Raw genomic sequence first — 922746 nt, 5'->3', positions numbered from 1 at the left:
GCCATCCAGAGCCGCATTACGTTTCAAGGCCTTGCGACCCGGCCATTCGAGGGGCTGTCGTGGGACTACTTCCTCGCGGATGTCGAGCTGGAAGCGCGCGCTGCGCGCATCGGGATGCGCGACACGACCATCGGGTCGTACTGCGACACCATACAGTTGCTGCCTGCGGCCGCGATCGTCCGCCTGGATGCAGCGCTTTCCGTCTACTTCCTGCCTCCCGAGCCCGAGAGCGAGGCTCACGTCGATTACCTCTTGCGACCGCTGGACGCCGCGACGGCAAAGCGGATGCGGCAGCGTCGGCATGCCGTTCACGCCATGCAGGCCGTGGCGCAACAGCAGGAAGAGGCCAGAAAAAAAGCGGCTGCGCCGGACGAAGAACTCAAGTCGCAATATTGGCCGTGTCCGCATGCGGCGCTGAGTACCGAGCCCGACGACTTCCTGCTCTGGATCAAGGATCAGACGCCCGACACCTGGCACGTCATCGTCGACAGCTGGGATCACAACAGCGACGATCGGGATAGCGTGATCGAATGGATCTTCGAGCAGCCGAACTGCGACCTCGGCACGGCCGCGCAATACTTTTTCATCGCGGCATTGGGGCTCGCCAACGAGGAGCCGGCGCAACTCAGTTCCGGCTATCGGCGCAAATGGCATCTCATGAAGCGCGTGGCCGACAACTGGCAACGCGGGCATTATCTGCGCAATGAATTGCAGCCCTCAGTTCAGCCGTCCGACGTCCAATACTACGACGAGTTGGTGGCGCGCCGGGAGGCCAGTGGTCGTCCGCTGCCGTGGACAGTGCCGGGACCGAAACTGCGCCGGTTTGGCGGACGGCAGGCGAATTCAGCGTATTTCTACGAGGACTGCCAGTTGAGGCTGGGCTTTACGGCTTGGAAACAGCAGCGCGAGCAACTCGGGTGCGGCAGGGACTTTCCGCGCTGTTGCCAAGAATGATCACGCCTCCTCAATTCGACAGGCGCTGCGCCTCGAGGCCGCGGCTGTAGCGCGACATCGCAAAGCAGAACACGAAGTAGATCACGCCGACGAACAGCGTACCCCCCGGTCGTTTGGCATCGCCCCGAGGCAAAGCGCCTACGCGGTCAAAGGGCGACCGGACGCTGTACGATGGTGATGACGAGGAGCCCGCGGAACCGAGGCGGCGTCTCGCTTAAAGCGGACTATGGTTCACGGTGTGGCGCATCTGGCGACAAAAGCCCTCCACGAACTGCGCGAGCGCCTCGAAATTGACCAGCAGCCTTTCGGCCTGCTCCCGGTCAACCGAACCAGGGGCAAACGATTCCGCCAGACGCCGCTGGCGATCTGCGCGATCCCGGCAGGCCGCGGCCCTGCTTTCGGCAAACTCCAGTTGCTCGCGTCGGCGGCCGAGCTTGTCTTCTTCCTCAAGCAGCCGCTTGTTGAGCATCGATCTCGTGTTGGTTGGAACGTCCGGGCGCTTCAGCAGATCCAGATAGTGGTCGATGTTTGCGCGCGCGGTATACTCGTTCACGTATGTGCCTCCCGCCAGTCGCAGTCTCGGTCGGCGAGGCTTGGCTTCAACACTCAGGAATTGCTCGATCTCCGCCAGGAGTTGGCGAAGCTCATCAGTCGAAAAGCCCTGCAGGGCATCGTGGACCTGGCTTCGGGTGCTTTCCGGATAGGCGGCGTTGTCTTCGGCCATTGGCGTACGGCAAAAATCAAAAAGTAAAGCCTGTCAGGCCCGCACCAAATCAACAAATCAACGGCAGCATTTGCGTTCAGTCCAGATTGAACGATGCCCGCGCGAACAATGATTTCTGTCATCGCGCGCGCTCGCGAATCCAATCGCGCTCAAGATAAGTTACGGGCGGAACATCGCCTAGTGCACTCTGTGCCAGCCGCGCCTTTGCGCCAACCATCGGCCAAGTCTTGGTTGCCGCATCGTTAAAGCCAGAACAGGCCGCTCCAGAAATCAAAGCACACGGCTGCGGATGCGAACAGGCCGGCACCGAAGGATGCAGCATGTGAGGGAGGCAAGCGACGGAGAATCCGGATCGCTCAGCCGTGCGCGCGCTGCGCCTCGAGGCCGCGGCTGTAGCGCGACATCGCAAAGCAGAACACGAAGTAGATCACGCCGACGAACACATAGACCTCGACGCTGAAGGCCTGCCAGGCCGGATCGACGATCGCGGTCTTGGCGGTGGTCAAGAGATCGAAGATGCCGATGATCAGGACCAGGCTGGTGTCCTTGAAGAAGGCGATGAAGGTGTTGACCAGCGGCGGGATGACGTGGCGGATCGCCTGCGGCAGCACGATCAGCGCGTTCTTCTCCCAGTAGGACAGCCCGAGCGCGTCGGCGGCCTCATATTGTCCGCGCGGCACCGCCTGCAGACCGCCGCGCACCACTTCCGCAAGGTAGGCGCCGGCATAGAGGATGAAGGCGATCTGGGCGCGCAGCAATTTGTCGATGTTGACGCCGTCAGGCATGAACAGCGGAAACATGACGCTCGCCATGAACAACAGGCTGATCAGCGGCACGCCGCGGATCAGCTCGACATAGAGCACGCAGAGCGAGCGGATCGCCGGCAGTTTGGAGCGGCGCCCGAGCGCGACCAGGATTCCGAGCGGGAAGCCGAACGCCAATCCGAAAGTCGCCAGGATCAGCGTCACCGGCAGCCCGCCCCAGCGGTCCTGCGTGACAAAGGACATGCCGAGAAAGCCGCCCCACATCAGGCACCCGATCGCGATCAAGGCCGCAGCCCACAGCAGGAACAGCTCCTTGCGCCAGAAGCTGCGGCGGCTCGAGATCACGAACAGCGCAATGAAGATCACGACCGCGAGCGCCGGCCGCCACTGCTCGCTGAACGGATAGGTGCCGAACAGGATGAAGCGGTACTTCTCGGGAATCACCGCCCAGCAGGCGCCGACGCCGCGCAGCGCGCGGCAGGCGCTGGTGTCGTTGCCCGAGACGATCCAGACCGCGTTGGCGATGCCCCATTGCCAGAGGCCGATGCACGCCTTGCCGAGCACGAACAGCAGCAGCAGCGTCATGATGCTCGACGTTACGGACGCGAACAGGTTGGCGCGCAGCCAGGCCACGATCTGGCCGCCGAGCGTGCGCCGCGCGCGGCGCCGGCCGATCGGCAGCGGATCCTGCGGGAGATGTGCGACCGAGCTCATGTCAGCGCTCCACCAGCGCGATCCGCGCGTTGTACCAGTTCATGAACAGGCTGATGCCGAGGCTGATGGTGAGGAACACCATCATGATCAGCGCGATCGACTCGATGGCCTGCCCGGTCTGGTTCAGCGTGGTGTTGGCGATCGAGACGATGTCCTGGTAGCCGACCGCGACCGCGAGCGACGAATTCTTGGTCAGGTTCAGATACTGGCTGGTCATCGGCGGGATGATGACGCGCAGCGCCTGCGGCAGCACGATGTGCTGCAGGACGAAGCTGCGCTTCAGCCCGAGCGCCTTGGCCGCGTCCGACTGGCCGCGCGGCACCGCCTGGATGCCGCTGCGTACGATCTCGGCGATGAACGCCGAAGTATACGTGACCAGCGCGATCAGCAGCGCGAAATATTCCGGCGCCAGGGTCAGCCCGCCGACGAAGTTGAAGCCGCGCAGCTCGGGCAGCATGACGCTCCAGCTTGCGCCCAGAAGCCACGACACCAGCGCAGGCAGCGCGATGATGAGGCCGAGCGCGTAGGGCCAGACCGGCCGCGCCTTGCCATCGAGCATCTGCTGCGCGATCAGGCGGCGCCTGACGATGAGGAAGACGATCACGCCGGCGACCAGCGCAGCGAGCGTCCAGCCATTGGCCTCATGCAGCGGCACCGACGGCAGCACCAGGCCGCGGTTGGACAGATAGACCCCGTCGACCGGCTTCCACGCCTGGCGCGCCGCCGGCAGGCCCTGCATCAGCACGTACCAGAACAGGAGTTGCAACAGCAGCGGCAGGTCGCGCAGCACCTCGACATAGACGGCGGCGAGCCGCGCCAGCAGCCAGTTCGACGACAGCCGCGCGATACCGACCAGCGTGCCGATCACGGTCGCCAGCACGATGCCGATGACCGCAACGCGCAGCGTGTTGACGACCCCGACGATGAACGCGCGCAGGTAAGTGTTCTTCGGCGTGTAGTCGATCCAGCTGTCGGCGATCGGCATGCCGGCTTCACGGCCGAGGAAGGCAAAGCCGGTCGAAATGCGCCGCACCGAGAGGTTATGGACCGCGTTGGACCACAGCCAGGCGACGACGGCGACTGCGATGGCGACCACCAGGATCTGCCAGAACAGGCCCGCGACGCGGGGATCGCTGAGCGAAAGCCGCCAGGGCCGGGCGGGAGGGCGTTTCGGCGTCGATGTCGTCACAGCACAAGGACCCCAGTGAGAAGCGATCTTCTGCCATGCGCAAGAGCGTTTTCGAGCGAAGTGGATACCCGGTTCGCGTGAAGAAGACGCGTCAACCTCAAATCCTGCGCGCGTCATATGTTGCACCAAATTAATATTTGTGCAACATATGTTTCATGGCCCAGGCTCAGCCGAAACCATCGCCCCTGAACGAATTGTGCAGCGCACTGCCGTCGCTGCCGATGCGCTTGCAGGAGGTCGGCCGGTTCGTCGCCGCCAATGATTACGACGCCACCACCCGCTCGATGCGCGAGCTCGCCTCGGTCGCCGGCGCCGATCCAGCTTCATTCACCCGTCTTGCCAAGGCGCTCGGCTATTCCGGCTGGGACGAATTGCGCGCCGCGCTCACCGAGGCGCGCCGGCCGGCGCAGGGCTCGCCGTTCTCCGGCCGCGCCAGGAGCCGCCGCGCCGGGCCGAATGCCGATGTCAAACTGGTGCACGACAAATTGGAAGCCGAGGCCGCGGGCCTTGCGCGGATTTCAGCGAGCGCGATCGCGGAAGCCGCGCGTGCGCTGCACTCGGCTGATCGGATCTGGATATCAGGGTTTCGCAGCTGCCGCAGCGTCGCGGAACTGCTGACCTATCAGCTTCGCCTGTTCCGCCCCGATGCCGTGCAATTGGTCGGCGGCTCCGGCCCGTTCGATCTCGACCACGGCGCCTTCCGCTCGGGCGACGCCGTGGTCGTGATCGGCTTTGCGCCCTACACCCTGGTCAGCGTCGAGACGGCGCGTGCGGCGCATCAGGCGCGTGCTGCGCTGATCGCGATCGCCGACACCATCGCAGCTCCGATGGCCGAGGGCGCCGATCATCTGCTGCTGTTCGAGGCCGCCTCCTCGCCCGGCTTCTTCCCGAGTCTGACCGGCGCGATCGCAGTCGCGCAGTCGCTTGCGGCCGTCGCTTTCACGCTGGGCGGCGCCGGGGCAAAGCGCAAGCTGGAGGAGACCGAGGGCCGGCTTGCCGAGATGTCGCAATATTTCGTCGAGAAAGGATGACTGTCATGGCAGCCAACAAGAGCCGCGTGATGCATCGCAGCCTGCGCGAGACCCCGCCGAAAGCGGTCGGCGGCGACGGCGTCTGGCTGATCGCGGAGGATGGCCACCGCATTCTGGATTCCTCCGGCGGCGCCGCGGTGTCGTGCCTCGGCCATCAGCATCCGCGCATCCTGGCCGCGATCGCCAAGCAGGCCTCGAAGATTGCCTATGCCCATACCGGCTTCTTCTCCTCCGAACCTGCGGAAGAGCTCGCCGAGCGGCTGGTCGGCCACGAGCCCGGCGGCCTCGGCTATGTCTATTTCGTCAGCGGCGGGTCGGAGGCGATCGAGGCCTCGATCAAGCTGGCGCGGCAATATTTCATCGAGCGCGGCGAGCCGAAGCGCGCCCGCTTCATCGCGCGCCGCCAGAGCTATCACGGCAATACGCTCGGCGCACTGTCGGCCGGCGGCAATGCCTGGCGCCGCGAGCCCTACGCGCCGCTGCTGTCGCCCTCGTTCAGCCATGTCACGCCGGCCTTCGCCTATCACGAGAAGCGCGACGATGAATCGGAGGCGGCATTCGTGGCGCGCCTTGCCGCCGAGCTCGAAGCCGAATTCCAGCGGCTCGGCCCCGATACAGTCGCGGCGTTCATCGCCGAGCCCGTGGTCGGCGCCACCGCCGGCTGCGTGCCGGCGCCGGAGGGTTACTTCAAGGCGGTGCGCGAGATCTGCAACCGCCACGGCGCGCTGTTGATCCTCGACGAGGTGATGTGCGGCATGGGCCGCACCGGCACGCTGCACGCATGGGAGCAGGAAGGCATCTCGCCCGACATCCAGGCGGTCGCCAAGGGGCTCGGCGGCGGCTATCAGCCGATCGGCGCGATGCTTGCCAGCGGCACGATCGTCGACACGGTGCGCAACGGCTCCGGCGCATTCCAGCACGGGCACACCTATCTGGCGCATCCGCTCGCCTGCGCCGCCGCGCTCGAGGTGCAGAAGGTGATCGCTGAGGAGAAGCTGCTCGACCAGGTCAAGGAGCGCGGCCGCCAGCTCGAGCAGCGGCTCACCGAACGGTTCGGCAATCATCGCCATGTCGGCGACATCAGGGGCCGCGGCCTGTTCTGGGGGCTCGAGCTGGTCGCCGACCGTGCCACGCGGCAGCCGTTCGATCCCAAGCTGAAACTGCATCAGCGGATCAAGTCCGCCGCCTTCGCCGGCGGGCTCGGCTGCTATCCGTCGGGCGGCACCGCCGACGGCCAGCGCGGCGATCACGTGCTGCTCGCCCCGCCCTATATCGCGACTTCCGGCGACATCGACATGATCGTCGAGCGGCTAGGCGCTGCGGTAGACAGCGCGTTGAAAGACGTTGGTCATTAGGAGGAGGACAGAATGAGGAACGTATTGATCGCGGCGAGCCTGTTCGTCGCAGGACTCTCAACCGCGAGCGCGGCGACGCTCGACACCGTCAAGCAGCGCGGCACGCTGGTGTGCGGCGTCTCGACCGGCTTTGCCGGATTCTCGGCGCCGGACTCGCAAGGCAACTTCAAGGGCCTCGACGTCGACTATTGCCGTGCGCTTGCCGCCGGCGTGCTCGGCGATCCCGCCAAGGTGCGCTACGTCGCGCTGACCGCGCAGAACCGCTTCACCGCGCTGCAGTCGGGCGAGATCGACGTGCTCTACCGCAACTCGACGCAGACTTTTCTGCGCGGCACCACGCTTGGGTTGCGGCAGGGACCGGTCAATTTCTACGACGGTCAGGGCTTTGTCGTGAAGAAGGACCTCGGCGTGAAGGAGCTGAAGGACCTCAAGGGCGCCACGGTGTGCGTCGCCCAGGGCACCACGCATGAAGTGACGCTCGGCGACTACGGCCGCGCCAACGGCATCGACTGGAAGCCGCTGGTGTTCGACCGCGTCGACACCATGTACCAGACCTTCTTCGGCGGCCGCTGCGATGCCATGACCCAGGATGCTTCCGCGCTCGCAGGCGCGGTCGCGACCGCAGCCCCGAAGGCCGATGACTATGTCGTGCTGCCGCAGACCATCAGCAAGGAGCCGCTCGGCCCGTTCACCCGCAACGGCGATGAAGTCTGGAGCGACATCATCACCTGGCTGCATTACGGCCTGATCGAGGCCGAAGAGCTCGGCGTCACCCAGGCCAATGCCGACGAGATGGCGAAGTCGCAGGTCCCGGCGATCCAGCGCCTGCTGGGCGCGTCGGGCGATCTCGGCTCGCGCCTCGGCCTCGACAACAAATGGCTGCTCGCCGCGATCAAGGCCGGCGGCAATTACGGCGAAATCTTCGAGCGCAATGTCGGCAAGACCAGCCCCTTGAAGCTCGAGCGCGGCCTCAACGCCACCTGGAGCAAGGGCGGGTTGATGTACGCGATTCCGTTCAAGTAAGTGAAGTCACCTCGCCCCGCCTGCGGGGAGAGGTCGGATTGCGAAGCAATCCGGGTGAGGGGGAGCCTCCGCATACCGTCCTCTCACCTGTTACGACGATAGAGCCCCTCACCCCAACCCTCTCCCCGCGAAAGAGCGGGGAGAGGGAGAGCAAGAAACATCGATGCGCATCACCCTGATTCACGCCCTGAAACACTCGATCGTGCCGATCGAGGCAGCGTTCGCACGGCATTGGCCGGAGGCGCGGCTGATGAACCTGCTCGACGATAGCCTGTCGGCGGACCTCGCGCGCGACGGCAAGCTTGACGAGCGCATGACCGAGCGATTTCTGACCATGGGCCGCTATGCGGCAAGCACCGGCGCCAACGGCATCCTGTTCACCTGCTCGGCGTTCGGGCCGTGCATCGAGGCGGTGGCGCGCGCGCACGCGCCGATGCCGGTGCTGAAGCCGAACGAGGCGATGATCGAGCAGGCGGTGGCGAAGGGCAAGCGGATCGGCCTGCTCTCAACCTTCCCGCCGACGCTGGTCTCGATGCCGCCGGAATTTCCGTCACAGGTCACGCTGGTGCCGAAGCTTGCCGAGGGCGCGCTGGCCGCACTCGACCGCGGCGACCGCGCCGAGCACGACCGCATCGTGGTCGAGGCGTCGAGAGACCTCGCCGACTGCGATCTGATCGCGCTCGCGCAGTACAGCATGGCGCCGGCGGCTGAGCGCGTCGCCGAAGTCACCGGCCGCGAGGTGCTGACGACACCCGACAGCGCGGTCAAGAAGCTAAAGGCGATGCTGGGGGTTTGATCTCCGTCATTGCGAGCCACCCGGTCGGCGCGAAGCGCCGCCGGATGACAGGCTCCGCGAAGCAATCCATCGCTCCGCTATGCGGATAATGGATTGCTTCGTCGCTTCAGCGCAAAATTGCTTCGCAATTTTGTCGCGAGCTCCTCGCAATGACGGAGCCGCCAATCTTCGTCAGGCCGCTCACCCGCCCGCGTCGTGCACGTTCAGATCGACGCCTTGCGGATCCCTAATCGTCGACACCGTGATCAGCGAGATCAGCGACAGCACCGCGATGTAGACGCCGACGCGCCAGGACTGGCCGTAGGTGCCGATGATCCATTGCGCGATCATCGGCGCGAAGGCGCCGCCGAAGATGGCGCCGAGCGCATAGCCGATCGAGACGCCGGAATAGCGCACCTTGGCCGGAAACAGCTCGGCGTAGAGCGCCGCCTGCGGGCCGTAGGACAGGCCGAGCGCGATGGTGAGCCCGACCGCGCTGACGAAGAACAGCAGCAGGTTCTTGCTGTCGATCAGGAACCACATCGGCACCGCCCACAGCACCATCAGGGTGTAGCCGATCTGGAAGCAGCGCACGCGGCCGATTTTGTCGCCGAGGATACCGCCGAGTAGCGTGAAGATGAACCAGCTGACCGCCGCGAGCGTGCCGATCAGCAGCAGCTGCTCGGACGGCATCTTCAGTGTATTGGCGCCGTAGCTGATGATGAACGCGATCAGGATGTAGCCGGCCGCATTGTTGGCCATGAAGATCAACGCGGTGCGCAGGATCTCCTTGCTGTGATTGCGCATCAGGTCGCGCAGCGGTGCAGAGGATTCCCTGTGCCGACGCTGCATCGCCTGGAACACCGGAGACTCTTCCACGGTGCGGCGGATCACGATGCCGACGACGATCAGCATGATCGACAGCAGGAACGGAATCCGCCAACCCCACTCGATCATCGCCTGCTTGCCGAGCGTCGCGGTGAGCACCCACAGCACGCCGGTCGCCAGGATCATGCCGAGCGGCGTGCCGATCTGCGGGAACGAGCCGAAGAAGCTGCGCTTGTCGACGGGCGCCGATTCCACCGCCATGAGCGCCGCGCCGCCCCACTCGCCGCCGGCCGAGAAGCCTTGCAGGATGCGCAGGAGAATAAGGAGTGCCGGCGCCCAGGCACCGATCTGTGCGTAGGTCGGCAGCAGGCCGACCAGCGCGGTCGCCGCCCCCATCAACAGCAGCGTGACGACGAGCATGTTCTTGCGCCCGAAGCGGTCGCCGAGATGGCCGCAGACGATGGCCCCTAACGGGCGGAACAGGAATGAGAGGCCGAGCGTCGCGAACGAGACGATCTGCGCCAGCAGCGGATTGTTCGCGTTCATCGGCGCGAAGAACAGCGCGCCGAACACCAGGCCCGCCGCCTGGGCGTAAACGAAGAAGTCGTACCACTCGATGGTGGTGCCGACGAGCGTTGCGGTGAGGACCTTGCGCTCCTCATCCGACAGTTCAGCGCCGCGCGAGCGCGCGGACAGTTCGATGGACATGTCGCCTCCCCAAAACCCGTTCTTGAACCTGTTCTTGGCCGCGCGGGCGTGGTCGGCGGCGATGCGCCTGTCCCGCACGGATGCTGGGCCCGGGATTAGCAGAGGTTTCCGCACCACACGAGCAAAATAGTTGCAGCCGCAACGATATTCGGCGAATTGTGCTTTTGGCCCCGGTTCCCGACCCCGTTACCTCGACCGCGATCGGCGGGCAGCTATCCCGAAACGTCAATTGTGCATCGCAACAAGGTCGCTACGATGCGAGGATTCCCAAGAGGTTGCTAAGTGTCTGACATCAATGCCGATGCCTGGGTTTCCTCAGGCCACCGCCCGATGGGCTTCCCGGAATTCGTCGTCGTCATCGCCTCGATCATGGCGCTGAACCCGCTGGCGATGGACATGATGCTGCCGGCGCTGCCGAACATCCGCTCCGCGTTCCAGATCGCCGACGCCAACCGCCCGCAGATGGTGCTGTCGATCTTCCTGGTCGGCTTCGGCGTCGGCCAGTTCGTGATGGGCCCGCTGTCGGACCGCTTCGGCCGCCGCCCGGTGCTGCTCGGCGGCATGACCGTCTACACCATCGCCGGCCTGCTCGCGATCATGGCGCCCTCGTTTGAGACGCTGCTGTTGGCGCGCGCGCTGCAAGGGCTCGGCACCGCGGCGACCCGCGTGATCGCGACCTCGATCGTGCGGGACTGCTACGCTGGACGCCGGATGGCGAGCGTGATGTCGCTGGCGATGATGGTGTTCATCGCAGTCCCCGTAATCGCGCCGTCATTCGGCCAGGCGGTGATGCTGCTGACGCATTGGCGCGGCATCTTCGTGCTGCTGATGATCTACGGCGTGATCGCGCTGGCCTGGAGTGCGATGCGGATGCCGGAAACGCTGCCGCTGGAATTGCGCAAGTCGCTGGCGATCCCGGAGGTCTTGTCCGCGTTTCGCCAGACCGTCACCAATCGCCAGACGCTCGGCTACGCGCTCGCCGCCGGCGGCGTGCAGGGCTCGCTGTTTGCCTTCGTGTTCTCCTCGCAGCAGATCTTCACCGAGATCTTCAAGCTCGGGCATTACTTCCCGGTCGCCTTCGCGGCCTGCGCGGTCGGCGTCGCGATCGCCGGCTTCCTCAATTCGCGCATCGTCGGCCGCATCGGCATGCGCGTGATCTCGCACGCCGCGCTGACCGGCTTTGCCGTCGTCGCAGGCGCCCTGCTGCTGGCGGTGAAGACCGACACGCTGTCGCTGCCGCTGTTCATGGTGCTGTCGGGCCTGATGATGTTCGCGTTCGGGCTGATGATGGCGAATTTCACCGCGCTCGCGATGGAGCCGCAGGGCAAGATCGCCGGCACCGCCTCCTCGCTGTACGGCACGATCACGACGCTGCTCGGGATCGGCGTCGGCACCACGATCGGCCAGGATTACAACGGCACGCTGGCGCCGTTCGCGACCGGCTTCTTCCTCTGCACGCTGGCCGCGCTCGCCGTCGTCTTGGTAACGGAGAAGGGCCGGATGTTCCGGCCGCATCATCATCCGATTTGATTGATCCGTAGCCCGGATGCAGCGCAGCGCAATCCGGGATTCATCGTGCGGGCGACAGGATCCCGGATTACGCGGAGCTTGTCATCGGGCGCGCGTTCGCGCGACCCGTTGGCTCCATCCGGACTACGATCCTGACTTGACCCGCTGCTGTAGCCCGCATGAGCGCAGCGATATGCGGGGCAACTGTTCCCGCATATCGCTTCGCTCATCCGGGCTACAATTCTGACTGGTTACACCACTGTAGCCCGCATGAGCGGAGCGATATGCGGGGCTGCTGTTCCCGGATATCGCTTCGCTCATCCGGGCTACAATTCTGAGATCGCGTCAGGCTTCGCGAGTCCGTCCGACGCTGCTTTGCGCCCGGGCGGGCGCCACCGCACGCCGCGTCGCCGCGAATCCCTCCATCCCCAGCTGCCACTGCAGGCCCACGATCGCGCCCTTGGTCGGCTGCAGCAGCGCCAGCGCGCTGAACAGCGTGAATGGAAGCCAGATCGCCAGTTGGAGCCAGGCCGGCGGCGCGTAGTTCATCTCGAGCCACAGCAGCGCCGGCACCACGACGTGGCCGACCACGACGATCACGAGATAGGCCGGGAAATCGTCGGCGCGCTGCGGGGTGAAGTCCTCGCTGCAGACCTCACAGTGATCGGCGACCTTGAGGAAACGGCCGAACAGATGGCCGCGCCCGCAGTTCGGGCATTTCATGGTGAAGCCGCGCCACATCGCCTTTGGCAGGGAAACCGTCTCGGTCATCGTCGTTTTCCTTTGGCCGTTGTCCTTGACCCGATCTGATGATCCATACAATATGCATTCGAGCACCTACAATCAAAGACAAAGCGTCGGATTGCATGGATTGGATCCCTACAGTTTCGGAATGGCACGGCCCGATGTTCCTGCGCATCGTCGATGCGCTGGCCGCCGACATCGCGAGCGGCCGGCTGGTGCGCGGCCAGCGGCTGCCGACCCATCGCGCGCTGGCGTCAGCGCTCGATATCGATCTGACCACGGTGACTCGCGCCTATGGCGAGGCGCGGCGGCGCGGACTGCTCGACGCCCGTGTGGGCCAGGGTACGTTCGTCTCGGAGACCACCGCGCGCGCCACCTCCGACCTGCCCGCGCCCGTCAACATCGACCTGTCGATGAACCTGCCGCCGCAGCCGGTCGAGGCCAATCTCGACCTGCGCATTGCGCAGGGACTTGCGACCATCCGCTCCGAGGCCGGGTTCTCCGCCTATCTCGGCTATGCGCGTCCGGGCGGCACCACTGAGGAGCGCGAGGCCGGCGCCGCGTGGCTCGCGCCGCGGGTGCCGCAGGCGGCGGCCGACCGCATCGTGATCTATCCGGGTTCGCAGGCGATCATCTTCAACACGCTGCTGGCGCTGACATCGCCGGGCGATGTCGTGGTGACGGAGGCGTTGACCTTTCCCGGCATCAAGGCCGCGGCGGCGCGGCTTGATGTCCGCCTGGTCGGGGTTGCGATGGACGCCGAGGGCGCGCGGCCCGACGCGCTCGACGAGGCCTGCCGCAAGCACAAGCCGAAGGCGGTCTACCTGGTGCCGACGCAGCAAAACCCGACCACGGCGACGATGAGCGCGATCAGACGCAAGGCGGTGGCCGATGTCATCAGCAAGCGCGGCTGCGTCCTGATCGAAGACGACGTCTACGGGCCGCTCGAACCGCAGATGGCGCCGATCGCAACCCTGATTCCGGAGCGCACCTACTACGCCGCGAGCATCGCAAAATGCATCGCGCCGGCCCTGCGCGTCGCCTATCTCCTGGCGCCCGATGCCGCCGCCGAGCAGCGCATGCGCGCCGGCATGCAGGCCACCATGCAGATGCCGCCATCGCTGATGGTCGCGCTGGTCACGCAATGGCTGCGTTCCGGCGTCGCCGCCGACATCATCCGCGCCATCCGAAACGAGGCCGCGGCGCGCCAACAGCTCGCGGCCCGCTTCCTCAAAGGCGTCAGCTATGCGGCGCGGCCGGCGAGCCACCATCTCTGGATGCCGCTGCCGAAGCATTTCGACGGCACCGACCTGCTGTCGCATCTGATGCGCAACGGTCTCGCCGTGGTCGGCGAAGACGCCTTTGCGGCAGGCGATGCCGCGCCGCGCGGCCTGCGCGTGTCGCTGGGTGCGGCGCGCAACCGCGCCGAACTGAGCCAGGCGCTGCAGGTGCTGTCGAATGCGGTGCGCACGCCCGTCGGCGCTACCCAAATCGTATAATTCCGGCGATCGCCGGGAATAAACTCGCTCCAAAATGATTATGGTGCGCGGGAGCGCGCGCCGCTAAAACTCTGCGCTCAGGGCATCAGGCAGGGGCAGGCTTTTCAATGTCGTGCGGGTATGATCAGGCAGTCCACCGTGCTGTGCTGTCGCTTCGCGGAGCCGTGACCGCGATCGGTTGTCTTGCAGTTGTCATATCAGGCGCGGCGCGCGCCTCCGATGCCCCTGCCCCGGTGCCGGAAAAACTCGAACGCATCACCGCATTCTTTGACAACGAGGTTGCGACAGGAAAGATTCCGGGCGCGGTCATCCTGATCCAGCAGCGCGGCAAGCCGGTCTACCTGAAGACCTTCGGCTATCGCGACGTCACGACCAAATCGCCGATGCGGCCGGACACGATGTTCGCGCTGCATTCGATGACCAAGCCGATCACCAACACCGCCGCGATGATGCTGGTCGACGAGGGCAAGCTGTCGCCGCAGGACCCGCTGTCGAAATACATTCCGGCTTTCGCCGACGTGAAGGTCGCCATCGAACCGGACGGCGGAAACGATCCGGCCAAGGTTGAGCTGGTGCCGCCGATCCGGCCGGTGACCATTGAAGATATCATGCGGCACACTTCGGGCATCACCTACGAATATATCGGCGCCGACTGGATCCAGAAGATCTACCGCGCAGGACATCTGTTCGACGGCAAATTCGACAACAAGGAATTCGTGGCGCGGCTGGCCAAGCTGCCGCTGTCGCGACAGCCCGGCACGCTGTGGCGCTACGGTCATTCCACCGACGTGCTCGGCCGGGTGATCGAGATAGTCTCGGGCAAGACGCTCTATCAGTTCGAGAAGGAGCGCCTGTTCGATCCCCTGGGGATGAAGGACACCTCATACGTGCTCGATGCCGAGACCGAAGGGACGCGGCTGGCGGAGCCGCTGCCCTCGGACACCATCCTGATCGAGGGCGAGAACGACCGGCGCGCGCATCCGGAGTGGGAATCCGGCGGCGGCGGTCTGGTGTCGACCATCCTCGACTATGCGCGCTTCGCGCAGATGCTGCTCAACGGCGGCGAGCTGGACGGCAAGCGCTATCTCAGCCCCGCAGCCTTCAAGACCATGACGACGGACCATATCGGGCCGGGCTCCGGTGTCGGCCGCGACTATTGGTACTTTCCCGGCGACGGCTTCGGCTATGGCTACGGCATCGCCGTGCGCACCGATCCCGGCATTGCCAAGCCACCACCGCCCGGCTCGATCGGCGAGTTGAAATGGGACAGCGGCAGCGGCACCTATTTCGGCGTCGATCCGAAGCTCGACATGATCTACATCATGCTCGAGCAGACCCAGAACGAGCGCCAGCGCATTACGCCCGCGTTCCGCAAGCTGGTCTACGACGCGTTCAGCCCGGATTGAGTTCCCACCGTCATTGCGAGCGCAGCGAAGCAATCCATCTCTCCGCATGGGGATAGATGGATTGCTTCGTCGCTTGCGCTCCTCGCAATGACGCGGAAACCTTCCCGCCTTACGACTTCCGCCGAACCGGTTCCTGCCTGCGCCGCGCTGCGGCCGCGATCAGGCTCGCGGTGCATTCGTCGCAGACGAACGAACACCCGTCCGTAAACAGGCCGATCCGTGCATTGAGGCCGATCGCATCGTCGTCGACGATCCCATCGATAATGCCACCGCAGCACACGCATTGATGGCGCAACGCCAATTCCCGTTCCATGACGCGCTCTCCAGCCGTCGCAGCTTCCTCTCCGCTGCTTCCCTCACGCTATATACTATCGTATATATCGTGACGACAAGGCAGGCGGGTGAACAATCCGGTCGGGAACCCTGCAGACAACAACCATCGACCGGAGACGATCGCCAAGAAAATCCTGCCTGGTCCAACCAGGTTCATTGAGGAAACGCGATCATGATAAAGAACAATGGCGACGCGGGACGTCCGCGCGCAACGGGAGAACTGCTCAAGATCCGCCGCGCATCGCTAGCGGCCATCATCCTTGCGCTCGGTGCGGCCGGCGCAGTGCGCGCCGAAACAGCTGCGGTCGGCGTTCCCGACAAGAGTTTTCCGGAGAGCGTGACCTCGACTTCCGACGGGACGCTCTACGTCGGCAGCTTCAACCATGGCGGCGTGACCAAGATCTCGGGCGGCAAGGCCGAGCAGCTGGTCAAGCCGGGCGCCGCCGACAGCCGCTCGACGCTGGGCGTGCTCGCCGACGAGAAGAGCGGCACGCTCTATGTCTGCTCCAACGACATCAGCGCTATGGGCGTGGCGGGGCCGAGCGACACCAAGGGCGCCTGGCTGAAAACCTTCGATCTCAAGAGCGGCGCGCCGAAGGGCAGCTTTGCCTTGAGCGATCCGAAATCGTTCTGCAACGACATCGTGGTCGGTGCCGACGGCACCGCCTATGTGAGCGATTCCTTTGCGCCGTTCGTCTACAGCCTGAAGGCGGGCGGCACCGCGCTGGCGACGTTCGCGACCGATCCGCAGCTCGCGCCCGCCAAGGACGGCGTCGGGCTCGACGGCATCGCGATCGGCGCCGACGGCAATCTTCATGTCACCACCTTCATTCCCGCAAAACTGTTCAAGATCGAGATGAAGGACGGCAAGGCCGGCGCCGTGACCGAGCTGAAGCCGTCGCGGCCGCTCGACCACGCCGACGCGTTGCGGGCGCATGGCGGCGGCTTCCTGCTGATCGAGGGCAACGGCAAGCTCGACAAGGTCACGGTGAAGGGCAGCGAGGCTACCATCGACACCATCAAGGATGGCCTCGCCGAGCCGGTCTCGGTGACGCAGGTCGGCGATGTCGGCTGGGTCGCCGAGGGCAAGCTGTCCTACGTGATCGGCGACAACAAGGGCAAGGACCCCGGCCCGTTCAAGCTGACGCCGGTGGCGTTGCCGAAATAGCGGCGGGCTGGGTTACGCTTCGCAGCAAACTCGGTGTATCTCCCCGGCTTGCGGGGTCGAGACGAGCGAAGCTCGCTGTTAGGTCGGGTCGCATCGATAGATGCGATCCGACTCCTCACGGCGTTCGTGCTTAAGGCCGCGCCGTACTGGATGCCTGTGCGGGGCGTGGCACCGGAGAGATGAGAGCCCGCGGCTCCTCCAACACGTCGTCCCTGCCTAGTGCGCAATTGCGCACGGGAGCAGGGACCCATACTCCGCGGCGGACTTGTTGAAGGAATTCGTCGTTCCAGCATCGCCCAGCAATTGGCATTTGTGGTTATGGGTCCCTGCTCTCGCAGGAACGACCATGCCGGCACGATTTCTGAATAATGGAAAAGTACCACTGATTTGCCCGACGAGTCAAGTTGCCGTGTCCGCCGGCGGCCACCGGCTCCTTTGCATGGGGTTGTTTTCGATATTTTGGCAGTGCGCCCCTGCGTCTCGGCACCGATGCGGTCGCCCCGCCGTCACCACGTCATCTGCTAGATCACATAGAACCCGTGCGTGCCGTCGCGGCGCAGCTGCTCGACGAGGCCGTACTCCCAATCGAGATAGGCCTGCATCGCCTGCTCCGCGACGCCGGTGCCTTCATAGGGGCGCCGGTAGCGGTGCGCGGGATCGGGCCGCGGCACGATGCGCGGCGGGCCGACTTCGAGCCGGCCGTCATAGCCGCCGTCGAGCACATAGACCTCCCAGCCCATCTGCGCGAGCCAGGACGCCGTCATGTCGGCGCGGATGTTTTTGTCGTCGCTCAGCACGATGCGCGCGCCGCGCACGGGCGCGGCCATGTCGATTTCCTGCACCAGTTGGCCGCCGGCATAGTGGCGGAAGCCGGCAAGGTGACCGGCCGCGTAATCCTCGGCATCGCGCACGTCGAAGCGATACAGCGTACGGTGCGCGTCCTCGTCCAGCGCGGCGAGTTCATCGATCCCGATGTGACGGACGCCGGCGCGATAGGCGACGTCGCGCGCATTGTCGCCAGCGCCCTCGAACGGACCGATGCCGCCGCGCTTGCTGGCGCCGTGCTCGAGATCGTGCTTCGCCAGCGTCCAGCCGATCGTGCCGTTGCGCAGCGCCCGCACCTTGTTGGGCAGTCCGGCATTGATCAGCGACTGCGTGCCGATGATCGAGCGGGTGCGGCCGGCGCAGTTGACGATGATGGTGGTGTCGGGATCCGGCGCCGCGCTGCCGGCGCGCAGCACCAGCTCGGCGCTGGGCACGCTGACCGAGCCCGGGATGTTCATGGTGGCGTATTCGTCGAAGCGGCGGACATCGAGGATCGCGATGTTGGCCTTGTCCGAGATCAGCGCGGCGACCTCGTCGGCGCTCAGCGACGGCGTGTGCCTGCGCGACTCGACCAGTTCGCCGAACGCCTTGGCGTAGGAATTGACGTCCTCGAACACCTCGTAACCGGCCGCCTTCCAGCTCTGCAAGCCGCCGGCGAGCGCGGCGACATTGCCATAGCCCAGCACCATCAACTGCGCGGCGGCGGCCGCGACCAGCCCCTCGCCATTGTCATAGAGCACGATCGGCACGTCCTTGCGCGGCAATCGCAGCTCGGCTTCGAGCGCGATCCGGCCGGCCGCCATGTTGGCGGCAAACAGCGGATGGCCGGTGGCGAATTCCGCCTCATGCCTGACGTCGAGCAGCGCGATCTCCCGGCGCAGCAGCAGCGTTGCGCGGATGTCCTGGGGCGTGACGGAAGCAAGTGTCATGGAATGCTGGCCTGACAGAAGAAAACGGCAGGCTTGCTCTAGGCCGAAATCACGCCTCGTCAATAGCTTTAACCGGCCCGCAACCCCGATCTTCACGAGCGGGGGTCCGGGGAACGAAAGCCCGCCATCCCGCTTTGCTCAACCGGGATGCACTTGCTACGTTCCCAATCGGCCCCGTTGGCGCCCGATCAGGCCTTCCGGACAAGAGAAGGTAGCGAGGCCAGCCTGAAGTTCTGGGAGGATGACCATGAGATCAGTCGGAAATGAACCCTTGTCGCGTCACGCCCTCGCCTTCGTGCTGGCCGGCGGACGCGGCAGCAGGCTTCAGGAGCTCACCGACAAGCGCGCCAAGCCCGCGGTCTATTTCGGCGGCAAGTCGCGCATCATCGATTTCGCGCTATCCAATGCGGTGAATTCGGGCATCCGCCGCATCGCGGTGGCGACCCAGTACAAGGCGCACAGCCTGATCCGGCATCTGCAAGGCGGCTGGAACTTCTTCCGGCCGGAGCGAAACGAGAGTTTCGACATCCTGCCCGCAAGCCAGCGCGTCTCCGAAACGATGTGGTATGTCGGCACGGCCGACGCGGTCTACCAGAACATCGACATCCTCGAAGCGCACGGCACCAAGTACATCCTGGTGCTCGCCGGCGACCACGTCTACAAGATGGATTACGAAATCATGCTGAAGCAGCATGTCGAAAGCGGCGCCGATGTCACGGTCGGCTGCCTTGAAATGCCGCGGGCTGAATCCAGCGCCTTCGGCATCATGCATATCGACGAGACCGGCCTGATCCAGTCCTTCCTGGAGAAACCCGCCGATCCGCCGCCGATGCCCGGCAAGCCCGACAAGTCGCTGGCCAGCATGGGCATCTATGTCTTCAATTCGGAATTCCTGTTCGACGAGTTGCGCCGCGATGCCGTTGACCCGAACTCGGCCCACGATTTCGGCAAGGACATCATCCCCTATATCGTGAAGCACGGCCGGGCGATCGCGCATCAGTTCAATGATTCCTGCGTCCGCTCCGGCGACGATCCCCGCTCCTACTGGCGCGATGCCGGCACCGTCGATGCCTATTGGGGCGCCAATATCGATCTCACCGACGTGGTGCCCGAGCTCGACCTCTACGATCGATCATGGCCGATCTGGACCTATGCCGAGATCACCCCGCCCGCCAAGTTCGTGCATGACGAGGACGGACGACGCGGCCAGGCGGTGACCTCGCTGGTCTCGGGTGCCTGCATCATCTCGGGCGCGTCGCTGCGCCGCTCCCTGCTGTTCACCGGCGTGCACGTCAATTCCTACGCCAACATCGAGAATGCGGTGATCATGCCCTATGTCAATGTCGGACGCGGAGCACGGCTCCGAAACGTCGTGATCGATCGCGGGGTGAGGATTCCGGAAGGGCTCGTGGTCGGCGAGGATCCCGAATTCGACGGCAAGCGCTTCCGCACCACCGAGAACGGCATCACGCTGATCACGCAGTCGATGATCGACAGGCTGGGGACATGACGCCCATCCGCGTCCTCGCAGTCGCCTCTGAAGTCTACCCGATCGTCAAGACCGGCGGCCTTGCCGACGTGGTCGGCGCGCTGCCGGCGGCGCTGAAGCAACACGGCGTCACGACGCGGACGCTGGTGCCCGGCTATCCCGACGTGCTCAAGGCGCTGGCTTCGGCGGAGACGCTGCTGCACCGGCCGGAATTCTACGGCGGGCCGATCCGCGTGCTGGGTGGCACGCATGATGGCCTCGATCTGTTCGCGCTCGACGCGCCGCATCTCTATGCGCGCCCCGGCAATCCCTATGTCGGCCCGGACGGACGCGACTGGCCGGACAACGGCATCCGCTTTGCCGCGCTGTCGCGGATGGCGGCGGAGATCGGCCGGGGCGCGATCACCTCCTTCGTCCCCGACATCGTGCATGCGCATGACTGGCAGGCGGGCCTCGCACCCGCCCTCCTGCATTATGCCGGGCAACCACGGCCCGGCACGGTGATGACCGTGCACAACCTCGCCTATCAGGGCCAGTTCTCGCCGGACATGCTTGCCGCGTTCGGCCTGCCGAGCGAATCCTACGCGCTCCACGGCGTCGAATATTACGGCACCATCAGCCTGTTGAAGGCCGGCCTGCAATTCGCCGACCGCATCACCACGGTGTCGCCGACCTATGCGCGGGAGATTCAAAGCGACGAGGGCGGCATGGGGCTCGGCGGCCTCTTGCGCGAACGCGCCGACGTGCTGAGCGGCATCCTCAACGGCATCGACATATCGGTGTGGAATCCGGCCACCGATCCCGACATCGCGGCGCGCTTCAGCTCCGAGCAGCCGGCGGATCGCGCGGTGAACAAGGCGGCGCTGCAGCGGCGCTTCGGGCTCGATCCGGCGCCGGATGCGATGCTGCTCGGCGTCATCAGCCGGCTGTCATGGCAGAAGGGCCTCGACCTGCTGCTCGAGAACATTCCGACGCTGCTCGGCGAAGGCATTCAGCTTGCGCTGCTCGGCAGCGGCGATCGCGACCTGCAGGACCGCTACACCGCGCTGGCGCGCGACAATCCCGGACGGATCGCGGTCGTGATCGGCTACGACGAGGCGCTGGCGCATCTGATCCAGGCCGGCGCGGACGCGCTCGCAGTGCCGTCGCGCTTCGAGCCGTGCGGCCTCACCCAGCTGTGCGCGCTGCGCTACGGCGCGGTCCCTGTTGTCGCCAATGTCGGTGGCCTTGCCGACACTGTGCTCGACTTCGACGAAGTCGCGATCACCGGCGATGCGCCGACCGGCGTCAAGTTCGCACCCGTAACCTCGGATGCGCTTGCCCATGGCTTGCGCAAGGCAAACCTGCTGTTCAACGACAAGGTGACGTGGCGCCGGCTGCAGCAGGCCGGCATGGCCACCGATGTCTCCTGGCACAATCGCGCCGGCCGCTACGCCGCGCTCTATCGCGAGCTCGCGACGATGCGGCGCTAAGCCGCCGCGATCAGTTCAGCAGATCGCAGGACGCGATGCGGTTGATGTCGGCGAGGCGCCGGTCGGGATTTCCCTTGAGATCAAGGCTTGCGACGAGATCGAGCAGCCGGCCATAGGCGCGGTCGGCGACCGCGACGGGCAGCGGCTCCTCGTCGAAAGTTTCGACGTAATTGCCGACGAGACCGCTCAGCAGCCGGCAAACGCCGCGTTGCTCCGGGTCGTCCTTGCTCAGAATCTCGAGTTTTTGCTGGAAGGTCCTGAAGGTTCGCAGCCCATGGGGCTGTTGCGAAAGCCAATTGTGCAAATCAGGATACAGATCGGTCATATCAGCCTCTTCAAAATGGGGAAGAAGCTACCGGCTTATACAGCCGATCATGGTTCCGCGCCATCGCGATTTTTGCATGCATCCTCTGCCCTGCCGCGCAGGCCGTGTCATTGGACTGGCACGTCCTGCGATTAAAGTCGCGCGAGGGCCGGCAAGATCCTGTAGCGCGCGATCTCGTGCGGATAGTCGCCGCGATTGGCGAGCAGCACGATGCCGAGCCTGCGCGCCGGCACCAGGCCGACATAGGCCGAGGCGTTATTGAGACCGCCCGGCTTGTCGATCACGGTGATGCCGTCCAGCCGCACATGCTCCCATGCCATCGCCTGGCCGAACTTTTCGTCGACGCGAAAACTCTCCCGCTCGGTCATCTGCAACGCTGCGCGCAATTCGGGATCGATCACCGCGCCGTCGAGGCAGGCGCCTAGCAATATGCCGAGATCGCGCGCCGATGAGAACATCTGGCCGGTGCCTGGAAAATCGTAATAGCGCTGCTGATTGCCCGGCGGACCGATCGCCGTGCCGTCGTGGGAGTAGCCCTGAACCACACGCTGCATCAGCTCGGGCGCCATCCTCGCGCGGTTGTCCTCGCTGCGGTCCGGAACGAAGGTCGACGTCATTCCGAGCGGCTTGAGGATGCGGCTCCCGATCAACGTCGCGATCGGCATCTCATAGCGCCGCTCCAGCACCAGCTGCAGCAGGACATAGCCGGCATGGCTGTAGATGCGCTGCTTGCCCGGCTGCTCTCCTGCCGGCGGCGTCCATGCATTGAGCATCGCGATGAACTGATCACGGCTGAAGGTCCCGACCGGCCATGGCGGATGATCGGTCGGCAGCAGCAGCCCCGACGTATGATTGACGAGTTCGCCGATGGTGACGCGGCTGACGTAGTTGCCGTTGAGCTCGGGCAGATACTTGCTGACCGGATCGTCCAGCCGCAATTCGCCACGCTCCGTGCCGAGCGCGACCAGCGTCGCCTCGAACAGCTTGCGCAACGAGGCGAGGTTGAACAGCGTGTCCGGGGTGACCGGTCGCTTCGCTGAGTCATCAGCGAAACCGTAGTTGAAGAACGCGACCCGCCCGCCGGCATAGACCGCCGCGGCGAGGCCGCCCGGGTCGGCCGCAGTCGCGGTCGGCGCGAGTTCCGTCGTGACGATGTCCCTGATCTGCGCATCCATGTCGGAATCCGCGCGCGCCACCCCAAGCACGCTACCAGCGACCACGAACAGGACGGCCGCGATCCGAACGGTGAGCCATTGTCTCATGATGAACGAAATCGGGACGATGTTGCGATGCGACCTGCAGACTAGTCTGTTCACCATCGAGAGATGGCGACATCACGATCCTAGCGGTGGAACCCAAGCGTCCGAATTCACGATTGCGCGTCTTGCGCCGTTACCCGCCCGGCTGGGGACGGGGCGGCCCGATCGCTGTTCCGGTGGTCACTTCCGGATGCCGCGATCGCGACCGCCCTCCCACTCCAGCCACGGTGCGGGAACTGCAATCGAACTAAAAAATGCGGGACGTTTGAAAATGACGGGAGTGGGCTTCGACGAAAAGGCAAGATCGGCGCTTGCCGATCGGGCCAAGGATATTTCTGACTTCGTCACATTCCGCTCCCAACCGGGGACGTTTCTTCCTAGCAACAATTCGTCAATCGAAGGTTGCATAAGCCGATCGGATTCGATTTTCAAGACACGGTCGTCCGCGACGTTTTGTCCTGTTCCAGATGCCGGATGCGCGCGATGACTGTTTAACCATTGGTTAACCATCGATGCGCGGCGCGACACCTATTTGGCGCGCGAGCGGACGATCGACCGCGGCAACGACGCCAACAGCAGCACGAGGCAGACGCACAGAAGCACGATGTCCTTGAACAGGAACTCGCCGGCCAGGTTCCAGGCCATCGGATCGGTCGACAGGCTCCATTTGACCACCCCCGGCGTCGTGAAAAAGAACGACCACGTCACCGCGAAGGTGATGACGCCCATCAGCGCGCCGATCGCCGAGAGAAGCGGGCTGAACGCGCCGGCGACGAGCAGCGCCGCAATGCCGAACTCGGCCACCCCGAGCACATAGGCCTCGCCCCGGAGACCGAACACCGACAGCCACGAGATGAACGGGCTGTTGCTGATGAACTGCGCGATGCCTTGCGCCGACTGCAGCGTGAATTTCTGCATGCCGAACGACACGAAGATCACGACCATGACCCAGCGCAGGATCGCGAGCGCTCGATAAGACCCCTCGCCCTGTTCGGCGATGTTGAACGACAGATTCATGCGGTTGTTTCTTCCCTCGCTGCGATGTCATCATCAGCCGCTGATGCGGCGTTCGTGGCAGAACTACGCAGCGCGCCGCGCGTTCGTTACGCGGGACAGCGTCTCGGCCTTCACGATGATGTGCAGATGAGATGAGGAATAATCGCTGCGAGAGATGTCTTCGGCGCGAGGTCGCGAAGCGCGCCGCGATGGCCTCACGCGCGCTGGCGCAGCGCACGCGCGGCGTCCTTTGCCGGCACCGGCATGGTGAAGCCGTACAGGAACAGGTCCACCACCATGTCGGCGAACTCCCCTGGATCGATCCCGCCCTTCGGATCGTACCATGTGTGGCTGAAGTTCAGGATGCCGAACAGCATCATGCTGTAGATCTTCTTGGTCCGCTTGACGATCTTGCCTTCCTTGTCGAGCTTGACCAGCAGATCCGAGACCGTGTCGACCAGCTGGCGCTCCAGCGCCTTGATCGCATCCTGCTCGGTCTCGCCTAGGAACGAGAGGTCGTTGAGGATCACGCGCTGCTCATCGCTCGAACGCGCATTCAGCGCGACGATGGCCTGGATCGCGGCGCGGAACTGCTCCAGCGTCGTCGCCTTTGCGGCCATCGCGGCCTCGACGTCGGTGATCATCTCGCGGATGTGGGCGTCGAGGATCGCGAACAGGATCGCTTCCTTGGAATCGAAATAATGGTACAGCGCGCCGCGCGACAGCTTGCAGGCATCCGCAAGGTCGGCGATCGAGGCACGCATGTAGCCCTGCCGCGCGAACAGGCCGCAGGCAGTGGTGAGAATGTTCCGCTGAATCTCGTCGTAATTCTCTGAGCGCGTCCGCGCCATTGCCGTCTCTCTCGTGCACCATCGGCGCCGCCGGAATCGGGCGACTGCCTCTCTCTATACTACCGCAGCCCCAGGCTCTCCTCCCCTTCGGGCACCCTCCACCAGAACTCTTCGATCGCCCGTGCGACGAGCGACCTGCTCAAAAAATAATTTGAACGACCGGTCGGATTATATTAGACTACCTTCCATCAAGCAAGCGGATTGCGCACGCCGGGAGCAACCCGGCGGCATCGCGGGAGGTTGCGCGTGGATTCTCAGAGGATCGATGCTGTCGTGATCGGAGCCGGCGCCGGCGGGCTGTGCGCCGCGGCGCGCCTCGCCCATGGCGGGCTGCATACGCTCGTCGTCGACGACAAGGACCGGCTCGGCGGACGCGCCTCGACCAAGGAGATCGACGGCTTCAAGGTCAACATCGGCGCGATCGCGATCGAGTTCGGTGGCGTGTTCGAGGAAACCTTCCACACCGTCGGCGCCCCGCTCGACATCCGCGCGCCGGAGCCCGCGAGCTCGTTCTTCATCGACGGCAAGGTGATCGATGTCGGCCGCGGCGGCTGGTCGCTGCTGCTCGGGCAACTGACCAAGCAGGCCTCGCGCATCCTGGAGAAATTCGCCGACGCCCGCTCCGGCAACCTGCCCGACGGGCGGCAATCGACCGAGGACTGGCTGAAGGGCTACACCAGCAACGCCACCGTGCACGCGCTGTTCCGCAATCTCTGCGCGGCGATCTTCGCCTGCAACGCCGCGGAGCTGCCGGCCCGCGCCTTCCTCACCTATTTCACCAGCAAGGGCGCCTTCAAGAAATTCGGCTTCTGCCCGCAGGGCACGATCGGGGTCTGGAACAGCCTCGGCAACGCTGTCAGGCGCAATGGCGACATCTGGCTCGAAACACCGGCGACCACGATCCACACCGCGAACGGCAAGGTCGAAGGCGTCACCGTGCTCAGGAACGGCGAGCGGGTGCGGATCGACACCGATCTCGTGATCAGCAATGCGGGACCGAAGGCCACGGTCGCGCTTGCCGGCAGCGAGGCGTTCCCGGCGGATTATATCGCCAGGGTGAAGAACGACCTCCGCCCGGCCGCCAACATCGTCATCAATGTCGCGAGCCGCGAGCCGCTGATCAATCATCCCGGCATCGTCACCTTCGGCAAGACGCGCCGGCTCTGCAACATGGCCAACCTCTCGGCCACCTGTCCGGAATTGGCGCCGCCCGGCTGGCACCTCTATGTCGCCTATGCCGTGCCGGTGCCCGCGCTCGGCGATTTCGACTCCGATGCAGAAGTCCAGCTCGCGCTCGAGGATCTGCGCGAGCAGTTCGCGAATTTCGACCAGGCCAAAATCCTGTCGATCCGGGTGATGCGCGACGACTGGCCGGCACAACGGAGTTGCGCCGGCTACGATTTGCCGCGCGAGACCGGTATCGAGGGCCTGTGGTGCGTCGGCGACGCGGTGAAGCAATATGGCAATGGCGGCACGCAGGCCTGCGCCGAGACCGCCAAGCTCGTCACCGATGCGATCCTCGCCGCGCGCCCTCGCCGGTCAGCAGGCGGGGTCTGAACGCGATGCCGACCACCATCCCGCATCCGACGCCGCAACCAGCGCCGCAGGCCGCGCCGGCGCAGGATGGCTTGCTCGAATTCCGCAACATCCGGATCGTCTACGACAATGCGATCGAGGCGATCCGCGACATCTCGATCGCGGTGCCCGAGGGCAGCATCGTCGCCCTGCTCGGCTCCAACGGCGCCGGCAAATCGACGCTGCTGAAGGCGATGTCCGGCATCCTCTATACCGAGGAAGGCGTGATCGAGAACGGCAGCATCCGCTTCCGTAGTGACGAGGTGCATCGCCTTGCGCCGGACGCACTGGTCCGCCGCGGCATCGTGCAGGTGCCGGAGGGCCGCCGCGTGTTCGCGGCGCTCACCATCGACGAGAACCTGCAAATGGGCGGCTACACCAGGACCAGCGCCGAGGCGCGCGAGCGCCGCGACAAGGTGTTCGCGCTGTTTCCGCGGCTATATGAGCGGCGCGACCAGATCGCCGGCTACATGTCCGGCGGCGAGCAGCAGATGCTAGCGATCGGCCGCGCGTTGATGACCGATCCCGTGCTGCTGGCGCTCGACGAGCCGTCGCTCGGGCTCGCGCCGCTGATCATCGACCGCATCTATGAGGTGATCGTCCGGCTGCGCGACGAACTGAAGATGACGGTGCTGCTGGTCGAGCAGAACGCGCAGCGCGCACTCGACATCGCCGACTACGGCTACATCCTGGAGACCGGCCGCGTCGTGCTCGACGGCACGGCAGCGAGGCTCACCGCCAACGAGGACGTCCAGGAATTCTATCTCGGCGTCTCCTCCACCGGTCGCAAGAGCCTGCGCGACGTGAAGCACTACAAGCGCCGCAAGCGGTGGCTGTCGTGACCGCGCTGCTCACGGTCGAGAATCTGTCAAAGCGCTTCGGCGGCCTGCAGGCGGTCGCCGATGCCAGCCTGCGCGTCGCGCCCGGCGAGATCTGCAGCGTGATCGGTCCGAACGGCGCCGGCAAGACCACGCTGTTCAACATGATCTCGGGCGTGCTGCGGCCGAGCGGCGGCCGCATCACGTTCGACGGCATCGACCTCTCGACGATCTCGCCGTGGAAATTCGCCGCCGTCGGTATCGGCCGCACCTTCCAGAATCTCGCGCTGTTCAAGCACGGCACCGTGGTCGAGAACATCCTGACCGGCCGCCACACCCACCTCCGCTCGACCGTGCTCGATGCGATGTGGTTTTACGGACGTACCCGCAAGGAGGAAATCGCGGCACGGCAGCGCGTCGAGCACATCATCGAATTTCTCGAGATCGAGCATATCAGGGACGCCGTGGTCGGCACGCTGTCCTACGGCCAGCAAAAGCGCGTCGAGCTCGCCCGCGCGCTCGCCTGCGAGCCGAAGCTGTTGCTGCTGGACGAGATGGTCTCCGGCATGAACCAGGAGGAGACCGAGGACATTGCGCGCTTCGTGCTCGACATCCGCGACGAGCTCGGCATCACCGTCGTGATGATCGAGCACGAGATGCGCATCGTGATGGACATCTCCGACCGCGTCCATGTGCTGAATTTCGGCCGCAAGATCGCCGAAGGCGCGCCTGGCGAAATCAAGCGCGATCCGGCGGTCGCGGAGGCCTATCTCGGCGGCCAGCGCACTGGAGCGATGGCAAAGGTGGGCGCGTGATGTCGACGCTGGACAGCCTGCGCACCGCTCATCCGCCGCTGCAAGCGAGCACGCCGCGCAACCCACCGGCAGCCGGCGCCGACGCGTTGCAGGCTACGCTTGCGGATGCCGCCATCACTATCCCGCAATTGCTACGGCAGCGCGCAGCGATGCACGGCGAGGCGCTGGCGCTGCGCGAGAAGGACTACGGCATCTGGAATCCCTATTCCTGGCGGCACTATTACGACACCGCGCGCGCGGTGGCGCTCGGCCTGCTCTCGCTCGGCATCAAGCCGGGCGACCGCATCGCCATCGCCGGCGAGAACACGCCTGAATGGTTCTATGCCGATCTCGGCGCGCAGATGATCGGCGCGGTCGCGGTCGGCATCTATCCGACCAATCCCTGGGTCGAGCTGCAATATATCGTCAAGCATTCGGGCGCCCGCATCGTCGTCACCGGCGACCAGGAGCAGACCGACAAGGTGCTCGACGCGATGGCCAATAATGGCGGCCTGCCGGACCTCGAGGCTATCGTCTGCGTCGACATGAAGGGCCTGCGGCATTACCAGCAATCGGAGCTGATGTCGTTCGCCGCATTGTGCGAGCGCGGCAAGGCCTACGCCCAGCAGAATCCGGAGGCCGACGCGACGCTCGAACGCCTGATGAATCAAGGTGCACCCGACGACGTCTGCATCCTCGTCTACACCTCGGGCACGACAGGTCCGCCCAAGGGCGCGATGCTGACCCATCGCAATCTCGTCTACGCCGCCTATGCCTACGCCAGGACCGTGGGCATTGCCGACAAGCCGTTCGAGGCGGTGAGCTACCTGCCGCTGTGCCACGTCGCCGAGCGCTGCTACGGCACCGTGACCCATCTGGTGCTCGGCGGCACCGTCTCCTTTGCCGAATCGATCGACACCGTCGCGATCAACATCCGCGAGATCGCACCGACCTTCTTCGTCGGCGTGCCGCGCATCTATGAGAAGCTGCAGCAGGGCTTTCTGTTCCGCCTCGGCGAGAGCGGTCGCCTGCGCCAGAGCTTCACCAGGGCCTGTCTGGCCTCGGGCCGCACGCTGTCCGACCGTCGACAGGCCGGCAACGACAATTGGCTCGATCGCGCCGCCTACGGGCTGCTCTATCTCCTAATGTTCCGCAATTTGCAGCGTCATCTCGGCTTCGCCCACAGCCGGCACCGGCTCTGCGCCGGCGCCTCGATCTCACCGGAGACGCTGCGCTTCTTCGACATCATCGGCCGCCCGGTGTCGCAAGGCTATGGCCTCACCGAAAGCGGCGGCGTCGCCTTCATCCAGACCGAAAACCATCACCGGATCGGCGGCTGCGGCGTGCCGCTGCCGCAGACCGAATGGAAGTGCGACACCGACGGCGAGATCCTGCTGCGCAACCCCGGCGTCTTCAAGGGCTACTTCCTCGACGAAATGGCCTCGACCGCCTCGCTGGAGCCCGGCGGCTGGCTGCGCACCGGCGACATCATCGACGTGCTCGACAATGGCGAGATCGCCGTGGTCGACCGCAAGAAGGCGATCATCATCACCGCCGGCGGCAAGAACATCGCGCCGTCCGAGATCGAGAATGCGCTGAAGGATTCCGAATTCATCAAGGAAGCGATCGTGGTCGGCGAGGCCAGGAAGTATCTCGGCGCCATCATCCAGGTCGATTACGACAATGTCGGCCGCTGGGCGCGCGACCGGGCGCTCGCCTACACCAACTACAAATCGCTGTCGCAGCTTCCCGAAGTGAATGACCTGGTCGGGCGCGTCGTCAACGAGACCAATAAGCGGTTCGCCCGGGTCGAGAACATCAGGCGGTTCGCCATCCTGGAAAAGGAGCTCGACCATGACGACGGCGAGCTGACCGCCACCCAGAAGGTACGCCGCGCCATGATCGAGAAGAAGTTCGCCCGCGAGCTCGCCATCATCTACCGGGCGGAGGGCTGAATGCAGTATCTCATCCAGCTGCTGATCTCGGGGCTCGCGATCGGCGCGATCTACGGGCTGATCGCGATGGGCTTTGCAGTGATCTACAAGTCCACCGGGCTGGTCAATTTCGCACAGGGCGAGATGACCATGATCACCGCCTATATCGCCTGGACGATCTCGACGACGGTCAGCGGCAATGTGTTCGTCGCCGCGGTGGGTGCGATTCTCGCCGCTGTCCTGCTCGGCCTGATCATCGAGCGGCTCGTGATGCGGCCGATGCTGGGCGAGCCGGTATTTGCGACCGTGATGGTCACGATCGGGCTCGCCGTGATCCTGCGCTCCGCCATCAACTTCATCTGGGACGCCTATCCGCACGGCCTCGATATCGGCATGGGCCGCAGCATCGTGCATCTCGGCGGCATCGGCGTGCGTACCGGGCAGATTGCGGTCATCGCGACGCTGCTTCTGCTGCTCGCCGCGATCTGGGCGTTCTTCCGTTACAGCAAGGTCGGGGTTGCGATGCGCGCGGTCGCAGCCGACGATCGCACGGCGCTGTTGATGGGCATCAGCGCAACAAGAGTTCATGCGCTGGCCTGGGCCGCGTCTTCGGTGATCGCCGGCATCGGCGGCGTGTTCTTTGCGCTGTCCTACGACCTGTCGCCGGCGATGTTCCAGCTCGGGCTGAAGGCGTTTCCGGCCACCATCCTGGGCGGCCTCGACGCCGTGCTCGGCTCCGGCCTCGGCGGCCTCCTGATCGGCATCACCGAGAACCTTGCCGGCGGCTATATCGGCTCCGGCATGAAGGAGGTCGCGGGCTTTGCCATGATCATCATCGTGCTGATGATTCGGCCGTTCGGCATCTTCGGCGAACGTGACATCGAGAGGGTGTGATGCGCACCGGCGATTACAAGCAGAGCTATAGCGAGCTGGTTGCGCTGATCGATTCCCCGCCGGTCTGGCTATGGTCGGCGGTGTTGCTGCTGGCGCTGATCGCAGCGCCTTACGTTCTGAATTCCTACGCGCTGTCGTTCCTGATGATCATCCTGATCACGGTCACCGGCGCGCTTGGCCTCAATATACTAACCGGCTACACCGGTCTGATCTCGCTCGGCCATGTCGGCTTCCTCGTCACCGGCGCCTATGCCTATGCGGTACTGGTCTCGAAGTACCATATGCCGCCGCTGGTCGGTTTCCTCGGCGCCGGCGCGGTGCCGGCACTGGCGAGCCTGATCGTCGGCGCGCCGTCGCTCCGGCTCAAGGGCCTTTACCTCGCCATCACCACGCTCGCCTTCTCCTTCATTATCAACACCGTGATCCTGGAGATGCGCTGGCTCACCAATGGCGCGCGCGGCATCCAGGTGCAGCGGCCCGAGATCTTCGGCATCAGCTTCGACGGCGATGCCGCCTTCACCTATCTCTGCCTCGGCATCGCGGGGCTGACGCTGTTCGCCACCCTCAACATCCGCCGCAGCCGGGTCGGCCGCGCCTTCGTCGCGATCAGGGACAACGACACGGCGGCGCGCGTCATGGGCATCAACCTGCATGCCTACAAACTGTTCGCCTTCGTCACCTCGGCATTCATCACCGGCATCGCCGGCGCGCTGTACGGCATCTATCTCTCCTTCGTCAGCGTCGAGGGCTTTCCGTTCCTGCTCTCGATCGAGGCGTTGGCGATCCTGATCGTCGGCGGGCTCGGCTCCGCGCTCGGGGCGGTGCTCGGTACCATCCTGATCGTGCTGCTGCCGGAGGCGACGCGGCTCGTCTTCAGCCTGTTCAGCGCGCAGATGGATGCGACCTTCACGACCGGCGCACAGGAGCTGAAGAGCATGCTCTACGGCCTCGTCATCATCCTGTTCCTGCGCTTCCAGCCGCGGGGGCTGGTCGGCGCCTGGCACGACATCAAACGGACCTGGGTGCACTGGCCGCTGCGCTACTAATCAAAAAAGACGCAACACCATGAGGAGGAGACAATGATCAGACACCTGGCAGCAGTTGCGCTGCTGCTCACCACGGCCTGTCTCGCGACCGGCCCGGCTACTGCCGCCGATCCCGGCATCACCGACAGCGAGATCCTGATCGGCGACGTGGAGCCGCTGACCGGCCCGCCGGCGCTGCTGGGCGTCGCCGCCTCGATCGGCCACAAGATCGCGATCGCCGAAGCCAACGCCGCCGGCGGCATCAACGGCCGCAAGATCAAATATGTGCTGGAGGACGACGGCTACGTCACAGCGCGAACCATCCAGGGCGTCAAGAAGGTGATCGACGTCGACAAGGTCTTCGCGATGCTCGGCATCTCCGGCTCGGGCCAGTCGATCGCTGTGATGCCGGTGCTGGAGAAGTCCGGTATCCCGACCGTGATCGACGTCGCGCCGGTCAAATTCCTGTGGGAGCCGGCGCGCAAGAACGTGTTCGTGGTCGGCCAATCCTACGAGGAGGGAATCATCCATCTCGTCAACTTCCTCGCCGACAGGAACCCCGGCAAGAAATGGGGCCTGATCACCCAGGACGACGATTACGGCATCACCGTGCGCGACGGCTTCGATTCCGTGGTCAAGGGCAAGAAGCTGAACGTCGTCTACAGCGGCAACTACAAGAAGGGCCAGCAGGACTTCTCGTCCGACATGCTGCAGCTGAAGGATGCCGGCGCCGAGGTATTTTTGGCCGGCGGCATCATCGCCGAGAACATCGCGATGACAAAAGAGCTCGAGAAATTGAACATCAAGCCGGTGACCGGCATCTTCTGGCCCGGCCGCATCGAGCCGGTGCTGAAGCTGATGGGCCCGGCCGGCGACGGCATCTACGCGGTCGACTATGTCGAGCCGTTCGCCGGCGCGGCGGGCAAGGCGTTCCTCGAGAAGGCCAAGCCGCTGGTGTCGGAGGCCGAGTTCAAGGGCATCAACCGCTACACCATGACCGGCTATGCCGCCGCGAAGGTCTTGATCGCGGCAATCGAGCGCTGTGGCAAGCAGCCGACCTGGGCCTGCACCATCTCGGAACTGGAGAAGACCAAGAATGTCGAGACCGGCGTGATGGCGCCGATCAGCTTCGGTCCCGGCGTCCGCTTCTCGAACCAGAAGCTGCAGATCATGCAGGCCGATGCCGCGACGCTCAGCTTCAAGCCGGTGAACTAGAGAGATGAAGGTCCTGATCGTCTTTGCCCATCAGGAGGCGCAGTCGTTCAACGCTGCACTGCTGGCGCGGTCGGTGGCGGAACTGACCGCGCTCGGGCACACGGTCAGAATCTCCGATCTCTACGCCATGCGGTTCAACCCGGTGGCGACCGCCGAAGACTTTGGCGCGCGGCGGTTTCCCGACCGGCTGCAATATGACCGCGAGCAGAAATACAACCTGCAGCACGGGGCGCTCAGCGGCGATATCGCCGCCGAGATCGAGAAGCTGCTGTGGTGCGACCTCTTGATCCTGCAGTTTCCGCTGTGGTGGTTCTCCGTCCCCGCCATCATGAAAGGCTGGATCGATCGCGTGTTCGTCAATGGCGCAATTTACGGCAGCGGCCGCCGCTACGACACCGGCGGCCTTGCCGGCCGCCGCGCCATGGTCGTGACCTCGACCGCCGCCTATCCCGGCATGTGCGCGCCCGACGGGCTGGTCGGCGCGCTCGATGTGGTGCTGTGGCCGATCCAGAACGGCATGCTGGCCTATGCCGGCTGCAAGGTGCTGCCGCCGTTCGTGTCGTATTCAGTGAACTTCGTCGACGAGGCCATGCGGCGCCGCTATCTCAACGACTATGCCGAACGGCTGCGGCAGCTCGAGACCACCGAGCCGCTGTTCTTCCACCCGCTCGCGGATTTTGGCGAGGACTGGCGGCTGAAGCCGGGCATTGCGGCGCAGACGGTCGGCCAGGGCGCTCATGCCCAGAAATGACATGACCCGGACGTAGGTCTGCTCCCTCGCCCCGTTCTTACGGGGAGAGGGTTGGGGTGAGGGGCCGCATCCGCAGACGCGCTGCCAGAAACGCTCGTGGAGACTCCCCCTCACCCGGATCGCATCTCACGATGCGATCCGACCTCTCCCCGCAAGCGGGGCGAGGTAAGAAAGAGCGCCGGCGTCACATCCTTTTCGCCACTTCCTCCAGCATGACCTCCGTCGCGCCGCCGCCGATCGTCAGCACCCGCGCGTCGCGCACCATGCGCTCGATCGGGGTGCCGCGCATGAAGCCTGAGCCGCCGTGCAGTTGCAGGCAGCCATGCACGACCTCGTGCAGCACCTCGGGCGACAGCGCCTTCACCATCGAGACCTCACGCAGGCAATCCTGCCCGGCCGCTGCGAGCTCGGCGGCCTGATAGGCCAGCGCCCGCGCCGCCGCCGCCTTCGCGGCAAGCTGGGCGAGCTTCAGCCGCACGCCCTGCTGATTCCAGAGCGGGCCGCCGAATGCCTGCCGCGTCTTCACGTAATTCGTCGTCAGCTCGATCGCCTTGGCGGATTCGCCCGCGCAGATGCCGCCGATGCAGATGCGCTCGTTCTGGAAGGTCTCCATGATGCCATAGAAGCCCTTGTTCTCCTCGCCGAGCAGGTTTTCCGCCGGCACGCGCACGTCCTGGAACGCGATCTCGGCGGTGTCCGAGCAGAGCCAGCCATGCTTGTCGAGCTTGGTCGCCGTGATGCCCGGCGTGTTGCGCTCGACGATGAACAGCGAGATGCCGCGGCTGCCCTTGGCATGCGGGTCGGTCCGCGCGGCGACGATCAGGATGTCGCCATAGACCGCGTTGGTGATGAACATCTTTGCGCCGTTGATCACCCAGCTGTCGCCGTCGCGCCGCGCCCGCGTCTTGAGGCCTGCGACGTCGGAGCCCGCATCGGGCTCGGTCACCGCGATCGAGCAGACCGTCTCGCCGCGGATAATCGCCGGCAAATACTTCTGCTTCTGTTCCGGCGTACCGCGCAAGGAGATGTGCACCGCCGACATGTCGGTATGCACGAGGATCGACGAGGTGAAACCGCCGAAGCTGGAGCGCCCCAACTCCTCGGCGAATACCATCGAGGCCAGCGGCCCCATGTCGGTGCCGCCATGGTCGACCGCGTGGCGCATGCCGAGAAAGCCGAGCGCGCCCATGCGGCGATAGATCTCGCGCGGGATCTTGCCGTCGCGCTCCCACGCCTCGGCATGCGGCACCACTTCCTTCTCGACGAAGCGGCGCACCTGCTCGCGCAGCATGCGCATCTCCTCGGGCAGATTGGGCTGCTCCGAAAAGTGGAACTCGGCCTCAGTGAGCTGGCGCGGATCCGACGTCATGACGTTCATTGTGGCGCCCTCTCATGGCCGATGTGAAGATGGTTGCGCAAAAAAGCTGCCAGCGATGCGATCGCCTCGCGCGCCTGCGAAATCTCCGGGAACATCTGGAAGACGTGGATCATGCCGTCCCACACCTGGAGCTTGACGTCGACACCGGCAGCCTGCGCCCGGGCGGCCAGTTCCGTCGCATCGTCGCGCACGGTCTCGCGGTCGCCGACCTGCACCAGCAGCGGCGGCAGACGGGTGAGATCGGCATAAAGCGGCGAGGCCAGCGGATCGCGGACATTGCCGTCCTTGCCGAGATAATTCCTGGCAAGCGCCAGGATCATCGCACGCTGGTGGATCGGATCGGCCTCGGCCCTGCTCTGATAGCTGGCGCCGCTCGCTGCGAGATCGGTCCAGGGTGACATCAGCGCGGCGGCGGCGGGCAGCGGCAGGCCACGGTCGCGCGCCGCCAGCATCGCGCACAGCACGAGATTGCCGCCGGCCGAATCCCCGGCGAAGGCGATATCCGCCGGATGCAGCCGCCCTTGATCGCGCAGATACTGATAGGCAGTCAGCGCATCCTCCAGCGCCGCGGGGAAGCGATGCTCCGGGGCAAGCCGGTAATCGATCGAGAGCACGCGGCAGCCGGATGCATCGGCGATCCGTGCGGCCAGGTCGCGATGCGACGCGACCGAGCCGATGCGGAAACCGCCGCCGTGAAGATAGAGGACCGCTTTGTCGCGCGGAGCATCCGACGGCACGAGCCATTCGCCGTCGACCCCGCCGGCGGAAACCGGCTCGCGCGTCACCGGCACCGAGCAGCCGGCAAAAGCCAAGTCCCAATCGCTGCGCATCTGCGCCACGGTCGTATCACGGGTCCAGCCGCGATAGATCGCGCGCAAGCGCTCGATTGCGCGATCGACCGGCGTGATTGCGATATCGTCGTCCGCGCTGTCCATTTCAGCCGCCGATGCCCATGCCGCCGGAAACGCCGAGCGTCTCTCCGGTGATATAGGCGGCCTGGTCGGAAGCCAGGAACAGCGCGGCAGCCGCGACCTCCTCCGGCTCGCCGAGGCGGCCGAGCAGCGTTGCGCCGGTCATTGCCTGCAGGATCCTGTCGCCGCCCTTTGCCACCGCCTGCTCCAGCATCGGCGTGCGGATCGGTCCCGGCGCGATCGCGTTCGCGGTGATGCCATAGCGTGCATTCTCCCGCGCGATGCTCCGGGTAAACGAGATCACGCCGCCCTTGGCCGCGGAGTAGACCGCACCGCCCTTTGAGCCGAGCCGCGCCGCTTCCGAGGTGACGTTGATGATGCGGCCAAAGCGCGCCGCCTGCATCGCCGGCAACGCGGCGTGGGTGCAGGCCAAGACCGAGGTGAGATTGACCGCGATCAGCCGTGCCCAATCTTCCGCCGTGGTATCGGTGAAGAAGGCATGCTGATCGATGCCGGCATTGTTGACGACAATCTCGAACGGGCCGTCCTGCGCCATTACAGCCTGCACCGCCGTGGCATCGCTGACGTCTAATCCTGCAACGCCGGCGCCGGTCTCGCGCGCCAGCTCCGAGGCCGCGGCGACATCGAGATCGGCGATCACGACCCTGGCGCCCGCGCCGGCAAAGCTGCGCGCGATCGCAGCACCGATGCCCCGCGCGCCGCCGGAGACGAAGGCGCGGCGGCCATCGAGACGTCCGAATGGCAAGCTCGCCACCTCAGCGCCCCGTGAATACAGGCTGGCGCCGCTCGATCACCGCGGCGAGCCCTTCGCGTGCATCGGCCATCCCCGAAAGTTCGGCGACGGTGCGCGCCTCTTCCGACAGGCACTGCTCGATGCTGGTGCCGGTGCCGGCCCAGACCAGCCGCTTGGTCGCCGCCAGTGCCTTCGGCGCGCCGGCCGCAAGCTCGCGGGCCAGCGCGAGCGATGCATCGGCGAGCTCGGCATCGGGCACGACCCTGGTGACGATGCCGATCTGCAACGCTTCCGCCGCCGGGATCACCGGATTGGTCAGGAGGATCGACATCGCCCGCCGCAGGCCGACCAGCCGCGACAGCGTAACGGAGACGCCGGCATCCGGCGCCATCGCCACCCGCGTCGCGCCGGCGAGGAATTTTGCCGATTCCGCCGCGATCACGATATCGGAAGCGCAGACCAGGCCGAAGCCGCCGCCGCCCGCCGCAAAGCCCTGCACCGATGATATGACCGGCGCCTCCAGGCGCAGCAGCCCAGTCACCGCATTCTGCAGATAGGCGGTGGCCTGGCGGATATGGTCCGGCAGCTTCTCGCCCTTGGAGGCAAAGGCGCGGACGTCGCCACCGGCGCAGAAATTGGTGCCCTCGCCGCTCAGCAGCACGACGCGCAGATCGGAATGACCATGACAGACCATGATGGCATCGCACAGCGCGCGGAGCAGCTCGACACTCATGCCGTTGGCCGCATCGGGGCGGTTGAGCCGCAGCCGCGCGATGCCGTCGGTGATGTCGAGCAGAACGGGGCCCTTGTCGATCATGGCGCGTTTTCCTCTAGACCAGGAACGAGAGCGTGTAGATCGCCTTGTCGTTGTTGACGAGGATGACCTTCTTGGCGGCCATCCGCAATTCGCCATCGACATGGCGCAGCCGGTATTCATTGCGCGCCGCCCACAGCGTGTCGTCACGCAGGCTCGATTCGAAGATGAGGCTGTTGCTGGCGACCGCCATGTCGCCGTCGTCAGGCTGCTCGTCCATCAATTCGATGTTGGAGATCAGCCGGCGCAAATTCGACTGCGGCGTCTGGGTGAAGTGCTTGCCGGTCATCAGCTGCCGGACGCGCAGCGCGATCCGCGAGCGGTTGTCGTAGATGATCGACATCTGCCGTTCCGGGTCGATGTCGGCGCCGTTGGCCGGCACCCAATAGACGCCGTCGTCGGTCCAGAGCTTTTCCCAGGCCTCGTATTGATGCTCGTCCTGCAGCCGCGCCTCGCGATAAAGGAAGGCGGTGATGGCGCTCATCAACGTGGCGCTGCTCTCGCGCGACAGCATCAGTTAGGCTCCATCAGCTTGCGATAATGGGTCCAAATGCCGCGCGACGGCACCTCGTCGGTGACGTGGCCGACCGTGAAGCCGAGCTCGTCCCGCCGCTCACGCTTCTCGCCGCGGCCGAGGAAGATCCACTCGGGATTGCGCGCCAGCACGCCGCGATGGCAGCGCTCGTACATTTCGGAATCGTCCGCGAGCAGGAAACCGGCTGGGCCGACCGAGCCCATGGTCTGCTGGCGCAGCCTTCGGTTCAGATCGGGCGCGCCCTTGAACTGCAACGCGGTGACGTGCTGCACGCTGTCGTCGACGCCGAGCGGCTGGATCACGAACATCTGGATCTCGGCGATGAACAGGTTCGGGAAGATCATCACATGCGGCGTGCCGTCGATCATGATCTCCCGCGCGGCGGTGTCGCCATGGGCGGCCTTCATGCGCGCCGTGTAGTCCGGCAGCCGGTCCTCGCTGGTGCCGAACCAGCTCATCGGCGCGTCGCGCTTGCGGAACTCGGGCCGCAGGTCGATCTCGGTATGGCCGTTGCCGTAGTCGCGCGTCAGCGCGGTCGAGGCGCCGCCATAGAGCTTGCCGATCATGCTGTCGGCGACGCCGAAGATCGAGGTGTGCACGAAGGCCGGGTGATAGCCGTCGCACTCGTTCTCCAGGATGAACTTCCAGTTCGCCTTGACGCGATGCTTGAGGAAGCCCGCCGTGATCTCGACCTCGCTCTCCGGCGAGGTGCGCACCAGCCGGTCGATGGTCTCGGCGGCGCCGCCGAGATGCTCCTTCAACGTCGGGCCATCGGCCGCGAACGAGCCGAACACGAAGCCGCGGTAAGACTCGACGCGCGTCACCCGCCCGAGCGCAAGCTGCGACTTGTCCTGCCCCTCATAGCCGTCGGGGAAGGCATAACCGACCAGGCGGCCGTCATTGGCAAAAGTCCAGGAGTGGAACGGACAGGTGAACGAGCGGGCATTGCCGCGGTCATAGGAGCAGACCTGGTTGCCGCGATGCGAGCAGCGGTTGAGTAGCAAATTGACCTTGCCCTGCTCGTCGCGCGTCATGATCACGGATTGCGGGCCGATCGACTTGACGACGTAGTCGTTGGCGTTCGGGACCTCGCTCTCATGCCCGACATAGACCCAGGTGCGGTACCAGATGTTCTTGAGCTCGGCCTCGAAGATGTCAGGGTCGGTGTAGAGCGATCCGTGCACCCGGTCGGGCCGGATCAGCCGTTCCCATGGCGGGACGCCGGTCATCATGTTCATCGCTCCGTCTCCCTCGCCGGCCGCTTGCCGCGGATGTCTATCGGCCATTCAATAATAATCCGAACGACCGTTCGGTGAATTAATAGCATGAGCGCCATGGACCGGCAAGCTTCTTCGTGGAGCGTCGCCGCTGGTCGCGGAAGGCGTGCAACAATGCATCCCGGCGGCGGTCGGCGACGAAACCACGCTAGCCCTGCGCCGCACCACCGTCGCGCTCGCCACCCGCGATCTGCTGCAGCATCGACTTCGGCGTCGTCGCAAGCTCAATCTTGAGCTGGTCGCAAATCGCGCGCCGCAGCAGGCGCTCGATCTCGGTCGCGGCATTGGGATTAGCCGCCCGTGCGTGCTCCCCGCTCGCCCAGAGCAGAAGTTGCCCCAGCCGCCGGTCGCCATCGTCGCGCAATGCCTCGATCGCGGCAACGTCGGACGTGCCGCCCTGGATGCGCGGCGTCGAAGGAACCTCCGGATGCGCCATGCTGCCGGCCAGTCGCTCGACCGTCGCGAAAGTATCGTCCTGCAGACGCACTTGCTCGAGCAGCGGCCCGGCCTTCCAGTCGGCTGCGAGCTTCAGCCCGTTCAGCGCGTAGACTGCAGAGAACACCTGCCCGCGAACGAAATCGTCATTGCTGTTCGGCACGACATGGCTTTGCAGTGCATCGATGATGCCGTCGATCAGCCGTTCGAATGACGCGCTCATGCCGCGGCCTCCAATGCGCGCTCGAAGGCCCGCACGATCGAGGGCATCTGGCTTGCCATCACGGCGAGCCGCATGTCGTTGAAGCGATCGACCTCGAAGGCGCGCACCGCGCACATCTGGATCGCGGCCGCCTGATACAGCGCATAAGCCTCGTAGAAGGCGAGGCTCTTGTCCGAAACCGGAATGCCGGAGGCGCGCTGATAGAGATCGATCACCTCCGCGCGCTCGAGCACGCCATAGAGCTTGCGGCTCCTGGCGTTGAAGGTCGGCAGCATCGCCCAGGCCAGATCTTCATGCGGATCGCCCAGGTGCGTGAGCTCCCAATCGAGGATGGCGGTGATCCGCCCGTTGTGCTCGATGAAGTTCCCGATCCGGTAGTCGCCGTGCACGATGGTCCGGCGCGGCGGCCGCGGACAGTTGTCCTGCAGCCAGCGTCCACCCCAGTCGAGCAGCGGATAGTAACGCGCCGTCGGCCGCGCCAGCGAGGCGCGCCAGCCGGCGATGGCGCGGACTTCGGCACGTTCTCCGCTGTGATGCCGCGATGCGAATGGCGTCGCATCCGCGTCGACCCGGTGCAGCGACGCGAGGATCTCGACGAACTGCCGGGCGACCGCGCGCTTGTGGTCCGGATCGAGTTCGCTCGCCGCCCAGGGCGCCGGCACGTCGCCCTCGACATGCGCGCAGATGAAGAACGGAAAGCCGATCTCGGCGCCATCCTGTTCTGATGACACCAACGCCGGCACCGGTACGCCGCTGCCGGCCAGCGACTGCAGCGCATAAACCTGGGGCAGCACCGAGTAAGGCGCAAACAGCCCGCTCGGTGGACCGACGCGCAGGATCAGTTTGCGGTCGCCTTCAGCCGCAGTGCGGGCCACGAACGCATAGGTGATCCAGGAGAAACCCGATGATTTGCGGCCGAAGCCGACAATCTCCGTCCGGCTCCCGGATATCCGCGACAGATGCCGCGCGAGTGCTGGCCGCACCGCGTCGTCATTGACCACGACCGGGCGAACAGGAGCCGGCACATCACCCGGCACATCTTGATCGGATCGTTTCGCAGCCTCCGGCATCAATTGACCGACCTCGTATAGCCCTGCCACTTCTCCTCGCGTAGCGCCGACTTCATGATCTTGCCGGAGCCGGTCAGCGGCAACGGCTCGAGACGGACGTCGACCGAGCGCGGACATTTGTAGCCCGCGATCAGGGTGCGGCAATGCGCGATCACCATGTCGGAATCGAGCCGCGCGCCGTCCTTCGGCACCACGATGGCGTGCACCGCCTCACCCCATTGCGGATCGGGCACCGCGATGACGGCGCACTCCTTGACGTGCTCGTGCTGGAAGATCGCGTTCTCTACCTCGCCGGAATAGACGTTCTCGCCGCCGGAAACGATCATATCCTTGAGCCGATCGACGATGTAGACAAAGCCGTCCTCGTCCATCCAGGCGCCGTCGCCGGTGTGCAGCCAGCCGTTGCGCAGCACGCGCGCGCTTTCCTCGGGCTTGCGCCAATAGCCGAGCATCACGCCGGCGCCGCGGATCGCGATCTCGCCCACCGTCCCGCGCGGCACCTCATTGCCCGCGGGATCGATGATGCGGATTTCAACGCCTGGCGCTGCCCGCCCCGCCGATTTGCGCTTGCCCGCCAGCGGCCCTTCCAGCGCGTGATACTCCCACGGCAGGATGGTCGCCAGCGCTGCGCTTTCGGTCATGCCGTAGCCCTGGTGAAAGCGCCAGCTCGGCAGCACGCGCATCAGCTTGACCAGCAGCGCGTCGGGCATCGGCGAGGCGCCATATTCGCAATCCTTGACGCTGCTCAGATCATATGTGCCGAAGGATGGATGGTTGAGCATCATGTTGAGCATGGTCGGCACAAACAGGCAGTAATCCACCTTGTGCTCGGCGATGGTCTTCATCGCGAGCTCGGGCTCGAATTTCGCGATGGTCACGTGCGTGCCACCGACCAGGGTCAGCGCGATCATCGGCGAGGTGCCGGCCAGATGGAACATGCCGGCCGAGTGCAGATACCGGGTATCTTCACGGAACCGGAGCGCATAGATCCAGACCAGCGATTCATAGATGATGTTGGCATGTGAGAGCATCACGCCCTTGGGAAACCCGGTGGTACCGCCGGTGTAGAAGATGCCCGCGAGATCGTTGTAGGCGCCGGAGGCGTCCTCGATCGGCGCATGCGCTATGAGCTCGTCATAGCTTTGCATACCGTCGGGCACTTGCCCCTCATCGAGATAGACCATTGCGCTGAGTGATTTTGCGCCGCGCAGCGCGGACGCAATCTCGGCGAAGGCCTTGTCGACCAGCAACAGTTTTGGCGTGGAATCGTCAATCGCATAGGCGTTCTCGGCGACCGCCCAGCGCGTGTTGAGCGGCACCGCGACCGCGCCAGCCCAGGCGATGGCATAGAGCGCCTCGATATAGAGGTCGCTGTTGTGCGCGAGGATGGCGACGCGATCGCCGGCATCGACGCCGAGCCGTCGCAGCCCGCCCGCGGCACAGGCGACGCGATGGCCGATCTCCTTCCAGCTCCGCGACCGTCCGGCGTGGATGGTGCCGGGTGCGTCCTTGCGCAATTGCACCGCCGCGATCAGCGCCTGCGTCAGCTTCATGTTTCCTCCACACCGTCATGCGGCCGCGCACGCCTGCGGATGTTTCCGTCACGCATGAGGCCGATACGCCGTCCGGAGATTCCAGTTGATAATCCGGACAGACGGTCTATTATTGCATAGCCGATGCGAGGGGTAAAGCCTTTCAAGGCTTCCATCGCCGGATCAACCAGCCCCGCAAAAGAGGGCGTCATGGGAGGGGAAGATGCGGAAGCCAGTCGTCACGCTTGCGGTGTGGGCGTTCGCGCTCACCGGCGCGCTCGGAACGGCGAATGCCCAGAAGGCCTATGGCCCGGGGGTCAGTGACAGCGAGATCCTGCTCGGCGCCAACGCGCCCTACAGCGGACCGGCATCGATCTATGCGAGCTTCCCGAAAACCATGCTCGCCTATTTCACGATGCTGAACGAGAAAGGCGGCATCAATGGCCGCCACATCAACTTCCTGACCCGCGACGACGCCTATAGCCCGCCCAAGACCGTCGAAGTGACGCGCGCGCTGGTCGAGAACGACAAGGTGCTCGCGATCATGGCGCCGTTCGGCACGCCGACCAACGCCGCGATCCAGAAATATCTCAACAGCAATGGCGTTCCGCATCTGCTGGTGCAGAGTGGCGGCACCCGCTGGAACGATCCCAAGCAGTTCCCCTGGACGACGCCCTACTCGCCGACCTACGTCAACGAGTCCCGGATCATCGCGCGCTACGTGCTGCGCGAGAAGCCGGATGCCAGGATCGGCGTGCTGCTGCAGGCCGACGACATCGGCAAGGACTTTGTGCTTGGCCTGAAGGAAGGGCTCGGCGCCAAGGCCGACACCATGATCGTCAAGGAAGCGATGTATCAGTCGACCGAGCCCACGATCGATTCCCAGATCGTGAACCTGAAAGCATCGGGCGCCGACACCATCCTGATCGCCGCACAGAACAAATTCGCCTCGATGGCGATCCGCAAGATCCACGAGCTTGGCTGGAAACCGCTGATCTTCCTCGGCTCGACCGCGAATTCGATCGCCGGCGTGCTGGTGCCGGCGGGGATCGAGGCCTCGACCGGCATCCTGACCACGACATCCTACAAGACGCCGAACGATCCGGCCTGGGCCAATGACAAGGGCATGACCGACTATCTCGCCTTCGCCGCCAAATATATGCCGGGGATGGATCCGAACGACGTGATCGCGGTGACCGGCTACACCACGGCACAGCTCGGCGCGATCATCCTGCAGCGCTGCGGCGACAACCTCGCGCGGGAGAACGTGCTGAAGCAGGCCACCAACCTCAGCGGCATCGAGCTGCCGATGCTGCTCCCGGGCATCACGATCCAGACCACGCCGCAGGACTACGCGGCGATCACCGAGCGCCGTTTCGCCCGCTTCGACGGCAAGACCTGGGTGCTGTTCGGCGACATCGTGGGCGCCGGCCCGGCCAAGGACTGATCCCGCGCTACCCATCCGACCGAACCGGCTCAAACACAAGGACAAAAACAATGCTGACAGCCCAGGACGATCTCATCGGCCACCAGACGCCGCAGCCGTTTGCCAAGGCAGGCGGCGGCGATGCAAGGTTCACCGAACGCTACTGGTACACCGCGCATCCGATCGACGGCAGCGAACTGCTGATCGACATCGGGCTCGGCTATTACCCGAACCGCAACGTGATCGACGGCTTTGCCGGCATCACCATCGGCCGGCGTCAGCACAATTTCCGTGCCTCGCGCCGGCTCGGGACCCGTCCGCTGGAGACGGAAGTCGGCGGGCTCAGGATCGAGATCGTCGAGGGTAACAGCCTGCATAGGATCTCGCTCGCCGACAATCCGTCCGGCATCAGCTTCGCGCTCGAATTCAAGGCGAGCTTTCCGGCGGCGCAGGAGAAGCAGAATTTTCGCGAGCGCAACGGTGTCGTCGAGGAAGACCTCGCGCGCGTCTCGCAATTCGGCCGCTGGCGCGGCTGGATCGTCGCCGATGGCAAGCGTTACGAGATCGAGCCCGAGCTGTGGTGGGGGCAGCGCGACCGCTCCTGGGGCCTGCGATCCGAGATGCGCACCGACGAGACCAGGCCGCCGGTCGCGACCCATCGCAATTTCTTCTGGACCTGGTCGATGTTCCAGTTCCCGGAGTCGGCGCTGTCGATCTTCATCAAGGAGCGCACGCCGGGCAAGCCGCATTACCTCTCGGGCACCGAGTTCCGCCGCGAAGCCGATGGATCGGTGTCGCATCGCGAGGTGACCTCGCTGGAGCACAAGATCGAGTGGGCTGACGATCCGCTCGGTCAGACCATCGCGTCGGCCGACTTCACCTTCACATTCGATCGCGGCGAGCCGCGCCGCGTCAGGATGCATGGACTGCCGACGCGATTCTATCTGAAGGCCGGCATGTATGGCGGCCTGCAAGGCTGGACCCATGGCGACGACCGCGGCGAGAGCCATGCCGGGCACGACATCTGGAACCTCGACGATGCGGCGACGCGCGCCATCGCACGGACGCTGTCGGATCATGTCGTCCGGCTCGAGAGCGGCAACGAGACCGGATTTGGCATCAGCGAATACGGTGTCGCCGCCGGCTATCCGCTCTATCCCGGACCACAGAAATTCCCGGCGATGTGACCGGGATGGACGGGCAAGGCATGCGCGTCGCGGAGCGCAACGAAGCCGCGTGCGAACCATGGGACAACAAGGCCGCCGAGGCGTTGGTCTCGCTCGAGACGATCGCCCCGCTCCACTATCGCAGCCGCTTCGGCGACGGCAATCTCAACGGCCGTTCCTACGGCGGCCAGATTCTTGGCCAGGCCATGATGGCCGCAACGCTCAGCGCGCCCGAAGATCGCCCGGCGGCGATGCTGCAGCTCTTGTTCCTGCGCGGCGCCGATCCTGTCAGGCGCATTACGTTTGACGCGGAGGTTCTGCAGGACGGCAAGCGATTCTCCTCCCGCCATATCGTCGGCACGCAAGGCGACGGGCGTACCGTGCTCAGCGCGCAGGCCACATTCTGCACGCCGCAGCCGGGCCCGCGGCACGCGGTGCCGTTCGCACGATCGGAGGATCCCGAAAGCCTGCCAGATCTGAGCATGATCCCCGACGCGCTGATGGCGCAGTTGCGGCCGCTCGGCCCATATTCCCAGCACATCAAGCCCAGCATGGATTTCCGCATTCCGGAGATCGAACGCCAGCTCTCGGCCACGACGGCAGGGCCATGTCTGCGCTTCTGGATCAGATGCCGGCAGCCGCTCGCCGCCGGTTCCCGCGCCCAGGCCGCGGTGTTCGCCTATCTCTCAGACTGGTGGCTCAACTTCTCCAGCGTCGGCGGCCATCTCGGCGATCTGCAGTCGCGCGCGCCACTCTATCTGTCGAGCCTCAACCATTGCATCTGGTTTCATCGCGTATTTTCGCCTGACGCCTGGATGCATGTCGAAACCGAGAGCCCATGCGCGGATGGCGGCCGCGGGCAGTCGATCGCGCGCGTCCACGACCGTGACGGCGCGATGCTCGCCACCGCGATCCAAGAGACGCTGATGGTCCATCCAGAGGGCGATGCGTAGACGCCACGACGGTTGAGCTGATGCCGCGATCGCGGCTTAGTTGCAGTGCCGAGCTACGGCAAGTTCCACCCGGTGTTGAATCCTGGCAACACCGGCCAACAAAATGAACAAACGTTCAGCTTAGCTCGATCGCGACCACGACTGTGCCGCATCCCTGTCAAATCCTGCCTGCGGGTGGCGCAACAAAAACACTTTGGGGAAAACCTACATGCAGCAGGCACCGCTGGCCGCACGGAGTGCGGAATCGTCTGGATATGTTCTCTACTTCCAGCTCGCCAGCAACGGCACGAGGCGCGCGTGCAGTCTGACGATCCAGGCGGAAAGCGCCAACGAGGCGGCGCGGATCTTTCGCGAGAACTGGGGCACGATCGAATCCATGGCCCGCGACGGCGTGAGCACGGGAGTGGTCGGCAAGACGCCGGTCAGCCTAGCGTTGTCGTGAGGCGCATCGCGCGGCCTACGGCAAACCGTACACCTGAGATGTGACAGGACGACGGCTGCAGCCTTAGGCGACGATCGCACGGCCATTTGACGCGCAGACGCGACAAGCAGGTCACGAGGTTCAGGGCTCGCGCACACGCGCGAGCCCTGTCGTGTCTTAGAATGATTCAAATCTATTCCGGTTAGAGAGATTCAAGTCTGCTCCGGTTCTTTTCGCGCACGCCGACTGCTAGAGGCGCGCCGTGAACGAGTTCGCGTGAATCGGAAGTCCAAGAGTGCCTGTGAATGCTGAGTGCCGGGTTGTCGGCGACCGTCGAAATGCCGCCGACAAGGGCCGCACCCATCTGCTGATCGGCGCAGCATTTTTGCTAGCCGATGTCTCCTCAGCGGTGACGCCAGCAAACGCCCAATCGAGCGTCCCGCTGCCGCCGGTCACGGTCGACCAGCCGACGCAGAAGCGCAAGCCGGCAGCATCTGCGGCAAAGCCGGCACAGCGAACGCAGGCGGCCGCCGCGGCCCGGCAGCGCAGCCGGAATGCCCGACCGGCGCCACCGACACCGTCGGAGCGCGCGGCCACTGCCGCAGCAGAGTTGAACGAAGCCAAGCTCCACTATCGCGCGATGCCAAGCTCGACCACGCTGCGCAGCGGCGCCTCGCCGCTCGACACCTCGCAGACGGTCAACGTCGTGCCCGAGCAGGTGTTGAAGGATCAGCTGCCGCGCAACCTCGACGATGCGCTGGCCAATGTCAGCGGCGTCACCCAGGCCAACACGCTGGCCGGCACCCAGGATGCGGTGATGCGCCGCGGCTTCGGCGACAACCGCGACGGCTCGATCATGCGCAACGGCATGCCGCTGGTGCAGGGCCGCAGCCTCAACGCATCCGTCGAGAGCGTCGAGGTGCTGAAGGGCCCGGCCTCGCTGCTCTACGGCATCATGGATCCCGGCGGCATCGTCAACACGATCAGCAAGCGCCCCGAGCTCTATCAGCACGGCTCGGTGACCCTGCTCGGCTCGACCTACGCCAACGACAAGAGCGGCGCCGACGGCACCATCGACATCACCGGCCCGATCGGCGATCGCGGTCTCGCCTATCGCTTCATCGGCTATGGCGTGAGCGAGGACTATTGGCGCAATTTCGGCCGCCACCGCGAAATGCTGGTGGCGCCGTCGCTGGCCTGGTACGGCGAGAACACCACCGTCCAGCTCAATTACGAGCACCGCGAATTCATCACGCCGTTCGACCGCGGCACCGCGTTCGATTCCGTGACCAAGGCACCGCTGGCGATCCCCGCGACGCGCCGACTCGACGAGCCCTTCAACAACATGTGGGGAACCTCCGACCTGATGCAGGCCTCGGTCGAGCATCGCCTGAACCAGGACTGGAAGCTGTTCGCGGCCTACAGCTACAACACCGAGACCTTCAGCGCCAACCAGCTCCGCATCACCGGCATCAACGCCAAGACCGGCGTCGAGACCCGCAGCAACGACGGCACCTGGGGCTCGCTCAGCAATGCGAGCTACGGCACCTCCTATCTGCAGGGCAATGTCTGGCTCGGCGGTTTCCGCAACGAGGTGCTGTTCGGCGGCGACGGCCAGTACCGCACGATCTACCGCGACAATCTGATCCGGCAGGCGACGCCGAGCTTCAATTTCTATAATCCGGTGTATGGGCTGATCACGCCGGGCACCACGGTGTCGGCGGCCGACAGCGCCCAGACCGACAAGCTCGGCCAGTGGTCGCTGTTCTTCCAGGACACGTTGCACCTGACCGAGCGCTTCGCGCTGGTCGGCGGCGTGCGCTACCTGGATTACGACCAGCTCGCCGGCAAGGGCCGCCCGTTCATCACCAATACCAATGTCTCGGCCGACAAGGTGCTGCCGCTCGGCGGCGCCATCTTCAAGCTCACCGACCAGGTCTCGCTTTATGCGAGCTACACGCAATCGCTGAAACCCACCTCGACCATCGCGCCGCTTACCGGCGGCGGCGTGATCGGCTCCAACATCGCGCCCGAAGAGGGCACCCAATGGGAGACCGGCGTCAAGTTCGACTTCAACAAACAGATCTCCGGCACGCTTGCGCTCTACGACATCGACAAGAAGAACGTGTTGGTTTCGCAGCTCAACGCCACGACTGGTATCGTCGAGTACCGTACGGCGGGCAAGGTTCGCTCGCGTGGCGTCGAACTCGACGTCACCGGCAGGCTATCAGACAATTGGAGCATGATCGGCAGCTATGGCTATACCGACGCACGCGTAACCGAGGACCCGACGCTCGCCGGCAAGGCCCTGCAGAACGTCGCGCTGAACACCGCATCGCTCTACCTCGTCTATGATTTCGGCACCACCCTGCCCGGCCGGCTTCGCCTCGGCGGCGGCGCGCGCTATGTCGGCGACCGGCCGGGCGATGCGGCGAACAGCTTCGTGCTGCCAGCCTACACGGTCGCGGACGTGTTTGCGACCTACGAGACCAAGGTCCAGTCGTTCCCGCGGTCATCTACCAGTTCAACGTCAAGAACCTGTTCGACACGGTCTACTACCCTTCGGCCAACAGCATCCTGACGGTCGCGATGGGCGACGCGCGGCGCTTCTCGCTCTCGGCGACGGTGAAATTCTGATGAGTGACGTTCGGCGCCCGATCAAGGCTGCACTGCTGCAGGTCCATTCCCTGGGTGGCCTCGTGCTGGCGCTGCTGTGGGCCGTGGTCGGCCTCACCGGCGCGACAATGGCCTTTGAGGATGAGATCGAGGCCAGCCTGAACAGTCAGATGATGCGCGTCGAGGCCAGCGCGACCCCGCGGCTCACGCCGGACGAGTTGATCGCGCGGCTGGCGGCGGCGGGCGATTTCGGCAAGGTCTCGGCCGTGACGATGTCGAGCGATCCGTCGGCCGCGGCCCGCATCCGTTTCGCTCGCAGCGAGGGCGGCACGCGGCCGTCCTCGGTCTATGTCGACCCCTATGATGGGCACGTGCTCGGCTCGCCGCGCGGCGAGGACTTTTTCGCAACCGTCCGCAAGCTGCATCGCTGGCTGCTGTTGCCGGGCGACGGCAATGGCATCGGCCGCAAGATCACCGGCTCGGCCGCGATCTGCCTGATCGTGATGCTGATCACCGGCCTCGTGCTGCGCTGGCCGCGTCGTGCGCGCAGCGTAAAGATGTGGCTGAAGCCGAATCTGGGACTGCGCGGCCGCGGCCTGCATCGCTCGCTGCACGCCGTGATCGGGACCTGGGTGCTGCCGGTCTATCTGGTGATGACGCTGACCGGCCTGTGGTATTCGTTCGAGTGGTACAAGGCCGGCGCCAACTGGCTGTTCGCGCGGCCTCAGGCCGCGGCGAACGCGACGCAGCCCAAACCGCCGCGCGGCGGCGCGGCTGCCGAGAGCAAGGGTGAAGCCAAGACCGAAGCGAAGGCCGAGGCAAAGCCGCTTGCCTTCGATCACGTCTGGTCGACGTTCCTGCAGCAGGAGAACAACAGTTACGGAAGGGTCCTCCTGACCATGCCGGCCGGCGCGGGCACGGCCGTGCGCGTGCGGTCATGGCCGCGGGACTCGTCGCGCGAGGCCGTGCGTGACGAATTCCGTATCGATGCCCTCACCGGCCGCGTCATCTCATCGGATCGCTACGCCGACAAGACGTTTGGCGAACGCGTCCTCGCCAGCGTGCTCGACTTCCACCGCGGCGCCATCCTGGGATGGCCCGGCAAGCTCGCCTTCATGCTGGCCGCCGCCATGATGCCGCTATTCGCCGTGACCGGCCTGCTGCTTTATCTGTCCCGTCGCAGGCACCGGCGGCTCGCGCGGCAGCCGGTCGGCCACCTCGTTCCGGGCGAATGAAGCCGTTCTATCAATTTGTCGCTCAGCCGAAATCGCACGCCGCGAGCCGGGCACGTAACTCGGCGTCCGTTTCGGCCGCGAGCTCAAGCAATCCACGATAGGGATCGCCCGATATCCCGAGCACGGTAGCGAACGCAGGCTCGGTCTTGAGACCGCCCGCCCTCAATTCCCTGACGGCTCGCCGCAGCCCTCCATCATCAAGCGCAAGCAGCCGCCGTTCGACCTCGAAATGGATCCAGCCTCGTTGTTGCTCCACCGGACGCAGATCACCGAACAGTTCGAACGGCCAGCCGTCGCACACAAAGCGGGCAATCACCGGCCGCGTCCCCGAGGTCCATCGGAAGAGGACGAAATCATCGCACGCTTGATAGTGAGCCCAAATGATGTCCGCGAATGCGTTCGGATCGGACGCATGGCAGACGATATCGATGTCGCTGCCGGGCACGGTAAGGCCGAGCGGCAGCGTTCCGACGATACGAGGGTCGAACGGCTTCAGCAGCTCCATCACAGCGGAGCTGGTGACGGCGGATGCGTAGTGCCCGACACTCATCGCGTGGCATGCCCTCAAGATCGCAGCGACGCATTACCACACGCGCGTAGAACGTGCGAACCTCTGCAAGTGGGCGGGCTTGAGGGGATCGTGGCCAAAAACGTTACGGGGCGATCTCGACCGCGTCACCGTGGTCGAAAATCGCCCCGCCCGCCGGCGGACAGGCCAGGCTGCTCGCGCGCCAGACCGTCCAGCCGATAGTCGAATGATCTGTTCGATCGATTAGCCGAACTGGTTCATCGTGTTGTGGGCGCCGCCCGCCTTGAGGGCAGCCTCACCGGCGAAGTACTCCTTGTGATCGTCGCCGATGTCGGAGCCCGCCATGTTCTGATGCTTGGCGCAGGCGATGCCCTGGCGGATCTCCGCGCGCTGCACGTTCTTGACGTAGCCAAGCATGCCCTGCTCGCCGAAATACTCCTTCGCGAGATTGTCGGTCGACAGCGCCGCCGTGTGATAGGTCGGCAACGTGATCAAATGGTGGAAGATGCCGGCGCGCTTGGCCGAATCCGCCTGGAAGGTACGGATGCGCTCGTCGGCTTCGATCGCCAGCGGCGTCTCGTCGTATTCCGGCTTCATCAGCTCGGCACGGTTGTACTTGCTGACATCCTTGCCGGCTTCCTTCATCGCGTCATAGACCTGCCAACGGAAGTTGATCGTCCAGTTGAACGACGGCGAGTTGTTGTACGCCAGCTTCGCGTTCGGAATGACCTTGCGGATGCGATCGACCATCGAGGCGATCTGCTCGATATGCGGCTTCTCGGTCTCGATCCACAGCAGGTCGGCGCCGTTCTGCAGCGAGGTGATGCAGTCGAGCACGCAGCGATCCGCACCGGTGCCGGGACGGAACTGGTAGAGGTTGCTGGGCAGACGCTTCGGACGCATCATCTTGCCGTTCTGGTTGATGATGACGTCGCCGTTGCGCGCATTGGCCGCCGTCACTTCCTCGCAGTCGAGGAAGCTGTTGTACTGATCGCCGAGGTCGCCGGGCTTATGGCTCACGGCGATCTGCTGGGTCAGGCCGGCGCCGAGCGAGTCGGTACGGGTCACGATGATGCCGTCTTCGACGCCGAGCTCGAGGAACGCATGGCGGCAGGCGCGGATCTTCGCGATGAACACCTCGTGCGGCACGGTCACCTTGCCGTCCTGGTGGCCGCACTGCTTCTCGTCGGAGACCTGGTTCTCGATCTGCAGGGCGCAGGCGCCCGCCTCGATCATCTTCTTGGCGAGCAGATAGGTCGCCTCGGCATTGCCGAAGCCGGCGTCGATGTCGGCGATAACCGGCACGACGTGGGTCTGGAAGTTGTCGATCTTCTCGATCAGCGCCTTTTCCTTGGCCTTGTCGCCTTCCTTGCGGGCCGCATCGAGCGCGCGGAAGATATCGTTCAGCTCACGCGAATCCGCCTGACGCAGGAAGGTGTAGAGCTCCTCGATCAGGGCCGGCACCGAGGTCTTCTCGTGCATCGACTGGTCGGGCAGCGGGCCGAACTCGGAGCGCAGCGCCGCGATCATCCAGCCGGAAAGATACAGATAGCGGCGGTCGGTATTGCCGAAGTGCTTCTTGACCGAGATCAGCTTCTGCTGGGCGATGAAGCCGTGCCAGCAGCCGAGCGACTGGGTGTACTTGGTGCTGTCGGCATCATAGGCGGCCATGTCGGCGCGCATCAGCGCAGCCGTGTAACGGGCGACATCCAGACCGGTCTTGAAGCGGTTCTGCAGGCGCATCCGCGCCACGGCTTCGGCGGTGACGCCGTTCCAGGTGTCCTTGCCCTTGAGCAGCGCTTCGGCCGCCTCGATCTCGCTCTGATACGAAGCCGGTCCCTGGATGGCCCGGTCGCTGATCCCGCGCGGTTGGAAGTTCATGTCCGTGATCCCTTCGGTGACGAAATAACTGCACCGTTTGTGACGCGCGGCGTCATCGGGAGCTAGACCTGGCGCGGAAAACTTGTCATAACTTACAAGAAACCGATGTATTGTTGTAAGAATCTTACAAACCTTGGATAAGGCGATGGTAACCTCAAGCGCCCGTTCCGTTTTCATGGGCCCACGACTGCGCCGGCTGCGGCGCGACCTCGGGCTGACCCAGGCCGACATGGCCGCCGATCTCGAAATCTCGGCCCCCTATGTGGCGCTGCTGGAACGCAATCAGCGCCCGGTGACGGCCGACATGCTGCTGCGGCTTGCCCGCACCTACAAGATCGATCTGGCTGATCTCGCTGGCGATGGCGGTGCCGATCACACCGCCCGCATGCAGTCCGTCTTGAAGGAGCCGATGTTTGCCGACATCGACATCCCCGCGCTTGAGGTCAGCGACCTCGCGGTCAGCTATCCCGGAATGACCGAGGCCTTCCTGCGCCTCTACACCGCCTATCGCGAAGAGCAGCTGGCGCTTGCGGAGCGCAGGGCTCCGGACATGGCGATCGCTTCACCGGGCCAGGAGAACTTTGACGCCAACGATCCCGTTGCGGAGGTCCGACGTTTTCTCGCCGCGCGCCGCAACAATTTTGCCAGCCTCGACGATGCCGCCGAGCGGCTCGTCCACGAACCTGCCGGGCCCGCCGGATTTATCGAGCGGCTTCGGGAGCGACATAAACTCCAGGTCCGCTATCTGCCGCCGAACGTCATGCTGGGTTCGATCAGGCGACTGGACCTTCATCGCAGACAATTGCTGCTCGAGGACTCGCTCGATACCGCGGGCCTCAATTTTCAGCTGGCCAAGCAACTTGCCTATCTGGAACTGGAGGGCGAGATCGGCGCCGCCGTGGAAGCCGGCAAGTTCACGACCAAAAGCGCCGAGCTGCTGGCGCGCCGTGCGCTTGCGGCCTACGCCGCCGCCGCACTCATCATGCCGTATTCGGTGTTCGCGAAAGCGGTCGAGGCCCGCCGCTACGATCTGGAGGCGCTGGCGCGTCAATTCGGCACCAGCTTCGAGCAGGTCGCGCACCGCGTCACGACCCTGCAACGGCCGGGTCTCGAAAAGGTCCCGTTCTTCCTGATCCGGGTCGATCCGGCCGGCAACATTTCCAAGCTGCTTGACGGCGCCGGCTTCCCGTTTGCAAAGCACGGCGGTGCATGTCCGCTATGGTCAGTGCACGACATCTTCAAGACGCCGCGCCAGATCGTCACCCAATGGCTGGAACTGCCCGACGGACAGCGGTTCTTTTCGATCGCCCGCACCGTGACCGCCGGCGGCGGCGCGTTCGGCGCCATCCGCGTCGAGCGGGCGATCGCGATCGGCTGCGCCGCCGAACATGCGGGCCAGTTGATCTACACGCGCGACGGACAGGGACCGAATGCCGACGAGCCGACGCCGATCGGCGTCGCATGCCGGGTCTGCCATCGGCCGAGATGCGCGGCGCGGTCGGCGCCGCCGATCGGACGCGAGATTCTTCCGGACGATTTCAGGACCTCGAGCGTGCCGTTCGGCTTCTCGGCGGATTGACGAAGTCGATCACCCCTGCGGCCGGTTCGCGTCGTACAGCACCCGCACGCGGATCGTGCCGTCAATGGCTTTCAAATCGGCCAGCAGTCCCTCGCCCTCGCCGCCGACCACGTCGGTCTCGAGCACGACATAGCCGACTTCCGGATCGGTCTGCAGATATTGCGCCAGGATGTTGATCCCGTGCCGGGAGACCGCGTCGTTGACCTGGCGCATGACGCCGGGAACGTTGCGATGAACATGGATGAAACGGGTGCCGGTCGGTCGCGCCGGCAATTGCACCTGCGGAAAATTGACCGCGCCGAAGGTCGATCCGACATCGGAATAGTCGATCAGCTTGCGTGCAACTTCGCCGCCGATGCGATCCTGCGCTTCTTCCGTCGAACCGCCGACATGCGGCGTGAGGATGACGTTGGGGAGACCCTGCAGCGGGGAGACAAAGCGCGCCTCGTTCGACACCGGCTCGACCGGAAACACGTCGACCGCGGCACCCGCCAGCCGGCCCTCACGCAGGGCGCTCGCCAGCGCATCGAGATCGACCACGGTGCCGCGCGAGTTGTTGATCAGATAGGCCTCAGGCTTCATCAGCTGGAGCTGGGCGGCGCCAATCATGTTGGCGGTGGCCGGCGTCTCCGGGACATGCAGCGATACGACGTCGCTTGCTGCGAGCAACGCGTCGAGCGATTCGGCGGGCTCGGTATTGCCATGGCGGAGCTTGTCGGTCTGATCAAAATAGATCACCCGCATGCCCATGGCTTCGGCGAGGTTCGACAGCTGCGAGCCGATGTTGCCGTAGCCGACGATGCCGAGCGTCTTGCCGCGCACCTCGCGGCTGCCTTCGGCGGACTTGTCCCAGCCGCCGGCATGCGCGGAGACCGAACGCGGAAATATCCGGCGGAACAGCATCACGATCTCGGCGATGGTCAGCTCCGCCACGCTGCGGGTGTTGGAGTATGGCGCGTTGAAGACGGGAATCCCTAGCTTTCGCGCGGCGTCGAGATCCACTTGATTGGTGCCGACCGAAAAGCAGCCGACAACGAGCAATCGGTCGGCGACCTCCAGGATGTCCGCGGTCAACTGGGTCCGCGAGCGAATTCCCAACATATGGATGCCCGACAGCGCCTGCCTGAGTTCTTTGGGTCCTAGCGCCTTGGGCAGACGTTGCAGCTCGGTATAGCCGTTCGCCTCGAACATCCGGACCGCGGATTCGTTCACGCCCTCCAGCAGCAGCACGCGTATTTTGGTCTTGGGAAGCGACAACATCATCGAGATCCGGATTCGTAAGGTTCGGGCAGATCCTGCCACGAGCGCAGTTTCGACGGATCGCGTGATAGCATAGAAAACGGTCGCGTCAGAAGCCGCCGTGGGCTGCCCGCTCTGCGATTCCCGATGAAGCCTCTCGATCCGCGCATCCAGGCGCGGAGCGGGAACCCGTTCAGTCAAAGATCCTGGCCAATTCGCCGGCAGAAGCCGCGTTTGCGGCTCCTGGGGCGCTCGAACGCCTGCTCCGGCTCACGGGCCGGAGCTCCATTCGTGCTCAGCGCGGCGCCGAGGGCTATTGTCTGCAGCGGCGGGTTCGCTTCCTCCCCGTTCCGGCGCCGCAAGCCTGCGGCAGTCTCACTGGCAGGGATACCGCCGGCCGTCCTTTGCCTGGAACGTATTCGACGCCGGATCGTAGGAGCGATAGCGCTGGGCGCAGGACGCCGCGTGCTGCTGGGCGGCGGCAGCTTCCTGCTGCGCGGCGGCGTTGGCTGCGCCGGCCGCGATGACGCCGCCGATGAGGCCACCGACCAGTCCGCCGACGGCAGCGCCGCCGCCATTGTCATAGCACTGCCCGTAACGGCACCAGACCTTCTCGGTCAACGACGGCACTGCCGCCGCAACGCCGGTACCGTGCTGCAACGGAGCCGAAATGGCGGAGGCCGAAAACACCACGGCACCGGTGGTCGCCATCAAAACAACTTTCACAAAGCGAGCCCTACTCATCATATCTCCTGCTTCATTGCTGTGGGCGCAGGCCGGCACCTGCGTCCCGATTCCCTCGACTTGGATGAACTCGTCTGGTTCCGGACCGGACGACACCCGGACACGCGCGGCCGGTTACAATTCGCGCGTCAGCCTGCTTCACAGATGGGCGAAGTTCATTGGCCGGCCGCGTTCACGACGCGGCAGAGGTTATCGCCGACACCTGGCGCCAACTGTCCCGGCGGCAAGCTGAAGGTCGCATCGACGCGACTACCCTTGCCGTCCTTGCGGACGACGACTTGCAGCGTTTGTGGGCGGCCGGATCCGGTGGTCTCCTGCTGGGTGGTCAGCGTGCCGAGTTTCTTGTCGACGTTCACGCCGACAAAGCCCTCCGCCAGAACGGCGCGGGACACCTTGTCGAGGGCGGCACCGGGATTGACCGACGGAAAGATCATCCAGGTCTTGTGCGTCATGCCCGTTACCATCGGAACGCCGGTGCTCTGGACGTGATCTGCGCAACCATCGGCCAGCGCAGGCATGGACGAAAGAACTGTAAGCGCGAGTACGCAAGTAATCCTTGTAAGCATGCTTTCATAACCCGTTTGAGTTGGTCGTGACGATTTAGGCCAAATGGGCTACGAGTCCATGGACGACGTCGCATTCCGGATGGAGGCGTTCGGATTGTGGCTAGAACAGTCGATCGCGCATGCTGTGCATCCGCTGCTGCTCTCGAACGTTGGCGAGGCGGATTGAATCGGAACTGTCGCGCGATGCCGGCGGGCGGATGAGATCAAATGTCAGCTTTCGCGGCTCGATTGCGCGACCTGGATATTCTGTTCGCTATTCGGATATTGAAGAAATTGTGAGAAAGGGCACGCGACCCGAAATCACCAAAGCTGTGCTAGTGTGGTGATGCGGTCTATGCGTGTGGCGGACGCCCTGAACAGCGGAAAACCGGTCTGATGGATCGGGCAATCCGCGAAACAGCAATCATCCGATGGTTGGGATTTGATGGTCGAAGACGTACTCGCTGCACCTCCCACGCGATCGGGATCTTCGTTCGAAGAACTCCTTGAAATGCTCCACCCTCACGGGATCAATGCGCATTCCTCGCCGCGGCCTGACGAATCGTTTCGCTGGCATGCGGACATAGCCATCGGCGCGGAACTTGACGTCGTGCGGGCCGATCTGTCGGCCGGTTGGGATTGGCGCTATTCTTACGAGAATTCCGCCGGAGAACTCGCAATAAGCCTGCTGAATGCCGGCCAGGCCGAAATGCTCATCGCAGGAAAGAGCATCCAGCGGACCCCCTCCGAGATCGCCATCGTCCCCCTTCCGACGATGCAAGCGCAGCGGGTCGAAGCGGTCGATGGACGATACTCAAGCGTCACGCTCACCTTGCATACGGGCGTAGTTGCCAAGGTGCTGTCTGCGACGTTCGGGAGCACGGCGCTGGAAGATCTCAACCTGACGCCGATCGTCGACTTGTCGACCGGCGTTGGACAGACCCTTCTTCAGCTTGTCCGCACGAGCACCACCGGCTTGTATGACGGGATCCTGGTACGCTCTCCGAAAGCCAGTGCGCTGCTATCCGAAGCAGCGATACAGCTCATCCTTGAGAACGTTCCTCATCGGCTGACCGACCGGTTGAGCCGCCACCCGCTGGATGCGCCGCCGCGCTACATTCGCCGTGCGGTCGAGTATATGCGGGCCAATCCGCATCTGCCGCTGACGATATCGGATATTGCCGCAACGGTTGGGGTCAGCAGCCGGTTGCTGCAATTGGGCTTTCGTAAAATCCACGGCACGACGCCGGTCGCCTATCTGCGACAAATTCGGCTGGAGGCCATCCACGACGAACTGTCGCGACCGGAGAACATGCTCCCGATCAGCGAAGTCGCGCTGAAGTGGGGTTTTACGCATATGGGCCGTTTCGCTGCGGTGTACCGCTCGGCCTTCGGCCTGTATCCGTCCGATACGGTCCGGCGCGCGCGAGGTTTCTTAAGCTAGGCAGGCGGTTGTCGAGCCAGGCTGCGGCGGATCAGCAAATAGCCGTCCCAGACGCCTTGTCGAACAAGTGCGTTCGCTCAAGATCGAGCGCGACGTCGATGACATGATCCGGTTCCGCGGCGACGCCGACCGGCATTTGCGCCGTGAACGCGAATGGGCCGACGGTCCCGATCACCAGAGTGTGCGGCCCGAGCGGCTCCACGTCTTTCACAAGGATTCGGACGGAAGAGCCTGTCGATGCGTCTTGCCGCAACACATGGTCGGGCCGGACGCCGAGCACCACGGGCTTGCCGACGCTGCCGGCATAGGCCGCCTCGCGTGACTTCGGCACTCTCAACGCAGTGCCCGACGGCTCGGTGAAAATGAGCGCGCCGTCGCGGGCGACGAGCTCGCCATGGATGAAATTCATGCTGGGCGCGCCCATGAAGCCGGCGACGAAGAGATTGCTGGGCTTCTCGTAGATCGTGATCGGATCGGCCGCTTGCTCGATGCGGCCGCGGTTCATCACCACGACGCGGTCGGCCATGGTCATGGCTTCGACCTGGTCGTGGGTGACATAGACGATCGTCTTGGCGAGACGGCGGTGCAGCGCCTTGATCTCGGTCCGCATCTCGATGCGGAGCTTGGCGTCGAGATTGGACAATGGCTCGTCGAACAGAAACACATCCGGGCTGCGCACGATGGCGCGGCCGATCGCCACGCGCTGGCGCTGCCCGCCCGAGAGCTGTTTGGGCCGGCGCTGCAGATATTGTTCGAGGTCAAGCACGCGCGCCACGTCGCTGACGGCCTTCTCGATGCTGGCGCGCGATTCGCCCCGCACCTTCATGCCGTAGCCGATGTTCTCTCCGACCGTCATATGCGGATAGAGCGCGTAGTTCTGGAACACCATCGCGCAATTGCGCAAGCCAGGACGCAATTGCGTCACGTCGCGATTGCCGATGCGGATGGTTCCGCTCGTCACCGCCTCCAGTCCTGCGATCATGCGCAACGTCGTCGTCTTGCCGCAGCCGGACGGGCCGACAAGCACGACAAACTCCTCGTCGGCCACGTTGAGGTCGAGCCCTTCAATGATCTTGTAGGGCCCGTATGCCTTGCTGACATTCTCGATCTCGACGTGCGCCATGGATTCCTTTTCCGTCCCTTCATCGACGGCAAGTAAAGTCCCGGACGATGCTCGCGCATCATCCGGGGACGTCTCACTGGAAAGCTAGTTCTTCGGCGGAAGGCCCATCGCCGCGCGATAGGCCGCGAGCTGCTTGGCCCGGCCGAACTCGTCGGTCAGCCGATTCCACTCCTTGGCCATCGCGTCGAGCGCCGCCTGCGGCGTGGTCTGGCCGGCCAGCGCCTTGCCGAGCTCGATCTCGACCACCTCGGTGTAAGAGAAGTAGCCGGGCAGACGCATGTCGAGCGCGACATTCTTGGCATTGATGGAGTCGGATTGCGCGCCGAGATATTCCTTGGCCTCTTCCGGCGAGAAGATCTTGCTCCACAGTTGCAGATTGGCAGTGTGCGACTTGCGGTAGGGATTGACGCCGCTGCCGCCGGTGATCGCCGCCTGGCCCGACACTTCAGGACTTGTCAGTGTCTTGACGAAATCCCACGCCGCCTTCTGGTTCTTGCCGGCCTTCGGCACCGCGATCTGCCAGCCGCCGAATGCCATGAACGGGCCCGGAAGCACGCTCGGGAACTTGTCCCACTTCTTGGTCTTGGCGTTCCAGATCTCGTCCGAGCCGGGCAGCATCGCCGAACCGACCTTGCCCGAGATCTTCGACTGCTTCGGGTCGGCGGCGATGACGCCGGTGTCGCCCCAGCCGATCGATTCCGCTACCTGGCCGCCGGCCACGGCAGCGTTCACCTCGCCGAACGAGAAATTCAGCGCGTTGGGCGGCCCGAGCTTCGATGCCCTGATGTATTCCTCGAGCCCCTTCACCCAGCCCGGATTGTTGATCTGCGCGTCCATCGTCTCGGGATCGAAGAACATCGCGCCCGGATAGTTCGGATTGTTGGTGTAGGCCGCCGCATGGCTGAAGAAGAACCAGAACTGCTGACCGCCGCGGCGGAAGGCTTCCGCCGTTCCCCACAGCCCCTTGTCGGGCCGCTGGAAGAACTCCGCAATGTCGAGATACTGCTTCCAGGTCTTCGGCGGCGCGAGGTCGTAGCCGTATTTGGCCTTGAAGGCGTCCTTCTCCTTGGGATCGCTGAACAGGTCGGTGCGGTAGGTATAGGTGTGGACGTCGCCGTCCATCGACTGCGAGTAGATCTTGCCTTCCCACACCATCAGCCGTTCGCGATAGGCCGGCTCGATATCGTCCCAGTCCTTGCCGGACTGCATCTCCTTCGGCATCTCGCTGAGATAGGGCACAAAATCAGGCAGCCAGGCCGGCGCGAAGCTGACGAGGTCGAACGTCGCGTCCGACGCGGTCAGCGATGTCGCGATCTTCGGATAGAGCTCGGACCACGGGAATTCGATGACATTGACCTTGCCGCAGGTCTTCTTGGCCCATTCATCCGCGCCGAGCTTGAGCGCGGAGGCGATATACGGCCCGGTCTGCGACGCCACCGTCAGGGTGACGCCGGTATAGTCCGGGCTGCAGGCGGCATTCGCCTGGCTCGCGGCACAGGCCATCGCGAGCGAGGTGGTCAACATCAGGAACGTCCGTCGCAACATCGTCTAGTCCTCCCTACAAGGTTTTTTGCTATTTGATGGCCCCGAGCAGCAGGCCCGACCGCATCATCCGGCTGAGCAGGCCCGCCATGATCATCATGGGAACGATGGCGACGAGCGCCGCGGCCGATATCGCCCACCATTCGTCGCCGCGCTGGCTGTTCTGTCCCGCCACCAGGATCGGCAGCGTCTGCCATCTGGAATTGGTCAGGAACAGCGCGAACAGAAACTCGTTCCAGACGAACGCCAGCGTGATCATGAACGTCGCCAGCAGCCCGTTCATCGACATCGGCACCACGATGCCGAAGAAGATGCGCCAGCTCGGCACATTGTCGACCATCGCCGCCTCCTCGACCTCGATCGGCACAGCCTCGAAGAAGTCGCGCATCAGCCAGACCACGATCGGCAGCGAGAAGGCGACGTAACACAGCGTCAGGCCGACAAAGCTGTCGATCAGCTGGAAGCCGAGCCGGCCGATCTCGCTGTAGAGCAGATACAACGCGAAGGCGGTGACGATCGGCGGGAACATGCGCTGGCTGACGAACCAGAACAGGATGTCCTCATTGCCGAGGATCGGTCCCGGCAGCGGCAGGCGGTTGGCGGCGACGGCCACGATCAGCGCAATCGGGAAGGCGAGCAACAATGCCTGCGGGCGGCTGAACCCGAACGTCGTGTTGAACAGCAGGTAACCGCCGAGCGCGAGCAGGAAGAACACGAGGCCTGCGCCGAAGCGGACCTTGAATTCGAACCGCACCAGCGCATAGGCCGCCATCGCGCCGATCGCGGTGGCAATGGCCGCAGCGGACAAGCCAACGATGGTCGAGTTCAGGAAGGTCCGGAAGAACTCGCCGCGGATGCCCTGATAGAGATCGATGAAGGGCTGCAAGGTCGGCGTGAAGTCGATGAACGGCAGATAAGTCGGTCCGCCGACGACGCCGGGCGGCGTCTTGAATGCGGTCACCACCACCCAATAAAGCGGAAACACCGTGATCAGGCACCAGATGAGAACGCCGGCCGCGACCAGGCGGCGGCTCCATGGCGACAGCCCCGTCAAGCCCAGCCCGCTCATCGGCCCTTCTCCAGATGCGGCCGCAGCAGCGCCAGGTAGGTCACGCCGATGATCGTGATCGCGATCAGGAACAGGAAACTGAGCGCCGATGTGTAGCCGAGATTGAACTTCTTGAAGCCTTCCTGATAGGCGAACAGCGTCAGCGTCTCGGTGTCGACGCCCGGCCCGCCGCCGGTCATCACGAACACCGTGTCCATGATCTTATAGCTCTCGATCAGGCGGATGAAGACGACGGCGGCCGAGATCGGCAGCATCATCGGAAAGGTGATGCCCCAGAACTGCTGCCAGGCGCTGGCATTCTCGAGCTCGGCGGCCTCGTAGACATCTTCGGGAAGCGTTTGCAGCCCGGCTAGCATCATCAGGATGACGAACGGGGTCCACTGCCAGACCTCGACCGCGATGATGCAGGCGAGTGCCCAATGTCCATTGGTAAGGAACGGCAGGTTGACCAGGCCGAACTTCGACAGGAACTGATTGAGCGGTCCCATCGTCGGATTGAAGATCATGCGCGCCACCAGCGCGACCGCGACGGGCGCCAGCAGCATCGGCAGCAGCAGGGCGACGCGGAACAGCCGCTCACCCGGCACCCGCGCATTCAGCGCCAGCGCGACGCCGAACCCGATCGCGTATTGCAACCCGACCGCGATCAGCGCAATCAGCGTCGTGGTGAAGAGCGCATTCCAGAACCGCGGCTCCTGCAACAACGCCGCATAATTGCCAAGCCAGACGACGCGCGGCGGGATCGGCGGAATCAGCCGGTAGCTGAGGAAGCTCGTAGTCAGCGAATAGATCAGCGGAAATATCGAGATCGCCAGCACGACGAGCACCGCCGGCCAGATGAAGACATGCTTGATCGGATCATTCCGCATCATCGCAGCATCATCCCCTCAGCAGCGCTTCGATCTCCGCGCGCCGCGGCATCGCGGGCGCGGTGCCCGGCCGGGTCACCGAGATTCCCGCCGTGGCCGAACCGAAGCGCGCAGCCTCGAGCGGATCGACGCCGTCGGCGAGCGCCGCCGCGAAGCCGCCGACGAATGCATCGCCCGCGCCGGTGGTTTCGACGACCTTACCGGCCGCGAAAGGCGGCACGTGCAGCGAGCGATCCCGCGCATGGAACAGCGCGCCGCGCTCGCCGAGGGTGATCAACGCCGTCCCGGCGCCTTTGGCCAACAGGGCGTCGCCGGCGCGGCGGGCGCCGGCAAGGTCGCCCACCGCGATGCCTGTGAGCGCTTCGGCCTCGGTCTCGTTTGGAACGACATAATCGCACAGCGCAAACAGGCCATCGTCGAATTGGATCGCCGGTGCCGGATTGAACACCGTGATGCTGCCGGCGGCGCGCGCAATCTCGAGCCCGCGCCGCGCTGCATCGACCGGCTGCTCGAGCTGCGTCACGAACACGCGGCTGTCGCGGATCGCGTCCGCCACCGCGTCGACATCGGCCGGGCCGATACCGCCCGCTGCACCCCGGCACCACGATGATGGCGTTGTCGCCGCGCGTCTCATGGACATAAATAAACGCCGCGCCGGTCGGCGCATCCGCGGTCCTGGCCACGCGCGGCCGGATTCCCTCTGCCTCCCAGGTCTTGATCGCAAGCTCGCCGAATGCGTCGCTGCCGATCCGCGAGATGAAGCTCACGCCGGCGCCGGCCCGCGCGGCCGCGACAGCCTGGTTGGATCCCTTGCCGCCGGGCCCCATCGCGAATCCCGAACCGGCGATCGTCTCGCCGATCGCCGGCATGTTGCCGGCGCGGAACGCCAAGTCTACGACGAAGACGCCGAGGACGGCGACGCCATTCTTGCTCATCTCGTCACTCCCCGTCCGGCCCGATCACGCCCTTGCTGAACAGGAAGCAGCCGTAGAAGCGCCGCTCGCCCGTCGCGATGACGCAATAGGCCGTCTTGGCCTTCTCGTAGAAAGCGTGGCGCTCGACACCGACCAGCGGCCAGGACCGTCCCTCCGCGCGATCGATCGCGGCCTGCACCTCGCGCTGCACGGGGGGGACTTCCTGAGCCTGGCCAACGATCTCCATGCGGACCGCGGCATCGTCGACAAATGTATCGAGCGGCATCACCGAGAGGATCGCCTCAATCGCCCTCGCCGCGCTGACATTGTCGATGCGCAGCAACCGGCCGAGAACCGTCTGCCGTGCGATCGAGTCGGCCGGAAAATTGGTATCGCACACCACCAGGCGATCACCGTGCCCCATCGCCCGCAGGGCATAGAGCACGTCGGCATTGAGCAGTGGATCGATGCCCTTGAGCATGTTGCGTCCCTCCCTTGTGTTCAAACTCGCCGGACTCTGACGGTCCGAACCCCCATCGATATCACCGCAAGGTGACGTCGCTAGTCACCGTACGGAATCCAGATGTTCTTCACCTGCACCGCGTGGCGGAGCAGGATCGGGCCCTCGCTCGCGGCCTTGTCGTACCAATCGAGCGCGAGGCCATGATCGACCAGCGTGCGCTTGAGGTTGCCGGTCGACAGCCGCTCGGCGGCCGCTGAGGCGTCCTGCGATCCGAACGCCCAGAGCGCGTCGACGTCGTCGTGCTCGGCAAGCACCTTGACCAGTTCGCTGTGATCGCCGGTGACGATGTTGACCACGCCGCCCGACACGTCCGAGGTCTCCAGCACCTGGTAGAAGTCGGTCGCGGCGAGCGGATGCCGCTCGCTGGGCACGGCGACGACCCGGTTGCCCATCGCAACCAGCGGCGCCACCAGGCTGATGAAGGCAAGCAGCGGCGCCTCGTCGGGACAGGCGACGCCGACCACGCCGATCGGCTCATGCATCGCGAGCGCCACGCCGCGCAGCGGCGGCGCGTGGATGGATCCTTCGAATTTGTCCGCCCAGGCGCCATAGCTGAACAACCGCTCGATGCTCGCATCGACTTCCGCGCGCGCCTTCGCAGCCGACACGCCGGTCATGTCGGCGATACGCCGGGCGAATTCGTCGCCGCGCGCGGAAAGATTCTCGGCAAGGTAATAGAGGATCTGGGCGCGATTATGCGCCGTCGCCCGCGCCCAAGACTCGGCGGAGCGCGCCGCGGCCACCGCATTGCGGATATCCTTGCGATTGCCCTCGCCTGCCTCGCCGAGGCGCCGGCCCTTCGGCGACAGCACCGGACGCGAATAATTGCCGTCCGGACGCACCTGCTTGCCACCGACAAACAGTTTTGCCGTCCGATCGATTGGCGGCACATCGAATCCGGCACTTGCGCCGGAAGCCGTCGGCAGCGGCGATGCCTTGGCCCGCGCCTTGCGCCCACTCCAGGCCTTCGGCTTGAGATACTCGTACATGCCTTCACGGCCGCCCTCGCGGCCGAATCCGGACTCGCGATAGCCGCCGAAGCCGACGCTGGCGTCGAACAGATTGGTGGCGTTGACCCAGACCACGCCGGCCAGCAGCTTCGGCGCGATATCGAGCGCCAGCCCGATCGTCTCGCTCCACACGCTGGCGGCAAGACCATAGCGCGTGTTGTTGGCGAGTATCACGGCCTCGTCTGCGGTACGGAACGTCATCGCCACCAGGACAGGGCCGAAGATCTCTTCGGTCGCAACCGTCGAGGATGGATGCACATTCCAGAGCAAGGTCGGCGGATAGAAACATCCCTCCGCCGGGATCGCACCGGACGCCTGATATTTCTCGGCGCCTTCCCTCACCCCAGTCTCAACCAGCGACTTGATCCGTTCGAGTTGCACCGGCGCGACCACCGCGCCCATGTCGATCGCCTTGTCGAGCGGCATGCCGACGCGAAGCGTCTCCATGCGGCGGATCAGGCGCCGGCGGAAAGTCTCCGCGATCCCCTCCTGCAGCAGCAGTCGCGAGCCGGCGCAGCAGACCTGACCTTGGTTGAACCAGATGGCATCGACCACGCCTTCCACCGCGCCGTCGATATCGGCATCGTCGAACACGATGAACGGCGACTTGCCGCCAAGCTCGAGTGTCAGCGATTTGCCGGTCCCCGCGGTCGACTGGCGGATCAGCCGTCCGACCTCGGTCGAGCCGGTGAACGCGATCTTGTCGACGCCGGGACTTTCGACCAGCAGCGCGCCGGTGGCACCGTCGCCGGTCACGACGTTCAACACGCCCGGCGGCAGGCCGGCCTCGGCCGACAGTTCGGCGAACAGCAGCGCCGTGAGCGAGGTGAACTCCGCCGGCTTCAGCACCACCGTATTGCCCGCGGCCAGCGCCGGCGCGATCTTCCACGCCAGCATCAGCAGCGGAAAATTCCACGGAATGATCTGCCCGATCACGCCAACCGGCATTTGATCGGCGAATTCGCGCTCCTGCAACTGCGCCCAGCCGGCGTGATACAGGAAATGGCGCGCGGCGAGCGGCACGTCGAGATCGCGGGTTTCCCGGATCGGCTTGCCGTTGTCGATCGCCTCCAGCACGGCGAACAGCCTGGCGTGACGCTGTAGCATGCGCGCCAACGCATAGAGATGACGCGCACGGCCGTGACCGCCAAGCTTCGCCCAGGCTGTCTGCGCAGTGCGTGCGGCGCTAACCGCCGCCTCGACATCGGCGGCAGCGCCCTGCGCGATGCGCGCCAGCGTCTTGCCCGTGGCCGGCTCGGTCGTCGTGAGATGTTTACCGGCGTGCGGCGCCGTGAACTTGCCGGCGATGAAATGCCCGAACGTGGCGCCATGCCGCGCCAGCCAGGCGCGTGCCTCGCCGTCCGCCTCCGGCGCGGGGCCATACTCCATGGTCTCGAAATAGCTTGCGACGCTCATCGCTGGAGTCTCATCCCACGGGGTGGCGATTGAAGGCCGAATAGTGGCCGGTCACGTGATGCTCGAGCTGTCGCTCGATATCGGCGAGCAGGCTGGAGGCGCCGATGCGGAACAGATCCGGCTCGAGCCAGTCGCGTCCCAGCTCCTCCTTCATCAGGAACTGATAGTTGAGCACGTCCTTTGCCGTCGAGATTCCGCCGGCCGGCTTGAAGCCGATCTGGTAGCCGGTGCGCTCCTGATAGACGCGGATCATCCGCAGCATCGCGAGCGTCACCGGCAGCGTCGCGTTGACGCCTTCCTTGCCGGTGGAGGTCTTGATGAAGTCGGCGCCGGCCATCATGCAGACCATCGACGCCTTGGCGACATTGCGCAGCGTCTTGAGATCGCCGGTGGCCAGGATCGTCTTCAGATGCGCGTCGCCGCAGGCGGCGCGGAAATCCCTCACCTCGGCGTAAAGCGCCCGCCAATCGCCGGTCAGCACATGCTCGCGCGTGATGACGATGTCGATCTCCTCCGCGCCGTCGCGGACCGACGCCTCGATCTCCTTCAGCTTCAGACCGTGCGGCACCAGACCTGCGGGAAATCCGGTCGAGACCGCAGCGACCGGGATGCCGGATCCTTCGAGCGCTTCGACGGCCGTCGCCACGAACCGATGGTAGACACAGACCGCGCCGGTATGCAGCTCACGGCCGGCAAAGCCGAGCCGCTCGAGAAGGTCGCCGCGCACCGGCGCTTTGGCCTTGGCGCAGAGGCGCTTCACCCGTTCGGTCGTATCGTCGCCATTGAGCGTCGTCAGGTCCATGCAGGTGATCGCCTTGAGAAGCCACGCCGCCTGCGCGTCCTTCTTGACCGTGCGCCGGCCCGGCAGGCTCGCAACGCGGCGTTCGGCGGCCGACAGATTGATCCTGATCTCGTCGACCCAATCCATCTCGAGCGTGCGGCCGCCGTTGCGCGGCAGCGGATGCTCGCCGCCCGGGGAAGGCGGCTGCGCGGCCAATGGGGACGGATTCTGCATGAAGACGCTCTGCGTCATGGAGGCGCCGTGCGTCCTAGCGAATCGACGAGATCGCCAGATAGACTGAATGTGTCGATCGCAACATGTGATCCTCCCCTGACCTTGCCGCGGGGTTTGCCGACTGCCTGAGGACGACATCGTCCCCGACCCTCGATCAGCCCGCCGGACTGGATGTTATTATTGTAACAAATCGACGTTGATAAACTCACAACATTGTAAGATCATTGTCAATCGGATAAGCAAGCCCGGCGATCAAAATGGCTGAAACATCGAACGCACGACCAAGCGAGACGCGCGTGCAGCGCCTGCAGAGGCTGCGCCGCGCCGTCGAATCGAGCGGCACGCTGCATCTGAAGGACGCCGCCGAGCTCCTCAAGGTTTCCGAAATGACGGTCCGGCGCGATCTCGCCGGGCCGGACGCCGCGCTGGCGCTGCTCGGCGGGTACGTCGTCAATGCGGCGTCGCCGACCGGGGTCAAGTACACGTTCGAGCAGGAGATCGATCAGCACACCCAGGACAAGCGTCTCGCCTGCCGGTCTGCCGCGGCCTCTATCAAGGAAGGCGATACGATCTTCATCGATTGCGGCACGACGATGCAGTCGCTGGCGGACTGCCTGCCGGAGGACCTGCCGCTTTCGGTGATCTGCTATTCGATGAACGTGGCGTCGATCGTGACGCGCCGGCCGGCCACGCAGGTGATGCTGATGGGCGGCCTCTACCATCCGTCGTCGCAGTCCTTTGCGTCGGACGACGGCCTGTCCTATCTGCGGCGGCTCGGCATCAACAAGGCCTTCATCTCCGCGGGCGGCGTACACTGGACCCGCGGCGCGAGCTGCTCGAATTTTCACGAGGTCGCCGTCAAGCAGGCCGTCATCGAGACCGCGATGGAGAGCATCCTGGTGATCGACGCCAGCAAGCTCGGCAGCCTCAAGTCGGCATTCTTCTCCGATATCGGCGCGTTCTCTCGCATCATCGTCGGCGGCGCGGCGTCAGCGGACATGCGCAAGCACTTCCGGAGCCTCCCCGTAGAATACGTGACCAGCGCAACCTGATCCGAGCGGGGGCCGGCACGCCCGGATCAGGCTGCTCACGATGCGCGGGCTCGCGTGACCACGCATCGAACTCCTGCGGCTCAGTTGCAGGCAGGCTTCGCCTTGTTGCAGGCGTCGGTCAGCTCCGGCGGCGGCTCCTTCTTGAACACCGTCTTGTAGGATTCCAGCACGTTGGACTGCGTCACCGGCAGCGACTGCACACCGATCCAGCCCGGCGTTTCCTTGCCGAGCAGCGCGTTCATCATGGCCATCGCTTCGGCGACACCCTGGTCATAGGGGCGCTGCGATCCGGTCGCTTTCAGCGGTCCGCCCTTGGCGATCTCGATCGCCGATTGCAGGCCGAGGTCGACGGTGGTGACCGGAATGTCGATACCCTGCGCGCGCATCGAGCTCAGCGTATCCAGCGCCGGCTGGTCCCAAACCGCGAACAGGCCCTTGATATCCGGATTGCCGGTGAGGAAGTCGCCTGCGATCTGCGACACCTTCGGCGGGTCGGTGAAGTCGACCTGCTTCATCTTGATGTCCGGGCGGTTCTTCTGCATCCACTCGCGGACGCCCTTGGTGCGCTCGTTGGTGCTGAAATAATCGACGCCGAAATTGACGAGGCCGATGGTGCCGCCCTGCGCGACGCAGGACGCCAGGATCTGGGCCGCGATCAGGCCGTTGCCCTGGCTGTCCGCGGAGATCATGGACGCATATTCCTCGGGATGCTTTAGTCCGGTCGGAATGCTGTCCATCAGCACGAGCTTGATGCCGGCCTTGGCGATCTTCTTGTAGGTCGGCGCGGTCGCCGTGAAATCGACCGGGATCGAGATGATGCCATCCGGATGCTGCTGGATGGTGTTCTCGATGTCGGCGATCTGCTTGTCGACCTGATATTCGGCGGATGCGACGCCGGTGACGGTCACACCGTACTTCTTCAGCGTGTCGGTGATGCCCTGGATCTGCAGTTGCGCCCAGTCGAGATTGACGGTCTGCATGGAGATGCCGACCTTGAAGTGCTTTTCCTTGATCTTGGCCGCATCGGCGTCCGACAGCGCCAGCACCTCAGGCGAGGCGGCCTTCTCGCCATGCGGCCCCTGACCGACGATCGATTTCGGTCCAAGCGTCGCGAGATCGACGCCCTTGACGCAGGTTGCAGGCACTTCGGCGCGGGCCGAGGCGGCGATCGAAATGGCCGTCGCCGCGATCAACGCGGTCAGCGGCAGGGTTTGTCGCAAGATCGGCTTCATTGTTTCCTCCCGTTTTGGTCGCCGATTGACCGGAGGCCGGCAACCTTGCCCCTACACTTTTCCGGATCGTGCTCTAGCGTTTCGTGAAGGCGACCGCGGCGACGATGATCGCTCCCTTGATGACGAGCTGCAGCGGCGAGCTAACGCCGAGCAGCACGAGGCCGTTGTTGAGCGTGCCGATGATAAGGCTGCCGAACAGCGTCCCCAGGATGTAGCCGCGCCCGCCGAACAGGCTGCAACCACCGAGGATCACAGCGGCGATGACGTCGAGCTCCATGCCCTGCACGACGTCGGGCCGCGCGGCGTGCGAGCGCGCGGACAGCACCAGCGCCGCAAGCCCGGCGAGCGCGCCGGTCAGCACAAAGGCCGCGGTCGTCACCCACTTGGTGTTGATGCCGGAATACAGCGCCGCGGTCGGATTGCCGCCGACCGCATAGATGCGGCGGCCGAACACGTTGTAGTGCAGCAGCAGGATGCCGACGATCATCGCCACCAGTGTCCAGGCGATCGGAACGGGTATGCCCAGGAACGAGCCTTCGCCGAAGATCGCGAAGTATGTCTCGTTGGTGATGATGACAGGTTTGGTATTGGTCACCATCATCGCCAAACCGCGCGCCATGCTCAGTGAGCCCAGCGTCACCAGGAACGACGGGATCGAGAGCTGCGTGGTCAGGATGCCGTTGAGCAGCCCGACCAGCGCGCCGGTGCCGAGCCCGGCGGCAGCGCCGACGATCCAGCTGTTGTTGATCTGACTCATGGCGAGCGCCGCGGCCATTCCCGACAGCGCCAAGGTCGACGCGACCGACAGATCGATCTGGCGTGCGATGATCACAAAGGTCATGCCGACCGCGATGATCGAGACCAGCGTGGTCTGGCGTCCGATGTTCAGGAAATTGTCGACCGACAGGAACCAGGGCGAGGACAGGCTAAACACGACCAGCAGCACCACGAAGGCGATGTACAACATGTAGGGCCGCTCACCCCGCAGCAGATTCTGCAGCAGCTTGCGGCGTCGATCGGATCGGGTCGACGAGGCGACGAGGTTGGGCGCGGTCAGTTCGGTCATGCGGGTAGCTCTTGCAATACGCCTTGTTCGGAAGCCTGGTAGATCTGCAGCAGATGATGGAGCTCTTCGGCATCATCGATCTCCCCGCGCACCAGCGTTCGCGCCACGCGTCCATCGACGATCACGGAGATGCGGTCGCAGAGCTCGATCAGTTCGACGAGGTCCGACGAGACCACCAGGACGCCGGTGCCGTCGCGGGCAGCATTGCGGATCACGCCGTAGATCTCCTCGCGCGCGCCGACGTCGACGCCGACCGTCGGCTCGTCCAGCAGCAGCACGCGCGGCCGCGGATCATTCCATTTTCCGAACACGACCTTCTGCTGGTTGCCGCCGGACAATGTCCTGACGAGGCTCGAGGCGCCTTGCGCCTTCACCGATAACCTCGCCACCGCAGCGTCGGCACGCCGGGCGGCGGCGCGCTGCTGCATGAAGCCCCAGCGCGAGAAATGCGGAATCCGCGGCAAGGTGATGTTGCGCTCGATCGAATGATCCCGCACCAGGCCCTGCACGTGCCGGTCTTCCGGCACCAGCGCGACGCCATGTGCGATCGCATCGGCCGGGCTCCTCGGCAGCCATGGCCGGCCGTCGATCAGGCATGTGCCGCTGTCGACCGGCCGAAGACCGAAGATCGTCTCCAGGACCTCGGTACGTCCGCTGCCGATCAATCCGGCAAGGCCGTGGATCTCACCCTTCATCACGGACAATTCGACGGCCGACAGGCGGTCGTTGGACACGCCCGACAGCGACAGAACCGGCGACAGATCGAATGAACGCGCAACTGCAGATTCGGCGCGCGACGCCGCGGGCGCCAATCGATCGGTGCCGATGATGGCGTTCACCAGCCGCTTCATGTCGGTCTCGGCGGTGACGAACGTGCCGGCATTGGCGCCGTCGCGGAGCACCGTGACACGCTGCGAGATCTCGAACACCTCGTTGAGCCGATGCGTCACATAGATCACGCCGACGCCGCGGCGCGTCGCCTTGCCGATCGCGTCGAACAGGATACGAACTTCATCCGAAGTCAGGGACGATGTCGGTTCATCGAGGATCAACAGGCGCACCTCGCCCATCAGTGCCTTGGCGATCTCGGTCATCTGGCGGTAGGCGAACGGCAGCGAGCCGACTGCTGCCTTGGTATCGAGGGGAATGCCGAGCTCGCTCAGGAACGCCCCGGCCCTGGCCATCAGTTCGCGCTTGCGGACAAAGCCGAACCGCGTACGCGGCTCGCGGCCGAGCAACAGATTGTCGGCGACGCTCAGCGACTCGACGAGACTGAGGTCCTGATAGACGACGGCGATGCCTGCCTCGCGCGATCTAGCCGGACTGTCGAACGTAGCTGGTTTGCCGGCGATCTCGATCGTGCCGCTGTCGGCCGCGTGGACACCACTAAGGATCTTGATCAGCGTGGACTTGCCGGCCCCGTTCTCGCCCAGCAGCGCGTGCACCTCGCCGGCCCGGACCTCGAGGTTGACGTCGCGCAACGCCCGCACGCCGCCGAAGCGTTTGTTGATGCCACCGACCATCAACAGCGCCGTCGACGGCCGAGGCTCGGCTGCGATCGAACCGGACAATTCCAAATTTTCCTCCCGTCGCCCGCGCGAGGCGCTGGTACGATGGTGACATATTGTTATTTTTGCAACTTATCTTGTTATAATTCTATCACATCGACCGACCTGTCAATGGGAGATCGCGCCGGCGGGCGCTCGAATTGAAGGCGGCGATCGGATCCTGCACCGCCATACGTGCGGCCGGCCTCCGCCAGGCACGATGGCAGCCGAAAGGTTGTGCTAAGCTGCAATTGCTCTCTTCATCAAAGCCAACGCCGGTGAATCACGATGAAACTGAGTGCCGCGATTGCCGTCGCCCTGATCTCGTCTTGCCTGCCCGCCGCGGCGCAGCAAGCCGGTGCCGATCTCTACGCGCAACGCTGTGCGCAATGTCACGACAGCAGCAACGCGGCTGTTCGCGCGCCGAGCCGCACCGCGCTGCAATCCAGATCGTTCGACGAGGTGCTTGGTGCGATCACCACGGGCCCGATGGCATCCTTCGCGCAGGGACTGACCAGCGACGAGCGTGCGGCGATCGCCTCACTCGTCACGGGAAAGGCCGCGTCGCTCGCGGCAACCGAGAGCGCGGGCCAATGCCCGCAGAACGAGACCGGCTTTCCGACGCCGATCGACGGGCCGCGGTGGAACGGTTGGGGCGCGGATATCAACAACAGCCGGTTTCAGCCGGCGGCAATGGCCGGCCTCGCGCAAGACCAGGTCCCGCGGCTGCGTCTGAAATGGGCGTTCGGATTTCCTGACACGTCCAACGCCAACGCGCAGCCGGCTGTGGTCGGCGGCTTGCTGTTCGTCGGTGGCGGCGACCGCAAGGTCCACGCCCTCGACGCCAAAAGTGGCTGCACGCGCTGGGAGTTTCCGACCGAGGCGCCGGTGCGGACGGCCATCAGCTTTGCCCCGCTGGACAACGGCCAGCCTGCCATCTTCTTTGGTGATGTGCGCGCCAACGTCTACGCCCTGAATGCCGCGACCGGCAAGCTGATCTGGAAGAGCAAGGTCGACGATCATGTGGCGGCCCGGATAACCGGTGCGCCAGTGTTCTATTCCGGCGCCGTCTATGTCGGGGTTTCATCGATCGAGGAGGCCATCGGATCTCGCCCCACCTACCAGTGCTGTACGTTTCGCGGCAGCGTCGTTGCGCTGAAGGCCGAGACCGGCGCGCAGATCTGGAAGGCCTACACGATCCCCGAGGCACCGCATCCGACGCGGGCGAACGCCCTCGGGACCCAGCTGTTCGGTCCGGCCGGCGCGTCGGTCTGGTCCGCGCCGACGATCGATGTGCAGCGCCAGTCGCTCTATATCGCGACCTCGAACAGCTATGCCGACCCGGCAACCGACACCAGCGATGCCATCCTCGCGTTCGATCTCACGACCGGCCGAATGCTGTGGCATCAGCAGGCCACACCGAAGGACAGCTTCGTCGTTGCGTGCTTCGGCACCGATCAGAGCAATTGTCCGGAAGACCGCGGCCCCGACCATGACTTCGGCCAATCGCCGATCCTGGTGAGGCTGCGTAACGGACAGCGCGTGCTGGTGATCGGCCAGAAATCCGGCGTGGTCCACGCGCTCGATCCCGACCATGAGGGCAAGATCCTGTGGCAGACGCGGATCGGCAAGGGCGGCGCGTTGGGCGGAACCGAGTGGGGTTCCGCCGCCGACCAGGACCGAATCTATGTCGCCAATTCGGACGTACGATTTCTAAGGGACGGCACGCGACGTCTGAATTCAAGCGAAGGTGGCGGCCTGTTCGGGCTCGATCTTGCGACCGGGAAGATCGCGATGCAGGTCGCGCCGGTGGCCTGTGGCGACCGCCCGCAGTGCAGTCCCGCGCTCTCCGCGGCGGTCACCGCCATTCCCGGCGTCGTCTTCTCGGGCGGCGTGAGCGGCTTCCTGCGCGCCTACGCGACCGATGACGCACGGCTGCTGTGGGAGATCGACACCGCCCGCGACTACACCACTGTCAACGGAGTTGCGGCTCGCGGCGGCGCCATGGACGGACCCGGCCCGGTCGTCGTCGACGGCATGCTGTACGTCAATTCCGGCTACGCACAATGGAGCGGCCTGCCCGGCAACGTTCTGCTGGCCTTTGAGGTCGGCAACCCCTGACAGGTATCTGCGCCGGCAAGCTGAGCACTACTCGCGGCGGCCTATTCGTGCTTTGATGTCGGACAGGATCAGCCGAGAGATCCGAAGGGAGACCGTGTGGTGCTTGGTGACGTGCTACGCAATTTCACGTCAGGGGCCGCTTCCCTCGCGCGCTCCAATGGTCCCGAATCGCCGATATCAGAGACAGGCGTCCCGAAATCGACCGACATGGCAGCCGCGCTTCAAATCGATGCGCATGTCGTTGCGCACGAAAAACACAGAAACTATAAGTGCTTGAAAGAATGGTCGGAGTGGCAGGATTCGAACCTGCGACCCCTGCGTCCCGAACGTAAGCAGCAACCGAAAAAATCAACAAAAACAATGAAGGCCGATCCTGATTGACCACTGTTATCGCTGTTTGTTCACTGTGTTTCGGTGGTCAATCGGTGGTTGGCGAAGTCTAATCCCGGACACCAGACCCGCGCACGAGTCTGCCGGGATCACCAGCAGCACAAACGATCAAAAGCATTTGTGGGGAGATACCGGGCGAGAAGCCGGCGGCGATTTGCCTGACCGCCAATCTGAAGCCGCGCTGCGCCCTCCTAGGGCAGTGGCCGCACCAGCAGACGCCCCCGACACGGTCATCGGGCGCGTCGGGGCCGCATTCCAAGCTCGCGCCGTCGGGCGCGCTGACAACGGAAGCAAGAAAGATGACTTCCAGCGTTGCCCTCCGTTCCGCGCCTAAGCAGAACCATTAGGGATTACCCCCGCCCTCGGCTCGCCGAAAATGATAGAAAAAAACTCAGGCAATGCCCTTCGCTATCTCGCGCATTTTCATGCTGCGATGCCATACAATAACGGTAGCGGCCTTGGCGCGGGGAACGCCAAGGCCGCTCTAAACTCCCGGTCGGGGGGCAACCTATCGCGGGAGCTTATGATGACTCCCGGCATTGCCCCTTGTTCCTGGTGCGTCACCCCACCCGCAGATTTTCGGCGGATGTTTTTCCGCGATTGTCCTTCGCTTCGTAGCTGACTTTCGCGCCCTCGTTTAGGCTGCTCAGCCCAGCCCTTTCGACCGCAGAAATGTGCACAAAAACATCCTTGCCTCCGTCATCGGGCTGGATGAATCCGTAACCCTTCGTCGGGTTGAACCATTTCACAGTACCTGTAGCCACAGACAAAACTCCCTTTGGTCCTAATGCGGGAAACCTAAGCGCTGAGCGTCAGGTCCCGCAAGGATAAAGACCGAAACAGCCGTTAGCAAAGCAGCAACCAAACCGGCTCACGCTTCTCTGTGGGACGGGACCGATTGGGGAATTCGCACGGTCACGTTTCGGGAGGAACTGGCGCACGGGCCCTGGCGCCGGCTCTTCTTCCTTAACCGTGTGCTAACGAGACAACGGTCAATCGGTCCACGGGCCTGCTAGTCTACGGATACTGGGGATTTCAGGGCCCAGGGCTGGAAGAACAGGGCGCCGCCGGGATGCTGCATTTCAAGCCCGGCGGCTAGTTTCCTTGGGAGGTTAACGAGGCTGGTGTCATTCGAGCCGCAGAGAAAGCGCCGGCAGCGGCTTATTGCCCTGCTCGCAACCTGTTCGCCCCTTGAGCGGTAGAGCCGGCGTTGAGGCATCCGCGGCAGTCCGGTCCATGAAGTGGATCAGATTAACGCCTGATGACCACTCTACATAACCAACTGCTGCAAAGGCAACTGCTCCCACGATGAGAACACTGAGCACTGAAGCGGCGGCTGCTGACGGCAAGCTTTGGCTGCTGAAAAACGGCATCACGATTCTCCGCCACCGAGTCGCCACCGGTTTGTGCGTGTATTAGGCCGATTAGCGATGATCGAGTGTGAACGGCCTCACATATCACGCGCACTTGATGCCGGAGCGTTCGGCTTCACGTCATTGGCCCGTGGCACAGCCCTGCAGTTTGCTTGGTGCTGGGGATTTCAGCGTCCCAGTTCAGGAAGGAAACGCCGCCGGGCGTGTATTTTTGAGACCGGCGGCGTCATTTCCGAGACAGGTTTTAATTAGATCCAGTCGGCCACCCAATCAGGCAGACGATCCGGAAGCGGCCTGTCGAGAAGGCCGGCGACCAGCACGGCGAGCGCCACGCCTTCGATGGCACCCTCGGCGAACTCGCCTTCCCTTCCCATTCGAAAAGAAAGACCGACAAAAGCTTGTCACCTTTCGGTACGCGCTCACCGCCTGGGCCGGATTCTGATTAATGGAACAGCAACGTCGTTTGCATAAGATGCAGTTCATTCGCTGCAGGACGCTCGAAAATGACCGAGTACGTCATCAGGGTATTGGGCTTCGCCAGTAGCTCGTGTTTGCCGATCGGCGAAGCATCGCTTTTTGCGCCGACGAAGATGAGGCGGTGAAAGCCATGACTGAACATAGCGCGCGCCGCCGTCGACCACTCAAAACAATGGAAATTGCGCCAAGGGAAAACCCGCCGGCGTGAACTGGCGGGCTGAATGATTTATCTTCGTGATTCGATCACCAGGTGCCTTAATTGAGATTGCAGGCAGCCGTGTTGGTTGGAGCTAAGCTCGTCTCGCGGGAAAACGCCAATTCCGCCGCCGCTCGCACTTCGTTGGGCGATGAGGGGCGGCCAGATCCAATGGCTTTTCAGTTGCGTGGTGCGTGCTGATCGAGCGCTGATCATTGCGCGCCGTAAACAATGCGGACATTTGGCCCGTCGACTTCCGTCATGACTGTGCCCGCATAAAATTCCGGTCGCCCGACAGGAAGACGATTGGGCAATTCGTCTCTTCTGACACAGCCTACTCCTGTAGCGGGAGGATTACCCGTACCTTCCTGGTACAGCCGGTGCGCACGCTGGCCTAGGTGGCTCGCGGGCATCCCCTCTTCGGCTTGGACATATCGACCACCGCCTTGTTCGACTTGTATCGAGTGGCACGCGTTGTTTTGCAGAGCCTCCTAACGAGCGATCGAGATAATTCGTCAAAAGTATCGAAGCGCTCTATGTTTTGGGCCGCCCGAGATTCTTCGGAGACCCGAAACCAAGGGCCATTAAACAACAGCGATGCCGACGGCAGCAGAAGATAATCGAGGGGCGATTGGTTATTTTCGTCCAGTCTCAAAATAATCACCCACCCCTCTAGCCGGCGCACGCGATTACGCATCATCCAGCGTACCACTCGGCCCCCATATTTGCACCATCTGGCGACCCGAAAGCTGACGTTCTCAGCCCTATTCAACCTCAAACACTTGGCTGAGCGATCAAGTCTAGCAAACGAGCCTGCCCGCTTGAGGGCAACACGAAGACGAGCTGCATTTTGAAGATGAAATTCGACCCATTGCTTGTACGCGGCGAGTTTGTCCCAATAGTGTTGATTGCCCGTGTAGCCAATCAGTCGATAAACGTTTTTAAGCGTGCCGAAATGAACCGAAAACGAGGTGACTGAGGGCATGCCGGGGCACTCGTTGATAATCCTTGAACTTAGCTTACCCTTCTTCATCAGCAGCTTTCGAAGCCTCAGCAGCATTTCCTCCTCTGGGATTTTGATGAGCCGCCGTGCCGCCATAACCTTCTGCACGCGCAGGAACACGTTTCGCTCGACAGTAGGCTCGATGATGCCTTCCTTCCTGATCCAGAGGGACTGTGGGTTACGCGCTCTCTTTGTCTCTAGCTTTTCCGTCGTGCGATTGTAAATGAAAGTACCGATATATGCCTCGTTTCGAAGAAGATCACGTATCGCATTCTTGCACCACGGAGCGCCTCGGCTATTTACAATGCCTCGCCGATTGAGTTCGCGCGCGATACCTCTTGGCGATTTTCCACTCAAATACTGCTCGTAGATCCATCTCACGACCTTGGTCTGAGCCGGCGTTCCCCGGCAAAGTCGTACGCGATCTGACGCCAGAAATTTGCGCTCGCCCCGACCAAGAAATCCCTTTGGAGTTGAGTGTTCGTCTACGACCAGTCGCTGCAATCCATAGGGAACTGAGCCGCCCATCTTGAAGCCTAGCCCCGCCAACCGCAAAGCTCCCGCATGGACCTTACCTGAAAGCTCCCGGCTGTACTCCGCCGCCATCACCCGCTTGATATTTTTGACAATGCTCGACAGAAGGCTGCCATCATTGTCGAATTGCTCAGCGCAATAGGCTACCTTGATGCCTGCCTTCCGACAGAGGAATTCATAGTGCGCGCTCTCGTCGACGTCTTGAAACCGTCCCCAGCGACTAACATCCAGGATCAGCAGGTGACCGAAGTCAGCTTCGCCAGACTGGACGTCACGGATCAGCGCGGTCAAACCGGCTCGCTTCTCGATTTTAAGACCGCTTTCGCCATCGTCGCGGTAGGTGCGAACGAGTGTGAGCCCATGAATGGCGGCGTAAGCTGCGATAACAGCCGCTTGGTTTTCAGTCGAGTATTTCTGGAGGTCAGTGGACATTCGGACGTATTGTGCCGCCCGATGTATCTTCTGTGCTTGAGGTAGATGGTCCTTGCGCACAATGAGCGAGTTGGCCATTGCGCTCCTCCCGAAATGACGATTATCTGCATCATCTCATTCAAGCCATTGAGCGATCACAAAACTAGGACCGCAGCTCGCGCCACACAAGCGATATGGTTGCCTTTGTAGCACCAACCAGATGTGAATTTCCGCGGCTGCCGCGCGGGTTTCGAAGCATGTTCAGCAGGCGCGATCGCAGAGGATAGCGGCCCCAAAAAAGCTGCGCCGTGATTCTCGAAATATCGTGTCCTGGCCGGTCGGCCTAGCCGAACAGGAAGCCTAACAGCGGCTGCAGCGAAGGGTGCGCGCTAACGTGCCCCACGATCGAGGCCGCAAGGCCAAGGCGCCAATAGAGATAGCCCCAGAGCAAGCCGCCGCACCCATGAAGCGCCACTTCGCGAACCCAACTCAGGGGCGTCGGATCAAGAGTCATCAGATACGACAGATAATATAGGGGATAGGCCACCAAGGCAGCCCTGAGGATCGCGCCCCAGTAGCACCATAACCGCGGGCGACCGGCGGCGATCGCGAAGAGCCAGATTAACGCGGACATCACGATCAGGCGGAAGATCACCTCCTCGAATACAGCACGCGCCGAGAAAGGTATGATCAGGACCGTCGCTGAGTAACAAGCACCAGCGCGGCCTGCTCTGGCGGAATGACTGTACGGAAGGCCAGTCCATCCGCAATCGCCATGTAGGCGCCGAACACCATGCCGACTCAACGAGAGCCATCGTGATCGGCCGCCGGCAACCGTGCGGCAAATCTGTAGGCCGAGAGCGCTCCACTGCATTTCTATTTCAGCCCCCCAGCAATCGACGCTAGCAAACTCCTACAACCGCCAATTTCGTCCCAAGACGAAAAGCCGCTCGGGACCGCGTGAGCGAAGGCAGAAGCTCCGAAGTTTGCCGTTGAACTGACGCCCGGATAATTTCCGCCGTAGAACGCATGCCAGCCTCCGGTTCAGGGGATCGAAGAGAAATCGATGCCATTTGAGCCGGTTGCGGGATTGGCCGAGACATCATTATTCCAGTTGCCAGCATTGATTCTTAACCACGCATGCTGGACGTCGAGATCCCCGGCTACGCCGACAATGTCACCATTGCCCGCTTACTTTTACGCAAGCTCACGTCGGCAATAAGACCGCATAGAGCTCGAGGCGATCGACAAGTGGATACGAGAAGCAGGCCGATGAGCCTTCCCGCCCCGAGGCGATCCGCAGGCTGCTCTAGATCGCGTCGACGTCGTCAACCGCAGTGCGGCCCAAGACTGAAAGCCAACGCCAGCGCGCTCGCGACATGGCCGGCAAAGCAATCGACAAAGTTGCGGACAGCACTGCCAGTTCGGAGGAGCAAGCCGACCGCAAGCGCCGGCTCGTCAAGGGCCCCGAGGAATTCCAAAAGGTACGACGCGATCAAGACGGCGGGAGTCACGTTGGAGAACTGACGGACAAGCGGTATGTGCAGCTCAAGGAGATTCCTCCTGTCGGAGTTCCGGCGCGACATCGCGAGTACCGTGCAGCACCGCACGATCTCGACGCGACGAGTCCCTGGAGCGTATCGCACGGTCGCGAACACGCCCTCGATGGGTTAGTCTGCAAGATGCACCTTGACGCCCGCCGCGCAGCCCTGGCGATGACTCCCAATCTGGGTAATCTGCATATGCTTCGCTCGCATTCACCTATACCAATGTCTATTCGAGCCAGCCACGAAGATGATTGTCATAACGCACGCACGCAATCAATCTGGCTTTATGGATATGTACACTCAAGCTTACCCCTTATGCGAGGAGGCGCAGGAGCGCACATCTGACTTTGGTGCAGCTACCACCTTATATTCCCGTTTGATCGATGACCTCAGTCAGTTGAATTTTGCAGACGCGGATGACCGTCGGGCATTCCCTCCGACCCTACACAGCGTATTGGCAAGGCATGGGCTATTCGGGCTCACGACACCAACAGAGCACGGTGGGTTAGCCCTTCCTTTGCAAGAGGCCATCGACCTCATCTCCGCGACTGCATCCTTCGATGTCTCTGCTGCCTCTACCCTCGTGATCCATAACTTTCTGGCCCTGCCCTGCATCGAAGCGGCACCGCACATCCCTGAACAAAGGCAGGTCATGTGGGGCGCAACACGCGGCGATCTTTGCGCTTTCGCTTTAACAGAGCCTGGAGCTGGCTCTGCCCCGCGACATATAGAAGCGTCGGCCTTCATGCATGAAGATAGAGTTCGCATCTCTGGCCGCAAAATCTGGATCGGCCTCGCTGACTGGGCTCGTTGGATCGTTTGTTTTGCGCGAGCCGCTGGTCCCAATGCGAAAGGACGGGTCGTTGGCGTTCTAGTTGATAGGCAGGCTCCGGGCCTAAAGGTCACGCACGAGCATCGCACACTCGGTCTGCGCGGTATTATTCAAAACACCCTAGAGTTCCACGATGTCGAGCTGCCGAGCGCTTACGTGCTCTCTCGCGATCAAGACGGCTGGGGAGCAGCAGCATCTAGTATGAACCGCGGGCGCATCGGTGTGGCTGCTATGGGTCTTGGAGCCCTTGAGCGCGCTATTCAGGTCGCAGCCTCATATGCAAGCCGTCGTCGACTAGGCAAGCTGCGCATGATCGAGAACAGCTATATCGAGCAATCATTTGGACAGATGGTACTCCGACGGGAAGTCGTGAAGGCAATGCTGGGTGCATCCTGCCGACTTGTCTCAGCGCAGGGCGCACCGAACGTCCACCTTGCGTCAGCAACGAAGGTTTTGTCCTCGGAGTGGTGCGGCCTCGTTGCCGATCAATGCGTCCAACTGTTAGGTGGCCGCGGTTACGATGAGGGGACTCCTGTAGCTAAAATCTATCGAGACGCTCGCATTCTCCGCATCTTCGAGGGGCCGACTGAGACGCTCCTATCACATCTCGGCCGCTGCCTTCTCTCTCGAGCCACACGTGACGAAATAGCTGATCTTTTTCTGTCTCTTGATGCGGCACCATTCCACGCTGCTGCAATTGAGGAACTCTCTGGACTCAATGAGACAGATGGCGCCGTACTAATCTATGCGGGTTGGCTCACCACATTAGGACTGGCACAAGCCGTCATGTCTACTGGTTCGTTCTCGGCCTCAGACTGTCTCGCGGCTGACCTCGTCAGTTCCGAATTGAACACCCTCCGTACTCGCAAGCCGGCAAGGCTATCTTTCGAAGGCCGTACTCGCGCTAGCAGGACTCTGAATACTTTCCTTCACGACGCAGCTTCTTCCATCCGTTCACCAGTCCTTACAGACGATTACCTCAGATTGGTACAGTATGTTTGAGACCCCATGTGAACGGTTCGAGGATGCTGATCTGGAGACGATCCAACACTCGACAGCGACGAGCTTTCGGTAACACTGACCTAGCAAGATTTAGCGATTTAACTCAGCAAAGTTCATCTCATCGACAGCAAGCCGTTTTTGTCGCGGAGTCAGAACTACCACTCGAGGCTTGGGACAAACGCGCCGCATGATGCGTCGCTGAGGCGAGGCGAACTGGGATGTGTAGTCGCCTGGACAACAACAATTGAGATTGGGCACACTTAGCGACGCGCATACTTTGAGTATCGATTGAACCAAGGACGCACGGCATCCGGCTTATCGGTGCCCCTATTTGTCTAGAGAGGGCCGTGGCGTCGCATCGCTACGCGTGGGCAGTCTCGGATATTCGATCTTTGGCAGCTGCCCAGTTAACGAATTTAGAAACGCTACAATGTCGTTTTCCTCTTTATCGCTGAGCTTCGCGCCGAGCTGGGTCTCACTCATCACGCCAACCGCTTGCTTAAGGCTCCAGGCCTGGCCCGAATGGAAGTACGGTGCCCGCAACGCGACGTTGCGCAACGGCGCGGCGCGGAAAACGTATTCGTCGCTGGCTACCTTGGTAACCGCAAAACGGCCCTTGTCGGCGGATGGCAGCAGCGTTCCGTCCGGCCTTTCAACCACGCCGAACGGGAAGTAATCCTGTCCACCGACGTTGATTCCATTGTGGCAAGACGAGCATCCTTTTTCCATGAATAGCTTTAGTCCCGCCTTCTGCTGATCATCGAGAGCATGCTCATCGCCCTTCAGGTACTGATCAAACGGGGCAGCAGGTGTAATCAGAGTCGCTTCGAAAGCCTCGATCGCCTTGGCGGAATTGTCAAAGGTGACGGGCCTCGCCTCATTCGGGAACGCTTTCTGGAACATGACGACATAGTCGGTCATCGAATTCAACGTGTTGAGTACCCTGTCCGGCGTGGCATTCATTTCGACACTCGCCTGGATGGGGCCTGTGGCTTGCGCCTTGAGATCTGCCGCGCGCCCATCCCAGAACTGCGCCACATTGAACACTGCGTTATAGACGGTAGGTGCCCGACGTGGACCTCGCTGCCAGCCATGACCCACTGACGTTGGACCGGCATCTACGCCGCCCGCGCCAAGGTTATGGCACGTATTGCAGCTAATGATCCCGCTTGCCGATAGCCTCGGATCGAAGAACAGCGTCTTGCCAAGTTCGACCTTTTCGTGGGTGACTGTGTTGTCCTTTATCGCAGGGACGACCGAAGGAATCGGTTTGAAAGCCTCCCTGGCAGCGCTCATCAAATCGTCAGTTGCGCCCGCTGCTGAGGAGACCAAGATCCCAATGTCTCAGAACGCACACTTTGTAGACCAGGGAAGGCTCTCGTATCGCTGACTTCTTCATTGCTTGCATTACCAATTTCATAGATGCCGGAAACGGCCAAAAAGCTGCATGCGGCCACACTCGAGGAAAGACACAGCTCCACCAGAAGGACGCCGCAACGGCAGCTCTCGAAGCCGGCCGTCTGGGGTGCCACCGACGAACAATGAAGAGGCGGTCAACTACAGCGGTTTTGATCCAGGATCGTCAAACACCCAGCCTCATTCGCCCACCCCTGCACTTGCTGCTGGCGCAAAGACGTCTGCGTGAGATCTGGGTCGTCGAAGCTGTTGATATTGTCAAAGCAATCCATCCGATCCTCCTCTGCCAGATCTAGGCAAATCAAGCCGGACTTGTCAGTCTAGCTAGAGACCTTCCCATGCTATGGGCCTTAGCTGTCGATAAGCTGACGACCCCCGGAACAATTCACAATGTTGGCCTTGCACGGCAACTCTCGTGTAACGCCGTTCGGGTTTTTCAAGCGGGTAGACGGCAAAATTACGCGGCAACTGAGCGAGCGCAACACCGCCATTAAGAACCTCAATGCCATGATGTCCCTCAAGGGCCTTGAAGGCGAATAGCTGAGCCGCGGCTGTCACGGTGTTCGCGTAATCGGATAGTGGCAGCTTGATGGCTGAGCAGCAGCGGATGTTGAGGAACGTCGCATTGAGCCGCTTTACCGGCTGGCAGGTAAGCGGACTTCGCTCTCCTAGGTGGGCGTGCGCCGTTCGCGCTCAGCCCTATTTGCAGCCCTGAGTCGCTCTCCAATGTACTCAGAGATATCGTTCATCTCAGCCTGCAAGTCGGCTTCAGAAATATCCTGCTCTTTGGCTGCCTCGACAAGGCGCTGAGTGAGTTCGGCCACATCCTGCGACGCGCCGGGAGTCCGATACTGCTCGACGGCATGAACGCTATTCTCGATCCAGAAGTCGATAAATTCGCGAACTTCGCTCACTGTATACCCTTAAGCCAGACCAATGGCCCAGCGTTAACTCCAGTAACGGAACGGAGCAAGGCCGTCTTAGCGGCGTCGGCGTATACCAAGGTTTGGCGGACGCGAGGGAGTGACAATCGAACAGCGGATGGCCGATGATTGAACGTGATCAGAAAAACAAAAGGATTGCCGCAATCGCGATAAGCAAAGGCCGAACAGAACGCTTCCTGCGCTGAAATTAAACTCGCCCATGACACCCCTTCGCCTCGAACACATTGTGGCTTAAATAAAATAGACCATCGTCTATAACGGGTTGTCCCTCCCACACTTCAGCTCGATTAGATCAAGCTGATCGGAACCTCCGACATTCATAAAGTTCGCCCACCGCAAGTGCCATAAGAGATATCGAGGTGGCGTTGAGGGAGTTGTCAGCGCAGCCAGATGGAAAGTTATCAGCACCGCCGTCCGCTCTGCTCTCAGTAAGCCGGCTGTTGGCAGGTTCCAAGTTGAACGTGGCACGCACCCATCGGTAAGCAGCAGTCCGGCTCGCTTGTCCGAGGAAACTCAGATGTTCAGAGCGGCGAATGAAAGCGAGCGCCCCATGGAACCGGACTGTCGCGTCATAATTGCCTTGCTCGGTTACATCACGGCCCCAGGAGCACGTCAGCGGGCGATCACGAGGCGGCCAAGCCACGAGCAAGGCGGGCGGATCCAACGGCGAACCTCCAAGGGGCCGACTGAAACTGGCAGTTTTCTCGCACATTGACCTGGGTTATCTCGACGACCTCCAACCGAGAGCCTTCCATGTATATACCATGCCCGTTTCGAGATGACGACCTCGAGAACATTCGAGCGACAATCCGCTGCGCCCGATTGGCCAACCTGATCACGGCCACGTCGGGCGGGCCCCTTGCGACGCCGCTTCCCCTCTTCCTCGATGAGAGCGAAGGCGAGCACGGCACGCTGTACGGGCACCTTGCGAAGCGCAATCCGCAATGGCGCACCGCCACGATCGGAGATGCGATGGCGATCTTTACTGGCCCGGAAGCTTACGTGACGCCATCCTGGTATCCCAGTAAACGACAAGCTGAGCACGTGGTGCCGACATGGAATTACATCGCGGTCCATGCCCATGGGCCGATTGGGTTCTTCGAGGATCCCGATCGCCTGCTTGAGATCGTGACGCGCCTTACGAATATCCATGAAACGTCACGTGCGACACCTTGGGCCGTCAGCGATGCTCCCGTGGATTTCATTGCCGCCCAGTTGCGTGAAATCGTCGGCGTACGCATCCCGATCACCAGGGTCGAAAGCAAGCGCAAGATGAGCCAAAATCGCCCCATGCCTGATCGCATTGGTGTCGCCACCGGCCTAGCCGCGAGCAAACTGGCGCGGGACCAGGAAGTTGCGCCTCTTATCCTAGTTCAGGCCTGAGACGATAACATGCATGGCCGTTACCAACAGCAGCGGTCGACACATAGCGATCTTACATGTGCAGTTCTCACAGAGAACAGCGGCATCAGTCTAGCCGTTGCGCCGCTCAAGACATTTTTTTCCTCGTCGCATCAGTGGTTGCTGGCACTAGATAGGATGGGCGACAATTGAGCATTGCTCCAGTCCTCTCAGTGGAAAGTCGTTGAAGCCCCCCGACTTTCGACTTAGCGACTCAGGTAGAAGCCATTCGCCTCACTAGCCGGACAGATCACGGAGGGACTACCCCAGTATCAATTGCGCCCGAATTTCACGAGCGGATCAGTCGGCCCGCACCGGACCTTGTAGACTCGTGTCCGTATTCCGACAGAGGCACAATCTCGTGTCATGTCCAGTACAGCGCGCCTAGCACGCGTTCAGACCGTCGAAAGCCCATTCGGCCTTGATGGCCGGCTGGCATGACCATTGCTTCAAGCAAATCGATCCAGAAATAGAGCCGCCAAAGCAGCAATGCTCACGCCCTCCGCCTCCATCTCGCCTCGGAATCACAGTCCGCCCGTTGAGCGTACTGGCGCGCGTTGCTCCCCTGACAACTCTGTATGGGTCTAACCCACTAGGACCACCGGACCAACAAAACAGCCAGTCTCGAACACGAGAATATCGCACGATTACTTGTCTAGGTTCACGCATGAAATCCGCCGTTGTTTTCGACTGGAATGGTACGCTGCTCGATGATGCCAATGCCGTGCTGCAAACCATTAATGCAATTCTGAGCCGCTTCGGTCGCGCAGCCGTCGATATGCACAGGCTTCGAGAGGAGTTCGAACTCCCTCTTTCGGTTCTTTTCCGCAATCTAGACATGTCGGAAGATGAAATCGAAGTCGTGAATAGTAACGACAGCGCCATTTTCCACGATGCCTACGAATTTTTGGCGCGCAACGCGGCCTTACGCAAGGGCGCACGAAACGTTTTGCTCGCTCTTGATCAGAGATCAGTTCAAACCGTCATCGTTAGCAATCACATTGTTGAACCGATCCGCACACAAGTGCGAAGACTCGGAATCAAGACTCAAGTTAGGGATATCTTGGCATTTGAGAGCCGCGCCACCCAGTTTAGGAGCATGAGCAAGGAAGAACGGCTGCGTTTGTATATGCAGGCCAATGATCTATCCCCAGAAAGAACCGTCATCGTAGGTGACATGCCAGTTGAGACTGAGATTGCCCGCAATCTCGGTCTTATTAACGTATCAATCACGGGGGGATTTGTTTCCGAAGCGCGCCTGTGCGCCGCAGGGCCCGACTACATGATTCATGACCATCATGAATTATTACCGGTTTTGCAAAAGCATTGCATTATTCAGCGCAGTTAAGTGACCATAAGAACACAGCTGAAGATCCGCCGTTCGCCCGCTGCTGCTATCCGCTTCGTCTTCACGATCCGATGATATTCGAAGAGTGAGATCGAAAACCGAGTTCTTTTACTCGGTCGAACCGCGGATCAAGTCCGATAGCTCGTGTCAAATATCGCGATCCGCTTAGTGCCATCTGGCGCTACATGTTCGGTCTTTCGCCTGGCATGATGCTTGCTGCAGATCATTCGTTACCAAGGGGCGGGGAAGAAACTGAAAGGCCTTGGAAAAACGACATGAGCACAGCGGCTTTGATCGGTGACGTCATTCCGGGCAGCGATGTTGTGAAACGTGCAGCGCGCATCGGTGCCGAAGTCAAAAATATCGAGCTATCGGGCGATCTACCGGACCACACGATCGTCGCAATTAACAGCTTGTTGCTCGAGCACAAGGTAATCTTCTTTCGCAATCAAGGACACCTCAACGACGCCGAGCAGGAGCGCTTTGCCGCTCGTCTCGGAAAGCTAGTGCCGCATCCGATGCTCGGTGCTACCAAGGGAACGGCGTCGCTCCTCGAACTGGACTCCACTCGCGGCGGCGGTCGCGCCGATGTTTGGCATGCCGATGGGACCTTCGCCGAAGCCTATCCCAAGATTTTGGTCTTGCGAGCCGTTGTAATGCCAACGTTCGGAGGCGATACCGTGTGGTCGAACACAGCTGCCGCTTACCTTGACCTGCCGCCCCCGCTACAACGGCTTGCCGATGAGCTATGGGCTGTTCACAGCAACGTTTTCGATTACGCTGGGATCGCGCGCGTCCGTGACGTTGACAAGAAACACTTTGACGATGTGTTCACCAGCAGGATTTTTGAGACTGAGCATCCCGTCGTGCGTGTCCATCCCGAAACAGGCGAGCGGACGCTAGTGCTCGGCGTCTTGGTGAAGCACTTTATTGGGGTGCCCAAATACGACGGACAAAAGCTGTTCGAGCTGTTCCAGTCTCATATCACCGCGCCCGAAAACACTGTGCGGTGGAACTGGTTAGAGGGCGATATCGCGATATGGGATAACCGCGCGACACAGCATTACGCGGTCAACGATTACGGGGACCAGCATCGCGTCGTACGTCGGGCCACGATCGATGGAGACGTGCCCGTCAGCGTGGATGGCCGGAGAAGCGTACCGCGCATGAAGTGATCAACGACCAGCGCCCTCGCATCCGAAAGTGACAAAGCCTGGCTACCGGAGTTGTTTGGGGCCGGACGTGGGAACGCTAAACGATATCTCAACTGTCGAGAAACCTTGAGCATCACTTCCCTTCGCCAGTGGCCGGTACGTGGCCCTCACGTTTCAGTTTAGAAAACCCTCGATCCGTGGCCATAAAGCGCGCCAACATGGGGGCGATGAGCTTAGTCGGTTCGACCGCTTGACCACCTTGACGCCTAAGGGCTTCTGCATATGCAATGAGGTCACGATGCACGGCCGCCGGCAGCTCCGTACTCACTTTGACCGGCTTATCGTCTGGAAGCTCTGCTATTTTGAGCTTTGGCATGTTGTCACTTTCCATACGGCGCAAGTATGAGGTCACGATTGACCAGGACACGAACCGGAAAGCCAGGTCGCACGGTCAGGGTAGGCTGGATGCCGAGACTGCGGCGAACGACCTGCTGTCCCGTTTGATTCAGTGAGTCGGAGGCCCCGTGTCGCAATGCTTGGATAATTGCGCTGTCGTTGCTATTTGTGTCGGAGCCCGCGCCTAGTTCCGTCCCAACAGCTAGAAGCGTCGATAGTGCCGCAGCCTGGAATAGTTCTGCCCAGTGATTGTCGACTTGGTCTTCCAGACCCGCATAGCCTGCGTTATCAGTGCCAGGCTGCCGCTCAAGAACGATAGAACGTCCGTTCGGCATGATCAGCCGCGTCCAAACCAGCAGGACGCGCGACTGACCGAACGTGACCTGACTATCGTACATACCGATTAGACGCGCTCCCTGGGGCACAAGCAGAAAGCGGCCTGTCGGCGTGTCAAAAATATTCTCAGTTACCTGCGCTGTGACCGGACCTGGGAGGTCTGATCGAATCCCAGTGATTAGGGCTCCCGGAATGACCGTCCCAGCCTGCAAGATGTATGGCGAAGCCGGCCCGCTGATGCGGTCCGGGCTGACCGTGCGACGGTCCACAGAAGCGTTCGCGAAGGCAAGCTTCCGGTCCTGACCGTTCTGCGCCGATCCGTCATCGGCAGAGTTCGTCGCGCTTGGAGACGCGACGCGGTCGGTTCCAGCGGCCGCAGCGGCGGGCGCGCGCACTTCACCACCATTGTTCGCAGCGAACAAGCGGCTGATGCGGGCTGCTTCAGTCTCTTGGTCTCGGCGCTGCTGTTCTGGATCTGAGCCGATGGTTGGCGACCGCCCCTGAGCAGCAAGGATCGGCCGTCCAAGGTCCCCAGGGAGTGGCGGACCGAGCAGCGGAATCGATTGGCGTGGAGCGCCCGTGTAGTCCTTCGGCAGCGTCGCGATCCCGTCGGCCACATTATGATGGTCTGTGCTGTAAAGCTCCTCGGCCGTATGGTTTGGGGAGCGGTTACTCTGCAGCGACCACAAAACAGTTCCGCCAATCACGAGCATGATAACCGCGCTCCCGCCGGTCAGAACCTTCCGTGACAACCGTGTCACGCGCGTATGCTCTGCTCTCAAGCGGAAACTTCCGGATTGCCCGTCTCGCGCCTGCGGCTGAGTCGCCTGATCGCGATCGTTTCCGTCCTCGGTATTCATGACGACGGCCTCCCGTCTTTCCTGACAATCCTGACTTTCTGCTGGTGCTCACCGCCAAGCCGCAGTTCGGCAGCCGCGAACAGCCGATCGACGATCAGGAGGTTGCCGTAGGCGCGGTAATTGGCAAGTTCGGTCTTGCCGTCTGAACCGATGATAAAGAGCGGTGGCATCTCGCCTTGCACGATGCCCTGAGGGAATTCGACATAGACCTTGCGGCCGTCGTCATAGACGGCCAGCGGCCGCCACGGCGGGCTGTCGCCTTCAATTGCGTAGCGGGAAATGCGTTGCGCGGGCTCCGGAAGGATGGGTCTCAGAGCGACTGCACGCGATCGTTCGCGCATTGTTTCCGGATAGTACCAGGCAACCGATGGCATGTATGGCCGCTCGCGCGAGCGGAGCTCGATCAGGTAGGTGCGCCGGTCTGTATTGACCACAAGATTGGTCTCGATCGATGCGCGGGTCGGCTTGACGAGGATATGGACCCGGCGCGTATCGCCGCTTCCGCTTTCGGTATCGCCAACGACCCAGCGCACGGTATCTCCGGCGGCGATCGGCCCAGATCCGGTCAGCTGCTCTCCCTCCTCAAGCGCTATATCCGTAATCTGTCCCGGGGCGGCGTAAATCTGATAAAGCGCCCCGGGGCTGTAGGCATAGATCTGCGCTGCGTTGAAATACCCCCGCTTGCGCGGTTCGACCCGGGCTGCGCTGTTCGCCGTCTCAATCCGGCTCACGGGTTCAGGCTCTTCCTTCCCGGCCGCCTTGCCCCCGAGAGCCGGCCTCCAGAGGGGCGGAACGTGTAGCGGTTGCGACTTGTCGTCCGGAGGCGCTGGCGATGCTGGCATCGAAGGAACTTCCGCATCATAGCTGATCTGTGGCGGTATGTAGGTCGCGCACCCACCGAGCGCCGACGAACAAAACAGAAGAGCAGGTAGAAGTGCTCGCTTCGCGGCCAACAGGTCGTACCGACTCGAATTGAACCCACTGCGCACGATAAGATGCTTCGAATAAACGTCAGACGGCGTCTTGGTCACTGACTCAACTCCTTTGACCAGTTGATGGCGCGGACATAGACCCCAAGGGGATTCTTGCGCAGTCGTTCGGCATCGCGCGGCGTCTCGATCACGATCGAGAGAATTGCAGTCCAGCGCTCGGTCGAGCTCAACGAACCGTTGTCGTAGGTGCGTTGAGTCCAGGCGACCCGAAAGCTCTCCGACGACGCGCGAATGACGCTCGAGACATCCACCGAGATTTGGGCCTTCCCCAACTTGGCGAAGGGGTCATTGGTGCGCGCATAATCGTTCAGTGCAGCCGCGCCACGATCCGTCGTAAAATCATAGGCCCGGAGCCAATTCTGGCGCAGAACGATGCCGTCGGCTGGCAGGCCTCTGACGTCCTCAGTGAAGCGCGCCAGATGGTAAGCGATCTGAGCGTCAGTAGGTTGATAGCCGATGTTGGCCGGCGCAACCCTTTGGGCCTGGCCGAGATGATCCACTTCAACCACCCAGGGCGTGATCGAGCCTTGGCTCGATTGCCAAACAAGGCTACCTGCGAGACCAGCCGATAGCATTAAGCAACCGAAGGCCATCAAGCGCCAATTCTTGGCCTGCGCGCGGGCAGATCCAATGCGTTCGTCCCAAACCTGCGCTGCCTTTTGATACGGCGTAACCGGTTCGGGCATGCGCCCGTAATGAACGGAAGGTCGTTTGAACATCGAAAGTTGCCCTTGAGATCAAGTGATGGGTTTCGAGTCGTGCGGTATCCGCCTTTGAGTGGCCCGCGCAGCGGGTGGCGAGGTGCAATGGCTGCGTGTCAGCGCTCTCCTTCAGACAAATCGACGGAAGAGCCGCTGCCACCGTGATCGCCTGAGCGGACCGCGTGGCCGGCCGCCGACGCACCGTGCCGAATGGTCTCGGCAGGCTTCATGCGCCGCGCCCAATCGGGCTGCCCTTCGGCCGAAGTGCTGGTGGCCTGCGCGCCGGCTTGCCCACCTCCACCAGCCGCAGCCGTTGCACGACGCAACGGGCTCATGGCGGCCGAAGCACCGGCTTCCGCGACGCCGGCAATGCCGCCGCTGCGGTAGGCCGCTGATGCTCCGCTCATGGCAGCACCGCCACTACGCGCGGCGCCGGCAATCGCGCCGCCAGCGAGACCAGCGCCGCCCGCGGCAAGTCCCGCGCCCGCCGCAACAATGCCGCCGGCAGCAACGCCTGTTCCAATTGCGGCGCCGGCGCCGAGCTGTGGTCCGCCTGACACAAGGCCGTTTGCGATACCCGGACCGAAGATACCGAGGCCGAGCAAGGAGAGTGCCGCGAGCACCAGGGTCATCGCGTCTTCGATGGTCGGCTGGTCGCCGCCGAAGCCGGTGGTGAATTGAGAGAACAAGGTCGAGCCGATGCCGATGATGACGGCCAGGACCAGGACCTTTATCCCTGAAGAGATGACATTGCCGAGGACCCGCTCTGCTGCGAAGGCAGTCTTGCCAAACAAACCAAAGGGAATGAGCACGAAGCCGGCCAGCGTCGTGAGTTTAAATTCGATCAGCGTGACAAAGAGCTGGATCGCCAGAATGAAGAAGGCAAGCAACACCACGACCCAAGCGAACAGGAGAACGACAATCTGGACGAAATTCTCAAAGAAGCTGATGTAGCCCATGAGGTTGGAGATCGAATCGAGCAACGGTCGGCCGGCGTCGAGTCCGACTTGCGCGATCTTTCCAGGCCGCAGGAAATCGGATGCGGACAGGCTTGCACCCGATGCTTTCAGTCCAAGACCGGCAAAGCTCTCGAAGACGATACGCGCCAGGCCGTTCCAGTTGCCGATGAGGTAGGCGAAGACCCCCACGAAGAGCGTCTTCTTGACGAGGCGCGCGATGATGTCCTCGTCCGTTCCCCAACTCCAGAACAACGCTCCGAGGGTGATGTCGATCGCGGCAAGCGTCGTTGCGAGATATCCGACATCACTCCCCAGCAGCCCGAAGCCGTTGTCGATATAACGCGTGAACGTTTCCAGGAACTGGTCAATGATCCCCGTACCAGTCATGGTTTGCTCGCCTCAGGTGTAGCCAGGTTCGGAGATCCCTGCGGGATACGGCTCTGATCCTTTGGGGCAAGCGTCGAACTGGCCGAGTCATCGTGGGCGGGAGCTACAACGCTGTCTTTCTTGCCAAAGAAGCGGCGCCGGTTTTCGGCCCAAACTTGCTGGCAATGGCGATAACCCGCTGTTTCCTCCGGCGTGACGCCGCGGCAGCGTGCGAGATCGGAGGCGGTTGCATCGGTCGTCTGCCCCGCCTTCGGTGCCGGCGGAGACTCGTCTCCGCTACGCAGTTGAATCGTGCAGGCAGCGACGGCCACTAGGCCGATTGTCGTAAGCAGCGACAGCGCCTTGAATGCCTTTATGTTGGTCATCAGTGAAACATCTGCACGGTGGAGGATTGATAGCCCTGCCCCGGTGTAAGGAACCGCCTGAGTTGTTCTCGTCCTTGATCCTGAGCCGAGGCGCGTTGAGCGGCTTCAAGGCTCTGCGCCCTGCCCTGCGCCACCACGACAGCAGTAAGATCGGCGAGCTGCTGCGCGTTCAGCGCAAGGATCTGATTGCCAGCCTGCGTTGCCTGCAGCGCGCCGCTGGCACCCTGGCTTGACGTTACGAGTGCGGACGTCTGGATACGATTGGTGTCGAGGTTGCCAACGATGCCGGCCTGGACGCGCAGCGCGTCTTGCGTTGCGGCATAGGAATTCTGCCAGCGCGATTGAGCGTTGGAGATCAGCAACTGGTTCGACTGGCTGCCGGTCGCCGGCGCGTAGCTGGTCGAGAACGCACGATCGATCTGCTGGACGTCGTAGGCGATGCGCTGGGCCTGAGCAAGCAACTGCTGAGTCCGCTGGATCGAGGATTGCAGTTGCTGCAGCGACGAATACGGCAGGTTTGCCAGATTCCTTGCCTGATTGAGCAGCATCTGTGCCTCGTTCTGCAGCGAGGTGATCTGATTATTAATCTGCTGGAGCTCCCTCGCGGCCGTCAGGACATTCTGGACGTAGTTGGTGGGATCAAAGACGATCAGCGCCCGTGCGGGCAGCGTAACGCCAAGCAGCAGCGCGAAGGCGGCCGTGGTCGCCAGTAGGCCAAGAGGTCTCATAGCGATTTCTCCAGATTGACGAGATTGGGGATCAGATCTGTCGCCCATGCGACGCCACGGTGCTGGAGCCAGGCCGGCACGAAGCCGTCGGGTCCATGCTCGGCCAGGAGCTGCGCGATGGCAGCCTGGTCTGTCTTGGAAGAGGCTGCGGTGAACGCGAGCGCAACCTCCCCAAGACCGAGTTCGAACATCCGGTTGCCCCGACGCGACTGGCAGTAGTAGTCGCGCTTAGGCGTTGCCCGGCTCAGAAGCTCGATCTGGCGGTCATTGAGGCCGAAGCGGCGATAGATGGCGGTGATCTGCGGCTCGATCGCCCGTTCGTTCGGCAGCAACAGGCGCGTTGGGCAGCTTTCGATGATCGCCGGCGCGATCGCGGAACCATCGATGTCCGAGAGCGACTGGGTGGCGAAGACGACGGACGCGTTCTTCTTCCGGAGCGTCTTCAGCCATTCGCGAAGTTGGCCGGCAAAGTCCTCGTCGTCGAGGGCAAGCCAACCTTCATCGACAATCAGGAGTGTCGGCCGGCCATCGAGACGATCACCAATACGATGGAAAAGGTACGCCAGCACAGACGGCGCTGCAGTCGTTCCGATCAAACCTTCGGTCTCAAACGCCTGGACCGAGGCTTCGCCAAGGCGCTCGAATTCGGCATCAAGCAGGCGACCGGAGGGACCACCAAGACAATAAGGTTGCAGGGCACGTTTCAGAGAGTTCGATTGGAGCAGGACTGACAGGCCCGTCAGGGTGCGCTCCTCCCTCGGCGCCGAAGCGAGAGATGTCAGCGCCGACCACAGGTGATCCTTGACCTCCGGGGTGATCACGACCTTTTCCCGTGCCAGGATCGCGCCGATCCATTCCGTCGCCCATCCGCGCTCGGAAGGATCATCAATCCAGGCCAGCGGCTGCAGGGCGACGGGTTGTTCACTTCCGTCAGACAATGCGCCGCCGAGATCATGCCAATCACCGCCCATGGCGAGGGCGGCCGCGCGAATCGAACCACCGAAATCGAACGCAAAGATTTGAGAGTTCGGGTAACGCCTGAACTGTAGCGCCATCAGCGCGAGCAGCACTGACTTGCCAGCGCCTGTCGGCCCCACCACAAGGGTATGACCGACGTCGCCGACATGGAGTGAGAATCGGAACGGCGTTGATCCCTCGGTCTTGCCGAACAAAAGCGGCGGACCCTTGAAGTGCAGATCCCTCGCCTCGCCCGCCCACACAGCCGACATCGGAATCATGTGAGCGAGGTTGAGGGTCGATACAGGTGGCTGCCGCACGTTCGCATAGACATGCCCCGGCAGACTGCCGAGCCAGGCTTCGACGGCGTTCACCGTCTCGATCATGCAGGTGAAATCGCGGCCCTGAATGACCTTCTCGACCAGCCGCAGCTTTTCGTCGGCAGCATTGGGATCGCTGTCCCAGACCGTAATGGTTGCTGTGACAAAGGCTTGTCCGATCTGATTCGACCCCAGTTCCTGCAACGCCGCGTCGGCGTCGATCGCCTTGTTGTGAGCGTCGGTATCGAGCAGCGTCGACGGCTCGTTGGTCATGACCTCCTTAAGGATGGTGCCGATGGACTTTCGCTTGGCGAACCACTGGCGACGAATCCTGGTCAGAAGCTTGGTGGCGTCGCTCTTGTCGAGCATGATCGCGCGCGTCGACCAGCGATATGAGAATGCCAGACGATTCAGGTCGTCCAGGATTCCCGGGGTCGTCGCGCCCGGAAAGCCGACAATTGTCAGAACCCGAATATTGGCTGCCCCCAACATCGGCTCAAGCCCACCGGTCAGCGGCTGGTCCGCCAACAGCGCATCGATGTACATGGGAATTTCGGGCACGCGAACGCGATGACGCTTGGTCGAAATCGTCGAGTGCAGGTAGGTCAGCGTGTTCTGATCATCGAGCCAGGCGCATTCCGGCATGAACCCTTCAACGAGCTGAAGCACGCGGTTGGTTTGATCGACAAACCCGCGGAGCATCTCGCGAGCGTCGCCCCCAACCGTCCGATCGCGCCCCTCATAGAGCAGTCGCTCCGCCCTGGCCGCTCCCTCCTCTGGCGGCAGATAGAGGAAGGTCAGGAAATAGCTCGACTCGTAGTGCGCACCCGCCTCCTCGAATTGTGCCCTGCGCTCGGCGTCGACCAGCGCAGACGCGACGTCCGGAAAAGTGTTCGGTGGATATGCCCCCGCAAAATGGCGCTGCGCCTCCACGAATACGGCCCAGCCCGATCCCAGGCGACGCAAGGCATTGTTCAAACGGCCGACGACGGCGACAAGTTCGGCCGGCACCGCGCTGTCGAGATCCGGGCCGCGGAATTTCGCCGTCCGTTGGAACGAACCGTCCTTGTTCAGGATGATCCCCTCGTCGGCCAGCGCTGCCCAAGGCAGGAAGTCAGCAAGGCGAGCGTCGGAACGGCGATATTCGGCAAGATTGATCATAACCGGGCGCTCAAGTGTTGAGATGGCTGGGAATGCGCAGATGTCGGCGCACCACATCGACAAAAGCGGGATCACGCTTGGCGGCCCACACGGCAGCCATGTGCCCGATTAACCAGAGGACAAGACCCGCGATCCAGAGCCGCAGTCCGAGTCCAAGGGCTGCCGCAAGCGTGCCGTTGACGATCGCGACCGATCGCGGCGCGCCGCCCATCAGGATTGGCTCAGTGAGCGCGCGGTGAACAGGCACGACAAAACCTGCAACCTGATCGTCCATCAGATCACCACGCCGCCGCCGAAGGAGAAGAACGACAGGAAGAAGCTCGAGGCGGCAAACGCGATCGAAAGACCGAACACGATCTGGATCAGCCTACGGAAACCACCTGACGAATCCCCAAACGCGAGCGTGAGTCCGGTCACAACGATGATGATAACGGCGATGATCTTGGCGACCGGTCCTTCCACCGACTGCAGGATCTGATTGAGCGGCTGCTCCCACGGCATGTTCGAACCGGCAGCCGATGCCGGCGCCGACGCCAAGAGAACCATGCCGGAGGCGGCGAGTAGAGCGGCGTCTCGAAGAGCTCGAAATTGCTGACGCATGTCAGTCTCCTGCTGATGAGATGTTGTAGTCGCCGGCGGCACCAAGCCCGGTGACGACGGCGAGTTCGGCGAGCCGACGGTCAGCACCGCGCCCCGCAAGCACGGCAACGAGGTTGATCGTCTCTGCAATCAGCGCACGCGGAACCGTGATGACGGCTTCCTGGATGAGCTGCTCAAGCCGCCGCAGCGCACCGAGTGCGGTGCCCGCATGAATAGTGCCGATGCCACCGGGATGTCCGGTGCCCCAGGCCTTGAGCAGATCGAGTGCTTCGGCACCGCGGACCTCGCCAACCGGGATACGATCAGGACGCAGTCGCAGCGAGGAGCGCACAAGATCTGACAGCGTCGCCACGCCATCTTTGGTCCGCAGCGCCACCAGATTGGGCGCCTTGCATTGCAGTTCGCGCGTGTCTTCAATCAGAACGACTCGATCGGAGCTCTTAGCCACCTCGGCCAGTAGGGCATTCGTCAGGGTTGTCTTGCCGGTCGACGTCCCGCCCGCGACGAGAATGTTCTTCCGTGCGGCGACCGCGCTCCTCAGGAACTTAGCCTGCTCCGAGGTCATGATCTCCTTGGCGACGTAGTCGTCGAGCGTAAACACGGCGACGGCGGGCTTGCGGATAGCAAAGGCCGGAGCTGCCACGACCGGAGGCAAAAGCCCCTCGAAACGTTCTCCAGTCCCAGGCAGTTCGGCCGAAACTCGCGGCGAACCGGAATGCACCTCCGCACCTACGTGATGCGCCACCAGGCGCACGATGCGCTCCCCGTCTGCCGGCGACAGCGTCTCGCCAGTGTCAATCAGGCCACTCGACAGCCGGTCGATCCACAGCCGCCCATCCGGGTTGAGCATCACCTCGATGATCGCTTCATCTTCGAGGTAGCCGGCAACCGCTGCGCCAAGCGCGCTACGCAGCATTCGCGCGCCGCGCGAATTCGCTTCCGACTGAAAGGATTGGATCGCCAATGTCGCCCCCATCGAATGAGGACCTCCAAAGAGGGTCCTCAGATGGGGATGATTAGAAAAGGCACCGATGGACTTGGCGCAACAAGCGCTTTCGGTAATCGTAGACTGGCGTAGAAAAAGATAGACTGAGAACTGAACTTTTAGGTCTACTCAATCGTATCGCTTCGCCGCGAGTTGCTGCTCACCACTCCGCGTCGTCATCTGCGGGCAGGAGGATGACCGAATTCTCGTACAAGCCAGCTGAGTCGACAGCGTTGGAAACAATAGCTGGCATGAAGAAAGGAATTGATCTCATCCATGAAACAAAGGATCGGCGCCAGGGCAGCGCGAACCAAGCCAACGCTGCGATTTGCAGTGCTACGTTGAGACCGAACGCAACTTGATAAGCTTGGAGGGTCCTATGGCCATCATTTATGGACCATTGTTCCAGGACCAGACCCGTCGCGTATTGGGCCAGAAATGCCCAGCCAAAATGCAAGACGTTCAAGGCCCCGTTAGCGCGACCGGCAAGTTCCGGCGGATAGTAATCCGCTATCACCGCGAAGCTGACCACGGTTGCCGTTCCGACTATCGCGAGAACTGACCAGGGCAAGATGGATGGCAAAGGCACGCGCAGAACCAAGGTTAGCTCCGCTGTGATAAACAGTATTGCGACCACCGCTAATATTGTCTCGGCCCCGAGACCTCTTCGTTTAATGTAATGAACAATCGTACCGAATAGCCAGGCTCCGCCACTAAGTACAATCGACATTATGAACAGCTGTCCTACGAGGCTCGCACGATCGAGACCTTCTACGTCCATCAGCCATGGTGAGGCCCACAATCCCTGCAGAGACCAGGCCGAACCAACGCACGCCGCCGACAGCGGGGCAATACGCCAGAAACGTTTATCGCTGAAAACCGCACTAAGGTTGGCGGACATTGACGGGGTTGAAGGGACAACAGCTCGCTCGGGGACCACGACATAGATGAGCATGGCCGTCGCACCGGTAGCGGCCGCCAGGATCTCAAAGAGTTGCCGCCATCCCATCAAGGTGAGTAGATGCTCGGCGGGAGCCGTGGCGGTTACCGCCCCCAGTGATCCGAGCATCACCATGTAGCCATTAAGCAGGGCAGATCGTTCTCTGGGGAACCAAAGGACTATGGATTTCAGGCCCGCCGTCAAAGCCGCTGCCACGCCCAGCCCGATCATCGCGCGTGCGATCAAGAATGACAGGAAACCCGTGGATACCGCGAACAGTCCAGCGCCCATTGCTGCGAGCAAGAGCAGCGCACTCTGGACGCGACGCGGACCAAAGCGGTCCAGCAAAATGCCAACTGGGATCTGGACCGCCGCGAGAACAAGGAAATAGACCGACGTAAGCAACCCGAGGTCGGCCGTCCCAAGCCCGGTATCCGAACTGAGACGACTGGCAATTAAGGCGTTGATGGTTCGAAACAGATACGAAAGATAGTATCCAGCAGCAAACGGGAAAAATACGCGCCCAGTGAGACGCCATGCCTCTGAAATTTGCATGCTGGCCCTTCTTGCTCCTCAGCTCATTCGAGCCGATAGCGCGTCCAGCTTTTCATGGGCTTTTCTAAATTGCTGCGATCGTGGGCTGGCGTAGAAAAAGAAGGACCGGCGAAATAGTTTATCTACATGGTTCGATCAGGTTTCTTCGGCCGGTTCCTGACGACCGATATCTTCTGGAATCTCGCGCAGAAAGCTTTGCCCCTTTTGTAAGCGGCGCCCGAGTGCCTCGACAAATCCCTCAAACCGTTCCCGGCCCTTTGCCTGCGCTGCAGCCTGCGCATCGTTGGGTAGCGGCGGCGTGATGGTCAGCCAGAAACGGATGAACAGGGCCAAGGTCTCGGCGGTCAACCCGACGTCACGTTCCAGCCGCTGCATCTGGCGGGAAAGCCGATCCAGGCGGCGGGTAAACGCCGCCTCCCGCCTGTCCGCTCCGTCCGGCGACAGAAACGAAGCAACCGCCGCTTCCACAATCGCAGACCGGGAAAGCTTCTTGCGATCGGCGAGCTCCGAGATCTGTTTCCGCAGCTCTGGCGGGAAATAGACGTTCATCCGGTCGCGCATATTGCCTCAGAGCTCCATACCGTCATTCGGGTCCAGGGCGACTTGACGGGCGAAACCGCGCATCTGTTGGCGTATGAGCCGGGATTGACGGACCGCATCCTCGTCATCGTCTAGAACGACAGCAAATTCCTCTGCTGGTGTCGGTTCGGTCGTCTCCTTGGCGATCGCGACGTGATCGGGGAGTTCGGGCTCACGACGGAGTCCGCTGTTCGCCGTGTCTTCCTCGGCTTCCGCAGCTTTGTCAGTTGGACCTGCCGTCGCCTTCAGCGATCCGAGCGCTGACCATCCGTCTGTTCGCAATGATCGGCCGGCCGTCGCCGGATCAGGCGGCGGCAAAACCCGCTCGGTGAACCGCCGATCCTCGTAGTAGCGGACCTTCTTCGCCCGGATCGGCGGCGTACCCGCCACCATGACGATCTCGTCCATCGGCGAAAGTTGCATGACTTCCCCCGGGGTCAAGAGCGGCCTTGCTGTCTCCTGGCGCGAGACCATCAGGTGCCCCAGCCATGGGTTCAACCTATGACCGGCATAGTTCTTCATCGCTCTCATTTCGGTCGCCGTACCGAGCGCGTCGGACACACGCTTCGCTGTCCGCTCGTCATTGGTCGCGAAGCTGACTCGGACGTGGCAGTTGTCGAGGATGGCGTTGTTTGGCCCGTAGGCCTTCTCGATCTGATTGAGCGATTGCGCGATCAAGAAACTCTTGATGCCGTACCCCGCCATGAAGGCAAGCGCGGACTCGAAAAAATCGAGACGCCCGAGTGCGGGGAACTCGTCGAGCATCATCAGAACGCGATGCCGCCGGTCGCGGGCGTGCATATCCTCGGTCAGGCGCCGGCCAATCTGGTTCAGCACCAGGCGGATCAACGGCTTGGTCCGAGAGATGTCGGACGGCGGCACCACGAGGTAGAGCGTCGTCGGGTTCTGATCGGCGATCAGGTCGGCGATCCGCCAATCGCACCGGCACGTCACCCGGGCCACTACTGGATCGCGGTAGAGCCCGAGGAATGACATCGCGGTAGACAGGACGCCGGATCGCTCATTCTCGGATTTGTTGAGGAGCTCGCGGGCGGTCGATGCGACCACAGGATGGGCCCCCTGCTCGCCAAGATGCGCAGTGGTCATCATCGTTTTCAGCGTCGCCTCGATCGGCCGCTTCGGGTCGGACAGAAAGACGGCGACGCCAGCTAAAGTCTTGTCCGCCTCGGCGTAAAGGACGTGGAGGATGGCACCGACCAGGAGCGAATGACTGGTCTTCTCCCAATGGTTGCGCTTATCGAGCGAGCCTTCGGGGTCGACCAGAACATCGGCCACGTTCTGGACGTCGCGAACCTCCCATTCACCGCGCCTCACTTCGAGAAGCGGATTGTAAGCTGAGGACTTCGGGTTGGTCGGATCGAAAAGCAGGACGCGACCATGCCGCGAGCGGAACCCGGCGGTTAGTTGCCAGTTCTCCCCCTTGATGTCGTGAACGATGGCCGAGCCGGGCCAAGCCAACAGCGACGGGACGACGAGACCGACACCCTTGCCGGATCGGGTGGGTGCAAAACACAATACGTGCTCCGGTCCATCATGGCGGAGGTAGTCGCGGTCGACCTTGCCCAGCACCACACCATCCGGACCAAGAAGCCCGGCCGCTCGGACCTCCTCCAGACCAGCCCAGCGCGCCGAACCATAGGTCTCGACGTTCTTGGCTTCACGCGCGCGCCAGACTGACATACCGATCGCTGCCGCGATCGAAACGAAGGTCCCCGACACCGCGATGAAGGCTCCCTCGACAAAAACCTGTGGCGCGTAGGCGTCGTAGACGAACCACCACCAGAAGAAGACGGGCGGGTAATAGATCTTGAAGCCCAACAGCTCGAACCAGGGCCGCCCAAGCTCCGGTTGATAGGCGAGCCGCCAAGCCGTCCACTCGGTTGCTCCCCAGATGGCCAGCCAAACGATCAGGCCGACGACGACCACCTGACCCCAGAGGATTTTGGTTCCGGACATCCCGAACGCCCTTCCAAAACTGAATTGGAGAGATTGCTAGAGGCCGAGGTCGCGCTTCCGACCAAAGCCCCATTCGATGCCGCCGCCATTCTTCACGACGCCGGTGACGTGTTGGCCGAGCCTCCTTTCGAGTTCGCGCGACCAGGGCACAAGCTGGAAGCCAAGCCCATTGTCGATCATGGCGAAGCGTCCCGAGGTGAGCGTCAGCCGCTGGCGATACGTACCCGCCACATGCTCCCCGGAGTCAGGCTTAACGTACGGGAGCCGGGTCTCGGCCGAGACTTTTGCGGCCACCTCGTCCAGTTCACGCCGGCGCAGCGTGTTCAGGAGGTCGCGCTGCAAGATGATGCGTGGGCCCTGCCGCCGCGCCAGGCCCTCCCGGATCAAATGCTCGGTACGGGCTTCCAGCGCTTCGCGGGTCTCGCGGCCGAATCCGCCCATGGCGAGCGGCATGGGGTCCCGTTCAACCAGCCGATGGTCGAGCCAGGTTGCCCCTCGTGCCGTGATCTGGCTACCGAGATCGAGATCGGAGCGTGTCGCGAGAACCAAAGTCGGCCGCGGATCGCCGGCCTGACCGAAGCGTCGGACTTCGACGACGCCGCCGAGCGCCGGTGCCTCGTCGAAAGCATCGAGCCCGCGGAAGCGCACGTAATGCGCGCGCCCGTCCGTTCCGTCGATCAAGGCGTAGGCCTCGCCAGTCAGTTCGTCATGCAATCCACGGTCGACCAGACGTCCGATGATCTGGGGCGTCTCCAGTCCACCCTCGATAACGAAGTCGGCAACGCCGCGCGCTTCCCCACGCTCGGTGAAGGCGCGGTGCATGGTCTTGATGACGTCGCCGCGCATGCCGAGGTCGCGCAAGCTGCGCTCGGCTTCGAGCCCGACCATCCATTCCCCGGGTAGCTCGGATGTGGCAAGGCCCATCTTCTCCAGATGCTGAAGGCGACCGACCATCAGGCGCCGGATCTCGGGATCGGACTTGCCGGGATTCTCTGGGCGAAGATCGATGGAGCCCGTCTCATCTGCCGCCAGCCGGATCTCCCGATCGAGCCGCGTCCATCGTTCCGCGGTGACCTCCCTCTCCAGCGAATTGCGGATCTCGTGCTCCGGCTTTGGACCCAGTTCGATGGCGACCAGTTCCTCGGCGCGTGAGCGCAGGCCCTGGCTGATGTAGTCGCGGGAGATCACGAGATCCGCCCCTTCCTTATCTACGCCACGAACGAGAAGATGGACGTGAGGGTTGTCGGTATTCCAATGATCGACAGCCACCCAGTCGAGTCGCGTTCCAAAGTCGGCTTCCATCTGCTTGGCGAGGTCGCGGGTGAAGGCCTTCAGGTCGGTCATGTCGCCAGCGTCCTCAGGCGAGACGATGAACCTGAAATGATGGCGGTCGTCCTTGCACCGTTCTGCGAAAGCCGCGCCGTCAGCACGGTCGCTGCCGGCATCAAACATCTCGGCCCGCTCACCGCTCCGGGTCACTCCGTCGCGTTTCAGATAAGAGAGATGGGCGGTCAGTGGCGCCGAACGGAAGGCACGCCCTTTGTGACGAACCACGCGCGCCTTCACCACGACGCGCCGGGTCGGGCTGAACAATCTAGCGCGACTAAAGGCGAGCCGGCCGCGGCCAAACGTCGAGCGCCCATAGACCACGGAGCGTCTGCCAGCCGCAGCCTGCCCCGAAGTGTGACCGGCTTTCTTCGCGGCACGTAGCACCTGGTTGATGAAGCTCTTTTGCTTCGGCGCACGGGTACTGCGGATGCGCCCAGGCCGAATGCGCAGGTTACTGTCGCGCACGCTCACGGAAGGGCCTCCCAACGATCAAAAGCGCCTACAGTGCCGAAAACGCCTTTGATTGCATTCGTCAAAATGCAAGGCGCGGCACGCGCCCCGACCGACCGGCACGCCGGCACCCAAGCCATGTCAATGGCTTGCGGTTCGGCCGGCGAGCCCCTTTTATCTCGCCGTCCAGCTGTCGTGCTTGTGCGCTCTCCTCGCTCTTTCGCCAATTGCTCGCTGTAGCACGCCATGGCTTGCGAACCTGCCGATATGGTCATTGCGATCCTCCCGCCTTCGACCCAGGGACGAACACACCAATAGGCCGGGGGACCATGGGCGAGACATCGTGCACCGAGATTGCAGCCTTGGCGCCACTCGAAGGCATGAGCTCTGCCGATCGATCGCGCATTCTCGTCAGATCAACCCATGCGACGAACAACGTTTCAGCCGTCGATGGATGCCTGTCGGCGGTCCTCGTCGCAGGCAATTCGATGCCAAGCAGAGCTGCAAGCTTTGCCACATACGCTTGCGTCTCGGCTGGCAAAGCGTCGCCCGCAAGAAGAGCTTCATAGCGAGATGGTCCCGCGTTGTACGCCGCAAACATACCGGGCGAGCCATAGCGATCGAGCAATTCACGCAGATACGCAGCCCCAGCCAGAATGTTGTCGTGTGGATCGTAAGGATTGCTGCCTAGACTATAGCGCTTGCGAAGTTCCCCCCAGGTCGCCGGCATGATTTGCATCAGGCCAATTGCGCCCTTGGGCGATCTGGCATGCACGTCTCCCGCGCTTTCGACGCTCAGCACCGAACGTATCCATGCTGACGGGATCGCAAAGCGTTGTGCGGCTTCGTCGATGAAGCCCGCGAACGGGTGTGTGCCCTGACGGATCGCTGGAAATGCGATCGGCCCGTCCTCAGCTGAAGCAGCATTGCCCGATGCGGTCAGAAGGAGCACCAGGGGCACCACACGCGCGACGGATCGAGCCAAGCAGGCCACCGTGCTCGCGCCCGTCCAGGGTAAAGCTGCTTCGTGCCGGCCGCTCGGCCGGCCTTGACCACCCCTGCGCGCGTCGACCTTGATATCGATCGGAACGGGGGAATGGTCCCGCAATGGACCGAACAAAGGAATGGCGGCGATGTGAACACGTGGAACACGCACGCTCATTCCTCCCGTGTCCAGACTGGGAACGCACGTCCGATTACGGCGGAAGCCGGGATAAATCCAAAATATCGACCGTCCAGGGAGTCGCTGGACTGCCAGTTCATCAGAAAGAGTTCGTCTTTGCCGACGACGCGACAGCCCTGCCATTTCGGCAGCGGCCGACCACGTCCGTCGCGATCGCGGGCCTCGCCGACTGTAATGTCATCAACCGAAATCGTGAGGCCGGATCTGCAGACAGTCTGTCCGGGCAGCGCGAGCACCCGTTTAAGCATTGGGACGCCGATGGGCAGATAGCCGTTAAGGTCGAGGAAGGTCGCAAGCGGCTCTGGCGGCTGAACGGCGACCAGTTCGGTAACCTGGAAGCCCGTTGCCGGTCGTAAACGATAAAGACCGGTTGGCACGCTCGTCGATGCATTCCAGATGTAGAGAGGAAGCGGCTCCAGGGCGGTAGCCCCGACCAGCGCAGCGGCGACCCCAAACGTCGTTGTCAACGTCATCATGCGGCGTCTCATCGCGTCACTCTCCGGCGATGGAGCCATGCCTGGTGGCGGGTTTTCGTGTAGGGACGCGGGTTTTCATTGACGGATAGGCGGTTGTGGACGTGATGCCAGTGATCTGGAGCGACGTCGGCGGGATCGATGCTGAGCGCCTCGACTGCGTCGATCATCTGCAGCACGCGTTCGACCTTTGGCCAGCCGGAGAGCCGCAGCAAAATTTCTCCGCCGGGCTTCACATAGGGCACAGTCGAGCAGCGTTGTCCCGGCGCGACCGAGCGCAAGATGTCGATCCGCGAAATGATCGTACCGAAGTCGTTGGAGGTCCAACGGACAAATGCAAAGATGCTGTCAGGCGCGAATGATAGGACGCGCCGATGACGATCAATCTTCCGTTCCTCGACGATACGACCGAACCGAATGCGGTTTTCGATTCGCTTTTCGAGCCACAGCAGTTCCACTTCGGTGAGATCGCTCATGCTGCCGCTCCCCAACGATCGAGCTGGGAGCCGTATGCTTTGAGCGTCGTTAAGCACGCGTGACACTCCTGAAGGTTAGCAGGACTGGCGCCGCGGCGTTGCCAGTCACGTCTCATGCAAGTCGTGGTCTGATCCGCTAGACGAAATCCGGAGCATTTCCGGGTAATCGGGGTGCTGACTTGTGCCCCCTCGCCGGCCGCATTGCGGCGGCGGCGCCTCGCAATGATTCGCGAATGGAGCGCGCGGCGCGCGGCGTCGATCGACGGTGAAAGCGAACGGCGGACTTCTATCCAGGTCCTGACGCCTCGCTGGAGGCGACGAACATTTGCGCGGTGGATGGTGACGGCAAGCTCGTCCGGGGGACGACACTTGAGACGGCCCCTGACGCAATCGAGCTGGTCCTGGCAGAGTGAGGAATCCACCTCAAGCGCGTCGACCTGGAAACGTTCTCGTACAGCGCATGGCTGTTCACGGCGCTCGTCCAAAGGCGCCTCCCCGCGCTTTGCATCGAGACGCGCCATGCCGAGGCGGCGCTGAACGCGACCTACCGGAACGACACCAAAGATATTGCGCAGATGATGCGGACCGGCTGGTTCCGCGCAGTCCACGTCAGGCCGGAGAGCGTGCAAACGTTGCGGGCGCTGCGGGTCGGGCGGACGGCGCTGCTCGGCAAGCTGCTGGATATGGTGAACGCGATCCGCGACTCGTTGCGCACGTTCGGGCTCAAGGTCGGCGACGTATCGGCAGGCCGTCTTGAAGCCATCAAGCATTGCGCTTGTTAGCCTGACCGCCCATTCTCCAGATTCCGGCATGTGGTGGCTTTGGTGCCAACCACGCATGTCGCCGAGTTCTCCTCGACGAGCGAGCTGCCGCAAGGGAACACAAGGAGTGTAATACGGTGACCCCGACCTAGGCGTTCGCGCGGTACTACGCGCGACCGCATCTGTAGGTTCGAGAAACGAGTTGCATTGCAAGAAAGCGTGGCGCGTGGGAGAGCAAGTGCAAGAGGCATCGCTGCAGGCGTGGCCTGCTTGTTGATAAAACGTTGGGGTCAGTAGGTTAGTGAAGTGAGCGCGCTCGTAAAGCGCGGAGAAGCAAACAATTAAGCTCAATTTCGGACCTCGACAGCAGGAGGATTGGGTTCCCGATGGCACGAGGGTCGCGGTCCTCGATAGCACGAGCTGATTCACAGATTGTTCTCCGAATTTGGAATAAGACCGCGCATGCGCAGGCACGCCGTGAAGGGACCACCAAGCTTCGGTACGAAGTTCAGCCGCTCGGTACCGTTCGGATCGCGCGTGAACACAAGCTGATAGCCGGGCAATGTCTGGCGTTGGACGATCTGACAGACGGCGTCGGCCAAGTGCTTGAGCGGCGAGAGAATGCCGGACTTGGCATGGAGATCCACAAAGGTCGGGAAGCTCGAGCCGCCGTGGTGGCGCCCACCGTGCTTGCGCATGAGCGAGTAAAGGCGATGGTCGATTCCGCCTGTCAGGTTGAAATAGGGTGCGACGGATCGTCAGCACGAGCCTGTGATCAACCACACCCGTATAGAACCAATCAGGCAGGATCAGCTCGAGACCAAATGAACGCCCGTTGACATCGACCGTCTCCTTCCATTCGTTGATCCAGGAGCAACGATGCGGTCGCCATTCTGTCGGCTGGCGGATCGGAGTTTGCACTGTCATTGATTGCGGTCTGTCGAGCCCGGTCTTTAGCCGGCCATATTCCCGCGCGCTGGTGTCGCGAGCGACAAAGGTCGAAATCTCGTAACGCGTTGCAGCCATCAGGCGCGACGTTTTCAAACCGGTGTCACGGGCTTCGACGATTTGGCGCACGGCCCAGATCGGCACATCTGCATCCGAAATGGCCGCCATGCCGTGTTTCCGCATGGCTTCGACGCGAATTACGATCGTGCCGGCACAGAAATCGATTGGCACGATGCGATTTGTCTTTGCGCGTGAGAAGAAAGGATAAGCCACGAGATCCTGCGCATCGCGCGGCGCGAGATTGGCAGGATGGGCGCGAAACGGGGCAAGCTGCTCGCGCTCTGAACGGCGGCGGTGCGCCGAGGATTTGCTAATGGACATTGCTTAGCGCCGCTCTTTACCTGCATAAGGAATTGGCGCATGCCGTTTTGCGGGCAGTACGGTGCCGGTACCGGGATCGGAAGTCGATTTCTTCTTGCCCAGTTCGGCCCAGGCTGTCAGGTCAGCTACCGAGTAGACCACACGCCCACCGATCTTGTGATATTCCGGGCCGGTTCCGTACGTTCGATGTTTCTCCAAAGTGCGGCCAGACAAACTCAAAAAGCGCGCGGCTTCGGACGTTCGTAGGTAACGCGGCGTCTTACCCGCGTTCGGATCGGACATTTGAAAAGCTCCGTGATCGTCTGGAGCGCGAACGAGGTTCGCCGCGCGTCGACGGCCACCATCGCGGAGTAGCAGCGCTTAGGGGGATGCCGAAGATGACGGAGTGATTTTCGATACCCCTACGGAAGGCCTATTCGTCCTCGCGCCCGGGCCACAGAAGCTTGCGATAGAAGCCGCCCACCAGCGATTGCGCGGGCGAGCGCGCGGATAGCAGAGCTCGGGCGCTTGCCCCTGCTATTTGGACGATTGATCCCAAGCTTGAGCTTTGCGCGCGGCCGTTCATCGTGCGCCAGAGTAACTGGGCTACATATGCCCGTTAGTCGCCATCAAACGTCAACTCGGCTGCGTATGACGAACCGACTACCTGCGGCTCCCTGGACCAGATGCGGTGCTCCACCGAATCGACGCGCAGAACCGCAGTCCACTCATTGGGCGCGACGCACCTGCCCGGCCGCAAGATCGAACCGTAGCCGAGACGCTGAACTTGCGAGAAATGCGGCTGCTGCGATCAAGATCGGCCGCACTCATAGCGTCGCCGTAGCCGGTAGAATCGTTCGACAACAATAGGAACGATCGCTCGCTCAGCTCCCGTATAGCGCTGGATTCAAGGAAATCATGGCTGAAAATCCGCGTCGGAAACCCGACGATCTACTTATTACGCAGGAGGAGCGAGCGGGTTTAAGCCGCCAAAGCACTGCGATCTCTCAGCAAGCACTACCGTGCTCGGACAGATTGCTGAAGCGTCGGGATCGAACCGGGGGCCTGCTCAAGAGCGCCGCGCGGCCTGGCAATCGTAAGCCGCCTCAGTCCAGTTGCGAAGCGCCCCGCCAGGTGGCGGGGCGCAGCACTCGGCTCAACTCACTCGCCGTTCTTGCGCGGCCGCGACCACAGCAGCGTGTAGCCCTCGCCACCTTCGTCGTCGAACAGGTTGGCGTAGATCGGTGCGTTGAAGGAGGGATCGTCGAGCTTGAGCGAGAGGTAATCGCGGCCCTCCTCGGAGCGCTTCGACCAGGCGGCCCCGATCTCGGCCCGGCCCACATAGATGCGGTGGCTCGGAGCGTTGTCGTTGGAGCGGTTGGTCTCGGCGACGATACGGACGCCCCTGGCTTGCAGACTCAGGGTGACGATCTCGCCCTGGAAATCGTTGCCGACCTTCTTGAAAGAACCGATGTTAGCCATGTCACTTCTCCTGTTGTGTTTCGAGCCCGCGACCACCGCGGCCTCGATGGCGATCTAGAGGCCGGGGACGATCGGCGACGCACCCCTCGCGGGCCGGAGCGCAGCGGAGGACGCCGTTGTGGCGACTTTCTTGTCTCGCGAGGAATGGGCTTTAGCCCAGGGGAAGAAAGTCGCATCAACGGCGTTGCGGCTCAGACGATCGAGGCGAAGCCGGTCTTCGGCCAGATCAAGCCATCAAGGAGGCCACGTGCGTCCGCGTGCTGAACCGCAATCTCAAGGAGGAGACTGGCGAATCTCGGTTGAGCTGCACAAGATGTCGGAACGATTCAGCGAAGAGAAAGAAACAATCTGCCGCGAAGGGCGGTATCGTCCATGAAAGAACATCGAGAACACGCCGCGCGCCACCGCGACCACGTGGGCCGGGCCGAGATCGCCAGCCTGGTCGAAGCGCTCCGAAGAGGGCCGCGATTACCTCTCGCTCCAGGTCCCTTGACCCACATTCAATATGCCGATCCAGGCGAACCCGTTCGACGAGGACGCTGACGAAGGATCATCCCTCGCGCGCGGCGGCCGCAAGAACGGTTGAGACGGTTGCTCCACCAGCCTAGCCGGCTCGAACAGGCGGGCCTCTGCGAGCAAGAACCGTCAAGCGCGTCCACGTCGTGCCGCCAATGCAAAACGCGCCCAAACAGGCGAAGGCCTCACGCCAGGCCAGCGACGGCACCGCGATCTGGGACAGGGCGAACACCACATTGTAGCCGGCGATGGCAGCTGGAACGGCGAATATGGTCGCGATCACGAGGCGCAGAGCCAGCGATCGGGTAACAGCGAAGGCGACGTCACCGGCGGCAAGTGTCAGCGCGCCGGCCACACTTCCGACGAGCAGCGCGCCGATGACGCCGGCGCCACCGTGGAACGCTATCATCCCGCAAATGAGTGCGACGAAAAACGACAAGGCATGCACTGCCAGCACGAACATCGCCCAGCAGAACAAGCCGATGCCGAGCGCATTGAGAACAAGCCCAAGGGCGGGCATGGTGGCGGCTCCATTTGCATGGATTTGCAAGTCGCGCCTTCCACCACCACCATGGCGCAACTTCGGATATAAAGTCTGAACGAGGCGGAGTTGCGGCGCGCACAACTCCGCTTTGATGGTAGGAGACAAGAAGACTGCGCTCACGCGCCGCCGAACCTCCAAACGGGGATGCCGAAACGCTTCGCCTTGTCGGCGAGGTTGTCCTGGATCCCTGAACCCGGAAAGTGCATGACGCCGATCGGTAACAGTTCGAGCATGGCGTCATTGCGCTTGAAGGGTGCCGCCTTGGCGTGCTTCGTCCAGTCGGGCTTGAAAGCGATCTGGGGCACCTTGCGACTGGTCGCCCATTTGGAGGCGATCAGTTCGGCCCCTTTGGGCGAGCCGCCATGGAGCAGGACCATGTCGGGATGCTTGGCATGAACCTTGTCGAGGCGATCCCAGATGAGGCGATGGTCGTTGAAGTCGAGCCCGCCGGTGAGTGCGATCTTCACTCCATGCGGCAACATGACCTCGGTCTCGGAACGATGCTTGGCGGCGATGAAGTCGCGGGAGTCGATCATCGCTGCGGTGAGCGTGCGGTGGTTGACCAACGAGCCCGATCGAGGACGCCAGGACGAACCGGTGTGGACCTCAAATCGTTCGATCGCGTGGTCGCGGAAGAGTTCCAGGCAATTTCTGCGCTCGATCAGCGTGATGCCCTCCGCGGTCAGGCGCTCGAGCTCAACCGATCGCACCTCGGACCCGTTCTGCTCTCGCTGGCTCTTGTGCTGCGCTTGTTCATTGTCGTCGAGCTGGCGTTCCATGCGCTCGACGGCACGATGAAACAGGTTGACAGTCGACCAAAGGAGCTCGTCGAGGTCCGGCTCAAGCCGCGTACCGCTCAGAGTGGCAACCAAGGCGTCAAACAGATCGACGACGGCGCCGGCGATCATCTTGCCCTCGGGAAGAGGTCTTGGATCTGGCCGGTCGTCGAAGGGACGATAGCCGAAGAGCTGCAATTCGCTCAGGACGTGGTCGGTCGGAGACTGTGCCGGTTCGATGTCGTCATGGTCGGTCATGGGAAGAGGTCCTTTGCCGGGTTGGCCGCGCCCATCGCGGCCTTCGTAGCGATCACTCAGACGGCGGGCGGAACGGGCCGGCACCCGTAAGCGGCTCGTCCGCCGAAGCCCGGCAGGGCGTAGGCGGAAGCGTCAGGGCCGAAGCGGCAGCGGAGGATGGCGGAGGCCGGCTATTTTGCTTCGCGATGCAAAGCGCGCCGATCGGATCACTGGCGTACCTTCCCCATCGCCTGCGCGCGGCGGAAAATAGCCGGACGCAGCCATTGCCGGACCGGACCGCTTGCCGTCCGATCGCGCTCTAGAAGGCCGTGGTCGCGTGCTCTTCCGGCATTGGCCTAATCTACGACTGACCCATCGCGATCGATCGATGGATAGCGGCTTATTCAGCGGCCAGCGTGGGCGAATGGAGGAAGCGGTCGACGTCTTCTGGTACGAGTTGAAGCCGCAACACTGCTCGGAGGGCCTCACGGCCGAAGATGTGCAGATCTTCATTGAAGTCGCCCAGCCGAGGCGACAATGCGATCGCTTCAACGCCGGCATCTGCCGCGCGCTGGGTGAGGATAGCCTGTACGGCATCTCCGGCGGCATCGGCGTCGCGGGCGATGTAGAGGCGACGTAGCCCGGACGGCAGCAACATGGCCGAAAGGTGATTGGCCGACAACGCGGCGGTCATCGGCAAGGTCGGCAGTACGTAACGCAGCGACAGCATGGTCTCGATGCCCTCGCCGGCAGCGAGCACGTCGTCCACCCGGCCGAAACGCACGGCATTGCCGAGCAGGTCGCCCATCGCCCGTCGTGGCGTGTCGATCGGAGCTTTGCCGAGCCGGACGCGATCAAAGCCGTCTGGATCGAGCCATGTGCGATGCACGCCGGAGATCCGTCCATCGAGATCCGTGACGCGGGCTATCATCGCTGGCCATGTTTCGGTCGGCAAATGCTCGTCCGGTCGATAATAACAGCGTGGGTGGAAGCGCAAACTGTCGCCATGGTGGATGCGGGCTATTCCGCGACGCTGCAAATAAGCTTCGACCATCGTGCCGTCGATTGGGCTGGACATGGCAAAGAGGCGACGGGCGGCTTCCTGCGATCCGGCCGGCACTGCTGGACCAACGAATTCCGGGGTGGGTTGCTGTTCAGAACGAGGCAGCTTCAGAAAGCGTCTCGCCTCCCCGGTCACTTCGCGAAAGTCTCGCAAGGCCAGACTTTCGCGGATGACATCGAGGAGGTCACCATGTTCTCCGGTCGCGGCATCGCTCCACTTACCGGCGGGACCTTTCGGCGACTGCTGCAGCCGTACGAACAACGAACCGCCCGGCGCGTTGTGGACGTCGCCGACCACCCAATACCGTCCCACCCGCTTGCCATTGGAGAGATAGTGCCTGCATACCGCCTCGGCCTCTCGCGCGAGGCGGCGTGCCAATTCAGAGGCATCGCGCGGCATCACGCGGCCTCCCGCCCACCAATGCGCGCAACCGGATAGCTGTCGAGCACCTTCGACAGGATCTCGACGCCGCTTGCGTCCGCGGGCACAAACATCCGCAGCTTCCAGGAGATGATCTCGCCAAAGAGCCCATAAGCCCGCAGACGATCGCGCATGGTGTCGTTGAATCCGACAGCTCGATGCGGGCTGCGCCCATCACCCGCACACGGCGAAGCTTCAGCCCCTCCGCAAGATCGAGGACGATCTGTCCCTCCATCAGCGCGGCAAAGGCGGCGTCCGGCGCCATCGAAGGCGCATCAGCGGCAAGGACGTTCGCGACCCAGGCGGCGGAGACCTTGCGGCCGATGATGCGTTCGCCCGCATCGGTCTGGAGACGATAGACGCGGGTCGATTCGTTCGGCAGCCGCTTCCAGATGGGTAGTAGCAAGCCCGCCACGATGTGGATCGTACTTTCCGTGAACTCCGGTACCTCGGCGAGTTCCATAAGCCAGGCGGCGGCAAAGCGTTCCCGATCCGCTTCGGCCCAATGGCTTTCCGCCATCATGTCGAGGGCGACGCTGTGCTGCTCCATCGGCCGTACCAGGCGGATGCGCCGCTCGATCTCGCCATCGTCGAGCATGAAACTCGGGGCCGGAAGCTGCACGGCAGCACGGCCCGAGCGCTCATTGAGCAACAGGATCGCGTGATGGTCGGAACGGCGAGCCAGGGCGTCATCGAGACCGATGGGATGATTGCGCTGGCGCTGGACGATGGTGAGCAGCCGGGTCTCCGCACCAGTCCCGGGGTGGGTGTAGATCGTCCGCCGGTCGGTGACGACAAAACTCTCGGCGCGGAGCGTTTCCAGTCCAATGTCGTAGGTGCCGGAGCTAACCGCGCCCTCGATCCGAGCAGTCAAAAGCTGATCGAAGGCGGTGAACAGAATGTTCTGTAGGTCGATGGTGAGCGCCAGCAAGCGATTGAGGAACGTCGTGATCGGCGGCAGGTCGTCCCTCAGCCCATTGGCATCAGTCAGCTTCAGGCCGGTCGCATCCTCAAATCTCGCGAGCGAGCAGCCGTCGACCTTGCCTCGCAAGAGCAGGACATAGAGTTGACGCAAGGCATCACGCCCGTACTGGCTTTCGAGATTATCCTCTGGCCGGAACAGGCCCTGCCCTCCGGTCTGGCGCTGACCGCGCGTGATGGCACCCAGTGTGTCGAGCCGGCGGGCAATGGTGCTGAGAAAGCGCTTTTCGGCCTTCACGTCGGTCGCGATGGGACGGAACAGCGGCGGCTGCGCCTGATTGGTACGGTTGGTCCGGCCAAGCCCCTGGATCGCGGCATCGGCCTTCCAGCCGGGCTCGAGCAGGTAATGGACCCGCAACCGTCGATTCCGGGCTGACAGTTCGGCGTGGTAGCTCCTTCCCGTGCCGCCTGCATCGGAGAACACGAGGATGCGCTTGACGTCATCCATGAAGGCCGAGGTCTCGGCTAGGTTGGCCGAGCCGGCTCGGTTTTCCACCACTAGCCTGCCCCTCTTGCGAACGATGCGGCGCGAGCGACCGGTCACTTCCGCGACCATGTCCGTGCCAAAGCGCTGGATGACCTGATCCAATGCGCCGGGTACCGGCGGTAGCGATGCGAGCTTCTCGATGAGGCGGCCGCGGCGCGCAACAGCCTCCCGGCTCTCGACCGGTTGGCCGTCACGATAGACAGGCCGGGAGCAGGGGTTGCCCTCCGAGTCGGTAAAAGGCTCGTAGAGCTGAACCGGGAAGGAATGGGCGAGATAGTCGAGCACATATTCGCGAGGCGTGATGTCGACCTGGACGTCGCCCCACTCCTCGGTCGGAATCTCCGCGAGCCGACGCTCCATCAGCGCTTCGCCCGTTGACACGATCTGGATCACGGCGGCATGGCCGGCGTCGAGATCGCGCTCGATCGACCGGATCAGCGAAGGGGTCTTCATCGAGGTCAACAGATGCCCGAAGAAGCGCTGCTTGGCGCTTTCGAAGGCGGATCGCGCCGCAGATTTTGCCTGCGTGTTCAGCGTCCTGGTTTCGCCGGTTATGTTGGCGGCCCGCATCGCCGCGTCGAGATTGTTATGAATGACGCTGAACGCGCCAGCATAGGCATCGTAGATGCGAACCTGCTCCGGCGTCAGCTTGTGCTCGACCAGCTCGTACTCGACGCCCTCATAGGAAAGCGAGCGGGCGGAGTAGAGACCGAGCGCTTTAAGATCACGCGCCAGCACCTCCATGGCCGCCACCCCGCCCTCCTCGATCGCCTCGACGAACTCGGCGCGCGTGCCGAACGGAAAGTCGGCGCCGCCCCAAAGGCCGAGGCGTTGGGCATAAGCAAGGTTGTGCACCGTGGTGGCGCCCGTCGCCGACACATAGACCACGCGAGCATTCGGCAAGGCGTGCTGGAGCCTCAGCCCGGCGCGCCCCTGCTGAGAGGCCGCCTGGTCGCCGCGCTCGCCTTTGCCCCCGACCGCATTCTGCATGGCGTGGCTCTCGTCGAAGACGATCACTCCGTCGAAGTCGGAGCCCAACCATTCGACGATCTGCCTGACGCGCGAAAGCTTCTCGCCACGCTCGTCGGTGCGTAGCGTGGCATAGGTGGTAAATAGGATGCCCTCCGAAAGCCGGATCGCCGTGCCCTGGCGAAACCGCGACAGGGGCGTAACCAGCAGGCGCTCCATGCCGAGCGCCGACCAGTCGCGCTGCGCATCCTCGATCAGCTTGTCGGATTTGCTGATCCAGACCGCCCGGCGGCGGCCCTTGAGCCAATTGTCGAGCAGGATCCCGGCGACCTGCCGTCCCTTGCCCGCACCGGTGCCATCGCCCAAGAACCAGCCGCGACGGAAGCGGACCGCGTTCTGAGCGCCCTCGCAGGCGGCGGCCACGACATCAAATGTCGCGTCGACCGTCCAGAAGCCTACCAGCAACTCGCTGTGTGCTTCGCCAGCATAAATGACGCTCTCGAGCTGGGCGTCCGACAGAAGTCCATCTGTTACCACACGCGACGGCAGGTGCGGACGATAGGTCGGCTTCGGCGGCGCGACGGACGCCATCGCCGCGGACTGCACGAGTTCGGTCGGATGCGGGCACGATCCAGGAATAAGGATCGACTGCAACCCGTATGTCTCATAAAGGGCATCGGTCAGTCGGGCTTTTTCCGGCGGCGACCACTCGGCTGTCGCGTAGTCGAGCTCCAAGCCTTCTGGCGCCGCGCTTCCCGAGGTGGACGGTGAACACAGTGCAGCGGCGGCGCTCGATTTCGACTTGGCGGAATGACGGATAAGGTCGGCCGCTACCGACGTCGCGATGGGCAGCCTGGGAGGCACATGCTGGGTCACCCAGTCAAGCAAGGTCCCGACATGGCTCGCCCTGCCCAATGAAGCTGGAAAGGCCTTCGGATCAACCGCCGCCAGCTTGTCGACCACAAGCAGCCTTGTGTCCGTTTGTGTTCCATGCCTAGCGTACACGGCGCCGTCAATGGCGGCAGAAAACGCCACCCGACCGCGTTCCTGGAGACGAACAAAGGCTTCCGTCCATGCCGGATTCTCCGGCGCGAGGCTGGCGCCAACGATCGCGACAAGACGCCCGCCGTCGCAAAGCCGTGCCAAGGCCGAGGTGATGTGCCGGAGGGCCGCGTCCGGCATCGGTCGTTCGACATTCGCCAGCGCCGAGAACGGCGGGTTCATCAAGACGACGCTCGGGGCGACGCTCGCATCGAGATGGTCATCGATTTGGGCGGCGTCGAAGCGGGTGACTTTAAGATTGGCGAACAGATGATCGAGCAATGTCGCGCGCGCCTCGGCCAACTCGTTCAACACCAAGGCGCCGCCCGAAAGCTCGGCAAAGATAGCGAGCAAGTCCGTCCCCGCAGAGGGCTCGAGAACGCGATCGGCGGGCGTCACGTCCGCCGCCGTAGATGCGACAAAGCCGAGCGAAATCGGCGTCGAGAATTGTTGGAGTGCCTGGCTATGCTCGGAACGCCGCGTATGGGTCGGCAGACCGCTCGCGATCCTCGCGAGCATCGGCAGCATGGCGGCCGTCGAGCCAGCCCGGGCGCGCATGGCCGGTCCGAACTTGCGAAGGAATAGAACGGTCGCCGCCTCGCAGACGTCATAGGCGGTCTTCCAGTTCCAGGCGCCGGCCGCGTCCGAGCCGGCGAACGCCGCCGCCATGGCACTGCGCAGGACGGCGGCATCGATGCGACGGCCGCGTTCGAGCTCGGACAGGAGATTCTGTGCGGCACGGAGGGCGGCGGAGGTGAGACTTGCAGCGGCACGCATCGAGAGCGGCGCGGCGGCGGCGCCGCCGGCGAGAGATTCGGTCATGTCAGTGTCTTTCGGAGAGCGGGGATGGGGCGAGCCGGCTGGCGCTCTCTCTGGACCGTGCCGGCTCAAACCCGTCCCGGCCGCTCTTTGCCTCTCATGACCCGGCCGACCCTCACGGCGAGCCCAAAACCCTCGGCCCGCCGAACAAGGCGAAATGCACTGCCGGCACGGCGTGGGCTGACCCGCCGGCCTCACGGCGTGACCTGAGCGATGAACTCCTCGAGGAGATCGTTGGTGGACTTGCCGAGGATTTGATTGGCCGAGATCACAACGACCGCGCCGCCAAAACCATCGGCACGCATCCACTAACAAGCAAAGGAGGAAACGGCCGATACATGCTCCGGCGTCAGCGAGCGCCGCACGATGTCCTGAACGATGAATTCCCGCTCATTGGAAAGCCGAAAGCCCGGCACGAAGCCGGGCGCGGGATGAGGATTGCGATGGAAGGCGTGCGGGACGGCCTCAGGCCGTCCCGCGATAGCTTCATTCGGCGGCATCGAGCTGTGGTTCGGCGTCGTCGTCGCCCCCGTCCTCCTGCCCTTGGTTGGCGAGGAATTCGGGGAGCGGGCCAGCCTCCGCCTCCTGTTCCGTTGACGCGGCGGTGGCGTCGACAAGACGCAGGAGCTCCGGCAACCAGCCCGAACCATCGAGAAGACGCTCGGCCTCCTTGGCCATGTCGGTCTTCTTCAGGTGATCGATCAATTGCGCGGACGATTCACCTCGTGCCTCCCGCACCGCCTCCAGAATACGAGGCTTGGTGACGCGGCCGAGATAATTATCGACTGTCGGTCTCCAGCCGGATTGAACCATGTCGAGGCCGACGGCGCGTGCCAGCACATCGGCCTGGCGGAGCCGAGAGCTGAGGCCGTCGGCGGAGACACGGCCCTGATTGTAACGGTTGGCCGGCTCATGGACGGCGTTGACCGCAAATGACGCACAGTGAGCGAACAGGGATGCCTGTGCGGCACCGTCAAGGACCGTGAGCGCATCCCACAGGTCGTTCTCGCTCTTGGGCAGCTGCGCCCTCCAGGACTCGTGCCGGGCCTCAACGGCCTTGGCAGACGCGCTTTCCCTGAGCCCGGGGGCTTGAGCGGGAAAGGTCGGCGTGCGCAGTCCGATCTCCAGACACGTGCCGGACGATCCGTCACGGTAAAAGGCCGTCAGCACGAAATTGTGCAGCACCGCCTGGAACGCGATTGCCGGATTTTCTGCCAGCGCATTGCGCAATGCCAACGTACGATGCGCCGTCAGTTCGGTGATGAGCCGATCCGGCAATGGCCGTGCCACATCCTCATCGCCCTCCTCCGGCTCGCTCGATTCACCGGCGAGCGAAATCGTCGTGCGCTGAACGGACGCGCCGGGCTCCTGCCCTTGGGTCAAGGATGCATCGATACCTCGTTCGCCTTCGTCGACCACAGACGCCTCGTCCTCCGGTCGGAGATAACCCCGATTGACCGAAAGCCGCCCTTCGCCATCGATGCTGACGAAGACGCCCGCCCTGGCCATCTGGTCCGGCTCGAAGACGCCCGGCCGGTCGTTGAACGCTTCGAGCGTCTGCTCGAGTTCGCCGAGCCGCGCGTCCACCTCCTCGGGCAGTTCGTCCGCGCCTTCAAATCTCGTCTGAAGCACGTCGTATTCGGCCTGGAGAGCATCGAAGCGCGCCTGCTCCTCGGCGTTGAGAGCCTCCGGATCTGAGTCGAGCCGACGGAGGCCGTGGTCATGGCCGTAGGGAAAGCTGGCGGCGGTGACCTCGATCCACTTCCAGCCTTCGGCGGCGATCGTCTCGGCATCTGTCCGCAACTTCTCAGCCACCAGACGCTCCAGCAAAGCGACGTCCTCGAGCCAGCCGCCGCCATCTTCTTCGAACAGATCACGCAGCACCTTGCCGCCGGCCGCTTCATAGGCCGCGAGGCCGACAAATCGGACGCGCTTGTCGGATCCCCGCACCGCCCGCTCGGTCAGAAGACGCCTGATCTGATATGGTTCGTCGTAGCCCGACTTGCTGACGTTCTCCCAGACCTGTTCCTGTCGGGCGTGATCGTCGGTAACGGAGAACGCCATCAGCTGTTCGAGCGACATACCCTCGTCGGCGTAAATGTCGAGCAGCTTCGGGCAAACGGCCGCAAGCCGCAGCCGCTGCTTCACCACGTTGACCGAAACGAAGAAGATGGCGGCGATATCCTCCTCGGACCGCCCTTGCTCGTGCAGGGTGTGGAATGCCCGAAACTGGTCGAGGGGATGAAGCGCGACGCGGTGCACGTTCTCGGCGAGCGAGTCCTCTTCCGCGGTGACCTCGCTACCCATGTCACTGACGATGCAAGGGACTGGCGCCGTCTTTGCCAGACGCTTCTGCGCTATCAAAAGCTCAAGCACGCGATAACGGCGGCCGCCGGCCGGCACCTCGAACATGCCGGTTTCCTGGCCTTCACCGTCGAGTACGGGCCGGACGTTGAGACTTTGCAGCAGGGAGCGCCGAGCGATGTCCTCGGCGAGATCCTCGATCGAGATGCCGGCTTTGAGCCGCCGTACATTGTTCTGACTCAAGACGAGCTTGCTGAAGGGAATGTCGCGCGACGGCGACAGCTTGATCTTCTGAACGGCCTTTGCCATGTTAGTTTCTCCGAAAACGGGCGGCCGGGAGCCTCTCTCTCGGCCTCCAACCCGTTCGCAAACAGGCCCCCCTCCTCTCGCTCTCGCTGTTCCAACGAACGATGGCGATGATTGGCGGCTGCCGCGCTGTCGGAAAACTGGGTCGCGCCCTCGGATCTTCTTGGGTCTCGATCTCGGATGCGATCCGGATCGCCCCCTCGCTTTCGAAGCCGAGGTCGTGGAAGTGCTTCTCCATCGACGACCGGGGGACCATCACCCAGTTTGGGCTGAGACGTGGGCGACCGCTCTACCGCCCAAGCTCCGCCGCGGATCGTCGCCCGCGACGGACATGACCGTTTCCGCGAGAGGGCAGCGCGCGAACTCGCGAACCGACAAAGCGCAGACGGGCCGAGCCGGAGAGCGCAATCTCCGGCTCGGCCGAAACTACGCCACGCGGTCGAGCAACTTCTTGGCCTTGGCCTCCATGTCCAGGCGGACATCCTGGTGCGGCTTGTCGCGCGCGAGCGCGGTGATGCCTTGCACGAAATCGAAGATGCTTTCAGGCGGGCGGCCTTCCTCCACCAGCACCGCGCCGATCACCTTGCCTGCCTCGGCCCTGGAGAAGCCGCGGCGGCGCAGAAACTCGGTGCGATCCTCGTCGCTGCGTGCCACGATCCGCTCGCGGGCGGCTTTGATGCCGTTGACGAAGGGCATCGGTGAGGAGTTGGCGAAGCTTAGCAGTGCCGGGGCCGCCTCGTGAGCAAAGCGGGAGGCTGCGTATTTGGAATGACGGATGGTCATCTCCTCGAAATCTTCCACGCCCCACAGATTGCGATTTTGACAAACCGCACGAAGATAGAAGCTCGCCATGCCGAGCGTCTTCGCACCGACTTCCGAGTTCCAGCAATAGAAGCCCCGGAAATAGAGGTCGGGCGAGCCGTCCCGGAGACGACCGGCTTCGATCGGGTTCAGGTCATCGACCAGAAACAGGAAAACGTCCCTGTCCGATGCATAGAGGGTCGTCGTGTCCTTGGAAATATCGACGCGGGGATTGTAGATGCCACTTGACCAGTCGAGCACACCGGGGACCTTCCACCGTGTATCGCCTGTGCCATTGCCAGCGATGCGCTGTACGGCCTCAACCAGCTCGTGGTCGTAGATCCGGCCATAGTCGGGACCGGTGACGGCACGAAGCTCCACCCGGTTATCCTCGGTCTCGAGCGTCTTGATCTGCTCGGCCCGATTGGCGGTCAGGCCATATTGCAGGTTGATGGCTGCGAGGGCCGCGGGGAGCTGCCGCAGGTAGGCGGCCGGAGCGCCAACCTGGCTTGCAAGCTGGCCGAAGCTCCAGTGGGTCGGCGCGACTGGCCTGTCCGAGCCGGGCAGCATCAGGGCCAAGCGCTCGGGATCGGCACTTCTTGCCTCGACATGGATGAGCGCGCTTTCGACCACGCGCGTGCGGCTGCGGTCCGTGCGATCGCGCACCGTGCGGGCCAGGTCGTTGAGCGACAGATAACGTTCATCCGCCGGACGGCAGAACCACTCCGAGGACACCCGACCAACGCACTCGCCGCGGCTGACATCCACTTTGTAACCGCAGCTGGCGTTGCGGCCGGCATCAACAATCTGCGTATTCATGGGAGCAATCTCCATGACGGGCGCCGGAAGACTCTCCTCCGACCTTCAACCCATCATGGCCAGGGCCGCTCCCCTCTGCCTCTCCTATATCGTCAGTCCAACGCCCGCGGCCAAGACCCCAACCAGGACCCACGACATCCAGCCCCGCCGCAGCTTCCGTCAGGGATGGAAGCCCGCAGGGTGAAAACCCGGCGCAAGGCGGGGTTTCAGCGCCAGCCGACAGCCCGGTCCCGCAGGGAGACGGCAATAAACTCAGCCAACGCCTGCAAAGACATCTAACCGGAATCGAAGGCGGCTTGATAAAGCTGCTCGATCTTCGTGACTTCGTCTGGTGTCAACCGGGAGAATTCGTTGTCACGGGCGCCCTTTAGCAGCTGCCCTTCATCGAAGCTCCGCAAGGCGGGCTTCGCTGGGAAGATCCTGTTCGATGGTCCTCTGCACGCATGCGTACAGAAATTCCGCGTGCGGCGTTGCCTCGAAGAAGCGATAGAAGTCAGTTATCGTTCAAGATCTTAACGTTGCCGTGTGGGGTCGGCTCGCCTCAGGCGCGTGACGCGGCATGTAGATGCGCCATTTCCCTTGCATCAAGGATGCGGTGCTTTGTTCCGATAGCCGAAAGCACGCGTGGGACCGGGACAGCTGGCAGGCGTCAATCAGCGCTGCGCAGCTGGCGGCGATCGCGACCACTGGCAGCCTCAGATCATGAAAAACGCCCACCGGACCTGAAAACTTTGGTCGCATGGGCTCGATCCGTGAAAAACCTTCCCGATCGTGATTTCCGACCGCAATCTCACGAAAAAGCTTTCCCAAGGAAAAATATGCGGAAGATCCCACAAGCCACGATGCGCGACCCCGCCGGCGCCGGAAGCAGGGATGGCGCCATTTGTTGCAGGGGCGGGGCACCTCAAGCCAAAATGTAATCGTGCTACATAATCGTCGAATATGTAGCACGAAGATAACAAATGCCGACTCCTCATAATCCGCCGCCGTTCGACGAGCCATGCGCAAGCTTGGCGCTGACATCCACGACGCCCGCCGAGGCCGGCGGCTGCCGATGGCCGTCGTGGCCGAGCGCGCCTTCACGTCCCGTTCGACCCTGCAAAGAGTCGAAGCCGGCGATACCAATGTCAGCATTGGCATCTATGCCGGCGTCCTTCAGGCGCCTGGTCTGCTCGACGGTCTGAGCCAGATCGCCAACATCAGCAACGATCGCGTCGGACAGGCACTGGCCAGCGCCGAACTGCCCAAGCATGTCCATATCAAACGCAAGCCATCTTCAGGGAGCCTTTCGGACAAACACGAGAGGTCAAGTCGCCCTTCTAGGCTGCATGACATCCATTGATTGGGTCCGGCCCGCCGCGTTCGAAAGGCCCTGTTCCTTTATCGCCAGCCTCTGCCCCGACGAGCCTTGTCGGATGCACGGCACTCATACGCGCCGAAACCTGCGCTCGACCGGACGCGAATGCATCGCGCCAGATCGATCCGTGCATGCGAGTGGCCCATCCAGCGCCGAAGGGATTCTCGCTGGCGCGTGCATAAAAAAGAACCCCGCCCAAGACTGGGCGGGGCTTTGAAGGATCCGCGTCTCACTCGCCGTTCTTGCGCGGCCGCGACCACAGCAGCGTGTAGCCCTCGCCACCTTCGTCGTCGAACAGGTTCGCGTAGATCGGTGCGTTGAAGGAGGGATCGTCGAGCTTGAGCGAGAGGTAGTCGCGGCCCTCCTCGGAGCGCTTCGACCAGGCTGCGCCGATCTCGGCCCGGCCGACATAGACCCGGTGGCTCGGTGCATTCTCGCCGGAGCGGTTGGTTTCGGGGACGATCCGGACGCTCCTGGCCTGGAGCGAGAGGGTGACGATCTCGCCGGTGAGCTCGTTGTTGCCGGTCTTCTTGAAGGTGCCGATGGTCGCCATAGTGGTTCTCCTTGATCTGAAGTTTTCCGAGCCCGCACCTTGCGGCCTCGATGGTGATCGACAGGCCGGAGGCGATCGACGGCGCACCCCGAAGGGGCCTGACAGCAAAGGAGCAACTTTCTTGGCTCGCGCGAGGAATGACGGCGCAGCCGGCAGGGGAAGAAAGTTGTGACGCCGCTGTTGCGCCTTAGGCGGTCGAGGCGTCAGCCGTCCTTCGGGCAGATCACTCCATCAAGAGGCCGTTGGTGCGCTCGGCCTACAGAACTGACGTCAAGGAGAATGTGGCGAGTTCGACCGCACCGAGAGGCCGGCAAGTGAGTTCGATGGTGACACGCGCCCTCTCCCTTCAACAACGGTCGGATCTGGCGTCGTGATTACGCGTCGGCCGCGCGGCCCGTTCACATTTATTGTCGGCCGTATCTGTGATCCGCCGCTATTTGTCGATCGCTCACAACGATCGCCACGTATCTGCCCCCTGCGACATCGGTCGAGCCGCGACGCTCGCGCTGCTCTGAGTGACGCTTCAAAGACGAGGACGGCGAGCGCTCCAGCTGCGCGATCCAGTCAACCTCACTCGACGTGACGTTATCAGCCCATCGCCGAGCCTTGCCCCGCGGGTCCGGGCGCGGTCATTCGCAGGGCTCTGCATCGACAAATCCAACGAGAGCGTGGCCGCTCAAACAATGGCAGCGGCCGGGCGAGCGATCATCTTGCCGAAAACAGGCAATTCCCTATGGCCTGTGCCACGTGCGCATTCTGTCAGAATACAAGCGCGCGTCATGTCTGGAACCCGCCTCCGACTGTCTTCGAAAGCTACATTGCGTAAAAAAGACGCGAGAGTGCCCGTTCTATAGTGCTGGCCCAAATCCTGCACCGGCTCTCTGCGCCAGGAAGTTTGGCGATGGCAACAAGATGGGAGTCGAGTTTGGGCCTCGATCCGTCAATCGACAATGCGGTTGCCGCACCCGAGGTCGCTTGTGTGCACCACGCTGGGAGAACGGAAGACGTTCCTGCTTGCCACGACCTCGCGCGGCATCGGTCATGCCACCGGAAAACTGCTTTCAGAAGAGGGCCAGCGTATCTTCACTTGCACGCCGCATCCCTTCGGTGGCGGGCGATGTCGGTGGGATTCGGAGACAGACAACCATGTCCACGTAAATCTAGGCATTCGTCGGACGGCGCCGCGCGCCACCGCCAAGGTCGCGGAACGGCTTGCTGGCGCACCGCTACACCTATTGAGCCACAATGCCGGCATTTCGCCATAGACACCGGACCATACGTTGATGGTGTCATTCGAAAGCTGGATGAGGCTGCTTCATCTCAATCTGCCTAGGCCTGACCTTCCTCCCGCAAGACCTCTTTCCCGAGTTAAAGGCGGCCTCGCTAGAGCATTTTCCACATGATGTGGATCATCTGGTGTATCCAGCATGCCTAAAGTAGTTGGCACACATCTGCGGCGCAAACGACTTGACGAGTTTGCCGATGAGTTTGAGCAGGGCTTGGACCGTGCGGGTGGCGCCTTTGCGCAGCGCAGCTTTCAACCGGGAGAAGGCCTGTTCGATTGGATTGAGGTCGGGCGAGTAGGCCGGCAGATAACGCACGCGGGCGCCGACAGCCTCGATCGCCTCGCGGACACCGGCGATCTTGTGAGTGCGCAAGTTGTCCATGAAGACGATGTCGCCCTTGCGCAAGGTCGGCGCCAGGACTTGCTCGACATAAGCCAGGAACGAGGGCCCATCCATTGCACCGTCGATGACATAGGGCGCCGTGAGGCCATCGATGCGCAGCGCGGCGACAAGCGTCAGCGTCTTCCAGTGACCATGGGGCACGCCAGAGACGAGGCGCTCACCGCGAGGAGAGCGCCCATAGTGCCGGACCATCTTCGTCGTGACCGCAGTCTCGTCGATAAAGATGAGGCGCGGTGCACGCAGCTTGGGCTGCTCGGCTTTCAGCGCGGCACGCTCGGCAGCGACGTCAGGTCGATCCTGCTCGGCGGCGTGCAGTGTTTTTTTTGAAGGTGATGCTGTGACGGTCGAAGAAACGCCAGATCGAACCGATGCCGGCCTTTTGCTTTCTCTGAGAGCGCAGACGCGCGCGGATCTCCTCGAGCGTCAGGTCCGGCTCCGCGGCGATCAGCTCGATCAGCCACTGCTTGTGCTGCTCCAACGGCGAGCGGCTGTGCCCGGTGCCGGGCTTGGCCTCAACGTTTCCGGTCTTCCTCCAACGATCCATCCATCGGATCGTAGTCGAAGCGCCGAGATTGAGAATGCGCGCAGCCTCACGTGCGCTTTCGCCGGACTCAACAAGCTCAACCGCACGCACCCTGAGGTCCTTGGAGTATCCCTTCGCCATCGCATGCCCCGCATGTTGTCGCGGGCAACACCGAATCTGATTTGCGTGCCCGTGGGAATCCCCTTTGACTATTCCGATTCACCTCAACTGGAAACCGCTCTAGTGATCGTCGAATGACTCGATCAGCAACCTAGCCGCGCGCAACCGTTTCCCAGCACCGCCATTGCCTCCCGCGTCAAGGCTGACAGTTGCCTGCTCACCCTGAAGCGAGGCGTCAATACATGATCGATGAACTGGACCTACGAACCTTCACGCCACATCCGCAACGCGACGCTGTGCTCGGCGAAGTGCACGCGCGCCCTTTCACGCGCCTTGTTTCGCCCTTCAGCGTGATCCACTTCGCTTTTCTTGCACAGGGCGAGGCGGCCACAAGCGATCGCTGCCGCTTTATCGATTTTTGCGTCGAGCGCAATCTTACGCCGCCTGAGCAATCGGCGAAACTTCATCAAATTGTCATCGGGCCCGCTACGCTGGGAGCAGCATTCAGAATTTACAACATTCACCTGGATCTGGACTAACGCAAATTGTTCTGCCGCAGACCAATTTGACAAAGTTGATGGTACCGTCCGATCGCTGATCCGCGCGTTGCGTCAGACCGGGCAGTTGCTGGTCGCGATCAGGCTAGAAGTGGAGCAGGACGCCTCGCCGACCAGGCGGGCCGAACAGATTTTTGACAAGAACAGCCTGGCCATGGTTGCCACAAAGAGCGGCGCAGGCGTTGCGGCCTCAGACTTCCGCGTAGACGAAAAAGGCTTCACGAAAATCCTCGTCTGCGACCTCGGGTTGACGTCGCACGATCTCGGAGCGCTGGTGCAACGGCTCCTGGAAATCGAGACCTACCGTCCATTGGCGCTGCTTGGGCTGTCGGCGGCCCTTTTGCACCATCTGTTGATCGCATCGACCGCCGTCTTGTTGAGGCGCTCGAGAAAATGCAAAGCGGTGAGGGGCTGCAGTTCAACAACCATCTGCTTGCCGAGCTGACGGCGCTGGCCGCATCCTTCGAAAGAGGCGCGACCGGCAGCCTGTTTCGCTTCGGCGCCAGCAGGGCCTAAAACGAGCTGGTCCAATCGCGACTATCCATCATTGAAGGCAATGATGTCTCGGGCTATCCAACCTGTCGTCGTTTCTGGCGCGCCGCATGGCGCCGGCGATGCGAACCTGCGCGACTGTGGAGGATCGTCAGGCGACTCTGTCGGTCAAGCTCTCTCGTGCCGCCGATCTGTTGCGAACCCGGGTCGACGTCGAAATCGAACGACAGAACCGTGACCTGTTGCAGGCTATCAACGAGCGCGCGAGACAGCAACTTCGGCTGCAGTGCACGGTCGAAGGATTGTCGGTCGGGGCGATAGGATATTATGTGGTCAGCCTGTTTAGCTATCTAGCCAAGGGCGCGCATGATGTCGGACTGCGAGTAGAGCCCTCGTTCCTGACCGCAGCCTTCGTGCCGATCGCGCTCGGCGTGATCTGGCTGGTGAGTTACAATGTCCGAAAGCGACACCTCAAGCACGACGACGCGCCCTCGGTTACTTGCGACTAAAGCTCCTTGAGGGAATCGGTGCGTCCGTCCTGCGAAGCTCGCATGGTCGCGGTGCGACGCTGCCGCGCGGCCGGCTCCTGCGCAAGGTAATGCCCCGCCCGGACGAGCCGGGCGAGGCAGTGTAGGCCGGGTCAGTCGCCGTTGCGACGGCTGGGGCGGGACCAGATCAAGCTGAAACCCTCACCTTCCTCGTCGGCGAAGAGGTTGACGAAGATCGGGGCGGTGAAGCTCGGATCGTCGAGCTTGAGGCTCAGATAGTCGCGGCCCTCGTTGGAGCGCTTGGACCAGCCGGCCCCGATCTCAACTCGCCGACATAGACCCCGTGGCTCGGTGCGTTGTCGCCGGCGCGGTTGGTTTCGGGGACGATCCGGACGTTCCTGGCCTGGAGTGAGAGGGTGACGATTTCGCCGGTGAGCTCGTTGCTGCCGGTCTTCTTGAAGGTGCCGATGGTCGCCATGGTAGTTCTCCTTGATCTGAAGTTTTCCGAGCCCGCACCTTGCGGCCTCGATGGTGATCGACAGGCCGGAGGCGATCGACGGCGCACCCCGAAGGGGCCTGACAGCAAAGCAGCAACTTTCTTGGCTCGCGCGAGGAATGACGGCGCAGGCGGCAGGGGAAGAAAGTTGTGACGCCGCTGTTGCGCCTTAGGCGGTCGAGGCGCAGCCGCCCTTCGGGCAGATCAATCCATCGAAGAGGCCGTTTCGTGCGCTCGGCCTACAGAACTGACGTCAAGGAGAACGTGGCGATCTTCGAGTCCACCGAGAGTCCGGCAGTGAGTTCACTGGCGATCAGGCATCCTCTCCCTTCAACAACGGTCGGATCTGGCTTTTGTGATCAAGCTCGGCTGCATGCCTCACTCACGCCTGTCGTCGGCCGTATCCTTGAGACGCCACCGTTTGGTCCATGCCTTCAAAACGACTGCCACGAAGCCGGTCTCTCTGCGATGATCGGCCGAGCCTGGATGCCCGCACGACTCTCCGTTCAATTTCGACGATGAGGAGCGCGAGTACGCTGGAGGCCTTGTCCAGTCCCGCCGCAATCGATGTCACGCTATCAGTCACAGCAATAATAGCCCAGCAGGTCCGGACGCGGCCATTCCTGTGAAGCGAACAAACGCCGTGATGCTGACGGCAACGGCGCCGACGACGGCAAATATCGCCTGCCAGATCGGTGAAGGCATCGCCATCATGGCGATTCCGTGCGTGGCGCTATAACCGGCGAGGGTCGCGGGCAGGTGCATTCGGCGACTCGGAGACCTAAGCGCGCGATTTCAACTGCCCGCAGCAGATCAGTTCGTGAGGAAAAACAAATCGTTTCGCTCCGGCGAAGTCCGGCGAAGGCCGCCTTGCGCGGAGTGACGGAGATTGAAGACATAGGCGTATAACTGGGCACATGGACACGGACATTGCAATCCGCACCGTGACGATCGACGACGGACTGGCTATGTTTCATGCGGGGGCAATAACGGCGATGTAGAATCCAGAAGCCGAAAGTGGGAGACGCTTGCCAAGGCACAGCGACTGTTCGATGACTTGGTGCCGATCTATCTGGTGCAGTTTGATCTTCCATCGCAAGCCTCCCCATCGGCATCCGATCCACTCCTTCCAAAAGCCGAAAGAAGGGGCCGCTTCATCCCGGGCGATTTCATCCCGGAACGGTGGGCGATTTCATTTCGGGATCGTGAGCGATTTCGAGCGGAATCAGCATTCCGGCAGACTGTTGTCCTCGTGAACCGCCTCCGCCCCGGCAGGGTCTTCCCGGAGAAATCCCGGCACTGGCTGACGTCGGTTGAAGAACGTGCCGGATCCGGCAAAGTCTAGCCGGCCTGCAGTCAAGGCCACTTGACTACCGCGGTCCGGCCAATCGACTTGTTTCTCAGCCAGCTTGCCAACAGGATTTGAAGAGCGCGCATCTCGAACTGCGGACCGGCCGATTTGCAAAGCGGAGGCGATGTCGTCTTCGTCCTGATACCGCAGCTCACCACAGACGGTCCGCCAGGTCGCCAAGAGCCGGTCCAGCCAGCTCTACCAGCCGAAGGCCCCGCATGGGACGCGCCGAGTCGCCGGGCGCGTCCCTCAGCCAGCCGCGTTCAGCCGCTCAGACGGATTTGCAGTGCCTGCCGATCGACGACGAGGTTCTTGAGGTTCAGGTCTGGCTGCGGACTTGCGGCCAATCGACTGACCAGCGCCCGGGTGCCATCAACCACGAAGACGCCGCAGTCGTAGTCATTCCTCTGCTGGCTTATGGGAGCGTCTTGCAGATTGGCCCCGACTCGTTCAGCGAGCATTGCTGCGGGTCTGTCATTGTACCTTAGAGCGGAGTCATAGTGATAGGCAACCGACCGGCCTCGATCGCGGCGATCCACCAGCAACAACGACCAATGGGAGCCGCGGCGATTGAGGTCCGTAGCACTGGCATCATTCACCGGCAAGAACAGGAAGTCGGCTGTATCGTTACCATTCCGATCATTGACAATGCGATGGAATGCGCGGAGGGCGTCGACGTTGGTCCCCTGACCCACCTGAAAGGCTATGAGAGGATCCACGAACCGAGTCCGGGCGGCGAGATCTGGATCGTTCCCTCGCAACTGCTGCGCCAGGAGCTCGTAGTCCCGCTGGATATGCTCGTCGCCCAGCCATTGCCTGGCTCCGAGAACCCGTCCGCTGCGGTCCCCGGAAGAAGCACTCGTAGCCAAAGCGCCGATCCGAGCATCCAAAGCCGAGAATGGGCGAGGATGATGGATAAATTGAGCCTCGCGGCGCCCTGCCGCGCCCAACCTGATCGAGTACATTTCACCGTGGATAGCGATCGGCTGTGCGACAACGTACGGACTCGGCAACAGCATTCTGTTGTCCAGCACGTCGAGCAGGAAATCCGCCACCGGCTGGGAGCCATGCTGCCAGTCCTGGCCGACCAGATATCCGATATCCTCTAGCTCGCGAGGCTCGCCCGATGGCCCAATGACGAATGGCGGTCTACCGGCCGGGCTAAGCACTGGTGCCGATTGAGCATCATCACGCGTCTCCTGCGGTGTGGACGGCAGATCAACGAAAGACTCGAGACCTCGGTAGATGTCTGACGACCGAGCTGGCGCACCTGATTGCGCGCTGAAGAGCGGCGGTCTGGCGGCGGCCCTACCCGCCGGCGCAGACTGGGCATCGTCACGCACCTCCTGCGGTGTGGACGGCAGATCAACGAAAGACTCAAGACCTCGGTAGATGTCTGACGACCGAGCTAGCGCACCTGATTGCGTGCTGAAGAGCGGCGGTCTGGCGGCGGCCCTACCCGCCGGCGCAGACTGGGCATCGTCACGCACCTCCCGCGGTGTGGACGGCAGATCAACGAAAGACTCAAGACCTCGGTAGATGTCTGACGATCGAGCTGGCGCGCCTGATTGCCCAATGGAAAGCCGCGGTCTGGCCGCGGCGCTCCCCGCCGGCGCAGACAGGGCGTCATCACGTACCGCCTGCGGCGTCAATGGCAGATCAACGAAAGAGTCAAGACCGCGGTGGATGTCTGACGACCGAGCTGGCGAGCCTGATTGGCCGGCGAAGAGCGGGGGTCTGGCGGCGGCCCTAAATACCGGCGCAGACTGAGCATCATCACGTGCCTCATGCGGCATCGACGACAGATCAACCAGAGAGCCAAGACCGCGGTAGATGTCTGACGACCGAGCTGGCGCGCGTTCCGGCGCCGACCTCTCACTCGGGTCGAAGTCGGACGGCGCCCCCGGCGACCACGATGAGTTCGCCTCGGCAAGCTGCGGCTCGCGAGTTGATTGCCTTGGGAAGGCGACACCTAGCGCCCTGTTTGCCTCGACGACTTGCACGTACTGCGCAAGCCTCTGGAAGCCAATGCCAATATTCCCATTGGCTTTCGTGAACTCCTGGTAATCTTCGTCCAACGACCGTTGCTGATACAAATCGCCGTTGATTCGGCTCGCGAAGCTCTCCCTGCCGGTTGTTCGCAGCCAATCACTGAACCTTCGTTGCGCCGAAGCAGTATTGCGGATGGTCTTGGGAGCGGGCCCGGATCCGAGCTTGCTCTGCTCTTCCTCGACCAAGCCATCGATGATGTCGGCGTCGTCGTCATAAGGATGCAGCCGGGGTCGGGGCTCGCCCCCCGGGTGCTGTCGAAGCTTGTTGATACCCAAGCCAATATACGGTTGGCCAATGGCTCGCTTGAACTCCGAAATATCTTTCTCCAGTTGCTTTTTCTGCTGCTCATTGCCGTTGAGTCGGCTCGCTATGCTGTCCTTGCCCTCTCTTTTCAGCCACTCACTAAGCTTGCGCCGATTACTCGCCATCGCAATGATAGGCTTCCTCTCTTTGGGAGTTGCTGCCGGTCCAAGCCTACGCAAGGCCTCGTTAGTAGCCTCGTCAATGAGGTCGGCATCACTCTCATAAGCGCTCAAGGTACGGCGCCCCATGACGCGGGGCCCAGGTCCGAGCGTTTCGAACCCTGCCCCGTCGGGCTGAAGCCTTCGGAGATGATTGAGGGCCGTAAAGAGGCGGCCCTTGGGGTCATTCTCCTCGCAGTATGCCATCATGTCTTCGGCTATTTCATCGCTTCGAAACCGAGAAGTCAGGGACGCCTTCTGATTGGCCGTAAGCCACTCAGCAAAGGCCTTAAGAACCTGCGTATGAGGCCTGATGGTTTCGTTGGGCACCTCGTGCGCTCGGGCTGCTGCAGCGAACTGGTGAATGAGCAGCGCGTCTCCGGTACAAGAAGGCGGCGGAGGTGGCGCTGGAGGCCGAGGCAACAACTCGCCGGCGCGGAACTTCCGAAGCGCTTCCAACGCAGCACGCACTCGCTTGATGCCCCCTGCCTTCACAAATTCATCCACGTGGACGTTCAACTGATCAGGGTCTTCAACCAGACCGGCCAGCGTCAGGTTTCTGGGGTTGAGGAACTCGCTGAGCCGGCTCAGCTGCACAACCATCCTCTGAACGGTGCTGGAAGCATAACTTCCTACGGCTGCGCGCGCGAACTCGGAAATGAGGGCCGCGTCCTCTTCGGACGCACGGGCACGCTTATAGGCGTAGATTCGAAGCTCTGAAGTGACTGCATCCGACGCGATGTCGCCCAACGGCTTTTCACCGCGATTTCCTCCGAACACTTTGCCAAGCCTCGATTTAACCCGAGAAAGCAGTCCACGCCCTTTGCTATCCTTCGCGCGCGCTGCAGGATTCGATTCCGATGACGCTGCGTCGCGCACCTTACCAAACGCCCCGGCACCCAAGTCGGATGGAGATCCTGGCACAGCCGCACCAAAGTGAGCGCGAGGAATGTCAACACTGCGCCGCGTACTGCTGAACCGATTGTCCTGTGGGTCGGATTGCGGCACCATCCGCATCGAACCGCCGAGGCCGATGCGCTGGATGCTTCCATGCACCTCTGCCGGTCGAGTGTCGGGCGAACTCGGCTCGGCGGAGCTCTCCTCCGATGAGCTGAGCTGCAGATGGCTCAGCTGCTGCTCAAACCCGGCTTGGTCCGCCGGCGCGTCGTCCGACTCCTGCCTCGCACGCAGCAGCTCATGCTGCTCAGCGTACCAATTGCTCCAATAGTTCGGATCGCTATAGTTCGCTTCCAACGCTACTCTCCTTGGATCAGATGAATCTTCATGGCTGCCAGAACTATCTTCGAGCGCACTCTCGACCGAGGCGCAGAAAGCCGATGCCAGGCTTGACAACCAGAACGGTCGCCGCACGCACGTCCTGGTTCACGCATTAGCATTACTCCCACCAGCCCAGCTGGTACCTGCCGCAGAACAACTCGTTCACCCCACCCGGCAAGTCACGCCTGGAGCCAATGCGCAGCCGTGCGACGATCCCGCTCAGTGAAAGCCCGAGACACTTGTGGGCCTGCCCTCACGACGAGCCGAAAGACAGCGCAAGACAGATAGTTGCGGCACCCGAACGCAACAGCATGCGGGACATCAGGATAGAACCTGCCCGCCGCATCGTGCGAAGATGATGCCCCGATTGGTGTCCAAATGCACGTCCCGTTCCAGTTTAAATTCTTCAATTGACGTCCTTCGCATTCGGCACGAGCCGCTTCGGAGAGCATCCGCAGCAGCAAAATTTCGTGCATATCTCAGAACTCGCGACATTGACACCGTTCCTTGCGATCAAGTCCCTTCCGGGGGTCGCCCCGCTTGTACGATCAATACTGTACAACCTGACGCTACGTTGGCTTCAAGCCCTTTTGGCGATGGTCGTAATGAGGCTCGTGCGGGTTGGCGCATGAGGTCTACGTTGCGCTGTGCAAAGCGATCCATCGCTCTTGTCCGCATTTCCAAGCGAGTGCGAAGGCGCTCCATCGCATCGTCGATGATCGCGGAGATCATGAGGCGGCTTCAATTGTCGGCGCGTTTTGCAGGGCACTGATCGATCCAGCATTCATGCGTCCTCCAAACTAGTCAGCCGATTTCTTATTTGTGCCGACCATCGTCTCAAGCGCTGCAGCTTGCGATTGAACAAGATGTGCAGGGCACCGATAGATCATCTTCAACGTGGTCAAGAGGCTTCTATCGTTCGGACGCAGCTCTTTAGCGCGCTTGATGCGTGACTCGTGATCTAGCCGGGCGATTGCGTGACCCTCGCGGTCAAGCCCTTCAAAAAATATGCGAAGGCTGCCGCTATAGATCGCAACGGCCGTTGCGGGTCGCTTGCTGCTACGAGCTGCGTCCTCGATGGGGCTTGGTCTTCGGCGGGAATACTCCCTTGCTCTCCTGGGCGCCGCGCACGCTGAGAACGGCCTAACGTACCACCGGGTTCAAGATACTTCCGAAGATAACGCAAGACAGCAATGGCACCCTGGTCGTCGAATTTATTGGCGTGGGCTACCAGCGAAGCGTTATCGAGCCCAGAAATCGATTGCCCATTACGTGCGAGATTCTCCCCAAGACTCCGAAGAAACCTTGCATAACCACCGACCGTTGCCGCGCTCAGTTCCCGGCGTTCACCTGCTGACCGAATGGCGTTGTCGATGATGGAGGCGTTGCATCTGTTACGTCCTCTCTGCTTGCAGTGGCACCCCAACGAGGTGCCCTCGATTGTTTGAGCGTGGCGCCCCGCCCGGACGAGCCGGGCGAGGCAGTGTAGGCCGGGTCAGTCGCCGTTGCGACGGCTGGGGCGGGACCAGATCAAGCTGAAACCCTCACCTTCCTCGTCGGCGAAGAGGTTGGCGAAGATCGGGGCGGTGAAGCTCGGATCGTCGAGCTTGAGGCTCAGATAGTCGCGGCCCTCGTTGGAGCGCTTGGACCAGCCGGCCCCGATCTCGGCCCGGCCCACATAGATGCGGTGGCTCGGAGCGTTGTCGTTGGAGCGGTTAGTCTCGGCGACGATACGGACGCCCTTGGCTTGCAGACTCAGGGTGACGATCTCGCCCTGGAAATCGTTGCCGACCTTCTTGAAAGAACCGATGTTAGCCATGTCACTTCTCCTGTTGTGTTTCGAGCCCGCGACCACCGCGGCCTCGATGGCGATCTAAAGGCCGAGGACGATCGGCGACGCACCCCTCGCGGGCCGGAGCGCAGCGGAGGACGCCGTTGTGGCGACTTTCTTGTCTCGCGAGGAATGGGCTCTAGCCCAGGGGAAGAAAGTCGCATCAACGACGTTGCGGCTCAGACGATCGAGGCGAAGCCGGTCCTCGGCCAGATCAAGCCATCAAGGAGGCCACGTGCGTCCGCGTGCTGAACCGCAATCGTAAGGAGAAGACTGGAGAATCTCGGTCGTGCTGCACAAGATGTCGGGACGATTCAGCGAAGCGAAAGAAACAATCTGCCGAAAAGGGCGGTATCGTCCATGAAAGAACATCGAGAACACGCCGCGCGCCACCGCGACACGTGGGCCGGGCCAAGATCGCCGCAGCCTGATCGAAGCGCATTGATGAGGGCCGCGATTACTTCTCGCTCCCATCACCTTACCCCGCATTCAATATGTCGATCCAGGCGGACCCGTTCGACCAGAAAGGCACGAAGGATCATCCCTCGTGCGTGGCAGACGTGAGAATTGGTTGAGACGGTTTACTCCCGACGGGCGCGGATAGTGGCGACCTACGATGCCGCCGAGATGCGGCTTGGCCCGCGCTGCGCTGTCTTGTGCTCGTAGTCAACCGCCGCCGGTACCACGGCGTCTATTACGGCCGGGTACCACGGCGTCTCGGCAGCAATCGGTGGCGGCAACCAGCGTGCTGGCGGCGGCGGATAAATACCTGAGCCAGTAATCCTCAATTCTCGAGCGTCAGCGCCAGAACAGCGCAAGCAACAGGATGACTGGAAGCGGGATGCCCAGGAGCCACAATAGGGCGCCTCTGCCGAATGTCATGGTCAACTCCTTTCTAGGCATCAAACCTCAAACAGGTCCGCGGTTCCAACGGATTGGAACTTACGCAGGAAATTGATCTTGAATGCAAAGTTCGTATTTGAGGAGGTAAACATGGCCACACGCGCGGTACCGCACGCTTTCTTCTCTTGGTCCTGGTCACCTGTCCTGGCGGGCGTGTTTGCTTCATTGGTCATCCAAATTCTGCTGACGATGCTCGGCTTCGGCATTGGCCTGCTCGCCATCGATACTCCGACGGCCGCCTCCGCGCCTGCCAGCGCTGGCTGGCCTGCCTTCGTCTGGTGGGCCGTTTCGGGCATCATTGCAGCCTTCGTCGGCGGCGCCATCGCAGCCGCCAATTCGCCCGATCAGAGCGGTTTGGGCCGTGTCGGACATGCCTTGGGAGCGTGGGCGGTTGCGACCGTTATCGTAGTAGCGGCAGCCGCGATGATACCTGCTTCGGCTGCCAGCATCGCGGGCAACCTCGCCGGCCCAAGCTATGCGGCGAACGCCCGCATCGCATATTATTCGAACAATCCGGCGCGTGAAACCGTCGGCTCGACGAGCAGGCCGGGAACGCAAGCTCAAATGGAGGAGGCGCGCAAGCACCTCGCCTATACCATGCTTGCCAGTTTCTGCGCGCTTCTGTTGGGCGCCGGCGCTGCCTATGCCGCCGGAATGGCAACCACCGCCCGAGCTGTCGAAGATGCCACAAGACCGGTTACTTGAGAACGCTTAGCTATCTGGCTCCTGTCCGCCAGGCAAGCCGCCAGATCGCCAAGCGCAGCCACGACGTCTGATTCCTCACCGCTGAACTCGACGAGGAAAAGTCGGCGATACCAAGCCCAACACCGTGGCGCATCGCAACGGCGTCAACTGCAAGAGCGCAAGCTGAAGGAGGTACTACACATGAGACGCACGATACTAGCAATCGCGTGCATTTTGCTGGCGACACCAGGACTGGCGCAATCCGTCAGCGAGAAGACCGGCGTCAACTCCGTGCTCGGGGTCAGCCCCTCGACGTCCGATTTCGTCAAGCAGGTCGCGATATCGGACATGTTTGAGATCGAGTCCAGCAAGCTGGCGCAGCAGAAGGGCAACGCGGCGGAGAAAACGTTCGCTTCCCAGATGGTCACAGACCACACCAAGACAAGCATTGAGCTGAAGGGACTAGTGGCTCTGCACAGTGATTTTGACGGGTTGCGTCTGGCGGTCAGAGTAGCTCCGGCAGGTGTTTTGGATCAACGAGGACCTCGATACTGCGAGGGGTCCTTGGCTGCCGTCTGATGAGGCCCTCCCGTTCCAGCGTCAGCACCATCTGGTGAACCGAGGGCGGGCTAACGCGGAAGTATTCCCGCATGTCGGTTTCGGCCGGGGGTCTGCGGTGCAGGCGCGTGTAGCGGTGGATGAAGGCCAGGTACTGCCCCTGTGTGGGCGTGAAGGGTTTTGCCGAAGGACTCACGCCGGCCATCCGATTCAGTTGTTGGTGCGTGCCTCGAACACGGAGGCATGCCATGAATGTACGCTATCGGGTCGACCTCAGCCAAATCGAGCGCACGGAACTCAAGGCGCTGCTCAGCGGCGGCAAGCATGCGTCCCGTAAGCTCAAGCGCGCGCAGATTTTGCTGGCTGCCGACACCGGCGGCAGCGATGAGGAGATCGCGCGGAGCGTCGGCGTGGGCGGCTCGACCGTGTACCGGACCAAGCGCCGCTTCGTGGAAGGCAATCTGGAGCGGGCGCTGAGCGATGAGCCGCGGCCCGGAGCGGAGCGCAAACTCACGGTCAAGGAAGAAGCCTTGTTGGTGGCGACGGCCTGCGCCAGTCCGCCAGAAGGCCGGGCCCGCTGGACGCTTGAGCTGCTGGCAGGTGCGATGGTCAAGCTCACCGAACACAAGAGCCTGTCCGCATGAGACGGTTCGGCGGCGCCTGGCCGAAAATGGCCTCAAGCCCTGGCGCAGGGACATGTGGTGCATTCCGCAGATCGACGGCGAATACGTCGCCCGTATGGAGGACGTGCTCGACCTCTACGCCGAGGCGCCAGATCCCAAGCGGCCGGTGGTGTGCTTCGACGAAAGCCCGGTGCAGCTCATCGGCGAGGCGCGTCAACCGATTCCGGCCGAGCCCGGCCAGCTCGAACGTTACGATTACGAGTACCGTCGCAACGGCACGGTCAATCTCTTCGTATTCCTCGACGTGCATCGTCCCTGGCGCAAGGTCAAAGTCACTGAGCGGCGCGCGGCTGAAGACTATGCCTCCTGCATGCGCGACCTCGTCGACATCCATTATCCCGACGCCGAGATCATCCGGGTCGTCCAGGATAATTTATCGACCCACTCCGCCGGCGCCCTGTATCAGGCCTTCCCGCCCGCCGAAGCCAGGCGGATTTTGCGACGGCTCGAGTTCCACTACACGCCCAAGCACGCAAGCTGGCTCAACATGGTCGAGATCGAGATCGGCGTCCTGCGGGGCCAGTGCCTCAATCGCAGAATCGACGCCCCCAAGCGGTTGCGCCGCGAAATCGCCGCTTGGGAACGGAAGCGAAATGCCGCCCGCTCTCGCATCAAATGGATGTTCACAACAGACAAGGCCCGCACCAAAATGGGCCGCGCCTATCCCGCGCCTTCCAAAGAGTCATAATCACTGTGCAGAGCCACTAGTCTCCAGCGGCAAGTTGAAGGCCGAATTGCCCAGCGCCCTCGATTCATCGCATCAAAGCAAGCTCGACAAGCTCAAGGGTGCCAGCGGCAACGACTTCAGCTCCGAGTTCAATTCGATGCAGGTCAGCGCCCATAAGGATGCCATCGACCTGTTCGAGAGTTATGCCAAGGGCGGCGACAATGCGGATCTGAAGAATTGGGCCGGCAAGACCCTGCCGGCGCTTAAGCATCACCTTGAGATGGCGCAGGATCTCGACAAGCCCGCACCTACGGTCGGCGAGGGCAAAAAATAGCGAAAAAGGGAACCGCTGGCAGGCGGTTCCCGCTGCGCTGATGCCAAGGTGGCTCCATTGTAAAGGCTGCAGACATTTGGGGCAGCAGCTACGTCGATGCCGCCATTGGCACTGGGACATACTGTCCCGCTGGGAAGCGCGCTCATGTCACAGCGGTTTGTTGCCCACCCGCGCCGAGAGCGGCAAGCGGGGCCGAAGATCTTCCGCCACTTCCAGGCACGACGCCAAGCGGATGCAATCCGGGCGGCGCGCGCCGCCCAGACAGAGGAAGATGACACAGCCATTCAATGCGCGCGCCAAATGGGCTGGCCAACGAGCGGCCCGGCTGATTTCTAAGCTGCCTTGCGATTGATCGCGGCTTCCGCCAGCTTGTTTAGCGCGGCGTCGGTTTTCTTTTCCTCCTCAAGGGTCTGCTCAAGGAGCTGGACCGCCGGCTTCATGCCCAGTTGTCCAGCCCAGGCAATCAACGTGCCGTAGCGCGATATTTCGTAATGCTCGACGGCCTGAGCACCCGAGAGAAGGCCGGCATCCAGCGCCGGAGAATCTTCGAAATCCTCCATCACTTCCTCGCCCTCCTCGACCAGTCCGAGGATAGCGGGGCAGGTTTTGCCCTTGGGGGCCTGTTTCATCATTTTGAAAACTTGTTGCAGACGCTGGACTTGTCCCTCCGTCTCGCCGGCATGCTTTTCAAATGCTGCGCGCAGTTGGTCAGACTTCGCGGCCTTTGCCATTTTTGGCAACGCAACGAGTATCTTCCTTTCGGCGTAGTACATGTCCTTGAGGGTCTCCAGGAAGAGGTCTTCAAGTGTTTTATTCCGGCCCGACATGGCTTCCTCCTCAGTTGTGATGCGAGCCAACAGCGCCTTTCCTCAAAGGTTCCACGAGTGACGTGCTGAAGGTCAGCACCCCTTTCGGGTGCAGGCCATGGATGATCTGCAGCAGCCCCACGCCCTCGCACCCGGCGCCCCTTCTCGAAACAGCGTAGCTGAATGGCGTGTGGGATTTTGTCTGCGCCCCAATTGCAATAGAGCCTTGTAAATCAACCTATCGTTCCGAATGCATCCGCTGCCAGCAGGAGGGACCGATGCCGTTTTGGGAGTGACAAGCGTCGAAAGGAACTCGGCCATGAGATCACGCTTCCTCATTATGGACTGAATGAAGAAACAGTTCCAACCATCCAACGATCCTATCGGGTTCGCGAATTCGCGGAGCCGCTTGCCTGTTGCACTGTCCGCATCGATCGCATTTTCCGGCGCACGTACCAAGCCAGCACCGCGATAGTGAGCCAGGCGAGGGAGGCGCCGACGAAGACGGCGGGGATGTTGCCGCGTGGGATCAGCATCGAGAAACCAACCGCGAAGGCCAGCATGCCCAGCGCGCCGAGCGCTGCGCCAGCGGCATCGACGGCGGCCGCCATTTGCCCGCGGCGCTCGCCGGCGAGACCCGCTTTGCGCTTGCGGCGGATTTCGTGCTTCTCAATCAGCGTCGCGCTCGCGCAGAATATGGCTGGAAGGGCAAGAAAAACGCCACCGATGACTGCTCCATAGCGACTGCTGATGAGGCCGGTAAAAACGTCGCAGCGCCGCCGAGCGCGAAGCGGACAAGATATTCGTACCAACGGCCTTGCTTGAGAGATGACGGCGAAAAGCGAATCGGGCTCACGTCTGACCCCCGGTGAAGCTGAGCAACCCGAAGGCCGCGACCAGCCAAATGACCAGTGACAGCAACGTGGCCGTCAACGCTCGCAGCTTTGTGCGGACAAGCAGATGGCAGACGACGACACTGTAAATGGCAAGCGCAATCGCTCCCGCACTCATGGCCTGGGCTTGCAAGGCGGCGTAATTGACCCCGTGCTGATACACCGCGATCCCAAGCGTCGCGAGCGCGACCGAGGGTGCTGCTCCGAACAGGCCGGCGAAGCTCTTTGGACGCAGGAGATCTCCCAGCATCGCGAAGGCCGATACGACGGCGCCCCCGAGGACGAAGCGGATGACGTACTCGGTCATTTCGCTTTCTTCCAGAGCTTCGAGAGCGGCCCGCCGGCCCCATAGACCGGATCCTTACGCGGCACCGAAACCTTCGGAATGGCTTTCAGCGCCCGCTGACGGTCTTCGACGCTCGTGCACTCGTCGTATGTACCGGTCGGCGGGTATGCCCCGATGACGAGGAACTCATCGCCCGCGGAAAGGCACTGATGGCCTGTGCCGGCGGGAAGAACCGCGATGTCCCCAGCCTTCAGGGTGAAGATCTTCCCTTTGTTGCCGCCGAACCGAACGCGGCCCTTGCCGCGCGCGATGCCGAGCACCTCATGGATCCTGGAGTGATAATGCACGTAATCGTAGATGCCATCCCGCCAGCTATCTCCCCATTCGTTCGCTTCAAATAGGTCCTCGATCACGGCTGCGGCGTCCAGGTCCTCGTCGAAAGCGACCGCGTTTCGATACAGTACGAGCGGCCATCGCGGGTGATTTGGAATGAGACCGTCGTCTTTAAAGCGAACCGTAACAGGCTTTCGCGCTCGCGCGAGATCCACAGCCTTCCGCTTGCCGGGGCGCTTCAGACCGGTTGCGCGCTCCATGTATCCCTTCAGGTCTTCAAGAGTCGGCATGATCATCCTCCTTTGAAATTCCGTTCGAGTAGCCGGTCCAAAGCCGGAGGACCCGTTCGAGAATCGCCCCGAGTGCGAAGCCGGCAACGACATCGCTCGCCCAATGCGCCAGGATCGCAATGCGAGTGAGCGACAGCCCGACCGCAATCGCGCGGATCGCCCGCCGGGGACCAGCCGGCAACCCGCTGGCCGCCGGTGCCAGTCCATGTGCAGCGCGTGGCCTGAGGGAAACGCATCTTTTCGTTTGCCGGAAAGCGGGACGCCATGCACATGCCCAATCACCGTCCGGATCCGGCCGAGTTTGGTCGAATACGAGTTTTAAATCACGGGGCAGCAGCGACGCAGTGACCGTCACTGGCAGAGCATGGTTTCCTGCGCGCCGCAGCGGCACCCCACAACCGCGCGAGGCAAGCCAGCCGACGGCTGTCAGGACCAGAAGAAGCTTCTCATCTGCGCCCCAGGTCAGGGCGCGCGCCACCTGCTCCGGAGCAGGCGCCGTGTTGCCCGCTATGGAACGCGCGATGACGACATCCGGTTTAGTCGGTCGGACAGTAACTGAAACGCTTGGCCTGTGGCCCAGGCGCCTTGGCGAAAATCTAGCTATCTGGAACATGTCGCAAAGATCGGAAAGGTCAGTACCTTTCCCAACGCTCCACGCGCCGCCAAGGTCCTCTGTCAAATCCAGACTTCCAAACGGCGAAGCCTAACGGCGAATTTTGCGAGCGGGAATTCTACGCCAATAGGAACAAACGACCTACAGCGCGCCTTCGCCGCTTTTCTCCGGCTTCGGCGGAAGCCTGAGAAGGCCGCATCCGCAAGCTTTTCCGGGCTGCTGCACAAAGTGCGGCAAGTGACGCATACCAAAAGCGGAGTGAACTTCTCCCGCGGGCCCGATGGTCCCCCTGCGCGGCGAAGAGCCGACTTGAGGTCTTCCCTGCTTTCTCCCAGCGCTTGTCTTCGGCCTCGAGTGCACCCGCCTTCTCCTCGTGATCCCGTCGGGTCCTGTCCATTTCCGCCTGCGCCTTCGCGGCCCTCTCCCACCTCTCACGCACCTCGGCGCACACCTCGTTTGCCCGGTGCCGCTCGGTCTCTCACCGTCGCTACTCCTTCGAGCTCCTGCGCAGCCTTGCGGGTTTCCTTGCCGCTGATCCCAGGAGCGTTCGCTTCTTCGGGTTCGCCTAAGATCCGCTCGCCGGCGCCTCCGCCGAGATCTGCCGGCGAGGCGAGAGGCGAAGCGAAGCGGCCATTCGATCAGCAGGAACGCGAGCACGGTGCCGGGCTTCGGTCGCGGCGACCAGTCTGCGACTTCCATCTCTTTCGCGACACTCTAGTGCAGCGCCCCCCGTCCCAGGACTCGAACGCCGCTCATCAATGGCGCGGCAATCGCCGCGTCGTAGACTCCGCGCGACGCCTGATGAATCCCTCGGCATAAGACCGGTCGAACCCTCCAGTGACGAATGGCCGGTGCCGCTCCCGCGTCAGGAACGACGCCGCAATTAGACCGTTCAACATGCGTTGCGACGTTATCCCAAGTGAGGCGCCAAGGAGCGTACCTCTCGTCGAGGACGATCCGCTGATCCGCGAAGTTATCCGCAATCTCTGCAATCAGTGAACCCGATTTCCTCAAAAGTGATCGTGACACTCGCCTGTCCCACGTGGTGCGCGAAGATGATTGCGGAACGATGCTGAAAAAGCGGCCGCAGACACGGAATTAGGTCTGGCAATCAAAACTGCAGAAATCGCTTGAACCTCACGTTGCGTCAGGGCGTAGACTTGAAACTGTCGGTCACCTTTCAGCAAATTTTGGAGACGGATGTAGCACGAAATGGAGTCATCGAATACTTGTGCGATCGTGAATGCTCCTCAACGGATGCACGGTTAAGACAGGCCCTTCTTGGATCTGCATTAAGTCACGGCGACGATCTGCAAATTAGCCAAAGACTTTCCTCGCATGAGGCAACATAATTCGAGCGCGGTAAAACAACTGCGAGGTCGCGAATCTTGCTGCTGTCTCCAGCTAAACACCTAGCCTCGAGATGGCAGAGTTGACGTCTGCTGACGGGTCGGGCAGGTCACATCCATCAGCCGCGCAAGACTTCCCCTCATCGTGAGCAGAGTACCGCAAGGTCACGCGTCGATACGGATGTATTGTACCGCCACACATGAGATGGTCACTTCGCGAATTTACCCGAAATCTCCTAAACGATGACCACATACGAGAGATACTGAAGCAGCACCGTTCGTACTCTCAGAGTCGCGAACGGCGCAAGCGGGCGGCGCGGCGCCAATCATCGTTCTGTCACAAGCAAATCAATACAGGAGACATGTATGAACCTAGTGAAGACAACCGTAATCGCATGCGGCCTTTCGGCTCTCCTTGCATACCCCGTCATTGCGCAGAGTCTTGCCGCTGATGCCAAGGCTCGCAAAGGCGTGCAAACTACGAGCATTCAGAGCGGCATGAGCGACGATGAGGACTCGTCGCCAAAGCTCAGGACACCGGGCGCAAAACTGGGTAGGAAGTCGATCAAGGGCGCAAAGAAACCCCGGCGGCAACCGCAGGACAAGGAGACACTTGATGAATTCCCGACCAGCAATACGCCAATAAGTGACAAGCGGCACTGACGCGAAGCCCGGTCCGGACAAACCTTCGGTCGCGCGCCGCGGCCGGAGGTTCAGCTCACATCTAGGCCGGCTATCGACGTTGCAAATGACGGGGCACGCACGTCGATTGGGACTGCCAGATCTTGATCACTGGCTTCTTGCATGGGGACCGATACCTTGCGATCTCGTACGACCGCGTCGGGTTACTGACATGCATGTCCGGAAGCGCCCAGGCAGGTAGCTGACGTGGCCTGAAAAGGGAGCACGTCTTTTCCATCGTTCTATTTTGTTTGGCACGCTGATTGCTGAGCCGCGCATGGCTTGGTTGCTCAATGACGGCCCTCAAGCCGCTTCGTAGCGCAAGTGCGGGCGGCTTCTGCCGAGCCGCTGCACGCTTTTCCGTGGTGTCGTCCCGGGCGCCGCGCTTCTTGAGCTCATGGTCTACCTGTGAAGAGGCTCCGCAGCTGACTGTCTGGCACGCGAGTTGCTGGGAGACGTCTGGGCTTGGCTCCTCATACATTCGCGCCCCCAAGAGAGGGCTAAGCCTCCACCCAGACTAGCGCGGGTGGTCCCCCCAAGCCGCCCGCGCGTATTTGCCTCAGCCGAAGGTCTTGCGAGATCGGCCGTGCGCACCGCGGAGATCATTGTCATGATCGTGGACAGACCTTGAAGCCCCCCATCGCGGTTCTTATAAGCCAACCAGTCGCGCTCGCTTAGGTCGCCCCGCGCGAACAGGCCAAGTTGGTTTGCGGATTCGGCGCTCACCTACGACAAAGACGGGTTTGACGGCGACGCTTCTGAAATGTGATGGGCTTAGATGAGCCCGCAAAGGCGCATAATACGTCTTCAACAAACGGCGGCGGCGACCGGCTCAGTCTTACCCGCATGGGGTACGACCAAATGCCCGGCGGCGGTATTCCGCGCAGGTGGACATCATGCAACAAGTTGAGAGAGCCTTGGTTTGCTGAATCGCGATAGACTGCACAGATCAGTGAAATTACCCCTCGTCTGCTTCCCAAGGTGCGCATCTGGTCTCCGAAAGCGACATCGAACTTGCTCTTGACTTCGTCCGGGCTCGGGCCGCGGGACCAGTCGAGGGCATTTTTGGGCCCGGCTCGATGACGTGGCGGATCGACCGGGAAGCCATCACCTTTTTGGGCGCCGGTCGCGCCTTGCTGCTTCAGCTGGCGCATCCCTGGGTCGCCGCGGCCGTCCTCGAGCACTCGCGGAGCTTTGCGGATCCGATCGGTCGCTTCCATCGAACTTTTAATGTGGTGTTTACGATGGTGTTCGGCTCGCTCGACGCGGCCCTTACCGCTGCCCGGCACCTGCACCATCGCCATACCATGATCGTCGGCCGTCTGCCCGAAGCAATCGGTCGGTTCGAGAGCGGCTCGCCCTACCGCGCCAACGAGGTCGCAGCGTTGCGCTGGGTTCACGCGACGCTCGTCGACACCGCTCTGACCGTCCACGACCTGATCCTGCCGCCATTCTCCGTCGAAGAGCGCGAGCGCTATTGGGCCGAAAGCCGACTGTTTGGGGCGTTGTTCGGGCTGACGTCGAGCGACTTACCGGCGGATTGGGATGCATTTGCGGCCTACACAGCGGGGATGATGCAATCGGACACATTGTCGGTCAGCACCGCCGCGCGCGAGGCGGCCCGACAGATATTCACCGGTTCACGACCATGGTTGCGTCCGCCGCGCTGGTACCAAACCCTCAGTGCGGAGCTGCTGCCGGACCGATTGCGCACCGGCTTCGGATTTGACTTGGACGAACGCGACAGGAGGGCCGCAGAGCGTGCCGTCGCGCGGATACGACGCATCTATCCCAAAATACCGATCCTGCTTCGCTACGTCGGCCCTTACCAGGAAGCTCAAGCGCGACTGCACGGAAGGCGGCAGCTGGGCTGGACAACGCGGTGCCTTAACAGGGCCTGGATAGGGCGCCCCCAGTTGGACGACCGCTGGAACAGGTGAAGCTCTCCGACAGCCGCGGACCTTCGGATGCGGCCGACCGCCGCCTGCCGCGATCCCAACCTTACCGGATCGAAATCGGACTTCTCATCGGCGAGTCCCAACAACGGTGGGTTCGGGCGAATGCTCGCAGCTTTGAAGTTATATCCAGTCCTGAGTTCGCCCCTGACTTTGGATTTGCCCGGTTGGGCGATGGATGGCAACGGGAGCTGGCGCGGAGCGCTCCGCATAGCGCACGCCAGATCCCGTAGCGGTTGGCAGTTGAAGGCGAATTCGAGGCGTCTACCATCCGGACTGCGAGTGTGGTCGTGCATCCGGCGAGCCCTCGAGGAAGAGCCCTGCGCCGCAGATAACGGCCAGGAAGCGGAGGCTAAAGCGGATCTCGGAGCGCCACTCCCGCAACGCCGGTCACGCTGGAAACGGTGCCCGCATCGTTGCCCGCCGCGGCGCACGCAAGCGATTTTGCGGCGATCGCCAGCGGGTTTGACGGCTCTTGGACGCCAGCCTCCGCTGGGCCGCCGGCGTCGCCAATCGCAATGCTCAAGCTGGTGCTGATCGTGCTGCTGGTGATGATGATACCGGCATCCAATCGTCGGCATGTCGACGAGCTGATTATCATCATGGTGCTCTGATGATCGGCGCCGGATATGCCGAAGCCGTTGTTGCCGGACCTGGCTGCTAGACTCTCGCGGCGCTGTCTTTCCTGGCGAAAAGAGGCGCCGCGTGTCCACCACCTCCCTCGGAAGCATCCTCGATGTTCTGCGTCGAACGAGAGGTGAGTAAAATAGTTGGCCACCAAACCGACCAGTGGCGCGAATTATCAATCAGATGGTTGCCGCAGCGCCTGCTATGAGGCTCAAGCTAAATGATCTCAAAGTACCGCCGACGTTCAAAGTCGGTGACCCGATGTTGAACGGCTTCCCATTCCCAACGGCGGGAGCAAGAAAAGGCTTCAACAAACCTTTCTCCGAAGACATCAATGGCTGCCGGAGATTGTGCAAATCGGTATGTTGCCTCTGACAGACTTTGAGGAAGTCTCCCGGATGGAAGGCAGATCTCCGCGCCTGCATCGCCGACGGTCGAAGCCGGGAGCGCCGCATTTGTCTCGATACCCAACATGCCCGAGCCGATGGCGGATGCGAGAGCGAGGTATGGGTTCACGTCTGCCCCAGGCAGCCTGTATTCGAGGCGATGTGCAGACGGCCCTCCCGGGATGACCCGTACCGCGCAGGAGCGATTGTCAACTCCCCAGCTCGGGCAAATTGGTGCCCAGCAGCCAGGTACCAATCTCTTATAGCTATTGACGTTCGGCACAGCGAGCACACAGAAATCATTCATGTATTTCAGTTGTCCCGCGATGAATTGCGTCATGAGCTTCGAGACGTTGCGAGACGCGTCACCATCGTAAAAAGCGTTCTGTCCATCGGAGGACACCGAGATGTGAATATGGCCGGACTGTCCGGGCCATTTCTCGGAGACCTTGGCCATGAATGTAGCCATCATGCCTCGGGTTTGCGCCCAGGCCTTTATCATCGACTTGAATATGATTGCTCGATCGGCAGCTTCCAGGGCATCACAATGATGAAGTGACGCTTCGACCACGCCAGGTCCTGTCTCAAAGTGCAGCCCGCTGAGAGGTATTCTGGACTTCTCACAAAGCGACAGGATCTCGCCGAACAGATCCTGGTGCGCGAGAGAACGCGCAATCGAGTAGCCGAACGGGCCCCGCGTGAACGGAGCCCATTTGTCAAACGGCTTGTCCTCGATCGCATCAGCGTTCTCCTTGAACAGCATAAACTCAAACTCGAACCCGGCAGTGCAGTCGTACCCGTGGTGAGCAGACCTACGCAGGACCCTACGCAGAATGCCGCGCGGACAGACGGTCTCATGCGCGCCCATAAACTCGGCGAGGTAGAGATAGTGATCGCCGACATAGGATACTGAACGGCCGGTACTTGAGAGAATACGCAGATCGGCGTCTCCGAATGTCGACAGCGGCTTTTGCGTGAAATTCACCGGAATGACCCGGTCGGAACAATCCCAAGCAAGCACCGCTTCGGAGAACTTGATGACCTTGTCCCCACCCGAGAGATTTTCTCGGAGAACGTGTTTGCCTCGAAGAATGCCATCGAAGTCACTCACGCCGATCATCGCCGCGCCGGCTGAGTTCGCGCAACTTACCCGGCTGTCGGTCATTGGTTTACTTCCTGCGCCACCAAATCGAACACCTGGTTCATCCGCATCGCGCGCAATTGGCGATAGTCATCTTCGAGCTGGATCAAGTCGTTGTTCACAAGGTACACAATGCCTGGCGTCGACGCCAAGTCGATTGTCGGAACCAGTTCTTGACCTATCGGAACGAATGCAATGGCATCCGCGAAGCTCGGGAGCTTTCGGATTTCATCGAGTCCGGAATAACCGGTCACAACGCCGCCCATGTCGGAAATCAGCGAGACACACAGTGCATGAGCCTGCCGCTTGTAGACCCCGCGTCGCCTCATATACTCAGCAAATCCTTTGGGATCTGCGTAGCGCCAAGCCGTGAGCGTCAAATGGTTATGGCCCAAAGCCATCGTCCGAGCTTTCGCCGACATGGTTCCTTGCAGCCTCGCTCCGAAGTCGACCAAAACCGGTCCCCGAACATCGACTATGATCTCGGCATGAGCGGGCCCGTCGGCAATCCGAAGCGCCCGCAACGCACGAACAAGATAGTCCGACAGCTCCTGAACGATTGGCTCCTTACCACCCAGCAACCGCTCGAGCGAACAGACCGACGATGCTCCCTCGATAGGGACGGTGTCATAGGTCCAGGCCTCCGTGACGAAGGCATCTCCGTCGATCGAGACGGCATTTACGGTATATTGCTGGCCGTTTATCTTTTCCTGCGCAAGCGCCAGTTTATTGAACGCTCCGACCCGGTTCGTCTTGCCGACGATGGCAGTTACAGCGCGCTGAACATCAGTATCCGTCGAGCAGAAGAACACGTCCTCGGTGCCTGTGCTGTTCAGTGGCTTGATCACAATCTCATTGAAATTCTCCGCACGCTTCCAGCTTGCGATCTCTCCAGCATTGTCGGACACCACTTGCCTGATCGATCGCACACCTGCCGAGGCCAACGCTTCGCAAAGGCGCGATTTGTCGCGCCGCGCGGCTGACAAGGCGGTCCCATTTGAGGGTAGGCCCAGCCGCTCCGAGATGGAATCGGCCAACTCAACTCCGGTCTCGCACCCCGCTATGACGAACTCCAGCTCCCTGCCATGGAGAGCCTTAAGGTGATATTCGACGATCTCCTCGTACCCCATGTGCTGGGGCGGACAAATGACTTCATCATACAGATCCACATTGAAATGGGATTGGAAGATGCCTGGAATCTGTGCAGCCGACATCACATGCACTGTTCCAATTCCATACTGCTTGAATTCTTCCGGCAGAAATCGGCCAGTCGAATATGCGTCGACGATTACACACTTCCGTTCGTTCATGCGGACCTCCGGTACTGCAGGCAGACGTTGCCAACGGCGACAGCCGTAATGAGAACATTTCCAACGAACGTATGTAGCGACGGCACGATGCGGGAATCGAAGTACTGAAACAGGAACGTGACAACAGGAGCGGTGGACAGGACCATGTTGACCGTGAAGGGCTCCACGCGGCGAATGCCCTCCTGGATCAGGAGCAAAGGAATAATGATCGTGGATAGCCCAATCGTTGCGATCGCAAGCCAATGCTGCGAGATCTCGAGCGCGATGGAGGAATGGTCGACCAGTCCCAGCAGCAAAAGGATCGTGCCGTAAAACCGATGCGCCAACACTTGTCGACCGGAAAATCCGCGGTCGAACAAAAGCTTGACGAGTATGTTCGTCAGGGCGAGCGACAGGCCGGCCACGATCGCCAAGATGATACCGAAGGACGATCGAGCTCCCCATGCCACCCCAGCGTTGCCGGTTGCTGAGATCCAAATCATATAACCACCGATCGCCGCGATCGTGACGCTCACGACGATATCGGATGCCGGAGGGGCGCCCTGCCGCCTGATCAGCGCGTTCAACCACACCGTTGCGGCGGGTCCTAACGCCACCATGAAGGCGACGACGATCGCAGGCTCGGCGTATTTCAGGGCGATAAACAACCCGATCCAGCTGATCGCGGTCACGATATTGAGCGAGACAAAAACCAGGAGTGCCGACCTGGCGACCGGTGCCGTTGTTCCCTCGTGACCTGCCAGGAGATTGAATGTCAGGCACACCGCGGCAAAGGACACAAGGAGAGCGACGAACACATCTGCCTGCTGAAAATACGATGCCGCATAAACCTCGCCTGCCGCGCTCAGGACGACATAAAGCGCCACAAAGAGAACTCCCAGAGCGAAGCGTCCTGTCAATCGCCCGCCCTTCCCCTGCCGGTGGCGCGGCGCAGCGCGCCCCCCGAACCATGCTTGTGCATCGGCTCCCAGAGACTCGTCCTTCGACCTGGGCGGACCGCGCTTGGATTGAAACGTCACAATCAGCCTCTAGTGTTTCTTGGCGTGGCAATACGCAACGCACGCTTCTCCAAATGCCGTGAACAGCCGCCCGCTCAGGGGATCGGTTGAGACGTGCCATTCGGGGTGCCATTGCACGCCGATTTGCAGCGTCGGCGCGCCAACGACGGAAGCGGCTTCGACCAGACCGTCAGGCGCCCATGCCTCCGGCTTCAGCGCGCTGGCAAGCGCCTCTATGCCTTGATTATGCAGGGAGTTCACTTGCGCTTCCGCTGCGCCCGCGATCGGAAAAAGCGCACCATCGGAGCATATCCTCACGCTGTGCGCGGCATCGTACTGGCGGTCTCTTGGACGATCCGGTTTCTCGGCATGCATCAGGGCACTTCCCAGCCTCCACTCCGCAAGCGATGGATGGAGTGTGCCGCCGAAATAGACGTTGAGCTCCTGAAGCCCCCGGCAGATGCCCAGGATCGGCATTCCGAGCGCGATGGCCCTATCGATGGCTACCGCAGACAGCCTGTCCCGTGGGCGGTCGCGGATACCATGCTCAACATCCTGCTGATCGGCTCCTGGATGGGATGCAGGCGCTTTCAAGACGGCTGGGTCTAGATTCGATTCATCTCCTGTCAAGACGAGGCCGTCGAGCGCGTCCATGATCGCCCGGGCGGCCTCGCCCCCCGCATCTTCAGCGTCGATCGTCGGCAATATGACGCAGGCCACGCCCGCATGATGAAGGAGAGCCTTGACGTATTTGCGTCGTAGCCAGTCGCGATGCACGCCATCGACCAAAAGTCGGTTCGAGGTGACGCCGACCACGGCGCGGGCTTCGTCTGACCGTTGCAATGTCACGCCACCTGCCCCTTTGCATGGCCATCGGCCACCGACTGCTCATACAAGCGTCGATTTCGCTCCTTCAACTGAGTCATAACACTGGGTTGACCTTGCGGCCCCTTGACGAAGAGCCCTCCCCAGCTCGCGGCAACCTTTGCGTAACCCGGATCCTGCATCCGGATCTTCTGGGCTTTGTGCAAAAGCCAGAACGGGATGCCCGGCGACAGGTGATGCTCGAGGTGGTACTCATCCAGATTCTGTCCAAGGATGGCGCGCTCGAGGAAATTCCCTTTCCGGTTCCTGGTCAGATAGACGTTCTTCGTTTCGGTCTCGCACATCGGCGAGTGCTCGGCGAGTTCGACAAACCACCCGAGAACCTGAAACGTGGTGAGATAGGGCACGATCCAAAACAGGATCACGATGTGGATCAGCCCAAGCGCATATGACCCGCCCAGGATGCTGATCCAGAAGAGATAGAAGCCATACTTGTCGACAAGGATGCCTGAGCGGCTCTGGTCCTCGGCATCCGTGATCGAAAACCGATTGGTCCAGAGATACTTCAGATAGGCCAGTGTCGCCCCACCGAATATCGGCTTCCAGATGATATTGAAGGCGTACCGCTCGGGAGGCTGGACGTCGTAGACACCATTGGCCATGAAGAATTTCAGGTCGGGATCCTTCTCCGGGTCGCCGAGATACGGATGATGCAGATAGACATGCGAGATCCGGTAGGCCCAGTGGCGCTGGAACAGGGGATAGGCGGCGAACAGAATGCCGAGGACGTAGTTCCACGTCGTGTTCTTCGCGAGCGTACGGTGAGCCGCATCATGAGCGATCGTCGTCAGACCTCGTTGGTAGGCGCCGATCAGAAGAACGGCCACCGGGTAGAGCCACCAAGAGACGCAGACCGTCGCGAGCGTGCAAGCGGCAATTACAGCGTAATCTTTGGCGATATAGGCCACTCCCGTTACATTGTCGGGCCTCAGTTCTGAGAGTTGCTTGTTGATCTCGCGGCTGAACTGAACCGCTTCATAACGGGACGACCTCAGTTTCCAAGCGTCTGTCTGATTCATGAGAACCTCTTCCTGATCGCCTTACAAGTTGTCAGATTGCGGAAAGCGCCCTGTCCAGATCGCGCACGATGTCGTTGACGTCTTCGATGCCGACGCAAAGCCGGATCGAACCGCCAAATATGCCGGCGGCTTCGCGCTTCTCCCGCGGAACGGTGGTATGGGTTGTCGAAACAGGATGCGTCACGAGCGTCCGGGCATCTCCCACATTCGAAACGTGATACATCAGGTCGACGTTCTGGATGAACTTGCGCCCGGCCTGTTCGTCCTCCACCTCGAACATGACCATCGCGCCGTGTCCGTATGCGGGATTGAGCGTCTGGTCGACGGTTTCCCGGTCGGCTCCTTCGAACAGCCCCGGGTAGAAGACACGACGTACTTTCGGATGCGCCTTAAGAACGTCGGCCACTATCCTGGCGTTTGCGCAGTGCTGCTTCATGCGAAGGGGCAGCGTTTCAAGGCCTTGGATCAGCTGAAAGCTCGCAAAGGGGGCAATGGCCGCGCCAGTGTCGCGCAACCAGGTCATGCGTGCCTTCAGAAGAACCTCGCTTTTTCCGAGATCGTCGACGTCTTGCAACGCGTTGCGCCAGATGATCCCGCCATGCGCTTCGTCAGGACTGTTGAATAATGGAAAGCGAGAGGCTCCCCGGTAGCTGAACTTGCCGTTGTCAACGATCAGACCGCCCAGCGTCGTGCCGTGGCCGCAGATATATTTCGTGGCGGAGTAGGTCGTAATCGCCGCACCGAGATCTGACGGCCGACATACCAGCGGGGTCGTCGTATTATCCACAACCAAGGGGACGCCGTGCTTTCGGCCGATCTCAGCCAGCTGTTTGACCGGAAGCGGAATCAGACACGGGTTTGAGATCACCTCTCCGAAGAGGCATATCGTGCGGTCATCGATGGCACGTTCGAAAGTCTCCGGCCTGCGAGGATCCGCCGTCCTGACGGCGATACCAAGACGCTTTAACGTGTTGTGGAGCAGGTTCCAGGTATTGCCATAGAGGTACGGTGAGGCGACGACGTTGTCCCCCACTTCTCCGCTTGACAGGTTGACGATGGCAAGGAACGTCGCCGCTTGACCCGATGCGACCGCGAGCGAGTCGCGACCCATGTCGACCGCGGCATACCTTCTTTCCAGCGCGCGGGTCGTCGGATTGATGATCCTCGTATAGGTGAACCCATCCGCCTTGACGTTGTAGACATCCGCAATGTGATTCAGATCGCCATCGAGTTCATAGGCCGTGTTCTGATAGATCGGCACTGCGACAGCTTTGGTCACCGGATCACGTCGGTAGCCCGCGTGCAGAACAGCAGTTTCGACAGAGAACGGGAGCTGCGAGGTCCTTGCGAGCGGCGATGACGTCTCGATGCGACGCTCGCAAGCCTCCCGGGCCGACGCCGCCCCCGCGCAAGGAACCGGACCGGACCGAAAGTATGTACGAAAGGCGCACCCCAATTGCTCGATCCAACTGGGTCGGATCTCGCCAATGCAACCGACCCGAAAACTCCGCGTCGCGAGGTGCAACTTCGAGTAGATATAAAGGTTGTGGGCCGCCAAATGGCGATATAGCCCGTCAAATCCTTCCTGATCGGCGATGCCGGATGGCGCACTGAAGGCGACGCAGACCGGCGACTGCAAGTCGGCAGACAGCAGGGGAGACACTACCCCTTCGAGTTCTTGGACGAGATCGTCTCTAACCTTCTCATACCTGCGGCGCCGGGCATCGATGCCCTCCCCCTCCAGAATCTCCAAGGCCCTCGTCGTTGCCTGAACGATGTGGGTGGGCGGGGTCGATCGCCACTCACCGGAGCGCTCGAGCGAGAGCCATTGGTCTCTCACGTCGAGCACAAACGACCTCGGTTCTTGGACTGCGTTTTTTAGCAGCTCGCGAGACGCGATGACAAAAGCGACCCCTGGCGGCCCTTCAATGCACTTGTTGCTCGACGTCACCAGGACGTCTATCCCACCACAGCTCAGGTCAATATCAATCGCGCCAAAGGAGCTCATGCCATCGACGATCGTCTTGATACCACGCCGCTTCGCCTCTTCGACGATCGCGTCCAGCGGATTGACGATTCCGGTCGTCGTCTCGCAATGCACGAGACATAGGTGGGTAATGCCGGGATTTCGCCTCAGATGCTCAGCAACTTCTTGGGGGTCCAAAGGCTCGGTAGCTCGTTTGACAAGCTTCAGCGCGTCGACGCCCCACAGCCGCAGGATCTTGAAGATGCGCTCGCCATAGATGCCGTTTATGCAAACGAGCGGCTTGTCCCCCTTGGACACGAACGAGGACAGAGCAGCCTCCATTGCAAAGGAGCCGCCTCCCTGAATAGGGACTACGGAATAATCCCCGGCCTTTCCCAGCAGATTGAGCATCAGCCGCCTCATGCGGGCGGTCACTTCCTTGAACTCGCAATCGCGCGATGCGAGATCGAGCTGCATCTGGCTCCTGACCGCCAGCGAAAGCGACAACGGACCAGGCGTCAACAGAGAGCGCTGTCTTGTCACACTATTCCCCTTAAGTTGTTTTCGTCGCGAATCTGGAGGGGGGCCGCGACTTGAGTCACCTTGCGTGCAGCCCCTCGCGTCATCTGCTATTGGGCGAAGCGCCATCGGCGCAGACGCGCTTCGCTTGACAACTCATCGAAAATTCGGCCGATCACGACATGCACATCAATCCGCAGATGCACAGCGATGCCCGCACGGCGCCAAGGCCCCATCGATATCATTCAGTTTTCCTAGGAATTCGCTCTGCCGCCGCATTTGCGCACCGAGGCGGCGCGAAGCGCAACTCTTGTCCAGCCGTCCTGCATGCAACGATCCAGCGTCTTCAACATCTTGCCTAGCAAGCTAGACGTGTCGGCTGATCGGCTTACGGCCGACCTGTGCCATCCAGGCGAACGTTGAAGTTCAGATAAAAGTGCACGTCGGACCGATCGCACGCGGATGTCAATTCGCGCGTGGCGCCCGTTATGCGTGCCGCTGCTGACGCGCCGGATCCTGCGTGAGGCTTGAGACATTCGCATACTGTCACTCGCTGGAGAGTTCGGGACGTTGACGACCTTTGCCGTCTATTTTCAGATCGTACAACTTGACGTTAGGTGCGTTTCAACCCTCTTCCGAACTCTTCTCATGTGATTTTTTCTAACGTGCACATCCGCGCGGAGCGATAAGCGAAGGCTGGCAGAAGATTGCAGGGAGCGGCGGCAAGCTATGCTCAGAGTGTCCACAGTGCGACGTCAGGGGTGAGGACGTTCTGCCGCGAGGATTTGGCTCGATTCACGTCGCGCCCTCGCCGAACTCCAGATCGGGATACAAGTTATCCGCCTTTGCTACTTTCCTTGAAGGTCGATGCCTTGGAAGTGCCTGCCACCGCTCTACATGTCCGCCATCATGTCATCATTGCGTCTGAACGGGGGGTCCCCTGTCTCGTCCAGTCAGGCTCGGGCTTGCGATTGGCGGGACCTTTTGCAGCGATCAGCTCGACAACTTTTGCTGAGCCCCGGCGGAGCAAACCGCCGAGTGCGGGGCGAGCCATGCGAACAGATCGACGTCGTTGCTGTCTGCAGCAATGCTGCGATGGTTTCCCAGTGTTGTCCGCTGTCGTGGACCGGAGAGAGGCTATTCTTTCTCGTAACTATTTGGGGCCTGATCCCGCGCTCGTCGCCGAGCTCGATGCGGCCGTTGGTGGAGGAAACGCTCGAAGAAGGCGCGGCGCGCCCAATGCCCCCAAAATATGAGGCACATGCTTACGTGGGGAGAATAGTCGAATGCGATCTGACGCATTATGCGAACGGAAGGTGGTGGTGACCAAAATACTGCGTTGGGATGTCGCCGGAGACCCGGGGACGATGGAGCTCACCACCAAAGAGCTGTACGTGAGGGACTTCGAAGCCTGTACGTAACGTGCCCTAAAATGCTGGCCTAGGTACTGGGGCGGCACGCTGAGACAATCGCCAACGCTGCCTGCACCGCTTGGTCTTTCTCCTCGTAAGGAATTCTGGCCAGTCAGAACACTCCAGCCGAATTCACGCAGTAGAGCCTCTAACTGATCAGATCCGGCACTAGACCGGGTGAGTTGCACGATCTTCTGATCAGACCAGCACGACAACCTTGTGAAAACCGACACTTTTCCGATCTAGATCTCCTCAAACAATTCGTCCAGATAGCGCACCAAGCGCTCGTGCCTGGGTCTTGCCAGGGATCTTCCAGCCGCGGTTTGGAATCCCGACGCCAGCTTGAGCAATTTGGTGTCGAAATGATCGACTGCAAATTTCCTGTCGTCATGCGGACGATTTCGAGCGCGAGGATCGCCGACGTCATAAAGCGACCGCCTTAGCCGACCTGCAAGGTGAAAGCATCGGGCCACCCCAATCATTCCGATTGCGTCTAACCGATCGGCGTCTTGAACGATCTTTGCCTCTAACGTTCGAGGAGGCACGTTTGCGGAGAAGCTATGGGCCTCGATTGCATGCGCAACGGACTCGATAGCGCTTGCCGAGAAGCCTTGTTCCCTCAGCAACTTCGACGCTTTATCGGCCGCGTGCCGAGATGCTTGAAAACGAAAGGGAGAATTCTTCTCAACCGCTGCGCAGTCGTGAAGAAGGATGCTAGGAACCAGGATCGTGAGATCGCCGCCCTCGATCGCCTGTATTGTTCGCGCGTTCTTCCAAACTCGTAGAGTATGGCTAATGTCGTGCGAGGCATCGTCCTCCCGCGGAATATGGGGAATCAACTGGCTGGCAAGTTGCTCAAGCGGTGCGAAAGCACTTGCGATCGTGTTGGGGGCCATGATCGAACTTTCACTGACCGATGGGTTGCTGTCCTTCGCATCCGTAGCAACCTCGACAGGCTTGCTGCACGCTCCGCACGGCCAGGCGTGTCAACACAATTGGATCCGAATTGCCTTGTGCAGCTAGAGTTAGTACTTTTTCGGCGATGCATGCCTTCAACGATGACGTCCGCCTTGCTTCGGGCACCATCGCGACGGCATCATCCAGAACACCTCTCAACAAAGCACACAGTTTAGCTTGCGGGGTCATGATGCTAATCCACCAAGGAAGCTCTCTCCGACGTCAGCTTCGGCTCGCCCAACCAATGGTCCCTAGAAAGCCCCGTGGAATTGGAGTTCGATGCGCCGGCTTCAATGAGCGGGAGGAAGTCTTAGGCACGACCACCGAGTACAAGAAATATGATTCTGCAATGTGACAGGGTTCTAAGCTACGGATATTCGGGGTGTATCTCGCCGAGTGGAACCGTGCGTCGCGAACGTGCGTGTCCCCGCTGCGCTACTCGCAAGCGCTGCAGACGTGTACGCCGGGTTGACGACACGCCCGTTCGAAAGCCGACACCGCATGAGGTGCACAAGCGCCTCGTTTTGCTCCTCGTCGTCGTTACATGACTAACATGGCCTGTTTTTGCCAAGCTTAGGCACGGCTTGGAAAAACCTCTTTCGTGACGCAACTCGCACGAGCGGCGCACCGCCGTCGGTGCGCTTTCCTTGAGCACGACAGCCCGCACCTCTTTGAGGTCGGACCGTCTGGCACGCGAGTTGCCAGGAGTGTCGCGTGGACTTGGCTTCTCATACATTCACGCAGCCCCCGAGATGGCCAAGTTCAACAAACGCGGGCGGCCTCTCCCGGCCGCCCGCACGCCTTTCCGTCTGCGCATCGACGGTTCGCTAAATGGCTTTGGAGAAGTCCGAAGAGGCGCGCAGGAAATGGTCTCAGGGAAAGACCGCAACCAGCATTGTGCTTTCCGCTGGCAAAGCTTGAACTCCCTGCCAAAATCGTCGCCTGATCCGGTTCGTTGCAGGCCGCACTCCGCGTTCCTTCATGGACAACCAGTTAGGTGCCAGTTGCGAGAGAATATTTTGCGCGGCCGCGTCGTCATAATGTCTGCGTGACCAGCTCGAGCTGAAGCGCGGCCAGAACGCTGATGCCATCGCGGTGTTCGATGGGCTCGCCCGCAGCCTGCGCGGCTTGTACCAGGGCGGCCTCTTTGCGTTCGGTCATCAATTTGTCAACTTCGATCTGAGTTAGCAGCTTTTCACGCTCATCCGCCGGGAGCGCGGCAGCATCGTCGCTGTTGGTATCGATCAATTCGTTCACCTTTTCGGTCAAGGTGTCACGAAGGACCCAACAGAGCAGCCCAATTACATCGGGAACCTGGCCAGATGCCCTGCCCACAACCCGCGTGTCCGCACCGAGGACCATAGCCGTCAGATCGTGCTCCTGGAGGATGAGCGGCCATTTGATCTCACGCGCGTTGTCATCAATCATGGCCGAGATAGACGGCGCTCCACGTTCCGCCAGTCGTGCGATCAGAACCGCCGCGTCTTGCTTCTTTGCCTCACTGGGAAATGGCGCACTGCGAATCCGGTGCGCATCGGCTTCGAGCTCGCCAAGACGCAGGCGCAAGCGCTTGAGAGCCTCACTGATCGGCTCGTCGCGCCCTAAAATCTCCGACAGCGCGATTTGTGGGATCGAGGTAAGACGCACGCCCGACCGCAGGCCACTGCGAGCCAGAAAGGCTCGGCAGCGTGACGCCAGGCTCTCGCAGTTCCGCATACGGGCGGCAGCAGTCGCCTCACGACCGATGAGGCAACGCAACTTTTCAGCGAATCCGGCAGCTTGCAAGTTCAAGTCACGGATTTGCGCCTCCTCCTTGTCCGCGACGGGGCCGCCGGCGGTGCGGGCCAATATCAGCTGTTTGCGGCGGGTCTCGACGCGGTGAAGCTCGGCACGAGTCGAGCGCATTTCCTCATCAAGCGGCGACCACGTTGAGCGCGCGTCCCCTGCACGATCCACAATCGCCTCGAACCGCTGCCGGGCGCCCTCATCGGGCAGTAGGTCGATAGGGTCGATTTGAAAGCAACTTTTGCAACCTATGTCGTCATTCACGCGTCGTCTCGCAGCGGTTATGTGTCAGATACCCCGGTTTCGCTGGCAATGATTCGTATTAAGTAATTTTTAATGCTTCCACCGCCGATTGCCGTCAGCGCAATTCCAGCGCGATGGCCCTAGCTTGGAGCGCTGACGGTACGGCGTCCCTGGTTTCAGCGGCCCCAACCGTTCGCCCGCAGCGCTTTCGTATACGGAGCATTTGAATCTCTCACGCGTGGGCGCAGGTCGATTTACGAATCTAACCGGACCAGAAATCGGATCTAGAACGAAGCGAAATCAAGAGTGCGGTGGTTTTGTCTCCGCGCAGAGCGTCAAGCGCCAACGATCGCTGAATCCCATCGGCTTTCTATATCCGAGACCCCTGCCTCGCCCTCGGGCGGCCATACCACATCCGTTTGCGTTACGCGTACTGCGCACGGATCTCCTGTGCGGCCGCGGCGATCGAGAGGTGAGATATGGCAAATCTGCCCAACATCGCGCCCGCCGCAATGACCCACAATGTCCGAGCCGGGCGCCGGCCGGGCGATCGCGCCGGCCGTACGACAACCAGTCCTGGGCCATCGCCAACTCTGGCGACTGCATTTTGGCATCGCTGAGCTGAAATCCGAATGCAGGTACCGCGGAAACTGAGAGTTGGGCCATGAGTGAACATAGTCGGAGCCGCGATGGCCGCCGCTGAACTGCTCGTTTCCGCCCCCGATCAACGTGAGATTGGACTCGGAAACTCGGGTCGTCGAAACTGTAATATGCTAAGCGAGGTAGCTGACGAAAAGCTGACGCGCAGCACGCTAAGCGTCTGTGGCGCCGCGTTTTGGAGCCAAGCTGCCGTGATCGCCAGTACAGCGTTCTTGCGAGACAGCAGACAGGTATGGCATCGAGCTTCCGGTCGACGTCGAGAGAATACCGCGTGACAGCTGATCCTGGTGCCAGCCCCGTCTTTCGATCAAGCTCACGAGCGATCGACACTTCGTGGCCGAGTTGCGCGGTCTCGTAGTTTATGTCAGGGCGCTGGAGTATCTCGTACAGGTTTCACACTCCAAGCACTGGACTGCAGCCAGCCGATGCTGGCGATGCTTCCGCACCTGTGTTCAATTCCCCCGCGGCTTCAGCCGGGCACAGGTTTGATCGGGAGAGCGCGACGCACGCCATACGCGCAAGAAACAGCGTGAAGCGAAAAACTCAAGTTACTGGAAGCCCGACTTCTTCTCTGGCCTTTGTCCTAGCGTCGTAGATCCTGACCTGGAGCATCGGACGGCGCTTCTTGAGCTCCTGCGCTCCTGCAAAGGCCCCATCTCTGGTCGCAAATTCGGTTTTCAATTGACCGTCGATTTCGAGGACATAACCAGAAGCGGGCAATCGACGTGTGGACGCGACCATTTTGTTCCTTAGAGCATGAGTCCATTGATGTCGGTGCTTAACCCGAGTCGCCTTGGCCGGGCCAGCGGCTTGGTGAGGCCCACATCTTGCTAAACGGTGGGATACGAGGTGATAGGTTCGATAATCAGTAACCGTCAAGAATTTCGCGCGCCATCAAGACATCGATCACAGCTTGGGCCATTTGCTCAGGCGCCTGTTCCTTGGTCCTGAGATGAATTTCAGGTCTTGTCGGCGCTTCATAGGACGCATCGACGCCGGTGAATTTCTTGATCTTACCGGACTTCGCTTTTGAATAAAGACCTTTGGGATCGCGCCGCGCGCATTCTTCGCTCGGCGTATCGACAAAGACTTCGACAAACTCCTCCTTACCGACCAGACTGCGCACCATATCTCGTTCGGCCCTGTGAGGCGAGATGAACGAACAAAGCACGATCAAGCCACTGTCCGCCATCAACTTGGCAACTTCCCCGGTACGCCGAATGTTTTCCATGCGGTCGGTCTCGGAGAAGCCGAGGTCCGCGTTTAATCCGTGCCGCAGGTTGTCTCCATCCAACAGCATGGCATGCCGAGACATTGCAAACAGCTTTTGATCGACGATGTTGGCAATTGTCGACTTTCCCGCGCCGGACAGGCCGGTAAACCAAATGATGCAAGGCTTCTGGTTCTTGAGAGTGGCCCGCTCCTTGCGTCCCACTGCAAGGGGTTGCCAAGCGATGTTGGCAGCTCGCCGCAGTGGATATGCGATCATCCCGGCTGCGACCGTGCGGTTGGTATATCGGTCGATGACGATAAATGATCCGGTCTTGCGATTGACCTCGTAAGGATCGAACGCCGCGGGCAATGCGGTTGAGACATTGCAAAATCCGATCTCGTTTAAGCCAAGCGTCCTGGCTGCCAGATGCTCGCGCGTATTGACGTCGATCCGACGATTGATCGCAGTAATGCTGCCGGCTGTGGTCTGCGATCCAATGCGCAGAATGTAGTTGCGTCCGACAGCGAGTTGGTCCTCATCCATCCAGATCAGATGAGCGGCGAATTGATCGGCAAGTTCCGGTCGCTCGGTTGGGCATGCCAGGAGATCGCCGCGGCTGATGTCGATTTCGCTTTCAAGGGTAAGCGTGATTGCATCGCCCGCCTCGGCGCAAGGTAGGTCGCCGTCTTGAGTTACAATCCGGCTGACGCGCGCGGTTCGTCCGGATGCTGCGACGACGATGTCGTCTCCCACCGAGATGCTTCCTGAAGCCACGGATCCGGCGTAACCTCGGAAATCCAGGTCCGGCCGGTTCACCCACTGGACCGGAAAGCGGAAGGCCTGCCGGGAGCTATCGGAGCCGATCCCAATGCTCTCGAGCTGGCCGAGCAGGCAGGGACCATCGTGCCAGCGAGTGTTGCAAGAGCGGTTGACGACGTTGTCGCCGTACCTGGCAGAGATCGGAATCGGGACGATCGTATCGAAGCCGAGATCTGCGGCAAAGGCCACGTAGTCGGCGACGATCCGATCAAAGGTCTCTTTGCTGTAGTTGACGAGGTCGATCTTGTTCACTGCCAAGACGAGGTGGCGGATACCAAGGAGCGAACAGATGAACGAGTGCCGCTTGGTTTGGACCAGCACGCCCTTACGGGCATCGATGAGGATGATGGCGAGCTGAGCATTTGAGGCGCCAGTTGCCATGTTGCGGGTATACTGCTCATGGCCGGGTGTATCAGCCACCATGAACGAGCGCCGCTCCGTCGCAAAGAAACGATAGGCTACATCGATCGTGATGCCTTGCTCTCGTTCGGCTTCAAGCCCGTCGACGAGCAGCGCGAAATCGATCTCACGGCCGGTAGTGCCGTGCTTGGCGCTATCTCGTTCCAACGCCGTCATCTGATCCTGGTAAATCATTTTGCTGTCGTGCAGCAGCCGGCCTATCAGCGTGGATTTCCCGTCATCCACCGAACCGCATGTGATGAATCGCAGCTGATCCTTTGGCATGGCTTGGATAGATTGCGTTATTGGCTTGGCAAGCATCAAAAGTAGCCTTCCCGCTTCTTCTTCTCCATCGAAGCGGCTTCATCGGCATCGATCAGGCGGCCCTGGCGCTCCGATACTGTCGCGGTCTGCATCTCTGCGACAATGTCTTCGATCGTTGTCGCATCGGATTCAATAGCTCCGCTCAACGGATAGCATCCCAGCGTACGGAAACGGGTCATCCGCATTTGCGGCGCCTCGCCGGTCAGAAGCGGCAATCGCTTGTCGTCGATCATGATCATCGCGCCATTTCGACGCACGATCGGTCTTTGCTTTGCGAAGTAGAGCGGGACGACCGGAATCTTCTCGCGCATGACATATTCCCAGACGTCGAGCTCAGTTCAGTTCGACAGTGCAAAGACGCGCATGGTTTCGCCCCGGCGAATCCGAGTGTTGAATAGATTCCAGAGTTCCGGCCGCTGGTTACGAGGGTCCCATACGTGCCCTGCCGAGCGGAAGGACAGAATCCGCTCTTTTGCGCGGCTCTTTTCCTCATCGCGCCGGGCACCGCCAAAAGCAGCATCGAATTCGTGGAGGTCGAGCGCCTGCTTCAGGGCGTCTGTCTTCATCACCTGGGTATGAAGCGCGGAGCCGGAGTCGATCGGATTGATCCCGCGCTCAATGCCCTCCTTATTTACATGGACGATTAGGTCGAGGCCGAGCCGCTTGGCTGTGGCGTCCCGGAAGTTGATCATCTCGCGGAACTTCCAGGTCGTGTCGACGTGGAGCAGGGGAAAAGGCAACTTTGCGGGATAGAAGGCCTTGATCGCAACGTGCAGCATCACGCTCGAGTCTTTTCCGATCGAATAAAGCATGACCGGCCTTTTGAACTCGGCGACCACGTCACGCATGATTTCGATCGATTCAGCTTCGAGACGGCGCAGATGTCTGGGCAGCATATGTTCTTTTCGATGCAGAATCGCTGTTCTTTGCCGGTCTACGGCTGCAGCCCCGAGATACCGGTGGCGAAAAAACTGCTCGCCATGACGCACGGTTAAGGTCAAGTGCGAGCGCAACCAGGAGCCGCATAACCGAGGGCGTTTCACCGCTGATGCGGTCATAACCTGCGCCAGCCATCCGGCGCGGAGATCAACCCGTCGCGGGCTCAGTACTAGCTAAATAAGCCAGCGTGTTTTGATCGCAAGCATCCAGATCACCCTAAGGCATATTGAGGACCTGCTCAAGACGTTCGATCTCGCTGCGTAGAACTTTGATTGCCGCGTCGCGATTTTGAATGGCATCCAATCCCGCGGCGCGCTCAGCTTCTGAGGTCAACAGCGCGTGTTGCAACCGAGCCGCCGTTGAGTCCGCCAGCCGCAGATCCTCCTCGACGTTGGTGTCCGACAGATTTTGCGTCTGCCGCACTATGGAGCTATTGGATGCGGAACGACTGCGCAAATCCCGCCAGGTTTGGAATATCCGGCGATGGAGTTCGGTAACCTCTCCTCCCCTATCCACCACGCCGGCTTGCTGCGCATGCAGCAGCTCCTGCTCATATCCGAGCTCTATCAAAAGCTCGACCCCGATCAGGTCGGTCACCGTTTGCATCTCTTCAGCGCTCAATTGGGATTGCCATGCTTTGACAGAGCTTTCGTCGACCGCGTTTCGCTCCAGGATTTTTCGGTCTCCGAAGCTGCTGGATCGAAGATAATCTGCTTGTTCCATTCCCGCGGACGCGGCGACCGCTGGATCACAGCCAAGCGCCACCAATAGACGCCGGACTTCCTGATCGGGACGCGCCACGAGCGGTTCGTATTTTATTAGCTGCGTCCGCGGCCGAGCGCGGTGCGCGGCGAGCCTGGGAAGGCCAAGAACCAGATCGGCTAGTGACGATATAACGACAGCGGGCAGGCGGAGCATGAGATCAGCGAGAGCAGATACGCTGACCGGATAGGAGTTTTCTGCCCGCAGCGGGATACCCCACGTTGATTTCAGTGAAGCGGCGATGGCATAGGGATTGCGCATCAGAAGGATGTGTGGCGCCTCTGGATAGACAGCTTCAAGAAATTCCAGCGCCGTCCAGTAGCGTGGTGTCTTGTCTATGATGATGCGCTTGCCCGCTGCCGCCAGATACTGGCTGTACGCAGTGTCGGCAAAGGCCCGGCAGACCAACGTGCGATCTATCCGTCCCAAAAATTCGGATGTGGCAGCCTCGATCAGCGGGGATCCTGCCGGATGTCGCTGATCGACCCTGCCAAATGCCTCAAGTGCCAGCATAAACCAGGGCTCAGGCGGAGCCACAATGTCAGGATGGTGCTGGAGCAAGTGCGCCAGGAGTGTCGTCCCGGATCGCGGGAGGCCGAGAAGAAAGCAAACCGCAGGAGAACGGTCGAAACCATCGCTCATAGTTCAGACCCTCATTAAGCGTCCCCCCCGCCGCAGCACTCGTTCGATTGAGCGAGTAGCGCCGGCCGTGAGATCACGTGAGGCGGTCGCTTGCGCTGAACGCATCACCTGAGAAGATTTGCGCTTGCAATTGATCTTGAGAGCTGTTGACTTCGGCGACTTGGCGGGATCACAGAAGCATTTCGCTGTCCCCATTGCTCACACAATTAAATCGAAGTCAAAGGTCAGCTCAACTCTATGAAGATTGGCTACCGACATGGGAAGGTTGGGAAGAACTATACGGGACGTTTACTGGAAAAATGCCTGCGCCTTAGGGACGTGTTACGTCGGCCACGTAAAATGCGACGTGCGTCTCCGCGATGCTCGGCATGCCCCAGAGAAATTCGGCAGGGAACGGACAGGTCGCCAGTGAAGCAAGAAGCAGACCATAATCGCGGCTATCTCACTGGCAGGCGCAGCGATCCGACCGGCGTGCAGCATCGATCCGACGCAAGTTGCCCGTGAATGCCGCTGCTGGACTCCGAGCAGCTACGGCTTTCTTACGCACGCTACCCATCCGTCCGGACCGTACCAAGTGTTTGATTTGCTTGCTCTTACGGCGTTGTACCTACTGCCAATTCGCGCTAAGGGAAGCCGGTGAACGATGGAACCTGACCTACGATGCCGCCGGATTTGCCCGGTCTAGCCAGCGCGCTTGAAAGTGTCTCTACTGAGGGACTGGAGCCGGCCCGGCCGTTCATGTGGGAGATCAGGTCGATCAGTGCGTGTCTCGAAGAGCTTGCCAGATTCCGAGCTCATGTGCTTGGCATCACTGGGCCACAGTGGATGATCCTGATGGCAGTGGCCTACTTAGGCAAGGAAAATGGTGTCTCCGTCAACCTGGTGTCAAAGTTGATGCACGTCGACCCTTCTTTCGTCACGACGCACTCAAAGGTACTAGAGAAAAGTGGATTCCTGCGGCGTAAGCACTGCGCGAGCGATGCTCGGGTCGTGCAGATGACGCTGACGGCCAAAACTCGCAAGCGCCTATTGACTTTGGCGCCGCAACAGCAAGGACTGGACGAGCTCGCTTCTGATGAATTCGGGGTAAGCGGATCAAACGAGTTCATTACCAAGCTGGCCGCGGTCAGGCATCGTCTGGAGAAGGTTCGCCGTGAGAGCGTCTCCGGCCTTCCGAAGACCAAACGCACGACCGTCAGAAATGACGCTCCGTAGCCATGTCAACGCTTCCAGTTTTCGAGTCATTCCTGAAGCAGCGCGGACGAAGGTGGTTGTGGTCCGTTTATACGGCCGAAGGTGCCCGCGTAATGACGGGTTCAGGACGGAGCCGCTCCGCCGCCAGCTATCAAGCCAATCGCGCGCTGTTTCTGTTACTGCTGGGTGCACCGTATCGTTCCGAAGTTCGAGCGACCCGGCGGGCCCAGCCGGGTACGCTTACGCCCAAGCCGTAGCCCCCATGATCTTCGAGTAACACCCACTCGCAAGAATGCTCATCGGCCACAGCCAATGGCCCAGCGGAGACGCGTCTTGATTTAAAGAATCGACCTCAGGCCATTACGCAACTTTCTCCTTGGTCAGCCGAGAGGAGCCGATCACAGTAACAACAGCTGAATTTTGCACTTAGGCAAACCGGCCAGGAAGTGCGTATAGGCTTAGTTTCGTGATGTAGCCAGTTTATGCCGAGATGGCAGCAACTACCAGGCTCCTTTCAAGGCTTCGTCAAAGATGCCGCGCGCTGGAGGCCGACCGCAATCGTGAAGCTGTAGCGAGCACTGAGTGAAAGTAAGCGGCAAGGAGACCCCGTCTGGCGGAGGGGTGAACGATCGGCTATCGGCTGCTAAGTTTGTGAGCCGATGTGAGCTTCTATGTCTGCGCCTAGTTCTGGAACTAGAACCTTCCATATGATCGAAGCGGTCGCCGACCGTCTTGAGGGATCGCCGCGGCAGCTTCGCCGACGCTGGTCGGACGAGTTTAAGGCCCAAGTCGTGATGGAGGCGCTGGAGCCTGGCGCGAGCGTCTCGGCGATCGCCCGCCGGATCGGCATTCACCCGTCGCAGCTGTTCGCCTGGCGCCGTGACGCTCGGGCCGAGCGGCGGCGTTATCGCTCACGGCACTCGAGTTGCGAGGGTGTGGTGGCGCCTGTGGCAGGCGCGGTGATCGAGATTGCCATTGGCGAGGTGATCGTGCGCGCCGGCGTGGACGTCGACGAGGCGCAGTTGCAGCGGGTGATCCGGGCGGTCCGTTCGGCATGATCCCCTCCGGCGTGAAGGTGTTCCTGGCGAGCCATCCAGTCGACTTCCGCAAGGGTATCGATGGCCTTGTTGCGCTGGTGCGCGATGCCGGCTCAGATCCGTTCGACGGTGCGCTTTATGTGTTCCGCGCCAAAAGAGCCGACCGAATAAAGATCGTATGGTGGGATGGCTCCGGCGTGTGCCTCTATTTAAAACGGCTTGAGAAGGCGAGGTTCTGCTGGCCGCGGATCGGGCATCATCGGGTGCAGCTGAATGCTGCGCAGTTGATGGCACTGGTGGATGGGATGGACTGGAAGCGGATCCGGACCGCGGCGGTCAAGCCGCCGGAGATTGTTGGGTAAAAGCACTGCGGCGAAGTGAATCAGCGGCCTGAAAGGGCAAGAGAACCGGGGCAAAATGTGCTCTGGTCGGGTCAATGACGCCGCCCGATCTCAGCCTCCCGAATGACGTAGAGACGCTGAAGGCCATGGTGCTTGCCATGGCCGAGAAAGCGGCCCGCGCCGCTGCTCTGGAGAGCGAAGTCGCCGATCTCAAGGCCCGCAACGCCGATGCCGATGCGCGCATCGAGCGGCTGACGCAAATCCTGCAGGCCTTCGACCGCGCCCGGTTCGGCCGACGATCGGAGAAGCTCGGCTCGGCGAACGGCGACGATGAACAGCAGGCCTTCGTCTTCGAGGAGATCGAGACCGGCATCGCCGCGATCAAGGCCCAGGTCAGCAAGGGCCGTGCGCAGGCGGATGGCAAGCGTGCACCGCGTCGGCGCAAGGGCTTTGCGCCCCATCTGGAACGGATCGAAACCGTCATTGAGCCGCAAGAGCTGGCGGAGTATGCCGGCAAGCAGAAGGTGCTGATCGGCGAGGACGTGTCGGAGCGCCTGGATGTGGTGCCGGCGAAGTTCCGGGTGATCGTCACGCGCCGTCCCAAGTATGCCTTCAAGAACGCGGACGGCGTCATCCAGGCGCTGGCCCCGGCCCACATCATCGAAGGCGGCATTCCGACGGAAGCGCTTCTGGCCCACATCGCCGTCGCCAAATATGCCGATGGCCTGCCGCTCTACCGGCAGGAGGCCATCTACGCCCGCGATCAGGTCGAACTCGACCGCCAGCTGATGGCCCAATGGATGGGTAAGCTCGGCTTCGAGCTCGAGATCATTGCCGACTACATCTTCAGCGAGGTCAAGAAGGCCGAACGGGTCTTTGCCGACGAAACCACTTTGCCGACGCTCGCTCCGGGCTCCGGATCGACCAAGACGGCCTACTTATGGGCCTATGCCCGAGATGACCGAACCTTTGGCCGCAACGGTCCGCCGATGGTGGCTTATCGCTTCGAAGACAGCCGCGCCGGCGAATGCGCGGTCCGCCACCTCAATGGTTATCGCGGCATCCTGCAAGTGGATGGTTATGCCGCCTATAACAAGCTCGCGCGATCCGATCGCGGCAATGATGGCATCACATTGGCTGGCTGCCGAGTAGGCGGGGATGTTGCCATCCCCGCCCCTCACAGACCCGGACGAGCGGATTACCCGCATCCGGTTCTTCACGCGTAAGCTTCGCTCACGAGACGGCATATTGGTGGACGATCTTGGCTGTCGGCAGAGGGTGTCGCGCGAGCATGGCTCGGAAGCGCGACCACGGCAGATTGCTGTGGCGACCACGCCGCGCGAGCCATTTCTTCCATATCCGCGTGAGCTGGTGGTGATACCATCTGATCCGTCGGCCGTTGCCGGAGATGCCGTAGTAGGCGCAGTGCCCCCGGATAACCCGCGACAAGTGCGCGTGCTGTTCCCGGAACGGGCGATGCAGGTTGAGCCGACACCATTCCGTGACGGAAGCCAGCGCGCGGGCATAACGGTCTTTTGCCGTTATCTGTCGGACGACATTCTTACCCTTCCTCGATTGACCCCATACATGGGTGAAGCCAAGGAAGTTGAATGTGGTCCCCGCCGTCGCGGGATGACGCCCACCGGGGCGTTTGAACCGGAAGTCTACGAAGCGGGTCTTGGTCGGATGGAGTTGAAGCCCATACCGACCGAGCCGCTTACCCAGCACATTCAGCAATCGCTTGCCGGACAGATGATCCTCGAAGGCGATCACCGCGTCATCAGCGTATCGGACCAGTTGGCATCGCCCCTTGAGCCGCGGTCGCGCCCCCTGCTCGAACCATTCATCCAGCACATAATGCAGGTAGATGTTTGCAAGCAGTGGCGAGATCACGCCGCCTTGGGGCGTTCCACCAGTCGTGCGGCGCAGGACGCCCTTTTCGAGCACCCCCGCCTTCAGCCATTTATCAATCATCCTCCGGACGATGCCGTCCGCGACTCGCTGATCGAGGAATCGGCGCAGGTGCGTGTGGTCGATGGTGTCGAAGTATTTCGAGATATCGACGTCCACCACCCAACGCAGCCCTTGCTCCATGAACCCATTGCGCAGAGCGTGTAGGGCATCATGGGCCGATCGTCCCGGTCGGAAGCCATACGAGCACGACAAGAAGTCGGTCTCGTAGATCGGCTCCAGCAGCAGGAGAATCGCCCGCTGTGCCACCTTGTCTTCCAATGTCGGGATGCCGAGTGGCCGTTCGGTCCCATCCGCCTTCGGGATGTAGTGCCGTCGCACCGGCGGCGCGATGTAACGTCCGGATTTGATGCGCGCCAGGAGATCACAAAGATTCGCCTCCAGGTTCGCTTCATAGTCCGTCGCCATCATGCCGTCGATACCGGGCGCGCCATCCTTGCGCGTCAGGCGATAGGCCTCGAGCATCCATTCACGGTCGATCAGGTGATGCAGCGAGGTCAGCACCCGCTTGGGATTCTTCCTCGCCAGATCGGCTATCCATTGTCGTTTCGTGGACAGGTTCGTGGGACTCAGCGTTCCCTCCCGTGTTTCTCGTCAATGGGTCTTAACGCGTGGCGGCTCCCTTCCCTCGAGCGGGTCCCGGTGAGCCCAGTTCCCCGCCTTCCTCGGTACTACGAAGCCGCTACGACTTCCCGCCGCGCGCGTCCGTCGGCTTATGTCTTCACCTCGGGATTCCACATGCCTTGGTGTTTTCGTGTTCGCGTGCGCGCTCCCGATGCTCGCCAAGTCGGTCATCAGGCCTGGAGCGTTGCTATGGCCGGTGCTCCGTGCCGGCTTTCCCATGTGGGCACAACCGGGACCTCTCAGGTTTCCTGGTGTCCCATCCCGTACCTTTGCCCTGCTCAGAGACCCCGGCCGAACCGGTCAGCCTGGCCATAGCGGCTTTCCCAGTGCTGCCCCCGGATCCAACACGACGAAGGCTTCAGCACGACCGTGATTTCGAGGCTGGTCACAGGGCTTCAGTACCCGCTGTCTACGCTTCACGAGTGACGTTGCCGTCACCCATGCAAGACTCGCTTCCGGCTGGCGGGCTCCGCCTTTGCCGGGAGGGCGTCGAACCCTCTGGGTCACGTTGAAAGGTTTCAGATTACATTCTTCCTCCTTTCCAGGACTTGTCCTGACGCAAGCTGGTCACACTGCAGACGCAAGTTCTACGAGCTGCATGTTGCAGGGAGCTCAGAAGTGGCAACGGCGACGGTCGAGCGGATGGCAAGGCTCTGGCAGGTCGAGAAAACCGTGCGCGGTCAAAGCCCCGACGCTCGCGTTGCCGCGCGCCAGCAAACCTCCGCGGCGATCGTCGCAGATCTCTTCGATCTCTGGCAGCAGACCTTGCGGCGGATCTCCGGCAAATCAAAATTGGCCGAGGCGATCCGCTATGCCGTCTCGCGCCGTGCCATCTTCGAACGCTTCCTGACCGATGGACGTATCGAGCTCGACTCCAACGTCGTCGAACGCGCCATCCGGCCACAAACAATCACGAGAAAGAATAGCCTCTTCGCTGGCAGCGACGGCGGCGGACGAACCTGGGCGACCATCGCAACGCTGCTGCAGACGGCGAAAATGAACAACGTCGATCCGTTCGCCTGGCTCGCCTTAACACTTCAGCGTATCGCCAACGGCTGGCCGAGCAGCCAAATCGACGCGCTTATGCCATGGAACCACGCAGCCTGACGGCCTCAGCTTGCCGCTTACGAGTGAAATGCTCATCTCTCTGCAAATCTCAATCCTGCGCCCCCACAAAACCGCGAGCGGACCACCGATCACGGACACACGTTCTGCGCTGTGCCGGCGAAACTCCTTCGAGCGACAGGCCGTTGGTGACGCAAACGACAAGTTCTTGTCGGATCAGCTGCTGGAACTCTGCCACCTCATCAGTCCAAGGCGCTCAGGGCCTCTGGCAGGAACACACCGGGAAGCACACCAGACGTTCACGAAGAATGCAGGCTGTACTCACCGAGCACGCAGGCTTCGACACTTCACATTATAGCGCTTCACAACCTACATTCTCGGTATCAGCAGCAACGATCGCGCAATGAAATCAAGGGAAATCAGCTCTGGGCTCGAAGTTTGTTCCTTCAGAAGTTGGGCTATATTCATGGCCGGAATTACTGCGCTTTAAACAGCGACCGGTGCCGGGCCAGGCAGGATTCGAGCCGCATACCGTTCTGCGGAAATCCGCGAAGCGCAGTTGCGACACAAATGCAACAGCCAATAAGGGCGGCCCGGGAGCCGCCCTACTGACCAATCACCAGCACATTCCATAAGCTAACGCTGATGTCCCAATCCGATGCCAAGATGCAGGGCCTTCTGGCGTAGCGCACCGACAGAGCGTTTGGTCATTTTTGATATCTTTGTGACCGGCGTTCGAGCCTTTGAATGGACCTTGAGCTCTTTGATATCTGCCTTGGTCCACTCGCGCCGCTTAACGCGTTTCTTGGTTGCTTTTTTCACAATGAATGCTCCTTTTGAGAGGAGCGGCTTGTAACATAGTTTTTTCAAAGCGACGACCGTAAAAAAGAGGCAACATAGCACTCGCGCAAAGATGCAAGCTCGCTCATATGTTCAGAAGACAATATCTCAGGTATTAACGACGGCTGGCCGGTTGTAACATTTCGTGGAGGTTTGGTATCAAGAGACTTCGCCACAAGTTGACGAATGCAGCTCTCCTCATCGACGCACAGCGTTCGAAACCAAGCAGGTTATAGCAAGTCGTTGAAAACCTTTGACAAGCGAATTGCGATTAGTCCGAGAACTGCTCAGGTTCGAGGTTTGAATCGATCTTAGAGGGATCAACCATGCAAGTCCCTGTGAGACACCGTCGCGATCTCTTATAATGGTCGCTCCCGCCACAGTCGGAAAGCTGATCGTCTAGCTGCAGAGTTTCGTTTGCGCTGATCGAGGCAACCGGATCGGATCTCGTCTTCCATTGCGGATCTCGACAACCTATCGAAGTGGTACAATCCTGTCGCATGAACAGCTTTCATTTTTCTTGACGTAGCGCGAGAGCGGCAAAACCATCATTTGCACTCGCAATGATCTCTTAGAAAGAGAGATTTCGGACGACGTCGATATCGACGGCCAGCGCTTTTGGCTCCAGTCGCCACACTCGTCCAAATTCGAGCGTTCCTCGTTGTCCGACGGTCGACCTTGCTGGAGAATGCGACATCGCCGGCCCGATTGATTACGCGATCGAGATAGCGGTGATCGATGAGACTGCAGCTAATGGGACGTCGTGGGCGAGGCAGCGGCTGAAGCCGCGACTGCAGCTATCGTGGTCTCGGACACACAGCTCGCCATCGATAGCCGGACAGACCATCGAGCAGCCTTTGTTGATCATTGAGCGCATTGCTTTTCTCAACAAGCTGCTTGCTGTCCGACTTCGCGACTCGCATGTTCTCGCCAGTTGCGGCAGTGGCCGACTGGATGCGCGAGCTAGCACTCGCGCGGACAGCGCTGACGACCGCTACAACGAATGCCCTGGTCCATTTTCACTATCTGGATCGGCACAGACGGTTCGTTGGGCTCTTCATCGGTGATTGCGCGCCAAGCCGCCCCGTCGAGATCGTCATACTGACCACTCTTCAGCGACCACAGAAAGCCCAACAGGCCGAAGAAGCCGAGCGAAAGAGCTAGCGGAACCAGATAGACCAGGACTTCCATCAGGCCGCCTCGCTTCTTCGTGCCCGTAGCGCATTCAGCATGACCAGTACCGACGAACCTGACATAGCCGCAGCGGCAATCAGCGGCGTCACCAAGCCGGCGATCGCAATGGGCACAGCCAGGAGGTTATAGACGACCGCAAGCCAAAGATTCTGCCGCATCAGTCGCAGCGCCCTGCGCGAGCCTCTGACCGCCGTCATCACGGGCTCGAGACGCTCACCGAGGAAGACGACATCAGCGACTGCCTGGCTCATATGGGTGGCAGTGACAGGCGACATCGATGCATGCGCTGCAGCGAGCGCGGGCGCATCGTTCAAGCCGTCGCCGACCATCAACACCTTGTGCCCCTGGCTGGTCAGGTCTTCGATCCGAGCGACCTTGTCCGGCGGCGAGACGTTGGCGCGCCACCTTTGAATGCCGAGCGTCTCGGCGGCCCGCCGGACAGCTGGCTCACGATCCCCCGAAACGATCTCGACCATGATACCAAGGCACGCGAGGCTCGCGACGACCTCGGCTGCGTCTGGCCGTATCCGTTGCCGGACGGCAAAGACGTGCCTGACGTCGCCATGGCTGAACGCGACGACGGAGGCCTCAGGATCACGGCACAGGATCTCGTTCGCGAGGCTGTCGACACCGCAGAAGGCGGGGTGGCCAAGTCGGATTGGCGCTCCCTCATAGTAACCGTGGACCCCTCGTCCCGGCTCCTCTTCGATATCGGCGAGCGGCTCGCTTGCACCGGCAGTTCGTGCGACGGCGGCGGCGATCGGATGGCGGCTCGCCAGCGCGAGCCGGCCTGCCAATTCGATGACATGGTGGGGAATAGTAGCGAGGTTGGCGACATCGAGCTCAGGCAGCGTCAGCGTACCGGTTTTATCGAAGATCACTCGGTCCACCTGCGCAATACGCTCGATCGCATCCCCCGCATTGAGCAGCACGCCGGAACGGAATAGTGCGCCGGAGGCCACGGTCTGCACCGCGGGGATAGCCAGGCCCAGCGCGCAGGGGCAGGTGATGATCAAGACTGCGATCGCGGTGACGACCGAGTCATGGAAGGCGACGCCGGAGGCCAGCCAACCAAGCATCGTCAGCAAGGCCGTAGTGTGAACGATGGGCGCATAGAGCCGCGACGCGCGCTCGGCGAGGCGCAGATAGCGCGAGCGCGCTTGGAGGGCATGATCAAGTAGCCTGGAGATCTCGGCAAGCAGTGTGCCGTCCGAGGCCGTCGCCGCGCGGACGCGCAGGGTGCCGGATCGGACCAATGTGCCGGCGAACACCGCGCTGCCTGGAGCCGCAATCGCCGGCAAGGTCTCGCCGGTAACGAGGCTTTGATCGACCTCGGAGTGTCCCCCGATCACGCTGCCGTCGACGGTACAGCACTCGCCGGGTCGGACCAGCACGATATCTCCCGGTTTGATCGCCGCCACAGGAACGGTTCTGATTTCGGTAGGACTTATGAACTTCGCTGCAGTTTCCGCCTTTAGTGCAGCAAGGTTGCTGGCGAAGGCGCGGGTGCGCCGCCTCATGTTCTGGTCGAGATAGCGGCCTGCGAGCAGGAAGGCGATCAACATGATTGCCGCATCGAAATAGGCGTGCTCGGCATGAGCGATGGTCTCGATCACCGAAGTTGCCAAGGCGAGCAGGATCCCGATGCTGATCGGCACGTCCATATTGGCTCCGCGTGCCCGAAGCGCCGCAAAAGCGGAAGAGAAGAACGGTTGTGCACAATAGGCCGCCGCGGGCAGGACGATCAGCGCGGAGAGCCAATGAAAGAAGTCGCGCTGCTCCGGCAGCATGTCCGAGACATTTCCGGACCACACCGGGATCGACAGCATCATCACGTTCATTGCGGCAAAGGCGGCGACGCCGAGCCGTCGCAACAAGCTCTGCGCCCTTTCCGCCTCCAACGTCTCCGCACTGTCCCGCTGGAAGGGATACGCCCTATAGCCTAGTTCGGCGAGCCGCTTGACAAATAGCGCTGGATCGAGCGCTCCAGCCTTCCATTCGATCACCAGCCGGTTTTCGGTAAGGTTCACGCGTGCCGAGGTCACATCCGGAATGCTCGACAAATTGCGCTCGATCTTGCCCATGCAGCCCGCGCAACTGATGCCCTCTACCGCGAGGTCGAGTTGGACGAGGTCCGCGCCCGCCCTTTTCAGAAAGTGAGAAAAATCGATGTCTTTCTGCATGGGGCATGTACTCTCAGTTCAAGACGACGCGGTTTTTCGATACAAACATGCGGCGGCCACCGGCGTCGCCTTCGATCACGAGATCCCACTGCCCGACGGCGACGCCCGAGGCGCTGCCCCGGAAAGTTCCAACATCGGCCTGCGAGACATCAATCGCCCGATCGGCCCGGCGGTCGACCGGGCGCTCGAGCCGGGCCATGAAATTCACTCCAGCGACAGGCGCGCCTGCGCGGTCGCGCGCTTCAATCGCAAGCACAGCTTCACCGTCTGGCCGCCGGTGGATATGTACCTGAACCTGCCAACGTCGCTCGTTCTGCTGTCGTGCCGCGATGATCTCACGCTCATAGGTGAGGCTAGCGCTATAGGCGCTGTCGACCTCTGTCCCCGGCAAGGTCGTGATGGCAAAGCGCATCATTAGCATATTGGCGCCAATCACGGCCGAAAAGAAGGTGAGAAGGGCAATCAGGACGAAGCGTCCGGTGATGGGCCGCGCGACGCGAATTGATGCGGTCATGGTCAGATCCGGTCAGTGCTGGCTAGGGGAGAACGAAATGATCCATTGCGGAAGCGACCTCGCCAAGGCCAATATCGGTGACCCGAAACCTCACCGGCATCGAGTGTCCTGACTTGTCGTCAACCGGCGCTGTCAACAGTACACGCAGTTCTGTCGTAGTATCGCGAGCCAAGACGATCATCGGTCGATCCACGGTCACGGAATCGGCGCCGACGACGTGGACGGACGTTTCGGTTGGGCCATCGACGTCGATCGCGATCACGCGATCGACGCCGCGCTTGTTGAGCAAGCGCACCGTATAGCCGTTGCGAACCGAACCGTCGCTGAGCTTGACCGCCACGGGATTACGGTCGTGTAGGATGCTGAGATCGAGCAGAGTTCTCGACGATAGCCCATAAAGCATCACGGCGCAGACGACCACGATCAAGGAAGCATAGACGAGCGTGCGCGGGCGTACCGGCTTGAATAGCTCCGGCTTGCCGTCCATCCGACGCTGAATATTGATGTCGTTGTCATAACCGATCAAGCCCGTGCTGCGCCCGATCTTCCTCATGACGGCATCGCAGGCGTCGACGCACAGCCCGCACTGGATGCAGCCCAGCTGGGCGCCATTGCGGATGTCGATTCCGGTCGGGCAGACCGCCGCGCATTGATTGCAATCGATGCAGTCGCCGGCCCTTTCGCCGCGCGCGCGCAGATCGAATGATTTCTTCAATGAGCAGCGCTGCTCGCCGCGATCGTATTTGTAGGTGACATTGAGCGCCCATTCATCGGTGAGCGCGGCCTGGATGCGCGGCCAAGGACACATATAAACGCAAACCTGCTCGCGCATGTAGCCAGCCAGCAGATAGGTCGAAGCGGTCAGGATCCCGATCCAGATATAGGCAATTGCTGGCGCTTGGAACGTTGCCAGATCGCGCACCAAGGTCGGCGCGTCGGCGAAGTAGAGCACCCAGGCGCCGCCGGTCCACCAAGCGATCATCAACCAGATCGCGTGCTTCAGCACGCGCTTCGCCGCGCGCCCCATCGTCATAGGGCGTGCGGCGGCCTTCAGCCGCTCGCGACGGTCGCCCTCGAGCCAGCGCTCGACCGCATGGAACAGGTCGGTCCAGACCGTTTGCGGACAGAGATAACCACACCAAATCCGACCGCCCAGCGCGTTCATCAGGAACAGTGCAATGGCGGCAAGCACGAGCAAGCCGGTGAAGTAGTAAAGCTCCTGCGGCCAGAGCTCGATGAAGAAGAAGTAGAACCGCCGGTTCGAGAAATCGAGCAACACCGCCTGGTCGGGAGCGCCAAGGCCACGATGCCAACGCACGAATGGCAGCAGATAGTAGATGCCCAGACACACCACCATCAGCCGCCATTTGATGGTGCGGAAAGTACCGCGGACGCTCTGCGGATAGACCCTCCTACGGGCTACATAGAGTGGCCCATCCTCGTCGATCACCGGGTCATCGCGCGAAACGGTCTTGTTCACGGCAGGTTTCATGACGACCTTACATCGGACGCGGGTGACTCACGTTGATCCGGGCCAACGGCGCCGCAGGTATTGCGGCGCACCTCGCCTATTGTCCGCCGCCGAGTGAATGCACATAGACGGCAAGTGCCTTGACGGTGACGGGATCGAGCCGCCGGCTCCAAGCCGGCATGATGCCGGCGCGGCCATAGCTGATGGTCTCGACCAGCGTCTCCTCATCCGAGCCGTACAGCCAAATCCGGTCAGTCAGATTCGGCGCGCCGAGTGCCTGATTGCCCTTGGCGTTCTCGCCATGACAGACCGCGCAATTCTCGGCAAAGATCCTTGTGCCGGCCGCAGCATCGAAATCGGCTGCCGTGGTCAGGCCTGACAGCGATCGCACGTAATTCGCTACGGTGACAATCTCGGTTTTCGTGAGGATGCCGTCGCGGCCGAAGGCTAGCATTTGTCCCTCATGCGCCTTCGCATGTCCGGAACGTGCGCCGAACTGGATGGTCTGCAGGATCTGGTCGAGCGATCCGCCCCACAACCAGTCATCGTCATTGAGGTTCGGATACCCCTTGGCACCCGCGCCGCCGCTGCCATGGCAGGGCGCGCAATTGTCCGCGAACACCGTCTTGCCGCGCCCCCGGGCCAATCCCAGCAGGACCGGATCCTTCTCGATCTCGGTCAGAGACGCCTTGCCGAGCATGGCCATCTTCTCGCCGCGCAGCTTCTCAAGACTGGCAAGGTCATTGATGACGCTGGCGCGGGTCGAATAGTCAAACACGCCGGTCGTGTAGCTTGAGAGGAGTGGCCAGGCCGGATAAACGACCCAGTAGCCCATGGCCCAAAGGATCGTGGCGTAGAAGCTCAAAATCCACCAGCGCGGCAGCGGTGTGTTGAGTTCCCTTATACCATCCCATTCGTGCCCCGTCGTGGAGCGGCCAGAGATGTGATCGATATCGATGTCGTTATGCTCGGTCATGATCTGTCAGTCCCGGCGCAGCGGCATGCGCGCTGCAGAATCAAAACGCCTCTTGTTGCGGGGCCACAGCGCGTAAACGACGATGGCTACGAAGATGCCGACGAACAACGGCGTCCAGAGCGTCACGACGAAGCTTGAAGCCAGGCTCTCGATGGAAATAATGGCTTTCATCCAAGGATCCTTCAGCGCAGATTGGCTTTTTCGTCGTAGAGCTTGAAATCGATCAATGTGCCGAGCATTTGCAGGTAGGCGACAAGCGCATCGAGTTCGCTCGGATTGCCGGTCCCGCCGTCGAAATTGCGCACAGCCGCCCTCGGATAGCGCTTTTGGAACGATGCGACGTTCGGGCTGTCAGGATCGAGCTGCGTCTTCAGGTCAGCGACAGCGTTCTTGATCTGGTCCTCGGTATAGGGGACACCGACCGCCCGATTGGTGCGCAGATGTGCGACGATGTCGGCCAGGTCGATCTCCGTGTTCGCCAGCGACGGATAGCCTGGCATCACCGATTGCGGCACGATGGCGCGCGGATTGTTCAAATGCGTGACGTGCCATTCATCGGAATATTTCCCGCCAACACGCGCGAGGTCCGGGCCGGTCCGCTTCGAGCCCCATTGAAACGGGTGGTCATACATGCTCTCAGCGGCCAGCGAGTAATGTCCGTAGCGCTCGACCTCATCGCGTAGCGGCCGGATCATCTGCGAGTGACAGAGATAGCACCCCTCACGTACGTAGATGTTGCGGCCGGCAAGTTCGAGCGGCGTATAAGGCCGCACACCGTCCACCGCCTCGATCGTGCTCTTGAGGTAGAACAACGGCGTGATCTCGACCAGGCCACCGACCGCTATCACGGCAAGGATACCTGCGATCAGGATGATCGAGTTCTTCTCAAAGATCTTGTGTCGGTTCCAGAGCGACATGCGATGACCTATTCTGCGGCCTGGAGCGCTTGAGCGTCCTGGATTTGACCGGCTTCCTGTGCATTCACCGTCATCCAGAGATTGGCGGCCATGATCAGCGCGCCGATCAGGAACAGTGCGCCCCCCGCGGCACGGATGATGTAAAAAGGATGCATGGCCTCGACCGACTCGATGAACGAGTACTCGAGGAAACCAAGCGAGGTGTAAGCGCGCCACATCAGCCCCTGCAGGATTCCGGACACCCACATCGCGGAGATGTAGAGCACGATCCCGATCGAGGCGATCCAGAAGTGCCAGTTGACGAGCTTGAGGCTATATAGCTCGCGATTCCAAAGCCAGGGAATCAGACAATACAGCGCGCCGAATGATACGAAGCCGACCCAGCCCAGCGCGCCTGAATGCACGTGGCCGACCGTCCAATCCGTGTAATGACTGAGCGAATTGACGACCTTGATCGCCATGGTGGGACCTTCAAACGTCGCCATGCCGTAAAAGGCAACGGAGACCACGAGCATACGCAGCACCGGGTCGGTGCGCAGCTTGTCCCAGGCGCCCGAAAGCGTCATCAGGCCGTTGATCATGCCGCCCCAGGAGGGCATCCACAGCATGATCGAGAACGTCATGCCAAGGGTCTGCGTCCAGTCCGGCAGCGCCGTGTAGTGTAGATGGTGCGGACCAGCCCAGATGTAGAGGAAGATCAGCGCCCAGAAGTGGATGATCGACAGACGATAAGAATAGACCGGGCGCTCGGCTCTTTTTGGAATGAAGTAGTACATGATCGCGAGGAAGCCGGCGGTCAGGAAGAAGCCAACCGCGTTATGGCCGTACCACCACTGAAACATGGCATCCTGCACGCCGCCCCAGGCGATGTAGGATTTCGAACCGAACACCGACACCGGCAATGCGGGATTGTTGCCGAGGTGGAGCACTGCAATGGTGACAATAAAGGCGAGATAGAACCAGTTGGCGACGAAGATATGCGGCTCTTTCCGTTTCAACAGTGTCGCCAGGAACACAATGAGATAGGTTATCCAGACGATGGTGAGCCAGAGATCGGCGTACCACTCCGGCTCGGCATATTCCTTCGATTGGGTGATACCGAACAGATAGCCAGTGCCCGCGATCAGAATGAAGAAATTATAGCCAACGACCACAACCCATGGCGCAAGATCGCCAGCCAGGCGGGTACGGCAGGTCTTCTGCACGACGTAGAACGATGTCGCGATGAGCACGTTTCCGCCGAACGCAAATATCACAGCCGATGTGTGCAGCGGGCGCAGCCGGCCGAAGCTCGTCCAGGGCAGATCAAAATTCAGTGCAGGCCAGGCAAGCTGCGAGGCGATCAGCAAACCAATGGAAAAGCCTGCAATGCCCCAGAACATCGCAAGTACCGAGGCGAATTTGATCGGACCAAGATTGTAGTTCGGTCGGCCATTGATCTGGGCCGGCGGGAGTTGCGCCGGCCGTTCATAGTATCGGTTGAGGATGATGGCTGCAGCGATCAGACTGGCGGCAGAAGCCAGCAATGCGTGGAACGTAAAGGCAGAATCGTGCCCCATCGCCCCGGCGATATAGAAAACGAATGCAGAAACTGCGAATGCCGACATCAGGCCTGCTTCACCCATCGTGGTGGATTTCGAGGCGGAGGATGGGCTTGTCATGGCTAGGCCTTCCTTGAACGCGGGATGCTTGGGGAGATCATTTCCGGCGAGCTAAGCGATCGGGCTCATCAATCGCGAAAGCGCTGCGGGCGGCCGTCATCGACCTCACGACCGAGCGCGCGCAGGGTGTGTTCGTTGGGGCAGTCTTTCAGCGGATTTCGATGCATACCAGCTTGGAGGTCGGCGGCGCAACGTCCTTTGGCCGGACATAGGCCGCACACCCGCTGCAGATCGCGCAACACGTCACCATGGCAGGCGGCAAGCGCATGTTCGGAAAAACCAGCAAGCGCGAGGCGCTTGCGCAAGAGTTCGGAAGCGCTCGGACTCTGCGCCAGGGTTCGAAACGCGGACGTTGACAGATTAAGCTCGCGCGCGATCGCATCGATGTCCTGCGGGCTCAAGTAAGCAAGCTCGGACTTTCGAGACAGACTCGCTCGTAACCGGCCAAGCAAGCTCCTAAACCGCCAAGGACCACCGATATGTGCAGGTTGGCTGACCATGTGTCATATCCCTCGAAGCAGCCATAGCTGCAGGAGGCAGATTTGTTTTTGACCTGCATCAAATTTGACCAACGTCGGAGCAAATCATTCGATCCGGATCGCCCTGCCCGGGACGATGCTCTGCGGAGCAGCGCACCCAGCTGGCTGAGCGACGGGCCGGCAAGAGTTGCGGCAAGGTCATTTCGTATTCCTGCCCCGGGCAACAGGACGCCTGCTACATTGGCAACAACATCGCGAGCTTGTCGACGCTCGGAGCGACGTTTTACAAGATCGCGCTTGAACTCGGGGATGGAACATCGGCGCTAGCCGAGTTCAGGCTAGCCGGCCCATGAAGGAGGCAATGCAGACGGGGCTCGAAGCTCCATCGCATCGGCGAAAATGGTCCAATCGCGGACCCCCTTTTGCTTGCAGAAGTCGGTCTCCGCCTGGAGCGCAGCAGCACTCAGCGATGCAGCATCGACCTTGAACGCCGCCTGACACGCACGATGCTCGTAGCCCGTATCGTCGCAAACGGTCTTAATGAAGCGAACGTTAAATGAAGGCATGACTACCCTCTTTTTAGGTGGGTTTACTCATCCTTGCCTATTCTGCCATTCGTGCCAGGAGAGCATTTGATTTGCCTCAAGCAGCATCCCAAATTATTGGCCACAGCCAGACCTGCGCCCCCGTGATCGCAAGCAAGAAAGCGAAACGGCCCCTGTCTCGCTCCTGACGGCCCACCCTGCCGCCGCAACGGCAAAGCCAATGATCAGACTCACCGCAGCCAAGGTTTCGAAAAGGCTAAGGTTCAGGGCTTCCGCACCAAAGCCGACGGCTGCGATCAGCGCCGGCAAGGCCACCGACAATGCGAGGCGAGCAATCAATTTAACATCTCCTTCCCGCCTCTCACATCTCTACTGACAAACGTTGTCACGGTGCGGTGAGCGTGGGGTGTACTTCAACATTCGCATGATTGCGCGTCCTGCATTTTGATTTCCATCAACTCGGCTGGCGGCCTAGCGAGCCACCCGCGATGGAACATGCTTGCCCATCCTGACCACTCGCGGCGGCCGCGCCGCCGTCCGTCGTTCCAGACGCGCATCGCGCTTTTTTTGACTTGGATCAATACTTCCACGGCTAGCTGCCGATAAAAACATTATCCCAGTCATAGGTCAGACACATGGCTCACAGAACGACTTGGCGCCCCATGATCGTTTCGTGCCCAAATAGAGGCGACCGGGTTCAAGGACTGCTGCCGGACGACGCAGCCGAGCCCGCCAACGACCTGCACCAGATCACCTGCATCGCTTGCGATGGTGTCCACTTTATCGACCCGCGGACCCTCGGAGCCGAGCGCAGCTAGCCATCCGCGCGCCCCTCCAATTAATGCCATGGCCAGGAGACGACTCGCCAACAATGGATGTTCGACATGACAGGCCTCGGCAAACTTTCTCCTGCGGCGGGCACAATTGCAGGATGGTCCGGATCAGTTTGATCAAAAGCGGAAAACCGCCTCGCAGCCGCCAATCCCGATATTTGCGAGAACGTCAAGCAATGCCTTTGCCAAGAGCACCGAGGCGACGATCTCCGCAATCGAGACCGCACGCGGCGTGTGCGATATTGGGCTGCAGCTGTTCCCGCGGCTGGACAAGCGATGGCGCCCGGACTGTCTGGAAGGTGATTGAATTTGTCAGTCGGCAGCGATGAACACCGTCCAGGGCGTAATAGCAACGTGACCTGGGAGCGGATCGAGACGGCGCCCTTTGATCGGGACCTGGAGATTGGCGTGATCGAGGGTAATACCATTCATCGGCTGGTCTTCCCCTGCCGCCGGATCTTCGGCGGCTGGATCAGAGCGACGAGCGGGGAGCACGTCGCTGTGCAGCCCACGCATTGGCGCATTTGGCTCAAATAACGATCGCGCCTTCCTGCACAATATATCGACCGTAAATCGGCACGCGTCTGCCTTCGGTGGTCTCCTGCGACCAAACGATGTAAGTTCGATTGAATGAGAGGGTCTACCGGCAGATATGTCCGACCACATCTGGTATCGTTATGGCACTGCGGCGGCAGCCGCCGCGCTCGCCCTCGTGCTCCGCGCAGCGTTAAATCCGTATCTCGAGGATCGCTCATTTACGATCATCTACCTTCCGGCGATCGTTTTTGCCGCTTTCGCCGGCGGGCGCGGACCGGCGAGCTTCGCTACCCTGCTCTGCCTTGTCGTCAGCGTCGCAGTACTTGGGAAAGGCCTCATCACCGTTTCCGCGAACACGATCGATATTGCAGCCTTCGCGGTACTTGGTCCCATGCTCGGCTTCATGGGCGACCGGCTGCGGCAGGAATCGGAGCAGGCGCGGTATCGGCAGGCCCATCTGCAATCGATCCTGGACACCGTACCGGAAGCCATGATCGTGATTGACGAGAAGGGCATCATTCGCTCGTTCAGCGCCGCGGCTGTGCGTTTATTCGGCTGGATGCCGGATGACGTGGTTGGAACGAATGTATCCAAGTTGATGCCGCAGCCCTACCGATCCGAGCACGACCGCTACATTGAACGTTATCTGACCACCGGCGAGCAGCGCATCATTGGCGTCGGGCGCATTGTGGTCGGCGAGCGGAGCGACGGCTCGACCTTTCCGATGGAGCTTGCCGTCGGCGAGGCCAAAGTGCGCGGCGAACGCTTCTTCACCGGCTTCATCCGAGACCTGACCGAACGGCGGGCGCAGGAACGCAGGCTCCAGGAGTTGCAGTCTGAACTCGTCCACGTGTCTCGGTTGACCGCCATGGGTGAGATGGCATCGTCCATCGCCCATGAAATCAACCAGCCGCTCTCCGCCATCACGAATTACATGCGCGGCGCAAAAGTTCTGCTGGCGGCAGACAAGCCAAACGCCAGTCGCATCGGTGATGCACTCGAAAACGCTGTCCAACAGGCTCTGCGCGCCGGCGATATCATCAAGCGCCTGCGGGAATTTGTTGCCAAAGGCGAGACGCAGCATTCTGTGGAAAATCCGCTCACGCTTCTTGAAGAGGCTGTGGCGCTGGCCCTGCTCGGCGCCAAGGAGCAAGGCGTGCGGGTAACGATGCGCAGCGATCGCGAACTGCCGTCAATGATCGTAGACAAGATCCAGATCCAGCAAGTCGCGCTGAACCTGATACGCAATGCAATCGAGGCGATGGCTTCCTGTCCGCGCCGCGAATTGACCGTCGGAGTTAGCAAGGTCGACGGTCTCGCCAGGTTCACCGTCGCCGATACGGGTTCCGGCATCAGCCCTGATGTTGCCGACCGCATGTTCCAGCCCTTTGTCACAACAAAGGAGCACGGCATGGGTGTTGGACTATCAATCTGCCGGACAATCGTCGAATCCCATGGCGGTCACATCGTCGCGGAAGCCAATCCGGGCGGAGGCACGATCTTTCAGTTCACGCTGCCATTTGCGGAGGTCGGTGAAGAAGCATGACTGCGCGGCGCATTCTTGTGATCGACGACGACGACGCGATGCGGGATTCTTTGGCCTTTCTGCTTGATATTAGTGGTTTCTGGGTAGCAACCCACGAGACGGCGACCGAGTTTCTCAATGACATCGCGAGCGGTCCAGTCGACTGCGTCGTATCGGATATCCGCATGCCAGGCATGAGCGGCCTTGAACTGGTGCGCAAGCTGAAGGCCGATCGCATCGACTGTCCGGTCGTCCTGATAACCGGTCATGGTGACGTATCGCTGGCGGTTGAAGCGATGAAGGCGGGTGCGGTCGATTTCATCGAGAAGCCGTTCGAGGACGAGGTACTGTTGCGCGCCATCAACGCCGCTTTGGAAGCGCGGCCTATGAAGCCAGCCGATGACGCAGCGAAACTGCAGGCGGAAGCCCGCCTTGCGGACCTCTCTTTGCGCGAGCGTGACGTCCTGCGGGGACTATTGGCCGGCAAGATCAACAAGGTAATCGCGCACGATCTTGGCATCAGCCCGCGAACGGTCGAGGTTTACCGTGCCAACCTCATGGCCAAGACCAGTGTACGCAGCATGTCCGAGTTGATGCGGATCGCCATTGCCGCCGGACTCTAGCAGGGTCGCGAGCACGCGCTATAAGCGACGAGCGTTGGTGCGGCAGATCTTAGACGAATTTGTCGATAAATGATCCTCAATCGCGTGGGCGCGGAGCGCATTGCCCGGCAAAGACTTGCGCACAGGCCAGGACCACAGACCGGCAATGACGAAAATCAAGGCGGGCCCGGCGAAAGGTGCACGCGCACGTCGCGCTGGCGTCCGCCCACCCCTGTCCTCGCATGTCGCTGATTGACTTTCAGCAGCAGTTGGAGCATTGGCGCAACCGGCTCGACCGCAGCCAACCAGCGGCGCATCAGATTCCGTTGCAAGCTGGGCGCTCCTCTCGCTGCATCTGTTTTCGAACATGAATTTCGAGCAATGGACGCATCCACGATCTCCGGCCACCTCAATCCCCCTCATCTGTGCAGCAAAACTCGCTCTGCACGAATCGTGCAGGATTCATGGTTGACATGACCGATGCAACACATGCCATGCTGGCTCTACTTGGCATCGGACCTGCACGAACTGTCCGTCGCCGATTTGATCTTGCCTCGACAAATCAACGACCGTGCATGAAGCAGATCAAATGCGCGGTCAGATTTATGCTCCGATGGGCAGCAATCCTTTCACGTCCGGAGAACCGCAATGTTCGGGAATATATTGGTCCATCTTCCCACGGAGCTCCCGGTACGGGCTACGGTGAACGGTTCGATTTCCTTCGCACAGATCACGGGCGCGCACCTTGACGCTATGGCAATCGGTTACGAGAGGACCATTATTCCGCTCGCTGCACTCGGCGGGGCGGCCGTTACTTCGGTCTTTGAAATCGAGCAGGCGCATGCGCTGGAGCGAGCCGAAGCGGCGCTTCGTATCTTTGATCTGCGGGCGAGGAGCGCCGGCATTTCCTATGCAAGCCGCGCCCTCAGTGCACTTCCAGCGGAGGCACGTCGAAGCATCTGCGCCAGCGCGCGCGTGCACGACATGACGATCGTCACACAGCCCCAGAGCGGCTACGACAGCTATGACAACGTTATTCCCAAGGAGATCCTGTCCCAGGCCGGCAAGCCAGTTCTGTATCTGCCAAGCGTCTTCCACGGCGCTCTTTCGGCCAGAAGGGTCGGGATATGCTGGGACGGCAGCCGCCCTGCGGCCCGCGCGTTGCACGACGCGATGCCGCTGCTGCGCGAAGCCGGCGCGCTGACCATCATCGCGATCACTTCTGCCCACAAGATCCCGGCAGAAAGTTCCACCGAGCACTTGGAACAGTATCTTGCACGGTCAGGGCTTCCTGCAAAGGTCGTGTCGCTTCCAGCATCCAAGTCGGTGCACCGCGCACTCTTGTCGCTTGTCGCGGACGAAAGCCTCGACCTGCTGGTGATGGGCGGATACGGCCGCTGTCGGCTGCGCGAAAGGCTGCGCGGGGACCTCTCAGCAGACCTGCTTCGTGCAAACTCCGTCCCGGTCTTGATGTCACACTGAAGGCAAGAATTTTCGACGCGACATGCCGCTGGTTGCGGTCTGAACGCGGCCAGTCACCGGCGGAGGGAGGCACCGGCCGACCGCCGATCTGAAGAACAGGAGCGCCGGCTGTTTGGCTTTCGTGCACCCGCCCTCGCTCGCGAGGCGTAACCGCTGAGCATGCGCCGCCGTTTTCGAATATTGCACCTACGCTACCGATCTCGATGAGCGTGGACAATCTTGTCACCGCTCTACCCGACGATGTCCGAGCTCAAGCTGAACGACCGGTAACCCGGCATGCAGCTTTCCAATCCAGACGCAGCCCGGTCGACTTTGAGCCGTGTTCGATCAACCAAAGGGCTGCGCCGCGCGTATTCTTACGTATAAATACTTAGTGGGTTCTACTTAGGGGAAACATCCAAATTTTCCACTTCGTTGGAAACGGCCAATCTGCGTCCTATCGACGTTTCGAAGATCGAGTCCGCCATGTACGTACAGGCCGCGAGTATTCACGAGATCAGCCATCATCCGAGCAGCGTCTTGCGTGGCCAGCCTCGTACCTATGGACCGTTTGGTATGGTTGCGACCCCGATGCGGTTCGCCCGCAACAGCGAGATCTATGGCGAGGACGAAGCAGCGGAACACCTATATCAGGTGGTATCGGGTGCTGTGAGAAGCTACAGGATTATGGTGGATGGACGTCGTCAGATTGGCGCGTTTTATTTGCCCGGTGACATCTTCGGCTTTGAGGCAGGAGACAGCCATATCTCTTCGGCGGAGGCGGTCTGTGAAACGCACCTTTTGACGGTGAAGCGCAGTGCCCTCATCGATCGCGCCAGCCACGAGAGCGAGCTCACACGGCAGCTCTGGGATGCGATGGCGCTTGAACTCCGCCGCTTTCAGGAACATCTGATGCTCCTGATCAGCAGCGCTGAAGAGCGCGTCGTGACATTCCTGCTCGATATGTCACGCCGCGCGACGAAGAACGCTGCGATCGAACTGCCCATGTCGCGGCAGGATGTTGCCGATTACCTTGGTTTGACCATCGAAACAGTTTCACGCACGCTCACTCAACTTGAGCAGAATGGCGTGATCGCGCTGCCGACTTTGCGCCGAATCGAGCTACGGAGCGACAAACTGTCCAGCCGCTTTGCGCAGGATCTGGGGTAAGCTCGAGAGGCGCTGGGAAATACGCAAACCCTAAGCATCGAACGTCCGACAAATCGCACTGCACGACGGACGCCCGAACCTCTGCTTGGGCGATCCAGATGGATGCAGGATCGGCATTTACATTGTTCCTCCGTGGAGCACCGCAATGATCATCGATCTTTTGCTTCGAGAGCATCGCAACATTGACCTGCTTCTGGTCGCCCTCCAACGCGAATTGGAGATTTTTGAGCATGGGATCCGTCCAGACTATGAGGTAATTCGCGCGATTATCAGCTACTTCGAGGTTTACCCGGAGGTGTACCATCATCCTCAGGAAGACCTGATTTTCTCCAAGCTTAGAACTCGCGACCCGGACGCGGCTGCAATCGTCGGCGATCTCGCGCACGAACACCGGGAAGTCATCGACCGTCTGCATCACTTCGCTCAAGCTATCGATGGTATCCTCGCGGATCGTGAACTCGTTCGGCAAGACGTCAGCAACATCGTACGCGACTTTATAATGCGGGAGCGGCACCACATGATGTGGGAAGAACGAGACTTCTTCCCCGCCGCCGTTAAGGCTCTATCGGCTGAGGATTGGACCGAAGTCGCATCCGCCCGCACCAATGACGGGGATCCGTTATTCAGCAAGACAGCGGAAGCGACATCCGATGCGCTAAGAGCGCATATTCTAGAATTGGAGCAAGAAGCTGAAGCCGAACGGAGCTCGGTCGCGTTTTCGTCCGCAATGGCCGGCAAGCCGCCAGATGGCGCCAAAGCCGATGGACCGTAGTTGATCGCCGACGTGTCACGATGGGAAGTGGACGTCATGATCGTCCTGTTGAAATGAAGATGATAATCTTCCCGGCGCGCATACGCTGCGCACGGCCGCCGAAATCCATACACTCCGGGTCCGGCAGGTTCCATGACCTGTGCGTCGCTAGGGTAATGGCAATATGGCTTGGCCTACGCCACGCTGATCACGCGCCAAACGAACCCCACGCCGACCGATCGGAATGGATGGTTGCGGCCGCTCGTCGAGCGCTCCGGCCAGCACAGGGAATGACCTTAACCGATTGCGGCTCGGTTCGCTGACCGGATTTGATCACCAACGAACTACAGAGGCCCGCGCGGATAGATGCTGCTCATTGCGGCCGGGCGAGCGCCTCATTGCGTCCCAAAGTGCGATGCATACGCCACGGGCATGCCCTACCAATTTCGGCATGATGGCCACGATCGTCCGACGCGATATTTGAGCCAGCGCAAAGCTTATCTGCTGCGTGTCCGGTAATCTGGCCCAAGGAGGAAGAAAGGCATCCGAATGCGACCGGACTTGGCAGACTCCTACGGGCAGCACCGGCTGCCACGCTACACCAGCTATCCGACGGCCCCCCATTTCTCAGCATCGGTTTGCGAATCCGACTACCAAACGTGGCTCAAGTCGTTGGACGCCCAGCAATCCGCATCGATCTACGTTCACGTGCCGTTTTGTCGAAAGATGTGCTGGTATTGTGGCTGCCACACGTCTGTCACGAAACGCCAGGAGCCGATCGCGATCTATGCAGCGGGACTGCGGACTGAAGCTTACCTCGTTGCAGAAACGTTTGGTCGACGGCAACCGATCTCTCATATCCACTTCGGGGGCGGTACCCCGACGATCATGACACCTGAAGCATTTGCTGATCTCGTCGGTTCGTTGCGCCATTCCTTCGCTGTCCTGCCCGATGCGGAGATCGCCGTAGAGATCGATCCACGCACGTTGAGCGAGCCGATGGCCGAGGCGCTGGGCTTTTGCGGGGTCACCCGGGCGAGCCTTGGTATCCAGAGCTTCGATCCAGTTGTTCAGCACGGCATCAATCGTCTGCAGAGCTTCGGACAGACCGCGACCTCGGTCGATCGGTTACGCCGCGCCGGCGTCGGCCGGATCAATTTCGACTTGCTCTATGGCCTGCCCCGGCAGACGGTCGCTTCGTGCCTCGACACCGTCGCCAAGTGCCTCGAGCTTCATCCGGACCGGTTTTCGGCCTTTGGCTACGCGCACATTCCTTCGTTCAAGAAACATCAACGCAGGATCGATGCGTCCAGCCTACCCGACAGCGTCACGCGCCACCTCCAGGCCGAAACCATCGCGGGAGCTTTGGTGGATGCTGGATACGTTCGCGTAGGCGTCGATCACTTCGCCTTGCCGAACGACAATCTCGCCTTAGCGAGGCAGGAAGGCGGGCTGAGGCGCAACTTCCAGGGCTATACTGACGATTGCGCTGACGTCCTCATTGGTCTGGGCGCCAGCGCCATCGGCCGTATGCAACAGGGGTTTGCCGCAAACGCGGTCTCGACCAAGGACTACCTTGCTCGCATCTCCCAGGATCGGCTCGCCATCGCAAGGGGCTATCTACTGACCGATGACGATCGCTTCCACGCCGAAATCATCGAGCGAATCATGTGCGACTTTGCGGTTGATCTTTCCGAGACATCCCGTCGTTACGGCCGAGATCCGAGATTAGCCGTTGTCGATCATTCTCGTCTCGGCAGCCTTATCGCCGATGGCGTCGTGGCGATTGATGATGGCCGGCTCACTGTAGCCCAGGGCGCAGAGTTCCTGGCCCGGTGCGTCGCATCAGTCTTCGACGCTCACCTCCTTAGGTCCGGCGCTACACATAGTCATGCGGTCTAGCGACTAAGCGAAACCCAGCGTTTCAGAATCCGAGCTCAGTATCCCCGCAACTGGGCTATGCTTTAGGATGACGACCAATCACACCGCTGAAGAGCACGCCGATCGGCATCCCGTTCGCCGCTCGTCTGCCAAGCTGTACAAGATCCCAACCAAAGCTTGGAACCCGCGGACCCAAGACTGGCGTAAGCAGGGCCTGCATCAATAGCAAGCCCGCTCATTCTTTTTCCGTCGGCAGTTTCGTATAGTCGCGTTGATCTAGCCCACCGTTTCCGGCAGGAACGCCTACCAAGGTGCGCTTTGGTGCCGGCCCATGACGGCCCGACTACCGCCCACGTCGCTCAACTCGGCAACACGTTGCGAAAATACTCATCAGCGACAAACCTTAGTGTAGATTTTTAATCCCAGGCAATATCGGCGGCATACCACGGCATAATTGAGCTCCGCTGAGCTTTTGTTTTAACTGTGGTCAGATTTTCGGCGGATGCCCTCGCCGTGATCGAACCATCGGCTGTCCTCCCTCCGCCGATGGACGTCGGTGCGATGCATAGAGCGTCGCTCCTCCCGGACACACTTCGCCCGGCCGCTAAAGGCGGCCGGGCTTTTTCGTTCCCCAAGTCCCCTCACGATCACCGACTGCGCAAAGTCCCACAAGCGATCGGCTTTCTCGACGAGAGACAACAGGCCAAGGCTCAACGGTCGACGGGAGCGGATCCAGCGCGCAGCTCGCGGGCGGCAGCGACCATGTTGACCAGTGCTGGGCGAACCTCCTCCCATTTCCGCGTCTTCAGGCCGCAGTCCGGATTGACCCAGAGCTGCGAGTCCTGCAGCCGCTTGCGAGCCAACGCCATGAGTCCCGTCATCTCGCTTGTCTCGGGCACGCGAGGAGAATGGATGTCATACACGCCCGGCCCGATTTGATTTGGATATTTGTAGTTCCGAAACGCGTCAAGCAATTCCATCTTCGAGCGCGAGGTCTCGATCGAGATGACATCGGCGTCCATTGCAGCAATCGCATCGATGATGTCGTTGAACTCCGAGTAGCACATATGGGTATGAATCTGGGTTTGATCGGCGACGCCCGATGAGCAGATGCGGAAGCAATCCCCGGCCCAGTCGAGATAGGCCGCCCACTCCGATCGACGCGGTGGCAACCCCTCGCGCAGCGCTGCTTCGTCGATCTGGATCATGGTCGCACCCGCATTCTCGAGATCCCTGACTTCGTCTCGGATCGCGAGCGCAAGTTGGCGGCAGGCCTCGCTTCTGGGAATATCATCGCGAACAAACGACCAGTTCAAAATCGTTACCGGTCCGGTCAACATCGCCTTCATCGGCTTGTTGGTTAGTGATTGCGCGTAGCGCCACCAGTCCACGGTGATCGGCTTCGGCCGCGAGACGTCGCCAAACAGGATCGGTGGCCGAACGCAGCGCGAGCCATAGGATTGTACCCAGCCGTTTTTGGTAAATGCGAAGCCGGCGAGTTGCTCGCCGAAGTACTGCACCATGTCATTGCGCTCAAACTCGCCGTGCACGAGCACGTCCAGGCCAATGTCCTCCTGCCAACGGACAACACGCGCAGTCTCCTCCTTGAGAAACTTGTCGTATTGCCCGTCGCTCATCGAGCCTCTCGCGTGCGCCGCGCGGGCATTACGCACCTCTGCGGTCTGCGGAAACGATCCGATCGTCGTGGTCGGAAACGCCGGCAGTTTGAAGCGCTTGCGTTGGATCTCGGCACGGCTGGCAAATGGGCTGACGCGCCGTCGCATGGTCTGATTGATCGCACTCATCCGGACGGCGACATTGGCGTCACGGATCTTCGGGGAAGTTCCGCGGCGGGTGGTAACGCGCTCCGATTCCGCAAGAGCGTCGGCAACATCCTGATCGCCTGCGAGTGCCCGTGCCAAGGTCGCAAGCTCGCGAATCTTCTGAACCGAGAACGCAAGCCAGCTCTTGACATCGGAGGCAAGTTCCGTTTCGAGTTCAACATCGACCGGCACGTGAAGCAGCGAACAGGATGGGGCGATCTGTACGCGATCCTTGCCGAGCTTCGCAATGGCGGGATCGAGCCGCTGGCGCAGCGCCGACAAATTCGTCCGCCACACATTGCGACCGTCTATCACGCCGAGTGACATGACGAGTTCACTTCGCCCGGCAGCAATGATCTGATCCAATAACTCCGGCGCCCGAACCAGATCGACATGCAGGCCGGCAACAGGTAGGCGCAAGGCGGTGTGAAGATTGTCGCCAAGGTGGCCAAAATAGCTGGCAACCATGATCTTGATGGCCGGCCCTTCCTTGGCGAGCCGGTCATAGGCATGCAGCAAAGATTTTTTTGCCCCCTGATCCAGATCAAGGACCATACAGGGCTCGTCAAATTGAACCCATTCTGCTCCGCGTTTGGCCAATTCCTGCAGAACCTTGATATAGATCGGTATCAGGTCATCCAGGAGTGACAGTGGCTGGATCGCGGGATCCGCACTCTTGCCTAGCTTCAAGAAAGTGGCCGGACCGATCAGGACAGGGCGCGTCTGAAAGCCAAGGGCCTTGGCTTCCTCATACTCCTCGATAGGCTTGCGAGAGGAGAGTCTGAAAGTCTGCCCCCGATGAAATTCCGGAACCATGTAGTGGTAGTTGGTATCGAACCACTTGGTCATCTCCTGCGCGGGTGCGCCATAGCCGCGAGGTCCGTGACCGCAACTCGCATCCTGACTGCCGCTTTGTGAACCGCGTGCCATGGCGAAATACGTCTTGAGAGAAGCAGGCTCGGCTTTCGAGGCATAGACTTCCGGGATAGCGCCGACCATGACACTGGTGTCGAGCACCTGATCGTATAGCGAGAAATCGTTCGACGGAATGATGGTGACACCGAGGGATTTCTGGCGCGCCCAGTTCGCCGCACGTAGGCCGGCTGCGTCCTCGAGCAATTGCTGTTCGCTGATTCTTCCGGCCCAATAGCTTTCGAGCGCGAGTTTAAGCTCGCGTCTTGGACCGATGCGCGGCGTCCCGAGCGTGGCAACCGGAAGTGAGAGAAGAGACATAGCGTTAACCCCATGTTGGGGGCAAAGGCCATGGCGGACGCAGGCAGGAGACGTCGCGCGAGCGACGGCTGCTTGGCGCACCACCGGGACACCCCGCCCGTGGACGAACATATTGTCGGGGCAGGTCTCCTGGCTCGCGGGTCATCGCCACTGTCCGGCCTTCCCGAAGCCGCGCAGGCTTCAGTGACTCTGTTGGACAGCGGCTCGCCGCTCACAGTTGCGGGGGCAGCGCCGGCATCACCGGCTTCCCTCTTAGCTCCGGATAAAACAGGAACCGGAGAACCTCGACGACTTGGATTATCGGCAAGACAACTCCGCCGTCAACCTCTCAAATTGATGCTGCGACGTCTCCTACGTGTTGACGATGCACGGCCACTCTTGATCGCGACGTTGAAGGCACTCTCCAATCACAGATATCGGGGTGACCGTCTGCGAGGCGCGTTGGCGTCGGACCGCGTGTCAGATCATGGAAGAGACGAATGCGGCCTGGGCGATGAAGGTCACGGTGCCGAGACAGGACGCTCTTCACGCGATCCAGCTTTCGAACATTCATCGAGCCTTCGCTACGTCCCCCTTTCTCCACCAACAACCAGTGTGAATAGGCGCGCTATACGCTAAATCCGGCAGCGTACTCAGCGAGCATGTTGATCTACGACCAATCCTGGTAGGCGCCATGCGGACGTTTTTGGCGATACTGCGAAAAGCAAGCATAGTGAATCACTAACGAAAAGAGTAGCTCGCAATGAAAATGGCTGTTTGGAGTGCCCTCAGCGTCTTTGCTGCTGCCGTCTTTGCGGTCGGCCTGTTCGGCTGGATAGCAAGGCCACTTATGAACCCGGCGGTCAGACAGATGTTCTCGAACGTTTTGAGCAGTTCAAGCCGAAGCTAGCTCAACCCGAGGCTTGGCCTTCTTGCCCGGTCGATACGACTGCATGGAAGCGCAGCTCCTCCAATGTTGACTACGGCGACGAACAGATAGACGCCGGTCACGATAGCGGGCCATCACGCGAGCGGCGAATGCCATCGTCCCATCGTCTGCCTGACTTTTGAACTTGCGAGCGCCAATTCCAAATCGCTCGCCGCTGATGGGCGGCTTCGCCTCGTTATTGGCCATAAAGCGCCAAGCACAACCGGCTGAGGCACTCTCGACCTTGGCAGCAGCGGCAACGACCCCGGACCACACCGGTTCGGTGGCGGCAAACCTGCACCCAATTGTCGTCTGGCTCCTGGCAGCAAGGCTTTCAAAACTGCGCTGCTCGAAGATCCAGTGCGTGACAGGAATGAGCCACGAAAGTCGCTGCGAATAGGCTTAATGGCAACATAAATAAGGTGCGCAGGTCGGAAAGTCGACAAAGGCGGCACAAATCTGGTGCGAACTGCCTGCTATTGCCTGGCACGAAGAATGCAAGTCCTCGCTTGCCCAGGCTTCTCCTCCTGGGCTGGTCCAGCATTGCAAGTTGAAGCTTTGGCTGACCACTGAAGTTAGCGGCGCGTGACATCGAGGGACAGCGCCTGCTTGCGCGGGACATCAGCAGGTGCTCGCGTCACGTTGCCGCTAACTTCTAGCGATCTCGTAGAGCACGTCGAAGATTGTCCGCTTTGGAATTGACGCGTGCATGAGAACCAGATGGGCCGGCCGCAATGAAGAGAATGTCTGGAACGCGCGTGCTTTGGTTCTGTCTCGGTCGATCGCTGATCTGCCTGGCCGGGCTGGCAGCGACAAACAGCAACGTTCGCGCCAATGACAGCGCGCTTGTCGAAAGGGTCAAGTCAACGTGGCGAGCGCAAGACGGCGAGACTATAGAACAAATCATCTCCAAGGTCTCGAAGGTGGCTCACTTCGTCCCTCGGTCGTGGGGAGTCGCTGAAGGAATTGACCGAACAGAGTATGTGTACTTTTCCTGGACCAGGCATCAAGACAACAAATCAGACGAACAGTACGCAATCACTTGGAAGATCGCGACCGACGGAACGATCAAACTTGCATCGCCATATGCCAAGCCGATTGAATTTGGCTGGCGCGCCTTTGCGCTCTCATTGATCGCCAGTGAGGTCACCGATGGCGAAAGGGACGCAAATCTTCGCTTTCTGCACGATCCTGTTAACTTCAACTTCGTAACGACCGCACAAGGCAAGCTCGGCAATCTACTGCGGCACGGCCGGTGCCATATCATTGAGCCCGTTGCGGTGGATTACGTGGCGAAACCGAAGGACAAACCGACGAAAAAGGGTGATCTTTGGCGCGTTCTGCTTTTGGTGAACTGCAAGATCCCAGGGCCCCATTATTTTACTCACAACGGCGTCATCGCTTTCGAGAAAAGCGAAGGACAAGATTGGGAGCCTCAATCTTTTTTTGCCAAACGTATCGCAGCCTTTCCTGCAGGCTCTTGGTTCGATCGCATAGAGCCAAATGAACGAGAAACAATAGAGAGGGCGCGAAAGGCCTCGGCCAATGATCGCACAGAGCAAGATCGCGGCGCAGCTCCTTGACGCTGAGCGCCTCTGAGTAGCGGCCAAAGCAAACACGCTCGGAAACGTTGACGTGTGCTGTTCTGTCTTTGCAACAGACCGGCAGCCTCTCTCGCAGCTTGTCACAGGAAAAGGCACACAGCACTGTTGCTCGCGGCCCATTGTGCGAGAAAATCGATGCTATGATCAGACGACCACGTGCCGGCTTACGAGAACCGATTTAGCCTTCCCCGCACATACGCAGTGCGCGGACGCCAATCTACGACGAGGCCAGCTCGAAATCCCATTCTGCAGCGGACTTCGCCCAGCAGGCGTGCGCGCAGCGCATCGCTTCAACGGAAAATGGCACCCGCAGGAGCGTGAGCATAGCGACGCCGAAGGCGGCACGCGGGACCGAGTGCAGCGACGAGACCGGTTAAATGGGTACCCGGGAACGGGGCAGTGATAGCGACGCCGGCATTCTTGATGGCGGCGGGCGCCTTTCCCGAGTACCCCCGGCGAGGAGCTCCGCAGCCGTGCGCAATGGATGGACCGTAGACTTGAGACGGAGGATCTAGATTTCCTCGGGCGCATTCGTCTGCGCGTCATGAATCCTGATCTGAAGCATGGGAAAGCGCTTCTTTAATTCTTCCCTACCCGCCCGGGCGCCGTCTCTCGTTGTAAACTCGGCTTCGAGTCGGCCGTCCACTTCAAGCCCGTAACAAGAGACCGGCAATTCACGGCTGGCTGCAACCATTTCGTTCCCATTGTGCAGTGAGGTGCTTGAGAACGATGCGTAATGAGTCGCCCAAACCGCACCAGGGTAAGCTGCTCGAGTGCGATGACGCATGTCGTGGATTGATGCCTCGCACTGGCTGGCGCCTGGGATGGGAATTCGTCCAACCAGGCGGCGCATGCACGATCAAGCCATCGGCTTGACATAGCTACCCTCCCAGCTACCCTGGGCCACGCGCACCTCGTGCTGAGCCTCATGGTATCTGCCCTCCGACTATTCGGGCCAGTTCAACGCAAGACCGTTGCGCACAAGCAATTCAGCAAGATCACGTCCGCGACCAAACAGGTCGTGACGGTGCCCACAATACCGGTGGAGGTTGAGCGGAACACAGTTGGTGGAGCGCTAGACGTCGCAAGCTGTTGAGAAATGATAGCGAACAAATCACGGACGAGCGCCGGCGAAATATTTCGCGGCACCAAGGCGACGGGGCCATCTTATTTCTTGTTCGACGGCCGCCACGCAGTCGGTGAGCGTGGCCGTGTGGTTATGCGCTCGAAGATCGCCAAGGTCGTCACCGACCACAGAGAGTATCCCACTTTCGAACACCTTGCAGGAGGAATTGACAGTGCTCGATTCCATGATATCGACCGCTCTTGGTTTTTACCGACGCTCACGGCGGAGCGGTAGGATCCGGTAAGACGGGATTGAGCTCCTCTTGCTCAAGCGTCTTTGCTCCGTCCCCTGCTAAATAGGCCGCGAGCACCGCAATACCGGAGTCTGGTGGACACCGCGCCGGAGCGGCCTTCCTCAGCGGCACCTGCCCCGATCTTTCGGCGATTTCGACACTCATGAGGTGGGGTCGAATCGGACGTCCGACTGCGCGCTCGATCGTGTGGAATATCCACGTCCCATCCGGATCAATGTCTGACCAGTGGAAGATCGGCGTGTTTCCAGACACCATTTGCGTAATCGCGCGCAGCGCCTGCTGGGTGGCGAGAGAGGGGTATCCGCCCACGTACATCGTCACTCCCTCTCGATCTGGATCGGCTTCGGCGACATGTCTGTTGAAGCTCGCGAAATTTTCGATGGTGAGAAGGTAGGCTGGTGGCCGCCGGAATCGGATGCGATCCGCCTCCTTGGGCGGGATGCCTAGATAGCGTGGAGAAATCTGGGACAAATCGGCGCCATCGAGATCGATCCTTCCGGCGATGAGAAGCGGTGGCGCGAAGCGCTCCAATCCGAGCGTGCGCAGCGCCTCGCGGGGCCGCGCTCCGGGCGGGAGCTCGAGGATTCCGCCAAGAAGTCGGACGACCGCGCCTTCGATGCGTTCGAGGGCTTTGCTATCGCCGACCGTTCTTCGCGAGAAGGTCCGATAATCGACATCCAAATGCCTATTCTCCAGAATTGCTTGGGCGAGGGCGAAGGCGTCGCGGAGCTTGTCCACATCGGATGAGGCGAACCCGTGCCAGCTCTTGGCTCGCCCCCAAGTTTCCGCTATCGCGGCAGCCGCTTCCACCAAGCGCCAATCCAGCGCGATGTCCGCACAGAGGCGCCTACCAGCCTCTTGGGCGATCTGAGCGGCCGGAACGCGTCCGAGATAGTGGTAGAGCGCGTCCGCGGTTTGAAGTCTGACGTGCACAATCTGATCCCGCCTGGTTCCGCGTCCCCTTGCGAGACTAACGGCGCCGACCGCCTCGGCCCGCGCGATCTGCCTCAGGAAGACGTCCGCAGCCACCACGTTGGGAAATGCGTCATAGTCGGGATGTGCGATGGGGTTGGCGGTCCCACCTTCGTAGCGATCCAGCAGATCGTTCAGTAGTCCGTTCGCCTCACTGAAACGACGCACCATGGCTACTCGGCGGCCAGACGTGCGGCAAGGTCGTCGGCGGTCATCAGGTCCGGATCGATCGCACGCAGTTCGCGCTTGGCCTTTTCCTTCAACGAGACGACCGTTGCCCTCGACTGCTCGCCGATGCGATCGACCTCCACGATGGTGTCCATATGCTCTAGCACCGCGACCCGCTTCTCGAAAGGCGCGGCAATCACAAACTGCAGGCCGAGATTCTTATAGAAGCTCATCATCTGGCGCTGGTTCTTGCCGTCCATTTTCGAGAAGACCTCGTCGAACATCGCAAGCGCGAAGCCGGCCGGCTTGCCGGCGCGACGCTCGGCACTGCCGTAGACGGCCGCAAGCGAGGCGCCGATGGCGACGTAAATTGGAACCTGTTGTTCAGCACCTGATCCGGTGCCACGGCGCTGCTCCCAACGGGTCGAGCGGCCGGTACCGACGTCTTCCATGTGGATCTCGAAGGTGTAGAAATTTCTGTAATCCTCGAACTGGGTGAAATCCTTGTCGGGATCTTCGAGCAGCGCTTCGAGTGCCAGGATCGTGTCCTTGTGGGGGAAGTCATCCGATACGTCTCCGCGGAAGAGCATGTCGAGCGCCTCGGGAGAGGTCTTGCCGATCTCGATGATCTTCAGGATCGGCTGAAATTCCACCACCTGGGTACGGTGAAAGGAGTATCGTTCATTGTGGAAGGGGTGCGCGTAGAGGCTGCGGTTCAGCGACTGGAGCTCCCGCTCCATCTTTCCGATCCGAGCCGAGAGCGCATTAATGAACTCACCTCGCAGTAACATGGACGCTTTCTCGGCCGCGTCACGCGCCTGACGTTCGTACTGCCGCAATTCGTTGGACTCTATCTCCTCGATTAACTGCGCCATCCATGGCTTGACCTCCTGAAGAGGCTCGCTCTCGATGCCGATCTGGGAGCTGACGCCGAAATCGTCGAAATAGCCGTCCAAGAACTCGCGCACCTGCCGTTCGATCCGACCGCGCTCGTCGTTCGCCGCGTCGGCGTCCTTGACGGCCTTCTCAGCCATGCTGCGATGCCGGTCGGCCTCGTTCTTGTGAGCGCGGGCATCAAGGCGCGCCCGATATATCGGCCGGCCTTTTGACGCAGAGTAGAGGGGCAGATTCTTGACGAAAAGCGACCAAGCGATCTTCAGATTGAGCTCGGAGCCGGGTACGTTTTCGCCGTCACCGAGCCTACTCTTCGCCGCCCGGACGTCGCCGTCGTGTTTGTTGAAGGCAGTCTGCTGAGTCTCGCGCTCGGCGATCCTTCGGTCCTTCAGTTGCTGCTGGGCACGTTTTTTCTGGCGAAGACCGCCGTCGCCGGCGTCGTCCAGAGCCGCGAGCTTCGCTTGAGCATCTGCCATCTTAGCCTGCACTGCGGCGAAGGCCGCAGCGCAGGTCTTCAGATCGCCCGCGGGCGCGTCGCACAGGGCTTTCAGCGCCATGAACGCGCCGTCAGCGATCTCGGCTTCCTTCGCGGCCTGGCGTAGCGATACTTCCAGCTCGTCCGCCTGCTCGTGCAGCGCGCGCAACGCGTTCGCCTGGGCAGCCTTGCCGATCTTGTGCTCCGAAGGCTCGATTGATCGATGGGTGCGGACCAGGCCATCGTCGTAGAGGCCGTCCTTCATGATGGCGCGGCCCGGCCTGTTGAACTGGTCCAGGGTGTCCGCAAGGCGCACGGAGCCATACCGGCGCATGATAAACGACAGCGCGTCCGGATCCTCCGTGCGGAAGATCGAAGGAAACGTTCCTGGCTCCGGCTTGGCCCTGAATTGCTCCAGCTTGTTAAGGCTCACCAGGGACGTGCGCCGGAACTCGCGCCGCCCTTCCTTGAAGATCGCGGTCGCATCGCCGATATGCGGCCTGTCGACGAACACCGCATCCCGATCGCGGCCAAGAAGCGCTTCAGCGGCACCCGTCCAACCCGGCTCGGCGACCTCGATCAGTTCGCACAAGACGCGTGGCGCCATGCCTTTTTGACGAAGCCGGAGACATAAGCGCTCGGTGTCCGGCTCAAGGTGCGCGCGCGCCCCTCCCGAGGCGTGCTGCCGGACCCGCTCCAGCAAGTCATCGCGCTGGGTATGTAACTGCGAGGCTTTTGCGATGACCTCCTGACGCGCTTCGTCGATCTTCGCGAGTCGTTGCCCTCCCAAGATTGTCAGGGCGTTTTCGGCCGCAACCAGTTCGTCGGAAACGGCCCCAACCGAGGCGGCACCTACAGCGGCAAGCAGCCGGTCCACGGCCGGAATGAAATCGTCGAAGCCGCGCCCGCCCATGGCACACAACGGTTGCAGGCGCCGGATGGTGTCGATGCGCGCCTTGAAATCAGCTGCAGCGCGTTGCGCGGACTGCTCCGCCACCGCGGCGGTCTGCTGCAGCGACTTCCTGCCAGTCTTGGCGTCGTGTTCGGCGATGGCCTCGGTAAGCCGTTGCAGCTCATCGTCGATCGCTCTGATGTCTTCATTCAAGAATTTCAGTTCGCCGCCCGCGGCATCGCGCTGCGCGCTCGCGAGCCGGAGCCTCACCCTGAAGTCACGGTTGATCGCGCGGGCGGCAAGCCACTCCGCGCGCTTGCCAATCCACTGCTCGCGGAACTTGGTCTCCAGTGCCTCTTCCAGCGCCGTCAGAATCACCTTCAGTTCCTTCAGTGCCTCCAGCTTGAGGCGCATCTTCCGGATCGTGTCGCTAATGTTGCGGTAGGTCTGAATCGACTCGCGCAGTTCCTTGATACCGATCGGGCTGTCCTCAAGGATGTAGTTCCGCACGAACTGCGTGGCTGTCTGGTTGTGGTCGAGCGTCATGGCGTTGACGATCGATTTCTGCAGCGCGTTGGCGTTCTGTTCGCCATACGGCGAGTGCGGCAGGAGATGGCGCATATACTCGCGGACATAATCGCTCGCCCGATCGCGGTGATTGACGAAATTACCTTCGCCGACGGCGGAGATGATTCGGGCGCGCGCGTCCTCCCATTGCGCTGGAAATAGTGCCTTTCCACGCTGTTCGATGAAGTCATTGGACGTGAGCACCGCGCCGACCGCGATGAACAGCGCGAGCACGGTCTCTCTACTGTCGGACTTCCGGGCTTCGAGCGCCATGCCGATGGTGACGGAAGGCCGCGCTCCGTCCGTGTCTTCAAAACCGAGCGCGATGTAGGTGCGCGCCTCGTCGCGCCGGCGCTGATCCTCGCCGAGCGTGCCGAGGCAGTAGTCGACGACGCTGCGCTTCGAGCTGCCGCGCGATCTTCCGCCGTCGCCGGCAACCGCGTTCAGGCGCAGGAAGCGTCGGTTGCCACCGGTGAGGACGACCTGCGCCATATCGAGGATCGTCGATTTGCCGGAGCGGTTCTCACCTAGCACGCCCACGTGAGCGGTCACTTCGATGTCGGCAACATCGAATAGGTGCCAGTTCACCATAGTCAGGTGGCGCAGTTGCATCATGCGTCATCTCCCGCGACCTGCGGAAAGCGGGCTTCCTCGCTTTTGACGTAGCGCTCGAGCCTTTGGAGCGCATCACCGCCGCTGATCAGCTTGATCATCGGCCGGATCCTGACCTCCCAGTCCTGCTGTTCGTCGTCGAAGTCACCGATCTCGACGAGACTACGCTGGGCGGCCTCACGCAGAATGTCGCGGAAGCGGGCTGCGGAGATGGCGCCGCCCCCACTATGCTGCGCCATCTCCCGGTACCGATCGAAAAGGTCGTTCAGCGTCGCGACGACCACGGCTCGGTCCTCGACAGCCCCGACGTTCACTTCCTGCTGCCAGTACGCGGCCAGCACGAGCATAACGATGGTTTCGTCGAGCTTTATCCGGGGCAGCGGCACGTCCTCGTCCATCGCGACGATCCCTGCCCACTGCGCCTCCGGATCGCGATGGACGCGATAACCGCAACTGTCGAAGAAGCCGTCGACCACGTCGCGGAAGCGGCCATCCATCATCGTGCTGTAGACCGTCCCGGTACGAGGGTCCCCGGCGAACACGAATTGTCGTCGCAGCAAGAAATGCAACGCCTTCCGAAGATCGGCCGCCTTCTCCGCGCCGGCGGAGCGCTCGATGTTGTCAAATTCGCTAAGCATGGACTGCTCTGCCTTTCGCCGTCGTACCCGATCGTCTGACCACGAAGTTCGCGCACCTGAGCCACTCGCTATCGTGCGGAGGCGTGTCGGGGCTTGGCTCCAGATCGAAGCCAGCCGCGATCTGCGCCGGCACGTCGCCGGTTAGCGCATAACGTCGGGCGCAGTCGAAGGCGAGGAAATCGTCAACGGTGCCGATCTGCATGAAGCGCGCCTCCTTGGTCGCGAACGGAGGAACCTGCCCCTCGAGGAATCTTTTGACGTCCTCGGGACGCGGCGCGATGCGAGCGATGTACTCTAGGCGAAGCTGCTTCCGCAGTTCGTAGAGCGGATCCGACGGCGGCCCGGCGAGTTCTCTTGCCTCGACAGGACGGCGCGGCTGTCTAGTCGGCGCCTGATGGTGTTCAGACCAGGGCGACCGCAGTGGCTCAACGTTCCATTCGACGGTTGCCTCGGCGTGCCTGCCCTTGCGGAGCAGAGCGTCGAGCCGCCGCACCAGGTCGCCGGCGCGCCCGACGAGTCCCTGTGTTCCACGCTCCGCGTACTTGATAGTATTTCGAACACGTGCCTCGAGCTGTCTGCGGAAGGTCTCGATCCGATCGAACATCTCGCCGATCTGCTCGAAGATGCTTTCGATGGCCAACAAATCGTCAGCCGCAGCCATCCGGCCCTCTTCGAGATCGGACGCCATGCTTGCTGCGACGTATTCCTCGGCCAGCACCTGCATCGTCTCGGACGTGTAGGAAATTCTGCGAGCAAGATCCACGATCGCGTCGCGAAAGCGGTACGGATGGTTGACGGTGAGGATGGACTCGAAATCCTTCAGCAGCAGCTGGTCGACGAACTCCTCAAAAAAGGCTTCCAGGCGGGTGCCCACGGTCTTCGATTCCATGACCGTCCGTCGGATACGCTTGAGGTCGGCCAAAATGGCCCGCAGGCTCTTGGTGAATTGATCGGCCTGATTGCGCGCCTCGCGGACGGCGAGTGCGGCCTCGCGTTGCTTGCGGTCGGTAATCTCGGGTGTGAGCTTTTCAATGGCTTCCAGATTAAGGCGGATTTGCACGATCAAGCCGCCGAACCGCTGGGAGAGGTCCTTATTGAGGCTCGCCAGACGCTGGATCACCAGCAGGGGTCCCATGGCCATGTCCACGGTCACCCGAAGTCCGTACTCCTCCTCCTCGAGCCATCCCCATGCGACGAGCCGCGTGTAAAGTTGGCGCGCCAGGCCGAGCGCCTTGTCTCCCTTCTCGGATGTGAGTGCGACGTCGACCTTGCGGATGCGGCGGCGCCGCGCTGAGATCATTTCAGGCAGCGCGCCGAAATCGTCGCCGTCGTCCCACAAGGCGGGGTTGGCCCGCATGACGTCGTAGATCGCGTGAACGACCTGCTGCGGCGCAGGGAAAGCGGGCGCGCCCGAGAAGAAGCGCTCATGAAGATCCAGCAGACATGCCGCGTAGAGATGTTTGTGGTCCCGCGAAAAGGCCAGGAACGCGTCGTCGTGCAAATGGCGAAACAATGCCAATCAGAAGCTCCATCAATCGAACATGCCCGAGCCAGATCGGAACAAGCTAATATATTGAAATTCCTATTGAATTATGACGCGAGGGACCGGAGGGTACAATTGGCGGTGGGCGGTCGTTCTGTTTATGTTCGAATATAACGTCCTGAGAACGTACTGTCGAGAGCTTCACCGCAGTCTACGTATCCGCCTCGTTCCAATGGCGGGACTTTCGAAGACCCGGCTGAGCTCGAGGACCTGCTACTTGGCGTCCCTGCCGCCATCACTTTATGAGATAACGTCGTAATATCAAATACTTGAGCCCAGCCTGGAAATACGCCTGCTCAGGTACCTAAGGCATGGATACCAATATACCCGAACAGAGCTACCCATGGCCTACAACGTTAAGGACCGCGAGACCGACCGAATCATTCGCGAACTCGCCGCACTCAAAGGCAAGCCGATCCTCGATTGCATTCGCGACGCTCGCGAACATGAAATTCAGCGTGAGCGCCTAAAGACGCCGCTCTGGGACCGGCTGCAACCGCTGCTCGATCGCATCGCCAGCGCTCCCAAAACCGGTCTGACCGCCGACAAGGCGTTTTTCGACGATCTGTCCGGTGATGTCTGATGATGATCGATGCCTCAGCCCTGGTCGCGATCTTGCTGCGCGAACCGGACGCGGCTGAGCTCGTCATGGCAATTGCCGACGCCAAGGCGCCGTTCGCCTCAGCCATCGCAGTATATGAAACGGTCTGTGCTCTCACGCGCGTCAACGCATGGGGTGCGCCGGAAGCGGAGGCCGCAGTGCGGGAATTTCTCGACGCCGCATCCATCCGCGTGTGCGCGATTGCCGACGGCATGATATTGACCGCCGCTATGGCGTTCGGTCGGTTCGGAAAGGGGCGACATCTTGGCGATTGTTTCGCCTATGCCTGCGCCAAGACCTATCGCGCGCCACTGCTGCACAAGGGTGACAACTTTCCGCGAACCGATCTCGAGCTGGTCCGCAAGCGATAAGCTATTGGCAACTTCTGTAAGATTGCATCGATGATATGGCGACCATCCGCGGTGTGGAGATGAGCACCATCGCCAAGCGCGATCTTCATCTTGAAGCGCATGTTGCGTGAACAGATGCCAGCGCGGATCCAAGTCGATAGATCGTGGGCCGCAAAGAGAGTGACCGCGAACGCGCTGTAAGCCAGGTTCATTTGCTTTGATGGCATTCGCTTTCCGGGAGCAACTCGGTTGGCTTTTCGACTACACCGACGCCGGGCGAGTTCAACGCTCCGCCGATGACTTTCCTGCTGGGGTCAAGCCCTTTGCGGTGCGCGCCTACTGAGAGAGACGGTCGAGGCCGGCATACCGCAACACTTATCCTGGAAGAAATCGCTTGAACCTCACGTCACGTCAGGGCGTAGGTTGGAAATCACAACCAAGATTTCACCAACCAACGCCGAACGATGCAACACAGGCCAAATAGCAGACATGGTGCGATCAAGCAGGCGAATGTAGCGACGCCGGATTGCACGTGGTGTTGAACGGATGGACCAAGAGAGAAAGGCCGTCGGGATGAAACACCGCGCAATGATGGCTGCATTGCTCGCTGTCATCACATCTCCGGCTTGCGCAGCGAAACTCAGCGGCCCTCCGCGCATCGTCGACGGCAATACGATTGAGATCGAGCAAACTAAAATTCGGCTCTCGGGCATCGACGCGCCAGAGACGGATCAGATTTGCCTCGACGCCCACGGTCAGAAATGGGCTTGCGGCATCGCTGCTCGCGATGAGCTTATCAAGCATTCGAACGGACGAACGTGGGATTGTCATACCACCGGGCGAGATGAGTACGGCAGGTCACTCGGGAGCTGCTTCATCGCAGGCGAGGACGTGAACGCGTGGATGGTACGCTCGGGTTGGGCACTATCATGGGGTCGAAATATCCATATCTACGCCGTCTATGAGGTTGTGGCGAGCCATGCCTATGCCGGCCTATGGTCGGGGGCGTTCATCACGCCTTGGGACTGGCGTCACCGCAACAATGGAACGATCATCATTGGCGCGAGCTCGGTACCGACCGATGCCCAGGAGCTCCTGCTCGGACCCGCTTTGGCATCGGACCCGCCCTCACCCGAGTGTCTGATAAAAGGCACTGTGGGCGGCAACGGCGAGCGCATCTATCACTTGCCCGGGCAATTCGGTTACGGACAAATCGACATGACGAAGAAGCAGGGTGAACGCTGGCTCTGCAGCGAAGCGGAGGCTGAAGCCACGGGATGGCGTAAAGCCGCGCGATAAGGCGACACACATGCATGCCGACCATTCCCCGAATATATCTTGCGCGCTCACGATAAAGCCTTCGCGCCGGTCACTTTTGCTGTCGCTGTTGGCGTTTTCGGCGGTTGGCATGCGGCTTGGCGACAACATAGTTGACGCGAAGGAAGCAAAAAGGCCACCCAAGCCGGATAATATGCTCACGCCGGATGCTGCGCTGAGGCGGCTAGTCGAAGGTAATGACCGGTTTGTCCAGGGCACATCACTAGGCGGCGATTTCAAGCGCGAGCGTCAGGCTTTAGTCGATGGACAAAATCCATATGCGGCGGTTCTGAGCTGCGCCGATTCTCGCATAGCGCCTGAACTTGCCTTCGACAGCGGGCTTGGTGACCTGTTTGTCTGCCGCCTCGCCGGCAATTTTGCCAACGATGACACCCTCGCCAGTATGGAATACGCGGTCGCTGTGCTGAACACGCCATTGATCTTGGTACTCGGGCACGATCGTTGCGGCGCGATAGACGCCACGATCAAGTCGCTCAACGACGAAAAGCCGGCGCCGGGACATATTCCATCGCTCGTCGCTGCGCTTGCGCCTGCGGTACGGGAATCCCACCAGCAAACCGGTGATGCGTTCGCCAATGCCATCCGGCAGAACGTAGTCGATAACGTCGATAAACTTAAATCGGCAGGCCCGGTTCTGAACGCGGCAGTTGAGCAGAACAGACTAAAGGTAATCGGTGGTCTGTACCGGCTCGACACCGGCAAGGTCGATCTGCTGAACTGACCCTGGCACCTTCGCAGCCGTTTGAATGCCTAACGCTGCTTCGGTTGAGTCCGCGAAATTCGCTCGTCCATCGATAAATGCACCGGATGTGATCCGCTCCACAATTGACATACAATTTCGGAATATCTTTTTGTATGCGCGAGCTCTTTATCCTCCTCGTACTCTACCTACTTATGTTGGCAACGCGCAGCCAGCACCAACATAATTTCCTGTCGTGACCGACAGTTCCATGCCTTCGGTTAACGCCATAGCCAACAGTTGACTGAAGCCGCAGATGCGCGGCAACGGATGTTGGGATCTAAGCGCTACTCTCGGCGAGGGGACAACCCTCAAAATAGCCTCGCCGGATCATCCGTCATGGCATCGAAACAGATCGGCCCGTTCAGGGTCCCCGGCTCAGCTGGGGCTGAAAATCACATATAGCAGAATTACGACCGCGACGGCTGCCCATCCGGCTGATGTAAGGAACACTGTTGCTCGCGACGGCATCGGACTGTCTCTCCTGCATCAACCAACGAAGCGAGTGCCAGTCTTGGAAACGAAGCATCGCTGGATCCGCTTTAAGACCATACCTTGCATCCGCAATAAACCGGAACTTTTCGCACGCGACAATTGCGATTACCGACTGGAACGCAGAACAGTCCTCTGCACCTTCGATGACACGCCTCGAGCCTGGCACTCAAGAATCGATGAACGTCTTGAGAATGCCATCCAAAGAGCGCTGGTAGCGCCGCGTAGCTGAGCCTTGTCAATTTGATTTCCGAAGAGCTCCGTTCAAAAAGGAGCATCTGCGTGCGTCGGCGCGGACTTTTGAAGACCGTTTTGCCGATCCCGTAATCATCTTGCGCGGCCGCATTGCACGCCCCAGGTCTCTTCGACCAACGCATCGATCATGTCGGATACATCATCCTGCCCGACGTTAAGTGTCAGCGAAATCCGCAACCGTGCCGTTCCCACAGGCACCGTTGGCGGCCGTATCCCACGGATATCAAAGCCACGCGCCTGGAGTGCAGAGGCGAGCCGCATCGTGCGAGCGTTGTCGCCCACAACATAAGGAATAATCTGTGAGTTCGAAGAACTCGCGCGACCGCACACAACGAGCTGCCGATGTGTAAAGTTGACCAGATCGATTAGACGTCGTTGCCGCTCAGGCTCCTCCTGCAGGATTAAGATCGCCTCTCGTACCGCGACGGCCATTAGGGGGGATGGCGCGGTGGCGAAAATGAATGGACGGCACCGATTGATCATGAAGTCGCGCAATACGCCGGAAGCCGTGACAAGCGCGCCCGCCGCGCCCAGCGCCTTGCCGCAGGTGTGGATTACCAAAAGATTTTCGCGCCCCTCATAGGGCGCGGTGAGCCCCCGTCCCTGCTCGCCGTAAACACCTGTGGCATGAGCCTCGTCCACAACCAGGAACGCCTCGTAGCGCTCGGCGATTGCGACCAGATCTTTAAGCGGCGCGAAGTCTCCGTCCATACTATAGAGGCTCTCCACCACGATCCAGACGCGCCCCTTGCCGCCCCTGGCTCGCCAGTCGCCAATCCTGTCTTCGATCGACTGGAGGTCATTATGTGTGCTTATCCGGAACTCGGCTCGGCCCGCTCGTGCGCCTTCATGAATGCTGGCATGTACGAGCGAATCGAGAACAAGCAAATCGCCCTGCTGCGGCAACGTCGTTAGAACAGCAAAATTTGCGATGTAACCGCCGCCGAAGAACAGCGCCGTCTGCGTTCGGAAGAACCGCGCCGCCTCCGCTTCAAGAGCTTCGTGCTCCTCACAATTACCGCGCAGGAGCCGTGACCCGCCAGCTCCGATCGGCGTGCCGGCATCGAGCGCGGTGCACAGGGCTTTCTTCATACGAGGCGCGCTTGCCAGCGCCAGATAATCGTTTGAAGCAAAATCGGTCCCTGTGCGGGGCTTGAGGCCGCGCAGCCGATCATCTTCTTTCAAGGCTTCTAGGGCTGCGACATAACCATTAAGCGGCGTATTCATTGACCAATTATCCTAACGCCTGCAGCAGGGCGCGATCAATCGAGCCTTCGTGGCACAGATCTCGGATTGTCTCACCGGGGAGCGACGGATCTGCAAGCCAATCTAAGCGCACCGGCCGAAGAGGCAGGGCGCCTTCCAGTCCATCGGTAATAGGACCCCCGTTCGGCGAACAAGCCTCATGCTCGGCTGCCTCTCGCTTCTAACCGTCGCGATCAAGGCACCAGGATCGCTCAGCGGCGCCATCAATCGCACGCCCTTGACTCGTCCCATAACGTGAATGAGCAAGCAGGACGAGCATGCCGACGCAATCCTCGACACGCTCGCCCATGCCGGTGACGCCGACGCTACTCACCTTGATACCTCACGCGGAGACATCTGCGCCCCAATTGCCCGCACCTAAAAGCCCCCTTCCAAACGTTCCGCCGAGAGAGTGAACCAGGTACGATGCGAACCATCCCGCCCTCGCGTCGCTATGTTGGCAGATCGCGCGTCCTCATGCGTGCGCAAACTTCGTACAGAGCGGACGAGCGTACGTTCGCTCGGCGAGTGTGATCGAATCGTATCATAAGCGCACGCTGCGGACCCCGGGGCTCGCGAGACGATACCCAACTTCGGCGCGCCAAATCACTGATCTCCTCGGCGCGCGTCGCGGCAGCCGCGCACAAAGTGATATGCGAATAGCCAAATTCATCGTGGACCAAACCACACCCGAACTTGGCCGGATGTGCGTCGTCCGGAAAACGGGTGCGAGCCTTGTACGAAACGGACGAATGCACATTGCTATCACCGTCGACGTGCTCAAAGTGGACCACAAGAGTACGTCCTGAACCGTCCGCGTCATGGTTATCGGACGCGAATAGTCGAGCCGTTCCGCAATGGCGGGCTCAAGTAGTAACAATTGATAGTGCTCCATGCCACTAGGCGGTACAATAATCCCTCACGTGAGGTCCGTCCCGGACATAGGAGACCGGCGACATGTACAGGTACGTCGCGCGTGCCAACATCGATCGCTATCTCAGCGTGCTCTACAGCACTGATCCTCACCCACCATGAGCGACAGACGGTCACGAAGTTGTTGCTCGGCGAGTTGGACAAGCTCCGTCATGACCCCGCGCAGCTAGAGTTTGCCGGAAAGCGAGCCGCGAACGGCCGCGAAAACGTGAACCACGCCAGGCGCCTACGCGAATCCTATGCACTCGGCGCAACAGAACGCGAAGAATCGGATAGGTTGTTGGTAGCGGTCGAAAGTCTTCAAAGCCTGCTGGATGCTTTTATCGTGGCTTGCACGAGTTCTCGGGGCAACTGAGACGGCGACTTGATCGTATAAATGACACCAAGTGCGGCACGAGATCGACTTGATCTTCGTCACATGCCTGCTTGTCCATCGCTTCTAACTCTAGCTCAAGTATGGATCTCCATGGCGGAGATCGAATTTGCTGACTGCGGCTTTGTGTCGTGAACCGCTATCCGTGGGATGAAATCCACCAAAATCGACGCTGCAAGGCCGCTTTCAAGCGTCACCTGAGACCAAATTGCATTCAAACACCGCGCTCAGTGAACATAAATGATGCGATCAAAAGCGCCTCGTTGGCGAAATGGACCAGGAGCAGCACATGGCCTGTCATTTCTACCGACTGCTTTACCGATTCCGCATGCGCGCATATGCCGAAACACTGTTTCGGCGTAGCAGGCACGAGAAGCAGGAAAGACTCTGGCTGCAGTGCAGCTTGATGAGGCTTGGGAGTGAACTACGGCAATCCGACCACTGGTCCAGCGCAGCGGGGCAGCCGGTGCAGGACGCGGCCGACGCCATCTTCAGTCCCATCTGAGGATGCGGGAAGGCGTGCTGCCGAGAACAGCGCGTTAGGCCGCAACAAGCGCCGCCGATGCCGGCGTTGCGAGAGGATGGCATCGGCATCCACAAACAACATGAAGAGGCGTGAGGAGCGCCGTCAGGAGAAAGTCATCGTGAGATGGTCGCGCCGTCGGATGGAGCCGACGCGCCGCTCGGCATCACGGCCGCTTGCCGTCAGCCTGGACTCATCACCGCATGCGCTATTCCGCGCTGGCTGCCTCTCGCTTGCCGGCACCTGTCGTGCCCGAGCCGTTCGGTTGAGCGCCCCAGCTTCGGCCTCAGCTGCGCTAGTTCAATAAAGTCGTCCGCCTGCCGGCGAAGCTCGTCTGCGATCATCGGCGGCTGGATCGCAATGGTGGAGATGACTGACGCCGCGGCGCTGCACCGCTTCAACCAACGAACTGAAGTCGCCGTCAGCAGAGAATAAGACCATCCGGTCGATATGCTCGGCGAGTTCCGTGGCATCGACCGCCAGCGCGATGTTCGTGTTACCCTTCACCTTACGCCGACCGCTGGCGTCGAGGAACTCCTTGGTTGCCTTGGTGATGACGGTGTAGCCGTTATAGTCCAGCCAGTCGATGAGCGGCCGGATCGACGAATACTCCTGATCCTCAGCAATCGCCGTGTAATGGAAGGCCCGCAGCAACGGGCCCTGCCTCCGATACTCCTCGAGCAGGCGCTTGTAGTCGATCTCGAGCCAAGCGCCTTGGAGGTAGCGGGGAGGTTGGGAGGGGCCCCGCGCACAAAGGGACAGCCGGCGGCTCCGCAAACAGCGTTGCGCCGGCAAGCGGCAATAACGCGCCCCCTCATCGGCAAAACCTCCGGTCGCGCGCTGCGGCCGGAGGTTTTGTGCGGCGCCGACGCGATCATCGTTCGCGCCTCCTGTGAGGGCGGTGACAATATTCTTCCAGCGAACCGACGGTTGAATGGCATACGTGCTCGTCGGCGGCCCGATGAAATCGAGGCCGTGATACTGCGCGCCGGCCAGGTCCCAGAAGGATCATTAGTCGGCTCAAAGCGACGGCCGGCAAGTAAGAGAAGCTCTGCAGAAGACGACAATCGTCGGATCGCGGGATGCGGCACGAACGTATGTTGCTGCCCGAATGCCCTGCATCGCGCAGGTGCACGATGATCCATCATGCACATAATTTACGCACCAATAACGAATGCGCGCTTTATGCATTGCAGGACAAATGGCCCCGCTCCGGCGGGCTTTCGGTGCCTATCCTCTGCCCTTGCATAGATCAACAATCGCTTTCGCCAGGGCGTCGGGCGATGTCGCGCCACGCGAAAGTTTAGCGAAGTCGGCGGCCTATCCTGACACTCTTCACACAAACAGGCTGAAGAGGAGAATCAGAATGCCCGCGCGTTCAAGTAGACATTGAACCGAATGTGCTTGAGCTGGCTACACAAACAATACACACGTCCGCTTTGCAGCGCGTAACCGCTCCCAAACCAGGGCCACAGCGGCGCTGCGGTTGGAAATCTTGTCCCACGTACTGCGCGAAATACGCGCACAGAGGCTCGATCCAGAACCTGATACTCCTACCGATGGCCTCCAATGCTCCACACTGACGCGAAACCAGCTGGCAAGCGATAATAATCTCGGTCAATCACTGCGCAGCGGTGTGGAGACATTGAGAAGGTCGGCGAGATCGAGTTTCGACCGTTCAGCTTCTCGCGACGCAAATCGTTTCGCGCTTAGAGATCTCGCGCTTTTGTCCGATTCGTACAAAGTTTGCAGCTGCCGGCGAGCCCACCCAATCTAACACCATGCAAGCAGTGCGCTGGGGCGAATAGGTATGGGGCAGCCTTTAGACCATCCGATCGTTAGCGTCCACTGCGGCACGATTGGAACGGCGATTCTACTGCGATTGGAGATTGCAGATATCACGCCGGTGATGGAGACCATTCCGGCTTTGCGCTGCCTTTGCTATGAGGCGCAAGGCGACGGAAGCAGTCGATCACTTTCAATCAAGCGCGATCGAAGCATCTCACAGCCACGTCAGGATCTGAAAGCGATATCGCGACAGGAACATCCTTGTGATCCCTACCAAGATCAAATCATGGTAGATCATCATGAGTTGATATGACCGATTCATCCAAAGCCCAGACGCATAGTGCCGACGGCATCACGGCCCCGCTGCGGCACGCGACCTTCAGGCGCATCTGGCTTGCGAGCCTCTTGTCTAATATCGGTATCCTGATTCAAGGCGTTGGTGCCGCCTGGGCCATGACGCAAATGACGTCGTCGGCTGACAAGGTCGCGTTGGTGCAGACTGCACTCTTACTGCCAGTGATGCTGATATCGATGCCAGCCGGGGCGATCGCGGATATGTATGACCGCCGTATCGTGGCGCTGGCCTCCCTTGGATTGGCGCTTGCCGGGGCGACCGGGTTGACGTTAGTCGCCTGGCTTGGCTTGGCCACGCCAAACCTCTTGCTGATGCTATGCCTCGTTGTCGGCAGTGGTATGGCGCTGATGGGGCCGGCCTGGCAATCGTCGGTCAGTGAACAAGTTCCGCTGGAAGCACAGCTGCCTGCGGCCATCGCGCTGAACGGCATCAGCTACAACATTGCGCGGAGCGTAGGTCCGGCAATCGGCGGGGTCGTGGTGGCAACTGCGGGTGCAGTGGCGGCATTCGCGCTCAATACGTTGCTCTATCTGCCGCTGATTATCGCGTTGTTGCTCTGGAAACGTATCAGCGCGCCCGCGCGCCTACCGCCTGAAAGATTGAGCCGGGCGATGGTGTCTGGCATACGCTATATAAGCAATTCACCGTCGATCAAGATTGTGCTGGCCCGCAGTCTGGTGACCGGCATCGTTGGCGGTGCAATCACCGCTCTAATGCCGTTGGTAGCACGCGATCTCTTGCATGGCGACGCCCAGACCTACGGCATCATGCTTGGCGCTTTTGGTCTGGGTGCGGTGGTCGGCGCATTGAATATCACCGAACTACGCCGGCGGTTGAGCGGCGAGGCGGCGATCCGCGCCTGTGCGTTGTCCATGGGCGCGGCGATGGCTGCGGTTGGGCTCAGCCGCGAACCGGTGTTGACCGCAGCAGCACTCGTCCTGGCGGGAGCCGTGTGGATGATGGTGTGGGCGGTATTCAACATTGGAGTGCAGTTGTCGGCGCCGCGCTGGGTGGCCGGACGCTCGCTTGCAGCTTATCAGGCGGCGAGCTCAGGCGGGATTGCCGTCGGCAGCTGGGGTTGGGGCCGTCTGACCGACGCGGCCGGGGTCGAAACCGCGCTGCTGGTGTCGGCCGCCCTGATGCTCGCCTCACCACTCATCGGCCATTGGCTGCCTATGCCCCGTATCGGCGCGCGGGGTGAGGAGCCTGAGCCGCTCGCCGATCCCGAGGTACGACTCGCCTTGACCGGACGCAGCGGCCCGCTCGTCGTCGAGATCGAATACCGAGTCGCACAGGAGAATGCGAGAGCTTTTCATAATGTGATGCAAGACGTGCAATTGTCGCGCCAGCGCAACGGCGCCTACGGCTGGTCGATCGCGCGGGATATTGCCGATCCGGAATTGTGGACCGAGCGCTATCACTTCCCGACCTGGCTCGACTACTTGCGCTCGCGGAACCGCTCGACGCGGTCGGAACGCACATTAGAGCAGCGGGCCATTCAGTTCCACGTCGGCCCTGCGCCGGTACGGGTCCGTCGCATGCTGGAAAGGCCGTTCGGCTCGGTACGCTCGAACGACGACACGACCGAGTGCGCGGCCGGCGAAATGGGAGCGGAGATCGCAAACCCGCCAAAGGCACTCCGTAGCCGGCCACTTCGCCCCATCAAGTGAGCCAGCTTGCGGGTTGGTTGGGCCGGACGACAGCAATCGACACGCATCACACGAAAAAACGGTACCCAACATCGACGCTCTGTACATTGCTCTCGCGAAAATCGGCGAGAGCGTCGGACCGAGAAAGCGACAATCGTGGGGAGATTTCCGGCGAAAGCGACGAAAGGTTCGGGCTTTTGTACACTCTTTTTCAAAACTCACGCTTACTGCAACTTCGGTGGCTTCGTAGTCGGCCGGCCGTACATCTCAAGCACTTTGGCCGCGTCATCGAGCTGGTCCGGCAGACAGACACTTTCTTGGGTTAGGAGCGTCAGCTTTGCCCAAGGCGCATTTCTCCGCTTTTCTTGTGCCGAACTTCAACAAAGTAAGGCTGAATGACGCCGCAAAAATGCAGCGTCACCCGGACAACGCAGAAATGGCGCAACCAAAAGTCGCATAATTTGCTTGCGAAGCTCAAAGTGACGAGCTGCCGCTCCGATCTCTTCTTAGATGGCATTCGAGGGTGATTCATGGGCAATCATGACCTTGTCTCCGGTAGCCTCCTCGCGCTGACCGCAACCAGCTTCGCGCTACTCTGCTCGAGCCTGCTCGTCTTTGCTTTCATTTGAGACCGTGCTGGTTGCCTTGCGCGCGCTATCGAGGCGATCACGCCGTCGGAGCATGAAGTGTTTGTACGCCCCCAAGGGACAATGTTCGCGCACGACCTGAACGATCGTCTCTGCTTTCGGCTCGACCGACCGCTTGGTCTAAGAGGCGGCGCTTCAGACGCGACAAGCTCTGTACGTTCCGGATTGATCTATTCCTTTCATAAACGCTCGGTTCAGTTAGTGTTCAGCAAGACAACGCCGTCATTGAGATAGTGGGCGGTATGGGATCGGACGCGCGGCGAAGATGAGACGGGACGGAGAAGTTTGCGTTATCGTTGCCTATTCGCATGCGAGCCGGCTCGTTGTCCTGCTGGAACGACATCGTCATGTACTGTTTCTGAGCGATGGACTGTCTGCCGATAGCTCCCGAACCTGGTTTCATCAAGTCAAGATGGGTCCTGCTCCCTCGTGGCGGTGCAATCGAACTGTTTGATGCGCGATCATGACTTTATCTCTGGTTGCTTCCTGGCACCAAGCGCCGCTGGGGATCGCCTTGCTCTGCTCGAGCTTACTCGCCGTTGCGTTCACCCTGTGAGGACCACCCCATGAAATCACTCAAGCTGATCGGCTTTGCACTTGGAGCATCGATTGCAATGTTCACCGCGGCGTTGGCTGAGGACATCACCATCGCCGTCGCCGGACCAATAACCGGGGGCGAGTCTGCCTTCGGGCGGCAAATGAAGAACGGCGCCGAGATGGCGGTAGAGCAAATCAATGCTTCAGGCGGCGTGCTCGGCAAGAAGCTCACCCTCGACATCGAGGACGATGCCTGCGATCCCAAGCAGGCGCGATCGGTAGCGGAAAAGGTCGCTGCCGCTAAGATCCCGTTCGTTGCTGGGCACTTTTGCTCCTCGTCATCGATCCCGGCCTCGGAAGCCTATGCGGATGGCGGTGTGCTGCAGATCACGCCGGCTTCGACCAACCCGCTATTCACCGAGCGCAAGCTATGGAACGTGGCGCGCGTCTGCGGCCGCGACGACCAGCAGGGGCAGGTTGCCGCCCGGTACATCACGAAGCACTTCAGCGGCAAGAACATCGCGATTCTGAATGACAAGACCACTTATGGTAAGGGACTCGCCGACGAGACGAAGAAGGCACTCAACAAGGCGGGCATCGCTGAGAAGATGTACGAGTCCTATAACAAGGGCGACAAGGATTTCAATGCGATTGTCTCGCGACTGAAGCATGACAGTATCGACCTCGTCTATGTCGGCGGCTACCACCAGGAAGCGGGCCTTATCCTGCGCCAGATGCGCGATCAGGGCCTGAAGACCGTACTCATGTCGGGTGACGCGTTGGCTGACAAGGAATTTGCCTCTATCACCGGCGCAGCTGGAGCAGGTACGCTCTTCACCTTCGGACCAGACCCACGCAAGAAGTCGACAGCAGCTGCGATCGTCAATAAATTCAAGGCCAAGAATATCGACCCCGAAGGCTACACGCTCTATACTTACGCTGCGGTGCAGGTCTGGATGCAGGCCGCAACCAAAGTCGGCACCATCGACCCAAAGAAGGTGATGGACACGATCAAAGCGGGCTCTTGGGACACTGTGATCGGCACACTGGAATACGACGCCAAGGGTGATATCAAGCAGCTCGACTATGTCGTTTATAGGTGGGACGACAAAGGCGGCTATAGCGAGACTAACCCGACCGCGTTCTGACGCATCTTAGTGCGAGACATCAAAGTTAGCGTCCTTAGGAGGCAGGACGGTGATTAATGTCGATCGAGTCGACTGCTCCAAGGCAGCAAGCTACGGCCGGAAGAAATTGAATGTCTGAGCTCAGCCTAATGCACGGGCCTGCGCTCGCTCTGCTTGGTTGATCGAGACGACCCTATCGCCGAAATCATTGCCAAGAGGGCCATCGAGCTTGGCGCAAGCGGGGTTGGCGATCCAGCAGAGATATCAAAGCGCGTCATCGAGCAGCTTGGTGTCCATAGACCGCCATCGGTTTAAAGCGGGCACGCACATGCGCAGTTTCGATCCTATTCCCGGTCGACTAGCCTGCCACGGGTTCAACGCTCACGGGCCTGGACTCAATGGGAACCGATAACTTGGCCCAACGCAGACGTTTTAGCGGCGGGCACGATGAGGGATCCCTTCGCCGGACTGCAGTCATCGGTTTCGGCTTATGGAGAGTTTCGACTATCGGACCGCGCGACGCGCGTTAGCTCAGGCACCCATCGTTCCACGAAGATGTTCGACTGGCAATTGCGGCCCCGCCCCATGGAAATCAAGGGCGGGGCCGCTCCCCCCTCCCCCCGGGGGACGCCGCGCTGCCGATGACAACGGAAAGTCTAACTGCGATCCCCTGTCATTTATCTCATACGCCCAAGCGGCTCACCTGCACTGTGGCTTTCGGTCCTCGGTATTTTCCGCGACGTGCCGCAAGACCAGTTGAGAAAGCTGCACAACTAGATCTTTGAGACGGGCTATTTCCTGCCTGCACCGCGCCAACTCACATTCTTCTTCCGTCACTTTCAATGCTTCATGGCGGTCCCCAGCCGCATGACTCATGTTGGACCTCAATCCGAGCAGGTAGTCACGAACGACGGCTCAAGCACATCCCACGCCCGAACTCTACTAGAAAGCCCGTATTTTTACGCGAGTAAACACTGTACGCAGCGATCCAAAGATCTCGCTACCTCGGCCTAGTGTGCCATCGCGGCTACAGATCTGAGCGTATCGTACAAAATCTCGCCTGGCATGACGGCACGCAATAAAGCTTTGTTCCTCTTCGAGTCCGGGCTTGCGCGAGGAGATCTTCAATTGCGCGGCTGATCCGCGGCCCACCAACCTAGAAACCACGCTCTATCTTGGGCCGCTTCGATCGCCGCTCCGTCGGAACCTTTCGCAGTCATATTCCATAGTTTTCGAAGGCTCCTCAGTGCGGCGGCGGTCCGCATCACGCACGCAGTTTTATCTCGCAAGATGTCCGCGCCCTCCTGGGTTGAGCGGGGACCATTCACTCGCACTCACAATTGAGAAGAATGGCGCACCGACTACGCCGCGCGATTGCGCCAACCCCATAGTGGGAATTGAGTTTGTTTGCGATACGGAAGATGTCAGCCGAGCCGACGTCAGCAAAGCGCTCCTGAACATTGACATCTTTCGCTTTGGCGACTGCGGCTGTGCGCTGACGGGATTGCGCCGTCATCAAAGGGAACCGCGCAGAATGGTCACGGCCACGCAGCTGGTGAGATAGGTGTCAATAGGTCGCGCACCCCGGCGATAGAACGGGTATTGCTTGCCGCACCAAAAGCTCATTGCCTGCGCGGCGTCGCCGTCACAGAACTTCGTCGCTGTAGTGATCTCTGCGGAGGGTACGACAAATCGTGCGGCGAAATCGCTCAAATGTTCACGTGTACAAGCCCATTCACCTAAGCAGATACGACCCCGCACCCTTGCGGATCGCGGATTACTTAGCTGCCTGTAAAAGATCGGGAGAGCGTGGATTTTCATGGTGCACGCCGCAGCTCAAGCGACTTGATTCGTACCTAGCGTCACGTTGTAGCATTTCAAAGCAGGACGCGAAGGGTACCTGGCAATCTGGCGGGGCCGCTCCGGCAGAGGCGAGACAATGACACGGTCGACGCTACTTTAGGAGGATCTTCGAAATCATGCCGATTGAATGAGCGACGATGACAGATGATCGCGGGCTGTCAGTGTTCGGCGAATATCGCCTTGGTAAAAAGGAAATCTACGCCAGACTTTTCGACATCGATCCTTTCGTGTTTGGAATTTGCGGTGAATGCTTTGCCGCAAATAACCGTCGGCAGCCCTCCCTCTGTCGACGGGAGCTGGCGCGACGAGTCTCGTTCGCCCAGACTAACTTCGGCCCGGCTCTCAAAATGAGGCCGGGCTTTTTTTGCCGCATGATGTGCGGCTTTGGTGTTCCTGCTAGCCGGCGCCTGATGAGTTGCGAAGAATTCGGGAGATCAATAGTCCCGGCGGTCTGCAAAACGCGAGCCGCACGGCCTTTTGACGACGCTTAATCAAAAAAGCTCGCGAGCACCCGCTCATCGTGCAAACACGTTTTCTCACCCACATCCGGAAGGTTAGCTGGATTGGACAACTGCCTGATCCCATAGTTCTATTCGATGGTGTCGCGGCTTCTGAAGAGCCATTAGTCATATTCATGCGGTTGCGACTTGGATAGCCTTGAATCGTACGTAGCGTCACATTGTACGATCTTGCGGTAGTTCGCAATGATACGCAGCAGTTGATCAGCTGAACGAAACCACACCGGATAGTCTTGGGTAATCGTGCAAATGCCGCGCGTTCATCGTTGGCTATGCCAGCTGTCTCAGGCAGCCAGTCACTGATGAATGGGGCTTTGATTGCGCATCGTCGATATTTGTTGCCAAAGGTGGGATTATGAGGGCCGATATCGTTGATGTATGCGTGATCGGGAGTGGTGCCAGCGGCTCGACCGTTGCATACGAGATCGCGCAGCACGGTTTGCGAGTGCTCCTCCTCGAGGAAGGTCGGGCGCTTCCTCCCGACGCCTCGCTGGCGAGCGTCCAAGATGGTATGGATACCGCGCTGGTGAAGTCTGCGGCAGGTACGTTGACGCCGTTTGGACGTCCCTGGACCGTGTGCGCGCTCGGCGGCGGAATGACTTTGTACGCCGGAATAGCCTTCCGCTATCGGACCATCGATTTTGACGCGCGAGCGCACGTGGCCGGAGACGCGCTTGACCCTACCTGGCCGATCAACTACGCCGAACTACGCCCGTTTTACGAGGAGCTAGAACGGCGCATAGGAGTGGCCCGCCTAGCCGGGGCAGACCCGTTCGAACCACCGAGCGATCCTCCCGTTCTGCCCCCGCATGATTACAGCGCGAAGGGGCGGCTGATCGCCGATGCCGGCGGACGCCTAGGCCAGCTACCTTTTCCCACCCCATTGGCTATCAACTCCGTACCCTATCGCGGCCGGCCAGCCTGCCATTGCAACGGAACTTGCAACGAGCATCTGTGTCCTACCGGCGCGCGGGCCGACGCACGCTCGCCGTTCACAGATGTCGCCCTGCCGCCCGGCGCGCTGACAGTTGCACTCGGCAGCAAGGCTGTGCGCATCGACCTGGCTAACGTCAGCCGCGCGGATTCCGTGGAATGGCTGGATACTCTCAGGCGACAACGCGCTCGGATCCGCGCACGCTGCGTGGTACTCGCCGGCAACGCAGTGCAGTCTGCCGCCCTACTGCTAAGGTCGGCTCAGCGGGCGGCGCCCAACGGCATCGGCAACGCCTCCGGCATGGTCGGCAGTGGCATCTCGTTTAAAATCAGCGGCTACGTGTCCGGTAGCACCGCAATAGATGCAATGCCCGCGCGCCCCGCCGGTGGCCCATTCTCCACCGTTGCGATCTCCGATCACTACCTGGACGAGGATGCTCCTTCGGGACTCGGCGGAATGATCTACGAAGCGAGTCGGGTTGAGCGCACGGACCGCGACGGAAAGATAACACTACGGCTGCATTTCCTGGCGGCCGACCAACCCATGCGCAACAATGCGGTCCGACTTGCCACCAGCCTGGATCGGCTGGGTTTGCCGAAGATCATTCTCGATTACTGGACCCATCCGCTGGACAAACGCCGATTAGGCTATTTGTGCCGACGTGCGTCGAACTTGCTGACGGAGGCCGGTGTGAAACAAGTCGATTATCAGGATTCCAATTATCAGTTCGGCAGCGGACATCTGCATGGCGGCTGCCGTGCCGGTGTCGATCCGACCCAATCCGTGGTCGACCGCTGGGGCCGGGTGCATGACATCGACAATGTCTATGTCGCGGATGGCGGCTTCTTTCCCTATTCCGGAGGCGTCAATCCGACATTCACCATTCAGGCGAACGCGTTACGGATCGCTCGAAGAATAGTCACGCAGCTCGCCTAAGGGCATGATTATCAAACGGAGAGGGCTCATGTCCATCGCCAGCCCGACTACCACTGTGGCCGTGATCGACGCGCACGGATCAGCACTACGCCGCGCGTTGCGCGTCACCGCGTCGGAGAAGTGGGATCTCAATAGGCGTTTTCCGGTCGTATTGACGCGCGCCTCGGGTGCGCATGCATGGGACATCAATGGAAGGCAATATGTCGATTTCACCTCCTGTAGTGGTGCTGCGCCGCTCGGAGCCGGATACGAGCCGGTCGTGGAGCACGCAGCCGCCGAGATGCGCCGTACCGGCGGCATATTGCCCGGCCCCCTGTCCGTGCACCGGGTCGAATTGGCCGAGCGGTTGGCGGAGATCTTCCCCGTCGCGGAACGTTCAATGTTCTTCCGCACGGGATCCTGTGCGACCACCGCCGCCGTCCGCCTTGCCCGCTCATTCACAGGCCTGAACCATGTGCTTACCAGCGGATATCATGGCTGGCACGACTGGCAGTTGCAGGACCGGCCCGAAATGGGGCTACCCAATCGGGATCGAGACAGCGTGGATTTCCGCTACAATCTAGACTTGCTCGACGAGCTGGCAAGTGTCCAGCGCGTCGCCGCGGTGATCATCACTCCGGAAGTCAACTTCTTCCCGCCCGAATACCATCAGGAATTACAAAGGCTGGTGCATCGGCACGGCGCCTTGCTCATACTTGACGAGGTGATGACCGGATTCCGCTACGGCATTGGCGGCTACCATATGGCGGTCGGCATCACACCCGATCTGATCACGCTAAGCAAGGGATTGGCCAATGGAATGGCGCTGTCCGCAGTCGCGGGGCGCGCGGACGTACTCGCCGCCGCGGAGAAGACATACATGGGCAACACTTACCAGCGCGAGGTTACCCCATTCGCGGCCGCACTAAGCACCCTGCACGCGCTGCGCGACGGGACCTTGCTGGCTCGGATGCGCGAGGTTGGCGATCAACTGATCAAGGGGCTTAACGAGGTCTTCGCCAGACAACAGGTCGCAGCATGGGCATTCGCCTGGCCGACTATGTTCGATGTCGTATTTGCCAACGCTGAACTTGGCCACGCCTTTTTCCAGGAGATGTGGGCGCGGGGCTTTCTTATGCAGTACGGCGGCCGCTTCATGCCGTCGGCGGCGCTATCCGGCGCCGATGTGCAGGCGGCCATCGAAGCTGCTGGAGAGGCTCTGCCGGCGGCGCTGTCCCGCATGGAAAACATCGGCAGCGACCCGGATCCAGTCGCAGCCGCTGTACGGTTCGCCAGGGACCATTTCGTGGCCACTCCGGGGGCGGTTCGGCGCTGGTTCACCGCACCCGGCTGCGGATGAGCACGCATTTTCCAACGGAGAACACGGCCATGCCGCTGCCCAATCCATTTTCCACATCCCCGGTGCTGCTCGGCGGCGAGAACCGCTCGGGCACCACATTGCTGAGCATCGTGCTGGATTCGCATCTGGATTTGGTAGTCGGGCCGGAGATAGACTTCCTCGAACCACTCAATCTCGGTCCGCACATCTTGCGCGCGATCGACCTGCTCGCGCCCGGCGATTTCCGGGTCGCGGGCATGACCAAAAACACTGTCGACCCGTTCTGGTATGACGGGATGCATTTTGTGGTCCAGTGCCGCCGATTCGGCCTCGACTTCGATGATATCCGTGAATTGGTCAGCAAGGTGATGGCCGAGACGGGCGACGATATTGTTTCGTTCGCCGCCCGATGCCGCCTTATCAACGAGATCGGCGAGTTGCGCCGAGCACGTAGTGGGGCCCAGCGCTGGGGCTTGAAACTACAGCGTAAGATCGCCCAAACCGACGACTTCGCCCGGCTGTGGCCGCGCGCACATTTCGTTCATATCGTGCGGGACGGCCGCGACGTTGCCGCCTCTCATCTGAATACCGTTCCTGATTGGGGATATCGAACGGTTGCCGACGCCGCGCGCGGTTGGCTCGAGGTGGTATCCCAGCCGCATCGAATTGCGCCGCCTGGTCGTTATCTCGAGGTGCGTTACGAGGATCTTGTAAGCAGTCCCCGTCCCACTCTGGCCCGAATTCTGGATCACCTCGGCCTGCCTTGGGATGAGGCCGTGCTACGTCACGCTGAATATGAGCACGTATTGTTCGAGCAACCGCACGGCCATCCGGCGGCCGAGGCGACGGGCAAGCCGCTGCACCAAGGCAGGATCGGTCGTTACGTCCAAGATCTGACGCGAGGCCAGATCGAGGAGTTCGAGCAGATCGCCGAAAGTGAGCTGAGCCGACTGGGATATTTGTCGGTTCGCAGCCTGTCTGGCGACGCGTGAGCCGCCCGCGCCGGTTCGTCCCGCTGCGCGGACTGCAACGAAGCTATCTTGCGTTGCTCGTCGGCCAAACTATTTCGCTGCTGGGCTCCAATGTAACCATGCTAGCGCTGCCGCTAACCGCAATCACCTGGCTGGACGCTGGCCCGACGCAAACGGGATTGCTCTTGGCCTGCGGTCGGGCGCCATACCTGGTGGTGAGTCTGTTGGCCGGGGTCATTGTGGACCGCCTCCCGCATCGGCGGATCCTTTTGACCGCCAATCTGGTGATGGCGGCGACGCTGGCCACGATTCCCTTGTTCGCCAGCCTTGGACATCTTGGACTGGTTCAATTGTACATGACAAGCATGCTGGTTGGGATCGCCGCAGTGATCGCTGACGTAGCTTATTTGGCGTGCATACCCACCGTCCTCGACCGCTCACAGCTGGTTCGGGCGCAGAGTTCATTGGAGCTCAGCCAAGCGGGCGCGATGGCGGCAGGTCCGTTCCTGGCCGGTTGGCTCGTCAACGAATTCTCCGCCCCGACCGCAATACTGGCGGACTCGGTTTCGTTTCTGCTTGCCGCCGCGTTGCTGTCGCTGGTGCCGATGCGTCGCGCTCGGTGCTCAGAGGCCGCATCGAGCGCGGTGCTCGGACAAGTAGCAGAGGGGCTGGCGAGCGTGTTCGGCAATCCGATTTTGAGGGCAGTCACGTTGGCCAGCGGCACATTCATCTTTTGGCACAACGCGTATTCTGCGGTCTTTCTGCTGCATCTGACCAAGGATCTCGGGCTCGACAGCCGGGTCGTCGGCATGGTGCTCGGCATCGGCGCGCTTGGTGGAGTGATCGGCGCGGCTATCTCACCGCGGGCGGGCCGGGCAATTGGCCTCGGCCCAATTTTAATGATCGGTTTGGCGGTGAGCGCCGGAGGAATGAGCTTGACGACCCTGCTCACCCAACCCTTGTGGGCCGCGGTTGCATGCGTGGCACTTTCCCAATTCATTCTGTGGATCGGCCAAGGGATTTACAACGTGCAGCAGGTTCCCATTCGATATGTGTTGGTGCCGCAGCACTTACAGGGCCGGGTCAATGCGAGTATCCGCAGCGTGGTGTGGGGACTGGCCTCATTGGGTGCGCTGGCTGGCGGCGCGGCCGCTGCTGCAACGAGCCTGCGTACCACATTGCTCGCGAGCAGCGTGCTTGGCACGGCCTCGATAGTGTGGATTTTGCGGTCGCCGCTGCGCCACACGCGCAGCTTGCGTCGGTGACTGCGAGGGACCCCTCATGGACATCAAAGAGTTCGGCGATCTTGATCGGCGGCCAGGCCGGCTCATGGTGTGGCGAGTCAACGTCCCCGACCCTATCAGCTGGCGGCCTGACCCGCGCCGCCCGTCCTATGTTCAAGAGGAACATCTTCGCTCTGCGGACGATGGCCGACCGGGTTGGCTTGGCGCAGCATTCGACTTGCCTGGCGAGTTCAACGCCGCCGCGCTAAGCAAAGCGATCCTCGGCTGGGTCAACCGGCACGAGGTATTACGCAGCCGCTTGACCAAGGATGGGTCAGCAATTCATCGCACAACGATTGATCCGGGCGCGGTGGCGCTTGAGAAAACCGTAGTGGGTGACCGCGTCGATGGCGACGATTTTGCTCAGCTCCTGGAAAAGCTGTTTGACGCGGAGACCACCGCCCTGCGCTGGCCGGCGTATGTCTTTGTGACGATCAGCCGGCCGACATCCACGAGCCTCCTGCTCGCCTGCGACCACTCTGTTAGCGATGCCTACTCGATGGCCTTGGTACCGTATGAGATCCGCGAATTGTACACTGCCGCGATCCATGGAATGGCCCCCCAGTTGGCAGCGGCGCACAGCTATCTGGATCACGCCGAGGCCGAACGAGAGCGGGTGACCGGCCTAACCGATGACCATCCCGCTATCGGCCACTGGCGCGAGCTGATCGCGGCGAATGGCGGTCAATTGCCCGACTTTCCGCTAACATTCGATGTGCCGGAGGGTTCCTTGCAGCGCAGCGGACAAATGTGGCTGCTCGATGCGGCTGGGGCATCCGAATTCGATCGCGGCTGCAGGGCTCAGGGCGGAAACACGGCGACGGGAATTTTCGCCTGTCTGGCGCTGGCAGGAAAGACACTAGCGAGCCAACGACAATTCCACGCCGTTGCGCCCTTTCACACCCGGTACGATCTGCGCTCGATGCGTTCGGTTGGATGGTATGTCGGGATGAGTCCGGTGAGCTTCCGGGTGGCTGATACGTTGCCTGAAATCCTGCACGCCGCCCGGCTCGAGCTCAAGCGCGCCAAGAAAACAGCTCAAGTGCCATTTTCGAAGGCGATGGAGCTGCTCGGCACCACACTGCGCGACCGCTTCATGGTATCCTACATGGACAATCGGACGGTGCCTGGGTCGGACTGCTGGCCCGACTGGCGGACGAGATTTCTGATCAGCCGCAGCTCTGATGCTTGCGAGACGTACCTATGGGTCAGTCGCTGGCAGGACGGGATTTCCGCGAATTTCCGCCACCCTGGTACAGCCACCGCGCGAAGCGCGATGGATCACTATCTTGCTGAAGTGGCTGCACAGGCCCATCTGATCGGCCGCGCTCATCCACCACGGCAACTCTCCATCGACTGACGAAGGTGGCTGAAAGTCGACCAAGAACGGCCCGAACGGCCCGGGCTACAATCAGTTTATCCGTGCTTGGGTGATCAGAAGCGAGGTCAAATCTAGGAAATTCGATCAAACCCTGCCTAGAGCGACACCTCCAGGGAGGCAGACGCAAGCATACGCCCTATCCGCTCTACGTTTTGGTTTGGACGACTTTCTCACGGGTGGCGCGAGCGATCAAGATGAGTCGCCAGCCCAAGCCAGAAATTCTCATTCCTGACAGCAACAGGCACAGTGCCGACCTGCATGTCGGGTTTACAACGCCGATCAACTGCGAGCTAGCATCCCCATATCGTGCTTTTCTGAATTGAGTTAGCGATGGCACGGTCGTTGCAAGTCTTCGTTCAATGGATGGATTCGCTTTCCGCACGGATCGGACGTTTTTTGGTCTCATGTGCTAATGCAGTTGTATTCGCAAAGTGATGACGCAGAGGTTCTCATCGACGATGCTTTCTACCAGCAACGCAGAATACGAGCTGCAGCTGACGAAGACGACCAGCTCGCTATACTCACCTCGCTGGGCGATTGACTTGGGCTGAACGGGAATGCTTCAGCATGCTTTCTCATCGGCACAACAACAGCACTAAGCGCGCAATCGAAGTGGCGAGTCTTAAGGATCTACGAGAACTGATGCAATTGCTCTGGCATTTATTCAAAGCAGTGGATCGGCTTCCTAGAGGGCCAGAGCACGCAGCAGCAGTTCAGACGATTAAGCGCTTAGAGCGTCGGCTGGCAGTGCTGGTTCATGCATCTGAGAAGGCTCGAGCTGCTGGCCGCGGGGTCGCTGACCGTGGCGAGCTCGCCGAATAAATGATTGTCAGACCATCACAAAGACCGTCGAGCGATCCTACCTATACGATCGCCAAGACTGCATGGCGACCGGAGATGTGAAAGAAATGTTCAGAGCGCACCTATCCGGACCACCGCATCGTTTTGCTCGGTAATCGGCCGTCATGCAGCGGCACGCTGGAGAGAATACGCAGCAAGCCTTCCAGAGGTGAATGAGGAGCGGATAGGTGGCAGGCGCTAAAAGCGCGTATTCCTGAGCAGTATATCACCTTCCACAGCCCGGGGATAATGGGCCGCCACTTCGAATGATGGTAATAGATCAAGAATGGCTTGCATCGACAGCTGCCCTTCGTAGAGCTCTCTGTCGCTATATTCCGTGTAGATGAATCGCGTGTTGCTCAAGGTCTGCATGCCGCCAGCGATGACGTCCGCCTCCGCGCCTTGGACATCCATCCAGATGAAATCGACCGCATTCACCTTGGCGTCGCTGCACCAATCGTCCAGCCGTCGGGTTTCAACCGAGAACGGGCGATCGAACCGAACCCAATCATACTCGGTAAGATGGTTTTTCGGCCGGCGTATTGAGCCGGAGAGATCCCATTCTTTTGCATCTCCATCCGCATTGCTTGGATGGAAATCGATCGTCCCGTTTCGATCACTGATCGCGATTTCAAGCAGCTTCACCTTCGCGAGGGAAGGACCCAACTTCTTTTTGAAGCGCGCGATCGCCCGAGGGTCCGGCTCAAAGCAGTAAAGCTGAGCTTGTGGGCACAGGGTAAGAAAATGCTGCGTATCGGTTCCGTCATTGCAACCGATATCCAGGATGACCGGATTCGGCTTCTGAAGAAGTGAGATGATATGCTGATGTACTTCTACAGACGACGACACAGGTTGTTTTTCCATTGGCGCGGAGATCGGTTGAATTCGTCTTCAAATCCGCAATCACACGCCAGACGCTTCGGCACAACGTATATCAACGTATATATTCCATATGCCGGTCTAATTCCCTTGATCAGTCAGCGCCATTGAAATGCCGTCGACACAAACCAGGGCGGCCGCATAGTTGCTCCCAGCCGAATTCGTATGAGCAGATTTGGTCTGCGGGCTGACAACGAAGATCCGTGGAAAAGCTACGAAAGAGACTGTCCGCGCTCGATTGCCGTCCATCCGTCGATCGTCCTCCGGGTTCTCGTGAATGGCCAGACCTTGCTGCGCCAGCGTGCACGATTTGGCCAATGCGCTGGCAATAAACTCGAGCTTTGACGAAACGCAATGTCAGATTCGTAACAGCTTGGCGAGCTGTGTACATGAGAGCGTTTGCTTCCGGACGAATGAACGCGCCGGCCAAGTGCGAGATTCAGCAGAACTGCAGGCGGATTGCTCCGCTCATCTCTGGCCTGGCTCTTGCAGTAATTGGGCTGTTCACAATGTGCCCATCTCTACTCGTTCAAATGCTCAGGAGGCTTGCATGAATTTCCGTCCGCTTCACGACCGCGTCGTGGTCAAGCGCATCGACGCTGAAGAGAAGACAGCTGGCGGCATCATCATTCCCGACACAGCCAAGGAAAAGCCCTCGCAGGGCGAAATCGTAGCGGTTGGCCCAGGCGGCCGTGACGAGGCCGGTAAGCTGATTCCGATCGACGTGGAGGTCGGCGATCGCGTGCTGTTCGGAAAGTGGTCAGGCACCGAGGTCAAGGTCGACGGTCAGGAGCTGTTAATCATGAAGGAGAGCGATATCATGGGCGTTCTCACCGATGTGTTTTCCAAGAAGAAAGCCGCCTAGTCCAGCGCTCCCACCGCTCAGCCCTGACGAGCGCCTTGCCGGGCGTACCGCAGGATGAGGAATTACACTGAGGAATTCGATTATGTCAGCCAAGGAAGTCAAGTTCGGCGTAGAAGCGCGAGACCGCATGTTGCGCGGTGTCGACATCCTCGCCAATGCCGTGCAGGTCACCCTCGGTCCGAAGGGCCGCAACGTGGTGCTTGAGAAGTCGTTCGGCGCTCCCCGCATCACCAAAGACGGCGTCGCCGTCGCCAAGGAAGTGGAGCTCGAAGAAAAGTTCGAGAATATGGGCGCTCAGATGGTGCGCGAGGTTGCGGCCAAGGCGGCGGACGCGGCCGGCGACGGCACCACCACGGCGACCGTGCTTGCGGCTGCGATCGTGCGCGAAGGCGCCAAGTCGGTTGCCGCCGGCATGAACCCGATGGATCTGAAGCGCGGTATCGACCTCGCGGTCGAAGCCGTCGTTGCGGACCTCCAGAAGAACTCGAAGAAGGTCACCTCGAACGAGGAGATCGCCCAGGTCGGCACCATTTCGGCCAACGGCGATGCCGAGATCGGCAAGTTCCTCGCCGACGCCATGAAGAAGGTCGGCAACGAGGGCGTGATCACGGTCGAGGAAGCCAAGTCGCTCGAGACCGAGCTCGACGTCGTCGAGGGCATGCAGTTCGACCGCGGCTACATCTCGCCCTACTTCGTCACCAACGCCGACAAGATGCGCGTTGAGATGGACGACGCCTACATCCTGATCAACGAGAAGAAGCTCTCCTCGCTGAACGAGCTGCTGCCGCTGCTCGAGGCCGTGGTGCAGACCGGCAAGCCGCTGGTCATCGTCGCCGAGGACGTCGAAGGCGAAGCTCTCGCCACTCTCGTCGTCAACCGCCTGCGTGGCGGCCTGAAGGTCGCGGCCGTCAAGGCTCCGGGCTTCGGCGATCGCCGCAAGGCCATGCTGCAGGACGTCGCGATCCTGACCGGCGGCCAGGCCATCTCGGAAGACCTCGGCATCAAGCTCGAGAACGTCACGCTGCAGATGCTCGGTCGCGCCAAGAAGGTGATGATCGACAAGGAGAACACCACGATCGTCAACGGCGCCGGCAAGAAGGCCGACATCGACGCCCGCGTTGCCCAGATCAAGGCGCAGATCGAGGAAACCACCTCGGACTACGACCGTGAGAAGCTGCAGGAGCGTCTCGCCAAGCTCGCAGGCGGCGTCGCGGTGATCCGCGTCGGCGGCGCGACCGAAGTCGAGGTGAAGGAGCGCAAGGATCGCGTTGATGACGCGATGCACGCGACCCGCGCGGCTGTCGAGGAAGGCATTCTCCCGGGCGGCGGCGTCGCCTTGCTCCGTGCCTCCGAGCAGCTCAAGGGCCTGCGCACCAAGAACGACGACCAGAAGACCGGCGTCGAGATCGTGCGCAAGGCGCTATCTTGGCCGGCTCGGCAGATCGCGATCAACGCCGGTGAAGATGGCTCGGTCGTGGTCGGTAAAGTCCTAGAGCAGGATCAGTACTCTTACGGCTTCGACGCGCAGACTGGCGAGTACAGCAACCTTGTCTCCAAGGGCATTATCGACCCGACCAAGGTCGTGCGCATCGCGGTCCAGAACGCCTCCTCCGTGGCGGCTCTCTTGATCACCACGGAAGCGATGGTTGCTGAGCTGCCGAAGAAGATCGCGCCCGGGCCCGCCATGCCTCCGGGCGGGGGCATGGGCGGCATGGACTTCTGATCGGCCTCTCAGAGGATCGACCGACGGAACCCTGGCAGCAATGCCAGGGTTTTTCGACTTCGGGCAAGCTTGCACCAGCGGCCTATTGCAGCCTGGAACTGGATTGGCGATTGGCCGCGAAAAACCCCAACGGCCGAAACCATCGCGCCATTTATATCGGCGCCTAAGTTAGTAGCCTGACTTCTTCGGGTGCCGCTCGGCGTTGAGCATAATTGAATGGGCCTCAGCATAGCGGCGGATGAACCGTCAGGTATGCTACGGAAAGTACGCTAATTGCCCCCACCTTGTGCCGGAATGCGCTTTGCCCATCAACCACTGCATATTGATGACGTCCCATGGGCACATGTTCTCTGATGGCGGATTTCGGGCCTCTCAATTCGAAGCCAACGTTCCAGATCGATCCAAGGATCTGTTGTGTCAGCATGTTATCTGGTTGAGTTGGGGACGCACAGGGCGAGGCACATGATGGGGAATGAGTTTTGACAAAGGAGCAACTTGCTCGAGACGCCGCAGAGATATTTCGATTGCTGCGTGCATTTCGATCGATCAAAAATCAAGCCGCGCGCCGCCGCGTTGTCGGGGCTGTAGAGGCAATGGCCGAAGGCCGAAGAGCCGACAAAGCTCTGAACGAAGCCGCAAGCGATGTACATTTACTGTAGCGTTCTGCCAGCCAAGCTGCGGACCTCAACACTCGGGCGAGCAACAACGAACATGGTGCTTGGCATTGTCACAGCTGTCCGACCAGCACAGTTGTGGCGGCGTGCCGAGATCCTTCTTGGGAACGCAGGGCTATCTGGCGGCGGCCAAAAGAATAAATTCGGCTCAGGCGAAGGAAGTCGCTGCGGAATACACGCTGGCTAAGAAACGGATGCGTCACGAGAGCGGTCGTTAGTCGAATCTCCTTCAGGCATGGACGATCCATCCTGCTGATCCAGCTTTAGAGAAATAGCGCCGACAAGGTTCTCTAGTCGATCCCTGATTAGTCACAACGCACCAATAAGATCACGTAAGAAGCGGCCCCAGCGAGGAGTTCAAGCTGGGGCCAAGCTAAGTCCGCCGAGCCGCTGGTCGCCACAATCAGCGGCCGTACAAGGGCTGAAAAAATACGAAATGAAAATTACCCTGGCTTGCGCTCGCATCGAGAATGAATTTGGGTTCCGGGAATAACGCGCGTGACTCTCAGCGAAGAAGCGTCACGCCCCCACTCGGAGGGTATCATGATCCCGCCCTTTCGTTTGCTCACCGGTTCCGTTTTCAAAATCCGGGCAGGATTTTCGCGTAACCATCGGTCTGGACGAACATGCTGTTAATTAATCGCATCTTCTTTGCGAAGGCGGGAAGGAGCCAAATAGGCCCACAATTGGACCGATGATGGCATCATGAAACCTGGACCTGATTTGTTGTGAGCACTGACATCCCGTGCGGATCATTGGAAGGCGATCGCTCGCGAAAGGAGGTTTGGTGCTCTCGGCCCGGAAATGAAACGCCACGAATTTACGACCGTTTGCAATTCATTTACAATCACTCGTTGTATGTAGATCAAGCTTGCGTGTCAGCTAGGGTTTTCATCGCGCGACTTAGCGGCAGCTTTCGCCGATGGTAGCCATGGATCCGGACATCTTCGCGTATTTGCTCGCTGACCGAGCGTACGACACGTTTCTTCCGCCAGTTCCTGTTGAGATCGATCGGAATGCAACGGCCTCGAGGAACGACGAGAAGGTCGTTCCGTTCGTTCAGGTAGACATCGTACATGGAAATCCTCACTCCGGCTGAACATAGGCCGAAGCTCGGACTCTTTGGTGACTTGGACGACACAGTCTCGAGAAAGCGCACAGGGCATTTGCTCTCGGTAGGCCAAAGGCTGCGCGGCACGATTTCAGCTTCATCGTAAGTAGTGGAGCTAAGCTGAAAGAAAACTCCGCGCTGGGACACCGTCTCGATCGGCGCGAGCCTCAGCTCTCGGTTTGGCACGGCTGGCCGGCAAATGACGGTAGCATTCCTTGTTGCTTGCGTGCCGCCTGACGTCGACGATCTAACATCTGTGTTCGGTATCTTGACCAGCTATTTCCTGATGACTCTTTTTGAAATGGAGGAAGTTACAGACGTCAAAATGTTGTATGTCGTTCAAGCGGAAGCCATACGCCGATATGCGATTCACGAGAAAGACCGGATCGAAAGCGAATGCCTGGAACCCGTTCGAGCAATCTAACCGAACATAGTCATCCGTGCGCACCACCTCCCGAACGGCAATGCCGCAAAGATCATAGTATTCGCGGCGAGCCAACGTTGCCGTCTCGCTCGTCGAAAAGAGCGACAAAGCTAGATCAAATGGCGTTTTACAGACCAGCGTCAGAAAGTCGATCGGCGCATCCATCGTACCAAGAAAATTAAATGGCAGTATGCAAAGCACCCTTTCCTCATATCGGCGCATTATCTCATCGACCAGCCGTGTTCTTTTGAAGAACTTTCCGGCCTCACAACGGATCACTGCTCCTCTCCTGCTCTTTAATCGGCGCACACGAGGTGGACTTATATCGATGCCAAGATAATCATTATCGTCGCTTTTGATGCCGATAAGGCGATAGCCGCTACAACCTACTTCTATGATCAACTCGTATCGGGTCGCATCCAGGAGATCGAGATAGAACAGTCTCTCGCGGCGGTGGAATCGACGCACCTCAGCGGTGAAATAGGTCGGACGCATGAGACGTATGCCTTCATCGCCTAGATAAATCGCCCGATTGATTTGCTGGGATCGGCGAGTGGAGGAGTTCACCGGTGCCTCATATCATTTCGTTCGGATGAGACGTAAAGTCTGCGGCATCGCCGTCCGATGCCTGTGGTCAATTCATCGCTCAGCATTTTCGCGGATGACGCCATATCTCCCACGGTTTGCTCGGGGCAAATGAGGTCCACCACCGTACCTGGCCGTGTCCAATTCTCGTCCAGGTCAGTTACATCAATGGTAATAATATCCATCGAAACGAACCCGACGATAGGGACGCGACTCCCACATATGAAGACATGCCCTCGATTGCCGAGCGTACGCGGAAATCCATCGGCATAACCAATAGCGGCCGCCGCGATCCGCATCCGCGTCTTCACGGTGTAGGACCTGAAATAGCCAATGGCTTCTCCGCGCTCGACTACACGGGATTGGATGATTTTCGTTCGTAGACGGACAACTTGCTTTGGTTTGAAATCGGGATCATCGGACGTCGAGAAGCCGAATATTCCCCCGCCCGCTCTTATGAGATCAAAGTGAAATTCATATCCGGCAAGCAGTCCCGCCGAATTCGATAAAGAAAGAATCGCATTCGGGAACAAATGGGCAAGTCTACGAAACCGATTTAGTTGTTCGAGGCAGACCTCGTTTCGCCACTCTGCACAAGCGAGCTGGCTCATGAACAGCACGACAGGCATTTCCGATAACCCGCTTCCATTCCCGGCGATCGTGTCCAGCTCATCAATGGAAAAGCCCAACCGAGACAGGCCCGTGTCGACATGAATTCCTGCTGGCAGCGCGCGATTCCGAAGCCGGCAATGCCGAAGCCAAGCCTCCAATTGCTCCCTGCTGTTGAGAATTGGCAGCAAATTGTGCTGCTCGGCCGCCAGTTCCATGCCTGGCATAGCGCCATGGAGCATATAGATCTTTGCGAACGATGGCACCTCATCGCGCAGGGCAATGCCTTCCTCCACATCGGCTACGAAAAAGTGCGCGCAGCCGAGCGAAGCCAGGAAGGGCGCGATCCGTGCCGCGCCAAGACCGTAGGCATCGGCCTTGACAACGGCGCCGCAAGCGCTGCGAGGCGCAAGCGCCTGGCACTTGCGATAATTGGCTTCAATGGCGCTGAGATCGACGATCATGGTCGATCTCGACGTCTCGCGGCCAGCAGCTGCAAGATCATGCTGGGGATCGGCTTCCATACCATTCGTATCTGGCATTTGTCTTCTCATCACGGCACGCCGGGAAACTATCGATGGTGAGAATACAGGGATCCTATTGCGTCTTCCGCACACGCCGGTCCGAAGCGAAACCCGTTACCTGATCCGCCGCCAATGACATACAGTCCGGCGACATCTTGAGCCGGACGAGAGAACGGGACACCATCGTCTGAATAGCAATCGCAAAACACACGCGCTGATGTCACCGCAGGCATGTCAGGGGAAAACCATTTTGCCAGGATTGCGGTGGCTCGCGCCAGATCGTCCGAACTGACCTGCAGCCCGCCGGCGTCAGGCCTCACATCCCATTCTTGCGATGTGAAGCTGAACAGCCAATACCCCTCCTCGATCATGGGAATGAGGAACGCGTAATCATCGAACAGGCCGATCATTGGACAGTTCGCGGTAGGACGCGCCGCCAAGTGAAGCGCAACGACCTTTTTTACTCGTAATCGCGGCTCGTCCGCGAGATGCGCGCGCAACGGTGATCCTTGAAGCCATGGACCGATTGCCAGAATGGCTCGCCTTGCCGAGCATTCGGTATCATCGGAGGCCTGAAGAAGGATACGGTTTGGTCCCTGCCGTATCCGTTCGATAGATGTGCCCTCGCATATCGAAATTCCCCCGGCTTTGAGCCTTTGGGCCAGATCCTGAAGAATGGAACGGACCGGGCAGTAAGACCCCCGATCCAGCATCACGGCCATATCGTCGGGAACCAAAAACCGCGGCAGCGAGGAAAGCCTCTCTGTGAGCGCGAAGGATGCTGATGGGATGGTATCGCCCACGCAATTCATCTGAGCGAGTTCTCCTGGATGACGCGTCAACCAGAACACGTCACAGTTGCGACCATCGGGCCACCGCCCATCGGGATAGAGCTCTCGCCAAATCTTCGAACCGCGATTGAACAGGCTTCTTTCCTTTTCATTACGGCCGATGTTAATCTGGATTCCTGGAGCAAACCCGCTGGCACCTGCCCCTACGGTCTCTCGTTCGAAGATGACGATTCTGTCCCGAGGATTACTACGCGCTGCAATGAAGGCGGCACTCAGGCCCATGACCCCGGCTCCAATGACCGCCAGGTCATGAATGCTGTCGGTCATCGGGCCCGCTCCCAGGCGATGGACAAAGCGCTCAGAACTTCGCCACCACGATTTTCAAGATAGTGGGTTCGATCTGGCTGCAAAAATACCATATCGCCGGCCTTGATAGCCAACTCTCCGTCATCCGTTATCACCCGCCCATGGCCGCTCGTGATGCGCCAGATCTCGCAGGACGGATGGGAATGAGGCGCCGACACCGCGAACGGATCCAGTCGGAATTCGATGAGTTCGACGGGACAAGCGGTCTCGGAATCTCGGACGGGCTGCAAGACTACGCCGGGACTATAGACCGTCATTTCACCCAGGATCATCAACTGTGCATTCTTCATCGTATACTCCGAACGACTATCGGCCGGTCCTGACGTGGCGCAGACCTGTTCGCCGGTCAGCAGGAGGCCTCGGGATCAACGCCATCCCACCTGACGGCACCGGTTGCAGGGCCGCAGTCGTAAGCTACGCGGCCGATGATCGAATTGAGGATCAGCGAAGCACGCCAAGGAACCAGGCTCAGATTTGTATCGGCGATGCCATGCTGAAAGCGTGCGCCGTTCTGGACGTACAAACGACACTTTCCGGGACCGTCAAAGCGCGCCGAGAACTGCTTGTCGACCATGATCTCTTGGGAGCCACCTGGGGCATCTAAGACCGTGAGCCGACCTGCGATCGGCTTTAGAAACGAAGGGATTTCGGTGCGATAGCCTGTCGCTAGGACGACAATGTCTGCGACAAGCTGTGAACAAGCGCCCGTCTCCTGGTGGCGCAAGCGCAAGCGAAAAGGAGAGACGCCGAGCAAGTCCTCAGCCGTCGTGGCCACGCGTATTTCTACATGCTCTGGATAGGACCGCTTATGAACTTCGCGATCGTACAGTGCATTGTAGATAGCGCGCAGCGTCGAGCCATTGACGCCGTCGCTGGCCAATATCTGTCGCTCAAGACTTTCCTTTCGGGCCGCCGCACTCTTGTCAAAGAACCAATCACCATGTTGCGGAAAGAACCATTCATTGACGAAAGGACTGTCTTCGAGGGCGAATATGTTTGCGCGGCATGTCACCCAGGTCAGAGTTCCCAACGGACCGCACGCACCACCAAGCAGGTGAAGAAATATTTCGGCCCCGCTTTGGCCGCCGCCTACGACCACAACGCGCTTGCCGGAAAGCTCACGCCGCTGCAGGAGAAGGGCACTACCGTGAAACACCTCATTTGGCGGTGCATTACGGCCCCACTCGGGGACAGACGGTACCCTGCCAACACCAACCACAATCGTACTGGTTTGGTAATTGCGGCAACCCGTTGTGATATTGAAGAGCTCGCCGCGCAATTCGACTGCGGTAACGTGCACGCCAAATCGAATGTTCGGCAGCTTCGCCGCCGCCCAGCGCAAATAGTCTTCAAATTCACTGCGGCTGACAGACGCCAGTCCCCGCACGATAGCTTGATAAAGACGCCTTTTATCATGCAAATAGGCGAGGAAGCTGTATGCGCTCGTTGGATCCGCCGGCGTGACCAGGTCTTTCAGCGGGCTGGTTTGCATGACCGAGCCTCCTATGAGCAGGCCGGGATGCCACCTGAGCGTCTCCGAACTCTCGAGGATGTTCAAGGAAACTTCCGGAATTGGAGTTGCGAGCGCTGCCAAGCTCAGATTAGCCGGACCCGCGCCGATCGCGACTACGTCATGGTTATGGCTTTGCTTGGACATCCCGTGATTCTCCGCAAGAAGCTGGTCAGTGCGCCCGGCCGGCCGAGAACACCTGTGTCGTAAGAATTACGGCATTGGCGACGACAAGCATCATCATGCTCATCAGAAGATGATCGAAGCTGCTGGCCTTCACGATTTGTGCCGCGATGCTCGGAAATCCGAATAAGCCGACGAAGTAGGAGAGCGTGAATACCTGAGACGCAATGGCCAGGGGGGTCCCATCCCGGTCGGCAAGATCGACGGCCATGCTGTTCAGCGTCGAATAGCTTAGACCGTATCCCAGCGCGAACACCATTGTTCCGATGATGTAGATCGCTGTACTGTCTACATTGACGAAAAGGATCAACAGTCCCGCCAATGGTGCACATGAAGAGCACCGCGACCGCGCGTTCAATGCGGACTTTTCCAATAATCGGTGCCACCGCAAATCGCATGAAGACGGCTGTCAGCGTGAAGACAAGAAAGAACGTGTCGGCAGATTGCGCCCGCGACGCGGCGTAAAGCGTTTGGAACGTGAAAAGACCGGCGAAAACGCACCCCCCCACGCCGATCATGATGATCGGATAGCGCGTGCTCGATCTGAAGATCTCCATCACGCCTTGCAGGGTGAGACCTACATTCGGCATCCTCGGTTGAGAAGCGTGGGCGCCCCTCCTGCCTGCAAGCTCGAAAACGGTCGCGGCGACAAGACATGCGGCGGCGAACAGGGCATAAACTGCAATATAGGATCCTGCAGTCTCCGCGACGGCGCGCGCGAGAGGAGCAGCAAGTCCGATACCCAGCATTTGAGACCCTGAAAGCAGGGTAAGATACTTGATCCGAGCCTCAGACCGCACGTGCCTCAGGACTTCAAGCGGCGCCAGCATATAAAAGCCAGACCACCCAACGCCGAGAAAAAATCCGCCTGCGTAAGCGAAACGCGTCGAAGTTGACGCGGACGCGAAACATGCCATCGCGATCGTCATCATCACCGCGGCCGCGCTGATAGTTCGCGTCAAGCCCACTGAATCCGCGATCCGGCCGACGAGGAGCGAACACAGTATTGTCGCGATCGTACCGGTCGATATGACGGCGCCAGCGGTCGTGGCGCTCTGCCCAATGGACCTCAGGGCATCCACGAGGAAGAAGCTTGAGCCATAGGATGTGGCCAGGCTGATACTGCCAAGCATGAATGGGATGGAAACTTGCAACGGGACTGCACTGGGCAGTTTGTCCGCAGGAGCAATGTTTGCGGCGCGTGTCATGCTGCAATCTTCCCCGGAAGGCATCGTTCAATATCCGCAACCTCCAGCCTGCGCCCACCGATCTGCGGTGCGGTCCCGCATCGTTGGAATGAAGGCGTCGATGCGCGTGCAGCGACGGGATGTGCGCCATGACCGAGCCAGCGCCACAAGGCTCCTGCTATCTTGGGCATCAGCGGCCAAGCCAGTATGCTGAATCCCATAAGCCAAGTGTAGGCGCACTGATGGTCCGGCGCGCCATCAAGATGATCGACCCAATCGATAACCGGCCTCGACGCTTGTGATACGCGTAGATGATCGAGCGAAAGCGCGGCGCACTGTTTTTCGTAGAGCCCATCCAGCGTGGCCATCATCGCGCCATCGACGTGACATCCAGCGAGAGCCGGCATCGCGTTTATGGATTCCGTGCAGCGGTCGATGGCCGCTGATATCCTATCGAGAACTGCATTGTAACGATGGACCAGCTGTTCTGGCACCAAATCGGTTTCAGCTTCTTCCGGGCAGATTTCGGACAAGTACACTCTAAGTACATCGACGGATATATTCGGAATTCTAGCGATGTCACCTGCCCAGATCACGTGCCCGCGACTGGTCGAGAACTTCGATCCGTTCAGCCGAAGGAAGTGATTAAAGAAAATTCGATCGAACGAGCGAAACGAGTTCTGGCCTAACGCGCATCCAGTAACTCCGACAAGCATCGGAATGGTGTTATCGATACCGGTACCGCCGATGAGGAACGCATCGGACTCGCGCGCAAAAGGACTTGGCTTGCCCGCGTCCTCCGTGTCCTTTTGCCCGCAATAGAGAGAGTGAGCGTAGAGTAACGAGGAGTAGCTAAACAATATCTGCTGGGTGTCGAAATGCCGCGACTTCCAGGCCAACCCGTGGAGTCCCGGCACGGTCAGCCGCATTTGCTGTCCTTTGCGCGCGACATATCGATGTCCTATCTCCAGAAAGCCGGCTTCGATGGCAGTATCGTCCCAAGCTCGTAGAAGCAGGTCCTTTTCCGGAATTGAAAGGAACGCGGAAATATTCTCCGGCCACTCGACAATCCGCCCGCGCCTCGATAACGGATTCAACGCTTCCTCGGGCTCGAAATGATGTCCACACCGTTCGCAGAAGAAGCTACCTGCTGCGGCCAGGCAAACCGGACAGGTGGCACCGAACCAGCCTCCGATGCAGAACCGCTCTTCTCGTGGTGTGGCGGCAGAACCCGCATCGTCCATTGGTAAGTGGACCGCGGAGAAATGTAGCGAGCCCGCTGCAGATAAGGCGCCCATGAGCGCGTTGCCGACTTTCGAAAAGCGCCGCAGATTCCTGCCATACGCCGGATCATCGAAATGATCGAAAACGATACCTACCGAGGCGAGATCCTCGACGATTTTCGTATGGAAAGCGTGGGCTAAGTCGGACGGATCGACGTTCTCACGGGCCGCTCGAACAAGGACATGATTCTCGAAACCGTCGGTCGTCAGTCCCGAACGGACATGATGGCCCGCTCTCTTGAGGTGCTTCTGCACAATATCCATTCTGAGATACGGCCCCGCGGCATGGCCCAGATGTGCTCTGCCATTGGCTGTCAAGTTGACGGGAGATACGTACACATCGACGGGACGCGCATTCGCTACGTTTATCCGTGAGATCGTCGGGCTTCTTCTCATATCCGCACGAGTGACTTCTATGAACAGATATCTGGAGCGTCCAATCAAGTGCCCCGACATTGCCTCTGGAAACACCAAGGCGCACGCGGCTTGCGGGCTCGTGGACGCGATCGGGCTGCGTATTTCGAACTGCGCTTCAGACGGCGAAGACCTGCATCGTTCTGTTCGAGATTTCAGTGCAGACGACGCTCTTTCGCTGGATACTCGACGTATCGCTCCACCACAGCTAGCAACATAGGTAATCTCCTGCTGACGCTGTGAATGAAGCAAGCGGCGCGCCAACTGAAGTCGCTGTTCTGCGCGCTTTCTCAGGGCCTGAGTACGTCAGCTTTCCGACATTCGTCATGAATCGCAGACGCGGCTTCCATATTTCCGACAATGCGTTGACGGCGGCCTCGAGTGCCCTCCGGTCGACGACGTTGGGATCGAACTGCTCGGGGCCCATAGGCGCATTTGTTTGTGTTCCGGATGTGAGCGTAGCCCTGAGGCCCATTTGATTGGCGCTCGACGTCTATTTTGAGCACGTCGCGCGGTTGGGTCGCTGATGGCATCGAGGTATTCGCTTTAGCCCGGCGCACCGCCGACATCTTCCGGAGGACAGCGGCCGCCGGCCTCAAGCAAGAGGGAAAGTCCGTTGTCGTGTAGTTGAACCACTTATCGAGCTTGATCGCGAGCGTGTGGTGGCCACCCTCGGTAGGGCTCAGCGGGACAGCTTTGGCATTTTGAACAATTCCTCAGCCATTGATTAAGGCGCGGGGACATGGAGGTTCCCCGATTTTGAAGCGCGGCTCGTGTCGGATTTACCGTTCGTTCTGGTAGTGGAAGACGACGAACCGCTCCACGAAATCCTTCGCGAGGCCCCAAAAAGGCGGGCTGGGCCTTCTGACGGCCGCGTCGAAACCCAACACCGATGATGGGCTAGCGTTGCTGTCCTCCGCACGAAGAAAGTGGATGCCTTTGCCGTAATCCGATCCAGCAGCTCATTTCCGGGACATCCCAGAGCCGTTCGACCCAATCATTAATCGGTGCTGCGGTGCCGGCCGATTGGCGACGAGGTGGTCGAGATGCAGCGGCACGGGCCCGGGCCACTCTCATTGTGCGGATGTCCAACCAGGATCCGCGTAGCATCCACCACAAATACGCACAATCGGAGCCGTTCTGCTGCTGGGTCAAGCGAGCTGGCTGCAGCCGGCGCGCAGTCTCTGCGAGCTGTTCCGCAACGGTGCTGTTGCGTGATCCGGCGGAATCGTAGTCATGAGCAACCACCCGTTCATGCGCGTGGCGATCCAGCAGGAGTGGAGACCAATGGGCATTGTCACCTAGACCGTCGTCATTCAATGACAGAAACAAAAGCTGGCTGTGTCGTTGCCATTCTGGTCGGGGGATGTCCCGATCGGTGTTGAACTACGTCGGGCCGACGCTGCCGGAATGAATGTTACGCGGCCCTCGTGACGTGGGCAACGGGCTTGATCGTCATGCGATCGTAGTGAGCTTGAAGGGCCGCACGCAGAACCGACAATTGCTTATGCGCCTTCAATCGTCGAAAGCCCTTGTTGGCCTCGATCATGCCGGCCGCGACCCATCGCAAGGCCATACCGGCATCCCGCCAGCGTTTGACGTTGCGCGTGACGCGGCGAATGGTGCCCATCATGTTCTCGGCGATGTTGGTACAGGCGAGCGATCGACGAAGTTCCTTCGGCAGCTTCAACCGGACGACAGTCAGGATTTCGTCGAGGCCTTCGAGGATGCTGGCCGCGACGCCGGGCCATTGCTGGTCGAGTCGACGCGCGAGATTGCGGATCAATTTTTCAGCCTTGTCGGCGTCATCGAGCTCCCAGGCCTGGCGCAGCACCCGACGGGTGGCCGCATGATGCTGTTTCGGCAGGCGTTCCATGATGTTGCGCGCCTTGTGGATCTGGCAGCGCTGGATCGCAGCGGCCGAACCGAAGGTGCGGCGGATCGCCTTCGACAACGCTTTCGCGCCGTCGGCGATGAACAGTCTTGGCACCGTCGGGGCGAGCCCGCGCGAGACCAGGTTGTCCAGCAGGGCCTGAACCGTTGCGGCATTCTCGGTCGCCCCTTCCACCAGAGCCAGCGGATGCTTGTTGCCTTCGCCGTCAACCCCGATCGCGGCGACCAGCACGAGATCGTCGCCGAGATGCAGCCCGTCGATTTGGACCACCAGAAGGTCGAGCGCGGACAGATCGGTAGCCATGAAGTCGGCCAGCCGCGCCGCCGACAGCGCTACGAACCTCCGCGAGGCCGCCGACTTCGAAACCCCCGATCCGGGCGGTGCCGGCACGTCACCCTCGGGCAGCCGGACAGCGCGGCCGAACCGGCGCGTCGACACATTGATCAGCATCAGGTTCATCGCCCAGCGACCGAGCCAATCCTCCTGCGCCGCCGTTTCCCAGCTCGGGATCGTGACCTCGCGGCCGTCCACGCCCCGGACCCGCGGACGCTCGACCTCGATCTTGCCGCCGTGGAAACCGATTCGTCCCCGCGTTCGGCCCCAACGGTGCGCCCGCCGCGCCGCGTCGCGACCGTGGCGGCCCGCAGGCCGCCGTGACATCCGCCTCCATCATCGTGCCGAGCGCCTCGATCCCTGCCGCAAGGCAGAACCGATCGAAGCTCGCTCGCACTTCCGCAAACGCGTCGTCCACAGCCCCGATCGCCGGCCAACCAGCCGGTGTGATATCTCTCGTCATGGCGTTGCTCTCCTTTGTGGAATCAGCACCCCGAGCCTACCGGCTCAAGGTGGTCAACGCCGACCTCTTCAGAAATTCAACAGAACCCGGGACATCCCCTTCTGGTCGTGGACAATCCCCATTGAGGTTTCCTGAAGGTCATTTCGCTGCCAGCAGATGACTTTGCTTGGGCTCAACCAGCCGCGTCTGCGCAGCAAGAAACTGATCATGCCTCGCAACTGCTCGTGCAGCAGAGCGTAGTCGGCCGCGATATCGTCAGCTGGCAAATCCGTGGCGCCGTCAACGAAGCCGGCATCGGCCAGGGCTCCCGGGTACAAACCCCGATTTGAAACGTTTGACATCACAAGTCGTGCGGTGTCGACGGAAATCGAGATCCAGCACTGCGATGGATTGTCTGACGGGAGCCGTAGCAGTCTATAGTGACGTGGATCATGGCATCTCCTCCATAACCGAGCCAGATTGCCCGGCGTCTAGCCCGCCACCGGCGCAAAGATAGCCGTGCAGCTCGCTAAGACAAGCATCCGCGCTCTTGAGTTCGCGCCGGTCCTGTGGGGCAATCGTGAGATTGGCGAGCTTATACACAGGATTGCGCTGCTCCATCAGCTTTGTGATCATCTCGTCCCGGTCTGCGGTTTGTATTTTCGGACGGTTGGTGTCGTGTCGCAGGTTGCGCCTGATCACGTCCTCGTTGGTATTAAGCCAGATCGAGACCGCCTTCTCGCCGACACGACGGCGGACTTCTTCGGACATGAAGGCTCCGCCACCGGTTGCGAGCACCAGCGGCCCCCGATCGAGCAGACGGCAGATCTCATTCGCCTCGAGATCCCTGAAATGCGCCTCGCCGTCCTCCGCGAAAATCCTGGTTATGGACTTGCCAGTCTTCGCCTCGATCTCTTTATCGGAGTCGACGAACGTCAGCCCCAGCTGCTTTGCGAGTGCAGGTCCCACAGTGGATTTCCCGGCCCCCATCATGCCAACGAGCACGATCGGGCGGTTGTCGAGGGCGCCAACAATCTCTGTAGCGCGTGCCGACCTCGCTGCGCGTGTCGGCCGGGTCACGTTCGACACACGAGCAGGGCGAGCGCTAACGCGATTGCCGGCTTCGGCTTCCCAATGGGGGATCTCTGCGGCACCCTCGGGGATGACAACCCTGTTGCACGCCCCTCGCACGCGCTCCAGGAGCTGCTCGGCTATAGACTCATCCGGGGGCTCTTCGCTCCCTCGCTGCAGCCGTCTGAGCTTCTGCAGCTCCTTGTACGTCTCATGATTGTCGAGCTTGGCCTTGTAGCTGTCTGCCGTGTGAAACTCGAGCTCAAAACGGTAACCGCCAGGCGTGCCGAACACTGTCTTGATGCCAGCGAAGGTCCGCGATCGCGTCCTGAACCAGTTAGTCGTGCTGACCTCGCTATACCCGCTCTCCTCGAACGCTAGAATGGCTTTCTTGAAGGCACGTGTAAAATCCCTGTCAGAGAATTCGAAGACGTGGCGTACAGCGTTGTTGAAAAGCTGGACGCCGGCCTCAGAGCTGGCCTGGATTCCGGTGAGCTCGTCTGTCATTGAGCTTGGCGATCTAAGACGCTTAGCCAAATGGGGCATCTTCACCTCGATGCCGGCCCCCTTAAGGGCTTCGGCAACCGCCTTTGCCGTCCGCGTGATGTCCTTCTCTTCGGCTTGAGCGCGGGAAACCTCCATTTGGGCGCGCTGTGCCGCCTCCTCGCGAGTCAACGTGATTGTGGTTGCGACATCTTCGGTAGCAAGCGTTAGATCCGAGGATTCGCGCAGAATCCCCCGCTCGGCAGCGAGCTTGATCGAGGCTTGCATGATCGAAGCCGCCAGCGTCGGATTGTCCTTGAGATCCTCCAAGGCCGCATCGACATCGAAACGACCTTGGTTGAGGGTAGCCGCCAAGCTCTTGGTGTATGGAGCCGACTTCAACCCGGGTGTCTCTTGCAACAGGCGCTGAAGCTGCCTGCTCTTGATCATAAAGGCGTAAGCGCCAGTGTCGGATTTGTAGGCGTCAGTTCCGACTTTGATGCCGATGCTCAGCAGGTTTTTTGCACTTTGCACGAGGTCGTGCGGCATGTAACCATCCGGTCGGGGCTCGATGCGCGTAGGGTAACGATCGACCAGAAGCTGGACGCGGTCCCGTGGGTGAGCCGTTGCCGGATAGGTCTCGGCAAGCGGCGGAAACAGCTCGCAAAGCTCTTGGCTCATTGCGAGCTGTCTCTCACTCGCAGTAGCGGCTGTTTCGGGCAGGAGTTCGGGCGGGACTTGCTGGTCGAGACCAGCCGCCCACGCCTCGAGTTCGGTGAGAAGCAACTCGGCCGTCTCGCGCGCGACGGGATGGTGTGCCAGCTCAATGTCGTGCCGCGCCTTCTCGAGCTTGTCCCGGACGTCGTGAGCACTAACCTGTTCCTGCTCCAGCAGGCCGCGAATGTCTCGCTTGAGCTCTCGGTCAATGCCTTCGTACATGCCGAATATGGCACGTTCGGCAAACCACTGCCGGGCTTCATCTGATTGAGCCAGAAAGCCTCGCTGCAGGCCGGTATAGGTTTCCAGAACGTTCCGCGTGGCGGCGAGAATCTGGCTGGCGCGACCGAAATTATAGCGACCGTCCTCAATCGCCGGGGTATGGGATTTTGGCGGCTTGAGCGAGCGGAGGCCGCTAGCTTGCTCCTCTTGGTCGAATTGCCTGACATGCTCGTAAAGCTGCGGCCGGTCGGCAATGATAATGGCCGTATCGCCATCGAAGTCGCCGTCGAGTTTTTTCTGTTCATCAGGCGGGATGGCAACCAGGGACCCCGGAGCGAAGATCTCAGTGGCCTGCAGGATCCCGATACAATCGAGCGCGCTGTCCGCCGTTACGCGGTCCTTGCCCTTGATCCAGCTCGAATGGCACTTGACGTCCTCGGCGGACATCACCAAGCCACGGTCGGCGAAGTCGGCCGGCCACATTTCATCCGGCACCACGATCAGAAGCCCCTTGGCGAAGAAAGTCGGATCATCGACTGCCAGCTTCTCCCCCGACTTCTGGGCGACGTTGAAGCTGTATTGTATGGTCACGCACTGATCGAGAAACGCCGCAGTCGGGTCCCCGTCCGCAGCTGACCTGACGCGATCGGGGGCGAACGGGCGGAGGTTGGGCTTGTCGTAGGGCGATCGCCCGATCAGCACGCCACCACCGGTCAATGTTTCGCTCTTGAGCCTCGGCACATGCAGACAGCCATCAGCGGATGGGACGGCGACGGCGCCCGGACCATTGATATTCGCGGCTGTTACGACGCGAAACAGCTCCTCCGACGTCAGCTCTTGCTTTACCCGACTCTCAAGCCAGCTCATCGCCTTCCGCCGGGCCTCATCCGCTACTTGCTCGCTGCGCGGATAATGTTGCAAGGCCGATGCTGGCAGGGATGCTCTCCTTCCCTCGGCAAAGGCCTGCACGCGGTCAGGACCTTCCTGCTCGCTGGCGCGGCAAACAGCTGGCATAAGCTTGGCCAGCGAGGCCCGGATGAAGCCGCAGCCGTCGTGCGGTCGCAATGCAATGGGTCCGGCCGCCCCCCTCAGCTGGAAGGGATGCTCCTCGTTGGCAGGGCGGTCAGGCAGCAGCGCCAGTTTGAAGGCGCCTTCCAGCGCGGAGTCGTGGGGTGATAGACCTTTGATCGCCGGCGGCGCCGCAAAGCCTCTGCGCTGAGTATAATAATAGGCCTCTTTGAAAGGGGCCCACGCGCGCGACAGCTGCTCGAATGCTGTACCCGGCCCGGTTTCGGCATAGGGAATCGCCAGCAGCTTTCCCCCCGAAAGCTTTGCTTGCTCGTCTGGGGCGCGGGTCGCAATTTGAGACACAGTTAATCGTGGCGGCTTTAACTTGCTGCCGCCGAACAAGTCAATCCGGTATGGAATACCGTTTACATTTACCGTACGCGCCAGCATGAAGGCGCTCGGGGGTGCCGGCAATTGTACCGCGACGACGGGCAGGGCCCCCGAAGTCAGGCGATGGAAAATCGAGTACCGCGTCTCCGGCTCCGTGGCCAACGGCCGCCCATGCATGTCCACGACCGGCAACTGCATCAGTCCCGCCTCACCTTGCGGAGACCTCGGAGCGTGGTCCATGGCTCGCAATACCTGGTGCACGTCGAACACCGACGGAGGACGTTGCGCCTGGATCGCCGCCGCATCCTGCTCCATGAATAAGTCCAGCGCATCCACTGGACTATCCGCCTCGATCTGCGCAATCAGATTCCAGCTCATGCTGGACAGATCGTCTTGAATCAGGTCGCGAGCGCTTGCCAGGATCTCTCTCGTGCCGCGCTGCAGCTCTTTCTGCCTGGCCCGTAAATTTGCCCCGTTGCCCTCGACATAGGGTGACCTGAACAATCTCTCCAGCGCCGCACGGGCCTTGAGCGTCTGATAGATCGATAAAGCGGGGCTCCGGCTCGCAAGGGGCCCACGGCTCCGCTCCGCATCGCCCGCGTTCAGATGCGCCTTGATCTTTTGCTCGAGCACGGGCTGAAGGTCGTTGAGCACGTTGAGGGCCTGCCTGCGGTGCCAGCGCAGTGGCTTCTCTGGGCTGCGCGCGAGCGGCAGCAGAGCAGCACTCAGATTACCCATAGTTTCAAGGTTGTTCTCGGCGGAAAAACCAGGAGCTGAACGCAATTCAGAGAGCCGACTCAAGCCTGTCGGCGCGAGCAAACCGAGATCATCGAATAGGCCAACCTTACCCAGCGCCTTGAAAATGTTCGTGATGCTCAGAACCTCAGCCTTCAACAGGCGATCATTATCATAGTGCAGGTAGTGGGCGAGCTTGTGTAACCGATCCTTCGGCAGAGCAGCATCCGTAATCTCCCCACTCTCCTCCGCCCTCATGATCGTTCGGGACAGAGCGTTGGCGAGCATCGCCAGCTCAGGCGTGGTGAACACACTAAATCGCTGCGCTCCAGCTCCCAATTCGCGCGCGATGTCCATGGTGGACTGACAGCATATCGGCTCCCCAGGCCACTTGCTGAAGCCGTTCAGAAGGTTCGCCACTGCCTGCGGAGAGAAATTGGAGAGCTGATGCTGACGGGTTTCCTGGGCGATTGCCATTGTTGCTTTGAGACAATCCTCACTCTCCGGCCATTTGCTGAAGCCGTTCACCAGGTTCGCAAAGTTCTGACGATTGAAATCGGAGAGTGCAAACTCATCGCGCGCGCCGCGGCGGAGGACCTCACCCGCAATGGCAAACGCAGCCTTGCGACAGTCCGGCGCCTCCGGCCACTTGCTGAAGCCGTTCACCAGGTTCGTCAATCCCTGGGGGGTAAAATCAGAGAGTTCGGCGCGGCGAAGGACCTCATGCGCGATCGCGCAGGTCGCGCCGCGACAGTCCGGCGCGTCCGGCCACTTGCTGAACCCGTTCACTAGGTTTGCCAGTGCCTGCGGGGCAAAATCGAAGAGTTCGGCGCGAAGGACCTCACGCGCGATCGCAAACGTGGCCTCGGGACAGTCCGGCGCGTCCGGCCATTTGCTGAAGCCGTTCACAAGCATCGCCAAGTGCTGGTCGCTAAAATGCCGGGCACCGCGACGAAGGATCTCACCCGCGATCGCAAACGTGGCGCCGCGGCAGGCCGACGCATCCGGCCATTTGCTGAAGCCGTTCACCAGGTGCGCAAAGTCCCGATGATTGAAACCAGAGAGTGCGAACTCACCGCGCGCGCCGCGGTGAACGACCTCACCCCCGATCGCAACCGTAGCGTCGCCACAGTCCGGCGCGTCAGGCCACTTGCTGAAGCCGTTCACCAGGTTCGCAAGCTCCTGCGGAGTAAAATGAGAGAGCTGGGTGCCGCGGCGAAGGACCTCATGTGCGATCGCAGACGCGGCCTCGCGGCAGTCCCGCGCGTCCGGCCACTTGCTGAAACCGTTTACCAGATTAGCGAGGTGCTGGTGGGAAAAATGGGAGAGTTCGGCACGGCGAAGCAGCTCACCCGCGATCGCAAACGTCGCCGCGCGACATTCCGGCGCGTCCGGCCACTTGCCGAAGCCATTCACCAGGTTCCCCAGCTCCTGCGGAATAAACTGAGAGAGCCGGGCGCTGCGGCGAAGGACCTCACCCGCGATCGCAACCGTGGCGCCGCGACAGTCCGGCGCATCCGCCCACTTGCTGAGCCCGTTCACCAGGTTAGCCAGTTCCTGGTAGGTGAATTCAGAGAGCCGGACATGGCGGTCGCGGCGAAGGACCTCGCCCGCGATCGCAAACGTGGCGTCGCGCGTATCCGCCTCGTCCGGCCACTTGCTAAAGCCGTTCACCAGGTTGGCCACTTGCTGGTGAGTGAGTTTAGAGAGCGAGGCATAACGGTCGCGGCGAAGGACCTCACCCGCGATCGCAAGCGTAGCGTCACGACAGTCACGCGCGTCCGGCCATTTGCTGAAGCCGTTCACAAGCATCGCCAAGTGCTGGCTCTCAAAATGCCGGGCGCCGCGGCACAGGACCTCGCCCGCGATCGCAAGCGTAGCGTCACGACAGTCACGCGCGTCCGGCCATTTGCTGAAGCCGTTCACAAGCATCGCCAAGTGTTGGCTCTCAAAATGCCGGGCGCCGCGGCGCCGGACCTCGCCCGCGATTGCAAGCGTAGCGTCACGACAGTCCCGCGCGTCCGGCCATTTGCTGAAGCCGTTCACCAGGTTAGCCAGATTCTGGTGATTGAATTCCGAGAGCCGAGCACGGCGGTCGCGGCGGAGCACCTCACTCGCGATCGCCAATGTGGCCTCGCGCGGGTCCGCCTCGTCCGGCCACTTGCTAAAGCCGCTTACCAGAATCGCCAGTGTCTGCGGCTCAAAGCCGGACAAAGTGAACTCACGGCGGCGAAGAACCTCAGACGCGATCGCAAACGTGCCGTCGCGACAGTCTGGCGCGTCCGGCCATCTGCTGAACCCGTTCACAAGCATCGCCAAATGTTTCTGCTCAAAATCAGAGAGCTCGCTGTTGCGGCCGGCACGACGGACCACGCGAGCGATAGCTTCCGTGCCCTCACGAGTGCCCGCCTCCTGCGTCCACTTGCTGAAACCGTTCACCAACAGCGAGAGATTTTGGTCACTCGCCCCGGCAAGTACCTTGGGTTCATCGCGACAAAACTCAGCGATTCTGATGACTCCATTGCGGCATGTCTTCGACTGCTGTTGCCGACCGAATGATGTCGCGAACAGCGCAAGAGCAGCGGGCTTGAGTTCGCGCATTAATGTATTGGAAAGCTGCGACACCCGAGATGCCACCGCCTTGCAAGCTTCAAGGCCTTCCTGACCGCCAGCCTCGCGAGTCACAGCGTTGCATGCCGTGGCGTGGCCGAAGGATTCCCTGCGGCGGATATCGTCCTCGAAGTGGGTAACAAATTGGCTTCTGAACTGGGCGGCAGCCTTTTGCATAAAGGCCGCATGGATCTTCTTGTCCGCCCGCTGCAGCCGCTTGTCGTTTTCCACCACTGCACGTGAGAATTGGGCAATGTCGCGAGCGAAATAAATGGCGTCCAGAGCGGCGTTACATTGCTGTTCTGAAATCGCGGCTTGCCTGCCCTGCGGGGCGACATAATCCAGGCGCCGCCGCTTTGGCGCTGCCTCCAGGTCCGATATAGATTGCCCGTGCGAGGAAGAGGCACCTCGTGAACTCCCGGGCTGTTCGGCACGGCGGCTCTCGGCACCGGAACGCGACGCACTTTCTTCCCAATTTGGCGCGCCGCGATGCGCCAAATACCGCAAAGCTGGCTCGTCGACATGCGTATTCACGGAAGGATCGGTTGACGTGCGGCGTCGGGCATCGCTGGCCGAAGTCGGCGTTCGGGCCGAGCCCGCAGTCAGGTCCTGATTTTCAGAGCGCAAGCCCTGTAAGACAGAACTGAACTTCGAGCGATCGTTTCCGCCGCCAAGATCTGCTTCAGGGCTGGACCAGTCCATCTCTGATCCGCGGGCTTCCTTCGCTCTCCAGTCGGCTCTCGTCAAAATCAATCTCCCATGCGAGCTAGAATGCGCCGATTCCGACGGTGGCATAGAGGCCTGCGGCGTCGGCCCCAACGACTTTTGCTTCAGAGCGGAGCCCCTTGGCCGCGTTGACAGGACGTCACTCGCCACTAACCTGACGTGCGAGTCAGCTTTGTACGATTGTGCGCTCTAGCGCCGAAGATATGCCCTGGACCTGACGGAAATCTGATTAGCGTACAGCCGACTCGGGATTCATCGGAGTAGTTTCGTTGGATTGGTTAAGCCGGATGAGAGTGGTCATAGGCGGTTTGACTTGCGCATGCGCGACGCCATTAGGCTGGCCATCACCGGCTGGTGGTCTTCGACGAACGGGCATCAACCGTGTCCGCGCCATAAGTTGTTTCAGCAGACGAGCGTGTCAGGGCTTCGACGGCGTCAATCGGTGGATTCGGTCGGTCAGGATCGTCCGGCCTAGGTTCCGGGCGCCATTCACAGCGGACTCGCCGCTGATAGTCGGCTTGGTGACATCGGTTTTGGCGGCCACGATTTTGTGCCTCGCCCTCGAACTGTCACCCTGGCCGGCATCGTCGGTGTCAGGCAGGAGACCCAAGTGGCCCGGTCTCTCGACCATTCGGCCGGGAGCGGATTGAGAGCCGTGGCTGGAGACCCTGGGGATCCACCGCCGTCGATCTGGTTAAAATCCATACAGCTCTCCTTCTGTTTTGAGAACATAATCTCTTGCAGATCCGCCCGGCTTTTACTGCCACCAGTTCAGTCATAGGCCGCATCAATCGAGAGACGAGAGCCTATGCTAAGAGGCTTGGCTTTCGAAAAGCTGACGAGGGGGCAAGCCAAACGCACGCTGCAATTGTGGATCACGGCAAAGGTGACGCCGCAGATGCGCGCTTCCCGAAACGAAGTCCAGGCCGTTTGTGATTTCTCGAAGCCGAACACGCTTTCACACCAGAGGCCGTGGTGCCTGACAGTTCATCCCAAACGTGCCGGAGTGTCAGCATAGCAGCCAGGAACATTAGTAGTCCAAGGAATGCACGAGTTATCCGACGTCCGATATCTCGCGGCGAAGCAAACGGCTGGATGGGCTACCTATCGATGTCGGGCGGCCGCTATATCAACGTGCCTTCATCTTCGCGGCCGCCATGAGCTCCATTACAGCAAATTGTCGCATGCTAAAGGAGGACGCAGCTATCAGTGCGCCCCCCCACTTCAACGGGGCGCGGCCGCTCTCGATTCGGCTCGGTTCCGCGAAAACCGGGAAGGACACGGGCACGGTCGGAACGGCCGATTGAAAGCCCGATGCTCAGGTCATCCTTTGTGTGACGACCGTCGATATATCATGTCCATTCAGGTTGCTGTAGCGGTCGGCGAGGCTTTTGAACAGCTCACCCATTTGGTCCGACCGAACGGTAAACTCACCATAATTGGGATCAAAGAGCGTCGTCATTCCATTCGACGTGGACGTTGCCATAGTGTGTGCGCCACCTGCGGCGAACCGTAAGCCGAGTAAATAAATCGACGGGTCGGCGGTGACTTCGTTCACTATCTGGGCAATACGCGAAGATGAGCCAAACCTATATCGCGTCTGTTCGTCAGCTGGCTCCAAACCCGCTTCGCGCAGCATTGTGCTTTTTGCCTGAAGGTTGTGAGAACCTCCCGCCCTGTCGTTTCGCAACTCAGTCTTGATATCTTCATACCGCCGCTGCCGCACCGCCGCCGAGGCATGGTTTTCAGCGCCCGGGCGCAGCGCGCCCATTCGGGATGCAGGGCTGCTGTGCTGATTGCGGAGCCCACTCCGCTGCCAAACCGACGCAGATGCCGTTGACATTGGCCCCGGGCAATTCAGCCGTCCTGTATTGAAACAGGTGACGAATCGGCCTCCCCGGAGAGGACGGATTGGAATCTGAGGACAGAGAGGACGTGCTGGGGCTCGAGGAGCCCGGGCTGTAAACGTTTGCGTCTGAGGTATGAGGCCTGCTGCAGCAGAGTCCCATTCGGTCAGACAACTCCTCAGGCGGCAAGCTCTCTCGTTGCACGCACTCGGTAAGCGCTTGCGCAAAGCTACCAGTGTCAGCGGACTGATTTGATTCGTCGGCCTGATCAGAGCGTATCGATTGGCCACCAACTCGATTATACATGATGGTTCGCCTGTCTCTTCAGCGTACGTTTAGTCTAAAGCGAGTGCGGGGAGCTCACGCCCTGCCTACGAATGATATTGCTGCAAGCTGTCGACGAGCTGACGAACTGATAAGCTTTGGAAGAGCGTCGCACTCGAGCCCGATTATTCGGCGAGCCCACGCTTCAACCGCCGCTTCCGATTTCAGACGCAGGGCAGCGGCCGACAAGCACGCAGTTCTGGCCGGAGTGGTTGCCCCCGCTGAAAACAATCATCATCCCGCCCGCAATGGCACGGGCTGCTCCAGCACATGAAACATCTCTTGCGTCCACTTTATAGAGCACTCCCGCGTGGTGTGCGGATATCAGAGGCAAGACTTCCGCACTTGCGACTGGCGGAAAGCCCCGACATGTCCGCGGCCCCCTGCCTTCCGGCGATGCAGAACCAACCCAGCGGCACCGGCTCGGATCTTTTCTTCAGGAAATCGTTGTCCTCGTCATGCCGTTGCGCTCATTCGTGAGAACAATATTGCCGCTTCGGATGGCTCTAACCCGACGATGCCCACAAAGCTTGCTGGCGGCATCGGGATGTCCCGATGGATTGGTTTCCACAGATGCAGACAATAAGTTATTGACATATTGCGAATGCGGCGGATGCAATTGCATCACGCATTCTTCTTCGTTCCAAAATAGGTCCTTTACGAAGCACATCTCCTCCCAGTTTGGACAACGCCGCGGCGTCGAGACAGCGACGTGCTCCCAGCTAGGACGAACTAATCCACTGATTTTGAGCTCACACCCGCAAGGCCCCTGCACAAGAAACAGGCCATGAGGGCCCGATCCGGGCACACTGGCGAACCGGCCGTATTTTACCCGGCCGGCCTCCAGCTTCTCTATAATCTGCGCTCGCACGCCCCCTCCTTTGCTTCCCGGTTCGCCTTGAAGTCCACATAGATGACATTGTCCGGAAGCTGATGAACTGGCGCCAGCTCAGTCCGCAGCGCAGCATTCCAGAACCACTTTTCAGCGAACCATCTGCTGAGAAAGCCGCAGATGTTCATCATTACTTGCTCCCCTACTATCGGTTTTCGGATGAGAACCAGATGAATGCTCTCACGGACGCTGAATACGGGCCCTGCACGCTCCGCTCCATGCGACACAGCCTACAGATGGATTTCCAAGCTCATCGCAACCCGATGGGCGAGCCCGCCGAACAACTCCGTCACGAAGTCGAGCCGCCTCACGCGCGCCCACCGCCGAACAGAGCCTGCCTTAGCAACAGCACATCTGCCTTTGGGCCTCTGACTCCTCAAAAACAATCGTTCATTGGCTGCCCGTTCGGATCATCGGACGATCTGCTCGAACATATGAAGCGGTCCGATAGCGGCCCATCAACTCGTGGCCGATGAATCGATTGTCATCCTGGCAGCTCTTTATGATCGCCTCTGATGCTTGCTTGTTCATCTCATTACGGCTCGCAAACCACGTGGCCAACGCGTGACAATTCCAGGGCTGCGCCTCGGCGCCGTACTGCCATGTTGTACCCGATAGATCGCAGCACCCGCTTCTCGCCGCGTGTGAAACAGTGCCAATGCGTCATCTATGTGACGATGCTCGAGCCGTATGAGCGCTAAATCGGCCGAGCTCGCATTAGAGTAAGGACGACCGGCCACCGGAAATATTGGGGCTAATACCATCAAGTTCTTTCGAGCGCTTCTTCGTAAGGTAGCCGTCAGGGAAGATGACTAGTCCATCTCATCGACTCTCAACGTCGACCATCGCCGCTCCTTCAGACTATCAAGAGATGCAAATCCTAACGCACTGTCGCCAGTATAGCGCTGGTGGCGCATTCACTCTACCGGCTAATGTTTGATTTCAGGCATCGATGTCGCAAACTCTACTACAGGCAGATAATCCATTGCACCGGAGCCGACGGACATCATTTTTTCTGTGTCAAAAGAGGGCGCAACACCTCTCCGGTCATGGCATACTGATTGCTCTGGTGACGAGACACCAAATCAACAAGACGCGTTGTATCCAGGGCCAATTCACAACGCGACGTAGGTCTTGATTCGTAACGCCCCGCCTGAGCTGACGAAGCGCGATCCAAATAACCAAGCCGGATGCCTGTCACGCGGCAAACAGCTTCTCGATTCTCGATCCTTGAAAGAACACCGCGAACTCATGAATGACACGAGACTTCTAAAGAAACGCGATTCTTCGCGTGCCAGCGCGTCGTGTGGTGAATGATGCATTGGCGCACACCAAAGCAACCCATGACGAGGCAATACGTCGCTGATTTCGGCTCTTTGCAAGCGCAAAGGCGGTGGAACCTGTGGCCGCTGGTCGGGCTGCTCTTAAATGCGCTGCTCTGGGCCGGTATCTACTGGATCACTACAGCGCTCCTTTGAGCGAACGGACGCGATGCACTGGCGACAGTCACGATGAACGAGGTGGCGCACATGCGCTTCTCGAAGCCTTTTTGGGCCCGCACTGATCCAATCAGTGCGGGGGATGGAACAGACGCGCCCTCAGTTTGACAGTTGAACTCCGTTTTTAGGCAAGCTCCAGGGCGACACTTAGCGCAACTACCTCGCACCCCGTCGGGCCTTTCCGACGCAAACGTAATAGCGGACGCAAGAGGATGACATATCGGGATCGGCGAAACCGATGAGCCCATCAACATCCTGCCACGAGTCCATCAGTATCCTGCCTGGAGTGACGTCGGCTATTACCGACCAGATCCACAACTGCGGGCGGACAAGTGCTCTGCGAACCCACGCACACGAATGGCAACAAGAATCGGGCGATCGGTGTCCACTGTGTCGCGATTAGCAGATCCCACACAGCCACCTCGTCTCCCCCCGGGATCCCGACCCACGCTGTGCAGATCTGCGCATACTGCATACAAGCCAGCAACCGGCATTGCCCGGCGCTGAGCATCATCGCCCTCATAATGAATTGCGAGCCGATCGGCGGGACCGGTCGTCGAAGCGAAGTGAGTCCTCACAACTCTTAGTCGGGCCAACTATCGTCGGCGGTTCGGCGCGCTTGCCAGTCTTGGGCCCGCCGAGCGAGCTTGTCGTATTCCATCGCGATCTTAAGAAGCCTATCTCTGGGTCTTCCGTAAGCGAGTGCTTCCGCTTTCTTTCGCGTTGCTTCAGCTCGGCCCCGCCAGTGATCGGGTTCGTAGAGTTTGCTTTTCGGATTCATGGTGGTCAGCATGCAATCCGCAGATCAAGGAAATGCGACGCTAGAACTCCGTACAATTACGTAAGACCGAGGCGCACGGCCACGGCACAATCGACAGCAGCATCCCTGGTTATGCGCTGACACTCACGCCGTCCCGGCCTCACGCAAATCCCTCGTTCAGTGATACGACCTGCCATCTTCCAACCGAGACGCTCTCTCGTAGCGTCGGTGTAGATCATCCAGAACATCTTTAGCTGGCGCCCACTAAGAGGCTTGAACCGCACGCTGCGTCAGATTGTACGATCCTCGACAATTGGGACCGTCTTCGACAATCTAGCCGCTTCCTGACAGCGATGATTGCTCACCCGGCGCGTTCTCCCCGGTTAAAAGGTCTCCTTCGCCTGATGCAAGGACGACAATCGCAGCCTCACCGACTTGAAAGGATATCATGACTGAAAGCCAACGGATCGCTTTGGCCTCGCTCCTCAACGCTACCTACGGCGCGATCGCTCTTGCTGCCATATTGACAGCTGCAATTCCCGATCCCGTGCATGCGCGCGATCAAGCGCCGACTGAAAAGGAGAAGGAGGCTTGCATGGAGGACGCGTTCCGCCATTGCAGCAACCACATACCGGATCGCGTCGCCATCATTTCATGCCTCAGATCAAAGCAAGCGAGCCTCAGCCGGCAGTGTCGATATGTGGTGTCAGGTCGCGACAGCGGCACCAAAAGCAGCGATTCGAAGTGAGGATTGATAACTGAGCGGCATTTCCGTTAGCACACCGGTCGAACGGGATCTCCAGGCCACCCCAGCAATCTGAGAGCAAATGAGCGCGGCCGATCGTGAGTGGCACTTGCGCTCGCGGTTGACGGGGGCAGCGGCGTTTCGCCCGAGCAATCGCTCTCCGCGTTGCTATAGCTCAAACGATAGAACCCTATGCTAAGTCGAGGTACGCGTTTGATCCTCGGTTCGCGTTTAGACGGCCGCATTCTTGGACGCGTATTGAGTTCGTCGGCCGACGATTTCGCGTTGATACGACGCCGAATCGAGAACTTGACCCTCACGTAGCGTCAGGTTGTAGCGTCGCCGAGTGACCCACAGCTTCACTGCTCGTTTCATTCAATGAGGCGTCTGTTCCTCGCGAACGTGCCGCTGCCGCAAAGCCGCCGCCACCGATGACATGCCTCCTCAACGAAAGTCCCGGTCGAGCGCGAGCGCCTGAGGTCTGGACAGGAATCGTGTAAAGTTCGATGGAAGCGCTCAAATCGATTATTGGCAAAGTTGCTAGCGGCGCCACTCTGAGTCGGGAGGAGTCCGCGTTCGCATTCGACGGTGTGATGTCGGGTCGCGCAAGCCCCTCGCAGATCGGCGGCTTACTGATGGGCTTGAGGGTCCGCGGCGAAACAGTCGAAGAAATCACCGGCGCGGCCTCCGCAATGCGGAAGAGAATGCCGTCCGTCGAGGCAGGATGCGACCCCATTTATATCGCCAGCACGAACGACACCTCTTTGTGTGCGGTCAACGTGTGGACCTGCGCCTCCTTCATCGTCGCGGGAGCGGGCGTTGCTGTCGCAAAGCATACCAACTGCGCTGCGTCTCTAGGTTCGGGCAATACTGCAGACGTCCTCGCGCGCATCGGCGTGAAGATCGATCTTGAGCCTGACGCCGTTATGCGTTGCGTGCGCGATGCCGGCATCGGCTTCACGTTTGCATCGGCCCACTATCCGGCAATGCAGCGCGTAGCCCAGATCCGAACCGCGCTTGGCACCCACACTATCTTCAACCTCATTGGCCCTCTGTCGAATCCGGCCAGGCTTAAGCGTCAGGTTGTTGGGGTCTGCTCTCGTGAATGGGTACAGCCTCTGGCGTACGTGTTGAAAAATCTTGGCGCCGAGTCGGTGTGGGTGGTTCATGGTTCCGGTGGACTCGATGACATAACCCTCGCCGAGCCGACCTTTGTTTCCGCGCTTGAGGCGGGTACAGTCCGCACCTTCGAAGTGAGGCCGGAGGAGGCCGGATTCCCTCGCGGCCTTAGCAAGGCACTGGATAGCGGCGATCCCGACAACCTCGCGCTGCAAAGCATACTCGATGGCGCACCAGGTCGAATTCGCGACGCCTCACTTTTTACGGCTGCGACTGCATTGATCGTGGCCGGCCGGGCTTCGACGCTGCAGGAAGGCGTAGCGATTGGGCGAGAATCGCTTGATCGCGGCGCAGCAGCCGCTCGACTTAAGCACCTGATTGCGGTTTCCAACGCGTGACCGCTGAGTCTGTCGATGTTCCAATCCTCCGACCAAGGACGACATGCACAAACGTCAGAGATCGCAACCGCTAACGTGCGTCCCTTCCGCGCGGTTCGAACAGCATGCGGCGCCTGCCCGCCAAATTATCGCAATTCCCGTCAAGTATCATGGCGTGAGAGGTACCCTTCCGCTTTGGCGAAGGAGCCAGCTGCAACACGTCGTTGCGTTCGGGCCGCATCAAAGTGCGCGCTGCGCCTCAAAGGAGATAATCGATGACGGCCCCGCAGGACATGGAAGCGCTCGGCTCCATAGCACTGATCGAACACATCATTCGAAAATTTCGGGAACTGATTGACACAGATAGTTCAATTCCGTCGGAGCTGCGGGGCGCGCTACACGCTACGCTCGACGAGCATCTTCTTGATGCAAAGAAGCGTGTCCTCTTAAAGACACATTAGCATCAGGCTGCGACCAGAGGCGAAGAGCATCAGCACGGCGCCGACAACCGGATCATCCGCATGCGCTCGCGGGAACATCCGGCCGCAATCGCCTCGCCGATTCATGAGCGATGGGCAGGCTCTTTGCCGGACAGATCGGCGCGTTTTCTCGTTGGTCGCCCCTTCAAGACAGGTGGCGGCAGCTCTCATTTCGGCCTGCTATGGCTACGCCCCGCGCGATACCGTCCCGCGCGTCACCCTGGTGGCTGACGCTGTTGAGCAGTAGCGGATCTCCATGTGTGTTCGCTTCGGACGCACAGTTCCGACATCGTGCATCAATGTCGAACGCGCCCGCAAGCACGCGGATTGACGCTATGGAAATGTAATTTTCGCAAGTATCGAAAATAGCAACAGCCACTATTCGCCCCAAAAGCGCCAGCCCACGACAATCCCTCAAGACTATTGCTTCAACACCTACCAGCTCTGGTAGCTCCGTTATGGGGAGCCGCGTAGCATCATCCACTGCGGCAACATCAAGCCCAGAGGGACATCCGACTTCCTACGGCTGCGCCCTGACGGGCGTTCACGCTGGATCCTGGCGCAATTGAGTGGAACAAGTGATGTACGTCGCATTGGAAGGCATCAGATAATGTCCAGCAACCCGTTCGAAGCAGCGATGATACTCGACGGCATCCGCCGCTGGGTCGAGGTCGAATCTCCGACGGAGCGGCCGGATCAGGTCAACAAACTTGCTGATCTCGTGGCGGAGGGCTATCGCGACTTGTCGGCTTCCGTTGAGCGCGTTGCGGGACGTGACGATCGAGGCGATCATTTGATCGCGCGTTCGTCCTGGGGCCAGGGCGTGCCAGGCATCCTGGTGCTGAGTCATCTCGACACCGTTCACCCGATGGGATTCATAAAGCGCCTGCCGTTCAAGGTCGAGGGCGATAAGGCATTTGGGCCCGGTATTTACGACATGAAGGGCGGCGCATATCTCGCTTACCATGCATTTCGGCAGATTTGCGCCGATGATGTTCGCCCGCCGCTGGGCATCACCCACATCTACGTATCCGACGAAGAGATCGGCAGCCCGACTTCGCGGGCGTTAATCGAGGCAGAAGGCCGCAAGGCCAAATATGTGCTCGTGACCGAGCCCGCGCGCGACGGCGGCAAGATCGTCACGGGCCGCAAGGGCATCGCCCGCTTCGACGTCTTTATCAGAGGCACGCCGGCCCACGCCGGCGCGCGTCCTGAAGATGGCTGCAGCGCAATCCGCGAACTCGGCAATGTGATCCAGGCTCTTGAGACGATGAACGATCTTCAGCGCGGGATCACAGTCAACGTCGGTGTGGTCCGCGGCGGCACCAGGCCGAACGTAATCCCCGAGGACGCTTATGCGGAAGTCGACATGCGGGTGCCGACCTTGGCTGACGCCCACAAGTTGGTACCGACGATCCTCGGCATTAAGTCGCGCACCAAGGGCGTCACGGTGAAGATCACGGGCGAGTTGAACCGCCCGCCCTATGAGAAGAGCAGCGCCGGCGCGGCGCTTTATCAGCACGCCAAGGAAATCGCCACCGAGCTCGGCTTCAAGCTGCACGACGTCTTTAGCGGCGGCGGCTCGGACGGCAATTTCACCGCGGCCCATACGGCGACCCTGGACGGCCTGGGTGTCGACGGCAAGGGTGCCCACACGCATTACGAGCAGCTTTACATCTCGTCGATTGAGCCGCGTGCCCGGCTCCTCTATCGCCTCTATCAGACGCTTCAATGATCTCGACCGGCGGGAATTGCGACGCCTACGGACAAAGAGCTGCCCTACTATCAGGCGCACGTTATCATACACTTCCGCCGGAAATCGGCATCGTCTCGCCGGCGCGGGACGGATGCGACTGAATCATCCAATGATAGTGCAACGGTCAGACCGAAATCCGTTGCGGCGCTGACGGGAGCCTTGGATCGCGAAAGCATGGACCCTGCAAGGGCGCTTATCGGCTGCGAACATATGCGGCGACTTTCTGATGCAGATCGCGGTGCAGAATACGCTCGAGGCCGTAGCATTCCGCACTAACCTCAGAGTATTGGCGGACTAATGCTGGCAAGCAAAAGGGCTTGAATCAGACGTAACGTTAAGTTGTACGATCTCGAAACTGGCACGAGGTCTCTTCTGCCGCCGGGATTGTGAAGGATTGCGAATGTCTGGCTTGATGAGAACCAAGTCACAGTGGTTGATCATGATCCCCATCTCAAAGAGCCAAGCGGCTGAGACAGCTGTGCAGCGAGGCCTGATCGCGTCGCGACGTCTCGCAGGCAGTCGCAGATGGCCCGGTATTCCAGAAGTGGTACTAACGGGCTGTCTCAGGCTGCCCAATCTGAGGACTCGTGAAATCAGAGGCGATCAACCTAAACCTCGCTGCCGACTTCTTGCAGGGGACCGTTGCCTCCCAAATCTCAAGACTGACGGCCGGCCACAGTACCAAAGGCAGTCAAGAAGCAGCTTTTCGCTCCATCCACGCCAGCTTCCCGCGCTGGCACGGCGTCCGCACGCACGAGAGCCCATGCGGCGGCAAGGATTTTCAAGAGATTTGAGCTGCAAGCGTCGTTCGGTCTGACCGCTGCGACTTCGGAAGAGATTGCCTGGTATTCTGGAGCAGCAAGTTGAAAGAGCCTGACGGCGCCAAGCAGGTCCTGCTAGTTGACCATATTGAAGGCCAATGCCGGGCCATTGTCGGCTTCAAAGATGACGATCCAAGATCGGCATACATGTGCGGCGAGCCAGTTTATCAAAGACCAGGCAAGAAGCAGTCATCGTGGTGCGCCTATCATTACGGACAGATGCACGCGACTGCCGTCGATCGGCACGGGGTGACTGATCGAGTGGGCGACATACCTAAACCGGTATCGATTGCTCGTAACCCATGACAGCCATTAAGACCCCCGCTGTTCTGCAGAGGCCGCGCGCTAATAGCCAGGGTCAGTCAGCCCGGAATGACGCGATCGAGACCTGTTCGATGCAATGCCGAGCTTCGGTTCAATTGCATCGGGAGAAACATTTAAGCAGACAATCATTAGGATCGCGGCACATTGGTTCAACGGAATGCGGCGCAAAGCCGCCTTACGCTCACCGCCTCTGCGCAATCCGCCGTATCGAGTTCATCGTTCTTCATATCGCGGTGTCTACTGACCGTATCAAATGCTCGGGAGATCGGCGTTGCCTCGGATCCTAATCATGAATGCCGGTACGTCACAAATGTCGGGGGACGGTCTGACAGCAGCTCAAATCTCCTTTACCGCCAACTCGGCTTCACGCTCAGCATGGTTTGCACAGGAGGGCGACCTTATAATCTCACCGGTTGCCATCCGGCCGGACTTGTTGTCCTTCATTGGCGCGACGCTCGATTTCGATGCCTCGAGCCTTTCGCTTCTTGTGCCTGAATGCGGCGGTACAGCCAGCGTTCTTGATGATTGCACGCTGCTGTCAAATATTGTTGTTGAGAGAATCAACAGCCACCTTCGGAAGAAATCGTCCTGGAGAATATATCCCTGCTATCCTAGTGAAGGCGTCGCGCGCTTGGCGGCACTGCTGCGTATTCCACAGAGCGGGAGCGAATTCGCTCTGCAGCGGGGGCCTGATCTATTGAACCGCAAGAGCCACTTCCGTCAATTGGCTACAAGTGTCGGACTTCCGTTGCCAAGCGGGTGCGTAACCACGAACTCAGACGATCTATTGCGGGCGATTACCTCGCTGAGGTCTGAGACCGGCAACGTAATCGTCAAGTTGGACAATGGAGCCGGTGGGGTCGGAAATGTTATCCTGACCGGTCACGACAGCGGTCCATTACCTGGGGCACGAGATACCAGGCAGATTTCTTGGCCGTCGTTTAATCCAGAAGCACTTTGGTCTGAGATGACCACAGCATCGTGCAAGACACTGGTCGTGGAATCGTACCACTTGGCTCGGTCTCCCTTCTATCTCGAATACGAAATCGAGGAGGACGGTTCGATCGCCTTCATCAACAGTGGAAGCATTCGTCTGCGTCGAAGCAGCGACCAATCCGAAAGGTCTCTCATTTGGACGGGACTTGAGCTGCCAAGCGATCTGAGAAACGAACAATGGCTGGCTGCCCAGACGCACGCCTACCGATTTGCGGAGCTCGCGCGAGGCCTCGGATACCGCGGAATGATCAACATCGATGCCATTTTCACGAGCGATGGGCGGCTGCTATTTAATGAGGCGAACGGGCGGTGGGGTGGAGGCTCGGTGTTACACAACATTGCCGTTCGGCTGCTGGGTTTCGACTACTCTGGATTCTACGTTATTTCATCCGTCAGAAATGTTCGATCACGCTCTCTTCAAGCGGCACATGACCTTTTCGTCAAGGAACGCTTTCTGTTCGACCGCAAGCGCAAGGATGGCGTGATCCCGCTTGCTGCTGATGAGGATGCAGGCACGGTCGAATGCCTCGCAATTGCGCGCGATCGGGCCGCATCACGCGAGCTACAGCACCGACTATTGACAATGAATTGAACGAGATCTCAACGTACCCTCATGCGTCGATTGCGAACTCGCTCGTGTAGCCACTCGCTAAGACTGGTCGCAATCGATGCACAATTTCGTTCATGGCGCACGGAGTTTGCAGTCTAGAGAGATGCCATCGCGGATAATTTCCGCGAATACGGCATCGTCGCGTGCACGTCGAAAGCCGTCCCTCGAGCGCGATCGTCGAGCGGAATGTTGTGACCACTTCCGCATCGAAGCGACCAACATCAGATCCTGCAGCCGCATGGTCTTCGAGAACGCGGCGTCAGTATCGGCCGGAATCAGTTCCTCGGCCAGGAAGGCCTTGAGCGGCAGATCGGTGAGCGCCATTTGGCCGCAAGCCGCTCGACCGAAACGTCAGCGCCGATGCCGGCGAGCTGATCGTCCGACCGCTCGAGCCGTCACCTTGGCCATCAGATCCCTGAGGTCGGCAACGCCAACGACTGTCCCTCCGATGGTTGTCCTGTAGGGCATGATCGTTGGTTATCCCTGGATCAAGGCGAGCGCTTCGGCATGAAGCCGCGGCGTTGCGGTCGCCAGGACGCGCCCTTCCGAACGAATCGAGAGCGGGCATCCCTCCCAATCGGTGATGCAGCCGCCGGCGCCCTGCACGATCGGCACCAGCGCCATGTAGTCATATGGCTGAAGCCCTGTTTCGAGAACGATGTCACAGTGTCCCGACGCAAGCAGGCCATAGATGTAGCAATCGCCGCCGAAACGGCGCATCCGCGCAGCTCGCGACAGCCGCTCGAATGGCCCCATCTCGCCGTTGCGGAACATATCAGGCGATGTAGTGTAGAAGCGCGCGTCGGCGACGCTCTCGCATGCGCTGGTCCGCGCCAATCCATCGCCGAACCGCGCCACACCGGGCTTCGCCACCCACCGCTCACCGGTAAAGGGAACGTCGATCAGGCCGCAGAACGGCTGCTGCTGATGGGTCAACGCGATCAGCGTGCCGAACAAGGGAAAGCCGCTGATAAAGCTCCTGGTGCCGTCGATCGGGTCGACGATCCAGGTGAACGCGCCGCCAGGCTTGGCTCCGATCTCCTCGCCGATGATGCCATGCTCCGGAAAGCGCGCCTCGATCCTTTCCCTGAGACGCAACTCGACCGCTCGATCGGCGATCGTCACCGGGCTCGCATCGGACTTGGCGGCGACATCCAACGGCGTGCGGAAATAGGACAGCACGATGGGCCTGACCGAATCGGCGAGCTCGGCGGCGAATGACAGATAGAAATCGGCATCGTCTGCCGTGACGGCATATTGGGCCATTACAGCGCCTTCATGAACAACGGCCATCGCGGATCGCGGATGAGAGAGTGCGTCCGCCTGCGTTTCCAAATGCTTTTTCTGCAGAAATCGAAATCCAGCTTTGAGATCCGGTCTGCAACATCGTACCTGTGCTCCACTTGATGTCCGCGAGCGCCTCGTGGACGATGGGACTGCTCTTACGCCTGCAGGAATTGAAAACCTCAACCGCATCGATGCGGCGTGTGCCTTTGCAGATCGCCATGCTCGGCTATCTCACCCGCACACGTGATCATCCTCCAAAAAACATCACCTGACCGAGTATGATCGGTGATGGGACCCCGTGGGATTCCCCAGGCACTCTTCGCGCCTGACTAACCCAGGCCCCCTGACCAAAAGCTGACGGCCGCGATCAATTCCGCGGATTCCGGACCTTTCGCGGGCGTGATCCACCACAATCAACTTAAAACGAGATGCGCCGCAAGCGTCCAACTTGTGAGGGTTTTCCAGCCGCGCAGCCAGTCTCTGTCCAAGCCCCTCCACCAATCGTCGTGACTTAGTGAACCTTGCCGCCGTTAGGTTACGGCAGCGGCTGCGAGTTCAAAACTGAAGGGCTGGCCGTCAACAATAAGGGCGACTTCGCCAACCTCGGTTGGCTTTTTGCGATTTCAGCCTCCGCAACGAGGCTGCAATCACGTCCGGAGTTATCCGCATCGGATGCGTACGTCGAACACACGTCCTCAATAGCGGCTGTCGCGTGCCATGGAAAACTGCCCCCCATATTGCCTCAGATGACAATGTTACCGAAGCGCCCCCCTGTGTCTCCTGAAGCAGCCGCGAGCGGTTTCCGGTTCCGAACGCCACGCCGTCCCGCCGACGGCCATTCGGCCAATCCGGCTCATAGACCACCAGAAGTGCTTTCGATGGTCCTTCGGTTTACGCCATCGCGTTTTGAACAGAAGTAGACCAGGGATCGGCGCTCACCAGTATGCACAGGTTTCACCTCGTGGCGGAGCTTACACGTTGTGACCAGCACGGCTCCAAATGGCGGTCGGAATACCTGCTGTTCGTAGGCGCTTGGATATACCACGAACTCCCCCCCTTCGAAGTTCTTCGCGAGTTGCACAATCACGGAGTACTCGAAATCGGGGTCGCTCGCAGCATCCAAATGGATGCCAACAAAAGAACCAGGAGGCATCCGATGCATTTGGCATCGGCGAATGACAAAATCTGATGATGCTCCCAATATTTTTTTCAGTACGAAGCTGCGGTCTTTTCTTTCGAGGAGTTCGATAATCTGCCCTGGGGCTGCACCATTCGCGTTGCTGGGAGGGCGACCCGGCGGGTCTACGCGCACGCGTTTTACGAAGACATTGTGCGAGTCGCCGGCATCTCCTTCCCGCACTTCTTCCTCCGGAATCTCAGTCTGCAGCTGATCGATCCTTGCCAGGTCATCTTGGGTGAACAAAGTCTGCGGACCGATCACCACCGTGCCCTTCACCAACAGCTCTATGCGATATTTCGTCAGATGTTCCTCTGAAAGCAGGCGGGGCTTTTCATTTGCTGCGCGCGGCATTCGTGGTCACTCCAAGGTGTGATCTTCAAGACGGTATTCCAAGCTGCCTTCATGCATTGAGCTGAGCGCTTGCTCCCATTGCTCGCCATCGAAGTCGTCTATTCTTGTGATTTCGATGGATTTTCTATCTAAACATCGAACATTGACACTGAATCCAGAAGGGTTCGATCGCGGCCTATAGAATGGCTTTACGCCGCAAAACCGACAAAACGTGTGCCGGGCGATATTCTTATTGAACTGGTAGGTAGTGAGGGATTCTTCGCCGCGCTCTACGCTGAGCTTGTCACCAGCCACGAGCAAGTGCAGAAATCCAGACATTCTACAGATTGAACAATTGCATCGAACTACCGAGACCTCTCGCGGCGCCCGGACGCGGAACTTGACGGAACCACAATGACAACGGCCGTGATGCTCGATCTCCGCTCGGCCATCTCCCTCAGATGGGGGAATTCGAAGTAGGTCGCGGCACCACTGCACGTTGAGCCGATAGGCTTGATCGAACTCGCCCATGAAGCGAACACGACGGTCGACCGGGACGAGCTCGCGGACGAGCCGGCTTGTCATCTCTCCGTGATATTTCTCTGCGGGATCGTCACCGCCGACATGGCTCCGGAAGTATTCGAGATCGCCGGCCTGCACATCAAAGATCCTGGTCAAAGTGGACCACAGTGCCTGGATCATTTCCGCAGCATGTAGCTCAAAAGCGACCATGTAGGCGCAACGGATTAGAAGATCTTTCGATGACAACCCATCATAGAGGCAATGCAGGTAGCGCTTCGTCGTGGCGCTGTAGTTAGGCTGTATTGCTCGGCCGAGTAATCGCGACGCATCTTTTCTAAGCAGGTTCGAGTGGAAGCTTTCGGTAGCCAGAATTTCAGGTAACGCCGCCTTACCGCCCTGGAGAAGTCGGCCATAACCGCCGGTCTCATCCCAACAGATGAAGTTGGCGACCACGCTGGTCAGCTCAATATCCCTGGTAACGTCCCGATTGCGATGCATTACGTCGAATATGAGGTTCTTTTGCGAGCCCGCCTGCAGGTACGGGAACGCCTGTGACATCGCCAGGTATTCAGGCAGCAGGCTCACAACCTGTTCTTCGGACATCTCCGCAGTGAACGGATGCGGGCCAAACCGAAGTCGTGCTTGCTCAGTCAAGTGCTCACAAAATATCTGCGAGGGCTGATCTTGTTTGAATTGAGATGCTTGAGAAGACCTCATTTGGACCCTGTTATGAGGAGAGAACGATCATTCGAGCGAGGCGGCAAGGGCTAGCGGCAGCGAGATCAAATAGTTCGCTGGTTCGACGTTTTTGGCCGCATCAAATCGTGGCGCCCCCCGCAATCTTCGCAGTATCGGCTTTTGCCTGATGGGCTTGGCCCGTTCATGAGTGTATCGAAGAAAAGCGCCGCCCAGTCGAAGCGGCGCCGCGCTGACTTCCGATCCACAAGCAATCCGATGCTGGAGTAACCCGCGCGCCACTCATCGCTCGCAGAGTCGTGGTGAAATACGGCGGCTGCCTGGCGCGAGGTCCTCAAAACCAAAGAGATTGCCGCCGGCTTTGGCTCGTTCTGCGTGCATTCCTTCGCCATCCTGTGTTCTTGCACGCTTGCAGCAATTGCTGTGCCAATCCGACACTGCTCCATAAGTTCCGAGCACGTTGAGAGAACCCTCGCGAGACTCCTCGTTGCAAATGTCTTGAAGCTGACAGGACCCTGCACGCCGGTCAGAAAACGGACAACGAAAACGGATATGCTTCCAATCCACGGGGCATGGGCTAATAGACCGAGAAAGACTGCTTGAGGACCGTCTCCTACCCGCCAAATGAACGCCGGGCGTCACGGCTGTTTGAACTTCATCTCAAGTCAGGTTTGGCGACCGCCGAAAATATGCCCGAAAGACAAGGCGCCTTCCGGTCGGTCGCTAATGTCTTGAACGACAAAGTCACGGCCTGATAGCAATTGGGCCGGCGTAGGGTTTGCCGCGACCGGCCTTCGACTGGGAAGGAAACTCGCGGTGTCACAAATGTTCGTTCAGCACGCCTCTGTCAAATCGCGTCTTAACGCGATCCTCCGTGCGACCAGCGGCAATTTCCTCGAGCAGTTCGGCTTTTTCCTATTTGGCTTTTATGCCACCGCCATTGGGAACGCTTTTTTCCCGCAGAGAGCGAAACCGCCTCGTTGCTTAACACGTTTGGCGTGTTCTGGCTGGGCGCCTTAATGCGTCCGGTGGGCGCGATTATGCTGGGCGCCTATATTGACAGGATTGGCCGTCGCCAAGGCCTGATCATTACCTTGTCGATCATGGCAGTCGGCACCGTGATTATCGCCTTCTGTCCGAGCCATGCGACAATCGGGATTGCCGCTCCCATTATCGTTCTAACCGGACGGCTGCTCCAGGGCTTTTCCGCCGGCGTCGAGGTCGGCGGTGTTTCAGTCTATCTGGCAGAGATCGCAACCCCAGGCAATCGTGGTTTCTACACTTAGTTCCAGTCGTCCAGCCAGCAGGTCGCGATCTTTGTCGCGGCGATCGCGGGTTACCTGCTGAACGAATCGATGCCGGTGGAGGCCGTGGCCTCCTGGGGTTGGCGAATTCCTTTCTTTCTCGGCTGTCTTATCGTCCCGCTCATCTTCTTCCTTCGTCGAACGCTGGAGGAAACTCCTGAGTTTCTGGCGATGAAAAAGCATCCCGCAGCAGGCGAGGTCATTGCCTCTGCGCTTGCGAATTGGCGCACCGTCGTCCTCGGGATGATGATGGCCATGCTGAGCACGGCGCCTTCTATTTCGTTACCGTCTACACGCCCACGTTCGGCAAGACCGTCTTGAAGCTGTCCACCCAGGATGCGCTCTTGGTGACACTCCTGGTCGCCGTGACCAACTTCATCTGGAATCCAATTGGCGGCGCCCTCTCCGACCGTATTGGCCGTAAGCCAGTTCTGCTCGCCATTGCTAGCCTTGCCTTGATGACGGCCTATCCGGCTTTGAATTGGCTGGTGAGCGCTCCCACTTTCGGCAAAATGTTGTCAGTGGCGATGATGTTCTCTTTCTACTTTGGCACCTACAGCGGAACTATGCTGGGCGCTCTGGTTGAGATCGTACCTGCGCATGTGCGCACAACCTGCTTCTCCCTGGCCTTCGCACTCGCGGCCGCCCTGTTTGGTACTTTCACTCCACTTGCCTCGACTTGGCTCATTGAACGAACTCATGACAACGCTTCGCCCGGGTTCGATGTTTGCAGCCGCACTCAGCGTGATCGCTGCACTCACGATCTATCGAGGAACTTCCAAGCCATCGAGAGCCGTGCAGCCTTTGCGCCCCGAACCGCCCGACAGCGCTTTAGGCGTGCAGGCCGCATCGCGCTAGCGTGTTGCTCTCAGTCGCTGACTGCCGGTCTTCGTTTACGACAAACTCATGCCGGGCTCTGCCACGACGCCTAGCAGTCACCTTACGGCGCGTGTAGTGTTATTGCCGCGGAATGCTTGACCGCTGAAGAGGGATTCGCAGCCGTCAGTCGGCAGCGGCCGATCGTCCTATCAGCATTTCCCGGCCGAAGCGCGGAGGCGAATTCTCGCAAACCTCCTACGTGAGGACGGCACGGCTGAATGTCGCCGCGTTTCATGTCCGACATCTTTCTCTGACAGTTTTCAACGGGTCGTATCGCTGCCAAAAGCACAGCTTTTCGCTCGTTTCGTGCTGGCCCAGATCCTGCATCGCGTCCAATTGCGAGACGAGATGAGCGGCGCCAGGATGAGAGTCATGATTGCGCTATTGATCCATTCATCGACGGTGGGATCCGACGATGGCGATTGGCGAAGTCACGCGAACGGAACCGTGCGAACGTCGGTCGTGCCGCCGGCGCTATTCCTGGAGGCAAGTCTACGCTCCACGACGCGTGCGGCAACACATCGATACCAAGCGATACTTGTGCGGGGGTCTGCTGGCAACCAACGACATTTGGCGCCGCTTGCGCGAATCGGTGCGACTTCGAGCTGACCCACCACGCCACATCGCGGGCCTGCGCAAATGCAGTTTCTGAAATGAGGTACCTACACGTGCTCGATCGACTGGATACTCACACTTTCAAGCTGCATCCGCAGCGCGACGCCGTGCTCAGCGAAGTGCATGCGCGTCCGTTTATGCAGCTTATTCCACCATTCAAGGTGATCCACTACGCGTTTCTTGCGAAGGGCGATGCGGCGGCAAGCGATCGCCGCGGCTTCGTCGCATTTTGTCGGGATCGCGACCTTCCCTCACCGCAGGCCTCAGCGAAACATCACCAGATTGATATCGGACCTGTGACGCTTCGTTGGGAACAGCATGCCGAGTTCGCCACCTTCACGTGGATAGTCAATAGTCCGGCCGATCGCCAAGCGGAGGGCGCCCCGGGCGCGGTTCACTCCCTGATGCTAGCGTTGCGGCAGGAAGGGCAATTGCTGGTCGCAATCAAGTTGGACGTAGAGCAAGACGCCTGCCCATTGACACGGGCGGAACAACTTTTCGACAAGAGCAGCCTGGCTATGGCCCGCATAAAGGGCGGAGAAAGTGTCATGGCTTCTGATTTTCGCGTTGACCAAAATGGTTTCACCAGGATTCTTGTCTGCGACCTCGGCTTGACGCCGCACAATCTCGGCGCGTTGGTGCAGCGGCTGCTTGAAGTCGAGACATATCGTCCGCTGGCGCTGCTCGGTCTATCGACAGCTCTTGAGCTCGGTCCATTCGTCGATCGCATCGATAGACGTCTTGGCGAGGTACTCGAAGAAATGCAGGGCGCGGAGGGATTGAAACTCAACAACCATCTACTTGCCGAACTGACCTCGTTGGCCGCCTCGTTTGAGCGCGGTGCGACCGGAAGCCTGTTTCGGTTCGGCGCTAGCCGAGCTTATTACGAATTGGTCCAATCCCGTTTATCTATCATCGAAGGCAGCGAGATCGCGGACTATCCGACCTGGTCGTCGTTCCTCGCGCGCCGGGTGGCACCTGCGATGCGAACTTGCGAGACGACTGCGGATCGCGAGGCAACCCTGTCGGTCAAGCTGGCGCGTGCCGCTGATCTGTTGCGAACCCGCGTTGACGTCGAAATCGAACGCCAGAATCGGGACCTGCTGCATGCTATCAATGAACGCGCTGGGCAGCAGCTTCGGCTGCAGTGCACGGTAGAGGGTTTATCAGTCGCGGCGATAGGATATTATGTGGTCAGCCTGTTTGGCTACCTTGCCAAGGGAGCGCATGATGTCGGACTTCATGTAGAGCCCTCTTATCTAACCGCAGGGTGCGTGCCGATCGCCGTCGGTGTGATCTGGCTGGTCAGCTACAATACTCGCAAGAGACATCTCAAGCACCGCGACGAGCCGTCCGCCATGCGTGAGTAGGCACTCCTTTCAGCTATTAACGGGAGAACTTAGCGACGTTAATCCCCTGGCCGCCGGACGCGCTCCCTCGTACCGTCAACAGTGCGCAAATCCGACTTTGGCCAATTGCTGCGGTAGGATCGAAGATGCTGCTGCCGTCTTCCGCAAGCTATCAGTCCGCCCGCGATACGACCGGTAGCATGACAGATTATCCCCTCTCCCAGGGCAGTGATGGACCGACGGGGTGCCGCTAAATTGCATCGCTAAGACTGGCTGTAGGCGACATTTCCGGATCGGCAGGCGAGACCGCTCAGGTTCGGCGAAGAACAATCTCGTTCTCCAGGCCAGGTGGTCCCAGCATGCCCGTGTAGTTCACACCCGAAATTGTCAAATTCGTCTCCGGCTGTGAGCGCTCGGCAGCACGTCATGCAAACGCATTCCTTCTTTGAGGTCTGGCGGCGCCCATTGGTCGCCGTGCTGCCAGCCCGTTGGGAGATCCAGCTCTGCATCGGGGACCCCGGGCACCGAGCGCACCGCGTCATATGGTGCGCCGGAGCTCGAGCCGCCTACGCCCCACAGCGGCGAAGGATCTGGTTTATTAACGCTGTCGGTTGGCGAATGTCTGGGTGAAGCAAATATCTCCAAAAGCTTCGCCGTGTCGAAGCTTTCCACTGGCGAGAGGCCAGCTTGACCCATACTCGGCCAAATCCCCTCCGGATCGACAATTTGCACCGGCGACGGAACGGCTGGATCTGGCTGATTCACACTGTCCAATGGGGATCCGACAGGCGAAACGAGCATCTCCCGAAGCGTCGCCGTGTTCAAACTTTCAGCCCGCAACTGATCCGGATCATCCGAGGCATCCCGAAGCCCCGCTGAGTTTTGGAGTGGCAGCGAGGGGACCGGTTGATCTTCCAGTAACCGCCAAAGTTCCTCCGGTTCGAAACTTAACTCCGGTGACGCGACGGCCGGATCATCCTCCGCGTGCCAAGGGGTGGCCCTACCGGAAGCGCGCTCCGCGTTGCGGTAATCACGAACCATGCCCAGCCCGCTGACAATGCTGCCGTTTCCGGGAAACCGCTCTTTGGCAAGTTTGACCAGCTCCGGATATTCCAAATTGGTCATTCGTTGGCCATCTGCGTTGAGCGCCCCAGCAAATCTGAGAAGATTTTTGACGTAGACGTTGATGGCCTTCTTGGGACGCGCGCTGGTACGAGCCGCAGCCTCAATGAGGCATTTGTCTTCGGCGGCGGGAGCCTGATCTTCACGAGGTCGGCGTGCAGCTAAGATGCCAGGCTCACGATGCTCGCGAAGCACCAGCAATGCGGCGTCCATTTCATTGTCATTACCGAACATCCCCTTGGCGTGGACTAGCAGCGCGTTGTGATCGAGCGCGGCCATCGCTTGCCCCTGAGACTCGAGCGATTTCGCCAGCCTACGAAGAACACGATCATACTTCTCGGCTGTGAGCGGTGCCCATCCCCGGCGTGCCGCAGCTGCCTGAACCGCGCCGTCGATCAGAATCTTGTCTTCCGCAGGGGGGACATAATGTCGATCTCCATCGGCCACCCTAGGCTCGCGATATTTGTGAAGCGCCCCCAAGGCGTGGCGCATTTGCTCGTCGGCGGGAAAGTACAACCAAGCGTGGTCAAGCAGGGAAGTCTGATCGAGACCGGAAATGGTCTTGCCTCGGCAGACAAGATCATTCCCAAGTTTTCGTAGAGAAAAGGCATAGTTCCGAGCCGTTTGCTCCTGCAGATTCCTGCGCACAGCGTCTGTTTCAACCGCCTCTATGAGACTCTCATCTTCGCTGGATAGCTGAGGATAGGTCGGGCGCGGAGTATCCCGGGCGACGGCGGCTTCGGCCGCCTCACCCAGTCGCTGCTCAAAATCCGTTTGCCCAGCTTCGTTCGCTTGCGCCCCCTGAGCTGCCTGCTGTCCCCCCAACAGATGATTGGAACTTCGCGGGCCCGAAGAGAATGGGTCGCAGTTTCTCGGGTCCATGGCGGTCTCATCCGTTTTAGGGAACTCAAGAAGCAGATATCACCTGCTACCCGTGACTGCTGATGAAAAGCTGACGAGCCCGAAGCCTCTGATGAGAAGCTTAGAAAGGCATTCCTTTATGTGCGTCTGTTTTCTCGCACGGTCCGCTTGACAACCGGCATAAAGCCCATCTCGAGGCGACGAAGCTTGCCTTGACCGCTCGGCAAGAGCTGATTGATGGAAGCGGCCGCGATGGCGAATGCCAAGCGGGTGATCCCGATCGCCGCGACGAGCTCGCGACGGAACCGAACGCGAACTCAACGGCACCTTCTCTGAGCGGGCAGCACCGGGCAGGTTGCACATTCTCAGTCAAGGCAGCAGGTGGGCGAGCACGGCCCGCTTTCGCATTTGGATCGGTGGTGAATTGCAGCCGGGCTCGTCAGCTTCTCGACAGCCAGCGCGAGCAGCATAAGCCGTCGAGCGTGGCGGACCGGACTACGACTAGTGTCCTGAACCAAAAGTTCATGGCATTTTATGCCTTGGCGGGCAGATTGTAAGCGCAGAAGCGTTCGATTGAGCCGAGAATGTCGTCAGCTGATTTGGTCCATCGGAACGGCATTGGGTCAGCGTTGTGATGGTCGATGAAGGAGGCAATCTCGGCCCGTAGCGCCGCCACACTGCGATAGATGCCGCGCCTAATCTTACGCTCGGTGATGAGTGCAAAGAAGCGTTCGACCTGATTGAGCCAGGATGAACTGGTTGGCGTCAGGTGGACGTGCCAGCGCGGCCTCTTTGCCAGCCAGTTGCGGATCAACGGCGTCTTGTGGGTTGCGTAATTGTCCATGACGAGGTGGACGTCCAGATCGTCTGGAACCGCAGCTTCGATCTCATCGAGAAACTTGCGGAACTCTTTGGCACGATGGCGTCCATAGCATTTGCCAATGACCCGGCCGGTTGCGACGTCGAGGGCTGTCGCGCGGCGATCAGGATGGAAGAGCGCGTCAATCAAGGTGAGAGAGTTTCGCCGGGCTCGTGACGTAGGGAGGGCGTAGCCCGACCGGAGTTACGAGCCCGGCGTCGGCGCGATCCGCGAGGGACCGCGCCGACTGGTGATCGCGGCCGGCAGGTTATGCAAGTGGTTCTTCCGCCAAGAGGAATCACTCGCTTGCCCGGCCGACACATCACAGATCACCAAATGAGGCTCTACATGAAGTACCGTCAGACCGATAGCCCGCCAGTGGCGGCGGCCAAGGCGTCATTCAGTGCGTCGACCGCCTATCGGATCGAGAGAGATCCCCGACTTCCATCGCAAAAGAAGGCTCCCCGCGGCCGGCGACGACCCGACCCGCTGAGCGACGTGTTCGATACCGAGATCGTCCCGATCCTGAAGGCGGCACCTGGCTTACGCCCGGTGGCGGTCTTCGAGGAGATGCTCCGACGTCATCCTGATCTCGGCACCGGTATCCGTCGTACCCTGGAACGTCGTATCCGTGCCTGGCGGGCGATCCACGGCGAGGAGCAGGAGGTGATCTTCCGCCAAACCCACGAGCCCGGCCAGCTCGGCCTCTCCGACTTCACCGACATGGGCGAGTTGGGTGTTACGATCGCGGACACGCCGCTGGATCATCGTCTGTATCACTTCCGTTTGGCCTATTGCGGGTTCGAGCACGCCCACGTCGTGCTTGGCGGCGAGAGCTTCGTTGCCCTGGCCGAAGGCCTGCAGAACGCTCTCTGGTCGCTCGGTGGGGCGCCGCGGGAGCATCGGACCGACAGCCTGTCGGCCGCATTCTGCAATCTCGATCGCGATGCACGGGACGATCTGACGCAGCGATACGAGGCCCTTTGTGCCCACTACGGCATGCGTCCCTCCCGCAACAATCGAGGCGTCGCCCACGAGAATGGCTCGATCGAAGGGCCCCACGGTCATCTCAAGCGAGCAATCGCGGACGCCTTGCTGCTGCGCGGAACTGTCGACTTCGACGATCTTGCTACCTATCGCGGCTTCATCGACGAGATCGTCAGCCGCCGCAACGCCCGCAACGCCAAGCGAATCGATAGCGAGCGCGTGGTGTTGCAGGAGCTGCCCGATCGCCGGACCTCGGACTACGAAGAGGTGATCGTCCGCGTGACGTCATCGGGCGGCTTCACCCTACGCAAGGTGTTCTACACGGTGCCATCGCGCCTGATCGGTCACCGGCTGCGGGCGCGGCTCTATGACGATCACCTCGACGTGTTCGTCGGTGGCACGCACCTCCTGACCTTGCCGCGCGGGCGACCGCATCCCAATGGCAAGTACGATCAGGTCGTCGATTATCGGCACGTGATCCATTCCCTGCGGCGCAAGCCAATGGCGCTTCTCAATCTGGTTTATCGAGACAGGCTGTTCCCGCGCGAGGGCTATCGGAGAACCTTCGACCGATTGCGCGAGCGCTGGCCGGACAAGAAGGCCTGCCGGATCATGGTCGATCTTCTCGCGCTCGCTCATGAGCGCGGCTGCGAGGCCGAACTCGCCGATCAGCTCACGGCCGATCTTGACGCCGGCCGACTGCCCGAACTCAACCGGCTGCGCGCTCACTTCGCTCCCGACCCCGCCCACCTGCCGAACGTCGTGGTGCAGCTCGCGCCGCTTGCCACCTATGAATGCCTCATCGGTACCGCCGAGATCGGAGGTGACGCATGAGCGTGGCCAACACCGTTGATACCGCGCGCCTCAATCTGTTGCTCAACGAGCTCCGGCTGCCAGCCATCAAGGTGCTGTGGGCGCAATTTGCCGAGCAATCCGACAAGGAAGGTTGGCCGGCGGCCCGCTTCCTCGCCACCGTTGCCGAGCACGAGATCGCCGAACGCGGTCGCCGGCGCACCGAGCGCCATCTCGTCGAGGCGCGGCTGCCAGCTGGGAAGACCTTCGACAGCTTCGACTTCGAGGCCGTGCCGATGATCTCGAAGGCGCAGGTGATGGCGCTCGCCGCCGGTGACAGCTGGCTGGGCAAGGGCGCTAATTTGCTCCTGTTCGGGCCGCCCGGCGGCGGCAAGAGCCACTTGGCGGCAGCTATCGGCCTGGCCCTCATCGAGAACGGATGGCGTGTCCTCTTCACCCGCACCACCGATCTCGTCCAGAAGCTTCAGGTGGCGCGGCGTGAGCTCAACCTCGAGGCGGCCGTCAGCCGCCTTGATCGCTTCGATCTCCTGATCCTCGATGATCTTGCCTACGTCACCAAGGACCAGGCCGAGACCAGCGTGCTGTTCGAACTCATCAGCGCACGCTACGAGCGCCGCTCGATGCTGATCACCGCCAATCAGCCCTTCGGCGAATGGAACAAGGTCTTCCCGGACCCCGCCATGACGCTCGCCGCCATCGATCGTCTCGTTCACCACGCCACCATCGTTGAGATGAACGTCGAGAGCTATCGCAGGCGCACCGCGCTCGAACGAAAACGCGGTCCGGGACGCCCGCCCTCGCACGCGACACCCAAAACTGTCGCTGATTGACGCTCCGCGACAATCAGAGCTCAACAAAACTCTTGCGCGCGACAATCTGCGCGGCAATCATCACTCCGCCGCGACACTGACTCGCCATCCAGATTGCCGCGCCTTCCCATCCAGATCGACGCGCTACAGAGGGCGGCAAACAGCGAGGTGACGCCATGGCGTTTGTAGTCGTGACTACGGCGCGCCGGCTGGCCAGGTCGCATGGGCAGCATGGGCTGGCTGCGATCCAGCGCCTGGATTTGCGACTTCTCATCGACACACAGTACGATGGCGCGCTCGGGCGGAGCTACGTAAAGGCCGACGATGTCGCGAACCTTGGCGACGAAGTCGGGGTCGGTTGAGAGCTTGAAGGTCTCCAACCGATGCGGCTGCAAGCCGAAAGCGCGCCATATACGCTGTACTGTTGAGACTGACAGCCCGCTGGCCCGCGCCATGCTGCGCGAACTCCAGTGGGTGGCCCCGGGAGGCTGGGTCTCAAGGGTGCGAACGATCACCGCCTCGATCCGGGCATCCTCAATCGTGCGTGGCGTCCCCGATCGCGGACTCGTCCCAAAGACCTTCAAGCCAATGCTCGGAGAACCGCCGCCACCATTTGCCGACCGTGTCGGGATCGACAGCCAAACGGGCCGCCACGACCTTGCTCTGCTCGCCCTCAGCACAGGCCAGGACGATCCGAGCCCGCAGTGCCAACGCCTGAGCAGTGCTTCGACGCGACGCCAACGATGTCAACTCAGCACGTTCCACCTCATCAAGCTCCAGCGGAGCAAAGCGCCGACCCATCGCCAATCCTCCCCAAATCAGGAGAGTCCGCTATCATCGAGTCGATTTGGAGTCCGCCGAACTTTTGATTCAGGACACTAGAGCATTTTCCACATGATGTGGATCATCTGGTGTATCCAGCATGCCTAGAGTAGTTGGCACACATCTGCGGCGCAAACGACTTGACGAGTTTGCCGATGAGTTTGAGCAGGGCTTGGACCGTGCGGGTGGCGCCTTTGCGCAGCGCAGCTTTCAACCGGGAGAAGGCCTGTTCGATTGGATTGAGGTCGGGCGAGTAGGCCGGCAGATAACGCACGCGGGCGCCGACAGCCTCGATCGCCTCGCGGACACCGACGATCTTGTGAGTGCGCAAGTTGTCCATGAAGACGATGTCGCCCTTGCGCAAGGTCGGCGCCAGGACTTGCTCGACATAAGCCAGGAACGAGGGCCCATCCATTGCACCGTCGATGACATAGGGCGCCGTGAGGCCATCGATGCGCAGCGCGGCGACAAGCGTCAGCGTCTTCCAGTGACCATGGGGCACGCCAGAGACGAGGCGCTCACCGCGAGGAGAGCGCCCATAGTGCCGGACCATCTTCGTCGTGACCGCAGTCTCGTCGATAAAGATGAGGCGCGGTGCACGCAGCTTGGGCTGCTCGGCTTTCAGCGCGGCACGCTCGGCAGCGACGTCAGGTCGATCCTGCTCGGCGGCGTGCAGTGTTTTTTTTGAAGGTGATGCTGTGACGGTCGAAGAAACGCCAGATCGAACCGATGCCGGCCTTTTGCTTTCTCTGAGAGCGCAGACGCGCGCGGATCTCCTCGAGCGTCAGGTCCGGCTCCGCGGCGATCAGCTCGATCAGCCACTGCTTGTGCTGCTCCAACGGCGAGCGGCTGTGCCCGGTGCCGGGCTTGGCCTCAACGTTTCCGGTCTTCCTCCAACGATCCATCCATCGGATCGTAGTCGAAGCGCCGAGATTGAGAATGCGCGCAGCCTCACGTGCGCTTTCGCCGGACTCAACAAGCTCAACCGCACGCACCCTGAGGTCCTTGGAGTATCCCTTCGCCATCGCATGCCCCGCATGTTGTCGCGGGCAACACCGAATCTGATTTGCGTGCCCGTGGGAATCCCCTTTGACTGTTCCGATTCACCTCAACTGGAAACCGCTCTAGCGTGGGACCGGCCCAGTTTCGGCCAACTCGACGCATTAGGCCGCCGGAGGCATACCTCGCGCTGAGGGCGCCGGCGTGAGGACGGCGCCAATCTCGCCTGAATCATCAGCGCCAAGCTCTCCATGCCTCCGCGCTTGTCGGAGTGAGGAGGGACGCCAGGGCGTTGACGCGTTCGGGATTTTTCTCACCAAACTCTCAAGATCAAGCATCGCGGGCTAATGCGGCAAGATCGGTCTCGAGCTTCGGCTGTTGCTTGAAGATTGCGTCAATCAATGCCTGTGCGGGCTGCTCGGCGGTCTCAACCAGCGCTGCTTTCTCGGCGCGCGCAGAGGGTGCGAACACTCGCTTCACAACGGTCGGCGAACCCTTGAGACCGCATTTGGAGACGTCCTCGACGCCGGCATCATGCGCGCTCCATTTCACAATCGGCGCACGCGCAGCCCGCAGCGCATCCGCCATTGCGCCGCGCCGAATCTGGTTGGTAGCCTCCAGCATGGTGACAAGACAGGGCAGCCTGGTATGCAGCACCTGGACACCACCTTCGGAGCGCCGTTCCGCTTCAATCGTACGCGCTGCGAGATCCAAGGATCTGACCTTGGCGACGTAGGTTAGCTGCAGCACGCCAAGTCGCTTTGCAATGCCGGGACCGACCTGCGCGGTATCGCCGTCTATGGTCTGTTTGCCGGTAAAAATGAGGTTCGGCGGCCCGTATTCCTTACCAATCTTCCGAATCGCTGTTGCCAGTGCATACGTTGTGGCTAGGGTGTCGGAACCCGCAAAGCAACGATCGGTCAGCAGAACGGCACGATCCGCGCCAAAGGTCAGCGCTTTTCGCAAAGAGTCTTCGGCCGATGGTGGCCCCATTGTAAGCACGGTTATCTCGCCGCCGAAACGATCGCGCAGCTCCAGCGCGGCCTCGAGCGCGAACAGGTCATAGGGGTTGATGATGGTAGGCACGCCCTGGCGCATGATCGTATTGGTCACGGGGTGCACGCGGATCTGCGCAGAATCCGGGACTTGTTTGATGCAGACGACAGTGTGCATGGAATTGCTCCAAAAAGTTCGACAGCTGCGAACGGAACAGCAAATGTTATACCATCGCGCCTATTTTTGGATTTCTCTAGGAATTTCGAACATTTATATGGGAGAATGCGGCCCACTCTAGCTCGCTGCTCCGGGCGAAAGAGTACCGACGCGCGTCGGAGCTGCGACAGCGCCATCCAGCTACGAATGTCGGGTGAGTGACGCCAAGACCGCTTGCGAGATCACCTCCGTCCATCAGGCGCAGGCAGAATCGCGATGCGCACGGACAGGTGGCTCCGGCGAGGTGGTCCGCCGTGGCCAAACCTCGAGGGGGCGAACGCCTTGAGTTCCTGCCGCGATCGGAAGCTTCGCCGGTCTAGAACTGGCGCGCGCCGGCGTCGGAGAGATCACCTTTTTTGATTTCGACATGGTCCAACCGGCAATAGCCTGCGGGATCTTCCCCCCTTGAGAACGGAGGCATCCTTCTGGGCTGGCGTTCGGGAGAAGATTATATCGTCGTCGATCTCTGCGGTCCCGGTCCACTCGCACTTCAACGGACGGCATTGTTTGTTGCCGGATCACAAGTGGCAGATGGCCGAGATCAAAAGCGCATTCGAAGCGAGCGACGGCGATCTCGACTATCTCGGCGACTGGCAATCGCATTCCAGATGGCGCAGCTGAGATGAGCGATCTCGGTTCGGCGACGCTCTCGCGGTTAGCTCGAATCGTGACTGCGCCGCAGATGCTAACCGTCGCTGGTAGTCAAACAGACTGGACATTCCTCGATGCTGGAAAGGGGAAATCGTCCGTCCGTTGTTTCGGCGCAGATTGATGGCCACCCCGGCAGCTCGAATCCCCCATCTAAGGTCGTGAACCCACATGCGGCTCCGCGATGTAAGTGAGCCGAGCTCCATAAGAGGCCATCCCTTGATTTATCACGACATGTGACGCACATTAAGCGACACATGTCGCGAGACCACCATGACAGCGGCCGCTGAAAAACCTGTTGGGAACGTGCCGGGCAATGACCTGCAAAAAGTGGCCGATCTGCTCGGCGGACCCCGTATCCTGTCGCGCCGCATCACAAGCGCCCTCGACGCCCATGAACTTCTGCTGGACGGACTGCCTGGATCCGCGCTGAGCCACTTCGTCCGCCCACCTCCTCTTCATTCAAACAGCTTCGCTGGAAAAAGCCTTCGGAATGAGCCTTCGCACCTTTCAGCGGCGCAAGGACGCTCCGGACAAGCCGCTCAGCCAGGAGCAAAGCGGGCGAACCTGGAAGTTTGCCGAAATTCTGGCCAAGGCCACGGACGTGTTCGGTTCGCAGGAGGAGGCCGAGCAGTGGCTCGAGCGTCCGGCCATCGGTCTTGACCAGCGCCGCCCGATTGACCTGCTCGTCACGCCGGCCGGCGTCGAACTCGTTGAACAGTACCTTACGCGCCTCGCCTACGGTGTCTATGCGTGACGTCTTCCGTAGAGCCATTGGGAGGCGGCAAGCTCATCGCCTGGCGCCTCGATCCGGCACGTTACGCGTCGACCTGGGATAGTGGCGAAGGCGCTTTCCTGGCCGGCGGCCGGTGGAACAGCATAGGCGTCCGCGTCGTCTATTGTTCTCTCGATCCGGCGACAGCGATCCTGGAAGTCGCGGTTCACAAAGGCTTCAAGACGCTCGACACAGCGCCGCACGTACTGACCGCGCATCATGTCATCGACGTGTCCGACGTTCACATCGTTCGCCCCGCCGACGTTCCGAACGCCAACTGGCTGCTGCCCGGAATCCCGGGCGCAGGACAGCAGGCGTTCGGTGATGCGCTCCTGGCCAAACACCGCGCGGTGTCCAACCACAGCTGGAATCTTCGACCCGACCAAGGCGAAAGGCGCGTACCAGTAGCACATTCAGGAAGCGTTCGCACTCGATACGCGTCTTCATCCTCGACCATCTAGGTCCTGATGGCTTCATGGCAGCGACCGCCGCACACCAACGAACGACAGTCTGGTGTTATTGCCGATAATGGCGCGTTGTCGCTTTCGAACCCACTCTAACTTGGAGACCATCGGCGAATTTATAGGCTTGTCCAGGCTCGGACAGTGGGCCGCCTTTCCGACTTGCACCACCGAGTCGATCTCTGTATTGCCACCGCCGCTCGCCCCGCATGTCACTTGTCGCCCGGATGCGGACGCGAGGCACTGCGCGCGCGTCTGGTACATGCAATCGCCGGGATATCCGACGCCTCTCCCCTGCATGCACCATGGAAATCTCGAGTTCTCGCCGGAGTAACAGTTACGTATCCCGCGATCCCAAAGGCCAACGCAGCAAACAACAGAGACACGCGCATTGGTGGCTTCTCAGTTCGACGCCCGACCGTTCCAAAGGAGCGAACGACCCGTAGTTCCCCTTAGAAGCTCATTAAAGATGGCTTGATGCTGCTGGCAGCGGACGCTGGGGTCAGCAATGAGGAGATCGCCGCGAGCGTCGGGGTTCGCGGCTCGACGGTGATCTGCCTACGCGCCGTGCATGCTTCGCCCGAGTCCACGGCCTACGATATCCGACACCTCTCAGACTTGCTCTAGGTTCTACGTTAGGCGTCACGCGCCCGCAAATCCTTTTCTCCCCAGCCTCCCTCCGGCTCGCACAGCAATCTGCCAAAGCACGATTGATCGACCTCAGAGAGGTGGCGAATCTCGTCCCAATGCCGCATTAGGCAATCAATTTGGGCAACTTTGAATTTGGAGAAAGCTAGCTCCACCACACCTTTGTCATCGGTTCTGATGGCTACTCCAGCAGGCCAGGCGTCTGTTCCACTTAGGATGCGGGTGTTTACCACCATCGGAATGACGAAGGGCGCCCCGTCATTCAAGCGGCTGGTGTCGACCATCGCTTGTCTTGATCGAGCAGAGCAAAGATTTCGTCGGCCGCGACCGGCCGACCGATGAGGTATCCTTGCACTTCGTCACAATTGGCTTTTCGCAAATAGTCGAGCTGCTCGGCGGTTTCGACGCCTTCGGCGACCACGCCGATCTGCCGGTCCTGCGTCAGTGTGATGATTGATTTTACGATCGCCGCGCTCTCTGGTCGGCTCAACATGTCTCGTATGAAGGACTGATCGATCTTGATGCGAGTGTAAGGCAGTTTCAGTAAATAGGTCAGCGACGAATATCCCGTCCCGAAATCGTCAAGTGCCACCGTCACTCCCAATTGTAGGAGTGCGTTCAGGATCGATGATGCCGGCGCGTACTTCGAGATCAGCATCGATTCGGTTATTTCGATTTCGAGACGATGAGGAGCGACTCTGGCTTGGGAGAGGGCCTGCACGATTGTCTCAAGGATGCTGACGTTATGGAACTGAGCTGCCGAAAAATTCACGGCGATCCTGAGGTCAGACGGCCAGTTCGACAGCGTCGCGCAGGCGCGTCGCACCACCCACTCACCGATTCCGTGGATCAGTCCGGTCTCTTCGGCGATTGGGATGAACTCGGTCGGGGAAATTACCCCACGGACGGGATGCCGCCAGCGCAGCAAGGCCTCAAAGCCGGTGACGCGGTCCGTTCGAATATCAAAGAATGGTTGGTAAAGAAGGAATAGCTCGTCTCTGTCGATCGCGAGCTCCAGATCCTGCTGCAACGCTCTGTGCTCGTGCGCTGATTTGTCATCGGAGATCTCATAGAAACAGATCGTTCCCGGACCCGCTTGCTTGGCGCGATAGAGCGCAATGTCGGCATTCCTCAGGAGCTCATGAGGTACGTCGCCATCGCGCGGCGCCATTGCGATGCCGATGCTGGTCGCTCCCGCGATCTCACATTTTTCGATGGCGAATGGTTCGGCGAAGGCGCCGACAAACCGCTCGGCGACTTCGAAGGCATCCTCAACCTTGGTCAGATTGGTCATAACAATGGCAAATTCATCGCCGCCGATGCGCGCAACAGTATCAGTCTGCCGTACGCATCGCTGTAGTCTCGCCGCGGTCTGCACGAGAAAGTCATCGCCAGCGGGATGGCCGAATTTGTCATTCACTTCCTTGAAGCGATCGAGGTCGAGGAGAAGAACCGCGAACTCCTCGCCCGTGCGGGCGAGCCTGTTGAGGGCACCTTCGAGGCACTCATTGAAGGCAAAACGGTTCGGCAGTTGGGTCAGCGGATCCCGTCGCCCCCTCCTTTCGGCCTCCAGTTGAGCAATCGTGCGTCTGGTAAACGCGAAGGAATTGGCGAAAACGCCGGCAGGAGTACGAAGCCATAGGCCACGACCAGAATAGCGACGAGCAGATAGGCGAAATCGTCGTTTCTGCCGAGGCAAATTGCGGTACCCACAAAGATCGGAGCCGTGAACGCAACTGCCGCCACCGGAATCGTGGCGAAGGCGAATGCGCCACCTGCAAGCATTCCAGAGCAGAGACACGTTATGACGAGCTGCCCGCCATTGGAGGCATTCGCGAAGAAAGCCACCGGCACAATTGCCCAGGCAGTTCCGAGAACCAGCGCATTCCGTACCAACCGGTGCATGGCCTGGCGCGACACGAACTGGGGCTTCGTCATCAGTCGTGATGAACGCGCTTTCAGGCCTATCGATAGCGCGCCGCAGACGACAGTCGCCGCCCAGATCAGGGCAACGTTTCTGTCTGGCGAATGCCAAAGCGCAATGGCGAGTACGGTCGCATTGCAGGCGTTGGCCATCATGATGCCCAGCGAATAGCCAAGCACGAGGGAGACCTGCTCGGCACGAATGTATCCTGCAACCGTTTCATCGGTGGCCGGCCCGCCAAATGCCGCCAATTCTCCGGCTAGGAGCTTCGAGAGCCAGGAGCTCAGATATGCTCGCATTCAGGGACCCCGCAGGACTGGTTATAACGTTTGGCGCCAGCTCCGGAAGGTCGCGGCAAATCTTTGACAAAAGATAAACTCTTGATTGTACCAGCCGCCTAGCGCCGCCTGACGGCGCGCAGGAATCATTGCTGAGGGTTTGGCCGGTTACTGCGCAACTCCGTTCGTTTCGTACAGACCTATTGCTTTGATAGATCGCTAGTTCGAGTTAACTCGCGTGATGACAGCCTCAGCGCCATCTGGATGAAACAGCGAGGTGTGAGATCGATCGGGCTCGACCAAGGTTTGGCGACGCGCGCATTCCGCGGTTGAGCCGCTTGCCCCGACGACCTTCTCTTTGCGTGGCCCTCGCAGTTCGCTGTCTTACTGCACTGCACGCCAGCCAATAAGTTTCGGCAGAGGTGCCGTTGATCCCTTTTGTTCGATCGAGCCAGCCTCCTCGACCCGTCGGTCCACGCAATCAAAACTCGACAACCCGGTTGGATGCCCGCGCAGCAAAAAGAAACGCAGGACATCTGGAGCTGATCGCCGTCAGTTGACGCCGCGATGACGCTTTCTTTCAATTTCAATGACCGCGCGCAAAACTGCCCGACATGCCTCGTCGTCGCTGACGGAGCGTCCCTTTCGTACAAGCCTGAGGCTCACCACATCCGGGCTAGGCGCTCTCGCAGGCCATCCAAGCCGACTCTTTCTTGTCGCGACAGGACACTGGCCTGGGAGCGTCGCCATGCCGAGTATATCGACCAATTCCAGGAACCGTTTGTCCGAAAAGCGCTCGTTCGGCTTCGAGCGCTAGGAGAGACCGCGCCGTGCTCGCGGCGAGCCTTATTGGGGCCGCTTCGAACACCAGCACGAAGCCGCCACCACGCTCCGGGACATCTCGGCTGGTCCGGCGCGGGTCTTATATTTGGACTAGCATTTCAGTTGCGGTCTCGCGCTAAGGAGCACCGACCTCCTATGCACACAAAACGCGAACCCCCATGAGCTAGCTCGCCGTCAGCTTGATAAACACACGCCTCACTTCATCATCGCGTCAGTCTCTGCGCGAAGGCTTGGCGCGACGCGTGAATAGAACATGTGGCCGCCCCGATAGACCACGAATTTGACCCGCCGCTCCGAGGCGAAGGGTAGCAACTGATCGAGCGCCATCTTCGAACCGAAATAGGGCGTAATAAGATCGAACAGACCGTGCCCGATCAACACGTTCATCTTCGCGTCCCTCGCGAGGATCTGGCGCAGTACCGATAGCGACTGCGGGGGCACTGCCCTTGCGGAAGCTCCAGTGCCGCCAGACCGCGCCGTTGAGCAGTGGAACCGTCCGGTCGCCAGTTGAGCCTGCGCGTCAGGACATCAACGGCCGCGCACATAAGCTTGGCCGGCTTTCTTTCCTCAAGGATCGCAAGAAGTCAAATACCCTCAGCCAAGATGACATGCTACCTAGAAAGGCAGAATGGTTGCTGCCGGAACATCGGGCGAACTGTCTATTGTTGGGCAAGGAGTTCGTCGAGCGCGCGAGTGAGTTCATCTACATCAACGTCATCGTCGCACGACTCGGTCGAGATACTTACAACGCTCTCGTCATCGCCATCCTTGGCATCCCATGATTTAGAAAGGTACAGTTCAGGTTTATTTGCACGCTGCCATTCACCATCAGCATTCCTAGTCCACTTATCGGGACGCTGGGCAGGATCAAGCACCATGTTGGCTTCATCCACCTCAACAAAACCCATCGCCGCGAGGCGGGATCGCGCTTCCAGACTGACCGGAGTGGAATTGATCAATGGTCGCTCGCCATCGCGCCGAAGTTGACATTCCAGCAGAATATCCCCCGCGTTGTCGACAAGCGGATGACTAAGCCGAAGAGCTGTGGTGGATGTGATTTCAGTTCGCCCGGGAAACAGTTCCCGCCACTTTTCGCCTTCGAATACCTCATTCATCTGAAATCCAGCTTCTGTCCTTAGAAGCCCAACGCTTTCGTTGCCTAACTCATAGCTGAAATATCGAGCGTCGTCGGTATGTCTTCTGGCCGTACCGGTGCCCTCAGCCAGACTTGCCGTACGCGCAGCTTTTGAAGATACGAAAGGCGAGTACTCTTGTGAGTTCGCCGCGATATGCTTGATTTCAGCGCCATGAAAATCCTTCATTTTGTCTTTGAATTGAGACCTTGTGATCTCGATGACAGGAGGTCGCTGAGCGAGGAAGTACGACGGTGCTGCCGCCGCAGACGAACTAGCGTTCGGATTCGGCGTCGACTGAATGTCTGCAAGCACGTCCACAAACCTCGGGGTATCTGTATCAGGTTGCGCGGCACTGTTTACTGAGTACTCGATTTCACCAATTTCCCTTGCATGCGAGAGCGATTCGATACTCGACGAGCTGATAGTCCGGTTATGCATGGTAAGTCGTACTGGAGCCATTCCGAGTCCGGCCGCAAACAACGAGCTGAGACTGTACAATATGACGCGACGCACGATTCAAGCCCCTTCGATGGTTCATTGCGTGAAAACTTGCGGCTCAACCCTGAGCTCCGTCAGTCGTCGGTGGCGGTAACCGTCGATCCTCGAGCATCTTTGATTGCTTCTCCGGCGTTTAGGATGCGCCGTTGATAGGGATCCTCCTCCCACATTCGGTCGGAGATATCCCAGATCCACTCCTCGAACGGCGAGATCGCAAATGCAACGAAGCGACGGCTATGTCCGAAGTCAAAGTTAGTGCCTACCGCGCAGGCGCGGAAGAACTCCGCCAAGCGCAGTGCTTGAGTGACTTTTTGTCCCGTCGACGATTTCTCTCTGAAAATCGTTGCGGTTTTCGCGATTTCGTAATTGAGGGGCTGACCGCTTGATACGACTCGAACAAATGCAATTCGTGCCCCATCGTCGCCACGGCGTCCAACTTTCTGGACGAACCGATGATCGCATTCTGTCCTCACGTTCAGCGAGGGTAAAATCAGGGACTCGATGGTGCGACGGGATGATCTGTGAACTTGAGGCTGGACGGCAGAACAACATGCGTCGAGCCATCATAGAGATAATGGATCGTCTTGGCGCCGGTCTCTTGAACGATATCGCAGAGCCGCGCTTTGCTGGCGTCCAAGGGCTGGTGGCCGTAATCGTTGTAGGGACCAGGTATCCCCCAACGGACCTCACCAGCGAAGAACTCGAAGAGGTGGCTATTCGTCCAGCCAAATGCCGCCTGAAGCATCAGATGTAGCCTATCAAGGAGCAGGTGACGGGTACAACAAGGCGACGCATCAAAAGCCCAAAACCTGAAACGGTTAAACGTTATACTCGGGCGCTTCGTCAACCGTAACAGCGGAAGCCTCCGGCGATCCGAAGGGCGGTGATCGCGGTCGGGCACGGGATCGGGCGGCAATTGCGAGTTGGTTTCGTTTGTTGGCCCACGGGTCGCGCCGTCTCCGAATGGCTCGAAATAGAGTGAGATTAACGGCCTGCCGGCGATTCCCTGCTGAACGCATCCAGCAATGCTATTACGTTTGCCTCATGCGACAGCTTTCGGGCGCGCAGAGCAATGAGGCCGCACGCTGCGTCATGTCAGCGTGCCGCGCGTCCAATCCGCTGTGATCCCCCGCTCAAGCCGCGTTCAGCGCCTGCGCGAGGTCCGCGATCAGATCGGACGGGTTCTCGATCCCGATCGACAGCCGGATGGTGGAATCGAGCACGCCGATCTTTTGGCGAATGTCGGCGGGAACGCCGGAATGGGTCATGGTCGCGGGCAGGCTCGCGAGCGACTCGGTGCCGCCGAGGCTCACCGCCAGCTTGAGGATTTGCAGCGCATTGAGGAATTTCACCGCCGCCTCCTTGCCGCCGACGATGTCGAACGAGAAGGTCGATCCCGCGCCCAGGCATTGTCTCGCGAACACCAGCCCCGAGGGCGAGGCCTGCTCGTGATGACCGAGATAGTGAACCCTGGCGACCTTGGGGTGGTCTCGCAGATAGCCCGCCACCAGGCACGCATTCGCATCGGCCTTTTCCATGCGCAGGCTCAGCGTCTCCAATGAGCGGTTGATCATCCAGCACGAATGCGGATCGAGCTGGGTGCCGATGGCGCCGCGCAGCGCCTTGATGCCCTTGATGATCGCCCTCGATCCGAGCGCGGCGCCCGCGATCAGGTCGGAGTGGCCGCCGACATATTTCGTCAGCGAATACAGCGACAGGTCCGCACCGTGCTCGATCGGCCGCTGAAACACCGGGCCGAGCAGCGTGTTGTCGCAGGCGATGATCGGCGTGTGTCCCTGGGCCTTGCCGATAGAATCGGCGATGCGGCGGATCATCGCGATGTCGACCAGGCCGTTGGTCGGATTGGCCGGGGTCTCGATCAGGATCATCGAAACCCGCCCCCTCCCCGTCGCCTCCTCCGCGGCCTGCCTGACGGAGGCTTCATCGATGCCGTCGGCAAAGCCGACCGCGCCGATCGACAGGCGCGCCAGCGTGTTCGTCAGCAGGGTCTCCGTGCCGCCATAGAGCGGCTGGGAGTGCAGGATGACGTCGCCGGGCCGGACGAAGGCGAGGATCGTGGTCGCGATCGCCGCCATGCCCGAGGAGAACAGTGCACAGCTGTCGGTGTGCTCGTAGACCGCGAGCCTGTCCTCGACGATCTCGCTGTTGGGGTGGTTGAAGCGCGAATAGACGAGGCCCGCCCCCATGCCTTCCGGCGGCTCACGCCGGCCGGCGACGTAATCGAAGAAGTCCTGGCCGTCTTCGGCGGTCTTGAACACGAAGGTCGAGGTCAGGAACACCGGCGGCTTGATGGCGCCCTCCGACAATTGCGGATCATAGCCATAGGTCAGCATCAGGGTTTCCGGATGCAGCATATGGTTGCCGATATGGGTCTTCGACGGGAACGGTTTTACCATGGTTGCCTCGCTGTTCCGATGCTCGCCGCGCGTTGCGGGCCGAATCGGTGGTACACTGGTGCTCACAAAATCGAGCCTGTATGCAGGTTTGCCGGCACCTGCTCCGGCAGCGGATTTCCAGACAGATCTAACTCGGCACCAGCGCTCAACTGCGTCAGTGGGTTTCGGGTAGGCTGGTTAGCTGGTTGCGCCTAACGGCGAGAGTACGGAGCATAGCGGGTAAGCCCCTCCTGCGGACTCGTCAATTGATTGTCGCTGACCTCGAGATACTGGAGCGCATCAGAGAGGATCTCCGGCAGATTCGGCAACTCATTGTAGCTGACGTCGAGAAACTGAAGCGCAGGAGGAAGGGCCTCAGGCAGGCTCGCTAGTCGGTTATCACTCGCGTTGAGATAAGCGAGCACGGCCGGAAGGGCGAGCAAGTTGGTCCGCTGGTTGTGACTGACGTTCGGCGCCCGAGGGTGGCGGGCAGGCTAGCTATCGGGCAGTCTGGTTAGCCGGTTGAAGGAAACGTCGATTTGCCTGAGGTCGGTCGAAAATCTGGGCAGACTGGTCAGGGATAACGATCCGAGATCGAGATGTTGATCTCTCTCGGAGAGATTTAATCGCGTTAAGGCTTCTTCTCGATCCTCGAGTGGGCCCACGTCCCGTTCGGCAGCCCAATTTTCAACCGTCTGGTCTTGGTCGCCCTCCGCATGAGCTGAATCTGCCGCGTCATAGCTTGTCAGCACTCCGTCCCACTGCGCCCCGGCCTCGTTTTCCTGCCCCTCTCGTTCGTTCGAAGGGACCCCATCGCCGCACAGAATCTGCCCTGCCTCAAAGGGATCCATTCCATACTCCCTTGCCAGGACCGAGTAGACTCGGTCCACTACGATACGTTGTAACCTCTGAAGCACTTACCTGTCGGTAAGCTGACGAAGAAGCTTACGATTACTCACATTTTTGAGTCAGAGTTTCGCTGCCGTTGCGATATCGATGAATCGCGATAGTCCGCGCCACACGATCAGATTCCCTGGTTGCGCATCGTTGGCGCGGGCGAGATAGCCGCCGAGCCTGGCGATCTTGATGAGATAATGCGACAATGTCTTTCGTTGGGTGCTGACTGGATCTGTCTTTAACGAGCCGATCAAGCGATTGGATTTCAGCTTTGGTCAGCGCAAATTCCGGTGAGACATTTGGCGCTGAACGATTGAGCATCGTCATCCAAAAAATGCGCCAGCTCACAATGCAGAACAGTGAGATTAGATTCGTCAATCGCTGAGTAGTCCGCAGTTGCGAGTCCTCTGCCCTCCAGCCGGATTTGAGTATCTGTGGAAGACCTCAATCTTCCATCGCAGAGAATATCATTCGAGTTTCTCGATCGCACCCCTCGCGATTGCACCGGAACATCGGTCAGGAGTTTCCATTCAATCTTCTTTCTGTTCTTTGGCGCTCCTCTTTCATCAGCGTGGATCACTGTCAAAATCAAAGCGGGATACCGCGACGGCTTGTCAGCGCTTCCCGAACGACGATCAGGAAAGCCGCGCACCGCAATTGCGCAGAGAAATTGTTGCTCCTCGGTGGCTACTACACCTCGCAAATGAGGCCGCGATGAAATTGACTGGCCGCCGAGCCAGAGCCCACGGCGGGATAGCAAGCAAGTATTTGCAGCCAGAAGCGCTAGAATAGGTTGACAGATACTGCACTTTGCGCGAGTAATGTTACTACGCACAACTACCATGGCCCGTAAGTGTGGAGTGTGCTCATGGCCGAAGTTCTCTTCCGCGCGGGAATCGTCGCGTTAGGACTTAGCCCGATCGCAATAACAGCCGTTATCCTGCTTATTTGAAGGGTTGCAGCAACCTGCCCGCGCCCCACGCGGGCTGGTAGATGGCCCCAGCAACTGCCTCCACCGGCCCCCAAATAGTTGCTGGGGCCGCTCATAAAGAGGCGGCTCGGTTGGCGGAGTCTCGGCTTAAAGGCCTCGCAGGGCGGCTTGGCGTATCGCTGCCGACCTTACGCAAGGTCGAAACGGGTGACGCTGGAATGACCTCGGGACATTCCTTACCGCTCTATGGCTTCTCGATCTGTCGCCAGACTTAATAACTGCGCTTGATCCGGCAAGGACGAAATTGGCCTGACACGCGAAATGGCCGGGGTGCCGAAACGAGCCAGACCAGCTGCGAACATGAATCTTGACCAGCTCTGTATGCTACGTCTTCGCGCACTACGCCTTCATCATCAACCACTACGAACCCGGTGATCGAATCTTCCTTATTGGCTTTAGTCGCGGTGCTTACACCGTCCGCAGCCTGGCGAACTTGCTTATGCTTTGCGGGGTACCGACCAAGACACCAACAGGTCCCCTAATGCGCTTCCGGAAGCAAGTGGACGACATCGCTACGGAGGTCGCTCGTCACGGTGGTGCTTGAGCATGGCGCCGGATATCCACGTGATCAATATGCAGCTGAACGCTTCGAGCAGGCGATTCGCGAGAAATATGGAGTGCCGGCGCTGCCGGCGTTCGCCCGCTTGGAGGCGTTCACGAGCGCCAGCGAGAAGGCAAAACAATCAGGCGCCAGCGCCGTCATCCCGGCCAGCGCCCCAAACTTGCCTATTGCACGGATGATATTTTGCTGGGGCTCAAGCGCCTGGTGGAACGCGAGGGCGCCATTTTCGCGCGATTGATCAACGACGATCCCGAGTTGCCCTGTCGGTAACCGTGGCTCACCATTTTGGCAACCTCTCAAAGGCCTATCGGTTGCTCGGTCTCGTCCGCCTGAAAGATAAGCCTGCGCGATTTGGCTTGCGACGACGATAGCTGGCGATACTACTCATGTGCGCGACGAGCCGCTCAGACATTGACCGCTTAGTTGCTTGGACCGGCACAGCGCCGAGCATACATTCAAGCGCCTCCCGCGATCTTATTCCATATACGAGGCGCTCCAAACCCTGAGGGCCCGGGGTGCCAGACTGGTATCGGCTAATTTGCTCCAGGACTTGCCCACTTCGATCCAGCGGCATTTCCGCGCTGGCAAGGTCTCCAGCATTTTTTGGGCGATGGGTGCAAGACTCGCAGCTTCGGAGTTTGGGGCAAGGCCAGCATCTTCAAGGATTTTCACAGCGGCCTCTTGGGATCGCGTCCACGCTGCTTCGGTGAACCTCCTCTCCGAGAAGTACTCAAAACAGGTGCGAAACGTCAGAGCGCGGCCGATGATCTTATGGTTTGGTAGCCCCGTCTCACTCAGCCATCGGCGCAAATGGTCACACCACTCCTGGCTGCTGAAATCGAGAAGATTGCCACCTTCGAAGATCAAAAGCGCCGCCATGCCGGCGATTTCGCATCGCACGTCTTCATCTTGTTTTTCGAACCAGTCGCGGATTGCTTGCAAGGGCGTCCTCGGCCGATTTACGGCCCATATCTTTGTCGCGCCGGTCCGATTGAACGGGACGACGTTTTCCAGTGGGGGCATGCGCGGCCAGGGCTTCCCCTTTGCGTCCCATAAGACCCAACGCTCTGCGATCGCCTTTGCTTCTTCCGGCGACCTGGTTCGCCAAAGCTCCTTGAGCGCCTCGTCGACGTAGTATGAAACATCCGCCTTCAGGCCGCATATACGCGCGATTGCTGCGAGGCGTCCGGCGTCAAGGAGCCGGGCCGCGAAGTTGTTCTCTGCGTTCATTTTCCGAGGTCTTTCGCGCCCTCTCCAGCGCGTCCCGCTCATTCTGCTCTAAACACACCACGAAACGCTATTCACGCCGTTGGAAGTTAGCGGCAACGTGACAAGACGCCCGTCGGTATCGGCCGAGCAGACGCCCTCTTGATTTATGTCACGCGCCGCTAAACTCAGCGGCCAGCCACGGCCTCAACTTGCAATGGTAGCCAAGCCTGGAGAAGCCCCTAGGCATAGCTAGGGTTTGCATTCTTCGTGCCAAGCAATAGTCGACAGTTCGCACCATGCTGTGTTGGCTTTGTCTGCTTTCCAACATACTAAGGTCTCAATCCTTGCAGTCGAGCCTGTCCGTAGCAGACTGTTGTCGATGCCGCCGTCTCCATCGAGAGCTATGCGTCCAAATTCCAGTTTTCCGCCGCTCGCTGACTTCGCGAAGGAAGTTAATTATCTAGTGCACGAAGCGTCGTACGAACCCGGTCTGGACGCCGTTGTGAGAGCCATTACACCCGCGCGGATACTGTGGGCCGCATCGCAGCGATGGCGAACGTGAAAACACTTGTTCTCAATCATTTCGTGCCTGCGGGTGATAACAACGCGGCACCCGACGTATGGAGGGAAGCGGTTCGGACGACAATGGAGGCAACATCGTTGTCGGAAGAGACCTGCGTCAGCTTACGCTGTAAGTGAGAGGCTGGAGGCATCTACACTGGCCCTTTTTCAACTCCGCATGAAGTTCGGGCTCGGGCTACGCATGCCAGCATAACAAGGGACATGAACACGGCGAATCGGGATAGGGGGAGTCTCGCGACTCTCCCACCGGGTCACCGGCGGTCGCCCGCCCCCGGTTCCCACAGAACGTGGCGTGCGGATTTCCCGCACCGACGCTCTTCGACAGTTGGTTCACAGCACTGCAAGCGCTTGCAGCTCCCGATAAGGGAGGCGCAGCTTAGGCTTCAGCAACGGTGTCCGTTCTTTGATTTGGTTGAAGGCGTCCCAAGTGAGGCGTCGTCCTGCCCAGCTGCGGCTGCGCAGCATTCCGCGCCAGTAACGCTCCACGGCCCGATAGACTTTTACGAGGCTCCGGAGATTTCCGGCGACGCCGTAATAGCCATAGTGGCCGCGCAGGACGAGGTTGATTTCATCGGCCTGGTCACTGATCTTGTAATGCCGTATTTGCCGCATCAGCTCCTGCAGAGACATAAGGCTGCGCTTTAGCCGAGATTTCTCGGTGCGCATCCCAACCTTGAAGTTGCCTTTTTGGTTTCGCGTGCAATAGAGCGTCAGCCCCAGAAAGTAGATTGTTTCCGGGCGGTTTCTACCGCGTTTGCCCGCATGTCTTTGCGCGAACCGACCAAACTCGACCAACTTGGTCTTGGTCGGCTCTAGAGTGAGGCCGAACTTCCCCAACCGAAGACGCAAGGCCTCCTGTACGCGGGTGGCGTCCGATCGATATTGGAAGCAGATCACAAAGTCGTCGATATAGCGCACCAGTCGGGCTTCGCCCCGCAACCGACCCTTCACCACGCGTTCGAACCAGAGGTCGAGAACGTAATGAAGGTAGAGGTTGCTCAAAAGCACACTGATCGATCCGCCTTGTGGCGTTCCTTGTTCGCTCGGGTGCACCGCTCCGTCTTCCAGGATGCCCGCTTTCAACCAGCGCCGGATCAAGCTGATCAGGCGCGGATCACCGACTCGATGTTCGACAAACCGGAGGACCCGATCATGATCGAGACTCCCGAAGAAGTTCTTCAAATCCGCCTCCAACACCCAGCTGATCATGCCGCCGGCGATCACCTCATTGAGGGTCGCCAAGGCATGATGGGCGCTGAGCTTCGGCCTGCCGCCGAACGAGCAGGGTAAGAAGTCCTGCTCGTAAATAGCGGCCAGCACCTCAGCCGTGCTGCGCTGGAGCGCCCGGTCGGCGACAGTTGGAACCCCGAGGGGGCGCTTCTCCGTCTTACCGGGCTTGGGGATATAGACCCGCCGAATGTTCGGCGCCCGATATCCCTGGCGATGGATGGATTGGAGCATTGGCCCTATCCAGTCCTCGAAGCTCTCCTTCGCCGCCTCCACCGTCTGTCCGTCCACCCCGGCGGCGGAGCGCTTCGGAATCTGTAATAGATTCTTTTGCACTCGGTCGCGCGTGATGTGATGGGCCAACGAGGTGAAGCGAAGATTTGTCTCGCGCCGAGCTTTCACTGCTATTTGTTCAAGTTTCGTTTCCATGGTCAGCTGATCTTCTCTTTGCATAGAAGGCCGTAACTCCCGTTGAATGGAGCCCATGTCGCCCAAGAACAATTCAACTACCGCTGACCGCTTCCCCATGTGGCCGGCTCTCCCGTCCTCGGAGTACTATCGGTCAGTCTGACTTCCACCCGGTCGTCAGACCCTTCTCACCTCAGCGGCTTGGCAGGTCTTACAAGCTTGCGCTTGAACCGGATGGATCTCCCTTGTTCACGCTGCTTCCTTTGATTGCATGCTGGCGGTACGAACCCCGGGAGCACCTCTGACCGCTCGCGTTGTCGCGGCCTGCGGTTCCGCCTTCCCCTTTGAGAGACAGGGTCGGCTACTCCGATCACGTTCGATTTCGGGGCTATTTTCCCGTTCACTTCATTCCGGCCTACAACCTCCCTGTCTACGCTTCGCAACGGCCGTTACCGGACGCCACGCAAGACTCGGTTCGCGGCTGCTCGCTAGGCTTTGCCGCGGCCGTCATCTCAGACGGCAGACTTCAACGCGCTTGCAAGGCGCAACTCCCACACCACCGTACATACGGGTCCGTATACGGCGGTTCACCGGATTAAGCGCGAACGGTTTGTTTTGCGTCCGCGCCAGAGGCTCAGATAGTGGTCTCCGTCGTGTCGGCTTCGGCCCCTTTGAGCGGCGCCGTCCGGGCTTCACCCTTTCCCGCCGCTCCAAAGGCCAGTGACCTGGATTTCAGCCGCATGGCCGGCTCGAGGCTTCCACATCCAAACGTCTTTCCAGCGTTCGGGCCTTCAGCGAAACTCGTTCCGCCTACTATGCCGTCTGCTGACTTCTCCGTCGCGATCACGGACCTTGCGGCCCGCTCAGTCCGGTCGCCCGGACACGCCGAAGATCTCCCGAGGTAAGTTCGACCGCCTTCCCTGCACGCCCGCCGGATTTACCACCCCAACCCTTGATGACTGTGGACTTTGCGATCATTGGCTCGCTCGTCCGGTTGGGTAGGCCTCGTTATCCGGTTTTTGTCCATCGGGCCGCAGGTTTGCTCCACGCTTCCTTCAGACCCCACCTCGCGATGACGCCCTTGCGCTTCGCTAACCCTTCGCCGCCATCAGGCTGGGTAAAGGACTTCCACCTCCAAGCTGTCGAACATGCTCGGCACACCAAGAAAAAACCCCGGCATTGGTGCCGGGGCTCTGTAATTCTCGTATTGTTCGATGCGGCTGGATCAGAAGTCCATGCCTCCCATGCCGCCCATGCCGCCGCCCGGGGGCATGGCCGGGCCGGCTGCGGCTTTCTTCGGCAGCTCGGCGACCATGGCCTCGGTAGTGATCAGCAGCGCCGCCACGGAGGAGGCGTTCTGGATGGCGGTGCGCACGACCTTGGTCGGGTCGATGATGCCCTTGGACACCAGGTTGCCGTACTCGCCGGTCTGCGAGTCGAAGCCGTAGGCGTACTGTTCCTTCTCGAGGATCTTGCCGACGATCACCGAACCGTCTTCACCGGCGTTGATCGCGATCTGGCGAGCGGGAGCCGACAGCGCCTTGCGCACGATTTCGACGCCGGTCTTCTGGTCGTCGTTCTTGGTGCGCAGGCCCTTGAGCTGCTCGGCGGCACGGAGCAGAGCGACGCCGCCGCCTGGGACGATGCCTTCTTCGACAGCCGCACGGGTCGCGTGCATCGCGTCATCAACGCGATCCTTGCGCTCCTTCACCTCGACTTCGGTCGCGCCGCCGACTCGGATCACCGCGACGCCGCCCGCGAGCTTGGCGAGACGCTCCTGGAGCTTCTCACGGTCGTAGTCCGAGGTGGTCTCCTCGATCTGCGCCTTGATCTGGGCAACGCGCGCCTCGATGTCGGCCTTCTTGCCGGCGCCGTTGACGATCGTGGTGTTCTCCTTGTCGATCATCACCTTCTTGGCGCGACCGAGCATGTTGAGCGTGACGTTCTCGAGCTTGATGCCGAGGTCTTCCGAGATGGCCTGGCCGCCGGTCAGGATCGCGATGTCCTGCAGCATGGCCTTGCGGCGATCGCCGAAGCCCGGAGCCTTGACGGCCGCGACCTTCAGGCCGCCACGCAGGCGGTTGACGACGAGGGTGGCGAGGGCTTCGCCTTCGACGTCCTCGGCGACGATCACCAGCGGCTTGCCGGTCTGCACCACGGCCTCCAGCAGCGGCAGCAGCTCGTTCAGCGAGGAGAGCTTCTTCTCGTTGATGAGGATGTAGGCGTCGTCCATCTCAACGCGCATCTTGTCGGCGTTGGTGACGAAGTAGGGCGAGATGTAGCCGCGGTCGAACTGCATGCCCTCGACGACGTCGAGTTCGGTCGCGAGCGACTTGGCTTCCTCGACCGTGATCACGCCCTCATTGCCGACCTTCTTCATGGCGTCGGCGAGGAACTTGCCGATCTCGGCATCGCCGTTGGCCGAAATGGTACCGACCTGGGCGATCTCCTCGTTCGAGGTGACCTTCTTCGAGTTCTTCTGGAGGTCCGCAACGACGGCTTCGACCGCGAGGTCGATACCGCGCTTCAGGTCCATCGGGTTCATGCCGGCGGCGACCGACTTGGCGCCCTCGCGGACGATCGCAGCCGCCAGCACGGTGGCGGTGGTGGTGCCGTCGCCGGCCGCGTCAGCGGACTTGGAGGCGACTTCGCGCACCATCTGGGCGCCCATGTTCTCGAACTTGTCGTCGAGCTCGATCTCCTTGGCGACGGTGACGCCGTCCTTGGTGATGCGGGGGGCGCCGAACGACTTCTCGAGCACGACGTTGCGGCCCTTCGGACCGAGGGTGACCTTCACGGCGTTGGCGAGGATGTCGACGCCGCGCAGCATGCGGTCGCGGGCGTCGACGCCGAATTTGACTTCTTTGGCTGACATATTGGTTTCCCTGAGTGTTTAGATCGGTCTCCCCCTTGGCGAGGCGCCCGGCAGGCGCTCCTCAGGGGTGAGCGGTGCGAGCGGTTGGTTAGGCGGCCTTCTTCTTGGAAGCGGGGACGTCGAGCACGCCCATGATGTCGCTTTCCTTCATGATCAGCAGGTCTTCGCCGTCGATCTTGACCTCGGTGCCCGACCACTTGCCGAACAGGACGCGGTCGCCGACCTTGACGTCGATCGGGGTCAGTTTGCCGCTCTCGTCGCGGCCGCCGGGGCCGACGGCGATGACTTCGCCTTGCGAGGGCTTTTCCTTGGCACTGTCCGGAATGATGATGCCGCCAGCAGTCTTCTCTTCAGCGTCGATGCGCTTGACCACGACGCGGTCGTGAAGCGGACGGAATTTCATGCAGTCCTCCTAAGCGTTTGCACGAGCTAGAGATTTTCAGATGTTAGCAATCGATGCCCATGAGTGCTAGTTTCGGGCCGAGCTGAGATAGGATAGGATTTTTGCGGGAGCAAGGGACTCTGGCAGAAAAAATAGGCAGCTCACGTCGAATGCGACCCAGTACATGGCGCGCGTCGGCTTCGAATATTCGACGGATGTCGGCAGCCGGCTCCCGCGAGACGGAGCTCCAGCCTTCGCGCATCGATCTGCCGCCGCCCACCCCTTCTCCAGTCGTGCTCGCGGTGAAGGATGCGGCGCCTTACCTTCCGGAGCCTCGCGACGTGATCAGATTCCTGCTTGGCCACCGAGTGACGCAAACTCACATTTCCCGCGGCTGCCCTCGCATCCCTGTCCTGTCCGCATTATTACGATTAACTCTCTGTTTGCATTGGGGATCGGGCGATTTTAAGCTTTACTCGCGTATGGAGCCCCCTTGTCGCCTAAGAACAGCTCTGACGAGGTCGCACAGGCCTTTCGTCTCTTAACAGCCTTTCGTGCGCTCTGAACTTCTGCCGACGCGTCGACGCGTCATCGAGATAGTCGAGTCTATGTCAGCGGACATCGAACCCCGGACCATTGCTCACCCATCGGTCGACCAGAGCAAGTCCTGAGAAAGGCGCGGCGGGCAATTCCTAGAGAGCTGCCATTGTGTCGCACTCGACGAACGAAAACTCTTAGTCTTGCCAAGACCCGGCGGCGGCATGGACCGCTGAAGTGATTTGCCAGATTGTAGCTGCATCGAGTTTGGCCCCGCAGGAGCCATGCTTTCAAAGGTTCAACCTGGCAGGCTTACGGCCGCCCGAGGGGCGCGAGCGAGCAAAACCTGCATGGCCGATCTCAGCCGGACGCGCCCTCCGGCTCGTCGGCACTACTATGCGGAGAGGAACCATTCGTGGCGAGGATACGTGCAGATTACAAGCGAATGTGCTGAGCCGCCTCAACGACAGTCCTACGATTCAACGACCTACTGTCGATCAGAAGGTCACACAAATCTTGCCAAAATGGGTCCCTTCGCGGAGAAACGGCTCGGTAGGCCCGAGCAACTCTCGTGCGCGCAGAGTAGAATCGGCCATTTCACCGGAAGAAGCGGAAAGACGGTCTACCACGATCGGCTCTTCAATTGGCAGTATTCGCACTTGACCGGGCTGTGAGAGGGGAACGCTTCCTTTTTCCGACCGGTTGGAAGAGAGGGCGAGGGCCGCAAGCTACCCTCTTCGTGGTTTGGGCCAACTTGTGCCTGGGCTTACGCAAATGGTGCGTCGCGTTTTCCTCGGATGTCACCATTACCGCAATGCGTTCGCGATTCTCCGGGCCCGACTTGCCCGGAAGCCATTGTTTCCAGCTCGCTTTTTTCTAGCTCTGCAGTTGGCACGACAGTTGCTGTGTTAGATTCACGATCTCTCCCCTTCGGAGATGCGCATGCAAAGTATCCTCTGGATCAAGCAGCTCTCGCTACTGTGCGTATCTCCAGTTGCACCTTCAGCGCGGGGATCATCTGCGTCATGGGTTCTTCATGTGCGCTGGACGTCTCCAACGCACCTGCGCAGGCGTCCGCCATCATGAAACGGTCACCGTGCTGCTCGACGGCCGCATCCATGAGACCATCCAAGAAAGCAGCATCAGCGAATCGCTCACGGTCCCACTCGCAAGGGGAGTAAGAAGAATGACGCTGCTGTTGGGTTCGGCGGCAAGTAGAGGATTGATGTCAGCACCGTATGGGCCGAGCGGCGCACCGCCTGGTTCACCAGCGCTCTCTCTCAACTGAATCCCGAACCGCACGTTCAGCATCTCCACGAAGGACAGGAACAGAAGCTCCGCTCTTTGACGGCACGATTGTGCCGGCACAGCTTGGAGAAGGATAACAAACTCCGGGATCAGCGTGACGCAAAGCGACGTGGGCGTCCCTAAGCTCTCATGAAGACAAAAGGTAAGAGTGCAGGCCATGGAACGGAATTTAACTCGCCGTGAAACAAGCGTCACTCCACACATTGATAGTCCTGAATGGGCCTGCAAGGCTACGATCGTGGATCTTTTTAGTTTCACCGAATGCGCAAGCCAGACGCATTCGCTCAAAGCGCTGTTCGATCTCCTGGTAAACTTTGCCACGAAGGAGGGATTCAGTGAAGTTGCCTACGGGACGCTTAATTTCGACGCGCCGCTCCAGCTTAGCGAGTGTCCACCGCCCACAGTGGCTGTGAAGTGGCCACCCGAGTGGTGCGACCGATATTTCAAACGCAAATACCATATGATCGATCCGGTGGTCCGGCGAACACCGACGCTTTCGCGACCGTTCCTTTGGGATCGTCTCGCTGATCACTATCAACTTCAGCCCGACGAGAAACGCGTACTCGACGAGGCGAGGGACGCAGGCCTGAAGCATGGGATGAGCGTGCCACTATTTGGTCCATTGGGGCAAGTATCGGTTGCGTCCTTCGCATCACCCTTCGATGACGCTGATCCTCAGGATCGCATCGGCCATCTAAACACACTAGCCTGGCACTTTCACATCGCCTATCGCGAGATTGCTCGCCCCTCTAGCAGCGGCGGTGACAAACGGGTTGCACTTTCACAACGCGAGATCACCTGTCTGCGCTGGGTGAAAGAGGGCAAATCGTCATGGGCAATCGGGAAAATCCTAGAAATCAGCGAGAATACCGTCAATTTTCATATCAAAAACGCTATGCGAAAACTGGGGGCGAGCAGACGGACCCAAGCGGCCTTTACGGCTGATCAACTCAATCTTCTCTGAATTCGTCTAATGGAGTGACTCACCGACCGGCTAAGATGCTCCGCCATAATAAATAGCTGCCTTGGCCCCGCACGTAAGGACAGCCCCTTCGACCGGATTTCCTCTGCATGATAAGAAATTGATAACAATTTCTTGCGCAAACGCGAGCTCCGCTTGTGTTTACTTCATCATCGCTTCGACCTCTGTTTGAAAAGCTTGGCGCGCGAGGCACCTCGCGAATAGAACATGTGGCCTCACGGAAAACACGACAAGTTTAAGCGCAGTGCCGAGGGGCGGCTGAAAACCCTGAAGGGTCTAACACTCTGCAATGCGGGACTCTTCTCAGAACGGTTCAGACTCAAGCCGCTCCGGGAAACGCCGGGACTAAACACCTAGCTCGCTGCTCCGGACGAAAGAATACCGACGCGCGTCGGAGCTGCGACAGCGCCATCCAGCTACGAACGCCAAGTGACTTGCGAGATCACCTCCGTTCCCAACAGGCGCGGGCAGAATCGCACGATGCTCATAACTGAAACCTCTTGCCCTGGAGCGAAGCCGACCCAATTCCCACGTGGTCCTGATGCTCCCGCGCTCAAGATGGACCGCCGTCGCACGTCGCCTTACCAAACCGGCATCGCAGGCGAGTTGATCCTGTCACGCATGGTAATCTGCCGCCGAGGCCGGACGCGCCTCCGATTCGATCTCATTGGATGCGTCCCCGAAACCCCATTGTCCTCTCACGGGACCGCGCTTCAGAACCGTTTAATCTCGATTCCGTACTTCCTCAGCGCGTAGCCGATCTGGCGCGGCGTTAGTCCGAGCAAGCGCGCGGCTTTTGCCTGCACCCAACCAGATTTTTCCATGGCCGCAATGACCCGCTCGCGATCGGCCATCTTTGCGCCACTTACGAGAACTGTGCCGGGAGGCGCCGGCGAGGCCAGTTCGCTGCCGACGGGCGGGACCAGCGCAGCCGCTTCAGACAGCGAAGTGATCGGCTTGACCGGCACGGGCACGGTCGGTGCCGGCTGGACTGTCGCCTCCTCCGATGTACTTTTCCAGAGCATCGCGGAAAGGCACTGACCATGGCAACATGCAAAGTCATTTCTCACGATCGATGGTCCGGACGACAGGGTCGCGGTGCGCTCGATACAGTTCTCGAGCTCACGGACATTGCCTGGAAAGCCGCAGTTCATCAGCACATCGATCGCACTCGCCTCCAAGGTCAGCGCGCGGCCATTCTCGTTGTTGAAATTCCTGAGAAACTCGCCGGCCAGCAGCGGAATGTCACTGCGTCTTTCGCGCAGCGGTGGCAGCAGCAAGGGAACGACGCTGATGCGATAGTAAAGGTCCGCGCGAAACTCGCTTCTTGCTACAGCCTCTTCAAGGTTCTTGTTGGTCGCAGCGATAACTCGAACATCGACTTTGATAGTCTGGTTGCTGCCGACCCGTTCGAACTCCTGCTCCTGCAGGACGCGCAGCAACTTCGCCTGGAACGGCGCTGAGATCTCGCCTATCTCGTCAAGAAACAACGTCCCTTTGTCAGCAAGCTCGAAGCGCCCCTTGCGCAAGCTGAACGCGCCAGTAAAGGCACCCTTCTCATGACCGAACAATTCGGATTCCAGCACCGTCTCGGGGAGCGCCGCGCAATTCAGCTTAACGAACGGCCGCTTGGCGCGGGAAGATGATTCGTGAATGGCCTTGGCTACAAGTTCCTTTCCGGTACCGGATTCGCCGCGCAGCAGAACCGTGCTGTTCGATTTGGCAACGACTGCGATCTTCTCGAGCAACCCGCGCAGCGCCGGGCTGTCGCCAATGATCCCGTGGATCGGCAGCTTCTTACGCTCCCTTGGCGGCTGCCTAAGCTCGAACAATTGCTTTTGCAGACGGTCCTTCTCCGTCATCAGCCGCTCGCGGTCGCAGGCGACCAAGCGATGCAGCCTCACTGCCTGTCCCACTAGGTTGGCGATCATGGCGAGCAGCCGCGCATCATAATCGAGCCGGAGGTTCGACCTATCGTCACGGACTCGGTCGACCGTCAACGTACCCACGACTTTGGGGTCAATCCGGATCGGAACTCCGATGAACGACACCGGCATATTTTCCGAAGCCCCGAGCACTTCCAGGTCAGCTGCGCTGAACGCCGATTCCGCTGCCACGTTCTCGGCGACAAGAGGCCTGTCGGTCACAACGATCTGGTCGATTGCCTTCCGCGGCAGGCGCATCCGGTAGCGTTCGTCGCTGCCTTCGCTCCAACCGGCACCCACCGTGATGTCCGGCATCCCGTCATCGTCGAACAGTGAGACGATACCATGTCGCATCTGCACGAACGATTGCAGAAGCCCCACGACGTTGGCCAACGTGACTTCGAGCCGGCAGGGAGCGGTGAGTACCTTCGATATCTCGAAGATGCCGGTCAGCGCGCTTTCGCCCAGCGGCTCGCCCGAGAGCTCGCGCTCCGTCTCCGCGTGAGAGGCAGGTCTTTCGCGCGCGGAAGCAATATGCAGCATGAGGCGGTCTCCGTTTTCTTGATCATCCTCCCTCTCAACTTGTTCAAGTTTACGAACTTCGTTTTGCATGTCATGCTCAGTCTAGGGCTACGAGTTGACGAGATGACATAGAAGCGTAACACCTTCATGGCACGACGGTAACTCTAAGGTGCCGTGATTTCACTTTTTCGGAATGGGTGCGTGACGTAGCGTGGAACAAGAGCTTCAGAGCTGAAACTCAAGACAGCTGCGTTGCCAGCTTGCTCGATTCACAGATGTTGCCCACCATTGATCGGCACCTCGGCGCCCGTGACATAGCTTGCGGCATCCGAACATAAGAAGAAGATAACCTTGGCCACTTCGTCCGGCGTTCCCACTCTGCGCAGCGGAATGTTTGGCACGAGACGCGCTTCCGTATCGGGCGACAACATGTCCGTCCTGATCTCGCCAGGCGCGATTGCATTCACGCGAATACCATGCGGCGCGTAATCGTGGGCCATTTCGCGTGTGAGGCTCGCAAGTGCAGCTTTCGACGTCGCATAAGCGCTGCCGGCAAATGGGTGCACCCGCGAACCAGCGATCGATGTCACGTTGACAATCGACCCTGATGCGGCCCTTAACTTGTCAAATAGACCCCGCGCTAGCAGGATCGGGGCTACCAGATTCAAATGGAACACCCTCATCCAGGTTTCGGTTGACGTCGACAACGAGGTCAGCCGGTCTCCATCTGGCGTCTTCGGCGAGATGCCGGCATTGTTCACTAGCGCGTGCAAAGGTGCGCCCGCCAAACGTTCCCTCACCTCAGTGATCAAGCGCGGCAGCGCTTGATGATTGCTGAGGTCGACCTGGACATGATCCTCGCGCCCGGACCCCCACGGGCACCGCTCGCCGTCGAACGGCTGCCGCGCGCAAGAAATGATGCGCCAGCCTGCCTCCGAAAACAGCTTGGCGGTGGCATGACCGATTCCACGCGACGCCCCGGTCAGCAACATCGCCTTTTGTTCACCACGATGGACGCGGGCTTTATCGGCGTGAAAGGGACAGCTCAAATGTGTCTCAGGCAGCGGACCTGCGACTAGATCGTCATTTGGTAGATCGAAGCCCACGCCCGCGTCCCCTCCTGTAGCGCCGCTGGCAAACGCGTAGCAGGATTTGGGCCACTACGATGCACGCAAAGACGCTCCGGTTTTGCGTCCTAATGTCGCGCATGCCAAACGCTTGGCGGACTCGAGACACGGCGCGTGCGCTTTACGACAGCGATAGTGCATCGCCCACAGTCCTGAGTCTACTCTGTCTACTGTTCAGACCAACACTCAGTCGCGCTCTTGTGATCGCCGAGCCGAGGGATGTAGCGGACAAACAGCGCCCGTCACTCGTCGCTACAACGATCATTCAGGATGGCGGAGATGCCGGTCGTCTTTGTGATCCGAAACCTTACGCGACACCTCAATACGCCAGGTATCTCGCATCAAGAAGCTAGACTGAGACTAGGACGCTGAATGGGCCAGCCCGATACCGTAGTCCCGAAGTGCTGGTCAGCGCGAGCGAGTGGCCGGCGGCTGCAAAGGACCTCGCCGGCTCGACGTCGGACCATTCGATAACTTAATCCGCCAGCAGCCACGAAAGCCTTTCAGCTTCGGCCCGCGCGTGTCGAAGCCGAGGCCCGATGCCCACCTGTCTAACGCGGTGGCAGTGCGCTACGGCCACTCTTGTCGAGTTCGAGCTTCAGCGGATGTCTTCCGACCGCCGCATCTTTCTTTTCTCCAGTGCAAGGGGTCGCTGGAGTGTCGGTTTTAACAAGCAGTTGCCGCGCGGAAAAATACCGGCAGCACTGCTCGATGCAAAAAGCGGCCATCAGGTCGATGAAACGGGTTACAACTTTCATGAAGCCACGAGCTCTTGTGATGGCTCCTCAATCAAGATCAATCGGCTCGGATCGTTCAAATCAAACTCTATCACGCGCGGCGCACAGAGGCGCGCATAACGTGTGAAGGCGCTCGTCGGCGGAAAACGGATCACAGTGTCGCATCGCGCAAGGAGATACATCTCGATTAGGGCGGAAACGCCGCCCTCGGCTCCGAGTGCCGCACTATGCAAAGGCCCGGCTTGAGGCGCCTGGAAGCGCTTTGGGATCGTGAAGACATCGGGAAACAGTGCTGACACCTTCTCAAGTACGAGCGCGCTGTCCGTGCACAGGAATGCCCTGATCGGTTTTGCATGCGGCAACGCCTTCGCCTTATCAATGGCATCACAGACCTGTCGCAAGGCGCGCTCCGGATCAGCCCAGTAGGGCGCATGCCCCATAATATCTTCGCCGTTGCCGTGCCGGACGTGAATGCCGATCACGCTGTACGGGTCAAAGTGCTCACGGAAGATGGCATCGATCCGCGTCCGCACTTCGGATCGCGGCTTGATACTCTGAAAGATCTCTCGTTCGGCTTCCTCATCGCAGCGCCACATCAAGCAGGCGTCACATACGACCGTATTTGCATCGCAATCTTGCTCGCTTTGAAACAGTTGATCGAGTTCGTCGCGTTCCCGGAAAATCTGCTCATCCGGCCGATAGACGCAGTCAAAGGTCGGCCTATTCCACCATGCCGGGAAGAACGGCCCCGGAAATGAGCGCTCATTGATCTGGTCGTCGCAGATCACCCTTACACCGCCAATCTCTTGAACTGGTTCGAAGAAAACCGGAAACGCGTTGGTGAATGGTTGATCGAGATAACAGGACCCGCGCCAATCGATGACCAGGTTCCGTCCGGTCCGCTGCGCAAAACGCCAAGCTGCTGCCAACGACCACAGACAGTCGCCCAACCCGGTACGTCGTCGAGAAACAACGAAGCGATCATTTTGCGCACTATCAAGCATTTGCGTTACGTCCTGAGCAAGAGATATCATCGGAAACACCTCACATGTGATCTTGGCCGATGTTATGGTCGGCAGTTGCGCTGCTCGCGATTTGCGTCGGTAGAACTTCATGGCAGCGCTATCCTCGTAGCGGGTGCTCTCAGCGTTTTGTCTCTTGTCTCTGTTCAGAACGGTTGCGCCGATATATCCGCTTTCAGCCGAATGCCTATTGTCTCCTAATTATCTGAGAACTGGTGGAGTGCTTGACCCGCTTGAGGTGCTGCTGTTCGACGTAGTGATCACACAGCTACTCCGCGCGAGAAGCGTAGTGCCACCCTGCGAGAAATTATGGGGCAGCTCGGGCGAGGTTTCACAGATCCTGTCTCCCAGACACAACATTGCGCTCTCCGTTTTGATCATCTCAGGAAGGCCAACCGCCGCTCCACCTACGTCGCCTGTACTATCACGATCCGCCATCCAAGCGGCCCAGGCACACAGCCAAGGCAACGGCGAATTCCGCCCACGCGCCGGCCACTCTATTGGAGTACCGAGCGTCGCGCACTGATCGACCGCACCGACGCACAGCTGCTTGATATCATCATTGACCATTCCGGTGGCTCCTTCGCGCCGCCTGGACCGGTGCAGCGAGCCTGTCAATTCGTCAGCGCAGGAGGCGGCGTCGAAACAATGCTGTCGACACAAAGAAGGGCAACACCGCGTATATGCAAAGCGCACCGACATGGACGGCAACGCCGCCGCTGACCGCGCGCTCAAGCATCGCTGGGCGAATGAGATCGACCGAATGTGCGAGCGGCAGCAAGCCCGCGACGTGCTGAAAGGAACTCGGCAGCTGGCTGTTCGGAAAGACCGCACCACACAGAAACACCATGGGTGTAATGATGAGCGTCTGGTAAAATACGAAGTAGTCGTAACTTGGCGCAAGAGATATGACGACCATGGCCAGGCTGGCGAAGACGAGGCCGGTAAGGGCGACCGTCGGCATCACATACAAAACGGACGGCCAGGAAGCATAACCCAGCACGGCAGCGACTATCCCGATTGCAGTTCCGGCCAGAATGGACTTAGTGGCCGCCCAGACCAATTCGCCCAGAACAATATCGCCAAGCGTGAGCTGTGTTGATAGGATTGCTTCCCAGGTGCGATTGGCGCCCATCCGGGCAAAGGTCGCATACATGGTTTCAAAGGTCGCGGATGTCATGGCGCTGGTCGCGACCATGCCCGCCGACAAAAATGCGATGTACGAGGTTCCCTCAACGCGGCCCACGATTAGCCCGAGACCAAAGCCAAGGCCAAACAGGTTAGTTATGGGATCTGCGAGGTTGCCGAGAACCGATGCAAGCGCGACTTTCCTCCATGCCAGGAAGTTTCGACGCCATACCGCGATCCAATTGTACGCGTTAGCGGGCATCAGCGCGGCAAAACTTTCACCCATCTCTCATTTCTCCATCTCGCGTCCGGTTAGCCGCAAAAACACGTCTTCGAGATTCGGCGGCCGCTGCAGAATGCGAAGGCCCGCTCGCCCGCGCAGTTGCACACGTACCTGCTCCGGATATGGTGCATAACAGAACAGCGTCTCTCCACTCACTTCGATGTTCCGCGCGTAAGGTCTGATCAACTCAGTGAGCTCATGCGGATCACCGCCATAGATTTCGATCACATCGCATCCGATATGCTCGTCGATCAAGGCTTCCGGCTTTCCTTCGGCGATCATGCGTCCACTCTCGAGCACGCACAGCCGATTACACAGGCGTTGCGCCTCTTCCATGAAGTGAGTAGTCAAGAGGATCGTCTTGCCGCGCGAAAGCAGGACACGCAGGCGTTCCCAGATCAGGTGACGGGCGTGCGGATCAAGACCAGTCGTGGGCTCGTCCATCACGAGCAGATGCGGGTCATTGATAAGAGCACGCGCCAGCGTGAGCCGCCGCTTCATGCCACCTGACAGTGCAGCGACGCGCACGTCCGCTTTGCTTTCAAGACGCGCAAACTCCAGCAGCGAAGGTACAACCGCCTCGATCTCGCTGGCGCTCATGCCGAAGTAACGGCCGAACATCCGCAGGTTCTCTCGTACAGTGAACTCCAGTTCAAGGTTATCGAATTGCGGCACTACGCCGATGCGCATACGTGCGACGCGAGCCCGCGCAGGCACAGCCGCGTCAAGCACTGTAATCTTGCCGGCATCCGGCGAGATCATACCAAGGAGCATACGCGCGATCGTGCTCTTGCCGGCTCCATTCGGCCCGAGCAGGCCGAAGCATTCTCCGCGCGCAACCGAGAACGACAGTTCGTCGACAATGATCTTGCCGCCAAATGACTTTCGTACGCCGGAAAGGTCGATTGCCGCGGTGGACATGTTCATCTTAGGCCGACAGAAGCCGTTCAGCCGACGTTGTCTTTCCTACGAGCGTTTTGGTCCAAAGCAGACCGTCGCACCACACATGCTCGACGCGTCCCCATTGGCAGGCGGCGGCGGCATCCGGGAAGAATCCTCGTCCGTTCAGGTTGGCACTCGTATTGCAAAGCAGTGGAATGCCCGTGAGCTGCTCAAATTCGACGAGGAGCTCTGCGATTTTGTGCGGAGAGTTGCGGGCGACCGTCTGCAGCCGCGCGGAGCCATCCAGATGGACGACGGCGGGGACCTTATCGCGCCATTCCGCCCGGGTCTCGTGATCGAACAGCATATAAGGATCTGGCGTGCCGGGGCTGAAGATCTCTGGCGCCCGATCCTCCAGGCAAATCGGCGCTACCGGCCGGAAGTGCTCGCGACGCTTGATGTCGTTGAGATGATCTTTCATTGTCGCCGACGTCGCTGCCGCAAGAATGCTTCTGCCACCCAATGCGCGCGGCCCAAGCTCGGCGCGTCCCGAGAGAAATATCACGGGCTTGTTGTCGGCGAGTATGGCCGCGAGTTCTCGTAGACTGCACGGCGCAGCCTCCCATTCCGACTGAATCTCGCCGGTCTGTAGCGCCGGGCCGCTGTAGACTGACCATTCGAGTGGCCCGAACCCATTTTTCGCTGCCATCGCACCGCAGGCAGCGCCGATCGCCGAGCCGCTGTCATTTGGAAACGGCGGCACCCAGACCTCATCGAACAATCCCGTCGCGCGAAGCGCACTATTCCACTTGATATTGAGCCCACACCCCCCGGCGACACACAGGTTTCTCGCGCCCGGAAGCGACGAGTGCCGCAGCAGAACCATCGCGATTTCCCGGACAAGAAGACGCTCCAGGAACACATGAAACGACGCCAGAACGTCCTCCGCACGCTTGCCCGTCACGCGCGGCGCGCTCGCCTCAAAAAATTCGTGCACAGCCGCAAGCGACGCCTCCGCATTATTGATATCGGCGCGATAGCGACGCGCCTGCTCCGTGTCGGCCGCGAAGCGCTTTTCGTAAAGGTCCTGAAACACCGTCACGATGGATTCGTCGACAGAGCCAAGCGCGATATAGGCCATCAGCTTGCCGGCGATGCCCAAGTCCCAATTGGTGCGGTTCGGCTGCCTGTAAGGCCCGAAATGAAGGCCAGCGGCAGCATAAGCATGACCGATCATCGGAAACAGGCACGCGATGAGCCGCGCACCGCGCGGCTCGACATAGTAGAGACGTGGAAAAATACAGCCATCCCACACCAGACAAAACGCGGGTTTTCCGGCGCCGGCAAAGGGGCTGGTGCTATAAGCCGACGCGACGTGGCCCGTCACGTGGGGGTAACTCTTATAGGGAAATACCTTGCCACCGAGGATCAGGCCGTAGCCGTCGACGGAATCAAGAAGGCCCTCGGCACGCCGCTCGACATATGGCGCCCCTTTCAGCGCGATCGGAACCGCCCCACTCAGGACCTGGAATTGCGACTCAATCTCCCCATCCCAGCCATCGATGACGAACTGATCAATATCTCGAGGGTCAAGGCCGTGTTCGGCCAATGCGAGCACGACTGCATCGAGGTTATCGACGGATTGGTAGCGTGGGCTGTTGGCGCGCTTCTCTTGCTCGGTGCAAAAGACAAGCTGCCCGTCCTCGACGACGGCAATTGCGCCATCGTGTGTTAACTTAATGCCGCAGATGCGCATACGAACCCCTGACCTAATGACCCAAATTTGGTTGTTCTGACGAGTTAGTCGGCTTCCGGAACAGGACAAGCAAACAGTCTTCGTTGACCGACTCAGTGTAGCAATGCAGACGCTCGACCTCGATCAGACTCTCTTTGAAGAGAGCAATCACCGTTTCCGCGCCGGCAGCATGGCCCCAGCGTCGACACGTGGCATCACGTGCCGATCCGAACACCAGAGCGCCATTTGGTGCAAGCAGACCCGCCAGATTGCGGATGGCCGCGTGCATCTCGACGACGTCCTTGAGGTAGTAGAGAACCTCGGCTACGACGATCAGATCGAACCGCTCGGCAGTCGAGAACTGCTTAATGTCGCAGGTTCTCCACCTGATATGTGACCATCTCTTGGTCCGTTGCCGCGCCCGCTCAATCGCCTGTGGCATGACATCCACCACGGTGAGCTGTTGGCAGTGGGGCGCCAGCATTTCGGTGAATGCGCCGGCGGCACATCCGACCTCGAGTGCATGAGCAACATCCCCGTTGCAACGCGAGATCCGGAGCATTTGCACATAGCGCTCCTGCTCGAACGAATTGCTATCGAGACGCCATGGATCGTCGACAGCCAACTCGCGTTCCAGTAGCTGGTAGTTGTTGTTGTCCGGCGTCATGGGCCTTCAACCTACTTGTAGGCGCTCGATCGATCGTGACCGCAAATCTCGATCGCGGCCACACTCGATGGAAGGTGCGGACGCTCGGACTTGCGAATTGCACCGGAACTCGCCCCGCTTCTTGCAGCGCCTATTGCGGCGGTCGTGTGCGGGACCGCAGCCTTCTTCTCTGCTTCGCTTGTCACGATGACCTTGCGCGACAGCCAGTCGCTATTGCTCAATGTACAGAGCGCATAGGCCTTCAGCGGCAGCAAAAGAAAGATGTTGATGGGTGTGTGGAGCGAGAAGCCGAGAAACCGCATATCGCGAGCACGGAATGCCGCCACGCTGCAACGGACCATCGTCATTGCTGCAATCGTCAGTACTGTCCACCAGGCCACTGACCCCGCGATGACAAACTGTGTGAGTGCAGCCAGCGACGACACGGCGAGAAGCAAGGGGCCGAGATTTTGTCCGACGACATCTAGCGTCAGATAGCCATCGAGCTCGGGGAGCAGACGCAATGCCAGAAACGTGTCCCGAAAGGTACTGCGGGCCCAACGAAGTTGCTGTCGCAGATATGGCCCAAGGCTGTCGGGCACCACGGTAGCCGCGATCGCGTCGGGAACATACTCGGTTCGAAATCCAGCCTTGAGCATGAGGATCGTTAGATGACGATCCTCGCCGAAATCGCTTGGCTTTCCACGGAAGAATTGCGTTTCGTATTGATCAAGCAGCATCGCGAGCGCCGAGCGCCGATACATGGCACATGGGCCACAGCAGCACATCACCGCACCGAATCGAGCTTGGGCCGCCCGCTCCTCGTTGCAGGCCAGCCAGTATTCCATATCGATCAGCTCGGTCAGCCAGGTTTCGTTGCGATTGCTGGCCACCAATTGGCCCATGGCCGCGCCGACTTCGGGGTGCTGCATCTTCAATACAAGCTTCGTTACCACGTCAGGGGCAAGTATCGTATCCGAGTCGACGTTGAGCACCAGATCGCCGGAAGAGTTGCGTATCGCTGCAATCTGCGCCTTGCGCTTTCCGACGTTCTTGGCAAGCAAAATGACGCGAAACCTCGGATCGTTCGCATAGATTGCATGTACAGGCGCCACAAGGTCGCGATTTGCGGATCCGTCGTCGACCACGTGGACCTGCAGCATTCCAGCGTAGTCTTGGCTTGCAAGCGACGCGAGGCATTCAGAGAGTGTGTCTGGATCCTCGTTGAAACACGGCACGATGACATCTACGCTGGGCAGAGCCACCTCGGCTTGTCCTAGATCGTCGTGCAGCTGCGAGGTATTGGCCGGCTGAGCGTAAAGCGCTTGCGCGCTCTTGTAGACGGTCGAGAGCAGCGCATAAGACGAAACGGCGACAGCGCTGGTTGTAGCGAGCAGGTCCATTGGGTGCCAATTTTTTCAGTGAAGTTGAGGAAGCGGATGGATTTCGAATCCGCGCAGCTGGAGTGCCGGAATCAGATATGACAGCGCCCTCACCGTCTGATCGCGCGATGTGGCATCCGTGCACGATATCGCCTCATCCGGAGGATATCCGTCGTGCAGGAGCACAATTGCACCCGGGCGAACGGCCGCCATCACTGAGTTCACGATGCTATCGACCCCGGGGCGCGACCAATCTCTTGGATCGACCGACCAATGCACAGCTGCGAGCCCTGCCTTGGCTGACGTAGCAAGCACGTCTTCGGTCCATATGCCGTAGGGGGCCCGCATGTGCCTGGGCAACGCCTGCGGACATGCCAATCGAATGGCCCTGCTCGCCGTGAGCACCTCATTGTGTACCTCCGCCGGTTCGCATCTGGACAGATCCGGATGCGTCATCGTGTGGTTTGCAACTTCGTGCCCTTCGGCGATCATTCGCCGAATGAGTTCAGGCTGGTCGGCCGCGTACGTGCCGATAACGAAGAACGTCGCCGGCACCCGATGATGGGTCAGCAAATCGAGGACGTATGGCGTGCAGAATGGGTTGGGCCCATCGTCGAAGGTCAAGTAGACCGAGCGACTTCCGTTGACGCCACCGTAGTCGCACCGCGCAGCAGATTGGCGGATGAGTTCGTTCACAGCTCGGGCCCGTTCCGATCGATAACCGTTCCAGCCGGCCACTCGCCGATTGAGCGTCCAACCGGGAACACCACCACGAGCACGTCTTCGACGCGGATCGGCGACAAATTGGGGTAGACATCTGGCTGGGTGGAACGGACACGAACGCCAGACATGAGGGTTGCTAATCCCTGCCTTCCGACCAGCCTGGTAAAATGCTTCTCAAGCGCGGGCCGGACCGTGCCAAAACCGAATGGCACCCCTAACTCATGCAGCACAGGATACATCACGCGCATCGAGTGGCTGATTCCAAGCCCCTCAAGATCGGGACGCACGGCATATAGTCCAAGTTCGGCCACGAGAAGGTCGATGCCATCTATCTTGATGAAGCGGCGTAGTAGACCGACATGAGCCGCAACGCCGCGCGCGTCGTGACCGATGATCCGGACTTCAGGCCTTGCACCGGCCCAACTCCGATTGCCTTCGAACGGCTGCGCATTGAACGCACCGGTCGGCCCGTAACTCTTACGGAAGAAGTCGGCAAGCTCGGTATGATCGGCGAGCTGCAGCTCGTTTTCCCAGCGGCGGCTCCACTGCACTTGAGTGCGCGCGGAAGGCGCTTCCGCAGTCCTGGATGCGGCAATATTCATGGCGGACTTCCCTGCGCCAGTGGCGGTGAGAGCGGAGAGCTCATCGATGGCGCGCCCAGCTGGCGCCAGATCAAGTTCGGTCCTATGCATCTTCGACACGCCTTGTACTGCGATGGATAGGCGCGCCATTTGGTCAGCCGCCGCAACTATTTGGCATCCGCAATCTGCGCACGCCGATTGGTCGCGACACTAAGGTGAGGCTGAGCGGGCCCTCAAGTGTACGCGGGTAAACCGCCGATATGGAAAGGGTTGGAACACACATACGAAGGTTTAGCGGGACCTGCCTACGATCGCAGCGCGTGCTTGTCGCACAGGGAAACGGCGCAACTGGCGCAACTCGCATGTGGCAGCAACACCCACTGCTCACGCCGATTCGGCGGCCACTCGCACGTCCAGGAGTTCTTCTTCGAGCTCGCGTGCGACCAGCAGCCATCGTGGTATGCCTAATTCATTTTCCAAACTGATGTTTGCTATCCAACATTCCGCAATTTGGTAAAATCGATTGTTTCGATAGAACACATCCATACGATGGATAGACTCACAAATGCGGTTCAAGGGACTTGATCTAAATCTTCTCGTTGCGCTCGATGCTCTAATGACCGAGCGCAACCTCACAGCGGCGGCGCGCAACATTAATCTGAGCCAGCCCGCTATGAGCGCCGCGATCGCGCGGCTGCGCAGCTACTTTCGCGATGAATTGTTTACGATGAGAGGTCGCGAGCTCGTCCCGACGCCCGGCGCTGAGGGGCTTGCAGGCCCCGTTCGCGAGGCCCTGCTGCACATCCAACTCTCGATCATCTCTCGTGAAGCGTTCGACCCGGCTCAGTCGAGCCGACGCTTCAGAGTCATTCTCTCTGATTTCATGACAATCGTGTTTTTTCGGAGGATTGTCGATCGTATCGCGCAGGAGGCGCCTACAGTGCGCTTCGAATTGCTGCCAGTTTCCGATGAGCCTGGTGAGTTGCTCCGCCGCGGCGAGGTCGACTTTCTCATTCTGCCGGAACTGTTCATGTCGAGTGCGCATCCGAAGGCGACGCTATTCGATGAGACCCTCGTGTGCGTGGGATGCCGCACGAACAAGCAGCTATCGCGGCCACTTACTTTCGAGAAATACAATTCTATGGGGCACGTTGCTGCCAAGTTCGGACGGGCGCTGAGGCCCAACCTCGAAGAATGGTTTTTGCTCGAGCACGGCTTGAAAAGACGGATCGAGGTCGTTGTGCAGGGCTTCAGCCTTATTCCGCCCATATTGCTGGATACGGGCCGTATAGGGACAATGCCGTTACGTCTTGCCAGACATTTCGAAAAGCGAATGCCCTTACGGATCGTGGAGCCACCGCTTCCCCTGCCTTCATTCACCGAGGCAGTGCAGTGGCCTGCATTCCACAATACCGATCCGGCGAGCATTTGGATGCGGCGGATCTTGCTGGAGGAGGCATCCAACATGGCATCTGGGCATCGGGAACCCACAGCGCGCAGGCGCGGCTAGCTTCGCCACAAGCCGCCCCCCGGCAGTAGAACAACCCCTACCCGATCATCGGCGGGCTGGCCGGCTGTCTCATTTCAGCGTCGCGTACAGCCACGCTGCAAAATGCGCGCGTGCGCCGGCAATGGACTGCCGGCTCGCGCACGTAATGATCTCGCAAAATGTTGTTTACTACGCCTGTCCTGCGGGCACGATCCGGCACCGTCGCGGAAGGACTCACGTCCTCGGATACAATGATATTTGATGGGGCCAATTTAACTGCTTGAATCCGACACTGCGTCAGGTTGTAGTTTCGTCTCCTGACTAACGCTGCGCTGGTGGACGTCGATGGGTCGCATCGGGCGAACTCACGAATATACGCGATAGGCACGGCACTTCGGCTGGCAACTCGACCGGGCCGAGTTGCCAGTGTGGCCCAGGATCGACGGAGCTCGATCAGGTTGGCGCCCGACGGGTCCAGAGGTAGGTCGGAGCCCGGTCGCCCTGCCGGACATTCTGCGATGATCCGCGAGCTTTCTTTTCGCGATCGCGCCAGAGGAACGAAGTTGATTCGGGCGAGCCAGTGCTGCCGCTTCAGATGCAGCCATTGCCGCTCATTGTATGCACTGTAAAGACGATCGCGTCGGATAGTTGGATATGCGTTTCAAAGGCCTGGATCTGAATCTTCTCGTTGCCCTCGATGCTCTTATGACTGAGCGCAGTCTTACCGCAGCAGCACGCAAGATCAACCTCAGCCAGCCGGCCATGAGCGCAGCCGTTGCTCGGCTGCGCTCCTACTTTCGCGATGAGATGTTTGCGATGAGGGGCCGGGAACTTGTCCCTACCGCACGCGCAGAAGGACTGGCGGGTCCCCGTTCGCGAGGCTCTGATGCACATCCAACTGTCCATCATCGCTCGCGACGCGTTCAATCCGGCGCAATCGACGCGGCGATTCAGGATCGGTCTTTCTGACTTCATAACGGTCGTATTCTTCCGACATGTCGTAGAGCGCGTCGCACGAGAGGCACCCGCCGTCAGCTTCGAACTGGTGGCGCTCACGGATGAGCACGATGAGCTTCTTCGGCGTGGCGAGGTTGATTTTGTTATCCTGCCTGAACTATTCATGTCTAGCGCGCACCCACGGATAGCCCTGTTCGAGGATAGGCTGGTGTGTGTGGGCTGCAGCACGAACGGGCAGCTGCAGCGACGGCTTACATTTGATCGATATATGTCAATGAGCCACGTTGCGGTTAAGGTCGGAGTTGCGCGCAAACCTCCCATCGAGGAGTGCTTTTTGCTCGATCGCGGCCTCAACCGGCGCATCGACGTTCTCGTGCAGAACTACGGCACGATTCCGCCCATGCTGGAGGGCACGAGCCGCATAGGGACCATGCCATTCAGGCTCGTTAAGCATTTCGAAAGGATGGTGCCTCTTCGGATTGCCGAGCTTCCGCAGTCATTCCCCTCCTTCACCGAGGCGGTCCAATGGCCAGTCCTTCACAATAGCGATCCGGAGAGCATCTGGATGCGAGAGATATTGTTGCAGGAGGCGGCACGCATGACATCTGTACCTGACGAGTGCTCCATGATCTCCGCTTCGGGACAAGCGGATACTGACAGAAGCTTGGCGAGAGCTGCCTCGCGTCCATCGTAAGGACCCTTTGCAGGCTACGCGAATCTCCGCCTGCATGTTTCGACAGCTGAATTTTAGACTACTCTACCGACGCTCATTCTTTGCTCATGAACGTCCCGCGGCTTCGCTGCCTCAGCCGCCAACACGACGCTGTTGTGAGACTCTCACCTGAGGATCGCCATCGACATGCGGGCGACGGCTCAAGCCGCCTGTCGCGTGGTTTTAGAGGGCCGCGCATCAGAGACGAAGCAACACACGGCTGATGCTCACTTGAGCCAGGCCCTACACAACACTGCCTCGCCCAGCAGCCATATATAGATGAGTAAGATCAGCTCGGAGCTCGCCGTCCACTCTCAGAGCTAGTAGGGCTCCTCACGGCCGCAGCCGATTCGCTTTCGCCGAGCCGCACAGCCCTCACACCGATCCGTTACGGAGGTGGCGGGACTCGCTCGTGCGATTCTGCAGAACACCGCGCACCTGTGTTGCCTTGTCGCATCACCTTAAAGTGCATCGCACCTTCATCGCTTTGCGTCGCCAGTCTGACTTCTTTTGGCCCTACCGCGGCCAAACGTCTTGACGACGTGCGCTGCCTTGGCGCAATGACAACAAGGAGCTGATCGTTGGAACAGTACAGAGGCGTATTCGATCCGGAAGAACTTTCTGTCTTAGGAAGCCTCTTTGACGGCGCAATCACCGCGTTACCGCCATCGATGCGAACTTCTGAAAATCGCACAGCCGTTGCCAAACTCATCTTGGAGCGTGCAGAGATCGGCGAGTCTGGACTGGCACGCCTGATGAACTTGTTGATCACCATTTCCCCTCAGGGTTGATCGCCAGCCATTCTGAGGATAGTCACCATCTCTTACGCTGGAATAGAAGACGATCCAGCTAGAGCTTTGAAATAGCTTGAATCACACGTGACGTCAGGTTGTAGGCTTTGAAATTGAACAACATGAGCAAAGCTACACCACGTAGGCGTCGATGGCGCATTGGCGAACTTGCAGAGGCGACCGGAGTGACGGTACGCACGCTGCATCATTATGAGCATACGGGACTCTTAGCCGCATCAGAACGCACTGACGGCGGTCACCGGATGTACGATCGCGAAAGCGTTCAACGGGTTCATCAGATTCGAGCGCTACGTGAGCTTGGCTTCTCCCTCCACGAAATCCGGAAGGCTATGGAGGGCACGACTTCACTGATTGATCTCCTACGCAAACATTTGGAGCGGATCGAACTTCAAGTCGCTCGAGCAACCCTGTTGCGAGATCGTTTACGTGACATGACCACGGACAGTGAGATCCAGGTGAGTGTAGACGAGCTGCCTGCCACCTTGGTAGCCATGTCTCGGGTTGAGACGCGTAACCAAACCTCGCGATGCACCTGTAAGCTGGTCGCCGAGCGCGACGAGCGGTGGCGGCGGATTCGCGACGAGCTGCGCGATTGTATGGATAGAGGCGAACATCCCTGTGGTGAGCGAGCAAAGGCTGTCGCAGTTGCAGCGCGGTTGCTAATCGGCGAAATCGCCGGAGCTGATTCACGCGTTTCGACGATCCTCAAGGTCCTTGCGCGGTTGAGCGCCCCGCGCAGTCTGGCGGGTTGGGATCCCAGTCTCATGCAGTATCTCGATCTCGCCCTTGCCGGCTTGGAAGATCAGCCGTACTGACGGCATGGCCCAGGCACGCGCGGAATTGTCCCTTGGTCTTGGCCATCTAGATGAGAGCCGTTGACGCCTCGTACACCAGCTCGAGGCGCGACGGCCGAGTGCGTGGCTCAACCGAACAGATCTTCCCGCCTGGCCCCCCCGAGCCTCCCGCCGCCGCCATGGTCAGACGCATCCTCAAAAAGCGCTTGAACCGCACGTAACGTCACATTGTAAGCTCTGGTTGCGGTGTGGCCGAGCTGACGTGCACGAGTTCGCTCAGCAACCGCATCGACGTCCGGAGACAAGTCGGACCGCCAACGCAGGCGGCTCACTTCAGGTGAACATTGGAGCTCTACAATGTTGGGTAGGCGCCACGCTTTGGCTGCAAGTGCAGCGCTGCTTTTCAGCGCTCTTGCCTCGACCACGCGCGCCTCCGACGTCAATATTGCGGTGGCTGGTCCGATGAGCGGAAGCAGCGCTGCGTTTGGCGCACAAATGCGCGATGGCACGGCTGCCGCCGTCGAGGCATTGAACGCATCGGGCCAACTTCCAGATAGCAAGCTGATATTGACTGTCGTCGACGACGCATGTGACCCCAAGCAAGCCGTCGCAGTGGCGAACAAGCTTTCAGCAGAGCGCGTGCGGCTGGTCGTTGGTCATTTTTGTTCTTCTTCGTCGATTCCAGCCTCCGACGTCTACGACGAAGCGGGCATTCTTCAAATGTCACCTGGTTCGACAAATCCTAGGCTGACGGAGCGTGGTCTTAAGACGGTATTTCGAATCTGCGGCCGCGACGACCAACAGGGCCTCGTTGCAGCAGAGTACATTCGCAAAAACTACCATAACGAGACAATCGCAGTGCTCGATGACAAGAGCACGGCAGGCAAGGGCATTGCCGACGTGGTCGCGGCACAGCTTCAGAGGTCAGGTGAGACCGTCATTCGACAAAGCTATGTGGCGGGTGAAAAGGACTATGCTGCGCTGGTCTCGAGGATGAAGAACGGGGGGGTGCGGCTCGTCTATATCGGCGGATATCATACCGAAGTTGGACTGATCGTACGCCAAGCGTCAGAAGCGGGTGCGGGCCTCACCATCATGGCGAACGATCCGCTGATGACCTCTGAATTCTGGGCCATTACCAGCAGTGCCGGAAATGGCACGTTGTTCACCTTCATGGACGACCCCACCAAGAATGCCAACGCGGCCGGCATCACGGCCAGACTTAAAGCTGCCAACCTCTCCGCCGAGGGCTACACGCTTTACGCCTATGCAGCCGTCCAAGCATGGGCAGAGGGGGTGAAGCGGGCCGGCTCGTTCGATGCTCGACGGGTCGCCGACGCCCTTCGTTCGCGCCCGACCGATACCGTAGTCGGCCCAGTTCTGTTTGATTCCAAGGGAGACAACGCGGCTCCTGGGTTTCTCGTTTACCGGTGGCGCGACGGGCATGTCGAAGCTGTTGAGCAGAACTGATCGGGGCGATGCGTAGCCTCCCACAATTCACCCGAGGACACAGATGATGAGACACCCTGACGACCTTAGTGCAGCGATACTCGGGTGCTCTCTTATACTCGCGGCCTTCGGAGCATTTTTTGCGCTCGCTGCGGCTCTCGCACAGCTGCCTGACGTCGATCCGCAGGCAGATGAGTTACGACAGATGATAGACAAATAGTACCCGTGCCAACCTTCAGCGTTGCTACTCGACCTTGCCAAGCTAGTCTCGATCAGTTCGATGCTTGCCCCCTTTGGTTCGCCGGATCTTTCTCAAATAATCCTTCCATGCCTTCTGCAGCGGCTAGGCGAATGGCGGTTCAGTCACAGAACTTAGCCATGAAATTCGATTTGCAGCGACAATTTGCGCGATTGAGCGCACATGCTGACAAATGCACTTGCGCGCTCCAAACTATGGCCATTGCCGGGCCGTGCGAAACACCGCGAACTGCGCACAAGACGACCAATTGGCGTTCCAGCCAACCCACTCTCCACGCGACGCGCGCCAAACTTGTCTTCAATGAGAACTCATTGTCGCTATCCGCCGGCTTAGTCGAAGGCTTGTTGCTACCCTTGCACAGCAATGCTGTTCTGCAAGGAAAGGATCTACCTGGGGGCGAGCCGCCGCCAAGCCGCCCGGCGCCACGTACAAATCGGCGCTATTTACACGATACAGAATATTTTCAACGTCGGTGTGATCCGCCAAGCTATCGGTGTCTGCATCTTTGGGCTCCGCTTTGCCAAGGACAACCTTCGGCCTATCCGGCCTGAAAGACGGGAAGTTGCAGCAGACTTCATTGAGCTCGAACCTTCTGGAGTACCTTCCGACCCAGGTTTCGCCCTGGCGCGCGGCAGATGACCTCTTATTGGGCATTTGCTCCAGCTGGCGAGCAACTCTTGCCGCAACAAGGGCGGACAGATGAAGCGATCAAGATTCACCGAAGAGCAGATTATCGCGATATTGAAGGAGCATGAGGCTGGTGCGAAGGCGGCCGACGTAGCTCGCAGGCACAGGACCTCTGAAGCGGAGATCTACAATTGGAAAGCCAAGTTTGGCGGCATGGACATTTCTGCGGCCAAGCGATTGAACGCCCTGGAAGAGGAGAACGCGAAGCTAAAGATGCTACTGGTCGAGCACATGCTCGGTGTGGCGGCGCTCCGCGAGCTTCTGCCAAAGTAGTGATCAGGACTGCAGATCCTCATGGGACCCAATCACCTCGTGCTAGCCCAGCCACCATACCCCAATGAGCGGATCAAGAGCAGTCAAATACCGGGCAAGCCGTCTTTGAGCGCCGCGGCACCAGGCAACCCAGGACTCCTGGTCCAAAAACGGAGATGATCAAGTGAAAAGCAGCCCTCCTTCAAAACTAACGTGCGGAATCTTTGACCATTTGGACGACGACGGCCGCGATGTCGCGCGACAATACGAAGATCGCCTCAAATTGGCGGAGGTGTGCGATTCCCTGGGCTTCTACGCGTATCATCTGGCCGAGCACCATTGCACACCACATGCTAGAGGGCCGTCACCAAATCTTTTTTTATCTAGCGTCGCGCAGCGCACTCAGAGACTGCGCGTTGGGCCGCTGGTCCTGTTGCTCAATCTCTATCATCCCTTGCGCGCATTCGAAGAGATCTGCATGCTTGACCAATTGAGCGGCGGCAGACTTGAGCTCGGCATCGGACGCGGTTCGCTGCCGACTGAATGGGGCTATTTCGGCGTCAGCGCGGACGCGGCGCCAGAGCGTTATGAGGAGGCCAGCGAAATCCTGAATGCCGCGCTGAAGGGGCACACGCTATCCTATCACGGACGCTTCTTTGAGCTGAGCGAAATACCTTTGACCATGAGGCCTCATCAGCATCCACATCCGCCGACCTGGATCACGAGCAATCGGACGGAGTCGGCAGAGTGGGCTGCTGCAAATGGCGCCAATCTGGCGTGCCTGGGCCGCTCCTCAGCGGTCCGAAACATTACGGATGCGTTCCGCTCCCAGCGGGCGCGCATTGCGCCAACGGACGATCGGGAGCCGTTTCTTGGTTTGCTCCGCATGGTCGTGATCGCGCAGTCTGACCGAGATGCCCATGTAGCGGCGGAATTGGCTTACCAGCGATGGCTGGAGAGCTTCAAGTTCGTTTACGAGCTGAACGCCATTCCGACGCCACCCACCCTACCGCTGACCTTCGATGCAGCGCTCGATAGCGAATTATGCGTCGTCGGAACGCCAGCTTCCGTCCGACGACTCCTTCTTAGCCAGATGGAGGAGGCAGGTGCCAACTACCTACTTTGCCAGCTTGCCTTCGGGAACCTTCCGTTGGAAGCTTCTCTATACACCGCAACCACAATCAGATCTGAAATCATCGCTGGCTTTGGCTGACAATCACTATCCGATCTTGCCACCTCAAAGGAGCTGCGCGACAACGTTTATCTATGATCGGCCGTCCTGCAGAACGGGCGAATTCAGATCTCCTGCCTTACTCAGCAGGAGGTCCGCAGACCCATGAGGACACGGTCGCATCGATCACCCGCCATGGCGGCCGGTCTGCCGGTGTCGTCGAGGTGACGTGAACTGGCTCGGCATGACAAGCCGGCTCGATTCGCATGCGGTTGGCATTGTGCGTCATCGAAGAACAGATCCGCCACGATCGAGTATGCTATCCGCCGGTTGGATGCGTCCCATCAAAACTTTCGATTTTACCGGTTTTAACCAAATGTCCCATAGTCGATCGCAGATTTCCGGAAAACATCCTTCGCGAACCACGTGTGACAATGGAACCATTTTGCTTTGAGCATGGTTGCAGGGCAACTCCACCCGCCCGTGTCTGCCCCAACGATCCCTCCCTAGCCCGCAAACCCCGGCACGCGCCGCCCACGTTTGGTTGGATGGCAGATCGCAACGTCACGCGAGCAACCTACCGCTTAGTCGCTAACCTAATTGTCATCATGCTAAAGGCGCCCGAGAAGATCAGCTCTCACGAACTCTTATTGGCTAGGGTCCATGCGTGCGCCGGCTAGAATTCCAATAGGCGACCTGCTCTCGCAGCCAAGGCGAACCGGACCTATCGCCTCGACCCTCCTGCCCGCGCGATCAACCTGGCGCTGTGACGGCTCGCAGACGATACAGGGCCGTCAGCGATCTGACTGCCGGATTTGCAAGGCATATTTTCTCAGGCCACGACGAAGCACGGCAGTCGATGTGTGTGGCAGGACCGGCCACACAGTATCACTGCGCGCTCCCCTAAGTCGTCGTCGTGGGGGATCCTTACTGGGCTCGCCGGCTCAGTGCTGCTCGTCGCCGGCAACCCTCACTCGCGTCCTGCAAACTTGTACCGTGGTCATCTCATTTTATGCACCGCCCTCGACCGACTGCAGCAGGGTACAGCTTTCTGCAGCCGCAACTCGTTCTAGCCATGCGCCTGCAGCCCCGCTAACGGGACAAACGACGCATTCTCTTTACTCTGCCTAGCGCGCTTTTCATTACTCTGGAGCAACACCATGGAACTTGATCCTTCCAATTCACGCATAGAAGACCTGACGCACCGCATCGACCTGCAACTTGACATCGTGGCCGCCCTCGTCGGCGAGGACGGTAACGGGTTCGAGGCGGTCAGACTGCTCAATGCACACACAAACGAAATGATAAATGCGGAGCTAGCGCTCGGTCAGCTCGCCGATGCGAGGGCCAGCGGCTGCAATGGCGACGGGCAGGCGGCGCGGATACTCCGAGACCGCGGCGTCTATCATCCAGAAGACCTCCAAATTTTGGGACGCCTTTTCGATCAAGCGGTGGCGGCCTTACCTGAGGCTCTGCGCACCCCTGCCAACCAGTTGAAGATCGCCACCCTGATTCTCTCCCGTGCAGCGGAGTGAGATTCTATTTCGAGTTTTCCGTCGGTTGACGGCGCGATCAGGGTCTGATCAGAGTTGGGGCACGGCGTGCTGCGGTTTAACGTACCCAGCACCGCAGCAAGCCTCAGATTGAATTTACGTATCGTCGCGCGGAGCGCGTCGCCTCCACTGCTTTTTCCGTTTGCCACCGGATTCGAACCGATCCCGTCGCACTAAGCGATCTTGCGCGGGAGAGGACCCGTTTGCCCCTCGATCTCAACTGGGCTTTTCCTGTATCAAGTACTTCATGGCTATGTATTCTGTATGCCGCAGCCAACCCGACGGCGGATAGCGAATGAACGCAACGCATGTGGTGACGTGCGGGCAAGGCCTTCTCGTCCGATCGAGTGTTTGACGCTTGGCTCAATGGTTTGGCACTCACTTTGCGGCGGCATTGACCCTTACCCCACGATCTACACTCCACGACGTCTTGCAGGGCGACACGAACCAGATCATCACAATTGCCCTGCACCTCGTCACCACTTCTCTACTGCATTCCACAAGACGCACACTTCAAACCATCGGTTACGCGCAGGGATTGAACAGCAGAACGACGGCCACGCCGCCGACATATGTCACAAAGCGAACAAATCCTGTCCGGAATGCGTCCCGCACTTAGAAGATGACATCGTACAAAACGGGTAATGTACCAAACGGACAGCACTTGGCTTCGACCCTTCTTAGCTCGAGGTTGCGCATGCGGTGAACGGTCTTTCCTCAGCTTCGACTGTAGCGTCGTTTGGTCCGGACCGATTTTCTGATTTCTTCGAGCCACTACTGACAGCAGGCAATGCGGTAATCAGCAGAGAAGCGCGCGACAACGCATACTTGCCGTCAAATGATTCAGAATCATTCGAATTGAAGCGCGCACCACCACGTTCGGTCATCCGCGCTTCAACAAGCATCTATATAAATTCGCTCGCAGCGCCGAGATCAGCTCGACACGGGCGAGCGCGCCTACGGATCCGACCTCTTGACAGCTGGATAGATCACGGGCGCTCGGTGTTTTGAACAAATTACTTCTTTGTATTCAGGATATCGCAGGAGTTTGAGATGGCTCAGATATCATCCGAGCAAGTGCAGGCGCCAGAGGTTCTCGTAAGCACCGCATTTGATAAGGCGTGGCGCTTTGTCGAGAAAGATCCGCTCCTGGCGCACAATCACAAGGCAGTGCTTCATAGTCGCTTGCGAGCCTCCCTGGAGTGCTCGATAAGAAACGGTGAACGGAATGCCTTGCATCTGGCAAACGAGGCGATACGCAACTTGCGCGCAGAATTGGCATTTTCGACCAAACAGTAGGGTAGCTCCCACCACTATAGGAACGATGGGCTACGTGACAGCTCTCCTTCATCGAAGCGCCATGTGAGCAATCTCAATATATCGTGGTCGAAGTCCTCCTCCAGACCATTCTGCTTCGCTGAACCGCGCCCTCGACTAAAGCTGCCGGTACAAAGCTCCTGACGCTACGATACCAGTCAGCCGGGCCATGATCGTAGACCGCCGACAGCAAGATGAGTTCGTCGTCCCCGGGAATGCTTTATCAGCAGGACCTAAATTTCGACGAAATGCTTGAACAGCGATCCGCCTGTAAGTTGTGTGCAGCTTGCGCTTCGAAGCTGAGTGATGCGGATTAGGCACGTCAGACGGGCGGCATCGCATCGCAGGCCATCATCAGCAGAAGGGAGACGCTGGGCGATTCGTGGCTTTCAGTTCATTCAGCACTGCTTGGTCCGCAAATGCCTTCTCGCTGTTTGCGCCTCACCGATCGGAGCATCCTGGTCAGGTCTACGCACTACGACGGTTGCACGCTCAACAATCTGACGCGGCGTTCGATTTAACTCATTTCTTCCGAAACAATGTGGTGCTGCAGTTACAGCAATTCGCGATGATCTTGTTAAGACGCATCGCGCCGGGCGGCATCAAAAGGAACGACACTCGAATGAAGAATTTGCTGGTTCTGACTGCAAGCATCGGCGCACTCACTGCGGCCGCTCCCGCATTCAGCGCGGACTTCGCCGCGCAGCCCGTCAACATCAAGGCGGCACCGCAGCCGGTCGTAGCCACAATCAACGACTGGACCGGCTACTATATCGGTATCAATGGCGGCTGGGGATCGAGCCACAATTGCTGGGACTTCAACGGCATCACTCCCGAGGGTTGCCATAATTCGACTGGTGCTACCGTTGGCGGCCAGATCGGCTATCGCTGGCAGATCTTCAAAACGGTCTACGGCATTGAAGGTCAAGGCAACTGGGCTGACTTCAGCGGCTCCAATGTCAGCACCGCCTTCCCGGCAGACATCATTGGCACCAAGACAGATGCTTTCGGCTTGATGACCGGCCATGTCGGCTATGCGTTCGACCCCGTGCTGCTCTACGTCAAGGGCGGTGCTGCAGTGACCAGCAACACTTATCACGTCAACTCAGTGGCTACTGCGACCGAAATTGCCAGAAACAACGATGTGCGTTGGGGTGGCGCCCTCGGTGCCGGGATCGAAGTCAGCCTCACTCCGAGTTGGTCGGCTGGCGTCGAGTATGACCATTTGTTCATGCAAGGCAGCAACGTAACCTTTCCAACAGCGGTAGGCGGTGATCGCGTCCACCAGGACATCGATCTCGTCACAGCGCGGCTCAATTACAAATTCGGCCCGGCGTTTGGTCGATAGCAACCTCCACGCGCTTGCGGTAAATCGTGAGCCCCGACCGTCGGTCGGGGTTCTTTCTTCAAGCGCTCGTGTCACATCCGCCGATACCTCGCGATGTCCGACTCGAGCAGTCCGAGCCAGATCATCGGCCGGATGGCCCCTGGTTACTGGAACTCCGGGCCTGGCGGTCCAAGTCACGATCCGACACTTCGATGGTTATCGAGCTTCATAATCTGACGCTGGGTCTTAGCGTCGTGCGTGCAATTCCGATAAATATTGTCCAGCTTTAGACTTGCCGGAAGCTGCGACAACAATTCTGATAGCCGCCGGTGCTTGCTCAAACGAGTTGGGATTTCAAAGAACATTGAGGCGTATTGCCAGAACGATCGCTTGGATCCGGCTAGTGGCGCCAAGCTTTCGCATCGCATTCTTGATATGAAAATTGACTGTATTCTCGCTGATTTCCAGGATCATCCCGATTTCCCATGACGATTTTCCTTCCGCCACCCATCGCATGCAGCTGATCTCCCGCTGCGACAGTGCCACTTTTTTATCACCGCCATCGTTGCAGGGACGTGCGATCTCACCATACGCGGTGTGAAAGTGCCAGGCCAATGCATTGAGATGACCGATGCGATCCTGAGGATCAGCGTCGTCCGACGGAGATGCAAACGACACTACAGATACTCGGCCTAGCGGCCCAAACAACGGCACGCTCATGCCATGCTTCAGGCCCGCCTCTCTGGCTTCGTCCAGTACGCGTCTCTCGTCAGGTTGAAGTCGATAGTGGTCGGCCAGTTGATCCCATAAAAACGGCCTAGAAAGCATTGGCGTCCGCCGGACCACCGGATCGATGGTGTGGTACTTGCGTTTGAAGTACCGGTCGCACCAGTCTGACGGCCATTTCACGGCCACGGTCGGGGGTGGATACTCCGCCAGGCGAAGGGGCTCGACGAAGTTGAGGGCGCCGTAGGCAACTTCACTGAAGCCCTCCTCCGTGGCGCAGCTGACAAGTAGCTCGAATAGCGCTCTGAGCGAATGCGTCTGTTTTGCGCATTCAGTAAAGCTAAACAGGTCCATAGCGGGCGGCTCAGGACGACTATCCCGGTCGGTGTCGCGGCTTCCAATTGCGCTTGTTTCAGGTAGAGCCAAGTTCAATTCCATGCCCTGAATTCCTGGGTTTGCTCTTTGTAAAGTCTGGAGCGCATGCTGCCGAAGGAGTCATCCCGAATTCGATGCCCTACACCAACTGCGATGACGTGATCGTCCCCCGCCAAACAGCTAAGGTGCGGCCTATCCTTCGTTCGAGGCCGAACTGCACGACGCTCACCGTAGCGTTCACCTCATTCAATATGATCTACCCGGCTCGCAGGCGACGCGCTGCCGAGATTGAAGATCGCGGCGGGGACGGCCATGTTGATGGTCTGCGTTCGCGAGGCACAATTGACCTACTGATGCCGCCAGGGACGGAAAGTAAGAGCTCTGGTTTGGCGGGCGTGCGCGCGCTACGGCTTGAAGTCGGTCAGGCGGCTCTCCTAACGATTCAGTCGGCGGTACGAGCCACCCAGGCCGGCCCGCTGCGACATCAGCATAGATCCGATTCGATTGTGCAAGAGCGATGTCCAGCTCAAGTGAGGCTTCGCTGCCGCTTGAGCGCGAGCTCGGGCAGACCCTAGATGCTGAACTTCGCGAGCCAGGTGAGCTAGAGCACGCAACCCCGCTCGCGGGTGCTCGCTTCGACCTGCGTGGCGTCCCCGTCGATGCACTGCTCGCCGACGCAGAAGACAACGGCATCATTTTTCCTCCCCGTCTTGCGAGTCGGCATCGCTTTTCCTTGGCTGGTCCTTCGCCTGTCCACAACGTCGAGGGTTCGGGCGATGAGCAACACGCAGCAGCCGTCGCAAAAGGAAATTTGCTAGCATCAGCCGACGGCCTCTGAGAGGCTTGGTCGCGTAGGGTCGGCGCGAATAGATCGAAGGGACAAATAGCAACCGCGTCAGGGGCGCAACGGGAGATACGCGAAGCCACAAGAGCTGCTTGACGCAGCGGACACTTTGCATGCGCATCTCCAAAGGCGGGAGAGGACCTGGTGTGGGACCAGCAAGTGCCATACCAACATTTGGTTTTCAGAAACCGGCCGCGGAATCAATGACTTGAAAGAGTGGGCAGCTCTCCTTATCGCGCATTGAAGCAATCATGACATCGGGAGGACATCCGACAGACCATTTGCGCGAGCCCCGGCACCAGTTGACCTCATCAAGGAAAATATAGCTCGCACGGCAGCCGCTCCGAGACGCTCTTGGCTTCAACCCGTCAATACGCTCAGCCCAGCGTCAACATTCTGGTGGAAAACACGGCGAGTGGCCGATCAGAGATGACGAAAAAGCAGGTCAGATGACGACCTGGCAGGTGCAGCGGCTCGGAATGCAACGGTTGACGTCAAGAACGACCGAGAGCATAGCCCGTCCGACGAGGCCTTGTCCGTCGACCGGAAACTACCAAGGTCTCGCGCTACCCAGTCAACTACAAGGCTTAACGATTGATTGAGACGATCGCCACATGGCAATCGTGACTGGCTATAGGTCCGGTCGCGCGCACTCCAACTAAAACTCGGTTGCAAAGCAAACGTCCCGACAGGAAAAACAATTGCGCCTCGCCCTGGCGGGGCTGTCGCAACCAAGGCGAAGAGCTTCGCCGAGAATCGGTGAGATGTTTTCTCTGCTTCTGGCGATCATCTCACTGCTCTATACGACCGTTGGTCAGGCGGGGGGTACTGCATTCCTGGCGCTGATGGCTTTTGCTGGTCTGCCATCGACAGAGATGCGCCCAACGGCGCTTGGTCTCAACATTGTGGTCGCGACATATTCTACGTGGGTTTTCAACCGCAACAAAGTAGTTGACTGGATAATGCTGCGTCCGCTTCTGCTTTCATCGATGCCAACGGCGCTTGTCGGGGGTCTCGTGGTGCTCGGGGAACACATTTACAAGACGCTGACCGGGTTTGTCCTTCTTCTGGCAGGCGTCGTGATGATCGTTCGGCACGGACGCACCGCCGAACGCGGTTGCGAAACTCGGCTCTGGGGAACCTTGAGCATTGGAGCAGTCATCGGCCTCGTTTCCGGGCTGACAGGCGTAGGCGGCGGAGCGTTTCTCGCCCCGACGCTCATCGCACTGAATTGGGCATCACCTAAGCAGACCGCCGCGCTGTCGCCGCCTTTTATCCTGGCTAACTCCGCTCTCGGCTTCGCCGGAGTTCTTTTCACCGGCCAATTTCCGGCGCCGGATTTCGGGCTTTATGCAATCGCCGTACTGGCGGGTGCCGCGGCAGGAACAGTTATCGGCCTGAAATGGATGAGCCAGACAACCGTAAGGTTCATCCTCGTGGCGGTTCTGCTCATCGCCGGCATCCAATTGGTGCGCGCTTGAAACTCTCACGTCTTAGTTTTCACACCGGTCAGGTCGAGATTCAACTGATGCAATTGCGCGGCTCTCTCGAAGAATCGATAGCCGCTAAAGCGATCGCAAAAAACAAACGAAATGAAAGTGCAGAAGCACAGCGCAAATATGTAGGACGTTGTCCAGGTGTGAGGAAGCCAGCCGGGCTCTCCTTCGCGGTCGCCGGCGCGCGAAACCGGGTTGTGGAGAGCCGCTTGTACTCGGCGACGGGACGCCTCCGAACCAAGGCGCCCCGACGCACTTGCCGGGCTTGGAAGTGCGCCGGGCCCGCCCCAACATCATCAGTACATCCGTGACGATGCTCGCGGCAATGAGACAACCAGCGTGGCGGAATTGAGGCCCATCCATTCTTTTGACGTGGCGTCTAAAATGGTTTCATGCGCGGCTCCAAAGGACTTGAATCTCACGTAGCGTCAAGTTCTATGATCTCGCACTTGTCGGCGCCATCCAACAGCAACTTACTGTCCATGGCATCGCCAGCCGGACGCATCCTGCTCGCGGCATTTCATCCGAGAGGTGCCCCCTCGCGGGGAAGAGGAGCGACAAGCCGCTCGGCCCATCGACTGCACTGAATGGTCCCTGCGAAGTTCCTGCGCGCAGGTTGGTCGAACTAGCGGCTATCGGCCATGTGCTTGTGAGAAGTTCATCCTTCGCACGAGCATCCAAACGTGGATGTCTCTCACGCCAACCTCGGTCCCTGATAAGTTGGCAATGATATCGAGAACGTGATCGAGATGTCGCGACCAAGTTTGAGCAAGTTGACATAACGCAAAGACACAGCAGAGCGCATGGTTCAGCTTCAGGTCTGTATGAGCACGGGAACGAAGCCTTGCAGACCGCACTCCTGAACAAGTATTGCGATGCTCGCCTGCCTTGGTACACAGTCTACCCAACTGTACCGGATTTCTCCACGACCATCGGCGCCGAGACTTGTGAGACTTGGTTGAGACGGCTGCCGCCGGATGAACCCGTATCGCTCTATCTCCATGTCCCTTTCTGCCAATCGATCTGCTGGTACTGCGGCTTTCCCACGAGCCTTATTCGCAGCGAGCGGCCAATTCGCAATTATTTGGCGGCGCTACGGGAGGAGATTCGTTTGGTTGCAGACCAACTGCCGCGCGCCCTGCCCGTCCGCGACGTGCATTTCGGCGGCGGAACACCGACCAGCATTGCGCCAGTCGATTTTCTAGCTCTGATAGAACTCCTACGTCGCTATTTTGCCTTCAGTAAGTCGGCTGCCATCGCCATCGAAATCGACCCGCGCGCGTTCACGACAGAGATGGCGGAAGCCTTGGGGGCGGCCGGCGTGAACCGCGCGAGCATCGGCGTGCAAAGCTTTGACCCCGTGGTCCAAAAGGCGGTCAATCGGCTCCAAAGCGAGGCCCAGGCGGCTTCTGCAGTCGAAAGCCTTCGCCAGCATGGAATAAGCCGCATCAACTTCGACCTGCTCTTCGGACTGCCGCATCAGACGGTGCAGTCCTGCGTGGACTCGGCGAGGACGGCTGCGGCCATGCGGCCCGACCGGCTCGCGGTTTTCGGCTACGCCCACGTTCCCTCCTATATGAAACGTCAGCGCCAGATCAATGAGGCGGCGCTGCCTGACAATATTGCTCGAGCCGAGCAAGCCGCGGCCGTGGCAGATACGCTGGTCTCCGCCGGCTACCACCAAATCGGGCTCGACCATTTCGCCTTGCCAGACGACGAGCTAGTGCTGGCCCAGAAAGCTGGTCGGCTGCGCCGCAACTCGTTGGGCTATTCGGCCGATACCTGTAAAACTGTGATCGGCTTTGGTCCGTCAGCCATCGGGCGTCTCCGTGACGGCTACGTCCAGAACGAGGTCGTGACTGCTTCCTATAACCAGCACATCAGAGCAGGTCGTCTGGCTATGTCGAAAGGATACTGTCTCACTGAGGAAGATCGGCTGCGGGCTGCAATCATCGAGCGCTTGATGTGCGATTTGCAGGCCGACGTGCCGGCACTGTGTGCAGCCCACGGATTTGATCCGATCGCTTTTCTTGATTCAGCTGATCGCTTGGAAATGCTCACTGAGGACGGGATAGTGGAGATCCAGGACGGTTTCATCCGCGTCAAGCAGGAGCACCGTTTTGTCATCCGCGCTGTGGCTGCCGCATTCGATGCTCATCTCGACCGCACACCCTATTAGCAAAGCCAAGGGATGTGAGCAGATCCAAAGCGTGGCGCTCCTCGCGAACGAGTGACCGGAAGAAGCGCTGCAGGCAGACGCTTAAAGGGAAGATTTAAATTCGGTTCAAATACCGAGAGATGCGGATCGAAATAAAGGGAATCTGCTGACTAATCGAACTCTCGACAGGTACTTGGCGCCGCCACGGCAGCTGGTGGAAACTTTAAGATCCGCGTCTAAGGCATCTTTGCCCTGGCTCGGAGATATTGAGAAAACTTGGTCGCACGCCGACTAATGCGGCACCGTTTCTTTGTTGCTAGTCGTGCCCGCGGGAAGATCAGCCGCTCGCGCCTCCAAAGTCCGCAGGCGCGAACAATGCGATTAGTTTACGATACCAATCGTCGGATAAAATATTGACAAATCCGACATTTTGTATCACAATACTAGCATGCTATCCTTCCCTAAGACCCAGCAGGATCGCGCCATAACCCTACTGAAGAAGCAGGGGATGCTTCGCCTTTCTGAATTTAAGAAGGCGGGCATTACGGCGGCAACCGTATCCCGAATGAAGGAGAAGGGACTCGTCCTTCAGCTCAGCAGGGGACTGTACCAGCTTCCAGACGCCTCGTTCGACACCCATCATGTCCTGGCTGAGGCCGCCAAGCTCGTCCCAAGAGGCGTTATCTGCCTCACCTCTGCGCTGGCGTTTCACGGACTGACTGATACGATTCCATCGCTCGTTTGGATGGCCATCGGCTCAAAGGATCGGCTGCCGCGAACCGATACCCCGACCATCCAATTTGTGCGTTTCGGAGAGAAGGTTCTGACCTCTGGCATTACAGAGCACAAGATCGAAGGCGTACGGGTACGCGTCTACATTCCTGCCAAAACAGTAGTCGACCTATTTCGTTATCGCCGGAGCGCCGGAAAGCGGTATCGAAAGAGTCCCGGCCTCAATCTCGCGCTCGAGGGCCTCAGAGAAGCCCTGCGACAGCGCCAAGCGACCCCTGCCGAGATCGCCCGGTACGCAAATGAAGCTGGTACCTGGAAGGTCGTTCAGCCGTATCTTGAGGCTATGACGACCAATGCCTAAGAAGCCAACACCTCTGATCAAGAACATGGGCGCGTCGGTTCGGACGCGGTTGCTCAACCGCGCGTCGGTTCGGACGCGGTTGCTCAACCTCTCAAAGGAGCGTCGTCAGCCATTCGATCTGCTGCTCAACAATTACGTTCTCGAGCGACTCCTTTATCGCCTGAGTCAAACCAAGCACTGCGACCGTTTCATTCTGAAAGGAGAGATGCTGCTTACGAAGTGGTTCGAAGATCCGCTACGCCCGACAAGAGACCTGGACTTTCTGGCCATTGGCAAAGACGATCAAGAGGATATGGTCCGCATCTTCCAGGAGATCTGCATGGTCTCCCTTAATGATGGCGTTGTCTTTGAATCGAACAGCGTAAAGGTCCACCGTATCCGTGAAGAAACCGAATGCGGCGGGCTGCGCATTACAGCCAACGCTACGATCGAAACCGCCAAAATTCGGATCGTGATTGATATCGCCTTTGGCGACTCCGTTGAGCCGGGTCTTCAGGAAATGGATCTGCCCGTTCTCTTGGACTTCCGGGCGCCACATCTCCGGGCCTACGCCCGCGAAACGGTTATCGCCGAGAACTTTCAGGCGATGGTTATGTTGCGTCGCGCCAATAGCCGCATGAAAGACTTGTATGACGTCTTGGTTTTATCGCGCAACTTCGAATTCAAGAACGACAAACTCCCACGAGCCATCACCGCGACATTCGCTCGACGGAAGACTGAAATTCCTCCAAGTGCTCCGGATGCGCTGACAACTGCGTTTGCGGAAGACCCAACGAAAATTCAGCAGCGGAATTCATTCGTTGAAGACGTTGCTTTTCGACCCGGCACGCTCGCTGACGTGGTCAAGGACCTATCCGCATTCCTGATGCCTCACGCGTCGGCGGCACGCTCGCTCGGTAAGACAGGATTAGCGTGACTGGGCAGCCCACCGCCGCCAAACGTGGCTGGCTCCGCGCAGCAACTCGAGGCAATCGCGTCGGCTGGACTGGCGGGACCGAATTTCATGCCGCTTCTTCTTTTTCTTTGGGGGGCAAGCGCAGCTGCGCGGTGATCTCGGCCATGATTGCGACCGCGATCTCCGACGAGCGGCTGCGCGCGCAGGGCGCCAGGGACAGCGAGCGTCAAGGCTCGCCCGTCTTCTGTCCAGCGATCACTGGCGCACCTCCGACGGAAACAGGCCCCTGTGGTTTGGACCTCTCGACGTGCTTCTTGGCCGGACTCGAAGCAGCTTGTGCCGGCGACGAAGAAATAACGGAGGGATCGGAAGCGACAGGTGCTGGAATCTGCAAGGATTCAATCCGCGAAGTCAGCACCGTGATGCGATCTAAGATCCCTTTAAGATCCTTCCGCTGAGCATCGATGAGGCGACTGAGTTCCGCAATATCCTCGCTCGCCTTCTGCTGCGCCCAACGTATCTCGGTCAGGGATGTCCTGTCCTCCGGTGATAGGCCCGCCGCCGAATCGGCGAACCCGGCTGGCGGCGTCTCGACAACCCTTGCGAGGCTCCCTCCAAAATGGGCTGCTGCTGAACACAAGCCGACGAGGACAACCAGAAACATCAAACCCCAGCGAATGCGTTTTGACGTGCCGTATAATAGCGGCCGCAAATCGGAAGCGGCCGCCTGATCAATCATCTCCATTGTCCCCTACCCGACTATCCCCGTTTCGACAGGCTTGTTTCCTTGACGCGAGAGATGGCTGAAGTCACGACTCCCAGCAAAGCGCGGCCGCCGACAACGTCATTCTTCGCAAACTCGCTGCTCCGATGAAGCGGCTCATCTTGTCCCAGGCAAAGCGAACAGATGATGCGGGTTCCTGCATCATAGGGCCAGCGGTAAGAAATAGTCCTCCTCTTCACGGTTATGGTGCAGCATTTTCGCATCATTCAAGAGAACCTTGCAGGTTTTCTTACCCTGCCGGCCGTTGATGTGAACCGACGCTATTTCCCTTCAAAGTCTGCCTCTCGCCTTTCCGTGCTGCCGAGACCGGCAACTTCATGGCCGACCGCTGCTCAAGGCGCACCAACCGGCGCCCAAGCTACCTCGCCATTGGAGCGGGAAGCATTGGACATGGCCAACTACCAATTCTGGCAGGTTGATGGAGACGACGGACAGATGGCAAGCGTGGCCCACCAACGCCGTGCGTCACAGGTCTAGGAACTCGGAATGCATCCCAAATTTTCCGCGCCGACGGAGCGGGCGGACTCACCAACAGTTTGCCCACGGCCACGAAAGTAGCCCGAAACCGGATCCCTCCGATCTCCAGGGCTCAATCATGGACGTTGAGACAAGATTTTCGCGGGCACAGATTAGAGGTGACCTCGCCGGGATTACGAACCTCCTGCCCGTACGGCGTCGTGCCGCGCCTCAGAGGCCAGCGCTTCGACGCCGCTCTGGCCATTGAGGCCGGCTTTCAATCTGTTCATGGCTCGCAAGAGAGGACACGAAGTACACTGTGGGTGATTGCTTTATTGCGGTGACGACGCCTCAAACATCTTCGGCTACGGCCGCACTTGCCTGCAGCTTGCGATCAAGCGAGACGCAGCGGCGCCTTACCGCCGCACTTTCGCTCGCGGCTTGTCTGGTTGGCATGCCTGTCTTGGCACAAACTGCCGACGAGCGTGATGCCAAAAACAACGCTGCGGCACAAGTTGCCAGGAGGAAAGCGCCGACAGCCCACGACATGGCCACAAAACTCCGGGTCGGCACGGTCAATGAGCCAGTTCAACTTCGTGCCTCCGCGCTGGCATCAGCTCCCAACCTGCCTCTCATCAAGCGCGACAGCTCCGATCGAAGCGCCCAGACACGAACGCAAAAAAGGATCGATCCCTTCGCACGCTTCGATACTTTCCGAGAAAAAGGGATCTGGCTCAACATACCCGGCCCTGCCGACACGGTTGATCAGGACAAGAGCGGCGTTAGATCCGCGCTGGCAGACGTTGGCATCGGCTATATCGGCTGGACGCATAACATCTTTGCAAATAACCAGCTGCCGAATGCGGCGAGAACCAGCATCGCGAACCAGCTCTACATGGGGCAGAATCCGACGTTTGCTACGGCGAACTTCCTGATCGTCACCTATGATCTCAGCCGGCTTGGCATTCCCGATGGCCAGATTGTCGTGGGTGCCGAGCAGCAATACTGGACATGGAAGCGCCCGGGGCCGGATCGAGTGGGATTGAATACACTCGCATATTATCAAACCTTCCTCGACAGGAAGTTCGAACTCAAACTTGGCTATCTCCGAAATGCGAATGAGTTCACCGGCACGTTGTTCGCAGGCATTTCAGGATCAAATATGTTTGCCTTATTCCAAGCAGGAATGAGCACCAACGCCGCACCGACTCCCGCCGTCAACCTGAAGTACAATCTTGATGATCACCTGTACAACAAAGTCTCCATGCAGCGCTCCATCAGTCCAGACGGTTCTTATGCCGAGATAACAGAGAATCCGAGCGGCCTGAACTGGAGCACGGCCAACACAGGTATTCTTTTCGTTGATGAACTTGGCTACAAGAGCAAGGCCGCTCCCGGCGTACCTGACACGTGGCTGCGGGCGGGCGTTGGTTTCAACAGCGGCCATTACAAGAATTTAGCAGATCCGGATCAACAAAGGCAGAGCGGGAATAACTTTCATTACATCGCCGCTGACCGGCAGCTCTGGCAGAGTGACGTTGAGGGGACGCCATCTCGCGGCATCTATGGCGGATTCTCGATCATGGGAGCTCCGCCTGATCTCAATAGGATCAGCCGGTATTACGAGCTTCGTCTTTATGCGAAGGGGCCTTTTGATAGCCGACCTACTGATCTGATTAGTCTCGTCGCGAGCAACACCGCCTGGAGCAAGGTTGCAGTGGATGCGGCCTTGGCGAAAGGACAGCTTGCGCATCGCGATACAACTGCAATTACAGGAACATACATCGCGCATCTCGCTCCAGGGATATATGCAACCCTTGGACTGTCATACATCCATAATCCGACAAGCATCACACATACGGCCCAAACGGAGCACGCGTTAGATCTGTTGGTGTCTACGCTGATATTCTTCTAGTTCGTCGAGGAAGCCATTAATTCGGCGCACAACCTGATTCGTCAAAATTACGCGCCGTTTCTGTCACCGCACCGGCTGGAGGTCGCAAGGAGCGACCCGAAGGTCGGCTCTCCAACGACTAAAGAGCATCGTGACCAGATGTCGGCTAGCTTTGCTTGCGCGCGGCCTGACCCGCGAGGGCGCGGGATGAAGTTCCTAGAATGAACTGAGACAGACAGGGAATGTCGCGCGCTGACCGGCGCACCACTAGCGAGACGAGAATAATCGCTCCGCCAAGAAGTCCCGCCTCAGCCAACTTGGTTGTGAGATCTGACGGTTCTGCGTACTGCATCGAATCCATGAGACGAAATACCGTCCCCTGAATCAAGTACAGCACTAGGTGGTGTGGACTCTAAGGATTCCCTTTTAGGCGCAAATCAGATTCAAGGCTGCTTTTGGGGAGGCCGCCTTGGGTGTGATGGACCGCTTGGTATTGAGCGACGCGACATGGGAGCGGATGGCGCCGCTGATCATCGGCCGGCCTGACCAGAAGGGTTCGACCGGACGGGACAACCGGATGTTTGTGGAGGGCGTACTTTGGATCGTGCGCACTGGCTCTCCCTGGCGTGATCTTCCGGAGGTGTTTGGAGACTGGAACAGCGTGTTTCGGCGCTTCAGTCGATGGAGCATCAAGGGGGTCTGGTGGCGCATATTCGAAGCGATGTCCGGTGTGTAGCGCGTCGATCTGGATGGGAAGGCGCGGCAATCTGGATGGCGAGTCAGTGTCGCGGCGGAGTGATGATTGCCGCGCAGATTGTCGCGCGCAAGAGTTTTGTTGAGCTCTGATTGTCGCGGAGCGTCAATCAGCGACAGTTTTGGGTGTCGCGTGCGAGGGCGGGCGTCCCGGACCGCGTTTTCGTTCGAGCGCGGTGCGCCTGCGATAGCTCTCGACGTTCATCTCAACGATGGTGGCGTGGTGAACGAGACGATCGATGGCGGCGAGCGTCATGGCGGGGTCCGGGAAGACCTTGTTCCATTCGCCGAAGGGCTGATTGGCGGTGATCAGCATCGAGCGGCGCTCGTAGCGTGCGCTGATGAGTTCGAACAGCACGCTGGTCTCGGCCTGGTCCTTGGTGACGTAGGCAAGATCATCGAGGATCAGGAGATCGAAGCGATCAAGGCGGCTGACGGCCGCCTCGAGGTTGAGCTCACGCCGCGCCACCTGAAGCTTCTGGACGAGATCGGTGGTGCGGGTGAAGAGGACACGCCATCCGTTCTCGATGAGGGCCAGGCCGATAGCTGCCGCCAAGTGGCTCTTGCCGCCGCCGGGCGGCCCGAACAGGAGCAAATTAGCGCCCTTGCCCAGCCAGCTGTCACCGGCGGCGAGCGCCATCACCTGCGCCTTCGAGATCATCGGCACGGCCTCGAAGTCGAAGCTGTCGAAGGTCTTCCCAGCTGGCAGCCGCGCCTCGACGAGATGGCGCTCGGTGCGCCGGCGACCGCGTTCGGCGATCTCGTGCTCGGCAACGGTGGCGAGGAAGCGGGCCGCCGGCCAACCTTCCTTGTCGGATTGCTCGGCAAATTGCGCCCACAGCACCTTGATGGCTGGCAGCCGGAGCTCGTTGAGCAACAGATTGAGGCGCGCGGTATCAACGGTGTTGGCCACGCTCATGCGTCACCTCCGATCTCGGCGGTACCGATGAGGCATTCGTAGGTGGCAAGCGGCGCGAGCTGCACCACGACGTTCGGCAGGTGGGCGGGGTCGGGAGCGAAGTGAGCGCGCAGCCGGTTGAGTTCGGGCAGTCGGCCGGCGTCAAGATCGGCCGTGAGCTGATCGGCGAGTTCGGCCTCGCAGCCGCGCTCATGAGCGAGCGCGAGAAGATCGACCATGATCCGGCAGGCCTTCTTGTCCGGCCAGCGCTCGCGCAATCGGTCGAAGGTTCTCCGATAGCCCTCGCGCGGGAACAGCCTGTCTCGATAAACCAGATTGAGAAGCGCCATTGGCTTGCGCCGCAGGGAATGGATCACGTGCCGATAATCGACGACCTGATCGTACTTGCCATTGGGATGCGGTCGCCCGCGCGGCAAGGTCAGGAGGTGCGTGCCACCGACGAACACGTCGAGGTGATCGTCATAGAGCCGCGCCCGCAGCCGGTGACCGATCAGGCGCGATGGCACCGTGTAGAACACCTTGCGTAGGGTGAAGCCGCCCGATGACGTCACGCGGACGATCACCTCTTCGTAGTCCGAGGTCCGGCGATCGGGCAGCTCCTGCAACACCACGCGCTCGCTATCGATTCGCTTGGCGTTGCGGGCGTTGCGGCGGCTGACGATCTCGTCGATGAAGCCGCGATAGGTAGCAAGATCGTCGAAGTCGACAGTTCCGCGCAGCAGCAAGGCGTCCGCGATTGCTCGCTTGAGATGACCGTGGGGCCCTTCGATCGAGCCATTCTCGTGGGCGACGCCTCGATTGTTGCGGGAGGGACGCATGCCGTAGTGGGCACAAAGGGCCTCGTATCGCTGCGTCAGATCGTCCCGTGCATCGCGATCGAGATTGCAGAATGCGGCCGACAGGCTGTCGGTCCGATGCTCCCGCGGCGCCCCACCGAGCGACCAGAGAGCGTTCTGCAGGCCTTCGGCCAGGGCAACGAAGCTCTCGCCGCCAAGCACGACGTGGGCGTGCTCGAACCCGCAATAGGCCAAACGGAAGTGATACAGACGATGATCCAGCGGCGTGTCCGCGATCGTAACACCCAACTCGCCCATGTCGGTGAAGTCGGAGAGGCCGAGCTGGCCGGGCTCGTGGGTTTGGCGGAAGATCACCTCCTGCTCCTCGCCGTGGATCGCCCGCCAGGCACGGATACGACGTTCCAGGGTACGACGGATACCGGTGCCGAGATCAGGATGACGTCGGAGCATCTCCTCGAAGACCGCCACCGGGCGTAAGCCAGGTGCCGCCTTCAGGATCGGGACGATCTCGGTATCGAACACGTCGCTCAGCGGGTCGGGTCGTCGCCGGCCGCGGGGAGCCTTCTTTTGCGATGGAAGTCGGGGATCTCTCTCGATCCGATAGGCGGTCGACGCACTGAATGACGCCTTGGCCGCCGCCACTGGCGGGCTATCGGTCTGACGGTACTTCATGTAGAGCCTCATTTGGTGATCTGTGATGTGTCGGCCGGGCAAGCGAGTGATTCCTCTTGGCGGAAGAACCACTTGCATAACCTGCCGGCCGCGATCACCAGTCGGCGCGGTCCCTCGCGGATCGCGCCGACGCCGGGCTCGTAACTCCGGTCGGGCTACGCCCTCCCTACGTCACGAGCCCGGCGAAACTCTCTCACCTTGATTGACGCGCTCTTCCATCCTGATCGCCGCGCGACACCGGTGATCCGGACTTCGAGTATCTGATCGTCGACTCCACCATCGTCCGGGCGCACCAGCACGCCGCTGGGGCGAAAAAAGGGGGTCTGAAGATCAGGCGATCGGTCGCTCGCGCGGTGGCCTGAGCACCAAGATACATATGGCCGTTCGCGGCCTGGGATGTCCCGTACGGTTCAAGCTCACCGCAGGTCAGAAGAGCGACGTACCGCAAGCCGCCGAATTGATCGAGGGATTACCTGCCCAGGTCGTCATGGCGGATACGGCTTATGACGCCGATCACTTGCGCCAGGCGATCGCTGCCAAAGGCGCGCTCGCCGTCATCCCCAACAACCCGTCACGTGCGCTCAAATATCCGCTGGACAAGCATCTCTATGCCCAGCGTCATCTCGTCGAATGCTGCTTCTCAAAACTCAAGCAGTTCCGCCGCGTCGCAACCCGCTTCGAAAAGACCGCCCGAAATTACCTGGCCGTCGTTACTCTCGCAGCCATCGTCTTATGGATGCGATAAATGTCCACACCACCTAGTGTGCTCTGTCCTATTTCCACGGCGATAAAGCGGACCACTGGGTTTGAGCGGCCAAATCTCCCGCATTGGAGGAAAAACTCAATCATGAGCGCCGAAGCCTCTGCAGAGCCGAAAAACATCAGAAGCACATTCTTCGCCGACTGCATATCTTGGACCAGGGCGAGATTGTTGTAGACGTAAGTGTCTTTGCGCCAAGCTAGAAAACATACCAGCGCCACTATGGACAGAGTCACGGTCCAGAGCAGCCTGTAAGATCGCGTTGCTCGCCCACCAGTCTCTCGATTGCGCAGCTGAGAAGCCCAGGCAGAAGAACGGGTAAGTGTACTTTATGAGATGAAATATGGAGAATGTCAGAGGCGCAAGCACGACCAGTACGACTGATACGAATAGGGTCAAGGGCGAGCAACGATCGAAGATCGAAAGAATTTTTACGAGAAGAAAACAAACGAACGCTGCCCAGATAAACCAGTATGCGCCGGCGACATCATTTAGAAACAGCAGAATCTCGCCTGTTGCGTCAGGTGCGCCGGGAAGCACGGCAACCTTTGCTATCTCCGGAGAGCGTACCAAAACAGCATGGGCAGCAAGAGCTGCGTCGCCCGATCGCCGACGGATTGCGTCAACGACTTTCGCAACAGAGCGCGGCAAGAGAGGTATCCACTTATCGCCATAAAGAGAGGCATGTGGAACATGTAGATCCATTTGAAGCATAGCGAATCCCAGAAGCCTTCACCTCGGTAAAGGATGTATTGGATCAGGTGACCGACGATCACCAACACGATCAGCACTCCCTTGGCGAAATCCAAGGCAAGATCGCGATCGTTTTCCTCTGGCGTGCCAGGCACAGCCGATCGGGTTACATTTAGCGATGCATGAATCATTGGCCGCTGCGGCTTTGCTCCAGGGAGTTCGATCCAAGCGATGGTCGTGGAGGCAATTGCCAACTGGAGGCTGCGCTCGGATAGCTGGCTGATTGCAACGTACTGCAAGGACCCTTAATTGCGGCAAACGCCCGGCCCGAGCATGAAGGATGTCAACGTCTCTCAGAGAAGTTCGGCTTGGCCATCGCGGATAGGCTGTCGGCAAACTCGTATTGTTGGCGAGCTCCCCCACATTCTTTTTGCGATTGCGATCGTCTGCGCTCCGCGCTGTGGGCGTCGAGCACGAATAGGTTCGAACTGTTGCGCTTATTGAGCGACTGATTGATTGGCGGGCGATTTGTGAAAGCCTGAGAGATGGAGCACAAAATCCACCGAGCTTGATTGATTCTGAAAGGGGCGGCTGGACTGCTCCGGCCATGCCCCTTCCCTACTTCCAATGATAGGCCGTGCTGTTGAACGCGCGCGCAGAGCCCGCCCGGGCCTGAGATTTGCAGCCGACCTACGTCCCTCAGCCAAGCTCAGGATGAATGCGAACGCGCCGGCGCCCCTCGCTTTCGACCAACTCGCCCCGGTAAGGCACGCCGCGGATGTCGAAATAGGTCGGGCGTCCGGCCTCCGGCATGATGCGCTGGCCCTCGAGGACGCGCACAAGGTAGGGCGGAAGGAACCGTTCGCGATGCTCCCATCCGCCGCGGATCAGATACCCAAGGTCCACCGCACCTTCACGAGGCTGACTGGCTCCGACCATCTGCGGGGGCTGATGGAGCAGCTCGGATGGCCCGGGTTGGTTTAGCTGGCTTGCGCGCGGGTGATGGATCAGGCGGACATCCCGGCGCCCTCCTGGTCCGAACGTGGCCGAGTAGCGCTCATCGTTGATCATAAACTGACTTGGCCCGAACTGGTTTGGCAGCAGATTGATGTTGCCCAGGACGTCAACCAAGACGTCTTCAGCCGCCTGGGAGCCGTGGCGCCAGTCCGGCCCAACGATGGCCCCAATGTCCCGCAGTCCCTGCACGGCCCCCGAGGGTCCAGCGAACGAGGGCGTTCCGCCAAATTCGGGTGCCGGCACTGAACGTGCATCGTCACGCAAGTCATGCGGTGTAGGCGGATCCAGATCAATCAGGGGATTGAGACCGCTGTAGATGTTTGACGACCGAGGCCTGACGGACGACGGTGACCCACCTTCTTGCATATGTTGCCCGAGCCAATCCCAAGCGCCTTGGCTCAAGCTGGCTGGAGTTGCAGGAAGCCCGAGCGGTAGATCCGGCTGTGGAGCCCAGCGAGGCGCCGATGAGGCTGGTCCGTGGGCCTGCTCGCTCGTCCAATCCCACGCAGCACCGCTGGGGGAGGCTGGCATTAAGGGACGCTGCTGCGAGGGACCGGCCTGCGAAATGTGGTACGGCGCTGGCAGTGATGAGCTCGGTCCGTGGATCTGCTCGCCGAGCCAATCCCAAGCTCCCGCGCTCGGCGTGGCAGGCGTCGCCGGCAGTTCCTGCGGCAAGTGCGCGTGTGCAGCGCCTTCGCCAGCAGGCTGCCCACCGTCCTCAGGATCCAATCCGAGCGCCCTGTTCGCCTCAAGGATTTGCTGGTAGCGCCCAAGCCTGAGCAAATCGGGGTTGATTTTACTGTCCTGGGTTTCTTGCTTGTACGCCTCGACGTCCTGTGCGAGCTCTGGGGTGAAGAGCCGGTCAGCCATCGCGGGCCTGTGGTGCGATCGCAGCCAGTCACTCAGCCTCGAAAGGCGACGCGCCTGACGATCGGCTGTCTCCGGCTCGACCCTGCCTGTCGCCCTTTCCGCTGCGGCCCACATGCGGATGAGTGTTGCGTCCGCAGGATAAGGTTCCAGACGGCGGATGTCGGCGAACAAGGTGTTTCCGGCACCGACCTCCCGGAGCTTTTTCAAGGCCGCCTTGATGCGCCTGCCGCGGTCATTTGCATACGTCTCCACATCTGCATCAAGCTCAGCTTCCAGCTGATAGTTTTCCACCTCCGGATTTTCCAGTTGCGCGTTTTCCAATTCGCGGCGAATTCGATCGGCTATCGATGGCCTGCCGTTCGCACTCAGGCGCGCGCTCAAATGGCGCAGATCGGCTGCCGCATTCTTGATGGTGCCATCGCTCAGGTTGCCGGCCGCTCTGTTTCTGAAATCCGTTATGAGCGTCTCGTCCGCCGCAGGGACTGGCCCTCCGCGAGCCCGGCCCGGCTGCCTGGCATGATCCACTCGAAATTTCGTTGAGAAGACCTCAGGCTGCGTCTCCTTACGCGACGACTTTTCGCTGCTGCTCCCCCCGAGGGCTTTGCCCACTCCCGACTTGAAGCGCGACCATAGTCCGCGGCTTTTGCCACTCTTGGCCTGAACCGCGGACTCCGAATCCGGCATAGAGCAGCGCGCACTGCTGAACAGATCATCCTGCAGACTGAACTGCGGCAGTTGCGCCGAGGCTCCGAGTTGAATACGGGGAATGTCGACGATGCGGCGAGTCCCGCCGAGCGCGCTGTCCCTAAGAGCGGCATGCGGTGGTATCCGCATCGAGCCGCCGAAATCGTCCCGCCGGACCGCCCGACCGCCTCTCGCAGGAGCCCGATCTTGTGAAGCTGAGGGTACATAGCTCGCGTCAGATGAATCGAGCTGCAAATCCGCCATCTGCCGCTCAAAGTTGCCTTGCTGGCCTGCGTTGCCCCTTCGTTGCCCTGCCCGCTCCTGTTGGGCGGCGTACTGCTCCATCCAGGCTCCTGAATCGAAGAATGGGTCGACTGGATCCATCCTGCTTTCCTTCCAATGGTAGAGGTCCTGCACAAGCCGGCCGAAGTTCGAACTCCGGTCAGGCGGCAGCAGTTTCGGCGACAATCAGATCCGCGATCTGTGCGGCCGCAAGCTTTCGAAAAGCTGACGAGATCAACGTCTCGCCCCAAGCAGTCGCGATCGCGTAGGTTCTTCTGAAAGATGCAACATAAAGCCTGCCTGCTGTGGCATCGCAGCCTGCCTGCTGTTCAGCCGCCGCGGATAGTCCGCTCGAATCCAACAAAAGCTTACGTCGCCGTCGTCCATGCTGGGACGGCGTCATGGCGTCAAAACGCCTTCTTCGAGAACGTGTCTTTATGTCCTATCTTGGTGGTAGCCGGACAGCCAATCTGTGGCATCTCCGAAGAACGCGCCGAGCGACCATTTCGCGGCTTCGCTATCGGTCAGTTGATGAGAGTGAGGCTCACGGCCTGCGGGATTGGCCCCGATGCCGGAAGATTTGTATTCGGCATAGTTGGCGGCCCTCAGTTTATTGGTTTGGCCCGGAGTCCATTCGCGCCAGCCTTCCGCCATGACCGGTGCATCCATCTTCGTCGACAGGAAAATCACTGTAGCGTAAGGGCGCCAAGGCCGGCCAAGCGCAACATAGCCCGCGGCGGGATCGGCAGTCAGCCTGCAATGGTCGAAAACATAGGCGCTGTCCTCGTCCGGCGTGCCCTTGCTCTGTGCGGTATACACGACCGCTTGATTGGCCAAGCCGTGTAACTCACCTGCCGGAAATAGGCCTTGGCATTCCCAAATATGAAATCGACATGCCCCTCGATGTAGCAGCTCCGGAAGTATTGCCGCGACATTCGGCCGTTCGGCCCCTTGCTGGCAAACAGGGTGTCCTGGGCACCGAGCAGGCGGACGCGGGTGATAACGTCCCTGTCTACGGTAACCGACAGCGCCACCGCCTGCGAAGATGAATTGGCCGGATTCAGCGCGTAGTCGTTTTGGATCGTGAGATTATCGAGCCGGAAATCATCACCGGAGGCGTCCAGCGTCGCAGAATGAGCGGTTCCTCCGACATTGATCGCCCCGTCGCCATACACAATGACCGTATCGTCCGGCCTCTTGCCGGAGCCCCTAATATGAACGCCAGATTTAGAGACCTTGACCTTCTCGCGGTAAATGCCGGGCGCGATTTGGATATCCCCGCCTTGGGCCGGTAATGCGTCGATGGCTGCTTGAACGGAGTGATAGGCCGCCCTCTCGGCACGCGAGACCAAAAGTGGCTGAGCATGGGCCGTCGAGATGCAGACATATCCGGCCAGAACCGCAGCGAACAGCACAGAAACTCGCATTGGCGCGCTGCACGCTCCATGCAGTCGGTACAAAGTGCCGCGGCGATACGGCAGCTGAGTCTGGTCAATACGTTTCCTCACCGATCCGGAACTCGCGCGCGACTAACGGAAATGTCCGACCGCGCCAAACCCCGTCGGTCGTCCGCCATGAGGCGTCAGCGTCGTAGCCTTTTATTCCAGGAACTCAAAGCCGCATCAAAGGGAGATCTGACCGGCCTAAAGGTTCGGCATGCACTTACTCAATACGGTCGCGGAATGCTCTGGCACATCCCTCCCATCCGCGCGACAGCTGTCCTGTGGCTCGCCCGGGCAGAGGCGGCGACACGTCAGAATGATCGGCCGTCACATTGGCATGCTCGAGCTGCCAGGTAGCGGTGTCGGCAAACCGAACATCCTCGAGCACCACATCAAGGGCGTGCCTATCGTCGACTCCACGCATCAGCAGCGCACCATTTTCGCCATGCACATGGCGCAGAACAATCTGGCGATAGACCGGAATTCTCATGCCTTGGGCACGTGGATCGTATTTCGTGTCGAACGCGACCGGCCATCGGTTACCCCGCAGACATACGTTCTCATAAGTCACTCGCTCGACCAGGCCGCCGCGACTGACATCGCTCTTGATGCGCAGTCCAGATGTCGTTCCGTCCAGGGTCAGGTTGCGCACCAGGATGTCGCTGGCACCGGAATTCACTTCGCTGCCGATCGACATCCCGTGCCCCCAGCCGAAATAATTGTCAGTCACGGAGATGTGGCGGGCGGGGCCATTGTCGCCGGCCTTGATGGCCACGTTATCGTCACCGGTGCGGATGAAGCTGCGGGTGATGGTCACGTCCTGGCTGGCGCCGGGGTCGATGCCGTCGGTATTGCGGGCATCGGCCGGTGCATCGATCGTGAGGCCCCAGAACGTGGCACCTTCGACCCGGTTCATCGCGACATGAAAATTGGGCGCATTGCGCAAGGTGACGCCAGACACCGTGATGTCCTGCGCATGATCGATCTGGATCAAACGCGGGGCGTTTTGGTTGCCACCCTCGGCTTGCGCCCGGCGGGCCAGTTGCCACCAGGATTCAGCGTTGCCGACCATGGGTGCACCGCCCTGGCCATCGATGATGCCGTCGCCATAGATGCCGCCGCCGCGTGTCTTGGAGAAACTAATGAACGGCCGGCAACCGTCGCCCTTAGCCCCGATCCGCCCACACTGTCCGCGGCCCTTGTCGTAAGCAGCCGGTTCGGGGATCGCGAAAAGCGTTGCACCGCGTCCGATCCATAAGGTCACGCCCGATTTCATCTGGAGCGAGCCCGACCGGAACTCGCCACGCCCCAGATAAACCGCAGCACCGGCGGGGCAATTGTCGATGGCATCTTGCAGCCTGACCGTGTCGTTCTTGCCGGACGGCACCGGGCGGTCACAGACCGTGCGAGGTGCAACAGGCTCAGTGACGGTGCGGCGATCTTGCGCTTCTGCTTCGGAGCAGAGAACCATGAAGGCGACGGTGAACAATAGGACCCATTCACGAAAAGGCTTTGTCATCGACCTCGTCTCTTTGCCTCTTCGCGTGATTGTCTGACCTGGGTTGAGCGTCGGCCGATCGGCCAGCCGCTTGCTCTCACTGGCCCGCGCAAGATGACATTTATAAGACCGCAAAGGAGAGCGTGGGCCTCACTATTGTCAGCAAGACTGCACCTCTTGACGCACCGAGGCAGAGTCGAAGCACCATGTCAGGTGTCGCTTCGTGAGCGAGGGCCAATAATAAACCAAGGGAGGAGGCGCCGTGAGCTCTGGAAAACTCAGGTCCCTGAAAGGAACGCGAAGCAATCAGGCCGCTCAATGGCTATGCTCGTGATTGAATAACCGAGCCCCGGCACTGCATTTGTCCGAGATCGAACAGCGTTGTCGGCAACACTTCTAAAAGAGATAATTTCAGGCAATCCCCGTCGCTAGGACCCGGAACACGAGACTGTCTATTGCGCGCGGTGTGATCGACGTCAATGAAACTGGTTGCCAGGTCAAAAATTTATCGAATGCCTCCGAGCGAGCAGCTCAGAGAGAAGTTGCTTTCAGGTGCGACGAACCGAGCGGATGCCCACCGCTGAGCGCAACTGATACGACACGTTGCCGTGCGGCGGTGGCCCCCCTAAGGTCTGTACGCTTTGTACGGATGATCTTTTGCACCGTTAGCCGCACTGGCCGAATTTTGGATAGCGCTTTGGCTGCGGTGTGATATTGCGACTACAATGATAGAACCAATGCAAGTTCGTGATTCTTGTGCGGAATAATGCTACGAGCGCTAAACCTTCCAATTGAGTCAATTCGTACCGTTGTAGCCATTTCTGAGACGGGCAGCTTGACCAAAGCCGCGAGCAAGCTCGGGCTTAGTCAGCCTGCGGTGACCGCTCAAGTAAAACGCTTGCAAGGATTGATTGGCGGGCAACTGTTTGTCAAAACGCCCAACGGCACAACCGTCACCAGCCTTGGCGAACTCGTCCTCCGACAGGCCCGCATAATACTCGAGGCCAACGATCAGATGTTAAGGCTCGCTGGTCATGGCAACGCTACCGTACATCGGGTTGGCCTCAGCAATTTCTTTGCTCAAGGACTTTTAGAACGAGCCGGCAGCGATGACTTTTCGGATCTCTTCATTTGCGCGGATCACTCCAGCACGATCCGCAAGGGCTTGATCGAGGGCTACATAGACGTAGCCTGCATTTTCGCTACGGACGTAGATTCCGATCTTTCAAAAATTGTCCTTGAACAACGGGCATTTCCGGCCACCTGGGTTCGCTCGCACGAATTCGTTCTCCGTCCGGGTACTCCTATTCCGATCGTAACGCTTCCTGACCACGATTGGATGATCGGTCCACTGGATAGGATGGGATCCGCTTACAGGATTGTTCTTCACACCACTGACCACTTGGTGAGATTGTCAGCCGTGCGACTTGGCTTGGGCTTGACTGCATTGCCTACGTTCTGCGTGCCGGACGATTTAGTTCAATCGCCAGAATACTACTTACCAGCATTGCCTGATCTCAGGGCTGTCATTTGTGCAAGGCCGGGGCTACGAAAGGAAGTTGCGGCCAAGCTTGTGCAGAGGGTGAAGCGAATATTCGACGACCAACAGTATCAACCCAGTATACTCGTTCGGTAACAACTTCGTCGATCGCTAGAGATCTCGGCCACGGATCGACCTCAGGTCGGAATCGACCATCGTTCCCAATACACACGGACAACTTGTCGGATTCCATTGACATAGTTTGCTTGACACGTCGCCGTCCGCAGCATGCTCTCATCGTGCTCTAGCTATCGGTTGGCAACCGGCGCAGCACATCATCAGCCTCCAAATCGGCAGGTTCGTCACGGAGCAAGCGTTGGAATTCCAATGAGGGAAACGGCTCCGGATCGAAAGCGAAATCCCCTCGATCGATAGAGGCGACCACTTGGCTGTCCAGCGGATCCGCCTCCAATTGCGCGGGTTCATCATCCAGCAGTTGCCAAAGCTCCCCTGGAGGGAACTGTTCGGGATCGTAGATAACCTCCTCTAAGTTCAGCTGGACAGGGGGCAATTGGCGGCTGACCTGATCCGCCCCTGACGTGATCGGTTCGTCCTCCAGCAGTCGTCGAAGCTCGCCAGGAGGAAACTGCTTCGGATCGAAAGTGAACTCCCATGGATCGATGAAGATGGGCCGGCTGGTGATTTGATCGTCGCGCCGATCCTGAAGCTCCTGATGCAATCTTTGAAGCTCCTCTCGGCTTGCGGACACCGGCGAGTGCGTTGATTCATCATTCAGCAGTCGCCTCAGCTTCGCCGGGCGGCCAGTGAAGTCCTCAGGATCGAAATTCAGCTCGTCCGGATCGCCGGCAATCGGCTGCGGAGACCGTTGATCTCCAATCAGTTGGCGAAGTTCCTGTTGCCGCCGCAAAAGCTCTGGATTGTCCGCCATGATAAGCGGTTCGTCTGCTTCATCATCCAACCACTGCCGAAGCTCCTCTGGTACGACATCTAATGTCGGCGGCGCACTAGCCTCACCCCCAGCCTGTTGAAGCCCGCTTGCCGCCAAAGACCCTTGCTCCGAAGCTCCTGAGGCATTCGCCTCCCGATACTCACGAAGCGACCCCCAGCGAAGCAGTCATTCTTTTCCAATTTTTAGGGAAAACTTCCTGAACGTAATCGAACAGCGCACCATCACTGGTCCCAGCAAGCGTCATGTCTCGGGTCCCAAGGCTGTTCGACAATTTTCGGAGAATCGAATCATGGTGCTGGACAGTGGTCGAAGCCCAATGCTTGCTCTTGATGCCATCCGCTATGATGCTTTCAATGAGCGGCCTGTCAGCCTCGGTCGAAGCAGTAGGTATGCGCCCAGTAACAATGGCACCATCTGGGGCGTCCGGGGCACGTCTGCTAGCAGATGAACCGCCACGATGTTTTTGAAGGGCCCGCAACGCAATACCCACATGCTTGTTCGTCTTGAAGACCGAACTGGAGAGGTGGTTCAAGGCAACATCATCACTCCCTTTGAGCGACTGGCCGCGCTCCCCGAGATAATTCGCCGCCTTGTAGAGCATCTGGGTATATTTCTCGGCCGTCTCCGATGAGAGGTTCCGGCGTTTGGCAGTGCCCTTGACGACAGCGTAAATGTAGTCGCGATCCTCGATAGACACGTTGGGAGGAGGTTTACGGCCGGGCCGCCGGTCGAGCATCGCCGTAACGGCCGATCCCGCCGCTTGCAATTGCCGTTCAAAGACCTCTTGTTCCGGCCGCAGATCTCCCGAGACGTCTTGTTGTACCGGTGAAGACGCTGCCACACTGGATAGGTGACGATCGTGCGGGTCCACGCTTGCCTCACGTCCACAGTCACTTAAGCTTTCGAGAACCTGACGGAGCCGTGGTTTGTGCCAAGTGGCATTCGTCGCCCGCTCTATCGTTGGTCGCCGCAAGCCGAGCAATGGCCGCGATCAGGAGCGCGGGCAACATGGCGACCAAATTGACAAGCCTGATGCCGGAGAGATCGTTGCGAGAGGTATGCTCTTTCAGGCGTTCCAGCGCCGCTGACACGTGACGCCCACGGCGTCCAGAGCCGATTTTCCCAGCCTGCAACCTTATGAGTCCGGCAGGAAGATAGATTTCAGTTCCGGCTCGATCAACCATTTGACCACTATCGCGATGCGATCGTTGATAGCGGGCACGTTGAAGCGAGACGGAAGCCCGCGCCCAACGGAACCTCTCAACCATAAAATATTCCATCGTGCTGATTCCATGACGTGTCATTATTTCAGCAATTGTTGAAAGAGCTCGTTTTAGGATGAAAATGTTCATATTTTCGAATTCGGCCGAAAGGATATTCGTTGAGGTCCAAGATCACATAAGACGCTAGGTCTCGGGGCGGTACTGATAGTTGGCGTTCGGCGATTAGTGGCGCCGAACGAGCATCGCTTATCACGCATACAGCAGCGATATGAGCCGCAGCAATTTCTCGTCGCGACGTTTCGACATTTAATGATCGCGCATAACGCAGACCGCCGGCACACGAATTTTAGTCGCGCGGGTCGTCCACTTGGAAACGGATCCCTTGCTCCGGCAGGAGGGCGATGGCGTCCTCATCGGCAGCCCCTCAGAGGATGTCGGCATCCGCTTGCACGTCCTTGGACCAGATCGGTTCGGAACTGCCAACAGAGACCGAGTTGAATGTCCTCTATCGCATAGTGGACACGCTGCTGGCTTTACGTGACGTTCGCGTCTCGACTCGTTGGTCAGGTGGCGGGCTTCCGGCCCAAGTTCTGCGCGACATGTTGCGCTTTCCAACGGAGCGCAGGAAAGGCTTCGATGCGTTTTTTTACATCGTCGTTTACAGGAAGCGTATCGACTTCGATGCTTCCGCGGTCGTAGAGCGCGTCGAGGAAGGCCAGCTCCCTGTCATTGTGCTTGAAGAGCGGCGCCAGTCTTTCTTGACATTCCGCTAGGATCCGGTCGCACCACTTATTGGGGCTGCCCTCCGCCTCGAACATGCCGTTCTTGACCACGGACAGCAGCTTGTTGTTCAGGTCGTTGAGATCGTATTTGTAGTCCTTTAGCGACACCGTGCGCCAATCCAGATCTCGGGATGCGGCGCCGATCGCAAGCGCTCCGACCTTAACTTGGGCCCAATCGATGTTATCGCTCTGCAGTAGCCTCCAGGCGTCGTAGAGATCGCGCGAAGCCCGCCGGGCCACCAGGGCAACGATCTTGCCGGCGGCGATTTCGTGGAGGTCGACTACGCCGACATTCCTCGCTTCGTAGTCGCCAAGCTTTGCGGAATTCATCCTCTCCCAGCCGAAGAACGGCGTCCGGAAGAGATAGTTCACGTCCACTTCCAGCGTGCCTGGCCGCCGATAGGCCGAGATGTACCTGAAGCGCCACTTGCCGCCGGCGTGTTGACCGGAAGGATCGCGGCCGATTTCGTAACCCTTGCTCTGCAGGAGCGCGGGAAGGCGCGTGTTGATGATCTTGGAATCCCGCAGCATGGCTTCTCTATCCGCGGCACCGACGTAGTTCAGATCGTTGTCGACGGAAAGCCGGTCGAGTGCGAGATAGAACAAGTTGAGCGCGGTGCCGCCTTTGAGTGCGAGCAGCTTCCCGAGCTCGCGGTCATTCGCGATCTGGTGGAGCACGTCGATCAACCGGATGACGCGCTCGATCGAGGCCGGTTGGAACGAGACATCGGTGGCAATCTTTTCGAGGCGTTCGAGCGAGATCACGGCATCATCTCCGGTGACATCCCTTCGAAGGACGGGTTGAGGAAATCCGAAGGCAGGACGACGTTCCAGGCTTCAATCGCATGGCCTTTGGCGTCGCTTCCCAGCGCGGGCCGCGGTGCCGGCGGGGCGGCACGCTTCAGTTCGTCTAGTACCTGCTTGTCGACGAAGAGATCGTCTTTCCGGCTCTCAAGCCAGGCACCGCACACGCCGACGAGCGTCTGGTTGTCGCGACCGAGCGCGAACTTCGCGAATTTGCCAACGTCGAACGCCTTGACGCTGTGGAGCGCGTTTGCGAGTTCCTCGACGCCGCCGGTCAGGTCCGGGCGATCAATGCAGTCGACGAGTGTTCGCTCGACGCCGGTCGCGATAACGTCGAGACCGCGGCGATCCATCGTGATCGTGCCAGACATTTCCTCGGAGCGACGGCGCAGCGAGGCGGGTTGCGCGACGAACCTGACGGGACCAACGAGCGTTTTTATCTCGCCCGGGCGACCTCCGCTGAGGAGTTGGGTCTGAGACCTTTCCGAATAGGCGAGCCCGTGCAGTTCGAGTGCGGTGTGGTACGCGACGACACCATCGGCGCGTATGCGCGATGCGACCAAAATCCGGTCGGGATGGAAGTTCGCTGGATTCAGGTGCGGCGGGACGAAAGCATACACACCTGGCGCGACGTGGCGTATTCGTCCTGAGGCGGCGTGGTACTTAAGCAATGAGTCGGACGACGAGAGTGGCTGGCCGGGAGATACGGTTTCGCGGAACTCGGTCCGGGTGAAGACCGGATGTGAAGATAGAAACCTTTCAACCTTCCCTTTCGGTCCAACCATCGGTGCGCTCCTTAGGGTATATTATACCCCAGATATTACAACGCGCAAGGAAAAGTGCATTTCAATGCATGATTTAAGGTATATAATACCCTAAACTCTACAACAATAAGCGCGGCGGAGTTCGAACCGGAGGTGCTGTCCGTACTTAAGTCCCGGTGTCCTAGATTGAATTTGAGAGTGTCCTAGTTCGGATTAGGCGACGGAAACTGTAGCTTGGCCGTTGTTCTCGGTAGGACTACTAAGCCGCCCGATCGATGTTCTGCCCATGTCCGGCCTTTGATCCAGATTACAGGATTTAATCTTGGAGAACGAACCAGGGGAAACGGAACGTGATACGCTATCGCTATCACCGACCGAGGCTCTGCCCGTAGGCGTCGGTGGCTGAGAGACTGAGAGCGCTCCCCCCTGCATAGGTGATGGAGCGCGGCCATGCCCGACCACCTTCAATCAGCGCATCGCGAAATGCAGGTTCAACATTTGGAGCAAGCGGAACGGCACGTTGCGCAAGGCGAGAGACACATTGCCGAGCAAGAGGAACGTATAGAGCGGCTCGCCGGTCATGGTCACGACCTGAAGGAAGCTAAGAAACTGCTCGATAACTTTTACTCGTGCCAGGTACTGCACGTTTAGCACCGGGACCGCATCCTCAGAGAACTGGGAGAGTAAAGGCCGCCTCGGTTGGCGGCCAATTAGCGCGCGATAAATTTCCTAGCGTGGCACAAACTGCACTTTGGTTTGCCGAATATCCGGAGTTAGACTTCAACCCCACGCAGGGGTTGTGTCATGACCAAATGACCTACTTTGTAGGGCGACCATTGTGGTGCTGGGACTGTGCCCAATTGCTATCGCTGCGTTTGCAATATTCATGTGAGATCGAGACGCCTCAGTTGGCGGCCTCTTTCAATATGGGGGCGGTTTTTCTGTGAGGGTCACCAACGGCTTCTCAAAGAAACTAGATCACCATGCCGCAGCCGTGAGACTGTACGTGGCTCACTATAATCTCTGCCGTACATGAGGCGTTGCGCACTACGCCAGCAGTCGCGCTTGGTATTGCTGAGCGCGTGTGGACTATCGGGGATTTGCTGGATGCGGTGTTGCCGCTGGAGCCGAACCGGCCTGTCCTAGTAACGCGCAACTTCACTGTGATTGAGGGAGGTCGCGATTAAGCGACCTCACTCGTCATGAGTGGCGGCGTGATTGAACGCCCCTAGCGGCAACCACGCGAATGAACCGCGCCACATGGTACGGTGAGTAGTTGCCGCGACAACCTCCGGACCTTGCATAGGCCTATGCCACTTTTCCCGAATGGTTCCGCAAGGTCCCCGGTCCTAATTCAGCTCCGTGGACCGCCTTCTAATTATCGTCAGCCGAGCCACGACGGCCGCTTCGGTACGGCCGATCTTCTGCGCGATCTCGCGCTGCGTTAGCGCGGTCTCCCGGATCAACTGCAACAGCTTTTGCTCTTCCTCAGCGGACCATGATCCTGCCGGCATGGAACTCTCCAAAATTATTCCGTGATGAAATGTCAGTAGGAATTGCAGATTCCGTGAACCGCGTCTGCCCGGTGTTTTCCGGGTTGTCCTAATTTGTTCTTCCGAGTGTCCTAACTAGTGGCTCTGCACAGTGATTATGACTCTTTGGAAGTCGCGGGATAGGCGCGGCCCATTTTGGTGCGGGCCTTGTCTGTTATGAACATCCATTTGATGCGAGAGCGGGCGGCATTTCGCTTCCGTTCCCAAGCGGCGATTTCGCGGCGCAACCGCTTGGGGGCGTCGATTCTGCGATTGAGGCACTGGCCCCGCAGGACGCCGATCTCGATCTCGACCATGTTGAGCCAGCTTGCGTGCTTGGGCGTGTAGTGGAACTCGAGCCGCCGCAAAATCCGCCTGGCTTCGGCGGGCGGGAAGGCCTGATACAGGGCGCCGGCGGAGTGGGTCGATAAATTATCCTGGACGACCCGGATGATCTCGGCGTCGGGATAATGGATGTCGACGAGGTCGCGCATGCAGGAGGCATAGTCTTCAGCCGCGCGCCGCTCAGTGACTTTGACCTTGCGCCAGGGACGATGCACGTCGAGGAATACGAAGAGATTGACCGTGCCGTTGCGACGGTACTCGTAATCGTAACGTTCGAGCTGGCCGGGCTCGGCCGGAATCGGTTGACGCGCCTCGCCGATGAGCTGCACCGGGCTTTCGTCGAAGCACACCACCGGCCGCTTGGGATCTGGCGCCTCGGCGTAGAGGTCGAGCACGTCCTCCATACGGGCGACGTATTCGCCGTCGATCTGCGGAATGCACCACATGTCCCTGCGCCAGGGCTTGAGGCCATTTTCGGCCAGGCGCCGCCGAACCGTCTCATGCGACAGGCTCTTGTGTTCGGTGAGCTTGACCATCGCACCTGCCAGCAGCTCAAGCGTCCAGCGGGCCCGGCCTTCTGGCGGACTGGCGCAGGCCGTCGCCACCAACAAGGCTTCTTCCTTGACCGTGAGTTTGCGCTCCGCTCCGGGCCGCGGCTCATCGCTCAGCGCCCGCTCCAGATTGCCTTCCACGAAGCGGCGCTTGGTCCGGTACACGGTCGAGCCGCCCACGCCGACGCTCCGCGCGATCTCCTCATCGCTGCCGCCGGTGTCGGCAGCCAGCAAAATCTGCGCGCGCTTGAGCTTACGGGACGCATGCTTGCCGCCGCTGAGCAGCGCCTTGAGTTCCGTGCGCTCGATTTGGCTGAGGTCGACCCGATAGCGTACATTCATGGCATGCCTCCGTGTTCGAGGCACGCACCAACAACTGAATCGGATGGCCGGCGTGAGTCCTTCGGCAAAACCCTTCACGCCCACACAGGGGCAGTACCTGGCCTTCATCCACCTCTACACGCGCCTGCACCGCAGACCCCCGGCCGAAACCGACATGCGGGAATACTTCCGCGTTAGCCCGCCCTCGGTTCACCAGATGGTGCTGACGCTGGAACGGGAGGGCCTCATCAGACGGCAGCCAAGGACCCCTCGCAGTATCGAGGTCCTCGTTGATCCAAAACACCTGCCGGAGCTACTCTGACCGCCAGACGCAACCCGTCAAAATCACTGTGCAGAGCCGCTAGGATAGCACCGAACCAGATGTGCTATCAGCCGAAGGCGAACCTGGCCGGCGCTGTTCGCCGATCAGCATGAGGTCCGGATGGTCATCTTTGCGCCGGCTCCAGGGCGGTCTCGGCTCATGCTGCCTCCATCCGTCGCATCGGGACTGCGGCGTTGCGCCGGATCGGAGCGACAGCAGCGCGCAGCCACCTCCCGCGCGTTTCAGGCAGGTGCACGCTGGCCTCCCCCCGCAGCGTCGCTGCGGTAGCGTCTGGTCGAAGTCTGGTAGTACTGCGCACGGATGGCCGCCGTGGCCTCGATCAACGGTCCCCACGGCGCGGGAAAGCGTTCTTCCGCCATCACCCGGTGCAGCATGCGCGTATGGCCGGCCAGTTCGTCGTTGAGGAACTCCATCACAGGCATAGCCGGAAAACGCTGCAGCAGCAGGATCGCCGCGTTGTCGGCCTCGCCGGCCGACCTGTCCTTGTCGCGTCCGTGCAGATCGTTCTGCAAGCGCCCTATCACGGAGATGAGCCGCAGGACTTGGCGAAACGCCGGACGCGCGCGCAAGGTGGCCATGTCCAGCCCCCAAAGCAACGACAGGCAGCAGAACACGTTCGCGTAAGCGATCGAATCGATGCCGTTGTGCAGGTACTCGGCGTAGGACCAGCGTTCCGCCCCTGCCGCCTGCGCGTGTCCGGCGCGCAGCGCCGCGCAGTAGCGCCGGGTATCGACGAGAAGTTGAGCATAGTCGCGAGGATCGTAGGCGAGCGCGGCCAGCGAAGCGCGCAGCACGGCGCAGCCCTCGAATCCGGGGAGCGCGCACGGCACGCCCTGCCCCAGCGCCTGCTCTACCGCGGCGAGCTGCTCCGGCGCGATCAGGCCAAGGTCGTTGCAATCGTCGAGCCAGAACAGCAGCGCCAGTTCGCGATAGAACGCCACGATCAGCGTTTCGTCCTGCGGATCGCGGCCGGTGCGGGCGCTGGTGTCGCGCAGGTTCGCCTGGATGCGCTGCAAAATGTACTGGCCACCCCTGACCGCTTCCACGGCATGCTCGTCGGCGAAGGCGGTCAGGGAACGCCCCCACTCCAGCACCTGCTGCAGCGCGCGGGCTGTCTTCATCATTGCGCCGCTCCTGCTTCCTCGGTCAGGACGCGCTGCCCCCAACGAAGCGCCAGCAACAAGCCGGCGAGTTCGGCAACGCGCACGACGCGGGTGGGGCAATACAGTTCCTTGCCGATCCAAAGCGGCGTCTGCGGCAATGCACGCGCCGCATAGCGGGCGAGCATCCACTCCAGCGCACGCGCCACCGTCTGCGCGATGCGCCGGCGCCCTGTCGGCTCTTCGCTCCCGTCCATTACGGACAACGCGAACAACGCGTAGGCAGTTTCCTCGAATGTGGACGCGCGACCGGCGCCCCAGCCGCCATCGTCGCGCTGCGTCTGCAGCAGCGCCGCCAACGCGCGCTCGTCACGCCAAGGCTTGCCTTGCGCCAGCGCAGCGGCCGCATGCGCGGTGGGATACAGCCACGAAACGTGCCATTTTTCGTTGTCCCATAGACCGTGCCGGTTGCGATTGGCTTCGACGTAGGCGCTGGTGCCGAGGGCGGGCTTTCCCGACAGTCGCAACGCGTGCAGGGCATGGATGTTGGTCGACACCGAGGCATTGCGCTCGCCGGGGAAGGTGACGAACAGCTCGCCGGTTTCGAAATGGCGCAACGCATCGACGGCTGGGTCGCGGCCTGCAAGGCGCAGGACGCACAAGGCAACGGCGGTGTCGTCCGCATCGGCCGCGAAGTGCAGGGCCGGCCCCAGACCGCGCGCGTCCAGGCGGGCGTCGAGCTGCGCGACGATGACGCGCACAGCCTCGGCGAGCGCGGGATGCGCGAACAGCCCAGCCAGATGCAGCGTGTACAGCGACCAGCATGGCTCGAAAACATTGATCGGCCAGACGTTGGGAACGACACCTTCGATGCCGCTGCGCGTCGCCCGCGATGCCGCCTGCAGATACGCGTCGGCGCGCCCGACCTGCGGCGTGCTCCCCTGTATCACGGCGTGCGCACGCCACGCGGCGGTCGCTGTCGGACTGATGCCGATGCTGCCGTCCTGATCCGGGCATGCGGTGGTCGGCGACCTCCCCCAGGCTTCCCAGGAGTGCAGCAACGGATGGCCGCTCGGCAGCCTCGCCATTGCCCCAAGCTTGACCAGGCGCGCTTGCCGCAACGGCAACAGAGCGGGGTGGCGCGGAAACGCCACGCCGCCCGGCAAGGATGCGGCCTCGTCGCATAACTGCGGCAGGATCAGCTCCGCGCCGATCGGCGCATCTTCCGGCACCGCATGCGCGTAGGGATCGGGCTGGCGCTGGAGGAATCGGATCGCGGCCTGGACTGCGTCGGCAGCGCCGGGAAGATGATCGGCCCGCTGCAATGCCAGCAACGCCGCCCAGGTGGGCGCATGGCGGAACAGCGGGAAGTCCGCGCTTCCCCATCCGCCATCGCCCTGTTGCTGCGCGATGAGCCACGCGTATGCGTGCTGCCGACAGGCGACGTTGCCGTGGAACTGCAGAGCTCGCGCCGTGTCGTAGACGGACGGGCCGACGCTGCCGCCATCGGTCATCTCGCACAGCAGGTGGCGCAATTCGGAAAGGATCTGTTCGGACAGCGCGTTCACGCAGGATATTCCTTCTGCAGACGGTCGACGAAAGCCAGGATCCGGCAGATGCGGCCCGTAGCCAAAGGGCCGCCTAGGCTTGCACAGCGCCTCCGTGGACGCCCGTGCTTGGCGAAGAATAGCGATCTCGGACTCAGACACGGTGCAGCATGCACCGCTGCCGCCGGCCGATCGCAGCGGCAAAGGTGCCGCTCCATGCGAGCGGGCGCTTATGCGCATGGCGCGTGCTTGAACAGATACGCATCGGCCCGCTGCAGCATTTGCGCTAGCCGTTCCGAACGCGGCCCCAGCGCGGCGATGGCCTCCCCGGCATCGCGCAACAGGTCCGGTACGAACTGGCGCGCTGCCTTTAGCCCCATGATCGACGCACAGGTCGGCTTCTGCGCCGCTGCATCCTTGCCAGGAGTCTTGCCCAGCGTCGCGATATCCGCTGTCGCGTCGAGAATGTCATCGATCACCTGCAAGGCCAGCCCGAAACAGGCGCTGTAGCGATCGAGCGCATGGTACAGCGCAGCGTGGGCGGCATCCTCTGCTATGGCGCATAGCGCGCCCATGCGAACGGAGGCGCGCACCAGCGCTCCGCTCTTCATCCGGTGCATCGCCAGGACCCTGTCCAGCGCGACGTGCTTTCCAACGAGCGACAGGTCCATGGCCTGCCCGCCTGCGGCCCCCTCGGCGGACACGGCCTGCGCCAGTTCGCGCACGAGCGCGATGCGCTTGTCGGGCGGCGCATCCAGACTCGCCAGGGTCAGGAAGGCGTGCGCCTGCAGCGCATCACCGACCAGGATAGCAGTGGCTTCGCCGTACTTGATGTGCACGGTCGGAAGGCCGCGGCGAAGCACGTCATCGTCCATCGCGGGCAGGTCGTCGTGCACCAGGGTACAGGCGTGCATCATCTCGATGGCGGCACCGATGTCGTCCAGCGCGTGCGCCGGCGCGTCGGCCAGTTCGCCGGCAGCCAGACAGAGCAAGGCGCGGATGCGCTTGCCGCCTTGCAAGGTGGCGTAGCGCATCGCCGCCATCAGTTCGGTCTCACCGTCGTCTTCGGCGCAGAGAAGACCGGCCAGCGCCTGTTCGACCCGCTTTGCGCCGTCCTGCATCCAGATCTCCGGCAGCAGTCTGCCGGATGCACCGGGCGCCTGCGGGTCCAACGCGCCGAGGGCGGAAACGCCAGCTCGGCGATCCTGTAGCGTGGAATCGGTCTGCTTGTTGTTCATGTCCGCGTACCTGACAGGAGATAGCCACGCCGAGCCGCGGCGGTATTGCCGGCGTCGCACGGAAGCGCGCTGCTGCAGTAATGCGCGCGTCGCTGGCGCTGCTGCCGGGTCCTGCAACGCCAGCTCATGAGAATGCGATGCGGCTAGTCATGGACGGATGTGCGGTCGGGTAGTAGCGCCGGCCTTTTTCGACGGCGCTCAGCAACCGCGGCCGCACTCCGGCCTTGTGCATGGTCAGCGCCAAGGCAATGGAGAACTGCACCAGTTCCAGCCATGCCAAATGGTAGCCCATGCAGACGTGTGGGCCGGTACCGAACTGCAGCATGTCCGTCGGCCGGATCGGCTCGGAGCGTTGCAGCCACCTCGCCAAGCGGAACTGATCGGGCGCCTCGTGCAGCCGCGCCGAGGTCGAGAAATGCAGCAGCGGAATGCACAGATCGGTGCCCGCGGGAATGCGCCGTTGGCCGAGTCGCAATTCACGCAGTGCGCGGCGCACCAGGAGCGGCGCCGGCGGATGCAGGCGCAGCGTCTCGCGGAACAGCGCCTCGGCGACCGGACACTGCGCTAGGTCGGCGTGCCGGGTCGGTACCGCGCCCACACGTTGCGCCTCCTCGACCAGGGCGTCCCACACGAGAGGCTGCCGCGCCAGCTCGATCACCATCCATGCCATCGTCGAGGCGGTGGTGTCGTGACCACCAAGCAGCAGCAAGCGGATATTGGCAACCAGGACGTCATCGGAGAGCACATCGTCGCTGCGATCAAAGGCGCTCACCATGTCGTTGATCAACCCGGTGCGCGCGGCGTGTTCGCGCGCGGCGCGGACGAACTCGCGCAACCGCGCGTCGATCCAGTCGCGGGCGGCGCGGCCGCGCCGCAAGGGCAGCCCGGGCAGGTCGAGCGGGGGCGCTATGATCAACTGTAGCAGTTGCTGGTACTTGCGATGCCATCCTGGCAGCTCCTGCGTGGGGATACCCATAAGGCTGAAGATGAGCTTGAGCATCAGGTCGCCGGTTTCGCGTAGGATGGCTACCTCGCCGCGGTCGCGCCACGCCTGCACTCGCGCCTCGATGATGGGCGCTAACAGGTCGCCGATGCTGGCCTCGGTCAGTCCCGTTGGCAGGAACGCCGCCTGGATCGCATCGCGTGCCTGCCGGTGCGCGCCGCCGTCCTGTGCGACCAACGTTCCGCGGAACAGTTCGGGCGCGATTTCTTCAATCAGCGCCGAGGTCACGTCCTTGTGCCGGAGCAGTCCGAACGCATCCGGATCCAACCAGGTCATCATCTGTCCGACAGGGCCGAAATCCAACCAGAAGTGGCTGCCCAGAGTCCGTTCCGCGTGCCGCAGCAGGCGCGGCAGGTTGCAGACGATCGCGGGAAGATGCCCGATCATGGGGAAAGCGCCGGACACGACCGGGATGTCGTGCCGCAGCCGATGCCGACGGTTCAGCGGGTTGAGCAGCATGTCCATCAGCAGCGCCGGGACGCGTCCGCTTCGGCTGTCTTGCCGGAAGGCCGCGCGGCGCGGCTGTTGCCCCCATCGGCGTACGTCGGCACATGCGCCAGCATGCCGCCGTCGATGCACACGACCTGGCCAGTAATGAACGCAGCATCGTCGGAGAGCAGGAACGCCACCAGCGCGGCCACGTCGTCGGGGCGGCCGACGCGCGGCAGGAGCTGGTGCTGGCGCAGATGCCATTGCGTGCACTCGTCCAGTTTGGCGAGGAGACGATCGGTCATGATGAGACCCGGAGCAACCGCGTTGCAGCGGATCTGCGCATGACCGTACTGGGTAGCAAGCGAGGCCGACAGCATGTTCATCGCCGCTTTCGACGCGGCGTAGGCTGTCAGTGCGGTGTCACCGCTAAGCCCCTGGCACGACGACATGTTGATAATCGCGCCACCGCCACGGGCGATCATCCGCGGGACGGCCTGCCGGCAGCAGAGCAGCGTGCCGCGAAGATTGGTCGCCATGGTCTGATCCCAAACCGCCAGGTCCAAGTCGAGGATCGCGCGGTCGCGCGGCGTCAGATCCATGGCGCTCGCGTTGTTCACCAGCAGGTCGACCCCACCGAAGTGCCGCTCCGCCGTCGCGAACAGCGCTGCCACCGCCTGCGCATCGGCGATGTCCATGGCGAAGGCCAGCGCGTGGCCCGCTTCGGCCGCGATCTTTGCGGTGCAGGCGATGGCCGCCGAGCCATCAATGTCGGCTACCACCACGCTGCCGCCCTCGCGCGCGATAGCGATGGCGCACGCCTTGCCGATACCGGCGCCGGCGCCGGTCACTACGGCCACCTTGCCTTCAAACCGTCCCATCGTGTCTCCCTGGATTGCGTTGGTCTTTCGCGGCATGCCGCTCGGCCTCCGCCTGTGAAGGCGCAGGGTCGGCGTTGGCGCTCTCGTCGTCACCAGCGTCGCGTTCGATGAGCCGAATGGCGGCGACCGGGCACTGGCTGGCCGCGAGCCGCACGGCGGCGTGCAGCGCCTGCGGGACGGTCGTCACGCACACTTCGGCCACGCCGTCCGGTTCGCGCTGGCGAAAGGTCCCCGGCAGCGTCAGTGCGCACTGCCCGGTGGTTCCGCATAGATCCTGGTCGACCACGACGCGCATCTCAGTCCGCCTGCGCATGCAGCCGCACCGGCAGCGCGCGGAACGTCTTGAGGAACGCGGAGGGCTCCCTGGTCGGCTGCCCGGCCAATGCCAGCGTGGGGAAGCGCGCCTGGATCCGCGGCAGGCTCTCGGCCAACTGCACCCGGGCCAGTTGCGCACCGAGACAGAAGTGAATGCCGTGGCCGAAGCTCAGCATGATCTTCCCGTCGCTCGACATGCCTGGACTGGTACCGTAGAACCGCGCGGGATCGAAGCGATCGGGATCGGGGAAGGCGTCGGGGTCGCGATTGCCGGACGCGATCAGCACGCGCACATCCGCGTTCTTCGGGATCACCACGCCGCGCAATTCGATGTCATGCTGGGCGATACGCGGAATGGAGCTGAACATGGCGGGCGCATCGCAGCGCAGGACTTCCTCGACGAAGGCCTTCACCCCCACGGCGTCTTTCTGCAGCCAGTGCCGCTGTTCGGGATACGCCAGCATCGCCAGGATCGCATGGTCGATGGTCGCAGCAGTGGTGGCGAACCCGCCCAGCAGCATGCCCCACAGCATGCTGATGAGCTCCGCATCCGACAATGTGTCGGCATCGTCGTCGTGTGCGCCGACCAGCATCGACACGATGTCGCGGCGGGGATCGGTGCGCTTGCGTTGTATGAGATCACCGAAGTAGGCCTGCACCTTGGCGCTGGCCGCGTCCGCCGCGGTCAGCTGGGGATCGCTGGCGTGCGGGCTCAGGCCTTCCAGAATGGCGCCGACGCTGGCGGAGAGGGCGAACACGTCGTCCTGGGGCATGCCGAACAGTCCGGCGAAGACCAGCATGGGCAAGGCCAGCGCGAATTCCCGATGCAGGTCCACCGCCTCCCCGCGCTCCAGCGCGGGCGCCACGCCGTCCAGGCGCGCTGCGACGATGCGCGCGATGCTCGGCCGCAGCTTGTCGATCTGGCCGATGGTGAAGTCGCGCGAGATCAGCCTGCGCAGACGCGTATGGGTCGGCGGGTCCTTCATCGCCAGCGTGGACGCCAGCAGATTGAGCGACAGGCTGGTCGCGGCACGCGGGAAATAGCGCGCCAGTTCGCCCGGCGCCGGTCCCCGAAACGCATCGCCCGTGGCCTCGAGCGCCCAGCAGATGTCGGCATGGCAGCTCAACAGAAAGAGGCCTGACGCCGCGCGATGCACTGGATCGTGCTCGCGCAACCACCGCATGAACGGATACGGGTCGTGGATGCACGCTGGCGAAGCCAGTTCGGCAAAGGCGTCGCGGCATGCTGCCGTGGTTTCTTGCACGTCCATCTTGATTACCTGTTGGCCGGCTGATCTGACCGGCGCGTGCCAGGCGCGCCGGCAATTGCGAAACAAGATCGCGATCCCCGGCGGCCTCCCTGCATCACCAGAGCACCGGCAACTCCTCGAACCCGCCAGTGATGATCTCCTTGCGCAACCGCAGTTCTTCGGGCGCCACGGCCAGGCGTAGCGCGGGAAAGCGCTGGAAGATCGAACCGAACACCACCTTGAGTTCCAGCCTGGCCAGCGCCGCGCCGATGCAGGCGTGCGGCCCGCAGGAGAACGCCAGGTGCGGCTGCTCGTCGCGTCCGATGTCGAAGATTTCCGGGTCGTCGAAATGGCGCAGATCGAACGACGTCGACGGCAGGCCGACCAGTACCTTGCTCTCCGCGGGAATATGCACGCCCGCGATGGTCACATCGGTCCTCGGATAGCGCATGATGCCGTCCCAGCCGGCACCTGGCGGGTACATGCGCAGGATTTCCTCCACTGCCTTGTCCACCAGGGATGGATCGCCGACCAGGCGTTCGCGCTGTTGCGGATGGCGGAACATGGCCAGCAGGCCGAATTCGATCTGCGCAGCGGTGCTCTCGTGTCCCGCCACCAGCATGCCGGCCGCGAGGCCGAGAGCCTCTTCCTCGCTCGCCTTGCCTTGGTCGACCGCCGCGAGCAGATCCGTCAGCAGGTTGTCGCCCGGATACTGGCGCTTGTCCCGCATCTTGCCGCGAATGTAGGCGCGCAGTTCCTCCCAAGCCAGGCGCGACGCGCTGCGCGGGCCGCTTTCATGCTGGTGCGTCATCACCTCGTCGGACAGGTTGGCGAAAAAGGCGTGATCCTCGTAAAGGACGCCAATCAGGGCGCTGATGACCATGGCCGGAAGCGGAAAGGAGAGGTGGCGTCGCAGGTCGGCGGGCTGGGGCTGCGCCGCCAGCGTCTCGAACAATTGCGCGGCGATCGCCTCGACCTGCTGCGCCAGCAGCGTCAGCCTGCGGTTGCTGAAGGCCGGGGCCACGATCCGGCGTAACCGGGCATGCTCGTCGCCCTCGTGCGAGACCAGCCAACCCGGCGAACCGAGAATCACCGAATCCGGGGTGAATGCCACCGGCGGCATTCCCGCGGGCCGGAACGCCGCGTCGGACAGCACCGCCTTAGCCTCGTCATAGCCTGTCACCCACCAGCCTTCGTGTCCGGACGGGAAGCGCACGCGGTGGATCGGACCGTTGGCGCACAGCGCCAACATCTCGGGCGAGGGCGCGATGTGATCGACGCGCCACATCGGCAGCGTCGGCAGGGATGGTTCAGACATGGTGGACTTCACTCTCTAAGCGATGGAAGGGCGGAAGGTGACCGGCAGACGCCGCCGTAGACGAAGTCCTTCGCGGCGATCGTCAGCGACAGATCCTCCAGCAGCACGAGCGGCGCGAGGAAGACGCATCGCAATTCCAGGCGCGCCAGCGCACCGCTCAGGCAGAAATGCGCCCCTAGCCGAACGACAGGTGCATGTTGTGCCGCCGCATGATATCGAACCTGTCGGCATCGCCATAGATCGACTGACCGTAGGGATTGGTGAAGGAGGCTCGAGGTACCCGCCACCGACTTGTCCGCCAATATTGCCTCCGGACCAGTCGCACACTTCCGGTCGCAGTTTCACTGTGGCTCCCAAAGGAAGAACTCTAGACCGCATCCAACGCTTCCCTGCATTTTCTCGGTCCACAACCGAACGCCAAGTCATCGCCATAGCAAACCGTCGGAACAGACCAAACGCGAACAGCGACGCGCACCGTGTCCGTCCCGAAGACCATCACACTGTGATTGGTGATGATGCCAAGAACAGAGCAAATCGCGTGCCGAGCTGAATTCGCAGGCTCAGCTGGCACTTTCTAGTGGCGCGTAGTGTCAGGTTTCTGGCATTGAGTCTCAATGCCGACAACCGGCGCAGCAAGTGCCCGACAAAGGCCCGCTCTCGAGCTGAATGTGCGGGGCGGGCCTTGCGCGATATCAAGCATCCGGATTGGCTGCAGCAGGTGTGGTTCGCCGGAAACCACTCCGGTGTCGGCGGTAGTTATACGGGAAATGAAGCCCGCCTCTCCGGCATCTCGGCTGGGTTGGATGACGCATGCGGCCGAGAATTTTCCCGACCGCAAGGCGCCCAGCCGCTTCGGCATCATCGCCGCGTCGCGCCGGTCGGTTTTATCCCGATCCCGGCCTTCATCGGGATCGGGGGCCACCACGATGCAGTTGTGCCCCCAGTCCCGTCAGTTGTCGATGCAGGCCATATCCGCAGGGACCGGCTTCGTAGCAAAACTTACCTGCCGGTCATCCTTGCCAAGCTTCTTCGCCAGCTTGTCGATCTGATTGGCGCGATTGGGGATGCTCTCCAAGTTACGAACTTCCCCGCCGCGCATCCCTTCGGCCACCGCAACCGAAATCGTCGCCTTGTGCACATCCAGCCCACGAAAATGCTATCGTTCATCAGGCCCGCTGCCCATGCTTGCGGCTCGGCGCCGGACCATCCGGCGTAACCCTCGATAGGAGCTTGCCGCGGGGCGGGCCGCCCGTCACCTCAGGGGCGAACATCGGGTCTAGTACGATTTCGATGTTGTTGGTGGTGGGTGCGCAATGAGCAAACGTATACGCGTCTTCGATCGCAACCGGACCGGGAGCGAGCGACACTATGTGAAGGTAAAGGTTCACGCACCGCCGACGGCTTCGCCGGGCTTGAGCGGTCACGGGGGACGAACCGTCTCCCCCGTGGCGAACTCGGCTTGTCCCGGTGCAACTCCACAACGTTTAACGTGCCGGGAGATGCGGGTCAGCCAGCCCGAGGCTCCGAGCTGAAGTCCGTACGGCCTTGGGACGAGACTGTCGAATCCAAATGCCGGATCTGAGCATCGGACGGCGCGCTTGGAGGGATACCATTATCGCGCCCCCCGTGCGAACCAGACGACACGTGAGCCGGAACAGACAGGGACGGCGCGGCTTCCGAGGCCGGCCACATACTCCAATCAAAGTTGAACGGCATCTGCGACGATGAGGTTGACGTTGACCGGACTGTCTCCTGCCCTGTCCGTTCTGCCTCCTGGAGTTGCGCCGGCGGGACCACTCCGGACCAAGGTGGGCTTCCTTCGATCATCTCCAGCTGATTCAGACCGTGAGCATCGGGAAGGATCGGCGGCCGAGTGATCACGCGCCCCTGCTTACCGTGCTGCGCGCTCGCGTCGCCGCGGTACGTCGCGTAGTCGTGCCCGTGCGCCGCCCATGCGCGCTGCGTGATTTGATGAGCGAGGCTCGTCGTCGGCGCACCGCCCTCTGAATTGGCGCCTTCGTTCGACTGCTGCTCGACGGCGCGGCCTTGCGGATGGCCGAGCATCTTTTGGCTCTTGGCCGGCCTCAACTCTTCGATCTCATGCTGGTCGTTGAAGAGGAGCTCCTCGCCCGGCGGGAGGTCGCCGATGTGAAGCTCATCCATCAACTCATCCGCGGACCACTGGCCGTCGTGCCCTCCATTCAACGGACGAGACTGTCTAAAATCGAGTGCAGGCTCTTGGCGCGTGGATGGCTCAAGGGACGACGGACCGACTTCATCGGCCATCTCCAACAAAGACTCCGGAGTATCGCCTAGCGGGGGGAGGACTTTGGGCCAATTGAAGCCTCCCTGCGGCGCGCGTTGCTGCCAAGCGGCTTCCCATGCCCTCGGCAAGCCTGTGATCGGCGCCACTCCGCCCGTCTGCTGGCAGGCTCTGAGCCGATCGAGAGCCATGAGGAGGAGCCGTTTCCGACCCGTGTCGAACGAGGTGGCATCTTCGTCCAGCGACTTGTCACTGAGGCGGGCAGCAATTCCCGACTTGTTGTTTGCAAAAAGCCACCGGCTGAATCTGCGAAGAGGACGAGCATAATTCGTCTTCGCGGTGATCTCCTGGTACCCCGCCTTGACGAGAGCGTCTTCAAGCTCTGAAATTAGGGACATATCTTCGGGATGGAACGGAGGACGGACGAGGTCTCTCGCTCCATCACGGAGATGGTCGAGTGCGGCGCCGACCGCTCTGTGACCACCGGCATCCTTGTAGCGCTTGACGTCTTCATCCAGCGAGTCGTCTTCGTTCCACGCTTCTTCGTAAAGCCGAGCAGCAATGGCTGGCTTGTTGTGCTCACGCAGGTAGTGACTGAAATCGGTAAGAAGACTTGCATAGGTCGTTGCAGTGCTTGAATTCCCTGTGGTCGCAGCTTTGCTCTTGTACTCTTTGATGAGTGCCGTGTCCTCGGGATAAGCTGTCAGGTCCGGCCGGCCTTTTACCGGTGCGATTCCACCCATTGACTGGGAGGTTCGGAGATGAGCGAGTGCCGTGCGTACGTTGGTGGAACCACCCTTTCTTGTGAACTCCTCGGAATCATCGTCGAGCGATCCATCGTCAAGTCGAGCAGCAATGCCGGGCTTGTTGTTCTTGAACAACCAGCGGTCAAAGCTGAGAAGCCGATCTACATTGGCTTTGGCAGTGCTGTCGGCGGCGTTGCCCTTGAGAAGCGCCTCCTTGAGCCCCAGGATCAGGGGTAGATCTTCAGAATAAAGAACTTCGCCGCGACGACCTGGCAAACCCCAACCTGATTGATCCGCCTGCAGCGCCGGGTCGCGCCGGAACGCCTCATCGCCTCCAGGAGGCGGCATTACGCTGTATGCGTACCCCGCATCATGCTCATTGTTGATGAGAAATTCTTCGTCCGGCGGGAGGTTGTTTCCGTCAAGTTCAACCGGCAATTGGTCGGCCTGCTGGCTATCGCGAGGCCAGTTCAACCGAACGGATTCGTTGGAGCCTGGTGCCTGTTGGTGGCGCGCGGTTGGCTCAAAAGACGAGGATCCGGGTTCGTCTATCTCTTCCAATGGCAGATCACACTCGTGACCGGTTGCAGGAAGGACTTCTGGCCAGGTCATACCGCCCTCCGGCCCGCTGTGCTGCGCCTCTTCATTGCCAATGCGCCTCGACTCGATCAGGGCCGCGTCCTGGACGTCCGGATTAGGAGAACTATTGCGCGTGAGTTCCAGCATTCGGGTGCCCGCAGGCGACCTTAGGAGATTGTCCAATGCGGTTCCGATCGTCCTGTGACCGTCGGCATCCGCCATATAAGAGCTGGCGTCATTCACGAGCGACTCGTGACCTAGCCGGGCAGCAATTCCCGGCTTGTAGTTCTGGCGCAGGTAATGACTGAAATCGGCGAGAAAATTTGCATAGTTTGCGGCGCTAGGTCGAAGGTCAGTCGCTTTATACTCCTTGATGAGGGCCGCGTCCTCAGGATACGGATTGAGGACAACGCGGCCTGCGAACGGCGCGATTCCGCCTGCCGACTGAGATGCGCGCAGATGACCAAGCGCCGTAAGGACCATATGCTTCCGACTGTTGTCAAAGGCCGCGACATCGCGGTCCAGAGTCATGTCATTAAGCCGAGCAGCGATTCCCGGCTTGTTGTTTTTGACGAGCCAACGCCCCAATCTGAGAAGACTACCTACATTTCCCTTCGCGGTGCTTTCGCAGGCTCCGGCTTTGATCAAGGCGTTCTCAAGTCCCAGAACAAGCGACGCATCCTCGGAATAAACGGGGCTGTTGCTGCGACCTACCAAAATCCTGTTCGATTGACCCGACCACGGAGGCGAGTCGGCCGGCACGGCCGCAACGCTCCGAGCGGCCGAGACCTGCCTTAGCACGCGCCTCCCTGAACTGCCCGCTTCGCTCGGCTGTCGCTCAACGGCTATTAGTTGCCGATCTTCCAGAATCCTCTGCCTCTTCGCAGGCCTCGCATCGGGCGCGTCCTGCTCATGATTGAAGAACACCCGCTCGACTGGCACCAGAGCGCTCCCGTCGAGCGCATCCATCTCCCCGTCCCAAGTCCATTGCTGATCGTGGGGCAAGCTCAAGTCACCCGCTCCGGAATTCGCTATGTCGAAATGGTGTGCGGTTGTCTCAAGAGACGGCGAGAAGCTTCGTTCGTCTATTGTCGCCAAAGGTGGATTCTCGGGATCTTGCGCGGCAAGGATTTCCGGCCAGTTGGCAGTCTCCTCCGAGACGTCGTGCCCCGCAGAGACATCCCCGACGCGGCTCGGCTGCGCGAGAAATGACTCTTGGAGGTCAGAAATGGGTGGAATATGGCGTCGGACTTCCATCGCTCGGACGCCGGGCGGAGACGCCAGCAGATGGGCAAGTGCGGCACTCGCTTTTTGGCGACCACCGAGGCCCGCCTCCTTGTAACGTTTGGCATCTTCATCCAACGTTGCATGGCCGAGCCTCGCGGCAATGCCGGGCTTGTTGTTGTCACGCAGATAGTGGCTGAAGTCGATAAGAGCCGTTGCATATCTCCTGGCGGTCTCTGTTCGTGCTTCTTTCTTGTACGCTTTGATGAGCTCCGCGTCTTGAGGGTAAGGATTGAGGTCGACGCGGCTGGAAATGCGGACAATTCCGACAGCAGATTGGGAGGCACGCAGATGCCTGAGCGCCGTAAGCACGGCCCGCTCCCCGCATTGCCTGAACTCCTCGGCATCTTTGTCGAGCGACTTGTCATGAATCCGCGCAGCAATCCCGGGCTTATCGTGCTTAACAAGCCAACGGCCCCATCTGAGAAGACAGCGTACGTTATCCGTCACGGTGCGATCGGCGGCGCCAGCCCTGATCAGTGCCGGCCTCACCGTCTCGATGAGAGCCGCGTCTTCCGAATAAAGGGGGTCCCCGCTTCGTCCGACGAACGCCCAAGTTGATTGGCTTGGCGGCTGCGCCGAGGGATCGAGCATCGCTCCCCCGTCGTCGCCATGCGGAGGCGGGATGTATGGGGGTCCACTCGTCCGCGTCGGCCGTTGCGCCTCCGATGCCGATACATCGATTTGCGTAAGCGCCTCGGGAAGCGATGATGGGCCAGCTTCGTCCATCATGCGACCAGGCAGGTCCTGCTCGTGATTACCCGCTCGAATGACTTCTGACCAGCTGGCAGATCCCTCCAATGCGCTAGGCTGCGCAGCGATGTCCCCAGCGTGGCTCGGCTCGATGAGACCTGCCTCTTCGAGAGCAGGAACGGGATTAAGGTAATGCCTAAGTTCGATCACTCGGGCGCACGCCGACCCTTTGAGATGAGCCAGTGCGGCACGCTGCGCTTGCAAGGTCGCTACACCAATTTGCGGAGGTCGATCGATAGGCGAAGATGGGTCGGTCTCGTCCACCATGCCAGCAAGCAGATCCTGCTCATGACCTTCCACAGCGAGGATCTCTGGCCAGTTAACAGCAGCCTCCGACGCGCTGCGCTGCGCAGCTGCGACATCAACGAGCCCAGGCTCGATGAAGATTGCGCCTTCGGGATCAGGGACGGCAGCGATATGGCGTCCATGCCCCCTTGTTCGGACGCCTGTTGACGACCTTAGAAGATGAGCCAACGCGGCGCCGATCTTCGGGTTGCCACCAGTCGCCTTATAGTCCTCAGCGTCTCCATCGAGAGACTGGTCGCCAAGTCGGGCAGCAATGCCCTCCTTGCAGCTTTCACGCAGGTATTGACCGAAGCTGCGAAGAGCACCCGCATAGACCCTCGCGGTGTCCGTCGCCGCGTCATTTTTGTACTCTATAATAAGGGCCGCATCCTCCGGATAAAGAGTGAGGTCGGCGACACCCGCAATCGGCGCGGCCCCGCCCGCCGACTGCGACGTCCGCAGATGATCCAGCGCCTTAGGCGCGCGCTTGGAACCACCCTTGCTGATGAACTCGCTGACATCGTTGGTCAGCGTACTGTTATTAAGACGACCAGCAATCGGCCCCTTGTTGTTTTCGAAGAGCCAGCGAGCCAAGCTGAGAAGATGACCCGCATTGCTCTTGGCGGTCCGTTCGGCGGCCCCGCCCTTGATGAGAGCCTCCCGAACCTCCTGAATAAGGGGCACATCTTCGGAATGAACAGGCCGCTTGCCACACCCTATCAAAACCCCGCTTGAGCGCGCCGGCTGCAGCGGCAAGGCAGCCGGCACAGCCTCGCTGCTTACTCCCTGCGATGCCGTCGCGAATTGTTGCCCGCTGACGTCCATGATGGATTGCGCATCAGATGCTGATCCACCCGATTGATGGGTGAGGAGCTGCATGGGCCTGCGAGCGGGCGATCTGGTGACCTCGCTCAGCTGGCGCTCAAAGGCCGCCGAGTCGACCAGAGAGGCGTCTTGCGAGCCGACGTTGTCCGATTGTCGACGCATCGGGTTCGTTGAGGTGAAGTCCATCCGCTCTCGCTTTCGAAGATGAAGGTTGGGGCTCCGGCGTATGCTGGTCTTGAGCCGCACATCGAGGGCATTTATGGGTTCAGCCGGGTTGAACCGCGCACCAGGGTCATGGGGCCCAGCATGCCGTCGCCAAGCTCCCCAAGCAGGGGTTGCTCCGATGTTGTTCCATTGCGATCCACTTCAGCCGACTGGAAACCTACGCTGGTTTGCTAGGAGAAATAGCTGTCGGGAACCTGACGGACGCAATGCTCTTCCTAACCGCAGCGTGAGAGAGAAGCCGGCAGCGTCCCGCAAACATGCGGACCATACTCAACCCTACGGCATTGATATCGCCCAAGCTATGGCGGGCATTGTGCTGCAACGAAAAGTACTTCTTGAGCGCAACGTTCAACACTGAGCTGCTGAATATCATGACTTCATTCAGATGCAGGAACGAGACCTTGATCTCTTCATCCTCGAAGAACTTTATAGCGGTAACGGCTTCGATGACTGGTTTGTGGAAAAGTCGGGCTCAAGGGTTTCCGGTGCGAAAAAGCCGAATTTCGGTTTCTGCAAAATCCAGCGCGAAGTGGGCGAAACCGACGTGCTCGCGGTCTTCTCGGAAAATTTCGAATCCGTTGCTGTTCTTATTGACGATAAGATTGCCGCCGATTTCACAGAACGCCGGGCAAATCGTTACCATGAGTGCGTGTTGAACGAACCCGCTCCGCGGGAGGGCGAGGCCATTTATCTGAGAGGCATCTGTTTGAGAGGATTGGGCCGCAAGTCCGTTCCTCTTAATCCAGGAGTGCCTCATGGCCACGATGAGTTCGAGCCCGCTGCGCCGCCGCATGATCGAGGATATGACGCTGCGCAACTTATCACGGTCGACGCAGCAATCCTATGTGTACGCGGTTGCGAACTTTAGCCGACACTTCGGCCGATCACCTGACAAGCTCGGCCTTGAGCAGGTGCGCGCGTACCAACTGCACCTGATCGGGTTGAAGCGGTCGTGGACTCACATCAACCAAGTGACGTGCGCGTTGCGCTTTTTCTATGCGGTGACGCTCGGGCGCAAGGAGGCGATTGAGAACATTATTTCGGCCCGCGAGCCGATCAAGCAACCGCTGGTGCTGAGTGCGGAGGAAGTCGCCCGTTTCCTGGAGGCTGTACCGGCCCTGCGCGACCGCGTTGCGCTGGTGACGGCCTACGCTGCCGGGCTACGGGTCGGCGAGGTCAGCCGCCTGAAGCCCAGCGCGATCGACAGCAAGCGCATGCTGATCCTGATCACCGCCGGCAAGGGCGGCAAGGATCGTTACGTGATGCTGTCGCCGCGGCTGCTTAGCATCCTGCGATCCTACTGGTGTCTGGCCAAACCGCGCCATTGGCTGTTTCCGGGGCGCAATCCGGACGATCCGGTGAGCGTCGCCACGCTGCAAGAGGCTTGCCGCAAAGCTCGGCAACATGCCGGCCTCGATAAGCGGGTGACGGCACATGTTCTGCGGCACAGCTTTGCTACTCACCTTTACGAGCGCGGGACTGATATCCGGCTCATCCAAGTCCTTCTTGGCCATGCGCGATTGTCATCGACGGAGCGCTACACGCAAGTCGCAACCAATCTGATCGCACGGGCCAGAAGTCCGCTCGACGATCTCGACGCACGATTGAGATCTCGGCCCGAGTAGGTGCCCGGCGCACGTCCGGCGTTCGAGGTGGCGGACATCTTCCGCCAGCACGGCGACGCGTTCCGCGTCGCCCACGCCGGGCACCTCAGCCGATCCCAGCTGCGCGTGATGGGCGCCATCGAAGCGTGCCGGACTGCCGCGCTCGGTGGTCACGTCGAGTGCTGTGTCGACTGCCGGCACCAGCGGATCTCCTACAATAGCTGCCGCGACCGTCATTGCCCGAAGTGCCAGAGTACGGCAGCCCGCGAGTGGCTCAGCGCCCGCGCTGCCGACCTGTTGCCGGTCGAGTACTTCCATGTGGTGTTCACGCTGCCGGCGCCGGTGGCGGCGATCGCCTATCACAACAAGGCGACCGTCTACGCGATGCTGTTCGAGGCAGCGGCTGAGACTTTGAAGACGATTGCGGCCGACGAGCGGTACCTCGGCGCTGAGATCGGTGCGATCATGGTGCTGCACACCTGGGGCCAGACGCTGACCCATCACCCGCACGTCCACTGCATCGTGCCGGGCGGCGGGCTGTCGGCGCACGGCGATCGCTGGATCGCCTGCCGACCGGGCTTCTTTCTGCCGGTGCGCGTGCTGTCGCGTCTCTACCACCGGCTGTTCCTGGAGAAGCTGAGGGCTGCTTATCGTGCCGACAAGCTGCGTTTCTTCGGCAATCTGAAGCACCTCAGCGATCATTCAGCGTTCGATACAGTCCTTACGTCGCTGCGCCGCATCGAATGGCTGGTCTACGCCAAGCGACCTTTCGCCGGCCCCAAGCAGGTTCTAGCCTATTTGGCTCGCTACACGCACCGCGTTGCCATCTCCAATCACCGGCTTCTCGCAGTCGATAATGACGGCGCCACCTTCTCTTGGCGCGACTATCGCGACGGAGCACGGATGAAGTCGATGACGCTCGCGGCCGACGAGTTCATACGCCGGTTCTTGTTGCACGTCCTGCCCGATGGTTTCCAGCGCATCCGCCACTATGGATTTCTCGCTAACGGGCATCGCCGTGCCAAGCTCATGCTGATCCGTCGCTTGCTTGCGGCAACGCCACCTTCGATTGCTGATCAGGCGCCCGAGCAGCAGCCTGCGTGCGCAGTCGCAGACACATCCGAACGACCGCCATGCCCCTGTTGCGGAAGCCGCATGGTCGTTATCGAGATCCTTCCCGGACCTCGTCGGGGTAATCTGACGCCGGACACCTCATGAACCCAATCGCGCACGATAGTTTTCGCCGATATCACTGCTACCACGCTCTGGCCGACAGCGGGTCGGTGCTCGCCCAGCCATGCTGCAATTGCCGTTGCAAGCACGATTCCGCTCTTATTGCACACCGAGCCGGCCGAGCCGACTCGGCTGCGCACCAATCTGTGCATTTACCCATCCCCAACTGATCGCGGATCGCGCACGTCTGCGGCGCCCTCAATCCCCATAACCGCTTGAGCTCCCGGCCCGCGGCTTCGTTCAACCCGGCTTGAGCTGCGTCGCGCTCGTGCCTGGGTCGCGCATCCTCAAGCGCGACCCAGCTCAACCCTAAAAATTCCAGAGCATCGTGATCACCATTTCCAGCTGATCGTGATCGCTATTTCCAGCGATCGTGATCGGGGACAACGGGGAGGTGCGCACCGCTGACAGTCTGCAACCGGGGTAGCTCGGTCTTTTGCCTAAACCGCAGAGGATCGAGATGCCGACAGAGAGACTGTCCATGCGCCACATTCGCGAAGTTCTACGCCTGCACTTTAGCGTCGGCATGTCGCAACGCGCCGTTGCCCGCAGCCTCGGTCTGGCCAAGGGCACGGTCAGCAAGTACGTGAACCGAGCCCGCCGCGCCAGCCTGACCTGGCCTTTGCCGCCGGAGCTGGATGACGACGTCCGGCTCGAGAACCGCCTATTTCCACCGCCTTCCGATCGGCCCAACGACGAGCGTCCGCATCGGGATTGGGCGCTTGTGCATCGCGAGCTGCGGCGCCCGAACGTCACGCTGATGCTGTTGTGGGAGGAGTATTGCGACGCAAACTCCGACAGCTTCAGCTATGCGTGTTATGTTGCGGCCGGATTTATGTTGTCGCTGCTGAGCGAACCAAGGATTTCGCCAACTCTCCTCGGCTCGCTCCGCAACGTAAGAGTGTGACCTTTCGGCCTACAGGGCCTTCAAGAAGGCCATCAACGACGGGAGAGAGGGTTGTCGAGGCGGCGGCCTCAGGCTGCTGATATCGACCCTGTCTAACGCCTCTGCTTTCATCTCCAGGTCGACTTCAACATAGATGTGCGTGGTGTCTAATGACACGTGGCCCAGCCAAGCACGGATCGTGTTGATGTCGACGCCGGCGCGCAGCCTGCACGGCCGTTGTGTGCCGAACCGTATGTGGGCTCACGCGCTTCATCGCCAACGTCGGGACCGTTTCGCCCGCCATAGCGGCATATTGCGTCACGAGACGGTGTATTCCGAAGCGCGTCAAAGGTTGGTTCGTCCGCCCGAGAAAGACCCCTTCACTTTTGTTCCGGTCGGCTACAAGGCGAGTCAACGAGGTTGCCGTCGTTGACCACAGGGACAGATTCTGATCTTGTTTCCCTTGCCGAGAAGCCGCACTGACGGGGACGCCCCCAGTTGGAGATTGCCGACCGTCAATTTTGCTGCCTCATCGGCGCGAGCACCGCTGTTGTATAGGAAAAGCAGCAGAACATGGTCGCGCACCCCAAGACTCGTGCGTCGGTCAAGTTGGTTTAGCAGCGCGTCCATCTCGGCCTTTTCGAGGTATCCGATCGCTGTCTTGGCCGTCTTCTTGAACGGCACTGCCCGTATCTCGGAACACCAGGCCAAGTGGACCGGCGAACGCGTCCCGATAAAGCGCGCCAGTGAATGGATGGTCGCCAGCCGTTGGTTGCGGGTAACCTCGCTGCACTGGCGATCGCGCTCCAGGTGGTCCAGGAACTTGCGGACGACTTCCGGCGTCAACTCTTCCACGTCATGCGATCGATGGCGCAGCCTCCCTGCTTGCTGGCAAACGGCAGCAACAATGTCAGCGTGTCGCGGTAGCTGGCTTCGGTGTTGTGGGAAAGATTGCGCTCGGCGACCAGATGTTCCAGCAAGAACCGCCGGATCCACGGACCAAGCAGGCTCTTATCCTTCATGGTCGGCCTCCATCGCGTACAGAGCAAAGCGCTCGCTGGCCGCCTGGAGGAGATCCGGCGTCATCTGCAAATAGCGCTGGGTTGAACGGCTATCGATGTGGCCAAGGTAGGTTGCGAGTTGCGGAAGTAGTCGCTGCACCTCCTGGCCGGAGCGATACCATGCGATCACCCGGTGCACCGCGGCTGTGTGGCGAATATCGTGCAGCCGTGGAGGTCGAGGCTCGCCGACAGGGCAACTGAGTCCGGCGGCTCGGCGGACATGCTGAAACCAGGAGATGACCCGCACATAGTGCCAGGGTCGACTGCCGCGCGTAGTGAATAATGGAGATTCTTGTCCGCGCGGCAACCCTGATGCCTTGACAGCCGCGACCTTCAATCCGGCCCGCAGCCTGTTCACGACAAGCGTGGCAAGCGCCTCACCTTCCACGTCTTCGGCGATCATAAGCAAGGGCTTGCCGCTCTGCACGACCGCTTCCAGCAACGGCAGCATCGGTTGCAACACCGCAGCAAATTCGATGAGATTGCAGGCCGGCTGCGATCAGCGGCCGGTGCAGATGTCTGGGATCAGTTGTTCAACGGTGCGCGGCCCCTTCCTTTCGATGGGGGCGGCACGTTAAGGATCGATCAGCCGAAACGATGAAAGCCGCGAGATGGTCGCTGAATGTGTTCTTCCGGGTGGCCAAAGATTGGCTGCCATTGGAATCATCTGGAGAGAAGAGAAAGCTACGTTCACGATGAAGAGGGAGCGATGGCGATCCTCCAATGGAATGACGAGAGAAGAGCGACGTGATGGACAGCTGCACGTTCAGGAGAGCTCATTAACGGTCAGACTATTTAGTCAGAAAGCGCGGGTATACGAAGGCGCCTTGATCATTTCGGCGTCCTTTTCGCTAACGGCTTCAGCGCGAACAACTCGTACCACGAGGCGCGCTACTTGTTTGGTTATGCTTGCGACTATCACTTTTGCCTTTTCGCCATCGAGCAGAAAGCGGGCATGTTGCGACAACATGTCCTTTGCATTTGCAAATCGCCTCTGATCGGCAACGTTCAGCGCTAAATCGCGATGTTCCTGCGAGATAATTGTGGGGCGTCGGAACATGAGCTGGCGACCAATTCCGCTCTTTGGCTCGCCTAGATGTGGGAAGGCATCGACACGCGGTGTCCACAACTGAGCTGGTCACTGAGAAGCGCGGATTGAGTACGACATCGAGCAGATTGCTTTTTTTGGCGAAGGCCCAGCGCTTCAAATCTGTGATTCACCACCTCGCAATGTTGCCGCCCTGAAGAAGGCACTGGCAGCCGAGCACGTGATGCCTTTGGAGATCGCAGCTGAATGCTTGGCGCTAGGTGTCAGAAGTTGTTCTGTGTTTGAGAATGGAGTATGTGCCATGGTCCTTCTGAGCACCCGAATCCTGGAAATCACCAAGAAATTGCGGGAAGGCGTGCGATTGCTGAGGGGGTCTTTTGCATCTTGGAAAGCGGGCTGCCGTCGAGCTGTAGCGTCTTACCGAGCGAAGAAAACTCCTGCGCGCGACGTGAGAGTTAGAGCTGCGGTTGAGCAGGTTCGGAGCGGCGAAACCATCGTGTCCAGCGGAGTTGCGGCAGCCAACCGTCTCGGTTGGACGACGCAGGTCGTTGTTCGGGAGGTTTATCTAAGGTACGGTCTTTCGCGTGAGCCTTACATCGGCAAGCAGATGGTGGAACTCAAGCATGCGTCCGGTTTGCAGCTAGTGCTTGCAAACGGTGGAGCAGGTGCGGGGGTCCGCGGCGCTTGCCGGGGCCGCGCCAAGGCAAGACAAGCGCTGCGGTCCGTCAGCCAGAAACTCACTCCGGCTGAATCGCTCGGGCACAGCGTGCTGCAGGATGACGCAAGTCAAATGGCTCTTTCCGCGAACTTCGACAGTGATCTCGCCGCCTTTCGCGCTTCGGATGCTGGTCCAGTTGGTCGACTTCCATCGTCGCCTTAGGGAGCTCCCGCATGAGCCGAGCAGCGCCGGCTTCTAGATTGGTGATCCGTTGCACTTGCTGCGCACGCAAATTCTCTCGGCGCCGGCCGCACGCAGAGGCAAACTGCAGTACGCCTACTGCAGCAAAGGTGGCATCAGAGGGTGAGGCCGCGATCATTGAGCACCTTGTCTCTTAGAGCGCCCTTGATCTCACGGGCGATTTGTTTACGAACTGCGGCACCCAATTCCCGCTTGGCATCCTCGACGAGGCCAGCTTCAGCCTCTGTCAGGCCTCTGTCGGCCAGCTGTTGCTCAAGTCGGCTGTCGAACTCGTTCCCCATTGCAGCAATGAGCTGGTCCTGCGCCATGGCGTGGTCTTCGGGTGCGATGCGACGCACCACGTCGTCCCAAGGTTGCCAGTCCACCGCCAAATAATCGGCGAATTCCGCCGCCTCCCTGTTCCGGACGGATGTCTCTGCGAAATCAACGTCAGCGTCGGTGACGCCGGAGACTTCAAAGAAGCGCATGTCCGGCGCGACGTGCTGCAGTCCCAGCCGTTCGCGTAGCTTGTTTTGATAAGCAAGAAAGACCTCAATGGCGTCGATGCCTTCGACGTTGTTGCCCGAGCCTAGCGACTGAACCTTCTCGCGCGCAATTCTCTCCAGCGCGTCCAGGCGGAACATGACCCGGCCCAGATCGACGAGATCGGGAAGTCGAGCCTTGTCGTTATAGGCGCCGTTCTCGACGTCTGCGATGAGGCGTGCGGTCTGCATGCCGTTCCAGGTCAAAGTTCTGCGATCCTCGCAGCTCTGGTTGGCGTCCAGGGCCAGTTGGAAGTAGCGCGTAACCAATTGCGGGTTTTTCGCTGCCCCCCGCAGATCATTGGCCACCGACTGCCGGAATTCTTCATTCTCAGCGTTCACGGAGTCGAACAGTTTGCCAAGGAAGAGCGCGTATTCCCGGGCGCCCGGCTCTTCAGCAACGCTCTGCCAAACCGCCAGGACCTCTTGATCGCCGTCCTGTGGATTGCCCCGGAGCCAGTCTGCGACCGTTTCAATGAGAGCATCGGCCTCTTCATCGTCTGTCCCGGACCATTCACTAACGTCATTGCGTGGAAGGTAGACGGTCGGACCGACATAGCCTTCGGCGCTTAGGACTGTATCCAGGTTCGTCAGCACCTGTTCGGGCAGCGGATTTTGAGTCGCATATATCCTGCTACTGGCGCCTAGCCGCGTCAGCAGGTCCTCGGGCAGGCTCGTCAACTGGTTTTGGCTGGCGTCGAGAAGCTCCAGTGAAGCAGGGAGGGCCTCCGGCAAACGCGTTAGTTCGTTTTCGCCGACGTCGAGATACCGGAGCCTGGCAGGAAGAACCTCCGGCAGATTCGTCAACTGATTGTTGCGGGCGTAGAGAAGCCGGAGCGAAGCAGGGAGGACCTCGGGCAGGTCTACCAATTGATTGTAGTTGAGGTCGAGAAACTGCAGCGCAGCAGGTAGGACCTCAGGCAAGTTCCTCAGCCGGTTGGAGCTCGCGTCAAGACCTCTGAGCTCGGTCGGAAGCGCGGGCAGGCTGGTCAGCTCATTGCCCCTAAGGTCAAGACGCTGGAGCGAAGGAGGGAGGCTATCCGGCAGACTTGTAAGCCGATTGAAGCCTACATCCAGGACGACGATGGCGTTCGGAAGTGGAGGTAGGCTAGTAAGCCTCAACGCTCCGAGATTCAGTCTGGCGGCCTCACCCCGAGCGTTCAGTCGTCTTACAGCTTCTTCCCGATTCTCAAGCGGGCCCGTCTCCGATTCGGTAGCCCAATTCTCAAGCACCTCGTGGTCAACGTCCTCTGCATGGGCTGAGCCCCCGGAGTTTGCTGCGTAGCCTGTCAGGAATGCGTCCCACTGCGCCTCCGGTCCGCTTTGCTCGGCCTCTTGTCTGGAAGATGTAGAACGGAAGAAGCCTCCGCCGCCGGGCTGAATTTGTCTTCTCTCAAAAGGATCCATCTTACCCTCCTTACGAAACTGAGTAGACTCAGTCACGGTGGCATGCTCTAGCACCTAAGATACTTAGCTTTCGAAAAGCTGACAGACTGTCCAGCGCGGCGGCGATGGCCGCGTTCGCCTCGGCCAGCGAGAAGAAGGTCTGTCGGCGAAGCCGCCCCAGGATGTAGGTCTGGGCAAAACGCACCCCGGCTTCCACTTTTGCCTTATCCCGGGGTTTCGCCATCATCCCGTAGCTGCGATTGATTTCAGGATCGTAGAACGAAGCCCTGTGCACGCCGGACTTCAAATTGTCGGGAACGATTAGGCGTGGCACCCCGCCAAAGAACCGGAACATGCGGACATGGGCCTCGATCCAGTCCGGAAGTGTCTGCGTCCAGGTCGCCTCGGCGTAAGTATAATTTGAGGCGCCAAGCACGGCGACGAAGATTTCCGCGTCGCGCACAACCCCGGTTTCGCGATCGACGATCATGATTTCCTTGCCGGAGTAACAACAAAGACCTTGTCACCGGCCGGATGGTCCTGTCGCATCGTCGGAGACAGACGCCGCTCGAACTCCCGGAATAAATCGCAGAACCGCGAAATATGTTCACGATTACATATTAGAGAGCGTTTTTAGATTGGCGGCGCGCAGCACCCAACATGGGCACTCGCGAGGGGCACCGGTAATCTAAAAACGTGTTGGACGAAGCCGCGGGCACGCTGCTGCAGCTATGGGTGTTGAATCACTGCGCCGTTGTTTGTGAACGTCGTGATCTGGACTGGAGACAAGTCCAAAGCGGACATTATCACGAAAGTACTGGGTGGAAGCGAGATCTGGGAAGCGAAGTAGCCGAAAATGCGAAGCGCCGGAGGTTTGACGTCGGAAGAACGACAACAGGGTTCAGGCGGCGGTGGTGGTGCCTTAGGGATTGGGCGCGGCAGCAGCTCCAGCGGGCTGGTCGCCGCGCAGACTTTGTTCGTGGCTATCCGGAGCTATTGCGCGGTTGTGGACAGGCTGCGATGGCCAAGCAAGAGCTGGATGGTGCGAAGATCGGTGCCGGCCTCGAGTAGATGAACGGCGAAGGCATGCCGCAGCGAATGCGGTGTCACGGGCTTGGCAAGGCCCGCTAACCGATGCGCCTTGCTGCAGGCGTCCTGCACCGCGTTGGTCGATATCGGCTCGTTGGGGATACCGCCGGGAAACATCCACGTGCTCGGCCGGACGGCGCGCCAATAGTCGGTCAGTGTCTCCAGCAACCGTGCCGAGAGCATGACGTAACGGTCCTTCTTCCCCTTGCCTTGATCGACGCGTAGCACCATCCGCCGTCGGTCGATGGCCCCCGGCTTTAGGCGTACCGCTTCGGAAATGCGCAGACCGGCGGCGTAGCATGTTGTCAAGATCACTTGATGCTTGAGGCTCTCCACGCAGCCGAGGAAGTGCAGTACCTCTTCGGGGCTGAGGATGACGGCGAGCGTCTTGGGCGCCTTTGGACACGGAATGATAAGGTCGAAATCCCATTCGAAGCCGAGCGTGATACGGTACAAGAAACGGAGCGCTGAGACGGTCACGTGGATCGACTCGGCGCCAACTTCTTCTCGTTCGTCAGATAGACTTGGTAGGCGCGGACATCTTCCGGCCCAAGCAAAGCCGGCGACTTCGCAAAATGGCGGGCGAACTGCGAAAACTGCAGCAGATAGGAATCCTGCGTATACGGTGACAAGTTGCGGATCTGCATGTCGTTTATCATGCGTAACCGAAGCGGGGTCATTGAAGGCTCCTTGGCAAAAAAACGAAAACTGTCCGAGGGCAGCAACGCCATCTTGCTCGAAGCCAAGCCTATGAACGCTGCAAATTACGTCTCACCATGGCACGCCAAAGCAGTTACACTTGCTTCAGCCGCATTCCTTCATCCGACGATGGGCCACTCTTGCCGAGTGTTCTGCCGCGGAGCGGCTTCGTCCAATTCGCGTTATGTTGCGGCCAGATTTATGTTGTGCAAGGAGCGATAATTGCGGGGAGCGTGAACACTGTGGGCATTGTTCACGCAACATAATTCGACGTCTGGGTAGCGAACCATTTGTCCAGTGGAGGCTCGCTATGGAGTCGTCCGTGAAGATCGGCTAAGCAATTGAGCTAGAATCGCATTTGTCGTTGCGGACTGTTTTGCGATTGCAGGATTGCGCCCTTGCTGGTGAGCTTCACCTCGTCATCGGCAAGGATTTCGAAGCCATCCCCGTTACGCTTGCGGATGGCGCGATGCCTGAGCGAGCGAAGACGGATGCTCGTCTTCGCCCGGGTAACGAACAAAGCCTTGCTATCATTGATCTTCTGCCACCAGTCGAAACGGCAATAGCCCTTGTCAAACACATAGGTGGTGGCGGGCTGGATTGGGGTCTGTCGGCCGATCTCGATGTCATTGACGTTCGCGGCCGTCATCTCGACGCAGGTCGGGACATCGCTCCTTGGGTCGTAGACGACATGCAGCTTCATGCCGCGGATGCGGCCGTTCCACGTCGCCCAACTGCAGACCTTGCCGAGCGGGATCGGACTGGCGTCGATCAGACGCACCATCTCCATGCCTTCACTCCGCAGCTGGCGACGCGCCATCGCCGACAGCGCCGCAAAGGTTTGCGCGAAAATGCCGATCGGACGGCGGGCATTGGCATCGGACAACGTCGAGCGCGACAGCTTGCCGGTTCCCAAGTGATAGTGATGCTGCGAATTGGCGTTGAAGCCAGTCACCACCCCGCGCAGACTGCTGTTGCCGCTAAGCTGGGCATAGATCAGCGCCACCAGATGATCCCAGCTCCTGAACGACTTGTCGTAGGCATCCCCGTCCAGACGATCCACAACCGTCTGAAACTGCCGTCGATTGATCGGTTCAAGCAGCCTTCCAAAAATGCTACCGCGATATCGCATGCTCGGCCCTCTGTGTCTCGACAACCAGAAAAGACCGATTTGCCTCGGTCCTGCCGAGCATGCACCGCGACACAGTGAATCATTCCCCGGACACCCCTGCATGCTCCGGAGGTGGAGTGCATCGGCAAGGGTAAGGCCAGCGCTCCTTACGAGTTCGGGGTGAAGGCCTCCATCGTCACCAACAACCGCCGTGCTCCTGGGGGCCTGTTCGTGCTGCACGCCAAGGCGCTGCCCGATAACCCCTACGACGGTCACACCTTGCGGGACGCCATCGACCGCACCGAGACACTCACCGGCTGTGCGATCGAGCGCGCCTATGTCGACAAGGGATACCGCGGCCACGACGCGCAAGATCCCCGTCGCGTCTTCATCTCCGGCCAGAAGCGCGGCGTCTTCGGTGTCATCAAGCGCGAGCTGCGCCGCCGCTCCGCCATCGAGCCCATCATCGGACACCTGAAGGCCGAAGGTCACCTCGGCCGCTGCTACCTCAAGGGCCGCCCAGGAGACGCCGCCAACGTCGTCCTCTCAGCCATGGGCCACAACTTCCGCCGCATCCTCGCCTGGCTCAGGAAGCTCTTGCGCTTCATCCTGATCGCTCTTTGGCCCGCCTTCGCAACCCCAGTCGCCCTCGACCCCGCTTGACGGACGACTACCGAATTTATGCCACGTGCAATGGTGACGCGCCGAGCGCCTCCTGCCGATTGCCGATGCCGCATCTTCATGAAGGCGACGGCAGCAGAGCGCTGAATCGCCGAAGCCGCAGCGTTGGAGAGCAACTGCTGGCGGAAGACTCCATTGCTACCGATTGCGATGCTATTCGTCGCATTATTTGCGGAGAATGCGAATTCTCGAATTCTCCTAGCGGACATCTATCCGGCCATGAATAGGGCAAAGATAGAGCTGTAGTTGACATTAAATTGCTGGTATTGCTACAAAAATGAGCACTCACAAACCGGACAAAGAACCGGCCAAATCAGCGGTCCCAGACAGAGGTGAAAGCACCGGCCTGATGGAACCGATGCTTGTCTCCGAAAGCTCGGGACGCCGAACCCAGCTCGCCGACCTCTCGGTCGAACTGGCGGCAAAGTCGGCCGCTTTCAGGCACAGCCTGCCCAGGGGTGTTCTGATCTCCCTGGCTAGGCTCGTACGTTCGATGAATTGCTACTATAGCAACCTGATCGAGGGGCACGACACTCACCCGATCGATATAGAACGCGCACTCAAGCACGACTACAGCGCCGACCCCAAGAAACGCGACCTGCAAGAGGAAGCCATCGCCCATATCGCCGTCCAGGAGTGGATCGATGAGGGAGGCCTCAATGGTCGCGCGACGATGCAGGACGGCATCATCGAAGTCCATCGCCGCTTCTGCGAGTTGCTCCCGACAGACCTGCTTTGGGTCGAGAATCCGGACACCAAGGAACGTGTCGAGGTCGTCGCTGGCAAGCTGCGCGACCGCGACGTTGCGGTGGGCCGCCATGTGCCGGTCAGCCCGGGCGCCCTGCCGCGCTTCCTCACCCGCTTCGAGGAGTCGACGCAATCGTCGCCTCGGCCTGCGCCCACCACCGCCTGCTTTGGATTCACCCGTTCCTGGATGGAAATGGCCGCGTTGCGCGGCTCATGTCCTATGCCATGCAGCGGGAAACGCTCGACACCGAGGGCTTTTGGTCCATCGCGCGCGGCCTTGCCCGCAACGAGGCGACCTACAAGCAACATCTTACTGCCTGTGACATGCAGCGCCGCAACGATCTGGACGGTCGCGGCACGCTAAGTGAAGAAGCATTGGCGGAATTCGCGATCTTCTTTCTGCAGACCTGCATCGATCCGGTCACCTTCATGCAAGGGCTCGTGCAATCCGATCATCTCCGCAACCGCATCCTGATCTGGGCCGAAGAAGAAACACGGGCCGACCGCCTGCCCCAAAAATCAGGAGCCATTTTGGAAGCGATCCTCTTCCGTGGTGAACTTCCGCGCGGCGATGCCGCTGCTTTACTGCAAACAAGCGAGCGCAGCGCCCGCAGGGTTACATCGGCCCTCCTTGAAGCGGAAATTCTAACCTCCGAAAGTCCGCGGGCGCCGCTACATCTCGCCTTCCCGGCGCGGCTCGCGTCGCGTTGGATGCCGGGACTGTTTCCCAGGTAGGATTGCGCGGCAATGACAGCGAGAAATCAATTACCTCGCATGGGCCGGGCGAGCGACCCGCTAAGGCCGGTAAAACGGCTTCGCTGTCACGATCTTTACCAACTCGCTTTGCGCGAGGGAGTAATGTCGCCGTAGTGCTCACCTAGCGTCTCACTTCGCCAGTCCTCAAATCACGTCCGGGAGTGCCGCGGCGCATCATTATTAGGTGCGGCGATAAGCGATGCCAGATTTCAAGGTCATTGCTCGCCTGCATTTCGACGAACAGACCATGTTCGTCGGTGCGAATAACACGCCCAGCGGTATCAGATGTGGTCGCCAAGACAGTCTTGGGTCTCTCGGTGAGCTGGCGCCGCACAAGACCTCCATCGCCGTCCCGTAGAAGGAATGCGAGGAGAACACGTCGAGGCAGAACTTGTGCAGCGCCGATTGGAGGGCGATGGAAGGCGTGGTCGCCAGCTTGTCGCGCAGCGCCAGCGTGCGCTCCTCCGTAAGCTCGGTCAGGACGATCCGGCAGCGTCTTTATCGTATCATCATCCTTGCGATCGGCCGAGCCGTGCGGCCGATCAGCTCAATGCCAATAACTTGCTTCGACGGCGGCGTACTCATCTGCTGATGCCTTTATAAAGGAGAGAGATTTTTCTGCGGATATCGAGTCCGACTACGCGATCGTCTGGCATCGGCTTCGCGGCACACAGCGCCTCGCCGTAGGTCTGCGAACAGGATAAGCTAAGGCGCCCCGCCCCACAGGCTACCGGGCCGGAAGGCTGGCGACTGCTGACCATCCGATAGGACCTCGTGCGGCTCACCTCCAAATGTCGATGATCCAAAGTCACTTCGGCGCGCTCGGCTCGACAGCATCCCCGACGGGAGGCCGATGACGTAGGCGTGACGGAATAGATCGGAGCCAATGTCGTTCCGTCCGAGCGCCAGCAGCTACGCTGCGGCTTCGTCAGCTTTTCGAAAGCTTGCTCTGGTAGGATGTCTGCTTAGGTGATCTTGGATGTGAGGCAACGTGGACCCGCACAATTGTGACCCATCAAATGTAACATTTTGGTCGCAGGTGCAGCATGCCACCTCGGAACAGCAGCATGAGGGTTCGGCGAGACAAAAGGCGTTTGAGCCGTTCTTGGCGACGGCGCTCCCAGCCAGCACCGGTACCTGTCCTCATCAGTCTGAAGACCGGCGCCGAATTGATGACGCGACTAATAATGCTGCGGCTCGGAATGATTAAAAGCAGTATCTACCGAACGTCGCCGATCGCGGGCATGTTCTCCGCTTTCGACGTCAAGCGTTTGATCCGCGCAATCAGCAATCCTATCGCTCACGTCAACGAATTCTAATAACCGAACGATGAAGGCGCCGTTGAGCAATCTTCGCGTTTGCTGCGAGCCGGCTGCTCGCAGCGCGATTCCGCCCAAGGCCCCCTCAGAGGACGACGAAAGTTTCATTGAAATGGTGACTCGTGCCAATAGGCGCAGCGAGACCGCCCTTGACCAGCATCGCCCTGCCCTTCGCAGATTCTCCGAGGCGCTTATTCTAGAGGGCCAGACGATATCTGGACTGGACCACGACTCGCGGATCAGGTCCGCTCGGAGGCTGTTCCCGCGCGACAAAAATCTCATCTCCGCGTTAAATTTGTTTCGTGCTGCGGAGCTCTGCGCTAAATTTGGTTCGTGATGCGGAGCGCGCCTTCCGGTCCAGGCGCTTCTTCGAGCGGGCAGCTGAGCATTGCGGCCTTGACCGAGTAGTCTTCTGTAGTCATTTGCACGGCTACGGTCGGGTTGGGCGACACGGCACGTGACCACCTATTGCACTTAAGAGCATGTCGCTCTGATGGAAACTCGCTGTTGCGGTGGCGTTGGAACCTACCGTCCGACCTAGCTGGGACGATCGGCTCGCTCTGTCCGAAATCAGATGACGGGCGATATTCAGGTACGGCGCATCGGCGCCGACGAAGTGGATAAGCGTTTGGAGCGTCTCGCCGACATCCTCATTGACTGCGTCGCCACGGCCAGTCGCTCAGCTTTCTGCCACCGCTAACTCGACGACGTGCGCTGGCGTATTGGCGTAGCATCGCGGACGCGGTCGTTTGCAATGGATGCGTAGCTGCGGAAGATGGTGCAGGTCGGATTGTTGGCACAACCCACATGGTACCTGCCGCGTCAATTGCATCGCGCTCGAGTCGTCAAAATCCTGGTTGAAGGAAGTGCACGCCGTCGCAGCATCGGTCGCCGGCTGCTCGCGGCTGTCAGCGAGTTAGCACGAAAGGAGGGAAGACGTTGTTGACGCTCAGCACTACCACAGGTTCTGCTGCCGAGCGTCTTTACGCCAGCGAGGGATGGCGGCGGGAGGGTATCATACCCGGGTGTGTCCTCGCCCCTGATGTGCGAGCCAGGCGAACGATCGCCATAAACTTTCGTATCGTTTCGCACCCCCCTTGAGGTGCCCAATCTTTACCAACGTCCAATTGAGCCGCTGATCACGATCCTCTTAGCTGCATGTGCGACTGGCCACAGCGAGATCTCATTCGTCTTCGCGGGCGTCGTCAACTGATAGCTAATCAGGAGGTCGCGAATTCTATTTTTTATGGGAAATGGCGGCCTTCGCCGAGACGTGGATGGAGATACTGATGGAACCATTCGAGCTTGCGTGGTGCGAGTTCGAATACCAACGCGCTCTCAGATGCCTCGAAGAGAGGGAGAACAGGGCGGACGACGCCTGATCCCAGATCGTGGAGATTCAGTCGGTTCTAATCCGTCATGCGAGAGGACCTGTGGGCCAAACTCTATGACAGCGCACGGCAACGCACGCCAAGAGCGGCGATACAGCGGTCGAAAGCTCGCCCACGGTCCCACTCAGAAGACCTCACCAAGCAGCGTAAAGGCGGCTTCGTGCACGATGCACCGATGGGTTACAAGACCGTCCGTTCGATTGCGGAAGAGGCAATTGTCGTTGCCTTCCGCAAGTTGTGAACCGCAAATTTATCGAGAAGACAGTGCTTGCACGGGCAATTTGTTGCCGTGACTTAATCAGAGCTTGGGCTTGACTGATGAGGCTGCGCGAATCTATATGCGCGTCGCAACAGAGTTCTGACCAAATTCAAAGCGACGCTCCGGATTTGAGCTTCAAGGCGCTTCTCGCCAGGTCGCCGGCTCATCCGGCAGTGCACGAGCGAGCAAAACACGCCCGTTAAAGGAAAGAAAGCAGCGGTTCAAGTGCTGACGGGCGACTTTTGTTATGCGAACATCGTGGGCGCGATGCACTTTGCCCAACGGCCAGCAACACTTCCAAGATAAGCCGGAGCGAAGGGCTACACAGTGGAGCCAGGGCTAGTCGCCTGCGTTACCTTGCACAACATCAGCCGCACGGTTTTCCCTCTGACCGATCAACGAACGCGCGAACGAGCTAGGGTATCGATTGCTTTAGGGGGTGACTGCTGATCTTGGATCTTGGAGGGCTGTCCACTTCATTCGGCCGCGAATACGCCACCCCGATTAGATTCTTAGAAATAAATAACTCGAACGAAAACGTGCGATTTGTCTTGGACACGTGTCCTGATCGCGCAAAGATATCAATTTCCACGTCCTGGAACTCAAGAAACTGGCCATCCATTGGAAAACACACCTTATATACCGCCTCTTTCAAAACGAAGAGATCCCGCCGCTTGAGCGTGTGTAGATCGTACATTCGCTGCTCATGAGGAGTGGCAATCAATTCGATCAGGTTTTCCGGCAGAGGTTCATTAGGCTCAATGTCGACGCCGAGAGCTGCAATGCTTTTCGTCCCTACAATAGCGGCGGCTGCTACTGTATCGTGGTGCGCCAAAGATCCGACCACGCCGGTTGGCCAGATCGGAACACCCGAGCGCGTCTTCAAGATCGCCATTGGTGGGAATCCCAATCGCTCAAGAAGTGTTCGGGCAGCTACTCTTGCGGCAGCGCTTTCGCGGCGGACTTTGGGAACGGCGCGTCCCATAGACATGACTTCGGAAGCGTACATTCGTCGCAGCGTTCTATCGGACGGATGCCGACCATGATGTTCTGTTGATCAATCGTAAAAATCTCCACTGTTTGGTCCCGCTAGCTTTTCGAACATCTTAGTGTCGATCAGAGGGGCGGCGGCCGCCCACATATGGACCGTTTCTGACCTGCGCCTGAATATGATCCGGAGGGAGTTAGAGTCTCGGGAGCTTTTGCAGAGAGACCGAAGTCTGGCCCACCGAGCCGCTTGCCGACTTGTGGGTTATTTGGGGCTCGAGACCGATCTTTGAACTCAGAATTTTTTCGAGAGAAAGTTCTTGTCTATTTAACAGTCCCGCTGAGCGCCCTTGAAATGGCCCGAGCCAGAACTTGCCGGTTTTCTGGATTGCTCACCATTGTCGCGTGGTTGCAATGCCGATACCGCATGATAAGTCCCAACCCTTGTTTGGCGAGTGCCTTGCGATGCAGTTGTTCGTCAGGTGGTAACCCAGGGCTGACAAGAAGCTCACTGCCATAAACTGATGTATCTCAATCGGGAGCGACGGAACTCGGCACGATTGTAGCGCCCGGTGAAATCTCGCGGCCCTTTGATACACCGAAACATCGCTGTGGAGATCGTGATCTGGAGGTAACACTCCTTTTGCTGCGCCTTTTCGAGCAACTCAGAAATGGAACATTGCTCCTTGTATCCTTCGAAAACCTCGCCGTATTCATCGCGCAAGATTCCGCAACTCTCCAGAATAAATTCTCGAGCCAAACTGATCTGTGAAGCGTTTGAAGAATCTGCAGGCGAACTAACATCGATGAACGCCATAAATGATACAACTTCGTCGATGCTCAGCAATCGCTCGACAATTGCATAAGCCAGGATTGCACCTGATGAGTATCCAGCAAAGCGGTATGGGCCCCGTGGCTGGATCTCTTTAATCGCAAGGATCGCCTCTGCGGCCATCGCCTCAAGAGTTCGTGAATAAACGTCATTGAAGGGCGGCCACGGCAGAGCGTAGACGGGGCAATCTACATCCATTTCCGCCACCAAACCGAGGACATAGGAACAATCTCCAAAACCTTTGGGGACAAAGAACAGCGGTGGCTGCGATCCGGTTGATCGAACGGAAATTATGACCTGCCACTGAACTTTCATCCAGCGGCAGTTAGAGTCTCGGTGGTTTGTACGCCAAGTGGCGCGGGTGGAGCAACGGACGATCGGCGGAGCTGGTCGGGGTTGCGCAGCCGAGCGTCCGTTGCGGTGAGAGTGGCGGCGTAGGCCGCGGGCGTGAGGTATTGCAGCGAGGAATGAGGTCGCTCGCCATTGTAGTCGGCGACCCATGCCGCGAGTTCGGTCCTGGTGTCGTTGAGATCGAAGAACAGCGTCTCATTGAGGAGCTCGTCGCGCATCCGGCCGTTAAAGCTCTCGACGAAGCCGTTCTGCATCGGTTTGCCCGGTGCGATGAAGTGCCAGTCGATGCCGGTTTCCTTGCACCAGGCGAGCATGGCGTTGCAGGTGAGCTCGGTGCCGTTGTCGGAGACGATCAGGCTGGGTTTGCCGCGGCGAGCGACAATCGTCGTCAGTTCCCGCGCCACACGCCGGCCCGAGATCGATGTGTCAGGAATGGCGCCCAGACATTCCTTGGTGACATCGTCGACGATGTTGAGGATGCGGAAGCGTCGTCCATTGGCGAACTGGTCGTGGACGAAGTCCAGCGACCAGCGCGCATTCGGCTTTGCTTCCACCAGGATCGGTGCCCGGCACCCCATGGCCTTGCGGCGAGCCCGCCGCTTGCGGACCGTCAGCCCTTCTTCCCGATAGATCCGGTAAATGCGGTTGATCCCTGATGGCTCGCCCTCCCGCCGCAGCAGGACGAACAGTCGACGGTAGCCGAACCGTCGGCGCTCGTGAGCAAGGTCGCGCAGCCGGGCACGAAGATCCGTATCCGGAGGGCGGCAAGATCGGTAACGGACCATCCTCCGATCCGCGTCGACGATCGTGCAGGCCCGTCGCTCCGACAGGCCCATCACGGCCTTCAGGTGCGCCACAGCGGCGCGCTTGGTAGCCGGCCCTACCGTTTTTGACAAAAACTCGCGCAGTGCTGCCGCGTCGAGCATCTGCTCGACCAGTACCTTCTTTCAGCTTCGCGTTCTCTTCCTCGAGCGACTTGAGCCGCTTGGCTTCGGACACTTCCATGCCGCCGAACTTGGCCTTCCAATTGTAGATCGTCGCCTCGGAGATCCCCGTGTTTGTGAGCCAGGTCTGTTGTCGTCGCTCCAGCCTCACGCTCCTTCAACACTGAGATAATCTGCTCTTTCGTGAACCTTGCTCGCTTCATCTGTCCGTCCTTGCTCAGGCCGGACTCTAACTCCATCTGGAGGTAATATTCAGGGGCAGGTCAATTACTCCGGGCTACTGGGCCGTGGCTCCACATGAATCTTTGATGCAAATTCCTTGAGAACAGGGGTTTGGAAGAGGTCGGCGGCGCTAAAGCTCAGCCCAAATTCTAATGCTCGACTGAGCATCTGCACGGCCAGCAGCGAGTGGCCGCCAAGTTCGAAGAAGTGGTCGTGGCGCCCGATGCGCTCGACACCGAGAAGCTCGGCCCAGATCCGCGCCAGCGCCGTCTCGACCGCGCCCTGCGGCGGCTCATAGGCCGCCAGCGCATAGGCTTCATCGGCCGGCGCCGGCAGCGCGTTGCGGTCGAGCTTGCCGTTCGGCGTCAGCGGCAGCGCCGCGATCGGCACGAACGACAGCCGGCACCATGTAGTCCGGCAGCCGGCTACTCAAGTGCGCGCGCAAGGCGCCCGCAAGCCCGCCTCCATCGCCCTCACCGGCCTCCGGCGCGCCGACCACATAGGCGATCAGATGCTTGTCGCCGGCGCGGCTCTGGCGCGCCACCACCACCGCCTCGCGCACGAAGGCGTGCTCGCAAAGCTTTGCTACGATCTCGCCCGGCTCGATGCGGTAGCCGCGGATCTTCACCTGGTCGTCGTTGCGGCCCAAAAACTCAAGATTGCCGTCCGGCAGATAATGCCCGAGGTCGCCGGTCCGGTACAGCCGATCACCCTCGACAAAGGGACTGGCGATGAACCGCTCGGCTGTCAGTTCAGGGCGTTCAAATAGCCCCGCGCAACCCCCGCCCCGCCAATGTAAAGCTCGCCTACCGCACCAAACGGCACAAGCGCGCCATGGCCATCCAGCAAGTACACCCGCGTGTTGGCGATTGGGCGCCCAATGTGAGGCATCTCGGGCCAACATGACGGATCAGCTGCAAGGTGGTGCTCGGAAATGACGCTGATTTCCGTGGACCCAAATTGATTGATCAATCTCGCGTTCGGGTGTGCCTCGAAGAAAACCTTAAGCAGTGCAGTGGCCTAATCGTTCGCCGGCTGTATAAAGCTCTCTTAAAGAGGGTAGCTGCACGCGCTGCGTGCTTCAGACTTCTGCAAGATGATTCAATGCCACGAATGGGAGGAAAAGCCGCTCGATCGCCTCCCGCTCTACAAACTCCAGCAAGTCGGAAAAGCGCCTCCGGGTCTCTTCCCGCAGGAGTACAAGTACTCCGCCGTCCTTCCAACAAATGAATAGTTCCTGGCAGGACACATCGAAGTTCAACGTCGCGAACTGAAGTGTACGCAGTTTTGACGTGCCAAACCCCGCCAGCGAATTCACAAGCGATCCGTGGGACATTTCGACGCCCTTGGGGATTCCCGTGGATCCTGAGGTGTAGATCACATAGGCAAGATGGCGGGATGTGAGCCCAAGCGTGCGCGGGTCAGGGTCCGAGGGCGGCCGCTCGCACCAGGCCCGGGTGCCAGTTTCCAGATCGACCACGCTGACATCGGCGAGTGCCTCGCCGCCCAATGCGGTTCGACCGGCGGCATCGCAAAGCAGCAGTTGCGGTGCTGCATCGCCGACAATCTGCCGCAGTCGCGCCGGTGGATAAGCTGGATCCAGCGGCAGATAGGCACCGCCCGCCTTCAGGATCGCCAAGACACCAACCACCATCGCCACGCTGCGTTCCAGGCAGATCGCCACCGGCTGGTCTGGCTTGACCCCGAGCTCGATCAGATGATGCGCCAGCCGGTTGGCCCGCGCATTGAGTTCGTCATAGCTCAATCTCTCCTTCTCATGGACCACCGCCACCGCCTCCGGTGCCTTTTGCACCTGCGCCTCGAACAGCTCATGGATGCGCAGCTCCGACGGATACGGCGCCTCCGTCCGATTCAACTCCTCCAGTAGATACGTGCGTTGGTCGGTCGACAGATTGTCGATGCGGCCGACCGGCTGTCCCGCATCGGCCTTGCCGTCATGTAACAAAGTTTGCAGATGCTGCGTCATGCAGTCGATCTTCGCCTTGCTCAATATGTCGAGCCTGCCGGGTCGTTGAGCTTGTGGCGCTCGGCTCCGTTAAGGGGCGGGTTGAAGATGCTGACGAGGATCAGGTCCTTGTCCCGCCCCCCGCGCAGAAGATGCTTGTCATGCTTGTCAAGCACATACAGGTCGCCCGAACGAATGGAGAAGACATTGCCGTCCATGTCCTCGACCTCGCCCTCTCCGGCGATGCAGTAGCAGGCTTCGAGATGATTGCGGTATTGCAGAAGCGAAACGGTGTTAGCGCGGACCACAGTGTGGCAGACGCTAAAACCCATGCCGTCCTTCTCCGTCAGAAGGCGGTGGCTCGTACCATTGCCCCAATCGACGAAGTGATCGGTCGCTTCAACATCGTGCAGGCTACGCACAATCATAGCGTTCGATTGCCGGATACGGTAAATTCATTGTTGCGGCAGCTGGAGGTCGTTGTACTGACCGGCAAGCGCGGCTCCCGCGCACTGCCGAAGCATCGGCTGCACCCAAAAGGCCTCCCGAGCCCTCGCCGGCGTCTAGACAAAGATATCGGCGTAAGGGTATTCCGCAGCCGCGTCGACGGCGTGCATGTACCACCTTGATGTTCCCTCTTCTTCGCGGTGCCGCCGCCTGCCTTGGTATGGTCGAGAATGCTGCTGGTGATGTTGCCGGCCAGACAAAGCGTTTCCGATCGCAGATTTGGCAAGTTGTTTCCTTCCTTCACTGTGCCTCGCGGCACGAATACAGCACCGCAGCCTCTCAGCGAACTGGAGCGAACCTCATGCCATGGTCGCACACAGATAAGAGATAGTGGCTGTTTCAGCTGGCTAGCGAGCGGAAAGGATTTGGCAAGGCAATGAAGCCAATCTGACAAACTGACAAGATATGGCCGGATGCGAGCAAGTCTGCGAGGGAGAACCGGTCGGACAGTGTCGGCTGACCTTTATCGTTGAAGATCCAACCATTGCCGGTGGCTAAGACTTCACGCTTTCTACTTGGCGCGTTCGAGCGGTGCGCGCGACGTGGAACTGTACCATCGTCGCGTCGAGCGACAGCGCGATCATCAGCAGCGACTTGTCTTCGACGAAGAGCGCTTATCCTTTTTTGATGCGAGCTTCTTCATGATTGACGCAATCCAGAGCATTGCGGCTGGCGGAATTAAGGACACACACGTTTCGCTCCTCTTCGACGGGATCTCTTACTGAGTGATTGTGCTTTCGCTCAGCTATGTTCGCTGCGCACTTAAGGAGGCGGCATGAGCCGACCGCTGCCCTCGGCGAAATCAGCTGCCGCCCTGGCATGCAGCCTCGCTGAATCGAATACCGGCAATTGTGTATGTTCGGGGCCGATGAGAAGACCAATCTCCGTGCAGCCAAGGATGAGCGCGTCGGCGCCTCGGTCGCGACCTCGCGCAATGATGTCGATAACTTCCTGGCGCGAGTGATCAGAAACCGTGCCGCGGCACAGCTCATTGAAAATGACAGCGTGGATCCGGCTGCGCTCGTGCTCCGCCGGTATGACCGGCGAAAGGTCGAACCGCTGCCGCAGGCGATCACAATAGAACGGCTGCTCCATCGTATAGCGCGTCCCAAGCAAGAGTGGTCGCTTGACGAAAGCGGCGAGCAGGGCCGCAGCGGTCACATCGACGATGTGGATGAGCGGCACACTCAACTCGGCAGCAACGATGTCGGCAATCACATGCATCGTATTGGTGCAGATCAGGATGCAGCCGGCGCCTGCATCGACCAACTGTCGGGCGATCCTCGCCAGATAAGCAGCGGCTTGCCTCCATTCTCCCGCCTCCTGAAGAGCGACGATATCGCCAAAGTCAACAGAGCGAAGCAAGATGTCTGCCGAGGCGAGACCGCCGCGGCGCTGACGGACGATTTCGTTGATTTCCTTGTAATAGATGGCCGTGCTTTCCCAGCTCATCCCTCCGATCAGCCCAATGGTTTGCTGCACTTTACGATCTCCACTTGATGTGAAGGCGACACAGGCGTGCCGCGCCTTCGGCGGCAAATAGTCGGCGTTGTTTCTCGCAATCTCAATGGAAATGCAAAATCAAAGGCCTTATCTCTGACGATGGCAAAAACTCTTCTCACCCGAGCTGCGAAGCCGGCTGAAAGGGCATGGCGTTGTGCAAACAATTCGGACAAGTTGCAGCTCGGTGCAGCAACTCCCGTCAGTGCGTTTGCCGGATCGAGCGATCTTTCGGTGTCCGCCTGTTGGCGGCACATCAAGCACAGTGGAGGACAGCGGTCTGATCGACGCATCGCCCTGATTGACCGACGCAAAAACCAACGTACCGATGACTGTGTTCATGGGTGTGCGCCGTCGCATCACTCGACGGCCGGCTTGAGGTGCGGCTCCTAGCGGGTCGGGGGGAACATCCGCGGAGCGCCTGCCGGCAATTGGGCTGGAAAACGACAGATGGTTTAGCCCGCAGCGGATCCTGCTTCCATTCGGCCCAGTCATACGAGATCACTGGGCCGGTCTTGAAGCTGGTCTCGCCGGTCCGCATCCAGTCTTCGTCCAGTTTCACAAGCAGGCGGCCACTCGCGATGCCGACGATCGCCGCCTTGTTCGGCAGATCGAGCTCGACCGGCCCCGCCGCACCGAACAGCACATACTGGCGCTCGAAGCCGTTGATCCGACGGGCGACGCCGCCGGTCACATGGATCCGACCTTCACCAAGCACCATTGGCACGATTCCGAAATCGGTGCGCTGGCCACGAAAGACTTCGCGCGCCTGATCGAGCGGCTGAGCGCGCTTGAGCTCCTTCAACTCGAAAGCGTAGCCGGCCTCGGTCGTGATCCCCTCGCCCCGATCACTAGCAACAAGGACAGTGTCACGATCGAGCCAGCTGACATGCTGCTTGCCCTCTGGCAGCTCGAATCCACCTGTAACAAAGCTTTTGGCGTCACGATCGAATTTGCGTATGGACACGGCGCCCTTGCCGCCATCGGAAAGTTGGATGAGGCAGCGGCGCCCGAAGCAGCTGCGCCCCTCGTAGACCCAATTCTTTTTCTCGGCGGCAGCGAGGGCATCAATGTCCAGGATGGTCTCCCACCGGGGATCCTCCCCGCGATAACTCTCAAGGCTGGCGCGCCGCCAGATGCCGCGCACATGGCTCTCGTCCTGCCAGAAATTTTCGAGATCTTGTCGTCCAAGCGAAACGTACGGAATCCGGTGTTTTGCCTGGAGGATGGTTAGCGCGTCCCGGTAAAAGCGATCATAGCGAGGATCCGAGTGCGGCGAGCCGAGCGTCTTTTCGTTCTCGGCCTGCGCCCAGGCCAATGCGCGCGGCCCCTCGGACTCATCGAGCCAGAGAAACGGATCGTCCGCCGGCGTCGCAGCAGACTGCCCGTGGAGCTGCACGACTGTCAGACATATGATCGAGAGCAACCAGGCGCGCAGAACGGATTTTTTCATTGTCTTATCCTCGGACGGGCACACACAGGGCGAGCTTGCAGGTTCTTGCGACTGGGCGACAGTTGTGAAATTCGTGTTGCGAGCGTGCACGCACTATGTCGCGCCGCCCGCACCTCGACTGTGCAAGCAGCATGCCGTCTGGAAAACAGCAATTTCTGACGCGTCGTACCGCATCGCCAGGTCAGCTTCCCGACATTGGGTCTGAAGCTGACAATCTGGTGTGGAAATCGGCGGCGCTGGATCGCGGCGGGGCTGCTTCTCGCTTGCGCTCGGACAGAGCGCGCAAGCTGTCAGCCGCCGGAGTGTTGGCGCGTTCGGCGCCCAGCCTTCGCTGAGTTGAACGCGCCATAGTTCGGTCTGCCGCGAAGCGACGCGCTAGCGTAAGCGAACCCTTTGGCTCGTCTTATGGTCCAGACGCAACTGGTCCTTCTGCCATCCCCACGTTCGATATGACCCAGACGCTCGCGTGCCTGTCGACACAACTTCCTTTGGCGTCACAGAGATGATCCGACACAGACCCGGGATTTACCAATTTACGCGAATACCGAGCTTTCCGTCGTAGGCGTAGGTGTTGCCTTCGAAGCGCTGCTGGTAGGAGGCGTTGGCGAACAGCGTGGTGAAGCTGTTGATCTGGCCGTTGATACCGGCGTTGAGCTCGCCCCAGCTGCCGCCGAGGCTAGAGCGGAACGGGATGAAGCCGGTGTCGGAGGAGAACTGGGTCATCGGGTTGCCGCGGAACTCGTGCCAGACGTTCGGCCGCAGCGATGCGGTGATGGTGCGGGCAAAACCGCCGACCCATTCGTCGTCCAGCGACCATGTCCGGCCGAACCGCGCGCCCACCCGTGCCGCCAGCGAATCGACATCGGCAAAGCGGATCTGGGCGGCGGCATCCTGCGCGCCGGAGAGGTCAATGTTCTGGTACACGAGCTGCGCCTGCGGCTCGATGAAGTAGCCCTGCGGCAGGTTGAAATTGCGAGCCACTCAGCGCCCGAGCCCCGACGGCGCTCGAAGTGGAAGCTGGCGAGGCGGTCCTCCGCGCGCGCCAACGAGCGCTGCGAACGCAGGCATTGCGGCGGGGTCGTCGACCTCGCCTTTGGCGAATGCCTGCGCATACTGTTCCGTCACCGCCGCATCGAACGTGATTGGCGCGCGCGTTCGTAAGCCCGCAGCGGCACGCTGCGGCCCCTCAGCAAGAGACTCCGATAGGCCGTCCCTTGAATTCCGACACGGAGCGCGACCCGCTTTGCTCACGCAAATCCGTGCCTTGGCAGGACACCTTCCCGCTTCGTGGGTCTCGGCTAGGCGCACCGGGCCGAATGATGTCCGATCTCCATCCTTTCGCCGCCGACAGATTGCTGTGCAGTGTCAAGCCGAAGTCCCGCGGCCCCTCCCCTTCGCCGGTGCCGTGGCCAGCAATCGTCGCGCTGCTGCTGTCCGGAGACATCAAGGTCGAGCTCCTTCGGATCTCGGCGAGCATCTGGTGTTCAAGGGCGGCACATCTTTGTCGAAAGCCATCGCCCCGGCGAAAACGAGGCGCGGCCGGACAAAGCTACTGCGGCCAGGATCGGTTTCATGGCTCGTCCTCCACTTCCCACCGGTGATGCTCAGGCAAGGTCCAGACTGACCGGCGCGAGACGGCAGGCTCGGAACGGGGGAACCGCCCGGTCACCTCGCTGCCGCACTTGCAACATCTAAAATGATCTCGGGCCGTGCGAGCATGTCCTTATGGGGGCCGACGGTCGCACCGCACTTCGGACAGTTCACCAGCAGATCATTCGCTTCGGAGCATGGCGAGAACTCTTGGACCTATGCCCATGGCTCAACAGCGGCGATGCAGCCGTTCCCGCTCATATTCCGGAACCCTGCTTCCCAGCGAGCCGTTGAAATCGCGCTACGCTGTTCGGAGGCACGGTGCCCAAGGCCAGTACGAAAGAGATCGCAAGGCTGCTGCGCGAGTACGCGCAGCGGAGCGCGCTGCGCGGCGATAACCCCTACCGCGCGAAAGCCTATTCCCGGGCAGCCGACAGCCTGGCTGCGCTCGCCGTCCCTATCGATCGTCTCATCGAGGAGGACAGGCTGACCGAGATCCCTGGGGTCGGCCAAGCCATCGCCGACATCGTAACCAAGCTACACCGCACCGGCACGCACCCGAGCCTGGAGAAGCTCCGGCAGGACATCCCCGCCGGTGTCCTGGAACTTTTAAGCGTGCCCGGCCTTCGACCCGAAAAGGTGCTGCGGCTCTACAGGGACGTGGGCATCACCTCGCTTGCCGAGCTGGAGCAGGCCGCAAAGGAGGACCGGATCAAGCGAGCCAAAGGGCTCGGTGCGGCATTGCAGACCAAGATCTTGCAGAACCTGTCGATCGCCAAGAGCGGCCACGGTCGGCTGCACCTGCATCGCGCGGCCCTCCTACTCGAACATGCGCAGGATTCCCTCCGCAAAGCCCGCCCCGAACTTAAGAGGTTGACCATTGCGGGCGACTTTCGGCGCGGCTGCGAGCTAATCGGAGATCTGGCCATTGTTGCGGAGGCACCGAGCAGCGGCATGGAGCCGGAATTCGTCGACACCACGGGGCTGCAGGTTCGCCTCGCCGACCGCAGGCACTTTGGGGCTGTCCTGCTGCACGCCACAGGCTCGCCCGCCCATTTGGAGCAGCTTCGCCAGCTTGCGGAAGAGAAAGGAATGCGCCTTGAACGGAACGGGCTGCACAAGCAACGCAGCGTGGTCGCTGAGAGCGAGGAAGCAATCTATCGGGCGCTGGGGCTGCCCTTCATCGAGCCCGAACTGCGCGAGGGACGCGGCGAAATCGAGCGTGCTTTGAACGGAGAACTGCCGAAGCTGGTAACCGATCAGGACTTGCGAGGGATCCTGCATTGCCACACGGAGGCCTCCGACGGAACCGAGACCCTCGAGACGATGGCGAAAGCCACGCTGAAGCGAGGTTTCGAATATTTCGGCGTCGCTGACCACTCGAAGTCGGCGCACTACGCCGGCGGCCTCTCAGTGGAGCAGATCAAGAAGCAGCATCGGGAGGCTGACCGGCTTAACAGCAAGTTCGGCAAGGATTTGCGGATCCTGAAGGGCATCGAATCCGACATCCTGGCCGACGGGTCGCTGGACTATCCGGACGATGTGCTCGACAGCTTCGATTTCATCGTCGCCAGCATCCATGGCCGCTTCAAGCTGGACAGAAAGGCACAGACGGAACGCCTGCTGCGCGCCATCGGCAATCCCTACACCACCATCATCGGGCATATGACCGGCCGCCAGCTTCAGCGCCGGCCAGGTTACGAAATCGACGTCGAAAAGGTGCTGCGCGCCTGCGCCAAACACGATGTCGCCGTCGAGATCAACGCCCATCCGTGGCGTCTCGACCTGGACTGGCGATGGCACCAGGCGGCGCTGGAGTTCGGCTGCATGATGAGCATCAATCCGGACGCGCACTCGATCCGCGAGCTCGACCACATGCACTGGGGCGTCGAGATGGCTCGCAAAGGCGGCGTACCGGCGGACCGGGTCCTGAACGCCATGACGCTGGCCGAGATAACCCGTCATCTGAAGCGGAAACGGCGAACTTTGTCCCGGGCGGCGTAGCGGCAGAGGCTGCCTGCTCACCCGCCCTATCGACTTGACCGAACGGTAAGCCGGCCGCTTGAGCACAACAGGGAGAAGAAGAGGAAGGCACCGACAGCAGTGCTGCCTCCGTGAGCTTCATTGACGCCGTTGCGAGCTTCTCGCTCTCGTCCTCGAAAGTTGCCTTATCGTATTGAACCGTGCGAGTTGCGCCCGCGCTGGGGCATTGGCGAGGAATTCGTCGCGATTTCCACGTTGAACCGATCGGACGCGGCCCGGGAAAAAGGCGCGTGGTGGCCGGCATCGAAAGCCGTCAGTACCTGAAAGTGTTCCTGTCCGGGACCGACGATACGGAAGGGCTCTGATGAATGCGCAGGGGTTTCGAGTCCCCCTCGGTAAGGAAGCCCATCAAATCACCCCAGAACATGGCCTGGGATGACTACCGCTATCCGTCCAATAGCGTCGCGCGGCGGCAAGGACGTCGCGATCGGTGGGCTAGGAACATGGCCGCGTCTTCCGGAGTTGCCATTGGCGTGACTAAATAAGGGAGGGAAGCGAGATGGGACGAGGCGTTTTGCTTTGGCTTTTGGGCGTGCCAATTCCTGTGATCATCCTGCTGTGGTTGTTCTTTGGGCACTGACTACGGCGTAATTGCCGGGCGACGTGCACCAACCCAGTCTACCGGCTCATTGGGGCCCATTTCGGGTGGCACGTCAACCGATCGAATGATCGAGCCCTGCCTTTCAAGGCCGTGCAATTAAACCGCGGCTCGAGATCGGACGATGCATCCCGTCGTGCTATCGCTGCGTCTAGCCGGACATTGTGGGAGCCCCGATAATCTTTGCAGAGAACAATGATGCGAGTTGCGCCTGTTTCTCGCATTTGCCGAGCGTGATTTTGGCCGGATAGTCCTTCATGCGCGTGATTACACCGCTCGCTGCAGCGCCCCGCGATCCCGCGAGCGTTAGCGCATGGGTGGCAGCTTGGCGCACAAGACGTCGGTCAAACTCGTCAGTGCACGCGCGTTGGCGATGCGGACCAATAAGATTTCAGCCATCGGCGGCCCACAAAGGCGGCCTGCCGCGACTGCTGCGCTCAGAGTGGCGCATTTTCGGGTGACCAGGGCTGCCCTCGCGTCTCACGCTCGGACGTCTCTGAGCCCGGCACCAGAGTGGCCTCGTCGGCCTTAGCTTCCTGGGCCGCGCCTTCTGCCTGTTTAGAAGCCTCGTCGGCCGCCGCATCGAGCGCGCGCTCGCCGATCTCCTTGGCGCCTTCGACCTGCTCCGATGCCAGATCCTGGGCGCGGTCCTTTAGGCGGTCGCTGGTCTCGCCCATGAGACGATTTTCAGCTTCAGTCGCCGGCAGCAAGGCGCCCACCAGCGCTCCGACGGCGATCCCCAGGCCGGTCAGCAGCATCGGCTGTTCACGGCAGAAATCGAGGAAGGTGCTGCCGGTCTGCAGGGTTCGTTGCCCTGCGGCCTTGGTTGATTCCGTGATGGAAGATGCCGTCCGCCGGGCTGTGTCCGCGACTGCATCGTACCCGGCTGCAGCGCTACGTTGGACGGAATCCTTCGCCGACCCGGCCGTGTCCCGCACTGCTTCGGCTGTCTCGGAAGCGGTCTGTTGAGCGGCGTCCGTCATCGAGCCCGCCATATCGCGCAGCCGGTCTCCTGTCTGTGAAGCCGCCCGCCTGGCGTCCTCGGCAGTCGACCTCAGGCCCTCGGCAGTGTCGCTGCCGACCGCAGAGGCCTTATCGCTCCATTCGGTGCGCTTTTTCAGCCGCCGACTTGCCGGCCCTACCGGCCGCATCACGCACGCTGTCCGCAGTATCGCTGACGGCATCGCGAAGGCGCTCCTCCGTGCGGCGCATGAGCCCATCGGTCGACCTGCCGCCCAGCATCAGCCATGCCAGGCTTGCTCCCATGAGGACAAGCGGCATCGGATTGCGAACGGCCTGGTCTCTCAGGTTGCGGGCGAACGCCGCGCCGGCGCCGTCGATCACCCTGTCTGCGAGTTGATCTAGGACATGCCCAGGCGTCATGCAGGCGCGCAATTCATCCAGGGTGCTGGCAATCTGCGCACGTGTTTGTTCGGCCTCTTGTCAAGCTGCTCGGCGTGGCTCATGATCCTGACTCACCTGTTCCTTCGCCACCGAGGCGTCCCGTTGGAGCTGGTGGACGGTCTTGCGGGGCACGACGTTTTCGATTCTAAGGCGGCTGATGCCGACCAGAAGAAGTATGATTCCGAGTATCAGCGCGATCCCGCCCACCAGCAGGGCTGACCAGTAGGAGGCCATGCCATAGCGCTCGGAGAGCGCCGCAACGCCGGCCTGGAGCGGGATAACGAGAGCAGGTATCAGCAGCACAGCGCCGCCGACGATGAGGCCCAGGCCTCTGCCGATGCTGGCCATGTTCTCCGAGACCTCTGCGCGCGCGAGCTGCGCTTCCTTGCGCAAGAGGACCGTGAGCTGGGAGAATAGATCGCCGATGATTTCGGGGACGGAACGTGAGTGCGTGGGGGTCATGGCGTATTTCCTCCCCGTGAGGGGTCCGCCGAACTTTTCAGAAACCGCGAGATCGCAAATCCGGCGAGCGCCGCGCCACCAAACACTGCCAACGGTTCCTTCCGTCCGAAGTCGTTAAAGGTCCCGCTGAGGTCCCGTAGGCTGCTTTCGCGAAGCGCACCCGCCCCCTCTTCGATGCGGGAAGCGGCCGCGTGCGCAAATTCGGCGGCCTTGGGCATTTGCTGTTGAAGTTCGTCGGCGGCGCCGTGGACGGCTTGAGCCACCTGCTCGATCTGGCTTGCGCCTGCCTGCTTTTGCCGCCCGGCCGCGTGTTCTGCCTTTTGTTCTGCCTGCGTGGTTGCGTCTGGCATAGTCGAAATCCCTCGTGTGCAGCCGCCCTTGACCGCGCGGCCGCAGTCGCATTTGTCCCTTCCTCTTCCACAGAATCCAACATGATGACGCTTTCGATGTTCCTGGCCCGAAAGAGAAACGTGTAGGCAATCGTACTTTCTCTGTCCAATTGATCGACGGAGGGGCCTGCGACCGCCATGCTGTGAAATCCGACACTTTGTGCCGGAACTCCACCACGTCTGCGCCATGCGGGATCGAGCTGACTTGCAATCGAAGTTAAGCGGGACTTGGTGTAGCGGAAGCTCGGCGGCAGCTGGAAGAGGAACCCCCCATGCGATCGCCAAGAATATCGGCGGCCTTCCCGAAGTCCCGGATAAGCGTCTTCACGCCCTTGAACTCTTTAATGTGCGTGATGAGCTCGCAGCCCTTTACCGTATATACAAACTCTCTGCTCCCGGGCGGGCGGCGCCCTGCCTGCACGTTCGCGGGGGTAGGCCACGAGTAAAATGAGGCATCAACTCAATCGTGTCGAATGCAGGCCTGCGGCAGGAAGCGTAGAACGAGTCTCGCCATTTCCAGTAGCGCCAGCCCGAGCACCCGATATGGGCAACTTTGTCGCACTTAACGACGCCTTCGAACCGCTCGCCCGTATCTTCAGCCAGATCTTGCGCATCTTCTCGGCCCGCCCGATGTTGCTTTCGCGCGGCTTCTCCCTCCGCAGTCGCCTCCGCTCGTGCCGCTAAAGCCGGTGATTTTATTGTACGATTTGCGAGGGCAGTTACTTTCCGGAATACGTAACGCAGGAACGGTCGGTGACGGTTCCTTGTTGCCGGAAGTACCCGGACCAACTGGAATTGCACCAATGGACGTGGATGTACTTGTGGTCGGCGGCGGCCCCGCCGGATTAAGCGCCGCCTTAGTCTTGGGAAGATGCCGGCGGAACGTTTTGCTCTGCGACGATCAGCAGCAGCGCAACCGCGCCTCGCAAGAGATTCACGGGCTCCTCGGATCCAACGGCCGCTCGCCCGAGCAATTCCTGCAGAATGCGCGGGAGGAGCTTGCCGGCCATGGGACCGTCTTGATCCGCCAGAGCCGGGTCATGAAAGTCGATCCTTCCGACGGCGGATTCGGGTTTGTATGCGCCGACGGGACCAGTGGCATTGCCGCAAAAGTTCTCCTAGCGACGGGGCTTATCGACGAGCTCCCGCAGCTTGTGGGCGTCGACGCCTTTTATGGCATTTCTGTCCATCACTGCCTCTATTGCGACGGCTATGAATATGCCGGCAAACGGCTCGCCGCCTACGGCAAGGGGGACAAGGGCGCGGATCTTGCCGTAATGATGACGCACTGGGTCAAGGACGTGGTGTGCTGCAGCGATGGCACGGAAGTCAGCGGGGAAGCCGTCTACCGGCTCAGGCGACACGGAATACTATTGCGCAGGGATCGCATCCGATCGCTGGAGGGGGCGAAGGGTGCTCTTGCAAAGATCAATTTCGAGAGCGGATCGCAGCTTGCGTGCTCCGGCATGTTTTTCTCGACCGGCTGCCGCCAGGCCTCCCATCTTTCAGAGCACCTTGGCTGCAAGCGTGACGTAAAGGGCGGCGTCATCACCGACCCGGTCACGGAAGAAACCAGCGTGCCGGGGGTGTATGTCGCGGGTGACGTCTCGCGCGACGTCCTGCTCGTGGCGGCCGCCCTCGGCGAAGGCGCGAAAGCGGCGGTCGCCATCAACAAGGCCTTTCTCAGGCGCGAGGGGCTCAGCGAGTAGCGGGCTGCCTTGCCGACCACCTAGCCTGTCGTTCAGCTTTCGCCGGTACTCGTCCTCATCATTAGCGCGGCGTTCCACGAATACGATATCTTTTTCAATCGCCGAAGCTCTCTTCATGTCATGCTTCGCGCATCCTCGCTTCGCTCATGTCTGTAGAGCAAGGCCGCGACAAACAGGTCGCCACTGAGCCGCCCTCACTCTGGAGCGAGCCTGTAGATCGGGTGTGAGGTTGAGTTCCTCGAACGGCCTTTGCTACTTTTCATGGAGTGCGGCCGGTACAACTTCCGCTCTCGCGTCCGGAACAGCCGCGACTAATCTCATAACGTTGACGAGGCTTGGCTAAGGCTAGCCAAGTCTGCTTCGCCGCCGAGCGTCCTTTTTGGTCACTTCAGCGATGGTGAACGGACTTACGAATGTCTCTGCCATCAATGCCTAATCTGGCGAACTGATGCGACTGCAATAATTGGCAGGAACGAGGACGTCGAATTGGCTCTGTGTGTCGGCCGCTATAGCAGAAGCCAGGTAGTTGAAGATTCGCGAAAGCGAGCATTTGGCTTTCGCTTACCAAGGGTGTGTTGCCGGTGCAATCTGGTAAGGTAAGTAGTTGCATTTTGTTCAATGATTGCCTGCATCTATCGATATGAGAAGGGCTTGCGATGCCCACCATCGAGAAATTCCGCGAAGAGGCTGAGGCTTAAATCGCCAGGGCATCCAGACAGTGGCGGCCGGCTGCGACAAGGGTCGTATGTTCGCGCTTGCACTCTGTGATCCCCGCTTCATGAGCGATCCCTTATCGTACCCCGCGCGGCCTTGACCGCAGCCTCTTGACGATGCTGGTCGAAGGCCAATGGATCGACGACCACGCCAATCATTTGATCTGTGGCCCGTCCGGCGTCGGCAAGTGCTGGCTCGCTTCGGCGCTCGCCAACAAAGCCTGCCGCGACAATCGCTCCGTGCTCTATCAGCGCGTCCCGCGACTATTCAGTGATCTGGCCTTGGCGTGCGGCGACGGCCGCCACCCGCGTCTACTGCGCGCACTCGGCCGTGTCGATCTGCTCATCCTCGACGACTGGGGCCTGGAGCGGCTCGACGCCGCGGCTCGCCACGACCTCCTGGAGATTCTCGAGGACCGCTACGGCCGCCGCTCCACCATCGTCACCAGCCAGCTCCCCGTCGATCAATAGCACGCGGCTGATCGGCGACCCAACCTATGCTGATGCCGTCCTCGACCGGCTGGTCCACAATGCTCACAGGATCGATCTCAAGGGCGAAAGCCTGCAGCGAACCCGCAAGCCCGGCTGAATGGCCTGAGCCAGTGGCGCTGTGGACATGCCGCCGCGCTTGGACAACGCGAAGGGCATTGCCCACATGCCAACAGCAGGAGCAGCAAAAAACGAGTCCTTCGAGCCGCGATTCGAGATTGACCACGCGGCTTCGCCGATGCCAGAAACCAAACAGCCAGAACGCTTGGCGCCCGGGCGATATCAAATCGGTACACCCGGGCGAGACTCATCGGAATCCGCATCCAGGGCTGAAACAATACGAAATGAAAATTATCTGCCCTATTGTTCGGATGTCACTACTTTTCTGATTCCACTAGCTAAACGCATATGCGGTCAGGCTAGCGACGAGAACCAAGGCGCTCAGCGCGGTAACCGACGCAAATGTCCGCTCTACTCCATTCATGCGTTCCATGGTTTTAAGCTCCTCGTCAGGAAGCCGATCGTCGCATTGTGCAGCACCGGAGTCGTTAACCTTCGTGAATCGCGCGCCGTAATTTTATTGTGTCGCTTGGCTTTCTTGAGAGATCCCCTTCCAATTGCTTGACCATCGCTATTGGCCATCGACCTTCATGTCCCACAATTGCAATGCGCAGCCCATGGACGTCATCTAGAAAGACGTGATCAATCGTACCGGCTTTCCCATCGGACAAGACGACCCCCTTGCCCACCAACTCTTTTTCGGAAGCATGCAGTTCGGAGAGGATGTTTAGCGCGCGTTTGCTGCAGTCAAAATACTCGTTCATGAGTACGCAACTATCCTGATAAATGTAATCTGAAGCCGCGATCAATTTTCGCATGGATTCGAGCGACGGCCGACGATGAGCGCCAGGCTGGAAGATAAGTTTTCCTATCATGCGGGCGCCGCGTCATTAGCACATGTGAAACGCGCTTATGGAGGCCAGCCGATTTTTTCCTAGGCGCCAGACGGGCGAGGAACAATCAGCTTGGCAGCGCGTCGGTTGAGGGCCCCCAGCCGGTCCAGGCGCCCCCCGACTGCTGGAGGAAAACCCGTATCATTCGGGTTGGCGGCCCCCAGGTTGGGGCCGCTTTCAATTGGCCGGGGCGCCAGAGCCCTGAACGTGATCGCATCGATTGACAGTGAAATGGCAGCTGCCGCGGCCGGCGAGCAAATCAGCGGGCTAATTTCACAGGTAGTGATTGCAATGAATTTGGTCGGGCGCCTGATGCGAGGCCGGTAGTCTAGGACAGCAAGTTGAAAGGCCCCGCACAGAGAGGGAAAGATGGCCCTTCGCCGAGAAGCTGACCACAAGCGGAGATCTTAGCAGAGCGGCTGACAAACAAGCCGGCAGAGATTAGCAAAACCGGCTCCTGACACCTACCTTCCGGGCATGAAAATTCGAGTCCTGCTTGCCGACCCTTGGAAAGGTGGTCCCAGCCGGCCGGGGGCGCGTAAACCAAGTATCCATCTCTCGGCTATGCCCAGGCGGATCAGGCCAATGTCTGAGATCGAAGTCTACACGGGCCGCTACGAACGCGATCATGGCCCCCCGTCCGGACGTCAATGCTGGTAATTTACCCTTGTCTCGGAGACCGGAGTCTCCTCTACGAAGTCAAACTCAGCGGCCAGCTGATTTACCCCGCGACGCTGGAGCGAGCCCGAGCGACGGCGGCGCAAAGAAACGCGTAATCGTGGGGCCGTAGCCATGATCGGGGAGCAGTGACGCTGCTCGAGTCGCCATTGCGCTATTGGAACGTCAGAACCCTGCAGCTGTTTGTCTGGAACAGGTTGGGACCGCGAACGTGGCAGACGAGCTCAAATATTCGGCGCACCGACTAGTGATCATCGAGCAGCCTGGCGGCGGTTTCCTGGTCGAGATCACGCCTCTCGGGGGCGGACATACCGTCAGGACGATGACCTATCAGCGTACGCAGGAAGCGATCGCTGCCGCGAAGAGGACCATCGACAAGCATCCCCAAGACAGGCGATCTGTCAATCCGACCGGCTCTTGAAGCGGCTTCCGGCTCATTGAGAGGGACACAGCTACAACTCGGGAAAACGGTCGAGCAGCATTTGAGCCCGGTGAGAATCCATCCCCCGATGTCGATGCGGTTGCGCATTACACACCCTGCGCTAGGAAGGATCCGGCAACCGGCACTCTCATAATGCGTCCCCCCGCAACTGATCGGGACGCGGCCGGCGTTTTTGAATAAACGGCAGATGCCGCCTTTGGCTATGTTGCGCGAGCGCTGATTTTCACAACAGCGGGTCTTAATAGCACCTCCGGCATGCCCGGCTTGTTCACCGGCGAGCGGCAGTCTCATTGGCTGCTAAAATCCTGACGAGCCGTCTTCGTGAATGGAATGAGGAACCTAGTACGCCCAGAGCCGACGCATTGATCTTGCAAAGTGGCGGGTACCGCCGATAGGAAATAGCTCGCGCTCGGGGACCAATTGATGGGCGATGCAAGGACATCGCTATGAGCACCGATCATCTCGCTGCAATTGCGATAGCTATTTGTAACGCTGGTGCAGGATTGGCGGCTTCCATTCCATCAGCTCGCTAGCCTTCGATAAGCAATCCACTACGAGCGACTGGCGACGCGAATAGCCGAATACGTGGATGCTTTCGCGCCTCAATCCGGCGGCTAAACAGCCCCCCAATCGAGGTACCCACCGCCCTGCCGCGCCGACCAAACCCCAGCAGCACTTGGACGATCCAAATGGAAGAACGGCCTCAGCCCCGCGCGGAGGCCGTTTCTTTTAGGCCGACAAGCAAGTGAGGACGCCCCATCGCGATACTCCGCGTTTGGGAGGCCCTTAAACTATGCAAAAGCACGCCCAGCTTATTGCAGTCTAAAAATACCAGCGTAGTGCGGCATGGATCGCAATACCGGCAATCTGCGACCGCGAAGTTATCGAGGAACATCGCGGTCCCGCCAATTGTTATCTAAGCATCATCGGCAACTATCAATTGGGCGCCGGTGGCTGAGAGTGTCGTGCTCCCGATCATCCGCTGGCGAAGCAGGCATTTCACCGCCGCCGCTACGCACAATTCCTCCAATGCGCGGAGAACGGCCGATGGCTTCAAACATCGCGACCAGCCTGATCACAAAGCTAACTGTCTCCAACCGGCTCGACAGCGATGACATTCAGTCACTTCAGCAGCTTCCGATCCAGGAACGCCAAGTCCCGGCTCAGCACATTATTGTCGCCGATGGCAGCCGACCAAAGGAATGTTGCCTTCTCGCCGAAGGATTTGCGTACCGTGCAAAAATCACGCAGGACGGCAAGCGGCAAGTCCTCTCGTTGCACATTCCCGGCGAAATACCGGATCTGCAGAGCCTCTACCTCAACGTCATGGATCACGATTTCACGACGCTGACACCCTGCACGCTTGGCTTGATACCCTCATGAAGCGATCAAGGCCCTGTGCAAGCAGCGCCCGAATGTGACAGGTGCGCTTTGGCGCGAAACGCTCATTGACGCGGCGATTTTTAGGGAATGGATCGTCAATGTCGGCCGCAGGTCCGCGGACGAGCGTATGGCCCACCTTTTCGCCGAAATCCATCGTCGATTGAGGGCTGTCGGTCGAACGAGCGACGGTGATTTCAACTTCCCTATTACGCAATCCGATCTTGGAGATTGTCTCGGACTTTCGACGGTCCACGTCAACCGCACGCTGCAGGAACTGCGGCAACAGGGTATCATGCAAGTCGAGCGGCCACACTACCGGATTCTGGACCACGATAAATTGGAAGAACTGGCCGGATTCGATCCGACTTATCTTCACTTGCCGCCGGCCGCCTAGCTCGAACGGGAGGCGATGCGCTTGGCGGCGACGTCAATCTGATTGGGTCTTCCTCTCGCTTGATCACGATCGACCAACGGTTGGACTTGTCGAGGTCGAAATTGGGACTCGATACCGCGAGCTGTCATGACGGCCTTCTGCCAAGCACCATCGTCATTCAGCAACTCCTCCTCATCGGAATCATCAAACCGATGGTCATTCGAAATGGGGAATGCTACCTGCTGATGAATGCTCAACCGCGGGCGGAGACTCGAGTTTCGCGCGCTTCAGGTGCTGGTTCATATCTAAGCCCCGTTTCGTCAAATTGGTGCCAAGTGGATCCAAGTGCTATTGGGCACGGCAGCGGCTAGAGTTCTGGCCGTTCCTGTAAAACGACCCGTCCCCCCCGAGAGCAACGCCGGAGCAGTCCTGCATTCCATTGTGACGCCGAACAGCGGCTGGTCGATAATCCGGTGAATTCTCCGGGACTAAAAAATTCGAAATGAAACGATGCGAAGGATCGCTCCACGCCGCGGACAAATCGAGCTCGCTATTCAACTCGTGCGCTGTTGTCGTCCGGCGAAGAGACCATACACAAAGAGCACGATGATGGCACCGACCACGGCGCCGATGAGTCCGGCACCCTCTCCGGGATGGTACCATCCCAGCGCCTGGCCGAGGTAAGTGGCAACGAAGGCGCCGACGATGCCGAGAATGGTCGTAAGGATGAATCCAGAGGGTTCGTTGTCACCTGGCATGATGAATTTCGCGATCACCCCCGCAATAAAGCCGATGATGATAGTCCAAATGATGCTCATTCTCCGCCCCTCTTACATGAGGGTTATGAAGTGGGTACCCGTCCCTCAAGCGTATACTTGTCGACTGCTCGGGGTAGGTCGCGCGACAGCCTTGCGAGTATTTCTTTTTGAGAGAGCCCGGTTTCCTACTCTAGCTTGGTCAACACATCAGAACTAACTGCTTTCTGCAGTTGCGCGGGCGGAATTTACTTGTTCGGCCTCGAGCTGATCCAGGATTAGCCGCATCGCCGGGGCGGGTTTGGCTGCACTTCTCCAGCAGTTCGCCATTCCTCATTGAAGCAGCCTCCTGACTCCAGCGCCGCTTAGCATGCCCCTCAGACCAAGTAGCCCCCAAGGGGCTGTTGGGAACCGGGAGGCTCCGAAGAGCTCGGTCCGGGCGCCTTCATCGGTTCGGCCAACTTCTCGCGGTTCTGATATCCAGCGATGGCGAGCAGTCCGAGAAGTGCAGTCATGGATGGCATTCCGCGACCCATATTACGACTCCTAGTGGGGTTCGACAGCTCAAACTCAGACGACCAGGTTCTGTTCCTAAGAGACCGACATTTACTGCAGCTCTTGCACCATTCCGTCCGCTTAGGAGGCTGGATGCAGTTTTGTTAGATCGCCGAAGCGACATCTTTCGTCGCTCGGGCGCTCTGGATATTGACCATCAATTGATTCGCCATCTCCTGTAGGCGCTGTCGATCTCGGTCGGCGAACTCTCTCGGCTTGGTATCGATTACGCTGAGGCAGCCTACAACGTGGCCGGATGAAGTTCTGAGCGGAGCCCCCGCGAAGAAGCGGATGCCTCTCTCCAGCACACGAGGATCATCGGCGAAGCGGGGATCCTCGTTGACATCCTCAGAAACGAGCACATCGTCTGAAGCAACCACATGAGCGTCGAGGGAGCCCTCGTGATTGCCCTGCGGAGCTGCTTGAATGTCCTGGAGGCGGCTGTCAGCGATGGTTGGCTGAATATCATCGACAAATGACACCAGCGCGATCGGGACCTCGAAGGTCTGCGCAATCTTCCTGGACACCTCATCCACGGCTTGACGTGTTGAATTGTCCAAGCGGAGGCTGCGCAGCGCGGTAAGCTGTGCCTGCTCGGCGTCAGCCGTGACCTGAGGCGTATCGCCGCGGGCTGGCGCGCGACCTATCCATGCTTCGACCTGCTCAGTGCAGGCTTTGAGCGAGGCGAATACGGCGTGGGCCGCCATCTGGTTCTTGAGCTCTTCCGTCTGATCAGTCCCGGCGATCAAATTCCAGCAGCAGACGGCTAGCTTCACATGGGGGGCCCGCCGGCGCAGGCGACGAAAGATATAGCGGGCATAGACCTGTGGCTGCGGGTGAAAGTAGGACAGGCACACCACGTCGACCCCCTGGAGATCAAGCTGCCCCAATGCTTCCCGACTGACCACGATCGGCGGCAAGACCTTGGCGGCGATGTTGTGCTCGTGAAGTACCTGCGCGAGCATCTCCGCCGCTGCATGATCAAGCTCCGTGCGTCCTGCGAGACAGAGAACGCATGGTCGCTGCGTCCCGTGATCCGCGTCTACGTTTAAATGCGCTTTCTCGTGGATATGGTCGTCAACCTCCTGCACAACGGAGATAGCGGTATCCGCGACAAGACGCCGGTAGTTTGTGTCGATGCTGCTGCGCTGACGATCGTTCTCCGCCAAACGAAGGGCTGGAATGCCTACGTTATCGTACAACTCGCGTGAGGAGCACTCGTCGACATAGCTCTCGGCGAACTCAACCGCCTCCTCCAGGTTGCCAGCCAATAATCGCTGGTAGAGCTGCTCCTCTGGAGCGAGCACAGGGTCGCTGCCAAGAAGCACGCCCAAGAACTCCAACTGCGGAACATAGCGCCCAATGACGACAAGGCAGACAGTTAAAGGTGTCGCCAGGAACAGCCCGACAGGTCCCCACAGCATCGTCCAGAAGATGGCGGCGATAATGATTGCAAGTGACGACAACCCTGTGCTGGAGCCGTAAAGCCAAGGCTCGATAACATTGTTACTGATGAGTTCAGCCGTAACGAACAGGCCGACCACCCAAAACAGCATCGTCCAGCCGGGATCGACGGCGATCGCCAAGGCCACCGGGAATATAGCAGCCAGAAAAGGACCGAGATAGGGAATGAATCGAAGTACCGCTGCAAGTAGTCCCCAGAGAATCGCGTTCGGTACGCCGACAAAGTAGAGCGCAATGCCGATCGGCACGCCGTAACTCAGGTTAACTACGAGCTGCATCAACAGATAACGGCTGAGCCGGCCCGCGGCGTCGTTGATGGCCTGAGTGCTCTTCTGAAGGTCCCCGGCTCCTGCCAATTTAATAAAGCGATCGCGCAAGTCTTCGCGCTCGAGCAGCACGAAGATCACAAAAATGACGACGAGCCCGGACGTAGCGAGGGGCGCCAGCAACGGACCTATGACAGAGCGGATGAGCTCCAGCGGTCTTGGCTGCGGCGGCTCCATACGCACGGTGACGGGCTCCTGATGCTCCCTGCCGGTGCCAAGCCGGGACGGCGCGGCCCCCGATTTTTTCTTATTCCCCGAGATCTCTCTGCCAAGATCCTGCATCGTCGTGGTAACTGTGTCGACAATACCCCCACCTGGCGCAGAGCTTTGCAACGAGTGGATCTTCTCGGTGATGGTCGTTTGATAATCGGGGAGGTTGGTAGCCAGCTGGACCAGTTGACGTCCCACGACCAAGGCAACACCTGCAACCACGATAAAGGCAATGGAAACGGCGATGAGTACCGCTGCAACACGGGGTACTTTCCAGCGCCTTAGCCAATTAACCAAGGGCGTGAGAATGAAGCTGAGCAGAATGGCAAGAGCGAAAGGAACGAAGATTTCGCGGCCGAGATAGAGGGCTCCGATGGCCAGGACGATGCCGCCGGCCGTGAGCATTGGCGAGGACGCGCCTTGCGCGGCCGGCGTTCTTTGCGGCGGTGGGGCAGCCAGCTCGACCATAGGAGCGAGCCTTTCAATAAGGTTCAGGACAGGTCAACCGCGAGCCGACGCGTTTGGATCCAATCGCAGCACTCCGGCCGGTCGTACTGCCTGGGCCGGTAGCCTCCAGGCTCAAGCCGACTGAAGGGATAACCGTGATCCGCTCAATACCAACGATTTCTCGGGCCTCCGCCCGATCGACTCCCCTCGCCGGGGCACCTCATTCAGTCCTTGGGTCGAGCACCGCCGACAGGCGCTGCAGGAAGATTGCCTGTCCCCCAAGGATATTCACGCGCGCGGCAGGAGTGTTGAGCCACTCGGCTCGTTCGAGCTCCAGATAAATACGAAGCTTACCTGAAGGCGGGGGCCATTCCATCTCGAAGGTGTTGCTGCGAATATCCGCGGAATCTGGATCACCCGCCACAGCCCACACGTAAACGATCTTGCCCCGAGACAGATAAGCCGCCCGCTTGACGCGTGTCCGGCTTCTCGGCGAACTCGCGCCGGGCTGCAGAAAGCGGTGACTCGCCGGGCATGATGATGCCCTTCGGAATCGTCCAAGCTCCCTCGTGCTTGCGCCGCCAGAAAGGCCCGTTCGGATGCCCGAGCAGGACCTGAAAGACATTTGCGTGATGGCGGAAAGCAGAAGACCCCGCACTTTGTGGTCTAGATGAGGTTGCCGTAGACATGGATGAATCTAGAGCGGTGACTAGTCCGCTTCATACCGGCCGAAACCGCGGTCACAAACAAGATATGATGAGCCCCGCCAGAGCAGATACCGGGACAGCTTGCAAATGGAACGTAGTGTGCTCCGCACGACGTTCATCTTCTCTCGGACTCAGGCGTCCACCAGCAAAACACGTGTTCGGGACGCGACCGCTTTGGCGGTCGGCGTTGAAGATCGACCGAAGATTATCTTCGACTGATCTTGCGGGCGAGGGCGAGCACACTGCGACTGTCATTTGAGAAAGGTTAAGGTTCATGCTGTCAGTCGCCAGGACTTGCCACATCCGCAGGTGACGCTGCGCCGGAGTTCTGGCTAAGGTCTGCACGCCAAGCGACCGACGAGGCGTCGGCCGCTCCAGCAAAGTGAAAAGCCCGCTCCGGTCTCTTGTGATCACCAGGCTGCGTAGAACGGGCTGCCCCATCCGCCGTAAAAGCGCGGGCCATAATACCCCCTCCACGCGTAGGGCCGGTAATAAACCCGGGGCCGATAATACCGAGGGCCATAATAGCCATAGTAGCCCGGATAATAGCCTGGACCGTAATAGTAGGGCGAAGCTGCAGCGGCTCCAAAGGCCAGTGCACCAGCCGCAAGTCCGAGACCGATACCCGGGCCCCATCCGCCGTGCCAACCGCCACCCCGCCATCGCGCTTCCGCAGGTGCAACAGTTGCGGCAGAAATCGCGGCGACCGTCAGTGCGGCCAAAGCGATTTTTCGCATTGCATTCCTCCTTCAACAATATTGAGCGACAATGCAACTTCCACAAACCGGTTCCTAAAGCGGGCTGGACCTAAAACCAGGCACCGGAACTCCTCTGCAACGATACATTGCCGCGCGTTGCCGCCAACTGCAGCGACGGGTATTTCCTCTGCATCCGCAGGCGAAGTTCCCACGGAAGCATATCTCTGCGACAGTAAGGCGGCCTCGGGTCGGCGGGCAGACTCAACAGCTTCATGGATCAGGCCAGATATCGAATTCGCGAAAATTTCGCGCGGCTTTTTTAATCGGGCCGACATTGCGAGCGAGCAAGTGTCCCGCATGCTTCATGCTCGGCAGTCGTGTTCGTTCCACCACCGAGCTATCGCCCAGGTTTGCTCGTCCCATACTTTGGTGGGAAGGTCCGGGACGGCTATGCGGACGCTGAACGCCCCGGTCGTCATGTCGTGAAACCATTCCGTGGCAGCGAAGTCGAACCCGAAGCTTCCGGCATGACGGATCGGAAAGCCGGCCAGGCCAAGATCCCTGCTCATCTCCGACGCCGCTTGCCTTGCCTCTTCTTCGTCCAAGGGCCGCCTGCACTTGAGCAACACGTAAAGGCCATGCGCGAAATTCGTTTGCCTCACCAGATCGCCAAGCGCCTGACGGAAGAAGTGAGCAGTACGGCGGCTGTTGCGGATGATTGCAGCCACTCTCCTCGTGGTCAGCGACCGATATTCGGGGCTGCCGACATAAGGCGGGAAGTGGGCCGGTAGCGCTGCGCCGCCGAGCAGCCTGACTGCGTTGCGCATCTCATCGGGCAGGTTTCGGAGAGGCGATCGAGCCCAGAGATCGGCCTCCGCGGAGCGGACGAAGGTCGTAGAGCCCAATCGTCCATACTCGACGCCTAGCGAATCCAACTTTGTATGGCTTCGGATCATGGCCATGGGCACTCCGCACCTGCGGGCCTTCCGTAACGCGCGCGCGATCTTGCCGGAGCTACCGGCGAGACAACTGTTATCGAAGATGCAGAGGTCGAATTGCGCCCAGGGTGAGCGCAGACAGGCTTCAAAATCCTTTGCCGATGCGCAGGAATCCAGAAGAAGGATGCGGTGCGACGCGCCTGAAGCGGGCGCGCCCAGAACTTCTACGGCCGTGATGCTCTTCAGGTGCCTAGCGTACGCTTCAACGAACTCCAGGGTCTCTCCGTACGTCCCTGGCAGCGACACGATATCCGCTCGATCGAACAAGTGCGACGACGCCAAAAGCAGGGCAGATATGGAGGCCATGCCAGAAGACGTGTAGACGGTCTCCCATTCGATATCTTCGCCGAGATCATAAAAGGACGGGCCAGCCACGTCGAGATCGGCGCGCTGGTAGTCGTACCGGAAGTCGAACGGGCTATCGAAAGATTTCTTGCGATGCGACCAGGCGGTTTCGGTCGTGGTCCACTCTGTTAGATCGTGTTGAGCTCTGATGGCCGCCGTGAGCTTGAACTTGAGTGCGATCGCTTCATTGATCGACTTCGGAGTTGGCGGCGCAAAGGAGTGGTCAAGACAGGCGTCCAGCAACTGAAGCTCTTCATGCTTTCGACGCAGATAGGCTTCCATGGTCTCCATAAGCCCTTCAACGTCCGGCATTGACCTTAGCTCCTATTGCGTGAGCCGCTGCAGTGGTGGTCAATTTCGGCAGCTAATTGCGAGGTTACAGACGGCGCTATGTTTCACCTGCTCCATTGTGCGTTGCGCACGCTTCTTGTCTGGACACCATCTGGGGATGGACGCCCCATGACCGAGTGATCGTCGGCGAGCTGGATCCCAGGGCGTCGTCGATGAGCTTGCTAAGCTTAGGGTCGATGTACTCGAGATAGCAATGGTCGCGATCCGAGCTGATGGCGACGTGGTGCCGCTTCGAAGGCTCTCAAGGACCTCTCCCTCCGCCCGACGGTCATAGCCGGGACAGTGCGCCCGATCTGAAGGGAGCTGGGATGGCGTCTCGGAAGCCTGGCAGGTTCTACAGCATTGAGCTCTGGCACCATCGCCAGGACGCCCCAGCGGACCCAATCTTGATCCTCCGAAGAAGCATGATGCGGCTCGGCTATTGCAGCCCATGACAAGCCAATCACCATTCATTTTTTGTGTGTCCCAACTGCGACATGTTTATTCGGCGCTCGAGAATGCAGTTCAATCCCGGTAAACGCTTCCGGATCTTTCTAATGCCGGGGAAGTGGCAGTCAGGCTCATCGCTGGGCGCGCTGCCGGAACAGTCTGAAGCAATGATGTTTCCGCATCATGAGTATCCCCCAGGATGGTAGCCTCCCCGGCCGCGAGGAACCACTAATCGGTTGGGCGTCGGCGAGGCCTGCGCGCTCCTGTCTTGCCCTCGGCAGTGTCTTCGGCGACCACCTTAGCGCGTTCCTCGCAGCGCGTGCGCAGATCCTCAAGCTCGTCAGCGCTCAGATGCTCGATTCCGACGAAACTATTCTGCACCATGCCCGTCCGTATTAGCTCGTCCAGCTTCACCTGAATAGCAGCACTGTCGCGGTTCTGCGAGTTCTGGATCAGGAAGACCATCAGAAAGGTCACGATTGTCGTTCCGGTGTTGATGACTAGCTGCCACGTATCGGAGAACTTGAACAGAGGTCCAGTAACGGCCCAGACGACGACTACCGCGAAAGCCAGGACAAACGTCGATGCCCGGCCGGCCGCTTGGGAGGCCTGGTTTGCGATTGATGCGAACAGTCGACGGTGATGTCGTTCGCTTTGCTTCTGTGACATTCCTTTCCAACGCGCCGGCCCCGCTGAAGTTCAGCCCCATCACGCTCAGCCGTCCGTCGCGAAGGCGGCAGAGATTCGCTCTGCGCCGAACAAATAAGGTGACGCGGGTTGGCAGCCTGGCGCGTGGCCGCCATACCGAGCCAACGAGGCTACGGCTTGCACCGATATCGTCGAGCTCTTCGTTCGAACGATGAAGAAATCGGTTATCCAAGCGGCCGACTAAGCTCTAGCAGGCCGTTGAAGAACTCAGCCGCGTTCGCAAACGAAGGCTGAATCGTCGCCATTGTGGATGTAGAAGTGGCCAACGAGCCTGCCCGCAGTGCCGATCATGGCCCATCCGCGACCACAGGACGGATCATTCTCGTCGTGCCCCTCCCATGAGAACTCGGCGCAGGCCGATCCGTCGCGGGTGCCGTAGCGAGCATCCAGGAAGCCCTTGAGAGCCCCAAACGCTATTTCGCCATCGGACTTGCCACGGAAGGTGAGATGCGCCTCTCCGACAAGATCGAGGAAGTCGCTGTCCCAGTTGTCCATTTCGACGATGCGCCAGCGGCCGGCAAAGGCCTTGGCAAAGCCGGGCACCTTGGCCATCAACCGGTCTCCGCGATCAACTTGGGCAGCCGCACCAGATTGTAGGCGGCCGCAGCGAAGGTAAAGGCCCATCCGACCCGATCACGGCCACGGAATCTGGTCTTCTCTTGCCCGGCGACCGTCTTGATCCAGCCGAATGCCTCCTCAATCCGCTTGCGGATGCGCTGGCTGACAGCATAACCGCCGTGCCGGGTCGTACGCCCGTCGATCGCAGAGCTACGGCCGCCGGTATTCTGCGCAACATGCGGCGTCACGTTCATCGAGCGCAGCTCGTTGACGAAGTCTTCTGCATCGTAGGCTTTGTCGGCACCAAGCGTGATCGCTGTCGGTCGATCGGCACGAGGCTCGATCATGTGCAGCGCGGCCACCCGTTCGGCATGCCCACCGGCCTGCGTCAGGCAGGCGTCGACCAGCAAGCCGTGGCGGTTCTCCATCAGCCCGTGCCCGATGAAGCACAGCTTCGTCTCCTTGCCTTTCCCCTTGCGGTAGAGCCTGGCCTCCGGATCGGTGGTCGAAGCATGGGTGTCGTTGGAGCGCTTCTGGCCATGGAAGTTCGCTTCAGCATTGCGCCCGCCGCCTTGGGCCGGCGGCTCGCCGGAGCTATCCTTCGGTTTGACGCTCTTCATCGAGGCCCAGGCCTCGATCAGCGTGCCGTCGACCGAGAAGTGATCGCTCGACAGAAGCTTCTTCACCCTGGGCTGCGCCAGCACCGCCGCCAGGAACTTCGCCGCGATGTCGCCTTCCAGCAGCCGGTCGCGGTTCTTCGAGAATACCGAATGGTCCCAGGCTGCATCGTCGACTCCGATTCCGACGAACCAGCGGAACAGCAAATCATATTCCAACCGCTCCATCAGAAGCCGCTCCGAGCGGATCGAATAAAACGCCTGCAACAGCATCGCCCGCAGCAGCTTCTCCGGCGGGATCGACGGCCGTCCAATCGGCGAATAAAGGGCGGCGAACTCGTGCTCCAGCGCCGCCAGCGCCTCGTTCACGATCGTCCGGATCCCTCGCAGCGGATGATCACGCCGCACCCTTGCTTCCAGGTCGACGTAGCTGAACAGCTCGCCCGTTCGATTGTCGCCGCCGCGCACGCACCATCTCCGAATCTCGTCGGAGCCAATGAATCATGATCCTCGGTCGGCGGCGACCGCCTTTTTTCAACAGCCTGCTAGTTCCACGAACGGGTGCCCCTCCGGCCTAGACTTAGGTGGTAGTCAACCGACTAGACGATGCGCAGACCGCATCCCCGCGCCTAGGCTTCTCCCGGCCTTTGAGATCTATCTTCCTGCCGCCGTACTGCTCGTCATTAGGATCATGATATCACAACGTCGGTCACGGACGCGATGGCGCTTTGATTGCTTGACGCCCGCATCCGCGACGAGCCCCATGGCAGTCAGCTTGCGCTTCACTGCTTCCCCGTTCAGATAGTGATCGTGATCGCCGTATACTGTTGACTATTGCTTAGCATGTAGCCAGCCCGGGTCCTAAGTGGCCAGAGCCAGCTCACATAAGTGATTGGCTTGGACGACCAACGGTCAATCCCAAGATGAGTCGAACCGGCAAGGAGCTGTTTGCCTTCGCTTCCCAAGAAACCGACCGTAACCTGCGGCGGCCCCCAACTGCTGCGGGACAATCAGAACTGGTCTATTAACATGCGATAAGGCACGAGCGACGAAGCCAGCCTGCCTGCGGTTGAGTAACGCACTTAGCAACCAATCGAATTGACGTTCATTTGTCCTCGGCAATTAGCTAACCAAAGGACAAAAAGATGTTGCGAGTCTTTGCTATCATATCCACGGCAGCTCTGCTGAGCTCAGCACCTGTCTCGGCGCAAACGCCACCGGCGCAGAGCGAGCCAAACAATAGCGCCGTCAATCGGTCGGGTGAAAACAACTCGAACGAACCCGTGGCGGGTCGAAACAGCTTTACCGAGGGACAAGCGAAGTCACGGATCGAAGCTGCCGGTTATTCCGGCGTTTCCGACCTCAAGAAGGACGGTAATGGCGTCTGGAGAGGAAAGGCCACCAAGGGAGGCAAGCAGACCGAAGTCAGCCTGGACTTCCAGGGCAATGTGAACCCGGCGAACTAGAAAGGAAGACCAGCATGACCACTACAATTTCTCGCCTCTATGACAACTATGGCGACGCTGAGCGTGTCGTCCAGCAACTCGAGCAGAGCGGCGTCCCCTCCTCCGATATCAGCGTCATCGCAAACAATGGGGAGGGCTGGCACGGCCGGGATGGCAAAGTTGATCGGGACCGCGACGGGGTTGACGACCGAGCAGAAGGAGCAGGCGCAGGTGCGGGCATCGGCGCAGGACTGGGCGGAGCTGCAGGATTGCTCGCTGGCCTCGGCCTGCTCGCAATTCCTGGCCTCGGCCCGGTCGTCGCTGCCGGATGGCTCGTCTCCACCGCGGCCGGTGCTGCCGCGGGCGCCGCAACGGGCGGCGTCATCGGCGCCTTGACTCAAGCGGGCGTTCCGGAAGAGGAAGCCTCGCAATATGCCGAGGGCGCGTCGCGGCGGAACGCTCGTCTGTGCACGTGTCGACGAACAGGATCGTGGCCGAGCAGAAGCTGTGCTCGATCAGTCGTCAGTCGACATCAGCAAGCGCACGGCGGCATGGCAGCGGTCTGGATGGAAGGGCTTTGATCCTGCGGCGCAGCCACTCAGCAGCGAGCAGATTCAGCGCGAGCGCGAACTCTATGGCGAAGGAACCGGAATAGGTCGCTGACGCGCGAACCTCGTTTCCCAATTCGCCGACCGAAAGCCCCGACGTATGTCTCCTCAGCGTCGGGGCCTTTTCGCTGCAGTAGGAGGAACGATCTCAAACGCGTTCTGTTTTCCAGTCTGTTCTATTAAAAACAGGAAGGAAACGATCAAATGAAAATCGCAAAACTCGCCTTGGTCACTGCGTTCATGGCCGGCTCAATTGCTGCAGCCAGCGCACAGGGCGGTGGTGGTGGTGGTGGTGGTGGCAGCAGTGGCGGTGGTAGCGGCGGCGGAAACTCACCGGCGGCGACCACCGGTCAAGGCGCGTCCAGCAGCCCCAGCGCTGCGAATCCCGGCGCAACCCAGAATGACCCAAAACTGAAGGAAGGCACGACGGACAAGAGTGGCTCGATGTCGAAGGATCACATGAAGAAATAAACCGCGAGGCGGAAGTAAAGCAGCGGTCTCAGCATGCCTTACTGGGGCCGTTTCTTTTTGCTTCCCGACGACCAAGTCCGACGTGCCCGGTGGCGCCCGCGGCGTTTGCGCTCGCTGTGTCGATTGCCGGGGCGCGATCCGACGGAGCTATTGCCAAGCGTCTAATTGGCGCTTCTGGTCAGCCAAAGGTGCCCCCGACTGCCTGGAGGAAAACCCGTATCGCTCGGGTTGGCGGCCCCCTGGTTGGGGCCGTTTCAGTTCACTGCGGAAAGCGCGAGCGGTGCTTGTCCAAAGTTGATCGCAACGATTCACATAGTTCAATGCGGAGCACACCATCCTGCAAGCCAATCGGTGAACTCGCGTTTCACAGGTGGATGGTTGCAATGGAATTTATTGGACGCCCGATGCGAGGCCGGTTCCTCGTTCGGCAAAGAAGCATTGGCTGGATGGTCTACGACAGCGAACTCAAAGGACCGGCCCAGATAAAGAAAGATGGCCCCTTTGCCGAGAAGCTGACCAAGGAACAAGCCGAGATCATAGCGCAGGCGCTGACGAACCAGATTCGTGCGAGATCGGATGATCCTGCGCAATTGCGGTGCGTCAAGGCCGCTATAAACGCGCGGTGAAAATGATCGTCCGGAGGGGGACCATTGTTCATCATCGAACTCTTGAACCCTGACGCGTTCTCGGGAACAGGCAGCATCATCCTGCTCGAACTGACGGACGAGGATTCCGCGATGCGAGCCGCCCGAAAGATCGCTGCCGAGACAGGACGCCGCGTAACCGTGCGGAAAGAAGACATGCAAATCATTGGGACTATATCCGCGCCCACGCCCCATTAGATCCGAGCCGAGCGGCGAGGCCGGTCATCTAAGCCCTGTCCGTAGCGGGTGAAGATGTCGTGTTTTTGTAGCTCGTGATCTGTCGCCTTCGTTTCTGATTTGCAGGGGAGCCGGAAGGCGTGGACGGGTCCGCCGCGTTGTCATGCCATGGATAGGGCGGTCTGGTCAGCCCCGTGGGTCGGTTTCTTTGTTCGATTTGAAGCCCGTTTCTCCGTCCCGACCCGCGCCTTCTCGACGGCGGCGCGCGCAGGAGCGGTCAAGGACGCGCGCTTGCGCGCCCGCCAGGGCTTGTCCTTGACGGCTCCGAGCACGCTGCCAGGCTGAAGCGCGTCGGGGCTGATCTGCTGTCCGTTGGCGCTAAACATCGCCAACCGATGCGGTCCGAGGAACACGCTGACGGTGCCATCGGGATACTCATGGAGGCGCACCACAGCCTTGACGAAGTGAGGCCTGAGCCGGCTCTGCGGCAGCTGCAGCCGCCGACCGTTCCATGCAACGGTATTGTCGTTGGCGACGGTTCGCTCCTCGATCACGCACAGCGCCTCGCGCCAGGCCTCATGCCGATCGGCCACGAATGCCGTGCCTTCCTGTTCGGGCTTGATCGCAAACGCGGCGTTGTGCCCGGGGATGTAATGCGCCTTCAGCCACGCGTTGGCAGCCTCAACCGTCGTGATCCCGGCAAGCCGCAGCTCCTTCGGCAGCCGATCCTGCAAGGTGCCGAACACCCGCTCGGAGCGCCCGCGCGCCTGCGGCGAATAGGCTGCGATATGCTCGATCCCAAGATGCGACAAAGCCCGTCCCACCTGGGTTTGTTGCGTCTTCGAGACCTTCTCGCCAGCTTTTGGGGTCAGGAAATAATGGCTGCCGCGGTCGGTGTAGAGCGCGCAGAACAGGCCATGCTCGCCAATCACTTCGCGCAAGGCCTGGAAGGTCGAGGCCGTTCCTTCTTCCTCGACCAGCACCATCGAGTAGATCTCGCTGGTCGCATCGTCCATCGTGACGATCAGGTCCCTCGCGGGCAGGCCTTCGATCCAAACGTGGCGCGATCCGTCCTGGTGCAGCAGCATGCCCCGAAGCGGCCGCCGCGGCCGCTTCTTGCGGTGCGCCGAACGCTTCGGAGCCTTCCGCACCAGCCCCGCCGCGTGCAGCGCCAGCTTCGTCACCGTATAGCCCAGCACATAGTCGTGCCGCTTTTGCATCTGCTCGTGGAAGTGCTTCACCGTGAAGTCCGCGTACTTGTCCCGGTACAGCGCAAGCATCCGTTCCAGCGCCTCCTCCGGCGCCCGGTCAGCGGACGATCTCCTCGCCCGAGCCAACGCTGCGCTGGGGTTGCCCAAGCCCGACACGTTTCTGGGACGAAGTCACCATGAGCCGATTCCGCTTCCGAACGAGCGTGATTTCGGGATCGAATGAGCATCGGTTGATTGCTGGCGCGAGGCCTTAACTCCGAGTCTTCCTGGCGCCGAACTGAGCCGACACACGACCAGCTTGCGGCCCAGCGAGACGGTACTGAGGCCAAGGCGCCCCGGCACGAAGCGGGCCCGCGGATCGCGATCCTCGCTCCGATATCGATAGCCCGAGCCTGCCTGGCGGGCGGAACCGAGTTCCCTCGCCCGGCCTTCTCCAACGTCACATCTATCGAGGCCCATGATCTGGCGTTCGAGATCGCGGACGCCAATGCGAGGGTCTATGCGGCCATAGTGAAGGCGGCCGAACTGCTAAGCGATCCGGTACCCGACACCTTTTTGGGCCGAGCCAGGTTCAAGGTCCCCTCCCGTATGACAGCGAGCCGCCCAATTGGCGGACCCGAAGTCTAAGATCTAGCCAGCGAAATTTTTGCAACCGACAACGAACCGGATTATTAACCCGGCACCACCGGCCGAGGCTCTGCCCGTAGGCGTCGGTGGCTGAGAGACCGATCGTGCTCCCGCCTGCATAGGAAGGGAGCGCGACCATGCCGGACCACCTTCAAACAGCGCACCGCGAAATGCAGGCTCGCCACTTGGCGGAAGCCGAGCGGCACATTGCCGAAGGCGAGCGACACATTGCCGAGCAAGAGGAATTGATCGAGCACCTCGCCCATCACGGGCATGATCTAGCGGAAGCGAGGAAGCTTCTGGACAACTTCTATTCGTGTCAGGTTCTGCACGTTCAGCACCGGGATCGGATCCGAAGAGAGCTGGAAAACTAGTGGAAACTGACGGCCGGCAGTGACCTGTTGGAAAGGGCCCCAGCTGTGAAAGCTGGGGCCAAGTTTGTAGCTGGGCGTCTAGGTGCCGGTAGCGGTGCGGCACCGAACAGGGCGATCAATGCCAGTGGATGCGCTTCGTTCCTATGGAAAAAAGGCCCTGACGCATCCGGCGCTGCAGCGATGGACGCGCTGTCCTGAACGGCGCAAAGGCCGATTATCCGCAGTGCTTTTTTTGAATGGATGTTCTTGACACCGCCAAATCACGTTCTAATTCCATTTCCGCGTGGGTCATCCATTCAGCGTGCCGGTGCCCTGGACGCCAGTCGGGTCCAGGGACAAACGGGCACCGCCGTTCGTGCCCGGTGCTTCTCAGACCCATCACTAGTGTCCCGAGTCACAAGTTCGCATCATTAGATTCGGGTTAGAGTCGCATCGCTGTGGCATTGCTTTGCAGGGCAACAGCGATGGAGCATTGGATGGCGCGGCTGGCACCCCTGATCCTAACCGAGAAGGAGCGGACTGAGCTGAAGGCGTTGGCAGGCCGCCGCAAGACGGCCGAAGCCCCTGGCGTTGCGGGCCCGGATCATTCTGGCCTGTGCAGAGGGCAGCCAGAACAAGGAGGTGGCGGCGAAGCTCGGTGTGATCGAGACCACGGTCGGCAAGTGGCGCAGGCGCTTTGTGCAGGAACGCGTGGAAGGCCTGCGCGACGAGCCAAGGCCGGGAGCCCGCGGACGATCGATGATGCGCGCATCGAAGCTACCATCGTAAAGACCCTGGAAAGCCTTCCGAAGGATGCGACCCACTGGAGCTCGTGCAGCATGGCAAAGGAAAGTGGGCTGTCGGTCTCAAGCGTGCAGCGCATCTGGCAAGCCTTCGGTTTGCAGCCTCATCGGATCGAGACGTTCAAGCTCTCGACCGCCCCGGATTTCGTGGCCAAGGTGCGCGATGTGGTCGGCCTCTACGTCTCCCCGCCCCAGCATGCCGCGTCCTGTGTGTAGACGAGAAGTCCAAAATCCAGGGCTCGACCGCAGCCAGCCGATGCTGCCGATGCGCCCCGGTCAGGTGGCGCGGCGCAGCCATGACTACACGCGCCACGGCACGACCTCGCTCTTCGCGGCGCTCGACATTGCAACGGGCAAGGTTATCGGCAAATGCTTTGCCCGCCATCGCGCCTCCGAGTTTCGCAAGTTCCTCGATGAGATCGAGGCTGCCGTGCCGTGCGGTCTCGATGTCCATCTCGTCATGGACAACTACGCCACGCACAAGGCCCCACTGATCCGCAGCAGGCTCGCCAAACGGCCGCGCTGGCATGTCGATCTCACGCCGACCAGTTCGTCCTGGCTCAATCAGGTCGAGCGCTTTCTTCGCCCTCATCACCGACAAGAAGATCCGGCGCGCCGCCGATGATATCCTCGCCTCCATCGAGCGCTTCTGCCGTTACAATACTCAAGCACAACAATCGTAGTGTCGCGAATTTCTGGTTCAGGACACTAGCTAAGACGCTTGTCACAAAGGAGGAAACGAGACTTGTAATATAGACAGTCGCCGACTGGACTGGCCTTACTCTCCGAGTGCTTTGCGGATCTCGTCTCGGTGCTGAACAAACAGCGCCTGACTTGCGTTGAAGCTATCCAGTATCTTTCTAGCGTCCGTTACGTTCTGGCCCCGGTTGGCCATCCTTCCAATCCGTTGCTCTTGTTCAGCGATGCGTCGTTCGCCTTGAGCTACATGTCTTTCAGCCAGCTCCAGATGGCGAAGCTGCATATCGTGAAAGGGTGATCGAAGCGGACCAACCATGGCGGCGCCTCCGTCCTTGATGCAGGCGGGAGCGCGCTCGGTCTCTCGGCCACCGGCGCCCGCGGACTGTGCCTTGGCCGGTGATCGCGGATCATACCACGCTTTCATGCCGTCCCTCATTCATTCTACCAAGATAATATTCCTTGACCTTGGTCAAGGATCGGAACGACCGAGCGGGACATTTGATCTGTCAGAAATCGTTTAGAGAGGTGCGAAGCAAGTCAAAAACCCGGACCGCGGATTCCGCCAATTGAAGTCCGGCTGGCTCGGAAACTGAATGGTCGCAATATTGCCGACGCCTCACACCGCTCCCAAGCACTGCCGCCGAAACGGCCGAGCAATTGTTCGGCAGTCCGCCGTTGGCATCGGTTTCGCCTATCGTTGCCAATGGGCATTCGGGGGGGGCGCCAGGGGCGGCTTTCCCCAAACCAGGCATCTGATCGGATCGTGCTCCTGCTGTTGGCTGCGGCGGATATAGCAATCGTCGTTGCAGCGAAGGGTTGGCCAGTCTGACCACAAGCCGAGCGGTCCTCATATAGGAACCATTGTAGGAGCCGGAGGTTCGGCCCGAGCAACCAAGAACGCTTTCGCGCACTGGAAGCGCTGTCGGGTCGGCCCCGACTATCATATCGAGATCGACGGACACTGGTATTCCACGCCGTATCGGCTCATCCGTGAGCTCGTCGACGCGCGCATTGACGACAGGACGGTCGAGATCTTCCACAACGGCCGCAGGATCGCCAGCCACGCTCGCGCGCCCAACCGGCGGGGCCACACCACCATCACCGACCACATGCCCAGCGCCCATCGGCGCTACGGCCAATGGACGCCCGCCGGAGTGATCGCCGCCGGCGAGCGGATCGGTCCGTCGACCGCCGCCTTCTTCCAGGCCGTGATCGCGGCCCGGCCGCATCCCGAGCAAGGCTTTCGCACCTGCCTCGGCATTCTGTCGCTGGCCAAAAGCTACAGCGCCGAGCGCGTCGACGCGGCCTGCCGGCGCGGCATTCTGATCAAGGCTCGATCCCTCGCCTCGATCCGCTCCATCCTCCAGAACGGCCTGGATCGCACCTTTCTCGACGAGCCCTCCGAACCCCAACCCCTGCGCCACGGCAACATCCGCGGCCGGGATTATTTCCACTAAAGCCAAGGAGACCTGTATGCTCAACCATCCCACCCACGAACGCCTGATCGAGCTCGGCTTGAGCGGCATGGCCAAGGCCTTCGAGGAGCAGCGCCGATCACCTGATCTCGAAGCCTTGCCGTTCGAAGATCGCATCGGCCTGCTGGTCGACCGGGAAGCCGCGGAACGCGACACCAGGCGGCTCACCACGCGCCTCAAGCTGGCCGCGCTCCGCCAGAATGCCTGCGTGGAGGACGTCGATTTGCGCACGCCGCGGGGTATCGACCGGGCCGTCTTCGCCAAGCTCGTCAGCGGCGACTGGATCGATCGCCACGAGAATTTGCTCATAACCGGAGCGACCGGATTGGGCAAAAGTTGGTTAGCCTGTGCCCTCGGCCACAAGGCCTGCCGCGACAATCGCTCGGTTCTCTATCATCGCGTCCCAAGATTGTTCGAAGCGTTGGCGCTCGCGCGGGGCGATGGACGTTATGCCCGCCTGCTCAAAACCCTTGGCCGCGCCCAGCTTCTGATTTTGGACGATTGGGGATTGTCGGTGCTCACCGCCGCCGAGCGGCGCGATCTACTCGAAGTCCTCGAGGACCGCCATGGCCGCGCCTCCACCATCGTAACTAGCCAACTCCCTGTGGACACATGGCACGAAGTTATCGGAGACCCAACCTACGCCGACGCCGTCCTCGATCGCCTCGTCCATAACGCTCACCGCCTCCAGCTGGCCGGCGAAAGCATGCGAAAACGCAACGCCAAAACCATCACCCTTGACGCGCAGCCAGAACGCTGACTCTATCACCGCCTCGGCCGGAGCGGGCTGCTCACGATCGTCTGAATTCGGCGCTCATGATCGCGCGAAATCGCTGCTCACCATCAGTGAAATATGCACTTCAATCGGAGCAGATCCGTCACGTTCATCGTATTTCTTGCGGTGTCCGGGATCGTCTGGACCTGCGTCGTGGTCGTGCTCAGTGTTGGCCTGCTGCGCCGAATACGCACAGTAGACGCGCCGCTCGAACTTCGTATTCCTTTCGAGACACGAGCCGGGCAAATCATTCTCGGGCTTGGCGCTGCCACCACGTTGATCGTGCTCGTCCTATCCTTCGTGAGCTATGCCGGCCAGCGCACGCTGTTTGCTAGGGATCCGGACGCCCTGACGCTCAGGATGGTCGGCCATCAATGGTGGTGGGAAGTTCACTACGAGGCCGACAGCCCGCATAACAGCTTCGCCACGGCAAATGAAATCCGCATTCCGGTTGGCAAGCCGGTCAAGGTGAAGCTCGAATCCGCTGACGTCATCCACAGCTTCTGGGTTCCAAGCCTCACCGGCAAGATGGACCTGATCACCGGGCAAACCAACGAAATTCAGTTTACAGCCAAGAATCCTGGCATCTATCGCGGCCATTGCGCGGAATTCTGCGGCTTGCAACACGCCCATATGGCGTTTGCGGCAATCGCGCTCCGGCCCGAGGAATTCGAGCGTTGGCGCGAACACGAAAACCAGAGCGCAACCAGCCCGACTGACGCGCTAGCCAAACAGGGAGAAGAGCTGTTTCGCAGCCGCGGATGCGCGCTATGTCACACCGTTCGCGGCACCCTGGCAGGCGGCCAATTGGGTCCTGACCTCACCCATGTCGGAAGCCGAACGACGATTGCGGCCGGCACGTTGCCGCAAACAGCGGCGACGCTGGGAGCTTGGATTGCCGATCCGCAACACATCAAACCCGGCAATCTAATGCCGAGAATGCCGCTGCAATCGGGAGAGCTGATCGCGATCATTCAGTATCTGGAGCAGCTCAAGTGAGCATGGCCGCCGAGCAAAGAGAAATACGCGACGACAACCTCCACGGGCTGCAACTTGCAGCGCGGCTGCAGAGCATCTGGCGGACGCCATCGGGACTGATCGGCGCGCTGATGTCGGTGGATCACAAGATCATCGGACGCCGCTACATCGTGACGGCATTCGCCTTCCTGGTCCTCGGCGGAGTCCTCGCGATCCTGATGCGTATCCAGCTGGCCGGTGCCGAGCAGCGTCTGCTTTCGCCAGATCTGTACAATCAGGTCTTCACGATGCACGGCTCGACGATGATGTTCCTGTTCGCCGTTCCGGTGATGGAAGCCTTCGCGGTCTACCTGGTGCCGCTGATGATCGGCACCCGCAACATTGCTTTCCCGCGCCTCAACGCCTTCAGCTACTGGATGTTCTTGTTCGGTGGCTTATTCCTTTGGATCTCCTTCTTCTTCAACGTCGGGCCCGACGTCGGCTGGTTCGCCTACATACCCCTCTCCAGCCTGCAGTTCACCCCAACCAAGCATGCGGACGTCTGGGCCCAGATGATCACCTTCACGGAAGTCGCAGCGCTTGCCGTTGCCGTCGAGCTCATCGTCACGGTCTTCAAGCAGCGCGCTCCCGGAATGACGCTTGACCGTATCCCGCTGTTCGTTTGGGCGATGCTGATTACCGCTGTCCTGGTAATGTTTGCAATGCCATCGATCATGGTCGCATCCACCTCGCTCATACTTGATCGCCTGGTTAGTACCCACTTCTATGACCCCTCTTCAGGTGGCAATGTGCTGCTGTGGCAGCATTTGTTCTGGTTCTTCGGGCATCCGGAGGTCTACATCATCTTCATTCCGGCAACGGGCATGGTGTCGATGATTCTCGCCACCTTCCCGCGCAGACCCGTAATCGGCTATCCCGTGATCGTTCTCTCTCTGATCGCAACGGGATTTCTGTCGTTCGGGCTTTGGGTTCACCACATATTCGTGACCGGACTGCCCCAGCTCGGGGCCGGTCTCTTCACTGCGTCAAGCATGTTGATCGCCGTGCCAAGCGGCCTGCAGATATTCTGTTGGATCGCGACGTTGTGGGATGGCCGCCCGGTGTATCGGACGCCACTGCTGTTCGTGCTCGGATTCATCGTGATCTTCGTGATTGGCGGCCTGTCCGGCATCATGGTGGCGTCGGTCCCGATCGACACCCAGGTCCATGACACTTACTTCGTCGTCGCTCACTTCCATTATGTTCTGATCGGCGGCGCCGTTTTCCCACTTATCGGAGCGGTCTACTACTGGTTTCCCAAGATCTGGGGAAGGATGCTGAGCGAGCGGCTCGGCCGCTGGAACTTCTGGCTCGCCTTTTTTGGCTTCAATATCGCGTTTTTCCCAATGCACATTCTCGGTCTGATGAGATCGAGCGCGAGCAAGGGATGCCGCAGATGAGGCCGGCTCAGTGACCGCCTGGATGCTGGTAGGGAATCGGCATAGCCATCCCAGAGCAGCCCGTCCCAGGCGACGACACCCTCCTCCTGCTTGACGCCATAATCATGATATAGCGGCTCCCAATCAATTAACTGATCGTTGGGGCCATTGTGCACGCGACAAGGCACTTTGGAGGCGAACGTGTTCATCGGGTTCATGCGGCCTTAGGTTTGCTTTTTTGGTAAGCGTCAATCGCTCGGTTGGCGAGCATAAGCTGACGCCGTTCGCCGGCCAAGGCCATTTTGCCGACCGTCATGACGAGGAATTGGCTTGTCTCGTAGCCGTTGGTTATCTCGCCGCTGCGCTCAAGGAATTCCCAAGCGATCTGGACCGCGTTTTCAACGACAACATGTACGCTCTCACTCATGCTGTTAGAATGCTGAGCAAAAGGCGTTCGTTCCTAAAGCGGAAGGGCCCCCGCCGGATAGGGGGCCCTTCGAGAACTTGGAGGAGGAGACACTCCAAGCCCTATGGGGTCGGCGGTTGAAGTCCCGCCGAGGAGACCCAATCGTCAATGTCTGCGGCAATCTCCGCTGTGCGAGCTCGCTTGAGCAGGCTGTCCCGCTCAATACCTGCCGGCATGGTGGCCGCTCTGCGAGCCAGCTCACTGGCAAACGCAGCCAAGCGGTCTTGGAGTGATGTTGTTTGCTTCGCTCGATTTCGATTTTTCGTCATGACGCGCTCCTTGGTTTGAAAGCGGGAGCGTCGTTGCTCTCCAGATTTTTGAGCAACATAACTGGCGTCGAGATTTGCGGCGACAACCTAAGTTTATTTGCGAAATAATCCCTGAATCGCGCGCAGCAGGCCTTCGGAGGTGATGTCGCGATACCCGGTTTTCGCTTTAAAAAGAGGCCCAACCAATGTCGCCCTTGGCTTTCTGAGTGGCTTACTCAATTTGCTCTTTGGCAACGAGAATGTCCACCGCCTTGCGAATCTTATTTGATGTCGTGCGGCGGCCTTGCGGATGGCGATCTCGGCGCAGCGGCCAAGTGCCGGCCTGATCCACCATTCCGATCCGCAGCGTTCAATGTGCCTCGGCGCACTACCGCAAGCTGATGCAATCCGCCGGCCTCAGGGCGTCGATGAGCCGCAAGGGCGACTGCTATGACAATGCTCCGATGGAGAGCTACTTTCAAACGCTCAAGACGGAGCTCGTCCACCACAGGCACTATGCAACACGGGCAGAAGCCACACGGGATATCTTGCCTATATCGAGGCTTCTACAACTCGGACTCGTCGTCACTCCACCGTCGGCTTTATCAGCCCGATCGAGATGGAGCTAAAAGCAGCTTAACCCTGTACATTTTTTCGGGGGAAGATTAAGGATATTGACGTGCGGCAGGCGCCCTTCTTCAAGTAACTCCATCATTGGGGGAACCTCAAATGAAGGACATGAAGGCGCATTTGGAGAAGCTTCGTGTCGAGGCGGAAGAGTGCGAACTAATCAGCAAGCTCGCGACCAACGCGGCGAAGAAGGCCTTGTTCGCTAAGCTCGCGGCACATCACCGGACACTGGCCGAGGAGGTCGAGCGGACCATGAAGACGTCAAATTCTTAGAAACAACGTAAGCGGCAAAGAGCCCCCGTCTGGCGGAGTGGGTGAGCGATCGGCGATCGGCCGCTGAGTTTGTGAGCGGATGTGAGCTTCTAGTCTGCGTCCTTAGTTCTGGAACTAGAACCTTCCATATGATCGAAGCGGTCGCCGACCGTCTTGAGAAAGCGCCGCGGCAGCTTCGCCGACGCTGGTCGGACGTAGGGCCGCAAGTCGCGACAGAGGCGCTGGAGCTTCGCGCGAGCGTGTCGGCGATTGCCCGGCGGATCGGCATTCACCCGGCGCTGCTATTCGCGTGGCGCTGCAATGCTTGGGCGAGCAGCATTGTCGCTCCCGGCACTCGAGTTGCGCGAGTGTGGTGGCATCTGTGTCAGGCGCGGTGATCGAAATTGCTAGTAGCGAGGTGGATCGTGCGCGCCGGCGTGGACGTAGGCGAGGCGCAGTTGCAGCGGCTGATCCGGGCGGCACGTTCGGCATCCCCTCGAAGGTATACTTGGCCAGCCATCAGTTGACCTCCGCAAGGTTATCGATGGGGTTGCTGCGCTGGTACGCGAATTGTACAAAGCTCCACTTGCTACCGCCCGTATAAATTACCGGGATGGGCTCTAAATTTCCAAAGAAAATGCCCCAGCGAGGGGGTCCAGCTGGGGCCTAGTTTAGGCTTTTTGTCGGGCGCGCGTGAGCTGCCCCTAGCGGCAACCACGCGAATGGACCGCATAAGCATGGTACCGGACATAGTCGCTGGCACAACTGTATGCCCGCGCATGGGCCTATGCTTTAATTTAATTCCTGTGATGTATTCCAAGAATCGACCCCGGCACTCTTGGAGGATGCTAAGGCCCTCCTCGTTCCATTGCTTGCCGAGCCGCCGCTTCGGTAATCGGGCCAGCTCCTCTGGGCCTCAACAACTGTCCTTGATGAAGCCGACCTGCCCAACCGGTGGATGATCGAATCTAAGCGGGAGCCAGTCAATTAACTTGTGTGAATCAAAGGCAAAGGAAATCGTCCGGATGCTTAACGGTCTCGCGAATATGTTCCAGCAGATTGAGGACTGACAGCGGAGGCACGGTCTTTAGAACCACTCACGGTGCTAAATCGACGTCTAAATCGTGAGGAATGGCCTAAAGTCGCCGGCAGTCTCGGGAAGGTCGTAGGCTCGATCGTGGACAAAAAACGGAGTCGACAGCTCCAAATACGACAGAAGCATGGCGAGCTGTATCTGGCGTGGTGTCCGACATTCAGCTTCGAACAAGTGAGGCGAAGCGACAATAACGCAAAATACACTTGGCCTGAGAGGTCGCAACATTGAGCCGGTTCGCACTGTGTAGGAACTCCATGCCCGCCGCGCATCGGAATGGCTCGACGTCATGGAGTAGATGACGATCGGCGCCTCTTGCCATTGAAACTTGTCTACGTGCCGATGCGAACGCCAGGAACGCGCTCTTGCAGCTCGAAAACCTGCGCGTTGTAGCGTGCAATGATCAGCACATCGTCCAGCCGCACCGGCGCCTTGCCGATCGAGTGGCTGACCGATTCCAGCCTGCCGTCGCACTACGCCATGGTAGGAGATATCCGCCGGACGCTGATTTCCTGGAGCCCGGCGGTTTTCGTCGGCTTCAACTCCATCCGCTTCGACGAGGAGATGCTGCGCCACGCGCTCTTCCAGTGCCTGTATCCGGCGTATCTGACGAGTAATCATCGCAACTGCCGTGCCGATGCGCTCAGTCTGGTGAAGCCGCCGATGCCGTATCGCCTGCGCAGCTGGTTGTGCCGGTCAGCGAAGAAGGGCGGCGGACATTTCGCTTGCAACAGCTGGCGGCGGCGAATGGCGTCGCCCACGCTCGGGCACACGACGCGATGTCCGATGTGCTTGCGACGCTCGAACTGTGTCGATTGGTCTATCAAAGGTCTCCGGAGTTGTGGCAGCGCTTCGTGCGCTTCTCAAACAAGGCCGCCGTCGCGGATTTCGTTGAGGCCGAAGACGGCTTCGTGTTGACCGAGGTTTTCGGCGGCCAAGCCTATCATACTCGTCTGCATCGGCAGGGATCCGATCAAGCCAATGGCCGGCTTTGCTTGAGTCTCAACGAAGACATCGGCCGGCTTGCCGCGATGAGCGACCTCGAACTGCAAGTTCATCTGACGCACAAGCCGAGTCCGATCCGTCGCTTCAGGATCAATGCCGCGCCCACGCTGACGGCGTTCTACGACGCTCCCGAGCATATGCTGGATGGCGGTTCGATCGGCGCCATCGAAGACCAGGCCCGTCGCATGAAGACGGACACCGGTCTGCGCGCGCGGCTTGTGGCTGCTTACACGGCCGCACGCGAGCCCTACGCTTTGTCTCCGCACATCGAAGAGCGCATCTATAACGGCTTTCCCGGCCCTGCTGACGAGGCACGCATTGCCGCGTTCCACGATGCGCGATGGGAGGACCGCTTCGTGATCGTCCAGGGTATGGAGGACGAGCGACTGCGCTGGTTCGGGCTCCGGTTGATCTATTTCGAAGCGCGCTCGGTTCTCCCCGAGCCTGCTCGATTGGAGGTCGAGCGCTACTTGATAGATCAGATGACAGGCGACGGTTCGGGCTGCCTCACCTTCGATCAGGCGATGGTCGAGACGGAAAGGGTGCTTGGCGAGTTCGCCGGTCCAGACGATCTTCTGATCCACTATCGCACTCATCTGCAGGATCGATTTGCGCGGCTTGAGGCCTATCGGACACGGCTGGTCGCCTGAACCGACCGGTTCGGGGTGGTCTGACTTTCGCGCATCTGAAATGCGGGGAAGTCTGTGACGATCCTCCTGGTCGGTGAGAACATTGACAGGCGGCGCGCCCATGCCCAAGCGTCGGCAGGCGAGCTAATTCAGCTCGTCCGCGGGGTCTATGCCCAGGCCAATGCCGATGTCGACACGGCGGTCTTGGCCCACGCCGTGCGCATCGCACATTATCTCTACCCGGCCGCTTATCTCTCGTCCGCCTCAGCCGCACTCCTGCGGCCGACCTCTTACGGTCGGCTTTTCCTCAGCGGACGTCGCAATCAGCGCAACCGGATTCGTACTCTCGAAATCGTCCAGAACGAGGCGCCGGCACATCCATCGACGGCGCCTGCAATCGTAGGCGACGATCAGGGCGAGATCAGGATCGAGGGGTCGTCGCCGCGCCAGCGGTTCCTGGAAGCTTTCCGCCTCCGAAGCGAGCACGCCAGCGCCATCACCGACGAGCTTCGCGCGGACATGGCTGCGCGGCTGGTCGAGGAGTTTGGATCACCACAAGCGGCGGCGGACGCGCTCTGGGCTTTGGCTCGCGAGAACGGATGGTATCGCGAGGGCGAGGGCGCCGAGCGCTACCTGACGACACGCTCGGCGGTCGGCAAGCCCGCCGCGAACAAGGCGGCGCTTGAGCGGATCGTGGCCTGGCATGGCGAGCCCCTCGGCCGCCTGACGCATGACGGCTTCGAATGGCGCTGGAAGGCCGCGGCAAATGCGGCGCCGTCGCTCGTCCGCCAGACGGCGCCCGGCAAGCTGCCAGCCTGCGACCAAAGGCGGCGCCCTCGAGAAGGCTGTCGGCAAGGACGGAGGATCGGTCAAGATCCAGAAAGTCAACGGTCAATTTCAAGAAGAGTGGACTTATCCGCGTGCTGCCGATCCCAAGAAGTCGCCGGGCTAATTCGTATCCACCTCCCGGCACTTCAACGAAAGCAATCCGCATGCTTCGCACGATCGACGAAGTCATGGCCGATCTTCCACCGGCCCAGCAGGAAGAAATCGAGAGACGATGTTACGCGTTGCATCAAACTCTGCCAGTCCCGCGGCGCGACAAAGCGCCAGGCGACCCGCCTGCGGCCAAAAGCATAGGCCCTCGCTTGCCGCGCCATCGATAACCTATCGAGACTTCCTCGCTCTCGCCAACCTACCACCGCGAGGGCGTGAAGCCGTGATCGTCATCGTCACCAAATAGACGCTCCGCCTCGAAACGATCCTCGATCGCCCGCGGGGATAGGCGAGCCTCGCGCTGCGCCAAGTGCTCTGTGGTTCAAGCCAGAAACGCCAACAATCTGGGGCTCGGTTCGGCCGAAACCTCTTCGGTAAGCATGGTGATGAGACGACGTAGTCGGTCCAGTTCATCAAGTCCGGAGAGAGAAGCGCGCTCAGTCCGTTGGTGCGGCGATCCTCAATATGTTTGACGCGCGCAGCGAGTTCGCGACGACGACGCTCTTCCTCAATCCTCCGCTGCTCTACCTCCCGCCTGAGCCGTTCTTCAGTTTTCGCCGCAGCAAGTACTGCAAGGCCTACAGCTATGTCGCTGGCCATAACTCCAGCCGCTGAACCTTGGTGTCGCGGAAACTGCGGCGTGGTGCGGTGCCCCGGAAGACATACACCTGCTCGAACTCAACGAGAGCTGGCCGGTTGGATGGGTGGTCCCATTCAGGAAAACGAGGTCTGTCGGAGAATACATCGTCCCAAGATGTCGATTTCCACTGATAAGAGAAGTGACCCAGTCGGAGGGCATTTTTCCATCGAGAACTATCAATGGAAATCCCGGGTCACTTCTCGACGGAAATCAACAGTCCGTAACAGCGACGAAGAGGCGGACCATGATCAATCCTGCTGGTCCATTGTGGCAATAGGCAGAGATGCCCCCCCGGCTCCGATTAGTTGGTCGCACATCGATCTTTGGCATCACGCTTCCTCCAACCTTCGCAGACGAGCCTTGATCCCATTGCAGATGCTGTCAGCGACTTCGGCAGGAAATGCTTTCGGGAGCGACGCGGTGACCTGTTCGACTGCTACTGGCGCCTGCGTACGCAGCTCATCGAAGATCGTGGTCACGAGTCCCGCGCCAATCCCTGCCTTAGCGGCGGTCTGAACAAAATGGCGAGGCATGACGCCGTCGACGACGTAGTGGCGGCTGTCGCCGACCGCCATGGCCAGCTTCATCTTGTTACGGTTGATCTGGCCTGCGTCGAGGCTGGGCTGCGCTGAGATCACATCGTAGAGCGGGGTCATGCGGAAGCGACCGCCCGGAGAGAGAAAAACGCTGAAATTCTTGGCGTGACCATCCGTGGCACCGAGCAGCCAGAAGGCAATTGCGGCCTTCAGAAACGTCGTTTGATCTGCCTCCGGCTGATCGCTTCCCTTCAGCAGATTGAGAATAGCCGGAATGCCGGGCCCGCCATCGGATTCGTATTTCAAGGACGGCGGCACGGACCAGGCCTGGCAGCAATCCTCCTGGGGCAAACGCAGGAGACGATTGTCACCGGTCCAGCGGCGGTCGAACCGCTCGACCACGAGCACGCGGTTGCCTTCAAACTCCTCGATGGCGATGGCGGCGCTCGGAAGTCCAAGAGCGGCTGTCAGCTTGAGGCAGAAGAACTCATTCTCGACGCTGTAGGAAAGATCGATGCCGTTTGGCAGTCGGCCAATCTGCGGTTTGAGGATGTGCGTCGTGGCCGTAGTCGCCAGCGGCTTGTACCAACGCCCTTTCCAGAACAGGAGTGCGGTCTTTTCCTGGGCGCCGGCGATCGAGATCCGAAAGTCCTCGTCCTCACCAAGCCCAAGGGGGGCCGATGCAAGGTCGCCGAGAAGCCGGGCGATTTCCTTGTCGTCAACGGGTTTGCCGTCGACAGCGCCGGCGGCGCCAGGTTCGATGCCGTCCGGGCAAGAATTGCAATGCGCCGACGCAGTCCCGTCCGACAGCAGCGAGTAGGTCGTAAGCGTCTATGCCCTGAGCGTGGACTCGCTCCGCCATGCGGCGGCGGATGGGCGTGCTGTCGGGCAGGAGGTTGTCGAAGACGGCGACGACAGGGGCACCGATATAGCGGTCCTCACGCAGAGGCAGAGATAGCGACACGGGCAGCGCATGCTCCCAGGCAAGCCAGGACGGATCGTACTGAAAGTCGATTGCGCCGCTGGATTGCCTGTTGAGGCGCCCGACAAGACGGCCGTTCAAGAAGACGTTGAGCGGGATATGCCGCCGCGGGCGGGCCATCAAAAGATGTCCTCGATCTCAGCCGGCTTTGCCTTTGTCCTAGGACGGATAACGAACTCCAGGTCGAGCGCTGCGAGAATGTCGCAAAGCGTTCCGAGCTGAGTCCCGGGCGCGCCATTCTCGACGGCCGAGATCGTTGCCTGCCGTAGCTTTGTCTTGTCCTTGATGCTGGTCTGGTTCAGACCAAGCTTGCGGCGTTGTCGGCGGATGGCATCTCCGATTTGCTTAGGCGTTCGGGCGATCTGATCCACGGATTACCTCTCTGGCATGCTATATACGCCCTAGAGGATAAATGTCAATATACGCCTTAGAGGATAAAAATATGCATACCTTCTAGCGTATAAAACTTATAAATACGCTTTAGCGTATAGCAGCCCTCCCAAGAGCTCTCGCTCCTCATATCCCCTGATCTCGCGATAACGACGAACGGTGTCCTGCAAGTGCGCGCGTTTACCGATTCGGTTCGAGGAGAGCACCCACAAACATGGCGCTATCTCGAGCTGACAGCTCGACCACGGCAAGGCTGTCCTCCTGGAGCTCCAGGCAAGCACTGTCAGGAATTTCATCGTTTCCGTTCATCACGTCATCACCGCTTTCGCACTCCGACACCTATACATTGACCGCCCCATCCATCCATCCGCTCCATCGAACACCGAAGCAAGACCGAAGGCGTCGCGCCTTCGCAATACTCAATGAGTACAGTGGAGTCGGACCGACCGAGAGGATTGGATTGACTACCATTTCCCGTGAGGCACTTTACGATCTTGTTTGGACAGAGCCGGTGCGCACGATTGCTCAGCGCATGGGTGTCTCCGATGTGTGGCTGAAAAAGTGCTGTGCCAAGGCTGACATTCCCGTACCGGACCGAGGCTATTGGGCAAAGCTCCGCGCCGACAAGAAGGTCATCCGCCAGAAACTGCCGCCACGGTCACCAGGAATGGCGACAGTCGTGACGATCGGAACCGGCCCGCGCTCGTATCCGTGGCCTCCCAATCCTGAGGCCGAACTTGCCGCACCGCGGCCGACTGAACCCACGTTCGCCGAATCTATCGAAGCTGTTGCTGCCAGAGTCGACCAGTCACTCGGGAAGATCCGTTTCATGCGTGACCTTGGATCGGCCCATAGTTTGATCCGCCATCTGCTCGACGAAGATGCGTTGCATCGTCTGAAACCCAGCGATGCTCCGTACAAACTCCGTTACAGCGAACCCTTCTTCGATAACCCTTTCGAACGGAGACGGCTGCGGATTTTGAACAACCTGTTCCTTGTTCTGATCAAGGCCGGCCACCAGCCTTGGCTTGGCGAACAGGCCCGCAATATCGGTGTGACAGTCGGCAGCCAGAAGATCTCGTTCACGCTTGACCACCCCAGGGCCAGGACGCAGGCCAACGGACGAATGCAGACACCGCATGAAGCTTACGAAATCCTGCGGCTGGAAATCTCAGCCACCGGGGATTCCTGGACAGATGATCACAGCGGCCGCATCGAGGATCGGCTTAGAGAAATCGTCCTGAAGCTAACAGTAGCCGGTGAAGTCCAGTACCGGCCAACGCCCACACCGCCTATGAACACGCATGCCGACGCCGTGCCGAGATGGAGCACAGGCTGGCCGAACAATGCGCTGAGGTAGCCCGACTTGCGCGCGAGAAGGCCCTCAAGGCGGAAGCGGAGGAACGCAAAACATTGCTTCGAATGGCAGCCGACCACCGTGCCGCCCAGGATATTCGCACATTTGTCAAAGCCGCGATGGCGGCCTTCGGTAAGAACAAGGCGATGGAAAGAGCCGCCACAGACTGTGGCGGCTTGGGCCTTGGGAGTCGCAGACCAAATCGATGATCGGCAAAGTGACCCTCCATCTAGTTGAGGAGCTCAATCGCTGCGATCGATCGAACCTGGTTGTGCGTCGACGATCAGGGATCTTTCAGACAAACGAGCCAGCCCTCGCAAAGCAAGAAGCACCTAGCTTTTGAGCATTTCGAGCGAATGATGTAGAGCTATCGATGACTGAACGTGCTCTGAGAACTCTCAGCGTAACGCCGATCCATCTCAGCGTCGCCACCCACATACCGGGCAAGCATTCCCCTCGAAATTCCCCGAATGTCCTCCGGCCGCCTCAGCGAGGGTACGCTGCGCAACTGGCGGTCTTATAGAATTGGTCCATCATTCATCAAGGTTGGCAAGGCCATCTTGTATCCAGTTGAGGAGTTGAACCGTTGGGACCGGTCAAACCTCGTTTCATGCAAACGAACGAGATCTTATCCGCTTGAAGCCACCGAGATCGGGATCGCAAAAATTTAGTCGCTTCCCGACCTTCACGGTCGCTTCCTTTAGCGAAGCAGCGAAGTGACATGTCCCTCCTCTGAGCAGGATGGTAACCAACATAGATGGATTCGGATCCGTGCTACAACGTGATCGTAGCATCTCGAGCGGGCCGCTGCATGACATCTCGGGTTTATCACGATCCGTAACGAGGAACGGACCCCAATCACATACCCCTCTCGAACTTAGGAAATCACTAGAAGCTTGCTTCTAAAAGAGATTCTTCCTTTAGGTATGTTGATGCACAACCATCCGGCCTCAGATGCTCCGCCCGCTAAGGCGGCTTCGCTTTCACGTCACTTTGCGAGAACGTATTGTTTCCGTGGCGCTCGCCCAGCGTCTCACTTCGCCAGACTTCGGATCGCGTTCGAGCAAGCCGCCAGCGCATCGTTATCACTTGCGGCAACGCATGCGCACATCTGCTGGCTTGTTGCGCACCAGCGTGCGGTTCGGGCCGAACCCGCCCACCGACAATATGGTGCTGCTTCCAGTTCCGACTTCTCGCGCAATGAACCATACGAGTTCACCGATCTGCGCTCACTGGCCATACTGATTTCGTGCTCTGGCCATCTACATTCGCGCGCAGCGGGCGACATACCGTTCGTGCGACGCTGCTGCGGAGCGAGGGTCATTGCTCGTGAGCCGGATCTTTCCTCGCGGTGGCTACGAGATACCGAATGGCACCAGGAGAGCCGTCTTCGCGAAGCTGGTCTGCAGCCGGCGGACCGAACTAATGCTGACCTCGCCTTTGGATCGCTGAGCTTTGCCAAGTAGCAAATTAGCCCTGCTCTTTCATGACCGAGCGCCGCCGGAAATCCTCGTGCAATAAGCTCAGCGCCGCGCGTTCGTCTTCGTGCTCTCTGCTTCTCCTTGGATGGCGATTTCAACAAGCGCTGCTGCGACCCGTGTCTCATCCGGATGCTTCGATGTCAGCCTTGAAACCATTGTCAGGAAGCTGACGCGACATGGGAATTCAGTTTGGCGCGCGGTTTTGCTTTGTCGGGTCATCATCACCAATCGTCGTGCGGTGATCTTCGGGACGACCTCGCCATGCGTTACCGCCTGTCTGGTCTACTCCGACGATTTGTCGTGTGGCGATACTTAATGAGCGGGCTCGTGACCCGGGAAAGAGAAGGCAATCTTTGATGCGAGCTGGAGTTTTTCTTTTTGGGACCATGACAATTGCGCTCGTCGCAAGCGGCGTAGCCAAGGCGCACCAGTCAGAAGCGACACTGCCAAGGGCGGTGTGGAATTGGTCGGGCGGCTATATTGGCGGACACGTCGGCGGAGGGTACGGTCGAACCTCCTTTAGCAATCCGTATGGTCCATCAATTTATGGCGGCGTCGTCGATACCCCGGCGTTCCTTGCAGGTGGTCAGATCGGCTACAACTGGCAGAATAACAGCTGGGTGTTCGGCATCGAGCTCGATGTCAGCGGCGCTGTCTCCGAGGGCACAAATACATGCCTTGCCCCTTCGGGCTTCGTCGTGAGCGCAAACTGCAAGGCAGGTCCGAGTCTCTTTGCCACCGGGACCGGTCGCGTCGGTTACGCCTTTGGAGCACTCGGGCATACGCTTGCCTATCTCAAGGCGGGCGTAGCCTGGCAAAACAATCGAGGCGACGTCGTCAACAACCTTGAAGGCGGCGGCTTGCCGCAGGAAAAAACCCATTTCGACTATGGTCGCCTCGGTGGCGTCATCGGGCTCGGCGTCGAGCGAGCCCTGACGCCTGCATGGTCGGTGAACGTTGAGTATGACTATCTGCATTTTTGGCGGACCAGGTGTCGCGACCGCTGCGACAGTCCAGTTCCCGTCTGCAATTCTGCCGCCGAACACAACCAATCTGTCCAGCAACTATCACATCGGAAAGATTGGTCTGAACTACCATTTCGACGCCGACCGGCAGGCGACGCACTGGTCCGATACGTTGCCATACGCGAAGGCACCCGTCAGCATGCCGCCCGTTCCCTACGTGACCGGCTGGTCATTCGAAGGCGGCTCCCGGCTCTGGCTCAGTCGGGGATGATTCCAATGGGACGCAGTGCCCCATGGCGGATCTCAAGATCCCAGCATGCTCTTATCGAGGCTCACTTATCACGGACTGGACGGACTTTCGGGAGAGTTATTCGGCCGCCTTGAGAGCCCCTGGGGTGTGTTCCTGAAGAGCAATATTGGCCTCGGGCAGTTCAACAAAGGAAACATGAACGATGAAGATTGGGGCGGCTCGTATGTCAACACGGTATCAGGGCAAGCAAATGGAAGGTTCACATATTACACGGCCGACGTCGGTTACGATTTCTTGCGCGGTACCGACTACAAGTTCGGCGGATTTGTAGGCTGGACCTATTACGGCCAGAGCTCGGACTCGAGGGGATGCGTGCAGATGGCAAATCCCCTTACTTCATGTCTTAGCTCGGGTGACAACAGGGTCATCGGCGGCGAGGATACTCAATGGAATGCGCCCCGGATCGGCATGAGCGCCGAAATCATGTTGACCTAGCGTTGGCGCGTGAGCGCTGATGTCGCGTACCTGCCGTGGACCGATTTCAAGGGGCGCGACTATCACCTCTTGCGCGACTTGACCACTTTTGCTGAACAACGCGGCAACGGTGGCGGCGGAGTCCAGATTGAAGGCGTGTTGTCCTACTTCATCACCAACAACATCAGCATCGACGCCGGCGCCAGAATGGGCGCCGGCCCCTTAATATGTCGGGCTCGTGCTTTGACAGCGTCGAGCGAACGAGTGAGGACCCGGTTTATCAGCATGGAGTTATTGTTTGAAGGTGCTGCGGTCTTTGCGGCGCGTCATTGCAAGCCGCAATGCGCTGAGCGCGGGCCGATTATTCTGCGGCGGCGGGCCAGCGCTGGGTACCGACGTTGTGAGGCCAGAGCGTTCAGGGCGATGCGGTGGCATACCAGCGCTAACCGGGCCGGGCTCTCAACTCCTCGACGAGCCGCCGGAGCTGTCCCGCCGGCATCTTTAGATTGCCGGTCAGCTGCGAGAATCGGCACAAGTGCATCACGGAAAAAGATCGCGGCCCGGGGGTGACTCGTAAGCGCCATCTCTCAATTTAGGACGGGCGAATGGGTGACCTCCGTACCGGCCGGTCAGCGCAATCTCGAGCTGATTTCTCTGGCTGACCAACGCGCCGTTCGTAATTGGCGGCCAGCCGCAACAAGCGCACCTTGATGAATGGGTCAGCTTGCTCGGCAAGTTCCCGCACGGTCCGCGCCCTCTCTCTACAAAACTCGTCGTCCATGACATCCTACCAGATATTGCCTCGCCGATAATGCCAGTTGAGAAGCGGGACTGCATATGAACGAGGTTACACTGCAAGATATTTTCCTAAGTGGTTGGGAAGCAAGCGCTCGCCTCATTCAGCAACGAGCGGGACGGCGTCCTTGTCCTTTCCGCCAGACGACTTTGCACGAGCAGGTCCTGTTCGGCGGAACGACCACCGTGAAGCGCTCAGAAGCGGCGAGGACACCGCCCTTCAATGCTCCGCTCCTCTGATGCCTCCAGGCTCGGCCGTGACAGGGGCCAAATCTGTCATGACATTAGCAACGGCTCACGCGCAGGGCTTTCTCCGACCGGAAAAGACAATCGTTCCGGGCCCATCAAGAGGAAATGTAGATTTGATCGATGCTGCGCGAGGACGATGGCATTTTTGCCAACTTAAGTGCCGCGCCGCCTCGTCCCCGGTGCGGGTCCCATTTAAGGCAACCCTGCTTCATGCTGTCCGTCGACTAGATCGACCTTTCCTGCGGCGTCGCCGCGAGCTCGGATGGCGACTGCGGGGAGCAATAAGTGAATTTGTTGCATCCGTGACCGCTTGCGCAACGACTTCGCTGAATGAGGGATCGATGGTCGATCGAAGCAGCTCTCTTTGATCGGCGACGGCCTTTTCGAGCGCAGACAGGAATTGCCGGCCCTCCTGCGTGATTTCCCAGCCGAGAGCGTCACGAACGACAAACCTCGCCGAAAAGATATTCAGATCCGGCGCATGTTCGGCCAACCGCTTCATGCGATCGGTCCAGTCGCGGCCGCTGTTCATCAAGATCTCCACGGCGCGTCGGACTTCGGCAACAGAGGCCCGCCCGGTGGGCTGACCGGCCAGCACTTTCAGGACGGTCAGCTGGAACGACACTTGCCGTGTCTCCGATGGGCTGTGTGGTGCAGTTCCCCTACAATGGATCAAGGCTTGGGGCGCATCGTCAACAGCATGGCGCCGTTAACCTCAACTATATTGGCTAACCCAGCGCGCCGGCGTCCTGAAATCGCTCGCCGGCTCATGCGCGAGCGGTCCTCGCGCGGGCAAAGATGTCAGCGCCGCAGGCTCGTATCGTCCATAACGGACAAATTCCCCTCGGTGAGCTCCTTCAGAATCGACAGCACAAGCTTTGCGTCGGCGGGTGCAGTAAGTTGCTGTGAGACATGCGCGGCGTACACCTCCTGGCCCGCTGGGCAGGAGTGTACGGTTCGGACCATTCATGGCACCGAGGATATTGTGTCAGGTCCACTCTGCACCAAGGCGAGCAGAATCCGGAACTGCTTGGCACCGGCGAGCAGTGCCTTGATTGAACCTGCCACGGGCTTGCGGCAAAGCCTCAGTTGGAAGCGACGGTCGTAAAGGACCGCCCGGCGCACCAGACACCAGGCATCGCCGGACAGGGGCAAGATCACAGGTTGCAGAAGGCAGCCCGGAGGCGCACGTCAATCAGCCAACCCGAAGATCCTCAGCTGACGCCTTGCCCGAGCGCCCGGCCTTGAGCTCGTAACTGACCCGAGCCCCCTCTTCGAGGGTGGTGTAACCGGCCTTTTCCACGGCACTGATGTGCACGAAGACATCGGCACTTCCGTCCTCCGGCCGAATAAAGCCATACCCTTTGTTGGAATTGAACCACTTCACAATACCCATTGCCACGGCGGCATCTCCATCAGTGAACGTTCGTGATCTAGCGAAGAGTCTCGCGGCCATCAAGATGGGCGGCAAAAAGACGCTCGTCCGCTGCGGACGTCACGCCCTCAGCCTTTTGCCCGATGACCAAAGTGCCGACACGCACACACACCTCTTTTGTACGGCGGCCGACTGCAAGACCCTGACGTCGCAGAACCTCGCTTCAGGGAAGCGGGAACCGGATGGGCGTTCAGCCCGCGGCTTAATCATCGCGCGCCACCTTGTTACATGATAGTTGCAGAGCCGACGAAGTAGGATGCGCTTCCGGAGCCGAGCTGGAGCGAATGCTGCGATCTCCCTTGCAGAACCAGGCGACGGAAAATTCCCTTACGCAGCCCGGCGCAGGATCAGCAATCCGTGTCGCCTCTGTACGAAACGTACACTCGCTCTTGCCATTACAGGCTTCTGCAAGCGCATCCGTGGTGTTGCCGCGCGCTGACATCCAGCGGCAATTGCCGCCATACGTGCCGGAGACAACAGAAATACCAGATTGCGTGATGGCATTCCCGGTCGCATCCCGCAGTGCATACGCGGCGGCCCCACCGACAAGTGCGGCAAAGCCGACGGTTCCCAATCGCACCAGGAGCCTGCGCTGTTCCGCCGAGGCTGCCTGATAGGCACCGCGAATTCGCCTGCGGGCCGGTACCTCAAAGCCGAAATGCAGCAGGATCGCGGCGCACGTCGCCAGGGCGAAAGCAAGAGCGAGCGCACCGAGGTGGCCAAGCAGTTGGCTCGCGGTTTCCCAACGCACCACCGGAAAACGCCGGAAGATGATGATGTGTATAAGATAGAGGGCAAAGCTGGCCTCCCCCAGAAAGACAAGCCACCTTGCTGACAACAGAAGTCCTGCAGTGCTGCTGGGCTGAGCCGCCGCGACAAGGATGAGCGCAACCGGGGCCGCCAGGGCGATATTGTTGCGTGCAATATCGAACAGGCTCATGGAAGCGCCAAATGGCGGCTTGTGGGCGGTAAACCAGAACACCCAACCAATCGCACAGACGCCAACAACTGCCGCGATGTCGAGCAGAGCGCGAGACGGCCTGAAATCCTGCGCCGACCACACTTCATGGAGCCTTGCCAAGCAACAGCCAAGAATGAACTCCCACACCCTGCAAAACGGCGAAAAGTAGACGATCCAGAGGATGAGCGTGTTCTTCCAGTTCGGCAGAGCCGCCTCCGTTCCATAGGCATGAAGCGCAAACAGGTTGATGCGGCCCTGCAGCATGAGCACGGCAAGGTCGATGCCAAGCTCGATTGCGACGGCTCCAATGGCGCACAAAACCACGGCGGGCACAGTTCTGATCCGCGCAAGGAGAGGACAAACGAGCGGAAAAACGAGATAGAAGAACCATTCGGTGCTCACTGACCAGGAGACGATGCCGACCTCTTCGTACTGCCAAACGGGGGCGACACCGGCGACATTTGCGAAAAACCAGCTTTGAACCATCCCGAGTTGAAACGGTACAAGGTGCGTAGAGAATCCTTCGGCCGACGCCTTGGTTCCGAGAAGCCATGGCCAGACCATCGGTCCGGTCAGCAATTCGATCAGAAACAGAACAACGAACAGAGGATAGATTCGCGCTATGCGCGCCACGAGAAAGTCCGGGATCGCTTTCCGCGGGCTGCTCACAATCGAGCTGCCATAGTTATATTGAATGACAAAACCACTCAGCGTGAAGAAGATGGACATACCGAGCAGGCCGAGTGTCCCGACGCTGATGTCAAGTCCGAGACTGGGTCCCTGCAGGAACAGACTGCCGCCGTGAGACAATGCCACCGCTGCTGCCGCGACAAACCGGATACCGGTCAGCGCGGGTATCTGCTTAACCATCGATGTCGCTCGTCATTTGCGAGGTGGGTACAAATCCTGGCGATCGATGGCACCAACGGCAGGCAGCTGGAGAGAACGCTAAAGGCAAGAACGACTGATCGCATCGCGCGAGCGTGCCATGCGATCAGCCAAACTCCTTCGGAAGCTCAAATCGGTTATCAGAGCGCTCGTGCAGCTTAGTGAGACTCCGGCTAGCGCTGAAACTCTGCATTCTGGTAGGGCTGCTCGGATCAAAGGCCGCTATTCCGACCGGCTCCGGCCCAAGCTACGGCCCTGACCAATGACTGCCATGTCTGAACCGCGCCATTGTCTCACCGGAATGCTTCCTGAATGGGCGTGGCAAGCCAATCTGCTCCCTCTGCCAAGAAGGCGGGCGCAAGGTACCCGATGAAACTCGAGTTCAAAAGCAACGCGCTGTCATTCGTGACTGGCAGCCTCACAACGGGTCGATGCGCCAGGTCACGTCCTTTGGGAGAGAGCGCGAAGGCTATCATCAACAGCCGCTAGGAGGTCCTGTGCAGGAGCGCACAAGGTTTCCATCCTCGTTATTCCTTGCGGCGAGGATCATTTACATCGCGCCACCAGCTCGCCAAGGCTGCCGCGTGATATCGCGATACCTGGACGCATCTCGAAAACAAGGGCGCAACTTTGCGTCGGCAAGCCCAGCCGATCCGAGCCGGGCGTTCAATCTTTTTGACAGCGGCTGACAAGGAATCTCACTGCGGATTGGTGCAGCAATTCACTATTCTTTCCCTGCACGACTGGCCGCGCTTTCGCTTGGGTCTGGCGTGCCAAAGAAGGAAAGGAACACGTGATGAGAAAGAAGATCGCTGAGATCAAGACCACCATCCGTACCACCACTCCGTACACGGGTACGCTCTAGGCTGGTGCGATGATGCCTTGAATGCGTCTACCTGATCAGAGCATAGCGGCATTGGAGGGTGGTCCTTTCGACCACCCTCCTTTGTGACAGTTCGGGAGAGTACAATGGTCGATTTGATCCAGCAGCGCGTGCTTCCAGCCATATCATCATCTGTCGAGCTCAGTCCGATTACGATTTTGAAGGTAGAACCGGGCATGGCTCCGGTGCCGACGATCAAATCGGCACTCGCGAGCTCCAATTCTAACTTCTCTATTACTGACGGCGACTGGCGGACCGGCGGCTATCTTGCCGGGCTGCAAGCGCTCATCGACGCCGAACTGAGGTGGGCCAAAGAGAATAAGCCAAAACTGGTTGAGGCGGCACAACAATCCTTGAAGCGGCTATTCCCTCTTCTCAACAGCGACGCCTTTACCGTGCCGAAGGATCTCACCAATACTTCGAACAAGGAGGAGCGTACCCGGTTTTATCATCATGAATATCAAAACAAGCTCCTGGTCGGACTAGCCGAATTCCTGATCAAGTGCGCCCAACAGCTCCACGAACGTCACATCATCGTCATCGACCGGGCGGCGGCCCTGTCCGGCTCGGCTAAGAATCTGATCAAACTACTCGTCAGGCTGGACGACAATGCGCGGCTGTTTCGGTTTGTCCTGATCGACTACGAACAACGCCTCTATTTTCCGGAGGCCAGCGAAGTTCATTTCGGCAGATATAGCTCGCAGGAACTCGGGCCGCTCCTGGATCAGGATCTCGCTGCGGAGAAACAGCGGCAGATCTACGAGGCAAGTGGCGGCAATCCGCTGATTGCGGCGGCATTGAGCAAATGCGCAGCTGCCGGATTGCCGCTGGTCGGCTATCTCGACCCGATCGCGACGATGGACCTCTACCTGGCCAGCCTCAATACCGGGGAACGGCACAGTCTTCTCAAATCGTACATCGAGTCCAACTGCACGACGCCTGATCTGATCGCGCAACGAAACTATGAAACTTTCGAGCAAGCGACCGCAGATTATCTGCACGAGCAGCTGCACCACGCGTGCCTAGACCGCTATCTAGCGGGCGAGGCGCCGCTCGTCATGCTTCATGCGCTATCGATACGGGACAAGTACAAGCGTCTGGAACTGCTTGCAGAACCAAGTCAGATTGTCCAAAGCATCGGCCTGTATGATCTCTGGTTTGGCTACTTCGGGGCAATTTTCGCCGATCCCGCGCTTCGCACCTACGGCTCGGGAGATGCTCCGGTGAACGCCGCCTTCATCAATGCGGCTTTTGTGCTGTATTCGCTCGGCTGCGGGCGGGTGTCGGTTCCCTATTTGGACGAGTTCTATAAAACCTTCCCGAAGAGCCGATACACGCCAACGGTTCTCTATGCCCAATCAATGACCTATGGACGTTATCAGCAGCCGGTCAACCTCACGCTGGCCGAAGAGTACGCGTTACGGAATCTGGAAACCATCGAGCGGGATTTCCGGGGGCACGACAAGTACGACTACATCAAGGTGTTTGCAGAGAACGCCTACGCTTACATCAAGGCCAAACAGCAGAAGTACGACGAAGCCCTCGCTCTTTGCGCCGAAGGCCTTGGCAAGATACTTAAGGCGTATGGCGACAAGCGCTTCAAGCTTCACCAATCCATTCTTATCTACAACACCAGTCAGGTCTATGAACTCATCAACGACCTTCCTCGGGCTGAGAAGCAGTTGCGTGAAGCCATCGCCTACGATCCCTATTATGGGGAGTATCACAATGACCTGGGGAACCTGCTTTCGAAAGTAGCCGGAAGGGACGCTGAGGCTCTCGAGGCATATGCACGTGCCATCGAGCTTTGCCCACCCTATTACGAAGCTCATCTGAACAGGGCCGCACTTCGCAACAGAATGGGAGATGCCGCGGGCGCCCTGGCCGATCTCGACAGAACACTCGTCATCAAGCCGAATGAATGGCGAGCTCACTTCGAGAAGGGCAACATCCTACTGCGGCAAGATAGGCCGAACGCTGCTCTGGAGTCCTATCTTTCGGCAGCCGAGATCAATTCCAAAAACGCCGACTTACAAAGCAATATCGGCCTTGCCTATTCCGAGCTCGGTAGGGCGAGCGTTAGCATCGCGCATTATCTTCGAGCCCTCGAACTCAACCCTCGACATGCGCTCACGCACAACAATCTCGCCATCGAGTACTTCAACGAGGGCCGGCCAGATATATCGCTGAACCACGCCACCGTCGCTGTCGAGATTGGGGGAGACCCAGACTACCTCCTCACTCGTGAGCACATCCGCACAAATCTGCAGGCTGACCTGGCTTCGCGGCGGGACCAAGCTTCTGCGTCTTCCGCCCAGTCATGAGCTTGCGGCTCATGGCATTCCTTGCCGTCAAAGCCGAGCGGCGCGTGACAGGATCGCTAAGGACATGGGTGCTGCACCTCAAAGATTCGGCGGGGGTCTAGCGAATGTTGTTGCGGCAAGCGCTGAAGGTCAGGCTCACCGGCAAGGGGAACGCGTCGGCCGGCATCTTCTGGCGATGACCGAACTCCGCGAGGAGGTTGATAGGTGGGTGAGATGTCTTTTGCCAAGCCGCCCTATTGCGAGAGGGTTCGTCGTCCCCTTGTGGTCTCATCGCACCGATGTCGCCGAACTAGACCAATGCCATTCATCTTTGGCTTTGCGTCAAGGGATATCCACTCGACGACGCCCGATCAGCTGGGTCAACGATGAGTGGGGCGAGCACACGGCAGTTCGTCTATCTCTCGCATTTGATCATCCAGATTGGCGGCTGGGCGTTCCGAATCGGCATCCTGATCGGCCTTCTGCAATCCGGCATGAGCGCCGCGGGTATAGGCATTGCGGTCACTTTTGCGCCTATCATGCTCGGGAGCCTCTTCCTGTCGCCGCTGGTCGACAGAGGCGATCCGATCTCAGCCATGATGATCGTCAATGCGGTTCGCGTATGCGCGCTGCTCGCCATCTTCGGCACCGGCGAAGCCGATTCATTTCTGAGCTATGCCGCGATGGCCGTCCTGAGCCTGGTTCAGCCCGTCTACTTATCTGCAGAGGTTTCCTTCTTCCGTCGTATTACGTCGGAAGACGGCATGATCTCGGTGCTGCGCAATATCGCCAATATCGACTGGCTGACGTACCTCTTGGGGATGTTTGCAGGTGCCATGCTGTCCGATCAATTGCACTTGCCCGGCGTTTTGGCGTTCAACATATCGGCGATCATCCTGTCCTTGATCGTGCTCCTTGGCATCAAGCAGCAGCTCGGAAGGACACCGACAGTCCTTGAGGCGCGGCCTTCGGGCACCATTCTGGACTTGGCACCACTTTATCCCGCATTCCTTGCTGTCTTTCTGCTCAATCTCGGCGCCGGCATCATCAATGTCTATCCCGCGATACGTGCCACAGCTGACGGGGTCCTCGATAAAACCGTGCTACTGACGATCGTCATGACGAACGGCGTTTTTGCCTTGCTGGGCGCGCTAGCCGTCAAGCCGATCTTCGAGCTGTTGGGCGCCTTGCCAACCATCGCTGGGGCCGCAGTGCTGCTTGCGGCGTGCCTTGCAATGATGTCACTCGACGCAGGTCTGCCTATGACAATCGTGTCCAGCAGCGCGATGCTTGGGTTTGGCCAAATATTTGCGGCCGCCGCTCACGCGCACATGGTGTCTTCAGTGGCTCCCGACCGGGCCGGTCGCCTTTCAGGGCTATTTCAATGTTGTACCTATAGCGGCGTTGCGGGAAATGGCATTGCTTTGTCGCTTTTGGGTGATCGTCTTTCCTTCGCCATGGTCGTCCTCCTATGCGCGGGGAGCGCATTTCTAGCATTTGCGGTTGCGACCTTCGCCGTGGTCAGATCGAGGGACTCTCAAACTTCAAGTCCTGGCGATCGCTAGATCAGGGGTCTACATCATGCCATGGGATCAGCTGTTCCTTTTAGAGCGCCCGTTTTCAGATCCGACCCTGCCAGGACAGCAATTCTATTGCTGGCACTGCTTGCTGCTGGACGGGTTGCTGTCCGCATTTCCAGGCTGCGCTGCGAGGCTCGACGTTCGTCGGATTTGCTGGGCGAGGCCACGAGCCGCGCTCATCGAGAGGCTTGGGCAGGATCATCAGTCCGCGCCAGTTCTCATTTTGGAGCAGGGAAGCTCTTTACCAGAGAATGCGAAGGTCGCGAACGGCCGCGCCTATGTCGACGAACCATTTGCAATCCTTCATCTTCTGGCCGCGCGCCACGGATTTCCGGCGCCTTACCCTGGAACAGTCCGCACTTTGTAGGCCCCATGATGGCCGTCAACGACTTGATGCCAGTACGGGCCTATCGGGATGCTTCGAGTAAGCGGCTTGCTCAATCTGCCGAGTTGGGACTTCGAAGGGCGATGGCTGATCGTCCCGGCTCATTATTTCTGACAGCGCCCAGCGCTCAAACTGTTTGACAGCCGCGTTATTTCGCGCGTGCCCATTGACGAACATGTAGATTGAGCGATTGACCGGCACGAAGCCAAATGGAGCGACAAGCTCTCCTTTCTCAAGGTTGCTTCTGACCAGGATTTGCGAGGATATCGCGGCTCCCAGTCCACTTTTTGCCGCCTCCATCGCCAAGGAAAATGAATTGAACAAGACCTTGCGAGATCCCTGCAAGCATATTGCACCTGCGCTGGCCCATTCGCTCCAGGCGTCCAGCCTGTCGGCCTCGTGCAACAGCGAGATAGAGCGAATATCTTTCGGGTTCTTGATCGCCTCGAGCGTGGCAGGCGCGCAGACTGGGCCAATCATCTCATTTGAAGCGTGCACCTCGCGGATAGGAAGCGGCCACTTCAGCCGGCCGCTGAGAAACAATACGTCCAACGCGCCAACAGCGAGCGCGTCAAGATCAACTTCGGTTTCAAAGAGAAGGTCAACGTCCTGATAGAGTTGGAGGAACCGACCGATACGGGGCAACAAACCGTGCGACAAAAACGTGGTTGAGCCCCCGATCACCACGGAACGTCCTGCATGGCGCCGTAGCTCGTAGCATCCTTTCTCGAGCATTGTGAACGCACTCGCACAGCTGCGCTTGAGCTGTTCGCCGTCGGATGTCAGCCGCACGCCCGAACTGTGGCGAACGAATAGTCTCCTGCCGAACCAATCCTCAAGAAGGCGCATCTGATAGCTTACCGCGCCGGTCGTCATGTTGAGCCGCTCGGCCGCCCTTGAGAAGCTTGGAAACTCGCTGACCGCCTCAAACAGATGAAGGCTTTTCAGGATCGGTAACTTGCGCATCTTTCTTTCCCGCCTCTAGCTTCGATAGCCGTCGCGCAGCCTTGCTGTGTGCTCCGATTTCCTCCAGCACGACAACCGCGATCACTGACTGCCGGGGCCGCGCATGACTGAGACCTCTCTCGGTATCGGCCTATGCGGAGAACTCGACGGACCCCGCTCCCTGCCCGGTCGGATCTGCGTCCCGAGGTACAGCTCGCTTAGATATCCATTTCGGATACATCGTTGATTGCGGCACAATTTGTCCAGAAGCTGGAACGAAGCTTGAAGTTTGGAAATCGCGATTCATGAGCCAGTCTGCCTCAGCAACACTCGCCGGCGAGGCGCCTGGCCGGCCATATTGCACGACGAGCCAAAAGTTGAGGCAGATCGAAAGACCCATGGCGATGTGGGAACTGCTTCGGTTGCCCCTTAAGTCCGTAGCGTCTTGCCCGTCGATTGGCTGTTCAGTGTATTGCGTCCCATTCCAGCTTGATGAATTCAGTCGGTTTCTCAGAACAAAGCCGCCTCGACGCATAGGTGTATTCAAGGGCCAGTCGACGCGCAACTTCGATGAAATTGGCCGCGGCGCTGTGTCCCCCATCGATGTTCTCGTAGTAGAAGTAGAGTTGGCCCAGCGCGGCGAGCTTTGCTGCGGCCTTGCGGCCGTGCGCGGGATGCACGCGATCGTCCTTGGTGGAGGTGAGAATCAAAGGAGCGGGGTAGGTCTTGCCCGGTACCAGCTTCTGATAGGGTGAGTAGGCCTCGATCGACGCGCGCTGCTCGGGAAAAGCGGGATCGCCGTACTCGCCGATCCAGGAGGCGCCTGCGCCCAATTTGGTATATCGAAGCATGTCAAACAGCGGCACCTGGATGATCGCCGCGTTGAAGAGCTCGGGACGTTGGGTAATTGCGGCGCCGACGAGCAGCCCGCCCTGGCTGCCGCCTATCACTCCGAGCCGCCACGGGCTTGTGATCTTGCGGCGGATCAGGTCCTCGGCAACGGCGATGAAATCATCCCACGTCGTCTGCTTCGTTGCCCCTTGGGCTGCTTGATGCCATTGCGGGCCAAACTCGCCGCCCCCACGCAGATTAGCAACGACATAGGCATTGCCCTGCTCCAGCCAGAGCCGTCCCACAGGTCCGAGATAGGAGGGCAAAAGCGAAGCCTGGAACCCGCCATAGCCATAAAGAAGTGTCGGAGTGGCGCCGTCAAACCTTGCGTTCTTCGGTCGCACCAGAGAATAGGGAATTGACGTGCCGTCACGCGAAGTCGCCTCGAACTGCTCTACGACATGGTTGGACGCATCAAAAGCGGTGGGGGTCGTCTTTAATTCCTCAAGCCTTTGAGTTTTGGCATCAAAATACCAGACCGACGTTGGCCTGAGATAGCTTGAGACGGCGAACATGGCGTGGTCCGCCTCGTCGGAAGCGGCTGTCACGCTGACATTGGTATGTTCCGGCAGCTGAATCGGCGTCGCCGACCAGGCTCCTTGATCGTACTTGTAAACGAACGCTCTGCTTTGAACGTTATCCAGGATCGTCAGGATCAACAGGTTCTTTGTAAAGCTTAGCCCGCTCAGGGCCTGGCGCGGCCCAGGCTGGAAGACAAGCGAGGCTTTGGCGCGCAGCGGATCCTGTTTCCATTCGTTCAGGTCATACGAAATCAGCGAGCCGGCACTGAAGCTGACATCACCGGACGGCGTCCAGGCCTCTTCAAGTTTCACAAGCAGGCGATTGCTCACGAGGCCTGCGATCTCTGCTTTCTTCGGCAGATTGAGCTTGACGGACCCATCGGGGCGGAAGAGCACGTACTCATGCTCGAAAAACCCGATCGCGCGGATGGCTCCGGTCGCATGGACATGACCTTCGCTGTCACGGAGTACCAAGGGCCCCGCCGAAACATCGGTGGGCGCGCCCCGAAAGATCTCGCGCGCCTCGCTGAGCGGCTGTCCCCGCTTAACTTCCTTCACCACAAAGGGGTAGCCGGCCTGCGTCAAAGAGCCCTCGCCCCAGTCCCGTGCAACAAGCAGGGTGTCACGATCGACCCAGCTGACGTTCTGCTTGCCCTCTGGAAGATAAAAGCCGTCCGCAACGAAGCTCTTTGTCTCGCGGTCGAACTCGCGCATGGATGCGGCATCCTTGCCGCCGTCGGAAAGGCTGATCAGGCAGAGGCGCTCGTCAGGCGGAAGGCAGCTGGCGCCTTGAAAGATCCAGTTCTTGTTCTCGGCAACCGCCAAGGCGTCCACGTCAAGGATGGTTTCCCACTGTGGGTTTTGGCGACGATAGCTCTCAAGCGTAGTGCGCCGCCAGATGCCGCGCACATGGTCCTCATCTTTCCAGAAATTCTCCGCCCCGCGACGTCCCAGGGAAACGTATGGAATTCGATCCTTTTCCTGCAAGATGGTGAGCGCCTGCTCGTAGAAACGTTGATAACGGGGATCTGATTGGAGCACGCCGAGTGTCTTCTCGTTCTCGGCGTGGGCCCAAGCCAATGCGTCTGCCCCTTCGATCTCCTCGAGCCAGAGGAATGGATCATCAGACGCTGCCATAGGCGTTCGCTCCTGTGAAAGCGCGGCGGAGGTGAAGCAGGCAATCGAAAGCAGCGCTGCGGAGAGGACTAGCGTGTTCATGGACTTGCTCCAGCTGAGGTCGAGGGCCACACTGGCTCGGCGCGTCAAGCAGGAGATGTGGAAAGTACGCAACGCATGACATGGCTCGGCTCGCGCTACCGCCTCGTGGACCATCGATTGCAAGCTGCGTGCCGCCTCAAGAGCCGCAAGTTTCAGCCGCCAGGGCTGCACGACCATGTCCGCTTGCCGACATTGGTTAAAAGCAGACAGCGCATTGTCGGCATTGTCGGTCCTGAGCGGTCAGGCAGCAGCAGGATTATCGGATCTCACCAGCCTGCAACGGAACACTCCGCGACGTTCCCGCCCGCAGTCGTAACGCTTACCTCCAAATATGAGGTTTGTTCTTCCGGGCTGGTCGGCGGACAGATTTGTCGACGGGGGTCATTGCGACAAAGAACAGCACGTTGATCAGCAGCCAGATCGCGATCAAGCAAAGGGCGGTGTGCATGGCAATCTCCAATTTCTGACTGCGCATCGTCTGCCGAGACGTTCCGCTCATCTTGCGGGCGGCTACGCGGCTCGCAAGAACCGTCTCAGACGCCAGGTCTATATTGTGCCTCTGTCCTGCTACAGAGGCGGTCATCCGCCGTGCTGTCCGCTCGCCCGGTCAATATTCCCCGGCGCCAGGCTCTTGTTCGGGACGAACACTAATCGGAGCTGTGTTCGCCGGTAGATCCCAGAGTCTGTCCTGGGTATGTATCAGTGGGGCCTCCAACGCCTCATAGGCCTTCTTCTCGTCTTCAAAGGCCGCCTCCTTCAAGGCGGCCTCCGCGGGGTCGATCTCGTTATAGGCGGCCAGCGCCTCGGCATGCCTTCGGAACAGCGGCATTTGAGCCTCGTTGGTCCAGCCGAGACCGAGACGGTGGAACTGATCAGCCGGAATGGTGACCCGGCTTTTGTCGAGCTCTCGAACATTGTCCGCCGACCAGTCGTGAATGGTAAAAGATTTGATTTTGTCCATCATCGACCGCCAGCGCGTGACGCGCTCCTCAAGCGGCATGTTTGCGGCCTTCGAAATAGCGGCTGCGATCTCTTCAGGGTGGTTCGGATCCACCAACAGCGCCTCGTTCTCGTTAAAATCTTCCGCCGCACCGGCAAACTTGGATAGAACCAGCACGCCGGGATCCTGCGGATCTTGTGCGGCAACATATTCTTTCGCCACCAGGTTCATGCCGTCGCGCAACGGTGTCACCACACCAACCTTGGCAGCGCGGTAAAGACGCGCGAGTGCAGCTTGGCTGAACGAGTCATTCGTGTAGAGGATCGGCCTCCAGTCGTCTGTGCCATGCTCGTTATTGACGTGATTGATTGCCCTCTCCACATCCCCCTTATATTTCTGGTACTCTTCGACGTCGGCGCGTGAGGACGGCGCGATCTGCAACAGCGAGATGCTGTGCGGCTCGGTCCTTAGAAGCTGATTGAAACCTTCGACCCGTTTGTCGATACCCTTGGTGTAGTCGAGCCGGTCTACGCCGATCGCGAACTTGGCGCCCTCGAAGTTTTGCAAGAGTGACGAGACTTTTTCTTGCTCCGCCGGAGAAAGATCTGCCGCAAGATACTCCGCGAACTGCTTGGGATCGATGCCGATTGGAAACTTTTGCAGTCGCGTCTGGCCGCGCTCCGTGGTCACGACGCCATCCTTGCTCTCCAGGCCGAAATGGGTTCTAAGGCCGGCCGCAAAATTGTTCAGGTCCCGGTTCGTCTGAAAGCCGAGCAGATCGTATTTCAGCATCGACTTCATAAGTTCGCGATGATTGGGCACGCGCTCGATCATGTCGGGCGCCGGCCACGGCGTATGGAGGAAAAAGCCGGTCGGCCGCTCGATGCCAAGGTCATGCAGGGCGGCCCCAAGCGGAAGCAAATGATAATCATGCACCCAGAATGCGTCGCGATCTCGGACGTCGAAGGCCGCACGCGCAATAAAGTCGTTGATGTTTCGATAGCTTTCATAATCCTCGTCCGAGCCCGACATCCGGTCCGGCAGCGAGTGTAATGCCGGCCACAACGTCGAATTGGAAAAGCCGCGATAGTAGCCAGGATAATCCTTGGCCGGCAGATCGAGCCTGGCCACCTCGCCTGCACCGGTCTTCACAAGTGGCAGGGGGTGCTCGGTCCCGTCGCCGCGGTTTTCGGATGACCCAATCCAGACCGCGCCGGAGCGTTGGACGACCGGCTCGAGCGCCGCGGCAAGCCCGCCGGTCTGAGGTTTATTGGGGTCGAACGGTGCAACGCGGTTCGAAATGACCACAAGCTTCAAATCAGGTTGCTCATTGACGGCATCGAAGCGATCCTCCATCTCATCCGAGATACTAGGATCGGAGGGACTTCCTGCGGCCTGTTGCTCCAGCGGCATCTTGTCCAGGTGCAGGTCAAAGGTCGCCTGGTCTATGGGCTCTTCTTGCTGAATGGCCTGTGATGTAGTGCCGGGACCCGATGTTGCCGCGTCGAGGGTGTCATGGATTCGAACCATATTGTAACTCCTTTTGACGATATTTTCCTTGATGCAGTTCGCAGATCGCTCCGAGATATCTCTACTTCGCCAGGTTGGCAGGTCGAGCTTTCGGGAAGCTGACCAGTCGCCCAGCCAAATGGCCGCATTGGTTCACTGCGGCGCGATTTCCGCGGATGAGGCGTCGGCACGTCGGACATGAAGGAAGACGTTGGCTTGATCGCGTTGATGAGGCACACGGGGCGTTGCCGTCATAGGCCGCCGAGGACATGGCCTCGACGCAATGGAAGACTGGGGCGCTGCAGCGACGTCGCCCTCCAGATCGTGGGCATCATCGCTTGAGTGGCGCCAGCCGCGCATCGGCTCATATGTGGGGTAGATATATGCAAGAAACGCCATCATCGACCGGCGCTATAGCGTCTGGGCCACGCCTTTCGAGGGAACCCTTCGGGATCAACCTGATGGATAATGTGCGCACGTCGCACTTACGGCTGAAAACACGTATTGCTGGCAGCATTCCTCTGGAATGACGCTGCCGGTTGTCAGATTTCCGAGAATGCCGTTTTCAACCGGATGTGGCTCTGATCTCACGGATTCGGACGCACGCGGCTGATTTTGTCGGGGGCGAACGGATGACGTGCTTCAAAGATGACGTGATAATGACCACATTCCTATTCGGAGTGTCGCCCAGGAGGTGTGCGGAGTGCCGCGAGCAGCGAACGGTCGTCGGCGAAGGTCCCAAATCATGATCTCGGCGAGTCCGTGGGCGCTACATCGCCTTTCGTGCGATAGAGAGCGGATCGTCGTAACTGATCCATATGCGGGGTTTAGCGTCATAGAGCCACGGCACCTGGGCCTCATCGCTCGGATACGAGTGAAAGCCTGCTCTTCGGATCGCCGGGCAATGATATCCCGACAATCGATGCCGTCGCTCCCTCCCCACTTCTCACTCGCCATCTCCCCCTTTTGGAACAGCCCCGTATTCTCTTGCGGAGCTTTCCCAACAGCTCGGCCGTAGAGCTACGTCGAGCGTGATCTTCCGGCGATACGCCGGCCCTAATCAAAGCGTTCACGCTTGCATCGACATTGAGATCCGGACTTGGATCGCCGGCGCAGGCGAACAGCCGAGCATTGAAGCTGGCGAAAACCGAGCCCGCGTGATAGTCGTAGGCCATGAGATGAATGCGGTCGACGAGCCGGGCCAGAGCCGGCGCCTCCAGATTGACAATTCTGGGCGGGGGCGGTGAGCTCCAGCTCCCTGCGCTCCGATGCGGAAAATTCAGTGAGCTTTCGGCGGAGTTTCGCAGTCAGGAGCGTGAAATTCGTACGGTCCTCGGGGCGTGCGAGATTTCCTGCACGTCCTCCGAGACGGGAAACTCTCAATCAACGTCCACACCATGGAACAGAGAGGGTACGGCCGAAAGAACGCCTCGATGACAGATTGCGCGAACCGCGCGAGACCGCCGTGGCAGCGGCAGCCGAAAAATATTTCGATCCGCTCCAACCGCCCAATGAATCAGGATCCGAAGCTGCCGCTTCAATTCGGCGAGCTGGGCGAAATTGCCGCTAAACGGTCTCGAGCGCGAGGTTCCGTCGCAGGCTCCTGCGTCGAAGCAGCGACCTGCAAGCTCTGCCAATCCTTCCGCCGAAACGGTGTCGAAGCATACATCAAGTGGGTCAGCTCGCGAGCCCGGGATCGTCTTGATGCTTGGACCGCCTGCCCGTGCCTTCCACGGCGCGACTTAGCCGACGATGACGAGGCTCCTGGCCGATGAGGTCCGCGCCAGCCGTGGCGAAGGTTCGACGATCACGCGCCACGGCTTGCGACCTTCTCTCTGTCGAGTGCGCCCAGCTGATAGCGCGATCACTCCATGACATGAAACCTTCTTACTGGCTAGGACGGTAAAGCGCTGAGGTCGCCGACTAAACGCGCTCTGTCGGGAGACGCAAACAATTCGGACCGTCCCGAGTACACGCCAAACGAACGAAATTGCAGCTCGAATGATTGCTCGGTGCGAAGCATACTCTTGCGACGGAGTTGAAGCACGTCGGCCGAAGATGCGCGGCCTTTGTCCATTACGTACTGATTTGTGTGTTGATTGCAACATCCTCGCTCAGAAGTTGAGCTATCGGGGACATCTCTTCGCGGCTTTAGCAAAAATAGGGTACGAGCAGGCTTCAGCCTGCGCGCTCGCGGTCGTCGCGCTGGAGGGGCCGCGACACTAGGCGGTCAGCGGTCTGGATTGCACCGCAGCTGCAGCGGCTGGCTAGCCCAAGGCGATTTCAGTAATAGCCCGTGGTGTTTCAATTTTGTTTGCTTCGGTTCCGAAGTTGGCCGAAGCGAGCTGTCTGCACCGCGGCAACATCGCCGATGTATCGGTTCCAAAACAACATTCCGGGCTGCGAAGTCCGGATGCGGTTGCAGTGATCATTAGGGAACGGGGGAACTCATGCTATGTTTTAGAGTCGGGAGCGGTTCGGGCGAGAGCGACGACGAGCTACTCGCAGTTCGAGCGAGCGACCAAGTGCGGACAAGCTGCAAGTGCAAGGCTGCAGAGAACGGCATGCCCAAGGAGCGGTTCAATCTTCCAGTGAGAACACCAAAGAAGCGGAAGCTGACCAGCGGCAATCCCGCTGACGTATCGAAATTGCGTCAATGGTTGGTCGAGGCGTCGCTGGGGAAGGCTCTTTCAGCTGTGACCGAGCTGGACGACGACGTCGAGCTGAAGGTTCGCCTCCCGGAGGCAAAAAAGGCGCTTAGCGTCACGCTTGTCAGCTGGCCAACACCTAGCCGAACCCAATCAAGATGCCGTCATCGCAGGGAACGCAGCGTGCTTGGTTGTGCTTCGGCTTCGGCTTCGCCTTGGCTGACATTTCGTCGACAACGAAAGTGCGCCCCACATCCGAGCAGCCCACGTGGATGCTCGCCCCCTGGTTCGCCGCAGAATCCGAAAGCCGCCGTCCTCACGACTTGCTCGGATATTGCAATGCAACAAGACCAACCGTAAGGCGGGGGCTTTGTCGCGGACGATTTCCTCATATTTTTCTCCTGAGGATTTCCTGCGCTGAGCGGTCATGTCGCGGTGAAATTCGTCTCAGGTTGGAGGTGGTCATGCAATACGATCGGATAGATGCCCGCATTCTTGAGATCGTGCAAAAGAATAACCGTCTGACTTCAGATGTAATTGGCGAGATGGCCGGACTTTCTCCTACCGCGTGCCAACGACGGTTGAAGAGGCTCCGCTCGGAAGGTATCATCCAGGCGGACATATCGATTGTATCGCCGAAGGCGGTCGGAAGACCTATTCAAGTGCTTGCGCTCGTGACGTTGGAGCGGGAAAGTGCCGACATCATCGATAGGTTTAAGAAAGCTATCAAGTCATCAGTCGACGTTGTCAACGGCTTCTACGTCACGGGTGATGCCGACTTCGTTCTGTACATTACCGCGACGACCATGGAGGAGTACGAGCAGTTCACACGGCGCTTCTTCTATGAAAATCGCGACATCAAGGGCTTCAAGACAATGGTCATATTGGATCGTGTAAAGGTCGGCTTTGCCGTTCCAGTTGAGCTTCCCTCGGGCGATTGATCGCACGGATGCCGGCATCTCGCCCCGGCGATCGAGGCTGACTCTTCGTGTCCCTCTTGAGCATCTCAGTCAGCACTTATGAGAAGGGCGCACCATTTTGGGGCGATGCGACATTGAACCATATCGACGAAACGCGCCCAAGGAAGCGCCCCCACAGACCGATGAACTCCGAAGGCGCCCCTCTTTGTCGTCAAGCTGCAACGTGTCTTCGCTTAAGTCACGCTGCTCCTCCTGCATGGACAATTTTCAGCCGAGGCGGCTCGACGGGAATAGCATGTAGCGCCATTCGGGCTCCGCCCGTTCGCTACCGACATAGGCCCCGATCTTACCGGAAATGCTTGTGGGCGCCGTCATCGGTTACGGTAGCGACAAGCTATGAAAGTACGCGTATGGCCCTATAGTCCGAGCCGGCGGACTCGCCTTCGTATGGATTGGCTGAAATTCGTCGAAGGTAGGCTTCCCGACGCGGGATTTCAACGTCGATGCGGCGCTGGTTGCATCAAATCAAGATGAAGATGTTGCTACGGTCAAAATCATGTTCTCGTTGCGGTCAGCGCGCAGGCTAGCAAAAGCGTCCTGCCAAGAGAGGGACCATGACCGATCGCGTACCCGCCGTCCTCGAAGCACTTGGCAAATCCGCAGATGGAGCTCTCAAGCAGCCGCCCGGCACACGGCCGATGTCTCACCGTCCTCTTATGGTACGTCCTGCGAAGCGGCCCCTTGTGAAGAATGTAATATTGGCGCGTCTTTCTGTACAACACCTTGCGGCAATAGGGGAGTGTCTTGAGCCAATTGTCCTGAAAGAGCGTATGGCTCTACAAGAGCCAACAAGGCAGCAAGCGCTGACATTTCAGTGTGTCCAGACAGGATTATGCGGGGCTCGGCACCATCGTGAACAACGGCTTGCGAGCTGGCTATGTCTTGCGAACGAAGCTGTTGACGCCCGTGTGCTGCCAGTTTCACATGATTACCTTTCCCCAGCGCTGGGACTGCGCCGCGCCGACGTAACAGAGACGTTGACCCGATTCGAAGAGCAAGGGCTGATTCGCAAGATGCGCGGCGTCTTGCAGATCGATGAATGCAAATCGCTTCAAGAAAAGACATGCTGTTGCTCCAAGCTCGTTTCAGGTGCCTTCGCCTCGTCATCGGTCCGTACTCACAACGACGAACAGGCGCGCTAGCAACTCGCGAAACGGTGATCGGTCTCTTCCGTGAACGTTACGCGCTCAGTGAGCTGAAAACGGTTGGGGAATTCTTGTGAAGATGCAGAGCACTAATTGGGCTCACGCGAGAGACAATCTTGCGTCAATGCGGCGAGGGGTAGCGATGTTCTTGGACGATGTAGCTGCAAAGATTTGCGCCTTCGACTCGGCACGTCGGCAGAGCTGGGTTACAAGATGGACAGAGATTGGAGATGCTCAGTGCCTACGTGCTGACCTGAAGATCAAGCAGATGGCCTTCGATGAGGCGACCGAAGCTTGGCTTTGTGCTTTAACTGCCTTTGAAGTTGCTAGGCGCCTCGTTGGTGACGGCGATTCGAAAAGAGACGACATTTCTGCAAAAGTGGAGGTCAACATAGAGAAGTTCGGACTGTCTCTGCGGAAAAATGTGGAGCGGGTAGAAATTGCTTGCTGCGACCAAGCGGGCTTACAAGCCTATTATTTGCCTGCCGGCAATCACGATTCACGCGCGCCAGCAGTCATTTGCATCGGCTACGAACAAGAAAGGGGAGTAACGCTGCTCGGCAGGCTGTTACCCGTAGTGGTTGGCCGAGACATGTCAGCTCTGGTTGTCTGCCACGATGACGTCGCAAGGCGGCCGGATGTCAAACCGGGTATGTTGCTGTCCTGCTGTTTGGACTATCTTGTAACTCGATCCGACGTTGATGCCGCTCGAATTGGCGTCTATGGAGAAGGCTTGTCGGCTACTCTAGCGACTGATTTCACGGCCTTCGATAGCCGCGTAGCTGCGGCGGTTTGCGACGGCGGCCTTTGGAACTGGGCGCGAATGCTGGCATCTGTCGGCTGGATGGCAAATGTTGCCGATGAAAACGATGAGGGCGTAGCGTCGAGGCTTCGCTCACGCTTGGTACGACAGTTGAAATGCCCAGTACTCGTGGTAGCTGGTGGCCGCGGTTTTGTCAGCATGTCGGAAGCGGTCAAGCTTCAAGCTGACTGCTCGGCGGAGCATGTCGATATCGATCTGGCCGTACCCTCGATAGTCCGGGTCGCAGCGGAAGAAATCGAAAATTTCGTATCTTCGGATGAGTGCATCTTTGGATGGCTGGAGCAGAAGCTCTCACAATCTGATGCGCATGGGGCGGTCCAACGGAACGCTGGTTGGCCGGCGTGTCGAGATGATGGCGAACAATATCCGAGCACCATTTTTGACGATGAGTGAATGGCAAGGCGCCGCCTGCTCGATTCGGCGATCGCCGCGCGATTGGATGGGTGGCTTTGTGGACAGCCACTGTCCGCATGAGGATGGCGATCAGCCGCTGCCTACTCCAATGGATGCTGACGTGCTGCTGGCATGCCGAAGAATTTCCGAGCAGCGGGTGCACGTCTGAGATCAAGACTGATATCTAGACTAACACTACTTTGGCAGATTGTGTTTTCGCCGCTGTTTTTCACGGATTTGCTTTCGGCAATATGGGCACTGCTGAGACGGCGGCCGAAGGATGAGATCGACGATGGCGTGACGTACGGCTGGCATGGTTGGCTGAGGCGGAGGCCCGTTGATTCTTTTTTTTCCGCCCCGCGTATGCGAGGCGACGATGTTGCAGGAAGGCGTAGGCAATCATTGTCATCAAGGCGTGGCGATGAAGACCTTGCCATGATCGCCCTTCGAAGTGATCAAGTCCAAGTTCCTCCTTCAACGGCTGATGCGCCTGCTCACAAATCCACCGTGCCTTGAAGTGGCGGCCAGCGTGCGCAGATCCGTCGCCGCCGGAAGATTGGCCAGATAGTATTTCTTCTCCCCGGACGCACGTTGCTCGCCAATGAGCCAGGCTTCGTCGCCTGGGAAATGCTGCCGACCTTTATCCCATATCCGCTGCGGAGGGCCGTCGGCGGTCCGGACACGGAGAGCAGCAAATTGGGCTTTCAGCCGACCTTTCGTCCCACGACGCCAACTCACGGCTTTCCATTTGGCGCTGGCGAGCATTTGTTCTGCGGCAATCGATAAGATATCGGGCACGTGGTGCTTTCGTGGTTTTCCGCGGACGCTGGTAATCGGCCAAATGAGCTTCACATCGACCGGATACACTTTCTGGTGCCGAGGGATGCCGACAGCCTAGGCCAGCCCGCGCTCTGTTAGCCCTTGTCGAAACGGTGCGCTGAGGCCGTATCCTGCATCCGCCAGCACACATCCAAAGCGCACGTTGGCTGCCATCGCGCGGTCAATCTCGGCTAGAGCAATCTCGGGCTTGGACCGTGCCGTTCGATGTTCGACGGCACGCGAGCGCGCTTCAAACGAGATACGTCGCTTGTCCAACTGTCTGGCAGAAAGAGACGTAACGTGACCATCACTGGCACTTCGCCGCGCGCAAGCGTTAAAGACACCAGCGTTTGGCAATTTGCCGTTTTACCGAGAGCCGACTCGTATTGAGCCGCAACACCGACCGATCGCTCACCCTTCTTCGGCAGTGAGGTGTCATCGATAACCAGCATCGCATCCCTGCCGCCGACAAGTCGGTCCGCCTGGTTGAGCGGCTCCGTCTCCAGCGGCGTCGCGTCCCAGACACCGTCCGCAATGAAATGGTGGCAACTGGTCGTAGTTGCCCGAGGCAAGGCGCTCCGCCATCGGCTGAACGCTCTTGCGATCGCCCGGACCGATCAATCCCGCAACATACAGAGGACACATCCGCTGCCGGGTCTTATGACCCAGCCGGTCCAAGAACGGCATCAGCCAAGGTTCGAGTTCGTCTTCCCATCCCGCCATGGTCAGCCCTTCCAGAGCCGACCACCCATGAATCATTGAAAAATTGATTCGGGAATCCTATAAAACGCGGCAAAATCAACAATCTGTTCGCGGTAGGGACCCCCATCACTGGGCGCCCCCCGCGCAGATCCCGGCGAGCCCAATTAAGGCACCGGGCTCCTACCTCGGGTGTTTGACGGCGAAGCGCAGCTTCGGCCATGGATGAAGGATGCGAACCTTGGGGAGCCAGTCGTCGGTGATCTGCGTTATGCGATCCCAGGTCAGACAGTTCCGCTGACTGCGCCGCCGAAGCGTACGCCTCCAGAGGTCGGTCAGATAGAACCGAAACGCATTGAGCGCTCGGCCATTCGTCGGGACAGCAAAGTACGCAAAGTGGCCGGTCACGACCTGCCTGAGCCATCTCCCCTGTGCAGGGATCGGCCAGTGCATTCGGCGCCTCAGCTCCTCCTTGATCTCGCGGAGTTTGGTTCGCATGCGGTCGCTACGGGTCTTCCGTTGAAGCTGGAAGCGCCCTTGGCGTGATTTGCCGCAGATGAATGTGAACCCCTATGGTGAAATCGCCACCCTTGATCCGCTGCGACAGCCAGAGACCGAGTGGTCTCCCGAAACCGCCTGTAGGCTTATGCCCGCCCATTTGACCAGGCTCAACGCTGCCGGTCTCCTTGATCTGAGGCCGGCAAACTGGACCATTTTTGGCTAGAGCTTTGCGCGTCGATTCCCGGGCTGGGAGGAGCGAAGGACGATGAAGGCCTCGAGGTTTTCGGACGCCCAGAAGGCGTTCATCCTGAAGCAGGGCAGTGACGCGGTTGCGGTAGGCGGAGATCTGCCGCAAGGCCTGGATCAGCCAGGCGACCTACTTCAACTGGAAGAAGAAATACGACGGGCTGCTGCCGACGGAGATGCGACGGCTGAAGCAGCTCGAGGAGGAGAACGGCAAGCTGAAGAAGCTGGTGGCGGACCTGTCGCTCGACAAGGAGATGCTGCAGGATGTGATCCGCCGATAGCTATGAAGCCTGGCCGGAAGCGCAAGCTGGTCGACGAGGTCTGTGGCGGGTGGCAGGTGTCGATCCGCAGGGCCTGTAACGCTCTCGAGTTTGACCGCTCGACCTATCACTACAAGCCCGGTCGCTCCGGCCAGGCTGCCCTCGAACAGAAGATCAAGGAGATCTGTCATGTCCGCATTCGCTACGGCTACCGTCGTGTTCACGTCCTGCTCGGCCGCGAGGGCTGGCGCCATGGGCAAAACAAGACGCGCCGCATCTATCGCGAATTGGGCCTGCAATTGCGCAATAAGACGCCCAAGCGCCGGGTCAAGGCCAAGCTGCGCGATGACCGCAGGCCGGCCACACGATCGAACGAGACCTGGGCAATGGACTTCGTCCATGACCAGCTGGCGACGGGACACAAGCTTCGCGTGCTTACGATCATCGATACCTTCTCCCGCTTCTCGCCGACCCTGGCGCCACGGTTCACCTTTCGCGGCAGCGACGTCGCGGAGGTGCTGGAAAGGGCCTGCAAGGAAGTGGGCTTCCCGGCAAGATCCGGGTCGATCAAGGCAGCGAGTTCGTGTCGCGCGATCTTGATCTGTGGGCTTACCAGCGCGGCGTCACGCTGGACTTCTCGCGGCCCGGCAAGCCAACCGACAACGCATTCATCGAGGCCTTCAATGGTTGCTTCCGGGCCGAATGCCTCAACGCCCACTGGTTCCTGTCCCTTGCGGACGCCCAGCAAAAAGTGGAGGATTGGCGCAGATACTACAATGAAGAACGGCCCCACGGGGCGATCGGCAATCGACCGCTGATTTTGCTGCAAAACCACGTCGGCGCAACCAGCCCGCCAACGTGACCAAGGCGCAAAACTCTAGTTCTGGGTGGTCCAAAGTTCGGTCTCGCTGCACAAACCACCGAGACTCTAACTGCCGCTGGATGAAAGTTCAGTGGCAGGTCATCCTCAACCCGCGGCATCCAGCCGATCGCCGTGCTGATCGCCCCCCCCAACCGCTTGGCGCCTGATTGCGGGACATCCCGCCCTCGATCGCGGCCACGACACGCTTACGGAGATCCAGAGAATAAGGCTTGCCCATCCATGCTGGCCTCCAATCCAGCCGGCATGATGAATCAGAAACTCACTGATTTGAGAATCCCAATCGATTCAACCTAACCCCGCCCCGCTTTAGTTCTCTTCTGCCAATTGCTGCTTGATGGATTCACTGGCATGTTCTTAGGTTCGAAATGCCGTGCTCACATGGAGCAAGGACACCGACTGGCATTTCATCGTTTTGCGAAAGCCGATGCAGAATAGATTCATCGAGAGGCTCAATTGGCAGGATGCGCGATGAACTGCTGAACGAGACGCTGCTCTTCGATCTCGACGAGACCCGCGCCAAGATCGCCAACTGGAGTGCCGACTACAACATTCGGCGGCCTCACGCGTCGCTGAAATACCTAGCCTCTTCGGCTTATGTCGCCCACCCCATCGCAACGGACGATCGGCTGCGCAACTCCGACGAGCTCCGCCGATCGTCCGTTGCTCCACCCGCGCCTTCAGCTCAAATTGACCTGCCATGAGTTTTCAATCCAGCGGCAGTTAGAGCCTCGGCGGTTTGTACGCCAAGTAGCGAAGAGTTCAGCTCGAACGCGATCGGCCTTAGTATCCTCAAAACGGCTTTTGGCTTCGACGAGCGAATGACTACTAATGTTGGTAGGATCGTAGCGTCCGGTTCTCAGGCAAGTAAGAGGCGTTCTGGAAAATGCATAGGCGCATAGACGCGCACGGCAAAATGTCAAAGTGGCGGGCGGGAATAGGCGATGGCGAAGTTCAGTGTAGTGACCCCTAAAGACGCAAGTTTCACGGTCTCAAGCGGCGGCTACAATTACGAGATGGAAGCGCTCAAGCCGATCGGAGCCGAGGTCATCGAGGCCCCAGCCAACGAGGCGGAATTCATCACCGCAGCGAAGACAGCGGACGCCATCTATGCCAAGGGCATGCCGATCACCAAAAGCATCATTGATGCGCTGGAGAACTGCAAAGTCATCACAATCGGCAGCGTTGGCGTCGACGGAGTCGACGTGAAGGCCGCTACCGCCCGCGGCATTCCCGTAACCAACGTTCCTGACATCTTCATCGAGGAAGTTGCCGATCACTCGATGGCTTTGCTATTAGCGGGCTCACGCCGTCTTGTCGAGCAGGACAAGATGGTGCGCGAAGGCTATTGGAGCGAAGGCCAAACGGCGCTGCTTAAGCTCCCGCGCCTAATGGGACAGATGCTCGGCTTTATTTCCTTCGGCCGAGTTGCGCGCGCGGTGGCACTGCGCGCCGCTCCGTTTGGGCTGCGCATGACGGCCTATGATCCCTTCATCGACGAGACGTTGATGTCGAATCATGGCGTGATACCAGCAACGCTCACGGAGGTGCTGTCGCAATCGGATTTCGTCTCGATGCACGCCCCTGCTCGTCCCGAACTGCGTCATATGCTTACCGAGCAACATTTCAGGCAGATGAAAAAGAACGCCATCTTCATCAACACCGGCCGTGGCGCGACCGTAAACGAGGAGTCGCTGATCAAAGCGTTGCAGGAGGGTTGGATCGCGCATGCGGCGCTTGATGTGCTCGAGAAGGAGCCGCCCTCGCAGAACAATCCGCTGCTGCACATGGACAACGTCACCCTCACGGCGCACGTCGCCTTCGCTTCTGCGCGATCCGACGGGGCGCGTAAGCGTCGGGTCGGCTTCGAATTGGCACTGGTCTTGCAGGGCAAGTGGCCCGTGAGCTGCGTCAATCCGGCGGTACTGCAAAGCACAAATCTCACGCGTTGGCAGTCCATCGGCATGAACCGCGGACCGAACAGCTAATATTCTCTCTTGGAATTCGTCGATAAGGTCTCCTGAGTTATGGAAGATTGCAATCGGAGTAGCCGTCTACATGAAGACATGTGAGTTTGCTTGTGGGCGCGAGCGAAACCGGTTTTGACCGGCACGGCAAAATCGATGAGCCCTCGGAATGAAACATCAGGAGCGCGAACAACGTTCGATCTGTTTGATCAAGAAGACGTAGGCTGGTCTGAAGTGAAAGTGCCTCGACCGGCTTGCGAGCCAAGTCCTAGCGTTCGATGTTTGTGGGATGCGTCGGTGTGGACAACTGAGCTCGATCTCCAGTTGGACCGCACTGGCTTCGATGTTACGTAGAAAGCTCATCCGTCGACAGATGGGACTCGATTCGCTCTCACGCGCTCACTGTTCGTAGCTCAGCCAAAATAGAATCTTGCGCACTATTCCAGCCTTGCAAAAAACTCAGGATCGCATTGTAGGCGCAAGCGAATTTAATGAGTTCGAACCCTAACTAGTCTAGCTAGTCAGTTCATAAACGGCAAAGAGACCCCGTCTGGCGGAGTGGGTAAGCGATCGGCTATCGGCTGCTGAGTTTGTGAGCCGATGTGAGCTTCTATGTCTGCGCCTAGTTCTGGAACTAGAACCTTCCATATGATCGAAGCGGTAGCCGAGCGTCTTGAGGGACCGCCGCGGCAGCTTCGCCGATGCTGGTCGGACGAGTTTAAGGCGCAAGTCGTGACAGAGGCGCTGGAGCCTGCGAGTGTCTCGGCGATCGCCCGGCGGATTGGCATTCACCCGTCGCAGCTGTTTGCCTGGCGCCCTGATGCTCGGGCGGAACGACATTATCGCGAGCGGCACTCGAGTTGCGGGGGTGAGGTGGCGTCTGTGGCAGGCGCGGTGATCGAAATTGCCATTGGCGAGGTGATCGTGCGTGCCGGCGTGGACGTCGACGAGACGCAGTTGCAGCGGGTGATCCGGGCGGTGCGTTCGGCATGATCCCGTCCGGCGTGAAGGTGTTCCTGGCCAGCCATCCAGTCGACTCCCGCAAGGGGATCGATGGGCTTGTCGCGCTGGTGCGCGATGCCGACTCAGATCCGTTCGACGGTGCGCTTTATGTGTTCCGGGCCAAAAGGGCCGACCGAATTAAGATCGTGTGGTGGGATGGCTCCGGCGTGTGCCTCTATTTATTAAAACGGCTTGAGAAGGTGAGGTTCTGCTGGCCGCGGATCGGACATCATCGGGTGCAGCTGAATGCTGCGCAGTTGATGGCCCTGGTCGATGGAATGGACTGGAAGCGGGTCCGGACCGCGGCGGTCAAGCCGCCGCAGATCGTTGGGTAAAAGCACTGCGGCGAAGTGAATCAGTGAGCTGAAAGGGCAAGAGAACAGGGGCAAAATGTGCTCTGGTAGGCCCAATGACGCCGCCCGATCCCAACCTCCCCAATGACGCTTCCTGGCCGACGGCCTCGAACTCGACTCCAACATCGTCGAACGCGCCATCGGGCCACAAACAATTACGAGAAAGAATAGTCTCTTCGCTGGCAGCGACGGCGGCGGACCAATCTGGGCGACTATCGCAACATTGCTGCAGACAGCGAAAATGAACAACGCCGACCCGTTCGCCTGGTTTGCCCGAACAACTTCAGTGTATCGCCAACGGCTGGCCGAGCAGCAAAACTGACGCTCTTATGCCATGGAACCACGCTACCTGACGGCATCAGCTTGCCGCTTAGGTCATTTCAAAAAGATCTCGAGTGTTGCGATATATGGCTCGACGTTCGTAGCTTTTTTCGTCGGAATAACCACGACAGGTAACCCTGTTGCGCTAGGCGCGCTTGAACGAAAGGATTTGATCTGCGGAGCTACTTCGCGAGTGGAATTAGGATCGCATTGGCTCTAGCTTCCGTGAGCGCGTGAGATCGCTTCGTACATTTAGTGGCAGGCGACTAACGTGTTGACCCCGGCTACTAGAACGAGATCCTTCGCAACCGTGTCTTTCACGGCGCGCAAGCGGCCACAGAATTCATCGACATCGGAGGAGAATGACTATAGCAATGAGCGAATTTGTCTTCGGAAATCGCTGTCCTCAAGTGCAATTACAAGCAACGTCGCGCTCACGAAGTTTGCGAGCCAGCAGACGGGCATTGTCGAAATTCCCGAAACCGCGGTTTCCGTCAACCAAGGACCGGCACTTGGCGCGAATCCACGATCGTTGTCGATCAGCTTGCGGGCTAGCCTGGGATCCCAAATCCGTGACGTGCTCACGCATAACCCTGGCACTGTGCCGTGCCAAATGAAAGGGCTCGAAAGCCACTTGGTCGCACACACGGAATCGCCCGAAGTCGGGCAGCTGCGGAGCACGCTGAAATACGCACAGCGACTAGCATGTCCAGTGGAGAGACTAGACCGGTAGCCTGGGCTTCATCGGATGATAATGCAAGCCGCCTGAGCCACTCCGACGCGGTCGTGCCGAGGCTATCTCCTGCAAAAGGATAACGGCCGCTGGACTCGGACAATTCGCTTCGACTCCGCGCATCACCGTATGTGGCACAGAGTCGACTGTCGCATTTAGTACATGCTGTTGGGCCCGCGACCCTCGAGTGAGAAATTAGTCTTTGAAGATAGAGCTCGCCGAGCTGGCATGAGCCTTGAAACGGTCTGTCATTCAGGTTGGCTTGATATGAGGAGTTACATCGGTGGATGATCGATCTCTCTCACTTCTTAAGGGGTGGCTGCTGTGCGTGTGGGTCCGCGCTCGCGCAGGCTTGCCCTCTATGGTCGACCCGGCCGAGATCGGCCTAGCATGATTCTTATGGACAAGATCACGAAATCAACGCGGCTATCGCATACCGGGAACGGACTGACGAAATGGCCGGCTGCTCATGACCTGGTTATCGAACTCAGGGAAACCGCGAAGTTAGCGTTACCGATGGCTCTGACGCAGGTTGGTCAGATCGTCATAATGACGATCGACCTTGCCTTCATCGGACGGATTGGCCCCGAGGCGCTCGCCGCAGCAGCGCTTGCTAGCAGGGTCTATCTCGTTACTTTCGCCGTTGGCGTAGGCCTGCTGGCGGCGATTGCACCGTTAGTGGCGCAGGGGTTTGGCGCGGCTAATCTCACTGTGGTACGGCGCTCATTACGTATGGGACTCTGGTCGGCGGTGCTGCTCTCGCTGCCGATCATTGTGCTCGCACTACGCGGAGAGCAGATATTGCTCGCTCTCGAGCAGGAGCCGCACACGGCGCGACTTGCCCAGCAATATCTCTTCGGACTGGCCTGGGGCGCGGCGCCGGCCCTTTGGTTTTATGCCATCCGTACTTTCATGGGCGCGGTAAATCAGCCAGAGCCGGGCTTGTGGATCACGCTCGCGGCCACGCCGGTCAACGCCCTGCTGGTCTATTTGCTGATCTATGGGAAGCTCGGCCTGCCGCGACTGGAACTGTTCGGGGCGGGTCTTGCGACCTCCCTGGTGAACTGGGGAACCTGTCTCGCCGGCTTTTGGTTCGTCAAAATGGGCCGCCCTCTGCGAGATTATCACGTACTTGTATGTCTCTGGCGTTTCGACTGGCCCTCAATGCGGCAGCTGATCGTGATCGGAGCACCACTTTCAGTCGGCTCCCTGATCACGTACGGCCTATTCTCGGCGGTAGCACTCCTAGCTGGCCTCATCAGCACCAGCGCGCTCGCAGCTCATCAGATCGCAGCTCACGTCGCAATGATTCTGTTCATGATATCGTTCGCCATCGGCACCGCGGCGGCCGTGCGCGTTGGCCAGGCAGTGGGGCGCAACGACCGCATTCACATCAGGCGGGCCGGTCTCGCCGCGATGCTGCTCGGTATCATGATCGCCTTGTTACTGACGCTTGCCGTGATCGTTGCTCGTTTTGCGATCGCCCAGTTCTTTTTAGGCGACTCGGATGGTGATGCCCAGGCGACGATCAGATTAGCTACAAAGTTGATCTTGATCGGCGCGACGTTTTTTATTACTGATGCGGCACATAGCATCGCGGCAGGCGGACTGCGCGGGCTGAAGGACACGTGGGTGCCGCTTCTGTTCGCCTGTATCGCTTATTGGCCTATTGGATTCTCGCTGAGTTACGCGCTTAGTGCGAAAATGGGCCTTGGTGTCGTTGGTATCTGGATTGGCTTGTCAGTCGGGACGACCGTCCACGCGGGACTCCTCGTCCTGCGTTTCCAGCTGCTGGCAAACCGGCGCTCTTCCAATGAAATCGCCGCAAGGACGCTGCGGGCACCTGGCAGTTAGGCCTCAGTCCCGTTGGACGGCTTCTGTGCTGAGCAGCGGTTAATGGTCGGGACCACGGTACGCACACGACGAAGACCGCTCGATTGACGCATGCGCGCGTACACGGCGAGCTCTATGATAGCGTTGCGTGAAGGTCAGGCGACCTGCTGACCGGCGGGCTTGTCGGCTTGGCGCAGGAGCTTCCATTTCTAGGGCAGCAGTTCGTGCAGACTGTTATTCGGCTTGCAATATTGACCCCCGCATTGCCTCATCGAGAATGTTATCGGAGAACTGACCGTCAGGATTGGGGCGACGATACCGAATCGGATAGGTTTCGCCAATGGCAGGACGGATCAGCATGGGTGCACGGCACGAGCTCACGGTGGCGGTGGCAGCGCGCTATCGATCAGCAGGGCGCGCAGATAAGAGGCGCATTCTCGACGAGCTTTGCGCGGTGACTGGCTGGCATCGCAAGCACGCGGTTCGGGCGCTTGCCAGTCATGTCGCAATTTCGCCGGAGGACGGCGGCAGCGAAGGCCGACCTATGGTGCCACAATCAGGGATGCGCTGGTGGCGCTGTGGAAGGCCTCGGATCGGATCTGCGGCAAGCGGCTGAAGGTAATGGTTCCGACGTTGTTGCCTTCGCTGGAGCGGCATGGCCGGCTCAAGCTCGACGAGGCCGATCGAGCGCTGCTGCTCGGCGTCAGCGCAGCCACGATTGATCGCCTGCTGGTCGAGACCAAACTCGCCGCGGCGGTCGGTACCCGCCGGCGGGTCGGGTTTTATTCGGCGGTGCGCCGTGAAGGGCCGATCCGGACGTTCAATGACTGGCACGATCCGCCGCCGGGGTTTTGCGAGGTCGACGTGGTGGCCCATGGCGGCACATCTGTAGCTGGCTCGTTCATTCAGACCGTGACGATGGTCGACGTCGCGACTGGTTGGACCGAGTGCATGCCGTTGGTGTGACGCGCGAGGGCGGAGCGCGCACAGAGCCTGTTTCCCTGGCTCATTCGCGGCGCCGACAATGACAGCGCGTTCATGAACGACGTGGTAAGTGCCCTGGTGTCGCGCGCAAAGATCGAGGTGACACGCTCGCGCGCCTACAATGAAGATGATCAGGCTTTCGTCGAGCAGAAGAACGGCGCGGTCGTTCGACGACTCGTGGGTTACGGTCGCTTCGGTGGTGTCGAGACGACGCGCGTGCTTGAACGTTTGTATGCTGCATCTCGGCTGCACACCAACTTCTTCCAACCGTCCTTCAAGCTGAAGGACAAGCGACGCGAGGGCGCGAAGGTGATCAAGCGCTATCATGTTCCAGCCACGCCCTATAAACGAGCACTGGCGCATCCGAGGCTGAGCAAGGTCATCAAACGGCGTCTTCGAGAGCTTTATCGCACGCTCGATCCCGTGGCTCTGCTGGCCGAGATGAGAGACGCCTAGGCTGAGCTCGGCACGCGCGTCGACGCCCGATCGGGCAGGCTCGCGGCAGCAACAAGCCCACCGGCGCCGACAACGACCGCAGCAGCGTTCGCGAAGGGGTTCGGCAATGACGTGCATCTAGGGGAGCAGCGCATCATCCATCGGCGCATGCGCAAGCCATACAAAAGCGCATGAGAATGCCATCAATGCTCGATCCGCACCTCACCAATATCGAGCGCTGGCTGGCGGCCGAGCCTCGTCTGACCGCGCTGGCAATTCTCTGTCGCCTCGCTGAACAATGCCCCGAACAGTTCGGCCCGGCGCAGCACACCATCGTGCAGCGCTTGTTGCGATCCCTCAGACGCAAAGCAACCGAGACGATCGTCCCGCGCACGGCTGAGGGTGCGGCAACGGCCGGTGATTCCGGGACTGGAGCCGCCGCTGGTGTGATGGGCACTCCGCCACGTCCCCAGTCCCTCCGATCCTGCGAGCAATGATGCAACCTCGGACCGGCCGACAGTCGGGGCTACATCCGTCAAGCGAAAGTAACATTGTCTCTGTCCGTGCTTGCTCCGGATGGTGGCAGCAAAACGTCCAAAGAGCATCAGCCGATTCTTGTCCTCGGCCAGCTCCAGATAACTGCGCGAACCGCTCCCGCAACTAGCGCTGGGAGTTCTGCGCATCACCTTAGAACTGAAAGCACCCCACGAAGTCAGCAGATGTGCCTCGCATCGACATAGGGGCTTGCATTTCTTCGTAAACCAAGATCGAGCGTAAAGTGTAAGTACAGATTACTGAGCACAGGCGATATCGGCCCACCTTGCGGGTCCCTTCCCTGGCTGGAAGGAAGATCCCGTCTTACAGTGCCCCGGCCTTCAGCCATTTTGATATCAGCTGAAGGATGGTCGGGTCGGCAATCCGGTGAGCCACCATTCGGCGTAACCACTGATGATCAATACGGCTGAAGTAGTTGCGGATCGGCCTCGAGCACATTGCTAATTCTTCTTGGTCACGATATGCTGGCGCAAAGCCTACAAGGCAGATCAGGGTTTCGCCCTCGTCAAAGCGTAACTGCAATCGAGGAAATCGGCTTCGAACACAGCCTCGAGAATGCGCGCGACCGCCCGCTGCAGCAGCCTGTCGGCGACAGTGGGAATCCCAATGGTCGCGTTCCGACCTTGCCCGGCCCTTCTATCGACCCGCCGAACCGGCGGCGCGATTCGCAAAGTTCCTTGAGGAACGCCGGTGTGAGCAAGTGGGCCAACGAGTGAATCGCACCTCTCGGTCCAGTTTGGCTTTCTTCGCTATCTGACCCGGTTTCGTTGACATCAGAATCCTGCCTCTGTGCGTGCGGGTAATGTTTTCCTGGGCCAGTCTTCATCTGCTTCGCTGCTTCCCCTGTACGCGGCTTTCCCGCGATTCGAGTACTACCACCGAATCCGACTTCCACTGCAGCGTGTGCCTTTCTCAGGAATGATCCATATCGTCCGGCATACTCGGCGTGCTTCCGCTGCGACCGAGACAAGAGTGGATCTCTCAGGTGCCTTGATACTTCCTCCTCCGAATGTGCTGTGCGCTCTGATCCCGCCGCAGTCTACAGCCACCTCGCGTTTGACGGTGACCTACATTTGCGTTCCAGACACTACGACTCTGTCGGCCTGCGGATTCTTATCTTTACGAGGCTGCCCCGCTTCACTTGCGTTACGGCCCGCGCGTCGCTCTGCCTACGCTTAGCTCATGTCGTTACATCCATGAGCCCAAGGCTCGATTCCCGGTTGGGCGGCTCTTCCCCTTGCCGGGACAGGAATTTCACCCGCTGGAAGCATCAGGCTTGGCCTGACGCACCATAGTGCATGAAGAGGTTGGCGAGGATCGGGCTCATCAAGCCCGCTTGTGGGTTGCCGCGGCTTCGCTCGATCGTTCCATCCTCCTGCACCATCGGCGTTGTCGGCCATCGTTCGATGTAGAGCAGCGCCCATGCACACGTCACATGTTTCCAGATGGCCGGTAGCAAGAGCTCGTGGTCGATATTGTCGAACAATCCTTTGATGTCGTACTCTAGAACCCAATCATACTTCGAACAACGCTGTCGCGTGACGCCTACAGCATCGAGAGCCGCTTTTCCGGGCCTGTAACCGCAGGAATCCGCCAGAACGATTGCCTCGAGAGCCTGCTCAATCAGTTGTTTAACGACCGTCTGTGGCACGCGGTCCGCCAACGTGCGAACCCCGAGGATCCTTTAGCCTCCACTCTTCTTCGGAATGGGGACGGTGCGAACAGGCGGCGGGAAGTAAGCGCCTAGGCTCATTCGATTCCAAATCTTATAGAGACTTCCCTTCAGGTTGGACTCGAACTGCTCAAACGTCACTCCGTCGACACCGGCTGCGACACCATTGGATTGCACCTGCAGATATGCTTCGTACACCTCTCTCTTGTCGATGTTGAACGGTTTGCCCGGCTGGTTCACCGTCGTCCTCCTGTGGTCAGTTGCGACGATGCCCAGCCCACCTGATCCGATCCCTTCGCTCCAGCCCCACTACGGGCCTTCATCGCTAATACGGATCGGTCCGTCCCAGTGCTCCGCGCCGGTAATCTCGCCTCGCGGTCTTCTCCGCTTGTGCTTCTCCCTTTCCATCGGAGCGACTGGTTCCTGCAGCTCCACACAGCGCCTGCATCCTATTCACGTCCCTCAACGCCGGTCGCCGGCCGCCCAGTCTTCAGGCTTCCGGCGGACTGATCGCAGAAGGACGGCACCTCCGGTTTCGACGACAATTTCCACGTTACGACAGTCCATCGGCAGGTTCATTTTCATCCGTCTCTCGGACGCGTTCGGGTAACCGACGCGCCACCGCTCGTTAGCGAGCTCACGGCTTGACGTGATACCCCGGCGAAGTTCCAGCTGATCGTGACCGCCCAAAATAGGGCGGGCGACCTTCGGACTTTGGCAGGTGAGGCAGTGTCGAAGTGCATGATGTAAAGAAAGTCAATTGATCACCTTGTGTGTGGGGAAGGCCCGGAACGCGTTGTTTACCTATCTAGCGGTTAGAACATCGAGCAGGATGGTCAAGGCACGTCCGATGTCGGCTCGAGAGGCGACCGAGATCTAGTGTCCTGAACCAGAAGTTCGCAACATCGGGGCTTGTTTTGCCGGGGCATTGTAACGGCAGAAGCGCTCGATGGAAGCAAGGATATCATCGGCGGATTTGGTCCATCGGAACGGTTTTGGATCGGCGTTGTGTCGTTCGATGAACGAGGCGATGTCCGCCCTGAGGGCGGCTACGCTGCGATAGACGCCGCGCCTGATCTTCTTATCGGTGAGGAGCGCGAAGAAGCGCTCGACTTGGTTGAGCCATGACGAACTGGTCGGGGTCAGGTGCACGTGCCAACGCGGCCTTTTGGCGAGCCATCTCCGGATCATTGGGGTCTTGTGCGTGACGTAATTGTCCATGACGAGATGGACGTCGAGTTCGCGCGGTACGGCAGCCTCGATCTCGTCAAGGAACTTGCGGAACTCGGCGGTGCGGTGGCGACCCGTAGCATTTGCCGATGACCCGTCCCGTCGCAATATCGAGGGCGGCGAACAACGATGTGGTGCCATGCCTTTTGTAGTCATGGCTCCTTCGGGCCGCCTGGCCGGGACGCATCGGCAGCAACGGCTGGCTGCGGTCCAGCGCCTGGATTTGGGACTTCTCATCCACACACAGAACGATGGCGTGCTCGGGTGGTGAGACGTAGAGGCCCACGACATCGCGCACTTTGGCCATGAAGTTCGGATCGGTCGAGAGCTTGAACGTCTCCATCCGGTGCGGCTGGAGCCCGAAGGCCCGCCAGATGCGTTGGACCGTCGATACCGATAGGCCGCTGGTCTTGGCCATGTCGCGGGAGCTCCAATGAGTGGCGTTCTCAGGGCAACTCTCCAACGTCCTCACGATCACGGCTTCGATGCGGGCATCGTCAATCGTGCGCGGCGCGCCGGAACGCGGCTCGTCGTGCAGCCCGGCCACACGCTGTGCCATAAAGCGCCGCCGCCACTTGCCTACGGTCTGCCGGTCCAGCCCGAGCTTGACCGCCACTTCCGTGTTCTGACCACCTTCCGCACAGGTCAGCACGATCCGGGCTCTCAGAGCCAGCGCCTGAGCCGTCTTCCGCCGCATCGTCAGCGACGTCAGTTCAGCCCGCTCATCATCACTCAATATCAGGGGGGCAAGTTGCTGGACCGCCATTGGAGACTCCGCCGCTGTTTGCCTCCATCCTTGGCACAGCGACGCGAATCTACTGCGAATCTATGATTGCGAACTTGTGACTCGGGACACTAGCCCGTCCGTCTTTATCGTACCATCTATGTTGAGCTGACGACGCCAATGTCGCGGACCGACGAATGCGTCGCGCCCACTCCAGCCAACAGATGAACGCCTATGCGTGTTTCACCCCTGTTAGGCAACCGAGCACTAATTTCGCGAGTGGCATGTCGATTGCTTGGGAGGAGCAAGGAGCCGCCGCGGTTAAATCGGTTGCAGCGGTGCCGTTCAGTATTCCCGATGAGAGTTGGGCCAGTTGATCTGGTCGATACAATGCTGACGCCACCTACGTTCGCAACTGCAGAAGCCTGCGACCCTGATCTAGCGAGCCCTCGCACTTCAACGAGCCCGACCAAGTTGATTGCAGGGTGTTCAGGCAGACCAAACCGTGTTGAGCCGTTGGCGCAAGCTCACGGATCAGCCAAGTCGGGCCATAGTACTTTGCCGAGACATTGACAGCCGCAGTACGGAGACAGACTCATGAAACTCGCGTCCGGATACAAGGCCTTTTGGGAAGGCCGTCGCAAGAATCACCCCGATGAAACTAATCCCAGCGGACTTCTTGGTCAGGGAGGAATATTCGATGCGATCGACGGCATCGTGAATGGTGACCACTCCGACCGCTTTGCAAGGCCATCGCAACGAATATGGAGGTCGTCCATTTACCCATGGAGTTTTCCGAATTCCTCGACAACAGTTGGCGCCTTAGCTTTGACGTACAAAGGGCTAATAACTATCAAGCCACCTTTTGATCTGGCTCTATATACGAGGCTTATTTGGGAGCTTCAACCACGGACGATTATAGAACTGGGTTCCTTTCAGGGTGGTAGCGCACTTTGGTTCGCTGATCAGATGTCGGTACTTTGTGAGAACCCAGGTGAAGTGCACTCGTTCGATTTGCACATCAGCCGTATCCATCAAGACGCAAAGCATCCACTTCTTACCTTCCATCAGGTAGACCTTTTGGAAGTTGAGACTCTGGACAGAAGCCTGCTGATGGGATTGTCTCATCCTTGGCTTGTGATCGACGACGCGCACGTTCAGGTATTCTCAGTATTCTCTTATCTGAGGCACTTTCTAATGTCAGGAGACTATTATGTGATTGAGGATGTTCCGATAGACGCAAATAAAGAGATTATCGACGGCTTCCAGTTGGTGGAGCAATCAGGATTCTTAGTCGATACGTATTACACCGACGCGTTTGGCACCAACCTTACTTGTGCCCCAAACGCGTGGCTCCGAAAATCCTAAGCCCGGAATCGACCGGTAAGTGGTCGGCCGGGATCGACCTATCACGTATGCTGATGGGCAGTCCTCCACTTTCCTCCAGAGTTTGGTAGGGTAGATTTCTGCTTCTTTTGCCGTACCTTTGACGATCGAGACTTCCTGCTGCGCCGCACCTTGCAAGTGGCGACGCTTCAGAACCGATGGGTTAAGACGATAAGAGATCGTGGGAGTCTTTGGAGACTGACACGCAATGGAGATTCGCAATGGAGAAAGGAGATTAGAGTTATAGCTGTTCGCGAACAATCATCATGACTGAACATCACGAGCTGTCGCGATACAATTCGAAGGCTGATGTTTTTTAGTGCGTTCACGATCGGCAATGCCGCTATTGCGCTGACGCGACCATCCATCTTTGGGTGTACGATCATCATGGGAAACCGAACGCACAGACGTCGATTTCTCGCTGAAGGAGGCGGATTTGGTCGAGACGCCCGCGACATGTCCATCGCGCCAGCGCCGCCGTCGGTCAAAAGACAGGAAGGAGAAGAAAGTGACCATTCAAGAGCCGGCCTCCAAAATCCGTGCCCCCGAACATCCGGTGAACCGGATATTCATCGATCGCTGGTCACCGCGCGGGTTCGCTCAGGACCAAATTCCGGAAGCAGTTCTGAATACCTTCTTCGAGGCAGCTCGGTGGTCGCCATCCGCCTTTAATTCCCAGCCATGGCGCTTTCTCTACGCTTTTCGCGGCCAATCAGAATTCGAAGCCCTCCTTAGCCCCCTGATCGAGTTTAACCGGGGTTGGGCGAGACACGCGGCAGCGCTAATCTATCTGCTGTCAAGAAAGGACTTCACCCCACCTGGAAAAACTGATGCGCTTTTCTCGCGCACGCATTCCCTCGACAGTGGCGCTGCCTGGGTCAACTTTGCCAACCAGGCTACGGCGGCGGGTTGGGCGGCCCACGGCATGAGCGGATTTGACGTGGAGAAAGCGCGCACCATACTCAGGGTGCCTGACAGTTTTGCGGTCGAGATTGCGATCGCTGTTGGACGCAGGGGCGACGGCGCACGCCTGCCACCCGAGTTGCTGAAGCGTGAACAACCGAGCGGCCGTTCACCGGTCGGTGATTTCGCCGCGCACGGCTTCTTTCCCGAGCGATTTAGGAGCTGACTGATGGACCTTTCTCGGAATTGCAATCTCGCAGGCGGCACTCTCCAGGCGCCGATCGCTACAGCAGATTCCGATCAAGTGCCCAGTACCCGCGGCACGCAATGGTAGCGTATTTGTCGGGTATCGCTGCATAAAGGCGGCAGCGCGCGCAGGGGCGAAGCCATGTCCACACAGGTGCAACTCATATGAATCAAAATGAACGAAGCTGTTGGTGCTCTGGAAACTCGTCGATCGCGTGCAATTGTTAACTGTTGAGGACAGGCCCCTTCCCCCCGTTGGCGAACGTTCAACGGATATATGCTGCCAGTTTATCGGACCGAAGTCGCACGCCCGCGCACGCGCGGATGCCAGGGCTGCATGCAATCCTACTGCGAAACAAAGTTGTAGGGATCGTGGTCGAGTAACGTAGGGATGGTGGTCGAGTAGCTCGGCCATTTGGCTTTGCCCTCAGATCCGGGCAGACGGCTTTCCCGCATCCGGCTCTTCCCGAGAGTAACCGCGTCATACCCGCGCCTGCGCCCATGTGCGAGTGATGCGTGGAGTTGGCAGGCGGAGCCGTGCCGGCAGGGTCTCGAACTCCGGCCAGCCCATGCGCCGACTTTTCTGGCTGCGCCATCTCAGACAACGCAACCGGTCCGACGCATATCGCGGTAGAAGCCGTTGAGCGCTGGATAATTGTGCGGCCTGCCGTAGTGGCCACGCAGAACGGCGGCGAACCACCCGTGCTGCGTTGCCAGTGGCGCGTGCATGAGCCGCCAGGCTCCTGGCGCAACGCCGCCAGCTTGCGCGTCAGGCATTTCTCTTTCGTCTTGTGCTTAACGATGAACCGGCCATCTCTGGTCCGCCCGCAGTAGTGGGTGAAGCGTAAGCGCTCAGCCGATACCCTGGCTTCGGGGTTGGATTAGATGTGCGAAGAAGCCTCCGGCTTGAACGGAGGTTTGGGATGGGATTGGACGGCGAAAAAGACGCCCATTTGGACAGCCCATCAGTTGGGCCTGGAGCAGTCAGCCGGCTTGAGGTGCTTGAGGGGCCGTCCGGGCGTCGCGTGCGTTCAGGGGCCGAACGGGCTCGGATCGTCGCCGAAAGTCTGCTGCCCGGCGCAGGTGGCGGAGGTGGCGCGCAAGCACGGGGCGACGCGCTGGCAAATTTACGATTGGCGACGACGCTTCCGACAGCGCGGCGAATTACGTCCTGCGAGGCTCCGCAGCCGCCGTTCGCGCCGTAGTCGTGAAGGGGCCGTTTGAGGAGCGTCACGTTCCGACAGTCAAGCCCGAGATTGCGATTGGCGACGTCGTCGTGCGGACTGACGCGGCGATAGTGGGGAGCAGCTATCTCGAGTGATCCGCGCGGTGCGGGCGTCACGATGATTGTCCCCGGCGCCGAGCTGAAGATTTACATCGCGACGCGGGCCGTCGACTTCCGCTGTGGGCATGATGGGCTTGCTACGAAGGTGCAGGAGATGCTTGATCTCGATCCGTTCAGCGGTGCAGCCTTTGTGTTCCGATCGAAACGGGCGGACCGGATCAAGATTTTGGTGTGGGATCGAACGGGCCTGGTGCTGGTGCACAAACGCCTCGAGGGTTGCAAGTTCGTCTGGCCAATGATTGCGAACGGCGTGATGCGGATATCGCCGGCGATGTTCGCCGCGCTGTTCGAGGACCTGGATTGGCGGTGGGTCCACCCGGAGGAAGCGCGGCGTCCACAAGTCGCTGGATAAGTGCGGCAGAATGACTCTGAGCCGAGTTGCGCATGGCGCCGGGCGGCGGAGATGTGCTCGACATGGTGCATGAGCACCGCGACGCTTCGCGACGAGAATGAACGCCTGAAGGCGCTTTTAGCGCAAACGCAGGCAGCATTGAGAGAACATCGAGCGGCGCTGGCAACGTTGGAAGAAGCGCGGCGCCGGTTGGAGATCATTCTCGGGGAACTACGCCGAGAGAAGTTCGGAGCGAAGTCCAAGAAGCTGCGGCTAGATCAATATCATTTACCGCTCGAAGACGTGGAGATCGCGCAAGGCGTCCTGAACGAGGCGCAGGAGAAGGCTGCGGCGGTCATCAGGGGCCGATCGCGTGCTTGATCGGATCGGGACCGTCATCGCAATCGGGGCTGCTTGCCTGCCCATTTGCCGTGGGTGGAGCGGACCCTCGAGCCTGCAAGCACGTTCTGTCCGTGCGGCTGCGGCGCGATGACGAAGGTAGGTGAGGACGTCAGCAAGCGCCTTGACGTGATCCCGGCACAATGGCGCGTGCTGGTCACGCGCCGCCCGAAATACATCTGCCGCCGCGGCTCCGACCCTGTTGTGCAAGCGCACGCGCCGGAGCATGTCGTGCCTGGCGGACTACCGACCGAAGCGGCGATTGCGCGGGTGATCGTCTCCAAGTTTGGCGACCATACGCCGTTTTACCATCAGGCCGAGATCTATGCGCGCCAGGGGATCCGGCTTGATCGGGCGACACTGGGCAATTGGTCAGGCCGCGCTGCTTCCATTTGCAGCCCGTTGCCGACCACAGCCGCGAGACCTGCCTCTCGGGATCTCCTCCAGCGTCTCGGTTACATCCTCGTCCAGCTTCGCTAAACGCGATCCGCCGCAGCAGGCACAGTTCTTCGGGGGCTCGATAACGACGCGCTCACGTTCGATGTCGTCCGGCCAGGGCTTGCGTACCGGCCGCGTGCGCGTGAAGGCGCGCACGCTCTGGGTTTTCGCTGCGGCGGCCCGCGCGGCAAGTCATCCTCGCTCGCCGTGGTGGCGAGTTCTTCAAGCTCCAATTCCAATTGTTTTATCAGCCGCGCCGTGCGCTCGAAGCGCTGCCCGTACAGTTCGCGCTTGAGTTTCTCGATCCGCAGCTCAAGATGCGCGATCAGCGCCTCGTTGTCCGACAGCTCCGCCGCACACTGGCAGTCACCGCCTCGGCTCGCAGCCGCGCCTCACGCTCGGCCTGCAGCGCCGCCAGGGCACTCGCAAGGTCCAATGGAAGATCGTCCGGCTTCGATATCATGAAGCCATTGAATCAGAACAAGCGGCAGATTCAAACCAAAACGGCTATCCGACCCGCGTCGGACGCTGGGTTTCTTGCGGTAGGGTCGAGGACTGGCGCGCCGCACATCCAAGAGCCTTGGATGTGTACGTTTCCAGCCCCCGCCTCATCGCACGCAGCATGCGGATTTCCCGCACTACGCGCCCCCATTCGCTTCGCATCAAGGTTTATGGGACCTATCACGCTGGGCAGCTTTCGTCAGCCGTGTTTTACCCGGTAGTCGTTGAACAGCTTCAGGGTATCGTACAGCCATGATTTACTCCACTGCTCCCAGCCGAAGCCCTTTCGTTGCCGTGCCCGCGCCAGATGGCGCCTGACCTTTTTCTCCACCCAATCTCTGATGTAGCTGAAACACCTGCCAGAGTGTCCAGCCGAAAAGTAGTTCACCCAGCCCCGGAGCTTCGGATTGATCAGGTTGATGACCCTGCCAATCGGTTGCGATCGGTGCCGACGAAATACTTCCTTCAGATCCCGCAGTAACGCCGTTCGCTTCTTCAGCTTGGGCGTGTAGTGCGGCCGCACCGCTCCCCGCAAGCTGCGGATGTAGCGAAAGTCAAAACCCAGAAAGCCGAAGCTCTTGCCTCGCCCTAGATCGACTATGCGGCTCTTCTCATCATTGATTTCAACCTGCAGCTTGTCGAACTCCTCTCGAAGTCGCTTGGTCGCAGCACCAATCAGCCAGTCATGACGTTTGTGGGCGTCGATCAAGACCACCAGATCGTCCGCGAAACGCGCGTATTCGACATTGATGTACTTGCCGCTCCGTGTGACTTCTCGCGCTCGCTCCAGCATCTTGTCAACCTCGTTGAGGTAAAGATTACTGAGCAAGGGCGAAAGCACACCGCCTTGCGGAACTCCCTTCTTGCCAGCGGCTTTCAGCATAACTCTTAGGAGATGCATGACGTCCGCGTCGTTGATCCGCTGCGCCACCTTCGCCAATAGCCGGTCATGCCGGACGTTGTCGAAATAGGCTCGCAAATCAAAATCGAGAACGCGCGTCTTCCTTTGAGCTATTGCATCTGTCACTCGCTTGATCGCATCATGCGCTGTCCGCTTAGGCCGATACCCAAACGATCCCGGTTGGAAATCCGCCTCGAAGACAGGTTCGAGTATGAGCTTGAGCGCACCTTGAACCACCCGATCACGGACCGCCGGAATCGAGAGGATGCGAACTTTATTCCCATCCTTCGGCATTTCCTGTTTCCGTGCCGGAAGTGGCCGATAGGTATGCCCGGTCAGTTCGTCCCGCAACTGCTCAAGCAGAGCGTCTACGCCTAGCGCTTCAATGGCCTCGAAGGTCACCCCGTCTATTCCCGGAGCGCCGTCTATAGCGCGACAATCAGGATGAGAGCGGCCCGTCAATCAAGATGAGACGAGGCGGCCGAGTCAGGAGATAATTGACGCTGGCCGTCGACTTGGCAAGCGTTGATTGACGCTGCGCGACAATCAAGCGGCGCTGCCAGCGTCAATCAAAGTCTTGTCGAGTTCGTTTGGGGTAGTGTGAACAGGCGGCCGGCCTGGACCGCGCTTGCGATCGAGGGCAACTTTTCGACGGTAACTTTCGACGTTCATCTCGAGGATCGTGGCGTGGTGGACCAAACGATCGATGGCAGCCAACGTCATTGCTTGGTCCGGGAAGATACGCCCCCATTCGCCAAATGGCTGATTGGCCGTGATCAGCAGCGAGCGTCGTTCGTAGCGGGCGGCGATCAACTCGAACAACACACTGGTTTCCGCCTGATCCTTGCTCACATATGTGATGTCGTCGAGGATCAGGAGGTCATAGCGATCGAGTTTGGCGATCGCGGACTCCAGCGCCAGCTCGCGCCGCGCGACCTGCAACCGTTGCACCAGATCAGTGGTTCGCGCGAAGAGAACGCGCCAACCGTTCTCGACGAGAGCCAGGCCGATCGCCGCGCCGAGATGGGTCTTGCCGCCGCCCGGTGGACCGAACAAGATAAATTGGCGCCGGCCTTCAACCAGGCGTCGCCGGCGGCGAGCGCCATCGCCTGTGCCTTTGATAGCATCGGCACGCTTTCGAAGTCGAAGGTTGCGAGCGTCTTGCCGGCGGGCAAACGCGCTTCCACCATGTGTCGCTCGATCCGACGGCGGGTGCGATCGGCGGCCTCGTGCTCGGCAAGGGCGGCGAGGAAGCGGGCGGCAGGCCACCCTTCCTTGTCCGACTGTGCGGCGAGCTTCGGCCAGATCGCCTTGACGCCCGGCAGGCGGAGCTCATTGAGAAGCAGCTCGACACGGGCAGCATCGACGGAGGTAGCGATACCGGTCATGCTGCCTCTCCCAGGTTCGAGCGGCCCGACATGACGCTGACGGAGGCGAGTTCATCGTAGACGTCGAGCGGCGCCAGCTTGACGGCGACACGCGGGATCGAGGCCGCCTCGGGCCGGAAGCGGTCGCGCAGCGCGGCAAGATCGGGTAACTGTCCGGCGTCCAGATCCATCGCGATCGCCTCGGCGAGGTCTGCTTCGCAGGCGCGCTCGTGAGCCAGCGCCAGAAGCTCGACCGTCACCTTGCAGGCGCGCCGGTCATCACCATGCTCCCGCAAGGTCTCGAACAGACGTTTGTAAGCTGCACGCGGGAAGAGTTGGTCGCGATAAACGAGATTGAGGAGCGCCATCGGCTTGCGCCGCAGGGCATGGATGACATGCCGGTAATCCACGACATGACCGCCCTGGCTCTCGGACACAGGCCGACCGCGCCGCAGCGTCACGACCGGTGTGACGCCAAGGAAGCATTCGAGCCGGTCGTCGAAGATGCGCACACGCAGGCGATGGCCGATCAATCTTGAAGGCACGGTGTAGAACACGCGCCGCAGGATGAAGCCGCCTGACGACGTCACCGGGATCACTTTCTCCTCGAAGTCGGTCGTGCGGCCTTTTGGCAGCGGCGCCAATGCCTCCTTCTCGAGCGCGATCGGCTTGGCGAGGTTGGCGTTGCGCCGGCCGACAATCTCGTCGACAAAAGCCCGGTACGCATCGAGACTGGCGAAGTCGCGCGTCCCCCGCAGCAACAGCGCATCTTCCAGTGCCCGCTTGAGATGGCCGTGCGCGCTCTCGATCGAGCCGTTCTCATGTGCGATGCCCGCATTGTTGCGCGTTGGCGCCATGCCATAGTGGCCCATCAGCCCGGCGTAGCGCTGCGTCAGATCCTCCCGTGCGTCGGCGGCCAGATTGCGGAACGCTGCCGACAGGCTGTCGCTGCGATGCTCCCGCGGCACGCCGCCAAGCGCCCACAGCGCGTTCTGCAAGCCCTCCGCCAGGGCGACGAAGCTTTCGCCGCCGAGCACGACATGGGCATGCTCGAAGCCGGAGAACGCCAACCGGAAGTGATAGAGCCGGTGACCGAGCGGCTCACCCGCGATGGTAATACCGAGCGCGCTCACGTCGGTGAAGTCGGACAGACCCAGGCGGCCGGGCTCGTGCTGCTGGCGGAAGATCACGTCCTGTTCGGGGCCGTTGAGCGCGCGCCAGGCGTTGATGCGCCGCTCCAGCGTGCGGCGGATGTTCGGGTTCAGGTCATGATGCCGTCGGCGCAGCTCGTCCAGCACGCCGATCACGCGGATGCCGGGCGCAGCCTTCAGGATCGGAACGATCTCGGCCTCCCAATACTGCGCGAGCGGATCGGACCGGCGCCGGCCCCTCGGCGTCTTCTTCTGCGATGGCGGGCGACAATCGCCCTCGATTCGATACGCGCTTGCCTTCGAGAACCCCGCCTTGGCCGCGGCGGCCTCGGGGGACAGTGTCTGTCGGTAGGTCATGTACAGCCTCATCTGGTGGTCGGTGATGTGGAGGCCAGGCAAGGCATCGATTCCCTCTTGTCGAGACGAATCAACAGCTTGCACCAGCCGCACCCGGCCGCCAGACGGGTCCAAAAACGCGCGACGCCGATGGGGACGGTCCTCCGGTCGGGCTACGCCCTCCCTTCGGTCCGCCCCCATCGGCGCAGTCTCACCTTGATTGTCGCTGAAGTCTCACCCTGATCGCCGCCGCGCAGCCGTCGTTTTCTTTGGCCATCTCATACGCCGCGCGTAGCGTTTCCACTTTGCAGACGTGAACGTATAGACCCCAGAAACGCCAGGACGGTTCAGCCTTCGCCTTGACGTATAGTCTCCTCCTCAGGTCCTGCAAATCAATGGACGCCTTTGTCATCTCGTCCTTGCCTTCCTTACGTTAGAGACGTCACAAATGGCAGGGCCCCTTCGCTCCACGGGGGTTACTCCGCTTCACAGCTACTGCGGACCCGGCCGCCACCCTCTCGTCTTCGGCCGCTTTCCCGGTGTCGCCGGTTATACAGCCTACCTTGCTCCGACGCGTGCGGATTTCCCGCACCGACGCTCTTCGACAGTTGGTTCACAGCACCGCAAGCGCCTGCAGCTCCCGATAAGGAAGGCGCAGCTTAGGCTTCAGCAACGGTGTCCGTTCTTTGATTTGGTTGAAGGCGTCCCAAGTGAGGTGGCCGCCTGCCCAGCTGCGGCTGCGCAGCATTCCGCGCCAGTAACGCTCCACGGCCCGATAAACTTTTACGAGACTCCGGAGATTTCCGGCGACGCCGTAATAGGCATAGTGGCCGCGCAGGACGACGTTGATTTCACCGGCCTGGTCACTGATTTTGTAATGCCGTATTCGCCGCATCAGCTCCTGCAGAGACATAAGGCTGCGCTTTAGCCGAGATTTCTCGGTGCGCATCCCAACCTTGAAGTTGCCTTTTTGGTTTCGCGTGCAATAGAGCGTCAGACCCAGAAAGTAGATTGTTTCCGGGCGGTTTCTGCCGCGTTTGCCCGCGTGTCTTTGCGCGAACCGACCAAACTCGACCAACTTGGTCTTGGTCGGCTCTAGAGTGAGGCCGAACTTCCCCAACCGAAGACGGAAGGCCTCCTGTACGCGGATGGCGTCCGATCGATATTGGAAGCAGATCACAAAGTCGTCGATATAGCGCACCAGTCGGGCTTCGCCCTGCAACCGACCCTTCACCACGCGTTCGAACCAGAGGTCGAGAACGTAATGAAGGTAGAGGTTGCTCAAAAGTACACTGATCGATCCGCCTTGTGGCGTTCCTGGTTCGCTCGGGTGCACCGCTCCGTCTTCCAAGACGCCCGCTTTCAACCAGCGCCGGATCAAGCTGATCAGGCGCGGATCACCGACTCGATGTTCGACAAACCGGAGGACCCAATCATGATCGAGACTCCCGAAGAAGTTCTTCAAATCCGCCTCCAACACCCAGCTGATCATGCCGCCGGCGATGACCTCATTGAGGGTCGCCAAGGCATGATGGGCGCTGAGCTTCGGCCTGCCGCCGAACGAGCAGGGCAAGAAGTCCTGCTCGTAGATGGTGGACAATACCTCAGCCGTGCTGCGCTGGAGCGCCCGGTCGGAGACAGTTGGAACCCCGAGGGGGCGCTTCTCCGTCTTACCGGGCTTGGGGATATAGACCCGCCGAATGTTCGGCGCCCGATATCCCTGGCGATGGATGGATTGGAGCATTGGCCCCATCCAGTCCTCGAAGCTCTCCTTCGCCGCCTCCACCGTCTGTCCGTCCACCCCGGCGGCGGAGCGCTTCGGAATCTGTAATAGATTCTTTTGCACTCGGTCGCGCGTGATGTGATGGGCCAACGAGGTGAAGCGAAGATTTGGCTCGCGTCGAGCTTTCACTGCTATTTGTTCAAGTTTCGTTTCCATGGTCAGCTGATCTTCTCTTAGAATAGAAGGCCGTGACTCCCGTTGAATGGAGCCCATGTCGCCCAAGAACAATCCAACTACCGCTGACCGCTTCCCCATGTGGCCGGCTCTCCCGTCCTCGGAGTACTATCGGTCAGTCTGACTTCCACCCGGTCGTCAGACCCTTCTCACCTCAGCGGCTTGGCAGGTCTTACAAAGCTTGCGCTTGAACCGGATGGATCTCCCTTGTTCACGCTGCTTCCTTTGATTGCATGCTGGCGGTACGAACCCCGGGAGCACCTCTGACCGCTCGCGTTGTCGCGGCCCGCGGTTCCGCCTTCCCCTTTGAGAGACAGGGTCGGCTACTCCGATCACGTTCGATTTCGGGGCTATTTTCCCGTTCACTTCATTCCGGCCTACAACCTCCCTGTCTACGCTTCGCAACGGCCGTTACCGGACGCCACGCAAGACTCGGTTCGCGGCTGCTCGCTAGGCTTTGCCGCGGCCGTCATCGCAGACGGCAGACTTCAACGCGCTTGCAAGGCGCAACGCTCTCCGAACCGTACGTGACGCTCTCACGTCATACAGCTCTCAACAAGTAACGAAGCAGAACTCAACCTCGCCCAATGAGCAAACAGCTTCGGCCTGCGGCGGCGGATCAATCTGAGCCATGTGGAGGCTCTGACTTTTCCATTCTTCAGCCCTTTGTATTTGCGTCGCGCCCAGCGGTTTAGAGATTCGTCGACGTATCGATACAGGTTGTGCATTTCTCACCGCCCATATCTGCCGTAGTACTGCATCCATCCACGAAGGATGGGATTCAGTTCCAAGGCGATTGCGTCGACTTCCGTCTGCGAGCGAAGCCTGAGCCGGAGCTGCCGGATCGTCATACGCATAGACTTCATCGTCGCCCTGCTGGCCGCTGGCGAGAACGTACAGAATTTTTCTTTCTTCTGATGATTTCTTGCCCTGCGCGGTCGAAAGATAAATCCCAGAAAGTCAAATGACTGACTGGCATGGCTACCCGGGCGGTTGCTGTCTTTGCAGTAGACGATCTTGGTCTTGTCGGGATGCATTTCGAGTTCGCATTCCTCAAACCTTGCTTGCAGCGCCGCCTTGATGGCTTCCGCTTCAGCCTTGGTTCGGCAATGAACGAGCCCGTCGTCTGCGTATCGACACGATGGCGACCGCGGGAAGTCCCGCCGCCAGCCATGTATCGAACGCATAATGCAAGAACAAATTGGCAAGGACAGGACTGATCACGCCGCCTTGGGGTGTGCCCCGGTCTCGAGCGGTGATCGCTCCATCTTTGCCTTGCATCGGCGCTATAAGCCAGCGTTCGATGTAGAGCAGAGCCCATTCGTCTTGCACATGCTTCCTGACGGCCTTCATGGCAGCTCGTGGCTGATATTGTCGAACAGGCCTTTGATGTCGAACTTCCAGCACCCAGTCCATCTTCCAGCACCGTTGCCGGGTGACGCCAACGGCGTCCAGCGCGGATTTTCCAGGCCGGTAGCCGTAGGAATCGGGAAGGAAGATTTCCTCGAGTGCTTGTTCAATCTGCAGCTTGAAGACCGTCTGCGCCACGCGATCTGCTACTGTCGGCACGCCTAGAATGCGTTGTCCGCCGTTCTTCTTGGGAATGGAGACAGCCCGAATGGCAGGTGGAAAGTAGCTGCCAGAAGACATTCGATTCCAGACCTTGTAAAGGTTGCCCTTCAAGTCCTTCTCAAAAGCTTCCAAGGATACCTTATCCACGCCGGCTGAGCCCGCATTGGCTTTGACCAATCGGTAGGCCTTCATCACTGTTTGCTTGTCGATATTCTACTGCTTGCGTTCGGTTACACCCATCATGTCCTCCTGCTCATCACAGTTGCATGCGGGCGGAACCAGTTGCCTCGGCCCCTTCGCTCCAGTCCCATTACAGTACCTTCATCACTGTCGGGTCGGAGGAGGCGCGCTCGATTGCTCTCGCGCTGGCCTCCGTCCGCCGCACAAACTGGACGTGCAGTTTTCCCGCATCCAGCTTTCATGAACGGGCTCTCGCGGCCTGAAGCGAAGGGATCAGTGAGACCAGCCCTACCAGCTTGAACTCCGTGCGCAGCCGTCTTGTCGGATATTCCTTCCAGGCTGCGTTCCGCCACCGCTTGGTGCGGTGCGACCAGAGCCTTCGGACGATCCAACCATCCAGTTGATGGAAGCGCTTTCTGACATGGGAGCGACAGTAGTAGTTTCCCCATCCTCGGATGATCGGGTTGATCGTCTCGATCAATTCGCCCAGACGCAGAGGCATCCGCCTCATGGTCAAGGCCCTGATCTGATCCTTGAATCGGTCCACCGACTTCTGTGTGGGAATGGCATAGAGATTCTGCCGGTTCAGTTTGGATTTGATCCGGTCGCGGGTCAGCTTGTATCGAGCTTTCCCACGCTGGATTTTAAATCCCAGGAACTCGAAGCCATGTGCGATGTGAACGATCCGGGTTTTCTCCCGGTTGAGCGTCACACCAAGCGTTTCGAGAATCCTTCCTGCTCGCGCCAAGGCGTGTTCCGCCTCCGCTCGAGTCCGACAGGTCACAACCCAGTCGTCCGCCCAGCGTGTGAGCCGGTACCCTTTTTGCCTCATCTCCTTGTCAAAGGGAGTCAGCAGGATATTGCTCAACAAAGGCGGGATGACGCCCCCTTGCGGGGTCCCCCGTGGAGTCTCGAACCGCTGACCCTTTGCCTCGTAGCCCGCCTTCAGCATCTGTTGAATGAGCTTCAACACGCCGCTGTCGGCGATTTGCTTTCCGAGGAGAGCCATGAGTTTCTCGTGATCCACGGACCCGAAGTAGTCTTTCAGGTCCGCATCCACGATCCACTCGTTTCCAGCCTCCACTTCGCGCCAGATCTTGGCCAGGGCATCGGCGGTCTTGCGACCCTTGCGATACCCAAAGCTGCTCGGATCAAAGACCTTCTCAAAGATCGGCTCCAGGCGATTTACCAGCGCCTGCTGGCAGACCCGGTCGTAGACCGAAGGTATGCCGAGAGGTCTTGTCTTGCCGGGAGCCCCTCTTTTCTGGATCTCCAGTCGTCGCACGGCTTGCGGCCGATAGGTCCTCTCTCGGAGCTCGCGATGGAGCCGCTCCAGATTCGCATCCAGCTCGGCCTCAAATTCTCCGATCGTCACCCCATCTGTGCCGCCTGCACCCTGATTGGCGCGAACGCGCTCCCACGCAAGCTTCAAGTTCTTGCGTGAGTAGACTTTGTCCACCAGAGAGTGGACCTTCTGCTTCTGACCTTCGAGCACCAGATGATCGGACAGTCTCCTGGAAGCGTGACGTTCGGGTTTTTCACAAAGGGAACTTTCCATCTTCACGCTCCTTTCTCATCCATCTCGATGCATCCTCGCTCGATCCGTTCACGAACGTCCTTCCCCGAACCACTCTCGGTTCGCCGTTTCCGGTCACGCGAGTTGTTCGTCTCGCGCTTCAGGTACTACTCCGTTCTCCGACTCCTGCATGAGCCTCGCTTTCCCACTTCGCTTGCGCTTATAGGGTTGCTTACCCGGCTTGATGGGCCGGGACCTATGCAGGTCTCCTGGGGTCACGCATGAATCTTCCGTATCGTGCCGTCAGCAAACACCTTGGTTCGATGGGTGAATGAGTAACGCCTTCGCCCCCATAGTGCGGGCTCGACCTTGCCCCATCTTTGGCCGACCTGTTCATCGTCGGGGTAGCCCCCATTGATTGCAGCCCGATACTTCTCCTCAAACCCTTCGGATTCCGGATCGCTCCGGACACCCTGTCCTCCACCGGCTTCCACCGCTGGCCGGCGAGGCATTACCCCCACCTTTGGATACGGCGCCCCTCATTCGAGCGCCGGAGGGACTTGAACCCTCCTGACTCATGCGCTGCCCAGCGCACACTACGAGCCAATCCGCCCCAGTGTCGTGCTTCGGTACTCTCGTCTCGCGGTGTGCGCCGCTTGAACTTCTCCCTTGGCATCACAACGACTGGTTCCTGCAGTTCTCTACAAGAGCCTGTATCCAGATCGCGTCCCCTAAACGCCGGTCGCCATCCGCGCAGTAATCCAAGCGCCTCACGGATTGATCTCAGGGATGGCACGCGCCCCTGATTTTGGCGACGTCTAAATAATTTTCGACGCGTCATCGGAAGATTCGCTTTCGCTTGCCTTCTGGATACTCACCTGCCCCGTAAACCCGGGACTTTTGCAACACTTGCTGATGACCGCGCCTTTTAAGCGAAGCCACAGTGTCGTGGTTTTGCACCTGCGCCTGGAACGCCGATGCAGGAGGGCCAACCTCCATCTCTCATAAAGCTATTCACCTCCTTCATGCTCTGCAGCACACCGCACCAGATCACCTTCACAAGATCGCTTCGGCGACTGCGTATTTCGCAAAAACGGGACAGCGGTTTCGCTAACTGACGGACAGCAGTTTCGCTAAATCGCGGACAGCGCACGTGCAAGCTTATCGATGAGGCGCGGGAAGCGACCATCGAGACGGGCCATGGCGAGGTCTTCGAACAAGCGCGGCATACGCAAATAAAGGACGGAATGATCGAGCCTGGCCGCCTGGCGTCCGAAGGCACATGTCAACCAGGTTTTGCCAGTCCCGGACGAGCACGCGACATAGTACCCAAGAACATCCGTTCGAAGTTGTCATTCAATATCGACATCATCCACGCGCTGGTGAGCGCGTCATTGCTTTGAGGCGCGTTATTCACGGGGCTCGCCATCACTTCGTGATCGAACAGCCCGACGGCTCTCGCGCCTTGCTGCCGGCATGGATGACTGAGAATTCCGCCGCGGCACTGCCGACGGTTGAAGTCCCTCGGCTTCCCCCGGATTCGTTGCGCGCACTTCGCGGCCTCGTTGATGCACAGCGCGTATCGTCGTCACCATCATCTGGAACGAGTCGGACGGTTGGAGGTGATGCTGGAACAGCAATGGCGACAGCTCGATCTGGCGGCGGTCACGGCAGCCACAGTCCAGCACCAGCGGCTCGATCCGCTGATTCGTTTGGAAGTCACAAGTCTGCTCAAACTTCTTCTCGACGAATGCAGCACCGCCCGCGCAAAGGTGACGGAGGCGGACAATGAATAAGATAACGTCTGATCATTTATCACGCAGCGCCTATGTCTATGTGCGGCAATCGACCCCGGACCAACTCGTCAATAATCCTGAGAGCCGTCGGCGTCAGTACGCGCTCGCAACTCGCGCACAGCTGCTTGGCTGGGAAAACGTCATCGTCATCGATGATGACCTTGGTCGCTCGGGGGGCGGCACAGCGCGTCCCGGCTTTGAGCGCTTGCTGACCGCGATCTGCACCGGAAGCGCCGGCGCTGTGCTGGCCGTCGAGGCTTCCCGCCTGGCCCGTAATGGCCGCGACTGGCACACACTTCTGGAGTTCTGCACGCTGGTGAACAGCCTGATCATTGATGAGGACGGCGTTTACGATCCAAAGCTCACCAATGACCGACTGCTGCTAGGTATGAAGGGGACGTTCAGCGAACTGGAACTAACGATCTTGCGCCAGCGCTCACAAGAAGCACTGCGCCTCAAGGCAGTACGTGGCGATCTTCACACGAGTGTGGCCGTCGGCTACGTGCGCAGCAGCGACGACAGGCTTGAGCTGGATCCGGACAGGCGGGTGCGCGAGGCGCTCCATTTGGCGTTCCGTAAGTTTGCCGAGTTTGGCAGCGTGCGCCAGGTCGCGATTTGGTTATGCGATAACGGCATCAAGATGCCGATTGTCGTGTATGGTCCACGCGGCCGAATGGTGGAGTGGCGGCCGCCACGCTACAATACGATTCACCGGCTGCTGACCAATCCGCTTTATGTTGGTCGACCCCAATAATCGTCTCGTCGCTGACACGCTTGAAGGCCAATGGAACGAGAAGCTCCGCGTGTTGGCCAAAGCTCGCGAAGATCGAGAACACGCACGAGAGCAAGATCAATTCATCCTCGATGAAGCCGTTCGCGAGCGGCTGATCGCGATGACGATCGACTTCAGTAAGCTTTGGGCAGATCCGGATACGCCGGACCGTGAACGCAAACGGCTACTCGCCCACATCATTGAGGATGTCACCCTCGTCAAAATGCCGGCGGAAGGCACCACCAAAATTCATGCCCGCTTCAAGGGCGGTAAAATCCAAACGCTCACCACGATGAGCCCAAAATCTTCCGCGCAGCAGGTGAAGACGCCGTCCGGCATCGTCGAACTAATCGACAAGCTACTCGGACACATCTATTCGGAGATCGCCGAACTCCTCAACGAGCAAGGATATCGCCCGGGAGGATCAGCGCGGCGCGGCCGCCACGATGCCCGCTTCACAGCCTTGCTAGTCGCCTATCTCGTCCATCGGTACGGCCTGCGCTCGCGCTATGACCGACTGCGAGATCGCGGAATGCTGATAAAACGAGAAGCGGCTGCGCGCCTCAACATCCACGAAACGACCCTCGCCAGGTGGGCTGAACATGGATTCGTCACCCGGCATGCCTACAATGCGCACTATTGCCTCTACGAGATTCCCGCATCGAACCCGCCGCGCAAGCAATGCAGTCGATGGAATCGTCTTGTCGATCGAGCCGCCGCCTTCAAGACTGCGATGGTGCCAAGACCCTCAACTGAAGCTGAAGGAGCTGTAGTATGAATGCACGTAGTTGGCGAACAGGCACAAACCCGTACTATCGCAGAAGATCAGCTTGATCCGGTCCGCCCGCTTGGCACGGAACACATAAACAGCACCCGAGAACGGATCGGCCTTCATGTGCTCGCGTACCAACATAGCAAGCCCTCCATTCCCTTGCGGAAGTCGACCGGCTTGGTTGACACCATTACCCGACAGCTCCGGACGGGCCGATCACCGACTTGCCTTCAGCGCACGACGATGGCCGCAATCATCGCCACGTCCGCGGCTCGGCCGACCCGGATAGTGACGCTTCGGCTTCGATCTCGATGCCCCCGACATTCGACTTGGCCTTGCGTCGCGCTGTCTTGCGCTCATGCCAACAGCCACGGCCGGCACCACGGCGTCTACCACCGCCGGTACAAACGGCGGATCGCCAGCCATCGGCGTCGGCTGCCGGCGTGCTTGCCGGCGCCAGGTGAACACGGGTCGGCCCGTGTCGCCGGGCAATCTCGGAAACGACCGCGCCTGGTACCAGCGTCTCCTCGACGATCCGCGCTTTGTCGTCCTTGGAGAGGCAACGACGGCGTCCCATCTCCGGTGTTCCACTTCCAGCCGGCGCGCCGTCACGTCCGACTTAGGTGTATGGTCAAGCACAGACACAAGCCGATCCCCTCAAAGAGATCGTGAAACTCGCCTATCCCATGTGCCGCGAGAGCTCGGCCATCCGGCGCGGCTCCAGAAAGCCCGGGAAGTAGGAGCCCTTTCGCAGCTTGGAAATGCGCAGTTCGACCGTGCCGGCGCGGGTCTCCCAGGTCCGGTCGCGGTAGCCGTTGCGCTGGGCCAGACGCTCGGGGTTCTTCTCGCCGTAGGCGGCCCCGGTCTGGCCTTCCACTTCCAGCTCCATCAGGCGCTGGGCAGCAAAGCCAATCATCTCGCGCAACAGATCGGCATCAGGGGTCTTCTCCACGAGCGTGCGGAGGTTCATCATCTCATCGGTCATCGGTTGTTCCTCGAATCAGGTTGGTGCCAGTAACCCGACCCCACCGGCTAATCGTCGGCGACCACTGCAACGCCACCAATGCGGACACGACCGTTGTAACGCGATCTGCATGACACCGCTATCGTCGCATTTGCTCGGCATAACGGCTAAGCGACACGTCGCGATCGCCTCTCTCGACGGTGCCAAGTGGCCAGCTTAGGCTTCCCGAGAAGGCTTCGCAAGAAGCATTCAGTGCTGCCTGATATATCCGTCACCCCAAGGGGGCCAATGGCGCGCAACCAGCTAGGCGAAAGGATCTTTGATCGAAGTCGATAAGTGCGCTCGGGACTTGCCTAACGACCGGCGTCGAAGAACCGCAACGTACAAACGACCTAACTGAACGCGAACTGACCTGCCCCTGAGTGTTTCCTCCAGATGGAGTTAGAGTCCGGCCTGAGCAAGGACAGACAGATGAAGCGAGCAAGGTTCACGGAAGAGCACATTATCGCAGTGTTGAAGGAATATGGGGCTGGGGCGGCGACAGCTAACCTGGCTCGCAAACACGGAGTCTCCGAAGCGACGATCTACAATTGGAAGGCCAAATTCGGCGGCATGGAAGCTTCCGAAGCCAAGCGGCTGAAGTCGCTCGAGGATGAGAACGCGAAGCTGAAGAAGCTTTTGGCCGAGCAGATGCTCGACGCGGCCGCCCTTCGCGAGCTTCTGTAAGAACGGCCCCACGGGCGATCGGCAATCGACCGCCGATTTTGCTGCAAAACCACGTCGGCGCAACCAGCCCGCCAACGTGACCAAGGCGCAAAACTCTAGTTCTGGGTGGTCCAAAGTTCGGTCTCGCCGCAAAACCACCGAGACTCTAACTGTCGCTGGATGAAAGTTCAGTGGCAGGTCACCAATAGGATGCCTGTTGCCAGTAACAAATCCTCGGATGTGCGAACCTCCTAAGCGCCAAGATTAGACAATCGGGCCAAATATCGGCTGAACGTCGATAACGGTCCGTTATTAAGACACGATCCTAGTTGCCAACTATAAGGATACTGAGTGCCAGTACCAGATTATGTTTAGATTCAGATCAATGGCCTAGGCACTTTTTCACCCACGAACACCTACACTTGCCTGCGTGAACCTGTTTAATGGCCGCTTGAGGCCAAGGTTCTCTCTTAATGTTTGTCCGGAGTAGTTGGACCTGAACTTGCCTCGTCGGCGCAATTCGGGAATGACGAGATCGACAAAGTCCTGGATTTCACCGGGAACGGTTGCCGGCAATACATTGAATCCGTCTGCCGCCTTCTGATCAAATGTATCTACCATGGCGCCGGCAACTTCGTCCGGAGTTCCAACAATCATTAGATGGCCGCGGCTGTCTCCTACTAAGCGGATCAATTGCCTCCAGGTGAACTTATGACGAGCGGCCAGATCGAGCAGCACCTTTTGACGACTCTGGAACAAATTCGTGTGAGGCAAAGTTTCTGGGACCAACGAGTCAAGATTCATTGAACGCACGTCGGTAACAAGCCCCAGCCAACGATTGGCCATCCCAATTAGAACGTCCATGGACGTATAAGATTGTAGCTTTTCAAGCTTATCGGAAGCTTCTTGCTTCGTCCTCCCAACAATTGGGATGATGCCCGGCATGACTACTACCTGATTGTCCTCTCGCCCTAGTGCACGCACCTTCTCTTTGAGATTTGCATAGCGTCGTTTACCATTCTCTAAAGAGGGTTCGGCCGTGAACACGACCTCGCTGAATTCCGCAGCGAACTGTACACCGGCATCAGAGGCGCCAGCCTGGACCAACACGGGATACCCCTGCGGCGGTCTCGCTATATTCAGCGGACCTCGGACTGATAAGTAATTCCCTCGGTGGTTAATCAAATGCAGCTTCGCGGTATCGGCGTAAATTCCACTTTTCTTGTCCCGAACGAAGGCATCGTCTTCCCAGGTGTCCCAAAGACCCTTGACAACATGCACGAATTCTCGCGCTCGAGCATAGCGCGTGTCATGATCTGGAAGTTCCTTTTCGCCAAAATTTGGGGCTTCAAACTTAAATCCGGAGGTGACAATGTTCCAAGCTGCTCGCCCGCGCGAGAGGTGATCAAGTGAAGCGAGCATGCGTGCAAGGTGGTAGGGCTGATTGTACGTCGTCGTCGCTGTCGCGACGAGCCCGATTTTTTGTGTTCTCGATGAAAGCGCCGATAAGAGCGTTATTGGCTCAAACCCATCGTTTCGGCTCACACGAGCTATATTTGCAGGCTCTTGTTCCGCTACGCTTGGGCTATCCGCGAGAAATACGAAGTGAAATGCAGCACGTTCGGCCAGTGCTGCTAGTTGAGCATAGTGGCCGACGTCAACTCCGCCATTCACTGGTACGCTCGGATCGCGCCATGCACCTTCGTGATATCCCGCCTGAACGAGGAATAGTCCCAGTTTCATTTCATCATGGCGCTGCATGTTCTATTGTACCCCCTTGCTATTGGATCACCCTCGCGCACCGCGTGCCAAATGAGGCAAGTCCGACTTGAGGCATCGCTCTGACCTAAGCGTTGCAATTTCATCAAATCTCGCCGCACCGATTCTACCTCTTTTCCAACTAACTCTCTGCCACCACCACTCGCTGCCGGGCCTCGCTTTGGCCGCGATGGACGCTGGCTAGTGCGACAATCAGGAAGCCAGACGTGCATTGAGCCCTTCGATCGGAGCCTGTCGGAAATCATCGCGCCCCCTCTCTCTGAACCTGAATTCGATGTGGCCACCTCGGGCCGAGACCGGTGCCGATCCAACGAGCACGAACGACGTTCGCTAGCCAGACTGCGCGCATTTTTTGAAATCCAATAATCCGGCACCGTCGTGGAACAGACACTCGATTCACTATGCGACCATGCCACCTCGGTGAGTTGATGAAGTGAACGCTTCGTCGCGACTTGGCAAACGAGATCTGCGACGTCGGATGCCCAGAGTGTTTTAGCGCCGACGCGCTTGGCAGACGCGCCGGAGAGACTATTATGCGCGAAGAGGCGGCTACTGGAGCAGCTTTGGGTGGGCACGATTTCTGCATAGCACGAGCCAGCCCATTGACCAGGATTATCGGCGACGACACGGTGTGGCGTGGGCGCATATCCTAAACTCCTGCAGGCACGTTGATGAGTTCGTCCGTTTGACTCTCATGGTGGCATGCTTCGACAGTCAAAACAAATACTTGAATTGCTAGTTGACTCAGCGCGATTTTTTGAGGCGATAAAGGAACGTGTTCAGTCGAACACTGGAGCGTTTTCCGCTTGACGTGAATTGAAATAGTTCGGGAATCTCTCCGGGCGTGCAACTTAGATTCGGTCGAACCGAGAGAAACGCCGAGACAGGCGACGCCCACCCCTCCTGGCCCGTTTCCTCATAGTCGCATCATCGGTATGAAGGAGCTCGGTCGCCATCACGTTGTTCCTTCACCAGCGACGCTTAGACCGCCCCAACGGAATCTGCGTGGTCGACAACGCGATCAGTAGCATTCCGGAGCGTAGCACTGGGCTTGGCAGTTTATCGGCTATCGAGGCGTTGCGCGGGGATCTCACCCTGCCGCTCCCAGAACCGTATGTGAGCCTATCGGCTCATACGGCTCCGAGCATTCAACCTCGTATGCAGAAGCTGCCAATGGACAAATAGATCCGGCGCAAAATGGATCACCTGTGAACAGTCAGTCCCTAGTCGGGAGTTGCCGCAGGGCGCTTGAACTTGCGTCCTAACCCACCGGAGGAGGAAGCTTTGATCCGGCGTAACTCGAAATAAAGCGTCGATTTGTCGCGCGCCATATAAAAACTGGCCCCCTCGGCATCGCGAGGAATTGCCCCCTCCTTTAGCCGAGGAGAGAGCGAATGAAGCAGGAACGAATCACTAGAGGCTCGTCGTGGAGTGATCCACGGGGGCAGGTGATGAAGACGCCGGATGACGTGGCGGAGATGTTGCGCCTGAGGGCGTGCGGATGGGGGCTGAAGCGCATTGCGCGCCAGCTGGGCTGCAGCCATCACACGGTGAAGGATTATATTGCGGCGGGCGGGGTGAAGCCGTTCAAGTCGCCCGAGCGGCTGAAGCGGCTCGACGGCCTTGAGGGTTGGCTGCGCGAGAGGTTCATTCGCCATCGCGGCAATGCGGACGTGGTGCGCCAGGACCTGTTGGCCGAGAAAGGCGTGACAGTCAGCCGGCGAACGCTGCAACGCGCGGTACAGCCCTATCGCCAGGCGCTGAAGGCAGAAGCGCTCGCGACGACGCGGTTCGAGACACCCCCGGGGCGACAGCTGCACATCGACTTCGGCGAGCGCCTGGCCGAGATCGGCGGGGTGAAGATCAAAGCATTCGTGTTCGTGGCGACGCTCGGGCATTCGCGGCGGCTGCATGTGCGTGCGTTCCGGGCCGAGAAGCAGGAGCACTGGTTCGCCTGGCTCGAGAGTGCATTTACGACCTTCGGCGGCGTGCCGGAGGAAGTGCTGATGGACAATCCACGCGCGCTCGTGGTGCGCCACACGCGGTGAGCCGGTCGGTTCAGTTTAACGACAAGCTCATCGCGTTCGCGAAGCATTGGGGCTTCCGTGCTCGCACCTGCGCGCCGTATCGGGCGCGCACGAAGGGCAAGATGGAGAATGGCGTCAGCTACGTGAAGAAGAACGTAACCGGTATGAGCTCCCACGTCCGCGATGATTAGCGGTCGCGTGCGTAGCGGATGGGCATCCAGTGCTGGCGCAGCGCCTCGACGACGGTTGGGATATCGAGGTAGGCGTTACGGAGGAAATCCTCGGTTTTGCGACCGTTTCGTGGCGGTCCGAGCAGCGGACGGGCCTGATCGTCGCGACAATGCAGCAGGATGGGCAGCAGCAGGCCGTGATTGACGTTGTTGACGTCGAGCAACGGCGCCCACGCCGACAGTCTGAGCCGCATCGCGGCATAGAAACCCTGGCACCAGGGATGCGCATCGATGTTGCCGCTGGGGTCGCGCCGGTGCATCGGCTCGAACCGATCGGGGGCAGTCGAGAGGGTGTTGCTGATGTCGTTGTGGCGCAGCGCGACGGCGGAGATCGCGGCGAACTCCGGCGTGCCGCCATGGTTGAAAGCGTCGGCATCGATCGCGAGCAGCGGGCAGATCCAATCGAGCGGGCTCATCGACACCGGTCCGGCCACGATCGCGGCGGTATAGCCGTCGAGCATGGGAATGCTGGTGGCGGCAGGATGGCGATCGACGCGATCCTGGAGCCATCGCTCGAGCTCCGCAAGCGACATCGCGGCTGACGCCATCGACGATCCTGCCTTATGGCGACGTGGGCTCATGCCGCTGCCTGCGGTGTGTGCCGGCGCGCCGCCTTCCAGTTCCAGGCGAGCAGCTCGTGCAGCTGATGACTCTTGGTTCGCCCGGACACGATGCGCTCCAGCACATCGGTCAGGTAGGCCTGCGGGTCGAGCTCATGGAGTTTTGCCGTGTTCACGAGCGACGCCAGGATTGCCCAGCTCTCGGCGCCGCCTTCGCTGCCGCTGAACAATGAGTTGCGTCTTCCCGTCGCAATCGGGCGCATGGAACGCTCGACTGTGTTGCTGTCAACTTCGACACGGCCGTCGCGGAGAAACAGCGTCAACCCGTCCCAGTGATTGAGTGCGTAGTTGATGGCCTCCGCCAGCTTCGATTGGGAGAAGAGCTGGCCGACCATTGCGGTCAGGCGCGTCCTGAGCGCCTCCATCAATGGAGCGGACCTGGTGCCGCGGGTGGCCAGCCGCTGCTCGGCACTGCTGCCACGGATCTCTGCTTCGATGGCATAGACCGCCTGCAGGCGCTCGATCACTTCGCGCGCGAACGGCGACTGGGTCGTCTTATACACCTCGACGAATTTGCGGCGGGCGTGGGCGAGACAAAAGGCGAGTTGGATCGCGCCGCCATGATCGCGGGCGAGCGCTTTGTAGGCGGCATAACCGTCGACCTGCAGAATGCCGGAAAAGCCCATCAACTGTCTGGCGATCTCCGCCGTGCCGCGGCCGTCGGCGAACACGTAGGCCACCGCCGGCGGCGAGGGACCGCCCCATGGCCGGTCATCCATGGCATGCGCCCAGAACTGGCAGATGCGCGGGCGATGTCGTCCGGGATCGAGCACCGGCATCGGCGTCTCGTCGCAGAACAGGCGCGGCGCGGCCTGGATCGTGCGCAGCTGAAGCGCATAGAGGCTCCTGAGCCACCAGGCCGCACGCTTCACCCAGCCGGCAAGCGTCGCCCGGTCGAGATGGACACCCTGGCCGGCCAGAATTTGCACCTGTCGGTACAGCGGCAGATACCAGGCGAACTTCGAGACTACCACGTGGCTCACGAGTGCGGTCGAAGCCATGCCGCTCTCGATCAGGCGCGGCAGCACCTTCGCCTGGATCACACCATCGGTGCAGCGGCGGCAGCCGTACTTGGGACGGACCGTCCGCAGCACCCGCAGGATCGCCGGGATGATGTCCAGCACCTCGCTGACGTCCTCGCCGATCTTGTGAAGCTGGCCCTGGCAACACGGGCATGCGGTCGCCTCCGGCTCCAGCACATGCTCGCAGCGCGGCAGGTGCTTTGGAAGCGCGCCGATGTTGCGGCGCGCCTTCTTCCGCAGTGGCTTGCCGGGCGGCTTTGCCGCAGCTGCATCGTCGTTGGCAGCTGCAGGCGGCGTGACGTCGGTCTCAAGATCGCCAAGCTCAAGCGCGAGCTGCTCGGCCACGAGCGCGGCAAGCCGCTCCGAGCGCTTCCCGAAGATCATGTCCTTGAACGTTTGCATTGCTACGCGCAGCGTCTCGTTCTCAGCGTCAAGCGCGAGCACCATCTCGGTCAGAGCTGCCGGATCGGTCGGGAGAGTGTCGGGGCGAATCGCCATGACCAGACGATACATCCGTGCGACCCATGCTCCAGTGAAATCCTCACTTCTCAGCCGACAATGGCCGGCTGCTTCACAGGCTTGGGCGACACACGCGTCCACTTGAGCCCGTCGAGTAGCATCGCAAGCTGCGTCGCACTGAGATGCACAACGCCGTCGCGGATCGGCGGCCAGGTGAAACGCCCCTGGTGCAACCACTTCGTTACCAACACCATGCCGCTGCCGTCCCACGCCAGAAGCTTCACTCTGTCCATGCGCTTGCTGCGGAACACGAAGACGTCGCCGCAATATGGGTTCGCGCGCAGTGCTTCGCTCACCAGCGCCGACAGCGTATGCACCGACTTACGAAAGTCGACCGGCTGGGCCGCCAGCACCACCTTGAGGTCTGACCGTAGAGCAATCACCGGATCCCTCGAAGCGCCGATAGCACCACCGAAAGCGTCGCCAGTTCCACCCCCGGCTCGACCCGGATGCGCGCCCCGTTCACCTCGATCTCGACCACTCCACAGACCTTGGCCGGCGGCGTGGCAATCTCCACGGGCTTCGTCTGTACCGGCGAAATACACTCGGACTTGCCAACCCTCCCGCCATCGCTCTCGGCGCCAATTTGGATAGGCACGAAGTTCTGGGCTTTGCCGGCCAGCGCCGCCGCTACCTGGCGTCGCCACACCGTGAGCAGTCCGCGAGAAACGCCATTGCGCCGCGCCACCTCGGAGATGTTCGCCCCCTCCTCAAAGCTCTCTGCCGCGATCCGGGCCTTCTCCTCGCTCGTCCACCGTCGCCGCCGGCGCTCCCCAGTGATCACCTCAACGCGGCGATAAGAGTCACCTTCCTGCCTGGCATCAAGCATGGCATTTGCCATCGCGCCACCTCCACCGATCAGCTCTTGCCAGCCTATATCGCAGACAAGCTTCGTCACTGCGAGGTGAGGCCCTCATGCCGGTTACAGAAGAACGCGATCGCGGGGCATTCCCTCGCGAGCTGGGTGGCAGTCGAGGCGCATCTCGCCGAGTGGGAGCGCGAGGTGGCGAACGTGCGTATCGCAGCGGAAGCGGCGGGCGATTACCAGGAGTTGGACGATCCGCCCCGAGAGCGGCAGATCGGTCACGCGTCGCCGATACCGGCTATGGACACGTCGAGAAACCGTTCCGCACGATGGACACAGACAACACTTCCCGACGCCCGGACCGCAATCACGGCCTTATCACCTTCGAAGTACGCACTCTCTACAACAAACCCACTCGGCACCAGATTGGAGCGCTGGAGTGCTGCATGGCGCTGATTCTCCCCAATCAAAGCGTCAGACATCCCCCAAACTGTATCAAAAGTGAGTCAGAGCCAAATTTGAACGCCGATTGACAGGCATAACGCTCGAACGGGACGCTGCGGATGATTTCTTCGCATCCACGTGTCAAAACGCATAGTGGAGAAAGAGATTCGCCACGAGCACGAAGGGATGCCGCCAGCATCGCTGGCGAGCAACCCCAACGGCATCGAGCGCCGAATTTCCGGGTCGATATCCGAATGAGTCTGGATGAAAGTGTCTCTCCAAATCCGGGCTCCAGATATCCTTTGACGACCGCTGAGCAACGCGGTCCTACACCGTAGGAATTCCTAGCGGCCTCTTCCCGCCGTCGCGCTTGTCGATCTGCACACGCTTGACCGGCGGTGGAAAGTAGCTGTCCGAAGACATTCGATTCCAGAGCTTGTACAGATTGCTCTGCAAGACCGGCCGCGCCCCGATTTGCTTTAACCCATTTGTACGTCTCCCAATCCCAGGGCTTGGAGATGTCATACGGCTTTGCTTGACCCAAAAGAGTCCTCCGTTTCCGGTTGTTCTTCCAATCAAGCGGGACAGTGCCATGCCTTCGCTCCGCCACCATTACAGTTCTTCGTCACTACTACACACGGCTCCGTCCCTGCATCGCACATTGGTACTCAGACTCTTGTGGGGCTTCCACTTGAACCATTCCCTTGGCATCGCGATACAGGTTTCCACGTTCCGCACAGAAGCCTGAGTTCAGGTAACGCTACCTCGCCTGCCGGACGCCGCCTGAGCCGTAAACAGGCATCGCTCAAACTGATCCCAAGATAACGACTGCCCCCTAGGTTTTGACTCTTCCCTACGCTTTCGATAGTTCATCGGTGGTTCGCTTGCGCTCGTCTCTTCGATCCTTACCTGAAAGAGTCTTGCTCTGCCTTTTCCGGCCTCGACCACCTCGACCATGGGCCGAAGCCCCAGCCGGTAGTTTGAACCCTGATCCTGCAACCCGAGTTCGAGGGGCTGCCTCCATCTTCTGTGCAGCAAGGCTGCTCAAAGGTGCTCTACAGCACCTCCTTCGCCGTCGTGGCGCACTGTCATCGGCGTAACGCACGACAATCATGTCGCCGCTCGCCCGCCGCTTTTGCCATGCGTCGAGCCAAAGATCGTAGACATAGTGGAGGTAGATATTCGCAAGCCGCGGTGAGATCACCGCCCCCTGCGGCGTTCCCGCCTTCACCTCGATCTTTTGGCCGTCTTCCAACGCGCCCGCCTTCAACCATTTCTGGAAAAGGCAGCGATCCTCTTGTCGCCAACTCGGTGCTCAACGAAGCGGATAGACGACGCGAAACTGCCCGACACTTGCATTATCGCGACGGGTCATGTTGCTTTCTGCCGACTGGAAGGCATCAGCGCTCCGGATGGGAAGTCTTTCGTCGTTCAATGGCTGGCCTACGCGCACCCCTGTCAACGCTTCGCTCATGGCCTCACGGCCACGCACGCATGGCTCGGGGGCGATGTGGCTTGCTACTCCTTCATCGTAAGGGACCTTCACCTCTGTCTTCACCGGTCTCCCGGCGCACCCAGTCAATGCTCTAATCAAGTAGGCAAGCTAGGCCGGGGTGATTGTCACCACGCCAGTGGCCGACGACGGCCAGAGATAGCGGCCGCGCTCCAGCCGCTTGGATAGAGCGACATGCCCAGCCCATCATACCAAAGGATCTTGATGAGCTTGCCGTTCTTGCCATGGAACACGTAGAGGTCGCCGCCGTGCGGGTCGCGCCTAAAGGCTTCCTGCACCGGCAAGGCCAGCGAGCTCATGCCGCGGCGCATATCGGTGTGGCCGCACCCGTACGGCGGGCGGAATGTGGATCACCTCGGCCGTCCATCTGCCAGTGCCGCGACTGCGGCCTTCAGCGTCGCCGCGTCGACCGAACCCGTGATCCGCATCCGAGCCCCGGCCGCAAACTCGATCTCGATCGCGCCGCCGCCGGCCGGCTGGACCAGGCGTCGGCCCCGTTTCCGCGACCACCATCGCCGGTACGAAGCCCGTTTGCTGGGCGGCATCCTTCGGCTCGGGGCAAAACGACCGTCGCCATCGGAGCAGCAATGAGCGCGAAACGCCATATCGCCGCGCCGTCGCCGCAACCTGGCGCGGCGCCTGCAAGTTCTCCAGGACGATCTTGATCTTCTCATCCTCCGACCAGCGCCGCCGGCCTGCGTCCCCTACTTCGAGCCGTTCGACTTTGGCACTGCGCCTATCACTGTCCACAAGGACAGTTCTCAACAACACGCCTCCACTCGGCAAGGCGGCCTTCACCGCACGGATACTGACATTCCGGACTCGTTGAGGCCATGCGCCAGTACTGGATGCCGACCCGTTATGACCTGCCACTGAACTTTCATCCAGCGGCAGTTAGAGTCTCGGTGGTTTGTACGCCAAGTGGCGCGGGTGGAGCAACGGACGATCGGCGGAGCTGGTCGGGGTTGCGCAGCCGAGCGTCCGTTGCGGTGAGAGTGGCGGCGTAGGCCGCGGGCGTGAGGTATTGCAGCGAGGAATGAGGTCGCTCGCCATTGTAGTCGGCGACCCATGCCGCGAGTTTGGTCCTGGTGTCGTTGAGATCGAAGAACAGCGTCTCATTGAGGAGCTCGTCGCGCATCCGGCGGTTAAAGCTCTCGACGAAGCCGTTCTGCATCGGTTTGCCCGGTGCGATGAAGTGCCAGTCGATGCCGGTTTCCTTGCACCAGGCGAGCATGGCGTTGCAGGTGAGCTCGGTGCCGTTGTCGGAGACGATCAGGCCGGGTTTGCCGCGGCGGGCGACAATCGTCGTCAGTTCCCGCGCCACACGCCGGCCCGAGATCGATGTGTCAGGAATGGCGCCCAGACATTCCTTGGTGACATCGTCGACGATGTTGAGGATGCGGAAGCGTCGTCCATTGGCGAACTGGTCGTGGACGAAGTCCAGCGACCAGCGCGCATTCGGCTTTGCTTCCACCAGGATCGGTGCCCGGCACCCCATGGCCTTGCGGCGAGCCCGACGCTTGCGGACCGTCAGCCCTTCTTCCCGATAGATCCGGTGAATGCGGTTGATCCCTGATGGCTCGCCCTCTCGTCGCAGCAGGACGAACAGTCGACGGTAGCCGAACCGTCGGCGCTCGTGAGCAAGGTCGCGCAGCCGGGCACGAAGCTCCGTATCCGCAGCGCGGCGAGATCGGTAACGGACCATCCTCCGATCCGCGTCGACGATCGTGCAGGCCCGTCGCTCCGACAGGCCCATCATGGCCTTCAGGTGCGCCACAGCGGCGCGCTTGGCGGCGTGCCCTACCATTTTTTTGACAGAAGCTCGCGCAGTGCCGCCGCATCGAGCATTTGCTCGGCCAGCAGCTTCTTCAGCTTCGCGTTCTCCTCCTCCAGCGACTTCAGCCGCTTGGCTTCGGAAGCTTCCATGCCGCCGAATTTGGCCTTCCAATTGTAGATCGTCGCCTCCGAGACTCCGTGTTTGCGAGCCAGGTCAGCTGTCGTCGCTCCGCCTTCAACACTGCGATAATCTGCTCTTCCGTAAGCGTGGCGTTGAGGCCCTTGAGAATTTTTGTACTCAGTCCTGAGAGGACCGCTAGAAGAGTCATCTTCTGCAAGGGTGCTCACAATGGACGACCATTCGGACGACATAAGACGACCGTTGTCACCGCGTATCGAAGTGTACGCAGGCGCAGGTCGAAAGCGCTGGCCGGACGATTTGAAGGCACAGATTGCCGCGGAAAGCCTTGAGCCGGGGGCGATTGTCACAGATGTCGCGCGTCGCCATGGGTGCCGGCCCCAACAGGTGCACGACTGGCGGCGCCGGGCGCGTTTGGGCCAGTTGGTGCTGCCGGCTTCGGCGGACACGCTGTCGTTCGTGCCGGTGGTATCGGAATCGGCGCTACCGGCGGCCGCAGAGCCCACCGGGTCGCCGGAAGCAGCCGTTGTGACGGTTGAACTCCAGGGGGCACGCGTGGAGGTGCGAGGGACGCCTGGCCTTGCTGTGTTGAGTGATGTGTTCTTGGCGCTTCGACGGACACGTTCATGCTGACGCCGCCCGCGAGCCTCATGATTTACGTGGCGACGCAACCTGTGGACTTCAGAAAAGGTGCGGAGGGCTTGGCGCTGTTGGCGAAGGAGACGCTGGGCCATGACCCGATGAAGGGCGTGGCGGTGGTGTTCCGTGCGAAGCGCGCCGATCGGGTGAAGATTGTCGTCTGGGATGGCAGCGGCCTTGTGATGTATTGGAAGCGGCTCGATGGCAGCGGCTTCAAATGGCCTCCTATCGTGGCCGGCGTGATGCGGATGAATGCCGCCCAGCTGTCCGCGCTTCTGGCCGGCATGGATTGGACGCGGATGCACGCGCCTCGAATCCCGCAGCCGAAAGCACTTGCGTAGGACATAAAATCTTCGCTGCATCGGGGCGCGAAGCATGGCAGACTTGGGCCAATGAGTGATTTGCCTGATGAGCTGCCGAGCGATCCAGCCGAGCTGCGTGTCTTTGCCGCGGCTCTGCTGGATCGCTGCGCCAGGCTCGAGCGGTTGCTCAAGCTTGCGAAGGATGCGCAGTTCGGTCGATCGTCGGAAAAGCTGGACGCTGATCAGCTACAGCTTGTTCTGGAGGACATCGAAGAGGCCGTCGCGGCTCTCGCAGCAGCTGAGGATCGCGCCAATCCCAGAGCCCGCGAGAAGAGAACTGCCAAGCGCAGAGCCAACCGTGGTCAGCTTCCGGAGCATTTGCCACGCATTGTCGAAACGCTGATGCCGGCTGCAACCTGCTGCCCGTGCTGCAAAGGCGATCTCGTTGAGATTGGTCACGATGAGAGCCAGAGGCTCGACGTCGTTCCGGTGCAATACAGGGTGATCGTCACCCGCCGGCCCAAGCTTGCCTGCCGCGCCTGTCATGGCGTCGTCCTCCAGCACGCTGCGCCCGAGCGATTGATCAAGGGGGGACTGCCCACCGAGCGTCTCGTCGCGCATGTAATTGACGCCAAGTATCATTGGCATTTGCCGCTCTATCGTCAGGCGCAGATGCTGGCGACCCACGGTATCGCCATCGACCGTTCCACGCTCGCCTTTTGGGTCGGCTACGCCGCCCAGGAATTGAAGCCCTTGTGGCATCGTCTGCGCCAGCTTCTGCTCGCCTCTTCGAAGCTCTGTGTCGATGAGACCCCGGCGCCGGTGCTGGATCCAGGGCGCGGCAGGACCAAAACCGGCTACTTCTGGGCGCTGTCACGCGATGACAGGCCCTGGGCCGGACCTGATCCACCTGGCGTGGTTTACGCCTATGCACCGGGCCGTGGGGCCGTTCATGGCTTGAGGCTGCTCGAGGGCTATCGCGGCATCATCCACTGCGACGGCTATCAGGCTTACAAGACCATGACCCGAGAGACGCGTGCGGACGCCCTGTCCGGGACGCTTGCCTTCTGCTGGTCGCATCTGCGGCGCCAGTTTGTGAAGATCGAGCGGGAGGCTGCGCCGGCGCCAGCTCCGGTTGCCCGCGAGGCCCTTGAGCGCATCGCCCTGCTTTACGCGGTCGAGAAGGCACTCCGCGGCCGATCTGCGGACGAGCGCCGCGCGGGGCGACAAGCGCATGCCCGGCCTCTGGCTACAGCCTTGAAGCAGTGGTTTGAGGCCAAGCTTGCTCACCTTGCGCAGAAGAGCGACACGGCGAAGGCCCTGCGTTACGCGCTGCGTCATTGGGACGGCCTAACGTTCTACCTTGATGACGGGCGCATCGAGATGGACACCAATGCGGTCGAGCGAGCGATGCGGCCAATCAAGCTCAATGCCAAGAACTCCCTTTTTGCCGGTTGCGACGAAGGTGCCGAGAATTGGGCATTGCTGGCTTCGCTCATTGAGACCTGTAAGCTCAATGGCGTCAGTGCCGAGCACTGGCTCGCTGACGTTCTCGCCAAGCTCGTCAATGGTTGGCCTGCGGCGCGACTGGACGAACTGCTTCCCTGGGCGTCGACCTATACGATGCATACACACGATCCGAGGCTGGCGGCATGAGCCTGAACACGACCGCGGTCCGGATCAAGGTAACCCTCAAGGATGTGAAGCCGGAGGTGATGCGTCGCCTTGTCGTACCCGTCACCCTGCGCCTTGATCGGCTGCATCTGACGCTTCAGGCGGCGTTTGGCTGGACGAACAGCCATCTCTTCGAGTTCCTGGCCGGCGAAGGACGTTGGGGTATACCTGATCCCGATGGAGATTTTGGCCCTCAGCCCATCGATGCCCGCAAGACGCGGCTCTCTAATATCGTTCAGGAGACCGGCGCGAAGACGATCCATTATCTCTACGACTTCGGCGACAGCTGGGATCACGTGATCAAGCTTGAAAAGTGGTTCGACAACACGACAACGGAGGGACTTCCGTTCTTGCTCGAGGCCGCCGGCCGTTGTCCTCCGGAAGATGTCGGCGGTGCGCCAGGCTATGCTGAATACCTCGACGCCATCAGCGACCCCACCCATCCGGAGCACGAACATATGCGCCTCTGGGGCCCGGAGCAGTTCGATCCCAACGTCGTCGACCGGAAGGCGCTTGAGGCCGCTGTCAATGCGTTGTCCGACATATGGAAGCCGCGCCGGCGCACCACGCGCTCAAAATAGACGTCAAGCGCCAATCAAATGGGCCTCAGAGCTACGCTTACGCTCTTCCGTGAACCTTGCTCGCTTCATCTATCCGTCCTTGCTCAGGCCGGACTCTAACTCCATCTGGAGGAAATACTCAGGGGCAGGTCAGTTACGCTCGCGCGCGCTGATCACGGAGACGTGGGAGCTCATACCGGTTAACTTTGAGATTCACGCCGCGTTTTTAGGCTTTTTTTTTGAGGTTTGCGTGCCATCGGTCGGTGCAATATGTCCAACCGTCCTGACTGCACGCACGCGGCTATCTTTCCGACCGCTCAAGCTCTCGGACCCGCAAGGTTCATAGCTATGGCAACGCTGTGGCGCTGCCGTGCAGAACTTCTCGGCTGAACGGCCTCAGCTTTATCATGGATTCAGAGGCCTTCTCTAGGAGCGCCCGGAAACTCATGTCCATGGGTGCAAGCTCACGATTTTCGAAACCACGCATTCGGAGCACAAGTAACGTTGGTCCCGAACGCGTCCGTATAATAAGTATCGACTAAAAAGCCAGCTTGCTCGATCATTTGCAAGCCATCGAAAGCCTCCTTGTTTAACAGTGAAACGATATCTTCAATCACATAGTAATCCCCCGATACAAGAACGCCGCTTAGGTAAGAAAATATCGAAAATACTTGTACGTGCGCGTCGTCGATCACAAGCCAAGGATGAGGTAATCTCATCAGCAGGCTTTTATCAAAGGCCTCTGCATCCGAAAGGTCAATCTGATGAAAGGTGAGAAGTGGATGCTTTGCATTTGCATGGATGCGTGTCGTGTGCAAGTCAAAGGAGTGAACTTCACCAGGTTTCTCGCAAAGCATCGACATCTGATCAGCAAACCACAGTCCGCTGCCGCCCTGAAAGGAACCGAGTTCTAGAATTGTCCTCGGCTGAATTTCCCAAATTAGCCTCGTATACAGAGACAGATCAAAAGGGTTCTTAATATTTACTAACCCTTTGTACGTTTGTGCCAAGGCTCCCCTGACCGTCGCAGAGTGCTGAAAACTCCATGGATCAATGGAGCATCTCCATGCTCGTGCGGTTGGCTTTGCAAAGCGGTCAGAATAGTCAGCATTCACGACACTGCTCATGGCGTCAAACATCCCTCTTTGATCGAGAAGTCCGGCCACCCCGGTTTGACCGGGATAATTTTTCTGGGCAACCTCCCAAAGAGCTTTGTATCCGTAAGCGAGTTTCATAGAGTCTACCTCCGTTTTACGCCTCGCGTTGTGTCACAATAGTACGTAGCGATGATCAGTTCCACCGCGATGGTAGGGCTGGGTGATCTAGTTTGTAGAACTGTCCGCTCGCGCCAACGCACTGCCTCGCATCCAAACTTTCCGCTGAGCGCCGCTCCACGGCGAACTTCGCGGCAACCGACACGGCATAAGCAGAGGATTGACCAGAATCGATCGGGCAAGTCTCATCTGTGACTTCCTGAGATGTGACTGCTCCAGTTTAACCCAGGCGGTCTTTGCTCCTCATCCCAGCAATCGGCGTGCCACTTGGCGAGTGCAGTGTTCGCTTACCTAGCGAGGGCGAAATACGAAGATTTGCCAGCATCCCTGCTGGAACGGCCACAACGCTTGGTCGGTTCGCGACATCTGCGTCATCAATGTACGATAAAGAACACGGGCAAGATGATCCAATGCCAGTTATGAACCGAATAGGACTTTTCGCTCTATTGTCACTAAGCGCACCGAATCGTTCGCTACTTTCGCCTTGAGCGATGCCAGTTAATCAAAAGGTTGGCGTTCGGCGCTCGCTTTCTCCCGAACCGTGGGAGAGCAGGTTCAACGGCCTGAAAAGCAAGTTCATGAGTTCGGTAGCCTGTCCAGAGGAAGGCTGCTAGATGATACTTCTACCTCTTGGTCGGCTATGCCGCTCAGGCTTCCGGCTCAGTTGCCTTGCGCGCCATATCGCGCCGGGACTAAGAGCAAGATGCTGACGCGAATCTAATGATTCGAACTTATGACCCGGGACACTAGCTAGCACGTAGCCCGATCTCGACATACAGCGCGCGCGGCTTATGCCGAGATGGCGCGATACGGCTTATTGAGCTCCGTGACAAGCAGGGCGATGGCTGCGCGGCGCTCAAGTCATTACGGGCCGTTTGCTATGCCTTTGCCGAACGAAGGAATGCAGGGTGGGCTCGACTACAACGTCGAGATCGGAAGTCGTACTACTCGGGTCGATTACCGCACGCCGCGCCGGCTCGACACGGTGCTGTCGAACAATTAGCCACTAGCCGAGATAGCCTAACACCGCGGAGGCTTGCTGATCAGCGGCCGTGCGGAACCACCAAGTCGTGGTTAGTCCAGCGTGCTAGCGCATAGGCTTGGTGGGGGACACAATTTACCACGCGCGCGTGTGGCGCTTGTTCGCTGATTTGCTCACGGCGACAACTGGTACCATCGACTGTTCCGGGTAAATGTCAATCTGGTTCTATTGGACGATCGTGATACCTGGCCGCCTCTCTGCGGCCAGCAGCGCGATTTCATTGAGTTCGTCGAGGATCGCCATGACCGCGACTCCGTCCTCATCACCAGCACAACCCGCCGTAACAACTTGGCGCAAGGTTATTGGCGAGCGCACTGTCGGTGACTGGTCTTCGATCGCATCTCCGCAACGCTTATCGGATCCGAGCTCGGCAGCCCGCCTGTGCGCAAGCGTCAGCCGAGAGGCGCTCGCAGCGGGGACCATCCGGTCGAATATGGACGGCCTCCGCCGCGCTTGACATCTTGACATCGAGCTAAAACGTTTCGATCAGAAATGCACCTAACGGTATCATAGCACCTATCGCGATGATCCGAACGGACGGTTGCAATCCGTCGTAGCGGATGGTTACGAGTGTCGGAACGCGCACAGGTGCGGCCTCGGATGCCAACCTCCTAGCGATCGGCCGCAGGGGTCGTTATCGTGCGGGCTTGAACCGTTCTGTCGGAGACTCTGTGGTCATCGTGCCACGCTGGTGTAGGTCGGCAACCTCGTTCGTCCAAGCTCAGAGACCTCAGGCTTCCCAGTTAGGGAGAGCCAGCCTGCGACGGTCTTTCGAGGCACAGCGATGGAGCATTCGATGGCGGAACTGGCATCCCTGATCCTAAAGCAACGAGGAGCGAGCTGAGCTGAAGGCGTTGGCCGGCCGTCGCAAGACGGCCCAAGCCCTGGCGTTGAGCGCCCGGATCATTTTGGCCTGTGCAGAAGGCAGCCAGAACAAGGAGGTGGCGGCGAAGCTCGGTGTGATCGAGACCACGGTCGGCAAGTGGCGTCGGCGCTTTGTGCAGGATCGCGTGGAAGGCCTGCGCGACGAGCCAAGGCCCGGAGCACCGCGGACGATCGATGACGCGCGCATCGAAGCTACCATCGTACGGACCCTGGAAAGCCTCCCGAAGGATGCGACCCACTGGAGCTCGCGCGGCATGGCGAAGGAAGCGGCCTGTCGGTCTCAAGCGTGCAGCGCATCTGGCTTAGGCGGGGATGTTGCCATCCCCGCCCCTCACAGACCCGGACGAGCGGATTACCCGCATCCGGTTCTTCACGCGTAAGCTTCGCTCACGAGACGGCATATTGGTGGACGATCTTGGCTGTCGGCAGCGGATGTCGCGCGAGCATGGCCCGGAAGCGTGACCACGGCAGATTGCTGCCGCGCGAGCCATTTTCTTCCATATCCGCGTGAGCTGGTGGTGATACCATCTGATCCGTCGGCCGTTGCCGGAGATGCCGTAGTAGGCGCAGTGCCCCCGGATAACCCGCGACAAGTGCGCGTGCTGTTCCCGGAACGGGCGATGCAGGTTGAGCCGACACCATTCCGTTACGGAAGCCAGCGCGCGGGCATAACGGTCTTTTGCCGTTATTTGTCGGACGACATTCTTACCCTTCCTCGATTGACCCCATACATGGGTGAAGCCAAGGAAGTTGAATGTGGTCCGCGCCGTCGCGGGATGACGCCCACCGGGGCGTTTAAACCGGAAGTCTACGAAGCGGGTCTTGATCGGATGGAGTTGAAGCCCGTACCGACTGAGCCGCTTACCCAGCACATTCAGCAATCGCTTGCCGGACAGACGGTCCTCGAAGGCGATCACCGCGTCATCAGTGCGTGTTTCGGCAATTTCCGGACAGCAATTTCGCTAATTCGCGGACAGCGATTTCAGTAATTCCGGGACAGGGATTCCGCTAAATCGCGGACAGTTGCGGGAGGTTGGTTTTCGGGAGCGCCGTTCAGGCAATGTTCTCTCTCAAGCTGAGTTTGAGAGGGGCAATGCCGAGACGGAAGCAAGCGAAACGAACCACTGTGAAGGACCTACGATCGATCCTGAGGCTGACGTACGAGCAGGACCTGTCGGTTCGGGAGATCTCGGAACGGCTGCAGATCAGCAAGAGTTCGGTTGCCACCTACCTGCTGCGAGCGCGTGAAGCGGGTTTGAGCTGGCCGCTGCCGCCGATTTACGAGAGCGAGGCGGCCTTGCAGCGAGCCTTGTTCCGGCGGGTCGGGCGCCCCCCGCAGGACTTGAGCGAGCCAGAGTGGCCACGGGTGGCGCAGGAGCTCAAGCGCAAGGGCGTGACGCTGACGCTGCTGTGGCAGGAATACCGGACGGCGCATCCCGACGGCTATGGTTACACGTGGTTCTGCGAGAAGTTCGACGCCTATCGGCGCCGGGCGAACCCGACCTTCCGTCATCGCCACGCGGCGGGTGCAGTGATGCAGACCGACTATGCCGGTCCGACGGTGGAGGTGATCGATCCGCAAACCGGCGAGATCCGTCAGGCGCAGATATTTGTCGCGGTGCTCGGGGCCTCGTCGCTGACCTTCGCTATGGGGAGCTTCGGTCAGCGACTACCAGATTGGATCGAAGGCCAGACCCGAGCCTTGTCGTACTTCGGCGGAGTTCCCAAGGCGATCGTCTGCGACAATCTGAAGGCCGGGGTCGTCAAGGCGTTGTGGTTCGAGCCGACGCTCAACCAAACCTTTGCCGCCATGGCCGAGCACTACGACACGACGATTTTGCCGACCCGCAGCCGCAAGCCGCGCGACAAGGGCAAGGTTGAAGGCGCGGTGCTGATTGTTGAGCGCTGGATTCTGGCACGGCTGCGCCATCGGCGGTTCTTCAACCTGACCGATCTCAATACTGCGATCGGCGGTCTGCTGGAGGAGCTGAACCATCGGCCGATGCGCCATATCGGCAAATCCCGCCGGCAGCTGTTCGAGGAGATCGAGCGCGCTGCGTTGACGCCGCTGCCGGGCGAGCCGTTCGAATACGCCGAGTGGAAAACGGCGAAGGTCCACCCCGATTATCGCGTCGAAGTCGACAAGACCTTTTACTCGGTGCCGCACCGGCTGATCGGCCGTCGGGTGGACATCCGGCTCACCTATCGAGCCGTCGAGATCTTCCAGGATCACACGCGTGTTGCCAGCCATGTGCGCCGCTCTCAGCGCAGCGGCCATGTCACCGTGAACGAGCACATGCCCAAGGCCCATCAGCGTTATGCCAATATGACGCCGGCGAGCTTGATCAAGATGGCAGCGCGGATCGGCGTCAACACCGCCACTCTGGTCGAGCGGATGATGCGTGAGCGCCCGCATCCCGAGCAGGGTTATCGCTCCGCCATGGGGATCATCGCCCTGGCACGGCGCTACGAGCGCGATCGGCTCGAAGCGGCCTGCGAGCGGGCACTCGTCATCAACGCGATCAGCTACTCCTCGGTGAGCGCGATCCTCAAATCCGGGCTCGACCGCGCGAGCCCTGCTGCCGCACCCGTCAAAGCCACCCCCTCGCACGCCAACATCCGTGGTGGGGGCTATTATCAATGAAGGAAAGGAACATCGCGATGCTGACCCACCCGACCCTCGAGCAGATGCAGGCGCTCGGCCTTGCCGGAATGGCGGCCGCTTACCGGCAACTAGCCGAACAGGACAATGCCGCCGATCTCAGCCGGGATGAGTGGCTCGGCCTGATGCTCGATCGCGAAGCCGCCATGCGTGCCGACCGGCGCCTGACCAATCGGCTGGCCGCAGCCAAGCTGCGCTTCGTCGACGCCTGTATCGAAGACGTCGACTTCGCTTCCCGCCGCGGCCTTGACCGGCGCAACACCCTGCAGCTGGCGCAAGGCGCCTGGCTGAAAGCCCATGAGAACTTCATCATCACCGGCCTGACGGGGACTGGCAAAACCTGGTTGGCATGTGCCTTCGGACGCCAGGCGGCCAGGCTCGATCATTCCGTCCTTTATTTGCGTATGCCGCGCTTGTTCGAAGACCTCGCCATGGCCCGTCTCGATGGTCGCTTCCCGCGCCTCATCGATAAGCTTGCACGTGTCCAGTTGCTCATCCTCGACGATTGGGGCACCCACACCCTCAATGACCAGCAGCGCCTTGATCTCCTCGAAATCTTCGAAGAGCGCTACAGGCGCAAATCGACCTTGATTACCGCTCAGCTGCCCGTTGCCCAATGGCACGACATGATCGGCGAGCCAACCATCGCAGATGTTATCCTCGACCGGATCATCCACAACTCCCACCGTATCGCCCTCGAAGGCGACAGCATGCGAAGGAAAAAAGCCGCGCGCCCCTTGACCGACGTCGAAAACAGCGAAACGAATATCAACTGACTTCAACAACCAGGCAACCAAAAGCCAGCGCCGCCACGCTGTCCGCGATTTAGCGAAACTGCTGTCCGTCAGTTAGCGAAACCGCTGTCCCGTTTTTGCGAAATACGCAGTCATCAGCGTATCGGACCAGTTGGCATCTCCCTTGAGCCGCGGTCGCGCCACCTGCTCGAACCATTCATCCAGCACATAATGCAGGTAGATGTTTGCTAGCAGTGGCGAGATCACGCCGCCTTGGGGCGTTCCACTAGTCGTGCGGCGCAGGACGCCCTTTTCGAGCACCCCCGCCTTCAGCCATTTATCAATCATCCTCCGGACGATGCCGTCCGCGACTCGCTGATCGAGGAATCGGCGCAGGTGCGTGTGGTCGATGGTGTCGAAGTATTTCGAGATATCGACGTCCACCACCCAACGCAGCCCTTGCTCCATGAACCCATTGCGCAGAGCGTGTAGGGCATCATGGGCCGATCGTCCCGGTCGGAAGCCATACGAGCACGACAAGAAGTCGGTCTCGTAGATCGGCTCCAGCAGCAGGAGAATCGCCCGCTGTGCCACCTTGTCTTCCAATGTCGGGATGCCGAGTGGCCGTTCGGTCCCATCCGCCTTCGGGATGTAGTGCCGTCGCACCGGCGGCGCGATGTAACGTCCGGATTTGATGCGCGCCAGGAGATCACAAAGATTCGCCTCCAGGTTCGCTTCATAGTCCGTCGCCATCATGCCGTCGATACCGGGCGCGCCATCCTTGCGCGTCAGGCGATAGGCCTCGAGCATCCATTCACGGTCGATCAGGTGATGCAGCGAGGTCAGCACCCGCTTGGGATTCTTCCTCGCCAGATCGGCTATCCATTGTCGTTTCGTGGACAGGTTCGTGGGACTCAGCGTTCCCTCCCGTGTTTCTCGTCAATGGGTCTTAACGCGTGGCGGCTCCCTTCCCTCGAGCGGGTCCCGGTGAGCCCAGTTCCCCGCCTTCCTCGGTACTACGAAGCCGCTACGACTTCCCGCCGCGCGCGTCCGTCGGCTTATGTCTTCACCTCGGGATTCCACATGCCTTGGTGTTTTCGTGTTCGCGTGCGCGCTCCCGATGCTCGCCAAGTCGGTCATCAGGCCTGGAGCGTTGCTATGGCCGGTGCTCCGTGCCGGCTTTCCCATGTGGGCACAAACGGGACCTCTCAGGTTTCCTGGTGGCCCATCCCGTACCTTTGCCCTGCTCAGAGACCCCGGCCGAACCGGTCAGCCTGGCCATAGCGGCTTTCCCAGTGCTGCCCCCGGATCCAACACGACGAAGGCTTCAGCACGACCGTGATTTCGAGGCTGGTCACAGGGCTTCAGTACCCGCTGTCTACGCTTCACGAGTGACGTTGCCGTCACCCATGCAAGACTCGCTTCCGGCTGGCGGGCTCCGCCTTTGCCGGGAGGGCGTCGAACCCTCTGGGACACGTTGAAAGGTTTCAGATCACATTCTTCCTCGTTTCCAGGACTTGTCCTGACGCAAGCTGGGTGCACATGCGGCGCAACTTCTACGAACTCGCGACAGCCGGCCCCGCTCCGATCGCAAGCGAGGCGCTCAAACACATTGCCGCATTCTACGCGATCGAGAAGGAGATTCGCGGCCGCAGCGCGGAGGAACGTCGCCTCGTGCGGCAGCAGAAGAGCCGACCACTGGCCGATGCCTTCGAAGTTTGGCTGCGCGCCAAGCTGGCTCTCATCAGCCAGAAGATCAAGCTCGCCGAGGCCATCCGCTACGCCCTCTCGCGCTGGAAAGGCTTAACGCGCTTCATCGATGACGGCCGCATTGAGCTCGACAACAACACCGTCGAACGATCAATCCGCGGTATCAAGCTCAGCCGCAAGAACGCGCTGTTTGCCGGATCCGACGGTGGTGCCGAACACTGGGCTGTCGTCGCCTCTCTTGTCGAGACCTGCAAGCTCAACGACGTCGACCCGCTTGCCTATCTCACCGACGTCCTGGCCAGGATCGTCAACGGGCATCCCAACCGCGACATCGACCAGCTATTGCCCTGGGCCTACCGCGCTCAACCCCTTAAAGCCGTGGCCTGAGAACGACGCTTACGATTTCGTGGCCCAGGTGCGCGATGTGGTCAGCCTCTACGTCTCCCCGCCCCAGCATGCCGTCGTCCTGGGTGTGGACGAGAAGTCCCAAATTCAGGCGCTCGACCGCAGCCAGCCCATGTTGCCCATGCGCCCCGGTCAGCCCGCGCGGCGCAGCCATGACTACACGCGCCACGGCACGGCCTCGCTCTTCGCGGTGCTCGACTAGCGACGGGGCAAGGTCATCGGCAAATGCTTTGCCCGCCACCGCGCCGCCGAATTTCGCAAGTTCCTCGACGAGATCGAGGCTGCCGTCCCGCACGGTCTCGATGTCCATCTCGCCATGGACAACTACGCCACGCACCAGGCCCCGCTGATCCGCAACTGGCTCGCCAAACGGCCGCGCTGGCATGTCCATCTCACGCCGACCAGTTCGTCTTGGCTCAATCAGGCCGAGCGCTTCTTCGCGCTCATCACCGACAAAAAGATCCGGCGCGGCATCTATCGCAGCGTCCAGGCTCTGCGCGCCGACATTATGGACTTCATCAGTTATCACAATGCCGATCCCAAGCCATTCCAATGGACCAAATCCGCCGATGATATCCTCGCTTCCATCGAGCGCTTCTGCCGTTACAATACTCAAGCGCAAGCATCGTAATATCGCGAACTTCTGGTTCAGGACACTGGATCTCGATCCGACGCTCCGTCGAATGTGCGGTCGCGCTCTCCGATGACCCCACCACCGACTCCGAGGGCCCCCCTCGGCCACAACTGCCCTGACAAAGCCAGCGTCGGATTTGGTCCGCGTCGCCGCGAGGGCTCTTCGCCAAGTCACCAATAGAGGAACGCGACAAGTCGTATCACCGGGCTGTCGCCGCAACCAAGCGGCTCGGATAGGTCTCCAAAACAATACGGGCCTTCTCTTCCTCAGACCAACGCCGCCGCCGGCCTGTATCAACCACTTTCAGTCGATTCAACGTACTGATCGTATGGCTGTCCATACGTACAGTTCTCAACCATCAGCCCAGCCCGTCGCAGGGCGTCTGTACTCGGAGGCCTACCAACGATCGACAGGTCAAGAAAGATGTGTTCGCGGCAGACGTCGCATTGGCGCGGTCCTTGTGCCCGGAGGAGCGAGAGCTGAATGCGAAAGGTGTCAGTGGTCGTTAACGTCGCAAATGAGCAAGGTAGCGGCTTGGAAACGTCGTGCCCAAGCACCCATGCTGATCGAACTTATGGGTGGACGCCGAATTCATTGCCGCGTAGCCAGTACGCCGCGGGCTGTCCCGCTGACCTTAAGCTAGGAAAAATAACGCCACGCTGACTTCGGTTTGACCTTCCAAGAACAGTTCTCGGCTGTATTCCAAATCCACATTTGCGCGCAGGAAGCAATCTCTGTCGGTGCCGGCCAACTTGCAAGAGATGGGCGGCAGCCAGGCCTGCCATTATCACCGATCTAACACGTGCGGCCCGAGCCCAGTTATCCCTTAGGAAATGTCGTCCCAATTGGGCACTCCTTCGGAGAAGCCCTTTCTAGGGTTCATGCAGTTAAAGTGTAGGTGTAGTCGGAGTTGTACGTGCTTAGGCACTTGGCATCTATGCCTCCTTGTTTTGGCGAGCCATCCGTCCACGTTGCCTCGGGTTACGATGAATCAACGACCGGATAAAGTGCCACCCTACCGACGAACTGTGCTATCTCGCTGACCAACTTGTATGCGGCGACCGCCGCTTTCAATCAGAAACGTTAGAGTTCTCTCGACCCAGCACTCGTCCATTAACAGCGATTGAGCGTGCCTTGCTTCCAGCGCACCGATCCGAACGGTCGCTCCAGCATACGGCGGGCGCGCACCGGCTCAAGACCGATGTGGAAAGCCCCAGCTCGATGATCCAGCGCGAGCTCCGATTGCGTCCAGCGGCTGCGCTGGCGCAAATAATCGAGCCATGTCGGGCAGTGGTAGCGTTCGATCCACACCTCTGGGTCGGCGATGTCGCGCGCAATGGACCAGCCATAGGCTCCGTTGCGCTGGCGGGAGAGCTGTACGTCCAGCATCACATTATGGAAGGCGCGCGCATTCTCACGCGCGACGCGATATTCGATCTCCACCACCAGCGGCCCGCTGCGGTCGGCGATCGGGAGCCGCACCTCGGGATCAGCCAGCATCTCGGCGGACTCGCCGCGGGCGCCGATGGGCGGCACGGGTAGCCAGAGCCCAAGTAGCGATGAGATTAATATCAGCGCAGCGGAAACTAGCAGCGCCATCTCGACGCCAACAACATCGGTGAGACGGCCCCAGCCCCAGCTGCCGACAGCAATGCCGCCGGAGAGCGCGGCTTGATAAGCAGCAACCGACCGCCCCTCAACCCAACGCGGAGCCGAGAGTTGCACACCAATGTTGAGTATCGTCGACGCTATCGTCCACACGGCACCTGCCGCGACCAGCGCGGCGGCAGTCACGACCGGCTCGCGGCTCAGCGCTACCGCCGCAATCGCCACGCCCATTGAAACCCCGCAGGCGCGAACCGCTGCCTCGCTACTCACGCGCTTGCGCACCTCGGTGATGTTGAGCGCACCAAATACCGCGCCCAAGCCAAAGGCGCTGAGCATAATACCATAGGTTTGGGGGCCTCCCCGCAAGAGATCGCGTGCGACGAGCGGCATGAGAGCGATGAGTGCGCCGCCGATCACGCTGATTACTATGGTGCGGGTCAGCACGATCTTGATCGAGGGCGAATTGGTGATATATCGTACGCCTGAGACAACGGCGCGCCTCAGCTGTTCGCGAGGTAGTCGCGATGGCTCGGCCACACGCTTCCAGAAAAGCAGCGCCATCATCAGCGGCAGGTGGAGCAACGCGCTGAGTGCAAAGGCTCCGATTACGCCCGCAGTCGCAACCACAACACCGCCGATCGCGGGCCCGAAGCTGCGGGCTATATTGAAACTGATGCCATTAAGTGCAACTGCCGCCGGCAGTGCCTCGGCTGGCACCTGCTCGCCGATAGAAGCTTGCCAAGCCGGCCCCATCAATGCCAGACCACTACCCATCACGAAGCAAAGCGCGAGCAACAGGCTCGGCGTGGTAAGACCAAACCAATCGAGAGCAGTTAGAGCCGTCCCGCCGCAAAGCGCGACTGAGAGCGTAACAAGCATCACGGTGCGGCGGTCGTACATGTCAGCTATCGCCCCAGCGAGCATTGAGAGCAGCGCGACCGGTAATGACAAAGCCGTTTGCACCAGTGCGATCTTGTCAGCCGACGACGTCATCTCCGTCATGGCCCACGCAGCACCGACGCTGAGGATTAAGATGCCAAGATTAGACAATACGCTCGCCAGCCATATGACGCGGAAGGAGACAGAGCGGAGGGGCGCGGTGATTCCATCGACATTGGAGCTCTGGTCCTCGGACCGATCAGACACATGGAGTCTCGCCTCGCCTATTGCGGCTAGATTCCTTGCCGCGATCGCTTGATCGTCCGACAAAAGCTGGCTGCTATCAATTGGGAGCTTCGCCCGACCGGGGGGATGCTGCTGCCTTTCGCCCTTTGATAGCGAGTACCAAGCATCCCACGCATTGCGTACAAATTTAATCAACATAGTAGCGCTATTGCTTTGGACCGTGTTCATTGAGGTCACGGACGGTGCACCTCTGGCTCAGCCATGGTTTCGATCTCGAAATTACTGCTGTCGTGCAGATGAGCAGGGAATTGAATTGCGGCCGCTTGAGGCAAGGCTGCTAACTCTCAGCCGCTCGTCAGATGAGTGTCCAAGCTCAACTGGCAACAGCACCACAGAGTACAGCAGCGAGAGCGCTGATTTTTAGCGTTCTATGTGAGCGAGCGAGGAAAAAGCGCGCCGCGCCGACATCGACATCAGACTTTGGTCAGTCCTCAGGCGAATCCTGAATTGGCATGGCAAACCCCACCTTTACGCGGTCCACTACGACCATTGTCTTGAAGCCCCTGATATTTGGATTTTCATAGAAAAATCGTCGAGTGAACTGCTCATAATCGTCCATGGTTCGCGCGGTAAGATATAGGACAAAGTCGGCGTCGCCGGTGACGTAGAATCCACTGACGACCTCAGCAGACGATTTGATGGCCTTCTTGAATCGATCAATTATGTCGGCTCGCTCCCGCTCCAGGCTCACTAGTACAAGCATCTGAAGAGGTCTTCCCACCGCTCTGGGCGAAACGATCGAGACATCCGCCTCGATGATGCCTTCCGAACGTAGGCGTTTGAGGCGTCGTTGACATGCGGTAGCAGAAAGTCCCACCATTTCGCCGATTACCTCAGACGTTAGACGGTTGTTCTTTTGCACGATCTCAAGGATGCGGACGTCCGCTCGATCATACTGCTGCATAGTTAGCTCCAAGTGAATTGCCGCGCCAAGTGCCCGTGCGATGCAGGAAATCTTCCAAACGACAGGAGATGCGACGCAAATGTATTTGCGACATTAGTATCCTGAATGCGTGGGTCTTTCAACAAAGGGTTGCACGCAGTTTGAGAAGGTCTTTTAAGATGATCGACAGCTAATTCAGGTAACTTCGTTCGGAGGGAACTCAAATAGCTGCCCGCGTCAACATGACGGAGGACCGCTGATCGCCAAAGCCGAGCATTCAGCAAAGGTAGTCGCCAAGACGGCAATCTCGCTCCTGATTCGAAACTGAGTTTTGCTGCTTGGTGACTTTAACCAATGTCCGGGGCGATCCGTACAACGCATGAGCCGGGTTGCATACGGCATGGTTCAGCGCCCTGAAGTTTGCCGGCGCGTTGGGCAGATGAATTGCCAGAGCTTTTTCGTTAGGACTCGAAGCGAGTCTCTGTCTTGAGCCAAACATGTCTGTTTTACGAAATCTTGCAGCTTGCGAGACTGAAGCACAATGATCATCAATTTAGAAATAGTGAAAAAGGACAGAGGCGGCATCCTATACCCTTTCAAGCAGCTCAGGGATTTTGCGGCTCGCAAGGTTGGTGAGCGACGACTATCGAAACTGGTGAAGCCATACGAGGCCAGTTATGCGCAAGCCAAAGATCTGATCGATGGCCTCGCTGGCATGTACTGCCTCAACGTTGATCTATGGGCGTACTGAAGTCCCTGAAGCACTCTTGCGACAGGCTCCAAGAAACACAAAAGGAGACGTGATCAATGGCAAACAAGGTCAAGCAAGTCTGGGCATCGCGCAAGGCGGTAGTGAACGCGTGGCTCGCGATCCCCTCGGGATTCTCGGCCGAAGTGATCGCGCAATGCGGCTTCGACAGCGTCACCGTCGACATGCAGCACGGTGTGCAGGATTATCAATCGATGGTGCAGTGCTTCCAGTCGATGCACGCCCATCCGGTCACTCCGATGGTCCGCGTACCCTGGAATGAGCCCGGCATCATCGGCAAGGTGCTGGACGGCGGCGCCTATGGCGTGATCTGCCCGATGGTCAACACGCCGCAGGAAGCCAAGAACCTCGTCTCCTACGCCAAATATCCGCCGAAGGGCGTGCGCTCCAACGGCCCGATCCGCGCCGGCATGTACGGCTCGGCTGGTACCTATCAGCAGACCGCCAACGACGAGATTGTGCTGCTGCCGATGATGGAGACCAAGACCGCGGTCGAGAACATGGAAGCGATCCTCGATGTCGAAGGCATCGATGGCGTCTATATCGGCCCGTCCGATCTCGGCTTCTCCTACGGCCTGGTGCCGAAGCTCGATCGCGATGAGCCGGAGATCCTCAAGATCTACGAGAAGATCATCAAAGAGTGCGGCAAACGCGGCCTCAACCCGGGCATCCACTGCTCGGGCGCCGAAGGCGCGGTGCGCGCGATCCACATGGGCTTCAAGCTCGTGACGCTGTCGAACGAGGTCGGCCTGATGCAGGTCTACGCCAAGATGCAGGTCAACGCGACCCGCGAGAAGTCCGGCGGTGTAACATGATCCCAGCCCTCGCCAGACTATTCGCGGGTCGAGATCAGCGAAGCTGGCTCTTAGAGGCGCGGGACAAGGGCACTGTTGTGCGAGAATCGTACGATGGGAGGTGAACCACCACAATACGACGGAGTTGCATTTGGACAGTGGCGACTTCCTCGATCGCCTTCAGTCTGTCGGCCTTAATGAAGAGACCCGATCACGCTTGACGAGGTCATCGCCGATGGTACGAACATTGATGCTGATGTGGCCTGGTTCGGGAAGCCACTACCAACCACCTTTCGCACGCTCGACATCGATGCTGTCCAAATCCAGATCCCGCCGCGAGGGACCGCGCTCAAGGACATAATTTAGGGAACTTCCCGACGCGATTTATCTGTTCTGCTGCGCCAGGCAAGCTTTAAGGCTCTCTAACGGGAATTGGTGCTCGCAGGCAATAGCTCGTGCTGATGGCCTCCCACACGGGGCGACCCTGTAAGATCGAGCCGGGCAGGATAACCTAACCCGCAAAGGACGATCGCTTACGACCCCTGCTAGCCTACGTCCGCACGCACGGTTTGGTCTGCCTTGGTCGAGGCGCTTACCCGCTACATAGCCTGTGTACGGGCGCCGCTTATCGCTGCAGTCGAACAAGCTGGAGTATAGGGCATCGGCTTCTGAACTGAGGCCGTTCTGCGATCCCGTGCACATTCTCGCCTAGTATCCTGAACAAGAATCACGATGCTTGTGCTTGAGTATTGTAACGGCAGAAGCGCTCGAAGCGAGGATATCATCGGCGGATTTGGTCCATTGGAATGGCTTGGGATCGGCATTGTGATGACTGATGAAGTCCATAATGTCGGCGCGCAGAGCTCGGGACGCTGCGATAGATGCCGCGCCGGATCTTTTTGTCGGTGATGAGCGCGAAGAAGCGCTCGACCTGATTGAGCCAAGACGAACCGGTCGGCGTGAGATGGACATGCCAGCGCGGCCGTTTGGCGAGCCAGTTGTGGATCAGCGGGGCCTGGTGCGTGGCGTAGTTGTCCATGACGAGATGGACATCGAGACCGTGCGGGACGGCAGCCTCGATCTCGTCGAGGAACTTGCGAAATTCGGCGGCGCGGTGGCGGGCAAAGCATTTGCCGATGACCTTGCCCCGTCGCTAGTCGAGCACCGCGAAGAGCGAGGCCGTGCCGTGGTGCGTGTAGTCATGGCTGCGCCGCGCGGGGCTGACCGGGGCGCATGGGCAACATGGGCTGGCTGCGGTCGAGCGCCTGAATTTGGGACTTCTCGTCCACACCCAGGACGACGGCATGCTGGGGCGGGGAGACGTAGAGGCTGACCACATCGCGCACCTTGGCCACGAAATCCGGGTCGGTCGAGAGCTTGAACGTCTCCATCCGATGAGGCTGCAAACCGAAGGCTCGCCAGATGCGCTGCACGCTTGAGACCGACAGGCCGCTTCCTTCGCCATGCCGCGCGAGCTCCAGTGGGTAGATCCTTTGCCGGGATAGCGTTTTAGGCGTGGTCGCTCATTGCATCGAGGTCGCAGGATACCCTACATTTTGCAGAATTGCTTCAATCCGCAAGCTTTTTTCGCCGTCTTTATGCATTGAGACGCTTTACAGTCAGTAATCGTTCGCCGCTTGAGGCGGCGCACGAGCGAGCTCCAGTCATATTCGCCTGAGCTGGTGTGCGCTCCGAGGGGCGAGGCTCCCCCAGTACACACGTCGGTAAACGACCGCGGCAAAGTTAGGCAAGAGCATGCTTCGTTTGGCTGCCAACATTTCGCTCCTGTTCAAGGAGCTACCCTTCCTAGATCGCTTTTCCGCCGCTGCGGAGGCGGGGTTCAAACTGGTCGAGTGCCATTGCCCTTACGAGAACTCGATCGAAGTTCTGCAAGAGCGACTGAGCCAAGCCGGTCTTTCCATGGTCATGCTCAATGCGGCGTCCAGAAATCAATACTCGGGTGACTTCGGAGTTGGCGCCGTGCCGGGGCGCGAGCGGGACTTCGAGGTGGCCTTCGATCAGGCGCTGCTCTACACGTCCTCGCTTGGCGCGACGCTGATCCATTGCATGGCGGGAAAGGTGGCGGTGTCAGCGAATGCTCACCGCACTTTCGTCCACAACCTGCGGCGAAGCGCCGATAAGGCGGCGGAGAAAGGCGTAACGCTAGTCATTGAACCCCTCAGCACCCGCTTGGCGCCCAGCTACTTCCTGACGCGCTCGCAGCAGGCGGCAGACCTGATCAGCGAGGTTGAGCGCCCAAATGTGGGGCTGCTGTTCGACATTTTTCACTTGCAGATTATGGAGGGCGACATCATCACTCGGCTTAAGAAGCTCAAGCCGATCATCCGCCATGTGCAGATTGCTGCCGTACCCTCGCGCGCCGAGCCAGACGAAGGGGAGATCAACTACCGCGCCGTGTTCGATGCACTGGAGCATATCGGTTATGATGGCGTGGTCGGTTGCGAATACTTGCCGCGCGGCGGCACCCGAGAAGGGCTCATGTGGCGGAAGAAACTTGATATCGATCCCCGCTCGGTTGCCGGATATCCATAGCGACACGAAACGCGCGGGACCCACAGAAAGACAGCTCCTGCGCCACCTTCACGATGTTTTTTACGCCTACACTACTAAAAAGGTCGGATTAGCTGCACTAGCCCGACGTTATACCGCCTTCTCAGAAAGCTGCTTAGTTGGCTTAATTCGCGTCGTGCTGTACCGGCCATCAACGCTGACTGGCACGTCGCCATTGATTGCAGCTCGACGAACGACGCGATGCTGGTCGCCGTAATCGTTGGCGGCATAGTGTTGCGTCGCGCGATTGTCCCAGATCGCGACATCGCCCTCCTTCCAATTCCAGCGAACTGTATTTTCCGGCGCGATAATATGTGACTGGAACACATCGATCAGCTTTTGGGCGTCATACCTTGGGATATCAACAAAGCGCCGCACCAAATAGCCGAGCACCAGCGTCCGCTCGCCGGTCTCCGGGTGTACCCGTACGACGGGATGCTCAGTCTCATAAACCTTTGTGGTGTAGACCTCGTCGCGATATCTCTTGTCGGCCTCGCTTGGCCGGAGCATTTCGAAGTAGTCGTAGTCGTTGCTGTGAACGGCCCAGAGCTCGTCAGCAAGTCGTTGTAGCGGCACAGGCAGGTCAAGATAGGCGGTCGCGGTGTTTGACCAGACCGTATCGCCGCCCGATGATGGGATCACAACTCCGCGCAACACCATGATCTTGGGATATGCATCGACGTACGTTGTATCGGTGTGCCACATGTCGGCCCGGTGAGCGCCACGAGCTGAATCAAACTCTAGGACCGATGCCGTTCCTTCGATGACGGGCATCGTCGGATGCCGCACAAGGTTTCCCAAACGACGGGCAAAGCACTCCTGCTCGGCGTCGTCGAGGTGACTCTGGTTCCTGAAGAAAATGACCTTGCGCTCGAGTAGCAGGCTATTGATTGCAGCGATCGTTCTGTCGGGCAGATCGCCCGACAGCCTGATGTTCCTGACTTCGGCGCCGATGCGTGCTGCCCGTTTAACGATGTCGGCACGGGGAATGACATTATTGATCATGGCGAGAACTCCAAGTTTAAGTTTACCGGGCCATCCCCAGCAATCACCGTGCCAATCGTAAATAATGGACATCAAACGGTTCAACTACCGAATTAAGTAAGTTGTGCTGTTGCAACATAACGTCTATTCCAACGTATCGTATGCACCTCCGGTACGCCGTACTCAACGACCGGCCCATCGACTATTGGAACTACTAAGCCCGACCTCCTGCTTGAGTTCCTGATAATTGCGTTCGATGCGTGGCCTCGGCCGGTGTCTTTGACGGTGCATTCTTGTCAATCGAAGATGCGCTATTGGACAGGTTTTTTGCACGGCTACGCGACGAAGCAGCTCGCCAAAAAATGCTAAATGGTCAAGAGAGTCGAGAACACTAGAGCGGTTCACGAATTTACTGAATCTGGAGTGATTCCGGTTCAGCAGCGAATATGATTCAAGATGCTGGCTGGATTGGAGGCCAGCATCGATGGTCAGACCCCTTTCCAACGATCTGCGGAAGCGGGTTGTCGCGGCGGTATCGAAGGGTGAGAGTTGCCGCTCGGCGTTTTGGCGTTGCCGTCTCCTCGGTGGTGAAGTGATCGCAGTGTTATCGGGCGACCGGTTCTGTCAAGCCAGATAGATTCCATGGGGCGGTGAGCGTGGCCTTTCCGATAGGTTTGGGTTTGTACACTCGAACCATCGGAGAAGTCAGATGCAAGCATCGACCACAGGCACGCCCACCGCCAGCCATTGTGGTACAATTTTTGTTGCGATCGAACTCAGTCAGAAGACGTGGCTTGTGACGCTGCACAGCCCGGGCTGGGATCGGATGTCGCGCCACAAGCTGCAAGGAGGCGATCACGCCGAACTGCTGGCTTTGATCGAACGGAGCCGCGCCCGGGTGGCGGAGAAGCTCGGATCGGTGCCGCGTGTGGTGAGCTGCTATGAAGCCGGCTATGACGGCTTTTGGCTGCACCGGCTGCTGGAGGCGGCCGGGATTTTGAACTTCCTGTTCGACCCCGCGAGCATTGCGGTGGAGCAGCGGGCACGGCGAGCAAAGACGGACCGGATCGACGGCGAGCTATTGCTGCGCACCCTGATGACCTATTTGCGGGGTGAGCCGCGGGTGGTCCGGATCGTGCGGGTGCCGCGCGTGGAAGCGGAGGATGCCCGGCGCGCCAGCCGCGAACGCGACCGGCTGGTCACCGAGCAGACCGCCCACAGCAACCGGATCAAGGCGTTGCTGCGTCTTCGGGGGATGGCGGTCGGCAATCCGCGGCGGCGCGACTGGCTGGCCTGGCGAGCGGCAGCGCGACTGGAAGGGCGAGGCGCTGCCGCCACATCTTCTGGCCGAGATCAAGCGCGAGCACGCCCGGCTGATGCTGGTGTGTGAGCAACTCGCGGCGCTGGAGCAGACCCGGGCTGCGGACACTTCTCCGGCGGTTCCGACGCCGATGGTCGAGCGACGGGATCAATTGCAGCGGCTCAAGGCGCTCGGCCCGGCGTTCACGGCAACGCTGGTGAACGAGCTGTTCAACAAGGACTTCCGCAACCGCCGCGAGGTCGCCAGCTATTGCGGCTTGACGCCCAGTCCCTGGAAGAGCGGCGGCACCGATCGCGAGCAAGGCATCAGCAAGGCCGGCAATCAGCGCGCCCGCCACAAGGCGATCGAACCTGGCCTGGCTCTGGCTTCGCCACCAGGGCGACAGCGCGCTCAGTCGCTGGTTTCGCACCCGCACCGCCGACGCCGGCAAGCGCGCCAAACGCATCGCCATCGTCGCGCTGGCGCGCAAGCTGATCGTGGCATTGTGGCGCTACCTCACCACCGGCCTCGTTCCCGAGCAGGCAATGATCAAGGATAAAACCAACCACGTCCACCACGCGCCGCGGCTCCGCCGCGCTCCGTGCGGGATGGATGATGACCGTGCCATCCTAGGGCTTCAACCGCCGTTTCGTAGATGGGTCTCATCCTCGCTAAGCTTCCTCGCCGCAAGCATGCGGAAGGTGGGTACGGATCAAACAATCCGACCGGATATGAGGTGATGCAGTGAACTGCAGCAATCTTCGGAAGCCAATCCCTGTTCGTTGCCCGGTCGTCGCGCTGCGCTACGCATGGCTCCGCGCGCCACCCTCTTGCCGTCAACCCCCAACCCGGACTTCTCGAAGAGGCTTGACTCACAAATCCCCATATGAGGATGGGCAGGCAGCGCAAGTTTGTGTTGGATCCGCATGGCGACTTCATTAAGGAGCGGATCAGGCAGACCCCGCATTTGACGCTGCACGCGCTGAAGGACGAACTAGCGGCATGTGGCGTCGCCGTGTCGCACATTGCGGTGTGGCTGTTCATGCGCCGCGAGGGCTGCGGTTCAAAAAACGCTGTTCGCTCTTGAACGAGGCCGCGTTGATGTGGCCCGGCGGCGGCGGCGTTGGCGATCGTGGCAGGCCGGCCTTGATCCACAGCGTCTGGTCTTCATCGATGAGACCTGGATCAAGACCAACATGGCTCCGCTGCGCGGATGGGCACCGATAGGAGCTCGCCCTTCGCACCACATGGCCACTGGCGCACGATGACCTTCCTCGGCGCACTGCGTTACGATCGCCTCGCGGCCCCCCTGCCTGTTCGACGGACCGATCAAGGCGAATGCTTCCGCGCCTATATCCGAGCGCTCGTGCGGGAAAGCGAGCTGGGAAAAACTCTTCGCCTGTGAAGAACTGCAAGTACCGGTCGTGGACCCGGCGCTCACATACTTCCCCCCTCATCGAACAGCCCGTAACGTGCTTGAGCAACAATAGCCCGATCATGAAGCGGGTCTCGATCCCTAACCTGCCGCTCTGTAGAGAGGGGCGCTCTCCCCGTCGATCCAGTGCCAATCGATCTTGTCGGCAAGCAGAACCAGCTCGTGTTGATGATCTGGTCCAGCTGTGCCCGGAACAGATCGTTCGATCTCGTCGCCTTGTGCTTCTTTCGCATCGTCCTTCCGATGCTCCACAGAAGCATGGCTCAAAGCGAAAGGGAATCCACGGAACGAATTTGCAAGGTTTGCAGCGATCAAAGCCTCAAATCCCTATGATCTCAAACGCTCCCAATTCCCAAAACAGACTCCCGCTGAATTGCTTAGAGGTAGTTCACGGGCGACGATATAGGCTGCTTCAACGACGTTTGCCTCTGTACCATGCCCATTTGCGCGGTCACCCCTATTCGGTGTCTTCACCGCACGCGGTGTCAGCCGATTGTCCGATATCGAAGGCGACAAGCAATCGAAGAAAAGTTCAAGCGCTTATGCGATTGGCTGTTTTCATAAGTTCCACACCTCAGAAGGCAAGCTCTATCTCTACGTTGCAATCGATCGCACCGGCAATTTCGCTCTCGTGCAGCTGGTCAAGAAGACGGGAACGACAGCAGCCTCCGCCTTCCTCTAAGCTAGACCAATGGCCAAGTTGGTGCACGAACGGCACGATCAACGAAGCGACTGTCCAAGGCTACGAGGATCGACACGATCAGCCCAAACTTAGCTTGCTGACTTCGCCACAGCTTACCACCACGCTCGGCGGCAGACGACGCTAACGGGTCTCAACTCTACGAATATTCTGCAAATGCTGGACTTCCTAGTCAGAACGATTCAGACTTGACTCGCTCCAGCAAATGCCGCGACTAAACACGTAGTGTTTGTTAGATTTTGCTTGGCTGGTCAGTCTGACGAAGGCTTCTCCCTTTTGCGGGCTCCACCTACGAGATCATCGCCATTCCGATGATGTCCTCCCTCCCCAAATGCGCAATCTCGGCGTCAGAAAGCCCGAGAACCCCTGACAGGATCTGTCCGTTATGTTGTCCCAACGTCGGCGCCGGTGTGCGGAGCGCATAAGATTCGGCGCCCTCGCGGATTGGCATCGAGGGCTGCGGATGCAAGCCAACGAAAGCGCGTTCTACTTCCTGCAGAAACGCTCGCGACCTGAGATGGCGATCATTGAGCAGGTCAATTGGCAGGCGGGCTACGCCACCTGCAACCCCCGCGGCCTGCAACTCGGACATCGCCTCATCCGCATCGCGGGTAAGCGTCCAGGCTTCGATGCCACTTTCGATCTCGTCCTCTACGTCGCGGCGCCCGTTAGCAAATTTCAGCGATTCGTTCGCAGCCCAGTCCGGCCGCCCGATGAGGACGGCGAGCCTCTGCCACATGTCCTCGTCGGTCACGGCAACCAGGATCCAGTTGTCCTCACCCGCACAGCGGAAGCAGCCGTGCGGCACGAACTGCGGATGTCGATTACCGTATCTAACTGGCGGCGTACTGCAGATCGAATTGACAACGATCCACGGCGCAGCAAACGGCATCATGCATTCGATCTGCGCCAGGTCAATGAACTGCCCCTGCCCGGTAGCGCGGGCATGAATCAGCGCGACCAAAACTGCTGCGCAGCCGTTCAATCCGCCCACGGCGTCCCCAAATGCGATGTGGCTCATCACAGGTGTCTGGCCGGGGTTTCCGACCACGCTCGGCAACCCTGAGGCCTGTTCTAGGGTCGAGCCGTAGGCCCGGCAATTGCGATGCACGCTGTTCGTGCCAAAGGCTGACATTGACATCATGATGAGTCGAGGATTAATCGTCCTGAGCACATCGTAGCCGAGGCCAAGCTTCGGCAACACATCGACCGAATAGTTGTCGACAACAATATCGGCTTCCGCCAAAAGTCGTTTGGCAAGATCTAGACCTTGCGTGCGTTTCAAGTCGAGTGTGATGCCATACTTGTTGCGGTTCATCATGCAGAAGCGTATCGCTTTCTCGTACATCCGGCCGGCCACGAAACCAGCGGGCCGGTTAAGGCCGCGCCACCAATCTGGGTACTGGATCGCCTCGACCTTGATGACCTCGGCACCGAGATCAGCGAGCATGCGAGTGCACAGCGGACCCGCCCATCCCATCGAGAAATCGATGACGCGAATTCCTTGTAATGGCAACCCGCCGGCATCGACACTGCAAGACGACGCCGACGCAGCGCCAGTCTGGCGTCTTCGGCTGTTTGCGAAAGCCTGCTGCTCGCCAGGAGCCGGTACCCTTCCGCCCCGGTGCGGCGGCGTCAATGTCAACCGCTGCATGGATCCTGCCGTCAAGCCCACTTCTTCGCCAAGCAGGACGGGCACGATTGCGCCACGCTCCTTCTTTTCCGCATCCTGGAGCAGATCGGATATTTCGGGTACCGGGACGATTGGGATCTTGCGCTTTAGCCCTTCTGCAAACCACTGCTGCGCCGTCCGCGTCTTCAGCCTCGGGATAAACTGTCGCTCGATCCGCTCCATGTGTTGCAAACGATCTTCGTTGAGGATCAAAGCTGGATCATCACGCAATTCGAGCAGGTCGAGCATATCGCAGAAGGCGCGCCATTGTGCCGGCGCGACGGTAGTAACGCCGAGCCAACCTTTCTTGGTTGGATAAATGCCGATGGGGAAGTTCGGCCAGAAGCGGTTAATCCCAATCCGCCGCATCACGTCGCCGTGCTGAAACGCCTCGAACATGAGATACTCGCTGAGCGCGAGGCAGGCTTCAAATATGCTGAGTGACCACGACCGTCCTACCCGCGCTCGCGCAACCACCGAAGCGGCTGTGGCGATGAAGCCCCATAGTCCGGCAATAATGCCCGTCTGGAAATCCGGTGAGTACGATGGTGGGCCCTCGACCGGACCAGCTAGCTTGATGAGGCCAGCGAGCGCGCGGATCGTCGAATCGGTCGCAGCGAATCCCGCATAGGGCCCCGAGCGGCCAAACCAACTCGCTTCGAGGTAGACCAATCCGGAGTGCCGTTGCCGGATTGCACTAATATCAACGGACGGGCAATCGGCAGGATCAACGTCCCGTCCATCGACCAGAATGTCGCACGTCTCGATCAGTGCCGTCAGCCGTCGGACCGCATCGGCTCCGTCGCCGTCTATGACGATGCTTGATTTGTTGAAGTTTAGGAACGCGAACCAGGCACTCTGATCACCGGGCGTAAGTGGCGCGCTGCGCCGAAGTGGATCTCCAGTTGGTGGCTCGACTTTCTGAACGTCGGCGCCAAAATCGGCGAACAGGCGCGCGCAATAGCTGGTTGCGGCCGAGCTACCGATCTCGACGACCCGCAGATGCGAAAAAACTCCCATCGAAGACTCCATTCTTCTAATCAGTGGCTGTCCTTGCGCCGACACTCAACTAGTCCCGAACAGTTCTCGTCATGGGTATCGGCCGCTGTGCGATCACTTCCGCAAGTCTCAGACCGCAGTTAAGGTCGACACTGTTGCATTTGACTCTCAGTGTTGCATTTGACTCTCAGTGCTGATCTCCCCCGAGAATACGCCGCGAACGCACGGGTAAGTTAGCGCGCGGGCGCCGCTTGGCGACGTCGGACCGCACTGGACTAGAGAAATCTGGCGAGCAACTGTTTTCGGCGGCCTGTTCAGATAAACTAGATCATTGGTTACTTGGTCAACAGCTACCAAATCAGAGAGACCAGCGGGCGCAAGCATCGTCCGCAGCAGGAACGCCGGTGCATGCAGTCCATCCTATTCGGCTGCGCCGCACCATTAATTGACCCGTAGCGCGATGATCGATCGGAGGCAATGGTAATCCCTGTGGAGGATTGAGCGTCAGGTCGGGATGAGGTCGGGCGATCGGGCAGAACGGGACTTTGGACAATAGAAGCCAGTCATCTGGAACGTAAGCTTGTCACATTAGTGATGGGCTCGATTCTCTGTAGAGGAGAGCGCTTGTGGCGAATGCAGGTGGTAGAGGGCGGCTGATCGAGCCGTTGGTGCTGAGTCCGCGAGAGCGAGCATATTTTGAGGGGCAAGTTCGTCGTCATCGTGTAGCTCGGTCGCTATCTGAGCGGTGCCGTGCGATCTTGCGGTTTGCAGATGGCTTGCCAAGCAAGTCTGTGGCTGCCGAACTCCGCATCCATGACACACCCTTGGTAAGTGGCGCCGCCGATTCTTGAAGGATCATTGTGATGGTCTGCTTGACGAAGCTTGCCCTGGCCGCCCTCGAACCATCAACAACGATCAGGTTGCTGAGGTAATCGAGCGGACATTGCGTACGACGCCACCCGACGCGACGCACTGGTCGATCCGCTCGATGGCTGCGGAAACTGGCTTTTCTCACATCACGATCCGCCAGATGTGGACGGTGTTCGGCTTGCAGCCGCACCGTAGCGAAAGCCTCAAGCTGTCGAGCGATCCGCTGTTCGTCGATAAGGTGCGCGATATCGTAGGCCTTTACCTATCCCACCGAACCAGGCGCTTGTTCTCAGCATCGATGAGAAAAGCCGGATTCAGGCTCTCGATCGCGAGCAACCGGTCTTGCCAATGATGCCCGGTGTACCGGAACGTCGTACGCACAGCTACGTGGCATGGTACGACCAAGTCGTTTGCTGCACTCGATGTCGCTTTGGGGTTTATCATTGGCAAATGCTACAAGCGCCAAGGATTTTTTTCCGGCAAGCCTTCCGGCGGGTCAAGGAAGCACGCCGGCCGAGCAGCGGACCTGGCGTGACGGGTTCTACGCGGTCATCCAAGCGATGACGATCTCCCCTGCGGCAAGGCGAGCCGACGATCGAATGGATGTGCGTGCCGGCTAGCGTTAGCCGGTTAGCCGGGCCGGCTATTACCGGCATTGGGCAGCACCGCGCCGAAGCGACGAGCATGCGGGACGCGATCCAGCGGCTGGCGCTTGCTTATAGGCATTACGGCTATCGCCGGATCTCCGCGCAATTGCGCCGTGAGGGCTTTGCGGTGAACCACAAACGCGTGCTGCGGCCGGTGCGAGAAGATAATCTGCTGTCCTGCGGCAGCGGCCGTTTGTGCCCGTGACAACGGACTCGCGCCACCCGTGGCGGGTGATGTCGAACCTGGCCCGCGGCATGGTGCCTGATGGGGTGGACATCACCTACATCCGTCTGCAGGAGGAGTCCGCCTATCTCGCCATTGTGCTCGATGCCTTCAGTCGACGCGTGGTCGGCTGGGCCTTGGAGACGCACCCGGAGGCGCGTCTGGCGGTCGCCGCGCTCTCGATGGCGCTGGCGGCGCGCTAACCGAGGCCCGGTAGCCTGATCCACCACTCCGACCGCGGCATCCAATACGCCTGCAGCGACTACACCGAGCTCCTCCAGCAGCACTACATTACTCCCAGCATGAGCCGGGTCGGCAATCCCTACGACAATGCCAAAGCGGAGAGCTTCAAAGACCCTCAAGCAAGAGGAGGTCAACGGCCCAGCCTACCGAGATGCGCAGCATGCCAGAAATGCGATCGCCTTCATCGAGGAGGTGTACAATCGCCAGCGACTGCACTCGGCCCGGGCTTACAGCCGCCCGCCGAGTTCGAAGCAAATTTACCGCGATGCGGGGCTGCTGCGCTGCAGCCCCGCATCGCCGCCCTAACCCATCAACCCGCTCTGCCGCCTCTAGCGGCAGGCACCTGTCCCTGACAACCGATGCGAGTTTGCTAGGGACTGACGAATATTGACACCACAGCTCGGTTGAAATGTTTGCAGACGCGAGAGGCTCCCTCCCGCGACGGCACGGATTTACATCGTGGCTCGTCCTCACGCTTCGGCCACCGCGAGCGCAATTCAATGTGGACGCGATCGCGAGAGACGTTTGTGCTCACATGAAGGGTCAATGTCGCTCGCGCACAGAGCCCTCCTGGGCGACGGATGCCACCAGCGTGCCGTCGGATTTGAAGATCATTCCCCGCGTAAAACCACGGCCACGCTGTGCGCTCGGCGAATCGTGCGCGTAAAGCAGCCATTCGTCGGCGCGGAACGGGCGGTGAAACCACATTGCATGATCGAGGCTTGCGGTCATGATCTTCTTGTCGAACGGCGGGTGGCCATAGCGTGCCGTTACCGCATCCAGCAGAGAGCAATCGGAGGCATAGGCCAGCGCGCACATATGCAGCGCCGGATCATTGGGCAGCTTCGCAGCGATCTTGATCCAGATGTGAATGCGGCCGTCGTCGATTCTCTGACCAACATATCGGCCGACCTCGACCGGGCGCAACTCGATCGCATAGTAGCAACGGATGAATTCCGGCGTTTCGAAGGACGTCGGCGGCTTGGGCACCTCCATCGTGAGTTTTTCCGGCGGTGGCACATGGGTCATCTTGTCCTGGTGGTCGAGGGCGCCCTCTTCCTCGGCATGGAACGACACCATGACGGAGAAGATCGCATTGCCATGCTGGATCGCGCTGACTCGCCGTGTCGAATAGCTCTTGCCGTCGCGTAGCCGTTCGACTTGGTAGATGATCGGCACCTGTGGGTTGCCAGGCTGGATAAAACAGCCATGCAGCGAATGCGGCAGCCGGCCTTCCACTGTTCGAGATGCCGCGACCATCGCCTGCCCGATCACTTGGCCGCCGAATACACGTAGCGAACTGGTATTCGGGCTGTTGCCGCGAAACAGGTTCACTTCGATAGTTTCGAGGTCAAGGATGGCGAGTAGATCGATCAAGCTTTTGGACATTGACGTGCTTCTGGTTTTTCGGCCTCATTCCTGGGTATGGCACAGTCACGAACCCGAACGTTTCGATATTCCGGGATTAGCCTTAGCGGGCCCGGAATGGCGATATCGCCCCTTTGAGTCTTTGTTTCGTCGATCTTTCGCCGCTGCGGTCGCAGCCAAGCTCCAGTTGGTGGACGGCACTCAACAATGCTGCTGTGTCTTGCACGAAAACGAATCCTCAGCTGACTCCTTGCTCGGGACTCCAATCGTCATTTCGTGACGATCCTTTATCCTCAGCAACTAGCGTGCCATACGAATGCTATGCGAGCCTTGCTCGATGCGATACCAATCCTCCTGCTTCAGGTCGCGCCAAACCAGACGCTGCTGAGCCGCACATGAAAGGACAATGGTATCGCCCCCAACATTTGGCGACGGCGGGTTCTTCAGTGTCATCGCACTTGTGCTCACATGAAGGGTCAACGTCGCTCGCGCACAGAGCCCTCCTGGGCGACGGATGCCACCAGCGTGCCGTCGGATTTGAAGATCATTCCCCGCGTAAAACCACGGCCACGCTGTGCGCTCGGCGAATCGTGCGCGTAAAGCAGCCATTCGTCGGCGCGGAACGGGCGGTGAAACCACATTGCATGATCGAGGCTTGCCGATATCATGCGCCCGTCGAACAGCGTGCCGCCATAGCGTGCCATCACCACATCGAGCAACGAGAAATCCGACGCATAGGCCAGCGCGCACATATGCAGCGCCGGATCATTGGGCAACTTCGCAGCGGTCTTGATCCAGATGTGGATGCGGCCGTCATCGATTCTCTGACCAACATATCGGCCGACCTCGACCGGGCGCAACTCGATCGGCCGATCGGATTCGTAATAGCGGTGGATGATTTCCGGCATCTTGGGAAACTCTGGGTGCTTGGATAACGCCTCCATCGTGAGTTTTTCCGGCGGTGGCACATGGGTCATCTTGTCCTGGTGGTCGAGGGCGCCCTCTTCCTCGGCATGGAACGACACCATGACGGAGAAGATCGCATTGCCATGCTGGATCGCGCTGACTCGCCGTGTCGAATAGCTCTTGCCGTCGCGTAACCGTTCGACTTGGTAGATGATCGGCACCTGTGGGTTGCTGGGCTGGATAAAACAGCCATGCAGCGAATGCGGCAGCCGGCCTTCCACTGTTCGAGATGCCGCGACCATCGCCTGCCCGATCACTTGGCCGCCGAATACACGTAGCGAACTGGTATTCGGGCTGTTGCCGCGAAACAGGTTCACTTCGATAGTTTCGAGGTCAAGGATGGCGAGTAGATCGATCAAGCTTTTGGACATTGACGTGCTTCTGGTTTTTCGGCCTCATTCCTGGGTATGGCACAGTCACGAACCCGAACGTTTCGATATTCCGGGATTAGCCTTAGCGGGCCCGGAATGGCGATATCGCCCCTTTGAGTCTTTGTTTCGTCGATCTTTCGCCGCTGCGGTCGCAGCCAAGCTCCAGTTGGTGGACGGCACTCAACAATGCTGCTGTGTCTTGCACGAAAACGAATCCTCAGCTGACTCCTTGCTCGGGACTCCAATCGTCATTTCGTGACGATCCTTTATCCTCAGCAACTAGCGTGCCATACGAATGCTATGCGAGCCTTGCTCGATGCGATACCAATCCTCCTGCTTCAGGTCGCGCCAAACCAGACGCTGCTGAGCACGAGACCACACGCGTTCGTGATCCTTGTGCCGCGCAGTTTGCGCGCAACATGTCGCGTTGCAGGATCATTTGGTGAGTCCGGTGCTGCGAATTGACATCGCCCCGTCCTGCGCAACGTAGCGTTCGCAAGACGCTGGCCGACCGGACTGTCGTTTGGCAATGGCCATCGACTTTTGCTGTAGAGTTCGAGCCTCCGGTTCCGTGACATCCCCTTGCTGGTTTGACCGGGTCCGAGATCAAGTTGTTAGTGCAAACGCACCTATCGTCAGCATGTGATAGATAGAAAGCATTTATGTCCGGAGTCCGACACTGACAAGTCGTACTTCCAGCAACGCTTGCGCGTGACGCCTACGGCATCAAGAGCCGATTTGCCGGGTCTATAACCATAGGAATCCGCCAGAAAGATTGCGTCGAGAGCCGGTTCAATGAGTTGTTTGGCACTCAGGTATTCGGCGCGGCACAAACCACGTGGTTTGCGTCTTCGGGTCATTTCCATGCGGCCAAGGAGTTCAACTGTTCCTTGCGCACGATCCACAGAACCCACTCCGAGAATCGAACGATCTTCAGCGAATTGCTTCGCCCGTCCGTTGTCGCCTGTCGGTCGTCCCATGAATAAGGAACTCACCTGCAAGAGGCGGTTGATTTGCAGGATTATTCTACTTCTTCGGGCTCTTCGAAGCCCCCTTCTGTTTCGTACCAAGGGCCTATCACTGCAAGATCGACGATAAACCTAGCGTTTAATGGCAGATTTAGATTTGAGGCAGTATCCTCCATCAGCGAGATCGGGCACTCTTGAGGGTGCGGCGCTCGAGCAGCACGGCCAAATTCGACAAACCGACCTCCAAAAAGCAACGCATGGCCTTAAACGTCGAAAGCGCCTAATCGGTCGGATGAGCCATCGACACCACACCGGTATTGTCCCGGAAAATGTGCACTCAGTTGGTCACGGCATCGTTCCACGGAAGTTCTACATGATGATGCCATCTTGCCACTATAAGGTTGTTCGGGCGGAGCGGACATGGAGAAGCTTCAGCTTAGCACGCTCTGTCCGTTTTTGGCGACAGTAACTTTGCGCTGGTGAACCTTCGAACGAAATCGAACTGCCGTCCTTCCAGAGATCGACCGTAATGGTCTCACCAGGGAAGACCGGAGCAGAAAAGCGGGCGCGATGACGACGGTAGGCAGAGGATCGTAGTCAGCATACGTCTGCAACACGGCCCTGCAGGTCAGTCCATAGGTGCACATGCCGTGGAGTATGGGTTTGGAGAAACCGGCGCGACGAGCGAATTCCGGATCGCTATGCAACGGATTTCGATCACCGGGGATGTCCCGATCGGTGTTGAACTACGTCGGGCCGACGCTGCCGGAATGAATGTTACGCGGCCCTCGTGACGTGGGCAACGGGCTTGATCGTCATGCGATCGTAGTGAGCTTGAAGGGCCGCACGCAGAACCGACAATTGCTTATGCGCCTTCAATCGTCGAAAGCCCTTGTTGGCCTCGATCATGCCGGCCGCGACCCATCGCAAGGCCATACCGGCATCCCGCCAGCGTTTGACGTTGCGCGTGACGCGGCGAATGGTGCCCATCATGTTCTCGGCGATGTTGGTACAGGCGAGCGATCGACGAAGTTCCTTCGGCAGCTTCAACCGGACGACAGTCAGGATTTCGTCGAGGCCTTCGAGGATGCTGGCCGCGACGCCGGGCCATTGCTGGTCGAGTCGACGCGCGAGATTGCGGATCAATTTTTCAGCCTTGTCGGCGTCATCGAGCTCCCAGGCCTGGCGCAGCACTCGACGGGTGGCCGCATGATGCTGTTTCGGCAGGCGTTCCATGATGTTGCGCGCCTTGTGGATCTGGCAGCGCTGGATCGCAGCGGCCGAACCGAAGGTGCGGCGGATCGCCTTCGACAACGCTTTCGCGCCGTCGGCGATGAACAGCCTTGGCACCGTCGGGGCGAGCCCGCGCGAGACCAGGTTGTCCAGCAGGGCCTGAACCGTTGCGGCATTCTCGGTCGCCCCTTCCACCAGAGCCAGCGGATGCTTGTTGCCTTCGCCGTCAACCCCGATCGCGGCGACCAGCACGAGATCGTCGCCGAGATGCAGCCCGTCGATTTGGACCACCAGAAGGTCGAGCGCGGACAGATCGGTAGCCATGAAGTCGGCCAGCCGCGCCGCCGACAGCGCTACGAACCTCCGCGAGGCCGCCGACTTCGAAACCCCCGATCCGGGCGGTGCCGGCACGTCACCCTCGGGCAGCCGGACAGCGCGGCCGAACCGGCGCGTCGACACATTGATCAGCATCAGGTTCATCGCCCAGCGACCGAGCCAATCCTCCTGCGCCGCCGTTTCCCAGCTCGGGATCGTGACCTCGCGGCCGTCCACGCCCCGGACCCGCGGACGCTCGACCTCGATCTTGCCGCCGTGGAAACCGATTCGTCCCCGCGTTCGGCCCCAACGGTGCGCCCGCCGCGCCGCGTCGCGACCGTGGCGCGGCCCGCAGGCCGCCGTGACATCCGCCTCCATCATCGTGCCGAGCGCCTCGATCCCTGCCGCAAGGCAGAACCGATCGAAGCTCGCTCGCACTTCCGCAAACGCGTCGTCCACAGCCCCGATCGCCGGCCAACCAGCCGGTGTGATATCTCTCGTCATGGCGTTGCTCTCCTTTGTGGAATCAGCACCCCGAGCCTACCGGCTCAAGGTGGGCAACGCCGACCTCTTCAGAAATTCAACAGAACCCGGGACATCCCCCGATCACCCGACAAACGGTAGATTAGCGCTTGGTCGGACTGGACCGGAATATCGACTGAGCTGTCAGGCGTTCGGCGGGGCATCCGGTGCAGCTCGGGCATTCCTTTCGATGGTCCACCAAAACCACCATCGCCTCTTGCAAAGAGAGAAGAAAGTATCGTGGCGATCTTATCACCGTCGCAATCCTTGACGACGATTTCGTTCTGAATTATCGCGCCTTTCGCTTTGCCCTTGTCGTACACGCGTGTCCGCGGTAACGCTGGCAGCGACAGGCATCGGTTTGTGAAACGTGATGTCGCGCTCGCCATCAACGAGCATGACGCGGTTGAGATTGATGACTCCAGGTCGCGCCCCCCATACATAGACCGAAGCAAAGGTCCGAACCACCTTCAGCGGCTTGGGTTTTGCAAATGCCTCGTTGACAAATTGCAGCTCTCTTTCGTTCAGAGGATCGGCCCCCATCCCGATGCCAAGCGCATATAGCATTACCTCGCGATTACTCCACGAATAAGGAACGGCTTCGGTTTTGAGCTTGAGCACCGTTGGATAGTCAATTGACATCGCGTCTTTCATTGCCGCTATAGCCGGATTATTGGGACTAAGTCCGATGTCTATATGTTTGCTCCTATAGCTTTGCTCGATCATGGCACCATGTTAAGCTCCAAATGCCAAACGTGGCGCGACTTTACGCACGAGTTTGACGGTAAGAACCGGCACACTAGTTCAAGAGAAGGAGCACACCTGCTTACAGATCTACGCGGACTTGATCCACAATCGGAGTAGTTGCGCCTCAAGCAAAGGTCGCGCCAGCGCCATTGACGCACATTAAGCGCCCGAGTGCCCACTGAGGCCTGTGATATTAAGATTTAACTCGGGCGACGCCTCACATCGAGTCGGCGTCCACCACGAAGACATGACCTGACAGCCGCATGCCAACATCCGACACAAGGAAGAGGATCATGGCGGCGATGTCGTTCGGTCGCACCGACGTGCCCATAGACGATGCCGCGAGCAAACGGGCGCGGACCTCTTCCGACTTGACTGCCTTCTGCGCCGCTGTCTCGGCGATCACGCGCTCCATACGATCGCCCTCGACGAAGCCGGGGCAGATGACGTTGACGCGGATCTTGGAGGGGCCCAACTCCTTCGCGAGGCTTTTGGTGAGGCCGATGACACCCCATTTCGAGGCATTGTAGGGCGAACGCCGCGCGTTTCCTTCTAGCCCTGCGGTCGAGGAGATGTTGACGATCGCCCCGCCGCCCGCCTTCCGCATAAGAGGGGCGGCTAGACGGGCGAGCAGGAAGTGGCTCGTCAGGTTGACCGCCAGCGTGCGGTTCCATGCCTCTAGTGACATGGATTCGGCGAGTCCGATGGGACCTGCAATACCCGCATTGTTGATGAGAATGTCGAGCCCCCCGAGCCGCTCGACCGCACCGGCGAAGAACTGCTCCGTATCGGCCGCATGGGCAAGATCACAAGAGACCGCGCCAATCGCGGGATGACATCGTCTCATTTCTGCAATCTTCGCCTCATCCACGCCGCACACTTCCACCCGAGCCCCCGTTCCCGCCAACGTCTCGGCAATAACGCGCCCGATGCCGGACGTCGCTGCGGAGACGATGGCTCGGCGGCCAGCAAGGGAGAGGGAAACAAACATGATGCTACTCCAAGTTACATTAGGTTCGGCGGAATCAGCTACTTTAAGTTGCACACCCCCGTTGTGAAGTTCTGCTCCTCGGGAAGGATTAGAAGCTTCCACACCAAAGCCGCTGGATCTTTGGATGATGCGCATCGAAGGTAAAAGACAGAATCTGAGCTGACCGAACCAGCCTGCGTGGCGGCGGCTTGCAAGTGTCCGTTCTGAGATCTCCCGAGACTCGAGCCCCGTTTCCCGGGCACGTTTTGTGGCGTCCGTCGCTTGCCGCCCGAGAGATCGCGCTGCGCCAATCGTAGCCAGGATAGGCCCCAGGAAGCGCTGCCGAACTGGAGCCGGCGACGCCCCGGCGGCGATTTCCGAGACCTTGGCCTGCCGGTCCAGCATGCGTGTGACGGAGTCGACCGTTGAGCAAGCGCGCCATCATCACGGGGAGATCGATCGTCGGAACGGGTCTCTCAATCGCACGGTGGCGGACGGCGGGTGCCCACGTAGGACGATGCGGTGCACACATTTTCGGTCAGGCCAGCATGATCGAGACTTCGTGTTCGAGAGCTTGATGATTTCGTTTTCGGCGGCGCCGTTCATCATATAGTCGAAGAACGTAGGAGACGTGCAATGGATTAAGTGCCCTTTCTTTACCCTGTCTCCTGCCCTGATGCGCTGATTATAGCCTACGGCAAATTAATGATTGTAAGGATCGAGACAACTACCCACTCTGGGGAGGAATGTTGTATTGGCTATGCAGAAGCGCTTTTGCGATAGCTGGGTCGTGGGACTGCTCGGCGCGCAAGCACGAAGTGTTGCTCCTTGGCAAGATATTGCTCCTTGGCAAGATCAACGAGGTGATCCACGAGCGCTATTGCAGAACGGAACCGAATCCTGAGCTGCGATCTTATCCTCGATCGGCAGGTCCGAGCGAACGGTGATTTCACACGCGCCGCTATCCGCTGGCGTCCTCGTAGACGCACGACTCGACTGAACAAGGTCGCGGGTCCGGGTGAAAAGGACGCACTAGGTGGTGTGGACTCTAAGGATTCCCTTTTAGGCGCAAATCAGATTCAAGGCTGCTTTTGGGGAGGCCGCCTTGGGTGTGATGGACCGCTTGGTATTGAGCGACGCGACATGGGAGCGGATGGCGCCGCTGATCATCGGCCGGCCTGACCAGAAGGGTTCGACCGGACGGGACAACCGGATGTTTGTGGAGGGCGTACTTTGGATCGTGCGCACTGGCTCTCCCTGGCGTGATCTTCCGGAGGTGTTTGGAGACTGGAACAGCGTGTTTCGGCGCTTCAGTCGATGGAGCATCAAGGGGGTCTGGTGGCGCATATTCGAAGCGATGTCCGGTGATCCGGACTTCGAGTATCTGATCGTCGACTCCACCATCGTCCGGGCGCACCAGCACGCCGCTGGGGCGAAAAAAGGGGGTCTGAAGATCAGGCGATCGGTCGCTCGCGCGGTGGCCTGAGCACCAAGATACATATGGCCGTTCGCGGCCTGGGATGTCCCGTACGGTTCAAGCTCACCGCAGGTCAGAAGAGCGACGTACCGCAAGCCGCCGAATTGATCGAGGGATTACCTGCCCAGGTCGTCATGGCGGATACGGCTTATGACGCCGATCACTTGCGCCAGGCGATCGCTGCCAAAGGCGCGCTCGCCGTCATCCCCAACAACCCGTCACGTGCGCTCAAATATCCGCTGGACAAGCATCTCTATGCCCAGCGTCATCTCGTCGAATGCTGCTTCTCAAAACTCAAGCAGTTCCGCCGCGTCGCAACCCGCTTCGAAAAGACCGCCCGAAATTACCTGGCCGTCGTTACTCTCGCAGCCATCGTCTTATGGATGCGATAAATGTCCACACCACCTAGTCGTCCGTGAAGAATGCGGATTGACTTGAGAAATAAGCAGAATTGGTCTTGATGTAGTATTCGATTTTGCAGGAAAGCGGGGTATTGGACCTCGCTTTCTTGCGTTTTAGGTTTTGCTTTTGGGTGATTCGTGATTCCCTGACAGCGTCGTCGACATTGGGGAATGCGATGAGCAAGCCGCGGGATGATCGCCAGAAAGACCTGTTGCTTCCGGCGCTTGATCAGATCATCGACATGGGTCATCCGCTGGTGCGGTTGGCAGCGCTGATCGACTGGAACATCCTGAATGAGCGCTTCAGTTCGGTGTGCCAAGCAGGGTCGGGACAGCCGGGCTTGCCGACGCGGCTAGTCGCCGGCCTGTTCATTTTGAAGCACATGCACAACCTGTCAGATGAGGTGCTGTGCGCTCGCTGGATCGAGAAGCCCTATTACCAATACTTCTGCGGCGAGCTGAGCTTCCGCCACCGTCTGCCGTTCGATCGATCGTCGATGACGCGCTGGCGGCAGCGGCTCGGCGAGGAGCAGTTCGTTGCGCTAATCCAGGAAAGTCTGTCGGTGGCGCACAAGACAGGCGCCCTCGGCCCGAAGGACCTGAAGCGCGTGGTGGTCGATACCACGGTGCAGCCCAAGGCGGTTGCGCATCCGACCGACGCGCGGCTCCTGCATCGAGCAATCATCAAGCTGGTCGGGCTCGCCAAGCGCAACCGTGTGCCGCTACGCCAGAGCTATCTGCGCCTGGCCAAGCGCGCCGCCATCATGACCGGCCGCTATACCCACGCCCACCAGTTCAAACGCGCCCGGCGGCAGCTCAAGTTCCTGCGGACACGGCTTGGCCGGATCATCCGCGACATCCGCCGCAAGATTGATGGCGATACGGTGCTGGAAGCTCGCTTCGGCCTTGCTCGGTTTAGCGCAGCAGGTGCGCAGCCAGGATCAGCATCAGCGCGGTCCGAAGGTCTATGCGTTACATGCTCCGGAGATTGAGTGCATCGGCAAGGGTAAAGCCCGCGCGCCCTACGAGTTCGGCTGCAAGGTCAGCATCGCCACCCCTGTGACGTCTCCGAAGGGCGGCCAGTTCGTGCTCCATGCCAAGGCGCTGCATGGCAATCCCTTCGATGGGCACACGCTCGGTCCCGTAATCGCCGACATGGAGAAGCTCACCGGGGTGGAGGCTCGCGGTATCCACGTCGACAAAGGATATCGCGGTCACAACCACCCGCATCGGTTCAGGGTCTGGATCTCGGGTCAGGTCCGCCGCGTCACAGCTTCCATCCGTCGCGAGATGAAGCGTCGCGCGGCTGTCGAGCCCGTCATCGGCCACGTCAAGGCCGAGCACCGCATGGACAGAAATTATCTCAAGGGACGCCTCGGCGACCGCATCAACGCTGTTCTCGCCGCTGCCGGCTATAACTTCGGCCTGCTGCTGCGATGGCTCGCAGAGCTCTTGCGTGTCATCATCCGAGCCTTCTTCGAGACCGTCCCGGCTCGAAACACCGCTTAAGCCGGGCGCCGGCGCCAGTTCTTCACGAACGACGCACTATCCGTCCTCGACCAGGGCCAGCCCTGAGGGCTGCTGCCAAATGACTCATCCGGACGCCGGTCCGGCCAAACATCAGATTGTTCCCTTATCCGACAAGCCGTCGCCGCCGGCGAGCGCGGTCCCCCGCGCCTTGGACATCATCGGCACGGCCTCGAGCTTGAAGCCGTCGAGGTTTTCCGACTGGCGTCCCTGTTCAGCGAGTTCGTGCTAATAGCGAGGAAGCGCCCGCCAATCTTCCTTATCGGACTGTCGGCGAAATGCTGATTGCGGGCAGCCTCAGTTCGAGGCGGCCATGCTCATGCGCAATCTTTGAACTCGGCGGCACCGATAAGGCATTCATAGGTGGCGAGCGGCGCCAGATGCACCACAATACTCGGCACCTGGGCTGGATTAATTACGAGCGCTGGACTTTGAAGGTGTCCACGGTAGTAGGTAAGACCAAAGATGACGGTTGATCAACCTCTCATGCGCGGGTTGGCTACCGCATGACCGTGGTTTCCTCTTGGGGCTGGCCTCGGTCTAGGGAGCGAGCCTCGGCAATGCCGGCTGATAACACGAGGATTCCCCACCGCGCCCTGCCTGTCAACCGGCGTTCAAATTGGCCCCCAACTTTCGCTTGACGGATGTAGCCCCGACTGTCGGCCGGTCCGAGGTTGCATCATTGCTCGCAGGATCGGAGGGACTGGGGACGTGGCGGAGTGCCCATCACACCAGCGGCGGCTCCAGTCCCGGAATCACCGGCCGTTGCCGCACCCTCAGCCGTGCGCGGGACGATCGTCTCGGTTGCTTTGCGTCTGAGGGATCGCAACAAGCGCTGCACGATGGTGTGCTGCGCCGGGCCGAACTGTTCGGGGCATTGTTCAGCGAGGCGACAGAGAATTGCCAGCGCGGTCAGACGAGGCTCGGCCGCCAGCCAGCGCTCGATATTGGTGAGGTGCGGATCGAGCATTGATGGCATTCTCATGCGCTTTTGTATGGCTTGCGCATGCGCCGATGGATGATGCGCTGCTCCCCTAGATGCACGTCATTGCCGAACCCCTTCGCGAACGCTGCTGCGGTCGTTGTCGGCGCCGGTGGGCTTGTTGCTGCCGCGAGCCTGCCCGATCGGGCGTCGACGCGCGTGCCGAGCTCAGCCTAGGCGTCTCTCATCTCGGCCAGCAGAGCCACGGGATCGAGCGTGCGATAAAGCTCTCGAAGACGCCGTTTGATGACCTTGCTCAGCCTCGGATGCGCCAGTGCTCGTTTATAGGGCGTGGCTGGAACATGATAGCGCTTGATCACCTTCGCGCCCTCGCGTCGCTTGTCCTTCAGCTTGAAGGACGGTTGGAAGAAGTTGGTGTGCAGCCGAGATGCAGCATACAAACGTTCAAGCACGCGCGTCGTCTCGACACCACCGAAGCGACCGTAACCCACGAGTCGTCGAACGACCGCGCCGTTCTTCTGCTCGACGAAAGCCTGATCATCTTCATTGTAGGCGCGCGAGCGTGTCACCTCGATCTTTGCGCGCGACACCAGGGCACTTACCACGTCGTTCATGAACGCGCTGTCATTGTCGGCGCCGCGAATGAGCCAGGGAAACAGGCTCTGTGCGCGCTCCGCCCTCGCTGCGTCACACCAACGGCATGCACTCGGTCCAACCAGTCGCGACGTCGACCATCGTCACGGTCTGAATGAACGAGCCAGCTACAGATGTGCCGCCATGGGCCACCACGTCGACCTCGCAAAACCCCGGCGGCGGATCGTGCCAGTCATTGAACGTCCGGATCGGCCCTTCACGGCGCACCGCCGAATAAACCCGACCCGCCGGCGTTCCTAGTCGCGAGCACGGTAGAGATAGGGGCTGAAGCAGATCGCTGCGATTGCTTTTCGGCGGGATATTGGTCCACGCGTCCTTCTTCATGGCAAGCTCTCTGATCGCATCGCCTCATCAAGAATGTTATCGGAGAACTGACCGTCAGGATTGGGGCGACGATACCGAATCGGATAGGTTTCGCCAATGGCAGGACAGATCAGCATGGGTGCACGGCACGAGCTCACGGCGGCGGTGGCAGCGCGCTATCGATCAGCAGGGCGCGCAGATAAGGGGCGCATTCTCGACGAGCTTTGCGCGGTGACCGGCTGGCATCGCAAGCACGCGGTTCGGGCGCTTGCCAGTCATGTCGCAATTTCGCCGAGGCCCGGCGGCAGCGAAGGCCGACCTATGGTGCCACAATCAGGGATGCGTTGGTGGCGCTGTGGAAGGCCTCGGATCGGATCTGCGGCAAGCGGCTGAAGGTAATGATTCCGACGTTGTTGACCGTTGTCACCGCGTATCGAAGTGTACGCAGGCTCAGGTCGAAAGCGCTGGCCGGACGATCTAAAGGCACAGATTGCCGCCGAAAGCCTTGCCGGGGGCGATTGTCACATATGTCGCCCGTCGACCATGGGTGCCGGCCTCAGCAGGTGCACGACTGGCGGCGCCGGGCGCGTTTGGGCCAGTTGATGCTGCCGGCTTCGGCGGACACGCTGTCGTTCGTGCCGGTTGTGTCGGAATCGGCGCTACCGGCGGCCGCAGAGCACGCCGGGTCGCCGGAAGCAGCCGTTGTGACGGTTGAGCTCCAGGGGGCACGAGTGGAGATGCGGGATACGCCTGAGATGCGGGATACGCCTGGCCTTGCTGTGTTGAGTGATGTATTCTTGGCGCTTCGACGGACCGTTCATGCTGATGCCGCTCGCGTGGCGAACGCAGCCTGGGGACTTCAGAAAAGGAGCGGAGGGCTTGGCGCTTTTGGCGAAGGAGACGCTGGGCCATGACCCGATCAAGGGCGTGGCGGTGGTGTTCCGTGCGAAGCGCGCCGACCGGGTGAAGATTGTCCTATGGGATGGCAGCGGCCTTGTGATGTATTGGAAGCGGGTCGATGGTTGCGGCTTCAAATGGCCTCCCATCGTGGCTGGCGTAATGTGGATGAATGCCGCGCAGCTGTCCTTGCTTCTGGCCGGCATGGATTGGACGCGGATGCACGCGCACCGAATCCTGCAGCCGAAAGCGCTTGCGTAAAGATACAAATCTTCGCTGCATCGAGGCGCGAAGCATGGCAGACTCGTGCTAATGAGTAATTTGCCTGATGAGCTGCCGAGCGATCCAGCCGAGTTGCGTGTCTTTACCGCGGCTCTTCTGGATCGCTGCGCCAGGCTCGAGCGGTGCTCAAGCTTGAGCGCAGTTCGGTCGATCCTTGGAAAAGCTTGACGCTGATCAGCTACAGCTTGTTCTGGAGGATATCGATCAGGCCGTCGCGGCTCTTGATGCAGCCGACGATCGTGCCAATCCCAAAAAATGCGAGAAGAGAGCTGCCGAGCGCAGCGCCAATCGCGGACAGTTGCCGGAGCATTTGCCACGCATCGTTGAAACACTGATGCCAACTGCAATTTGCTGCCCGTCCTGCGCAGGCGACTTTTTGAGATTGGTCACGATGAGAGCCAGAGGTTGGACGTCGTACCGGCGCAGTATCGCGCCATCGTCATCCGCCGACCCAAACTGGCCTGCCGCTCTGTCACGGCGTCGTCCTCCAGTACGCCGCTCCCGAGCGATTGATCAGAGGAGGATTGCCCACCGAGCGACTGGTCGCGCATGTGATCGACGCCAAGTATCATTGGCATTTGCCTCTCTACCGCCAGGCGCAGATGCCTGCCGACGCACGGAATAGCGCTGAACCGCTCCACGCTCGCCTTCTGGATCGGCAACAGGATCAAAACAATGTACGGTAAGACCACGCGTTCTTCCACACCCGGTTGGCAAAGCGCTACGACAGGCTCGCCGCCAACTACCTTGCCTTCGTTCAACTCGCGTCGGGCTATGGCTGCGCCTCAACGAGTCCGCATCCTAGTCCAGGATTAGACGCAGATATAGAAGCTCAAATCGGCTCGCAAACTCTGCAGCCGGTAGCCGATTGCTCGCCCACTCCGCCTAACAGGGTCTCTTTGCCGCTTACCCTGAAGTCAATGTGCGACCGCGAACGCTTTGGCGAATGAGCTGCAATTGATAGGCCGGACCTACTCAAACTCAGCCGGTCTGCGCAGTACTGGAAAAGCGCTCAATTTTCCGAGATGGATGACGCGCCTACTGGCATGCGCGTAGCTCTGACTTGAGAGAATACTACCAGCACTGGCAGGTTCATTGTTCACTGCTTTTAGGTAAGTGCTGCAGCCGTTCTGGAACACACGCCCATTCCGTTCGCTTCTGCACAGCTTGCGCGCTGGAGAAGCATTCGTCAACGCTTGCAAGGAGACAACCACGGGCGGACTTGATTAGCAGGCCACGTAAAATGCAGTCTCCGAAGCCTTCGAAACAAACATCTATTCGGTCTCACGTTTCCGGTTCAGTCGAGCGTTCCGGCTCTACAGGTTAGCGGAGGGCAGTTGAAGCGTCAGTGACTTCCGGTGCTGGCTGACCATCAGAACAAAGCAGTAACTACTGAGTCTCTAGCATCGATGGGCGCTGGGGTTTGATTTGCCAAATGACAGGAATCCTAAAACTCCGACACGCAAAGCACTTGAGAAAGATTGATTGTCGAATCAGCGACCATTGATCGGGTGGGATGCGTGTACCCGCGGTCAATCATGAGACGCTAAATAATTCTGGAATGTTTAGTCGAAGCACCGAAACTGACAATGAGCGCGTGATCTGATCCCAAGGAAGGAAATACCATGGCCTACGAGACCATTAAATATGAGGTTGCCGAGCAGATCCTCACCATCACCTTGAACCGGCCGGAAAAGCTCAATGCTTGTACTGTCCTCATGGAACGCGAATTGATCGACGCCTTCGGTCGCGCCGATAAGGATGACGACGTCCGCGCCATCATCGTAACTGGCGAAGGCCGCGCATTTTGCGCCGGCGCCGATCTTTCGCGGGGAGCCGATACTTTTGATACCGACGCGAAGATCGGCCAGGTGAAACGACTGCCCAATGGCAGGGTGGATTACAGCGATCTGAGCGTCAGCGAGAGCGGCGGTCACCTCACATTGCGGATATTCAAATGCCTAAAGCCCATTATCGCCGCCGTGAACGGGCCGGCTGTCGGCATGGGAGTGACCATGCAACTCGCGATGGACATCCGCATTGCGTCTGAAGCCGCGCTCTTCGGTTTTGTATTCTCTCAGCGTGGCATTGTGCCGGAGGAAGCCTCAAGCTGGTTCTTGCCCCGCATCGTAGGGATCGCGCAAGCACTCGAGTGGTGCTACACGGGCCGCATCTTTCCGGCGCTAGAGGCGCTTGCGGGAAGGCTAGTCAGCAAAGTCGTACCGCCTAATCAATTGTTGCCGACGGCTCGCACTCTGGCGCGCGATATCGTCGAGAAGGCGGCCCCGGTGTCGAATGCGCTGATCCGGCAGATGATGTGGCGCATGCTCGGCGCTGACGATCCCATGGAAGCCCACAAGATAGACAGCCGCAGCTTTTATACGCGCGGACGTTCCGTCGACGCCAAGGAGGGCGTGATGGCGTTCCTGGAGAAACGGCCTGCGGTGTTCAAGAACAAAGTGTCCGTCGACATGCCGGATTTTTTTCCGTGGTGGACGGAACGGGAGTATAAATAATCATTTAACCCTTTATACGAAGCCCGGAACCATACCGTGTCTCCTTGAGGCTGGTGTGTACGAGGTGAAAGTCAGTCAATCCCCTGTGCAGTGACGCGGAGCGCAACCTCATTGTTGGAGCGTGATGCCGTGAGGAATCAGAGCGCGCGTAGTGCCGAGCCCTGAACCTCGTCCGAATTGATTGACAGCTGGGTAGGTTTCAAGAGCCGGGAGGCGTCGGATGGAACGATGTGAACGCGAAGAAAGTGCCTTGGCGTAAGACCGATGTCAGCTATGCGCGTCGTTGCGCCAGCTTCATTCCTATTGCCTGTCGCGCGGCAGCTTCCGACCTGATGCCGGAGTGCGCATCCCTGCGCGACTAGAGCGGTTTCCAGTTGAGGTGAATCGGAACAGTCAAAGGGGATTCCCACGGGCACGCAAATCAGATTCGGTGTTGCCCGCGACAACATGCGGGGCATGCGATGGCGAAGGGATACTCCAAGGACCTCAGGGTGCGTGCGGTTGAGCTTGTTGAGTCCGGCGAAAGCGCACGTGAGGCTGCGCGCATTCTCAATCTCGGCGCTTCGACTACGATCCGATGGATGGATCGTTGGAGGAAGACCGGAAACGTTGAGGCCAAGCCCGGCACCGGGCACAGCCGCTCGCCGTTGGAGCAGCACAAGCAGTGGCTGATCGAGCTGATCGCCGCGGAGCCGGACCTGACGCTCGAGGAGATCCGCGCGCGTCTGCGCTCTCAGAGAAAGCAAAAGGCCGGCATCGGTTCGATCTGGCGTTTCTTCGACCGTCACAGCATCACCTTCAAAAAAAAACACTGCACGCCGCCGAGCAGGATCGACCTGACGTCGCTGCCGAGCGTGCCGCGCTGAAAGCCGAGCAGCCCAAGCTGCGTGCACCGCGCCTCATCTTTATCGACGAGACTGCGGTCACGACGAAGATGGTCCGGCACTATGGGCGCTCTCCTCGCGGTGAGCGCCTCGTCTCTGGCGTGCCCCATGGTCACTGGAAGACGCTGACGCTTGTCGCCGCGCTGCGCATCGATGGCCTCACGGCGCCCTATGTCATCGACGGTGCAATGGATGGGCCCTCGTTCCTGGCTTATGTCGAGCAAGTCCTGGCGCCGACCTTGCGCAAGGGCGACATCGTCTTCATGGACAACTTGCGCACTCACAAGATCGCCGGTGTCCGCGAGGCGATCGAGGCTGTCGGCGCCCGCGTGCGTTATCTGCCGGCCTACTCGCCCGACCTCAATCCAATCGAACAGGCCTTCTCCCGGTTGAAAGCTGCGCTGCGCAAAGGCGCCACCCGCACGGTCCAAGCCCTGCTCAAACTCATCGGCAAACTCGTCAAGTCGTTTGCGCCGCAGATGTGTGCCAACTACTTTAGGCATGCTGGATACACCAGATGATCCACATCATGTGGAAAATGCTCCTATCTGCGCCAACGTGAGCGGCTTGGTAATATGCCGGCGTCCATATATCCACCATATGGAGAACGCTATGTCGTCTCGGTATCGCCCGCACAATCGGCAGGCTCCATTCTGATCGCGGCCAATACGCCTCAGCGGATCAGCGAGCTGGCGCAATAACGCTTTGCCAAGTCGTGCCCCGGGGAGAGCCTGGCACCCACGCCGGGATCTGGCGCTGCGCTATGCCGAAGGCTCCGCACCGGTTCCCGCCGCTCCCACACCCGCACAACCGGGCAAATCCAAACGACCGGCGAGAACTCAGGACTGGAAGTGTGGGCAAGGTCAACGCCGCCACGCAATCCCAAGCTGCCAAACCACTCCGATCTCCGGACAGCGCTTGCTCCATGCGGCGTCGAATTTCTCAAGGCGTGTGAGCGCGATATCGGCGTTCTCGCCGCATTAGATTGCCCTGATGTCCCGCAGGATCGCCTCGCGCCTTCCAGGACACGAAAACCAGTTGTTCCTGATTATTGGCGCACGATGCGGGTTTGAACGATCGTCTGCCGGACCGTCGAGGCATGCAACGGGCATCGCCAGATTGCCCCAATCGCAATCACATTGCTACAACAACGTAATTGTTCTCAACCGAAACGCTAAAAGTCTCTGCAACAAAGGGCCCTTTGCTAAGCTCAGAGCCAGATTGAACTTTGACTTCGAAGGCCTTTGTCTTCACTGACTCCGGGCTGCAATATGATTGACCTGAGCGAATATCAAACTCCCAACCATGCCATGGACATTTGATGATTTCGCCAAGGCGCGAATATTTAAAGCAGTTTGGCGCGTCCGATTGAAGCAAGCCTGTAAGTAATCCATGACTTAGGCGCGCTCCCGAGTGAGGACATCGGTCAAGCAGTGCGAAAAACTGCCCATCTAAATTGAAAACAACAATCGGGCGGCCCCGCACAGTTGTCGCGAACCGGCCACCGCTCGGAATATCTGTTACGACCGCGACGACATGCTTAGCCATCACGCGGCTCCAGCCCGTACACCTTGGCTGCATTTGCAAAGTAGATTCGGTGACGCTCTGCTTCTGAGAGGGCGCACTTGAAAGCTTGACTAGGATCGTCCCAATCCCAGTGTGGATAATCCGACGCGAACAGAAACCGATCCTCACCAAACCAGGATATCACGTCATGGATATCATTCACCCTCTCGGGCTCGTCCATGGGCTGAGTTGTCAGGTAGACGGCCCGCTTCACGTATTCTGAGGGGAGCATCTTAAGATGTGGTACTTCATCTCGCATGCGGATCCATTGACGATCCGCGCGCCAACACCAAGCGTTGATCCACGCGAATCCACCTTCAACGAGCACCACTTTCAGTGTTGGAAAGCGCTCAAAAACGCCCTCGAATACGAAGCTGGTTAGAAGCTCGCGGAGTTCGAAGGTAGTCCAGTGCTGAAATTCTTGATAGAAGGAAGGCCATCCCGCTCCGCCGGCCGCGTCTCCACTATTGTGAAATCCCAAGGGCAAACCAAGTCGCACAGCCGCTTCGTAGATCGGCCAGTAGCGTCTGCGGCCGAGTGGCTCTGTGACGCCACTGGAGAGGGAGAGCTGAACGAAGTCGCTGTTGCCAGCCCAACGCTCAAGCTCCGCAACTGAACCTTGGGGATCCTCGCCATTAACAAGCAAGCTCCCCTTTAGCCGTCGATCCTTTCGCGTCCATTCATTGTGTTGCCAGTCGTTGGCGGCACTGCACAGCGCCGTTCCGAAATCCATGTTCGTGTCCTTCATTCCCCATGGATGCAACAGAAACAGGATGCCATATTCGACCCCGCAGGGATCCAGATACTGCTCTTGCATGAACGACAGTGAAGATCCCGGTACGCCGCCATCCGGCGGCCAAGCGTCTCGCATGGAAAAGGCTGGCGTCGCTTTCGGGTATCTAGGTGCGTCAACCCAAGGTTGGCGATAACGCATTCCGAAATTATCGAGATGCGTTTTCCATTGCTGGCTCAGGTAAGGGTGCAAATCCTTGTGTGACCGTAACCGCGGGTGGATATCGCAATCGATAATCTTTTGCCGGGTCTTTCTGGTGGATTGGAATGCGCCCCGCTCGAGTGGCTTATTCATCGCTGGAGCTCCCGCAGACGAGGATAGGTCTTCAAGGGATTGTCGACGCAGATTTTCTGAGCCAAGCTGGCCGAGATGCCTCCCGGCAACGCTCGGATACCATCGAAGTGATAGTGTGGGTAATCGGTGGAAAAGAGAATCATCTCATCAGAGTGGAATTGGTCGAATACTCGTTCCAAGACACCGAGCGCTAGTGGCGCATCGGTCGGCTGGAGCGTAAAACGAAAATTATCGCGAATAATATCGGCCGGCGACTTGTCGACCCATGGCGTCTCAAAGCGGAGCCCCCGCCAATATTTCTGAGCGCGCCACATGAAATTCGGGAGCCAGAGAAAGCCCGCTTCAGAACAGACGAAGCGCAGCTCCGGAAATTTCGTAAATACGCCGTGAGCAATGATGCTCAGTATTTGTGATTGAAAAATATTGGGATGATCGACGTATTCGGCAACGAAATATGATTGCCACCCAAGAGACGATGGCGCGTGTCTATAGTTGCTACCGCAATGAATCCCGATCGGCAATTTATGCTTGTGTGCCGCCTCATAGATTGGCCAATAGAATTGTTTTCCAAGGGGCAATTCCGTAGCGGCAAGCATTAGAACTTGGACAAAACGACCATTCGGAGCAAGCCTTTCGATCTCTTGAGCGGCCGCGCTAGGATTCTGAGGCGTAACGACAATGGAAGCATGCAGACGCTTGTCATACAGCAGCCACTCTTTTGCAATCCACTCATTTAGAGCTCTGGCAAATGCAACTGCCATTCCTTCATCGTGGATGGCTTGAACTCCATACAGCGGATTCAATATTGCCGCTCGCGTCTCAAATGGTGCAACTCCATGCTTGATCAGGTCTTCGGGCCGTGAGCCCGCCCGTCTATCTGGGGGGCGCCAGTCTGGCCTGCATAATGCTGGAACGCTGGGAGGAAAGCTGCAGCTGTCTAGGTTAGTGCTGTCCATTCCGCGCTCGACGACCTGCCTCTTCCAATGCTCGTCCATGTACGGAAGGAGCGAGCTCAGGTTCGGTACCGTAGGGTGAATGTCGCAGTCTATGCAACCCACATCCGGCACATCCTGCCCGTCTGAAAAAGTCGCGATATAATCGATGCATTCCGATTCCATTTGGCCACCAGCGCTCGTATTGAACGGTTTCGTACTTGATAGGTTTACGGAACAAAGATCTCGAGCCGGTCACCTCGGACGCGAGTTTTGAAAGCCCTTAGATTGCAGGTAACAGGATCGCCGAGAGCGCACCCCGTCCTCACGTCGAACTGGCCCGCATGTAAGGGACATTCAATAATGTTTCCCTCTAACCATCCATCGGTTAAGATCGCAAACGCATGCGTACAGACGTTTTCTGTGGCGAAGAACTGGCCTTCGATGTTGTAGATTGCGATCCGCAGATCGCCCACAGCGACCGCGGCCATATCACCGGGCGCCAAGTCCGCGATAGTCAAAACTGCTGCCCACCTGCCGGCCGGCTCCTCCGCCACCGACATTTCCGAAAGCTGCGAGCTTCTCGACGGAACCGAACTCATATTCATCCGATCTGTGTCACGCGTCTAGTACAATCTAATGGAGCTTCGAAGGCTAAAGGCTGCGAATACCAATTCATGATTGCAGGAATTCTGCAGAATGGGCGATGTCCTACACCGATTTTGATTGGCTGGCCGACCGCCTCCACATTGATCGCCAGCGCCTGCACGTTGCCCGCAATTTCCATCCTGCAGCTTGCGTCATTCATCGCCAAGACCTTGCGATGGAGCTGGTCGTTCTCGCCGATGGACTGCGCAACCTAGGCATTCTGCGGCCGCTCGTACAGCTCGGCGAGCTGCTGCACCCGACGCGCTGCTGGCGCTTACCATAGGCGCCAAGCCGGACCGCCCGCTTGATTCTGGCCTCGATCTCGGTCTTGCCTAGCGCGCTGGGAAGGTGAGGTTATATGCGCAAAGAGCGCGTAATTTTGGAACACCGTGCCAATGTCACGCTAGTCGGGGGCTTTGCACAAGTGACGAAATGATCCTCTTTTCCGGAAATTCGCGAGAGAGGATCATGGCGGAGCGACAGATCGGCGCTTTACTGATGGCTTGGTGAGTGACGCAGGGCGTGCCATCGCCGCGCTGCAGCAGGTTGTCGGACTGGTCGACTGGGGTGCCGTGGATAGTCTGCTGAGCGACTTGCGTAGCGGCTCGATGGGAGCTCCCGCTACCCCTCGCTGGCGCTGTTCATGGCGCTGTTGCTGCAGCAATGGAATGGACTGTCAGACTCTAGAGGCCTTAGTTGACCGACTGTCGTTCAGGCTTTCCAGGGCTTCTCCCTCAGCGATCCGGTACCGGATCATCGACATTGTGGCACTTCCGCGAGCAGTAGCGGATCGGCAGAACGGGCATTTGCGTTCATCACCGCGCATCGCGAAGTCCGGATTTGTCCTAAAGCGCGCCATGCTGATTGACGCTGATCCGTTCCTCTGCCAAGCATTCCGCCGCCTCCAGATGTCGACGGCAGGCCTGGAAGCAACCTAGCCCGCTGGAAGCACCTTAGCCCGGATTTCTCACGCCATTTGATCGAGTGCTGCGGCAAGTTGACGTCGGCGATACCACAACTGGCGCCGGGGCATAACTTCTCGCCCGCTGCGGCGGGTTGGCCGGGTTGTTCGGGGATCATAAGACTCTCCTGTGGGCCGAGGGTTCAGAGAGCCGCACCGTCGAGCGCGGCCCATGCGGAGCGAAAGACGTCGGTATAGGGAAACGCCGATGCCATCGAGAACTTGATCCGGCGGACGGCGATGCGGACATAGGCGCCGATTTTGAACAGCTTTAGGCGGATGGTGCCGCATGTGGCGTCGGCGAAGCGGGTCGTGGCAAGGGCGGTGCGGCGCAGCGCGCTGATCAGGACATAGGCCATTGAGGACAGCCAAAGCCGCAACTGGTTGGCGCGCATGGTGCGGGTGGAGGTCCTGGCGAACAGATCGAGCTGACATTCCTTGATGCGATTTTCCATCTCGCCGCGGGCGCAATAGAGCTTCTCGTAGAGCGCGCGGGCCTGATGCTGGTCGGCCTGCAAGCGAGGTGACGACGAAGTGCCGATTGGCCCGGGCTTCCAACATGGCCAGGTCGATCGCCGACCTGATAGATTTCTTCTTGCACCGGGGCTTTGTCGCGCTATCACTCTCGGCGACGGACGGGATCATCCACTCGGCCTTGCCGACGACGCGACGATGCCGGCTCCAGCTCTTGCGCGTTCTGTATTGGAAGTCCTTGAAGCGCTGGGCTGGCCTACCGCTCTGGCGGTTTTCCTCGGCGGCCTCGGGCGAGCTCGGCCACGATCTCGGCAATCCGCCTGCTATTCTTGGCCAAGTCGAGTGACATCGTTCTGTTCGCACCATGAACCCCGAATCCGCCCGCAGCAGAATGCGTACCTTGGGCAAGCCCGCGGATCTGCGCAAACACCCTCTTCAACCGAGCCCGCGCTAGCGTCGATATTGGACCGGCGCAGCTTGGCGCAAAGAAGGCGCCGCCCGCAAAAAATATACAGCGGCAGGTAACAATAAGACTTGTAGTAGCCATGAAAGAAGCGCCCTTCCTGCTCACAATGCAACGGATCATCGGTGGCATTCGAGGTCGAGGGTGACCTGGCGGGGCGCGTCCGATGCACATCGAGAAACAGATCGACGAATAGCCGGTCTACCGCCGCCGCATCATAGCTGATCTTGTGATAGCGCGATGGTTCCGGCTTCGACAATTCCAGCCGGTGCAACGTCGACTTGCCGGCTACTGCGGCGCAGTCCGCGCGCCGCCCCTCAAGCTTCCCCGCCTGCACCGCCATCAATGGATCGTGGCGCCGCGTCCAGACGCTCGTTCTCACGGACATCGCCACCGGCTGGACGGAATGCGCGCCACTTGTGGTGCGCGAACAGAGGTTGTTGAGCACGGTTCTGACCGAACTTCGTAAATGGCGCGTTCCTGGCTCTGGACACCGACAACGACTCTGTGTTCATGAAGACCTTGAAGGTGTATTGCGAACAGGCTGGTATCGTCTTCACGCGCTGTCGCCCCGATCACAAGAACGACCAGGCCTTTGTCGAGCAGAAGAACGGCGCGGTGATCCGACGAATGGTCGGCCACCGTCGATTCGAGGGGCTCGAAGCGGCTGCTGTGCTGGCTCGGCTTTACCGTTCGGCCCACTTGTTCGTGAACTGTTTCCAGCCGTCGTTTAAATTGATACGAAAGGAGCGCGACGGAGCGCGGGTTCACAAACGTACAGTCCCCCGCGACCCCGCATCAGCGGCTGGTTGCCGAAGCAAGAACACCTGATGCCGTCTGTGCCCACCTCGCCGGCCCGGATCCGGTGCGCTTTACTGCGCGATATCCAAGCCGCGCAGTTGGCCAGTCTCACCGACGCCGCCTAGTAGCCATCCAACTGCGGCGCCGTCGATTGAACAGTTCTTGTCGAGCTTGCGAATAGCATGGAAAGAAGGAGCGGGACGCCCGACCGACAGGCCAATTGCGAAGCCGAAGCGTGAGCGACGACGCCCTGATCCGCTCGTCAAGGCTGCGCCACAGTTGCGCGAATGGTTCGAGGCCGAGCCGTGGCGAACCGGCAGCGCACTCCTCCAAGCGTCAGGCAGAATGCCCCGGGGTCTACCCGAGCAAAGTACTCCCAACTCTTCACGTCGTCTCAAATCGTGGCGCAGCGAGCAAGCAAGCGCACTGTTGTTTAGATCCCGGAAAAACGCAGCACAAACCGACGTGATCGACACATCACCGGAATGCCCGCCGCTGCTTGACGAAGGAACGGCGGTGTGAAGTAGACCGGTGATCGACTGTGCTCAAGGCCTGGCGCGTTGCGCCACTGCCGTCGGCGGCTGTCGGCCTTGACGACGCCCGATCACCGGTCTGTTGGCTTTGCAAGCGCTCGCTCGAGGACCGAGCGCGACATCCGCGCGACCGGCTTCCTTCGCTCCCTGACTAGGGAGCAACATAGATGAGGCAACAACAGGTCTATCGGGAACATCGCTACACGCGGCAATACGCGCTTCCATCCTGTTTGCCGCGCGGCACGATAAAGCCTACGTACCCAGATTCGTCGGGAGAGACTAAGAAAGCTCGGCAGTCACGACGGGATCGCGCGGCGAGGCAATCGCTGGCATCAGACGCATCGATGGATGGTTCGCCGTAACAAGCTCATCTCCCGCGTCCGTGCGCCAATAGAGCCGATATTCGCGTACTGAAGAATAGTTATCGCTTCGCCCGCCCTCGCTATCGGGGTCTCGCCCGCAATGCAACAGCATCTAGCTCGCGCTTGCCGCTATGATTCTCAAGCGGTGGCCCATCCTCATATGGGGATTTGTGAGTCAAGCCTCTTCGAGAAGTCCGGGTTGGGGGTTGACGGCAAGAGGGTGGCGCGCGGAGCCATGCGTAGCGCAGCGCGACGACCGGGCAACGAACAGGGATTGGCTTCCGAAGATTGCTGCAGTTCACTGCATCACCTCATATCCGGTCGGATTGTTTGATCCGTACCCACCTTCCGCATGCTTGCGGCGAGGAAGCTTAGCGAGGATGAGACCCATCTACGAAACGGCGGTTGAAGCCCTAGGATGGCACGGTCATCATCCATCCCGCACGGAGCGCGGCGGAGCCGCGGCGCGTGGTGGACGTGGTTGGTTTTATCCTTGATCATTGCCTGCTCGGGAACGAGGCCGGTGGTGAGGTAGCGCCACAACGCCACGATCAGCTTGCGCGCCAGCGCGACGATGGCGATGCGTTTGGCGCGCTTGCCGGCGTCGGCGGTGCGGGTGCGAAACCAGCGACTGAGCGCGCTGTCGCCCTGGTGGCGAAGCCAGAGCCAGGCCAGGTTCGATCGCCTTGTGGCGGGCGCGCTGATTGCCGGCCTTGCTGATGCCTTGCTCGCGATCGGTGCCGCCGCTCTTCCAGGGACTGGGCGTCAAGCCGCAATAGCTGGCGACCTCGCGGCGGTTGCGGAAGTCCTTGTTGAACAGCTCGTTCACCAGCGTTGCCGTGAACGCCGGGCCGAGCGCCTTGAGCCGCTGCAATTGATCCCGTCGCTCGACCATCGGCGTCGGAACCGCCGGAGAAGTGTCCGCAGCCTGGGTCTGCTCCAGCGCCGCGAGTTGCTCACACACCAGCATCAGCCGGGCGTGCTCGCGCTTGATCTCGGCCAGAAGATGCGGCGGCAGCGCCTCGCCCTTCCAGTCGCGCTGCCGCTCGCCAGGCCAGCCAGTCGCGCCGCCGCGGATTGCCGACCGCCATCCCCCGAAGACGCAGCAACGCCTTGATCCGGTTGCTGTGGGCGGTCTGCTCGGTGACCAGCCGGTCGCGTTCGCGGCTGGCGCGCCGGGCATCCTCCGCTTCCACGCGCGGCACCCGCACGATCCGGACCACCCGCGGCTCACCCCGCAAATAGGCCATCAGGGTGCGCAGCAATAGCTCGCCGTCGATCCGGTCCGTCTTTGCTCGCCGTGCCCGCTGCTCCACCGCAATGCTCGCGGGGTCGAACAGGAAGTTCAAAATCCCGGCCGCCTCCAGCAGCCGGTGCAGCCAAAAGCCGTCATAGCCGGCTTCATAGCAGCTCACCACACGCGGCGCCGATCCGAGCTTCTCCGCCACCCGGGCGCGGCTCCGTTCGATCAAAGCCAGCAGTTCGGCGTGATCGCCTCCTTGCAGCTTGTGGCGCGACATCCGATCCCAGCCCGGGCTGTGCAGCGTCACAAGCCACGTCTTCTGACTGAGTTCGATCGCAACAAAAATTGTACCACAATGGCTGGCGGTGGGCGTGCCTGTGGTCGATGCTTGCATCTGACTTCTCCGATGGTTCGAGTGTACAAACCCAAACCTATCGGAAAGGCCACGCTCACCGCCCCATGGAATCTACACCCAGCCTGACGCCGAGAGCCGCCAGGCACACCCGCCGGCCCATCGTCGATTCGATCACCACGCCTCCAACTTTTGCAAAGCTCTCGCTAGCTAATGCGGGGTATGTCGCCGAACATCTCGCCAACGACGATGTCGTGACCTAAGGACGCTAGCCAACAATGACAGCCTTGGTCCCGATAGATCCTGAGAGTCTGACTCATAAATCACCCAACCTTAGCTGCAGCCGCGAGTCTGCGGGTCAGGAGCCTGATGTGTGCAATCAGCAGCCAGGCAGCTTCGGTTGCCACCGTCGCCTCGAAGTCCTTGGCGAGGCGGCGGCATCTGCCGAACCAAGCGAATGTGCGTTCAACCACCCACCGCCTCGGCAGAAGCTGGAAGCCTTTGACGCCTTGAGGCCGCTCGACGATCTCGACAGTCCATGGACCGCAGTCTGAGAGCGCGTCGAGGAGTTGATTTCCGCGGTAGATCCGGTCGGCAAAGACGTGGCGCAGCCGGGGGAAGTTCATCCGCACGTTCTTCAGCAGCGGTACGGCGCCATGGCAGTCCTGAACGTTGGCCGGATGAACATGAACCCCAAGGAGGAGGCCATTGGTATCCGTCACGATATGCCGCTTGCGGCCGTAGATGCGCTTGCCTGCATCGTAGCCGCGCGGTCCGCCAGCTTGCGTGGTTGGCGCACTTTGACTGTCGATCACGGCTGCCGTCGGCTTCGGTGTCCGTCCAAGCTTTTTTCGCGCCCGTCGGACAAGCACGCTGACAATCCTCTGCCACCGGCCTGTATCCCGCCATCTATAAAAATAGCCCTGCACCGTCGAATAGGGCGGGAACTCCTGCGGCAACGCCCGCCACTGGCAGCCGGTCGAAACGATATAGAGGATCGCTTCGATCACACGACGCAGCTCCGTCTTACGCGGCCGGCCGCGCCGGTTCGCTCGCGGCAACAGGCGTCTGATCACCGCCCACTCCGCATCGGTCATATCGCTTGCATAACGCAGATCGTCCCGCCGATATTGCTCCCGAGTGATCTTGGTCCAGGGCATCGTGCTCTCCCTCGAATCTTTGCAAATCCGATGGAATCACACCCCACTGAGATCACTCACCCATTTTTCAGTCAGGCTCTGAGGTCTGTCGCACGATCTGCGACGGTCTAGCGCTGCTTCCACTTTGCGACAGTCTTCTGGTTGATCCCGTAGCGCTTGGCGAGTGCTCTCAGGCTCTCTTGACTATTTTGTATTGCTCGACGGACTGCCTCCGTCGTGGTGGCGCAGCCGTGTAAAGCCTGTCCCATAGCGCATCCTTCGAATCGTGCGACAAGAATGCACCATCAAAACTTGGGACTGTTGAAGAACTCAGCCGCGTTCGCAAACGAAGGCTGAGTCGTCGCCATTGTGGAGTGTAGAAGTGGCCAACGAGCCTGCCCGCGGTGCCGATCATGGCCCATCCGCGACCACAGGACGGATCATTCTCGTCGTGCCCCCTCCCACGAGAACTCGGCGCAGGCCGATCCGTCGCGGCTGCCGTAGCGCACGTCAAGGAAGCCCTTCAGAGCCCCAAAAGGCGATTTCGCCATCGGACTTGCCGCCGAAGGTGAGATGCGCCTCTTCGACAAGGTCGACGAAGTCGCTGTCCCAGTTGTCCATTTCGACGATGCGCCAGTGGCCGGCAAAGGCCTTGGCGAAGCTGGGCACCTTGGCCATCAGCCAGCCTCCGCGATCAACTTGGGCAGCCGCACCAGATTGTAGGCGGCCGCAGCGAAGGTAAAGGCCCATCCGACCCGATCACGGCCACGGAAGCTGGTCTTCTCTTGCCCGGCGACCGTCTTGATCCAGCCGAATGCCTCCTCGATCCGCTTGCGGATGCGCTGGCTGACGGCATAACCGCCGTGCCGTGTCGTACGCCCGTCGATCGCAGAGCTGCGGCCGCTGGTGTTCTGCGTAACATGCGGCGTCACGTTCATCGAGCGCAGCTCGTTGACGAAGTCTTCTGCATCGTAGGCTTTGTCGGCGCCAAGCGTGATCGCGGCCACCCGTTCGGCATGCCCGTTCGCCTGCGTCAGGCAGGCGTCGACCAGCAGGCCGTTGCGGTTCTCCATCAGCCCATGCCCGATGAAGCACAGCTTCGTCTCCTTGCCTTTCCCCTTGCGGTACAGCCTGGCATCCGGATCGGTGGTCGAAGCATGGGTGTCGTTGGAGCGTTTCTGGCCGTGGAAGTCCGCTTCGGCATTGCGCCCGCCGCCTTGGGCCGGCGGCTCGCCGGAGCCATCCTTCGGTTTGACGCTCTTCATCGAGGCCCAGGCCTCGATCAGCGTGCCGTCGACCGAGAAGTGATCGCTCGACAGAAGCCCCTTCACCCTGGGCTGCGCCAGCACCGCCGCGAGGAACTTGGCCGCGATGTCGCCTTCCAGCAGCCGGTCGCGGTTCTTCGAGAACACCGAATGGTTCCAGGCTGCATCGTCGACGCCGATTCCGACGAACCAGCGGAACAGCAAATCATATTCCAGCCGCTCCATCAGAAGCCGCTCCGAGCGGATCGAATAAAACACCTGCAACAGCATCGCCCGCAGCAGCTTCTCCGGCGGAATCGACGGCCGCCCAATCGGCGAATAAAGCGCGGCGAGCTCGCGTTCCAGCGCCGCCAGCGCCTCGTTCACGATCGTCCGGATCGCTCGCAGCGGATGATCACGCCGCACTCGTGCTTCCAGATCGACGTAGCTGAACAGCTCGCCCGTCCGATTGTCGTCGCCGCGCACGCACCGTCTCCGAATCTCGTCGGAGCCAATGAATCATGGTCGCCGCTCGCAGGCGAGCGCCTTTTTCAACAGCCTGCTAGTAGACCAAAGCATTTTTCACTTAATGTGGTCATGCTCTGGTATCCGGCATGTCGAAAGTAGTTGGCGCACTGGTCTGACACAATGTCTGATGAGCTTGCCGATCAGTTTCATCACCGCCTTGACGGCGCGTGCCGTGCCTTTCCGTACCGCGGATTTCAGCTTCGAGAATGCCCATTTGGATCGGGTCGAGATCCGGTGAGTAGGCAAGCAGATAGCAGAGCTCGGCCGCCAACCACTTCAATCGCCTCGCGAATGCCGTCGATCTTGTGGGTGCGCAGATTGTCAAGACGAGGCCGCTCTTGCGCAGCGTCGGCGCGAGGAACTCCTCGACTCAAGCAAGGCATGATGCCCCATCCATCGCCTAATCCCGGACCATCCACGTCGTAACCACCGGGTGAGTGGGCGGGGATTTTCACCCCCGGCCTCTCGCAAAACGGTCCGTGAATCTCTCGATTCATACCGGTCCCGGCCAGGTGAACGTGGTCGTTCCGAACACCTGCCAGCACACGAACAGCTCTCCTCGAAACCGTCCTTAACTCTCCGGTTGGCATATCGTTCTTCGCTTGTCTCAGCTCCTGTAGTCCGCACCTTCCTTGCGCTCGAGCACGCGCTTGAGCGCGTCGAAATGGAGCTCGCAGGACTTTCGCGCCGGCTTGGGGTTGTTCATCAGGTAGCTGTCGCTCTGTTGCGAGTTGGTCAGCTTGACGACTGCCGGATCGATCATGTGCAGTTCACGCTGCGTCCACATCGCGTACACCTGTACCTGGCAGGCGCGCTCAAGGTAGTACAGCCGGTCGTAGGCCTCACCGACTGTCTCGCCCGTGACTAGGACGCCGTGGTTAGCCATGAACAGGATGGACTTGTCACGCAGCAGCTTCGCGAGGCGCTCGCCTTCCTCGGGCTCGTGCACGAAGCCCGGGTAGCGGTCGTCGTAGGCGATCTTATTCATCATGCAGACTTCAGTCTGGCCGATCGGCAAAAGGCGTTGGTCCTGGAGCCGGGTGAGCGCGCTGGCATACGGCATGTGAGTGTGGAAGATCACGGCCGCCTTGGGATTGAGACGGTGAATGGGCGCGTGGATGCAAACCGAACTGCGCTCGATGTCACCCTCGCCGCTCAAGATCTTGCCCTCATAGCTCACCTCCAGGAACGAACTGGCGGTGGCCTCCGACCAATGCATGCCGAACGGGATCAGCAGGAAACGGTCGGACTTGCCCGGCACCACCATGGTCAAGTGATTGAAGATGCCTTCACTCATGTCATGCATGACGGCTAGACGGTGGGCGGCCGCGAGATCCACCCTTGCCTGCCATTCGGCAGATTTTTGGGGTCCTGCGTCGGTGGCGAGGACCGAGTTCAGATCTTTAGCTGGCATTGAATTCTCTCCTTTTGAAAACATGCTGTGATCCTCACGCCGCCGTCGCAAGCATCCAACGGCGCCGGCGTCGGCGCACTCCGGGCCATTCGTGGCGGAGTTCACTGCAAAATCTATCTCTCGGCCAAGGTGAACGGTAGCGTCCGCGGTGAGGTGGTTAGATACCCCCCCGAAGAACACATGCAGGTGCGCAATTCGATGGGCAGCGGCCATGCTGACACGTCGATCCCATGCTGTGGGAGTTAGCTACGCTCCGTCTTCATCTCATATAGAGACATGACGAAGCCCGCTCGATTGAAATTCTTCAAAGGCCATCGCTAGTGCCGGGAGGAGCCCTAAGATGAGCGCTGGTAGCTGTTGCCTGACGGTTCTCTGAAAGTCAGTTCGCAGGACTGTCGCGCCAGTAAGTTCCATGCTGATCAGTAACGTCACAGAACGCATACCTTGTAAAACTGCTCTGTGCGCGATCGTATCGCCCCCCCCATTACGAGTTGCGTTGATTTTTAGTTGCTTATCGTGGAATCTATGCGTTTATGGCCATAGCAGCGCTGCATCTCTGCGCGAGGAAGAAAAGCCTCCATCCGAAATGCTGCTCTGCGATCAATCGCCAAGTTAGCGGCATCGTGCTTGAGTATGAATTCAGAACATCAGTCGGTTACATCAACTGCCGCTCAAACTTCGTTGTACGGCCGCCGCTGACCACATTCGGGCCTTGACGGCAGCACACCGGATTCAAGCCTGCTGTACCTCGCTGCCCGTCCGACGCGGAAATTCTGTGCAGACAGCCGGGACCGAGTCCGCCGTGCGGACCTTTCCATCTCGGGCGGAAATCGTGACATGATCGGCCATGTACTTACAGCCGCTGGACGTCCGATATCTTTGTGGAATGTGTCAATTCGTCGCACCGATCGGATTTCCGAACGCCGAATGAGAACGTCTTCGAGCTGTGATGCTGGATGGGCCATTCTTCGCACGAGCGCGGCGTGGTCGGCTTTGACGAAGTCCCCCAGAGGCCACATTGTGGTTACGGCATCCACCGCGAGCTTCGGCAGGGCACCCGGAAAGGCTGCAAACACCACCGCAAGCATGGAGTTACCGGTCTTGTCCGTTGCCGCATCGGAACGTGCGGAGCATGACCTTACTGTGAACACGGTCGCGCCGGGCTGGATGGATACCGGGATGTTGAGTAGTCAACTGGAAATTCTGGCGGCCACCATGAGCGTCAGTAGCGACGAGGTCATTGCATGTTTCCGCGCGGCGGCGCAGCCAGCCGGATGTTCGTGAGATCGCCGCAACGATTGGCTTTCTCGTGAGCTCCCAGGTGCTTTGGTAATCAATGGCGCGTGCGCCCCTCGTCAATAGTTTCTGCGCGCAAATATAGGCTCTCCCCGAGTGTTCATTGTTCAGCGATCCAGGCTGGCAAGCTCTGGGCAAAGTCTAATTGCATAAATACAGCGGCCCATAGGATTCCTGAGTGAGGCCGCTTTGCCGATAGTTATCGGATCAAGGTAATCAAGCCGGGTACCTTCATTCCACAGGTCGAGTTATGATGACATCAGTGGACGCGCCCCGAAACATCTTGATAAGCTTTTCGTAGAGCTCAAACCCGTTCGATGAGGCTCCGGTTTCTGGCCGCAGACGTGAATCTGGACATTGCAGCCCCTGCTTTCGCAGCTTCCAGTGCCGCCTCAGCAATTTGTGAGGGAGTTTTGGCGGAACTCCCGACCATGACTGCACATGTGGCAGTGACAGCGCATCGCGATCGGTAGAATCTAAAGCTGATTTTGCAGAATTCCTGCAATCACCCCCCTTCTTTGCGGTCTTTAGGCTTCAGCTCCCGCTATTTTGCTTGGCGACACGAGCTGGCAGGTATAGGGAGGCACCATGAAAAATGCGCCGCGATCGTCATCGACAGCCCGAGTAAATCGCGATCAGTTGGAGTGCGTGCACGGTCAAATGAGCTTTGCTCGACGCTCACCCGACGAGCGTCCGGCAGTTGCTCCACCAACTGGGTATGACATTTCCTTTGTCGACCACGATGTTACTATTCGCGACGCGCGTCCTATCGCAGACGAGCTATCGCTCGACGAGGAGGGCTTCGCTCTCATTCAGCACAAGATGGCTTGTGCAAACGAGCGCGAGCCGGATATCTTCAAAAAGAAGTATCTGGAGGAAATGGTCCCGTTCATCAAGGACTATTTCAATGCATCGTGGGTCACGACTACAGACCTAGGTGGTGTCAATATTCGCTCTCTCGGTGGAAAGTCCTCTTTTCGCGGCGGCGCGGTACCGGAAGGAGCCAGCCCGACGGGCAAGCATTCAGTAAGAAACTTTGGAGCTGGATTTGCCCATTGTGATTACGCGCCGATCGCCGGCCCTCAGGTTGCCGCGCATGACAACCAACTGCGGGGGATTGAGTACCGAGCGTATTCTCGATTGATGATCATTCAAGCTTGGCGTGCTCTTTCGCCGCCTCCGCAGGATTTCCCTCTGGCATTCTGCGATGGCTCATCGATTTTAGATACTGATCTTGTCGAGGCGCCGCAGAGAAGGTATGGCACTACTATTGGGGTTTGGATTCCTCACTATAGTCCTTCTCACCGTTGGTACTACTTTCCTGAAATGACGCAGGACGAGTTCATTCTGTTTAAGGGCTATGATTCCAAGGCGCATTCTAAACCGAGGTCCGTGCACGCGACGTTTGACAGTCGCTACGCATACCCCAATGCCAATCCCCGCGAAAGTGTCGAGGCGCGGTTCTACGTGTACTACGACTACGACTGAGTGGCCGACGCGACCGCGCAGCAATACGCGGTCAGCGAGGATCTGCTGCCACGATCCGGCTGACGTGGTAGATCTTGTCCGGCCTAGGTGCGGCATAAGCGATTCGAAACAGCGCCGCGGAAGGCGAACAGCTAGACCTTCAATATGTGATCGACTCACTGCAGGGGAGCGGCCGACTCTGCGTGACGCTTGATTTCGAAATTATAACCACTTGTTTGCAACCTTTCTGCAATCTTGTGGGTTTGACGAGCGGATCTGGGTCGTCGCTCTCCCTTCGGTTTCGCAATTAGTCGGACGTTCCGCTCCTTCTTTCGAAGCTGTTCGCAAGCTCGGCAAAAACTATTCAATCGGCGGCGCCATAATTGGCCGCCTTGCCGGAGAGGCGTCGGGGAGACTGGCTAGCCTCTCCTGCACAGTTCGGACATCGCGTAGTAAGGCGACCGTATCCAGGCCGGCATAGACCTCATTGACGCGCGCGCGGACGACATCAGGTCTTCTTGTTTCGGCAACCAGCCGCTGATGTGGATCGCGGGGGCTGTATGTTTTGCGGGTCGCGCTCCTTTCTTATCAATTTGAACGACGGCTGGAAAAAGTTCACGAACAAGCATAACCGACGCGAGGCTCCCCCCTAGGTATCCCTCGGCTAGCGCGCGATACAGCCCGGCACGAGCGGATCGGTGGAAGTGGAACGATGGCAAATGCCATGCTTGATGCCAGACAGGAAGGCGATTCCAATCGTCGCGTCGAGTGATCACCGGTCTGCAGTGTGACCAGCAGCCAGCCAAGGTAACGCCATCATTGCCGCGATCGGATCGCGCCAGCTTGTTATAGGCGGCGTATCCATCAACCTGCAGGATGCCGCGATAACCATTGAGGTGCCGGACCGCGCATTCGCCGGAGCGGCTGTCTTCGAAGCGACAAGCCACCATCGGGGGACCGTCGCGGCCAAGGGTTCGGTCATCCCTGGCATGGCTGGCCAGGAACACCTTCACGCCGGACGGGATCATGCCGAACGCACCGCCCGGATCACCCGCTGCAACTGCGTCTCGTCGACGTCCACGCCGGCACGCACGATCACCTCGCCAATGGCAATTTCGATCACCGCGCCTGCCACAGACGCCACCTCACCCCCGCAACTCGAGTGCCGCTCGCGATAATGTCGTTCCGCCCGAGCATCAGGGCGCCAGGCAAACAGCTGCGACGGGTGAATGCCAATCCGCCGGGCGATCGCCGAGACACTCGCAGGCTCCAGCGCCTCTGTCACGACTTGCGCCTTAAACTCGTCCGACCAGCATCGGCGAAGCTGCCGCGGCGGTCCCTCAAGACGCTCGGCTACCGCTTCGATCATATGGAAGGTTCTAGTTTCAGAACTAGGCGCAGACATAGAAGCTCACATCGGCTCACAAACTCAGCAGCCGATAGCCGATCGCTCACCCCCTGCGCCAGACGGGTCTCCTTGCCGCTTACCCTGCAAAGCTCCTTGCGCCACCTGAACAACTGGCTCACATGAAGCCCGGCCATGCGAGCCGCCTCAGAAACACCGGCGCTGGGCTCGAGCGATGCTGCAACAAGCCGTTCTTTCTCATCCTGCGACCACCGGCGCCGACGCTCGACCGAGCGGAGTTCCCAAGGCGATCGTCTGCGACAATCTGAAGGCCGGGGTCGTCAAGGCGTTGTGGTTCGAGCCGACGCTCAACCAAACCTTTGCCGCCATGGCCGAGCACTACGACACGACGATTTTGCCGACCCGCAGCCGCAAGCCGCGCGACAAGGGCAAGGTTGAAGGCGCGGTGCTGATTGTTGAGCGCTGGATCCTGGCACGGCTGCGCCATCGGCGCTTCTTCAACCTGACCGATCTCAATACTGCGATCGGCGGTCTGCTGGAGGAGTTGAACCATCGGCCGATGCGCCATATCGGCAAATCCCGCCGGCAGCTGTTCGAGGAGATCGAGCGCGCTGCGTTGACGCCGCTGCCGGGCGAGCCGTTCGAATACGCCGAGTGGAAAACGGCGAAGGTCCACCCCGATTATCGCGTCGAAGTCGACAAGACCTTTTACTCGGTGCCGCACCGGCTGATCGGCCGTCGGGTGGACATCCGGCTCACCTATCGAGCCGTCGAGATCTTCCAGGATCACACGCGTGTTGCCAGCCATGTGCGCCGCTCTCAGCGCAGCGGCCATGTCACCGTGAACGAGCACATGCCCAAGGCCCATCAGCGTTATGCCAATATGACGCCGGCGAGCTTGATCAAGATGGCAGCGCGGATCGGCGTCAACGCCGCCACTCTGGTCGAGCGGATGATGCGTGAGCGCCCACATCCCGAGCAGGGGATCATCGCCCTGGCGCGGCGCTACGAGCGCGATCGGCTCGAAGCGGCCTGCGAGCGGGCACTCGTCATCAACGCGATCAGCTACTCCTCGGTGAGCGCGATCCTCAAATCCGGGCTCGACCGCGCGAGCCCTGCTGCCGCCTCCGTCAAAGCCACCCCCTCGCACGCCAACATCCGTGGTGGGGGCTATTATCAATGAAGGAAAGGAACATCGCGATGCTGACCCACCCGACCCTCGAGCAGATGCAGGCGCTCGGCCTTGCCGGAATGGCGGCCGCCTACCGGCAATTGGCCGAACAGGACAATGCCGCCGATCTCAGCCGCGACGAGTGGCTCGGCCTGATGCTCGATCGCGAAGCCGCCATGCGTGCCGACCGGCGCCTGACCAATCGGCTGGCCGCAGCCAAGCTGCGCTTCGTCGACGCCTGTATCGAAGACGTCGACTTCGCGTCCCGCCGCGGCCTTGACCGGCGCAACACCCTGCAGCTGGCGCAAGGCGCCTGGCTGAAAGCCCATGAGAACTTCATCATCACCGGCCTGACCGGGCTGGTGGCATGATGCACATCTCGCTATGTCATTGATAATCGAAGCTTCGTTGCCGCGGATCTTGTGATACTGCGCGACCATTGGTCACCGCATGACGGACTTCCTGCCGATTCAGGTCAATCTCCCGGATCACATACGGTGCGCCTACGCAACTCTGTTTGGCCGGCAGGATACCATCCTTGATTAGTCGCACCACCGTCATCTTGCTGAGACCCAAACGGCTTGCAGCCTCGTGCAGGATCAGCTCTCCACGCTCGGCGCGTTCGCCATCTCGGTAGACAGGGATGTTGTGGTCGTTGCGGAAGACGCAAACGCGTTGCTGGGTCCACGTGTTGCCTTTGGCCGTGCGTGTGCCAAGCCGATTAAGAACGGACGCAATGCTCCCGTCCGGCAGCAAACGAGCCAGATCACGGATCAGCTGTTCAGTTGAAGCATCGGTCTTCCACCGATGCTGTCCGGCCCGGTTCTTCACAACTTCGAGCGCAGCGTGGTCGCCCCCCTTCCAGTGCAATTTTAGGTGCAATATTCGTGGCTCGACGGTGACGATGATCTCTTCGAGAACCGCTCTCAATATCCGCTTTCGTGTCGCAACCGAGGCTGCCGGATGGCTCCACAGGCGCTCCACGTCTGTCCCTAGTCCAAGAATCTCTGCGCGTTCTGCGTCGGTTAGAGTGGGCGGCTGTTTGTCGCGGGCAATGCGAAGATCATCTTCGAGGCGCGCCACTTCCGCAAGCCGTTCATTCCACCGCCGCTCGATATCTCCAGCGACCAGGCGGTTTTCTGGATCAACCGCATCATATTGTCGGTGTGCGCGAGCCGCTTCATAGCGTGCCTGCTCGAGCGCAAGCTCTATGTGCTGCAGCCGCTCTCGGCCGGCGCGCTCGCGGTGCGCGATTGCTTGCAGAGCAGCGTCAAGGCCGAGAGGCGCAATCACCGATAATACCTCGGCCGACACAGCTGCATCGATTCGCACATTGCCAAACGCAATGCACTTCGTTCGTCTTCCGTGATTAACGCTGGCATCGTTGCAAAGGTAGCGCGCAACACCTCGCAGCCCATTATGCTGCACTTTGAGCTTGCGACCGCAACGTCCACAACGCAACAGGCCGACCAGCAATCCACCGCCATTGCGCACCGATCCCGGCACCATCGCGCCCTTCATGTTAGCGTTCCCGTTGATGCTCCGTTGATTGTTCTCGTAATCCTGCCAGGAGATGTAGCCGTCGTGATGATCACGAATCAGAACTTCCCAGTCTTTCTGCGTTCGCCGTACATTACGGGTGACCAGCTTGCGGCCGGCTTCGATTCGAACCTGCGAGCCGGTCCGACCAAATACGTAAGCGCCAGCATAGATCGGATTGGTCAGCAGCCGGTGAATCGTATTGTAGCGTGGCAGCCGCCACTCCACCATTCGGCCGCGTGGACCATACACGACAATCGGCATCTTGATGCCGTTATCGCATAACCAAATCGCGACCTGGCGCACGCTGCCAAACTCGGCAAACTTACGGAACGCCAAATGGAGCGCCTCGCGCACCCGTCTGTCCGGATCCAGCTCAAGCCTGTCGTCGCTGCTGCGCACGTAGCCGACGGCCACACTCGTGTGAAGATCGCCACGTACTGCCTTGAGGCGCAGTGCTTCTTGTGAGCGCTGGCGCAAGATCGTTAGTTCCAGTTCGCTGAACGTCCCCTTCATACCTAGAGCACGCTGTTTTTATACGGAAACATAGCCTGAGTTTTTGAGATAGTTGGCGCACTCTTGTGCAGAAAAGAGGTCGAGGAGTTCGCCGACCTTGCGCCAGGTTGCCTCGACATCGCGCGGTTCTGCGGCTCGCATCAGATGTTTGAGCTTGGCGAAGACCTGTTCGATCGGATTGAGATCGGGACTGTAGGGCGGCAGGAAGAGCAGGTGCGCTCCGGTGGCGCGGATCGCATTGCGAGCGGACTTGCCCTTGTGACTGCCAAGATTGTCGAGGATGACGACCTCACCTTTTGCCAGAGTTGGGGCCAACACCTTCTCGACATAGAGGGTGAAGAGTTCGCCATTGATGGGGCCGTCGATGACCCAAGGTGCGCTGATCTAGTCGTGCCGCAGCGCTGCGATGAAAGTCATGGTCTTCCAGTGACCGAAAGGCGCGGATGCTTGGAGCCGCTGTCCACTCGGTCCCCAACCGCGCAGCCAGGTCTCGTCGATAAAGATCAGGCGTGAAGCGTCAATCTTGCCTTGATGGGCCTTCCAGCGTGTCCGCTTACGGGCGATGTCGGGGCGATCTTGTTCGACTGGCAGGATCGTTTTTTTTGAAGCTCAGCCCTTCGGCATGCACAAACGTCCACACCGCCCGCACATCGGTCTTGATCCCGCGCGCCGCCAGTTCCTGTGTCAGCTTCCGCAAAGTGAATGGTCCCGAGAGAACGCGCTTGCGCAGCCAATCAGCATTGGCACCGGACAGAACCGGCTTCTTGTGACCGCCGATCTTGCCGGGCGAAACGCCCCCAGTCTCCCGTCTCAGATTCTTCCACTTCGTTACACAGGACGGGCTGATCTGAAGCGCCTCTGCAATCGAACGAACTGTCTCTCCTGCATCAGCTCGCGCCAGAGCCCGTTCACGAAGGTCTTCTGAATAGGGTCGCGTCATCCATGCTGGCCCCCGTTCTCCAGCACGGAGTTTGAATCAGAAATCGCTCCCGCTGGGAATCCCGATTCTGCGAAAAAACAACATGCTCTAGCAGCAGTCGGTCATTGGTGAGCTTTGGATCGTAAACGCCGTCCTCATCAATGATCAGGCTGTTCACCAGCGTGCAGAACTCCAGAAGTGTGTGCCAGTCGCGGCCATTACGGGCCAGGCGGGAAGCCTCGACGGCCAGCACAGCGCCGGCGCTTCCGGTGCAGATCGCGGTCAGCAAGCGCTCAAAGCCGGGACGCGCTGTGCCGCCCCCCGAGCGACCAAGGTCATCATCGATGACGATGACGTTTTCCCAGCCAAGCAGCTGTGCGCGAGTTGCGAGCGCGTACTGACGCCGACGGCTCTCAGGATTATTGACGAGTTGGTCCGGGGTCGATTGCCGCACATAGACATAGGCGCTGCGTGATAAATGATCAGACGTTATCTTATTCATTGTCCGCCTCCGTCACCTTTGCGCGGGCGGTGCTGCATTCGTCGAGAAGAAGTTTGAGCAGACTTGTGACTTCCAAACGAATCAGCGGATCGAGCCGCTGGTGCTGGACTGTGGCTGCCGTGACCGCCGCCAGATCGAGCTGTCGCCATTGCTGTTCCAGCATCACCTCCAACCGTCCGACTCGTTCCAGATGATGGTGACGACGATACGCGCTGTGCATCAACGAGGCCGCGAAGTGCGCGCAACGAATCCGGGGGAAGCCGAGGGACTTCAACCGTCGGCAGTGCCGCGGCGGAATTCTCAGTCATCCATGCCGGCAGCAAGGCGCGAGAGCCGTCGGGCTGTTCGATCACGAAGTGATGGCGAGCCCCGTGAATAACGCGCCTCAAAGCAATGACGCGCTCACCAGCGCGTGGATGATGTCGATATTGAATGACAACTTCGAACGGATGTTCTTGGGTACTATGTCGCGTGCTCGTCCGGGACTGGCAAAACCTGGTTGACATGTGCCTTCGGACGCCAGGCGGCCAGGCTCGATCATTCCGTCCTTTATTTGCGTATGCCGCGCTTGTTCGAAGACCTCGCCATGGCCCGTCTCGATGGTCGCTTCCCGCGCCTCATCGACAAGCTCGCACGGGTCCAGTTGCTCATCCTCGACGACTGGGGCACCCACACCCTCAATGATCAGCAGCGCCTTGATCTCCTCGAAATCTTCGAAGAGCGCTACAGGCGCAAATCGACCTTGATTACCGCTCAGCTGCCCGTTGCCCAATGGCACGACATGATCGGCGAGCCAACCATCGCAGATGCTATCCTCGACCGGATCATCCACAACTCCCACCGTATCGCCCTCGAAGGCGACAGCATGCGAAGGAAAAAAGCCGCGCGCCCCTTGACCGACGTCGAAAACAGCGAAACGAATACCAACTGACTTCAACAACCAGGCAACCAAAAGCCAGCGCCGCCACGCTGTCCGCGATTTAGCTAGCGAAACTGCTGTCCGTCAGTTAGCGAAACCACTGTCCCGTTTTTGCGAAATACGCACCGTCGCCAGCTGGTCATGGACGAAGTCCATTGCCCAGGTCTCGTTCGATCGTGTGGCCGGCCTGCGGTCATCGCGCAGCTTGGCCTTGACCCGGCGCTTGGGCGTCTTGTTGCGCAATTGCAGGCCCAATTCGCGATAGATGCGGCGCGTCTTGTTTTGCCCATGGCGCCAGCCCTCGTGGCGGAGCAGGACGTGAACACGACGGTAGCCGTAGCGAATGCGGACATGACAGATCTCCTTGATCTTCTGTTCGAGGGCAGCCTGGCCGGAGCGACGGGGCTGTAGTGACAGGTCGAGCGGTCAAACTCGAGAGCGTCACAGGCCCTGCGGATCGACACCTGCCACTCGCCACAGACCTCGTCGACCAGCTTGCTGCTTCCGGCCAGGCTTCATAGCTATCGGCGGATCACATCCTGCAGCATCTCCTTGTCGAGCGACAGGTCCGCCACCAGCTTCTTCAGCTTGCCGTTCTCCTCCTCGAGCTGCTTCAGCCGTCGCATCTCCGTCGGCAGCAGCCCGTCGTATTTCTTCTTCCAGTTGAAGTAGGTCGCCTGGCTGATCCAGGCCTTGCGGCAGATCTCCGCCTACCGCAACCGCGTCACTGCCCTGCTTCAGGATGAACGCCTTCTGGGCGTCCGAAAACCTCGAGGCCTTCATCGTCCTTCGCTCCTCCCAGCCCGGGAATCGACGCGCAAAGCTCTAGCCAAAAATGGTCCAGTTTGCCGGCCTCAGATCAGTTTGTACGCCAAGTGGCGCGGGTGGAGCAACGGACGATCGGCGGAGCTGGTCGGGGCTGCGCAGCCGAGCGTCCGTTGCGGTGAGAGTGGCGGCGTAGGCCGCGGGCGTGAGGTATTGCAGCGACGAATGAGGGCGCTCGCCATTGTAGTCGGCGACCCATGCCGCGAGTTTGGTCCTGGTGTCGTTGAGATCGAAGAACAGCGTCTCATTGAGGAGCTCGTCGCGCATCCGGCCGTTAAAGCTCTCGACGAAGCCGTTCTGCATCGGTTTGCCCGGTGCGATGAAGTGCCAGTCGATGCCGGTTTCCTTGCACCAGGCGAGCATGGCGTTGCAGGTGAGCTCGGTGCCGTTGTCGGAGACGATCAGGCCGGGTTTGCCGCGGCGGGCGACATCGTCGTCAGTTCCCGCGCCACACGCCGGCCCGAGATCGATGTGTCAGGAATGGCGCCCAGACATTCCTTGGTGACATCGTCGACGATGTTGAGGATGCGGAAGCGTCGTCCATTGGCGAACTGGTCGTGGACGAAGTCCAGCGACCAGCGCGCATTCGGCTTTGCTTCCACCAGGATCGGTGCCCGGCACCCCATGGCCTTGCGGCGAGCCCGACGCTTGCGGACCGTCAGCCCTTCTTCCCGATAGATCCGGTGAATGCGGTTGATCCCTGATGGCTCGCCCTCCCGTCGCAGCAGGACGAACAGTCGACGGTAGCCGAACCGTCGGCGCTCGTGAGCAAGGTCGCGCAGCCGGGCACGAAGATCCGTATCCCGGAGTGCGGCAAGATCGGTAACGGACCATCCTCCGATCCGCGTCGACGATCGTGCAGGCCCGTCGCTCCGACAGGCCCATCATGGCCTTCAGGTGCGCCACAGCGGCGCGCTTGGCGGCGTGCCCTACCATTTTTTTGACAGAAGCTCGCGAAGGGCGGCCGCGTCGAGCATCTGCTCGGCCAAAAGCTTCTTCAGCTTCGCGTTCTCATCCTCGAGCGACTTCAGCCGCTTGGCTTCGGAAGCTTCCATGCCGCCGAATTTGGCCTTCCAATTGTAGATCGTCGCTTCGGAGACTCCGTGTTGCGAGCCAGGTCAGCTGTCGTCGCCCCAGCCCTATGCTCATTCAACACTGCGATAATCTGCTCTTCCGTGAACCTTGCTCGCTTCATCTGTCCGTCCTTGCTCAGGCCGGACTCTGGAGGAAATACTCAGGGGCAGGTCAAAAGAATCACAAGCGATTCTGGCGACTCAAGTTTATCGGCTCACTGCACCTCAAAAAATGTCGGCAATCGTAAGCCTCAACGGAGGGATACCGACAATGACACGGTCGATCCGTGGCACCAAGCTCACTTGCAAAAACACGCACTGTTTGCTGTACTGGCGGCGGCGCCGAACGCTGCGTAGTCAGCGCACCGCTAATCGAGACCTGCAAGATCTCTTGAGCCGGTTGGCGGTCATGGTAGGTAGCCTAATCGATCGTGAATAATGGGCACCTCTTCGAATAGTAGTGCCCTACAACGGTTGTCATCTTGATCGGCAAGCTCAGCAAGACGTTTGCGCCAGACCCAACGGATACCAGAGCACGACCCGCAACAAATAGAAGACGGCCAGCTTCTAGTCCGATTGGCCCAAAATCATGATCTGCAGAAGCTGCAGCCCACTCACGTCGCCACTCCTCAAAAGCACTTTGATTCTAGAATATGTCAAGGCCTCTTCATTTAACATGTCCTCACCTGAGTAGGTAGTGTCTCGATCTATTCTTAGCACTGTATCTGTCAGACGGCAGGCTCGGCGCACAGGCTAAGATGTAGCACATCAGAAGGTGCGGAAATGATAGGCGTAGTCAATCCGTTGCAAGTTTCACGCTTCCTTAGCGTGTATGACGAGCTTGCCATCCAAAAAGGTATCAAGCTTTCAATGGGGTTCGATTTCCACAAGTATGTCTCGATCACTCGGTCTCTTCCAACCAAGAAGCCAACGTATCCAAATTTTCGGCCAGATCGCTCGCCAATTAAACTGGGCGAGGGATATTGGATGGTGGGCATCGACAAGTATAACGAGGTCGCGCTCGTAGAAGCTGCTCGACTCTATGACCTTTCCCACAGCAACCTTGCAGAACATCTACAATCCTTGAGGGCGTTTTATGCTGATCCTAGCAAACATGCGCATCCTCAGGACCGTTGTACTTGCACGGCACCTAGCGCGAAGAAAATTAGCGGGAAAGTGGCCTATCACGGGGATTTTTGGTTGCGTAAAGACTTTAGAGGAAAGGGCCTGCCAAAGATAATGGCTGCCTTACTACGCGGCTTGTCTTTTACCATGTGGGCTCCCGACTTCATATGTGGACTTGCAGGGCGCTGGACACTGGATAAGGGCGTTCTTGCTCAATACGAGCATACTCATCATGAACTCGGCGGCTCGATGTTACAACTGGTCGAAGAAGATATTCTGGATGACGACTTGCTTGTTTGGCTAACCGGAGAGGAGTTGAGGGCCCTTATTGATCTTACAACAGAACCGAACCTCATTTGACTTTCAGGCTCTCGCCAGCATGGATTCCCCGTACCCAACAATGCTGTGCGGCCCAGATTGCCGGCAGTGTCCCGCGACGCACACCGCGGCATGATGATGTCCCGCAGCGATGCTGAAATCACGAATCGGTTGTTGCGTCTGTCAGCGGGAAGGCGTGTTCGGATAGTCGAGAAGGTTACTTGGGTAAGGGCGCCTAGTTAGTCCTTTATCCCACCTTCATGCTTGGGCGTCCCCTGATCGGCTCGCTGCCACGGGTACCCTCGCTGAATGGCAAGCGCTCCCGAGCGAAGCCTTCGGGCATGCGCCTCGGCCACTTTCAGAAGTAACAACTAGGTCGATGGATGCCGTGAGCAAGAGGTTTAAAGGCTTTAATGTGGATGTAAACGGGCCTGCTGGGCAGAAGTCTAAAGCTAACTTTGCTCGCGCGCAGTTAGTTTTTCCTGATGGCACGTCCCGAATAACCATCGAGCGGGATCCGGTCCCACTCTATATCGATCGCGGAGCGGGTAGCTATGTGTTTGATGTCGATGGCCGCAGGTTTCTCGATCTCAATTGCAACTTCACCACGTTGATCCATGGCCATTCCTTCGCGCCCGTGGTGGAAGCCTTAACACATCAACTCGAGCGCGGCAGCTGCTTCGCGAATCCCACGGAGAGCGAGATCGAGCTCGCCGAACTACTCTGCGGCCGGATTCCGCAGGTTGAGCGTGTTCGCTTCGTCAATACAGGGACTGAGGCCATACTGTTTGCAATCAAGGCTGCCCGGGCCTTCACGGGACGTTCTAAAATCGCGAAGGTCGAAGGCGCCTATCACGGCGCCTACGACTGGGCGGAGGTGAGTCTGGCGGCGACGCCGGATAACTGGGGTGATCCCAACGCACCCATCTCAACGGCCGTTTATCGTGGGACGCCGGTAAGCGTGCTCGATGAAGTGGTTGTACTCCGCTTCAATGACTTTGAAGGTGTACGCCGATTATTGTCATTGCATGCGCATCAGCTTGCCGCCGTTGTCTTTGATCCAATGCCAAGCCGAGGCGGTCTAATTGCGCCGAAGCCTGAATTCATTGCTGCGATTCAGGAAACTGCCCGTAAAATGGGCATTCTGGTTATTGCTGACGAAGTGCTGAATCTCAGGCAGAGTTTCCTAGGGGCTTCCGCTCGCTATGGGCTCATTCCGGACCTCCTCACGATGGGCAAGATCATTGGCGGCGGTTTGCCTATTGGAGCAATCGGTGGGCGTGCGGACGTGATGAAAACATTTGATGCGTCAGCGGGCAGGCCGATTCTTCCGCAAGGCGGCACATTTTCAGCCAATCCTCTCTCCATGACAGCAGGGCTTTCTGCCATGCGGCATCTGGATCATGCGGCCTTTGCATATCTGGAGATGCTCGGCAACATGGTCAGAGGTGGGATTGACCAGGCCATCTCAACCCGGCGAGCGCCGCTGTGCGTGACCGGAGCCACTTCACTCTTTCGAATTCATCCGATGGCACAAATTCCCAATGACTACCGTGAGGCTCAACCCGCTCCCGCTGGGGCAACTCTAATGAAGCATCTTACGTCCTTTTTTGCGGCGAACGGCATCATCCTTCCACATGGTGCTGTCGCTTCAATCTCTACGCCGATGGTTCGCGGCGACATCGACATGATCGTCGATGTGTTTGCAGGTTTTCTTGATAGCCATCAAGACATGCTGGGCGAGATCGAGGTGCGCACCTGACGAAAACAACGGGCACGCTATCGGCGGCACACCCGCTCTCCAGCACTGCGGGCCCTTCGATTTGGTAGCTGCACAAGCGGCATGGACGGTGGCTTAGTTGGTTTGAACCAAGGGCCTGATCGGCTGACGGTATATTGTTCAGGCATCATCAAGCAGCCTGTCTGCTCATTTACGCAATCGGCACTGCAGCTTGGCAGATGTAATGGAGAATGAAATGCAACCGCGAAGCGAACTCTCCAGTGTTGGCCAGGCGAGGCGGCTGTTTCGAAATACGGGCTACGTCATCAACGAGAGCCGGAAGTATTTTGATGCGGCCCATTCGGCTGGTCTCATGGCGGTGCACGGACGTTCCACGACGGGCCGCGCTTTTGCTCTAGGAACCGGCTCGTTTGAAGGGCGATCCCGAGTGATTGATTTTGTGCGATGCTCCTACCTGGGTCTGGACAACCATCCGGTAGTGGTCGCAGGCGCGATAGAGGCCATTCAGGCACATTGCTCATTGCACTGGTCCTGCGCACGAACGCGACTCAACTTCGACCTTCTAGCAGAGCTTGAGGCAACTTTGTCGAACATGTTTTGTGCGCGCGTCATCGCCTTTTCCACAGTAATGCTCGCTAATCTCGGGGCGATGCCCCTCCTTGCTTCCGGTCAATTGACAGGCGGGAGCAAACCGGTCGTCGTGTTCGATCGCATTGCGCACGTCTCTCTTGCCTATCACAAGCCAGTAGTCGCTGATGAAACGCGAGTAGAAACGATTGCGCACAACGACATCGACTCGTTGGAACGCTTGTGCCGCGAACATCCGGTGGTCGTCTATGTGTGCGATGGTGTCTACTCGATGGGAGGAACCTCGCCGGTCAAGGAACTACGGCAGCTTCAGGAACGTTATGGGCTCTTTCTGTATATTGACGATGCTCACGGTATATCGTTGTTTGGGCACCAGGGCGAAGGATTTGCTCGATCTCAGTTTCCACAAGTGCTGGATGACCGCACGATTATTGCGGCTTCGCTGGGCAAAGGATTCGGCGCATCAGGCGGCATATTGATGCTCGGAACGGCCGACCAGGAGGCTCTGTTTCGACGCTACTCCATTCCGTATGCGTTTTCGGTTGCTCCGAATTTGGCGGCGGTTGGCGCCGCGCTTGGCTCGTGCAAGATTCATCGCTCGGTAGAGCTCAGGGATCGGCAAGGACGGTTGGCTCAACGGATTCAGGTCTTCGACCGTCGTGTGGCGACCGCCGAGCAAGGTAATTCACTTCCGATCAGAATGATCTCCATCGGATCGGAAGCCAAGGCGATTGCGATCGCTGCAGAGCTTCTCAACGCTGGGTTCTATACTTCAGTTACATTCTTTCCGACTGTTGCGCGGGGAAAAGCAGGGATTCGTGTGTGCATTACAGCCGACCATGAGGTCGGCGACATAAAGCAACTGTGCGATTGCATCTTGGATAGAGTACCTAGCGCGACTGCCAAGGCCCATATGGCGTCAGCCATCCCTTGATGGTAGCAGCTGTTGAGTGAAATTAATCTCCATGAGGTGGCCTAGTCCGACTATTGCCGTTGCACAACGAGGACCGTGGGGTGTCAATCCTCGATCCATCAGTCGGCCTTCAACGCATCTACGGATTGTTGAAGCGGGCTTGGGCGCGCGCGAGGACGCTCGCTACCATACCAATGCGCGATGTCCTGTCCCAGCTCATTCTGGTCGCCGGATCTTCCGCCGCGCGGACCTGTTGTCCTTAGCCCAGGTTACATCACTAGCCATCTGGAGACAACCAGCCTCAGGAATTCGTTATCGCGTTCTTAAAGAAGCGCACAAGCGCATGCTCGACAAGATTCACGAGGATAAGTTGCAACCTCAAATACTGCTATCGGCTAACGGCCATCTCACCACGCCGCCTATTCCAAGATTCTCATCCGAAAGAATTCCGCCCAATTGTGAAATTTGCTGAACCGCCGCTGGAGCAGATATCCCATGACGCTGCTGGTTGACAACTAATGCTACAATCGAAAAAGATCGGAGCCCAAGCCGACCGACACATTGCACTCGTGACCGGAGGGGCACGAGGAATTGGGCTTGCGATCACACGTCGGCTCTTGGCCGACGGCTATCAAGTCGCTTTTGTGGCGACTAGAGCGGAGCATGTGGAACGGGCAATTCAAATTCTAAGCTGTCCGGCGAATCGTCTCTATGCCGAGGCGGTCGATGTAACGCGAGACGACGAGGTGCGAGGATTTGTTGATCGGATTCGGACCCGTTGGGGCGAGATTGCCATTTTGGTGAACAATGCAGGCATATCCCCCAAGCGCGTGGACCAGGATGCACCCTGGCTATCGCAGACGTCCCTCGAGGAGTGGGCGCGGGTCATCGACGTCAACCTCAAGGGCCCCTTCATTCTCTTACGGCTATTGGCGCCGGCGATGATTGCAAGAGGCTTCGGACGCGTTATCAATGTCAGTTCGCTTGCAGGCCGTGCCATGCCAATGATCGCCGGTCCGCACTATGCCGCATCGAAAGCAGGATTGGTCGGATTAACTCGGGCTGCTGCGCGTGATCTCGCTCCACACGGCATTACTGTTAATTGTATTGCACCTGGGCGTGTTCTCAGTGATCTGACTGGACCGCCCGAGGCCGCAGCCAACCGTACCGCTCTTGGTCGTATTCCGGTCGGCCGTTTCGGAACAGCCGAAGAGGTGGCCTACGTCGCAGGCTTTCTGGCTTCGCCGATGGCGGGTTTTATCACCGGTGCAACGATCGATATCACCGGCGGCGAGTTCGCAGCCTAAGCTTATCGATACCGGATTTTGGCGCGATAACATACTTCGCGCTTGACGGGCGCATTGTAGATTTGCCGTAAGATGGACATGAATCTACTTTAACGTGCGTCTCCTCAACTCGGGCTACGACACCCTCTAGAAAGTCGAAAACATATTCCGCTAAAGCCTTCGCCGTGTAAGACTCGGCAGGGACCGGGGCCGGGAAAGCCGCTATGGCCTGCCGACCGGTTCGGCCGGTCGCCATTCCCTTGCGAAAAGCTGCATCTGATCTGGTGCTGGGGACCGCTTCTACAACCCAGTCGACGTCGTTAACGGCCTCGAGATCGAGACTCGCACTGGAGGGCCAGGGGCGGCTTGCCGAACTTCTGACCCCGGATGGATTTCATCGTCCTGACGAAAAGATATTTACTCTTTGCTCGGGCCGCCGGCCAGCGGCTGATCTATCTCGTCGGCAAGCTCTACCAATGTGCCTCGGTCATCGTCACTACCATCTTGTGTTTGGCGAATGACTCAGCGCGTTCGATGACGCTAGAATAAGACGAAACTGCGCTGTTTGATCGATCGACGACCATTTCGACATCGTCAAGACCGGCAATAACAACTGACGATTCAAAACCGCGACGTTGATCACGTAGTCCGCGCTCGTCTCCGCGATCCCGGCCAGTTCCGACGAGCCGAGCGCTACCGCCAAACCACGCCGCGCGAAGGGGGCAATATTGGCCCTAACGCAATTTTGGTGCAGTTCCGATTATTCTGCGCCGATTAGTCTGGCTTGGAGCAGATCGATTTTCCCGCGACCGTACATTTGACGCCTAACGAGCTTGAGGCGCGTAATCTGACCTTCAGTCTGCCCGTTGGACCGGGGCGAAGTGATAGCGGCCCGCACTGCCGCCTCATCCTCGGCGACGCCGTTGGCGAACGAAGCTACAAGACTTGCGCGGGCTCGCTCGATCCAGGGGTAAGTCCCACCTCAACCTTGCGCCGGACCATCAAGTGGAATTCAGCGATGATCTCGCGCGCCTCGACCAACGTTGGTGCGCCAGATCGATCGCCGTGACCGTGACCGTCTCCCCTTTCGTAAGCAAGTCACGCCCGATTGTCATGAGACGCGCGATCGTCCTGGCCGACGGGATCTGCTGAAGGGTTTGCGCGTCGGTTTCTCGGCTCTTCGCCTGCGGGTCGCCCACTCGCTGATGACGCGGAGCGAGCCACGAAAGCCATGCGCTATTAAACGGCGCCAAAGTTCAGCTCCATTGCGGCAGCCGGACGCGCCCATTGATCGTCGAGCCATGGCAAGTGCAGATCCAACGAGCTTTGCCTGGTTCGGAAGACGTCGTGATGTTTCCGCGGACCACCTGTCGCACCAGCTTCCTGCTATGGCCGGTCTGACGCACGATCTGCTTGATAGGTATGCCGTTCTTCGACAGAGCCAGGATAGCCGCGTTAGTCTCCTCGCGGCGTAGATAGCCCTCATATTGGAAGCGCTCGGCGGCTGTGAGCAGCTTGTGATCGATCGTGGTCGCACCGATGACGATGCGTATCTGGCGCATCGATTTGCGCACGGCATCGAGGAAGGCCCGACTGGCGTTCTCCATCAGATGCCAACGATCGGCGACCTGTACCGCGTGCGGCAGCGCTTTTGCCGTGGCTTCGCCATATCCTCCACCACGATCGCGGGCGACAATCGCGATCGTGGGATGAGCAGAGAGCCAGGCTTGGGCGGTAGCTGGTTCACGATCCGGTAGCAGGGTGACCACCCGGTGCCTTTCCAGGTTGCAGACGATGCTGGCGTATCGGTGATTGCGACGCGTCATCAATACCGATAACCCTGAGCGGGTCAGCTGGGGGACGGCTGCGGCGCCGAACTACCCGAAGAAGCCAATCTTTGCTCACTGGCAGCATTAGCCGCTTTGCAAAGCCTGCTGCCGGTCGACCGCCAAGCGCCAGACCGAGATGATGGACGATGGAGCCAGTCTTGCCGTCCGTCGCGCCGATGGCGCCAGTACCCCTTCGACGAAGCGCTCGATGAAGATCTGGCGCCTGCATAGGATGGCATCGCAGCGGAAGCGGCGGGCGATTACCAGGAGTTGGACGATCCGCCCCGAGAGCGGCAGATCGGTCACGCGTCGCCGATACCGGCTATGGACACGTCGAGAAACCGTTCCGCACGATGGACACAGACAACACTTCCCGACGCCCGGACCGCAATCACGGCCTTATCACCTTCGAAGTACGCACTCTCTACAACAAACCCACTCGGCACCAGATTGGAGCGCTGGAGTGCCTGCTGCATGGCGCTGATTCTCCCCAATCAAAGCGTCAGACATCCCCCAAACTGCATCAAAAGTGAGTCAGAGCCAATATTGGACGCCGATGAGGGCGCGAATTTGAACGCCGATTGACACTCTCGGATCCCCCTTTCGAAATTCTTCCGCGTCACCGAGCCAACCTTCAGCCCAAAGCCACGCAAAATCCCGCGGATAGTCAACTCCATGTCGATCAGCCGCCCGAGAAGCTGTTTGCATGCGATCAGTAGGGCCCGGATCTCCTGCGCATCGACCGACTCTGCGTATACCGGCCGGAACCATCCATCTGGATCAACTGTGCATCCCGCGCATCCTTGCGATCAGTCTTCACCGTCATCGCTGACAATGTGGCCTTCACATGCCGCGTTTCGAGCAGAACCGTCTTGAAGCCTGCTCTTTTCAGGCTCGGATGCAGCCATTGCGAGAGCGGCCCCGCTTCCAGCCCGATCCGCTTTACTGCAAAGCCAAGCCTCTCAAAAAATTCGACTAAGGCGCCGGGTTCCTACCTTCGCTTTCTTCAGGATCTTACCTGCGCATCCACAACGCATACGCTCGACAGTTCCAATGACACGTCAATTCCGGCAGAGTTCTCCACGGCTGTCCTCCGTCTCCAGATGCTTGGGGCTGACTCAAGTCGTGCCCCTTTCATCATCTATCGGGGACAACCACCATCATCACCCCTTGCTCAGAGCAGCCCCATTGGGGCATCTAGTTCTGCGATCGGAGGGGCACCTGTCTCAGCTCCTGTAGTCCGCGCCTCCCTTGCGCTCCATCGCGTCGAAATGAGCTCGCTGGATGTGTTCACGTCGCGTACACCTGCACCTGACAGGCACGCTCTAAGTAGTACAGCCGGTCGTAGGCCTCACCTACCGTCTCGCCGGTGACCAGCACGCCGTGGTTGGCCATGAACAGAGTTGATTTGTCGTGCAGAAGCTTCGCAAGGCGCCCGCCTTCCTCGGGCTCGTGCGCGAAGCTTGGGTAATGGTCGTCATCGGCGATTCTGTCCATCATGCTAACTTCAGTCTGACCGATCGGAAATATGCGCTGGTTTTGGACTCGGGTGAGCGCGTTGGCATACGGCATGTGGGTATGGAAGATCACAGCCGCCTTCGGACTGAGGCGGCGAATGGCGGCGTGGATGCAGACCGAGCAGCGCTCCATGTCACCCTCGCCGCTCAAGGTCGTGACCTCATAGCTCACCTCCAGGAACGAGCTGGCGGTGGGCTCCGACTAATGCATGCCGAATGGGATCAGTAAGAACCGAGACTTGCCCGGCCACCACCATGGTCAAGTAGTTGAAAATGCCTCACTCAGATCGTGCAAGACTGCTAGCCAATGGGCCGCCGCAAGATCGACCCTCGCCCGCCATTCGGCAGATTTTCACGGAACTGGATCGGTACCGAGGACAGATCTTTAATTGGCATTTAAATTCTCTCCTTTGAATGGTCGTATCCACTGATGCTGCAATTGGCGATCCTCGTGGCCCTGCCCTCGAGCCTCTGTCACGGCTATCTCAACAAATTCGCGAGCCGCACTGTGTACTCCTCTGCCATCCGTAGCGGCGGTTCATGCGTACCGGCGTCGCAAACGTCTGGGCCGGCGCGGCCGACGACCCGATGCGGTTGGATAAGAGAGACGAGTTGTACTCACATTGGGGGCGGCCACGAAAAATTCGAGCCTGCTACGAGATGCCCGCCGTGTCACCAAACAGACTGAAGTCCTCGCTACTCATTCCCGTACCCTGGAATGTTCCTGCAATATGATGCTCGCACCAATTGTAAAGACCCAATGCGCACCCTTCGATAAAGCATGCTATGTTCTTAAATACTTACTCGTCGAACCGAGTTTTGGGTTCGCCGCTGAGTAGCCGCTTCAATGCATCAAAATGAAGATCGAAATGCGCACGGCCACCATATTTCAACTCCTTGTAGTTTAGCGGAGCTCCCATTTTCAAGGCGATCTCGTCTGAAATGGGCCTTAACTTTTTTCCTGTCCACATCGCGTAGAGCTGCGTTTGGCATGCACGCTCCAAATAGTACATGCGATCATACGCTTCGCCCACGGTGCGGCCAAGCACAACGATGCCGTGATTTCCCATGAACAGGATCGATTTGCCGCCTAGAACTTTGCCCAACCGATCGCCTTCTCCCGGGGTACTCCCGAATCCCGAATATCTGACATCATACGCTATGTCGTGAATGAAGCTCGCTTCTGTCTGCCCAATCGGCAATAGCCGCGAATCTTCTAAGCGAGTGAGCGCGCTCGCGTAGGGCGCATGTATGTGGAAGACATAGGGAGCATCCGGCCGCATCCGATGGATCGGCACGTGGATGCCGTAGGATGACCGCTCCACCTCACCCCGCCCTTTGATGACCCTCTTGTTGAAATCGACCGAGAGGAAGCAGCTCGCGGTAGCCTCCGACCAGTGCATGCCGAAGGGCAAACACAAGTACTGATCGGGATGATCCGGTACTATCGCCGTCAGGTGATTGAATATTCCTTCGGAGAATCCCTGAAGATGGGCGAGTCGATGGGCAGCTGCCATGTCAACCCGTTGATCCCATTCCGCTTGTGAGAATTGGCTGCGTTCCGTCTTTGGCTCATACATAGACATGACGATCCTCAATCGGGGGGAGTTTTAGGACAAGCGTTGCCGCTGTCGTCGGAGGATTCTCATAAGGTCAGCGTGATGACTAACGACGCCCTAAAGCCCGCGTTTGTTGGCGTTGTCACAGGCCAGATACCGTGTAAAGCTGCTGTTTACAAGATCTTCTCCCCCCCCAAATCCGAGAGGCGTCGATTTTCAGAGCCCATCGCGGATTCTAAGCAATTGAGGGTCCAGAAGTGCTGCATTTATTTCTGCGGCAGAGAAGGCAAATGCGGATTCCGCTCGATGTCGCCCGCTATTCCGAGATGATGTCGGCCGGGTGACGAGCCCTCTTTTGGCTCCCATACGGTCGTCCCTTTCGGCGTTGCGAAGGAAGACCCTGGATGCCGACGGAGAGGCTTGCGACGGTCTGTGCGCGATGTGATCAGGATAAAACCTGCGGGGCTGCCGAGCCGCGAGATTGCGCGGCGGTGGGAGCAGCCGCCTCGTCGGTGCGGCTGACGATCCGGCCGGTTCGAGGCCGCGGGCCTGACTTAGCCGCTGCCGCACGATATGATCGACGCAGTCTTGGAAGCGCGGCTGTTCGCCAAGTCCGGCACCAGCAACCAGCACGGGCATCGGCGCCTCGCCGAGCCCGACTGGGCAGCCGTGCACCGCGAGCTCAAGCGCAAGCACATGACGCTGTCGATCCTGTGGGAGGAGTACATTGCCGCCGAGCCCGGCGGGTACCGGCGCTCGCGCTTCTGCGAGCTCTACCGCGCCTGGGAGGGCCGCCTGTCGGTCACGATGCGGCACCGCCGCCGGCGCGGCCGCGCAAGCCTCGCGATAAGGCCAAGGTCGAGCAAGCCGTGCTCGTCGTCGAGCGCTGGCTGCTCGGTCGCCCGCGCCATCGCACCTTCCACAGCCTCGCCGAGGTCAACGCGGCGATCGGCGAGCTGCTAAGTATCCCTCCGTTGAGGGCCGCCTTGTTTGACGAACGCGATCGCTGCAGGTCCTAGGGGTAATCCTAGGAGAAGCGCTATGACGATTTCGAGGGCGGAGGTGATCACGTCGTTCGAGCGGCGGCGCCGCTGGTCGCAAGATGAGAAGGAACGGCTTGTTGCAGCGTCGCTGGAGCCCGGCGCCAATGTTTCCGAGGTGGCTCGCGTGGCCGGGCTTCATGTGAGCCAGCTGTTCAGGTGGCGCAAGGAGCTTTGCAGGCACGGCGAAGCGAGCATAGCGCCGTTTGTTCCGGTCGAGATTGGGGTCGTCCGCGCCACTGCGGGAGGTGGCCGAAGCGCCGTTGACGACGACGACGCGTCGACGCAAGAGCCACGGCATCATCGAGATTGATCTTGGTACCGGGCACATCCGGGTCGATGGCGACGTTGATGGAGACGCGCTACGTCGTGTTCTCGATGCTTTGGTCCGCCGATGATCCCAGTTCCCACGGGCGCGCGAGTGTGGCTCGCGACAGGCTACACGGACATGCGCCGAGGCTTTCCGTCGTTGGCACTCCAGGTGCAGGAGGTGCTGCGCAAGGACCCGCTCAGCGGTCATCTGTTCGTCTTCGGGGGTCGCCGAAGCGATCTTGTGAAGGTGATCTGGCACGATGGCCAGGGAGCATGCCTGTTCACCAAGAGACTCGAGAGAGGAAAGTTCGTCTGGCCATCGGTTGCGGGTGAAGCTGTGACGATCTCGCCGGCTCAGATGAGCTACCTGTTGTCCGGAATCGATTGGCGTAACCCTCAAGAAACCCATCGGCCGACGCGGGTCGGATAGCCGCTTTTACGATTTGAATCTGCTGCTCGATCTGATTCAATGGCTTCATGACATCGAAGCCGGACGATCTTCTTTCTGACCTCGCGAGCGCCTACCTTGCGCTGCTGGCCGAGCGAGAGATGTTGCAGGCTGAGCGCGATGTCGCCGTCGCGGATGCCGCCAGTGCGCGGGCGGAGCTGTCGGACAACGAAGCGCTGATCGCACATCTTGAGCTGCGGATCGAGAAGCTCAAGCGCGAACTGCACGGGCAGCGATCCGAGCGCTCGGCACGGCTGCTCGAGCAGTTGGAGTTGGAGCTCGAGGAACTCGTAACCACGGCGAGCGAGGATGAGCTTGCCGCTCAGGCGGCGGCGGCGAAGACGCAGAACGTCCGTCCCTTCACGCGTAAGCGGCCGGTGCGCAAGCCTTGGCCGGACGATATCGAACACGAGCGCGTCGTTGAAGCTCCAACGACCTGCGCCTGCTGCGGTGGATCACGGCTGGCGAAGATCGGCGAGGATGTGACCAAGACGCTGGAGGAGATCCCGCGCCGCTTCAAGGTCATAGAGACGGTACGCGAGAAGTTCACCTGCCGCGATTGCGAGACGATCAGTCGTTCCATGCCACGCCGCGCGGCTTCATCGGTCCACAATTGCTGGCGACCATCCTGTTCGACAGTAGGGTCGAGGACTGGCGCGCCGCTCGACCAAATTTTCGATCGCACACGTTTCCAGCCCCCGCCACATCGCACGCAGCATGCGGATTTCCCGCACTACGCGCTCCCATTTGCTTCGCACCAAGGCTTATTTGACCTATCGTGCTGGAGCGGCTTTCGCCTTGCCAGTACTCGCCCGGTAGCCATTAAACAGCTTCAAGGTATCGTACAGCCACGACCTACTCCACTGCTTCCAGCCGAAGCCTTTTCGTTTCCGAGCCTTCGCCAGATGGCGTCTGACCTTCTTCTCTACCCAGTTTCTGATGTAGGCGAAACATTTACCGGAATCGCCCATCGCGAAGTAGTTTACCCACCCTCGGAGCTTCGGATTGATCAGGCTTATCACCCGGCCAATCGGTTGCGACCGGTGGCGGCGAAACACTTCCTTGAGCCCCCGCAGAAGCGCCGTCCGCTTTTTGAGCTTGGGCGTGTAATACGGCCGCATCACTCCGCGCAGACTGCGGAGGTAGCGGAAGTCGAATCCCAGAAAGCCCAAGCTCTCGCCTCGTTCCAGATCGACTATGCGGCTCTTCTCATCATTCACTTCAACCTGCAGTTTGGTGAACTCTTCCCGTAATCGCTTGTCTATGGCACCGAGCAGCCAGTCATGTCGCTTGTGGGCGTCGATCAAGACCACCAGATCGTCAGCGAATCGTGCATATTCGACGTTGGTGTACTTGCCGCGACGAGTTACCTCACGCGCTCGCTCCAGCATCTTATCCACCTCGTTGAGGTAGAGATTACTGAGCAAGGGTGAAATTACCCCGCCCTGTGGAACCCCCTTCTTGCCAGATGCTTTCAGCATCAGCCGCAGCAGATGCAGAATTTCCTTGTCGTCGATTCGCAGAGCCACCTTCTCTAGCATCCGATCGTGCCGGATGTTGTCGAAATAGGCGCGCAAATCAACGTCGAGAATCCGCGTCTTCCGCTCGGCTACCGCCTGGGCAACTCGCTTGATCGCTTCATGTGCCGTACGCTTGGGCCGATATCCAAACGATCCCGGTTGGAAATCCGCCTCGAATACAGGTTCGAGTACGAGCTTGAGCGCGCCTTGCACCACTCTGTCGCGAATAGCCGGAAGCGACAGAACGCGGACCTTGGAGCCCCCGTCCTTCGGTATTTCCCGCTTCCTTGATGGGAGTGGCTGATAGCTGCGCCCGATCAGTTCGTCCCGTAATTGTTCGAGTAGCGACTCCACGCCTCGCGCTTCGATGGCTTCGAACGTCACTCCGTCTATTCCCGGAGCGCCGTCGTTTTCTTTCGCCATCTCATACGCTGCGCGCAGCGTCTCCATCTTACACACGTGGACGTATAGACCCCAGAAACGCCAAGACGGTTCAGCCTTCGCCTTGACGTATAGCCTCCGCCTCAGGTCCTGCAAATCGATGGACGCCTTTGTCATCTCGTCCTTGCCTTCCTTACGTTGGAGACATCACAAATGGCAGGGTCCCTTCGCTCCACGGGTGTTACCCCGCTTCAGCGCTACTGCGGACCCGGCCGCCACCTTCTCATCTTCGGCCGATTTCCCGGGGGCGCCGGTTATACGGCCTACCTTCTTCCGGCGATTTCTCTCCGGGATGAGGAAGGCTTCTCCAGTTGCTTTGCATGTCCTTGTCACCGTGCTGTCGCTTTCACCCCGCCGAAATGATCCGTCGCATCAGTTAGCATTCGTCGGATCATGCTGCCTTCGCCCCTAAACTGCGGGCTCGGCTTTCGGTTCTGAGCATTTTCGAGGCCACAGCGCGTTCTCTTTTGATACGGCCCGGTGACTCGTGAGCTCCCCAAGGGAGTCTTTGTCGATAGGCTTCAGAAATTCGGTTTCTCTCCTTTCTGCTATCCACACTACGGGGAGCTAACTTTTTCCCCGGCAGGACTAACTCCTGCTGAACATGCCAGCCTTCGCTGGACGCACAGTTCGGCATGCATATCCCGCTCAACCGCCAAAGCGCGCGCTTCAAGAGCGAGAGGATCGACCTGTCGTTGTCGACGCTGGCGGACCAGGTCGGCCACGGGACCTTCGCGGTCATGCCGCTCTTCCACCTGATCGAACGCCATGTGCTCGCTGCCGAGCGCCTTCATGGCGATGACACTACCATCCGGATCCTGGCGAAGGGCAAGTGCACGACCGGACGGATCTGGACGTATGTACGGGATGATCGGCCCTTTGCCGGGCCTGCGCCGCCTGCGGCGGTCTATTACGCCTCGGGTGACCGACGAGGCGAGCATCCCCAGAAGCATCTGGCCGCCTTCGCCGGCATCCTGCAAGCCGATTGCTACAACGGCTTCGAGCCGCTGTTCGATCCGCAGAAGAAGACACTACCAATTACGCCGGCGTATTGCTTTGCCCATGCCCGGCGAGGCTTCTTCGAGCTGGCTGACATCGAGAAAAATGCTCGGGAGGGCAAGAAGGGTAAACCGGTCTCCCCGATCGCACTGGAGGCGGTCAAGCGGCTGGACGCGTTGTTCGAGATCGAGCGCGCCATCAACGGCTGTGACGCTGACGACCGGCGCGCCGTCCGCCAGGAACAGAGCAAGCCGCTTCTCGACGACATGCACGCCTGGCTGCTGCGCGAGCGCGAAACCCTCTCGCGCTCGTCCGAGGTCCTGAAGCCGATCAACTACATGCTCAGGCGCTGGGAGGGCTTCGCCCGCTTCCTCGACGACGGCAGGATCTGCTTGACCAACAATTGCGCTGAACGCGCATTGAGAGGCATCGCCTTGGGACGGCGCAACTGGACCTTCGCCGGCAGCCAGCGTGGGGCCAACCGTGCCGCCATCATGCTGACGATGATCACGACGTGTCGTCTCAATGACGTCGATCCAAAGGCCTGGCTTGCCGACGTCCTCACCCGTATCGCCGATCTTCCCACTTCGCGTCTGCACGAACTGCTGCCCTGGGAATGGAAGCTTCTGCGCCAGGCTGCAGAGCCCTCCGATCAGCGGGCCGCCTGATCTTCACCCAACGCCATCATAGCGCTCTCGAGACCCGCGCGCAGTGCGTCAATCGGGCGGCCCTCGTCGTGTGCGTACGCTGCTAACGCGGCTGAATGAGGAGCGGCCGATCCGGCGGCGGCGTGACCGCCGCAGGCTGCTCGAGGAGGATCGACCGGCCGGCGCTCAAACCCTTGCCGGAAAGCCCCCTAAGTGCATGCTGAGTTGCGGATCCGCCGCGTCAGCAGATTACCACGTCGAGGTGGAGAAGCATTGCTACAGCGTCCCGCACCGCTTCGCGGGCGCCGAGGTCGAGGTGCGGCTTACCGCCCGCATCGTCGAGATCCTCGACAAGGGCGAGCGGATCGCCGCGCATCCGCGCTAACGGCTGGCGCCGCGGCCGCTCGGCAATCGACATCGGTGCGTGCACCTACGGTTCGGTCAAATCGATCCTGGCCAACAATCTCGATCGGCGTCCCGCTCCCAAGCGCTCCGCGGGCGGCGCGCCGATCCTGCATGCCGACATCCGCGGACCACGATACTACAATTACGAGACCACCCCTTGCGCACCACCCGACCCTCGACCGCCTCAACGCCCTCGGCCTCCACGGCATGGCCAAGGCCTTCGTCGACATCGAAGCAACCGGCGAGGCCGCGAGTCTCGGCCACGCCGAATGGCTCGCGCTGCTGCTCGAACGTGAAGCCTCGCTGCGCCACAACAAGCGGCTTGCCACCCGCCTGCTCGACGCCAAAAGTTGCGCCAGCAGGCGTATGTTGAAGACGTCGACTACCACATCCCGCTCGACCGCGCGCTGTTCGCCAAACTTGTCGAGGCCGCTGGATCGACGACCAAACCAACCTGTTGATCTGCGGACCGGCCGTCGTCGGCAAGAGCTGGCTCCGCCTCGGCGCTCGGCCACAAGGCCTGCCGCGACAATCGCTGCGTCCTCTACCAGCGCGTCCCGCGCCTGTTGACGGATGAATTGCGGGCAGTTCACCTATCCGTCCGCCTTCGGATTGGAATTTAACTCCTTGCGGAGGAAGCAGTGGCAGGTCAGAGCCCGTTCGGCTCGGTGGCAATATTGCGGACGGCGCCATTGAGAAGAAACAGCGCGTGTTGCTTGATTGATGGCTCTGGAATGTTCACATCCTGACTGGTGGCGACTGAGAACGAGCGGCAGATCTCAACGGCCAAGAGCGGCTCAACTTGTCAAACACTATGCGACGCCACGCTCACATACTCGAAAAATGGATTGGAAGCTAAAAAAAGCGCTCCGGCGGGCATGCCGGAGGCATTTTGGAGGTCAGGCGAGATTTAGCGATCGAGTCTTTTCGCTTTGGTTTGGCAGCGTGTCACCAGTTGCGCTGAGCGTGGAGCAGCATCGTCAGGCTATTTTGATTCTTCAGCTCATACGCAGCGCCTGGCTTTGCAATACCCGACTGCAGCGGCAGCGTCACGGTGCTTCCGCTCGCGTACTTCTGGTCCAGCATTGTGTAATTGATTTCGGCCAAGAAGGTCAGGCCCTTGACGGGGGTCCAGGAGGTGTATGTACCGACACTCGAATAGTTGAAGTCTGGGTTACAGCCGGCGACCCCGTTCGACAAAGCGAGTCCTGTGACTACAGCATTGCAGATGTAGCCCTTGGCTGTGCCGTTGTAACGAACAGCGGCCCATCCACCGTAGATGGTGGTGGCCCAGTGCGGATTCCAGTTGTGAGTGTAGCCACCGTTAAAACCGAAGGTGGTGGTCAACTCCTGGCCGGAGCCCGTCACGAACACTGAGTCAGAAAGACCGGCAACTCCGATGCTCTGGTAAACACCCGCCAAGTTCGTACCGCCGTACATCGCGAAGGTGCTGCCAAAATAGCTATTGAAGTTATAACGGCTTGCACCTTTCGTATACACGCCGGCCATATTGATTGTGTCGCCCGGGCCAGTCGGGATATTCTTGATTGATAATGCCAGCAGACCAGCCCAGCCCCATTTGTCATCCGGATGACCGGTGAGCTCGGTTGCACCATAGTAAGCCGAATGGTTGTCGTGAGCGGCAAGCGACGCTTGGAAGAGGCCCCAGGACTGGTCAACACGAAGCATGGCAATGAAGTCTGGAGCGCGCGTTCCGCCAATGTCATTGGCACCGTACGAACCAGAGGCGATACCGGCGGGCGACGCAGCGCTCACGTTCCAGATGTTGGTTGTGTAGCTGACGACTTGATCCTGGGCCGAGAAGGAGGCCGTGATGCCCTGGCCGAAATCGGCGGTGTAGGTGAGTTGGTTCACGGGGTCCCAGCCGCTGCCGCCTACCACGTCGTACCAGTTGGCCGGATAGTCGGCCCATGGCGGGGAGAACTGCGATTGCGCCTTACCGATTGTGAAACCAGCGAACTGGATAAAGGCGTAGTAGACAGCGAGCGTACCGCCAGCGACAGCGCCCGGATTGGCGTTGTTCGGCGCCTGAGCGCCGCCGATTGACTGGTAAACGGTAGACCCGTTTCCTTGCCCGCTGTAGCTCCCCGTTGTCCATCTGTAGCCGGCCAAAAAGTAGGTGCGGAGCAGACCATACTCGGTCGCAGTGCGAGTATCGATGCCCAGATTCGCCTGAGCTCGCCACGTATAGTTGTTGCTAAGGCGGTTTTGCGCGCCACCCGCACCGAAGTCGGCGGTGCCAGCGATAACATTTGACCGCACGGTGATCCAGTTTCGCGCATAACCGCTAAGCTTGATGCAAGTCTCGGTGCCCGGGATGTAGTAGAATCCGGCGCCATAGAGCGAGCACACCTTTACGTACTCGATAGGTTTCGCCTTCATCGGAAGATCGGCCGAGTGCGCCCCGCCCCCCGCAAACATCGCCACAGAGCAGAGGATAAGAATCTTTGTCAGCTTCATTGATGAACCTCCAAGCTGGAAATATCGTTTCGTCCTTCCAAGGTCCGCCTCGACTAGCTCGCCGACGGGCGGGTTCTCGACGGAACACGTCGAGGCGCCCCCCTCGCCGTCGACTAGAATTTAATTGTCACAATCAATTGTTTCAATCAATCATTTTGATTGCGTGTTTTTCTTGCGAAATGTCGTAATTTGGCAACACTCGAGTTTGTTTCCGCGAAAAAGCGGGGTTTCTCACCCGGATTTGTTATCGGTAAAGCTTACTAAAGGCTTCACAATTAGTTCAGGCGGTGAGCGGATACTAAAGCGGGCCGGAAACATTATAAATTTTAATTGCACAACTTAATTTTATCCAGAAGACGCCTAGGTTGGTGAAGTGTCCGAAACGGATATGTGCAATCTAGCTAACGAGAAAGCGCCCGTGGTTGGGCAAGAGATGGAAAGACCAGCATGGCCGAAAAAGAACAAGCTATTAGAGCTGTTACGGACTTCATCTGGAACATTGTCGAGATTCACTCTCAACTCGAGGCAATACACAAAACTTGGGGTGAGCTGTTAGGAATGACCGAACCACAGTGGTTAATCCTGATGGCCATTGACGAACTTGACCAAGGTCGCGGCGTTTCGGGAATTGCAGTTGCGAACAAACTAAGAATTCACCCCGCCTTTGTTACTAACCAGACAAAAAAACTCGAAAACATGCGGTTCCTGACTCGCGTAACATCGCCTGATGACGCAAGGTTTCTGCAGATCTCGCTGACAGAAAAGGCGCGGGCGGAAATCACGAATCTGTCGGATAAGAGACAAGCCCTCCACTCGACCATGTTTGGCGGGCTGGATGAGGAGTCGCTTGATTATCTCAATAGGCGGCTAACCTCGATCGCCAAGAATAGCCGGCTCGCATCGCAAAAATTGAATTTAGGCGCGTTGTAGGCACGAAGCGATGATGCTTACCCACGAAGAGCACAAATTCGTAAGCCGTGATCGCTAGGTAGTCGCCTGTGAACAAGCCTGTAAGCGATTGAGCGGGAGTCTGTTTTTGGGATTTGACGGCGTTTGAGATTGCAGGGATTTGAGGCTTGATGGCCGCAAACCTTGCAAATTCGTTTTGTGGATTCCTCTCCGCTGTGAACCGTGCTTCTGTGGTGCACCGGAGGGATGATGCGGCCGAAGAAGCACAAGACGACGGGATCGAACGATCTGTTCCGGGCACGGCTGGACCAGATCATCAACATGAAGCACGAGCTCGTTCTGCTTGCCGGCAAGATCGACTGGGACTGGATCGACGGCGAGATCGCCCCGCTCTACAGCGAGAACGGCAGGCCGGGGATCGAGACCCGCTTCATGATCGGGCTGCTGTTGCTCAAGCACATTTACGGGCTGTCCGATGAGGGGGTGTGCGAGCGCTGGGTGCACGATCCGTACTTCCAGTTCTTCACCGGCGAAGAGTTTTTCCGGCACGTTTTCCCGCACGAGCGCTCGGACCTGAGCCATTGGCGCAAGCGGCTCGGCGACAAGCTGGAGCAGTTGTTGGCCGAGAGCCTTCGGGTGGCGCACGAGACCGGTGCGTTACGCAGCCAGGACCTCAAGCGGGTCACGGTCGACACCACAGTGCAACCAAAGGCCATCAGCTTCCCGACCGACGCCAAACTGCTGCATGCAGCGATCCGGGGGCTGAACCGCCTGGCGAGGAAGCACGGGGTCAAGCTGCGGCAATCCTATTGTCGCGTGGCCAAAAGCGCGGCGATGATGGCGGGCCGTTACGCTCATGCCAAACAGTTCAACCGGCATCAGCGGCAGCTGCGTATCCTGCGCAGCCGGCTGGGGCGGATCATCCGCGACATCCGCCGCAAGATCGAGGGCGAGGCGACGCTGGAGGAGGCGTTCGCCCTCCCGCTTGGCCGGGCCTCGCAGATCCGCTCGCAGCAGCAGCGCCAGCGCGGTTTCAAGCTTTATTCTTTCCATGCCCCGGAGGTGGAGTGCATCGGCAAGGGCAAGGCCGCCGCACCTTATGAGTTCGGCGTAAAGGCCTCCATCGTCACCAACAATCGCCGCGCCCCCGGTGGCCTGTTCGTGCTGCATGCCAGGTCGCTGCCCGACAACCCTTACGACGGTCACACGTTGCGGGATGTTATGGACCGCACCGAGACACTCACCGGCTGTGCGATCGAGCGGGCCTACGTCGACAAGGGCTACCGCGGCCACGACGCGCAAAATCCCCGCCGCGTCTTCATCTCCGGCCAGAAGCGCGGTGTTTTCGGCGCCATCAAGCGTGAGCTGCGCCGCCGCTCCGCCATTGAGCCCATCATCGGACACCTCAAAGCCGAAGGACACCTCGGCCGGTGCTACCTCAAGGGCCGCGCCGGCGATGCCGCCAACGTCGTTCTCTCCGCCGTCGGACACAACCTCCGTCGCATCCTCGCCTGGTTCAGAGAACTTTTGCGCCTGTTGTTGGTCTCGCTCTGGCGCACGCTCAACTGTCCAGCTCAGCTCAATCCGGCTTCTTAACGGTCGACTAGGTATCCCTCCTTTGAGGGCCGCCTTGTTTGACGGACGCGAGCGCTGCAGTCCTAGGAGAAGCGCTATGACGATTTCGCGGGCAGAGGTGATCACATCGGTCGAGCGGCGGCGTCGGTGGTCGCAAGATGAGAAGGAACGGCTCGTTGCAGCATCGCTCGAGCCCGGAGCCAGTGTCTCCGAGGTGGCTCGCATGGCTGGTCTTCATGTGAGCCAGCTGTTCCGGTGGCGCAAAGAGCTTTGCAAGCACCGGTGAAGCGAGTATAGCGCCGTTCGTGCCGGTCGAGATTGGACCGTCCGTGCCGCCGCGGGAAGTGGCCGAAGCGCCTTTGACGATGACGGCGCGTCGACGGAAGAGCGTAAGCGGCAAGCTGAGCTTTCAATTACCCATAATTGTTGCCTCGATTGCGGCTCCAAGTTCGATGTCGGTCAGCCGCGATAGTCCGCGCCAGATCACGGTATTTCCTGGAGGCGGATCGTTGGCTCGGGCTAAATATCCTCCGAGCCGCGCGATCTTGACGACATAGTGCGAGAGCGTGCTTCGTCGAGAGCAATCACCACCCCTGTCTTTCACCAAATGATCAAGAAGCCTGATTTCGGGATCCGTCAGCGCCGTTTGCGGTACGGCATTCGGCGAGGAGCGACTGAGCATCGTCATCCAGAAGACGCGCCAACTCACAATGCATCCGATCGATATAGGAAGCAGATCACAAAGTCGTCAAAATAAGGCACCCAGTCGGGCTTCGCCCCGCAGTCGGCCCTTCACCACGCGGTCGAACAAGAGGTCGAGAACGTAATAAAGGTAGAGGTTGCTCAAAAGTACACTGATCGGTCTGCCTTGTGGCTTTCCTTGTTCGCTCGGATACATGGCTGTGTATTCCAAGACAACAGCTTTCAACCGAGCGCCGGATGAAGCTGATCAGGCGCGGATCACCCGATGTTCGATAAACCGGGGGAGTCAATCATGGTCGAGACTCCCGAAGACGTTCTTCAAATCCGCCTCCAACATCCACTGATCATGCTTCAACTTCGGCCTGCTTCTGCGATGGCTAGCAGAGCTTTTGCGCGTTCGAAACCGTCCCAAATCAAAACTCCCTTGAGCCGGCCGCCGCACTGGTTCTTCACGGAACAGCCATGATCCTGAGGCGCTCAAGCGGCCCCTGGCCGAGCGGCACGGGAGCGAGCGGCTGCGTCAGATCGTCATTAAGGAACTGCGAACGCTACCCGGCCGAGAAATTCCCGAAGAGCGGATTACACCTCCAGCACCTTCAGCAGGTCGCAGCCTGTCCGGCTTGCACTTATCGTTTACGCTTGCTGCGTAAACTGATTAAGTGGCCGCTTGAGACCGAGGTTCTCTCTTAGCGTTTTTCCGGAATATCCAGATCTGAATTTGCCTCGTCGGCGCAATTCGGGAACGATGAGATCAATAAAATCCTTCAGTCCGCCAGGAAGTGCCGCTGGGAGAACATTGAAGCCATCAGCCGCACGTTGATCAAATGTATCCACCATCGCGTTGGCAACTTGGTCCGGCGTTCCGACAACCATAAGATGGCCTTTGCTGTCCGATATAAAACGGATCAGTTGTCTCCAGGTGAATTTCTGACGCGCCGCCTGGTCGAGAAGCAGCCTCTGACGACTCCGCATGAAATTTGTCTGCGGTAATACTTCGGGTACTAATGAGTCCAGATTCATTGAACGTAGCTCGGTAACAGAACCCAGCGCGCGATCGGCCAATGCAATTTGCACGTCGATGTGCATATGCGAACGTAGCCTTTCAAGCTTTTCGGACGCCTCTTGCTGAGTCCTCCCAACGATCGGGACAATGCCCGGCATGACCAGAACCTGATCGTCTTCCCGCCCAAGAGAGCGCGCTTTCTCCTTGAGAATCGCATAGTATCGCTTACCGTTTTCCAACGAAGGTTCGGCGGTGAAAACGACCTCGCCGACTTCCGCAGCGAATGCTATTCCAGCATCGGATGCGCCAGCCTGAACCAATACGGGATACCCTTGTGGCGGCCTTGCGACATTCAGTGGGCCTCTGACTGCTAAGTGTTCCCCTCGGTGGTCGAGCAAATGCAGCTTCGAAGTGTCAACGAAAATACCACTTTGCTTGTTGCGAATAAAAGCGTCATCTTCCCACGTATCCCAAAGACCCTTGACGACTTTTACGAATTCTCTCGCTCGAACATAGCGAGCGTCATGATCTGGAAGTTCCTTTTCACCGAAATTTGGGGCTTCGAATTTAAGGGTTGACGTGACTATGTTCCAGGCAGCACGCCCCACCGATAGGTGATCAAGCGAGGCGAACATGCGTGCGAGATGATAAGGATGATTGTACGTAGTTGTCGCCGTTCCGACAAGGCCGATAAGTTGTGTTCTCGATGATAGCGCGGACAAGAGCGTGATTGGTTCGAACCCATCGTTTCGGCTTGAACGAGCTATATGTGCATCGTCTAATTCGGATACGCTTGGGGTATCAGCCAGAAATATGAAGTGAAATGCCGCCCCCTCCGCAAGCGCCGCCAGATGAGTATAATGGCCTATATCAACTCCGCAGTTCGCTAATACGTTCGGATCGCGCCATGCACCCTCGTGATATCCCGCGTCAAAGAGGAATACTCCCAGCTTCATTTCATCATTGCGTCGCATGCAGCACCTCCGTGCGAATTGGACTATCGTCGCGAACCAGTTCAGTTAGTGCAGTGTTTTCCAGTAGGCCACAGAAGTGCCGAGCCGAATTTCTTAAATCCCGGTTCCCTGTCGGCACCGAAAGCTTATTCGGCCGCATAGCTACTAGCTTTCCATCGCCCACTAAGTTGCGCACAATGGACGGCGGCCAATGTGAGTGAAACGGCCGGCTCTTTCTTGCTGAGTCACGATCAACCAGCACGGCCAGTGCCCACTCTGCGCCCACCGATATCACCTAACTCTCTCTGGGAAGCGTCGCTCGTAATGCGGTGGCCGGGAGAGCACGAGTAGGCCCGATGCCTAGATTCCCGTAAGACCGGATCGCTCCGCGATCGCGCCGGAAAGCTCATCATGCGCCTCCATGACGAAAGACAAGTCGGATAAAACTCAGCAAATGGAACTCCTGGTCGAGGCGAGCCGATGCACGATCAGGGCTGCTGACGACAAGCGAGCTTGGTCGATGTTGCATACCCGAATTCCTTAAAACGTCACTTTCCTGACCCGACACTCATCGTGGGATTAGCTGACACGTTTGTGTCGACGGGATCAATTGCTAACGTTGGTAGTTGATCAAGGCGAAAATCATTGCTCCACGCGAATACGGTGACGCAGATCAGCCGTAGACAATTACATGCGCCAGTCGCAAGAGGTCGGAAAGAGGGCGATCGTCTCCCCGATCTCTGAGCCGGGATTGAGCGTCACGTTGCCGTGCAACTCAGCTTCGCTCATTGTACCCTCGAGGCCGGGCAGGACCGGTCCTTGAAGCTTATCGATCGAACATACCATTTTTGTCCGCGAACCGGACGGGCAGATATCCAGCAAGCGATGCCAGTCGGCACCGTTCCTCACGATCCGCCCATCACGATGCCGAAACGCCCCACGCCGCTCTGCCGACTAGGCGCTGAAAAGCTCCTGCGCCACGTTGCACCTGACGTGCCTTGGGGCGCCGAGCACCATCTGGGCGCGCATATTTCCGGTGCTCTCGACTCACTGACGACTTAGCGCATCGAGGACTGGCGAATGTAGACGTAAGCTCCGCGCTCGAGGTACTGAGGTTGTATCTTTGATGGGCTCCTTCCTGGCATCTCCAGTCGGTGAGCGCGGCTGTTTCGTGAGTAGTCGACCGTTAAGAAGCCGGATTGAGCTGAGCTGGACAGTTGAGCGTGCGCCAGAGCGAGACCAACAACAGGCGCAAAAGTTCTCTGAACCAGGCGAGGATGCGACGGAGGTTGTGTCCGACGGCGGAGAGAACGACGTTGGCGGCATCGCCGGCGCGGCCCTTGAGGTAGCACCGGCCGAGGTGTCCTTCGGCTTTGAGGTGTCCGATGATGGGCTCAATGGCGGAGCGGCGGCGCAGCTCACGCTTGATGGCGCCGAAAACACCGCGCTTCTGGCCGGAGATGAAGACGCGGCGGGGATTTTGCGCGTCGTGGCCGCGGTAGCCCTTGTCGACGTAGGCCCGCTCGATCGCACAGCCGGTGAGTGTCTCGGTGCGGTCCATAACATCCCGCAACGTGTGACCGTCGTAAGGGTTGTCGGGCAGCGACCTGGCATGCAGCACGAACAGGCCACCGGGGGCGCGGCGATTGTTGGTGACGATGGAGGCCTTTACGCCGAACTCATAAGGTGCGGCGGCCTTGCCCTTGCCGATGCACTCCACCTCCGGGGCATGGAAAGAATAAAGCTTGAAACCGCGCTGGCGCTGCTGCTGCGAGCGGATCTGCGAGGCCCGGCCAAGCGGGAGGGCGAACGCCTCCTCCAGCGTCGCCTCGCCCTCGATCTTGCGGCGGATGTCGCGGATGATCCGCCCCAGCCGGCTGCGCAGGATACGCAGCTGCCGCTGATGCCGGTTGAACTGTTTGGCATGAGCGTAACGGCCCGCCATCATCGCCGCGCTTTTGGCCACGCGACAATAGGATTGCCGCAGCTTGACCCCGTGCTTCCTCGCCAGGCGGTTCAGCCCCCGGATCGCTGCATGCAGCAGTTTGGCGTCGGTCGGGAAGCTGATGGCCTTTGGTTGCACTGTGGTGTCGACCGTGACCCGCTTGAGGTCCTGGCTGCGTAACGCACCGGTCTCGTGCGCCACCCGAAGGCTCTCGGCCAACAACTGCTCCAGCTTGTCGCCGAGCCGCTTGCGCCAATGGCTCAGGTCCGAGCGCTCGTGCGGGAAAACGTGCCGGAAAAACTCTTCGCCGGTGAAGAACTGGAAGTACGGATCGTGCACCCAGCGCTCGCACACCCCCTCATCGGACAGCCCGTAAATGTGCTTGAGCAACAGCAGCCCGATCATGAAGCGGGTCTCGATCCCCGGCCTGCCGTTCTCGCTGTAGAGCGGGGCGATCTCGCCGTCGATCCAGTCCCAGTCGATCTTGCCGGCAAGCAGAACGAGCTCGTGCTTCATGTTGATGATCTGGTCCAGCCGTGCCCGGAACAGATCGTTCGATCCCGTCGTCTTGTGCTTCTTCGGCCGCATCATCCCTCCGGTGCACCACAGAAGCACGGTTCACAGCGGAGAGGAATCCACAAAACGAATTTGCAAGGTTTGCGGCCATCAAGCCTCAAATCCCTGCAATCTCAAACGCCGTCAAATCCCAAAAACAGACTCCCGCTCAATCGCTTACAGGCTTGTTCACAGGCGACTGAGTAACCGGTTCTCCTGAGACAAGCCGTGCCTTCGGGACATAAGGACCTGGCCGTGGCCCCTGTGGAGGCCGAGGCCCGGCCCTCTTTTCGAACCATTCCGTGCTCGAGCAGCCATGCCTTACGCTCGGCCTGCAGCGCCGCCAGGGCACTTACACGGTCCGATGTAAGATCGTCCGGCTTCGATGAAGCGTAAGCGTAGCTTAGCGGCCCTTTTGATTGGCGCTTGACGCCTATTTTCATCGCAGCTTGTGCCGGCGTGGCTTCCAAATTTCGGACAATGCGTTGACGGTGGCCTCGAGCGCCTTTCGGTCGACGACGTTGGGTCGAACTGTTTCGGGCCCCCACTAGCCGCATATGTTCGTGCTCTGGCTGGGCGGCGTCGCCGATGGCATCGAGGTATTCGGCATAGCCTGGCGGACCGCCGCATCTTCCAAAGGACAACGGCCGGCCTCGAGTAAGAGGGGAAGATCCTCTGTCGTTGTGTTGTCGAACCATTTTTCGAGCTTGATCACATGGTCCCAGCTGTCGCCGAAGTCATGAGATAATGGATCGTCTTGGCGCCAGTCTTGTGCACGATGTCGCAGAGGCGCGCCTTGCGGGCATCGATGAGCTGGTGGCCAAAATCACCGTCGGGATCAGGAATCCCCCAATGGACTCGCCAGCGAAGAACTCGAAGAGGTGGCCGTTTGTCCAGCCGAACGCCGCCTGAAGCGTCAGATGCAGCCGATCAAGGCGCAGGGTGACGGGTACGACAAGGCGACGCATCACCTCCGGTTTCACGTCCTTGAGGGTGACCTTGATCCGGACGGCGGTCGTGTTCAGGCTCATGCTGCCAGCCTCGGATCGTGCGCATGAATCGCATAGGTCGACGCCCAGGGAAGCAGTTCGTCCAGTCGCGCCGCAGGCCAGCCTGACGAGCTTTGCGAGGACGTCGGAGAGCCAGTGCTCGGCGCTAACGCTATTGAGCTTACAGGTCTCGATTGACGAAGCTAGTACTGCCCAACTCTCGACGCCCTGGTCGCAATCGGCAAAAAGGGAGTTCTTGGCATTGAGCTTGATCGGCCGCATCGCGCGCTCGATCGCATTCGTGTCCATCTCGATGCGCCCGTCATCAAGGTAGAGCGTCAAGCCGTTCCAAATAGCGCAAAGCCTTCGCGGTGTAGCGGCCGAGATAAGCCAACACCTACTCGGGACCACCAAACGGCGGCTTGGCATAGAACACCCATTCGCTGCGTCTGAGTTGGCCGACCCCGGTGGCGAAAGCCGTAGGCTCGGCAAGACCGACGAGGTCGGCGATAAAGCCTAGCTTGCCCACCTCGAACGCATTCTGCAGTTTCTGTAGGACCAGGCGACGAACAGGCGCGAGAGCACGCGCACCGGCAGGAAGAAGCCGGGGCGGCAAGCGATCCAGCGCGTGCCGTCGAACGAGAGGCCGCCGCCTGGCACCACGCAATGAATGTGCGGATGGTACTGGAGGGGCTGACCCCAAGTATGGAGCACCGCGGTGACACCGATTTGCGCGCCCAGTCGCCAGAAATCGGCGGCGACGGTGGCGAGCGTCTCGGGCTCGGCGCGGAACAGCACTTGTAGATGTCCGCGCGCCATGGGAGGCGTCGCAACTACCACACCATTTTCAGTGCCAGACTCTTTTGCCAGCACCTCGCCGAAATTGGCGTTTGCCAGTCCGCCGCCGCATTGCGGCATGCCGAACCGCGCCTGGTGGCTCACTTCAAAATGTGGCTGCGCAAGCACCACGGGTGTCCGATCGGTCGCGGTAGGGACGCTGGTTTCCCAGCGCTCACCGGGTCGCGGGAGGCGGTCGCCCGCCTCCCGACCGGGTCACCGGAGGCGGTCGCCCGCCCCCGGTTCCCACAGAACGTGGCGTGCGGATTTCCCGCACCGACGCTCTTCGACAGTTGGTTCACAGCACCGCAAGCGCCTGCAGCTCCCGATAAGGAAGGCGCAGCTTAGGCTTCAGCAACGGTGTCCGTTCTTTGATTTGGTTGAAGGCGTCCCAAGTGAGGTGGCCGCCTGCCCAGCTGCGGCTGCGCAGCATTCCGCGCCAGTAACGCTCCACGGCCCGATAAACTTTTACGAGACTCCGGAGATTTCCGGCGACGCCGTAATAGGCATAGTGGCCGCGCAGGACGACGTTGATTTCACCGGCCTGGTCACTGATTTTGTAATGCCGTATTCGCCGCATCAGCTCCTGCAGAGACATAAGGCTGCGCTTTAGCCGAGATTTCTCGGTGCGCATCCCAACCTTGAAGTTGCCTTTTTGGTTTCGCGTGCAATAGAGCGTCAGACCCAGAAAGTAGATTGTTTCCGGGCGGTTTCTGCCGCGTTTGCCCGCGTGTCTTTGCGCGAACCGACCAAACTCGACCAACTTGGTCTTGGTCGGCTCTAGAGTGAGGCCGAACTTCCCCAACCGAAGACGGAAGGCCTCCTGTACGCGGATGGCGTCCGATCGATATTGGAAGCAGATCACAAAGTCGTCGATATAGCGCACCAGTCGGGCTTCGCCCTGCAACCGACCCTTCACCACGCGTTCGAACCAGAGGTCGAGAACGTAATGAAGGTAGAGGTTGCTCAAAAGTACACTGATCGATCCGCCTTGTGGCGTTCCTGGTTCGCTCGGGCGCTGCCGACAGGCTGTCGCTGCGATGCTCCATGCGGAAGATTGTCAAACAGTCCTTTGATGTCGAACTCCAGGACCCAATCATATTTCCAGCACCGCTGACGCGTGACGCCCACGGCGTCCAGAGCCGATTTTCCCGGCCTGTATCCGTAAGAGTCCTGCAGGAAGATGGATTCCAGTTCCGGCTCAATCATCTGTTTGACCACCATCTGCGCGATCCGATCGCTGATAGTGGGCACACCTAAAATCCTTTCGCCGCCCGTCATCTTTGGAATAGCGACGGCGCGCACTGGAGGTGGAAAGTAGGTCCCTGACGACATCCGATTCCAGATCTTGTAGAGATTCCCTGCCAGATCTGTCTCGAACATCTCCAAGGTCTGTCCGTCCACTCCGGCCGCACCGCGATTGGATTTGACCGCCTTGTACGTTTCGTACACTCGCCGCTTCTCGATCGAGAACGGCTTGTTTGTCGCACCGTTCGAAGTCATCCTGTTTCCAGTTGGTCCAAGAGTACGACTACCTGACCCGATCCCTTTGCTCCGACCCCATTACAGGGCCCTCAACGCTCCTACGGATCGGTCCGCCCCAGTCTCTTGCATCGGTACTCTCGCCTCACGGTTGGCGCCGCTTGCGCTTCTCTCTTGGCATCAAGAGCCTGGTTCCTGCAGTTCCGCGCGAAAGCCTGTGTCCGACTCACGCCCCCTCTACGCCGGTCGCCGCCCGCCCGGTCGTCAGGCATCTGGCGGACTTGTCCCAGGATGACGAGACGGTCCTGGTTTTGACGACGCTTGGATTCATAACGACGCGTCCTCGGAGGGTTCACTTTCGTTCGTCTTTCGGACACTCACCTGCTCGGTTTGATCCGAACTTTTGATCCGACGCTCACCACCACGGCTCTTTACCGCAGCAGCTCGGACTGGATTGAGACCCGCTCCTGAAAGCCGATCTCGGGGGGCCAGCCCCCATCTTTCCCGCAGCTTCACCATCGGTCTTAGGTGGTGTGGACATTTATCGCATCCATAAGACGATGGCTGCGAGAGTAACGACGGCCAGGTAATTTCGGGCGGTCTTTTCGAAGCGGGTTGCGACGCGGCGGAACTGCTTGAGTTTTGAGAAGCAGCATTCGACGAGATGACGCTGGGCATAGAGATGCTTGTCCAGCGGATATTTGAGCGCACGTGACGGGTTGTTGGGGATGACGGCGAGCGCGCCTTTGGCAGCGATCGCCTGGCGCAAGTGATCGGCGTCATAAGCCGTATCCGCCATGACGACCTGGGCAGGTAATCCCTCGATCAATTCGGCGGCTTGCGGTACGTCGCTCTTCTGACCTGCGGTGAGCTTGAACCGTACGGGACATCCCAGGCCGCGAACGGCCATATGTATCTTGGTGCTCAGGCCACCGCGCGAGCGACCGATCGCCTGATCTTCAGACCCCCTTTTTTCGCCCCAGCGGCGTGCTGGTGCGCCCGGACGATGGTGGAGTCGACGATCAGATACTCGAAGTCCGGATCACCGGACATCGCTTCGAATATGCGCCACCAGACCCCCTTGATGCTCCATCGACTGAAGCGCCGAAACACGCTGTTCCAATCTCCAAACACCTCCGGAAGATCACGCCAGGGAGAGCCAGTGCGCACGATCCAAAGTACGCCCTCCACAAACATCCGGTTGTCCCGTCCGGTCGAACCCTTCTGGTCAGGCCGGCCGATGATCAGCGGCGCCATCCGCTCCCATGTCGCGTCGCTCAATACCAAGCGGTCCATCACACCCAAGGCGGCCTCCCCAAAAGCAGCCTTGAATCTGATTTGCGCCTAAAAGGGAATCCTTAGAGTCCACACCACCTAGTTCATGTTGAACTCCTTCCGCTGTCTGCAGCACACTCTCGTCGATGAAGACCTGCCGTTCAGCTTCGACGCGACCTTGATATTTTGTCCACTGGGCTCGCCGCCGCGCGACCTCGGATCGATCGCGTTCGCCAGCCGCCACGCTTTTTTTTGAAGCTGAGCTTCTCGGCATGCACGAAGTCCCACACCGAGTGGTAGTCGACCTTCAGGCCGCGCTCGGCAAGCTCGGCCACGAGACCGCGAATGGTGAAATCGCCACCCTTGATCCGCCGCGACAGCCAGACCGAGTGGTCTCCCGAAACCGCCTGTCGGCTTGTGCCCGCCCATTTGACCAGGCTCAACGCTGCCGGTCTCCTCAACCCGCTGCATCCAGATGATCGCCACCCCCAACCGCCTGGCTGCCTGATTGCGGGACATCCCGCGCTCGATCGCGGCCACGACACGCTTACGGAGATCCAGAGAATAAGGCTTGCCCATCCATGCTGGCCTCCAATCCAGCCAGCATGATGAATCAGAAACTCACTGATTTAGGAATCCCAATCGATTCAACCTAACCCCATCCCCCTTTAGACTAATAGTTGCAGCGTTCTGCTTCCTGGTTCGAATCGACGGTTTCCCCAGCACCGTCCTCGGCGCCACGGCGCTGCCCAGCCTACGTCTTTTCACTCGGCCCGGAGGTATTCTTCTGCGACTCTCAATCTAAGACAGGATCCGTCACGTGGTACGGATACCTCGCAGGCGCTCCGAACGCCGCCGCAGCAGTTCGACAGTGGTCAGCATTGTGACGGAGAACAGGGTCAGCACTGTGGCGGCGGCAATAATGGTTGGACTGATCTCCTCGCGAATGCCGGAAAACATGACCCTGGGCAAGGTCCGCTGCTCGACACTCGCTACGAAGAGGGCGAGCACCACTTCATCGAAGGAGGTGATGAAGGCGAAGAGCGCACCGGAGATCATGCCCGGCAGGATGAGCGGCAGGATGATCTTGAAGAAGACAGTGATCGGCGGCGCGCCAAGTCCAGCAGCTGCACGGGTCAGCGACTGGTCGAAACCCTTCAGGGTGGCGGTCACGGTGATGACGACAAAGGGCGTGGCTAGCGTCGTGTGCGCCAGGATCAGCCCCGTGTAGGTGTTGAGCAGGCCCACATCGGCATAGAAGAAATACACCGCCACCGCGGTGATCACGACCGGGACGACCATCGGCGAGATCAGCAGGCTTATCACCGCCGTGCGCCAAGGGAAGTTCGGACGACTGAGGCCGAGCGCTGCAAGCGTGCCTAACACGGTCGACAGTAGCGTGACCGACACCGCGACGACGATCGAGTTGTGCAGCGCGCCCTGCCACCGGCTGGTCAAGAAGAACTCTTCATACCATCGCAGCGACAGCCCTGGCATCGGATAGGTGAAGAAGGGCACAGAATTGAACGAGAGCGGGATGATCACGAGGATCGGCGCCATCAGAAACAGCAGCACCGCCCCGCAGATCAGCCGATGAAGATAGTACCATCCCTTTTCCATCGGAGAGACATAGGCGGGTGCGGCCATCATTCTCATCCCATCTTGATCCGGTCGACGCCGACAAGTTTGTTGAAGACATAGTAGAGCAGCAAGGTCGCGAAGAGCAGGATGACGCCGAGGGCCGAGGCCATGCCCCAGTTGAGTTCTACGTTCGCGTAGTGGGCGACGAAGGAGCCGACCATCTGGTCGCTCGGCCCCCCGACGAGTGCTGGGGTGATGTAGTAGCCTAGGCACAAAATGAACGTCAGGAGGCAGCCGGCGGCGATCCCCGGCAGGGTCTGAGGAAAGTAGACTTTCCAGAAAGCGTAGAATGGCCCGGCGCCGAGCGATCGGGCGGCGCGGACATGGCTGGGCGAAATTGTCTTCATCACGCTGTAGATCGGAAGCAGAGTAAAGGGCAGCTGGATATGGGTCATGGCTACCAGCGTGCCGACCCTATTGAAGATGAGTTGCGCCGGCTGTGATAGTATATGCAGCGCCATCAGCACGTCATTGACAACGCCGTGCTGCTGCAAAAGCACGACCCAAGCCGTGGTGCGCACCAGCAGCGAAGTCCAGAACGGCAATACGACCATGATTATCAGCAGATTGCTGTACCTGGATGGCAATATCGCCAAGAGATAGGCTACCGGGAAGCCCAGCAACAGTGTCGCGGCGGTCACGGCGACGCTGATACCAAGCGTGCGCAGGAACATGTCGCGGAAAATCGCGTTCTCGGGCGGTGAGGCGACGATCTGGCTGTCGGGGCCATACTGATAGTCGACCGAACGCAGCAGGTAGTAGGCTGTATAGCCCGAGCTTCCGCGCTTCAGCAGGCTCCAGACGTCGTGTCGCGCCCAGAGCGGACTCACTTCTGTTAGCGCCGCCTTATAGGGGCCGGCGGAAAGCGTGCTTGCCTTTCGGGCACTTGACGTGACCTGGCTGCCGACGCCGGGCAGCTCGTAGTTTATTCGCTTACCGATCGTCGCCGTGGTTTTCTGCACCCAGGCCCGCTTGAGGTCAGCGGCAAGAGCGGCATAGACGCTCTCCTCGGGCAAATTCTTGCCGTGCCATTCCCTGAGCGCTGCCATCGTCTGCGGCATTAGGCGCAGAAGCGTCTCATCGTGAACGGCGTTGAACATCATCCGGCCAATCGGCAAGATGAAGGCAATCAGAATGAACAGCAACAGCGGAAGGACGAGGGCGAAGGCCCTCAGCTTGCGCCGGCGCTCGGCCCGCTGCAGTTGAATCCGCAGCGCCATCCTGTCGGGCCTGTCGGAGATTTGGACGGCCATCGTCACTATCGACTACTCCCTTTCAGTGGCGAGGCGAATACAAGGTTACAAGGTCTCCCGTCGTTCCTTGTCTTACTTCGCGAGCCAGGCAGTAAAACGCTGGCTCAACTCGGCGCCCTTGTCCGCCCAGAAGGCGGCATCTTTCGGCAGAGCATTAGCCATATTTTGGGGCGCAGTCGGGAGATAAGGTAGCATCGCCGGGTCAATGAGCGGGATTGAGTCCTTATTGGGCGGCCCGACGGGGGTGTACCGCGTTAAGTCGGCTTGCGATTGGGGCGAGCCGGCGAATGTGAGGAACTTGTAAGCGGCGTCCAACCGAGGACTGCCCTTTGGAATCGTTAGCAGAGCCAACTCCCATACGTTGGCATCCCACACGGTCTCGAAGTGCTTGCCAGAGTTATTGACGGCGTCGTAGATGCGGGTGTACGGGGACATGGTCATAACGACCTGACCATCGGCGAGAAGTTGCGCCGCCTGGGCCAATGATTGGTACCAGATGACGTCCTTTTTGATCGTGTCGAGCTTCCTGAAAGCGCGGTCAACCCCCTCGGACGTAGTGAGGACCTTGTAGACCTCCTTGACGGGCACGCCATCTGCGATCAGTGCCCATTCGAGATCTTTGTCGGGATAACTCTTCTTCATTCCACGCTTGCCCGGGAACTTTTGGAGGTCGAAAAAATCGGCGATCGTCTTCGGGCCGTTCGGAAGTTTTTCCTTGTCGTAGGCGAAGACCGTCGTAGAAATGGCATACGGCACCCCGCAATCCGACGCATACCCGCCTATGAACTTGGCCCGGTCGAGGCCGAGCTTCGTCCAATCGATCGGCTCAAGCGAGCCGTCGGCGCACAGTTCCAACGCAGCATCGAGGGCCATGTCGACCACGTTCCAGCTCACGCTATTGGACTGAACCATGGCGCGGATTTTGGCGTACTCGCCATTGTACTCGTCCTCGGTAATCTTAATCCCGCTCTCTTTCGAAAAGGGCTCTAACATAGCCTTGCGCAGGGCCGACTGGTAGGCCCCGCCATAGGAGGTAATCGTCAGCCGATCGTCCGCAAAGGCAAGTTTCGCCGACGCAAATGCACCCACCGCCAGGCCTATGACAGCTAAGCCGCTCGCAATCCTCAATGGCTTTCTCATTGTCCAACCCCTCTCCTGCTAGGCCACCTCCAGGATCGAGGTGGCGTTGCCGAAGACCCAGCTTGCTCGCGGCAGAGCCAGGTCACCGTCAAGACGCGTCGAGCGCCCGACAATCCTCTATTTTCCATCCGACGGTGATCGATGCGCCCGGCTCGAGCTGCACCAGACCTTCCGAATTCGGTAGCTTGATCACAAAATCATCATGGCCGCACACTGAGACGCGAGTGCGCACGTGGTCACCCAGATAGATCACCTCCATAACACGCGCACCGAAGACATTGGGCAGCAAGCCCGGCATAGGGTTCAGCTGTACTCGCTCGGGCCGCAGCGACATCACGGTCGGCCGGCCGACCGCCTCGACATTGATCGCCAGCGCCTGCACATTGCCCGCACCGGCAATTTCTATCATGCAGGTCGTGCCATTCATCGCCACGACCTTGCCGTGCAGCCGGTTGTTCTCGCCGATGAACTGGGCGACGAAGGCGTTCTGTGGCCGCTCGTACAGCTCGGCGGGCCCGGCGAGTTGCTGGATCACTCCGTCATTGAACACCGCTATGCGGTCCGACATCGTTAGCGCCTCGCCCTGGTCATGCGTCACGTAGACCACAGTGACACCGAGATCCTCGTGGATATGCTTGATCTCGAGCTGCATCTGCTCGCGCAGCTGCTTGTCCAGCGCGCCGAGCGGCTCGTCCATCAGTACGAGCTTGGGATCGAAGACGAGCGCGCGGGCAAGCGCGACGCGCTGTTGCTGACCACCTGAAAGCTGAGCGGGCCGGCGCTTGCCATAGGCGCCGAGCCGGACCACGTCGAGCGCCCGCCTGATCCTGGTCTCGATGTCGGTCCTGCCGAGCTTGCGCACCTTGAGCGGGAAGGCGAGGTTTTCCTCCACGGTCATATGCGGAAAAAGCGCGTAACTCTGGAACACCATGCCGATATCGCGCTTGTGCGGAGGCATGTTGTCGATCGGGCGGCCCTCCAGAAGTATTCGCCCCTGGGTCGGCACCTCGAAGCCGGCGAGCATCATGAGGGTCGTCGTCTTGCCGGAGCCGGATGGCCCCAGCATGGTCAAAAACTCACCTCGGGCGACGTCCAGGTTGAGATTCTTAACGACCAGCGTTTCGCCGTCGTAGGTCTTCTGGACGTCGGAGAACTTCACAAAGGCATTGTTCGCGCCGGGCATCGACCCTCTCTCCGGCCCCGGCGCTCCGCGCGCTACTGTGGTGCCGCTGGCCACCAGACCACGATGTTCTTTCTTGACAGATTGCAACTTCTCGCGCGCCCCGTCGAGATTACGGGAGCACGTCTGGATGAGCCGCATGTGGTTGACCAACTGGCGCATTCCTTCCCTACTTGCGTTACCCCAGCGACCCATAGTCGTAGGAGGTTTTGTCTTTCACGAAAATATTATCGGGCTGCTAAAGCTGATTCCATCAAATGTAGCCTGCCGGTGAGCCGAAATTCTGCGTCTAATCGGGCAAATGCGAAGATTTGTGTCATCGAAGTTACCGCCGGGGACCACTGATAAATGATGCGCGAACGAAAGCGGGATCCACAAAAGCTCGCTCATCCTAGCAGTGGAGTGAGTCATCGAGCAGCCTATGATCGAAACCGCCCCGGGGCCCGACTGCCCAGCCTCGGCCCGCCTCGTAGCAAGCCACCGTCGACGCCCTACATGATATTGGAGAAGCTTTGGCGTCGCACGGAGAAGTCCCATGTCTAAGATCGGCGAGCTAAGCGTGAATTTGGGCGGTGAGGCCGCGTGGCTTTTGTGGGCCGGAATGACCTCGATGACATGAGCGAATCTGACACCGGCGACGATCTTCGGCGACTGATTTGTACGTTTCAATCGACGCCAGGTACTCTGCTTGAAGACCCTCTATGCCGACAACGAGCCCATGGTCCGAACCATCCGGTGCTGCACGGTGGCAAACACGCTCTCGATCGGATTGGTGGTCCGCAAATGGACCCAGTGCTCGGCAGGGAAGTCGTAGAACGCCAGCAGAACCTCCTGATCCTTGAGGAGGCAATCAGCAGTGCACGCCTATTTGGCACCGTATTTCTCGGCGAAGGTTTCGAGTGCAAGCTCCGCGGCGACCCGGCTCGGCGCCATCGAGATATCCTGCAGGGCTTTCTTCAGGCCACTCTGCACGGAGCTCGGGACCTTGTTGAGCACGTTGACGGTCTTGTGCTGCCAGCAGCGCTGCCGGCGCGTGCCGAGGAAGACTTCTCCAGCGCCTTCCAGAAGCCGAGAGCACCATCGCCGACCGCCAGCTCATGCGGATTCCGCTCGATGTCGCCCGGCATTCCGAGATGATCTCGCCCACCTTTCCGATTTGAAGTCGCCCACCATTCCGAGACGATCTCGCCCGCCATTCCGGGATGATGTCGCCCGGGTGACGAGGCCTCTTCTGGCTCCCATAGGGTCCGTCCTTTCGGCTTTGCGAAAGGGGACCCTGGATGCCGACGGAGAGGCTTGCGATGCGCCGTGTGCGCGATGTGATCAGGATGAAGGCGGCTGGGCTGCCGAGCCGCGAGATTGCGCGGCGGATGGGCGCGGCGCCCCCGACGGTGCGGTTGACCATCCGGCGGTTCGAGGCCGCAGGCCTGGGCTGGCCGTTGCCCGACGAACTCACGGACGCGGCCCTGGAGGCCCGCCTATTCGCCAAGACCGGCAACGGTAACCGGCAGGGTCATCGCCGCATCGCCGAGCCCGACTGGGCGGCGGTGCACCGCGAGCTCAAGCGCAAGCACATGACGCTGTCGATCCTGAGGGAGGAGTACATCGGCGCCGAGCCCGGCGGATACCGGTACTCGCGCTTCTGCGAGCTTTACCGCGCCTGGGAGGGACGCCTGTCGGTGACGATGCGCCAGGCGCACGCGGCCGGCGACAAATTGTTCGTCGATTACGCGGGCGACGGCGTGCCGGTGGTGGTCGACGGCCTCACCGGTGAGCACAGAACGGCGCAGGTCTTCGTCGCCGTGCTTGGCGCCTCGAACTTCACCTATGCGCAGGCAACGTGGACACAGGGGCTCGCCGACTAGATCAGCGCCCATGTTGGCGCCTTCGCGGCGATCGGCGGCGTCCCGGCGCTCTTGGTGCCTGACAACACCAAAGTCGCAGTCATCAAGGCGAGCCTCTACGACCCGCAGATCAATCGCACCTATGCGGAGATGGCCGCGCATTACGGCACGGCCGTCCTGCCGGCGCGGCCGCGCAAGCCGCGCGACAAGGCCAAGGTCGAGCAGGCTGTCCTCATCATCGAGCGCTGGCTGCTCGGCCGCCTGCGCCACCGTGTCTTCTACGGCCTCGCCGAGGTCAACGCGGCGATCGGCGAGTTGCTCACCAGGCTCAACGAGGAGCGGCCGATCCGGCGGCTCGGCGTGACGCGCCGCCGGTTGCTCGAGGAGGTCGACCGGCCGGCGCTCAAGCCGTTGCCGGCGAGCCCCACGTGCTCGCGGAGTGGCGTATCCGGCGCGTCAACCTCGACTACCACGTCGAGGTGGAGAAGCATTACTACAGCGTTCCGCATCGCTTCGCTCGTGCCGAGGTCGAGATGCGGTTCACCGCCCGCACTGTCGAGATCTTCCACAAGGGCGAGCGGATTGCCGCGCATCAGCGCATGAGCGGCAATCACAAGCACACCACCGTGCCGGAGCACATGGCCTCCAGCCATCGCCGCTATGCCAGCTGGACCATCGGGCGTATCCGCCAGGACGCCGCCGCGATCGGCCCGGCAACCAGCGCATTGTGCGACCTCATTCTCGACGAGCGCTCGCACCCTGAACAAGGTTTCCGCGCCTGCCTCGGCATCCTCAGGCTCGCCGCGTCCTACGGGCGCGAACGGCTGGACGCCGCGGCTGCGCGGGCGATCGACATCGGCGCGCGCACCTATGGCTCGCTCAATCCTCGCCAACAATCTCGATCGGCGTCCTGCTCACCAGCGCTCCGCGGACGATGCGCCGATCCTGCATGCCAACATCCGCGGACCGCGCTACTACAATTAGGAGACCATCCCTTGCTCACCCATCCGACCCTCGACCGCCTCAACGCCCTCGGCCTCCACGGCATGGCCCAGGCCTTCGCCGACATCGAAGCCGCCGGTGAGGCTGGCAGCCTCGGTCACGCCGAATGGCTTGCTCTGCTGCTCGAACGTGAAGCCTCGCTGCGGCACGACAAACGGCTCGCCACTCGCCTGCGCTACGCCAAGCTGCGCCAGCAGGCGTCGTCGAGGACATTGACTACCGCACCCCGCGCGGCCTCGACCGCCCACTGTTTGCCAAGCTTGTCGAGGGACGCTGGATCGACGACCACGTCAATCTCCTGATCTGCGGCCCGGCCGGCGTCGGCAAGAGCTGGCTCGCCTCGGCGCTCGGCCACAAGGCCTGCCGCGACAATCGCTCCGTGCTCTATCAACGTGTTCCGCGGCTGTTCGATGACCTCGCTCTCGCGCGCGGCGACGGCCGCCATCCACGCCTGTTGCGCGGCCTCGGCCGTGTCGATCTGCTGATCCTCGATGATTGGGGGCTCGAGCCGCTCGATGCCGGCGTCCGTCATGACCTCCTGGAAATCCTCGAAGATCGCTACGGTCACCGTTCCACCATCGTCACCAGCCAGCTCCCCGTGGACCAGTGGCATGTGCTCATTGGAGATCCCACCTATGCCGACGCCGTGCTCGATCGCCTCGTCCACAATGCCCATCGGCTCGACCGCGAGAGCCTGCGCCGAACTCGGCAATCCGCCCGAAAGACCTGAGCCCGTAACGCTGTGGACATGCCGCTTCGCTTGGACAACGCCAGGCGTTGCCCACATGCCCACAGCAACCGCAACAGAAGCAGAAGAAGTTCAAGCCGCGATTCCAGGTTGACCACGCGGCTCGCCAAATGCCAGAGAAGCTACCGCCAGAACGCCTCGTCACCGGGCGAGATCAAATCGGAAAGGTGGGCGACATCGTCTCGGAATCCCCGAGCGACTTCACATCGGTATTCGATGACAAGAAAAAGGAATCGTACATCGGCTGACCAAGATCAAGCATCCCTGGACCAACGGCCAGGGTCGAGCTCATGGATCGCACGATCAAGGAAGCGACCGTCCAAGGCTACCATTACGATCGACACGATCAGCTTGAAGCTCACCTTGCCGACTTCATCACCGCCTACAAATACGCTCGGCGGCTGAAGATCCTGAACGGCCTCACACCCTACGAATACATCTGCAAATGCCGGACTTCCCAGCCAGAGCAATTCAAACTCAACCCGCTCCAGCAAACACCGGGACTAAACACCACCGGATATGCGTCACGTATCTTGCCGTCGGCCGTCCGCATAGCGCGGCGGGAAGGTGAACCGGATCTCATGATCAGTGAGCACCGTATAAATCTTGTAGGGGACGGCCGCGACCGTTAGCTTCAACGCTCACGACCGCGCCTTCTTAAGCGAAGCCGCTTGAAGTGATTTGAGACCTACTCCTGAAAGTCGGTTCCGGGGGGCCTACCCTCATCGCTGCCACAGCTTGTGCACACAGATTTTCAGATCATCTCGATCATCCTTTCTGTGCGCTTCTGCAGCACACTATCGTCGGCGTGGATGCGTTCCGCGCTCATGACATGGATCCGGATGGCCTCAATAATGGGAGCGAGTGCTACCACGCAGGCGCCGACCCGATCCGGTTAGGGTCGAGACGTCGATCTCGATCACGGATTGATCTCAGGGATGGCACGCGCCCGTGATTTTGGCGACGTCTAAATAATTTTCGACGCGTCATCGGAAGATTCGCTTTCGCTCGCCTTCTGGATACTCGCCTGCCCCGTAAACCCAGGACTTTTGCACCACTTGCTGATGACCGCGCCTTTTAAGCGAAGCCACAGTGTCGTGGTCTTGCATCTGCGGCTGCCCTGTCACCACGCAGGTTGCGTGTCATCGGGGAGTTAGCAGTCGATTGGCGCCGGCTGGATCAGCGCATCAATGGCCTATCCGAAGAGATCGAAGCAATTGCCCGCCAAGATCAGGCATGTTCGCGCCTGATGACGGTACCTGGCATCGGGTCGATTATTTCGAGCGCCATGGTGGCCGCGATCGGCACTGGAGACGTATTCTCCAAAGGTCGCGACTTCGGCGCCTGGCTTGGACTGGTGCCCAAACAAATCTCGACGGGAGACCGAACGATCCTTGGCAAAGTCTCGAGGCGTGGCAATCGCTACTTGCGCGTTCTATTCGTGCTGGTCAGGATGGAGAACTGGGAACGTTACGGGTTCACATCCTGGATCGAAGCCGCCAAGAAGCGGCCACACCACAATGTGCTCGCAATCGCGCTCGCCAACAAACTTGCCCACATCGCCGGGGCTGTGCTGGCCAAAGGACGCGTCTTCGAGATAACCAGGATCGGCGATGCAGACGCTCGACCCGCCTAACGATCGCCCCGTGCTTGGCGCGGCCTGGCGACGTCCAGTCAGCCGTAAGCAAGAGCGACGGCCGGCCTTGACCGCCCCTGCGCGCGACGCGATCGACGTTCTGCGGGCCGGGACGAAGGACCTTTGGTCCGAACAAAGGAACGACGCAACATCAGGCGCAAGCGATGACATAGCCGCATCAACAGTCTCCAGCCGAGATCTGCGAGAAGACAAGACAAAATGGAGGACTTCCGAGCGTGTGCGGATACTGGTGACCTTAATGGCCCGTTCGAGGCCTGTTGACTAATCAGAACGCACGCGCAGATGTCCATGATGGCCCGGAGCACAAACGCTTCAATAAGAGGCCGGACACATTGATGCAAGACCGCTGCCACCAATTCGACGAATCTTCTCGCAACGCACGGCCGGACCATACATAAGGTCACACGTTCCACAAATTACCACGCGTCACGCAAGACGGCGTACGTCGAATGCATACCATGGATCTGTTGAAGAAGCACAAAAAGGAGGCGTTACTCCAGGCGGCCTGACGATACTCAGGCCCGCCAAGGCGATGCACGCCCCCCTCGGCCGCCGTCGCTCGCCAGCGCTACGCTTTTGGGCAAGCGGGCGACGGCTGGCTCCGAGGGGATGGCTCAGCCGGACCCATGATCAATTTTGTTGAACTTGACGCACAGAACTCTGCGATATCGATGTCGCGCCGGCGGTGTGGACGACATCGCGTGGGCATCCTTGCGTCTGAGGTGACGATTGGAATGCAGAGCAGCACCATCGCCACAGCGTGCGAAGTACTGAAATTGCGGAGAGAGAATCGTGCGGTGCCCATGAATCGCCTGAGGTGTTGACTGGAGGTGGGACACAGGCCGATGTAATGCGATCTATGTTTGCATTCACCCGACGCGAAGATGAGTAACCGACCGTCCGCGACTGCGACGAATTCCCAAACTCCATTCGCAATCCCTCGGAATGGGCGCCACGAGCGGGAACAGGTCGCAATGCAGGGGGTTTTTCTTCATCAAAGATCGCGGCTGGCGCGATCACGTGAATAGCGCCCGCCGGCGTAGAGACTGGCACCCTTCGTAAATGTAGGTGCTGGGACAGATCCTCTATCTGGTTGAGCCGTCCGTATGCAAGCCCGGAGGCCTCCAGCTTGTGCATCGCTTCGTCGCTCGAGATTTGCGCAAACTGCTCAACGACGATCTCATCTAAACTAGCCCTATCGCGAATCCGTTCCATGTTGCGGCGAACTCGGGCCGGCGAATGGATTCCGGTCGCTTGAGGAATCTGGTGCAGAAATTGACCCATTCGCGGTCGTTTTGAACGGAGAAGATAATGTCTTTGCCGTCCGCGCAGCAGTATGCTCCATGTGGCGCCAGAGACGGGTGATTCACGCCCACTCGCGCGGTGTAGTAGCCGCCGTAATCTAACTGAAGAAGGGGAACAGTCATCCAATCGGCAATGGCATCAAACAGTGATATTTGAATACACGTTCCTTTCCTGGTGCGCTCAGCCTGCAGGATGGCGTTGAGAGCGGTCATTCCAGCTGAAATATCACATACAGAAACGCCAACCCGCTCCGGACAATGCGCTGTTCCGGTGATGGAGCAAAGCCAAGTCTCGGCTTGCACGATCAGGTCGTACGATTTCAAATGCGACAGAGAACCGCCATCACCGAATCCGGAGATGTCACATGTTATCAGGCGGGGAAAGCGCTTTCGAAGATCGGCAGAACCGAAGCCAAGCTTTAGATTTTGAATTGAAACATCGGCCCCGGCAACCATCGCACCTAGAACGCCACGGTCTTCTTCGACCGTCAGGTCGAGGCAGACCGATTCTTTTCCGCGATTTAGCCAAACAAAATACGCGCTCTGGCCCTGAACGAGTTTGTCGTATTTTCGCGCGAAGTCGCCGTCGGGGGCGCTCAATTTTGATGACACGCGCACCAGCATCGGCAAGGCGGGAAGAAGCGTAAGGCGCTGCCACTGACTGCTCGACAGCAACGACGGTAATCCCGTCGAGTGCTTTTCTCATGCGGATGCTGCTCTGGCGTTCGGAGGGGAATTCTGGGAACGTCGGTGCTTGAGAATCGAAAGCAGTCTACTCTGCTCATTTCCGACAATGGAGATGCCCTCATCGACGCCCATCCCAGGTTTTGCGAGCATCATGTCAGCCTGCGTAGCTACTGCAATGTTGACCGCGGCCCTTGCCGATAAGTCGGTCTCGGTACAGCTCCCACCGACATATGCACCGACCCCATTTTCTTTGCAGACCAACACAGCTCTGGCAGAGTCGGCGATCGAACCGACGTCGGGCATCTTAATCTGAATTAGATGAGCCGCCTTTGCTTTGGCGAAGAGCCCGATTTCATCAAGCGTATTGCATCGTTCGTCCACCACAATCCGGGCGTCTGTGCCACGCCGGTCGAGAAGGGCGACGATCTTGGCGTACTCCTCTAGCTGAGCCTCCGTTGACCCAAAGTCCGCGGGGCATTCGATATGAAGCCGGTAACCGGGCACGTCATCCGCAAGCCGCACGATGAACTCGGCAATCTCTTGCGCGTCCATACCAATCTCGAGCCCAATCCAGCCGTAAACGTCAAAATGCAGAACGGGATGATACCCGGGTTCTCCGATTTCCCTCGTGCGCTTGGCAACCCATTTGACGAAGTTACGAAACGTCTGGCCTGAAGCGCCGAACTTTTCGCGCGAATTGATCAATCCATGTGGAAGCACCTCCACAGACTTGAGGATCATCTTATCGACGTTGATTTCTCTTGAATCGCCACTTTGGGCGTAGATCGGAACTGGCTTCTCCGGCAATGGTAAGGCAAACTCCGAGCAGATCACCTCGGCTAGTGTGGTCCGGGCAGAATGCGCAGCAGCGCGAAGCAGAGCCTGGCTCACACCATATTCGATAGCGAGGGGGAGCCGCTTGCCCTCATGATGTGCGAGGACACGATCACAAGCGCTGAGGAAATTAGAAACATCGGCAGCGAGAAGCCGCGGGATCACCACAGATCTAATGACTGTTTCGATCGTGTCGACGTGATAAACTGGATCACGGCCGCCTGCGCCGGAATATTGAACGCTCATCATGTCGCCCCATACGATCACATTGTCCGACAAGACGAGGCCGATACTGAGCGAACGTGACGGCATACGGATGGTCGTGAAACCAGGCGTCAGGGGCGACCCTAGATAGCGAAAACCATCATGAGTGGCGCCGGCCCGTATGGCAGCTTGATCGTCGTAGAAAAAGCTTCCATTTCCGGGAGCCAGAATAACATCTCTTATCATAGGAAAGATTCTCATTGCGCGTTTGCTCTAAGCTTTGTTGCCATCTGGACTGCCATTGATCTCAAGACTCCCGCAAATTCGAGGGCTCTTTGCGATGTAATAGTTTAGCTGCCCAATATCCATCCGCAGTATTTAGGCAAGCCTCAGCTTCCGCTCAACCAAACCGGTACGCATCTTAGTTTGCGAGCCATTTTCTGCTTGAGGAATAGATGCGACTGTTTGTTACGCTTTCGCCGCTCCGGAGAACGGCGCACCTTCGACAGTTTATTATTGGCTTAACCCTTGTCTGACAGCCAGTGCCTTGGTTGCGTTAACGAGTTTCAGGTTTTGGAAGACCCTCGCCCCTTCAACACCCCCCTCGTAACCGTAACCGCTCTGCTTGATGCCAGCGTTTGGTGCATCCGCAGACACGCCCTTGAGGTGATTGATGCTGACAGCACCCGCGGAAAGGCTGCGGATCATTCGCTTCTGAACCTCAGGGGAGTTAGTAAAGAAATAGGAGGCGAGGCCATATTCCGTCGCGTTCGCTTCCTCAATTGCCTCGTCGATCGTGCTGAACGGAGCAACCGTAAGGATCGGTCCAAACGGTTCTTCACGAAGCACTTGGGAATCGGGGTGGACGTTGCTTAGAATGGTGGGTGCCCAATAGAAGCCCGGCCGATTAATGCGTTTGCCACCGGTTTCGACCCTTGCTCCACGATCGACAGCATCCTTCGTCAGGCGTTCCATTGCTTCAATGCGTCTTGCGTTCGCCATTGGTCCCATGTCCGTTTCAGGGTCGTCGGGCCGGCCAACCCTGATCTTTTCTGCCGCCCGAACAAGCCTTGCCAAAAACTCCTCATAGATTGATCGCGCGACTAAAATGCGACTGGGAGCGTTGCAGCTCTGACCTGCGCATTCAAACTTGTATTCTGATATTGCGGAAACCGCCTTGGAGATGTCTGTATCTTCAAAGACAACGACAGGGGAGTGGCCGCCGAGTTCTAAAATGCAGCGCTGCAGATTGCTTGCGGCAATCTTCGCGAGTTGCTTGCCAACCGGCGTAGAGCCAGTGAAGGATAATGCACGGACAACAGGCGATCCTAGCAGGTGCCGGGAAATCATTGGAGGATTTCCGAAAACCAGACTCACAACCCCAGGCGGAATCCCCGCCTCCTTTAAGGCATCAATCATATACACCCCGGCGCTTGGGGTTTCTTCTGCCGCTTTCAGGATTACCGGGCAACCGGCCGCGATAGGGGCGGCAAGTTTCCGGGCGTTGAGGACGGCTGGATAGTTCCAGGGCGCGAATCCAGCAACTACACCAATCGCCTCCGGTACGATTATCCTTTTCTCGTCTATCGGAAACGGAGCCGATACTTCCTCGGCATGAAGACCGTTCCATTCGAGCATTTCGACAGCACGCACGTACTCGCCCGTCGCTTCGGCTAAGGTCTTGCCCTGTTCTCTCGAAAGAGCCGCAGCTGCAGCCTCGATCTTTTGCTTCAGAATTCGTGCCGCGCGCACGAGAAGCGAACCCCGTTCATTGGCCGGTGTGTTGGACCATCGCAGCAGACTTTTTTGTGCAGATCTCAAAGTATCATCGAGATCCGACGCGGACGCAACGGCTACGCGACCGAATTCCTGCTCAGTGGCAGGATTGATGATGGCAAGATCGTTGCCGCTACCGCCCGGGCGCCACGCTCCGTCGATAAAGAGTTTGTAGTTCATGCTCTCGGACATAGCCACCGCATTGCCGTTGGTGCCTCATGTTGTCTATTAGTGGTCGCTTTGCCTAAGCTAGCTCTTGAATAAGGTTCAGGGCGACCGCCCCGGCACTTGGTCTAGCCATCACGTTTAGCCGGATTGCCGCCGCCGAGACATTGATTTGTTCACGCAATGTCAAGCTCATCCTTTAAATCTTCTCACCATCGCGGACGAGCTCATCCATCACGGAGCGTACGGCACTCTCGGTGATCAAAACGATTTTGTCGATTTCAGCCTTGGTGGTCACGAGGGGCGGTGCGAAGCCGAGAATATCGCCATGCGGCATGGGGCGGGCGATCAGGCCCCGCTCGCGGGCGGCCATGGAGACGCGAGTACCGACTTTGAGCGATGGATCGAACCGCCTCTTTTTGTGGCGATCGGCGACAAACTCGATAGCCCCCATCAGACCAACCCCGCGCACTTCACCGACGATCGGTAACTGCGCGAATTTCTCCTTGAGCTGCGCTTGAAAATAGGCGCCGACTTCGCGGGCATTTCCAGGAAGGTTCTCTTTCGCGACAATGTCCAGAACGGCATTTGCCGTAGCGGCGCCGATTGGATGACCCGAATAGGTATAGCCGTGCGAAAATGCGCCGACCCTGTCAGCGCAGCCTTCGAACACTTTATAGACGTCGTCACCGATGATCGCGGCAGAAAGTGGGAAGTAGCCGGAAGTAAGGCCCTTGGCGACCGTGATCAGGTCCGGTTCGATTCCATAGAGCTGCGAACCGAACATTGAGCCAGTTCGACCGAAACCGGTGATTACTTCGTCGGCTATCAGCAGGACGTCGTGCTTCTTAAGAACGGCCTGGATGGCTTTCCAGTAGCCTTCCGGAGGCGGCGTGATACCACCCGTGCCAAGCACCGGCTCAGCGATGAACGCTCCAACGTTGTCTGGACCAAGGCGTTCGATGAGCTGATCAAGCTCAACTGCACGGCGGGCGGAGAATTCGCGTTCGCTCTCACCAGAGTTCGCCCCCCAATAATGATGCGGAACACCGGTGCGCACCACCTGCGGCAGCGGAAGATCCATGTGGTCGTGATAAAAGCTCATACTCGTCATTGAGCCAGAAATGACGCTGCAGCCGTGATAGCCGCGCTCGCGCGCTATGATCTTCTTCTTGTTCGGCTTGCCTCGAAGGTTGTTATAGTACCAGACGAGCTTTGCCTGGGTCTCATTGGCGTCCGACCCGGACATGCCATAGAACACTTTACTCATCTTTCCTGGCGCCATCTTAACGAGACGATCCGAGAGGATTGCGAGTTCGTCCGTCGTGTGAGCGGCGTAACAGTGATAGTAGGCGAGACGGTGAGCCTGACGAGAGATTGCTTCAGCCACCTCGGTACGCCCATAACCAACATTGACGCAGTACATGCCGGCAAAACCATCGATGAGATATTTACCGTGCGCGTCCTGGATGCGGATCCCCTTGCCAGTTTCGACGATCGTAGGCTCACCAAGCTTGCCGGTCGCGAAATCCTTGAGCTGTGTGAAAGGATGCAGGACACTGCTTCTGTCCTTTTCGCTAATGTCTTTGATGTTGATGGTCATTGTGCATTACTCTCTCAAGCTGCGGTGGTCGCAACGCAGGCGTATTCCGGCTCAAGGTTCTCGGCGAGATCGCGCTTCGAGGCTTCACGGACGACGCAAACAGCCTCCATCCGCCCGGGGCACCGGCGAACTTCGGGGCATTGCCCACCATCAATACCGTATTCAAGCAGGTTCGTGAGCCGCACGGACCGATCGAGGTTGCATTTCCTTCTTAGCTACGACATGACCGAGTGTCCCTTCCTTGGCGATCAGCACGTCGTCGGTCGCAAGGACAAGTACGGCAGCCGTCATGAAGCCCCCCCGAGCGGAGTTGCCGCTCGCCAAGATGCGAGCACCAGCTGCCGAATAGCTTGAAAGACCACCTCAAAGTCCCACGCGGCCCTTTGTTGAAATGTCCATGCATTCAGGATACTGACATTCCAAACATGTTTGCGTCATATCTCCTGTCGTTCGGAGGATTTCCTGCATCACCCAAGCATTTGGCGCTGCAGTTCACCTGGAGCCAATTATGCAGCAGTATGACCGAACAGACGTCCACATCCTTGAGATCGTGCAAAAGAACAATCGGCGAAATGACGGCTCTGCTACCGCGTCTCAACAATGACTGAGCGGCTCCGTTCGGAAGGCATCATCGAGGCCGACGATCGTGCCTCCAAGAGAGGTAGGGAAGACCTCTTCAGATGCTTGTGCTGGTGAGCTTGGAGCGGGAGCGTGCGGATATAATCGATCGATTCAAGAAGGCCATCAAATCACCAACTGATGTTGTCAATGGATTCTACGTCACCGGCGACGCTGACTTTGCCCTAAACATAACCGCGCGACCATGGACGATCATGAGCAGTTCACCCCGTTGTCCGAGCACTTCACAGCCACCGGACGCACCTTTGTCCAGTCCAGCCCGGCGATCAGCGCGAGCAACTGCGTATGGTTTATGGTTCAGCTGCACCCGAGTAGGCGCAACCCCGGCCAACAGAACTTTTTTTTCCTCAAGCGTCTTGGCAAACAGGCACGGCCCGCTGCCGACCCACAAAACCGCCTTGATCCGATCCGCCCAACACGCGACATTCTGCATACAGTCTTCGAAGCGCGACAATTGCATATCCGTAGCATTCCCTTTTTGGACGAACGTTTCAAGTTGCCCGTTCCGACATGTCAGTAGCTCGTGATCTGTCGCCTGTTTGTAGCTCGTGAAGTGTCGTGTTTTTGGTGCCCCGGAACAAAGGGGGCACGATGGGCACGGCATCCATTCACGAGGGTGTACGACGGATGCGGTTCTCGGATTTGCTGGAACGGACGCAGGCGAGGGAGCTGACGCAGGAGGCTGCTCGGGATCAGTGTTCGAACCTTCCAACGCTGGGCGGAGCGTTATGAGGCGGAGGGCGACGACGGGCTGGTCGACCGACGTATGGGACGGCGATCGCCACGGCTGGCTCCAGAGGAAGAACTGGAACTCGGATGCTGGGACTGTTCCGCGACAAGTACGCGGACTTCACGGTGAAGCACTTCCACGAGCAGATGCAAAAGCGGCACGACTATGTGCTGGGCTATACGGTGACGAAGCTGGCGCTGCACGCGGCGGGGCTGGTGCGGAAGGCTCCGAAGCGTTCGGCGCACCGCAAGAAGCGGCCGCGGCGGCCGCTTCGGGGCATGCTGCTGCACCAGGACGGATCGCGCCACGTTTGGATCGAAGGCCTGCCCGCGAGGGACCTGATCGTCACGATGGACGATGCGACCAGCGAGATCTACTCGATGGTGCTGGTCGAGGAAGAAGGAACGGCCTCGACCTTCCAGGCCTTGCGCGAAGTGATTGGCGAGCATGGCCTGTTCTGCGCGCTCTACACCGACCGCGGCAGCCATTATTTCCTGACCCCAAAAGCTGGCGAGAAGGTCTCGAAGACGCAACAAACCCAGGTGGGACGGGCTTTGTCGCATCTTGGGATCGAGCATATCGCAGCCTATTCGCCGCAGGCGCGCGGGCGTTCCGAGCGGGTGTTCGGCACCTTGCAGGATCGGCTGCCGAAGGAGCTGCGGCTTGCCGGGATCACGACGGTTGAGGCTGCCAACGCGTGGCTGAAGGCGCATTACATCCCCGGGCACAACGCCGCGTTTGCGATCAAGCCCGAACAGGAAGGCACGGCATTCGTGGCCGATCGGCATGAGGCCTGGCGCGAGGCGCTGTGCGTGATCGAGGAGCGAACCGTCGCCAACGATAATACCGTTGCATGGAACGGTCGGCGGCTGCAGCTGCCGCAGAGCCGGCTCAGGCCTCACTTCGTCAAGGCTGTGGTGCGCCTCCATGAGTATCCCGATGGCACCGTCAGCGTGTTCCTTGGACCGCATCGATTGGCGAGGTTTGCGCCTGACGGACAGCAGATCAGCCCCGACGCGCCTCAGCCTGGCAGCGTGCTCGGAGCCGCCCCTGGCGGGCGCGCAAGCGCGCGTCCTTGACCGCTCCTGCGCGCGCCGCCGCCGAGAAAGCGCGGGTCGGGACGGAGAAACGGCCTTCGAATCGAACAAAGAAACCGACCCACAGGACTGACCAGACGACCCTATCCATGGCATGACAACGCGGCGGACCCGTCCACGCCTTCCGGGTGCGTCCAAAACTCCAAAACGAAGGCGACAGATCACGAGCTAAAAAAACACGACATCTTCACCCGCTACGGACAGTTGCCCGTTCCGACATGGCAAGGATTTGAAAATGCATCTACACGGAGGAACGGCGTGGGCTTAGTCGTGAGGTGCTGACGACGATCTTAGTCGCTCGGCTCCGGCAGCGCTCTGAATTTGTGCGGCTTGCCCAGCAACGCTGACAACGCCTCCTGGAAATCACCGGTCGAGATGCCGCGCAGATAGAGGATCGACAGCAAGGTATCCAGGCTCTTCGTCCGGCGTGCCCACAATGGCAGGATCGCCGAGAGAAAGCGGCCCCGGTCGCGCCGCGGTCTCTCACTTTGGGGTGGGCGACCTCGACCGCGCCGATGTCGGTGGCAATCTTGCGCGCAGGGCCATAGCCGTACCGGACCATCCGGGCGCGGCCATCCGGCAGCTTCTGCTCCGCCGTTGTCTCCGGAAACGCCTTCAGTTCGATCTCAACCGCCCTGGCGAGCAGCTCCCGGCCTCTGCGCAGAATTTCTGTCAGTGGATCATCAACCTAGGACGGCTGACGAAACGACAAGATGTTGGTCGTCTTGTTCGTGGCGTATCGCTCTCCTTGAGAGGTTCTGGCAGGCTCGACACCCGTCTCGACACGCCGCCTCTCTCAACCCATCATCACCCACTTTCCCGCATTGCTCCGCCGCCCGAAGTAGTATCCCAAGAGGGCTTCGTTGATGTCCTTCGCACGCAAGTGGTTCTCGTGGACCTGAAAGCACGGTGGGCCATGACGGGCGCGACCGTCCAAGATCCGTGTCTTTTGAGCGATTCGGCCAAATGCATAGGCGCCAGCATAGAGCGGATCGTGCAAGGTCTGCATCACCGGTGATAGGCCGGCGCCTTCCAGCTGAGCTGGTAGATTTGAACGCAGAATCGCGATCTGTCGGCGCGGCGCTATGTCTACGTCTGGGCCGACGGCGTGTTTCTGCAGGCTCGCATGGAGAATCACAGCGAGTGCATACTGGTTTTGATCGGCGCGACGCCCGGGGATCGGCTTTCAGGTCGGCGTGCGCGAAGGCGCCCAGAGCTGGCGCGAACTTCTGATCGACATTCGCCGGCGCGGACTGCAGATTGCGCATGAGCTGGCGGTCGGCGATGATGCTCTCGGCTTCTGGAAGGCGCTGGAGAAGTCTTCCTCGGCACGCGCCGGCAGCGCTGCTGGCAGCACAAGACCGTCAACGTGCTCAACAAGGTCCCGAGCTCCGTGCAGAGTGGCCTGAAGAAAGCCCTGCAGGATATCTCGATGGCGCCGAGCCGGGTCGCCGCGGAGCTTGCACTTGAAACCTTCGCCGAGAAATACGGTGCCAAATAGGCGTGCACTGCTGATTGCCTCCTCAAGGATCAGGAGGTTCTGCTGGCGTTCTACGACTTCCCTGCCGAGCACTGGGTCCATTTGCGGACCACCAATCCGATCGAGAGCGTGTTTGCCACCGTGCAGCACCGGATGGTTCGGACCATGGGCTCGTTGTCGGCATAGAGGGTCTTCAAGCAGAGTACCTGGCGTCGATTGAAACGTACAAATCAGTCGCCGAAGATCGTCGCCGGTGTCAGATTCGCTCATGTCATCGAAGTCATTCCGGCCCACAAAAGCCACGCGGCCTCACCGCCCAAATTCACGCTTAGCTCCCGCTGGGCAGGCCATGAGGCGACCAACGTAACCAGCGGACAACGCAAAGCCTTCGAAAATCGACGAAGAATTGAAGAACTTCTGCGTAATGAGGGGGCGCCCAGCGCGCTTGAAGCCGAGCTATCGCAGCACGGCTGCTCGACCGCTGGCCCGTCGAGCCGGCGCCGCAGTGGACCCTTTCCGCGGCCTACCCTCCTAGCTCTTATCACGCTCACGGACAGTCATTTTAGAACGGACGCAAGATTACAATCTGCAACAGGGCGGTGGCTCCGCTCCGCGGAGCAGCACTGGCAAACATCCGTCGACCGGCGACGGTCGAGGTAACCTTTGCTGCGAACTGCCAAGTTAGGTGTTGGACGAGAGCTTACTGCGGGAGCATCAGGTGAGCCTCACATCAGTAGCGATCGGCTCAATGAGCGTGCGGCTGATTCAAACGCGGTGCATACACTGATCTCCAGCACCTGATTCTGAAAGGACCTAGTCTCATACTGTGTGAGATCAAGCTTTGCTTTGCGAGAGCCCAACACTCTTAACCTCCAGGGATTGCTCGAGTCCTCCGAACGCGCCCGATTCGCGCCAATGGCTGTTAATGGGGGCGGCGAGTCTGTCCGGAAGTTCATGGATGAACGCGGCCAGAACATATTCGTGGCGGTTGGGCCGCAGTCAATAACCACGCCCCAGATCCACGACGTTCGTCAACGCCCGCCCGCTTAGGAAGCGCTCAATGTTATCGGCGAAAATTGAGAATAATCGCTCCGTATAGTTTGTCGGACTTCCCGAAATGTGCGGTGTCGCAATAACGTTCGGCATGTCCCACAACAAGCTTTCCTTCGGCAATGGCTCCCGTTCGAATACGTCGAGCAAGGCACCGGCGATCGTGCCCGCCTCCAGCGCCTTGATCAGTTCAGCCTCCACGACGATCTGGCCGCGGGCGATGTTGATTAGAAAGGCATCGCGGCGCATTCGCGCGATCTCAGTTGCGCCGATGAGCCCCATAGTCGTTGCCGTCGCTGGCACGGCCAGCACGACGAAATCGCAAAGCGGCAGCAATTTCTCAAGGGCATCGGAAGCGAATAGCCGGTCAACACCATCGACAGGCACGGAGACATCACGCTTTGAGCCGACAACGGTCATCCCCGCACTCTTCGCGCGCCGGGCGATCGTCCCCCCGATCGAGCCCAGCCCGACGACGCCGAGCGTCTTCTCGGCCAACGGCGCGACAAAGCGCGGGCTCCATTTCCGCTCCGCCTGATCACGCAGGAGCTTACGGAAATCCCAATGCAGCATGGTTACGCCGGCCATCACAAAGTCAGCGATGATCTCGCCATGAAGGCCACGCGCATTTGTCACGGTGATGTGCCTAACCCTTTCGCGGATTGGCAGGATCGAATCGACACCGGCGTTAGTGCACTGGAACCAGCGCATTTTCTTCGCTTGCTCAAGCAAGTCAACGGGGAAGCTCGAAGCAAGGAGGGCATCTGCCTCCTTTATGCAGTTCGCGAGTTGCTCAGGGCGTGGCGCGACGATCGTGCGAACCTGGGGGAAGCGATCCGCTATAAGTCGCGCATACAATTCGGCGTCACGGAGGTTGAGGACAATGGTAAGGCGTGGCCCTTCAGCAGGCATTTTCATCTCTCCGAATTGAGCAAGATTTAGCTGACCGTGAAGCTCTGCGAGACTATCGCGATGGAGCCATTTGCGTACCTTCACAAGTGCAGCAAGCACGGAACGTCGTGATATCGATGGAATACGACGCGCGGGTCGCCCGCGCCTCGCGGTAACAATAGCTCTCGCTTGCCAAACGATCGTTCAGTTGCCGCGACTGTGAGATGCATACCGGCGGCACTGCAGCGAGCAATCCGCGGCCATCTCTTCCCAGCCTTGTTGCTTACAGCGCCTCTTTGCTCGCCGGCAACCAAGTGACTGTCGACGAGCCCGCCCTGCAGGCGACAATCACGGCGACGAACCTCCCGCAAACGTCTCACAGCGAGACCGACCAGAAACGGATTTTTGCGCCGAACGGCTTGACTAGCCACGAAAATCCTCGCGGATCAATGAATTCCGTAAGCATTCATGATATCAATGTGACACAACATATTTTCGTCCCATTTTAGGTCGTTCGGACAGTTTCCTGCAATATGTAGGCATTTTTGGCGGAATTCACTTGGAGCATGACCGCGCAATACGATCGAATAGACACCCGCATTCTCGAGACCGTACAAAAGGATAACCGCCTAACCTCCAAGGTTAGCGGCGAACTCGCCCAGCTTTTTGCTACCGCGTGTCAACGAGGGTTAAAGAGGCTTCGTTCGGAAGATACTATCAAGGCCGACGTCTCAATCGTCTCTGACCTGCCCCTGAGTATTTCCTCCAGATGGAGTTAGAGTCCGGCCTGAGCATGATCTGAGGCCGGCAAACTGGACCATTTTGGCTAGAGTTTTTCGCATCGATTCCTGGGCTGGGAGGAGCTAAGGACGATGAAGGCCTCGAGGTTTTCGGACGCCCAGAAGGCGTTTGATCTTCCCCCAAAAAAGTAGACAGGGTTAAGCTGCTTTTCGCTCCATCTCGATCGGAGTGGCATATCCGATGGCGGAATGGAGCAGGGTGCGGTTGTAGAAGCCCTCGATAATAGGCAAAGACGTCGCGCATTGCCTGGGCGCGGGTCTGGTAGTCACGATGATGGACGAGCTCGGTCTTGAGGGTGTGGAAGAAGCTCTCCATCGGGGCGTTGTCGTAACAGTCGGCCTTGCGGCTCATTGATGCGGTGATCCTGGCGGTGGTGAGGGCTTGGCGGTAAGCGTGTGAGGCATACTGCACCCCGCGATCGGAGTGATGGATCAATCCAGCTTCTGGTCGTTGCTGTTGGATCGCCATCGTCAGGGCCGACGAGGCGAGTTCCGTGCGCATGTGATCGCCCATGGCCCAGCCGACGATCTTACGGCTGAAGAGGTCCATCACAGCCGCCAGGTACACCCAGCCTTCCGCGGTCGGGAATGGAGTAAGAAGGTAACCGGCATGAGGGCCTCACCTCGCAGTGACGAAGCTTGTCTGCGATATAGGCTGGCAAGAGCTGATCGGTGGAGGTGGCGCGATGGCAAATGCCATGCTTGATGCCAGGCAGGAAGGTGACTCTTATCGCCGCGTTGAGGTGATCACTGGGGAGCGCCGGCGGCGACGGTGGACGAGCGAGGAGAAGGCCCGGATCGCGGCAGAGAGCTTTGAGGAGGGGGCGAACATCTCCGAGGTGGCGCGGCGCAATGGCGTTTCTCGCGGACTGCTCACGGTGTGGCGACGCCAGGTAGCGGCGGCGCTGGCCGGCAAAGCCCAGAACTTCGTGCCTATCCAAATTGGCGCCGAGAGCGATGGCGGGAGGGTTGGCAAGTCCGAGTGTATTTCGCCGGTACAGACGAAGCCCGTGGAGATTGCCACGCCGCCGGCCAAGGTCTGTGGAGTGGTCGAGATCGAGGTGAACGGGGCGCGCATCCGGGTCGAGCCGGGGGTGGAACTGGCGACGCTTTCGGTGGTGCTATCGGCGCTTCGAGGGATCCGGTGATTGCTCTACGGTCAGACCTCAAGGTGGTGCTGGCGGCCCAGCCGGTCGACTTTCGTAAGTCGGTGCATACGCTGTCGGCGCTGGTGAGCGAAGCACTGCGCGCGAACCCATATTGCGGCGACGTCTTCGTGTTCCGCAGCAAGCGCATGGACAGAGTGAAGCTTCTGGCGTGGGACGGCAGCGGCATGGTGTTGGTAACGAAGTGGTTGCACCAGGGGCGTTTCACCTGGCCGCCGATCCGCGACGGCGTTGTGCATCTCAGTGCGACGCAGCTTGCGATGCTACTCGACGGGCTCAAGTGGACGCGTGTGTCGCCCAAGCCTGTGAAGCAGCCGGCCATTGTCGGCTGAGAAGTGAGGATTTCACTGGAGCATGGGTCGCACGGATGTATCGTCTGGTCATGGCGATTCGCCCCGACACTCTCCCGACCGATCCGGCAGCTCTGACCGAGATGGTGCTCGCGCTTGACGCTGAGAACGAGACGCTGCGCGTAGCAATGCAAACGTTCAAGGACATGATCTTCGGGAAGCGCTCGGAGCGGCTTGCCGCGCTCGTGGCCGAGCAGCTCGCGCTTGAGCTTGGCGATCTTGAGACCGACGTCACGCCGCCTGCAGCTGCCAACGACGATGCAGCTGCGGCAAAGCCGCCCGGCAAGCCACTGCGGAAGAAGGCGCGCCGCAACATCGGCGCGCTTCCAAAGCACCTGCCGCGCTGCGAGCATGTGCTGGAGCCGGAGGCGACCGCATGCCCGTGTTGCCAGGGCCAGCTTCACAAGATCGGCGAGGACGTCAGCGAGGTGCTGGACATCATCCCGGCGATCCTGCGGGTGCTGCGGACGGTCCGTCCCAAGTACGGCTGCCGCCGCTGCACCGATGGTGTGATCCAGGCGAAGGTGCTGCCGCGCCTGATCGAGAGCGGCATGGCTTCGACCGCACTCGTGAGCCACGTGGTAGTCTCGAAGTTCGCCTGGTATCTGCCGCTGTACCGACAGGTGCAAATTCTGGCCGGCCAGGGTGTCCATCTCGACCGGGCGACGCTTGCCGGCTGGGTGAAGCGTGCGGCCTGGTGGCTCAGGAGCCTCTATGCGCTTCAGCTGCGCACGATCCAGGCCGCGCCGCGCCTGTTCTGCGACGAGACGCCGATGCCGGTGCTCGATCCCGGACGACATCGCCCGCGCATCTGCCAGTTCTGGGCGCATGCCATGGATGACCGGCCATGGGGCGGTCCCTCGCCGCCGGCGGTGGCCTACGTGTTCGCCGACGGCCGCGGCACGGCGGAGATCGCCAGACAGTTGATGGGCTTTTCCGGCATTCTGCAGGTCGACGGTTATGCCGCCTACAAAGCGCTCGCCCGCGATCATGGCGGCGCGATCCAACTCGCCTTTTGTCTCGCCCACGCCCGCCGCAAATTCGTCGAGGTGTATAAGACGACCCAGTCGCCGTTCGCGCGCGAAGTGATCGAGCGCCTGCAGGCGGTCTATGCCATCGAAGCAGAGATCCGTGGCAGCAGTGTCGGCGAGCCAGACCCGATTCGGAGCAGGCGCCGTGAAGTCGCGCATGATCAGGTTCGGTACGATCGGCAGGTCATGACGGCTGTCGGTGGTGCGAACCCGGCGTGGTGGCGCCATGATGGCTCGGATGCCATGCCGCTGCATCATCCGCTCGATCCGGCCACGGCTGGTGCCGCGTCCCTGCGACGTCAGAGCGGCATGGATTCGCCGACTGCCATAGCGCCCGCCACTGTCCTGATAGACCTGCCGGACCTCAGCCAGCAGCGTGGCATTGGCTTGTGTCCGTTCGCTCACCGGTCGCGTGCGCCAAGCGTAATAGCCGGCCGGCGAGACCTCGAGCACCTCACATATCAGACGAACCGGATACACGTTGCGGTGATCCTCGATGAAGCGGAAGCTCATGTCCGGGTTCCGGCAAAGATCGCGATCGACTTTTTTAAAATGTCGCGCTCCATGCGTAGCCGTTCGTTCTCCTGGCGCAGCCGGGCGATCTCCGCAGCCTGGTCCGCCGACATCGGCGTCGCCTGCGTGGTGGGGCGCCACGCCGCCGATGTCGGCTCCTGACCTTGTCTACCCAGCGTCGCAGCACCGAATCGCGCAGACCGAATTCCTTGGCCACCGACGGGACCGAGCGACCGCTCGACATCACGAGCTCAACGGCTTGGCGCTTATAGTCCTCCGTGAATGACCGACGTTCACAACCTTGCATTCGACCTCCTGGCTCTCCGAGCCTACTACAGGTGTCCACTCATTCGGAGGAGGTTCAGTTCATCCTGAAGCAGGGCAGTGACGCGGTTGCGGTGGCGGAGATCTGCCGCAAGGCCTGGATCAGCCAGGCGACCTACTTCAACTGGAAGAAGAAATACGACGGGCTGCTGCCGACGGAGATGCGACGGCTGAAGCAGCTCGAGGAGGAGAACGGCAAGCTGAAGAAGCTGGTGGCGGACCTGTCGCTCGACAAGGAGATGCTGCAGGATGTGATCCGCCGATAGCTATGAAGCCTGGCCGGAAGCGCAAGCTGGTCGACGAGGTCTGTGGCGGGTGGCAGGTGTCGATCCGCAGGGCCTGTAACGCTCTCGAGTTTGACCGCTCGACCTATCACTACAAGCCCGGTCGCTCCGGCCAGGCTGCCCTCGAACAGAAGATCAAGGAGATCTGTCATGTCCGCATTCGCTACGGCTACCGTCGTGTTCACGTCCTGCTCGGCCGCGAGGGCTGGCGCCATGGGCAAAACAAGACGCGCCGCATCTATCGCGAATTGGGCCTGCAATTGCGCAATAAGACGCCCAAGCGCCGGGTCAAGGCCAAGCTGCGCGATGACCGCAGGCCGGCCACACGATCGAACGAGACCTGGGCAATGGACTTCGTCCATGACCAGCTGGCGACGGGACACAAGCTTCGCGTGCTTACGATCATCGATACCTTCTCCCGCTTCTCGCCGACGCTGGCGCCACGGTTCACCTTCCGCGGCAGCGACGTCGCGGAGGTGCTGGAAAGGGCCTGCAAGGAAGTGGTCTTCCCGGCAACGATCCGGGTCGATCAAGGCAGCGAGTTCGTGTCGCGCGATCTTGATCTGTGGGCTTACCAGCGCGGCGTCACGCTGGACTTCTCGCGGCCCGGCAAGCCAACCGACAACGCATTCATCGAGGCCTTCAATGGTCGCTTCCGGGCCGAATGCCTCAACGCCCACTGGTTCCTGTCCCTTGCGGACGCCCAGCAAAAAGTGGAGGATTGGCGCAGATACTACAATGAAGAACGGCCCCACGGGGCGATCGGCAATCGACCGCCGATTTTGCTGCAAAACCACGTCGGCGCAACCAGCCCGCCAACGTGACCAAGGCGCAAAACTCTAGTTCTGGGTGGCCCAAAGTTCGGTCTCGCTGCACAAACCACCGAGACTCTGACTGCCGCTGGATGAAAGTTCAGTGGCAGGTCATCTCACCCAGGGCTATAGGAAGACCTATTCAAACGCTTGTGCTGGTGAGTTTGGAGTAGGAGCGCGCAGACATAATCGATAAGCTGAAGAAGGCCATCAAAACATCGGTTGACGTCGTCAATGGATTTTACGTCACGGACGGCGCTGACTTAGTCCTATACGTTACCGCACGTACCATGAACGATTATGAGCAGTTCACTCGACGATCCTTCCGGACATCAAGGGCTTCAACACGATGGTCATAATGGATCGGGTGAAGGCAGGCTTTGCCATTCCAAATTGAGGCTCCGTCCGAAGATTGATCAGTCTCTCACCCCGCTGATCCATGCCTTTGCGCGCTATTTCGTCCCTCAGTGCGCAGAATGCAAAAAATCCTCATTGCGACTCCTCTAGCCTGTCTCCTTGTCGGCGCTAGCATGAGTGGCTCTTATCGGATCGGCTCTCCAAAGAGATTAAGACACACGAATGTCGCGCCGACCTTTTTCCGAGTTTCTTTGCAAACCCATCACCAGCACCACAAAGTTGTTGTCAGCGTAAGCCTGTTGCGGCTTCCAAAACCTTGTGTAGCCCGGTGAAGGACAAAGGGCTCAATTCCAAGGATGCTAACCGCCGTTCAAAGAGAGAGCATGAATGCACGCCGCAAAGTCGATAGTCTAGGAGAAATGGAGGTCCGGAACGAGGCTTACTATGGTTCAGACTGCGCGGGCGATCACAAATTTCTCGATCTCGGGAATCCCGATCAGCCATCTTTCGCTGCTTGTCCACGCACTGGCTTAAGAAGGCCACAGTTCTGATACGTGCCAGGGATGCTAACATTTCAGCCGGCAAAGCTGTGGCAATTGCCGCCGTATGCGACAATATCAGTGCTAGCGGACTAACCAGCGAGTTTTCCCGTTGACAGATTTCAAGGCTGCGCCGAAACTTCCACAAACATGAACATCAACTATTTCTCTTCAATGCCCGAGTGCTTCGCGAACAATGCATTGTCGGGATAACAGTCAATGTGAAGCGATGTCGCGAAGGCAATACTAAAGAGCGGAAAAACGATTTGGAAGGTTTTTCAATCGGAGCTTGTATTTCATTATGTTGCCAAAGCAATTGCGTGCCCCATCGGCTCTGACAAGGCCATGGAAAGCGCAGGAAGTCGAGCTTTCAAGGGCCTCATACGAGGTTCCTCTAGTCGATCGTTAAGAAGCCGAATTGAGCTGAGCTGGACAGTTGAGCGTGCGCCAGAGCAAGACCAGCAACAGGCGCAAGAGTTCTCTGAACCAGGCGAGGATGCGGCGGAAATCGCGGCCGACAGCTGAGAGGATGACGTTGGCAGCATCGCCGGGGCGGCCTTTAAGATAGCACCGGCCGAGGTGTCCTTCGGCTTTGAGGTGTCCGATGAGGGCTCAATGGCGGAGCGATGGCGCAGCTCGCGCTTGATGGCGCCGAAGACGCTGCGCTTCTGGCCGGAGATGAAGACGCGGCAGGGGATTTTGCGCGTCGTGGCCGCGGTAGCCCTTGTCGACATAAGCCCGCTCGATCGCACAGCCGGTGAGTGTCTCGGTACGGTCAAGGACGTCCCGCAAGGTGTGTCCGTCGTACGGGTTGTCGGGCAGCGGCCTGGCGTGCAGCACGAACGGGCCGCCGGGAGCCCGGCGATTGTTGGTGACGATGGAGGCCTTCACCCCGAACTCGTAAGGCGCGGAGGCCTTGCCCTTGCCTATGCGCTCTACCTTCGGGGCATGGAAGGAATAAAGCTTGAAGCCGCGCTGGCGCTGCTGCGGCGAGCGGATCTGGGGGGCCCGGCTAGAGAGCACGCTGTTTTTATACGGAAACATAGCCTGAGTTTTTTTGAGATAGTTGGCGCACTCTTGTGCAGAAAAGAGGTCGAGGAGTTCGCCGACCTTGCGCCAGGTTGCCTCGACATCGCGCGGTTCTGCGGCTCGCATCAGATGTTTGAGCTTGGCGAAGACCTGTTCGATCGGATTGAGATCGGGACTGTAGGGCGGCAGGAAGAGCAGGTGCGCTACGCATTGCGAGCGGACTTGCCCTTGTGACTGCCAAGATTGTCGAGGATGACGACCTCACCTTTTGCCAGAGTTGGGGCCAACACCTTCTCGACATAGAGGGTGAAGAGTTCGCCATTGATGGGGCCGTCGATGACCCAAGGTGCGCTGATCTAGTCGTGCCGCAGCGTTGCGATGAAAGTCATGGTCTTCCAGTGACCGAAAGGCGCGGATGCTTGGAGCCGCTGTCCACTCGGTCCCCAACCGCGCAGTGGCGCCATATTGGTCTTGATCCAGGTCTCGTCGATAAAGATCAGGCGTGAAGCGTCAATCTTGCCTTGATGGGCCTTCCAGCGTGTCCGCTTACGGGCGATGTCGGGGCGATCTTGTTCGACTGGCAGGATCGTTTTTTTTGAAGCTCAGCCCTTCGGCATGCACAAACGTCCACACCGCCCGCACATCGGTCTTGATCCCGCGCGCCGCCAGTTCCTGTGTCAGCTTCCGCAAAGTGAATGGTCCCGAGAGAACGCGCTTGCGCAGCCAATCAGCATTGGCACCGGACAGAACCGGCTTCTTGTGACCGCCGATCTTGCCGGGCGAAACGCCCCCAGTCTCCCGTCTCAGATTCTTCCACTTCGTTACACAGGACGGGCTGATCTGAAGCGCCTCTGCAATCGAACGAACTGTCTCTCCTGCATCAGCTCGCGCCAGAGCCCGTTCACGAAGGTCTTCTGAATAGGGTCGCGTCATCCATGCTGGCCCCCGTTCTCCAGCACGGAGTTTGAATCAGAAATCGCTCCCGCTGGGATTGCGAAAAAACAACATGCTCTCTAGCGGCAGAGCGAACGTCTCCGCCAGTGCTGGCTGGCCCTTGGTCTTGCGGCGGATGTCGCGGATGATCCGACCCAGCCGGCTGCGCAGCTGCCGCTTGAATTGTTTGGCATGAGCGTAACGGCCCTCCATCATCGCCGCGCCTTTGGCCACGCGAGAGTAGGATTGCCGCAGCCTGACTCCCTGCTTCCTCGCCAGGCGGTTCAAGCCCCGGATCGCTGCATGCAGCAGTTTGGCGTCGGTCGGGAAGCTGATCGCCTTCGGCTGCACTGTGGCGTCGACCGTGACCCGGTTGAGGTCTTGGCTGAGCAACGCACCGGCCTCGTGCGCCACTCGAAGGCTCTCGGCCAACAACCGCTCCAGCTTGTCGCCGAGCCGCTTGCGCCAATGGCTCAGGTCCGAGCGCTCGTGCGGGAAAAAACTCTTCGCCGGTGAAGAACTGGAAGTACGGATCGCAGACCCCCTCATCGGACAGTCCATAAATGGCCTGGGCAACAACAGCCCGTCATGAAGCGGGTCTCGATCCCCGGTCTGCCATTCTCGCTGTAGAGCGGGGCGATCTCTCCGTCGATCCAGTCCCAATCGATCTTGTCGGCAAGCAGAACCAGTTCGTGCTTCATGTTGATGATCTGATCCAGCCGTGCCCGGAACAGATCGTTCGATCCCGTCGTCTGTTGACGGATAGAGCAGTAGCAATCTCACAATCGAAATCATGGTCGAGTAGGAAATGCCGCATCAAACCGACCTCGACAGTTGTCCAGACGCGGAGCACCATCGCGCTAACCGAAGGATGGCGCCGCTATTTCGAAAAGATCTCGTGTAGGATGCTGCAACGGGCATAGCTTGCCGAACCATCTCTAGTCCGGATCGATAAGCAAGTCATTGGAAGCGAAGCATGAGCCGACATGCGTCGTCAGCCTAACCTCCAGACGTCAACGGCATCACCACTCCGCTGCCCTATGCTGCCTTTCGGCGTATCTGGCTAGCGAGCATCTTGTCAAATCTCGGTATCATGATCCGAGGGGTGGGCGCGGCTTGGGCGATTGACTGAGATGACATCAAGGCGCTGGTGCAGACGACAACGTACAGTGATGCTGATCGCGCTGCCCGCTGGCCCATTGCCGACATGCATGATCGGCGCCTGTGGCACTGGTTGGGCTCTTGATCGTGCTTTGCGGCGTGACGGCGCTAACTGCTCTCCAGTGGCTGCACCTCACCACGCCAAATTTGTTGCTGGTCCTTTGTGTTGTGGTCGGTAGCGGCGTGGGCATTGATGTACCCGGCCTGGCAAAGCCTTGCGGATATATCGAGAAACAATCGACGGAACAGACGCGCCGGCACGAGAACAGGAAGAACTTTCGCCGACCGGAAATCATCGCGTGCCATCCATGGAAATACCCGCCCCGGACCAGGCAGTGCAGATGCGGATAGTGAAAACGTGCCTGGCCCCAAGTGTGAAGCACCGCGAAGAATCCGATCTGAGCGCCCAGATGCTTGGCGCCAGCCGGCGCGCAACGCCTTGCCCGCGGTCCGGAAAAGAGTGTTGTAGACGATCTCCTTGTTTTGAATGCGTGTTTCGGCAATTTCCGGACAGCAATTTCGCTAATTCGCGGACAGCGATTTCAGTAATTCCGGGACAGGGATTCCGCTAAATCGCGGACAGTTGCGGGAGGTTGGTTTTCGGGAGCGCCGTTCAGGCAATGTTCTCTCTCAAGCTGAGTTTGAGAGGGGCAATGCCGAGACGGAAGCAAGCGAAACGAACCACTGTGAAGGACCTACGATCGATCCTGAGGCTGACGTACGAGCAGGACCTGTCGGTTCGGGAGATCTCGGAACGGCTGCAGATCAGCAAGAGTTCGGTTGCCACCTACCTGCTGCGAGCGCGTGAAGCGGGTTTGAGCTGGCCGCTGCCGCCGATTTACGAGAGCGAGGCGGCCTTGCAGCGAGCCTTGTTCCGGCGGGTCGGGCGCCCCCCGCAGGACTTGAGCGAGCCAGAGTGGCCACGGGTGGCGCAGGAGCTCAAGCGCAAGGGCGTGACGCTGACGCTGCTGTGGCAGGAATACCGGACGGCGCATCCCGACGGCTATGGTTACACGTGGTTCTGCGAGAAGTTCGACGCCTATCGGCGCCGGGCGAACCCGACCTTCCGTCATCGCCACGCGGCGGGTGCAGTGATGCAGACCGACTATGCCGGTCCGACGGTGGAGGTGATCGATCCGCAAACCGGCGAGATCCGTCAGGCGCAGATATTTGTCGCGGTGCTCGGGGCCTCGTCGCTGACCTTCGCTATGGGGAGCTTCGGTCAGCGACTACCAGATTGGATCGAAGGCCAGACCCGAGCCTTGTCGTACTTCGGCGGAGTTCCCAAGGCGATCGTCTGCGACAATCTGAAGGCCGGGGTCGTCAAGGCGTTGTGGTTCGAGCCGACGCTCAACCAAACCTTTGCCGCCATGGCCGAGCACTACGACACGACGATTTTGCCGACCCGCAGCCGCAAGCCGCGCGACAAGGGCAAGGTTGAAGGCGCGGTGCTGATTGTTGAGCGCTGGATTCTGGCACGGCTGCGCCATCGGCGGTTCTTCAACCTGACCGATCTCAATACTGCGATCGGCGGTCTGCTGGAGGAGCTGAACCATCGGCCGATGCGCCATATCGGCAAATCCCGCCGGCAGCTGTTCGAGGAGATCGAGCGCGCTGCGTTGACGCCGCTGCCGGGCGAGCCGTTCGAATACGCCGAGTGGAAAACGGCGAAGGTCCACCCCGATTATCGCGTCGAAGTCGACAAGACCTTTTACTCGGTGCCGCACCGGCTGATCGGCCGTCGGGTGGACATCCGGCTCACCTATCGAGCCGTCGAGATCTTCCAGGATCACACGCGTGTTGCCAGCCATGTGCGCCGCTCTCAGCGCAGCGGCCATGTCACCGTGAACGAGCACATGCCCAAGGCCCATCAGCGTTATGCCAATATGACGCCGGCGAGCTTGATCAAGATGGCAGCGCGGATCGGCGTCAACACCGCCACTCTGGTCGAGCGGATGATGCGTGAGCGCCCGCATCCCGAGCAGGGTTATCGCTCCGCCATGGGGATCATCGCCCTGGCACGGCGCTACGAGCGCGATCGGCTCGAAGCGGCCTGCGAGCGGGCACTCGTCATCAACGCGATCAGCTACTCCTCGGTGAGCGCGATCCTCAAATCCGGGCTCGACCGCGCGAGCCCTGCTGCCGCACCCGTCAAAGCCACCCCCTCGCACGCCAACATCCGTGGTGGGGGCTATTATCAATGAAGGAAAGGAACATCGCGATGCTGACCCACCCGACCCTCGAGCAGATGCAGGCGCTCGGCCTTGCCGGAATGGCGGCCGCTTACCGGCAACTAGCCGAACAGGACAATGCCGCCGATCTCAGCCGGGATGAGTGGCTCGGCCTGATGCTCGATCGCGAAGCCGCCATGCGTGCCGACCGGCGCCTGACCAATCGGCTGGCCGCAGCCAAGCTGCGCTTCGTCGACGCCTGTATCGAAGACGTCGACTTCGCTTCCCGCCGCGGCCTTGACCGGCGCAACACCCTGCAGCTGGCGCAAGGCGCCTGGCTGAAAGCCCATGAGAACTTCATCATCACCGGCCTGACGGGGACTGGCAAAACCTGGTTGGCATGTGCCTTCGGACGCCAGGCGGCCAGGCTCGATCATTCCGTCCTTTATTTGCGTATGCCGCGCTTGTTCGAAGACCTCGCCATGGCCCGTCTCGATGGTCGCTTCCCGCGCCTCATCGATAAGCTTGCACGTGTCCAGTTGCTCATCCTCGACGATTGGGGCACCCACACCCTCAATGACCAGCAGCGCCTTGATCTCCTCGAAATCTTCGAAGAGCGCTACAGGCGCAAATCGACCTTGATTACCGCTCAGCTGCCCGTTGCCCAATGGCACGACATGATCGGCGAGCCAACCATCGCAGATGCTATCCTCGACCGGATCATCCACAACTCCCACCGTATCGCCCTCGAAGGCGACAGCATGCGAAGGAAAAAAGCCGCGCGCCCCTTGACCGACGTCGAAAACAGCGAAACGAATATCAACTGACTTCAACAACCAGGCAACCAAAAGCCAGCGCCGCCACGCTGTCCGCGATTTAGCGAAACTGCTGTCCGTCAGTTAGCGAAACCGCTGTCCCGTTTTTGCGAAATACGCATTTGAAGGGCAATGGCGGCGATGGGCTGCGTTAGGGTGAAAACCACATGGAAATACTGGGTGTCGAGAATCTCGGGTCGACGGTCCTCTGACCACTGGGCGCGAACTAGCGATTGGCATTTTTGGGCAGTGGCGATCACGGCAGCTGTTGTAGCAGACACGTTGGTGGTCGCATCGATGGCACCGCTCAACATGACACCAAGTGCCGCAGTTCGACAGAGTTCGATCGCGCTCATGACGCGACGCTGTGCGGTACATAGTCGACCGTTAAGAAGCCGGATTGAGCTGAGCTGGACAGTTGAGCGTGCGCCAGAGCGAGACCAACAACAGGCGCAAAAGTTCTCTGAACCAGGCGAGGATGCGACGGAGGTTGTGTCCGACGGCGGAGAGAACGACGTTGGCGGCATCGCCGGCGCGGCCCTTGAGGTAGCACCGGCCGAGGTGTCCTTCGGCTTTGAGGTGTCCGATGATGGGCTCAATGGCGGAGCGGCGGCGCAGCTCACGCTTGATGGCGCCGAAAACACCGCGCTTCTGGCCGGAGATGAAGACGCGGCGGGGATTTTGCGCGTCGTGGCCGCGGTAGCCCTTGTCGACGTAGGCCCGCTCGATCGCACAGCCGGTGAGTGTCTCGGTGCGGTCCATAACATCCCGCAACGTGTGACCGTCGTAAGGGTTGTCGGGCAGCGACCTGGCATGCAGCACGAACAGGCCACCGGGGGCGCGGCGATTGTTGGTGACGATGGAGGCCTTTACGCCGAACTCATAAGGTGCGGCGGCCTTGCCCTTGCCGATGCACTCCACCTCCGGGGCATGGAAAGAATAAAGCTTGAAACCGCGCTGGCGCTGCTGCTGCGAGCGGATCTGCGAGGCCCGGCCAAGCGGGAGGGCGAACGCCTCCTCCAGCGTCGCCTCGCCCTCGATCTTGCGGCGGATGTCGCGGATGATCCGCCCCAGCCGGCTGCGCAGGATACGCAGCTGCCGCTGATGCCGGTTGAACTGTTTGGCATGAGCGTAACGGCCCGCCATCATCGCCGCGCTTTTGGCCACGCGACAATAGGATTGCCGCAGCTTGACCCCGTGCTTCCTCGCCAGGCGGTTCAGCCCCCGGATCGCTGCATGCAGCAGTTTGGCGTCGGTCGGGAAGCTGATGGCCTTTGGTTGCACTGTGGTGTCGACCGTGACCCGCTTGAGGTCCTGGCTGCGTAACGCACCGGTCTCGTGCGCCACCCGAAGGCTCTCGGCCAACAACTGCTCCAGCTTGTCGCCGAGCCGCTTGCGCCAATGGCTCAGGTCCGAGCGCTCGTGCGGGAAAACGTGCCGGAAAAACTCTTCGCCGGTGAAGAACTGGAAGTACGGATCGTGCACCCAGCGCTCGCACACCCCCTCATCGGACAGCCCGTAAATGTGCTTGAGCAACAGCAGCCCGATCATGAAGCGGGTCTCGATCCCCGGCCTGCCGTTCTCGCTGTAGAGCGGGGCGATCTCGCCGTCGATCCAGTCCCAGTCGATCTTGCCGGCAAGCAGAACGAGCTCGTGCTTCATGTTGATGATCTGGTCCAGCCGTGCCCGGAACAGATCGTTCGATCCCGTCGTCTTGTGCTTCTTCGGCCGCATCATCCCTCCGGTGCACCACAGAAGCACGGTTCACAGCGGAGAGGAATCCACAAAACGAATTTGCAAGGTTTGCGGCCATCAAGCCTCAAATCCCTGCAATCTCAAACGCCGTCAAATCCCAAAAACAGACTCCCGCTCAATCGCTTACAGGCTTGTTCACAGGCGACTACATAGCGAGGCACCACAGCTCTCAGGATAGACTGCGCCGTGGCGGCGGAATATGTCCGCCACTTCCCGCCCCGAGCGGGCCATCGGTCCAAAAATCAGAAGTGTTTTGGCGGCGTTGGCTGCTGTTCTGCGGGAACTGGCTGCAGCAAGAGGTCGAGAGAGGCTGGACGTCGCGCAGACCTTGTTGGTAGCGATGCGCAAGTACTTGGCAGTGGTAGCGAAGCTGCGATAACCGAGAAGGAGCTTGAATGGTCCGCAAGTCGGTGCCGGATCCGAGGAGATCTACAGCGAATGCGCGCCGAAGCGGATGCGGCGTGACAGGTTTGGAGAGACCGGCCAAGCGATGCGCCGTTTGGCAGGCTGCTTTTACCGCGTCCTTCGTGATCGGCCGATCGTCGTGAATGCCTGGGAATAGCCACTCCTTCGCGCGAACGGCAATCCAGCAGCTACGCAGGATCTCCAGCAGCACTGGCGACAGCATCACGTACGGATCTTTGCGCCCCCTACCCTGCTCGACGTGAACAACCATGCGGGCACTGTCGATGGCGGTGGCCTTTAGGCGGACGGCCTCCGAAATGCGCAAGCCTGCCGCGTAGCAGGTGGTCAGGATCACCCGATGTTTGTTGCAATCCACGCAGCTCGGGCTTCTGTGGCTTTTTGAGAAGCGGGATGCCTGCTCCAAAGGTCCATTCTTTCTTGAGCGTGACCTTGTGAAGCGAAGTGCCGCAACAGCTGTATGTATTAAGTTGGCGGCTAGCCCGGATTTCTCACGCCATTTGATCGAGTGCTGCGGCAAGTTGACGTCGGCGATACCACAACTGGCGCCGGGGCATAACTTCTCGCCCGCTGCGGCGGGTTGGCCGGGTTGTTCGGGGATCATAAGACTCTCCTGTGGGCCGAGGGTTCAGAGAGCCGCACCGTCGAGCGCGGCCCATGCGGAGCGAAAGACGTCGGTATAGGGAAACGCCGATGCCATCGAGAACTTGATCCGGCGGACGGCGATGCGGACATAGGCGCCGATTTTGAACAGCTTTAGGCGGATGGTGCCGCATGTGGCGTCGGCGAAGCGGGTCGTGGCAAGGGCGGTGCGGCGCAGCGCGCTGATCAGGACATAGGCCATTGAGGACAGCCAAAGCCGCAACTGGTTGGCGCGCATGGTGCGGGTGGAGGTCCTGGCGAACAGATCGAGCTGACATTCCTTGATGCGATTTTCCATCTCGCCGCGGGCGCAATAGAGCTTCTCGTAGAGCGCGCGGGCCTGATGCTGGTCGGCCTGCAAGCGAGGTGACGACGAAGTGCCGATTGGCCCGGGCTTCCAACATGGCCAGGTCGATCGCCGACCTGATAGATTTCTTCTTGCACCGGGGCTTTGTCGCGCTCTCACTCTCGGCGACGGACGGGATCATCCACTCGGCCTTGCCGACGACGCGACGATGCCGGCTCCAGCTCTTGCGCGTTCTGTATTGGAAGTCCTTGAAGCGCTGGGCTGGCCTACCGCTCTGGCGGTTTTCCTCGGCGGCCTCGGGCGAGCTCGGCCACGATCTCGGCAATCCGCCTGCTATTCTTGGCCAAGTCGAGTGACGTCGTTCTGTTCGCACCATGAACCCCGAATCCGCCCGCAGCAGAATGCGTACCTTGGGCAAGCCCGCGGATCTGCGCAAACACCCTCTTCAACCGAGCCCGCGCTAGCGTCGATATTGGACCGGCGCAGCTTGGCGCAAAGAAGGCGCCGCCCGCAAAAAATATACAGCGGCAGGTAACAATAAGACTTGTAGTAGCCATGAAAGAAGCGCCCTTCCTGCTCACAATGCAACGGATCATCGGTGGCATTCGAGGTCGAGGGTGACCTGGCGGGGCGCGTCCGATGCACATCGAGAAACAGATCGACGAATAGCCGGTCTACCGCCGCCGCATCATAGCTGATCTTGTGATAGCGCGATGGTTCCGGCTTCGACAATTCCAGCCGGTGCAACGTCGACTTGCCGGCTACTGCGGCGCAGTCCGCGCGCCGCCCCTCAAGCTTCCCCGCCTGCATCGCCATCAATGGATCGTGGCGCCGCGTCTCATGGTCGTTGAGGTCCTCGTAGCCGAGCGCAATGACGAATATCTGCTATCCAACCAGCGTCGCCACTGAATGCTCGACCTGCGCTGGGGATCGCCGAATCGACAAAGCACGATGCCAGCCGATCCACCATCCTGATCGCCCGATCCGTCGCGTCCCCCCCCCCCCGCATTCGGTGTGATCGCACCACCGTCAAACGCCGCAATCATCTGGCGGCCTTCGACGGCTTCAAATCCAAACATATCCCGGATACGCTCTGTCTGCATCGGGGGTTTGAATCATCAAGAAGTCTTTCTTGCAAAACAACTTTCGCTGATTCTAAGCCCCGATGCGCTAAACTCTGTGAGAAATGCGGGCTAGGTGTTCAGTCCCTGCTAGCCGGTGTCTGGATAAAGCCGCGGTTATGCGTCGGGCTGATTAGGATCTCGTTCATGCAAACGCGCGCGGGCATGTTGGCGACGAAGGCGATGGTGCGGCCGCAATCCTCGGGCTGCAGCATTTTCGCCTGCTCGGACTCACTCGGCACCACCGGCCGCGACTTCAAAATTGGCGTGGCGACCTCGCCTGGTGAAAGGCAGCAGGCACGTAGGCCGTTGGCGCATTCGTCCATGTTGAAGGAATGGGTCAGCGCCAGCACCGCATGCTTGGTCGACGTGTAGGCGGGCCCAGGCATTTTCGAGATGTGACGCCCCGCCCATGATGCGACATTGATGATGCAGCCATCCTTCTGCTTGCGCATTGTCGGCAATACCGCGCGCATGCAATAGAGTACGCCGTTGAGGTTGACCTCGACCACCTTGTCCCAGCCTTCCGGATCCATATCAGCCCAGCTCCGCTTCGTCACGTTCATGCCGGCGTTGTTGACCAAAAGATCGATCCGGCCATGCTTCGCGACGATTGCGTCAGCGGCGGTGTTGACGTCGTATTTGTTACTGACATCAAGCGCAATTGCTTCAACCTTGCCGCCCTTCTTGGTGATGTTGGCCACCACGCGATCCAATTCCTCTTGGCGGCGGCCGGACACCACTAGCGTCCAGCCATCCGCCGCCAGGAACTCCGCGCCGGATTCGCCGATTCCGCTTCCACCGCCCGTCACCCAGGCTACGCGTTTCTCGTGTTTTGTCATGAAAGATCTCTCCGTTGCTTTTCTGAAGCATTTTCGCTTAATACAGCCGGACTTCTCCGGCTCTTTCACCCTCTTAGGGGATGTCTGTATGAACACGGCCAGGGACGCGAACCTGTTTTTCCGCTCATTCGACAAGCCTCGACGCCGCCCCCGCAGTTGCGATCGAGCACCTCGACGGCAGCCGGCTATGGCGACTTGATTGCGGCGCACCGGCCAGATAGTCACCGGCTGTTCAGGGGTGGCATAGCAGGGCGGTCTTTTACACGGGCGATACAGCACCTCCAATGCAAAATGGGACTAGCCCCGTCCAACGAACGGCATTTTCGATGCCATTACCGTCATGAACAGCACGTTGGCGTCGAGCGGTAGCATCGACATGTAGGCTATCGCATTATCGACCGCCTTGACGTCCATCCGTGGCTCGACAATCCTGCGACCGTCTGGCTGCAGTGAGCCTTCGCCCATGCGCTCGGTCATTGGCGTTGCCGCATTGCCGATATCGATCTGTCCGACTGCAATGTCGTAGGCGCGACCGTCGAGATTGGTCGCCTTGGTGAGTCCGGTCATGGCATGCTTGGTCGCAGCATAGGCTGCGGTAAACGGTTTCGGCGCATGCGCGGAAATCGAGCCGTTGTTGATGATGCGTCCGCCGCGCGGGGTCTGGTCCTTCATAATGCGGAAGGCGTGCTGCGAGCATAGGAACGCCCCAGTCAAGTTGGTGTCCACTACTTGCTGCCAGTGCGCGAGACTCAGGTCCTCAAACGGCACGGCGGGTGCGCCGAGGCCGGCATTATTGAAGAGCAGGTCGAGCCGACCATAGGTCTCGATTACTTTGGCAAACAAAGCGCCGATAGATCGTGGATCAGTCAGATCGGCTACCACGGCTAGGCTCTCGCCGCCGCTGTCCTGCCCGATTTTTTTCGTCTCCTGCAGCTTATCGAGCCGGCGGCCCGCCAGAGCCACAGTGAAGCCCACCTTCATCAGCGATAGCGCCGCGGCGCGTCCGATTCCAGTGCCTGCACCGGTGACGATTGCAATCTTCCGGGCCTCGCTCATTGCCTTCCTCTCATGTTCTGCTTCCCTATCGCGCATTCAGGTTAACAAGGTGACGATCGATTTGATCATGTATTTTTTTGTCGCCCGCTAGAGCATGGCGAAGCATGACTAGATCAACGGCTCGACAAATCGGGCGTCAGGAACTCGATCTTGAATACGAGTTGTCTTGGCCATCCCGACCAGCCCTTGGCGAAATGGCCGGAATCCAGCGAGAGAACGTGACCCTGGAACGCCGATATCTGCAAAAGCAACATGTCCTAGCATGGGCCGGAATGTGCAATCGCAGAAGTTGGGTAGAAATTTCGGCCTCCATGCTTTGGCGCGCCCGTGACGTTCTCAGTAGGTCGATGGCTCGCCGACAGGCCCGCCAAAGCTGGTCTCCAGAAAATCGAAATCGCAGCCTTCATTGGCCTGCTTGATATGGCGCGAAAACATCCAGCCATAGCCGCGCTCGAAGCGACGCTGCGGTTGTTTCCATTCGGCCCGGCGCTTTACGAGCTCCGTCTCCGGCACATCGAGATTGATGGTACGCGCGGCCACGTCGAGCGATATGCGATCACCATTCCGTACCAGAGCAAGAGGGCCACCGACATAGGACTCCGGCGCGACATGCAGAATGCAGGCTCCATAGGACGTGCCGCTCATACGCGCATCCGAGATACGCACCATGTCGCGCACGCCTTGCTTGACGAGCTTGGTCGGAATCGGGAGCATGCCCCACTCCGCCATGCCCGGTCCGCCCTGCGGGCCCGCATTGCGCAGGACCAGCACATGGTCGGCCGTGACCTCGAGATCGGGATCGTCGATTGCTTTCTTCATGGATGGATAGTCGTCGAATACCAGTGCGGTTCCAGTGTGCCTAAGGAAGCGTGGATCGCAGGCGGACGGTTTGATGACGCAGCCGTCGGGCGCAAGATTACCCTTGAGTACAGCCAGCGCGCCCTCCTTGTAGATTGGCTTATCGACTGTGCGGATGACATCATCATTATAGACCTCCGAGCCTGCGATGTTATCGCCGACCGTCTTGCCGGTTACCGTGATGCAATCAAGATGGAGATGCTCTCTAATCCGGTTCATTAGGGCACGTAGCCCGCCAGCATAGAAGAAGTCCTCCATTAAATAGACATCGCCGCTTGGCCGCACATTGGCTATCACAGGAACTTTGCGGCTCGCCATCTCGAAATCATCGAGCCCGATATCGTGGCCTGCTCGACGCGCTTGCGCGATCACATGGATGATGGCGTTTGTCGAGCAGCCCATCGCCATCGCGACCGAGATCGCGTTCTCGAAGGCCTTTCTGCTCTGGATCTGTTGCGGCGTCAGATCCTCCCAGACCATCTCAACAATACGGCGGCCACATTCAGAGGCCATGCGAATATGGTTGGCGTCCGCCGCGGGGATAGAGGATGCACTAGGCAAGGTCATTCCGATCGCCTCCGCGATACCGGTCATGGTTGACGCCGTACCCATGGTCATACAAGTGCCATAGCTGCGGGCCATTCCGGCCTGCATGTCAGTCCAGTCGCGGTCGGAAATATTTCCGGCGCGCCGCTCGTCCCAATATTTCCAGGTGTCAGACCCCGAACCGAGCGTCCTGCCCTTCCAATTGCCGCGCAACATTGGCCCGGCCGGCAGATAGATCGCGGGAATGTTCATGCTGGTGGCGCCCAGTAGCAGCGCAGGTGTGGTTTTGTCGCAGCCGCCCATTAGGACAACGCCATCTATGGGATGGCTGCGCAACAGTTCCTCGACCTCCATCGCGAGCATATTGCGATAGAGCATAGTGGTCGGCTTTAACAGCGATTCCGATAGCGACAGCGCCGGCAACTCAAACGGCAGGCCGCCGGCCATCAGCACTCCGCGCTTGACATCCTCAACGCGGCTTTTGAAATGCGTGTGGCAGGGCTGCGCATCCGACCAAGTGTTGACGATTGCAATGATAGGCCGATCCCCCCACTCCGTTGGGGCATAACCCATCTGCATCACGCGCGAGCGGTGGATGAAGGAGCGAAGGTCGTCAGGTGCAAACCAGCGCGCACTACGCAGCTGGTCGGGTGTTTTCTTTCTATTGCTCATGGTTGCCAGCCCCATTTCTAGACCTATGTGCGATTTATAGTACCTAAGAACAGGTTCTCGCTGATGATAAGGACGATTATTGCGGCGTTGCCACAAAAGCATCGTTTGAATGGCTCGAGCAGCGCTAGGCTGTGCGAGGCACTTGGCGCATCACGGGCATCAAACAGCGCAGTTGCGCAAGAGAGCATTTTTGCCCGCATTGATGTGCTGTTGCACCATTGGTTAAAAAGATCGACGGCTCCCACTAGGCAACCGCCGCCCGACCAATGTGCCTGGCTGATGTCGACCCCCTCAAATCTGACTAGCTCAAGGCGACACAACCCGAGAAGCGTTGCGTCGGCAGAACTCTCAGCTTCGACCGACGATCACCCGCTTCGGCGAGCGCGAATACTATTGGAGCTTAAGGCCGTTTTTCTCTGATATATTGGCTAGCATCGCCGAAATTCTGCTTGCTATCGCCTAAGGCGCAGCTTTTTCATCCGAGCAGACTCATCCCTTTGGTTAGGGGTGCGGATTCCGCTGGATGTCGCCCACCATTCCGAGACGATCTCGCCCGCCATTCCGGGATGATGTCGCCCGGGTGACGAGGCCTCTTCTGGCTCCCATAGGGTCCGTCCTTTCGGCTTTGCGAAAGGGGACCCTGGATGCCGACGGAGAGGCTTGCGATGCGCCGTGTGCGCGATGTGATCAGGATGAAGGCGGCTGGGCTGCCGAGCCGCGAGATTGCGCGGCGGATGGGCGCGGCGCCCCCGACGGTGCGGTTGACCATCCGGCGGTTCGAGGCCGCAGGCCTGGGCTGGCCGTTGCCCGACGAACTCACGGACGCGGCCCTGGAGGCCCGCCTATTCGCCAAGACCGGCAACGGTAACCGGCAGGGTCATCGCCGCATCGCCGAGCCCGACTGGGCGGCGGTGCACCGCGAGCTCAAGCGCAAGCACATGACGCTGTCGATCCTGAGGGAGGAGTACATCGGCGCCGAGCCCGGCGGATACCGGTACTCGCGCTTCTGCGAGCTTTACCGCGCCTGGGAGGGACGCCTGTCGGTGACGATGCGCCAGGCGCACGCGGCCGGCGACAAATTGTTCGTCGATACGCGGGCGACGGCGTGCCGGTGGTGGTCGACGGCCTCACCGGTGAGCGCAGAACGGCGCAGGTCTTCGTCGCCGTGCTTGGCGCCTCGAACTTCACCTATGCGCAGGCAACGTGGACACAGGGGCTCGCCGACTAGATCAGCGCCCATGTTGGCGCCTTCGCGGCGATCGGCGGCGTCCCGGCGCTCTTGGTGCCTGACAACACCAAAGTCGCAGTCATCAAGGCGAGCCTCTACGACCCGCAGATCAATCGCACCTATGCGGAGATGGCCGCGCATTGCGGCACGGCCGTCCTGCCGGCGCGGCCGCGCAAGCCGCGCGACAAGGCGAGCGCTTCATACTGCACCTCATTCCTTTGATGGCGCGGTGATGGCGGTGAGCTGCGCCGAGCGGGCGCCGCGCCCACCGCAGCCCTTGCGGATCGTCATGCGGCGGGACCTCCCACAGGCCACGGTTCAGACTGTCGGTATAGCATTTTATGATGAGCCCCTGGCGACCCCACGTGTGTACGGCTGTCTCGGAGACGCAGAATTTGGCGGCGATCTCGCGCGTCGTAAGCATACCACGTCGACGCAGCCGCTCATATCGGCTCGCGAGTTTGTAGGCGCCGCGAATGAAGGCAACCTTCTTCAGATTGAACGCCTTTGCCTCCCATGTACGCCAGCCGTGATTATTGAGAATCTCGGCGACCTCGCGATCGCAATGATCGTCAAGAAGACGATCAACCTCGGCGACGAGTTCAGGTTTGAACTTGCGGATCTGGGCGATGGGTAGCGGCCGGTCGAGCACCAAGGTACGCGTGGCGCCGCCCGACAGGCGGACATGGGCCGTGATCATTTGCGACTTGATCAAGGTTACGTCGTCGATGAGCAGACGCACGATGCGCTTGCGCTCGCGGGAGTCAACTCGCGGATCTTGCCAGATTCGCGGAAGCTGCTCGGCGAGGTCAAGGATGCGTCGTTGGGCTTCTGCGCTGAGTGCCGCAGACTGCTGTTTGCTCCGGCGCTCGTAGTCTTCAGCGGCATCGGCATGACGGCGCAGCTTGTCGTTCCATTCGGCCTCGAGCGAATCGGCGACGAGTCGGTTGTCGGGATCGACCTTCAGGTAGCGTCGACGCGCAAGCTCGGCTTCATAGCGCATCCGCTCGACATGCTGGCGACGCGCAGCGTCGGTCTCCGCGGCGCGCGCCTCAAGCTCGCGCTGCACCTCAAGGGTGACGGCCAGCGTCATCGGCGTCATCAGCTCGATCATCAGGCCTGCGATCGCCGCATCGACGATCTTCCCGGGAACCGCTTGGCAGGTCGCTCCCGCGCAGCGTATTACGTTCGCCTGGCACGGATAGGTTGGGACGATGCGGCCGTGCTCCTGCCTGTAGCGCACACCCATGCGTTCGCCACACGGGCCACAGACTACGCGACCTTGGAGGAGCGCCGGTCCCTCGCGCGCCGGCCCTGACCGCCGCTCGCCACCGAAGGCAAGAGCGTTGTCGGCGAGCCGCCGCTGGTTGGCCTCGAAGCGCTCCCAGTCGATGTAGCCCTGGTGCATTCCCGGCATGACGAACTGCCAATCGGCCCTGGCAACCTTGACGACACTGGTGCCACCATCGGGCCGGTGCCGTATGCACGTTCGGCCATACGCAAAAGCGCCAGCGTAGCGCGGATTGTGGAGCACCTGCAGGACGCGCGCATGGTGCGGCGCAGCCCACAGGAGGTCACCCTTGTTCGGCCCTGTCCGGAGACGGCGTGGGAACAGCAAACCTTGCTCCCGGAGGAAGCGGACTGTCTGCATCGCACTTCCGGTCTGCTCGAAGGTATCGAACACCAGACGGATTGCGTTCTGCACCTGGAGGTCGGGATCGAGGCCGATGATCCGATCGTTCCGGTAAACCAACCCGACCGGAGGGCACATCTCGAGCTCGCCGCGGCGGGCCTTGTTGAGCTGACCGCCACGCATGCGCGCTTTGAGGATGTGCAGCTCGGCCGCGCTCATCGTACCTTTGAGGCCAGAGCAGGAGGCGGTCGTTGAAGTTGGCTGGATCGGAGATACCGTCTTCGTCAAGGATGAGCGTCGCCGTCAATGCGCAAAGCTCGATGAGCCGGTGCCAGTCACCCGAGTTGCGCGCAAGGCGCGAGACCTCCAGTCCCATGACGATACCGGCCTTGCCGAGCGCCACCTCGCTCACCAGTCGCTGGAAGCCGTCGCGTGCTGTCATACTTGATCCGGACTTGCCGAGATCGCGATCGATGACGTGGACGCGTTCGGCCGGCCAGCCGGCCACAACTGCTCGGTCCCGCAACCCATATTAGCGCTGGGTACTCTCGCCGTGCTCGGCGACCTGGCGAAGGGTCGATTGGCGGACATAGAGGTAGGCGTCGCGCTTGAGATGACTTTAAGCTCAGGCATGGAAGGGCTCCATTGCGATGGCGACGAGGATGCCGGCGATGAGGCGCGTGACGTCGCTTGTTGCGGGCGACGGATCGTCCAGGGCCGAGTGCGCGAGCCGATGGTCGCGGTAGGCCTCCTCGGCATCGACCTCCTGTCCGCGTGCTCGGATCCACGCTGCCAATCCCCGTCGACGAAGAATGGCGAGACCCGGGCAGGCCGTGAACTCGGCACGCAATGCGGCGGCGCGCAGCTTCTCGTAGCTGTCTGTTGCGTCCGCAGGCGCGACAATCAGGCTGGGTTGAGTCGTTTTTTTTTGCGCGCCAGCGCCCGCTCCAGGCTGCGCCGGTGCACCTTGACGCCGAATCGCGCCTCGATCGCATCGAGGCAGTGCGACGTGGTCAGTTCGGGCCTTGCAGCTTTGAGAGCGGCGACGAACGCAACGACCTCGGCGGAGACCTTGTGGCCGCCTTTGGGGCCTCGCCGGTTCGGCAACAGGCCGGCAAGCCCGACGGTCTGCAGGGCGCTCTGCGCCTTGTAGAAGGTCGGCCGTGTGACGCCGAATGTCTCGGCGGCCTCGCTGATCGCAACGCCGTCGACCTGGTGGCGTCGCACCATCTCGTAGCGCACCTGCACCAGGTCCTTCGCATCGAAGAATGGGTTGCTGACGAACGAGGTGTCGCGGACTGCTTCCGGATTTGGATTGAGAACGCCGTCTTGCGCCAACGCCTCGCTCTTCGGATCCCGCTTCTTCGCCGTGGCCATGCTCGGTCTCAATCTGACGTAAATATAAATACGCCTCTGTATGTTGGGTGTCAATGGAAGAGCCGACGCTACATGAGGATTTTGCACTAATAGTCGCGAGGTAATGCGCCGTACCGCGTCGACGGCATGGCATTATTATCTTTACATAGGCGGCGTATTTATATTTACGCATCGCTGGCGCCTATGCTCTCGGCAAGTCGGTCCAGCGCGTCACAAAGCGCCAACAGGTCAGCCACGCAAAAGGCTGCTCTGTCCGTAGCGATCAGCCGGAACTCATCGGGTGGATCGATATCGGTCCACGCGCTCGCGATCGTGCAAAGTCGACCGTTCTGGCCCTCATAGACCACCCGGTCTTCGCCCCAATGACGGCGCCGGTAGATCAGCTCGAACTTGCGACCGCAAAGCGGATGGAAGGGATGCGTGATCCGCACCTTTTGCCGGGCCGTACCCGCATGACCTGCAGTCGACGACTTTTGACAAGGCCAAGGTCGAGCAGGCTGTCCTCATCATCGAGCGCTGGCTGCTCGGCCGCCTGCGCCACCGTGTCTTCTACGGCCTCGCCGAGGTCAACGCGGCGATCGGCGAGTTGCTCACCAGGCTCAACGAGGAGCGGCCGATCCGGCGGCTCGGCGTGACGCGCCGCCGGTTGCTCGAGGAGGTCGACCGGCCGGCGCTCAAGCCGTTGCCGGCGAGCCCCACGTGCTCGCGGAGTGGCGTATCCGGCGCGTCAACCTCGACTACCACGTCGAGGTGGAGAAGCATTACTACAGCGTTCCGCATCGCTTCGCTCGTGCCGAGGTCGAGATGCGGTTCACCGCCCGCACTGTCGAGATCTTCCACAAGGGCGAGCGGATTGCCGCGCATCAGCGCATGAGCGGCAATCACAAGCACACCACCGTGCCGGAGCACATGGCCTCCAGCCATCGCCGCTATGCCAGCTGGACCATCGTGCGCATCCGCCAGGACGCCGCCGCGATCGGCCCGGCGACCAGCGCGTTGCGATCTCATTCTCGACGAGCGCTTCGATCTCTCCGGCGAAAGCTTGCGTCGAACCCTGCCATCCGCCCGAAAGGCCTGAGCCCGTGGCGCTGTGGACATGCCGCTGCGCTTGGACAACGCCCAGGGCGTTGCCCACATGCCCACAACAACCGCAGAAGAAGAAAAACAGATCCGGGCCGCGATTCCAGATTGACCACGCGGCTTGCCCGATACATGAGAACCAACCGGCCAGAACGCCTCGCCCCGGGCGAGATCAAATCGAAGAGGTGGGCGACATCGTCGGAATCCGCACCGGTTGACGTGATCGGCCCCATAGCGCGACACCAGTTCCAGCACCGGCTTCAGATCGTCGACATCGGTTGGGTAGCATTGCGTCTGCCAGATCATGTTATGGACGTGCAGGAACTCGGTGACTTCCCGCATGAATACCGGATCGATGAACCGAACGCCCGCGCCGTCGAAGCCGGCGTCGCGGATCATCGCAAGCTGCGCCTCCAGTGGCCATTCCGCTTCACCCGGCCGCCGTCGCTCCATCGCCCAAAACGACTGTAGGATGCGGAGTTGCTGCGTCATTACTTTACACTCGCGATGCCGTTGTGGATGCCGCGGGCATTGCGCGGTCAAACGTGTGGTCGATCGTGACGCTCTCGTCGAGGGTCTGGGACTACCAACACGTAGCGACCAGCTTCCAGACCATGCCAGTGCTGCAGGGACGAGTGGCCCAGGTCCGCCGGCAAGCAGCGGGCTCAGTTTGCGCGCGATTGCGAATCCGCCACCTCGCCTCGGTGGAAACAGCGACTGTTTACGCTTTCATGTGCATGTTAGCGAAGTCATTCCAGTGTCAAGCTGAATCGTGCGTTGCTCGATTCGTCTTGTGCGAGAGCAATCTCTCTTCGAATCCCCCTTCAAATGCGCGACTCCTCCCCCGTGCCGTCGCGAAATTCCGGGATTATTAAGCTGTCGAGGGCGTGCAAATTGTGCGTACCGGTCAAGAGAATTTCTCCGAACGGATTCTGCGATGTAGCGGCGCGGACATCTCTGCGGAAGCGAACGGTAAGTCCCAACAGTTTTGCCCACGTCCGCTAGCCGCTGTCGCGGAGTACCAGTTCGAACCCAATGTCGACTCGACGCTCGCCAGAGCGGTCAAGTGTTAGCACCGCAGCAGTGCGCCCAATTTTGTGACCGTGGACACTAATGGTGCTAAGAGATGGTGAGATCAGTCGTCCCATTTCAAGGTTGCCGAGTCCAATCACGGCAACGGGCTGTTTGTGCGCTGGGCCATCGTGCAAAAGGCCAGCTTTGCGCAAACCTGCCATGAACCCAATGGCATAAGCATCGCTCGAGGCGAAGGCAGCATCGACATCAGGCAAATTCGCATGTGCGGCGTCACCAGCCCTCGCATTTCGTTCAAGAATTAAGAGCCGTGGTTCTTGGAGCCCATTCGCCAAAATTTCGTCACGGAAACCACTCCAGCGAAGCGTGCTTCTCCGCTCATTCCCTCCGATAAACGCCATTCGCCGCCGCCCTTGTGCGATGAGGTGCCGTGCAACCGCACGGCCGGCCTTGTAATTGTCAAATCCTACTACGGCATCGATAGGACTTGCGGGCAATTCCCAAGTTTCGACGATGGGAATTCGCGCATGGCGCAGCAGCCGCTGGCCATACTGTGTCACCGGCGATCCCACCATTATGATCGCTTCAGGTCGCCGAGACAAAAGAGCGAGAAGCATGCGATCCTCGCGTGCTGCGTCATAGCGGGATTCGGCAAGGATCACCGAGTAACCAAGAGGCTCCAACTCGTCTGTCAGGCCCTGAACGGTATCGGCAAAAGTAGAGTTGGCAATAGTTGGCACCAAAGCACCAACAGATCTGGTTCGCGCGCTGGCTAGTGACCCCGCGACTAGGTTGGGCACGTAGCCCAGTTCCCGCATCGCATGTTCAACTTTGACGCGGGTTTCAGGCGCTACCCGCTCAGGCGTTCGCAGCACCCGACTGACAGTCACCGACGAAACGCCCACACGCTTTGCCACGGCTGACAAAGTTGGCACTGTCTCGTCTTCACCCAGCGGTGCGATCATGGTGAATCTTTACCGATATCTCTCTTGCTAATCAACAAGGGTTGCGCTAACAATGCCATGAAAGCGCTTACATCGAGGGCAAAACGATGGTTCCAGATAGTAACCGACTGCAAGGCGTTAGTGCCAGCGGCGATCTTGAAGGGTTCGAGAGCCCGGAAGCTGCTCCGGCGCCGGCTTTCAAAGCTGAGCCTTGGGTGCCACCTAGCCTGGTCGGCGTTATTATCGAAAAAAAGAAGATGAAGAGCCTAATGAGGCGAAGCGATGCGAGACCGCTTCTTCAACTTTTCCTTTGCGTCTCGTCTATCGCGCTCTACGGATGGCTCTATTATCTGTCGTGGGGTACGCGCTGGGTCATTCCGACGATCATTCTGTTCGGCGGGACCCTCTCGCTATTTGCTTATTCGGCAAGCCACGAATGCGCTCACGGGACCGCCTTTAAGACTCGTTGGTTGAACGAGGTGGTCTTCTGGTTCTCTTCGCTTATATACGGGCAAGAGCCGATGTATCGGCGTTACAGTCATGCCGAACATCACACCTACACTTGGTTCTGGGAAAAGGACGCTCAGATGTCATTCACTGTGCGTCAAAAGGTCGATCTTTGGACGTACATCCGCTGGTATTTGGGCATCGAATATCGGTTTGTGTTTGTCGCGGTGCGGAACGCTTTTGGGAAATTTTCGGAGAAAACCCGAAGATTTACTCCTGCGAGCGAGCTGTGGCCAATGCGTCGTAATTCGATTGTTTTCGTCACGGTCTGGGTTGCGCTCGCGGCATTGTCGATTTATTTCCAGTCGATGCTGGTGGTTTGGTTTTACGTGATCCCGAAAATTGTGGGCGATGTCATTAGCAGGAGCTTTGTGGCAACCCAGCATTTTGAGATGGGCGAGGATGATCTTGACCTGACGCACTCCACGCGTTCGATTAAGAACAACTGGTTTTATGGTCTCTACTACTGGAACATGTCTTATCATGTTGAGCATCATTTTGCCCCGACGGTTCCATTTCACAAACTTCCGGCCCTGAATGCAGAGGTCAAGACCAGGTTGCCCGAGCCTAGAGGCGTCATTCCACTAACGATCGACATTTATAAGGCTATGCGGAACAGGCATTTGAGCATCGAGACTGATGCTCTGGAAGTGCCAGCCCCCCACTAACCGGAGGGAATCCATTGCAAGACGCTTGGGTACGAGTGTGTGCTACTGACGATGTGGACTCTGAAGATGTCCTCGGGTTCGAGTATGATGGCGCAAGGTACGCGATCTACAACACTCCCAAAGGTTTTTTTGCCACGGATGGCATTTGCACCCACGAAGTTGCTCACCTTGAGGACGGGCTCGTGATCGGGACCGTAATCGAGTGCCCCCTACATCAAGGGCGGTTCGACGTTACAACCGGCAAGGCGCTATCTGCGCCCGTCACAGTTAATCTCAAGATATATCCTACGAAGGTCGAGGATGGGCATATCTACATCCGAATCTGACTCCTTGTTCATCTTCGCAGAGATATTCAATTCTCCGCAGAGTTGCCTTCGTCTATTGCGCGACTGCGCGAATAATTCAGGCTTGAAATATGGATAACGTTGTTATCGCAGGCGCGGGGCTCGCTGGGTTTTCAGTTGCTAGACGACTACGAGAGCTAAATTTCTCTGGAAATATTGCCCTTTACGGCGACGAAGGCGTCTTGCCTTACGACCGGCCTCCTTTGTCAAAGAAATATTTGACTGGTGCATTCGGCGCTGCAAGCCTCCTACTTAGATCTCGCGAGTACTATGAGCAGCAGGGTATTCAAGTCCGGAGCAATCAACCGATTCTCGAAATTGATCGTGCGCGCGAGCGCGTGCTTTTCGAGGGTGGTGACGCACCCTATGATGCACTTGTGCTCGCAACGGGAGCAGAAGCGCGCAAGCTGCCCGCTGAAATGACGCGCGGACTTTCTGGTGTCTTCACCCTGCGAAATCTCATTGATGCAGACTCCATTTTCCAAACTTTTGCTAAGGCGCAGTCGGTCGCGATTATCGGCGGCGGGTATCTAGGTCTTGAGATTGCGGCCACTGCAGCGCAGCGTGGACTGCACGTCACCATCATCGAAGCTGCGTCGAGGTTATTGCAGCGCGTCGCAGGGCATCCAACCGCAGATTATATCCGCAAGTTGCATCAAGCCAACGGCGTTATTGTCCGCGAAGGTGTAAAGCCAGATCGATTTCGTGGCCTAGATGCCGTTGAGGGCGTATTATTGTCTGATGGCAGCGAAGTTGCCGCTGACTGCGTTGTGGTTGGCGTTGGTATTACTCCCCGCACAGAGTTGGCGAATGCGGCTGGCCTCGCAGTTGCGAACGGGATAGTGACGGACAGCATGTGCCGGACGTCTGATCCAAAGATCTGGGCGGCAGGGGATTGTGCATCTTTCCCGATGGGGGGCCGGCAGGTTCGCTTAGAAAGCGTTGGGAATGCCATTGAGATGGCCGAGTGTGTCGCCGAAAATATCATGGGGACCGACCGCGAGTATGTAGCACGTCCATGGTTCTGGTCTGATCAATACGATACTTGCTTACAGATTGTGGGGCTGGGTCACGAGCATGATGTGATAGTCGTTCGAGGCGGTGGATCGGACCAAGCCTTGTCTCATTGGTATTTTGGGGGTGACAAGCTGTTGGCTGCCGATGTCATAAACGATCCGAAAACTTATATGATTGCGAAACGCCTGATTGAAAGCGGCCGCTCACCCACTCGCCAAATGATTGGCGACGCCACAACAAATCTGAAGGCCTTAATCAAGGGCTAAGTTAAGTTTTGGCCGGCCGCGAATACGGGAGAGTGTAACACGGATATCGTCGGCGCAGTTCGCCTCCTTGTTCGAAGATCTGGATGCATCGCGCGGGAAGAGCCGATCACGGTAGGCGAGGCTCGCCAGATGCGCTGCACGCTTGAGACCGACAGGCCGTTTTCTGTCAATCGGCGTTCAAATTGGGCTCTGACGCAATTTTGGTGCAGTTCCGATTATTCTGCGCCGATTAGTCTGGCTTGGAGCAGATCGATTTTCCCGCGACCGTACATTTGACGCCTAACGAGCTTGAGGCGCGTAATCTGACCTTCAGTCTGCCCGTTGGACCGGGGCGAAGTGATAGCGGCCCGCACTGCCGCCTCATCCTCGGCGACGCCGTTGGCGAACGAAGCTACAAGACTTGCGCGGGCTCGCTCGATCCAGGGGTAAGTCCCACCTCAACCTTGCGCCGGACCATCAAGTGGAATTCAGCGATGATCTCGCGCGCCTCGACCAACGTTGGTGCGCCAGATCGATCGCCGTGACCGTGACCGTCTCCCCTTTCGTAAGCAAGTCACGCCCGATTGTCATGAGACGCGCGATCGTCCTGGCCGACGGGATCTGCTGAAGGGTTTGCGCGTCGGTTTCTCGGCTCTTCGCCTGCGGGTCGCCCACTCGCTGATGACGCGGAGCGAGCCACGAAAGCCATGCGCTATTAAACGGCGCCAAAGTTCAGCTCCATTGCGGCAGCCGGACGCGCCCATTGATCGTCGAGCCATGGCAAGTGCAGATCCAACGAGCTTTGCCTGGTTCGGAAGACGTCGTGATGTTTCCGCGGACCACCTGTCGCACCAGCTTCCTGCTATGGCCGGTCTGACGCACGATCTGCTTGATAGGTATGCCGTTCTTCGACAGAGCCAGGATAGCCGCGTTAGTCTCCTCGCGGCGTAGATAGCCCTCATATTGGAAGCGCTCGGCGGCTGTGAGCAGCTTGTGATCGATCGTGGTCGCACCGATGACGATGCGTATCTGGCGCATCGATTTGCGCACGGCATCGAGGAAGGCCCGACTGGCGTTCTCCATCAGATGCCAACGATCGGCGACCTGTACCGCGTGCGGCAGCGCTTTTGCCGTGGCTTCGCCATATCCTCCACCACGATCGCGGGCGACAATCGCGATCGTGGGATGAGCAGAGAGCCAGGCTTGGGCGGTAGCTGGTTCACGATCCGGTAGCAGGGTGACCACCCGGTGCCTTTCCAGGTTGCAGACGATGCTGGCGTATCGGTGATTGCGACGCGTCATCAATACCGATAACCCTGAGCGGGTCAGCTGGGGGACGGCTGCGGCGCCGAACTACCCGAAGAAGCCAATCTTTGCTCACTGGCAGCATTAGCCGCTTTGCAAAGCCTGCTGCCGGTCGACCGCCAAGCGCCAGACCGAGATGATGGACGATGGAGCCAGTCTTGCCGTCCGTCGCGCCGATGGCGCCAGTACCCCTTCGACGAAGCGCTCGATGAAGATCTGGCGCCTGCATAGGATGGCATCGCAGCGGAAGCGGCGGGCGATTACCAGGAGTTGGACGATCCGCCCCGAGAGCGGCAGATCGGTCACGCGTCGCCGATACCGGCTATGGACACGTCGAGAAACCGTTCCGCACGATGGACACAGACAACACTTCCCGACGCCCGGACCGCAATCACGGCCTTATCACCTTCGAAGTACGCACTCTCTACAACAAACCCACTCGGCACCAGATTGGAGCGCTGGAGTGCCTGCTGCATGGCGCTGATTCTCCCCAATCAAAGCGTCAGACATCCCCCAAACTGCATCAAAAGTGAGTCAGAGCCAATATTGCAAGCCGAAGGACATCACCTTCACGCCGGAGGGAATCATGCCGAACGGACCGCCCGGATCACCCGCTGCCAAGTGCGCTTCGTCGACATCCACGCCGGCGCGCACGATCACCTCGCCAATGGCAATTTCGATCACCGCGCCTGCCACAGACGCCACCACAACCCCGCAACTCGAGTGCCGCGAGCGACAATGCTGCTCGGCCCGAGCATCGCGGCGCCAGGCGGACAGCTGCGACGGGTGAATGCCGATCCGCCGGGCGATCGCCGATACGCTCGCGCCAGGCTCCAGCGCCTCTGTCACAACTTGCGCCTTAAACTCGTCCGACCAGCGTCGGCGAAGCTGCCGCGGCGCTCCCTCAAGATGGTCGGCGACCGCTTCGATCACATGGAAAGTTCTAGTTCCAGAACTAGGCGCAGACATAGAAGCTCACATCGGCTCACAAACTCAGCAGCCGATAGCCGATCCCTCCGCCAGACGGGGTTTCTTTGCCACTTACGATCAATCTCGATGATGCCCTGGCTCCTCCCTCAACGCGCCGTCGTCAATGGCGCTTCGGCCACATGCCGCGGCGGCACAAACGGTCCAATTTCGACCGGCACTAACGGCGCTGTACTCGTATCACCGTGCTTCCCAAGCTCTTTGCGCCACCTGAACAGCTGGCTCACATGAAGACCGGCCATGCGAGCTACCTCGGAAACAGTGGCTCCGGGCTCGAGCGCAAATAGCCGCTCCTTCTCATCTTGCGACCACCGACGCCGCCGCTCGACCGATATGATCACCTCTGCCCGCGAAATCGTCATGGCGCTTCTCCTAGGATTACCCCTAAGGTCTAGGATGGCACGGTCATCATCCATCCCGCACGGAGCGCGGCGGAGCCGCGGCGCGTGGTGGACGTGGTTGGTTTTATCCTTGATCATTGCCTGCTCGGGAACGAGGCCGGTGGTGAGGTAGCGCCACAACGCCACGATCAGCTTGCGCGCCAGCGCGACGATGGCGATGCGTTTGGCGCGCTTGCCGGCGTCGGCGGTGCGGGTGCGAAACCAGCGACTGAGCGCGCTGTCGCCCTGGTGGCGAAGCCAGAGCCAGGCCAGGTTCGATCGCCTTGTGGCGGGCGCGCTGATTGCCGGCCTTGCTGATGCCTTGCTCGCGATCGGTGCCGCCGCTCTTCCAGGGACTGGGCGTCAAGCCGCAATAGCTGGCGACCTCGCGGCGGTTGCGGAAGTCCTTGTTGAACAGCTCGTTCACCAGCGTTGCCGTGAACGCCGGGCCGAGCGCCTTGAGCCGCTGCAATTGATCCCGTCGCTCGACCATCGGCGTCGGAACCGCCGGAGAAGTGTCCGCAGCCCGGGTCTGCTCCAGCGCCGCGAGTTGCTCGCGCACCAGCATCAGCCGGGCGTGCTCGCGCTTGATCTCGGCCAGAAGATGTGGCGGCAGCGCCTCGCCCTTCCAGTCGCGCTGCCGCTCGCCAGGCCAGCCAGTCGCGCCGCCGCGGATTGCCGACCGCCATCCCCCGAAGACGCAGCAACGCCTTGATCCGGTTGCTGTGGGCGGTCTGCTCGGTGACCAGCCGGTCGCGTTCGCGGCTGGCGCGCCGGGCATCCTCCGCTTCCACGCGCGGCACCCGCACGATCCGGACCACCCGCGGCTCACCCCGCAAATAGGTCATCAGGGTGCGCAGCAATAGCTCGCCGTCGATCCGGTCCGTCTTTGCTCGCCGTGCCCGCTGCTCCACCGCAATGCTCGCGGGGTCGAACAGGAAGTTCAAAATCCCGGCCGCCTCCAGCAGCCGGTGCAGCCAAAAGCCGTCATAGCCGGCTTCATAGCAGCTCACCACACGCGGCACCGATCCGAGCTTCTCCGCCACCCGGGCGCGGCTCCGTTCGATCAAAGCCAGCAGTTCGGCGTGATCGCCTCCTTGCAGCTTGTGGCGCGACATCCGATCCCAGCCCGGGCTGTGCAGCGTCACAAGCCACGTCTTCTGACTGAGTTCGATCGCAACAAAAATTGTACCACAATGGCTGGCGGTGGGCGTGCCTGTGGTCGATGCTTGCATCTGACTTCTCCGATGGTTCGAGTGTACAAACCCAAACCTATCGGAAAGGCCACGCTCACCGCCCCATGGAATCTACGATGTCACGCGGAAACGTCGCGCTCTGCGAAATAGTGGGCCGAAGAGCCTGCAGCTACCAAGTTAGACCTGCTGCCCATCGCGGACGAGCTCATCCATCACGGAGCGTACGGCACTCTCGGTGATCAAAACGATTTTGTCGATTTCAGCCTTGGTGGTCACGAGGGGCGGTGCGAAGCCGAGAATATCGCCATGCGGCATGGGGCGGGCGATCAGGCCCCGCTCGCGGGGCGGCCATGGAGACGCGAGTACCGACTTTGAGCGATGGATCGAACCGCCTCTTTTTGTGGCGATCGGCGACAAACTCGATAGCCCCCATCAGACCAACCCCGCGCACTTCACCGACGATCGGTAACTGCGCGAATTTCTCCTTGAGCTGCGCTTGAAAATAGGCGCCGACTTCGCGGGCATTTCCAGGAAGGTTCTCTTTCGCGACAATGTCCAGAACGGCATTTGCCGTAGCGGCGCCGATTGGATGACCCGAATAGGTATAGCCGTGCGAAAATGCGCCGACCCTGTCAGCGCAGCCTTCGAACACTTTATAGACGTCGTCACCGATGATCGCGGCAGAAAGTGGGAAGTAGCCGGAAGTAAGGCCCTTGGCGACCGTGATCAGGTCCGGTTCGATTCCATAGAGCTGCGAACCGAACATTGAGCCAGTTCGACCGAAACCGGTGATTACTTCGTCGGCTATCAGCAGGACGTCGTGCTTCTTAAGAACGGCCTGGATGGCTTTCCAGTAGCCTTCCGGAGGCGGCGTGATACCACCCGTGCCAAGCACCGGCTCAGCGATGAACGCTCCAACGTTGTCTGGACCAAGGCGTTCGATGAGCTGATCAAGCTCAACTGCACGGCGGGCGGAGAATTCGCGTTCGCTCTCACCAGAGTTCGCCCCCCAATAATGATGCGGAACACCGGTGCGCACCACCTGCGGCAGCGGAAGATCCATGTGGTCGTGATAAAAGCTCATACTCGTCATTGAGCCAGAAATGACGCTGCAGCCGTGATAGCCGCGCTCGCGCGCTATGATCTTCTTCTTGTTCGGCTTGCCTCGAAGGTTGTTATAGTACCAGACGAGCTTTGCCTGGGTCTCATTGGCGTCCGACCCGGACATGCCATAGAACACTTTACTCATCTTTCCTGGCGCCATCTTAACGAGACGATCCGAGAGGATTGCGAGTTCGTCCGTCGTGTGAGCGGCGTAACAGTGATAGTAGGCGAGACGGTGAGCCTGACGAGAGATTGCTTCAGCCACCTCGGTACGCCCATAACCAACATTGACGCAGTACATGCCGGCAAAACCATCGATGAGATATTTACCGTGCGCGTCCTGGATGCGGATCCCCTTGCCAGTTTCGACGATCGTAGGCTCACCAAGCTTGCCGGTCGCGAAATCCTTGAGCTGTGTGAAAGGATGCAGGACACTGCTTCTGTCCTTTTCGCTAATGTCTTTGATGTTGATGGTCATTGTGCATTACTCTCTCAAGCTGCGGGGATCTTAAAGCAGACAAATTTGGGTTCGATTACTGTGGGCCCACACGGCCGAGATCAGATTGTTTCCATCTGCCGAAGGGGCGGGCATGATTGTGAACTTCCGCGCACTCACCACCATCACCTCGGAAAGCACGCCCAGGGTCGCGATCGTTAATCCAGACCAGCCGTTCAGTGGTGGCGCTATATTCATGCTTGCGACAAACTGAGCACATAGTAGAAATCCAATAGCCTCTGCGGCAGAGCTACTCTCTGATCAAGCCCGTTAGAGTGATATTCCGAACGAATTGCTCGCCGCGGGGCCGTCTTACCAGGCCGCTACCAACGCCACCTTGCATTTGCTCGCCGCCCCGATGTGCCGCAAGCGCGGCAAACAGCCGATGCCGACTAAGTCAGAATGCCAGATCCTAAAGTTCAAGCAGCCGATCGTGCTGAGCGGCTCAACGTCCTACGCCAAGTAGCCGTAAATGTCGTCCGCCGGCGACGCATTCCCCTGGAGCTCCACGACCGACTTGTCGAGCACCTTTCGCGTGAGATGCTCGGACGTACCGAACATGTATGCTGGCTTGTTACAATCATTTCTTTGCAATCCAGTGATTTCTAACAGGCTGGCGCGATAACGGCGCGCAGATTGGTCTGGCAACTATGCCCGAGCCTTGAATCCGAATGCCCCTAAGTCGAGCGCATTATGGCCGAAAATCTGCGCCGGATCTGCATAATGCGGAGCTTCTATGCGTTGACGGGCCCGGTGATCCGGCTGGGCACGTGAATTTTTGGTTCTCCAGCATCACATCTCTTGTCGCTTCGTCGAGGGATCTGCGAAATCGAAGGCCGGGCGGAAATTCGCGTGCTCGGTTATAGCTACGTGGCATTCGATGGATCGAACGGAGCAATTCCTACTCGCCGTCGGTAAAAGTCGTAGAAGGTCCTTGGCGCGCGCGCCATGACGACTGAGCTTCGCTGCCGATGCAGCAAGCACGCGCAGCGTCGCGGGCTTACTGTCGCGTACCTGCAGAGGTCTGGCTGTCAAATCGCTCGCCGCGTTGCTCACGAAAAGGACCGCGAGCGGCGCGTGCGCGCCACTGCCAACTCTTTCTTCGTGTATCCGGCGCACCTATCCAGCACTAATTTGGCAGATTCGTCGGTTTAGTGACCGGTAAGGGAAGCGGCTTTCGGACGGCCAAACAGGGCGAACGCGAAGTCGGATTGCGCTCAGGAATAACGAGCCAGCGAAACCGATTGAGACCAGTCTGACTTCATCACCGCACGCTTTTCTGACCTCACCGTTGACGGTCGCTGCCATCTCTGCTTCGGCGATTCCATCCCGCCGCGACTGTTGAAATGCGCGCACGGCCACATCGGCCACCGCCATCGCCTCGCGCATTGCGTTAATTTCTAACTTGTTCTTCACGGCCATCACCGATGAGACCAGACGCATCGACGACCTTCATATCCGGAAGGCGCGCCTGAAGTGCACTCAGGTTTCAGCAGCCGAGTTCAAAACCCACCTTGCTCCCGGCCAATCCCAGCCGCCCAAGAGTATCGGCACACGTTTTTGGCAAAGTCTGGCTGACCCGATATAACCAACGATGTCGTCGATGCAGCTTTCCGCACGAACGCCATTCAGCTCGTATTCGCGGATTACATATGTCGGGCCCTTCCCGGCACGAGGATCAACGGAAACGGCATGAAGTGCGCGCCCTCCCAACGAATCCGCTGAGATACCGGAGATGACCGTGGGCGGAGACCTGTGCATCGAGATCGGCTCGCGCCACGACTTCAAGCACCTTCTTCTGCCGCCGCTCGTACTCTGATTTCCGGAACGGGTGACCTTGCCCCCCTCCTGGACTTTAACCCAGACTGAAGTTCGCTCTGGCCCATATGAGGACCAGAGCATGAGGCGCAGCCACTTTTACGGAAGAGCAGATCATCCGGATTTTGAAGGAGCACGATGCCGGCGTGTCGGTGCCGATCTGCGCCGGAAGCACGGCGTCACCGACGCCAGCGTCTACAAATGGAAAGCCAGGTTTGGCGGGATAGAAGTCTCAGAGGCCAAGCGGCTGAGGACCTGGAGGACGAGAACACGCAGCTGAAGCGGCTTTTGGCCGATGCCATGCTGGACAATGCGGCCTTGAAGGACCTCCTGGGAAAGAAATGGTGACGCCCGCGGGGAAGCGGAAGGCTGTCGCGCATCTCGTGGAGGCCCACAGGAGAGCGAACGGCGGGCGTGTAAAGCCGCTATTGCCGCATGACCATTACATATCGGACGACCCGGGCGGATGATGCTGCCCCACGCCAACGCATGAGGGCGATCGCTGAGGTGCGCCGTCGCTTCGGCTATCGGCGCCTGCATGTTCTGCTCAAGCTGGAGGGCTATCTAGTCAACCAGAAGAAGCCGTTCCGGCTCTATCGGCCAGAGAGGCTCATGGACCGTCGCCGTGGGAGTCGCAAGCGGGCGCTCGGGACCAGGGCGCCGATGGTGGTGCCGATAGCGCCGAATGACCGCTGGTCGCTCGACTTCGTCTCGGATCAGCTCACCGATGGCCGCTGCTTCCGCATCCTGACCGTGGTCGACGAGTGCACGCGGGAGTGCCTGGCGTTGGTGGCCAACACCTCGCTGTCCGATACCCTGGCTTCGGGGTTGGATTAGATGTGCGAAGAAGCCTCCGGCTTGAACGGAGGTTTGGGATGGGATTGGACGGCGAAAAAGACGCCCATTTGGACAGCCCATCAGTTGGGCCTGGAGCAGTCAGCCGGCTTGAGGTGCTTGAGGGGCCGTCCGGGCGTCGCGTGCGTTCAGGGGCCGAACGGGCTCGGATCGTCGCCGAAAGTCTGCTGCCCGGCGCAGGTGGCGGAGGTGGCGCGCAAGCACGGGGCGACGCGCTGGCAAATTTACGATTGGCGACGACGCTTCCGACAGCGCGGCGAATTACGTCCTGCGAGGCTCCGCAGCCGCCGTTCGCGCCGTAGTCGTGAAGGGGCCGTTTGAGGAGCGTCACGTTCCGACAGTCAAGCCCGAGATTGCGATTGGCGACGTCGTCGTGCGGACTGACGCGGCGATAGTGGGGAGCAGCTATCTCGAGTGATCCGCGCGGTGCGGGCGTCACGATGATTGTCCCCGGCGCCGAGCTGAAGATTTACATCGCGACGCGGGCCGTCGACTTCCGCTGTGGGCATGATGGGCTTGCTACGAAGGTGCAGGAGATGCTTGATCTCGATCCGTTCAGCGGTGCAGCCTTTGTGTTCCGATCGAAACGGGCGGACCGGATCAAGATTTTGGTGTGGGATCGAACGGGCCTGGTGCTGGTGCACAAACGCCTCGAGGGTTGCAAGTTCGTCTGGCCAATGATTGCGAACGGCGTGATGCGGATATCGCCGGCGATGTTCGCCGCGCTGTTCGAGGACCTGGATTGGCGGTGGGTCCACCCGGAGGAAGCGCGGCGTCCACAAGTCGCTGGATAAGTGCGGCAGAATGACTCTGAGCCGAGTTGCGCATGGCGCCGGCGGCGGAGACAGTGATCCCGGCACAATGGCGCGTGCTGGTCACGCGCCGCCCGAAATACATCTGCCGCCGCTGCTCCGACCCTGTTGTGCAAGCGCACGCGCCGGAGCATGTCGTGCCTGGCGGACTACCGACCGAAGCGGCGATTGCGCAGGTGATCGTCTCCAAGTTTGGCGACCATACGCCGTTTTACCATCAGGCCGAGATCTATGCGCGCCAGGGGATCCGGCTTGATCGGGCGAGACTGGGCAATTGGTCAGGCCGCGCATCTGCAGCCCGTTGCCGACCACATGCACCGTCATCTGGCAGCGGCGGATCGCCTGTTCATGGATGAAACCACGGCGCCGGTGCTCGATCCCGAGCGAGGTCAAACGAAGAAGGGCTACTTCTGGGCGATCGTCTCCGACGATCGCGGCCATAGCGGCCCAAGTCGGCCGATCGTGCTGTTCCGATATGCCCCCGGTCGCAGCGGCGCCTTCGCTGAGCAGTTCCTGGACGGCTTCAACGGATGCTTCCTGCAATGATCGGCTGACCGAAGTCGCCCGACCGCAAGGGCCGTGGACCTCGTACATTGCTGGAGCCATTTGCGCTGGCGTTTCGTCAAATTGGCCCGCAACAGTAAATCGCCGATCGCCGAGGCCGCCGTCTGGCACGTCGCACAGCTCTACGCCATCGAAGCCATGGTACGCGGTTCATCGCCGGATATCAGGCTGGCCGCGCGCAAGAAACACTCGCTGCGCTCGTCGAGGCGTTGAAGCCGTGATTCGAGAAACAGCTGTCGATGATCTCCAGCGGCTCGACGCTCGCTGATGACATCCGCTACGCGCTCAATCATTGGCAGGGCTGACGCGCTTGCTCGATCACGGGCGTCTCGAGCTCGACACCAATCCGGTTGAAAACGCGATCCGGCCAATCTGCTCGACCAGAAAAAACGCGCTCTTCGCCGGTCATGAGGTCGGAGCCGAAAACTGGGCCTTGCTCGCATCCATCGTGGCGACCTGTAAGCTCAACGACGTCAACCCGTCGCCTACATCGCCGAAACGCTCACGGCGATCATTCCCGGCCATCCCCAAAGCGAAATCGACGACCTCATGCCATGGCGGTTCCGCAAAACGTCAAGCCAGCATCAATAGGGTTGCGGCTAAGCGCTCACACTTCACTCGCAACTCGGATGGAAAACACCATCGGAGTTCGCCTTTACCTGCGACCGGTGACGGGATCTGGCTCTGCACTATGCCGACGGCTCGGCACCAGCTCCGTCTCTACCACCGCCCATCCGGGTAAATCCACCAGCCAGAGCGAACTCAGGATTGGATAAAACTTGGGGGCGAGGTCACGGGGCACCGGTCAAAGGAATTGGCTCGATCGTGGTCATATGCAAGCTTCTTTTAGTTTACTATCGTTTTAGCCGATCAATTTGCCGGCAATCACATGCTCCTTCCGCCATGATCCTAAGCTACCGGTGCAGCTATCTTAGGTTTGTTCATGCGCCGAAAACGGACATCTGAAACGATAGTTCGTCGAAACGTTGCGCTTCGCAGCTGCACTGATGTGTTCGCCAACAAAGGGCCGCGGAATCGCGTATGAGATGATTGAGCGGAATTGCTCTGAGGAATACCGGTACCTCGGAGTGAGAGACTCTTCGATAGCGGACTAATCACAAGACGAAAGTCCCTCGATCGCCTGTCGATGCACCAGGTGCGTTCTCCAAACAACCATCTCCTTCCAATCTGACTTTTGTGGATAAAAGTGGAGTTTGGTGGCATTCCGGATCTGCCGACCGAGTTCGGAATCAGCCGCCTCCGGTAGATGCTTGAAGAGCCAGTGTTCATCGCGCACTATTGCTGGGTTAGTGTACGTTCCAAATTCGAGTGCAACGTACGTGTGCCGGTCCCCTAAGGCACGCTGCCAAAATTCGTCTTGTGTACCGTGCAAGATGACCGAGGACGAGGTTCCCAGGTCCGGCGACGTAACGGAGGGGCCAAAGATTTTCGCTGCTCGCTCATACCCCTTTACTCCGGATGGCTGCTCGCATTGCAGCTCCCCGTATCCGTAGGGACCGAGCCCGGTGTGGTAGTCGATGATGATGACTTTGTCGCGTGCCGCTACATCAAAATCGTCGGCTATTTTCTCGAGCGCTCGCCTAGCTTCGGTAGGCTCGGTTCCGCCGTAAAACAGGCCACCTGGTCTAATGTATTGACCACGCGTTCTCGCTGATCTGTAACCAAGCTCGCCGTGCTGCGCGCGATATGCTGCGATCGCAGCTTCTGCGCGTCGCATCCCCTCCCTCGTCCTGTCTGAAGGAACGAGATGATCTGCCAACTCCTCATACTCGGGATTGGGCGGCGCGGGCCTGGAAAAGTCGACGAAGTTCCGATTGAGGTCGCACCCCTCGGCAGTCGTCCTGCGATCCCAAGCAAAACCGTGGCAATTTAGCGCATGGATGAACAGCACTGCAGTCGAGCGCGGAAGCTTTTGGTGGAATTCGGCCTGAAGAAACACAAGTTGCGCCGCGGACCCGCAATAGCCTTCGGGACCATGCGTACCAGAAACCAAGACTAAGAGCCCCTTGGCATCTGGGTTGCCGAAATATGCTGCATCGGTGAACAGAGCCTCACCAGATGGTCCTTTTGTGCTGCACAGGTATGGTTTCGCCGCAGGCACCAAAGCCAAGAATTTGCGTCTAGCTTCCAAGTAAGTGTCAGAAAAGACCACAGGAGCAATTTGCTTTGCGATGTCAATGTTCATTCTACTCAACCTCTCCGTTCACTTCGTCTCCAGATTCGAGGACAGGCACCGAAGTAACGCGGCGACGCGACCGCCCGTCGCAAAGATGGCTAGTGTCCCGAGTCACAAATTCGCATCATTAGATTCGCGTCAGAGTCGCATCGCTGTGCCATTGTCTTTCGAGGCACAGCGATGGAGCATTCGATGGCGGAACTGGCATCCCTGATCCTAAAGCAACGAGGAGCGAGCTGAGCTGAAGGCGTTGGCCGGCCGTCGCAAGACGGCCCAAGCCCTGGCGTTGAGCGCCCGGATCATTTTGGCCTGTGCAGAAGGCAGCCAGAACAAGGAGGTGGCGGCGAAGCTCGGTGTGATCGAGACCACGGTCGGCAAGTGGCGTCGGCGCTTTGTGCAGGATCGCGTGGAAGGCCTGCGCGACGAGCCAAGGCCCGGAGCACCGCGGACGATCGATGACGCGCGCATCGAAGCTACCATCGTACGGACCCTGGAAAGCCTCCCGAAGGATCCGACCCACTGGAGCTCGCGCGGCATGGCGAAGGAAGCGGCCTGTCGGTCTCAAGCGTGCAGCGCATCTGGCGAGCCTTCGGTTTGCAGCCTCATCGGATGGAGACGTTCAAGCTCTCGACCGACCCGGATTTCGTGGCCAAGGTGCGCGATGTGGTCAGCCTCTACGTCTCCCCGCCCCAGCATGCCGTCGTCCTGGGTGTGGACGAGAAGTCCCAAATTCAGGCGCTCGACCGCAGCCAGCCCATGTTGCCCATGCGCCCCGGTCAGCCCGCGCGGCGCAGCCATGACTACACGCGCCACGGCACGGCCTCGCTCTTCGCGGTGCTCGACTAGCGACGGGGCAAGGTCATCGGCAAATGCTTTGCCCGCCACCGCGCCGCCGAATTTCGCAAGTTCCTCGACGAGATCGAGGCTGCCGTCCCGCACGGTCTCGATGTCCATCTCGCCATGGACAACTACGCCACGCACCAGGCCCCGCTGATCCGCAACTGGCTCGCCAAACGGCCGCGCTGGCATGTCCATCTCACGCCGACCAGTTCGTCTTGGCTCAATCAGGCCGAGCGCTTCTTCGCGCTCATCACCGACAAAAAGATCCGGCGCGGCATCTATCGCAGCGTCCAGGCTCTGCGCGCCGACATTATGGACTTCATCAGTTATCACAATGCCGATCCCAAGCCATTCCAATGGACCAAATCCGCCGATGATATCCTCGCTTCCATCGAGCGCTTCTGCCGTTACAATACTCAAGCGCAAGCATCGTAATATCGCGAACTTCTGGTTCAGGATTACTAGACCAAATTGCCATCCGACAGCTGGACGACGGTATCGTCATCATTCGTAACAGCTCTTTAGAGCTGAATTTCCGCCATGTAGGGCCTCGCGCTCCCGAAATTCTGCATTTGTTGCGAGGATGCGAAGTCTTCCATAAAGAAGTCTTCCATAGAACGGGCTACGTCTCAACCTACAAATGACCTCGATCGGCCGTTACACCGTGCGTGCGAGATCCGATCCCATGCAGCCACCGGCCTAGATGTCTGGTCCCGGAGTGTGGGGGAATCAGCCATTTGATCCCTCATTCCGGGAGGACCTATGGGCCAGATACTCCATGGCAGCGCCACGACCACGCACGCCATCCGACCGGCGATACAGCGATCGAAAGCTTCGCTCAAAGAATTGGCCGCCCAGCACGGCCTCAATCAGAAGACGGTCACCAAGTGGCGTAAACGCGCCTTCATCCACGATGCGCCGATGGGCCCCAAGACCGTGCGCTCGACCGCGGAAGAGGCGATGGTCGTCGCCCTCCGCAAGCACGTGTTGCTGCCTCGATGACTGTCTCTACGCACTGCAGGCAACGATCCCGCATCTCACGCGTTCGTCCTTGCACCGCTGTCTGCAACGCCACGGGATCAGCCCGCCTACCCGATCGCCGGCGACAAGCCCGCCAGGCGACCCTTCAAGCGCTACCATTGGCTAGTTCCACATCGACATCGCCGAGGTTCGCACCGAGGAAGGCAAACTCTATCTCTTCGTGGCAGTGGACCGGACCACCAAGTATGCCTTTGCGCGGCTGGTGGTTAAAGGCCACGGGTGCTGCGGCCAGGGCTTTCCTCGACGAGTTGGCGGCAGCTGTCCCTTGCCAAATCCACACTGTGCTGACCGACAACGGTATCCAGTTCGTCGACCTGCCCAAGAATCGCGATGGCGCCATCCCAAGCTGGCGCGGCCACCCCTTCGACCGAGCCTAGGACATGGCATCGAACATCGCCCGACCAAAGCCAATGACCCTTGGACTAACGGCCAGGTCGAGAGAATGAACCGCACGCTTAAGGAGGCGACCGTCTAGCACTACGAGACCCGTCGCCAACTGGAAGATCACCTCGCTGCCTTCCTTGACGCCTACAAACTTCGCCAGACGCCTTAAGACTCTATATTTGGGCCGCCGGGTCGCGAGGATCCGGAACTGCGCCGGGACCAGGTCCAGGCGCTCGCTTCTATCCTCGTCGATCCGGTGTAACTCGCCCTGGCAGCAGGGACAGGTCTTGTCCTCAATGTCGACGATGACCTCGATCCGCGGCAGGTGCGCCGGCAGGGCGCCGCGGTTGCCGCGACGCTTGCGAGTTCGCGCGTCACGGCCTTCAGGTGCACTGACGTCTTGTGCCTCGCCGTACGCCGCGACTTGCTCGACGTCTTCGAGGCCCAGCAGCATCTGATCTTCAGGCAGCGTCTCTGCCCGCCGGCCAAACCGATGCCGCTGCAATTCCTTGATGATCTGACGCAGCCGCTCGCTCTCGCACCGCTCGGCGAGCAGCATCGCTTCAGCGTCTCAGGATCGTCAGGCAGGGCGTCACTCACACCCAATTCAGAGCATATTCGCCGCCATCTGGCGACACGTCCCACGCTCTTGATTCACTTCGCCGCAGTGCCGCTAACAACTATCCCGCTTGCGTTGGCGCCGGCGTCTCCCGCGCCTCATGCACAAGCCGCCAGTCGAGTCCTTCCAGCAGCGCAGACAATTGCGCCGCCGACAGACGCATCACGGCGTCCTCGACCTTCGGCCAGCGGAAGATCCCATCCTCGAGCCTTTTGGTGAAGAGACACAGATCCGTTCCGTCCCAGAACACTAGCTTGATCCGATCCGCCTGCTTGGCCCGGAACACATAGACAGCTCCCGAGAATGGGTCTGCCCGCATGATCTCGCGCACCAGGGTCGCAAGCCCTTCCATCCCCTTGCGGAAGTCTACCGGTTTGGTCGCCACCATCACCCGGACCGCACCCGACGGACCAATCACCGGTTCGCCTTCAGTGCCTGGACGATCGACGCAATCATCGTCGGGTCCTCACCACGACCGGCCCGGATCGTGATTCCGTCGACTTCGATCTCGATGATCCCGCTATCTGCCTTGCCCACCGCTTTGCGCCGCAGTCGGCGTCGGTACCGCTGCGTCCACTACCGCCGGCACAAACTGTACTTCGTGAGCTTCGGAATGACCGCCTGCGGCTTCTCGCAACTGACGTCGCCAGCCAAACAGCTGCTGCGGCGACAATCCATGCCGTTGGGTCACGGAACACACCGAGTCGCCACTCGCCACGATCTCCGCAACGATCCGCGCCTTGTCCTCGTCGCTCCACTCCCGCCGACGGCCAGTTCCGGTGAAGACCTCAAGCCGTCGCACCGGCACCGTGATAGCACTATGCACTGTGTCCATTCTAAGCCTAACGGTCCAAACCGATCCGCAGACTCGCAGATCACCCCGTCTTCCGGTAGGTGGCCGCGGAACAGCGCTTACGGTTCTGTGACATGGCGCGCTCCTTGTCTTCGGTTCCCCCGTGCCAGCATTCGCTGCTGGCTTGGCGGCAGCACGGCCGGACCATCACAGGCTAGGGGCGAAGTGAGCGCGGAGCCACCTGATGTCGAGTAGTCGGCCGGCGCAAGGTCGTCAGGCGTTCGTCGAGTTCGGCCTTGCACCCCGCCTACGGGGCAAGTGTAAGCCGATCGACCGTGATCTGGCAGGCCTTCTTGTCGGGCAAGCGTTTGCGGCAGGTGAAGGCTCGGGGGTAAACCTCGCGCGGAAACGGCTCTCCTACCCGATGCCGAGCCGACATTCCGAACGGGCAGTTGACAAAGATGACATATGGCTAAAAGGCGTTGCGCCAAAAATGCACAATCGACGAGTCAGCTTAACAAAACAGCTCCTTCGAATTGAGTTTTTCTTCGTCAGCAATGAGAAAAGAGTCGACGTTGCAGCACGGCCTAGTGTCCTGCTCTGACAACGGTTATCCGCGTTTCACAACGCCGAGAATTTCACGGGCCTCGGCCGGTGTGGCGACGCTGGCGCCAATGCGCTCGATGATTCCAACGGCATTCTCGACGAGTTGGGCGTTGGATGCAAGCACGCCACGTCGAAGATAGATGTTGTCTTCCAATCCAACTCGAACGTGCCCGCCCATTGTCAACAGCTGTGCGACCGCAGGCATTTCGCCGGCACCACAGCCGAATCCACCCCAGATGGCCCCTGAGGGCAAAATCTCTCGCATCGCTTGCACAATAATTGGCACAGCGGGAGCGCCATACCCTGTGCCGAGGCAGAATTGAAAAAGCGGGGGAGCATCAATTTTACTCTCCGATATCAGGTTCTTGGCGGTTTCAATGTGCCCCAGCTCGAAGCATTCGAGCTCAGGCTTGACCCCCGCTTCTCGCATAAGCGTCGCCATCTCTCGCAGATCGGACATGCGCGCAACATACATGCTCTCTCCGAAAATCATGGTGCCGCAATCTAGGGTCGCAAGCTCTGGTTGAAGTTTGATTGCGTGAATACAGCGCTCGATAGGATTTTTGAGTGTGGTCGCCTTGCCTATATTTATTGGGTCAAGGGAAGCAAGCGTCAGGCTCCCATCCATTCCGCATGTCAAGTTGACGATGACGTCGGTCGCTGCGTCCCGAAGCTTCTTGACGACCTGTTCATAGAGCTCAAATCGGTTTGACGGGACTCCGGTTTCTGGCTCGCGGACGTGAATGTGGACAATCGCAGCCCCTGCTTTCGCTGCTTCCAGTGCAGCCTCTGCAATTTGTGCCGGCGTCTTGGGAATGTTTGGATGCTTCGCAAGGATCGCGGAACTACCACCTGTGACTGCGCACGTGACCATGACCTTTCGAGACATCAAGAACTCCTCTGTTGATATCGCCAGCTTTAAACGATCAGTGTTTTGGCTGCTATGCGATAGTTGGCGGCGGCGAGCGTATGCTAATCCGCGAACGTCTGTTGCCGCCCGTTACGCGCGTCATCAAGTGCGACGCGAATTGGATACTTTCCGACCACTGATCTCGAGCCCATGGCGGGATCGCCGGTGGTAGTCATGGTGTTCCTTTGATCGTTTGAAGTATCAACTAGAAACAGCGCGCGCACCAACTTGGGTAGAACGTTTCGGCTTCAGCGCCAGCGCCCCTCCTCAGTGTCGTAGGTGCCGGCAAGCGGATCGCTCACGGACATGAGCTCATGTTTGAGCACTTTATTGCTGGTGGTGGCCCTAGGAAGCGCCCGAGTGAAGGCGATGTACCGCGGCACCTTGAACGCGGCGAGGTGTGCACGAGCATGCTCGAGAATGCGCGTCACGGCCAGATTGTCTGGCGTGACGCCTTCACTGAATTCAACGTAAATCTTGACCTCTTCGCCGCGCTTCGCATCGCTAACGGGCACAGCGGCCACATCCGTAATCTCAGGAATCTCGCGGATGACCGCCTCTAACTCGCGTGCAGCGATGTTCTCGCTCGAGCGGCGAATCATATCCTTTGTGCGCCCCACCAGCCAATGAAAACCGAGTTCATCGCAACGCATCAGATCACCGGTCTTGAACCATTCGCCTTCAAACAAGGCTGCATTGGCGTTCGGGTTATTCCAATAGCCCTTGAAGATCCCGCGTCCCCTCACCCACAGCTCGCCAACGTCGCCGATCGGTGTGGGGCTGCCATCCTCATTCATCAGCCGCAGCGTGCGAAAGGGCGCGCGCATTCCCACCGAACTCGAGTCAGCCAGCTCGTCGAACCAGTTCGTCATTCGTGTGCCGAAGCCGATTTCCGTCATCCCGTACGCTTCCTCGGTGCGCACTCGAAAACGGTTCCGGAACTGGCGTACGGTCTCAGGACTCCAGCCCCAATTCAGGACCTGCTTCAGGCATGTCGTACCGTCTGTGTTGGCGGCCTCCGCCTCCCGCGCTACCAGCTGGGGAAATTGGCACCACTCGATCCGGTGTCGCTTAACCCAACCGACAAAGCGCGTCGAGCTAAGTTGCGGAGCTAGGAAGAGCGTTCCGCCCTGTCGATATGCCTTCAGAAGATGCGCTGGCGGATCGACATAGAAGAAGGGCTGTGCGGAAAGATATCTCTTGTACGGCCGCTCCCAACACACCCCCTGATAAGAGTACATACCCCAGTAGTCATGTGTCAACATGCAGCCTTTCGGAAAGCCCGTTGTTCCCGAGGTATATTGAATGTTCAACAGGTCGTCGGGGCGGATATCCTCCTCCACCGGAGAATCGTCGACGCCCTCGAGCAATTCTTGGAGAGACGTGGCTGTCCCTTGGGAAGGTTGTCCGATAAGAATTACTCGTTCCTTGGCGAGATCTCGTGGCCAAGCCTCCATGACCGAGAACACTGACCATGCGGCCCCGTCGATGACGGCGAACTTGGCCTGTGTATCGCTGAGAACGTATTCAATCTCCCTCGGCGTGTAGCGCATGTTGATCGGGACCATCACCGCACCTAGCTTCGCAATCGCGAACCATAGAAGCGGGAATTCGATGCGGTTGGGCAGCATCACGCCAATGCGATCACCCTTATGTACGCCGAGTGTACGCAGCGCTTGTGCATATTTGTTCGACCATCGGTCCATCTCGGAGTAAGTCGCACGCTCGCCGCGATCGAAGATGTCGATTGCGATTGTTGAGCTGTGAGTTCTAGCGCGCCTTGAAACAAGCTGTCCGATCGTGATCGTCTCATATTCGGACTCCAGTGCCTCGATCGCGCGCAGCACATTCGCGACGCGCTCTTGGAGCTGGGTTTGTGTCACTTTTAGAGAGGGCATTATTAAAACCGTGCTCAGGAGGCTAAAGAAACATTTACTGACGGACGAAACATCTTCACCTAACAGTTGACGCAGCTGCCGATCACCTAAACCGGCAGTCAGCTTAGGTCCGTCCAGCATGCGCGTGACGGAGACAACCATCGGCCAGGCTCGCCTCCAAGGAAGCTAACTCAAACGTCTTTATGAGCTGCGTAGCCTCTACGTCGGATTGGTACATCATCAAAGGGGGACGAAACACTACCTACTCTGGTGAGTCCTCATCGTATTGTCCAATTTAAAGAAGCGGCATTGGCACCTATCTAGCATTGATAATCCACAAGAGCGCTTTTAGTGGGCAGCGGGATCGATGGCACTAGAGCGTGCGGTCGATGATGTTGCGCGCCAAAGGGACGAGTTGGTAACTCTTTATCGGCCCGCCATGTACGATCGAGGAAATCAAGCAAGCCTTCCGTCACGATCATCGTCGCTTTCTGGATGGACCTAAAACTACCCGGCGCAGTAGCAGACCGCATCATCGATTCCCGCACGGTGGCCACATCGTCGTGGTCCAGCCTCAGCGCCTCGCGTCCGACCGCCGCCTCCCGCTCGTCTATGCGAACGAAAGACGATCGGGGTCCCTGCCTTCACTTCCGTTCTCAGCGTCGATTGGATCGACACGAACCTTGGTGCTTCGATCACCGCCGCAACCTGTCATCACCACACTGCAGACCACGCGCTACGCCATTATCAATGACGCCGGCATTCAATCAGCGCGATCATCTGTCACAGAATCGCTTCTCCCGCGACGAGCATGTTAACGCCTTAACTGTAGCCAGAGGGGTCGCACGGTTCGTGCGTTTAGCTTCAGGTCCACCACAGAACAAGATCCGGCCGCGCAAACCCGAAGAAGCAGTTCAGCAGAAGGCGGCGCTTTCCGTTGCCGGATTGCCGGGTGACGCCGTGAATGAAACCGCCATCGATCAGAGCGATGTCTCCCGTCTTGAGCTCGAAGTCATGCCAAGGGAATGCTTCAAGATAGCCTGTCGAATAGGGATAGCCTGTCGTCTCCAAGCCCTGAGACTTTCGCTCAGAGACCGTTGGCTTGTGGCCCCAGATCCGCAGATTACCACCTTCCTCGGGCATGCTAGTATAGAAGTTGAGTGCCACGACGGTGTTGTGAGCCACTGCTGGAAGCTCACAATCGCTCCCGGCACATAGAACTTGAGCCACGTCATCGTGGGGCTCCAAGGCGTACATACCAGTACCGGACCAACAGAGAGCGCGGCAAACATTAGCTTGGCCGTGTGATGAACGGGCCAACTGCAATTCAATTCCCTGATTGCGAAGGTCGCGCTTCAACCCATCGAACAAACTACGGACCGGATCAATCAACTTGCCAAAGACGGCGTCGATGAACGGCCGTGCATCTTCGGACTGTGCGAAATAGCTGGCTGCATTCTTCCTGTAGTGAGATGCGCCGACATATTGTCCGGGAACGCCGTCTTTTCGTTCCTTAAGACCAGGATTGCGAAGAAAGTTTGCGGTGATTTCCTCGGCTACTTCGACACTGAAGCCTTGCTTAATGTGCAGGCCCGTGACCTCACCTTTCAAGACTGAAATGATTTCCGCAGTACTGATAGAGCCGGTTCGTTCTCTGATCGCAAGAGGTACGACGGTTGGCGCTTTAGATATTTGGGCAGTCGCCATTAGCTTGCTCCTGTAGTGCATTCTCGAGAATGGTGATGGCATGACTGAGTTCGTCATCAGTGATGGTTATTGGTGGGAGGATTTTGATGACGTCGCGATTTGGCCCTGACGATTCGATCAATAGGCCGTTTTCGAAGGCGATATCGTGCGCACGACCGACCACGTTCTGCGAACGGCACTTGAGGCCAGCCATCAGACCACGGCCGCGCTTTTGCTCAATGACTTTGGGAAATTTCTCAACGAGGCGATCAAGATGTGCTTGCAGTTCGACTAGTGTCCGCGCAACACTTCCAGTGAACTGCCTGTCGGACCACAATTTGCACATGGCGGCTGCAGTGACGAAGGCAAGATTATTGCCTCTAAACGTACCGCTATGCTCCCCAGGCTTCCAAATGTCCAAGTCGGGGCGAATCAGAACAATGGATAACGGATTACCTGAACCGCTCAGGGACTTCGAAAGGCACACGATGTCAGGTTCGATTTTCGCGAATTCAAACGAGAAGAAATCGCCCGTTCGTCCCGCACCCGCCTGAATGTCGTCGACGATCAAAACAACGTCGTGCTTTCGGCAGATTCGTTGCATTTCTATGAGCCAAGCTGCGGATGCGCTGTTCATGCCCCCTTCTGCCTGGATGGTCTCCAGAATTATTGCGGCCGGCTTTTCTATCCCGCTGCCTTGGTCACCCAGTACGTAGTCGATGTAACTTGCGGAATCAAAAGATCGATCAGGATAGCCTTCATAGGGAACGCGGATCACATCGTGGCGAGCAACCCCGCCCAGATCCCTGGTCGACGCCGACCCAGATACCGCCAGGGACCCAAGCGACATGCCATGGAACGCATTTGTGAAGGCCATGACGCCCGAGCGGCCAGTATATTTTCGCGCCAATGCAAGCGCGGCCTCGTTGGCATTTGTCCCGGTGGGTCCAGGAAACTGTATCTTGTAATAGAGGCCCCTGGGTTTCAGGATCGAATCGACAAACACCTCGATGAATTCACGCTTTGCAGCTGTATACATATCAAGCGACAATAGAATGTTTCCACCGGCGAGATATTCAATTGCTGGCGCGATAAGATTCGGATTGTTGTGTCCGTAGTTGAGCGCGCCGGACCCCACAAAGAAATCTATGTAAGGCTTGCCGGCCTCGTCCCAGATTGTGGCCCCAAGGCCTCTCGTAAAGACCGTTGGAAATGACCGCCCATAGCGACGAACGTTTGATTCATGAGCCGAGAAAGCGTCGGTTTTCATTTAAGAGTCCATCTGCGGGTAGACATTGGGTTCAGTAGATGGCGATTTGACGCGACTGGTTGGTGATAGATGTTCTTCACCCAGACTCGGATCGGCCGGTCGTGCCGGCACAATCCGGCTGATGATTGAATCGAAACAGCTGTAGCGCGTGTCTCCGCAAATGGGGGTCGACGGTGCGGCTCGCCATCGCAGCATCCATGGGCTCCTTGACAAGTTGTACGTCGATCACACTTCTGTTCGTCTGTGCAGACTGCGGATAACACCAGGTTCAGGACGTACGGCTTGTGTTGCGTGACGTATGTCTCGAAATGACTGCGCTTACTTACCCATGAAAGGCAAACAACGAAGCTACTAAAGCTGGTAGTCTTATGTCCCCCGCGCCCGGCCGACTTCTAACAGGCCGGCGCCGCGCCTACTGCGGAAAACCCAAGCCTTCTCGGTGTTTCGATTTAGCCTTCCGAGTTGTGGGCGAGCTTCGATTTCCTCCGCTGAGGTGCTTGCGCCGTCGGCTCTCAATCGTCGATAAGACGGTACAGCTACTGTCCTATCCCGATAATTCGTGAGCAAAGTCGATGCGGCCTCTCGACGATTGCGTCTGCCATGGCATCGGAAGGGCTGGCAGGTAGCGTTGTATGCTGAGACGAAGTGCCGATTTTTCGGACGAGTTGCTTAACATTGAAAAAGGCGCCGCGACTGATCGTCTTATCAGTGATCAACGCAAACGCTCCACGATCCCCTCCGCGATCGCCGTAATTGGCATCGATATCGGCAAAAACTTGTACCACGTCGTGGACCACGATGCGCGCGTCGCCATCGTTCTGCGGCAAAAGTGGTCGCGCGGCCAAGTGGAAGTGCGTATTTCGCAAAAACGGGACAGCGGTTTCGCTAACTGACGGACAGCAGTTTCGCTAAATCGCGGACAGCGTGGCGGCGCTGGCTTTTGGTTGCCTGGTTGTTGAAGTCAGTTGATATTCGTTTCGCTGTTTTCGACGTCGGTCAAGGGGCGCGCGGCTTTTTTCCTTCGCATGCTGTCGCCTTCGAGGGCGATACGGTGGGAGTTGTGGATGATCCGGTCGAGGATAGCATCTGCGATGGTTGGCTCGCCGATCATGTCGTGCCATTGGGCAACGGGCAGCTGAGCGGTAATCAAGGTCGATTTGCGCCTGTAGCGCTCTTCGAAGATTTCGAGGAGATCAAGGCGCTGCTGGTCATTGAGGGTGTGGGTGCCCCAATCGTCGAGGATGAGCAACTGGACACGTGCAAGCTTATCGATGAGGCGCGGGAAGCGACCATCGAGACGGGCCATGGCGAGGTCTTCGAACAAGCGCGGCATACGCAAATAAAGGACGGAATGATCGAGCCTGGCCGCCTGGCGTCCGAAGGCACATGCCAACCAGGTTTTGCCAGTCCCCGTCAGGCCGGTGATGATGAAGTTCTCATGGGCTTTCAGCCAGGCGCCTTGCGCCAGCTGCAGGGTGTTGCGCCGGTCAAGGCCGCGGCGGGAAGCGAAGTCGACGTCTTCGATACAGGCGTCGACGAAGCGCAGCTTGGCTGCGGCCAGCCGATTGGTCAGGCGCCGGTCGGCACGCATGGCGGCTTCGCGATCGAGCATCAGGCCGAGCCACTCATCCCGGCTGAGATCGGCGGCATTGTCCTGTTCGGCTAGTTGCCGGTAAGCGGCCGCCATTCCGGCAAGGCCGAGCGCCTGCATCTGCTCGAGGGTCGGGTGGGTCAGCATCGCGATGTTCCTTTCCTTCATTGATAATAGCCCCCACCACGGATGTTGGCGTGCGAGGGGGTGGCTTTGACGGGTGCGGCAGCAGGGCTCGCGCGGTCGAGCCCGGATTTGAGGATCGCGCTCACCGAGGAGTAGCTGATCGCGTTGATGACGAGTGCCCGCTCGCAGGCCGCTTCGAGCCGATCGCGCTCGTAGCGCCGTGCCAGGGCGATGATCCCCATGGCGGAGCGATAACCCTGCTCGGGATGCGGGCGCTCACGCATCATCCGCTCGACCAGAGTGGCGGTGTTGACGCCGATCCGCGCTGCCATCTTGATCAAGCTCGCCGGCGTCATATTGGCATAACGCTGATGGGCCTTGGGCATGTGCTCGTTCACGGTGACATGGCCGCCGCGCTGAGAGCGGCGCACATGGCTGGCGACACGCGTGTGATCCTGGAAGATCTCGACGGCTCGATAGGTGAGCCGGACGTCCACCCGACGGCCGATCAGCCGGTGCGGCACCGAGTAAAAGGTCTTGTCGACTTCGACGTGATAATCGGGGTGGACCTTCGCCGTTTTCCACTCGGCGTATTCGAACGGCTCGCCCGGCAGCGGCGTCAACGCAGCGCGCTCGATCTCCTCGAACAGCTGCCGGCGGGATTTGCCGATATGGCGCATCGGCCGATGGTTCAGCTCCTCCAGCAGACCGCCGATCGCAGTATTGAGATCGGTCAGGTTGAAGAACCGCCGATGGCGCAGCCGTGCCAGAATCCAGCGCTCAACAATCAGCACCGCGCCTTCAACCTTGCCCTTGTCGCGCGGCTTGCGGCTGCGGGTCGGCAAAATCGTCGTGTCGTAGTGCTCGGCCATGGCGGCAAAGGTTTGGTTGAGCGTCGGCTCGAACCACAACGCCTTGACGACCCCGGCCTTCAGATTGTCGCAGACGATCGCCTTGGGAACTCCGCCGAAGTACGACAAGGCTCGGGTCTGGCCTTCGATCCAATCTGGTAGTCGCTGACCGAAGCTCCCCATAGCGAAGGTCAGCGACGAGGCCCCGAGCACCGCGACAAATATCTGCGCCTGACGGATCTCGCCGGTTTGCGGATCGATCACCTCCACCGTCGGACCGGCATAGTCGGTCTGCATCACTGCACCCGCCGCGTGGCGATGACGGAAGGTCGGGTTCGCCCGGCGCCGATAGGCGTCGAACTTCTCGCAGAACCACGTGTAACCATAGCCGTCGGGATGCGCCGTCCGGTATTCCTGCCACAGCAGCGTCAGCGTCACGCCCTTGCGCTTGAGCTCCTGCGCCACCCGTGGCCACTCTGGCTCGCTCAAGTCCTGCGGGGGGCGCCCGACCCGCCGGAACAAGGCTCGCTGCAAGGCCGCCTCGCTCTCGTAAATCGGCGGCAGCGGCCAGCTCAAACCCGCTTCACGCGCTCGCAGCAGGTAGGTGGCAACCGAACTCTTGCTGATCTGCAGCCGTTCCGAGATCTCCCGAACCGACAGGTCCTGCTCGTACGTCAGCCTCAGGATCGATCGTAGGTCCTTCACAGTGGTTCGTTTCGCTTGCTTCCGTCTCGGCATTGCCCCTCTCAAACTCAGCTTGAGAGAGAACATTGCCTGAACGGCGCTCCCGAAAACCAACCTCCCGCAACTGTCCGCGATTTAGCGGAATCCCTGTCCCGGAATTACTGAAATCGCTGTCCGCGAATTAGCGAAATTGCTGTCCGGAAATTGCCGAAACACGCAGTGGAAGGGCGGTCGCCAATATGTCGCGCTGCCTCATCGGCATGGAAGCTTGCGTCGGCGCACATCACCTGGACCGCAAACTCGCATCGCTTGGTCACGATGCCAGGCTGGTGCCGGCCAAATACGTCCGCCCTTACAGCAAGGGACAGAAGAACGACTTCAATGATGCCGAAGCGATTGCCGAGGCCGTGCAGCGCACGACGATGACGTTCGTCGCGACCAAGACCGCCGCCTTCATGCTGGAGCGCGGGATCGCCATGCGACAGGGCATCGGCTTCCTAGGCAGAACTTGCCACCATTCTTACGACGCGCACCGATGCCCTGTCACCACGCATGTTGCGCTGGGTTGTGCTGGTCAGGATAAAGAACTGGGAACGTTACGGGTTCACATCCTGGATCGAAGCCGCCAAGAAGCGGCCACACCACAATGTGCTCGCAATCACGCTCGCCAACAAACTTGCCCACATCGCCGGGGCTGTGCTGGCCAAAGGACGCGTCTTCGAGATAACCAGGATCGGCGATGCAGACGCTCGACCCGCCTAACGATCGCCCCGTGCTTGGCGCGGCCTGGCGACGTCCAGTCAGCCGTAAGCAAGAGCGACGGCCGGCCTTGACCGCCCCTGCGCGCGACGCGATCGACGTTCTGCGGGCCGGGACGAAGGACCTTTGGTCCGAACAAAGGAACGACGCAACATCAGGCGCAAGCGATGACATAGCCGCATCAACAGTCTCCAGCCGAGATCTGCGAGAAGACAAGACAAAATGGAGGACTTCCGAGCGTGTGCGGATACTGGTGACCTTAATGGCCCGTTCGAGGCCTGTTGACTAATCAGAACGCACGCGCAGATGTCCATGATGGCCCGGAGCACAAACGCTTCAATAAGAGGCCGGACACATTGATGCAAGACCGCTGCCACCAATTCGACGAATCTTCTCGCAACGCACGGCCGGACCATACATAAGGTCACACGTTCCACAAATTACCACGCGTCACGCAAGACGGCGCCCGTCGGATGCATACTAAAATAATACAGTGCTTGATGGCTTGTCGAAATTGAAGAGCAACGCATGCACACGATTATTGGTCAGTTCAGCGATCGCCCGGCACGCGCAATTTCGACGGCCGTCCTTCACGCGTCTCTCGATTGCAACGCAAGTGGCAGATGAGAAAATAAGCGAGACGGGGTGTTACCGCTGCGACGAGATGGCGCGAGATTATGAAGTCGTTCGTGAAGAACTGGCGCCGGCGCCCGGCTTAAGCGGTGTTTCGAGCCGGGACGGTCTCGAAGAAGGCTCGGATGATGACACGCAAGAGCTCTGCGAGCCATCGCAGCAGCAGGCCGAAGTTATAGCCGGCAGCGGCGAGAACAGCGTCGATGCGGTCGCCGAGGCGTCCCTTGAAATAATTTCTGTCCATGCGGTGCTCGGCCTTGACGTGGCTGATGACGGGCTCGACAGCAGCGCGACGCTTCATCTCGCGACGGATGGAAGCTGTGATGCGGCGGATCTGACCCGAGATCCAGACCCTGAACCGATGCGGGTGGTTGTGACCGCGATATCCTTTGTCGACGTGGATACCGCGAGCCTCCACCCTGGTGAGCTTCTCCATGTCGGCAATTACGGGACCGAGCGTGTGCCCATCGAAGGGGTTGCCATGCAGCGCCTTGGCACCGAGCACGAACTGGCCGCCCTTCGGAGACGTCACAGGGATGGCGATGCTGACCTTGCAGCCGAACTCGTAGGGCGCGCGGGCTTTACCCTTGCCGATGCACTCAACCTCCGGAGCATGTAACGCATAGACCTTCGGACCGCGCTGATGCTGATCCTGGCTGCGCACCTGCTGCGCTAAACCGAGCAACGGGCCGAAGCGAGCTTCCAGCACCGTATCGCCATCAATCTTGCGGCGGATGTCGCGGATGATCCGGCCAAGCCGTGTCCGCAGGAACTTGAGCTGCCGCCGGGCGCGTTTGAACTGGTGGGCGTGGGTATAGCGGCCGGTCATGATGGCGGCGCGCTTGGCCAGGCGCAGATAGCTCTGGCGTAGCGGCACACGGTTGCGCTTGGCGAGCCCGACCAGCTTGATGATTGCTCGATGCAGGAGCCGCGCGTCGGTCGGATGCGCAACCGCCTTGGGCTGCACCGTGGTATCGACCACCACGCGCTCCAGGTCCTTCGGGCCGAGGGCGCCTGTCTTGTGCGCCACCGACAGACTTTCCTGGATTAGCGCAACGAGCTGCTCCTCGCCGAGCCGCTGCCGCCAGCGCGTCATCGACGATCGATCGATCGAACGGCAGACGGTGGCGGAAGCTCAGCTCGCCGCAGAAGTATTGGTAATAGGGCTTCTCGATCCAGCGAGCGCACAGCACCTCATCTGACAGGTTGTGCATGTGCTTCAAAATGAACAGGCCGGCGACTAGCCGCGTCGGCAAGCCCGGCTGTCCCGACCCTGCTTGGCACACCGAACTGAAGCGCTCATTCAGGATGTTCCAGTCGATCAGCGCTGCCAACCGCACCAGCGGATGACCCATGTCGATGATCTGATCAAGCGCCGGAAGCAACAGGTCTTTCTGGCGATCATCCCGCGGCTTGCTCATCGCATTCCCCAATGTCGACGACGCTGTCAGGGAATCACGAATCACCCAAAAGCAAAACCTAAAACGCAAGAAAGCGAGGTCCAATACCCCGCTTTCCTGCAAAATCGAATACTACATCAAGAAATTCTGCTTATTTCTCAGGTCAATTCGCATTTCTTCACGGACGACTATGAAGTCGATTGAGCGATGTATATTCTGACACATTCAAATTCGCACCCTGCCCGTTAGCGGCAGGGCGCGAATCGGGGCGAGCCAACGAACGGGCGGACCTTTTCGCAGACGTCGTCCGCTCCCCTTGGCGCGGCCTGCCAATTCATCACGCGCGATAAAGCGTGTGTGGTATACCGCTGAAGATCTCTGCACCGCGCTCCGTCACCAACACGGTCTCGCTGCAGCCAAACAGATAGCCGCTTTCTCCGAGGAGAATGACTGGCATGTGGACGGTCATGCCGGCCTCAAGGAAGTCGGTTGCGCCCGGCTCCAAGCTCATGTTCCCGCGTTCGTTCCACGGAGCGCCGGTTTGGTATCCAACGCGGTGGTTAAGCGCATGCGGACGTGCGGATCGTTCGATAACCTTACGAGCGGCGGCGTCAATCTCTCCTGCCATAACACCCGGCTTGATCGCGGCGATCGCGGCCTCAAGGGCCTCCTCCGCCAAGGCGTGCAGGGATTCGGTCTCGGGATGGCGGCCGAGCACGGCGGCCCGGACCAGCGGCCCGACATATCCTTGCTTCATTCCGCCGACTTCGATCATGGCAGGTTCATTGCTCCTGATCGGGTGGTGCGTGAGCTTGGTGTGTGGTAGCTTTACTCGCTCTCCGAATCCGATTGAAACCAGCCTAACTTCGTCGCCGCCTGCCTTTTTGACCTCGCTTTGGATGGCTGCGGCCATTTCGGCTTCAGTGATGCCGTTCCGTAGCGACTGTTGAAACGCTCCCACGGCCACCCGGGTCATGGCCATCGCCTCGCGCATAACTCTGATCTCCAGCTCGTTCTTCACGGCCATCACCGATGGAACGAGACGAGAAGCATCGACGAGCTTCATATCCGGAAGGCGCGTCTGAACCGCACTTACATCTGCAGGTGCAAGGTTCCAACAACCGAGCTCAAAGCCTACCCTGCGGCCTGCTAGTCCCAACCTTCGAAGAACGTCCGCGCACACTTTGGCAAAGTCCGGCTGCTCGGTATACGTAATGATCTCGTCAATGCAACTTTCCGCGCGAACGCCCGTCAGCTCGTATTCGCGAACAACGTATGTCGGCGCCTGCCCCGGCACTAGGATCAACGGGAACGGCATGAAGTAGCCACCCATCCCGTCATATCCGGTAAGGTACCGGAGATGACCATGGGCAGTGACCACGATTGCGTCGAGATCAGCGCGAGCTACGGTCTCAAGCACATTCTTCTGCCGACGCTCGTACTCTGATTTCGGGAATGGTGCGCCAGTGAAAGGAATTGACTTACACGTTGCGGTCATAGACTAGCTCCTTTTGTCATTACTGATGCTGCGTTTCAATCGACCAGTTTGAGTAGGAAATCACTCGTAGCCGAGCGCACCAACGTACGTCTTGCACCAGATTCGACGTCACGGCGGAAACAAGGGTACCGAGGCCTGTTTTTATTCTGGGCCTATAGACCCGGCCGCTCGGGCTTGTTGATGCGGAGCAATTGGTCCGTCAAATGCTGTCGACTTGATTGACCTAGAATGTTCACAGATAGTGGGTATGCGTGCGCACTCACCGTTTAGTAGAGCATGCACGAAAGTGAGCTACCCCGCAGATGCGAGCGCCTCAATCGCTTGTCGGTGCACTAGGTGCGCTCTCCAAACGACCATCTCCTTCCAATCTGACTTTTGCGGGTAGAAATGGAATTTGGTCGCATTGCGAATCTGGCGCCCACGATCGGAGTCAACTGCTTCCGGTTGGCACGTGAACAGCCAATGTTCATCTGGCACGATCGACGGGTTAGTATACGTTCCAAATTCGAGAGCAACGTAGGTGTGCCTGTCCGCCAAAGTACGCTGCCAAAATTCGTCCTGTGTCCCGTGCAAAATGACCGCGGATGAGGTTCCGAGATCCGGCGACGTGACCGAAGGGCCAAAAATACTTGCTGCCCGTTGATACCCACTTACTCCGGAGGGCTGCTCACATTGCAGCTCTCCGTAGCCATAAGGACCGAGCCCTGTGTGATAGTCGATGATGATTGCGCTGTCACGGACCGCTATGTTAAAGTCGCTTACTATTTTCTCGAGGGTTCGCCTCGCTTCCGTGGGCTCCGCTCCGCCGTAACACAGACCACCCGGCCTGGTATACTGACCCCGATTTCTAGCCGATCTGTAATTCAGTTCGCCGTGGCGCGCGCGGTATGCCGCGACTGCGGCTTCTGCGCGTCGCATCCCCTCCCCCGTCCTGTCCACGGGAACAAGATGTTCTGCCAGCTCCTCATATTCAGGATTTGACGGCAACGGCTTTGAAAAATCCACAAAATTCCGATTAAGGTCGCACCCCTCTGCAGTCGCCCGACGGTCCCAGGCGAAACCATGGCAATTCAGAGCATGGATAACGAGAATACCCGTTGACGGCGGAAGGGCTTCGTGGAATCTGGCATGGAGAAATACAAGTTGCGCCGCAGATCCGCAGTAACCCTCCGGACCGTGCGTGCCCGAGATCAAGACCAAGACCTTCTTGGCATCCGGGTCGCCGTAATACGCCGCATCGGTGAACAGAGCCTCACCAGATGGCCCCTTCGTGCTGCATGGATACGGTCTCGAGGTTAACGCCGTCGCCAAGAATTTTTGCCTAGCCTCTGTGTAAGAGTCAGAAAAAACAGCACGAACAATTTGGTTTGCGACATCAAGGTTCACGCTGCTTGACCTCCACCTTCGCTTCGGCTCGGCTCGCGGATGAGACGAACAGAAGCTCCATCATGACGCGTCACCAAGGGTTAGCGAGATTGCCCCCTGCACCGTCGTACAATGGCAAAGCGATCAACTTATCAAGGGTCGGCCCGCCAAGTCGACAGATCGATTTGCCCCTAAGTGCTACCAGTCCCTGGAGACGAATTTCCGCAACTTTGGCCATTATTCGATAAATTGCATATCCTTGTCCGTAAAAACGCAGCTTTTCATACAATGGTCTCTCATTCCTAAAGCATTGAAAGGTGGCGCTAAGGTCCAATGTCAAGCAGCCGCCGACTCGAAGACTTTATTACAAGTCGTTGGATTGCATGGATTCTTAAGTCCCTGCCGCTCGTCTGCGCCTAGATTACACCTTGCAGGAACCGGACCAGAAAACGAGCGCGCGCGAATGCATGAGGTGACGAAGAACGCATGGACGGCATCAGGCGATACTTGAGGACACCGATTTAGCGCCGGGTACTGCAGTTGGACTGGAGGAAGCATTTGGGACGATCGCTTTCTCTCTGGCTTGTAGGTGCGAAGCCGGAGTCTGTCGAACTTGACAGCGGTTCTGGGTAACTTCAAAGATATCCAGTCTAGCACTACTTTGGCAGATTGTGGTTTAGCCGCCGTTTTTCACGGATTTGCTTTCGGCAATATGGGCACCGCTGAGACGGCGGCCGAAGGATGAGATCGACGATGGCATGACGTACGGCTGGCATGGCTGGCTGAGGCGGAGGCCCGTTGATTCTTTTTTTCCGCCCCGCGTATGCGAGGCGACGATGTTGCAGGAAGGCGTAGGCAATCATTGTCATCAAGGTTGGCCAGATAGTATTTTTTCTCCCGCGGACGCACGTTGCTCGCCAATGAGTGCCGCGCGGCAATCAGGATGGAAGCAGAGCGTCAATCAGGATGAGAGAGCGTCGCCGAGCTCGTGACGCAGGGAGGGCGTAGCCCGACCGGAGTTACGAGCTCGGCGACGGCGCGATCCACAAGGGACCGCGCCGTCTGGTGATCGCGGCCGGCTGGTTATGCAAGTGGTTCTTCCGCCAAGAGGAATCACTCGCTTGCCAGGCCGACACATTACCGATCACCAGATGAGGCTCTACATGAAGTACCGTCAGACCGATACCCCGCCCGTGGCCGCCGCCAAGGCGTCGTTCAGCACGTCAACCGCCTATCGGATTGAGAAGGATCCCCGCCTGCCATCGCGGAAGAAGGGAGCCCGCGGCAGTCGCCGGCCGGATCCCTTGGCCAGCGTGTTTGAGGCCGAGGTGGTGCCGATGCTGAAGGCCGCCCCCGGCGTGCGGCAGATCGCGATCTTCGAGGAGATCTTGCGACGCCACCCTGAACTCGGGACCAGAATCCGCCACATGCTGGAGCGCCGGATCCGCGCCTGGCGGGCGATCCACGGCGAGGAGCAGGAGGTGATCTTCCGCCAGACCCACGAGCCCGGCCAACTCGGCCTCTCCGACTTCACCGACATGGGTGAGCTGGGGGTGAGCATCGCTGGCATGCCGCTCGATCATCGCCTCTATCACTTCCGGTTGGCCTATTGCGGGTTCGAGCACGCCCATGTCGTGCTCGGTGGCGAGAGCTTCGTCGCCTTGGCCGAAGGGCTGCAGAATGCCCTGTGGTCGCGGCGCACCGCGGGAGCATCGGACCGACAGTCTGTCGGCCGCCTTCTGCAATCTCGATCGGAACGCGAGGGATGATCTGACGCACCGGTACGAGGATCTTTGTGCCCATTACGGCATGCGGCCCTCCCGCAACAATCGCGGCATCGCCCACGAGAACGGGGCGATCGAGAGCTCGCACGGCCATCTCAAGCGGACGATCGCCGATGCGCTGCTGTTGCGCGGCACTGCCGACTTCGATGATCTCGCCGCCTACCGCGGCTTCATCGACGAGATCGTCAGCCGCCGCAATGCCCGCAACGCCAAGCGGATCGACCACGAGCGCACCATCCTGCAGGCGTTGCCAGATCGCCGCACCTCGGACTACGAGGAGGTGATTGTCCGCGTGATGTCAAGTGGCGGCTTCACCTTGCGCAAGGTGTTCTACACCGTGCCGTCACGCCTGATCGGCCACCAGCTGCGGGTGCGCCTTTACGACGATCGTCTCGACGTGTTCGTCGGCGGCACCCATCTCGTCACCCTGTCGCGTGGACGGCCGCATCCCAACGGCAAGCACGACCAGGTCGTCGATTATCGGCATGTGATCCATTCCTTACGGCGCAAGCCGATGGCGCTGCTCAATCTCGTCTACCGTGATCGACTGTTCCCGCGCGAGGCCTATCGCCGAACCTTCGATCGCCTGCGCGAACGGCTGTCGGACAGGAAAGCCTGCCGGCTCATGGTCGATCTGCTTGCGCTGGCGCACGAGCGCGGCTGCGAGGCCGAACTCGCCGGTCAGCTCGCCGCCAACCTGGACGCCGGCCGACTGCCCGACCTCGGACAGCTGCGCGCCCACTTCGCGCCCGATCCTGCCTGCGTGCCGCAAGTCATGGTGCAGCTTGCCCCGCTCGCCAGCTATGAGTGCCTCATCGGCGCCAGCCAGATCGGAGACGCCGCATGAACACGGCCAACACAGTCGACACCGCGCGCCTCAATCTGTTGCTCAACGAGCTGCGCCTGCCCGCCATCAAGGTGCTGTGGCCACAGTTCGCCGAACAGTCCGACAAGGAAGGTTGGCCGGCGGCCCGCTTCCTCGCCATCATCGCCGAACGCGGCCGCCGTCGCATCGAGCGCCATCTCGTCGAGGCGCGGCTGCCGGCCGGAACGACCTTCGATAGCTTCGACTTCGAGGCCGTGCCGATGATCTCCAAAGCGCAGGTGACCGCGCTTGCCGCTGGCGATGGTTGGGTCGGCAAGGGCGCCAATTTGTTGCTGTTTGGGCCGCCTGGCGGTGGCAAGAGCCACTTGGCGGCAGCGATCGGCTTGGCCCTGATCGAGAACGGTTGGCGGGTCCTGTTCACCCGCACCACCGATCTCGTGCAGAAGCTCCAGGTGGCGTGGCGCGAGCTCAACCTCGAGGCCGCCATCAACCGCCTCGATCGCTTCGACCTCCTGATCCTCGATGACCTCGCCTACGTCACCAAGGATCAGGCCGAGACCAGCGTGCTGTTCGAGCTCATCAGCGCACGCTACGAGCGGCGCTCGATGTTGATCACCGCCAATCAGCCCTTCGGCGAATGGAACAGGGTCTTCCCGGACCCCGCCATGACGCTCGCCGCCATCGATCGCCTCGTTCACCACGCCACCATCATCGAAATGAACGTCGAGAGCTATCGCAGGCGCACCGCGCTCGAGCGAAAACGCGGCCCAGGACGGCCACCGTCGCACGCGACACCAAAAACAATCGCTGGTTGACGCTCCGCGACAATCAGCGCCAACAAAACTCTTGCGCGCGACAATCATCGCGGCAATCATCACCTCACCTCACCTCACCTCACCTCACCTCACCTCACCGCGACACCGACTCGCCATCCTGATTGTCGCGCGCTTCCCAGCCAGATTGTCGCGCTATACCAATGAGCCAGGCTTCGTCGCCTGGGAAATGCTGCCGACCTTTATCCCATATCCGCTGCGGAGGGCCGTCGGCGGTCCGGACACGGAGAGCAGCAAATTGGGCTTTCAGCCGACCTTTCGTCCCACGACGCCAACTCACGGCTTTCCATTTGGCGCTGGCGAGCATTTGTTCTGCGGCAATCGATAAGATATCGGGCACGTGGTGCTTTCGTGGTTTTCCGCGGACGCTGGTAATCGGCCAAATGAGCTTCACATCGACCGGATACACTTTCTGGTGCCGAGGGATGCCGACAGCCTAGGCCAGCCCGCGCTCTGTTAGCCCTTGTCGAAACGGTGCGCTGAGGCCGTATCCTGCATCCGCCAGCACACATCCAAAGCGCACGTTGGCTGCCATCGCGCGGTCAATCTCGGCTAGAGCAATCTCGGGCTTGGACCGTGCCGTTCGATGTTCGACGGCACGCGAGCGCGCTTCAAACGAGATACGTCGCTTGTCCAACTGTCTGGCAGAAAGAGACGTAACGTGACCATCACTGGCACTTCGCCGCGCGCAAGCGTTAAAGACACCAGCGTTTGGCAATTTGCCGTTTTACCGAGAGCCGACTCGTATTGAGCCGCAACACCGACCGATCGCTCACCCTTCTTCGGCAGTGAGGTGTCATCGATAACCAGCATCGCATCCCTGCCGCCGACAAGTCGGTCCGCCTGGTTGAGCGGCTCCGTCTCCAGCGGCGTCGCGTCCCAGACACCGTCCGCAATGAAATGGTGGCAACTGGTCGTAGTTGCCCGAGGCAAGGCGCTCCGCCATCGGCTGAACGCTCTTGCGATCGCCCGGACCGATCAATCCCGCAACATACAGAGGACACATCCGCTGCCGGGTCTTATGACCCAGCCGGTCCAAGAACGGCATCAGCCAAGGTTCGAGTTCGTCTTCCCATCCCGCCATGGTCAGCCCTTCCAGAGCCGACCACCCATGAATCATTGAAAAATTGATTCGGGAATCCTATAAAACGCGGCAAAATCAACAATCTGTTCGCGGTAGGGACCCCCATCACTGGGCGCCCCCCGCGCAGATCCCGGCGAGCCCAATTAAGGCACCGGGCTCCTACCTCGGGTGTTTGACGGCGAAGCGCAGCTTCGGCCATGGATGAAGGATGCGAACCTTGGGGAGCCAGTCGTCGGTGATCTGCGTTATGCGATCCCAGGTCAGACAGTTCCGCTGACTGCGCCGCCGAAGCGTACGCCTCCAGAGGTCGGTCAGATAGAACCGAAACGCATTGAGCGCTCGGCCATTCGTCGGGACAGCAAAGTACGCAAAGTGGCCGGTCACGACCTGCCTGAGCCATCTCCCCTGTGCAGGGATCGGCCAGTGCATTCGGCGCCTCAGCTCCTCCTTGATCTCGCGGAGTTTGGTTCGCATGCGGTCGCTACGGGTCTTCCGTTGAAGCTGGAAGCGCCCTTGGCGTGATTTGCCGCAGATGAATGTGAACCCCATGAACGCAAAGGTTTCCGGCTTTCCGAGTCCGCGCTGCTTACGTTGAGCCGCCGCATGGCGACCAAACTCAATCAGGCGGGTCTTGGCCGGATGGAGCGTCAGCTCGAACTCCTCCAGTCTCGCGCGCATCGCATCGAGGAAACGACGTGCGTCGTCCTCGCGCTCAAAGCCGACCACTACATCGTCCGCGTAACGCACGATGATCATGCCGCCGGAGGCCTCGCGTTGTCGCCAGCGCTTGGCCCACAGGTCGAGAGCGTAGTGTAGGTAGATGTTGCCGAGGAGCGGTGAAATCACCGAACCTTGACCCGTTCCCCTGTCATCAACGGTTACGACGCCGTCTTCGAGAATACCTGCCTTCAGCCATTTCTGGATGAGGCGGATGATGCGCTTGTCGCCGATCCTATGTTCCAAGAAGCGCACCAGCCAAGATTGACTGACTGCGCCAAAGAAATTTTGGATGTCGGCGTCAACGATCCAGTTCACCTGCCGCGTCTCGATCGCTGTGCAGAGCGCGTCCAACGCATCATGTGGCCCTCTGCCGGGCCGAAACCCGTAGGAAAAGCCACAGAAGTCTCCTTCGTAGATGGCGTTGAGCACGATGACGGTGGCGCCCTGGACGATTTTGTCCTCGAGAGCCGCGATCGCTCGGCCGCTGCTTGCCGTCTGCCTTTGGTATGTACGTCCGGCGAGACGGTTGCGGGCGGTATGTTCCTCGTTGGACCCGTTTGTGCAGATCGGCGAGCTGGGGCTCGAGATCTTCCTCGTAGTCCTGCCACGTCATGCCATCCACTCCGGGAGCGGCCCTACGCCTGAGCGCAAAGAACGCCGCCCGCAGTGTATCGACATTGATGTGGTGAAGGAGCGCGGTGAACCGGTCCTTCTTCCTCAGCCTTGCGGCTGCCCGTACGCGGTCCAGCGACTGGGTCATGCGAGCCCGGCCCTGTGTCCGGTGTATGCGCCGCTGTTCCGCGTTTCCCTTGGTCCCCAGCCTTGGCTCCACCCACTCCTCCGCCGGTAATCCGGCTTTGTTCGTCGGCTTCTCAGCTACTATGCCAGAGTCAGACTTCTCCGTGTCGTGCATCAGCGGCTACGGCTCCTCGCCTTCCCGCTGCGGACCATATCCTCGGAGGAGGAAGGTGGCCGACCCGGAGATATCCCGGTTCCCGTACAAGGAGCTTCCATGCATGCCAGGGTCTACGACCACGCCGGGCTGGACGGGTGCTCGCGTTTGCGCACTCGCCCATGTTGCCTTCCGCTCTTTGGACAGCGTCGACGCCCGGGATAACACTGTTTCGCGGCTCAATGGCTGGCCTGCATGCTCCCCTACCGACGCTTCGCCGACCCCCTCGCGGAGGCCTGCGCACGGCTCGGGGCCGATGTGGTTCGCTACACCTTCATCGCAATGGACTTTCACCATCTACTCCTTGCCGGTCTCCCGGCGCACCCAAAGTAGTGCTAAGACGCCAGCGCCGTCTGTCCATTCTTGACGACGGTAACTTGCCTGTCTCGTACATGGCCTTCGAACGAAATCGAGTTTCCGTCCTTCCAGAGATAGACCGTAAGGATCTCACCCGGAAACACCGGTGCAGACAATCGAACGCGATGACGTTGGAAGGCAGAAGGATCGTAATCCGCGTAGGTCTGCAACACTGCTCTGCAGGTCAGTCCGTAAGTACACATTCCATGAAGAATTGGCTTAGGAAAGCCAGCCTGACGAGCGAATTCAGGATCGCTATGCAAGGGATTCCGGTCACCCGACAGCCGATAGATCAACGCCTGATCGGGACGGATCGGTATTTCAATCGATCTGTCCGGCGCTCGATCGGGGACTTGGTGCGGCTCGGGCATTCCTTCCGAAGATCCACCAAAGCCGCCGTCGCCCCTCGCAAACGTCGAAGATATGATAGTGACGATCTTGTCCCCCTCGCCATCTCTGACGATGACTTCGTTCTGTATGATCGCACCCTTCTCCTTGCCTTTGTCATATACGCCGCGCACACGTGCATCCGCCGTAACGCTGGCTGCGACAGGGATCTCCTTGTGAAATGTGATGTCGCGTTCGCCATCAACGACCATGACACGATTAAGGCCGAGAACTCCAGGTCTCGCCCCCCAGACGCAGACCGAAGCAAAGGTTGGAACCACCTTCAACCGCTTCGGTGTTGAAAATGCCTCATTGACAAAATGCAGTTCCTTTTCGTTCAACGGATCGGAGCCCATGCCGATGCCGAGCGCATAGAGCATTACCTCGCGATCACTCCACGAATAGGGAACAGCTTCGGTCTTGAGATTGAGTACTGCGGGATAGTCGATTGGCACCGGTCACCTTCCCTTATTTCTAACGTCAAACGGGCGCAATAAGCAGATGTCCACTCTCGATCAGTTCGACGGCAACTTTGACTCTCCGTGATTGCCGCAATTTTCTGGCAAATTGTCGCGCTCCTTCCTTTTTGGAGCGGCACGGACGTGGCGCAGCGCAGATTTCATAGCCGACTGAGATCAGCGGCGATCCAGATCGCTTATCGCCGGCGACCGCTCGCCCGCGACATGCTTCCTCCCGGCTCACATGCGTGAGTTTGAGACAGACGCATCGTCTTATGACATCTCAAGTTCTATCCCGAAGCTAGATGGTGGACCGCCGACAATGGATTCTCTGCCAAACGGAATGTGGTGGTTCTGGCATTAGAACTCAGCGCCAATGAAATATTCCTTTCATGGCGTGCCTGTCCGCTTCGCAAATGGATATTGTTCTTGCAGACGGAACGCATCGCTCAGTTTGCGTGTCGAAATGTGCGCTGGCACCTCATTCAATTTTTCTAGCTCTCAATAGCAATGGCCGTGCCAATGCGGTGCGACGCATTAAGCTTCTAACTACAGGAAGAAGTTCTCACAGACCGCACCGCGACCGGCTGTTCAAACCCGACGGCCCTCCTTTGTCAGTAACGCAACAAGGAACGCCCCTTCTGCGACAGGCGGTCCTGGCGATTATCGCAGCAGGCTGTCGGAAAGAACTCTGCTTACCACAATGCCCGCTCCGGGGATTCTTATTGAGGGTCCAATTAGGTTGATCGCGATCGGCGCGGCGCTTCAAACAAAGGCGACGCGTGTGAGTCGCCGAGAAGGCGATCCAAATCACCATATCACCATGCGCACGAACACTAGATCCCGCGCCTTTGTGGAAACCTGCTCTTACTGCTAGGATGCCGCGCTGAAAATGGCTGCCGAAACTCTCGATCTCTCCTTCTTGCAAGCTGGTCAGAAAGCGACTCCCGCGATCGGATGCGGATCCGCCTTTGTCTCTTGAGGAAGCTTGCGAGCGCCGAAGCGATCTCACTCCGCTCGCAGGAATAAGCCTTTTCAAGGAACTTAACGCTCCCGCCAAATTCACCGCAGATTCCAAGCAACCACTCTTCCTCAACCTGGCGCTCCTCGTTCGCTGCCGACCGTACAATCATAGTGCCATAGTATCCTAGCATCTGACGCCGTCCGGCTCATAACTGTAACGACGCTGCGATCCTGATCAATGCTATGCTCCTCGTATCCACGCTCTAATCCAGGTTTCAAGATCCTTTTCCCGACGAGTTCAGACGTGCCGTCCTGCGACGCCACCAATTGGCCGGAACATCCCTCGATCTAACGAACCCGGCGTGAGGCGGCAGGCTCCGCGTGACGGGCTGCCGAGCGCTGGGCCGCTAGCGCGTAAGACCGTATGTCTGCCCATACCGACAAGGTTTGTCCTACACCTGCGCATCCGAGGGGTGCTCGGGCGGATCGAGCCGATCCTCGCAAAGGCGAGCTATGGCGGATTATAGGGAAGCATATGTCGGAACCGACGTTGCGAAGCTGCGAAACACCGTCCCGATTTCAGATGCAGGCCGGGAAGGAGCAGTTCGCTTCTTCGGCGAGGTAGATGCGGTAGATGCGTCGGCCACCAACATGAGCCGCGGCATTTGGCACGGCGAGAGGGCGCAGGATGCCAGCGCATGTGCGGGCCGTAGGCCAGCCACGTAGGCGCCGCGGCAATGGTAGCTACTGGCCGGATCGTCGCGCGATTGCGATCGTCATTGACCTGGAGGAGAAGACCTGCCCTTGCTGCCAACTGGTCAAGCACCGTCGACTCCGAGGGAGTTCACGTTTTGAGTATTGCCAGATGACTTGGAATTTCGATGAATATGAAACGTCACTTGCGTGGCCAAGCCTCGATTCCGGATGTGAGTTTTCTCGAGCAGTACCGGCAAATTGTCGGAAGCGAAAGTTTCAACGCCAAATGTCTTCTAAACATCACCGCTCCCCGCGGTGACACATAACCGCGGCGCATGCGTAGCGCCTGTCATGGTAGACTTGATCAGTGGACCACCATCATGCAGCCCTGGCCGCCTGCCGCTTTGATTCCTTGATATGTGCAGTGAGACGACCAGCGTTACCAAGCGGCGCGTCGTCATCGCTGATGAGGCGGCTCAATGTGCTATCTTGACCGCCGGAATATTTGACGGCGTGATATACAGTTGCCCGACTGTCCCAGATTGCGACGTCTCCCGACTTCCAGCTCCAGCGCACGGTGTTTTCTGGCGCGGTGAGGTAGGATTGAAGTAAGTTGAATAGCCTTTCGCTGGTAGGCTTCTGCAGGCCGACAAAGTACTGTGCGAAATGTCCGAGTACGAGCATCCGTTCGCCAGTCTCGGGATGCACACAGACGACCGGATGCGCCGCTTCATAGATTGTTCCGGTGAAAACATCGTCTAGATGCAGCCGGTCCGTCTCTTCCACGCATCCGGTCACGGCGCAATCATGGTCACTGTAGCGCGCGGCCCAGAGGTCGTCGGCCAGCATCCGTAGCGGCTCTGGAAGGTCAAGGTATGCTGCCGCAGCGCTCGACCAGACGATGTCGCCGCCGTCGGGCAGGACTGAACTTTTTGAACATGTCTCACCGACACTGACACCCATGTGCATCTGGTCGGCAGAACGGCTGCCACCAACCCACGCCATTGCGAACGGTGCTTCCCTGATCGCATGGACTGTCGAACGCGGCCTGAGCGAACCAAGTCGGACGGCAAAGCGCTGCCGCTCGGCATCATCAAGGTGCGCCTGATCACGGAAAAAGATGACCTTATGCGCGAGGAGCAATCGACTAATGGCCTGGACGGCTTCGTCTGACAACTCATCGGAGAGCCTGATGTTCTTGATCTCGCTACCAAGCCGAGTTCCGTGCTCGATGATATCCGCGCGCGGAATGATGCCGCCAATGGTCGTATTGCTCATGATCATGACCTCACTATCGTGACGCTAAACAAGACTCTAGACCCATGGTCGGCAGAACTGGCGACGGAAGCTCAGCCAACTTACTTTGGTCGCTGGCGGACCCTATTCGGCCGCGATGTCTTGCGGCAAACACGAAAGGCAAAAGCCAAGTCATTGGCGACCATCGCGTGGTTGCCACCATAACCCACTCGAAAGTCGGCTCCCATCGAGATCATTATCGAATGGACCTGCAGCAGAGCACCTCAATTCTACGCCTCTTGCGCGCTCTACTATAGATTGTCTTATTTCCGAATCCGAACCAGCGCGCAAGTAACAAGTTCTTGTTCGGAGTATCCATTATAATGTGTTCTTCGTTCATCCCGGCGTCACGCATGGACCATCTATCCGGGCGATCATGGAGCAATGAAACGGTGCGACATCTCGAGCCTGATCGTGCTTCAAGGGCCTCAGAGCGATCCGACGTTGTCGTCTGCAGTTGCGCCGTAGTCCCTGCTGGCCCATTCTACTTCGCGCAATCTTGGACGCCGAATAATGTTAGAACGCATCGGCTCAACTGGCAGATCAGAGGATCAGGGAAGTGTTCGACCGAGGGCACGAAGTTGTCCCGATACCGGGGATTCGACGGCTTACATGCCGTGCTGGCATCGGCCGCGAAGATTTGTCTGGCGAGTTCGAGGAGAATGAATCTTCGGCCGCAGCCTGTGACCTCCGGCGTCCGGTTGACGTGGACGCTTTCGATCGCCTGTCAACCAACCTTTGGCGATTTCCCGAGCAGAACTTCGGTCAGCTCTCGCAACGATCGTCTTTGAAACTCTAGCGACCGTCCAGATTGCTCTTGATGCTCGAGGCTGGCGTCTGTCCGCCTGGCCATTTCCGGTACAGTAAGCGGACACGAGTGGGCCACTTATAACGCGGCGAGTTTCTGTCCGGGAGTATCGTCTCTCAAGGCAACGGGAACGAGGCAATATTGAGCCCAATCCATAAGCACCTTATCGAATACGCAAATCCCGCGAAGACGTCGATGTGCCGTTGGATTGTTGGAGTTTTCGCGTAACTCGGCCCCAACTGCGGGGTTACGGCTGCAAATTGCCCACAAGCGTGATCGCGGAGATTCCGAAAGTTTGAGGTCGCCGATTGCAGGCTATGCCGTAGTGTCGGTGAGCTAGCGGCGGTATCCGACGGGTAGAAGCATTTAGGAAAGCCGAACAAGCAGCAAGGAGAGGTGACGTTGACGGCTCAAGACGAAGCACTTTTTCGCAGATTCCGATCAGGCAGTACCGTGACACATGCGTCCCATACGGGGGATAGCGTATCGCGTCAGTTGGCACACGCCACTTAGTCGTTCGTGAAGAACTGGCGCCGGCGCCCGGCTTAAGCGGTGTTTCGAGCCGGGACGGTCTCGAAGAAGGCTCGGATGATGACACGCAAGAGCTCTGCGAGCCATCGCAGCAGCAGGCCGAAGTTATAGCCGGCAGCGGCGAGAACAGCGTCGATGCGGTCGCCGAGGCGTCCCTTGAAATAATTTCTGTCCATGCGGTGCTCGGCCTTGACGTGGCTGATGACGGGCTCGACAGCAGCGCGACGCTTCATCTCGCGACGGATGGAAGCTGTGATGCGGCGGATCTGACCCGAGATCCAGACCCTGAACCGATGCGGGTGGTTGTGACCGCGATATCCTTTGTCGACGTGGATACCGCGAGCCTCCACCCTGGTGAGCTTCTCCATGTCGGCAATTACGGGACCGAGCGTGTGCCCATCGAAGGGGTTGCCATGCAGCGCCTTGGCACCGAGCACGAACTGGCCGCCCTTCGGAGACGTCACAGGGATGGCGATGCTGACCTTGCAGCCGAACTCGTAGGGCGCGCGGGCTTTACCCTTGCCGATGCACTCAACCTCCGGAGCATGTAACGCATAGACCTTCGGACCGCGCTGATGCTGATCCTGGCTGCGCACCTGCTGCGCTAAACCGAGCAACGGGCCGAAGCGAGCTTCCAGCACCGTATCGCCATCAATCTTGCGGCGGATGTCGCGGATGATCCGGCCAAGCCGTGTCCGCAGGAACTTGAGCTGCCGCCGGGCGCGTTTGAACTGGTGGGCGTGGGTATAGCGGCCGGTCATGATGGCGGCGCGCTTGGCCAGGCGCAGATAGCTCTGGCGTAGCGGCACACGGTTGCGCTTGGCGAGCCCGACCAGCTTGATGATTGCTCGATGCAGGAGCCGCGCGTCGGTCGGATGCGCAACCGCCTTGGGCTGCACCGTGGTATCGACCACCACGCGCTCCAGGTCCTTCGGGCCGAGGGCGCCTGTCTTGTGCGCCACCGACAGACTTTCCTGGATTAGCGCAACGAGCTGCTCCTCGCCGAGCCGCTGCCGCCAGCGCGTCATCGACGATCGATCGAACGGCAGACGGTGGCGGAAGCTCAGCTCGCCGCAGAAGTATTGGTAATAGGGCTTCTCGATCCAGCGAGCGCACAGCACCTCATCTGACAGGTTGTGCATGTGCTTCAAAATGAACAGGCCGGCGACTAGCCGCGTCGGCAAGCCCGGCTGTCCCGACCCTGCTTGGCACACCGAACTGAAGCGCTCATTCAGGATGTTCCAGTCGATCAGCGCTGCCAACCGCACCAGCGGATGACCCATGTCGATGATCTGATCAAGCGCCGGAAGCAACAGGTCTTTCTGGCGATCATCCCGCGGCTTGCTCATCGCATTCCCCAATGTCGACGACGCTGTCAGGGAATCACGAATCACCCAAAAGCAAAACCTAAAACGCAAGAAAGCGAGGTCCAATACCCCGCTTTCCTGCAAAATCGAATACTACATCAAGACCAATTCTGCTTATTTCTCAAGTCAATCCGCATTCTTCACGGACGACCACTTAAGCCGCAGCCGCACCACCCGCTCGAACCATTCATCCAGCATGGCGGGTAGATTTCGCGAGCGGTGGCGAGATCACGCCGTCTTGGGGCGCTCCATCTGTGGAGCGGTGTAGAATGCCTTTTCGAGCAACCCGTTGAAGCCACGGAAAGCGGTCCTGGATTGACCCCCATCAGGCCTGATGGATATTGTTAACCTCAAGCCGCCCAATCGTGATCTCGCGTGGTCCCCACCTCGAATCGAGGCCGAGATATGCCGTCGTCGAGTTCCGTCCCAATTCACGACATCTGCATCGGTCACCCTGTATTTAGGTTTTTGGCTGCGGTGTGGCGAGTGCACGTCGAATCATGCACGGCCGCTTTTCGTACGTAACGCACAATGGTCCGCAGGGTGTTGGGTACTACCATCATTCCCTGCTCGTCGAATCCGACGAGCCGCCGCATCTCACGGTGAGAACGCGTTCGGAACTTGAGAAACCACGGCCGGAGAAGATCATTATCAACCGACCTACAGCGTGCAGTTCCAGGCGGACACAATACATACCTAATACGGTCACGCGCTGCTCCGCGCATGCAATTCACAAAAGCAGGCTCGGAGACCTAGGCGCATGTCTGTGGGCCATCTTATGAGCCGATGATAGTTTTGCTCGATGAAAGGTACGGAGCGAACCACTCGCTGATTGAGAGGGCTATGGCGAAACACCGGAAGAAGTTCCATCTAGGCTCACGGTCAGAATTCGCAATCATAAATGATTAAGGACGCGTTGCCAGATAGATCTTACGAGGATGCCGTCTTCCAGTTTTGGCCGCATTCGACGCACAAGGTTCTCATCTGCAGACCTCCAAGCTACCATGGCCTCGCTAAACTCCGCAGCTCGAGAGCCCAACCCGCGCATGAGCCAGACCAACAGATTAATTACCGCGCGTAGGCCGCAATGTTGGCAAGCCCCGATGAGAAGGGATGCTGCGCGTTCGTCACGGACGTATGCCATCATTCAGACCTTCGTCGATCAGCTGACCGAATGCACAGACCGCCACGCTGCTCAACAGAGCATGGCGTATATAACTGCGGCGTTGAACTTGTCGTGTTTCGCATACCTTGCGCTACCGCACAGGCCGGCTAATTCCCCGACTTTAATTTCTACGTATCCATCCTCCTGGATAGCTCGCTATTTGCTGCGCAAGTACGAAACCATCGATCCCGTTGTACGTCGGGCGATTCGCCAGACGGAACCCTTTCGATGGGGACTCGGATACGAACCGCGAGATCAGTCGGACTCCGAGCGTGAACTATTCGAAGAGGCTGCCGGCTTTGGCATTCGTTGCGGACTCACGTTTCCAATCCACGATCACGGGGGCGCGATCGCGGCGCTGAGTTTCGCGACCGATGACCGTCGGACCAATTTTGAGCGCTCGATAATCGAGCAGGCCCAGAATCTGCGACTACTCGCTATGTTTTTCCATGCACAAGCAAAGCGTCTTTCGACCGCGGATCGCGTCGTCGGCGGGGTTGGGTTATCTCCTCGCGAGTTCCAATGTCTCGAATGGTCATCTCGCGGCAAATCTGCCGGGGAGATCGGGATCATTGTCGGAATATCTCGGCGGACGGCGGGCTTTCACCTGGATAACGTCCGAGCGAAGCTCGGCGTTCGCTCGCTTCGGCAAGCCGTCGCGCTTTTAGCCGAGGCCAAATCTCGAAGATAGGCGCCACGCCTCGCGATAAGCACCTGTGCGACTGTACAGGGTGCGACTGCCGCGGCTTCCTGCTTGATTTGCTAAATCAAAGCGGGGAAGTAGGAATGATCCAGCTCATCACGCCACAGTACTACATCGAGTTTACCAACGATCTTGCTGAGATGCACCGGCTGCGCCATCGCGTGTTTAAGCTGCGCCTGAATTGGAATGTCGGGGTCGACGGCGATATGGAGATCGACGAATATGACGTCCTTAGGCCAGTTTATCTGCTGCATCGCGCAACGGATGGGAGAATTCAGGGTTGTGTCCGCCTTCTGCCGTCGACTGGACCGACTATGCTCAGAGAGATTTTCCCAGTTCTCCTTGATGGACAACGTGCACCACGAAGCTCTCAGGTGTGGGAAAGCAGCCGCTTCGCTCTCGACGTTCCTCCTGATGCTCCGAAAGCGAGCGGTGGACTTGCTGCCGCCACGTACGAGCTCTTTGCAGGCATGATCGAATTTGGTCTCTCCACTGGACTGACGGACATCGTCACCGTCACTGATGCTCGCATGGACCGTATTCTGCGGCGTGCAGGATGGCCCCTTCGCTCGATTGGAATGCCGCGAACGCTCGGGAATACGACCGCATTAGCCGGCTATCTAGAGATTTCTACTGACGCTTTGGAGCGCATCCGTAAGGCCGGGCGCATCTCAGGCCCAGTGCTTTGGGCCCCCGTCATCCGAGCTGCCGCTTAGGCCTTGAGAAGCAGGCAGAAGTCTCAATAGCGCTACATTGGGGCGGCAGCGCCGCTCGCTTAAGCCTTAAAATGCATAAGTTCCGTCGACGGCGGCCGTCACTCCAAGCCGGCAAAGCTCTCGAACTGAAACACCTGAGATCTGCCGTTGCCGCGGCCGATTGCGGCAGTTTCCGTCAAGCTGCGGAGTTGCTGAGCTCGCAACAATCGAGCCTCAGCCGGAGAATCGGCGAGATTGAACACCACTTGGGCATTGCTATTTTTGAGCGCTATAGCGGAGGTGTGCGCCCCACACAGGCTGGCCGCACTATTCTACGGCTGGCAAGGACGATTGTGGAAGAATTCGACGCACTTATCGCTACCGCGAATTCAGTTCAGAATGGCGAAAGCGGCCGTCTGAGCGTCGGCTTCTGCACCTCCCTTTCGGCAGGCAATCTCCAAACCTCGCTGCTCGAATTTAAGCAGCAATATCCCCAAATCGAACTAGCGACAATCGAACGATCACGAACACGTCTGGCGGCCGCACTTCGCAACGGCGTGATCGACATGCTGATTGTACCAGGGCGCCCGCCATTGTTGGACGCCAAAGCCCTGCCGCTGTGGAGCGAGCGCGTCCTGGTTGCCTTACCTCAAGACCATGCTCTCAGTTCGCGTGAGACTGTCAATTGGATTGACCTGCGCGAGCAGACAGTTTTGTTGAGCCATTACGATCCCGGAAAAGAGTTTGAAGATCTCCTGATTTCTAAGCTTGTCTCGCCTGAGGATCGTCCCAAAATTGAACGCCACGATGTCAGCCGCGGCATCATCAAGAGTCTGATCGGCATGCGTGCCGGCATAAGCCTCGTGCTCGAATCTGACATGGGGGCTAATTTCGCGGGCTTGACCTACCGAGAGCTGCGCGATGGCACCGGCCCCAGCCGGTTCGGCTTCTCAGTTTATTGGCAAGGCGAAAATGAAAACCCGGCGTTGGCCGTCTTCCTGCAGCTAGTCTCTGAGCGCTACCCCTCGCCTCCGCTCGGACGTTAATGCGCCCGTCGAACCCTCAGAAAAGCGCCTGCCCGCAGCGGTGGAGCGCGCCGCAAACATCGGTGCAAATCAGTTGAGCTAACCCGCCTGTAGCCGACAACATGGATCCGGCGCCGGCATCGCTCGTCGATACGGCTCCGCGGTCAACCCAAGCTTTGAGATCTCGGAGCGGATAGACGGATAGACGACACGTTCACCCAGCTTGCGATACGTCAGGCCACCCGTGGCGCGTGGGTCGCGATTGACTGTGTGCTCGCACAGGCCGAGAAGGCGCGCAGCTTCATGCGTGCGTAGGGATCGCAGTGGCAAGCTAGCGTTCGGACCGATGTGTTCGGGTCTGTGCCATCGTTCGGAGCGCGGCCGAGTGGGGCGGCGTCGGCGGTCACGACGGCGGGGTAGTCGCGCTTAGGGCGTGGCGAACATTCAAGGATGTCTTTTTCGGCACCCCTAATTTAATGCTTGCGAGATGGCGGACGAAGCAGTGCGCGATAGCCGCCGCGCACAAGAGCACGCCCAGCCTTCACCAAGCGGATTGTTCGGGCACGAACGTCGTGGGTCTTCCAGCCACGCTCAGGGATGCGTTTTCCGCCAAACAACACTTCCGCGATAATGCGATATGATGCACCATCCGCGTACCCATCCAACGCTCGCAGCGCCAACGCCAGTCTTTCCCGCTGCTGCGCCGACAGCCGATGGTACGGAGGTCCCACCGGGCGACCATTAATGGCGCGCCAGAGCCGATGTGAGGCATAACCGCGAATTTCGTAGTCCGCATCGTACGGCAGTTCGGCGGAATAGAAAGCTCCTAGCTGCGGCGCCTGTTTCAGCCAAAGGTGATGCTGCACTCCCTGAATGCGCAATACGGCATGCCAACCATCCGAAGCCCGTTTGATACTGCCTGACGCAAGGTCAGCGAGCAGCAACGGCACGCCAACGACCTGCGAGGCAGACGTGCTACGTACTATTGGCACCACGCTCGGCAAAGCCTCGGGGGCCCAGAAGATGGTTTGCTCGAAGAAGGACCGCTGGGGGTCATGCGCGAAAGCAGACGCCCCATCTCCTTCGGAATTCGTCGCTCACGTTCCCGCTCCGCTTGCTAGCCTCGAGAGAAGCAATTCGGAAGTTCGGACTGCGCCTGAGCGATTCCCAAGCAAAATTTGCCCTGTCCCCTGCTTCCATCATGCGCTGATATGGTTCCGGTGAGCGCCAGTCGAGCTCCGACATGCAACTGATCCCCAATTAAATTGCAAGGCAATGTCTATAAAGCCAGCGGTTGCGAGGCAAGTCGCGAATGTCGCATCGCGTGATGCGTAGGAACGATCACCTTAAATAGAGAAGAAACCTATTCTCAATCGCGGATCTCAGACGACAAAGGCTTGCTATTCGGAGGCTCCGCCACGTAGCAAATGGCGGTAACCATGGTCTGCCATCCAATTTGCTCGCGCCAGGTGGGTATCGAATGCATGGCGGGCGCGCGCAGGTTCGTGATCTGGATCGATACGCAACACGATGCGAGCTACTTCTTTCCAGTCTGCCCCCTCAGCTGCGGCATCAAGGAGGCGCCAATAGGTCGCTAGATGCTGCTCATCGTAACTCGTAAGCACGGGATCATTCGGAGCCGAATCGGCGACGTCAGGATTGGCGATGGGCGGCTTCGGCATGTTCCTACCATTAACTTGTTGCTCAATGCTCTCAATTTCTGCAAGCATGGCCCTGCCAGCGCTGTAATGCTGCAAGTCTACCATAAGAATCGCAAAATGGCCTCATCAACGGCGTGCGCCTCGAAAGACCGTCCTACATCCCAACTCGTCTTCGGCTTGGGAGTTACATACTATAGGAGATAAACCTCCTAGTATGTAAAGACGCAACTTGCGCAGATGGACATGCGCAAGTTGGTAGGCCGGAATTTCTCCAAGCTGCGGAAGCGGAAGGGCTTCACGCAGGAGAAATTCGCCGAGGCCTCTGGCTTTACTCAGCAGTATATCAGCGGCCTGGAGAATGGCCGGCGCAATCCGACCGTAGTGACGTTGTTCGAACTCGCGAGCGCGTTAGGCGTCAGCCACGTCGCCCTCGTCCTGCCTGATGAAGAACTTTCCGAGCGCCCCAGAGCCCCGAAGTCAAATTCATAGACCCGCGTCAGATTTGGCTTCCGGTTCGGTGCCGTACCTGCGATCGAGGTGAGCCCTGGAGTAGATCAGGTGGACTTGACCGGGGATGCCGAAGTACGTCTGTGAGATCAGGAAACCTTTACTCGCGGATGGCCTTGAGTTAGCCGAGACCGGTTCTCGCTACGGCCATCTCAAAGGCGACACGCAACCAGCGTCGTGCAGACGCCGGTCGGCTGGCGAACGCAGCTGCGAGGTCACCTGCTGGCAGACGTGGTGCGGCATCGCCGTCATGATCTGCCCAGACTCGATCAAGAGCGTGGGCACGTGTTGAATTTGCCAACGACGAAATGGATGCTGGGTTGGGCCAGCGAATTCGCGCCATGTCAGGTGGAAAGGCGAGCAGCTGATGGTGGTGCCGATTCCGACGATCTCGCCCGGGTATTGAACGAACCCGCTCCGCGGGAGGGCGTGGCGAGGCCATTTATCTGAGAGGCATCTGTTTGAGAGGATTGGACCGCAAGTCCGTTCCTCTTAATACAGGAGTGCCTTATGGCCACGATGAGTTCGAGCCCGCTGCGCCGCCGCATGATCGAAGATATGACGCTGCGCAACTTATCACCGTCGACGCAGCAATCCTATGTCTACGCGGTTGCGAACTTTAGCCGACACTTCGGCCGATCACCTGACAAGCTCGGCCTTGAGCAGGTGCGCGCGTACCAACTGCACCTGATCGGGTTGAAGCGGTCGTGGACCCACATCAACCAGGTGACGTGCGCGTTGCGCTTTTTCTATGCGGTGACGCTCGGGCGCAAGGAGGCGATTGAGAACATTATTTCGGCCCGCGAGCCGATCAAGCAACCGCTGGTGCTGAGTGCGGAGGAAGTCGCCCGTTTCCTGGAGGCTGTACCGGCCCTGCGCGACCGCATTGCGCTGGTGACGGCCTACGCTGCCGGGCTACGGGTCGGCGAGGTCAGCCGCCTGACGCCCAGCGCGATCGACACCAAGCGCATGCTGATCCTGATCACGGCCGGCAAGGGCGGCAAGGGCGGCAAGGGCGGCAAGGGCGGCAAGGGCGGCAAGGGCGGCAAGGGCGGCAAGGGCGGCAAGGGCGGCAAGGGCGGCAAGGATCGCTACGTGATGCTGTCGCCGCGGCTGCTCAGCATCCTGCGATCCTATTGGTGTCTGGCCAAACCGCGCCACTGGCTGTTTCCGGGGCGCAATCCGGACGATCCGGTGAGCGTCGCCACGCTGCAGGAGGCTTGCCGCAAAGCTCGGCAACATGCCGGCCTCGATAAGCGGGTGACGGTACATGTTCTGCGGCACAGCTTTGCTACTCACCTTTACGAGCGCGGTACTGATATCCGGCTCATCCAAGTCCTTCTTGGGCATGCGCGACTGTCATCGACGGAGCGCTACACGCAAGTCGCAACCAATCTGATCGCACGGGCCAGAAGTCCGCTCGACGATCTCGACGCACGATTGAGATCTCGGCCCGAGTAAGCGCCCGGCGCACGTCCGGCGTACGAGGTGGCGGACATCTTCCGCCAGCACGGCAACGCGTTCCGCGTCGCCCACGCCGGGCACCTGAGCCGGTCCCAGCTGCGCGTGATGGGGGCCATCGAAGCGTGCCGGACTGCCGCACTCGGTGGTCACGTCGAGTGCTGTGTCGACTGCCGGCACCAGCGGATCTCCTACAATAGCTGCCGCGACCGTCATTGCCCGAAGTGCCAGAGCACGGCAGCCCGCGAGTGGCTCAGCGCCCGCGCTGCCGACCTGTTGCCGGTCGAGTACTTCCATGTGGTGTTCACGCTGCCGGCGCCGGCGGCGGCGATCGCCTATCACAACAAGGCGACCGTCTACGCGATGCTGTTCGAGGCAGCGGCTGAGACTTTGAAGACGATTGCGGCCGACAAGCGGTACCTCGGCGCTGAGATCGGTGCGATCATGGTGCCGCACACCTGGGGCCAGACGCTGACCCATCACCCGCACGTCCACTGCATCGTGCCGGGCGGCGGGCTGTCGGCGCACGGCGATCGCTGGATCGCCTGCCGACCGGGCTTCTTTCTGCCGGTGCGCGTGCTGTCGCGTCTCTACCGCCGGCTGTTCCTGGAGAAGCTGAGGGCTGCTTATCGTGCCGACAAGCTGCGTTTCTTCGGCAATCTGAAGCACCTCAGCGATCATTCAGCGTTCGATGCAGTCCTTACGTCGCTGCGCCGCATCGAATGGCTGGTCTACGCCAAGCGACCTTTCGCCGGCCCCAAGCAGGTTCTCGCCTATTTGGCTCGCTACACGCACCGCGTTGCCATCTCCAATCACCGGCTTCTCGCAGTCGATAATGACGGCGCCACCTTCTCTTGGCGCGACTATCGCGACGGAGCACGGATGAAGTCGATGACGCTCGCGGCCGACGAGTTCATACGCCGGTTCTTGTTGCACGTCCTGCCCGATGGTTTCCAGCGCATCCGCCACTATGGATTTCTCGCTAACGGGCATCGCCGTGCCAAGCTCATGCTGATCCGTCGCTTGCTTGCGGCAACGCCGCCTTCGATTGCTGATCAGGCGCCCGACCAGCAGCCTGCGTGCGCAGTCGCAGACACATCCGAACGACCACCATGCCCCTGTTGCGGAAGCCGCATGGTCGTTATCGAGATCCTTCCCGGAGCTCGTCGGGGTAATCGTAGGCCGGACACCTCATGAACCCAATCGCGCACGATAGTTCTCGCCGATGTCACTGCTACCACCGCTGTGGCCGACAGCGGGTCGGTGCTCGCCCAGCCATGCTGCAATCGCCGTTGCAAGCACGATTCCGCTGTTATTACACAGCGAGCCGGCCGCGACGACCCGACTGCGCACCACTCTGTCCATTTACCCATCCCCAACTGATCGCGGATCGCGCACGCCTGCGGCGCCCTCAATCCCCATAACCGCTTGAGCTCCCGGCCCGCGGCTTCGTTCAACCCGGCTTGAGCTGCGTCGCGCTCGTGCCTGGGTCGCGCATCCTCAAGCGCGACCCAGCTCAACCCTAAAGATTCCGATTTGATCTCGCCCAGGATTCCGAGATGATCTCGCCCACCGTTACCGATTTGATCTCGCCCCGGGGCGGGAGGCGTTCTGGCTGTCTAGTTTCTGGCATCGGCGAAGCCGCGGGGTCAATCTTGAATCGCGGCGTGAAGGGCCGATTTTCTGCTCCTGTTCGTGCTGTGGGCATGTGGGCAACGCCCTTCGCGTTGTCTAAGCGTGGCGGCATGTCCACAGCGCCACTTGCTCAGGCCTTTCGGCTGGGTTTCGGGTTCGCCGCATGCTCTCGCCATTCAGACCGACCTAGTGGGCGTTATGGACCAGGCGGTCGAGGACGGCGTCGGCTAGGTGGGGGTCGCCGATCAGCGTGCCATTGGTCGACGGGGAGCTGGCTGGTGACGATGGTAGAGCGGCGGCCGCAGCGATCCTCGAGGATCTTCAGGAGGTCGTGGCGGCCTCCTGCGTCGAGCGGCTCAAGGCCCCAGTTCGTCGAGGATGAGGAGATCGACACGGCCTAGCGCACGCAGCAGACAGGGATGGCGGCCGTCGCCGCGCGCCAAAGCGAGATCGATGAACAGCCGCGGGAAGCGCTTAAAGGATGGAGCGATTGTCGCGGCAGGGCTTGTTGCCGAGCGCCGAGGCGAGCCAGCTTTTGCCGAGGCCGGGGAGCAGGCAAGTGCCTAGCTTCTAAGCGGTCGGCCTTTACAACAATGCGTGCGAAGCGTGGAGAGCAGTCGAAAACGGCGAACTGCAACTAGGCCCGGCGTCATCTCAGCTTGTTGGCATACTGACCACGAGCCGCCCACCCTGGCAAAAAAGCCTCCGGATTCATTGAACTGGTACACTAAGGCACCGGTGCTCTCAAAGCTCGGCAATCCTGCGAAGCCCACCCTAGTCTAGCCGAATCGGCCAATGGCTAGCGACAGACTTTGCGCGTGCGAGGCCTTTTCATATGGCTCCGAGTTCGCTCGCGCTCACGGTCGGAGTCAATGCGTGAGACGATCGGCCATACGGCCATACTGGCAGTCGGTTACTTGAACGGCGGCAACGACGACAACGTTTCCCACACGACAGCGGTCAGCAGGATGAGACCGCATGCGAGCCACCACCGAGGCTCGATATGAACCTGACGGATGGAATCGCCTCCCCCTACAGCAGAAAGCATCGAACTCTGCTGCAGGGCAGACGTCTGCCACTGCAGGCAAATCTAGCCGTGCTGATAGCCAACGAATACGCGCGCCGGCTAAATCCGGCAAAGTTCGTCAGCGCATGCCGTGATGATCATCGGGACCAGCAAGGACAGGATTGTCGCAAGTCTCCGATTAATCCGCGCATGAAGCAAATGCGGACAGAGATGAGGCATAAGCGCTTGAGATTAGCTTGTAACAACAGCAGGTTTTTTGCTCGAGAGATTCGCGCTGGTCGATCTGCAAAACCCCACGCATCTTGCGGATCAGCCCTTGTTGTTCGAATCGAATTAGCGTCTCCGTAACCCCCGCCCGGCGCAATCCCAAGACGGAAGAAAGATAGTCGTGAGTAACTGGCAGCACGCAAGCGTCAACAGCGTCACTCGCTAGACAGAGCCAGCTCGCAAGCCGCTGCTCGCGATTGTGCCGAACTCCACACAGGCCTGTCTGGACGCACTGAAAGGTCAGCGCCTGAAGGTACTCAAAGAGACGCTCTCGGATGTCCGGCCTCTCCTTCATCAGCCGGCGCAAATTCTCAACCCGAATCCGGTACGCGTTTCCAGGAAAGAGCACCACAGATTGATGGGGCGAAATATGTCCACCCCACAAGAACGAAGTGCCGACGGCACCCCTATAACCTATGACGGCCGTTTCAAGCATGCTTCCCGCCGCGACGACCCTTAACGAGACGAGACCCGATTCCATGAAATAGACGTGTTCGACCGGTCTTCTCGGCTCCTGCAGAACCATACGTTCTTTCAGGACGATCGGCTCAAGGCTCCCCCCTATTGCGGCAAGATCCTCCACAGAAAGTCTCGCCAGAATCGCATTTTTGACCGAAGCCTGCTTCCTGGAACTTACCGCTAGAGGTCCGTGGAGGATCGGCTGCGTGGCGGGCCCCCGCTCGAGAGCTCTATCTCCAGAACAGTCACGCAGTTGAAGGACGGTGGTCACGTGATCGGTCACTGTCCCTCTCCTAGCATGTGGCTTCGATACCGCCCGCTCGCTGACAAGAAAATTGGTCACGGCTTTTAGCACCCGCCCTCATTCAAATTGATGCAATAAGCGCCGTGCCAACGCTTAAATTTTGCGCCAAGGGCCCACTCTGCAACGGATTTCAACCATCCAGTCAATCGGCCTAAAAGCAGGCAGAACGGCAAATCGAAGCTGATCTGCACCGCCTTTACGGCGTTGAGTTCCATTTAGCCGTCTCTACGTTAGCCGGCCAGAATGAGCGATGGCGCAGCCATTGAATAACGGCCGATGAAACCGGCAAAGTCGGCCTGGCTCCGCTCGTCGTCCTGCCAATTTGGCTGTGCGACCCCGCGGCCGGGTGTGGGAAGACGAACATATATGCAAATGGCGGATACTTCTGCTGCGGAGATGCGTCGCCTTCCCTGCGAAATCGGCAGTCATACGCACTTGGATAACGACCTAGTCAGCCTTGTTCTTGAAAGCCCCAAGCAAAGGCTGGCATGAGGCTTTTTCGTTCCCCGCGGTGGGAGGCGTTCTTGCGATCAGACGCGGGCCAGTTGTCGATGCGACGCAAGTAAGTAAAGCTCTGGACTTGAGAGTTTCTCACCAGCATACGGCGAAATGCGCAACGCACGTCGCTACCGCAAATGTGGATAAGGCCCCTGGCGGGCATGCCAGGGGCTCCTTGCAGGCGAAACTTTGAATCTATGAAGCCGTGTGCTCTTCGTTTGTTCGCAGATACTCAGAAGTTACGTTGAACGAGGAGCTGGAACGCCAGGCTGCTTTGATCCTTCAGCTGATAAGCAGCAGCCGGCTTTCCGATAGCCGATTGCTGCGGCAGCACCACAGTGCTTCCGCTCGCGTATTTTTGGTCAAGCCTGCTGTAATCGAGTTCGGCCATAAAAGTTAGATTCTTGACCGGGGTCCACGAGGTTTTCGTACCGACAACCGCATAGTTAAAGTCGGGGTTACAGCCGGCAATCCCGCTCGAAAGTGCGAGGGCCCCGACGAATGCCCGCAGATATAGCTCTTGGCCGTACTGTTATAGCGAACGGCGCCAAATCCACCGAAGATACTACTTGCCCAGCGAGAATCCCAGTTGTGGTTATAGGCACCATTGAAGCCGAAGGTCGTAGTCAGCTGCTGGCCAGCGCCTGCAACGAACACTGAATCCGAAAGACCAGCAAGTCCGACGCTCTGGTACGCACCCGCCAAGCTCGTGCCTCCGTACCTTGCGTAAGTGGCTGGTAGATAGTCATTGAAGGTGTAACGGCTTGCACCATTCGCATACACGCCCGACAGGTTAATCGAGTCACCGGGACCGGTAGGGATGTTCTTGATCGAAAGGCAAAGTTGACCAGCCCAGCCCCACTTGTCGTCCGGATGGCCTGTGAACTCAGTCGCACCATAGTAAGCGGCGTGGTTATCATGCGCAGCCAGCGACGCTTGAAAGAGGCCCCAAGCCTGGTCGATGCGAAGCATGGCGATGAAGTCTGGAGCTGCTGTACCAGCGATGTCATTGCCACCATACGCGCCAGTCGCCAGACCTGCAGGCGTCGCTGCGCTCACGTTCCAGATGGTTTGATGTATCATGTTGGACTTGATCCTGGGCCGAGAAGGAGGCTGTGATGCCTGGACCGAAGTCAGCGGTGTACGTGAACTGGTTTACCGGATCCCAAGCGCTGCTGCCCGGTAGTTCAACGAAGTTCCCGGGATACTCGCCCCAGGGCAGCGAGAACTGCGATTGTGCCTTGCCAAATGTGAAGCCAGCAAACTGGATGAAAGCGTACATGAACTGCAATGTACCGCCAGCGACAGCGCCTCCTGGAGCGCCCAGGTAAATGGTCGAGCCGTCTCCTGCTCCGCTGTAGCTCCCCGAAGTCCAGGTGAACCAAGCTTCTGCGTAGGTCCCACCAAGCCGTAGTCGGTTGCCGTGCGCGTATCAACGCTCAGAGCCTGACGAGCACGCCACGTGTAGGCATTGCTGAACCGGTTTGTTGCACCACCCACGCCAAAGTCCGGGTTGAGGCTCATACTGTTACTATTCACTTGCAGCAAAGCACGAGTGTAACCGCCCAGCTTGAGACAAGTGTCAGTTCCCGGAACGTAATAAAATCCCGCTCCGTAAAGCGCGCAGGTCTTCACGTACTCTACAGCCTTCGCCTTGACCGGAAGATCGGCGGCGTGAGCTCCGGCTAGCCCTTCCGCACTCGATTACCGCGAGCCTTGATGGCTCGTTCCGAAAATCCGGCACTCTCCAGCACTCCAAGCGATCTGATTCGAAGTCACCGCAACGCTGCCCGGAGTGCTTCGATGTCTGCGCTCCTGCCGGAGTGGCAGTTCGCGAATTAATCCATCGACGCGACATCATCAGGCCCAACCTTTTCGCCTTTGCGGCACCTCCGGCCCTTCCGCGCCATCTTATTCATCCAGAATAGTCTACCCTAGCTCACGCCGGTGGCCTTCTCGATGCCCCACGTTGCTTGCGGTAGGCTTGGTCAGTCGCGGATGCCACTGCGCTCCAACTTCGCGAGACCCGCTGGCCAGTCCCTGAAGTGAATCCGTTACGGCGATCCTTGTCATCTCTCGCGCCTAGCCGTTCCGGCTTCCAGATGTCGCGTCAATGCTCCCAGCTCCGCGTGATCTTGGTATCGGATCTGGATCGGCGTGCTTAATCCTGCTTGGTTGAGCTATTGCGTTCGCTGGCACCGCTGTTTTCGGTTGAATACCGACGATGACGTTGCTGAAGCCACATCGACGGAGCGCTGGTCAAAGCGTTCTGTCCGACTTGCCGAAGGACTTCAGCGGATGTCTCGCCTTGAGTGGCGGCTTCTAGAATTTTGGAAGCGACATGTCGTTCGGGTGCCGGTCTCGTGAGGGGGCAACTCCTTGCAAACCTCATCTAGAACGCGACGGAGACGAGCAGTCGTTTCGGAGTCGAGCATAGAAGGTCTCCTCCAATGAAGCGGCGCAATGACTACACTGCGAACGCGAGTTTCACGACATAAATATCATCACTGGCCGGCGTTACGGGCGTCGAATTGGCTTTCTGACCTGCTTTACTTACGGTTGCGCGATCATACAATAAACGGCGCCAGGTGTCATCAATCTGGTAGTCTTTGGCGAGATTGCCGATACATTCGGACAAATCGTTCGACCGTGCGATTGGTTTTCTCGGCGCCAAGCGGGACCTCGCGACTGAAGAAATGCGCTCAGATATCCGCTTGCGGCCCCTCTTCAATGATCGGCGAGTTGTTCGACGTCGGGAGCCCGACGTAGGTCCGTCGATCACGCAGATGGCCCGCGTGCGATCTGGTTCACAGACCGAGTAGATGTCTGCGCAATCAGCACGCCCAGCTCGCGCTCGGGAGCACCTGTCGAGTTATCATCACCAAAGGACATCGGACCGGCGCCATCACCCGGATCCGCGTAATGAAGTCCAGCAACTCCCACCCCAGGCGCAAAATCACATGTTCGCAGCACGGGGCGAGTGTACGTTGACGGTATCCCTCCCAAAGATCGGCTCGGTCGACACTCTGATGGCGAGCGCTCAGCTTCGAGGTGCTAACAGCTCCGTCACAGCGTCTTCAGATACTCAAGAAGGGCCCGTCGTTCGGCATCAGTCAATTCTGGACCGATGACCCCCGGCGGCAGCTTCGTTATGTCGGTTTCTTTGCCCTCGAACGAATGCCCGCGATTGCTGTTGCCAAGCAGCGATACGTTGAAGTCGGTCAGGCCGGCGGCGCAAGCGTCGTTCGCTCGCAGTTTCGTAACAAGTCCGACGTTGACTGGATCGAACGTCCGGCTGCCAACGCAGAAAGAACTCGGCCGCCGGCCCTGCGGCAATAACATGTCTTTCAGCGTCGGCACGGACCCGTTGTGCAGATACGGAGCTGTTGCCCAGACACCATCCAACGGGCGCGCCCGGTACTGAGGTTCAAGAGCGAGGACATCTTCGTCCTTGCCGCTACGGCTCGCCCGCGCTCCAACATAGACTCGCGGGTTCTGACAGTTTTTTCTCGGCCCCCACATCTGCTGCTTGGCTTGTTCGGAGGAATCGTTCGCAATGTTCCATTGATCAATCGTCTTGCCCACCACGTCCATCAGCGCAAGCACGAACAAGGGATTGGCAGCTCGATCGGCTGGAAGGCCGCAGCCCCAGGCTCTGTTCAGATCCTCGATCGGATTGAGACCGACCGAGCCGGGTAAGTGAACGCGCCGCGTCGTCAGCACGTTGGATTGTTGACGATCAGTGCCGATCACGTTCACCGGTAGCTGAACCACATTGAAATAATGGCGTCCGCCGATCTCCACCCAATTCTTCTCGCCCTTGGCCGATCGATCCGGGTTCTCCGGCTTCCAGAATGACTCTTCCGGCCACTTGGCGTCAAACGCGGGGTCATTGACCGGTCCTCGGTGGCATTCAAAGCAGTGCGAGCGATAAAGATCGCGACCTTTCTCAACGAGTTTTTCGTCTATGGCCCAGGCCGGGTCGCCTTGAAACCTGTCCTGCGCGTCCTTCCAACGGGGCGCCACAAGCCCGCTGAATTTCCTGCCGCTTGCCTCCGTCGACGAAAAGGGATCGGTACCGCGCAAAAGCTCCTCGAAACGTGCAATGTCCGATAGATGGATGGATGATTTGAAAAGCGGCCGTCCGGTCGCCGGCGCCTTCATGTTGATTTTCGCACTGACGCCGAGCGCCTCGCCGGAATTGCGAACAAGCTCGTTGAGAACAGAGGCGTCATACTGCGCCCAAAGGAAGTACGGCGTGTCCCAGATTGGCGGAAAACTCACAGGCGCGTCATTGCGCGCGAAGTTGCCCTTCAGAAGCGGATCTGGGAGCTCTCCGGTCACAGGGTCCAGAAAGTTGGTATAGAAGATCTGGTTGCCAATCCGGTTCAAGGCATCAAGCCGACCGAATCCCTCGTCGAGATTCGTCACGCCCTGCCCCGACAGAAGATTGTCGCTTGCGATCTTCTGCTTCTCGATCTTTCGAAGTGCGAGCTCCAGATCACGTCGAAGCTTCTTGCGGTCGATGCTTCGACCTTCAATGCTTTCCAGCCGGTCGGCGAAACGTTCGAAACGCCATGGCAATTTTAGCGTATAGCCCATCGACAGCCCAATGACTCGTTCAACCTCACCGAGATTGACCATTGCCGGCCCACCATCGTAGCGGATGCTAACATTCTTGTACTCGAGATGACCGGTATGACAGGCGGCGCAGGTTAGTCCGATCTGATCTTCGTAGAATGCTCCCGTCGTCGGATCGATGCCTCCCTTCAGGATTGCGAAGCCTACCGGCAAGCCATTTGGATTGTCTGGCGTACTTGGTGTCCAAGTGGAGCTCACGTCTTTCGACGCATCCTCGTGGTAGCCGTATGCAGGTGCGTTAGCGGCAAAGTCCTTCGAGCTCGGACTTGGAATGAAACCGAGGCGTCTCAGATACTCATCGTCCGTCAAGCTCGTGTAATGAGTGGACAACTCAGGACGTTCGAGAGCCAGGAACCATCGATAGGGGACAGGAATGGTCGCCGTGCCTTGAGACGTGTGGTGGAACCAGTAACGCTGCCGCGCACTCCAGTTCTGTGGCAGCCAGTATGCGCCATCGAGCTTCGATGGCGCCGGCAGCGTCGCCGGCAGCAGTTGGGCAACCAGATTTGCGCCATTCTTGATCTTGAGCGCCGTATCGCGAAGCTTCTGCGGCGCGAAATACGCCGTGATGCCTACTGACGCCGCCGCGACAAACACAATTACGAACACGATTGCAAACAAGAGACCGACGATATGAGGCCACCGCCTTAAGCGGCCACCTACCCAAGAGCTGAACGAACGTGCCCCCATAGCAACCCTCCTCGATCTCAAATGGCGTCCTCTGCTGCGCGATCGCGCTGGCCGACGATGGCCCGTACTACTTGTTCAGCAATTGGCTATTGATGAAGCTCACCACGTCAGCGGTCTCGGCTGCCGCGCGTCGCGTGATGGTCGCGGCCGCTGGGCCACCATGCAGGAATGAGGGGAACCAACCAAAATTGCGAACATTCCAGTCTTCTTTCGGTAGAACGGCTCGGTTCACGCCAGGCACCGTGAAGCCTTGCACTTTCCTTTTGAGTGGCTGCGCCGTTTCGGTGTGACAGCTCACGCAGTCCGTATTGAAGAAATGGCTCTTCTTCGGATCCGCAATGACATTGACGATCTCGAGAACGCGGCTATTGGGGACGTTGGCATCGATGAAATCGGCTGTTGAAACGCCCTTACGATCCGCGGACGGCAGAGGAGGATTCTGCAGCGCAGCGTGGCGACAAGTCACTGGATTTTCATTATTCGTGACAGGCCGCGGGACGACGTGCGTCTCGCCGACAATGCTGAACATCTGTGCGGCATGGGCACCATCGAGCGTCGGGCCAGGCACCGGTATTAGGCCGGCCTTGGGGACCCTCAGCATCGAGACGAACACCCAGGGTTCGGGCGGTGAAATCCCCATCACAGCCATGGTATTGAGACGCTGCGGCGAGAGATGCTTTTCCAAGAAAGCTTTGACTGCATCACGAAATGGCTTTGCGGAGGCACCGAGCAGTCCCGGGTGCACATTCATGTCGCCGGCAGTCGAGACCTTGGCATTGCCGAATTTTCCCGCGGCGAGTTGATCACGCATAGACGCAACGTCCCGCACGATCGCCTTGAAGGCTTCGTCATCAGGTTTGAAGCGCGGGAACGGCGCGCAACCATCAAGAGGTGGATCGGATACCAAGTTGAAACTGAAGATAAGGTGACCGGCAGTGTCATGGACCTTGAACCCTTGGGGTCCATTGGTCACCGGCTGAATGATCAGGCGGATTTGCGGCTGGCGGCCAAACTGGGCGATGACATCAGCAGATAATCCCGGTGCTCCCGGGTCGATCCGGATGCCTGCAACGAACCAGGCATCGATCTTCTTCACGGCGTCAGGCAGCTGAATGCGGCGCGCGCCCGAGTCCGGCACGCCTTCGCGTTCTGGATGTTCGGCGTTAGCGATGAAGCGTGCGAAATCCTCGTCGGACAACAGCCGCTGCGGAGCTCCAGTGGGACCGGCGAGATCGGACACCGCAATCAGCCCAGCGAGGTCTGCTGGTGTCTTGGGTGGAGGAAACAGGATAGACACGTCGTTGGCCGAAAGCGGCTTTAATGGCGTCTGGGCAATGGCCGTTCCTGTTCCGAAAGCAACGGCGAATATCAGCCCCGCTGCGGACAGTTTTGTAAACAGCCGACCAAGCTTCGACCGGCGCATTTTACTGTTTGCCATCGTCGGCAATTCCCATGTCAGATTGGAGAAACGAAAACCTATGTAGAAAAGCCGCCTTCAGCCACATCATCTCCGCACGCGGCGTGCCGCCTAGGTGGATCGGGGTGTTCACTCGCTGCCGTAGAGTTTGCTCTGCAATGCTTTGAGTTGCGTCGGATGTAACGCCTCTTCAATGCAGCCGAGAAACATCTGGCTTCTTGCATTGACACGCTCTCTTGCGGCCGGGCCGTGCTCCATGTCCGTTTGCAACGCGCGCACGGCGATCCAGTCCATCGAACGATCCTTAAGAAGCTCGAGCAGCGTTCGGTTCTGATAGGGATGAAGCCGAAAGTGAGCGAAAGCCACCTTGGCTGAAATCTTCGCGTCACGCAGGGCGTCGGGAAGTGCCAGAAGATCAAGTCCCGCCAGCTCTTCGATCTGTTGCATTTGATTTTGCGCTTCCTGATATTGCTCGCGCCCGACCAGTTGATACATTCCTCGTGGACGAAACAGCCAACCGTCATCCGTTCCGACCTTGTTTCCGAATGGGTTGCCCTCATAACCAAGAACGAAGTTGGCCAAATCCTTGGGATGATTAAGCAATGCGTCCATGCCGACGGACGCTTTGTTCGCGGCCGCGAGGTCCGCGTTGTTCTTGACTATTCGCTTCTGCCATTTGGCCGGCAGCTGCGAGACCGCGCTATAAGAGAAGTCTTCGCTGCTGCGGGTAAAATCGGCGCTGTCGTAGGAGATTGCGCCCAGGATATAGGCCAAGATCCGCGGATCGGTCTCCTCGATACGGTCCCATTCCTCGAGCAAGGCTTTGACTTGCTCGGCCTGGAACTAAGCCATATAGCTCTTTCGATATGGCGGCACAGGTGCAGGAGGCGGCGAATGGTCCTCGATCGACTGCGCCAGCTGTTGCTCGTACGTAGCGACTTTATCCTGGTATTTCTGATAGCCACGCTCCTGCAACCACTTCGTCTCATAACAGGCAAGTAGCGGCTGCGGCCTGATCTTTGGAGCGGGCCTGTATTCCCTGCTCAATTCATCGGCGTAAGCAGCCTGGGCAAGCTTGGCATCCCTCAGCGTTTCAAAGGCGGACGCCACAGATCCGTTCAAGAGATGGAACAACTTTACTTGCAGGCAATCAGCATTGCTCTGCTTGTTGCGGGATTGATCGAAATCGTCCTTCGGCACACAATCCCAGAAGCGGCCACTGCTCAGCGAGATGATATCTTCGGTTCTCTGAGATAGCGTCCAGCCAAGCGGCAGGTTGTAAAACCTGCCTGTTATGTCGATCCGTCCGAACGTTGGAAAGCGCTGCACGCTGGAAGTGAGGTCGTTCTCCGGGCGACGATCGATATTGGTCGCATGATTGAGCGCGACATAGGTTCGAGAGCTTCGCGTGCTCAAGAGCGCCCGCACCGGCTCCATGAGCTCACCGAACATGAAGGAGCCGTGGTCTCCGAATTGACCGCTCACCAGCGACAGCAGATAGATCCTAAACTTCGGCGCATCGGACGTGCCCCTGATACTGTTGAGCCGCTCAATCAGATCGAGCGCCGTCTCTATTCCGGAATTCTCGACATATCCGCCGTCCACCAGGCGCGCCTGCGAATTGGCGGTCATGCAATCATTCTTCAAAGAGACCGTCGCGGCCGGCGTCACCCACGGAAACCGCGCGCTCGTAAAGGCCGCAGCGCTAAGCGGAATTCGCAACGAGTGGCTTTTGACGGTTTGATCGGCTCCGCTGCCTGTGCGATCAACGCTCGAGAGAATACAAAGGTCCTTGTCTTTCGCGTGTAGCGGGTCGATATCGAAGGGCGAGATAACAACGCGTTTGCCGCTCCCGGCATCTGTCGTGTTCAACAACAGCGCCGGCATATTGTTGGAAGCTGTCCAATGTGACTGAAAGTCGGCTTTTAGCAGATTGGATTGATCACCGGCGCCCTTCTGGGCCTTGAGCATTCTGTCTGCAGCATTCTCCAGCGTGTATTCCAGAAAACGCGCGCGATCGAAACTGGGAATAGCGACTGGAGAAAACAGCTGGGTGAAATCGGTAAACAGAAAGCCGGCGACCAAGGGCGAAAGAAAATCCGTCTCCAAGACGCTTGCAACGCGCTGTTCGACCGGCCCAGAGGCATCGATATCCTCGGCCCGGCCGACGCCGGCCAGGAAGTCCGCGATCTTCGGGCATGTCTTTGCGTCGGGAGCGATCGTATCAAGTGGCGCATTGTCGGTATGAAGCGCAGCCGCGAAAACTGCCGAACCGACGCTCCCCCCGGAAACCCCGCTTATCGCAAACAGATGCTGCCGAAATGCCGGACAGAGATCCTGCATCCTGGCCAAAAAGCGCGCCGCATTGTTAGCTGCGTAGATACCGCCGCCCTGGGCGGCCACAATGAATACGGGATATTCTCCGAGCCTCTTGGCCTCGGCAACACGCGGTTTTTGCAGAAGCCACTCACGAAATGCTTCAACTGCAGCAAAGCGCTTTTCTTCCGGTTGGGTAGTTGATTCCTTCGAGGCGCGCAGGCCGTGACCATCGCCTCCGAGCAAGGAGGCAACCAGGAATAAACCTCCAAACACAACTGGTATGAATGGGAAACTGAACCTGATCGTCAGCAGCGCAAAGTGAGTGGTGAGAGCGACCACGCACATCGTAAAGAGCGCGATCACGCCGAACGATCCGACGAATTGCGCAAGCCGGTCCGGGAGCACAACGAACCCGGTCGTCAACAGGGCGATGACGACGATCGTGAGCGCGAGAAATCTGTATCGTGTGAAATAAGCAATGTTCGCCCGACTCGCGAGCGCAGTCGAACGACCTTTCGATCCCAACCGCCAAGCAAAGACGACAAACGAGGCGAGCAGGATCAACATCGCGAACGCGAGGATAACAAGCATGTTCCGCTCGAAGGCGAGCGCCTGGTCCTGAATGCGGAAGATGCTTCCGACTTCCTCGACCTCACCGACCTTTTCAGCCGGCCGTGAGGCGAGTTGACCTGCCATCGCGGCGGCTATCGGCAGCGCTCCGAGCACAACGGGAGCAGCTTTTATATAGAAGGCTAGGCGACCCGTGGCCGGGGGGATGTGAGGCAGGGTTGCCGCGGTAAGCTGAAAAGCGGCTGCCCAAATCGTTAGCGCAATCACCCCAAGGGCGACAAATTCCTTGAGCGTAATCAACCCGATGTCGTCAGCTGCTATCCGGTAGAGCTCCTGAATCTGATCTGGCAGGTACAGCAAAATTGAAATGACCACCGAGAGAACGGCAATCCACCGGAGGTTGCGCAACAATGTAAACAGCTGCTCGCGCACAGTCATCGCGTCAATTTCCTACTGTCTATCGGAGATCGTCCTGAGCGAGTGAAGTAGCCCAGGATTTTACGAACTCGCTCGTCGAAGGCATTGCGCCGCAGATTGCGAGAGGCTTGCCGTCAAGCCGACGAGCAACACCTATCGAGCACCGCGCTAGAAATTGAGAACTTAACCTACAGTAGTGGCGCGATTTATCGAATATTCTGTTGAACGGTCAAGAGATTTTCGTTGCAGACAGCCAAGAACACGACATCGATGTTTCCCGCTTCAATCTGTCGACTTGGCGCACTTTTTCTTCGCTCGTTCGCGCAGAACGCAAAAATCCACACCATCGACCACTCTCCCTCCAAGTTGTTGTCGACCGACATTGGTGCGTTATTGATCAGACGAGACGCATATGAGTGCGTCGCGCAGCCTCTGGCCATAAGATGTCTTCCTCGAACGCTCATGGCGATTGACGATTCGCTCGAGATCAGCAGCTTCTTGAATCTGTCCTTCGAGGTGCGATAAGTGAAACCCGTCGCGCGGCGCGCCGGCCGGAAGTGCTCAATCGCGATCCGAGCGTCAATGACGGGAACGGGTAGCGGCGGGACCATGCACTGGTCTCGATCGATCAGTTCCCGATACTTGCGATTTGTGTCGGTTGCATGAATGCATATGAGTGAGGACCTGGCGCTGGTCGCGATCACCTCGCTCTTGATAAAAAGTAACCTGACCTCTGCGCTCACGCGCGCTTGACCATTGCTCCGAAGAAGGTGCGGACGCCGCAATGCGACGCGCTCACCGGCAGTATCGTTCGAAGTCAGAAAAGCAGCCAGATATCGGACGCGGAAGTCCTGTCATCCACCTGCGTGGGGTGTTGCTTCGCTCAAAGAGCAAGGCTAGCTAGCTGTCTCGTCCAGCGTTGCGGAGCAATCAGTCATGCTGACCTCTTTTTCCCCAATTCCGGAGCTCTGAAACAGCTATGCGCTGAAACCGAATGGTTCATCGCCGGCAAGCAAGACCGGAGCCTCAGCTACATGAACGGCGAGGCTCTTTGCAGCGCAATGCGCAGGCTCTTGACGATCCCACGCACTTAAACATGACGACCGCGCACCGGGCTTGGCACTTTCGCCGGCCCAATCGATGGCTTGCAGCGGCATCCGCGATCGCCACGCCGACGGCACCGTCCCTCTAATTTGGCTATAATGACAGCATTTCCGGCGACGCAATTTGCGCCGGCACCCCTCTCGACGTACAGAACACAAGTCTCGACGTACACAACACAAGGTGCGAGCCGCGAGCGAGGAAAGTGCTGTCGATGATCGTGAGCTCGCGAAGCTTTGTACCTGTCGCCAACTGCTCATGGACGAAGTCGATCGCAGTTCGACCGTATGGCCGGCCTTCGATCATCGGGCAGCTTGGCCCTGAACCGACGCTTCGGAGTCTTGTTCTGAAATCGCTGGCCCGATTCACGGTAGACGCACCGTCAATTTGCGGTCCAGGCTTGGCCAAAGCTACCGACGATTTGGCCAATGCAGCCGACGGCGCTAATTATCGCACCGATTCTGATGAGGCTCTTGCGGCTCCGCAACGAAACCTGCCGAACATTGATCTGTTCGATCAACTTACCGATTTGCCCTCCGTCAAAGTGCAGACCGCTCTCGTCGTCCACGACCATAGAATCGGCCGCGCTCTTCTCAGCGACGACTTGGAGGTTATCGAGAATATCGGAATTGAGCGTCCGATAGACTTCAATCGCCAGGATCGCGAACCCGACGAATTCAATGGTTACACCGATCGCGGAAATCCAATTCCACATTTTCATTACATCTTCTTTGGTCCAACCCAAGAGCTCGAAAAGTATTGCATCGATCAGCTCGCATCTCGTTGGCACCCTTGCGCTTGAATTCTGGCGCGCGACGCATCAACTCGCTTGCCAACTGAGTCATCTCATACCTGCCCCTTACTTCCGCGCCCCGGGGCGCTGAACAGCTACCTTGGCGCCATGGGCGGATCGACCTGAAAAGGTATCATGCGCGCACTGGGGCAGCCTCATTGGTATCCATTTGAACAGCCCTGCCTTAGTCGCGCGGAGAGTCTCACGTCAGCTACTCCATCGAACCCATACTTCGCTAACTCAATGAACTCGTCCTTCTTGGGCTAAAGCCTTGACGAAATCTCCTTGTGCTCGGCACAATCAGATGCATGCACGATGCGAGATCGTCGCAGCTGCGGATCACTGCTCAAAATTTCCACGAGCGCTCGCTCCTCCGCGGGTTCTTTTATCTAACTCCCGGGATAGCAACAGCCGTGGCGATGAATCACGCAGTTAATAGTCGCCGTCAGCACACTGCGCCGCTACCGAAATACCAAGTTCGATTTCCACTCGTCCGTCCACAAGGCATTCACGTCCTTGTCGAAAGCTGAATGGATGAACGTGACGATATCCTTATAGCGTCGGCTAGTATGTGAGACATGGCCCTTATTCGAAAAGACATATGTATGCGCCGCGACCGCTGAGAGGAAGCGGTTCAAGTCGGCGCGCGGAGTGGAGTGTTCTTTTGGAAACCACAGATGGTGTGGCCATTTCAGATAGCCTGCAGACAGCGATCCCGGCGGCAGGGAGAGAAGCATTGTCCTCATAGTACTTGCGCTTATGTCGTCGGTCAAAAGCCAACTGGTCCCCCTATTGACGAGTTTGACCACGATCCCAGCATCGTTCGGCTCTTTGCTGTCCGACACATGATGCAGGGTGATTGTCGTATCGTTGCCGGGATAAAGCGTGAAGGTCTCAACTCCATCTCTTTCGACTACATTCTCTAGATTAATCCAAGGCGTTACGCCGTCGCGAACGAAGTGGCCGATTGAATCTGTCGATTTGTCGTTGTATCCCGCGCTCTTCAAGCGTTTTTGTAGATTGGCAATAACCCCATCGTCTGCCAAGTCTTGCATGGATTTGCCGACGATAATCTCATCAATGCGGAACCCAGCATCAATGAGAGCGTCAAGCCCACCGATATGGTCCTGATGCGAATGGGTGATGATCAATTTGATCTGCGGCTTCTCATTCCTGTAGTTCCGAACGAGAAACTTCCTCAATTGCTGGACGATGTCGCGGCTTCGTCCGGTATCGACTATGACGATGGATCCATCCTCCAGCTTAATCACGCCTGCATCACCATTTCCGTCCAGCTCGAGTATGGAAACGTCCGTGGAGCGCTCCCCTGCCCCCGCTCGCTGCACGATCTCAACATCGGGCTTTTTGCCAGGCTTCCCTGTCGGCATTCGGACAGAACTTGCAGCGAGCCGCAATCTCGCGTTAACGAGATTTTGAGCCTCGGCGCCGGCCGCGCTGAGCAACTCATCCAAAGCGCCATCACTTCCGTCTGTGATGAATACGGCCGGACCGAAGCTTGACACGAAGCGTCCTCCGAATTCCTCTCGCGGTATCTTCTTTGTATTTAGCTTTCCATGATCATCAAACCACTGGAAACAAATATGCGTATCGTTGCTCGACACCTTCACCTTGCGCGATTTACCAAATTCGTCAGCGTAGAGATGCAGTTGACGAGCCAAAGCCTGCAGCGGAGCAATCGATAAGGCTGCAGCTTGTTCGTTACGAACGAATAGCCTGCCGCCCAAAAGGCCTGCGGCTACATCCTCCCGATCCAATTCAGCCGCGCATTGCAAGTCCTGCAGAAGATCGTATTCAACCTGGCCGCTTGCCACATCAAGCGGATTAAATCGCTGGTAAGCTGCGATCCGAAGCGCCTTTGCGAAAGACTGACCGCCCTGGGTCCGGGTGGCGTAAAACGACCGCAAAATGCTCGGCCCTGAGGCGAGACCGACCTCGCTCTCAGCAGAAATTATTCGAGAAGGTTGAAGCGCCCGAGCGCGATCCAGAGCCATCAGTCTGTTGACGTTTGCAAGCATCGAAAGAGTTTCGGGCTGATCGATGTCATCCGGCAAAGCGATTTCCGTGCCGATATCAGACAACACTCGCGAAAGCTGCTCTCCCTCGGAAGCTGGAACATTGCCGCCCTTTGCAAACGTTATCCAGTCGCCACGATCGCGCGCCTTCAACGCGCGGCCTCGGGGCGCAAAATCCGCTGCCATCAGGCGGTCAACTGCGGCCCGCACTACAGGCAAATTCACTTTGGCGCCCGCCACGTCTGCACCGGACGATTGGCTTCCGAAGAAGCGCCACTCCAGCCCCTGCCTCACGTTCTCAATTCTATCGAGAGTCTCGTATGGATCTGGTGCCAATGCAACGATCGCCCTCATTACATCGAAGGCGCTGGAGACCCTCAGAACTCCCTCATTGCCCCTCCACTCCTGTGAGGCCTTGGCAACATCGTTGGCGTCGGTCCCTGCAATCGCCAAGCCCTGGACGTGGACCGCGTAGTCGTAGCGACCATCAAGCGGGGTGATCGCAATTCTAATTGGAGATCCCTCTTTGCCCTCATCGTCTTGCCCCGAGACAAAGACCCAGGGCGTTGGTCCTGAAATGGCGTCGACAAATGGCTTCTCTGCGACAAGCGGGCCCTTTTCGTACCGCTGAATTCGGACGTCACCACTGAACGCTGTAATCGGGTGACCACTGTTCGGTGCCGATCGCCCCTTGTCGATGCAATAGGCGGGCATGCTGAAGGTGGAACGTCCGTCGGTATTGGCCGTGCGGTTCAGCCCCAGGTGCCCCGACGGGAGGTCCCCGCCTCCGCCACCCCCAATCCAGTAGCTGCCGACCGGCAACCTCATTCGTTGCGGCAGGTCGTTGGCGGATGCTGACGTGGCTAAGATCGGCGACGCTACAAGGATGGACAGAAATACCGCAAGTGACCCGAAACGGGCCGTGATCCGACCGAACATATGGATTTCCTGAAATCGAGATAAAATGACAAATGGCTTAGAGTTTATGCTAGGTTGTGAGGCACGCAATAACTACTCTTGAAATGAATGCAATTGAGGGTACGCAGTTGCCCTCATCCGATACTGGATTGCCATGGCCCGCGGCTGTCTAACCAGTCAGTGTGGCAGCGGCACTCTCCCCTGTTCTTCTCTACAACGCGACAGCCGACCAAGGCTTCTGAACGCCCCAATTTAGAACGAGCCGGCCGGGTTAAGCCGAAGTGCAGCTTGACCATCTCATCATGTCGCTGAGGGAATGCGTGCTCTCTAATCCTGACAAACGACATAGCCGTGCGCATTCATTTCCGTGCAAGCCGAGAAAAACGACATCAGAAGCCAGTAGAGCTGAACGAAATATGGGTCCGCCGCGTGACCTGCCTTAACGCGCGCAAGAGCGGCTTCGACCGCACCTCGGCTGAGCGATGAGGTCACGATAAAGACCCGGCGGATTGCATCGGGAGCGGTTCGCGCACGTGCAAACTCCGTGGCGAGCTGACCTACGCTTCCGCGGAGGGTCCGCGGGATCTTGGTCGTTGCCCCGCCGTTGCTATAATTCTTTTCCCACCGGCGGATTTTTGCTCCCATCGCATCTGCCGGCAGGCTCATGCGCTGCAAATTCTTGATAGCTTGGCTGACCGAAATATGAAACGGACCGGCGCCCAGCGAAGGCGGCCCGTGCTTAGCATGATAAAAGGTGATGCGAGGTGGACTGCTCGAATTATTCAGCCCGATGAAGTCCGCCCATTCGTCGCCCAAATCGTCGCATACAAGAACTTCGTCTCCATCAGCGACACTTTTTTCGATAACTCCGAACGTTGAATCGGAATCAAACGTCGCATGTGCAGCCGTAAACTTTCCCTTCTCGTCGACAACGCCGCCGAGGAGGGCGTTCGCGCGCAAGTAACGTAGCAAAGCCACGCCACCGTCGCCGAACCCCTCATCCCTGAACAGAGTGCCGTCTATATACGCCAGCGAGGGCGAGTCGAACAATACGATGAAATAATCCTCCCGTTCAATGTAACGTCGAAGCGAGATTCGATCTGGATCTTCGCCCAGCGGACGATCCGAATCTTCAATCTCAACATCGGCGCCAAGAGGAAGGCGTAGGTCGCGCAGCGCAATCCGACTCTGATTGATCGCTATGGCACCGACCTTGCTGCTGGTAGCGCTATCGACCAGATCCAGCAGCTTACCTTGGCCGTCGACCTTTAGCACGCAGTCCAATTCCGATAACACCTGGTCGATTTCCGACTTTGAGAGAACGACATAGTTCTCGTTGCTCTTACGCACCAACCTAATATCACGTCGCTCGTGGACGGCGTCTGTCAGGCTAGCTAGGTCAACCGCAAACGCAGTCGGACTGACGCTTCCTTGGATGCTCGACAAGTCAATCGCACGGGCGAATGTACCGATGAATCTGGCTGGGGCTCCCTGAGCGTCGACCAGCTGATCAATTACGGAAGTCGCATAATCGATCAAGTCCTGGTGGCCGACACGATCGGATCGTTGACCAATCCGGCCCGTGCGAGGGGTTGTCGAATAGTGGCCGGCGTTCGATCGGACTGTGTAACCTTGTGGCACGTAACGGCTCGCCCCGGCCGGTCCCACGACGTTACTTAGATCGCTAGCCTCAAATGTCTTGGTTCGCATCACGTCTTTTGAGATCGACATGTTGCGGAGCCGGATCTTTTCGAACACGGCGTCATTACGCGCGACGGCGATGTCGACCCGCTCGGACGGCACCCGCGCGAAGTATCGCGTTGAGAATTCGGCTGGGAGATCAAGCTTTGACTTGAATATGGCGACGTGGCCTCGGTGCTCGACCAGCAGGAGGAACCCACAAATCCGCTCCCGAATGCCGGCCTCCTCGGACATGAACGCCGATGGGCGTTCGTAAAAAAAGGAAATCGCTGACCAATAGGTCGCCCCCGCCAAAATGCGGCGATGGTGGAAAACATTCTGGGAGGCGGATGGCTGCCCCGCGCGAATCCGCCGGAAAAGATCATCAACCGCGGCGTTGCTCAGCGCTCGCTTCAGACTGTGAAAATTGGCTGTCTTTGCCACGCGAAGTGCATTGATCATCTAATCCCCAGAACTATCAAATGAATTTTCTCAGTCTACTTAGCGCGGCAGATCACACGCATATCCAGCCCGGCGGGCAACACGAAGGGCCTCGAACATTTCGTTCGATCCTGATGGCAATGCTTGCCTTGATATCGCTCGCTTCAAACCGCAGCCGTGCCTACGCAAGGAGCCCAAGGCGCGGAAGGCGGTATCTGCGATGAGAACCTCGAGAAGCGGCCGGCCAATCTGGCCAAAGGCGAGCTTCGTCTCGAATAAGAAAGAGCCAAACAAGCGACGTCCTAAAAGGTCCCGCTCTACCGTTCTTCCCGGAATTGTCTTCAGCGCGAACCGCTCACTTCCTCGCATTCGCCAAGCTCTACGATCCACGAAGACAATCGTCTTCCTCTGCGCAATTTGACGCACATGCCTTGAAACGCAAACGCACGCTGAGCTGCTAAGGCACTGACGCCCCCGTGAGCCTGCCGATGCGCTCTGTTCAGCCAGTCCAGTCGATTACCACAAACCCGGCCCCCTCCACGCTTTGCAGGTCCTACCGAAAGTAGCCGAAGGCGGACGCAGCTTATCTGCATTTTTTCACACGTATTGATTGGAATCCTCGAGCAACTCATGCAATACTATCGTTGTGGTTGAATCTTACGCAGCGACGCTGCATAAGCGGTTTCATACGCCGACATAATTGATCGAGTCATATTTCAACAGCGCCGGGGCCACGGATATTTTGGCCGCGCTTGAGCCTTTGCGTCACACGTTTTCAGTGAACCATTCAGATGTCACGTCCATTCCTCAGTCTTTCTGGCTTATTCAGTCAATCACTCCCCGTGCAAGGCTCCCCACGGCTTAGATCTGCTGAACGAGATCAAACCAGCGGTTGGACGTGACCGCTCGATTTGCGATTTGACCTTGTGAGAACGCCAGCAGCTGGGACCTCAAATGGAAGAAGAACTTATTGATCCGCATAAGCAATCTATAGCCATCGAAGATGGGGTCGCCCTGTCGCTTTCAGGCGGCGGATATCGTGCCATGGTCTTCCATGTTGGAGCCCTTTATCGGCTCAACGAGATCGGCCTGTTGGGAAAGTTGAAGAGGATATCTAGTGTCTCGGGCGGGTCCATCACTGCAGGTGTGCTGGGCCTGCTCTGGGAGGAACTTCAGTTTAGCAACGGAAAAACAGTAAAGTTCGGTCTGCTCGTTGACCGAATTCGCGCAATGGCAGACACCACAGTCGACGCCGGCGCTGTCATCGGTGGGATTTTCTCTTCACTTTCGATCAGCGAAAAGGTCGCCCAGTCGTATGACGACGTACTATTCAAGGGTGCAAGGCTAAAGGACCTTCCCGATGATTCGCAAAACAAGGCTCCCCGCTTTGTGATCAATGCGACCAACGTCCAAAGCTCGGCACTCTGGCGCTTTTCAAGGCCGTACATGGGCGATTATCTCGTCGGCCTGGTCAAGGATCCAGACGTATCGCTTTGCACTGCGGTTGCAGCATCATCCGCCTTTCCGCCCATCCTCTCCCCCATGGTCCTGCCTATCGGCCAAAAGGTAGAAGCGCCGCCCGGTAGTCAGCTCAACCGTCCTCCGTTCACGACGCAGGCCGTACTCAGCGATGGCGGGGTCTATGACAATCTCGGCTTGGAAACGACCAAACGCTTCAAGACGCTGCTGGTGAGTGATGCCGGCCAAAAGATTGCGCCCGAAGAGGATCCGCATCACGATTGGGTACGCCACTCCATGCGTATCCTCGACACGATCGATAACCAGGTCCGCAGTCTTCGCAAGCGACACCTGATCGACGCTTACAAGCGCGGTGACCACACCGGCGCGTTCTGGGGAATTCGCACCTCATTTTCAGATTACCAGCTCGCGACCGACCCACTGAAATGTGCGACCAGACAGTCCGCTGCTTTGGCTGCAGTCGCCACCCGTTTGGAACGGATGCCGATCAAACTTCAAAATCAGCTCATGAATTGGGGCTACGCGATCTGCGACGCCGCACTGCGCAAGCATATCCCTCCCGGATTGCAGACGACGCTTGACATAAAGATTACTGATCCCACGGGCTTTCCGTTTCCCGACGAATACTGAGGATCAGCGAGATAGCGGCAGCGCGCACCCAGCGCAATGCCGCTTAGTCTCGCTCATTGTGAGGCAACATGATGAGACGTCCGACTATTGTTTGCGAGGAAGTTCGCGATCAGGGCGATAGCGGGAAGCAACCGCAAGCTTCGTCGCCTCCCGACATCTATACGTCATCGGAGATACCGACACCGAGCGAACGCCCGCTAAACGTCTACGCATTTGACCCCAGCGCAGGCCGGCTTGTCGGAAACTACATGACCGCCTCGGTGCGCTATGAAGCGGTTCAACCAGGTCCGATCGGCGAACGATTTGCCGTGATCGACTACGACGGGGCAAACAAGACATTTTACCAGCCGGTCGATCTAAACGATCCGAGGCTCCTGATCCGCGGGGGCCTCGCACCAAGCGAGGCAGATCCTCGCTTTCACCAGCAGATGGTCTATGCGGTGGCGAGCGAAACGCTGCAGCGGTTCGAGTTCGCGCTGGGACGTCGGATTCATTGGCGAGGCACAAAGCGCTCGGCGAGCGCCGATCCAGTTCCGCGCGGTGCGTCTCGCTGCCTCAATCTATTTCCTCACGCCATGTGCCAGGCGAATGCGTTTTATAGTCCCGAGGCACACGGAATCCTCTTCGGGTATTTCAGAGCCAGCCGCAGCAATCCGGGAAGCAATCTTCCCGGGCAGACCGTCTTCACGTGCCTGTCGCATGACATTATCGCGCACGAGACGACGCATGCGATCGTGGACGGCATACGCAGCTTCTTTACCGAACCAACCAATATCGACGTTCCGGCATTTCACGAGGCATTCGCAGATCTTGCCGCGTTGTTCTCGCACTTCTCACACAAGGAGTTCCTGCTTGACACCTTGGAAAAAACCGGCGGCCGATTGTTCGACTCGCACCTCAAACCAGAGCTGGCAATTTCGGCCGGATCGACTGGAGCGGACATTCAGGCGCAGATTGGAAAAGCCAATCCCCTCGTCGCCCTCGCGACCCAGTTTGGAGAGGCAGTCGGTTTGCGCGGCGCGCTCCGCAGCGCGCTCGGCACACCGCCCAATTCAAACGACATTAACGTCAAGACGGAACCTCACGATCGCGGGTCGATCCTGGTCGCTGCGGTGTTCGATGCGTACTTCACCATCTATATCCGCAGAACAGCGGATCTGTTTCGGATTCATCGCGCTGGTGGCGGCAATCTCGACCATGACGATCTGCCCGCGCCGCTCGCCGAACGCCTGGCAGCGGAAGCAAGTCATACGGCAGAGCAGTTTTTCGTCATTTGTGCACGAGCGCTTGACTACTGCCCGCCGGTCGACATCACCTTTGGAGATTTTTTGCGCGCCGTCCTGACTGCGGACCTTGATCTGCATCCAAACGATCCGGACGGTGTTCGCGACGCGCTGATGCAGGCATTCCGCCTGCGCGGAATCATTGCAGACGGAGCGGCTTCATTCTCTGAAGAATCCCTGTTCTGGCCGAAAGTCCGGCGCGATGCGCTCCCGACCGTCGACGGACTTCAATTCGGCGATCCGAACGGATTGACCAAGTCCGAGAAGGACAATAACGGGGACGTTCTGCGCGCCTACGCGCAGAAGTACGGTGACCTGCTCGGGTTTGATAAGAATCTCGGCAAAATCCAGGCACTTTCGTTTCATCCCATGTTTCACATGGGCGAAGACGGTCGGCTGTTTGTGGATATGGTGGCTGAATTGGTCCAAACCGTGCGAACGCCGTTCGGTGATGCTGGCTCAGGTACTTTTCCAATGCGGAACGGCGTGACGCTGCTGATCTCTCAGGACCCGCCGCAAGCGGACAAGAGGCCGCCGCCGAGAATACGGTTTGTGATTGCAAAGCTTCACAGCGCTGAGCGCGAGGATCGCGTGCGGACATACTATGCCTCGAGCGGCCGCGCGATCAGCCCCAAGATTGAAAGTGGCGAGGTCGGCGAAGCAGGAGACGACGCACGCTTCCAGCTTGATTTCGGCTTACTGCACGCCGGAGCTTAATCATGGCACCCAAGAAAAAATCCGCCCCCAAAGTTCGGAACAAGACGGCAAAGGCACCTGCCAGGAAGGGCGGCAAGGCCGCGAAGATGCCTCCGCGCGGGAAGGACACGAGCTCGCCTTCGACCGATCCTTCTTCAAACGAGAGCGCCCGAGGGCTACGGGTACGAATGTTTCGAGTTGGTTTTGGCGATTTCTTTCTCTTGACTGTGCCGGTGGCCGGCGGGGCGAGCGAGCATGTTCTGATAGACTGCGGCGTTCACGCGCAGGACCTCGGGAGCATCCGGGATGCGGTGCAGCAGATGGCTAACGATTGCGGCTCTAAGCTCGCGCTCGTCATCATGACGCATCGACATGCCGACCACATATCGGGCTTTGCGAGCTGTAGCGACATCTTCAGCGGCTTCACGGTCGAGCGTGTTTGGATGCCTTGGTTCGAGGATCCAAAGAACGACAAAGCGATGGCCTTTCAGGCGAGCCTCACTGCGATGGCGGATAATCTTTCGGCGAGATTCGCCGCGCGAGGCGGCAGTGATTCGCCGATGCTCAAGGATATGGTCGACAATATCACCGGAGGGATGGCAGCCGCCGGCGGTGGGTCAAAAAATCAAAAGGCCTTGGACGTCCTTCACAGAGGCTTCAAGAACGAGGCGGACCATGATTACTACAAGGCCGGCGACCAGCCTATCTTGCCCAAGAGTCTCACTGATGCCGGTCTATCCGCCCAGATCCTCGGTCCGCCGATTGATCCCAAGCTCATCTCGCAAATGACCAAGGTGAACCAGCAGTATTTGTCTGACGAGATCGAGACAGATGACGAAGTGGTGCGACCGTTTCCCAAGGCATTTTGCACCGACAAGAACGGCTATCCCAATGACGCTTTCAGAATTTATGACGATCAGACGATAATCCGCTTGATCGACGGCGCGCAGCCCGACGTCTTAGCGGCTCGCGCCAAGGCGGCGGATAACACCTTGAACAACCAAAGCCTCGTTGTCCTGTTCAGCTTTCGAGGAAGGCATTTGCTGTTTGCCGGTGACGCCCAGTGGGGCAACTGGGAAAACTTTCTGTACGGCGGGGCGTATGGAACCCCGGGCCATACCGAGCTGACCAAAAATGCCCAGTCGATCCTGGGGAAGATCGACTTCTACAAGGTAGGTCATCATGGCAGTGCAAATGCGACGCCCAAGGATGCGGTAGCAGCTATGAGGCTCGGCTGCGTTGGGATGTGCTCCACTCAGATCCACGCATACAACCAGGTTCCTCGAGAGCCCTTGCTGGACGCTCTGCGCGGGCGAATGGAAGGTCAACTGGCAAGGAGCGATCAAGTGGCCACGCAAGGGACGAAGGCTGAGAAGACGGCTGGCGAGCTCCCGGATCAATTCAAGATCCCGGCCACGGGCGAATTATTCATTGATTACGAGTTTAACTAGCGAGCCGGCATCCCCCATGAGACTGAACCACTTCTTCCTGCCTGAATGTGCTTTTAAGGTTCCCGGCAGAGTCTACGCGCGACTGATCGAATGGAATCGGTCAGAGTATGCGCTGTTTGATGCAGTCGACGCCGACTGGTTCGACGGTGAGAACGCCTCATCTCTGGGACCTCTGACCAGTGGCCGTTGGCTTTCGCTCTCCATGGGGGCCCCGGTTTACGCGATCGAGATCAACTCACGGCTCGGCGAAGATCTCGCGGCCCTGGAATGGCTCGACTTTTGGTCGGGCAGGCTTCCGACGTGGTTAGAGCTTCAAATATTCGAAGACGAACATGGCCCAGCTAATCTATACGGAAACATAAACGGACCAGCCGTGCGTGTGCGCTTCTCTCAAGCGGGTATCACACCGCATGTTCTAAGCAGCTTGAAGAGAGTAACCGACTTATCGCCCTACGCAAAATCAGGCGATGAACTCCGAGAAGCTCTGCCGGCCGACAGTGTCGAGAGAGTTTTCGTTTTGGATGTTGGACAAGGCGCAGCCAACGCGCTGGTTACGAAATCGAAGAAGGTATTGGCTTATATTGATCTTGGAGCGGGCGTTCTGGCGGACACCGGCACATGGCCGGCTGCAATGACCGGGATATGTCTTAAGGACGAACGTGGTGGTGCTTACTCATTGGCACTACGATCACTTTCATGCCGCCAACAAGTTTACGACAGCGCTCAACAGAACCTGGATCGCCCCTTTTCAGAGGATAGGACCCGGCCCGCAATCCGCTATGGCGAGCAGCATTGCTCAAAATGGAAACCTGTTGATCTGGAATGGAAAAGGCATTCTGAAGAAGGGAGCGATCGAGCTCGAGCGCTGCACGGGATCGACAGGGAACTTCAATCGTTCCGGGATCGCCGTATGGGTCAATGGGCCAAACCACCAGGACGATCCAATCTTGCTGCCCGGTGACGCCGGATACTCCGACATCCCGTCCTTGAAGCGCTCAGTGCGGTCGATCACGTCATTGGTCGTATCCCACCATGGCGGACGGGCTCCGGGCAAGGCGCCCGCAAAGCCAAACCTATCGACGGCCCGCGCTGCAATGTCTTTTGGAAACAAGAACAGCTATAAGCATCCGCTAGCACCGTCCATCGCAAAATTGCAGAAGGCCGGATGGCTGATCGGCTTTCCGAAGCCAGTACAGGACGATCGTCGTACTGAGGATCGAGGCTTGAAGGGTCTCGGCACAATCGATCTCCGCTGGAGTGGCTCGGCCATCGGCTCGTATCCGTGCAATTGTGGCTGCTCGATTGAGCCAACGCAGTAGGGTTCGCGACTGCCTAGTCTAAACCGTCGGGCCGCGTTCAGCGTCACCGCGCCGTTGCGGAGCGGCAGCAGGCAGCGCAGATATTCGCACGCAGGCTGAGTCGGCTGGGCGAATAAGTTTAGCGAAAAGAACCTGGATCACGAACCATCTGGCAGAACGCCGAAAAGCTGCGCAACTATATAGAAGAACGAAGCAAACCTGCCCTATGACATCGTACATCTCTACTCGTCCCTAGGCCGTAAGTCGCGGGGCACGCCCAGCACGCGACCGTTAGATCCGCACAACCTTTTTGAACATATTTGATTGCTGGGCAAGGGTGCCTTGGTTTGACTGCATATAATTTTAAACCCAAGCGCTTTCTCGAAAGGCTTTATTTTCTTGATGGCGCAAATCCCGTCGACGCCATCTGTTGTGCGGGTTTCGAGCTGAAGGCCTGGCGCTGCACTCCATTCGCGGAGCATCTGCTCGAGTGGCTTCCCGAATATGCCTTGCCTGAAGATGAGCTCGCGATCACGCATGCCAATATGTATGTGAAGCTGAAGCAGGCGGCTGTTCGGGTCTACACAAGCGAAAAGTACGCAAGGCGCGGTGAAGCCGGCGAAATCGCGCTTCACGCGATTTGCCGTGAGTATTTTAATACCACGCCAATTTCGAACCGCGTTTTTTACAAGAGCGCCTCGAATGACGTGGTGAAGGCATTCGACATGGTGCACGCCCGCTTTCCTCAAGCCGGCGGGGTTGAACTTTGGCTCGGCGAGTCAAAGCTATATTTGGACACCATGGACGCCATCACCGAGGCTCTGAAGTCGGTGACGGAACATCTGGAGCAAGGATTTCTGAAGGAGCAAAAGCTTCTTCTCGGGCCTCAAATACCAAAAACCACGCCGCGGTACGATGAGTTGATGGAGCTCTTCGAGCCTCAAACGAGCCTCGACAAATTCATTTCGTGCGGAGTGTTCGTCATCGGCATTCTCTCCAACAGCAAGGCATGCGCCGGTGCAACGCAAATCACCGACGCCTATAAGGCCGCGCTCGAAAAGGAATTCGAGGCGATTAGCGCGCGACTTGCCAGGTCCGGGCTGACCAAAAGCATACGCATGGTTCTGCTGTACGTGCCGCTAGCCGACAAGGATGGCTTTGTCACCGCATTCGATGACAAGTTGAAGGGGCTGCAATGACAGTTACCCCACAGCAGTGGCACGAGATCGAGGGCCTTCACGGTTCTGCGCTCAAGGAGCGTGTATTTTCCATCCTTCAGGAAACCGCTCGGGACATTCAAACACTTGATGTCGACGATCCCGGTGTTCTCACCGTGGTCCCTCGCCTTGCGAACCTCCTGGAAACAAGGCCGGAGCTGGCTTCCTACCGCGAGGTCTTCAGCGCCTTGGCCCGCGCCGTGGGACTATGGAACTACATCGACAAGGACGCCGCGGACTACCGCGATGCGGCAGTTGCGGACGCAGTCACTTCCGATGAACTGGATGGAATCACGTTCCATAGAGAACAGATAGCGGCATTAAACACGCTTCTATCGGGTAACAACCTCGTCTTGAGTGCGCCGACGAGCTTTGGAAAGAGCCTGTTGATTGACGCTCTTCTCGCCACCGGCCGCTATAAGCGGGTCGCCATCGTTCTCCCGACCATCGCCCTGCTTGACGAATTCCGCCGAAGAATAGAGCGACGATTTGGCGGCAAGTTCGCATTGATCATGTATCACTCGCAAGAGGCTCCTGCCGATGGAAGCGTAATTTTCCTCGGCACGCAGGAACGTCTGATCAACCGCAAGGATTTGGGCACAATCGATCTGGCAGTCGTGGACGAGTTCTACAAGCTCGACCCGACCCGCCAGGACGACCGCAGCTCGACATTGAACGCAGCGGTTTATCAACTCTTGCGACGCTCCAAGCAGTTCTTCTTTCTCGGCCCCAACATCGAGACGGTTCGCTACTCGGCAGATAACCGCTGGAAGTTCGAGTTCCTCCATACGCGCTTCTCAACGGTCGCGGTCGATACGTTCGATCTGACCCGGATCAAGAACAAGGAAGAGCGCTTGACAGCGGAGCTCAAGAGCTCAAGCAATTGGCCATCGCTTGTCTTCATTTCCTCGCCCGACCGCGCAAATCAGCTTGCGACCACGCTCACGCAAGAGAGCAGTTTCGCAAAGCTTGGCGACATGTCGGCATGGATCGACGACAATTTTGGCGAGGGCTGGGAGCTGAGCGAAGCTGTTGCCGCCGGCGTAGCCGTGCACCATGGACGTATACCGCGGTCATTGGCCTCTCAATTCGTTCGAATGTTCAACCGCGGCGAGTTACCGATCCTGATCTGCACCTCGACACTGATCGAGGGAGTGAATACAGCGGCGAAGTCCGTGCTCATCTACGACAAGCAAATCGCCCGAAAGGACTACGACTTTTTTACCTTCTCGAACATTCGCGGCCGCGCCGGCAGGCTCGGTCAGCATCACGTCGGCGCCGTGTATCTTTTCCACGCGCCACCGGACCAGGAAGCCATCGAGGTTGAACCCCCGCTCTTCGGCGATCTTGACCAGGCACCTGACGAACTCGTCGTTCACATCTCCGACGAGGACAGCTCCCCTGCCATAAGCGACCGTGTCGCGGAACTCGCCCGCACGATGGGACTGTCGTCTGATGAGCTCCGTCTTGCGTCATCCGTCGGCCTCGAAGATGCGGCAGCCCTCAAACAGCAAACCCAGATTGCGTCGCGTCAAGGGGCCCGCGTGCACTGGAGCGGATCACCAAAATACGATGACATTCTCGCCGTATGTCGAATCATTTGCGGCGTTCGGAACGCGAACGAATTTGGTGTTCGCAGTGCGGCACAGCTCGCTGTCTATTTGACAAACTTGCGTACTCACGGGACGTTGCGGGGGTTCTTTCGCTGGCACAGCAGCTCATATCGTGGCGCCCCGCGCGGCCAGGACAACGTTTTCCGTTTTCTCCGCTCCTGCGAATACGGGTTGCCGCAACTGTTCTCGGTGATTGAGCTCTTTGCCAAGCGTATTCAGCCGAAAACCAATTACGGCCTGTTTGTTGCCGAGATGCCTCGCTGGTTTCGAATGGAAGTCCTCAAGAACCTCGACGAACAGGGAGTACCGGTACAGATATCGGAGCGCTTCCTTGCGCGCAACGATACGATCGACAGTTTGCGTCGGCGATTGATCCAGGAGGCGCGCAGCAGCCGCGATCGGCTTACCCCGCTCGAGAAGCAGTGGGTGCTTGATGCACTAGCCGTTTGAGGCAGCCCGGTTCGGCCATTGGGTGCCCCACGAGCGACTTTGGCGCGCACTAACGAGCCTTTTACCGCTCACCGATACTGGCGCGACGCTCGAGCGCTAAGAGGATACATGCCGCAGCACCTCAAAGCTTGGCGTCCTCTGCTGGGATCATAGGCAGTGTAGGAAATTTCCGTGGCGCTCGGACACGCTTTTTTCGTCTCCGATCAGATCGGTCTCTCACATCAGCTGCGCCGCACGCAGCTGATGCAGCCGGCCACGGTGCGAAGATTGAAGATGCGCCAGCCGCAGAAGAAGTAACGGGCTACCGCGCCACCAAGTCGGAGAAGTGCTGCCGGGGTATGCCTGTCGTTGGACTTAGACCTGGCGATTTCGATCAGCGTCCTAATGGTCCGGGTTAGAGCCGAGCCAGTGTCCTAAGCAGTTGCTCGGCTTGTCTTTTCAATGACATCAAAATTCATGCCCTCGAGAACACATGGCGTAAAAATTGGGGCGCGCATCCGCCTATAGAGAGCGAGGCTGTTACAGCGCGCATGGTCCATGATGCACCACAAAATCTCGACTATCGGCGCGCGCAACCAAGCCGACTTGCTCGGCCGCGCCGGAGCAATCCGCCGGCTGGTCATCGCCCCTTCCAGTGGCAGTGCGGCGAAAGCCAAGGCGAATGCGCCAGCGATGCAATCAGCAATCTGCCGACGGTGCCGCCAGTTTAAGGTGAGCTCGCCAGCCGTAAGCGACCCCTCGTCAAGATCCGAGGAATTCACAGAAGGTGCGATACCGCGGAACCGGAAATGAACCCATTTCGTTATCAGCAACGAGAGCCGAAGCGGACCTGGCTTGCGTGGAGAACCGGGCTTTGTTGCGTCATATCGCCCAGACTTTCTGAATAAGCCCGCGGCTCAGGTTCCCGGATCGCCCTTCGGAGCATTCGCTGAAGCTGAACGTGCCTGCAATGCGTTCCTCGGCCACCTAATTATCGAGGGATGACGCCCCGAGGCAGGTCGAGTGCGGTCCCAAAAGGCCACGTAGTGCATGCATGCGACAAGCCTGCGATCGGACAGCTAGAGGCGCGCCTCCTCGCTCAGCGCTGCGGATATTCTTGCTGCCGCCGATGAAGGGGATCAATCGGATCCGCCAGCTGTTTGAAGAGCAGCCGAGCAGGAAAGCGGCGCCGACAGGCCCGGGAAAGCCCAAAAAGAGCGAAGTAAGGCAGGATTACTGATTGAACCTGGCCCCCCTCGGCGCATAGTCACGCAATGATCGAGCAACGACCAGCTTTCATGGCTTGTAAAAACCCCGGCTCCGGCTGGAGGATCGATATTCTGTGGGCCGACGGCGAAACCGAAGTCATCAAGGGGTTTGTCACGGAGCATGACGCGACAAAGTGGATTTCTGAGCATTCGCTGACGTGCCAAGAAAACACGAGCCAACAGCGGTAGCGGTGCGGCCGAGTTTCTGAGCTATCTCGCGCTGCGTGAGTTCGGCTCCGCGGATCATTTGGTAGCAGGCGCTGTTCTCCCTCTTCCGCCACAAGTTGGCAAGACGTTCTCCGAATTGTTTGGTTCTGGAAATGCCACGCCGCTGACGCGACGGAGGGAGGCAGAGCCAGCGGACTGCCATCAGTGGCCGGCCCCAATGAGGCCGCTCTTTCGCTTGGCGCACAGCCAGCAGCCGTTTGCAGCGGATATTGATCACGTCGCTGTGGTGCAAGAGCAGCTCCAGAGTCGACAGCAACCTCGGATCAGCGAACACGGTGCCTCATTCGGCAACGCTGCGGTTCGATGTGACCAGCATGGCGCCGGTTTCGTGGCGGCGGTAGCGTATAGAATAAAGTCAGCATCACCGGTGACGTAAAAGCCATTGACGACTTCAGCTGGCCGATTTGACGCCTTCTTAAACCTATCAATGATATCAAAACGGCCCCGCTCGATTGTCACCAGTACAAGCATTTGGACGGGTCTTCCAACGGCCTTCGGCGAAACGATCGAGATATCGGCCTCGATGACGGCCATCCGAGCGCAGCCTCTTCAATCGGCGTTGACACGCGGTTGCGGAATACCCGCTGTTTCGCCGATCACCTCGGACGTCAGACGATTGTTCTTTTGCACTATTTCGAGGATGCGACCGCCTATCCGATCATATTGCATTTCACAACAGCTCCAGCCCTGAGGTGAACTTCACCGCCAAATCCAATGCGTGGGCGAAGAGAAGCGTCCAATGGCACGAGGACATAGATGATTTTCCGCGCACCCTTTACGGGTCAATCGCGTGCAACTACTGGCTGCGGGCGTGCAATCTTCATCATAAGGCGCCGGCTTGTGGGCGCTCGTAGCTATTCCGGCCGCATTTCCGCTCCAACTCGAATTGCTTCCTATGTAAATGCAGGACTCCCCTTGCTGCCGATGCCGTTCGTGAAGTGGGCTGCGAAAGCTTCGAGCACTGCCGCTCTTAGTTCGTCAGGATGGAGCGGGCAGACCAAGTTTCGAGGTTGACGGACTCGCCATCAATTAGCTGGTCGCGGCGCTTGACCGGCAGGGCTTCAAGGGGTCGCCGCTCATGATCGATGGGTGTCGACTCCGCCTTCTTTGCTTACCTGACTGTCCGTGCATCAAGGCGCCAATCACGGGAAAGCGGCTCTGGCCGCTTAATCATACTCGATGCGCTGGGCGCGCCCACCACCGTCGCATCATTGACGGTCGGGGACGTCCACGAACTTTCAAGAGCGGTTGTCCGCCGCTCACCGCTGCGTCGTATCCTCCCTATGCGCATCCTGAAAGAACTGAAGCGCGTTGCCGCGCATGATCCGGTCAATGAGGCCGCGGGCGTCCTCGAGCGCGATCCAGCCTTCGGCGACCAATTGCGAGAGAGCTCGTGCGATTCCACGGCGCGCAACGCACGCATGGCCATAAATTGGCTCGACAGCGACATAGTCGCCGCCGAAGGTGAAGATCTTGTTGGACGGAACCGCCATCAAAAACTCCTTCAAGAAGCGAACGCCCGCCACCGGATTGATGATCCATGCCCAGCACATGTCAATCGCCGCGTTAGGATAATGTTTGGCCAATGCAATAAACTCGTGCTCATATGGGTAGCCAATATGCATGAGCACGAATCGGGTTTCGGGAAAGTCCTGCAGCAGACGGCAGACGTCAGCGGCATTGCTGCGAGTACGGGCGAGTTGCATCACGCCGTAGCCAGCCAAAACGCCGGTATGCAGTTTGACGGGCAAGCCGTACTCGCCAGCCTTGCCGACGCAATAGCGGAACAGATAGTCTTGCAGCGCCTTGAGGTCCTCAGGACCCAGGGCGTGCAAAGCGCCTATTCTGTCGGCATGGTGGGGGAATAGTCTTGCGGCATGCGCTTTGGTGACCGGCTCGAAATCGAGAGCACGCGAATAGGCAATTTGCGATTTTACAGCCACGGCTTTGGCGCCGTATGTTGCAAAATAAAAGTCAATAACCTCGAGCCATTCATCGAGCGTGGTCGGGCGTCTGCCCGTTTCGGCTTCCACCCACGCAAAGTCAGCAGCACTACACCGGCACAATTGAAGAATGCTTATGTCGTGGTCGAGCAGCCCTGGCTGCTCGGTCTCCATAAAGATGCGCTGGAGCGAATTGACGTGACAGCCTTTGATGTTTGCCAGCTCCAGAATCCGTGCGTAAAAACCTGGCTGAACAGTTTCACGGTATTTCTCGGCGATGCGGGGCAGGCTTTCGGCGGTCAGGTCCTCTTCACCGTAAATGCCACGAAACGTATGGCGCAGCGCCTGGGCGTAGCCGGTGTGGCGGATACGTTCCCAATAGGGCGCGATCAACCGATATTTTTCCTGGCTCGTAAGGTCCGGCCCCAGAAACGCTCGTAGGTCGGTCGCTGGCAGCCCTGCAACTACCAGATCCTCGGCAGCATAGGATCTGAATAGATAGGCCCAGTCGTTGCATGGCAATGTTCGTGGATGGATTGCTCCGGAAAGGCGCTGGCTTTCCTCGATCAGATGTTCGTGGGTATCGACAAACGGCGTCTCCTCGACCCATTGTGCGACTTGTCGATCGGAGTCCGTCATTGTCTCCCAGCCAATCGCAGCTCTACTCATCTTGGCCTCCTTTTAGGTAAAGACAGTCGCTTGGGTTCGCATTCGCGATCGTCGCTCGCGTTAGACCACGCTGTACGTCTGATGTCGGCCGGCGGCGCCCTCAGGGTCGCGGCTGGTCAGATCAATTATTTACGACGTCACTAGGATGAGCAACGCGCTCTTTGAGAGCGTCGGTCATGGGGAAGTTGAGATTGATGTTCTTTGGCGGGATCGTAGCCATGAACCATTTGTCGTAGATCTTCGTGAACTCGCCGGAAGCCATGAGCTTAGAGAGAACGTCGTCGACCACCTTCTTAAAGTCGGGATCATCTTTCGAGAACATCAGACCATAATAATAGATCGTACCGTAGTTGGCTTTTAGAAAGGCGAGGTCAGCGGGGTTCGAATAATCCGCCTTCATACCGGCCAATAGAATGTCGGCCTCCACCCATGCCGCCGCACGGCCGGTGGTCAGTAATAGCAATGATTCGGCATGGTCTTTGGCTTGCGCGATAGTAAGGTTGAGACCGTCATCCTGCGAAATGCCTTTGGCAATGCCGAGAGCATCGGACCCCTGAGTTACAACGACGGTCTTCCCTTTCAGATCTTTAGGCGTCTTGAGCCCGCTCGACACCTTTGCGAGCCAAGCCGTTTGGCTGGCGAAGGTTGCAACACTGAATGAGACCTGTTCCAAACGCTGCTTGCTACTGGCCGTGCCGCCGCACTCAATATCGATTGTGCCGTTCTGGATAAGCGGGATACGGTTGGACGAATTGACCGGCGTGAGCTTGATCTGAAGGTCTGGTGTGCCGAGATCGGCCTTCAGTCGATCGACGACGTGCGCACACAGATCCAGGGAAAAACCGACGGGCTTCTGGTCCCCGCCGAGGTAGGAAAAGGGGATCGACGCTTCGCGATAGCCAATGGTGATCGCCTTTTTCGACTTGATGCTGTCGAGCGTTGGCCCCGCCTGGGCCGCGGAGACGGAAAGCACGATGATCGCAGTCGCGGAACGCAGTGCAAACACTCTGGACATGGAAATTCCTTTGTTCGATGAGACTCGCCTAGTGAATGATCTGACTGAGGAACGCCTTCGCACGTTCCGTGTTCGGCGCGCGAAAGAAGGTATTCGGATCGCCCTCTTCCACGATTGAGCCGCGATCCATGAAGACCACTCGATCCGCAACTTCGCGCGCAAAACCCATTTCGTGCGTGACGCAGACCATCGTCATCCCATCCTGCGCGAGCTCAATTATGGTTTCGAGCACCTCCTTCACCATTTCCGGATCGAGGGCAGAGGTCGGCTCGTCGAAGAGCATGATCTTGGGCTGCATGCACAGGGCACGGGCTATCGCGACACGTTGCTGCTGGCCGCCCGACAACTGCGCGGGATATTTGTTAGCCTGATCATGGATCCTGACTTTCCTCAACAGCGCCATCGACCGTTCATGCGCCTCAGGCTGAGCAAGGCCCCTGACCTTCATCGGAGCCAGCATGCAATTTTCGAGCACTGAGAGATGCGGAAACAGGTTAAAGCTCTGAAAGACCATGCCGACTTCAGAGCGAACGTTGTTGATGTCGCAAATCCGGCCTGTCAGTTCGATCCCATCGACGACTATACGTCCGGAATCGTGCTTTTCGATATGATTGATGCAGCGGATGAGAGTCGATTTCCCGGAACCCGATGGTCCGCAGAGTACAATCTTTTCTCCTTTTGCGACTTTGAGGTTGAGGTCGCTCAGGGCATTGAAGCTGCCGAACCGCTTGACGAGGTGCTCGACGACAACCATCGGGAACGGGTCAGCTGGGCTAACTGTGCGCTCTTGCTGCATGCTGATCTCCAGGTTGTAGCCTCAGGGAATGACGGGCCATCGGATTATGATTGATTAGCGGCGGGCGCCCGCGATCGCGTACTTCTTTCGGAGCGAGGCGACGAATTGGGACGCGGCGCAGCTTATGATGAGATAAACAACGGCCACTGCGAGGTACATCTCGACGAGACGACCATTGAGCTGTGCAAGCTTCGAAGCCGCACCAAGGAGATCAGTGAGCGATAGAACGTAAACAAGAGACGTATCCTGAAACAGGATAATGGTCTGACTCAGTACGATCGGGCTTGCGACCCGAAACACCTGCGGAAGGACGACATGACGGTACGTATCGAATGTCGACAGGGCGAGCGCCTGGCAAGCCTCGAATTGTCCTTTGTTCACTGCGCGCAATCCGACACGGATGATTTCCGAATAGTAGGCGGCTTCGAACAGGCCGAACGTGATGAACGCTGTATAGGTGGCACCGACTGGAACCGGGCGACCGTTGCCTGACAGGTGCCCCAGAACGATGGGCACCAAGAAGAAGAACCAAAACAGGACTAGAATGAGCGGAATCGATCGCATCAGGGCGACATAGCTACGGACGAGCTGGCTCAGAATGCGGAGCTTAAAGTGCTGCACGAGGGCGAAGAGCGTTCCAAGACACATCCCAACCACGAAGGCGGCTGCCGTCAAGGAAAGCGAGAACAGCAATCCTGACCATAGATAAGGCCATGCCTGCATGATGATCGAGAAATCGAGGCTGCTCATTTCACGACCTCCATACTGCCAGGCAGGGGGCTTTCCAGCTTCATATCGTCAAAATCTGACCTGACGGCTTCCCTGCCCGGTGCGGTACCGGGAATGCGCACCGCTTTGTCGATGAGCATCATCGTCTGGTAGGCGATCAAAGCCAAAGCAAGATAGATGAGTGTGGCGGCACCGAATGCTGTGAAGGTTTGGAACGTAGCATCGCTGATTTGGCGCGCCTGAGCGGTCAGCTCCATCAAGCCGATGGTCAGAGCAACGGACGTATTCTTGTAGATGCCCATCACCTCGCTTGTCAGGCTTGGCACGATAAGGCGAAGTGCCTGCGGCAAGATGATATGGCGATAGGTTAGATAACCGCTTAGACCGAGTGCGGCGGCCGCTTCGCCTTGCCCATTGGGCAAGGCTTCGATGCCTGCACGAACCTGTTCTGCGATGCGCGCGGCGGTGTAGAGGCCCAGACACCACAAGGCCGGAAAGAAAGATCCCCAAGGCGGAGGTATCTGCTTTATCCAGTCGCCCATCGTCGTTGGAAGAAGCTCGGGCAGGACGAAGTACCAGAGAAACATCTGCACGAGAACGGGGATGTTTCGGAAGATCTCAACGTACAATCGAGCTAAGGCCCGGAAGAAGGGGTTCTGCACAGTTCGACCTATGCCGACGATAACTCCGATTGCGAATGCAATGCACCAGCCGAATAAGGCAAGCGCCAACGTCCAACCGAGACCCGAAACAAGCCAGTCGATGTAACGCTGGCCATCCACGGTCTTTTCAAGAAGAACTGTGAACATCGCGAACCTCACGATTGGGTTGCGCACGACGACCACGCTCGGCATGGTCGCTCATCGTGCGCGTTGTGCCGGTGCTAATCGACCGCGTCAGCTGAATGCACGATCCTCTCCTTCAGCGTATCGGCAAGCGAGAGGCCATTATCTTCGCGCTTTGGCTGGATCAGGCAGCGCTTTTCCTCCAACTGCTCCCATGCCTGCTCCTACGCAGCCTTGAATGACTTTTTGGCAGCCGTCGGCGAATGAGATGCACTAAGCGATCCACATCGTCGATCGTGTTGAACATGCCGAACGATATACGGATGCCGTCACGCTCGGGGGAAACGCGCACGCTATTCTCTTCGAAGTAGCTGAGCCATTCTGTCGCAGGAAGACCGACGACGTAGATGTGAGGCGATCGATGTTGCCGCTGACGCGGACCGATGAGACCGACGCCGAGTTCGTCAAGCTGGGCGAGCAGATGATTACCTAAATCGAAGCAATGGTTCTGAATGTTCTTCACCCCGATCTGCTCGATCATGTCAAGCGAGGCTCCGAGCGCATGAATTGCAGGAAGGTTGAAGTTACCTAACTCGAAGCGTCGCGCGGTGGGAGACGACGCCAAGCGGTCGGGACGAGCGATAAGGTCATGGGGAATCTCCGCCAAACTGGCAGCGGCAAGATAGGCGGGCTCCAGTTCCTTCTGCGTCTGGTCCCAATAGAGCAGTCCGAGACCTTGAGGGACGAGCAATCCCTTGTGACTTCCGGAGCCCACGAAGGTTGCTTTGATGGCCTTCGCATCGATCGGAACGACCCCAATTGCCTGCATGACGTCGACGACGAAGTAGAGCTTCTTGTCCGCGCAGAGAGCGCCGATACTCTCGATATCGAAGCGATGTCCGGCGTGGAAGGTAACGTGCGACAACGAAATCGCGCGGGTCGTGTCGTCAATGTGGGGAAGGAAAGCGTCGGCATTTACGACATCCGTCATGGGAAGGAAGTCAATCCGGACGCCCTTCTTCTTCAAATTGAGGAAAGCATAGGTGTTGTTTGGATGATCGCCATGGATCATCAAAACGCTATCACCGGCCCGCAGAGGCAACGCGTTCGCCGCAATGTTCATGCTTTCCGATGTGTTCTTCGTGAAGGCAATTTCGTCGGCCGACACCCCGAGGAAACGGGCTACTTTGGCACGCGTTTGCTCAACGCGATCGAGCCACACGCTCTTCGGTCCGGCGGTCTCCAAGCCTTCACGAAGAAAGGTTTCGATGGCGGCCATTACGGGACGGGCGAGCGGCGCCTGAAAACCGGAGTCGAGGTAGACCATCCTTTCGGCTGCAGGGAACTCCTTGCGTACAGCTTCCACGTCGTAATGACGAGACATTCCCACTCCCTTTCAAACGCGTCGCCCGTACTGCCCAAATTTCCTGGGCTTGATCGCCATCCAATCCGAGCCTGCGGATTGCACAAAAACCGATCAACGACCAGCGACGCCAATGATATGAGCAAACCAGCGCCTCGTCCAAGCCATTTTTCATATTTCAGTAGCAATAGTTCCGAAAAATGATAATTTGGTTGGCTAAGGAGATTGCGATTGGCCGACCAAAAAAAGACTGCTGGCCCCCTCGACCGAGCGTTCGCCATAGTTGGCCATGTCGCTAATCAGACAAAGGCCGTCTCGGTCATTGAGATCGCGAACGCCCTTTCGTTACCCGTTCCGACGGCGCATCGACTTGTCGGAAATCTGGAAGAACGCGGCCTTCTTCAGAAAGCGCTTGGATCGAAGCGCTACGTGGTAGGCAATCAGCTGGTGATGCTGTCCGCCAGAGTCATCGGCGCGGCTTTTCGCACGGCGCGGCGCCATGCGGTGCTGCGCGCAGTTGCTGGCGAGATCGGCGAACAGTGCGAGATCGGCGTCGTGCGCGACAACCTCGTCACTTACGTTGACAGTGTACGCGTGTCGCAACCACAGGGGCTTCAATTCAATCCCGGCGAGGCGGCTCCACTTCACTGCACCTCGACCGGAAAGATCTACATGAGCCGATTACCCAAGAGGGCGCGTGAAAAGTTATGCCGCTCACTCGCTCTGACCCAGTACACTGATAACACCGTCATCGATTGCGAGACGCTTCTGAAGATTCTCGAGGAGACGCGCCATCATGGGTGGGCCAAGACCAATGAGGAATACGTGAAAGGCGTCGTCGGCTGCGCGGTCCCTATCGTTTCTCCGGACCGGGAGCTGATAGCCTGTCTTGGCGTCTCGGTGCCCGCGGCGCGAGTCAGCTTTGCAGAGCTTGACCGGTTCATTCCTCCACTCCAAAGGGCCGCGGTGCTCCTGTCGCAAACCATCCTTCAAACCGACAGCGAGGACGAAACGCTTGAGGATACTTGAGGAAATGGATCCTTCGGCTTCGCTCTTTCTGGCCAGGAGAAAGCATGGATCTCTCGGAAACGAACGGCCTACGTCAACCCTTATGTGCGACGGGGAGCTAAGAACGACGCGGCTGACGCGGCCGCGGTCTGCGAGGCGGTCACCCGTCCCAACATGCGTTCGTTCCGATCAAGAGCATCGAGAACCAAGGCCTCCTGATGCTTCATCGTGCGAGAGGTCTACTAGTTCGGCAGCGCACCATGGCGGCTTGCGCTATTCGAACGCCCTTTGCTGAGTTCGGGATCATTGTTGGGCAAGGCCGGCAAAGGGTGGATGGCCTGGTGGCACTGCTAGATGACGAGGAACTGACTCTACCAGCCAATGCCCGCATGGCACTGCCTGGGTTTGTCACTCAACTACAGGAATTGGACCAGCAGGTCGAAGCCATCGAGCGGGAGCTCCCGGAGCTCCCGTGGACGCCCCCGATGGCGAAGTTGCTCTCGTCAATCCCTGGTATCGGCCCGATCACGGCCACAGCGATCGCCGCGACCGTTTCGGATCCAACCATGTTCCGCTCAGGGCGGGAGTTTGCGGCCTGGCTTGGCCTGACGCCTAAGCAGAATTCCGCCGGCGGGAAGGATCGGCTCGGCCGCATCACAAAGCAGGGCGACGCCTATCTCAAGCACCTGCTTGTCATCGGAGCTCGCAACGTCGTTTAGTATCCGAAGGCACGCTCACGGGTCGGACGTGGCTGGATCGAAGCTCTGCTTGAACGACGGCGACCATAGTCGTCGCTGTCGCAGTTGCCAACCAGTTGGCCCGGATCGCCTGGGGCGATGATGACCACCGGGGAATTCTATCGGCCTAAGCTCGCGGCCTGACATTCCGCGTATATTGGCCACCTTATGGTGTGAGGGCAAATGACAGCATATGGACTGCGGCGGAGCTGGGGGATCGAGCAAGCCCGAAGAGCTTTAAGCGCAGCAAGCGCGACCCGTTGATGAGGCCTCGATCCGCGATCTCCATCAGGGCCAGCGGCCATGGCTTCGGTCGCACTAACAGGCCGGACATGAACGCACCCGACCGGTATCGCTGAAATCCCTTGCATCCGCGGGGCCGTCTATCACTCTGGATGAAGGCGTTCTACATGGGCTTGCCCGGCGCGACGTAGTGCCGCCATTCGACACCGCTCTGATCGGCCCATACCACGATTGCGCTGCTGGTGAGTTCGCTGCCGTAGTCGCTGACCACCATCCTGCGCTTGCCGCGCTCGATCATCAGCCGGTCCAGTTCCCGCGCCACACGGACGCCGGAGAGCGAGGTATGGCCACCAGCGCCAGGCACTCACGGGTACAATCATTGACGACGGTCATTGCGGAGGCGGCGGCCGTCGGTCAGCTGATCCGACACAAAGTCGAGCGCATGGGTCGTTCGGCGTCATCGGAACCAGCATCGGCGCCTGATCCCGATCGCCCGCTTGCGGCCACCGCGGCGGCGCACCGTCAACCTCTCTTCCCGATAGAGCCGGAAGAGCTTTTTGTGGTTGGTCAGAGATCCCTCCCGGCAGCGCGAGCGCCGCGATCCCCAAGGTTCGGATCATGGTCGGCCTCAGGAGGAGACCGCCAATCGGGCTGGTTGGTTAAAGACATTAAATTGCAATCTCGGATCGCACGTGGCTAAAAATGGCGAAAGGCTGGCGGCGATCAGTGTGTGAGGCTGTTAAAGGCGGACGGCATCAGAATCGATGGCCCATCCGAAATTTATGGCTCCATAATATCCTGTGCCTTTAATCGCGTCCGTGGACCTCCAATCGCGCATTGCCGCCACGCTGTCTTCAAGCGCGACGGCGTACTGTCTCGGCCATTGATTGCGCGATCTTCTCGACGGCTTCACTCGAGAGGTACGGAGAGCGCCGGCAACCTCCTGCCGAGCTCGCAAGCTGTTGGTCCATTGAGCGGTAGGATCGGAGTTGAGGCAGCCGCCACGACCTCGGTCCGGCTGATGAATTCGCTCAGATTGGCATTTGAGGACCACTCCAAATAACCAACGAGTGCAAAGACAAGCGCGACGACAATGAGAATGCCGAGCATCGACGCTGTAGCTGTTCCCGACCAGCTTTCGTTGCTGACTAATGACATCATGGTCTCCAAGACCGAAGCTGCTACGCCCGCCTAAGTCATCTCGCAATCATCACGTGTGAACGGCCTCACATCTCACGCGCACTTGATGACGAGACAAGTCATAGACCAAGGCTCGCGGGAGCGAAGGGCGAGGCTTTTCGGACCTGCTGCCGCTCTGGATTGAGGATCGCAGCGACAATCTTCGGCTAGCTGATCGGGCAACTCTTCCGGGCCGATCCGGTCAGCACCGGACCAGTTCTGCCGGCCTACAGGACACAGCCACCGGATGCATGGGCCGGCTAGACTCGGGAGAGGTGATCAATTTCACGAGGCGTTTGCATGCCCATCTGCAGGGATACCACGAACGCGCTATCGAATATGACTCGGCCAGTGGCACGGGCCGTGCAGTACGTTCGTTGCTGGGAATTTTAGTGTCTCGGTTCAGGAATAAAGCGCGGAGCGTATTTTCCTGACACGAGTATCGTCTTTCCCTGGGACACTGGCGCGACTTGCACGTAGCAGGCAATGAAGGAGGAATTATTGAACCACGAATTACCTCCGCAACAGTCTAGGTTCCTCGTTCGAATGGGGACCTCCGGCTGGATGGTTTACGATCGGGAGCGCAAGGGGCCGGCGCTTTTAAGGGACCACAGCTTGGCCGAAAAGCTGTCCAAGGAACGGGCAGAACAAATAAGGCGGGCACTGGCGGATGGTACGATCAAGTGTCGATGATCTCTCGAGGTAAGCCTTCGATCCAGCGAAATGAAAGTCTAAGTCTACCTGCGTTCAGCTCCGCTCTAGGGCTTCGGCTCGCAGAATATCCCTGACCGCCACGACCGCCGCGACACTGGTCGGAAGCGACGGTTGGCATCAGGCCGATCGAATGCACATCCTGGCGGTTGGCCCGCTTCTCGTTGGACAGGCCGAGAACCGCCCTCATGTGCCGCACGAAGAGCTCGATCGCCTGGTTGGTTTGGCTGATTCTGCCGCGGATTTGGCAATGGCCGGCCGGAGCTCAAATGAATTCGGTTGGAGACCTGCGAGCGACAGAGCGACCACGGCGCTAGATGGCGGCTGCTTGCCGCAACCCATTCGCCAACGACTATAATGGAAGGCCGGCCTTTCGTAGCCCGTCAACCAGGTGCTCCAAGTCTTCGGCGCGTTTGAGAATGGACACTTGCTTCTGGGTGCCGCCAATACTGTATCTTGGATTCAGGCGCAGAACCTCGCTTGCCTCTGCACGAGCATCTTCCGTTCGTCCCAGCTGAGCGTATGTCGCGGCCAGGAATGCGTGGCCATACTGGTGATTGGGAGCCCGTCCGACCGCTTCAGCCAACCAATGTTGGGCATCGTTATACTCTTTGAGGTGGTAGTGAGCTACGCCAGCCATCAACGGCGCAAAATGCGGATGGAATGGATCAAGGCGCATTTGCAACTTGGCGATGGCAATAGCTCTGGCCGGGTCCCCTACCGAGTAGAATATTTGCGCAAGGCGGTAGTCCGCGAAATTGGGGTTTAGCGCCAGCGCTCTTTCGGCGGCGGCGGTTGCTGCATCGAAGTCACGCTTGCGGATGACGTTGTAGCCCAATTCAGCGTAGGCTTCGGGCAAGCCCGGATTGTGCGCAATCGCCGTGCGTGCCAATTTGATAGCCAGGTCAAGGATAGTGGGGCTCAAATATTCATCGTTCAAGGGATTGAGCCAAGCCACCCTGTGAGTGCTGGCCAGCATTGCATAGCAACGTGCATAGTTCGGATCGAGGGCCAGCGAATCGGCGAGATGCCCTCGCGTCCGCAACAGTTCTGCCATTTGCCAGGAGGACTGGAAGGATATCCAAGCCGCAGCTGCACGCATGTAGTGATCGTAGGCCTGCCAAGTCGCGGGCGGCTTGAGCAAGGTACGTTCGGCTTCCGCCATGTTCACATGGGCGACCAGAATTGCGGCGATCGTCCGCGCGACGTCGTCCTGGATCGTAAATACATCCTGTAACTTTTGATCATACCGCTCGGCCCAGCGATGGACGCCACTTGCAGCATCAATCAATTGCGCCGTGATCCGAACCCGGTCATTGCCCCGACGAACGCTGCCCTCCAGAACGTAGCGCACGCCGAGCTCTTGACCCACCTGACGTAAATCAACCGCTTTGCCCTTGTATCGAAAGCTCGAATTGCGGGCGATTACGAACAAGTCGGAGAAGCGAGACAATTCGGTGATAATGTCTTCAGAGATTCCATCCGCGAAGTACTCTTGCTCCGGGTCGCGACTCATGTTCTCAAAAGCCAGGACAGCGACCGAGGGCTTCTCGGGAAGTGTAAGTGGTGGTCGCGGCGGAGCATTGCCGAATGACACGCGATAGACCCGCACCGGCCGGGCAATGTTCTTCAGTTGATGCTCGCCACGATCCTCGAATTCGACGTCAAGCTTATCTTGCGTATCCTCTCGTACGCGTTTCGACACGCAGATGCCGCCCGGCTCGCAGAGCGCCTCGAGCCGAGCCGCGACATTTACCCCATCCCCGAAGATGTCGCCCTCATCTATCATGATGTCGCCGGCATTGATGCCGATGCGGAACTCGATCCTTTGCTCCATTCGCACATCGGTGTTTCGGGTGATCATGCCACGCTGTATCGCGATGGCGCATCGCATCGCGCTAACCACGCTCGCGAACTCCACCAAGATTCCATCGCCGGCGCTTCTGATGAGGCGCCCGGCATGCTTTTCAATCTCGGGGTAGATGAGTGCGGACAGATGCTCGTTCAGCCGGGCGTGCGTGCCCTCCTCATCAGCACCCATTAGGCGGCTGTAGCCAGCCACATCGGCCACGAAAATAGCACTCAGTCGCCGTTCCACGCGGTCTGCGGCCATAAAAGCTCGCCCTGATCGGATCTGACCGGTCTTTAATTAGGAGTCTATTGTCGGAAGCAGGAGGTGTCTATCGGGCTCCGAACATTGCTGTCCGTCAGGCGTTACCAGACCGCGGGAGATCTGCAATATCGTAGGTATAGATTTGCCTGCTTTGATGTCGCGCCTGCAAGATTCGCAGGTGCGATGAGCACGTCCGAAATGCGGGTCAATAATCGCAAGATTTACATGATTGCAGTTTGCGGCTTCGACCTCCTTTTGCCGGCCCGGCATCCTTCGGGCAAGTTTGGCTTGCGATTGTTCTTCCCTCTTCTCGGGCTTCCACAATAGGTTTCCCACGGGCGGCGGGATGGAGGACTGTGGGACCGGCATCTTTGCGCCGCCGTCAATATCAGCGGACGAGGTCGCCTGATGTTCCGAGACTTTCTGCCAGCTGGCGAGAGGCGCGCAAACGACAAAACGTCGGATCCGAACTTGTATGCTGTCGATGCCGAGGCACGAACGATCCATGAGAGATAATCGCCGCTCGTCAATGCATAAAGCTGCTGCCAATTCATCTTGACGTTGCCGTCCCAAGGGGTCGGCATGACGTCACTAGGGCTTAATACACTGGGCTCGAAATGAGTTGCGTTTCGCGTTCACTCCTCAAGCGCTCCACCACGTTTTCCGTAACGGAAAGCCAAAGTTTTAGCGCTGCCCGACGCCCCGACCACGGAGCCCTGCATGAATGAAGCAAGCAGACCACTGCAGTTTTGTCGGGCGCTGATGGCCCCGGGCATTAACGGCGCTTTGATCCTTTCTGGACGGTCTTGAGCGCTTGGTTGACACCCTTTAGCGATTCATTGACACCCTCCAGCTGCGCTTGCAGGGCGTCCCTGCGCTTCTGCAAGTCCTTTAAGAGTGCTTTCTTCTGCGCCGCGGTCAATTTCTCGAAGTCAATGAGATCCACTGCAAATCTACACATCGCCGCCTCCAAGTGGCAGAAACTAGATTTGACAATCCCTTGTCCGATACACGGCTGAATTGTCGACAATTTCTAGTGGATAATCAAGCTGGATGATACTCGGATCGGACGAATTTTGGGTGGCCTTGCGCGTGGTAGGGCATCGGCACAAAGCGTTGCACTTTTCTTTCACCGGCTCGGTGCGACTGACCTGATCGTTTCAAGGATCAATCAATCGGCCAAGCTGCTTGTTGGGGCGCGCGGCCGCATTGGCCAAAATTGTGATGTAATCGGCAATCCAGTTCTGAATGGTGTTTGGCGCGAACAAGTCTTCTTTGCGTCCGCATATGCCGCTCATTCCCAGCGGCGTGTCCTTGATGGTCATCGACAGCCAAGCGCGGTCGATCGGCATGGCTGAGCGTTCTTCCTGATAGCCGAATGGCAGAACCGTCAGATCGGGCGCCTGGAGCGCTCGGCGGAACGCGACCTGGAGAACGAAATAGACCTGAACGAGTGATGCTGGGCACAAGCCGGTTGCTTCCGCTAATCGGCCGGCAATGATATCGAACGGGAGCTCTTGTCTGGCATGAGCGTCCAAGACGGCCTTGCGCACCCGATCAAGGGCTTCAATAAAGGTTAGATCAGCATCAAGTTGGGTGCGGATGATCGCTGTATTCGCGAATGGACCGATCACGCGTTCTGTCCTGAGTTGAGAGCGATTGGCCATCAAGGTCGCAACGCAAATGTCGTTCCGTTCGCTCCGGAGCAATAGCAGGGTCTTGAAGCCGGCAAGCAAACTCATGAACAGAGTTACGCCCCGATCACGGCTCATGGCGTTCAGCCGCGTCAGCAGATTGTTCGAAATTTGAAATGGTTCCTGGAGAACGCGCGAGCTCAATTCTCCTGCTACGCTGCCTTTCGGAGTCACAAAGGGAGGTGAGGCTTTGTCGAGGTGCCGCGTCCAGTAAGCCAGCTGCCTGTTTGCTTCCTCGGTGCTGGACCACAAACGCTGCCAGCGAACGAAGTCTGAAAATTGAAACGATGGCTCGGGCAGCTGCGCCTTTGCGCCGGCAATCGAGCTGGCATAGATCTTCAAAAGCTCTTCCATGAAGATTGCCATCGACCAGCCATCAATGATGATGTCGTGCATGACCAGAAGTAAAACGTGGTCGCAGGCGTCGAGCCGAAAGACATAGGCCCGGAATAATGGCGCATCGTTCAGGTCGATCGGTTCCAACGAGCGCTGCTCAGCTTCCAACTTCACCCTTGCCAGCACAAGTTTCTTGGCCTGTGCGTCTGCGGTGTGCGCCAAGTCTGCATAATCCTTTACGACGAGGATCGATCCGACATCGACCTCTGGCGCGACGTGAGCGAGAGGAACCTCACTTTGCCAGATAAACGCCGTGCGCAGCATGTCGTGCCGGTGCACGAGCTCACCAAGGCTCCGCTCAAGCGCAGGAATGCTGAGTTGGCCCTGCAATCGATAAGCGAACGGCAGGTTGAACTGTGGTAATCCGGGCAGTTTTCGCTCGATGCGCAGCATACGCTCCTGAACGATGGACACCGGCTGCGGGCCATCTGCATCAGCGTGCGTGATTTCCGTAAGCGGATCGTGCCTGCGCGCTACCGGGCCGCCGCCATCTTTTGATGATGCGATACGAAGTCCAAGAGCCGCAACGGTAGGCGAACTGAAGATATCCTCGATCGACAGCGTGGTGCCGAAGTGCTCTTCCACACGCAAAATCATCTGCGTCATGGCAAGTGAATCCACCCCGAGCGCGAAGACATCCTGGTCAGCGCTGATCTGATCGATGCCCAGGATGTCCTTCCAAAAGCCGGCCAGTTGACGCTCCAATTCCGAGCGGGGGGCGACTGCCTCGCCGCCGTCCTGCAACAAGCAAGTCTTTGAAAAGCGGGCCGCAAGTTCGTTGCGCTTGATCTTCCCGCCGGCACCTTGCGGGATCTGTGGCACAATCAGGATGAGGCCCGGGACCTTGAAGGCGGCAAGGCGCGATCGGGCAAAGTCCCGCAGACTGTGCGGGCTCACATTTGCGTCCTGGCGCAGCACGATAGCGGCGGCGACGTCCGCGCCTAGTCGCTCATGGGGAACAGCGAAAACAGCGGCTTCGATCACATCCGGGTGGCTCAGCAAGGCGCCCTCTACCTCGGCGGGGGCAACCTTCTGCCCGCCCTTATGGATGATCTCCTTGATGCGACCGACGATGAACAGATACCGATCGGCGTCGAGGTATCCGAGGTCGCCGGTCCGGAACCAGCTGCCCTGAAAGGCCGACGCGGTAGCGGCGGCGTCATTATCGTATCCTCTCGTTATGGTGGGGCCTCGCAGCGCGATCTCCCCACGTTTGCCGAACGGCAAGCGGCGACCTGCACTGTCCAGTATCGCAATCTCGGGGCCGGCTGGCCGGCCGACTGAACCGCGCTTGCGCCGCTGCAAGGGATTTGCGGCGATTTGGGTGGCGGCTTCCGTCATGCCATAGGTGTCGATAACGGGAACACCAAATAACGCTTCCAGTCGCTCGAGCACCTCCGATGACAAAGAGGTCGAAGCCGAACGAACGAGCCGCAAGGAGGATCGCAGCGCACCCTGCTTGTGGCAATCCGCGGCCTCCAATATAGCGCGATGGATGGCCGGTACCGCCGTGTACCAGGTCGGTTGAAACTCCGTCAGCCAGCCGAAGAACGCTCTTGCATCGAAGCCGGCAGGACAGACTACGCTGGAGCCCGCCGCAAGCGCGGCCAGAAGTCCCGAGATCAAGCCATGCCCATGAAAGAGGGGCAGCACACTCAGCAAGCGGTCGCGAGCCTCAAGCTCCAGGGCGGCGCCAACATTGCCGGCTGACAGGCAGACGCTCGCATGGGTCAGAGGAACCGTTTTGGGCCGCGACGTACTGCCGGATGTCATCAGGATGAATGCGTCGTCAGCGCTGGACGCAAACTCATCGTCAGGCAGCCCTTGCGGCGCCCGATCGGCAACACTGAACGCGCCGGCCGCCTGGTCGGGCCGCATCGATGCGTCGATCACGGGCACGCCCTGGATGCTGGCGGCGCGTCGGCAGGCCGAATTCAAGTCAGCGTGCGTCATGAGCGCCGCCAGGTGCAATTCGCCGAAATAACGCTGGTATTCATCACAGGTGAAGCCGGGATTGAGAGGTACGCAAACCGCGCCAGCTGCGACGGTGATCGCCGCTACTGCAGCCTCTGGTCCGTCCGCCAAAACCACCGCGACCCTGTCAGTTCGGCGCACGCCGACGTTTCGCAAGCCGAAAACCACGGCCTTTGCCTGCGTCCACAGCGCACCATACGTCATCGGGAGGCGTTCCGGGGCCAGAATGGCGTGGCGCTCCGGCGCATGTTGCGCATGGTCGGCCAAGAGATCTCGAATGCAGGGAAAGACGCGTCTGCCGGCGCTCTTGCGTGCGGTACTCTTCCGCAATTCCTTGATGATGTTCGACAATGCCGGCCTCCCCTGGTCAATGTCGCTCCGTGTGCCAGCCCTATTGACGTCTTTTCCAGCGCGCCGGCCCCATCGAAGACGGGAATAAGTGGTGGCGTCGTCGGCGCTCCGCGGGAGGCGCTCGACGGGGAGCCGCTCGGCTGCGCTAGAGGCAAGTTGCCCGACAGGCAGCATCTTACAAAGCACAACCACTATAGCAGTATGCTTGGCCGCCGTCCGGCTGAGCCACGGCAGTTCCGGCGTTCGCCACCAGCCAGGCCAAGGCGAAAGCTGGAATCAAATAGACAGAACGAAGCTCCGCCGCGGCGTAACACCTTTGGCTGATCAACCGCGCTATGCTAACACGCCGAACCGAGCGTTACCGAATGAAGCACGGTTTTCGCCGATCCGGTGGTCGCCACCTGCGATCTTCGAGCGGCTCTTGCACCAAAGTCACGTGCTGGCTATTCGCGGCGACAGCTACCGGCTCCGAGCCGAGCGAAACAGGTGCCTCATCAGCCGCCCGCCGCTGACGGTCCTTCGGTCGGCTCGCCTCGGGCCTTCCCGTCGGCCGCCGACGCAACATTCAAGCGACATCACGAACCGCGGGTGGGGATAGTTCGTGACGCAAAGGGGCCAGTTCCGGACCGCGTTTGAGAGGCCTTGATGAAGCCAGATCTACTCGCAGCGGCGCCTCGTCGGTATCGTTGATGCCTTCGATGTCAAGTTCCCGGAGCTAAAACTCCGGACGGCGCGCTTGCCGCGGCCACCCGTCGAGCGGCGGTTCACAATGAGTCGAATCACCGCTAGATGCGCGCTTGCGGCGCCGGACGGGACGAAGGCTCGAAAACATCACCTCGTTCAAAGATGAATGAGAATGAATAGCGGGCCTGTGCCGTGGCCGAGGGCCGGGGCCGCGGTCGGCTCAACACGGTTGCGAATGTCAGATCGCGAGCGCAGCATCGCTATACGGCGCTGCTGGGTCCAGGACGTCAGCCAGACCGCCATGGAGGCTCCGCAGTCGAGTCCTCAAGTCTGGCAGTTTTGATGCTTCGAATGTGCCAGCGGTCGGGAGAATGCGACGCCCTCTGAAACGCGGACAATTCACCGACAAGCGGTGAACTGTCCACGTAGTTCAAGCAGACGAGCCCTAGCTCACCGACTTTGCTCAGCTATCGACAACAGTTTCACACTTGCCGCCGCGTAAGCCTTACGAACCCTCCTTCCGCCAACTCGGCATTGTAGAGCTTGCCATTGAGAGAAATGGTTGTCGGGTGGTTTGGGCTAGGCATGAGTCCTTCGTCGCGCAGCTTTTCAATTAAGGCCAATGGGGCCCATTGCTCCGGGACAACAGCGCCATGGTCCCGAGCCTCAATGAAGAACGCTCCGAAATCTGGCGCTCCCGCTCGGCCGGCTCCAAGCACTTGGGCCTCCGGCGGGTTGTGAATGAGGCGAACATGGCCAGACGGGTCCAAGGCAGCTGTGTACCGGTGTCCCCGAATATCGTAGGTCATGGTCGGCTGGTCTGCATCCGGAACAAGACCCAAATGGCTCAATGTATCAGCCATTCGCTCTGGCATAGGTCGTGCTTCGGTGCGGTGCCGGAATTCCCGCGGAGCAGCGTGCGATACATCATAGACCGTCTCCTCTGGGGCCGCAGACGACGATGAGCCGGCTTCACTGAAGAATTGCCTGAGCATATCCTGATCCGCTTCATTCAATTCCTCGAGGTCTGGGGACCCATGCGCTCCGGCACCGTTGATCGGATTCATATCCATATAGTCCTCCTCCTATGAGAATATAGGCTGCATCCGCCAGTTTCTTCGCTCGGTTCATGACCAGTCCGTTCACTGGCAGCATTGTGATCGAGAGATCGCGTTCGCATGGTCGCAAGCTTTGCTTTCGAGAAGCTGACCGTCTTCGGGAAATCACAGCAGATGCGCCCGCTTTCTCCACTCTGAAGCCCGGCAGTCTGCGACTTGACGATCTCTCTAGCTTTCCCAGAATATCTGCGGGGCTACATCTTCCCAAAAGGCGGCCGCGGACATTTGCCCTTGCAGTCTTGATCCGCCGACGTACAGCGCTTCAATCCTATGCCCGCTAGAATGCACAACGACAATCACCGTGACGCCGCCGAGTACAACCTGAAACGATGCCGTTACCAGGGCAGCAACCACGAACCGGTGTGACTATCGAGGACCACCAACTTCAACAAACTCAGTTGCTGGGTTTGCAAAGAATACAGCAAGACACGATCTCGGCTTGCCGCTCCTCTCGACGATTATGCGAAGGCAACCGGACCTTTCCTGCCTGCTGGGGGCCAAGCCTCGCGTTCAGGCGAACCGCTCGTTTGGGAGCTGGCTGCGAGAAGGCGCCTTACCATGCGCACCGCGTGTCATGACTTGAAATCATCCCGCCAGAAGGATGCTTTGAACGCAGCTTGCAGCGTATCTGCCGCCAGAGGCGCAATCCAGGGCAGCCGCCCTAGCCACCGCACCCGTCCAATCTCGCAAATGGCTCTCACCGCATCCGAATTCTTTTCGCCAACGAAAGCGATTCCAAGAATGTCGATCTGGCGCTTGCGGAGCGCCTCTATAGAGAGCAGCGAACAATTGATGCTGCCAACGGTTGTGCTCGCGCAGAACACGACTGGAAGCCGCCATTTCTCCAAGACGTCAATGTAAAGCGAGCCGCAATTGAGCGGCTCCATTAGCCCGCCGATCCCCTCGATCACGAGCGGCTGCCCTTCAGTGTCGGGCACGTCCAACGAATCCGCGTTGATGCGAACCTCGTCAACGTCCGCGGAACAGTGGGGCCAACCGGCCGTTTGCAGTCGGTACCGCTCAGGCACGATGCGATCTGGCGAAAGACTTGCAAGCCGAGCGACGCGCTCAGTGTCCGTTTCTCCTTCGAGGCCGGCTTGTATCGGCTTCCAAAACTTCGCGCCAAGTAGATTGACGAGCCCTGCGCAGAACACAGTCTTTCCAACGCCGGCGCCGGTACCCGTGACCACTATCCGCTGCTGGCTCGTCGAGCTTGACCTCTTGTCCAGCGTTGTACGCACCTCATTCTCCATTTTACAGCGACCAAAGCGGACGCCGGTCGACAGGACCGCTTACTCTTCGTAATACGTTGAACGCATGGTGCCCTCACCTCCCGGTTCGAGCAAACGGCTGCTAGCGACCCTGCTGCGTGCATCGCTCCCTCAAGGCTAACGGCAGCAAGTTATGCAAGCGCCGCGATAGGTGTCCGCTGCACCCGCTCTGAAAGACTTCTGGATACCGACTGTTAGGTTGAACCATAGACGGCTGTGGCGCGCGCCATTGCGCCCTCCCAGAGTTGCGTTTGATGCGTTGTCGCAGGTTAAGATTGTTATCGGCGCGCAAATACTGTCCAGATCGGACGGAGGCATTCACGCGCCGTCGGATGTATCCTAATAGACGCAGAACGGTACGCTTCGAGCGAAGCTGTACGATTGATGACTGGCTTCACGTGGTGTGGTCGATCGAATGAGCGCGGATTCGTTCGGCCAGGAAACAGCGATCGAGGCATATGAGCTGCAACGAGGGTGATTTTGCGTTCTAGACGTTGTGCGAGCTTCCGCCGAAGCGCGAGCAGGCTCGGCCGATGTCGCATAATCGACCAGGATGATCCTGCCAAACAAGACGTCGACGCCTCGCTGGCGGCTTCGTATGCACCGAGGCCTCTTTTTGAACGGCACCGGTCCCGGCAATGTCCGACTTTGAGGGCCTGCACCGCCTTTACAAGGGCTTAGAGCGCGCACGTCGATCACGCCTCACCTACGTAAGCCGTATCCAGAGCATTGCGCACGGCAATTGTCAGATTCCGCTGACATATATCAGGAAGGTCTGCTGCACAGTCGCGGCATCGTACAGCGTCAAAGACCGCTCCGGCTGTCGATGCGTTCGGCATTGCCTTGAGCTAGATCCCGATATAACAAGTGGTCAAGTTGCGGCGTCACGTTTACGGCCACCATGATCCGTCATATCGTCTTCTTCACAGCCAAAAAAAAAGCCGATATCGACCAAGTCGTCGAAGGTCTATCGGTTCTCACCTCAATCCCATATGCACGCCGGCTCGAGATTGCCCGCAACCGCAAGAGCGACCAGCTCGGCAATGATATTGATGTCGTTGTGTATGGTGAATTCGACAGCGAGACGGATCTCGCTGCGTACAAGACGCACGACTTGTATCGAGAAGCGATCCGATGCGTACGGCCGCTCCGGGAGTTGCGCTTTGCCGCTGACTATGAGCTGTCGAAAGACGTGCATTTCGCTGGAACAGCAGGGCTAACGCAAGTCGCTCGGCGTAGTGGACCAGCCGGCCGTGAGTAGCTTGATGATCAGCCGCATGTCTTGTACGTGCGGCACGGAAATACCCCTCCTTCGGAGGGCATCAAGCGGCGCAGGCCTCACAACCTGCCGGTTGTCGTAGCAGACAGCCATGCACGTCCGCGAGTTGCAGTGGATTGAGCCCGTCAAGGCGCTGCGATGTCTTGCGCAGCGGCCACAGCTTACCTTTCTCGACAGCGCCGCAAAGCATGAGCTGCTCGGCCGTTACTCATATCTGGCCTGCGAGCCGTTCAGCACCTACTTAGTCGCTGATGGACAGGCAAGTTGGAACGGCGAGGCAATTATAGGGGACCCATGGGAGGTTCTCCGCGACCTCCTTGCCAGATACAAAGAAGCGTATCGCCCCGATCTCCCCCCATTCCAGGGCGGCGCAGCCGGCTTCATTGCCTACGATCTAAACCGAACACTGGAGCGGCTGCCGGCACCGTCAATTGCGGGTCTACGGTTGCCGCAATCAATATTGCACTTTTACGACGTGGTGGTCAGCTTCGATCACCGGGACCAGAAGTGCTGGATCGTCTCGACCGGCTGGCCGGAGCAGGACCCCACTCGACGAGCCGAGCACGCGCGTCGTCGCGCCGACGAGTTTGCAGCACTGCTTGCCAGGCCAAAGCCGCCGCGGATCATAATACCCAGCACCGCAGGGCGATGGCATTCGAATTTTAGCCGTGACGATTTCATAGCGGCCGTTCAGCGCGTCGTCGATTTGATCCTGGCGGGAGATATATTCCAAGCGAACATCGCGCAACGCTTCAGTGCCGAAGTGTCGCCCTTGTTCGATCCGCTCACCTTTTATTGCCAGCTTCGGTCTTTGAACCCGGCCCCGTTTGCAGCTCTCCTGCACTATGACACGCTGACGATTGCGTCGAGCTCTCCTGAGCGATTTCTGAGACTTGACGGACGGCAGGTCGAAACACGACCGATCAAGGGCACAATCGCGCGCTCCGCTGATTCCGCCGAAGATCTGCACCGTGCCGAGCTCCTTCTCGCGTCCGAGAAGGATCGCGCCGAGAACATTATGATCGTCGACCTGTTGCGCAACGATCTGTCACGCGTTTGCACAGACGATTCGGTCGAAGTTTCAGCACTGTGTAACCTCGAAACCTATGCCTCAGTGCACCATCTTGTCTCGGTGGTGAGAGGCGCGCTTGCTGCAGAGCAAGACGCTGTCAGTCTACTTCGCGCCTGCTTTCCCGGCGGCTCCGTCACTGGCGCTCCAAAGGTGCGAGCAATGGAGATCATTGCGGACATCGAGAAAGTGGCGCGAGAGGTCTATTACGGGGCGATCGGCTTCATCGGATTCAATGGACACATGGACACGAACATTGCGATCCGCACCGTCGTGATCGAAGATGACCTGGCTACATTTCATGCAGGCGGTGGAATAACGGCGATGTCGAATCCGGAAGCCGAATATGAGGAGACACTTGCCAAGGCAAAACGATTGTTCGAGGCCTTTGATGCCGATCCATACGGTGCATTTTGATTGTCATCATCGACAACTACGATTCCTTCGTATTCAACATTGCGCGCTATTTCCGCAAGCTTGGGGCACAGACGCAAGTGGTCCGAAGTGATGCGATCAGCGTCACTGAACTCGCTGCGCTCCAGCCGCGCGCAATCGTCATATCTCCCGGTCCCTGCACTCCCATGGATGCCGGTATATCCACCGCGGTTGTCCGCGAACTTTCGGGTTGTGTCCCAATCCTTGGCATCTGTCTCGGCCACCAGTGTATTGGGAGCGTTTTCGGGGGACGCGTCGTGCGCGCACATCGTCCCATGCACGGCCAAGCCTCACCCATAACGCACAGCGGTCGTGGGTTGTTCGAGGAACTCCCATCTCCACTTTGTGTTGGGCGGTACCATTCTCTAGCGGTCGAACTCGATCTGTCAGAACCACAGGATCTCATGGTGACAGCCCGCTCAGATGAAGGTGAGATTATGGCTTTGTCACATCGGCATCACCCAACCTATGGCGTGCAATTCCACCCGGAGTCAGTACTTACTCAACAGGGGAACGTGTTGCTTAGGAATTTCTTGCGACTGGCGGCCAGTTTCCGACCGTGAGACCTGGGATTTCGTCGATGGCGAACCGCGCATTTCGCTTGGCAGAGTCGCACAAGATGCAACGTGAAAGCGGAAATAGCTCAGTTGGTACGATACGTACGTAACTTTCTCTTTTGGTGCCGCCTCAATTGAATTACTCGGAGCCGCGTCGGGCTAGTCGCAGCACCTCCATTCGGTAAATCAGGATCATCTTCTAGCTTCTTAGCGAAAACGTTTATTCGAGATCCGCCAAGAGATTGGCGGAGCCTAGGCGGTACTTTCGGTACCGCTGCCCTAACGGGCGTTTCCTCCCTTGACTTGGCCGCCGGTCCTGTGGGATCGGCGGTTCTCTTCGCTATCGATCAACGCTCTCATGATTGAGATCATAGATCAATCTGCGGCTCCGCGATGGGGACAAATGTCATCGGGGTCGAAAAGTATTCACGCAACATAGAAGCATAGAAGCGTGCATACCGGGCGAGTAGCGCTACACTTTTGAGGTCAATGCCAAGGCGATCGTGCAAGACCCGAACGACGTTACAACCTCTTGCGGTCTATCGGATCAAAGATCGCATTAATCGTGAACTGAAACGCAGCACGGAACATGAGAGTTGAGATAGGGGTGGTCTCCTCTCCTATCTGCCATTGACGAGATGCGGCGCAGATTAGCGCGCAGGGTACCGTGGGTTCGAAAGCTCCCTTCCGCCAGTTGCACATCTTGCACCCTCCCCCACGTCTTCCCATCATTAAAAATAGCTGCAAGCGAAGTGACGTGTCTCCTTGCGATCCCTTAGAGTGTCCGCCGAAATACGAGTCACGTCTACGTTTTTGATGTGGAGGGCTGCGTGGGCTTTGGAGGACACTTTTCAGTGGCCAAAGAGGCGGTGCTGAGTCCGATTTGGCTGACCAAGCGAGAAACAGCGGCACGCGTCCGTGGGCGAATCGAGCAGGACTTCCTGCCGCGCGGGAGCGAATTGAGTGCGCTCATTCGCGCGGTCGATTGGTCCACGACCAATTTGGGACCCATTGATAATGGCGCACATCTCAAGAGTACGGTCAGCCTTATTGCTGGGGCAAAGAAGCTTCGTCCCAGGGCAGCAATTAGGCCGTGCTCGCAATCATCAAGCACTTGCTTCCCGCTCAGAAACGAAACAAGCACGTCAAACATCACCCTCCCAACCCTAGGAGGAAATGCCGCAGTTTTTGAAGTCGCGGGCAGAGGACGCGTCCGACTCGGAACGCATGTTGCGATGGATAATCTTGACGGCATACCCGGTCCGGCCGGTCGCACCTCCTCACCCACCGCGGTGCGAATAGTCCGGGTAATCACTGGCGGGAGCTTATCGGTGCCGCCGAGAAGATTACGGACACGCACACCCAAGCTGCAGCGCCTTTCGGTCTGCCCGCCGGTTGCCACTCTGTCTTTATTCGGGAAGCTGTATCACACCTGTTGCGTGCAGTATGATTCAGATGACTCGTTTCCGCAACAACGAGCCAGCCAATGCCCGATTACCTGTTTTCGTCCGAGCGCCTAAGCAACCTTATAGACCAGCGAGGACGTGACGCTTCCAATCAAGTCAACAGCTTTGACCCCGAGGATATTCTACAGAAGCCTGGCAGCCATCATCGTCGCACATTTCTCTATCAATCTCCCCATTCTCCGGAGAGACCAAGAAGTCCTGAGCGAGCCGCGCGAAACAATGCAGGTCGCCAAGGACTACGGACGCACCATCAACGTACCTGGAATGGAAATCTCACTGACCATTCCGTTCGAGGGAGAGGGTCGGTACTTCAACTATCAACCTGACGCGTTCACGTCGCCGGCTCCCATTGGACAGGTAACATCCGGAAACAAGCTTATTCTTATCGTAAAAGGCAGGGAGCTGGTCGCCCAGCAGGTGCGCGACGCATTCGAAAATAATCTCGCCGAAATCGAAAAATATCTCGGGTGGCAGAGAAAGAGCGTTGAGCCGTTCAACGCGAGACTGAGGCAGAACGCGCTGGAAGCAATTGCAGCGCGGAAGAAGAAGCTCCTTCACGCGCGCAACATGGCCGCTTCGATTGGCCTGAACATGAAGCCGGTACTGCCCTATCCGTCGAGCCATAAGGCGCCGCAGATCCAACGCAAGCCAGCGCCCCCATCACTATCGTCGGCAAAGCGACAGGCATTCGTTTCAGAGCCGGAATTGGTCGAAGGTGATTACCAGCATATCCTCGGTATCATCGAGGCCATGGCAAAGGTGATGGAGCGCAGCCCAGAATCATTTGTCCATCTCGATGAAGAAAACATGCGGCAGCACTTCTTGATCCCCTTGAATGGCCATTATGAAGGCATAGGGACCGCTGAGGCATTTAATAGCGAGGGAAAGACCGACATTCTAATCCGCATCGAGGATCGGAACGTCTTCATCGCGGAATGTAAGTTTTGGGGCGGTCAAAAGGCGGCCCAGGAAGCTATAGACCAGTTGCTGGGATATTTGACGTGGAGAGATACGAAGTCTTGCTTGATTATGTTTAGCAGGCTCAAAGATTATTCCTACGTGCTGGGCGAGCTTTGGAAGAGCGTCGAAATACATCCAAATTTCAAAAGAGAAGAGCGCAAAGAGGGCGAAACGCGTCGTCGTTACGTGTTCCGAAGCAAGAATGATCCGGACCGCGAACTGATACTGACGGTGCTAGCTTTTAACATCCCCAAGATTTAGCCCCCGAAAATCGGCACGCCATATTTCACAAGCAGCCCACCAGCCACGGTCCCAGCAGAAAGCAGCCCGCCCCACAGAAGGGGTCGACGACCTGCAGCCGCATTGATGACGGACAGTAGGAGCAGACCACCCCAGAACTTGCCGTAGTTCTTACAAAAATCACCGTTCTGCTTGGCGATCTCAACCAAATCAGACGGCTTCTCGCTTTCGACCTTGGCGCTCTTCTTAGATTCAGGACGAGCACCACCCTCCACCCTTTCGGGTAGCTTTTTGCTCATATTCATTCCCCTCCCGAGGGAGCCTACCGAAGCTCTACTGCGAGATGGTTGCGCCTAAATATACTCTCAGCGCAATCCTGTTCCTCGTACGTTCCGAATCCCTAGATTCGAACCCCTTAAGGTTTTGAATCAGCAGCACCCGAACACGTGCAATATACCCCGAAAAGTGAGCACTTAGACATGAACGACAAGGGGCGGAACGCGAGTACCGCCCCTGTCCTATACCGTTGGATTCGCTCTCATAAGTCGCTGGCTTCAGCACCGGGTATTAATTTGCGGTGAAGGCGGCGCGCCCCTGATTTCGAAGATAGCCCGGCACGTCGCTGCTAGGATGGCGATGGTGCAGCCACGGCTCTGATGATTGGGCATTCGTCTGTGGGGTTCATTTCCATACTTTCTCTTACGTTTTGGTCAGGCGGCGCTTCGCAAGACATCTTCCTGGGCAAACACGAAGTTCTTCGTCCCTCGCCTCCAGCCCACAACGCGCCAATTATCCAATGCCTTGAGTTGCCTGCAAGAGACCAAGACAGTCCCATCAGCTTCATCGCGTCGGGATAAGTCAGCCCATCGGATGTAAATCGCATCAACGACTCGGAACGCCGCCCAACCTTTAAAATTCTCAGGGCAGCATTTGCGAAGGCAACCTCCGCCTCCGTCAGCGGGCGAATAGGCCCGCTCATGATGATCTGCGTCATCCCTTGCCGGTGCGCTCGAACATGCGCTCATCTTCCGCACGGTCGATTGGCTGCTCAGGAAGGTGCCGACCTTGCTGTAGCCGCCGCGCTTCCATCTCATCGAAGGTGAAGCCGAGCTTGTTCTTGCGACGCCGGAAGATGCGGTAGAGTGAGCCGCGCTTCACGTTCGCCATCTTGCCGACGAAGTATTTTTGGGGGGTGACGGTCTTAGTCCGCACCATTAGCACTGGCTGGCGAAGCTGTGGGGCACTCCAGTCATCCAAGCCCGCGAGCTTGCTACCGTTATGCCGCAGGCGCGACGCTGCATGGAATGAAGCCACTCTTGTTGTCGCAATGGCCGAAGTGCGCCAGGCCGAAGCCAAGGTCGAGATGCTGAAGGCCGACGCCGTTTAGTAACCCGATGGATTGGGCGCAGGAAGGTCCCTGTATTGGCTATATGAGATCAGGAACTCTCGCCAAAAGAACACGACCTTCTCAGCCACGCTCCGGAAGTCGGTCCACTCAGGACCCGTTGCCTGTATCGTTATGATCAGCAGCGACGTTGCCTCGAAATATCCCGATTCAACATAGTCGGGTTCAACGTAATCATTGCCGACCGCAGTCAGCCCAAAGTTCTCTGGCTTGAAGTGCTTACTGCCGTTGGCGATGCTGCGCATATCCGCCAGGAGTGGATTGTGCCTGCACACCCACTCTTTCAGCTGTTCTTTTGGCATGAAACCCAGCTTGGCTTGTAAGGCCTTATCTGCCGCCAGCCATTCCTTCCAGACCCATTCCGACAGATGGTATGCGGTCAGGGCAAAATTGATCGCGACACGCGCCGAGACGGGATCTTTCAAAAAGTCCTCATACTCAGCGACGAGCTTGAGATAGAAATCCCGGCAGTTTGTGATGTCGAACATGTGCCACCCGCTTGCGCGTGGCTATCTTTTAAACAAATCCGTATCCAGTGCAAATGCACCAGCCCAACTGGCGTCAGCTTCGTCTTCGCCGAGGTCCGGCCCCACCTCGCCTTCGCAGCCGCCTGCATCTCCGGCTTCTTGGCTTTGCCTGCCCGTCTTCGACAGCGTCACCGTCGAGCACTGCGGAAGTTCGCCGCCGAGTGCAAAGCCGAGCTGGCCGGGTTGATGCCGAAGGCGGCTTAACCCGGCCCCACACCACAACGGCAGCAACGATACCGACGATGACGAGCGCACCGATGATGGCCCAAAACCCCTCCGCGCTGACGCTCACTCCCCACAAGCTCACTACTAACTTATTCATAGGCACATCTTTCCCGTGGCGAGAAACGACATCTCGCAGCGATTGACAACGGTGCCTGGTGAGAGCGACAGCGCTCAGCGTTGTGGAGGAGAGTCGCAGACTCCTTCAACCGAGCAAAGCGGCCTTAAAACAAGGGGTTTTGCGAGATGGAAGAGGGGGCGCGGCAGCGCGTCGACTGACCCCTCCCCCCACGGCTTTCACGCATGCAACGCACCCGGCTTCGACGGCTTGCTGAAGAACTTTGCCGGACGTCGCATCCGGAAGCCGTATGCGGTCCGGCCTGTCCCATCGCCATAGGGTCCTTGCTCCACGAACTTTTGCAGACGGTTCACTGTTGCTCCACATCGGCTTCTGACAGTGCGAGATCTGAGCGGACCTAGGAGCTGAAGATAGTGAACCGCGATGTGACGGCAGCGCGGCGCTAGGGAAGTGTCCGGCGCTCTGAAGCGAAGCGCCGTCTGGGAAGGCCGGCTGAACCTGCAATCGATGCGGCTCGGAATCTCATTTTCCACGCCGATTTCTTCCTGACGGACTACAGGTCAATCGTGCGGGGCCCCCTTTCAAGAACGAAGCTCACAGGCACAAGTTGATGCTGCGAGGCTCGAGGTGTCGATGAGATTTGCTGTCCCGCTTGCCGCACTTCCGCACCGGCCCACCGAGATTTCGGCCGGGACCTTCCTCGCCGTGATCTGCACCGCGCTCCTTATCCTTTGCGTCACGACCCGAACGCAACTGCTGCTCCAGCCAACGCAGCATAGCTTGCGAGCGCGATGCGCAACGAGCCCAGGGCATCGGCGAGCCTTCCTACACACGGGCCTGAAACAAGGCGCACCAACATTGCAGCAGCCAGGATTGAGCCGATCTGCTGAGGCGTCAACGTTCTCGTCTCGAGAAATTTTGGCCAGAATGGCGATGCTACCCGAATGCAGCATAGAGCGCGGCGTAAAGAGCAAGGTCGGAAGCGGAATGGCGACGTCAAATTCCTCGAACTTCTCATCGGTCCACTTTCCGTCTTCTAGACGCCGGTGAAACGCAATTTCGGATTCGATCTAAATAACCGGGTCGACGCTCTTCAAGCCTTGGTATTCGCGCAGCTTATCCTGGTAATCGAAGACGGCGGTGCCCGGCGAGGAGACCTCGACGATCAAGTTCGGCTTGAAGGCCGTCATTGCGGACGCATTGAGCGGGCCACAATCCACCATGACGTCGGGATATCGGATCGTGTCCGGACCGGTCAGAACGGCCGTGTCGCTCGACGTTGAGCGACACCCTTTCTTCTTCCCGGCCGGAACGAAGGCGGACTGGACGTTGCTGCAGATGCGCGGCGGGCTTTGGCTTCGCCGCGAAAGTACGAACTGAACGAACCGTGAATTAGCCCGAGTGCAAGACGATCTTGTTATTGGCGAGCGACATGATCTTCCCAAAAATGGAAATACCATCTTCCATTTTTGGAAAATCCACGGTAGTATCCTTTCATGCTGGTGATCGGCACGGACATTGTTGAGCGCTATTTTGCCGAGCGCTCTGGTCATCAGGGCATCGATGCGGCGCGCGCTCAATACAGGGCATGGCTGGCGATTGCGGAGGCTTCGGACTGGCGGACGCCGCAACAGGTGAAGCGATCGCATCCCAAGGCGAGCATCCTGAAAGGCGGACGTGTGGTGTTCAACGTCAAGGCCAATGACTACCGCCTGATCGCCATGGTTCAATATCGTGATGGCGTGTTGATGATCCGCTTTTTCGGCAGTCATGAAGACTATGACAAGGTGGACGCGGAGACGGTGTGATGAAGGCGACATTGATAATTATCCAGAACCAGGCCGATCATGAGGCGGCCAAGGCGCTTGTCGGCAAGCTGATGCAATCTAACGAGACTGCCGATCGAGCGCGCATGGTAGCTCAGGCTCGCCTTATCGAGGCGTATGAACGCGCGCGCTGGCCGCGCAAAGCGCCGCCGTTGCCCGATTTGCTGACCTATCTTGTGGAACAACATGGTTTGACGCGCGCTGATCTTGTGCCGCTTCTGGGCACTGCGAGTCGCGTCAGTGAGGTTATGTCCGGCAAGCGCGAATTGAGCATGACGATGGTGAAGCGTCTGCGCGAACGCTTCAATATTCCGGCGGATTTGCTGATTTCCGCGAGCGGAAGTGTTGCGGCTTAGGTCAATCGGGACCATGACTTTCGATAGGGAACGTACTTTGCTCGGCAGCCGTCAACATTCCCATCGACGCGAGAAATTCAGCGCATGCGATTCCAACGACTTGCAGGGGGATTGGGGGGACGCAATTCGATCGGCGCCGCAACGCGACGTCGGCGACGAAAGATGGCTCTCCGGCAAGGACTCGGCCGACTTCCTGTGCTGCTGAGGGGTTGAAGTTGACGCCCCGCATCATCGAAGTCCCCGTCGCAGGCCCTTTGCAAGTCATGGGTGGTGGCAAAGAACAGCGGAAGGCGAATGGCGACCGGAGCCCGAGCATTTCGCTCGGGTAGCTGACCAGTCGAGAATTCAACGATAGTTACGGATAGTCGAACTTTTACTCCACGATTCGGTTTCGCAGCTTAACGCCAGAAATAGCCACCGATCTTGAATCGTTCTGAAGCAAACTTGCCGTTGCGGAAAACAGCTCGCCAAGATGCCCTTCAGCGGTTAAGACCACTTCCGCCTTTTCCTGAATCGCTCTGAACGCAATTTCTTTGCCACCCTGCCGAGCGATATCGTAGACAAAAAAGTCCGGCTCTTCGTGGTGCGATCGCGCCTGATCGATACCGCGCACGACGAGAGGAAACAAGCTCAAGCCTGCACCATTCGCAACGTCGAGCACAAAGACAAACTCCTGCGGAAAATCCTCCATACCTTCGTATTCGTAAACGTCGATGAAGGGCGGGGAGCTACCTCTCGCGTTGCGAAAAATGCCTTGGAAGGTCTTCGTGCTGAACGGTTTCCGCCTTGCGTCCTCGAAGTAGCCGAACAGCTTCCCGTTGAAACATTTTGCCAAGACATTTCCAACTCTCTCGAGGGTTCTTGAATAGTCTAACCCGTCGGCTCGCTTGCCATGCTTGGTTTGAGCGAGCTGCGAGACAGCGTGATTTAGCTCGGTGAGATGAGGTTCCTGAGTAAGGGCGAGCAGCTCTTTGGCAAAAATCCACTTGGGGCCAGTCATTGACGCGCAGCGCTTGAACATGTCCCAAAGTGGCCCGGCCGATCGCTGCCGGAGCGCCTTGAACAGCGTTCCTTGCGGCCCGCCATGAGTGCAATGCTCAGCATAAGCGACGTATGCCGCCAGTCCCAGTGCGGCCTCGAGGGCTTCCCTGCCCCAACGGTCCATTTGATCGGGCGTCGTTTCAGAGAGAAACCTGCGAAGGGGATAGGCAGTCGGATAGGGCAGAACGTCGATGAGGTCGTTCAACGTCATCCAGGTTCGGTCCATCGCCCGATCGGCGTAGACCCGAATGTCGCCGGCGTTGACGTAGCAAAGTGACGAAGTGCTGGTGCCGAAATCGAAGCCCAGGTAAGTCTCTCCGCCCGCTTCCTGGGCGGCGTAGGTCATATCGACATAAAAGGGCCTCCCCTTTACGACCGATTGTTGTCCCTGTGAACCGCGACCATAGATGAATGACGGCTCTGCCGTACCGTCTTCCCGAACCAAAAGTTCAATTCCGATGCCGCTGCCAAAGACCGCACCTTTCGGCGTCGCGATCCGGGTATCTAGATTGTGCCTAGCGCCCGCTTCTTCGGGATCGAACGAGGACCGCATGAAGAAGTATTCGAGAGACTGGCTTGGCGCCTTGCTCAATCGGACCTTCCAGCGCAGAGGTCTATTGATCAGGCTACGCAAGCTCGTTGAGGAGGGAAGAAGGACGCCCAGGTCGGTATCGATGCCCTCGAGTTCCGGACTGTCAGGCGAGAACTTCTTGACTTCGAGGCCGTGATTGTTCGGGTTCAAGCCGAGACACAGACGGTTATAGGTGATCGCGCGAAAGTCACCTTGGCCCTGAGTGTAATACCGGCGCGCGCACTCGACCGCCAATCCCTTGGAAACGATCTCCTGGAAGTTTTCACTCAGCTCCAATATCTCAGCTTGATCGAGTTGCGAGGAAAGATCCCGCTCGATCAGCGGTTTGAGCCAGCCAATGTTGGATGATCCGCCGGACAGCAATACGACGGTAATCGGCCGACCACCTAGCTCCTGCTCTGCTCGTTTGAGCACAGACTGGATCTCTGGAAGAAGCTTTTGCTTCCAGATCCTTTCCGAAAAGATCGACCTAAACTCGGTCGGCTCGAAGCGGATGGGAATCCAGGTCGACGATTCCTGCAACGGCTTCTGCGGAATGTCGACGACGCAAGCTGGAGACGACGTAAGGTTCGCGTCCAGTTTCCATGATGTGATTCCAGATGAAACGGTTAGTTTTGCCTGCTCCACAGACCGCAAGACGCGTCGGTAATTTCGCACAAAAGCTGCCTGGTCAGAGCGGACTCCAGCCAAGGTTTCGTCATCGGCATTCTTTAGCTGAGGAAAAACCTCCAAAGCTCGATTGACTGCACTTTTATCGATGGAGCGATCCATTCCGCGGAACAGCAGCTCTCGCGCGATGGCGTGATTTATCACGAATCCACCGACAGGCAGGGAGCGCGCGGCCAAGGGTTTCGAATTTCGACCACTTTGACTGATATCGCCCGCGATCGTCGTTTCGATGATGGAGGCATCGAATGTTCCTCCCCCGAAATCGAACACAAGAGCAATCTGTCTTGCGCGTTGCGCAACGAGAGGATGCTTCACGCCATAGCGATAATACTGAAAGACGGCGAACGGCTCCGGCATGAAATCGATCTCGGCGAACTTGCCGCCGAGAATGCGCCGAATGCTGCCACGGTAGTTTTTTAGCCAATCCTCGTGGTCAAGCCGGTCTGATGTTCCGATCAGGGAGAGCGGTTCGGCCACGAGGATTCGGGAAGGTGCTTCGTACCCTTGCAAGCGGATCGTATCCATCGCTTGCGCGACGACCGCATCCATGAAGTCTTTGGCAATTCCAAGGGTCGAGCGCCCCTGACCCGAAGACGAACCGCTGCGTGATTGTGCCAGTTTGATCGGATCATCGTTGCCGATCTGAACCTTGAAATCTTCGCGCAGCTCACTTACCTGATCGCTGTTCTCCAGCGCATCGAAACCGACCCACGTTTTCTTCTCTTTATAGAGAACGACAGTGGGTATCAGAGATTGTCCTTGGACCCGCACCTGTCGAACGCTGTTGATGAATAGTTCTTTGGATTGCGACATACTGAATGAGTTTGTGAGGCGGGAGGAATCGACCGGACGTAGCGAAGATCAACCCTACGTAGTGGGGATTGGAATCATCAATAAGTAGAAGGCGGCAATGACCGCGCGTAAAGCAGCCAATTTTGTGCGCCGCAAACGCCCCCGAGCGAGCAATATCGCTAAACACGGAGCGGCAGTCCGCTTAGCGCTACTCGCCAATTTTAAGGGTCGGGATGAACCCGCCGACGGAACGGTTTTGGTCATAGATATGCAGCGGCAAATCGGCCTTCGGCATCAGCACCCTTCCAACCTCAACCGCCGCCGACGTTGGGAGCGCCGGAAAAACGTTGATCGTGGCGCGTTCGCCGTGAACCGCCTTGATCCGATCGAACAGACGCCGAAGATGACGCTTGAACTCCCCGAGATCCTCGGGGCGCCGCATAATGTCGTTATGCGGGTTTTCCGCCGTCAAGGACCAGATAGCAGCATCATCACCGAGCACGGCGCGAATTCGATCATCTGTCATCGTGGCGCTTAGCGCCAGCTTGAGCGCCACTCTTGCGGCTGCCGGCCCCGAGTATTCCTCCACGCGGAAGCTTATCGCCGGTTGGTTGGGCTGCCAGCGCCAGGTCGCGGGCTCGCGATAGCGCTGGTGGACTGTGACGGGGACGATGTCTCCCAATAGATGCCCTAACTGGATGAGCAGCGGCTGCGGCGCCAAGGCAAAGACACTGAGCTGCTTGATCTCTCTCTGCTCAATGCGCTCCTTCACCTTACGAGCAAAGACGCGGCGGAGATTATCCTGCTGGACAGTCCAGTAGCTCGCTTCGTGATCAGCATACTCACACCCGGCCAACTCGATATCGATCGTTCGTCCTTCGGCGGGGTGCCTGTCGGGTGGCATGGCCATGAAGATCGAGCGGGTCGAAACGAGCGCGTCCCGCTGGCCGATATCGGCGGCAAACCGGAGTACGTGCGCGGCGCGCTCCGGCGCCATTCCGGTGACAATCGCAATTCGATCCTCGTGCTCCGCCTTCATCTCGAGAAGGATGGCCTCCGGATGATCCGCGAGATAATCGACATCCACGCCCTTGTGATGCTTCGCACAGAGCAGCATTAGGTTGTTCAGATCCTTTGCGAGCGCGGACGAGCGGACTAGGTCCCCGCGTGGTCCGTCGGCGCTATCGGCAACGATGTGAGCTATAAAGCCGAACTTCCCATCCTCGCGACCAACCATCAGGTCGCCGATCAGTTCCTCATTGCATCCCCGGTACTCGCACCGGCCTCCGGCCTTGGCCCAGAGAGCGGTCTGAATTTTGTGGGGGATTTGCGTTTTTGCCATGATGAAGTTCCGGTCCGACTCGGTATAGAGTTCACGTTTTATCCTCAGAGCTCAACCGCGCAGTTTGACAATCCACATGCGGGTCTTGGGCGTACTTGGAGGCCGCCTGTGGACCAGCAGACGCTTACCCGCGAGAGTGAAGAGTTCCTGGAAGACCTTGCCGAAGAGCTGAGCGTGCCGCCCAGCCGTTACGAGCAGGCAGAGCGAAGCTACAAGTCTCTGGGGGATTGGCTTCATCGCGATGCTTCGAGCGTTCGGCAATACGAACCGAAAGTCTACGTGCAGGGGTCCTTTCGGCTCGGCACCACGATCCGTCCTGCGAACGAGGCCGAGGAGTACGACATCGACTCAGTCTGCGAATTTCAAAAGCTGTCCAAGGCAGCGCTCAGCCAGCAGCAGTTGAAGATCCTGCTCGGCGCAGAGATCGAAGCGTATCGCAAAGCGCAAAGCATGAACAAACCGCTGCGCGAGGGCCGTCGTTGCTGGGTTCTGGATTATGCCGACGGCGCTCAGTTCCACATGGACGTGGTGCCTTCAGTCCCTAATGGTCAAAGCGCCCGCTTCCTCCTGGAAGCCCGGGGCCTCGATGCGCGCTGGACCGCCAGCGCGATCGCCATCACCGACAATGAATGCCAGACCTACACTGCGGTCACGGAGGATTGGCCGCGATCGAACCCCAAAGGCTACAGCGAGTGGTTCAAAAGCCGGATGGCCGCCGCTCTCGAACGGCGTAAGCGCATGCTGGCGGAGAGCACACGGGCCAGTGTCGAAGCGATCCCCGACTATAAGGTGCGCACGCCTTTGCAGGCAGCGATCATGATCCTCAAGCGTCACCGCGATCACAGCTTCGAGCAACGCAAAGACGAACGGCCGATATCGGTGATCATCACCACCCTCGCGGCACATTCCTACAATGGCGAGGAGACGATAGGTCAGGCTCTGGTCGCGATCCTGTCGGGCATGGACAAGCATATCCTCTGGCACAACAACCAGTATTGGATTCCGAACCCGACCGACCCGTTGGAGAATTTCGCCGACAAATGGGCAGAGCATCCGGAGCGCGCCAAGGCATTTTTCGAGTGGTTGGAGAAGGCCAGGACAGAATTCGCTCGAGCCGCCCGTTCGAGCGACAGGAACCTGATCACCGAAACCGTGGGCCGCGGTGTCGGCGGCTCCCTCGCCGACCGGGCAGCGCGCCGCCGCCGGCCTCCGACACGCCCCACGCTGCTGAAAACCGCATCGGTGGCGCCGGCGAGTGCAGGTCTGTCCTTTCCCGATAGGAGCCGCGTTCCGACGAAGCCGCAGGGGTTCGGCAGCGTAGGATGATCTGGTGGCTCGAAAATCCGGGACGGGCTCGAGCCGAGCGCCAGAGCGTCGCCGAGCTAGCCGAGCGGGTGAGCTGGCTCAAGAATTTGCGCTGGTACCTTTCGGATGGTGCCGCGCTTGCCGTCGACTTCGAGATCGACCACGGCGGCCACGGCGTTCCGCTCACGATGACCTATGCGGAATTTCACCCCAACGCTCCGCCCATCGTCGTCCCGCGCGATGGAGGTCGATTGTCGAGCCATCAATACGGTGCTGGCGGAAACCTCTGCTTGGAATTTCGCGCGGACAACTGGGAAACCACGATCACTGGAGCCATGATGATCGAAAGCGCTCATCGGCTGATCGCCGGTGAACGCGATGGCGATGGACCGGAATTGCCGTCGGCTCACTCTATCTCAATCGGTCAAAGCGTCCGCGGCTCGTACTTCCGCTTCCTGCTCACTTCGGCGATCGCAGCTCGCCTAAACGCGATCGAACCTGGCCAATCAGTCGAGATCGGCGTGGCGGAAAAGTACCATGCTGAGACGTTCACCGTCACGATCGCCGAGATCGACGGCGCCATGGACGTGCGCGCCTGGCCGCAAGGAATCCGCGAGACGATCAAGCGAGGCTATGCCATTCGACTTCCGGTCGGAACACCGTTGCCGGCTGCGACCCAAGACGGCATAGCAACCCTCCTCGGTGATCTCGGGTTCGCGACGATCCGTGAGCAGGTATTGGCCCCGACTGGCGAAATGGACCTGGTGTTAGTATCCGGAACCGACATAGCGCACTTTTATGCCTATGATAGCAGTCAGAAGCGCTACTTCGGACGCTCGCGGATCCTCGACGTCGGCGCCGGCACTCGGCTCCCGGACAGCTATGCTGTTCTCGCGGGGAAAAGCGTCGGCATCGTCGGATGCGGCTCCTTGGGGTCCAAGGTCGCCGCGATGCTGGTGCGCTCGGGGGTGCGCCAGTTCACGCTTGTCGACGACGACGTTCTGTTTGCGGCCAACATCGTCCGAAATGAGCTCGGCGCTGCAGCGGTCGGTGCCCATAAAGTCGATGCGCTCAAGGCCCGGCTCACGGACATTGCAGGAGCAATCAACATCACGGTGCGGCGCGTTGCGTTGGGTGGACAGGAAAGTGCGGATTCCACCGACTCCGTCATGTCGGCTTTGCGTGCCTGTGACCTGATTATCGACGCAACCGCCGATGCGCACTGTTTCAACTTTTGCGCCGCCGTCGCCAGGGAGAGTCTGAAACCTCTCATATGGGGAGAGGTGTTTGCCGGCGGGATTGGCGGCCTCGTGGCACGCGTTCGATCGGGTCACGAACCTGAGCCCCAGACAGCTCGCAACCAGATCAACGGCTGGTGCGAAGCGCATGGCATTCCTGCTCCGCTCGCGGGTCTTGCCGCACCCTATGCGACGGCAGCGGGAGATGGTGCGTCGCCGCTCGTGGCCGACGATGCTGAAGTTTCCATCGTCGCCGGACACCTTACGCGTTTCGCAACGGACGTTCTTGTTCGCCCTGACGAAAGCGCGTTCCCCGCGCCGGCTTATGCGATCGGCCTTAGCCGGGCTTGGCTCTTCTCCGCCCCATTCGAGACCTGGCCCATTCAGCTCACCGGCTCTAAACCTTGGAAAACGGAGCGAGACTCCGCGTCGGCCGCCGAGAGCCTCGAATTGCTTCGTGAACTCTTGCCCTCGGCATTCAATGGTCACGATCAGTCTTCCGAGTGACCACCGGGCGCGCTTCCGCAAATGCCTAAGGCGAGCCGGAAGTCGCGAGATCGGCGGTATTCTGATGGGCGAGCAAATCGCACCAGATCATTTCCGTGTCGTCGATTTTTCAGTCGACGCAACGACCGGAACGGCCGCTCATTTCGTCCGCAGCCCTGACCATCACGCTGAGGCTCTTGAAACCTTCTTCCGAAAGACGGGATCTGACTTCAGGCGCTTCAACTATCTTGGTGAATGGCATTCGCATCCGAGCTTCCCGGTAAGCCCGAGCCAGGAGGATATGGTGTCCATGCAAAGTCTGGTTGATGGGGAGAGGGACATAGACTTTTCTGCTCTGATGATCGTCAGACTGAGGTGCGTCCTCCTCCTCGAGGCAGCCGCTTACATGTTCATCCGTCGTGGACCGCCTGCCCATGTGGTACTCACCACGTGATAGCCGTATGGAGGCATCCGTTCGGGAAGCCGCCGCAAGGCCGAGGTGAGGCGCTCGCGTGCCCATGCGACCGCTTTAGCCTTGGCGTCCTTTTCGTTGTCGGTGACGCCCTGCGCTACCACATCGTCGCTGGCGTCTGTAACACACCATCTCCAGGCGTCCCGATAGTGAAACGTATCGAGACGCAACACGTCGGCGTTGAACGTATGGCCGGCCGCGCTCTTGCTCCATTCCGCTGACATCTCGCCGGTTCCAGCACTGCGGACCGGAAGCAAAACATATTAGCCCATTGAAAACTATTCGGAACCTCCCAATTAGCGAAGGAGCCTAAAAGGCTCGCCTTCAAAAGAATCTGCTTGGAAGAACCGGGACACCCTGTAGGGTTATCTCCGTGGGAAGTGATTTGAGGTGAGAACGGCCTCCTCACGCGCCTCGCTCATCCAGTGAGGCAAAGTAGCCGCAAGGTGAAGAGATCCAGGTTGGCATCTGGCAAACTTCATTGGAACTTCTAACGACTTGGGGCTCCGTCAGATGGCGGGGCCCCTAAGCGTTTGGGGCGACCTTCAGAAAGCCCTTCTGCCGCCGGTTTTCGATCTTCTAGGCTTTCACCGGATAGAAGCTCAGGACGTGGTAGCGTCCCTGCTCGTCCCGGTCGAGGTTGATCGCCACCAGAACCATGCTTTCGGCCGCGACCACGTTCCTGACGAGCTCGATTCCAGGGTTCTTGTGATCATCCCCGATATAGAGAGTGCCGGTCAAGCACAGCAGGAATTCATGGCTATTCAGATTACGGTGTGGGATCTGATGGTCGTTTCCGATTATCCAAAGCGAGACCCGGATCTGGTCTCAGGCTTCGCCCGAGCCCCCGGAGACCGTCCGGTCTGGTAGCCGAATCCTTGGGTTCTCCCCGGCCGCGTGGAGCGGCTTTATTGACTCTCACCGCGAGTCGGTCTGAAAGCATACAGACCGTCTCCCTGCCATACCGCTGCTCCCCCGAGGACGCGGCTTTTCTGGACGACTGCCGCCGGGTCTACTCGGCGGCGGTCCGGACGGCTTATGCCAATGCCGCCGACGCGGCCGGCGCCCCTTGAAGCAGAAGCCGCTGCGGGACCTGGTCAAGTCCCGGTTCGCCGGTCGCGTGCTTGACGCCTGGGCGCTCCACTGCGCCACCCTGGACGGGACGGACCTGCACAAGCGAGTGCCCGATGGGCGCATGGTGTTTGGCGGCCGTAAGAACCTGGAGCGTCGGCAGAAGGGTCTGCTTCAACCCAAGGATTGGAAGCGCATGCGGCTTCGCCCTATGACCATTCGCGGCGACAAGCAGTACGCCGGCAATCGCCACTTCAAGCTCAGCCCGAACGGACGGAGCTGCACCTTCACCATGCTCCAGGGCGGCAGGGTCAAGGCAGGCCGATGGTCCGCCGCAACTTCACGGTGCAGCTGCCGGAGATGATCGGCAATGCCGGCGAGGTGCTGCGGCAGGCGGCTGAACCCGCCGTCGCCAGGAAGATCAATCTCACCTTCTGGACATTGACGATAAGAAGCTGCACGTCACCCTCGATCCTGAAGATCTGCCCGAACATCCCGAGCGTCGGCGGGCGGCACCCCGCCTGATTACGCGGGCGGTCGGGCTCGACCTCAATCCGGGCTGGATCGGCATGGCCGCGGTCGAGAACACCGCTGATCCCGGCCAGCTCGAGCAAGCCGCTGGATTGGCCGCTGGTGGAGCTCACGGCCACGCCCGGCACTTCGCGCGAGAGCATTACCGAAATGCTGGCTCAGGTCTGCGGTCGCGCGATCGCCATGGCGCGCAGGTTCGGCGCCGCGACCATTGCCGTCGAGGGCGGGCTCGGCAAGCTGCGCAGCACCCGCCCGGCCCGCGATCTCAACCGGACCATCAACTACTGGGCCACCGCCGCAAGGCCAACCTTGCCGGTATCACCGTGGTCGAGGTCGCTGGCGTCTATTCGACCGTGATCGGCAATTTGGCGTTCGAGGCCCCCGATGCGTGTGCCTCCGCCATGGAGATCGCGCGCCGCGAGCCGCGCGCACAAAGCTCAAAGGCCTCCTCCCGGTCTTCGAGGAAGGGTGGCGCGACGGCCTGCGGAAAGGATCTCGCGCTGCCCGCCGAAGCCGAAGGTTGGGCGGAGGTCCACCGGGCCCTCACAGCGGCGAAGCTTGGCGTTCGCCGCCCGCATCCGAGGCTGATCGCAGCGGACCCCGGAGGCCGCCTGCCTGGCGGCATTGCGGTGCGACGGCTCGGCCGGCGCCGGCGACCCGGGCTCATCGCTCGGCCCGTCGGCATCGGCCAGCCCAAGCGCGACAGTTCGGGAAAACGTCAGTTGGCCGCAGGTTCAACACCGTAATCCGAATAGCCGAATTCATTTGGGTGAACACGCTCGGCGTGGACCTGGGCACCGACGCTGAAGACCACGTCCCCGAGTGCCAGCTGCATTTCCACCGCCCTGTTGATCTTTGCCACCGGCAGTCGTCCCAGCAGCAGCTCCTTGCGCTTTTCGCGCTTCGGCTTGCTGGCGCGCTCGTTCTGCCGGACCTCCCTGTTCATGCTTCGAAACGATGTCCATTCATTCCATTGCGACCAGCACACGACAGCCTCGGGCAGGATGTGAGCTGAGCCGTTCGGCGCCGCGACAACCGCTCTGACGCTGCTGGAAGTGTCCGACCGTGTAAGCCGACCAGCGTTTGAATTTCAACTGTTTCAGGTCGCCAGGTCGAATTCTTGCCGTTCCGCCCCAGGTTTCGTTCTGGACCGTATCGGTGGTGCGCTGCAAAACCAAAAAAATCTCGAGCAGGCTATTCCGCTTTCGATGCTTCCCTGCGTGCACCGGGTATGTCGCCCTTCTCAAGGCCGCTCCGGAAGAGCGCGCCGGACGGGCCGACGCAGTTCGAAAGGAACCACAATGAACGGGAAGCTCATCGGCATCGTGTGTGTCGCCGTCGCGATCAGCATGCAGGCGGCAACGGCACAGGAGTGCCGCAAGGTCTATGTCAACAACAAGCCGGTCACGATTTGCCCGAAGAAGCAGGGTCCGATGAACCTGCCGAACCCGACCGTGCCACCGAAGAAGCCGACATCGCACCGCGCGTAAATCTTGGCCGCCCGTGAGCTCATCCGCCGGCGGGCGGCCTTTTTCAAGGCACAAACCGTCCTAAATCCAATTCAAGCATCGAGTGGGTGTCCCATGCGCAAGTATCTACGTGTTCTTGTCTGCTTGCTCTGCCTCGGCCTGACGACGACGACAGCGTCCGCCCAAGCGCTTATCGTCGCTCGCGCGGTCTCAAGGGCAATCGTCCGTGATACAGCCGCGATCGTGGCGTCCCGAAATTCGCTCTCTTTTGGCAGTTCGGCCATGGAAAGAGCGATGCAAGCAACGGCATCGCAGCGCAGACTTTCCTTGCTCGACAGTACGGCGCTGAGCACATCCGTGTTCGTGGGCGGGGACATGTCGAGTACGTGGGCTCGGAGCAAAGACAACGACGTAACCGTCGTGGATCCGTTTATCAGTTCGAACGTCAAGGAGTTCTGTGCCGAAAAGGCCGACACGCCCGAGCACAATCGAGCGAGCAAAGCGTTGATCGCAGCCCTGAACACGGATGCTGACAAACGCCTACGACGCTACCCGTATCTCGGCTTGGAAGCCGATGACGTCTCAAGCGAGATGATGATGAAGATTCTGGCCAGGTGTCCCTCTCTGTCCGCCCTGCCGGATGGCAGGCTTCGGGCTTACGTGCTGAAGGCAATGAGAAACCTGCTCACCGACGAGGGGCGACGCATTCGGTGGACACCTATCGAAAGTATCGATGAGCGGGATGCCGACCCCACCCAACTTCTCTCGCAGAACGTCGAGTACAGAGACGTTATCAGCAAGCTACAGGATTCTCTCAATTCCAAGCAAAGGCAGGTACTCGAAGGCCTCGTTGCGGGTCACGATCAGAAAGCAATCGCAGCAGAGATCAACAACTCGACGAGATGGGTGCGCACGCGTCACGGCCAGATCCAAACCAAGTACCAGAACTTGAGCACTCATTAGCCCGCCTAGAGTGACGGGTTCGCACCGGCGAACCCGTCCGAACTGGACGCCATTGAGTTCTGCATGGATCTTTGTGAGCATCTATTCCGGCGTCCCTCATAATGACCTTATCGAAGAGATCCGCCTGGGCCGAATCCGAGGGACAACAAGTCAAAAATGCGATGTCCGCGCTGGGCGCGGCGTAGTTGATCTCATCGGTATCTCGGCTATTGCCGGATCGTATCGATGACACTCGTGGCCACGAAGTTTGGCGAGAGCGAAGAAAAACCTTCCAGGCAAGTAACCCGATGAGCTCAATGTCCGAACATAGATCAGTCGTTCGATGGTGACGTCACTCGCGCAACATTTTCGTATCCTTGAATAGCAATACCGTGCAGATCTGGTCGTCCGCGACCCGGAAGGTCTCTTCATAGACGTCGAAGTCGTCCGCTCCTCTCCGAGAGAACCAGGCGTCGGCGCCGATCCGTCTTGGTCCACCCTTGTCGTCCTGTTTTCCGAACAATGCCGCAAAGGCGTAGCTCTCGTGATCCAATTCATCGTTCGGGAACCAATGTTCGGGCACACTCGGTGCCCTTCGGAACCAAGCGCGCCCTTTTTGGGAATGGGACACCAGCATTATGGGAAAATGGTTCGTTTCGGCGATCTTCAATATTGTGGCCGTGAGGCTCGCGTCGAAAACTTCGGCGATTTCTCTCGCGGCCTTGAGGGTGAAGCGCGACACAGATTTCAGCATAGGCTCGAGCAGATACCGCGGCAGAAGAAGATCCGATGCGTAGTCGTCGGCGACCCTTTCGGGGTCGGTGGCTGAGCGTCGACGGTTACCGATGTCGTCCGACCGGCAGATGAGGCATCGTCCGCGGTGATGATGCCAATGCCCAAGTTCGTGCGCGATCGAAAATCGCTTTCGTCGGGGCGATGCCTTGGCGTCGACCGTGATGATCGCACGGTCGCACCGTCCCACGATCCTGGCTTCGCAAGAATGCAATTCCCGTACGTTGATGCGAACGCCAAGCTCCCAGGCGATGGCCTGGAGATCAATCTCTTCGGGTCGGTCGATCCCGAAATCTTGTAGCAGCAATTCCGGCAGTGTGAGGCGGCGGCTCACGGCTGGTCTCGATCCTCTGCTTCCCAGGCGTCGAGCTCAGCAAGATCCTCATCCAGGCTGGCGGCATCCGCCTCCGCATTCGCGCTTCCGCTTCTCGCGGCCAAAGTCATCTTCTTGTCCAGGGCGGGATCCGATCTTCGCAAAGACCGCACCCGTTGGCCATCAGTCCTTATTCCCGCGCGCGTTGTCGGAGCGCCGGCGACATGAAGCGCCGCATCGGCCTTGGCGCGGGCCAAGCGTAGCTTCCCGACCATTCCTTTCGCACGGCGGAGGCTTTCGCGCGATGCGACGACGTCGGCTTCACCGACGAGCTTAGAGATTTCCGCTTCATTCAAACCGAGAATTTCCTCGATTATTGCCTCGTCGAGACGATCGACACGCTCTTTTTCGCTCATCGCCGTGTCCTCAAAGCGGTACGCCGTCCGGGAACCCTACCTGCAATCTACGAATCCATCGTTTTCGGATAGCGGCCAACCCTTTCGTGTCCGTGCCAAGCACCTCTTCGAGGTCTTTGCCCCGCTGACCATCGGCCAGCGCCTCGACCAGAAGCTCGAGTTCGTAATCCCCAGACGCCAACCGCCCCGTTCGCTCGATCTCTTTAGTATACATGATGCCTGCCAAAGCTTGGTCTTCGGGTGACGGCGTGTTCCGGTCTGCCGGCTCCGGAGTGTCGCCGGCGCCGTACTCCGGCACGTACACGAGTTCCAGCCCGGCGTTCTCCCGCGCCCTTTTCCGGGCCCTGGGCGTTTCCGACGCTATGCTTTTGATGGTGCCGGCGAGGAATTCCACGATGCCGAATTCGATCTTGCAGGTCCGGCTCGACAGGACCCTCAGGAAGGCCTCCTGTCTCAAATCGTCTTCCGACATGTCCGTGCGAGGCGCAAAATGACGCGCCACCATCGTCAGTCGACGGTGGTCGTCGTCGCTCAATCTATCGAGCGCCGCCCGGATCTGTGCCGCGGTATAGCGGCCGGCGTCCGGGCCACACTCCTCTGAATCGTCGGACCGCATAAGGCCCCCAGTTGGGCAACCTATTCATTAATGCGTCGGCGAACCCGGATTCGGACAACAATATTTTTAAGTCCGAATCTGCGCCGGCAAGCGCATGAGGTTGTAGATGGCAGCGCGTCAGCTGTCCACGTACCCGCGGGCATTGCCCGGAAAGGTTAGTTAACATGTCTGAATCGGGGAATAAATCGGCCGAGCAGCTCGAGCGCGAAGCCGAATTCTTGAAGAAGGAGATCGAGGGCGTCGAAGACGTCATTCGGTCCGAGGAAAAGATCAAGCACGATCTCGAGAAGCACGAACTCGAGGAAGAGGCGCGTCGCGAGCGTGAGAAGCACGACCACGATCATGGTCACGGCCATTTCGTGCGGATCACCATGGTGGTCAACGGCCAGCCGGTCGTCGTCGAGGCCGAACCGCAGGAAAAGCTGGCCGAGGTCCGGCAGAAGGCCCTGAAAGAAACCCAGAATTTGGCTCAGCCGCCCGAGAACTGGGAGATCAAGGACGAAGCCGGGACCCTACTGGATCCGGAGAAGCGCGTCGCCGAATATCACTTCGGCAAAGAAGTGACCCTCTTCCTGAGCCTCAAGGCCGGGGCTGCCGGCTAACCGTGGCACAAGTCGTCGATCCAGAGGTTTCGCGCGCAAAGTTCGACCGAGAGGTCGCGGCCTACCGTCGCATGGAGGCGGCCTACCGTAAGCGGGGATGGCTGCTGCTCGATGCCGATTTTCCTGAAATCTTCGTCGTCTTCGCAGCGACGAAGATTCGCCCTGCGCCGATCGTCGCCGGGGTCGTGGTCGACTTCACTGACTACGATCTGCAGCCACCGTCGGTGCGTTTCGTTGACCCTTTCACGCGGGAAAAGATAATCGCCTCGGACCTCCAGTTTCAAATGCTGCGGCGCCAACCGATGCCGGGCGTTCCGCCGGAAACCATTGCAGCGATGGTGCAACAAGGCGCTTTGCCCGTAACGCAAATGATCCAGGCCAACAAAGCAGACGATTTTCCCTTCATCTGCTTGCCGGGTGTCCGGGAATATCACGACAATCCAGCGCACACGGGGGATTCATGGTTGCTGCACCGGGGTTCTGGCGAAGGCTCTTTGGTTTTCATTCTGGAGAAGATCTGGGTGTACGGAGTGGATCCGCTCTCGGCGTACAATCTGCAGATTCAAGCGAAAGTCGTCGGGCTCCTACCACAGGCGCAAGGAATTCCCGAATGAACCGGTTGGCCGACGTGGAGAAGGTTCTCGTCAAACGGCGAGACGCACAACTCGTCCATGCCCACCTTCGCGACGTCGGCCGCCAAGGATATGAGGGCTTAGGGCTATGGGCCGGCAGGCAGTCCGGATCGGTGTTTCAGGTGGATCAAGCGATCATACCTGCCCAGCGCCACATCCGTACCGCCGACGGCGTTTGCGTCATCACTGGTGCCGACGAACTGCATCGCATCAATGTCTGGCTCTACAAAAAAGGCTTGGTGCTGATCGCGCAGATCCACAGCCACCCCGGCCGCGCCTATCACTCTAGCACCGATGACGAATTCGCGGTCGCCACGACGGTCGGCTGCTTCTCGCTCGTCGTGCCCGATTTTGGCGCCGGACCGCTCGATATCGGTCACTTCGCGTCATATCGACTGGACGCATCCGGAAGATGGCGTGAAATTCCGGCCGCGCGCGCGGCGCGAACCATCGTGATCGAGGACTAGATAATGGCCTTTGCCAATTTCTTCGACCGCACCGTAACGGCCGCGTCACAGGTACTCTCGAACTTCAATGTCGAGTCGTACAACGCGACCCTCTCTGCGCATACGGTCGGCCTTTACTTCGATGAGCAGGCAGCCACGTCACCCGAAGGCCGTGCGACATTGGACCTGTGCGTCAGGATCCTGGCACGCCTATACCCATCGATGGTCATCTCCGGCGTCGGACGGGAAGCCCAGCCCCTCGCGAAGGAGCTGGCTGTGCTCGCGGCTGCTATCAACGACCGCATAGACTTGCCGACTGACATCTCGGGTTCGTCGGTCGCGATCGTTGTCGGCAAGAGCGGCCTGGCCGGCGAGATGACGAAAATTTTCATCGGTTCGGACGGCTGGCGGGCACGCCTCTCTCGCGGCGCACCGATCGGATCCGGATCGACTCCGAATCCGTTTGGCGCAGGCGCTGCCGCTTGTTTTGCAACTGCAAACGTGTTTCGGTTCGTGTTTGCGTCTCAGCTTGTGTGCGGCGATCTGGACCGACAGATCGACGTTTCGTTGTTCGATTACAACCACGAGAGCGGCTCAGGTCCAAACCTGCCCGACTGTATCAATCTAGGGGATGCATATCTCGCCGGTCTCGGCGCGATCGGACACGGTGCGATGTGGGCGCTTGCCCGGCTGCCCGGCCTCGTCGGAACCCTGAACACGGTAGACCACGACATCGTCGACCTATCGAACCTACAGCGCTACGTCATGGCGTTGCAGAAGGATCTCGACAAACCGAAATCCAAACTGGCGCGCAAATTGCTGAAGCGGGAAGGTCTGCGCATCACCGCGCATCCGCTGAAATGGGGCGATTTCGTCGCCAAGCGCGGGAATCGAAACTTCGAACGCGTCGCAGTCGCGCTCGACAACGCCGCAGACCGTATCAGCCTTCAAGCGTCTTTGCCGCGCTGGATCGTAAATGCATGGACCCAGGAGCTCGATCTTGGGATTTCGAGACACGGCTTCGACGACGGCAAAGCTTGTCTCGCCTGCCTCTATCTGCCCTCCGGCCTGGTCAAGAACGAAGACGAACGGGTTGCCGAGGAACTGAGGTTGCCCGAGGCGAGACAAGAGGTCCGCGACCTTCTACAGAAAGGTGAACGTGTCTCGGAGGACTTCGTGCAGCGTGTCGCGACCGCCTTCTCCATTCCTTATGCCGATCTGCAGCCGTTCGTCGGTCAGCCACTGCTCAACTTCTATCAAAGGGCGATCTGCGGCGGGATGATGATCGGTCTGACAGGCACCGGCAACGCCGGCACGGCAGTCGTTCCGATGGCGTTTCAATCGGCGCTCGCCGGCCTGGGACTGGCAGCCGATCTCGTGAAGCATGCTGCGGGCTTACCGATACCGCCGTCCACCAGTACGCGGGTCAACCTATTGCGCCCATTGGCTCCCGTTCTGGCCGATCCGCGCGCCCGCGATGCCTCCGGCAGGTGCATCTGTTGCGATCAGGACTTCCTTGCGGCTTACAGACGAAAATACGCCGGCGGCCGGACGACTAACAGGAAAAGCGGTCGATAACGATGGGTTGCAGCGATGCGATCTTCTCGAGTGGCTTTCGATGTCGCGATCTGCTTAGGTCTCTTCGAAAGCTTGCGTGTCCCTCGTCCTTTCGATGCAGCAATCTGCCGGCCGAGCGTTGGACCGTTTAGATGTGCTCATGGTCAGGAAATCGATCCGGATCTCGGGCCGCGAGGAGGATAGCGCACTCTAATCCGCGACCTTGACCCGATCGTGAGCCGGTCGAGGGCTCCCGTCATATCGCGCAATGGCGCATCACGGTCTCTGGCCGCCGCTCGCCGCGCCGCTGACGTGAGACGGCCGCGAACCGGCCAAACTCGATCAGCCGCGTCTTGTCCTCATGAAGCGTCCGGCCGAAGTTGGCCAGCCGCGCCTTGAGGGCCAAGAGCATTTCCTGCGCATCGGCCTTGCTGTCGAAGCCCACGACGAGTCGAGTCGCCCGGGGGAGTTTCACCCCCAGGCGCTCACAGATCCGGACGTGAACGTCTCCGCTCATCCGGCTCTTACCGTCCAGCCGCCGTCTTGTGCAGCATCGGCCAATGGGCCAACAGCGTGGGGGTGCGGCAAGCAATGTCCCGTACCCAGTGCTCTGCCCGTCTTCGATGTCGCCGCAGACGTTTGTATTTCGACATCGCCCATCGCGCGAGACATCGGTCGAGATGGCGTAGTGTCGGGTAAAGCGCCGATTTGTAGTACCGACCATAGTAGTTCATCCAGCCTCGAATGATCGGGTTGAACATCCTCGCCAGGTCGTCGATCCTCTTATCCACCCGGCAGCGTAGTTGCCAGGCACGGATTTCCTGTCGGATTGCCTTCGTCGCGGCATTGCTGACACCGGGGCTGAAGTTGACGAAGTGCTTTCCCCAACGGTTCTTCGACCGACGGGCACGAAACGTGTAGCCCAAAAAGTCGAATTTCTGTTCAGGATAATCACCTCGCCGGTCGTCATCCTTACAATAGACTATCTTCGTCTTGTCCGGATGAAGCTCCAGTCCGCATTCGGCAAAGCGCTTCGCAAGCGCCTCCTTCAGTTGTTGTGCCTGCCGCTCACTGTCGCAATGGCAGAGAATATCATCGGCATAACGCTCGAACGGGATGCTCGGATGATTTCTTCGCATCCACACGTCGAACGTATAGTGGAGAAAGAGATTCGCCATCAGCGGTGATACCACCGAGCCCTGCGGCGTGCCCTTCTCACGGGGTTCAAGGGTGCCGTCTTCCAGTTGAACGGGAGCTTTAAGCCACCGTTCAATGTACAACAACACCCAAGCGCAGTCCGTGTGCTTCCGAATCGCCTTGAGCAAAAGCTCATGCGATATCGAGTCAAAAGACTACTCGACAGACTACCCACCACCGCGCTCATCATCTTGGCGACTATCCCGATCAGGTAACCGTCGTTCGGTCGCGCCATCCCTTTGAGGGATCTGCGCTTAATGTGCTTGGCTGGTGTCATCGACGCGGCGAACTTCATCTGACGCTTGTACTGCCCGATGGTACCCGTGCCCTTGTACCGGCCGCGTGGACAGATCTGCCTATCGCACAACATCTACCGCGTGCAAGCCCGCAATGCGCTCGAGCGGCATTCCTGGCTTCCCACGCCGAGCTGCTGCACGCCCGGACGATCGTCGACGCTTTGCTGCGGCAATTGGATGCCGCGCATACTGTCCTGCCACCGGAATCGGAGGACGGCTATGCAGCAGCTAAGCTTTCTCGACCCACCACCTCAGCGCGGGGCCGTACCCGTATGGGAGGCCCTCGATAAAGAACAGCGCGCACATCTCGTGCTGCGACTCGCCCGACTAATCGCCCGAGCAATCGCCACTGCCGGAGATCACAACGATGAACGAACTGAGCAAGATCACCGCTGAGCACCTACGCCGATGCGCAATCGTCTACGTGCGTCAGTCCAGTACGACGCAGGTCGAGCATAATCGCGAGTCCACTGCCCGTCAGTACGAGTTAGCCGAACGCGCCGCGCGGCTTGGTTGGCGACGCGATCAGGTGAAGGTCATCGATGAGGACCTCGGTATTTCCGGTTCCGGCCTTTCCGAGCGCACCGGCTTCGCGCGTATGACCGCGGAGGTCGGCCTCGGCCAGGTGGGCATCGTGCTCGGCTTGGAAGTCTCGCGACTAGCGCGCAATAATGCTGATTGGTACCGTCTGCTCGATCTATGTGGCCTGACCCACACGCTCATCGGTGATGGAGATGGGATTTATCATCCGGGCTTGTTCAATGACCGCCTGGTGCTCGGGCTCAAAGGTACGATGTCAGAGGCAGAGCTGCATGTGCTGCGTGCGCGGCTGCTCGGTGGCATCCGCAACAAGGCCGCACGCGGAGAACTGCACCGCGGGCTGCCGGTGGGTCTGGTACGGGGCGACGCCGACGGGGAGGTGCTGTTGCATCCTGACGAGTCGGTGCAAGCCGCGATCCATGCTGTCTTCGACCGCTTTGCCGAATTCGGCTCGGCACGACGCGTATGGCTGTGGTTCCGCTCGCAAGGCCTGCGCTTTCCGCTGCACTCCTACAGCCTTGTCGATCTCCGCTGGGTCGCCCCCACTTACACAAAGATCCACCAGGTCCTCACCAACCCGTTCTATGCCGGCGTTTATGTGTATGGCCGCACCCAGCAGACATGCTATCTCGATGCGGGCGGTCGAATCCGAAAGCGCATCAGACAACGCGACCGCGAGCAGTGGCCGGTGTTCATTCGTGACCATCATGCCGGATACATCGATTGGAACACCTTCGAGGCGAACCAGAAGCGCCTGGCGCAGAACATCCGTCCTCGACCGCACCAGAGCGGGGGTGCCGTGAGAGAAGGCGCAGCACTCCTGCAAGGCCTCGCCGTATGCGGACACTGCGGTCGGCGCCTGGCCGTACACTACAGCGGCCGGTTGTCGGCGCCCGGATATCACTGCGCCGGCAAGAACATCGTCAACGGCCGGGGCGAGTACTGCCTCAACATCGGCGGTGTGCAGATCGATGCGGCTGTCGCCGAAGCGTTCCTTGCGGCTCTCGCGCCCGCAGGCTTGGAAGCCTCGCTCCAGGCGATCGAGCAATTCGACGCCGATCACGAGACGACTCTCGCGCAGTTCCGTCGCGACGTCGAGCGTGCGCGCTACAACGCGCAGCGCGCCGAGCGACGCTATCGCGCCGTGGACCCGGAGAATAGACTCGTCGCGCGTGGACTCGAAGCAGAATGGGAAAGCGCTCTGCTGGAACTGAAGACTGCCGAATCCGAACTCTCGGACCGCGAACATGCCCGACCGCGCTCGCTTACGCACGAAGAACGCGACGCGATCCTTGCACTCGGTAAAGACCTCAAGCGTATCTGGTTCGCTCCCACGACGAGCGATCGCGATCGCAAGGAGTTGCTCCGCACGTTGCTCGACGATGTCACCTTGAGAGTCGAGCGCGATAAATACAACGCTCACCTGACGCTGCGTTGGCGCGGCGGTCTCTTCTGTGAAGTTAATGTCCCATTGCCGCACTCGCATCCATCGCCGATCCGCACCGCCGACGATACGATCGATCTGCTGCGGCGACTGGCTGCACATTATCCCGACACCAAGATCGCCGGCCTCCTCAATCGCCAAGGCCGTACAACGGCCACAGGACTGTCGTTTACGGCAAATCGTGTGTCGAGCCTGCGGACGCACTGGGAGATCCCGTGCTTCGAGCCGAAACAGCAAGTGCAGGACGGCGATTGCATGACGATCGAGAAAGCAGCACGCGCTCTCGGGATCGCACCCTCTACTTTGCATCGCTGCCTCAACGATGGCTTCATTGCCGGAGAGCAGATCACACCTGGCGCGCCGTGGCGCATCCGTATCAATGACGAGTTGCGGTCGCGCTTTGTGGAGAGCGCGCCTGAAGGTTACGTGAAGATGTTCAAGGCCATGAATCTACTCGGCGTCTCGCGGCAAACCATCTTGCAACGTGTAAAGCGCGGCGAGCTCAAGGCCGTTCACGTCTATCGCGGACGGGCAAAAGGCATACGAATTCAAGTACCTGCAGTTGCTCCGGACCTCTTCGACCCTCTCAAAAAAACTGAAGGTGTAGTATGACGCAACATCCAAGTAGTCTTTCAGGTCCGCATCCACGATCCACTCGTTTCCAGCCTCCACTTCGCGCCAGATCTTGGCCAGGGCATCGGCGGTCTTGCGACCCTTGCGATACCCAAAGCTGCTCGGATCAAAGACCTTCTCAAAGATCGGCTCCAGGCGATTTACCAGCGCCTGCTGGCAGACCCGGTCGTAGACCGAAGGTATGCCGAGAGGTCTTGTCTTGCCGGGAGCCCCTCTTTTCGGGATCTCCAGTCGTCGCACGGCTTGCGGCCGATAGGTCCTCTCTCGAAGCTCGCGATGGAGCCGCTCCAGATTCGCATCCAGCTCGGCCTCAAATTCTCCGATCGTCACCCCATCTGTGCCGCCTGCACCCTGATTGGTGCGAACGCGCTCCCACGCAAGCTTCAAGTTCTTGCGTGAGTAGACTTTGTCCACCAGAGAGTGGACCTTCTGCTTCTGACCTTCGAGCACCAGATGATCGGACAGTCTCCTGGAAGCGTGACGTTCGGGTTTTTCACAAAGGGAACTTTCCATCTTCACGCTCCTTTCTCATCCATCTCGATGCATCCTCGCTCGATCCGTTCACGAACGTCCTTCCCCGAACCACTCTCGGTTCGCCGTTTCCGGTCACGCGAGTTGTTCGTCTCGCGCTTCAGGTACTACTCCGTTCTCCGACTCCTGCATGAGCCTCGCTTTCCCACTTCGCTTGCGCTTATAGGGTTGCTTACCCGGCTTGATGGGCCGGGACCTATGCAGGTCTCCTGGGGTCACGCATGAATCTTCCGTATCGTGCCGTCAGCAAACACCTTGGTTCGATGGGTGAATGAGTAACGCCTTCGCCCCCATAGTGCGGGCTCGACCTTGCCCCATCTTTGGCCGACCTGTTCATCGTCGGGGTAACCCCCATTGATTGCAGCCCGATACTTCTCCTCAAACCCTTCGGATTCCGGATCGCTCCGGACACCCTGTCCTCCACCGGCTTCCACCGCTGGCCGGCGAGGCATTACCCCCACCTTTGGATACGGCGCCCCTCATTCGAGCGCCGGAGGGACTTGAACCCTCCTGACTCATGCGCTGCCCAGCGCACACTATGGACCAGTCCGACTCCCGACCTCAGCTCGGACCGCGGCTCTGGCAGTGCCTTGCCGTTGTCCCCCACTGGAGACCAATCCAGTGGACCCGGTCGGGCCTCTCATGTTCCGATGATTGCCTTCCATGCGTGATGCGGCCATCGACCCCGACGGAGCGGCATCGTCTCGCGTAACGACGATGCTCATGCTGCCTTCGTGACTAGGGAACACACTCGGCCTCCGCGAACATGGTCTCGTGGCTGTACGCGGAGATCGACGACAAGGTGAAGGCCTTCCTCGCGCGCCCGATCGAGGATGACTGGCCGTATCTTCGCGGCCGGGTGGAAGCGACGGCGGTGGTGGCTGCGTGGCCAGCCCCGGCTGCTTATCAACCGTAACCGCGGTCCAGAGCGCGCCCCGTTTGCCGAGGGATGCGGTGGGACTGGGGTCCGGCAGCGACTTGGTTTGGCTCACCAGCCATCCCATCAGCCTTTACCCTATTGAACTGCCCACAATCTTAGCGTTAGTATGCGGCTTATTTCGACTTAAGAAGAATACTTAGATGGATAGGAGAGTGACCGATGAAAGCGAAAATGCTTGCGACGATATGCCTGCTGTTGGCCACGACTGCCACCGTCCTTCGCGCAAAACCTGCCGCTATTTTCAACTTGGAAGAATGAAGGCGGTTCTATCCTGACGATCTAGTCAACTTCCGCGATTCCTTCAGCGGCTCGTTCACCAATTTCGCGCCGGGCTTCGAGTGTCAGGCAATACCGTATACGCGACGGGCTTGGTGAAACCGAACGGTGCGGTACTGCTCACAGTCACATTCATTGACTGCAACACGGTAACAAACTGCCATGGACAGCTTCTGGGCAACCAAATTCCGACTCGCTGGAAGCTGATCTATTCCGACAAGAAGAATTTCACACAATGTACGGCAAGAACGTTTTTGTCCGCCAATAGTGCCGAAGCTTCTCATGAATTGAGACGAGCGGCCCTGCTGCCCGGTCCGCTCCGGACCCTCGCCATACACGACGGTGGCCTGTGATCGAGTATTGGATGCTTCCGAAAGGCGAAATATGGGGCTCAATTCCCCAGTGGTTGGCAGCGGCGATTGCATTTGTCGCAGCAATCATCGCAATTTCTTCTATTCATGTTCAGCGGCAGATCGCCCGCAAGCGCGCCACGATCGATTTCTTCTTGAAGGCCTCAATGGACAAAGAGTGCCTGGAAACCTACGAGACTTTCAAAGCCGAGCTCGCAAACATCAAAAGCCCGGGCGTTCATTTTGAAAGCTACATTAAGACGCCCGCGTACAAGAAGGTACGTATCTGGCTAAATATCTGCGAACTAATATCTGTTGGCATCAATCGCCGCGTTTTCGATGATCGCGTGGCATTTGATTGTTGGGGGGACTTATTACCCTGGTGCTACGACGAGAGCGAACCCCTCATCGAATGGTTTCGACAAAAGCAGGGAAGCGAGTTGTCGTATATTGACCTAGATACAGTAAGTAAGCGATGGCAGAAGCGCGCTGTTCGGGAAGACTACGCAGGCAAAGCAAAACGACGCGCAATCGAAAGAGTCAATGGACCGCTCTATTAGGCGTTCTCTGGAAGGCCAGCCTGCTAGACTGATCATTTCGACGTCGTCCATCGGGCCTAGCACGCCAACAGCGCCCACCGTGCAGTCTCCCTCCCTTAAGGCCCTTAAGGGGAGGAGAGACGTATTGATGGGAAACGTAGTGCACGGTTGCTGCACGGCGGTTGCATGATCAACCTAAGCGTCTGATAATGCTTGAAAACAACCGTCTGGAAGCGACCATGCAGCAACCGTCTCACGGTCGATCGTTGCACGGTCAGATGCACGGTCGAACAAGGTATCTCTATTTCCTGACGCACGGGCGGGCTCATCATGGATTATCACTTGGACCCTCAGCTCAGCGGACTACCGCGAGCCTACAGGGAAGACTTTCGAATAGGTGAAGAGACGCGATTCTCGATTGAGCTGCTGCAGACACTGGCTTCGCTGATCTCACCTAGTCACCGCCCGGTATATGCAAGCGAAGCTCTTGCGACAGAAGTACTTAGCTCAATATGGGAGGAGAGTGACTCTCCTGCCTTTTTTTGCCCTGGATTGCCCAGGGGTCAGGAGAGCAATCAAAATGTTGAATGAGCCAGTCGACCGGAGGCACGATGCTTCCCCCCCGCCCAAACGGGAGCCCCGCGAGCTGCAATCCACGTAATACACGCCGTCTATCCAATCCTGCGCGGACACGTAGAACTTATCGAGACCGTGCCACTGATCTCGGTCGAGCACGATCCCATGCAATGAAGCTGATGATCACCTTGGACGACAGGAATAAGCTCGCCCGCGACAATCACCAAAAAGGCTGGCACTACCACTATTGTGATTCGAAGGGGCAGCGCTCTGACACGATGCTGTCATTCGACACAAATCAGCGGGATTGTGTCGACAAAAAAGGAGCGATAAAAGACTTGCCGCTCTTTTGGGAACGGCACGATGAAGGTAAAGCGAAGTTTCGGGCCAAAGCGCAGTTGTGGGGCAACCCGAAACGGGAAAGCATTTGGTCTTCAGCTTTCCCCGAGGTGAAAAAGCACCCGCTTGACGAGTTTAGGAGGCCAAAAAATGAGGCTTTGCCGGTTTGGCCTCTGAACGCAGTTCTGAGCCTAAGGCCGCATAGCCAGTCAACCACACGCTAATTTGTAATCAGTCGCCCGATTGTCTCCCGACTTAACGATCTCACCGACTTCCACCAACTTCGCCAACGGTCGCGGGACGGCCTTGCGTTCTTTAAGCTCGGCTAGCCCGCTCCACCTCCGATCTATGTTGAGCGCCGCTATGGAACGGTCAGCGACACTAATGTTCAACACCCGACTGCAGGCGACGCGCTCGGCGCGGTTGGCCTTCATGGCCTGCTTATCCAATTCGTCGACAGCCTCCCAGAGCAGATCGAGCTCGGTGATGTCGCGGCCTATCGAATGGTTGGTAGTGCCGTGCATGTGGCTCAGTCCTCTTTGCGCTTGATGATCACGACGACAACCAAGGTCCTGCGCAGCGGGCAATGGCATCGTGGTCTGGCGCCGGCCGGGCTGCGAACAACGCCGACGAAGACGGCTTGCACCATCTCAGTGCCGATGTCATGCACCGGAATATCTGGTGCATTCACGCAATTGGCCCGATATTTGAAACCAAAGGTGATCGCCGCTAGGTCACTCAGATCGAAAGGGAACCCCGAATATGGTCACGGGCAGATTCACGGTTAGCGGCGTACCTCTAACAACACCCACAGTGAAGGTAGGTGGGCGCGACGTATTGACGTCGTCGACCGTCGTCTCTCGCGAGGATGAGGATGTTGAAATCCGCGTGCGCGACCTGACGTTTATCCTTTCGTTTAAGAACACTCCTTCCGGAGACATGAACCTGAATGCCCGAGATGGCCGACGGCGGCATCGGCAGAGCGCTGCGTTTCGCGCTAGAGAATTTCAACAATCCTCTCGGCATCGGATATCACGCGGAGGTCGGAAATCTAGTGTCCTGAACCAGAAGTTCGCAACATCGGGGCTTGTTTTGCCGGGGCATTGTAACGGCAGAAGCGCTCGATGGAAGCAAGGATATCATCGGCGGATTTGGTCCATCGGAACGGTTTTGGATCGGCGTTGTGTCGTTCGATGAACGAGGCGATGTCCGCCCTGAGGGCGGCTACGCTGCGATAGACGCCGCGCCTGATCTTCTTATCGGTGAGGAGCGCGAAGAAGCGCTCGACTTGGTTGAGCCATGACGAACTGGTCGGGGTCAGGTGCACGTGCCAACGCGGCCTTTTGGCGAGCCATCTCCGGATCATTGGGGTCTTGTGCGTGACGTAATTGTCCATGACGAGATGGACGTCGAGTTCGCGCGGTACGGCAGCCTCGATCTCGTCAAGGAACTTGCGGAACTCGGCGGTGCGGTGGCGCCCGTAGCATTTGCCGATGACCCGTCCCGTCGCAATATCGAGGGCGGCGAACAACGATGTGGTGCCATGCCTTTTGTAGTCATGGCTCCTTCGGGCCGCCTGGCCGGGACGCATCGGCAGCAACGGCTGGCTGCGGTCCAGCGCCTGGATTTGGGACTTCTCATCCACACACAGAACGATGGCGTGCTCGGGTGGTGAGACGTAGAGGCCCACGACATCGCGCACTTTGGCCACGAAGTTCGGATCGGTCGAGAGCTTGAACGTCTCCATCCGGTGCGGCTGGAGCCCGAAGGCCCGCCAGATGCGTTGGACCGTCGATACCGATAGGCCGCTGGTCTTGGCCATGTCGCGGGAGCTCCAATGAGTGGCGTTCTCAGGGCAACTCTCCAACGTCCTCACGATCACGGCTTCGATGCGGGCATCGTCAATCGTGCGCGGCGCGCCGGAACGCGGCTCGTCGTGCAGCCCGGCCACACGCTGTGCCATAAAGCGCCGCCGCCACTTGCCTACGGTCTGCCGGTCCAGCCCGAGCTTGACCGCCACTTCCGTGTTCTGACCACCTTCCGCACAGGTCAGCACGATCCGGGCTCTCAGAGCCAGCGCCTGAGCCGTCTTCCGCCGCATCGTCAGCGACGTCAGTTCAGCCCGCTCATCATCACTCAATATCAGGGGGGCAAGTTGCTGGACCGCCATTGGAGACTCCGCCGCTGTTTGCCTCCATCCTTGGCACAGCGACGCGAATCTACTGCGAATCTATGATTGCGAACTTGTGACTCGGGACACTAGACGGCCGAAGACTCCACCTGGACCTCTACGTGCTTTCTGTCGGATCTCCTAAAGTGAAGAACCGCATGATCGGCTACACGTTCAGCCTCTCGGGCGGAAACTAACGTCATGGCCGATCGCGTTGAACTGCCTAAAGACAAGCAGTTGGCTTCGATGGTCCTTGAAGCTGACAAAAACAAGCAGGAAATGGGCTTTCTCGGGAAATTCTTCGGGGCCAAGGAACATGCTGCTACTTACTTTGCTGGCATCACCATACTCGTGACGCTCATCGCGGCAGCCACGCTCGCGTACAGTGACCAGGGCCTCCGAGGTGATGCCATGAAGGCTTTCGTGGGTCTCGCGGCAACAGCCTTAGGGTATCTCTTCGGCTCAGGCACTCGCCCAAGAATTTGAGGTAAAAACTGTCGCCGCGTCACGACGGAGATCGCCCCTTCTTGGCGGAGCGCGCCGTGAGGTGCGTCGTGTGCCCCGACATGCCGAAGTCCTGGCTGACGGTGTCGATGTCGAAGGTCTGGTCGAAATACTCGAGCGAGAGAGCCATGCTGGCGGCGACTGCGGCGTCGCCGACCACGGTTGCCCTCACTTGAACTCATGCACGCCTTCTCGTTGGCCTGCGCTTTGGCATGCGCAGCAACCTGATATTGAATGATCTCGGCGTATTGGAGAACCCTCTTCTGCCTTGGATGCCAGGACTTGATGTCGACCCTGAAGCCTTGGCCGCCTGCACGTTGTGGTCGACGTTGAGGTGCAGGCAGTCTGACTTGACCGGCATCGAGTTCTGATCGACATAGATCGAGTAGGTGCCGGCTGTCGAGGCGAGAGTGGCCTAGTAAAACACTCCCTGCGAGCCGCCCCACCAACGCGCCATCACGCTCGTCGAGCTTGTGGATGACATAGGCGAAGCTGACGTTGTCGGAAAGCTTGACGAAGTCCTGCTCGAGCATCTCGTGCAGCTTGGCCGACGGGTCGTGAGCCGTGAACGCAATCCTCGGTCCGATGTAGTCGAACTTGACATTCATCGTGACAAAGTACTGCTCGCGCCGCGCGTCATGACCTCGACGGGGATCTCGTCATCGCCACCGATCTGGGCGAATGTGTCGTAGGCGCCCTCCAAGCTCATCGGAACCTTGCATTGAAAGGTCGACGTTTTGCGCGTGGTGTTCTGCTGGACCTGGCCGCGCTCAATAGGCGAGCACATCGGTCTCGGCCTCGTCCAGGAAGGCGGCAAGCTAGGGCAGCTTGGGGCGGAGCTGATCGGCGACGCGGCGCCACTGGGCCAGGCGGCGTGGGCATCGTCCTGGGCAAAGGCGGTGGCGTGGCGGAAACGACGCGCCGTACATGAACCGGTCAATCGCTTTGGCGAGTGACATTAATTCGGGAGCCATTCCAACGGAAACTGCGGGTGTTGGCCCTGAACCTCCTCAGTCGACCTGGTGGCCATGGGAGCCGTGATACTGTCAAGTCGCCATTCCTCTATTGGAACGCCAGGACCTTGCAGCTGTTTTGTCTGGAAACAGGGTCGGAACCGCGGACGTGGCAGACGAACTCGAATATTCGGCGCACCGATTAGTGGTCATCGAACAGCCTGGCGGCGGTTTCCTGGTCGAGATCACGCCTCTCGGGGGCGGCCAAACCGTTAGGACGATGACCTATCAGAGCACGCTGGAAGCGATTTCCGCAGCGAAGATCCGCAGCGAAGAGGTGCGTCGACAAACATCCTGAACACAGGCGATAGAGCCCGCTCTGCGGCACACGCCCGCCGTTTTGGACCGGCAATCGCACTTGCCGATGCGGCGGCGCTGGCGCGCCCTACCCAGAATGCAGGGGGCCGAAACCGGATGATGAACTAACGGCGCGTCCCCGGCGGCGCATCCGTAAACCACGGGCTGAGGCCTTAACGTTAAGCAGAGTCGCGAGGACCGCGCCCACGTGGCATCGTGTAATGTCAGAGATATTCGTTTTCAATTCGTCAAAGCCATTTTCAAAAGTTCAGTGATTTGAATCAATGATCGTGGAATTCGCTATCGTGAGCACGATCATGGGATCTGTGCTCGCGCTGTACGCAAGTCAGCATCGCTCGATCGTCTTGGAGACGTGCGCGGGCGCGTTGCTGATTGCCGGCCTTACTTGCGTTGGCGCGGGCCTCCCGCGTGTCTAACCCCATTGTTGCACTCGCCCCGGAGTTGCGGTTGAATACCTATTCCCATCCATATGCGATGGCAAACAACCTGCCGAATTCATTTATCTATTTTTAAAGGAGATAATGATGCTTCGATATCTCGCTTTGATTTTTTTCGCCCTTACCTGCGCAGCCAATGCTCAAACCAACCGCACCGAGTTAAAGCGTGCCGATTTGACCGGCACAAATATGGAGATTGTAGTCAGCGTCGTCGACGTACAGCCTGGAAACAATCTCATTCGCCACACGCACCATGGCGAGGAAGCCGTTTATGTTCTGGAGGGTGCAACGTTGGCACTACCTGATGGAAAAGAGGTGCCATTTCCTACGGGAGCAGCGACGATCAACATTCGCGACGTTCCCCACGGTGGATTCAAGGTGGCCGGCGACAAAACCCTGAAGATGTTGACGGTTCATATCGTCGATAAGGGCAAACCCATGATGGAGCCCGTGAAATAGACGCACTGAAAGAAAGAGACGGCCCCAGCGAGGCACATGCTGGGGCCAGTATGTAGCTGGGCGTCGCAGTGCCGGTAGCGGTGCGGCACCGAACAGGGCGACCAATGCGAGTGCTTGCGCTTCGTTCCTAAAAGAAACGCCCAGCGCCCGGGAGACGCTGAGGCCGACATTCCAAGTGGATCGTCCAAGTGCTTTCGACAGGGGCAGCACTTGTACCTCCCGGTAACCGGAATGCGCGTCGGCCGTTGTGGCAGCAAGGATTGCCGGCCCCGCAATCGCACAGACGAGTTCCCACCCCTATCGCCGGCTGCTTTGGCTCCCTGCGGGCTGGGGCAGGCTCGACGACTGGCGCCGCAACCAAGCCGATCTGCCGGGCCGGCCCGAGGCCATCCGCCGGCCGGTGTGAAGGCGAAGGTGTAGTCCCACTTGCGGCCGCGCCCCCGTTGAGATTGTATCTGACCCGCAAAACAACCAGATTCGCCGCCCAATTTCCTGGAACCAGACCACAATATTTTCGTTGACATGGCCAATAGTAAATCTGCTATAAAGTCGTCTGAGGGCAAGGAGGATGTGCCTCTCGAGTTCGTCGGCTCATCGCTTGAGGATCTTTCCGCTTTTCCCCTTCCGTGCAAGAAGGAGATCGGTTTTGCGCTCCGTGCCGCCCAGAAGGGCGGAAAAGGAGAGAATGTAAAGCCGCTGAAAGGTTTTGGCGGAGCTAACGTCCTCAATCAAGTCTAGTTTTGACGGAGATACGTTCCGGGCTGTCTACACGGTTCAGCTGAAAGGCGCCATATACGTACTCCACGCCTTTCAGAAGAAATCCACTAAAGGGAAAACGACATCCCAGAACGACAAGGACTTGATACGCACCCGGTTGAACGCGGCAATTGAGTTACACGCGGACAAGGAAATGAGCAAAGCAAGAAGCACAAAAGGCAGCGGTAATGTTTTCGCCGATATTGGCGTGCCGGATGCAGAGATGCATCTTGCTAAGGCCGACCTTGTCCTCGGCATCGCCGCGATCATTCGATCAAAAGGGCTCACACAATCACAAGCCGCGAAGACGATCGGGATTGCGCAGCCCGATGTCTCTCGACTGATGCGTGGGAACTTCGACGGCTTCTCCTATGAGCGTCTATTTAATCTACTCAACGCGCTGGGAGAGAACGTGCGTATCGTGGTTTCAGACGCCAAGCCTAAGACCAAGGCAAAACTTGAATTCGAATTTTCGTAACGTACAAAAAGCGGCCGCCATCGAGCGGCGCTTAGCATCATCGCGCCCTCCGTTACGCCCTCTCGAGAACGCGGAAGGACTCGGCGGCGCCACCATCCAGCCGGGCCGGCCGGTCGGTTTCCAACCAGCTCACCGGTCTGCCCATCGTCCTCAGCGCCTTGAAGGCAGCGCGAAGCACTGGATCGCGGAAGAGCGAAGAAGCCGGCTTTGTATTAGATTGCTTGGGCCATGCTCACTCCTTGGCTTGGGCTAGAGCCGAGCGGGTGTTCCAGCACTTGCTCGGCTTGTCCCTTTATGACGTGCCATCAAGAATAAATGACAGAAATCGCGGCGGGGGCGCCTTCCCGTACAAAACGAGCCCGTTACCGCGAATGATTCATATGCCCCGCGAGATGTTGATGATTGGCGGCGCCATCAGGGGGATCTGCCTGGCCGATCTGAGGCTATCCGCCGGCTGGTCGAGATCGGGCTTGCGGTGAAGACCAAATAACCTCTTGAACTCGCCCGCAGGTTGCTGAAGACTGTCGCTCTTTGAAAAAAGTTGTTTTTTAGGGCGATCAATATGAAAATGTTCTTGGTTCTTGCTGCGGCGCTGTCCGTGGCGTTGGTAGCCTCATCGCCATGTTTAGCGAGAGCCGGCGGCGGCGGTCATTCCTATGGTGGTGGCGCAAGATCTGCCGCAACGTTTCGTGCCACTCCTGTCATGCGCTCCGCACCTGGCTATCGGGCGCCGCCGGCGGCTCGGCTTTATGTACCCAGGCAGCAATACGCTCACCCCAGATACGTCCCGGCGATCTACACTAGGTCGACAGTGCATCGCCTAATCTCCGTGTCACGCAACCCAACCTACGCCAATCCGGTGCGTCGAGCTCCCGAACGGTTCGTAAGATTTCACGGTCGCATGATCGGAGTCCCTCCCCTGGCTGGACTAACGGCCCCTGCGATCGTGGACGTGCCCGATCTCGGCGAGGTGATTGTCCCGCTCGATATGTATACTACAGTGTACCCGCTCCTAATTTCGGATGATGAGAGCGACCGCGAGCGCGCTATCACGCAACTCAGAGAGCGCGCTGAGCGCGACCCGGCCAGTCTCGTCCAACGCTCAGCGGCAGTCTCCATACCCCCAATGAATGACCCCTGCCCAAATTGCCAAGACGACAAGGTTGAGGTTCTTCATACCTGCCGACCGATCGGCGAGTGCGACATGTCCGAAAGGTTGGTGAATAGCTCCAAGAATCCGACCTACCTCGTCCCCGAGCGTGGCTCAGATCGACGCGGATTGATCTTCTGAAATCTAAAGTACCCTAGACACACTCGTTTCATTTGGACCACCACCATATACGTCGCAGTGAATGGCTTTGGCGTTTACATCGCATATGATTGGGCGCCAAGGGTTAGTTGTGCTGGCGAGCATGCATCGTGACAATGCGATTTACGTATTGGAAGCGATTGGAAGCCGCCTCTCGCTCATCTGAAAAGCAATCCTCGAGGCGTCTCTTCAGAAGGCGCGCTTCTTTCAATCGGCGAGATGGAAGGAAAAGGTGAGAGCTAAGTGATGTAAATTCTAAGGCGTCCTGCCTCCAGGACCGTGTCGCAATCCCAGGAGGAGCTAGCGGGCAATGGACGCCCCAATTTTCACCCGTCGGAAGCCGATCATTGCGCCGGCTCTGGGGATGCGGTTGGCTGCACATCGCATTTCGTGATGAACAAAATGAATTTTGATCAGCGCTTTTGAGGGAGGAAATAATGCTTCAATCCTTCGGTTTTATTTTCTTCGTCTTTACCTGCGCCGCGGACGCCCAGACAAACCGCACCAAGCAAGTTTTATCTCCTCGACCAGCGGCTTGGAGAAACGGCCGAGCGCCTGCGGATCAGAAGCTCGTGGCATCGCACCAGGTGTGGAGCGCGACAATCTTATTCGCCTAGAGCAACAGGCTGAAACTGCAGCATACATAAACGAAAGGCTGAGTTCGCCCGGCCTAAAGCCCCTACCTGTCGGCACGTCGCGACTAAGTGGCGCCGATGATGGATACCGGCAGAGACGGCTGACGCCATGTAGGATTCCTCAACCAACGACCCCCGGCGCCGGAGGTTCGTGGCACCGAGGGCCGCTACTCCCGGCGGGCTTGGGGCTTGAGACCGGGAGCTTTGAATCGATAGCCGGGTGCTCCATTTCGTTCCAAGCGCATACTGCCTGAAGGCCCGAATCTTTTCTCGCAACGACGACACGGATCAATGTTCGGGATGTTAGTACCCTCTCGGCTGGAAGGTCGCCCCTGTAAGAGCTTCAAACGGGTGGCGTTGCTTCGTCTTCGACCGCCTCAATTTGTCGCCCGCTCAATTGGAATAAATCTCCGATCCGACGTTTAAGATGCCGTTCGAGACGCAAGGTCTGTGGCGCGACGGCTGGCTCCCCCTAGGTTTCGCCATCCACCCGGAAGGGCCCATCGTGAAGACGCGCGTTTGACGGCGGCCGGTTCTTGTAAGGGCGCGCCAGCGAGCGGCGTCTTAACAGCGCCTCACCGCGAGAGCTCAACACCTCCGCGCAGCATAGCCGACCGGGACGAAACTCAGCGCCCCGGAGGCGCGTTCAGCGCGCTGTGACCCGCCGCTTTTAATTCATCTATTGAGAGTCGCCCGTTGGCCGCGGCTTCGAGGATCTTGGAAGCAACATGCGTCCTGGCGCCGATTTCAAAGACGGAAATATTCTCGCAAACTTCCTCTAGCACTGCCCTTAGCAGCGCAGTCGTTTCGGCGTCGAACATGCGTTTCCCTCCAATTGGAGATTAATGCTGAACGCCCGCCGAGCGGAGTATATTCGCTCGGCGGCACCCGCCACGCGTTCCAGTCTGGATCCTGAAATTCCAGCTCGGCGAGATTGGCACTTTTCCGCCAAGGCTTTGTGACGGCGCGTGATCCGGGCCCTCCAAGTCAATCCTCGACATCGGCAATTCGCCTGAGAACGATCACGATGGTGATGACCAACCAAATATGCCAGCAACAATCCTGGCCAGACCTGAACCGAACGCGCCGCCAACATCCCGATCGGACAACGCGAACACGGCGGCTTCAACCGCTAAACCGATCCCCAATGGAAGAGCAACGACGATCGCAAGGATTTGAGAGGTCCGATTGCCAGTCTAAGGACCATCCTTGCGCTTCCAACGCCGTTTTCAATGCCCATAAAAAAGCTACGCCGTCGGGCTCGAAATATGGTGTCCCGGCGGCGCCCTGTCACTGGGCCCCTGAAATCCCCCAGCGCGTTACGATCTAGCAGTCATCGCGCCCTGCATTTGTGAAATGGTTCACAAATCGCGCCCCGTAAAACCACGGGCGCTGCCGCAGAAATCTGCCTCACCGACATGGAATTGGCGGGGTTTGCTCTGCTGGGCAACTTCGCAACGCCAATGAGTATTGCGGCCACTGGATGAGCAAAAGAAATGCTAAAAACAGAGCGCGAGCTGGCATCAGTCCGGTCCAGCGCATTTGCATCAAGGCAAACTGAAATTGTCGAATTCGCCAGCCGCCGAATGGCAAAAGTCGGCCAGTTGACGAGCATTATTCCAGCTAGCCGAATCCGCGCATATCTGCCCAAATTTTGTCGACTGCCACGCGCATCGCAATTTTTTAAGACGGTCGGACCACCTCCTAAGCTTGCTGGCATCGGGGGCGAGCTACTGTTGCGGCGCGCGTGGTGCGCCATCTGATGCTCCCAGGGGCCAGCAAGGGCATATGCAAAAGGAGAGCGCCCCACCCTTTCGGATGGGGCGCTACGGCGGCCGGACTTGGGGTCAAGGCCAGGCTAGGCCGCCGAATCAGTTCGGCTATCATAGCGTAGCCAGGGGTGGCTGCGAGATGCTGCTTTGATGCTGATGAGCGACGCTGAATAAGATTTTCGCGACGGACGACACCGGTCCGGGGCGCCATAGCTCATCCAAGCGCATCGGCGCGATCAAAAACTCCATCATGGGCTGCCCCATCCGGGCCCATGATAATTCGTCCTCCAAGAAGTTCGAGGACTCATTGCTGACGATGTCCGTCAGCAGGAAGAACGGGACAATTGCGGCATACTGGCCAACCATTTTCGTCGCGGCGTCCCAGAACCATGTGGGGTTCAACCAAGCGTCATTTGTTCCGGTTTAACGAGCAGCTGTTGGCTGTTGCCAAGCACAGAGATCGCGTCGGTGGCGCCGAGTAGAACACCTGGCCGGTTGGCCGACCGTGAAGCACGCAAGTTGCTCGCGGATCAGGCGTTCTCAGCAGCGTCCATGGCGGCCATTGAACACATCGATCTGCCTCAATTAATCTGCCGGCGGCAAGGGCAAGAGGACAGGCTTTTACGGGCCACGACAACTCGGCGATGGTATTATGTTCGGACGGTCCGTCGCACAATGATCCTTGTAAGCTTCATTCTGGTGACGCAAGAGGCTGATACCAATACCCTCCCATGGGCCCCAGTTCGACAAGGCCTACTCCTTCCCACCGCCGGCTTAAGTGCGACTTCGCACGTACCATCTATCAATTTAGAAAAAGCCATGCGCTTGAACGATTGGTAACAGCTCGTGATAGTTGTGAATGATGTGGTCCGGCTTCGCTGCTCGCAAGCGTGCTTCGGAAACAAATCCGCCGGTGATGGATATGCTTATCAGTCCGAGGCTTCGCGCAATGTTGGTTTCCACTGGCATATCCCCGATGATGAAAGTTGACTCAGGCTTTAGATCATTCTCCTCCATGTACCGCCGAAGCCGCTCCCCTTTGCTCATCGTTTTATACTGGGTGAGACGGCTTTCAAAAGCCAGGACGTCATTGAAGTAGCTGTCGATTCCGAGCCTTCGCAATTGAGCAACAAGGGGCGCGACTATATGGTTACTCACGATGATGGACGAAGCCGCTTCTTGGCGCGCCAATTCCAGCATTATGCGCGCACCTACGCGTAACTCCGCTTTGTCGGCTAGCGGCTCGTAGGTGTCATGGAAGATTGCGCCGCCATCGCGATCTACGGCTGCGACTTCCGCTTCTGACATCCCGACATTTCGGAAAAGAATGGATAGTGGAACATCGCAATGATCCCGAAAGGTATCCAGATCGATCGTCGGGCGTCCAAAGCGCTCCAAGATAGTATTGGTCGTTTGCAGTAGCGCCTGGGCATCGTCAAGCAACGTGCCATTCCAATCAAAAACAAGAGCTGGCTTCATGATTCGGGCCTCAGGCGGCGCTATAGTGGTCGGCCATGAGATTATGCAGGTCTCTGTTTGCGCGCCTTTGCCCCGCAGGAGTTGGCATTTCGAATGTAAAGGGCGACAAATCTATTCCCTCGCTCTCCCGTGGCAGCAACGATGTGAGACGCGGGAAGGGCAAGTAGGTCACAGTTGCCGCGTTGATCGAGGCCGCGATTCTTGCTTCGATGGTTTTGAGGACGTGCGGCTCGATATCTTTGAATAGTAAGCTTTGCTTCCGCTGTTGAGCGGACAGCCTCTTCCATGTCCGCCAGAAGGCCAGTTCATCGATGGTTTCAATATTCACGCCGTAGTAATTCGGAGCCACGATAGGCGGTGAGCCGATTGCCCAATGGACAGCTTCGACGCCCGCAGCAAGAAGTATATTCGTTACGACCCGACTGGTGTCGCCACGAATGAGGGCTTCATCGGCAATGAGTATCGTGCGTTTTTCGACGTCAGTCGAAGCCAGACGGTATTTGTGAGCGATACGACGCTTGCGCTCACTACTTGGGCCGATGAGAGTTCGCTCAGTGATTTGAGTCTCGATGACTTCACGCCGTTCGGCGCTAATCCCACGTGCTACGAGAGATGCGAATAAGCCGTCAGCGTAGGGCCCTCCAGTATCAGGCATGGACGAGATGATGATTGGAGCGGCGCCCGGGTCTGCAGGAAGCTGACGCGCAACAAGGTCCCCCAGCGAGACGCCAATGCTGTAACGAGTTTCGAGGTGAGATCGCCCCTGGATCGACGTATCCGGACTTCCGAGGTAAAGCGCTTCGTAGGCGCAAAGCTTGGCGGCACGTCGAGAATCTCCGACAGAACGATCGAGGCATTCTCCGTTTTTTCCGTTCACATATTTGATGTAGCCCGGCACGATTTGGTCAGACTTGCCCTGAAGTCCGGCAAAGGCGCAATTTTCCGACGCAAAGAGCAAGGACCCATCGTCCGTCTGCATGAACTCCAAAGGACGCAGACCATACCTATTGCGGAACGCAACCAGATTTCCTTCGGCGTCCAGCAAAAGCGCACTAATAGCACCATCAATGCGCTCATCAATCTCACGAAACACGTTCTCATAGTTGACGCGCAGGCCTTGGCGCCAATAATCCCTTTCACAAATGTGTTCAACTAGCTTGAGCAAGAGTTCGGCGTCCGTCCGATCCTCGAAGGTGTGACCTTGGACAATCACTTCTGCTCTAATCTCTCGAGCATTTACTAACGCTCCGTCCAACGAAATTGTCAGTTGGCGGGAGGCGGCCCTGCGATTGGAAGTTGGTCGATCGTCACTCTCACCCTGTGTGCAAACTCGATCGCGAACATGAGCGATTGCAACATGGGGAATGAACTCCACATCCTGCTCGTCCTTGTCGATCGCACGCAGTTCGTGTGATGGCCGAGACGCGGTTTTATATCGAACGCCTTTGTTGTGCATGAAGGCGGCGATGCCGACGCCTGCCTGTCCACGAAGCGAGAGCTTCGGAAGCATGTGCTTGAGCCGATCATAAACCGTCTGATGGGAGCTGCTCCAAGGCAAGAGAAAAGCGGCAGCGATACCTGACATGCTGGCAACCTTCATGTAGCGCCCGTATCCCGAGCCCGTCACAAGGCGGATGTACTCCGCCGATCACCTGCTCTTACGCAAGCTTCGTACCATCGCCCAGCGCTCGGCAATTTGACTCGCCGATCAAACCCGCACGTATCGAGATTTGCGCTCCCGCATCCCCTGTGTGCCGGACAAATGAGCTGGCGTTTTCGCGACAATCCGTCTGAAGCGCGACGAGCTGGTATGGGAAATAACAAAGCCAACATTTCAACATTGCTGGCAGCGCGCGGCTCTGATCTTTCAGCTTTCCCCGCCTCAACGTGGGATCGGCGATGTCATCGCGGCGCTTGCCAAGACCGGCGTTTTTCGCCTTCGCGGGATGCTCATTGGCGCGATCGCCCACCAAACCTATGCCGCCATGCTTGGTGTTCGCCGCTCCGCCGGCTCGCGACAGACCGGCGACGTCGACATCGCCCAGTTCAAGATGTCTCGATGGCTGTCGACGACTCAACGCCGCCCCTTCTGGACGTGCTAAAGGAGGCCGATAAATTCCTCGTGCCGTTCCTCACGGATCTGACGGCCGGTGCATGACCAGCTACGCCTCCAAAGGCGGCTTGCACGTCGAGGGGGAAAGGAGACCGGCCGCCTCCAAAAGCTGCCCGCCCTCACGGCGGTCGGCCGCTGCGTCCTCGATTTCTTGATCGGTGACCCCGAGCCCGCGGTCATCCTGCATGCCGCCCGCATCTCCGTGCATGTCCCGCCCCGGCGCGCTATGCCGCCCACAATCTCATCATCTTGCAGGCGCTTGCAGGTTTGCAGAGCCGGACAATGACCTGCTGCAATCTGAAACCTTGCTTGCGGCCCTGGCCGAAAAGGGCCGCCATGAACTGAAACCGGCCCGGAAGGAAGCTCATGCTCGCGGACCCAAATGGCGCTAGTTGATGCTCGAAGGGCTTTGCTTGCTCGCGGCCTCCGTGCCGGACGCGGTGCTCAAGACCCATGGCGCGCCTCGCTCGCTATGACTTCAGCCGCGACGTCGTGACGTTCCAGCGAAAGGACTCCGGCGGCTTAGTCAACCGCGCAGTACCGCGAGGCGCTGGACGACCGTTTCAGTCCAATGGTGTCGAATAAGACGGGCGGGTGGAGCGCTCCTCAAGAACAGGCCCAGCATCGAGGACATTGGTCGCACCAATACCTCATCGCGCCGGTCGAGGAGCCCAGCACCGTTATGGTCAAGACTGGCGACGTCGAGGGTTTTCGGTGCGAGGAGCGCCCCAACGAAAGCGACGTCTTCGTCCTCATGCCGCGCTTGATGCCGATCGACCAGACATGCCCTCGCCGCCGACTTGGCTGGTGACCAATTGCCCCGCGCGCTCCAGCACCGGCCGCCAAGGCGCCAACACTAACTCGCGGGATCTCTCAATCAGGACGAACCCGCCACTGTTCAGCGCCAGCATACGCCAGCACAGCTATCTGCACGTTGTCATCAGGTCTCGCTTTTCATCAGGCGGTGAACATCCGGCTGCTCTATCTCAGCGCGTCGTCGAGGGTGCGAGGACAATTTAAGCTAAACTGTCCGAAAGCCGGGCAATTGCTGGTGCTCTGCGTATACGTCCGCTGTCCTAGGCGCCCCGTCGGATGTTCTACCTCTATCCGGTCTTTGACCTAGATCAAGGAATCCGATCTCGGAGAACGAACCGGGGACAGCGGAACGTGATTAAGTATCCTAGTTGAATGCATGACTTTGGAAGCACGAAATAACTTTGGAAAGCACGAATCATAAGGGTCGTCTCTGACACCGGGGAAGGACGATGCCCCATCGTAAGTACCGCGCGCTGGAGCGCGAGTGCCATCTACAGGCCGCTATCACGGGGCACAAAGAGACTAAAGACGAACTCCAAAAAATGGAGCGCGAGTACAAGGTTCTCGCTGATTGGTTAGAGGCGCGACGGCGAGCCGACCAGCAACCGCCTACCGAAGAGTAAGGTAGGCTCAGTTGCGGCTCTGTCGTCGCCGGGTGCCAGTGTTACGACATGGTTTCCTAGCGCTGAGCGCCACATGATCGGCCACAAGGGCGACCAGTACACGTTTATCGGCATGGCCGTCTGCAAGGCGATCATCAGCTAATGCACGGCAAGCACGACAATGGAGAATACGGACTTTTCGTTCAGGACCCTCGCGAGCGCGTGATCGGCGCGCCCGAGATCAGGACGGATGGCTTCCATCCGTAAAAGGTAGCGATCCGCGACGCATTCGCCGGGGCCTGACAATTTCCCCGCCATACGACATGTCCACAGGCCAGCCCAAAGAAACGGCCCCAGCGACGGACCGGGGCCAAGGTTAACTCTGTCATCGCGTCAAGCGCCGGGATCATGCAGCGCTCGTGGGACCCACTCCACGAGTGGTCCGCATCTGCATGGTACGGGCGTAGTTTTGTGGCAACCCAGAAACAGGCAGGGAACCATTAACTCTCCGGTCCGGGCGGCTCGCGCCAAAAAAAGAAACGGCCCCAGCACCCTTGGAGGTGATGCTGAGGCCGTTCCTCATTCCGCGCTTGCCGAGCCGCCGGTGAAATAATTAGGCGCCCCTCTGGGCCTTAGTAAATTGACCTTGATGAAACGGCCTACCCAGTCTCGAGATCATCGAATCAAAGCCGGAGCAGGTCAATTAACTTGCGTGAATCAAACGTAAATGAATTGCCTATTTTTTCCGGATGCTTAACTGGTGTCCTAATTCCCCTCCGCTGGGTGTCCTAGCTAGGACAGCACCAAAATAACTGACGTTTTCCCGTCGCAGAAATTCCTTCGAGCCGGGAATATGGATTTAGCGGCAAGAAGGGGAATGACCGCGATCGCCCGCCAAAACGGCGCGTACTCCCGTAGCTGCCAAAGCGCTTTGCGCGTATCCCGTGGGAAGACGGTTTCTTGGCCTCGACGAGCAGCGTGAGGCTTTGATCGATTTCGGCGTCTATTGGCGCTCGCTTGTTGGAGAAAGTCTGTTGAAAGCAGGAGTGGTGGGCAGCCGCGCAGCGGCCACCCGATCGCCGGTTTCCACTCGCCATTACGTATTCTCCGCATCTCGTGCGTAGAATACCCTTTCTTTTGCGGCGAATAGACTCCATATTCTCCGCAAAAGATACGGCGAATGACCAATATCCACGAACTTCAGGATTGGCCCCATTTCACTGGGATGCGGCGAAGCTCGCCCAAAGGCTCGCGGCTGTTCGCAATCGGCAGGGGCGCCTTACCGGTCGCATGGAAGAACTGGGCTTCAAACTAAAAACCGAAGCCAACCTCGAAGCGCTTACCGAGGAAGTGACGAAGTCGAGCGAGATCGAGGGCGAAGTTCTCAGCCGCGACCAGGTTCGTTCGTCACTCGCACGCCGCTTGGGTGTCGATATCGGCGCTCTTACGCCAGCTGAGCGCAATGTCGAAGAAATTGTCGAAATGATGGTCGACGCAACGGGCAAGTACAATGCCCCCCTTACCGCCGAACGCCTATCTGGCTGGCACGCTGCCCTGTTTCCTACAGGTCGCAGCGGCATGACCAAAATCACGGTGGGAGCCTGGCGCACCGAACAATCCGGACCTATGCAGGTCGTCTCGGGCGCGATCGGACGCGAGCGCGTACATTACGAAGCACCCAAAGCGACACTGCTACCCGATGAGATGAAATCCTTCATCGGCTGGTTCAACGGCACGCAGGACATCGATCCGGTGCTGAAGGCGGCTATTGCCCATCTGTGGTTTGTGACCATCCATCCTTTTGAGGATGGCAACGGCCGCATCGCGCGCGCGATTGCCGATCTGGCGCTAGCAGGTTCCGAAAACAGCCCACAACGATTCTACAGCATGTAGGCTCAAATTGGGCAGGAGCGCAATGCCTACTACGATATCTTGGAAGCGACGCAGAAGGGCGACCTTGAGATCACTGAGTGGCTCACTTGGTTTCTCGATTGTCTTGATCGCTCCTTTGACCGTGCCGATACAATCCTGGCACCCGTGCTCAAGAAAGCGCGCTTCTGGAAGAAACACGCGGGTCAGAAATTGAACGAGCGCCAGAAAGCAATGATCGAACGTCTGTTCGAGGGCTTTGAAGGCAAGCTTAACTCATCGAAGTGGGCCAAACTTACCAAGGTCTCGCAAGACACCGCTCTGCGCGACATCGAAGATCTGGTTGCGAAGGGGATACTCGCGAAGGACGCGGCCGGCGGTCGTAGCACGAGCTATTCGTTGGTTGAGGCCGTAGTAGAATACTAAGGCAGCCCTGGGTTGACGTGAGCTTCAATTTGAGCAGCTCGGCTCGAAGGCCTTCCAAGACCTCGCCTGCTCTCTCACCGCCGAAATGTTGAAGTGGCCTGTCCAGACGTTTTTGGGATCGAACGACCGCGGCCGTGATGGCGTTTTCCTGGGAGCGCTAAAACGGCAATACCGCACAACCGCGAAATCGACCATCCAGTGTAAGTTCACTGGCGTGCCTGGGGCGAACCTCACCCTTGCAGCGCTTCAAGAAGAACTGCCGAAGCCCGCTGTTCGCTAAGCAGGGCGCAGCCGAGCTCGTTAGTCCGCCCGGCAACTCAAGCAAAGGTCACGGCACTTCGCTAACTTCCGCTCAATCTCTTGCCTTGTCGTCGTGCATGTTTGTTAGCTGCAAAGGGCTCGGCTCTTTTTATCAGGGCTTCCTATTTTTTCTAGGGACGGTACACCGGGGCATCTGGACGATGAAAGCATGATGAGAACGGCACTAAGTAAGACCGTGCGGTTGGTCGCGATTCTGAACCTCGCCTATTTCGGAATCGAATTTGCCGTAGCCGTCTGGATCGGATCGGTTTCTCTATTCGCCGATAGCATCGACTTTCTAGAAGATGCATCGGTGAATTTCTTGATCCTGGTCGGTCTCGGCTGGACGATTCGCAATCGGGCGCGGCTCGGAATGGCGCTGGCCGGAGTTCTTCTGATACCAGCGTTGGCGACACTTTGGACGGCTTGGGAGAAATTCAGCACTCCTATCCCGCCAGAGCCCACTCCGCTGGCGCTAACAGCGGTTGGCGCCATGCTGGTTAACCTGTTTTGCGCCCTCATGCTCGCGCGTTATCGCCATCAGGGCGGAAGTCTCACCCGCGCTGCATTCTTGTCGGCTCGCAACGACGTTATGGCCAATATCGCCATTGTCGCAGCCGGGCTCGTGACCGCATTTGCGTGGAACTCAGCATGGCCAGACATCATCGTTGGCCTTGCAATCGCGGCGATCAATGCTGACGCCGCGCGCGAGGTTTTTGCCGCTGCGAGGCACGAACATGCCCAAAGCTGAATTTCAAACTGAGGCATTACCCACGGTCCTGACCAAGCGGCCTCAACATTTACCGATGGTTGCACCGCAACCGCAAGCCAGCCCACTTTGTCGTCCCCGTCTATCCGGCCAGACTATAAGCGCGGGTGAGCCGGCACTTGCCGAGCTGGACTAAGCGGGGATCAAGAATGAAATGACTTCATTCTTCTGACCGGCGTCCGCTTTTCCTACAATTGGGGCGCGCCGCTCGCATCCGAGGTGCCGAAAGCGAAATAAGAGTATGAGCGCACCGCCATAAGCCGTTGCGAGTTCATGGCGCTGATCGCTCGTGCCGCCGACCAAAGAACCGCTAACTAGCCCGCGCACGCCGCATCGCAGCTTCCAATCGCGCTTTCTCTTTATCCCACCGATTTTCTTCGGCCTGCGATCTCTTCTCAATAGCCACGACCTCCGCCTGGATGGCCGCGGCTCGTTTCGCGTGTTCCTGTTCGGCCTTGTCCAACGCAGCCTGCGCCTTGTCGACCGCCTGCTGACGGCGTTTTCTCTCCTTCTGTCGGGCGGCCTCCTCTCTCGCTCGTTCCACCTCGCGACGCCTCTGTTCTTGGTCGTAGTCGAGAGCGGCCTTTCGCTCCGCAGCCTTGTCGACAGGGCGAGAGGGAAGCTTCTTCGCCTTAGAGCCTTTCGGCTTGCGGGCAGTTTTCGTTGGCGTGCCACCGCCGAGATCGGTGGGCAGCTCGGCATGCTCCTTGAAAGATCCGTCGGATCCGACCGGACGCCTGAGCACGACGCCAGGCTTTGCGATGGTCGCGGCGATGACGTCCGGATCATCGCCTTCCTTCGCCGCGCCCTGATGCCCTGATGAAAGAGATTGCTGTCTGCGCCCCACGCTTCCAGCGCCGCTTTCATGGAAGGAGCGGCGATCGCCAGATCGAAGAAGCCCAGCGAGGTCAGGTAGGTTTTCAGTTTTCTGGCCATCGGTCTGATCAGACCTTCACGTTCGATAGTTAGCGTCGCGCACTCTGGGATTTGCCGCGCGTCTGACGGAACATGCCATGGCTTTAAGCGTTCCCTCATTCTTGAAGGACGTCCATGCATTACGCAACACGCTCTGAAAAATTGGCCCTTGAATGAGCCGGACGTCGACCCTGCCCAAGCGCTTACAGCCGATGCTGGCGACGCTCACCGACGCGCCGTTCGACGATCCCGGCTGGATTTTCGAGGATAAGTACGATGGCTTCCGGATGATAGCAGAAATCCGGCGGGGCAAGGTTTCGCTCTACAGCCGCAACGGCAAGATCATCAGCCGCAGCTATATCGAGGTCGCCAAAGCGCTGGAGGGCGTGAGGGGCGACGCCGTGATCGACGGCGAGCTCGTGGCGATCGGAAAGGACGGCGTCTCGCATTTCCAGCTGCTTCAAAACGCGCTGCGTCATGAAGCAAAGCTCCTGTATTGTGCCTTCGATCTCATGTTTCAGAACGCAATTGACTTGCGCAAACAGCCTCTTCTCGAGCGCAAGGAGCGGCTGAAAGCGATCCTGCCACATCACCGGCTGATCGCCTTCAGCCGTCACCGCAAAGCGAACGGCACGAAATTCTTCGCCGAGGCCGAGCGGAAGGGTCTGGAAGGCATCATGGCGAAGCGCGCCGACAGCGCCTATGCGTCCGGAAGCCGGACGGCGGATTGGCTGAAGATCAAGACAGCAAAGCGGCAGGAAGTGGTGATCGCGGGCTTCACAGCGCCGAGGCGCAGCAGGCCATTCTTCGGCGCCCTGGTCCTTGCCGTGCGGGAAGACGACGCATGGCGCTATATCGGACATGTCGGGACTGGATTCAGCCACAAGGTCCTGGAAGAGCTCCACGCCAAGCTCGTGAAGCTGACGACCCCGAAATCACCCTTCCCTGCCAAAGTGAAGGACGAGGCCGCCACGACCTGGGTCAGGCCCTCGTTGGTTGCCGAGGTCAAATTCGCGGAGTGGACGAGCAAGGGCGAACTGCGCCAGCCCGTCTACCTTGGGCTCAGGTCCGACAAGCGGGCCAAGGACGTCGTGCGCGAGCGCGAACGTCGGCGCAAGTAGAACTTTCGTTCGGCGAAAGCCGGCAAAAAGGTTGACGCACTCGCCTCCTCCGGTGTGAATTCCTCCGCGGTGGCACTCAGTCGCTTCCGAGGTCATGGATTTCCGGTCGCATGCCGTCAGGCGTGAGTTCGAGCGTCGCAAGCGTGATCGGCAGCTTGAAACGCCGGGGTCCCGCGCTGCCGGGATTCAGATAGAGAACGCCGCCGACCCTGTCGATCTTCGGCACGTGGGAATGCCCGGAGACGATGACGTCGATGCCGGCGCCGGGGTCGGCCTTCAGCGTCTTCAAGTCGTGCAGAACGTAGATCGATTTTCCCGCCAAGCGCACAAGGGTCGTGTCGGGGTAGTCGCGAGCCCACTCGCCACTGTCCACGTTTCCACGAATGGCTTTGACGGGCGCGATCCGGCGAAGCGCATCGACGATCTCGGGCCGCCCGATGTCACCGGCATGGATGATGTGATCGACGCCCGTCAACCCTCGTTCCGCCTCGGGCCTCAACAGGCCGTGCGTGTCCGAAATGATTCCAATCCTGAACATTATTTCCCGGCGCCCTCAACGGCGATCGCCAAAAGACGATCGAGAAACTTTATCTGAGCGGACAGCATCTTGGTCCGCGCGAACTCGATATCAAACCATTCCACGCGGTCGACTTCGGGAAAGCTCTGCCGTCGACCGCTTCTGGGCGGCCATTCGATATCGAAGGTATTGCTGGTCAGCGCCGCCGGGTCAAAATGGCCCTTGCCGGCGAATGCGATAACGCGCTTCCCTCCCCTGTCGGACTTCCTCCAGCGCCCGGAGTGGACCAATCGAAGCGCTGGGGCCGAGTTCTTCGGCAAATTCGCGTCGAGCGACGTTCTCCGGTGCATCATTGGCATCGATTTCACCTTTTGGAATGGACCGGCGCCATCATCCTTCTTACGCCAGAACGGACCACCGGGATGAACGAGCAGAACCTCGAGCCCGCGGGCGCCCTTGCGGTATGCGAGAATCCCCGCGCTCGAGGTCGATCTCCTGGAAGTTTTTTCAGCCATATCGCTCCTACTTTGCAGAGCAATCGAGAGCTGATTGCAGGCGAGGAGCACTGAAGGCGCGACGACTGACTAATTGCACAGCAAAGATCGTTCGAAACAGGCCAGTAGCGCAGCGGGCCCCGGATACACCTCGGCGCACCCGGCTTTCCTCAATTCGTGTTCTGTGAAGCCTCCGCAGAGCACGCCAATCGAGCGAACTCCCGCCTTACCAGCCGCTTCCGCATCGTACGGCATATCACCGATCGCAACGGTGCCGGCGCCATCAATCTTGAGCTTCCTGAGAACGACATTGAAGATGTCCGGCTCCGGTTTCGATTCATCTACATCGTCGGAAGAAGTTGTGAGGTCCACGAGATCGACGACGCGAGCGACGTCGAGATAATCATTGACTTCATCCTTCTTGGCCGAGGAAGCAACCGCGATCCGGACTCCAGCGTCGCGAACGCGCCGCAGCAAGTTTGGGACGGCCGAGAAGGGACGCACAAGCGGCAGATATTCCGACTTGAAACGCTTCCCACGCCACTCCTCCAGTTCCTTGCCGTGGTCCCGTTGTTCGTCGACGGACAGAAAGACGGGAATGAGCTTGTCTCCGCCTTTACCGATCTGTCCTCTAACGTTCTCAAAGCTGACATCGTGGCCAAACTTGAGCAAAGCTTCCTGCCATGCCAGCGCGTGGAGATCCACCGAGTCAAGAAGCGTGCCGTCCAGATCGAAGATAGCGGCTTTTGGCAACTCACGGTCCTCCACGTTCGGAGTGATTTAGTTTCGCATACCTGCTGGCACCAAGCGTGTTCTTCGCCACGCGACGGTTGAGATCCAGCGAGCCCACGTCCCACCATACCGTACCGCGCTCGCCGAGCGCCTGCTTAACCTTGTCCACGATCCTACCACTGTTATTTCGGCCTCGCGGTCGGCCGCCTTCCTGGCGTCGCGCGCTGCCCGCCGGGCCGCCATTAGACTGCGGACGAGATGATCTCGCGTGACCTCACGGAGATTGGATTTGCCATCCGCCAGAGCCTGTCGCGGACGACGAATAGTGGCCGTCCGGCGTCACCGGATGATACACGATACCTAAGCCGACTTTCGCTGCGGCTTGGCCGCCGGCTTCTTCGCCGCGGTCTCCTTCGGCGGCTTCTTGCCTGCGATCGGCATCAGCATTTCCTTCTGCCCAGCCGCCGCCTTGCGCGGCTTTTTTCCTGATTTCTTGGGTGCCTCTGTCGCGGTCGCCCCCTCTCTTCCGATGCTCTTTCGCAGCGCGTCCATCAGGTCCACCACGTTCTCGCCGCGGGGGCGAGCTTTCGCGGTGATTGGTTTGCCGGCGCGCTTCTGGTTGATGAGATCGATGAGGGCGGTTTCGTATTGGTCTTCGAACTTGTCCGGCTCGAAATGGCCCGCCTTCTGATTGACGATGTGTTTGGCGAGATCGAGCATGTCCTTGGTGAGTTTCACATCCTGGATATCTTCGAAATACTCATCCGCAGAACGGACCTCGTAGGGGTAGCGCAGCAGCGTGCCCATCAGTCCCTTGTCCAGCGGCTCGAGCGCGATGATGTGCTCCCGATTGGTCAGCACCACACGACCAATTGCGACCTTATTCATCTCGCGGATGGTTTCCCGAATGACGGCGAAGGCATCGTGCCCGACTTTACCGTCGGGACGCAGGTAGTAGGGGCGAATGAGATATCGCGGATCGATCTCGCTGCGGTCGACAAACTCGTCGATCTCGATGGTTCGCGTAGACTCCAGCGCGACGTTCTCGAGCTCCTCCTTGGTCACTTCGATGAAGATATCGGTATCAACCTTGTAGCCCTTGACGATGTCCTCGTTGTCGACCTCCTCGCCGGTGTCGGCGTCGACCTTGGCATACTTGATCCGATGGCCGGTCTTTCGGTTCAGCTGGTTGAACGAGACCTTTTCGGAGTCCGAGGTGGCCGGATAAAGCGCGACCGGACAGGTGACGAGGGAAAGACGCAGGAAGCCTTTCCAGTTAGCGCGGGGGGCCATGCCGGGGGAACTCCGATACTGATACCGGATTCAAGACGAACGACCCGGCTTGGTTCCGACATCGCGACCCGTCCCAAAGGAGGATTTTTCTCAGCTGCTGCTAGGACCGATCGACATTCATTGCATCCAGATCATTGCGGCAGCGAGATGGATGAAGCCGGTAAAGTTGTCAGATCGCCTGTCATAACGGGTTGCCAAGCGTCGGAAGTGTTTGAGCTGGCCAAAGCAGCGCTCGATGCGGTTGCGCTGTTTGTATGCGTCGGCGTCGTGCGGAATGATGATCCTGCGGGTGCGGTTTGACGGGATCACCGCCGTTGCGCCGATTTCCGCGATGATCGCACGCAGGGCGTTGCTGTCATAGGCCTTGTCGGCGAGCACGGCATCGCCGCTTTGGCCGTGGAGCAGTGCCGGCGCCTGGGTGATGTCATTAACTTGCCCAGCCGTGACGATGAAGCGGAGCGGACGGCCGAGCGCATCAGCCAGCATGTGGATCTTGGTGGTCAGTCCACCTCGGGAACGCCCCAGCGCCTGATCTTTGGCCCCCCTTTTCCGCTCGTCGCCTGCTGGTGGGCGCGAACGATGGTGCTGTCGATCATCAGATACTGGTTGTCGCGATCGGCGGTCAGAGCAGCGAACACGCACTCCCAGACGCCGGCATGGCACCAGCGGCTGAAGCGCTGATGCACCGTTTTCCACTTGCCGTACCGTTCCGGCAGGTCGCTCCAGTGTGCGCCCGATCGCAAAACCCACAAACATCCGTTGACGAACAGTCGATTGTCCGCAGCCGTACGTCCCGGGTCGCCAGCTTTCCCCGGCAGCAGTGGCGCAATCCTCGCCCATTGCGCCTCCGTCAGCTCATATCGTTTCGCCGCCACCATCTGCTCCGTGTCTCGAATCACGGAACTCTATGAATCAGCGATCAAACCGCTTGGGAATCCTGAATGTCGATCGGTCCTAGGTCGGACTCGACATTTGTTCTTGCTATGTTCTAATTCGGACATGACCGACCGACCCGCGAGCTGGCGCATGCCGACCGCGAAGCAGATGGAAAAATTGGCCGCTGAAGCCGACCGTCGACGAGCGCCCTCCGCTGCGGGTCCTGATGCCCCCCTCCCGGCGGAATATTGGGAATCGGTCCTCAAAGACCCTCGCGCCGGCGCGACCGTGACCCAGGCCCGACCGCGACGCCTTTCCGATATTAAGGGCCACGTGCTGCGCGTCTCCTGTCGCCGCTGCGAGCGGACCCTGGAAATCCAGACCGCCGTTGCCGTCCGCTTGTATGGCGATAATGCGCTCTGGAAGGACGTCGCGCAGCGGCTGCTCGATAACACCTGCCAGCAGCGCACGGGCGGGCATGAAGAAGACGGGTGCTGGCCAGGGTTCGAGATGCCGTAGTCGCTTAGGATTTGCCGATCCGGCCTGTTTGCCAAGGATATCTGTTCGCAAGTCTTTAGGCGTGACTCGCTGCAGAGAGGCCGCGCGACAGCAAGTTCACCCCTGCCGAGAGCTGAGTGAGAAGTGTCGCGTAGCCGACCGAACCCGGCAGGCGATAGTGAATATCTGCGCTGGCGTCGCCGTTTCCGGCGTCCAGCGTCGCACAGCAAAGGCGCGACGCGAGCCGATGACATGAGGGCGAACCCTGCAAATGTATCCGCCAAGAACTCTTTTGGATCGTCCCAGGGTTGCGCTTTCGCATCCTCGCGCAGTTCATCGATCGACGAGACATGACCGAATACGTGATGGCCGAGCTCCTGCGCACAATTGTAAGCGCGCCAGGGCAGTGGCCGTCGCGCTGAGAGGTGGATGCGCGGAGGAAGGCCGCGCTGATACATCCCTTCCATATTGATGTTGTTGAAGGGCACCACTACGCCCAGCGTCTCGCACAATCCGTAGATGCAGATCAGCCGGCCTGATCGAGCTTGGCCTTGGCCCGTGTGGCCGCGGCGGCTTGCATGCCCTCAGTCGCCAAGGCACGACGGTTGAAGCTGAACTTGGTGGTGCGCGTCACGCTCATCAGCGATCGCCTCCGCTTGGGTTCGGATCGCTGCGCATTGCGGCCAACAGTTTGAGCAGGCGTTCCAGATCATCAGGCTTGAGTTTGGAGAGTTCGCGCGCGGCAAGCTCGACCCGCGGGTCCTGGGCATTGAGCTTTTCTGGCGCCTCGCCAAGCAGAAAAGCGACGCTGACGTCATAGATCTCGGCAAGCCGAGCGAGTTCGTCAGCTGAAACGCGGCGGTTGCCGGCTTCCATTTCGGTGACGGAAGGACGATGCAGGCCCAGTATTTTTGCGACATGACCTTGTGATAGGCCCGCGAGCTTACGTGCCTGCTTGAGGCGCTCAGCAACTTGGCGGCGCTTGATTGAATCAACCTCGGTCATGCTGCTGCGGCTTTTTGCTCGCTTTGCTTCTTGAGAAGGTCGCAGATAAAGCCCGCCGTCTCGTCGATTGTTCGGGCCAGTTTGGTCGTCTCGTCGACGAAAATATTCACGTCTTTGGGAATCTCGGCCTTTATCTCGGTCGCAAGGATTCTGGTCGCGACCGGCCAGACATTACTGTCGAATTTGGGGATGTTCTCGACCGGCTTTATTGCCCCGCTAAGGGGCGGGCATTCCAGGCCGCTATCAGTCTGGATCTGACTGAGGACCTTGATCAGTGTTTCTTTAACGATAACGGGGTCCATGCTTGCCTCCTTCGGACCTCCGACATCTGGTAAGATAATCTTACGTAACGAAGGGGCGGCATAAAAGTGAAGGCCTAAAGGAGCTGAAGGCTGGTCCTTGAGCGGTGTTGTAACGTAGAGTGGAACTGACAGGAACGCAAAGGGAACAAGGATCGGCGCGGCTAGTTGGATTTTTACTAGCTGATGCTTATGCTCCCCTAGAGGCAACGGAAACGATGACCATTCGGGTCAACCAGGAGCACGTAAACGACACCGCGAAGCTGATAATTCATCGGCTTATTGCGCGGGCGATCGGTCGCGACCCTTCGTTGATCGACAGTGCGAAGATTTCGCTCGATCGTAGCGCTTCGGAGCGTTACGCGGGCTATTCATTCGTCAGCGAATGGGATGATTTGCTTCGCCTTCCGCCGTCGAAGGTACGCCGCCGGTTAACGAGCCGCGACGAGGAAATGACTCGTTTGCGTCTGTCGTCCCCGTTCGTGATTGCCGATGGGATTGACTTTAGCGACGTTGCGCTAAGGCGTCGTATCTGGCAGGCAGCGAAGCGTCTCGCCGTGAAATCGGCTGCGCATGAACCCGCGGGTGCGCGGATTGTCGCGTGACGCAGCAATCATTGTCGAACCTTTGAAGACCTTATCGAGACGGTCAGGGCGATAGCCCGGCTGTTTGAAACCGACAAGGTCTTCATTATTGGCAGTCAAAGCATTCTCCTCTCGTGGCCGGACGCTCCGGTCATCTTGAGAACATCTGGCGAAATCGACGCCTATCCTGAGAATGCTAGGTTGTGGGAGATCACTCAAAAAGAACTAGATCCGGATTTCCCTCCGGAAGCTTCCGAACAGATCAACGCGCTCTTTGGCGAAGGCTCTGATTTTCACCGGAATCACGGCTTCTATATCGATGGGGTGGACGAAAATACGGCCCGTCTTCCGTCTGACTGGAACACGAGGGCGATCTATAGGGAGGTAGAGGTCGACGATCGAACGGTTTTGGCGATTGCGCCCTGCCCTGAGGACGTGATCGTGTCCAAACTCGCGCGGTTGTCGGATAAGGACACGGAGTTCGTCGAAGCCTACCACGCCGCTCGGCCCCTCAATTCCGAACTGATTATTGAGAGAATCAAGGCAACCAGTCTAGAGCCCGAATTGCAACACCGGGCGGTTGGCTTCATGACCCATCTTACAAAGTAGCCGCATGCAACGCTACCGGCCTCGAACGGATAGTAGTTCTACGCCAAGTGGACCGCTCGGGTGATGCTTCCCTTCAACGCCGATCGAGACGACGAATAATTACTTCTGGCCGTTTGCCGCGTCGGCAAGATGGTCGATGCTCTGAAGCACGCCGAGCAGGGCATAGGCATTGAACGGCGTGCCAGCTCCGGTCTCGTAATGGCTCACGAAGTTGCCCAAAATCGACGGAGCATGATGGTTCGGCAGATCATTGATCTGCTGTGATGACATCACGCATCGGTTAGCCGCTTGGTACAGTTTCAGGGCATCGGTGATCGCCTCGATATAGGTCCAGAGCGTCCGTCTGGCTCCGCGCGTGGCATAATCGGGCGGCACGGGAACTTCGAGTTTCGAGATGAGTTGGCCGAGCTTGTATTCGAGATCGTGGCAGAGACGGAGCAACCAATATCGACCTGGCCCGCATTGAGGTGCTGTTGCGTTTGGGCTTGAGACGGTCCGCCTCCTGGGCCGATACCATCAGGCGCCCCTTCGGCGGCATCCTTGCAGTTTCTGATGATCCCAATCAGTCGTACCGTGAGCTTGTCAAAATAGTTCTCCAGGCTTGTGTCGTGACTCAAGATGAAGAAATGCAAGCCGTCAGCCGCCGTGCGTATCGCAATAACGTGCCTAACGCGTCCATCAAGGCGAACTGATGTCCTGCATCGAAGCTCGAAGCAACATCATCGAGCACCATGAATCGCGGCACGAAGCCGTGCTTTATTGCGGCGGCGAGAAAGATCGCGGCAGCCACGGCATTGGTTTCACCTTTGGAATGGACCAGGCGTTATCATCCTTCTTACGCCAAAACGGACCGCCGAGGTGAACGAGCAGACCCCGAGCGCCCTTGCGGTATGCGAGAATGCCCGCGCTCAGATCTCCTGAGAGAGTTTTTCACCGCAGGCCTATCGCTCCTATTTGCGGGGCAATCGAGAGCTGAGCAGGCGACGAGTAAAGGCGCGCCGACTGGCAAATTGCACAGCAAAGATCGTTCGAAACAGGCCAGTAGCGCAGCGGGCCCCGGATACACCTCGGCGCACCCGGCTTTCCGCAATTCGTGTTCCGTCAAGCCTCCACAGAACACGCCGACCGTGCGAACTGCCGCCCTACCAGCCGCTTCCGCATCGTATCGCGTATCACAAATCGCGCCGGCGCCCTCAATCTTAAGCTTCTTGAGAACGACATTGAAGATGTCCGGCGCCAGCTTTGTTCTTCTATGTCGTCTGAAGAAGTTGTGAGGTTCACGAGATCAACGACGCGAGCGATGCCGAGATACTCATCGACTTCATTCTTCTTGGCCGAGGAAGCAACCGCGATCCGGACTCCAGCGTCGCGAACGCGGCGTAGCAGCTTCGGGACCGCCGAGAAGGGACGCACAAGCGGCAGATCTTCCGATTTGAAACGCTTGCCACGCACCGCCGGCCGGGTTGCCAGACTGGCCTGGCCTGAACAAGCGCTCGGGGCGTCGTTCATTCTCTGCAGGATCAGTAACGGGCTGATCCGACGGCTTGTTCGGCTTGCCATTCTGCCAGCCGCTGGTCTTGATCCCGTGCGCCATCTATTTCTCTCTACTTTGGAACGTCTTCTGCCGTGCTCGTTTGAAAACACGGCAAATGAAAACCCGCCGCGGCGGTGCCGGGCGGGCCCATCTATTCACTCAAGCTGATGTTGCGAGCGAATTCGGCTACGTCGCTGCAGAAGTCAATTCCTGGTCCGGACCTGTGGAGAACGATAAGGGTGTAACATGAGCGTCATCGGTCTAGCCATTGTGCTCGTCATCGGCCTAGCCGCTGGGATGATCGTTTACCTGCTGGTGAGCAAAACCCGGCGTGGGCGCTATAGCCAAAGACAACATATCCCCGATGAACGTGACGCGAACGCTGGCCCGCAAAACCATCCATCCGCAATCGCCCACCCCGAACGCGGTGACGAGGCCCGCTCTCCTACGGCGCTCGGCAGCCGGTACACCCACCTTGAAAATGATCCGACCCACGCAACAAGCGTGGAATTGGGCAGCGTTTTGATGGACCTCAGCGAGTTGGAGACGGACCTCGCCCTGGCTCGGCAAAGCAAGGACACGGATTTAGCTCTCAAAATCCGGCTCGAGATGGACGACTTGGAAAATCGCGCTTCCGAACTAGAGAAGCAACTGGTGAATGGTCGCGATATTCGCCGGGACTAGCGCGGCCGCTACCGGAAGTACGTCATGCCGCCGACAACGATCGATAGGACAAAAGCCAATGCAGCGGCCCCAATAATCCATGGCATGTCACGGCGTTCTCTGGGAGGCATGCGGATTCTCCGGTCGCGAAACTGAGTGCAAAGCAAAGATCTCAGCACGAGGGGTGCAAGTGCCGAGACGAGTACCATCATCCCTCGTTCAACGCCACGGTTGGCACTGAAGAGGCCATCAACTGACCTGCTAGGGGATTGTTCCTATCCCCGGTGTTGCCGGATCAGCTGATCGTGCCATGCCATGGAAGCTAGCGAGCCAAAGGTACGCACTGAGGCCTGCTCGACGGCTCAGCCACGCGCCAGATAGGGTCATCGTGCGCCCATGCCACGAGCCGCCGAACGCCGCCGTGGTAATGTCCTAGCCAAGCTAGCCAGTCGGCCACGGTCTCGGCTTGGGCGATCTCACGAGCCGTCGGCACGATCCGGACGCGGGTCTCCTTGTAGCCTTAGGCCAAGACAGCATGGGGCGTCACTCGATTCCAGACCTGCGATACGCTCTGAAAGTTGAGCTCGGAGATCGCCGAGCGCGTCGAGCACTACGATCCCATGGTTGATCGCACCCTTGAGGGTGGAGTGCTGCTGCTTCGATGTCATCGGACAGCTCCCGCTTCGCGCTTGCCCTTCAGCTTAGGAACAGCACCGATCGATCCCGGTTGACTTCTGAAAAGGCGAGGAATGCTCCGGTGCCCGTTACAATGGTAGCCGCGAAGGATCTTGAGCTCATCGCGCTGCGCGAAATCCGCAGCTTCCCCGGCGCAGAGTACGTCTGCCACGTCGAGGTCGAACCGGCTGGCAGCGATTGGGCGATGACGGCAATAGCCCGCGACGGCGCCGATCTCGATCGCATCCAGTATGCCGTCAGCCTGACCACCAAGAGGCTGAAACAGCGGTATGCGGTACGGTTCGATTGGTGAGCTTGTGCGTGGCGAAAGGTCGTGGGCCGACGGGCTCCGCAATTCCGGTCGCCATCGAGCTCCAGATGTGCGCCCGGGCCTGGACGCCCTGCGCGCAAATACTTCCACGAGCCATCTGACGGCCTCAGCTCGTGGATCACAGCGGCATCGACGAGCGGATATTGCCTCTTGTTCGTGGCCGAGCAATGCCATTAGGAGCTACGCCCCGCCCCCTCCGCCGAAAAACGATACAAAAATTTGGGCAAGGCGTTCGCTGCGTCTGCTGATGAGAATGACCATTAAGAAATCAGCAACCAGCTGGGCGCACGCTCCTTTGAGGGACGGGACCGTTGGGGACGCAGTACGGTCGCGTTACGGAGGAGCTGGCGTGTAGGCCCTGACGTCGGCTCCTCTTTTAAAAGTTGTTTGAGGTGGGCAACTGCCGTCTCTCCACGTACCCGCTAACGGAAATGGCACTGGGAATTTCAGGACCCCAGCACTGGGAATGACAGGGCACCGCCGTAACAAACCATTTCGGGCCCGGCGGCGTACTTTTTTGTCGCCGCCGCTTAGAGAGTAGCCAAGTTGATCAACGGCGATCGCCTGCCTTAGTTGGCAGTGCGAGCCTTTCCGGCCGGCGAGGTCGGTGTCTGGCCGTTCCGCGCCATGGGTCCTCGACTTCGTTAATATACGCGAGAACACGGCGACGCGGGCAACGGTAGCAGGACGGGTTGCCGCGAGAGCCCTTGGGTGGTCTACCGTCTCCTCCCCGACGCACTGGATGGAGGCGCACCGCTGGTCCAGTACGCCCGCAACGGGACGCGCCCCCGCGCGCACCTTGCGGCTCTCTGATGACTTCATTGGCGCCGTAACCGCATGGGCCCCCAGCGGCCAGACGCCCCCGGCCACTCGAGGCCGCCGGCTGGTGGAGTTGGGTGTGCAGGCTAAGGTCAGATGAGTTGACCAATAGGATCGAATGCTAGCGCCACGCAATGGTCAACGTTCGAGAGCGAAGGAGCACACCAACAGGCGCAGAGAGAGAAGCCCGCAAGGTATTCAGACAGGCAGAAGCCAAGGAAGCTTTGACCGATTACGCTAAAGCGCAGAAGGCATTCCACGAGAATCGAGAACGCCTAAAGGCAGAGCGGCTGGCGCGGGAGGCCAAAGCCGCCGGCCGCACCAAGGCAGATTAAGCGTCACGGAGGACCAAGTTTGGCCCAGCCGGTGGAGGGTGAAATGGCCCTGCACTTCAGCCGCGTCAACACCGGCGATCTGGAGATATGGATCGCAAGCAGCGATGACTATTCATTCGTTATCTGCAGTGAGAGCCGAAGTGGAGCGGGATTGCACGGAGAACCGGGCTTTGTTGCGTCATACCGCCCCGGCTTTGTGAATATGCCCGTGGCTCAAGTAGCCGGATCGCCTTTTAGCACCTTCGCTGAAGCCGAGCGTGCCTGCAATGCGTTTCTGGGTCGTCTCATTATTAAGGGATGACTACCCGAGGCTGGAGCGCGGTCTTAAAGGCAAAAAAAATAGATGGATGCAGTCAAGACCGCGATTGGATGGTTGGAGCTACCCCACTGGCTCATCGCTGCGGGTGGCATTACTGGTGATCGCCGGGCTAATTGGGCTTGCGATGAATCGTAGGCAGATGGAGATGGCCCAGAATCATCCTGCCAGCGCTCCGAGTGCCAAACCGCGTCAGCAACTGCCTCCGCTACCGGATCTTCTCAAGTCACGGCCACGAAGGGATCAGCGCTCGGCGCCTACCGACGGAAATCCGCCACTTACGAGCAACGATCCTAAATAGCGGTCCGAGCGTGAGAATCACGTAAGCTGCGGCTGTCTCAGCAGAGGGGATCGATCTTTTGCAAGCCGACCCAGCGACTTTTTGAGTTGGCGATAAAGTGCGTCTTAGCCAGCTCGGGGCCGACCGGATCAGGAAAGCTTCCTCAAAGACGGGACGCGTGGTGGGCGCCGGCAAAGCAAGCAAACTAGCATTTCGAGTCCTATTTGACGGAATGAAGTCCCCGGTTAGCCTGCATCAAAGCTACCTCGAATTGGATGACAATAGGAACAATCCGAGTCATTCCTGTCCACACCCCCGACTTACGATAGACCTGCTCTGTTCCGTATCTCAACCTTATTGACGATTTGCCCACTCTTCGATTCCTGCTCCTCATTGGGCGCGCCCCCCAGGAGTACATGTTCGGCGCAACCGTCCGGCATTTGGCCGAGCGGGAAAGAGGAAGCACGGCACCTATGCCGTCAGGGACCGCGGGCTGCCGCAAGATCGAAGGCCAACTCGGTTTAAAGAACTTTTCGAATCATCAGAGTAAGCGCGAGTTTCTAGAATCCCACGGGTAAATCGCGTCGCGTCACTTTCTCCCGATCGCCAGACTTTATTCCAAGATCCGCGCAACAGGAGCCAAACGGCTATCGACAGGAATGGCCGCCGCCGGCCACTGCGCTCGTTCCCGCAGCACAGGAGTGCTCCGCAGCCCGGCAAGTCGCCCCAAAAAGCCATTCAGTTCGCCGGATGAACATGAACCAAGGCATCCACCACGACGTTATTCTCGGAAAAACGCAGTATCTGGGAAGCAGGAATTGCTTTGGATCCCGACTGGCAGCGGCAATGTTCTCGTCCAAGGATGCGAGTAAAACCAGTGAGGCGGCCCGCCGATTGCGGAGAAGGAGCAATTCCTTACTGCTGGTCTTAGTCGTTGGATTTCTGTTTTTTGGGGCCGCAGCGGGCGCTCTGTATTATGCGTTGCAGCCGGAAGTTCTCCGGATTGCAGTTGGACCGCCGGGAAGCAACGATCATAAGGTAGTTCAGGCGATGGCCGATGCTTTCGCGAGCGAAAGCCGAACTATCAGGTTATCTCCGATCGCGACAGAGGGGGCAGTCGAAGCCATCGCTCTGCTTGGTGCTGGCAAGGTCGACCTTGCGGTCGGCCGTGGTGATCTGGAGATGCCGGCCGACGCGCAGACAGTTGCCACGGTACGCAAGAACTTCGTCGTGCTGTGGTCGTCTTCCGGACTTGCGGGCCAGAGCTCCAGGAGAAGGCACGGACCGAAGATCAAGGAGATTGCCGACCTCGCAGGGCATCGCGTCGGCGTGATCGGCCGGACACCAGCGAACGCGACGCTGCTGCGGGTCATCTTGAGCGCCTCCGGCGTTGAGGTGGACAAGGTCGGGCTTTCGCACTTTGGCACGGACCACATCGATGAGCTGGCGCGCGACCTGACCATCGATGCGTTCATGGCGGTCGGTCCGCTCGACAGTAAAATCACGTCCGAGGCCATCGCCGCAACGGCCCGCGCGCGAGGTGAGCCGAAGTTTCTCCCGATCGACGCTTCGGAAGCCATCGCATTGAAGCACCCTCGTTATGAATCTGAGGAAATTCCACCCAGCGTCTTTAATGCGAAGCCGGCTTGGCCGGACGACAAGGTTGAGACGGTCAGCGTCAGCCACCTAATCGTGGCGCGAAAGACGCTGTCTGAAGCGACCGTGGCGGCCTTTTTCCGGCAGCTATTCGCCATCCGTCAGGCGATTGCCAGGCAGGTGCCTGGTGCTGCGCACATCACCAAGCCAGACACTGAGAAAGACGCCGAGCTGCCGGTACATCGCGGAGCGGCGGCCGTCATCGACGGCAACGAACGCACTTTCCTCGACAGGTACGGCGACTACTTCTGGTTCGCGCTCCTGCTTCTCTCCGGGATCGGTTCGGCCGGAGCTTGGTTGCGTCGCTATTTGAATCGGGACGAAAGGGAGGAAAATACCGGTCATCGCAATAGAATCCTGGCGATGGTCTCCAGCGCGCGGGCCGCGGAGTCAAATCAGCAACTGCTGGCTTTGCAGGGAGAGGCCGATGCCATCATCAGTGAAACCCTCGAATGTTACGATGACGGCGCGATCGAGGAGGAGGAACTCGCGGCCTTCGGCCTTGTGCTCGAATTGTTGAGGCATGCCATCGTGGAGCGGCGAGTGGAGCTGCAAAGGGCGCAGCCCGAAACAGGCTCGCGGCGGGGCGATACACCGCAGCCTCACGCCGCAAGGATGATCCGGCCGGGCGAAACCTGACACCGCGATCGGCACTGGTGTCGTCAATTAAAAGGACCGGCCAAGGGCCAGCACTAGTCAGGACTTGGGCCTGTGTCCGTGACGCACCTCGGCAACTATGGCAGACCCTGTAAGCCGGGCCGCAGTAAGGCGCCAGCCTGGAAGGCCCTTTCGGCTCCTGGAATGGCTGCGGCTGCTGTGCTCGACCGTCGTTCTGCTCGCCCGGACGGAGGGTGATTGCCGTCGGAGTTTGGCCCCGAATCCGACGATCTCGAACACTGATCTCAGGGACACTTGACGGAGATAAAATCGGACCTCGGCCGCGCCGGCTAATTCCGTAACTGTCCCTCCGACAAAAGGGTAAAGTGCCCCGGGGTCACATCCGAGGAGCAGCAACATGACCTTGCAAACCCCCGAGATAGTTTCCACCAGGATCGACTGGCGTGTCTTCACGATCGTGGGCAACACGACGCCCCCCCGAGATCCCGACGACGACGACGAAGAGGACGAAGAGCAAGACGACGAAGAGAATCGGACCGACGAACAGCCGGTTGTGCGCGAGCCGGACGAAGACTGAGCAGGATGCTTATGTTGACGTAAGCCTGCACTTCGCCCGGGACCATCCTCAATCTACGCGCGGCGCGCTCGGCCGGCGGCTTTCAAGGTCGTTCTAATTCCGAGAGCAGCGTGCAGACGTTGAACGGACCACGGTTCCTTGTTGGCGTTCACTGGTGCGTAGGAGGAGAGCATGACCCTGATATGGCTTGGTGTGTTCCTTGTTTTCGGCGGCGTACTCCAGATGGCGTATCAGCCAATCTGGCGAGGCCGATTCAGCGGTGGAAGATGGCTTCGTTCTGGGCGAGACACGCTGGAACCTGAAGGACCAGGTAGCGGCTTCGGCATCAAATCGAACTGGCCTGGACTTGTGATGGTCGCGCTTGGCGGCGCTTCCTTGCTGGCCGGAGCCGCCATCTGAGTTGGACGGCGTTGCCCGTGATCTAGTCCAGCCATGTGCTAGAGCCATGTCTCTACTTGGCCCTGGAGGCGCCGTTCAGAGGTCGAAGTCACTACTTGAAACCGGCGAGATTTCCCGTCCAAGCTCGAATTGGGATCCGTCTCGGCTCGGAGCTGGCACTGGTCTCTCGAAGCATTGCGCTGGCAGCCGACAGAGCCGGTGTCCCAAGCCCTTCAGTGAACTGGCCATATAGCGGGCTATAGGGCATTATGGGCCGATCGTTCCGGTCGGAAGCCGTACGAGCACGACAAGATGTCGGTCTCATAGATCGGCTCCAGCAGCAGCCCGCTGTGCCACCTTGTCTTCCAATGTCGGTATGCCGAGTGGCCGTTCGGTCCCATCCGCCTTCGGGATGTAGTGCCGTCGCACCGGCGGCGCGATGTAACGTCCGGATTTGATGCGCGCTAGGAGATCACCGAAATTGGTCTCCAGCGGTGGAGACCGGTATATGACAGCGGTTTCGGTCGGTCCGATCGCAACGAATAGCGTGACGAAGCTCGACAAAGATTTGAAGGAAGGGTGCACCGCGAATTTCCAACCGATCGCAACCACAAAAACAATTCCGAAGCTCGTTACAGCCGTTGCCGTTCAATCGAGGATGTGACGATGGAGGGAGGCTTCAAGTTTTTTTCTGGCGGGTCCTGCCGCGTTACAAGATAGAGCTCGCCGGCTAGCAGCGTGACGGCGGCGACCACCACGCCGAACATGGCCAGCACTAGATCGTATGGGTCATCCATCGCATTCCGACACGTCGGTTGGCTGAGCAGGGGCAGCCATCGCCTTTGGCTATCCGCGCGAGCGCTAGTGGAGAATAACAGCGGGTCAAAATGACCTTTGGCTATCCGCGACAGGCGCCGTTGTGAACGGCGGGCGATGGCTCCGCGTCATCAAACGTCGTTCGAAAAAATTCGTTCCCGATCGTGGCCGTTTACCGCCAGGGCGGGCTCGGCCCGGTGGAGAGATAGGAACCCTTGACCAATGGTGGATGCAATAGCGCGTCAAGTTCGAACATGCCCCGGCCGACGGACCAGAACGGAACCGCATAGTGGGCCCGGGTCAAATAGTCACCCGGGCATGCGACGATGTGCGACAGCTTGTCGGACCGGCCGACACGGTGATCCATAAGCTTGCCTGCTGTCTTTCGCCGCTCGCTACGCCCTAACGCCTTCAGAACTTCACCACCGTCCGGAGGCCGAAGACCGATGCGTCCTTGAGTCGGAGACCTTTCATGTTGCTGAGCGGATCCGTTGCGCCGCCGCCGGGGCGGCGCACGAACTGAAAGTTCGGCTGCAGCGTGACTCCGGCATGGACTTCGTACTGATAGACTGCCGTTAAAAGCGTCTCCGAAGTCCGAACGGGCCAGGCGGGTCCGTAGACCGCCTGAAAGTCGCGATCGAGAGCCTGCGCCCGAGGCGAGACATGTGCGTAGGCTGCCGAGATCCCCAGCTTGTCGTGGGGACGCGCATCGTAGAGACCGATGAACTCAACGCCACCATCCGCATAGTAGTCGATCAGGTTCTGGGCGGGCGGACTGTAGGATGCTCGCGCGAAGACGCCGATGCCACGCTCGTAATCTTGTCCTACGCGGAAGAGCTTCTGCTCGAAGACGGCATAAAGCCCATAGTCGCCGGCGAAAGTTGCGGGGATTCCCGTAGTGCTGGGATCAGCGAGAGATAGCCCGGACGTGTCGAACCTCTGGTCGTTGAAGTTCCCGAAGTGCCGCCAACCGCCTAGTTTCAGCTTGCCGGCCAGGCCAGGATCGCCTTTCTTGGCGTTCCACTGAAATTGGGCTTCGTACAGCGTTAGTGGCGGATCGTTGATCCGGAAATTGACGCCGTAGCGATTGCTAAGCTGCGGGTCGTCGGGCCCAGGGCCCGCCGCGTTGCCGTCGAAGACTGCTCCGACGAGCGTCAGGTTGTCGGTCACGTCGGCGCGGAAGCGAGCGCCTAGAGCGGCGAGAGGCGGCGATGGACCCCCACTGGGCATGTTCAGCGCGAATATCGCCGGCCAGCCGAGCGACGCGTTCGTGAAGACGTCGGTATATTTGGAGGTGGCAAACTCCGAGTCGGCTGCGAGCTGGCCCGCTCGCAAGGCGATCTTATCGTCGTTCCACTTCTTCTCGAACCACATTTCGTACAGACGGGTCGTCGGCAGCGCTTCGATGCCGCTAACATCGAGATAATTGAGGAGCGATCCGCGCGACAGACCTCCGCCGTCGATGCGGAACACGTTGGCATGAAAGCTTAGTCCCTGAAGGCCGACGAGTTTCTCGAAATCGAGGTCGGCGGCGAAATTGAAGCGGTCTTCGTAGACGGCGCCGGGCTTCGCGCCGCCGGATGGATTTCCGAGCACCTCTCCGATGTAGGTGACGGCGAACTTGACGCCCTGCTTTTTCGAACGGATTGGGCAACACGCCGAGCGTCGTCTCCTGGACGGTGCTCTCTCCCGTGTCGGGATCGTTCGGCTTGAGATCGTCGGTCTTCTTGTCCTCCTGAGCCGCAGCGCTCCCGCAGATCAGCAACAGGAGGATCAGACTTGCCCAACCGCGCATGCGCCACGCACCTCCGTTCTTATGTTGCAGCTTTCGAACAGCGAGGCAACCGGCACGACGGCACGTGCTTGTCGACGCGGCGGACGCCTTGTGTACGAAACAGCACACAGGATGCGATCCGCAGTTGATGTTCCAAAACCATGTAGGTTCGAACGATAGCAGGACGCTGCAGCGGCCGAAGGGCATAACGATCAGAACCTCAACCAAACAAGAACCAGGGTAGTTTCCTACAGCGGCTCGATCCAGGCCCGATCACCGGCGCCTCGGATGACGGCTCGTCGGGAATCGGGATCCCCAGCCGGGCGGTGCCCAGCAGCAGCCACCGCCTTTGCTGCCCTCTTTCACCAAACCGACGGATGCGTCCGCGGCGGCGGCCAAGCTGTAGCGTGCCGACCGGCCTCGTGCCGAATGAAGAGAAGTCCACCGCCGACGTGAGTATTCGAAGGATGTAGCCTCCAGCCAATGGCTGCTGAGCCTCGCATGGCGGAGCCGATCAGTCGTCAGGCGCGTTTGCCCAGCAGCCTGCCCCTGCACCGCAGCCGTCCGCGCCGCCACCTTCGCCACGCACGAAACCGGCCCCCCGACGGCGCCGCGAGGCAAGCCAGAACAGGCCCAATCGGGGGCTATCCGTCAGGAACGGCTCCGCATTTTGGCCGTTCGACATGCGTAACAAAGCTATCGGATATGAGCTACCAGTGAGCGTACTTCTTATCGAAGACGACCCTCTGATCCGCGAATTGATCGTCGAAGCGCTGCGCGAGGCAGGCTACCACGTGATCCACGTGAGCACCGGGGGGAGGCACTGGCGTGGTGCAAGCGCCACGTTGCGGACGTGCTGGTCACCGATGTCCGGCTGCCGGGACAGCTCGATGGATGGCAGATCGCGGAGCGCTGCCGAGAGCACGATCCGGAACTGCCGGTCATTCTGCGCAACGGGCTTCTCGCCTGCCACACCCCGTCCCGTCCCCGGCAGCCGCATCGCGCATAAGCCCTTCCATCCGGACGAGATTGTTCGGATGATCAGGGAGTTCGGCGCAGAAAAGGGGGCGCGGCCGGGTTAGCCGCTCTCCTCACCGCCGAGCCTTGGCCGCGATCGCCGTAGCCTGGACCGCGATCTGATCCGTCGCTTTGATCACCACGCCCTTTCCCTCGATCATCCCTTCGGCAGGCCTAATTGCTCGACGGCCCGACCGCAGATCTCGGCGGGGTCCTTGAGGCCGGTCTGACCGATCTCGATGATCTTCTTGGCAATCAGTTCAGTCAGCGGGTCGTTGCGATCCTGCACGCCGATCGTGCGCAGGGCCTGTTCGTAGGCTCTCGAAAGCCGGGTGATCTCTTCCGGCCCCAGCGGCGAGTTTTGAAGTGTTCGGGAGATGGCCATTATTGTTTCCTGCAGAGCGCAGCATAGCACCGTGCTGAGCGAGCATGCATCTTGGCAGCCAATTTGAGCTTTCGCGGACTGGCCCCGCCTGCGTCCGAGCTGCCTGCCAGCGCAGGGCGGAAGACAGGCGGGGCGGCCAAGGCCCCCCTTTTCCGGGCTGGTCGATAAGCTGCGCGCAGGGGGAACGCTGGCGCGAGCACCGGGTTTGCCCGCCCCAAGGGGCGACCCCCGAACTGGCGCCGCCTCACAGCCTCAAGCGCCCCGAACTGGGCCTTCATCCGCCCAATAAGGGCCGCGAGGCGAAGATCCAGCCCTCGATCTCTTCCCCTAGAGGGTTATTCATCATCGCGTGCAGCGACGCAACCATGGGTGCCGAGAGGTAGCGAGCAACTCAGCGCAGGTCGATCTTGGCGAGGAGCGCCTGGATTTCGGCGCGCTCTTTCGGGACGGGGTCGGCTCCGAGCCGCGCCAGCGACTGTCCTTCTATCCCAGGAGCTTCGCAACAGCAGACATCTTGTCCCGGCAGGAACGCAATCCCGTGGAAAGGGCCGCTCTGGGAGCGGCCCTCTTGCTAGATCACCAGCTCCTTGTGCCGAAGCTGAAACCGATGCTTGGGCCGCCGCCGTAGTAGCCATAGCCGGGATCGTAGTAGCCCGGACCGCTAGAGTAGCCGTAGCTCCGGCGGACCACATAGCCGTCGTCTTCGTCGTAGTAGCGTTGGACATAGCGGGGGCCGCCGGTCCGGTAGCAGCGGCCATACTCATTGCAGACCAGTCGCACCTGCTCGATGCCCGCGACCTCCGTCGACGCGATGGCCGCAGGCGCCAGAGGGGCGGCAGTCGCCGACGACGCCATCAGGGCACCAACGAGAACTCCTAGTGAGATGGTTTTCATGGGGTGTTCTCCTTCCCTAGCCAGGTCAGTCGATCTCTTCGATGATGCGGCGCTCATGGGGCTCGACGATGTAGGTGCGGCTGTCCCGGTTGATATACCGATACTCGCGAAGGGTCGGCGCATCCCGATAGACCTCTTCGGGGAACGCTTCGATCTCCGCGTCTTCCGGCACGCGCTCTCCGGTGCGGATTTCGGTACGAACCGTGCTGCCGGTGGTGCGACGCTCGCGCTCGACCGGCCGTGCCTTGGCGTGCTTGCGGATCACCTCGCGGTCCCTATCGGTGAACGTCGTCTTGCGCTGCTCGGTGCGCGCCGGCGCGGCCGCCGTGGAGCGACCCGAGTACGGCAGCACCGCGACGATCTTGTAGCTGGAGGGCTCCACGATCACGATCTCGTCCTTCACCAGCACGAAGTCGTAGCCCCGATACTGGGGCACGATCTCGACGACGTCCGCGGGCAGCGGCTGCAGCCGTACATCGCGCGGCACGACCGTGCCGACCGACAGTGAGAAGTTCACGTTGTTGAGCGGTTGCACATTCAGGTGTGAAATCGACGTGCTGATCCGGGTCCGCTGCTGATCGTTGATGTTCACGGACGCATTCACGTTCGTGTTCGACGAGCGATCGGCCGTGTTCTGCTGGCTGTTCGGCTGCTGGGCCGTGGTGGTCGAATTGCTACCCGTCGGAGACTGCGCCTGACTGGTGCCGGAAGCCGGTGGGTTCGCGCTCTGCGTCTGATTGTTCGCAGGCGGGTTGGTCTGTGCCTGGTTCGAAGGCGGATTGGTCTGGTTGGAGGGCTGGCTGGTCTGCGCCTGGTTGGTAGAGTTGTTCGACGCGGGCGCTTGCGTGGTGTTGGTGCCCGTCCCGGAGTTGGAGGTTTGGCCCGCCGCGCTCTGGCCGGTCGCTGACGAAGGCTGCGTCTGGGCCGAATTCGTCGAAGGATTGGTTTGCGCCGATCCCGAAGCGGAGTTGGACGTCGGTGTCGACGTCGAAGACGACGGCGGTGCCGATGTGGAATCCTGCTGACGCTGCGTAGCCGACGGACTGGAGCTCGACGTGCTCGGAGAAGATTGTGCGAGAGCCGAAGTCGCGAGCGCGACTGCGGCGGTCGTAGCCAACAATAAACGCTTGTTCATCTGAAATCCTCCTAATTGGTCGCCGAACAACACCGGACGACGGGCCGGGTTCCTGCTGGAGAAGTTTCGGCAAATTAGCTGGACGGGCGCAGCCAGACGTTCTTCGAGCCGCGAGAAATTGGTCCAGCGACGCGGCGGCGTGCCCTTCCGGCTACCGGTAGAAACGGAACTTCGCGCGCGCCTCCTCGTTGGAAGTGACTACTTAGAAGCCATTGGAGGAGACACCATGAAGAAGCTGATCGTATGCGGCGCTCTCGCTGCCTTCGCCCTCGGCGCCCAGGCCGCCAGCGCCGCCGAGTTCTACATCGTTCGCGACGCGACGACCAAGAAATGCACCGTCGTCGACACCAAGCCGACGACGACCACGACGACGGTCGTGGGCGACGGCGTCTACAAGACCAAGACGGAAGCCGAGACCGCCGTGAAGACCACCAAGGTCTGCACCGAACAGTAAACGGCTATCGCGGGGCCGAGCCCGCCTCGCGAAAACGTTCTGACAGCCACTGGAGGAGAAGACGCCCGTACTGATCTTATGGGCCATTCCCGTCGCGCTCGTTGTTGGCGGGCGGCTGTTGGATAGTTCACATACACTGAGCGAACGGTCGTTCGCATGAAAGGCTCGCCCGCAATCCAGGCGAGCTTTTCTGGACCCACTGGGCGCTGGCCGCCGGGCAGAAAAAAGGGCCCCAGCATGGGGTCCTTTTTCAGTGAACTCTCGTCGTCCTAATTGTAGTCCGAGTATTTGAACTGCGGGAGTGCTTTCAACTGCTCCTTGTTGCCGCTCATGACGGCGTGGTCCGGGACCCAATCGTTCGCATTGCGGTTCGTCGTGTTAGTCGAAGCCGCCCCGGTGGTGGTGTCGGTCGAGGTGGTCGAGGTGCTGCTCGAGCTGGTCCGGACCGGCTCCTCGACGAACTTCAGCTTGTCCATCGAGACGGCGATATCGTGCTCGCCCATCCCAAGGAAGCCGCCGACGCCGATCACCACCGCGTTGATCTTGCCGCTCTTGTCGACGAGCAGTTCGTTGATGTCTCCGAGCTTCTCGTTGGCTTCGTTGTAGACCTTCAGGCCCATCAGCTTCGAGGCGCGCCAATTGCCCTTGAGCGCCATCTTCGCATCGGCCGGCTGGGCGGTGGCCGCCGGCGCGCCGCGATCGGCCGGCTGAGTGGACTGCGCGAATGCAGCGCCGCCGATTACGGCAGTGCCGAGCAGAGCGACGGCAAGAAAGCTTTTCATCGATTATCTCCTCCAACGTGAGCCGCACCTTTCAGATGCCCGGCCCCAACGTCCGCGATTGCCACTTGTTCCTGATCGCTCTTTCAGTCGGACGGGCCGTCCGCAAAAGATTCGCTCCATACTTCATAGGATCGGGACTGAGGCCACGCTGTCGACTTTCGGTGCTCACGAGCCGGACGGCAATTGCCTGGCCTTCGCAGCAGAGGCAAGCCGGCGGAAGCGCGGACCACCGGCTTCGAACAGTCTTTCGGTTGCTTCGCGCAGTCGCCGGGCTAGCTGGACCTGCGGCTGGGAGAGGAAGCACTTCGCCTCCAGTGCGCCTGTCGCGAGAAGAACAAAGTCGCCGCGGCGGAAAGAATAGTTTTCATGCGAGTCCGGCAACTCAACGAAGCCGTTCTGACGGCTGGCGAGATGTGGCTGCCCCTTTCTCCAACCCTTCGCGCCGTCCCGATCGAGCAGCTCGCGATATCGGCGTTCTTACCCCTTCGCCATCCGGCTCGCAGGAAGCGCTCCTCGCACCGGGCGCGGAGCACTGTTCTGTTGAACCGGTCCGTTCGTTCACCGCCCTGATTGCCTGCCCCTCGTTATCCACGATAAAGCCGGTGATGCCGTCCACCCCTTCGGGCACCGAGCCCGCTCGGTAGGCAATCACAGCCGTTCCGCAGGTCATCGCTTCGATCAAGGACGAACCCGAACGCCTCTGGCCACTTGATCGGAAACAGCAAGGCGGCGGCCCAAAGAACGGCTGCTTCCTGATTTCGTTCAACGAGGTATTTTGGCGGCCAAGGAACGCAATATGGAACGAGGATGCAGTTGTTGACCTAGCTTATCATCTGATTTTTATATGCCATTTTGACGACAAGACCGCAGGGCGGCGCTTTTGGTTTGGCATCGCTGTGATGTTTTCGGGTCAGCGCCTAGTCCATAGCCAAATAGCGGAAAATTAATCCTCTTCTGCCGCCAACCTCCTGGTCGGCGGCCACAGGCCAGGCCTCATGACGGACACCACCGCCCAAACAGCCCGACTGATGAAGGTGACGGAGGCAATCGTCGCCGAACTGAACCGCCAGGGTGTGGCAGAAGCCGTGGCTGACCTCGGGTTCGATCCGCTCGAGATGGCCCGCGTGGCGATCCGCGCGGCTGACGGCGACGTTGTCCCATTTCGTCGGCCGCAGACCTGAGACATGCCAAGGATGGTCTGCTAGCCTGCAAAGATGGCAAGCAATGAAGACACCAATCCCGCGCTTAGCTCCAGTGAGGACTTGGAGGATATCCAAGTTCATGCCTCGGGGGTGCTGGCAATCGACGATGACTCCGAGACTGGCATATTCACCGTGGTGACACCCGGTCGGGCACTACGAGTTCCTGATTAATCAACAAATAGCCAACGAGATCGTGCAAAAGCTCCGTGAGTTCATCCGCGGAGACAGCACTAAATCCACAAGGTGAGTGAGCCGGCGCCGCCCTTCTTGGCCCACCGTCATAGGCAGCGACCGTCATGGCTGGCGCAAGATCGCCCTGGGCGACGCGCCAGTTCGCCGCCCGCGGTCTCCTCGCCTACTACTCGGGCTATGGCTGTAGCCATTCGATCGAGCTCACGCCAGCCAAGATCGGCCAGTGGCCCGATCGCACCGGGCTCTCCCGCCTCGATCTCCATTTGCCTGTAAGCCCTGCGGTCGTCGCGGGGCCGACGTCGGGCCGCATGTTGAGGCACCCCAAAGATGGGAACAGCACGACGAGGGCGAAAGGAAAATTCCAGTGAAGTGAAACGGCGCCGAGCCAGCGGACTGAATGAGTTTTGAGGTCGTGAGTTTGCGCAGCCACGGTAGGTAGCTTGACTTCTTATTCGACGAAAGTAACAGTCAGACCGATTTTGAAAATGATTGCTGCGATTTTTGCTGTCGGAGCTCCGCTCCGGTGACCGGAGATTGACATGGCTGCAGTGCTTGCAAGATTTTTTCCCCGGGCGTCCTCAGGGTCGATCGCAGAAATCGAGTCGCTGGTCTCCGTTGCAATCTTCAGCGGTGTTGGCCTTCTGACGGGTCTGATCGTATTGCTGTTGGACCAGTATATTCCGGGCGAATGGTTCTGAGACGCCTGCCCCCGCTGTACCGCTACGTAGTCGTTAGATGATCATGGTACAGTTTTCATGTCATCACGGCGTCTCAAGAGCGTTGCTCAGCGCTACCATCATTTCAGGCGCCCTCAAATGCGAGCAGTGCGCCAAAGCCAGTCCAACATTGGGCCGGGCTCAATAGTCACTCTGACTGGAAATGGGTGGCCGCTGAATATGACGGGCATCACGCCGGTCCCGAGAAAGCGCTGGCCGGACCACCCGATGCGGGATGGCAGGATCTAGTTTGATAAGATCAGCTACCCGATGATCCACCAGGACGCGGCGCCGCCGGCGCAATACTGGGCCGGGCTAAGACGCGGTCGATGAGAAGAAGTGGCCCCGAGAGCGGCACCTTGGTCAGAATGACCCAGGCTGCTAAGGATCCTTTCGCGTGAGAGCTCAAGCCCCAGCGCGGGGGCACGTCGCTGGGGCCTCAACTTCCGTTGGTTTCCGGATGCCGCGGGGGACAGCATCGGGACTTGGTCAAAACCGCTCCAGCGGGGTCCTGTTCCTAACTGACCAAAAATAGGCCTTGGTTTCTGCTTAGAGACAACCCGCTCAGACACGGTTTTACGGTTATGCAGCCGGCTAGCGAAATTCATTTGGTCCGCGTGACAACCGATGACGGCGAAGTTCAGATTTGGCTTGCCGCGACCCCACGCGAGGAGGCCCTTGACCGAGTGCTGGACGTTGTCCCGGAAGGATGGGCGGTTGGCTTGGTTCAACGACCATTGAGCGCTGAGCACATCGCGGCGTTGGACATGACGGTCGGACAGGTCAGACGGCATCAAGTGTCCTAATTCCCGCAGCGAATTGCCTAAATTGTGCCCGGAGTTCTCCATGGGAGAGCAAAGCTCCTCCCAACTATTTCCGGGAGGGATCATTGTTCCATCATCATCGGCCGTGGGTAATCCGTGGGCGTCGGTGGCAGACAGCCCGGTAGTGCTCTCGCCTGCGTAACATAGGAGGCGAGCGCCATGAGCGAGCTCCTTGCTTTCCAAGCAAATTGATCCTCTCGACAAGCATTGCTGTGAGGAAGACGGAGCGATTGCGAAAAGAGGCCCGTGCAGGTTACCAAGCCCATCCAAGTACAGAACGCCATCTGGATTGAGCCGAAGCTGCTCACCGAGATCGAGTACCGCGCCAAATCCGCCGAGGGCAAGACGCGGCCGCCATTCTTCTGCAGCGTGCGCTGAGGATCTATGAGCGCGCCGCGCCGTAGCTGCCGCGATAATCCGCGCTGGATCAGCGCGGCACACCCGGACCCGCCATACGTTTCGAGGGGCATTTGATGTTGTCTTGCCCGACACCGCGAAGGTTCAGAACGCTGAGCATATTAAGGGCGGTTTACGATTCATCGTTTCGGCGGCGCCTCCCAAACGCGCAATCAAGCTATTGCCCCGATCAAAGCTCTGCTGCGTGCCCATCACGGAGCTGCATCATGAGCAGCCAGAGCCATTCAAGGACTAGTCTTAACATACGACAACGCGAAGATTGTTTGTCGCGCCTCTAAGTCCAAACGGCACTCCAGAGACGACCACAGCCAACTCGCCCAGCCGAATATAGCCTTCGCGCTGCGCGGTCGCCGAGGCGATCCGCGTCATCTCCTCATAGCCAGAAGGATCGCTGGACACGGCACTGTGCACCCCCCACAACAGGCTCATGCGCCGCGCCACTCTTTCATCCGGAGTAAGGGCAAGGATCGGCACCGGCGGCCGGCTGCGCGAGATCCGCGCGGCCGTCGTCCCGCCCGCCGTGAAGCCGATGATGACCTTGGCGCCAATTGTAGCGGCAAGATCTGCTCCTGCGGCCGCGACGGCATGCGAAGGGGTGCTCTCCACGTCGGCTCGAGACGCCTCGATCAGCGACCGATAGAGATGATGCCGCTCCGTGCTTTTGATGATGCGATCCATCATGGCCACCGATTCAATCGGGTAGGCCCCGCTTGCCGATTCAGCAGACAGCATCACAGCATCGGCTCCATCATAGATCGCGGTCGCGACATCTGAGGTTTCGGCCCGCGTCGGCGTCGGCCCAGCCACCATGGAATCCAACATTTGCGTTGCGACGATGACGAATTTTCCGGCACGCCGACAGGCGCGTAGGAGCTCCTTTTGCCGGCCTGGCACCTCCTCGGGCGGGATTTCGACGCCAAGATCACCACGCGCGACCATAATGCCGTCTGACAAGCTGATGATGTCGTCGATGCGATCGAGCGCCATCGGCGTCTCGATTTTGGCAATCAAACCTGCGGCCTCGCCAATCAGGGCGCGTGCCTCGATCAGGTCGGACGGCTTCTGAACAAAGGACAAGGCCACCCAGTCGACCCCAAGACCAATGCCGAACGCGAGGTCGGCGCGATCTTTCCTGCTGAGCGGAGATAGGTCGAGCATCGCCCCCGGTACGTTGACCCCCTTGTGGTCCGAGATCCGGCCTCCAACCGCCACTTGCGCAACGATTTCTGCGTCTCCTGGCTCGGTGATCCGCAAGCGCACCCGGCCATCATCAATGAGAAGCTCTTGTCCGGGATGCGCGGCTGCAAAAATCTCCGGATGAGGCAAGGGTATCGATTGCTTTGCTCCTTTGGCTCCATCGACCACAAAGCGGACCGTTTCACCAGCACGCAAAACCAGCCCGCCGTCTTCGAGGGAGCCGATGCGAAGCTTTGGGCCTTGTAGATCCTGCAGGACGCCTATCGGCCGGCCGAACTCTCGCTCGAGTTCACGGATACACATATAGACCTTGGCATGGTCTTCATGGCTTCCGTGACTAAAGTTTAGCCGAAAGACATCTGCACCGGAAAGATAGAGAGCACGTATCTTCTCAGGCTCGGCACTTGCCGGACCGACGGTTGCCACGATCTTGGCGTGACGCGAGCGATGCAACGTATCCCCCATCTGAAAGAATGAGATCGATCTAGCGATAAAGTCAAAAACCGACGCTTGCGGACTGCGTTCGACGGCAGTTGAGCACCCCAATGCCCTCCCCTCGTCAGTCGCTCAACACCATGCGATGGACGCTATCGGCAAGGTGAATCCTGCTTTGAATCGATCCATGACAACCATAGTCTCAATGCGCTTTATGTCTGGACTTTCTTCGGTAAGGCGCCGGGCAAACTGCTCGTAATCTTCCATGTCGTTCATGGTAACTAGCAAGACGACGTCGGCCAGACCAGTAACGTAAAATGCGCTCATCACTTCAGGCATCTTGCGAATTTGCCGCTTGAGGCGATCAACGGTGTCGGCACGCGCGCGCTCTAAGGAAATGAGGACCACTGCCGTCACATTCCGCCCAATTGCCTTTGGAGAAATGATGGAAACGTCGGCCTCTATGATACCCTTGGATCGAAGGCGCTTCAGCCGACGTTGCACTCCGGATGCGGATAGGCCGACCTTTGCTCCAAGTTGTTCGCTACGGAGGCGATTGTCTCGTTGGACGAGATCAAGAAGACGAAAATCGATCTTGTCGAGTTGTATCACTGTCTCGCGGCCAGCTGATGGCGATCGCGCCGGGGAAACGGACGCCTGCGCGGGTTGTCCTGACATTTTCGATTCGTCACCGCGCAGCCAAGCTGTTGAACGATCGATTTCCGCTGTCATATGCCTTGGAACACCCATTGGGACCCCAGCTCTTTGCGATACATCGAACACAGTTGGCGCGGCGATCTTCCGTCCGCCGGGCTCACCACGCTCGAACCCGGCCGCCAGGACCCACGTCCGCCGAGAGCTGCTGATGAGAAGGCCGTCGTTCTATCGATGCGCGCCCGGGCCCGAATACATATTCCCCGCGACGCACGAATGTGGTTGACGATCAAGCTCCCGAAGCGACGGCTTTTTGCTCCTGATCTGCGGAAAGCATTATTGCGTTGATGGCGCGATATGCGAATACGATGGCGGGACCGATTGTTATGCCTGCCCCGGGATACACTCCGCGCATCGGCGAAGTCATGTCGTTGCCGCACGCGTAAAGCCCCTGGATTGTATTGCCTTGTGCATCCAGGACGTTTCCGTAACTGTCGGTCGCCAATCCGGTCGCCGTGCCAAGCGTTGCCGGAACGATTGGCAACGCGACGAATGGCCCGTCTTTGATTGGTCCTAGATTTGGATTTTTTCCCACGGCCGGATCGCCGAGGGTGCGATTGAAAGCCGATTCCCCACGCATAAAGATCGGATCCCGCCCTTGGGCAGCGTGCGCGTTGTGTTCCTCGATCGTCTTTTGAAGCACAGCGGAATCTAGTCCCAGCTGCTTTGCGAGCTCCGAAATCGTTTCACCTGTCTTGATGTAGCCAAGCCGGACATATTTGCCGATGCTCAACGTCCAGGGCCATGGCAGCAGGTGTCCCATGCCCCTCAATCGCACGAAATGGTGGTCGCAGATGAAGTAAAATCGCTTATCTGCTGGATATCCGTTCTCAAACATTGCCAGGCAAATATCGTGGTACGAATTCGATTCGTTGACAAAACGTCTTCCATTTGGACCGACGGCAATGACCCCAGGACGGCCGCGGTCGAGCCAGCCGTATGGGACGACCCGCGCCCCTCTACCGCGCTTCAGAATTGAGACTGGGGTCCAGAAGCCGGCGGATGCAACATCTTTGTCGATGGCGGCCCCGAGCGCGGTTGCAAGCCCAATGCCGTCACCGTTAACATCGGTATGGGCCAAGGTAAGATCATGCTGGTGTGCACCACTGAGGTGCGTCCTCAACTGCGCGTTCCGGGCAAAGCCGCCAGTTGCGAGAACAACCCCACGCGAGGCACGCACGTGGACATCGAGGTTGATCCGCTTGACGACGGCACCGGTGACGCGCCCGCCTTCCTTGATGAGTTCGAGCGCTGGAGAAGATGGCCAAATCTCCACGCCGTACTCACGCAGGCTCACCAGCAGCCGCGCGATCAAGGCATTCCCTCCGCTGAGCTCAGTACCACGCCTGAAGCTGAGCCGATCCCGCGCATAGCGGCTCAGGCGAGTTAGGACGTGTTTGAGCGACGCAACAGATTGGAGCGGGTTGAGAAAGCTTCTCACCTCACTTGATGAGATCATCATGCCCCCGAGCACAACCCGAATGGGGTCGCCCAGCAAATCGAAATCCTTGCCTAGAAGCCGCCCATCATAAGCGGCCGGGCTCAGTGCCCGCCCCCTATCAGCGCCGCCACGTTGGCTCGAGTGATAATCAGGCGTAGAGGCCAGGGTAAATTTGACGCTCGTGCCGTTCTCGAGGGCGGTTAGCGCCGCTGGGCCGTCTTCAAGATAAGCATCAATGAATTGCGCGCGATAATGAACGCCAAGTTCGTGCTGCAGATATGTCTTCGCATTGGCGATGGTGTCAGCGATGTTAGCCGCGCGCGCTTGAGCAGAACAAGGAACCCAGATCATGCCATTCGACAGGGCCGTCGTTCCACCAAGACGTGGAGATTTCTCGCACACAATGACGCGCAGCCCGGCCTTTGCCGCATAGAGCGCCGCCGACAATCCAGCCGCGCCGCTGCCGATCACGAGGACATCTGTTTCCCAGTCCTGATCCGGCCTCGTTCCTCCTTTGGAGGTGAACGCGATCGTGTCAGGTTTAGCTCGGTCATTTGATGTGGTCATGCGGCCTCGCTGCACGTATTGCAGTGAACGTCAGTGGGTTTGCCGAAGCGGGACAGCTTTGAATTCCGCCGCCGCTGTTTTCACTGCCCGCTCAATTGGAATTCTTTCGATTGAGGATGCGCCAACAAAGCCGACACACTCGGTCGTTCGATAGACCTCGATCGTATCTTCAGGCTCCGCAATTGCCCCGCCATGACAAAGCGATAGAACGTCCGACCGGACGCTTCGCGCCGCCGCGTTGATCTCATTGATGCGCCCGATCGCCTCCTTTATGGATTGCCCGTCCTCGTGACCAACCAGGCCGCCGCGCGTTGCGCCGACATGTGGGACGATGCAGTCTGCCCCCGCACTTGCCATGGCTTTGGCGTCTTGAGCGCTTGCGACATAGGCGAGCGAAAAGATATTCTTCTTGCGCGCGAGAGCGATCAGTTCGACCTCACGTTCAAAGCCGAGGCCGATGCGGCCGCGGCGGCCACGCCAGTTGTCACCCATGGTGGAGATCGTTGGGTAGTTAATGACGCCGGAGAACCCAGCAGCCCAAAACTTGTCCAAAAGAGCATCGAGGTCGAGCCGGAGAGGATCCCAAGCCTCGATGCCGCCAACCACCGGCACGCTAGACACCACATTACGAATTTCCGCCGCAAGCTCGAGCGTGCGTGCGTTGGAATCACCAATCCGGCTCGTGGGCAGCCCCATCAGACGCGACAGGCCGGTCGAGTAGACCACCAGCATGTCGGCACCTCCAAGAACGGCACATTTGGCGACCAGGCCGCAGCTACTACCTGCCGCGAGAATTGCTTTTCGCTCCGCCACCTGTCCTTCGATCCTGGAAAGAATTTCGATTCGCTCAAACATCCGCATGGGATGAACCTCCTTGCGTGAGTTGTTCCAGGATCCATGCCGCGGCAACCTCGGCGAACTCGCCATCGTTAATGTGACAGTTCAGGTCGCGGACCCTGACGTGCGCGGGGAGATGTTCCTTGACCGCATCCAGCCAAGCCTTGTCAGCGACGGGATCGTAGAAGATGCCGCCTGGGCGGTCGTAATCGGACACCCCTTTCGCCGGCCAAAGGACAATTGCGGGTCCTTTTGCTTGCGATAGGCGTTCTGCCGTGAACCGGCCAATGCTCGCGTTCTCAGATGCAGTTGTGCGCATGAGCGTCGTGTAAGGCGTGTGGGCGTAGAACTGGCGAGCGCGAAACTGATCAGGAACGCTCGATGGCAGTCCAAAATTGACCATATCGACCGCACCGGGCGCGATCACTTGCGGAATGTTTTGCCGCGACGCTGCCTTGAGCCGATCCGGACCGGCGCTTGCGGTGCCTCCAACGATTTCGTCTGCGAGCTCCGTTGTGGTCAAATCAATGACGGCGTCGAATTCGCCAGCAGCGATCAGCTGCTCCATCTTACGGCCGCCCGCCCCGTTCGCTGGAAAGACGATGGCGTCTACGCCGGCATCGGCAAGGCGCGCTGCGCACTGGTTGGCCGCTGGCGTTGTCACGCCGAACGCAGTGATCGCAACGATCTTCTTGTCTCGTCCAAGCTTGACGGGAGCATAGCGCGTGGCCGCAATGGCCCGCCCCGCATTCTCGAGCACCCTTGTGGTAAAGGCGTTGATGCCGAAGAGATCGACCAGCGTCGGATAGAGGATGATGTCGCTGTGAGTGGCCAATTCGGCGAGTAACGCAGGCCTTGCGCTGCTCACCAGAAGTTTCGGAAAGCCATAAGGCAGCTCAGACACAACCTCGCCGAAAACCGCGCTCCCCCTGCCCCCCGCAACCCCGACAATCGCGCTGATCGTTCCTGAGCCCAGGAGGTCACCAACCCTAACGCGTGTCCTTTCAGCAATCCGCTTCAAGAGTTCGGTCGGAGCCTTCGCATCGGCTTGTTTGTCGCCGTCATCCCTCTTCGTGCCGACGTCGATCAGGATGGTCGTGCGGCCACACGCCTCGATAATGTCGGCGAGATAAGATGCCTCGCGGCCCTTGGTATCCAGCGTGGCCACGATCGCGACCGCGTCCGTAGTCGCGGATCCAGTCGCCAGTTCGGACAGGCTACCATCCCGGGCCGACCTCTGGCCGTCCGTACAATGATGAGACACGATCTTCCTCCCAGAACCATTCCTAACAACTGGTGGTCTAGACCCGGCTATACCCGGGTATAAGATCGGCGTGGCCTCCAAATGGGTAAGATTGGGTAGAAGCGGTGAGAGCGAGAGTTCCCGGCAAACTTGCCACCCGCATGTCGGACATAGCTAAAGGCGCACAATTGCAAGTCTACGCGCCCTCTTTGCGCAGCCTTCCGGAAGGCTCCCTGCTAGTCATGGCGACCCTGCCAATCCTCGACTGGAACGACTGCCTTATGCGAGACTTGCGTACCCTCGACAAGGCAACGTCCGCTCCTCATGTCTATGCAGCGATCCTCATGATCGATCCCTTCGCATGCTGGGAGGATATTGCCGAATCGTTGAAGGATGCCGGCATCACCGGTGTCGCCAATTTCCCGCCGGCATCTATGATCGAGCGGTCGGCGGCGGGCGTGCCTATTGATGCCGGACAGGAGCTCGAACTTCGGCGGATGGAATGGTTCACAAGCCTTGGTTTCAAGGCGTTGTTTGCGATCGCGAGCGATTCCGAAATTACCGCGGCGGAGACGCGACTTGGCTCCCATCTGGACGGACTCATCCATCTACCAGCAGAGGCTCTTACCCGGACGATGAGCGAACAGATGGAGCTGGTAAGCCTTGGCCAACATGGATCGTCACTACCAATGTTCGCGCTCTTGGATGGCACGGGTTCGACGCGGCCAACTGGAGCAAAGTGATGAGCGGGACTGCTCTCCAAGATCTGCAGCTTCCTGATGAGAGGTTTTTCTTGAAAAACCCACCACAACACTGGCCGCCTTTTCGTGAAAAAGCCTGGTTCGTCTGACCTTGATAAACCATTCTCACGCTGGCGCATTTGTCACATCGTTTCCGGTGCCGCCCTGTCCAAATGATCTCGTTCGCAGCCGTCACTTCTTTTCGTTGAAATGCGATTGCGCAACGGCCAGGTGTTTCAGGCACGACCATCGTTACGCTGTCCCGTCGATCTGCTTGGCTGCAATCAGCTCACTCTGTCGACTGCAATGATGAAGGTTAAAAAAACCGCTGCCGGGCTTTCTCCGGCAGCGGCTCAAGTCTCGGGAGAAAGCAGACGAGCCGGTCTGCCAGCGGACCCAAGAGATCAGAACGGAATTCTGGCCGCCGGTCGCAATTATTCAGATGATGTCGGATTGGTCACGGCGTACGAGTTCAGCATCTGGGTAGCATTGGGTAAACCGACCGCATCAGGCGCAACAGTCTTCCAAGTCTGACGCGACAGTTACCTACCTACGGCTCTAGAAACCCGATGTTTGCGGAATGTCGCGGGCACGGTTCACTTAACAGATACTCGCCGGCACTATCGGCGCGCGCGGCTGTCAGAGCGACCGACACTCGTCATCACTTTGCGCAACCGCATAGCTCGCTTCCGAAGCCAGGCCCGGACCCGCCTCGCGGCAGTGCACGTGTACGCGGGCTGCCTCTCACCGACCGGACTTTTCTGATGACGGGCCAGTAACAAGTTGGATTGGCATATCGACTGATACATCCAGAAACGGAGCTCTCGCGTCGCCATTTGCTTCTAACGGCATCAGCAGCCTGACTGCCGATGTCGACCGACCGCACCATTCCGTCAAGCGCTCGAGTGATCCGGCCGCCGATCCTTTTTTCGGCATAATGTCCGTTTCGATGGCGCGAGCCAGACGGAGGCAATTGCCGGTCCGTATCGCGACTACAACGCGCCGCTACTTAATGGAGGCTAGCCTGGATCGATCGAGAGTTATTGTAACGGATAGAACTACGATGAGCCCCGTCACCATGATTTGCAGGTATGTATGCACGCCTGCGATATTGAGGCCATTTTGCAGGACGGCGATCACCAGAACACCGGTCAGCGTTCGATGCACTCCACTCCATCCCCCCGAGCCTCCAGATAGCGCAGTACCGCCCATCACGACCGCGGCGATCGCCTGGAGCAGCAGATCGTCTCCCATGCGCGACGTTCCCGTTGATGTCCGCGCAACAAGGAGCAGACCCGCAACTCCGCAAAGCGTTCCGCAGACAACAAAAGCGACGGCTTTGGTGCGAAGGACGTCGATCCCCGAAAGTCGAGCAGTCAGGCCACCACCGCCGATCGCAAAAAGGGCTCTTCCGAAGTGGCTTCTCGCACCGACAACGGACGCGACCACAAAAATGAGAAGTGCTAAAACTCCAGAATTCGGAATACGGCCGATCATAGAACCGGAAGCAATCCACGTCAGGTTGGGGCTTTGAAAGAACACATTGCCACCACCGCTGATCCACGTGGACACGCCGCCAAGAACCGTCATCGTGCTTAGTGTGGCAACGAAAGAGGGCAGCCGTAGTCGAAGGACGAGCGCAGCATTGACGAGGCCGCACAGAGCTCCAATGCATGCGGCAGCGACGGCTATTCCAGCTGCACCTATATTAAAGTCACGGATCAGAACCGCAGACGAAATTGCCACAAGCGTCACGATGGCTCCAACCGAAAGGTCGAGCGCTCCCATGAGAATTACAAATGTGATGCCCGTCGAGACGATCAGCAGGATCGAGGATTGCCGCATGAGATTGAAAAGATTTATCCAACTCAGAAAGCGCGGATTGATCAAAGCGAACACCGCGACCATCGCCATCAGCAGCAACAATGGCCCTACCGCATTTATGATGGGACGGTGACGGTTGTAAAACTGGGCAATCTGCACCTTTGCTTCTACACCTGATCTCGATCTCGACCCAGTCGTCTGCGGCTCATACCATGTGTTGGACAAGTTCCTGCTCCGTTGGCTTGTTATCGGCAGGCGCATTGCACAAGAACTGAATTTCTCCCTCTCGCATCACGAGGATGCGGTTTGACATTCCAATAAGCTCAGGCAAATCGTCTGCGACGAGAAGAATAGCTACGCCTTCCTCAGCCAAGTCCCTCAGGACGCCGTAGATCTCTTGTTTAGCGCCGACATCGACGCCGCGCGTGGGATTGTCGAGGACCAGCACCTGAACCTTTCGAGCCAGCCATTTAGCTATCACCACCTTCTGTTGATTCCCCCCGGAAAGGAACTGACAAAGCTGTGCTGGCCCTTTGCATCTAACGCGCAAGCGATTGATGTACTTTTCGGCGAGAAGCCGTTCTCGGGAGCGTGAAATGAAACCAGATAGGCGTGAGACAAGCGGAAGCGAGGCCAAAGACATATTTGCTTGAACCGACATGTAAGGCACGATGCCTTCGGTCTTGCGTTCTTTGGGGACAAAACCCATGCCGCGCGCCATCGCCGCTTTTCCACGTCCGCGAAGCGGCAACGCTTCGCCGCCCACTTCGATGGTGCCGTTTGGGGGAAAGGGTTCAAATCCGACGACGGCTTTGGCTACAGCCTCCTTGCCGCATCCGACAAGGCCGCCAATTCCAAGGATCTCACCTTTGCGAACCTCAAAGCTGACATTCTGGACGTTGTGGCCGCTTAGACCTTTGACTGAGACCGCGATGGGTGCCCCCTCGAGTTTCAGCTGGCGCTTCTCCATGAAGTATTCGTCGTCTCGCGTTCGGCCCACCATTGCTCGATGAAGGCTTTGTTCGGAGATCTGTTCTCCTGCGAACTCGCCAACGTTCCGCCCGTCCTTGAACACGTAGATGCGGTCGCAAAGCTCTACGTATTCCGCGAGACGGTGAGTAATAAGTATAAATGAAGCGCGACGACGGTACCGTCGAATCGACTCAAAGAGAATTTTGATCTGTCGCTCGCCGATTGCCGCTGTCGGTTCGTCGAGTAGGATGATTGGATGATCAATATGGAAATGTTCGGCCAAAACGAACGCCTTGGCAATCTCGATCATCTGCCGATCGTGAAACGCGTAGTCGCCTGTGCGACGGCGCGGATCGATGCAGTCAAGACCGAGGTCTTTGAGATGTCTTTCGCTTACGGCGATCATCGCTCGTCTGTCGACGATCCCTATCCGATTGGCGAAGTTGGCTTCTAAAGACAGAAATATATTCTCGTAGACAGCCAGGCTTGGAATAAGGGCCTGCTCCTGAAAGACCATCGAAATACCGGCCTCGACGGCCTCAGTATAGCTTGTCGGCTTGAAGCTCTTGCCGAAACGTCTCATACTTCCCGCGTTCGGTGTATGGATGCCGGCAATCATTTTGAGGGTCGTTGATTTGCCCGCTCCGTTTTCACCGGCAATTCCAACTATTTCGTTCGAAAACACATCGAGATCGATCCCTTCAACGACGCAAATGCCATTGAAGCGCTTCGACCCGTTGCGCATCGTGTAGATGGGCGTCGGCACGCCGCTCATTTCACATCCTCCGCGCTCGCACGATTGGTGTTCAGGAGAACAGCGAACAGAATGACGGTCCCTTGAATGATTGTTTGTAGATAGGGAGGCACGGCAAGAATGTTCATGCCGTCTGAAAGGATCGTTATGAAAAGAACCCCGATTATCGTCAGGCGCACGTTGCCAAACCCGCCCGTTATCGCTGTTCCGCCAACGACCACTGCGGTGATCGTGTCGAGAGTCATATAACTGCCCATTGTGACTGTTGCGGACCCCAGACGAGCGGCCAGCAAGACACCGGCAACTCCTGCAAGAAGGCCGGACAATGCAAACGCCTGGATTTTGATCGTATTGACCTTAACTCCGATGAGCGCGGCTACTTGCTCGTCGCTTCCGATTGCGAGCGTCATCCGTCCGAAACGCGTGCGATCAACTACGAGAATGGCAACACCGTAGATCACCGCCGAAACCAGTACCGCATTGGGGACCAGATTGGCCAGTGCGCCCTGGGCCATATCGATTAGGGCCGCGTGCGATACCGATAAGGACCGGCCATCTGAGATGAAAAGCACCGCTCCTGAAATCGTTGTTGCTGTTCCAAGCGTCACCAGAATTGAGGGAATTCTGAGATAGACGTAAACCAGCCCATTGATCGCGCCAAACACCAAGCCGACCAAACACGCGATGGGAACCGACCATAAACCCAGGTCTGGTGCGAGCCGAGCGACCAGCATGCCGCAAAAGCTGGCAACCGCTCCGATCGATAAGTCGATAGAGCCCATCAGGATCACGAAGGTCGCCCCGATGGATGCGATCAAGAGGACGGAACTCGATAGTTCGATTGCCCTGATATTTGCGATGGTAAAGAACGATGGAGCCGCCAAACCAAAAGATATAATCGCGATTGTAACGACGACGACTGTTATGGCGCGCCGCCATAGCTCACCATCTCTACGCCCAACCAGCGACGCTTCTAGCATTTTTGCGATCCGTCAGCGTGAGGTAAACACGATGCCCCTCTCCACGGAGAGGGGCATCCGGAGCGATCACTCGGGAATTCGCTGCTTATAGTGGCCGTTATACTCGGCCTTGAGCTGATCCACGCAACCGGAATCAACGGCGTCTTGATAAGCCTTCGGAAATTTGTATCCGGCCGGCGTGCGCGCTCCCCAGTACGTCTTCACGTCGATCGGCCACACATAGTTTTGAGCATCCCAGTCGCTGGGATGAAGAACCCGCGACATTTTCTTCCAATCAAACGGAAGCTTCTCGCCGGCGAGAAACGCTTGATACTTGTCCACATTCTGAGCGCTGATCAGCGTGGCTCCCGTGTACATCATGCGTTCACACGGGCTGGGCTTAAATCCCTTTGCGACATCGTATGCCCGCACGAGGGCAAAACCGGCTTGCCACTGTGGCGTAAAGCCCATTGTCGCAAGAATGCGGCCTTCCTTCACTAGCTTGAGGGTTTCTCGATTGCCATCGAGGCCGACGATCGGAATGCGCATACCAGCATCTTCGACGGCTTGCATCGCGCCCAGTGCAATCGAGTCATTTTGCCCGAAGACAGCATCAATCTTGGAGTGAGCCACCAACAAGTCTTCCATGACCTTGCGAGAGTCAACCTGATTCCATTTTCCTGGTTGGCGCGCGACGAGCTTGACGTTGGGATATTCGGCCAGCGCTTTATCGAAACCCGCGGTTCTGGCAATATCTGCATCTACCCCAGGAAAACCGGTAATGTGCGCGACGTTGCCTTTTCCGCCGATCTTGTCAAAAAGCAGTTTGGCAATTCTATAGCTATTTTCGACATCATCCGGCGAGAAGAAGGTTGCAAAAGCATAGTTGTCGGCCCCCGCATCCAAAGGATGGAAGCCGGGCAACGACTCCCAAACAGCAACATGCACCGCACCGACCTTCTTCGCCATCTCAACGATGGGCTTTATGTTCGCCGCAACGAGGTTCTCGCCGAACGTGATCCTGACACCCGCACCGAACTGGGCCTCATAGATTTCGATCTGCTTTGCGGCATCGCCTTTGCCCGAAAGGATGCGATAATTTAGACCTAGGGATTTTGCGGCTTGTTCGGCACCTTGCGACCAGTTGTTGAAATATTCGTTTTCTAATGTGGAAACTTCAGACAGGACATCCTCAGCGCTCGCACCACCCGCAATGCCCAGGAATGCGGCGGTAGCAAAAAGGTAAGTCGACAGTCTTCGCATTGATTGACCCTCCTCGCACTTGTTTGTTGTAGATGATTTGTCTTTCGTTCACGTTGGTCGGCAGGCGCGCACGTCTTCACAATGGAATAATTCGGAACAAACGACGTGTTTGCCTGTGTGTCAGAACAGTCATCCCGGCTTGCGAAGAGTTTCATAACCCAACGCGGACGCCGCGGTGGTCCGTTGCTGCGGGCATCATGCTCTAGTCACATCTTCTTCCAGTCTCCGATCCGCTCGAACGCATGCGCCGCCCTATAGATGGTTGCTTCCTCGAAGTGGCGACCGACGAGCATCAGGCCCACCGGCAGGCCATCCACGATTCCGCATGGCAGCGACATAGCCGGATGGTGCGTGATGTTGAACGGAGCCGTGTTGGTGAACATCTCGGTCGCACGAGTGATATAATCCTCTCGGCTGACGTCATGTGGAGGGAGTTGCGTCGCCTTCATCGGCGTCGTCGGTAGAAGAAGCAGATCGTAGTCCTTAAGGGCCCTGTCGTAAGCTGCACTTAAGCGGCGAGACACGTTGACGGCCTTGCCGTAGAATCGCGGCCCGTACGTGTTGTTTACGTAGGTGCCGAGCAACAAGAACAACTTGGCCTGCTCGGACAGGGAGTTCGCCTTCTGGCGCCACCCTCGATGAAAATCCATGAGCGACAGTGAAAAGAGGTCGGATCGGCTGGTACCAAAGCCGTCACCGAACATCATGGTTTGTGTGGCGCCCTCGGTACCGATCGGCGTCCAGATTGCGGCTCCTTGGAGGTGCATCGGTACCGAGACCGTTTCAACGGAGGCCCCAAGATCCTTGAACCGTTTGGCCGCTTCACGAACCGCTCCATTGACGCCAGCTTCCGCCCCGGGCTGTTCGAAGCCCTCCTTCAGAACGCCGATCTTCAATCCGCTGACGCTTTGACCAAGCGCTTTCGTGTACTCTTCGACTTTCGGTGCTTTGATGCGCGGATCGTAACCATCGTCTCCGGCGATTACCTCCAAGAGCAACGCATTGTCTGCGACCGTTGCGGTCATCGGGCCCGTGTGGTCGAGCGTCAGCTCGTTAGGCATGATGCCGGTATAGGGGACAAGACCCCAAGTAGGCTTCATCCCGTAGATACCGCAAAACGAGGACGGCATGCGTATTGAGCCGCCCTGGTCGCCGCCGATCGCCATATCGACTTCGCCAAGCGCCACAACAACAGCCGAGCCCGAAGACGAGCCGCCGGCAGAGTAGCCCATTCTATGAGGATTGTGCACCGGTCCGAGCGCACCGGTATGGCTACCACCGGATGTGCAAAAGCATTCGCAATGCACTTTACCTGCAATTTCGGCACCCGCATCAAGCATGCGGGTGACAATGGTTGCGTCGATATCTGGTACGAACCCTTCGAGCGTCGCCGAACCGTTCATCATTGGAACCCCGGCCAACATGACGTTATCTTTTAGAGCGACGGTCTTGCCCTTGAGTTTTCCGCTCGGCGCTCCTTCGATTCTCGCCTTGCGGTACCACGCGTTGTGCAGATTTTCCTCGGCTTTGGGTTGATAGCCCGGGATGCGTGCATATTTCACCGGAGGCAACTCGTCCGGAACGGCTTCGATGTATCTGTAAGCTTCGAGGGATCGGTTGATCAGGCCGCGGAAGGAGACGATGTCCTGGTCGGTAAGTGAAAGGCCGCATTGTGAGGCGACATCACGCAACTGGGCGGGTGTGGGCGGGACAACTGACACTGGGCGCTCCTGTACTATCCGACGGCAGACCCACTCTGCGATGGGTTCAATTCGGCAAGGCTACTCGACTGCAGGTTGGTCGAACCTGAAGCGGATCGTTCACAGTGGGTAAATTTGGGTAATTCCGCCAAGTAAGAGGCCGCCGAGAGCAGAAATTTTCGCACTCACGCCATCTGCAGCGCTTCTTTTCGGGCACGCCGCATGCTGAAAACTAATAATTGCATGTGGCGACCGCTCGGCGGAAGCAGCTAGTGCCCCCTTGCCGGCGTGCACGCACCAATCAAAAAGAAGAGCCATAGGCGGCAAGTAGCCCGCTGTCGGCCCGCATATGGGATGAAGAGCTGACGAGCTTGCTTATCCGCGCGTATTAGCTTGGTTCAGCCTTCAGGCTGGAGTAGCGGATGAGTGGTGATGAACGATTTTCCACTCGCCGTCCTGGCGGCGTAGTACGAAAGTGAATCGAGCCGGCGTGGTTACCTGGTGACCTTTCCACAGCTGTGAAAAGACATAACTTCCCACCACCAAGGAAACGTTGTGCGCCAACACCACGGAATGCCATACGTCCATTTTCACGGTAGCGCTGCCGTGAAAGTAAGTGCCTATCTCCTTGGCGCCGATATAGAGCTTAGCGCTCGATGTACCGTGAAGCATCGCGTCATCTGTGTATAGCGCAACCAGACGATCCGGTGCGTGCGTGTTGAAAGTTCGTTCCCAGAGCCCTAGGAACTCACGGATGTCCGGCAACAAGGCTTCGTTGTTCACTACAAATCTCGAGACTGGCTGATAAGTTGATGGAGCTGGGAATGCACCTTCCGCTACGCCGCTATTATCGGCAAGACCGGCTGCTTGCGATAAAGCGGCTAAGTCTCACTTTTCTTTGTCCATGCTGAGGACAAGGAGCCGGTTTGGCGGGAGTAAGTAAAGGCTGACGGTATCGCGTACGTTGTCCACCAACAATGGATCGGCAGCTTGAATACGCGACTGCAGCCAAACAGCTGGTTTATTCTGGGTGCGATTGTCTCGGCCGAAACTATCGAAATGCCGAAGGGCAATACATCCCTCGGGCGCTTTGTGGGCTCCAGGCGCAGAAAGGCCCACTTCGTCTAACTCGACTGAGTGTCGAAGCAGGGTCGTCAGCGCAACGACGGGGCCCAATCGCAAGGTATTCGCGCCCGTTGAACCTACGCGCCGCGCTGCCCGCAACACCTCAATGCATCCCCGAGCGGCCGTGGTTTCTTACGGTAATTGCCTGCTCTCCAGCGTCTGTCAACCAATCCACGCAAAAGCTGGTGCCCTGAATGTCGCGCCCGGTCGAAGAAGTGCGGATGGCCGCAGAGGCAGCCAAACAGCCGACGTCTAGTCCGCGCGTCTCCACCGCTGGCGCAATGATCTAATGCAGATGGCGCAGAGAGATCGCGCAGCCATCTCATTCTGCCGGAAAGCGGCTTTGGCGTTGCGCAAGCCTCATCGAAAGCAATCGAGAGGGAGCATCTGCAACGCACTGTCGGGATCAGGTCATTCCGTTCTGTTCGCGACAGCCGCCCGATGAGAATAGGCGCAGAAAAGCAGCACTGGCGATTGGCACGCTCTTTGAAACTAAGAAGTCGTCCCGTCCTATGACGAGCCATGCGAGAACAGACAATGTTGCAAAGACGCAACCGACCTGGCAAAGCAAGTCAAATTGGAGCTGACAAGAAGAATGAAGTGGGCCGCGCTCCTGCTACAGCTTACACTTTCCTCTGCAAGACTCCCTCCTTCACGACGGTCGAGATTGGATTGAAGCATTGAGATTCTTTCTCGATCCCGATGCACTGCTCGGTCGTGAATGCGAGGCTCGGCCCGGAAACCGCGACGGCTTTCCTTCGCATTGGCGCAAATCATGCACTGCGCTACGCGGGGCATCTAATGATCGGATCTCCGGTTGGAGCACGCCGCCGATACCGACACCGTCACGTGCTGGATGACGTGCTGATCGAGATCGAGCGTGAGCGGCGTGTGAATGATTCGATCCGCGGCGACTGCTTGCCCGCATGCCCTCGCGGTCCGATTTGATCTTCGAATAATCGAATTTCCCGCATTAAACACGGAGGCATTATGCGCATCTGCGGTATCAAGCTGACGCATGACGGAGCGATAGCCCTTATTGAGGACGGCCGGCTTATCTTTTGTATCGAGCAGGAGAAGCGGAGCAACAATCGGCGGTATCAAACGATCGAGAATCTCGATGCAATCGTGCGGGCTTTGGCGGAACACGGTCTCGACCCGCGGGAGGTTGATCAGTTCGTCATCGACGGCTGGGTTGGGACGGTGGCCTCCAAGTTCCGGATCCTCAGTGGTAGCGTTCCTATTACTCTCAAAGGGGCATCGTATATTGAACGCCATGCAGAGGGCCTTCTGACCTCGCAGGACGGTTTTGGCCTCAGGCTCCGCGGCAGGGATTTCCCTTATAGAAGCTATCCGCACGTCACGAGCCACCTCGCCGCCGCGTACTGCACCAGCCCCTTTGCCAAAGCTGGACAGGGAGCTTTCTGCCTCTTGTGGGATGGCGGCACCTTTCCACGTCTCTATCATGTAGGACGACAGGGGGCACGGTTCATCGAGTGCCTGTTCCCAGTGATTGGGCACGTCTATGCCGCCGCGGGCCTTCACTTTGGGCCGTATAAGCAGGCGAACCGCGCCAACTGGGACCTAGGCGACCCCGGCAAGATGGACCCTGGCGGTGCCGGCAAGCTCAACTTGGGTCTTGCAGGCAAGCTGATGGCTTATATCGCCCTCGGGTCTGTTGAAGAAGCCATCGTCGCGGTCTTTCAGGAGCTCTATCAACAGCGCTTTGCGGCTGACACGAAGCTTGCCACTTATCGTACCGACATCAAAAGTATGGAATCTAAGCTTGCGGCTGTGCATGGTTTCTTCGATGCTAGCGAGCGCCGGTTGGAGGCCAAGGCACCCGAAGATGTGCTCGCATCGTTTCATTGCTTCCTCGAGCGTCTGCTTGTGCGCGAAATGGCAATTGCTTTGCAGCGGCACTCGTGTTTTGCGACACGCAATTTGTGCATAGCCGGCGGCTGCGGGCTCAATATCAAGTGGAACAGTGCGCTACGTGCGGCAGGCCTGTTCGACGCTGTCTGGGTGCCCCCCTTTCCAAACGACAGTGGCTCTGCAATCGGAACCGCTTGCTCTGCAATGGCGGACAAAGGATTCGGGCCGCTGGAGTGGTCGGTCTACAGTGGTCCGGCACTGCATGGTAGCGATGTGCCGCCCGAATGGGACGCCGTGCCCTGTGGCATGCATGAACTCGCAACTATCCTCGCCAGCAACAAGCCCGTTGTTTTTCTTACCGGCCGCGCCGAACTTGGACCTCGGGCATTGGGTAGCAGAAGTATTCTGGCAGCCGCCACATCGCCGCGAATGAAGGATTATCTCAACGACATCAAACATCGAGAACACTTCCGGCCAGTGGCGCCGATATGCCTGGAAGATCGTGCGCCGGAGATTTTCACTCCCGGGACGCCGGACCCTTATATGCTTTTCGATCACCAGACGCGAGCAGAATGGCGGGACAAAATTCCCGCGGTTATACATCTCGACGGATCTGCAAGATTGCAGACGATTAGCAGGACCTCTCAGCACAAAATTGCCGAGCTTCTCGTCGAATACGAATCGCTCACAGGCATTCCGCTGCTTTGCAATACGAGCGCCAACCAACACGGACGTGGGTTCTTCCCGCATGTCGCAGCGGCCTGTGAATGGGGGCGCGTGGAACACGTGTGGTGCGATGGCATGCTGTGGACGAAAGCTCCGTAGCGAGCAATTGGCGACCGACGGCGCGTTTCACACCAAATTCACTGAGCAAATGGAGCTGGTAAGCCGTGGCCAGCACGGATCGTCAAACCAATGTTGACGCTTTTGGATGCGGCCGCTTCGAGCGGCTCGCTTGAGCAACGTGAACACTGGGATTGCTACTCTAAGATCCGCAGCTTTTTGATTTTGTTGTATAGAGTTTTTCTTGAAAGCCCCAGAGAACTAGCTGTTTTTCCGCGATGAAGTCTGTTTCGTTTCAAGCCTTCTATGATCCATTCCCGCTCGGAGAATGCATTTTTCGGCTTAGCTGGTGCCGACGCGTTCAACAGCGGCCTGAGGACGCCCGCGCTGATATGCGCATCTGGGAGCGTCACGAGTTGGTTCACGATCTGACGCAATTCCCTTAAATTGCCGGGCCAATTATGGCCAGCGAGCGCCAAAAATGCAGAATTTTCGATTGCCAGCGTTTGGGCATTCGAATCGCCCTTCGCCTCGACTGTGAAATGTTGAACCAGCTGAGGGAGGTCCTCCAGTCGGTCTGGCAAGGCAGGTAGCTTGATGTCGAGCCCCGAAAACAACCCGAGCAGCCGGGGACATAGCACCGTTTGAAGGCCCGCCCCGCGGGCGACCGTCGCAGTTGCGATAATTCGAGCACTGGAGCGCACAATCGATGCGCCGTTCAAGGGCGAGAAACTACCAGTCTCGAGGTAATCGGCAAGCCGTTCCTGCCCGTCACGCGAAAGCTGATCGAGATGCAGCAGCAACACGGTCGTATCGCTTGCACTTTCCAGCAGCGACAGTTGGCGTCTCCTGCTCTGATCGCGCTCGGCCCCAAAAAGCGCGCCGACCGTATCGATGGGCGAACCGGGTCGGCATTGAAACAGCGTTGCCCTCGCGTGCTTGCGGTCGCTGAAGGCATGGACGAGGCTCGCTATCCTCCGCTTGCCCGAGCCGGCCTCGCCCCAAACGAGCACAGGATTGGGATGGGACGCCAGGCGCTTTGTATTCTCTAGAACGCGTTTCATGATTGAGGACTGTGCGATGACGCCGTGCCTGAAGCCGCTCAACTGGAGTTGGCGCTCAAGAAGATCGACCTTCTCCCGCAATAAGTGAAGAGTCTTGAAGCCGGAGGTGACCTCAAGGACAGACATCTCCAGCGGGACGCGATCGAGGGAGGAGCCACCGATGAAGCCCTTGACACCTGTTTCGCCACAGATATCCAAGAGTTCGTCAGGCTTCGTTATCGGGCCGCCGCCGAGGAGGCAGATCACGTTTCGGTCGACGGATTGAGCCACACGCGCGACTGCGCTCGTGCGCGCGGCAAGCTCCGACAAGCTGATCGATGGGTCAGATGCGCTTTCAACCCCACGATTGAGATTGAAGTTGATGCAGATGGCCTGGATACCAGCCTCTACCATGCGCCTTGCTTCGGATTGAGTTCGAGTATAGGCGATCGTCATCAGGCCACGTTTTGCCGCCTTCACCAGCAGCTCAATTTCGCGAGCGTAACCTAGGCCGGATTTCTCAAGCAACGACCTCCTGTAGTCATCAATGTGGATGACCGAAGGGAAGTTAGTAACCCCCGAAAAACCCCATCTACTGATCCGGTCGAGCCAGCGATCGATATCGAGCTGCGGATCAAAGGTACAAGCGCCGAAGAATACTGGCAATTTCGTGCTGGGCAGGATCTCGGTCCGACCGAAGCCGGCGACGAATTCATTGCTATTGCGGATTGGAAGGATTGAGGCGGGTGAAGAGCCGCCCATCGCGCGAAATCGGCCGGCATTGAGCGCAAGCACGAAATCTGCCCCTGCTCGCTCGGCCGCTCTCGCAGCCATGCCCGATCCGATCCCCGCCCCCAGCACAAACGAACGGGAATTCCGGAAGAACTGCCTGATACCGCCTCCCTTCACCTCGACCGCCCGTGGCTATAGACCGCGTTCGCTTTTGGCGACTAACTAAAATTAGCTCCAATTTGCGGGCGCATGCAACTGCCGCAGAGCTTTTCCGTTCGTCTTGAACAGATGGCAGTCGGCGGGGAAGCCGCAAGACGAACTTTTCCGGAGTTTTTGAGCGGATCAGGCTTTGCCGCTTTTGCCACGACTGCCTCCTTTCCGGCGTTGCCATAAACGTAAGTGACGCAGCCGAGATGCTCGACGAAATCGAGATCGAGGTCGATCGCGATATCCTTCTCTGCGGACGATGAGGAGAAATCATCGGACCTTATGCCAAGCGTGATCGGCTTGCCGATCAGCGATTTGTCCGCCTCCACGGGGACACAGACCAGCGCACCCGCATCCAGTCGAACCTCCATGCCCAACTCATGCGCTGCTTCGACCTTGCCGCCTAGGAAATTCATTTTGGGCGAGCCGATGAATCCCGCGACAAACCGGGACGCCGGATTGTGGTAGAGATCATGCGGGCTCCCCACCTGCTCGACAACGCCCTCCTTGAGCACGACGATCTTGTCAGCCATGGTCATGGCTTCGATTTGGTCGTGCGTCACATAAATCATCGTGTTGCCAAGCTGCTTGTGAAGCTTGGCAATCTGAACCCGCATTTGGACGCGCAATTCCGTATCCAGGTTGGACAACGGCTCATCGAATAAAAACACCTTTGGCTCACGCACAATGGCGCGGCCAATTGCCACGCGCTGCCGCTGCCCGCCGGACAGTTGTCGAGGTTTACGACCCAGGAGGTGATCCATTTGCAACAGCGATGCAGCCTGGGCAACCCTGGCATCAATGTCGGCTTTACTAAGTTTCGCCATGCGGAGAGGAAAGGCGAGATTCTCGCGGACAGTCATATGCGGATAGAGAGCGAGCGTAGCTCTGAAACACCATGCCAAGGTTACGATCAGCCGCATCAACGTCGTTGACGACCTCGTTATCGATCAGCAGCCGTCCATCGCTAATTCGCTCCAGCCCTCCGATCATGCGCAGCAGCGTCGACTTACCCGACCCGGATGGCCCAACGAAGACGACGAATTGGCCATGGTCGATTGCGAGGTCGATATTCCGCAGTACCTGGATAGTCCCGTAGGCCTTGCTGACACCTTCTAGACGAACGTCGGCCATCACGCTCTCCTCTGTCGCGGGCTTCCAACCACGGCCGGGATCTCAATCTCCGCCAGGCTCGATACGATGAAATCTGGTCGTGCCAGGGAAGGATTCTCTCGGGGCGGAACGCCGGTCGTGACCAGCACGGTCGGAAGGCCAGCTCGCTTACCGGCCTGAATATCCGTCGCAACCTGGTCACCGATCATCAGTGTGGCGCTGCGCACCGTCCCTAGGCGGGAAAGCGCCGTTTCGATCATGTGCGGCTCGGGCTTACCAACGATCAGCGGCTTGACCTGGGTAGCAGTAGCCACAGCCGTAATTATTGCTCCTGCTCCCGGTTCGAATCCATTAGCGGTTGGCAAGAGGAGATCGGGGTTTGTGCCGATGAGGGCGGCACCGTTCAAGATCGCCTCAATCGCAATCCGCATCTTCTCATGTGTGATGTGGCGATCGAGACCCATCACCACGATCTCCGGCTCTTGGTCAGTCACGTCCAGACCTACCGCGGCGACCGCATTCACAAGCGAGGTCGCGCCGATGACATATACGCGGCTCGCGTCCGGGTACTTCGCGCGCGCGAGTTCTGCGGCCGCGATCGCGCTGGTAACCACTTCGTTCGGCACGATTGTAAGGCCAAATGCTTGCAATTTGCGGGCGACGTCCTCCGGCGTGTGGGTCGAATTGTTTGTCACGAAACAGAAGGGCAGTCCGGCCGCCCGCCAACGCGTAAATGCTTCTATGGCATCGACAATTGCGGCATCTCCGCGATAGAGGACGCCATCGAGATCCGAAATGATCCCAGCGACTGACGGCCAGTCAAGATGAGAGCTTGGGCTAGCCATTCATCAGCATCCCGCCATTCACGTGAACGATCTGTCCTGTCATGTAGGAAGCCGCAGGACTCGCGAGGAAGACGGCTAGCCCTGCGATATCCTCAGGCACTCCAACCCGTCCTAATGGGATCCGGCCACCATGGCGAGCTTCGGTCTCCTCCCGCGGGCGACCGTGCATGGGAGTATCAATGATGCCAGGCGCGATCGCATTCACGTTGATGCTGAGGGGCGCGCATTCATAGGCAAGTAGTTTGGTCATGTCGTGAACGATTGCCTTTGAAAGGCAATAGTCACCCCCGCCGGCCTGGTAGTTGAAAACTGCACCTTGCGATGACAGCGAGGAGCCCACATTGACAATGCGTCCGCCTTTGCTTTTCATGAAGCGCTCAACGACCAATTTCGAACAGCGCAGGACGGCGATCGAGTTGATCTGGATCGTACGTTCAATTTTTTCAGCGCTGCCGCTGAGCAGCGGCTGGGCAGATTTTATGCCTGCATTATTGACCAGCACGTCCAGCCGGCCAAAGTGCCTGGCGATTTCTTCGAGGACCCTACCGACGTCTTCCTCGCGCGCGACGTCCATAGCCATGGGCAGTATGCCATTGCCATAGGGCAGTCTTGGCAGAGTATCTCTGAGGTTCTCTAGATTGGCATCGGTGGCGACGACGTTCGCGCCTCCCTGGCGAAATGCATTCGCAATGGCAGAACCAATACCGCCACCTGCCCCGGTGACGAGCACCGTTCGGTCTGCAACTGAGAACTGTACGGTCATTCCAACTCCAAGATCGTTTGAGACTGTAAAAACTCGTCAACTGCCTGGGCAGTCGGCATTGAGCTTTGAGCACCGCGCCGTGTTACACATAAGGCAGCCACCGCTAGCGCCCTTCTCACTGCTTCCTCTAGAGGCAGCCGCTGAGCGAGCGACGCTGCGAATGCCCCGTTGAAGGCATCGCCTGCGGCCGTGGTATCGACGACCTTGACGGGGAACGCCCGAAGAGCAAAGGAGCGCGTGGCATCAGCGTAATATGCTCCCTGCGCCCCGAGCGTGATCAGCGCGGCACCGGGCCCGAGGTCAAGCAGCTTCCCCGCCGCGCGCGCGGCGCTATCGAAGTCGCACACCTTGATGCCCGTCAGCTCGAAAGCTTCCGTCTGGTTCGGCGTGACGAAGTCAACGTTTCTCCAGGCGGCCGGTGGCAGACCTGGCCTCACCGGGGCTGGGTTGAAAATAAGCTCGAAGCCCTTCTTAAGCTTCATCTCGAACAGCCGATTGAGCGCGGGGATCGGCATCCCCATTTCTGCGACGACGATTGTATCGCGCTCTATGAATTTGATTGCGCTCTCGATCATGTCCGGCGCCACCTTCGAATTGGCGCCTGGGTCTATGACGATCATGTTGGAGCCGTCGTCAGCGACCATAACCACGGCCAAGCCCGAGACTTCGCCTGTACAGATCGTAATTGCATCAGTGCAAACGCCGGCTTCCATGAGCGATTTTAAAAGCGACTGACCGGCATCATCATCACCGAGATGCGTGTAGAAGTGTGGTTTTAGGCCGAGGCGGGCGGCCGCGACGGCTTGGTTCGCGCCCTTTCCTCCAGGGTGACGTCTCACCGTACCCATCAGGCTTTCACCCCGTGTTGGAAGCCGCTCGACATTGAAGCACAGATCGAGATTCGTCGTTCCGAAGAACATTAATGGCCGGACGCTCATTTTACGGCACCGAAGGTTAGGCCGCGTTCAAGGTGACGCTGACCGATTACGATCAGAATGACGGGAATGATCATCGTCACGACCAGCCCTGCGGCCATGACCGGGTAGAATTGCACGCCTGGATTGAGCAGCTTGAGAAGAGCGACCGTTACCGGCGCCTTGGTCGAAGTGAGGATCAGACCTAAGGCGAAGTTGTGCCAAGCAAGCAGGAAGATGAGCAACGAGGCCCCGATCAGGCCGGGTTTCAAAAGCGGTAGCACGATGTGCAGCACCACTCGGACCGGTTTGGCGCCATCCATGGCAGCTGCCTCCTCGATGTCTTTCGGGATGTCTTCGATATAGGACCGGCTCAGCCAAACAATCATCGGCAATGTAACGACTTGGTAGACCCAGATCATCCCGATATAGGTGTCATACAATCCAATCGTCTGAAAGACGCTGAAGAGCGGGATGACGACCAAAAGGACGGGGGCAAAGCGGAAGCCCAAAATGAAGAAGGCAATGTCTTCCTTGAAAGGTATGTCTCGCCTGGCTAGGACGTAGCCGGCTGGCACTCCAATGAGCAGCGCGATGATTACGGAGCCCAGCGCAATGACGACGCTGTTCGTGACCGGCGTTAGGAAGTCGACTTTGATGGTGCCATAGCTGGTCGCTCCGGCCTGGCTGACATCAAACAGGACACGGAAATTCTCCAGCGTAGGCACGAACAGGAAGGTTGGCGGCCAAGTCATCACTTCAGCCTGCTGCTTCAGCGACATCATGGCGATCCAGACAAGTGGAAAGGCCAAGATCAATGCGCAAATGCCGACGAGCAGGTTCAGAAGCACATTGACGGAGGTGGAGCGCTTCAATCGCATGGGTTGCATCCTCAGCTTACGCGCTGCCGAACGAGGCGCCATAGCTTCACCATTGGCAAACGTTGCGATTAACACGATCATCCAATTGACGACCATAAGTGCGGCACCACGCCCAAAGGCGAGATTCTGGAACGCGGTAACGTAAGCTCGCACCGAAAGTACGGAGGTGCTATTTCCAGGGCCACCTTGCGTTGTCCCAAAAATGATGTCGAACTGATTGAGGGATTCGATCAGCCGAAACACGGCGGCGATCAGGATGTATGTCGCAATCAGCGGCAACTCGATGTGCCGGAAGGTTGCCCAGCCCTTCGCGCCATTTACACGCGCGGCCTCCTTGACCTCTTCATTGATGCCCTGAAGACCGGCGAAGATGATTAGGGCGAAGAATGGCGTATAGGTCCAAACGTCAATAAGGACGAGTGAGAACATCGCGCTGTTTGGATCTGAAATCCATGTAAATCTGCCTATGCCTGCCAGGGAGAGCAGGTAGTTCATGATTCCATTTTGCGGGTCCATCATTGTCGTCCACATGAGCGCTACGCTCATCGGAGGCAGGACGAGCGGCAGGAGAATGACGGGCCGCATCACGCGCGCCAGGAAGACGTCAGTTGCAAACAGCTTGGCAAGCGCCAGACCCAATACGGCTTGCGCAAGCACCGCCGATCCGGCGTAAACAAGAGTGGCACGAACGCTATTCCAAAAATCTCCTGTCTTGATCAATGCCGCGAAGTTGTTGAGGCCGATGAAGTGAACCAAAGGCCGGCCGAATTTGAGATCGGTCAGCGACTGAAACACGCCATAGAAAAACAAGATAAGAAAGCCAAGAAGTACGATGATAGCGGGGGTGATTGCGGCAACGCTCCACCAATCAAAGCGCGGATCTTGCACGCTGACCGCCTTGCGTTTTGGCGATGCAAGTTGACTGGTCGAAGACTGCAGCGTCACGAGCCCGCGGGATCCTCGGATGTCCATCTCAGTTCATCTTTAAAATGCAGGGCGGCGATGTTGCTCGCCGCCAGCGCGTTTCACATGGACGAGCGGATCTCGGAAGCGAGATCAGCCAGCGTGGCCTTCACGTCAGCTCCGTTGACCATTTTTTGCATAGCGACGGCCCAAGCGTTCATTGCTTCTGCAAAGCCAACACGAGCTGTAAATGCGAGTTTTGCTCTATCCTGCACGGTCTTGAACGTGTCCACGAAGTTATTGAACTCAGGCTTTGCCGCATATTCGAGCCAAGCCTTGTCACTCCAGGTAGAGGCACGCGGAGAGTTGACGAGCTTGGCAGCGACGGCTCCGTTCAGTTCGACCTGCTTTGACGTTGCCCATTGGATGAACAGCCAGGCTGCCCCCTTCTTCTTTGAAGCGGCATTCATCGCAAGAGACCAGATCCAGATGTTGGATTCGAAATTCTTGCTGTTAGGAGCGCGCAGCGGAGGCGCGAATGCGATCTTCCCCGAGCCAGGTTTGCCGGCCACGTCATTCCAAAAGCCGAACATATTGAGATCGATCGCCATCGCCGTGCGTCCCGAACTGATGCCATCGACCACCTGGTACCAATTGTCGTTCGCAAACGACGGAGCCGCGCACTTCTTGATCATGTCCACATAGTCCTTGTGGAACGCGATCGACTCCGCCGAGTCGAGGCCAGTGTCCGTCTTGCCATCCTTGAGGACGAAATCATGCACCCCATAGGACCTGACGATCGAGATCGCGGCCGTGTGGATGCTGCTCCAAAATCGCACGCCGCGCACGCCAAGGGGTGTGATCGCGGGATCCGCGCCCTTCAGTTTTTCGCAGGCCGCGGACATCTCCGGAGGAGTCGTTGGGACTTTAACGTCGTACTTGTCGAGGATGTCCTTGCGGTAGAGCAGCTGGATGTTCTCAAAGCCATGCGCAATGGCCCAGACCTGTCCACTTCCCGGCTCGATCTGCCCCTCTTTGACCTTCCAGGTCAGCGCATCTCGAAGTGCAGGAAAGAAATCCTGATAGTCGTACCCCGCCGCCGTAAGTCTCGGATCGTTCAGATAATTGTCGAGCGGCTCAAGCAATTGACCCGGCGCAAGATCCCATGCTGGTTGGATGCCCGTCCCCACCACGTCCCAGCTCGTTGACTTGGTGCTGAGCTGGATTGTCAACTTATTCCAGTAGGCATCGTCCGGATAAAGCTCGGGCGTCACTTTGATGCCCGTGAGCTTCTCGAACTCCGGCAACTGGGCTGCGACCGCGTCGGCATACGGATGAATGTCATAGGCCCAGACAATCGACGCGCCTTCAAACTGGCGCCAGTTGATCTCGTCCGCCCTGGCTTGGGTGAATATCATGCCCGTTTCAGCCAAAACCGTGCAGCAGATGAGAACGCTTCGGGCAAGGCTCATCCAATAACCGCGAAAAGCGGCGAGCTTCCTTGTCATCATTCCCTCCTAGGCTCTTTGGCCCGTAAACCCACGCGCCCTCGTCGTCCGGGGGCGCGGTGAAGGGATGCTAATCCGTCATTTTTCTGCCTTGAGCTGGTTTTCAAACCAGCGTTGGGTAACATTGGGTAAGACGCAAATTCACGCTTGGTGCCTACGACGCACCTGGTGGGTAAGACAGCATCACGGTCGGTTCCGTGAAACAGGTCCTTATCGGCGAAGCATGATCGCTTTCGTTGACTTGGGCTATCGACCCGACGAGGGTCCCGGCCTTCGGACCGGATGCGCAAGCGCTCGGCACGCTGACTTTCAAATATCTGAAAGCAGGGGCGCCGGTCGCGTGCGATCCGACCGCAGTCGATAGCTCGTCAGGACTGAGAGGGTCAGTGGCCGGAATCGGATGAGCAATGAGCTCGAGAGCCCGTCATCATCTCGGGCGTATCGAAGGTGATCCTTGCTTTCTTGATCGGCATACGATCTTGCGGTGTGCTAGCAATGTTCGGATTATCCACGCTGGCTGTCCAATAATCAGCTAGATTGCCGCCCAGAAACAAGACCTCGGTCTCCTCGCGCGGTATTCCCCCTAACCAATCTCGCAGCTCCTCATCTCCGGGAGCATGCCCACGCTCTAGAATATCGTTGATCTTTCTGATCGGCCAGGCGGTGACGCTTGGTACCGTATAAGTGTGCAGCTTCTTCGCGTTCCTTGCAATTGCGTTCGCGCCATTCTCGCTGTGGTCCTTTGAAAGGAGCAGTCGCGAGGGGGTCTGGGACAATGACACAAAAGCACTCTCTGTAACGCCTTTCGTGTGCCACGCCGCGAGACGCGCCATATCAATTTCGTCCTCCCTTTCGTCGTCCGAGCAGATAGCAGCCTTATAAACATGCGGGCTAGCCTGAGCACGCAAACCCGCTAGGGAACGCACATGCGCGATGGCACTCACCTCCTCGTCTAGAATAGGCTCACAATCGATGTCCTCGTTCTGAAAACGATGCAGCGGCAGATACGATGATGCCACCACATCGTCGAAAATGCGGTCGACTTCGACGCTGCCGGCATAAGATCCGGTGGTTCGTGGCCACTGTGCGGCTCGCTGCGCAGCGAGTTTGATCTCGTTCTTCAGCGCCTTAACGCTCGCTCCGGCTAGCGATGCGGCAAGTTCAGCGCGCCCCCTGACGAAGGATTCGGCCGGGCACCGCTCGCTTTCCTGGATGGCGCACGCTCTTCGATTGCCCCTCGTCAGGGTCGAGGGTGATCCAACCCGGCAATCGATCGAAGCGGCGGCTGAATCCGATGTTCGGTGTGACCGCAGTTCGCTCAGCTGCTGCTCAAAGTCCGCTTGATCCGGCGACGGATGTGCTGGTGAGCTGGTTTGTGCGCTTGAAGGGCCGCCCGGCTGTTGCTGCGTCCGCTGCTTCTGGGTCAAGGGTCCTAATGCGTTTGGTGGATCGATGTTCATCTGTTCCCCTCGCGCATGGGACATTCAGTTTGATCTTGGCAGGTGCGGCTTTCCAGAAGCCGACAAGTGAGGAAAGGAATGCGACCGACGGCCAACTTTTCGGGGGCTTCCCGCCTCGGCTACCGACGCTGCGAAAGAGCGTCCCACGAAACTGCGGACCGCCAGGTAATCCCGCGTCTTCGGCGCGCTTGATGAGCTTATGAGATAACGTTGCGGCTGTATAGCTCCACTGATAGTTGAACAGCCGCTGGTAGTGTGCCCGCAGCGGGTCGCGTCCCTCGGGTGAGTGTGGCAGTCGGGCTGGCCAATTTGGCTCTCTTAAGTCTCTAAGCGCGTCAGCTTGTCGACAGCTGATCCTAGTAGAGCATAATCAGAGAGCGACACTATCTGCGCGCGATTGCGAACGGACTCGAGGGGACATGGACCCATTTAACAGTATCAACTCATTCAACCAAAATCGCGCTGCTCACAACGCCGCGGAGCTACAACAGCAGCAAGCGGAGTTTGAGCCGTACTTGGATGAGGTGCCGCAGCTCGATACCAGTGCCGTCGCAAGGGTTCCTATTCCAGATCACTACTATCCTCATCTGTCTGACGAAGACCGTAGACTCACCGAGGCGTTGGAACTTGGGCACCATAGGGCCCGCGGTCCTCATCCCGAAGACGCAGTTACCAGACGCCTCGGGGACGCCGCTGCGCAGCACAACGCGCCGCGGGAAGCTTTAAGTTGGCCGAAGGAGCTGACTGCAGAACATCACGATCAGGATCCGCTGGGAGGGATGATGGGCGAAGCCATCCGAGCATCGTCTCTCATGCCAACCGCGCGCGATCACCAGGCACCGGATCCCGGAGAAGCCGTGCATCACTTCAGCTGGAGCGATAGCTACCAGCCGGCTCCTAACGAACTGACCAGGAGCTCCCCCCTTAAAAGGCACGAGGTCCTCATGGGTGAGGATTACGCGGGGCAGTTGAGGCCTGCGAAGAGGCAGAGGACGCTAGGTCAGCCGGAAGGGGATGCCATTGGGCGCCAGCTGAGCGAGTCCGGCAATTCAGTCGCTCCTGTGCTGATGGAGGACGCCGGCGCACCGTCGCCTTTCGGGCCAGCGGTCGGTTCGACGTTCGTCCTTCCTGCGGAAGGTTACGATCAGGATATGCTGTGGGCGATGATGGAAGACGCCGGCCCATCGTCGTCTCGCGAGCCAACCGCACGCCATCACCAAGACTTGGATTTAGGAGAGGCCGTTCGTTCCTTTAACTCGCGGCACGGCGACCAGCACACGCCGGCTGCCCTTGACGGTAGCAGCGTCCCGCCGAGCCAGGACAGCCGACCCACCCGTTTCGTGGTTCACAATGACCGCTACACTGCGCTGTTCGTGCCCGCGGCGGAGATGAGGCGAAGCACCCCACTCAATTCGCCAGGCGCTGGCATTCGTCTCGGCTCTCGGCCGGAAAGCGTTCCGCAGCCCAGTGCACGGCCGGCGAATCGGGCCTCGCCAGCGCTGCTTGGACGGTCGATGGATCAAGCCGCCTCGGCGTCCGCCAGGGCTGAGAGGACATCCCCGGCGGTCCGCGAGATTTATGCTGCATCATTCGCCGTTCCCGAGGATTTTTCGCACGGCACCCAACCCGCCCCGGACACGATGCTCTCGAAGCTCGGCCGCTGGGGTCTCTTGCCAGACGCGGCGCAGCCGGTAAAACAATACGACATTCGCGGCGAGCGCTACATCGCCATCGTGGGGCCTGGAGGGCCCAATGACGTTCGGCTCATCCATCAACCACGAATGGAGACGCCGACGTACACCCCCGACGCTAGGAGCCCGTCCAGATAGCTCTGGTATCGGGCTTGCTAATGGACGATAGCTTGCTCCAGCGAGTCTTGCGAGCTTGGCGACCTTGTGGGCGGTGCAGATGATCGCTACCCGTCCCGATCAACTTGCACGCATCGTCGCTCAGCGACTCATCGTTCAGCCGAACGGCCATCACCTCCTTGTTATTGGAGAGCCGGCCGCCAAAGCTGCGAAGAAAAACCTACGGTGTTCTTGACGGCACGTTTGGCGGCATTGCCCTTCGTAAGGCCCTCCTCAAGCCCCGAAACAAGGGAAGCATCCTCGGAGTAAAGAGGCTGCTTCCTGCGTCCCATTGAAACCCCGGTCGACTGAACTGGTGGCAACTGATGACGACGGGTCTGGTGGTCCGTCAGCCCAGATGCACATCCTGGTCGTAGCCTTCCGCAGTTCCTCTGGCCAACGCCGGTCTGCGGCGTCATCGATCCGCCCCGAGTCTATCAGTGCCGTATCTTCGGGATCAGCAATGGTCAGGATACCGGGCGCGATCGCCATCGCTTTAGCGCCGACCGACGACTTCCGCAGCTGAGCCAGTGCTGCGCCGACGTTGCCGCCCACACCAGTGTCCTGGTTGTAGCTCTTGACATCCAGCGCCTCCGTGGAAAGCCGGCCAGCAATGTCCTTCTTATTCTTTTGAGGGAGATAGTCGCAGAAACCTCTGAGAGCAGTGCATAGATCCTCCCAACTACGCCGCTGACGCTCGCCCAGTTCGCCGAGATGCTGATCCGACAGTTACAGCGCCGAAACGAATGCAGAGATCGAAGAAAAATCGAAATTGTGGCGGAGGCGCGATTAAACGACCCTACCAATTCTTACAGGAGATTTGCGGGACTTAGGTCAGTTAGCTTGCTGGGTGTTAGTCACTTTTGGAGATATTTCAGTGTTGATTGTTGAAACCATTTTGAAGCCAGACCACTTTGGCGGCATCGGACTTTTCTCTGCTACTCTTTTACCTAAAGGTACATTGGTTTGGATTCATAATCCAATCGTTGACATTGCCGTGACGCCTGAACAGTACGAAGCCTTACCTCCAACATTTCAAGCTTTACTTGACAAGCATGCCTATCCAAGAGACCGCGATGTGGATGATGGTGTTGTAGAGTACAATGCTGACAATGCCCGTTTCATAAATCACAGCAGTCAGCCAAACACATATCAAGACGATCATTGTCGAATCTTCGCAGCCCGTGACATACAACCGGGTGAAGAACTGACTTGCGATTACTTGTCTTTCGATCCAAGGTGCGACCTATCGTGGGTTAAAGAGCTAGCGCCGAATCTTGGTGCCGGAAGGCGCCAGGCGGCCTCGGATTGAGTTTGCGGTCAGGCGACGTTGATTCCGCCGGCGAATTTACACGGGGGAGAGTTTCGGCAGCGGTTGCCCCACCGAGACGACGCGAGTTGAAGATCATCGTGAGCGCGGTCTTGTTCGACGTCCCTTGGCGCGCACGAACGCGCTTTCGATGACGTTGGCAGCCCCCCTACGTGGAGTTCACTACATCTGCTGTGCCAACCTAAGGCTTCGTTACTGACTCGCTTTTTTACTCGCTAGTGTCCGCAACTCGTCCTGGCATCGAAACACTGGGCTGCTGTTACGATTACCCCGTTAGTCTTGGTGAGGCGCTCATGAAGAGGCAGTGGGAGCGGACGCTGCTGCCCCGAATGCCTCGATGACTTGATTGACGAGAGCAGCCCGGTTCGCGTGATCGACGTATTTGTCGATGCGCTCGGTTTGGCTGAGATAGGCTTTGAGATTGCGGATCCGGCGGCGGTTGGCCGTCGTACCATCCCTCGGTGCTCCTCAAGCTTTACATTTACGGCTATCTAAACCGGGTGCAGTCGAGCCTGCGGCTGGAACGAGAGGCCGGGCGCAATGTCGACTGATTGAGCTGCTGGTTTTTCCCTTTTGGCGCGCCAGACGGGCGAGGAACAATCAGCTTGGCAGTGCATCGGCTGAGGGCCCCAGCCGGTCCAGGCGCCCCCGACTGCTGGAGGAAAATCCGTATCGTTCGGGTTGGCGGCCCCCAGGCTGGGGCCGCTCAATTGACCGGGGCGTCGGACCCGACACCTGACCGCATCGATTAACATAGCCACGTGGCAGGGCCGAAAATTAAGCGCTGTAGTATAGTTGGCCGCTTATCGATCCGCTGTTCGTGCTTTCAGCTTGTATAGTCACGCATTGCGCACACAATGAAAGCCCTTCGCTGCTCAGCCACGCGCGGCTAGCAGAGCTGCGGCAATCCCTCTATGATAGATCCGGCGCGCCCGTAGAGATCAGCGCAGATGGAGACAACAGAGAGTAAGGCCGCCTCAGTTGTGGGGCCTGCACTCGGCCAACAAAACGGCCCCGGCGAGAGCACTGACTGGGCCGTTCTCATTCCTGTCGCCGAGCCGCCGTTGTCTGTATCGGGCGCCATCGGGCCTTACAATTATATCCTCCATGAAATCGTCTGCCCAGTGTTCGCATCATCGAATCACGTCGCGTGCTCCGTCAATCAACGTGGATCAAGCAAACGCAAATAGTTGCCGCTTTTTCCTGAGTGCCCATTCTTTGGGACACATCCGGGCAGAGCTCGCGGGCAAGGTACAGCCCCATAGATATTACCTCGGTTCCTCGACTGGTGATGTAACCCCAAAATGCGCCGGATGACACTTGAAACGGTCGGGCAAAGAGATCGGCAACATCGCATTCGAAGCCATGCGAATTGACGCGACAGCCCCTATCTCAAACGGACCGCCGAAGTTGTTGCCTGTGTGACCTGCCCCTGAGTATTTCCTCCAGATGGAGTTAGAGTCCGGCCTGAGCAAGGACGGACAGATGAAGCGAGCAAGGTTCACGGAAGAGCAGATTATCGCAGTGTTGAAGGAGCATGAGGCCGGAGCGACGACAGCCGATCTGGCTCGCAAACATGGGGTCTCGGAGGCGACGATCTAAAATTGGAAGGCCAAGTTCGGCGGCATGGAAGCTTCCGAAGCCAAGCGGCTGAAGTCGCTGGAGGAGGTATAGCGCGACGATCAGGATGAGAGTCTCACCCTGATCGCCGCCGCGCATCCGTCAGCACCGTGCTCAACAGCGTCTGTTCGCGCACGATCAGAGGAGCGCACTCCGTCCAGCCGGTAGCAATGTCGGTGAGCACGAGGGTCTGGATGAAGCTGCCGCGCGCAGATGGACCGCTATGCGCGACAAGGTCGGCCTCGACGAATCCGGGCGCCGGATCATTCCAATCTGCCGACGTCCTTATTGGAACACTGCGACGCAACGAGTGCGTCGCGTGCCGCCGATCGCTTGCGACCTAATCCTTCTCGGACCCGCACCAATGCGCGGTCGATCGTCGCAGCGCTCATTGCCAAAAGTTTGTCGCGGATCTCGGGGGCAAGGTCGAGGTGGCCACACCGTTCCATCGCCTCAATCAACCCAGGCATTAACGCCTTCAGCCGCTTCCCGCAGATCCGGTCCGACGCCTCCCAAAGGAGCACGAGCGCGTTGTGTTCTACCTCATTATACATTCGACGTCGCGCCCTTCGGCTTGGGCGCGCGTCTTCCTGACCTCGAAGTAGTCGCATCGCATGCTTGCGATGGAATCCGGTGATGTCGACGAAATCGTCTAATATCCGCGTCTTCTTCGCGCGATCCGAACGCCGATAGCGCGCGCCTCCTGCCGCCGTCAGTTCCTTCCGCGTTGCCATGCTTAGCCACCCCATCGTCGCCCCCGCTCCAAGGGAGCAATTTACGTGAGGCAACGGCTCAGCATCCGGTAACAATTAGGGCGAGACAATGCGCAACCATTGTTACGGTCGTCAAACTGAGGCGTCTCTTTTCTAATTCACCTGGGGACTCGCCGAGAGCGGCCTTCTTAGGCCGACTGGCTTGGCGAAGGCTGTCATTAAGTCATCGCCCGAGCTCTCGACAGCAATCCTGGGTTTGACCGTGTATTATAGCTCGATGCCATTCGCCCTAAGTACCCGGTGCATTACCTCACCCTTGATCTCGCGAGCGATCTCGTTGACGATGTCAGGTCCAAGCGTCCGCTCGGCATCGGCGTCGCCCATCAGCCCTGCTTCGAGGAGCCGTTGATTTAGCCGAGTTTGAAACTCGTCGTCCATCGCGTCGACGAGCCGCTGCTCCATCGCTGCATGATCTTCGGGCGCAATGCGCCTCAACACTGATTCCCAAGGCTGCCAACGGGTAGCGAGATAATCCGCAAAGCGCTGTCTCTTCCTGTTCCCGGACCGTTACTATCGCTCTCTCAAGGTGGTCGCTGCTGACATGAGCGACGGTTAAAAAGCGCATGTCGGCGGCTACGTGATGCAGTTCCAGTGGCTCGCGCAACTGGTTCTGGTAGGCCAGATAGACCTCGACTTCGTCGGCCGGGAGGGTGAGATTTAGCTCATTGACCGTCTGGCGCGCTATCCCGTCCAGCGCCTCCATACGGAACATGACGCGGGCATGCTGGAGCAACTCGGGGAGCCGATCGTCGTACAGGCCATCCTCGATGTCGGCATTGAGCCGCGCGCTCTGCATCCCGTTCCATGTCAAAGTGACCCGATCCTCACAGCTTGCGCACGCATCAGAGGCCAGCTGGAAAAACAGCTCGCGCAGTCGCGGCCTCGCTGCCGCCTGCCGCAGATCCTCGCCGACGGCCTGCCGAAATTCGTCACTTTGGTTGTTCACCGTTCCGGCAAGCCGCACGAGGAATCGAGCGTAGTCTTGAGCGCCGGGCTCACCGGCGAAGCCTCGCCATGTCGCCAGGGTGGTTGGGTCTTCTCTCAGCCAGTTTTGGAGAATTTCTGGCAGGACCGCGCTCTGCGCGAAACGGATTCGAGGACCGGCATAGCCCGCAGCAGTAGTTGCTCTCGCTAGATCACTTTGGACTGGCTCTTGCAGTGGATTGTCTCTTAAATCGACCAGTGCGTTGCTCCTTAGCTGCAGCAGGCTCGCCGGTACCTCCGTCAGCTGATTGTGGCTGACATCAAGTCTTTCGAGGCCAGCCGGCAGTTCCGGCAGCCGGACCAGCTGATTGTCGTCCGCATCTAGAATTTCCATACGCGAGGGAAGAGGCTCAGGCATTTCGGTTAGCTGATTATTGCTGACGTTGAGGGTCTCAAGATTGGCTGGAAGAGCGGGTAGGCTGGTCAGCTGATTGTTTGGAGCGGAAAGATCCCGGAGCTCCGTCGGAAGGGTGGGCAGACTGGTCAGTTGATTGCGTCCAAGCAACATCAAGCGCAGTCCGGCTGGAAGGCTGGGCAAGCTGGTCAGCTGGTTGTATGTAACGTTGAGTTCTTCAAGCGTTGCCGGAAGCTGAGGCAGACTGGTCAATTGGTTACGCCCAACCCATAGCCTCTGCAGTCCGGCTGGAAGCTCGGGCAGGCTGGTTAGAAAGTTGCTCCCCGCTCTTAGTTCTTGAAGGGTCATCGGCAGGGCAGGAAGCCTGATCAGGGAGCGAAAGGTCAGGCCCATCGTCTCATCCCAACCCTGCGGCGGCCAAGGTATCGCTTGATTGGCGTGGTTCTGCGACCGGGCTTGGTTCGCCGCGGAGGGCAGCGCCTCCGTGAGAGCGTCGTCCCAATGCGCCGCGAGGGGAGAGCCGGGTTCTGAGGCTTCGGACTGGGACGTTTCGGAGTCAGAAATCGCGAAAGAGCCACCACCGTCGAGCTGTGACAAATCTCTATCCATTTATTGTCGTCTCCCGCATGACATTATCAAGGAAATGCGCTTGAGCGCCCTCCCCAAAGGTTAACTCTCATCATGGTGATCCATCGAGAAGCCAAGCGGGCCATGATGGAGCCCACTCAAGCTGTCAGAGCCGAAAACGCTGGCTGCTCTGACGCAGCGATGATGGCCAAAGATATTTTCAGGCATCTGGTTCTCACACGACTTAGTATCTTGGGTAAATCCGGCTCCTTCTCCAAGCCGAATTGGGCGGATGAGGTCAAGCCTTCTTGTCTGGATGGATATTCTCGTTCTAGGACGGCTGAGCTGTCTAAAAGCTGACTAGTCTTGCCGCTTAAAAAAAATGAGCCCTTGCGGTTCAGTTCAGCCGAGAGACCGTCATCTCCGCGTTCCTCTTTCGGTCTCCCGCTGATTCGTTCGGTAACGCGCTAGGAATGGGCTTGGACCAACAAGCATATGCGGTGATGGAGCTTCTGACCGGGAATGCAGTCGTGCTCGGGAGCCACGCCACGGCGGTGGAATCCGTCGAAGCTGGTTTGAGGCCTATAATGCAACCGACCAAAGGTAAGAGATTTCCGCGTCGTCTTCATCGCTCATGAACATCGGTCCGAATGTGATGTGGCTGCCTTCGGACGTGCCCCATAAAAAGCCGGTTCGGACGTCCAGATCAGTTTCAAGAAAACGCTATGCTCGAGCAATGAAAGACGTGAATCGGACGACAACCCACCGAGCGACGTCCGACCCATCAATTCCGCAGATCGATCTGATCGAGAGACTCAATTTTGTCACTTGCAGCGTACTCGGCAAGACGCTCGATGAAGCTTGGGGGCAAACCTTAGGGAAGCGATTATCGAATGAAAGAGACTGTGTTAGCGACAGCGAGCGCTCTTGCAACGGCAGCGGTTCCCCCTTTTGCTGCAATGGTCAGTGCCCAATCGGTTACCTGTAGCGCGGCAATCTGGGTAGGAAGTCTCCCCCTGATCGCCGCCGCGCAGACTACAATGGCGAACGCCCCCATTCCTCGCTGCAATACCTCACGCCCGCGGCCTAAGCCGCCTCTCTCACCGCAGCGGGCGCTCGGCTGCGCAACCCCGACCAGCTCCGCCGATCGCCCGTTGTTTCCACCGCGCCGCAAGGCGTACCCCCCCGAGACTCTAACTGCCGCTGGATGAAAATTCAGGGGCAGGTCATGTGAGGCTCATGAAGCGCCACAACGGTTCATAATCGAAGCACCGTCGCGAACACACAGCCTAGAAGACATCCGTTTGCCTCCGGCATGGAGGAGAACAATTTATCCAGGAGATCCTGGGTTCTCGGTATGGTGAGCGCCGTGCAATGTGCGCTCATATAGGCGTGCGGCGCTTAGCCCGGTGCCTTCTCTAACTACCGGCCCCTTTTCCTTCATCCAAGATGGCAAGATTGTATCGGTGGAGAAGACCCCGCACGCGGACCGCAGGTGCATAGGATCGATGCAAAGCATCGTGAAGGCATCGCGTTTCGCCTTGTTGCTCAACCACAGAAGCGCCTTTGTCTCCGTTCTCGTAGCAAGCGCCGCCTCTATCCACGTACGGATCTGCGGCGTAGCAATCAGGAAAACCGCCGAAACGGCGTAGGTAGCGCTCCGCTATGGATATACCATCTCAGCAGAGGACAGATCATGGCTGTCGTACGAACCGCGATGACCCTCGACCGGTTCTCACGAGTGACGATCGACCAGTTCTCTCTTGATAAGGATAGTCACACTTCTCTCCAAAGCCCGTACAGCTTCCGTCACAATGCCGAACGCATTGCGACACATCTCGAGCACTGCTGCACCGAGTTCATCAGGAATGTGAGCGGGCCGGCCAAGCTTGAGGTTGACGGATATGCCATCAATTAGCGATCGGGAGTCGTGGCGCCCTTGAAGTTGAGCGGCAGGGGCATCAAGCGGTCGCCGCTCGTGACCGATGGTGTCTGGTGTTAGCCGGATTGAAGTAAGACAGGAATCATCTTGTTGGAACCGCGCCGGCGTGAAGGCTTCCGTCATCGACATCGCATGGTCCTGCTCCAGCTTGGTTCGCGGTAGTGCGCTGGTCAGGTGATGCCGCCGAGGCACTGATGTTTGACGGGCCAGCCGCCGGTGTGTGGGCCGTCAGGACATGACTTTACTAGCCTTGATGCAGACCAGTTCCGCAGGCGTCCACTATCGAGGTGCAGACCATGGGAGCGCCACGCCTCGCTCGACCAACGTGGCGTCTAAAGTCCCGCTTCGCGGAGCCGACTGAGAAGATGGCAAATCGCGTCAACCGCAACAATCATGTCGCGGATCTCGCGAAAGAGGGTTCTGCTGCGCCACTTGAGCTTGAGCGGCCGGAGCCAAGCGTACCATCTGGCCTGTTCGGTCCGTGAGGATAACTTGCTGGGATGGCACAAGACACCGTGCCAGGATCGTGACCCATCGCGCGTCACGGACACGATTGGAAAACCAGTGCAACGTCTCGGCGAACACGTTGGTGAGTGCGAGGAGGCCGAGGGCATCGCCGCGCCTGACGACGATCGGTCCCACGGCCCGGTGAATAGCAGCCGCGGTTCAATTTCGTTGGCCTGATCAAGCGACCTCAACGACCTGCCCGGTAGTCATGAAGACCAGAAGAGCCCGCTTGGCCTTGGTCTGCTTCCGATAGTCGACGATCTGTTGCCTGTAGTGGCCGATGCTCGACGCGTCCGGCGCCACGTCGCTTTTCCAATCGACGACCGCATCGATGGCTCCGGCGTCATCGAACGCGACCGCATCGGCCTGTCCGGAGAGCAGTACCTCCTCGCCGTTGCTGCTGTCGCTTCCGAACAATGGGAGCTCGGGGACGAGACGCGGCCGCAGCTTGGCGACGTCAGGAAGGGCGAGCGTCCGCCGCACCGTAGCGGCCAGTTCAACGGCGCTGATGCCGACCTCCGCGTCAGTCGCCGGCTCTTGCCCCATCTGGCAGATCAGTTCGGCGGCTCGCGCTTCGAGCTCGGTCTGGGCGTCGCCGGCTTCTCCGGTCAGTACCTCCTCGATCAGCTTGTGGAGGATGGTACCGCGCGTCGAACTGCCGAGAACGGCGGCCGGCTCCAAGGTCGCGGCTTCGGGAGTCTCCTCGCTTTCAATCTTCGTTTCCGCTTCGTCCACCTGGTCAAGTTCTCTCCGGCTCGGGCGATGCCAGATTATGGCCTTGCACGCGTCAAATATGGCGGTCGCCTCGGCGGCGAAGGTCTCGCGGATTTGGCCGTTCTCCCGGTACATGACGCCCCTCACCTTCGCGGTCCCGACGTCCCTTGGGTTGATCGCCGGAAGATCGGCAATGCCCAAATCGACAAGTTTTGCCCAGCACTTGTCCGACAGGGTGGTGGAGTGCCTGGGCAGGATCAACAGATCGCGTGCCCGAGTCGCCGCCACGTACCAGAGACGTACGCGCTCGCGCCGCTGCTCTTCGTCGGCGCGAGCCTCGATGTCGGCATGGTCCGCCGGGCAGATACCGAGGATCGGGGTCGAGAACAGGTTCTTCGAGCGATCCTGAACCAAGCCGGTTTCGGCGTTGGGCGTGCCGGTCATGTTGATCGGGATGACGACCGGCCATTCGAGACCTTTAGCCGCGTGGACCGTGATCAGCGAGACCGCTTCCTGCTCTGCGTCGGGCCGGCCTTCGACCTGACGCACCGCTTCCTCCCAGTTTGCGCGCATGTCGCTCGCGAACGCCCGCAGGCCGCGAACATCGTAGGCCCGCGCCATGTCGAGGAAGAGATCGACGTTGGCGACCGCCCGCTCGGCGCCGGCCTTGAACCGCTGCCGGATCTGCGCACGGACGTGGAACGCCGCGATCGCATCGGCGAGGAGCGCGTATGGTATCGTGGTACGCGCTCGCTTGCGCAACGACGACAGCTTGATCAGGACATCTCGGGCGAGCGCGTGGCCCACGCTTTCTGGATCGGTCCGGATTGTCAGCATCGGCAGGCCTTGCCGGTTGGGATCCGACGGCAGTGCTTCTGAGATGTCGAGCAGTTCGGTTTCGGTGAGGCCGACCAGCGGTCCACGCAGCAGCGACCCGAATGCCAGCGTGTCGCGCGGGTCGGCGAGAGTGCGGGTCAGCCCAATGAGATCCTGGATCTCCTGTGGCCGGAAAAAGCCCTTGCCGGCCTGGGTCGAGACCGGAATTGCGAGATCCTCCAACGCCTCCTCGAAACGCCAGAGCTCGGTGCCGACGGGCGCCAATAGGCCGATGTCGCCAAAACGGCACGGTCTTGTCTCGCCGGTCTGCTGGTCGCGGACCTGCAGATTACCGACCAACCGGTCGCACAGGTCGGCTACCGCGATCGCTTCGGCGTCGCGGATCGCGGCGGCCTTGGGCTTTTCGCCTTCAACTACAACGTCCAGCGCGCACACACCTGGCTTCTCGCCGATCGCGGAATGGATCGGCGACAATTTGGAGAATCCGGGCTGCCCAGTGGCGGACAGGGGCTGCTCGAACCGAGCGTTGACAAAATCGACGATCGGCTCGACGGACCGGAAGCTGACGGTGATCTTGATCTGCGAGCCGGCGTCCACCGCCGACCGTGCGGCGATGTAGGCACTCACGTCGGCGCCCCCCTATGCTCGGCATCCAAAAGTCAGAGCTAGTGACAGGAATATCTCTGTACGAAACGCTCCAATCTGTAGCTGAGACAGCACGCTAGCTGATAGTGAGATAATTCGCTCGCTGTGTCGGTGCTCGGCGGCGCAACTGTTACAATTTGCAATTAGTGTCTGCGCGATAGGCCCGCCGAATTCTTCATGCCCGTCATCGAGCGACCGTAGCGTGCCCGCCGCGCGTACGAAACCCATCTCGCTCGTGCCAAGTGTGCAAGACATGTGGCAGCTGCTACGGAGCGGTCGGTCGGGTTAGAATTAAGATAACCCTCTACATTCCTTGGAGACCTTTGCCCCGCCACATTGTTCGCGATCGCTGCGCGAACAGACTTTGTTCGACCCGGACGAACGGGCACGGCCCCTCCGGCTAGCCAATCCCGAATGAAGTCACGACGGTACATTTCGTACGGAACGACTGTAACGCCATTACCAATTTCGACATCTCAAACCACCAACCGTCTTGCCGCGTGTCGCCGTGGGGCCGCATGGACTTGCTAGTGTCCTTCGAATTCGAAGTTCGCTAACGTGCGCCACCGCTGAATGAAGCGAAGTTCGGATCCGGAACACTCGCGCACTGGTCCAGCACAACCATGACACTCGCACCGCTGATTACCTATGCCCATGTGGGGAAGAGTTTTGCCAGCGGTCGTGACGCCGAGCGCGTCAACGCGGTCGACGATTTCTCGCTCGATATTGCCGCGGGCGAATTCCTGGCGATCGTTGGCACCTCCGGCTCCGGCAAGTCCACCTTGTTGCGGCTCGCCAACCGCCTGCTCGATGCCGACGGCGGCCGCGTCATCGTGGAGGGCGAGGACGTGCGCAACGTCGACCCGGTGGGTTTGCGCCGGCGCATGGGCTTCGTGTTCCAGAGCAGCGGGCTTTTTCCGCATATGCGCGTCGCCGACAACATCGCCGTCACACCGAGACTGCTCGGCTGGCCCGCCACCGAGATCGCCGTGCAGGTCGATCAGCTCCTCGACCTGGTACAGCTCGATCGCTTCCTCCATCGCGATCGCTTTCCGCATGAATTGTCGGGCGGCCAGCAGCAGCGTGTAGGCGTGGCGCGGGCGCTCGCCGCCCGTCCCCGTATCGTGCTGATGGACGAACCCTTTGGCGCGCTCGATCCGCTGACCCGCTACACCATGGGCGAGGAGTACCGCGCCCTGCATCGCAGGCTCGGTTTGACTACGGTAATGGTCACCCATGACATGACGGAGGCGTTGTTGCTTGCCGATCGCATCGCGGTGATGCGGGCCGGACGGGTTGTGGCGCAAGGCCAGCCAGCCGAGCTGGCAAACAACAAGGATCCCTACGTGGCGGAGCTGTTGAGCACACCCAGGCGGCAGGCCGAGCGGCTGAACGCCCTGCTCCCGGGAGCAAGCACGGAATGAGCTTCCTGTCCGACCCGCGCTGGCACGACGCGGCGGCGCATCTGCCGGACTATCTTGGCAGCCACGTTCAGGTCAGCCTGGCAGCGCTAGCGCTCGGGCTCGTGATCAGCCTCCCGCTCGCGATCCTCGCGCGCAATCATGCCGTGATCCGCGGCATCCTGCTGGGCCTCGCCAGCATCGTCCAGACCGTGCCCGGACTGGCCCTGCTGGCGCTGTTCTACCCACTTCTGCTCGCCATTGCGTCGTTGACGCTTCGCTGGTTCGGCTTCGACTTTTCCGCATTCGGATTTCTGCCCTCCATGCTGGCACTGGCGCTCTATTCCATGCTGCCGGTGCTGCGCAACACCATCACCGGCCTGAACGGCGTCGATCCCGCGTTGCTTGAGGCGGCGCGAGGGGTGGGCATGACGCCGCGGCAATCGTTGTTCACGGTGGAATTACCGTTGGCGCTGCCGGTGATCATGGCCGGCATCCGCACCTCGGCGGTATGGGTGATCGGGACGGCGACATTGTCCACGCCGATCGGGCAGACCAGCCTCGGCAATTACATTTTCGCCGGCTTGCAGACCCAAAACTGGGTGCTCGTGCTATTTGGCTGCGTCGCCTCAGCTCTGCTGGCGTTAGCGGTCGATCAACTTTTAACGCTGATCGAACGCGGATTGGGCGAGCGCAAGCGCTTCCGCACTGCGCTCGGCAGCGTCGGGATCGCCGCACTGGTCGCGGCCACATTGATCCCTTCGGTCTCGCGCGCCCCGTCGACCTACATCATCGGCGCCAAAACCTTTGCCGAGCAATATGTGCTCTCCGCGCTCATCGAGCAGCGTCTGCAGGCCGCGGGATTGCAGGCCTCGACGCGCGAAGGTCTCGGTTCCAACGTGATTTTTCAGGCGCTCGCGGCCAACGACATCGACGTCTATGTGGATTATTCCGGCACCCTGTGGGTCAACCAGTTTCACCGCAGCGAGATGCTGCCGCGTGAAGCATTGCTCGCCGAGCTGAAGAAACTCCTGGCAAAGCAGGACATCACCCTGCTCGGCGCGCTCGGTTTCGAAAACGCCTACGCCCTGGTGATGCCGCGGCAGCGCGCCGAAGCACTCGGCATTCATTCGATCACCGACCTGGCTGCGCACGCGCCGACGCTGTCGATTGCGGGCGACTACGAGTTCTTCTCGCGCCCGGAATGGACTGCCCTGCACAAGGCCTACGGACTCTCATTCCGTACGCAACGACAGATGCAGCCTGATTTCATGTATGCGGCAGTGGCGAGCGGCAACGTTGATGTCATCGCGGGCTATAGCAGCGAGGGGCGGATCAAGGAATACGACCTGGTGACGCTGGCCGATCCCAAGCACGCGGTCCCGCCCTATGATGCGGTCCTGCTACTTGCACCACGGCGCGCTCATAATACCGCGTTGCAGGACGCGCTGAAGCCACTGCTTGACCGGATCGACATTGCGACGATGCGCGAAGCCAATTTGCGCGCCAGTGGCAGCAATGCGAACTCCTCGCCCACCGCGGTGGCGCTCTGGCTTTGGCAGAGGATCAGTGGGCAGTAGACGCCGGCCCATAGCTGGCTAGGAACGCATGAACGCGGCTCGGTTGTCCAATACGCATCGGCCGCTCACGCACGCGCGGCCAACTGGGGCTCGGGGTCTCCTCAAGGCTCGAAACAGCCGAGGATTGTCATTGAACCGATCTACTTCTTTTGGAGATTGCCAGTAAAATCCGTCGTTCAGATCCGAATGTCAACGATGCGGCGCCAACTGATTCGATCCTGGCTCCCAACGACCAAGAACACGTCGTCATCTATTAGCGTCTCCTAGACGCAGACGGGGAAGGCGCCGACTGGAGAGAAGCCGCCGAGATCGTGTTGCGCATCGATCCTAAACCTGAGCCGGAGCGTGCTCCCCATGCCTATGATAACCCATCTCGCTCGCGTCAAGTGGATGGCTAAGCATTAACGGGATCTGTTGCGGAGCAGTTGGCTATGTTCGAACTAAGCAAGATTGCACGCAGATCTGGCGCGAAGAACGCAGCGATCAGGATAGCGGGCGGCATAGCCGGGATATCGATGATTGCCCAAAGGTTGTTGGGTGCGAGAGCTTTGTTGGATCTGATTGTCGCGGAGCGTCAAGCGTGGCGTCTTGGGAACTTGTGGACTTCGGCTGCACGGTGGTATGGACCGTGACCGTTGAGGTCTGCATAATGCGTCGGCCCCGTGCCGCCGAAGTCTCTCACATCACCTCACTGACGCGGATCCTTACTTTGAGGTCACGCTCCAGTTGTTGAAATTGAAGTTCATTCCCCCTGGGGATGAGGTGACCTCGACGCCGTATTGAACGCTGCCGACGTTTATATCGCCGAAGTAGCCCTTCGACTTGATCCACTCCAGGATGCTCTTGATGTCCACTGTTCCACTATTGGTCTTCGAAGTGCGCAGGAGTGAGATGACCTTGTGACCGTTAAAGCCTTCAAACACGTTCCAAGTCGCTCCGCCCACGTCGACATTGGTGTAGACCGGGATCGCTGCCCCGGAACGATCCTGACGATAATGGTAAGAAATTGGTTTGACGTTACCGCTGCCGTCCGGATTTCCAGTGTAATTCGTCCAGAGCATTATCTCATGCTGGTTTGAGCTGTCCCATATATCGTAGGCAACGTCCCAGGCACCGCTTGTCGGAACATCCTGATTGAAGTTCGAGCTCAGAGCGTTGATTGAACTGAGCGGTTTCCCGATATTGAAAGCCTCGTGCGGATAGCTCTTGATGCCAGCAGTATTAGGCTGGTTCGACCACACACTCCACTGGTTGACTGCACGCACCGAAATCGTCTGAGGCCCAGCACCCTTGCCCCACACGTCGTTGTTCCAAGAGTAGCCATCGCGTGAGAAGTTCCCGTATGGAGCGCTCGAACTCCAAATCGGAGCCTTCGCCGGTACAGGCGCGGCAGACAGTGACTTGGCTTCATTCACGGCTTGCCTAAATAGATTATGATCCTCCTGTCTGAAAACATAACCAGTTTGGGATCCTGGCGAGCCCGCATCGTTGATCCGATTGGAATTCATAATGCTCTCCTTGCTCTTATGAGTAGCAAAATCCCTCGCCGAACCACCCAGCGGGTATCCCCGGTTCGTGATCAGTTCAGTTATAGGCGGCATCGGCATCTAGAGATCAGGTTCGAATGCTAGGAAGGTTGGCTTTCGAGAAGCTGACCAGTACCCCGACACAGAGGTTTTTGATTCGTTGAAGATGGTTTGATTTGGTTGAGGGCCTCGGACAGTCGAGCGCCATTTTGCGCGAGCTTCTCGGTTGTGTACAACCACTTGACGCGATCGCGATCGGCATGGCGCCGTTCTCCGGCGCGGTGACCAGGTCGGGGAAATTGTCGACGTCCATCGAGGCATTGGCGACGAGAATGCCGATCTCGATCTCAACCATATTCAGACAGCCGGCGTATTGAGGTGACTCCAACCGGCGCAGTGTCCGTCGCGCGTCGGCGGCGGGAAAGGCCTGTTGAGCACTCCGGCCGAATGAATGAGATTGTCGAGCACTATTTGGCCTTCATCGGCGCCTAGCCTTCGTCTGCGCTTCCCTGGATCAAGCGCGAGCGGCGGAAAAGTGCGAACTAGATGCTCTTGCGCCACATGACTGGGTCGCATCCGGAGTGCGGAAGTACGGCGCCGTCCGTTCACGATGAGCTGCATCAGCCCCGCCGCGGGAGGAGGCGGAAGATGTCTGTCAGGTGCCCCTTGATCTTCCCAGCGGTACGTCGGATCAGCGGCCGCTGGAGTCCTTCGAGCCTCACCTTTGTAAAGTGACTCGTCAGGCGCGGCGGGGCGCTCCTCCCGACGAGCTCAGTGATGTCATCCCTGACAATGCGGTCGATATCAAACCAGACCGTCCGCTCGACCAGTTGCAAAGAGCGCTCGTGCGGACATACCAACGAGGCGAGAACCAGCAGGCCGGGCTCTTCCTGCCCGATCCGAATTCGGAGAGCCCCGAGCTATCAGCGGGGATCGCAGCAGAGCGGAACGCTCGCTCGTACTTTCTCCGATCTCTCCTGCATTGTCTCGGATTTTGATGCGGTTCGCCACCCGTCGTTTCGATCTCGCTCCCTACTACGAGCGGGCCCGCTGGCGGCGCGAGAGCTTGCAGCCTACCCTCATTCTCAAGGTAGTTCTGCAACGCATTGTCGACAAATTCTGCCAGCTTATGATTGTCACGCGGCAGTTGCAGGCGCTTTCCCCATGAGCGGCTCCACGATCTCCTTCGTAGAGCTACGAAGAGTTCCGAAAGGGCTCGGATCACGCCAAGTAGAAGCTATCAGTACCGGCGCGGATATGACCCGAACACGCGAATGTCCGGGCGCTTTCGAAGCAATCCGGCAAGGCTATCCGTCTGCGCATGCCCCGCGACCTCAATCAAATATCGATGGCTGTCAAGGCCCGCTTTGGCCGGTCGCTCGTAAATCGTCAGGATTTGGACTCGGGCACCAGCAAAGGAAGCAAGCAAGGAGGCAAAATCCGCATCACTTACAGTCGCGAGCAACGACGTCTTGTCGTTCTCGGTTGGCGGAGGCATATCCCTGCCTAGCACCCACCAGCGCGTCACATTGTGCGGGCCTTCTTCAATCCCAGCCACCAGCGAACCCAGCCCATAAATCGCCGCGCCAACTCTGGGGCCAATAGAAGCCCTGTCCAAGGCTTCGCTGTTGGCAACGGCTTGCGCCGCGGCGCCACTACTCGCCACCGCGGTACGTCGAACCTGCGGCAGCCGGTGATCTAACCAAGGCTTAACCTCGTCAAGGGCAACCGGATGCCCGAAGACCTCTCTAATATCCTCCAGACGCGTTCCATGACGAACAAGAAGGCTATAACCGAGCATTTTGGGATATTCGGCCACGATCCTTACATTCGGCAGGTCCAGGATCGGATCCAGATACGGGGTAGCTCCCACCAGGGACGTGGTAACGGGCAGGCAGGCGCGGTCGATCTTCCCACTTTGGTATGCTGAGAGCAATTCCTCTTGGGACATAGGGGCTAGGTCAGACGGACCGAACAGCTCAAGGCAAGCTTGGTGTGTCCATGATCCGGCTGGCCCAAGGTAGCAAGTTTTACCCGCCGTCGCAGCTGTCAAGGTGAGCACATGCAGTGCCCCACTCGCTGCCGCAACGAGCGGAGTGTGCTTAAGAACAACTGTGCGATCCGCGACAACATGGTCATGACCCACCTAGCTGGATATCACGTACTAGGCTATGCGACAGCCCCTACGGTCTGGTAGGCGCGGCGACAGAGTTTTCCGCACGTTCTTTTTGCGCCACCAGGTAGCTTCGACCACCTGTGGGGCAGCCTCGCGGCCAACCTCTATTCTCCGCCCTCGTAGAACAGTTCCAGCGGCAGGCCGACCACCGCCTTTCCGATCCAGTCGCGCGCGATGACATTGGACGGCCCCATCGCGATCGCCGCGCGGGCATCGCGATAGGCGCGCTCGATCGGGCCGCGGTGATAGCCATACCCGCCCGTCACCGTCAGCGCCGTCGCCGCGACCTTGTTGGCGACCTCGGCGGCGTGCACCTTGAACTCGGTCAGCGGGATCAGGATTTCGCTTTGCGGCTTGCCGGCGCGCCAGAGCGCATCGAGCTTGCCCGCGAGCTCGTTGCGCCACGGCCGTAGCGTCTCGACCAGCACCTTGGCCGCGCCGAGCTCCTGGCGAATCGCCTGATAGTCGGACAGGCTCTTGTTCCGGTCCTTGTGCACGAAGGTCGTGCTGTGTGCGATCGCCGCGTTCAACGCGCCGCGTGCGACGCCTTCCCAGACCGCACCGAGCCCGATCAGATAGACCGGAGAGACGCCGTCATAGATGATCTCCTTGCCCTGTCCTTCGGCGCCGAGCCGGTCGCGCTGCGGCACATGCACGTTGCTGTAGCGGATCGCCCCGGAATGATTGGCCCGCACACCGAGCGCATCCCAGGGCCGGGACTCGATGCCCTCGGCCTTGCCGTCGACAATGAAGAAGATGATATCGGCCTGGTCCTTGGCGCCAGGCGTGCGCGTCTGCACCAGGTAATAGTCGGCATGGCCCGAGCTTGTCGTGAACGACTTTTCGGCATTGACACGATAATCGTCGCCGTCGCGCGAGGCTTCGGACAGATTGTACCACCAGTGACCGCCGGTGGCGCGTTCGCTGGTCGAATAGGTGCCGAGCAGGCCGCCATTGTTCGCCTTCAGCCAGCGCTCCTTCTGGTCGGCGTTGCCGAACAGGTTGATGGTCTGGGCCGCGCCGACATGCATGACGTAGATGAGCCCGGTGGAGGCATCGGCCTGTCCGATCCGGTACGCGGCTTCAGCGAAATCCAGATGGCTGAGGCCGAGTCCGCCGAATTGCGGCTCGTTCAGCACGCCGGTCCAGCCGGCCTCCGCCAGAGCACGAAGATTCTCGCGCGGAAAGCGACTTTCGCGGTCGTTGCGGTCCGCATTCACCGTCACTGTCGCGTCGATGGCGGCATCGAGCCTGGCATAAACGTCGTCGTCGATCTTGCGTGCGAGATTGTCGTTGGCCATGGTCAGTCTCTCCGGGTTGCAATCATGCGACAGCCTCGCGTGGCCGCCTCTGGCCCTGATCGTCCCGCGACGATCCGCCGAGATAATGGGTCTTGATGTCGGCGCGCTGGCGCAGTTCGGCCGCGCGACCGGCCAGCACGCTGCGCCCGTTTTCGAGCACGACCGCGTGGTCGGCAAAGCGCAGCGCCACCGTCGAGTTCTGCTCAGCGATCAGGATCGACAGTCCCTGCTCGCCGTTCAGCTGCTGGAGCGCGCGAAAGATTCCTTCGACGACCAGCGGCGCGAGGCCCATCGACGGTTCGTCGAGCACCAGCAGCCGCGGACGCGACATCAGAGCCCGGCCGATCGCCGTCATCTGCTGCTCGCCGCCCGAGGTCAGTCCGGCCAGCGCGCGGCGATGCTGCTTGAGGCGCGGAAACAGCTGATAGGCGCGCTCGATATCCGCGGCGATTTCCGCCCGCCGCGCATCGCGCCCTATCGCGCCGGTGATGAGGTTTTCCTCCACCGTCAGCGAGGCAAAGCAATGCCGCCCCTCGAGCACCGGCACGAGCCCGGCGCGCACCAGCGTCGCCGCCGACGTGCCTGCGACATCGCGGCCATCGAACACGATCCGCCCGGCGCTGATCTGGCCGCGGCGGGCAGCGAGCAGCGCCGAGATGGCCTGCAATGTGGTCGACTTGCCTGCGCCGTTGGCGCCGAGCACAGCGACGATCTCACCGCGCCGCACGGCAAGCGAGACGTCGCTGACCGCCGCGATCGCGTGGTTGTAAGTCGCGGCCAGGCCTTCGACCGAGAGCAGGGTTTCACTCATCACGTGATCCATGGCGTTGGCGGATGCGGGAGGCCGGATCGCTCCCGCATCGCGCGCGGCTCAATTGCTGACGGCTTCGCCACCGGAGGTCCGCACTTTGATGCCGTGCTCCTTGGCATAGGCGGCCGCCGACTTCTCAATGATCGGGCGCAGGAAGGCCCAGTCCGGTGCGATCCAACCGGAGACGACCTTCCATTTGCCGCCATCCCACTGCTGGAAGGTGACGCGGCCGTCGCCTTCGTGATTGTCCCAGGTGACGTTGATCGAATGGAACAGATCCTTGGCGCCGAGCGCTTCGACCCGCGCCGGATCGAGCTGGAGATGCTCGAAGCCCCATCGCACCTCGTCTCCGGTCAAGGTGCGCTTGCCGAACTTCGCCTGCGCAATCCGGATCGCCTCGACATTGAGGATGCCGTTCACGATGCCGAGGTTGTGGTAGACGCTGCCGATCCGCTTCTTGTCGTCGAGATTGCCCTTGCCGGCGCCATAGACCGTCTTGATCACCTCCTGCAGCACCGGATACTGCTCGCCGGAGGCCTGCGTGGTGATCGCGATATAGCCCTTGGCGGCGTCGCCGGCCGGGATCACGTCCTCCTCGGAATTGGACCAGACGTTGCCGATGATGTGGTCGGCGGGGAAGCCAACCTTCAGCGCGGTCTTCAGCGCCACTGGATTCATCACGCCCCAGCCGCGCAGCACCACGTAATCGGGCTTTGCGCGGCGGATCGACAGCCATTGCGACTGCTGCTCGTTGCCGGGATGCGGCACCTCGATCTGCTCTAGGCTGAACTGGTACTTGTCGGCCAAGAGCTTGTAGATCGGGATGGTCTCCTTGCCGTAGGGCGAGCCGTGATAGAGCACGACGATCTTCTTGTCCTTCAGCTTCTCCACTCCGCCCTCGCGGCTCGCGATGTAGTTCACGATTCCCGAGGTTTCGCTGTAGGGATTGAGCAGCAGCGGAAACACATAGGGGAACACGCGGCCGTCGGTCGAATCGGTGCGGCCATGATTGATGGTGATGAGCGGCACCTTGTCCTTGGTGATGCGGTCGATCATGGCGTAGGCGATCCCGACCGAGAGCGGATTCCAGGCGGCAACGCCGGGCCGCCCCTTCAGCCGTTCATAGACCTCGACGCCGCGCTCGACCTCGTACTGGGTCTCGCCCTCGTCCCAGGTCAACTTGACGCCATTGACGCCGCCGTCGCGGATGTTGATCAGATTGAGATAGTCGATGAAGCCGCCGAAGAAGCCGGTGCCGCCGGCCGCATAGGGGCCGACCCGGTAGCTTTGCAGCGGAAAGAACTGTTCGTCGGCGCGCGCCGCCTGTGTTGCGGCCAACACGGAGGCGACCGCTGCGGCAAAGGCAACTTTCAGATATCTCGATTTGATCATCTTCAACTCTCCAGTGGCGCGAAACGTCATGTGTTGCGAATGGCGGCCGGCCGCGTGACGGCGCTCCAAAGCCGGTCCCACAGCGCGACCAGGCCGCGCGGTTCGACAATCAGGAAGGCGATGATGAGCCCGCCGAGAACGATGCGCTGGCTCATCTCCAGCACGCCCGAATCGAATACGCCGCCGAGCAAGGCCGCGCCGGCGCGTGACAGGATCAACGGAAACACCACGATAAACGCGGCGCCGAGAAACGCGCCGCGCAGCGAGGCCAGCCCGCCGATGATGATGATGAACAGGATCTGGAAGGAGCGGTCGAGATTGAAGCCGGCCGGCTCGACCGTTCGCAGATAGGCAAAGGCCCACAACACCCCGGCGATGCCGATCAGGAACGAGGAGACGGCGAAGGCCAGGAGCTTGGTGCGCAGCAGCGGCACGCCGATCACCCTGGCCGCGAGCTCGTGATCGCGCACCGCGATGAAGTTGCGGCCGCTCTGCGCGCGCAGCAGCCGCAGGGTCAGGAACGTCGCCGCCACGACGACGCTCAGCGAGAACACATAGCGCCCGGCCGGGCTGGTGAAGGCGAAACCGGCCACGCTCAGTACCGGGGCATCGATCACGCCGGACGGACTGTCGTTGGAAAACCAGCCGAACTTGGTGAGCGTCCATTGCACGAAGAACTGCGCGGCCAAGGTCGAGACCGCGAGGTAGAAGCCGCGCAGGCGCAGGCTCGGCAATCCGAACACGATTCCGATCGCGGCCGCGACGAGGCCGGCGAGCACAAGGTCAACGATCAGCGGCAGCTGCGGCAGCCGGAGGTGAAGGTTGTAGGTCGCATAGGCGCCTACCGCGAGGAATGCGGCGGAGCCCAGCGACACCTGCCCAGCATAGCCGGTGAGCACGTTGAGCCCGACCGCGGCAAGCGCCAGCGCAAGGAACGGCGTCAGCACCGCATCCAACAGGTAATCCGAGCCAGCGACCGGAATGACGCCAAAGGCGATCCCCGCTGCGGCGGCGATCGCAATGGTCTCGACGCCAGGCGCGAGCGATCCCGCCGGTGCTGCTGCGCTCATCTCCTAGACCCTTTCCACCAGCTTCTGCCCGAACAGCCCCGACGGCCGCACTAGGAGCAGCACCAGCGCCACGACATAGGCGGCCCAGGCTTCGATGCCGCCGCCGAACAGCGGCCCGACATAGACTTCGGCGAGCTTCTCGATGGCGCCGATCAGAAGACCGCCGATGATCGCACCAGCGATCGAATCGAAGCCGCCCAGCACCAGCACCGGCAATGCCTTCAACACAACCAGCGACAGCGAGAACTGCACGCCGAGACGCGCGCCCCATAACAGTCCGGCGACCAGCGCGACGATGCCGGAAGCGGTCCACACACTGGCCCAGACCCGTGGCAGCCGCAGGCCGGCGGCAAGTGCCGCGAACGGATCGTCGGCAACGGCGCGAAACGAGAGCCCGGTTCGGGTATAGCGGAAGAACAGCGCGAACAGCGCCACCAGGCTGCCCGCGGCCGCCGCGGCGAAAAGATCGAACCGGCTGATGAAGACCCCGGCGATGTCGAGCGGCACGTCACTGATCCCGATGTCGAGGCCGTGAACCTGCGTGCCCCACAACAGCTGCGCCGCGCCCTCGATCACATAGGAAAGCCCGAGCGTTGCCATGAACAGCGTAATCGGCGGCTGGTTGACGAGCGGCCGCAGCACGGTTCGCTCGACGCTTACGCCCAGCACGACCATGATCGCGAGCGTGATCAGGAACGCGACCGGAAACGATATGCCGCGCTCGATCAGGCTGACGAAGGTCAGCGCCGCGAACAGCAGCATCGCGCCTTGTGCGAAATTGAGCACGCCCGAGGTCTTGTAGATCAGCACGAAGCCGATCGCGACCAGCGAGTACATCACCCCCGACAGCAGGCCGCCAACCAGCACCTCGATCAAAAACTGATAGTCGAACATCAGACGGCGAGCTCCGTGACGTCCTGATGCGCGACGCCGAGATAGGCGTCGATCACGGCCTTGTCGGTCCTCACCTCGTCGGGCGTGCCATCGGCGATCTTGCGGCCGTTGTCGAGGACCGCGATGCGATCAGAGAGGCCCATCACGACGCCGATGTCATGCTCGATCAGCATGATGGTGGCGCCGTAGCTGTCGCGCGCATTGCGCACGTGCTCGGACAGCTCGCGCTTCTCACTCAACGTGACGCCCGCGAACGGCTCGTCCAGCAGCAGCAGCGTCGGTCGCGCGACCAGCGCCCGCGCGAGTTCGACGCGCTTCTGCAAGCCATAGGGCAAGGTTCCGGCGGCGCGCTCACGAACGTCGCCGAGGTGCAGGAAGCCAATAACATCCTCGGCGGCGGCGCGGTTCTCCGCCTCGATCCGGCGCGCCAGCGGCGAGCCGATGATCTGGCGCAGGAAACCTGCGCGGACGCGATGCGCGAGCCCCATCAGGACATTGTCGAAAACCGACAGCCCCTTGAAGATCGCAAGGTTCTGGAACGTGCGCGCGACGCCGTGCGCAGCCAATCGCGCCGTCGGCACCTGAACGAACGCACGCTCGCCAAGCCACACCTGCCCGCGGTCGGGCCGATAGAGCCCGCTAATAACGTTGAGCAACGAGCTCTTGCCGGCGCCATTGGGCCCGATCACCGCGCGGATCTCGCCCGGCGCGACCGCAAGGTCGACGTCGCGCAGCGCCGCGACGCCGCCGAATGTCAGCGCGATGTCGCTCAATGCCAGGACCGGCCGTACCGCGCGATCGGCGGCCGGCGCGAGCCCCCGTTCGGGCGCATCGACCGCCCACATTGCACGCGGCTTGCCTTGCGCTGGAGCCGCCTCCAGCGCAAGGACGTCAGCATTCGTTGCCATCGCCGTCACGTCGAAAGGCTCCCTATCATTCGGCGGCCTGGGCGTGCGCGGCGGTTTTCGCCTCCAGCGCACGGACCAGCGGAATGACCCGGCGGCCGAAATATTCGACCTCCTCCTGGAAGTGCAGGAAGCCGAGCAGCACGAGATCGACGCCGACCTCCTTGAGCGCGACGATGCGCTCGGCGATCTGTTCCGGCGTGCCGATCAGATTGGTCTTGAAGCCGTCATTGTACTGGACGAGATCCTCGAAGCTGGATTGCGCCCAATTGCCCTGGCCCTCCGGCGAAGCCTTGCCGGCATTCTTCACCTCATGTCCGAACGCATTGACCGCCTCCGGATCGGCCTTGACGATGATCTCGTCGAGCACGGCGCGGGCCTCGACCTCGCTATCGCGCCCGATGGCAAAGGCATTGACGCCGATCTTGACCGAGTGATTGTTGGCGCGCGCCTTCGCCCTGATGTCGTCGACCTGCTTCTTGATCTCCGCCACCGAATTGCCGTTGGTGAAGTACCAGTCCGACACCCGCGCGGCCATGTCGCGCGCGGCGCGCGAGCTGCCGCCCTGGAAAATCTCGGGCAATGGATGCGCAGGTTTCGGCTTCAGCGTGTAGTCGGAGAAGCGGTAGAAATCGCCACGGAACGTGAAATTGTCCTGGGTCCAGATTCCGCGCAGCGCGCGGATGAATTCCTCGGAACGGCGGTAGCGCTCGTCGTGATCGAGCCAGGGCTCGCCGATCGCGGTGAACTCGCCGCGGAACCAGCCGCTGACGATGTTGACGGCAACGCGGCCCTCGGTGAGCTGGCTGATGGTCGCGATCTGCTTGGCTGCGACCGCCGGATTCCACGGTCCGGGCAGCAGCGCCGCGATCACCTTCAGCTTAGTGGTTGCGGCGAGCAAAGCGTGGCTGAAGGCGACCGGCTCGTGCTGGAACTCGGCGCCGTAGCCGGCGGTGAAGCGGATCTGGCTCAGCGCATAGTCGAAGCCGCTCTGCTCTGCGATCTGCGCCAGGCGGCGGTTGTAGTCGATGTCCCAGCCGGTTCGCTGCTCGATCTTGCTGATGACCAAGCCGCCCGAGACGTTGGGCACCCAATAGGCGAACTTGATCGGATCATTGCTGGCGGTCATTCGAATGTCCTCATTCGGTTGCGATGTGACGACGCGCGCCACGGGAGGTGGCAGCAGGATGCATTCACGCTGCGCGGGACAGCGGGTTGGTAAATGACCGACTGACAATTTGTCAGTTCGGATGTTTTTGAAAGGTCGGAGCGGTCAGCAATTCCGATCCGCGACGCACGACCAGTGCGTCAACAGCAGATCGTGCGACACGACGTTCGCAATGCGCAGGCGTTGATTTCGTCGAAGACGTCGGTGCAAATCATTAGAATTTCCCCTCGCAAGCACCATCGGCTGACGATCAAGTGTCTCAGAGAAATTGCGGGCGAGCGAGTCCAAGCCAAACTCTTTTTTGCCCAGTCCGGGAAAGCGGTATTCTCTTCTTCAAAACGAAATGCGTGGTTTGTTCCTGCGCGGCTGAAATCACGTCGACGATGATGCGCAAGTAAGATTCGACCGCTCGAGGATTCGAGAACAAAATGAGTGCAGGAGAACTGCCTTCTCCTTACCAAACGTTTGCGCGCCCGGCGCAGCTACGTAAAAGCAGATAACGCTTGAGACATTTTCTCGGAGCGATCTTTTCTGGTCGAAATGCATCGTCGACGATCGCTGAACGCAACACCTCGGGAACGATCGCGTTCCCGAGGTCGAAAGGTGATACAGGGAGCGGCGCCTACTTCATCATCGCGCCGGGGACGATGTCCTGCACGTCGTTAACATTTGCACAGCTCGCTGGGCGCTGCGGTTCCCATGATCTGAACGAGCCGCTCCTTTTGCCGCCAGAAAAATTGCCGATCCTAAGCTGGCTCGATATCAAGCCGTCAAAATCACTGTGACCAGCCACTGGTAGTTCCAGTGTACCGACCATCACGCACGATCTTTCCGGCCCTCTAGATGAGGTCGCCAGGGCTCAATCGACACACCAAGTCGTTGACTTTTTTTCATGCGCCTGACGAGCTGCTCCCATCGGTATCGGGCGCCGCATTGTGCTTGGAACGCTGCGATTACGTTCCACAACACGGGGTCATGTTGGAAGCCATTGAGAGATACCTGGTTCACACACGAAACTGGCCTCGAGCCATACCTGATTGAAGACGAAGGCGTCTGATGATCGGAGCGGGGCTAGGATTCCATCCGCATTTTGAGAAATCGTGGATGTTTGCGCGAACGCCAGGTTGCTTGTTACCGAGTCCGTCGGCGGCGTTACTTCATCATCACTTCGACTTCCGCGCGAAAAGCTTGCCGCGAGGCGTCTCGTGAATAGAACATGTGGCCGCCCGGAAAGACCACAAGTTTGATGCGCGGAGTGGAGGCAGATGGCGGCAATTGATCGAGCACGATTTGTGATCCGAAATACGGCGTGGCGAGGTCAAACAGCCCGTGCGCGACTAGACTAGCAATTTCATGTTCCGGTCCGTTGCCAGGATTTGCCGCAGCTCCGAAACTGACTCCGGAGGGCTGCGGCCGAAATCCCAAGCCTCCATGACCTTGGGGTTGCCCAGTTCATAGGAGCCGTCCGGCCGCCAGCTTAGTTTGCGTGTGAGGAGATCGACAGTGGCGCTGGTCAGAGGCGCCACCAGCGTATCGCCAGAGGGATCGCCGGAAAGTTGGAAATCGGACTCCGGATATGGATCGAGGCCACGCACAGATGCATCATACCGGCCGATCAACTTGCGGTTCTTACGGTCGAACTCGCGGCGGAACTCGGCGACTTCGAAGCGACCGGCGAGCCTACGACTGACCGCTTGGTCGATACCAGTCAGCGCCGCGACCTTGTCAGCCAGACGCGTAGTCGCTTCCTTATCCGCCTGGCCTTTGATGAGATCGACCAGAAACTCGCCGCGTACATAGTCGTCCGTTAACAAGCGGGGTCGAGGGCGACTGGGGTTGCGAAGGCGGGCCAAAGAGCGATCAGGATGAAGCGCAAGAGCTTCCTGAGCCAGGCGAGGATGCGGCGGAAGTTGTGGCCCATGGCTGAGAGGACGACGTTGGCGGCGTCTCCTGGCGGCCCTTGAGGTAGCAGCGGCCGAGGTGACCTTCGGCCTTCAGGTGTCCGATGATGGGCTCGATGGCGGAGCGGCGGCGCAGCTCGCGCTTGATGACACCGAAGACGCCGCGCTTCTGGCCGGAGATGAAGACGCGACGGGGATCTTGCGCGTCGTGGCCGCGGTATCCCTTGTCGACATAGGCGCGCTCGATCGCACAGCCGGTGAGTGTCTCGGTGCGGTCGATGGCGTCCCGCAAGGTGTGACCGTCGTAGGGGTTATCGGGCAGCGCCTTGGCGTGCAGCACGAACAGGCCCCCAGGAGCACGGCGGTTGTTGGTGACGATGGAGGCCTTCACCCCGAACTCGTAAGGAGCGCTGGCCTTACCCTTGCCGATGCACTCCACCTCCGGAGCATGGAAGGAATACAGCTTCCAGCCGCGCTGGCGCTGCTGCTGCGAACGGATCTGCGTGGCCCGGCTGAGCGGCAGTGCGAACGCGTTCTCGAGCGCTTCCTGCCCTTCGATCTTGCGGCGGATGTCGCGGATGATCCGGCCCAGTCGGCTACGCAGGATGCGCAACTGCCGCTGATGCCGCTTGAATTGCTTGGCATGGGCGTAGCGGGAAGCCATCATTGCCGCGGCCTTGGCAATGCGAAGATAGGATTGTCGCAGCTTGACCCCGTGCTTCCTCGCCAGGCGGTTGAGCCCCTTGATCGCCGCGTGCAGCAGCTTGGCATCGGTCGGGAAGGTGATGGCCTTCGGCTGCACGGTGGTATCGACCGTGACCCGCTTGAGGTCTTGGCTGCGTAACGCGCCGGTCTCGTGCGCCACCCGCAAACTCTCGGCCAGCAACAGTTCCAGCTTGTCGCCGAGCCGCTTGCGCCAGTGGCTCAGGTCCGAGCGCTCGTGCGGGAACGCGTGCTGAAAGAACTCTTCGCCGGTGAAGTACTGGAAATACGGGTCGTGGACCCAGCGCTCGCACAGCCCCTCATCGGACAGGCCGTAAATGTGCTTGAGCAACAGCAGCCCGATCATGAAGCGGGTCGCGATGCCCGGCCGACCGTTCTCGCTATAGAGCGGCGCGATCTCGCCGTCGATCCAGTCCCAATCGACCTTGCCGGCGAGTTGAACCAGCTCGTGCTTCATATTGATGATTTGGTCCAGCCTGGCCCGGAACAGATCGCCCGATCCCGTCGTCCTGTGCTTCTTCGGTCGCATCGCCACCTCCGATGCGCCGACGGAATCATGACTGGCGATTCGACGGAATCCTGAAAATGAAATTGCAAGGTTCCGATGCCCGAAGCTTCAAAATCCTGCAATCGCAAAACAGTCCGCAACGACAAATGCGATTCTAGCTCAATTGCTTAGCCGATCTTCACGGACGACCGCCTATCTCAGTCCGTCATCACCCAGCTTCCCGCATAGCTCGTTGACGGAAGCCTCCCAATCCTTGGCGAGACGTCGGCAGCGGTTGAGCCATGCCAACGTCTCGCCAAGGATTGGGAGGCCTCCAGAGTCGAGCTTGGCTCGGGTGCGCGTCGCCGCAAAGCCTATGACGGAAGAGCGACGAAAGTTCAGGAGTGCCACTCACGCGACATAGAGCGCAGAGCTTGAATCGGACCCTGCGTCAAGTTGTACAGTCCGCGCAGACGTGCCCGCGAAAGCACTGACGAATGAAGCAACCGTTTTCTTTTGTACTATGTTCTACTTTCGGTTTGCGGGCCCTAATCGGAGTTGCGCTTGCTGTCCGTCGCTCGACTGCACCATACACGATACTGATCGCGAGCCAGCCTCTAGGTGATCGGAATGGGCACATCATTGTCAGTCTTCAATACGCCTGTCGCGTTGCCGATGGGCAATCGAAGGGCGCAGGAATCGCGGCGATCGGTCAGCAAATGGGCAGCGAAAAGGGACGTACTTGGCTCCGCTTGCGTTCACCGCGAGCTCGAAGTCTCTTGTGCCTAAAGGGGAGCATGCAATTCAAAGAGCTTCGCGTGTTTGGCGGTCGCTGATTCGGCGAACCCATTCGGTAGTCATCAGACCACGAGGATAGCGGTCGAGCCGACAAGTGGCTGTCGCACTCGTCAGGGCAGGGCATCCAGGTACATTGGATAAAGATAATGAGACGCATTGACGAGGACGACAAGTCGCCCATTTCGGAATTTGGTGCCGCTGAAGGTCGAGGCGCTGACGGTTCGAGCGCTGGACCGGCTTGTGTTCCTGGTGAAGAGGGGCGATCGTTCAGTTCCATTGTGGATCGGATGCGTTCCGAGCTTGAGGATTCAGGTCCTTCGGATTCTCGCAGCATGCAGCGCGACAGCGGTGCAGGCCGATTTGCCGCTCCCTCCGCCGGCGCACATCGGCTCCTTGGGGCCGCGCTGCAGGGCGCAATCGGTGGAAGTCGTCGTCGTTTGCGCTCCTTGCCGGAATCCGGCTCGTCGCGAACTGATGGGGAACTGCGGCATGACGATCCAGAGGCGGAAAGCTCGCTAGGACGCCCTCTCCCGTCGCACGGGGGGGGTGGACCAGAAGGGGGACGCATCCAGAATGTCCAAACCCCGGGCCTGCAACGGCCTTATGGAACGTACCATGGGAGACCAAGGCGAGATGAGGGTTTCTCGCGTCAAAGTGGCGAGGAGCTCTGGCGCGACGATCGAGAGGCTGAAAGCTCGCACGCGAGCAGACCCCCACTGGATACGCAGTCCGTGTCTGAGGGAAGTGGCAGACCAGGAAGGTGGTACGTCGCCGATGCGCCTGCGCAACCATTCCAGCCTGGGAGCTCGGAGCGAGCCCGTGGAACTTATCGTGGCGCAGCCAATCTGGAAATTACTCCATCGGCTTCGGATGGTGACCGGCAACGCGCCGATCGGACCACTGACCGCCCGCAAACAGGCAGGCTGGCGCCGTATGGCCAATCCATCTCTGACCGAAGCGGCCGAACCGGAAGGTCGCATGTCGACAATGCTGCCCTGCAGAACGTCCAAGTTGGAATACCGGAAAGGCATTCTAGACGTTCGGATGAACTAAATGCCGCCTTGAGGGAAATCGCCAGCGCTCGCGACATCAGCGTTTTCTCACGCGCAGTTGTACGTTACAGCAAGCAGCTGGGAAGGCAGGATCTATCAGACTTTCTGCAAACCGCAGCTGCCCGTTTCGATGCTCGATTTGTGCCGCAGTTGGAGGAAAATATCCGGTTCTCGTGGGGGTACGCCACGACATGCAATGTGGTGAGCCGGGAAGCTGGAGGGGAGGCCGGCACAAGAGCTTGCCAGGCCTTAGCGGTTCGGATGTCGCGCCTCGACAAGGCGCTTATGAAGCAAATTGATCCCATCGCTCTTTCTCTGTTCGCATTATCGTTCGGCCGACATTCCTCGGCGGCGAGCTGTCGCGAGGCTGCCGTCGCCATCGCCGGTGAGGTGCCGTCCCAGCTCTCGCGTTTTGACCCGCAGGCGCTTTCGAACCTGGTGAACGGTTTCAGCAAATGGCCGGGCGCGTCGGACTGTCGCGAGGCTGCCGTCGCAATCGCCGGTGAGGTGCCGTCCCAGCTCGCGCGTTTTGCTCCGCAGGCGCTTTCGAACCTGGTGAACGGCTTCAGCAAATGGCCGGACGCGGTGGGCTGTCGCGAGGCGGCCGTCGCAATCGCCGGTGAGGTGCCGTCAAAGCTCTTGCGTTTTGCCCCGCAGGAACTGGCGAACCTCGTGAACGGTTTCAGCAAATGGCCGGACGCGGCGAGCTGTCGCCACGCTGCCGTCGCAATCGCCGGTGAGGTGCCGTCTAAGCTCTTGCGTTTTGAACCGCAGCACCTGGCGAATCTGGTGAACGGTTTCAGCAAATGGCCGGACGCGGTGGAGTGTCGCGAGGCTGCCGTCGCAATTGCCGGTGAGGTGCCGGCCAAGCTCTTGCGTTTTGACCTGCAGCACCTTGCGAACCTGGTGAACGGTTTCAGCAAATGGCCGGACGCGGCGGGCTGTCGCGAGGCTGCCGTCGCAATCGCCGGTGAGGTGCCGTCGCAGCTCTCGCGTTTTGCCCCGCAGGCGCTGGCGAACCTGGTGAACAGTTTCAGCAAATGGCCGGACGCCGCGGGCTGTCGCGAGGCTGCCGTCGCAATCGCAGGTCAGGTGCCGTCCCAGCTCTTGCGTTTTGATCCGCAGGCGCTGGCGAATCTGGTGAACGGTTTCAGCAAATGGCCGGACGCGGCGGGCTGTCGCGAGGCTGCCGTCGCAATCGCAGGTCAGGTGCCGTCCCAGCTCTTGCGTTTTGACCCGCAGGCGCTGGCGAACCTGGTGAACAGTTTCAGCAAATGGCCGGACGCCGCGGGCTGTCGCGAGGCTGCCGTCGCAATCGCAGGTCAGGTGCCGTCCCAGCTCTTGCGTTTTGATCCGCAGGCGCTGGCGAATCTGGTGAACGGTTTCAGCAAATGGCCGGACGTGGTGGGCTGTCGCGAGGCTGCCGTCGCAATCGCAGGTAGGGTGCCGGCCAAGCTCTTGCGTTTTGTCCCGCAGCACCTGACGAACCTAGTGAACGGTTTCAGCAAATGGCCGGACGCGGTGGAGTGTCGCGAGGCTGCCGTCGCAATCGCGGGTCAGGTGCCATCCCAGCTCTTGCGTTTTGCCCCGCAGCACCTGGCGAACCTGGTGAACGGTTTCAGCAAATGGCCGGACGCGGCGGGCTGTCGCGAGGCTGCCGTCGCAATCGCAGGTCAGGTGCCGTCCCAGCTCTTGCGTTTTAACCCGCAGGAGCTGGCGAAGCTGGTGAACGGCTTCAGCAAATGGCCGGACGCGGTGGGCTGTCGCGAGGCTGCCGTCGCAATCGCAGGTCAGGTGCCGTCCCAGCTCTTGCGTTTTGACCCGCAGGCGCTGGCGAACCTGGCGAACGGTTTCAGCAAATGGCCCGAAGAAGCATTCACGGGCCAAGCGACGGTCGCAATCGCTCGCGAGGTCCGTCGCCGTGGCGATCAACTCTCCCATTTTACTCAGCAGGCGCTGGCGAATCTGGTGAACGGATTCAGCAAGTGGTCGGAAGACCCGGACACTTGCCAAGCCGCGGCCGTGATCGCGGGTGAGGTCGGTCGCCGCGCGCTCTCCGATTTCACGCCGCAGCAAATGGCACATCTGATAAATGGCTTCAGCAAGTGGCCCGACGACGCAGCGTGTCACCGGGCGCTGGTGGATGTCGCACGCGGACTAGGCCGCGCAGGCCAACGCTTCGGTACCTTCACGACGCCTCAGTTCGGCATGATCGCCAATGCCCTGGGGCGAAGTATCGTGAGAGGAGAGGAGGCGGGCGAGATCACAGAGACCGCTCTGCTGAAGGATCGCTTGCATCAGCTGGCCCATCACCTTCACTACGACAATGATCGGCTGGAGCAGAGCGATGTTCGGACCATCGCCAGCATTTTCAAGGCCTTGGCGAAGGCTCGACTATTCGAAGATCTTGGCTCGCTCGCCTCGACCGGGTTGGATCGGCTCAACGAATTGCATCGTGCCCCTGGTTTTGCCGCTGAGAATAACCTCGAAACCATGGGCAATCTCTGTGCCGCGCTGGTGCCGCTGGCGCGCAGCCCGCACCTGCGCTGGCACCGCAGAGTGGCTCTCCACTTGCTGAACGATCTCCAGCCGGTCGTGGAGCAAAAGATCGAGGCGCACTTCAATACAAGCGCGGCAGAGCGCATCCGTGGGCCGCGCGCGAGTCGCAATCCTGCCCTCTCGATCTATCAGATGCTCAAGGCTCGTGCAGTCCTGGCGAACATGTTCAAGCGACCGGTTATCGAGGGCAAGAAGGCCGATTTGCGGAAGAGGCAGCAAGAGCTGCGGCACGGTACCAAAGAGATCCTGGCCGGCACGCGCGACCTCATCCAGGGCGATCTTTCCAACATGAGCTGGAACCTGATCGCACAGATCGAGGCGGAGAGCCCGGTCGATGCGCTCGACACATTCGTCGAGCAAAACGCGGCAACGATCCGGGACAAATATCCTGCGTCCACATTCGATGTCCACGAGGTATTGCGAGCCATGGATCACGAGCCGAGGCCCCCACAGGGCGAAGCGGGTCTGATGCGGTTGCCGGTGGTGGACATGCAAGGACGGCCACTGGCCACAGAGTCCGAGACACGATACTCGGTTTTTCATCGGCTGACCTCAGGCGCGATCGAGGTGGTCGCCGTCCAGCTGCCGGCAAAGCCGAGCGCCCTCATGCTGGCGCGCACGCTCACCTACAAGGGGGTGCCGTACCGCATGGACCTGTTCGGCGGCAGCAAGTTGAAAGCACCAAGACCGACCGTGCTCGAAATCGCCGCCCATACTCCAGGCGGACCGGCAGCACCGTCTTCGGGGGGAAAACTGCTCGCCATTCCCTATGCCGAAACCGCGCCGGGGACGTCATTCGAGAAGCTGTTGCGGGCCTGGGCCCCGTTCAAGGAAGCCTATTGGTACACTCAGCGCAGGGGGTTTGCGGCGCCACCCGCAATCAAGGATCTGGGCCCTCACGATTACGCGCTGGAGGGCGCCTTCAAGCTGTTGCTGACGCCAGACCGCCCTACCAACGAGGAGCATCCGTTCAAATTGACTGGACCGGAAGGCCCGATTGCTTTGCGACCGCATGATGGCTGTGGCTTTATCAAGGCCTCGCTCGCCGAACGTATGCTCGCTATTCGCCGGGCCGGCCCCCAGGAAGGCCCCGATCGAATGCCGGCCTATGGTGAGGGAAGGAGATCGTCCGTTCCTGCCTCGGCGTTGCAACATTATCCGCGCAGTGAGCAGGTGGCCGACGAGGCTCGCGAAAAGGCCAAGAGCTGGCTGGACAGCAGAGGAGGGGAAAGCCTGATAGGCGAGCAGCTGTTTCGCATGGTGACGGCAGGCCACATCGATGCTCCCGGTGGCGTTGCCGTCCCGTCCAGTGATGATTACCTCCATGTGCCGAAGTGCAAGAGTGAGACGTTAACGGGAACGGGGGGCGTGCTGATCGGGCGATCTCCCTATGACAAGCCTAACCTTCGCCCACTCGCCGCCGAGCGAGTCAGGTCGGCAGCTGACGGGGATCCGACTGCGGCATTCCTCGATAGATGCGTGGCCATGCAATACAGTTTCAGTGTCGCCCAGAAGTCGCAGGAGGAGCTGGCGGCCCACGACCCGAGCTTCTTTGCCAAAGGCATTCTGATCGTGGTGCCGGATGGGATGTGGCCGGCCAACTACGCGGACCGCGGGCTGGTGATGTCGGCCGAAGACGTCAAGTGCCATTCGAGCTGGACCGAGCGCAAAGACCGTGCAAACGTAGACACGCCGGTCGACTGTGTGGGTATCCTGCAGGCGACCGAAGTGTTCGCTCCGGGGTCGTTGGTTGCAGTCCCGACCGGCGAGCAGAAAAAGCTCGACGGCGACTTCGACGGGGATACCGTCGTTATCATCGGCGATCGGCCGCAGCTGTATGAGCATGTTCGCCAGTTCGATGAGAAGGAACAAGCTCGCGGAGTTCGCTCGCTCAAGCCGCCGAAGTCGTATACCCCGGCGATCGAGGGCAACAATTACCAATTCAGTCGTGCCAGCCAGATCCTCGCGGCGACGCGGAACGCGTTGGAAATTTATAGCGGCCTGCAGCGGAGCTTTCTGGCGCAATCCCATCAAGCACGGCGTTGGTTTGCTGAGCGCGCGGTTTTTGGAACTTACGAGGGGTTTCATCACGAACTTCAGCGCGACATCCGTCAATTGCTGACCAAGGAGCAGGTGAGCGCCCAGGATGTCGAGCACATGCTCGATAGAGCGAGGCCCGAGATCAAGCTTGCAGACCATGCAGTCGCCCACGAAATTGCCGAGTTGCTCGTCAACGACCTCGAGGCGTGGGCAGCGAGCACAGCTGAGCAGATGCTGCCCGAAACATCCGAAAGCGTGAGCGACACTAAACTGACTGTGAGCCCAGCGCTTGCGGAGCTTTTCCCAAGCCTGGCGGAGACTTATCCGGCAGCCGCTCACCCACGCGACCGCATCCAGTCCTTGCTCGACCACTATCCTCCGCGCATCACTCCGCGGCCGGATGGGTACATTGCCGATGACCTCGTGCAAAGCGCGAGCAATCTTCTGAGCCTCGGGATCAAGGTCGGAACGGACGCCTTCAAGTCCGACACGAGTGTCCAGCTCTTCATGAAGAAAAGCGAATGGCTCCAGGGGCTCCTGCAGCAGACGCCAGGCCTGAAGTCCGTGCCCTATGTCAAGAGCATGGCGGCGACCCTCAACCACGGACGGTTCAATGTCGACACGACCCTGGAGGATCTGAAGGACAATCCCACATTGGCAGCTTCAATCATGGAGGCCTCTATTCATCTTGCTGCGGAGAAAGGGATTCTGCCTGGCTTTGGCCGACAGCCTGCCGAGGCTTCTGCCATCACGTTGACGCTAACTCGCGAGCAGGCTTCAGAGCGCGCCCAAATCGAGGTCGCGCGCGCCGCAGCCGAAGAGAAGGAGATCACTGTAGCAGCACGTCAGGTTGCCAAGGACCTTGAGCTGTTGGGCATCGATGTGAAGATGCCCCATCTCGACCGTCGGTTAAGATCGGAAAGCTCCCTCAGAGACCAACTCATGGAGGTGAATGATGCCCCCGAAGGCGCCTCACTGCTGATCAGCAGCGCCGTGCGCCATGTCTTCGAAGTGCCCGACAAGGATTTTGCACGTGCCTTCACGAAAGGCATTCTGGCGTTTGAGGAGCAAGGCTACGCCGAAATCAGCACAACCAACTGGTTCAGGATGAGCGCTCCGACGTTTGTCGGCATGAAGACTGTGCTCGCCACGCCGGATGGCTACCGATTCGAGGCGGAGTTCCATACGCCGGGCAGCTACAAGGCCAAAATTGCCAATCACGACACGTACAAGGAACTCCAGCGACGGCGCAGAGGCGATGCACCGGATCCCCGTAAGATGGAGCAGCTCACCCAGCGCGTGCGCGAGGTCTGCAAAGAAGTTGCGATACCGGAGGGTGTCAGAAACATTCCCCACTTTTCGATCGAAGGGGCGCGGACAGCTGGCGTCGGCGCAACCCTCGGGTTGCGATCTGCCCAACAGACCGCGACGCCCGAGCGATCACCGACTGCAAAGGAAGTTGTCGCTGCCCTCGACGGCCGGCCGATCGTGCTCGTCGGCATGCCCAGCTCCGGCAAATCCACTATCGGCCCACATCTTGCGCGAAGACTAGGGCTGCCTTTCATCGACACCGACAAAAAGATTGAGGCGATGACTCGCATGTCGATCACGGAGATTTTTGCAACCAAAGGGGAGCAGTATTTCAGGGA

General features: G+C 59.7%; 670 protein-coding genes, 154 pseudogenes and 1 riboswitch (1 of these 825 only partly in view). Of the genes and pseudogenes, 327 read left to right on the top strand and 497 right to left on the bottom strand.

What is annotated here, in order from left to right; all coding sequences use genetic code 11:
* A protein-coding gene (locus ACVW1B_RS04120) for a DUF4274 domain-containing protein (RefSeq protein WP_253603202.1) crosses the window boundary here: on the top strand, positions 1–954 show its 3' portion. 84 nt of this gene lie to the left of the window's left edge; 954 of the gene's 1038 nt are visible here — the last part of the coding sequence; the start codon falls outside the window, past its left edge; its stop codon occupies positions 952–954.
* Between the two features lie 10 nt (positions 955–964).
* Here ACVW1B_RS04120 and ACVW1B_RS04115 read toward each other — a convergent pair whose 3' ends face one another.
* From ACVW1B_RS04115 to ACVW1B_RS04100, 4 genes are all read right to left on the bottom strand, one after another.
* On the bottom strand, positions 965–1087 hold the full coding sequence (locus ACVW1B_RS04115) for a hypothetical protein (protein ID WP_256520758.1): 123 nt from the start codon (positions 1085–1087) through the stop codon (positions 965–967).
* An 81-nt stretch (positions 1088–1168) separates the two neighbouring features.
* Entirely contained in the window at positions 1169–1678 is a 510-nt protein-coding gene (locus tag ACVW1B_RS04110) for a hypothetical protein (RefSeq protein WP_253603204.1), read from the bottom strand.
* Positions 1679–2034: 356 nt separating this feature from the next.
* Positions 2035–3156: an amino acid ABC transporter permease gene (locus tag ACVW1B_RS04105; protein ID WP_253603206.1), complete on the bottom strand. Its 1122-nt coding sequence runs from the start codon at positions 3154–3156 to the stop codon at positions 2035–2037.
* Between the two features lies 1 nt (position 3157).
* Positions 3158–4345, bottom strand: a complete 1188-nt coding sequence (locus ACVW1B_RS04100; protein ID WP_375166977.1) for an amino acid ABC transporter permease — start codon at positions 4343–4345, stop codon at positions 3158–3160.
* A gap of 155 nt (positions 4346–4500) precedes the next feature.
* Between ACVW1B_RS04100 and ACVW1B_RS04095 the strand changes: the two genes are divergently transcribed.
* The 4 genes from ACVW1B_RS04095 (at position 4501) to ACVW1B_RS04080 (ending at position 8550) form a co-directional block, all read left to right on the top strand.
* On the top strand, positions 4501–5376 hold the full coding sequence (locus ACVW1B_RS04095) for a MurR/RpiR family transcriptional regulator (protein ID WP_456791826.1): 876 nt from the start codon (positions 4501–4503) through the stop codon (positions 5374–5376).
* Between the two features lie 5 nt (positions 5377–5381).
* Entirely contained in the window at positions 5382–6731 is a 1350-nt protein-coding gene (locus ACVW1B_RS04090) for an aspartate aminotransferase family protein (protein ID WP_310881425.1), read from the top strand.
* Between the two features lie 12 nt (positions 6732–6743).
* Positions 6744–7754 (top strand): amino acid ABC transporter substrate-binding protein, encoded by a 1011-nt coding sequence (locus tag ACVW1B_RS04085; RefSeq protein ID WP_456821199.1) that lies wholly within the window; start codon positions 6744–6746, stop codon positions 7752–7754.
* Between the two features lie 163 nt (positions 7755–7917).
* The gene (locus ACVW1B_RS04080; RefSeq protein ID WP_456821198.1) at positions 7918–8550 is read left to right on the top strand and encodes an aspartate/glutamate racemase family protein; all 633 of its coding nucleotides are present in this window, start codon (positions 7918–7920) and stop codon (positions 8548–8550) included.
* Positions 8551–8730: 180 nt separating this feature from the next.
* On the opposite strand, the gene ACVW1B_RS04075 is transcribed toward ACVW1B_RS04080, so the two are convergent.
* Positions 8731–10065, bottom strand: coding sequence for an MFS transporter (locus ACVW1B_RS04075; protein WP_253603213.1), 1335 nt, complete (start codon positions 10063–10065; stop codon positions 8731–8733).
* Positions 10066–10395: 330 nt separating this feature from the next.
* On the opposite strand from ACVW1B_RS04075, the gene ACVW1B_RS04070 reads away from it, so the two are divergent.
* On the top strand, positions 10396–11595 hold the full coding sequence (locus ACVW1B_RS04070) for a multidrug effflux MFS transporter (protein WP_249796145.1): 1200 nt from the start codon (positions 10396–10398) through the stop codon (positions 11593–11595).
* 324 nt (positions 11596–11919) lie between these two features.
* Here the strand turns inward: ACVW1B_RS04070 and ACVW1B_RS04065 are convergent, their stop codons facing one another.
* Entirely contained in the window at positions 11920–12345 is a 426-nt protein-coding gene (locus ACVW1B_RS04065; RefSeq protein ID WP_057018899.1) for a DUF983 domain-containing protein, read from the bottom strand.
* 95 nt (positions 12346–12440) lie between these two features.
* On the opposite strand from ACVW1B_RS04065, the gene ACVW1B_RS04060 reads away from it, so the two are divergent.
* Together ACVW1B_RS04060 and ACVW1B_RS04055 are read left to right on the top strand one after the other, a co-directional pair.
* The gene (locus tag ACVW1B_RS04060) at positions 12441–13817 is read left to right on the top strand and encodes an aminotransferase-like domain-containing protein (RefSeq protein WP_456821197.1); all 1377 of its coding nucleotides are present in this window, start codon (positions 12441–12443) and stop codon (positions 13815–13817) included.
* 107 nt (positions 13818–13924) lie between these two features.
* Positions 13925–15223 carry a serine hydrolase domain-containing protein gene (locus ACVW1B_RS04055; RefSeq protein WP_456821196.1) on the top strand — a complete coding sequence of 433 codons (1299 nt, stop codon included), beginning with the start codon at positions 13925–13927 and terminating at the stop codon, positions 15221–15223.
* 109 nt (positions 15224–15332) lie between these two features.
* On the opposite strand, the gene ACVW1B_RS04050 is transcribed toward ACVW1B_RS04055, so the two are convergent.
* Positions 15333–15524, bottom strand: coding sequence for a hypothetical protein (locus ACVW1B_RS04050; protein ID WP_456821195.1), 192 nt, complete (start codon positions 15522–15524; stop codon positions 15333–15335).
* A 204-nt stretch (positions 15525–15728) separates the two neighbouring features.
* Here ACVW1B_RS04050 and ACVW1B_RS04045 point away from each other — a divergent pair, with 204 nt between their 5' ends.
* Complete coding sequence (locus tag ACVW1B_RS04045; protein WP_456821194.1) at positions 15729–16724, top strand: hypothetical protein; 996 nt, start codon at positions 15729–15731, stop codon at positions 16722–16724.
* 521 nt (positions 16725–17245) lie between these two features.
* Here the strand turns inward: ACVW1B_RS04045 and ACVW1B_RS04040 are convergent.
* On the bottom strand, positions 17246–18478 hold the full coding sequence (locus tag ACVW1B_RS04040) for a rhodanese-like domain-containing protein (RefSeq protein WP_456821193.1): 1233 nt from the start codon (positions 18476–18478) through the stop codon (positions 17246–17248).
* A 247-nt stretch (positions 18479–18725) separates the two neighbouring features.
* Here ACVW1B_RS04040 and glgC point away from each other — a divergent pair, with 247 nt between their 5' ends.
* Both glgC and glgA read left to right on the top strand, forming a co-directional pair.
* Positions 18726–19988, top strand: coding sequence for a glucose-1-phosphate adenylyltransferase (gene glgC / locus ACVW1B_RS04035; protein WP_092083855.1), 1263 nt, complete (start codon positions 18726–18728; stop codon positions 19986–19988).
* Positions 19985–21439 carry a glycogen synthase GlgA gene (gene glgA / locus ACVW1B_RS04030; protein WP_456821192.1) on the top strand — a complete coding sequence of 485 codons (1455 nt, stop codon included), beginning with the start codon at positions 19985–19987 and terminating at the stop codon, positions 21437–21439. The genes glgC and glgA overlap by 4 nt, the downstream gene beginning before the upstream one ends.
* Before the next feature lie 10 nt (positions 21440–21449).
* On the opposite strand, the gene ACVW1B_RS04025 is transcribed toward glgA, so the two are convergent.
* The 4 genes from ACVW1B_RS04025 to ACVW1B_RS04010 all read right to left on the bottom strand — a co-directional run bounded on the left by ACVW1B_RS04025 (position 21450) and on the right by ACVW1B_RS04010 (position 24870).
* Complete coding sequence (locus tag ACVW1B_RS04025; protein ID WP_057018843.1) at positions 21450–21764, bottom strand: hypothetical protein; 315 nt, start codon at positions 21762–21764, stop codon at positions 21450–21452.
* 131 nt (positions 21765–21895) lie between these two features.
* Positions 21896–23026, bottom strand: coding sequence for a serine hydrolase (locus tag ACVW1B_RS04020; RefSeq protein ID WP_456791823.1), 1131 nt, complete (start codon positions 23024–23026; stop codon positions 21896–21898).
* A 525-nt stretch (positions 23027–23551) separates the two neighbouring features.
* A complete protein-coding gene (locus tag ACVW1B_RS04015) occupies positions 23552–24040 on the bottom strand; it encodes a DUF417 family protein (protein WP_253603233.1) in 489 nt (162 codons plus the stop codon).
* A 194-nt stretch (positions 24041–24234) separates the two neighbouring features.
* Complete coding sequence (locus ACVW1B_RS04010; protein ID WP_253603235.1) at positions 24235–24870, bottom strand: TetR/AcrR family transcriptional regulator; 636 nt, start codon at positions 24868–24870, stop codon at positions 24235–24237.
* Between the two features lie 246 nt (positions 24871–25116).
* On the opposite strand from ACVW1B_RS04010, the gene ACVW1B_RS04005 reads away from it, so the two are divergent.
* From ACVW1B_RS04005 to ACVW1B_RS03970, 8 genes are read left to right on the top strand one after another with little or no spacing between them, the layout of a single operon-like run.
* On the top strand, positions 25117–26427 hold the full coding sequence (locus ACVW1B_RS04005; protein ID WP_456791822.1) for a phytoene desaturase family protein: 1311 nt from the start codon (positions 25117–25119) through the stop codon (positions 26425–26427).
* Positions 26428–26432: 5 nt separating this feature from the next.
* Entirely contained in the window at positions 26433–27287 is an 855-nt protein-coding gene (locus tag ACVW1B_RS04000; protein WP_456791821.1) for an ABC transporter ATP-binding protein, read from the top strand.
* On the top strand, positions 27284–28078 hold the full coding sequence (locus tag ACVW1B_RS03995) for an ABC transporter ATP-binding protein (RefSeq protein ID WP_456791820.1): 795 nt from the start codon (positions 27284–27286) through the stop codon (positions 28076–28078). Before ACVW1B_RS04000 ends, ACVW1B_RS03995 begins: the two co-directional genes overlap by 4 nt.
* Positions 28078–30012: an AMP-dependent synthetase/ligase gene (locus ACVW1B_RS03990; protein WP_456821191.1), complete on the top strand. Its 1935-nt coding sequence runs from the start codon at positions 28078–28080 to the stop codon at positions 30010–30012. The genes ACVW1B_RS03995 and ACVW1B_RS03990 overlap by 1 nt, the downstream gene beginning before the upstream one ends.
* Positions 30013–30885: a branched-chain amino acid ABC transporter permease gene (locus ACVW1B_RS03985; RefSeq protein ID WP_456821190.1), complete on the top strand. Its 873-nt coding sequence runs from the start codon at positions 30013–30015 to the stop codon at positions 30883–30885.
* Complete coding sequence (locus tag ACVW1B_RS03980) at positions 30885–31931, top strand: branched-chain amino acid ABC transporter permease (protein ID WP_456821189.1); 1047 nt, start codon at positions 30885–30887, stop codon at positions 31929–31931. Before ACVW1B_RS03985 ends, ACVW1B_RS03980 begins: the two co-directional genes overlap by 1 nt.
* A 33-nt stretch (positions 31932–31964) precedes the next feature.
* Positions 31965–33125 carry an ABC transporter substrate-binding protein gene (locus ACVW1B_RS03975; protein ID WP_456821188.1) on the top strand — a complete coding sequence of 387 codons (1161 nt, stop codon included), beginning with the start codon at positions 31965–31967 and terminating at the stop codon, positions 33123–33125.
* A 4-nt stretch (positions 33126–33129) separates the two neighbouring features.
* Positions 33130–33876: an NAD(P)H-dependent oxidoreductase gene (locus ACVW1B_RS03970; RefSeq protein ID WP_456821187.1), complete on the top strand. Its 747-nt coding sequence runs from the start codon at positions 33130–33132 to the stop codon at positions 33874–33876.
* Positions 33877–34060: 184 nt separating this feature from the next.
* On the opposite strand, the gene ACVW1B_RS03965 is transcribed toward ACVW1B_RS03970, so the two are convergent.
* The 9 genes from ACVW1B_RS03965 to ACVW1B_RS03925 all read right to left on the bottom strand — a co-directional run bounded on the left by ACVW1B_RS03965 (position 34061) and on the right by ACVW1B_RS03925 (position 42826).
* A complete protein-coding gene (locus tag ACVW1B_RS03965; RefSeq protein WP_310881416.1) occupies positions 34061–35254 on the bottom strand; it encodes an acyl-CoA dehydrogenase family protein in 1194 nt (397 codons plus the stop codon).
* Complete coding sequence (locus ACVW1B_RS03960; protein WP_456821186.1) at positions 35251–36189, bottom strand: alpha/beta hydrolase; 939 nt, start codon at positions 36187–36189, stop codon at positions 35251–35253. The genes ACVW1B_RS03965 and ACVW1B_RS03960 overlap by 4 nt, the downstream gene beginning before the upstream one ends.
* 1 nt (position 36190) lies before the next feature.
* Positions 36191–36940 (bottom strand): SDR family NAD(P)-dependent oxidoreductase, encoded by a 750-nt coding sequence (locus ACVW1B_RS03955; protein WP_456821185.1) that lies wholly within the window; start codon positions 36938–36940, stop codon positions 36191–36193.
* Position 36941: 1 nt separating this feature from the next.
* Positions 36942–37736 (bottom strand): enoyl-CoA hydratase/isomerase family protein, encoded by a 795-nt coding sequence (locus ACVW1B_RS03950; protein ID WP_456821184.1) that lies wholly within the window; start codon positions 37734–37736, stop codon positions 36942–36944.
* 13 nt (positions 37737–37749) lie between these two features.
* A complete protein-coding gene (locus ACVW1B_RS03945; protein WP_429028968.1) occupies positions 37750–38247 on the bottom strand; it encodes an aromatic-ring-hydroxylating dioxygenase subunit beta in 498 nt (165 codons plus the stop codon).
* Positions 38247–39506 carry an aromatic ring-hydroxylating oxygenase subunit alpha gene (locus tag ACVW1B_RS03940; protein ID WP_456821183.1) on the bottom strand — a complete coding sequence of 420 codons (1260 nt, stop codon included), beginning with the start codon at positions 39504–39506 and terminating at the stop codon, positions 38247–38249. Before ACVW1B_RS03940 ends, ACVW1B_RS03945 begins: the two co-directional genes overlap by 1 nt.
* A gap of 187 nt (positions 39507–39693) precedes the next feature.
* On the bottom strand, positions 39694–40203 hold the full coding sequence (locus tag ACVW1B_RS03935) for a hypothetical protein (RefSeq protein WP_456821182.1): 510 nt from the start codon (positions 40201–40203) through the stop codon (positions 39694–39696).
* Positions 40200–41303: a phosphotransferase family protein gene (locus tag ACVW1B_RS03930; RefSeq protein WP_456821181.1), complete on the bottom strand. Its 1104-nt coding sequence runs from the start codon at positions 41301–41303 to the stop codon at positions 40200–40202. The genes ACVW1B_RS03935 and ACVW1B_RS03930 overlap by 4 nt, the downstream gene beginning before the upstream one ends.
* A complete protein-coding gene (locus tag ACVW1B_RS03925; RefSeq protein WP_456821180.1) occupies positions 41273–42826 on the bottom strand; it encodes an acyl-CoA synthetase in 1554 nt (517 codons plus the stop codon). The genes ACVW1B_RS03930 and ACVW1B_RS03925 overlap by 31 nt, the downstream gene beginning before the upstream one ends.
* 202 nt (positions 42827–43028) lie before the next feature.
* Here ACVW1B_RS03925 and ACVW1B_RS03920 point away from each other — a divergent pair, with 202 nt between their 5' ends.
* The 6 genes and pseudogenes from ACVW1B_RS03920 to ACVW1B_RS03895 all read left to right on the top strand — a co-directional run bounded on the left by ACVW1B_RS03920 (position 43029) and on the right by ACVW1B_RS03895 (position 50622).
* Positions 43029–44252 carry an ABC transporter substrate-binding protein gene (locus tag ACVW1B_RS03920; RefSeq protein WP_310881413.1) on the top strand — a complete coding sequence of 408 codons (1224 nt, stop codon included), beginning with the start codon at positions 43029–43031 and terminating at the stop codon, positions 44250–44252.
* A 50-nt stretch (positions 44253–44302) separates the two neighbouring features.
* Positions 44303–45418: a hypothetical protein gene (locus ACVW1B_RS03915; protein WP_310881412.1), complete on the top strand. Its 1116-nt coding sequence runs from the start codon at positions 44303–44305 to the stop codon at positions 45416–45418.
* 5 nt (positions 45419–45423) lie between these two features.
* Positions 45424–46350: an acyl-CoA thioesterase gene (locus ACVW1B_RS03910; RefSeq protein WP_456821179.1), complete on the top strand. Its 927-nt coding sequence runs from the start codon at positions 45424–45426 to the stop codon at positions 46348–46350.
* A gap of 208 nt (positions 46351–46558) precedes the next feature.
* Positions 46559–46792, top strand: a complete 234-nt coding sequence (locus ACVW1B_RS03905; RefSeq protein WP_159109512.1) for a hypothetical protein — start codon at positions 46559–46561, stop codon at positions 46790–46792.
* A gap of 280 nt (positions 46793–47072) precedes the next feature.
* Positions 47073–49408: pseudogene (locus ACVW1B_RS03900) on the top strand (TonB-dependent siderophore receptor).
* Positions 49408–50622 carry a PepSY-associated TM helix domain-containing protein gene (locus ACVW1B_RS03895; RefSeq protein WP_456821178.1) on the top strand — a complete coding sequence of 405 codons (1215 nt, stop codon included), beginning with the start codon at positions 49408–49410 and terminating at the stop codon, positions 50620–50622. Before ACVW1B_RS03900 ends, ACVW1B_RS03895 begins: the two are co-directional and overlap by 1 nt.
* Before the next feature lie 22 nt (positions 50623–50644).
* On the opposite strand, the gene ACVW1B_RS03890 is transcribed toward ACVW1B_RS03895, so the two are convergent.
* Together ACVW1B_RS03890 and ACVW1B_RS03885 are read right to left on the bottom strand one after the other, a co-directional pair.
* Positions 50645–51172: a DUF4269 domain-containing protein gene (locus ACVW1B_RS03890; RefSeq protein ID WP_456821177.1), complete on the bottom strand. Its 528-nt coding sequence runs from the start codon at positions 51170–51172 to the stop codon at positions 50645–50647.
* A 222-nt stretch (positions 51173–51394) separates the two neighbouring features.
* Positions 51395–53032, bottom strand: coding sequence for an isocitrate lyase (locus tag ACVW1B_RS03885; protein WP_253603281.1), 1638 nt, complete (start codon positions 53030–53032; stop codon positions 51395–51397).
* Positions 53033–53177: 145 nt separating this feature from the next.
* Between ACVW1B_RS03885 and ACVW1B_RS03880 the strand changes: the two genes are divergently transcribed.
* Positions 53178–54611 (top strand): helix-turn-helix domain-containing protein, encoded by a 1434-nt coding sequence (locus ACVW1B_RS03880; protein ID WP_253603283.1) that lies wholly within the window; start codon positions 53178–53180, stop codon positions 54609–54611.
* A gap of 9 nt (positions 54612–54620) precedes the next feature.
* Here the strand turns inward: ACVW1B_RS03880 and serA are convergent, their stop codons facing one another.
* The 3 genes from serA to ACVW1B_RS03865 form a co-directional block, all read right to left on the bottom strand.
* Complete coding sequence (serA, locus tag ACVW1B_RS03875; protein WP_456821176.1) at positions 54621–55874, bottom strand: phosphoglycerate dehydrogenase; 1254 nt, start codon at positions 55872–55874, stop codon at positions 54621–54623.
* A 351-nt stretch (positions 55875–56225) separates the two neighbouring features.
* Positions 56226–56594 (bottom strand): BA14K family protein, encoded by a 369-nt coding sequence (locus ACVW1B_RS03870; RefSeq protein WP_253635995.1) that lies wholly within the window; start codon positions 56592–56594, stop codon positions 56226–56228.
* Between the two features lie 155 nt (positions 56595–56749).
* Entirely contained in the window at positions 56750–57046 is a 297-nt protein-coding gene (locus tag ACVW1B_RS03865) for a hypothetical protein (RefSeq protein ID WP_244435956.1), read from the bottom strand.
* Positions 57047–57584: 538 nt separating this feature from the next.
* On the opposite strand from ACVW1B_RS03865, the gene ACVW1B_RS03860 reads away from it, so the two are divergent.
* Positions 57585–58583, top strand: a complete 999-nt coding sequence (locus ACVW1B_RS03860; protein ID WP_253603288.1) for a helix-turn-helix transcriptional regulator — start codon at positions 57585–57587, stop codon at positions 58581–58583.
* 31 nt (positions 58584–58614) lie between these two features.
* Here the strand turns inward: ACVW1B_RS03860 and ACVW1B_RS03855 are convergent, their stop codons facing one another.
* From ACVW1B_RS03855 to deoC, 8 genes and pseudogenes are all read right to left on the bottom strand, one after another.
* Complete coding sequence (locus ACVW1B_RS03855) at positions 58615–59706, bottom strand: ABC transporter ATP-binding protein (protein ID WP_253603290.1); 1092 nt, start codon at positions 59704–59706, stop codon at positions 58615–58617.
* 84 nt (positions 59707–59790) lie between these two features.
* Positions 59791–61230, bottom strand: a complete 1440-nt coding sequence (locus ACVW1B_RS03850) for an extracellular solute-binding protein (protein WP_456794072.1) — start codon at positions 61228–61230, stop codon at positions 59791–59793.
* A 49-nt stretch (positions 61231–61279) separates the two neighbouring features.
* Positions 61280–62317, bottom strand: coding sequence for a carbohydrate ABC transporter permease (locus ACVW1B_RS03845; protein ID WP_456791808.1), 1038 nt, complete (start codon positions 62315–62317; stop codon positions 61280–61282).
* The gene (locus ACVW1B_RS03840; protein ID WP_456791807.1) at positions 62314–63189 is read right to left on the bottom strand and encodes a carbohydrate ABC transporter permease; all 876 of its coding nucleotides are present in this window, start codon (positions 63187–63189) and stop codon (positions 62314–62316) included. The genes ACVW1B_RS03845 and ACVW1B_RS03840 overlap by 4 nt, the downstream gene beginning before the upstream one ends.
* Positions 63190–63196: 7 nt before the next feature.
* Positions 63197–64121, bottom strand: a pseudogene (locus ACVW1B_RS03835) (ribokinase).
* Between the two features lie 4 nt (positions 64122–64125).
* Positions 64126–64581 (bottom strand): RbsD/FucU family protein, encoded by a 456-nt coding sequence (locus ACVW1B_RS03830; protein WP_456791805.1) that lies wholly within the window; start codon positions 64579–64581, stop codon positions 64126–64128.
* 80 nt (positions 64582–64661) lie between these two features.
* On the bottom strand, positions 64662–67049 hold the full coding sequence (locus tag ACVW1B_RS03825; protein ID WP_456791804.1) for an aldehyde dehydrogenase family protein: 2388 nt from the start codon (positions 67047–67049) through the stop codon (positions 64662–64664).
* Between the two features lie 10 nt (positions 67050–67059).
* Positions 67060–68064: a deoxyribose-phosphate aldolase gene (gene deoC, locus ACVW1B_RS03820; protein ID WP_456821175.1), complete on the bottom strand. Its 1005-nt coding sequence runs from the start codon at positions 68062–68064 to the stop codon at positions 67060–67062.
* 257 nt (positions 68065–68321) lie between these two features.
* Here deoC and ACVW1B_RS03815 point away from each other — a divergent pair, with 257 nt between their 5' ends.
* The gene (locus ACVW1B_RS03815; protein WP_057018878.1) at positions 68322–69116 is read left to right on the top strand and encodes a DeoR/GlpR family DNA-binding transcription regulator; all 795 of its coding nucleotides are present in this window, start codon (positions 68322–68324) and stop codon (positions 69114–69116) included.
* A gap of 80 nt (positions 69117–69196) precedes the next feature.
* Here the strand turns inward: ACVW1B_RS03815 and ACVW1B_RS03810 are convergent, their stop codons facing one another.
* The 3 genes from ACVW1B_RS03810 to ACVW1B_RS03800 form a co-directional block, all read right to left on the bottom strand.
* On the bottom strand, positions 69197–70348 hold the full coding sequence (locus tag ACVW1B_RS03810; RefSeq protein ID WP_310881400.1) for a substrate-binding domain-containing protein: 1152 nt from the start codon (positions 70346–70348) through the stop codon (positions 69197–69199).
* 73 nt (positions 70349–70421) lie between these two features.
* Positions 70422–71414, bottom strand: a complete 993-nt coding sequence (locus tag ACVW1B_RS03805) for an ABC transporter permease (RefSeq protein ID WP_050387916.1) — start codon at positions 71412–71414, stop codon at positions 70422–70424.
* A complete protein-coding gene (locus ACVW1B_RS03800) occupies positions 71411–72991 on the bottom strand; it encodes a sugar ABC transporter ATP-binding protein (RefSeq protein WP_310881399.1) in 1581 nt (526 codons plus the stop codon). The genes ACVW1B_RS03805 and ACVW1B_RS03800 overlap by 4 nt, the downstream gene beginning before the upstream one ends.
* Positions 72992–73249: 258 nt before the next feature.
* Between ACVW1B_RS03800 and ACVW1B_RS03795 the strand changes: the two genes are divergently transcribed.
* Both ACVW1B_RS03795 and ACVW1B_RS03790 read left to right on the top strand, forming a co-directional pair.
* On the top strand, positions 73250–75082 hold the full coding sequence (locus ACVW1B_RS03795) for an outer membrane protein assembly factor BamB family protein (RefSeq protein ID WP_456821174.1): 1833 nt from the start codon (positions 73250–73252) through the stop codon (positions 75080–75082).
* Between the two features lie 99 nt (positions 75083–75181).
* A complete protein-coding gene (locus ACVW1B_RS03790; protein ID WP_456821173.1) occupies positions 75182–75463 on the top strand; it encodes a hypothetical protein in 282 nt (93 codons plus the stop codon).
* Positions 75464–76032: 569 nt separating this feature from the next.
* Here ACVW1B_RS03790 and ACVW1B_RS03785 read toward each other — a convergent pair.
* The 6 genes from ACVW1B_RS03785 to ACVW1B_RS03760 all read right to left on the bottom strand — a co-directional run bounded on the left by ACVW1B_RS03785 (position 76033) and on the right by ACVW1B_RS03760 (position 80121).
* Positions 76033–76236 (bottom strand): cold-shock protein, encoded by a 204-nt coding sequence (locus ACVW1B_RS03785; protein ID WP_028336518.1) that lies wholly within the window; start codon positions 76234–76236, stop codon positions 76033–76035.
* A 363-nt stretch (positions 76237–76599) separates the two neighbouring features.
* Positions 76600–76845, bottom strand: a complete 246-nt coding sequence (locus ACVW1B_RS03780; protein WP_141341663.1) for a hypothetical protein — start codon at positions 76843–76845, stop codon at positions 76600–76602.
* A gap of 248 nt (positions 76846–77093) precedes the next feature.
* Positions 77094–77219 carry a hypothetical protein gene (locus tag ACVW1B_RS03775; RefSeq protein ID WP_256558511.1) on the bottom strand — a complete coding sequence of 42 codons (126 nt, stop codon included), beginning with the start codon at positions 77217–77219 and terminating at the stop codon, positions 77094–77096.
* A gap of 68 nt (positions 77220–77287) precedes the next feature.
* Positions 77288–77464, bottom strand: a complete 177-nt coding sequence (locus tag ACVW1B_RS03770; RefSeq protein ID WP_176731384.1) for a hypothetical protein — start codon at positions 77462–77464, stop codon at positions 77288–77290.
* Positions 77465–77912: 448 nt separating this feature from the next.
* Positions 77913–79565 (bottom strand): recombinase family protein, encoded by a 1653-nt coding sequence (locus ACVW1B_RS03765; protein ID WP_253603327.1) that lies wholly within the window; start codon positions 79563–79565, stop codon positions 77913–77915.
* Between the two features lie 244 nt (positions 79566–79809).
* Positions 79810–80121: a hypothetical protein gene (locus tag ACVW1B_RS03760; protein WP_253603329.1), complete on the bottom strand. Its 312-nt coding sequence runs from the start codon at positions 80119–80121 to the stop codon at positions 79810–79812.
* 1139 nt (positions 80122–81260) lie between these two features.
* On the opposite strand from ACVW1B_RS03760, the gene ACVW1B_RS03755 reads away from it, so the two are divergent.
* Positions 81261–82847 (top strand): acyl-CoA dehydrogenase family protein, encoded by a 1587-nt coding sequence (locus ACVW1B_RS03755; protein WP_253587690.1) that lies wholly within the window; start codon positions 81261–81263, stop codon positions 82845–82847.
* A 327-nt stretch (positions 82848–83174) separates the two neighbouring features.
* Here ACVW1B_RS03755 and ACVW1B_RS03750 read toward each other — a convergent pair whose 3' ends face one another.
* Positions 83175–84143, bottom strand: coding sequence for a cytochrome-c peroxidase (locus ACVW1B_RS03750; protein ID WP_253603332.1), 969 nt, complete (start codon positions 84141–84143; stop codon positions 83175–83177).
* Between the two features lie 510 nt (positions 84144–84653).
* On the opposite strand from ACVW1B_RS03750, the gene ACVW1B_RS03745 reads away from it, so the two are divergent.
* Positions 84654–84803 carry a hypothetical protein gene (locus ACVW1B_RS03745; RefSeq protein ID WP_159109486.1) on the top strand — a complete coding sequence of 50 codons (150 nt, stop codon included), beginning with the start codon at positions 84654–84656 and terminating at the stop codon, positions 84801–84803.
* Positions 84804–84931: 128 nt separating this feature from the next.
* Here ACVW1B_RS03745 and ACVW1B_RS03740 read toward each other — a convergent pair whose 3' ends face one another.
* Positions 84932–85177 (bottom strand): hypothetical protein, encoded by a 246-nt coding sequence (locus ACVW1B_RS03740; RefSeq protein WP_057018885.1) that lies wholly within the window; start codon positions 85175–85177, stop codon positions 84932–84934.
* Between the two features lie 783 nt (positions 85178–85960).
* Between ACVW1B_RS03740 and ACVW1B_RS03735 the strand changes: the two genes are divergently transcribed.
* The 3 genes from ACVW1B_RS03735 to ACVW1B_RS03725 all read left to right on the top strand — a co-directional run bounded on the left by ACVW1B_RS03735 (position 85961) and on the right by ACVW1B_RS03725 (position 89131).
* Entirely contained in the window at positions 85961–86590 is a 630-nt protein-coding gene (locus ACVW1B_RS03735) for an FMN-binding negative transcriptional regulator (RefSeq protein WP_057018886.1), read from the top strand.
* A gap of 685 nt (positions 86591–87275) precedes the next feature.
* Positions 87276–87956 (top strand): HAD family hydrolase, encoded by a 681-nt coding sequence (locus tag ACVW1B_RS03730; protein WP_057018887.1) that lies wholly within the window; start codon positions 87276–87278, stop codon positions 87954–87956.
* Between the two features lie 275 nt (positions 87957–88231).
* Positions 88232–89131: a TauD/TfdA dioxygenase family protein gene (locus ACVW1B_RS03725; RefSeq protein ID WP_253587691.1), complete on the top strand. Its 900-nt coding sequence runs from the start codon at positions 88232–88234 to the stop codon at positions 89129–89131.
* Between the two features lie 112 nt (positions 89132–89243).
* Here the strand turns inward: ACVW1B_RS03725 and ACVW1B_RS03720 are convergent, their stop codons facing one another.
* From ACVW1B_RS03720 to ACVW1B_RS03635, 18 genes are all read right to left on the bottom strand, one after another.
* Positions 89244–89486 carry a DUF2274 domain-containing protein gene (locus tag ACVW1B_RS03720; RefSeq protein WP_057018909.1) on the bottom strand — a complete coding sequence of 81 codons (243 nt, stop codon included), beginning with the start codon at positions 89484–89486 and terminating at the stop codon, positions 89244–89246.
* A gap of 4 nt (positions 89487–89490) precedes the next feature.
* Positions 89491–90702, bottom strand: coding sequence for a TrbI/VirB10 family protein (locus ACVW1B_RS03715; RefSeq protein ID WP_253587692.1), 1212 nt, complete (start codon positions 90700–90702; stop codon positions 89491–89493).
* Positions 90699–91733 (bottom strand): P-type conjugative transfer protein TrbG, encoded by a 1035-nt coding sequence (trbG, locus tag ACVW1B_RS03710; protein ID WP_253587693.1) that lies wholly within the window; start codon positions 91731–91733, stop codon positions 90699–90701. The genes ACVW1B_RS03715 and trbG overlap by 4 nt, the downstream gene beginning before the upstream one ends.
* On the bottom strand, positions 91730–92413 hold the full coding sequence (gene trbF, locus ACVW1B_RS03705) for a conjugal transfer protein TrbF (protein WP_253587694.1): 684 nt from the start codon (positions 92411–92413) through the stop codon (positions 91730–91732). The genes trbG and trbF overlap by 4 nt, the downstream gene beginning before the upstream one ends.
* Positions 92414–92511: 98 nt before the next feature.
* Positions 92512–93741, bottom strand: a complete 1230-nt coding sequence (gene trbL / locus ACVW1B_RS03700) for a P-type conjugative transfer protein TrbL (protein WP_253587695.1) — start codon at positions 93739–93741, stop codon at positions 92512–92514.
* A complete protein-coding gene (gene trbK-alt, locus ACVW1B_RS03695) occupies positions 93738–94106 on the bottom strand; it encodes a putative entry exclusion protein TrbK-alt (RefSeq protein ID WP_253587696.1) in 369 nt (122 codons plus the stop codon). Before trbK-alt ends, trbL begins: the two co-directional genes overlap by 4 nt.
* Positions 94106–94834 carry a P-type conjugative transfer protein TrbJ gene (gene trbJ, locus ACVW1B_RS03690; protein WP_253587697.1) on the bottom strand — a complete coding sequence of 243 codons (729 nt, stop codon included), beginning with the start codon at positions 94832–94834 and terminating at the stop codon, positions 94106–94108. Before trbJ ends, trbK-alt begins: the two co-directional genes overlap by 1 nt.
* Entirely contained in the window at positions 94831–97272 is a 2442-nt protein-coding gene (trbE, locus tag ACVW1B_RS03685; RefSeq protein ID WP_253603334.1) for a conjugal transfer protein TrbE, read from the bottom strand. Before trbE ends, trbJ begins: the two co-directional genes overlap by 4 nt.
* Before the next feature lie 10 nt (positions 97273–97282).
* Positions 97283–97546, bottom strand: a complete 264-nt coding sequence (locus ACVW1B_RS03680) for a VirB3 family type IV secretion system protein (protein WP_069279432.1) — start codon at positions 97544–97546, stop codon at positions 97283–97285.
* The gene (locus tag ACVW1B_RS03675; RefSeq protein ID WP_253603336.1) at positions 97546–97872 is read right to left on the bottom strand and encodes a TrbC/VirB2 family protein; all 327 of its coding nucleotides are present in this window, start codon (positions 97870–97872) and stop codon (positions 97546–97548) included. The genes ACVW1B_RS03680 and ACVW1B_RS03675 overlap by 1 nt, the downstream gene beginning before the upstream one ends.
* 1 nt (position 97873) lies before the next feature.
* Positions 97874–98788, bottom strand: coding sequence for a P-type conjugative transfer ATPase TrbB (trbB, locus tag ACVW1B_RS03670; RefSeq protein WP_176937267.1), 915 nt, complete (start codon positions 98786–98788; stop codon positions 97874–97876).
* 229 nt (positions 98789–99017) lie between these two features.
* Positions 99018–100352 (bottom strand): MFS transporter, encoded by a 1335-nt coding sequence (locus ACVW1B_RS03665; protein ID WP_253587699.1) that lies wholly within the window; start codon positions 100350–100352, stop codon positions 99018–99020.
* 135 nt (positions 100353–100487) lie between these two features.
* A complete protein-coding gene (locus ACVW1B_RS03660; RefSeq protein WP_092090263.1) occupies positions 100488–100913 on the bottom strand; it encodes a ribbon-helix-helix domain-containing protein in 426 nt (141 codons plus the stop codon).
* Positions 100914–100919: 6 nt separating this feature from the next.
* Positions 100920–102908, bottom strand: coding sequence for a conjugal transfer protein TraG (locus ACVW1B_RS03655; protein ID WP_253587700.1), 1989 nt, complete (start codon positions 102906–102908; stop codon positions 100920–100922).
* Between the two features lie 36 nt (positions 102909–102944).
* Positions 102945–104708: a relaxase/mobilization nuclease domain-containing protein gene (locus ACVW1B_RS03650; protein WP_253603340.1), complete on the bottom strand. Its 1764-nt coding sequence runs from the start codon at positions 104706–104708 to the stop codon at positions 102945–102947.
* Between the two features lie 250 nt (positions 104709–104958).
* Positions 104959–105849, bottom strand: a complete 891-nt coding sequence (locus ACVW1B_RS03645; RefSeq protein ID WP_253587702.1) for a lytic transglycosylase domain-containing protein — start codon at positions 105847–105849, stop codon at positions 104959–104961.
* Positions 105846–106358: a S26 family signal peptidase gene (locus ACVW1B_RS03640; protein ID WP_253587703.1), complete on the bottom strand. Its 513-nt coding sequence runs from the start codon at positions 106356–106358 to the stop codon at positions 105846–105848. Before ACVW1B_RS03640 ends, ACVW1B_RS03645 begins: the two co-directional genes overlap by 4 nt.
* Positions 106355–106819, bottom strand: a complete 465-nt coding sequence (locus ACVW1B_RS03635) for a DUF2840 domain-containing protein (protein WP_069279424.1) — start codon at positions 106817–106819, stop codon at positions 106355–106357. Before ACVW1B_RS03635 ends, ACVW1B_RS03640 begins: the two co-directional genes overlap by 4 nt.
* Positions 106820–107394: 575 nt before the next feature.
* Between ACVW1B_RS03635 and ACVW1B_RS03630 the strand changes: the two genes are divergently transcribed.
* Positions 107395–107601, top strand: coding sequence for a hypothetical protein (locus tag ACVW1B_RS03630; protein ID WP_069279423.1), 207 nt, complete (start codon positions 107395–107397; stop codon positions 107599–107601).
* Between the two features lie 404 nt (positions 107602–108005).
* Here ACVW1B_RS03630 and ACVW1B_RS03625 read toward each other — a convergent pair.
* The 9 genes and pseudogenes from ACVW1B_RS03625 to ACVW1B_RS03585 form a co-directional block, all read right to left on the bottom strand.
* Positions 108006–108909, bottom strand: a pseudogene (locus ACVW1B_RS03625) (replication initiator protein A).
* 3 nt (positions 108910–108912) lie between these two features.
* Positions 108913–109191, bottom strand: a complete 279-nt coding sequence (locus ACVW1B_RS03620; protein ID WP_081334860.1) for a helix-turn-helix transcriptional regulator — start codon at positions 109189–109191, stop codon at positions 108913–108915.
* 858 nt (positions 109192–110049) lie between these two features.
* Positions 110050–110370, bottom strand: coding sequence for a DUF736 domain-containing protein (locus tag ACVW1B_RS03615; protein WP_018458991.1), 321 nt, complete (start codon positions 110368–110370; stop codon positions 110050–110052).
* A 604-nt stretch (positions 110371–110974) separates the two neighbouring features.
* Complete coding sequence (locus ACVW1B_RS03610; RefSeq protein WP_456821172.1) at positions 110975–111550, bottom strand: hypothetical protein; 576 nt, start codon at positions 111548–111550, stop codon at positions 110975–110977.
* Positions 111547–112464: a DUF2493 domain-containing protein gene (locus ACVW1B_RS03605; protein WP_253587705.1), complete on the bottom strand. Its 918-nt coding sequence runs from the start codon at positions 112462–112464 to the stop codon at positions 111547–111549. Before ACVW1B_RS03605 ends, ACVW1B_RS03610 begins: the two co-directional genes overlap by 4 nt.
* Positions 112465–112843: 379 nt before the next feature.
* Complete coding sequence (locus ACVW1B_RS03600) at positions 112844–113905, bottom strand: DUF7146 domain-containing protein (RefSeq protein WP_069279420.1); 1062 nt, start codon at positions 113903–113905, stop codon at positions 112844–112846.
* Complete coding sequence (locus ACVW1B_RS03595; RefSeq protein WP_375166979.1) at positions 113886–118181, bottom strand: strawberry notch-like NTP hydrolase domain-containing protein; 4296 nt, start codon at positions 118179–118181, stop codon at positions 113886–113888. Before ACVW1B_RS03595 ends, ACVW1B_RS03600 begins: the two co-directional genes overlap by 20 nt.
* 528 nt (positions 118182–118709) lie before the next feature.
* Positions 118710–120836, bottom strand: a complete 2127-nt coding sequence (locus ACVW1B_RS03590) for a ParB/RepB/Spo0J family partition protein (RefSeq protein WP_253603342.1) — start codon at positions 120834–120836, stop codon at positions 118710–118712.
* A gap of 423 nt (positions 120837–121259) precedes the next feature.
* On the bottom strand, positions 121260–122453 hold the full coding sequence (locus ACVW1B_RS03585) for a DUF932 domain-containing protein (protein WP_253587707.1): 1194 nt from the start codon (positions 122451–122453) through the stop codon (positions 121260–121262).
* Positions 122454–123415: 962 nt separating this feature from the next.
* Here ACVW1B_RS03585 and ACVW1B_RS03580 point away from each other — a divergent pair.
* Positions 123416–123795, top strand: a pseudogene (locus ACVW1B_RS03580) (hypothetical protein).
* A gap of 244 nt (positions 123796–124039) precedes the next feature.
* On the opposite strand, the gene ACVW1B_RS03575 reads toward ACVW1B_RS03580, so the two are convergent.
* Positions 124040–124363: a DUF736 domain-containing protein gene (locus ACVW1B_RS03575; RefSeq protein WP_069279415.1), complete on the bottom strand. Its 324-nt coding sequence runs from the start codon at positions 124361–124363 to the stop codon at positions 124040–124042.
* 1409 nt (positions 124364–125772) lie between these two features.
* A protein-coding gene (locus tag ACVW1B_RS03570) for an IS630 family transposase (protein WP_141343507.1) occupies positions 125773–126715 on the bottom strand; the annotation gives its coding sequence in 2 pieces (ribosomal slippage) (positions 125773–126375 and positions 126377–126715; 942 coding nt in all).
* Between the two features lie 221 nt (positions 126716–126936).
* Here ACVW1B_RS03570 and ACVW1B_RS03565 point away from each other — a divergent pair.
* Positions 126937–128252: pseudogene (locus ACVW1B_RS03565) on the top strand (DUF3422 family protein).
* A 131-nt stretch (positions 128253–128383) separates the two neighbouring features.
* Here the strand turns inward: ACVW1B_RS03565 and ACVW1B_RS03560 are convergent.
* Both ACVW1B_RS03560 and ACVW1B_RS03555 read right to left on the bottom strand, forming a co-directional pair.
* Positions 128384–128709, bottom strand: a pseudogene (locus ACVW1B_RS03560) (DUF736 domain-containing protein).
* A gap of 600 nt (positions 128710–129309) precedes the next feature.
* The gene (locus ACVW1B_RS03555) at positions 129310–129492 is read right to left on the bottom strand and encodes a hypothetical protein (RefSeq protein WP_069279412.1); all 183 of its coding nucleotides are present in this window, start codon (positions 129490–129492) and stop codon (positions 129310–129312) included.
* A 146-nt stretch (positions 129493–129638) separates the two neighbouring features.
* On the opposite strand from ACVW1B_RS03555, the pseudogene ACVW1B_RS03550 reads away from it, so the two are divergent.
* Positions 129639–129813, top strand: a pseudogene (locus tag ACVW1B_RS03550) (aminodeoxychorismate synthase component I); the annotation flags it as partial.
* 139 nt (positions 129814–129952) lie between these two features.
* Here ACVW1B_RS03550 and ACVW1B_RS03545 read toward each other — a convergent pair.
* From ACVW1B_RS03545 to ACVW1B_RS03535, 3 genes are all read right to left on the bottom strand, one after another.
* Positions 129953–130258 carry a hypothetical protein gene (locus ACVW1B_RS03545; RefSeq protein WP_141713586.1) on the bottom strand — a complete coding sequence of 102 codons (306 nt, stop codon included), beginning with the start codon at positions 130256–130258 and terminating at the stop codon, positions 129953–129955.
* Between the two features lie 83 nt (positions 130259–130341).
* Positions 130342–133845 carry a Ulp1 family isopeptidase gene (locus tag ACVW1B_RS03540; protein ID WP_253603348.1) on the bottom strand — a complete coding sequence of 1168 codons (3504 nt, stop codon included), beginning with the start codon at positions 133843–133845 and terminating at the stop codon, positions 130342–130344.
* A 1519-nt stretch (positions 133846–135364) separates the two neighbouring features.
* Positions 135365–135688 carry a DUF736 domain-containing protein gene (locus tag ACVW1B_RS03535; protein WP_050421550.1) on the bottom strand — a complete coding sequence of 108 codons (324 nt, stop codon included), beginning with the start codon at positions 135686–135688 and terminating at the stop codon, positions 135365–135367.
* A 972-nt stretch (positions 135689–136660) separates the two neighbouring features.
* Between ACVW1B_RS03535 and ACVW1B_RS03530 the strand changes: the two genes are divergently transcribed.
* Both ACVW1B_RS03530 and ACVW1B_RS03525 read left to right on the top strand, forming a co-directional pair.
* The gene (locus tag ACVW1B_RS03530) at positions 136661–137308 is read left to right on the top strand and encodes a hypothetical protein (RefSeq protein WP_253587712.1); all 648 of its coding nucleotides are present in this window, start codon (positions 136661–136663) and stop codon (positions 137306–137308) included.
* A gap of 180 nt (positions 137309–137488) precedes the next feature.
* Positions 137489–137758, top strand: a pseudogene (locus ACVW1B_RS03525) (DUF4142 domain-containing protein); the annotation flags it as partial.
* Positions 137759–137792: 34 nt separating this feature from the next.
* On the opposite strand, the gene ACVW1B_RS03520 reads toward ACVW1B_RS03525, so the two are convergent.
* On the bottom strand, positions 137793–138050 hold the full coding sequence (locus tag ACVW1B_RS03520; RefSeq protein WP_253587713.1) for a LexA family protein: 258 nt from the start codon (positions 138048–138050) through the stop codon (positions 137793–137795).
* Between the two features lie 43 nt (positions 138051–138093).
* Here ACVW1B_RS03520 and ACVW1B_RS03515 point away from each other — a divergent pair.
* Together ACVW1B_RS03515 and ACVW1B_RS03510 are read left to right on the top strand one after the other, a co-directional pair.
* Positions 138094–139216, top strand: a protein-coding gene (locus ACVW1B_RS03515) for an IS630 family transposase (RefSeq protein ID WP_069280104.1) whose coding sequence is annotated in 2 segments (ribosomal slippage) — positions 138094–138483 and positions 138485–139216 — 1122 coding nt in all. Because the reading frame shifts where the segments join, the coding sequence is not laid out codon by codon here.
* Positions 139217–139232: 16 nt separating this feature from the next.
* Positions 139233–139529: pseudogene (locus tag ACVW1B_RS03510) on the top strand (DUF4142 domain-containing protein); the annotation flags it as partial.
* A 332-nt stretch (positions 139530–139861) separates the two neighbouring features.
* On the opposite strand, the gene ACVW1B_RS03505 reads toward ACVW1B_RS03510, so the two are convergent.
* From ACVW1B_RS03505 to ACVW1B_RS03490, 4 genes and pseudogenes are all read right to left on the bottom strand, one after another.
* Positions 139862–140356, bottom strand: a complete 495-nt coding sequence (locus ACVW1B_RS03505; RefSeq protein ID WP_069279440.1) for a YciE/YciF ferroxidase family protein — start codon at positions 140354–140356, stop codon at positions 139862–139864.
* A gap of 359 nt (positions 140357–140715) precedes the next feature.
* A pseudogene (locus tag ACVW1B_RS03500) lies at positions 140716–141191 on the bottom strand (DUF3147 family protein).
* Positions 141188–141535, bottom strand: a complete 348-nt coding sequence (locus ACVW1B_RS03495) for a DUF3147 family protein (RefSeq protein ID WP_253587714.1) — start codon at positions 141533–141535, stop codon at positions 141188–141190. The pseudogene ACVW1B_RS03500 and the gene ACVW1B_RS03495 overlap by 4 nt, the downstream one beginning before the upstream one ends.
* Positions 141532–142137: a cupin domain-containing protein gene (locus ACVW1B_RS03490; RefSeq protein ID WP_253603350.1), complete on the bottom strand. Its 606-nt coding sequence runs from the start codon at positions 142135–142137 to the stop codon at positions 141532–141534. Before ACVW1B_RS03490 ends, ACVW1B_RS03495 begins: the two co-directional genes overlap by 4 nt.
* 2328 nt (positions 142138–144465) lie before the next feature.
* On the opposite strand from ACVW1B_RS03490, the gene ACVW1B_RS03485 reads away from it, so the two are divergent.
* The 3 genes from ACVW1B_RS03485 to ACVW1B_RS03475 all read left to right on the top strand — a co-directional run bounded on the left by ACVW1B_RS03485 (position 144466) and on the right by ACVW1B_RS03475 (position 147349).
* Positions 144466–144762: a hypothetical protein gene (locus ACVW1B_RS03485; RefSeq protein ID WP_069276013.1), complete on the top strand. Its 297-nt coding sequence runs from the start codon at positions 144466–144468 to the stop codon at positions 144760–144762.
* Positions 144763–145769: 1007 nt separating this feature from the next.
* Positions 145770–146720 carry an oxygenase MpaB family protein gene (locus ACVW1B_RS03480; RefSeq protein ID WP_069276014.1) on the top strand — a complete coding sequence of 317 codons (951 nt, stop codon included), beginning with the start codon at positions 145770–145772 and terminating at the stop codon, positions 146718–146720.
* A gap of 431 nt (positions 146721–147151) precedes the next feature.
* A complete protein-coding gene (locus ACVW1B_RS03475) occupies positions 147152–147349 on the top strand; it encodes a hypothetical protein (RefSeq protein WP_141713267.1) in 198 nt (65 codons plus the stop codon).
* 229 nt (positions 147350–147578) lie between these two features.
* Here the strand turns inward: ACVW1B_RS03475 and ACVW1B_RS03470 are convergent, their stop codons facing one another.
* The 12 genes and pseudogenes from ACVW1B_RS03470 to noeE form a co-directional block, all read right to left on the bottom strand.
* Positions 147579–148913, bottom strand: coding sequence for a glutamine synthetase family protein (locus ACVW1B_RS03470; RefSeq protein ID WP_253603352.1), 1335 nt, complete (start codon positions 148911–148913; stop codon positions 147579–147581).
* Entirely contained in the window at positions 148910–150199 is a 1290-nt protein-coding gene (locus tag ACVW1B_RS03465; RefSeq protein WP_253603354.1) for an ATP-grasp domain-containing protein, read from the bottom strand. Before ACVW1B_RS03465 ends, ACVW1B_RS03470 begins: the two co-directional genes overlap by 4 nt.
* A complete protein-coding gene (locus ACVW1B_RS03460; RefSeq protein WP_253587717.1) occupies positions 150196–151065 on the bottom strand; it encodes an EamA family transporter in 870 nt (289 codons plus the stop codon). Before ACVW1B_RS03460 ends, ACVW1B_RS03465 begins: the two co-directional genes overlap by 4 nt.
* A 162-nt stretch (positions 151066–151227) precedes the next feature.
* Positions 151228–152046 (bottom strand): gamma-glutamyl-gamma-aminobutyrate hydrolase family protein, encoded by an 819-nt coding sequence (locus ACVW1B_RS03455; RefSeq protein WP_057018771.1) that lies wholly within the window; start codon positions 152044–152046, stop codon positions 151228–151230.
* Positions 152043–153101 (bottom strand): dhydrorhizobitoxine desaturase, encoded by a 1059-nt coding sequence (gene rtxC, locus ACVW1B_RS03450; protein WP_253603356.1) that lies wholly within the window; start codon positions 153099–153101, stop codon positions 152043–152045. Before rtxC ends, ACVW1B_RS03455 begins: the two co-directional genes overlap by 4 nt.
* 31 nt (positions 153102–153132) lie before the next feature.
* On the bottom strand, positions 153133–155544 hold the full coding sequence (locus tag ACVW1B_RS03445) for a 2-aminoethylphosphonate--pyruvate transaminase (protein WP_253603358.1): 2412 nt from the start codon (positions 155542–155544) through the stop codon (positions 153133–153135).
* Between the two features lie 1115 nt (positions 155545–156659).
* Positions 156660–156822, bottom strand: a pseudogene (locus tag ACVW1B_RS03440) (IS66 family transposase); the annotation flags it as partial.
* Between the two features lie 418 nt (positions 156823–157240).
* Complete coding sequence (locus ACVW1B_RS03435; RefSeq protein ID WP_253587719.1) at positions 157241–157894, bottom strand: HD domain-containing protein; 654 nt, start codon at positions 157892–157894, stop codon at positions 157241–157243.
* Positions 157895–158990: 1096 nt separating this feature from the next.
* Positions 158991–160004 (bottom strand): hypothetical protein, encoded by a 1014-nt coding sequence (locus ACVW1B_RS03430; RefSeq protein WP_253603360.1) that lies wholly within the window; start codon positions 160002–160004, stop codon positions 158991–158993.
* 1504 nt (positions 160005–161508) lie between these two features.
* Entirely contained in the window at positions 161509–163395 is a 1887-nt protein-coding gene (cysN, locus tag ACVW1B_RS03425; protein ID WP_253603361.1) for a sulfate adenylyltransferase subunit CysN, read from the bottom strand.
* Positions 163395–164294 (bottom strand): annotated as a pseudogene (gene cysD, locus ACVW1B_RS03420) (sulfate adenylyltransferase subunit CysD). Before cysD ends, cysN begins: the two are co-directional and overlap by 1 nt.
* Before the next feature lie 259 nt (positions 164295–164553).
* Positions 164554–165741, bottom strand: coding sequence for a nodulation protein NoeE (gene noeE / locus ACVW1B_RS03415; protein WP_253587722.1), 1188 nt, complete (start codon positions 165739–165741; stop codon positions 164554–164556).
* A gap of 660 nt (positions 165742–166401) precedes the next feature.
* On the opposite strand from noeE, the gene ACVW1B_RS03410 reads away from it, so the two are divergent.
* From ACVW1B_RS03410 to tnpC (ACVW1B_RS03395), 4 genes and pseudogenes are all read left to right on the top strand, one after another.
* The gene (locus ACVW1B_RS03410; protein ID WP_081334855.1) at positions 166402–166956 is read left to right on the top strand and encodes a MarR family winged helix-turn-helix transcriptional regulator; all 555 of its coding nucleotides are present in this window, start codon (positions 166402–166404) and stop codon (positions 166954–166956) included.
* 686 nt (positions 166957–167642) lie between these two features.
* Complete coding sequence (locus ACVW1B_RS03405; RefSeq protein WP_069276022.1) at positions 167643–167993, top strand: transposase; 351 nt, start codon at positions 167643–167645, stop codon at positions 167991–167993.
* Positions 167990–168334: an IS66 family insertion sequence element accessory protein TnpB gene (gene tnpB / locus ACVW1B_RS03400; RefSeq protein WP_069276023.1), complete on the top strand. Its 345-nt coding sequence runs from the start codon at positions 167990–167992 to the stop codon at positions 168332–168334. The genes ACVW1B_RS03405 and tnpB (ACVW1B_RS03400) overlap by 4 nt, the downstream gene beginning before the upstream one ends.
* Positions 168335–168408: 74 nt before the next feature.
* Positions 168409–169458, top strand: a pseudogene (gene tnpC / locus ACVW1B_RS03395) (IS66 family transposase); the annotation flags it as partial.
* Positions 169459–169546: 88 nt separating this feature from the next.
* Here the strand turns inward: tnpC (ACVW1B_RS03395) and ltrA (ACVW1B_RS03390) are convergent.
* Positions 169547–170788, bottom strand: a complete 1242-nt coding sequence (ltrA, locus tag ACVW1B_RS03390) for a group II intron reverse transcriptase/maturase (protein WP_253588744.1) — start codon at positions 170786–170788, stop codon at positions 169547–169549.
* Positions 170789–171472: 684 nt separating this feature from the next.
* Between ltrA (ACVW1B_RS03390) and ACVW1B_RS03385 the strand changes: the two are divergent.
* Positions 171473–172015: pseudogene (locus ACVW1B_RS03385) on the top strand (IS66 family transposase); the annotation flags it as partial.
* Between the two features lie 594 nt (positions 172016–172609).
* Here the strand turns inward: ACVW1B_RS03385 and ACVW1B_RS03380 are convergent.
* The 11 genes from ACVW1B_RS03380 to ACVW1B_RS03330 form a co-directional block, all read right to left on the bottom strand.
* The gene (locus tag ACVW1B_RS03380; RefSeq protein ID WP_075968370.1) at positions 172610–172795 is read right to left on the bottom strand and encodes a hypothetical protein; all 186 of its coding nucleotides are present in this window, start codon (positions 172793–172795) and stop codon (positions 172610–172612) included.
* A gap of 981 nt (positions 172796–173776) precedes the next feature.
* A complete protein-coding gene (gene ccoS / locus ACVW1B_RS03375; RefSeq protein WP_069276025.1) occupies positions 173777–174004 on the bottom strand; it encodes a cbb3-type cytochrome oxidase assembly protein CcoS in 228 nt (75 codons plus the stop codon).
* Complete coding sequence (locus ACVW1B_RS03370; protein ID WP_069276026.1) at positions 174004–176190, bottom strand: heavy metal translocating P-type ATPase; 2187 nt, start codon at positions 176188–176190, stop codon at positions 174004–174006. The genes ccoS and ACVW1B_RS03370 overlap by 1 nt, the downstream gene beginning before the upstream one ends.
* Before the next feature lie 13 nt (positions 176191–176203).
* Positions 176204–176704, bottom strand: coding sequence for a FixH family protein (locus ACVW1B_RS03365; protein WP_069276027.1), 501 nt, complete (start codon positions 176702–176704; stop codon positions 176204–176206).
* A gap of 22 nt (positions 176705–176726) precedes the next feature.
* Positions 176727–178196 (bottom strand): cytochrome c oxidase accessory protein CcoG, encoded by a 1470-nt coding sequence (gene ccoG / locus ACVW1B_RS03360; RefSeq protein WP_256558515.1) that lies wholly within the window; start codon positions 178194–178196, stop codon positions 176727–176729.
* A 76-nt stretch (positions 178197–178272) separates the two neighbouring features.
* Entirely contained in the window at positions 178273–179151 is an 879-nt protein-coding gene (gene ccoP, locus ACVW1B_RS03355) for a cytochrome-c oxidase, cbb3-type subunit III (protein ID WP_069276028.1), read from the bottom strand.
* A 6-nt stretch (positions 179152–179157) separates the two neighbouring features.
* Positions 179158–179322, bottom strand: a complete 165-nt coding sequence (locus tag ACVW1B_RS03350) for a cbb3-type cytochrome c oxidase subunit 3 (protein WP_057018760.1) — start codon at positions 179320–179322, stop codon at positions 179158–179160.
* An 11-nt stretch (positions 179323–179333) separates the two neighbouring features.
* Positions 179334–180068: a cytochrome-c oxidase, cbb3-type subunit II gene (ccoO, locus tag ACVW1B_RS03345; protein WP_069276029.1), complete on the bottom strand. Its 735-nt coding sequence runs from the start codon at positions 180066–180068 to the stop codon at positions 179334–179336.
* An 8-nt stretch (positions 180069–180076) separates the two neighbouring features.
* Positions 180077–181693, bottom strand: a complete 1617-nt coding sequence (gene ccoN, locus ACVW1B_RS03340; protein ID WP_375166983.1) for a cytochrome-c oxidase, cbb3-type subunit I — start codon at positions 181691–181693, stop codon at positions 180077–180079.
* A 104-nt stretch (positions 181694–181797) separates the two neighbouring features.
* Positions 181798–182130, bottom strand: coding sequence for a hypothetical protein (locus ACVW1B_RS03335; RefSeq protein ID WP_069276031.1), 333 nt, complete (start codon positions 182128–182130; stop codon positions 181798–181800).
* Positions 182131–182546: 416 nt separating this feature from the next.
* Entirely contained in the window at positions 182547–182774 is a 228-nt protein-coding gene (locus ACVW1B_RS03330; RefSeq protein ID WP_069280672.1) for a hypothetical protein, read from the bottom strand.
* Between the two features lie 1115 nt (positions 182775–183889).
* Between ACVW1B_RS03330 and ACVW1B_RS03325 the strand changes: the two genes are divergently transcribed.
* The 7 genes from ACVW1B_RS03325 (at position 183890) to hemN (ACVW1B_RS03295) (ending at position 191534) form a co-directional block, all read left to right on the top strand.
* A complete protein-coding gene (locus ACVW1B_RS03325) occupies positions 183890–184123 on the top strand; it encodes a hypothetical protein (protein ID WP_256559072.1) in 234 nt (77 codons plus the stop codon).
* A 115-nt stretch (positions 184124–184238) separates the two neighbouring features.
* On the top strand, positions 184239–185669 hold the full coding sequence (locus ACVW1B_RS03320) for a PAS domain S-box protein (protein ID WP_069276033.1): 1431 nt from the start codon (positions 184239–184241) through the stop codon (positions 185667–185669).
* The gene (fixJ, locus tag ACVW1B_RS03315; protein ID WP_069276034.1) at positions 185666–186271 is read left to right on the top strand and encodes a response regulator FixJ; all 606 of its coding nucleotides are present in this window, start codon (positions 185666–185668) and stop codon (positions 186269–186271) included. The genes ACVW1B_RS03320 and fixJ overlap by 4 nt, the downstream gene beginning before the upstream one ends.
* A 627-nt stretch (positions 186272–186898) precedes the next feature.
* Positions 186899–187732, top strand: a complete 834-nt coding sequence (locus ACVW1B_RS03310; protein ID WP_069276035.1) for a universal stress protein — start codon at positions 186899–186901, stop codon at positions 187730–187732.
* 465 nt (positions 187733–188197) lie between these two features.
* Positions 188198–188881 carry a helix-turn-helix domain-containing protein gene (locus ACVW1B_RS03305; RefSeq protein WP_253603364.1) on the top strand — a complete coding sequence of 228 codons (684 nt, stop codon included), beginning with the start codon at positions 188198–188200 and terminating at the stop codon, positions 188879–188881.
* Positions 188882–189026: 145 nt separating this feature from the next.
* A complete protein-coding gene (locus ACVW1B_RS03300) occupies positions 189027–189653 on the top strand; it encodes a hemerythrin domain-containing protein (RefSeq protein ID WP_253603366.1) in 627 nt (208 codons plus the stop codon).
* Positions 189654–190181: 528 nt separating this feature from the next.
* The gene (gene hemN / locus ACVW1B_RS03295) at positions 190182–191534 is read left to right on the top strand and encodes an oxygen-independent coproporphyrinogen III oxidase (protein ID WP_253587725.1); all 1353 of its coding nucleotides are present in this window, start codon (positions 190182–190184) and stop codon (positions 191532–191534) included.
* A gap of 689 nt (positions 191535–192223) precedes the next feature.
* Here hemN (ACVW1B_RS03295) and metE read toward each other — a convergent pair.
* On the bottom strand, positions 192224–194569 hold the full coding sequence (gene metE, locus ACVW1B_RS03290; RefSeq protein WP_069276038.1) for a 5-methyltetrahydropteroyltriglutamate--homocysteine S-methyltransferase: 2346 nt from the start codon (positions 194567–194569) through the stop codon (positions 192224–192226).
* A gap of 102 nt (positions 194570–194671) precedes the next feature.
* Positions 194672–194871: riboswitch (cobalamin riboswitch) on the bottom strand.
* Positions 194872–196210: 1339 nt separating this feature from the next.
* Between metE and ACVW1B_RS03285 the strand changes: the two genes are divergently transcribed.
* Positions 196211–197059 carry a nodulate formation efficiency C protein gene (locus ACVW1B_RS03285; protein ID WP_253603368.1) on the top strand — a complete coding sequence of 283 codons (849 nt, stop codon included), beginning with the start codon at positions 196211–196213 and terminating at the stop codon, positions 197057–197059.
* Positions 197060–197591: 532 nt separating this feature from the next.
* On the opposite strand, the gene ACVW1B_RS03280 is transcribed toward ACVW1B_RS03285, so the two are convergent.
* The 5 genes from ACVW1B_RS03280 to ACVW1B_RS03260 form a co-directional block, all read right to left on the bottom strand.
* The gene (locus tag ACVW1B_RS03280; RefSeq protein ID WP_253587727.1) at positions 197592–197774 is read right to left on the bottom strand and encodes a hypothetical protein; all 183 of its coding nucleotides are present in this window, start codon (positions 197772–197774) and stop codon (positions 197592–197594) included.
* A gap of 649 nt (positions 197775–198423) precedes the next feature.
* The gene (locus ACVW1B_RS03275; protein ID WP_253587728.1) at positions 198424–199602 is read right to left on the bottom strand and encodes a Wadjet anti-phage system protein JetD domain-containing protein; all 1179 of its coding nucleotides are present in this window, start codon (positions 199600–199602) and stop codon (positions 198424–198426) included.
* 2 nt (positions 199603–199604) lie between these two features.
* Positions 199605–203042 (bottom strand): SbcC/MukB-like Walker B domain-containing protein, encoded by a 3438-nt coding sequence (locus ACVW1B_RS03270; protein WP_253587729.1) that lies wholly within the window; start codon positions 203040–203042, stop codon positions 199605–199607.
* A complete protein-coding gene (locus ACVW1B_RS03265) occupies positions 203039–203677 on the bottom strand; it encodes a DUF4194 domain-containing protein (protein WP_253587730.1) in 639 nt (212 codons plus the stop codon). Before ACVW1B_RS03265 ends, ACVW1B_RS03270 begins: the two co-directional genes overlap by 4 nt.
* Positions 203670–205196, bottom strand: a complete 1527-nt coding sequence (locus ACVW1B_RS03260; RefSeq protein WP_253587731.1) for a Wadjet anti-phage system protein JetA family protein — start codon at positions 205194–205196, stop codon at positions 203670–203672. The genes ACVW1B_RS03265 and ACVW1B_RS03260 overlap by 8 nt, the downstream gene beginning before the upstream one ends.
* A 367-nt stretch (positions 205197–205563) precedes the next feature.
* Between ACVW1B_RS03260 and ACVW1B_RS03255 the strand changes: the two genes are divergently transcribed.
* The 4 genes from ACVW1B_RS03255 to ACVW1B_RS03240 all read left to right on the top strand — a co-directional run bounded on the left by ACVW1B_RS03255 (position 205564) and on the right by ACVW1B_RS03240 (position 208230).
* The gene (locus tag ACVW1B_RS03255; RefSeq protein ID WP_253587732.1) at positions 205564–205803 is read left to right on the top strand and encodes a type II toxin-antitoxin system VapB family antitoxin; all 240 of its coding nucleotides are present in this window, start codon (positions 205564–205566) and stop codon (positions 205801–205803) included.
* A complete protein-coding gene (locus ACVW1B_RS03250; RefSeq protein WP_253587733.1) occupies positions 205803–206192 on the top strand; it encodes a type II toxin-antitoxin system VapC family toxin in 390 nt (129 codons plus the stop codon). Before ACVW1B_RS03255 ends, ACVW1B_RS03250 begins: the two co-directional genes overlap by 1 nt.
* Before the next feature lie 525 nt (positions 206193–206717).
* Complete coding sequence (locus ACVW1B_RS03245) at positions 206718–207470, top strand: thermonuclease family protein (RefSeq protein WP_069276049.1); 753 nt, start codon at positions 206718–206720, stop codon at positions 207468–207470.
* A gap of 10 nt (positions 207471–207480) precedes the next feature.
* A complete protein-coding gene (locus ACVW1B_RS03240) occupies positions 207481–208230 on the top strand; it encodes a carbonic anhydrase (RefSeq protein WP_069276050.1) in 750 nt (249 codons plus the stop codon).
* Between the two features lie 837 nt (positions 208231–209067).
* Here ACVW1B_RS03240 and ACVW1B_RS03235 read toward each other — a convergent pair.
* Together ACVW1B_RS03235 and ACVW1B_RS03230 are read right to left on the bottom strand one after the other, a co-directional pair.
* Entirely contained in the window at positions 209068–210222 is a 1155-nt protein-coding gene (locus tag ACVW1B_RS03235) for an 8-amino-7-oxononanoate synthase (RefSeq protein ID WP_253603370.1), read from the bottom strand.
* Positions 210223–212251: 2029 nt separating this feature from the next.
* Positions 212252–212872, bottom strand: a pseudogene (locus tag ACVW1B_RS03230) (LabA-like NYN domain-containing protein).
* Between the two features lie 1294 nt (positions 212873–214166).
* On the opposite strand from ACVW1B_RS03230, the gene ACVW1B_RS03225 reads away from it, so the two are divergent.
* The 7 genes from ACVW1B_RS03225 to ACVW1B_RS03195 all read left to right on the top strand — a co-directional run bounded on the left by ACVW1B_RS03225 (position 214167) and on the right by ACVW1B_RS03195 (position 227355).
* On the top strand, positions 214167–215882 hold the full coding sequence (locus tag ACVW1B_RS03225) for an MFS transporter (protein ID WP_253587735.1): 1716 nt from the start codon (positions 214167–214169) through the stop codon (positions 215880–215882).
* A gap of 1192 nt (positions 215883–217074) precedes the next feature.
* Positions 217075–218193, top strand: coding sequence for a branched-chain amino acid ABC transporter substrate-binding protein (locus tag ACVW1B_RS03220; protein ID WP_253603373.1), 1119 nt, complete (start codon positions 217075–217077; stop codon positions 218191–218193).
* A 2715-nt stretch (positions 218194–220908) separates the two neighbouring features.
* Entirely contained in the window at positions 220909–222423 is a 1515-nt protein-coding gene (locus tag ACVW1B_RS03215) for an FAD-dependent oxidoreductase (RefSeq protein ID WP_253603375.1), read from the top strand.
* A 28-nt stretch (positions 222424–222451) separates the two neighbouring features.
* The gene (locus ACVW1B_RS03210) at positions 222452–223762 is read left to right on the top strand and encodes an aminotransferase class III-fold pyridoxal phosphate-dependent enzyme (protein ID WP_253603377.1); all 1311 of its coding nucleotides are present in this window, start codon (positions 222452–222454) and stop codon (positions 223760–223762) included.
* A 29-nt stretch (positions 223763–223791) separates the two neighbouring features.
* The gene (locus ACVW1B_RS03205; protein ID WP_253603379.1) at positions 223792–224733 is read left to right on the top strand and encodes a sulfotransferase; all 942 of its coding nucleotides are present in this window, start codon (positions 223792–223794) and stop codon (positions 224731–224733) included.
* Entirely contained in the window at positions 224730–225977 is a 1248-nt protein-coding gene (locus ACVW1B_RS03200) for an MFS transporter (protein ID WP_253603382.1), read from the top strand. Before ACVW1B_RS03205 ends, ACVW1B_RS03200 begins: the two co-directional genes overlap by 4 nt.
* 16 nt (positions 225978–225993) lie before the next feature.
* Positions 225994–227355, top strand: a complete 1362-nt coding sequence (locus tag ACVW1B_RS03195) for a condensation domain-containing protein (protein ID WP_253603384.1) — start codon at positions 225994–225996, stop codon at positions 227353–227355.
* Between the two features lie 1059 nt (positions 227356–228414).
* On the opposite strand, the gene ACVW1B_RS03190 is transcribed toward ACVW1B_RS03195, so the two are convergent.
* Positions 228415–229080: an FkbM family methyltransferase gene (locus ACVW1B_RS03190; protein WP_253603386.1), complete on the bottom strand. Its 666-nt coding sequence runs from the start codon at positions 229078–229080 to the stop codon at positions 228415–228417.
* Positions 229081–229645: 565 nt separating this feature from the next.
* Between ACVW1B_RS03190 and groES (ACVW1B_RS03185) the strand changes: the two genes are divergently transcribed.
* Together groES (ACVW1B_RS03185) and groL (ACVW1B_RS03180) are read left to right on the top strand one after the other, a co-directional pair.
* Positions 229646–229960: a co-chaperone GroES gene (gene groES / locus ACVW1B_RS03185; protein WP_057018727.1), complete on the top strand. Its 315-nt coding sequence runs from the start codon at positions 229646–229648 to the stop codon at positions 229958–229960.
* An 82-nt stretch (positions 229961–230042) separates the two neighbouring features.
* Complete coding sequence (gene groL / locus ACVW1B_RS03180) at positions 230043–231683, top strand: chaperonin GroEL (RefSeq protein ID WP_225646396.1); 1641 nt, start codon at positions 230043–230045, stop codon at positions 231681–231683.
* 2032 nt (positions 231684–233715) lie between these two features.
* On the opposite strand, the gene ACVW1B_RS03175 is transcribed toward groL (ACVW1B_RS03180), so the two are convergent.
* From ACVW1B_RS03175 to ACVW1B_RS03110, 14 genes and pseudogenes are all read right to left on the bottom strand, one after another.
* Positions 233716–234459: a hypothetical protein gene (locus tag ACVW1B_RS03175; protein WP_245311391.1), complete on the bottom strand. Its 744-nt coding sequence runs from the start codon at positions 234457–234459 to the stop codon at positions 233716–233718.
* Entirely contained in the window at positions 234456–235628 is a 1173-nt protein-coding gene (gene alr, locus ACVW1B_RS03170) for an alanine racemase (RefSeq protein ID WP_253587743.1), read from the bottom strand. The genes ACVW1B_RS03175 and alr overlap by 4 nt, the downstream gene beginning before the upstream one ends.
* Before the next feature lie 29 nt (positions 235629–235657).
* Positions 235658–236728, bottom strand: a complete 1071-nt coding sequence (locus ACVW1B_RS03165; protein ID WP_253603388.1) for an NAD(P)/FAD-dependent oxidoreductase — start codon at positions 236726–236728, stop codon at positions 235658–235660.
* Positions 236725–237057 (bottom strand): cupin domain-containing protein, encoded by a 333-nt coding sequence (locus ACVW1B_RS03160; protein WP_069276064.1) that lies wholly within the window; start codon positions 237055–237057, stop codon positions 236725–236727. The genes ACVW1B_RS03165 and ACVW1B_RS03160 overlap by 4 nt, the downstream gene beginning before the upstream one ends.
* A gap of 56 nt (positions 237058–237113) precedes the next feature.
* Complete coding sequence (locus ACVW1B_RS03155) at positions 237114–238424, bottom strand: lysine N(6)-hydroxylase/L-ornithine N(5)-oxygenase family protein (protein WP_069276065.1); 1311 nt, start codon at positions 238422–238424, stop codon at positions 237114–237116.
* Positions 238425–238449: 25 nt separating this feature from the next.
* Complete coding sequence (locus ACVW1B_RS03150) at positions 238450–238770, bottom strand: hypothetical protein (protein ID WP_456823096.1); 321 nt, start codon at positions 238768–238770, stop codon at positions 238450–238452.
* 64 nt (positions 238771–238834) lie between these two features.
* Positions 238835–239593, bottom strand: a pseudogene (locus ACVW1B_RS03145) (MFS transporter); the annotation flags it as partial.
* A gap of 71 nt (positions 239594–239664) precedes the next feature.
* Complete coding sequence (locus tag ACVW1B_RS03140; protein ID WP_256558788.1) at positions 239665–241326, bottom strand: class I tRNA ligase family protein; 1662 nt, start codon at positions 241324–241326, stop codon at positions 239665–239667.
* Between the two features lie 1435 nt (positions 241327–242761).
* Positions 242762–244034, bottom strand: a pseudogene (locus ACVW1B_RS03135) (IS256 family transposase).
* 68 nt (positions 244035–244102) lie between these two features.
* Positions 244103–244375 (bottom strand): hypothetical protein, encoded by a 273-nt coding sequence (locus ACVW1B_RS03130; protein WP_069279871.1) that lies wholly within the window; start codon positions 244373–244375, stop codon positions 244103–244105.
* Positions 244376–244463: 88 nt separating this feature from the next.
* Positions 244464–251951, bottom strand: coding sequence for a shikimate kinase (locus tag ACVW1B_RS03125; protein ID WP_253603392.1), 7488 nt, complete (start codon positions 251949–251951; stop codon positions 244464–244466).
* 1342 nt (positions 251952–253293) lie between these two features.
* Positions 253294–253984 (bottom strand): annotated as a pseudogene (locus tag ACVW1B_RS03120) (YopT-type cysteine protease domain-containing protein).
* A 598-nt stretch (positions 253985–254582) separates the two neighbouring features.
* The gene (locus ACVW1B_RS03115; protein ID WP_456794396.1) at positions 254583–255017 is read right to left on the bottom strand and encodes a DUF7694 domain-containing protein; all 435 of its coding nucleotides are present in this window, start codon (positions 255015–255017) and stop codon (positions 254583–254585) included.
* Entirely contained in the window at positions 254999–255169 is a 171-nt protein-coding gene (locus ACVW1B_RS03110) for a hypothetical protein (protein WP_253603399.1), read from the bottom strand. The genes ACVW1B_RS03115 and ACVW1B_RS03110 overlap by 19 nt, the downstream gene beginning before the upstream one ends.
* A 2576-nt stretch (positions 255170–257745) precedes the next feature.
* Between ACVW1B_RS03110 and ACVW1B_RS03105 the strand changes: the two genes are divergently transcribed.
* From ACVW1B_RS03105 to ACVW1B_RS03080, 6 genes are all read left to right on the top strand, one after another.
* Positions 257746–258045: a hypothetical protein gene (locus tag ACVW1B_RS03105; protein WP_245313956.1), complete on the top strand. Its 300-nt coding sequence runs from the start codon at positions 257746–257748 to the stop codon at positions 258043–258045.
* Between the two features lie 503 nt (positions 258046–258548).
* Positions 258549–259559, top strand: coding sequence for an anthranilate phosphoribosyltransferase (gene trpD / locus ACVW1B_RS03100; RefSeq protein ID WP_069278734.1), 1011 nt, complete (start codon positions 258549–258551; stop codon positions 259557–259559).
* Between the two features lie 254 nt (positions 259560–259813).
* Positions 259814–259999 (top strand): hypothetical protein, encoded by a 186-nt coding sequence (locus ACVW1B_RS03095; RefSeq protein WP_057016764.1) that lies wholly within the window; start codon positions 259814–259816, stop codon positions 259997–259999.
* A gap of 628 nt (positions 260000–260627) precedes the next feature.
* Positions 260628–261752, top strand: coding sequence for a M20 family metallopeptidase (locus tag ACVW1B_RS03090; RefSeq protein ID WP_253587748.1), 1125 nt, complete (start codon positions 260628–260630; stop codon positions 261750–261752).
* A gap of 884 nt (positions 261753–262636) precedes the next feature.
* Positions 262637–262900 carry a hypothetical protein gene (locus ACVW1B_RS03085; protein ID WP_141713529.1) on the top strand — a complete coding sequence of 88 codons (264 nt, stop codon included), beginning with the start codon at positions 262637–262639 and terminating at the stop codon, positions 262898–262900.
* Between the two features lie 307 nt (positions 262901–263207).
* Positions 263208–264506, top strand: coding sequence for a preATP grasp domain-containing protein (locus tag ACVW1B_RS03080; RefSeq protein WP_245313955.1), 1299 nt, complete (start codon positions 263208–263210; stop codon positions 264504–264506).
* Positions 264507–264596: 90 nt separating this feature from the next.
* Here the strand turns inward: ACVW1B_RS03080 and ACVW1B_RS03075 are convergent, their stop codons facing one another.
* From ACVW1B_RS03075 to ACVW1B_RS03055, 5 genes are all read right to left on the bottom strand, one after another.
* Positions 264597–264848, bottom strand: coding sequence for a hypothetical protein (locus ACVW1B_RS03075; RefSeq protein ID WP_069278732.1), 252 nt, complete (start codon positions 264846–264848; stop codon positions 264597–264599).
* A 153-nt stretch (positions 264849–265001) separates the two neighbouring features.
* Positions 265002–265790 (bottom strand): histidinol-phosphatase, encoded by a 789-nt coding sequence (gene hisN / locus ACVW1B_RS03070; RefSeq protein ID WP_069278731.1) that lies wholly within the window; start codon positions 265788–265790, stop codon positions 265002–265004.
* A gap of 10 nt (positions 265791–265800) precedes the next feature.
* The gene (locus tag ACVW1B_RS03065; protein ID WP_141713528.1) at positions 265801–266031 is read right to left on the bottom strand and encodes a hypothetical protein; all 231 of its coding nucleotides are present in this window, start codon (positions 266029–266031) and stop codon (positions 265801–265803) included.
* Between the two features lie 633 nt (positions 266032–266664).
* Entirely contained in the window at positions 266665–267342 is a 678-nt protein-coding gene (locus ACVW1B_RS03060) for a 2OG-Fe(II) oxygenase (protein ID WP_253603402.1), read from the bottom strand.
* Between the two features lie 6 nt (positions 267343–267348).
* A complete protein-coding gene (locus ACVW1B_RS03055; protein WP_245313954.1) occupies positions 267349–268497 on the bottom strand; it encodes a GFA family protein in 1149 nt (382 codons plus the stop codon).
* Positions 268498–269364: 867 nt separating this feature from the next.
* On the opposite strand from ACVW1B_RS03055, the pseudogene tcuC reads away from it, so the two are divergent.
* Both tcuC and ACVW1B_RS03045 read left to right on the top strand, forming a co-directional pair.
* Positions 269365–270701 (top strand): annotated as a pseudogene (gene tcuC, locus ACVW1B_RS03050) (tricarballylate/proton symporter TcuC).
* Positions 270702–271390: 689 nt separating this feature from the next.
* Positions 271391–272707: a DUF3422 family protein gene (locus ACVW1B_RS03045; protein ID WP_245313953.1), complete on the top strand. Its 1317-nt coding sequence runs from the start codon at positions 271391–271393 to the stop codon at positions 272705–272707.
* 366 nt (positions 272708–273073) lie between these two features.
* Here the strand turns inward: ACVW1B_RS03045 and ACVW1B_RS03040 are convergent, their stop codons facing one another.
* Together ACVW1B_RS03040 and ACVW1B_RS03035 are read right to left on the bottom strand one after the other, a co-directional pair.
* Positions 273074–274690, bottom strand: coding sequence for a hypothetical protein (locus ACVW1B_RS03040; protein WP_141713527.1), 1617 nt, complete (start codon positions 274688–274690; stop codon positions 273074–273076).
* 511 nt (positions 274691–275201) lie between these two features.
* Positions 275202–275639 (bottom strand): annotated as a pseudogene (locus ACVW1B_RS03035) (IS630 family transposase); the annotation flags it as partial.
* A 195-nt stretch (positions 275640–275834) separates the two neighbouring features.
* Between ACVW1B_RS03035 and istA (ACVW1B_RS03030) the strand changes: the two are divergent.
* A complete protein-coding gene (istA, locus tag ACVW1B_RS03030) occupies positions 275835–277349 on the top strand; it encodes an IS21 family transposase (protein ID WP_456794397.1) in 1515 nt (504 codons plus the stop codon).
* Entirely contained in the window at positions 277346–278158 is an 813-nt protein-coding gene (istB, locus tag ACVW1B_RS03025) for an IS21-like element helper ATPase IstB (RefSeq protein ID WP_225649550.1), read from the top strand. Before istA (ACVW1B_RS03030) ends, istB (ACVW1B_RS03025) begins: the two co-directional genes overlap by 4 nt.
* Before the next feature lie 128 nt (positions 278159–278286).
* Here istB (ACVW1B_RS03025) and ACVW1B_RS03020 read toward each other — a convergent pair.
* The 3 genes and pseudogenes from ACVW1B_RS03020 to ACVW1B_RS03010 form a co-directional block, all read right to left on the bottom strand.
* Positions 278287–278938, bottom strand: a pseudogene (locus ACVW1B_RS03020) (IS630 family transposase); the annotation flags it as partial.
* A gap of 103 nt (positions 278939–279041) precedes the next feature.
* A protein-coding gene (locus ACVW1B_RS03015; protein ID WP_253603407.1) for an IS630 family transposase occupies positions 279042–279984 on the bottom strand; the annotation gives its coding sequence in 2 pieces (ribosomal slippage) (positions 279042–279644 and positions 279646–279984; 942 coding nt in all).
* A 304-nt stretch (positions 279985–280288) separates the two neighbouring features.
* A complete protein-coding gene (locus ACVW1B_RS03010; protein ID WP_057016774.1) occupies positions 280289–281131 on the bottom strand; it encodes an electron transfer flavoprotein subunit beta/FixA family protein in 843 nt (280 codons plus the stop codon).
* Between the two features lie 960 nt (positions 281132–282091).
* On the opposite strand from ACVW1B_RS03010, the pseudogene parS reads away from it, so the two are divergent.
* Together parS and ACVW1B_RS03000 are read left to right on the top strand one after the other, a co-directional pair.
* Positions 282092–282575 (top strand): annotated as a pseudogene (parS, locus tag ACVW1B_RS03005) (type II RES/Xre toxin-antitoxin system antitoxin).
* Positions 282572–283061 (top strand): annotated as a pseudogene (locus tag ACVW1B_RS03000) (RES family NAD+ phosphorylase). Before parS ends, ACVW1B_RS03000 begins: the two co-directional pseudogenes overlap by 4 nt.
* A gap of 5 nt (positions 283062–283066) precedes the next feature.
* Here the strand turns inward: ACVW1B_RS03000 and ACVW1B_RS02995 are convergent.
* The 10 genes and pseudogenes from ACVW1B_RS02995 to ACVW1B_RS02950 form a co-directional block, all read right to left on the bottom strand.
* On the bottom strand, positions 283067–283318 hold the full coding sequence (locus tag ACVW1B_RS02995; RefSeq protein WP_253641395.1) for a DUF3551 domain-containing protein: 252 nt from the start codon (positions 283316–283318) through the stop codon (positions 283067–283069).
* Positions 283319–283689: 371 nt separating this feature from the next.
* Positions 283690–283986, bottom strand: coding sequence for a hypothetical protein (locus tag ACVW1B_RS02990; protein WP_069280000.1), 297 nt, complete (start codon positions 283984–283986; stop codon positions 283690–283692).
* Positions 283965–285925: pseudogene (locus ACVW1B_RS02985) on the bottom strand (putative bifunctional diguanylate cyclase/phosphodiesterase). Before ACVW1B_RS02985 ends, ACVW1B_RS02990 begins: the two are co-directional and overlap by 22 nt.
* 1017 nt (positions 285926–286942) lie before the next feature.
* Positions 286943–287301: pseudogene (locus ACVW1B_RS02980) on the bottom strand (peptidase S10); the annotation flags it as partial.
* A 105-nt stretch (positions 287302–287406) separates the two neighbouring features.
* A complete protein-coding gene (locus tag ACVW1B_RS02975) occupies positions 287407–288321 on the bottom strand; it encodes a hypothetical protein (protein WP_245314070.1) in 915 nt (304 codons plus the stop codon).
* A gap of 134 nt (positions 288322–288455) precedes the next feature.
* The gene (locus ACVW1B_RS02970; RefSeq protein ID WP_253587752.1) at positions 288456–288671 is read right to left on the bottom strand and encodes a hypothetical protein; all 216 of its coding nucleotides are present in this window, start codon (positions 288669–288671) and stop codon (positions 288456–288458) included.
* A 200-nt stretch (positions 288672–288871) separates the two neighbouring features.
* Positions 288872–289126, bottom strand: a complete 255-nt coding sequence (locus ACVW1B_RS02965; RefSeq protein WP_253587753.1) for a plasmid pRiA4b ORF-3 family protein — start codon at positions 289124–289126, stop codon at positions 288872–288874.
* A 388-nt stretch (positions 289127–289514) separates the two neighbouring features.
* On the bottom strand, positions 289515–290798 hold the full coding sequence (locus tag ACVW1B_RS02960; protein WP_069280004.1) for a cystathionine gamma-synthase family protein: 1284 nt from the start codon (positions 290796–290798) through the stop codon (positions 289515–289517).
* Positions 290799–291271: 473 nt separating this feature from the next.
* Positions 291272–291628 carry a hypothetical protein gene (locus ACVW1B_RS02955; protein ID WP_141713651.1) on the bottom strand — a complete coding sequence of 119 codons (357 nt, stop codon included), beginning with the start codon at positions 291626–291628 and terminating at the stop codon, positions 291272–291274.
* Between the two features lie 117 nt (positions 291629–291745).
* Positions 291746–291880: a hypothetical protein gene (locus tag ACVW1B_RS02950; RefSeq protein WP_256558518.1), complete on the bottom strand. Its 135-nt coding sequence runs from the start codon at positions 291878–291880 to the stop codon at positions 291746–291748.
* A gap of 1125 nt (positions 291881–293005) precedes the next feature.
* On the opposite strand from ACVW1B_RS02950, the pseudogene ACVW1B_RS02945 reads away from it, so the two are divergent.
* A pseudogene (locus ACVW1B_RS02945) lies at positions 293006–293282 on the top strand (phospholipase effector Tle1 domain-containing protein); the annotation flags it as partial.
* Between the two features lie 419 nt (positions 293283–293701).
* Here ACVW1B_RS02945 and ACVW1B_RS02940 read toward each other — a convergent pair.
* From ACVW1B_RS02940 to ACVW1B_RS02920, 5 genes are all read right to left on the bottom strand, one after another.
* Positions 293702–294457: a hypothetical protein gene (locus ACVW1B_RS02940; protein ID WP_069280007.1), complete on the bottom strand. Its 756-nt coding sequence runs from the start codon at positions 294455–294457 to the stop codon at positions 293702–293704.
* 891 nt (positions 294458–295348) lie between these two features.
* On the bottom strand, positions 295349–296674 hold the full coding sequence (ltrA, locus tag ACVW1B_RS02935; protein WP_244558912.1) for a group II intron reverse transcriptase/maturase: 1326 nt from the start codon (positions 296672–296674) through the stop codon (positions 295349–295351).
* 1204 nt (positions 296675–297878) lie between these two features.
* Positions 297879–299528, bottom strand: coding sequence for a chaperonin GroEL (gene groL, locus ACVW1B_RS02930; protein WP_253603410.1), 1650 nt, complete (start codon positions 299526–299528; stop codon positions 297879–297881).
* A gap of 88 nt (positions 299529–299616) precedes the next feature.
* Positions 299617–299931 (bottom strand): co-chaperone GroES, encoded by a 315-nt coding sequence (gene groES, locus ACVW1B_RS02925; protein ID WP_069280009.1) that lies wholly within the window; start codon positions 299929–299931, stop codon positions 299617–299619.
* A gap of 1477 nt (positions 299932–301408) precedes the next feature.
* A complete protein-coding gene (locus ACVW1B_RS02920; protein ID WP_176731409.1) occupies positions 301409–301567 on the bottom strand; it encodes a hypothetical protein in 159 nt (52 codons plus the stop codon).
* 345 nt (positions 301568–301912) lie between these two features.
* On the opposite strand from ACVW1B_RS02920, the gene ACVW1B_RS02915 reads away from it, so the two are divergent.
* Positions 301913–302719 carry a LuxR family transcriptional regulator gene (locus tag ACVW1B_RS02915; RefSeq protein WP_256558520.1) on the top strand — a complete coding sequence of 269 codons (807 nt, stop codon included), beginning with the start codon at positions 301913–301915 and terminating at the stop codon, positions 302717–302719.
* 731 nt (positions 302720–303450) lie between these two features.
* Here ACVW1B_RS02915 and nifA read toward each other — a convergent pair.
* From nifA to ACVW1B_RS02860, 11 genes are all read right to left on the bottom strand, one after another.
* On the bottom strand, positions 303451–305274 hold the full coding sequence (nifA, locus tag ACVW1B_RS02910; RefSeq protein ID WP_069280011.1) for a nif-specific transcriptional activator NifA: 1824 nt from the start codon (positions 305272–305274) through the stop codon (positions 303451–303453).
* Positions 305275–305453: 179 nt separating this feature from the next.
* Positions 305454–306290, bottom strand: coding sequence for an SDR family NAD(P)-dependent oxidoreductase (locus ACVW1B_RS02905; protein WP_069280012.1), 837 nt, complete (start codon positions 306288–306290; stop codon positions 305454–305456).
* A 572-nt stretch (positions 306291–306862) separates the two neighbouring features.
* The gene (locus ACVW1B_RS02900; RefSeq protein ID WP_141713652.1) at positions 306863–307069 is read right to left on the bottom strand and encodes a hypothetical protein; all 207 of its coding nucleotides are present in this window, start codon (positions 307067–307069) and stop codon (positions 306863–306865) included.
* Positions 307066–308082: a nodulation protein NodZ gene (locus tag ACVW1B_RS02895; protein ID WP_276327028.1), complete on the bottom strand. Its 1017-nt coding sequence runs from the start codon at positions 308080–308082 to the stop codon at positions 307066–307068. Before ACVW1B_RS02895 ends, ACVW1B_RS02900 begins: the two co-directional genes overlap by 4 nt.
* A 610-nt stretch (positions 308083–308692) precedes the next feature.
* Complete coding sequence (locus ACVW1B_RS02890) at positions 308693–309484, bottom strand: ABC transporter permease (RefSeq protein WP_069280013.1); 792 nt, start codon at positions 309482–309484, stop codon at positions 308693–308695.
* A gap of 3 nt (positions 309485–309487) precedes the next feature.
* Positions 309488–310408 carry a nodulation factor ABC transporter ATP-binding protein NodI gene (gene nodI, locus ACVW1B_RS02885; RefSeq protein ID WP_245314072.1) on the bottom strand — a complete coding sequence of 307 codons (921 nt, stop codon included), beginning with the start codon at positions 310406–310408 and terminating at the stop codon, positions 309488–309490.
* 1 nt (position 310409) lies between these two features.
* Positions 310410–312119 carry a nodulation protein NodU gene (gene nodU, locus ACVW1B_RS02880; protein ID WP_069280014.1) on the bottom strand — a complete coding sequence of 570 codons (1710 nt, stop codon included), beginning with the start codon at positions 312117–312119 and terminating at the stop codon, positions 310410–310412.
* Positions 312120–312132: 13 nt separating this feature from the next.
* Positions 312133–312765 (bottom strand): nodulation methyltransferase NodS, encoded by a 633-nt coding sequence (gene nodS / locus ACVW1B_RS02875; protein ID WP_069280015.1) that lies wholly within the window; start codon positions 312763–312765, stop codon positions 312133–312135.
* Positions 312766–312776: 11 nt separating this feature from the next.
* Entirely contained in the window at positions 312777–314147 is a 1371-nt protein-coding gene (nodC, locus tag ACVW1B_RS02870; protein WP_081334889.1) for a chitooligosaccharide synthase NodC, read from the bottom strand.
* Between the two features lie 15 nt (positions 314148–314162).
* A complete protein-coding gene (gene nodB, locus ACVW1B_RS02865; RefSeq protein ID WP_069280016.1) occupies positions 314163–314822 on the bottom strand; it encodes a chitooligosaccharide deacetylase NodB in 660 nt (219 codons plus the stop codon).
* Positions 314819–315451 carry a NodA family N-acyltransferase gene (locus tag ACVW1B_RS02860; protein ID WP_069280041.1) on the bottom strand — a complete coding sequence of 211 codons (633 nt, stop codon included), beginning with the start codon at positions 315449–315451 and terminating at the stop codon, positions 314819–314821. The genes nodB and ACVW1B_RS02860 overlap by 4 nt, the downstream gene beginning before the upstream one ends.
* Before the next feature lie 544 nt (positions 315452–315995).
* On the opposite strand from ACVW1B_RS02860, the gene nodD1 reads away from it, so the two are divergent.
* The 8 genes and pseudogenes from nodD1 (at position 315996) to ACVW1B_RS02820 (ending at position 325547) form a co-directional block, all read left to right on the top strand.
* Positions 315996–316940: a transcriptional regulator NodD1 gene (gene nodD1 / locus ACVW1B_RS02855; RefSeq protein ID WP_069280017.1), complete on the top strand. Its 945-nt coding sequence runs from the start codon at positions 315996–315998 to the stop codon at positions 316938–316940.
* A gap of 633 nt (positions 316941–317573) precedes the next feature.
* Positions 317574–318570: pseudogene (nodD2, locus tag ACVW1B_RS02850) on the top strand (transcriptional regulator NodD2).
* A 599-nt stretch (positions 318571–319169) separates the two neighbouring features.
* Positions 319170–319379 carry a hypothetical protein gene (locus ACVW1B_RS02845; RefSeq protein WP_081334890.1) on the top strand — a complete coding sequence of 70 codons (210 nt, stop codon included), beginning with the start codon at positions 319170–319172 and terminating at the stop codon, positions 319377–319379.
* A gap of 122 nt (positions 319380–319501) precedes the next feature.
* Positions 319502–320215 carry a MerR family transcriptional regulator gene (locus ACVW1B_RS02840; RefSeq protein WP_176731412.1) on the top strand — a complete coding sequence of 238 codons (714 nt, stop codon included), beginning with the start codon at positions 319502–319504 and terminating at the stop codon, positions 320213–320215.
* A gap of 336 nt (positions 320216–320551) precedes the next feature.
* Positions 320552–321664, top strand: coding sequence for a branched-chain amino acid ABC transporter substrate-binding protein (locus ACVW1B_RS02835; RefSeq protein ID WP_253603412.1), 1113 nt, complete (start codon positions 320552–320554; stop codon positions 321662–321664).
* 937 nt (positions 321665–322601) lie between these two features.
* Positions 322602–322859, top strand: a pseudogene (locus tag ACVW1B_RS02830) (transposase); the annotation flags it as partial.
* 166 nt (positions 322860–323025) lie between these two features.
* Positions 323026–324054 (top strand): LLM class flavin-dependent oxidoreductase, encoded by a 1029-nt coding sequence (locus tag ACVW1B_RS02825; RefSeq protein WP_057021389.1) that lies wholly within the window; start codon positions 323026–323028, stop codon positions 324052–324054.
* Positions 324055–325172: 1118 nt separating this feature from the next.
* Entirely contained in the window at positions 325173–325547 is a 375-nt protein-coding gene (locus ACVW1B_RS02820) for a NolY (protein WP_069280023.1), read from the top strand.
* Between the two features lie 698 nt (positions 325548–326245).
* On the opposite strand, the gene ACVW1B_RS02815 is transcribed toward ACVW1B_RS02820, so the two are convergent.
* Complete coding sequence (locus tag ACVW1B_RS02815; protein ID WP_253587760.1) at positions 326246–326470, bottom strand: hypothetical protein; 225 nt, start codon at positions 326468–326470, stop codon at positions 326246–326248.
* Positions 326471–326618: 148 nt separating this feature from the next.
* Between ACVW1B_RS02815 and ACVW1B_RS02810 the strand changes: the two genes are divergently transcribed.
* Positions 326619–326864, top strand: coding sequence for a hypothetical protein (locus ACVW1B_RS02810; RefSeq protein ID WP_081334891.1), 246 nt, complete (start codon positions 326619–326621; stop codon positions 326862–326864).
* A 640-nt stretch (positions 326865–327504) separates the two neighbouring features.
* Positions 327505–328230 (top strand): outer membrane protein, encoded by a 726-nt coding sequence (locus ACVW1B_RS02805; RefSeq protein ID WP_069280024.1) that lies wholly within the window; start codon positions 327505–327507, stop codon positions 328228–328230.
* 333 nt (positions 328231–328563) lie between these two features.
* Here ACVW1B_RS02805 and ACVW1B_RS02800 read toward each other — a convergent pair whose 3' ends face one another.
* Complete coding sequence (locus tag ACVW1B_RS02800; protein ID WP_069280042.1) at positions 328564–329289, bottom strand: helix-turn-helix transcriptional regulator; 726 nt, start codon at positions 329287–329289, stop codon at positions 328564–328566.
* Between the two features lie 1629 nt (positions 329290–330918).
* Here ACVW1B_RS02800 and ACVW1B_RS02795 point away from each other — a divergent pair.
* The 4 genes from ACVW1B_RS02795 to ACVW1B_RS02780 all read left to right on the top strand — a co-directional run bounded on the left by ACVW1B_RS02795 (position 330919) and on the right by ACVW1B_RS02780 (position 335817).
* A complete protein-coding gene (locus ACVW1B_RS02795; RefSeq protein WP_253603415.1) occupies positions 330919–331635 on the top strand; it encodes a sulfite exporter TauE/SafE family protein in 717 nt (238 codons plus the stop codon).
* Positions 331636–332494: 859 nt separating this feature from the next.
* Positions 332495–333829, top strand: a complete 1335-nt coding sequence (hemN, locus tag ACVW1B_RS02790) for an oxygen-independent coproporphyrinogen III oxidase (protein ID WP_069280026.1) — start codon at positions 332495–332497, stop codon at positions 333827–333829.
* 427 nt (positions 333830–334256) lie between these two features.
* Positions 334257–334901 carry a type IV toxin-antitoxin system AbiEi family antitoxin domain-containing protein gene (locus ACVW1B_RS02785; protein ID WP_069280027.1) on the top strand — a complete coding sequence of 215 codons (645 nt, stop codon included), beginning with the start codon at positions 334257–334259 and terminating at the stop codon, positions 334899–334901.
* A gap of 25 nt (positions 334902–334926) precedes the next feature.
* The gene (locus tag ACVW1B_RS02780) at positions 334927–335817 is read left to right on the top strand and encodes a nucleotidyl transferase AbiEii/AbiGii toxin family protein (protein WP_375167103.1); all 891 of its coding nucleotides are present in this window, start codon (positions 334927–334929) and stop codon (positions 335815–335817) included.
* Between the two features lie 85 nt (positions 335818–335902).
* Here the strand turns inward: ACVW1B_RS02780 and ACVW1B_RS02775 are convergent.
* Positions 335903–335983 (bottom strand): annotated as a pseudogene (locus tag ACVW1B_RS02775) (XdhC family protein); the annotation flags it as partial.
* 39 nt (positions 335984–336022) lie between these two features.
* Positions 336023–336535 (bottom strand): hypothetical protein, encoded by a 513-nt coding sequence (locus tag ACVW1B_RS02770; protein ID WP_253587763.1) that lies wholly within the window; start codon positions 336533–336535, stop codon positions 336023–336025.
* 820 nt (positions 336536–337355) lie between these two features.
* Between ACVW1B_RS02770 and ACVW1B_RS02765 the strand changes: the two genes are divergently transcribed.
* On the top strand, positions 337356–338951 hold the full coding sequence (locus ACVW1B_RS02765) for a carbohydrate porin (RefSeq protein WP_245314082.1): 1596 nt from the start codon (positions 337356–337358) through the stop codon (positions 338949–338951).
* A 145-nt stretch (positions 338952–339096) separates the two neighbouring features.
* Here ACVW1B_RS02765 and ACVW1B_RS02760 read toward each other — a convergent pair.
* A pseudogene (locus ACVW1B_RS02760) lies at positions 339097–339330 on the bottom strand (nodulation factor fucose acetyltransferase NolL); the annotation flags it as partial.
* Positions 339331–339399: 69 nt separating this feature from the next.
* Between ACVW1B_RS02760 and ACVW1B_RS02755 the strand changes: the two are divergent.
* A pseudogene (locus ACVW1B_RS02755) lies at positions 339400–339657 on the top strand (transposase); the annotation flags it as partial.
* A gap of 132 nt (positions 339658–339789) precedes the next feature.
* Here the strand turns inward: ACVW1B_RS02755 and istB (ACVW1B_RS02750) are convergent.
* The gene (gene istB, locus ACVW1B_RS02750; protein WP_225649550.1) at positions 339790–340602 is read right to left on the bottom strand and encodes an IS21-like element helper ATPase IstB; all 813 of its coding nucleotides are present in this window, start codon (positions 340600–340602) and stop codon (positions 339790–339792) included.
* A complete protein-coding gene (istA, locus tag ACVW1B_RS02745) occupies positions 340599–342113 on the bottom strand; it encodes an IS21 family transposase (protein WP_456794397.1) in 1515 nt (504 codons plus the stop codon). Before istA (ACVW1B_RS02745) ends, istB (ACVW1B_RS02750) begins: the two co-directional genes overlap by 4 nt.
* A 200-nt stretch (positions 342114–342313) precedes the next feature.
* Between istA (ACVW1B_RS02745) and ACVW1B_RS02740 the strand changes: the two are divergent.
* Positions 342314–342816 (top strand): annotated as a pseudogene (locus ACVW1B_RS02740) (IS5 family transposase); the annotation flags it as partial.
* Between the two features lie 14 nt (positions 342817–342830).
* Here the strand turns inward: ACVW1B_RS02740 and nolL are convergent.
* From nolL to ACVW1B_RS02715, 5 genes and pseudogenes are all read right to left on the bottom strand, one after another.
* A pseudogene (nolL, locus tag ACVW1B_RS02735) lies at positions 342831–343715 on the bottom strand (nodulation factor fucose acetyltransferase NolL); the annotation flags it as partial.
* Between the two features lie 508 nt (positions 343716–344223).
* A complete protein-coding gene (locus ACVW1B_RS02730; protein WP_253603422.1) occupies positions 344224–346479 on the bottom strand; it encodes a hypothetical protein in 2256 nt (751 codons plus the stop codon).
* 58 nt (positions 346480–346537) lie between these two features.
* A complete protein-coding gene (locus ACVW1B_RS02725) occupies positions 346538–346780 on the bottom strand; it encodes a hypothetical protein (protein WP_253587770.1) in 243 nt (80 codons plus the stop codon).
* 32 nt (positions 346781–346812) lie between these two features.
* A pseudogene (locus ACVW1B_RS02720) lies at positions 346813–347804 on the bottom strand (pectinesterase family protein).
* 235 nt (positions 347805–348039) lie between these two features.
* On the bottom strand, positions 348040–349338 hold the full coding sequence (locus tag ACVW1B_RS02715; protein ID WP_253603424.1) for a glycoside hydrolase family 28 protein: 1299 nt from the start codon (positions 349336–349338) through the stop codon (positions 348040–348042).
* Positions 349339–350083: 745 nt separating this feature from the next.
* Here ACVW1B_RS02715 and ACVW1B_RS02710 point away from each other — a divergent pair.
* Positions 350084–350953 (top strand): LysR family transcriptional regulator, encoded by an 870-nt coding sequence (locus ACVW1B_RS02710; protein ID WP_256558523.1) that lies wholly within the window; start codon positions 350084–350086, stop codon positions 350951–350953.
* Positions 350954–351101: 148 nt separating this feature from the next.
* Here the strand turns inward: ACVW1B_RS02710 and ACVW1B_RS02705 are convergent, their stop codons facing one another.
* The 7 genes from ACVW1B_RS02705 to ACVW1B_RS02675 all read right to left on the bottom strand — a co-directional run bounded on the left by ACVW1B_RS02705 (position 351102) and on the right by ACVW1B_RS02675 (position 358110).
* Positions 351102–351776, bottom strand: coding sequence for a hypothetical protein (locus tag ACVW1B_RS02705; protein ID WP_253603427.1), 675 nt, complete (start codon positions 351774–351776; stop codon positions 351102–351104).
* 130 nt (positions 351777–351906) lie between these two features.
* Complete coding sequence (locus ACVW1B_RS02700; protein ID WP_253603430.1) at positions 351907–352638, bottom strand: hypothetical protein; 732 nt, start codon at positions 352636–352638, stop codon at positions 351907–351909.
* Between the two features lie 19 nt (positions 352639–352657).
* Positions 352658–353119, bottom strand: coding sequence for a hypothetical protein (locus ACVW1B_RS02695; protein WP_253603433.1), 462 nt, complete (start codon positions 353117–353119; stop codon positions 352658–352660).
* A gap of 434 nt (positions 353120–353553) precedes the next feature.
* Positions 353554–354537 carry a nucleotidyl transferase AbiEii/AbiGii toxin family protein gene (locus tag ACVW1B_RS02690; RefSeq protein WP_253603435.1) on the bottom strand — a complete coding sequence of 328 codons (984 nt, stop codon included), beginning with the start codon at positions 354535–354537 and terminating at the stop codon, positions 353554–353556.
* Positions 354534–355361: a type IV toxin-antitoxin system AbiEi family antitoxin domain-containing protein gene (locus tag ACVW1B_RS02685; protein ID WP_069280036.1), complete on the bottom strand. Its 828-nt coding sequence runs from the start codon at positions 355359–355361 to the stop codon at positions 354534–354536. Before ACVW1B_RS02685 ends, ACVW1B_RS02690 begins: the two co-directional genes overlap by 4 nt.
* Positions 355362–355808: 447 nt before the next feature.
* Complete coding sequence (locus ACVW1B_RS02680; RefSeq protein WP_253587777.1) at positions 355809–355985, bottom strand: hypothetical protein; 177 nt, start codon at positions 355983–355985, stop codon at positions 355809–355811.
* 1003 nt (positions 355986–356988) lie between these two features.
* Entirely contained in the window at positions 356989–358110 is a 1122-nt protein-coding gene (locus ACVW1B_RS02675; protein WP_253587778.1) for an IS630 family transposase, read from the bottom strand.
* Between ACVW1B_RS02675 and ACVW1B_RS02670 the strand changes: the two genes are divergently transcribed.
* Complete coding sequence (locus ACVW1B_RS02670; protein ID WP_309144994.1) at positions 358109–358411, top strand: LexA family protein; 303 nt, start codon at positions 358109–358111, stop codon at positions 358409–358411. The two genes, ACVW1B_RS02675 and ACVW1B_RS02670, sit on opposite strands and share 2 nt — an antisense overlap.
* Positions 358412–358653: 242 nt before the next feature.
* Here the strand turns inward: ACVW1B_RS02670 and ACVW1B_RS02665 are convergent, their stop codons facing one another.
* From ACVW1B_RS02665 to ACVW1B_RS02630, 8 genes are all read right to left on the bottom strand, one after another.
* Complete coding sequence (locus ACVW1B_RS02665; RefSeq protein WP_069279847.1) at positions 358654–359556, bottom strand: terpene synthase family protein; 903 nt, start codon at positions 359554–359556, stop codon at positions 358654–358656.
* Entirely contained in the window at positions 359553–361100 is a 1548-nt protein-coding gene (locus ACVW1B_RS02660; protein WP_253587782.1) for a hypothetical protein, read from the bottom strand. The genes ACVW1B_RS02665 and ACVW1B_RS02660 overlap by 4 nt, the downstream gene beginning before the upstream one ends.
* Before the next feature lie 209 nt (positions 361101–361309).
* Positions 361310–362317, bottom strand: coding sequence for a polyprenyl synthetase family protein (locus tag ACVW1B_RS02655; protein ID WP_069279845.1), 1008 nt, complete (start codon positions 362315–362317; stop codon positions 361310–361312).
* 124 nt (positions 362318–362441) lie between these two features.
* Positions 362442–363785: a cytochrome P450 gene (locus ACVW1B_RS02650; protein WP_069279844.1), complete on the bottom strand. Its 1344-nt coding sequence runs from the start codon at positions 363783–363785 to the stop codon at positions 362442–362444.
* A complete protein-coding gene (locus ACVW1B_RS02645) occupies positions 363785–364630 on the bottom strand; it encodes an SDR family oxidoreductase (protein WP_069279843.1) in 846 nt (281 codons plus the stop codon). Before ACVW1B_RS02645 ends, ACVW1B_RS02650 begins: the two co-directional genes overlap by 1 nt.
* On the bottom strand, positions 364617–364925 hold the full coding sequence (locus tag ACVW1B_RS02640; RefSeq protein WP_069279849.1) for a ferredoxin: 309 nt from the start codon (positions 364923–364925) through the stop codon (positions 364617–364619). Before ACVW1B_RS02640 ends, ACVW1B_RS02645 begins: the two co-directional genes overlap by 14 nt.
* A 1-nt stretch (position 364926) precedes the next feature.
* Complete coding sequence (locus ACVW1B_RS02635; protein WP_253603437.1) at positions 364927–366216, bottom strand: cytochrome P450; 1290 nt, start codon at positions 366214–366216, stop codon at positions 364927–364929.
* 94 nt (positions 366217–366310) lie between these two features.
* Positions 366311–367513 carry a cytochrome P450 gene (locus ACVW1B_RS02630; RefSeq protein WP_069279842.1) on the bottom strand — a complete coding sequence of 401 codons (1203 nt, stop codon included), beginning with the start codon at positions 367511–367513 and terminating at the stop codon, positions 366311–366313.
* A 682-nt stretch (positions 367514–368195) separates the two neighbouring features.
* Between ACVW1B_RS02630 and ACVW1B_RS02625 the strand changes: the two genes are divergently transcribed.
* Positions 368196–368729 carry a hypothetical protein gene (locus ACVW1B_RS02625; RefSeq protein ID WP_375166986.1) on the top strand — a complete coding sequence of 178 codons (534 nt, stop codon included), beginning with the start codon at positions 368196–368198 and terminating at the stop codon, positions 368727–368729.
* 290 nt (positions 368730–369019) lie between these two features.
* On the opposite strand, the gene ACVW1B_RS02620 is transcribed toward ACVW1B_RS02625, so the two are convergent.
* Positions 369020–374434: a hypothetical protein gene (locus tag ACVW1B_RS02620; RefSeq protein ID WP_253603444.1), complete on the bottom strand. Its 5415-nt coding sequence runs from the start codon at positions 374432–374434 to the stop codon at positions 369020–369022.
* 424 nt (positions 374435–374858) lie between these two features.
* Here ACVW1B_RS02620 and ACVW1B_RS02615 point away from each other — a divergent pair, with 424 nt between their 5' ends.
* The 4 genes from ACVW1B_RS02615 to ACVW1B_RS02600 all read left to right on the top strand — a co-directional run bounded on the left by ACVW1B_RS02615 (position 374859) and on the right by ACVW1B_RS02600 (position 378217).
* Complete coding sequence (locus ACVW1B_RS02615; protein ID WP_253587796.1) at positions 374859–375341, top strand: hypothetical protein; 483 nt, start codon at positions 374859–374861, stop codon at positions 375339–375341.
* Complete coding sequence (locus tag ACVW1B_RS02610; RefSeq protein ID WP_253587798.1) at positions 375229–376098, top strand: site-specific integrase; 870 nt, start codon at positions 375229–375231, stop codon at positions 376096–376098. Before ACVW1B_RS02615 ends, ACVW1B_RS02610 begins: the two co-directional genes overlap by 113 nt.
* Entirely contained in the window at positions 376099–377295 is a 1197-nt protein-coding gene (locus tag ACVW1B_RS02605; protein ID WP_253603446.1) for an IS91 family transposase, read from the top strand.
* A gap of 496 nt (positions 377296–377791) precedes the next feature.
* Positions 377792–378217: a sigma factor-like helix-turn-helix DNA-binding protein gene (locus tag ACVW1B_RS02600; protein WP_176731254.1), complete on the top strand. Its 426-nt coding sequence runs from the start codon at positions 377792–377794 to the stop codon at positions 378215–378217.
* A 390-nt stretch (positions 378218–378607) separates the two neighbouring features.
* On the opposite strand, the gene ACVW1B_RS02595 is transcribed toward ACVW1B_RS02600, so the two are convergent.
* The 4 genes from ACVW1B_RS02595 to ACVW1B_RS02580 all read right to left on the bottom strand — a co-directional run bounded on the left by ACVW1B_RS02595 (position 378608) and on the right by ACVW1B_RS02580 (position 380317).
* A complete protein-coding gene (locus ACVW1B_RS02595) occupies positions 378608–379051 on the bottom strand; it encodes a tyrosine-type recombinase/integrase (protein WP_253603449.1) in 444 nt (147 codons plus the stop codon).
* Positions 379039–379218, bottom strand: a complete 180-nt coding sequence (locus ACVW1B_RS02590; RefSeq protein ID WP_176731253.1) for a site-specific integrase — start codon at positions 379216–379218, stop codon at positions 379039–379041. The genes ACVW1B_RS02595 and ACVW1B_RS02590 overlap by 13 nt, the downstream gene beginning before the upstream one ends.
* Positions 379208–379708, bottom strand: coding sequence for a site-specific integrase (locus ACVW1B_RS02585; protein WP_176731251.1), 501 nt, complete (start codon positions 379706–379708; stop codon positions 379208–379210). Before ACVW1B_RS02585 ends, ACVW1B_RS02590 begins: the two co-directional genes overlap by 11 nt.
* Positions 379709–380056: 348 nt before the next feature.
* Positions 380057–380317, bottom strand: coding sequence for a hypothetical protein (locus tag ACVW1B_RS02580; RefSeq protein WP_069275652.1), 261 nt, complete (start codon positions 380315–380317; stop codon positions 380057–380059).
* Between the two features lie 211 nt (positions 380318–380528).
* Here ACVW1B_RS02580 and ACVW1B_RS02575 point away from each other — a divergent pair, with 211 nt between their 5' ends.
* On the top strand, positions 380529–381185 hold the full coding sequence (locus ACVW1B_RS02575) for a DUF6088 family protein (protein ID WP_375167293.1): 657 nt from the start codon (positions 380529–380531) through the stop codon (positions 381183–381185).
* Between the two features lie 134 nt (positions 381186–381319).
* Here the strand turns inward: ACVW1B_RS02575 and ACVW1B_RS02570 are convergent, their stop codons facing one another.
* From ACVW1B_RS02570 to ACVW1B_RS02555, 4 genes and pseudogenes are all read right to left on the bottom strand, one after another.
* The gene (locus ACVW1B_RS02570) at positions 381320–383152 is read right to left on the bottom strand and encodes an NEL-type E3 ubiquitin ligase domain-containing protein (RefSeq protein ID WP_253587806.1); all 1833 of its coding nucleotides are present in this window, start codon (positions 383150–383152) and stop codon (positions 381320–381322) included.
* A 64-nt stretch (positions 383153–383216) separates the two neighbouring features.
* Positions 383217–383731, bottom strand: a pseudogene (locus ACVW1B_RS02565) (IS21 family transposase); the annotation flags it as partial.
* Between the two features lie 297 nt (positions 383732–384028).
* A pseudogene (locus ACVW1B_RS02560) lies at positions 384029–384900 on the bottom strand (site-specific integrase); the annotation flags it as partial.
* Positions 384901–385313: 413 nt separating this feature from the next.
* Positions 385314–386051, bottom strand: a pseudogene (locus ACVW1B_RS02555) (IS4 family transposase); the annotation flags it as partial.
* A 99-nt stretch (positions 386052–386150) separates the two neighbouring features.
* On the opposite strand from ACVW1B_RS02555, the pseudogene ACVW1B_RS02550 reads away from it, so the two are divergent.
* Positions 386151–386693: pseudogene (locus ACVW1B_RS02550) on the top strand (IS5/IS1182 family transposase); the annotation flags it as partial.
* A gap of 331 nt (positions 386694–387024) precedes the next feature.
* Here ACVW1B_RS02550 and ACVW1B_RS02545 read toward each other — a convergent pair.
* Positions 387025–387531: a hypothetical protein gene (locus ACVW1B_RS02545; protein ID WP_210185738.1), complete on the bottom strand. Its 507-nt coding sequence runs from the start codon at positions 387529–387531 to the stop codon at positions 387025–387027.
* On the opposite strand from ACVW1B_RS02545, the pseudogene ACVW1B_RS02540 reads away from it, so the two are divergent.
* From ACVW1B_RS02540 to ACVW1B_RS02525, 4 genes and pseudogenes are all read left to right on the top strand, one after another.
* Positions 387447–387665, top strand: a pseudogene (locus ACVW1B_RS02540) (Fic family protein); the annotation flags it as partial. The gene ACVW1B_RS02545 and the pseudogene ACVW1B_RS02540 overlap by 85 nt on opposite strands.
* Before the next feature lie 6 nt (positions 387666–387671).
* Positions 387672–388193, top strand: coding sequence for a hypothetical protein (locus tag ACVW1B_RS02535; protein ID WP_245313722.1), 522 nt, complete (start codon positions 387672–387674; stop codon positions 388191–388193).
* Positions 388194–388413: 220 nt separating this feature from the next.
* Positions 388414–388572, top strand: coding sequence for a hypothetical protein (locus ACVW1B_RS02530; protein ID WP_176731252.1), 159 nt, complete (start codon positions 388414–388416; stop codon positions 388570–388572).
* A 1535-nt stretch (positions 388573–390107) separates the two neighbouring features.
* Positions 390108–390233 carry a hypothetical protein gene (locus tag ACVW1B_RS02525; RefSeq protein ID WP_256558526.1) on the top strand — a complete coding sequence of 42 codons (126 nt, stop codon included), beginning with the start codon at positions 390108–390110 and terminating at the stop codon, positions 390231–390233.
* Between the two features lie 1365 nt (positions 390234–391598).
* On the opposite strand, the gene ACVW1B_RS02520 is transcribed toward ACVW1B_RS02525, so the two are convergent.
* From ACVW1B_RS02520 to ACVW1B_RS02485, 8 genes and pseudogenes are all read right to left on the bottom strand, one after another.
* Complete coding sequence (locus ACVW1B_RS02520; protein WP_245313732.1) at positions 391599–392168, bottom strand: 4'-phosphopantetheinyl transferase family protein; 570 nt, start codon at positions 392166–392168, stop codon at positions 391599–391601.
* A 510-nt stretch (positions 392169–392678) separates the two neighbouring features.
* On the bottom strand, positions 392679–393317 hold the full coding sequence (locus ACVW1B_RS02515; RefSeq protein WP_253603451.1) for a thioesterase domain-containing protein: 639 nt from the start codon (positions 393315–393317) through the stop codon (positions 392679–392681).
* Positions 393314–394500 (bottom strand): annotated as a pseudogene (locus ACVW1B_RS02510) (IS3 family transposase). The gene ACVW1B_RS02515 and the pseudogene ACVW1B_RS02510 overlap by 4 nt, the downstream one beginning before the upstream one ends.
* A 64-nt stretch (positions 394501–394564) precedes the next feature.
* Positions 394565–394909: a phosphopantetheine-binding protein gene (locus ACVW1B_RS02505; protein WP_069275751.1), complete on the bottom strand. Its 345-nt coding sequence runs from the start codon at positions 394907–394909 to the stop codon at positions 394565–394567.
* A complete protein-coding gene (locus tag ACVW1B_RS02500; RefSeq protein WP_176731258.1) occupies positions 394836–395168 on the bottom strand; it encodes an AMP-binding enzyme in 333 nt (110 codons plus the stop codon). The genes ACVW1B_RS02505 and ACVW1B_RS02500 overlap by 74 nt, the downstream gene beginning before the upstream one ends.
* 98 nt (positions 395169–395266) lie before the next feature.
* Complete coding sequence (locus ACVW1B_RS02495; protein ID WP_253587810.1) at positions 395267–395491, bottom strand: AMP-binding protein; 225 nt, start codon at positions 395489–395491, stop codon at positions 395267–395269.
* Between the two features lie 109 nt (positions 395492–395600).
* Entirely contained in the window at positions 395601–396530 is a 930-nt protein-coding gene (locus ACVW1B_RS02490) for an AMP-binding protein (RefSeq protein ID WP_069275753.1), read from the bottom strand.
* On the bottom strand, positions 396527–396913 hold the full coding sequence (locus tag ACVW1B_RS02485) for an ectoine synthase (RefSeq protein ID WP_253587814.1): 387 nt from the start codon (positions 396911–396913) through the stop codon (positions 396527–396529). The genes ACVW1B_RS02490 and ACVW1B_RS02485 overlap by 4 nt, the downstream gene beginning before the upstream one ends.
* A 594-nt stretch (positions 396914–397507) precedes the next feature.
* On the opposite strand from ACVW1B_RS02485, the gene ACVW1B_RS02480 reads away from it, so the two are divergent.
* Entirely contained in the window at positions 397508–397717 is a 210-nt protein-coding gene (locus ACVW1B_RS02480) for a hypothetical protein (RefSeq protein WP_069275755.1), read from the top strand.
* Positions 397718–397754: 37 nt separating this feature from the next.
* Here ACVW1B_RS02480 and ACVW1B_RS02475 read toward each other — a convergent pair whose 3' ends face one another.
* From ACVW1B_RS02475 to ACVW1B_RS02465, 3 genes are all read right to left on the bottom strand, one after another.
* Entirely contained in the window at positions 397755–398474 is a 720-nt protein-coding gene (locus ACVW1B_RS02475; RefSeq protein WP_081334949.1) for an aspartate/glutamate racemase family protein, read from the bottom strand.
* 274 nt (positions 398475–398748) lie between these two features.
* A complete protein-coding gene (locus ACVW1B_RS02470) occupies positions 398749–399945 on the bottom strand; it encodes a prolyl oligopeptidase family protein (protein WP_253603454.1) in 1197 nt (398 codons plus the stop codon).
* Positions 399946–400470: 525 nt separating this feature from the next.
* A complete protein-coding gene (locus tag ACVW1B_RS02465; RefSeq protein ID WP_069275757.1) occupies positions 400471–400926 on the bottom strand; it encodes an autotransporter domain-containing protein in 456 nt (151 codons plus the stop codon).
* Between the two features lie 930 nt (positions 400927–401856).
* On the opposite strand from ACVW1B_RS02465, the gene ACVW1B_RS02460 reads away from it, so the two are divergent.
* Positions 401857–403539: a helix-hairpin-helix domain-containing protein gene (locus tag ACVW1B_RS02460; protein WP_253603456.1), complete on the top strand. Its 1683-nt coding sequence runs from the start codon at positions 401857–401859 to the stop codon at positions 403537–403539.
* Between the two features lie 1074 nt (positions 403540–404613).
* Here the strand turns inward: ACVW1B_RS02460 and ACVW1B_RS02455 are convergent.
* The 6 genes and pseudogenes from ACVW1B_RS02455 to ACVW1B_RS02430 all read right to left on the bottom strand — a co-directional run bounded on the left by ACVW1B_RS02455 (position 404614) and on the right by ACVW1B_RS02430 (position 406852).
* Complete coding sequence (locus ACVW1B_RS02455) at positions 404614–405159, bottom strand: hypothetical protein (protein ID WP_456821171.1); 546 nt, start codon at positions 405157–405159, stop codon at positions 404614–404616.
* A gap of 109 nt (positions 405160–405268) precedes the next feature.
* Positions 405269–405520: a hypothetical protein gene (locus ACVW1B_RS02450; RefSeq protein ID WP_456821170.1), complete on the bottom strand. Its 252-nt coding sequence runs from the start codon at positions 405518–405520 to the stop codon at positions 405269–405271.
* Positions 405521–405604: pseudogene (locus tag ACVW1B_RS02445) on the bottom strand (hypothetical protein); the annotation flags it as partial.
* A 15-nt stretch (positions 405605–405619) separates the two neighbouring features.
* A complete protein-coding gene (locus ACVW1B_RS02440; protein ID WP_253603459.1) occupies positions 405620–406042 on the bottom strand; it encodes a phage holin family protein in 423 nt (140 codons plus the stop codon).
* Positions 406039–406392, bottom strand: a complete 354-nt coding sequence (locus ACVW1B_RS02435; protein WP_253603462.1) for a hypothetical protein — start codon at positions 406390–406392, stop codon at positions 406039–406041. The genes ACVW1B_RS02440 and ACVW1B_RS02435 overlap by 4 nt, the downstream gene beginning before the upstream one ends.
* Before the next feature lie 256 nt (positions 406393–406648).
* Positions 406649–406852 (bottom strand): DUF72 domain-containing protein, encoded by a 204-nt coding sequence (locus ACVW1B_RS02430; RefSeq protein ID WP_141713229.1) that lies wholly within the window; start codon positions 406850–406852, stop codon positions 406649–406651.
* 382 nt (positions 406853–407234) lie between these two features.
* On the opposite strand from ACVW1B_RS02430, the gene ACVW1B_RS02425 reads away from it, so the two are divergent.
* Together ACVW1B_RS02425 and ACVW1B_RS02420 are read left to right on the top strand one after the other, a co-directional pair.
* Entirely contained in the window at positions 407235–408140 is a 906-nt protein-coding gene (locus ACVW1B_RS02425) for an NAD(P)/FAD-dependent oxidoreductase (RefSeq protein ID WP_069275761.1), read from the top strand.
* Between the two features lie 785 nt (positions 408141–408925).
* A pseudogene (locus ACVW1B_RS02420) lies at positions 408926–409442 on the top strand (ATP-binding protein); the annotation flags it as partial.
* A 448-nt stretch (positions 409443–409890) separates the two neighbouring features.
* Here ACVW1B_RS02420 and ACVW1B_RS02415 read toward each other — a convergent pair.
* Complete coding sequence (locus tag ACVW1B_RS02415) at positions 409891–410166, bottom strand: photosystem reaction center subunit H (protein ID WP_069275785.1); 276 nt, start codon at positions 410164–410166, stop codon at positions 409891–409893.
* Positions 410167–411184: 1018 nt separating this feature from the next.
* On the opposite strand from ACVW1B_RS02415, the gene ACVW1B_RS02410 reads away from it, so the two are divergent.
* The 3 genes from ACVW1B_RS02410 to ACVW1B_RS02400 all read left to right on the top strand — a co-directional run bounded on the left by ACVW1B_RS02410 (position 411185) and on the right by ACVW1B_RS02400 (position 413192).
* The gene (locus tag ACVW1B_RS02410) at positions 411185–411394 is read left to right on the top strand and encodes a hypothetical protein (protein WP_253587825.1); all 210 of its coding nucleotides are present in this window, start codon (positions 411185–411187) and stop codon (positions 411392–411394) included.
* 1068 nt (positions 411395–412462) lie between these two features.
* The gene (locus ACVW1B_RS02405; protein ID WP_456821169.1) at positions 412463–412798 is read left to right on the top strand and encodes a cyclic nucleotide-binding domain-containing protein; all 336 of its coding nucleotides are present in this window, start codon (positions 412463–412465) and stop codon (positions 412796–412798) included.
* 34 nt (positions 412799–412832) lie between these two features.
* Positions 412833–413192: a Crp/Fnr family transcriptional regulator gene (locus ACVW1B_RS02400; RefSeq protein WP_456821168.1), complete on the top strand. Its 360-nt coding sequence runs from the start codon at positions 412833–412835 to the stop codon at positions 413190–413192.
* Between the two features lie 533 nt (positions 413193–413725).
* Here ACVW1B_RS02400 and ACVW1B_RS02395 read toward each other — a convergent pair.
* From ACVW1B_RS02395 to ACVW1B_RS02355, 9 genes and pseudogenes are all read right to left on the bottom strand, one after another.
* A complete protein-coding gene (locus ACVW1B_RS02395; protein ID WP_069275764.1) occupies positions 413726–413989 on the bottom strand; it encodes a GlsB/YeaQ/YmgE family stress response membrane protein in 264 nt (87 codons plus the stop codon).
* Positions 413990–414012: 23 nt separating this feature from the next.
* A pseudogene (locus ACVW1B_RS02390) lies at positions 414013–414099 on the bottom strand (YidB family protein); the annotation flags it as partial.
* 486 nt (positions 414100–414585) lie between these two features.
* On the bottom strand, positions 414586–416949 hold the full coding sequence (locus ACVW1B_RS02385) for an AI-2E family transporter (RefSeq protein WP_253603465.1): 2364 nt from the start codon (positions 416947–416949) through the stop codon (positions 414586–414588).
* A gap of 199 nt (positions 416950–417148) precedes the next feature.
* Entirely contained in the window at positions 417149–417361 is a 213-nt protein-coding gene (locus tag ACVW1B_RS02380; protein ID WP_253603468.1) for a hypothetical protein, read from the bottom strand.
* The gene (locus tag ACVW1B_RS02375; RefSeq protein WP_375166988.1) at positions 417342–417617 is read right to left on the bottom strand and encodes an NUDIX domain-containing protein; all 276 of its coding nucleotides are present in this window, start codon (positions 417615–417617) and stop codon (positions 417342–417344) included. Before ACVW1B_RS02375 ends, ACVW1B_RS02380 begins: the two co-directional genes overlap by 20 nt.
* Positions 417618–418695: 1078 nt before the next feature.
* Entirely contained in the window at positions 418696–419967 is a 1272-nt protein-coding gene (locus ACVW1B_RS02370; RefSeq protein WP_253609759.1) for a hypothetical protein, read from the bottom strand.
* Between the two features lie 717 nt (positions 419968–420684).
* The gene (locus ACVW1B_RS02365; RefSeq protein WP_069275768.1) at positions 420685–421125 is read right to left on the bottom strand and encodes a low affinity iron permease family protein; all 441 of its coding nucleotides are present in this window, start codon (positions 421123–421125) and stop codon (positions 420685–420687) included.
* A 246-nt stretch (positions 421126–421371) separates the two neighbouring features.
* Positions 421372–421716, bottom strand: coding sequence for a hypothetical protein (locus tag ACVW1B_RS02360; protein ID WP_057019377.1), 345 nt, complete (start codon positions 421714–421716; stop codon positions 421372–421374).
* Entirely contained in the window at positions 421716–422807 is a 1092-nt protein-coding gene (locus tag ACVW1B_RS02355; RefSeq protein ID WP_069276043.1) for an IS5 family transposase, read from the bottom strand. The genes ACVW1B_RS02360 and ACVW1B_RS02355 overlap by 1 nt, the downstream gene beginning before the upstream one ends.
* 677 nt (positions 422808–423484) lie before the next feature.
* On the opposite strand from ACVW1B_RS02355, the gene ACVW1B_RS02350 reads away from it, so the two are divergent.
* The 5 genes and pseudogenes from ACVW1B_RS02350 (at position 423485) to ACVW1B_RS02330 (ending at position 425705) form a co-directional block, all read left to right on the top strand.
* Entirely contained in the window at positions 423485–423805 is a 321-nt protein-coding gene (locus ACVW1B_RS02350) for a hypothetical protein (protein ID WP_253603471.1), read from the top strand.
* A 14-nt stretch (positions 423806–423819) separates the two neighbouring features.
* Positions 423820–424447, top strand: a pseudogene (locus ACVW1B_RS02345) (hypothetical protein).
* A gap of 149 nt (positions 424448–424596) precedes the next feature.
* Positions 424597–424863, top strand: a complete 267-nt coding sequence (locus ACVW1B_RS02340) for a hypothetical protein (RefSeq protein WP_253603473.1) — start codon at positions 424597–424599, stop codon at positions 424861–424863.
* Positions 424864–425246: 383 nt separating this feature from the next.
* Entirely contained in the window at positions 425247–425489 is a 243-nt protein-coding gene (locus ACVW1B_RS02335; protein ID WP_141713231.1) for a hypothetical protein, read from the top strand.
* Between the two features lie 24 nt (positions 425490–425513).
* Entirely contained in the window at positions 425514–425705 is a 192-nt protein-coding gene (locus ACVW1B_RS02330; RefSeq protein ID WP_069275774.1) for a hypothetical protein, read from the top strand.
* Positions 425706–425845: 140 nt separating this feature from the next.
* Here the strand turns inward: ACVW1B_RS02330 and ACVW1B_RS02325 are convergent, their stop codons facing one another.
* Positions 425846–427051: an ISNCY family transposase gene (locus ACVW1B_RS02325; RefSeq protein WP_309144982.1), complete on the bottom strand. Its 1206-nt coding sequence runs from the start codon at positions 427049–427051 to the stop codon at positions 425846–425848.
* Positions 427052–427659: 608 nt separating this feature from the next.
* Between ACVW1B_RS02325 and ACVW1B_RS02320 the strand changes: the two genes are divergently transcribed.
* Both ACVW1B_RS02320 and ACVW1B_RS02315 read left to right on the top strand, forming a co-directional pair.
* On the top strand, positions 427660–427896 hold the full coding sequence (locus tag ACVW1B_RS02320) for a hypothetical protein (protein ID WP_069275777.1): 237 nt from the start codon (positions 427660–427662) through the stop codon (positions 427894–427896).
* 476 nt (positions 427897–428372) lie between these two features.
* A pseudogene (locus tag ACVW1B_RS02315) lies at positions 428373–429361 on the top strand (IS630 family transposase).
* A 95-nt stretch (positions 429362–429456) separates the two neighbouring features.
* Here the strand turns inward: ACVW1B_RS02315 and ACVW1B_RS02310 are convergent.
* On the bottom strand, positions 429457–429801 hold the full coding sequence (locus ACVW1B_RS02310; protein WP_245313727.1) for a hypothetical protein: 345 nt from the start codon (positions 429799–429801) through the stop codon (positions 429457–429459).
* Between the two features lie 475 nt (positions 429802–430276).
* Between ACVW1B_RS02310 and ACVW1B_RS02305 the strand changes: the two are divergent.
* The 4 genes and pseudogenes from ACVW1B_RS02305 to ACVW1B_RS02290 form a co-directional block, all read left to right on the top strand.
* Positions 430277–430834, top strand: a pseudogene (locus tag ACVW1B_RS02305) (Mu transposase domain-containing protein); the annotation flags it as partial.
* Positions 430835–430850: 16 nt separating this feature from the next.
* On the top strand, positions 430851–431612 hold the full coding sequence (gene istB, locus ACVW1B_RS02300; RefSeq protein WP_253587833.1) for an IS21-like element ISFK1 family helper ATPase IstB: 762 nt from the start codon (positions 430851–430853) through the stop codon (positions 431610–431612).
* Positions 431613–431780: 168 nt separating this feature from the next.
* Positions 431781–432626, top strand: coding sequence for a cytochrome c oxidase subunit II (gene coxB, locus ACVW1B_RS02295; protein ID WP_253603479.1), 846 nt, complete (start codon positions 431781–431783; stop codon positions 432624–432626).
* Between the two features lie 2 nt (positions 432627–432628).
* Positions 432629–434011, top strand: a pseudogene (locus ACVW1B_RS02290) (cbb3-type cytochrome c oxidase subunit I); the annotation flags it as partial.
* Between the two features lie 226 nt (positions 434012–434237).
* Here ACVW1B_RS02290 and ACVW1B_RS02285 read toward each other — a convergent pair.
* Positions 434238–434450, bottom strand: a complete 213-nt coding sequence (locus tag ACVW1B_RS02285) for a hypothetical protein (protein WP_069275778.1) — start codon at positions 434448–434450, stop codon at positions 434238–434240.
* A gap of 1016 nt (positions 434451–435466) precedes the next feature.
* Here ACVW1B_RS02285 and ACVW1B_RS02280 point away from each other — a divergent pair.
* The 5 genes from ACVW1B_RS02280 to ACVW1B_RS02260 all read left to right on the top strand — a co-directional run bounded on the left by ACVW1B_RS02280 (position 435467) and on the right by ACVW1B_RS02260 (position 439957).
* Entirely contained in the window at positions 435467–435640 is a 174-nt protein-coding gene (locus ACVW1B_RS02280) for a hypothetical protein (RefSeq protein ID WP_176731263.1), read from the top strand.
* A 128-nt stretch (positions 435641–435768) separates the two neighbouring features.
* A complete protein-coding gene (locus tag ACVW1B_RS02275; RefSeq protein WP_081334944.1) occupies positions 435769–436017 on the top strand; it encodes a transposase in 249 nt (82 codons plus the stop codon).
* Between the two features lie 1420 nt (positions 436018–437437).
* Complete coding sequence (locus ACVW1B_RS02270) at positions 437438–438367, top strand: hypothetical protein (protein WP_253603482.1); 930 nt, start codon at positions 437438–437440, stop codon at positions 438365–438367.
* A 54-nt stretch (positions 438368–438421) separates the two neighbouring features.
* Entirely contained in the window at positions 438422–439486 is a 1065-nt protein-coding gene (locus ACVW1B_RS02265) for a hypothetical protein (RefSeq protein ID WP_309144983.1), read from the top strand.
* Between the two features lie 321 nt (positions 439487–439807).
* Positions 439808–439957 carry a hypothetical protein gene (locus ACVW1B_RS02260; protein ID WP_176731264.1) on the top strand — a complete coding sequence of 50 codons (150 nt, stop codon included), beginning with the start codon at positions 439808–439810 and terminating at the stop codon, positions 439955–439957.
* A gap of 354 nt (positions 439958–440311) precedes the next feature.
* Here ACVW1B_RS02260 and ACVW1B_RS02255 read toward each other — a convergent pair whose 3' ends face one another.
* The 3 genes from ACVW1B_RS02255 to ACVW1B_RS02245 form a co-directional block, all read right to left on the bottom strand.
* The gene (locus tag ACVW1B_RS02255) at positions 440312–441124 is read right to left on the bottom strand and encodes a HipA domain-containing protein (protein ID WP_456822998.1); all 813 of its coding nucleotides are present in this window, start codon (positions 441122–441124) and stop codon (positions 440312–440314) included.
* A gap of 112 nt (positions 441125–441236) precedes the next feature.
* Positions 441237–441620 (bottom strand): HipA N-terminal domain-containing protein, encoded by a 384-nt coding sequence (locus ACVW1B_RS02250; protein ID WP_456821167.1) that lies wholly within the window; start codon positions 441618–441620, stop codon positions 441237–441239.
* Positions 441620–441871, bottom strand: coding sequence for a helix-turn-helix domain-containing protein (locus ACVW1B_RS02245; protein WP_069275780.1), 252 nt, complete (start codon positions 441869–441871; stop codon positions 441620–441622). The genes ACVW1B_RS02250 and ACVW1B_RS02245 overlap by 1 nt, the downstream gene beginning before the upstream one ends.
* A gap of 479 nt (positions 441872–442350) precedes the next feature.
* Between ACVW1B_RS02245 and ACVW1B_RS02240 the strand changes: the two genes are divergently transcribed.
* The 3 genes from ACVW1B_RS02240 (at position 442351) to ACVW1B_RS02230 (ending at position 446438) form a co-directional block, all read left to right on the top strand.
* Positions 442351–443250, top strand: a complete 900-nt coding sequence (locus ACVW1B_RS02240; protein WP_253603485.1) for a hypothetical protein — start codon at positions 442351–442353, stop codon at positions 443248–443250.
* A gap of 1834 nt (positions 443251–445084) precedes the next feature.
* Complete coding sequence (locus tag ACVW1B_RS02235) at positions 445085–446077, top strand: outer membrane protein (RefSeq protein WP_309145193.1); 993 nt, start codon at positions 445085–445087, stop codon at positions 446075–446077.
* Positions 446010–446438: a hypothetical protein gene (locus ACVW1B_RS02230; RefSeq protein WP_253610074.1), complete on the top strand. Its 429-nt coding sequence runs from the start codon at positions 446010–446012 to the stop codon at positions 446436–446438. Before ACVW1B_RS02235 ends, ACVW1B_RS02230 begins: the two co-directional genes overlap by 68 nt.
* A gap of 1231 nt (positions 446439–447669) precedes the next feature.
* On the opposite strand, the gene ACVW1B_RS02225 is transcribed toward ACVW1B_RS02230, so the two are convergent.
* From ACVW1B_RS02225 to ACVW1B_RS02215, 3 genes are all read right to left on the bottom strand, one after another.
* Positions 447670–448086 carry a hypothetical protein gene (locus ACVW1B_RS02225; RefSeq protein WP_141713236.1) on the bottom strand — a complete coding sequence of 139 codons (417 nt, stop codon included), beginning with the start codon at positions 448084–448086 and terminating at the stop codon, positions 447670–447672.
* A gap of 570 nt (positions 448087–448656) precedes the next feature.
* Positions 448657–448863, bottom strand: coding sequence for a cold-shock protein (locus ACVW1B_RS02220; RefSeq protein ID WP_057016816.1), 207 nt, complete (start codon positions 448861–448863; stop codon positions 448657–448659).
* A gap of 235 nt (positions 448864–449098) precedes the next feature.
* Complete coding sequence (locus tag ACVW1B_RS02215) at positions 449099–450727, bottom strand: acyltransferase family protein (RefSeq protein ID WP_253603487.1); 1629 nt, start codon at positions 450725–450727, stop codon at positions 449099–449101.
* A 987-nt stretch (positions 450728–451714) separates the two neighbouring features.
* Between ACVW1B_RS02215 and ACVW1B_RS02210 the strand changes: the two genes are divergently transcribed.
* The 3 genes from ACVW1B_RS02210 (at position 451715) to ACVW1B_RS02200 (ending at position 455878) form a co-directional block, all read left to right on the top strand.
* A complete protein-coding gene (locus ACVW1B_RS02210) occupies positions 451715–453952 on the top strand; it encodes a tetratricopeptide repeat protein (RefSeq protein ID WP_253603489.1) in 2238 nt (745 codons plus the stop codon).
* Positions 453953–454317: 365 nt separating this feature from the next.
* Positions 454318–455496 (top strand): MFS transporter, encoded by a 1179-nt coding sequence (locus tag ACVW1B_RS02205; protein ID WP_253603491.1) that lies wholly within the window; start codon positions 454318–454320, stop codon positions 455494–455496.
* Positions 455497–455512: 16 nt separating this feature from the next.
* Positions 455513–455878, top strand: coding sequence for a DUF3088 domain-containing protein (locus ACVW1B_RS02200; protein WP_253603494.1), 366 nt, complete (start codon positions 455513–455515; stop codon positions 455876–455878).
* A 15-nt stretch (positions 455879–455893) separates the two neighbouring features.
* On the opposite strand, the gene ACVW1B_RS02195 is transcribed toward ACVW1B_RS02200, so the two are convergent.
* The 3 genes from ACVW1B_RS02195 to ACVW1B_RS02185 all read right to left on the bottom strand — a co-directional run bounded on the left by ACVW1B_RS02195 (position 455894) and on the right by ACVW1B_RS02185 (position 461941).
* Positions 455894–456862, bottom strand: coding sequence for a LysR family transcriptional regulator (locus ACVW1B_RS02195; RefSeq protein ID WP_253603496.1), 969 nt, complete (start codon positions 456860–456862; stop codon positions 455894–455896).
* Positions 456863–457305: 443 nt separating this feature from the next.
* A complete protein-coding gene (locus ACVW1B_RS02190; RefSeq protein ID WP_253603498.1) occupies positions 457306–459471 on the bottom strand; it encodes a prolyl oligopeptidase family serine peptidase in 2166 nt (721 codons plus the stop codon).
* 607 nt (positions 459472–460078) lie between these two features.
* Entirely contained in the window at positions 460079–461941 is a 1863-nt protein-coding gene (locus ACVW1B_RS02185; protein WP_253603500.1) for an alpha,alpha-trehalose-phosphate synthase (UDP-forming), read from the bottom strand.
* Positions 461942–465032: 3091 nt separating this feature from the next.
* On the opposite strand from ACVW1B_RS02185, the gene ACVW1B_RS02180 reads away from it, so the two are divergent.
* The 3 genes from ACVW1B_RS02180 to ACVW1B_RS02170 all read left to right on the top strand — a co-directional run bounded on the left by ACVW1B_RS02180 (position 465033) and on the right by ACVW1B_RS02170 (position 467909).
* On the top strand, positions 465033–465509 hold the full coding sequence (locus tag ACVW1B_RS02180) for an Lrp/AsnC family transcriptional regulator (protein WP_253603502.1): 477 nt from the start codon (positions 465033–465035) through the stop codon (positions 465507–465509).
* A gap of 593 nt (positions 465510–466102) precedes the next feature.
* The gene (locus ACVW1B_RS02175) at positions 466103–466690 is read left to right on the top strand and encodes a helix-turn-helix domain-containing protein (RefSeq protein ID WP_253603504.1); all 588 of its coding nucleotides are present in this window, start codon (positions 466103–466105) and stop codon (positions 466688–466690) included.
* A gap of 271 nt (positions 466691–466961) precedes the next feature.
* Positions 466962–467909 carry an alpha/beta hydrolase family protein gene (locus ACVW1B_RS02170; protein WP_253603506.1) on the top strand — a complete coding sequence of 316 codons (948 nt, stop codon included), beginning with the start codon at positions 466962–466964 and terminating at the stop codon, positions 467907–467909.
* Positions 467910–468138: 229 nt separating this feature from the next.
* Here the strand turns inward: ACVW1B_RS02170 and ACVW1B_RS02165 are convergent.
* Both ACVW1B_RS02165 and ACVW1B_RS02160 read right to left on the bottom strand, forming a co-directional pair.
* Positions 468139–469487: pseudogene (locus ACVW1B_RS02165) on the bottom strand (IS701 family transposase).
* A 511-nt stretch (positions 469488–469998) separates the two neighbouring features.
* A pseudogene (locus ACVW1B_RS02160) lies at positions 469999–470115 on the bottom strand (IS630 family transposase); the annotation flags it as partial.
* A 78-nt stretch (positions 470116–470193) separates the two neighbouring features.
* Between ACVW1B_RS02160 and ACVW1B_RS02155 the strand changes: the two are divergent.
* The 10 genes and pseudogenes from ACVW1B_RS02155 to ACVW1B_RS02110 all read left to right on the top strand — a co-directional run bounded on the left by ACVW1B_RS02155 (position 470194) and on the right by ACVW1B_RS02110 (position 479439).
* Positions 470194–471296 (top strand): annotated as a pseudogene (locus ACVW1B_RS02155) (IS3 family transposase).
* Between the two features lie 385 nt (positions 471297–471681).
* Positions 471682–472018: pseudogene (locus ACVW1B_RS02150) on the top strand (integrase core domain-containing protein); the annotation flags it as partial.
* 240 nt (positions 472019–472258) lie between these two features.
* Positions 472259–473302: a C-terminal binding protein gene (locus ACVW1B_RS02145; RefSeq protein WP_253603508.1), complete on the top strand. Its 1044-nt coding sequence runs from the start codon at positions 472259–472261 to the stop codon at positions 473300–473302.
* Between the two features lie 627 nt (positions 473303–473929).
* A complete protein-coding gene (locus ACVW1B_RS02140) occupies positions 473930–474274 on the top strand; it encodes a transposase (RefSeq protein WP_253603509.1) in 345 nt (114 codons plus the stop codon).
* The gene (tnpB, locus tag ACVW1B_RS02135) at positions 474271–474618 is read left to right on the top strand and encodes an IS66 family insertion sequence element accessory protein TnpB (RefSeq protein WP_253603511.1); all 348 of its coding nucleotides are present in this window, start codon (positions 474271–474273) and stop codon (positions 474616–474618) included. Before ACVW1B_RS02140 ends, tnpB (ACVW1B_RS02135) begins: the two co-directional genes overlap by 4 nt.
* 106 nt (positions 474619–474724) lie before the next feature.
* Positions 474725–474989 (top strand): annotated as a pseudogene (locus tag ACVW1B_RS02130) (transposase domain-containing protein); the annotation flags it as partial.
* Positions 474990–476089: 1100 nt separating this feature from the next.
* Complete coding sequence (locus ACVW1B_RS02125; protein WP_253603513.1) at positions 476090–477544, top strand: MATE family efflux transporter; 1455 nt, start codon at positions 476090–476092, stop codon at positions 477542–477544.
* Positions 477545–478093: 549 nt separating this feature from the next.
* Positions 478094–478489 carry a hypothetical protein gene (locus ACVW1B_RS02120; RefSeq protein WP_253603515.1) on the top strand — a complete coding sequence of 132 codons (396 nt, stop codon included), beginning with the start codon at positions 478094–478096 and terminating at the stop codon, positions 478487–478489.
* A 72-nt stretch (positions 478490–478561) separates the two neighbouring features.
* Positions 478562–478963, top strand: coding sequence for a hypothetical protein (locus tag ACVW1B_RS02115; RefSeq protein ID WP_253603517.1), 402 nt, complete (start codon positions 478562–478564; stop codon positions 478961–478963).
* A gap of 185 nt (positions 478964–479148) precedes the next feature.
* Positions 479149–479439 carry a hypothetical protein gene (locus tag ACVW1B_RS02110; RefSeq protein ID WP_253603519.1) on the top strand — a complete coding sequence of 97 codons (291 nt, stop codon included), beginning with the start codon at positions 479149–479151 and terminating at the stop codon, positions 479437–479439.
* Between the two features lie 1328 nt (positions 479440–480767).
* Here ACVW1B_RS02110 and ACVW1B_RS02105 read toward each other — a convergent pair.
* The 3 genes and pseudogenes from ACVW1B_RS02105 to ACVW1B_RS02095 all read right to left on the bottom strand — a co-directional run bounded on the left by ACVW1B_RS02105 (position 480768) and on the right by ACVW1B_RS02095 (position 483165).
* Positions 480768–481178, bottom strand: a complete 411-nt coding sequence (locus ACVW1B_RS02105; protein ID WP_309145037.1) for a reverse transcriptase domain-containing protein — start codon at positions 481176–481178, stop codon at positions 480768–480770.
* 3 nt (positions 481179–481181) lie between these two features.
* Positions 481182–481409: a hypothetical protein gene (locus tag ACVW1B_RS02100; RefSeq protein WP_253603522.1), complete on the bottom strand. Its 228-nt coding sequence runs from the start codon at positions 481407–481409 to the stop codon at positions 481182–481184.
* A 636-nt stretch (positions 481410–482045) separates the two neighbouring features.
* Positions 482046–483165 (bottom strand): annotated as a pseudogene (locus tag ACVW1B_RS02095) (IS630 family transposase).
* A gap of 555 nt (positions 483166–483720) precedes the next feature.
* On the opposite strand from ACVW1B_RS02095, the gene ACVW1B_RS02090 reads away from it, so the two are divergent.
* Positions 483721–484491, top strand: a complete 771-nt coding sequence (locus tag ACVW1B_RS02090; protein ID WP_253603524.1) for a CmcI family methyltransferase — start codon at positions 483721–483723, stop codon at positions 484489–484491.
* A 282-nt stretch (positions 484492–484773) separates the two neighbouring features.
* Here the strand turns inward: ACVW1B_RS02090 and ACVW1B_RS02085 are convergent, their stop codons facing one another.
* Entirely contained in the window at positions 484774–485025 is a 252-nt protein-coding gene (locus tag ACVW1B_RS02085) for a hypothetical protein (RefSeq protein WP_253603526.1), read from the bottom strand.
* On the opposite strand from ACVW1B_RS02085, the gene ACVW1B_RS02080 reads away from it, so the two are divergent.
* The 4 genes from ACVW1B_RS02080 to ACVW1B_RS02065 all read left to right on the top strand — a co-directional run bounded on the left by ACVW1B_RS02080 (position 485018) and on the right by ACVW1B_RS02065 (position 488213).
* Positions 485018–485638 carry a nitroreductase family protein gene (locus ACVW1B_RS02080; protein WP_253603528.1) on the top strand — a complete coding sequence of 207 codons (621 nt, stop codon included), beginning with the start codon at positions 485018–485020 and terminating at the stop codon, positions 485636–485638. The two genes, ACVW1B_RS02085 and ACVW1B_RS02080, sit on opposite strands and share 8 nt — an antisense overlap.
* 1363 nt (positions 485639–487001) lie before the next feature.
* Entirely contained in the window at positions 487002–487355 is a 354-nt protein-coding gene (tnpB, locus tag ACVW1B_RS02075) for an IS66 family insertion sequence element accessory protein TnpB (RefSeq protein WP_253603530.1), read from the top strand.
* 69 nt (positions 487356–487424) lie between these two features.
* Positions 487425–487715, top strand: a complete 291-nt coding sequence (locus ACVW1B_RS02070) for a hypothetical protein (RefSeq protein WP_253603532.1) — start codon at positions 487425–487427, stop codon at positions 487713–487715.
* 108 nt (positions 487716–487823) lie between these two features.
* Positions 487824–488213 (top strand): IS66 family transposase, encoded by a 390-nt coding sequence (locus tag ACVW1B_RS02065; RefSeq protein ID WP_253603533.1) that lies wholly within the window; start codon positions 487824–487826, stop codon positions 488211–488213.
* On the opposite strand, the pseudogene ACVW1B_RS02060 reads toward ACVW1B_RS02065, so the two are convergent.
* From ACVW1B_RS02060 to ACVW1B_RS02020, 9 genes and pseudogenes are all read right to left on the bottom strand, one after another.
* Positions 488163–488634, bottom strand: a pseudogene (locus ACVW1B_RS02060) (IS66 family transposase); the annotation flags it as partial. The gene ACVW1B_RS02065 and the pseudogene ACVW1B_RS02060 sit on opposite strands and share 51 nt — an antisense overlap.
* Before the next feature lie 237 nt (positions 488635–488871).
* On the bottom strand, positions 488872–490035 hold the full coding sequence (ltrA, locus tag ACVW1B_RS02055; RefSeq protein ID WP_256558531.1) for a group II intron reverse transcriptase/maturase: 1164 nt from the start codon (positions 490033–490035) through the stop codon (positions 488872–488874).
* Between the two features lie 84 nt (positions 490036–490119).
* Positions 490120–490961, bottom strand: a pseudogene (gene istB / locus ACVW1B_RS02050) (IS21-like element helper ATPase IstB).
* Positions 490958–492490 carry an IS21 family transposase gene (gene istA / locus ACVW1B_RS02045; RefSeq protein WP_092090428.1) on the bottom strand — a complete coding sequence of 511 codons (1533 nt, stop codon included), beginning with the start codon at positions 492488–492490 and terminating at the stop codon, positions 490958–490960. The pseudogene istB (ACVW1B_RS02050) and the gene istA (ACVW1B_RS02045) overlap by 4 nt, the downstream one beginning before the upstream one ends.
* A gap of 550 nt (positions 492491–493040) precedes the next feature.
* On the bottom strand, positions 493041–494366 hold the full coding sequence (ltrA, locus tag ACVW1B_RS02040) for a group II intron reverse transcriptase/maturase (protein ID WP_253603538.1): 1326 nt from the start codon (positions 494364–494366) through the stop codon (positions 493041–493043).
* A gap of 749 nt (positions 494367–495115) precedes the next feature.
* On the bottom strand, positions 495116–495571 hold the full coding sequence (locus ACVW1B_RS02035) for a reverse transcriptase domain-containing protein (RefSeq protein WP_253603540.1): 456 nt from the start codon (positions 495569–495571) through the stop codon (positions 495116–495118).
* On the bottom strand, positions 495477–496148 hold the full coding sequence (locus ACVW1B_RS02030) for a reverse transcriptase domain-containing protein (protein ID WP_253603542.1): 672 nt from the start codon (positions 496146–496148) through the stop codon (positions 495477–495479). Before ACVW1B_RS02030 ends, ACVW1B_RS02035 begins: the two co-directional genes overlap by 95 nt.
* A gap of 226 nt (positions 496149–496374) precedes the next feature.
* On the bottom strand, positions 496375–497694 hold the full coding sequence (gene ltrA / locus ACVW1B_RS02025; RefSeq protein ID WP_253603544.1) for a group II intron reverse transcriptase/maturase: 1320 nt from the start codon (positions 497692–497694) through the stop codon (positions 496375–496377).
* 1091 nt (positions 497695–498785) lie between these two features.
* Positions 498786–498953, bottom strand: a pseudogene (locus ACVW1B_RS02020) (ATP-binding protein); the annotation flags it as partial.
* A 315-nt stretch (positions 498954–499268) separates the two neighbouring features.
* Between ACVW1B_RS02020 and ACVW1B_RS02015 the strand changes: the two are divergent.
* From ACVW1B_RS02015 to ACVW1B_RS02005, 3 genes are read left to right on the top strand one after another with little or no spacing between them, the layout of a single operon-like run.
* The gene (locus ACVW1B_RS02015) at positions 499269–499448 is read left to right on the top strand and encodes a hypothetical protein (RefSeq protein ID WP_253635996.1); all 180 of its coding nucleotides are present in this window, start codon (positions 499269–499271) and stop codon (positions 499446–499448) included.
* Entirely contained in the window at positions 499441–500202 is a 762-nt protein-coding gene (locus ACVW1B_RS02010) for a recombinase family protein (protein ID WP_253603548.1), read from the top strand. The genes ACVW1B_RS02015 and ACVW1B_RS02010 overlap by 8 nt, the downstream gene beginning before the upstream one ends.
* The gene (locus tag ACVW1B_RS02005; protein ID WP_253603549.1) at positions 500183–500998 is read left to right on the top strand and encodes a hypothetical protein; all 816 of its coding nucleotides are present in this window, start codon (positions 500183–500185) and stop codon (positions 500996–500998) included. Before ACVW1B_RS02010 ends, ACVW1B_RS02005 begins: the two co-directional genes overlap by 20 nt.
* On the opposite strand, the gene tnpB (ACVW1B_RS02000) is transcribed toward ACVW1B_RS02005, so the two are convergent.
* From tnpB (ACVW1B_RS02000) to ACVW1B_RS01990, 3 genes and pseudogenes are all read right to left on the bottom strand, one after another.
* Complete coding sequence (gene tnpB / locus ACVW1B_RS02000) at positions 500969–501193, bottom strand: IS66 family insertion sequence element accessory protein TnpB (protein WP_375167105.1); 225 nt, start codon at positions 501191–501193, stop codon at positions 500969–500971. The genes ACVW1B_RS02005 and tnpB (ACVW1B_RS02000) overlap by 30 nt on opposite strands.
* A 52-nt stretch (positions 501194–501245) precedes the next feature.
* Positions 501246–501569 carry a transposase gene (locus tag ACVW1B_RS01995; RefSeq protein ID WP_375166990.1) on the bottom strand — a complete coding sequence of 108 codons (324 nt, stop codon included), beginning with the start codon at positions 501567–501569 and terminating at the stop codon, positions 501246–501248.
* A gap of 123 nt (positions 501570–501692) precedes the next feature.
* A pseudogene (locus tag ACVW1B_RS01990) lies at positions 501693–501977 on the bottom strand (transposase); the annotation flags it as partial.
* Between the two features lie 450 nt (positions 501978–502427).
* Here ACVW1B_RS01990 and ACVW1B_RS01985 point away from each other — a divergent pair.
* Positions 502428–502679: pseudogene (locus tag ACVW1B_RS01985) on the top strand (transposase); the annotation flags it as partial.
* 384 nt (positions 502680–503063) lie between these two features.
* On the opposite strand, the gene ACVW1B_RS01980 reads toward ACVW1B_RS01985, so the two are convergent.
* Positions 503064–504422 carry an LLM class flavin-dependent oxidoreductase gene (locus tag ACVW1B_RS01980; RefSeq protein WP_253603550.1) on the bottom strand — a complete coding sequence of 453 codons (1359 nt, stop codon included), beginning with the start codon at positions 504420–504422 and terminating at the stop codon, positions 503064–503066.
* Positions 504423–505834: 1412 nt separating this feature from the next.
* Between ACVW1B_RS01980 and ACVW1B_RS01975 the strand changes: the two genes are divergently transcribed.
* The gene (locus ACVW1B_RS01975) at positions 505835–506488 is read left to right on the top strand and encodes a helix-turn-helix domain-containing protein (RefSeq protein ID WP_253603551.1); all 654 of its coding nucleotides are present in this window, start codon (positions 505835–505837) and stop codon (positions 506486–506488) included.
* A gap of 166 nt (positions 506489–506654) precedes the next feature.
* Here the strand turns inward: ACVW1B_RS01975 and ACVW1B_RS01970 are convergent, their stop codons facing one another.
* From ACVW1B_RS01970 to ACVW1B_RS01930, 9 genes and pseudogenes are all read right to left on the bottom strand, one after another.
* Positions 506655–507245, bottom strand: a complete 591-nt coding sequence (locus ACVW1B_RS01970; protein ID WP_076825176.1) for a UPF0149 family protein — start codon at positions 507243–507245, stop codon at positions 506655–506657.
* Between the two features lie 29 nt (positions 507246–507274).
* Entirely contained in the window at positions 507275–508837 is a 1563-nt protein-coding gene (gene tnpC / locus ACVW1B_RS01965) for an IS66 family transposase (RefSeq protein ID WP_253603552.1), read from the bottom strand.
* 50 nt (positions 508838–508887) lie between these two features.
* On the bottom strand, positions 508888–509241 hold the full coding sequence (gene tnpB / locus ACVW1B_RS01960; protein ID WP_253603553.1) for an IS66 family insertion sequence element accessory protein TnpB: 354 nt from the start codon (positions 509239–509241) through the stop codon (positions 508888–508890).
* The gene (gene tnpA, locus ACVW1B_RS01955) at positions 509238–509699 is read right to left on the bottom strand and encodes an IS66-like element accessory protein TnpA (RefSeq protein WP_141343522.1); all 462 of its coding nucleotides are present in this window, start codon (positions 509697–509699) and stop codon (positions 509238–509240) included. The genes tnpB (ACVW1B_RS01960) and tnpA (ACVW1B_RS01955) overlap by 4 nt, the downstream gene beginning before the upstream one ends.
* A gap of 81 nt (positions 509700–509780) precedes the next feature.
* A complete protein-coding gene (locus ACVW1B_RS01950) occupies positions 509781–510002 on the bottom strand; it encodes a transposase family protein (RefSeq protein WP_253609761.1) in 222 nt (73 codons plus the stop codon).
* Positions 510003–510960: 958 nt separating this feature from the next.
* Positions 510961–511338 (bottom strand): hypothetical protein, encoded by a 378-nt coding sequence (locus ACVW1B_RS01945; RefSeq protein ID WP_375167106.1) that lies wholly within the window; start codon positions 511336–511338, stop codon positions 510961–510963.
* A gap of 389 nt (positions 511339–511727) precedes the next feature.
* A pseudogene (tnpB, locus tag ACVW1B_RS01940) lies at positions 511728–511934 on the bottom strand (IS66 family insertion sequence element accessory protein TnpB); the annotation flags it as partial.
* Positions 511882–512370 carry a transposase gene (locus ACVW1B_RS01935; protein WP_456822997.1) on the bottom strand — a complete coding sequence of 163 codons (489 nt, stop codon included), beginning with the start codon at positions 512368–512370 and terminating at the stop codon, positions 511882–511884. The gene ACVW1B_RS01935 and the pseudogene tnpB (ACVW1B_RS01940), both read right to left, overlap by 53 nt.
* Before the next feature lie 130 nt (positions 512371–512500).
* Positions 512501–513633: pseudogene (locus ACVW1B_RS01930) on the bottom strand (IS3 family transposase); the annotation flags it as partial.
* 112 nt (positions 513634–513745) lie between these two features.
* Between ACVW1B_RS01930 and tnpA (ACVW1B_RS01925) the strand changes: the two are divergent.
* From tnpA (ACVW1B_RS01925) to ACVW1B_RS01910, 4 genes are read left to right on the top strand one after another with little or no spacing between them, the layout of a single operon-like run.
* Positions 513746–514168, top strand: a complete 423-nt coding sequence (gene tnpA, locus ACVW1B_RS01925; protein ID WP_247280258.1) for an IS66-like element accessory protein TnpA — start codon at positions 513746–513748, stop codon at positions 514166–514168.
* Positions 514162–514515, top strand: coding sequence for an IS66 family insertion sequence element accessory protein TnpB (gene tnpB / locus ACVW1B_RS01920; protein WP_011931031.1), 354 nt, complete (start codon positions 514162–514164; stop codon positions 514513–514515). Before tnpA (ACVW1B_RS01925) ends, tnpB (ACVW1B_RS01920) begins: the two co-directional genes overlap by 7 nt.
* Before the next feature lie 51 nt (positions 514516–514566).
* Positions 514567–516132: an IS66 family transposase gene (tnpC, locus tag ACVW1B_RS01915; RefSeq protein ID WP_253589676.1), complete on the top strand. Its 1566-nt coding sequence runs from the start codon at positions 514567–514569 to the stop codon at positions 516130–516132.
* The gene (locus ACVW1B_RS01910) at positions 516129–516731 is read left to right on the top strand and encodes a plasmid pRiA4b ORF-3 family protein (RefSeq protein ID WP_253589677.1); all 603 of its coding nucleotides are present in this window, start codon (positions 516129–516131) and stop codon (positions 516729–516731) included. Before tnpC (ACVW1B_RS01915) ends, ACVW1B_RS01910 begins: the two co-directional genes overlap by 4 nt.
* Positions 516732–517174: 443 nt before the next feature.
* Here the strand turns inward: ACVW1B_RS01910 and ACVW1B_RS01905 are convergent, their stop codons facing one another.
* Positions 517175–517945: a CmcI family methyltransferase gene (locus ACVW1B_RS01905; protein ID WP_253603556.1), complete on the bottom strand. Its 771-nt coding sequence runs from the start codon at positions 517943–517945 to the stop codon at positions 517175–517177.
* Between the two features lie 919 nt (positions 517946–518864).
* Here ACVW1B_RS01905 and ACVW1B_RS01900 point away from each other — a divergent pair.
* The 5 genes from ACVW1B_RS01900 (at position 518865) to istB (ACVW1B_RS01880) (ending at position 523349) form a co-directional block, all read left to right on the top strand.
* A complete protein-coding gene (locus ACVW1B_RS01900) occupies positions 518865–518987 on the top strand; it encodes a hypothetical protein (protein WP_456794401.1) in 123 nt (40 codons plus the stop codon).
* An 893-nt stretch (positions 518988–519880) separates the two neighbouring features.
* Positions 519881–520291: a helix-turn-helix domain-containing protein gene (locus ACVW1B_RS01895; RefSeq protein WP_253603557.1), complete on the top strand. Its 411-nt coding sequence runs from the start codon at positions 519881–519883 to the stop codon at positions 520289–520291.
* Positions 520292–520504: 213 nt separating this feature from the next.
* The gene (locus ACVW1B_RS01890) at positions 520505–520900 is read left to right on the top strand and encodes a hypothetical protein (protein WP_253603559.1); all 396 of its coding nucleotides are present in this window, start codon (positions 520505–520507) and stop codon (positions 520898–520900) included.
* A 104-nt stretch (positions 520901–521004) separates the two neighbouring features.
* Positions 521005–522555, top strand: coding sequence for an IS21 family transposase (gene istA, locus ACVW1B_RS01885; protein ID WP_253603560.1), 1551 nt, complete (start codon positions 521005–521007; stop codon positions 522553–522555).
* Between the two features lie 17 nt (positions 522556–522572).
* On the top strand, positions 522573–523349 hold the full coding sequence (istB, locus tag ACVW1B_RS01880; RefSeq protein WP_253609762.1) for an IS21-like element helper ATPase IstB: 777 nt from the start codon (positions 522573–522575) through the stop codon (positions 523347–523349).
* 72 nt (positions 523350–523421) lie between these two features.
* Here istB (ACVW1B_RS01880) and ACVW1B_RS01875 read toward each other — a convergent pair whose 3' ends face one another.
* Positions 523422–524156: a reverse transcriptase domain-containing protein gene (locus tag ACVW1B_RS01875; protein WP_253603562.1), complete on the bottom strand. Its 735-nt coding sequence runs from the start codon at positions 524154–524156 to the stop codon at positions 523422–523424.
* 684 nt (positions 524157–524840) lie between these two features.
* Between ACVW1B_RS01875 and tnpC (ACVW1B_RS01870) the strand changes: the two are divergent.
* Positions 524841–525404, top strand: a pseudogene (gene tnpC / locus ACVW1B_RS01870) (IS66 family transposase); the annotation flags it as partial.
* A gap of 16 nt (positions 525405–525420) precedes the next feature.
* Positions 525421–526053: pseudogene (locus ACVW1B_RS01865) on the top strand (IS630 family transposase); the annotation flags it as partial.
* A gap of 1116 nt (positions 526054–527169) precedes the next feature.
* On the opposite strand, the gene ACVW1B_RS01860 reads toward ACVW1B_RS01865, so the two are convergent.
* Both ACVW1B_RS01860 and ACVW1B_RS01855 read right to left on the bottom strand, forming a co-directional pair.
* Positions 527170–528810, bottom strand: coding sequence for an MFS transporter (locus tag ACVW1B_RS01860; RefSeq protein WP_253603564.1), 1641 nt, complete (start codon positions 528808–528810; stop codon positions 527170–527172).
* Between the two features lie 463 nt (positions 528811–529273).
* Entirely contained in the window at positions 529274–529753 is a 480-nt protein-coding gene (locus tag ACVW1B_RS01855; protein WP_253603566.1) for an Lrp/AsnC family transcriptional regulator, read from the bottom strand.
* Between the two features lie 520 nt (positions 529754–530273).
* On the opposite strand from ACVW1B_RS01855, the gene ACVW1B_RS01850 reads away from it, so the two are divergent.
* Together ACVW1B_RS01850 and ACVW1B_RS01845 are read left to right on the top strand one after the other, a co-directional pair.
* A complete protein-coding gene (locus ACVW1B_RS01850) occupies positions 530274–530483 on the top strand; it encodes a hypothetical protein (RefSeq protein ID WP_253603568.1) in 210 nt (69 codons plus the stop codon).
* A gap of 56 nt (positions 530484–530539) precedes the next feature.
* Positions 530540–531316 carry an HpcH/HpaI aldolase family protein gene (locus ACVW1B_RS01845; protein WP_253603570.1) on the top strand — a complete coding sequence of 259 codons (777 nt, stop codon included), beginning with the start codon at positions 530540–530542 and terminating at the stop codon, positions 531314–531316.
* A gap of 687 nt (positions 531317–532003) precedes the next feature.
* Here the strand turns inward: ACVW1B_RS01845 and ACVW1B_RS01840 are convergent.
* Positions 532004–532784 (bottom strand): annotated as a pseudogene (locus ACVW1B_RS01840) (IS630 family transposase); the annotation flags it as partial.
* 266 nt (positions 532785–533050) lie between these two features.
* Between ACVW1B_RS01840 and ACVW1B_RS01835 the strand changes: the two are divergent.
* On the top strand, positions 533051–533848 hold the full coding sequence (locus tag ACVW1B_RS01835) for a hydroxypyruvate isomerase family protein (RefSeq protein ID WP_253603572.1): 798 nt from the start codon (positions 533051–533053) through the stop codon (positions 533846–533848).
* 108 nt (positions 533849–533956) lie between these two features.
* On the opposite strand, the gene ACVW1B_RS01830 is transcribed toward ACVW1B_RS01835, so the two are convergent.
* Entirely contained in the window at positions 533957–534871 is a 915-nt protein-coding gene (locus tag ACVW1B_RS01830) for a TauD/TfdA dioxygenase family protein (RefSeq protein WP_253603574.1), read from the bottom strand.
* Between the two features lie 463 nt (positions 534872–535334).
* Between ACVW1B_RS01830 and ACVW1B_RS01825 the strand changes: the two are divergent.
* The 4 genes and pseudogenes from ACVW1B_RS01825 to ACVW1B_RS01810 form a co-directional block, all read left to right on the top strand.
* A pseudogene (locus ACVW1B_RS01825) lies at positions 535335–535443 on the top strand (IS630 family transposase); the annotation flags it as partial.
* A 116-nt stretch (positions 535444–535559) separates the two neighbouring features.
* Positions 535560–536240, top strand: a complete 681-nt coding sequence (locus tag ACVW1B_RS01820; RefSeq protein ID WP_375166991.1) for an IS110 family transposase — start codon at positions 535560–535562, stop codon at positions 536238–536240.
* 61 nt (positions 536241–536301) lie between these two features.
* Positions 536302–536709, top strand: a complete 408-nt coding sequence (locus ACVW1B_RS01815; RefSeq protein WP_456821166.1) for a transposase — start codon at positions 536302–536304, stop codon at positions 536707–536709.
* A gap of 330 nt (positions 536710–537039) precedes the next feature.
* Positions 537040–537510, top strand: a pseudogene (locus ACVW1B_RS01810) (transposase); the annotation flags it as partial.
* Here ACVW1B_RS01810 and ACVW1B_RS01805 read toward each other — a convergent pair.
* Positions 537502–537818 (bottom strand): annotated as a pseudogene (locus tag ACVW1B_RS01805) (IS5/IS1182 family transposase); the annotation flags it as partial. The pseudogenes ACVW1B_RS01810 and ACVW1B_RS01805 sit on opposite strands and share 9 nt — an antisense overlap.
* Positions 537819–538078: 260 nt before the next feature.
* Here ACVW1B_RS01805 and ACVW1B_RS01800 point away from each other — a divergent pair.
* Entirely contained in the window at positions 538079–538267 is a 189-nt protein-coding gene (locus tag ACVW1B_RS01800; protein WP_253603577.1) for a hypothetical protein, read from the top strand.
* 307 nt (positions 538268–538574) lie between these two features.
* Here the strand turns inward: ACVW1B_RS01800 and ACVW1B_RS01795 are convergent, their stop codons facing one another.
* Positions 538575–540977, bottom strand: a complete 2403-nt coding sequence (locus ACVW1B_RS01795; RefSeq protein ID WP_253603579.1) for a CaiB/BaiF CoA transferase family protein — start codon at positions 540975–540977, stop codon at positions 538575–538577.
* 605 nt (positions 540978–541582) lie between these two features.
* Here ACVW1B_RS01795 and ACVW1B_RS01790 point away from each other — a divergent pair.
* The 3 genes and pseudogenes from ACVW1B_RS01790 to ACVW1B_RS01780 all read left to right on the top strand — a co-directional run.
* Positions 541583–542289 (top strand): annotated as a pseudogene (locus ACVW1B_RS01790) (IS630 family transposase); the annotation flags it as partial.
* Between the two features lie 233 nt (positions 542290–542522).
* A pseudogene (locus tag ACVW1B_RS01785) lies at positions 542523–542678 on the top strand (IS3 family transposase); the annotation flags it as partial.
* A 29-nt stretch (positions 542679–542707) separates the two neighbouring features.
* Positions 542708–542899, top strand: a complete 192-nt coding sequence (locus tag ACVW1B_RS01780) for a DDE-type integrase/transposase/recombinase (protein ID WP_253603581.1) — start codon at positions 542708–542710, stop codon at positions 542897–542899.
* A 583-nt stretch (positions 542900–543482) separates the two neighbouring features.
* Here the strand turns inward: ACVW1B_RS01780 and ACVW1B_RS01775 are convergent.
* From ACVW1B_RS01775 to ACVW1B_RS01750, 6 genes and pseudogenes are all read right to left on the bottom strand, one after another.
* Positions 543483–544328, bottom strand: coding sequence for an acyl-CoA thioesterase (locus ACVW1B_RS01775; RefSeq protein ID WP_253603583.1), 846 nt, complete (start codon positions 544326–544328; stop codon positions 543483–543485).
* Positions 544329–544783: 455 nt separating this feature from the next.
* The gene (locus tag ACVW1B_RS01770) at positions 544784–545644 is read right to left on the bottom strand and encodes an acyl-CoA thioesterase (RefSeq protein ID WP_253603585.1); all 861 of its coding nucleotides are present in this window, start codon (positions 545642–545644) and stop codon (positions 544784–544786) included.
* Positions 545645–547043: 1399 nt separating this feature from the next.
* Complete coding sequence (locus tag ACVW1B_RS01765) at positions 547044–547340, bottom strand: MaoC/PaaZ C-terminal domain-containing protein (RefSeq protein ID WP_375167107.1); 297 nt, start codon at positions 547338–547340, stop codon at positions 547044–547046.
* Positions 547341–547389: 49 nt separating this feature from the next.
* The gene (locus ACVW1B_RS01760; protein WP_253603587.1) at positions 547390–548664 is read right to left on the bottom strand and encodes an IS256 family transposase; all 1275 of its coding nucleotides are present in this window, start codon (positions 548662–548664) and stop codon (positions 547390–547392) included.
* Between the two features lie 98 nt (positions 548665–548762).
* Positions 548763–549324, bottom strand: a pseudogene (locus ACVW1B_RS01755) (3-alpha,7-alpha,12-alpha-trihydroxy-5-beta-cholest-24-enoyl-CoA hydratase); the annotation flags it as partial.
* Between the two features lie 322 nt (positions 549325–549646).
* Positions 549647–550420: an SDR family oxidoreductase gene (locus ACVW1B_RS01750; protein WP_253603589.1), complete on the bottom strand. Its 774-nt coding sequence runs from the start codon at positions 550418–550420 to the stop codon at positions 549647–549649.
* A gap of 1084 nt (positions 550421–551504) precedes the next feature.
* Between ACVW1B_RS01750 and ACVW1B_RS01745 the strand changes: the two genes are divergently transcribed.
* Positions 551505–552268 (top strand): IS5 family transposase gene (locus tag ACVW1B_RS01745; protein ID WP_139481326.1). Its coding sequence is split into 2 segments (ribosomal slippage): positions 551505–551840 and positions 551843–552268, totalling 762 coding nucleotides; the frame shifts between segments, so codons are not numbered across the junction.
* Positions 552269–552453: 185 nt separating this feature from the next.
* Positions 552454–553786 (top strand): annotated as a pseudogene (locus ACVW1B_RS01740) (IS5 family transposase).
* Between the two features lie 697 nt (positions 553787–554483).
* On the opposite strand, the gene ACVW1B_RS01735 reads toward ACVW1B_RS01740, so the two are convergent.
* From ACVW1B_RS01735 to ACVW1B_RS01725, 3 genes and pseudogenes are all read right to left on the bottom strand, one after another.
* Positions 554484–554774 (bottom strand): hypothetical protein, encoded by a 291-nt coding sequence (locus ACVW1B_RS01735; protein WP_253603519.1) that lies wholly within the window; start codon positions 554772–554774, stop codon positions 554484–554486.
* Positions 554775–554959: 185 nt separating this feature from the next.
* The gene (locus tag ACVW1B_RS01730) at positions 554960–555361 is read right to left on the bottom strand and encodes a hypothetical protein (protein ID WP_253603517.1); all 402 of its coding nucleotides are present in this window, start codon (positions 555359–555361) and stop codon (positions 554960–554962) included.
* A gap of 279 nt (positions 555362–555640) precedes the next feature.
* Positions 555641–555746, bottom strand: a pseudogene (locus ACVW1B_RS01725) (IS5/IS1182 family transposase); the annotation flags it as partial.
* 777 nt (positions 555747–556523) lie between these two features.
* Between ACVW1B_RS01725 and tnpB (ACVW1B_RS01720) the strand changes: the two are divergent.
* From tnpB (ACVW1B_RS01720) to ACVW1B_RS01705, 4 genes and pseudogenes are all read left to right on the top strand, one after another.
* Entirely contained in the window at positions 556524–556862 is a 339-nt protein-coding gene (tnpB, locus tag ACVW1B_RS01720) for an IS66 family insertion sequence element accessory protein TnpB (protein ID WP_253603591.1), read from the top strand.
* A 51-nt stretch (positions 556863–556913) separates the two neighbouring features.
* Positions 556914–557543 (top strand): annotated as a pseudogene (locus ACVW1B_RS01715) (IS66 family transposase); the annotation flags it as partial.
* Between the two features lie 965 nt (positions 557544–558508).
* Positions 558509–559399: a crotonase/enoyl-CoA hydratase family protein gene (locus tag ACVW1B_RS01710; protein WP_253603593.1), complete on the top strand. Its 891-nt coding sequence runs from the start codon at positions 558509–558511 to the stop codon at positions 559397–559399.
* Between the two features lie 461 nt (positions 559400–559860).
* A protein-coding gene (locus ACVW1B_RS01705; protein WP_141343507.1) for an IS630 family transposase occupies positions 559861–560804 on the top strand; the annotation gives its coding sequence in 2 pieces (ribosomal slippage) (positions 559861–560199 and positions 560202–560804; 942 coding nt in all).
* Between the two features lie 613 nt (positions 560805–561417).
* Here ACVW1B_RS01705 and ACVW1B_RS01700 read toward each other — a convergent pair.
* The 4 genes from ACVW1B_RS01700 to ACVW1B_RS01685 are packed head-to-tail and all read right to left on the bottom strand — an operon-like array spanning position 561418 to position 564431.
* The gene (locus tag ACVW1B_RS01700) at positions 561418–561831 is read right to left on the bottom strand and encodes a Rieske (2Fe-2S) protein (protein ID WP_253603595.1); all 414 of its coding nucleotides are present in this window, start codon (positions 561829–561831) and stop codon (positions 561418–561420) included.
* Positions 561824–562936, bottom strand: a complete 1113-nt coding sequence (locus ACVW1B_RS01695; RefSeq protein WP_253603597.1) for an amidohydrolase family protein — start codon at positions 562934–562936, stop codon at positions 561824–561826. The genes ACVW1B_RS01700 and ACVW1B_RS01695 overlap by 8 nt, the downstream gene beginning before the upstream one ends.
* Complete coding sequence (locus ACVW1B_RS01690) at positions 562933–564054, bottom strand: amidohydrolase family protein (RefSeq protein WP_253603598.1); 1122 nt, start codon at positions 564052–564054, stop codon at positions 562933–562935. Before ACVW1B_RS01690 ends, ACVW1B_RS01695 begins: the two co-directional genes overlap by 4 nt.
* A gap of 44 nt (positions 564055–564098) precedes the next feature.
* Positions 564099–564431 (bottom strand): non-heme iron oxygenase ferredoxin subunit, encoded by a 333-nt coding sequence (locus tag ACVW1B_RS01685; protein ID WP_256558802.1) that lies wholly within the window; start codon positions 564429–564431, stop codon positions 564099–564101.
* A gap of 143 nt (positions 564432–564574) precedes the next feature.
* Between ACVW1B_RS01685 and ACVW1B_RS01680 the strand changes: the two genes are divergently transcribed.
* Positions 564575–564799 carry a hypothetical protein gene (locus tag ACVW1B_RS01680; RefSeq protein ID WP_253603600.1) on the top strand — a complete coding sequence of 75 codons (225 nt, stop codon included), beginning with the start codon at positions 564575–564577 and terminating at the stop codon, positions 564797–564799.
* 821 nt (positions 564800–565620) lie between these two features.
* Here ACVW1B_RS01680 and ACVW1B_RS01675 read toward each other — a convergent pair.
* Positions 565621–566772, bottom strand: a pseudogene (locus ACVW1B_RS01675) (transposase); the annotation flags it as partial.
* A 4-nt stretch (positions 566773–566776) separates the two neighbouring features.
* On the opposite strand from ACVW1B_RS01675, the pseudogene ACVW1B_RS01670 reads away from it, so the two are divergent.
* A pseudogene (locus ACVW1B_RS01670) lies at positions 566777–567737 on the top strand (ISNCY family transposase); the annotation flags it as partial.
* Positions 567738–568597: 860 nt separating this feature from the next.
* On the opposite strand, the gene ACVW1B_RS01665 reads toward ACVW1B_RS01670, so the two are convergent.
* From ACVW1B_RS01665 to ACVW1B_RS01630, 8 genes and pseudogenes are all read right to left on the bottom strand, one after another.
* On the bottom strand, positions 568598–568984 hold the full coding sequence (locus ACVW1B_RS01665; protein WP_375167604.1) for a transposase: 387 nt from the start codon (positions 568982–568984) through the stop codon (positions 568598–568600).
* An 82-nt stretch (positions 568985–569066) separates the two neighbouring features.
* The gene (locus ACVW1B_RS01660) at positions 569067–569747 is read right to left on the bottom strand and encodes an IS110 family transposase (RefSeq protein ID WP_375166994.1); all 681 of its coding nucleotides are present in this window, start codon (positions 569745–569747) and stop codon (positions 569067–569069) included.
* Between the two features lie 281 nt (positions 569748–570028).
* Positions 570029–570865, bottom strand: a complete 837-nt coding sequence (locus tag ACVW1B_RS01655; RefSeq protein ID WP_076824982.1) for an IS5 family transposase — start codon at positions 570863–570865, stop codon at positions 570029–570031.
* Between the two features lie 110 nt (positions 570866–570975).
* A pseudogene (locus tag ACVW1B_RS01650) lies at positions 570976–571113 on the bottom strand (helix-turn-helix domain-containing protein); the annotation flags it as partial.
* Positions 571114–571174: 61 nt separating this feature from the next.
* Positions 571175–571522: pseudogene (locus tag ACVW1B_RS01645) on the bottom strand (hypothetical protein).
* A complete protein-coding gene (locus tag ACVW1B_RS01640) occupies positions 571522–572574 on the bottom strand; it encodes an IS5 family transposase (protein ID WP_253603602.1) in 1053 nt (350 codons plus the stop codon). Before ACVW1B_RS01640 ends, ACVW1B_RS01645 begins: the two are co-directional and overlap by 1 nt.
* A 109-nt stretch (positions 572575–572683) precedes the next feature.
* A complete protein-coding gene (locus tag ACVW1B_RS01635) occupies positions 572684–572887 on the bottom strand; it encodes a hypothetical protein (RefSeq protein WP_253603604.1) in 204 nt (67 codons plus the stop codon).
* Positions 572888–573223: 336 nt separating this feature from the next.
* The gene (locus ACVW1B_RS01630; RefSeq protein ID WP_253603605.1) at positions 573224–574030 is read right to left on the bottom strand and encodes a class II aldolase/adducin family protein; all 807 of its coding nucleotides are present in this window, start codon (positions 574028–574030) and stop codon (positions 573224–573226) included.
* A gap of 1101 nt (positions 574031–575131) precedes the next feature.
* On the opposite strand from ACVW1B_RS01630, the gene ACVW1B_RS01625 reads away from it, so the two are divergent.
* Positions 575132–575314, top strand: a complete 183-nt coding sequence (locus tag ACVW1B_RS01625; RefSeq protein WP_456821165.1) for a hypothetical protein — start codon at positions 575132–575134, stop codon at positions 575312–575314.
* A 600-nt stretch (positions 575315–575914) separates the two neighbouring features.
* Entirely contained in the window at positions 575915–576814 is a 900-nt protein-coding gene (locus tag ACVW1B_RS01620; RefSeq protein WP_253603607.1) for a CmcJ/NvfI family oxidoreductase, read from the top strand.
* Positions 576815–577156: 342 nt separating this feature from the next.
* Here the strand turns inward: ACVW1B_RS01620 and ACVW1B_RS01615 are convergent.
* From ACVW1B_RS01615 to ACVW1B_RS01600, 4 genes and pseudogenes are all read right to left on the bottom strand, one after another.
* Positions 577157–577418, bottom strand: a pseudogene (locus ACVW1B_RS01615) (ISNCY family transposase); the annotation flags it as partial.
* 106 nt (positions 577419–577524) lie between these two features.
* Positions 577525–577788 (bottom strand): annotated as a pseudogene (locus tag ACVW1B_RS01610) (IS66 family transposase); the annotation flags it as partial.
* Between the two features lie 29 nt (positions 577789–577817).
* Positions 577818–578162: a transposase gene (locus tag ACVW1B_RS01605; protein ID WP_253603509.1), complete on the bottom strand. Its 345-nt coding sequence runs from the start codon at positions 578160–578162 to the stop codon at positions 577818–577820.
* Positions 578159–578413: pseudogene (locus ACVW1B_RS01600) on the bottom strand (transposase); the annotation flags it as partial. The pseudogene ACVW1B_RS01600 and the gene ACVW1B_RS01605, both read right to left, overlap by 4 nt.
* Before the next feature lie 20 nt (positions 578414–578433).
* Here ACVW1B_RS01600 and ACVW1B_RS01595 point away from each other — a divergent pair.
* Together ACVW1B_RS01595 and ACVW1B_RS01590 are read left to right on the top strand one after the other, a co-directional pair.
* Positions 578434–579342, top strand: a pseudogene (locus ACVW1B_RS01595) (Mu transposase domain-containing protein); the annotation flags it as partial.
* A 17-nt stretch (positions 579343–579359) separates the two neighbouring features.
* Positions 579360–579701, top strand: a complete 342-nt coding sequence (locus ACVW1B_RS01590; protein WP_175609018.1) for an ATP-binding protein — start codon at positions 579360–579362, stop codon at positions 579699–579701.
* A gap of 16 nt (positions 579702–579717) precedes the next feature.
* Here the strand turns inward: ACVW1B_RS01590 and ACVW1B_RS01585 are convergent, their stop codons facing one another.
* From ACVW1B_RS01585 to ACVW1B_RS01570, 4 genes and pseudogenes are all read right to left on the bottom strand, one after another.
* Positions 579718–581385, bottom strand: coding sequence for a recombinase family protein (locus ACVW1B_RS01585; RefSeq protein WP_253603609.1), 1668 nt, complete (start codon positions 581383–581385; stop codon positions 579718–579720).
* An 18-nt stretch (positions 581386–581403) separates the two neighbouring features.
* Positions 581404–582325 (bottom strand): annotated as a pseudogene (locus tag ACVW1B_RS01580) (IS630 family transposase).
* Complete coding sequence (locus ACVW1B_RS01575) at positions 582294–582806, bottom strand: recombinase family protein (protein ID WP_309144985.1); 513 nt, start codon at positions 582804–582806, stop codon at positions 582294–582296. The pseudogene ACVW1B_RS01580 and the gene ACVW1B_RS01575 overlap by 32 nt, the downstream one beginning before the upstream one ends.
* The gene (locus tag ACVW1B_RS01570) at positions 582799–582978 is read right to left on the bottom strand and encodes a hypothetical protein (protein ID WP_253635996.1); all 180 of its coding nucleotides are present in this window, start codon (positions 582976–582978) and stop codon (positions 582799–582801) included. The genes ACVW1B_RS01575 and ACVW1B_RS01570 overlap by 8 nt, the downstream gene beginning before the upstream one ends.
* A gap of 306 nt (positions 582979–583284) precedes the next feature.
* Here ACVW1B_RS01570 and ACVW1B_RS01565 point away from each other — a divergent pair.
* Positions 583285–583737 (top strand): annotated as a pseudogene (locus ACVW1B_RS01565) (ATP-binding protein); the annotation flags it as partial.
* Between the two features lie 114 nt (positions 583738–583851).
* On the opposite strand, the pseudogene ACVW1B_RS01560 reads toward ACVW1B_RS01565, so the two are convergent.
* Positions 583852–584508: pseudogene (locus tag ACVW1B_RS01560) on the bottom strand (transposase); the annotation flags it as partial.
* Between the two features lie 42 nt (positions 584509–584550).
* A pseudogene (locus ACVW1B_RS01555) lies at positions 584551–585745 on the bottom strand (IS3 family transposase).
* A gap of 661 nt (positions 585746–586406) precedes the next feature.
* Between ACVW1B_RS01555 and ACVW1B_RS01550 the strand changes: the two are divergent.
* The 4 genes from ACVW1B_RS01550 (at position 586407) to ACVW1B_RS01535 (ending at position 591615) form a co-directional block, all read left to right on the top strand.
* Positions 586407–587108 (top strand): hypothetical protein, encoded by a 702-nt coding sequence (locus tag ACVW1B_RS01550; protein ID WP_253603611.1) that lies wholly within the window; start codon positions 586407–586409, stop codon positions 587106–587108.
* A gap of 346 nt (positions 587109–587454) precedes the next feature.
* Positions 587455–588828: an aspartate aminotransferase family protein gene (locus tag ACVW1B_RS01545; protein WP_253603613.1), complete on the top strand. Its 1374-nt coding sequence runs from the start codon at positions 587455–587457 to the stop codon at positions 588826–588828.
* A gap of 214 nt (positions 588829–589042) precedes the next feature.
* Positions 589043–590329 (top strand): aminotransferase class I/II-fold pyridoxal phosphate-dependent enzyme, encoded by a 1287-nt coding sequence (locus tag ACVW1B_RS01540; RefSeq protein ID WP_253603615.1) that lies wholly within the window; start codon positions 589043–589045, stop codon positions 590327–590329.
* A 497-nt stretch (positions 590330–590826) separates the two neighbouring features.
* The gene (locus tag ACVW1B_RS01535; protein WP_256558532.1) at positions 590827–591615 is read left to right on the top strand and encodes an SDR family NAD(P)-dependent oxidoreductase; all 789 of its coding nucleotides are present in this window, start codon (positions 590827–590829) and stop codon (positions 591613–591615) included.
* Between the two features lie 739 nt (positions 591616–592354).
* Here ACVW1B_RS01535 and ACVW1B_RS01530 read toward each other — a convergent pair.
* The 4 genes and pseudogenes from ACVW1B_RS01530 to ACVW1B_RS01515 all read right to left on the bottom strand — a co-directional run bounded on the left by ACVW1B_RS01530 (position 592355) and on the right by ACVW1B_RS01515 (position 596526).
* Positions 592355–593899, bottom strand: a pseudogene (locus ACVW1B_RS01530) (ISL3 family transposase).
* 111 nt (positions 593900–594010) lie between these two features.
* Positions 594011–594507: pseudogene (locus ACVW1B_RS01525) on the bottom strand (IS110 family transposase); the annotation flags it as partial.
* Between the two features lie 206 nt (positions 594508–594713).
* Positions 594714–595121: pseudogene (locus tag ACVW1B_RS01520) on the bottom strand (class II aldolase/adducin family protein); the annotation flags it as partial.
* Between the two features lie 619 nt (positions 595122–595740).
* Positions 595741–596526 (bottom strand): class II aldolase/adducin family protein, encoded by a 786-nt coding sequence (locus ACVW1B_RS01515; protein ID WP_253603621.1) that lies wholly within the window; start codon positions 596524–596526, stop codon positions 595741–595743.
* A gap of 393 nt (positions 596527–596919) precedes the next feature.
* Between ACVW1B_RS01515 and ACVW1B_RS01510 the strand changes: the two are divergent.
* The 4 genes and pseudogenes from ACVW1B_RS01510 to ACVW1B_RS01495 form a co-directional block, all read left to right on the top strand.
* Positions 596920–597464, top strand: a pseudogene (locus ACVW1B_RS01510) (hypothetical protein); the annotation flags it as partial.
* A gap of 76 nt (positions 597465–597540) precedes the next feature.
* A complete protein-coding gene (locus ACVW1B_RS01505) occupies positions 597541–597852 on the top strand; it encodes a transposase (protein ID WP_253603622.1) in 312 nt (103 codons plus the stop codon).
* Between the two features lie 81 nt (positions 597853–597933).
* Positions 597934–598281, top strand: a complete 348-nt coding sequence (gene tnpB / locus ACVW1B_RS01500) for an IS66 family insertion sequence element accessory protein TnpB (protein WP_253603624.1) — start codon at positions 597934–597936, stop codon at positions 598279–598281.
* Positions 598282–598328: 47 nt separating this feature from the next.
* Positions 598329–598936: pseudogene (locus ACVW1B_RS01495) on the top strand (IS66 family transposase zinc-finger binding domain-containing protein); the annotation flags it as partial.
* A gap of 136 nt (positions 598937–599072) precedes the next feature.
* Here ACVW1B_RS01495 and ltrA (ACVW1B_RS01490) read toward each other — a convergent pair.
* The gene (ltrA, locus tag ACVW1B_RS01490; RefSeq protein WP_253603626.1) at positions 599073–600269 is read right to left on the bottom strand and encodes a group II intron reverse transcriptase/maturase; all 1197 of its coding nucleotides are present in this window, start codon (positions 600267–600269) and stop codon (positions 599073–599075) included.
* 617 nt (positions 600270–600886) lie between these two features.
* Here ltrA (ACVW1B_RS01490) and tnpC (ACVW1B_RS01485) point away from each other — a divergent pair.
* From tnpC (ACVW1B_RS01485) to ACVW1B_RS01475, 3 genes and pseudogenes are all read left to right on the top strand, one after another.
* A pseudogene (tnpC, locus tag ACVW1B_RS01485) lies at positions 600887–601927 on the top strand (IS66 family transposase); the annotation flags it as partial.
* 196 nt (positions 601928–602123) lie between these two features.
* Positions 602124–602291 carry a Mu transposase domain-containing protein gene (locus ACVW1B_RS01480; protein ID WP_253603628.1) on the top strand — a complete coding sequence of 56 codons (168 nt, stop codon included), beginning with the start codon at positions 602124–602126 and terminating at the stop codon, positions 602289–602291.
* A 131-nt stretch (positions 602292–602422) separates the two neighbouring features.
* Positions 602423–602877: pseudogene (locus ACVW1B_RS01475) on the top strand (ATP-binding protein); the annotation flags it as partial.
* Between the two features lie 83 nt (positions 602878–602960).
* On the opposite strand, the gene ACVW1B_RS01470 reads toward ACVW1B_RS01475, so the two are convergent.
* Complete coding sequence (locus ACVW1B_RS01470) at positions 602961–603101, bottom strand: hypothetical protein (protein WP_253603630.1); 141 nt, start codon at positions 603099–603101, stop codon at positions 602961–602963.
* 158 nt (positions 603102–603259) lie between these two features.
* A complete protein-coding gene (locus ACVW1B_RS01465; RefSeq protein ID WP_253603632.1) occupies positions 603260–604792 on the bottom strand; it encodes a porin in 1533 nt (510 codons plus the stop codon).
* Positions 604793–605239: 447 nt separating this feature from the next.
* Here ACVW1B_RS01465 and ACVW1B_RS01460 point away from each other — a divergent pair, with 447 nt between their 5' ends.
* The 3 genes from ACVW1B_RS01460 (at position 605240) to ACVW1B_RS01450 (ending at position 607562) form a co-directional block, all read left to right on the top strand.
* Complete coding sequence (locus tag ACVW1B_RS01460; RefSeq protein ID WP_253603634.1) at positions 605240–605722, top strand: MarR family winged helix-turn-helix transcriptional regulator; 483 nt, start codon at positions 605240–605242, stop codon at positions 605720–605722.
* Between the two features lie 228 nt (positions 605723–605950).
* Positions 605951–607297 (top strand): IS5 family transposase, encoded by a 1347-nt coding sequence (locus tag ACVW1B_RS01455; RefSeq protein ID WP_069280586.1) that lies wholly within the window; start codon positions 605951–605953, stop codon positions 607295–607297.
* Positions 607298–607373: 76 nt separating this feature from the next.
* The gene (locus ACVW1B_RS01450) at positions 607374–607562 is read left to right on the top strand and encodes a transposase (RefSeq protein WP_253603636.1); all 189 of its coding nucleotides are present in this window, start codon (positions 607374–607376) and stop codon (positions 607560–607562) included.
* A 123-nt stretch (positions 607563–607685) separates the two neighbouring features.
* On the opposite strand, the gene ACVW1B_RS01445 is transcribed toward ACVW1B_RS01450, so the two are convergent.
* The 16 genes and pseudogenes from ACVW1B_RS01445 to ACVW1B_RS01370 all read right to left on the bottom strand — a co-directional run.
* Positions 607686–607964: a hypothetical protein gene (locus ACVW1B_RS01445; protein ID WP_253603638.1), complete on the bottom strand. Its 279-nt coding sequence runs from the start codon at positions 607962–607964 to the stop codon at positions 607686–607688.
* Positions 607965–608611: 647 nt separating this feature from the next.
* Entirely contained in the window at positions 608612–609955 is a 1344-nt protein-coding gene (locus ACVW1B_RS01440) for an LLM class flavin-dependent oxidoreductase (protein WP_253603640.1), read from the bottom strand.
* Positions 609956–611120: 1165 nt separating this feature from the next.
* Complete coding sequence (locus tag ACVW1B_RS01435) at positions 611121–612467, bottom strand: IS5 family transposase (protein WP_069280586.1); 1347 nt, start codon at positions 612465–612467, stop codon at positions 611121–611123.
* 514 nt (positions 612468–612981) lie between these two features.
* Positions 612982–613149, bottom strand: coding sequence for a hypothetical protein (locus tag ACVW1B_RS01430; protein WP_253603642.1), 168 nt, complete (start codon positions 613147–613149; stop codon positions 612982–612984).
* A gap of 22 nt (positions 613150–613171) precedes the next feature.
* Positions 613172–613387, bottom strand: a pseudogene (locus ACVW1B_RS01425) (IS1096 element passenger TnpR family protein); the annotation flags it as partial.
* Between the two features lie 74 nt (positions 613388–613461).
* A pseudogene (locus ACVW1B_RS01420) lies at positions 613462–613774 on the bottom strand (transposase domain-containing protein); the annotation flags it as partial.
* A pseudogene (locus tag ACVW1B_RS01415) lies at positions 613755–614221 on the bottom strand (IS91 family transposase); the annotation flags it as partial. The pseudogenes ACVW1B_RS01415 and ACVW1B_RS01420, both read right to left, overlap by 20 nt.
* 337 nt (positions 614222–614558) lie before the next feature.
* The gene (locus tag ACVW1B_RS01410; protein WP_253603644.1) at positions 614559–615230 is read right to left on the bottom strand and encodes a reverse transcriptase domain-containing protein; all 672 of its coding nucleotides are present in this window, start codon (positions 615228–615230) and stop codon (positions 614559–614561) included.
* Positions 615227–615763 carry a reverse transcriptase domain-containing protein gene (locus tag ACVW1B_RS01405; protein ID WP_253603646.1) on the bottom strand — a complete coding sequence of 179 codons (537 nt, stop codon included), beginning with the start codon at positions 615761–615763 and terminating at the stop codon, positions 615227–615229. The genes ACVW1B_RS01410 and ACVW1B_RS01405 overlap by 4 nt, the downstream gene beginning before the upstream one ends.
* Positions 615764–616283: 520 nt before the next feature.
* A protein-coding gene (locus tag ACVW1B_RS01400) for an IS5 family transposase (RefSeq protein WP_139481326.1) occupies positions 616284–617047 on the bottom strand; the annotation gives its coding sequence in 2 pieces (ribosomal slippage) (positions 616284–616709 and positions 616712–617047; 762 coding nt in all).
* A 94-nt stretch (positions 617048–617141) separates the two neighbouring features.
* Positions 617142–617596, bottom strand: a pseudogene (locus tag ACVW1B_RS01395) (IS630 family transposase); the annotation flags it as partial.
* Positions 617597–617833: 237 nt separating this feature from the next.
* Complete coding sequence (locus tag ACVW1B_RS01390; RefSeq protein ID WP_253609766.1) at positions 617834–618664, bottom strand: ABC transporter permease; 831 nt, start codon at positions 618662–618664, stop codon at positions 617834–617836.
* A gap of 5 nt (positions 618665–618669) precedes the next feature.
* Positions 618670–619911 (bottom strand): ABC transporter permease, encoded by a 1242-nt coding sequence (locus ACVW1B_RS01385; RefSeq protein ID WP_256558806.1) that lies wholly within the window; start codon positions 619909–619911, stop codon positions 618670–618672.
* 72 nt (positions 619912–619983) lie between these two features.
* Complete coding sequence (locus tag ACVW1B_RS01380; protein ID WP_253603648.1) at positions 619984–621051, bottom strand: ABC transporter substrate-binding protein; 1068 nt, start codon at positions 621049–621051, stop codon at positions 619984–619986.
* An 88-nt stretch (positions 621052–621139) separates the two neighbouring features.
* On the bottom strand, positions 621140–622234 hold the full coding sequence (locus tag ACVW1B_RS01375; protein WP_253609768.1) for an ABC transporter ATP-binding protein: 1095 nt from the start codon (positions 622232–622234) through the stop codon (positions 621140–621142).
* A gap of 702 nt (positions 622235–622936) precedes the next feature.
* Positions 622937–623328, bottom strand: a pseudogene (locus ACVW1B_RS01370) (transposase); the annotation flags it as partial.
* A 204-nt stretch (positions 623329–623532) separates the two neighbouring features.
* On the opposite strand from ACVW1B_RS01370, the pseudogene istA (ACVW1B_RS01365) reads away from it, so the two are divergent.
* From istA (ACVW1B_RS01365) to ACVW1B_RS01355, 3 pseudogenes are all read left to right on the top strand, one after another.
* Positions 623533–625059: pseudogene (gene istA / locus ACVW1B_RS01365) on the top strand (IS21 family transposase).
* Between the two features lie 11 nt (positions 625060–625070).
* Positions 625071–625807: pseudogene (gene istB / locus ACVW1B_RS01360) on the top strand (IS21-like element helper ATPase IstB).
* Positions 625808–626048: 241 nt separating this feature from the next.
* Positions 626049–626334, top strand: a pseudogene (locus ACVW1B_RS01355) (integrase core domain-containing protein); the annotation flags it as partial.
* Between the two features lie 7 nt (positions 626335–626341).
* Here the strand turns inward: ACVW1B_RS01355 and ACVW1B_RS01350 are convergent.
* Together ACVW1B_RS01350 and ACVW1B_RS01345 are read right to left on the bottom strand one after the other, a co-directional pair.
* Positions 626342–626451: pseudogene (locus ACVW1B_RS01350) on the bottom strand (IS481 family transposase); the annotation flags it as partial.
* Between the two features lie 164 nt (positions 626452–626615).
* Positions 626616–626745 (bottom strand): annotated as a pseudogene (locus ACVW1B_RS01345) (IS66 family transposase); the annotation flags it as partial.
* Positions 626746–626942: 197 nt separating this feature from the next.
* Between ACVW1B_RS01345 and ACVW1B_RS01340 the strand changes: the two are divergent.
* A pseudogene (locus ACVW1B_RS01340) lies at positions 626943–627461 on the top strand (transposase); the annotation flags it as partial.
* A 651-nt stretch (positions 627462–628112) separates the two neighbouring features.
* Here ACVW1B_RS01340 and ACVW1B_RS01335 read toward each other — a convergent pair.
* The 5 genes and pseudogenes from ACVW1B_RS01335 to ACVW1B_RS01315 all read right to left on the bottom strand — a co-directional run bounded on the left by ACVW1B_RS01335 (position 628113) and on the right by ACVW1B_RS01315 (position 634055).
* Positions 628113–629410, bottom strand: a pseudogene (locus ACVW1B_RS01335) (CaiB/BaiF CoA transferase family protein).
* A gap of 22 nt (positions 629411–629432) precedes the next feature.
* Positions 629433–629492, bottom strand: a pseudogene (locus tag ACVW1B_RS01330) (hypothetical protein); the annotation flags it as partial.
* Entirely contained in the window at positions 629489–630772 is a 1284-nt protein-coding gene (locus tag ACVW1B_RS01325; protein ID WP_253603650.1) for a methylaspartate ammonia-lyase, read from the bottom strand. The pseudogene ACVW1B_RS01330 and the gene ACVW1B_RS01325, both read right to left, overlap by 4 nt.
* A gap of 252 nt (positions 630773–631024) precedes the next feature.
* Positions 631025–632479, bottom strand: coding sequence for an NAD-dependent succinate-semialdehyde dehydrogenase (locus ACVW1B_RS01320; protein ID WP_253603652.1), 1455 nt, complete (start codon positions 632477–632479; stop codon positions 631025–631027).
* 172 nt (positions 632480–632651) lie between these two features.
* Complete coding sequence (locus tag ACVW1B_RS01315; protein WP_253603654.1) at positions 632652–634055, bottom strand: aminotransferase; 1404 nt, start codon at positions 634053–634055, stop codon at positions 632652–632654.
* Between the two features lie 823 nt (positions 634056–634878).
* Here ACVW1B_RS01315 and ACVW1B_RS01310 point away from each other — a divergent pair.
* From ACVW1B_RS01310 to ACVW1B_RS01300, 3 genes are all read left to right on the top strand, one after another.
* Positions 634879–635214 (top strand): hypothetical protein, encoded by a 336-nt coding sequence (locus tag ACVW1B_RS01310; RefSeq protein WP_253610076.1) that lies wholly within the window; start codon positions 634879–634881, stop codon positions 635212–635214.
* Positions 635215–635376: 162 nt separating this feature from the next.
* Positions 635377–635553, top strand: a complete 177-nt coding sequence (locus tag ACVW1B_RS01305) for a helix-turn-helix domain-containing protein (RefSeq protein WP_375167109.1) — start codon at positions 635377–635379, stop codon at positions 635551–635553.
* The gene (locus ACVW1B_RS01300) at positions 635511–636503 is read left to right on the top strand and encodes an ISNCY family transposase (protein WP_253603656.1); all 993 of its coding nucleotides are present in this window, start codon (positions 635511–635513) and stop codon (positions 636501–636503) included. Before ACVW1B_RS01305 ends, ACVW1B_RS01300 begins: the two co-directional genes overlap by 43 nt.
* Before the next feature lie 347 nt (positions 636504–636850).
* On the opposite strand, the pseudogene ACVW1B_RS01295 reads toward ACVW1B_RS01300, so the two are convergent.
* A pseudogene (locus ACVW1B_RS01295) lies at positions 636851–637197 on the bottom strand (transposase); the annotation flags it as partial.
* A 381-nt stretch (positions 637198–637578) separates the two neighbouring features.
* On the opposite strand from ACVW1B_RS01295, the pseudogene ACVW1B_RS01290 reads away from it, so the two are divergent.
* A pseudogene (locus ACVW1B_RS01290) lies at positions 637579–638310 on the top strand (IS256 family transposase); the annotation flags it as partial.
* A 690-nt stretch (positions 638311–639000) separates the two neighbouring features.
* Here the strand turns inward: ACVW1B_RS01290 and ACVW1B_RS01285 are convergent.
* Positions 639001–639963, bottom strand: coding sequence for a D-2-hydroxyacid dehydrogenase (locus ACVW1B_RS01285; RefSeq protein ID WP_253635997.1), 963 nt, complete (start codon positions 639961–639963; stop codon positions 639001–639003).
* 545 nt (positions 639964–640508) lie between these two features.
* Between ACVW1B_RS01285 and ACVW1B_RS01280 the strand changes: the two are divergent.
* Positions 640509–640685: pseudogene (locus ACVW1B_RS01280) on the top strand (ArsR family transcriptional regulator); the annotation flags it as partial.
* A gap of 195 nt (positions 640686–640880) precedes the next feature.
* Here the strand turns inward: ACVW1B_RS01280 and ACVW1B_RS01275 are convergent.
* Positions 640881–641340, bottom strand: a pseudogene (locus ACVW1B_RS01275) (IS3 family transposase); the annotation flags it as partial.
* Between the two features lie 88 nt (positions 641341–641428).
* On the opposite strand from ACVW1B_RS01275, the gene tnpA (ACVW1B_RS01270) reads away from it, so the two are divergent.
* The 3 genes and pseudogenes from tnpA (ACVW1B_RS01270) to tnpC (ACVW1B_RS01260) all read left to right on the top strand — a co-directional run.
* Positions 641429–641890, top strand: coding sequence for an IS66-like element accessory protein TnpA (gene tnpA, locus ACVW1B_RS01270; RefSeq protein ID WP_141343522.1), 462 nt, complete (start codon positions 641429–641431; stop codon positions 641888–641890).
* Positions 641887–642240, top strand: coding sequence for an IS66 family insertion sequence element accessory protein TnpB (gene tnpB, locus ACVW1B_RS01265; RefSeq protein WP_253603553.1), 354 nt, complete (start codon positions 641887–641889; stop codon positions 642238–642240). Before tnpA (ACVW1B_RS01270) ends, tnpB (ACVW1B_RS01265) begins: the two co-directional genes overlap by 4 nt.
* Before the next feature lie 35 nt (positions 642241–642275).
* Positions 642276–643433 (top strand): annotated as a pseudogene (gene tnpC / locus ACVW1B_RS01260) (IS66 family transposase); the annotation flags it as partial.
* A 138-nt stretch (positions 643434–643571) separates the two neighbouring features.
* On the opposite strand, the pseudogene ACVW1B_RS01255 reads toward tnpC (ACVW1B_RS01260), so the two are convergent.
* Both ACVW1B_RS01255 and ACVW1B_RS01250 read right to left on the bottom strand, forming a co-directional pair.
* Positions 643572–643802, bottom strand: a pseudogene (locus ACVW1B_RS01255) (IS3 family transposase); the annotation flags it as partial.
* 34 nt (positions 643803–643836) lie between these two features.
* Positions 643837–644046, bottom strand: a complete 210-nt coding sequence (locus ACVW1B_RS01250) for a hypothetical protein (RefSeq protein WP_375167304.1) — start codon at positions 644044–644046, stop codon at positions 643837–643839.
* 94 nt (positions 644047–644140) lie between these two features.
* Here ACVW1B_RS01250 and ACVW1B_RS01245 point away from each other — a divergent pair.
* Together ACVW1B_RS01245 and ACVW1B_RS01240 are read left to right on the top strand one after the other, a co-directional pair.
* Positions 644141–645234 (top strand): IS3 family transposase gene (locus tag ACVW1B_RS01245; protein ID WP_253603660.1). Its coding sequence is split into 2 segments (ribosomal slippage): positions 644141–644390 and positions 644390–645234, totalling 1095 coding nucleotides; the frame shifts between segments, so codons are not numbered across the junction.
* 98 nt (positions 645235–645332) lie between these two features.
* Positions 645333–645638: pseudogene (locus tag ACVW1B_RS01240) on the top strand (Lrp/AsnC ligand binding domain-containing protein); the annotation flags it as partial.
* 885 nt (positions 645639–646523) lie between these two features.
* On the opposite strand, the pseudogene ACVW1B_RS01235 reads toward ACVW1B_RS01240, so the two are convergent.
* The 3 pseudogenes from ACVW1B_RS01235 to ACVW1B_RS01225 all read right to left on the bottom strand — a co-directional run.
* A pseudogene (locus ACVW1B_RS01235) lies at positions 646524–647129 on the bottom strand (IS5/IS1182 family transposase); the annotation flags it as partial.
* Positions 647130–647148: 19 nt separating this feature from the next.
* Positions 647149–648080, bottom strand: a pseudogene (locus ACVW1B_RS01230) (IS630 family transposase).
* Positions 648081–648161: 81 nt separating this feature from the next.
* Positions 648162–648844: pseudogene (locus tag ACVW1B_RS01225) on the bottom strand (transposase); the annotation flags it as partial.
* Between the two features lie 257 nt (positions 648845–649101).
* Here ACVW1B_RS01225 and ACVW1B_RS01220 point away from each other — a divergent pair.
* Positions 649102–649455 (top strand): annotated as a pseudogene (locus ACVW1B_RS01220) (MFS transporter); the annotation flags it as partial.
* Positions 649456–649519: 64 nt separating this feature from the next.
* On the opposite strand, the pseudogene ACVW1B_RS01215 reads toward ACVW1B_RS01220, so the two are convergent.
* Positions 649520–649624, bottom strand: a pseudogene (locus tag ACVW1B_RS01215) (transposase); the annotation flags it as partial.
* 270 nt (positions 649625–649894) lie between these two features.
* Here ACVW1B_RS01215 and istA (ACVW1B_RS01210) point away from each other — a divergent pair.
* Positions 649895–651445 carry an IS21 family transposase gene (gene istA, locus ACVW1B_RS01210; RefSeq protein WP_253603560.1) on the top strand — a complete coding sequence of 517 codons (1551 nt, stop codon included), beginning with the start codon at positions 649895–649897 and terminating at the stop codon, positions 651443–651445.
* A gap of 17 nt (positions 651446–651462) precedes the next feature.
* Positions 651463–652239, top strand: coding sequence for an IS21-like element helper ATPase IstB (gene istB / locus ACVW1B_RS01205; protein WP_253609770.1), 777 nt, complete (start codon positions 651463–651465; stop codon positions 652237–652239).
* A 68-nt stretch (positions 652240–652307) separates the two neighbouring features.
* Here the strand turns inward: istB (ACVW1B_RS01205) and ACVW1B_RS01200 are convergent, their stop codons facing one another.
* From ACVW1B_RS01200 to araD, 7 genes and pseudogenes are all read right to left on the bottom strand, one after another.
* Positions 652308–652628: a transposase zinc-binding domain-containing protein gene (locus ACVW1B_RS01200; RefSeq protein ID WP_309145038.1), complete on the bottom strand. Its 321-nt coding sequence runs from the start codon at positions 652626–652628 to the stop codon at positions 652308–652310.
* Positions 652615–653961, bottom strand: a complete 1347-nt coding sequence (locus tag ACVW1B_RS01195; RefSeq protein ID WP_069280586.1) for an IS5 family transposase — start codon at positions 653959–653961, stop codon at positions 652615–652617. Before ACVW1B_RS01195 ends, ACVW1B_RS01200 begins: the two co-directional genes overlap by 14 nt.
* A gap of 190 nt (positions 653962–654151) precedes the next feature.
* Complete coding sequence (locus tag ACVW1B_RS01190; protein WP_375166997.1) at positions 654152–655009, bottom strand: tyrosine-type recombinase/integrase; 858 nt, start codon at positions 655007–655009, stop codon at positions 654152–654154.
* Between the two features lie 24 nt (positions 655010–655033).
* Positions 655034–656457: pseudogene (locus ACVW1B_RS01185) on the bottom strand (IS1380 family transposase).
* 98 nt (positions 656458–656555) lie between these two features.
* On the bottom strand, positions 656556–657317 hold the full coding sequence (locus ACVW1B_RS01180) for an SDR family oxidoreductase (RefSeq protein WP_253609771.1): 762 nt from the start codon (positions 657315–657317) through the stop codon (positions 656556–656558).
* Positions 657318–657614: 297 nt separating this feature from the next.
* Positions 657615–658373, bottom strand: coding sequence for an SDR family oxidoreductase (locus ACVW1B_RS01175; RefSeq protein ID WP_253603667.1), 759 nt, complete (start codon positions 658371–658373; stop codon positions 657615–657617).
* Between the two features lie 336 nt (positions 658374–658709).
* Positions 658710–660449, bottom strand: a complete 1740-nt coding sequence (araD, locus tag ACVW1B_RS01170) for an L-arabinonate dehydratase (RefSeq protein ID WP_253603669.1) — start codon at positions 660447–660449, stop codon at positions 658710–658712.
* Positions 660450–661114: 665 nt separating this feature from the next.
* Here araD and istA (ACVW1B_RS01165) point away from each other — a divergent pair.
* A pseudogene (gene istA / locus ACVW1B_RS01165) lies at positions 661115–661869 on the top strand (IS21 family transposase); the annotation flags it as partial.
* Here the strand turns inward: istA (ACVW1B_RS01165) and ACVW1B_RS01160 are convergent.
* The 5 genes from ACVW1B_RS01160 to ACVW1B_RS01140 form a co-directional block, all read right to left on the bottom strand.
* Positions 661787–663328 (bottom strand): recombinase family protein, encoded by a 1542-nt coding sequence (locus ACVW1B_RS01160; protein WP_253603671.1) that lies wholly within the window; start codon positions 663326–663328, stop codon positions 661787–661789. The pseudogene istA (ACVW1B_RS01165) and the gene ACVW1B_RS01160 overlap by 83 nt on opposite strands.
* Positions 663252–663752 carry a recombinase family protein gene (locus ACVW1B_RS01155; protein WP_253609772.1) on the bottom strand — a complete coding sequence of 167 codons (501 nt, stop codon included), beginning with the start codon at positions 663750–663752 and terminating at the stop codon, positions 663252–663254. The genes ACVW1B_RS01160 and ACVW1B_RS01155 overlap by 77 nt, the downstream gene beginning before the upstream one ends.
* Before the next feature lie 183 nt (positions 663753–663935).
* The gene (locus ACVW1B_RS01150; RefSeq protein ID WP_253641389.1) at positions 663936–664160 is read right to left on the bottom strand and encodes a hypothetical protein; all 225 of its coding nucleotides are present in this window, start codon (positions 664158–664160) and stop codon (positions 663936–663938) included.
* A gap of 53 nt (positions 664161–664213) precedes the next feature.
* Positions 664214–664687, bottom strand: coding sequence for a helix-turn-helix domain-containing protein (locus tag ACVW1B_RS01145; protein ID WP_253603675.1), 474 nt, complete (start codon positions 664685–664687; stop codon positions 664214–664216).
* 164 nt (positions 664688–664851) lie between these two features.
* Complete coding sequence (locus ACVW1B_RS01140; protein WP_253603677.1) at positions 664852–665118, bottom strand: DUF5372 family protein; 267 nt, start codon at positions 665116–665118, stop codon at positions 664852–664854.
* A gap of 44 nt (positions 665119–665162) precedes the next feature.
* On the opposite strand from ACVW1B_RS01140, the pseudogene ACVW1B_RS01135 reads away from it, so the two are divergent.
* Positions 665163–665686, top strand: a pseudogene (locus ACVW1B_RS01135) (Mu transposase domain-containing protein); the annotation flags it as partial.
* A 1082-nt stretch (positions 665687–666768) separates the two neighbouring features.
* Here ACVW1B_RS01135 and ACVW1B_RS01130 read toward each other — a convergent pair.
* Positions 666769–667764: a LacI family DNA-binding transcriptional regulator gene (locus tag ACVW1B_RS01130; RefSeq protein WP_253603679.1), complete on the bottom strand. Its 996-nt coding sequence runs from the start codon at positions 667762–667764 to the stop codon at positions 666769–666771.
* 86 nt (positions 667765–667850) lie between these two features.
* On the opposite strand from ACVW1B_RS01130, the gene ACVW1B_RS01125 reads away from it, so the two are divergent.
* The 3 genes from ACVW1B_RS01125 to ACVW1B_RS01115 all read left to right on the top strand — a co-directional run bounded on the left by ACVW1B_RS01125 (position 667851) and on the right by ACVW1B_RS01115 (position 670545).
* Positions 667851–668918 carry a fatty acid desaturase gene (locus tag ACVW1B_RS01125; RefSeq protein ID WP_253603681.1) on the top strand — a complete coding sequence of 356 codons (1068 nt, stop codon included), beginning with the start codon at positions 667851–667853 and terminating at the stop codon, positions 668916–668918.
* A 35-nt stretch (positions 668919–668953) separates the two neighbouring features.
* Positions 668954–669244 (top strand): non-heme iron oxygenase ferredoxin subunit, encoded by a 291-nt coding sequence (locus ACVW1B_RS01120; protein ID WP_375167303.1) that lies wholly within the window; start codon positions 668954–668956, stop codon positions 669242–669244.
* An 89-nt stretch (positions 669245–669333) separates the two neighbouring features.
* Complete coding sequence (locus ACVW1B_RS01115) at positions 669334–670545, top strand: NAD(P)/FAD-dependent oxidoreductase (RefSeq protein ID WP_253603685.1); 1212 nt, start codon at positions 669334–669336, stop codon at positions 670543–670545.
* 215 nt (positions 670546–670760) lie between these two features.
* On the opposite strand, the pseudogene ACVW1B_RS01110 reads toward ACVW1B_RS01115, so the two are convergent.
* The 7 genes and pseudogenes from ACVW1B_RS01110 to ACVW1B_RS01080 all read right to left on the bottom strand — a co-directional run bounded on the left by ACVW1B_RS01110 (position 670761) and on the right by ACVW1B_RS01080 (position 677435).
* Positions 670761–672305, bottom strand: a pseudogene (locus tag ACVW1B_RS01110) (ISL3 family transposase).
* Between the two features lie 58 nt (positions 672306–672363).
* Positions 672364–672762: a transposase gene (locus ACVW1B_RS01105; protein ID WP_253603687.1), complete on the bottom strand. Its 399-nt coding sequence runs from the start codon at positions 672760–672762 to the stop codon at positions 672364–672366.
* 143 nt (positions 672763–672905) lie between these two features.
* On the bottom strand, positions 672906–673178 hold the full coding sequence (locus ACVW1B_RS01100) for a transposase (RefSeq protein WP_253609773.1): 273 nt from the start codon (positions 673176–673178) through the stop codon (positions 672906–672908).
* 103 nt (positions 673179–673281) lie between these two features.
* Positions 673282–673689, bottom strand: a complete 408-nt coding sequence (locus ACVW1B_RS01095) for a transposase (protein WP_375167302.1) — start codon at positions 673687–673689, stop codon at positions 673282–673284.
* Between the two features lie 265 nt (positions 673690–673954).
* Positions 673955–674314, bottom strand: a pseudogene (locus tag ACVW1B_RS01090) (IS110 family transposase); the annotation flags it as partial.
* A 255-nt stretch (positions 674315–674569) separates the two neighbouring features.
* Positions 674570–675974: pseudogene (locus ACVW1B_RS01085) on the bottom strand (aminotransferase).
* 1137 nt (positions 675975–677111) lie between these two features.
* The gene (locus tag ACVW1B_RS01080; RefSeq protein ID WP_253603691.1) at positions 677112–677435 is read right to left on the bottom strand and encodes a hypothetical protein; all 324 of its coding nucleotides are present in this window, start codon (positions 677433–677435) and stop codon (positions 677112–677114) included.
* A gap of 488 nt (positions 677436–677923) precedes the next feature.
* Between ACVW1B_RS01080 and ACVW1B_RS01075 the strand changes: the two are divergent.
* The 6 genes and pseudogenes from ACVW1B_RS01075 to ACVW1B_RS01050 form a co-directional block, all read left to right on the top strand.
* Positions 677924–678620, top strand: a pseudogene (locus tag ACVW1B_RS01075) (transposase); the annotation flags it as partial.
* A gap of 485 nt (positions 678621–679105) precedes the next feature.
* On the top strand, positions 679106–679459 hold the full coding sequence (gene tnpB, locus ACVW1B_RS01070) for an IS66 family insertion sequence element accessory protein TnpB (RefSeq protein ID WP_253603530.1): 354 nt from the start codon (positions 679106–679108) through the stop codon (positions 679457–679459).
* 32 nt (positions 679460–679491) lie between these two features.
* Positions 679492–680254: pseudogene (gene tnpC, locus ACVW1B_RS01065) on the top strand (IS66 family transposase).
* Positions 680255–680333: 79 nt separating this feature from the next.
* A pseudogene (locus ACVW1B_RS01060) lies at positions 680334–680405 on the top strand (hypothetical protein); the annotation flags it as partial.
* Between the two features lie 125 nt (positions 680406–680530).
* Complete coding sequence (locus ACVW1B_RS01055; protein WP_309145198.1) at positions 680531–680632, top strand: hypothetical protein; 102 nt, start codon at positions 680531–680533, stop codon at positions 680630–680632.
* A gap of 24 nt (positions 680633–680656) precedes the next feature.
* Positions 680657–680817, top strand: a pseudogene (locus ACVW1B_RS01050) (IS3 family transposase); the annotation flags it as partial.
* Positions 680818–681152: 335 nt separating this feature from the next.
* Here ACVW1B_RS01050 and ACVW1B_RS01045 read toward each other — a convergent pair.
* Positions 681153–682247, bottom strand: coding sequence for a DUF2817 domain-containing protein (locus ACVW1B_RS01045; protein ID WP_253603695.1), 1095 nt, complete (start codon positions 682245–682247; stop codon positions 681153–681155).
* 232 nt (positions 682248–682479) lie between these two features.
* Here ACVW1B_RS01045 and ACVW1B_RS01040 point away from each other — a divergent pair.
* Together ACVW1B_RS01040 and ACVW1B_RS01035 are read left to right on the top strand one after the other, a co-directional pair.
* Positions 682480–683513: pseudogene (locus ACVW1B_RS01040) on the top strand (IS630 family transposase).
* Between the two features lie 327 nt (positions 683514–683840).
* A pseudogene (locus ACVW1B_RS01035) lies at positions 683841–684679 on the top strand (DDE-type integrase/transposase/recombinase); the annotation flags it as partial.
* Here the strand turns inward: ACVW1B_RS01035 and ACVW1B_RS01030 are convergent.
* The 8 genes and pseudogenes from ACVW1B_RS01030 to ectB all read right to left on the bottom strand — a co-directional run.
* Positions 684679–685109, bottom strand: a pseudogene (locus ACVW1B_RS01030) (IS66 family transposase); the annotation flags it as partial. The pseudogenes ACVW1B_RS01035 and ACVW1B_RS01030 sit on opposite strands and share 1 nt — an antisense overlap.
* A gap of 74 nt (positions 685110–685183) precedes the next feature.
* The gene (gene tnpB, locus ACVW1B_RS01025; protein WP_253603697.1) at positions 685184–685540 is read right to left on the bottom strand and encodes an IS66 family insertion sequence element accessory protein TnpB; all 357 of its coding nucleotides are present in this window, start codon (positions 685538–685540) and stop codon (positions 685184–685186) included.
* Positions 685537–685659, bottom strand: a complete 123-nt coding sequence (locus ACVW1B_RS01020; protein WP_256558535.1) for a hypothetical protein — start codon at positions 685657–685659, stop codon at positions 685537–685539. Before ACVW1B_RS01020 ends, tnpB (ACVW1B_RS01025) begins: the two co-directional genes overlap by 4 nt.
* Positions 685643–685957, bottom strand: a complete 315-nt coding sequence (gene tnpA, locus ACVW1B_RS01015; RefSeq protein WP_253603699.1) for an IS66-like element accessory protein TnpA — start codon at positions 685955–685957, stop codon at positions 685643–685645. Before tnpA (ACVW1B_RS01015) ends, ACVW1B_RS01020 begins: the two co-directional genes overlap by 17 nt.
* Positions 685958–686525: 568 nt before the next feature.
* Complete coding sequence (locus ACVW1B_RS01010) at positions 686526–687410, bottom strand: 3-keto-5-aminohexanoate cleavage protein (protein ID WP_456794404.1); 885 nt, start codon at positions 687408–687410, stop codon at positions 686526–686528.
* A gap of 269 nt (positions 687411–687679) precedes the next feature.
* The gene (locus ACVW1B_RS01005; protein WP_253603706.1) at positions 687680–689470 is read right to left on the bottom strand and encodes a class I adenylate-forming enzyme family protein; all 1791 of its coding nucleotides are present in this window, start codon (positions 689468–689470) and stop codon (positions 687680–687682) included.
* 702 nt (positions 689471–690172) lie between these two features.
* The gene (locus ACVW1B_RS01000) at positions 690173–691015 is read right to left on the bottom strand and encodes a 2OG-Fe(II)-dependent halogenase WelO5 family protein (RefSeq protein WP_253603708.1); all 843 of its coding nucleotides are present in this window, start codon (positions 691013–691015) and stop codon (positions 690173–690175) included.
* Positions 690993–692264 (bottom strand): diaminobutyrate--2-oxoglutarate transaminase, encoded by a 1272-nt coding sequence (gene ectB, locus ACVW1B_RS00995; protein ID WP_253603710.1) that lies wholly within the window; start codon positions 692262–692264, stop codon positions 690993–690995. Before ectB ends, ACVW1B_RS01000 begins: the two co-directional genes overlap by 23 nt.
* Before the next feature lie 632 nt (positions 692265–692896).
* Between ectB and ACVW1B_RS00990 the strand changes: the two genes are divergently transcribed.
* Positions 692897–693157 (top strand): hypothetical protein, encoded by a 261-nt coding sequence (locus ACVW1B_RS00990; protein WP_256559073.1) that lies wholly within the window; start codon positions 692897–692899, stop codon positions 693155–693157.
* A 68-nt stretch (positions 693158–693225) separates the two neighbouring features.
* Here ACVW1B_RS00990 and istB (ACVW1B_RS00985) read toward each other — a convergent pair whose 3' ends face one another.
* Together istB (ACVW1B_RS00985) and istA (ACVW1B_RS00980) are read right to left on the bottom strand one after the other, a co-directional pair.
* Positions 693226–694002, bottom strand: coding sequence for an IS21-like element helper ATPase IstB (gene istB / locus ACVW1B_RS00985; protein WP_253609770.1), 777 nt, complete (start codon positions 694000–694002; stop codon positions 693226–693228).
* A gap of 17 nt (positions 694003–694019) precedes the next feature.
* Positions 694020–695570 carry an IS21 family transposase gene (istA, locus tag ACVW1B_RS00980; protein WP_253603713.1) on the bottom strand — a complete coding sequence of 517 codons (1551 nt, stop codon included), beginning with the start codon at positions 695568–695570 and terminating at the stop codon, positions 694020–694022.
* Between the two features lie 176 nt (positions 695571–695746).
* Here istA (ACVW1B_RS00980) and ACVW1B_RS00975 point away from each other — a divergent pair.
* Positions 695747–696278, top strand: a pseudogene (locus ACVW1B_RS00975) (IS110 family transposase); the annotation flags it as partial.
* A 712-nt stretch (positions 696279–696990) separates the two neighbouring features.
* Here the strand turns inward: ACVW1B_RS00975 and ACVW1B_RS00970 are convergent.
* Positions 696991–698329: pseudogene (locus tag ACVW1B_RS00970) on the bottom strand (IS5 family transposase).
* Here ACVW1B_RS00970 and ACVW1B_RS00965 point away from each other — a divergent pair.
* Positions 698255–698512 carry a hypothetical protein gene (locus tag ACVW1B_RS00965; RefSeq protein ID WP_253610077.1) on the top strand — a complete coding sequence of 86 codons (258 nt, stop codon included), beginning with the start codon at positions 698255–698257 and terminating at the stop codon, positions 698510–698512. The pseudogene ACVW1B_RS00970 and the gene ACVW1B_RS00965 sit on opposite strands and share 75 nt — an antisense overlap.
* Before the next feature lie 133 nt (positions 698513–698645).
* Here ACVW1B_RS00965 and ACVW1B_RS00960 read toward each other — a convergent pair whose 3' ends face one another.
* The 3 genes and pseudogenes from ACVW1B_RS00960 to ACVW1B_RS00950 form a co-directional block, all read right to left on the bottom strand.
* A complete protein-coding gene (locus tag ACVW1B_RS00960) occupies positions 698646–699806 on the bottom strand; it encodes a M24 family metallopeptidase (RefSeq protein WP_253603714.1) in 1161 nt (386 codons plus the stop codon).
* Between the two features lie 291 nt (positions 699807–700097).
* Positions 700098–701192, bottom strand: a complete 1095-nt coding sequence (locus tag ACVW1B_RS00955; RefSeq protein ID WP_253603716.1) for a DUF2817 domain-containing protein — start codon at positions 701190–701192, stop codon at positions 700098–700100.
* Between the two features lie 669 nt (positions 701193–701861).
* A pseudogene (locus ACVW1B_RS00950) lies at positions 701862–702043 on the bottom strand (IS701 family transposase); the annotation flags it as partial.
* 249 nt (positions 702044–702292) lie between these two features.
* On the opposite strand from ACVW1B_RS00950, the pseudogene istA (ACVW1B_RS00945) reads away from it, so the two are divergent.
* Together istA (ACVW1B_RS00945) and istB (ACVW1B_RS00940) are read left to right on the top strand one after the other, a co-directional pair.
* Positions 702293–703802, top strand: a pseudogene (istA, locus tag ACVW1B_RS00945) (IS21 family transposase).
* Positions 703799–704596, top strand: a complete 798-nt coding sequence (gene istB, locus ACVW1B_RS00940; RefSeq protein ID WP_253603718.1) for an IS21-like element helper ATPase IstB — start codon at positions 703799–703801, stop codon at positions 704594–704596. The pseudogene istA (ACVW1B_RS00945) and the gene istB (ACVW1B_RS00940) overlap by 4 nt, the downstream one beginning before the upstream one ends.
* Positions 704597–704735: 139 nt before the next feature.
* On the opposite strand, the pseudogene ACVW1B_RS00935 reads toward istB (ACVW1B_RS00940), so the two are convergent.
* The 5 genes and pseudogenes from ACVW1B_RS00935 to ACVW1B_RS00915 form a co-directional block, all read right to left on the bottom strand.
* Positions 704736–705734 (bottom strand): annotated as a pseudogene (locus ACVW1B_RS00935) (IS701 family transposase); the annotation flags it as partial.
* A 123-nt stretch (positions 705735–705857) separates the two neighbouring features.
* Positions 705858–706847 (bottom strand): reverse transcriptase domain-containing protein, encoded by a 990-nt coding sequence (locus ACVW1B_RS00930; protein ID WP_456794405.1) that lies wholly within the window; start codon positions 706845–706847, stop codon positions 705858–705860.
* An 858-nt stretch (positions 706848–707705) separates the two neighbouring features.
* Positions 707706–708569: a MaoC family dehydratase gene (locus ACVW1B_RS00925; RefSeq protein ID WP_253603720.1), complete on the bottom strand. Its 864-nt coding sequence runs from the start codon at positions 708567–708569 to the stop codon at positions 707706–707708.
* Between the two features lie 2040 nt (positions 708570–710609).
* A complete protein-coding gene (locus ACVW1B_RS00920; protein WP_253603722.1) occupies positions 710610–711509 on the bottom strand; it encodes a TauD/TfdA dioxygenase family protein in 900 nt (299 codons plus the stop codon).
* 1371 nt (positions 711510–712880) lie between these two features.
* Positions 712881–714215 carry an IS5 family transposase gene (locus ACVW1B_RS00915; RefSeq protein ID WP_253609775.1) on the bottom strand — a complete coding sequence of 445 codons (1335 nt, stop codon included), beginning with the start codon at positions 714213–714215 and terminating at the stop codon, positions 712881–712883.
* A 1121-nt stretch (positions 714216–715336) separates the two neighbouring features.
* On the opposite strand from ACVW1B_RS00915, the gene ACVW1B_RS00910 reads away from it, so the two are divergent.
* The 3 genes from ACVW1B_RS00910 (at position 715337) to ACVW1B_RS00900 (ending at position 717842) form a co-directional block, all read left to right on the top strand.
* Positions 715337–716089: a helix-turn-helix transcriptional regulator gene (locus ACVW1B_RS00910; protein WP_256558811.1), complete on the top strand. Its 753-nt coding sequence runs from the start codon at positions 715337–715339 to the stop codon at positions 716087–716089.
* Between the two features lie 95 nt (positions 716090–716184).
* On the top strand, positions 716185–716817 hold the full coding sequence (locus ACVW1B_RS00905; protein ID WP_253603724.1) for an acyl-homoserine-lactone synthase: 633 nt from the start codon (positions 716185–716187) through the stop codon (positions 716815–716817).
* A 71-nt stretch (positions 716818–716888) separates the two neighbouring features.
* A complete protein-coding gene (locus ACVW1B_RS00900; protein WP_253603726.1) occupies positions 716889–717842 on the top strand; it encodes a LysR family transcriptional regulator in 954 nt (317 codons plus the stop codon).
* Between the two features lie 452 nt (positions 717843–718294).
* Here ACVW1B_RS00900 and ACVW1B_RS00895 read toward each other — a convergent pair whose 3' ends face one another.
* The 3 genes from ACVW1B_RS00895 to ACVW1B_RS00885 all read right to left on the bottom strand — a co-directional run bounded on the left by ACVW1B_RS00895 (position 718295) and on the right by ACVW1B_RS00885 (position 719503).
* Positions 718295–718771 (bottom strand): DUF2285 domain-containing protein, encoded by a 477-nt coding sequence (locus ACVW1B_RS00895; RefSeq protein WP_253641393.1) that lies wholly within the window; start codon positions 718769–718771, stop codon positions 718295–718297.
* Between the two features lie 103 nt (positions 718772–718874).
* Positions 718875–719021: a transcriptional regulator domain-containing protein gene (locus ACVW1B_RS00890; RefSeq protein ID WP_245313809.1), complete on the bottom strand. Its 147-nt coding sequence runs from the start codon at positions 719019–719021 to the stop codon at positions 718875–718877.
* Positions 719022–719221: 200 nt separating this feature from the next.
* Positions 719222–719503, bottom strand: a complete 282-nt coding sequence (locus tag ACVW1B_RS00885) for a DNA -binding domain-containing protein (RefSeq protein WP_253609777.1) — start codon at positions 719501–719503, stop codon at positions 719222–719224.
* Positions 719504–719719: 216 nt separating this feature from the next.
* Here ACVW1B_RS00885 and ACVW1B_RS00880 point away from each other — a divergent pair, with 216 nt between their 5' ends.
* From ACVW1B_RS00880 to ACVW1B_RS00870, 3 genes are all read left to right on the top strand, one after another.
* Positions 719720–719971 carry a helix-turn-helix domain-containing protein gene (locus ACVW1B_RS00880; RefSeq protein WP_069276439.1) on the top strand — a complete coding sequence of 84 codons (252 nt, stop codon included), beginning with the start codon at positions 719720–719722 and terminating at the stop codon, positions 719969–719971.
* Between the two features lie 528 nt (positions 719972–720499).
* Positions 720500–721450 (top strand): tyrosine-type recombinase/integrase, encoded by a 951-nt coding sequence (locus tag ACVW1B_RS00875; protein ID WP_253603729.1) that lies wholly within the window; start codon positions 720500–720502, stop codon positions 721448–721450.
* 27 nt (positions 721451–721477) lie between these two features.
* Positions 721478–722647: an IS91 family transposase gene (locus tag ACVW1B_RS00870; RefSeq protein ID WP_253603731.1), complete on the top strand. Its 1170-nt coding sequence runs from the start codon at positions 721478–721480 to the stop codon at positions 722645–722647.
* 624 nt (positions 722648–723271) lie between these two features.
* On the opposite strand, the pseudogene ACVW1B_RS00865 reads toward ACVW1B_RS00870, so the two are convergent.
* From ACVW1B_RS00865 to ACVW1B_RS00810, 12 genes and pseudogenes are all read right to left on the bottom strand, one after another.
* A pseudogene (locus ACVW1B_RS00865) lies at positions 723272–723634 on the bottom strand (ATP-binding protein); the annotation flags it as partial.
* 656 nt (positions 723635–724290) lie between these two features.
* Positions 724291–725121 carry a Crp/Fnr family transcriptional regulator gene (locus ACVW1B_RS00860; RefSeq protein ID WP_253603733.1) on the bottom strand — a complete coding sequence of 277 codons (831 nt, stop codon included), beginning with the start codon at positions 725119–725121 and terminating at the stop codon, positions 724291–724293.
* Positions 725122–725186: 65 nt separating this feature from the next.
* The gene (locus ACVW1B_RS00855) at positions 725187–725357 is read right to left on the bottom strand and encodes a hypothetical protein (RefSeq protein WP_176731291.1); all 171 of its coding nucleotides are present in this window, start codon (positions 725355–725357) and stop codon (positions 725187–725189) included.
* A gap of 515 nt (positions 725358–725872) precedes the next feature.
* Positions 725873–727329: pseudogene (locus tag ACVW1B_RS00850) on the bottom strand (porin); the annotation flags it as partial.
* Between the two features lie 1377 nt (positions 727330–728706).
* The gene (locus tag ACVW1B_RS00845; RefSeq protein ID WP_456813639.1) at positions 728707–730722 is read right to left on the bottom strand and encodes a di-heme-cytochrome C peroxidase; all 2016 of its coding nucleotides are present in this window, start codon (positions 730720–730722) and stop codon (positions 728707–728709) included.
* A gap of 316 nt (positions 730723–731038) precedes the next feature.
* Complete coding sequence (locus ACVW1B_RS00840; protein ID WP_253603737.1) at positions 731039–732409, bottom strand: hypothetical protein; 1371 nt, start codon at positions 732407–732409, stop codon at positions 731039–731041.
* Positions 732410–732517: 108 nt separating this feature from the next.
* A complete protein-coding gene (locus ACVW1B_RS00835; RefSeq protein WP_253603739.1) occupies positions 732518–733162 on the bottom strand; it encodes a hypothetical protein in 645 nt (214 codons plus the stop codon).
* Between the two features lie 69 nt (positions 733163–733231).
* Positions 733232–735715 (bottom strand): hypothetical protein, encoded by a 2484-nt coding sequence (locus ACVW1B_RS00830; protein WP_253603741.1) that lies wholly within the window; start codon positions 735713–735715, stop codon positions 733232–733234.
* Between the two features lie 185 nt (positions 735716–735900).
* Positions 735901–736437, bottom strand: a complete 537-nt coding sequence (locus ACVW1B_RS00825; protein WP_253603743.1) for a hypothetical protein — start codon at positions 736435–736437, stop codon at positions 735901–735903.
* 568 nt (positions 736438–737005) lie between these two features.
* Positions 737006–737177 (bottom strand): annotated as a pseudogene (locus ACVW1B_RS00820) (IS3 family transposase); the annotation flags it as partial.
* 872 nt (positions 737178–738049) lie between these two features.
* Entirely contained in the window at positions 738050–740560 is a 2511-nt protein-coding gene (locus ACVW1B_RS00815) for an MBL fold metallo-hydrolase (protein WP_069276435.1), read from the bottom strand.
* Between the two features lie 306 nt (positions 740561–740866).
* A complete protein-coding gene (locus ACVW1B_RS00810; protein WP_245313803.1) occupies positions 740867–742681 on the bottom strand; it encodes a hypothetical protein in 1815 nt (604 codons plus the stop codon).
* Positions 742682–743614: 933 nt separating this feature from the next.
* Here ACVW1B_RS00810 and ACVW1B_RS00805 point away from each other — a divergent pair.
* The 7 genes from ACVW1B_RS00805 (at position 743615) to ACVW1B_RS00775 (ending at position 753074) form a co-directional block, all read left to right on the top strand.
* Positions 743615–744769: a patatin-like phospholipase family protein gene (locus tag ACVW1B_RS00805; protein WP_253603745.1), complete on the top strand. Its 1155-nt coding sequence runs from the start codon at positions 743615–743617 to the stop codon at positions 744767–744769.
* A gap of 248 nt (positions 744770–745017) precedes the next feature.
* Positions 745018–746769, top strand: a complete 1752-nt coding sequence (locus ACVW1B_RS00800; protein WP_253603747.1) for a gluzincin family metallopeptidase — start codon at positions 745018–745020, stop codon at positions 746767–746769.
* Between the two features lie 2 nt (positions 746770–746771).
* Positions 746772–748199, top strand: coding sequence for a ComEC/Rec2 family competence protein (locus ACVW1B_RS00795; protein ID WP_253603749.1), 1428 nt, complete (start codon positions 746772–746774; stop codon positions 748197–748199).
* Positions 748200–748215: 16 nt separating this feature from the next.
* A complete protein-coding gene (locus tag ACVW1B_RS00790) occupies positions 748216–749160 on the top strand; it encodes a hypothetical protein (protein ID WP_253603751.1) in 945 nt (314 codons plus the stop codon).
* Positions 749161–749844: 684 nt separating this feature from the next.
* Complete coding sequence (locus ACVW1B_RS00785) at positions 749845–750696, top strand: HamA C-terminal domain-containing protein (RefSeq protein WP_069276431.1); 852 nt, start codon at positions 749845–749847, stop codon at positions 750694–750696.
* Entirely contained in the window at positions 750693–752777 is a 2085-nt protein-coding gene (locus ACVW1B_RS00780; RefSeq protein WP_253603753.1) for a DEAD/DEAH box helicase, read from the top strand. The genes ACVW1B_RS00785 and ACVW1B_RS00780 overlap by 4 nt, the downstream gene beginning before the upstream one ends.
* 171 nt (positions 752778–752948) lie before the next feature.
* Positions 752949–753074: a hypothetical protein gene (locus ACVW1B_RS00775; protein ID WP_256558537.1), complete on the top strand. Its 126-nt coding sequence runs from the start codon at positions 752949–752951 to the stop codon at positions 753072–753074.
* Positions 753075–754801: 1727 nt separating this feature from the next.
* Here the strand turns inward: ACVW1B_RS00775 and ACVW1B_RS00770 are convergent.
* The 7 genes from ACVW1B_RS00770 to ACVW1B_RS00740 form a co-directional block, all read right to left on the bottom strand.
* Complete coding sequence (locus ACVW1B_RS00770; RefSeq protein ID WP_375166999.1) at positions 754802–754921, bottom strand: winged helix-turn-helix transcriptional regulator; 120 nt, start codon at positions 754919–754921, stop codon at positions 754802–754804.
* 590 nt (positions 754922–755511) lie between these two features.
* The gene (locus ACVW1B_RS00765) at positions 755512–756864 is read right to left on the bottom strand and encodes an amidohydrolase family protein (protein WP_081334905.1); all 1353 of its coding nucleotides are present in this window, start codon (positions 756862–756864) and stop codon (positions 755512–755514) included.
* A gap of 121 nt (positions 756865–756985) precedes the next feature.
* Positions 756986–757879, bottom strand: a complete 894-nt coding sequence (locus ACVW1B_RS00760) for an amino acid ABC transporter substrate-binding protein (RefSeq protein ID WP_092089599.1) — start codon at positions 757877–757879, stop codon at positions 756986–756988.
* 28 nt (positions 757880–757907) lie between these two features.
* The gene (locus tag ACVW1B_RS00755; RefSeq protein WP_069276425.1) at positions 757908–758675 is read right to left on the bottom strand and encodes an amino acid ABC transporter ATP-binding protein; all 768 of its coding nucleotides are present in this window, start codon (positions 758673–758675) and stop codon (positions 757908–757910) included.
* A 54-nt stretch (positions 758676–758729) separates the two neighbouring features.
* Complete coding sequence (locus ACVW1B_RS00750; protein WP_253603755.1) at positions 758730–759425, bottom strand: amino acid ABC transporter permease; 696 nt, start codon at positions 759423–759425, stop codon at positions 758730–758732.
* Positions 759422–760213: an amino acid ABC transporter permease gene (locus ACVW1B_RS00745; RefSeq protein ID WP_092089606.1), complete on the bottom strand. Its 792-nt coding sequence runs from the start codon at positions 760211–760213 to the stop codon at positions 759422–759424. Before ACVW1B_RS00745 ends, ACVW1B_RS00750 begins: the two co-directional genes overlap by 4 nt.
* 160 nt (positions 760214–760373) lie before the next feature.
* Positions 760374–761573: an aminotransferase class V-fold PLP-dependent enzyme gene (locus tag ACVW1B_RS00740; protein WP_253603757.1), complete on the bottom strand. Its 1200-nt coding sequence runs from the start codon at positions 761571–761573 to the stop codon at positions 760374–760376.
* A gap of 210 nt (positions 761574–761783) precedes the next feature.
* Between ACVW1B_RS00740 and ACVW1B_RS00735 the strand changes: the two genes are divergently transcribed.
* Both ACVW1B_RS00735 and ACVW1B_RS00730 read left to right on the top strand, forming a co-directional pair.
* Positions 761784–762581, top strand: a complete 798-nt coding sequence (locus ACVW1B_RS00735) for an IclR family transcriptional regulator (protein ID WP_069276422.1) — start codon at positions 761784–761786, stop codon at positions 762579–762581.
* Between the two features lie 66 nt (positions 762582–762647).
* Positions 762648–763441 (top strand): annotated as a pseudogene (locus ACVW1B_RS00730) (IS110 family RNA-guided transposase); the annotation flags it as partial.
* A 265-nt stretch (positions 763442–763706) separates the two neighbouring features.
* On the opposite strand, the pseudogene ACVW1B_RS00725 reads toward ACVW1B_RS00730, so the two are convergent.
* The 5 genes and pseudogenes from ACVW1B_RS00725 to ACVW1B_RS00705 all read right to left on the bottom strand — a co-directional run.
* Positions 763707–764123: pseudogene (locus ACVW1B_RS00725) on the bottom strand (DDE-type integrase/transposase/recombinase); the annotation flags it as partial.
* Positions 764124–764449: 326 nt separating this feature from the next.
* Positions 764450–764698 (bottom strand): hypothetical protein, encoded by a 249-nt coding sequence (locus ACVW1B_RS00720; protein ID WP_253636000.1) that lies wholly within the window; start codon positions 764696–764698, stop codon positions 764450–764452.
* Between the two features lie 1084 nt (positions 764699–765782).
* Positions 765783–767543 (bottom strand): adenylate/guanylate cyclase domain-containing protein, encoded by a 1761-nt coding sequence (locus tag ACVW1B_RS00715; RefSeq protein ID WP_253603763.1) that lies wholly within the window; start codon positions 767541–767543, stop codon positions 765783–765785.
* Positions 767544–768318: 775 nt separating this feature from the next.
* Positions 768319–768489 (bottom strand): hypothetical protein, encoded by a 171-nt coding sequence (locus tag ACVW1B_RS00710; RefSeq protein ID WP_156436445.1) that lies wholly within the window; start codon positions 768487–768489, stop codon positions 768319–768321.
* 214 nt (positions 768490–768703) lie between these two features.
* Complete coding sequence (locus ACVW1B_RS00705) at positions 768704–771958, bottom strand: AMP-binding protein (RefSeq protein WP_253603765.1); 3255 nt, start codon at positions 771956–771958, stop codon at positions 768704–768706.
* Positions 771959–772046: 88 nt separating this feature from the next.
* Between ACVW1B_RS00705 and ACVW1B_RS00700 the strand changes: the two genes are divergently transcribed.
* On the top strand, positions 772047–772556 hold the full coding sequence (locus ACVW1B_RS00700; protein WP_375167292.1) for an ATP-binding protein: 510 nt from the start codon (positions 772047–772049) through the stop codon (positions 772554–772556).
* 568 nt (positions 772557–773124) lie between these two features.
* On the opposite strand, the gene ACVW1B_RS00695 is transcribed toward ACVW1B_RS00700, so the two are convergent.
* Positions 773125–773715 carry a hypothetical protein gene (locus ACVW1B_RS00695; protein WP_253603767.1) on the bottom strand — a complete coding sequence of 197 codons (591 nt, stop codon included), beginning with the start codon at positions 773713–773715 and terminating at the stop codon, positions 773125–773127.
* A gap of 617 nt (positions 773716–774332) precedes the next feature.
* Positions 774333–775001, bottom strand: a complete 669-nt coding sequence (locus tag ACVW1B_RS00690) for a dethiobiotin synthase (RefSeq protein WP_253603769.1) — start codon at positions 774999–775001, stop codon at positions 774333–774335.
* Positions 775002–775932: 931 nt separating this feature from the next.
* Between ACVW1B_RS00690 and ACVW1B_RS00685 the strand changes: the two genes are divergently transcribed.
* The 4 genes from ACVW1B_RS00685 to ACVW1B_RS00670 all read left to right on the top strand — a co-directional run bounded on the left by ACVW1B_RS00685 (position 775933) and on the right by ACVW1B_RS00670 (position 781058).
* On the top strand, positions 775933–776292 hold the full coding sequence (locus tag ACVW1B_RS00685; protein WP_057019370.1) for a Dabb family protein: 360 nt from the start codon (positions 775933–775935) through the stop codon (positions 776290–776292).
* Between the two features lie 109 nt (positions 776293–776401).
* Entirely contained in the window at positions 776402–777796 is a 1395-nt protein-coding gene (gene pabB / locus ACVW1B_RS00680; RefSeq protein WP_253603772.1) for an aminodeoxychorismate synthase component I, read from the top strand.
* On the top strand, positions 777793–778377 hold the full coding sequence (locus ACVW1B_RS00675) for an anthranilate synthase component II (RefSeq protein WP_253603773.1): 585 nt from the start codon (positions 777793–777795) through the stop codon (positions 778375–778377). Before pabB ends, ACVW1B_RS00675 begins: the two co-directional genes overlap by 4 nt.
* Positions 778378–779915: 1538 nt before the next feature.
* Positions 779916–781058 carry a hypothetical protein gene (locus tag ACVW1B_RS00670; RefSeq protein WP_253603774.1) on the top strand — a complete coding sequence of 381 codons (1143 nt, stop codon included), beginning with the start codon at positions 779916–779918 and terminating at the stop codon, positions 781056–781058.
* Here ACVW1B_RS00670 and ACVW1B_RS00665 read toward each other — a convergent pair.
* The 5 genes from ACVW1B_RS00665 to ACVW1B_RS00645 form a co-directional block, all read right to left on the bottom strand.
* Complete coding sequence (locus tag ACVW1B_RS00665) at positions 781055–781342, bottom strand: hypothetical protein (protein WP_253603775.1); 288 nt, start codon at positions 781340–781342, stop codon at positions 781055–781057. The two genes, ACVW1B_RS00670 and ACVW1B_RS00665, sit on opposite strands and share 4 nt — an antisense overlap.
* 685 nt (positions 781343–782027) lie before the next feature.
* Complete coding sequence (locus tag ACVW1B_RS00660; RefSeq protein WP_253603778.1) at positions 782028–782351, bottom strand: hypothetical protein; 324 nt, start codon at positions 782349–782351, stop codon at positions 782028–782030.
* A gap of 69 nt (positions 782352–782420) precedes the next feature.
* Entirely contained in the window at positions 782421–782930 is a 510-nt protein-coding gene (locus ACVW1B_RS00655; RefSeq protein ID WP_253603783.1) for a hypothetical protein, read from the bottom strand.
* Positions 782931–784006: 1076 nt separating this feature from the next.
* A complete protein-coding gene (locus ACVW1B_RS00650) occupies positions 784007–784288 on the bottom strand; it encodes an MFS transporter (protein ID WP_253603785.1) in 282 nt (93 codons plus the stop codon).
* 52 nt (positions 784289–784340) lie between these two features.
* The gene (locus tag ACVW1B_RS00645) at positions 784341–784730 is read right to left on the bottom strand and encodes a Uma2 family endonuclease (RefSeq protein WP_375167291.1); all 390 of its coding nucleotides are present in this window, start codon (positions 784728–784730) and stop codon (positions 784341–784343) included.
* 36 nt (positions 784731–784766) lie between these two features.
* Between ACVW1B_RS00645 and ACVW1B_RS00640 the strand changes: the two genes are divergently transcribed.
* Entirely contained in the window at positions 784767–785078 is a 312-nt protein-coding gene (locus tag ACVW1B_RS00640; protein WP_253603788.1) for a type II toxin-antitoxin system HigB family toxin, read from the top strand.
* Positions 785078–785452, top strand: coding sequence for a helix-turn-helix domain-containing protein (locus ACVW1B_RS00635; RefSeq protein WP_253603789.1), 375 nt, complete (start codon positions 785078–785080; stop codon positions 785450–785452). Before ACVW1B_RS00640 ends, ACVW1B_RS00635 begins: the two co-directional genes overlap by 1 nt.
* A 373-nt stretch (positions 785453–785825) precedes the next feature.
* Here ACVW1B_RS00635 and ACVW1B_RS00630 read toward each other — a convergent pair whose 3' ends face one another.
* Positions 785826–788567, bottom strand: a complete 2742-nt coding sequence (locus ACVW1B_RS00630; protein WP_253603791.1) for an acetate and sugar kinases/Hsc70/actin family protein — start codon at positions 788565–788567, stop codon at positions 785826–785828.
* A gap of 187 nt (positions 788568–788754) precedes the next feature.
* Positions 788755–789888 (bottom strand): SAVED domain-containing protein, encoded by a 1134-nt coding sequence (locus ACVW1B_RS00625; protein WP_253603793.1) that lies wholly within the window; start codon positions 789886–789888, stop codon positions 788755–788757.
* Between the two features lie 108 nt (positions 789889–789996).
* Between ACVW1B_RS00625 and ACVW1B_RS00620 the strand changes: the two genes are divergently transcribed.
* The 3 genes from ACVW1B_RS00620 to ACVW1B_RS00610 are packed head-to-tail and all read left to right on the top strand — an operon-like array spanning position 789997 to position 793371.
* Positions 789997–791214: a nucleotidyltransferase domain-containing protein gene (locus tag ACVW1B_RS00620; RefSeq protein WP_253603795.1), complete on the top strand. Its 1218-nt coding sequence runs from the start codon at positions 789997–789999 to the stop codon at positions 791212–791214.
* Positions 791211–792938: a ThiF family adenylyltransferase gene (locus ACVW1B_RS00615; protein ID WP_253603797.1), complete on the top strand. Its 1728-nt coding sequence runs from the start codon at positions 791211–791213 to the stop codon at positions 792936–792938. Before ACVW1B_RS00620 ends, ACVW1B_RS00615 begins: the two co-directional genes overlap by 4 nt.
* Entirely contained in the window at positions 792913–793371 is a 459-nt protein-coding gene (locus ACVW1B_RS00610; protein ID WP_253603798.1) for a Mov34/MPN/PAD-1 family protein, read from the top strand. The genes ACVW1B_RS00615 and ACVW1B_RS00610 overlap by 26 nt, the downstream gene beginning before the upstream one ends.
* Here the strand turns inward: ACVW1B_RS00610 and ACVW1B_RS00605 are convergent.
* The 3 genes from ACVW1B_RS00605 to ACVW1B_RS00595 form a co-directional block, all read right to left on the bottom strand.
* On the bottom strand, positions 793320–793613 hold the full coding sequence (locus tag ACVW1B_RS00605) for a hypothetical protein (RefSeq protein ID WP_456816633.1): 294 nt from the start codon (positions 793611–793613) through the stop codon (positions 793320–793322). The genes ACVW1B_RS00610 and ACVW1B_RS00605 overlap by 52 nt on opposite strands.
* A 355-nt stretch (positions 793614–793968) precedes the next feature.
* Complete coding sequence (locus ACVW1B_RS00600; RefSeq protein ID WP_253603800.1) at positions 793969–794130, bottom strand: hypothetical protein; 162 nt, start codon at positions 794128–794130, stop codon at positions 793969–793971.
* Between the two features lie 641 nt (positions 794131–794771).
* Entirely contained in the window at positions 794772–795134 is a 363-nt protein-coding gene (locus ACVW1B_RS00595; RefSeq protein WP_253603802.1) for a hypothetical protein, read from the bottom strand.
* 7 nt (positions 795135–795141) lie between these two features.
* Between ACVW1B_RS00595 and ACVW1B_RS00590 the strand changes: the two genes are divergently transcribed.
* Positions 795142–795348: a hypothetical protein gene (locus ACVW1B_RS00590; RefSeq protein ID WP_253603804.1), complete on the top strand. Its 207-nt coding sequence runs from the start codon at positions 795142–795144 to the stop codon at positions 795346–795348.
* 361 nt (positions 795349–795709) lie between these two features.
* Here the strand turns inward: ACVW1B_RS00590 and ACVW1B_RS00585 are convergent, their stop codons facing one another.
* A complete protein-coding gene (locus ACVW1B_RS00585; protein WP_253603806.1) occupies positions 795710–795937 on the bottom strand; it encodes a hypothetical protein in 228 nt (75 codons plus the stop codon).
* A gap of 355 nt (positions 795938–796292) precedes the next feature.
* Between ACVW1B_RS00585 and ACVW1B_RS00580 the strand changes: the two genes are divergently transcribed.
* Both ACVW1B_RS00580 and ACVW1B_RS00575 read left to right on the top strand, forming a co-directional pair.
* Positions 796293–796481 (top strand): hypothetical protein, encoded by a 189-nt coding sequence (locus ACVW1B_RS00580; RefSeq protein WP_253603808.1) that lies wholly within the window; start codon positions 796293–796295, stop codon positions 796479–796481.
* Between the two features lie 93 nt (positions 796482–796574).
* Complete coding sequence (locus ACVW1B_RS00575) at positions 796575–797423, top strand: sigma-70 family RNA polymerase sigma factor (RefSeq protein ID WP_253603810.1); 849 nt, start codon at positions 796575–796577, stop codon at positions 797421–797423.
* A 331-nt stretch (positions 797424–797754) separates the two neighbouring features.
* Here the strand turns inward: ACVW1B_RS00575 and ACVW1B_RS00570 are convergent, their stop codons facing one another.
* Genes ACVW1B_RS00570 through ACVW1B_RS00560 form a run of 3 tightly spaced genes read right to left on the bottom strand, consistent with a single transcriptional unit; the run spans position 797755 to position 799539 of the window.
* The gene (locus tag ACVW1B_RS00570) at positions 797755–798528 is read right to left on the bottom strand and encodes an ImmA/IrrE family metallo-endopeptidase (RefSeq protein ID WP_253603812.1); all 774 of its coding nucleotides are present in this window, start codon (positions 798526–798528) and stop codon (positions 797755–797757) included.
* Positions 798525–798923: a hypothetical protein gene (locus tag ACVW1B_RS00565; protein ID WP_253603814.1), complete on the bottom strand. Its 399-nt coding sequence runs from the start codon at positions 798921–798923 to the stop codon at positions 798525–798527. Before ACVW1B_RS00565 ends, ACVW1B_RS00570 begins: the two co-directional genes overlap by 4 nt.
* 10 nt (positions 798924–798933) lie before the next feature.
* Positions 798934–799539, bottom strand: a complete 606-nt coding sequence (locus ACVW1B_RS00560; RefSeq protein ID WP_253603816.1) for a hypothetical protein — start codon at positions 799537–799539, stop codon at positions 798934–798936.
* A 218-nt stretch (positions 799540–799757) separates the two neighbouring features.
* Between ACVW1B_RS00560 and ACVW1B_RS00555 the strand changes: the two genes are divergently transcribed.
* Genes ACVW1B_RS00555 through ACVW1B_RS00540 form a run of 4 tightly spaced genes read left to right on the top strand, consistent with a single transcriptional unit; the run spans position 799758 to position 802797 of the window.
* Positions 799758–800141, top strand: a complete 384-nt coding sequence (locus ACVW1B_RS00555; protein WP_253603818.1) for a DUF2604 domain-containing protein — start codon at positions 799758–799760, stop codon at positions 800139–800141.
* 2 nt (positions 800142–800143) lie between these two features.
* Positions 800144–800755 carry a putative metal-binding protein gene (locus tag ACVW1B_RS00550; RefSeq protein WP_253603821.1) on the top strand — a complete coding sequence of 204 codons (612 nt, stop codon included), beginning with the start codon at positions 800144–800146 and terminating at the stop codon, positions 800753–800755.
* Complete coding sequence (locus ACVW1B_RS00545) at positions 800752–801240, top strand: Mov34/MPN/PAD-1 family protein (RefSeq protein WP_253603825.1); 489 nt, start codon at positions 800752–800754, stop codon at positions 801238–801240. The genes ACVW1B_RS00550 and ACVW1B_RS00545 overlap by 4 nt, the downstream gene beginning before the upstream one ends.
* Positions 801241–801243: 3 nt before the next feature.
* A complete protein-coding gene (locus ACVW1B_RS00540; protein ID WP_253603827.1) occupies positions 801244–802797 on the top strand; it encodes an E2 ligase fold family C protein in 1554 nt (517 codons plus the stop codon).
* A 235-nt stretch (positions 802798–803032) separates the two neighbouring features.
* Here ACVW1B_RS00540 and ACVW1B_RS00535 read toward each other — a convergent pair whose 3' ends face one another.
* Positions 803033–803293: a hypothetical protein gene (locus ACVW1B_RS00535; RefSeq protein ID WP_253603830.1), complete on the bottom strand. Its 261-nt coding sequence runs from the start codon at positions 803291–803293 to the stop codon at positions 803033–803035.
* Between the two features lie 7 nt (positions 803294–803300).
* Positions 803301–804116, bottom strand: a complete 816-nt coding sequence (locus tag ACVW1B_RS00530) for a reverse transcriptase domain-containing protein (RefSeq protein WP_309145039.1) — start codon at positions 804114–804116, stop codon at positions 803301–803303.
* A gap of 520 nt (positions 804117–804636) precedes the next feature.
* On the opposite strand from ACVW1B_RS00530, the pseudogene ACVW1B_RS00525 reads away from it, so the two are divergent.
* A pseudogene (locus ACVW1B_RS00525) lies at positions 804637–805788 on the top strand (recombinase family protein); the annotation flags it as partial.
* 915 nt (positions 805789–806703) lie between these two features.
* Here ACVW1B_RS00525 and ACVW1B_RS00520 read toward each other — a convergent pair.
* On the bottom strand, positions 806704–807399 hold the full coding sequence (locus tag ACVW1B_RS00520) for a reverse transcriptase domain-containing protein (RefSeq protein ID WP_253641392.1): 696 nt from the start codon (positions 807397–807399) through the stop codon (positions 806704–806706).
* 784 nt (positions 807400–808183) lie between these two features.
* On the opposite strand from ACVW1B_RS00520, the gene ACVW1B_RS00515 reads away from it, so the two are divergent.
* The 3 genes from ACVW1B_RS00515 to ACVW1B_RS00505 all read left to right on the top strand — a co-directional run bounded on the left by ACVW1B_RS00515 (position 808184) and on the right by ACVW1B_RS00505 (position 810661).
* Positions 808184–808333, top strand: a complete 150-nt coding sequence (locus ACVW1B_RS00515; protein ID WP_253603838.1) for a hypothetical protein — start codon at positions 808184–808186, stop codon at positions 808331–808333.
* A gap of 664 nt (positions 808334–808997) precedes the next feature.
* Positions 808998–809543, top strand: coding sequence for a DUF4760 domain-containing protein (locus ACVW1B_RS00510; RefSeq protein WP_253603840.1), 546 nt, complete (start codon positions 808998–809000; stop codon positions 809541–809543).
* Positions 809544–810268: 725 nt separating this feature from the next.
* Positions 810269–810661, top strand: a complete 393-nt coding sequence (locus ACVW1B_RS00505) for a hypothetical protein (protein ID WP_253603843.1) — start codon at positions 810269–810271, stop codon at positions 810659–810661.
* Here ACVW1B_RS00505 and ACVW1B_RS00500 read toward each other — a convergent pair.
* The 3 genes from ACVW1B_RS00500 to ACVW1B_RS00490 form a co-directional block, all read right to left on the bottom strand.
* Complete coding sequence (locus tag ACVW1B_RS00500) at positions 810647–810961, bottom strand: hypothetical protein (protein WP_253603845.1); 315 nt, start codon at positions 810959–810961, stop codon at positions 810647–810649. The two genes, ACVW1B_RS00505 and ACVW1B_RS00500, sit on opposite strands and share 15 nt — an antisense overlap.
* Positions 810962–810966: 5 nt before the next feature.
* Entirely contained in the window at positions 810967–811128 is a 162-nt protein-coding gene (locus ACVW1B_RS00495) for a hypothetical protein (RefSeq protein WP_253603847.1), read from the bottom strand.
* A 360-nt stretch (positions 811129–811488) separates the two neighbouring features.
* Positions 811489–812607 carry an IS630 family transposase gene (locus ACVW1B_RS00490; protein ID WP_141343495.1) on the bottom strand — a complete coding sequence of 373 codons (1119 nt, stop codon included), beginning with the start codon at positions 812605–812607 and terminating at the stop codon, positions 811489–811491.
* Between the two features lie 201 nt (positions 812608–812808).
* Between ACVW1B_RS00490 and ACVW1B_RS00485 the strand changes: the two genes are divergently transcribed.
* Complete coding sequence (locus tag ACVW1B_RS00485; RefSeq protein ID WP_253603849.1) at positions 812809–813093, top strand: hypothetical protein; 285 nt, start codon at positions 812809–812811, stop codon at positions 813091–813093.
* Between the two features lie 19 nt (positions 813094–813112).
* Here the strand turns inward: ACVW1B_RS00485 and ACVW1B_RS00480 are convergent, their stop codons facing one another.
* Positions 813113–813283, bottom strand: coding sequence for a hypothetical protein (locus tag ACVW1B_RS00480; protein ID WP_253603851.1), 171 nt, complete (start codon positions 813281–813283; stop codon positions 813113–813115).
* 565 nt (positions 813284–813848) lie between these two features.
* Between ACVW1B_RS00480 and ACVW1B_RS00475 the strand changes: the two genes are divergently transcribed.
* From ACVW1B_RS00475 to ACVW1B_RS00455, 5 genes and pseudogenes are all read left to right on the top strand, one after another.
* The gene (locus ACVW1B_RS00475) at positions 813849–814067 is read left to right on the top strand and encodes a hypothetical protein (RefSeq protein WP_253603853.1); all 219 of its coding nucleotides are present in this window, start codon (positions 813849–813851) and stop codon (positions 814065–814067) included.
* A gap of 166 nt (positions 814068–814233) precedes the next feature.
* Positions 814234–814422 carry a hypothetical protein gene (locus ACVW1B_RS00470; protein ID WP_253603855.1) on the top strand — a complete coding sequence of 63 codons (189 nt, stop codon included), beginning with the start codon at positions 814234–814236 and terminating at the stop codon, positions 814420–814422.
* A 544-nt stretch (positions 814423–814966) separates the two neighbouring features.
* Positions 814967–815338 (top strand): cupin domain-containing protein, encoded by a 372-nt coding sequence (locus ACVW1B_RS00465; protein WP_092089306.1) that lies wholly within the window; start codon positions 814967–814969, stop codon positions 815336–815338.
* 706 nt (positions 815339–816044) lie between these two features.
* Positions 816045–816155: pseudogene (locus tag ACVW1B_RS00460) on the top strand (type II toxin-antitoxin system RelE/ParE family toxin); the annotation flags it as partial.
* A gap of 93 nt (positions 816156–816248) precedes the next feature.
* Complete coding sequence (locus ACVW1B_RS00455; RefSeq protein ID WP_092089278.1) at positions 816249–816572, top strand: helix-turn-helix domain-containing protein; 324 nt, start codon at positions 816249–816251, stop codon at positions 816570–816572.
* 2570 nt (positions 816573–819142) lie between these two features.
* On the opposite strand, the gene ACVW1B_RS00450 is transcribed toward ACVW1B_RS00455, so the two are convergent.
* The 4 genes from ACVW1B_RS00450 to ACVW1B_RS00435 all read right to left on the bottom strand — a co-directional run bounded on the left by ACVW1B_RS00450 (position 819143) and on the right by ACVW1B_RS00435 (position 823367).
* A complete protein-coding gene (locus tag ACVW1B_RS00450) occupies positions 819143–819337 on the bottom strand; it encodes a hypothetical protein (protein WP_092089273.1) in 195 nt (64 codons plus the stop codon).
* A 1062-nt stretch (positions 819338–820399) separates the two neighbouring features.
* Positions 820400–820690: a hypothetical protein gene (locus ACVW1B_RS00445; protein WP_253603859.1), complete on the bottom strand. Its 291-nt coding sequence runs from the start codon at positions 820688–820690 to the stop codon at positions 820400–820402.
* A gap of 405 nt (positions 820691–821095) precedes the next feature.
* Positions 821096–821767 (bottom strand): HAD family hydrolase, encoded by a 672-nt coding sequence (locus tag ACVW1B_RS00440; RefSeq protein WP_253603861.1) that lies wholly within the window; start codon positions 821765–821767, stop codon positions 821096–821098.
* A gap of 10 nt (positions 821768–821777) precedes the next feature.
* Positions 821778–823367, bottom strand: coding sequence for an amidophosphoribosyltransferase (locus tag ACVW1B_RS00435; protein ID WP_253603863.1), 1590 nt, complete (start codon positions 823365–823367; stop codon positions 821778–821780).
* Positions 823368–823713: 346 nt separating this feature from the next.
* Between ACVW1B_RS00435 and ACVW1B_RS00430 the strand changes: the two genes are divergently transcribed.
* From ACVW1B_RS00430 to ACVW1B_RS00415, 4 genes are all read left to right on the top strand, one after another.
* Positions 823714–823869 carry a GSU2403 family nucleotidyltransferase fold protein gene (locus ACVW1B_RS00430; protein WP_375167002.1) on the top strand — a complete coding sequence of 52 codons (156 nt, stop codon included), beginning with the start codon at positions 823714–823716 and terminating at the stop codon, positions 823867–823869.
* Positions 823870–826414: 2545 nt separating this feature from the next.
* Positions 826415–827191, top strand: coding sequence for a Fic family protein (locus ACVW1B_RS00425; RefSeq protein ID WP_309144987.1), 777 nt, complete (start codon positions 826415–826417; stop codon positions 827189–827191).
* Between the two features lie 39 nt (positions 827192–827230).
* Positions 827231–827593 (top strand): Fic family protein, encoded by a 363-nt coding sequence (locus tag ACVW1B_RS00420; RefSeq protein ID WP_309144988.1) that lies wholly within the window; start codon positions 827231–827233, stop codon positions 827591–827593.
* A 469-nt stretch (positions 827594–828062) separates the two neighbouring features.
* Entirely contained in the window at positions 828063–828644 is a 582-nt protein-coding gene (locus ACVW1B_RS00415) for a cation transporter (RefSeq protein ID WP_375167290.1), read from the top strand.
* A 328-nt stretch (positions 828645–828972) separates the two neighbouring features.
* On the opposite strand, the pseudogene ACVW1B_RS00410 reads toward ACVW1B_RS00415, so the two are convergent.
* Positions 828973–829598: pseudogene (locus ACVW1B_RS00410) on the bottom strand (cell envelope biogenesis protein TolA).
* A gap of 152 nt (positions 829599–829750) precedes the next feature.
* Between ACVW1B_RS00410 and ligD the strand changes: the two are divergent.
* Positions 829751–830698: a non-homologous end-joining DNA ligase gene (ligD, locus tag ACVW1B_RS00405; RefSeq protein WP_253603867.1), complete on the top strand. Its 948-nt coding sequence runs from the start codon at positions 829751–829753 to the stop codon at positions 830696–830698.
* A gap of 76 nt (positions 830699–830774) precedes the next feature.
* Here the strand turns inward: ligD and ACVW1B_RS00400 are convergent, their stop codons facing one another.
* The 5 genes and pseudogenes from ACVW1B_RS00400 to ACVW1B_RS00380 form a co-directional block, all read right to left on the bottom strand.
* The gene (locus tag ACVW1B_RS00400; RefSeq protein ID WP_253609779.1) at positions 830775–831239 is read right to left on the bottom strand and encodes a metallophosphoesterase family protein; all 465 of its coding nucleotides are present in this window, start codon (positions 831237–831239) and stop codon (positions 830775–830777) included.
* Positions 831236–831730: pseudogene (locus ACVW1B_RS00395) on the bottom strand (NUDIX domain-containing protein). The gene ACVW1B_RS00400 and the pseudogene ACVW1B_RS00395 overlap by 4 nt, the downstream one beginning before the upstream one ends.
* Positions 831731–831799: 69 nt before the next feature.
* Complete coding sequence (locus ACVW1B_RS00390; RefSeq protein WP_253603869.1) at positions 831800–832462, bottom strand: HAD family hydrolase; 663 nt, start codon at positions 832460–832462, stop codon at positions 831800–831802.
* Between the two features lie 339 nt (positions 832463–832801).
* Entirely contained in the window at positions 832802–833734 is a 933-nt protein-coding gene (ku, locus tag ACVW1B_RS00385) for a non-homologous end joining protein Ku (RefSeq protein ID WP_253603872.1), read from the bottom strand.
* Positions 833735–833851: 117 nt separating this feature from the next.
* A pseudogene (locus ACVW1B_RS00380) lies at positions 833852–834612 on the bottom strand (IS5 family transposase).
* A gap of 121 nt (positions 834613–834733) precedes the next feature.
* Between ACVW1B_RS00380 and ACVW1B_RS00375 the strand changes: the two are divergent.
* Positions 834734–835129, top strand: coding sequence for a hypothetical protein (locus tag ACVW1B_RS00375; protein ID WP_253603874.1), 396 nt, complete (start codon positions 834734–834736; stop codon positions 835127–835129).
* 257 nt (positions 835130–835386) lie between these two features.
* Here ACVW1B_RS00375 and ACVW1B_RS00370 read toward each other — a convergent pair.
* The 3 genes and pseudogenes from ACVW1B_RS00370 to ACVW1B_RS00360 form a co-directional block, all read right to left on the bottom strand.
* A pseudogene (locus ACVW1B_RS00370) lies at positions 835387–835566 on the bottom strand (ImmA/IrrE family metallo-endopeptidase); the annotation flags it as partial.
* A 181-nt stretch (positions 835567–835747) separates the two neighbouring features.
* The gene (locus ACVW1B_RS00365; protein WP_253603875.1) at positions 835748–836113 is read right to left on the bottom strand and encodes a helix-turn-helix domain-containing protein; all 366 of its coding nucleotides are present in this window, start codon (positions 836111–836113) and stop codon (positions 835748–835750) included.
* Entirely contained in the window at positions 836110–836415 is a 306-nt protein-coding gene (locus ACVW1B_RS00360; protein ID WP_057019390.1) for a hypothetical protein, read from the bottom strand. Before ACVW1B_RS00360 ends, ACVW1B_RS00365 begins: the two co-directional genes overlap by 4 nt.
* Before the next feature lie 215 nt (positions 836416–836630).
* Between ACVW1B_RS00360 and ACVW1B_RS00355 the strand changes: the two genes are divergently transcribed.
* Together ACVW1B_RS00355 and ACVW1B_RS00350 are read left to right on the top strand one after the other, a co-directional pair.
* Complete coding sequence (locus ACVW1B_RS00355) at positions 836631–837017, top strand: hypothetical protein (protein ID WP_057019391.1); 387 nt, start codon at positions 836631–836633, stop codon at positions 837015–837017.
* Between the two features lie 33 nt (positions 837018–837050).
* Positions 837051–837605, top strand: a complete 555-nt coding sequence (locus ACVW1B_RS00350; RefSeq protein ID WP_309145040.1) for a DUF6036 family nucleotidyltransferase — start codon at positions 837051–837053, stop codon at positions 837603–837605.
* Positions 837606–837704: 99 nt separating this feature from the next.
* Here ACVW1B_RS00350 and ACVW1B_RS00345 read toward each other — a convergent pair whose 3' ends face one another.
* From ACVW1B_RS00345 to ACVW1B_RS00335, 3 genes and pseudogenes are all read right to left on the bottom strand, one after another.
* On the bottom strand, positions 837705–837980 hold the full coding sequence (locus tag ACVW1B_RS00345; RefSeq protein ID WP_253587966.1) for a hypothetical protein: 276 nt from the start codon (positions 837978–837980) through the stop codon (positions 837705–837707).
* A 238-nt stretch (positions 837981–838218) separates the two neighbouring features.
* Positions 838219–838395, bottom strand: a complete 177-nt coding sequence (locus tag ACVW1B_RS00340) for a hypothetical protein (RefSeq protein ID WP_245311693.1) — start codon at positions 838393–838395, stop codon at positions 838219–838221.
* Between the two features lie 14 nt (positions 838396–838409).
* Positions 838410–838517 (bottom strand): annotated as a pseudogene (locus ACVW1B_RS00335) (NUDIX hydrolase); the annotation flags it as partial.
* An 868-nt stretch (positions 838518–839385) separates the two neighbouring features.
* Between ACVW1B_RS00335 and ACVW1B_RS00330 the strand changes: the two are divergent.
* The 6 genes from ACVW1B_RS00330 to ACVW1B_RS00305 all read left to right on the top strand — a co-directional run bounded on the left by ACVW1B_RS00330 (position 839386) and on the right by ACVW1B_RS00305 (position 845808).
* Positions 839386–839823, top strand: a complete 438-nt coding sequence (locus tag ACVW1B_RS00330; protein WP_253603879.1) for a hypothetical protein — start codon at positions 839386–839388, stop codon at positions 839821–839823.
* Between the two features lie 748 nt (positions 839824–840571).
* Positions 840572–840790: a hypothetical protein gene (locus tag ACVW1B_RS00325; protein ID WP_057019395.1), complete on the top strand. Its 219-nt coding sequence runs from the start codon at positions 840572–840574 to the stop codon at positions 840788–840790.
* 1215 nt (positions 840791–842005) lie between these two features.
* Positions 842006–842263, top strand: a complete 258-nt coding sequence (locus tag ACVW1B_RS00320) for a hypothetical protein (protein WP_253603883.1) — start codon at positions 842006–842008, stop codon at positions 842261–842263.
* A gap of 1141 nt (positions 842264–843404) precedes the next feature.
* The gene (locus tag ACVW1B_RS00315) at positions 843405–844853 is read left to right on the top strand and encodes a TAXI family TRAP transporter solute-binding subunit (RefSeq protein ID WP_253609780.1); all 1449 of its coding nucleotides are present in this window, start codon (positions 843405–843407) and stop codon (positions 844851–844853) included.
* 376 nt (positions 844854–845229) lie between these two features.
* Positions 845230–845409 carry a hypothetical protein gene (locus tag ACVW1B_RS00310; protein WP_253603884.1) on the top strand — a complete coding sequence of 60 codons (180 nt, stop codon included), beginning with the start codon at positions 845230–845232 and terminating at the stop codon, positions 845407–845409.
* Positions 845410–845580: 171 nt separating this feature from the next.
* Complete coding sequence (locus ACVW1B_RS00305) at positions 845581–845808, top strand: hypothetical protein (protein WP_082653959.1); 228 nt, start codon at positions 845581–845583, stop codon at positions 845806–845808.
* A 611-nt stretch (positions 845809–846419) separates the two neighbouring features.
* On the opposite strand, the gene ACVW1B_RS00300 is transcribed toward ACVW1B_RS00305, so the two are convergent.
* Together ACVW1B_RS00300 and ACVW1B_RS00295 are read right to left on the bottom strand one after the other, a co-directional pair.
* Entirely contained in the window at positions 846420–846584 is a 165-nt protein-coding gene (locus tag ACVW1B_RS00300; RefSeq protein ID WP_253603886.1) for a hypothetical protein, read from the bottom strand.
* Between the two features lie 430 nt (positions 846585–847014).
* Positions 847015–848199, bottom strand: coding sequence for a carbohydrate porin (locus tag ACVW1B_RS00295; RefSeq protein ID WP_456821164.1), 1185 nt, complete (start codon positions 848197–848199; stop codon positions 847015–847017).
* 1031 nt (positions 848200–849230) lie between these two features.
* On the opposite strand from ACVW1B_RS00295, the gene ACVW1B_RS00290 reads away from it, so the two are divergent.
* Positions 849231–849386 carry a hypothetical protein gene (locus ACVW1B_RS00290; protein ID WP_375167003.1) on the top strand — a complete coding sequence of 52 codons (156 nt, stop codon included), beginning with the start codon at positions 849231–849233 and terminating at the stop codon, positions 849384–849386.
* Between the two features lie 165 nt (positions 849387–849551).
* Here the strand turns inward: ACVW1B_RS00290 and ACVW1B_RS00285 are convergent, their stop codons facing one another.
* From ACVW1B_RS00285 to ACVW1B_RS00275, 3 genes are all read right to left on the bottom strand, one after another.
* A complete protein-coding gene (locus tag ACVW1B_RS00285; protein WP_253603890.1) occupies positions 849552–849779 on the bottom strand; it encodes a hypothetical protein in 228 nt (75 codons plus the stop codon).
* A gap of 576 nt (positions 849780–850355) precedes the next feature.
* Complete coding sequence (locus ACVW1B_RS00280; protein ID WP_253603892.1) at positions 850356–850673, bottom strand: hypothetical protein; 318 nt, start codon at positions 850671–850673, stop codon at positions 850356–850358.
* 25 nt (positions 850674–850698) lie between these two features.
* Entirely contained in the window at positions 850699–851808 is a 1110-nt protein-coding gene (locus ACVW1B_RS00275) for a DUF1236 domain-containing protein (RefSeq protein WP_253603893.1), read from the bottom strand.
* 226 nt (positions 851809–852034) lie between these two features.
* On the opposite strand from ACVW1B_RS00275, the gene ACVW1B_RS00270 reads away from it, so the two are divergent.
* Positions 852035–852262: a hypothetical protein gene (locus ACVW1B_RS00270; protein ID WP_057019402.1), complete on the top strand. Its 228-nt coding sequence runs from the start codon at positions 852035–852037 to the stop codon at positions 852260–852262.
* Between the two features lie 269 nt (positions 852263–852531).
* Here ACVW1B_RS00270 and ACVW1B_RS00265 read toward each other — a convergent pair whose 3' ends face one another.
* A complete protein-coding gene (locus ACVW1B_RS00265; protein WP_253603894.1) occupies positions 852532–853044 on the bottom strand; it encodes a PRC-barrel domain-containing protein in 513 nt (170 codons plus the stop codon).
* 995 nt (positions 853045–854039) lie between these two features.
* Between ACVW1B_RS00265 and ACVW1B_RS00260 the strand changes: the two genes are divergently transcribed.
* From ACVW1B_RS00260 to ACVW1B_RS00250, 3 genes and pseudogenes are all read left to right on the top strand, one after another.
* The gene (locus tag ACVW1B_RS00260) at positions 854040–854225 is read left to right on the top strand and encodes a hypothetical protein (protein WP_057019405.1); all 186 of its coding nucleotides are present in this window, start codon (positions 854040–854042) and stop codon (positions 854223–854225) included.
* A gap of 752 nt (positions 854226–854977) precedes the next feature.
* On the top strand, positions 854978–855136 hold the full coding sequence (locus tag ACVW1B_RS00255) for a hypothetical protein (protein WP_176731286.1): 159 nt from the start codon (positions 854978–854980) through the stop codon (positions 855134–855136).
* A 1124-nt stretch (positions 855137–856260) separates the two neighbouring features.
* Positions 856261–856356 (top strand): annotated as a pseudogene (locus ACVW1B_RS00250) (DNA ligase); the annotation flags it as partial.
* Between the two features lie 276 nt (positions 856357–856632).
* Here ACVW1B_RS00250 and pyk read toward each other — a convergent pair.
* The 5 genes from pyk to ACVW1B_RS00225 form a co-directional block, all read right to left on the bottom strand.
* Positions 856633–858045 carry a pyruvate kinase gene (pyk, locus tag ACVW1B_RS00245; protein ID WP_253603897.1) on the bottom strand — a complete coding sequence of 471 codons (1413 nt, stop codon included), beginning with the start codon at positions 858043–858045 and terminating at the stop codon, positions 856633–856635.
* Positions 858046–858159: 114 nt separating this feature from the next.
* Entirely contained in the window at positions 858160–858636 is a 477-nt protein-coding gene (locus tag ACVW1B_RS00240; protein ID WP_253609781.1) for an Lrp/AsnC family transcriptional regulator, read from the bottom strand.
* A 334-nt stretch (positions 858637–858970) separates the two neighbouring features.
* Positions 858971–860749: an FAD-dependent oxidoreductase gene (locus ACVW1B_RS00235; RefSeq protein WP_253603899.1), complete on the bottom strand. Its 1779-nt coding sequence runs from the start codon at positions 860747–860749 to the stop codon at positions 858971–858973.
* A 30-nt stretch (positions 860750–860779) separates the two neighbouring features.
* Positions 860780–861610: a phosphoenolpyruvate hydrolase family protein gene (locus ACVW1B_RS00230; RefSeq protein ID WP_253603900.1), complete on the bottom strand. Its 831-nt coding sequence runs from the start codon at positions 861608–861610 to the stop codon at positions 860780–860782.
* A complete protein-coding gene (locus ACVW1B_RS00225) occupies positions 861597–862850 on the bottom strand; it encodes a Tm-1-like ATP-binding domain-containing protein (protein ID WP_309144989.1) in 1254 nt (417 codons plus the stop codon). The genes ACVW1B_RS00230 and ACVW1B_RS00225 overlap by 14 nt, the downstream gene beginning before the upstream one ends.
* Before the next feature lie 221 nt (positions 862851–863071).
* Between ACVW1B_RS00225 and ACVW1B_RS00220 the strand changes: the two genes are divergently transcribed.
* A complete protein-coding gene (locus ACVW1B_RS00220; protein ID WP_245313784.1) occupies positions 863072–863572 on the top strand; it encodes a hypothetical protein in 501 nt (166 codons plus the stop codon).
* A gap of 213 nt (positions 863573–863785) precedes the next feature.
* Positions 863786–864103 carry a hypothetical protein gene (locus ACVW1B_RS00215; RefSeq protein ID WP_141713303.1) on the top strand — a complete coding sequence of 106 codons (318 nt, stop codon included), beginning with the start codon at positions 863786–863788 and terminating at the stop codon, positions 864101–864103.
* 471 nt (positions 864104–864574) lie between these two features.
* On the opposite strand, the gene ACVW1B_RS00210 is transcribed toward ACVW1B_RS00215, so the two are convergent.
* The 6 genes from ACVW1B_RS00210 to ACVW1B_RS00185 form a co-directional block, all read right to left on the bottom strand.
* Positions 864575–865552 carry an ABC transporter permease gene (locus tag ACVW1B_RS00210; RefSeq protein WP_456821163.1) on the bottom strand — a complete coding sequence of 326 codons (978 nt, stop codon included), beginning with the start codon at positions 865550–865552 and terminating at the stop codon, positions 864575–864577.
* Between the two features lie 46 nt (positions 865553–865598).
* Positions 865599–867140 (bottom strand): sugar ABC transporter ATP-binding protein, encoded by a 1542-nt coding sequence (locus ACVW1B_RS00205; protein ID WP_081334925.1) that lies wholly within the window; start codon positions 867138–867140, stop codon positions 865599–865601.
* Positions 867137–868099: an ABC transporter permease gene (locus ACVW1B_RS00200; protein ID WP_253587986.1), complete on the bottom strand. Its 963-nt coding sequence runs from the start codon at positions 868097–868099 to the stop codon at positions 867137–867139. The genes ACVW1B_RS00205 and ACVW1B_RS00200 overlap by 4 nt, the downstream gene beginning before the upstream one ends.
* Before the next feature lie 66 nt (positions 868100–868165).
* Positions 868166–869341 carry a sugar ABC transporter substrate-binding protein gene (locus ACVW1B_RS00195; RefSeq protein WP_253603903.1) on the bottom strand — a complete coding sequence of 392 codons (1176 nt, stop codon included), beginning with the start codon at positions 869339–869341 and terminating at the stop codon, positions 868166–868168.
* Between the two features lie 206 nt (positions 869342–869547).
* Positions 869548–871062: an amidase gene (locus tag ACVW1B_RS00190; protein WP_069276334.1), complete on the bottom strand. Its 1515-nt coding sequence runs from the start codon at positions 871060–871062 to the stop codon at positions 869548–869550.
* A gap of 384 nt (positions 871063–871446) precedes the next feature.
* Positions 871447–871824 carry a nuclear transport factor 2 family protein gene (locus ACVW1B_RS00185; protein ID WP_069276333.1) on the bottom strand — a complete coding sequence of 126 codons (378 nt, stop codon included), beginning with the start codon at positions 871822–871824 and terminating at the stop codon, positions 871447–871449.
* A gap of 1332 nt (positions 871825–873156) precedes the next feature.
* On the opposite strand from ACVW1B_RS00185, the gene nodU (ACVW1B_RS00180) reads away from it, so the two are divergent.
* Entirely contained in the window at positions 873157–874866 is a 1710-nt protein-coding gene (gene nodU / locus ACVW1B_RS00180) for a nodulation protein NodU (RefSeq protein ID WP_253603905.1), read from the top strand.
* Between the two features lie 155 nt (positions 874867–875021).
* Here the strand turns inward: nodU (ACVW1B_RS00180) and ACVW1B_RS00175 are convergent, their stop codons facing one another.
* The 8 genes and pseudogenes from ACVW1B_RS00175 to ACVW1B_RS00140 form a co-directional block, all read right to left on the bottom strand.
* Positions 875022–876776, bottom strand: a complete 1755-nt coding sequence (locus ACVW1B_RS00175) for a phosphoenolpyruvate hydrolase family protein (protein ID WP_309144990.1) — start codon at positions 876774–876776, stop codon at positions 875022–875024.
* A gap of 51 nt (positions 876777–876827) precedes the next feature.
* Positions 876828–877940: pseudogene (locus ACVW1B_RS00170) on the bottom strand (ABC transporter ATP-binding protein).
* A complete protein-coding gene (locus ACVW1B_RS00165) occupies positions 877940–878764 on the bottom strand; it encodes an HAD-IIA family hydrolase (protein ID WP_253603914.1) in 825 nt (274 codons plus the stop codon). The pseudogene ACVW1B_RS00170 and the gene ACVW1B_RS00165 overlap by 1 nt, the downstream one beginning before the upstream one ends.
* Positions 878757–879527, bottom strand: coding sequence for an SDR family NAD(P)-dependent oxidoreductase (locus tag ACVW1B_RS00160; RefSeq protein WP_253603916.1), 771 nt, complete (start codon positions 879525–879527; stop codon positions 878757–878759). The genes ACVW1B_RS00165 and ACVW1B_RS00160 overlap by 8 nt, the downstream gene beginning before the upstream one ends.
* A complete protein-coding gene (locus ACVW1B_RS00155; protein WP_253603918.1) occupies positions 879524–880465 on the bottom strand; it encodes a ribokinase in 942 nt (313 codons plus the stop codon). The genes ACVW1B_RS00160 and ACVW1B_RS00155 overlap by 4 nt, the downstream gene beginning before the upstream one ends.
* Entirely contained in the window at positions 880462–882267 is a 1806-nt protein-coding gene (locus ACVW1B_RS00150; RefSeq protein WP_253603920.1) for an ABC transporter permease, read from the bottom strand. The genes ACVW1B_RS00155 and ACVW1B_RS00150 overlap by 4 nt, the downstream gene beginning before the upstream one ends.
* 80 nt (positions 882268–882347) lie before the next feature.
* The gene (locus tag ACVW1B_RS00145; RefSeq protein ID WP_253636006.1) at positions 882348–883733 is read right to left on the bottom strand and encodes an extracellular solute-binding protein; all 1386 of its coding nucleotides are present in this window, start codon (positions 883731–883733) and stop codon (positions 882348–882350) included.
* Positions 883734–884116: 383 nt separating this feature from the next.
* A complete protein-coding gene (locus ACVW1B_RS00140) occupies positions 884117–885193 on the bottom strand; it encodes a hypothetical protein (RefSeq protein ID WP_253587991.1) in 1077 nt (358 codons plus the stop codon).
* A gap of 419 nt (positions 885194–885612) precedes the next feature.
* Between ACVW1B_RS00140 and ACVW1B_RS00135 the strand changes: the two genes are divergently transcribed.
* The 4 genes and pseudogenes from ACVW1B_RS00135 to ACVW1B_RS00120 form a co-directional block, all read left to right on the top strand.
* Positions 885613–887022, top strand: coding sequence for a hypothetical protein (locus ACVW1B_RS00135; RefSeq protein ID WP_253603924.1), 1410 nt, complete (start codon positions 885613–885615; stop codon positions 887020–887022).
* A gap of 895 nt (positions 887023–887917) precedes the next feature.
* A complete protein-coding gene (locus ACVW1B_RS00130; RefSeq protein WP_081334933.1) occupies positions 887918–888352 on the top strand; it encodes an SET domain-containing protein in 435 nt (144 codons plus the stop codon).
* Positions 888353–888712: 360 nt separating this feature from the next.
* Positions 888713–888918, top strand: a pseudogene (locus tag ACVW1B_RS00125) (IS5/IS1182 family transposase); the annotation flags it as partial.
* Positions 888919–889855: 937 nt separating this feature from the next.
* Positions 889856–890038 (top strand): annotated as a pseudogene (locus ACVW1B_RS00120) (transposase); the annotation flags it as partial.
* Positions 890039–890075: 37 nt separating this feature from the next.
* On the opposite strand, the pseudogene ACVW1B_RS00115 reads toward ACVW1B_RS00120, so the two are convergent.
* A pseudogene (locus tag ACVW1B_RS00115) lies at positions 890076–890739 on the bottom strand (ISNCY family transposase); the annotation flags it as partial.
* Positions 890740–891049: 310 nt separating this feature from the next.
* A complete protein-coding gene (locus ACVW1B_RS00110) occupies positions 891050–892495 on the bottom strand; it encodes an NEL-type E3 ubiquitin ligase domain-containing protein (protein ID WP_456821162.1) in 1446 nt (481 codons plus the stop codon).
* A gap of 1204 nt (positions 892496–893699) precedes the next feature.
* Between ACVW1B_RS00110 and ACVW1B_RS00105 the strand changes: the two are divergent.
* Positions 893700–893880 (top strand): annotated as a pseudogene (locus ACVW1B_RS00105) (IS3 family transposase); the annotation flags it as partial.
* A 524-nt stretch (positions 893881–894404) separates the two neighbouring features.
* Here ACVW1B_RS00105 and ACVW1B_RS00100 read toward each other — a convergent pair.
* Together ACVW1B_RS00100 and ACVW1B_RS00095 are read right to left on the bottom strand one after the other, a co-directional pair.
* Complete coding sequence (locus tag ACVW1B_RS00100) at positions 894405–894740, bottom strand: hypothetical protein (protein WP_141713301.1); 336 nt, start codon at positions 894738–894740, stop codon at positions 894405–894407.
* A 555-nt stretch (positions 894741–895295) separates the two neighbouring features.
* Positions 895296–897296, bottom strand: coding sequence for a UvrD-helicase domain-containing protein (locus ACVW1B_RS00095; RefSeq protein WP_253603926.1), 2001 nt, complete (start codon positions 897294–897296; stop codon positions 895296–895298).
* 641 nt (positions 897297–897937) lie between these two features.
* Here ACVW1B_RS00095 and ACVW1B_RS00090 point away from each other — a divergent pair.
* Together ACVW1B_RS00090 and ACVW1B_RS00085 are read left to right on the top strand one after the other, a co-directional pair.
* A complete protein-coding gene (locus ACVW1B_RS00090) occupies positions 897938–898738 on the top strand; it encodes an ATP-binding cassette domain-containing protein (RefSeq protein ID WP_253603928.1) in 801 nt (266 codons plus the stop codon).
* Positions 898735–900294: an ABC transporter permease/substrate-binding protein gene (locus tag ACVW1B_RS00085; protein WP_069276319.1), complete on the top strand. Its 1560-nt coding sequence runs from the start codon at positions 898735–898737 to the stop codon at positions 900292–900294. The genes ACVW1B_RS00090 and ACVW1B_RS00085 overlap by 4 nt, the downstream gene beginning before the upstream one ends.
* A 704-nt stretch (positions 900295–900998) precedes the next feature.
* On the opposite strand, the gene ACVW1B_RS00080 is transcribed toward ACVW1B_RS00085, so the two are convergent.
* Together ACVW1B_RS00080 and ACVW1B_RS00075 are read right to left on the bottom strand one after the other, a co-directional pair.
* A complete protein-coding gene (locus ACVW1B_RS00080; protein ID WP_069276462.1) occupies positions 900999–901802 on the bottom strand; it encodes a glycoside hydrolase family 12 protein in 804 nt (267 codons plus the stop codon).
* 106 nt (positions 901803–901908) lie between these two features.
* Positions 901909–902175 carry a hypothetical protein gene (locus ACVW1B_RS00075; RefSeq protein ID WP_141713300.1) on the bottom strand — a complete coding sequence of 89 codons (267 nt, stop codon included), beginning with the start codon at positions 902173–902175 and terminating at the stop codon, positions 901909–901911.
* 642 nt (positions 902176–902817) lie between these two features.
* On the opposite strand from ACVW1B_RS00075, the gene ACVW1B_RS00070 reads away from it, so the two are divergent.
* A complete protein-coding gene (locus ACVW1B_RS00070) occupies positions 902818–902988 on the top strand; it encodes a hypothetical protein (RefSeq protein ID WP_253603930.1) in 171 nt (56 codons plus the stop codon).
* A gap of 72 nt (positions 902989–903060) precedes the next feature.
* Here the strand turns inward: ACVW1B_RS00070 and ACVW1B_RS00065 are convergent, their stop codons facing one another.
* The 8 genes from ACVW1B_RS00065 to sfnG form a co-directional block, all read right to left on the bottom strand.
* Entirely contained in the window at positions 903061–903882 is an 822-nt protein-coding gene (locus ACVW1B_RS00065) for a prephenate dehydratase (protein WP_253587998.1), read from the bottom strand.
* A 218-nt stretch (positions 903883–904100) separates the two neighbouring features.
* Positions 904101–905297, bottom strand: a complete 1197-nt coding sequence (locus ACVW1B_RS00060) for an acyl-CoA dehydrogenase family protein (RefSeq protein ID WP_253603932.1) — start codon at positions 905295–905297, stop codon at positions 904101–904103.
* A 22-nt stretch (positions 905298–905319) separates the two neighbouring features.
* Positions 905320–906108, bottom strand: coding sequence for an ABC transporter ATP-binding protein (locus ACVW1B_RS00055; RefSeq protein ID WP_069276460.1), 789 nt, complete (start codon positions 906106–906108; stop codon positions 905320–905322).
* Between the two features lie 60 nt (positions 906109–906168).
* Positions 906169–907500 carry an ABC transporter substrate-binding protein gene (locus ACVW1B_RS00050; RefSeq protein WP_253603934.1) on the bottom strand — a complete coding sequence of 444 codons (1332 nt, stop codon included), beginning with the start codon at positions 907498–907500 and terminating at the stop codon, positions 906169–906171.
* Between the two features lie 26 nt (positions 907501–907526).
* Positions 907527–908570 (bottom strand): branched-chain amino acid ABC transporter permease, encoded by a 1044-nt coding sequence (locus tag ACVW1B_RS00045; RefSeq protein ID WP_069276316.1) that lies wholly within the window; start codon positions 908568–908570, stop codon positions 907527–907529.
* A gap of 3 nt (positions 908571–908573) precedes the next feature.
* A complete protein-coding gene (locus ACVW1B_RS00040) occupies positions 908574–909464 on the bottom strand; it encodes a branched-chain amino acid ABC transporter permease (protein WP_253603935.1) in 891 nt (296 codons plus the stop codon).
* Positions 909464–910309: an ABC transporter ATP-binding protein gene (locus ACVW1B_RS00035; protein ID WP_375167114.1), complete on the bottom strand. Its 846-nt coding sequence runs from the start codon at positions 910307–910309 to the stop codon at positions 909464–909466. Before ACVW1B_RS00035 ends, ACVW1B_RS00040 begins: the two co-directional genes overlap by 1 nt.
* A gap of 88 nt (positions 910310–910397) precedes the next feature.
* Positions 910398–911498 carry a dimethylsulfone monooxygenase SfnG gene (sfnG, locus tag ACVW1B_RS00030; RefSeq protein WP_069276313.1) on the bottom strand — a complete coding sequence of 367 codons (1101 nt, stop codon included), beginning with the start codon at positions 911496–911498 and terminating at the stop codon, positions 910398–910400.
* Between the two features lie 542 nt (positions 911499–912040).
* Here sfnG and ACVW1B_RS00025 point away from each other — a divergent pair.
* Positions 912041–912322 carry a hypothetical protein gene (locus tag ACVW1B_RS00025; protein WP_141713299.1) on the top strand — a complete coding sequence of 94 codons (282 nt, stop codon included), beginning with the start codon at positions 912041–912043 and terminating at the stop codon, positions 912320–912322.
* A gap of 367 nt (positions 912323–912689) precedes the next feature.
* Here the strand turns inward: ACVW1B_RS00025 and ACVW1B_RS00020 are convergent.
* Both ACVW1B_RS00020 and ACVW1B_RS00015 read right to left on the bottom strand, forming a co-directional pair.
* Positions 912690–913336 (bottom strand): annotated as a pseudogene (locus ACVW1B_RS00020) (peptidase S10); the annotation flags it as partial.
* An 8-nt stretch (positions 913337–913344) separates the two neighbouring features.
* A pseudogene (locus ACVW1B_RS00015) lies at positions 913345–914690 on the bottom strand (IS5 family transposase).
* A 1575-nt stretch (positions 914691–916265) separates the two neighbouring features.
* Between ACVW1B_RS00015 and ACVW1B_RS00010 the strand changes: the two are divergent.
* Positions 916266–916499 (top strand): hypothetical protein, encoded by a 234-nt coding sequence (locus ACVW1B_RS00010; RefSeq protein ID WP_141713294.1) that lies wholly within the window; start codon positions 916266–916268, stop codon positions 916497–916499.
* 260 nt (positions 916500–916759) lie between these two features.
* Positions 916760–922746: XopAD/skwp family type III secretion system effector (gene xopAD / locus ACVW1B_RS00005; protein WP_456821161.1), on the top strand; the 5987-nt coding region annotated here is incomplete at its 3' end.

This window comes from Bradyrhizobium sp. USDA 4502 (assembly GCF_054063355.1).
This window is presented reverse-complemented; position numbering and strand designations above follow the sequence as displayed.

Coding starts and splice junctions, on each gene's coding strand:
- trbJ (WP_253587697.1), bottom strand. CDS start 94,834: ATGAGACCTCTTGGCCTACTGGCGACCACGGCCGCCTTCGCGCTGCTG.
- ACVW1B_RS02170 (WP_253603506.1), top strand. CDS start 466,962: ATGGCCTTCGATGAGGCGACCGAAGCTTGGCTTTGTGCTTTAACTGCC.
- ACVW1B_RS03725 (WP_253587691.1), top strand. CDS start 88,232: ATGAGCACAGCGGCTTTGATCGGTGACGTCATTCCGGGCAGCGATGTT.
- ACVW1B_RS01160 (WP_253603671.1), bottom strand. CDS start 663,328: ATGCAGACAGTCCGCTTCCTCCGGGAGCAAGGTTTGCTGTTCCCACGC.
- ACVW1B_RS02145 (WP_253603508.1), top strand. CDS start 472,259: ATGGCGAAGTTCAGTGTAGTGACCCCTAAAGACGCAAGTTTCACGGTC.
- istB (WP_253609762.1), top strand. CDS start 522,573: ATGCTGACCCACCCGACCCTCGAGCAGATGCAGGCGCTCGGCCTTGCC.
- ACVW1B_RS00110 (WP_456821162.1), bottom strand. CDS start 892,495: ATGGGCCTGACCTTTCGCTCCCTGATCAGGCTTCCTGCCCTGCCGATG.
- ltrA (WP_244558912.1), bottom strand. CDS start 296,674: ATGGAAACGAAACTTGAACAAATAGCAGTGAAAGCTCGGCGCGAGACA.
- ACVW1B_RS02675 (WP_253587778.1), bottom strand. CDS start 358,110: ATGAATGTACGCTATCGGGTCGACCTCAGCCAAATCGAGCGCACGGAA.
- ACVW1B_RS03890 (WP_456821177.1), bottom strand. CDS start 51,172: ATGAGTGTCGGGCACTACGCATCCGCCGTCACCAGCTCCGCTGTGATG.
- ACVW1B_RS03330 (WP_069280672.1), bottom strand. CDS start 182,774: ATGCCTTCATTTAACGTTCGCTTCATTAAGACCGTTTGCGACGATACG.
- ACVW1B_RS03980 (WP_456821189.1), top strand. CDS start 30,885: ATGCGCACCGGCGATTACAAGCAGAGCTATAGCGAGCTGGTTGCGCTG.
- ACVW1B_RS02200 (WP_253603494.1), top strand. CDS start 455,513: ATGCCATGGGATCAGCTGTTCCTTTTAGAGCGCCCGTTTTCAGATCCG.
- ACVW1B_RS02695 (WP_253603433.1), bottom strand. CDS start 353,119: ATGAACATTTTCATCCTAAAACGAGCTCTTTCAACAATTGCTGAAATA.
- ACVW1B_RS01155 (WP_253609772.1), bottom strand. CDS start 663,752: ATGACAGCACGCGACGGCTTCCAGCGACTGGTGAGCGAGGTGGCGCTC.
- ACVW1B_RS00260 (WP_057019405.1), top strand. CDS start 854,040: ATGACGGACACCACCGCCCAAACAGCCCGACTGATGAAGGTGACGGAG.
- ACVW1B_RS04080 (WP_456821198.1), top strand. CDS start 7,918: ATGCGCATCACCCTGATTCACGCCCTGAAACACTCGATCGTGCCGATC.
- ACVW1B_RS03190 (WP_253603386.1), bottom strand. CDS start 229,080: ATGGAAAAACAACCTGTGTCGTCGTCTGTAGAAGTACATCAGCATATC.
- metE (WP_069276038.1), bottom strand. CDS start 194,569: ATGTCTCTTCTCTCACTTCCGGTTGCCACGCTCGGGACGCCGCGCATC.
- ACVW1B_RS00160 (WP_253603916.1), bottom strand. CDS start 879,527: ATGACCGTACAGTTCTCAGTTGCAGACCGAACGGTGCTCGTCACCGGG.
- ACVW1B_RS01115 (WP_253603685.1), top strand. CDS start 669,334: ATGGATAACGTTGTTATCGCAGGCGCGGGGCTCGCTGGGTTTTCAGTT.
- istA (WP_253603560.1), top strand. CDS start 521,005: ATGCCGAGACGGAAGCAAGCGAAACGAACCACTGTGAAGGACCTACGA.
- ACVW1B_RS00605 (WP_456816633.1), bottom strand. CDS start 793,613: ATGTCAGCGGAATGGAGCAAGAGCGCGGCCGGCCATACGTTCAACGCC.
- ccoS (WP_069276025.1), bottom strand. CDS start 174,004: ATGGAAGTCCTGGTCTATCTGGTTCCGCTAGCTCTTTCGCTCGGCTTC.
- ACVW1B_RS03765 (WP_253603327.1), bottom strand. CDS start 79,565: ATGGCCAACTCGCTCATTGTGCGCAAGGACCATCTACCTCAAGCACAG.
- ACVW1B_RS01300 (WP_253603656.1), top strand. CDS start 635,511: ATGCTGGGACTGTTCCGCGACAAGTACGCGGACTTCACGGTGAAGCAC.
- ACVW1B_RS00715 (WP_253603763.1), bottom strand. CDS start 767,543: ATGGCCGCAGACCGCGTGGAACGGCGACTGAGTGCTATTTTCGTGGCC.
- nodD1 (WP_069280017.1), top strand. CDS start 315,996: ATGCGGTTCAAGGGACTTGATCTAAATCTTCTCGTTGCGCTCGATGCT.
- ACVW1B_RS02235 (WP_309145193.1), top strand. CDS start 445,085: ATGCGAGCTGGAGTTTTTCTTTTTGGGACCATGACAATTGCGCTCGTC.
- ACVW1B_RS00145 (WP_253636006.1), bottom strand. CDS start 883,733: ATGACAAGGAAGCTCGCCGCTTTTCGCGGTTATTGGATGAGCCTTGCC.
- ACVW1B_RS01465 (WP_253603632.1), bottom strand. CDS start 604,792: ATGAAGCTGACAAAGATTCTTATCCTCTGCTCTGTGGCGATGTTTGCG.
- ACVW1B_RS03255 (WP_253587732.1), top strand. CDS start 205,564: ATGGCCTACAACGTTAAGGACCGCGAGACCGACCGAATCATTCGCGAA.
- ectB (WP_253603710.1), bottom strand. CDS start 692,264: ATGAAAACCGACGCTTTCTCGGCTCATGAATCAAACGTTCGTCGCTAT.
- tnpA (WP_247280258.1), top strand. CDS start 513,746: ATGGACGACCATTCGGACGACATAAGACGACCGTTGTCACCGCGTATC.
- ACVW1B_RS02920 (WP_176731409.1), bottom strand. CDS start 301,567: ATGGATGCGGCCGTCGAGCAGCACGGTGACCGTTTCATGATGGCGGAC.
- glgC (WP_092083855.1), top strand. CDS start 18,726: ATGAGATCAGTCGGAAATGAACCCTTGTCGCGTCACGCCCTCGCCTTC.
- ACVW1B_RS00330 (WP_253603879.1), top strand. CDS start 839,386: ATGAGCGTCATCGGTCTAGCCATTGTGCTCGTCATCGGCCTAGCCGCT.
- ACVW1B_RS00510 (WP_253603840.1), top strand. CDS start 808,998: ATGCTTCCGAAAGGCGAAATATGGGGCTCAATTCCCCAGTGGTTGGCA.
- nodU (WP_069280014.1), bottom strand. CDS start 312,119: ATGCGCATCTGCGGCATTAAGTTAACACACGATGGCGCAATTGCCGTC.
- ACVW1B_RS01010 (WP_456794404.1), bottom strand. CDS start 687,410: ATGTCTCGAAAGGTCATGGTCACGTGCGCAGTCACAGGTGGTAGTTCC.
- ACVW1B_RS01505 (WP_253603622.1), top strand. CDS start 597,541: ATGACGATTTCGAGGGCGGAGGTGATCACGTCGTTCGAGCGGCGGCGC.
- tnpB (WP_253603530.1), top strand. CDS start 679,106: ATGATTGTCCCCGGCGCCGAGCTGAAGATTTACATCGCGACGCGGGCC.
- ACVW1B_RS02975 (WP_245314070.1), bottom strand. CDS start 288,321: ATGCATAACCGGACTATCAGCTCGTCGAGTATCGAATCGCTCTCGCAT.
- ACVW1B_RS03495 (WP_253587714.1), bottom strand. CDS start 141,535: ATGACCGAGTACGTCATCCGCTTCGTCCTCGGGGGCGCCGTCGTATCG.
- ACVW1B_RS02515 (WP_253603451.1), bottom strand. CDS start 393,317: ATGAAAGTTCAGTGGCAGGTCATAATTTCCGTTCGATCAACCGGATCG.
- ACVW1B_RS03600 (WP_069279420.1), bottom strand. CDS start 113,905: ATGCCGCGCGATGCCTCTGAATTGGCACGCCGCCTCGCGCGAGAGGCC.
- ACVW1B_RS02250 (WP_456821167.1), bottom strand. CDS start 441,620: ATGGCCCGCCCGCGGCGGCATATCCCGCTCAACGTCTTCTTGAACGGC.
- ACVW1B_RS04055 (WP_456821196.1), top strand. CDS start 13,925: ATGTCGTGCGGGTATGATCAGGCAGTCCACCGTGCTGTGCTGTCGCTT.
- ACVW1B_RS02525 (WP_256558526.1), top strand. CDS start 390,108: ATGACGGGCGATATTCAGGTACGGCGCATCGGCGCCGACGAAGTGGAT.
- ACVW1B_RS03130 (WP_069279871.1), bottom strand. CDS start 244,375: ATGTCAAACGTTTCAAATCGGGGTTTGTACCCGGGAGCCCTGGCCGAT.
- ACVW1B_RS04010 (WP_253603235.1), bottom strand. CDS start 24,870: ATGGCGCGGACGCGCTCAGAGAATTACGACGAGATTCAGCGGAACATT.
- ccoP (WP_069276028.1), bottom strand. CDS start 179,151: ATGACCGAGCATAACGACATCGATATCGATCACATCTCTGGCCGCTCC.
- ACVW1B_RS01435 (WP_069280586.1), bottom strand. CDS start 612,467: ATGCGGCCGAAGAAGCACAAGACGACGGGATCGAACGATCTGTTCCGG.
- ACVW1B_RS02140 (WP_253603509.1), top strand. CDS start 473,930: ATGATCGAAGCGGTAGCCGAGCGTCTTGAGGGACCGCCGCGGCAGCTT.
- ACVW1B_RS01005 (WP_253603706.1), bottom strand. CDS start 689,470: ATGGTTGTCTCCGTCACGCGCATGCTGGACGGACCTAAGCTGACTGCC.
- ACVW1B_RS03155 (WP_069276065.1), bottom strand. CDS start 238,424: ATGTCCAAGCAAAGCCATAACCATGACGTAGTCGCGATCGGCGCGGGT.
- ACVW1B_RS02795 (WP_253603415.1), top strand. CDS start 330,919: ATGTTTTCTCTGCTTCTGGCGATCATCTCACTGCTCTATACGACCGTT.
- ACVW1B_RS02035 (WP_253603540.1), bottom strand. CDS start 495,571: ATGCGTTCGATACATGGCTGGCGGCGGGACTTCCCGCGGTCGCCATCG.
- ACVW1B_RS03925 (WP_456821180.1), bottom strand. CDS start 42,826: ATGAAGCTGACGCAGGCGCTGATCGCGGCGGTGCAATTGCGCAAGGAC.
- ACVW1B_RS00165 (WP_253603914.1), bottom strand. CDS start 878,764: ATGGCTAGCCCAAGCTCTCATCTTGACTGGCCGTCAGTCGCTGGGATC.
- ACVW1B_RS00745 (WP_092089606.1), bottom strand. CDS start 760,213: ATGTTCACAGTTCTTCTTGAAAAGACCGTGGATGGCCAGCGTTACATC.
- ACVW1B_RS02990 (WP_069280000.1), bottom strand. CDS start 283,986: ATGGTCGACACCAGCCGCTTGAATGACGGGGCGCCCTTCGTCATTCCG.
- ACVW1B_RS02810 (WP_081334891.1), top strand. CDS start 326,619: ATGGCTCAGATATCATCCGAGCAAGTGCAGGCGCCAGAGGTTCTCGTA.
- ACVW1B_RS00430 (WP_375167002.1), top strand. CDS start 823,714: ATGCTCATTGGCGCGATCGCCCACCAAACCTATGCCGCCATGCTTGGT.
- ACVW1B_RS03905 (WP_159109512.1), top strand. CDS start 46,559: ATGCAGCAGGCACCGCTGGCCGCACGGAGTGCGGAATCGTCTGGATAT.
- ACVW1B_RS01440 (WP_253603640.1), bottom strand. CDS start 609,955: ATGCGACGCAATGATGAAATGAAGCTGGGAGTATTCCTCTTTGACGCG.
- ACVW1B_RS01730 (WP_253603517.1), bottom strand. CDS start 555,361: ATGAACGACGTGGTAAGTGCCCTGGTGTCGCGCGCAAAGATCGAGGTG.
- ACVW1B_RS02715 (WP_253603424.1), bottom strand. CDS start 349,338: ATGACAAAGCCTTTTCGTGAATGGGTCCTATTGTTCACCGTCGCCTTC.
- ACVW1B_RS01750 (WP_253603589.1), bottom strand. CDS start 550,420: ATGTTTGTTTCCCTCTCCCTTGCTGGCCGCCGAGCCATCGTCTCCGCA.
- ACVW1B_RS03675 (WP_253603336.1), bottom strand. CDS start 97,872: ATGCGTCAGCAATTTCGAGCTCTTCGAGACGCCGCTCTACTCGCCGCC.
- ACVW1B_RS00580 (WP_253603808.1), top strand. CDS start 796,293: ATGAACGGGAAGCTCATCGGCATCGTGTGTGTCGCCGTCGCGATCAGC.
- ACVW1B_RS04015 (WP_253603233.1), bottom strand. CDS start 24,040: ATGAATCTGTCGTTCAACATCGCCGAACAGGGCGAGGGGTCTTATCGA.
- ACVW1B_RS00855 (WP_176731291.1), bottom strand. CDS start 725,357: ATGGAACTCAACGCCGTAAAGGCGGTGCAGATCAGCTTCGATTTGCCG.
- groES (WP_069280009.1), bottom strand. CDS start 299,931: ATGAAATTCCGTCCGCTTCACGACCGCGTCGTGGTCAAGCGCATCGAC.
- ACVW1B_RS03435 (WP_253587719.1), bottom strand. CDS start 157,894: ATGGCCCCCAACACGATCGCAAGTGCTTTCGCACCGCTTGAGCAACTT.
- ACVW1B_RS03095 (WP_057016764.1), top strand. CDS start 259,814: ATGACGGCCCCGCAGGACATGGAAGCGCTCGGCTCCATAGCACTGATC.
- ACVW1B_RS02320 (WP_069275777.1), top strand. CDS start 427,660: ATGCCGGACCACCTTCAAACAGCGCACCGCGAAATGCAGGCTCGCCAC.
- ACVW1B_RS02580 (WP_069275652.1), bottom strand. CDS start 380,317: ATGTTCCGACGCCCCACAATTATCTCGCAGGAACATCGCGATTTAGCG.
- ACVW1B_RS02545 (WP_210185738.1), bottom strand. CDS start 387,531: ATGGCGGCCCACCGCAACGTCGCGGTCGCGCAGCTTGCCAGCGACGAC.
- ACVW1B_RS01760 (WP_253603587.1), bottom strand. CDS start 548,664: ATGACGAGAGATATCACACCGGCTGGTTGGCCGGCGATCGGGGCTGTG.
- ACVW1B_RS00490 (WP_141343495.1), bottom strand. CDS start 812,607: ATGGCGGTCCAGCAACTTGCCCCCCTGATATTGAGTGATGATGAGCGG.
- ACVW1B_RS04020 (WP_456791823.1), bottom strand. CDS start 23,026: ATGAGACAATGGCTCACCGTTCGGATCGCGGCCGTCCTGTTCGTGGTC.
- ACVW1B_RS03945 (WP_429028968.1), bottom strand. CDS start 38,247: ATGCTGTCGCGCGAGAGCAGCGCCACGTTGATGAGCGCCATCACCGCC.
- ACVW1B_RS00465 (WP_092089306.1), top strand. CDS start 814,967: ATGCTTCGATATCTCGCTTTGATTTTTTTCGCCCTTACCTGCGCAGCC.
- ACVW1B_RS02805 (WP_069280024.1), top strand. CDS start 327,505: ATGAAGAATTTGCTGGTTCTGACTGCAAGCATCGGCGCACTCACTGCG.
- ACVW1B_RS03195 (WP_253603384.1), top strand. CDS start 225,994: ATGGACATCAAAGAGTTCGGCGATCTTGATCGGCGGCCAGGCCGGCTC.
- ltrA (WP_253603544.1), bottom strand. CDS start 497,694: ATGGAAAGTTCCCTTTGTGAAAAACCCGAACGTCACGCTTCCAGGAGA.
- ccoO (WP_069276029.1), bottom strand. CDS start 180,068: ATGTCGCTCTGGAACCGACACAAGATCTTTGAGAAGAACTCGATCATC.
- ACVW1B_RS02280 (WP_176731263.1), top strand. CDS start 435,467: ATGAAGGACATGAAGGCGCATTTGGAGAAGCTTCGTGTCGAGGCGGAA.
- ACVW1B_RS03240 (WP_069276050.1), top strand. CDS start 207,481: ATGCATGCCGACCATTCCCCGAATATATCTTGCGCGCTCACGATAAAG.
- ACVW1B_RS02965 (WP_253587753.1), bottom strand. CDS start 289,126: ATGCTTCAGGCGGCATTTGGCTGGACGAATAGCCACCTCTTCGAGTTC.
- ACVW1B_RS03405 (WP_069276022.1), top strand. CDS start 167,643: ATGATCGAAGCGGTCGCCGACCGTCTTGAGGGATCGCCGCGGCAGCTT.
- ACVW1B_RS03105 (WP_245313956.1), top strand. CDS start 257,746: ATGACTGAAAGCCAACGGATCGCTTTGGCCTCGCTCCTCAACGCTACC.
- ACVW1B_RS03505 (WP_069279440.1), bottom strand. CDS start 140,356: ATGTCGGGCCGGAATAAAACACTTGAAGACCTCTTCCTGGAGACCCTC.
- ACVW1B_RS02085 (WP_253603526.1), bottom strand. CDS start 485,025: ATGGTCACTTTCTTCTCCTTCCTGTCTTTTGACCGACGGCGGCGCTGG.
- trpD (WP_069278734.1), top strand. CDS start 258,549: ATGGAAGCGCTCAAATCGATTATTGGCAAAGTTGCTAGCGGCGCCACT.
- ACVW1B_RS04065 (WP_057018899.1), bottom strand. CDS start 12,345: ATGACCGAGACGGTTTCCCTGCCAAAGGCGATGTGGCGCGGCTTCACC.
- ACVW1B_RS00880 (WP_069276439.1), top strand. CDS start 719,720: ATGGACATGCGCAAGTTGGTAGGCCGGAATTTCTCCAAGCTGCGGAAG.
- trbK-alt (WP_253587696.1), bottom strand. CDS start 94,106: ATGACCAACATAAAGGCATTCAAGGCGCTGTCGCTGCTTACGACAATC.
- ACVW1B_RS03750 (WP_253603332.1), bottom strand. CDS start 84,143: ATGAGCGCTGCCAGGGAGGCTTTCAAACCGATTCCTTCGGTCGTCCCT.
- ACVW1B_RS03990 (WP_456821191.1), top strand. CDS start 28,078: ATGTCGACGCTGGACAGCCTGCGCACCGCTCATCCGCCGCTGCAAGCG.
- ACVW1B_RS02005 (WP_253603549.1), top strand. CDS start 500,183: ATGTTGGTCGACCCCAATAATCGTCTCGTCGCTGACACGCTTGAAGGC.
- ACVW1B_RS01855 (WP_253603566.1), bottom strand. CDS start 529,753: ATGCAGCAGTATGATCGAGCGGACGTCCGCATCCTTGAGATCGTGCAA.
- ACVW1B_RS03795 (WP_456821174.1), top strand. CDS start 73,250: ATGAAACTGAGTGCCGCGATTGCCGTCGCCCTGATCTCGTCTTGCCTG.
- ACVW1B_RS02785 (WP_069280027.1), top strand. CDS start 334,257: ATGCTATCCTTCCCTAAGACCCAGCAGGATCGCGCCATAACCCTACTG.
- ACVW1B_RS04000 (WP_456791821.1), top strand. CDS start 26,433: ATGCCGACCACCATCCCGCATCCGACGCCGCAACCAGCGCCGCAGGCC.
- tnpC (WP_253603552.1), bottom strand. CDS start 508,837: ATGGCGATTCGCCCCGACACTCTCCCGACCGATCCGGCAGCTCTGACC.
- ACVW1B_RS02215 (WP_253603487.1), bottom strand. CDS start 450,727: ATGGTTAAGCAGATACCCGCGCTGACCGGTATCCGGTTTGTCGCGGCA.
- trbL (WP_253587695.1), bottom strand. CDS start 93,741: ATGACTGGTACGGGGATCATTGACCAGTTCCTGGAAACGTTCACGCGT.
- ACVW1B_RS00265 (WP_253603894.1), bottom strand. CDS start 853,044: ATGAAAAGCTTTCTTGCCGTCGCTCTGCTCGGCACTGCCGTAATCGGC.
- pabB (WP_253603772.1), top strand. CDS start 776,402: ATGCACGTCCGCGAGTTGCAGTGGATTGAGCCCGTCAAGGCGCTGCGA.
- ku (WP_253603872.1), bottom strand. CDS start 833,734: ATGGCCCCCCGCGCTAACTGGAAAGGCTTCCTGCGTCTTTCCCTCGTC.
- ACVW1B_RS02115 (WP_253603517.1), top strand. CDS start 478,562: ATGAACGACGTGGTAAGTGCCCTGGTGTCGCGCGCAAAGATCGAGGTG.
- ACVW1B_RS00280 (WP_253603892.1), bottom strand. CDS start 850,673: ATGAAAACCATCTCACTAGGAGTTCTCGTTGGTGCCCTGATGGCGTCG.
- ACVW1B_RS04070 (WP_249796145.1), top strand. CDS start 10,396: ATGGGCTTCCCGGAATTCGTCGTCGTCATCGCCTCGATCATGGCGCTG.
- ACVW1B_RS02415 (WP_069275785.1), bottom strand. CDS start 410,166: ATGAACGAGTATTTTGACTGCAGCAAACGCGCGCTAAACATCCTCTCC.
- ACVW1B_RS00645 (WP_375167291.1), bottom strand. CDS start 784,730: ATGGTATTTCCATTTTTGGGAAGATCATGTCGCTCGCCAATAACAAGA.
- ACVW1B_RS01320 (WP_253603652.1), bottom strand. CDS start 632,479: ATGTCCGAGAGCATGAACTACAAACTCTTTATCGACGGAGCGTGGCGC.
- tnpB (WP_069276023.1), top strand. CDS start 167,990: ATGATCCCCTCCGGCGTGAAGGTGTTCCTGGCGAGCCATCCAGTCGAC.
- ACVW1B_RS01710 (WP_253603593.1), top strand. CDS start 558,509: ATGGCCTACGAGACCATTAAATATGAGGTTGCCGAGCAGATCCTCACC.
- ACVW1B_RS01405 (WP_253603646.1), bottom strand. CDS start 615,763: ATGACTTCGAACGGTGCGACAAACAAGCCGTTCTCGATCGAGAAGCGG.
- trbB (WP_176937267.1), bottom strand. CDS start 98,788: ATGCTGCGTAGCGCGCTTGGCGCAGCGGTTGCCGGCTACCTCGAAGAT.
- ACVW1B_RS03285 (WP_253603368.1), top strand. CDS start 196,211: ATGAAGAGAATGTCTGGAACGCGCGTGCTTTGGTTCTGTCTCGGTCGA.
- ACVW1B_RS00830 (WP_253603741.1), bottom strand. CDS start 735,715: ATGACTGTGCGCGAGCAGCTGTTTACATTGTTGCGCAACCTCCGGTGG.
- ACVW1B_RS01180 (WP_253609771.1), bottom strand. CDS start 657,317: ATGACAAAACACGAGAAACGCGTAGCCTGGGTGACGGGCGGTGGAAGC.
- ACVW1B_RS01045 (WP_253603695.1), bottom strand. CDS start 682,247: ATGAACATTGACATCGCAAAGCAAATTGCTCCTGTGGTCTTTTCTGAC.
- ACVW1B_RS01380 (WP_253603648.1), bottom strand. CDS start 621,051: ATGAGAAAGCCATTGAGGATTGCGAGCGGCTTAGCTGTCATAGGCCTG.
- sfnG (WP_069276313.1), bottom strand. CDS start 911,498: ATGACCGCCAGCAATGATCCGATCAAGTTCGCCTATTGGGTGCCCAAC.
- tnpA (WP_253603699.1), bottom strand. CDS start 685,957: ATGGACACAGTGCATAGTGCTATCACGGTGCCGGTGCGACGGCTTGAG.
- ACVW1B_RS00220 (WP_245313784.1), top strand. CDS start 863,072: ATGGCGACCCTGCCAATCCTCGACTGGAACGACTGCCTTATGCGAGAC.
- ACVW1B_RS03870 (WP_253635995.1), bottom strand. CDS start 56,594: ATGAGTAGGGCTCGCTTTGTGAAAGTTGTTTTGATGGCGACCACCGGT.
- ACVW1B_RS03605 (WP_253587705.1), bottom strand. CDS start 112,464: ATGACCGACCATGACGACATCGAACCGGCACAGTCTCCGACCGACCAC.
- ACVW1B_RS02815 (WP_253587760.1), bottom strand. CDS start 326,470: ATGCTTGTTGAAGCGCGGATGACCGAACGTGGTGGTGCGCGCTTCAAT.
- ACVW1B_RS00200 (WP_253587986.1), bottom strand. CDS start 868,099: ATGCTAGAAGCGTCGCTGGTTGGGCGTAGAGATGGTGAGCTATGGCGG.
- ACVW1B_RS02065 (WP_253603533.1), top strand. CDS start 487,824: ATGACGAAGGTAGGTGAGGACGTCAGCAAGCGCCTTGACGTGATCCCG.
- ltrA (WP_253603626.1), bottom strand. CDS start 600,269: ATGGAGACGCTGCGCGCAGCGTATGAGATGGCGAAAGAAAACGACGGC.
- istA (WP_253603713.1), bottom strand. CDS start 695,570: ATGCCGAGACGGAAGCAAGCGAAACGAACCACTGTGAAGGACCTACGA.
- ACVW1B_RS03365 (WP_069276027.1), bottom strand. CDS start 176,704: ATGACCGCATCAATTCGCGTCGCGCGGCCCATCACCGGACGCTTCGTC.
- ACVW1B_RS03060 (WP_253603402.1), bottom strand. CDS start 267,342: ATGCCGCGCGCAGCAAATGAAAAGCCCCGCCTGCTTTCAGAGGAACAT.
- ACVW1B_RS03160 (WP_069276064.1), bottom strand. CDS start 237,057: ATGAAGAATGCACAGTTGATGATCCTGGGTGAAATGACGGTCTATAGT.
- ACVW1B_RS00270 (WP_057019402.1), top strand. CDS start 852,035: ATGAAGAAGCTGATCGTATGCGGCGCTCTCGCTGCCTTCGCCCTCGGC.
- ACVW1B_RS01535 (WP_256558532.1), top strand. CDS start 590,827: ATGCTACAATCGAAAAAGATCGGAGCCCAAGCCGACCGACACATTGCA.
- ACVW1B_RS00815 (WP_069276435.1), bottom strand. CDS start 740,560: ATGTTCGGTCGGATCACGGCCCGTTTCGGGTCACTTGCGGTATTTCTG.
- ACVW1B_RS03810 (WP_310881400.1), bottom strand. CDS start 70,348: ATGAAGCCGATCTTGCGACAAACCCTGCCGCTGACCGCGTTGATCGCG.
- serA (WP_456821176.1), bottom strand. CDS start 55,874: ATGATGTTGTCGCTTCCCAAGACCAAAATACGCGTGCTGCTGCTGGAG.
- ACVW1B_RS01735 (WP_253603519.1), bottom strand. CDS start 554,774: ATGCTCGATCCGCACCTCACCAATATCGAGCGCTGGCTGGCGGCCGAG.
- ccoN (WP_375166983.1), bottom strand. CDS start 181,693: ATGGGTGAAGCAGGCCTGATGTCGGCATTCGCAGTTTCTGCATTCGTT.
- ACVW1B_RS03590 (WP_253603342.1), bottom strand. CDS start 120,836: ATGGCAAAGGCCGTTCAGAAGATCAAGCTGTCGCCGTCGCGCGACATT.
- ACVW1B_RS02645 (WP_069279843.1), bottom strand. CDS start 364,630: ATGGGACGGTTTGAAGGCAAGGTGGCCGTAGTGACCGGCGCCGGCGCC.
- ACVW1B_RS03630 (WP_069279423.1), top strand. CDS start 107,395: ATGATGCGGACCGGCTGGTTCCGCGCAGTCCACGTCAGGCCGGAGAGC.
- ACVW1B_RS03310 (WP_069276035.1), top strand. CDS start 186,899: ATGTTCGGGAATATATTGGTCCATCTTCCCACGGAGCTCCCGGTACGG.
- ACVW1B_RS03825 (WP_456791804.1), bottom strand. CDS start 67,049: ATGAGCGTCGCAAGCTATTTCGAGACCATGGAGTATGGCCCCGCGCCG.
- ACVW1B_RS01285 (WP_253635997.1), bottom strand. CDS start 639,963: ATGCCTGCTGAAGGGCCACGCCTTACCATTGTCCTCAACCTCCGTGAC.
- rtxC (WP_253603356.1), bottom strand. CDS start 153,101: ATGAATCAGACAGACGCTTGGAAACTGAGGTCGTCCCGTTATGAAGCG.
- ACVW1B_RS00305 (WP_082653959.1), top strand. CDS start 845,581: ATGACCCTGATATGGCTTGGTGTGTTCCTTGTTTTCGGCGGCGTACTC.
- tnpA (WP_141343522.1), bottom strand. CDS start 509,699: ATGGCAAATGCCATGCTTGATGCCAGGCAGGAAGGTGACTCTTATCGC.
- ACVW1B_RS03575 (WP_069279415.1), bottom strand. CDS start 124,363: ATGGCGACCATCGGCACCTTCAAGAAGACCGGCAACAACGAGCTCACC.
- groL (WP_225646396.1), top strand. CDS start 230,043: ATGTCAGCCAAGGAAGTCAAGTTCGGCGTAGAAGCGCGAGACCGCATG.
- ACVW1B_RS03350 (WP_057018760.1), bottom strand. CDS start 179,322: ATGAAAGCCATTATTTCCATCGAGAGCCTGGCTTCAAGCTTCGTCGTG.
- ACVW1B_RS00100 (WP_141713301.1), bottom strand. CDS start 894,740: ATGTCGATGACGGAAGCCTTCACGCCGGCGCGGTTCCAACAAGATGAT.
- ACVW1B_RS00920 (WP_253603722.1), bottom strand. CDS start 711,509: ATGAGCAATACGACCATTGGCGGCATCATTCCGCGCGCGGATATCATC.
- ACVW1B_RS00235 (WP_253603899.1), bottom strand. CDS start 860,749: ATGACCACATCAAATGACCGAGCTAAACCTGACACGATCGCGTTCACC.
- ACVW1B_RS02010 (WP_253603548.1), top strand. CDS start 499,441: ATGAATAAGATAACGTCTGATCATTTATCACGCAGCGCCTATGTCTAT.
- ACVW1B_RS00285 (WP_253603890.1), bottom strand. CDS start 849,779: ATGGCCATCTCCCGAACACTTCAAAACTCGCCGCTGGGGCCGGAAGAG.
- ACVW1B_RS00415 (WP_375167290.1), top strand. CDS start 828,063: ATGATGAGAACGGCACTAAGTAAGACCGTGCGGTTGGTCGCGATTCTG.
- tnpB (WP_253603624.1), top strand. CDS start 597,934: ATGATCCCAGTTCCCACGGGCGCGCGAGTGTGGCTCGCGACAGGCTAC.
- ACVW1B_RS02340 (WP_253603473.1), top strand. CDS start 424,597: ATGAAAATCGCAAAACTCGCCTTGGTCACTGCGTTCATGGCCGGCTCA.
- ACVW1B_RS03280 (WP_253587727.1), bottom strand. CDS start 197,774: ATGGTTGCAGCCAGCCGTGAATTGCCGGTCTCTTGTTACGGGCTTGAA.
- ACVW1B_RS00310 (WP_253603884.1), top strand. CDS start 845,230: ATGACCTTGCAAACCCCCGAGATAGTTTCCACCAGGATCGACTGGCGT.
- nifA (WP_069280011.1), bottom strand. CDS start 305,274: ATGCAAAACGAAGTTCGTAAACTTGAACAAGTTGAGAGGGAGGATGAT.
- ACVW1B_RS00610 (WP_253603798.1), top strand. CDS start 792,913: ATGGTCACGATCAGTCTTCCGAGTGACCACCGGGCGCGCTTCCGCAAA.
- ACVW1B_RS01695 (WP_253603597.1), bottom strand. CDS start 562,936: ATGAATAAGCCACTCGAGCGGGGCGCATTCCAATCCACCAGAAAGACC.
- ACVW1B_RS00230 (WP_253603900.1), bottom strand. CDS start 861,610: ATGCGGATGTTTGAGCGAATCGAAATTCTTTCCAGGATCGAAGGACAG.
- ACVW1B_RS02860 (WP_069280041.1), bottom strand. CDS start 315,451: ATGAATATTGCCGCATCCAGGACTGCGGAAGCGCCTTCCGCGCGCACT.
- ACVW1B_RS00375 (WP_253603874.1), top strand. CDS start 834,734: ATGACCGACCGACCCGCGAGCTGGCGCATGCCGACCGCGAAGCAGATG.
- istB (WP_253609770.1), bottom strand. CDS start 694,002: ATGCTGACCCACCCGACCCTCGAGCAGATGCAGGCGCTCGGCCTTGCC.
- ACVW1B_RS02600 (WP_176731254.1), top strand. CDS start 377,792: ATGCGCCACATTCGCGAAGTTCTACGCCTGCACTTTAGCGTCGGCATG.
- ACVW1B_RS02210 (WP_253603489.1), top strand. CDS start 451,715: ATGGTCGATTTGATCCAGCAGCGCGTGCTTCCAGCCATATCATCATCT.
- ACVW1B_RS00045 (WP_069276316.1), bottom strand. CDS start 908,570: ATGAGCGCAGCAGCACCGGCGGGATCGCTCGCGCCTGGCGTCGAGACC.
- ACVW1B_RS02710 (WP_256558523.1), top strand. CDS start 350,084: ATGCTACGAGCGCTAAACCTTCCAATTGAGTCAATTCGTACCGTTGTA.
- ACVW1B_RS03840 (WP_456791807.1), bottom strand. CDS start 63,189: ATGATGCGGAATGATCCGATCAAGCATGTCTTCATCTGGCCGGCGGTG.
- ACVW1B_RS01455 (WP_069280586.1), top strand. CDS start 605,951: ATGCGGCCGAAGAAGCACAAGACGACGGGATCGAACGATCTGTTCCGG.
- ACVW1B_RS00040 (WP_253603935.1), bottom strand. CDS start 909,464: ATGTTCGACTATCAGTTTTTGATCGAGGTGCTGGTTGGCGGCCTGCTG.
- ACVW1B_RS02610 (WP_253587798.1), top strand. CDS start 375,229: ATGGCCACGATGAGTTCGAGCCCGCTGCGCCGCCGCATGATCGAGGAT.
- ACVW1B_RS04045 (WP_456821194.1), top strand. CDS start 15,729: ATGATAAAGAACAATGGCGACGCGGGACGTCCGCGCGCAACGGGAGAA.
- istB (WP_225649550.1), top strand. CDS start 277,346: ATGAGCGTGGCCAACACCGTTGATACCGCGCGCCTCAATCTGTTGCTC.
- ACVW1B_RS02440 (WP_253603459.1), bottom strand. CDS start 406,042: ATGACCCCCACGCACTCACGTTCCGTCCCCGAAATCATCGGCGATCTA.
- ACVW1B_RS01775 (WP_253603583.1), bottom strand. CDS start 544,328: ATGTCCAAAAGCTTGATCGATCTACTCGCCATCCTTGACCTCGAAACT.
- ACVW1B_RS01000 (WP_253603708.1), bottom strand. CDS start 691,015: ATGGCGACTGCCCAAATATCTAAAGCGCCAACCGTCGTACCTCTTGCG.
- ACVW1B_RS03205 (WP_253603379.1), top strand. CDS start 223,792: ATGCCGCTGCCCAATCCATTTTCCACATCCCCGGTGCTGCTCGGCGGC.
- ACVW1B_RS04090 (WP_310881425.1), top strand. CDS start 5,382: ATGGCAGCCAACAAGAGCCGCGTGATGCATCGCAGCCTGCGCGAGACC.
- ACVW1B_RS03950 (WP_456821184.1), bottom strand. CDS start 37,736: ATGATCGACAAGGGCCCCGTTCTGCTCGACATCACCGACGGCATCGCG.
- ACVW1B_RS00800 (WP_253603747.1), top strand. CDS start 745,018: ATGACCGCCTCGGTGCGCTATGAAGCGGTTCAACCAGGTCCGATCGGC.
- deoC (WP_456821175.1), bottom strand. CDS start 68,064: ATGCAGAATCCGTCCCCATTGGCCGCGCAGCCGCCTTCCCCGGGCGGC.
- ACVW1B_RS02915 (WP_256558520.1), top strand. CDS start 301,913: ATGGAACGGAATTTAACTCGCCGTGAAACAAGCGTCACTCCACACATT.
- ACVW1B_RS02655 (WP_069279845.1), bottom strand. CDS start 362,317: ATGAACAACAAGCAGACCGATTCCACGCTACAGGATCGCCGAGCTGGC.
- ACVW1B_RS01835 (WP_253603572.1), top strand. CDS start 533,051: ATGCTTCGTTTGGCTGCCAACATTTCGCTCCTGTTCAAGGAGCTACCC.
- ACVW1B_RS03720 (WP_057018909.1), bottom strand. CDS start 89,486: ATGCCAAAGCTCAAAATAGCAGAGCTTCCAGACGATAAGCCGGTCAAA.
- ACVW1B_RS02125 (WP_253603513.1), top strand. CDS start 476,090: ATGGACAAGATCACGAAATCAACGCGGCTATCGCATACCGGGAACGGA.
- ACVW1B_RS04025 (WP_057018843.1), bottom strand. CDS start 21,764: ATGACCGATCTGTATCCTGATTTGCACAATTGGCTTTCGCAACAGCCC.
- ACVW1B_RS03490 (WP_253603350.1), bottom strand. CDS start 142,137: ATGCCGACTCTTGAAGACCTGAAGGGATACATGGAGCGCGCAACCGGT.
- ACVW1B_RS02395 (WP_069275764.1), bottom strand. CDS start 413,989: ATGAGCATCATTTGGACTATCATCATCGGCTTTATTGCGGGGGTGATC.
- ACVW1B_RS00080 (WP_069276462.1), bottom strand. CDS start 901,802: ATGAATTCCAATCGGATCAACGATGCGGGCTCGCCAGGATCCCAAACT.
- istA (WP_253603560.1), top strand. CDS start 649,895: ATGCCGAGACGGAAGCAAGCGAAACGAACCACTGTGAAGGACCTACGA.
- ACVW1B_RS00760 (WP_092089599.1), bottom strand. CDS start 757,879: ATGTCCAGAGTGTTTGCACTGCGTTCCGCGACTGCGATCATCGTGCTT.
- ACVW1B_RS01975 (WP_253603551.1), top strand. CDS start 505,835: ATGAAGCAGGAACGAATCACTAGAGGCTCGTCGTGGAGTGATCCACGG.
- ACVW1B_RS00485 (WP_253603849.1), top strand. CDS start 812,809: ATGGCCGATCGCGTTGAACTGCCTAAAGACAAGCAGTTGGCTTCGATG.
- groL (WP_253603410.1), bottom strand. CDS start 299,528: ATGTCAGCCAAAGAAGTCAAATTCGGCGTCGACGCCCGCGACCGCATG.
- tnpB (WP_253603511.1), top strand. CDS start 474,271: ATGATCCCGTCCGGCGTGAAGGTGTTCCTGGCCAGCCATCCAGTCGAC.
- ACVW1B_RS03715 (WP_253587692.1), bottom strand. CDS start 90,702: ATGAATACCGAGGACGGAAACGATCGCGATCAGGCGACTCAGCCGCAG.
- ACVW1B_RS02375 (WP_375166988.1), bottom strand. CDS start 417,617: ATGTCTACGGCAACCTCATCTAGACCACAAAGTGCGGGGTCTTCTGCT.
- ACVW1B_RS00075 (WP_141713300.1), bottom strand. CDS start 902,175: ATGGTTGAGATCGAGATCGGCATTCTCGTCGCCAATGCCTCGATGGAC.
- ACVW1B_RS03410 (WP_081334855.1), top strand. CDS start 166,402: ATGCCGCCGGATTTGCCCGGTCTAGCCAGCGCGCTTGAAAGTGTCTCT.
- ACVW1B_RS00990 (WP_256559073.1), top strand. CDS start 692,897: ATGCTGAGACGAAGTGCCGATTTTTCGGACGAGTTGCTTAACATTGAA.
- ACVW1B_RS00535 (WP_253603830.1), bottom strand. CDS start 803,293: ATGAGCGGAGACGTTCACGTCCGGATCTGTGAGCGCCTGGGGGTGAAA.
- ACVW1B_RS00360 (WP_057019390.1), bottom strand. CDS start 836,415: ATGGACCCCGTTATCGTTAAAGAAACACTGATCAAGGTCCTCAGTCAG.
- ACVW1B_RS00630 (WP_253603791.1), bottom strand. CDS start 788,567: ATGTCGCAATCCAAAGAACTATTCATCAACAGCGTTCGACAGGTGCGG.
- ACVW1B_RS02230 (WP_253610074.1), top strand. CDS start 446,010: ATGCTCTTATCGAGGCTCACTTATCACGGACTGGACGGACTTTCGGGA.
- ACVW1B_RS03635 (WP_069279424.1), bottom strand. CDS start 106,819: ATGAGCGATCTCACCGAAGTGGAACTGCTGTGGCTCGAAAAGCGAATC.
- ACVW1B_RS02895 (WP_276327028.1), bottom strand. CDS start 308,082: ATGATATCTCTTGCTCAGGACGTAACGCAAATGCTTGATAGTGCGCAA.
- ACVW1B_RS03775 (WP_256558511.1), bottom strand. CDS start 77,219: ATGGGAAGGGAAGGCGAGTTCGCCGAGGGTGCCATCGAAGGCGTGGCG.
- tnpB (WP_253603530.1), top strand. CDS start 487,002: ATGATTGTCCCCGGCGCCGAGCTGAAGATTTACATCGCGACGCGGGCC.
- ACVW1B_RS02090 (WP_253603524.1), top strand. CDS start 483,721: ATGAAACTCGCGTCCGGATACAAGGCCTTTTGGGAAGGCCGTCGCAAG.
- ACVW1B_RS02350 (WP_253603471.1), top strand. CDS start 423,485: ATGTTGCGAGTCTTTGCTATCATATCCACGGCAGCTCTGCTGAGCTCA.
- ACVW1B_RS00505 (WP_253603843.1), top strand. CDS start 810,269: ATGAAGCTGATGATCACCTTGGACGACAGGAATAAGCTCGCCCGCGAC.
- alr (WP_253587743.1), bottom strand. CDS start 235,628: ATGCCAGATACGAATGGTATGGAAGCCGATCCCCAGCATGATCTTGCA.
- ACVW1B_RS01450 (WP_253603636.1), top strand. CDS start 607,374: ATGACGATTTCGCGGGCAGAGGTGATCACATCGGTCGAGCGGCGGCGT.
- ACVW1B_RS00840 (WP_253603737.1), bottom strand. CDS start 732,409: ATGGCAAACAGTAAAATGCGCCGGTCGAAGCTTGGTCGGCTGTTTACA.
- ACVW1B_RS02670 (WP_309144994.1), top strand. CDS start 358,109: ATGGCATGCCTCCGTGTTCGAGGCACGCACCAACAACTGAATCGGATG.
- ACVW1B_RS00900 (WP_253603726.1), top strand. CDS start 716,889: ATGCATAAGTTCCGTCGACGGCGGCCGTCACTCCAAGCCGGCAAAGCT.
- nodU (WP_253603905.1), top strand. CDS start 873,157: ATGCGCATCTGCGGTATCAAGCTGACGCATGACGGAGCGATAGCCCTT.
- ACVW1B_RS00315 (WP_253609780.1), top strand. CDS start 843,405: ATGTTCTCGTCCAAGGATGCGAGTAAAACCAGTGAGGCGGCCCGCCGA.
- ACVW1B_RS03615 (WP_018458991.1), bottom strand. CDS start 110,370: ATGGCTAACATCGGTTCTTTCAAGAAGGTCGGCAACGATTTCCAGGGC.
- ACVW1B_RS03935 (WP_456821182.1), bottom strand. CDS start 40,203: ATGAGCGCGTCATTCGAACGGCTGATCGACGGCATCATCGATGCACTG.
- ACVW1B_RS04040 (WP_456821193.1), bottom strand. CDS start 18,478: ATGACACTTGCTTCCGTCACGCCCCAGGACATCCGCGCAACGCTGCTG.
- ACVW1B_RS03845 (WP_456791808.1), bottom strand. CDS start 62,317: ATGAGCGGGCTGGGCTTGACGGGGCTGTCGCCATGGAGCCGCCGCCTG.
- ACVW1B_RS00540 (WP_253603827.1), top strand. CDS start 801,244: ATGGCCTTTGCCAATTTCTTCGACCGCACCGTAACGGCCGCGTCACAG.
- ACVW1B_RS02175 (WP_253603504.1), top strand. CDS start 466,103: ATGACCGATCGCGTACCCGCCGTCCTCGAAGCACTTGGCAAATCCGCA.
- ACVW1B_RS01190 (WP_375166997.1), bottom strand. CDS start 655,009: ATGATCCCCGAACAACCCGGCCAACCCGCCGCAGCGGGCGAGAAGTTA.
- ACVW1B_RS00615 (WP_253603797.1), top strand. CDS start 791,211: ATGATCTGGTGGCTCGAAAATCCGGGACGGGCTCGAGCCGAGCGCCAG.
- ACVW1B_RS00695 (WP_253603767.1), bottom strand. CDS start 773,715: ATGGATATGAATCCGATCAACGGTGCCGGAGCGCATGGGTCCCCAGAC.
- groES (WP_057018727.1), top strand. CDS start 229,646: ATGAATTTCCGTCCGCTTCACGACCGCGTCGTGGTCAAGCGCATCGAC.
- ACVW1B_RS02335 (WP_141713231.1), top strand. CDS start 425,247: ATGGAATTTATTGGACGCCCGATGCGAGGCCGGTTCCTCGTTCGGCAA.
- ACVW1B_RS02585 (WP_176731251.1), bottom strand. CDS start 379,708: ATGCTGCCGTTGCTGGAAGCGGTCGTGCAGAGCGGCAAGCCCTTGCTT.
- ACVW1B_RS03270 (WP_253587729.1), bottom strand. CDS start 203,042: ATGATGCAACTGCGCCACCTGACTATGGTGAACTGGCACCTATTCGAT.
- ACVW1B_RS02285 (WP_069275778.1), bottom strand. CDS start 434,450: ATGAGTGAGAGCGTACATGTTGTCGTTGAAAACGCGGTCCAGATCGCT.
- ACVW1B_RS02835 (WP_253603412.1), top strand. CDS start 320,552: ATGTTGGGTAGGCGCCACGCTTTGGCTGCAAGTGCAGCGCTGCTTTTC.
- ACVW1B_RS03535 (WP_050421550.1), bottom strand. CDS start 135,688: ATGGCTAACATCGGTTCTTTCAAGAAGGTCGGCAACGATTTCCAGGGC.
- ACVW1B_RS00685 (WP_057019370.1), top strand. CDS start 775,933: ATGATCCGTCATATCGTCTTCTTCACAGCCAAAAAAAAAGCCGATATC.
- ACVW1B_RS02070 (WP_253603532.1), top strand. CDS start 487,425: ATGAGCACCGCGACGCTTCGCGACGAGAATGAACGCCTGAAGGCGCTT.
- ACVW1B_RS03585 (WP_253587707.1), bottom strand. CDS start 122,453: ATGAATACGCAGATTGTTGATGCCGGCCGCAACGCCAGCTGCGGTTAC.
- ACVW1B_RS01515 (WP_253603621.1), bottom strand. CDS start 596,526: ATGTCTATGTATGAGCCAAAGACGGAACGCAGCCAATTCTCACAAGCG.
- ACVW1B_RS03320 (WP_069276033.1), top strand. CDS start 184,239: ATGTCCGACCACATCTGGTATCGTTATGGCACTGCGGCGGCAGCCGCC.
- ACVW1B_RS03250 (WP_253587733.1), top strand. CDS start 205,803: ATGATGATCGATGCCTCAGCCCTGGTCGCGATCTTGCTGCGCGAACCG.
- ACVW1B_RS00635 (WP_253603789.1), top strand. CDS start 785,078: ATGAAGGCGACATTGATAATTATCCAGAACCAGGCCGATCATGAGGCG.
- ACVW1B_RS01385 (WP_256558806.1), bottom strand. CDS start 619,911: ATGGCCGTCCAAATCTCCGACAGGCCCGACAGGATGGCGCTGCGGATT.
- ACVW1B_RS00500 (WP_253603845.1), bottom strand. CDS start 810,961: ATGCACGGCACTACCAACCATTCGATAGGCCGCGACATCACCGAGCTC.
- ACVW1B_RS03975 (WP_456821188.1), top strand. CDS start 31,965: ATGATCAGACACCTGGCAGCAGTTGCGCTGCTGCTCACCACGGCCTGT.
- ACVW1B_RS00140 (WP_253587991.1), bottom strand. CDS start 885,193: ATGAACATCGATCCACCAAACGCATTAGGACCCTTGACCCAGAAGCAG.
- ACVW1B_RS01540 (WP_253603615.1), top strand. CDS start 589,043: ATGCAACCGCGAAGCGAACTCTCCAGTGTTGGCCAGGCGAGGCGGCTG.
- tnpB (WP_253603591.1), top strand. CDS start 556,524: ATGCTGATGCCGCTCGCGTGGCGAACGCAGCCTGGGGACTTCAGAAAA.
- ACVW1B_RS02275 (WP_081334944.1), top strand. CDS start 435,769: ATGATCGAAGCGGTCGCCGACCGTCTTGAGAAAGCGCCGCGGCAGCTT.
- ACVW1B_RS03555 (WP_069279412.1), bottom strand. CDS start 129,492: ATGCACCTGCCCGCGACCCTCGCCGGTTATAGCGCCACGCACGGAATC.
- ACVW1B_RS02800 (WP_069280042.1), bottom strand. CDS start 329,289: ATGGACCTGTTTAGCTTTACTGAATGCGCAAAACAGACGCATTCGCTC.
- ACVW1B_RS03110 (WP_253603399.1), bottom strand. CDS start 255,169: ATGATGAACATCTGCGGCTTTCTCAGCAGATGGTTCGCTGAAAAGTGG.
- ACVW1B_RS01845 (WP_253603570.1), top strand. CDS start 530,540: ATGGCAAACAAGGTCAAGCAAGTCTGGGCATCGCGCAAGGCGGTAGTG.
- ACVW1B_RS01995 (WP_375166990.1), bottom strand. CDS start 501,569: ATGGGACGCCGTCGTTGCCTCTCCAAGGACGACAAAGCGCGGATCGTC.
- ACVW1B_RS02385 (WP_253603465.1), bottom strand. CDS start 416,949: ATGGTCGAGCTGGCTGCCCCACCGCCGCAAAGAACGCCGGCCGCGCAA.
- ACVW1B_RS01125 (WP_253603681.1), top strand. CDS start 667,851: ATGGTTCCAGATAGTAACCGACTGCAAGGCGTTAGTGCCAGCGGCGAT.
- ACVW1B_RS02360 (WP_057019377.1), bottom strand. CDS start 421,716: ATGGCCAAGGTGCCCGGCTTTGCCAAGGCCTTTGCCGGCCGCTGGCGC.
- ACVW1B_RS02615 (WP_253587796.1), top strand. CDS start 374,859: ATGCAGGAACGAGACCTTGATCTCTTCATCCTCGAAGAACTTTATAGC.
- ACVW1B_RS00255 (WP_176731286.1), top strand. CDS start 854,978: ATGGCTGCAGTGCTTGCAAGATTTTTTCCCCGGGCGTCCTCAGGGTCG.
- ACVW1B_RS02770 (WP_253587763.1), bottom strand. CDS start 336,535: ATGATTGATCAGGCGGCCGCTTCCGATTTGCGGCCGCTATTATACGGC.
- ACVW1B_RS03880 (WP_253603283.1), top strand. CDS start 53,178: ATGGTAACCTCAAGCGCCCGTTCCGTTTTCATGGGCCCACGACTGCGC.
- ACVW1B_RS02820 (WP_069280023.1), top strand. CDS start 325,173: ATGGAACTTGATCCTTCCAATTCACGCATAGAAGACCTGACGCACCGC.
- ACVW1B_RS00050 (WP_253603934.1), bottom strand. CDS start 907,500: ATGATCAAATCGAGATATCTGAAAGTTGCCTTTGCCGCAGCGGTCGCC.
- ACVW1B_RS00765 (WP_081334905.1), bottom strand. CDS start 756,864: ATGAGTAGAGCTGCGATTGGCTGGGAGACAATGACGGACTCCGATCGA.
- ACVW1B_RS02260 (WP_176731264.1), top strand. CDS start 439,808: ATGTTTGACGCGCGCAGCGAGTTCGCGACGACGACGCTCTTCCTCAAT.
- ACVW1B_RS03770 (WP_176731384.1), bottom strand. CDS start 77,464: ATGTTCAGTCATGGCTTTCACCGCCTCATCTTCGTCGGCGCAAAAAGC.
- ACVW1B_RS01175 (WP_253603667.1), bottom strand. CDS start 658,373: ATGAGCGAGGCCCGGAAGATTGCAATCGTCACCGGTGCAGGCACTGGA.
- ACVW1B_RS03645 (WP_253587702.1), bottom strand. CDS start 105,849: ATGAGCGTGCGTGTTCCACGTGTTCACATCGCCGCCATTCCTTTGTTC.
- ACVW1B_RS03830 (WP_456791805.1), bottom strand. CDS start 64,581: ATGCTCAAGGGCATCGATCCACTGCTCAATGCCGACGTGCTCTATGCC.
- ACVW1B_RS02530 (WP_176731252.1), top strand. CDS start 388,414: ATGCCAGATTTCAAGGTCATTGCTCGCCTGCATTTCGACGAACAGACC.
- ACVW1B_RS00545 (WP_253603825.1), top strand. CDS start 800,752: ATGAACCGGTTGGCCGACGTGGAGAAGGTTCTCGTCAAACGGCGAGAC.
- ACVW1B_RS03370 (WP_069276026.1), bottom strand. CDS start 176,190: ATGCAGAAAGACATCGATTTTTCTCACTTTCTGAAAAGGGCGGGCGCG.
- ACVW1B_RS00875 (WP_253603729.1), top strand. CDS start 720,500: ATGGCCACGATGAGTTCGAGCCCGCTGCGCCGCCGCATGATCGAAGAT.
- ACVW1B_RS00565 (WP_253603814.1), bottom strand. CDS start 798,923: ATGAGCGAAAAAGAGCGTGTCGATCGTCTCGACGAGGCAATAATCGAG.
- ACVW1B_RS03965 (WP_310881416.1), bottom strand. CDS start 35,254: ATGAACGTCATGACGTCGGATCCGCGCCAGCTCACTGAGGCCGAGTTC.
- ligD (WP_253603867.1), top strand. CDS start 829,751: ATGAGCCGGACGTCGACCCTGCCCAAGCGCTTACAGCCGATGCTGGCG.
- ACVW1B_RS00070 (WP_253603930.1), top strand. CDS start 902,818: ATGCGGTTCGCCACCCGTCGTTTCGATCTCGCTCCCTACTACGAGCGG.
- ACVW1B_RS01325 (WP_253603650.1), bottom strand. CDS start 630,772: ATGAGAATCTTTCCTATGATAAGAGATGTTATTCTGGCTCCCGGAAAT.
- ACVW1B_RS04095 (WP_456791826.1), top strand. CDS start 4,501: ATGGCCCAGGCTCAGCCGAAACCATCGCCCCTGAACGAATTGTGCAGC.
- ACVW1B_RS03805 (WP_050387916.1), bottom strand. CDS start 71,414: ATGACCGAACTGACCGCGCCCAACCTCGTCGCCTCGTCGACCCGATCC.
- ACVW1B_RS02900 (WP_141713652.1), bottom strand. CDS start 307,069: ATGAAAGTTGTAACCCGTTTCATCGACCTGATGGCCGCTTTTTGCATC.
- ACVW1B_RS00325 (WP_057019395.1), top strand. CDS start 840,572: ATGGTAGCCGCGAAGGATCTTGAGCTCATCGCGCTGCGCGAAATCCGC.
- ACVW1B_RS02725 (WP_253587770.1), bottom strand. CDS start 346,780: ATGACGCCGTCCCAGCATGGACGACGGCGACGTAAGCTTTTGTTGGAT.
- ACVW1B_RS02575 (WP_375167293.1), top strand. CDS start 380,529: ATGCCTTTGGAGATCGCAGCTGAATGCTTGGCGCTAGGTGTCAGAAGT.
- ACVW1B_RS03275 (WP_253587728.1), bottom strand. CDS start 199,602: ATGGTGCGTCGTTTCAGTGAGGCGAACGGACTACTGAACGATCTGCTG.
- ACVW1B_RS01315 (WP_253603654.1), bottom strand. CDS start 634,055: ATGACCATCAACATCAAAGACATTAGCGAAAAGGACAGAAGCAGTGTC.
- ACVW1B_RS02485 (WP_253587814.1), bottom strand. CDS start 396,913: ATGATTGTGCGTAGCCTGCACGATGTTGAAGCGACCGATCACTTCGTC.
- ACVW1B_RS01375 (WP_253609768.1), bottom strand. CDS start 622,234: ATGCCCGGCGCGAACAATGCCTTTGTGAAGTTCTCCGACGTCCAGAAG.
- ACVW1B_RS03090 (WP_253587748.1), top strand. CDS start 260,628: ATGTCCAGCAACCCGTTCGAAGCAGCGATGATACTCGACGGCATCCGC.
- ACVW1B_RS00440 (WP_253603861.1), bottom strand. CDS start 821,767: ATGAAGCCAGCTCTTGTTTTTGATTGGAATGGCACGTTGCTTGACGAT.
- ccoG (WP_256558515.1), bottom strand. CDS start 178,196: ATGAAACCTGCCGTGAACAAGACCGTTTCGCGCGATGACCCGGTGATC.
- araD (WP_253603669.1), bottom strand. CDS start 660,449: ATGAGCAATAGAAAGAAAACACCCGACCAGCTGCGTAGTGCGCGCTGG.
- ACVW1B_RS03245 (WP_069276049.1), top strand. CDS start 206,718: ATGGACCAAGAGAGAAAGGCCGTCGGGATGAAACACCGCGCAATGATG.
- ACVW1B_RS03735 (WP_057018886.1), top strand. CDS start 85,961: ATGTATATACCATGCCCGTTTCGAGATGACGACCTCGAGAACATTCGA.
- glgA (WP_456821192.1), top strand. CDS start 19,985: ATGACGCCCATCCGCGTCCTCGCAGTCGCCTCTGAAGTCTACCCGATC.
- ACVW1B_RS01780 (WP_253603581.1), top strand. CDS start 542,708: ATGTCGAACCTGGCCCGCGGCATGGTGCCTGATGGGGTGGACATCACC.
- ACVW1B_RS03265 (WP_253587730.1), bottom strand. CDS start 203,677: ATGCTTAGCGAATTTGACAACATCGAGCGCTCCGCCGGCGCGGAGAAG.
- ACVW1B_RS03745 (WP_159109486.1), top strand. CDS start 84,654: ATGTTGGCCTTGCACGGCAACTCTCGTGTAACGCCGTTCGGGTTTTTC.
- ACVW1B_RS02205 (WP_253603491.1), top strand. CDS start 454,318: ATGAGTGGGGCGAGCACACGGCAGTTCGTCTATCTCTCGCATTTGATC.
- ACVW1B_RS01445 (WP_253603638.1), bottom strand. CDS start 607,964: ATGACGATGCTCAGTCGCTCCTCGCCGAATGCCGTACCGCAAACGGCG.
- ACVW1B_RS03780 (WP_141341663.1), bottom strand. CDS start 76,845: ATGCCGTTTTTCAGCAGCCAAAGCTTGCCGTCAGCAGCCGCCGCTTCA.
- ACVW1B_RS03850 (WP_456794072.1), bottom strand. CDS start 61,230: ATGTTGACCACCTCGCTCGCGATGGCCTGTGCCGCGAGCCAGGCGAAT.
- ACVW1B_RS03075 (WP_069278732.1), bottom strand. CDS start 264,848: ATGGCGCTCACCGATCTGCCGCTCAAGGCCTTCCTGGCCGAGGAACTG.
- ACVW1B_RS02955 (WP_141713651.1), bottom strand. CDS start 291,628: ATGGATCCCTTTGAGGCAGGGCAGATTCTGTGCGGCGATGGGGTCCCT.
- ACVW1B_RS01815 (WP_456821166.1), top strand. CDS start 536,302: ATGGTCGAGCGACGGGATCAATTGCAGCGGCTCAAGGCGCTCGGCCCG.
- ACVW1B_RS03300 (WP_253603366.1), top strand. CDS start 189,027: ATGATCATCGATCTTTTGCTTCGAGAGCATCGCAACATTGACCTGCTT.
- ACVW1B_RS00885 (WP_253609777.1), bottom strand. CDS start 719,503: ATGCCGAAGCCGCCCATCGCCAATCCTGACGTCGCCGATTCGGCTCCG.
- ACVW1B_RS03985 (WP_456821190.1), top strand. CDS start 30,013: ATGCAGTATCTCATCCAGCTGCTGATCTCGGGGCTCGCGATCGGCGCG.
- ACVW1B_RS03445 (WP_253603358.1), bottom strand. CDS start 155,544: ATGCAGCTCGATCTCGCATCGCGCGATTGCGAGTTCAAGGAAGTGACC.
- ACVW1B_RS01250 (WP_375167304.1), bottom strand. CDS start 644,046: ATGTCGAGCGGTCGCTCGGTCCCGTCGGTGGCCAAGGAATTCGGTCTG.
- ACVW1B_RS00455 (WP_092089278.1), top strand. CDS start 816,249: ATGAGCAAAGCAAGAAGCACAAAAGGCAGCGGTAATGTTTTCGCCGAT.
- ACVW1B_RS02195 (WP_253603496.1), bottom strand. CDS start 456,862: ATGCGCAAGTTACCGATCCTGAAAAGCCTTCATCTGTTTGAGGCGGTC.
- ACVW1B_RS03895 (WP_456821178.1), top strand. CDS start 49,408: ATGAGTGACGTTCGGCGCCCGATCAAGGCTGCACTGCTGCAGGTCCAT.
- nodI (WP_245314072.1), bottom strand. CDS start 310,408: ATGAACATGTCCACCGCGGCAATCGACCTTTCCGGCGTACGAAAGTCA.
- ACVW1B_RS02180 (WP_253603502.1), top strand. CDS start 465,033: ATGCAATACGATCGGATAGATGCCCGCATTCTTGAGATCGTGCAAAAG.
- ACVW1B_RS03065 (WP_141713528.1), bottom strand. CDS start 266,031: ATGGCGATCTGCAAAGGCACACGCCGCATCGATGCGGTTGAGGTTTTC.
- ACVW1B_RS03885 (WP_253603281.1), bottom strand. CDS start 53,032: ATGAACTTCCAACCGCGCGGGATCAGCGACCGGGCCATCCAGGGACCG.
- ACVW1B_RS01820 (WP_375166991.1), top strand. CDS start 535,560: ATGCAAGCATCGACCACAGGCACGCCCACCGCCAGCCATTGTGGTACA.
- ACVW1B_RS03960 (WP_456821186.1), bottom strand. CDS start 36,189: ATGGACAGCGCGGACGACGATATCGCAATCACGCCGGTCGATCGCGCA.
- ACVW1B_RS02455 (WP_456821171.1), bottom strand. CDS start 405,159: ATGACGGACGCCGCTCAACAGACCGCTTCCGAGACAGCCGAAGCAGTG.
- ACVW1B_RS01095 (WP_375167302.1), bottom strand. CDS start 673,689: ATGGTCGAGCGACGGGATCAATTGCAGCGGCTCAAGGCGCTCGGCCCG.
- fixJ (WP_069276034.1), top strand. CDS start 185,666: ATGACTGCGCGGCGCATTCTTGTGATCGACGACGACGACGCGATGCGG.
- ACVW1B_RS01690 (WP_253603598.1), bottom strand. CDS start 564,054: ATGGAATCGGAATGCATCGATTATATCGCGACTTTTTCAGACGGGCAG.
- istB (WP_225649550.1), bottom strand. CDS start 340,602: ATGAGCGTGGCCAACACCGTTGATACCGCGCGCCTCAATCTGTTGCTC.
- cysN (WP_253603361.1), bottom strand. CDS start 163,395: ATGCTTGCCAAGCCAATAACGCAATCTATCCAAGCCATGCCAAAGGAT.
- ACVW1B_RS01630 (WP_253603605.1), bottom strand. CDS start 574,030: ATGCCAGCTAAAGATCTGAACTCGGTCCTCGCCACCGACGCAGGACCC.
- ACVW1B_RS02110 (WP_253603519.1), top strand. CDS start 479,149: ATGCTCGATCCGCACCTCACCAATATCGAGCGCTGGCTGGCGGCCGAG.
- noeE (WP_253587722.1), bottom strand. CDS start 165,741: ATGAGCGATGGTTTCGACCGTTCTCCTGCGGTTTGCTTTCTTCTCGGC.
- ACVW1B_RS00965 (WP_253610077.1), top strand. CDS start 698,255: ATGACCCATGTCGATGATCTGATCAAGCGCCGGAAGCAACAGGTCTTT.
- ACVW1B_RS02185 (WP_253603500.1), bottom strand. CDS start 461,941: ATGGTTCGAATCCATGACACCCTCGACGCGGCAACATCGGGTCCCGGC.
- ACVW1B_RS01590 (WP_175609018.1), top strand. CDS start 579,360: ATGCTGACCCACCCGACCCTCGAGCAGATGCAGGCGCTCGGCCTTGCC.
- ACVW1B_RS02370 (WP_253609759.1), bottom strand. CDS start 419,967: ATGGAGACCATGGAAGCCTATCTGCGTCGAAAGCATGAAGAGCTTCAG.
- ACVW1B_RS01460 (WP_253603634.1), top strand. CDS start 605,240: ATGGCCGAAAAAGAACAAGCTATTAGAGCTGTTACGGACTTCATCTGG.
- ACVW1B_RS01970 (WP_076825176.1), bottom strand. CDS start 507,245: ATGGCGTCAGCCGCGATGTCGCTTGCGGAGCTCGAGCGATGGCTCCAG.
- ACVW1B_RS02630 (WP_069279842.1), bottom strand. CDS start 367,513: ATGTCTGAACCATCCCTGCCGACGCTGCCGATGTGGCGCGTCGATCAC.
- ACVW1B_RS00665 (WP_253603775.1), bottom strand. CDS start 781,342: ATGAATATGAGCAAAAAGCTACCCGAAAGGGTGGAGGGTGGTGCTCGT.
- ACVW1B_RS03125 (WP_253603392.1), bottom strand. CDS start 251,951: ATGGACTGGTCCAGCCCTGAAGCAGATCTTGGCGGCGGAAACGATCGC.
- istB (WP_253603718.1), top strand. CDS start 703,799: ATGAACACGGCCAACACAGTCGACACCGCGCGCCTCAATCTGTTGCTC.
- ACVW1B_RS02780 (WP_375167103.1), top strand. CDS start 334,927: ATGGGCGCGTCGGTTCGGACGCGGTTGCTCAACCGCGCGTCGGTTCGG.
- ACVW1B_RS00205 (WP_081334925.1), bottom strand. CDS start 867,140: ATGAGCGGCGTGCCGACGCCCATCTACACGATGCGCAACGGGTCGAAG.
- ACVW1B_RS03010 (WP_057016774.1), bottom strand. CDS start 281,131: ATGCACACTGTCGTCTGCATCAAACAAGTCCCGGATTCTGCGCAGATC.
- ltrA (WP_253603538.1), bottom strand. CDS start 494,366: ATGGAAACGAAACTTGAACAAATAGCAGTGAAAGCTCGACGCGAGCCA.
- ACVW1B_RS00805 (WP_253603745.1), top strand. CDS start 743,615: ATGGAAGAAGAACTTATTGATCCGCATAAGCAATCTATAGCCATCGAA.
- trbE (WP_253603334.1), bottom strand. CDS start 97,272: ATGATCAATCTTGCCGAATATCGCCGTTCCGACGCTCGCCTTGCTGAC.
- ACVW1B_RS00625 (WP_253603793.1), bottom strand. CDS start 789,888: ATGGCAAAAACGCAAATCCCCCACAAAATTCAGACCGCTCTCTGGGCC.
- ACVW1B_RS01980 (WP_253603550.1), bottom strand. CDS start 504,422: ATGCAGCGCCATGATGAAATGAAACTGGGACTATTCCTCGTTCAGGCG.
- ACVW1B_RS03165 (WP_253603388.1), bottom strand. CDS start 236,728: ATGACCGACAGCATTCATGACCTGGCGGTCATTGGAGCCGGGGTCATG.
- ACVW1B_RS00770 (WP_375166999.1), bottom strand. CDS start 754,921: ATGCAATATGATCGGATAGGCGGTCGCATCCTCGAAATAGTGCAAAAG.
- ACVW1B_RS03680 (WP_069279432.1), bottom strand. CDS start 97,546: ATGGACGATCAGGTTGCAGGTTTTGTCGTGCCTGTTCACCGCGCGCTC.
- ACVW1B_RS00905 (WP_253603724.1), top strand. CDS start 716,185: ATGATCCAGCTCATCACGCCACAGTACTACATCGAGTTTACCAACGAT.
- ACVW1B_RS00575 (WP_253603810.1), top strand. CDS start 796,575: ATGCGCAAGTATCTACGTGTTCTTGTCTGCTTGCTCTGCCTCGGCCTG.
- ACVW1B_RS01480 (WP_253603628.1), top strand. CDS start 602,124: ATGCTGAGTTGCGGATCCGCCGCGTCAGCAGATTACCACGTCGAGGTG.
- ACVW1B_RS00060 (WP_253603932.1), bottom strand. CDS start 905,297: ATGGCCAACGACAATCTCGCACGCAAGATCGACGACGACGTTTATGCC.
- ACVW1B_RS00810 (WP_245313803.1), bottom strand. CDS start 742,681: ATGATCAATGCACTTCGCGTGGCAAAGACAGCCAATTTTCACAGTCTG.
- ACVW1B_RS00090 (WP_253603928.1), top strand. CDS start 897,938: ATGACACTCGCACCGCTGATTACCTATGCCCATGTGGGGAAGAGTTTT.
- trbF (WP_253587694.1), bottom strand. CDS start 92,413: ATGTTCAAACGACCTTCCGTTCATTACGGGCGCATGCCCGAACCGGTT.
- ACVW1B_RS03225 (WP_253587735.1), top strand. CDS start 214,167: ATGACCGATTCATCCAAAGCCCAGACGCATAGTGCCGACGGCATCACG.
- ACVW1B_RS01850 (WP_253603568.1), top strand. CDS start 530,274: ATGATCATCAATTTAGAAATAGTGAAAAAGGACAGAGGCGGCATCCTA.
- ACVW1B_RS00155 (WP_253603918.1), bottom strand. CDS start 880,465: ATGAGCGTCCGGCCATTAATGTTCTTCGGAACGACGAATCTCGATCTG.
- ACVW1B_RS03910 (WP_456821179.1), top strand. CDS start 45,424: ATGGACGGGCAAGGCATGCGCGTCGCGGAGCGCAACGAAGCCGCGTGC.
- ACVW1B_RS00795 (WP_253603749.1), top strand. CDS start 746,772: ATGGCACCCAAGAAAAAATCCGCCCCCAAAGTTCGGAACAAGACGGCA.
- tnpC (WP_253589676.1), top strand. CDS start 514,567: ATGAGTGATTTGCCTGATGAGCTGCCGAGCGATCCAGCCGAGCTGCGT.
- ACVW1B_RS02190 (WP_253603498.1), bottom strand. CDS start 459,471: ATGAACACGCTAGTCCTCTCCGCAGCGCTGCTTTCGATTGCCTGCTTC.
- ACVW1B_RS00640 (WP_253603788.1), top strand. CDS start 784,767: ATGCTGGTGATCGGCACGGACATTGTTGAGCGCTATTTTGCCGAGCGC.
- ACVW1B_RS00300 (WP_253603886.1), bottom strand. CDS start 846,584: ATGGATGACCCATACGATCTAGTGCTGGCCATGTTCGGCGTGGTGGTC.
- ACVW1B_RS01585 (WP_253603609.1), bottom strand. CDS start 581,385: ATGAAGGGGACGTTCAGCGAACTGGAACTAACGATCTTGCGCCAGCGC.
- ACVW1B_RS02960 (WP_069280004.1), bottom strand. CDS start 290,798: ATGGTAAAACCGTTCCCGTCGAAGACCCATATCGGCAACCATATGCTG.
- ACVW1B_RS01770 (WP_253603585.1), bottom strand. CDS start 545,644: ATGTCCAAAAGCTTGATCGATCTACTCGCCATCCTTGACCTCGAAACT.
- ACVW1B_RS01620 (WP_253603607.1), top strand. CDS start 575,915: ATGAAAAATGCGCCGCGATCGTCATCGACAGCCCGAGTAAATCGCGAT.
- ACVW1B_RS03470 (WP_253603352.1), bottom strand. CDS start 148,913: ATGACCGACAGCCGGGTAAGTTGCGCGAACTCAGCCGGCGCGGCGATG.
- ACVW1B_RS03140 (WP_256558788.1), bottom strand. CDS start 241,326: ATGAGAAGAAGCCCGACGATCTCACGGATAAACGTAGCGAATGCGCGT.
- ACVW1B_RS00960 (WP_253603714.1), bottom strand. CDS start 699,806: ATGACCGCAACGTGTAAGTCAATTCCTTTCACTGGCGCACCATTCCCG.
- ACVW1B_RS03665 (WP_253587699.1), bottom strand. CDS start 100,352: ATGCAAATTTCAGAGGCATGGCGTCTCACTGGGCGCGTATTTTTCCCG.
- ACVW1B_RS00790 (WP_253603751.1), top strand. CDS start 748,216: ATGAGACTGAACCACTTCTTCCTGCCTGAATGTGCTTTTAAGGTTCCC.
- tnpA (WP_141343522.1), top strand. CDS start 641,429: ATGGCAAATGCCATGCTTGATGCCAGGCAGGAAGGTGACTCTTATCGC.
- ACVW1B_RS01660 (WP_375166994.1), bottom strand. CDS start 569,747: ATGCAAGCATCGACCACAGGCACGCCCACCGCCAGCCATTGTGGTACA.
- ACVW1B_RS01795 (WP_253603579.1), bottom strand. CDS start 540,977: ATGGGAGTTTTTTCGCATCTGCGGGTCGTCGAGATCGGTAGCTCGGCC.
- ACVW1B_RS02840 (WP_176731412.1), top strand. CDS start 319,502: ATGAGCAAAGCTACACCACGTAGGCGTCGATGGCGCATTGGCGAACTT.
- ACVW1B_RS02650 (WP_069279844.1), bottom strand. CDS start 363,785: ATGGACATGCTGCTCAACCCGCTGAACCGTCGGCATCGGCTGCGGCAC.
- ACVW1B_RS00135 (WP_253603924.1), top strand. CDS start 885,613: ATGGACCCATTTAACAGTATCAACTCATTCAACCAAAATCGCGCTGCT.
- ACVW1B_RS03235 (WP_253603370.1), bottom strand. CDS start 210,222: ATGAATACGCCGCTTAATGGTTATGTCGCAGCCCTAGAAGCCTTGAAA.
- ACVW1B_RS02665 (WP_069279847.1), bottom strand. CDS start 359,556: ATGATGAAGACAGCCCGCGCGCTGCAGCAGGTGCTGGAGTGGGGGCGT.
- ACVW1B_RS02030 (WP_253603542.1), bottom strand. CDS start 496,148: ATGAAGGCCTACCGATTGGTCAAAGCCAATGCGGGCTCAGCCGGCGTG.
- hemN (WP_253587725.1), top strand. CDS start 190,182: ATGCGACCGGACTTGGCAGACTCCTACGGGCAGCACCGGCTGCCACGC.
- ACVW1B_RS01390 (WP_253609766.1), bottom strand. CDS start 618,664: ATGGCCGCACCCGCCTATGTCTCTCCGATGGAAAAGGGATGGTACTAT.
- ACVW1B_RS02640 (WP_069279849.1), bottom strand. CDS start 364,925: ATGCGCGTCGTGGTCGACCAGGATCTATGCGGAACCACCGGGCAGTGC.
- ACVW1B_RS01830 (WP_253603574.1), bottom strand. CDS start 534,871: ATGATCAATAATGTCATTCCCCGTGCCGACATCGTTAAACGGGCAGCA.
- ACVW1B_RS03465 (WP_253603354.1), bottom strand. CDS start 150,199: ATGAACGAACGGAAGTGTGTAATCGTCGACGCATATTCGACTGGCCGA.
- ACVW1B_RS00650 (WP_253603785.1), bottom strand. CDS start 784,288: ATGAGAAGTTCGAGGAATTTGACGTCGCCATTCCGCTTCCGACCTTGC.
- ACVW1B_RS01910 (WP_253589677.1), top strand. CDS start 516,129: ATGAGCCTGAACACGACCGCGGTCCGGATCAAGGTAACCCTCAAGGAT.
- hisN (WP_069278731.1), bottom strand. CDS start 265,790: ATGGCCCAATATGCCGTCACGGCAGACGATGCCGATTTCTATCTGTCA.
- ACVW1B_RS02620 (WP_253603444.1), bottom strand. CDS start 374,434: ATGGACTTCACCTCAACGAACCCGATGCGTCGACAATCGGACAACGTC.
- ACVW1B_RS00780 (WP_253603753.1), top strand. CDS start 750,693: ATGACAGTTACCCCACAGCAGTGGCACGAGATCGAGGGCCTTCACGGT.
- ACVW1B_RS03305 (WP_253603364.1), top strand. CDS start 188,198: ATGTACGTACAGGCCGCGAGTATTCACGAGATCAGCCATCATCCGAGC.
- ACVW1B_RS02435 (WP_253603462.1), bottom strand. CDS start 406,392: ATGCCAGACGCAACCACGCAGGCAGAACAAAAGGCAGAACACGCGGCC.
- ACVW1B_RS00720 (WP_253636000.1), bottom strand. CDS start 764,698: ATGTCATTAGTCAGCAACGAAAGCTGGTCGGGAACAGCTACAGCGTCG.
- ACVW1B_RS04105 (WP_253603206.1), bottom strand. CDS start 3,156: ATGAGCTCGGTCGCACATCTCCCGCAGGATCCGCTGCCGATCGGCCGG.
- ACVW1B_RS02685 (WP_069280036.1), bottom strand. CDS start 355,361: ATGGTTGGACCGAAAGGGAAGGTTGAAAGGTTTCTATCTTCACATCCG.
- ACVW1B_RS01550 (WP_253603611.1), top strand. CDS start 586,407: ATGATAGGCGTAGTCAATCCGTTGCAAGTTTCACGCTTCCTTAGCGTG.
- ACVW1B_RS00085 (WP_069276319.1), top strand. CDS start 898,735: ATGAGCTTCCTGTCCGACCCGCGCTGGCACGACGCGGCGGCGCATCTG.
- ACVW1B_RS02995 (WP_253641395.1), bottom strand. CDS start 283,318: ATGTACCAGACGCGCGCGCAGTGCCTCGCGTCCGCATCCGGGCGACAA.
- ACVW1B_RS03860 (WP_253603288.1), top strand. CDS start 57,585: ATGGTCGAAGACGTACTCGCTGCACCTCCCACGCGATCGGGATCTTCG.
- ACVW1B_RS03040 (WP_141713527.1), bottom strand. CDS start 274,690: ATGGACCCGAGAAACTGCGACCCATTCTCTTCGGGCCCGCGAAGTTCC.
- ACVW1B_RS03485 (WP_069276013.1), top strand. CDS start 144,466: ATGAACCTAGTGAAGACAACCGTAATCGCATGCGGCCTTTCGGCTCTC.
- ACVW1B_RS00355 (WP_057019391.1), top strand. CDS start 836,631: ATGACCATTCGGGTCAACCAGGAGCACGTAAACGACACCGCGAAGCTG.
- ACVW1B_RS02310 (WP_245313727.1), bottom strand. CDS start 429,801: ATGAAAGCGTGGTATGATCCGCGATCACCGGCCAAGGCACAGTCCGCG.
- ACVW1B_RS01145 (WP_253603675.1), bottom strand. CDS start 664,687: ATGGCCACGGCGAAGAAGCGGGATCCGAAGAGCGAGGCGTTGGCGCAA.
- ACVW1B_RS01680 (WP_253603600.1), top strand. CDS start 564,575: ATGTCCTACACCGATTTTGATTGGCTGGCCGACCGCCTCCACATTGAT.
- ACVW1B_RS01080 (WP_253603691.1), bottom strand. CDS start 677,435: ATGCGTCTGGTCTCATCGGTGATGGCCGTGAAGAACAAGTTAGAAATT.
- ACVW1B_RS02940 (WP_069280007.1), bottom strand. CDS start 294,457: ATGAACGCAGAGAACAACTTCGCGGCCCGGCTCCTTGACGCCGGACGC.
- ACVW1B_RS01905 (WP_253603556.1), bottom strand. CDS start 517,945: ATGAAACTCGCTTACGGATACAAAGCTCTTTGGGAGGTTGCCCAGAAA.
- ACVW1B_RS02470 (WP_253603454.1), bottom strand. CDS start 399,945: ATGAAAAAATCCGTTCTGCGCGCCTGGTTGCTCTCGATCATATGTCTG.
- ACVW1B_RS03855 (WP_253603290.1), bottom strand. CDS start 59,706: ATGGCGCACGTCGAGATCGAGAATGTCAGCAAGGCATACGGGCCCTAC.
- ACVW1B_RS03620 (WP_081334860.1), bottom strand. CDS start 109,191: ATGTCCGATCCGAACGCGGGTAAGACGCCGCGTTACCTACGAACGTCC.
- ACVW1B_RS04085 (WP_456821199.1), top strand. CDS start 6,744: ATGAGGAACGTATTGATCGCGGCGAGCCTGTTCGTCGCAGGACTCTCA.
- ACVW1B_RS00520 (WP_253641392.1), bottom strand. CDS start 807,399: ATGGAAAGTTCCCTTTGTGAAAAACCCGAACGTCACGCTTCCAGGAGA.
- ACVW1B_RS02570 (WP_253587806.1), bottom strand. CDS start 383,152: ATGGATCCTTTTGAGAGAAGACAAATTCAGCCCGGCGGCGGAGGCTTC.
- ACVW1B_RS00365 (WP_253603875.1), bottom strand. CDS start 836,113: ATGACCGAGGTTGATTCAATCAAGCGCCGCCAAGTTGCTGAGCGCCTC.
- ACVW1B_RS00595 (WP_253603802.1), bottom strand. CDS start 795,134: ATGCTCTCGCGCGAAGTGCCGGGCGTGGCCGTGAGCTCCACCAGCGGC.
- ACVW1B_RS03730 (WP_057018887.1), top strand. CDS start 87,276: ATGAAATCCGCCGTTGTTTTCGACTGGAATGGTACGCTGCTCGATGAT.
- ACVW1B_RS00910 (WP_256558811.1), top strand. CDS start 715,337: ATGAGAAGGGATGCTGCGCGTTCGTCACGGACGTATGCCATCATTCAG.
- ACVW1B_RS00750 (WP_253603755.1), bottom strand. CDS start 759,425: ATGAGCAGCCTCGATTTCTCGATCATCATGCAGGCATGGCCTTATCTA.
- ACVW1B_RS01310 (WP_253610076.1), top strand. CDS start 634,879: ATGGACGATCATGAGCAGTTCACCCCGTTGTCCGAGCACTTCACAGCC.
- ACVW1B_RS01100 (WP_253609773.1), bottom strand. CDS start 673,178: ATGACGATTTCGCGGGCAGAGGTGATCATATCGGTCGAGCGGCGGCGT.
- ACVW1B_RS01195 (WP_069280586.1), bottom strand. CDS start 653,961: ATGCGGCCGAAGAAGCACAAGACGACGGGATCGAACGATCTGTTCCGG.
- ACVW1B_RS00035 (WP_375167114.1), bottom strand. CDS start 910,309: ATGTGGGCGGTCGATGCGCCCGAACGGGGGCTCGCGCCGGCCGCCGAT.
- ACVW1B_RS00435 (WP_253603863.1), bottom strand. CDS start 823,367: ATGAAGGTTGCCAGCATGTCAGGTATCGCTGCCGCTTTTCTCTTGCCT.
- ACVW1B_RS01605 (WP_253603509.1), bottom strand. CDS start 578,162: ATGATCGAAGCGGTAGCCGAGCGTCTTGAGGGACCGCCGCGGCAGCTT.
- ACVW1B_RS01130 (WP_253603679.1), bottom strand. CDS start 667,764: ATGATCGCACCGCTGGGTGAAGACGAGACAGTGCCAACTTTGTCAGCC.
- ACVW1B_RS02405 (WP_456821169.1), top strand. CDS start 412,463: ATGGCTTCAAACATCGCGACCAGCCTGATCACAAAGCTAACTGTCTCC.
- ACVW1B_RS00740 (WP_253603757.1), bottom strand. CDS start 761,573: ATGTCTCGTCATTACGACGTGGAAGCTGTACGCAAGGAGTTCCCTGCA.
- ACVW1B_RS00275 (WP_253603893.1), bottom strand. CDS start 851,808: ATGAACAAGCGTTTATTGTTGGCTACGACCGCCGCAGTCGCGCTCGCG.
- ACVW1B_RS00890 (WP_245313809.1), bottom strand. CDS start 719,021: ATGGAAGCAGGGGACAGGGCAAATTTTGCTTGGGAATCGCTCAGGCGC.
- ACVW1B_RS02520 (WP_245313732.1), bottom strand. CDS start 392,168: ATGGGACGCGCCGTTCCCAAAGTCCGCCGCGAAAGCGCTGCCGCAAGA.
- ACVW1B_RS00320 (WP_253603883.1), top strand. CDS start 842,006: ATGGCCCTGCACTTCAGCCGCGTCAACACCGGCGATCTGGAGATATGG.
- nodS (WP_069280015.1), bottom strand. CDS start 312,765: ATGACGCCGGACAACAACAACTACCAGCTACTGGAACGCGAGTTGGCT.
- ACVW1B_RS03215 (WP_253603375.1), top strand. CDS start 220,909: ATGAGGGCCGATATCGTTGATGTATGCGTGATCGGGAGTGGTGCCAGC.
- ACVW1B_RS03660 (WP_092090263.1), bottom strand. CDS start 100,913: ATGCGCGACCGGATGAACGTCTATTTCCCGCCAGAGCTGCGGAAACAG.
- ACVW1B_RS02635 (WP_253603437.1), bottom strand. CDS start 366,216: ATGGACGTGCAAGAAACCACGGCAGCATGCCGCGACGCCTTTGCCGAA.
- ACVW1B_RS03865 (WP_244435956.1), bottom strand. CDS start 57,046: ATGACGCACAAGACCTGGATGATCTTTCCGTCGGTCAATCCCGGTGCC.
- ACVW1B_RS03640 (WP_253587703.1), bottom strand. CDS start 106,358: ATGAGACGCCGCATGATGACGTTGACAACGACGTTTGGGGTCGCCGCT.
- tnpB (WP_011931031.1), top strand. CDS start 514,162: ATGCTGACGCCGCCCGCGAGCCTCATGATTTACGTGGCGACGCAACCT.
- ACVW1B_RS03755 (WP_253587690.1), top strand. CDS start 81,261: ATGATTGTCATAACGCACGCACGCAATCAATCTGGCTTTATGGATATG.
- ACVW1B_RS02535 (WP_245313722.1), top strand. CDS start 387,672: ATGTCCTATGCCATGCAGCGGGAAACGCTCGACACCGAGGGCTTTTGG.
- ACVW1B_RS04075 (WP_253603213.1), bottom strand. CDS start 10,065: ATGTCCATCGAACTGTCCGCGCGCTCGCGCGGCGCTGAACTGTCGGAT.
- ACVW1B_RS03815 (WP_057018878.1), top strand. CDS start 68,322: ATGGCTGAAACATCGAACGCACGACCAAGCGAGACGCGCGTGCAGCGC.
- ACVW1B_RS04110 (WP_253603204.1), bottom strand. CDS start 1,678: ATGGCCGAAGACAACGCCGCCTATCCGGAAAGCACCCGAAGCCAGGTC.
- ACVW1B_RS00655 (WP_253603783.1), bottom strand. CDS start 782,930: ATGTTCGACATCACAAACTGCCGGGATTTCTATCTCAAGCTCGTCGCT.
- ACVW1B_RS03220 (WP_253603373.1), top strand. CDS start 217,075: ATGAAATCACTCAAGCTGATCGGCTTTGCACTTGGAGCATCGATTGCA.
- ACVW1B_RS02890 (WP_069280013.1), bottom strand. CDS start 309,484: ATGGGTGAAAGTTTTGCCGCGCTGATGCCCGCTAACGCGTACAATTGG.
- ACVW1B_RS02730 (WP_253603422.1), bottom strand. CDS start 346,479: ATGGATCCAGTCGACCCATTCTTCGATTCAGGAGCCTGGATGGAGCAG.
- ACVW1B_RS00515 (WP_253603838.1), top strand. CDS start 808,184: ATGGTCTCGTGGCTGTACGCGGAGATCGACGACAAGGTGAAGGCCTTC.
- ACVW1B_RS03595 (WP_375166979.1), bottom strand. CDS start 118,181: ATGCGTGCCGCTGCAAGTCTCACCTCCGCCGCCCTCCGTGCCGCACAG.
- ACVW1B_RS00755 (WP_069276425.1), bottom strand. CDS start 758,675: ATGCAGCAAGAGCGCACAGTTAGCCCAGCTGACCCGTTCCCGATGGTT.
- ACVW1B_RS03520 (WP_253587713.1), bottom strand. CDS start 138,050: ATGGCCGGCGTGAGTCCTTCGGCAAAACCCTTCACGCCCACACAGGGG.
- ACVW1B_RS03970 (WP_456821187.1), top strand. CDS start 33,130: ATGAAGGTCCTGATCGTCTTTGCCCATCAGGAGGCGCAGTCGTTCAAC.
- ACVW1B_RS03210 (WP_253603377.1), top strand. CDS start 222,452: ATGTCCATCGCCAGCCCGACTACCACTGTGGCCGTGATCGACGCGCAC.
- ACVW1B_RS00915 (WP_253609775.1), bottom strand. CDS start 714,215: ATGAGCAAGCCGCGGGATGATCGCCAGAAAGACCTGTTGCTTCCGGCG.
- istB (WP_253609770.1), top strand. CDS start 651,463: ATGCTGACCCACCCGACCCTCGAGCAGATGCAGGCGCTCGGCCTTGCC.
- ACVW1B_RS03920 (WP_310881413.1), top strand. CDS start 43,029: ATGCGGAAGCCAGTCGTCACGCTTGCGGTGTGGGCGTTCGCGCTCACC.
- ACVW1B_RS03940 (WP_456821183.1), bottom strand. CDS start 39,506: ATGAACATGATGACCGGCGTCCCGCCATGGGAACGGCTGATCCGGCCC.
- ACVW1B_RS03655 (WP_253587700.1), bottom strand. CDS start 102,908: ATGTCCGGAACCAAAATCCTCTGGGGTCAGGTGGTCGTCGTCGGCCTG.
- ACVW1B_RS02365 (WP_069275768.1), bottom strand. CDS start 421,125: ATGTCACAGAAGCAAAGCGAACGACATCACCGTCGACTGTTCGCATCA.
- ACVW1B_RS00560 (WP_253603816.1), bottom strand. CDS start 799,539: ATGCGGTCCGACGATTCAGAGGAGTGTGGCCCGGACGCCGGCCGCTAT.
- ACVW1B_RS00585 (WP_253603806.1), bottom strand. CDS start 795,937: ATGAACAGGGAGGTCCGGCAGAACGAGCGCGCCAGCAAGCCGAAGCGC.
- ACVW1B_RS00055 (WP_069276460.1), bottom strand. CDS start 906,108: ATGAGTGAAACCCTGCTCTCGGTCGAAGGCCTGGCCGCGACTTACAAC.
- nodC (WP_081334889.1), bottom strand. CDS start 314,147: ATGGACCTGCTCGCTACAACCAGCGCTGTCGCCGTTTCGTCTTATGCG.
- ACVW1B_RS01575 (WP_309144985.1), bottom strand. CDS start 582,806: ATGAATAAGATAACGTCTGATCATTTATCACGCAGCGCCTATGTCTAT.
- ACVW1B_RS01900 (WP_456794401.1), top strand. CDS start 518,865: ATGCCTTTGCCGAACGAAGGAATGCAGGGTGGGCTCGACTACAACGTC.
- ACVW1B_RS02425 (WP_069275761.1), top strand. CDS start 407,235: ATGGACGTGGATGTACTTGTGGTCGGCGGCGGCCCCGCCGGATTAAGC.
- ACVW1B_RS03915 (WP_310881412.1), top strand. CDS start 44,303: ATGCTGACAGCCCAGGACGATCTCATCGGCCACCAGACGCCGCAGCCG.
- ACVW1B_RS00450 (WP_092089273.1), bottom strand. CDS start 819,337: ATGTTCGACGCCGAAACGACTGCGCTGCTAAGGGCAGTGCTAGAGGAA.
- ACVW1B_RS04060 (WP_456821197.1), top strand. CDS start 12,441: ATGGATTGGATCCCTACAGTTTCGGAATGGCACGGCCCGATGTTCCTG.
- ACVW1B_RS02590 (WP_176731253.1), bottom strand. CDS start 379,218: ATGAAGGATAAGAGCCTGCTTGGTCCGTGGATCCGGCGGTTCTTGCTG.
- ACVW1B_RS01655 (WP_076824982.1), bottom strand. CDS start 570,865: ATGCCCTGGACCAAGATCACTCGGGAGCAATATCGGCGGGACGATCTG.
- ACVW1B_RS00195 (WP_253603903.1), bottom strand. CDS start 869,341: ATGCGAAGACTGTCGACTTACCTTTTTGCTACCGCCGCATTCCTGGGC.
- ACVW1B_RS00590 (WP_253603804.1), top strand. CDS start 795,142: ATGCTGGCTCAGGTCTGCGGTCGCGCGATCGCCATGGCGCGCAGGTTC.
- ACVW1B_RS01685 (WP_256558802.1), bottom strand. CDS start 564,431: ATGTCGGTGGCGGAGGAGCCGGCCGGCAGGTGGGCAGCAGTTTTGACT.
- ACVW1B_RS03080 (WP_245313955.1), top strand. CDS start 263,208: ATGAATGCCGGTACGTCACAAATGTCGGGGGACGGTCTGACAGCAGCT.
- istB (WP_253587833.1), top strand. CDS start 430,851: ATGCTCAACCATCCCACCCACGAACGCCTGATCGAGCTCGGCTTGAGC.
- ACVW1B_RS01700 (WP_253603595.1), bottom strand. CDS start 561,831: ATGGCTAAGCATGTCGTCGCGGTCGTAACAGATATTCCGAGCGGTGGC.